Origin of the sequence: Clostridium sp. FP2 (genome assembly GCF_011065955.2) — a bacterium.
Lineage (GTDB): Bacteria > Bacillota > Clostridia > Clostridiales > Clostridiaceae > Clostridium_AD > Clostridium_AD tagluense.
Map to the genome: position 1 here is coordinate 3,517,962 of NZ_JAAMNI020000001.1, position 922,746 is coordinate 4,440,707.

A 922,746-nucleotide genomic window follows, 5' to 3' on the forward strand; every position below is an offset into this window, starting at 1 on the left:
GCTGGTCCTCCACCAATTCTTTTTCTCTTTGTGCTTCTTTAAATTGGAGTTTGCTTTTATCTTCAATATCTTTTCTAATATCAAGAAGCTTTTGCAATCTAAACTTATATACCTCTCCCAATTTAAAACTCCTCCTCTATGAGAACCAATCTAAGAATCTCTAATTAATAATCTAGGTTTATGGAATATCATTAAACATGTTTTTCAGCAATTCTAAGCTAAGGTTAAAATCTGTAGTATCATTTATACCCTGCTTTAAATAAGACTCTATCGCATCATTATACTTAATTGCCTTGTCAATTTTTTCACTACTTCCTTTTACATAGGCTCCAATATTTATTAAATCTTCAGAATCTTTATAAGTTGCCATAAGCTCCCTTGCTGTTGAAGCAGCTTGTTTATGTTCCACTGTCGCAATTTCAGACATTAACCTGCTTACACTACTTAGAACATCGATAGCTGGATAATGGTTTTTTGAAGCTAGTGATCGAGATAAAACTATGTGTCCATCTAGTATACCTCGAACAGCATCTGCTATTGGTTCATTAAAATCATCACCATCCACAAGTACTGTATAAAAAGCTGTAATAGATCCCTTGAGTGACATTCCACTACGCTCCATTAATTTAGGTAACATTGCAAACACTGATGGAGTATAGCCTTTAGTAGCTGGGGGCTCTCCTATAGCTAGTCCAATTTCTCGCTGTGCCATGGCAAATCTTGTTACTGAATCCATCATTAGAATGACTTTTTTTCCTTGATCTCTAAAGTATTCTGCAATAGCTGTAGCTGTAAATGCCCCCTTTAACCTTACTAGGGCCGACTTATCAGAAGTTGCACATACAATAATTGATTTTTTCATCCCTTTTTCGCCTAAGTCTTTTTCTATAAAATCCAGTACTTCTCGTCCTCTTTCTCCAATAAGTGCTATAACATTTACCTCTGCTTTTGCTTCTCTTGCTATCATTCCAAGAGTTGTACTCTTGCCTACTCCACTACCTGCAAAGATACCAATTCTTTGCCCTTCGCCACAAGTTAAAAAACCATCAATGGCTCTAATTCCAGTAGGTAAAATCTCTGTTATTCTACGTCTTTTTAGAGGATCTGGAGGGGATGCATTAAGTGGATACGTTGTGTATTTGCTAATTTCAGGGCCTTTTAATGGATTACCTAAACCATCTAGGACCTTTCCAAACAATTCATCTGAGCATTTAACGGTCAGTGGACTACCAGTTGGCACTACTATGCATCCTGGCGATATGCCCACTAGTTCCCCAAGTGGCATTAGAATTACATTTTTGTCCCTAAATCCAACAACTTCACAGGTAATTTCCTCATTTGATATATTATAAATTTTACACACTTCACCAACAAAAGCCGTTATTCCTTGAACTTCAATAGTAAGTCCTATAACATTAACTACCACACCTTCGCAGTAAGTGTAGTTAATATCAGGAATTTTATTCATTAAATACTCAAAATTCAGATCTATCATAATAGTTCTCGCCCTTCTAAATTTGTATTTGCTCCTGCTGAAAAATTTCTATTATTTTTTCTATACCGTAAGATATACTTACAATACTTTTACCTGTATCTTTTTCAATAACAGCAGTTCCATCGTCTAAAAAATCATCCTCTATTACAAATATATCACCTTGAAAAGCAAGTCTTCCTTTCCAATTTTCAATTTGATCCTTTATGGCAGCAAAATGAGAACTATTACTTTTTATAATATAAGATTTTATATTTCTTTCATCTTTTATACAATTAAAAATCATTTCGTCTAAGGCATTTTTCTCCACGACTTCTCTTTTTAATATATTTTCAGCTATACTTACAACTAAGGCTTTTATATGTTGTTCTTTTTCTATTAAATAATCATTATACTCCGCTTTTGCTGCAACTAATATAGAATCAGCATCCCCTCTAATTTTCTGAGCCTCCTGCCTTGCCGCTTCAATAGCTTCATTATAACCATTTTCATAACCTTCCTTGTGTCCTTCTTCTATCCCCTCTTTAAATGCTAGTGCTTTTGCCTCTGCTGCATCCACAAAAGCTTTGGAAATAATTTTTTCGCTTTCTTTTTGTGCATTCTCTACTATATTACTAGCTATATTTTCATAACTAGTAATATTATCCATTTGGGTTTCATTATTTTTCTCCAGGATTTCTCCATCAGAAGACCTACTTAACTGGGTGTTTATTTCCTTATTTCCCTGATTTATAACTCTTGAATTTTTTATAACATTAAAGGATGAGCGCATCTTCACCACCCCTTGAAAGTACAATTTCACCAGCTTCATCTAACCTTCGCAAAATACCAACAATTTTTTGTTGTGCTTTTTCAACATCCATAAGTCTAACTGGTCCTAGGAACTCCATGTCTTCTTTTAAAGATGCTGCGGCTCTCTTAGATTGATTTTTGAATATGCTATTTGCCACTTCTTCTGAACATCCCTTTAATGCAAGAGATAAGTCCTTAGTATCTACTTCTCTTAAAATTCTTTGTATTGCAACATCATCCAAGGTGATAATATCCTCAAATACAAACATAGATTCTTTAATCTTTTCTGCAAGTTCTGCATCTTCTCGCTCTAAACCCTCGGTAATATTCTTTTCAGTAGTTCTATCTACTTGATTTAAAATACCTACTAAGGATTCGATTCCACCAACCACAGTAGTATCAGTTCTAATAACGGAATACAATTTTGCATCTAAAACTTTTTCAATTTCTTTAACAACCATAGGAGAAATACTGCTCATAGTTGCAATTCTAAAAGATACTTCACTTTGCAAATCCAGTGGCAAAGCTGACATTATCTGCGCTGCTTTATCTTGCTGCATGTAACACATAATAAGTGCTATGGTCTGCGGATGCTCATTAGCTATAACATTCAAAAGTTGATGTGCATCTGCTTTCCTTGCAATAGCAAAGGGTCTATATTGTTGAGTTTCTTCCATAACCTTGTCCAATATCTCTTTCGCCCTTTGGTTACCAAGTGCTTTTGAAAGCAAATTCCTCGCATAGTCAACTCCACCTTCTAAAAGGAAATCCTTTGCCTTATTCATTTCCATAAATTCATCTAGAATTGCCTGTCTTTGATCAGCTTTAACTGAAACTATATTAGCAATTTCATAAGTTATCTTTTGAATATCCTTTTCTGGTAATTTCTTTATTATACCTGATGAAGCGTCTGGGCCTAAGGTTATAAATAATATAGCCGCCTTCTGAATTCCCGTAAGTTTTTCACCTTTAGCCATTATTTATCACCTCTCATCTTCCGTCAGCCAAGACTTAATTATATCTGCAACTTGTTCTGGTTTCTCTGCCGCGTACTTCTTAACTTGTTTTTCCATATTGGATTTTTCACTGTTAACTTCAAATTCAATAGGAGCAAAAAATTCTTCCTGCTTTGGAGGAATATTATCTCCAATTATCATATCAATGCCTTCAGATGCTATTTCCTTCTTCTTATTAGACCTACGAATTACAAGAAGCAATATAATAAATAATAAGATAGCTAAAACTCCATATCCAATACGAGTGTATGTCACTTTTTTCGCAGCTGCTTTATCAGCATTTGCTATATCTAGCAGTGCCTTTTCCGCCTGCTTTTTACTGTCACTATTAAAATACATTCCTTCTACACTTATAGAGTCCTTTCTCCCTTCAGAGTACCCTATAGCTTGCGCAACTAAATTATTTACAGAAGTTTTAGTATTTTGATCTAAATTACCGTCTAATACAACTGAAGTAGTAATTCTTTTAATTCCCCCAGGTGCCTTCACTAGGTCTTCTTCTGTTTTTGAGTTCTCGTAATTTTTTGTTGACTCTTTATTCACGATATTTCCATCCTTAGTAGTTGTAGGTGAAGTGTTTTTTGCAGCCTCATCTACAGGACTAGTGGATAAACCAGTGCTAGTGCCTCCATTCCATGTCTCAATGTCATGTGAACTCACTACTGCTCCCTTTTTTTCATCATAGGTAATATTTTTTCTTTGAATTGCATCAAAATCAAGCTCTGTATTAACGGAAACTCTTACTCCGCTTTTATATATAGGCTCTAGGACCTTCATTATTTTTGTTTCTAATTCCTTTTCAATTTGCGCTTTTAATACTTGTTGCTTATCTGTAGAACCCGTTAAAGTATCTTTTTCTTTATCATATAAACCCTCAGTTAAAAGCAAAAATTTATCAGATACTATACTTACATTTTCCTTTGGAAGATTTTCTACAGCTCCGGTTAACAATGCAACTATTGCCTTTACCTGTTCATTGGCAAGTTTAGTATCTGGCTTAAGTTTTAATACAACAGAAGCACTAGCTGGCTCTGTTTCACGAACAAAAGCTGTATTTTCTGGTAAAACCAAATTAACCTTAGCTCCTTCAATCTCAGGAAACGACTTAATAGCTCTTTCAATCTCTCCAGCTAAAGCCCGTTGATACATAATTTTAGTTTCTGTATCTGTAGGTGCCATTTTTCCATTATCAAAAAGTTCAAATCCTTGACTTCCCTCTGTAATCTTAACCTCTGACATAAGTTCCATTCTAAGGCTATCAATATCCGCCTTAGGCACTAGTATAGAATTACCAGTTACCTGATATGTAACTTTTTTTTCTTTTAACTTAGCTACAATAGCACCTGAATCCGCTGGTGTCATATTTGAAAATAACACATCATACTTAGTTTTCGATGCCACTACTATAAAAGATCCAAGGGCTACTATAATCACGCCTGCAAGTAAACTATAAGCTATTTTTTTACTTTTACTTAATTTACCAAAGCCTTGCGAAATTTTATTCTTCATTTCAAATAGCTTACTCATATGCTGCCCCCCTTACTATATCTGCATTCTATTAAATTCTTGATAGGCATCCACAAGTTTATTTCTAATTTGTACTGCTAGTTCCAGTGACAGTTTAGCTTCTTCTGTAGATAACATTACCTTATGTACATCCTCTTCTTCACCCTTTATAAACTTTTGAGTAAGGTTATCTGATTCTATTTGTTTATCATTAACCTCATTTAATTTTTCTTTTAATGTATCCAGAAAATCAGTACTTTTATTCTCACCCTCTACAGTATTCTTTTGAAGTTCATTAAATATTTTCGTATTATTAACATAAGCATTAATATTCATAAATCACCCTCCTATTTACCGATTTCTAAAGCTTTAGAAAACATACCTTTTATAGCATTCATAGAATTTACATTTGCCTCATATGCTCTTGTAGATGCAATCATATCCGCCATTTCATTTAAAATGTTTACGTTTGGCATTTTCACATACCCGTCTTTATCTGCATCTGGATGGGAAGGATTATAAACACGCCTTAAAGGTGATTTATCATTTTCAATACCAACAGCCTTTACCCCTTTAAAACTATCTTTATATGTGCCTGTAGTTTTATCTAATTCTTGTTGCAGATTTTCTTGAAATACAGCTATTTTTCTTATGTACGGTTGTCCATTTTCTCCCCTAGTGGTAGCTACATTTGCTACATTAGAAGCTATGGTGTCCATCCTTAATCTTTCTGCTGTGAGTCCACTAGAACTTATTCTCATTCCCCTAAAAACATTATTCATTTGTACTATTTACCTCCTCCTATAATATAACTTGTAAGTGCATTCTTACTATTGACCTGCTTAACCAGTGCGTTAAACATTAATGTATTTGCTGCTTGATTAGTCATTTCTAGGTCTATATCTACATTATTTCCGTCTTGTCTCATACTGGTGGACTCGTCCTTTTTTACTGAAATATCGGAACTCGCGCTACCGGTTTGCATATGTTTATTATTGTCAGTTTTTAATGTATCTTCACCCATGCTGTCATTTAGTGTGTCTTCAAATGTAACATAGAATTTCTTATAACCTTTTGTATTGATATTTGCAACGTTGTTTGCAATAACTTTACTTCTAATCGCTGAAGCATCCATACTCTTTTTCAACAGGTTATACGTATTTTCGCTTACTGAACTCCCAATTATAGCCACAATTCTCATCTCCCTTCATGTACCCTTAGACATATAATATGAAAATCATTCTTAAAATCTTATTTTTTACTAAAAATAGCTAAATTTGTTTTCACATCTAATATATTTATAATTATATACTATTTTCTTACATTCGTGAATGCTTTCTTTTCTATTTTTTATAAATTAAATTAATTTTAAGATTCAAACTGCCCTATTCTGCTGTTAAAATGTCTGTTTCGAGGGTTATGTTTCTTGTTAATAATTTTTATGAAGTTCACTCCTTGTTTACAATCTCCTTTCATATTATACATTATTGTAGTAATTTGTCTATTATTTTAACTATATTATACAAAAAAAGACTTAATTTTCATCAAATCTTTTTTTTGTCCCTGTTATATTTAATAGTATCCGGAAACTCCCACATCTAAAAATATGGAATTTTTGGTAATTAAAACCAGTGAGTTCATCATAACTATGTTCACTATCTTCTAACATTCTCGAGTATTCTTAATGCATCCTGTGGTAACTTGTTGGATTGAACCATCATAGCATTTCCAGCTTCTATAAGAATATTATACTTAGAATATTCCATCATTTCCTCAGCCATATCCGTATCTCTTATACCACTTTCAGCGGATTGTATTTTATCAGCTATCTCAATTGTAGAATTATAACTACTTTCTAATCTGTTCTCTACGGCTCCAAATTTACTTCTAGCACTAATGATTGTATCAAGGGCTTTGTCTACATTTTCTAGGGAAGCACCTATATTACTAACATTCACGTTTTCATCACTAAGGTCTAAACCTTTTCTAGTTAGATTGTATTTGGGTATGTCAATTTTTTCTCCCACATTAGCACCTGTTACCGTTTCTATAACGGTTGACCCCTTATTATCATTAGGAGGAACAGTATCATCAACTAAAAGCTTAACTCCATTAAATTCAGTATTTTTTGCCATGTCATCCGCGCCATTTAACATTTGATTTATTTCCTTTTGGATAACATCTTTATCCGTTTGGGTTGTAGCTCCTCCAGCTTGTACCAATAGCTCTCTAACTCTTTGTAAGCTACTAGTAATACCTTCAATACCACCTTCTGTAGTTTGAATCATGCTAACTCCATCTTGAGTGTTTTTTGCCGCCATTTGAAGACCTCTTATCTGCATTCTAAGTCTCTCACTTTGAGCAATTGCATTAGGATTTTCTTTTGCACTATTTATTTTAACACCAGATGATATTCTCCCTAACGCCCCACTTTGCTTAGTAAGATTCTTACTGTATTCTCTATATACATTTAAAGAGGCCATATTTTTACTTAATCTCATAAAATCAACTCCATTAAAGTTTTTTTACTATCTATTTCATCATATCGGATATATTGAACTTTTCTTTAGGAATCGCCAGGGATTTTTCTATTCCTATTTTCAACATTCACTTCTTTATATGTTATTATTATAACTGAAATCCCCCTAATATATCATCTCATCCGTTGGGAACATGCTTAAGTAACTTTCATAATAAGCCATAGCATCTACTTCCGATATCCTGTTACTGGTTAAATTTCTATATAACATATATAACTTAAAATGAAGCTCTGGATTAACCTGCTTGACTTCAACCATTTTTTCATATATCAAATCTTTAGGAGATATTTTGATCCCCGCTTCAAGCAAACTAGAAACAGCCTTTTGTAGTCCTACAACTTTCATTTTCAGGTGTGGAGTAGAGCAAAGACTGCTAATTTCTTTTAACTCTTTAATAATTTCCTGCATTGTTTCAACGCTAATTGAAACTTGATTATTACTACTCATATACATCGCCTCTCTTAATTTAAATAATTTATAAAAATAGATGATTAACAAAGCTATCATCTTCACTTACTTAAGCATTATATAGTTTTATTAACAATCTATGATGAATTTTATATTCTCTTAATTGATACTTCGTTTAAATAGTTAATAACTTTATATAAACTTTCTTCTTTAATTTAACTACTTGAATATCCCTATATTTAAATATGGCTTTACATTAAAAATTTTCCATATAATTTTTAAATAATACATTATATTTTTTTAATGTCCCCTATTGCTCAACTTTGTGAATAAGTATAAAGTATATCTATAATTGGTCGATAATGTTAATATGTATATTAAAAATATTTTGTTTGAAATTGATATATTAAGGAACTTTAAAGTTTCCTAATATATTTAAAAAAAATTAAGGGGAGATGGAATTAATGAAGAAATTATTATCAAAAGTACTAAGTGTATTAGTATTTATATCAATTGTTTTACCATCAACAAGTATAGTTTTTGCGGCAGGAACAATTGATCTCAATGCAGAGGTTATTTTAAATAATGCAGGAATGCCAGACACAGTAACAGTTACTGATTTAGAAGTAGGGGATATCGTTAAAGTATATTCAATGATACCTCAATCAGAAGTAAAACCATATTTACAACCAGGAGAAGATGTACAATTCGTAAAAAACAGAACTACGCCACTACCTATATATAGGACAACGGAACCACAATCATCATCATCATCAACAATAACATCATCATCAACAACGCCGCCGTCAACAACAACAACAACAATAATAACAACACCATCGAAAATAACAACAATAACACCAACAACAACAACAGCAACAATAACAACAGAAACAAGAACAACAACAACAACAACAACAGCAGCAAACACAACAACAAACACAGTAATATCCTCAAGCACAACACTATTAGGCTCATCCATAACAATCCCAACAGTCCCACCAGTAGACTTAAGCATAAAACCGGGAATAGTAGTAGGAACAAAAACATTACTAGGGACAGCAGCTGCAAAATTAAACAAAGTAGAAAAAGGTGCATCGCAAACAATATCCGCAACAGTAAATGCAGATTTCCCTGTTGCACCGGAAAGTGTATATAATCTTGATCGAAAAGCAGGAAGTGTATATGTATCAGTAACAAGAAAAGGTATGAATGAAAGCACACTAACAGAAGTAGAATATTCGTCAGAACAACGAACTCCTAAAGAAGATATAAAGGTTGAAACGCCTGTTAATAATGCAGGAATGCCAGACACAGTGAAAGTTACTGGTTTAATGGCAGGAGATATAGTTAAAGTATACGCCGCACCAACACAAAGCGAAGGAGCAACAACATCAGTACCAGAAGCAGTAAAACCTACAACAGCGATAGCAGGAGATCTACAATCCCGATTAGATGCAGTAAAAGAAAAATATGAGTATATAAAACTATGTGCAGGAGAAGGTTCTGAAGTAGGCCAAATTATTAACAAGGCTACGTACAGGGATGCCTACGATCGACTTTGGACAACATGTCAAAAGTTAAGACAATCAATAGAGACTCCTGGTCTTGATACTACTCTTATCAACAAGTATAGAAAGCTTTTTTATGACTATATAGCTATTTTTGAAACTCGTGGTAATTTTTATATGCTTGGTGATTTTAATGTCGATTTTACTTTAAATGCTAATTTAACTGCTAATCCTGCTAATCCTGCTAATAATTTTGTTAAAGATATATCAGTAGGATCACTCCTAGGAACAGCAACAGCAAAGGCAGACAAAATAGAAAAAGGTGCAGCAACCGCATCAGTAACAGCATCAGCAACAGTAAGTATTCCAGACCTCGGAAAAGATAGTGGAAGCATATTTGTATCTGTGACAAGAAAAACTTTTCTTGAAAGTGATAAAATAGGAGAGACAACAAATATGAACACACTTGGCAAAAAATATCTCGAAGAAGCCAAGACAGCAATGCCATCAGCCATTGTAACTATTGTAAACAATGCAATAGTAGCAGACATAGTAACAATTAATAATTTAAAAGTAGGTGATACAGTTAATGTATACTTAGCAGGTACCAATGGAACATTAACCGGAAACCCAATAGGAAAAGCCATAGCAAAAGCAAATAAAACAGTAAAAGGTACAACAGCAACAGCATCGGCAACAATAAGCATTCCACAACTTGGGAAAGATGGCGGGAGCATATGTATAACAGTAACAAGCAAGGGCTTCCTTGAAAGTGTTTCTTCGCAAGCAATAATATTTAACGAAGAAGGCACAACGCAGCCACCGAATCTTTCGATAAAATAAAACTAGAAGGTGCCTGTCACTTAGGTAAAAAAGGAAAAACCAAAAGACAAGTCATCATGCCGAAAGGTTTGGTGGCTTATTTTTTTTCCTAGTAGCAAATAGAATAAAGAAGTTAATTATTCATTAGATGTTAGTTTAATATTAGAGATTGCAAAAGTAAAAAACGCAATGCTTACTAATTTGGATAATCCAAAAATATTACTTTTTGGTTCAATAGCAAAAGGTTGTTATTCTAAATATAGTGATATAGATTTACTTGATTCATATAAACCTAAAAAGGAATTAAGACAGGTAAGGCATGACCTAGAGGATTCTGTCGATATAAGGGGTTGGTACTATGGTACAGAGAGGTATGTTTTACTTCGCTGATATTGGTGAGAAGTTTATAGATTATTGGATGAGTTGAAAAAAATAAGAGAAAATATTTGTGAATAGAATTTATTGAATCTTATAGAAGGGGTGCAAATCTGTATTTTTGTTATTTAAAATTCCCCTAGGGATATTTGTAAAGGCTTGCCTGACCTTTTCTCTACTAATTATTTTATTAATTTTAAGTGAGCTATGTCAGTCATATTTTTACCAGTAATAGCTTCAAAAACAGTTAGGTCATTTATAACGCATCAATTTTACCATTAGTTTCTTTAAACTCTGCTTTCATTTCACCAGATAATTTTACTACTTCATGAGTTAACTTATCCATATCAGCTTTATGAAATTCTGATGCAGTTTTTAGTGAACCAAGAATGGCATCATGTTCTTTAACCCCATTTTGAGTTAATTTTTGAGTTTCTTTAAGTTCTTTAATATCCGATTCCATAGAATACCATCCATAGTTTTAATGCCTTATTTATAATATTTACAGCTACTATAGAAATTTAATACTATTTTCACCTGCAAGTTTGCATTATTTTTATGATTTCGCTCTATATAATTTAGAGCTTCTCCTAATGTATAAGAAATAGCCAAAATATAATTTATCACCTCTGCATGGTTTTTTATTTCTTTTTTTAAAGACATACTTATTAGTGTTATTTATGATTACTTTTCTTTCAAAATTTTAATTTTAATTTAAAAGCATGCTTGTATTATGTATTTTAGTTAAAATGGACGTTATAAAAAATATTGTGCTCATTAGAAATATTATTTTAGCTTTATTGGTTTTATTTTTGATTTTTTGACTATTTATAATATTCACCTGCCGTCTAAAATCTTATTTTTTTATGCTTTTATAAGACACTTATGACTATTACCTCTTTCAAATTTCATATAGTCATAAAATAACTAAATATAAATTAATAAATAATCCTACAGCAAAATGAGCACCAATAGCTATTTCTGTAGCCACCAATGCTCATTCCAATATTGTTTAGCTTATCATGTAATTCTTATCTTTAATCTAAAATTATGCCCTAACATCCAAGTGCTGTCCAACATTAGTATCTACTGCAACATTCTTCAGCATTTCCGTCATCTGTGTAGCCGTTTCTTTTCCAGTTTCCATTGCCATCTTCATTACTGATATACCTGCTAATTCTTGTACTCTTGATTGACTCGTTATCATTGATAATGCTCCTATATCCATTTTCGCCTCCTATTTACTATCTTTTTCCTAGTTCACAGTTACTTTAGTTTAGCTTAGTGAAAAGCAACACACTTACATGCCAGAGTACTTGCTATCATTTATTGAAGTATCTTCTGAACATTTTCAGCACTTTGCTTTACAGATGCATACAATATAGAATTGCAATTAGCTAGTAAGTCATTTTTAATTTTTTGCATCATTCCGCTTGCCATATCAATATCTTCTATTTTAGATAAAGATGCTGTTAAATTTTCAGTATTATTAGACGAAGATTTAATTGCAGACTGTAAACTGTTAACATTTGAACCTAGATCACTTCTATATGAAAGTACTTTTGAAAGTGCAAGATTAATATCCCCTATAGACTTTTGCGATTGAACTGAATCTACAACTGAATTAGTATCTATCCCTATGCTTTTAGCTGTCATATCCTTAAATTGCAATTTAAAAATAGTATAGGGATTATATTCAACCTGTATCACAAGGGTTTTATCACTATTCATCACCTTTATCCCATTAAACTCTGCTTGTTCTGCTATCCCAGTTATTCCTTCCTTTAGCTCTTGAAATTCTTTATCTACACATTTTCTATCTTCATCAGTTAAAGTACCATTAGAAGTTTGAATTGCTATTTCATTCATTCTATGTAAAGATTTTGTTACTTCATCTAGTGCTCCATCAACTACCTGAACCATAGAAATTGCATCTTGAGAATTTTTTTCTCCTTGAGATAAACCTCTTATTTGAGATTTAAAGCTTTCAGATATACTAAGTCCTGCAGCATCATCTGCTGCTTTTACAATTCTCTTTCCTGAGGATAATTTCTGCATGGTACTATCCTCTCTTTTGTTTTTACCTGCAACCCTATTAAGAGAATCCAATGCACCATAACCATTAATAATCATATACTTCACATCCTATAACTATTCATTTAAAATCTCTGTTAGTATATTATCGACATATATTAGCAAAACTTTACATTCAAGCTCATTTTATTATTTATCAATAATTAAGCATTGCAGCTTGTACTAATTTTTCTGCTAAAAACTTAGTACCCATAAGAATTAGCTGGATTAATGGCTTTATCTGAACTTGTAAATACTACACTTTCTATATCATTATTCATAGCCCTTTCTACTCTTTCATAATCTCTTACATCGCCAATAAGAAATCTAAGATTTTTACCACCATTGAATTCATTTTCCATTATGAATTGTTTATATTCATCTCCCACTCTAATTATTATTTAAATAGTTTTTCACCTTTTATCCATTGCTCTGTCTCTTCTATTCCCTGTTCTAAAGTAAACTCTGGCTTCCAATCCATAATCTCCTTAGCCTTATTATAGTTGCATTTAAGTTTCATAATTTCACTTTGTGGATGAATGTGTTTTACATGATTTATTTTAACTCTTTTATTTGTTATAATCTCTGCAAGTTCATTAACAGTGACATCCCTACCAGTGCCTGCATTTACTAATTCACCATTTACCTTTTGTGAGTAACCTGCCATAACAACAAAGCTAGCACAATCCCTAACATAAAGTAAATCTCTTGTCTGCTTCCCACTTCCATATATATTTATATCTCTTCCATGAATTGAATTATTTATAAATATAGCAACAACTCCACCTTCTCCACCAGTCTTTTGAAAAGGCCCGTAAGTATTAAAAGGTCTTATAACTACCGTTGGGAGTTTATAAGCATTGTAATATGACAGCACCATGTTTTCAGCTGCAATTTTACTTCCACCATAGGGTGATACAGGTTTTGTAGGATGATTTTCATCTATTCCACTATCCTCTGCTGCATCATAAACCATACATGTACTCATAAATACTACCTTACATGGATAAGTATCCTCATTAGCATCTAAAACCCATCCATCTCCATCCATGTTACCATTTTTACCAAACATCTGAATCTTAGCTTTTTCAAGTATATTGAAAGTACCAACAGTATCATTGAAAAAAGTAGTTCTTGGATTATCAATACTATCTTGCACATTTATTGATGCTGCAAGATGATATATTATATCAAATTTTTCTTTAAAAATCTCATCCAACGTCTTTTCGCTTTGTATGTCTCCTTTTATGAATTTAAAACTATCATTTCCCTGAAACTCTTCTATATTTTCAAGTCTTCCATTGGACAAATTATCAAATGCAGTTATTCTATGACCATCTTCTAATAGTCTTTTAGCCACCCAACGCCCTATAAATCCAGCGCCTCCAGTTACTAATATATTCATATGTATCCGCTCCCCTTAAATATAATTTATGTTTTTCTAATTTTTTATTAAAACTATCATATGTGAAAGTGTATTAAATTTACTTTCATTGAGCGCATCTATAAAGGATTTAATAAACACATTATTATGAAGCACATCTCTTGAGAAAGAATAAATTAAATCAATAACCATTGTATCCGTTAATTCTTTATCACAAGAAGCCATTCCTGTTAACAATAATCTAATAATACTATAATTTAATACTAAAATCATATATTCATTAAAAAAATTTTCATCTTTATATGGAAACATTCTTTGAAACACATCATTAACTAAATAATTTTCAAAAATGTATTCCCTATCCTTTATATATGGTTCATAATACTCTTTTGTTGCCTCTTTGTAGGCCTTTATACATTCCTCCATTTGAATTTCATCTTCAATTTTAAGCCCTTTTTTAAATTTTTCTATACTATCTACATAATTCTTTCTTAAAGTACCATTAGAACAAAAAGCTATTATTTGTTCTAAAATCTTCATTTGAATTCCTAAATTATTAGGTAGTGATTCTATAAGTTCCCTTAATTCATCACTATCTATTTTATTAACATAATAATCTATGTGACCTGTTATACTTTCTAATTTACCATTTTTTTTAGATTCTTCTATTTTGTTTATCATAAGTCCAACTAATATGAGTCTTTGTTCAATGGATAATTTTCTGTTTTGAAGTATAGTTATTACCCCTACTCTTATATCCCAAAAATAATTATATATCGGTATTGATTTAGTATCAATTACAATACCTAAACTATTATTTAAATCTTTATTTGTCTCAACTTCCTCAAAGGCCAGTGACTCTTTGTTAAATAAAACAAGTTTTGCAACCTCAGGACAAGACATATCTAATGAAGCTTCAAAAATTGAATCCACTTTAGCGTAAAGCCTTGGATAATTCTTACAGGTTAATGATAAATATTCTTCACCTAAATCTCTATGTATTTTACATAGCTTTTCTTCGCATTGAAAAGGGCAGCTTTTATCTTTTTCAATAGATATATATGCGTAGTCATTAAATGTTTTTCTATGCTTATCTATTAATATATGTCTACTTAGTTCATTTCTCAAGGCAGTTTTCTGCACTTTTCTACATTTTTTATATGTATCTTTATCTATTGTAACTTTCCAACCGTAACAGCAATCATCCTTACAATCTAAACTTGTACAATGAAAATCTTTCATATATTCTGGCATAAGAATTATATTATTCATAGTTTTCTCCTTTTATTTTTGTAGAATTTGTTTATTAAAAGCGGTTGATATATATAAGAGGCGCCTATCACTTTAAGTAATTCCCTTAAGTAACAGCCACCTCCTTCTCTTGATAAAATACAATATTTATTCTTTTATAAACTTCCACTCCATAGGTGTTCCCTTTTTTAAATCCATTTTCACTTTTTTCCCTAATATATCATTTATGTACTTAGTTTTCATACCAAATCCCGGTCTTATACTTCTTATATTTTCTTCAGTAAATATCTCACCCTCTTTTATATCCTTTACTACAAATAAAGACCTTGAATGTTCTCTACTTTTTTTCTGCTTTTCAGTAAGCTCATAAGTAACTTTTCCTAAAGCCTTTTCTACACTTCTTATATCTTCAACCATTTTTTTAAATTCCTTAGGTTCCATAGAAAAAGCTGCATCTGGTCCCTTTTCATCTCTACTTAAAATAAAATGTTTTTCTATAACCTTAGCACCTAATGCTACTGCAGCTATTGATACTGAGCTTCCTAAAGTATGATCTGAAAGTCCGGTAATTACATCAAAGGTTTCAGATAAATTAGGCATAGTTTTTAAATTTACTTCTTCCATTAGTGATGGATAAGCACTTGTACACTTTAAAATGACTATTTGATTGTTCCCCATTCGCCTGCAAGCACTTACTGCCTCTTCAATATCAGATAGAGTAGCTATGCCTGTAGCCATTATAACAGGTTTCCCTTTAGACGCTATATATTCTATAAGTGGTATATCAGTTATTTCAAAAGAAGCTACTTTATAAGCTGGAACATCCATTTTTTCTAAAAAATCAACTGCTGTATTATCAAAAGGTGATGAAAAACAAATAAGTCCTTGTTTTTCTGCAATTTCCTTAAGTTTTGGTTGCCAATCCCAAGGAGTATAAGCCTCTTCATATAATTTATGTAATGTAGTTCCATCCCATATTGTTCCTTGTGTTATTTGGAAATACGCATTGTCACAATCTATAGTTATAGTATCTGGAGTATAGGTTTGTAATTTTATAGCATCTGCTCCAGCGTTCTTTGCTGCTTTTATAATTTCTACTGCCTTATCGTAATCTTGAAGATGATTGGCTGACATTTCTGCTATTATAAAGGTGGGACTATTTTTACCTATAATTTTATTCCCTATTTTAATTTCATTTTTCATAGTATCATCTCCTATTACTCTCGATTGTAATATTTTTCCAAACTGTTTATATATTCAGCCAATCTTATAGCACCATTTCCATCTACAATTTTATATGCTTTTTTACTCATTAAACACCTTTCGTTATATGATAGTTCTAAAATACTTGAGTATATATCATCTATTTCAGTATATCTAATTATACCTAAACTATCCATAGTTTCAGCTGCTAGCTTTTGATTTTCCGCTGCTATAATCCCTAATGTAGGTATACCACATGAAGCTAATTCATATAAAGTACTACCACATGATGAAACAGCAACATCACACTCACACATTAATTGTACCATATTTGCATTGAAATGAAGCTTTGTTTTTTCATTTTTGCAAGCTTTTAAATTATCTATATATATAAATCCTGAGCCAACAATTATGTGTAATTCACAGTTGAGACACTTCAGTTTTTTTATAATCTCTTCTGTAACGTTATTATTATCACTTCCACCTACTGTTATCAATATCTTTTTAATTTCACTGTTAATATTTTTGTTTAAATTATGTGAATTTCTAAATTCATCTCTTAAAAGAACATAATTACTTCCTAATAAAAGTTTAGTATCATAATTTGTTTTATAAGTCAATTTTTTTGCATATATATTAAGGTTTATTAGAAAGTCTACATTAAAATATTTACATATATTTATATCATCTATATAACCACTATATTTGAAATATTTTTTTACAATATCAAAATATTCTTCATTTACATCATAACTATCTGTAATTATGCAATCAGCGTTTATATTTTTTATTTTTTCCATAAAATTTTGCTCACAAACTTCAACTAGTTTAAATCCTTGTTGTTTCACTTTTTCTATACCTGCTCTATATTTATCAGTATTATCTTTATCTGTTTTACATATGAAAAAAACATCATTATTAAGGCTTAATTCCTTGGCTAAGACTAGAGTTCTCATAATATGTCCCATGCCAATTATAGTTCCCCCATTTGCATGAATGACTATTTTCAAAGGTATCACCCACCTTATAAATTATTTAGGTCCTAGCCACGGCTTTGACATATATAATTTGCATGATCTACCAATTCCAACTGAAGCTAAGTCTTCATAGTGCCTCATAAGTGAATCATGTCCTTTACTATCTATTATATTACTTTCAAAATTACGTATATAGCCACTAATATTCTTTAATGCAATTTCATCATTTTTATAATCTATCCCTTGTGCAAGAAACATATCAACTGGAAAATTAGTAGTCCTATGCTCAAGTTTAAATCCTACTGAAGCAGTTAGTTTTTCAATGGATTCAAAATTAAAGTAATTAATATGATCAGGCAAATGTACCCAAAACATTTAAATAACACCCCAATAGTAACGCTTCTTTTTAAATTTATTCATTTTATTAAGCTATCTATTATTAATACAAACTTGTATATATTTATTTTTAATACCTCGGCATTCTATTTATAAAACTTTAAAGTTTCTTTAATTCCTAAATCTATGTCATAGCTAGGTTTCCACGCTAAAGCATTAAATATTTTACTATAATTCATTATACTAGTTTTTATATCTCCTAGTCTTTCACTTTCATATATTGGTTCTACATTCTTATTTAAATTGTGATTTATAATCCTTACTAAATAATTAATACTAGTTTTAGAATTACTACAAACATTATAAATTCCATTTTTCTCACTACTTAAAGCCATTAAATTAGCTTTTGCAACATCCTGAACATATATAAAATCTCTAGTTTGTTCTCCATCCCCAAATATTATAGGTGCATTGTCATTAACTAATTTTTCACAAAATATAGCCACTACCCCACCTTCTCCGGTAGAATCCTGTCTTGGCCCATAAACATTTGAGCATCTTAAAGATACATATCCTATTCCATATAGCTTATGATATACATCTAAATAATGCTCTACCGTATGTTTGGTAACACCATAGGGTGATAACATATTTAAAGGATGCTTTTCATCTATAGGTGAATATTGAGCTTCACCAAATATTGCTGCTGAAGCTGGATAAATTATTTTTTTCACACCACATATTCTACAACATTCTAAGATATTCAAAGTTCCAATTATATTTATAGATGCATCATTTATTGGATCTTTTATTGAAGCATCAACATTAATTTGAGAAGCTTCATGTATAACATAATCTGGTTTTTCTATTTTAAAAACTCCTATTAGCTCTTTGTTTCTAATATCCATATTATAAAATTCAGCATTTGAATTCACATTTTCTAATTTTCCATGAACTAAATTATCTACTACTACTACTTCATATCCTTTTTCTAATAATAAATCAACTATATGAGATCCTATAAAACCTGCTCCCCCTGTAATTAAAACTTTCAATTTAATTAGACCTCCATTTCAAAATCATCATAAGTTTTTATCTTAATATATAGTTAAAACTTTTCTTAATTCCCTATTAGTTAATTTAAAATTTATCCTAGAACTCATTTCATTTAAATTAATTTTTGCATCCATGTATTCTTCTTTTAATTGCAATGCTTTAATGAAATTATGTTCAGCTAAATTCTTATCATTTAAGTTAGCATAACAACATCCTAAATTATTGTATCCTTCTGCCATTTGTGAATCTAAATCTATAGCTTTTTTATAGTTAAATAAAGCACTATTATAATCCTCGGAATTATAATAACAGTTTCCTAAATAGAAATATACATAAGCTTCATTATATTTTTCTGAAAGGTTTAATAATGTTTTCTTTGCAATATCCCAAGATTCTATCTTCATCATAATCTCAGAAAATATAAACTCTTTTTCATTTTCACTAAAATTAGAGTTATGAACTATTTTTTCAATCTCATCGATACCTAAATTTTTAATTATATCAACCTCACATTTAACTTGTTTTAAATGACTATTAGTTAAATTTCCAGAGTGTCTTCTATATATATATATAGATTCAGACAAATATTTAAAGGTACATTTTTGTGCCAATTTTATAGTAAATTCATAATCAGCAGAATTGCTATAGTGTTCCGGAAATTTTACATCTTTTATTTCAAACTTTCTTTTTACCATCATAGATGCTGGTGCAGGAATTCTTTGTCTTACAAGCGTCATACAAAGAAAATCATCTCTATCTTCATATACACCTTCACTTTTTAAAGTGTATAAATATTTTAAATTACTATCTACAACGTCTACATCATTATAAACAACGTCAACTAGAGGGTTTTCTAAAAACGCCTTTATTTGTTTTTCTACTTTATCTGATTTATATAAATCATCACCATCTAAAAATGTTACATACTCTCCTTTAGCTAAAGCTAGGCCTAAGTTTCTCGCTGAAGCTTCTCCACCATTTTCTTTATATACATATATTATTTTGTCTAAATACTTACTTAAAATCTCCTTAGTTCCATCTGAAGAACCATCGTCTACAACTATGATTTCTAAATCTTTATAAGTTTGTACAAGTACACTTTCTATAGCATCACATATATATATTTCATTATTGTATGTTGGTATAATTACACTTATCATTTTCAAACTCCTAACATAGGTATTTCACATAATCTTCAATTGAACATTTTTCGTTTACTATTTTTTTTGAATTTGTACTAAACTTTCTTATAATTTCTATATTTTCTTTAAGATATTTTATATATAGTGACATTTGTTCCATATCATCTTTTTCTACTATAAAACCATTATGATTATGAACTACAATACTATTCACTCCACTGGTATTCGTTACCACGGGTATAATTCCTCTCCCAATAGCTTCTAACATAGCTATTGAAGTTCCTTCTGTATCTGAAACATTTACAAAAATATCTTTATCAGCCCAAAAATCATCTAATTTATTATTATCTATAAACCCATATAAGAATATCTTATTATTTAAATTCTTATGTTTTATAAAATCACTTATTATACCATAAAACTCTCCATCACCTGCTATATGTAATTCATATGATTTTACATTTTTTTCTAGAAATCCTATTAATTCTAAAAGTTTATCCACTCTTTTCTCCTTTATAATTAATCTTCCTATATAACCTATTTTAATTATATCAGAGTTAATAAATGATTTTTTATTTAAATTTTCATTTATACTTACAGGAGACATTTTAAACACAATATCAGATGTTCTCAAATTAAGCATTTTCTTGAATTTTTGTTCTATATCTCTACTAACACATATATATTTATCAATAATACTTGAAAACACTAAGTTTTGATTGTATGTATCTGCATTATCTGAATGCATTATGGAGATAACTTTTATTTTTTTGTTAATTTTTTCTTTTAGCAATGCACATGCTAGTAATAGTTCTTCAGATTTACTAACTATTATTATTACTTCATTGTACTTATTCAATATTTGTGATAAATTGTATATACTATCAAAATAGTTATCATAATGAATATTCCAGCTAATAATATTATTTTTATATTTTTGTGGCTCATTTGTTTGTTTTGGTATTGATACTATTTTTGAATTTATATTATTATACTTTTGTATATAATCAAATAATGTAAAAGTCCAAGTTTCTACTCCCCCTATTACAAAACCGTTAGGTAACGAAAATATAATATTTTTTAAATGAGCATTGTCAAATGAGATTACCTCTTCATCAAATGTATACTTATGTTTAGTATTATTAAATATAAGTATTATAAGCTCTCTCATAGACATAATATTTTCCTCTTGTAAATTGTAACTTACAAGTTGTGACTTTATTTCTTGTAAATACATACTTGTTATTACAATGATGTATTCACTCATATTTAAATTTAATAGCATAATAGGATTTTTAATTTTTTTGCCATAAAAATTAGTTTCCCACTTAATTTCATTATTATCTAACCAAAATTCATAATCTATATTATTAGAATTTAATATTTGGGCTAATCTTTCACCCGCTTTTGAAGCTCCAAATAGTATAATTTTCTTGTTTTTTTTAATCATATTTCACCTCACAATTATTAAACTATTATAAATTAAAAACTTATCAAACACTCAATATATTTTCTGTAAGCTTATTGTCAATTATAATTTTTTTTATTTTTTCAGCATTTCCCATAGATGTTATTATAATAGCATCTAATTTTTCTTTTATGTATTCTGGACTTTTAATTACAATATTAGTATCTAAAAAAAATGTGCCATTTTTATTGATATTACTATCTATTAATAAACTAATATGTATATCATTTTTAAGTAACTTATTTACTAGAATTTTTGCTATATCTCCAGTCCCCCACACAGCTATTTTTTTGAACTTACGTGATTTTTCCGTAATTAAAGACATAAATATATTTTCAACAAATTCATTATACATAACTTCTTCCTGCTTTAAACACTTATTTTTAATTAGGTTAAAAATAAAGTCAGTAAATTTATGACTTTGTGAGTACTTCCATAAAATTTTCTTTAATTCTTCTACATCATATGATCCATCTAATATCAAGTCTACAATTCTAATTAGATACTTTTCAAAATAATCTTCTATAAGTACCTCTAAAATTTCAGTTTCAATTCCTAATTCTTTCTGTAACTCTATAACATCGTTCAATCTATTAACTAAAATGAATGAAAGTTTATTAATCCACTCTTGAGAATTAAATCCTAACAACACTATAGGTTTACCAATATAGTATGCTGGCTTATTAAGCATACTTTTAGAAACAATAATTAAATGAGGATATGTGTTATCTAAAGAATCAAATGATAAACTATCTTCGTTTAAACTTAGTAATTTAAATTGTTCTTTCCAAGCAGTAGTCCTCAAAATATTAGATAGTATTGCAGTAAATGTTTCTAATGGCCTTTCTCTATTTATCATGTATATATTTTGCCACTTATCAACTTTCATTAACTTAGTTTCCTTAAATTGAATTTCTTTTTCAATAGGTTGGTATATTGAATGAAATTTTGATATTATATCATTTCTTTCTGATATATCTTTACTAAAATAGTTAACAAAAAAGTAATCTAACTCTAAGTTTTTTTGTATTATATCAATAATTTCCTTAATTCCACCACTTACTATCATATCATCATCGCCTATTACCCAAGAATATTCTCCAGTAGCAAGTTTTGTAGTTAACAACTCAATGTTTTTACAAGCCCCTATATTTTTAAAGTTCCTATTATATCTAATAAATTTATATTTTTCTTGAAATCCTTTTACAATACTTTGAGTATTATCACTTGAACAATTATCTGATATTATAATTTCAACAATATCTTTAACTTCTCTTACTTGTGGCAAAATAGATTTCAACATATACTCTAGTAATTTCGCTCTGTTGTATGTAGGAATACATATTGTAATTAAAGGTTTTTTCATTGTTATCACCTCACTTTATAATAAATCTAGTAAACTAATTACTTGAATTTCTCTACTTGTTATACTTTTAACTTGTTTTTTTATTTCGTCAATATATCCATAACTAAATGCAATTACTATGTCAATAGGATTATCTTTTATATGAATTGGATCTACAACTGGTATGTGAGTTTTAGGTGTTATCAATCCTTGCATTGATTTATTGTTATCACAAACATAGTCTATTTTTTGAAATGAACTTATAGCAGCTAATGTCATAACTCCTCTTCCACCTGCACCAAATCCAGCAATTTTTTTTCCTAATGTATGATTATGTATTATAAAATTATCTATATTATTTATACTTATTTTTAATTTTTTTTCAAAATCATTGTATATTTCTATATCGCCTTGAAACTTCTTACTTAGTTTACTTTCATCGACAGAATCTCCTTTTACTTTTGCAATAATAAGAAGGGAATTGCCTCTGCATTCTGATTCGTCCAATAAATCTTTAGGTATAACTTCAAATCCAGCTTTCTCTAATGTTCTAGTCAAGCTTTCTCTTGACATATAAATCGTATGCTCATGTTCAAATAAACAATACTCCTTACGTTCTAATATCTTTTCAAGATCATGCACTTCAATAATCAATAATCCATTTTCTTTATCTATTAGTTTCATAGCATTATCTAAAAAATTTGCAGGTTCTGGAATATGATCAAACGTGTAAGTAAGAATTATCACATCAGCTTGTCTAAATCTATCTGGCACATCTTCCAATGAGTCTTCATTGAATAATCCTGGATATACAGGTACCCCTATTCTCATACTGACCTCACATAATTCACTAGAAGGTTCAAATCCAAAAACATCAGCTCCCAATTCTTTGAAACAAAGTAGTTGTTTACCATCTCCTGATCCAATCTCTATTACTCTTGAATCTTTGCTTAAATTGTATTCATCAAATACTTTAGTAGCAAGTTTTTTCATAAAATCATTAGCAAATTCACTTGAGCTTACAGTATAACTATAATTATCATAATAATTATCATAAGATATATCATGTAATGTTTGTGATGTACCGCATTCAGAACAATAATATATTACTATATCATTTAAAAATTCATCTTCTTTTTTACTTTTTCTTAAATCATCTGTTAAAGGCATATCCTTTAATCTTAACCAAGGTATTAACATATTTCCTTTACATATACGACAAGAATCTCGTTTTGAAACTTTAATGTTTCCCATTCTAAATCACCCTTCCATACAAGTATATTGTTTAAATTCAACTTCCTTTTGTAACACTTACGATATCATTGAATACAGATATTGTATCTATTCCATATTCTTTTCTTAAGAACTCTCTACTACCTACACATTCTGAATACTTATCTGGTATACCATAAGCTTTAAAAATATTATTATTAGTCATATCTTTAACAATCACTTCTGCTATCGCGCTTCCCAATCCTCCAAACAATGTATGTTCTTCCATTGTAAAAATATACTTTGTTTTTTTTAAACATTCTTTTATCATTTCTTCATCTATAGGTTTTACCGTATGCATACTTACTAAGTTTACCATTTTTCCTATATCTCTTAATAAATTACTTACCTCTATAGCACTTTCTAGCATGTTTCCTGTTGCTATTATAGTTAAGTCATCTCCATTAATTAGCTTTATAGCTTTTCCAATTTGAAATTTAGGGTTTTTCTCATATAATAATGGCTCATTGTTTTTATTTAATCTAATATAAATGGGTCCATCTAAATTACTACTCTCATTTATTGCCTCACGTGCTTCAAATGGATCACCTGGACATATTACCTTCATATTAGGAAGTGTTCTCATTATTCCTATATCTTCTATTGAATGGTGAGTCACTCCCTGCACACCATAACTTAAACCTCCACCTACACCAACTAACTTAACATTTACATTTTGATAACATACATCTATTCTTATTTGCTCAAAACACCTCATTGTTAGAAAAGGAATAATAGAATATACATACACAATTTTCCCTGTTAACGCAATTCCAGAAGCTATACCTATCATATTAGCTTCAGCTATACCAACATTTATAAATCTATCTGGAAACTCTTTTTTAAAATCTTCAAAAACAGAAAAACCTAAATCAGCAGTTAATAAATATATATCTTTGTTTTTTCTACATAACTTAGTAAGCTCATTTATAAATGTTGTTCTCATAAAGATTGCACCTCCGTTATTGCAGCTTCTAACTCACTTTTGCTTGGAGATTTGTAATGCCATTGTAACTTGTTTTCCATAAAAGAAACGCCCTTTCCTTTTATGGTATTTGCAATTATAATAGTAGGTTTATCAGTTTTATTAGAAAATGCTAATTTAATAGAATTATTAATTTCAGAGTAGTTATGCCCATCTATTTCAATTACATTCCAACCAAAAGATAACCACTTATTATACAAAGGTTGAGATAAAACTATTTCTTCCACTTTTCCAAACCCCTGAAGTTTATTACTATCAATAATAGCTATCAAATTATTTAATTTATTACTTGAAGCAAACATCGTTGCTTCCCATATTGATCCTTCGTTACATTCTCCATCACCTAATAAAACAATCGTTTTATTAGGTTTTTCATCATTCATATTTGATAACGCTATTCCACATCCTATTGATAATCCGTGACCTAAAGAGCCAGTTGATACTTCAACACCAGGTATACCTAATCTTTTGGGATGTCCATACATTTGATAACCACTCTTCTGATATGTATCTAATAAATCAATACTAAAAAAGCCTCTATAAGCTAGTGTGGCATACAAAGCCGAGCATGCATGCCCCTTACTTAATATGAAAATATCCCTATCTTCCTTTTGTGGATATATAGGATCTATATTGATCTGTTTATAATATAAAACAACTAAAATATCTACAATAGATAACGCTGATCCAACATGAGAACTTTTTGCATTGTATGCCATCTCAACAACCTTTTTTCTTATCTCTTTAGATATATAATTTAATTCTTTAATTGTATAATCTTTCATAACTCCTCCTGCTAATTGTTATATAAATCAATATTTTCTTCAAACCATTCTATAGTCTCTTTTATTCCCTTTTCTAAGTTATACTTGGGTTCCCACTCTAATTCAGCCTTTAATAATGTCATATCTGATTGCCATTTTTTTGTATCTGATTTTCTACCTTTTAAACTTCCCCATATTGGTTCTAAATCTACTTTTGACTCCACTAATATAGTATCCACCATCTGTTTTACACTATGCTGTTCACCATATGCTAAGTTGTATATTTTTCCACCTATTCTTTCTTCAAAAGCTAACCTTTTCAATACATCTAAAACATCTTGCACATATATAAAATCTCTTACTGCGGTTCCATCAGCTAATTTAGGGTTTTCTCCTCTTAAGCACGATAATATAACACTTGGTACTAACCTAGTACAGTCTTCATACTTTCCATAAACTGAAAAAAGTCTTACAGTTCCTATTGGTTTTTGTTGGGTTTGATGTATCATATTGCAATATAAAGTTGCTGCTGCTTTAGAAACTCCATAAACGTTAATAGGTTCTAAAACATTTGTTTCTTCCATCTTATTTAATTTAACCCCATATTCTGATGAACTTCCAATATTAACAAAAGCTTTATAATCAACCTTTGAACATACATCAACTAAATTTTTTGTTCCAATTAAATTTGTGTTTATAATAATTTCTTCATTCTCTTGAAAATAATATGCACCATAAGTTGCTAAGTGAAAGATATATTCAGGATTTACTTTTTTTACCACTTCTTCCATCTCATTTTTATTAGTAATATCGGCATAATATATATTAATTTCATCTATTACTTTTTGCAACCTCCACAAATTGGAGCTTTTCCTTACAATAACATTAACGTTATATTTACATTTAACCAAATCTTCTACTAAACATGCTCCGACAAATCCGGTAGAGCCCGTTACCAAAATGTTCTTTCTCATATCTATACCTCTTATTTCACATAAAAATTTTGTTTAGATAAACTAATTAGTTATTCTAATTTTATTAATTTAGCTTCTCCTTCTAAACTAAGAATATACCCCGTATAATTATATTTTTCTTTAAGTAACTTAACTATTTCATCTTGATAGGAAACGGCAAAAATTACTATTAATTTATTTTCATTTATTTTATATATATCTGGGTAACTTATTTTAGTTTTACTGTTAACCAAATATTTATCTTGCTTATTTTTATCCATATCAAATAGATGCTTAAATTCCAATTGATTGCCGACCACAGTCATAACAGCTTGCGCTTTTGCTCCTGCGCCCCATGCTGAAACATTATTGAATTTTTTAAAACAGCCTAAAATATACTTAATATCCTCTTCCCTCTTATTTAATAAATTTTCATTACTTTTGCCTTTTCTTATATAAAGTTCTAGATAATCTCCATTAAAAGCTTCATTTAAACTTATAACTTCAAATCCTGTGACATTTGCTAGATAACTTAAACTCAAAGGAGTATAATAATTCACGTGGTCTGAAAATAAATCATAATACCTATTTTCACTGATCATTTTTTGGGCATTTGGAACTTCTATAAGCCCTACCCCTCCTATTTTTAATATTTTATTTAACTTATTTAAAATTTCTAACGGATTACAGACATGTTCCAGTACTTGCCTGGCTGAAAAACAATCAAAGTCATATCCTAAATCAAATTTATTATCAAAGTATCCATTTATAACATTTAGCCCACGTTCTCTGCATATTTTATAAAAAACACTAGAGGGTTCAACCCCAACTGAATTTAAAAACCATTCTGTAGACTTTTCTAAAAAAGCACCATCTCCACAACCTATTTCCAAAAAATTTTCTCTTTCTAAACAAAATTCCACTAAATTATTTATTTGTTTTCCTTGTAGCTTATTTATTTTATTAGTATATGAAACACTCATAATGTAATCATCATAATATTCATCTATATTAATATAATCTATTTGATAATGGTTACATAAAGGGCATCCATATAATTTAACATTCACTCCATTAAATATTCTATATTCCTTATATACTCTTGATACTTCAAGAGCTAAATTAGGAATTTCATAACTTACATTCATTTCACTATCACAAATTCTGCACTTTGTCATAAAAATCTCCTTATTTTCAAATTGAATTTCTTATTAAAGCAATTTACTATATTTTTTTACTTGTTCCGTACACATTGTATAAACATCTTTATAACAAAAATGCTTATACCATTCAATTGTATAACTTAAAGCTTCTTCAATACTTAATTTAGGGTTCCAACCTAATCGCAACTTAGCTTTAGTACAATCTAAACTTAATAATGTTGCCTCATGAGGTGCATTTTTCTCTGATAAATCCATCCAATTTCCACTTCCCCATTCAGATACAACCATATCAGCTATAGTTTTTACATAAACAATGGATTCATTATCAGGTCCAAAGTTCCAACCACCACAATAATTCACACCATTCTCATACATTTTATAAGCCAATAGCAAATAGCCACTCAATGGTTCCAAAACATGTTGCCAAGGTCTAACTGCATTTGGGTTTCTTATTTCTATATCTTTATCTTGCATTAAGGCTCTTATACAATCTGGAACCATTCTATCTTTAGACCAATCTCCACCACCTATTACATTGCCAGCACGAACTGAAGCTATAGCTTTACCATGTTTGTCATAATCTTTAGGGTTCATGAAAGAGTTTCTATATGAAGAAATTAAAAGTTCACAACACCCCTTACTTGAACTATAAGGATCATATCCTCCCATAGGGTCATTCTCTCTATAAGCCCATATCTGCTCCTTATTTTCATAACACTTATCTGTAGTTATCATTATACTAACTTTAACAGACTCAGATTTCCTAATACACTCAAGAATATTTAATGTTCCCATAACGTTAGTCTCATAAGTTTCCTTTGGATTTTCATAGGATAGTCTTACAAGAGGTTGTGCCGCTAAATGGAAAACTATTTGAGGCTTATACCTCTTAAAAACTTCCTCTAGTTTTCCTACTTCTCTTACATCTCCTCTTATATCAACTATTTTATCTTTTAATCCTGTAACCACAAAGTTATCTCTATCCGTATAAGGATCTAGACCATACCCTATAACCTTTGCACCTAATTCATTAAGCCAAATTGAAAGCCACGAACCCTTAAATCCAGTATGACCAGTAACTAATACTGTTTTCCCTTTATAGAAGTTATTAAATATATCTACTCCCATGCTTTCCATGGCATATCTCCCTTTACACACATTTTACTTACAGTTTCCACATCTTTAAATGTATCTATTGCTTTCCAAAATCCTTTATGTTCATATACAGCAAGCTGTGAATCACCTGCCAAATTTATTAATGGATCTTGTTCAAACATACAGTCTTCATCTGGTAAGTAATCAAATACACTTTTATTTAAAACCATGTACCCACCATTAACCATATCCTGAAGCATTGGCTTTTCTATAAAAGATTTAACTATTCCATCTTCAACATCCATTAACCCAAAAGTAGAAATCGGATGGACTCCAGTTAATGTAGCAACTTTGTCTTTAGATTTATGATATTCAAGCAATTCACTTAAGTTAACATCACTCAATCCATCTCCATATGTAAACATAAAAGTATCTTCATCTATATACTTCTCTACTTGCTTTAAACGACCACCTGTTAAAGTTTCAAGTCCTGTATCAACAATAGTAATATTCCAATTTTCTTCTTCCTTAGTATGATACTCTATATGCTTATCTCCATTAATATGAAGGGTAAAATCATTGTTTCTCCAGTACATTTCCATAAAATATTGTTTTATCATATCCCCTTTGTATCCAACACAAAGTATAAAATCAGTTATACCATACTGTGAGTATACTTTCATTATATGCCACAGTATTGGCTTACCTCCAATTAATACTAAAGGTTTAGGTCTATATTCTGTTTCTTCACGCATTCGCGTTCCTTGTCCACCACATAATATTACTGCTTTCATAATTCAACCCATCCTCTTATCATGTAATTCTATTTATTTTAATATTGATACTATAATATTCTAACTTTTCCCACTATTATCTTATCCTTACTTTTGAACTACTTCTATATTAGTCATGGCCACGCCCAAATTATCATTTAAATATTTAATAATCTCCTTAGAAATTATCATTTCCTTATCAATATTGTTATATATATTTTCCACCACTTCGAAATCCTCTTCCGTATCCACACATAATCTATAGTCCTTAAAATAAAGTTCTTCTCCTTTAACATACCCTACCTTTAACTCTTCAGTATGTCTATACATATATAAAGTCACATGCTCCCTATAAATGTCATATTTACTATTTTCAATATTCTTTATATTTACTTTATCATAAACCACATCCAATGCTTTCCTGGAAAACACCTCTACATCAAACCCTCGTGCAAAACTATCAGGCACATCCAATCTCACATAGTCATAATCATACATCATAAAATGAGTAATTACATTATCCACTATTATTGGATCAATCAAAGGGCAATCCCCAGTAACTCTTACTACTGCAACATCTTCATCACTTTGCATATAGTAATCTACTGCATCCTTATATCTTTTTAATACATTAGCTTCGTGGCCTCTAAAAACTTCATAGCCTTCATTTTCACATACATTAACTAATGGCTCTTCTGTTTCTTTTTCTGATGTTGCTAATATAAGCTTATCTATATATCTGCTTTTACTTAATCTATCTAACGTATACAAAATCATAGGTTTACCAAGTATAGGTTTTATAACTTTGCCTGGGAGTCTTTCTGATCCCATCCTTGCCTGCACTACACAAATAACTTTCATATTTTTCACCACCTAAACACATATTGCTTGTTTTAAATAATTCGTTACTTCTTTTAAATCATTTATTATGTAATCAGCTTCAAACCTTTTGTCTAATTTAGTTTTCATATGATCACCATGTTCTCTAATTATCCTTATAGTATTAAGACCAACTTCTCTAGCTCCAATAAAGTCCTTATTAGGATTATCCCCTATATAAACTGCTTCATTCGGAGAACATTTAAAGTTCCTTAGCATTTCATCATAAGCAAATCTATGTGGTTTCCAAAAATCTCTACCATAGTCGTCTGTAACAATTATTTTTTGAAAGTATTTTTTAATATCTAATGCTTCTATCTTATTCCACTGAACCTTTGCCATACCATCAGTTATAAGCCCAAGTTTATACTTTCCACTTAATATATTTAGGATGAACTCGCCATCATTATATAATTTTATACTGGGCTTTGCATCTCTATATAGATTAACTAATGTGTCTATATTTTCCTTTAAACTATAAAACTCACATAAAATATTGAATATTGCGCCTCTACCCTGTTGTTCTAAGATTTCTATAGTTTTATATAACACTTCATCATAATTCAAATGATATTTTTCACTTAAATACCTACATACTTCGCTAAAACTCCCAATAACAAAGTCTTTTTCCTTATATAAGGTATCATCTAAATCAAAAATCACTGCTTTTATCATACAAGCACAGCCTCATCATATCTAAGCATTGTTCGTTCTTTGAATTCTCCAATTATAGGTTTTACTTTTTCACCTTGAACAAACATATTAAAAAACTTTCCATAATCCACACCACACTCAAAAGTAAGTGGTACGCCTCCACCAAACCGTGGGTTTATTTCAATAAATTTTATTTCATCTTTTTTAGTAACTATGCATTGAATCGTAAGGGGACCTATTCCTTTTAGTTTTTTACATAAATCCATTGTATATTCTATGACTTTCTTATTGTATACAGCTTTAGTCTTAGATACTTCACCACTTCTAACCTCAATACGTTCTCTAGGCACTATTGATATAACATCACCATTTAAATCACACAAAACATCTATTGTATACTCTATGCCTTCTACATAATGCTGTATTATAGGATTTTCTACATATTCTATAAAAAACTCTAATTCTTTTATAGAGTTAATTTTAAAAACATTTTTACTTCCCATTCCATCTCTAGGTTTTATTATAAGTGGTAACTGTATATTTTCATTGTTTTTACATTTCAAAATTAGCTTCATATCTTCTTTACAATATGAAACCGGAGTATTAATTTCATTATCTAAAAAGAATTTATATGTTTTCCATTTATCATTGCATAATTCTATAATATCTTTATTGCTTAGCAAAAGAATTGTTCCAATGTTTTTAAATTTCTCTCTATTTTCACACAAAACCGAAAATTCTTTTTCATATAGTGGAATCAATAAATCTATTTTTTCCTCTTTGCAAATTATAAGTAAATCTTCTATATACCGTTTTTCATTGTATTTATGTACTTTATAAAATTTATCAACAAATTGTATAGCTGGAGCTAAATCGCCACAATCTACTCCTATAACATCATTACTTCTTTTTAACTGATTTATAAGCTGAACTCTTTTTCCTATTGCTGTAAGTAATATTTTCATATTAAATTATCCTCTCTAGCTAAGTAATTTAAGTTATATAGTTCTATAGTTCTATAGAAGTATACTATATTTCTATTTGAATTCATACTTAATTTTCGTGTATTTTTTTTAAAACTTTACACATACAAACAAAATAATCCGAGAAACTTATAATTACTTTATAAGTTCTCAGATTAATAAAATCATATTAAATTTTCCGTCAGAATTAATTGTCGCACACTTTCTTTGCATATACATTTCTCATCTTGTGATGTATAACTACATTTTTCTGCTATAATGAACTCATTATAATATTCATCATATTTATTTTTACCTACAGTGGATGGTAACACTGCATACATTTTCCCAAGATCATATGCTATTTCTGCTTCATCTTCCGTCATAAGTTCTTCATACATTTTCTCTCCTGGTCTTAACCCCACAATGTCAATTCTTATATCCACTATATCCATCTTGTACTTTTTGCAAGTTTCTTCTACCACAACTTCAGCCAAATCTTTTAATTTTATTATAGGCATTTTAAGTACAAAAACTTCTCCTCCAACTGATTTTTCTGCCGATCTCATAGTTAATTTTACTGCATCACTTAATGTCATCATAAATCTACTCATCCCATTATTAGTAACAGTTATATGTTTTTGTTCCAGTATTTGTTTTTTAAAAAGAGGTATTACAGACCCACGAGACCCCATTACATTACCAAACCTAACTGCTACAAATTTTGTTTTAGCTTTTCCTCTATTAAAGTTAGCGGCTTGCACAAGTCTTTCAGCTAAAAGCTTTGTAGCACCGTATGCATTAGTTGGACTTATTGCCTTATCAGAGCTCGTAAAAACTACACTTTCAACATTGTGATGCATTGCCGCTTTAATAACATTTTGCATCCCAGTTACATTTGTCTTTATTGCTTCATCAGGGTTATATTCACAAGCTGGAACATGTTTCATTGCTGCTAAGTTAAAAACTATATCTATATCTTCCATGGCCCTGTCCACTCTGTCATAATCCCTAACGTCTCCAATTAAAAACCTTAATTGTTTCCTATACTTTTCTTCTATTTCTTTGTCCATAATAAATTGTTTGTACTCATCTCGACTAAGTATACGTATAACTGTAGGATTTTGTTTTAATATTTCTTTTACCATCCCTTGTCCAATAGTTCCCGTACCACCAATTATCAATATTTTTTTCCCAGAATAGTAACTCATGTCCTCACCACCTATATATTTTTATAAAAACCGCTCCATGACTTGTGTCAATTCCATCTCCCCTGTCCCTTTTATCTTAGCCCCTTTGCTACAATTTATAAACCTCACATTTGGATTTTCTTCTATTTCTTTTTCTATCTGTCTTTTAAAATACATATAACCATCATTTGTCTTTATCATATTACCATTAACACTTAACACCTTTTTATAAACACCATCTTCTGGAACATTATTAAATATTCCTGCATGGCTTTTATTATCTAAAAATCCTAAATCCTGTCCAACAAATATGATTTCTTTAGCTCCACCCTTTATTGCTATGTCCAGTGTTGCTACCGCTACAGTCTTTCCTGTATTTATTATTATATCATCTTCATTTTTTTCATTATAAAACATATATTTAGGACCATTATATTTTTCCACAGCCCACCTAGATGCAGTACTTAGAAAACATAATGGAATATCTAAATTTTCATATCCTTTTAACTGATTATATACGAGCTCCTGGGAATCTATTATAGTAATCATATCTGGCTTAATTCCATTTTCCATAAGTGTTCCTAAAGCTCTTCCAACAGAAAACACCTTAACTTTTCCATTTAGTTTTTTTAATGTATTTATATTATAATCTAAAGATGGTCCCGCCGATACTACTATTACTTTTTCTCCTTTAACCTTTATCCTATTAAAAAATTCTTTAATTGTAGGAGTTTTTAGCCTTAAGTTATGTTCACAATTTTCACTCATAACTTCACTAAATGCTTCTACAGCTAATTTAGCCACATTATAATCTTCAAGTGTATTTTTTAAAGGCATATATTTATCTGAAAGTAACTTAACAGAAGGTTTATATATCAATATATCATCCACCAGCTCTGATATCCTTACAAAATCCTGCAAAAACTTTTGTGAATAGTTGTCAAATATTTCCACTTTCTTATCTTTTCTAATATCCTCTAGGTTGCCTAACCCATCGGCTATATCCAATATTTCTTTATCCGCATCAAAAATATATACTCTACACTTTTCATTACACTTTTTTAGTAATTCTTTAATGTGATATCCTAGACCTAATCCATAAACCATTACCACCTCTTTATTTTTATAAAACTTTTCATTTAATTCTATAAATTTTTGTCCCTCTTTTATGGGGTAGTACTTACTATGAAGAAAATTTTTTTCTACTAGTAAAGTTGCATTGGATTCTCTCGTATTTACTATTTCGATTTTTCTATTCATAAAATAATCATCCTTTTAATTGTATAAACACAGGTAAAATATTATCATAATTTATTAAATATTCCCCATTATTAGTTTTTATAATTACCTCATTCTGCAAATCTATAAAACTCCCTTTTTCAAATTCCTTATTAACCTTATTATATATAAAATCAAATAATTTTAAAAAGTCTGCATCTAAACCATGATTAGTTGATTTAAATATATCTCCATCAACTTCATTTAAAGATATTTCATTATATTCACAGTTCGCTACTATTTCACAAAACCTACTTTTCTGAGCACTGCTTATAAGATTATCTGTAATTCCGTGATAGCATATTATCTTACACACGTTTCTAAAATTAGAATATATGTGTGATAAACTTAAAAGTTCCTTATCTATATCTATTTTTTTTGCTAAGTAATCAAATTCAAAATTCAATGTAAACTTGTCTGCATTATGAATAAGATATCTATTATTTTTAAAATAAGAAGGGTACATCCAAGCAGAATTATCAATGATTAACGAGAAAAGTGTAGGTGCAAAGGCATTACATAAATATGATAGGTATGCTCCATGAGAATGACCATAGGCAATAACCTTTTTAGCATTAAATTCATATCCATTATCGTATAGTATAGCCATCACCCTTAATACAGCAGTAATATTATCTATTGCTTGCATTATGCCCATATCATTAAAATCCTCTAATGTTTCACCCGATAAATCTGCATTAACTGTAATTTTTAAATTATATTTTATTGCTTTTTCAAGAAATTCATTAAAATCAAATTTACCATCTATATATATGTTTTTCATATCCTCTTCGGTAAAAACTTGCTTTATTTGATTTATATCAATGTTTGGCACAACCATTTTTTCTGCTTGTTGCATAAATTGCCATCCAAAATAATTACATTGTATGGTGACTAAATTATATTTATCTGCAAGTTCATTTCTCATTTTCTTATAAACATTTGAACTGGCATTTCCACCAAATCCAGCAATAAACACTAGTATACCTGTATCTGAATTTATGCCCTCATCTGGTTCTGAAAAGTATATATTGATTTTTCTATCTTTATAATTGTCTTTTACTGTGTTATGAGCATATACGCTATTATGTGCAGATTCTGTAATACAATATTCTTTAGCCATTTTAGCCTCCTATTTAGCTTACCAATACCTCGTTAATAGTCTTTTGAATATCCCCAATTATCGGTGTTAATTCATATTGAAATAAATCTCCGATTAAACCAAAATCCTCATTTTCTAGTGCCTCAACTATTTCCCTCAACTTTTCATTCATATGATTCAAATTTATATCTTGTTTATGTATATTTTTTGTAACAATTAGTGCATCACTCATCCATTGTATTCCTTCTGTAATAGGGGAAATTAAGTCACTGCCTTTTTTATCTTCTCCAGCCTGAAAATATTCTACTGCCTTTTCTATTCCATTTATCAAATTCACCATGTATTCACTTAAGGTTTTTAACGTGTCAAATTTGTCATTCATATGTAATTCCTCCAATGCATTATAGTTTTCTATTTTAAATCTTCTATAACTTTTTCAAATTCATTTTTTGCTTCCTTCATTATTTCTAAAAGTCCTTTGTATATTGCTTCACTTTTTAATGCAAGCCTTTTCCCCTTTTCTTTTTCACTTTCTCCTTGTTTTTCTTTAAATTCATCAGAAATCATAATTTTCGCCACTAGTGGTGCATATAATTTTTTAATGCTTTGTACCTTTTCAACTTCTTTATTCAACTTAAAATCTAACTTGTCTAACTTATTTAAAATATAATTAATATCTATTAAAATATTTCCATCATAATACTTGTACATACTAGCAGTGTCTACAATAGCATTTCTGCATAGTTCTTCAATGTTTTTAATAGATTTTAAAATTTTTATTATATTTTTATAGACCACTTGCTTATCTACTAAAGGTTTACTATTTAGTATATCTTTTATATTCTTACCTATACATTGATTATAAGAGTATTCATTAATAGACTGTTGTAAAGACTTTATTAAGGTTCCTTTAATATTGGCACCTCCCTCTGTACTATTAATAAATGTAACCTCTTTATACTCTAATATCATTTCCTCTATGTTTTTCCTGTAAAAATCTAATACTATTGTAGTCGGCACCTTTTTACCATATATGTCATCTACATATATATAATCGTCGTCTTTATCAATTACATTATTTATATTGGTTTTTGCACTGTCTGCATGATATTTATTATTAGTATAAGCTAAATCCTGCCCTATAAAAATAATATTATTACAACCTAAATACGCCGCAAAACTTATGCACACATGCGCTACAGATCCCCCTTGCCACAAGCCATCCACCGCTATTCCTAATAAGTTATCAGTTATGTCCCTAAAATCTATATCTTCAAAAAATATTTTTTTACCCTTATATTCTTTCACCATTTTGTAGTTACTTACTTCACTAAAAACTAAAGGCACATCACAATTTAACATCTTTTCAATTACTTTATAAGAATATTCTCCTGGATCTACTGAACATACAAAGTCCGGTTTTATATCTTTTTCTAAAAGAGTTTTTAGCGTTCTACTACCAGTTATGATAATAAACTTATCTTGAATATCCTTTAATAAACGGACATTTTTTTCTAACGAAGGTCCTGCCGAAACTATTATAGCAGGCATACCCTTAAATTTATCCCTTAATTGGTTTATCATAGTGCTATCTACTATTTTATTAATATTTCTTGCAAAACATTCAAAATACTGTTTTGAAAAATGCAGTGACGTGCTCATCCCTATAATAACATCATTTACAAATTCAATAAACCCCTCACTAAATTCCTTATATTCTTTGCTGTATACTTTATCATAGTTTGCATATGTTACAATCTTTATATTGTTAATTTCTACTTCTTTTACAGTGTTACTTAAAAATTTTTTCACATTTCCTTTTTTATAATTCAACATAAAAACTCTGTCATCTTTAAATATATTTGCTATATTATCCGACAATATGTTTTCGATTAATATTTTTTCGTCAGGCTCAATAACAAGAATTTTGGTATTAATAGATGCTTCTCTTAATAATTCTAAAATATGTTCTCCTGTACCAAATCCCCATATTACAATAATATTGTTAGCATTTATTTGTCCTATGGTAGATTTAAAAGCCTCAATATCTCTATCCACGGCATATTTACTTCCTAAATAAATAGATTTATTATCTATGTTTATCCTTATAATTTTTTTATTATCTTTACTAGTTTCTATCTTATATCTTTCTTCATCTTTTAAAGTAATTTGTTTCAGATGATTTAATATTTCTCTATTGCTTTCATTCATATATAATCCCTCCAAAACTTATGCTTATACCTATATATATCGTATAAAACAAAAAATACTTTAGCAAAGAAAAAGGAACAGAAATTAATTCTGCTCCTTTTTTCTTAACTATTCATTCTTTAATTATCTCAATAATTGAAGAACTCCTTGAGGCTGTTGATTAGCTTGTGAAAGCATTGCTTGAGCTGCTTGCGCAAGAATGTTGTTCTTTGAGAAGTTCATCATTTCTTTTGCCATGTCAACATCTCTAATTCTTGATTCTGATGATTGTAAGTTTTCTGATGATGTATTTAAGTTGTTTATTGTGTGTTCTAATCTGTTTTGTACTGAACCTAGGTTTGCTCTTTCAGTTGATACTTTTTCTATAGCAGTATTTATTGAAGTAATTGCTGCTTGAGCTTTTGTAGCAGTGGATATTGTTGCTGAAGTACCACCTATAGCTAACCCTGTTGCTGTCATATCTTTAATCTTTAAGTTAATTGTCTGGTCTTTATTTGCCCCTACTTGGAAGTCTAAACTAGTAGTCGCATTTCCACCTGATATAAGCTTTTTAGTGTTGAACTCTGTTTGAGTTCCTATCCTTGTAATTTCTTCTTGCATTTGAGTGAATTCTGTTTGAAGCGCTGTTCTATCTGCACTTGTGTTTGTTGCAGTTGCTGATTGAACTGATACTTCTCTCATTCTTTGAAGAATTGAGTGAGTTTCATTTAAAGCACCCTCTGCAGTTTGGATTAGAGAAATAGCATCTTGAGCATTTCTTGATCCTTGATCTAGTCCTCTAATTTGTCCTCTCATCTTTTCAGATATAGCAAGACCTGCAGCGTCGTCTCCAGCTCTGTTAATTCTAAGTCCTGAAGAAAGTTTTTCCATTGACTTTCCAGCATTAGCTGTGTTTCCTATCATTTGTCTGTGTGAGTTCATTGCGTTCATATTGTGATTGATTATCATAATAAATTCCTCCTTGAGTTTTAAGTGTACTTCCTTGCACACTGTTTTTTATTAGTTGAGGGTTGAGAGTCCACAGATGACAGTTAAGGTAGATTTTCTTCCTTGCGTCGGAAACCTTTTTTTTGTTCTTAATTATTGGTTGCACCTCTAACTAAAAGTTTCCTTGACTGCCAACTGTAATAAAAACTATCTTAATAGTTGAAGAACTCCTTGTGGCTGTTGATTAGCTTGTGAAAGCATTGCTTGAGCTGCTTGCGCAAGAATGTTGTTCTTTGAGAAGTTCATCATTTCTTTTGCCATGTCAACATCTCTAATTCTTGATTCTGATGATTGCAAGTTTTCTGATGATGTATTTAAGTTGTTTATTGTGTGTTCTAATCTGTTTTGTACTGAACCTAGGTTTGCTCTTTCAGTTGATACTTTTTCTATAGCAGTATTTATTGAAGTAATTGCTGCTTGAGCTTTTGTAGCAGTGGATATTGTTGCTGAAGTACCACCTATAGCTAACCCTGTTGCTGTCATATCTTTAATCTTTAAGTTAATTGTCTGGTCTTTATTTGCCCCTACTTGGAAGTCTAAACTAGTAGTCGCATTTCCACCTGATATAAGCTTTTTAGTGTTGAACTCTGTTTGAGTTCCTATCCTTGTAATTTCTTCTTGCATTTGAGTGAATTCTGTTTGAAGCGCTGTTCTATCTGCACTTGTGTTTGTTGCAGTTGCTGATTGAACTGATACTTCTCTCATTCTTTGAAGAATTGAGTGAGTTTCATTTAAAGCACCCTCTGCAGTTTGGATTAGAGAAATAGCATCTTGAGCATTTCTTGATCCTTGATCTAGTCCTCTAATTTGTCCTCTCATCTTTTCAGATATAGCAAGACCTGCAGCGTCGTCTCCAGCTCTGTTAATTCTAAGTCCTGAAGAAAGTTTTTCCATTGACTTTCCAGCATTAGCTGTGTTTCCTATCATTTGTCTGTGTGAGTTCATTGCGTTCATATTGTGATTGATTATCATAATAAATTCCTCCTTGAGTTTTAAGTGTACTTCCTTGCACACTGTTATTTTATTTATTTAAAAGCCTTCTAAGGCTGATAAAACTTTTTCAGTGGACAATTGACAGTCAGGTTAAATAAGTTTATTAATCGTCCATGATTACTTGTTATTATTATGAAGCTTAATGTATAGATTAAGTTAGCATCCTACTCGCTTATTTATATTTTCAACTTCTAATAATAATATCGTAGGTTTAATTATATACTTTATAGTTTTATTAAAATTATTTTATGGATTTCAACCTTTCATTCATTTCTATTATCATTATTTCATGTTTTTATTAAAATATAATTAAGATCACTTTGCATAAAATTCCTATTGCTATTCTATGTGGTGCTGAGAATGCATAATTCATAATCTCAATATCACTAGCATTTCTATTTCTACTCTTAAAAGCTATATATTATTCTACACATCTCCCATAAAAATCAATAGAACAAAATTATTTTGTAGTATTACCTATTATGCTTATTTCTGATGAAAGTTTATTCCCGTTATTTTCTTCAAGCTGTTTCCTATGATAGATAAAAAACAGTGACCAATTTACTTGTCCACTGTTTTTTTATCTATCATATTTGTTTATTAAACATGCTTGAATTGGCATAAAAACTTTTATTATAATTATTATTAGCATTTTTAGTTAGTTGAATCCTATTTAATTCTTGTTTTGTATCTTCTTTCTTTAATTGCATTAATTCTAATAATTCATGCTGCACCTTTAATATACCCAGTTCATTACATATATTCGCAAATTCTTCAGTAGTATATTGCAGCTTTTCCATGTCTTCAATAAGCATTTGTCTACTATCCAATAAAACATCCAATTTGTTAATTTCGTCCTGTTGCAGCGCCCTAATAAGTTCCATAGTTACCTGCTTGAATTGTACTAATTTTTGTGTCAATTCATTCATAACAAGTTCTCCATTCTATAGATTTTAGAAAGATTTCATTGTCATCCACCTAATTGTTTCGTTAACCTAATTGTTTCGTTAAAAAACTTGATTGTGAGTTCAGCTTATTCATAGCTGTTTCCAATTTTGAAAACTTCAAATAAAAGCTATTCTCTCTATTTGCTAGACTTTTTATCATTTCAGTTATCTTTGCATCTTTCTTTTTAATATCCTCAGATAATACAGATTTATATTCACTTTCATCCCCTTTTACACCTGCTCTTTCAAGGAAAATACCCTTTTTATTATCTTTGTTTCTTGATGTTCTTGTATAATCTTGTAAAATATCACTTATTCTTTGAAATATACCTTGTTCATCGTTTCTTATTTTTCTCTCATCGCCTATAGGATCTGCATTATATGAAGGATACTTTGTAGATTGCTTTGTAAACAAATCAGTAACCTGTTCACCTTTAGTTTCAATAGCAGCTTTTAGTTTTGTCTCATCTACTTTAATCTTCCCTCTTTGACTTATGTCCCTTGAGGTTGATAATCCAATTTCTGAAAGAGTTATGCCAGCACCTTCTACCTCATCGAAAAAGGCTCTTCTCATCGAGGTAAGCATATTGTCTAAATTTGCGTCACCCTTGAGCAAACCTACTTTAGCTTTAGTCTCCCATTGTTTAATTTCCTCTTCCTTCATAGATGTCCTCTGTTCATCAGTAAGTGGAAGATACTTATATTGCTTCTGTTCATCAGCCTTTCCGCTAACCTTATCTACTAATTGATTATATTTATCTATGAACCCAATAATTTTATCATAAGTTTTTTGAGAATTCCCAGCAACGGTAATATTAGTTATGCCTTTCTTTGTTAAGGCATAGTTAACTCCATCTATAGAAAAAGTATTACTTGATTTTGTAACATCAGTTCCAACTGTAGAACCTGGAGGAGTTATTTTAGCTATAGCATCTATTCCTTCCACTACAGTACTGCTTAAGTTTAATTTCCCTAGGACAGCACCACCAGTTACCGTTAATAATGCGTTACTTCCTGTTTGTAAACTCTCTATACCAAATTTTTGTGTTAGTTCACTATAATTTAGTTTAACATTCCCATCGGTACCTTTGTTAACCGCATCCATTAATTGTGATACTGTAGCATTTTTTGATATTGTAGGGTTTTCTGCTGTTGAAGGATTTTCTGATACTGTTAATGTCTTTGTTTGTACTATAGCATTAGAGTCTTTATACGTAAATGTTAAAGTTTCATTATCTGCAATATTTAATGCACTTAATTTTGTAGATTTATTTGCCGTTACTGTGCTACCCTCTATCTTGTCTGGTGTAGCTAACTGAGCTACTTCCACCTTATACGCTCCAACCACAGCGCCCGCAGATGCCGTAGCATTAGCCCCAGCACTTTCTCCTGCTACACTACTAGTAGCCGTTACATCAAAGCCGTCATAGTTACTCTTTCTTAACACATTAGTATCGAGTTTTAAGTTACTAAAATATGTATCTTTAATAGCAGTTGTGTCTGATAATATATCCCTATAAATCTCCTGCCTCCAAGCCACTATTTGCCTATCCTGTTTCATCTTATCCACTCTCATTGTATAAGGTTTCATCATTTGCTTTACAGTAGCATCCGTATCCATCCCTGTAGCCATACCAGTAATTCTCATTTAATACAACCTCCTCTTTTTCAATTGACAGGTGACAGTTGAATTTTTATGCTACGCATAAAACTTTCAACTCTCCTCTATCAACTGTCACTCGTCATCTGTTCCCTATTTTCCGCCCTTAGATAATTTATAAGCCTCATTCCAAGTATCGCGAACATCTTCAATTAGTGGTATTATCTCATTCATGATTTTTTCACTTTTCTTAATGTTAGCATCCGTAAGTCTTCTTACTATAAAATCATAAATTCTCATTAAATTTTCTGCCCATTGACCACCACTATTTACATCTAATGTTGCCATTAACTCATAAAATATATTTTGAGTTTTTACAATGTTTTCATGAGCCTTTTTTATATCTTTATCTAAAATAGCCTGTTTACCTATTTTAGAAAACTTTACAGCTCCATCCACGAGCATTAGGAGAAGTTGATCCTTCGATGCGAAGTTTACACTATTGTTTTTATAAGTATTGAATGCATTTCCATAAGCGTTCATTGCCATATTACCTCACCTCTACTTTTTAGTATCTATAAAATTTCCAGTACTTCTTTGCCCTTTTTCTAAATTATCTTTAAAGGCCTCTACATCATATTCTGCATTTTTAAATGCATTTACAGTTATTTTATGATTATTCTTATATTTTAGAAGTTTGTCCTTAAATTCTTCCTGAGACTTTGAGTTATCTTTAGAATCTCTATCTTTATTTACAGATATTGCTCCTTTTCTATGAATTACACCAGACTTGGTTGTGTCCTTAACTCTCTGTCTTATTTCAACATCAATTTTATTTAACTTAAATTCCATAATACCCCTCCTAACTTTATCCTAAAAAGTTATGCCTTTTTATCTACTAAAATACCAGCCATTTCGCACATTTTTGCTACCATATCTAGTATTTTTCTTGAGGGAATTTCTTTTATCACTTCATTAGTATCATTATCAATTACTTTTATAATCATTTGGTTAAGTACATCATGCTTTTCATATTGTATGTGAGTGCCTTGTCCTTCTAAAAGTTTATTTATTTTGCTTACTGCATTTTCAACTTCTATTTCAGCATTTTCTTTATTATCTAGCGAATTCTTACTTTCAATATCCTTTGGAATCTTACTGTTTTCCGAAACCTTATAAAATTTATCTAAATCTAAGGATTTATTTTGATTTATACCCCCAATATCCATGTTTGCCCCCCATTTATTTCTTTAACTTTTCTAAAGCTGACACATCAAAAACTATAGCTCTTTGATTTTCATCCGTCACTTCTTTATAGAGTTCTGACCTTAAAATACTAATTTCCCTTGGTGCATTTATGGAAATTTTTACAGAACCATTTTCAATCTTAATTATAGTTATTTCCACATCATCACCTATTAATAGGGATTCACCTTTTTTTCTACCTATCACTAACATTTATCTATCCCCCTTGTTTCTCTCTGGCGTAGATAACACTTACTAATTCTCATTTTCTTTAAATAAAGATTCTTTTATTTTATATTTATCATTATCTAATATTAATTGTGCCCCTAATCTTTCTTTTATATTAATAATAATAGGAGCTTTTAAATTGGTAGTCATATTCTGCGTATTTGAACTTAAAGTTACTGTAGTTAATACTAATGCTTCTTCAGGCCTCAATATTTGTAGTTCATTTATATAGGTGTCCGGTATTTTAAATTCATAATCCTCAAGAACGGTAAATGGCGATACCAATACTAAACCCACTTCAGTATCTTCAATTGAGTGTAATATACTAAAAACTTCATTACTTTCTAATGGGAAAATTATAAAGTTTTTAAGTTCCTTAAATCCCGGCAGACCTTTTTTGAACACTATAACATCTTCATCACTATATCCTCTAACTCCATGGTATTTCGTAACGAGCTCCATATTACAAATCAACTCCTTTAGTAAAAATCTTTTCTCTATTAACTATCAATTTTCAATTCTCAACTATCTCAAGTAATCTAGCAATGAAGGCTGAAGTACCTTAGCACTAGTTTGTAGCGATGCCATATATACCGTTTGCATAGTAGCATATTCCATTGTTTTTTCTGTAATATCTATATCTTCAGTTGCAGACAGAATTTCTGTCATATCAAAATTCTGATCTTCGTTTCTAGTTTCTGCACTTTCCATTCTATTTTGTTTGGCACCAGCCTCAGAACGGAGCTTTAAAATATTAGTCGTAACTTTTTGTATTCCTTCCAAGTCCGCAGTGGTCAAAGCTTTAATATCCTCAGCATAATTAGGATTCGGAGTGCCTGCTGAAATCTCCGGCTTCGAATCAAGATGTTTAGTAATATTCCCTAATAATTTCATAAGATTCTCATTAGCACCCGTTCCATAGCTTATAACCTGTGATGCTGTAATATTATAATCCATAGTTACACCTTGGGATACTTCTACTAGTAACATATCAGGTCCTTGGATTAAGCCTAAATCTTTAGCAGCTGTAGTTGGTTTAGCTGGTGGGATTACACTACTATCTGAGAATGTCACAGTTCCTGATGGAGTAATGTTAAATCGTCCATCGTTAGTTGCTGTAACTGTAACTGCATTAGCAGATGGTATAGATTTATTAATACTTTCTTGAAGGATAGCCGCTGCCTCGTTCATAGTGGTTTTACCACTTATAATCCCCTCAGTGGTTGGTGGTGTTGTCACTGATATATTTACTGGCATTGTCGCTCCTCCATTTAAGGATATATCGAATGTTGCCCCGAGCCCTACTGTTGTACCACTATAAGTCATTCCTCCAGCCATAGGTTTCCCAACCACCTTTGTGCTACAAATTAACTCATCATTTCCACCTGCATCCTTACCAGTTTGCGTAGGTTTACTTGTTCCATCCGTTCCTCCAAAAACATACTTACCATCAAAGCTGGTATTTAATATTTGTGAAACTTCCTGTATTCTTTGATTAATTTCATCCTTAATAGCTTGCCTTTGTTCACTTCCGTAGGTACCATTTCCAGCGGATACTAAAAGTTCTTCAATTCTTCCAACTACATTGCCTGCATGTGATAATGCCGTATCTGTTGTGTCAAGGAAATTCATTGAATTTTTAATATTACTATTATATTGTTTATTTGAATCTATATCTGAATACATTTGCATTATTCTTGAAGATTTAAAAGGATCATCTGAAGCCTTTGTTATTTGTTTACCAGAAGTCATTTGACCCTGTATCCTACTCATATTCGTTAAATTTGTTCTCATATCCCTTAAAAAATTATTTGAAAGCATTTTATTGGTTACTCTCATATCTTCACCCCTTACTTAATGCGTATATTTCTATCATTTATCTTTTCAACCCATTAATAACCACATCTAAAAGCTCATCCACAGTGGATATAATCTTTGCATTAGCTTGATAAGCATGTTGAAATTGAATCATATTAGCCATTTCTTCATCCAAGGATACACCTGATATAGATGTCCTTGATTCATCTAAGCCTGATAATAGTGATTCATGGTTTTTTACAATTCTTTTTGCTTCTTGGGTTTGCACCGCGAGTCTATTCACAATATCCGTGAAATAACCACTAACAGTCATACCATTCACACTTGATGCAATTGTTTTAACTCCTAGTACTGGGTCTAAACTAAATAAACCGCTGGTTTTTGTTAAAAAACCATCCCTAGTCGTTGTGTTATTAATGCTTTGGATATCTAATCTTATATCTCTAAGACTTGCAATAGCTAGTGCTCTTTTTCCATCAGTTGCCGATGGAGTATCACCTGCAGCAACCTTAATCTTCATAACGTCATCAAGGATGACTTTGTTAATAGAAATATTGCCCGCATTAATTTCTATTTCTCCATCTGCACCAGTTTTCGTACTATTAACAAAAATATTAGGTATGCCTGTTTCTTTCGTTGCATCACTTTCACCGCTATGCAGCGCATTTATAGATAATGCAATACCCTTAGCTAAACTATTTAACTGGTCCACATATTTGTCAATATCTTCCTGAACAGACATATATCCTTTTAGCTCTCCCTTTTCAGGTTTAAACAATGCTAGATTTGTGAAGTCTGCACTTGATTCCAGCTTAACGCCTGCTTTATCTATAGCATTTCCTTCCTTGTCAGCCCAAAGTACTCTGCCTTGATCTAACTCTTTATATTGCTCAGGAGTTAAACTTATGTTTAAAGTTGCTTTATTCTTCTCATTGGACATATCTCCATTTTTGTAATAAGTTACTTCGTATTCTCCATTTTCGCCGGGCTTTATAGTTCCCGTGGGTTTAATACTACTCACATAAGAAAACCTACTAACCTCATCTTTGTTAATAGTCTTTACAAGATATGCATTGTAACTACCTACAACATCATCTGGTTTAAGATCTTCTCCTCCTAATGATTTCTTATCAATAGTTATCCCAAATTTTACGCTTAGCTGATCTACTAACAAGTCCCTTCTATCCATTAGATCATTAGGCTCATTTCCACCAACTTTTACACTTATAATCTGCTGATTTAATACATTTAGCTGATTTAGCATACTATTTACATCCACTACATTCTGCTTAATAACATCTTGACTATTGCCTTTTAATTTTGTTAACTGATTATAAGTATTATTTAATTCATCTGTAAGTGCTTTGGATTGCTGCGCTACTACTGTTCTCGAATTCGAACTTTCTGGATGCAGTGAAAGTTCTTGCCAAGAATTGAAGACCTTTGTGAGGAGAGTTGACACTCCTGTATCACTAGGCTCATTCATAATACCTTCAACACCTGTAAGAAATTTCTCACGTCCTTGGTATAACCCACTAGTTCCATTTTCCGTTCTTACCTGATAATCTAAAAAATTGTCTCTAATTCTTGTTATGGCGGAAATCTGCACACCAGTACCTAATTGGCCTGGCCCCATTTCATTATTCATAGAAGGCATACCAAAAGGCCTTGTAGTCTCCATAGTAGCCCTTTGCCTTGAATAGCCTTCTGTATTAGCATTAGCTATGTTGTGACTAACTACATCCAAAGCCTTTTGTTGCGCACTCATGCCCCTTGTAGCTACATTAAAAGTTCCAAATAATCCTGACATCTCTTTCACCTCATACTATTTTTTTACTTTACCATATGCGTTGTAAGTTTTTGTTTCTCTTGCTGGATTTAATACATTTAATATTCTATTTGTAAAACTAAGTCCTTGTTTTATAAGTAACTCGTTTGTATCCTTTTGAAGTACAACTTCTTGTAACAAGTTGTTTATTTTAAAATAATTCTTCTCAAGTTCTTCATCTTTAAATTCTTCAATTATGGACCTCATAGCTCTACTTTCCGTAAGCTTTCTTCTCTCAACTTCCATATGGGCTATATCTTTGTTAGCCTTTTTAATCTTGTCCACACAGGCTTCCATTCCAAAAATATCATTAACAATTATACATCTGTGTTGCTCTTCAAGTTCTACTAAAAGCACCATCACAGCTTCTATTTCCTGTATCATGACAACATTTAGTTTTTCCTTCATAACTAAATATCTCTCCCCTTCATAATATCCATCATTCTAGTAGCTGTTAATTTTGAATCCATCTTGTAAGTACCTTGCATTACTCCATTTTTAATAGCTTCTATCTTCTCCGGTGAATTAACTGTTTTACTATCTAAGGATAATGCACTTAAGCTTTTTCCTGCAGGCGATAATTCTATGGTATCTTTTTTTAATGCTACTGCCTTTAATTCTGTTTTAGGTGTATTATTTTTATAGAAACTAACCACATTATTTTTTACGCCATCTATTTTCATTCATAATCACTCCTAGCTTTTTATATCTTTATACTAGATTCCTTCTAGTTTGTTCTCTCTATTTATATTATCGTATATAATCTTTCAAAGTTTACACTGGATTTAATTATTAGTCCATATTAATAATTTGTTTACTATTTCTGTTTATTTTCATATTCTTTTTCTAAAAAGATCTTGGATTTATAGTACAAAAAGTAAAAAAGGAATAAATTTTCTTTATTCCTTTTTTATACCTATATATTTTTATTCACTATTCAGATATAGCCTTAACTCTTTCTTCTCCACTAATTATACTAGTAATTCTAACTCCAAAATTTTCATCTACAACTACAACTTCACCGTAGGCTACCTTTTTACCATTTACTAAGATATCTACTGGTTCTTCTGCTAGCTTATCCAGTTCAATTAAGGATCCAGTTCCTAGGTTTAAAATATCTCTAATGTTCTTTTTAGTTTTTCCAAGCACTACGGAAATTTCTAATGGAACATCTAATATTAAGTCAATATTTCTAGGAGCATTATGAACCGCGGTATTTGTTAGAGGCACAAAAGATGCTTGTCTAACTTCTACTTGTGGCTGTGGCCTCTCAATAGGTTTTGCGTAATACTCAGGTTGCGGCGGAACACTTGTATAAGCTGCTTCCTGCTGCGCCGTTTCCCTTACAGGTGCCTGTTGTTTAATTTCACTTTGGGTGCTAGCTACTTTAGGAGCTTCCGCTGGTTGTTCGGTACCCATCATAATAGCTACTATTTTTTTAGCAGTTTCAATAGGCAGCACTTGCATGATGACACTATCGATTAAATCACCAATTGTCATCTTAAAAGCTACCTGAACAACTTGTTCATCCTCATCTATACTATCACTTAAGGCTGAAGTACTATCATCCCATATCTTAGATTCCGGAGGCGAAATGTTTACTTCTCTAGCAAACATTGTTGCCATGGATGTTGCAGCAGATCCAATCATCTGATTCATAGCTTCTGAAACAGCACTAATTTCAATTTCTGAAAGCGCTGGTGTACCTTCTATTTTGCCATCTCCACCCATCATTAAACTAGCTATAACTGCCGCATCTGGAGTCTTCATCACTAAAAGATTTCCCCCTGCAATACCACTTACAAACTTTACGTCTAAAGCAATATTCGGAACCTCAAAGTTAGCTCTTAATTCTCTAAGTGTACTTACTGAAACTATTGGTGTTGCTATATTGACTTGTTGACCTACTATAGTGGAAAGAGCTGTTGATGCTGAGCCCATAGAGATATTTCCAACTTCCCCTAGCAAATCCTTCTCAATATCAGAAAGCTCAAATTTTTCTATAGGTTCTGAGCTGCTGTCCCCTCCATTTAAGAGAGCGTCGATTTCTTCTTGTGAAAGAAAGCCGTTACTCATAATTTTCCACATCCTTATCTATTATATCTAATATCTCAATTCCTCTGTTTTTACCTACAGTACCAGGTTTACCCATATAACATAAATGCTCCTCTACAAATACTTTAACTTTGCTATCACTTGCATTATCTAATGTAATTACGTCACCTTCTGTTAATTGTAGAAATTCATTTACAGTAATACTTGTACTCCCTAGCACTCCTGTTACTGGAACGCTTACTATATTTAGTCGATTCTTTAATCTATTTCTAGAGTCGTTAACAAGCTCTTCATCATTTTCTCTAAACCAATATTGAACAACAAGTTTATCAAGTACTTTTTCAATGCTTAAATAAGGTATACAAATATTTATAAATGTACTATTATTATTCAGCTCTACAGAAAAAGTAATTAGGGCAACTGGTTCATTTGGCGCTAGCGTTTGATTAAGTGCAGGATTAGTTTCTAATGCCTCAATTTCTGGTTCTACCTCTAAAACATCTTCCCAAGCAAGCTTCAAGTTAGCTATAAGCCCAGCATTAACATTTTTTAATATATTTTTATCTATATCAGAAAACTCTTTGCTTTTAACCTTTCTATTACCATCTCCTCCTAAAAGTATATCAATTACTTGAAAAGAGAACTGAGGGTTAGTCTCAAATAATATAGACCCATTTAGTGGTGGCATTTTAAATATAGTTAAAATGGTAGGATTAGGAATTGAATGAATAAATTCCTCATAGGTTATTTGCTCAATACTTTCAATTTTAACCTTTACATTATTTCTTAGCTGTGCGGATAAATGACTTGCTATTATTCTTCCATAATTATCGTGAATTAACTCAAGCGTTCTCAAATGATCCTTTGAGAATTTTTGAGGACTTCTAAAATCATACAATTTAATTTTATGCTTTTCCTCTTCACCCGGGAGCTGATCTGGTTCTATTTCCCCAGAAGAAAGGGCAGATAAAAGTGAATCTATTTCACTCTGTGATAATACTTCTGCCATATTTCTACCTCATTTCTCTGTATAAAGTGTTCTTACTATATTCCGTTAAACTTCTATTTTTTAAAAATTACTTTTTATCTTTCGGTAAGCTCTTATCTTTCGATAAGCTTACCAATATCAATTAATGTAACTATTCTATCTTTAAAGTTTATAACCCCTTTAATATAGGCTTTTTTTCTGTCAGCTTCAACTTTTTCAATCAAATTTTCTTCAATTTCTAATACTTCATCAACTTGATCTACAGTTACTCCAACAGACTCTTCTTGTAAGTTTAATATAATAATATTTTCTTGGTCGCCCTCTCCCTTTTCAATATCTAAAAGAAGATTTATATCTAAGAGAGAAATTATATTCCCTCTTAGATTAATTAAACCCTTTATATAATCTGCTGACTTAGGTACCTTTGTTATTTCCATCATATCGTTAATACTTTGAACAATAGAGGCCTCTACTGCAAACTGCTCCTCATTAACTTTAAATACAACTACTTGCATAACATTCCCCTCCTAGCCTAAAACTTTTTTTATTGCTTCAATTACTCTATCTGCTTGAAACGGTTTTACAATAAAATCTTTTGCACCAGCTCTTATTGCATCCATAACCATGCTTTGCTGCCCCATAGCGCTACACATAATTATTTTTGCAGCAGGGTCAAAAATTTTAATTGCTTTAACAGCTTCAATTCCATCCATGTCAGGCATGGTGATATCCATAGTAACCACATCTGGTTTTTCTGCTTTATATAGTTCCACAGCTTTTAATCCATTGCTTGCTTCACCCACAACTTCAAATCCATTTTTTTCTAATATATCCTTTACCATCATTCTCATAAATGCCGCGTCATCAACAATTAGTACTCTAGCCATTTTATATTACCTCCAATTAATTTACACCTAATGAATTTAGTATTTTTTCTAATGATCCAGGCATCGGTATATAATAAAAATGCCCGCTTACCTTGTGATTTTCTTGTAAAAACTGTGTTTCTAAATCAAGTACATGTTCATCATATTGACCTGATTCAATAAAAGTAGTAGAAAGTATTGCCCCCATCATGTCTACTGCAACAGCTGGCACAGAAGGCATAATAGTAAGATTCGTAAGTTTTGCTATTGCATTCATAAAGGAGCTTGCAATAATGTTCCCTATTTCGCATAATGCTGAACTTCCAATTTCAGTTATCTCTTCCTGCTGCGCGCCTACTAGACTTGATATAATTTTCAGTGCAGTTTCCTTATCGAAAGTAAACAGTATATTACCTGGTATATCTCCCAGGACTCGTACAATTACACCAATTACAACTTCTTCGACTCCGGTTCCAGAAAAAATATCATCAAATGGAACAATATTTACTGATGGTACCGCCATATCTACTTTTTCATTCAATAACTCCGATAAAGATGTAGCTGCGTTTCCTGCACCAATATTGCCTACTTCTTGTAACACATCTAATTGCATAGCACTAAGCTCAGAATAATCCATATTATATCCCCCTATACTAAAGCAGCAGCATCTAGTATCAATGTAACTAGTCCATCCCCTAAAATAGTTGCTCCTATGTATTCTGTTAATCCCTGCAGTGTTTTTCCTAGAGGCTTTATTACAATTTCTTGTTGTCCTAGCAATGAATCTACTAAAAGCCCTACTATTTTCTCTCCCACTCTTACAATAACGATGTATTTCTTATTCTTATTACTAGTTTCTATTTGCAATTTTTTACTTACCCTTACTAGTGGAATTACAGAATCATTGTAAACAATAACTTCTTTATTATTAGTTTTCTTAATTAGCTCCTCGTTATAGTCTATTACTCTATCAATATAACCAAGAGAAATAGCCATAGTTTCATCGCCAATTTTTATTAATAATGCTTGGATGATTTGCAGCGTCAATGGTAATCTTATAATAAATGAAGTACCTTTGTCAATCTCACTTATTGCATCTACTGTTCCACCAAGGGCAGCAATTTTAGTTTTAACAACGTCCATGCCAACTCCACGTCCAGAAATATCTGTTACTTCCTCATTAGTGCTAAAGCCTTGTGCAAAAATTAAATTCTTTATATCTGCGTCTGACATTCCTTCAGTATTTATACCAACTTTATTAGCTTTTGCCCTGATTTTATCAACAGCTAGCCCTTTACCATCGTCTTCCACTTTTATTATGGCTTTAGTGCCTTCTGCATAAGCTATAAGTTTAATCACACCAATAGGATTTTTCCCCTTAGCAATTCGATCCTCACTAGATTCTATACCATGATCTGCAGCGTTTCGAAGCAAATGAAGTAGTGGTTCACCTATTTCATCAATAACCGTCCTATCAAGCTCTGTTTCTTGTCCTTGTATTTGAAGATCCATTTCTTTTCCTAAATCTTTTGATAAATCTCGTATCATCCTCGGAAATCTATTAAATACTACCTCTAGTGGAAGCATTCTTATTTTCATTACTAAATCCTGAAGTTCCGAGGTGGCCCTAGCTACTTGTTCTAGTGTTTCATTTAAATCATTTAATTTATGAACACTACTTATCTGTTCTAGTCTCGTTCTATGAATTACAAGCTCTGAGACCATATTCATAAATTTATCTAATCTGTCTAGTTCAACTCTCACAGATTGATGAGCTTTTTTGTGAACTACCGCTTCTTTTTTATCCTTGTTTTTATCCTCTTCTTTACCTTTAGTCTCCAAGGTCGCCCTATCTTTTGTTTCGCCCTTTTCAACTTTTGAAGATTGTTCTATTCCTTTAAACTCTCCTGATTTATCATCCAAATTACCCTTACCATTTTCAACGTCAACATCTTCAACCTCAACCTTTTCCACTTCGGAAATATTCGTTAAATTATCAATAACTTCGTCTTTTTCTTTGTTAGTAATATATATTAAATTTATTTCGAATTCAAAGTTTTCATTTTCTAATTCTTCAGATCCAGGTATGGATTTTATTATTTCACCATATTCTTCTAAACTCTTAAATATAAGAAATGCTCTTGCTGACTTAAGTAGAGTATTTTCACTTAGTAGAATCTTTATTTCATAGGCATTGTACATTCTCTCCACAGCTTGTTTAATAACATTAACGTCATATTCATTAAGTGTAATTCTCTCTGACCCATTACCATTGCTATCTCCTGTGACAGCTATTTCTTTTTTCTGATTTTCAACTGCTCCATTTCCTTCTGCTATGGAATGTAGATCATCTATTATATCCTCAATTTCAAGTTTATCAGAAATTCCCTCTGATATATTATTTACCATCTTTTCTAAAGTATCTAGACATCTAAATAAAACAGTTACCACCTTTTCTGTTACTTTAAGCTCACCCTCTCGAAATTTAGAAAGAACATCTTCCATTTTGTGTGTTAATTCAGCCATTTGACTAAATCCCATAGTTGCAGCCATACCTTTTATTGTATGAGCTACTCTAAATATTTCATTCAACTTGTCCATATCTTCTGGTTGTTGTTCTAGCGTAAGAAGTGCTTCATTCAACGTCTGCAAATTTTCCATAGATTCTTCTAAGAACATTGACATATATTGTGATGTATCCATTTTCTTCCTCCTTATTGATTGTACATTGCCTATATTTTTTTATAAATAAATGTTGATGTTTTCTCAAATCCATACTCTTTATAATTATATATACTCTCAGTGGCCCCAACGAAAAGTAATCCGCCTTTTTTTAATGAGTCACTGAACTTTTTATATATTTTATCCTTAATCTCTGCATTGAAATAAATAACTACATTTCGACAGACTATTAAATCAAAATTATTTTCATAATTATCTAAAATAAGATCATGTTTCTTAAAGTCCACCATTTTTTTTATAACAGAATTAATACAGTATTTGTCCCCCTTAACTAGGAAATATTTTTCCAGAAATTGTTTTGGAACATTTTTAACTTCAGCATAGACATATTCACCATTTTTCGCTTTTTGAAGTATTGTACTGTCTATGTCTGTAGCTACAATTTTATGACTGGCTCCTTTGCATAAATCATCCATAATTATAGCTAGTGAATATGGCTCAGCTCCAACAGAACAAGCTGCACTCCAAATCTTAAGCCCTCCGTTATAGTTCAGTTCCGATTTAACTTTTTGCGAAAGCTCCTGGAATATTTCTGGATTTCTAAAAAATTCTGTTACGTTTATTGTAATAAAGTCTAAAAATTTCTGTTTTTGACTCGGATCACTCTTTAATAATGTAATATACTCTTCTACAGACTTCGCACCAACTCTCGACATTAAACTTAAAATTCGCCTATGCAATTGATTAGATTTATAAGCGGCTAAATCTATTTTATATTCTTTTAAAACCCATTGCTGAAAATATATTAAATCCATTATCTATGATCATCTCCCCATTACAATTTTATTAATTTCCTGAGCAACATTATCTAGGGGAACAACTTCATCTACTTTCCCTGTTTCAAAAGCCGCTTTTGGCATTCCATATATGGTACAAGTAGATTGGTGCTCTGCCATAGTGATGCCTCCATTGTCTTTAACAGCTGCTGTGCCTTGCGCCCCATCTCGCCCCATGCCAGTAAGTATAACACTTAGTAGCTTTGATCCATAAACCGCTATGGCGGACATAAAAAGTTTATCTACTGCTGGTCTAACTCCCCAAATACTAGGTTCTGTATTAAGATGTATTTTCTTATCCCGTCCTATTTCCATATGATATCCACCAGGAGCTATATAAACTACATTTTTTGAAACTGTGTCGCCCTCCGCCGCTTCTATAACCTTTAATTTGCTGTTTAAATTAAGTCTATCTGCAAAAGCCTTTGTAAATCCCACTGGCATATGCTGTACCACAAGGACCGGAACTCCTATATCAACTGGCAACGCTGTTATCACCTTATATAGGGCTTTAGGACCACCTGTGGAAGCTCCAATAACTACAGCCTCTATATTAGACATTACAGTGGTTCTACTGCGAGAGACAACTCCTGTGTTTGTAGCTACTTCATTTAATACTGTAGCTGTGCTCCTATTTATGCTTGTCCTATTTAATTTAATGTTTTTTTCAGACATTAGGGTATTTTTACCCCCCCTCTGCATAAAAGCCAATTTTATTTTTTCCACTAATTCATCTCTAACTTTATTGATGTCTAGTGATATTGTTCCAGATGGTTTTGCTATAAAATCAAAAGCACCTTGTGCAAGGCATTCCATAGTTAATGCTGGGCCAGTTTTAGAAACACTACTAAGTATAATAACTGGTATATTAAGATTCATTTTTTTCAATTCTTTTAAAGTAGAAATACCATCTTTTCTTGGCATTTCAATATCCAAAGTTATTACATCAGGTATTTTACCAGCTATTTTTTTTATCAGGTCTTCTCCATCTTTTGCTGTATCTATAACTTCCATTTCTGGTTGTTCATTAATCATATCAGAAATGATTTTTCTCATTAATGCTGAATCATCTACTACAGTAACTTTAATTTTTTTTAACAATACATCACCTCATCAACTATACATAATATTCTAAATGTCTACAGTCCCCATACCTACTGTTCTAATAGACAATGCTCCACTTGTGGTATCAAATATTAAGGTTCTGCCTTTATTCCCGCCAATATCTTCTGAAAGTATTGGAATAGATAAATTTTTTAGAGCACTTTTAACTGCTATACCATTTCTATTTCCTATGTCCATAATTATACTTTTATCAGGAAAGTTAAACATTGAAGCTCCACCTGCTATTTTAGCCCTCATATTTCTAAGTGTTGCGCCTTTTTTTATCATCTTCTCTACCAGGATTGGTATAGCTAAATCCGCAAATTTGATTTCGTTAGTTATTTTATTAAATTGACTGCTATCTGGAAGCATTATGTGTGCCAATCCTCCAATACCTATAGCTTTATCATATATTGCAATGCCAATGCAGGACCCAAGACCAACAGTTATTAATTTATTTGGCGAAAAAGCCACATTTAAATCTGCAATTCCTACTTTTATTTCATTATATTCCATAATTACACCCTATTTTATAATATTTCATTTTTTTCTTCTTCTGTCAATATAGTTGAAAGATTTAGATAAATAATTATTCTGCCATCAATCTTAATTAGTCCTTTGATATATCTTCTGGATATTCCATAAATGATTTCTGGTGAATCTTCTATACTATCTGTTAATACATCCTTAACTTCAGAAACAAAATCAACTATTATACCTATTTTACTCTTCTCTTGCTTACCAACTATTATCTTACATCCTTCTTTCATTTCAGTTAAAGACAAATTAAATCTTTTTGATAATGATATAATGGGTAAAATATTACCCTCATAATTTATAACCCCCTCCACAAATTGCGGTAAATCAGGAATTTTAGTTATCTTTTCGTATTCCAGTATTCTTTCTACTTCCATAATATTCGTTGCATAACACTCACCATTTATGCTAAAAATCAGGATCTTAATTTCCTGCTCCTTCATATTAAATCCCTCCTACAACAGTAATTTATCAACAGCTAGTTCTCTGTTTTCATCTATAAACGCATGAATTTCTTTACTAGGAGCATCTAAAATATATTCTCTAGCACCTATAATAAACCTAGTATTTGGATAAGCAACTTCTGCCCATATATGGCCATTGTTTTCTACAATAAGCTTTGTTGCTACGCCTCCAGGTCCACCAACTATTTTGCATTTAATTTCTTTTCCAGCTTTTATGACTCCACCGCGAGCTACACTTTTATCATTTTGAAATATTACACTATCACTTGCTTCTATTTGTGATACATATTGTCCTTTGCCACTAAAGGTAATATTACCCGAACTCTTAACTATTGAGTCTTGGCAATAGTCTAGCACTACATCCACAGGAAGAGTTAAATCCATTGAGAGTAGAGAAGTTTTATTATTAATAATTGTCACTATATCATTTAGTTCTGTATAATTTTTTATATTAAGGGGACCCAAATCAAGTATCTTATTTTTAATGATAAATAGTAATTTATCTTCAATATTTCCCAGCTTCAAAATTCTTTTAGCTACTTTAATAGAAATTTTAGAAAGTTTTTTGAATTTAGTTTCCATTAAAATTTTAACTAATTCACCATCACTAGTCTTTCTTTCTAAAAGGTTCATTTCTTTCAATTGCTTTATTGAAGCTATTAACTTTGTAATATCGTTTTCCATGCTATTTAAATCACTTAAATATTCTAAAATTAATACATCTTCTTTTCCAGCTGAAACGCTTGAATGAATTACATTTCCATTTATCACAACATCCCCATTCGCAATAATTTCAGCTTCTGATACATTGTTTTTAATTAAAACATAATTACCAGCTTCTACTTTCATACCTTCCCGTACACTGCCATTTACAATTATATCCCCTACAAATTTAATATTTCCAGTTTTTAATTCCACATCTCCATTTATTTCATGAGTTTTATAAACGAAAAAAGTATTCCCCTTGGATGATGGTCTACCTTTAGTTGTAGCTACAACAGTAAATTCATCTTTAAGAGCGCAACCATCCCCTACCCCTAGAATTATTTTTTTTGAACTTTTAACTTTTATAATTTTACCTGCAATATCTATTCCATCTTCTCCATTTTTTCCTGGATGATGAATTGCTAGAACTTGTCCTATTTCTACTCCACTTACAGTACCTATAGCCTTATAATCTATAGACCCAAGATTGTCATTTTGCTGATTATCTTTTACATCTGAATCATCGTATTTAATCTCCACCATATCATCTATCTTCTCTATGGGTCTCTTTCCAGATGCTATAAGTAGTTCGGAAATTTCATCTTCCTTTGTACATTTTATAAGGCCCATCTTCAAAACTCCATATTTTATGTTGTTATTTGATAACTCATTTTTAATTTCTGATTCTGTGAATTTGGGTGGCATAATTTTTTCCTTTATTTCCATTGCTATTGTTACTGTGTTTGAAATCGCAGCATCTTTTAGTTTATAAATGGTATTAGGTTTGTATATAATACTAATATACGCTTCCATCTGATCTTCACTTATTCTTAAGTTCATCTTCCTTTTGGCCTCATCTTCTTTAAACACAAATTCTATCTTGCTTTCCGAAGTGACAAGAGCGGACTTATTAATCTCTTCTCCATTTATAATCACTGTAATGTTATTCCCAAAATAAATTACTGCCGGTTTCCCGCCCTGGCAAGGGTCTTTTACAATAATTCTACCCCCTTGAATTTCTATTGTTCCGTTTATTTCTGGCTGCTTGGCATCTTCTTTTCCAAAGAAGTCTTCATCTTTAATGTTTTCATCATTTAAACCTTCTATTGAATCAATAGAAATTATAGCATGTTTCTTGAAAAAACCATTTTTTTCCTCTAGTATTGAATATTTCAACTTTTCTACTGGAACCCCCAAACTAGAACTTGCAAGACTTAAACATTCCTGAACATTCGATCCTTGGAATTTTTCTCCGCATGTTTTAGTTACCAATTATACCACCTCTTTCTATAGAGAAATTATACCATAATTCTTCTATTCTTTTACTTAACATTTCAATTGTTTTATTTATTTATCGACCTATTACAAAGAAACTTTACAATTTTCTGTTTATCCTCATTTAATTCATCTTCAAATCCTAGCATTATTGAATTTATTAATGGATTTTTTGAAGAATTGAAGAAAAATTCATCCACGCTTTTGATTGGTAGTACATTTGGTGAAGTGCCAGAAATAAAAAGTCCTGTTAAGGATTCAATGTCCCTTTCATGGACATTTCTTTCTTCAACTACTATATTTAGCTTTTCACAAGCTTTTATAATAAATTGTCTTGTTATACCAGGCAGCACATTCTCTATCTTGGAGGTTAAAACAGTAGATCCTATAACCATAAAAATATTTGATCTACTGCCCTCAGTAATAAAACCAGCATCATCCACTAAAATCGCTTCATATGCGGTGTTACTTACAATTTTCTCATTTACCTTTTCTCTGAAGTCACTATCGATAACCTTAGCATTAGGCGTCCTGCGTTCCCCATGATAAGTAATAGTTTTTACGCCTTCCTCGTATTGCTGTTTTGAAGGGTATGCATGAGGTATAAAATATGCTAAAAAATTTTCATTTAAGTTTTTGCCATTTTCACTACAATCCACATTAGGCTGATAATTAATAACTAATTTTAGATTCCCGTCGCAAATATTGTTTTTACCTATTAGTTCAAAAATTCCATTTATTATTTTTTCCTTTGTAATACACAACTTATATTCCATGATTTTAGCAGAGTTTTCTAAACGACTTAAGTGCGACATAAGAAAAACAGGCATTCCATCACTTATTCTTATAACTTCATATAGTGATTTTCCTATATTCATGTTATAATTTTTAAACTCTTCCCTTGTCTTAAATTCGTCCCCAAATAAAAAGTATTCATTTATGCACTTGTCCATATATATCCTCCTTTTAATTTTCTGTATAAACAAAAATTTCGAATTTTTATTTATACAGATTTAATTTAAATGCTGATTTTTATTTATATGTGCTTTATTCTATTTCCATTTTAAAATTTCGATTTTATCATGTGTTTTTCTGAAATTTATTAAATAAGGATGCCCCACTAAATTAAAAAGTGGCAAATCTGATAGAGAATCAGAAAACATATATGAGTTTTCAAAGTCAACCACCATGTTTTCTTTTTTCAAAACTTCTTTAAGTCTTTTTACTTTTTCTTCCCCTTTACAATTTTCCCCCAAGATTTCATTTCTATGTAAGCCATTTTCCAGAGTAAACCTTGTTCCTATTATTTTATCTACTTCTTCTATGTTATAAAGCTCATTTAAATAGAATTCAGCTGAAGCAGAAATCAAATAAATTTTATAGCCTTCTGCTTTCATTTTTTTTATCATCACAATAGCATCACTATATAGTATTTTACTTAACCGTTTTTCATAAAATTCCTTGACGATTTTTTTCATTTCATTTTCTTCTATACCATCAATGAATCGTATAAAGGTTTTCTTTACTTTTGAAGCATCATGGATTTTTAACATATAAAAAATAGATGAGTATATACTTTTGGGTAGATATTTTAATAATCCAGGATTCTTTTTCATCATAAAAAAATAGAATTCCACTAGTGTCTCACGTTTTGTTAATGTATAATCCACATCAAAAATAGCTAATTTTTCTTTCATAACCTATACCTCCTTTAATTATAATTTTTATCCTTAAGATACTCTTATTGTACTCTTATAATGTTAATAATATTATCATTAACATTAATTCTCTATTCATTCCTTTTTTCAATCATCCACTGGGTTGTTAAATCACCACTAAAGTTTTTTATTATAGTATAGGGCACCCACTTATAAAAGTAGGTGCCCTTTCTTCTGAAATGTCGTTAAAAAGAGCCGATGCATTTGCAACGACTCTTTTTACTTAACTATTTCTCTTCTTTAATCATTTCTTCATAATATGCAGTTACTTCTGCGAACTCTTCATCTTCTGGGATAATTAATTCGCCTGTTTCTTCATCTCCAATTACTTTGAAAAGATATATTGAATCATCTTCAGGATTTTGAACTAATGCATATTCATTATCTTTATAAGTAAATCCATCTACTATTTCACATGGAACTACATTACCATTTTCATCTTCTAAATCTACAGTTAGTGCTTCTCCTTCTCCACAGCCGCAACCGCAACCATCGTGTTCATCGTGATCATGACCACCACATCCACAACCTTCATTTTCTTGGTTGTTTGAACCACATCCGCAGCCATCATTTTCCTCGCCGCCGCAACAAGTCTTTTTATCTTCATTCATAATGTGTTACCTCCTACATTCAGTATATTTTCTATTTTACCCTTAATTACGAAATAATAAAAGGTTTTTTTTAAATTTTATTGTTAAGTTATTGTTAAATGTATTTATTGTGTGATTTAATTACAAAAGAAGATGAAATTTAATTCATCTTCTTTTGAATTTGCAATTTTAACTAAAACCTTAAATACTATTTTTGGTCAGCAAGTCTTTTGTAACTGTCTAATCTTTCCATAGCATCTTTTTCTGTTTTAACAAACAATGCTTCTGCTGTTTCTGGGTATATTTTTGCAAGTGAAGAATATCTTACTTCGCCCATTAAATATTCTCTAAATGAAGTAGTTGGTTCTTTAGAGTCTAATATAAACGGATTCTTTCCTGCTTCTTTAAGTTCTGGATTAAATCTATACATAGCCCAGTATCCAGACTCAACAGCTCTCTTAGTTTCAAATTGAGTACATCCCATACCTGCTCTGATACCATGATTGATACATGGAGCATAAGCAATTATAAGTGATGGTCCTTTATAAGCTTCTGCTTCTTTAATAGCTTTTAGTGTTTGATTTTTATCAGCACCCATTGCTATTTGAGCAACATAAACATATCCGTAACTCATTGCCATCATACCTAAATCTTTTTTCTTAGTTTTCTTACCAGTTGCTGCAAATTTTGCAATAGCTGCAGTTGGTGTAGATTTTGAAGATTGACCTCCAGTATTTGAATATACTTCTGTATCCATTACAAGAATATTTACATCTTCTCCAGATGCAAGTACATGATCAACTCCACCAAATCCTATATCATAAGCCCAACCGTCTCCACCAAATATCCATTGAGACTTTTTAACTAAATGATCTTTTTTACTAAATATTTCTTTTAATGCTTCATTATTGTCTTTTTCAGCTGTTAACAATGGTAACATTTTAGCTGTTGCAGCTTTTGAACCTTCTGCATCTTGTTTGTTTTCAATCCATTCATTAATAGCTGCTTTTAATGCATCACTTGTGTTTAAAGTTAGAGCTTTCACTGCTGACAATTCAACTCTATCTCTTAATTGAGTAGTTCCAAGGAACATTCCAAGTCCAAACTCAGCATTATCTTCAAATAATGAGTTAGCCCAAGCTGGTCCCTGACCACATTCATTAACTGTATATGGTGATGCTGGTGAACTTCCTCCCCAAATTGAAGAACATCCTGTAGCATTAGCTATGAGCATTCTATCTCCAAATAATTGAGTAATAAGTCTAGCATATGGTGTTTCTCCACATCCGGCACAGGCTCCACTGAATTCCATTAATGGTTTTTCAAATTGACTTCCCTTAACAGTTGCAGTAGTCATTGGGTTTACTTTTTTAGATAATGATTGTTCAAATTTCCAATTTTTTATTTTTGTTTCTTGTGACGCAAATGGTTTCATTATTAATGCTTTTTCTTTAGCTGGACATACTTCTGCGCAGTTACCACAGCCAGTACAATCTTCTAAACTTATACCCATAGTGAAATTCAAGCCTTCAAAATTCTTTCCACCTGTAGCTTTTTTACTTGAATAGCTTTCTGGAGCGTTCTTAAGTTCTTCATCTGTGGCTAAGAATGGTCTTATTACAGCGTGAGGGCATACATATGCACATTGGTTACATTGTATACATTTGTCTACTTGCCATTCTGGTACATTAACAGCAATGCTTCTCTTTTCAAAGGCAGCTGTTCCTGGTTGTAATGTTCCATCTTCTATTCCAATAAATGCTGAAACAGGTAGGGAGTCTCCTTCTTGTCTGTTCATTACATCAGCTATATTTTTAATGAAATCTGGTCTAGCTTCTTTTGAAGTCTCAGTAGTGTCCACAGCCTGTTTCCAACTTTCTGGTACATTAATTTTAACAACTGATTCGATTCCCTTATCTATTGCAGCATTGTTCATGTTAATAATCTTTTCACCTTTTTTACCGTAAGATGAAATAACTGCTTCTTTAAGATACTTAACTGCATCTTCTAGAGGAATTATATCTGCAAGTTTAAAGAAAGCAGATTGCATTATCATGTTTGTTCTTCCACCAAGACCTATTGATTGAGCTATGCCAACTGCATCGATAATGTTGAAATTAATATTATGGCTAGCAATATATTTCTTCATTGCTGCTGGTAAATGCACTTCTAATTCTTCTGGACTCCATATGCAGTTTAATAGGAATGTTCCATTATCTTTTATTCCTTTTAAAACATCATACTTATATACATAAGATTGATTACCACAGGCAACATAATTTGCAGCATTTATTAAATATGTTGATTTTATTGCTTTCTTACCAAATCTTAAGTGAGAAACTGTAATTCCACCTGATTTTTTAGAATCATATGCAAAGTATGCTTGAGCATACATGTTTGTATGGTTTCCTATGATTTTTATAGCACTTTTGTTAGCTCCAACAGTACCATCTGATCCAAGTCCCCAGAATTTACACTCTTTAGTTCCTTCAGGAGTTGTTGTTATCTCAGGTCCTGTTACAAGTGATGTATTAGTAACATCATCTACTATTCCAATAGTAAATCCGTTTTTAGGAGATTCAGCTTTTAAGTTTTCAAATACTGCAACCATTTGAGCTGGAGTAGTATCTTTTGAACCAAGTCCGTATCTTCCACCAACTATAACTGGTCTGTTTTCTTTTTCATAATAAGCATTTCTTACATCTTGGAATAATGGTTCTCCAATTGATCCTGGTTCTTTTGTTCTATCAAGTACTGATATCTTCTTAACTGTAGAAGGTATGTATTTAAAGAAATGGTCTAGTGAGAATGGTCTGAAAAGATGTACTTTAAGTACTCCAACCTTTTCTCCTTTTGCATTTAAATAATCTATAGTTTCTTCAATAGTATCACAAACTGATCCCATTGCTATTATTATTCTATCTGCATCAGGTGCGCCATAATAATTAAACAAATGGTAGTCAGTTCCGATTAATGAATTTATTTTTCCCATATATGTTTCAACTTTCGCTGGAAGAGCATCATAGTATGAGTTTGAAGCTTCTCTTCCTTGGAAATAGATGTCTGGGTTTTGTGCTGTTCCACGAGTTACAGGATGCTCTGGATTAAGTGCATGATTTCTAAATGATTCTAGTGATTCTGTGTTTATAAGCGAAGCTAGAGTTTCATAATCCCAAGTTTCAATTTTTTGTATTTCGTGAGAAGTTCTAAATCCATCAAAGAAGTTTACGAAAGGAATTTTTCCTTCAATAGCTGTTAAATGCGCAACTGGTGAAAGGTCCATTACTTCTTGTACACTGCCTGATGCAAGTAGTGCAAATCCAGTTTGTCTTGCAGCCATTACATCTTGATGATCTCCAAAAATATTAAGTGCATGAGTAGTTAATGCTCTAGCAGCTACATGAAATACTCCTGGAAGTAGTTCTCCTGCTATTTTGTACATGTTTGGAATCATTAATAATAATCCTTGAGAAGATGTAAAAGTTGTAGTTAAAGCTCCTGTTTGAAGTGATCCATGAACCGCTCCTGCAGCTCCTGCTTCTGATTGCATCTCCATAATTTTAACTTTTTGTCCAAATACATTTTTTGTTTCTTTAGCTGCTAATTCATCACAATATTCTGCCATCGTTGAAGATGGTGTTATAGGATAAATCGCCGCCACGTCAGTATATGCATAAGCAACGTGTGCTGCTGCTGTATTACCATCCATTGTTTTCATTTTTCTCATTAATAAACCTTCTTTCATTAATAATATTATAAAAAAGTCTTACAAAGCTTAATAAAGCTGTGTTTCTTGTTTAGTTTTACCACTTGAAATGCCTTTATTCAAATTACAAAATATGCAATTTATAGATAATCTACAGATTGCATATTTTACAGATTTCTATTGGTAAATGTTATTTAACTAAATTCTTTCCCATCTCTTCTGCTTCAACTAATTGTTGCTTAGAAGGTGCCTCATTAACGGTTAAATTTTGTATAACATTAAACTCATAATCCTTCATTTGACTTACCCATTTGTTCATAAATTCGCCATCATCCCATCCATAAGATCCAAATAATCCAGTAACTTTGTTACTTATTGGAATCAATTTGAACTTATCAATGAAAGGTTGCATTTCCTTTTGTTCTATTCTATTGTTATCCATTGATGGACTTCCGAAAGCAACTGCATCTGCGCTAGTTACATCTTCCACAGTAGCTTCACTAACTAGTTTAACTAGTACTGTAGCGCCTGCTTCTTTTGCACCTTTAGCTATGTGACTCGCTAGAACTTCAACATTTCCATTGTTGCTCCAATAAATTATAGTTAATTTTTTCATTACTATCACCCCATACTTTCATATTATTAGATAGTTTTTCTTACCCCTTAATTATACATCAAAATGAAAAACATTCAAGTTCTTTGTTATGAATATTGTATAAATATTGCATTATACCTTAATAATCCTTAATAAAGTATAAAATAACTAACTTCCTCTAAATTTCTTCTAATTTATACTTTTCTCCACTTTTAACAATCACAGATTTATACTCTTTGGAATCTAATAATTCCTTAAAACTTTTTTGAGCATCACTATCTCCGTGTACAAGAAAAATACCTTTAGGCTTTATCTTCATATGTTCTACCCAATTAATTAACCCGTTTCTATCTGCATGACCAGAAAGTCCTTGCAAATTATATATGGTCGCCGCTACGGAAATATCTTCGCCAAAAATTTTAACCATTTTATTCCCGTCTAAAATTTTTCTACCTAAGGTGCCCTCAGCTTGATATCCTACAAATACTATAGAATTTTTACGAATCCATAAACCATGTTTCAAGTGATGTTTTATTCTACCTGCATCACACATTCCAGACGTTGATATTATTACCATCCCCTTTTGAACCTCATTTAATTTCATAGACTCTTCCGCTGAATGAGTATATTTAAGCCCCTCAAATCCTAGTATATTATCATCATATTTTCCCATCTCTTTTGCCTCAGAATCAAAATTTTCTCTGTTATTTTCAAAAATTCTTGTTGCTTTTTCTGCCAGGGGACTATCCACATAAACAGAAAGATTTTTAAGCATCTCTTTATCAAAATAATTATTCAAGGCATATATAACCTCTTGTGTCCTACCTACTGCAAAGGATGGAATTATAACATTTCCTCCTCTATCAAAAGTTTCTTTTACTATACTAGCCAGTTCCTTTAATACATCTTTGAAATTCTTATGTACTTTATCTCCATAAGTAGTTTCCATAATAACATAATCTGCATCCTCTATAAATGTAGGATCATTTATAAGTGGAATGTTAACATTACCTAAGTCTCCAGTATAAACAAGTTTTACAGGTAAGATTCCTTTTTCTTCCATTTGGAGTTCTATAATAGCTGACCCCAATAAATGGCCTGCATCCCTAAATACAATTGTTAATCCATCAAAAGGTTTTATCTCTTCATTGTAAGGGTAACCTTTAAAAAGCTTTAAACACTCCTGCGCATCTTTCGAAGAATACAAAGGCTGAGTAGCCTCCAGTCCTTTTCTTTTAAGCTTCTTATTCTCCCACGTAGCTTCCATCTCCTGAATGTGAGCACTATCCGGAAGCATCACAAGGCATAGTTCATTTGTAGCTTTTGTGCATAAAATTTCACCTTTAAATCCATTTTTATATAGTAGTGGAATTCTTCCACTATGATCTATATGAGCATGGGATAATATCATTAAATCTATTTCTGCTGGGTTAAATTCAAATTTCTGGTTTTTACCTTCATCTCCATCTCTTCCTTGGTATAATCCACAATCCAATAAGATAGTTTTATTTCCTATTTTTAGCATATGGCATGAACCTGTAACACACTGGCAAGCACCAAAAAAATTAAGCTCCATCTTATTTCTCCTTTGATTTGTATTATTATTTTTCATATATAATAACTCATAATTATAGTTTACGCTTTTTTAGGTTTTTTATAGGATAAATATTATTTGAAATAAAAAAAGATGAAGAAATTTTACTTTCTTCATCTTTTTCTATATTTTTCTATTAAGTTAACTATTAAATCAATACTATTTTCAGTGTTACTATTATTCATATTCGCAATGTATTTTTGTGAATCATTATACAATTCATCAATCTTCATTTGCAAACATTCTGGGGTTAGCTCCTCGTCTTGAAGAACCATACTATATCCGCTCTTTTCAAAAGATCTGGCATTAAGTATTTGATCGCCGCGGCTAGCCTTAGCAGATAGTGGAATTAATAAATTAGGTTTTCTTAGTGCTAAAAGTTCAAAAATTGCATTTGCTCCTGCTCTTGATACCACAAGATCTGCAGCAGCCAATAAATGAGGTAATTCATCTTTTACATATTCAAATTGCACATAGCCATTTTTATTTTGAAGTGATTTATCTAAATTATTCTCACCACAAATATGAATAATATTATACTTTAAAATCAATTTTTCAAGTTTTGACCTTATAGCTTCATTTATAACTTTAGATCCTAGGCTACCACCAATAATCAGCAATATTGGTTTTTCATTTTTAAAGCCGCATATTTCCTTAGCCTTTATTTTACTTCCTAAAAACAATTCCCGTCTTATAGGGTTACCAGTTACTACTCCTTTTCCATTTTTTATTTCATTTAAGGCTTCTGGAAAAGTTACACATACTTTCGTACAATAAGGTGCCGCCAGTCTATTGGCAAGTCCTGGCGTAATATCACATTCATGAGCAATTACTGGAATCTTGCAAAGATATGCAGCAAGTACCACTGGTACAGAAACAAACCCACCCTTAGAAAAAACAATATCCGGCTTTTCAATTTTCATTATTTTTTTCGCCTCAAAAAGCCCTTTAATTACCTTTAGTGGATCAGTAAAATTTTTCATATCGAAGTATCTTCGAAGTTTCCCACTTGAAATAGGATAATATTTTATATTTTCACCCTCTATTATTTTTCTTTCAATACCCTCTTTTGTCCCAATATATTCAATTTCATAACCTAACATTTTAAGTTTTGGTACAAGTGCAAGATTTGGTGTTACATGTCCTGCTGAACCTCCACCAGTCATTATTATTTTGTGGTTTTTCACTTTAACACTCCTTTAAAAAACATGGTTTACTCAGTTTATTCTACATTATTATATACCAAATGCAATAAAAAGTTCTAACTTTTTAAAAAATGTTGTCCAAATTTTACTAAACATAATATAATTTTCAAAACTAACCTTTAACACACTAATATAAAAATTACAAATGAGGTTAAACTATTATCATACCAAATAAACTTAAATTTAAAGGGAGGTAATGAATATGTCAAACGGAAGTAATAGAACATTAGTACCACAAGCTAGAGAGGGACTAAACAAATTTAAAATGGAAGCTGCTCAAGAGGTTGGAGTTAATTTAACTAATGGATATAACGGTGATCTTACTTCTAGACAAAATGGTTCTGTAGGCGGACAAATGGTTAAAAAAATGGTAGAACAATACGAGAAAAATTTATAATCTAAAGTTTAAAATTTAGAATAGGTTAAAAGGTATATGCTAGCCATATACCTTTTAATTATGATGTTTTTACCTTAATCATATAAATATATGTGTTCATTTTATATTGATTAAAATAAGAGTACTATGTAATTTTTTCTCATATAATTAAAGTTTTTCATATAATAACAAGTATTAATTTAAAATGATGTACTTGCCTTATTTTCCTCCAACATTCTATTATATATTTCAAATTTCTGCACAAGATACTATCATAACACAAACAAAATATAAAGGGAGGTAATTAATAATGGCAAACAGAACATTAGTACCACAAGCAAGAGAGGGTTTAAACAAATTTAAAATGGAAGCTGCTCAAGAAGTTGGAGTTAATTTAACTAATGGCTACAATGGAGATCTTACTTCTAGACAAAATGGTTCTGTAGGCGGACAAATGGTTAAAAAAATGGTAGAGCAATACGAAAAAAATCTATAATTTAAATTAGTTATTAAAGGGTATATGCTAGTCATATACCCTTTAATTTTAATTGTTTTACCTATAAACATTTATAATTTCTTTTCATCTATTTAAATACTCCATATAATAGAAGTTACAATTTAAAATTTACTTGCCTTATTTTCCACAAATATTCTATTATATATTTTAAGTTTCTGCACAAGATACTATTATAACAAAATAAAATATAAAAGGAGTGATTTAAATGTCAAACAGAAAATTAGTACCTCAAGCTAAAGCCGGATTAAATAAATTTAAAATGGAAACTGCAAAAGAACTAGGTGTTAACTTTACAGATTACAATGGTGATTTAACTTCAAGGGAATGTGGTTCTGTTGGCGGAGAAATGGTTAAAAAAATGGTACAACAGTACGAAGAAAATTTATAATTTATCCAAAATATAATATAGACACATAGATTTATTCTATGTGTCTTTAATGATTTAACTAAGTTTAAATTCTATGACTTTTAATTGAATAGACTTGTACCCATTATACTCATTAATTTGAGGTGAAAAAATTAAGTCTAGTTTCATTCCTCTTGGAGTATCAAGATAGGTTTTATATTCTTCTCCATAGGAGTCCTTTAACATTTCCATAAATTCCTCTACCCTATTGAAAAATATTCCATCAATGGTTTTATTCGTTCCTGGAATTAAAAATTTTATTTTTATTGTATTTGCACTTTTACCTAATATATCTATTTTTAAAACCGGTATGTTTTTTTCAGCTAGTAGTGGTGAAGAATTACCTTTTCCATAAGGTTCTAAAAGCTCTAATTCTTCAATTATCCCATAATTTATTTTATTAAGCGGCATCCTCTCATCTATTCTTACTTTAGCTATAATATCTTCATCTGTTAGCTTGCAAATAGAATTTAACTTTAGCCTTAATTTTTCTATATTTTCCTCTTTTATAGAAAGACCTGCCGCCATTGGGTGTCCTCCGAATTTTAAAAGTAGTTCTTCGCATTTTATTAATTCCTCAAATAAATTATATTCTTCAATAGATCTTGCTGAACCTTTAGGACTTTCCTTTCCACTAGTTAATATTATTGTTGGCACATTGAAAGTTTCCCTAACACGCCCTGCTACAATTCCTGCGATACTCTCATGAATGGTATCTTTATAAATTACTAATACTTTGTCATTTTTGAAAGGGGAATGCTGTACAAGTTCTATGACCTGCTGCACATTTTCCGTTGTCATATCTTGTCTTTTTTTATTAAGTTCATATAGTGTTTTAGCTAGTTCCACTGCTCTAGTTTGTTCTTCACATATAAGAAGTTCAACTGAAATGGCCGCTGACTCTAGTCTCCCTGTAGCATTTATGCAGGGTCCTATTTGAAACCCAACATGATAAGATTTTATCTCTTTACCCTCAATGCTCAAAATTTCTTTTAAACATTTTAAACCAAGATTTTTTGTATTTGTTAACATTCCTAATGCATTTTTAGCAATTATTCTATTTTCGTCTATCAAATCTACCACATCACAAATGGTCCCTATTCCTGCTATTTCTATAAATTCTTTTACAGCTTCACTATTAATTCCAAGTTTTAAATATAGCGCTTGTACAAATTTAAGTGCAATACCTGCTCCACAGAGTTGTTTAAATGGATAATTACATTCCTTTTGTTTTGGATTAATAACTGCATCCGCTGGGGGGATATTGAAGGTTCTATGGCCTGTGCTATCTTCCTCAAAAGATAACTCATGATGATCAGTTATTATAACCGTCATTCCTAGTTCTTTTGCTAGTTTTACCTGCTCCGTTGCAGCAATTCCATTATCACAAGTTAAAATCACCTCAAACCCTTCTAGGCTGAGTTTTCTAATCCTATCACTATTTATGCCATAACCTTCAAGTTCTCTATCAGGAACATAGTATTCTACAGCTGCACCACATTGTTTTAATGATTTGTACATTATAACAGTACTAGTAACACCATCTGCGTCATAATCTCCATATACTACTATTTTTTTCTTGTTTTCAATAGCGAGTTTTATTACTTCTATGGCTTTCTCCATATCTTTCATTAAAAATGGATCATATAAATCCTCTAAACTAGCCCTCATAAATTTTTTTATATCTATTTCATTATTAAATCCCCTATTAATTAAAATTTTAGCTAAAACCTCACTTACACCAGATTTTTTTGCTAGTGCTTTAATATCTTTAGAGGTACTTCTTATTAACCACTTTTTCTCCATATTTATCTCCTAATTAATTATTATTTTATATTTACTGCTGAATTTTTTGGCATCAAAATTTGAATAGTAGGATTAACTAAAACACTATTTACTACTTTCATTATTTCTGCCTCTTTTATGTTTTCCATGGCTTTAAATTCAGAGAAAATTCCGAAGCCATCTCCATACATAATTTCATATACACATAAACTCATACTAGTTTGAATAGATTTCTCTAGGGCTAGCATCCTTCTTAATTTGTAACTTTTACACAGTTTTAAAAGGCAAGACCCATCAAAATAACCCTTTATTTTTTTTACTTCCTCAATTTGATTATTAATAATCTCTATGGTCTTATTTACATTTTCATAGGAAGTTCCAAGGGTAATTGTAAAGAGTTTTATTCCTGTCTCATTTTTAATTTTACTGCTTATATCATATACAAGGCCTCTTTTAGTCCTAATCTCATCATATAGTATACTGCTTGTACCTTCTCCAAAAACTATGCTAAATAGCTTTAGTGCACTAATTTCTCTATCATTTAAATCATGGATAGGGAAACAATATTGAATTTTAGCACCTTGCAAGTCATCTCTATACTCAAAGTAGGTACCTGGATTATTATTTTCGTATATATACTCTGGCGCACCTTCTATGTGATGCTTAAGATTAAATAACTTATTATTAAAATTACAAAGATACTTTTCCACTATGTCTGAAACACTTTTAAAACTCATGGAGGATATTATACTCACAACACAATTATCTGAGGTATAGTTTTTATGATAAAAGTTTTTAATCCTATCAATGGTGATGGAACGAATTGACTCGTCTGTGCCTATGATTAAATTCTTTATTCTTCGCTTATTAAATCCATTATACAGCATGGAATCTTCACAAAACTGGCTAGAATCATCTTTCCACTCTTTTAATTCGGCGCTGATTACATCTATTTCCTCTTTGAACCCCTCTACTGGAAAAGTTGGATTCAAAATTATATCTGAGTAAATTTCAAAACCCTTTTCAAAATCTTCATCTAGGGTGGTGCCATAATATACTGCATAGGGATAATTAGTCATTGCATTACAAAATCCAAAGGTTTCATCGCATAATTTATTAATCTGGTATTCCGTGCGGGAAGCTGTGCCCTTAAAAAGCATGTGCTCCACCACATGAGCCATGCCTAAATCATTATTTTCCTCACAATTTGCCCCAGCATTAAAACCTATGGTAAAAGAAGTTAAATTATTTTCTGCTTTTTTATATATTAATTTTACTCCATTTTCAAACATTATTTTTTCCATTTAATCACCTTCATCTTTTTATTTTTGTTTTATTTTTATTTTTGTTTTATTTTTGTTTTTTTTGTTGTAAACTAATATGATGACAATATTCATTTTATGTAAATAGTTACCTTGTGTAAAAACTACTATTTTAAAATTAATTCAAAAAGGAGGTAGGTTGGTTTTGAGTGCCTATGGCATTCCTCTCATGATTTAAATCACGAGTATCCAGTCACAAAAACATGAATAATAAACATAAAACACAATCCTTAACTCAATTTATTAAGTATTCCCTAGTTGGTGCTACTAATGTTATAATAGATCTTATCATATTGAATATTCTTTCCTATGCCACAGGCATTACTAGTGGTAAAATGCTATTTGTTTTTAATCTCATAGCCTTTTTCGTTTATTCAATTTGTAGTTATAATTTAAATAAAAAATTCACTTTTAAAGAAACTGCACCTAAAAAAGCTTATTTTCCATATGCCTCTGTATTATTTTTTAGTATGATTTTAAATAGTCTTATGTTAGTTTTATTAACAAGTCACAACCCTTTAATTCATCATATGCATAGAGGAGCACCTATGGTGAAATTAAAACACATTTGGTTTAACATATGCATTTTAATAGATTCTACGACTATAGGCTTACTTGGTTTTTCGATTAATAAATTTTTTGTTTTCAATAAAAAGAAAACACGCTAAAACAAGTTTTATTTAACTTTTTATTGCGTGTTTTTTTATTTTTGTTTATTATCATCTTTTACTTTTTATTTTTCTTCAGGTGTTAAAGTAACATCCTCTACGTAATCGTCTATAAGTGCATTAGTTAAATTTTTACCTCTACCTGCCCTATTTTGAACGTTTATATCCTGAAGTCTTATTGTCTTCTTTTCACCTTTAAAGCAGCTAACTGTTAAACATAAATCTTCCTCCAAAGTGAGGGCTATTTCACTCGCACCTTTGTCTTTTTTTATTACTGAAGGTACCAAATCTACAAAGATAACTTCGTCATCTCTTAAGCTAATTCCTGTTACCCCTGATGCAACTTTCCCCATAAAGTGAATATTACTCACATTAAATCTTATGCACATTGCCTTTTTTGTTACCATTAGTATATCTTTATCTTCAGTATCCTTGTTGATTTTTACAGAGGTCAATTTATCTTCTTCTGTTTTTAATTTATAAACCATGGAGGAGAAGAAATCTCCTTCTAATTCACAAAGCTTAGTTCGTTTTGTAAATCCCTTTTTAGTAAAGAAATATATACTTATTTCTTCATTAAAATTATCAATGGACGCAATGTCTACTATTTTATCGTAAGTATTGAAATTGTCCAGTAGAGTGTTAATAAATATACCTGTCTTATCAACATTCTGAATCATATAGCTAGGTAATTTATGAACTGCGCCCTTTTCCGTAAATATAAGCAATGTAGAAGATGATTTAGTATAGGTACTTAAATGCGTATTTGTTTTTCTACTAGATACTTTTATTGCACCTTTTATATTTATACTAAGATAGAATTCTTTATAATCATATTCCGGTGTAAATTCTATTTTTACCACTTCATCCTTGCTTGTGAGATTAAATAACTGAGTACCTATTGTATTTCTATCAATATCCTGGAGAACCGGTTCTTCCACACAGAATTCTAATCCTTCCTTTGTTAATACCTTAAAGAAATTTTCTTGCCTTTCTTTATCTATTAACCTAACATGAAGAAGTTTTTCATTTTCTCTTAGCCTTAAAGCTGATAATTTAGTATAACTGGTAATAAATTTTTCCAAATCTGTTTTCTTTATATTCCCTTTATTAGTAAAGAACATAAGTTCCTTTTGAGCAGATAAGTTTTCAGCAGAAAGTATACCCACGATTTTCTCTTTTGTTAAATCTATACCTCGAAGTAGGGTATCAAGTCTTTCGCCTTTTTCCTTCCACTTATATTCCGGCACTAAATCGCCTCTTAGCTGATACATATTTCCAAGGTCCGTAAAGATCATTAAGGTATCTTTAGTATTTGTTCCAATTAAATATGTATTAAAATCTCCCTCTCTATACTCTATATCTTCTATATTAGTATTAGACCTATTATAGGATTTCATAGGCACTCTTTTTATATAACCATCATTAGATAGTGTTATCATAATATCCTCTACCAGAATTAACTCTTCTACGTCTATTTTAGCTTCGTTATCATCTTCGATAATTTCCGAGCGCCTAGGATCATTATATTTTTCTTTGATTTCTAAGATTTCTGTTTTTATTATTTTCAAAAGTTCCTTGTCATTTTCAAGAATTTTTTTATATCCCATAATTAGTGCTTCCAGTTTTTTATATTCCTTTAAGAATATTTTTATTTCAAGTCCCGTTAGCCTATATAGCATAAGTTCAAGTATTGCATCACTTTGAATTGTGGAAAAACCAAACCTACTAATAAGGTTTTCGCCGGCATCTTTTTTAGATTTTGAACCTCTAATTATTACAATAATCTCATCCATTACTTCTACTGCCTTAATAAATCCTTCTACAATATGAAATCTATTTTCAGCAACTGCCAGTTCACTTTGAGTTCTTTTAGTGACAACATCCTTTTGATGATTTAAATAGTGCATTAATATGGTTTTAAGCCCCATAGTTTGAGGCTTTCCACCCGCCAACGCTACCATATTAAAAGGTAAATTACATTGAAGTTCTGTTTTTTTCAATAAGTATTTAAGTACCTTAGTAGCAGTTTCCGTATCTGTAGACTTTTTAAATTCAATTACAGATCTTAGCCCACTTCTATCTGATTCATCTCTAATATCTACAATAGACTCAAGTGCTTTTGCATGTTTCTTGTCTGCCGTCATATCAGAAATAGATTGCAGTAATTTTGCCTTGTTTTTCCTATATGGAAACTCCGTAATAACTATGCCAAGTTTCCCATTTTCTAATGTTTCAATTTTCATTTTAGAACGTAGCGTTACTCTGCCTTCACCAGTTGCGTAGGCCGATTCCATAGCCTTCTTGCCAATTAATATGCCTCCAGTTGGTAGATCTGGGCCTTTAATATACTGCATAAGCTGCTTTGTTGTAATTTCCATATTATCAGCATAAGCTAGTAATCCATCAATTACCTCTCCTAGATTATGAGGCGGTATGTTTGTTGCTATTCCTACCGCTATACCAAAGGTTCCATTTACAAGCAAATTAGGATATCTTGAGGGCAGTACGGATGGTTCCTTCTCTGTATCAGAATAATTATCTACCATTTCCACAACGCCTTTATCTATATCTCTTATCATTTCAAGAGCAATAGGTGACAGTCTTGCTTCTGTATAACGCATAGCAGCTGCATTATCCCCATCTTGACTTCCCCAGTTTCCATGACCATCTATTAATGGTTTTCTTGTGGCGAAATCTTGAGCTAGTATTACCATAGCTCCATAAACGGAGCTATCTCCATGAGGATGGTATTTACCAAGAATATCTCCAACTATCCTTGCTGACTTATAGTAAGGCTTATCTGGAAAGGCCTTTAGCATATATGCTCCATAAAGAATCCTTCTATGTACTGGTTTTAAGCCATCTCGTACATCTGGCAGCGCTCTATCCCGGGCAACCTCCACAGCATATGGAAGGTAGTTATCTGGCATCGCTTCCTCTATAGGAGTCATTATTATATTATTATCTTTAGGTATGTCAATTTTTTTTGCCATTAAATAAATCCCCCTTTAAAACTCAGCATATTTGTACATGTAATTTTTTCTAGGCGCAACAACATCACCCATTAGAAGTGAAACCATCTTCTCTGCCTTTGCTGCATCTTCTATGGTAACCTGCTGCAAAGTCCTAGTACTTGGATTTAGTGTAGTATCCCAAAGTTGATCTGGATTCATTTCTCCAAGACCCTTATATCTTTGGATAAGAGCACCTTTTCCAATTTCTTTTTTTGTCTTATTTAGTTCTTCATCACTATAAGCATACTTAGCCACTTCGCCATTTTTACCATTCTTATAAACCTTATAAAGTGGTGGCATTCCCATATAAAGGTGACCATTGGCGATGAGCGGTCTCATATATCTATAAATAAAAGTCATCCATAAGGTCCTAATGTGATATCCATCAACATCTGCATCACTTAAAATAATTATTTTGCCATATTTTAAATCTTTTTCCTTATAATTTTCCAAAACTCCTGTTCCAATGGCAGTGTTAAATATTTTAAGTTCTTCACTAGCTAGTACATTTTCCAACTTTTGCTTTTCGGTATTCATAATTTTACCTTTCGAAGGCATTATAGCTTGGAATCTTCTATCTCTGGCTTGTTTTGCACTTCCACCAGCTGAGTCTCCCTCCACCACTATAAATTCTGTAAACTGCGAATCTTTTAATGTACATACTGCAATCTTCCCTGCAAGAGGAGCTGCACCCTTACCTACTTTTTTTCTCTCAGCATCATTAATCTTTTTTATTTTATCCCGTCTCGATGCAGCAGAAATAGCATTATTTATTATATTAGTAGCCATTTCTTTATTGTCTTCTATCCACTCTAAAATTTTAGCAAAGCATAATTCATTCATCATGCTATAGGCCTCATTATTTCCTAATTTGCTTTTAGTCTGACCTTCAAAGATTGGGTTGCTTATTTTAATTCTAGCGATGGCCGTCATACCTTCTCTTAAATCGTCACCTTCAAATTCCTTATCCTTCTCTTTTAAAAGATTAAGCTTTTTAGCGCCTTCTTTAAAAGCTCTTGTCATGCCTGTTTTAAATCCAGTTTCATGAGTTCCTGATTCTGTAGTTGGTATATTATTAACATAGCTAGCAATATATTCTGTAGTAGAATCAGTAAATTGTATGCACACTTCGCCATATAATTGTATGCCATTTATTTCTTTTTCACCTTGAAAAAATATAGGGTCCTTATGCAAAACAGTTTTGCTCTCATTTAGATAATCTATAAAATCTAGGAGTCCCCGCTCTGAGTGATATTCTTTTGTAGGGTTCCCTTCTTTTCTATTATCTATAAATACTAAGGTAATTCCTTTATTTTGAAAGGCTAATTCTTGAAGCCGCTCATCAATAACGTCTGTTTTAAATTCCAAGGTAGTGAATACATCTTTATCCGGCATAAAAGTAATTTTACTACCCGTCTTTTTTGTTAACCCTACTTCGACCAGCTTGGTCACTGGTGTACCTGGCATAAGTCTTTTTAACTCCTTATCATAAGAATATTCAAATCTTTGAGTGAAGATCTTACCCTTTTGACTTATTTCAACTAAGAGCCACTCCGATAATGCATTTACTACGGCAGCTCCAACACCATGAAGTCCACCAGAAGTTTTATAGTTCTTATTATTAAACTTTCCACCAGTGTGAAGCTCAGTAAATACCATTTCCACACCAGATTTATTTTTTATAGGATGTATTCCTGTAGGAATCCCCCTACCATTATCAACAATAGTAACACTTTTATCTTTATTTAATATTATTTCAGCTCTATCACCATAGCCATTAGCTATCTCATCTATAGAATTATCTAAAATTTCCCATATACAATGATGTAACCCTTTGCTCCCTGTAGACCCTATGTACATACCTGGTCTTATTCTTACAGGCTCTAGTTTTTCTAGAGAAGTTAAGTCGGTTACATCATAGGTTTGAATTTCTTCCTTATCAAAACTCATATAAATCCTCCAGTAAAATTTTATTATACATTTGTTATTTTATATGTTTACTCTCAAAAGGTAAAGGCCTTTAAATAAAAAAACAGAACATTAGTTTCTGTTTTTTGGTATTTTTATTCTTTTATATAACTTTGAACCAATTTTCTATTTGCTGCGTGGCAGTTTTTATGTCCATTACTTTAATTTCTAATGCATAATCATATTTACCCGCTGAATGCATATACATAGGGTCATAATGTTTAATCATAAGTTCGCTTACTACGACCTCATATTCTGATTCTAAAACAGCCTTGCAGTATCTGTCAATGTTTTTTTCTCCAATATATTTTTCCAATCTTTTTAAACAATCAATTATTTCGCTATTACAGTTTTCAAACTTTGTATATTCATTAATAATAAGATTTGTTCTAAAATCAATATCTGCATCTACAAATATATGTATACCACTTTTCATCTTTTGAAATATAAAATCAGGTATTGTAGTGTTTCCTATTCGTTTGCTTTCTGCTTCAATAAATACATATGAGCTTTTAGCCTCTCGTAACATATGATATATTTTAGATTCAAAGGCCTTTTGACTGGTTGTTTTTCCAAGTCCTACTGTACCTAAAAGTGATCCTCTATGATTAGCAAACCCTTCAAGGTCTAAAACATCAAATCCATCACATTCTAATTGTTTAAGTATTTCCGTTTTACCAACACCAGTATTACCATGCAAAACCACATATTGAACACCATCATTAAGTTCAGGTAACTTTTCAATTACAAATTTTCTATATCCCTTATAGCCCTCATGTATTCTCTCTGTATTTATGCCAAGAGAACTAAGCAGCATACCAAGCACACCACTTCTCATTCCTCCTCTAGCGCAAAATAACACAATTTTATTGTATTGTTTACTAAGTTCTTTTATTTCATCATAAATATGGAGTAATTTTTTAGATGCCACTTCTAGTCCAATTCTTTTTGCTTTGTCAACACTTTCCCTTGTATATATGGTACCAATAATTTTTCTTTCTTCATCATCAAATAAGGGTATATTAATTGCCCCTTTTATAGTCCCTTCCTCAAATTCACCTGGACTTCTTACGTCAACTAATACATAATTCCCCTCAAGTTCTCCATATTCTATGGTTTCTAACATTAACTTTCCTCCTTGGCTTGTTTCAGTTAAGAAAATAACAACCGGCAGAACAAAACTCTCCTGCCGGTTAATATCGTAATTGCTGTAATCTTATTTTGTTATTTTATTAGTTGCTGGAAGTAATGCTGCAGCTAATCTTATAATATATTTTAAGCTTTCTCTATCTATGTTGCTTTCAAGATTCAATAAACTAATAGCATCCTTTGCCATATTAATAGCTTTTTCTTCTTTAAAGGTATTTTCACTGTTTTTATAATTTGATTCTACGTGCTGAACTACGCTTGAAATAATTCTAATAATTCTTTTTGCATTTTCAGGTGTAGACTCACTAGCAGATAATCCACCAAATATTACATAAGCAAGACCAAAATAGTCTTCCCTAAGATTTATATCCTTATCCTTTAACAAGTAAACTAAATAGCCAAGGCCTACTACTAAAAGCAGTATTAAAACATATTGAATAACTATATCTACCATCCAGTCATCCCTCCTTTATTTGAATTTATACTACTTTATATGCCATTCAAATGCGAAAGGGTACATTTTTCAACTAAATATAAAAATAATTATGCTATATGATTAAATTTTTACTATATCTACAATAGTTTCTATATGTGGAGTATGTGGAAACATATCCATAAGTATTACTTTTTGAACTTTGTATCCATTATCCATCATTTCCTTCAAATCAACTACTAGACTTTTAGGATTACAAGATACATAAACTATATGTGGCGCATCGAATTTTATAACATAATCTAAAGCTACAGGATGCACTCCAGCTCTTGGAGGATCTAAAATAATGCAATCTGGTTTATATTTCACTTCTTTAATAACCTTTGCTACATCACCTGCTATAAACTCACAATTATCTAATTCGTTAATTTTAGCATTTTCATTTGCAGCAGCAACCGCTTCTTCTATTAATTCAATTCCCAAAACTTTTTTCGCTTTAGCTGCAACAATTTGTCCAATAGTTCCCGTTCCACAATATAAATCAAATACTACTTTTGATTCAGCGCAGCCTAAGAAATCCCTAACTAAACCATAAAGCTTTTCTGCACCTTTTGTATTAGTTTGAAAAAATGAAAAAGCATTTATTTTGAATTTAAGATCTAATATTTCTTCCATAATATAATCTCTTCCGTATAATACTTCTATTTTATCAGGGTGAACTGTATCTGCCAGGCCATCATTAAATGTATGTATTATTCCTGTGATGTTTCCAACACATTTTAACGCCTTAAGCATATTAGTTATTTCACTAAAATCAAAATCTATCTGAGTTGTAGTTACAATATTAACTAATACTTCACCAGTACTTGTGGCTTTTCGAATAACTAAGTTTCTTAAATATCCTGCATGCTCCATTACTTTATAATGTGGTAATTTTAATTCTTTAAAATAGTTTAATACTAATTTTAAAATTTCTCTAAAATCAACATCTACAATTCTACAATCATCCACAGTAACTATGCTAAAACTTCTTCCTTTGAGATGCATGCCTAGAGTTAACTCACCATCTTTTTGAAAGTCTCCAAAAGTAAATTCCATTTTATTTCTATATTCGAATTGATCTGGGCTCTCCTCTATTCCTAAAAACTCAAAATCTTTAATTTCTGCAGCCTCAAATAACCTTAATACCTGTTGCTTTTTAAATTCTAATTGTTTTTCATAAGAAAGAAATTGATGGCTACAGCCCCCGCATAAATCCGTAATAGTACATTGCGGTTCAATCTTATAGTCCACATCCTCAATGACACTTACAAGTTTAGCTTGGAATCCATCTGGTTTCTTCTTTAACACTCTGCCAATTACCTTTTGACCTGGCAGTGTATTTTTAATAGAAACTTTTTCACCTTCATGAAATGCTATTCCCTGTGCTGGAAATTCCATATCTTCTATATAAAATTCGTATTCTTTTCTTTTTTGCATAGTTTTCTCTATCCCCTATCCTTTTGTAATAATTAGTCCGGATATTTTCTTACCAATGGTACTAGATTTTTTACCACTTTCCATAATACTCATATATAGAACCATAACCACCATGAAAATTATAAATCCCATTTGGAACTTTTGAGTTATAGAATATCCTGCTAATTTCAAAATCGCATCTGCCACAAATACTCCTACTGCCGATATTCCTCCTATAACTACCAAATCTATTAGGCTAGCTTTAAGCGTATCTATAAAATTAGGTTTTATAGATTTGTACTCGTTAGAATTTTGGTTACTAACATCCGTACCCATTAATTCTTCGTTTTTTCCTAAAGATTTATTATTTATATCATCTGATTCCTCAATAACACTTTTGTTTACGTCCTTTTGTTCTAACATTGTAAATCCTCCTTTTTATTATACTATTATTTTTCAAAACCTTATTTTATTAATCCGAGACGAGAGAAAAACATATAATTTTTACTCCCATCTATATATAATACGTATTTATGAAGTATAAATCAAGAGGCTATTATGTATCCTTTGAAAATTTACAGGATGTTTTTGTGTGATAGCCTAACTTACAGTGAATGGATATATGTCTTTAATTTATATTAATAATCATTTATAATGATAGGGAAACTGTATATTTGCTTTTGTTTAAATGAAAATTAGGTAGGTGTTATATGATTACTAAAACTATTCTTCTATGTATGGCTGGTTTTTTAGCCTCTTTTGTAGATTCCATCGCTGGAGGTGGAGGCCTCATAAGTGTACCCGCCTTTATGCTTGCAGGACTCCCTCCTCATATGGTTCTTGGTACAAACAAATTTAGTGCCACTGCTGGTTCTTTTACTAGTTCTCTTGGATTTATAAAATCAGGCAAGGCAAATTTCAAACTCTTAAAATACCTTATTCCCTTTACTTTCATAGGTTCAATGCTAGGTGTTAAAGCAGTACTAAATATAGACCAAAAGTTTTTAAATACACTAGTATTAATTCTTATCATGTTTATTGGAATTTATACTCTTTTTTCCAAATCTTTAGGGCTCCAAGATAAATTTAAGGGACTTACTAAAAAAAATGTACTAGGTGGCGTTATCCTTGCCCTTTCTCTAGGTTTTTATGATGGATTTTTCGGTCCTGGCACTGGTTCTTTTTTAGTTTTTGGATTTATAAATATCTTCGGGTTCAACTTTGTATCATCTTCTGCTAACGCTCGAATTTTAAACTTTGTCAGCAATATTACAGCTCTAATTTTATTTGCAATTAGCGGCCAGATAAATTATATGTTCGGATTACCAGTGGCAGTATTTATGATTTTAGGAGCTAGAATGGGTACAAGAGTTGCCTTAAATAAGGGTTCAAAACTTATAAAACCTATATTTGTAACCATGTCTCTTGCAGTTGCCTTGAAAATGCTTATAAATATACTTCAATAGTTACATAACCAATTTAAAGATAAAAAGTAGATGGTTAAAATAAACCAACTACTTTTTAATAGTTTTTTAATTTTTCGCCTTAACTTCACTAGGAAATATAGGTTTCTTTATGTTAGAACTCACCATTTCAAAAATTTTATCAATGTAATTGTATGCTATAAATTCACCATTCCCTATCATTTGTTTAATTTGCTTCTCACTAGCCCATTTTGCGTCTGCAACTTCCTCGTATTGAAGTTTTATATCTTTCATATTAACATTTTGCCTAACAAGCCAAATATCCTCAAAGCCACTAGAAAATTTAATGGTGAACAAAATTTCACCTCTTCTCATATCCAAATCAACGCCTAGCTCTTCCTTCGTTTCTCTTATAGCTGCATCTTTACTACTATCTCCAACTATTGCAGAACCAGCAGCGGAACCATCCCACATATTAGGCCAACCCTCTTTCCAGGGTTGCCTCTTTTGAATTAAAAATTCTCCTCTATCATTAACAATCCAAACATGAACCACCAAATGATAATCACCTTCCTTCACAGGAATACCTCTCTCGTGCGTCCGTCCGGTTTTTTCTCTATTCTCATCATAAATATCCCATAATTCCATAAAAATCCACTCCTAACAAAAAAGCAGATGATTTAATTCATCTACTTTCTTTTTTATTATTAACTTTTCCTTGGTTATAATATTCAGCCACAACTTTAAATCCTTGTTTTTCTAATTCGCGCAATACAAATTTTTGAATAATATCAGAATGAATATTTTCCTTTTGATAATTTTTTAAACCTTTTTCAATGCCCTTTGCCACATTCTCAATATCTGATTCATTAAGCGGTTGCATAGCATCGCAAGAAGCCCTATCTATGCTGGTCTTTATTTTAATTAAATCGAATTCTTGAAGTTTACCATCCCGTTTGATAACTTTCATAATTATCATCTCCTACGCATAAATGAAACCATTATTATATTATTACTATTAATAATATAATATATTATCGCAATATTCAACCTTTTTTTCAATATTTTTAAGGACGATTCTCAATATCATTTTGAGAACCTTCCCTAAGCACACTTTCAAGAAACATTAAATGATATGAAATTTCTCTGGAGCTACTTGCAAAAAAACTCTAAACTGGAAATTAGATTAAAAGTTTTTTCTTAGATTATGCTATAACTAAAAGTATATATTGCTAAAATGCTTTCACTTCGCCAAGTGATTCTAAAATTCATTTTATTCACAGTTGCTAAAAAACATAAACTCGCTTACGCTCAAACATATGTTTTTCTTCACGCACCTGCAAATAAAATGAATTTTGAATTACTAAGGCTTATTCAAACGCATTCTACGCAATATATACTTTTGTTAGCATAATCCAAGAAAAAATACCTGATTTCGAAATTACAATTATTTTACAATAACATACCTTAAGTTCATTACGTAAACGTGACTCTAAATAGTATTTAAACGTTTCCATCGTCTCTTATTGCAAGTCACTACGGAGAATTTTCATATTTTTTAATTATAATCATGAAGGTGAAAGCATGTAGGAGTGTGATAGATAGTATATAGTGAGTTTTACAGACTCTTAGTTTATGTAATGAAAAATTTACGTAAGCAGCCCAGGACGGGCTGCTAGCACTTTTGAGACAGGACGTCGAATAAGTGCGCTAGGAAATTTTTCATGGAATAAACTTAGAGTCTGTTAACGAACGATCTACTATCAGAACATTCTACATGCCGAGCCTTCATTGGATACTTAAAATTATTTTCCAATGTCCCTTCTATAGTACATTCCATCAAACTGAATTTTTTTCATATCAGCATAAGCTATATCCCTTGCCTTATCTAATGTTTCACCAAGACCTGTTATTCCTAAAACTCTTCCACCAGAAGTCTTAAGAACCCCCTCTTCCTCTTTAGCCCCAGCTACAAATAACCTACCTTCTAATTTATTATTCTCATTTATTTCAATTCCTGTATCATATCTACCTGGGTATCCTTTTGATGCAGCAATCACGCAGCAAGAATATCCTTTATTCCATTGCAGCTCAAAGTTCTGGAGGTCCCCCTCTATAGCGCAAGTCACAAGCTCCACAAAATCACTTTTCATAAGTGGTAAAACCGCCTGAGTCTCAGGGTCCCCAAATCTAACATTATACTCAAGCAAATATACCCCTTTACTGGTTATCATTATACCAAAAAATATTATCCCCTTATAATCCATAGCTTCTTCTTGAATTCCAACAAGAGTAGGTCCCAATATATGTTTTTCAAACTCATCTAATACTGTTTTGTTACAATAGGGATTTGGTGCTATAACTCCCATACCACCTGTATTAGGTCCCATGTCTCCGTCAAATATTTGCTTGTGATCTTTTGAAGATATAAACGGAAGTATTATTTTCCCATCTGTGATAGAAAGTATAGATGCCTCTACCCCTTCTAAAAACTCTTCAATTATAATTTTCTTACCGCTACCTTTAAATATATCGAGTATCATAAAATCATTTATGATATTTTTAGCCTGAATAAGATCATTACAAATAACTACGCCTTTTCCTGCAGCCAGACCATCTGCTTTAATTACTATTGGATATTCGCATTTTTCTAAATACTCTAAAGCTTTATTTTCATTTTCAAAGACTTCATAGGCAGCTGTTTTTATACCATATTTCTTCATAAATTCTTTTGAATAAGATTTGCTTCCCTCAAGTCTGGCCGCCTTTTGACTAGGTCCCAATATTTTAAGTCCATTTTCATTGAACTTATCCACTATACCTTGTACCAAGAGTTCCTCTGATCCAACTATGGTAATATCTATTCTGTTTTCCAAAGCAAAAGATAAAAGTTCATCTATTTTTGTAATATTAATATTCTCACACTTATTTTCTCTCTGCGAGCCACCATTACCAGGAGCACAATACACCTTTTTAACAGAGGTATTTTCTGCAATTTTTGATACTAGTGCATGTTCTCTTCCCCCAGAACCAATTATTAACACCTTCATAATTTCATCTCCTATTATCTTAATAAATCTCATGATGGAATAACTTGGTTATCCTATCATGAGATTAATACTTTAGAGCTTATTCATCTACTAAAGTAGCTTAAGCCGTGATAACGGCTTATTAATGTTTAAAATGGCGAGTACCCGTAAACACCATTGAAATTCCATTTTTATCGCACATATCTATGGACTGCGCATCTTTAATAGAGCCACCCGGTTGAATAATGGATGTTATTTTATATTTTGCAGCTAGCTCTACCACGTCTCCAAAGGGGAAATATGCATCTGACGCCATTATATTACCATCAACTGATCTTTCTAAGGCTTGCTCAGCTGCCCATATTCTATTTACCTGGCCTGCTCCAATTCCTTTAGTCACACCATCTTTGACTACTACAATAGCATTAGATTTAACATATTTAACTACTTTCATTGCAAATATTAAATCTTTCATTTCTTCTTCTGATGGCTTATTTTCTGTAACTACTTTAACATCCTGGATTAACTTTTGGTCTGAACTTTGTACAAGTATTCCACCATCAACCCTGGCCATCTGTATTTTATCAATTGCTTTACTTGAACATACTATAATTCTTAAATTCTTCTTAGCTTTTAATATATTTAAGGCTTCCTCATCAAATTCAGGTGCAATAACCACCTCTAAAAATGTCGCTATAAGCTCCTGTGCTGTTTCACTGTCTACCTTTTTATTAAAAGCAACAATGCCACCAAATATAGACATAGGGTCGCAGTCATAGGCCTTTTTATATGTTTGGAGTACGCTACTTCCTATAGCAACTCCACAAGGTGTGTTGTGCTTTAAGCCGCAACAGGCAGTTTCCTCAAATTCACATACTACCTTCCATGCAATGTCCATGTCTTTTATATTATTATAAGATAATTCTTTGCCATTTAACTGCTTAAAATCCTTCATAGCTCCATTTTCTGTTGTGCTAACATAATAAGCTGCACTTTGATGTGGATTTTCACCATATCTTAAATCCATTTGTTTTTTATAAGAAACAGAAAGATACTGGGAGTATGTTTCCTCTCCAAGTAAGAAATTACTTATAGCCGCATCGTAAGCTGATATTAAATTAAATACTTTACCTGCTAGGTATTTTCTAGTTTCAAAATCTACTTCTTCTTTAGCCTGCATTTTATTTATAATATTTTCATAATCTTTAGTATCACTAAGTACAATAACATCCTTGAAATTTTTAGCAGCAGCTCTTAGCATTGTTGGTCCACCAATATCGATAAATTCAACTTTCTCCTCAAAACTTATGTTTTCTGTTACTTTATCAAAGAAAGGATAAAGATTAACTACTACCATATCAATAGGTTTTATTCCCTTGGATTTGATAGTTGCCATATGCTCTTTATTATCTCTTATGGCTAAAATCCCACTATGAATAGTTGGATGAAGTGTCTTAACCCTTCCATCTAAAATCTCTTCAAAGCCTGTTATATCAGAAATTTCTACTACTTTTATACCATTGTCCTTTAAATATTTAAAAGTTCCACCTGTGGATATAATTTCTACCCCATTATTTTGTAATGATGTTGCAAGGTTTAAAATATTTTCTTTATCAAAGACACTTATAAGTGCTGTTTTAATCATCCTTATTCCACCTCTCGAGTAAGGCACATTTATTTTTCTATGCCTTCTTCACATTTAAATACCTATTACTTTTCTTCCAACAATTTTTATAGTTTTCTCACTTATATATTTAATAGCTTCCGAAAGCGCAATATGTTCTTGCTCTAAAACCCTTTTCTGCAAATCAATAGCTGTATCTTTATCATAAACTTGTACGACTTTTTGAATTATAATTGGTCCTGAGTCTGTACCTGCATCTACGAAATGAACGCTACATCCTGAAACTTTAACACCATATTCTATTGCTTTTTCATGAACTTTTATCCCGTACATTCCAGGTCCACAAAAACATGGGATTAGGGCTGGATGAATATTAATTATTTTATTTTTAAATTTTTCAAGAACATCCCCTTGAAGTATAGATAAAAATCCAGCCAGTACTATTAAATCTACATTATCATCTAAAATTTTTAATATTTCATCCGAAAGCTTTGTACCATATTCTTTTTTATCTACTACATAGGTTTTTATATTTTTAGCTTTTGCTCTTTCTATGCCATATACATCTTTCTTATCACTAATCACCGCTTCTATGGAGCAATTTAAATATCCACTTTCTATATTATCAATTATAGCTTGAAGATTGCTTCCGCTTCCTGATAATAATAGGGCTATTTTAAGCAAACTCCGCCACCTCCAGCTTCAACGTGGCCAATTTTATATGCTCTATCTCCTAAATCCTCAATGGTCTTTATAACCTTAAGTGCATCACTATTTTCAACACATAATACATAGCCTATTCCCATATTATACGTATTAAACATATGCTGCTCAGTTACTCCAAGGGAAATAAGATGTTTGAAGATATCTGGAGTGTTAAAACTATTTTTATCTACCACCGCTGTGAACTTATCGCTAAACATTCTTGGTATATTTTCATAAAAACCACCACCAGTTATATGTGCCATACCCTTTATATCAAATTTTTCTATAAGATTTAGTACAGTTTTCACATAAATTTTTGTTGGAGTCAAAAGAGTATTACCGATCTTATCTCCCTTAAAATCAATATTTAAATCCGGTATTAATTTTCTAACCAAGGAGTATCCATTGCTATGAAGACCTGTTGACTCAATTCCTATAAGTGAATAACCATCTTTAATAGCAGAACCGTCAATAATCTTATGCTTATCCACTATACCTACAGTAAATCCTGCCATATCATATTCACCATCTCTATAGAACCCTGGCATTTCAGCAGTTTCACCGCCTATAAGTGCGCATCCAGCTTGAATACATCCAAGGGATACACCCCGTACAAGCTCTGCTGCTGTTTCAGCCTCGAGTTTTCCACAAGCTATATAGTCTAAAAAGAAAAGTGGCTTTGCACCATGGCAAAGGACATCATTTACACACATGGCAACGCAATCAATCCCTACAGTGCCATAGTTTTTCATTCTAAATGCAATATCAAGTTTAGTACCTACTCCATCAGTTCCAGACACTAAAATAGGATTTTTATAGCCCTCACCTATTTCAAACATACCAGCAAAACTTCCTAAATGATTTAAAACACCTTTTGTAAAAGTACTTGCCGCAAATTCTTTTATTAATTTTACTGACTTGTATCCTTCTTCAATATTAACACCTGCATCTTTATAAGTTATCATGAATATCCCCTACCTTTCTAATCTTTCTTTGTCATCTTCAAAGGGAGCAGAAACTGGATATCTACCCTTAAAACAACCTAAGCAAAATTCAGTATGACCTAATGATTTGAGTAGTCCCTCTATGCTTAAATACCCTAAACTATCGGCACCTATATCTTGCCTTATTTCCTCAACAGAGACATTAGCTCCAATTAAATCTTTTCTATAGGGTGTATCTATTCCAAAATAACAAGGATATTTTACTACTGGTGAACAAACCCTAAAATGAACTTCTTTTGCTCCAGCTTTTTTTAATATTTCAACTAATCTTTTGCTAGTTGTTCCGCGAACTATTGAATCATCTATGAGAATAACTCTTTTACCTTCTACATTTATTTTTAATGCATTTAGTTTTACTGACACCGCTCTTTCACGAATTTCTTGAGTTGGACTTATAAAGGTTCTACCCACATATCTGTTTTTTATAAGACCCATTCCAAAAGGTATTCCAGAAATCTTAGAATATCCAATTGCAGCCGCCATACCTGAATCTGGAACCCCTATAACCATATCGGCGTCCACTGGTGATTCTTTAAATAACTGTTCTCCAGCCATAACTCTGGAAGTGTACACATTAATTCCATCAATGGTACTGTCTGGTCTTGCAAAATATATATATTCAAATGAACAAGTTGCATTTTTAGTTTTTTCTGCGAAGTTTATTGATGTAAGTCCATTTTCATCTATTATAACTATCTCACCAGGCTTTACATCTCTTAAAAAGTCTGCACCTACTGCATCTAGAGCGCAACTTTCCGATGCAATAACATAACTATTGCCTATTGTCCCTATACAAAGAGGTCGTATACCATTTTGATCTCTAACCCCTATTAACTTTTCCTTTGTAAGCATTACTATTGCATAGGAACCCTTAATAGCCTGTATGGCATCCACTACGGCTTTTTCAACACCTTTTTTGGCACCTCTAGCAATTAAGTTTAATATAACTTCTGAATCTATAGATGTTTGAAACAGGTGACCAGCATCCTCTAGTAGTTCTCTAATAACATCTGCATTTACTAAATTTCCATTATGAGCTATAGCTATGTCCCCTAGTTTAAACTTACTCAGTAGCGGCTGTGCATTTTTTAATTCACTGCCTCCGGTTGTGGAATATCTAACGTGTCCAATGGCAGCATGACCCTTCATAGCTTTAATTTGCTTTTCATTAAAAACATCACATACAAGACCCATAGCCTTTTCACAAACAAGGTTAACTCCATCAGAATATACTATTCCAGCACTTTCTTCTCCCCGATGCTGCAGGGCATAAAGACCATAGTAAGTTAGAGATGCTACATCTAAGTCTTTATCCGGTGAAAAAATACCAAACACACCACACTCTTCTTTAAACTTATCTTCATCATTAATTGTTACATTATCTAATTCTACAATTCCATTCAAAGAAATCCCTCCTTGTTATTGTTTTTCTAGCCTTTGGATATAGTCAGCTTTTTTTATGTTTCAGACATATATTTTATTTACCACTAATTCTATTTAATATTTCCACATAGGCCTCGGTAACATTACCTAAATCTCTTCTAAATCTATCTTTATCTAATTTTTCTCCTGTTTTAACATCCCAAAATCTGCAAGTATCTGGTGATATCTCATCTGCCAAAAGTATTTCTCCATTAAATCTTCCAAATTCTAATTTAAAATCTATTAAATTTATATCTTTTTCAAGGAAAATAGCCTTTAGAATATCATTTATTTCTGAAGCTAAATGGTATATCTCTAATAATTCTTCAAAAGTTGCAAGACCCATAGCTACTGCATGATAATCATTTATAAGTGGATCACCTAATTCATCATTTTTATAACTTAATTCAAATACTGTTGTTTTTAGTTTTGTGCCTTCTTCTATTCCATATCTTTTAGCCATGCTTCCAGCTGCTACATTTCTTACAATTACTTCAAGAGGTATTATTTCAACCTTTTTACAAAGTTGTTCTCTATCACTTAATTTTTTGATAAAATGAGTTCTTATACCTTTTTTCTCTAACAATTCAAATAGTGCAGTAGTTATGCTATTGTTTAAAATTCCCTTGTTCTGAATTTCAGCCTTTTTAATTCCATTAAAAGCAGTTGCATCATCTTTATAATATACTCTAATCTCATCTTTATTATCTGTACTATAAATTATTTTAGCTTTTCCCTCATATAACAATACTGAATCTCCCATTAATAACCACTCCTTAATATTTTTATTTTAAAATTCAATGTTTTCTTCATTTTCTGCTATAAATTTTTCTTTCATTTCTTTTCTATATTTTATTAATTTATTTTTAAGTTCTATGTCTTTAAGTGATAAAATTTGAACTGCCAGCATTCCAGCGTTATAACTATTGTTAATACCCACTGTAGCAACAGGAATAGCTTTTGGCATTTGCACAATTGAAAGTAGTGAGTCTATCCCCTCTATAGCAGCCTTAATTGGCACTCCAATCACCGGCAATACCGTATGTGAAGCAATTACTCCTGGAAGATGTGCAGCAAGACCTGCTCCTGCTATAATGCATTCTACGCCTCTATTTTCCATTTCTTTTATTACTTCTACTAATCTTTCTGGTACTCTGTGAGCTGATAAAATATGTACTTCGTACTCAACCTTAAATTCTTTAAGTACTATTACTGCATTTTTCATTACCTCTTTATCTGATTTGCTTCCAAAAACAATTCCTACACTCATCTTTTTACCTCCGATTGTACTAAAGTAATCCCTTTTTATAATTTCCAATAAAAAAAGGACTATACCATAAAAAAACTAATTTATATTTTTATATTAACATCTATTTTCGGCTTAGTCAATATATTAATGTTTATTTTAATAATATTGTTCGTATTTTTATCTACATATATACGATTAAACACTTATATAATATTTATCGTTCGTGTTTTTAATGTTTTTTCTTGTTTTTTATATTCTAAATTACAAAAAATTCAAAAGCAGTAAGTATAAATTTGCTATACTTACTGCTTTTTTTATAAATTTTAGGTTCTATTTAAAATAATTTACTCCTGCCTCGAATATTTTTTGATCCTTTTCACCAATAATATTTTTTCCGATATTTGAGCCTACTCTTTCAGAGTGACCCATTTTGCCAAAAATTCTTCCATCTAAACTAGTAATTCCTTCAATAGCGTACATTGACCCATTTGGATTAAAGTCTATATCAAAACTTGGGTTGCCTTCAAAATCTACGTATTGAGTTGCTACTTGGCCGCTCTCAAATAGTTTTTTAATAACTTGGTCGCTCCCTACAAATCTACCTTCTCCATGAGATACTGGAATGGTATGAATATCTCCAATTTTCAAATGACTTAGCCAAGGAGACATGTTTGAAACTACTTTAGTTTTCACCATACGAGATATATGTCTACCAATTTGATTGTAGGTTAAGGTTGGGCTATTTTCAGTTATAGACCCTATTTTCCCATAAGGTAATAGTCCAAGTTTTATTAAAGCTTGAAATCCGTTGCATATTCCAAGAATTAATCCATCTCTATTTTCTAATAACTCATGTATGCCTTCACTTATTATAGGATTTCTAAAAAATGTGGCCATAAATTTACCAGCCCCATCTGGTTCATCACCAGCACTAAATCCTCCTGGAAGCATAACTATTTGGGAATTTCTTATCTTTTCTGCCATAACTTTTATAGATTCTTCAATATTCCTAGATGATAAATTGTTTACTACCATTATTTCTACCTGCGCCCCAGCTCTCTCGAAAGCCTTCATAGAATCATATTCACAATTAGTGCCAGGAAACACGGGAATTATAACTCTAGGCTTTGCAATTTTAATTATAGCTCGTGATTTAGGTTTTAAATTTACTCCGATTTTGTCACTAAAACTATTTATTTTTGCATTATTTACTTTTGTAGTAAACACACTCTCCAGCGTACCTTCCCAATTGCATAATGCTTCCTCTAAACTAATAGTTTCTGAAAGCACCGTAATAACTGGCTCCTTTTGAGTATTTCCAAGTACTACAATATTTGCATTGTCTTTAATTAGCTCCTGAAGTACGGAGTTATCAATTTCCATTACTATACTGCCATAGTCCTCTTTGAATATCTGCTCTACCTGAATACCACTTTCAAATTTAAATCCTATTCTATTACCAAAACACATTTTTGATATTGCCTCTGCTAGGCCTCCAGTTCCTACTGCATAAGTTGATAAAACCTTACCATTATCTATTAATGTCTTTACTAATTTATAGTTTTGCCCAAGCTTTTCAAAATCAGGTAATCCATCGTCGCAAATATTTGCATAAATTAAAACTACCTGACTATCATGCTTTTTAAACTCTGGAGATATAACCTTGTCTGTATTTACAAGGTCCACTGCAAAAGATACCAAGGTTGGTGGTACATTCATATCATTAAAAGTACCTGACATGCTATCTTTTCCACCAATAGCCGCTATACCAAATTGTTTTTGCACATGATACGCTCCAAGCAGTGCTGAAAATGGTTTACCCCATTTTTGTGGATCCTTTGACAATTTTTCAAAATACTCTTGGAAGGTAAGTTTAACATTTGCATAATCTGCACCATTTGCTACTACCTTTGTTACAGAATCTATTACCGCATAGGCAGCTCCGTGAAAAGGACTCCATTTAGATAATTTAGGATTATATCCATAGGACATTATTGTACCAGTATTTGTATTTCCAATAAGCACAGGCAATTTTGCTACCATAGCCTGAATTGGTGTTTTCTGAAACTTGCCACCAAAAGGCATTAAAATTGTTCCTGCTCCTATAGTGCTATCAAATCTCTCAACTAAACCCTTTTGGCTACAAACGTTAAGGTCTTGTAATGTATCATTCCATAATTTTTTTATTGATTTTTCGGAATTTCTTTTTATATCTTTCGAAAAATAATATTCACTTTCACTTGGTGCTGATACTTTTACGTCTGAACACTGCTTAACTCCATTTGTATCTAAAAAGCTTCTACTTACATCAACTATAGTTTTTCCCTTCCATACCATTTTAAGCCTGTTGTCATCAGTTATTTGCGCTACTTCCACAGCTTCCAAATTTTCCTCTTCTGAAAGTTTTATAAATAGCGCAGCATCCTGGCGTCTAACAACAACAGCCATACGTTCTTGTGATTCTGATATGGCAAGTTCTGTACCATCTAGACCATGGTATTTCTTTGGCACAGCATCTAAATTAATTATAAGTGCATCTGCCAGTTCCCCTATAGCTACAGACACTCCACCTGCACCGAAATCATTACACCTTTTTATAAGTTTTGTAACTTTAGGATTTCTAAATAGTCTTTGAATTTTTCTCTCTGTAGGTGCATTCCCCTTTTGAACTTCTGCTCCTGAAGTTCGTAATGAACTATCACTATGCTGCTTAGATGAGCCTGTAGCTCCTCCACATCCATCTCGGCCTGTTTTTCCACCAAGAAGTATAACGCTGTCCCCAGCTATTGGCGTCTCACGAACCACATTTTCATAAGGCACTGCTCCAATAACTGCCCCTACTTCCATTCTTTTAGCCACAAAGTCTTCATCATAGACCTCGGAAACTAGTCCTGTGGCAAGTCCTATTTGATTTCCATAAGAACTATATCCATGAGCAGCTTCAAGGGTTATTTTTCTTTGAGGGAGCTTTCCTTTTATGGTATCTGAAATCAGGCTTCTTGGGTCACCGCAGCCTGTAACACGCATTGCCTGATATACATAACTCCTACCTGATAATGGATCTCTTATGGCCCCACCAAGACAGGTGGCTGCCCCTCCAAAAGGTTCTATTTCAGTAGGGTGATTATGGGTTTCATTTTTAAACATTACAAGCCACTTTTCCTTAACTCCCTCAATGTCCGCTTCTACAATTATACTGCAGGCATTGATTTCGTCTGAAACATCTAAGTCCTGTAACTTTCCTTTTTTTCTTAACTCTTTCATGCCAATAACTGCCATATCCATCAATGTGACATCTCTACCTTTGTCCCCATAAACAAACTCTCTAGTATCTAAATATTCCTCGTAAGCCTTTTTAATTGGCTCTGAATATTTACCCTCTTCTATATAAACATCATCAATCACAGTATTAAAGGTAGTATGCCTACAGTGATCTGACCAATAGGTATCTATAACTTTTATCTCCGTTATGGTTGGGTCTCTCTTTTCAGTTTCCCTAAAGTATTCTCTGCAGTATTTTAAATCTTCAAAGCTCATAGCAAGACCCTTATCATTTAAAAATTCTCTTAAGTCTACCTCATTCATATCAATAAAGGATTCTACTGTAGCTACTTCCTCTGGCTCATCAAAAATTTGCTTTAAATCGCTTTGATTTTCTAAACCTGTTTCTCTAGAGTCTACCGCATTTATACAATATTCTTTAATCTCATCTATTTCACTTTTAGTAATATTGCCCTTTAATATTATAACTTTTGCTGTTTTAACTATAGGTTTATCCTTTTGAGTTAAGATTTGTATACACTGAGCAGCAGAATCTGCTCTTTGATCATATTGTCCTGGCAAATATTCAATAGCAAATACGCTTTCTCCACTTTCAATATTTAGCTCTTCATCATAAACCTCATCTACTGTAGGTTCTGAAAATATTGTATTTCTTGACTTTTGATACTGATTTTCTGATATTCCCATAATATCATATCTATTAATTAATCTAAGCCCTGTAAGGTTTGCTATACCTAGATTTATCACTATATCTCTTAACATTTTTTTACCTTCAACATTATAGTTCGTTTTTTTCTCTACATATAACCTATATATCTTATTTTCCATGATTAATACCTCCAAAATGTAAATTTATACGAATATTAAACATTAAATATCTTTTATAATTCGTTATAGTTATAGTATAGTATATTTTCTCTAATTATAAAAGCTTATTTTACTATAATTCCATACTTTTCTGATTTTAATGCCTTTTATAATATATAATATAATGCAAAAACAGGATGGCACAAATATGCCATCCTGTTTTATTCTAAAAAATATATTACTAAATTTAGTTTTTCTTTTCAAAATCATCTTCGTAATTTTTCAATGTCTTTTTAACTAACGCTGAAAGTCCTAACAATGCAATTAGATTTGGTATAACCATTAATCCATTGAAAGTATCTGCTAGTTCCCAAACTAGGTCAACCTTTAATGCTGCACCTAATACTATAAATACAAGAACTAAACATCTATATAATGTTAATGCTTTTTTCCCAAATAAGTATTTAACATTGGCTTCTCCAAAGAAATACCAAGCTACTATTGTAGAAAAAGCAAAGAAGAATAATGCTATAGCTACAAATGGACCACCAATACTTCCCATTCCATTAGCAAAAGCTTTTTGAGTTAAAGCTATACCAGTAGTTTTTCCATCCATTGCTCCAGTAGTTAATATAACCATTGCAGTTAATGTTAAAATTATAAAGGTATCAATAAATACACATACTATTGCAACCAGGCCCTGCTGAGCTGGATGGGCAACCTTTGCAAGTGCGTGTGCATGTGGTGTTGATCCCATTCCCGCTTCATTAGAGAATAGTCCTCTTGCAATACCGTATCTCATAGCTTCTTTTACCCCAACTCCAATTAAACCACCAGTAGCAGCTTGGGGGTTAAAAGCTCCTACAAAGATCATTTTAAATGCTGGTCCTAAATTAGCAATATTCATTATAATTATTATTACGCTTCCCAATATATAAAATAGAGCCATAAATGGAACTATTTTTTCAGTAAAGGCTGCAATACGGCCTACTCCCCCAATAAAAATCATACCAGCTAAAGCTGCAACTATAATACCAATAATAATCCGAATATTAGTATTTGAGCTTATTGCCGCACTTATTGAATTAGATTGTACCATATTTCCTATAAATCCCAAGGCAATTATTATAGTTACTGAAAAAAATGCTGCTAGCTTTTTGCTTCCAATACCTTTACTAATATAATAAGCAGGTCCTCCTGTCATCTCGCCGCCAACTTTTTCTTTATATTTTTGAGCAAGCACCGCTTCTGCAAAAATAGTTGCCATTCCAAAGAAAGCACTTAGCCACATCCAAAATATTGCCCCTGGTCCTCCTGATACTATAGCCGTTGCAGCTCCTGCTAAATTTCCTGTTCCTACTTGAGCCGCTATTGAAGTTGTCATAGCTTGAAAGGATGACATTCCGTCCTCTCCTGCTTTATGACCAAATTTAATTCCACCAAAAGTCTGTTTAAATGCATCTTTAAATCTTCTAACTTGAACAAATTTTAAAGTTACTGTAAAGTAAATTCCAGTACCACATAATAAAAATATTAATACATACCCCCACAAAACACCATTAATGTCTTTAATAATTGATAACAAGTCCATAAATACACGTCCCTTCTAGTTGTTTAATTTTTGCATAAAAAAATTTATACCAATTAATATACTGTGAGACTATTATACTTTTAAAGCACACTAAAATAGAGATCAAAATGAAATGACCTTTTGCAAATAACCCTGTCCTTTTACCTGAGAGCTTCACTATTCCAGCACTCAATCACATAGAATATGTAATTAAATAAGGTTTAGCTTTCTCCTTCGGTGCTATAAAAGTCTCTCCAGAGGTTTGTCCAATATTAGTACTTTTCCAAATGGATACCTGAAAGCTTAACTTCTTCGGTGGATGTTATGGATTAAGCTTTAATCATTTAATTGCTTTTAAACTTAATCTCTTATACATCTCTCTCCTAATATTTTCATCCAAAATTATTAATTTGTAATCATTTACACTACTATACCATATTTTCTTCTTTATTTCATTTATTTTACAAAATAATTTAAATTTCTCTTTTTTTTTAATTTATAACATATATATATATACAACTGTATATACATTATTCTACATATTTAAACTTAATATATTTTAAAATTACACTTTTCTATACAATAAAAAAAACACCCACTATAAAGTGAATGTTTTCTATTGGTACGATTAAGCCTATAAGCCGAGTTCTGTATTAGACAATCATCTATCTAGGCCTATTGTTACCAATAAGCTCAAGCGATACACCCGAGAACGAGACGGGCAGTCTCATGATGTTCTCCTATTCGATCTTGCTCCAGGTGGGGTTTACATAGCCGCAAAGTCGCCATTGCGCTGGTGAGCTCTTACCTCGCCTTTCCATCCTTACTAGTATATTCAGATATTTAGCAAGCTAAACTACTAGAATACCTTTAGCGGTATATCTCTGTTGCACTTTCCTTAAAGTCGCCTTCACTGGGAGTTACCCAGCACCCTTGCCCTATGGAGCTCGGACTTTCCTCTCCGCAATACTGCGCAGCGATTGTCTGGCTTACTCGCAAAATAATGATACCATAATACTGGCTTAAATGCAAATGGTATTTTATACTACATAGTTTTATATGGATCCTGAGATATTTGAGAAACTATAACCTCATTATCATACCCATCTTTTATCAATTGTTTTTTAAGTTTTTCTCCAAATATTTGTAGAGGTATCCACTCTGTTGCAAAATGTCCAGCATCAATTAAAGCTATATGTTCTTCTTTTAAATCGCAAGCACCGTGATACTTAGTATCCCCTGTAATAATGCAATCTGCACCTAATTTTATACTATCATAAAAAAAGTCTTCTCCACTGCCATTTATAATAGCAATAGTTTTAATTAAATCATTATGGTGGCCTACATATCTTATAGCTTTTGCTTTAAATGTTTTCTTTACATTTTCACATAATTTCCCCAGCATAATAGGCTCATCTAAGCAAACTAATCTACCAATTCCAGAATGACCTTCAGAGCAATTATAATTTTTTGATGGCTGAATAATCTTGTATTTATTAAACCCTAAAATCTCAGTGGCAATATCATTTAACCCACCGCATGCAGAATCTAAATTTGTATGACTAGCATACACATTTATCCCATTACTGATTAGATCAATAATTTTTCTACCTACCAAAGTATCCCTGGTAATAGTTTTAGGCTTAACAAAAAGAAGAGGATGATGGGTCAATATAAAATTGCATCCACTATCCACAGCTTCTGAAATTACATCTATTGTACAATCTAATGCAATTAAAATTTTCGTAACCGTTGCATCACTGTCCCCAACCATGAGTCCTACATTATCATAATCCTCTTTTAGTGTAGCCGGGGCATACTTTTCCATAATATCTTCAATAGTTCTTACTTTTAAAAGCATTTTTAAAACCCCTTAAGTCTTTTTATAACGTGATAAAGCTCTATCTTCCTATTTTTAGATAAAATTGTTTCATCATTTAAACTATCATATACTTTTGAATATTTTTGCATCTTATACTCTATAAAACTTTGCATTACTGGGTCTTTTTTATCTAATAATATTTTGCTTATCTCATAATAAATACTATCCAAAATTATAGGTTTAGTATCATATTTCACCTTAATAATTTCATAAAACTTACCATCGTCATTGCAAATTTCTTCATCAATGATATTATATCCTGTTATATACAAATACTCTCTCAAAACCTCAGCATTCTGAACCGGCTGAAGTATCATATATTTAAATTGTTTAACCAGATCTAAGTCAGCTTCTAATATATCTCTTATTAAATTACCACCCATTCCTGCAATAATAGCTATCTGGGCCTCGCCATTATTAACTGTAGATAATCCACTTCCTAGTCTACAACTAATTTGCGCACTTAGATTATTAAGAGTAATATTATTTCTGGCTTTTTCAACAGGACCTTTATTTATATCAGATGCAATGGCACTTTTTATTACACCATTCTTTACTAAATAGATAGGGACATACCCATGGTCCGTTCCCACATCAATAACACTATCACATTTTTCTATCATATTTACAATTGCTTTTAATCTTATGCTAAGATCCATATTTTTCATCCTTATCTAAAGTTAATTAATATTTTAAACTGTATAATTAAAAATATCATTGATACAATCAGTGACATATAAATAAATTTATATGCTGATTTTCTATCATATTTCGCGCTAAAATAGCTTGCATAATACATACAAAATAGTAATGCCATATTTAATACCCCGTAAATCATCTGGGTAAACGCAAATTGTTTACCTGTTCCCATTTTTATTGGGTTGAAGTTTGCATCAAAGTTTAAAGGCATAGTATTAGGTATCATATGCTTTAAATATAATATAAATGGATTTAGGGTTAAAATTAAGGTTAGTACACTTACTACCATTAAAGGTAAAATGAAATGCTTGTCTTTATGAAGATTATAACTGTTATTCACCTTATATTTCCATTCTACTCTACTTACATTGTGATCTGCTAGTGCTTTTTCAAATTTTTCATAATCTACAGGAGATATTGCATAATTCATATGCTCCGTTTTCAAATAAAAAATTTTTTTATTATTTGTAACAAACATTCTAGATATACCAATTTGATCAATTACAAATCTACCCATAGCAAAGTTACTTATGGCTATACCATTAAGCTTAATCCCTTTAATTATACCACTTGACACAGTATATCCTTCAATTTGATTTAATGGTAAAATTATTTTTTTTAATGACCCAATAGCATATATGCCAATATTTTGGTCATCAATAGTGCATTTAAGTGATGAGTAAAGTAGCATGTAGTATACTTGATATATATTACATGACACTAATATAAGCTTTAACAGACTAGCTACAATATATGAATCTGTAAATTTTAATAATATTAAGATTAATATATTATATAATGCAGTGGTAAGCAACATAAGCCAGAGCCCGCGTCCTCCTTTAGATATATAACTATCCATTAAATCACCTTCTTAAACTACATTATAGCATATTCAAATCCACCTTGTAAATGTTTTTCCATAATTTTACACAGAGAAAAAAACACCCTAAATAAGGTGTTTAATCTAAATAATCTTTTAGTTTTTTGCTTCTACTTGGGTGTCTTAATTTACGTAGTGCTTTAGCTTCAATTTGCCTTATTCTCTCGCGAGTTACATTGAATTCTTTACCAACTTCCTCAAGAGTCCTTGCGCGTCCATCATCTAGTCCAAATCTTAATCTTAAAACTTTTTCTTCTCTAGGAGTCAATGTATCTAAAACGTTGATTAATTGTTCTTTAAGCATTGTAAATGCAGCAGCTTCTGCTGGTGCTAGTGCATCATCATCAGGAATAAAATCACCTAAATGACTATCTTCTTCTTCACCTATAGGAGTCTCAAGAGATACTGGTTCTTGTGCAATTTTCATTATTTCTCTGACTTTTGCCACGGGCATTTCCATTTTTTCAGCAACTTCATCCGGTTGAGGTTCACGTCCAAGCTCTTGAAGGAGTTGCCTTGAAACTCTAATAAGCTTATTTATAGTTTCAACCATATGCACAGGTATCCTTATTGTTCTTGCTTGATCTGCTATTGCACGAGTTATTGCCTGCCTAATCCACCAAGTAGCATAAGTACTAAATTTAAAGCCTTTTCTATAGTCATATTTTTCTACAGCTTTTATTAGTCCTAAATTACCTTCTTGAATAAGATCTAGGAATAACATTCCACGTCCAACATACCTTTTAGCTATACTAACAACTAATCTTAAATTAGCTTCTGCTAGTCTTTTCTTAGCAACCAGGTCTCCTTCTTCATTTCTCTTAGCAAGTTCAATTTCTTCAGCTGATGATAATAATGAAACTTTTCCAATTTCTTTCAAATACATCCTAACAGGGTCATCTATAGATATACCTTCTGGTATACTAACATCAAGTTCTTCAGCTTCTGGTTCAACCTCGGCTTGAGCGCCAGTAGCAGGTGCAGCAGCTTCATTCATATCCCCAACAACATCTATTTCCATTGATTCTAAAACTTCATAAACCTTTTCTATTTGCTCTGGGCTTAAATCTACTTCATAAAGTTCATCCATTACTTCTTTATAAGTTAAGGATCCTTTTTTTCTACCTTTTTCAATAAGTTTGTTGACTAAAGTCATTTTTGAGCTTTTATCCTTCATCATATTACCTCCTTCCTAAATATTATAATTGTTTTATATCTTTTTGAACGTCTATAAGTTTTTGGGCAAGTTTTATAGATTCTTCTAGTAGGCCTTTTGATTCATATTTTTTGATTTTATCCATAATTTCTTTTTTCGACTCCTCTAACTTGAATTTTTTCAATTGTTTTATGCAATCATTTATAAGTCTTTTATGATGCTCTTCATCGTCATCAAACTCGATTTCCATAGTATTTATCCATTCTTTTGTACATTCTATATCATTACATCTAAATTCGATGTTTTTAATTTTTTCATCTCTTGTTAAATTTTTATATTCAACAATTAATTTATATATGGTTTTATGACTTTCAAGTACTAATTGATCTATGGACATGATTTCTGTAATATAATCACAATTTTCAACTTTTATAAACATAAATTTCAATAAATTTCTTTCAGCCTTAATATAAGCTGGTTCTAAATATAATTTTTGTCCAAAATCCTGTTGTATATTCATTTTCTGCGTTTTTTTTGAATTTTTGTTGATTTCGTCTCTTAATAAGTCATATATTGCTTGTTCCTTGATGCCTGTTCCTTCAGAAACCTTTTTTATATGAACATCTTTTTCAACAGGGTCTAAATCTACAATAATTTCAGTAACCTTTTTTACATACTGTATTAGCATTTCACTATTCGAAAAATTTATTCCCTCACTTGCTCTTTTAATCCTATAATCTATTATAGGAAGAGCATCATCTACTAATTTTTGAAAAGCCTGCTGTCCATTATTTTTTATATATTCATCTGGGTCCTTACCCTTTGGTACTATTAGCACTCTCAAATCAAAGCCTTCATTTCTTAATATTTCTAGTCCTTTCAAAGTTGCTGCTTGACCTGCAAAATCAGCATCATATGAAATAATGACTTTGTCTACATATTTTTTCAATAATTTTGCTTGATTGATAGTAAGTGCGGTACCAAGGGATGCAACAACATTTGAAAACCCATATTGATGAAGTGAAATACAATCCATATACCCCTCTACAATTATTATTGTTCGAGATTTATTATTTTTGATTACAAAATTCAATCCATAAAGATGATAACCTTTATGAAATAATGTGGTCTCAGGTGAATTTAAATACTTAGGTTTTGAATCATCTAAAACCCTTCCACCAAATCCAATGACCTTACCTTTATAATCAAACACAGGAAACATAATCCTATTTCTAAATCTATCATAATATGAACCTTTAGGACTTTTAATAATTAATCCTATATTAAGTAAATCCAGCTCAGAATAACCTTTCTTTTTTAGGTATAATAACAAGCCATCCCATTTATCAAAGGAAAAACCTAAACCAAATTTTTTCATAGTAGCTTCAGTGATTCCTCGGTTTACGAAATATGCTTGTGCTTTTTTATCCTTTCTTAAATTGCCATAAAAATACCTAGCCGCTTCTACATTAATATTGTACATTTTGTTATACATGTTTTTTTGTACATTATTTTCGTCACTTTCTAGTTCTATACTAATATTTGCCCTTTCAGCCAGAACCTTTGCAGCTTCAGGAAAAGTTACATTCCTGTCCTTCATAATATAACTAATTACATTCCCAGCTTCGCCACATCCAAAACATTTATAAATTTGCTTGTCTTGAGACACAGTGAAAGAAGGACTCTTTTCATTATGAAAAGGACAAAGGCCAATGTAATTTCTTCCAGTTCTTTTAAGTTTAACACTTTCAGATATTACATCCACAATATCATTTTGTTCCTTTATTTTTCGGATGACATCTTCAGCAATCAATAGATTATTACCACCTTACTTATATAAATTCACAACGTATTTTTATTCGACAAAAAAGTGTATTATCCTTCTTTAAATCCACTTTTTTTAATAATAATTATTCTTGTATATTATATATTCTTTATAAATTACAAATTTCCTTCATTATTTTTATATTTTTATTTTTTTCTTTTTAATTTCAAAGTTAGTTGATTTTTCTGAAAAGAGTTATTAGTTATTTTTATATTTTAATAAATGACAACTTTAGGAAGATAAATATCGTTAAAAAGCATTAAACAATAATCATCACTCATACCAGAAATGTAATCTGCTACGCCTATATCTAATCCTTCTTCTTGAACTGTATGCTTGTAAAAATTTGGCATTGACCCTGGATTGTTGTAGTAATATGTAAAAACCTGCTTTACAACAAATTGTGCTTTTTGCCTTTCTTCCTTTAGTATTTCGCCCTTGTATATATTTTGAAACATAAAATTTCTTAACACACCCAATGCACCTGAAACAGCTTCACTAAGTGATACCTCTATCTTATCCTCATTTATGTTATTTAATGTATTATAAATACAATCTTTAACTAAGGTATCTATTCGCTTGCCATGATTTGTGCCTAAAACTTCCATTGCAGACCTTGGTAACATTGATTCCTTTAGTAATCCTGCTCTTATGGAATCATCTATGTCATGATTAACATATGCAATTTTGTCGCTATACCTAACTACCTGACCTTCTAGTGTTTCTGCCTTCCCAATTTTGGAAGATAGTCCACTATGATTTAAAATTCCATCTAATACTTCTGCACTCAAATTAAGTCCAGCACCTAATTTTTCAATTTTTGTTAGCACTCTAATGCTATTTTCACTATGCCTAAATCCTCCTGGCAAAATATCATTAAGTACCTCTTCACCATTATGAGCAAAGGGTACATGCCCTATATCATGACCTAGTGCTATAGCTTCTATTAAATCTTCATTTAAACCTATACCTTTACCTATAGTTTTAGCTATTTGCGCAACTTCTAAGGTATGTGTAAGTCTTGTCCTATAATGATCACTGCTAGCCTTTATATATACTTGAGTTTTGTGCTGCAGTCTCCTAAATGCTTTACTATGTATTATCCTATCTCGATCTACCATATAACAAGTTCTTACCTCATCTAGATCTTCTAATATTTTTCGGCCCTTTGAGTTTATGGATAATGCCCCGCAGGAAATAATGGTATTACCTTCATTAGTTTCTATTTTTTTGCGAATGTTCATAACTCCCCTCCTAAAATTAAATCGTCACCTGGGATGCTACAATTATTTATGTTATTTTTTTAGATACCTTACTTAGTATTCTACAAATTAAATTAATTACCCTTTTTTAATATTAAACGTATATTATTAAAATTTTATTAATATTCTAATAATGTAATAATTTTTTAGGAGTGTTAAGATGCCTTCCACGGCTAAAAAAATAAATAACATAGATTTATTATCTGAAGAAAATGTAAAAAAACACATCCTACCCCAATACAACTTAACTAATGCTGATATATCACAAATTAAATTTAAAGATACTGATAAACAAAGAGCTGTATATAAAGTACAATACTTAGAACAATGCTATTGTTTAAAAAAAGTTTATTACTCTGTAAAAGATCTATTATTTGTGTATTCCGCTATAGAATGGTTATATAGAAATAATATTAATGTGCCTCGAATACTTAAAACAAAGAGCAATAGCAGATTTATAAACTATAATGGTATGCTATTCATACTTACACCTTGGGTTGATGGCATTAAATGTGACTACGATAATATAGATCATGTCCTCGCCTGTAGTACCAATCTCGCAAATATGCATAAAGCCAGTGTAAACTTTACACCTATATGCGGCAGTAACATAAAGGAGGGCTATAGTACTTTGGGCACTTCCATATACAAGCACTATGAAAGCCTTCTTAATTTCTCCAATTTAGCTTATAAATATGATGATACTTTTTCTAAGTTATACCTCCAGCATTTTGACTCAAGTATCAAGCTAGCTGAGTGTTCTACAAACATTGCTTATGATATGAACCAGGATAATCTTACAAAATCATTATGTCATCTTGATTATGTTAATAAGAATATTATTTTTGATTCTAATAATGAAATATGGGTAATTGATTTTGATAAATGTAGAAATGACTATTGTGCCCATGATATTTCCTATTGTTTAAGGCGGCTTTTAAAAAGAGATAGCACAAAATGGGATTTAGAACTAGCAATAAGCTTTTTAGAATTATATGATAAAATTCTACCTTTAAGCTTGGATGATTATAAATATATTCTTGTTTATCTGGCCTTCCCCCAAAGGTATTGGAAAATATCAAGAGATTATTATGGAAATATTAATAAATGTAATAAAAAAGCCTTCTTAAATCTACTAAATAATTCAACTAACAAAAATGAATATCAATTAGATTTTGTTTTCGGCTTTAAAGCTTATATTGAAAACAAATTCAATACAATTTTATAATGTCGTCATAAGTAAAAAGCCACTGCAAAGCAGCGGCTTTTTGGGGATTAATTTATTAGGTACATCTTTGTGAAAATACTATTTTTTTCTTGGATTATTTACTTCTGCTTGAGCAGCTGCAAGTCTTGCAACTGGAACTCTGAATGGTGAGCATGATACATAATCAAGTCCCACATTGTGACAGAATTCAACAGAAGATGGATCTCCACCGTGTTCTCCGCATATTCCAAGTTTTATATTAGGTCTAGTTTTTCGTCCAAGTTCAACAGCCATTTTAATAAGTTTGCCCACGCCTACTTGATCTAATTTTTGGAATGGATCAAATTCATAAACTTTCTTTTCATAGTAGTGTTTTAGGAAAGTTGCTGCATCATCTCTTGAGAATCCAAAAGTCATTTGTGTTAAATCATTTGTTCCAAATGAGAAGAATTCAGCTTCTTTTGCTACTTCATCAGCGGTAAGCGCAGCTCTTGGTATTTCAATCATTGTACCAACCATATACTTTAAATCACTGCCTTTTTCAGCTATGATTTGATCAGCTATTCTTACTACTATATCTTTAACATATTTTAATTCTTTAACTTCTCCAATTAGAGGAATCATTATTTCTGGAACAATATTGTATCCTTTTCTAGTCTTAACATCTATAGCAGCTTCAATAACCGCTCTAGTTTGCATTTCAGCTATTTCTGGATATGATACTGCAAGTCTGCATCCTCTATGTCCCATCATTGGATTGAACTCATGTAATGATTCAACAGTAGCTTTTAGCTCCTCAAAAGTTATTCCCATATCTATTGCTAGTTCTTTTATATCTTGATCATCATGTGGTAAGAATTCATGTAGTGGTGGATCTAAGAATCTAATTGTAGCTGGTCTTTGCGCAAGTTCTTCATAGATTCCTATAAAGTCTTCTCTTTGCATTGGTAATAATTTTTCAAGTGCCACTCTTCTTTTTGCTTCGTCTTTAGCAACAATCATTTCTCTTATGCCCATTATTCTATCAGCATCAAAGAACATATGCTCTGTTCTGCATAATCCAATACCTTCAGCTCCATATTTAACTGCTTGCGCTGTATCTTTTGGAGTATCTGCATTAGTTCTAACTTTTAAGCTTCTTATCTCATCAGCCCAGCCCATAAATGTTTCAAAGTAACCACTTATTTCAGGCTCAACTGTTTTAATTAATCCAGCATATACATTTCCTGTACTTCCATCCATTGAAATAAAGTCGCCTTCATTATATGTTATTTCACCAATTTTAAAGTTTTTCTCTTTTTCGTTAACTTTTATATCTCCACACCCAGCAACACAACAAGTTCCCATTCCTCTTGCAACAACCGCAGCATGAGAAGTCATCCCACCTCTTACTGTTAATATACCTTCAGACGCAATCATGCCTTCAATATCTTCTGGTGAAGTTTCAAGCCTAACAAGTACAACTTTTTCTCCAGCTTCATGCCTTGCTTTTGCATCTTCTGCAGTAAAGCAAACTCTTCCACATGCAGCTCCAGGAGATGCTGGAAGACCTTTAGCTATTACTTTAGAGTTCTTTAATTCTTCTATATCAAAGTTAGGATGAAGTAATGTATCTAGTTGTTTTGGGTCAACCTTCATCATAGCTTGCTCTTTTGTTAACATTCCATCTTCAACTAGTTCCACAGCAATTTTGAGTGCTGCTTGCGCAGTTCTTTTGCCGTTTCTTGTTTGAAGGAAGTATAATTTTCCATCTTCAATTGTAAACTCCATATCTTGCATATCTTTGTAGTGAGTTTCAAGAGTATTAACAATCGCCATAAATTCGCTATATACTTTTGGCATATCTTTATGAAGTTGTGATATATCTTGTGGTGTTCTTATTCCTGCAACAACGTCTTCACCTTGTGCATTCATTAAGTACTCAGCATATATTCCCTTTTCCCCAGTAGATGGGTTTCTTGAGAATGCAACACCCGTTCCTGATGTATCTCCCTTGTTACCAAATACCATTTCTTGAACGCTTACTGCTGTTCCCCAACTTCCAGGAATGTCATTTAATCTTCTATATACATTAGCACGAGGATTATCCCATGATCTAAATACTGCAGTAATAGACTCTATTAATTGACTTGTTGGGTCACTTGGGAATTCCGCGCCTTTATCTTCTTTATAGAATTCTTTAAATTGCACAACTAATTTTTTTAAATCATTAGCATCAAGTTCAGTATCGAATTTTACGCCTTTTGCTTCTTTCATATTATCCATAATGTTTTCAAAGTTTCTTTTTTCAACCCCCATAACAACGTCAGCAAACATTTGGATAAATCTTCTGTATGAATCATAAGCAAATCTTGGGTTATTCGTTAATTTTGCCATAACTTCTACTGTTTCATCATTTAATCCAAGGTTTAAAATTGTATCCATCATACCAGGCATTGATGCTCTTGCTCCAGATCTAACTGACACAAGTAATGGATTTTCTAAACTTCCAAACTTCTTTCCTGTAATTTTTTCAAGATCAGCCATTTTAGAATGTATTTCACTAACAATTTCAGATGCGATTAATTGGCCATCTTCATAATATTTATTACAAGCTTCAGTAGTTACTGTGAATCCCTGTGGTACTGGAATTCCAAGAGTAGTCATCTCTGCAAGGTTTGCACCTTTTCCCCCTAAAAGATTTTTCATTGAAGCATTACCTTCACTAAAAAGATAAACATATTTTTTATTTTCCATTCCAAACAACCCCTTCGATTATAAATTATATATGATAATGGGTATAAGGTGTCCAACGTAGAACAAACAGTACCCAATTTCACTCACTTCAATCATTTAGCCATTTTCGCCCATTTTTACAAATAATCTTGTAATATTAGTTTTGGATATCTTACCAACAATTTGAAATATTTCTTTCCCACTTTCAAATTTTCTTTCTACCACAGGTAGACTGTCTACTTCGTGTTCTATAATCTTTTGTGCGGCTAAATAAATACTATCTTCTTTTTCAACAAGCACTATATTTGGCATTCTAGTCATTATAATTCCTACAGGTACTTTATGAATATCTGTACCACCCATAGCCATTTTAAGAAAGTCTTTTCTTGATACTGCTCCTACTAAATTGCCATTATTATGTATAAATAAAGTACCGACATCATTCAAAAACAAATGTAGTATTGCATCATAAACCATTGTTTCTTCTGTTGTCATTATAGGTTTTGACATTATATCTTTAACTTTAATATTTCTTATATAATCATAAACTAAACTATAAGAGGGTTTTTTTGAATAAATATACCCTACCTTAGGCCTTGCATCTAAAATGCCTGTCATTGTCAGTATTGCCAAATCTGGCCTTAGCGCAGCCCTAGTTACTCCTAGCTTATTTGCTAAACGTTCACTGGTAATAGGTGGATTTTCTTTAACTAATCTTATAATCTCTTCTTGTCTTGGTGTTAGTTTAATTTTTCCCACCCTCTTTCCATTTTAATTTACTAAACATGATATATAATTTCTATGCAATCGTTTATATTTCCAATATTGGAAATACAAACGATTGCATAAAGCACTATTATACTAGAATTTTACATACCATTTTTAACATTGTACCACATTTTAATATATAATGTAGGGTTTTTTAATGATTTTTTGTTTAAAACCATAAAATTTTCCTATATTATTAATTTCATATTAATAGTGTTTATATAAAGTTATACAAATAGTTAATTTCCCCTTCCATAAAACCATCAATTTACAATTGCTGGCTTTATGGAAGGGGAAATCCTATTGGTAGAGTTATAAAATATGAAAATTTAAAATAAAACCATTGTTTTTATTCCTTTTCTTCCTCGTCTTCTTTTTCCTTATCAAACTTTACAGTGTATTGGTATACATTTTCATCACTACCGTCTTTACTGATTTTAGTAAAAGTATCTTTTGTGTCATTGAGTTTTTCTTTTACATCGAAACTCATATCGCTCATTCTACTTCTTACGTCTTCAACTGTATTTTTAATAATAGTATTAACTACTTCTACAGTACCATCTACTTTAGTTATCTCAATAGTAACCTTTGTGAGTACTGCTGTTAGTAATCCAAGACCAATTATAACAGGATTAAATAATCCAACTAAGCCTGCTGCAATGCCGGCATTAACAGGTATGTCCATAACTACATTTTCATCTTTTTTTACTTTTATCCTAGATACATTTCCTTTTCGTACAATATCTTTTATAGCTACTACGAACTCATCCTTAGTGGAATACATTTCTTCCATATTAAATTTAGAATTTCTTTTTTGTTTTGCTTCAATATAAATGAGCGCATTAACTACGTCACTATCACATTCTTCTAAAGCTTCCTTAGCTTCAGTATATGATACTCCTGTTCGCTCTTTGATGATGTCAATCTTTTCAAGTGTAATTTCTGACATTAAAATCATCCTCCTTATAATTTTTCCTAGGTAAAAATACTTTACTAATTGTTATATTCCCTCAAATGATCAAACATTTCTAGGCTCTTTGGCTTTCGTGTATAATTCTGGGAAATTATAAAAGATAGAATTTTATATAGTTCAAGCTTGGATGCTTTAGATACAACTATTCTATTAATTTTATCCATACCAAAATTATTTAAGAATTTTAATGTATTATATGTAGGGTTTGAAATATATATACTATTTACCTTTTCACAATCTTTACAAATAGGACCATAGGATTGTAAATCAATATTATTAGATATTGTTATTTTTTTTCTACACCTAACGCATTGTTCAAAATTCAATCCATAACCCGTTGCCTTTAAAAGTTTTGTTTCAAAAGCTCTTGCTAGAACTTCTATATCCATAACATCATTTTTTATAAAATAGAAAGCACTAACAAAATCTTTAAAAAGTTCACTATTAACCTCTTCATTTTCCATGGCAATATCAATTAATTCATTAAAATATGAGGCATAAGTAATTGTTGTAAGATCCCTTAATAATTGCTGAAAAGAGTCTATAATTGTAACTTCATTTATTGTATATAAATTTTTACCTTTAAAAAGTATGAATTCCCCATAAGAGCAAGGTAGTGTGGATGATACATATTTACTTTTATTTTTTCTGGCTCCCTTTGCTATGGCTGTTATTTTACCAAGTTCTTCAGTAAAAAGCCAAACTAGCTTGTCAGATTCTTTAAATTCTTGAGTTTTTATGACAATCGCTCTAGTTTTTAAAATCGACAGAAAATCATCCCCTACTTATACCCTAATTCTTTTAAAATACTTGAAGTATCTCTCCACTCTTTCTTTACCTTTACCCATAATCTTAAGTTTACTTTTTCACCTAAAAATTTCATTACATCTTGTCTTGCATAAGTAGAAATTTGCTTAAGTGTTTTTCCACCTTTTCCAATTATTATACCCTTGTGCGAATCTTTTTCACACAGCAAGTTAGCTTCAATATGATACATATTCCTTGCATCTCGCTTCATAGAAATGATCTCTATTGCTATTCCATGAGGTACTTCTTGGGATAGTAGCTTCAAAGCCTTTTCTCTTATTATTTCAGTGATAATAAATCTTTCTTGTTGGTCTGTAATCATATCCTCTGGGTAATATAATGGTCCCTCTGGGATATTTTCAGCTACAAGTTTAGTAATTATATCAACATTTTTACCTTTTATAGCTGCAATAGGTATTATTTCTTTAAAATTAAAATACTCCGAATAACTCTGAATAGTTTTAGCTACCCTCTCTTGGGTGTTCTCATCAATTTTATTGACTAATAGAAATACTGGAATTTTACCGTCTTTTAGTTGTTCGAGAATATGCATATCACCTTTGTCAATTTCATCCCCTGGTGTAGTTATAAATAATATCACATCTACTTCACTTGTAGATTGTTGTGCTACTTTAACCATATATTCTCCTAGTTTATGCCTAGGTTTATGCATTCCTGGAGTATCTACAAATATTATTTGAGAATCTTTAGTTGTTAAAATGGTTTGTATATTATTTCTTGTAGTCTGAGGTCTATTAGACACAATTGATAATTTTTCCCCCATAATATAATTTATCAATGTAGATTTACCTACATTAGGCCTTCCAATAATAGTTACGAATCCCGAATTAAACATATATCCTCCTTCTTGTTATCTTAAGTAAATAGTATAATTTTCTATCTTACTTTAATAAATCTTCTTTAGTAAACGCGCCTGGTAATATTTCTTCCATAGTTTTTATTATATAATCATCTTCACTTTTTACCATTATAATATTAATATCTTCTGTGGCAAATTCCGCTATAACTTGCCTGCAAATACCACATGGATAGGTATGTGTTGACATATCCCCCACTACTGCTATAGCTTTAATTTTTTTGTGCCCTTCAGATACAGCTTTAAAAATTGCAGTTCTTTCGGCACAATTACTAGCACCATAAGAGGCATTTTCTATGTTGCATCCTGTATATATTGAATCATCTTCTGTAACAACTGCTGCACCAACTTTAAATTTTGAATATGGCGCATAAGCGTTTTCTCTAGCATCTATTGCAATTTTAGCTAACTTTTTATAATCCATTATTACACCCCTACACAATTAATTTGAGACATATGATATTAAATAACAATTAAAAATCACGTATACCAATTATATCATTAAATATTAGTAATTCAATAATATTATACATTATATTTTGCATGGCTGAAATCTAATATATATTATCCTAAAACTTTAAATAATAATAATGTTAATAAAGTGCCGAAAAGGCCTCCAAAAATCACTTCTAAGATAGAATGAATTTGTGAATCAACCCTACTTTGCGCAACAATTACAGCTAGCAAATAAGACAATACCATAATAAGCGGTTCAGTAGTTAATAGTGTTATAGCTGTTGCTACCGAAAAAGCTATTGTACTGTGACCACTTGGCATTCCGCCCCTAAATGGCGTTCCCTCACCATAAATTGATTTAACTACTACTGCTGCAATACAAACTATAACTAATATAAAAAAAATCATGTCAGGGTCAGATTTTTTTAGTTTTGCCATCATTGTTCTATTAAAGGGAGTTAATCTATCCCAAAATATAACATAGCCTACTAGAACTGAATTTATAGCAGTTACTAGCACTGCACCTGCAGCAACATTCTTAGCAATTTTCGCTAGTGGATGATAAAAATTAGTGGTAGCGTCTATTGCACATTCCACTGCAGTATTTATCATTTCAGCCACTATAACCAAGCTTATAGTGATGGTTATAATCAAAAGTTCTATCCTTGATAAATCATAAAAAAAAGTGGCAGATAGCACTATTATTGCAGCTATCATATGTATCTTCATATTTCTTTGCGTTCTAATTGAATATATAATTCCTTCAATAGCATAATTAAAACTATCAACCATTTTTTTAACCTTCATACTTAACCGCCTTTGAGAATATTGTAGAGCACCATGTCATTTTTAATAGTTATTAATATGCTCTATCTAGATATTTTGAAATTACTCAATATTTCTTCTTCTCTTTTTCTCATAATATTTTTTTCATCTTCTTCCATGTGATCATATCCTAACAAATGTAAAATTGAATGCACTGTAAGATATGCGCATTCGCGAACAAAGGAATGCCCAAATTCTTCACTTTGCTCTTTAGCTTTTTCTAATGATAAGGCCACATCCCCAATTACTAACCTTTCATCATTTAAATCACTTTGGTCAAATTTATAATCTATATACACATCTTTAAACACTTTGTTTTGGGGGTAATCCAGCATTGGAAAGGATAGCACATCCGTTATTTTATCTATGCCACGATTTTTTGAATTTATTTTTTTAATCTCTTCGTTGTCAATTAATATAACGCTTACCTCATTATCTATAAAAAGTTTTTCCTCTTTAAGGGTATATTCAATGACATCTTTTATAACAATTTCCAGTTCCTGAGTAACCGCTATGTTATTCTGCCTATTATCTATAAAAATCATACTTCTTTTACTCCTTTATTGTCTTTTTCCCATTTATCCAAGGGATATTCTATTCGCTCATGGTATATTCCTGAAAACACTTTTAAAAACGCTTTTCGTATTTTTTCTAAATCTTTTAGCGTTAAATCACAATTATCTAATTGTCCATCATTAAGTCTGCCTTTTATTATGTTATTAACCATTTCCTCAATTTTATTTTTTGTATGATTTGGAATTGATCTTACAGCTGCTTCCACTGCATCAGATAGCATTATAATTGCAGCTTCACGACTTTCAGGATTTGGTCCCTGATATCTAAAGTCCTCTTCCTTAATTTCATCTGGATTATCACTAGAATTTTTCATAGTTACATAAAAATATTTAACTAAAGTAGTACCATGATGTTGCTGTATAATATCTTGAATCGCCATAGGTATTTTATGCTCTTTTGCAAGATCTATTCCATCCTTCACATGTGAAATTATTATAAGTGTACTTAGATTAGGTGTTATCTTATCATGAGGATTATCATTTCCCAATTGATTTTCTTTGAAAAAATAGGGTCTCTTTATCTTACCAATATCATGATAATAGGCGGAAACTCTCGCCAGCACAGGATTAGCACCAACTGCTTCTGCTGCAACCTCTGAAAGGTTAGCTACTAGTACAGAATGATGATAAGTTCCTGGGGCTTCTAAAAGCAATCTTTTTAAAAGGGGGTGATTGGGGTTTGAGAGTTCCAAAAGTTTCACCGTAGTCACTATATCAAAAAAGCTTTCGAAAAACGGTAAAAACCCAATAGTAAGTACTCCAGATATAAAACTTGCAAAAGAAACCATCCCAGCTTTTTTTAAAACATCAACTATACTATTGCTTAGTAAAAAACCCATAGAAAGATAAAGAGCCAAGTTTATCATTGCAATATATATAGCCGAATATAATATATCATTTCTTTCTTGCATTTTCTTGAGTAACATAACCCCAGTAATAGAGTTTAGCACAGCTAATACTGTAATTTCAAAATTAAAATTAACTGCAACGCTAATTAGAATACAATTAAGAATATTTAATCCTATGGATACTTCATCATTAATTAAAATAGCCATGATCATAGGTATACATGCTAGTGGAATTACATACAGTGAAATTATACCTAGTATTTTAGCAAGTAATATAGCTATTATACTAAGAATATTAAGCATAATTAATTTTTTTACATCCTTAAATATTTCTGGTTGATACTTATATAAATAAAACCATTGAAGTAGGATTACTAAACATACTAGCCCCGCTAAACTTAAATATAAGGACCATTCAAAATTAGTTGTATTATCCAGTAGTCCTAGTGCATCAAGCAGTGCCTTTTGTTCAACGGTTATTGGAGCTCCTTCACTTACAATGATTTGATCCTTCTTAATCATGACAGGTTTAACGCTTTTCCTTGCTGCTTCTATTAAAATCTCTGTTTTTTCTTTATCATAAGTTGTATTCGCACGAACTTCTACATTTGCAATAGCCATTCCTATTTCTCTTATATCCTTTGTAAAATTCGAGTCGTTAAATGCTGTAGCAATAAGTCCCTTTGCCATTACAATTTCTTCTGGCTTATCTTCATTTATTATAAATGAAGCATCAAGGGTGATCATTGTTTCTTTAAGAAATTTTTCTAATTCAACAGCCTTTTTGGGGTCTAAATTTATTAGTACCTGATAATTTTCATAGGTAAAATCAGTAATTGGATTACTTTCCTTGAGTGAAGCTATTTTTTCTTTTTCTGTTAATGCTTTTTCAGGTGTGGCCCCATTGGTATTCTTAGTTGAATTCGCCACATTTAACTTGCTTACTGCTAAAAATAACTTCCTAAATTTTTCTATAGCTTTCCCATTCATTGGAACTTTAATTGTTTTTTTCTCTACCCCTTCTATAGCCTTAGTTTTACTGATTTCTGTAGATACTTCATTTTCAACTTCTCTAGGAGCTTTTATATCCATTTTTGCAATATCTCCAACATTTAGTGTATACTTTTTAGGAACTAATGCTGTTACTAAAATTGAATACATAATAACTGCAGTAATTATAAAAATTAAATATGGCTTTGCTTTATTAACCGTCATAAGTTCTCTAATATTTTTAATATGTCAACCCCACCTTTTCTTCGCAAGTGCTCTAAAAAATATTATTTTTCATTTTCCTTTGAATTATTATTTTCCTTCTGAAGCAATATTTTCTTCTGCAATAACTAATACTTTTATGAAATACTTATCTTTCTCTTTTTTTACATCTTCAATTTTATCTATAATCTTTACATTTTTATCTAAATTTCTTAAAATATTATAATAAATTTCTTTTGATACCTTAGTAGGATCTGCAAGTACATTTTTTTCCTTAACTTCATAATAGATTTCTTTATATATAAACTTATTGTTATTTTCTATTTTATCATAATTACCATAGGGAATTAAGCTATTTTTGAGATAAACTTTTTTATTAGCAAATTTAATGTATGAATTACTTATACTTTTCCCTGTTTTGATCCTTGCTGTGCTGGATAATGGAACTTCTTTTATCTCCTCGTAAAAAGTTTTTGCTATAACTTCTCCCTGAGCATGTACAGCGTATACACTTTCTTCTTTACCCTGCTCACCCTTAACTAATAGATCACCCTTTTGTATCATATCTCCCTCTTTAACAACTGCTGTACCTTCCGTGGTAAATACTCTAACTATCATACCATCTTTACTCGCTATTAAATTACAAGGAGTTTTGTCCACAATTATAATAGGTGGTGATTGTCTTTCTATCACATCAACTTTTAGCTTAACGCCTTCAATTCTAGCTTTTACCCACATTATTTCATCGTTACTTCTTAAAAGTTTATTTTCAATATCGTAAACATCTATATTCTTCTTTCTAAGTCCCTTAGAAACACCAAACCCTTTAATTTGATTACGTAATTCATATGGACTTATATAATTTTCCGTACTAATTTCTATATTCCATACAAATGTAGATAAATAATATATTATGCATGCAAACAAAATTACTCCAAGTAATAGCACAGACCTACTTTTTATTTTCATTAAAAAAAATGATAATCCATTCCTTCCGATAATAACAATTTTAGTATCCGTTTTTTTTGCCACTTTGCTAATTTCAACATAATCGCATAATTTGACCTCAAGCACTAAAGTTGTTATATTAACCTTTTTTATATTTTTAGCCACAATACCATTTTTCCATAATAAATTTATAAACTTTTCTGGCATAAATGATTCAATTTCCATTGTGATAGTTCCTTTTTTATATTTTTTCAGATTATTCATGACCTTCATACACAACAGATTTAAAGTTGCCACTTAAAGTTATTGTGTTTCCTCCTATAAATAATATTTTAAAACTATTTCCATATATAGAAATCGGCCCCACGTTGGAATTTATTTTTATTTCTTCTTCTTCAAAAATGACTATACCTTTATGGTTTTCAATATTTATTTCATTATCAGCCAAAATAGTTATTTTGGGCAAATCTAATAAGATATCTCTTGGCAAATCTAATTTATTAGCTATAGTTTCCTTTGCTCTAAAAAATTTATTTTCCATATACCCACCTCATAAAGTACTTCATATTAAATTTATGAAAAAAAAACAAAAGAAATTACAATTTTTAAATTATATAATTTTTTACAACAAAAAAAAGACTTAGCAAAAGCTAAGTCTTTTATTTATTTAAATATTGTTTTACTATTTCACAAGCAAGTTTACCTTTTGCTTTGCCCATAATTTAAGGCAACTCGGCAAACATAATTTTTCTCAAGTTTTCCATGCTATTAGCTCCCAATTTTACTACTGTTTCTCTGAATGTCTCTAAAATTTCTAATTTCTTTAACTGCTGAGGAAGGTATTCTAACAAAATTTTATCTTGTTTCCGTTTCAAAAAATTCTATTTGAATTTTCTCTTTCTTGCAGCTTCTGATTTTAATTTCTTTTTAACACTTGGCTTTTCATAGTGCTCTCTTTTTCTTACTTCTCCGAGCACTCCACTTCTTGCACATTTTTTCTTAAACCTTCTTAAAGCGTTCTCAATGGACTCGTCTGCTCCAACCTTAATTTCTGACATCATTATCCCTCCCTCCGCTAGCTCAATTCAATTTAAAAACAGCTAATGCGGGGCCTAAATAGCACAGTTTTTATTATACAACACAATTTTACATAATGTCAACATTTTCATTACTATTTTGTTATATATAATGTATTTATATATATAATATTAATTAAAATTCAACATTTAGAAAATTAGTTATATTGGACATTCAAATAAATAGTCTGGCAACTGCCTTGTTATTTATTTGAATTTACCTATTAACCAGGTGGCCACTGTAGCATTCTGCCCCCCAATAAATGAAAATGCACATGGTGAACAGTTTGACCCCCTTGCTCCCCACAATTACTAACAATCCTATACCCACCTTCAGCAATGCCTAAGGTCCCAGCAATTTCCCTGGCAACCATAAATATATGACCTATTAATTCTGATGACTCTTGTTTTAAGCAATTTAAGTCATCAATATGTTCCTTCGGAATAATTATCACGTGTACGGGCGCCTGAGGACTTATGTCATTAAATGCTATAACTTTATTATCTTCATAAAGCATTTGACAAGGAATCTGCTTTTTTATGATTTTACAAAATATACAGTCTTCCACATAATCACCTCCCATCATCCTATTAATATACTATTCAACATAAAGTTTTATTCTCCTGCTAAATATATTTATCATTATGTAATTATTCTAAGTCTTGCACTTGTCCAATTATATAATCACCCATAGTTTCTATAAGTTTAGTCATATGAAATTCACCTACTATGTTTTCAGAGCATTTCCCTACAACCTTTATATAGTTGTCAGTATAACCTTCATATTCATCTTCATTATTTTTGAATTTTTGCTCATATAACACATTCATACATTTTCCACGGAAGGTATTTATATGCTTTTCTTCTAGCATATTGTTAAGTGTAATAAGCTTATGGCTTCTCTCTTCTTTTATATTCCCATCAATCTGCTCTTTTATTTGCGCCGCTTTTGTTCCCTTTCTAGGACTATATTTAAAAATATGCATTTTTGATAATTCTAAGTCTTTTAAAAAGGAATAGGTTTCATTAAATTCTTCCTGCGTCTCTCCAGGAAAACCTACAATTACGTCCGTAGTTATAGATGCGCCCTTTATATTTAGCCTCAAACTTTCTACTACAGCTTTGTACTCCTGGGCTGTATAACGTCTATTCATTCTTTTAAGAGTCTGATCACATCCGCTTTGAAGTGAAAGATGAAAGTGGTGACATAGCTTCTTAAATGACATTATTTTTTCAATAACGCCCTCTGTAAAGAAGGTTGGGTCTATTGATCCTATTCTTATCCGCTCTATTCCTTGTACCTTATCCACTTCCTCTAAAATCCTCACTAAATTCCATCCGTCTTCTAAATCTAATCCAAAAGATGCTATATGTATACCTGATAAAAGAATCTCTTTAAAGCCATTTTGGGCTAATTCATGAACTTCTGCTATAATTTTCTCAGGTGCTTTACTACATACTGCTCCCCTTGCATAAGGTATTAAGCAATAAGAACAAAATCTATTACAACCATCTTGAATTTTCACAAAAGCTCTAGTTCTATCTTGATATTCACTAATATTCAAGTCCTCAAATACCTTGTTTTTTAGAACATCACTAACCTCTACTACCTGCTTTTCCTCTTCGCGAGATCTATTTACCCAATAAACAATATCACCTTTGTTTCGGCTACCTAAAACTACATCAACGCCTTCAATGCTTGCTACTTCGCCTGGGGCTATCTGTGCATAACAACCCACCACTGCAATAATAGCTTTTTCATTTAATCTTCTAGCGCGTCCTATCATCTGTCTTGATTTTTTATCACCCATATTAGTAACGGTACAAGTATTAATAACATATACGTCAGAAAAATCATGAAACTCAGCCACTTCATATCCTTCGCGAATAAATTTTTCTACCATAGCTTCTGACTCATACTGATTTACCCTGCACCCTAAAGTAGCAAAAGCAACTTTCATTCTATAACACCTCCCAAATCTCCCAGTTCATACATTATCAAACTTAAACATGTAAAACCCGCAGTCTCAGTTCTAAGTATTCTGGGTCCCAAAGTGACGATTTTCGCTCCTATTTCTGTAAGTTTCTGAATTTCACTTTCTTCAAATCCACCCTCAGGTCCTATGACAATACCAACTTTAACAATAGTATTTTTTTCTATGTCCTTCATTAATTTCTTTATGCCATAGCCTTCTTCATTTTCATAGGGAACCACCACTAAATCCATATGCTTTAATTCTTCTAATAAGTGATCAAATTCTATAGGCACATTAATTTCAGGCACCAAGCTTCTTTTGCACTGCTTGCAAGCTTCAAGTGCTATCCTATTCCATCTATCTACCTTTTTGAATTCGCAAAGCTCAGTTTTAACTACTACTCGCTGCGAAATCATAGGTGTTATTGCCTTAACCCCTAGTTCCGTATTTTTTTGAACTATTAAGTCCATTTTTGTTGATTTAGGCATTCCCTGAAATAAATATACTTCAATAGGACTTTCATTATTTATAGAGCTTTTTTCTAATAGATTTATAGTTACTGATTTCTTATCTATTAAAATTATTTCCCCTACATATTCACTACCTTCACAATTATTTACACTTACCACATCACCAATTTTAAGTCTTAATACTTTATATATATGTTTTACATCTTCGCCATCAATAATGGCATTATCGCCATCTATGTTTTGCTTTGGCACAAAAAATTTATGCATTATTTATTCTCTCCTCAGCCAGGCATCTTTAACTTTATATATTTTTAAGATGCTTATATAGTTATTTCACTATAACTTGCAACTATACAAACCCATTCGCCCTCAATATTTATCTCTTCAATTTTAAAACCACACTGGGTTAACTTATTTATTACCTCATCTTTTTTACTTAAGATTATTCCTGAGGAAATAAAATATCCACCATCTACTATAAAGGATTTAACTTGCTCAGTTAAGAACATAATTATATCAGCCATTATATTAGCTATAACAATGCTGGCCTTTCCTTTAATAACTTCCATTAAGTCTCCGTATATTATCTCAATGTTATTTAAATCGTTGTAACTAACATTCAGCGAAGCAGAATCTACTGCTACTGGGTCCAAATCAACCCCTATAGTTTTTTTCGCCCCAAGCTTAGCTGCAGCAATAGATAATATACCCGACCCTGTTCCTATATCAAAAACAACTGATTCTTCTCCTACGTGACGCTCAAGCGCTTTTATACACATTCTAGTAGTCTCATGAGTTCCAGTTCCGAAAGCCATACCTGGATCTAGCTCTACAATTATTTCACCAGGTTTTTTATTGTACTTCTCCCATATAGGTTTTATAACTATTTTTTCTCCTACCTTTATTGGTTTATAATACTGTTTCCAATTATTTTCCCAATCTTGTTCCTTTACATCAGTTGCAGTAATAGTTCCTAAACCCTTGTCTAGTCCAAACTCTGGCAATTTATTTACTCCTGCTTTAATCTCTTCTAAGTAACCCTCAAATTTTTCATCTCTTTTATAGTATCCCTTAACTACAACTCCGCTATTTGTATCTATAATAGTTTCATCAAAATAGTCCCAATCAGTAGTATGATCTCGCCTGTAAATCATATCTAATGGATCCAAAATAGAAACTCCTTTTACACCTGTATTATATAACATGGCAGATACCGCCTCAACTGCCTCACTACTTGTTATTATAGTTACTTCAATCCAATCTTTATTCATTGTATCCTCCTCGCTACTCTGTATGTAGCTATCAATTTTTCATCTACACAAGTTTATCATTTTTGATATTTTAACACAATATCATAATAAAAAACTCCGTTTTATAAAACGAAGTTTTTTTGTTATTATTATTTGCCAAACATTTTATCCACAAAAGACTTTTTATTTTCTTCGGAACCCTCTACAATCTCACCACTTGCTTCCATAAAGAGTTTTAAGGTTGCCTTTTGCTTATCATTCAAGGTTTTAGGAATATCAACAATGACTTTTACGTATTCATCGCCTCTTCCATGTCCATTAACTCTAGGTATACCCTTACCCTTAAGTCTAAACACGGTACCAGATTGTGTGCCTGCTGGAACTTTATATTTAACGTCCCCATCCACAGTTGGAACTTTAATTTCAGTTCCAATAGCTGCATATCCAAAGCTTATATGAGATTCTATATGAATATCAATTCCGTTCCTTTTAAAAGTTTTATGAGGAGCTACTCTGATATTTATATACAAGTCTCCTGATGGACCACCTTTTTCACCTGGTTCTCCTTGCCCTCTTAAAGGCATAACATTTCCAGTATCAACTCCACCTGGAATATTAATCTTAATTTTTCTATTTTTTCTCTCTTTTCCAGCGCCATGACAAGTTTTACATGGTTCAGAAATTATTTGACCACGACCTCCGCACTTATCACAAGTGCTCATGCTAGCAAAGCTTCCAAAAGCAGTATTTCTTTGAACTTTTATCTGCCCATTTCCACCACACTTATCGCAGGTTTTAGGCGTTGTACCAGCTTTAGCACCACTACCACCACAATCATTACACTTTTCGTTTTTTGTAATGGATACCTCTTTTTCAACGCCAAAAACAGCCTCCTCAAAGCTTAGATTTAAATTATATTCTAAATCCGCACCTTTCTTAGGACCATTTTGATTTCTTGAAGAGAATCCTCCTCCAAATATGTCTCCAAATATATCTCCAAAACCACCAAAACCTGAAAAATCAGAGCCACCGTCAAAGCCTGCTCCAGCATCAGCTGAACCATATTGATCATATCTTGATCTTTTATCTGAATCAGATAAGACTTGGTATGCCTCATTCGCTTCTTTAAATTTATCTTCTGCTGCTTTATTGTCTGGATTTCTATCTGGATGATATTTTAATGCAGCCTTTTTAAAGGCTTTCTTAACTTCTTCTTCACTAGCACCTCTTTCAATGCCAAGGGTCTCATAATAATCTTTTTTTGCCATGCTGTTTTTACACCACCTAAAATATATATGCTTTTTTATATAAAATATTAATTAAAATAATTCAATGGCACATCTTTTTATGCCAACATTTCTATTATATAGTTTTTCTACACTTATTGATATAATTTACTTAAAATAAATTAAGGGAAGGGTAATTACCCCACCCTTAATTTAATGGTTTTGCTGTTTATTTATCTTCTTCTACTTTAAAATCAGCATCCACTACATTGTCATCATGCGCAGCATTTCCGCCCATGTTGCCTGGTTCTTGATCTTGTGCTCCTTGACCCTGAGCTTGCTCTGCTTCTGCTTGATATATTTTTGTAGTTACTGCATAGAAAGCCTCAGTTAGCTCTTCAGTAGATTTCTTTATAGCTTCTGTGTCTTCTCCATCTTTAACTTTTTTAAGTGCTTCTAATTTCTCTCCAATAACTTTTTTATCTTCTTCTGAAACTTTTTCTCCTAGATCAGTTAAACTTTTTTCAGTTTGATATACTAACTGCTCTGCATTATTTTTAATCTCAATTGCTTCTTTTCTTGCTTTATCTTCTTCAGCAAATTTTTCTGCTTCTTTTACTGCTGCATCAATTTCAGAATCACTTAAATTAGTTGATGCTGTAATTGTTATTTTAGCTTCTTTTCCTGTTCCTTTATCTTTAGCTGATACATTAACTATACCATTAGCATCTATATCAAAAGTAACTTCTATTTGTGGAATTCCTCTTGGTGCTGCTGCTATTCCAGAAAGAGTAACTCTTCCTAAAGATTTATTTCCTGCAGCCATTTGTCTTTCACCTTGAACAATGTTAATTTCAACTGATGTTTGACCATCTGCTGCTGTTGAGAATACTTGACTTTTTTTAGCAGGAATTGTAGTATTTCTTTCAATTAAAGGAGTAGCTATTCCACCTAATGTTTCAATTCCTAGTGTTAATGGAGTTACGTCAAGAAGTAAAACATCTTTAACTTCTCCACTTAATACTCCCGCTTGTATTGCTGCACCCAGAGCAACACATTCATCAGGATTTACTCCCTTTGAAGGTTCTTTTCCTGTAAAGTTTTTAACTGCATCTACAACTGCTGGTGTTCTTGTTGAACCACCTACAAGCACAACTTTATCTATTTCGCTAAGTGATAAACCTGCATCTGCAAGAGCTTTTTTCATTGGCTCTATTGTACCATCAACTAAATCTTGAGTTAATTCATTAAATTTAGCTCTTGTTAAATTCATCTCTATATGCTTTGGACCTGTTGCATCTGCAGTAATAAACGGTAAGTTAATTGTTGTTTGCATTGATGATGACAATTCGATTTTTGCTTTTTCAGCAGCTTCTTTTAATCTTTGAAGTGCCATTTTATCATTTCTTAAATCTATTGCATTATCAGCTTTAAAAGTTTCAGCTATATAATTTACTACCTTTTGGTCAAAATCATCTCCACCAAGTTTAGTATTACCATTAGTTGATTTAACTTCAAATAAACCATCACCAAGTTCTAATATAGATACATCAAATGTACCGCCACCTAAATCATATACTAATATTTTCTGATTAACATCCATTTTATCTAAACCATAAGCAAGAGCTGCTGCAGTTGGCTCATTTATTATTCTCTTAACTTCAAGTCCAGCTATTTTTCCTGCGTCTTTTGTTGCTTGTCTTTGACTATCATTGAAATATGCTGGTACAGTTATTACAGCTTCTGTAACTGCTTCTCCTAAATAAGCTTCGGCATCAGCTTTGATTTTTTGAAGAACATAAGCTGAAATCTCTTGTGGTGTATGTGATTTTCCATCAACATCTATTTTATGATCAGTACCCATTTCTCTTTTAATTGACATTATTGTTCTATCTGGATTTGTAATTGCTTGTCTTTTAGCTACTTGACCTACTAGTCTTTCTCCATTAGCTTGAAATGAAACTACAGATGGTGTAGTTCTTGCACCTTCTGAATTAGAAATTACAACTGGTTCTCCACCCTCCATTACTGCTACACATGAATTTGTTGTACCTAAATCTATTCCTATAATTTTTCCCATTATTATTTCCTCCTTGTATTCCTTTTAGTTTATAGCATTATAACTGCTAGTTTTTTATATCTTTTATAATATAAAGCTTTAATTTGCAACTTTAACCATACTATGTCTTAACACCTTGTTTGCTCTTTTATACCCCTTTTGAAATACTTCAACTATTTGGTTAGTCCCATACTGTTCATCTTCAATATGCATCACTGCATTGTGAAAATTCGGGTCAAACTCTCCTTCTGGGGGTAATTCTTCAACTCCTAATTTACTAAAAGCATCATTGAATTGTCTTACTGTCATTTCTACACCTGTTCTTAAATCCTCGCCACATCCTTCAACAGAAAGTGCTCTTTCTAAGTTATCAAGTACTGGTAGAACTTCTTTTAAAACATCTGTGCAGGCATCAGTGTATATGCCCTCTTTCTCTTTGACTGTTCTTTTTCTAAAATTCTCATATTCAGCCATTGTTCTCAAAAACTTATCTTTAAAATCAATAATCTCATTCTCGAGTTTTGTATTTTCTTCTTGTAGTTTTTTCATCTTTTTATTCATATCTTTTTCTTTTTCACTTTCTAGAAGTTCTATAGGTTCTACTTCTTCTACTATTTCAGCTTCCTCTGATTCTTCTGTATTGCTCTGAGTTTCTTCAAGTTCAATTTCATCTGCTAAACTTGAATCCTCAAAAGGCATTTTTTCTTCTTTTAAAATCTTTTCGTTTTTACTATTATTTGTATGCACTCAACTACTCCTCCATTTCCGGCTCAAAGTAAATCTTTTAATTCAAAATTTTATCTATGATCGTCATAAATTTGAGCTATATTGTCATTTAATTCTTTAACTATTTCAGTTAAAACAGATATAACTTTTCCATAGGGTATTCTTGTTGGCCCTATAACACCAATAGATCCAAGAGGTGTTCCCGAGGCACTATAAACTGCGGTTATAATACTGCATTCCCTAGCACACTCAACGAAATTTTCACCACCAATTTTAATTGTAATATTACCAGTAATGTCCTTAGCATTTAGTAAACTATTTATACTCTCTTTGTTGTCTACTAAAATTAAAAATTCACGTGCTTTAACAATATCGTTGTATTCTGAGTAATTAAATATATTTGCAGCACCCTGAATATATATTTCTGAAGTTTCGACTCCAGACAAACTATCATATAAAGCTGGAATAATACCATCAAAAATTTCTTCATAAGAAGCTAAATTGCTTTTTAAATTGTTAATGACTTCTAAATTTATTTGTTCAATTGTAAGCTTACCTAATCTAAAATTAAGTATTTGGGTGAGTTTTTCTATAGTAGCACCATTAATAGGTTTACTAACCTTAATAACATTATTTTTGATTATACCGCTGTCAGTAATAATTACAAACAAGACACTTCCCGCATCTAGATTCATTAACTGAATATACTTTATACAACTCTTTTGAACAGAAGGTGCCTTAACTATAGATGTAAGATTTGTAAGATGCGAAAGCATTAGTGTTGCTTGTTTAACAATTTTATCAACCTCATATAGTGCAACATTAATAAGGTGATGCTTAATCATATATTGCTCCTCAGTTGATAATTCTGTAATTTGCATAAGCCTATCAACATATAACCTATACCCCTTATCCGATGGTTTCCTACCAGAGGAGGTATGGAGCTGCTCTATATATCCCATTTCTTCCAAATCTGACATTTCATTTCTTATAGTAGCTGAACTAATACCTAAATCATACTTTTTAGCTATGGTTCTGGACCCTACAGGCTCACCATTACTTATATAATCTGTAATTATAGCCTGAAGTATTTTAATTTTTCTTTCATCCATTTCCATAATATCACCTCTTTTATTAGCACTCACTACCATTGAGTGCTAACGAGTATGTATTAAAAATATCATTTACCATTGTATTTGTCAATAACGCTCAATTTTAAATATAGCCATTTTATACTCATTGCAAGGGTTTATATTTAATATGCTCCATTTTTCTTTGATTTCTAAGCAACTTCATAAAGTTTCCTATTTGATTTAAACTTATTTTTTTATTATAGCTCTGTTAATATAATTAATTTTAAATATATGCAAGGCTATGATAGAAGAAATTCTGACATAATTACATTAGACACTTCAATACCTTCATATGTTAAAAAAATATTATCATCATTTTCCACCATAAACCCATTGCTTGTATATTTATTTATTACCACCTCATAAACACTGTGTATATCAATATTAAATCTTTTTTGAAATTGACTTTTGCTTATGCCCATAATCTTTCTAAGCCCCATAAACATAAACTCTTCCATGTCGTCTTTAGTGGAATTTTTCTTTTTTTCTACTATTGCACTGCCAGAAGCATTTATTTTCTCCATATAAGCTTCTACATTTTCATCATTTCTATACCTAAAACCATCAATATATGAATGAGAAGCAGACCCACAACCAATATACTCCTCCATTTCCCAATATACTAAATTATGCCTACAGGCCATTTTGTCTTTTGCAAAATTTGAAATTTCATATTGAATATACCCTTTTCCACTTAAATATTCTATTGTTTCATGGTACATAGCTCGATCTATTTCCTCATCAGGGAGATTTAATGTACCCTGCTTGAATTTTTTATAAAAAGCAGTTCCCTCTTCTACTATTAAACTATAGCAAGATAAATGTTCTGGCTTAAGCTCCGTAACATTTTTCAAAGTCTCTTGCCACTGCGAAAAGGTTTGACTGGGCAAACCAAACATTAAATCTACATTAATGTTATTAAACCCTAGTTTCCTAGCCATTTCAAAACTTTGTTTAAAATCTTCTACAGTATGAATTCTCCCAAGACTTTTTAAAAGTGAGTCTTGAAATGCTTGAAGCCCAATACTGAGCCTGTTTACCCCCATTTTTTTAAAAAATTCTAATTTTTCCATTGTAAATGTTCCTGGATTTCCTTCAACCGTAAATTCTAACCCACCCGTAGTATCCAATCTATCAATACTTTCTTTTATTATTTCCCAGCCCTCTAAAGATAAATAGGTGGGAGTACCCCCACCTATAAATATAGTTTTTATTTTCTTATTTTTTATACTACTTATTTCTTTTGCGAGAGCTGCGCAGTAATGGAGCATATGTTCCTCTTTACCTGCAAAAGACGGAAAATCACAATATAAACACTTTTGCATGCAAAATGGAATATGTATATATAACGCCACATTTTTCATAGTTTAAGCCCTCTTTCCATTTTTAAAATTGAAAATTGAGAGTTGAGAGTTTTCTCTACCTCTCAACTCTCCATTATTTTAATTAATCTACCTTAAGTATAGCCATAAATGCTTCTTGTGGAACTTCTACACTTCCAACTTGTCTCATTCTCTTTTTACCTTCTTTTTGTTTTTCTAATAATTTTCTCTTTCTTGAAATATCTCCACCATAGCATTTAGCTAAAACATCTTTTCTCATTGCTTTTACAGTTTCTCTTGCAATTACCTTTGCGTTTATAGCTGCTTGTATTGGAATTTCGAACATTTGTCTTGGTATATGTTCTTTTAATTTTTCACACATAACTCGCCCTCTATGAGAAGCTGTTTCTTCAGGAACAATCATAGAAAGAGCATCAACTTTTTCTCCTTTAAGCAAAATATCTAATTTTACAAGGGTTGCCTTGATATATCCTTTTAATTCATAGTCAAAAGATGCATAGCCTTTTGTTCTTGATTTTAAGGCATCGAAAAAGTCATATACTATTTCATTAAGAGGCAATTCATAATTTACAACTACTCTAGTGGTTTCTATATAGTTCATATCAATGTATACGCCTCTTTTTTGTTGGCATAACTCCATAACTGTTCCTAAATGCTCCGATGGTGTTATGATGGAAGCTTTAACTATTGGTTCTTCCATATAATTAATTTCTGTAGGCTCTGGAAGATTTGTAGGATTTGTTATTTCAATTAACTCCCCATTAGTTTTCATTACTTTATATATAACTGAAGGAGCTGTAGTAATAATATCTAAATTAAATTCTCTTTCAACTCTTTCTTGCACTATTTCCATATGCAAAAGACCTAAGAATCCACATCTAAATCCAAAACCTAAAGCAATAGACGTCTCTGGTTCAAAACCTAAGGCCGCATCATTTAACTGAAGTTTTTCTAATGCTTCTTTTAATTCTCCATATCTAGAACCATCTACAGGATAAATACCACTAAATACCATTGGCACCGCTGGCCTATATCCCTTAAGTGGTTCTAGAGCTGGTCTTGCAGCTTCTGTTACTGTGTCCCCAACCCTAGCATCCCTAACATTTTTTATAGATGCAGTTATATATCCAACATCCCCAGCACTTAGCTCAGTTACAGGCAGATAATTTGGAACGAAAACTCCAACTTCTACTACATCATAGACCTTGCTAGTATTCATTAGCTTAATCTTTGTCCCTTGTCTAATTTTACCATCTCTAACTCTTACATAGCATACAACACCCTTATAGCTATCATAAGAAGAATCAAAAATTAACGCCTTAAGTGGAGCCTCTGCGTCACCACTAGGTGGTGAAATCTTATTTACTACGGTTTCTAAAACATCCTCTATATTAAGTCCAGTCTTAGCTGAAATTAGCGGAGCATCCTGAGCTTCAATTCCGATAACATCCTCAATTTCCTTAATAACCTCTTCTGGTCTTGCACTGGGAAGGTCTATTTTATTAATAACTGGTGCAATATCAAGATTATTATCTAAGGCAAGATAACAGTTTGCCAGGGTCTGAGCTTGAATTCCTTGGGATGCATCCACTACAAGCACTGCTCCTTCACAAGCGGCTAAACTCCTTGAAACCTCATAATTGAAATCTACATGTCCTGGAGTGTCTATAAGATTTAATATGTATTCTTCGCCATTATCCCTTTTATAAACAAGCCTAGCTGGTTGAGATTTTATAGTAATACCTCTTTCTCTTTCTAGGTCCATAGTATCAAGTACTTGTTCTTCCATCTCTCTTTTAGTTAAAGTACCTGTCTTTTCTAATAACCTATCCGCAAGAGTAGACTTGCCGTGATCTATATGTGCAACTATGGAAAAATTTCTTATGTATTTTTGTCTATCACTCTGCATTAATTTTTACCCCCGTTATTGTATATGAATTTAATTATTCTCTTTAGCATAACCTAACTATACTTTATATTCCACCTTTTATTATGGTAATTTGCCACAAAGTATATCAGCTTTTACAAAACAACTTAAATTATATCATAAATGTCTAGAGCTTTGTCAACACAAAGAACTTTTATAGGGGACTTATTTCACTACCCGTGTTAATATTTGTATTATTTTGATATAACTTCATTATATACATCCCTACACTTTGCTTTCATATCATCCAAAACTTTATTATTTACATAAAAAACATAGTCCTTTGTCTCTATTCTCAAATCAAAGGGTTTATATTTTAAATCAAGTGTGAACTTTGATTTTTGTCTTTCACCTTTTGTCTTAGTTATATTAACTTTAATAAATCCATACATAAATACGGAAAAACAAATAAAAATCACAAGAATATATTTAATTCTACCTTTTTTACACATAAAAAGTGCCTCCTAGGGTTCTAACAAATAGATAACAATTACTAATTATTATCTTCACCTTAGTAAGGATGCACTTTTTAATATATATTATTCACTTTTCCCATTTATTTGCTCTGCAATTATTCTTGCTAAATACTTACCAGTGTTTTTTACCTCTTTAATGGTATTATTATTTGACCCTACTTCAAACATCACAGCATTATCACTTTTATTTTGACTATAAAAACCTATCCCATATTGATAAGCATGTATTTCATTAGCTCTTAAAAAATCCGGAAATAATTTATTTGATGTTCCTATCATGGAATCTATTAATTTCTTTTGCTTTGCATATCTAGGGTTTTTCTGTGTTACTACAAACATAAATTGAGCTACATCTTCCCCATTTAATTTGGTAGTTACTGCATTTCCACTATCCCTATGTAAATCTATGATTAATTTAAAATCTCCATATTCCTTTAAATACTTATCTAAAGTAACTCCAGATTTTTTGTAGGCATTACCATAATCTCCTTTATCATGAACAGTCTTATCATTTATAACTGCAATTCCATAATTTTTTTCTAATTCCTCTTCTATTACATCTCCTACAGAAGTTACATTTCTTGTTTTATCCAAACTACTGTTAGTGTCAGATGTATCCGCATCTGATGTTCGATAAGCCTCGCAGGTATGAGAATAGTATATAAGCACTTCTGGCTTTGCATTATTTAGAGTTTTTTTCAATTTAGGATTATAAAGGTTTGCAATTACATTAGATTTTTGACTTGTAGCTTCAGCCTTACTTATTTGTTTTTCGCCTAAATTAAAGGGATTAAGAATAAATGTTTTTAAATTGTTTACTTTATTGCTATTATTTTTTGCATCCCCATTAGTTTCATTTTCATTCAAATATGAAATTTCTCTTGTTATTATTGATATAGGATTCGAAATGTCTATTCCTAGAAATGATAGAGTTTGTAATTTTAAACTACTTTCACTTTTGGGAGACTGCTCTTCATTGCCTAGGGACTTAATTACAGATAATGTATTATCAATAGCCTTAACATAAAAGTAATTCAAATAATTCCCTTCACTGTAGGCCAGAGCATTTTTAGGTAAAACAATTCCAAATAAAAAAATAATTAGTAATGTGAAAATACTAAAAACAATTCTCACATTACTATTCTTTTTAATAGTGTGTTTTGAAAAGTTCATTTTCATCCCCCCTGTTTTTACAATATATATGAGGGAATATAGAAATTTATTACTAGTTTAAGAACTTATTTATATCCTCCAGGTTTAGTGCTGGCTGCAAGGCTATATTAAGTCCACTTGCAATGATTTTAGAAAGAGAATTTATAACCATATCAATTTCCTTTGGTGTAACTACAAGATTACCAACATATGGATTTAATATCTCTGTTATCATCTTTTGCTTTTCTTCCTTATCAATGGATTTAAGCATATTATAAAATTCTCCCCCTGAATTTGCGGTTCTAATCATCTCATCAAGTACTAAGTCAATGGTATCATTAGCTAGCGTTGCTGCGTCCACAACTGTTGGTACCCCAATAGCTATAACTGGTACTCCAAGTACTTCTTCATTTATTTGCATCCTACGATTCCCTATTCCAGCTCCAGGAGAAATTCCAGAAGTCCCTATTTGTATTGTTCTATTTACTCTATCCATCTTCCTTGAAGCCAACGCATCAATGCAAATTACTAAATTAGGTTTAATTTTCTCAACCACACCTCTGATAATTTCGCCTGTTTCCATACCAGTAATCCCTAGCACCCCCGGTGATATAGCGCACACCGGCCTTATGCCTTCATCTATGGAATCCGGCACTAATTGTTTTAAATGCCTAGTAACCATTATTTTTGAAACAACTTTTGGACCTATAGCATCAGGAGTAACGTTCCAATTACCAAGCCCAACCACAAGCGCCGTCATACTATCTTCGAGTTTTATTAAGGGCTTCAATACCTTTCCTATTACAACACTTACCCTGTCCATAGCCTCACCATCATAGTGAACAAATTCTGGGATATCAATAGTTATATATGTACCTTTTGGTTTTCCCATCATTTTTTCTCCAACATCGCTGACTATTTTTACATTAGTAATTTTAATGTCACCCTCGCTATACTCTTCTACATCAACACCGCTGGTCTTACCATTACTCTCTGCACTGTATATCTCTTTAGCTTCCACCGCTAAGTCTGTTCTTATACTTATCATAATTTCACCTCAACTAAATTTTAATATTAGCTTTTCCTAATAGCCTTTTCCTATTCTTAAAAAGTATTTATTTAAATTTTACATTTCTATAAAATTTAACATTATATTAAAATTTCTATATGTAGGATAAGTTTAACTTGAAGTGCTTTAATTTTAATGCTATAATATCAATTGTCTATTGTCTATTAAATAGACTCGTATGCGGTTTTCCCCAAAACTGCTGATACGGATTAAATACAAAGGGGGGTGAAAATGAATGGCAAATATTAAATCAGCAAAAAAGAGAATTAAAGTTACTGAGGTTAAGACATTGAGAAATACAATGATTAAATCAGCTTTAAAAACTAAGGTAAAGAAATTCGAAACAGCTGTCGTTACTGGCAACGTTGAAGAAGCTAAAACTACATATGCAAACGTGGTTAAAGCTTTAGATATGGCTGTAACAAAAGGAATTCTTCACATTAATAAAGCAGCAAGAAGAAAGTCAAGACTCGCAGCGAAGTTAAACAACTTAAGTTTAACTGCATAATAAACAACCGGTGATGTCCACCGGTTTTTATTTTTTTTGTTACATAACAGTCTTTATCATAAAGACTTCCATATTTATCTTATTATCAGTAGAAGTGCTTTTCAGTGTTTTTTCCGTATCAAGGCATAGCTCAATATTTCTCTTTAGCCCTTTTAAAGTAAATTTCATACTCTGTGATATCATTTTTTCACATATATAAGGATGAAGCCTTAACTCCCCCGCCAAAATTTCTTTTGTTTTCCCGCTTTCAATGCCTAATTTAATATTAAATAAAAGATTGAATTGCCTAGCTATCATAAATAGTATAAGCGGAATCTTCTCTCCCTTATATATAAGTTCATTTAAAATGTCTAAAGCTCTTTTAATATTTTTCTGAGACAAATAATCAACTAAATTAAAAATATCATTTTCACTCTTTTGAGGCATCATAGCCAAAATATCGTCTTTTGTAATGTCTCTTCCCTCTGCATAAGAAACTAATTTTTCTACTTCATTAACTACGATGTCCATATTATTGTCCACCTGACTACAAAATAGTGTAAGTTCAGCCTTCCCTATTTTACTACCTGCAGCTTGGAACAAATCCATACATTTTTTCTGGAGAACTTCACCCCTTAATTTATCAACTTTTATAACGCAGGCTTTTTTATCTATTTTTTTAATTTTAGCACTTGGTTTCTCTCTATCATTTGAAAACACATAATATATAATTAAAATGCAATGAGGTGCGGGATTGCTTAAATATTCATTTAGCAATTGGAAATTCTCACTTTTCAAATCCCCGGAAGTTTTACTCCCGCCACTATCACTTAAAAATGACGCTCTATATACCACCACTACTTTTTTATCACTCATAAATGGCATAGTTTCACAAGATTCAATAATTGCCTCAAAATCAGCTTTGTTACCATCAAATTTCGAATAATTCAAATCCATAAAATCACTTTTTAGTACATTATCAGTTACAAATTTGACATGCTGCTTTATTAATTTTTCATCCGATCCGCAAAATACATAACAATTATCTAATTCATGTTTCTTTAATTTTTTCTCTAAATCCGTAAAATTAATCAAAATATTTCCACCAACCCCTGTTAAAATTTTAAAACTTTGTTTCCTAGAATTATATGTTTATTTATTATTGTACCTTTAGGTGTATAAGTTTCATCCTTTTTTAATTTTATAATTCTTTTATATGCTGTAAATTCACTACCCTTATTATTAAAAGCCTCTAGATTAGATTTTATATTTGATTTTTCTAAAAAGCATACTTGTGCTTCTAATTTATTACCATGACTGATTAACCTAATCATAGCTTTACTGGAAAGGGTCATTGTTGAATCTCCTTTGTACCCCCGAAAAACATTATCTACTTTTACAGGCACTTTTAGATCCTTCACATTGATGTTACCTGTGGTCACTGCAATTGTATCACTTCTATATTGTATTAAAACTATATCATTATTATTTACATTTATATAGCTAATTTCTGGAAAAACTTTATAATTTTGATATGCAAAAACAAAAATAACACAAAGGGGAAGGTACTTAAATTGCTCATATCCACTTTTAATTCCAAGATAACACAGATATAAACCAAATACAACTAAACTCTCTATATAAGAAAAGTAAATTATTTCTGGTAACATTACACCTAAAATTTTTTGAATATATTCTATAATTGTTAAAATGGTATACAAACCATAATTTATTAAATTGAACAATTCTTGAACACCGCTAAAGATAAGTCCTATATTTCCTAAAATCACAACTACGGTATAAAAAGGTAATAACAATAAGTTGCTAAAGAGAAATCCGAAACTAAAAGTTTTTAATGTGAAAATCGCATAAGGCAGTGAAAATATTTGAGAACTTATACTTAAACTAAAAGATTCATTTAAAGCTTTGGGAAGCTTATATAGCACCTTTTTTATCTTCTTATTAAACAATATAATTCCAAGAACACAAAGAAACGAAAGCATAAACCCAATATCAAGAATATAAAAAGGTCTAAACAACAATAGTATAATTGCAGCTAGGCTAATAGATGACAAACTATCATATTTTTTATAAACTTTACTTGATATTTTTAATATAAAAATCATTATAAAAGCCCTTATAGTAGATGCTTGCCCTCCTGTAAATATCATATATAAAAAAGAAAATAAAAGAGCACTTTTATAGCCAATAATAATTTCCAATGCTTTATACACTATTGACATATGTAGTCCTGAAACGCTTATAACATGACTGATGCCTAATTTTTTAAAATCTTCCTTTTGCGTCTTTTCAATAAAGCCACTGTCTCCAAAACATACAGCCATGACTAGTGCCGTTTTTTCTTTTCCAAGTACTTTAGAAAATTTTTGATATAAGTCTTTTCTGAAACTTTTAACCTTTGATATTAAATCCTCATCACATATTTTATAATCATTTACTATATATGTTCCAACTATACCTCTTTCATAAACTGGCATTTTTTTAAAATTACCAGTTATCCAAACATTTCTTCCCTCCGTTAATTCAAAAATATTACCCTCTAAAATAATTTTCTTGTTATTGGATTTTGCATAGCAAAAATAGTTACTTTTGTCTGAAATCCGAACTTTCACCTTTTGTGCATTTGGCAGGTTGATATTAAAATAAGAATAATAACTTATTGCAGAAGTAATAAAAAAACAAAGTATTAAATAATAAAATTTTTTATCTATAGTTAAATACATAACAGCTAAAAAAGATGCAGCTATAACTGCACCTAAAATAGGACTATTAATTAAAATTAAAAACGTAAAGCATCCCATAAAAATTGATACTGCATAATACACTAAAGGTCTAACCATAATATACTGTCTTACTTGAAAATTTATTTGTTAAAAAGAACATATTAATTTGTTCCATCCTTTTCTATTTCTATTATAATCTCAACATTGTGGATATTAGGAATGGCATGAATCTGTTTTACATGAGGTATGCCCGTTTTATTTCTTATTTTAAAATAATTATAAGTAATTTCCTCCGCCGCTTTTTCCGATAAATTATTATAACTTATAAAATACTCTTCTTCTGGTATATCTAAAAAAATTGTATTACTTCCTATTATCTTTGTTTCAAATATATTTTCAAGCATTTTCACACCTCCACAATTTTATTTTATCCAACAAATATTAAAATTAATCAGGGTATTTTTGCTTATTTTTCATTTTTCCAGCTGTGGTTAAGTAAGAATATTAAAAATGCACATAAAAATAAATATAAACTGTAATAATATATTAATAAGTGACAAAATATAAGAAACTTTATTTTTCAAAAAATGTTTTTCATATATTAAAGTTATGGAGAATATGTTTTGGTATAAAACAAAAATAATAAAGCCTATGTGGGCCGTGCTGATAATTGTAAATTCACCCATTAAGCCCAAAATTAAAAAATATGTACCACTAGTAATAAATGAATTTATTACAGAAACTCTTTTTATATATTTATAGTTAATATTTTTCATGTCTTGATCTGTATTCCTGTTTTGAAATAGAATCGACATCCCTGAGCAAGGTATAATTATAAAATTTAAATATAAAATTTCAATAAGTGTAAATGGCATTTTACTTCTAGTAATTAAACAAACCAATATCATAAGGATTTCACTAAACCCTGCTACACTTACAAATAAGCCCAATTCATTTATATAGTTAATAATCTTTTTACTATGTTGAACTAAATTAATTATTTCGCTTAAATCATTTTCTTGTAAAAATAAGCTTGATAATTTTCTTACTACCGTGCTACATTCATTTCCTGTTGAAATGGATATACGGGACTTATTAAGGTATTCCAAATCCGTTAACCTATCCCCTACCGAAGCTATAGAATGGCCTTTAGAATTTAGGCAGTTCACAATCTCACTTTTATGTTTAGATAAAATTTTGGAGAAAATGCTAACACCCTCAATATTTTTTTCAAATTCTTCTTTGTCCATATAATCTATTTCTACCCCGGATAAAACTTCCTCTTTTTTCTGTGTAAGACCTATTAGTTTTCCAAAAGCTAAGCAAGCTAGTTTATTATCCTCTTCATCTATAATAAGCTTAACATTTAAGTCCGCACAGTTTTTCACTGCTGCATACGAACTATTTTTTATAGGATTTTCAAAACCCATTAGACCTACAAAAACTAAATTGCTTTCAATGTTTTCATCAATGCTAGGTTCATAATTGAAATTTCTATATCCAAACCCTATAACATTATAAGCACTATTAGACATGCCTATATGAACATTTATAATGGCTTTAATATCAATTTCTTTAATTTCCTTTTCTACACCATTAATTAAAATATGCGTACACTTATTTAATAAACTATCAAGACCACCTGATACATTAGCTCTATATCTATCCTCAATCTTATTCACAACAGTTTTTATCAACCTATCAGAATCATAGGGTATTTTAAAAACTCTTTCTTGTTTCATTTCTAATCTACTTTTTTCTGCCAATTCTTCATTACAAAATTTAAGAATTGCATATTCTGCTAAGTTTTCAATAGAATTATCATTTCCACTATAAGATGCTCCACCACTTTCTAGTTTAGCATCATTGCAAAGTAATGCTATACTGATTATTCTTTCCATAGTGTCTTCCATAATAACACCTTGTTTTTCCACATCAACAAGCATATTGTCACAATACACTTGTCTAAAAACAAGTACATTCTCAGAAATACAACCAATCTTCTTTGTAAATATTGTAGTAATATCCTTGATAAAATATATAGCAGAAATACTCTTTATGTACATATTCTTCTTCTTAAATCCACGGAATATAATATTAAAAAATAAAAATAATATTATAATATAAATTGGCGAATAAGATGTCATAAAAACATATATAAGAGTGTTTATAATTTCATGAATTGAAAATTTATTGTATAGTGTAAAAAGTAAAGTTATGGCAGCTACTATTATAGTAACTTTCGATACACTATTTGCAATTTTATTTAGTTTTTTAGTAAAAACCCTATTATCATTTTTATATTCCAGTAACGCACTTGCTATTTTACCAATTTGCGTATTCATCCCCGTAGCAATAACTATACCTAGTCCAAATCCTTCAGTAACAATAGATGATTTAAAAACCATATTCTTTATTTGAGAAAGATTTATTACCCCTCCCTCTATTTTCATAGAGTACTTTTCAACTTCATGTTTTTCACCTGTTACAGCAACTTCACTCACCTTAAGATCTTCGCATTCTATTATTCTAATATCCGCTGCCACATAACTACCTTTTTCTAAATAAAACATATCGCCAACCACTATTTCTTCACAAGCTATTTTACATCTCTTTCCATCTCGCAGTACATAAGAAAAAGCTGTGTTTAAATTATCAATTGCCATTAAACTTTTTTCTTCACTGTAGTCTCCATTAATTAACATTGCAACACTTATTATCATTATTAAAGTTGCAAGACATGCTATAGCAGTTAATCCGTTGTAGAATAGCATAGCTATAAAAACGAAGGATACGATCATCCATAATTGTCTTATTTCTCCAAAAATTAAAGTTAAAAGACTTTGAGTTTTTGGCTTTAATATAAGATTTTCGCCATGTTTTTCCCTCATATGTTTAATTTTGTTTTCATCTAGCCCTAACCTACTGTCTGAATCTAAAATTCTCACTACTTTTGTCATTGTGTTTCCATACCATTGTTTCATATTAGTCAACCTATCCTTTAGCATTTTTTATACACTATATAATATTCGTTGAATAAATTGGAGACTTTAGCATAAATAGCTAAAGTCTCACAATTTTAAAGCACAATATGCCAATAGGGTTATCTTATCAATTGGTTGTTTTTAGATTGTCCCATTTCTATTTCTCCATCAGCGTATATGTACATTCCAAGGCCTTCTCTTTGATCATCTAGCCACTGCCCTATATATTTATCTCCAGTAGCCCAAGTATGGATGCCTTCGCCATGCCTAAGTCCATCTTTCCAACCACCTACATAGATATCTCCATCTGGCCAATTACAGATACCTTGACCAGTTTTTTCGCCTTTTTCCCAATCTCCTATATATCTTTCACCATCATCCCATGTATATATTCCACTACCATGTTTTTCATCATCACTCCACTCACCTACATATTTTTCCCCGCAGACCCAAGTAAGAGTTCCTTCGCCGTGCATTTTATTATTTTTCCAAAGACCTACATATTTACTTCCATCCGTATAAATAAAAGTCCCTTGGCCATTCTTTACACCATCTAATTTTTCTCCCTCATAGGTTCCCCCGTGGATATGTTCCTTTTGGGCAATTGTCTCCTTATCTAACTTAACATTATTCATGGTGATTTTGCCCATATTAGCTTTACTTAATTTTATATTTTTCATATTATCCTAGCTCCTTTTCTCTTTGCATACTTATCTTATTATTTTATTTACCTCATCTACAATATACTATATCATGCTTTGCCTAAAATTATACAATATTTTTTTGCAAAATAAAAACCTGTAGGAATTAATCCCTACAGGTAATTTTTATTAGATAATATTATCTTTGAAATCCTCTATTGTTTTGTTGTTTTTTAGCTCTTCTACAATCAGGACATCTTTGTGGTTCATTTTCGAATCCTTTTTCTTTGTAAAATTCCTGTTCACCCTCAGTGAATACGAATTCTTGTGAACAATCTTTGCATATTATAGTTTTATCTGCCATTTAAACATTTCTCCTTTTTAATTATATTAAGATTTAAGAGCTGATTTACTTTATATGCCTAAAAAGGTAATGTTTAAATCATATTAAATCTTGATGTTAATGATTTTGCAATCTCAACTCACTTAGAATAACACATATATTATTAATTTGCAATGCTTTTCTTTAAAATACTTATAAAAACACTAAATATTTATTGTTTATTATTTCGAGCTATTGCTAAATTAATGGTTTCTTTAACAAGGTCAATGGCTTGTAGTTTGCTATGTCCCTTATGTTTTATTTCTTCTTTTTCTTTTTTTGCTATTGCTTTGAACGGATATTCTTTCTCATCATTTTCCATAACTTCTATTCCATAGCCTCTGTATTCTTCCATATTCCACCTCTTATTATTTATTTAAAATGTTGTTCTTAATTATATATTTCTCATATATTATTTAAAACTAACTAATAATTTAACCTAAAACTTTTGTGCACTCTGGCACTTCATTTACTATCCGTAAACCTTCTTATTATTTTCCTATTTTACCCTCCCTTTCTAAAATCATTATACCACATTTTGAATAATTTGAATATTCTTTTATTAAAATTAACTTTTACTAGATTTATTGCTATGGAAATAAATTTGGCGTGTACTTTTAACTTAGTACGCGCCATACCATTATATTTTCAAATCTTTAATTAGATTGTTAATCCTCTTTTCTATGCTTCTTTTTTACTACTTTTAGCCTAAAAAAATCTTCTCTTTCTTTTTCTTCTAAAACTTCTGTTACAAACTTTACTATTTCCTCAAATTTAGGAATTTGTATATTTTGAAGTGCATTTGCTCTCTTTTGGGTTTTCTTTACTTCCATGGCTAATCTGTATACAGCGTTTTCTACTTCTGCTAGCTCATAGGTTAAATATTTTACATTATTAAATTCCTTCATTGCCTCATCAATCGAAGCGCTACTTCTGTAAAATCCATATTTTGGTTCTATTTCTTTTCTATCAAAAATAATTTTTGGTACTTCTACTCCCATAACACTTTTAAATAAAATCTCATAATCTTTAGCTTCTTCGACCGATATAGCTATATCTTCCATCTTTATTATTCCTGAATTTATATTTGCGGATTCTAAAGCTTTATATGCCTTTGAAAAAGTCATATTTACCTGATTCTGAAGAACACGCGCCTTATCTACATAAGACATCATTTCTCTTATTAATACATTTCTTTTTTTATCTAATAGTTCAAAGCCCTTTTCAGAAAATTCCAAAGAACTTTTAGCAGCCATTAATGTAGACTTAGTTGGCGCAAAGGTTTCCATATTACTTCACCACTGCTTTATAATATTTTTCTAAAATTTTAGGCGAAACCCTATCTAATTCATTTTTCGGCAATATACCAAGAATTTCCCAAGCTAAATCTAAAGTTTCTGCCATATCCCTATTTTCATCATAGTCCTGTTTTAAAAACCTTTCTTCAAAAGCTCTACCAAAGTCCATATATACCTTATCTATTTCCGAAAGTTCATCTTCTCCTATAACTTGTGCTAGGGCTATTACATCTTGTACTCTAGAGTAAGCTGCAAATATTTGATTTGATGCATCTCCGTGATCTTCGCGAGTAAAACCTTCACCAATTCCATCTTTCATAAGTCTAGAAAGGGAGGATAAAATATTCACTGGTGGATATATGTCTCTTTGCTGAATACCTCTGCTTAAAACAATTTGACCTTCCGTTATGAAGCCTGTAAGATCTGGTACAGGATGCGTTATATCATCGTTAGGCATGGTGAGTATTGGTATTTGAGTTATACTACCTTTTTTTCCTTTCATCATGCCAGCTCTTTCATATAACGAGGCTAAATCAGAATATAAATATCCTGGATAGCCCTTTCTACTTGGAACTTCTTCTTTTAAAGACGATAGTTCTCGAAGTGCTTCACAATAATTAGTCATATCTGTAAGTATTACAAGTACATGCATATCTTCTTCAAAAGCTAAATATTCTGCAGCAGTAAGTGCACATCTAGGGGCTATTATTCTCTCAACTATAGGATCATCTGCTAAATTTGTAAACATAACTACCTTTTCGAGCACTCCCGCTTCTTCAAAGCTTTTCTTGAAATAATTAGCATCATCATACTTTATCCCCATAGCTCCAAATACTATACAAAATTTCTCATCTTCCTCACTAGAAACTTTCGCTTGCCTTACAATTTGCGCAGCTAATTCATTATGGGCCATACCATTTCCAGAAAATATAGGAAGTTTTTGTCCTCTTATTAAGGTTGCTAGGCAGTCTATTGATGATATTCCTGTTTGTATATAGTCTCTAGGGTATCTCCTAGCAACAGGATTCATAGGTCTTCCATTTACGTCATATTTTTTTGAAGAATAAACCTCTCCACCATTATCTCGCGCGTCGCCTATTCCATTAAATTCTCGTCCTAATATATCCTTTGTAATAGCTATCTTAAAGGACTCTCCTTTAAAATGCACTGAAGTATTGCTAACAGACATCCCAGTTGTTGTTTCAAAAACTTGTACTATAGCCTTATCTTTATAAATTTGAACAACCTTTCCCTTTTTTTTATATTTTCCATCCACCAATATATCAACGATTTCATCGTAAGCTACATCTTCCACATTAGAAAGTATAATTAAAGGTCCTTGGACTTTGTTTAACATTAAATATTCTTTCTTCATAGTGCTTATACCTCCTTACTAGTCTCTGTAGGTATATATTATTATCTACCTATCTATATCTTTCTATAAGTTCCTCAAAATATTTCCCGAGTTCACTTTCTAAATCATCTATTAGTTCTGGGTTATCGTTGGGTACATTGTATTTCATTTTATAAAGCTTTTCCATTAATTCTTTATTCATTATAACAGAAATTGGTATCCCAGCTTTTACTGCCCTACATCCATTATCATAAAATGACTCTATAGCTTTAAGCATCTTATATTGTTTTCCTAAGGGTACAAAAGTATCTACAGCATTATAGGCATTTTGCTGAAGGAACGCAATTTTAAGGCATTTAGCTACCTCTATAATAAGCCTTTGCTCGTCCGGAAGCACATCTTCACCTACCAGTTTAACTATCTCTAGAAGCTTATTTTCTTCATATAAAAGCTTAAGCATCTTTGCTCTTAAATCCATTACGTCTTCCGCCACGTTTTCCTCATACCACTCCTTTAAAAGTGAAGTGTAGCCACTATAACTAGATAGCCAGTTTATTGCAGGATAATGTCTTGCATAAGCTAATTTTTTATCAAGGCCTAAAAAGGCAGAAACGAATCTTTTAGTATTTTGAGTAACAGGTTCTGAGAAGTCTCCACCAGCAGGTGAAACTGCACCAATTACAGTAACAGAACCTTCGCTGCCGTTTAAGTTTTCTACGTAACCTGCTCTTTCATAAAACTCTGCAATTCTTGATGGAAGATAGGCTGGATAACCTTCTTCAGCAGGCATCTCTTCAAGTCTTCCTGAAATTTCCCGCAGGGCCTCTGCCCACCTTGAAGTTGAGTCTGCCATTATAGCAACGTGATATCCCATATCCCTAAAATATTCGGCTATTGTAATACCAGTATAAACACTTGCTTCTCTTGCAGCTACCGGCATATTTGATGTATTAGCTATAAGTACAGTCCTATTCATAAGTGGCAAGTTTGTTCTAGGATCTATAAGTTTCGGGAAATCTTCTAGAACTTCTGTCATTTCGTTTCCTCTTTCTCCGCAACCAATGTACACTATGATATCTGCATCAGACCACTTGGCAAGTTGGTGCTGGGTTATAGTCTTTCCAGTACCAAATCCTCCAGGAATGGCGCAAGTACCCCCTTTTGCTATAGGAAAGAACATGTCTATTATTCTTTGTCCCGTAATAAGAGGTTTAAAAATAGTTTTTTTATCTTTTACTGGTCTTGGATTTCTTACAGGCCAATATTGATAAAGTTTAAGTTCATGAATTTTTTCATCTTGTTTTAATTTAACCACTGTGGTTTCTATATTGTAGTTCCCATTTTTAATTACCTCAATTACAGTTCCAAATACCCCTGGTGGAACCATTATCTTATGCATAATAGATTCCGTTTCTTGAACACTTGCATATATATATCCTTCTTTTAATTCATCTCCAAGCTTTGCGTTAATATCTACGGACCAAAGTTTTTCTTCATCAAGAGAAATTAGGCCTATACCCTCAGGTAAAAAGCCATAAGACATTTCATTTATTTTTTCTAGTGGCCTTTCAATTCCATCAAATATATTTCCTAGTATTCCCGGTCCCAGTTTAAGAGAAAGAGGACTTCCAGTAGAAATTACAGGTTCACCTATTTTAAGACCACTAGTTTCTTCATAAACCTGAATAGTTGCATAATCTTCTTCCAATATTATGATTTCACCGATGAGCTTTTTAAATCCTACCATAACCATTTCTCTCATTTTAAAGCCCTTCATGTGCTCAGCTTTTATAACTGGACCATTTACTCCCATTATATTTCCTTCCATGTCTTTCCTCCCATTCATAAATCAGTTGACAGTTGAGAGCTGCAGTACATCAAAATAATTAAATCATCTCTCAACTCTCAGCTTATTCTCAGGCTAGCATTTCCATAACTCTAACACCAATTATTTCTTTACTTTCTTCTAGTTTTGAATATAAACTATTATCTATTTTAAATTTTCCTTCAATATCTTTTAGTATTATGCCTCCTATAAAGTCTTCCTCTGAAATCTTTATTTCCACATTTCTATCACTGTAATTACTCAGTACGACCCCAATTTCCCTTTTAAATTTCTCATAATCCCTTTTGAGTATTATAATATAGTAATCTCCACTATCTATTTCCTTTAAAGTCTTCTCCAATATACTTAAAAAATAAGGTTTATATTCCGGTAATAAGGCAAATTCTACAAGCTTTTGCCCTACATTTTCTAAAGCCTCTTTAATCAGTTTTTCCTTAAGAAATAACATTTCTCTTTGCTTTTTAAGCCTTTCTTTTGCCACTATCCCATTTGCTTTAATATCGGATTTTTTTGCCACATCTCTTTGAAGGCAGCGCCTAAGCTCTTCTATCTTTTCTTTTTCCACATTTATTCTTTTTTGCGCCTCGGCTCTAAAGTCTTTTAGCCTTCCTTCTTTTTCTTCATTTACCTTGTCATATATTATCTTAGAAAACAAACTTATCTTATCTTCAATGGTGGTCATAACCAAACCTCCTGCCAATTGTTATGCTTTTTATAACTTAATCCCTATAGCCTCTTTAACGTATCTTAAAATAGCGTCACTACCTTTGCTCCATCCATGCCTATCTGGAATTTCTACCAAAAGAAGCCTTTCCTTGGACAGCTTTATGCTACTTATCTCATCTGGTATTTTCGCTGCAATTTTTTCTGTTATTATTATTATTCCTATTGACTTGTCTTTTTTTAATTCTTTAATTTTTTTAACTATTTCTTCTTTTTCGTGAAGAACAACGCCTTCCAGCCCTGCCATTTGCATGCCTACAAATGTATCTATATTATCACTTATTAAATAGCTTCTCATAAGCCTCTCTCCTAAAAATTATAATTTTGAAAGTATCATTATAGATATAATAAGTCCATATATAGCAATACCTTCTCCAAGACCAACAAAGATAAGAGTTTTTCCAAGTATCTTAGGATCTTCTGATACCGCACCTAAGGCTGAAGATCCAACGGCACCTACAGCATAGCCAGCACCAATAGTTGCAAGTCCTGTAGAAAGTCCAGCTGCTAAATACCCAAGTCCTGCAGCAGGGTTTGCAGCTACCGCCACCGCACCGTGAGCTACACTTGGAATATTTACTATTAAGGCTCCCATCATAACTGGTATAAATACACCTAAGTTTATTTTAAGAGCTTTTTTAATTTTTTGTCTACCTAAAACATCTATCTTACTTTGCTCAACAACTCCATAAGTAATAGTAGCTATAACAACACAAAATGTTAACATTAATAATATAGTCATAATCATTATTCCTCCCTCTAATATCAAGTGTATTAACTTGCACACTTGTTAACTTTAAATAATGAACACATACTTTTTATATGTGTTACTTAAGTTTAATTTTCACAGGTTCAAAACTAACCCCGGCACCTTCATAATACTTACTGAATAATTCATAGTACTCAAGTCTTAATCCTTGTATAAATACTATGAGCCCTTCAAGACATAAAATCACTATATTCCCAAGTATCAGTATTAACACAGAAGCAAATCCGCTTTTAGCCATAGAAGCCATAGCAGAAAATGCAACAAATAAACCAACGTGATTTAAGGCAAAGGCACCTACCCTTATAAATGACAGGGTATTAGAAAACATAGATAGTAGCGTTTCTACTACCTCAAAACTTGATTCTATAAAATAATCCTTAGCTCCATCTTCAAATAATATTTTTTTACCTAAAATAATATTTGCCAGCGGCTGCTTTAACAATATCAATAATAAAAAGAAAATAAAATATATTATCCAAATAGTTATTGGTAATAATGGTTTCTTATAAACTACAGATACTATTAATGTTAAAGCTCCAATATAGAACATAAAACCTGCTAGTCCTTCTTTTCCAAAAAGTCCACGTTCTAAGTCTTTCCGCCTTAAACTGTTAGTGATTCCTAATATAAAAGCTAAAATAAGAAAACCGCATCCGCATATTATTGCCACAATTAATATGTCATTAATATCTTCCATGGGTCTAATTAGAAGGGCTGGGATTACTGTTTCAGATCCAAATACACTTCCATATAGAAATCCAAATACTATAGAACTTATCCCAAGTCTTTCAAAAACTCCGCCTAAATTATTTTTACCTAGCTTATTCTTTAGCAAAAACCCAGCTAATAACAATACTAATCCTTGGCCTGCATCTCCAAACATAGCACCAAACATTAATGTATAGGTTATTGCAAAAAACATGGTAGGGTCTATTTCACCATAACTAGGGACACCATACATGAAAACCATACTCTCAAAAGGTTTGAATAATTTATTATTTATAAGCATTGTTGGTGGAGCTATATCTTTATTCGTTCTTTCATTAGGATCTTTTTTAATGGTCAATATTCTACCATCAAAACTCAAAAGTAGCTCATTAAATTTGTCCATAAAACTTTTAGGTATCCAACCTGAAAGATAAAAAAATTCATTTGTACAAGCCGCACTTTTTTTTATTTCTCCTGACTTTTGCTCTAATTCATAACTCTTTTGAATATTTTTTATAGTTTTATAATTTTCATCTAGGAAATTGCTAAGTTGTTTTTTAATTTTCACTGTAGATTGCTCTGCCTCATTTATTTCCGCAGAAACTATCACTGACACGTCTCTCGGAACCCCCGTGTAATGCTCAGGTACTAGAATTTTTTCGCAATTTGCAGATTTAAAAATTCTTTCCGCCTCTACGAGCAAAAGTATTGGAGTAAATGCTATAAATATAACAAAATCCTTTTCTTCATAGACAGATTGAATTATTGAAGGTATATTTTCATAATTTGCTTTTATTTTAAGCATGTTTTCCTTTGGCACTTTGTATAATCCCATTTGAAAATTTTTCATAGTAGTAATATCTTCCATAGGGAGAGACACATTCTTTAAAAATTCTAATGCCTCATAGGTGTTTTTAAGATATTGCTCTTTTTCTTTTAAATCCTCGAGTTTTGTGCTTAAAACCTTATATTTGCCATAGACTGACTCTAGTTCTTTTTCCATTGTATCAAAATCAAAAATAACCTGGCCAGCGTACTCAACGCTTTTACCAAAGGTCTTTTGAGCATCCTTAAGCTTCTCAATATATTTTAAACTTATATTATATTCTTTATCATATAAGTAAGGTCTTATATAGTTTACATCCATTAAAGCCTCTATATTATCCGTGGAAGTTTTCAGTACAAAGTCTGACGAATTTATTTCTTGCAAAGCACTTACCGGTTGCATACAGCCTTCTAGTGCTAACATTTTAGTCAGTTTATCAAAATCCTTAATAGCCCCAACCAAATTAACCATATGCATTTTTTCTATAGACACAAAATCACCTCCTGCGCTTTTATATGGTAGTTAACAATTTATAATGTGACAGAAACATAATTAATACCTTCACTCATATCCATGTCATACCTTTTTTGTTCTATTATAGAAATAACATCTCTTATTTCAATCCTATAAACAACAAGATAACTTATAACCATACTAATATTAGTTTTATTTTCTCTAAGAATTTTTTTAAAATATTTTTTTTGAAATTCACGTTCTCGTTTTTCAATTAAATTATAATCATCCTTTTCATATATGGATGCATAGGGCGTTTTTTCTAATATATTGTTGAATTCCTCTATATTATTTATATAACAAAGCTGCTTAAGTTTTTCCTTTGAAAGCTTATATCCATTATATATAGTATAGTTAAACAGTTCCTCTGGAGATATCTTGTAAAAAGTCTTCCCCCTATATATCCAGCCCAAATTTAAAAGGTCTGCTTCAAGACTCATTACACTATATACTACTTCTTTATTCTCCTTATCTAAATGCTTAAGTTCCCGGCGTATTGACGTAAAATAAACAAAATCAAGTTCAGTTTCAATTCTAAACAAACCTTTTGTACTTGTATCTTTAGCTAAGTTTTTTAAACTCTTATAATATATGCTACCTTTTAATCCATCTATTACATCTTCTACACTTTTTAAAGCTAATAAGTAATCATAATTTACTTTATTTAAGGAACTTCTGGCAATTAGTTTTTTGTCTATTTCCTCACTGCTAAGGCCTAAATATTTACCCCTTAAAATTACTTTTAAATCTTCTATTTCCCATCTTATAAAAAAAGTTTTTACGAGACTTCTATATTCACCATCAAAATAATTTATAAATTTACTATAAGTACTTATATAATACTTATGTAAAATAACCTCTAAATCACCCCGATGAATTTTCTCTAAATTGTATGCTTCTAAAAGTTCACCATAGCTAGTTTCCTCTTTTAATACTTTAAGAGTGCTTTTAAGGTCTTTACAATTTAGTAATTTTGAGTACTGATCTAAGCTCAGCATCTTTCCCATCATTGCCTTTACTTTAGTATTTATAGCACTAAACTTAACAACACTTCCCATATATTTTCACTCCTATAGTGACTTTATTATTCTATTAAATACTTCATCTACTATTTTCAATTTATTAATTTGATATTTGGCATTAATATCATTTAATCCTTCTTCCTTTTCTTTTATTATGTTTTCAGCTCTATTATCTGCCTTAGTTATTTTTTCATTACTTATAGTACTCTTAATAATTTTAGATTCTTCTTCAAAGTCACTCCTCATATCTACTATTGTTTTTTCAAGTTCATCTTGTTTTTCTTTTATCAGTTCATCAATGCCCTTTCTATACCTTTCAGCATCTTTGTCTATACTCATTACTTTATTCATTACAAATTCCAAAGTATCACCCCCAATATTTTTAAAATAATACATCGATTTGTTTTTTTCCTAGAATTTTGAAATAACCATTCTTCCATTATATCCTCTTTCAATAGTAATGTCGAAAGCTATTTTTGACATTATTCAAGCATTTAGTAATGAATTTGAAGGCCCTTACAATATATTCAGTGGTTAGCTAACCTTACCTGTGTTTATCTCACATACTCACATATAAAAATCTCGGCCTTAAACTATACCTTTTTATTAACTAGCTGATGTAGTATAATTAAGTACTATTGCTAAATAAATTTATTACTAAAGGAGGTACTTATGAAAGATAACATAGAAGAAACTGAAGGTAACGTATTAAACTATCTTTATGAAAATAAAGCTGCATCCCCACAAAGCGTAGCAAAAATAAAGTTAGGTATTAATTTAGGTAAGGGTAAGGGTGATCTTAGATTATTTAAGGCATCACTTGAATCACTAATTAATAAGAAGTTTATAAAAAAACAAGAGGACAGAGGAAATTATAAAATTAATGACACTGGAATAGAGCATATCGAAGCAACTTTAGATATCGTAGAAACTGAGAATATCCAGGGAAATTAAAAAAGAGCTTAAGGCTCTTTTTTTTGTATATAAAAAGCGGCCCAGATAACATAAAAAATTATGTATCTAAGCCGCAATATGTCGATTTAATTGGCGGGAATATGTGTGAATCGAACACACCCATCGTGGTATTAGCACGACAACACAGTTTTGAAGACTGGCAGGCACACCAGCACCTATCTACTCCCAGGAACATGCTAATTATAGCATATCTTATCACTATATTCAATAGCAATATGCATAATTTTGTCGAATGAATTAATATTTAGTCCCTATTTTTAACTATCTTTATATAGCACTCTATCATTTTCTACTCTTTTTGTTAATTTTATGCTATCAAAATGTTCTAAAAGCGCTACTGCAAATTTTCGACTTGTGTCAAATACTCCTCTAGCGGTTGCTGCCGCTATGCTACCGTTTTCTTTAATGTAGTTACATACAATTGTTATTGAATTTTCATAATGCTCTTTTGTAAAAATACAATCCTCAGCTACTTTTATTAATTCTTCATTATCCATAAGGGAATCAAAAACCATCTTAAAGGTCTTTTTATCCTTCTCATTTATAGCTAAGTCAGTGTATTTAGGGGTATTATACCTACCCTTATCATAAGCCGCAATAATGCTCTGTTTTAATTTTTCTTGCTCCACTGTATATTGTATCCTAAATTCGTATAAACATACAGATTTTTCATATATTTTTATAGCATTTCTATCTTCCATAAGCAATAACATTTCATCATATGTTTTCTGCTTTATATTTTTTCCGAAAACCTTATTTTTTATTTCCTCTTTTGGCATACCACTCTTAAGTGGATTTTCTCTATGATACTTTATTAAGAGTTCCTCTATTTCCTCTATCTTTTGCTTAAAAAAACTCTTATGTATGTATATTGTCTTATCTAAAGATGTTAATTTAATTATTATATTATCATCTACCAGTGTTTGTAATTTATCTTCTATGCCTTCTTCATTTTTACCTAGTGCTTTTAAAATCACAGAAGCATCTGGATAATCCCCACTTAATTTGCTAAGAGTATTCTCTAAGATATTTTCAGTTTTACCACTTTCTTTAATTTTAAGATCTTCTATATACTTTTCATTAAATCTTTTAGCCTTTTGCGCAGCAGGTTCAATAATAGTGCCCCCAGCTATAGTATGCATAGGTGAATAGCTTCTAATTACATATCTATCATTTCTTTGAGCATTTATAGGTTTTTCCAGTCTTAATTGTACATAAGCACTTTCCCCTGGTGCTATTTCTTCTTTATCTAATATAACAACTCTACAAAGGATTTCATCCGTTCCATGATATAATCTAACTCTCTGCCTATTAACTAGTGGTTTTTCTGCACTCTTTAGATAGTAAAGCGAACAATCTATTGAAAAAGAAGGCTCCATTATATTTAGTTTAGAAACTACATCGCCTCTGCCTATTTCACTTAATTTTATATTAGCCAGGTTTATAGCACATCTTTGCCCTGCTTCTCCAAACTCCTCAGGTTTATCATGGATTTGAATGCCACGAACCTTTGTAACTACCTTTGAAGGATATACTTCTACCGTATCTCCCACTTTTATTCTTCCACTTATTATTGTTCCAGTTACCACCGTTCCAAACCCACTTACAGAAAATACTCTATCCACGGGTAACCTAAAATGACCTTCCGTATCTTTACCGGAAACATCTTCTGTGGTTTTATCAATATCACTAACTAAGCCATCAAATCCCATTTTTGTTTTTGAGGATACTGCATGAATAGGTGCATCTTCTAAAAATGTGCCCTTAAATTCATCCCTCAAATCACCTTTAATCATTTCGATCCATTCAACATCAACCAAATCTGCTTTTGTAAGAACTATAATTCCCTTCTTAACATTTAGTAATTGCAATATTTCAAAATGCTCTCTAGTTTGAGGCATAATACCTTCATCTGCTGCTATAACCAATAGAACCACGTCTATGCTACTTATTCCTGCTAGCATGTTTTTAATGAATTTTTCATGACCTGGAACGTCAATAAGTCCAGCTCTTCTGCCAGATGGTAAATCGAAATAAGTGAATCCTAAATTTATAGAAATACCTCTGTCCTTTTCTTCTTTTAAAGTATCTGTCTCCCTACCGGTTAATGCTTTAATTAAGGTAGTCTTTCCATGATCTATATGCCCTGCCGTTCCTATAATAATATGCTTCATACAAGCAACATCCTTTCCATAAAAATATGGGCATGCAAGTTAATTATACATTTTGCATGTTTTTAAAAGCCTCTACAATAAGCCCATAATCTTTTTCGAATAGTGTCCTAAGGTCCATTATAACTTCATTATTATTAATTCTTACAATTATAGCTACTTCATTCATTCGCAAAATCTCTTCTATTTGCTGCGCGCCGTAGCTTTCACTTTTTATTTTTATAACATAAGTTTCTATTTTTTCTGTGGGCATAGAACCCCCACCAACCATTGAATAGTCATTATCTATAGTGAAAGTGAATTTATCAGTTTTATTTTGAAGCATTCTTTTTAGTTTTTTAGCGCTTTTCTTAAGTTCTTCTTTATTACATAAAAGCATATTTAAAGTTGGTATATTTTTTATAGCCTCCGCTTCTTCTAAATAGTGTGCAAGCGTACCTTCTAAAGCTGCCAAAGTCATTTTATCTATCCGGAGCGCCCTAGTTAATTGATTTTTCCTCATTCTATCAATATACTTCTTTTTTCCTACTATAATTCCAGCTTGAGGACCACCTAACATCTTATCTCCACTAAAGGTTACTACATCTATACCCTTTTTTATACTTTCCTGAACTGTTGGCTCATAGACAAATCCATATTTTGAAAAGTCTATTAGCACTCCACTTCCTATGTCTTCAACTACGGGTATATCTTTTCCATTTCCTAGCACTACTAAGTCTTCTATAGATACTTCCTCTGTAAAGCCCATAATCTTGAAATTGGAAGTATGTACTTTTAATAGTACTCCTGTATTTTCTGTAATATTATCCTCATAGTCGTATAAATGAGTTCTATTAGTTGTACCTACCTCTACTAGTTTAGCACCACTAAATTTCATAACTTCAGGAACCCTAAAAGACCCACCAATTTCAACTAATTGCCCTCTAGACACTATTGCTTCTTTTTCCCTACACAATGTATCTAGTGCAAGCATAACTGCTGCTGCATTGTTGTTTACCACCATAGCGGCCTCGCCGCCAGTTATTTTTATAAGAATGTCTTCTATATGTGAATATCTAGAGCCTCTTTTGCCTTTTTCAATGTCATATTCAAGATTGTTATAATTCTCGGCAACATTAATTACACGATCTATTGCATCCTTTGATAAAAGAGATCTACCTAAATTTGTATGAACCACAGTTCCCGTAGCATTTATAACTTTTCTAAGCTTTGGACTATTCTTTTTATTTAATAGTTTAATAGAATAGCTTATTACTTCTTCCTTGGTTAATGCTTGTATTTCATCATTTAGAATTGCTTTTCTATAAAGTTCTATAGCCTCTCTTAAAGAATCTAATACAAGAACTCTTATGTTACTTTCTAATTGCTTCTTTATAGTTTCTTCTTGAAGAAGCTCATCTACTTTAGGTAAGCTTCTTAATAATTCTCTATTCATGGTAATTCCACCCCGCATTTATTTTGTTAAATCATCACCATAAGCCTTTTAGTATGGAGTGTTTTCTTTACTCCACAATTATATATTTATCTTGCAAAGGAATTACTTCTCCAATAATTTGTGATTCTAATTCTAACTCATTTAACCTACTCATAAGTTTTGTTGCCTCAGCTTTTGTGCAAGATACTAAAAGACCACCTGAAGTTTGAGGATCAAATAATATATCCTCTAGCCACTCAGGTATACTCCTAAGTTCATATTTACCCTCTATGTATGCTTTATTGTTATAGCTACCTGCAGGCACTAGTCCCATCTTTGCATATTCTTTAGCTTCTTTTATGTATGGTATATTTTCTTTAAATAATTTGAAGCTTACATCTGATCCCTTAGCCATTTCATAGCAGTGACCCATAATACCAAAGCCCGTTATATCCGTACAAGCACTTATCTCATGCTCCATAATAATTTCTCCAGCATATTTATTTAAAGTACTCATAACCAAAACTGCAATGTCATAAGCTTCTTTTGAAGCGATTTCAGCTTTTATTGCGGTAGTAATTATACCCGTACCCAGGGGCTTTGTTAAAATTAGAAGGTCCCCTACATTACAGCCGTAATTTTTAAGCACCTTATCTGGATGTACTATACCCATAACAGATAGACCGTATTTAGGTTCATCGTCCTGTACTGAATGCCCACCTATTACTATTGCTCCAGCTTCTATTACTTTATCCGCTCCACCTTTTAAAATTTGTCCAAGTATATCTATATTTAAACAATTAGGAAAACATACTATATTTAAAGCGAGTGTTGGTTTGCCTCCCATAGCATAAACATCACTTAATGAATTTGCTGCTGCTATTTGCCCAAAGATATAAGGGTCATCTACCACAGGTGTAAAAAAGTCTAAGGTTTGAATTACTGCAATTTCATCGCTTAACTTATACACTGCTGCATCATCTGAGGTTTCAATTCCAACAATTAAGTTTTCACTTTCCATTTTAGGTAATTTATCTAGTATCTTCGCCAAGGCCCCTGGCCCTATTTTCGCTGCTCAGCCAGAGGTTTTTGATAGTTCTGTAAGTCTTTTTTCCATGTTAACCTCCTTGTAGCTCTCTGGGGCAGAAAACAATTATCAATTGTTTTCCCTCCTCGTAGTTATCTCTAATTAGTAATAATTATTACTAATTCTTCAAGATAATTTTATACCATTAGTCACTTTATGTCTACCTTATCTATAAATTTACTTAAGGTCTTTTCTCCAATACCATCTACTTTTCTTAACTCCTCTACAGACTTAAACCCTCCGTTTTCTTCTCTATATTTAATTATCCCATCCGCTTTTGTATCTCCTATACCTGTAAGAGTCTTTAATTCTTCTTTATTTGCAGTGTTTATGTTAACAATATCCTTCGCTACCTTAGAGCTTGAAACCATAGAATCACTGCTTTTACTCTGAGACTTTTGCAGCTTATCTGCCTCACCCTTTTTATAAATCACAATACAATCTTCATCCTTTAGTTTTTGAGAAAGATTTGTAGCATAAAGGTCTGCATCTAGGGTAACACCCCCCGCTAGCTTTACAATGTCATTCACCCTACTTTCCTTTTTTATTTCATAGACACCTGGACATGCTACCGCACCCTTTATGTCCACTTTAATATTACTATCTTCTACTGTATTTGATTGAACAGCTGCATTTGATTGAAGTGCTATATTTGATTTTATAGCTGTATTCGATTTAGTAACACTTTTATTTGCATCCTTTTTTTCTGAAGCTTTATCAGTTTCTACAAATATATCTTTATAATCTGTATCCTTAATAGATTCTTTTGGACCTGACATTGTATATCCAACAATTATAAATACAATGCTTATACATAGAATAATTATAGACCCAATTATTTTTTCTTTATTTTTCATAATTTCTCCTTTCCATCCTCAGTAATGGTAAACAATCACTAATTTATTTTACCTTCATATATAAAATTATTGACAACTTTTCGTAAATACTGTCGCTAAGAAAGATTTATTTTGATATAATGTAAGTATTGAAAACTGGGAGGTAATTTATGAGGAAATTAATTACAATAATATTCGCATCATTTTTTTTGCTTTTTAATGTATCCCTAGCGGTACAAGCATTAGTAACTCCACCGGTGGCATCAGCTGATAGTGTAGTTTTAATGGATGCTACTACAGGTAAAATACTTTATGAAAAAAATAAGAATTCTGCTTATCCCCCAGCTTCCACTACTAAGATAATGACTGTACTTCTAGTCTTAGAAAGATGTAATTTAAGCGATGTGGTAACTGTAAGCAAAAATGCGGAGATGGCAGATGGTTCAAAAATATATCTATTTGAAGGCGAAAAGATTTCTGTAAAAGAATTGTTATACGGATTGATATTAGCTTCTGCTAATGACTGCGCTGTAGCCCTGGCCGAGCATGTAAGTGGCTCCACAGAAAAATTTGCATTACTTATGAATGAGAGAGCAAATTCACTAGGTTGTAAAAACACTAATTTTGTGAATCCTAATGGCTTATATAATGTTAATCATAAAACTTCAGCCTACGCTTTAGCTTTGATTATGCAGGAACTTACTAAACATGAGGAATACAAAAAGATAGCCATAACTCCTTCATATGCAATGGCATCAACTAATAAATCTGCAGAAAAACGTCCCCTTTCCAATGGTAATAGGCTAATACAAAAAAACGACCAATACTATTATAAAGATTGTGAAGGTGGAAAGACAGGCTACACTATTCAATCTCAACATTCTTATATTGCCGTAGCTAGTAGAAATGGTCAAAAGCTTATAGTAGCTCTTGTACACGACTCTAAAAAAACTTTTTTTCCAGACAGTATAAAACTATTAAACTATGGATTTGATAATTTTGAGCTATTTAAATATTTTAATGTAAATGATGAAGTATCAAAAGTAACTTTAGATGATGGTACATCGATTCCACTGCTTGCATCGCGAGATTTTTATATTGTTAAAGCTAAAAATTCAACGGAAGCTTCAACTCCAGTTATTAAGACTGAAGAAAAAAATTTAAAACCCTCTTCTATTGTTAAAGGTGATAAAATAAGTAAAGCAACAATTACTTTTGATAAAGATTCTTACAATTTAGATTTGTCTAGCGGAGTAAATTATTCTAAACCTTCTTCCCAAAACAATGGTTTTTTAAAAGGCGATTCAGAAAAATCGAAAAGTTCTGCACTTTTAATAAAATATTTTGCTTTTATCATTGCAGTATTAATAGTATTTTTTAGATTGAGTCATATAAGAAGAAGAAAAAAAACCAAGTTGAGGAAATTTGCAGACAATATAAATAGTAAAAGATAAAACATAAAAAGCACTAGGGTCATACTAAATAGTATAAACCTAGTGCTTTCTTATATTTCACTTTCATCTTTTAGTTTGCTTATTAACTTCACTATATCATCCGGAAGCTGTGACTGGAGTATAAGTTCATCACCAGTTCTTGGGTGAGGAATAATTAATTTATAAGCATGAAGTGCCTGCCTCTCAATATAATGACTTTCAGATTCTCCATAGAGACTATCACCATAAATCGGATGTCCAATATGACTTAAATGAACACGAATCTGATGTGTTCTACCAGTTTCCAAAATCAATTTTAAAAGGTCACCATTTTTAAAAGAATCAATAACTTCATAATGAGTTATGCTTCTTTGTCCTTCTTCCCACACTTCTCTTTTTGCACCCTCTTCATTGGGTTTTCCAATAGGCAAATCAATAGTACCTGACTTATTTTTCATATTACCATGTACAACCGCCATATAACTCTTCTCAAAGGTTTTGCAGTTCACGTCTTTGCTTTGCAAGTCTTTACTCTGCATATCTCTCGCTAAGGCCATATGTGCAAATTGATTTTTTGCAATTATTATAAGACCTGAAGTATCCATATCCAATCTACTCACTAGCCTAACAATGCACTTTTCATTTCTTTCTTTAAAGTAATATGAAACTCCATTAGAAAGTGTCCCAAAGGGATATCCCTTTGTGGGATGAACCACTATGCCCGGACTCTTATTTATAACTATAAGGTCTATATCCTCATATATAACATCTAGGTCCATCTTCTCTGGTTCAATGTTTTGATGCTCATTACTCTTCATGTCAATTTCTATTTTATCATTTGAATTTATTCTATGATTTAGCCTAGCAACTTTATCATTTACACTTATTTTCCCACTAAGTCCTGAGCTTTTTAAAAATCTACTAGATAAATTCTCTGCATACTTTAAATAATCTCTTAATTTAACTTCATGAATATCTTCCTTAACCACATATGTTAATTTATTAGTCGGCAATAATTTATTAGTCAGCAATCGCGATTACTTCTATCTCTACTAATGCATCCTTAGGAAGTTTTGCTGCCTGAACGCAAGATCTAGCTGGTGGATTTGATGTAAAATATTGTGCATATACTTCATTCATATCAGCAAAATCATTCATATCCTTTAAGAATACTAGAGTTTTTACTACCTTATCTAATGATGTTCCTGCTTCTTCTAATATAACTTTTAAATTTTCTAATGATTGTGCTGTAGCTTTTTTTATATCATCATTTATGAATTCTCCAGTAGCTGCGTTTATTGCAAGTGACCCTGAAGTATATACCATATTTCCAACTTTTACTGCTTGAGAATATGGTCCAAGAGCTGCTGGTGCTTTAATTGTGCTTATAATCTGTTTTTCCATTTTTTCTCCTCCTCATAACTTTAGATAGTTTTAAAACTATCTTTATATAATGTTGATAGGTAAAAAATATTAATACATGTATTCATGGTCTTCACCTAACAAGACTATTATATCAAATTTTTCCTGTGTTGACGATAAAAACTCAATATTGTCTATTTTAAAATCTTTTATTAGAGCAGTTTTTATATCGTTATTGCCATTGTATACTGAAATCTTAGATTTACTAGCAGTGCCACCATTTTCTGTTACAGGTTTATTATAGCCTTTTTCAACTAAATATTTTGAAAAATCACTTGCCAGGCCTGATTTTTTAGTGCCATTAATTATCTTTATTCTAAGTTTTGACTTATCAACATATATCGCTTTATTATCATATAATTTTGAGATAATGGTCTTATTTTGAGCTTCATTATATACTAAATATGATTGACCATTTATTAGCTTTAAATCACCCTTTATGGTATCCATAGATAACTGGCCCTTATTACTTGCAAATATGTATCCATATTTAATTATATCCTTAGCTTCCATATTAGTTTCCGCAGAGCTTTCAATTGCTTTTAAAATACCTGGAACCTTAATTAATATACCTGGGCTTTTTATTTTATCCATGATTTTACTAATAAACATATGTTGGTTTTCTATTCTGCCTAAATCTCCATCTGCCAGGCCACTTCCATCATTGTTTTTTCTCCATCTAAAAAATTCTTCAGCTTTTTTACCATCTAAATGAATTTTACCTTTTTCAAAATGAATGCTTAAATTTTGAGTGGGATCATCATAACTCATGGTTCTTGTTATATCAATATCCACTCCACCTATAGCATCGATAACTTTCCTAAAGCCTTCATAATTAATTTTACCGTAATAGTCAATATTAATACCTAATAGCTTTTCTACGGCATCAACAGTATAAGTCACACCACCAACAGCATGGGCAGCATTAATTTTTTGATTTTTGTTATTTATTTTAATTAAAGTATCTCTAGGAATAGAAACCATACTTATTTTTTTATCTTTTGCATCATAATGTGCGAGTATCAGTGTATCTGTCCTCTTAGGATCATTGGCATTTGTAGCACCAGGAGTACCTACATCTACACCCATGACCAATATGTTACAAGATTCTCCATTCTTAACTATTTGTTCTACCTCACCCTTACTTAACTTAGATCCTACGCCTTTTTTAGATAAATCAACTGCACTATTGTTAAAACTAGATAAATATAAATATAAACCTGCAAAAATTAATATAGCAGCTGTCACCACAAAAACAATAGTACCAATTGCAATTTTTTTATAATTTACTTTTCTTTTTGTTTTTTTCTTCATCTTATCACCTTCTATTTTTACTTAATAAATAATTTCTTGCGTGAATTGTATCTATATGTAATAATTCCTTTTGGCTTATAACATAGATAATGGTATTTTCAAGAGACTGCATTACTGCTGCATCTAAATTCATCAAACTTAAGGTTCTGAGTTCCTCTACACCTTTGAACTTTCTTAATGGCTCAATATAATCTGATATATAAATTATCTTTTCCAAAATACTCATATTTTTTCTGCCAGTAGTATGATAGCGAATAGCACTTAAAATTTTTTCATTTTGGATCCCCATTATTTCTCTAGCTATTATGCTTCCAACTAATCCATGCAAAATTGCTGGGTTATTTGTATATATTTCGTCTATATGTATTTCATGCTCACTAGCTATTTTTATAAGCTCAGCACCCTTTACATTCTTAGCACAGTCATGAACTAATCCTGCAATTCTTGCACTTTCTATATTTTCTCCATATTTAGCTGCGAGAGTTACCGCTGTTTCACTAACACTTAAACTATGTTTCAATCTGCTTTCACTTAAATTTGTATGTAAATAATGGAGCATTTCTTTCTCATTCCACATTTAACTCCTCCTAATATTCATCTTTTGCAGAAGATAATTACAGATGGTTTTATTTATATAGATTGTTTACATGAATAATTTCCTCTACGCCTCTAGGCAAAAGATAATTAACTTGCCTACCCTCTTTTATATTGTTCCTAATATGCGTGGAAGATATGTCTATAATTGGCATATCAATATAAATTATTTTTTTATTAAACTTTTGTTCTATATAGAGCTTCTTTTTCGCAACTTCCTGCGCTGTAAATCCCGCCCTATTATAAACTACAATCTTACAACTATTGAAAATTTTCTCTACATTTTTCCACTTATCTAGCTCCATTAAACTATCTACGCCAATTAAAAAATACCATTCTATATTACGTTGCAATCCGCTAAAAAGTTCAACAGTTTCATAGGTATAGCTATTTTCTTTTTTATTTATTTCATAATCACTTATTTCAAAGTCGACTTCAGATTCTATTGCCCTTTTAACTAAATCATATCTAATTTTAGCATTTGTAATTTTTTTATTCTTTTTATGTGGTGGATTTCCTGCAGGCATGAATATAATTTTATCTAAATGTAAACTGTATAATGCTTCATAGGCAATATGAATATGCCCGATATGAATTGGATCAAAAGTTCCTCCAAAAATGGCCTTTTTCAATATAACACCCTCTTTATTTTCTAATAAGGTATCAAAACTTTTAGCAATCACTATACTACTTTCGGCTTACAGCGCCACATACTAATAGTATGTTTTTCATGGACAACTTGGAAAATAATAACACAAAATATGATTTTCCATAGAGGAAAAAGCATGTAAAATTACATGCTTTTATGGTAATTCAATTGTAGGCTTTTTTAAAGACCTTTTGTATAATACGCATTTGCTACCAATAGTCTGAACTCCTTCAGCACCTATGGCCTCACAAATTATATCGGATGCTTCTCTAGCAGTTAATCCACTATTATTTAGAACTTTAATTTTAATAAGCTCTCTAGATTCTAGCGCCTCATTTAACTGCTTTAAAAAATTTTCTTCTACCCCTGCTTTTCCAAGCTGAAATATTGGTTGTAATGGATTTGCAAGGGTTCTTAAATAACTTCTTTGCTTACTTGTAATCATAATATCCTCCTAGTTTGAGCAATGATCAATTTTTAATGATCAATGATCAATTGTGGTCATTGGTCATTTGTCATTGATTATAATAAGAATTCAAATTCAAAGTTTTGTAATCTTACTGAATCCCCGTCTTGAATTCCTTTTTCAACTAGTGCATCAAATACTCCCTTATTTCTTAATACTTTATGGAAATATTTAAGAGAATCCGGTTCATTTACATTTACAGCATTTAGCAATCTATCAACAAAGCTTCCTTCAACAACAAAAGTTCCTTCTTCATCTACATTAATAGTGTAGGTGAATCTCCTTTCTTCTATTATGAATTTATCTTCATCTTTTATTACCAGTTCTACAACTGGAATAGTAGATAACATTCTTGCTGCCTCTTTCATCAGTGCTTCTACGCCTTGACTTGTAGCTGCAGATATTTTAAATATTTTACTATCATCGTATCCCATTGCGTTTAATTTTTTCTTAAAGTTTTCAAAAACTTCATCATCAAATAACATATCGCTTTTATTAGCAGCTACTATTTGTGGTCTATCCCATAATTTAACGTCATATTTTTTAAGTTCTTCATTTATCTTTATAAAGTCATCTACAGGGTCTCTACCTTCAATTCCTGAAATGTCAACCACATGAATAAGCATTCTAGTTCTTTCAATATGTCTTAAAAATCCTATTCCAAGACCTACTCCTTCAGCTGCTCCTTCAATTATTCCTGGTATATCAGCCATAACAAAACTCGGTATGCCTTTCACATTTACTACTCCTAAACTTGGTTTTAAAGTGGTAAAATGATAATTAGCTATTTTAGGTGTTGCTTTTGAAACTACTGAAAGCAAAGTTGACTTACCTACATTAGGAAATCCTAGTAGTCCAACATCAGCAAGTAACTTAAGTTCAAGCTTAATCCATCTTTCTTCTCCTGGCATTCCAGGTTCAGCAAAGGTTGGCGCTTGCCTTGTAGGTGTACAAAACTTAACATTACCTTTTCCGCCTTTTCCAGCTCTGCAAATTACAAAAGTTTGACCATCATGTGATAAATCACACATTATTTTATCTGTTTCTGAATCTCGTACAATTGTACCCATTGGAACTTTTACATACAATTTTTCTCCAGCTTTTCCGTAACATTTAGATCCAGAACCTTGTACTCCATTTTTTGCTACGAATTTTCTTGAATATGAAAAGTCTAATAAAGTTGTCATACTAGCATCAACTACCAGTATTACGTCTCCACCGTCTCCACCATCTCCACCATCCGGTCCACCCAGAGGTATATACTTTTCTGTTCTAAAGGAAACTGATCCATTTCCACCATTACCTGATTTAACAAAAATTTTGGCTGTATCAATAAACATATATTTCACCTTACCTTAGCGCATTTTCTATTTTGTATTTTAATCTATTAACTAAACTCTAATTTCTTAGAATATTAATCTATAAGCTATATTATTATCAAAATCACATCTATAAATTTTAAAACCATCTATCGCCATATCTATTTGCTGCCATTCATCCATCCAACTTATTTCGCCTAACATGGCTTCATTATTGGCAAGGAGTAAACTTTCGCCTAATTCATCTTGAAATATATAAATATATACAAATTTTTGATCAGTAGCTTCTATCTCCATAAATATAGTGTTAACCAAATCATTTTTTTTATTATATTCATTTTCAAAAATTTTATTTTTAAAATTACTGATTTCAATATCTATTTCCACTTTAACTTCATTTGCCCATAATTTTTTAATGTTATTCTCAAGGCATAGTGAAAATCCATCATCTTGTAATTTGTAAATTTCACTAATAGTTTCATTTTGCTTAGATAATCTATCTATATATTCTAATGCACCTTGAGGTCTTTTAATCTGCAAATAACCATATATAACCTGAAGATCATTCATAAAATCGTGTCTTTGTTTTCTAAGTAAGCTTATATAATTTTCTAATTCATTCATTACTATCCTCCGAAAGAGAATTTTAAAAAAGCACCCTTTAAGGGTGCCTTAAACTATTCAGCCATTGCAATTGCTTCTACTTCTTGATCAACAGGATAAACGCTTGCTTTTTTCTTCATTTTTCCCATTCTTTCGAATTTTACAACTCCATCAACTTTAGCGAAAAGAGTGTCGTCTCCACCTATTCCAACATTTGTTCCTGGATGGATTTTTGTTCCTCTTTGTCTTACTAAAATATTACCTGCAAGAACGAATTGACCGTCTGCACGTTTAGTCCCAAGTCTTTTTGATTCACTATCTCTACCGTTTCTTGAGCTACCTACTCCTTTTTTGTGAGCAAATAACTGAAGGTTAATAACTAGCATAGTATCACACCTCCTCTGTTTCTAGTTTTATATAGTCACCATAAGTAATTTCTATACTTTTAAGTCCAAGCATCATTGTTTCTAATAAAACTTGACATCTTTCAATATCTTCCAAAGTTTGATTTTCCAAATTTACATTCAGAAATCCATCCTCTATATAATACTTCACTTTAATTTTCAAAACTTCCTCAATCCCAATTACTGTAGTTTGAGAAATTGCTGAAATAGCAGAACAAATTAAATCTACACCTAATTGTTCTTCTTTTGGCAAAGCATGACCTTTTATTTTAAAAGAAACTATTTTACTTGCTCTTCGAACAAATTCAACTTTAACCATAATTAAGCTTCAATCTTCTCAATTTGAATCTTAGTATATGATTGTCTGTGTCCTTGTTTCTTTCTATAATCTAACTTTCTCTTGAATTTGAAAACTATAACTTTTTTAGCTTTCCCTTGTGCTAATACTTTAGCAACAACTTTAGCTCCTTCAACTAGAGGTTTTCCAATTACTAAACCCTCTTCCTTGCCTACTGCAAGAATATCTCCAAATTCAACTGTTGTTTCAACTTCAGCATCCAATTTCTCAACGAATAAAACGTCTCCTTCTTGAACTCTGTATTGCTTTCCACCAGTAAGTACTACTGCGTACATAAAATACACCTCCTTGATCCAGTCTCGCCATCCCAGGTACATACCACTATGTGATTTCTATAATCAAGTATGTTTCATAACCTTGTGTGAGCGGTCTACAAAAGCCATTTTAACATATATCTACACCTTTGTAAAGCCTATTTACCCATATATCTTATATGTCTGCAAATTTCTTATTTGATTTGCAAAAATTAGCGACTCCACTTTGAATTTTTCTAAGTGAGGTATAAAATTCACGTAAACACTATTTTCTAGTGCTCCTATTTGCGTTGCAAATTCTAAAACGTCCTCCATGATATCCTTTTGGTAAATTCCATCAATTTCTATATATATATCTTTTATGCCCTGTTCTTTATGAATCTTAGAAATTTCATTTTTTATCAAAAACTGAATATAGGATAATTTAACCCTACTGCTTTTACCAAGACAATGCTTGCAAGGTTCCTCAATAAACTCATATATAGACTTTCCGCGCCTACGCCTTGCAATTTGAACTAAATTCAGTTGCGTAAAGGGATAAACTACAGTCTTATTTTTATCGTCTGCAAAGCCTATTCTTAGAGTATTTAGTATGCTTTTTCTAACCTCTAAATCTTCAATGTCAATAAAGTCTATTATAATGATTCCACTTAAATTTCGGAGTCTTATTTGTCTTGCAATCTCGTCAGCTGCCTCAATATTAGTACTTTGTGCAGTCTTCTGCAAGGAATGACTCTTAACATTCTTTCCAGAATTGACATCAATTACATACATTGCCTCAGTTTTGTCAATTACAATATTTCCTCCACATTTTAATGATATCCTATGATTTCTTAGACTCAGTATTTCTTTTTCTATTCCGTAATAATCAAATAACATTCTACTTTCTTTATGAAGCTCAACCTTTACTGAGATATCAGACCTGTGATCTGTAAATTTTTTTGCGTATTCAAAATCACTTTCATTATTTAATACTATTTTAAAAGTGTTTTTATCTAAAATATCACGTAGAGTTCTATTTATTGCACCAGCATCGCTAAACAGCAAAATAGGATTCCTTGAATACTGAGCATGATTTATAACCCCTTTGTATATTTCATACAATTCCTCAACTTCATCATTTAGAACGCTAAGGTCTACATCAAAGGCATTGGTCCTAATCATAACCCCTACATCCTCTGGTTTATTTAATCCACTAGTTACCATATCTTCAAAATCACTATTGTTTATTTTTTTAGAAAAACTTATGTCCTTATTCATGTTTACAATTACAGAATATATTCCTGCAATACCAAAAGCACTAGTAACTTTTGCTCCTTTTTTATCTATTCCCTCTTTTAAAATTTCAACTATTATTTCGTCGCCTTTTTTTATCTTTGTATTATTAAACTTTTCATCTAAATACATATAACAATCTTTATTGTGCCCAATATCTATAAAAGCACACTTAATTGCTGGAACAATATTTTTTACAACACCCTTATATATTTCTCCGGGGATAGGACCACTTGAATCCTCTTCTATGAAGCATTCCTTTAATTTGTTATTTTCTTTTATAGCTATTCTTAGAAATTCTTCTTGTCTTTCAATATATATTTCTTTCACTTTAACTCAGCTCCTGTTTTACTAATTTTTAAAAAACTCGCTAAGAGTGACTAATTTATCGTCTTTAGTTCCATACATTTCTTCTCTCTCTATATCAACAAAAGCCTCTTTATTGATATAAGAAGTATTTCCCACAATGTAATCTGCCAGTAACTGCGCTGATAAATTACTGCGACTTCCACAAGCAACAAGCGTCCTTATAACAAGTATAGAACCCTCTACCTCATATTCGAATTTATACACTAATGGTTTTATATTAACCATTTTTTCACCACTTTTTTTACTAGTCTTAATAATGTTCCATTCGCTTTTGGCAAGGAGGCTTTGTAAAATCTCTAATCCGTCCTCTTCCTCCGTACACTTTAGTTTAATTGTATATTTTGCAGCATCTATAGTTGCCATAGCTTGTGACGGTTTTTTCCCTTCACCAGGAATAACTTTTACCACGTCTAAAATTTTGATTCCCCTGGGCGAATTATCATTCATTTTATCCATAATATATTTTTCGTCGTTCTCACAATTTAAAACTACATCCATGTATTCTCCATTAGAATATGTTCCTACAGACAATGGCTGTGCAATAGAAACTGCCATGTGAGGATTAAAACCTTTTGAGTATTCTACTGGAAGTTCCGATCTTTTAATTATTTTTTGTAGGGTTCTCATTAAATCTAAGTGAGCAATAAATTTTATCTCACTGTCTTTAGTATACTTAATTAGATAACGCACTATGGAAACACGTCCCTTCTTTAAAATTAACATTAACACCGCAGTCTGTACATCCTAGTTTACAATTTTGTGTTAATTCTGCTTTTTTAGCTTTTTCATTTTCTAAAATTAAGTACTCTTTATTCACTCCAATATCTATGAAATCCCAAGGAAGTATCTCATCGTAACTTCTCTCCCTGTAAGCATAGAAACTACCATCCACGTTGCATTCCTCCATAGCTTCCTTCCATATTTCAAAATTGAAATGCTCAGACCAACCATCGAATTTTGCGCCTTTTTCAAAAGCCTTTATTATAACATCACAAATTCTTCTGTCTCCTCTAGCAACAACCGCCTCTAAGTATGAAACTATAGATTCATGATAGTTGTATGTAACTGCCTTACTTGTTATAGCATACTTAACTGCTTTAATTTTTTCTACTACCTCATCCATGGTGCTTTGCGGTGCCCATTGGAAAGGTGTAAATGGTTTTGGTACAAATATAGCAGAGCTTGTAGTAACCCTTAGCCCTCTTTTTCTTACTTCTTTAGGAATTTTAAAGTATTCTCCTGCAACCTTATCTGATAACTCTGCAATACCACGTACATCTTCCATAGTTTCATAAGGAAGCCCCACCATAAAATAAAGCTTTATAGTTGACCAACCGGAAGCAAATACACTACTAGCAGCTTCTAATATTTTCTCTTCTGTAACACCCTTGTTTATAATATCTCTCATTCTTTGGGTTCCTGCTTCTGGTGCAAATGTTAAGCCAGTTTTTCTTGCCTTTTGTATTTGATTTATTAAATCCACAGAAAAAGAATCTATTCTAATGGAAGGCAAAGATACGCTAAGGTGGTTTTCTTTGTTTTTTTCCATAAGAGTAGCTATAAGGTTGTGTATATCTGAATAATCACAAATACTCAGTGAACTTAGTGATATTTCTCTATATCCTGTACTTTTTAGTAGCTTATCTGCTGCCTCTACAAGAGTATCCGTAGTTTTTTCTCTTACTGGTCTATATATCATCCCCGCTTGGCAAAATCTACATCCATTGGTGCATCCTCTAAAGGTCTCGAGTATTACTCTATCATGTACTATTTCTATATATGGAACTACCGTTTCTTCTGGATAGGCAACCTTATTAAAATCTGCAACGAACCTTTTCACAACGCGACTAGGAACATCTGGATATTTAGGCTTAAATTCACGAATAGTGTTATCCTCGTTATAAGATACCTCATATAGTGAAGGCACATATATTCCTCTTATTTTAGATATTTCTCTTAGAAATTCTTTTTTCTGCCCTTTTCCTTTGTACTTTTTATAAACAGCTAAAACGTCATTCATTATTTCTTCGCCTTCACCAATCTCAAAGAAATCCACTATATCATGTAGTGGTTCTGGATTATAAGCACAAGGACCCCCAGCCATTATTATAGGTTCCTCTTCGCCTCGCTTTGAGGCTCTTATAGTTATACCTGACATATCTAGCATATTAAGTATATTGGTGTAACTCATCTCGTATTGGAGAGTAAACCCTAAAAAATCAAATTCATTTAGTGAATCTTTGCTCTCTAGTGCATACAAGGCTATATCATTTTCTCTCATTTGTTTTTCCATGTCTGGCCAAGGAGCAAAAGCCCTTTCACAATAGGTGTCAGCCCTAGAATTTAAAACATGATAAAGTATTCTGCTTCCTAAATGGGACATCCCCACCTCATATACATCTGGAAAACAAAAAGCAAATCTTATATCCACACTTTCTATATCTTTATAACAACAATTAAGTTCTCCGCCTACATATCTGGCAGGCTTTTCAACTTTAAATAAAATATCATCAGAAATTTTGTTCATAGAAATCCCTCCTGGTTTTTTCACTAAGGCAGCTAATAATTGCATCTCAATCTACCTTACCTTTCTTGCATTATTTTATTTTAACACATGAAAGTTAAATTTCAAAACGAAAATTAGTTTTATTCATCTCAAATAAAATAACTAGTGAATATATCAGTCTTTAATAAACTGATATATTTACTAGTTATTTTTTAAGATTCCATTTCATAGTGTATTTTTCCCTTTCTTAATATCAATGTAGGAAAGTAAGCTTATATTTCCATAAGCCTTTATTGCCTGAATTATTTCTTCTTCATATAAAATTTCTAGCACAGCCATATTTTCATCGAGTACCGTAAATAAATTATACTTATTCTTATCAACCATTCCGAGAGCCGATAATAAATCCTTTTTATAAAAAATAGACATACTTCTATTCTCTATATATCCTCTCTTTATAAATCTGTATTTTTTCTTAATAATATAGCCCATAATCAAATATACTATCCTTTCCTTCTCTTTAATTGAAGATATTAAAATAAACATAGAAATTAGTCCTAAATTGAAATTGCTCTTATTTGCTGCAACACTTACAAAATATATGAACATGAAAATACTTCCAATGATCATGCTAACCCTAACAGAAATTTCATTAGCTTTTCTATATATAGTTTTAACACTAAGTATATCCCGAAGGACCCTTCCACCGTCCAATGGGAAGGCTGGGATAAGATTAAAAATACCTATAGCTAAATTACTACTACATATTAAATGTAAATAAGGTCTATTAAAAAATATAAATAAAATATAAAAAACAGCTGCCAGTATTAGGTTTAATAAAGGACCTGATAGTGAAATAATTATATCCTCTTTAGCACTTGCCTCATCTAAATCCTTAACCTTAAGTACGGCCCCTATAGGAAGTATTTCTATATCAAAACCCGAAAATCCCAAAATTCTGGCAGTTAAATAATGCATTAACTCATGGATGAACACTAGAAAAAAGGCTATTATAATTTCTCCTTTAAACCCTAGTATCAATAGCAATATAATGTACGGCAAAAACAATTTACTTATTCTTATCAATTAATCCCCCATAGTAATTACTAAAATAATCAAAGCCCAATGTTTTTATTATTTAACTCATTTTCATTTGAAATTGCGCTCTTAATCTTCTCCATAAAATTTACTGTAATAATTTCTATATCTTTTATTTTAAAACCCTTGGCCTTATCTATTAATATACTATAATCATATTTTTTATTTATTATTTCCTTTGAATAATTATAAACATATTGAGTTTTAGTCGTGACTACTACTTTGCAAAGTAATACAATTATAAACAATGTAAGTACGCCAATAAGTTCCCTTGTTAATCTCTTTATATAGAAATTCCATATTCCACCTTGCCTGTTACTTTCACCGGCAAAATTATTTGTGCTCCCCTGTCTTTTAGCCAAATTATTATAATAGCTTTGATACTGCGTATTATAATTGCCCATTTTATCCTCCTAATTCATTATTTTACTATTTATATATATTTAAAATTATCCATTTATATTACATATTATAAGTAAAAAGAAAAAGTATATATTTATGATTTAAAAATAAAAAGCACTGCAAAATATGCAGTGCTTGTTATTTTATGTTGCTTTATTCACGATTTCTTAAACTTCTCATCAAAACTTCCGCTGTCCCTAAATTTGTGGCAAGTGGAACACAATGGACATCACACAATCTAAGAAGTGCTGAAATATCTGGCTCGTGAGGCTGTACTGTAAGTGGATCTCTTAAAAAAATTATCATATCCATTTCCCCTTGTGCTAGTTTTGCGCCTATTTGCTGGTCGCCTCCTAGCGGTCCTGATAAAAATCTACTAACGGTCAGTCCCACTTTTTCAGTTATTAACTTTCCTGTTGTTCCCGTTCCATATAATTCATGCTGCATTAGTGTATCCTTATAACGATTTGCAAAGTCAATAATATCTTCCTTTTTTTTATCATGTGCTATTAGTGCTATTCTCATATTCTCTCCCCCTAATTTTATTAAAAGTTTATTTTCTTTTTCCTCATACCTACATTGAGCACAAGTCCTAGCGACATAAAGGCTGTTAAAAGCGAGCTTCCACCATAACTCATAAATGGTAGGGTTATTCCTGTGATAGGCATAAGACCCATGGTCATACCAATATTTTGCATTATTGAAAATAATAAATTAGAAATAAATCCTACGCATATTACAGTTCCAAAAACATCTTTAGAATTTTTTGCTATTTTTATTAATTTATATATAAGAAGTCCATATAAAAGTATTAATACTAATGCACCAATAAGTCCCCATTCTTCCCCTAAAACCGCAAAAATAAAATCTGTATGGTTTTCTGGAACAGAATTAAATTGAATTCCTTTTCCGAAGCCGCGACCTAGAACCCCCCCTGAACCTAAAGCAAGTTTTGATTGAATAAGCTGAAGCCCATAAGTTAGTTCAGATTGCTCAGGATTTAGAAAAGATGTTAGTCTTCCTTTCCAATAAGTTTTCATAATTGGTGAATTCCAAACCCCTACAATTATCAATATAATTGAGGTTATCCCCCCGATTATAATTTTTTGATCCAGTCCTATACAATAAAATATCCCTAGTACTATAAAAAAACTAACCATAGTCATTCCCATATCCGGCTGAATGATAATTAATAACATTGGCACTGCCGCATAAAATATTAATATAAATAAATTTTTAGGATCATTAATTTTACCTTCCATGTCATCTAATTTCTTAGCTAGTATTATTATCATACCAATTTTAGCAAATTCTGATGGTTGTATCGCTATGCTACCAATTTTTATCCAAGAATTAGCACCATTGGTAATAGTTTTAAAAACAAAATCACCAATTATTAGCAATAAAATCCCTGCCCAATATATTATAATAGCGTAATTTTTAATTAAAATATAATCAAATATTAAAATAAGATACACTGTTATAAGTCCTAATATCAGCCACGCAATTTGCAATTTAGGATAATATGATCCTCTAGTGGCACTATAAATATTTAAGCAACCAAAAATCACTATACAAATTGCATATATAATTACACTATAATCTAATTCTCGTAAAAGTTTTTTATTAAGCTTTAGGTTCTGTAAAATTTTCATGCTTTGACCTACCTCCATCTCAAATATGATTATATCATATTGCAAAAAAAAAGCTATGCATAAGTTGTTAATTATACATAGTCTTTAATAGATTATCTTTTTATTTTTTTTATAGGAATATTGGCTACTAGTGCTGGCGAGCTTCCTTCATATTCTTCCGTTGTTGTTAATCTAACTTCAATTTCTCCGGTTTCTATTTCAGCATATTTTGATATTACCTTTAATATGTCGCACTTAATCATTTCTAAAAAATCAGGTGAGAAATCTGCTCTATCATGTATCAAAATTAGTTTTAATCTATCACTGGCAATATCTTTTGAGAGATCCTTATTAGAAAACATTTTAAATAAATTCATTAAAGTTCACCCCTATATTCCCTTAAATATTTTTTTTAGAGAAGCAAAGAATCCCATCTCACTACGTGATGATCCATCTAATGTAGCATATGGTACTTCCTCTCCCATTATTCTTTTAGCAATGTTTTTAAAAGCTATACCTGCCAAAGAATTGTCATCTAAAACAATTGGTTCCCCTTTGTTAGTTGAAATGGTAACCTTCCTATCATCTGGAACAATTCCTATTAATTTAATTGCCAGGCACTCTATAATATCATCTACAGAAAGCATATCTCCACTTTTTGTCATCTCATAGTTTATTCTATTTATTATAACCTCATGTCTATCTAAACCCTTAGAATCTAATTTTCCAATTACCCTATCTGCATCTCTAATTGAAGTGAGTTCTGGATTAACCACTATAATAGCTCTATCAGCTCCCACTATAGCATTTTCAAAGCCTTGTTCTATACCTGCTGGGCAGTCTATTATAACGTAATCAAACTCTTCTTTTAATTCATTTACTACTAGTAGCATATCTTTTATATTAACATCATTTTTGTCTCTAGTTTGAGCTGTTGGCATTAAATACAAATTACTAAATCTTTTGTCTTTTATTAGTGCTTGCTTTAGTCTGCATCTTTTTTCAATAACATCTACTAATGTAAATACTACTCTATTTTCAAGTCCCATTAGCACATCAAGGTTGCGAAGTCCAGTGTCTCCATCAATAACTACTACTTTTTTGTCCATAGATGCAAGAGCTGTTCCAATATTCGCTGTGGTAGTTGTTTTACCTACCCCACCCTTACCCGATGTTATAACTATAGCTTCTCCCATGTTCATTACCTCCATTAAATATATTTATTCTCTAAATACGGTTCCACAATAATATTTCCGTTTTTAATTTTTGCCACCTCAGGATATTGAGGCCTAAGGTTGTCTTCTGGGGATCTTGTGACAATACTTCCAATCTGAAGTATTTGAGGTTCCAGCTTCAATGCTGCAATTATAGCTTTTTCATTACCAGTTGTGCCTGCATGCACCACTCCTCTTAAATTACCAAGAACAATTATATTTCCTGCTGCATATATTTCAGCTCCTGGGTTTACATCCCCAACTATAACTATATTACCAGGATAATTTATACTTTGTCCACTTCTTATGGTTTTTCTCAAAAATTTAGTTTTCCCCTCGTATATACCTGTAAACAGCCTAACCGTGGATTCATCTTGATCCTGAAAAATACAATCACTAATTAAAAATTCATCGAATAATATTTCTTTTAATTTTATGCTTTCTTTTTCATTTATGTATTTAAGTTCAGTAGTGATTTTCAAAGTACTTCCTTTGTAAAATTTCTTCCCTTGTGAAAGCTTCTTAACTAAAGAGTCTAACATATCGTCAAAATCACTGAAATGATTCATATTTATAACTACATTTAATCCCTCTTTATTTCCCTTAATTACTATTTTATCTGTGACCATCATTTTAACCTCCTAGCTCTGCCCTGCGGTTTATGGAAGACTCAAATAAATACAAAATCGGTATGCGAGTCTATTCTAGCCTTGTTTATTTTCATGTGTCTAAATCAGTTATTAATTGTTCTATCCATAATTGAGCTTAAGCTAATATTTCAACATATTATGGTTGAATTCCTGCTTAATTTCAATATAAATATATTTTTTTTATTTTTTTAATTACTTTTACTGTTTAAAGTGAATTTTCCTATGATTTTTATGTTCTAACAATTAAATAAACCCTGCCATATAAATATGTCAGAGTTTATTTAAAATTCCTAGCTCTTTGTAATTTAACTAATCATGACCATTTCCAGTTATACTAGTATCTAAATTTATATTAGTAGTTTCCTTATCTGGATCAACCATAAATTCATATTTAGGATTTTTTTTAAGTATTTCGGCTTTAAAATATTGCTCGTAAACTGCTTTTGCAACAGGTGCAACATAATTACCATGACCTCCATCAAAACCCACAACACAAACAGCTATTTCGGGTTTTTCAAAGGGAGCAAATCCTATATAGTATCCAAAAGAAGTCCTTCCTAGTGCAGATTGAATATCCTCTTTAAATGTAGCTGAACCTGTTTTCCCTCCATTTGGAATAGGAAAATCTTTAAATGTGCTATATGCTGTACCTCCATAAACACTAGTAACTTCCCACATACCTTCTTTAATTATATTAATTGTATTAGCACTTATATTAGTTTTTTCTAAAACTAGGGGCTTAGTTTCTTTAATTACTTTTCCATCTGGATCTAAAAATTTGTCCACCAAATGCAATTCATATCTATTTCCGCCATTCACCATAGTAGCTACATAATTGGTCAACTGTAGCGGTGTAAAAACATTAAATCCTTGCCCTATGGCCGCATAATATGCATTAGCCGCAGAATTAATTTCAGTATTAGCAGAATTAATTTCCGAATATATAGTTTCAGCCATAGCCCTTATATTTGTATCTGTATAATTATTGTTTTTTAATGTTTGGGAAGCTCCAGTTAGCTCCTTTAAGGCGATTTCCATAGTTTTTATAATTACCTCATGGGAATTTATTTTATCTTTTTTCATTTCTGTCTTAATGAGAGCAAGAAACTTAACTTTGCCTCCATTTGATTTTTTAATTTCGTCTATTTGTTTGCTAGTGCCACTTTCCTTTTGTGATTCAAGGTCAAGTGATTTTTTTCCCTTTTGTAATTTCGAAACCAAACTACTTCTATGAATACTCGCTAATGTTTCTTTACTAGATTCATAATTATATACCTGACCAAAGCTTTCTGGTATCTCTATACCCGTAGAGGGTTTTTTATTACTATTAGGATCTATACCAAGACCGAATTTCCATGCATATTTTGCTATTAAGTTTAAACCTTTTTTATTTTCTCCTGCATTATGATAAAGCTTATCAGCTACATCATAAAAATAATAATTACAAGATTCTCTCATTGCCGTTTGAATATCTACGATTCCATGACCATAACCTTGGTCATTATACTTCCAACATGCAGCAGTAAGGGTGGGATAACGTGTATTGTATGGTCCACTATCGTTCACCTGACTTGTCTTGGTTATAGCGCCTTCTTCTAGCCCTACAATGGCTGTCATTGGTTTAAATGTGGACCCAGGAGGTATTAGAGATTTGGTCGCTAAATTGAAAGTTGCTTTTGGGAAAATATCATTATTATCCTTTCTAATTGTAGTGTTACCTTCTATACTCTTATCCAAAGGGAAGATATAATTAAGTAGTATTTTTTCTCTTTCTTCTTTGGATTTTGCCATATCATCATCAGTTAGTATACCTTTAATATTTACAAGCCCTCGTTTTTGAATATAAGCGAGTCCCATTTTTTCTGTAACTGGACCTAAATATTCATCATACTTTTCAGTAGTTAACCCACTAGATGCTGCAAATAAATTAGGATCATACCCAGGTCTACTTGCTAATACTAATATCTTACCCGTATTAACATCACTTACAATCACTGCACCTCTATTTGCATTTGTCATGTTTACATCTTTGACTGTTCCTTTTTTTTGTAAATCTAGCAATACAGCATCTAAAACCCTCTCTGCAGCGTATTGCATATTTTTATCTATATTAAGTTGTACTGTCTTACCAGGATAGGTTTCGATTTCACCTAATGTCTTAATTTTCCGTCCTTGTTTATTAGCTTCAATACTTTCTTGACCCTTAGTTCCCCTTAAATCATCTTCAAAGGCCGCCTCAATTCCTGAAGCACCTATATAATCCGTACTTATATCATAGCCTTGTTCCTCATATTTATCTTTGTCCCAAGGATTTATCTTAGAGATATACCCGAGGAAAGCTGACCCTAAATCCTTATTAGGATACACTCGAATAGGCTCAGTTGCAACACTAACACCTGGAATCTCAGGTTGCATTTGCTCAAAAATACCTGCAGCATCTTTTGTTAAATTATTAGCGATATTTACAGGCTTATATCCAGAATAACTCTGCATGTATAACGTGTCCTTAACTAGCATGTAGCGGCGGAGTAATTCTTTATTTTTAGAATCCACAATTTCGTCCATTCCATAATTTTTAATTAGTTTATTAAATACTTGCTCTGGAGTAATCTTTAAAAGAGCTGCATCAACTTTCTTTACCTGCTCAGACTTTAAATCAGTTTTCTTTATATCCTTATAGAGCTTTTCAATAACTTCATCGTCAAAGCCTCTATCCTTTTTAAATCTGAGCTCTATCCAGTTTTGTGTTTTTTTATCCACAGTCTTATTAAAATCAAAACTATATATTGTCTTTTTTTTATCTGCACTAGTCTTTACCTTAAGTAAAAAATCATCTATCTGAATTCCCTTGTTAGCATCAAGAATTTTAAACACATTGTCCATAGTGCTAAAGAAACTTTCTTCACTTTCTTTTGTATTAGTAAATGTTAATATATAACTTTGCTTGCTTTTAGCAAATTTTTTACCCTTTCTATCAATAATATCACCTCTTGGAGCTATTGTAGATATTACCTTGTGATTTTGCTTATTTGCAGTTTGTTTATATAACTCACAATTAACTATCTGTATGTTAACCAATCTCAAAATAATAACAAAAAAAATTCCAAGCATAATGGAAGTTACAATGTTAAACCTAGAAAACTCATTGTCCTTTTTATTTTTCTTACTCACTATTTCACCAACCTTTTAAAATTTTTTCCACAATTCAACTTAAACTACTTATTCTATGCATTAAAGCCAAATTCCTGCTAAATTTCAATATAAGTATATTTTTATGAGTATTTTTATTATTTGAGAATAAATTCTAAATTGCTTTTATGTGCCCAAACAAAAATAAACTCTAACAAATAAATTTGTTAGAGTTTATTTAAAATAGTCATTTTTTCATGATTAAACTAATCGTGACCATTGCCAGTTACATCAGTATTTAAATCTATATTACTAGTGTTTTCATCTGGATTAACCATAAATTTATATTTAGGATCTAATTTTAATAATTCTGCTTTAAAATATTGCTCGTAAACTGCTTTTGCAACTGGTGCAACCCATCCACCATGACCTCCATCAAAAACCACTGCACAAACGGCTATTTTAGGTTTGTCATAGGGTGCAAAGCCTATATAGTATCCATAGGAAGTCCTTCCTAAGGCAGTTTGAGTAAGGTCATTAAAAGTAGCAGAACCTGTTTTTCCTCCACTTTGTATAGGGAAATCTTTAAATACAGAATATGCTGTTCCGTTAATATCACTAGTAACTTCGAGCATTCCTTCTTTAATTGAATCAATTGTTTTAGAATTTACGTTAGTTTTTTCTAAAACTACAGGCTTAATTTCTTTAATTATATTTCCATCTGGATCTAAAAATTTATCTACCAAATGCGTTTCATATCTATTTCCACCATTCACCATAGTAGACACAAAATTTGCTAACTGTAATGGTGTAAACGCATTAAACCCTTGCCCTATGGCTGCATAATATGCATTAGCTGCAGAATTAATTTCAGTATTAGCATTACTTATTTCCGAATATATAGTTTCTGACATAGTTCTTATATCGCTATCTGTGTAATTATTGTTTTTTAATGACTTAGAAGCTTCAATAACTTCCTTTATAGCAATCTGTGAACTTTGTATAATTGAATTATAGGGGCTTTTATTATCTTTTTTCATTTCAGTCTTAAGAAAAGCTTGAAACTTAAGTTTTTTTTCATTTACTTTTTTAATTTCTTGTATTTGGTCCTTAGTGCCACTTTCCTTTTGTGAAACAGTATCAAGCGGTTTATATTTACTTCCTGTAGAGTTTATTCCCTTTTGCAGAAAACCTACAAGATTACTTATATGAATATTAGCTAATATTTCTTTACTAGATTGATAATTATATACCTGACCAAAATTTTCTGGTATCTCTATGCCTGTAGCAGGTTTTGCATTACTTTTAGGGTCTATACCAAGACCGAATTTCCATGCATATTTTGCTAGTAGATCCAGTCCTGCTTTATTTTCGCCAGCCTTTGCAAAAAGTTTATCAGCTACATCATAAAAATAATAATTACAAGATTCTCTCATTGCCTTTTGAAGATCTACCCATCCATGACCATAACCTTGCTCATTAAACTTCCAACAGGCAGCAGTAAGAGATGGATACCGCTTATTATATGGGCCCTCATCGTTTACTGTATCAGTTGCTTGTATAACTCCTTCTTCTAGTCCCGCAATAGCTGTAAGCGGCTTAAAAGTAGAACCAGGTGGTATTAGAGATTTAGTTGCGTAATTAAAAGTTGCTTTTGGGAAAATATCATTATTATCCTTCCTTATTGTAGTATTACCCGCTACACTTTTATCTAAAGGAAACATATAATTAAGCAATATATTTTCTCTTTCAGCTTTAGATTTTTCCGCCATATCTTTATCGCTTAGCACCCCTGTAATGTTAGCAAGCCCTCGATCTTGAATATACTTTAGTCCCATTCCAGCTATATTTGGATTTAATAAATTATTAATTTCGCTAGTTGAATTCCCAGATTCTGCAAAAATACTAGGATCATAGCCAGGTCTACTTGCCAGTGCCAATACCTTGCCTGTATTAACATCAAGCACTACCACTGCGCCTCTGTTTGCATTTGTTGTATCTACACTTTGCCCCGTGTTTTTCCCTGCCTTTTGTAAGCTGAGCATCACAGCATCTAAAGATTTCTCTGCAGCGTATTGCATATTTTTATCTATATTAAGTTGTATTGTTTGACCAGGATAAGTTTCAATCTGACCTAGTGTACTAACTTTACGGCCTTGTTTATTAACTGCAATACTTTCTTGACCCTTAGTTCCCCTTAAAACATCTTCAAAAGCTGCTTCAATTCCTGAAGTACCTATATAATCTGAACTTATATCATAGCCTTGTTCTTCATATTTATCGGTGTCCCAAGGATTTATCTTAGAAATATACCCCAGGAAAGCTGACCCTAGATCCTTGCCAGGATAAACTCGAATTGGCTGAGTTGTAACACTTATGCCTGGAATTTCAGGCTGCATTTGTTCAAAAATACCAGCAACGTCTTTAGATAAATTATTAGCAATAGTTATAGGTTTATATCCAGAAAAACTTTGCATCTTCAAAGTATCCTTAACCAACATATAGCGCCTCAACAGTTCTTTGCTTTTAGAATCTTTAATTTCGATCATTCCGTATTGTTTTATTAATTCATTATAGACTTCTTTTGGAGTAATCTTTAAAATATCTTCGTCAACTTTTTTCTTTTGCTCATCTGTTAAATCATCTATTTTTTTATCCTTATAAAGCTTTTTAATTACTATCTCCTCAAAGCCTCTATCTTTTTTAAATCTAAGCTCGATCCAATTTTGTGTTGTTTTATCTAGGGTCTTACCAAAATCGAAGCTATACTCCGTACTTTTTTTATCTTCACTAGTCTTTATCTTAAGCAAGAAGTCATCTATCTGAGTTGTCTTATTTGCATCAAGAGTTTTAAATACATTGTCCATAGTGGGAAAGAAACTTTTTTCACTCTCCTGGGTTTTAGTAAATGTTAATATATAGCTTTGTTTACTTTCAGCCAGCTTTTTACCGTTTCTATCAATTATATCACCTCTTGGAGCCACTGTTGATATCATCTTGTGATTTTGTTGATTTGCAGTTTCCCTATATAACTCTCCATTGATTACTTGTATAACTACTAGTCTCCAAATAATAGCAGAAAAAATCAAGATCATAATTACAACTAAAACGTTAAATCTAGAAAATTCATTCTTGTTTTTATTTTTCTTACTCACTATTTCACCAACCTCGTTAAAATCTCCATTCTTTCTTCATGTATTGTTTTTGAGAAAGTTTATATGCGAATTTATACATAAAAATAGAAACTATTAAATTGTATATCCCGTCATAAAATATTGTATTTATATGGGTATATTGCTTTATCAAGAACATCATAGAAACTACTATTAAACCTTTTACTACACTTAAAATGAAAGATGATATTATTGGCAAAAGTGCCTTTTCAATAAATATACTTTTTCCTATTTGAGCAGCTACAAGACACATAAGCATATTTGTTAGCATACTAATTCCAAAACAGTTTAAAAGATACAAATCTTGAAGAGCTCCAGTAAATACTCCAATTATCACTGCATCTTTTGGAGAACTAACTATAGAATAACATAGCGCAAAAGTAAATATTAAACTTGGACATGCACCACGTATCTTAAGTAAAGGCATCAAAGTATTATCTAATATTAAAAATAGAATACATAAAGATACCACTGTTAATATTCTTTTCATAATACAACCCCTAATATTTATATTTATATTTCATTTCTTCATCTTTTATAACATCTTTTGGTACCACTATTAAAACTTCTTCAATCTTTGTAAAGTCAACATATGGATCTATTATAGCACTTTTCATTACTTTGCCTTTATCAGCATGTACACTTAGCACATTTCCTATTCTAATTCCAGCTGGATATCTTTCACCAAGACCAGATGTTGTTATTACATCACCTTTTTTTATAGCCGAATCTAAAGAAAGCCCTTGTATTTCTGCAAGCAATTTATTATTCTCATCTTTATAGCCTTTTACCATACCATTATTATCGCTTGTTCTTTCAACACGACCCGCCACTGCAATATTTTCATTAGATAAACATTGCACTATAGACCAATTGGAACTTACGGAGGTAACCTGACCTACGAGCCCCTCTCCAGTCACAGCTATCATTAATTTTTTTATACCTTCACTTGATCCCTTGTTTATATAAAAGCCATCTGAAAAACTACTTCCACTTAGTCCAGTTATAGTAGCACCAATATAATTGTACTTATCACTTTGCTCTGAAAATTTAAGCATACTTTTTAATCTTTTATTTTCTTTTATCGAAGTATCATATTGTAATGCTTTTATTTTGAACTCAGTATTAGCTTTTTTTAACTCTTCATTTTCTTTTTTAACATTTGAGATATTTGTTATAAATTTAAAAGAATTTAGTACCTTATGAAACCCATTATAAAATAAACCCTGCACTGAGTTTATAGTTACCCCCACACCATTCTCCACGAAAGACATTTTTTCTCTGTTTGCACTATACCCTATTAAAGATAAAAATGTAACTGACAGTATTATAATAACTACTGCCAGTTTATTTTTTGCGAATTTCATCTATCTTCTTTTACTCATAACGTCTATATTAACAAGAGCTTTTCCTGCTCCTATAGCAACACAATCAAGTGGGTTTTCAGCAATGTGCACAGGCATATGTGTTTCGCGGTTTATAAGTGTATCAATTCCTTTTAATAATGCTCCGCCACCAGTTAACATAATTCCTTTTTCCATTATATCGGATGCAAGCTCTGGTGGAGTTTTCTCAAGAGTTGTTATTATGGCCTCAATTATTTCTTGAACTGGTTCACTAAGTGCTTCTCTTACTTCTTTTTGTGTTATCTCTATAACTTTTGGAAGCCCTGATATTAAATCTCTTCCTACTATAGGCATACTCATATCATCATCCTCTAAAACAAATGCTGATCCAAGCTCAATTTTAATGTTTTCTGCAGTTCTCTCACCTATCATAAGACTGTACTGTTTTTTAATAAAGGCTATTATGGATTGATCTAACTTATCCCCTGCCATTCTTAGAGACTTACTTGTTACAATTCCACCCAGTGAAATTATTGCAATCTCTGTAGTTCCGCCCCCAATGTCCACAATCATACTTCCAGTGGGTTCATTTACAGGAAGTCCAGCTCCAATCGCTGCTGCCATCGGCTCTTCCATTAAATATGCCTCTCTTGCCCCTGCTCTTTTAGTTGCGTCCTCTAATGCTCTCTTTTCAACTTCAGTTACACCAGATGGAAATCCAACTACAATTCTCGGGCTTGTAAATCCCTTTGAACTGACTTTATTAATAAAGTGCTTAAGCATTTTTTCAGTAATATCAAAATCTGCAATTACTCCATCTTGCATAGGACGAATGGCAACAATGTTACCTGGAGTTCTACCTATCATCTGCTTTGCTTCTTCACCAACTGCTAGTACCTTATTAGTATTTATATTTATAGCTACAACAGAAGGTTCTCTTAGTACAATTCCTTTCCCCTTCATATAAATTAATGTATTTGCTGTTCCTACATCTATTCCCATATCGCGAGACGTTCCAAATATTCCCATTATAATTTCTCCTTTCGTATCTAAAGCATTCCTTTTTCTTTTAAACTTGTATAAGTTCCATTACCAATAATTATATGATCAAGCAATTCTATCCCTAGTAATTTACCACATTCTTTAAGTCTTGTAGTAATGTTTATGTCTTCCGCGCTGGGAGTTGGATCTCCCGAAGGATGATTGTGACAAATAATCACGGAAGCACTACACTTTCTAATAGCTTCATAAAAAACTTCTCTTGGATGAACTATTGAAGTATTTAAATTACCAATTGAGATATCTTTTATGCTTATAATTACATTTTTTGTATTTAACATAATTAATTTAAGATATTCTTTTTTTAAGTATCTCATTTCCTCCATAAGATACTGCGCAACATCCTTTGGCGTGGTAATTTTATACTCTTCTCCAGATTTAAAACTTCTAAATCTTTTTGAAATTTCTGTAAGAGCCAAAAGTTGTGTTGCTTTAGCCTTCCCAATTCCCTTTAAATTCATAAACTCTTCTGCATTTGAATTTAAAAGTCCATTTAGTCCGCCACACTCAGAAATAATTCTACCACAAAGACTTATAATATTTTCATTTTTGGATCCTATTCTAAGTATTATAGCTAATAGTTCATTATTTGAAAGCGTTTCAGCACCATACCTTAATAACTTTTCCCTCGGTCTTTCATTTTGAGGCAAATCCATGATTTTGAAGGTCATACCCATAAAACAACTCCTTTATAGATTGACCCCCATCTCCCTTAACATAAAATATAATTTATTCACTGGTAGCCCCATAACACTATAGTAGCAACCCTTTAACTCTTCAACAAATAAAGATGCTGCTCCTTGTATACCATAAGCTCCTGCTTTATCAAAAGGATCTCCTGTCTCAATATACTTAGTTATTTCCACATCGGAGAGTTTTGAAAATTTCACCTGCGTACAAACATATTCCGTTGAAATCTTTTGGGTTTCAGTGTTTATTACAGCAATTCCTGTATATACCTCATGCGTATTGTCACTTAAATCACTAAGCATTTGAAAAGCTTCCACACTATCTTTAGGTTTTCCAAGAACCTTGCCCTTAAAATAAACAATAGTATCACAGCCTATTATAGCAGCTGGTTTTTTCACACTACTACAAATATCCATGGCCTTTCCTCTTGCTAAGTTCATAACGTAGTCCCCACAATTTCCAGAAAAGGGTATGTCACTTTCTTTAAAATTACTTACCTTTATCTTAAAATTACTAGTTATTTTTTTTAAAAGTTCCGCTCTTCGCACCGAAGCAGAAGCTAAAATAATATCCACTACATCACTCCTAATATTTTCTATATAATATTATTGCCAAAACTATGCCTATAATAGACATAATATTAATATTAAAATTTATACCGAAAGTTATGGCTAATACTTTCAGATCTATAAGCATAGGTTTATTCATGCCTATGGTGTATGTATTCTTCAAAAATTTCAGTGCACCTATATTATTTCCTAATAACTCACCTATAAAACTTCCAGAAATGGCTCCTATAAGCATAAAAAAAATAAAATATGAATTTCTTTTTTCTGCACTTTTCAAATTATAACCCCCACTTTACTTATATATCTTATACATTTTAACATTTAATAAATTCATTAACAAGTGTATAAAATATTATTCAAGAAAAGTTTATAATTTCAGAAGGTTTAGTTATGGTTGCAACGTCTATAAAGTTGCATTAAAAAAATACAAATAGATTTTAATAATCCACTTGTATTTTTATATTTTACATCTCATTTCATATAACTTCTTTACAATTTGTTTACAAAATATAAAAAATTATTTGTTTATATCTTTGATAGCTTTTTTATAAATTTATAGATATATATATATCCTTCCTCTGTTTTTTCTTTTTTTAATTCCGCAGGCATCGCAGTTAAATATGCTTTTATTTCTGTCATGCTATTAAAACTTGCACTTTTTTTATCCTCCCCTTGCAGCGTTCCTAGCCACTTTTTTAATTCAACAGTTTGAACTGCACTAATATCTTTTTCCGAAAGTTTATTTAATATTTTAAGGTCTGCATTTACCATTTCAATGATTTGTGAACCGGTGGCATCATTGCCAATCACTTGAAAATTTATTTTAACATAATCTATCTTACTTGCTTGTAACTGTTTAGCTATAATATCAATACTAGCCTTGGGATAAATACCAAGCAAAACCCTATTTGAATTATTTTCTTCAATAATAAAGGGTGTACCAGACTTCATTAAACTATTTTTCAAAACCAAAGCGTTTGCCTTGTTACTAAAGTTACCACATTGTATTCCTACATACTCATTAATAATGCTTTCAGAAACTACTTTAGAAGTATCTTTAGTATTTTTATTTGTTACTTTATCTTTTTCTAAACCTATTTTAGTAGTTTTATCCCCTATAGTTGCATTTGTATTATTCTTAGGTAATAGTTTGGAAAATATGCTTCCCAGTGCAATAGCTGCTATTATAATTAATATAAAAACCAGCATAAAATTATTTTTTTTCCTAGGTGGTTTATAATTATATCTAGTATATTTCACTCTAACATCCCCCAACTTAATAAGTCCTTATTTAAAATATTATTATTTGAAAACTAATTTTAGAATAAAAAAAGGAAAATATATTAGACATATATAGATAAAAAAAATCCGACAATGAATGTCGGATTATAGTATATCTAATTGAGTATTCTTCTTGCACCAGCGAATCTTTCATTGTAATAACTTTTATCTAAATTACTCACTGTAACTTTCCTACTTCCTGATGAGGCATGTATAAACTCTCCATCCCCTGCATAAATACCAACATGTGAAACTGGTCCATCTGTATTAAAGAAAATTAAATCTCCTTGTTTTAGATTGTCTCTAGGTACTGAACTTCCCTCACCTATTTGAGAACCTGTATAATGTGGTAAATCTACTCCAAAAGCATTATAAACATACTTTGTAAAGCCTGAACAATCAAAGGATTTAGGTCCCGAAGCTCCCCATACGTATGGTTTTCCAATAAAATCATAGGCATAAGCAATTAAATCCATTTCGCTACCTTCAACTAATTCTTTAGTTGAAATTCCACCTCTAGATAATCTTTTTTCCACTTCTTTTTTCTTTTTTTGCGCACTTCTTTCTGGAACTTTAATAACCTTATCCGTTTTAAAAGTTACACAGCGAAGAAAAACTTGTGTTGGCTCTTTAATTACAATATCAGCTTTTACCATTTCTGTTTTCATACTTGTAAAAAAGCCTATGAATAATAGAAAAACTTCCATTTTAACTAAATTAGATTTTAAAGTGTTCACTCCATTCCCTCCTAAAGCTTCCGAAGTTAGCTGACGGGTTCGGGATTGAAGGCTCCCTACTAGCAAATATCTACTATTTTCTAGATTAACCCCATAATTCTTGGTTCCTCCGTACCTATATATAAATAGGATTCAGCTTAATTTATTGTAAATATTTCTCATAAAAATGTCAATAGCTTTAATGCCCTTTGGAAAGAACTAAATATTATAAGCATTATTTCATTTTATTTACATTAAATCCTTTTTTTAAAATTAAAATATCCTTGTCTTTGCTATTTATTTCTAAAAAATTACTTGTTACTCTACTTATTTCAAAGTTATTATTTTTCCATATTTTCATCATACCCTTATTATCAGCTGAAACAAAAGTATAGAAATTACGTATTCCATAATTTTTATACAAATGTTTTATGAATTCATCAATAATTTTAGTAGCTACATCAACATCACATAATCCAAGTTCTATTAAATAGCACATAATCCACACTTCATTTGGATTTTTAAATTCTATTCTCCCTTTAATAATTCCTATAAGTTCACTATCCCTTAAAACTTTAAGAAAGTATTCTCCCTCACTTACATAATACTCTAAATATCTTTCGTAGAAATCCACAATCCCGTAATCCCGACTCGCATCTATATTAAATCCTTGCTTAGAATTAATCCAATCTTCAATTTTAGTAATATCTTCTTTTTCTACACTCATGATACTAACATCATCAAACACAATATCTATATTAAACATATTCTCACCTCTTGGATAATTAAAATCTACGTTAGTAATTAATTCTACATTACATTTAAATTTCCTTCAATAAAAAAAGTATATATTACTAAGCATTTAAAATGCCATATAAGTTTTATAACCCTATAAGTTTTTATAGGGTTATAAAATAAATGATTTCTGTATTTTATTTGTGCTTTATGTTGAACTTAAGACTATTTTTATTCCTCACTATACATAAGTGTAAGTCTAACAATTCTTCTAACTATATTTCTTGCCTCTGCATAAGGCATACCATACCTAGTCAAACTTCTAAATATAGCAGGATTATACCTTTCAATTTTTCTTACAATAGCATCAACATCATTGTATTTTGGATTAACTCTATTTTGATTATTATATTCACCTTCATCTTCATATTTATCCATTTGCCTTAATCCTTCATTCTCATCCCCATAATCTTTCATAGATGCATCTCCATACATCATAGACATTGAATCAAGCCCATTCATAGACATATCTTCATTAAATTGATTCATTCCCATACCTGGGTCCATTTCCATATTTGGATTTACATCTTGCATGTATTCCATTGGCCTACCCATATTTGGGTTCATACCCATATTTGGGTTCATACCCATACTTGTGTTCATACCCATATTCGGCATGCTATTCATTTGCCCATACCCATACATCATAGGTTCAAATGGAATCATTTCATATTCTTCATCCATGTCTGTATCTTCAAAGTTTCTGCCCTCTAGATTCATCATTGCCCTCCCTACTTTCCATATTACTAATACATTAACAATTTATGCTAGAGGCAACGTTTTGATACTAATTTTTATAATAAATTTTTGAAAGGGTATATTACTATAAATGCATTTCACGTAATATACCCTTTGTTCACGCTACCAAATGAAAAAATGCCATAAAAATAAAGAGGGTAATCACACCCTCTTTATCTCCCTTGCTACTTTAATCCTCTTACAGGTTTACTCATGTTACTGTCACCGTTCATAGTAACAGGATTATTTTCTTTATTCTTAAATGACTTCTCCTGTTTTTCATTAGAATTATTCTTTTTATCTTTCATAAACAACACCTCTTTCAGATGTTAGTTTTTCCATATTTCTTTTAAAAATTCATCTCTCCTGGATTTTTCTCTATCTTCTTTATTTTTAATGGAAAAGTATTGATGATACGCTTCTGCTAAATAAAAATTTGCAAGTGGCACTATAAACCTGAGCTACTTCATAACGCTCTGTAATCTGCGATTTAACCACATCATAACTTGGATTATGAACATTCCTACCTGCATTCCAAGCCTTTACTTCTATAACCGCTTCTAGAGGATAAAAACAATCTACCCTACAAGTGTTTATCTTGATAATTTATTTTTGTATATAACTCAAAAAAGAGAGGCATGTACGCCTCTCTTTTTTAGTATTCCAAAACCATAAAACCTTGGTGCGACAGACGGGACTTGAACCCGTATGGTCTCCCACACGCCCCTTAAACGTGCGCGTCTGCCATTCCGCCACTATCGCAAATGTTATTTTTATTATAAAAGGGAAATCTTATAGCCATATTGGCTTGCACCGCTTACAACTACAAGATTTATTATATATCAGTTTAATATGAATTGTCAATATATTAGTTGTTTTTAAGATACCTTAAATTTGTCACCGTATAGTTTAAAATAAATTTTATAATTTGTCTTTACTTTTTTTACATATTTATCGGTTTCTCCAAAAGGAATGTTATTTATTTTTTTTCCGTCCTGTGAATATTCTTTATTTTTAAGCCACTTTTGAACATTTCCACGCCCACCATTATAGGCCGCCAGCACTAAATCTATATCTCCGTTAAATTCGGTATTTAAATTATTAATATACCAACATCCCATAGCAATATTAATTTCATTATCGTATAATTTTTCTACTTTATAGTCTTTTAATTGCATATTTTGAGCAATCCAAAGTCCAGTATCTGGCATTATCTGCATAAGCCCATAGGCACCTCTATTAGACATAGCTTTTCCATTAAAATCACTTTCTGCTTTAATTACAGCCGCAACCAAACATGGATCTACATTATACCTTTGAGAATACGTAACTATATGCTCTTCATATTTTATTGGATAAAAACTTTTAAAAATACTTTTAATATTAATTACTATAATGCACAAAAAAATTATGCATAAAATTTTTATAATTTTTTTAAACTTCATCTTTCACATCTAACCTTTCTAATTGTGTAATAATCAAATCTAGTTGTAACTTTGTATTTTCAATGCTTCCTCCATTATCAATAATAAAATCCGCAAACTTCCTTTTTTCATCTATTGGCATTTGAGCTCTTATTCTATCCATCGCCGCATCTAAATCTAAATCGTCCCGAAGCATAATCCTTTGTATCTGAACATCACTGCTTACCCAAACTAATATAATTACATCCATACTGGTATGTAAATTATTCTCTATTAAAGTAGGCGCATCAAGAAAACATATCTTACAATTATCTTGTTCATAGACTTTTATCCTACGATTTATTTCATTTATTATAAAAGGCATAATTATACGCTCTAGCTTTTTTCTTAGGGTATCATTTTTAAATATGTAATTTCCAAGCTCTTTTCTCCTTAGTTTACCTTCCTCGTCAAAAAACTCATACCCAAATTCTTCTTTAATTTGAGAGATTACCTCAGGATTTATTATAAAAACCTCTCTAGCTACAATATCAGCATCAATAATGGGAAGGAGCTTTTCTTTTAGCATATTAGTTACTGTACTCTTCCCACTACCAATACCACCTGTTATCCCTACCTTAAGCATATTCTCCCTCCCCTTTTTTAAATTAAGAATTGAAAGTTATGGCTTTAATTCTCAATTTTTAATTACTTCGCCTCATACCAAGTTTCTCCAATGCTTATTCCTACTTCTAGAGGAACTGAAAGTTTTATAACATTTTCCATCTGCTCTTTAACTAAACTCTCAACTTGCTGTGCCTCCTCTTTATATACATTTAATATTAATTCATCGTGTACTTGAAGTATTAGAGTACTTTTTAACCCTGACTCCTTTAATTTATGGAATACATTTACCATAGCCAGCTTAATAATATCTGCCGCTGTCCCTTGTATTGGTGTATTCATAGCAAGCCTTTTTCCAAAGGACTGGACAATTTTATTTGAGGAGTTTATTTCAGGGATTGCTCTTCTTCTATTAAAGATTGTGGTAACACTATTATTTTTCTCAGCCTCAACCACTATATCCTCCATATACTGCTTAACTTTTGGATATCTTGCAAAATAGGCATCTATATAAATTTTAGCTTCTTTTCTAGATACATTTATATCCTTTGCTAAGCTAAATTCTCCAATACCATATACTATTCCAAAGTTTACAGCTTTAGCATTACTTCTCATAAGTGATGTAACTTCTTGAAGCGGTACATTAAATACCTCTGAAGCAGTTTTGGTATGAATATCACTGTGGTTAATGAAAGCTTCAATTAAATTTTCATCCCCAGATATATGAGCCAAAACTCTAAGCTCTATTTGTGAATAATCCGCAGATAAAATAACACACTGATCATTGTGTGGTATAAATACTCGTCTTATAGCTCTACCCATTTCATGTTTTATAGGAATATTTTGCAAATTAGGCTCTGTACTTGATAATCTTCCTGTTGTAGTTACTGTTTGAGTAAAGTTGGAATGTATCCTACAATCTGTATCAATAACCGCTTGTAGTCCCTCTATATAAGTAGAAAAAATCTTTGTAAGCCCTCTATAGCGAGTTATTTCTGTTATAATAGGATGCTTATCTACTAGTGCCTCTAAAACCTCAGCATTAGTTGAATATCCTGTTTTTGTTTTCTTTATAACAGGTAAATCTAATTTTTCAAATAATATCTTTCCTAATTGCTTTGGAGATTTAATATTAAATTCTTCTCCAGCTAATGCAAAAATAGTGCTTTCCATTTCATTTATGTCTTTTGCAAATTTTATGTTAAGTTCCGTTAATTTATCCTTGTCTATTGTAAACCCTTCTGCCTCCATATATGATATAGCCTCTGTTAAGGGTTGCTCCATGGTATATAGAAGTTCTTCCATTTTATACTCTTTAATCTTCACTTCTAATAGTTCATAAAGTTTTTTTAGTAATGCTACTTTATTAATCTCTTTTGCATCACCCTCACCTACTATACTAATTCTAAGAAATGTATCAATAAGAGTTTCTAAGCTATATTCACTTTGGGCTGAATTTATCAAATAAGCTGATAGTTCTGTATCAAATTTTACTGCTTCTAGCACAATCCCTTTTTTATTAAGAGCTGTATAAGCATTTTTTAAGGAATGGCTTACCTTTTTAATATCTTTACTTTCAAGCAAAGTTTTTAAATAACCTATAGCTTTTTCTTCATCTTCATTAAATAGGTCAATAACCTTAATAGCATAGTTTTTTTCCTTATAACTCAGGTATATGTTATTTAAAGTAATTTTAGAAAAAACATTGGCGTCTGTAATATCAAATATTATATAAATTGTATCTTTAACCTCTTCTACTAATTTTTTAAGCGCTGGTAGCTTATCTATTACTGTAAAATCAGCTGAAAATATTTCTTCAATTGAATCCTTATCATCTGCTATTTTTCCTATTAGTGATTTAAACTGTAATTTATAGAATAAATCTTTTACAGCACGTACATCATAGTTTTCTTTTGATTTAATTGAATCTAAATCTATTTCCATAGGCACACTAGTAATAATAGTAGCTAATTTTTTACTAAAAATAGCCTGCTCACTATAAGTCATTAAATTTTCTACAAGCTTTTTGCCAGTAATCTTTTCAATATTCATAAGGACATTTTCTATACTCTTATATTCTTTTATAAGCTTATAAGCAGTCTTTTCACCAACTCCTGGCACTCCTGGAATATTATCCGAAGCATCTCCCATTAAGCCCTTTACATCTATAAATTCAGTAGGGGTTACTCCAAAATCCTCTATTATTCGATTTCTATCATATATTTCTTTTTCTGACATTCCCTTTTTATTTATTACAACTTTAACATTATCTGTAGCAAGCTGAAGTGCATCTCTGTCTCCTGTTACTATAAAGACTTCTAGTCCCTCTTTTTCTCCAATTACAGATAGTGTTCCTATTAAATCATCTGCTTCAAATCCATCTAATTCAAAAATGTCTATAGCCATTTTCTCTAAAAGTTCCCTAACTATAGCAAACTGTCCTATAAGCTCATCAGGCATTTTCTTTCTACCTGCCTTATAATCACTATATTCTTCATGACGAAAAGTAGGTGCCTTTCTGTCGAAGGTTGTAACAATATAATCTGGCTCAAATTCCTCTTTCATTTTTAAGAGCATATTTGTAAAACCATAAACTGCATTAGTATATATCCCATCTGAATTTGTTAGGGCTGGTAATGCATAAAACGCTCTATACATAAGACTATGACCATCTAAAATTAATAACCTTTCTTTAGACATTTTAAATCCCTTCTTTCTGCTATGATTACATTTTTTTTAGAATATACTTAAATCTAATTCCTTAGACAATTCTTCTAAAACCTTTATACCACCAATACTATTACCCTTTTGATCCAGCGCGGGTCCAATTACACCAACACCCATTCTCCTAGGCACTGCTGCCATTATACCTCCACCTACACCACTTTTTGCAGGTATTCCTATATGTACTGCAAAATTACCTGAACCATCATACATGCCACAAGTAACCATTATAGTTTTAATTATTCTAGTAGCTTCTCTAGATAAAACTCTTTCATTCTTAGAAAAAATCACACCTGAATTAGCAAGCATAGCTCCTATTCTTGCTATATCCCTACAATTGACCTCCATTGAACACTGCTTAAAGTATACATCTAAAACCTCTTCCACATCACCCTCAATAACACCTGTGCTCTTCATGAAATAAGCCAGTGATCTGTTTCTATCCCCTGTAGCTTTTTCAGAGGTATAAACACCTTCGTTAATATAAATATCAGGATTACCTGTAATTTTCCTCGTAAACTTTAAAATCCTATTAAACTTTTCCTCTGCAGTATCACCTGTAATTAATGAAACTACTGCAATTGCTCCAGCATTTATCATTGGGTTTATAGGTCTTTGGTCAATATTTTTCTCTAAATTTATTATGGAATTAAAACCAGCTTCTGTAGGCTCCATTCCTATTTTAGTAAACACATATTCTACCCCATTATCAATTATGGCTAGCATAAGTGTAACAACCTTTGATATACTTTGTATTGTAAATTTTGTTTCATAATCCCCTGCGAAAAATTCTTCTCCATCAAGAGTAGTTACGCAAATACCTAGAGCCTCTCCATCTGCTTTAGAAAGTTCTGGTATATATGAGGCAACTTTGCCTTCCTTAGTATAGTGTCTATTTTTTTCAATGATAGCATCCAATATTCTTTTCATGTTACCCCCCTGACTAAACAATACAATAAAATGTATTTTTTTATATTAGTATTTACATGTACACTACATATAATACTATACCTTGAGTGGTTTTTTCAATTGATTGTGGAAAATTAAATGTTACATTGCTTAATATGGAATAAATACTTTAATCAAAATGAAAGCAGATATAAATTTTCACTATAACTATTGCATTAATTATATATATATGTTAAAATAATTCTTGTCAGACATGCCGAAGTGGTGGAACTGGCAGACGCGCTGGACTCAAAATCCAGTGGTAGCAATACCGTGCGGGTTCGATTCCCGCCTCCGGCACCATATAATCTAAAGAAAGACTGTATCACTTAGTTTTAAAGCTAAATGATAGAGTCTTTTTTATTGTTTTGCAACAATGTTTGCACCAACCAGACTAAATTTATATAATGTCTTTGTACTAAATTATATAATTTTGTACCTATTATAGTATAATACTACATACGAAGCATACTCTAAATGACTCTATGTCTTTAACAAAGTCTGAGCTTGCGACCAATGAGTTCGTAAAATGACGTTTTAAGTAATTTAAGAACAGTGTTCAAAGCGTCTTAAATACTCATTTTGCTTTTAAATCTATGATTGTCTATCCCTTAAGCTATAAGGGGTAAAAGAGAGAATAAATTTAACTTACTCCACACTTGGTAGATATCAAAATTTATTTTACCTTAAAATCCATTTTAATAATACAGTGTTTTTATAAATTATTTTAATAATTACTATTAAAAATTGTCTAGAATTTTTTTTTCGTTTTCCTATGATTTACCCTTGACGATCACTATCTGTATTACAAATATAATTTGTAATATTCTCATTTTAAACGAATATGCTCATTTTCTTAGATGATAGTGATACTCCACATAACACTTTATTTACATTCCATAACTTTAACTAATTTAAAAAACTCCACTTCTACGCATTTAAACTTAGTCTTTTTATTGTGCTCAAGTTTTTCATTCCTTTTTTTAATAGCCTCATCATTAAAAAGCGAGTCAAAATCAACGTTGCATTTATGTTCTTCAAAATATTCTTGAGAATTAATACTAGATATTGGTATAAATTGTGTTCCATCTTTATTGAACGTGACACCTTTGATTTTATGTAATCTCAGCAAGTTTCGTAAATTTTTGTCATTTGTCAAAAATAACGGAATAAAATAACGACCTTCACCTCTGGTTTTTAAAAAAAACTCCATGATTCTTGGCACAGCAAAATCCCAAGCAATGTTTTCAATGCTCTTGTACAGCTTGTTCTCGTTCATACCTTTATTAACTTTATTAATGATTTGAACATTTGTAGGATTCATAAAATACTGGTGAGCAATTATCATCTCTCGCTGTAGATATATACCGGTTATACTGTTCATATATTTAAATAGTTCTCGAATCTTATATTGTGAATCAGACTTAGATTCAAACCTAATTTTAAAAACACCAATTAGAAACAATACCATACCTTTATGAATATTTAGAAATACTTCCATCGTATCTTTCCCCGCGGCCGAACTAAATATCTCACTAAAAAATCCATCAACAATTAGATAACACTCTTGCTTGGAAATATTATATTTTATAGTTCCATTGTCGCAATATTCCTTTTTATCAATATTTTTAAATAATTCAAGGCTAACTAAATTTTGATATACAGCAGCCTTCATATCTTGAATAGGGATAATATTATCTACTTTGGAATTGCAAAATGAATTTTTGTAATTTTCAATAATATAGAATAAATAGTCAAAATTAAAGTCTTCTCGAATTAGAATGTCAATTGTATTAAATATTTCATTGTTCATATGTGAGCAATCATCATTATTAACAAAAGTATGTATATAACTAGAATAATTTGTATCTAACATTAATGAATAATCAATTTTAAATTTTACATCGGCATTATTATTCTTAAACATCCCTGCCAATAATTCATCATCTATAAAATATAATTTATCCGATTCAAAGTATGTCATAAAATGACTATCATCTGAATTAATCAGCCTATTTAATGCTTTAGAATATATGTTTTTATCGTACCCCTCTAATGAGATGATTGCACATTTATCCTTTTTTGAGTCTCCCATTAAGCACCAAGCATTAAGAACTTCGCTTGGCAACGTCGCTTTAGATAAGTTGTATAAACCTATTTTTAGTCTTTCATCAATCATTTATATTCTCCTTAGTATAATTAATTAGTTCGCAATATTAACTTACACGTTTTAATACACCTGATAATTTCTACATAAAGATTTTATTTCCTGCTAATATCTAAAAATAAAACTCCAGTATCCTTGAGCCCCTAATGGTTCTTTAAATTTATAAATGCAACCTTATTGCATTTCTTTTATACTAATGCTAATGTTCTATCAAAACAGTTTTTAAATTCTATATACCTTACTACATACTCACTCTTATTTTTCCTAAATTTAAAATATAATAAAACCTCGAGGATTTTCTCCCTGAGGTTTTTTATTTATATCTTTTTACACCCACTTAATTACTTTTGTTACGATGCAATATTTTTAGATGCATTAATGTTATTAATTAAATCTAATACCCCTTGATATTTATCAAATACGGTTTTCTCTTTACCATTTATATACAGTATTTGTTTAATAAGATTTTCTTCATTGTCATATATATATGTGTCAATTATATTTAAATTATATGGAGCATAAGACTTAATAGTAACAATTGTATTATTGTCACTATTGTTAATTTCGTAATTATCACCATTTAAACGTGCATCTTGTAAAATGCAATTAATAGTTATCCCTTTATACATAATTAAACTGGCGATTTCATTTATTTTATCATTCATTTTTATACCTCAACCTTTCCATTTTTTCTTTTAATTTTTCTATAAGTATAGGCAATAAAATTGAAGCTTGTTCAAAATCATATGTTTCCCATTCATCAATGCCTCTTTTTAATTTTTTCTTAAGATTATTATTTATGTATTTAGCAATATATTCATCATTCGTATTAGAACTCTTAAGGAACATACTTGAAGTATTAATAGGTAATTCATTCCCCTTAGGATCTAATTTAGTTGTTACAAATAAATTGTTCACCTGGCTAATAATATCATCTTTATGATGTATTTGCAACCCTTCCCTTATCAACTCTTCTCTTAGTTTATCTCTTTTACTAGTTATCTTTTCATCAAGTTTTTTACGTTTAAAGGCCCTAAAATCCTCTATTTCTTCATTCGATGCACCTGCTGATTTCATCATTTCAACAGTTTTATTTGTCTCATTTTCTAATCCTCGAATACTTTCGTAAATTGCATTAGAATATTCGTTATTTACATTATCAGATAAGAATGTTTGTGCAGAATAAATAATATCACCTGATGTTTTCACCACTCCAATACTACGACTTTTCTCACTAAACTCTTCACGAATATATTCCAATTCTATTACTTTCTTTCTTTCAGCTTGTTCCTTTTGCCCTGTATAATATTCCCATAAATCATCTAAGTTTAATTCCTTATGATAAATTACATGAGCAATATTATCAATAGAATTATTAATATCTTCTCCTTGGATTTTTCTAAGAGATCTTCCGATAAATTGAGCATATGGTGCTAATGTTCTAAAAGGTCTGAATATCGCTGCTATACTGATATTAGGATGATCAAATCCTTCAGCAAGCATATCTACATTAACAATTACATCCAATATACCTTTTTTAAAATCTATAATAATTTTCTCAGATTCTAGAAGTGGTCGATCACTAGCAACATAATCTGCTTTTAAGCCATATTCACGGTATAAACTCATGATTTGTTTGGCATGTTCAATCCCGCACGCCACAGCAATTATTTGGTGGTGAGCTTTGCCAAGGTTTCTTTTTTCATTAAGTTTTTTTAAACTCATTTCAACAATAGTTTTACTACACTCTATTGAATATGCCACAGACCTAGTAACCCAACCTTTATCCATACGATCTAATGCTGTTTCCTTATCAACGATTTCTCCATCAATCTGAAACTCCAATTTTTGAGTAGTATAATCCTCACATACTATGTTTTTGACTATACTATCTCCAATTGCATCTCCTAAATCATATGTATAAATTATGTCACCGCCAAGTTCTTTTTCATCTGCCCTATACGGCGTAGCAGTTAACTTAACAATTTTTTTGGCATCAAAATATTCTAAAGTGTTCAACCATGAATCAGCAGCAGCATGATGTGCCTCGTCTATTATTATCATGTCAAAAAAACCTGAATCAAGTATACTTACTAGTGGTTTTTCAGACTTTTTATTGAAAACTTTATGTATATTAGCTATAACTATATTAGATTCATCTAAATATTTAAGAACTCTTTTCTTATCTGAGGGTGTATTATATCCTGCATATCTATACACTTTAGGCAGTTTTGTATCATCCAAAATTACTTTTTTATCAGTCCAAAAGTTAAAGTCAGTTCGCGTATCAAATTCATCATATATACCTTGTCTAATAACTAAACTTGGAGTGATTACAAGAACCCTTCCCTTACTAATTCCATAAGGTGCAAGTGCAATTACACCAGTTTTACCTGCACCCGTTGCCAATACAATAATCTTATGAGATTCATCACCTGCTTTAATTGTTTCTAAAAGTCTCTTGTGAGCCTTTCTTTGAGGATATCTTAACCATTTATTACCTTCAATAAACGCATCTGTATCAATAAAATAATTTAACCCATGTTCCAAATTATCATCTCCTAATATTTATGTCACTATTATAGAATATAGACTATGTGATTTATTTACATACCTAGTATATTCAACATAACCCTACTTTCTCCTGCAATATTTGTAAATTAAGGTAAAAATAAAGCCCCAAGGCATCCCTCAGATCTCCAACTAAGCTTTGGTACATAAATACAATCATTAGATTACCCTCGAGTTTCTCCATAAATATCCTTATTAATATATATATATATATATTAACTCACACAAAATGGAAGGAGTGAAATTCTCCTATAAATAAAGAGAGACATGCCAGTACCTCTATTTGAGGTACTGACATGTCTTCTAATTGTTAAACTCGTTTTTATTAATATGATAGTATTAGCTTTAATTATTTACTCTATTATCTCAAAGAATTGCTTTGATTTTAATATCCTATTATCAAGTTCGCTAATTATTGCATCCTTTACCTCTAATAGTTTGTCAATTATTTTATCGATACTCACACCAATTTCTTCCTCTGCCCCATCACCTACATTTCCGTCATCATTTATATTAATGAATCCATAATATATACTAATTTTCCCTTCTTCTAGTAAAGAATTTGCTTTATAGAATCTAATATATACGCTATCTTCATCATCACTCGATGGGTTTATGTATCCTTCCGTTTCTATTTTATACTCATTGTTATATGAATCGTAAAAAGTTACTAATGTATTATTGAGTGAGAAGTAATCCTCATTTTTAAAATTTTCACCAAATTTAGCATGCTCTTCATCGCCTATTACCCATTCAACAAATGACATTACTTCATCCTTAATATCTTCTTCGTCTTTATATTGCCCTATCATCACTTGCATTAAATCATTGTTTCCAATAACCTTTTCTAATTCTACTAAGCTCTTATCTCTTATACATTCTTCTAAATCATAGTAAGCTTGTGAAAATTCTTCACATTTGCTTTGTATATCATTTTTCATTTCCTCTAATAAATCCATTAGTGCCCTTATTTCATCTAAGTCCCATAGCTTATCTTCATAATCTGAAGATAATGATGATAAACCTACAGATTCTCGTTCAGAATCATCCTGTACCTGATAACTCTCTGCAATTGCCTCTGTACGTTCGTACTCGGCTTCTACTTCCACCTGTTCAGTTATTCCAGCTGATTCTATTTCATCCTTAAAATCTTCTAGTAACATTTTTGTAAACAATAATCTATAGTTAACTCTATCAATTAACCCTTTAAGTTCTAAATCCGTTGTAATATCCTTATGTAGTAAATTGATATCATCATTATCTGAAAAGTCGACGGTGTTTCTGGAAATAAAGTATATTTTATCTCCTATATTTAATTTTATTAATGCTTCTATATTAATTAATGTTTCAATAATAATTGAATCGGGCATAGAGTCTTTATTATCATCTTTTTCCCCATAATGAAATGGCATAATTTTATGTACCTTTCGCTGTGTAGCTTTAAAAACTATATCCTCATTTTCTCCTAATATAATGGAATTTCCATTATAGAATAATTTATTAAATAGCTCCGCATACTCCAATTTATACTTATCTTTATTTTTATTAAATTCAGTTAGTAAGGCATTTATGCCACTTTTTACAGGTTTAAGATTTTTATTGAACGTCTCCAATTCCTCAACATGGTTTATCCAATATAAATCGTTTGTTCTTGATTTAATCTTATTTATCGAATATCCTATTTTATCTATCTCTTTATCAATATGTCTGAATACCTCTGTAATCACTATCTTTGGTACAACCAACTTAATTTCTCCATAATTTAATAATTTCATTAATTGATCATATGAATTCGCCTTGTGACTTCCATTTCTTGAAACAACCATATCTAAATAAATATTAGTATCCATCATTAAATATTTCATATTAACCCCCAATTATTTAAAGTTGTATTGTAATATTGCATGCCTATACATGAATCAATTAAAATAAATCCCAATTGTATTCAATTCTAGTTCTATTTATTAATTATTAAAGCGTGAAATATATAATAATTCATTGATAATATAAAAAATATAACTATGGCTACCCACGATGTATAATTTGATAATTGTGGTGATGCTTGAGTTTAAGTTTCTTTAATTAAACTCGGTTCGATAAGCGTTAGAAGTGATAGCAGTCCCCAAATATATAAATTAATTAATTATACTTAAAATATGTTTTAAACTTATATATTTTTTTGTACTTAGCAAATAAATAACAGATATATGTACTCACAAATACAATTAACGATGTTAATATAATTATAATTGAAATTCCAATCAACGTATTCTTGCTTTCCAAATTCATAAAAATAAGAAAACAATTTACTACCATAAAACTTAATAGTACATGAGCCGCATTGATTATAATAAATATTTCTAAAAAAGGACCAATTATTTATGAGACTAATATTGTTAATATATTAATATTTCACCAACATTTCTTATTATTATATAATTAATATATATATTTCTACAAATTCTTTATTATCCCTTTATTTATTTTTAATAAATAGACAATCTTCAAAGAGATTGCCTATTTCAAATATTTTACTGTATTCTATTCTATTCTATTCTATAGTAATCGATAAGCTCACACCTTCATTTTTAAGATCTGATTCATCTATAACTGGATCATAGGCAGTAACTATTAAAATATTAATCCGAGAATTAACTTCTCCAAGCACAGACTCTCCAAGTTATCCAATTGTAATTGAGTTAAGGTTGGAAACTTATCTATTAACACTTTAGAACGCAAGTGCTTTGGAATTTGAAAAACGACAACGTATTCGTATTTGACATTCAAATGTGCCTCCTAATTTTAATATGCTTCAGCGTCGAGGCATTTGAAATTTCCAGGCGATTGGAGATTTAAAAAGGAACCGCTATATTATATTGAAAGCGTTCAGAGTAGACCTGATTTGATATTCCAACACGTATTGGAATTTGATTTGCAGATTCGCCCGAACCTTTTAAAAGTTCTTAGCGCTTATTATTTAGGACTGTAATATTTTTACACGTATGAAGATTTGATTCATGCAGACATCTATACTTTTGAAAAACGCAATCGCTTGTGCCTCTATTTTTGAAATCCACTTAAAATACCGTAAAATCCAAATGTAATGTATACCCTTTGTCAAGGACATATAAAAATACTACAGTAAACTAAGCAGATGATTTCTGTATTGAACAGGAGTCATCCTTTAATTCACTCCTACTCTTATACTCTTATACTCTTTGTCTTATTATACATAAAGAAACCCTATAGGATAGACATTTTATTAGTTGTCCATCCTATAGGGTACACTTTAATGAATAATACGGTATTTTAAGTGGATTATTCGGTTTTAATAGTTGCGACACTTAATAAGAAAAAACACATTTATTCAACCAGGTATAATGATTGTTTTGTTCAATAAGATAAATTGGAATTTATCTTAACTTTTAAAATTGAATCATTTTATTTATTATGTCTACTTATATCTCCAATTAACTTGTTTTTTTCTTCGGTCTGCCTTTTTAAAGAATTTGCTTTATAATAATCTTTCAATAATAAATTAAGTACCACTGCAAGAAATGCCAGCCCAGTGAGTGCATTATTTATATATGGTATTGCTTCAATTCTTTCAGTCAATATTATCAATAAGGCAATAAGTCCTATAACTGCTATCCCTGAAGCCAGTATGTATTTAATTTGCTCATTTGATTTGCTAGATTTTATTATTTTAGAAGTATTTTTTTTATCATCTTGATCATCTTCTATAGCCATTTTATTATCCGTCTCAAAGAAATCTTTTACAAAATCTTTAACACCATCATTTGAATATTCTTTTATCTTGTTCAAGTAATTTTCTTTCTCCTCTACTGTGAGGCTACAAGAAAAGATTTTTTCTAATTCAGCTTCATCAAATAGTTCCATCAATACAGAAACCATCTTCTCTGCTTTATCATTGTATTTTTCCATTATTTTATTTATATAAAATCTTTTAGCAAATTCACTTAAATGATATAACGAAAATAAAGATTCTCTTTCCTTTTTATCAATATCTAATTTTGTAAATATAAGGTCGGATATTGAAAAGGACGTACTAGCAATAGTAATCGCAAAAATCATTGTATTAACAGCGGGAGTATCTTTGCTTGTTATTGAAAAAATAATACAAAAGCCTAAATAGATCGCATATGATAGCAGAAACCCCCATTTTTCTATACGCATTCATTTCTCCTTTCTACATGAAAATGATGATTTAATAAAACATATAACTTCTATTTGTCTGTGGATTATATAAATAATCTTTACTTTACAATTTTTATGTTTTCCTCTTAACTAATAGTAATTATAGCATATTTTTATATGTATAATTATCTTTTATTTGTAAACCATGGTAAACATTTTTATTTTTCAATACCGTATTATTCAATTTTCAAAGAACATATTTCACACTTTAAATTTATTAGTTAAGACGTACTTTGAATAGGTTTGGATTCATTTGAATAGGTTTGGATTCAGAAGTTGAGCCGATAAAAACTATCACCATAAGTATATACTTAAATGATGATAGCCACCAAAATTGCTCAATTTCTGAAACAAGCTATAGAACGATGCCGCGTCTCCGCTACTATGGGGATTCAATCTTCCCTATCTTTCTGAAAGTAGCTTTAACATTAAGATTATTAACTATAATTTCCACAAACGCAACTAAAACCCTTTAAAATACTAATTATTTTCTAAAAATAGATATACTTTCCTCCTCCCCTAAATAAACACTTTATGCTATTCTGTTTATTTCTCCTGGCGGAGAATGGTTTTGGCGATTTATCTTCTCTTTTGTCATCATTTTACCTTTGCCGCAGCAAGAGCAAAGGTTTATATCTATACCTGTCAGCTTAAGAAGAAGCTCTGCCGCATTTAATTTAACCTCTGAGTTTTGTTCTTTATTTTGCACTGCACCTGTAAGTTCTTTGCATTTCTTAAGCTTAGTTAACCTATTTCTTTTGCTTAATATTCCATAGTGCCTAATCTTAACAAACTTTCTTGGAAGAACATGCATGAGAAATCTTCTAATAAATTCATCTACTGTAAGTGTCATAAATTTTTCTTTATTATGGTCTTTATAATCTCTCCACTTGAAAGTAACATAGCCATTTTCTAAATTCACAATCCTATGATTAGATATAGCTACCCTATGAGTATATCTACCAAGGTATTCAAGGACGTACTCCGCACTCCCAAAAGGAGGTTTGCAGTATACAATCCATTCTTTTTTATATAACTTATTTATAAAACTCTGAAATATATGTTTTTCTGTTAGTTTTTCAATTCCAGTATTATATTTAAGATCATTACTATATAAGCTTTTTTAAGATAAGATAAGAATTTACCTCTAAACTTCCTTGATAACACTTTCACTGGAATGAAAAAGTCCTTCTTTGAATTTACCCATCTGTTACCATCAAAAGTTAATCCACCACTTGGGACTATACAATGCATATGAGGGTGTTTCATAAGATTTTTACCCCAGGTATGAAGAATACTCATAAAACCAATTTCGGCTCCTAAATATTTTTGTTCTTTTGAAAGTTCAAGTAGTGTTTCAGAAACAGAATTAAAGAGAATAGAATACATTTTTTTGGTTTGTAATCGTTATATAGTTAGGTTCTTGAGGTATAGTGAAAACTACATGAAAATACCCTACGGGCAATAAATCTTCTTTTCTAAAGCCATTTTTCTTTGGCTAAAGTTTGACATTTAGGACAGTGCCTGTTTCGTCAGGAATTATAAGAAACTCTCACTTGACCACATTCATCACACTCGTCTACATGGCCACCAAGCTCTGCTGTTCTACAAGCTTCAATATCAATCATAGTCTTTAAGATATGTAGTGGCAACTTATGATTTCTCCTATATTCATCAGTATATTGATTGAATATATCTTGAATCTCAATCATCTTGTTCATCTTTTTTATTTAAGAGTATATCTAATGGTCTCTTTATATTAATTAAATCCATTCTTCTAAGATGTAGATAGATCCTGGTAGTAGTTATTCGAGTATGTCCTAAAATCCTTTGAATATAACAAATATCTGTACCATTATCCAATAAATGAGTGGCAACACTATGTCTTTTATGGTGAACTCACCATAATGTCTTAGTATATGAACAATTGAATTTTTAGTAATTTTAATTTTTTTATGGATTTTTCCAGCATCCGTTGAGCACTACGTGGAGTTATGGCATCTGTACGTGCCCTTCCAGAAAATAAATATTCTGTAGGATGATATCTTTTTCAATACTCTCTGAGAATTGCTTTATGTTTAAGGTTTTCAGTAACATCAAAAATAGATTTAACTTCCTCTGGAGATAAATCAGCATGTCGGTTGATTTTGCCTTTTTTTTCAAGCCATAATAGTAAGCGGTTTACTTCTATTCTCAAATTACGACACAAAAATACCATAAAATCCATTTCTGAATAATACAGTATATTGAGGTGTTATTCGTTTTTATTGTTACATCATTAAAAATAAATGCTACGTCGTAGCCCTTACTCCTCAAGACATCCCAGAGGCTTACTTCAGGAGTGGATTCAAGGTCTTTGCTTTCTACAACTATTTTATGCGAAGTATTACTCTATCCAACAATATATTTAATATGTTTATTATCAATAGTTTTACCAAATGCTTTCGCTAAATAGCGAAATTCATGTGAGACCATGGCTTTAATAAAGAAAACATATTCTTCATCAGTTGGTATAATAGTCTCAGATATTTTTTCTTCGGAATTAAATATCCTTATGTTTATATTTTTATGTTCAGTAATATCAAAATCTATGTAATAGTTTGTATCATTAAATTCAAGAGTTTCATTATCAAAATTACTACCGAATTGAAAACTACTACATATATTTGAACGCACTATATTTTCGGTAGCATTAATGAATAATTCTGCTATTTCAACAGCTTCTTTTACGTCTTGCTTTTTAGGTATAGCATATTCATGCTCAAGCTTATTTCTTAACGACCTAATTTTCGATACTAAAAATGCTGGTGCTATTTCCATAGACTGTACAAATTTTAATTTGTACGGAATATCCTTAAAAGTTTCATTTTGTGATTCAAACTCACCAATAATATTATTTATATTTGGATAATTTTCACCATTAAACTTTAAATAGTCATAACCTAAATAAGTAATTATCCAATCAACTTGGCAATCTATAGCTCTTTTAGCATTACTCAATGCGTTAATTAATCCTTGCTTATTTGAACAATAATAATCACCTTTTGCAAATGTCAAGAAGTCTTTTGAGGAAATATCAAATACAGATTGATCATTATAAAATCTACAATCTTCTATTATAAGAAAATTAGTCCAATCAATTTTAAATTTATCCGCTAATTTATTTAGTTTCATTCGTATCACCTTCTTTAGAAAATTTCCCATAGCTACAGTATATCGTAAAATTATTTTGAATAATATGGTATTTAAAAATTTATTTAGTTTTAATAGTTATGACGATTAAATGATATTGCATCTCACCTTTATAGTAAATTTAACACATTTAATGTTTGTTGAGCAATTCACTATTTCTTTAAAACCCTCTAAGATTTTCTTTTTCTTGTTTAATCCATTTTCAATATTAGCTAAATGAGTACCTAATTCATTAAAATAGGGATTAGTTTCGAAATGCTATTTATCAGCATTAATCATATCTATCTGATTATTTGCTTTACTAATAGAGTCAAATATATCTTTATATTTTAAAGGAATAGCATTCCTTATTTGGTTAAGCTTACTATCTATATCCAAATGATTATCTACTATTTTTTTCAGATTTTTACCACGCTTGCTTTCTGTATTATGAAACTTTTTAATATTTCAATATAACTCGCTAATATCTATTAAATCTTTGGATAATGAAGACAACTTTTCAAAACTGTCACTTTTAGCAATTTTAGAATAATAACTTTTAGTCTTGTACCATGCCACTCCAGAAAAAAAGCACTTGCTATAGTTACTACACTAGAAATATTAGAAATTGATTGCTACCAGTCCATTATTCTTCACATTTTTATCTTCTTTCCATGTAATATTTATACTTTTCTACAAAAATGATAGTCTCCATATTTTCCTGTAATCGCATAAACTCTTTGTTCAAAAGTACCATGAAAAATTTTACTTCCACTTTCAATGTTAGCGCTAAACTCATCCATTAAATCCATTAATTTCTTATACTGCGAATGTGCTATATTGTATTCAAATACTAATCTACTTGTAGTTATGTCCTAAAATAATAATTAAATTTTAAATTCCAGAACGGACATTCTTTCTTCGCACATGGTTTTTATCTCCTTAAAATTTATTTAAAGTATTTTTACTATCTTTTATGCAAATTACATCATATTAATCTTATTTCTGTGCTATATAGTACCCTTCATTAAGTGAAGTGGCAATCTCAATCTTAAATTTTTCTAATTCATCTGCAATTTTGGGGATAGGATTTCGGTCTTTATAGTATTTTTTAGTGTTTGAAGATGCAAAAACTATCTTTTTAGAAAATCCACTACTTCTTAGTAAATTACTAATGAATAGTGCTTCCTCAAAGATTATGCACTCCTTTGTTGAATCTTTTCCTTGTGCCTCTGGTGGAATATGCTGTACAATACTATTAATTGCATTTAACTTACATTCTTCAATAGTATCAAATTGTAAATCTAACTTTAATAGTTTTTCAGAAAAACCAAATAAATTTACTAATTCATTTCTAATAGCTAACATCTTTTTATCTTCTGATTCCTGCTTAAAATTATTTATTAATCCTTGTTTTCTTGTTTGTGACGCAAAATATGGTTGTCCTAGAGCAACAACTTTTTTTCTTGAATCAGCATTTTGAACTATAAGATAACAGGCATATCTTGAAAGCATTAAGTCTTCTATTTCTCTTTGAGCACCTTTAGCAAAATGATCTAAAACATTCATATCACTATTATTACAAGCTTCTTTTGTTTTATCTATAACCTTTTTATATTGTTACATCCCCCAAAGTCGTTACAAATATTGAAAATGAAGTGAACAACTTTTATTTGCTATCTATTATTGTACTCCTAAAGCCTTAAATACAGCATCTTCCGCCCCACTATAAAACATTATTTGAAATTTTGCAAATAACTCTGGTGGCACTGTTGCTAAATCTCCAGCGTTAACCATTGGTAATAGTATCTTTTTTGCGCCTGCATCTAAGCATACTTGCAGTGTATTTGCTAAATCATCTACCTTGTTTATTGTTCCGCCTATGCTAACTGAACCAAGTACTGCTACCTGGCTTTGCACTGGTTTCATAAGGGCTCCTGAACACATTGCTATTATTGCTGATAATGCTAGGCTTGATGTCATCCCAACTCCATTTACATCTTGTATATGCATTAGGTAGTCTTTTTGAGTAGTTGATATAGATGCACTTATATTTCTGCTATTTGCTTTGAAAAATCTAAATGCAGTTTCTATACTTTCCTTTGCATCTCTACAAGAGCCTAATCCTGTTTTTTCGAACTTACCTGTTCCATTAACTACTTCCGTTTCTATTTTATATACTCCTATCATGCCCGAGTCACCTACACCTATAGTATATATCTGTCCTGCCTTCATAACACCTTCTGGTATAAGTGAACCACTACCTTGTTCTGGAACTGATATAAACTCTTCACTCATAGTTTCATTATCTATGTAAGAAAAATGAACATCATAAAATTCCATCCCACCAATTTTCTTTAACTGCTCTTTTACTCTTCTTCTGCCAACTAGAGCGTATCTTAGTATTTCTTCTATATCATCTTTAGTGAACTCACCATGAGGATATATTAGTTTAACTAATCCTGAAACTGTTTTTCTAACTGCTATAACATCTCTTTGGTTTAGGTTATTACCTAATTTAAAGTATTTATCTATGGCATCTCCAAAAGTTTTTTTTCTCATTTCTCTTAAATACTCTGAAAGATAATCAGTTATAAGTCCAAAACTATCTGTAAAGAACTCTGGTCTCATTTTCGGTATTTCCCATCCCGGTAAATAAAAATGCATTCTATCAAAAAAGGCTGAATCATAAGCCATAATCTCTGGAAATGGATCAAATAGGTGAGATGTCTTTAATAAAACATCTACACTTTGATTTATATTACCAAGAAAAATCATAGATGCTGATGCTGCTTTTTCTTCCTTGCCTCTAGCAAAGGAACCTGATGCCATGTAGTCCTTCATTATTTGTATAGCATCTTTATCTTTAAATGTCATTCCTGCAACCTCATCAAAGGCTACTGTGTCCCACATGCCAACTAATCCTATTTTTCTTTGAGACATATTATAAAATAGGTTGGCAACCGTAGTTTGACCACCTGAAATTAATATTGAGTTTGGTGATATTTCCTTATATAAATGTGATTTGCCAGTTCCCCGTGGTCCAAGTTCACACATATTATAGTTATTTTCACATAGAGGCACCATTCTAAGAAGCATATGCCATTTAACTTGATATTTTAATTGTGTGGGCTCCATTCCTATAGATTTTATAAGAATATCAATCCACTCTTCTTTAGTAAATTGCTTTCTACCTTCTATAAGTTCATCCATATCCATATTAGGCATTTGAATTGGGGTCACCGTCTCTACTAGAAACGGAGATGCATTCTTTGTAGTTTCATCATATAAATATTGAATCTTTATAATACACCAGATTCCACCACCTAAAAGTTTCTCATAGTCTTTAACATATTTAGAATCTATCTCAACATCTTTTAAGCCTAAATTTGAAAACTCTGCTACATAAATATCTCTCTTCTCATTTAACTTTACTGTAAGTTTATCAATAACAGTATACCTAGACATTTCTCTTATCTTGGATTTTATTTTTTCAGCCTCATCTGGTCTTACAAAGTTATCTGCCAATATATTTTTAACTCTTTCAACACCGTCATTTATACTGTCATCATCATCTGTAGCACAATACATTCCAAGCAAATACTCAAGTACATATGTAGGGACATTTGCTCCCTGCTTCAATTTTTGTGTTAAATCTTTTCTAACCACTTTTCCCCCAAAATGGCTATTAAGTTTTATACTTAATTCATCCATATTAATCCCTCTCTAATTCAGGCATATTCAAAAATATATATGATTACTTGGACTATTCTATGAAATGTCTTTAAAATCCAAATTCATCAATTATAGCAATATCAATTGTATAAGGTATTCTCGCGTATTTTCCATTACTGTCCTCATCATCTTGCATTACTAAGAAGTATTGTTTTGTCTTATCATAAGCAATACTTTTTAATACAAACTTTTCTCTATAAGTTCTTTCTAATGGATTTTCTGATCTTGAATCCCCAATTATAAGATTTTCATTAGATATCCTGATACCCTCTTCATCTTCAAAATAACATTTAATTTTTTGTGCTATAACCTTGTCTTGAATCTTTTCTTCTTGAAAGAATTCAAAGTAAGTTATAATATTGGTTATTTTTCTTGTTATACTTGTTAGTGATATGCTAGCCTTTCTTATATCATTAACTGATGATGCACTTCTATCATTTTTAAACTTAATTACGGGTATCACTACTTCCTGCAGCATTGCTCCACCATGAACATAGTTAGCACCTGCACCTTGCAGCTTAAATCTAGATGTTCCTCTTGGCGAGATAACATTTTTATTAGATCCGGACCCTAATAAATAATCCATACTAAAGGCCACAGTTCCTTCTAGTGAATCAGTACTTGATGTTAATATAAATCTTCTACTATCTTCACCATCATCTAACTTAGATCCTGATATCTTATCACTTTGCTCCATAGCATTCCTTTTATAAAGATACCCATGATCTGCTGTGATAACTATGCTTGCAGCACTTACCCTATTAACTAATTTATTAACCAATGTAATAATCTCAGTAAATGCAAGTTCTGTTGCTGCAAATACCTCCCTTTCTGTTGATGCATGATCTCCTCTCGCATCTATAGTATTATGATAAATATAAACTACATCCAGTCCTATAAAGACTTTTCTTATTTCATCCATATCCATATCCATAACTTTGTCATAGGTAATTGCTAGTGAATTAGGATTTTCCATCTTTAAAATAGTATTTCTATTTTCAGTTCCATTGCTACTAATCCCATTTACTAATACGTCATATTTATCATTAATTTCTATGTTTTTATTTGGAAGTAAAGATGCCATGCCTAGTTTTGTATAAGAAGGAAGTACCCCTTGCATATAATCAAGTTCTACCTTGCCCTTTCTTTCATTGGTAAGCCTAATAGTAAGTTCCTGCGCACTCTCATATCTTAAACCATCAGATATTATTACAAAAACTCTTTCTTTTCCATATTTAATAAACTCACTATAAAATTTATCCTGACATCTTAATCCTTCAATTCTCCAGGTCTCTCGTTTTTCTAAGGAATTAAACCATTTAATAGATAACTCTTGCACATACCAATTGTTATATACATTTTCAATTCTTTCTTTTAAATTACTTAATTCATCTTTATCTAAACAGTTGTCAAAATGATAGTAAAACTTCCTATAGGCTTTATCTATTTGATAATAATCTTTAACATAAGATTTAAACATATCATAAGAGGATTCTGTCTTTATAATTGAAGCTAACTCTCTCTTCTTGCTTAATAGATTTATAGCCCATTTTATTGCTTTATATTCGCTTTCATATTTTTTATAGAAATGCATAGTTCTTCTTGCGCTTATAATGTTTAAATACTTGTTATACTCCTCTACCTCATCCTTTAAAAGATTAGTAATTCTCCTAATAAATATTTTATCAATTTCCTCAAAAATATCACAATTTATAAACGTGTCTGAACTATTTTTTTCTAGTAAATCATCTATCTTTAACTTATCTGAAATAAGTTCTTGCATTTTGTCATAGTATTCTCCATCTTTAGTGCTGTTCATGAAATGATTTATAAACACTACGCAGTTAGTTGCTTTCTTTGATATAAAGGTATCATATTGCTTTGGAAGTTCAAATTTAATTGTTTCATTCATATTTGTAACTAAAAGCATAGCCATAAATCTTTCTAAACTCTTCTCTTCAAATCCATAACCATAATATTTAACTATTAAATTCCATAATGAGTCTAAATCACCAAACTTCTTTATATCCTCATATATCTTGCTGCTTCCATCTAGGTATTCTTTTAATATAGCCTTTAATATTTCTTCTATATCCATAAACTTCACCTTAGTTAAAACTGCAAGAACACCAATATGAACCTTTTCCTTTGTGTAACCTTGTATATTTAAGTTCTTAAAGGCTGTTATTCTTTCCTTATTTTTAAAGAAGATATTATAAAGTTTAAACTCCTCTTTAAGGGAAGCATCCGCAACCTTTAATTCTCTCATAATTACAGTTGCCCTATCTGTGGTGAACTCTTCACTATAGCGAAAAATATCATAAAGCCAGTCTTCCGCCGGTCTTGGCTTTTCCATATTAGCATACACAAGTATATTACTAGTTGTATCCTCTTTTTCTATATGGTACTTAACCCAAAAGGCATTTTTATTTGTTAACTTAACAACCTTAATATTCTCTATATCAAAATCATCTATATCCTGAGCGAAATCTTCATTGCTGTCATACCAAAATACAATATGCCGTTTCTTTGCATCACCTAACGGCTTTGAAAATAACTCTTTTAGAAAATTTCTTATTTCTTGTAAGTTCATATATACACCTCTTTACTAAAGTAAAATCCATAGAATAAATATTACAATTAACCTATAGATTTATACATATACTATTTAACCAGCAATATCTAAGTGTTCACCACTATGTCCGATATAAATTCTATTTATCTTGATTTTTTATCTGGTAACCATTTGGCATTTCTCTAAAATATTGCCCCCAAATAATATCTTTTCTTTCAACTTTTCATATTGTTTCAAAAACTGGAAAAGTCACTTGTGCAATATTTATTTTGTGATTTATAACTTTTTTATAAAAGTATTAATAAGTAATTTATATCCCATATCTTCTGACATTATTTCAAGTATTTCTTTAAAGTCATCAATTTCATTTGCATTTACCGCTATTATAAGAAGCTTTTTCATTGTAATAATTATGCTCTTTCTACGTTTAACCAAATTATCCCTATTTAAGCCAGTGTGTTCAATTGTCGTATTCGCTCTTGCATTATTGTTTATTGGAACTATTTCTCCACTTTCCAAGTCTATTTCTAGAAAATCTTCTATTTTGTCTACAGTTGGGTCTAATATAGGATTATCTTTATCCCAATTAGTTTTCTTATAACTAATATTACAAACTTGACAAGATAAATGAAGATTAGTCCATTCAAAACAAAACTGAGGAAAAATACTTTTTGGTTTTAAATGTTCAATCTGTTCATAAGTCTGTACTCCAATTGGTGATTCACAATAACAACATAACCCTTCATACATCTCGATTAATACTTGTTTTACATCTTCTTGTTTGTATTTATTAACATATTTTGAAGGTATATCAGTAAAGGTATTATTCAGGGGTACTTGTACTAACAAATCCCTTGTCCATTCCAGATCATTATCATTTAAGCTTTTAGGTTTTATACCCCTATTCACCTTATGCATTTTATTCTCCTCTTCCATTAATAATTTCTTCAATTGTTCCTAATTCTGTTACCTCTATTACAGCATCATTCTCAGGTAAATTAGAATAGATCTCATCTTTTAATTCTTTCAGCTTTGTTTTTCCTTCTTCTGTTAGCTGCTTCTTGATTTTTTCAAGTGATAGTTTTTCAATTTCTTTTAATTTCACTTTAAATTCTGGACTTCTTTCATCAACCTCCATATATTCTTTCAAAACATCATTGACTTGCCATCCATATGCTGATTTTTTATAATTGTTAGCAAATTCAATTCTACTTGTAGATTTATCCGAATCAAAAAGGTTTATTATATTTTTGTCTTTACAGGATGCAACTACTATAGGTGAATGCGTAGTTGCAATAAACTGTACGCTAGGGAATGTATTCATCAAAGCGTCAACAATTTTCCATTGCCATTTCGGATGAATATGTACATCTATTTCATCTATTAAAATAATGCCATTTGTTTTTTCAATTATATCCTCTTCTAGATTGGGATTTAGCACTGCCATTCTATATGCAATATCAACTATCATTCCAATCAAGCTGCGATAACCAGCACTCATAAATCTCATTGGAATTGTTTCTCCCTCAGAGGAATAAACTAACTCTTCTGTTCGTTTATCATAAAATATTGTGCTTTTGTTATCACAATTTTCAAGTGTGTTCATAAATATACTAACCGCTTTTTTAACTGCCTCATATTCCGCAATCTTTTTTTCTTGTTGCCAGGATATTTGCTCCATCCTTTTACACCAGTTAGTAATTAGTTTAATGTTTGACTCTGAAGCTAAACAATCTGTATACCCAACACTTCTTGAATAATTACCTTTAAAAACATCTTCCCACTTATCACGTTTCTGAGACCACATCCTGCCTGCACTCTGATAACTAATTATCGGGAGAATACTATTTTTTTCTTGTATTATTTTACTAGAATAATTAGATATTTTTTTAGGCATTACTGTCGTTCTTGAACTTTGATAACTACTTTTACTTCTATTCCATATTATTTCTTTACCATCGAAATCTGTAACACAATGAACTGTGGTTGGTGTATGATATTGGATATCATATGAGCCCATTCCCATCAAACTGCTAGTCCTTCTAACATCATCTTTAGAAAAGTGTACTGTTTTTACCCCATCTACACCTGCTAAAAATCCACCCAAGCCTACCTTAATAGCTTCTAAAACTGATGTTTTCCCTGTTGCGTTATTGCCTATAATTAGATTGAATTTACTATCAAATTCAATTTTACAATTTTCAATCATTCTGAAGTTTTCAATAGTTACATTTTTTAATATCATACTTTTCACCTCTCATATTTAGTGATTTTTCACACTTATACTAATCTAGCTATAGCTGTACAAACTCTTAAAATTATACTTTATTTATTATTTCCAATACTTCTATATATAGTCCTCACTATTTTATATTTGCCAGTAAATCCATCTTAACTTCCTTTTCCTTAGAGTTAATAACCTTAACCCCTTGGAACTTTTCATAGTTAACCTTAACCCCATCATCTAAATCAATAGATATTTTCTCATTTGCTAAATGGGCTACTACTTGATCATACTCTCTACACTCTTCTATCTGCTTTGATATTCTATCTATCTTCTTTTTAGCAACAGTTCTATCTTTTATAGTGTATTCTTCTGAGTCTACTATTAATTGTTGCCTTTGCATCTCTGCTTCATACTTTCTTTGTAATGTATGAAGATAATCCGTTCTAACCTTTGCAACAGTTTGTTCGTTATATCTATGCATATAAACTAAAGCCTTAAATCCATCATTCTTACCTGACTCAAACATCCAGTAAATAGGTCTCTTTTTATAAACCTTTAAGTGATCCTTGTAGAAACCTTTAATAAAGTATATTCTAATTGCCTGTCTTGCAGTTTCAGAAGGCTTTCTACCAATAGAATCAGCAATAAAATCTAAGTTTTCCTCTAAAGTTTCATCACTATAAACAGTTCTAACAAAATCAATAAATCTTGAAACTATATCATCTTCAAAATATTCATCCTCTGTAATAAGAATAACATTGTCACCATCAGGTAATAAAGTAGCCTCAACCCATGAATCTGATATTATATTGCCTTCTTCATCCGTCTCTATCTTTCTAACCTTTTTATCTTCTAAATTCCACTTATCCTTAAAGTCTCCGCCAGCATAAATAAGACCTTCTGCATCAATAGAATATCTACCTAACATACAACCAACAGCATATGAAATAAATGACTTAATATCTCTTTCTCTATCTGCTTTTCTAATAGTAATGTCTTTGTCCTCAACATCTGGAGTTAATTCATCTTGTAAGCCATAAATATCAATGAATAGTCTATTTAACTCTTCTTCGTTATTCTTCAACTGTTCAAAAGTCTCTTCACATTCTGTTTCCCATATTCTAAATATAGCACTTAATCTATATTGTTCTCCTTTATCTAATAACTTTAAGCAAGGATGAGTTTTAAAATCCCATGAGGTTTGAAATGAATCCCAATCATCTCTTGATTTTTTAATACACCATCTTACAATATCTAATATTTTAATACTATTTTTTCTAATATCATCAATTAATACTGGTATCCTTGAAATATCAGCATTGGTATAACTTAATGTAGGATTTAATATATTAAGAATTATTTTTGATAATTTTGTTGTTAATAAACCTAATATTAATAATAAATCATCATAATTTTCAATAAATGCTGATCTGCTAGTATCATCAAAAATAAACCCTTCTTCTTTATACCTTACTGAAAAGTTTCCCGTACTAATTTTATTCCACGTAATTCCTTTTTTAAAATAATAGATTGTATTTTGTGGTCTTGATTTTAATTTCCCTGAATCACTTTTAAAATTTCTTATCTTCTTACCATCATCTTGCCATTCAACTACCATTTCATGATTCCCATACCATTTTCTATGCTCTCCACCACTATTACAAGGGAACCACTTATCTTGTACATTTAAAGTTTCATTGCAATCTTTATAATTGAATCCTATTAAATTATAATCTATTTCAAACCAATATTTTTGAAAGATAGTATTATCTCCCGTAGCCAATCCTGCCTTAGGCTCACAAATTGACTTTAAATATTTTCCTTTTTTAAAAACACTTATAAATTTTTCAGAACACCAATATGCTATTGGATTCATTTCAATCCCCTTGAAACTTGAAGTGGATGCTTTAAATAAATTATTATCATTAAAAAATTGCCTTTCTTTTTCAAAACTATCATTTATCGAGGATAGTTTTATAAAATTTCCTATATACTCATTAGTTCTACCATCTTTACCAAGTACAAATGCTACTGTTTGAACAACTTCTCCTCCAATTTCACTAAACGCCCTCGCACCAAGATGAACTAATGATGATATTAGTTTCGTTTCTACTATATCCACTCTTAAATCCTCAAATGTTGACGTAAACATCCAAGACTGTTGAGTTATTAAAGAAGTATATTTTTTTGTAAAACTCATCGCCTTCTTTATAAATACTGAATACAAATCAACTTTACAACTACTATAATATTTATTAATATACTTACTTAACCTAATATTCATATTCTTATTCGCCATATACGGAGGATTAGTGATACAAACCTCATACTTCTTACTCATTATCCTCCCTTGCTTAACAAGAATAGGTATTTTTTCTAACACAATATTTCTGTTCTTATTTGTGAAAATATCTATTTGTAATGGGAATTCTATAGGAAATCCAATACTATCCTCACTATTAGTTTGCTCAAATGCTTTTATTTCCGATAATCTTTTTTCAATAGCACCAAAATCAATTTCCTTAACTTCCAGTATTGAACCATATTCTTTAGCATCACTAAACACCTCAACTAAATATTCAAGATATTTTCTCAAATCTTCATTTTCACCTATGAAGTATTCCACAGCCTCTTTAGATAGTCCATTACTTTCTTGTATCGAGCATAAATTTAACTCTAAACTTTCTCTTTCCATCTCTCTAAACAATCTTCTATTATAATGTCTAGCCTTCATTATTAAAGCAAATGATGCTAGTTGTGCTGCTCTATCATCTATGTCTAACCCATATAGATTATTTTGTAGTATCATTCTTGGTATTTCTCTTTCAGAATACCCTGCATTTTTGTATATTTCATATAGCACATCAAATGCATAAACTAAGATATGTCCTGAACCCATACATGGATCTAGTACCTTTATATCCTCTGGTTTTAGTTTACTGTGCTCTTCTCTTATTTTCTTTAATTCTTCTTCTACCTCTTGCTCTTGTTTTGCTTCTTCTAGGTAATATTTCCACTCTTTTTGAAGTTCCTCATTTGGGTGTCCTTCTAGCCATAATCTACCTAATGAGTTTTCTACCATATACTTAACTATCCACTTTGGAGTGAATAATTGCGTTGCTGCTGGTATATTTTCTTTTGTTATCTTTATGTTTTTCTTTAAGTCTGCAAATACTTCATCCTTCTTTTCTGATATGTAGTATTGATACATCCAACCTATTATTTCTACTTCTTCTTTCCAGTCTGTTTCTTCTATATCTTCTACCATTTTTCTTATCACAGAACCTTCTTCTAAAAGGTTATCAGGTAGAAGTAACTCGGTATAGTCAGTTATTTCTTCAAACATTTGATGTATTATTCTTCCTAATTCATTACATTGCTTCACTAATATTTTTCCATATGCCTTTTCCCTATCTTCTGTTTTTCCAGAATCTAAAAGTTCATAAATCTCTTCTGGATTTAGAAATTGTTTATCCGTAACTTTATTAAATTTATTTAGTTCATCTAATACCTCTGAAACTCTAGTTAAAACATCCGGTTCTGTTTTTCCTTCTACCTCTGATGAAAGAACTCTTATACCACTTGGAAGATAGTCATTTACCTCCATATATCTAAGTCCCATAAATCTATTGAACCAAGTATAGGCTACTTCTTCAACTACTTGCTCAAAACCTTTTTTCTTATCCTCATAAGATTTTATTCTATTAACTAAAACTTCTCTATCTTTATAAGATAATTTAAAAACTCCATCCATACCTTTTAGTTTGAAACCACCTTGAACCAATTCTGCTTTAGTTTCATTGAAATCACCATTACTATCTATATATAACCCTATATACCTTGCTCTATCTGCAACTGAACTTATTAATTTTCTTCTAGCCCATATAGCAAAGGATTTTATCTTATTCTTATCCATTTAAATTCCTCCATATGTACAAACTAGGGGAGAATTATCTCCCCTCAAGTTTTATACTAAACTTATTATTGTATCCGTGTCTAATTCTTGTCTTAATTTTGATCGAAGTGCTTCTACAACTTCATCTATATCATCATTGTTTTTTATTGTCTTTTGCCCTTTAACTAACTCTCTCATGCTTAAAGTTTTAGTTCTTATGACTACCGCTGGTATAATATCTACTATATGAGGTGACGTAATCGTTTTTGTTTCGAACTTTCCGTTTCCTTCTGCTACTCTATTTGCCTCTTGTATTTCTTTAGCCTTTATTCTTTTTTGTTCTTCATCCTCTGTTACTATTTCCTTAATCCACCTTAATTTAACCTTCTCCGCAAGGTCTGACATGGATGAAAGTACAGCAAAACTACTTGCACTGTCGAGTCTTGCATAAAGACTATTGAATTCATCCATTACCCTACTCTCGAACTTACATTTAAAATCATATCCATCTAATGTTTCAAAAACCTCTTTCCTGCACATTTCTATGAAGCCTTTTACTGGAACACTTTCTTCTTCTAATAATGCTACTATGTTATTGTTATACTTTTCTATTAAAAGAGGTATTGTAGGTATCTTAGAATATGGTTTACCCATTCTTAATATTTCTTTTATTTCTCCTGTAACTACTTTTATATCATCATTCACTATATACTCTTTGTTATCCTCATAATTCTTTAACTTATCTATTGCATTATCAAATATGATTCTTTGCTCTCCCTTTGATGAAAACTCTATTATTCCATTTTCTTTTTTATAAAAGAATCCTTTTATCTCATCAATATTATCTGCATACTCTAAAAAGTCACCTTCTAAGTCATAGACTTTTTTAAAAAAGTCTATTGTGTCTGTAACCTCTATTACGTCAGCAAATAATTTCTTACCATCTTTTAAAGTTTTTTCTCCTGGATAAGCTGTTCTAAGTGCAAAGTTAACAAGCATTTCATTAATTCTTGAAAGTTCCTTCCTGCATTCATCTTTAAATATACTCATTATCCCATCTTCATCGCTTGGCAGAGATGAGAATCCAAATAAGTCTTTATTTAAGTCTCGAACCACATCTATATATTTTTGATTTACTTTTTCCCTAGTCTTTACTATAACTCTTTCAAGATAATCTCGCTTAGTTATATAATTTACTATTTCTCTATTATTAGGGTTTAATACATCTCCATTTAATATAACCTTAATATCTTGTTTTTTGAATAAATTTACTATGATAGCCTGTATATCAATGTCCTTCCATCCATAAGGAGAATTTGAGAACTTAGTTAATATACTCTTAACTGTTACTTGAAGATTTCTTGCGCAGCTAGTTTGTATATGAGTATTAACTTCATCTGCTGCCAGTCTATTTGGATTATTATCTATTAATGACATTTGATTTAATTTAGAATCTATAATATCATAAAGATCTTTGGAATTTTCTTTGAATTCCTTTATATAGTTTATCTTATTGTATTTAGAATCTATTAAGGCTCTTAACCCTTCATTTATTCTGTCTATTCCACCTTTTTCTTTTATATCTAAAAGACTACCATTTACATATACCTGCGCAGTTCTTAACGCTTCTTCTATTAAAAATTTCACTCTCTTTGCCCTATCTTCTCTTTCGCGGCTTTTCTTTGTTTTAATATCTTCTATGGCCGTACTAGATTTTGATCCACCCTTAACTCTTAGGTAAGCATCAATCTTTAATACATTTTCTATTTCATCTAGATAATTAACAGCCTTTGCAATGTTTATAATTACATTATTTTCCCTAGTGGATATCAGTTTTAATTCGCTTTCACTTGTTCCACCTACTAAATCAAAGTTTGCAGTTATAATCTTAACTCCTATTTCATTTGTTTGTGGTCCTCTACCTCTATCATCTACAATTTTATTAAAGGTAAATTGATACTTTCGTGAGTATGAGAATTTAGAATCTCCATATATATCATCAAAGATTATTTCAGCGGCCTTTTGAATAACCTCTCCATTGTCAACTGCCATATTTTTAATTTCTTTATTTACATCCTGCTCATCATTAGTTAGGAATATATATTCATCACCATTCTTTTGAACTAGTGTTTCTCTTATTAGTTTATTTAAAGATTCTTGAACCTTTTTCTTTGTCTCTAACTTATCTGCATCTATTTCACTTATTAATAATGTAGATAGATTTTCTATATTAGCTTTAACTTCTTTTACATACTTAATCAAGAATAATAGCTTTAAAACTTCAACATCATATTCATTTAAATTATTGTTTTTTTCCGCATGAATAATAACTGATCTTATTGATGAATCTAAAAAGGTTTCTATAGTTCTATAGAATGCTGAAAATGGTATAAGTACATTAGTATCCTCATCCATGTAATCTATAGCAACTTGTTGGTATGCCCCAAGTAAACTTCTTTCTCCCTTAGATAAACTCTTACCTGATGCTCCATGTTCACGAACTCCATTAAAGGCTGATTGAAGTAAGTTAAACTGGTAAGGTATAAATGGATAAACCTCTGCAAATTCATCTCCATTTTTATATAGTTTCATTTCAGCAGTATCCGATGTAAATGTTAAAAGGTTCTTTATTATAGATTCCTTTTGCTCGTATAATGCTTTTAAATGACTTGCTGCATTATCTTTTTTTCTAAGTATACGTTTCTTAATTACTTCATCAACATTTCCAGATGATAGCGATAACCTTGTATTGAACCTACCTTGAATCTTTGAGAAGTCATTTCCCTTAACCTTTGTAAATTCATCTAAGCCTTCTTGTGATGTAACTACAATCCAGCATTTGCCACTACACTTAGTTCCTAACTCTTCTACTACTGTTTGGAGATTTAGCATAAGCCCAGTATTGTCTCCTATGTACTGCCCTATTTCATCCACTAAAAAAACAACATGGTGGTTCTTTCCTTTAGACTCACTATATTCTTTAACCTTCGACGCAAAGTTGTCTATACTTAATGAATAGTTTTCTTCGCACTTATTGTACCAATTTCTTGCTGCTTCCTCACTCATTTTAGTTGTTTTTGAAAGAGCCGCAACTATTGCATCTTCTTCATAGTAAAAATCCGCCCTAGACTTCTCCCATGTGTTCCCTGATGACTCTTTAAATACATTTTTAAAATTATCATATACACCATCTTTAACCATTTGTCTTTCTACGTCTGCTATCCATGGCATAGAACCACAAAACCCTTGCATTTCATTAAATACCTTATTAAAAACTTTAACTATAGCATCTTTATTAGATTTGGAATCAGAATCAGATTTTGAATCTATGTTGAAAAGAATAACGTCACAAGGTATATCTCCCGCTTGCTTCATGTTGGCTAAAATGAAACTATCTAATTTTTTATCATCGAAATAATTAATAGCGTTTTTACCTTCTATTTGTCTATTTTCTAAAAGATAAGAAAGTATCTTTAAAAAGTGAGACTTACCACTACCAAAAAAACCAGAAATCCATACTCCATTTTTATCTGTAGTTCCTGATATACCTGTTTTATAGGCTTCAAAAAATCTATCAATATATTTATTTAACTCCGATGTTACAACATACTCATCCAATTCTTGTTTTATATTTTCATCATCTGCCTGTCCAACTTTTATAACCCCTTTTATATCCCTATTTATTCTTTTGTAAAACATGTCTTTTAGCATAAAGTTCATTTAGCCTTCCCCCTGTAATTTCAATATTTATCTACTAATGAAAATGCTCTATAGTAATTATCATCTTTTAAACTGTTAAACAACATAAGTGATCCCCCATCATATGTTCCCGGAAAGAACATTACAAGTGGTTGATTTTCTACAATCCTATGTAGATTATTTAGAATAGTATGTGACCTTATTATGGGCCATGCCTTTCCTACTCCAGTTAAAAAAACTATATCGACGCCTTCAAGCCTTTCTCCTATATATTTAACGAACACATCATCATCTTCTGTTATTCTAAGTGTTGCTTTAGTAGCCTTAAAAAGTACATGTTCACTACCTTTTTTCTCTTCCATTTCAAAATTTCTTTTAAGATATCCTTTTGAATCTAACATTTCTATAATTATTTCATAAAGATCAAATTGGGCTATATTTAGTCCATATGCGCCCTTAGCCTTTTCCTTTATAAATTGGACCCTATCCCTTACTAAAAGTTCGTACTCTGGATCATAATCAAAAACATAAAATCCAATTTCATTACCTAAGCCTTTATTTTGCCTAAATGCTGTCCCAGTTATCTTCGGTAATATTTCATCAATTCTCTGATATATATCTTTCATGTTTTTCCCTCCTGTATTCCTCAAAAGCACGTAACAATTATTAATTGTTACGCCTCCTGCATTCCTAAAGAGCACAAAATAATTATTATGCCTCGTCTACTCACTATCTCCTAATATTGCATTTATATATATTTTATCTCCTATTTTATATAGGTAGTCTTTTACTTCACTTTCTAATATAGGAGTCTTTATTGCTCTATCTCCCTTTTGATTTTCAATAAGTCCACATTCAAAAAGAATTCTTATGTAAACCTGTTTTAACTTTTTAAAGGTATATTCTGACCAAGAGGCTACTTTATCACTTTGCTCTCTTTTACTTTGAAAAAATGCATTAAAATCTTTATCTCTTAAAAACAAATCTCTTAATAATAATTTTTCCTTATAATTTTCATTCATAAATTCAAAAAATAACCTATCTGTTTTTATAATAGCATATAAAACAAGCACTTTCGAAGTTTCTACATTACCTTCTGATATCTTATCTATTACAAATTCATCTAACTCTTTAAGTCTTGCAGCAATAATTGATGCAACTTCCTTCTTTCTGGCTTCACTTTCAAGTTGAAAAATATTATCTTCTATTGATTTATTTTTTATCTCATCTATTGTAACCCCTTGTTTTATAAGTATTGCAGCCTTTTTAGTTTCTTTATATAAATATGGTCTAGACTTAATAGTAGATTTATATTCCATAATTTTTTTACCTCCGTGGTCCAGTTTTACAATAATAATTGTACCATAATAAAAATTAAAGTTACATGTTATTAATTGTCTAAATAAAAATATTTTTGCATAAAAAACAGAAGTATAGGGATACTACACTTCTGTTTTTGGGATTATTTAAAAGTGGATTTTCTAGAATAATAAATTTAGGCATCAAAAAAACACTATATATTTTTATTATTCTTTTCTTTTAAAGAATCAACTTCACTTTCAATATATTTTCTAAATCTTTCATTACTCATTTTGTTATGTCTTCCATCATACGTGCTGGAAACCCCATTATAAATTGATGCTTTAGCAAATATTACAAATGAACCATTAAAATATCTCGTTACGACAGTAGCATTATTAGGAATTTCTTTCTTACTTCCTTTTTCATCATAGTAAAATCCCATGTCCCAAAATTTTCTATCAATATAATTTGCTTCTCCCAAATCAAGCACTTCTTTTCTATTTTCAAATTTAGTTTCATAAACACTGCTTTGCTCGAGTTCATAAGTTTCTAATCTAAAATATGCCCATTCATAAGAATCTCCCACATGATGAAATAGTAATTTAGCCGACTTAACTATGTCATAAGTAGATCCGAAATAAAGTTTTATACATCCTGCCTCTTCTGAATAATCAGCCCCTGTTAAATCTAATCCCCCACCAGTTGGTAAAAAAGATTAAAATAAAATCCAGTAGAAAAGCACTTGCTACTTACTACTGGATTTAGTTTATCAAAGTAGTTCCTAAAAATAAATACGGAGAATTTTTGACGCTTACAATTATACGATGTAATCACATAAAGATATTAACTCATTATTAGCTTAAATTCACAGTATAAATGTCTTTTTTCCCTACAACAATAATTAGTACTTTCTTTAATTCCTCTTTCTGCATTTCATCCTGAACCATTTTACTTTGTCCATACATTTCAAGTTGTTTTAACCCTTGCTCTTTTACTTTTTCTAAAGTATTCCGGTCACTTTCTTTTATATATTTTAATTCTATAATCCATTGAAATTTAGTTATATCTTTAAACTGAATTTTTCTTTTAAGCATTAAATCAACATAGCCTTTACTATTTTCATCTTCGCTTTTTATAAAATAAGTATTATCTACACCAAGTAAAGTAAGAAACATCATTTTTACATTTTTCTCATCCATTTGTATAAGGTCTCTATTAGATAAATCATCTAATATACCTTTTATAATCTCTATCAACAGTTGAATATTACCATACATTCTCATTTCATTTACCGCGATTCTAATTTTTTGAGTTTCAATATTATAATTTTCACTTATCTTTTGAAAATATTGTTCCCAGTAAATCGTTCTTATAACATAATTAGGTATCTTTAGTACAGTTCCAAGAGGACCTGATTCTTTTATAGTAAGCATTCCAAGATAAAATAGTAAAGATTTAAAATTCTCTTTTTCACTGTACATAGTCTGAATATTAAATCTATCTACAAGAACTGTTGATGTTTCACCAGTAGACATTATTTCATCCAAAGCTTCCCTATCATTAAAATTATAAGCAAGCTGATTTACTTTACCATAGTCTGTTTTTACATTATTATCTATCATTTCTTTTGGGTACTCATTATATGCTAGATATCTGTTAAGAAAATACATAGTCATATCCGGATTAAAAACTGATTTGCATTTTTCATTAAATTTATATCCGTTATAATACTCAGTCATATCTTTGCAAATCTTTTTTCTAAGCTCATAATCAGTAAGCCCAACTTCATCCATAATAGAAGAAAGTTCATCTCTTGTAAACCCAAGCATAGCATTAAGGTTTCTATCTAACGTATAGTTCATAGTTATGTTAAACCCACTGGTTAAATCATCTAACATTATAGGACTTACTCCAGTCATAAATATCCTTGTAAAGTTATCTGCAGTTGCATCTTTTAAAGCCTTGTAAAAAACTTTAACAAAACCTTCACCAGGTCGGACAATGCTTTTGTAAGTATTTTGTTTACCTCCAGTGATTAATTCATTTGCAAAGTTATCATATTCATCTATGAGAACAAACACATGCTTATTTATTTTACTGGCCAGAAGTGATATATATTGTACTGCTATTTCCGCACTCTTTATATCTTTTGAAACAACTTTTTCTTCTAATAAATTGGAATAATAATTTACAAACTTTTCTATACTTAAAATAATCTTCTCGTTAAAACTCCTTCTTAACTCTTCTTCCCCGTGTCCTGCATCTACTCCTGCAAAGCTTATTTTCCAAACAAGAAAGTTGTTTCTCTCTTCTGTAGGATTTTTGCCTATATATAAATCTCCAAATAACTTTTCAAATTTATCACTTTTATTTATATCGTAATAATTTTCAAGCATTGATATAAATAAACTTTTTCCAAACCTTCTAGGTCTTATAAAAAATTGATAGGGTGAATATGTATCTAGTATATCTATATAAGATGTTTTATCTACATAAAGGTAATTTTTTTCTCTTAAAACTTCAAAATTAGAAATCCCATAAGGTATTCTCTTCATATAAGCTCACTCCTTCATCTATTTAATTTTACCATTTCCATGTGAAATAATATACCCTGTAAGAAAAGTTTAATTCATCTGAAAATATTTCAATAGTCATTCTTTCATACACTTTCCTTTATAAATTTTGTTAATGGTAGATAATATTATACAAATACAGTTTTAGCTAAAGCACAGTTGTAGTTAATATATAGTCAGAGAGACAATTGCTTTGATGAACAATCACTTATGCATTTAAATTCAACTCACAGAATATATATTTCTTCTATAAGTTTTCTAAGGTTTTCGGGAAATAAAAACAAAAAAATAAGAATACCAGTTTAATACAACTTCCTTCTTATTTTTGGTGTAGGATTAACACACTCTATGAAACTAATAAAAAAAGAGGGGAAATGGATAATTTATTCTGATTGGTATTTAGATTGCTTTGAGGATGCATTAAATTCATATTTACGAGAAATGAAAGACTTCATACCTAATGCTGTTAAAAAACATATTTATAATCTGGTAAGTTGTCCTAAAATGCCATTTGAAGTCAATGTAGTTACTAAAGGTCGTTATGGCAGAATAACTGCTGATAAATACTGTGGAATACAATGGGCAAGTTGAAGCTCAACAAAATATAATAAAAGATATACAAATTATTCTGGCATTGGTGCAAATTGTACCAATTACGTATTTCAATCCATTGGAGATAAAGAGGGGAGCGGTCTTCGATTTGATGGTACTTAACACTCTACATACATAAAATTTAATGGATCTGACGGAAAATCAGCATGGTTAATGCAGGTGCTTTTAAAAATTATTTGATTTATAGTGGCAGAATAAAAGTACTAGGAAAATGGGCATTAAAGGGCCATATAATCATTGGTGTAAGAGTCCCCCAAATTGTTGACTTAATTATAAGTAATAAATGGATTTACAACATAATAATTTTCATTATTTTGGTTATACTACATATAAAGTAAAAACTTTTTCTAATAAGGAGGAATTTAAATTGAAAGTAAAAAAAATATTATTAACATTAGCTCTATCAACTACATTATTTGTGGGGTGTGCTAGACCTCTTGTAAAAACACCACAGGTAACAAAGCCAGCACCGATAACATCACCGCAAACAATAACACCACCAGCAACAACCCCATCAGTAACAACCCCAAATGTAGTAACCACAGCAGTGCCAAAACTAACTATTAATAGTCCAAACGGGACTATAGAACATGGAACTTTCAAAGGTGACCTTTATGTTTATGGAAATAATCTACAATTAAAAGATACTACAATTGAAGGAAATGTATATTTTACAACGAATGAAGCTAAATCTACATTCAAAATGGATTCTAAAAGTAAAGTGACTGGAAAGCAGGAATTAGCAACAACACCAAATGTAGTAAATACAACTTCAACAGTAAGTACTACAGCTGATTTTGAAAAAGCTATAAGTAGAAAAGGTACACAGATTATTGCTATAAAAAAGAATCTAACTTTTAATAAAGAACTTATAGTTGATGGTGAGTTTAATAATGAGAAAGCTCTTATGGAACGCAAGATATATCTATACAGTCAAGGCAAAGATAACAACATAACTACTAGATTCACTTTAACTGTGCCAAAATTAACTATTAAAAGTACTCAAACTATCATAGAACATGGAACTTTTATAGGTGACCTTTATGTAACATCAAATAACTTTCGGTTAATAGATACTACAATTAAAGGAAATGTATATTTTACTACGGATGAAGCTAAATCTACATTCATAATGGATTCTAAAAGTAAAGTGACTGGAAAACAAGAATTAAAAAAATAATATAATATCAACTATAATATTTGATATTAAAAATCAGTTAACCAATTAAATGTTTAACTGATTTTTTATGTCAGGTTATACTCCTATAAACTTCTTAATTTCATTTTCATTTGCACCTACATTAAAATCATTTATAATAACCATTCCTTCACTTTAACGAAGCTTACTTCAGATTTATAACCACGTTTTTTATAATTTTAACTTATAAAGAAAATGTAATGGGTATTGTAATATAAAACTCTACTCGGCCAATTAAAGACCTTAATACATCTATAAAAATTGTTAATCAGGAAAAGAAAGTAATTTATTTAACTTTTGATGATGGTCCTAGCATAATCACAGATAATATAATGAAATAAATAGATTAAATGGAAATTCGCCTAATATAATTAGATTTCCTGGAGGAAGTAGCAACCGACTGACAGAAGCTTATTTAAATAAATTGCATAGTTATAATTTTAAAATATATGATTGGAATATGGTAACTTCAGATGGCTTACATGCAAATGCATCTCCAAATCAATTATAGAGATGCTACAAAAGTAAGTGAAGAACTCTCTTCCATTATATTGCTTTTACATTGCAATTATATCCACAAAAATTCCTGTAAAGCATTGCCTAAAATAATCAAATATTATAAAAAAAAAGATATGAATTCAAAAGCATTTCTGAAAACACACCAAATCTTTATTTCCCAATAAAAAAATAAATTTTAAAGCCCCAATGTTTTTCATTTTCATGGTGCTAGGAGATGACTGAAAGTCAGAAACTTGCTAAAGAAAACTTCGGAGATTCTAATATAAACTAAAAATTATTAGTCCCTTGTCAATCGTTCTCGCGCCTGTTTTTTTGCTTTAAACCACAATCTAATCAATATAAGTATACCAAGAATACCAATGATGCACTGTCCGATAAAAATAGCAATTGGGGAAGATGTAAACATTCCAATTACAGAGGGTATTCCATTCCAAAGTCCATGCAGCACAACCACGGTAACATATGCTCCAATAACCCTTATATTTAATGTAAATTTTCTCGGAGCACTTTCTCTTAAAAGTACAGCTGCTAAAATAGCTGTCCAAGTACCATGCCCTAGTGGAGATAATATTCCTCTGAGCAGTGTTATATAAACAGTAGCTGATAAACTTCCACCACTCTTTATAAACGTAGCAAAAGCATAGCCCGAGCTCTCTAATGCTGCAAATCCCATTCCAGCGGCTGCTCCAATAATTAGCCCATCTAGCTGAAGGTCATGGTTTCTATTTCTGAAAATAACTAATACTCCAACGATTTTTGCAAATTCTTCAATTATACCTACAAACATAGCTGTTGAAAAGTTAAGGTTTTGGATAAAAATTGGTTCAAGCATTGCTGCTGCAAAAACTCCTAAAAACCCACCATAAAAGAAACCTGCAAGAGTCATAGGCATACTTACATTGCTTAATGTTCTTTTTTGATATAAAAAGGCCACGTAGATAACTGGTATAAGGAAGTTGCCTAGCATAACTATTGATGGAAATAGATTTTGGTTTCGTGTTAATACCAGGACTCCTAAACCTACTATGTATAATATTAACCCTATTATTAATAATCTCCACCATTTATACCGTTTTTTAGTTGTTACTTTTTCCATATTTTTCATAATCCTTTCTGCGAACCTCCCATCACTGAAGTTACGGTCTTATATTATTACTAATTGAGTTTAGAGGTCTTCAAATAAATTTGGTCTAATATATATTGTTCTCAAATTCCTTAAAATTATAGGTTCGATTTATATTATGCATTGTTTTAGCATTCTAAATAGCATTGGGAGTAGTGTATTATTTTTATTATTTTTTACAATTTTAATTTAATTCTTAAAAATTTTACTAAATCCGTTTATAATTAATTAGAACACATGTTCATTTCATGACAATTATTATATAGTTTGGGGCAGATGCAGCGGATAGGTTGAATGATGTTATTTATAAATAACAAAAGACTGCACTATTTTAAGTACAGTCTTAATTGCTCAATATAAGAAAGTTTGAGAACCTAGTAACTTTCAGAATAAATATCTACATTATTTGATGGATGCCTCATAAATTGTACAAATTGAATTGGATAACATCAAATTGAATTCTTTGTCTGTTTGCTGGGCGGTCAATCCTTGCGATAATGCGCGTGAAAAGCTAGCTATCAGTTCGTGATTATGCGCAAGTTTTTCATTTGCTTCGCTTTGAGTATATCCTCCTGATAAAGCCACAATCCGTAAAACATGCGGATTATCCATTAAATCGTGATAGAAGTTATCTACTGTTGGTATTGAAAGTTTAAGCATGACTTTGACGTCCTTGTCAAGGGCAGCTAATTGATTGGAAATTTCAGATTTTAATAGTTTTTCTGATTTTTCCTTATCCTTGCTGTGGATATCAACCTCAGGTTCGATAATTGGAATAAGCCCCGCCTGAGCTATTTTCTTGCCAATATCGAACTGTTGCTCAACTAATTTTCGAATTCCTTCTGAATTGGCTTCTTTAATGACTGAACGCATTTTTGTCCCGAAAATGTTTTTTTCAACTGCCCGTTTTAAGAGTTCATTCAAATTGGGAATTGGTTTCATGAGTTGAACACCGTTTTCAAGTCCATCCAGCCCTTTATCAATCTTTAAAAAAGGCACAACGTTTTTGTTCTTCCAAAGAAAATCCGCGGTAAATTGATCACCAATTTTACGATCCATAGTGTTTTCGAATAAAATGGCACCCAAAATATGATCCGAATTGAATGCAGGGTTCGTGATAATACGAGTTCTCATTTCGTGTACCAAATTGAACATTTCTTCGTCATTTGAATAACTGTCTTTCGAAATTCCATACTGTAGAAGTGCAGTGGGAGTACTGCCCCCACTCTGGTCCAATGCAGCTATAAACCCTTTTCCAGTATGGATTCGATCCATTTGTTCCTTATTCATATAATTATCCCCTTTCATTTTTATTAACTGAATAATATCTTTAATTTTATTATAGCACTTCCTACGTATGCTTTCCATTTTTATAAAACCATAAATTAATCTATTTTTTTCAAAGTTCATTTTAATTGGGAACAGGAATTTTTCTAACAGATTTTCTTCTTTGTGAGTTTGCTTTTATGAATTGTATTTGGTATCATATGGTTTGTAGCAACATTATAATAAGCTATAAAAAAAGGTGGAGTAACAATGGATAATCAAGAGCAAAAACATCAGCGACGTGTTCGATATAAAGGCACTAACCCTAAATCTTATAAAGAAAAATATAAGGAACTGCAACCAGAGAAATATGCTGATACCATAGCAAAAGTTATTCAAAAGGGTAGTACTCCTGCTGGTATGCATCGTTCAATTTGTGTTAAAGAAATATTAGAATTCTTACAAATTACTCCTGGGCAAACAGGACTAGATGTAACACTAGGTTATGGTGGTCATACTTTAGAGATGCTTAAATGCTTAAATTCAAAGGGGCACTTGTATGCAATGGACGTAGATTCTATTGAGTTACCCCGCACCCAAGAGCGCTTAGAGAGCTTAGGTTATGGCTCCGAAATTTTAACAATCAAACAAATGAACTTTTCCCATATAGATCAAATTGCTTTAGAATCAGGGCCATTGAATTTTGTATTGGCAGATTTGGGTGTCTCTTCAATGCAAATAGACAATCCTGAAAGAGGATTTTCATTTAAGAGTGAAGGGCCACTCGACTTACGTCTAAATCCTAAAAAAGGTATATCTGCTGCAGCTCGTTTAAAAACTGTTTCGCTAGATGAATTAGAAGGAATGCTTATAGAAAACGCCGACGAGCCTAATGCTGCGGCAATCGCTAGAGCTATTATTTCCCAAATTAAAAAAGGAATAGATATATCAACAACAACGCAGCTTCAACAAATTATCAAAGATGCTCTGAAATTTATTCCAGGAAATGATACGAAGGATGCGATTAAAAAAACCTGTCAACGATGCTTTCAAGCATTGCGAATTGATGTCAATAATGAATTTGAAGTGTTATATGATTTTTTGGAAAAGCTTCCTACTACCCTTGCTGAGGGCGGGCGCGTTGCTATACTCTCATTTCATTCAGGAGAAGATCGTCTCGTTAAAAAATCTTTTCAACGCTTTTTTCGTGAAGGCATCTATCGTGAAATAGCTCCCGATGCTATTCGACCATCATCACAAGAATGTAATACCAATGGTCGTGCTCGCTGTGCTAAATTACGTTGGGCTATAAAAGCATAATTTTTAATTTTCGGCACTTTATTTGCCTAAAAATACAGCAATTTAGTCTTTTTAATAATTCTAAATGACTTTATCAAAATAGCCTATTATAATCAATCTTCTTGATTATAATAGGCTATTACTAAAAAAAATAGACTTCTCTTACCTCAAAATTATTCACTTTCATTATAATACAACAAATGATACTTTAATATTTAAGTAAAACATTTTATTGGTTATCTCCCTATATATAAACATTATCAGTTGATTTTTTCGAGGAAAGTACTTACTGCATCACAAATATCTGTAACATTAGTTTGATAAATGAAATGGGAGCAATCAATAATTCTTGATTCAGCTTTTGCTCCCAGTCTATTTAAGTGATTTATTTGATATTCTGCTCCTGCTTTTTTCTCCGTTTGTGAGGATATAAGTTTCAATACCGGTATTTCTTGAGGGAAACCTATTGCATTTACCTCCTTGATATTTTCAAGCATGCGATACGACTGATTGATTATAGTATCGTTGAGAACATAATAAGCAAACAATTTATAGTCACTGATTTCTTTTTCAGTGTATCCATTTTCGGATTTTTGAGAAGGATGCATCAATCCATTAATGCGTGTTAATCCACAAGCTTGCTGCAACTTGGCTATTCCGAATAAGAATTTGGGCGGATTTCCAGTTCCTGTTTTTGCAGTTGATGTTGTGTCCAGCATAATAATCGCAGACACCTCATCAGGATATTTTGCGGCATAATATTCACTGTAAATGCCAGACGCGGAGTGAGGCATTAAGACATAAGGCGCCTTAAAGCCAGCCAAAGACAATGCAGTTCTGATTTCTTCCGTATAGTTTTCATTTGTTCGTGGTGTATCTGTCTGGTCGCTGAAACCAATACCGAAATATTCAATGCAGACAACAGTATATTCTTTAGAAAGCTCTCTCATCAGTGGCCCAAAGTCCGCACTTGGTAAAGACACCCCAAAACCGGGTAACAACACAAAGGTTTTCTCGCCATCACCCATAGAATACACATGCATCTTTTGCTCCTTTATTTCTACCATCTGTCCATAAGGTGATACAGCTTCAAGCTCATTTGAAAAAAATATTTTGTTGATTGCAAATCCGATTATATTAAGACAAACAATGACTCCTAAGATAATTGCAAAAACAGTCATTACCTTTTAACCTCTTTTCTATTTGATTTTATACATTTTTCTCACTCACTCTCTGTAGGTGCAGATATCACAGAAATATCTCTGGCTTTTCTTCCGTTTGCAACTTCAAAGTTGTATTTTATAATAAGCCCTCGTAGCTCCAATAAAAATTGGTCGAACTCATTATCATCCATCATAAGTACTGAATTGTTCAAAAAAATTTTATCTTTAGCGGGGTCCGGATTTTCTCCGCTGAAGTAGTTGTGAAACCTTGCATATCTGTTCATCAAAAAACCCAATGCATTCTGAGAAGCATTTTTAAGGGTGTTATTCTTTAATATTTCCCCTATATTCAAGGCAAGGGTTCTTTCAAGGCTCCCTCGAATCTTTTTTTCGGATACAACAGACAAAATGTTATTGTCCAATAAAATATTGATATGACGGTACATAGTGGTCCTCGGAACATCACTGATTTTTTCACAAAGCTCTGTGGCAGTAATGCTTCGTCTTGTGGAAAGCTCTTGTATGATTCTCATTCGGGCAGGATTTAACATAACCTCATTTATCTCTTTCATACTACTACACCTCCATCGGTTCCATTTATAATTATAATACCAAAAATGGAATCAATCAAGCAAAACATTAAACAATGTTTGAATGTTTGCATGCACTCATAAACACAAAAAAAACTAGTACAGGAGTAAATTCCCATACTAATTTCTAGTTAGACATACACTTCTAAAGTTATTTACACAAATCTATCATTATCTATTTTTTTATTATTACGTCATACAAAATACCAGTTCTGCCTACAGCTACAACATCTAAAGTTAGTAATGAATGACAGTACCCTTCTTTACATTCCGGTATGTTTAAGTATTCATGTTTCAGTTCTTCTAAATATCCACACTTGTATTTTTCGTCACTTACTAATTCTTGCAACTCATTTATTATGTTATTCTCAAATTCATCTCTGGTATACTCATTGTATGTACCCATGATTTGAGATTCCCCATATACCGCCTTTATCCATACCCTAAATACCATCTCTGTACTACATGTATATTTCTTTTTTAAACTATATTTAACTGACATTTAATTTTACACCTCATTTAACCTTTCTTTTATTATTTATGACATCTTAGCTACTAGCATAATTATGCCCATTTTCATGTCAAAAAAAATAAATTTTAGGAGCATATATAGTGAACCCCTTAGTAAGAATTTTACATCATTTATTCGTGATTTACAATTAATATTAAACTTTACTTATAACTTTTAAATAAAAGCATTAAAAACCACATAATCGTTATCCTTTCATATAAAATAATTATTTCATATAAGTAATATGCCATAATTTTCAATTAATTACTTATTCGCTTGAAATTTATCTATATTCCTCGGAATCCACTTTTGTATTTATAAAAGAAAAAAGAGCTATCTCGCTCTAGAAATTAATTTCTATTTTGAGACATCCCCCTTTTCATACTTGAATTTATTTGTTTTTTAATTTTATGTTAATGGCTTAAATCCTTTTAACCTTAAAGCATTTGTTAATACAGAACCCGAACTAAAACTCATTGCTAGTGCTGCAATAATAGGATTTAGAAGCGGGCCTCCAAATAGGTGCAGTATTCCCATTGCAACTGGTATTCCCAGTATATTGTAACCAAAAGCCCAAAACAGGTTTTGTTTTATATTTGTTATTGTTTTCTTACTTAACTGTAACGCAGTAGGTACATCCATTAAATCACTTCTCATAAGTACTATGTCTGCGGATTCCATTGCTACATCTGTACCTGAACCTATAGCTATACCAATATCAGCTTGGGCAAGTGCAGGTGCATCATTAATTCCATCCCCAACCATAGCAACTTTTTCACCTTCTGCTTGAAGCTTTTTAACGACCTTTGCTTTATCCTCAGGCAGAACTTCAGCGTATATTCTATCTATACCAACTTGCGCTGCAATAGCTGCTGCAGTTCTTTTATTATCACCAGTTATCATGGCAACTTCTATTCCCATAGAATGAAGTCTTTCTATGGCTTTTTTACTATTTTCCTTAACGGTATCTGCAACTGCAATGATTCCACTTATCTTGTTATCTATAGCGATATACATTGGAGTTTTGCCTTCTCGTGCAAGTTTGTTTGAAATATCCTCTAACTTCTCTAAGGAAATTTTACTTTCTACCATGAGTTTCATATTTCCAAGTAGAACTTTATTACCTTCTATACTAACTTCTATTCCATAACCAGGTATAGCTTCAAATTTATCTACCTTTTTAAGTTCTAAAGATCTTTCCTGTGCACCTTTAACTATAGCCTCACCTAATGGATGTTCAGATCCTTTTTCAGCAGAGGCTGCTATTTGAAGTAAGTATGTCTGGGAAGTACCCTCTACAGTAACAATATCTGTTACCTTTGGTTTTCCCTCCGTAAGTGTTCCAGTCTTATCAAATACTATAGTTTGGATTTTATGTGCAGTCTCCAATGCTACACCGCTTTTTATAAGTACACCATATTCTGCACCTTTTCCTGTTCCAACCATTATCGCTGTAGGAGTTGCAAGGCCAAGAGCACACGGGCAAGCTATTACAAGGACTGATATGAATATAGTTAATGAAAACACTATGGTCTCGCCAGATATAAGCCAAGCTAATGAAGAAATTAATGCTAGCCCTATAACCACTGGAACAAAATAACTTGATATAATATCTGCCATCTTAGCTATAGGAGCTTTTGAGCCCTGGGCATTTTCAACCAAAGTTATAATTTGTGCCAGTGCCGTATCTTTACCCACTCTAGTTGCTTTATATTTAATTGATCCATTCTTATTTATACTTGCACCAATTATCTTATGTCCAATAGCTTTCTCTACTGGCATACTTTCACCAGTTAGCATTGACTCATCTACGAGTGTTGTTCCTTCCACAACCTCACCATCTACAGGCATTTTTTCACCAGGCCTTACAACTACTATGTCACCCACTTCAACTTCATCAATTGAAATTTCAATTTCCATATTATCTCTTATGATAATAGCTGTTTTAGGTGCTAGGCCCATAAGCTTTTTAATTGCTTCGGAAGTCTTTCCTTTTGTAACTGACTCTAAATACTTTCCTAAAGTAATAAGTGTCAAAATAACTCCTGCTGATTCAAAGTACATTACATAATCAACATTTCCCAGAAAGGTTATTTCATATACAGCAAATAAACTATACAAAAATGCCGCAGATGTTCCAATGGATATAAGCGAATCCATATTAGGACTTAACCGTACTAAAGATTTAAATCCAACAATAAAATACTTTTTACCAGAAGTCATAACTGGAATCACAAGTATCAATTGTATAATGGCGTAAGCTACTGGATGTAGCATAGGGTCAATAGCTAAAGGAAGCTGATAGTTTAACTTTTCTGCAATCATTGGCACCATTGCAATTAGAAGTAATGGCACTGCAAATACTGCTGATATTATAAATCTATTCCATAAGGCTTTTATTTCTTTTTCTTTTTTTTCTCGATCAATGTCCACGTTACTTTCATCTTCGCAGGCTTTGTATCCTGCTTTTTCGATTGCTTTCTTTATGTCAGAAGTTCTTACCCTGGTGGGTTCAAAGCTTATATTCAATTTTTCAGTAGCAAAATTTACATTTGTTTCAACTACTCCAGGGAGTTTTTTTATAACCCTCTCGATGGTCTTTGCACATGCAGCACAGGTCATTCCCTCTATTTTCAAGGTTTTATTACTGGTTTCAACTAAAGCTTTATAACCACCTTTTTCTACAGCATTTTGTATGTCTAATAACTTAACCTTTGTTTCATCATAAGATATATTTAATTTTTCAGTAGCAAAATTCACATTTGCTTCCACCACGCCTGGTAACTTCTTTGAAATCCTTTCAACACTTTTTGCACAAGCAGCGCAGGTCATTCCTTCTATTTTTAATGATTTTGTTTCCACCTTATATTGCCTCCTTAATACCTTGCATAGTATATTTATAACTAACTGAATTTATTTTAATTTATAACCCTTAACTAATTGATCATCTTTACTGTCCATATTATCTTTACCAGCTACTTCTAATTTAAATCCAGTACCCTGAAGTTTTGTAACATCTAAACCTGCTTTAATTAGTGGCTCTGCCTTAAATACAAATTCCATGTCCTCATCAGATGCCCCTAAGTTCTCTGTAAAGTGCACTGAATTACCCTCTCCAAGCATTAAAGCATAATGTTTTTCATCTGCCATATATTTAATTAGCTTTGGATCCTGCTCTAAGATTCTTCTAAAAGCATCCTCTGAGCCATTTGAAGTTTCTTTTTTATCACTTACGTTAAAAGGAAAAATTATTCTATTTGATAGCTGAACTCCGCCTTCTATCTCAGCAGGTTTATATACCCACTTATTTGGGTCTAGCTTTTTAACATCCAGACCAGCTTTAATTAATGGATCCGCATCTATTACCATAGCAAAGTCTATTTTATTTGCAGAGGTATCTTTAGTCCATTCGAACTTATCATTTGCAGGAAGCTTAAATCCCCAATGCTTAAAAGCACTGTGATAGCCCTTGCTCTTAGGATTTGCCTTTACAATAGCATTAAAAGCTTTAAGCGCACCATCAGAGTCTTTACTTACAGTTTGAGATTTACTACTACAGCCCACAAATGATAGAGTAAGAATAGCTGAAGTTAACAATATCATAATTTTTTTATTATTTTTCATATTTAAAACAACTCCTTCTAATATTTATAGTTATATAATATCCAATTATTATGAAGATTAAATTAAGAAACATATTATTATTTACCTATGCTCCTAAATACTCTTTTCTTATTTGCTCTAAATCTACATTTTTCAAATCATCTACAATAACCATAGACCCTACAAACTTGGTTTTTAAGGTGCTGTGGAATCTCCTCCACCCATGTTGCAACCAGGCATTCCACTTGATGAAGCTGGTATTGAAGGATCAGGCTTTGAGGTATCCACAGCTTTCACATTGTCAACCACCTTAAATACACCCCTAATCATACCCATTCCACAGCTGAAGTTTATATCTTGATCCTTTGGTGTAAATTCAATAACATTCTCGCCTGGCTCTAAATTCTTCTCAATGTTTAAAGAAGGAATTATAATTTGGCTGTTACAGGAGTTTAATGCCTTACCATCAATTATCCATTTTACAGGCATATTTTTCTGTATATATAGACCATTTGGGGTATAACCAGCACCATCTGCCGTCATCCGAACTATCTGAACACCATTCTCTATAATTGGTTTAGCAGCGGGCGAAGCTGATGCCGATGTTTTATTACCAGATAAAGTAGCAGCTAGTGAAGCTGTAGAAGGCACATTAACACCAGCCAGGGCTAGTCCTCTAGTTCCCATTACCATACCCAAAACTACAACTAGTATTCCACTAAATTTTAAAAGAGTTTTTGTATATCCTTTACTTATGAGACCTGATACTGCGCCAAAGGTAAGCATTAATGGTACTGTACCTAGAGAAAATATTAGCATAGCTAAGGCACCCTTGTAAGCACTTCCAGTTCCTAAGGCATATAATTGCATTGTCTGAAGGGGTCCACAGGGCATAAGTCCATTAAGAACACCAACTAAAAAAGGAGTTTTTGTTTTTTTCTTAAGATTGCAAGCAGACCATGGGAGCTTTATATTAAACTTTCTAAATAAGCTATAGCCACTCATATTAAGTCCCATCATTATCATAAACAAACCAGCAAATATTTGGAGTCCAGCCTTCACGGGGAGTGAAAGTGAAAGCACAGAACCTAGAGAACCAACTATCCCACCAAGAATAGTGTAGGAAACAACTCTACCTGCGTTGTATAGAATGGCAGGTTTCATGGAATCAAATTTACTTTTACTATCTTTATTTATACTTTGTGATAGCATTATTCCCCCACACATACCTACACAATGGATTGATGTAAGGGCTCCAACAATGAATAGAACAAAATATGTAGCACCGTTTAGCTTTGAGGTCATATCAATTCCACCTGTTGAATTTCCAATTAATATAATTGCTGCTACAATTATGAATATACCCACTATTTTATGGTTATTTGAATTCTCTGTACTATAACCAGCTGCTTTTATAGTAGTTTTAATATTTTCGTTGTTGCAGAAATCTGTATCATACTCTATAGTTAAAGATTGGTCGCTGAAACTAGCCTTAGCGGTTTTTACACCATCTAATTTTGTAACTGCTCTTTCCACTCTTGCCTCGCAAGATGTACATGTCATTTCAAAGACTTTGATTTTTTCTTTTTTAACGCTCACTTTTTTACCTCCTAATTAAATGGATCTTTATCTTGCAAGGTTCATGAATATTAAACTGTACCTTTAATCCTATGAATATAAATCTTAATTTTAATTATACAAAAAAGATGTGTAGATTTTATAAAGAATATATATTATGCAAAGTTCATTAAAAAAACTTCAAACTGTACTTTGCACAATATATGTATTCCTTATTTTACTCTTCTGGCAGTTACATAATCATTTCTTCCTACTGGTGAAATTTTAATCACATCTCCTGTATGAGGAGCATGGATATAATTATTATCACCAACGTACATGCCCATGTGGTGAGGACTCGCAAATGTTCCAAAGAATATCAAATCTCCAGGTTGAAGATTCTCTCTTGATACTTGTACACCATCATTTATCTGATCAAAGGTGGTTCTCCCTACTGCTATTCCAAAATGCGCGTATACGTATTGTGTAAATCCTGAGCAATCAAATCCCGAAGGAGATGTTCCACCCCATAAATATGGTGTGCCAAGGAAGTTAGAAGCGTAGGCTATTATAGCATTATCTGATATAGTAGCTGATCCTCTTGAGGGTGTATATTTAGGTGCTGAATTTCTTATTTCATTTATCTTTGTTATACTTTTACTTGCTGACACTTCTGGTTCACTTATTTGTGCTACAAGAATCTTTTCCTTACTGTTTTTTAGTTCTGTTATCAATTTATTATGTAACTCTTTAGAGACAATTTCCTTGCTCTTTAGCTGCGCTATCAATTTATTTTGTGATTCTTTAGTAACATTTATCTTATCAAGCTTCTGCTTATTTTCTACTTGTAAATTCAGCAATACTTCCTTTGTATTATTTAAACTCTGCTGCTTTTCAATTAATTCTTTTTGAGCGACTTTAAACTCCGCCACTACTTTTTCATCAAATTCAATAATGGTTTTTATGTTTTCTACTCTAGATTCAAAATCTCCAAAGCTCTCTGACTCAAGTATTACACTCATATACCCATCAAATCCATTTATGTACAAGATTCTCATTCTACTATTAAATAATTCTTGTTCCTTTTGGTTTTCCTTTTCAACCTGTTTAGCCTTCGTAGCGGCACTTTCAATCGCCTTTTTAGTTTGGAGTATTTTCACTTTATTTTCTTCTGTCTTGATCATGATTTCTTCAATTTCATTATCAAACTCTTCTAGTCTAGTTTCAATTGCTCCCCTCTCATCTTGAATTTTTGTTAGTGAATCCTTCTGCTGTTGTAACTTCTCATTTGTTGGAATCGCGAGTGTTGTTACATTTGAAGTGAAAATCAAGGTAATTACAACGGCGATACTTCTCAGGGCATTCTTCATTATTACATCTCCTTCACTCTTTTAAAATTCATAAGACACAGAGAGAATTTATCATAAACTTATGTAGTTCTTATGAAGATTGCGCACATTCTGGGCGCATAAAAAAAACCCTTGTAAACATTTTGTTTTGTTTACAAGGGTTTTTAAATATAATTTTTTATAGGTAAACTATTCTAATTTTCAGCAACATAGTCAGCTTTGGTTCTGCTGCTTTCATTCTTACCAGGAATTGTAACACTAATATATACGCTTCCTGACGCTAAATTAAGTTGAGATATAGTAATAGTTATTTGTGTACCATTGGATGATGCTGTTGCTATACCAATCAAATTTCCACCAGTAGAAGCATCATAAACTTTTACAAGCGAACTAGGTATCAAATTATTCACTGTAATTGTATCAGGTGTATTTACTTTGCTATTAACTATACTTACATTTCCAGCAAATACAGCTGTTGAGTCTTGCTCCGCAGTATAATTTACTTTTATTCTGCTACTTTCGCCTTTTCCGAAATTTGCAACAGAAATATATGCACTTCCCGCGTTAGTATTTAATTGTGGGATGGTAACAATAACTGAATTGTTATTGTTTGACACAACAGCCGAACCAAGCAAATTGCCATTACCTGCAGCATCATAAACATTAACAATATCATTAGCTGTTACGCCGTTTACAGTTACTGTATCAGCTAATACAGCATTATTTACAATAGATACATTTCCTACAAGAAGAGATATAGACTCTGAAACATAATCAGCTTGCGTCCTAGCACTCTCTGTATCACCATATCTTATTACAGATAAATAAACACTTCCAGCAATAGTTCCAAGTTGTGAAATACTTATAGTAACGTCAGAATCACCACTTGCTACAGTTGCAGTTCCAAGTAAAGTTCCACCAGTAGCCGAACTATAAGCTTTAACTATATCCTTAGATGATAAACCTGTTACATTAATAGTATCAGATTTTCCTGAATTATTTACTAGGGTTATATCACCTTTAGCTAGAGCATCTGATTTTGATTCAGCATTATATGTTACTGGGGTTCTAGCACTCTCTGCTTTACCAGTACTTTTCACAGAAACATATATGTTTCCACCACTAATTCCAAGTTGTGTTAGTGTAAGTGTTACTGCCCTGCTAGCAGCAGGTACCGTTGCTGTTGCTAATAAAGTTCCAGTAGCACTGCTGTATATATTAACTACATCATTAGGTTGTAGACCTATCAACGCAACTGTACCAGGTATTGTTGCATTGTTTACTACTGTTATATTTGCAACGTCTGGAGCACTACTAACTAGTTTTGCAGCGTAACTAATCACTGTTCTATCGCTTTCTAGCTTTCCTGTGCTTGTAGTTGACACATATACCTCTCCAGCTACAGATCCTAACTGAGTAACAGAAATCGTTGCTTCTGTATCATAAGTTCCAACTGTTGCTGTACCAAGCAAAGTTCCTCCTACAGCAGCATTATAAACATTTATAATATCGCCACCGCTTATTCCGTTAACTGTTACTGTACCAGCTATTCCCGCATTATTTACAATAACTACGTTTTTAGCTACAGGTGAATGAGATTTAGATTCTGCGATAAATCCTACTTGAGTTCTACCACTTTCAAGTTTGCTTGTACTTATTACAGAAACATATACACTTCCTGATCCAGTTCCAATCTGATTAATTGAAACTGTTGCACTTGTTGCATAACTTGCTATAGTTTCAGTTCCAAGTAAGGTTCCACCAGTAGCAGAATCATATACATTCACTATATCAGTAGCGGAAAGTCCCGTTACTTTTACAGTATCTGTAATTCCTGCATTGTTAGCAACAACAATACTACTAGCTGCTGGAGTATTGGAAGTTGGCTCTGCAGAATAATCTACTTTTGCTCTATCACTTTGAGATTTATTTGTACTTGTTACTAATACATAAACACTTCCTGCAGTAGTTCCAAGTTGCGGTATAGAAATAATTGCATCAGTACCGCCAGAAGCTACTGTGGCAGTGCCAAGTAAGTTTCCACCCTTAGCTAAATCATATATATTTACAATATCATTAGCAGAAAGTCCTGTTACTTTCACAGTATCTGCCATACCTGAGTTATTGGTAATTGATACATTTATAGCATCTACCAAGCTAGATTGACCTTCAGCAGCATATTTAACGTCTACCCTAGCACTTTCTATTTTATTTGTACTTGTTCTAGAAACGTAAATATCGCCTGCTTGGCTTCCAATCTGAGCAATTGTTATTGTTGCTTCAGAACTGTATTTTGCCACTGTTGCAGTTCCTATCAAATTTCCACCCCGTGCTGCATCATACACATTGATGATTTCATTATCTGAAAGTCTACCAACTTGTACGGTATCAGGTTGTCCTGCATTATTAGTAACTACTATATTACTAATATCTATAATAGTAGAACTACCTTCTGCAGCGTAAGTAGATTGTGTTCTTGAGCTTTTTATTTTATTTGTACTAGTTATAGAAACATATACGCTTCCAGAACCAGTTCCAAGCTGAGCTATAGATACCGTAGCACTTGTACTACCAGCAGCTACTGTAGCAGTCCCTAATAAAGTCCCACCACTTGCGTTATCATATACATTTACTACATCACCAGCAGCTAATGTAGAAGCATATACTGTATCAGCTTTACCTGAATTATTACTTACAATTATATTATTCACACCTATGCTATTAGATTGTCCTTCAGCAGCATAAGATGTTGCAATTCGGCTGCTTTCTATCTTGTTTGTACTTGTAACGGAAACATATACAGTCCCCGCAGAAGTTCCAAGTCGTGATATGCTAGCTGTTGCAGCGGTATTCATAGCTGCCACTGTTGCAGTTCCTAATAAATTACCTCCAGTTAAAGCATCATATACCTTAATCACATCTCCCGCAGCAAAATCGGATACAGTCACTGTATCAGCCGTCCCTACATTGTTAGTGATTAATATATTACTAGAATCAACTAAAGTTGATTGCAATTCTCCATTATAGGTTATGCCAGTTCTACCACTTTCAAGCGTTCCTGAACTTGTAACTGAAAGATAAACAGTTCCTGAGGTCTTGCCCAATTGAGATACATTAATAGTAACATCAAATCCAGATGCTGCAACAGTTCCTGTTGCTATTGTAGTTCCTCCAGATGCTACCGTATATACATTAACTTTATCTTTAGGAGAAAGTCCATCTACATATATTGTATCAACTTTTCCCGTATTATTTGTAATTGTTACATTTCTCACAAGTACTAAATTGGATTGATTTTCAGCCGAAAAAACTATAGGCGTTCTAGTACTTTCATGCATTCCTAGGCTTGTGACTGAAATATAGAGAGTTCCACTTGTAATTCCAAGCTGAGTAAAAGACTTGGTTACCTCTGTGGTATTAGAAGGTACTGTGGCAGTTCCAAATAAATTTCCACTAACTGCTACAGTGTATATTTTTACTATATCGCCAGGATTGAGCCCGGAAAGATTTACTGTATCGGCTTTACCTGAATTATTTGTAATTGTTATGTTACTATCTATGGGTGCGCTTGAGTAATTTTCGGCTGAAAAATCAGCTCCTACTCTATCACTTTCAAGCATCCCTTTACTCTTAACTGAAATATATACACTTCCACCGGCAACACCAAGCTGAGTGAAGGATTTAGTTACATCTGTAGTATTAGCCCCCACAGTTGCAGTTCCAAGTAAGCCTCCTCCAGTTGCCTTATTATATATTTTTATTGCATCTCCAGGAATAAGTCCCGAAACATATATTGTATCGGCTTTACCTGAATTGTTTGTAACCGTTATGCCAGATGACAATGGAGTATTGGAGACAGGCTCCGAATCATAGTCCATTTTAGTTCTACTGCTCTCCGTCATACCTTTAGACATAACAGATATATACACGCTTCCTTTTAAAGCTCCAATCTGCGCTATTTTTATAGTTAAATCTGTTTTATTTGCACCTACAGTTGCTTTGCATATTATTTTTCCACCTGTAGCAGCATTATATACATTAACTATATCACCAGTCATTACACCAGTGACATATATAGAATCCGCTGTCCCTACTACATTGTTGGTAATTGTAACCTCATCTGAACTCGGTGCAGCTGATGCGCTTAGTGCATAGGCCGTATATGGTTGAAAAACAAAAAATACGATCATTAGTATAGACAAAATTCCTAAAAGTGACTTTTTCATTGTAATAACTCCCTTCAATAATAAGATGCATATCAACTATTTACAATTAGATAAATTTTATAGAGTGTTCTTTATCTAACGTTCTAACGACTTGATCTAACTTAAATTATAATAACAATAAAAGCAAATTTTCATGTGTACCTCCAAATTATTAATTTGCATCCTTGCATAAATTTGCATCCTTGCATAAATACTCTTTAAATAAATTATCGTAATAAATTGTCTTTTCTTTAGGGGTAGAGTCAACATTTCCCATAAAGTATGGAGGTTGTATATTTGGTAACATTCAGTGATCCATTAAAAACTAAAAGAAACAGAAACCAGATTTTCATTGTCACTTAAATAGAGTTTGATATGAATTACCACCTTGAAATTTTTATGCCGCCTAAAAGATGTAATATTATAACAATTCAAATACCATCTAAAACGAATCTACAGTAAGTATATAAAAGCATGAGAGACAATAGATAATGTTTTCGTGAATAAATTCGCGAATTTAGTCGTATTTTATCATAATTGAAGGAATTCCAAATTGATGTTCCTGAATCAATACTATATAATAGAAAAATATTGTAATGATAAATTCTATTATAGAGGTGTATTTATGTTTTCAAAGTTAAGAGAATTACTAATAGGTAAGACACTAAAAACAGAAGAATTAGAGGGAGAAAAATTAAATGTTTTTTGGGGACTGCCCATTTTATCTAGTGATGCTGTTTCTTCCGTTGCATATGCAGGCGAAGAAATTTTAATTGTATTAATTGGCGTTATAGGTCTTATGTCATATATATATATGTTTTATGCCGCATTGTGTATTGTTGTACTATTATTTTTACTTGTTATGTCCTACAGGCAGACTATTGATAGCTACCCATGTGGTGGAGGCTCATATATAGTTGCAAAGGATAATCTTGGTATAGTCCCTGGACTTACTGCTGGAGCGGCACTTACTATAGATTACATACTGACAGTTGCTGTTAGTATATGTGCTGGAACTGCTGCAATAACTTCAGCTATGCCATCCTTGCTTCCTCATAAAGTAGCCATAGCTCTTACAATGTTATTCATCATAACATTAGGTAACTTAAGAGGAGTTAAGGAATCATCTAAGCTTTTTGGAGTTCCAACATACTTATTTATCTTTTCCTGCGTAGTGCTTATTGTTACTGGTATTGTACGGCACTCTATTTTTAACTATTCACCAGCACCACTGTATCCAGCGCCACAAGCAATAGGTGACATTACATTGTTCCTGTTTCTTCGCGCATTTGCTTCAGGCTGTACTGCATTATCAGGGGTTGAAGCTGTAAGTAATGGTATACCTAATTTTAAAGCACCATCACAAAAAAATGCAAAAGCTGTTTTGGGTTTACTAGCTTTTTTAGTTCTATTTATTTTTGGTGGTTTATCTTTCCTAGCAACAATTTATCATCCAGTACCTCATCCAGATGTGACAGTCTTTGCTCAAATTGCTCAGCAAGTTTTCGGAAAAAACATTATGTTTTACACTATGCAAGTTACCACTGCATTAATTTTGGTAATGGCTGCAAATACAGCCTATGCAGGTCTACCACTGTTACTTTCTTTGATGGCAAAAGATGGATATGCCCCAAGACAATTTTCTCAAAGAGGAAAGAGACTAAGTTTTTCAAATGGAATAATAGTACTGGGAGCAGCTGCAGCTATGTTAATTATTGTTTTTAAAGCTGATACTCATTTGCTTCTTCCTTTATATGCAGTAGGTGTATTTTTATCTTTTACACTTTCACAGGTTGGAATGTTCTTAAAGTGGGTAAGAAGTAGAACACCTGGCTTTAGACATAAGGCATTTATAAATGGATTAGGTGCTATTGTAACTTTTATTACGGTAATACTCATAGGTATAACAAAGTTTTTCCATGGCGCTTGGATAGTTTGTATTATAATACCTATACTTGTTTATCTTATGGCGAAAGTTAAGGAACATTATACCAAAGTAGCAGAGCAACTTAAATTAACCTTAGAACAAAGACCTAATGAAGGAGTGACAACGAATAACCAACAACATGTAATAATACTTGTAAACGCCTTAAATAAATCATTTTTAAAGTCATTAAACTGCGCTAGATGCTTATCACAAAATGTAGTTGCCTTTCATGTATCCACTGATTCAGAAGCTACTGAAAAATTAGAAAAAAAATGGAAAGAGTATAATCCCGGAATTCAATTAATAATAAAACATTCTGCCTATAGGGATATAATGAGACCATTAATGAGTTTTATAGAATCTGAAGAACGGGCTTCAAAACATGGTGAAACTGTAACAGTTGTGGTAACACAATTTTCTATTACTAAGTGGTGGCATAATATACTTCATAACCAAACAGGATATTTTATAAAGAGTATGCTATATAAAAACAGAAACGTAGCAGTGCTTACTGTACCATATATAATAGAAGAGTAGAAATGAATGTTTTTCCCTCTTACACCATTACAAATACAAAAAACACCTAAGAAAATTTTTCTTAGGTGTTTTTTGTATTTGTCTTTTTTAAATTTTATATCACCATCTTACCGCTCCATTTACCACATCTATCTCCAAAGCAGCCTACAGTTTTTTCTCCATCTTTTATTTGAATTACCTCACAATTGTTACCACAACCATTACACTCAATACTTCTAGGTACAAAATCATTAGTTGCTATTTCAAAACCTTTGAAATTGCTTTTTCCACTTTTCATAAGTTCTTCTTTTGAAAGTATAGCAGCTCCTATAGCGCCCATTACATCATAGTGCTCTGGAACATAAATCTCAGTTCCTAGTGCTTTTTCAAAAGCTGCTTTAATGCCAATATTTGCTGCCACTCCACCTTGAAAAAATATTTTTGAGCGAATATCTTTTCCTTTCCCTACATTACTTAGATAATTCCGTACCATGGCCTCGCAAAGACCTCCTATTATGTCTTCCTCATTATATCCAAGCTGTTGCTTATGTATCATGTCAGATTCAGCAAAAACAGCACATCTACCAGCTATTCTTACGGGTGATTTTGACTTTAATGCGTACTTCCCAAAATTTTCGATAGGTATCTCAAGCCTTTCTGCCTGCCTATCAAGAAAAGACCCTGTACCTGCTGCACATACCGTATTCATAGCAAAATCTGTAACTATGCCATTTTTCAGTAAGATTATCTTTGAATCTTGGCCTCCAATTTCTAATATAGTGCTTACATCTTTGTCAATTTCAAGGGCTGCCACTGCATGAGCAGTAATTTCATTTTTTATTATGTCAGCTCCTATTAAAAAAGCAGCCATCTGTCTTCCACTACCCGTAGTACCTACTGAAGCTATCTGCTCACTACCATATTGCTCACTTAAAATTTTAAGTCCATTTTGGATTGCCTTTATTGGTTTACCTTTTGTTCTTAAATATAATTTTTGAATAACCTTTAAAGTATTATCTAATAGTACAATGTTAGTACTTACAGATCCTACATCAACTCCCATATAATACATTGTTTTTCTTCCTTTCTAACATATCTACAAATGCTTCTATTCTAGTAATATATCCTGCCTCTCCAGTCATTTCATCTACTACCAAGGTCATTATTGGAAAGTCCTTGTCATTTGAAATTGCAGGCAAAATAGCTTTTGATACAATTTCTGGCATACATCCCATAGGGAAAATTTGAATTGCTCCATCTAAACTCTCTTTCTGCGCAAGTAATGCTTCTCCTATACATTCTCTAGCGTGCCCACCAATATAATGTGGAAGATATTCTCTAGAGGCTATTCTTATATCAATTGAATTAAGATTTAAGCACCTAAGCGCCGTGTCTTTAATCCACCAACTAGGAGTAAGCATTCTTTTAGTGGATACACCATAATCCATAAGTTTATCTTCTATATAAAGATTAGAAAATGGTTCAATTACCGTATAAATTTCACCAATAATTGCAATTTTTATTGGTGACTTATGTTTATTAATAGAAATACCACTTATTTTCTTCTTATATTCTTTTAGGATATTCACCATCTGTGATGGTGTATTTGCTTTTGCAGCATTGTTTTTGCATTCTTTTAAAAGTCTCTTAAATTCTCCTTTGTTTACTTCAAATCCTGTTAAATAATGTGCTTTACTTTCAATTTTCTCTATTAAATCAATTACATTATAGGCTATCTTTAGTGCTCTAAATCTTTCACCCCTACTTTTTGTACTATTATCCGCAATCTTGGATAAACGATTTAAAAATTCCTCTTTGCCTATATCAAAAGGGCTATCCACTACAATAAAAGTCAAATCGTGTCCCATTTTCTTTAGTGCATTGATCTGTAATTCACAGTACTCACCAAATCTACAAGGTCCACAGCTTCCAACTATAATTATGGTATCTGCGCCCTTTTCTATACTCTGCAAATAATTACCCATCATAATTTTATACGGTAAGCACATTTCTTCTGGAGAAAACTTTGAACCTAATTCTAGCGCCTCGTTACTACTAAAAGGTGGAATTATGCATTCTATTCCCAGTCCATCAAATAGTGCTTTAGCTGCAAGATATGTGTTGCCTAAATGTGGAAATGTTATTTTCATTATTTTTTTTCCTTTCAATCATATCAATAAAAGCCTCAATCCTTGTGTCTAGACCGCCTTCACCAGTATGTTCATCAACTTTTAACACTAATAGTGGAAAATCCTCAATTTTTTCTTTAATAAGTTCGAGTACCACAGAGTCTATTCCACAAGCAAAGGATGATATATATATTGCTCCGGAAATCTCATTGTGTTTTGCTATAGCAGTTGTAAATCCATAGGAATTTGTAGCAAAGGTCCAAAATGGCCTTTTAAAAAGAGTTTTTACTTGTAAGTTAATTTGCTCCTCCTCTACATATTCTTCTGTTATAACCCCCACTCCCATTTTATTTAATTTTTTTACTATATTCATATTAATAAAAGTGTCATAAAGATTATATGGATGACCTACTAGTGCAATAGTTATTTTAAATCCTTCATCTTTAATACCAAATTTAAAGTTTCTCTGCTCTTCTAAGGCACTGTTAAATGCAGCTCTTATTTTACTATTATCCCCGGTAATCATCTTCCCAAGTTTTTTACACCAAGTATATAACTCCTTCTCACTGGTAGCATATATAGGTTCTGTCATTACCTTTGGCATATTGGGTATGCTATATAATATCATTTCCGGAAGCCCACAAAACTTAGGACATATAAATTCTCGCTCCCTGACCCTCATAATTCTAGGTATTATTAATAAATCACATTTGTCTTTTATATCTATTATATGTCCATGAAATATCTTTATAGGCAAACAAGCCTCGTCAACGCAGCATTTAACTCCTGCGTTTAAAATATCTTTATTTGTATCTGTAGATGTAATTACTTCTGCATCTAATTCAATTAAAAACTTTTCTATAAAAGGATGGTATTTATAATATAATAAGCCCTTTGGGACACCAACTTTCATATTTTCCTCCTTGTTTTCCAATCTATTAGTACTTCTTTATTCTGAACTATTAAACTAAAAAGTATTCCTAAATATAAAAAAACCTGGACTTAAGTCCAGATTTTTTACACTATTAATCCATTCCAAGTAATTATCCCCACTATACCATCAACATTTATTTTTTTTATAGTTTGATATTTTAATACCGCTTTTTCAGTATCATTTCCAAATATTCCATCTATAATTATATTTAATCTCCACTGAATATAACGATTAGCAACAATATTATTATTGCCAAATTTAAGCAGAGGCCTACTTAAAATATTTGCAAGTGCTGCATTTGTCTTCAAATCATTAACACCATTTATTTCGAGTCCTATTATGCCTTGGAATCTCTTAATAGAAGATATAGTTTTTTCGCCCATAATTCCATCCTCATTAAGTTTTTTTCCAGTATAATCTAATATATTTAGTATATTCAATCCATTTTGCATTTTTAACAATGCAATGTCCGATGATGGTTTTGCATCTCCATTTTCACTGTCTTTTTCATTAACGGTACTTCCTGTTAGCCCTTTTACAATGGCATTTGCTGTCTTTTCTGCATTAAATCTTTGCATATCCTCTTTAGAATCTACAAATCCACCTTCCACAAGTATAGCAGGCATTTTTGTGTTTTTTAGTACATATAACCAGCTACCATCCTTTACCCCTCTATTAACATAATCTAAGGCTGCTATGGCATCCACAACTCTTTTTGCTATATCTTTTCCTTCTTTTGATATAGCAAACACTTCTGTTCCACGTCCACCGCCTATATTAAAATGAATAGACACATAGACATCCACCTTTTCTTCATTTGCTTTATTTACTCTTTTATAAAGTGAGTTACCTAAATTAGATGCAAAACTTGGAGTACAATTAACTACCTCATACTTAAGTGCTTTTAGTTTTTCTATAACGCGATCTCCAACTTGTTTATTTAACTCATCTTCTTTTCTTATACCCACAGCTCCCGTGTCCACTGGTGGACAGTTGTGTCCAATATCAATCCCATATTTCAAAGTAATTTTCCTCCCCTTTAAACTTTAATTCCAAGTTAATTTTCTATCTCACAATTAAAATATGCTAATATCCATATATTGTGTAATAAAAAATAGTTTTACAACATATTTTATTTACAAGGCAGTATAAGGATGTGGTTATTTGAAGATTAATATAAAGAAATCTATTTTAATAGTAGTATGTATTTTTTTCTCTTTGAATCTCTCTGGATGTAATTATAAATTTAATAAAACTGTTTTTACAAAAAATAAACCAAACAATTATTATTACACAAATTTATTAATGAAAGATTTATCTCTAGAAAAGCCAACAGAGCTTTATGCTCTATATATGAATTTTTATAAGAAGAAGGACTTTTCTGTGGAGGATTTATCTTCATTCACTGGATTTTTCAATTCATTAAATAAGGATAATTTCATAGAAAAGCCAGCTAACTTATCAAATAAACCTTTATATAAAATATTTTTAACCTTTAGTAAAAATAAATATATTATAAATGTCTATAGCCAGAATTCTATTTCCATATATCCCTGGGATGGTGAATACAGCATGGATTACATTGACACAAGTAAAATGTACAAAGCTTATAATCTTTATGGACTATGCAAATACCTTATACCTAAATAAGGTATTTGTTTTTTTTCTAGGATAATTGCATTCTCCTCTATAATTAATCACATTATAAGTATATAATTTCTAATATAGATAAGGCACATAGCAATCCATAATTGTTATGTGTCCAAGATAACTATGAGGAGGTATTCATGCAAGCTATAGATTTTAAAGAGATTAATCAAAAAATATCCAAAAAATTATTAAGTCCAAAATATTTGAAAAGACATGATATTCCAAAAGCTCTTATAGAAGATTTTTTATCAAGCTCATGCTATTTAGAAAACTTAAGAATTATGATAGAATGCATGGATTTTACATGCACACGCACTCTTTTAATTTGTGAACCTGTGATGACTGAGCTGTGCAAAGATAATTTACCCAAAGACATGCTTAAATACCTATATAATTTCGCATTGGATAAATCCTTTCCAGAGGCTGTAACTATGACACTTCATAGTAATTTAGAAACTGCTTGCAGACTATATCTAACAGTTCTTAGAATTGTATGCAATGTTCAAAAAAGTTATAGTGATAGCACTTGGCAAAGTGAATACGCCATGAATTTTTTACTACAGGAAGAAATAGAAAGTTTAGAAAATAACGATGAATATGTAAAATTCACTAAAGCTTTTAAAAAAGATTATATATATGAGATGATGAAACTTAATGGTGAGGTTTTTAAATATAATACCCTTGACCATATTTGTGGAGTGCACTCTCTTGCGCTACATCTTGCAAGGCAACTTAAGCGCAAGAATGTTAAAATAGATTTAGGTAGAGTTTCAGGAGCTGCGGCTGGGCATGATGTTGGAAAATATGGTTGCTTTGGTGATGACCTTAAAAGAGTGCCTCATTTACATTACTATTACACAGATCAATGGTTTAAAAAACATAACATAAACTACATTAGAAATATTGCAATAAATCATTCTACCTGGGATTTAGAGCTTGAGAACCTATCACTAGAATCACTAATATTAATATATTCTGACTTTAGAGTTAAAAATCTTGAAACTATCCAAGGCCCCACTATGAACATCTTCTCCTTAGATAAATCCTTTAAGGTTATACTCGATAAATTAGAAAATGTTGATGAAAAAAAAGAAAAAAGATATAGAAGGGTATATGCTAAACTAAAAGATTTTGAAGATTATTTAATTAGTATTGGCATTAATACCTGTCTAGATAAAAATGAAAATCATGAGATTCCAAAATCTCCAATTTATTCACTAATGCAAGGAAATGATATAGTTCAAAATCTTAAATATCTTTCTATAAATCATAATATTAACTTAATGCATACCTTGCGTGACGAATTTTCTTTAGATGAAGTATTAGAACAAGCTAGAAGTGAAAAAGACTGGAAAAATTTAAGACAATATATAATGGTGTTTGAAGAATATTCTACATATTTAACTCAAAAACAAAAGCTACAGACTATTAAGTTTCTCTATGATAATCTTACTCATTCTGAAGACGATATTAGACGTGTTTGTGCTCAGCTTATTGGAGTGCTTATAGCTATCTTCGACGAATACTATAGCAAGGAAATCCCCAAAAATGTTAATATAGAAAACCCTAATACACCAAGCTCAGATTTATTTGCGGAATATTTGAATTTATTACTTTATCCAAGCCACAAAATGATTTCAAGTCATAAAACTTGGATGGGATATAGCACTAGAATTATGGTTAATAGCTTATTTGAAAATTGCAGAAAAAGTATGCTCATCCCCTATAGAAATATTATTCTTAAGTATTATGATTCTGCACACTTTGGCAATACGGAAACTCAATTGTTTTTACTCGTAACTGCAAAATATATTCCCATGGAACCTTATGAAGAGAAATTGTCTGTATTGTTTAAATATGTAATTTCAATGACAAACAAAAGAAGCAGTATTTTAAGGCTTTCTGCCTTAGAAATTATAAACGACTTAATAATAAAGCTTCCAAAATCTAATTATTTAAAGGAAAATTTAATAGGACAGTTTTCCAGTTACTATACTAAAAGTAAACTCCCTGCGGAAAATTTACTTAAACTTAGAATTTTCACACTGCTTAATCTTAAAACTTCTATTCCTATTTTTCAAAAATTTTGTGAAGAGGATTATGCAAAAATACCTGATATCTTTTTAAGCAATTTAAAAACAGCAACTGATTGGATTAAAAAGAAAAACCAAATCGATTTATTGTTAAATTATACTTTAAATAAAGCCCCTGCCACAGGACTACATACAGCTATTCATTTTTGTAATTTGCTTAAAGTAAGTGCTATTGAGAGTGTTCGCAGTAGGGCAGGCATTGCCATACTTAAAATTATGCCAACACTTACATTACCTGAACGAAATGAAATTTCAGTAGAACTTCTTCGGGCACTAGAGATAGAAGGCCATAGATTTACTGAGTATATTCCACCATATTTCGGTGAAATCCTTCTTTGGTTACAACCTGTGGAGTTAAATGAAATTATTGATGATTTAAAAATCAAAATAAAAATAGCCAATGAAAATGTAAAGCCTCTTATTCTTAAGACTCTAGGTGTGTGCTTAGCTAATTATCCTAAGTACAGAAGTAGATTTATTGAGAAATCAGAGGATTACGATAACCGCCTATTAAATATACTTGGTATCCTTTTAAATGGTCTAGCTGATTACAAAACAAAAGTTAAACAGTCCGCCATAATTACCCTGGGCAAAGATGTTTTTGGTTCTAAACTGTTGTCTTTAGATGAGAAAATTGTTATATTTAAATTAACTGCAAAAAAAATTCTTACACTAATTGCGAATGATAGCGCAGAACAGTTACTTTTCCTTACAAATTCTGCAGCACTAAATCACATATATAGATTTATATCAGATTTCAGTTTCTTTATAGGTGAAATTAATATACCTATTCCTTCAAAAACAGCTTTTTTCCCGGGCACCTTTGACCCCTTCTCCCTTAGTCATAAAAACATTGCAAAATCTATAAGAAATATGGGTTTTGAAGTTTATTTATCTGTAGATGAGTTTTCTTGGTCAAAGAAAACCTTACCAAATTTACTTCGTAAAAATTTACTAAGTATGTCCATTGCAGATGAATTAGATATTTTTATTTATCCAGAAAGCTTTCCAACAAATATTTCTAATCCAGAGGATTTGAAAGAGTTAACGGAAAACTTTAGTGGATCTCAGGTTTATTTTGTTGCTGGCAGTGATGTTATATTAAATGCTACTTGCTACAAAAAGCCTATAACAGAATTCTCTATACACAATTTTCCACATATAATTTTTGAGCGTGGAAAAAACAAACAATTAGATGAGGCCAAGAAAAGAATCCTTGGAGAAATTAAATTAATAAATCTTCCTTCTAATTATGCCAGCATTAGCTCTAGTCAAATAAGAAATTATATTGATGACAACCGTGATATTTCAAGCTTAATTGATCCGCTAGTTCAACAGTATATTTATGAAAATGGTTTTTATCAAAGAGAACCACAGGATAAGCTATCACTGGCATATCCTCATATAGATATTGAGTTTGCTGAAGAGTTTACTGAAAGCTTTATAAAAAAGCTCTCTAATTCCTGTAGTGACAAAGAACTTGTTTTCCAAATTTTAACCCAGCTATCGAAAAAAATAGCGCCAAAACTTGTCATAATTAAAAATATCCAAAGTCATGAGATTCTAGGTTTTGCATCAATGCATTGGATTCGTTCCAATATTTTATACAGTGAATTATATGATGATAAATTATCAAGATATGTTCGTGAAAACGCATCTGGTAGAATTATCCTTATTGATCTAGTGTATATAAACAATAAGGAAAAAAGTAAAGAGAAAAATAAAATACTAGAGCAAATACTTATTACAGAGTCTTTAGCTTATGCCTTATCTAAAGATTATGAATATGCAATTTTCAAACCAATTTTGCAAGAATTGTATGCTCCTTCATTAATAGAACTTCTATATTTACATGGTTTTAAAAAAGTTGATACCACTGATCCTAGTTTAACTGCTCTTGTGGTGGATATGAATAGTCCTTGTGTATTAAACTTAGATTTAGAAAATATTCTTAAAGAACCCTTTAGGAGCAGTGCACGGGTAAAGCAAGTTATTTGCAGTACAAGAAAGCGTTTGCAACAGGTTATATCTGATTTGTATCCTGGAGAACTCGTATTATCCTTTGATAGTGATGTACTTCACCAACAAATGATAAAAAAGGTTTGTAGTGAAAATGATGTCCCAATTAAAATAAGCCATACAAAGCAAAATGGGGAAGCTATGTGTGTACCTTATGGAGATATTCTTGACAGATATATAGTTCCAAATACTGTTACAAAATCACTACATACAGAAAAGTTTTTTAATCCTGAGCTTAAGAAATTTCATATTGGAGAATTCCCTTATTACTTAAATCTTAAGCATCAAATTAAAATGATAAAGTCTTTTAATAGACCTGTGATACTAGTAGATAATATACTTCATAAAGGTTATAGGATGAAAGCTCTAGACCCTCTCTTAAAAAAGGAGTCCATAAATGTAAAAAAAATTATTGCTGGCATTCTATCTGGGCGAGGAAAGGATCTAATGGATATGCAAAATCGCGATGTTGATAGTGTTTACTTTATACCAAAGCTTAAAATCTGGTTTAATGAGAATACACTATACCCATTTATTGGTGGAGATGCGCTATGGAGAGGCACTTACCCAAAAAGAAACTTACTTCCCTCCATTAATTTAATACTTCCCTATACTTACCCAGTTTTCATAAAAAATGTACTACCCAAAAATCTTTATGAATTATCAAGAGTGTGTATTGAAAATTCTATAGAGCTTTTAAAAGTTCTGGAAAATGAATACCATATCTTATATACTCGTAATTTAACTTTAGCTTCACTCGGTGAAGTATTTACTGTTCCACGCTGTCCTGATATTGGACGTGATATGCATTATGATTTAAATATTTCACCCTCCCACTACCTAGAAAATGATTTACAGCAATTACGTAGGTTAGATAATTTATTATAAATAAAAAGAGGTGCTTAAAATGTTTTACTATATTTCCCACGAAAAATTATTAATATCTAATGAAGAATATCCAAGTCTTGAGATTATGTCTGAAAGTGAAGCCGCAAAATATAAGGGCATGATTTTTGCCCTTAGTAAGATTAACCCAGAACATGGTCGGAGGAGTTTCTCTGTTTCCCATGAGAATTTTCTCTTTTTAAAAGAAGAAAACTTAAATTTACTTGTAAAGCCTGTAGCATTCACTGTTAAAGTGCCACAATGGATAAAAGAAGCTATTGTTAATAATCGAGTTACCTCTTTGAATACCATGTATCCTAACTGGCAGCAGGTATTAACATACAGCTCGCCTAATAAATGGAGAATAAATGTAATAGGCCTTGGGGATGTTGGTGGCACTTTACTTACAGGTTTAAAACTCTTAGGCGCTCAAAAAATTCAAAGTCTCGGACTTTACGATAGAGATACAAATCGCAATGAACGCTACAAATATGAACTTAGTCAAATCCTTTCACCAGACATGAATGAAAATTCTATAAATATAGTGTCCTTAAAAGAAGAAGATGTCTTTGACTGTGATATGTTTGTATTTTGTGTATCTGTTGGCGTACCCGAGGTTGGAAAAGAGTCTACAGATGTTAGACTCGCACAGTTTAAAGGTAATTCTAAAGTAATTTCCCACTATGCTACCCTTGCACGTGAAAAAGGATTTATTGGCGTATTTGCAGTAGTATCAGATCCAGTGGATTTGCTTTGCAAAGTAGCATTTGTTGAAAGTAATAAAGATAGTTTCGGGCATATGGACTTTAAGGGCCTAGCTCCAGAACAAATTAGAGGGTATGGCCTGGGGGTTATGAATGCTAGAGCTTGTTATTATGCCATGCAGCAAGATACTACAAAACATTATATACATGAAGGTAGAGCTTTTGGACCACATGGTGAAGGTCTCATCATAGCAGATAGTATTGAAAATTATAATGAATCACTTTCAGATTCTTTAACTCTCAGCACTAAGACTGCAAATTTAGAAGTTAGATCTACAGGCTTTAAACCATATATTGCTCCAGCTCTTTCTTCTGGAACTTTGTCACTACTCGCCACTATTAATTCACAGTGGCATTATAGTGCAACATTTATTGGGGGGACTTTTATGGGCTCTAGAAATAGACTTCTACCATCTGGAACTGAGCTTGAAACCTTGAACCTAAATGAAGTACTCTTATGTAAGTTAAATTCAACCTATAAACTTCTTCGTGACTTTATATAATTTATTTAAGAAGTTTGTAAAAAGGGGGTTTTTATGAAGGATCTATTTGTAATTGTACCAAGCAAAAATGTATCTCCCATGCTTTCAGAAATGATAGGCGAGGTTACTCGTTACAACAATTATACTTTAGTGGAGGATCCTAACAATATTCCTGACCTTCAAAACAAGAAAATATTCTTTGCTTCTGAAAGTACAGATATTAATTGTGATATTTCAATGCTACAATTCTTTTCGAAATTATATGAAAAGGGCAATAAATGCCTTTTGGGTTCTTCTGCTGCTGTCCTTGTTCATAGTAGTACGGAACATGGTACCAAACGTACAAGTCAAGATATTATATATCTTGCAAACAACTTAGGTTGCTCCTTCATAGGGCACAGCGTAGTAGAAGCTACTTCAACCCTTAGAAATTTTCTCACTTGGAAAAAAATTTTAAATTTACCCTTAGAAGAAATTTGTTTGAACCTGTGCTCTAGGCTTCGAAATCGATTATTAGAATATAACCCAATTACCATAAATAATCCTAAAATATTAGTGCTATACTCAAGTCCACATAAAACTTCTAATACTTTGGATTTATGGCATATGACATCGGATCATCTCTCGCTTTACGATATTAAAGAACTACAAATAGAAAATGGAGAGGTTTTAGACTGTAAAGGTTGCTCTTATAAATTATGTACTCATTACGGCACTCAAAATAAATGCTTTTATGGTGGAGTAATGGTAGATGATGTTCTTCCCTCCATTGAAAAATCTGATGCAATAATATGGCTATGTCCTAACTATAATGATGCAATAGCTTCAAATTTAACAGCTGTAATAAACAGGTTGACAGTGCTGTATAGAAAAATATCCTTTTATGATAAGAATATTTTTGCAGTGGTGGTATCCGGTAGTTCTGGAAGTGATTCTATTAGTAAACAATTAATTGGAGCCCTAAATGTAAATAAGGGCTTTAGATTGCCACCATATTTTTCTATAATGGCTATTGCTAATGACCCTGGTGAAATTTTTAAAGTTCCGCAAATTCATGAATCAGCTAAAGATTTTGCTGATAATATTAAAAAGGAAATAAAAGCCTAATGCGCTTTTATTTCCTTTTTAGGTATATTTTAAAAATAAACCTTATTCTACTTATTAGTTATTTTTTAAAGATTCCTTGATTTGGATTATAGGTTTATTCAAAATTGGGTGAATAACATAAGGTGCTATATCACATAATGGCTCTAAAACAAACATTCTTTCCTGCATTCTTGGGTGTGGCAATATTATTTCTTCTTGCGGGCTAATAATATTATCATAAAGTAATACATCCAAGTCTAAAGTTCTAGGGCCCCACCTTATAACTCTTTCCCTTTTAAACTCCTTTTCTATAGATAATAGGAATCGTACAAGCTCTACTGGATTTAAAAGTGTCTTTACCTCAATAGCACAATTTAAGAAATCCTCTTGTTCTAGATATCCTACAGGACTTGTTTCATAAAATTTTGATGTTTTTGTTATTTTAGTATGCAGTGAATTATTTATACGCTCTAGTGCTCCCTTAACATTTTTTTCTTTGTCTCCCATATTTCCACCTATACCAATATAAGAAATATGCCATTTTCTATCTACCTCTACCGATACATACCTAAGTGGCTTTCCAATAGGTGCCCAAGGTTTTTTGATTTTAACTACTACTCTTTGTACTAAATCATATTTTAAAAGTATAAATTCAGCTAATTTCTCTGTAGCTTTTTCTATTAAATCATAGCTTTCCTTCTTAAACTCTTCCTCCACAAATTGGCAAAGCTCACCATAATGAACTGTTTTAGTTAAGTCATCAGTTGTGCCTGCTTCCCTTAAACTAAGGAAAAGCTCTAGTGAAATTAAAAATCTTTGTCCTAAGTTTTTTTCCTCTTGAAATACACCATGATGAGCGTATACTTCTAAGTCTTTTATATAAATTTTGTCCATAGTATTATGTCCCCCCTATATTCCTTTGTAACTAAGAGTATTTCTTAAATCTACATTATCATCTTTTAACTTCTGCATATAGCATCCGTCATAACGCAAACTCTTTTATTCTCCAGTATATCATGCACTCTTATAAATTCACAACCCTTCATTATTCCTATAGTAGTAGTTGCAAGGGTCCCGCAAAGCCTTTCGCTTGAAGGTAAATCCAGTGCAAATCCTATCATAGATTTTCTTGAGGTTCCAAGCAGTACTGGATATCCTAAGCTATTTAGCTTTTCTAGGTTATTCATAGTTTTTAAATTTTCCTCATAACTTTTTGCGAAACCAATACCTGGGTCTAGTATTATATTTTCACTTTTAACTCCTGCCTTTATTGCTATTGCTATACTTTCTTCTAAATCTTTTAATATATCCCCCATTAAACTGTTATATTCTCTATTATCTCTATTGTGCATTAAACAACAAGGCACATTATACTTAGCTGCAACTTTTGCAATGTAATCGTCCTTCTTAAACCCCCATACATCATTAATCATAGCTGCCCCTGCTTTTATGGCAAGTTCTGCAACCTTACCTTTATATGTATCCACAGAAATAGGAACCTCTATCTCCCTCTTTAAAGCCTCTATAATAGGCACTACTCTTTTAATCTCTTCTTCTTCACTTACAGAATTATGCCCTGGTCTTGTAGATTCACCACCAATATCGATAATATCTACTCCCTCAGAGACCATCCTTTTGGCATGCTTTATGGCTGCCTCAATATTATTAAATCTTCCCCCATCAGAAAAGGAATCAGGGGTAACATTTAAAATTCCCATTATGTACGTCCTTTTACCAATTTCAAAATCTTTGTTTCCTATTTTCATAAATTTCCTCCTAAAAAATAATTTTTAGTATGTTATCTTCAAGTTTTTCTTCTCCACAGGCCATTTGCAATCATAACTAGCCACACAGTTAGCACAATTTCTTGAAAGCTTGTCACACTTGTATAATATATAGCTTAAACTATTTGATTTTTCAGTATTATTTCTATGATTTCCTATAGCCTCTATAATCTCATCTATTTCTTCAATATCATAACTACACTGCTTCAATATTTCACTCGCAATTTCCACACTAGCAGTATCATGAGGTGTACCATTCTCATACTCTTCTCCACGACCTATATCATGCAAAAGTGCAGTTGCATAAATCATATATTTGGGTATATTCAAGGTATTTTCTAAACTTATTATGTACATAAGTCTTGCCACATCTAAAAAGTGCGGCATATCATGTTTGCAAAATTCTCTTTGTTTTTCTAGATTTTCTATCTTTTTTAAATTATACTGAAAACTATGGTTTTCTATAATAATATTGATTTTATCATTTATTAAATTTTTTTCTATTGTTTCCACCCCTTTGGAGTAGTATTTAGGCTAGTTAAAACAAATAACAAATCAATTTGCTAGTCTATTTTCATATGCCTTATTCCTTATAATTTTCTACACATCTATCATAATACTTTTTTATTTGGGAAACAACCAAACTTTCATTAAAAATTTTATCTTCGATTTTATTTATCTTCATTATGCCCATAATACTATTAGTTATAAAAATGCCCTCTGCTTTTATTAATTCGTCATATGTAAACTCACCTTCTTGGATTTCAAATCCCATTGGCAATGAATTTTGTATAATAAAATCTCGAATAATACCCGGTAATAAGCCACATTTAATCTTTGGCGTAAATATAATCCCATTTTTCACAAAAAATATATTACTTACAGCTCCCTCACTTATAAATCCTTCTGTATTTAAAAATAGTGCTTCATTATATCCTTTTTTTATAATCTTATCTCTTTCAATAATATTCTCTACATAGTTAAAAGATTTCACATAAGTTAAATTAGAATGTGCATTTCGCCGTGTCTCACTTAATCCTAAAGAAAACCCTCGCGCGTAGTCACTATCTATATATGGAATTTCTCTTTTAGTAATTATAGTGTTTTTCTCAGATACCATAATCTTAAGCACAGAGTTTTTAGGGCTAAGCTTTTCCACACCAGCATAAATTTCAGCTTCTGTAATTTCTTTATTTACCCCTAGTGTGCTAAGTCCACTATTTAACCTTTTTATATGCTCTCTAAGAAATATTGGTTTTTCTTTAACTAATATAGTCTCAAAGACTCCTCTTCCAAAGAAAAAGCCACTATCAAGAGATATCTTGTCTTCGCTTAAGTTACCATTTATAAGTATCATAATACCTCCTTAGGTGTCACCCATGTAGCAATACTCTATAATACTCGCATCAAAGCCTTTGCTTTATCTAAGGTTTCATCATATTCGCATTCTTCATTAGAATCCCAAGTTATTCCGCCACCTACGCCAAAATAAGCCTTATTGTCTTTTATTAAGATTGTTCTAATAATTATATTTAAATCCACGTTTCCATCAAAGCCTAAATATCCAAGTGCCCCTGTATACACATTTCGACCTACTGGCTCTAATTCCTCAATAATTTCCATTGAACGTATTTTAGGTGTTCCTGTTATAGAACCTCCTGGAAAACAAGCCTTAATGCATTCTAGAGGGCTTATCCCATCTTTTAGTTCACCTACTACTGTAGATACCAAATGAAATACTGTACTATACTCCTCTAATTTAAAAAGTTCAGTTACTTTAACAGAGCTGGGTTTGCATACTTTACTTAAATCGTTTCGCTCTAAATCCACCACCATCAAAAGTTCAGCCTTATCTTTTTCGCTATTTATTAATATATTTTTATTTTTCAAATCTTCTGATTCATCTATTCCTCTTGGCATAGTGCCCTTTATAGGCCTAGTTTCTACCATTCTGTTTTTAATTGACAGAAATCTTTCTGGGGAGGAGCATATTATATTAAAATCTTCAAAGTTCATAAAGGCAGCAAAAGGAGCTGGATTTATATGTCTTAAGTCTTTATATATTTTATATGCACTTTTACGAGTGTTACAACTAAATCTTTGAGTTAAATTGGTAATATATATATCCCCACTTTTTATATAAGCTCTTACCTTTGATACAGTATTGATATAATCCTTCTTTTCAAAACCCGAAGTAAATTTATTCACTATGCTTCCTACTTTTTCATATACAATTTTATTGCCCTTTTGTATCAGCTCTGCAATATCTAAAATACTGTCTTTTGGTGATTTAAGTAAGCCTAGTGCAGATATATAAACACTCCTTTCAAGATTATCTAAGACAATAACGTTATCATAAAAATTATAAATGCAATGTGGTATATCTATATCTTGATTTGCTATATTAGGTAGCTCTTCAACTTCCCTAGCAAGGTCGTAGGAAAAATACCCCATCCCGCCAGCTACAAAAGGAAGATCAGTATTGTTTTCTATAGCATATTCTTTTATGATTTTATTTAACTCTTCAAAGGTATCCCCTGCATATACTTCTTCTCCCTTGTAGCATCTACCATCTTTACTTTTAAAAGTTAAAAAACAGTTAACCCCTATAAAAGAGTATCTTCCTAAAGTTTCCGCATCTCTAGCACTATCTAATAACATTGTATTTAAATCTTCTTTAAATAGTGAATATATCTCAAATCCATCAAGTTTTGTGTTGAATTTTTCAATTAGTAGCTTCATTTTTTCTCCTTAGCTTTTTATAACTTTATTTTTAGTTCTGACCTCATTAATAAAATTTTTAAGAATTTCGTGTCCATACTCAGTTAGCTCTGCTTCAGGGTGAAATTGTACCCCTTCAATGTGATATTGCTTATGTCTTATTCCCATTATAACCCCATCCTCCGTCTCACTAGTTATCTCTAGCACATCTGGTAGTGATTCTCTCTCTATTATTAAGGAATGATATCTTGTAACCTTCATTGGACTTACAATATTCTTAAACATATATTTTCCACTATGTACAATTTCAAATACTTTTCCATGTACTGGCTGAGTTCCTTGAATAATTTTACCACCAAATACCTTACCAATAATCTGATGACCAAGGCATATTCCCAAAATAGGTATACTCTCTTTAAAGGTTTCTACTATTTCCATGCAAATCCCTGCATATTCTGGAGATTTTGGACCAGGTGAAATTATTATGGCTTCTGGTTTAATTCTCTCAATATCTGAAAAGGTAATTTTATCGTTTCTATAAATTAATATTTCCTCACCTAATTCTTCAAAGTATCTAACTAGGTTGTATACAAATGAATCATAGTTGTCTATCATCAAAAACATAATCTATCTCCTATTCTCTTATAATTACCTATTATAGCAAATATTTTGCAGAAAATCATTAGGATTAGGATAAGAGTTCACTAAAAGCGATTCATATATTCTTTAAAATTAAACGTATATATTACTAAAACTGTTTAGAATTTCTGGTATTTCTCCAAATAATAATTATTATTTGTTAGAAACCCCTTTTAATATTCACCATTATTAGTTAAAATGATATTATATAAATAAAATATCATAATTATTTTCTAGTTACTTTAATATTATTTATGATAAACTTTAAATTCGAGGTGATTTTATGTACAACAAAGGTGATTTCCATCTTCATACAAATGCATCTGATGGAAAACTAAGTCCTAAGGAATTAATTTATACAGCTTCTACAAGAGGTTTAGATATTATTGCAATAACAGATCATGACACTACTTTAAATGTTGAAGAAGGAATTAGAGAGGGTGCACGTGAAAATATAAGGGTAGTTCCTGCCATAGAGCTCTCTACTATTCACAATAAAGAAAGTATTCACATTTTAGGTTATTTTAAAGATGATAGTTATAAAAATGGTGTTTTTCAAAATTACTTAAAAGAAATGGAAATTTATAGAGTATTAAGAGCTGAAAAAATAGTGGAAAATCTAAATACATTTTTCAAAATAAAATTAGATTACCAGAAAATTTTAGATGATGCCAAAGGGGTAATAGCTAGACCTCATATAGCTAAAGCTATAATGAATGCTGGTTACAAATATGATTGGAAATATATATTTGATAATTTGCTTTCAAACGATAGCCCTGCATACGTGCAAACCAAGAAAATTTCAACAGCTGATGGTATAGCTATGTTAAAGAAAGTTAATGCATTGGTAGTACTTGCACACCCTGTGCTAATTAAAAAGTCTTCTATAGATGAAATGATGTGTTTTGATTTTGATGGTATTGAAGCCGTCTATCCAATAAATACAAAAAAACAAAAAGCCTTTCTAAAAGCAAAGGCTAGAGAGTATAATAAATTTATTACTGCTGGTTCAGATTTCCATGGGATTACAACCTCAGATACTAGTCATGGTGTAATTGGTTCAGTTTTCCTAAGTCATAATGAACTAGCTGCCTTTGTAAATGAATTAGACAAATAAAAAGGGATGTTTTCACATCCCTTTTTTCATTTCATTTAGTGCGTAATATATACTTTTTTAAATCTCTATTAGGAATGCTTCGTAAGCTCTACAAGCCTCATAAATATCTGCTTTACTTGCAATTTCCCATGGTGCATGCATGTTATGAAGAGCAACTCCTGAATCAATAACCTGCATACCATACTCAGCTAGTATATAAGCTATAGTTCCACCGCCGCCTTGATCTACTTTGCCAAGCTCTGATGTTTGCCATGAAATTTTATGTTTAGCCATTATAGTTCTAAGCTCTGCAATAAATTCTGGGTTTGCATCGTTGCATCCGCCTTTTCCGCGAGCTCCAGTATACTTGTTTAAAACTATACCTTTACCAAAATATGCAGAATTACGTTTTTCCATAACTGAAGGAAAGTTTGGATCAAAAGCCGCACTTACGTCAGAAGATAGCATTTTAGAACTCGCGAGTGCTCTTCTTACTTTTAAGTCACTATATTCTCCCATTAAATTAACAACTTCAGCTACTGTGTTTTCAAAGAACCTAGATTGCATTCCTGTTGCGCCAATACTGCCTACTTCTTCTTTGTCCACAAGTAAAACAATACAAGTTTTATCTGTTTCTTTGATGTTCATTAATGCTTCATAAGATGTATAAGCACAAACTCTGTCATCATGTCCATACGCCATAACCATACTACTATCTAGTCCATAGCTTCTAGCACGCCCAGCAGGTACTACTTCTAACTCTGAAGATACAAAATCTTCTTCATCTATATCATATTTATCATTTAAAAGTCTTAATACATTTAACTTAACTCTATTTTTAGCTTCCTTATCTTCTACTGGTATACTTCCCATAAACACATTTAAATCTTCGCCTTCAATACCCTTTGCCATAGTTTTTTGCATTTGGTCTGCAGACAAGTGAATTAGAAGATCTGATATTCCCACTACTGGTTCTTTTTCGTCTTCTCCTATTACTATATTTACTACAGTGCCATCTTTCTTAACCACAACACCATGAATAGCTAAAGGGATAGTCACCCATTGATATTTCTTAACTCCACCATAATAATGTGTTTTAACTAATGCTAAATCAGAATCTTCATATAATGGATTTTGTTTTAAATCAAGTCTTGGCGAGTCAACATGAGCCCCTAAAATTTTAAAACCCTTTTCAATAGGCTCAGAACCAATTAAAAATAATGCTAAAGTTTTTCCCATGCAGTTTGCATAAACTTTATCACCGGCTTTTAATGCAGTGCCATCTTTTATATAAGTATCAATGTTTTTGTAACCATTTGTTTCAGCTAAAGTAATAAATTCAGTTACGCACTCTCTTTCAGTTTTGCATTTTGACATAAAATCTATATAATTATCAGATAATGCGAATACTTTTTCCAAATCACTTTTAGTGTATTTGTCCCAAGCTAATTCATATTTTTTTTCTAAATCTTTAACATCAGACATGTTTAATTACCCCCTAATATAAATACTTTTTATATTTACTATTCTACTAAATATTTTATTGAATTACAAATACCAAAACTGTCTAAAAAAATCAGTTTTGGGTTTAGTTGGTCCTAAATCAAATAAAACTTTCAAATTTTACAAATAAACAATATATTTATGGTATTCACTGTATATTTTCGAAGTTTTATTATCTGAAAATTGCATATTATTAAAATAAATTATTTTTTAATTATTTCGAGCTGCAGTTACTTCCTCTATTCTCATATTTATGGTCTCAACAGGTGTTATCTTAGAATTCAAACTATATCTATAATTAGCTGCAGCAGCTTCTATAATCACCGCTATATTTCTACCCGGCCTAATTGGCAAGGTTATCTTTCTTAAAGGCACATTTAAAATGTCCATAAATTCATTATCTATACCAAGCCTATCATATTCTTCATTCTCATTCCACAGAGTAAGTGAAATATATATACTAATAGTCTTAGTGTTTAGAACAGAACTCATACCATAAATCGCTGGAATATCTATTATTCCCATACCTCTTACTTCCAGCATACCCGAAGTTATATATGGACAACTTCCTAGGAGCACACCATCAATTTCTTTAATGTCTACCGCGTCATCTGCAATAAGTCTATGTCCCCTTTTGATTAATTCTAAGGCACATTCACTCTTACCTATACCACTTTCACCACTTACTAATATTCCTATGCCATAAACATCTACTAGAACTCCATGAAGTCTAGTTTCTGGGGCTAGCTTAGTGTCTAAGAAATTTGTAAGCTTACTAATAAATCTTGTGGAAATTAATTTGGTCCTTAAAATCCATGTACCATTTTCCTGCGCTGCCTTAAGAATTTCTTTATGAGGTTCCAAATCCCTAGTAAAAATAACACAAAACGGATCTAATTTAAAATATTTATTAATTCGTTTCTTCCTAAGTTCTACTTCCATGCAGTCTAGAAATCCCCACTCTGCCATGCCTATTAATTGAACCCTCTTATTATCAAAATACTGATAAAAGCCTGCAATTTGAAGCCCTGGTCTATTAATATCACTAACATTAATTAATTTACCCTTTTCTCCTTGCACTAAAACCTCTAACTTAAAATTCTCTATTAATTCCTCTATAGTAACATCCATTAAAATCCCCCCATTTCTACTCATTAGTAAATTTATTGTTTTTAATCCTTCTATTATACTTTTTTTATTGTATCTAATTGCGCTCTAAAATTTCTTTTAACATTATCAATATACTTTTGTCTTAATTCTTGCTGCTCTGCTTTTTCTTCACCCGTAAGTCCCTCTTCTTTGCTTTTCTTGTAAAGGTAATTTATTCTATTGGTTAACTCATCTATACCCATAATATCACTCCTATACTATTTTTAACTTTTTATTAGTAACTATTGAAAATTAAACGCGTTCTATCTCTTATAATTATAGCACAAGAAATTTAAGACCTTTTTCGTCATTTACATATTATGTAAAATAGCTTTCTCAAACATTTGCATGGGTTTATTTGGTATATTTTACCATGTTGTGTTTGATTATTTACCCAATTTATAGTCTATTTTGTAATTTTGTATATTTTATTGACTAAGAAAAAACCTAACATGATTTAAATAATTTGGTATACTATATTTGCTTTACAAAAACAAAATTAACAACAAGGAGTACAAGTATATGAATAAGAGGTATAAATTTATGAATATTAAATTACAACTTATAAAAAGAGAATTAGAATCATTAAGACTGATATTGCATTTTCTACTGAATTTTAAAAAACCTACTGATAAAATAGTTGTATCTTGCAGTCAGCAATTAGATGAAGTTATTGTTAAGTATGAAAAAGTTAAAGCCACTTGCAAAAAAGTGGCTTAACCGTCCACCTATTATTATAAAAGAAATTTAGATATCTAGTTCAAGTAAAATATCATCAATTTCTATATCTGCATCTTCACCATAAAAAACTACAGCGAATTCATTAAATTCATATGCATCTTGTGATATATCACAGCCAATAAACTCGTACTCAATTTCCATTTGCTCCGCACATTCCTCCATGATATCTTCCACATTATCTGCTGCAATATCACTTAAATAAGGTAGAAAATATTCTTCGTACCAGTCCTCTTTATCCTCTTTAAAATTGCCTTCTTCATTTGCATAACAGGTAGCTGCTTCTACTTCTACTTCATCATAATAATATTTAAATTTTATAGCTATGGTGCCCTTTTTATATTGAATTTCAGCTATATCACTTAAATCATTTGTTTTTAAAAAATTTATTATATATTGTTTATTCATATAAATCCCCTCCATACTATATTTGTAAATTATTCATTGCTACTTTATGCTTATTTAAATAATACTAGAAATAGCTTTTTTTTTCTATAACAAATTCAAATAATATTAATTAATATATTTATGTATCATATTATTTACATATGAAATGCTTTTAATTCTTTATAAAAAAAGGAAAACTCCACTATTAAATCATCTCCTGCGGAGCTGCAATTAACGACTTCAGAAGGATGTTTAGATTCCCACTTAAGTTTTTTCTTTGTTGCAGCATGTAACTCCCACTTATATAAGTAGGATACTTTCCTCCTGAAATGTCATTAAAGTAAAATTTCCCTTTTTAATTATTTATTTAAGGTAAACTGTGATTGACTATTTTAAAATTTCTAAATAGGCTTCTACAAAGTTGTCAGCCATTTCATATTCCTTAGTACTTGGAACGAATTTAAATTTAAGTCCCTCTTCTACCACGTTAAATTTTAAAGACTTTAGCCTTTGTGTAAGCATAGGAATACCTTCTCCACTCCATCCGTATGATCCAAAAGCTGCTGCTGCTTTGCCTCTATTGGTTATTGCACACACAAGAGATAAAACGTCCCAAGCAGGTTTTACAGCATCTTGATTAATAGTTGGAGAACCTATCATAATACCACTAGCTTTTTCAATTAATTCCACAATATCGCTTAAATTCATGGATGTAATTTCGTGAGCCTCAGCTTTTATACCATTTTCATTGATTTTCTTAGCTAAATATTTTCCAACAATTTCAGTATTACCATAAGCTGAAACATAAAAAATCTGAACATTTTTTTCTTTTATTTCATAAATTTTAGCCCATTCTCTATAAAGGTCTAAATACATTTTAATGTCATCTATATGTATAGGTCCATGACTTGGTGCTATCATATCTAATTCTAAATCTTTGATTTTATCCAGACCCATATTTACAAACTTTTTAAAAGGTCCCATTATAACATCAAAATAATATTTCATTTCATCAAAATAATCACCTGAACAAGCATCCGTTATACAATTAGTTGGTGAATAGTGACAGCCCATTACATCACAAGTAAACAATATTTTTTCTTCCTTAATATATGTAAAGATTGTATCAGGCCAATGTAAATTTGGTGCTGATATAAATTGTAAGGTATTTTTACCTAAACAAATTTCTTCTATTGCTGGCTTACTGTTAAATTCCTTATTAGTAATTTCTTTCAAATAGCTTATAGCAGCTTTTGAAGCAACAACAACAGCCTCTGGATAAACTTCTAAGAACTTAGATAAAGAACCACTATGATCCAGTTCTGTATGTTGAACAACTATGTAATCAACTTTTCTTTCTCCAATAACACCTTTTATTTTACCTAAAAACTCTTCAAAATAACCATCTTTAACACAATCTATTATAGCAATTTTTTCATCGTCTATTAAATATGAATTATAAGTAGTTCCTTTTTTTGTTTCCATTATAATATCAAACACCCTAAGCTCTGGGTTGTTTACACCAATCCAATAAATATTGTCTTTTAACTTTGTTGTTTTCATTCTAAAATCCTCCTTGTAGTTCTCTTGGCAAGATAACAATCATCAACTGTTACCACACCTATAAACTTATATGATTTTAATCCTCTTATATATAATATATTTTACCACATTTAGCAAACCTGTTCAACTAATAATTATTATTCGTTAGTAGGTTTTTAGTAATTCGCATAACTTTATTATCTTATAGTTTGTCACTTAAATATTAAAATATTCAACTCAAATTCGCAGTACTGCTTTAAAGTCTTTTTTTCTTAGATGATGCTAACAAAAGTATATATCGCGTAAAATGCATTTCTAGCGATATATACTTTACCTTATAGCATCGAAAAAACTCTTACTTCGCATTTAGCGATTATTAACCGCTAAGTTATTCTAATAAACTTGAAGGTTTCCCCTTATAAAAGATATACTCCATATGTAGCGCCCTTGTAAGAACTACATATAATATTTTCTTGTCTAACTCATTATCACCATAACTTTCTTCGTCACAATTATAAACAATACTGCAATCAAACTCTAAGCCTTTAGTCATATAGGAGGGTATAATTATTCTTTCTGACTGAAAATTTTTATCAGTATTTTTTATTAACTCCCAATCATTTTCACTGTACTTTTTAAGTTGAGTTTTTATATATTTGCACTCCTTAAAGGTTTTTCCAATAACTGCAATACTTTTCTTTCCACTTATCTTTACACTTTTTACTATTTCATCTAATTTCTCTACAAATTCTTTTTCAACACTGTAACTTATTAAGTCTGGCTCTTTCCCATGTCTTAGTACAGGACTCGCTGGAGTTATATAATTTTCTTGCTTTTGAAGTACCCTATTTGCAACATTTATTATTTCTATAGTCGATCTATAGCTTTGAGTCAGTGGAATATAATTTGCTTGTCCTTTAAAAACCTCACTAATAAGCTTTTGCCAACTCTCAATGCCCTTATAATAGTAGATACCTTGCCCAATATCGCCTACAATTGTAAAAGAATCATTAACTACAATGCTTTTAAGCATCAATAATTGAAAATTACTATAATCTTGCGCTTCATCTATTACAATATGAGAAAAATTGAATTTATCTAAACCTTCAATTTTAAGCTTCAAATAAAGTAAAGCTGCTAAATCATCGCTATCTATAATACTACCACTGATGCTTGCAATAGTTTCAGATTTAATAAAATCATATAACTTTGTGCCTATTTTGCCTTCTGTAAGTTCAGTGAAAACTTCTTCATCCACAAGTAAATTAAAATATAAATCAATTATGCTCTTTTGGGACCATTGTTTAAAATACTCATCCATGGCTTTTTTAGCATTAGCATTGAAATGCTTTTTTTCCTCATCCCTTTTATCATAAAGTTCAATAATTTTTTTTCTTTTAGAAGTTTCATCCTTAATATCTCTTTTAGCGCTTTGAATAGATCTCTCATAGGTATAATCTATCTTTTCGAAGACTTCTGGAATTATAACCTTTAATTTCAAGTTGAAATATCTCTTAATCTCTTGTTTTCTTTTATTTAACGGGAAGTTTACTAAATCCTTAGAGTATAATCTTTTTATTTCATTTGAAGTAAATAATATATATTCCCCCACCATAATATCCTCAATTTGAATATCTTTGTTTTCTATATATTTTAAGTATCTATCCATAATACTTTTATATGTCATACTTCCTTTAAATTTACTGCTAGTAGTTATAAATTTCACTTTTTCCTTATTGCTCTCTTCCATAACTAAGGAAAATTTCATATCCTTAGTGTGAATTTTGCCACTATATTTTAAGATGCTGCAAGCGATATCCTCAAAAGTGCTTTGCTTAACTCCACTTACCCCAAGACTAGGTAATATATCAGAAATATAATCTAAAAATAGCTTATTAGGCGCTATAACTAAAATCTCATGGGTAGTTAAGTTTTCACTATATTTATACATGAGGTATGCTAGCCTATGTAGTGCAACTGTAGTTTTTCCGGAACCTGCAGAACCCTGTATTATCATTACTGTATTTTTACTTGCCCTTATAATTTCATTCTGTTCCTTTTGAATTGTAGCTACAACATCTTTAAGCTTGCTTCCTATGCTTTGTTCTAAATTTATCTTTAAAAATTCATCTACTAATGCATTATCCTCAGTTTCATCACTTGAAGATCTTAAAATTATATCATTAATACCTTCATCGAAAGCATTTTCTAATTTTTCATTTTCAATAAGAAATTTACGTTTTAGAGATAGCACACCATCAATAAAACCTATAGGTGCCTTATAACTAACCTTACCTTGCTGCCCACTATAATACAATTCTGCAATGGGCGCTCTCCAATCAATTACTTTTTCTTCGCCCTCACTGCTATCATTTAAACCAAATTTGCCTATATAATAGCTTTCCTTATCTCTCCTAACCTCACTAAAATCAATCCTTGCAAAATATGGTTTATGAGATGCTTCACTGTACTTTTGTAAATTATTATTTGCAAACTCATATACCTGCTGTGTTAAAGCTAACTCCTCATTATATGTGCCACCAGAACTTTTCTTTAACATAGATACTTTTTTTTCTAATTCTTCATGTTTTTCAGCTGCTAAATTAACTTGCTTATTGAGCCAGTCTACAGTTTCCTCTAGTCTACGCTTTTCTAATTCCATTTCACTCTTATTTATTGCCATTACCTCGCCCCCATTCCCATACTTTGATTTACAATTATATAATTTATCACATTAAATGTCAATTTATGCTTACATGCCCTAAAAAAAGTAATTATACAATATGAGGACCTACTCTACTTTATCTCAAATGCCCTATACTATATATCACAAGTAAGTAAAATTTCTTTAAGAAAATTTATGAATTCCTTAATAATAAAAATACCAAATCATATAATTTAGTAGTATGAAATTTAAGGGGGTATTTATGAATATTTTAATAACTGGTGCAAAAGGTAATATTGGAACATATCTTTGCAGCGTCTTGTCAAAATCACATACTATATATGGGTTAGATAAAACTCAGCTTAACATAATGGATAAAATAACTACTGAGAAAACTCTGAATGAATTAAAGCCTGATGCTGTAATTCATACTGCAGCCATAACAAATAAATATATTTGTGAATACAATGAAGATTTAGCCTATGGCGTAAACACTGTAGGAACTTTAAATATTGCTGCTTGTTGTAATTCTCTTAATATTCCCATATTGTACCTATCAAGCACAGATGTATATGGTGATATTAAATCTGCACCCTACAGTGAAAGTGATGAATGTACTCCAATAAATGCATATAGTAAGAGTAAACTCGGAGCAGAAGAATTAATCCAAACTATTTGCAGCAAATATTTTATTATTCGCAGCTCAAATATATTTGGTGGCAATGATTGTTTTGTTACAAAACTTCTAAAAGGTAAACATACCGCAATTTATCTGTTTTCAAATCCCACTCTTTCCATAACTAATATTGAAGATTTGACCGCAGTGATTCAGAGGCTTCTAACCACTGATAAATATGGAGTATATAACTATACCAATGAAGGTTGTTTATCAAAATCACAGCTAATAAATAGTATAATAGAGTTTGGTAATCTTAATGTTCCATTGATTTTAAACTCAGATAAACTTCTATTTAATCTCATCAAAGAACCTAAGTATACCTGTGTTAATAGTTCTCTTATAAAAAACTCCCTTGATATTGAAATTCCGCCTTGGAATGATAGACTTAAAGATTATATTAATAAGCAAATTTAGAATAGACTAAATCAGTTTACTATGGAAATCTTAAATTTTGTATCTTCATTGACATTTAGACACTTTCGGAATAGAATATCAGTATAGGTATACCCACTATGGGTATGGAGGTGTTTTATGTTAACTATAGATGACAAAGCAATTAATGCTATACGAAAATCGAATTCAGTTTTAGTGGTTAAGTCTGTACTAAATTCTTGTGGTTGAGGAGGAACACCTACAAGAAGTCTCTGGATTGAGACTCAGAAAAATTTTTCTCCTTCAGAACAATTTATTTTAATGGAATATGAGGGCGTGAAGGTGTACCTTCATAAAAGCCTTATCCTAAATAAAGATATACACGTATATCAGAAGTTAAAAATCCCATTTTTCGGCTCCATATATGGAGTCAAAGGCGTTAGATTATAAATGTTCCAGTATCACATAATACAAAAATTTTTCTTAGATTATGCTATAACGAAAAGTATATATCGCTAGAAATGCGTTTACGACGCCAAGTAATTACTAAGGCTTGTTCGAACGCATTTTACGCAATATATACTTTTGTTAGCATAATCCAAGAAAAATATTTTATTTTACGGATAATAATGTATACATTACAAATAATCATACAACATTATTTCAATATACAATTTACGGTAATAATGGTATATTAAAATGAAACTTATGAGGTTTAACATTTATAATTAGTATAAAATAAATAACACGCAGAAGTATAAGAAAACACCAAAAGCTCGTCCACGAAAGAAATTCGAAGAGATAACACATTATGAAAAATGGTAAAATTTAATGTATGAATCAAACCTGTTAATTCGCAACTTCCTTAAGTTGCGTCACAACTGTAAAAAAGTACGGTACAAAGAAAGACTATAAATGAGGAATAGAGGGAAAGTATGAAAAATGTTTTTATAAATGAAGACTTACAAGGGAAAGAACTTAATGAGTTATTATTATTTGTTGGTGGGAAAATCAATAAACTGTCTTTATCAAGGTACTATTTTGGTAAACTTACACAAGAAGAATTTAATCAAATGCAGTCGGAAGATAAACCATTAATTCTTGCGCAGGATAAACAAAGACGACTAGACTATATTGAAAACATTAATGGATATAGAGACCTAATAAATGATTACTGTGATACAGAAATGGATGCAGAAGAATGTTTGAATCATATTCTTGAACAAGATATAGGTTTTTGTACTTCATTAGGATATGAGGAGTTTCAATTAGAAAATGAGGAATTCCAAAATGAAAAATATGAGCATTTTAATGCAAAGACAGCAGATTTTTTATACACTAAGTTTACACGAATGACGCCTGCATCCCGCGGACCCTTGTTTGAAATGTGTTATTTTATAATAGGTGATGTATTTAGAAATTTAATGTCAACTATGAGTAAGTTATTTGTATATCCTCACCAAATTGAAGGTACTGAGTTTGAAGACTTAACCTTTTACAAAGAAGAAAGAATAATATTAGCAATTTGTGCTCATGAAGGTTTTGCATATATGAATTTAGAAGATGACGAATACGAAGAATTCTCAAAATTAAACATTTTACATATGCCTATACACATAAAGAATTAATTATTTTACCATCATCGATGGTAATTATTCTATCACAAAAATTTGCAACATTATTATCATGAGTTACTATTATTATTGTTTTGCCATTTTTGTTAAGGTCTTTCAATATATTCATTATAGCTTCTCCATTTTTCTTATCTAGCGCTCCAGTAGGCTCATCTGCAAGTATATATGAGGGGTTTGTAACTAATGCTCTTATGATAGCTACTCTTTGTTGTTGACCACCAGATATTTCTTGCGGACGCTTATTTTTTTGACTTGTGATTCCAAATTCAATTAAATATTCTTCAATGATTTTCTTCTTTTCTTTTTTTGATAACTTTGTTTTTAATAGTGGTAACTGTATATTTTCATATACAGTATAGTCATTGAGAAGTGCAAAATATTGAAAAACAAAGCCAACTTTTTTATTTCTAAATTCAGCTAATTCAACGGATGTTAATGTTTCTACATTTTCTCCATCAAAGTAATATTCTCCGTTTGAAATTTTATCAATGAACCCTAATATATTTAGTAGCGTAGATTTACCTGAACCAGAAGTTCCCATAATAGCTACCATTTCGCCATCCTCTATTTTCAATGAAACATTTGATAATGCACTAAAAGTAGCATCACCTTTCCCAAAATTTTTAGTGACATTTTTTAAAATTATAGGCATACTCATCTCACATCCTTTATTAGCTCTACAATATTCATTTTCTTTATCTTAGAAATCGGTAAAATAGAATAGGTAATTGTAAATAATAATACTAACAATAATACAATTCCATATGTATATATATTCAATCCAAACATTTCATTTTTAAGTAATATTAAACTTAATCCTATAGATACTATATAAGAGAAAATTACAATCATAAAAATTTCTGATACTACTTGTAAACAAATATCTTTAACCGTCCATCCAATGGATAATTTTACTCCAAACTCTTTTTTTCGCCTTATTAGCGAAGTTAAGATTATACTCATTATACCAAAAAAACTATATATTATTAACAAAGCTGACATTGATACTGAAGCCATAATTCCGCCCTTTATTAAATTAATAAAATCAACTCTTTCATCAATTACATTTGTAACTTTAAGCGGTGCTGGGCAAATAGTAGCAAGATCACTACTTATCTTTTTAATATATTTATTAATTAGATTTTTATTATTTAAAGTAATTATTGTATTATTCATAAAACTGTTTGTGACCCATATTTTATTGGCCTTATCTTTATAATTAACTGGAATAATAATAGTATTTTCTTTTTGAGTTACCCCTAAATACAAATTACCATTATTATTATAAAATAAATTGTTATTGTCTTTTAACACACCTATAACCTTATATTTTCCATTAAATACTTCTCCTAGGGATAGGTATTCTTTTAAGTCTCCACTTATAATTATTGGAACTATGTCATTACCACCTTTACTAAAATCTTCTTTCGAAAAATTTCTCCCGGATATTAACCTTATATTTCCAATATAGTTGTAAAAATTCTCATCTGTAAAAATTGTATTGGAAAACCCTGACTTTTTACCATTTGATATACTATTTAAATCTTGTATAACGCCCTCTGTTCCAGAGGTACTCATTATACCTATCTTACTTATATTTTCATCCCTCAAAAGTTCTTCATAATATTCAAATATCTTTTGCGCATCATTGTCATTAAGAACATTATCTTTATTTATTGATGAGTAGCTTATTTTAATAGTAGACTTTTCACCAATAGTGCTTCTAAATTTAATTAATTGACTTAAACTTCCTTGAATCATATTTACACTTGCAATTAAAGTTAAGAATGCTATTACTAATTGAATGATTATAATTAAGGAGAATATTTTAGATTTAATAATTGCTTTTATACCTTCTTTAAAATACATTTTTCCCCTCCATAAACAATTTATAAACTTAAAATTTCTGTTAATTTAACTTTTAATATAACTTTTATAGGTATTATTGAAGTTATAAGAATTGATACTAATACTACAGTAATAGAAATAAGTATATTATTTATTTCTATTATCATATTTATTTTTAATAAATTGCTAATAAATATATTTAACACTGCTTGAACCATAAATGAAAAAAATATAGATATTACACCAAGCTCTAGCATTTCTTTTATAATTAATTTTATGATATCACCATCTGTAAATCCTAATACTTTTCGAACAGCAATTTCTTTCCTTTTATCTAATATCCAAAACAGTGTCATTGCTATTATATTCACTATAGACACAATAAAAATTAATGCGGATACTATAATTACAGTTGTTACACTAGTAATTGAAGTATCATTATCATCACTAGGGATTTTAATAATATTAATATTATTAAATTGATTTTTTAAATCATTCAATACATTATCAGCTTCCCCATTTAAAATTACTGTATTTGATAAAAAAAGCAATTGCAATTCATTTTTTTCAATTAGATGAGATAGTAGGCTACCTTTTAGGCATTCCATTGGCATATAAATAGTATTACTCCAATTAACCATTCTATTTTGTCTTCCTACAAATCCAATTACAGAGAATTTATTTCCTGATAGTGTTATATACTGATTTCCATTTTCAAAAAAGCACTTGTCCTTTAAATCACTTCCAACTACAGCTACATTCTTATCAGAATATCCATTGCTTTTAAAATAATTTCCATCTAAAATGTTGGCTTGCCAATATGGTTTTTTTGCAAACTTATGTCCCCAAATTACGATATCTTTATCATCAACTTTTGCTGTAGAATATGTTTTAATATCATATTTATAATTTTTTTTAACAATATAATTTATAAATTGGTCTATTTGAAATGACTTATCAAAATTAATGGATACCAATAATGATTTTTTTGTATCCCCACAATTATTGTCTAAATATATATTTCTATTTTCATTTAAATAGCTTATACCAACAGAAATAAAAATTATAGTTAGTATATAACTAATAACTATAATAACTGTAGGTGTTGTATGAAATTTTAATTGCCGACGTATACCATTTAACATATAATTTCTCCTTATGATTTAATAAATATTTTTTTAAAACTCCTATATCAAATTGATATAGGAGTTTAAAAAAGATATTTATATATACTTTATGATAACCCGTAGTATCGGTTATTGCAAGCTCATTACCTTTTGTTGTCATTATTTTTAACTATTAACTAAATTCTTCATACTCAAATCTAAAACTCTAAAAGAGTGAGTCAATGCCCCTACAGAAATATAGTCAACTCCGCAACTTGCAACTTCCAAAATATTATCTAACGTTACATTTCCAGATGCCTCAATTATAGCTTTTTTATTAATTATCTCTACGGCTTTTTTCATAGTAAGAGAATCCATATTATCTAGCATTATAATATCGGCACCAACTTCTAAAGCCTCATTAATTTGCTGCAAAGTTTCAACTTCAACTTCGATTTTTTTAACAAAGGAAACATTTTGGCGTATAATACTCACTGCTGCTTTTATTCCACCCGCAGCACTTATATGATTTTCCTTTATTAGCACACTATCAGATAAATTGTATCTATGGTTACAGCCTCCACCCATTTTTACAGCATATCTTTCAAATATCCTCATATTAGGCGTAGTTTTTCTTGTATCCAAAATCTTCACGCCACTGCCTCTTAATTTATCTACATAAGTTTTAGTTAATGTTGCAATTCCACTCATTCTTCCAAGAAAGTTTAATGCTGTTCGCTCTCCTGTCAATATGTGTTTTGTTTTTCCACTTAGTTGTGCAATACACTGCCCTTCACAGACTTCATCTCCGTCTTTTTTAAAAAACTCTATATTCACCTCTCCCAGTATTTTAAAGACCCTCTCAAATACAGGAAGCCCAGCAATTACTCCATTTTCTTTAGCTATTAAATCAATACTACAATTACACTCATCACTTATAATAAATTCTGTTGTAATATCATTTTGAGGTACATCTTCTTTTATTGCCTCTATAAGAATATCATCAATAATTAACCAATTCATTCCTTATACCCTCTCCCATTTTCTTAAATTTATCTACAACTAAAGTTTTATTAATTTCTCTATAATCCTTAATCCCATTTAAATCATTTAAATCTTCATAGTTTAAAAGGTCAGCACTATCAATTGACTTATTTATAAACTCTGAAGCTCTTCTAGAAAAAACTAAGGCCTCCAATAGTGAATTACTTGCTAGCCTATTTGCTCCATGTACTCCCGTGCAGCTCACCTCGCCACAGGCAAATAAATTCTTCATAGATGTTCTAGAACTTAAGTCAACAGAAATTCCTCCCATGTGATAGTGTTGTACTGGAGTTACTGGAATTTTATTTTTTGTAATATCTATACCCCTTTGCAAACAGTGATTATAAATACCTGGGAACCTATTAGTTATATAATCTTTGCCTTTAAATGAAATATCTAAAAATACAAAAGGCAGACTACTCTTTTTTTCTTCTCCATAAATTGCCTTAGCAACTACATCTCTTGGTAGCAGCTCGTCTACAAATCTTCTACCATATTCATTTAGAAGTTTGGCGCCTTCACCTCTTAGTGATTCTGATATGAGGAATTTCTCACAATTCAAATTATCATCATATAGTGCAGTTGGATGAAATTGAACATAGTCTAAATCAGAGGTTTTAATCTTATGTCTCAATGCAATAGCTATGCCATCCCCCGTTAAGCTTCTTCTATTAGTTGAATTTTTAAAGAGACCTCCAATACCACCTGTTGCTAAAACAGTTGCCTTAGAATAGATATTTATTCTTTTTTCACCTTTAGTTGCAATACCTCCACAGCAGATATTATTTTTAGTAATAATATCAACCAAGGTAGTATTTTCTAATATACTCACATTTTTTTTATTTCTTAATGCTTCTAGCAAAGATAAAAAAAGTTCTTTTCCGGTTTCATCTTTTTTATGGACAATTCTATTGATGCTATGGGCACCTTCCTTTGTATATTTAAATTCCCCATTTTCCCTGTCAAAGCTTACCCCAAGATCCTTTACTTTATCTATATTATCTATGGATTCATATACTAGAGTTTGTACCGCTTTTATGGAATTTTTAAACTTCCCTGCTTTTAGTGTATCTTGTATGAACAAATCAAAATCACTTTGATCTCTAGCTACTGAAATCCCACCTTGAGCTAGAAATGTATTACATTTATTTACTTCATCTTTAGTTATTAGAAGTATATTTAAGTCTTCTCTTAAATTCAATGCAGCATATAAGCCCGCTGCACCAGTTCCAACTATTAGCACATCTACAAAAATATCCATTAAATCACCTTGCCATTTCATGCATTGTATTTAGACATTTCTGTGCTGCGCGTCTTATATCTTCGTCTAAGGTTATTTCATATTGTTTACCTCGAAGACTATTATAAACATTTTCTAAGGTGGTTTTTTTCATACTTTTACAAATCATAGGTGTCTTCGGTGTTATGAATTGTTTATTAGGATTTTTATTTTTAAGTTCATAAAGTATACCTTCCTCTGTCACAATCATGTACTTTTGACCGCTATCCTCACTGGCAAATTTAATTATCTCTCCAGTGCTTCCTACAAAGTTAGCTAGTTTTCTAATTTCACTATTACATTCAGGATGAACTAAAACTTTTATATCTTTATCCGAATTTTTCACTTCAATAATCTCTTCTGCGTTTACAAATTCATGCACACAGCAAAAACCATTCCATAAAATCATATCCACATCGGGAGCTTTTTCATTTATATATTCACCTAGATTTTTATCTGGTATAAAAATTATTTCATCCTTATCTAAGCTATTAATTATTTTTAATGCATTGGAAGAAGTACAACATATATCGCTTTCGGCTTTAACTTCTGCTGTTGAATTTATATAACAGATAACCTTTGCCTTTGGATGCTGCTTTTTTAGCTGCCTAACATCTTCCCCATTAATCATATCTGCCATAGTACATCCCGCCTCTATATTGGGAAGAAGCACTGTTTTTTCTGGTGAAAGTATTTTTGCACTCTCAGCCATAAACTTTACCCCACAAAATACTATAGTATTTTCATTACATTCTTTGGCTATTTTACTAAGATAATAAGAATCTCCTACAAAATCAGCTATCTCTTGAATATCATCACTCTCATAATAATGCGCTAGAATCAAAGCATTTTTTTCTACTTTCAATTCATTAATCTTTTCTTTTAACTCTTGCATTTATTTATACACCTCTTTATATACATGTATACAAGTGTATATACACCTGTATTCCATACTATAATAGCATTTGTGTAGGGATATATCAATATGTAGGTAAAATAAAAAGAGCATCCCCTATGATATTAATAATCATGGGCACACTCTTTTTCACAGTATTTCTTTTTTTGATAATTATTGTAAAGTTCCAGCCCTTAGGATGCTAAGCGTTTAATAACACTTTAGCATCCTATAAGAAATACAGTACGCCTAAAATTATTCTTATATTATGCTAACAAAAGTATATATTGCGCAGAATGCGTTCGAACAAGCCTTAGTAATTCACAATTTATTTTATTTACAGATGCGTGAAGAAAAATACATGTTTGAGCGTTAGCGAGTTTGTATTTTTTAGCAGCTGTAAATAAAATAAATTGTAGAATTACTTGGCGATGTGAGCGCATTTCTAGCAATATATACTTTTAGTTAAAGCATAATATAAGAATAATTTTTACTCTTCTTCTTCTTCAGCTAACTCGTACATTTCCTCAGCTTTAGACATATATAGTATTCCATCTAAATGGTCAATCTCATGGCAGAAGGCTCTTGCAAGTAACCCTTCAGCTTTATAAGTTACTGGTTTTCCTTTAATATTCATTCCTACCACTGTAACATTTGTAGGTCTAAATACTTCACCCTCATGTCCCAAATAACTTAAACAACCCTCATAATCCTTTTCATTTCCTGACTTTGCTGTTATTTTAGGATTTATAATTATTATCGGTTCTTCTTCTTCATCGCCTAAATCAATTAAGATAACCCTTTTTAAAACGCCTATTTGAGGAGCTGCAAGGCCTATACCATTCCCCTCATAAAGTGTATCCATCATATCGTCTACTAAGTTTAATATTTTACCGTCTACCTTGAAAACCTTGTCACAAATCGAATTAAGACGTTTGTCCCCATATTGTAAAATCTTTCTAACTGCCATCTGCATTCTCCTCTACCTTATATTAATTGCTTTCCAACGCAATAAATTTTAGTTTATTATATTTTATATTCTATTATAAATAGCTGTATACATCAATATATATTTTCATCAAAAAAAATTAAGGTGTCACAAAACCACCTTAATTTCATCATGATTACCCGCTAATTCTCTTTGCTTCTGCTATTCGTTGGGTTTCTTCCATCATGCTTTTAACCTTCATAAGTCTAGTTAAAGCACCTCTTTCATTTTCACCAAGCTTCATTTTTATATACTTTATAGTTTCTTGAAGTTGAGGTATTATCATATATTCCAGAGCATTAACTGTTCTTCTGGTTTTTTCAATTTCGTCTGCCATGAGCTGACAAGATTTTTCTACTTCTGCAAGTTCTAAAAGCTTTGGAAGAATTAAATATAACTTTTCTATAGCTCCATCAAGCTCTCCAGAAGTATTCGCAAATCCATAAGGATATATGCTACCAGGATCATCTTCTAATTTTCTTTTAAATTTCATTATGGGAACATTAACACTCATAAGATTTTTTGTTGCAACTTCTACAGAAATACTTTCTTTTGGGTAGGCAATGGCCTCCTCTAGAAATTCTGAAGACATTAATGCACTTGCCATAAGAAAATCCTTATAAGAATTTTGTAATTCTTCTTCAACTTTTTTCCTAAGTTCATTGTTATGTTTTATAAGATCAATAAACCTTCTCATAAGCTCATCTTGTTTATCTTTTAATAATTTATGTCCACGAGTTGCTGTACCTAATCTTTTTTTAAGTTTAGTAAGCTCCATTCTAGTTGGATTGACATTTAACCTTGCCATGCTTACTCACCCTCTTTTTTAGGTAAGTATTTTTCTACGTATTCATCTCTAATTCTCTTAAGTTCATTTCTTGGTAGAATAGATAGAAGCTCCCATCCTAAATTTATTGTTTCATCAATAGTTCTATTAGTTTCAAATCCTTGCGCTACATACTGCTTTTCAAAAGCATCTGCAAATATTGCATATTTTTTGTCTGCCTCAGATAAAGCTGATTCTCCTAATATAACTGCTAGCTCTTTTGCTTGTTTACCTTGAGCATATGCAGCAAATAATTGATTCATTGTATCAGCATGATCTTCGCGTGTTTTACCTTTACCTATACCCTTATCTTTAAGTCTTGATAGTGAAGGTAGAACATCTATTGGAGGCATAATTCCTTTTTTATAAAGTTCACGGCTTAAAATAATCTGTCCTTCAGTTATATATCCTGTAAGATCTGGAATCGGATGAGTTATATCATCTTCTGGCATTGTAAGTATAGGAATTTGAGTTATTGAACCTTCAAGTCCTTTAATTCTTCCTGCTCTTTCATATAATGTAGAAAGGTCAGTATAAAGATATCCTGGATATCCACGTCTACCTGGAACTTCTTTTCTTGCAGCTGAAACTTCACGTAGAGCCTCACAGTAATTTGTAATATCCGTCATAATTACAAGAACATGATATCCTTTTTCATAAGCAAGATATTCAGCTGTAGTGAGTGCCATTCTAGGTGTAGCTATTCTCTCAATTGCTGGGTCATTTGCAAGATTCATAAACAATACAGTTCTATCAATAGCACCAGTATTCGTAAAATCGTCTACGAAAAATTGTGCTTCCTGAAAAGTTATTCCTATAGCTGCAAATACAACAACAAATTTCGAATCTGAATTTACTACCTTAGCTTGCCTTGCTATTTGAGCCGCAAGCTGCGCGTGTGGAAGCCCTGATCCAGAAAATACTGGTAATTTCTGTCCTCTAACTAGTGTATTAAGTCCATCAATAGCAGAAATACCTGTTTGAATAAACTCTGAAGGATAGTCTCTTGCCACCGGGTTTAGTGCTTCTCCATTAATATCGAGTCTCTTATCAGGAATAATTTTAGGTCCGCCGTCTTTAGGTCTTCCAAGACCGTCAAAGACTCTTCCAAGCATATCTTCTGAAACACCAAGTTCCAGTGGTCTTCCTAAAAATTTAGCTTTACTACCCTTTAAGTTAATCCCTGCAGAACTTTCAAATAATTGAACCATTGCTTTATCTTCATTTATTTCAAGTACTTTTCCGCTACGAATTTCACCATTTTGTAGCTCTATTTCTACTAGTTCATCATATCTAACGCCTTCAACTTTCTCTACAACCATTAGTGGTCCTACAACTTCTGATATGGTTCTGTATTCTTTAATCACGAGCAACTCCTCCTTCCGTTATTAATTTTTCTATTTCGTCGGACAAGGCTATAAATACATCATCAATTTTTGACATTTCAGTTTCTGCAATATATTTTACTCTTGCTATTTTATCTCTTGCTTCCATTTTTAATATCTTATCTAAATAAACTCCTGCAGTCAAAGCTTTTTCAGCTTCAACATGGAATGCTATAACAAGCTTTAGCATTTTATATTGTTTATCTAAAGATGAATATGTATCAACCTCATGGAAAGCATTTTGTTGTAGATAATCTTCTCTAATTGACTTTGCAACTTCTAATTTCAATCTATCTTTTTCAGAAAGAGCGTCTACACCTACAAGTCTTACTATTTCATCAAGCTTTGATTCTTCTTGTAGAAGAAGCATGGCTTTAATTCTAAGTTCAGTCCAATCCTCTGCTACGGTATCATTCATCCACTTAGCTGTTTGATCTAAATATAGTGAATAAGAATCCAACCAATTTATTGCTGGAAAATGCCTTCTATAAGCAAGTTGGGCATCTAGTCCCCAAAACACTTTAACTATTCTAAGGGTTGCTTGAGTAACTGGCTCAGATAAATCTCCACCTGGAGGTGATACTGCACCAATAACTGTAATTGCTCCTTCGCGTTCACCATCTCCAACGCAAACTATCTTTCCTGATCTTTCATAAAAATCAGCTACACGTGAACCAAGATATGCTGGATATCCCTCATCACCTGGCATTTCTTCAAGTCTTCCGGACATTTCACGTAGTGCCTCTGCCCATCTTGACGTAGAATCCGCCATTAATGCTACAGAAAAACCCATGTCTCTAAAATACTCTGCAATAGTTATACCTGTATATACAGAAGCTTCCCTAGCTGCAACTGGCATATTAGAGGTATTTGCAATTAACACTGTTCTTTTCATCAATGATTCGCCTGTTTTTGGATCTTTAAGTTCTGGGAACTCATTCAAAACGTCTGTCATTTCATTTCCACGTTCACCACAACCTATATAAACTACTATTTCAGCGTCTGCCCATTTCGCAAATTGATGCTGAACTACAGTTTTTCCACTTCCGAAAGGACCGGGAACACATGCAGTACCACCTTTTGTTACTGGGAAGAAAGTATCTATTACTCTTTGACCTGTAACTAGTGGCTCTACTGGATTTAATTTTGTAGCATAAGGTCTTCCACGTCTTACTGGCCATTTTTGCATCAAGGTAATTTGCACGATACCCTCTGAAGTTTGCACCTGTGCAACTGTATCTTCTACAGTATACTCACCTTGAGTTATAGAAGTTATAGTTCCAGAAATCCCCTTGGGTATCATTATTTTTTGAGTTATAACAGTAGTTTCCTTAACTGTACCTATAACGTAACCATAAGAAACTTCATCGCCAACCACAGCCGTAGGAACAAAATCCCATTTCCTACTTCTATCTAAAGGCGAAACATTTACACCTTTTGTTAAGTAATTACCAGCTATAGCTCTTATTGCATCAAGTGGTCTTTGAATACCGTCAAACATTGATTCCATAAGTCCTGGTCCAAGTTCCACACTTAAGGGCTCTCCAGTAGACACTACTGGATCTCCTGGTCCTAGGCCTGATGTTTCCTCATATACTTGAATGGAGGCTCTATCTCCTCTCATTTCGATAATTTCGCCAATAAGACCTTTTTCTCCAACCTTAACTACGTCATATATATTAGCTTCGTCCATGTCTTTTGCAACAACTAATGGGCCAGAAACTTTTACAATTTTACCGATTTTCAAGTTATCTCCCTACCCTTCTATAAAATATTTACGCCCACCGCTTTTTCCACGTTATCGCGAATTCTTTGCATTCCTATGTTTAGCGAGCCCTGATTACTTGGTATTAATATAACGGCCGGAAGCATCTGTCTGTTATACCTTTTAATAGTTTCATCTAAATGCTGAGCTATCTGTTCTGTAACAAATATAACCGCATAATTATCTAATGCCATTTTATCTATAGCTTTTCTAGCTTCTTCAATTTCAATAACAGGGTATACGTCAATTCCGAGAGCTTTAAACGCAAGTATTGAATCTTTATCTCCAACTACTCCTACTTTATGCATAAACCTCACGCACCCTTTCTCTTATAACGATCGTATCAACATTATTTAATTTTCCAACCATAATTATTCTTATTATTTTTATTTCTGTTTCCTTGGCTAGGATATAAGCAAATACTGGTTCAGGTCCAAAAGTAATATACTTAGCAACTTTTAAAGTTTTCATAATATAGTTTTCTGAAAGCTTTTCAAGAGCGGATAGTTTCCCAGTTTTTATATACTCTTCTAGTCCCAATTTTATAACGTCACCATATTTTAATGAAGAAAATTTAGCTGCCATATTTTCAATAGTATCATCAAATGCTCTTAATAAAATATCATTAGCTATATCTCCACCGGTCAGCATAACTTCTTTTAAAAATTCTACATTCTTCTCTTGCCTTTTTAATCTAATAATTGATTTTATATTACAAAAATTTATACTTGTAACAACATAATGGATTATAAAATCAATTTTTGTTTCTTTTGCCCGCTCTAACATATCTATATACATATATTTATCTATTATAATATCTATCTTTTGAGGATCCTTAAGTTCATTGTAGACTTTTTCTGTTTGGATTATAGCTTCTCTCATCTTAGAATTTAATTCCCTATAATCTTCAGCTGTCATGTATAATTTAAGTTTTTCTATATCCACCGTACCTACAGGAATTAGCATATGAGAAAAGTCCTTATTTAAAGCCTTACTTTTTAACATTACCTTGATATTGTGGTAATCATATTTTAAACTCATAATATCTACTATAAGAGGGTCTGGAGAAACACTATACATAAGGGAATATACGCGATTTAATTCCTCCTTAAGTAGTATATTGTAGTCCTCTGGCCTTTTTACGTTTACCATTAAACTTGCATATTCAGTTTCTTGCAAGATTTTAATCACGTCTTCCGCCGAGGTACTATCAATCATTCTCTCAACCTTTACATTACTCAGGAGTCTTGTTTCTAATACTCTTAGCCTAGCCACAGCTTGTGTAAAATTCATTTTATCCATATATGGCTATCCTCCTTGTTTTGCTTAAGATAAGATAACAATTATTAATTGTTATCTTACTTAAATTTATTTGAATAATTCTTCAACAATTTCTGGTTCTAGCTCAGCTCTTAAAGAGTTAACTAGACTTTCAAAAGTATTATTAATCTCTATGCCATTTTTAAGCACTATAAATCCACTATTTATGTCCCTAGGCTGTTCACTTAACTTTATCTCGCCTACTTTTCCAGCGGCTTTTAGTCCTGTATTTATTTGGGATAAATAATCTTCACTCATAATGCTTTTATATTTCCCAGGAAGTATTATTTCTTCATCCCCTGCTATTGGCATTGATAAAAGATATTTTTTTACAAGTTCCAAATATTCATTTTCGCCCATTACTAAAAGATTTTCTAGGGACTTCGCAAATACCTTATCAATCATCTTTTGCATAGCTACTAATTTTTCATTTCTAACTGTTAGCTTAGCATTTGATATAATTCTTTGTTTAACTGTAACAGCTTCAATTTTAGCTTTTTCTAACATTTGTAGCTCTAGTTCCTTGGCACCTTTTACTTTGTTTTCTATAATTAAAGCTCCGTTATCTTTAGCTTCCTTCAACATAGCCTCTGCTTTAATACTCGCATCCTCTACTATTTTAGAAGATAAATTTTCTAAATTTGACATATCTCCACATCCTCTAAACTCTTAGTTTTAAAATTAGAATGTCTTACTTACGAGTATTATTGAAACAACGAATGCTAAAATCGCATAAGTTTCAACCATTGCTGCAAGTATAATAGCTTTTGTGCTATGCTCTGGTTTTTTAGCTACTATTGCAATACCAGCTGCAGCTGTTTTAGCCTGAGATATTGCTGAGTATAAGCCTACAAATGCTATTGGTAAGCAAGCCATAAATAAGTACATTCCCTTATCTAAAGTCATAGCCGTAGCTAATTTGGGTAGCACCATAAGTCCTATAACAAAACCATAAAGTCCTTGTGTACCTGGCAATAATTGAAGAATAAGAGCCTTACCAAATTTTTCTGGTTCTTCAGTTGTGAGTCCCGCAGCGGCTTCCCCAACTATACCTACGCCTCTTGCTGATCCTATTCCTGGTAAAATTACCGCTAGTGCCATTCCTAATGCTGCAAAAACATACCCACCATTTTTACCTAAAAACTCCATAAACGTCATAATTAATTCCTCCTTAAATTTGCTTTCCTTTTATTACAGTAACATATTGATTTTTTGGTTTAAATACTATAAACGCTTTTCCTCCACCTTCATAAAACTTACTAAAATACTCTACATATTGAAGTCTTGCACTATGAACAAATGCTCCTAAAGCACTTAGTAACATATTAAAGGTTTGTGCACCCACAAATATAAATACTCCAAAAATAATATTAAATGGAGCTGGTATCATTCCAATAAGCATATTAAAGGACACTGCTATAAATCCGCCAGAAAGTCCTAGTGCCATAAGTCTTGAGTATGAAACCAAATCTCCTATATAGCTTGATATACCATATAAACCATATAGTCCTCCACCAAGCTTTGCACCTATACCTTTATTTTGTCTTCCTTGTGTTAATACTAATGCAACCATTCCTACTATCATAACCCATTTACCTATATTGATTACATTTGGAGAGAGCCCTACAGTTGCTCCACCTAGGAATAAAAATGCTCCAGTTAATGCAGCGTACCATGTTAAAACATCATAAATAGCATCCATTGGCTTACCATCTCGAATTAGCATGTAGCCACGAACTCCAAGACCAAAATAAATTTGGAATGCCCCTATTACTATAGATATAACCAATAGCTTCATTAAATCTTCTCCAGGATTTATTAAACCCTTAAATTCAAATTCAAATAAATAGTTTAATATATCTCCAAAGAAACTTCCATAAAGAGCTCCTGCTATTGCTGTTGGTATACTTAGATATAAGAAGAACTTAGCAAATTTTTTCTGACCTTCATCTAAATTAAATTTCTTTAATGCAAGTGCGCAAGCTATAAACATTACTATCCCATATCCTAAATCAGCTAGCATCATTCCAAAAAACACCATGTAAAAAGGTGTATGTAGTGGTGTTGGGTCTATCTCTGAATATTTAGGCAGACTATACATTGATGTTATTAACTCAAAAGGTTCTACTAATGAGTTATTCTTCAAAAGTATAGGAACTTCATCATCTTCCCGAGTAGCATCTTCTACCTCTAAATAGAAATTTTCTTTAGTTATAGACTTTATTACCTCTTCTAAATCCTTTGCTAATCCTGTTGGTACCCAGCCCTCTATAGCAACTACGCTTTCTGTTTTCAAGAAATTTTCACAAGCTGATGCTTTTATATGTTTATTTAATAAATATTCATAAACAACTTTAAAATCTTCTAAATACTTACAATTTTCTTTTATTTCAATATTTATTATTTCTTCTTCTTTAGCTATAGCATCTAATCTTGCCTTAAACTCCTTTAGTAGTTGTGCTGGAATTCCATCATATTTTAAATTAATAGCATTAAAGCTATAGTTCTTAAGAATTTCTTTAGCTTTCTCTTCGTACTCTTTATATACTAAAGCAATTACATTTACTCCATTTTTCCCTTCACTTATAACTTCTAAATAAGAATATGGAATTTCACTGTCAAATTTTTCTCTAAAAGTATCTTTAGAAACCTTTGGGATTGACCCCATTAGAAATAGGGTGGAATTTAATGCTTTTAAATCCTTAAAATTTGAATCCAGTGGTATCCAAGGTGTCAATACTTCTATTTCAGAATTAATTTTAGCTCTTTCATTCTTCATTTCTGTAAGTGTATTGTCTTTTTCTTTTAACTTTTTATAGTTTTCACTATAATTTGATTTTTTAGCTAATGCTTCTAGTTCTTCATAATTCAAAGACCTTTTACCCTTGACTAAAGATTTTATAGCGCCTTCTTTTTCTATGTGCTTTAGTAATAGGTCAATAGCAAATTTTACTTTTGCCTGTTCACCTTCTAAATAAGAAACTTTTTCATTTTCAGAGTCTTTTACTAGAGATTGTAAATGTTCTTCTTCAAGCTTTTGTAGATTTATAAATTGAACATTTTCAAATCTATGAAGGCTATCTAGTAAAGTTTCTTTTTGTGATTCAAAGGCAAATAATGTGAATTTACTCATTTTAACTATTGCCATTATTTTTCACTATCCTCTCAACCACTATGCTTACTGCTCTATTAAATTTTTCACTTTCTAAACTAAGTATACTCTCTACCTCTATTTTACCTTTTTCTAAAATAGGTTCAGAACTTATCCTACCTTGTTCTTTAGCATTTTCGATAATCTTTTTAGTTTCTTCTCTAGCAGCATCCAAAACCTTTTTGTGCTGACCTTCAGCTTCGGTCTCCGATTTTTTTAATATATCCTTACTACGGTCAATTGCCTTATTAATATTATCTGCTGCTTGCTCCTCTGCATTTTTTATACTTTTTATTGCCTCTAGTGCCAAAATATCACCACCTTTTTTCTAAGAAGGCACCTTCAAATAAATAAAAATGAAGTTTCTAATTTATTTATTTTTCTGTACCTAAATAGGTATAATGAGTATAGCTCAATTATTAAATACTTTTGTATAATATTAAATACCAAGTATGGTGTTTAACATTATACTTTATGTAGTATTGAATACAACTTAATTATACTTAGTATTAGTATAAATTTCAACTAATTTTTTTGAAAATTAACAAATATTCGTAATATTAAATCATTTTTCTAGGGTTATAATGATTTTTAAGGTAGCTTTTGGGTTTTTTTTGAAATTTCGCGAAGTTCTTCTTTCATATTTTAAACTAAAATATAAGTTACATCCCTTATATTCTCCTCATCATTAATATCATAAATTAAATAATGAGCTTCCTCACAAATATTATTATTCTCTATATAACCTAAAATATTAATCATAAATTTTTCAATATGAATATTGTTAGTATTGTTTATACTATCGTTTTGTATTAACTTTTCTTTAATCTTTTTTTCTGTTTCCTTATTTACATCTCTAAGTAGAAAATTTGGAAGCCATTTCTTTTTGTTATATTTAAGATAATCATATTTAACAATCTCTTTTAAAGCGAAGTTTTCACCTTTAAGTTTTTCCTCATTAAATTCAATAAATATCTTATAGTAATCTACAGAAGATATACTTCTACTAAGATACCCTTTATCATAAAAAAATGTACCTAAAGACAAATAAAAATCAAAAGCAGATTCAAATTTAGGGGTAAAATATTTTAATATAGTTTTGAATTTCTGAGAATTATAGTATTTATCCACCATCTCTTCAACTCTTTTTAGAAGAATGATTTCATCATAACTTATGTCCTTGGTTTTCAGCACCTCATAGGGAGTATAGTTTGAGTGAACAATCCCCCACTTCTCTGCTTCGTCTTTCATAGGTGCGCCTTTTAATATTTTAAGGAATCCAAGTTGTATTTCGTCCGGTTCTATGGCGTATAAATCATTAAAAGACTTTTTAAAGGATTCAAAGTTTTCCCCTGGAAGTCCTGCAATTAAATCTAAATGTTGCTTTATATTGCCATACTTTTTTAGCTCCATAACCTGTTTTTTTATATCTTCGAAAACTACAAATCTATTTATATTTTTTAATACTTCATTATTTGTTGTCTGAACGCCTACTTCAAACTGAAATCTCCCCTTTGGTGCCTTTTCTAAAAGTTTAAGCTGCTTATCATTTAATATATCCGCTGAGATTTCAAAATGAAAAGTGGTTTCTGTATCTAAACTCATTAAATATTCCCAAATTCCCATAGCAAATTCATCACTACAATTAAAAGTTCTATCAACAAATTTTATAAGTTTTACATTTTTATCTATTAAAAACTTTAAATCAACTTTAACCCTTTCTAAATCCATAAACCTAACTCCACGTATAGTTGAAGAAAGACAATATTTGCAGTTAAAAGGACATCCACGTGAAGCTTCGAAATATACTATTTTGTTATTTAAATCATCATCAATGTTATAGGGGAAAACAATCTTATTTAAATCCATAAGTTTTCTTTTCCCGCCATAAAATATTTTATCATTTTCTTTATAGTACAAGCCTTTAATATCTTTAAGGTCACTACCTGCTATCATATATTCTATAAATTCTCTGTAGGTTTCTTCCCCTTCTCCCTCAATTAAGTAATCCGCAAAGCTATCTTTTAAATAATTTTCACTATCAAAAGATACTTCTGGACCTCCATATAACAATTTTATATTATTATCTATAAGTTTTAGCAAATCAGATATCTGTTTAACATAATCTCTATTCCATATGTAACAAGAAAAAACCACTATATCGGCTTTTTCTCTTATAATTTCTTGAACAATTCGCTCCACTCTATCATTTATAGAAAACTCTCTTATAAGGCACTGATAATTTAAATCCTCAGTAAATGCTTTTAAATACCTAATTGCAAGGTTACTGTGTGTAAATCTAGAATTAATTCCCACTAATAATACTTTCATCTTTTGATTTCCCTCTCCTTTTGCATATCATGTAATAAATATTGTCAGAACTTTTCAAAGTTGTTATTTCAAAATAAGGCTTCAAAATTTCAATTGTATTTTCTTTAGAACTATTTTTAAATAAATTTAAGTCTCTTAAATTTATTTTTTTTGTACTTTTATCAGGTAACACAATATTTATTCTTGAATTAAAAATTTTACCAAAGCCCTTATCTATGTCCCATATATATAATAACCCATCCATTTTCAAAAATTTATATATATCTTCTATCAATTTTTCTTTGCTCTTTATGAATTTCATATCACTTAGTGTAAAAAACAGTGCGCAGGTGTCATATGAACCTTCCTCTATTTTTGTCTTGTCTCCTTTGCCCTCTATATACTCTACACTATTGCTATCATCAATATATTGTTTGCATATGTTATATATAATCCCATAATTAGAAAAACCTATGTCTAATATATTTCCCTTGAAAATTTCTTTCTCAAGATTTATAAAAACCTCCCTTTTCAATTATTGACCCCCTCATCAAATATAATTTTATATGTTTACTTGTTTTTAAATTATTCTTCAAAAACAAAATAATTCCTCTAAAATAAAGGAATTATTTCTTAATTTCATTATAAAAATTTATCATTAACCCTGCGGTAGTCTTTTGTGCCCTCTGCACTATAAGTACAGATATTTTATTGTATTTTTCTTCTTTGCTTTTTACATTTGCGTAGGAAATATAAGTCTTATTAGCAAATACTGCATTGTTTTTTATATAGTCCTCTACCTTATCTTGCTTTATTATTTCATTGAAAATAGGGAAAGAATAATCACTCATTAATTTACTTATAATCCAAAGTTCAAAATTTCTGTGATTTTTCAGGAGTTTATTGTTCACATGCTGCGGAACTGTAGCATCTTGAACTAAATGGCATGCTGCTCCAAAATAAAACATTGCTTGCCTAATATCCCCTGCCTCCACAAATTTCAAAGCGCTTTTATAATATTTCTGGAATTCAGTTAATGCATTTGAAAATCCATAAAGGCCAGTACCCTTAAAGTGATGATAAAAATGATTTGAGCTCTTAAAGTCTTGATCTGCCCACGTAACTCCATTGTTTAATTCTTTTATATGTGATTTGTAAAAACTATGAACATCACTATATCCCTGATTTTTTAATATTTCGATAGCTTGAATATTTATAAATTTATGAACAATACAGTGAGTTTTCATGATCTTTTTTTTGATTGGATTTACTGTTATCATTAAGGCTTTTAAAGTTTTTCCATAAGTAGCTTCAATTTTTTTCTTCAAACTGTTCACCTCTTAATTTAGTATACACTAAATTGACTTTGAAAACATATTATTAATTTGCAACAATATGTATTTACTCTATTCTAGTTCTTTTTGCCGAGTCCTACAAGTATGCTAACTATTAAAGTTACTACAATTGCTAATAAATAGTAAAAAAATCTTTCTGTTCCCTTCCCTATAACATCACTTTGTTTTTTTTCTATTGATATTAGATATCCACTTTTAGAATCTAATAGAATTAATTTATTAAAAAACTTAATACTAGATATATAGGTGTCGCCTCCAAAGTTAATCTTTTCTTTAAGTACATTATTCTTATTTAAACTATATATACTATTATCTTTCTTTTCATAAAAATATATACATTCTTTATCACCTAAGATTCCTTGTTTATCAAATGATAAACCTACCAAACTATCTACTGCACTATGCTTATATATTGGTGCAGGTGGGTTTGTTGTAGGGTGCTGATCTAAAATAAAAGGTATAGTATTGTTATTTGTACCTTTAAATTTAGGGGAGCTTATTGGATCTCCACCAGCATAATCTGGAAAACCATACCATACATTCTTTTTAATTTGGTATATATAATCACTATCTCCAATCACAGGTCTTAACCCTCTATCCTCCATTCCTCCAACAGAAGCTATTATTTTGCCCTCACTGTTAAAATCTATGCCTTTGATATTTCTAATACCCCAAGCAAAATTTCCCTGAGCTCCAGTTTTTAAATTGTAAATTATTATGGATGAATTTCCAATCATATGTCCTGTTATGATTTGTCCCTTTATATTTTTAGTTTTATATGAAACAAATGATCCAGTTTCTTCCTCTCCGAAATTAATCCCTTTTATAGTTATATCTTTTGGTGAAATATCATGATTTTGAGGATAATCATCTATCCACGAATTATCAAGCCCCACTACCCCAGAATTGCTAGCTGACCCTATTGTAACAAATAGATAATCTCCATTAACTCTAATCAAACTATTATTATAATCCCCATAATTAGGTATATTCTTAATTATTTCACTATTTTTCTTTGATTTTAAATTATAAGAATAAATAAATGCACCTGATGCGTAATACAGCACACTATTATTATACTCTAAACTAGTTATACTTAGCTTCTTATTAGTAAACAAATTATATGCACTACCAGCTTTATCAATGTACTGCACGTGGTCTTTAAAAGCTACGTAATAGTTTCCATCACTGTCTATCGTAAAATCTACTGCTCCACTTAATCCCTTAAACAGTATCTGTGGTTTTATAGCTTCATCTTTCATGGTGATCTTATATTCGCTTAAAGAACTCTTTAATGAAAACAGTGCAAAAGCCATTATAGCTAAAATCACTATAAAACCAATGGTCTTCTTCATACTTCCCCCCCAAATTAAAAATACTCTAATCTATATATATTTACATAGATTAGAGTATATGTATTAATAATTTCTAGCAATTTGTATATGCTCTCGTTCAACTGACCATAAAGCATGAAATACTTCTTTAATAATTGTATTATTTATTTTATTTCCCTGTTTTTCATAAAATCTGGCAGCATGAATCTCTCTATTTTCTGCAAGCTCCATTAAGCTTTTGTCGCTTTTATGTTTACTATAGTCTATATCAACTAGTGTAGGTATTTGTTTGAAGCCTCCTAGCTTTTGATGCACTATAGCATGTACATATTCAATCTTTGAGAGTGCTACAAAAGTTTCTTTAACAGCCAAGCTATGAGCAAGTTTTGCTGCTGCCTTATAAAAATCCGAATTAAATATTTCAAGCTTCATTGCATGCTCTAGTATTATTAAAGTATTCTCATCTAAACTTTCAGTTGGCACTTTATAGATTTCTTCTTTAAAATTTGTTTCGTCTTCAGGTTTTAAATATGCAGCACTAACACCACAAAAGGGACAATATTTAATATGATCGCTTTCATTTGTTTCTAATAATCCTTGGTTATTCACATTGAAATTGTTTATATTTATATTCATCCCGCATATCAAACATTTCATATTATTACTCTCCTTAATGCACACTTAGTTAATTATCAAGTCCTGTGCTAATCATTTTGACTGGTTACTTTTTTTATTACTAATATAATTATTTTAACATAAAAAGCTCTCCATTCTTACAATTTGCATTATATAATTTTCATGTTCTTTTAGAATATAATCATAAAGCTTCACATAATAATTATTAATAACCGTTAACTACCAATGCTAAAAAAAGGGAGGGGGCTTTTATGATTAAAGATAATTTCTATAGAGACTCAATAATTCTCACAGTATCAAATTTAACTGCTGGAATACTCAGATTTATGTTTTCAATTCTACTTTCAAAAAAATTAGGGGCAGAAGGTATGGGTCTATATAGCTTAGTAATGCCTATTTACGATTTATTCACTTGTCTTATTTGTGGTGGAATGGTAACCGCTATTTCAAAGGAAGCTTCAGCTTATTATGGAATAAATGATTATGGTAATCTTAACAAATCTATACATACTGCCTTAGTTTTTGATTTTGCATGGGCTATATTAATAACAATTTTAGTGTTTCTTTTTTCACCCTACATTAGTACATATATAATAAAAGACACAAGGACACTATATTCCCTTTGGGTTATTTGCCCCGCACTAATCTTTGTTGCTCTTTCATCTATATACAAGGGTTATTTCTACGGTATTTCAAATGTTAAAGTTCCTGCAATCATAGACGTAGTTGAAAAATTCGTAAGAATGGCAATAATACTTGGTCTAATAAATTATTTTGCATTAAAAAATGTAACTTCTACTGTGACTGCTACTTATATTTCCTTAAGCATTGGAGAATTAATAAGTTTTATTCTATTATTTATATTCTATGAAAAAAGCAAAAATAAATTTAGGAATTGCACAAAAAAAATTGAAGGAAGAGCTCAACTTTTATTTAACATTCTGGTTGTTTCACTCCCCTTAAGCTTAAATGGTTTTTTAAGCACTGTAATTTCCGCCCTATCCACTCTTATTGTACCAAGGAGGCTAGTTTGCGCAGGCCTTGAATATACCGCCAGCCTCGCCCTAATAGGTAAGTTTTCGGGTATGGCTATGAGCATAGTCTTCTTTCCTTTTATCATTGTAATGTCCATGGCAACTATATTAACTCCAGATATTTCTAAAAGTATTAGTAAAAATGATTATAATGCACTAGAGCATAGAATAATGGAAGTTATAAAGATTTCATTTTTACTAGGTATTTCAACTATGATAATATGTTTATGCATTGGGGACTCTTTAGGAAAACTATTTTTTGACAGATATGACTTAGGCACCTACATACGCCTTGCTGCATTAAGCGCACCATTTATGTACATGTCTGGTTCCACCTTTGGAATTTTGAATGGACTTGGCAAACAAAAATCTCTTTTAGTAAATTCAGTAATAACCTCTATTCTCCAGCTTATATTGCTGTATATATTATTAGGTATCCCAAGTATAAACATTTTAGGCTACGGCATAACTCTCATTATAACCTCTGTAATAAGTTTTATATTGAATATTAATGCCATCAAAAAAAGCTGCTATCTAGAGTTTTCAGGGGTAGAAATGTTAATCAATATTTGTCTTAGCATATTCTTATACTTTATATTGAAAATTCTAGATAATGCATTGCCAAATTCTATGTTTATTACTAAAAACGTAGTAATTATTGCTACTGGCTTCTCTCTAGTATTCTTTTCTTTTTTCCTTACAAAAAAAAGTAAACAAGTCTAGTGCCTTAAAAGCATTAGATTTGTTTAAATTTCTACCTGATTTTATTTAAAATATACTTAGGTATAAGTTTCTTAATCTTGTGAGGTAATACCCCTAAATCTTCTTTAGTTATTCCGCCTATTATCACTAAGATGAAGAAATAAGTTAATATAGCTAAAGGCATAGCAACTAATATAGCAAAAGCATTAGCAACATAACCCTCGCGAACAAAACTAAATGTAAAATTAAAGCTACCATACACTATTTTAGCCACTATCGCCATACCACCTGATGCTATTATTGGTTTAATTGCATGACTAAATAGACTAACTTTAATCCTTAGCACTTTGTTCATAGTATTATGGTTCAGTATTAAAATTATGGCAAAACTTACTCCATTGGCCATAACAGCACCCAATATATTAATGCTTGGTATGGCTACAAAAATATAATTAATAATTATTTTGCCTATTAACCCGATTACTGCATAAAAGGTAACTAAGTAAAGTTTTCCAAGCCCTTGAAGAATTGAAGTTTGAATACTAACCACAGCCATAAGTATTATTACCACTGAACCATATATAAGTAATCTTGATACATCAGAATCATATTGTATAAGCTCTATTATAGGTTTAGATAAAACCGCAAGTCCAACTGCGGAAGGTACTGCCACTAAAAAGCATAGTCTAAAGGCATAATTAACTTTGCTTCTTACAGCTTTTCTATCTCTAAGTGCCATTAAGCTAGATATAGATGGCAGAATGGTTATAGCTAGAGATGAGATAATGGCTATAGGCACACCTATCAATGTTGTATATTGAGTTAATACACCCCATAAAATAGCAACCTGTTTTTCAACAATTCCAGCATCAAACATTCTTAATTGAACTAACCTTAAATCAATTAGTAATCCTGCTTGTTGTATTCCTAAACATACTGTCATTGGCATAGCGTAACTTAATAATTTTTTTATTAATTTTTTAGTAGTTAATCTTTTTATATTTAATTTATTATATCCTTTTGGTACTATAAACACTTTATTTTTTTCATAGGCATAAATCATATATATTGCAGCAACTAGTGCTCCTAAAGATGTACCAATGGTTCCCCCTGCCGCCCCTGCTGATATTCCATATTTTATAAAATACGCTGCAAAAGCTAAACTAAATATTGTATTTGCAATTTGCTCTAATACCTGTGATACAGCAGTGGGGGTCATATTTCCTCTACCTTGGAAATACCCTCTATAAGCTGATAATACCGATGTTATTAAAACAGTTGGTGCCAGTGCCATAATGGCTAGCCTTGCAGTAGCACTTTTTGTTATGTTTGCTAGCTGTCCTGCAAAAACAAGCATTAATAATGACATAATCAGCCCTAATAGAAAAAGTAAAAATCTAGCTATTTTAAAAGTCTTCACCGCATCTTTGTAATTTCCTATTGCTATGAGCTCTGATACCATCTTGGATATAGCAACAGGAATACCAGCATTTGTTAATATATATATATATATAAATATAGGGTATGCACGTGCATATATACCATACCCTTCTTTCCCTAATATTTTTATTAAAAAAGGTACATAAAGTAGAGATAAAATCTTAACCATAAAACCTGCCGCTGATAATATGGCAAAGCCCTTTGTGGTAGATTGTTTTTTTAAATTTGCCCTTTCACTCATTAAATCATCACCTTCGATACTAAAATATCGTTAAGCCACCTGCTAAAATTTAAATACGTCTTTTTTAATCTTTTTTAATACTGGTGGTAAACTTTCTGCAATAGTTTTGTTCTCCATATAAGATAGTTCTTCTGGGCAATTCTTAAAGGTCGCCTTATATGCATATAGAAATTGATAATCTAAACCATATTTATTATTGAAAAAACTATTCATTTTTTTATCTCCGTATTTTGAATCACCAACAATTGCATTTCCTAAATGACTTAAATGTGCGCGAAGCTGATGGCTTCTTCCTGTTAAAAGATTGATATCTATTAAAGAGAATGTACCACAACTTTGCAAAGTTTTAACTTCCATTGCTATTTTTTTTGTATTTGGCATTTGAGTGTCGAATACCTGTGATATATTTGCATCTTCATCTTTACGTATATATCCTTCGTAAACTCCATCTTTAATCCTATTACTTACTAGTGCCATATAAAATTTTTCAACGTTTCGCTCTCTTATCATTTCATTCAAAAGTTTAAGAGATTTGAAATTCTTACCAAAGATAACTATACCTGAAGTATTTCTGTCTAGTCTATTACATGGTGCTGGGGTAAAGGTTATTTCATTTTCTGGTCTGTAATCTCCCTTATCAAATAAATAAGAAAGCACATAATCTATTAAAGTAGCTTCGCCGCCCACTTTATCAGAATGAACTAAAACACCTGGCCATTTTTCCACCATTAATATATTTGAATCCTCAAAAGTTATTTTTAAATTATTCTCAATTCTTTTAAACTCTTCCTTTTTAAACTCACTGGTAATATATTTTGTTTCAACAATATCACCTTCTACTAGTGAATGTTTTTCCTTTATTTTGCTACCATTGACCCTAATATCACCTTTTCTAAATGCTTTATATATTTTGCTAAGTGGTACATCACCAAGTACTTTTCTCATAAATTTATCTGTTCTTTGTCCTGCTTCATTTGCTCCAATTTCTATCCTCATCCATATCCTCCTAATTCTTCTATCTCTTGTTCTTTTATATAATGACGAATCCTCAGATAATCTAATTTATTTTGTAATAAATCAACTTACACTTTTAAAAAAACACATCAAGCATCAATTATATACTAATATGGGTTATGAATTCAATAAAAATTCGTAAGCTAATTTACATTGCATAGCTACACCTACTTTTATACAACTCTCATCTATGTCAAATAAACTTCCATGAGCCGGATTTACTATACCCTTTTCTGCGTTTCCACTTCCTAGAAAATAAAATAGTGATGGTCTTTCCATTGAGAAATAAGCAAAACTTTCCACTCCCATAGTAGGCTGGTCTAATTTATAAACATTGTCTTCACCAATTAATTCACTTGCTTTTTTTTCAAACATCTCCGCTAGTTTATCGTTGTTATAAAGACAAGGGTAGCTTTCCTCTATATCAATTTCACATTTGCCTCTCATAGAGTGCACAATGCCCTCTACTACCTGGACTAATCTTTTTTTTATATATTCCCTATGTTCACTTTTCATAGTTCTAATAATCCCTGATATTGTCACTTCTTCTGGTATAATATTTTGAGCTGTGCCTCCATGAATGGAACCTATAGTTATAACGGCTGCATCTGTGGGTGGAATTTCGCGACTTACAATGTTTTGAAGAGAAATAATAACATTGCTAGCTATTACAATAGGATCAATAGTCATATGTGGACTTGCACCATGTCCTCCTTTACCTATTATTTTTATAGTAAATGGATTTGATGCTGCATAGGCATCACCTCTTTTTAAACCAACAGTCCCAGCTTCTAGCCACTCTTCTACATGAAGTCCAATAACAGCATCTACTCTAGGATTCTCTAGCACTCCCTCTTTAATCATAATTGGTGCACCACCAGTAGTTTCTTCTGCTGGTTCAAAAAACAATTTAACATTGCCTCGGATTTCATCTTTCATGCTATTTAATATTTTTGCTGTTCCTAAAAGTATGGTGGTATGAGCATCATGCCCACAAGCATGCATTTTACCTAAAGTTTTTGATGCGTAACTGCATGTTTTCTTATCCTCTAGGGGAAGTGCATCCATATCCGCCCTTAGCGCAATGGTTTTTTCACCCTTGCCGCGAATAATAGCACAAATTCCTGTTCCAGCTACTTCATAAAATTCAATTCCCTCTACTGATAAAAAGTCTTTTACCTTTTGAGATGTTCTAAATAAATTAAAGCCTAGTTCTGGGTTTTCATGAAGATCACGCCTTATTTCTATTAACTCACTTTCAATACTTTTTGCCCTATCTAAAAAATTCAATAATTACACCTCTTTAATTGTTAGTCACTTTCAAAATAAGCAATTTATTTTATTTAGGATGTACTAATGCTATTTTCCCAATACATTTGGATTACATCTCCATTATTTAGCGTCTCGTAATAACTAGCTTTGCTTCCATTAAGCGTCAGTATTAAGTTTCCCTTTGAAATAGATAAATCGAACTCTACATAATCAAATATATCAAGGAATATGTATTTTTCTTTATTTTTAAGGGTAATGTTTTTTTTATTAACTTCAACAATAACACTTGGCACTCCGCTTTCTAATTTAGTATGTACAATTTCTGTGCTAGCCTGCTTCTCATTAACTATGGACTCCTTATTTTCTATTTCCTTGTGAATTTCAAAGGGTATATCAGCTTGTTTCACCTCTTGTTCTTCCACAATACTTTCATCCTTTTCAATTACACTATATATTCTGTCCCCTTCTTTTATAATATAATCCTTTTGTAGCTCTTTATTATTCATTATAAAAGTTGAACCACATGCAATGTCAGGGAAATAATTTGCGTATTCCTGTATTGTAGTAGGGAACACTATGCGAGCATCGTCATCTTCTTTTATTACAGCGTTTATTCGCGACCTTTCGCCATTAATAAATGTTGCTGGCTCAATATTTTGTATTATATCATCAAAATAAAAACTCACAGCTTGAATATTCTTCACAAAATCCATAATTTTAGGCTCAGCATTTTTTCCATCAATACAGAAATCAATTTCAATAACATCGCCTTCTTTTACCTCAGAATCAATATTACTAGGTATACTGTTTATCCTTATTTCTGCTCCCGTGCCAAGAGTTCCAAAGGCCACTCGTTTTATCTCATTAACTACAAATCTTATATTACGTCCATTTTTGCCAATCAATATTTTCGGGTTTATGCCTGATTGTACCATTACATCCATAACCGTATGTTTATGTGCATTAAATAGACTTATAATCTTATCATTTATGGTGACGTCAACAAAATCATGACCTAGTTTCTTTATTGATATAAGTGCAATGCCTAAAACTGTAACTCCTATGCTTCCAAGGTTACCATCACATATACAGTCAACTACTGCATCCCGACCTTTAATTGCAACCCTTTGAATTGGTAGATTTAAAATTTTAGCAATATTTTCTTTAATAAAAGGTGTATGTGCTCCCCCACCTACTAGAAATACTGCATTAGGAGCCTTTCCTCCATTTAATTCAATTATCTTATTCCCAATTTCTTCTGAAATCTTCGTAACTGTAGGGTTAATTATTTTCAATACATCCTCTGGCTCTATTTCATTTTCAAAGCCTAAAACATCTATAAATTGAATTTTGTCTTTTCCACTGCACTGCTTTTTAATTATTTCAGCGGTATTAAAATCAACTAAATAAGCTTGCGCTATTATTTCAGTTATCTCATCTCCTGCAATAGGCACCATACCATAAGCACTTATGCTGTCCTTGCTACTAATCGCAATATCCGAGGTACCTGCTCCAATATCCACTAAGGCTAAATTTAATAATCTTAAATTCTGTGGCACTGCAGCTTCCATAGCAGCTATTGGCTCTAAGGTTAAACTTACAACTTCAAGTCCAGCTTTATTCATAACAGCATAAAGACTATCAACCACTGAGCGTGGAAGGAAGGTCGCAATTATTTCTACTGCAATCTTTTCTCCTTTGTGGGCGTTTAGATTGGAGATTATGTATCCATTTAAATAGTAATTTTTCACACTATATCCTACACAATAAAGTTTACCTTGTGTGGACTTATTAACTTCATCCTCAGCCATTTTAACTGCAGTAAGCTCTAAACTTCTAATGACTTCCCTATCAATTTCATTATCGCCCTCAATTTCTATTTCAGACTTTATTTCAGTTGTCCTTAAAAATCTTCCCGCAGCCGCAATAGCAACCTTAGTTAATGAAATCTTTAAACTGCCCTCTAATTCTTTTTTTATTTTTTTTACTCCACTAGCTACCAATTGAATATCATGAATTTGACCATCAATCATAGCTCTTTCTTCATGTTCTATGTAACTTTCAGCAATAACTTGAAATTTTTTCTCAGCTATTACCCCCACTGTCCCTATGATGGATCTTGTTCCTATATCTAAAGCAAATATAATATCCTCTGCGTTAACATTTGTGATTTCCATTTGTATACCTCTTCCTCACAAAATTATTTTAATGTACATAAGCTCATATTCATAGAATATGAGCTTATTAAAATTATATAACATTATATAGCAACTTTCAACAAAACTACTGTATTAACTTAATTACTCCAGAGTTTTCTGATATATAAGGTAATTGTTTTATAATAGTGTAAATATATTTTGGTTTTGATTTATCCTCTTTTAAAACCTGCTCCAATGATAACTCATTATAATACAATAGCTTGCACCAAAAATCCACAAAGTCATCTCTTGTAATAAAAATAATATTATCTCGCTCTTTAACTGTAAACCCACAGTTAAATCTCTCCAAAATTTCTACTTCTGAGTATTCTTTATTTGACAAAATTAATCGTACATCTTCCCACATTTTCTTAAATGCAACCATTATATTCCTCCTTAATAGGACTACCTTTTATAGTATAACATATTGGTGTTCCGTGTTAAATATTACGCCCTATTACATTATATGTGTTATTTAATTGCTTTGCAACTAGATAATATAATACATAAATCATATAATTTAACCCCAAATTCTTTTCTACACTTTTGATATTAATGAGTTATTATACAATACCGACGCATCAAATTTTCTTGTAATTCCACCCTCAAATTTCAAATCTAAATCTTTACTTGTAATTGAAATTACTTTTCCCTTGCCAAAATTTTTATGTAGTATAATGTCCCCTTCTTGAAAAGGCAGCCCTGTAGGTAATCCCCCTATAATATTGCATTCCACAACAAATCGTGAGGTTTCCTTAGCTTTTCCTTTTACACTCTTACAAATGCATAACCAAACATTATCTATGGCCCTTGTAATTCCTACATAAAACAATCTTCTTTCTTCTTCTATGTTATTGTCCATACTATTTACATGTGGTATATTCTCCTCATTACAATTAATAAGATATACATTTTTAAATTCCATACCCTTCACGCCATGAATTGTACTAAGTATTACCGCATCCTCATTTGTATTTTTCTTTCCCTTACTAATTTCTTCTTTAACCTGGTCTACATGAGCTAGAAAAGCTATTATAGAGTTATACCCATCTATGGATTGCCTAAACTCTTCAATGACATCCTCCATCTCACCTAAATCTATCTTAAACTTAGTACAATACTCTCTAATATAGTCATGATAGCCTATACTTAAAACTATATTGTCTATAGCACTTCTTAGAGAAATTTTATTTAAAATGTGAATACTTTTTTTTAATTTATCTAGCATCTTCATTTGAAAGATTGGCACGCCGGAAATTTCCTTTACGGTTTCAAAACAGTCTTCTTTAACAATATTTCTTCTTAAATTGTCTAAATTTAATTTACTTACATACCTAAAAGGTTTATTAATTATTCTAAGGAAGCTCTCTTTATCGGATTTATCAATACTTAGTTTTAAGTATGCAATTATATCCTTACAAATGAAATGTTGAAAGAAATCATATTCCTTATCTAAGAGCATAAAAGGTATTCTTTTCTTTATAAAAACATCTATTAAACTTCTACACTCCACGTTTGTTCTGTACAATATGGCATTATCCTTATAATTTTTATCCAGTGTTTCATGGCGACTTTGAATAATGTTACTGATTTCCTCTGCCTGAGAGTTTTCATTTATATTATTAAGTACTGCAATACCACCATCTTGCTCTTTAAACGCTACTATGGTTTTTTCATTTCTCATGCTATTATTTTTTATAATATTCATAGATATTTCTACTATGTTCTTTGGGCATCTATAATTAGTAGAAAGAGGAACTTTGCCTCCCCCTTCAAAATGCTGTGAAAACTTCACCATGCATTCAGGATTCGAGCCTCTAAACCCATAAATACATTGATCCTCATCTCCTACTGCAAAAATAGAACTGTCTTCATTTAGTAGTCTTAGTATATCAACTTGCATAGAATCACAATCTTGAAATTCATCAACTAGAATATGCTTGAATAAGGTTCTATATCCCGTTAATATCTTGTAATTTTTTATAAATAAATCTCTACAGCCTATTTGAAGATCGTCAAAATCATATAAGTTTTTTTCTTTCCTATACTGTTCATAAATATTATAAGCTGCTATAAATATTCCCTTATCAATACTTGAATCAAAATCATCAATTATTCTTCCACTTGTTTTAAATACGGAAATATTGTTTATTACTTCCTTTACTTTTTCATCGCTTACTTCATCTAAATAGGACATCAGTACATTTTTTATTAGCTTATACACCTCTAGAGTATCAATTATGTTTATCTGTCCATAATAATTTTTAAGAATCTTATAAAACAAGCCATGAAATGTTCCAAAAAACGGAACTCTCTCTTTTCCATTGATAGCAATATATCTATTTTTCATATTAATAGCTGCAGCTCTTGTAAAAGTAATAACTATAATATTACTCGGGTTAATATTTTGCTCATTTATTAAATGAACAATTCTATTAACTATAACTACGGTTTTTCCAGATCCTGGTCCTGCAGTAACTAGTAAATTTCTATTATCTGAAAAAACTGCTGCTCTTTGCTGCTCACTTAGATTTGAATTTATTCTACTGTTAATCACTTTATTATTCATATTATGTTTGTTCTCCACCTTCATTCAATTGTCATATATTATGTTTATACCCAAAATACTATTGTATTAATCCTATTTAAACATTAAAATATAAATATGTTATAATTCCATTATATACTTTTATTAAATTTCAAAGGGGAAAAAATTATGAAACACTCAAAAGATTTTAATGTGCAGAATGAAAGAAATTTAACAATGCTCGTAGACTTTTATGAATTAACTATGGGAAATGGTTATCTTCATAATAATGTTCAAGATAAGATTGCTTACTTTGATATGTTTTTTAGACGAGTACCTGACGGTGGTGGCTATTGTATAATGGCAGGGGTACAACAATTAATTGAATATCTTTCAAATTTAAAATTTTCAGATGATGATATATCCTATTTAAAAAGCAAAAATATTTTTTCAGATGATTTTATGGATTATCTAAGGGATTTCAAATTTTCCTGTGATGTATGGGCAGTTCCGGAAGGTTATCCTGTTTTTCCTGGTGAACCCTTAGTTATAGTTAAAGGACCTGTTATGCAGGCTCAATTCGTTGAGACAATGATACTCCTCACAATAAATCATCAAACCTTAATAGCTACTAAAGCAAGTAGAATATGTAGAGCCGCAAAAGGCAGACCTGTTATGGAATTTGGTTCTAGACGTGCCCAAGGTTATGACGGTGCTATATATGGAGCTCGTGCTGCTGTTATTGGTGGTTGTGTTGGTACTGCCTGCACTATAGCTGAAGAAATGTTTGGTATTCCAGCCCTTGGTACTATGGCCCATAGTTGGGTACAACTTTTTGATAATGAATACGATTCCTTTAAAGCTTGGTCTGAAACTTACCCTGATAACTGCGTACTGCTTATAGATACTTACAATGTACTACTCTCTGGTGTTCCTAATGCCATAAAGGTATTTAATGAAGTACTTAAACCTATGGGAAAAAGACCTAAAGCAGTTCGAATTGATAGCGGTGATATTACCTATCTAACTAAAAAAGTTAGAATAATGTTAGATGAAGCTGGATATGAGGATGTAAAAATCACCATTTCCAATTCTCTTGATGAATATATTATAAGAGGGGTTTTGGAAAGCGGGGCACAAATTGATAGCTTTGGTGTAGGTGAAAGACTTATTACTGCAAGATCAGAACCAGTATTTGGCGGTGTTTATAAACTTGTTGCTGTGGAAAATGACGGAGAAATAATACCAAAAATTAAGATTAGTGAAAATGAAGAAAAAATCACCAATCCCGCTTTCAAAAAATTATATAGAATTTTCGATAAAACATCCCACAAGGCCATTGCAGATTTAATTACCTTACACAATGAGGAAATAGATGAAACTAAACCCCTTGAAATATTTAATTCTATATATACTTGGAAAAAGAAAAAAATTAAAAATTTCTATATAAAAGATCTTATGGTTAAAATTTTCGAAAATGGACAGCCGATTTATGAATCACCGTCTGTTATGGATATAAAAGCATTCTCTGCTAAAGAAGTTTCTAAATTATGGAGCGAAGTTTTAAGATTTGAAAATCCTCATGCCTATTATGTGGATCTTTCTTCGGATTTATGGAATCTTAAGCAAGGCTTATTAAATTATTATTCCGAAACCTTTGAGCAGTAATATGAATAAATTTATTATCTAGCCTAAAGGAATACAAGGAGGTATTATGGATCAAACTTTAAAAATCAAACTTTCCAAAGATGCTCATGACAAGCTTATAGAAATGCTTAAGCAAACGAATGAATATACCAGCGTAAGATTTATGTACGTAAGTGGTTGCTGTAAATCAGCAAAAGTTGACATTTACTTAGACAATTTTAAAACAGGAGACATAAAAAATAATATTGATGATTTACCCATATTATATGATGAAACTCTCTTGGATAGCATTATGGAACTCACAATAGCCTATAGTGATTCTAGATTTTGGGTTAAAACAGTTTCTACAAAAGATAGTAAGAGAAATTGTCCTAAGTCTAATAGTGCATCCTGTAGTGGTTGCTCTGGAAATTGTGGTTCACATTAGAGATGAAAAAATAACGTCCTCTGGGTTACCAGCGGACGTTATTTGATTGTCTAAATTTTGAACAATCAGTATTCTAATATTTTTTCAAATCAAATATAATATTCAATAGGTGAAATTAAATCATAAACTATACATTTATTAATGGACCATCAATTTTTCGCAGCAAATCCACAGTTTTTTTATAACTATCTTTACATGTAAGCTCAGAGAACCAGATGGCAATTTCACGTTCTGCACTTTCAGGGCTGTCGGAGGCATGAACTAAATTATGAGTTTTATCTAGTGTAAATTCCCCTCTTATGCTTGCTAGTTCTGCTTTTACAGGATCTTTATCTCCATTAATTTTACGTACCACATCAATAGCTTTTTCACCCTTCAAAATCATTGCACATAGTTTGCCTTCAGTAATATAATTTATTAATTCCTCAAAATATCCTCTTCCCTCATGTTCCCTATAATGCTCTTTAGCATCGTCCGTTGTGGCAGTAATCAATTTTAATGCCACAATTTCTAGTGATTTCTCTTCATAATGATTAAGAATTTTTCCAATTAGTCCACGTTTAACTCCATCAGGTTTAATTAAAACTAAGGTTCTTTCCATTTAAATTCACATCCCTGTTTTGTATTAACTATAAAATAAATTATATCCTAATTATTAGAAATAATACACATGCACCTGTAAGAATACTATGTATATTTTTCTTTATACAGCATTCTTAATGGAGAAGTTTTATCATCGTTATATAAATCATAGTCAGAAATATTTTTAATAGTGAAAGGTTTGAAATTTTTCAAATCAAGAAATGGGCATTTCCCACCATTATCTGCCCATTTATAGAATGCACACTCCTTAAAACAGTCTATCTCTTCTTCCATAGTTGTTAGAAAAGGACACTGTAACATCTTATCACCCCACTCCCATAATTTGTTACTCTAGTAACATTGTCACCGTGGTAACATTATAAGACATTTTAACAATAAATTGAAGTGTTTTTTGAAAAAATTCACAATAATCATACAATACTGAAATCTAGACCTAATTATTTATAACATCCTTTTATAAAAGTAGATTACTTTCCTTCTGAAATGTCGTTAAATCATAACCTGCGGTGCTGCAATATTAACGACTTCAGAAGGAAATTTAGACTCCCAATTATAAAACTAGATTACTTTCCTTCTGAAATGTCGTTAAAACCCGAAATCCTCACCAATTACAACTACTGTAATATCCGTTCTCATAGGCTTTCTTTTAATTACAGAGTAAATCCTACAGGCTCTAGTATCCGCTCTACAATCACTACAAACTCCAGTTTTAGTACAAGGATTAGGCATATTTAATCTTTTACAATTCATTGGTGCTGCAATTTGTTCCAGTCTTTCAAAAGCAGAAGCTTCATTTTTGCAAATTTTATTAACCCCCACTACAACAATGACTTTTTTAGGTCCAAAGCTCATTGCTGCCACTCTATTCCCTACTCCATCAATATTTACAAGTTCTCCCTCTAAAGTTACAGCATTAGAACTACATAAAAAAACATCTGAAAGTAGCTCCGCCCTCATAGTTTCCATTTTATCTTCTGATGATAAAGTTGGATCACCATGATCTAATACATGTCCTCCCAAAGATTTTACCTTTTCTTGTATCCCAAGTTTTTTTATAGTCATGGATCCTCCAAAACCTACTCGGTCTCCCTTATGTACATTTTTCATTATGAATTCTGAAGCTTCCTCACCACTTTTGCAATAAAGCGCTGAAAACCCATTTTTTTTAAGAACCTCCACTACTTTTAATCCTATGGACTCATTGTGCCAATTATAAATTTCTTTCATTTTTTTCCCTCTTTTCAAAATAATTTGTATTAATTATGTGTTTATTATACCTCGTGAACTTTGAAATTAGTAAAGCTTGTTCAAATTCATTTTACAAACACATTAGATGGAATTTATATTACTGAAATATTGCATATAAAATATATCAATGCTATAATTGTAAATAGTAGAGGTTTTTAAATCAAGTACTAACTTATAAGTGCCTTAGTATCCTAAAGCGCTTAGTATCTTAATGTACTTACTGTTCTAATAGCAGTTATCCTATCCAGCGTAAAATTAGGAGGTAATCATGGGAGATAAACCAATGAAAATAAATAATAAAGAATATAGTTGTGCCATAGAGTTAACACTGGATATTATAGGTGGAAAATGGAAGCCAATTATTCTTTGGAAATTAGCCAAAAATGACGTATTAAGATTCAGCGAATTAAAACGGTCAATGGGCATAATAACACAAAAAATGCTAACCCAACAGCTTAGAGAATTGGAAGCATACGAAATGGTTCATAGAAAAGTATATGCAGAAGTTCCTCCTAAAGTAGAATACTCTTTAACAAAACAAGGCAAAAGTGTAATGCCTATATTAGATGTTATGTGTAAATGGGGAACAGATTATTTTGAAAGCGTTGTCTCAGACAAGGAAGAATAATTTTTTATAAAAAAGAGTGGGTTTCCACTCTTTTTTTTGATTACTTAAATTATGCATGTTGGAAATATTATATATTAAGTATATGAAATAAACATATGTTTTAACTTTTAGGGCACATTAATTATATAAAATGCGATTTTATAATCATTTTAGCAATTATATTTCTAAAAGGAGTGGTTTTTTTGAATATAACAAATATTTCTTTAGCCTATATATTTTTTGGGATTTCTATAATAGCCTTTGTCTTTTTCTTATATTACAAATTTCTAGTAATTAATACAGGTGATAAAAGTAAAAGACGAGATAAAATTATTGGCTCCATGAAAGACCCTGACAATTGGAGACATAGAAATAATATTATGGCTTTTATCTCCCTTTTTTGGGCTTTTATCTCCCAAGCTGCTTTTATCTATCTAAAATTTTTCAATAAATCAGGATTAATTTCAATTATATATGTTTTTGTGTATTTAGCAGTTATTGTGTTAAGCGTTTCATTATTCCTTAAGAAGAATAAGCTTGTGGGGAGTAAATAGTTCCTTCTATTAAAAAGAGCTGTAACAAAATAGAAATTATTTTCTATTTTGTTACAGCTCTTTTTGTAAATTATCTACAGTGTTAATTTAAATATTGTTACTATTTTGCAAAACATCGACAAAGCTTTTAATGATCTGCGCTGTGAAACCCCATATTATATAGTCATTATACTCATAAAAATACTCATCCATATACCCTTTTCTAAAATTATAATCTTTCCCTCCATTTATTAAATGAAAAGGAAAACCTTCTTGATTTACAGGTCCTATTTCCATTTTATAAAGCAGTGGCTCATGTTCTAAAAAGAATTTTAATGGAACTTTAAATATGTGACTCACTTCATCAACGCTTGGGTTTATTTCTCCATATTTTAGTTCTCCTACAAACGCATACATTATATTTCCATAGGGGCTTATATAATAATCCATATCTCCTATAACTTCAATTTGATCTCTTTCTAAATTTAGTTCTTCCATGGTTTCTCTTATAGAAGTTTCCCTTGGATTTTCATCTTCTTCCACTTTCCCACCAGGCAAACATACATCTCCTGGCTGACTCCTTAATTTAAGAGCGCGCACTTCAAATATTACAGATAATTCGCCCAGTTCCTCTGTAAGTAATATCATAACTGCACTTTCCTTAAATTCCCCTATTGGCTTAGAATTTCTACCTTTAAATATTTGTTCTAGCTTATTTATCATGTTAATCACCACCAATTTATATTCAAATTAATAATATCACACAAGTCTATTAAAAACATTTGTTTTGTTAAAAATATGATTACAAGCTAATAAATTAGTGTACTATAATGATGGGTTCAAGCATTGTGAACATTTTTTAATATTTACATAACATTAAAAAAATGTTAAAATTTACACAACATCAAATTATAACGTATTGCAACTGTTGCATATACTTTTGTTTTTTACAGAGGGGGACTAAAAATTGAAAAGAATATCCGCATTGTTCGATCCCTATAGAGGGCTACCAAAAGAGATATATGTGCTTTTTATTTCAAAAATTATAAATGCTATGGGATGCTTTGTCATGCCATTACTCACCCTTATTCTCACAGAGAAAATTGGCCTATCTATGAGTGTGTCAGGAGCTTACATTAGTATAGCAGGATTAATATCTATGCCCGCAGCTATACTTGGTGGTAAATTAACTGATATTATTGGAAGGAAAAAGGTTATTATTATATTTGATTTTTTATCTGCCATGTTATATATTGTTTGTGGATTTATGAATCCATCTATAAATATGATTTACGTGTTGATGCTTGCAGCTATGAGTATGTTTGTAGCTGGTCCGGCTCACGATGCTCTTATTGCAGATTTAACTACACCTGAAAATAGGGATGGTGCTTATGCATTATCCTATATGGGGTGGAATATTGGATTCGCCATAGGCCCCATTATTGGTGGCCTTCTCTATGAAAATTATTTACCGCTTGTATTTATAGGGGATGCGGTAACAGCACTTATATCCCTTAGTTTAATATTTATTTTCATTAAAGAAACTATACATCTTACAAAACAGGAGATTACAGTGGAAAATAGGCATTTAGAATCTAGGGAAGAAGGCTCAATAATATCAGTACTATTAAAGAGACCAATACTCATATATTTTGCATTATGTACTTTAGGGTACAATTTTGTTTATTCCCAGTGGTCTTTTATGATGCCAATACATTCAGCGCAAAATTTTCTAAACCTAGGAGCCAAATACTATGGTTTAATGGCTGGCTTTAATGGATTAATAGTTATGCTTTTTACTCCACTTATAACTAAACTGTCACAAAACACGAAACACATTAGAAAAATGATCTATGGAGGCCTTTTATATGCATTTGGCTTTGGGATGCTAGGCATATTAAATACACTACCTTTCTTCTTTGTATCTGTCTTCATATTTACTTTGGGAGAAATTATTTTGTCAATAAGTGTTACACCATTTATTGCAAATCATACACCTATGTCACATAGAGGTAGAATGAATGCCGTTCTTCCCATAATCTTTGGACTAGGCTATACTTTAGGACCCATAACTATGGGCAAAGCCTTAGGATATATTAGCATAGAATCAGCATGGCTGGTTTTAGGTCTGGTAGCATTTATATCAACAATATTTATGTGTATGCTTGAGAAATATGACGAAAACCAAAAGAAAAAAAATTTTACCGTAATCGACTAAACGTAAAATTTCATGTTCTTTTAAAATTAATAGCGGTTTTTCTTAGATTATGCTAACAAAAGTATATATTGCGTAGAATACATCGAGCAAGCCTTAGCAATTCTTAACTAAATTTAGTGAAAAATACGTTAAGAAAAGTTCATGTTTGAGCGCTAGCGAGTTTGAACTTTTTAGTATCTTTCACTAAATTTTGTTTAGAATTACTTGGCGAAGCGATTGCATTCCTAGCAATATATACTTTTCGTTATAGCATAATATAAGAAAAACCTCTTAGTTTAAAATAATACTATACCTAAGTCGTTAAACAATGTACCTTGTTCTTAATAACCTAAAATGATATACTTATTCTGTATTTATCAGTAGATAAATATAAAATTCAATATAAATGGAGAGATGAAAATTGAAAAGAAGAAATCGACTTTTATTATTTGCACTAGTATTTACACTAGCCTTTTCTACAACTGCCTTTGCTGCCGTTAAACCTCTTGAATTAATTGGTAAAGCTGCTATTTCTGTAGATATAGATACTAATGAGATTATTTACACCAAAAACATTGATAATAAGATGTATCCAGCAAGCATTACAAAGCTTATTACAGCCTTGATACTTGCTGAAAATAAGAAATCAACTGATAATTTGACCTATACAAAAACTGCAAAGGAGCAGCCACCTTTCTCTTATAACCTAAATGTTCATCCTGTAGCAATAGGTGATACTATGTCAGCTGATAACGTAATGGATGGACTGCTTCTTTATTCTGGAAATGATATTGCATATATGATTGCAGATAACCTTGGTGGAAATTCAGCGGGTTTTGCTAAAATGATGAATGCCAAAGCGACTGCACTAGGGATGAAAGGCTCTCATTTTATCACTCCAAATGGTTTAGATGATATAAATGATCAACATTTTACAACCCCTTATGACTTAACTATTTTAGGTAGAGCTGCTTATAAAAATGAATGGGTAAAAAAATCCATGGCTAAAAAAACAAGCTCAATAAAATCTGCTAAAGGGCCTTCCGCTATTGTTGCAAATAGAAACAAACTTCTTGGAGTAGATGGTAACATAGGTGGTAAAACCGGCTATACGCTAAAGGCTGGAAGATGCTTAATTTCTATATATGAACGGAATGGTCGCCATATCTTAGGCGTTGTTATGAATTCGGAGAATGATGCAAAAGATACAAAAGTCTTTGAGGATATGCAAAACCTAATCGACTTTAGTTATGCCGCTAAAAAAGAAGTACTACATCAAAAAAACACTGCTGTAAAAACAATTTCTGTGCACTATAAGGTTATTCCATTCATAGGACCAGAAAGAACAGTTAATATTCCATTAGAGTCAAAGGAAGATGTGACTTTTTATAATAATGATGTGAAACCACAAACTATTGTTAAAGCTGAAAGCCTAAATGCATGGAAGCTTAATAAAGAGACTTCTGTTGGAACTTTAGAATTTAAACAAAGAGATGCTCAAAAGAGCTATAAATTATATCCAACGATTTCAAAATCTACCCTTATTAAAGACAATATAATAATCTACACTATAGTTACCATTCTATTAGTTGTAGTTTTAGGTTTAATTGTGCTATTAATTTCCTCTATCGGCAAGCGTAAAAATCGTCATGGTAGAAGAATGGATTTTAAAAGGAGATAAGCAATGAATAAGGATTTCCAAGAATATACAGAGATTGCAGAATTACTAAAGGCTCTTGCTCATCCTGTAAGAATCTGTATTATAAGAGGGCTTATGAAAAAAGGTAGCTGCAATGTTAGCTATATGCAGGATTGCCTAAACCTTCCTCAATCCACCATTTCTCAACACCTTCAAAAGCTAAGATCTTTAGGAATTATCCAAGGTGAAAGAAATGGCTTGCAAATTAATTATAAAATTTGTAATGAAACCATTGTAGACATAGTAAATGTAATGTTTCCTGATGAAGATTAATTTAAATTTATAAAAAGCAGGTAGTACTATAATTTGTACTACCTGCTTTTTCTCATAGTATGCTATAACTAAAAGTATATATTGCTACAAATGCGTTCTATGAGAAAAAAATCACATTATAAATTTCATACTTTCTTAAGTTTTTTAAAGTTAAACTTACCATCAAAGCTCACTATAGTCACTCCCATTATTATTACAATGCACCCTATTACCTGCCAAATTGTAACGACTTCATTTAAGATTACTGCCGCAGCAATTAGACTCATAACAGGCTGTAAGTTTATATAGGTAGTAATGATTGTTGCTCCAAGTTGTTTTAGGCAATATATATATGCTATATATCCAATGCAAGAGCAGAAAATTGATAAAAACACTATATTTAATACGACCGTAGTAGAAGGCATTTTTACAGTACTAAAAAATAGTGAGGGGCTTAAGAATAATGACCCCCACATGATTTGATAGGTAGTTATAGTTATACTTCTATAATTCCCTTTAAAATTACTACAAACCCTATTGTAAATTAGCCAAGAAAATACTGCTCCCAGAGCCAGGATATCTCCTATGCTACCTTTTGAAAATAAGCTTACCCTTTCCTTAGATGCAATTATAATAATAATTCCAACTAAGCTTAATGTAGCACCAAAGATTTTTCCATAGCTCATTTTTTCTTTATAAAATATTCTTTGGGAAAACAGAGTAAATACTGGTATAGTTGCAATTAAAATTGCCACATTTGATGCAGAGGTATTTGCAACAGCATAGTTTTCAAATATAAAATATATTGCTATTCCAAAGAGCCCACCCAATGCTACTTTAAACTTGTCCTCTTTTAGAATTTTCTCTTGAGGGTATTTTACTTTTAATATTATAAATAAAATTACTGCGGCGAGCATAAATCTATAAAATGCTGATAAAGTAGGACTTACCTCTTCCACTATAACCTTTATACTTAAATAAGATAAGCTCCACATAACCATTAAAATAATTGCCATTAAATGAGGTGTTTTTTTATTTTTCACTATGTCACGCCCTTTACTTTGACTTGTTATTTGTTTTTATACGCCCAAAATTATTATATCTTAGAATTTCCAAAAATTATAGTATAATTTTATTTGAAATTCTCATTTGATCTAATATATTCTTATGATAAGACACATATAAATAACAATTCGCTTTTCCATCATACTCCATATATTGATAGTATCAATATTAATATTAATATGGTAAATTATAATTTTGCAACTTTACCATTGTCAATAATTCATTTTTAGAGTATTATAGTATAGAAATGAATTATTTTAAGTTATTTATGATAATATTAAACCCAACAAAATTCATTTCACTAATTATATGTACTAACCTATGGAGGTGCCAATTTGAAAAAAGAATTTTCGCTAAGTAACGATAATGTAATGATAAATTTCACTGCAAAATACTGTAATAGCCCTGAAAAATTATTAGAAAGTAATGGCTTTAAAAGAGTTTTTAACGCTTATCTCAAAAAAATAAAGAAGAAAAATTCAAATATCTATAAATATTTAATCCAAAATGCCCATACAGAAAATGAGGATTTAGATGTTTTCATGATACATTTGTTTAAACTTCTGTCTATATTAAATGTAAATGAAATTATTAATTTAAATACTAAATATAGTTCTCTTATAAATAACAAAGATTCCTTCATTGATTTTATAGAAGATTTTTATGGTTTTTGGAGAAAGCTTGAAAGATATACTGTAATTCAAAACAATAAAATTAATGATGGTTTAGAAAAAACAAGTTTTATTGAAGCTAACAATGATTTTTCCATGCTTATACTTAATTTGTATAGAAAAATTGAAGAGAATGTAGTTGGCCATAAACCTACGGTTTACAGACAACTGCCTGCTGGTGGTAATGCTGGTCTTATTGTTAATAATGCAAATTGGCCTCTGCCTTCTGGATATGAAAAATTAAAAGACGTTCCCTTTATTGAATCAATAATGCTGGATTTACCTTATATAAGCTACCCTAAAAGAAACACTCGAGATGGTATTTTTAATGAATGTTTTGAAAATCCATTAGAGCATTGTACCCTAAGCACTGACCATTGGTTTTGTTACCCTGCAAAAGTAGGAACACTTCTTGCATTCATCTATGTTCACAGAGATTTTATGGCTCATGCAATAACTCTATGTAACCTATTTGAAATGGCGAGAGAGAAAGAATACAGAGGCATTAAACCAGATATAGTTTTTGTTTTTGGAGCTAAGGATTCTTCTCCTAAAGTCAAAACCGTATTTTATGATGATAGTGAAAATGATATTATGCTTGGATATATAAGTTATGGTGAAGAAATTGATTACTTCGGATATGTAAAAAAAATGGCCTTAACTCTGCATAACCTAATAATGATTAAAAGAGGTCATTTACCAATTCATGGCGCCATGGTTAATGTTGTTATGAATAATGGTAAAAGCGCAAATGTTGTTATTATGGGTGATAGTGGTGCAGGTAAGTCTGAATGCTTAGAAGCCTTTAGAAGTTTAAGTGGAGATTACATCAGTGACATGACCATAGTCTTTGATGACATGGGTGTTGTAACTATGAATGAAGGTGGAAAGCCATTAGGCTTTGGAACAGAGATTGGTGCTTTCGTAAGACTAGATGATTTAGATGCTGGTTATGCTTTTAAAGAAATTGACAGAAGTATATTTATGAATCCTGATAAAATTAATGCAAGACTTGTTATGCCAGTAGCAAGCTATAAAGATATTATTAAGGGATACCCTATAGACTTATTCCTCTACGCAAACAATTATGAAGAGGTAAAAGAAGGAAATGAAGAAATTACCTTCTTTACAAATCCAATGGATGCAATTGATGTTTGTAAAAAAGGAGCAAGGATGGCAAAGGGCACAACTACAGAACTCGGCCTTGTAACCTCTTATTTTGCAAATCCTTTTGGACCTGTTCAAAAACAAGAACTAGTAGATGTTCTTATAGAGAAGTATTTTGAGGAGTTTTTCAAAACAGGAGTAAAAGTTGGACAAATTAGAACTTCCTTAGGTATAAAAGGTCAGGAAAAAGATGGCCCTAAAAAAGCAGCTAAAAAATTATTTGAATTAATTATAAAATAAAAAAACAAAAAAAGTATATATTACTACAACTTCTGTTCGCTGCGCTAAGTAATCCTAAACTGATTTTAATTACTAGAGCTTGCTCAAATGAAGTTTACGTAATATATACTTTCTTTACCGTGTAAAGAACAAATTCTCCCTACGGTCGAGTATAAATGTTATCCACAGCCACTTCCGCAAACTGTTTCCTATAAAATAAAAAAAACATATAAAATTACTCCACCCCAGTTTGAGGGTTTTTGTAAAATGAACTTACAGAATCAAAATTGTTTTTAAGCCTTAAGGCATTATTTAGTTTAAGTACTCTATCAGTATTTTTAATAATATAATTCTCAAGCTTATCCATGTACAAATTCCCCGCTATTTCATTTTGGGTAACCATGGTTAATCCTTTTTCCCAACTAGCTGTTAATTCTGGATTTAGCAAAGTTGGTATAGAATTTTTTACCACATCATATATAATTTCTCCAAGGAGCGTTGGCATAACTACCTGGGTTTTGTTATTAGATTTGATGTATTCTATTTTTTCAAGCTTTGTTAATATTCCTGAACGAGTGGCACTTGTACCAATTCCAGATCCTTTTATATGCTCTCTTAGTTCTTCATCTTCAATAAGTTTACCCGCATTTTCCATGGCTATAATTATTGAACCTGTAGTAAATCTTTTAGGAGGAGAAGTTTTACCTTCTTTTACAATTAAGTCTTCCAAATTCACAACTTGACCTTTTTTTAAGGTACTTAAAAATTTCATATTTTTGCTTTCACTATCATTACTATCATTATCAGGTTTTAAAACTTGCAAATACCCAAGTTCAACGCAAACCTTGTCTGTTGTGAAAAATCTTTCCTTGTGAATCTTTGTTATAACAGAAACCTTGCTATAAACAGCAGGGGGATAAAATATTGAAAGGAATCGTCGTAACACTAAATCGTAGATTTTCTTTTCTATGTCTTTTAAAGACAAATAGTTTTGAAGACCTTCTCCTGTTGGAATAATCGCATAATGATCTGTAATCTTGCTATCATCAACATATTTTGTTTTAGCTATATTACTATACCATTTTTTTTCTAGAATATTTGCAGCTATATTTTTTATTTCAGAGTCTCCCTTGAAATTTGTTAGCTTTTGTATGTTCTTATTAATTTCTTTTGCCACAGATGTAGATAATACCCTAGCATCTGTTCTTGGGTATGTGAGCATTTTTTTCTCATATAAAGCTTGAATATGACTAAGAGTTTGTTCTGGGTTTATTTTGAATTTTTTAGAACACTCATTTTGTATTTCTGCTAAATTAAAGAGTAGTGGAGCATTCTTATTTTCTTTTTTCTTAGTAACATTCTCAACTAGAACTTTGCCTTCTATACTAGAATCTCTAAGTTCTCCTATTAATTTTTCTGCCGTTTCTTGTTTTTTAAATCCACCCTCATTATAAAGAAGTGGTGAGTCAAAATACTCAGAGCCTTCTACTGCTTTCCATTCTCCCTCATAAATAGATTCTTCATCTACCTTAAAGCTTCCTATAATCTTATAAAATGGAGTAACAATAAACTCTCTAACTTCTCTTTCTCTTTGAACTACCATTCCAAGTACACAAGACATTACTCGTCCCACCGCAATAACTATATAATTTTTTCCAAGATAATTACTTACAGTTTTTCCATAGACTAAACTTAGAAGTCTTGAAAAATTAATTCCCATTAGATAATCCTCTTTTGCTCTTAAATAAGCGGCTTCAGATAATGTATCATACTCTTTCAAATCCTTTGCTTCTTTAACACCACGAATAATTTCCTCTTCCGTTTGTGAATCTATCCAAACTCTTCGTTTTTGTTTATTAGGATTCCCAGCCAAATCATCCACTAATCTATATATGTACTCCCCTTCTCTCCCAGAGTCTGTACAAACATAAACCCTATCAATATCTTCGCGGAGTAGTTGACTCTTAACTATATTAAATTGTTTTTTCACGCCCTCTATAACTTCATATTTATATGCCTTAGGTAAAAATGGCAAGGTATCTAAAGACCATTTTTTCAATTTTACATCATATTTTTCTGGATAGCTCATAGTAACTAGATGTCCCACACACCAGGTAACAACAGCCTTATCAGACTCTATATATCCATCTGATTTTCTCCCATTTATTTTTAAAGCTTTAGCAAACTCTGCAGCAACACTTGGTTTTTCCGTAATAAATAATGCCTTACTGATATGTACCACTTCACTTTCTGTTAAATTACATTAATAGTCTCTGACTTAAACGTCATTGATAATTCTTTGAAAATTAATTATACCATTATTTATACACCTATTTCAAAAAATTAAATGTCCTTATAGTGTTTTTAGATATTCTTGCAGGTCTCTCCCAGTGCTTTTTGTAAATTTACCCTTATCTAATTTAAAGTATTGAGCCTGAATGCATTGTGAATTTATTAATTCTACTAAGGTTGCATGACAAGTAAGCACAAAAATTTGATGTGTCTTTGAAAGATTTACTAAGGCTTTAACTGTATTTTTAGTATGTGCTATATCAAAATTAACAAAGGAATCATCAAGTATAACTGGCAAACTTGGCTTAATTTCTTTTATTCTACTTATTCGAACTGCCAAGAATAATTGTTCTTTTGTACCCCTACTTAATCCTTTTGAACTTTCCATAATACTCTCATCTCGTAGTACTGTTTTAAAGTCTCCCTGCATTAAATCTTCCATAGGCATAATATCTTTATATTCTCCTGAGGTTATTTCACGCAGAATATCACTAGCTCCTTTTAAAAGCTTATCCTTGGTGTTTTCTAAAAATCTCTCTCTAATTTTTTCTAAGAATAATGCTGCTGTATTATAAATTGCGTATTTTTCTGCAAGTGGTCTTAACTGACTTCTTGCTTCTCTAATGTCTTGCTCATATTTCAGTAACTTTTCATCAGAATTCAATGCTCCAATCTCATCTTTTATAGTCTGTTTTTCATTCTTTAAATCATCTAATTGTCTTACCAAGTCCTTATTGTCTCTACTTAAAACCTCATAATCATAATTAAGTTCAGAATCACTATCATACTGCTTATATAAATCATCCAGGATTTCTAATAGATTTTCATCTCTGCTCTGTTCAAGTTCTCTTTTTTCATCCTGTAGTAATCGCCCTATACGCTGGCCTTTTACAGCTTGCAATAACTTGTCATTAATAATTTTTAATTCATTCTGATGATTCATATATTCTGTATACTTTTCACCCTTACTTATATATTTTTCTAATAACAAAATTACATTTTCACACTGATTTTCCTGAGAATTATATGCCAAAGAAATATCTATAGCTAAATTACCTCTAGCTAAAAACTCTTCTATTTCCTTCTCTACAATACTCAATTTTGAAAAGCTCTTTTCAGTTCTTTCTCCTAGCATCAAATGCTTATATAAAACCTCTACCTTTAGTAATATATCATTACAACTATTAGAAATATTATCTATATCTATTTCTTTTACGCTTATTTGCTCTGAATTTTTAGTATTAAAACCATCAAACTTATTAAGCAGCACATTAATACTATTCAAATATCCACAGATAGCACTAAATTCATTGTCTAGTTTTTTCTTTAATAAATTATATTCACATATTTCATCCTTTAAAAAAGCTGCAATTTTAAAATAATCTTTAATACCCTCAGCTGTTACTCTGGCATCAAGCTTTAAAATATCCCTGTACTCATCCATGACATTGTTCATTTCTATTGAATTTTCTTCTAAATTTTTTAGTTCCCCAAGGCTTTTACTAAAAACAATCTCTATGTTGTCAATGCTTGCTTTAGTTTCCAAATTTCTATTTAACATTAGTTTGCTATTTGAGTAATTTATAAACAAATATATTGCTGTGCCTATGCCTCCAACGAATATTATTGAACATCCCAGTAATTTATCTATAAAAAACAATACAAGTCCTAAAATCATAGTGAATAGTGTAAATTTAAAATATTTTTTAGCATAAAACATAGAATCATAGGGTCTAATTTGTTTTTCTAAGATTTCTCTTTGAATTTTAAAGTCTCCAATTTTTTTATTGCAAATTACTATTTCGGACTCTACTTTTCTAAAATTTTCTATATTGCTAGTTAATATATCTTGCTCTACCTCATCACAATTAATTTCTTCAACAATATTAAAACTAGACCAATTATTGTTAGCTTTTTTAATTTTATTCATCAGTGCTTGTGTCTTTTCATAATATTCTTTTTTTATAATGAGTAGATTTTTTCTCATTTCTTTAATGCCTGATATACCATTATAAAAGTTACTGATTTCCACCTTATTTTCAAGAAGCAACTCTTTAATATGCTTATCCTTGGATGTTTGACTTTGAAATTCAAGGTTGTCATTATTATACTGTTCTAGTTCTTTAATATATTGTGTTTTTAGAGCTTTTGCTTTTTCTATATTATATTCCCTTATATCCTCAGGATTAAATAAATAATTATTAAGCTCTCCTTCAAGATTCTTTTTATTTTCATTAAGCTCATAATTATGCTTTAACATCTCTAATTTAATTATATTGTTATTGCTATTTAGAAGTTCCACTTCTTTTGAAATTATAGTATCCTGAAGCTTTGAAAATATTTTTTTCTTTTGCACAAAGGTATCTAGAAGCCCCATGGATTTTCTTCTTCCTTCTAGACTCTTTTTAATATTTTCCGTATAAGGCTTAAACATCTTAGTAGATGGATTTCCCCGAGTTCCACCAATGATATTAGCTTTTTCCCTTAATTCTTTAGAAGCCACTGGTATTTTTATAATGTGCTTAAAGCCCGCACCTAGTAGCATGGACTGAAGATTACTATCTTCCTTATCTGAACTCTTATTAAGTTCATCAAGACTTATAGTGAATAGTTCTCTGTAGGTTGCCTTATCTATATTATATAACCCATTGCTATACTTATTATCTATGATATTTTTATAAACTATCTCCGGATTACTAAATCCTTTTAACAATATATTTACTTCATTACCCTCATCGACTATCAAATCGCATCTCACATCATATTGGAATTTAGGTGGCGGTAGATTACTATTTTGAGAAAACCCATAGGGTATATTTCTAATTAGCTGCATTAAACTAGTTTTTCCGGACCTGTTTGCTCCCCCAATAACTATTATCCCCTCCCCTAAGTTTTCAAGTTTTTCACCTTGGAACACCCCAAAATCTCTAATGTCTAACTGCCTTATTTTCAAATTCTCACCCCCTAAATTAACTCTAAAGCTTCTGCTAATTTTTCAATAACTAGTTCCCTTGCTTGCAATATAATATCCTCAATAATTTCTTCATCAAAATCAAATTTATCTTCATCTATATTTTCCGTGAAAATTTGCTTCTTCCAAATGGAACCCCAGTTTTTCACAAGTTGTACTCTATCTTCTCCCTCTTCCCTATATAAGTTGATTACTTCATCTAAATCACCAAAAATAGAGTTTTGCATCTTCATATTTTCAAAATCTTGCATAAGTGGAGCAGTTCTAAATATTATTGAATCTATCCACAGAAAACATTTCCCCTCTGAAAGTTCTTCGTTTATACCTTCTATAAACTGTTTATAATCATCTTCCTTCATATGAGTTATTTTATCCTGAAGCTCTGTTCTTCCTTTTATTACTAATTTCAAAATATAGCCTTTAATTTCCTCATTTATTGCTTGCTTTGCCTGCGTCAATTCATTAGAACTTTTGGGAAGAACATATGTTACCTCTCTAGTTTTCTCTAAAATCAGTTCTGTTAAATCACTGAAATTCTCTATCTTGTTTTCTTCACCAATTATTATTTCTGCTTTTTTATATATAATTGTTGCTATAGGTAAGAACTCCATATTAACAATTTCTTTTTTGCAAACCTCAACATAGAAAACTCCGCCTTGCCCCCGCTCTCCCATATCACGGCCTTGAGGGATTCCTGAAAAAGCTATAATAGGCCTTGTATCACTTAGAATATTAGTTTTATGAATATGTCCAAGGGCCCAATAATCTATATTAGGTACCGCCTTAAGTTCATCTAAAGTGCAAGGAACATAATTTTTATTATCCCCCTCCATTGCAGTATGTAGCATTGCAATATTAAAGCAATCATTATCCAATAAATAGTTTTCATAAATTTTTTCTCTTTCGGCTCGAAGCTTATAGGATTTCCCAACAATTTTTGCTATAATCTCATTATCTTTACATACTTCTAAAATCTCTGCACTATCAGAACTTAATATATGAACATTTATAGGCATATCAAACAATTCTTGCTTATTACTTGCAGCATCGTGATTACCGTAAATAACATATACACCTATATTTATTTCACTTAGTCGTAAGCATTGATTAATAAAAAATCTATTGCTCCTCACTGACCTTAAATAACTGTCATATACGTCTCCACAAATCAATATAAAATCCACCTTATACGCAGTGGCAATATTGCATACCCTTTCAAATCCATTATATACAGCTTCTCTGCATAAGGTTTGTATTTCTTCTGATGGGTCCCCCTTTATATTAAGAAAAGATCCTAAATGCAAGTCCGCAGCATGAATAAACCGAAATGTCCCACTCATTACTTTTCCACCACCTTTTTTCAGATATCATTATAGATATTTTACCATAAAAACCAATTCTATATATCGCTCAACTAGATTGAATTTTTATAATTTCATACAACTTTGAAAAATTTTAAGCTATAATAGTATTTATAGTGATTCATATGGTACATAACAATTGAGAATTGTTATGTACTTAAGCAAACTGATAGGAGGATATGTATATGAAATTTATAGATTTAAGAAGCGATACAGTAACGGAGCCTACACAAAATATGAGACAAGCTATGTTTACAGCTGAGGTTGGAGATGACGTTTATGGTGATGATCCAACTGTAATAGCCTTAGAAGAATATGCTGCTAAACTAGTTAACAAAGAAGCTGCACTATTTGTGCCAAGTGGTACTTTTGGAAATCAGCTAGCGCTATTTACCCATTGCACCCGCGGTAATGAAGTTATTCTTGGTGATGATTGCCATATAGTGGTACATGAAGTTGCCGCATCCTCAGTAATTGCTGGGGTTCAGCTTAGAACTCTAACCAGTAATAAGGGAGAACTGGACCCTAAACAAATCCAAGCTAGAATTAGAAAAGAAGATGAGGATATACATTATCCTAGTACAGGTCTTATATGCATAGAAAATGCTCATTCTTGTGGTAGAGTAATACCGCTTTGTACAATGGAAAAAATTTATAATTTAGCAAAGCAGAAGGTCGTTCCAGTTCATTTAGATGGTGCAAGACTTTTTAATGCTGCTGCATACCTAAATGTAGATGCAAAAGAAATCACTAAATATTGTGACACTGTAATGTTTTGCATGTCAAAAGCTCTTTGTGCTCCTATAGGTTCTATACTGGCTGGTGATAAGAAATTTATTGCCAAGGCAAGAAAGAAAAGAAAAGTTTTAGGTGGAGGCCTTCGACAAGTTGGTATTTTAGCTGCAGCAGGACTTATAGCATTGCGAGAAATGATTCCACAGCTTAAAATAGATCATGAAAATGCTATATTACTTGGAGAAGAATTATCAAAAATTCCTGGCATATTAGTAAATAGTGAAGATACCCATATTAATATGGTTTTCTTTGATATGAGTGCTACTGGGTTTAGTACCGATAAATTAGTAGAAAAATTTTATAACAGAGGAATTAAAATTAATGGAGAAGAAGATGGATTAATGCGCTTTGTTACACACAATTGGATTTCTAAAGAAAATATTAAATTTATTATAACCTCTATGAAAGAAGTTCTTGCTGGAAAATAATTAACATTTTTTCTAAGGTTTTTTGATGCCTTATAGTATAATAAATTTAAAAAAGCATATAATAATCTTAGTAGATGATTCAAAGTGGTTGAGTCAAGAGTGCTCCTAGACTGGAAATAGTTTTAGAGTATTCGGCCAAAGGTGTATACGATATCTGCTAAGGTTTTTTATATGCCGGAGGGAAGATTATTATGGGTTCTTAACAGCTATATATGTGCCCAACCGTACTTATATGGTTCTCCCGGACGTGTGATAGTCGAGCTAAGATGATATAGGTTGCCGCAGGTTTTATTAGTATATTACTAGGGGTTATTCTTGATCGAGAGATTATTTTTAGCTCCCAAGGTGTTCTATATGGTCGAGTAAAGATGTATGTATGTGCTGTAATGCTCAAATGGGTATGTAGGGATGTGTATATGTTGTAGCGTAGATTGCTTTGAGTGGTCAAAAAATCCCTTGGGTTAAAAGGTAAGTTATTTTATAATAACTTACCTTTTTTATCTTAGATCCACAAAAATAAAGAACAAGTCAGTATGCTATCATATTTGACTTGTTCTTTATTTTCATTCTTTTATGTAAAGAATTATATGGTTATAGTGTATAAATACTATTTTTTTATCATTTCTAGATTTTCACTGATAGGTTTTCTAACATCAACATGACCTTTAATACTTTCCACATTTTTTCCTTCAACAAGAAATTGAACCTTTTTTACCCCTAATTCCTTATCTAAAACTAATGTATTTATAATTGAATACAAAGCCATTGTCTCCCCTGTAGATCCACCAGATATTTTATCAGTTGCACTGCTTTTAAAATCAACATAAGCAATATTTTCCTTAACTTGCACATCTATTATTTCTAAATCCACAGGTAATGTTGCAATTAATTTTCCTGCGCTTTGTGCACTAGGTCCTTTTACTAATTCGCCTACAATAGATTTAGCTGTAGCTTTTTCTATAGTTCTTTTTTCACCTACTAAGTTCATAGCTTGATCATCACTAAAATAAAGTAACACTTCGCTACTTTTTATTTCTTCGGTTTTAGGTTCTACTTTTGGTTCCACGGTACCTCCTACTACTTTAGAAGGTTCTTTTGGCTGCTCTTTAACTATACTTTTTGAACTATCCTCTTTTTTTACTTGGTCTTTTCCACAAGCAACCAATGTAAACATTAATACACTACATAATATTACTGAAAGAATTTTCTTCATTTTTGTCACCTTCCTAATAAAATATTATATTAATAAAAGCTAAAGATGAATATTTAAATTTATTAGCAATTATATATAAATTATATCATAGATTATAACCATATGTAGTAATGTTTATTAAAATTACCTTTTCTACTCATAATATACTATGATATTATTATTTTTTTTTATTAGTTTTTGCATAATAAAACCACATCGGGTAAGAATACTTAAGGAGAGGGTTTAGATTGGTTGAGCGAAGAGTATTACGAGGTTATAAATAGCTTTTTAATATTCGGCCAAAGGTGTATCTTAGGTCGTTATGGCTTAATTTATGCCAGAGGGAAGATCATTATGTGTCTTGAAAAGGTTGTATATTTGCATAACTGTGTGTATAGGATCTTAATAGATGTGTAATGGTCGAGCTAAGACTAGATTATGTGCCGCAGGCTCCAGTTGTAGTGTATAACATTATGTTCCAGTTATACTTTAATAATTAACTATGATGCTAAGAGTTAGGGATTGTATATAGTCGGAAGATTATATATGTTCTCCAAGGTACATCTTTTAATCGAGCAAAGATGTATGCATGTTGTGTAATGCTTATATATAGTCGAAAGATTATCCTTAGGTGTGTAGGGATGTGTATATGTTGTAGTGTAAATCGTTCTGAGCTTTCCATATTTCCTAGGATTGGGCAGGTTTTAGCTAAACCTGCCCTTAAAAATTTTCATTGTAGCTTTTGTGCATCATACTAATTGTTCAAAGTTTACATACCATTTAGAATATGTATTTCCCTCCCCATCTTTATAAGTACCCTTCTTATCCTTTACCATAACTGTTGCTCTTTTATTTATCTTATAAATGAATCCACTATATTTTTTATTCTCATGAGAGAAGCACACATTTTGTCCTATCTTAAAGCCATAATCCAGTGAAATTATCTCCTTTTGACTTGGCAATTGATGATTTACCTCTGTATGAGCAAATATATTATTAACCATAGTTTTAAACCTTCGCTTTTTACAACTAGATTCACTGTAAAGATGGAACTCAATTAAATGACATAATTCATGTTCAAAAACTATTTGAAATGCCTCTAGAGAGTCCTTTGTATTTATACCAGATACTATCTTATCTCTTTCTACCTTATAATACTGAAAAAAGAATTTTATGCCCATCCTTATTTCATAAGTTTTTTCTATTTCCTCTAATAGCTTTATTTTTCTACTATACATAGTCTTCCCTGCAGCGGTAGTCATCCTAGTAGATAAAGAAAAATTTATGCTTTCCTTGAAATTGTCTCTAAAATAACTCTTAAAAAATTCTTCATCGTATAAATCGAATAAAATTTTTATGTCCTGATTTGACATACATTGTATATTTCCTGTATTCACATTTTCAGATTTAAGCATAAATTTATTTCTTATAGCATTTCTTTTTTTAACTATTTCCTGCTCATTGTATTTTAAATCTTTTATATTTTGTCCTATCATTATCCTTACTTCCTTATACTTAAGAGCCTTAAAAAATCACTAGTTCTTATTTTTTAAGACACTTTATTTTAACTTACAATTTCTAAATATAATATATCATGATTCTAAAATAATAACTATTCATCTTTTACATATAAACAGACAAAGATCCCACATATATATCCTGTGGGATCTTTGTCTAATGTTTAGATAGTCTTTAAAATAGCAGTATGGATTATATATTGAAGTGTATCCTTAGGCTCATTAGGATTTACTCCTAATCTCTTGATAAATTCACTCTTAATTTCAACTACATCACTATCCTGCAATTGGAATTTTCCTTGGATTTTATGAATTTCCTTGTCAATATTTTCTTTATAAAAAGATAGTACTATGTCTTTTTTAATAGATAATTTGAAAAGTAATAATAAATTTAAATAGTCATCTTTATTTAAATCTAAATCAGTATTTTTCAATGCTTTATTTAAAAATTCTATTGATTTATTTAATTGATTAGTATATATTTTGGTATCTTCATTACCTATGACAAAGGCTAACATTGCTTTTGTAGTATATCTAATATTGTTTTCTATACTGTCATCCACATTGATACCAAAAGCCCCACTAGCAAATTGATTAGATGCTAAGACTTTTAATAACTGCTTTCTTTCAAAACCAGCATATTTATCATGTTCTTTTTTTAATATTGATAAATCTTTATAATAAAATGCTGTTGATTCAGAGTCTCCATCTAAACTTTCATAGGAAAGTTCTAAGCTTTTTGTGGTTTTAACAGGTAGAATTTCTCTTATTCTTATGCCTAAGATAGGATCTTCCATCTCTTCATAAAGAATAAAAGAAGTTTCTTTGCAAATTATGCCAACCTTTTTAGAAATTTCTACAATCTTATTGTTCATTGCCTCTTGAAGTTCCCCACGTTCATATTTTACTCTATGCTGAAGAGATTCTATACGTTTTTTATACCATATTTTTTCAATTAAATTAACATTCTCCTCTAGTTCAAGGTCATTCAGCATAATTATTCTTTGAATTCTCTCCTTACCAACTTTTCCTTTTAAAGTAACTACTCCGCCAACTTCTCCATTAATTTTAGCAAAAATTGAGAACGGCTCTTTATCATACATATATTCAATAGTTCTTGGGAATGTTGTTTCAACCTTCATTTTACCCCAATCAATTTCAATATCAGTAACTTGAGGATTTTTAATTCTATTGAATTGTTTAAGCACAACATCTTCAATTCTCTCCCCAGGGTATATAACTTCTGCAGCACCATAAGAAATACGAGCTAATTTATTTATAAAATAGCTATTTACTAAAGTATCTATTCCAAAAGGAAATATTCGACTTTCTTTAATATTTTCTTCCACAAAATTTAATATTTCTTTTTCGTTTTCCACCAAATCATCTGTAAATAAGAAAATTACATTTTCTTCTTTTTCACTTTTTCCAAGAAGTGCATACTTTATTGCATCAAAAATCACTGCATTTTTTTCTGCTTTAAGTTCTTCAATCCATTTGCTGGCACTACTTAAATTTTCTTCATTAAAATCAACCTTCGTTTCTTTAGCGAAGAAATTAAGCTTATCTCCAAAGGCACAAATATTAAAGGTATCTCCTAATGTTAAATTTCTAAGGCATAGTTGAAGTGCGTTTTTACCTTCTATTAATTTATTTCCGTCCATTGATTGTGATATATCTAAAAGGAATATATAGTTTGAACCAGATGACTTTTGCTCAATTTCAAGGTCCGGTATGAATCTTAAATATAAAATTCCTTTATCATCCCTTGGGTAATCATATATCATTCCTGTAGTTTCTAATTTTTCTAGTTCTTCTAGTATGATTTCTAAATCCTTATCCATTCTTTGATTGTTTCCATCTAAAGTTACTTTATATAAATTATTTTCTTCATATTCCACCTTTATTTTATGAGAAGAACACTTAAATTCTAATTTTGTTAAAGATTCAACAAGTAGCCTTAAAGTGAATTTATAATCGTTATCTTTATGGATGCTGCCTAATGCACTAGAATCTAGTGTATTATCTTTCGAAAGATTTATTGGAGCTATTATTGTAGGGATAACTAATTTTAAGTTTCTATTCTCATAGCTTAGTTCTTCTATATAAGATATTTTTATTTTTACAACTTCATTTGGAATTATCTTACCTATAACTATTCTAAATATATTATCACTAAATTCTTCAAGCAAAAATGTGTTATTATCCTTTTGATTAAAATTCTCATATATTTTATTTGCTTCATCTTTATCTTGTATTAATCCCTTTATAGTCCTACCACCTAGTACTGCTTCAAAACCTGATATAACTGCTCGCTCTGGAATTGGAAAAGTATAGATTGCCTCTACATCATTTGTTCCTTTATTTTCATATACATGATCAATAGTATACTCAGCGAATTCACCACATAAATTTCCTCTTATATTAACTTCTTTTAAAATTATGTTATTCTTCAATTCTTTTCCATGGTTTGTATTATTGTTTGCCATTGTACCCCTCCTGATTTTATATCGCAAAGATTTACCAGAATCTTTAAAACATTATACATATATTTTATCATTAATAATAAAATTAGTCTTCCAATTTATTAAAATAATTTTAAATTTATTCCATATTTTTACTATTATAATAATTCATCATAATTATATAATCTTCTGCTGATAAAAAAATATATATATTACTAAAGCACTTCTTTTATAACTCTTATGGCATTCTTATAAAAAATTTTATCCATTTCCTCTGGACTAAAATTATTTTTATTCAAGGCTATTGATAATTTCTCTATTTCACCAATATTCTTAATTTCAAGGCCCTGGTTACTTATTCCATCAAAATCAGAACCAATAGAAATACAGTCTATTCCACCCACATTTTTTATATGGGCTATATGGCACGCCATATCCTCTACTCTACTGAACTCATTACTGCCTAGAAATTGTTTTTCGAAACAAATTCCCATTACGCCACCGCGTGCAGCAAGAACTTTTATCATATCATCAGTTAAATTCCTAGGATGGTTACTTATTGACCTTGAATTAGAATGAGAGGCTACAAATGGTTTTTTAGAGTACTTTGCTACATCATAAAATCCAGCATCTGATAAATGAGAAACATCGATAATCATGCCGATATTATTCATCTCACTTACAACTTCAATTCCAAAATCCGTAAGCCCCTTACTTCTATCTTCCTTATTTTTATTTGGGAACCCTAGCTCATTTGGAAAATTCCAGGTAAGGGTCAAAAGCCTTACCCCTAGCTTGTAAAAATTTCTCAATTGTTGGATTTTTCCCTTAAGAACCCCACCCTCTTCGATAGTTAGAAATGCAGAAATCATCCCCTTTTTCATATTATCCATAAGTTCCTGATAGTTTGTGGCCAAGGCAATGTCCCCGATATTTTTTTCTAATTCTTCATAAAATTTATCTAGCATTAATAAGCAATATTCTAAGGGGTCCTTTGCCTTATCCAGCTCTACAAAAAGAGCGAAAAACTGTGCAATAGAATTTGCCTTTTTCAATTTACAAATATCTACATTTAAATTATTTTCTTTTAAAACTGATTCTAGGTTTTTATCCATAAACTTCATGATTGTATCACAATGAAAATCTATTATGGGCATTAGTGTACCACCTTCCTTAAATAATACAAAATATATATTTTGTTACACCTCTAATATTTTATGCAAAATGTAAACCTTATATGTAATAGATTAATTATTCTTATTGTTTTAGAATGGCTCATTTAAAATTAAATTCTATCTTGAGTAACTTAAATTTATACCTTATAATCAACTAGTACATTCTATTAATTGTAATCACAATTTAATTCCAATGGAAAGGGGAAATTCTAAAATGAAAAATTGTATAGTAGCTCAATCAGGAGGTCCAACATCTGTAATAAATGCTAGTGCCATTGGCGTGCTAGATGAGAATATTAACTCTCAATACTATGATAACGTTTATGTTGGCATAAACGGAATACAGGGTATTTTAAACGACCGTATCGTAAACCTATCTAACATACCCTATGACGAGGTTAAAGGCTTAAGATATACTCCATCTTCTGGTCTTGGCTCTTGCAGATATAAGTTGAAATCCGTAGAAGAAAGCCCTGAAGAGTACTTAAAGCTTTTTAAAATATTAGAAAAACATGAAATTAAAACCTTCTTTTATATCGGAGGTAATGATTCACAAGATACTGTGCATAAATTTAGTATTTACGCAAAGCAGCATAATAAGGATGTAAAATTTATTGGAATTCCTAAAACAATAGATAACGACCTGCCAATTATGGATCATACCCCTGGCTTTGGTAGTGCAGCTAAACTAATTGCCACATCAGTTCTTGAAAATTTCCTAGACGCCAGTGTATATCCTGCAAAAGGAGTCTTCATACTTGAAACTATGGGACGGGATACTGGATGGCTAGCAGCTAGTGCTTGTATTGCAACAATTAATGGTAACCCTGCTGCAGATTTCATATATCTTCCAGAAGTTGCTTTTAGTACAGAGAATTTTTTAAGGGATATAAGTAAAAAACTTACTGAAAAAAATCATGTCTTTGTAGTAGTTTCTGAAGGTATAAGAACTAAAGAAGGCAAATTTATAGGCGAAGCTTCATCCACTGGCCTTGATAAATTTGGTCATGCTCAGTTAGGTGGTGTTTGTGCATACCTGAAGGATTTACTTTTAACAACTTCTACCGCGCAAAAGGTTAGGGTTTTAGAACTTTCTACAATCCAACGTTGTTCTATGCACTGTGCATCACAAACTGATATTGATGAGGCCTATGAAGTAGGTAAAGCTGCTGCTGCTTATTCTATTGACGGAATAAGCGGAAACATGATAGGTATAAAAAGACTTTCAAATTCTCCATATGCCTCCGAACCTTTTGTACTTGAAACTGTAAAGGTTGCTAATAACATTAAATATTTCCCTCTAGAATGGATTAATGAGGAAGGTAATAATGTAACTCGTGAAGCCTACGAATATACCTTACCATTAATAATGGGAGAACCAAAAATTTCTATTGAAAATGGTCTTCCAAAATACACTTTTTTAGAGGCTCCATTTAAACTTTAAAACAAAATCACCTGGAATTGCCAGATGATTTTTTCAAAATAAAAAAGCTCTAAGAAAAATTTTCATAGAGCTTTTTTTAAATTCACTATACTAAAATAATGGATTTTCATTACCATATTTAAAATAAATTAATGAATTCAAAAACCTTTGATATTTATTAATTTCAGAACTAACTTCTCTACCTCTAAAAATAACCATTGATATAACTTCCCACAAAAACACCCATCCACCTATATTAAATCCTTGTTGTACCGTTCCTAAAACTATATTACTACCAACACTAGTACTTAAAAAAACAGACACTGCTAGCAGACTAAGTGCTGTGATTAAATATTTAAATAATCTGCGATAATTATCCTTTAAAACTTTAATTTCTTGATGCAAATAAAAAGAATAGTAGGTTTTAATACCTGCAATTAACACTTCTTCTCGATTTACGTCTTTTTCCTCTTTTGGTAAGTAGAAACATATATCTACTCCATGTTTAGCCGGAATCTCTTCAAAACAGTTTTCAAGAAAAATTGCTAAATCCGGATCCATGTCTCTTTTTTTAAAAGGAGCACGATCCCAGTCATTAAATATATCATTATACTTGTCTAAAGCTACCTGTATAACGTAATTTCCTGTACTAGTATTTTTCTCGTAAATTTTTTGAAGATAATCACTTTTTTTCGCTTTCATGGCTTTTTTCTTCCATTTATTATTCATATTCCGCAATGCATTTTGCATATTATCAACCCTTCATAACCATTCAGTTATGCCTAATTATACACTTATTCTTGTGAATATCAAAATAGAACAATTAAAGATAGTTAAAGGATTATTGAAACTATTCAAGTTATCCTCTAGTTTCCGTTAAAGTCCTTATGTTTAGAGTGTCACTTGCAATTAATTCTTTTATAATTTATTGGAATGTACTTAAATACCAGTTTAAAATTTTATCCCCCCAAATTATAATCAAAAAAGTAGCCATTATTATAGACGGACCAAAGGGCATTTCCGATCTACCATTTTTCTTTTTAAATCTCAATAAATAAATCCCAACAATACCACCAATTATAAAAGAAAAGAACATCATAATTAATGTTAATTTAAAACCTAAAAACAGGCCACAAAGGCCACAAATTTCTGCATCACCCCAGCCCATACCTTCTATTCCAATAATAAGCTTAGATAATAAAATAATAATAATTATGAAACCTGCACCAAATAAAGCCCCATAAAGGTAAGTAGCCACTGCTTGCCCCAGGTAAAAATTTACCCCTAGTAAAACAGTGCCCATGGCAATTGCTACCCATGTGGTTGTAGTATACACTTCCATAGTATCATAATCTATCATAGCTATAACTATTAAAAAAGGTATTAGTATTAAATACCTTAAGAGAAAAATGCTTACTCCATATTGAAAGTAAGTTAATAAAAAAAGTATAGCGGTGGCAAGTTCTACCAGTGCATATCTAATAGATATTTTCTGGCCACAGCCTCTACATTTACCACTTAAAAAAATCCAGCTAATCACTGGTATAAGATCATAAGACTTAATATTACTCCCACAAGAGGTACAGTGTGATGGTGGATATGCTATACTTTCTCCTCTTGGAATTCTGTATATACATACATTTAAAAAGCTACCTATTAATAGGCCTAATATAAAAATACTTATTGGAAAAATACTTTCCATTAGATCACCTCATTTAATATTATTTTATAACTTTATTAACTACAACACAATATTATTTTTCAAAAATCCTTATATTTTAACATGTTAAATGACTATCAATTTTAATCCCCCACTTATATAATAGGGGGGATTCCTTCTTAAATTTCGCTAAAGCGATTTATAAGATATTATATCTATATACTTTTAACTTTTGTAAATTCAAAACTTTAGTTTTGTTTTTTATCTGTTGTAACTTTTTCCCCATTGTCCTTAGCATTTGGATATGCTTCTATTTTATCCACATAGACTTTTGCAATGCCGTTACTAACTACTACCGAAAAATTTTTATCTTTATATACCGCAGATGTTGGTATCAACTGAAGATAATCTCCTATAACAGCAGCATCTCCAGTAGCACCAGCTTTAATTTCAGCTGGTGCATCAGAAGTACCTATTGTTTCAGCTACCTTATCTTGTGCTACTAAAACAGTAACTGCGTCAGCTATTGTCTTTGCCGTGGCAATATCAGCTTTTACTTTAGCATCCTTTTGTATACTGGCATACTTAGGCACCGCAATAGCCGCCAATACAGCAATAATTGAAATTACAATTATAAGTTCAATCAAAGTAAACCCTTTTTTCTTTCTCAAATTTTTCTTCATTTTATTTCCTCCTAGTATAATGTTTTTTATTTTAACTCTTTTTGAGAGCTAATAACTTTAGCTAGTCTATCTAAAACTTCAGCCCTAGTGCCCTGTTTTCTAACACCACAAATACCATCCACAGACCTAATTACCCAAATTATGCCTTAGTGACTTTTAAAATTCTGCCCACTTTTTTTAAATTATAAACATAGATTTATAATTATTTTTTACCTGCTAAAAAGTTAACTATGTCCTTAAATTGACAACAAAAAAACACACTCCTATTGAATATAGAAATGTGTTTAGAAATAATCAGCTTATTTTTTATTTTCCTCATTATCTGACATGAGTTCTATAAACTCATGTTTATTATAGTGAAACAATCCCCTTGAAGTAATTTTAACTTCTGGTATTACTGGAAGTGCCATAAAAGATAAGGTTATAAAAGGATCATATTCATCTCGCACTCCAAAGTTTCTAGCTATTCTACTAAGCCTCTTTAGATTTTCTGCCACCATATAGGGTGTTTCAAAGGTCATTATTCCGCCAATTGGCAAGTTTAATTGTGCAATAACCTTTCCCTCAGAAACCATGGCTATACCCCCACCACTAGTAACAAGCGTATTAACAGCTACCTCCATGTCCTTATCATTATCTCCCACCACTATAACATTATGAGAATCATGAGCTATTGTTTGTGCTATGGAGCAATGTTTTAAACCTAAGCCTTCTATAAACGCAACAAAATGCTTACCTGTATTATGATGCCTTTCTATTACTGCTATTTTTAATATATCTTTTTCCATTGTTCTCTTTATATATCCAAATTCATTTTCTATTTTTTTCTTCACTAATTTAGTTTGCAGAGAATTTGGAATTAACTTTATTACATTTATATGTTCTACCCTATTTTTAACTTTGAAAATGTCACTATTTATGAAATCCATATGCATTGATGAATTTATCTTTAAGTTAAAATATTTTTTATCCTGCAGTTCTGAATACACTTTACCATTTTTTATAATTTTTTTTATATTTAAACCCTTTAAATCTTCAAATAGCACTAAATCTGCTTTATAACCTGGGGCTATAGCACCCCTATCCACTAACCCATAACACTTTGCTGCATTATGCGAGGCCATTATAAATGCCTTTATAGGACTCAGTCCTTGTTTTATAGAAACTCTAATACAGTTATCTATAGATCCAATTTCTAGTAAGTCATCTATATGCCTATCATCCGTGCAAAATAAAAATCTTCCAAAATTACGATTATTAACAGCAGGAAGTATGTCTTTTAAATTTCTTGCTGCAGATCCTTCTCTTAGCATAACGTACATTCCTTTGCTAACTTTATGTGCGGCTTCCACAATATTAGTACATTCATGATCTGTTCTTATACCACAGCTTAAGTAAGCATTTAGCTCCCTCTGTGAAATATTAGGGCAATGCCCGTCAATATGTTTATGCTTTGCCATGTCTATTTTTTTTAAAATATTTTCATCTAAATTTACAACTGCAGATACGTCCATTACCTCGCCAAGGCCTAATACTCTATTATCATTTATTAATTCTTCTAAATCTTCAGAATTAAGGGTGTATCCACTATCCTCAATTTTTATTGCTGGTACACAAGATGGTAACATAAAAAAAATATCTATAGGGGTTTCCTTACTATTCTTTAGCATAAAACGAATACCATCCATTCCATCTATATTAGCCATTTCATGTGGATCTGCTATTATCGTAGTTACACCTTTTTTAATTACCACCTCTCCAAACTGCTGTGGCATAACCATAGAGGACTCCATGTGTACATGTGCATCAATAAAACCTGGGGTCACATATAAATCATTACAATCAATTTCAGCATCCCCCGTGTATTCCCCAATACCTACAATAGTATCCCCAACTATTGCAATATCTCCTCTATCTATACTTTCAGTAAACACATTAATAAAATTTGCATTTTTAAGCACTAAATCTGCCTTAGCCCTTCCCATAGCTACATCAATGTTTCTCTTAACTCCATCCACACTCTCTCCCCCTTCAATATTTTTCATACGCCTTATATTAAATTATTACGGAAAGGGTCTTAGTATGCCTTTTTACTTACTAAAAAATTCAGATTATGATTTTTTTGCAAATAAAAAACACAGCTATTGCTGTGCCGTGATTTCTTCAGTTTTTAAATTTATTCTATTGTACCAATCTATATAGATATAAAATAAACTGACAACGTCCTGTTGATTATATAATAGTATTTTATCTTTTTTCTCTTGAGGCATTCTATTTATATAGTCATCATCTTTTACTATTTTACCAAAGGTTTTAGCTAAATTAGATCCACTTATTAATTCACTTTCGCGATCAATATCAAATTTTTTTTCTAAAGCCTTAAGGCCAATGCAAGTTCCTTCAGCTTTTTCATAACATTTTTGCAAATCTATTTCCCCAAAATATCCTTGTAATAAAAAATCTGTTTTATGTGCTTTTAATAAATAATTTATAACTGTAAAATCATTGTTTCCTGAAAATGTAACGATGTATTTTTTATTATACTTCATTTTCATTTCTTCAAAATAATTTTTAGCTAAAGATAATATTTCTATAGCATCTTTTTTATTTTCCGCCATATATTGAGTAACCTTTAATTCTTTTGAAATTTCATCATAAACGCAACACCCAAAAACTCCAATACATATGGGCTTTTTATAAATGTAATGTTCTAAATCAAAAAACAATGCATCTTTAAAGAGTTGTTTATTTCCGTCTATGGTAAGTGAGCTTTCCATAGAAATTTCTCCTACTTTAACAGTACTAAGTTTTGTAATCACAATATCACTCTTTTCTACTAAGTTTACTAAGTTTCTTAGCAAGTTTACTACAGAACAAACTCATAAATTTGCATATATCTAACTTAAAACTCTGCTTCCTCTATTTTATCACAATTCCACTATTATATGAAATCATTTTAAAAATTTTGTTGAATTCCCCTGCTATTTTACATTGACACCAATTTATAATAATGTTAAAATGATATTGAGAATTATTTTCATTAAGGAGTGATTATTATGAGTATCTATGATTTAAAACCAGGAGATAAAGCGCTAATTCATTCAGTTTGTGGTGATGAAAAATTTGCTAAACGATTACTAGCATTGGGATGCATAGAAGGTACTGAAGTAACTTTAAAAGCTACCGCCCCTTTAGGCGATCCTATAATTATAAGTTTACGTGGTTTCAATTTAGCTATTAGAAAAAATGACGCTAAAAATATAAAAATAGCATAATTATTGTACGAAAGACATAATGAGGAGGATTTGAATGATCACTGCTGCACTACTAGGTAATCCTAACGTTGGTAAAACAACTCTATATAATGCACTTACAGGTTCTAACCAATACGTAGGTAATTGGGCGGGAGTAACAGTCGAAAAAAAAGAAGGCTTTATCGATAATAAAATTAAAATTGTTGATTTGCCTGGTATTTATGCAATGGATACTTATTCAAATGAAGAAAAAGTTTCCAAAGATTTTTTGCAAAATGGTAATGTGGATGTAATTATTAATATTGTAGATGCATCCAGTCTTGATAGAAATCTATATCTTACTACGCAATTAAAACAATTTAACAAACCAATAATTTTAGTGTTAAACATGGTGGATGTAGCAATAGCTAAGGGTTTAGATATTAATTATGAGCTCTTATCGCAAAAACTAGGTGTAACAGTAATACCTATAATAGCTTCAAAGAATAAGGGGATTTCTGATGTTCGAGATTGCCTACTTAAAGAAGATTATATTACCAACTCTTCAAATAGCCTAAAATTCAAAGATGAAAAAGAAACTTATGCATACATTGAAGTTTTACTGAAATCAATCACCCATAAAAAAAGTGATAACAAAGTTTCTATTTCAGAAAAAATAGATAAAGTTGTGCTTAATCGAATAATCGCTTACCCCCTATTTTTCGGAAGTTTATTTTTAATTTTTATGTTTACTTTCAGCTGGGTAGGACAACCTTTAGCTGATTTTCTAGATACCTTGCTTAATGATTCTTTTGTTCCATTTTTAAAAAATCTACTTGCCAGTAACAGCCCTTGGTTTTCTTCATTATTAATTGACGGTATCGTAGGCGGAGTAGGTTCCGTAATAGTATTTTTGCCAGTTATATTGGCATTATTCTTAGGTATTTCATTTTTAGAAGACAGTGGTTACATGGCAAGAGCTGCTTTTATAATGGATAAGCTAATGAGGAAAATGGGTTTATCAGGTAAAGCTTTTATTCCATTAATTGTTGGTTTCGGTTGTTCTGTTCCAGCTATAATGTCTGCTAGAACTTTAGAGAGTGAAAAAGACAGAAAACTAACTGCACTTTTAGTACCTCTTATGTCTTGCAATGCTAGGCTTCCAGTTTATGCACTCTTTGCATCAGTATTTTTTCCTGGAAAGCAAACCATTGTGGTATTTTCATTATACCTAATGGGTATTACTTTAGCCTTTGGAATTGGTATCTTATTTAAACACACATTGTTTAAAAAAGATGAAGAACCTTTCATTATAGAATTGCCTGAATATAAATTACCAGAACCAAAAAGCTTATTAATTCATACTTGGGAAAAAGGTAAAGGTTTCTTAAAGAAAGCTGGTACTATAATCTTTTCAATCTCAGTAATAGTATGGTTTTTATCAAATTTCAACACTACAGGCATGGTTGATATAAACTCTAGCTTTTTAGCTGCTATTGGAAAATTTATAAACCCAATATTTATTCCACTTGGATTTGGTTCTTGGCAAAATTCCATAGCACTATTAACTGGTCTTATGGCTAAAGAAGTAGTTGTAGGTACCATGGGAGTTATATATGGTAGCAATTTAACACATGTATTACCTAATTTTTTTACTCCTCTATCAGCTTATAGTTTCCTCGCTTTCGTATTACTTTACACTCCTTGTGTATCAGTAATAGCGACTATGAAAAAAGAGTATGGAAATAGAATGGCAATCTTTTCCGTAGCTTATCAATTAATATTAGCATGGGTGGTTTCTTTTATAATATTTAATGTAGGTAGTATTATAATAAGATAATAAAAAGGGGCTATTTAAAATCGCAGCCTCTAGTATAAAATATAGTGAGGTGAGGTGCCAATGGAATTTATTATTGTTTCTGTAATTGTTATTGTAGCTGGATATATCTTATATTCTAATATAAAAAAACAAGCAAAGGGTGATTGTGGTTGTGGAAATGGATGCAAGGGTTGTAGCCACACCTGCGAGATAAAATCTTCTGCTAAGAATGATGACAAAATTAAATAAAAAATAGTCCTATAGTACATAAATGTATTATAGGACTGTTTTTTTATAGTTGGCTATTCACCACTTTTAGTGGCTGATTTGTGTTTATATTATTATTTAAAAGTGACATTTGTTTTTTTTCTGATTTTTCTTTCCTTTTTAAATCCAAATTATTTTCAATAATGTCAATCACTTTGAAAATTTTAGGCAAGTTTAGGACATCTTCGTAATTGTGAAGCATGAGGATTTCTTTTAATTTTTCATCATGTTTTACTAGGTACTCATTATATATTTCAACGCTCCTAGCTCCATTTATTTCATCTCGCCTTTTAATACCCGCAAACTTCTCTACACTTTTTAAACTACAATTCTTCATTCCCATCTTTTTATGGAATGGTCTTATAATCTTAAACAAGTCAATATGTTCACTAGGCAGTCTAAACCCAAGATTGTGTCTATTCATCTTTCTAATTACGAAAGGTTCATCAAAAGCTGTACCATTATAAGAACACCATTTTTCAAAATTGTTCATAGATTTTTTTAGTTCTTTCAAAATGCTCTCCTCTTCACAAGGCGATTCTGCAAAATATTGAACAACTTTAAATTGATCTTCTTTTAAGTAATATCCCAAAGATATCAATACTATTCTATCACGTTCAAAATCAAAACCTGTAGCCTCAATATCCAAATACGCAATAGTATCCATCTTATATTTTCTAAAAATCTCCTTGGGTAAAGTAACGTTAATTTCATATTCTTTGATAAACATAGTTCCCCCTAATCTATAAAAAAAGAAAAGTATTACAACAAATGTTTTTCTATTTGCTAAGTAATTCTAAATAAATTTTACATTTTTCTATATTTTAATAATACATTAAAAACAAGGTTATTGCAAATCATTGCAATAATAAACAAACAAATAAATAATATGTCTGCATCTTATTTATTTGTTTGTACCTAAGCTACTCTATTACATTCTATCTACTACTTCTATACCTATAAGGTTTAATGCATTCTTGATTACTTGGCAAGTAGCTTCTACCATCTTAATCTTAGCTTTTTTATTAGATTCATCTTCTAAATTAGCTATATTATGCTGGTTGTAGAATTTATTAAAGGATTTAGCTACCTCAATAACATATCTTGTAACCATAGATGGTTCTAATTTATCAATGGCATACATAATTGAGTTTTGGAATCCTTCTAACTGTTTCACAAGTTCAAATTCTTCTTTAGAATTTAATTTATTGTAATCAAGCTCTACATCAGAGATAATCCCATTGCTATTTTCTTCAACTTTTCTTAATATGCTTTTTGCTCTTGCATAAGTATATTGAACATATGGACCTGTTTCTCCATCAAAGCTAAGCATTTCTTCCCAATTAAAAACAATATCTCTTTCTCTGTGGTTTTTTAAATAAGTGAATATGATAGCACCTATTCCTACTTTTTTAGCTACCTCTTCTTTGTTTTCTAGTTCTGGATTTTTTACATTTATTATTTCAAGAGTTTTCGCCACCGCTTCGCTTAATAGCTCATCTAAGAAAATAACATCACCTTTTCTTGTAGATAATTTTTTATCTGCAAATCTTACAGTTCCAAATGGTACATGCACACAATCATCTGCCCACTCATTGCCCATAAGCTTTAATGTAGTAAATACTTGCTTAAAATGAAGAGCTTGATCTTTTCCAACTACATAAATATTTTTATGAAAATCATAAGTCTTCTTTCTGTAAGTTGCTGCTGCTAAATCACGTGTTGCATAAATTGTAGCTCCATCTGATTTTTTAATTATGCAAGGTGGTATATTGTACTCATCCAGCATTACAACCTTAGCTCCATTACTTTCTACAAGTAGACCCTTTGCCTCTATGTCTGCAATTACATCTTCCATTTTGTCACAGTAAAAACTTTCTCCGGCGTAAGAATCAAATTTAACATTTAGTGTTTCATAAAGTTTTTTAAACTCCACTAGGCTTAAGTCTCTAAATTTAGTCCAAAGCTGAACTTCCTCTGCTCTGCCATCTTCTAATCTCTTGAAGTACATTTTTGCTTCATCATTAAGTGCTGGGCAAGTTTCAGCCTCTTCATGGAATTTAACATAAATTCTTAATAATTCTTTAATAGGCTCTTTTTCTAAAGTTTCCTCGTCTACCCAGTTTTTATAAGCGTAAATAAGCTTACCAAATTGTGTTCCCCAATCACCAAGATGATTGACTCCAGTACAATTATATCCTTCAAAAGAAAGTATCTTATATAAAGAACTACCGATAACTGTGGTGAATAAATGTCCTACATGGAATGGCTTTGCTATATTAGGTGATGAATATTCTACTATCATATTCTTACCTTCACCCATTTTAGAAGAGCCGTAGTTTTCTCCATCTTTTAATATTTTTTCTATAGTAGCTTTAATAAATGCTCCTTTGTCTAAAAAGAAGTTTACGTAAGGACCAAAACACTCTATTTTTTCAAAACCCTCTGTCTCAATTTTTTCTTTTAAATCATTAGCTATTGCATTAGGTGCTTTTTTCATGGTTTTTGCTAACTGGAAACAAGGAAAAGCAAATTCTCCCATTTCAGGTTTTGGTGGTATTTCAATTAAATTCTCTATTGTTTCTATGTCGAGTTCCACCAATTGTTTTATTCTTTCCGCAACTATTTTTTTATAATCCATATTATTTCCCTCCTGTTTTGCTCTGGAGCCGAAAACAATTATTAATTGTTTTCCCTCCTGATTTTAGAACCCATATGTTTTCTAATATAACAAAAAACCCATCTCTAAATAAAGAGACGGGTTATATTTCCGCGGTACCACTCTAGTTGACTATAAAGTCCACTCAATATTTTAACGCTCTTCGCGGCATGCCCTATAAGAGTCAAAAGTTATTTCTTCTAACTAGTTCAGGTAGCTCCTCCAAGGTTCTTTTCCTAAAATTAATCTGATTAATTTTGTTAAATAGCTGCCCATTTAACTTCCTATACCTTACAAGGCTTACACCATACCCTTGCTCGCTTTAAGATTAATAAGAAAGTACTATCCTTTTCATAGAATTTAGTTATTATATATTAATTTCATATTACAACATATTATATTACTACTAGTATATTGTTGTCAACTTTTTTAATATCATAATTAAATTATATTTTTTTACTTACATAATTTTTTAAATTCATCTGCTACAAATTGAACTTTTGTTCCAACAATAACTTGTAAACTTGTTTTACCAGGTCTCATTACTCCCATTGCACCTGAGGATTTAATGATTTTTTCATTTACATTTACCTGATCTTTAATTTCTAAACGTAATCTAGTTACACAATTATCAATAGATACTACATTTTCTTTTCCACCAACACCTTCTAATATAATAGATGCTATTTGTGTAAAATCATTATTTGCAAGTTTTACATTCATTTCTGCCTCTTTATCATCTTCTTCTCTACCAGGCGTTTTCAAATTAAATTTTGTAATTGCAAAACGGAATGTAATATAATAAATAACAGCGAATGCTAACCCAATTGGAATCAGCAAAATTGGATTTTCAGCCATAGGAGCCTTAAAGCTTAGAAACCAATCTACAAAACCTGCACTAAAATTAAATCCAGCTCTCACCGGTAACGATGCACATACGAAAGCAGAAATACCTGTTAAACCAGCATGAATTAAAAATAGACCTGGAGCTAAAAACATGAAAGCAAATTCTAATGGTTCTGTAACACCAGTGAAGAAGGAAGATATTGCTCCTGCTAATAATAACCCATATACCATTTTCTTCTTTTTGTCTTTAGCTGTATGATACATAGCGAGTGCTCCTGCTGGCAGCCCAAACATCATTACAGGGAAGAATCCAGTCATATACATACCAGTTACCCCTAATGTTCCTTTACCTGACCAGAAGTTACCAATATCATTAATTCCAGCTACATCAAACCAAAATACAGTATTAAGTGCATGGTGAAGACCAGTTGGTAATAATAGTCTATTAAAAAACGCATAAATACCTGCACCAATAGCACCTGTAGATATAATTGACTTTCCAAAAGCTACTAATGCTCCATAAACTATAGGCCATATAAAGAATAAAATAATGGCTGCAAAAATTGACGCCCCAGCCGTTACAATAGCAACACTTCTTTTTCCACTAAAGAAACCTAAAGCATCTGGTAATTTAGTGCCTTTAAATCTATTGTAACAACTAGCACCAATTAAACCTGCTAAAATACCAACAAATTGTGTTTCAATATGACTAAACGCTGCTGGTACTGCTGCAACTTTAATAACTTTAAACATTGCTACAGCCGCTGGAGATAATAAAGTGGTAATCATAAGCCATGAAACAAGACCTGCTAGCCCCGCTGTGCCGTCATTATCATCTGACATTCCAACAGCTACACCAATTGCAAATAAAATTCCCATATTCTTAATTAGTGAATTACCTGCTGTTATTAAGAACGCTGCAGCTACGTTGTTTGCTCCCCATCCTGTAGGATCAATCCAATAACCAATACCCATTAAAATGCTTGCAACAGGTAGACAAGCTACTGGAAGCATTAATGATTTACCTAATTTTTGTAGATACTTCATCATAATAAAATTCCTCCCCCTATTTCTTTAAATTTATTTTAAGGATTTGTTCCATCCTTAATTTCACAATAAATTTTTTAATAAAAAAAGCCGAAAAAGATAATTAATATTATCCTTTTCAGCTTTTGCCCGAATTTAATCGGTTACACGCTAAATAAAAGTTTCTATACACCTATGATACTATATTACATATATATAATCAATACTTTTTTTAATTATAGTAAATTAATTAATATCCTTAATACACTCTGAGAACTTTTTCAAATCAGTAATGGGCTCTATGCAAGAGAAATTCTCACAAACATAAGCAGTAGTTTTTCCCTGCAATGGTATATGTGCTTTTATTTCAGGATTTATAGAATTTAACTTTTCATCACCAGTGTTTAACACTACTGTAGCAAAAGGTAGATAATTGCTATTAATCTCTTTAATCATAGCCCTTGTTTCCACGTCCTCCTCTTTTCCTGCAACTATAATGTCTTTCCCTGGTACCCTACTATATAATAGTGCCGTCATAAAATAAGCATGAGCACTTTCTATAGTTTTAACCTTTGAAGCAAAAACTTCAAATTGCCTATCCGCCTCATTTCTGAGTTCACTATTAGCAGTTAATCTAGCAAGCCTTAACATATTTAAAGTAGCTACTGAGTTACCTGAGGGCACTGCACCATCGTATATATCTTTAGGCCTAACAATTAATTCTTCTCCGTCGATTCCATATAAAAACAATCCACCCTGATCTTCATCTTTAAATAGCTTAAGCATATTATCATTAAGTTCTAGCGCTTTAATTAAATATTTTACATTAAAAGTGGCTTCATATAATTCAATTAGTGCACTCACTGTGAAAGCATAGTCTTCCAAATAGCCTAAGTGAGCTATTTCACCATCCCTATATCTAGCCATTAATCTCCCTTTTTCATTAATCATATTACTTAAGATAAAATCCATAGCTTTTTGCGCCTGCTTAATATAACTACCATTATCAAAAACCCTTCCTCCATAAGCCAGCGCCGCAATCATAAGTCCATTCCAAGAGGTTAATATCTTGTCATCCTTGTAGGGATGAATTCTTCTTTCTCGATATTCAAAAAGCTTTTGTCTCATTTTTTCTAATTTTTGTTGCAGCTCATCATTTAGCTTAGAGCTACTATCCATACCTATGAGGTTTGGAATATTCCTACCTTCAAAATTCCCCTTTGCAGTTATATCATAGTGGTCGCAATAGGTTTTATAAAATTGCTCACCTAAAACTAAGCCCACTTCCTTTAATGTTAATAGATAAAATTTACCCTCGATGCCTTCACTATCTGCATCTTCAGCGGAATAAAAAGCCCCTTCTTTTGACGTCATATCCCTAAGTATATAAGTAAATATTTTTTCAGCTACTCCTTTGTAGAATACATTACCTGTAGCTTCAAAAGCCTCCACATATACCGCAGCTAAAAGTGCATTATCATATAACATTTTCTCAAAATGAGGTGCTAACCATTTCTCATCTGTAGAATACCTTGAGAAGCCAAAACCAATATGGTCAAAAATTCCACCCTCATACATGGCTTCCAGTGTTTTTTCTACTATTTCTAATGCTTTAGGCTCATTATAATTTTTCCAATATCTTAACAAAAATCGTAAATTGTGAGGCGCTGGAAATTTTGGAGAAGAACCAAATCCACCATAATTCGCATCAAAGACACTGTTGAAACTATTATATGCATTATGTATTTCTTCTTCTCCTATTTCCTCCCTATTAACCAATGCATCAATGCCTTTTATGTGCTCTACTATTCTTTCACTGGATTTTACAATATCCTCTCTTTTCTCATTCCACTGCTGCGCAAGAGAGTTCAGTATATCCATTATCCCCGGCATTCCATATCTACTTTCCACTGGGAAATAAGTACCTGCATAAAAAGGTTTTTTATCTGGAGTCATAAAAATAGTTAAAGGCCATCCACCACTTCCTGTTAATGCTTGACATACCGTCATATAAATACTGTCTATATCTGGGCGTTCTTCCTTATCTACCTTTATAGCAACAAAATACTTATTTAAAATAGCTGCTACTGCTTCATTTTCAAAGGATTCTTTTTCCATTACATGACACCAATGACAAGTGCTATAACCTATGCTGACAAATATAGGTTTGTTATCCTGCTTTGCTTTTTCAAAAGCATCCTCACCCCATGGATACCAGTCTACAGGGTTATATGCATGTTGCAGAAGATATGGAGACTTTTCATTGATTAATCTGTTAGGTTTTCTATTTTGTTTTGTAGTGCCTAATTTAGTCATAGCTACAACAACTCCTATCAAATATGCGTTAACAATATTATGCCCAAGGTAACTACTTTAAGTCCCTAAATAATCACTCTATGCTATTCTGTTTTTCTCTCTCGACGGAGAATAGTTTTGACGACCTAACTTCTATGTCTTACCTTTTACTTTGCTGTGTACCACAAGTTTTTATACATTCAGCGGAATGTGAGTTATAATATGTTTAATTACTTTAAAAATAAAAAACTCAAGGAAAAGGGTGTCTTATTATGAATATAGAAATTAAGCATGGTGTTAAAAAATATTTATATGAAAAAAATGTTCAAGATGTTTATATAGAAATGGAGAATAGAGGCGGATGCTGCTCAGGACCTGTTTTTGTTCCTGTAGTCAAGTTAGGTAAACCATCTTATAACAACATGTATGACCTATTTGTCAAAGATGAATTTACATTTTACTTTCCTAAAAAAATGAGTAATGAAGAAAGTGAAAACATTACGATTAAGCTTCGAAATATTTTAGGTTATAAGTCTTTAATTGTAAATGGAATACTTGCATATAAACAAAAAACATGGGAAAAGAAAAAATACTAAAATATTTCTTTCTGCAATTATTGTAACCTAAAAAGCTATCGTATATTATTCGATAGCTTCTATTTTTATATTATCACCGTTACACTTCCAAATAATTGAGTCGATAATGATATCCTAGAAAAGTCTTTTTTCACATAAAAATCTCTTGCTTAAAATCCTAAAGTTCCAAGATGAACAAAATTAACCCCTTTTTCAAAAGATTCTTTCTCTACATTTTCAATGAGCATTGTTCCATAACTACATTTTCTAAATTCTTCTTTAACACATAACAAATTAATATATAGGGACTTAAAATTATGATATATATACCCTGTTATTCCTGCTACAACATTCCCCTCTGAATCTTTTATAACTCTAAAAATATCTTCAACTACCTGTTCTTTCTTCAATGGACCATTCTTTGCATTATATTCTTTTATTTTGTTACAAATAAAAGTTACCTCTTTTTTTGTAGCTGATTGAATAATTAAACTTTTTTCCACATTAATCTCCTCCTTATGTGGCCTTTTCTTGTCTCAGTAGCCTGTCCATTTTTCATTATCCTCTCTTTTCTTTTATTCTGCATGCACAATTATATTTTCTTCTTGTATTAAGCTAAGTTTCTCACCGGCTACATCTCTTATATTTGAAAAAGAGCAAGGTAGCCCTCTAGCTGCCAAGAAGTCCGGCCCATCCATAAGTTGAAAATGTAGGTGAGGACAATTAGATAACCCTGTATGTCCAACCTTACCTATAACTTGTCCTTGCTTTACTCTATCGCCTTTTTTTATAGTTAAACTATCTGTGACCAAGTGCCCATAAAAAGAATATTCTTCATTGGCATGTTTCAAAACTATATAATTTCCACACTGGGCTGCCAATCCATATTTATCTATAATCGGCTTTCTCTCACTCCAATCCCAAGAAGTAGTCATATTAAAGCTACGATAACAATCTACTACCTCCCCATCAGCTATTGCAAGTATTTCCTTGCCATAAACTATATAGTCCTCTTCCCGCATATTTTCCTTGTAACATAGCTTTTGGTCCGCATTATACTGAGCCATATCAAAAGCAAATTCCATTGAGTAATGTTGTCTATGGTCGGGCAAAGTATTATAATTTCCACAAGTTGAGATATTACCTTTAAGCGGAAATATATATTGATTTTTATTTTTATATTGTATTAGTGGAATTTTCAACTCCTGTACCTGCTCCTCTCCACATTTAATATAATTAACTTTTATCACCAATTCATCTATAACCTTATCTTGTACTACTATAAAATATTCATTAAATATACCTGTTTCCTGATTGGCTTCCATCTCTATGGAATTTGTATAACATTTAGGATTCCAAAAGCCTTCTTCCCCTAAAAATAATTTTGCCCCAAAACCTTCGCAAAGCCCGGTACTATTTTCTGCAAATTCTTTTATAGAATTCTCAAGTGACTTCCCCTGGTAAGTAACTTGTTTGACTAAGCTATTTGACACATATAACTCGAAATTTATATCTTTTAGTATTATATTTTCTTCTAAATCATTTTTAATCCTAAGTCCATGTAAAAGGAAATTTGATACTACTTTTCCACCTGATTCAAGTGCCATATTAATAATAAAATCTTTTGGAATTGTACTTATTTTCATTATAATCCTCCAACTATATATAATAGATTATTTTTATTGACTATTAATATTTCGTTTATTTTACCATCGGTTTCACCACTTTCTTAAACTTCTATTTAAATGATATCACTAGGCACATCAGCGTCTCAACCTATAACATTTTTCTGAAACGAAAATGCGCCACTCAGCTTTCGCTTTATGGCGCATTTTTTTATTAACTTGCTCTTTTCATTATCAGAATAATTTTTTGTATACTTTTGAGAGATAAATAATACATTTCAGAAAGAACTTTTACAGAAATACCCTCTTCGTATGTTTTATAAATATCTGCATTTCTCGCAGAAATTTTCTCTTTACTTTTGGTGGTTTGTCCCCAAAGCTTTCTGTTGCATTCCTTTTTAGGAATATAAATGTATTCACCCTCTACATATTTTTGAATTAAATCCAATACTTCCTTTGGCAACACATCTGTTGCTTTAATATAGCTCATAGTATGCTCCTCCTAAATACAATTTGATTTTAGGATTGAGCAAAGGTTATTTCATATTTTAATTATTATGCAATAGCCTTTGCTATGCATTAACTACAGATTCGGTCATAAAGCTATCTCCCCTTTTTTCTCAGTTTACTATAAGTTTTGTTTGTTATTTCATATAGCTAATATATAAATTTAAACCATTACGTGAATATTTTACCATAAATTATACTATAGTAGCAACCTACACTTATAATTTTTCATTACTTGTTTATTATTTCAATGCACACTACACAAAAGCATCACATACCTGAGTATTACCAGCGAATTCACAATACTTGCACTGCTTACTATACAATTCAATATTAAAATCTAAACTAAAATCATAATTATCCAATCTGCGTGTTAGCTCCATAATTTTTTCTTCATTAATTCTATGCTTACTCTCAGAATAATTAATAGTAATGATATCCTCTTTAAACTGTGGTTGCCAAAATTTCATACTTATATTTTCAAGACATATATCTCTATCAAATATTTCTAAAGACCTTTCTCCTAATATATACATATAAACAATAGCTTGCATTCTCTTACTTACTTCCTTATAATCAAGTTTCCTATTTTCTGTCTTCCAGTCCCATATTTCTATTTTATTATTTGGCTTAATAATTATTAAATCATACTTTGCTTGAATCCTAATATTATCTTTTCTCATTTTAATTTCATATTCCGGCAAATATATATTTTCATCTAAAATAGTGAATTTTTCTCGAAGTGAATTTGTAAAGTGGAGCAATTCAGTATTACTATCATTTATTACCACAGGGATATTTGAGAAATATCTTTGGGCGGTAAGATGAAAATCCAGTCCCATGTTCATATTCTCATAATAATCCTCATCGCTTATTGAATCTTTTTTCCATCTGATATTATCCAAATATTTTATTTTGAATCTAAAAGGACATTTATCAAAAGTATTTAAAAGATTTTGACTATAGTAGACATGATTTAATTTTCTAATGTCTAACATTTACCGTCACCCCTTTGGCTATTTATGTAATCTTGAAGAACATAAAAATACTTTGATGGTTTATCTTCATTCCATTTCCCTTCATTAGACTGTGTTGCCATTAAAATTAAATATTCCTTGGCCCTTGTTATCCCTACATATAAAAGTCTTATTTTTTCATTTATTATTTGTATTTTAGCTTCCTTTAATGGATCTTCACAAATATTATTACCTAGAATTTTAGCAATTTCAGCGCTACAAAGAACTGTTGGGTTTTTAAATTCATCTTTCAAATAATAATAGTCTTTAAATTTATCGGTTGTCATATATGGGTATTGATAAGATGTAATATTTAATATTAATACACAATCCCATTCTAGACCTTTAGCTTTATGACAAGTAGATACCGTTACTCTATCTGGGGATGGTTCATATCCTTCTAGGTCGTATATTATACCTGAAATATGATCTAGTATACTATTCTTTCCATCTAGCAATTGCTCTGCTACATATCCCAGGGAAAATTCACTATTATCTTTACAAGCAAATCTAACATATGCTGAAGCGGCCTCTGCCATTGCTCTATTTTCAAGACTAAAATTTAGAACATCGCTAATATGTAAAATCAGTCTATCAAAATTTGTCTGAGGATATTCAAATATTGTTTTAATTAGCTCCATGGAATTTATAAATTCTTTATACACCTTGGAGTTTAATATTTCTCCTGGAATATCCAGCTCATTTATATTATCTCCGCTTGGATACATAAGCTTTTCAACATCATAACCGCAAATAAAATCGAACAATTTTTCACTTTCTTCATTGTGCTCCTCGCAAAACACATTCTTAATTAAATCTTTAAATATAGCACTATCCTCTGGCCTTGAAATAAATTTCAGTATATATCCCAAAGTACTCGTAACCTTAATTTTTTTATCTGATTTATTTGATAACTCATCACATTCAATATTACACGCTCTAAGAATATCTGCTATTTCTCTAACTTGATTATTAAAAGGAACTAATATTGCGCAGGTTTTACTAGGGAATTTTTTTTTTAATTTAATAGCCACACGAACAGCTTTTTTAATTTCTTCTTCTTTGGAGTTACACACCATAGTGCTTATACCATAGCTATCTTGGCTAGTTTTTACTTTATCATTCAAACTTTTAATCTTTTGATCCACTAATGCAACTCTACACTTTTCTTCTCCATGTTGATTATTTGTATACCTAACTAGCTCATTTGCTAAATCAATAATATGATTTGTACTACGCCCCGCCATGAACATTTTGAACGCATTATTTGCCTTACCACAAAACTCTCTAAAAAATTCAGGGTCAGAGGCTGTAAATGTTCCCGTTATACTTTGATTAACATCCCCAACCCTTACTAAATTACCACTTTTTTCAGAAATTAAGCTTAGTATTTTCCCTTGAATTAAATTAGAGTCTTGACATTCATCCTCAAAGACAAAGGTATATTTTTTTTGTAACTTTTCTCTAACTGTGTCATCAGTTTTTAAAAGTTTATACGCAAGAATCAGCAAATCATTGTAATCTATATACCCTTCCCTTTTTAAAATTTTAATGTAAGTATCATAAATTTCAGATATATGTACTAAGATACTATTTTGATCTAATAATTTAATATCTTCTTTTAATTTTTCAGGAGAAATGTCATTTATCTTTAATTCACCAATAATTGTATCAACTGTTGTAAAAAAATCACTCCACCACTTATCTTTTTTCCCTGTATATTTATTTAGGGCTTTATCCAATATCATCCCCTTAAATACAGACTCTCCTCCCTTCCTTCGCCACATTGATATGCAATTATTTAAATATAAACTCTTATTAACATCATCCAATATTCTAAATTCCTCATTAACCCCCATTACATCTGGTCTATCTTTTAAGATTTTTAGTGCTAAACTATGAATAGTCATGACTTCATAATCGTTACTTGCATTTATCCCCTTATTTTTTAACACCCTGGAAATTCTATGCTTAAAGTTGTTAACTGCACTATTCATAAAAGTTACTATGAGTATTTTACCAGGTTTATGGACCTTATCTTTTATAATTTCACATACTAGATTACATATTATAAAAGTCTTTCCCGCTCCTGGAACCGCTGGTACTGCCATAGTTCCTTCTCGATATCCCATTATAGGCAATTGATCATCTCTATAAATTATTTCTTTAACTTCATTACTTATATCTTCATTATTCATCTCCATTGTCGATGTTCTCATCTCCATTGTCGATGTTCTCATCTCCTTTATCAATGGTTTCACCTCTTTCACTTAATATTTCTATAAGTATATCTGCAAATATACTTTCTTGCTGGTATCCACTTAAAGAATATTCACTACCATATATGTATAATTCACCTCTACATTTTCTTAAAAGGCAATTAACAACGGACATCAGAATTCCATATGCATTATTATTTTCTTTTTTTTCTGTATATATATCATCAATATCCCAATTAGTTTTTAATACATAAGAATTTGATAATTCTCCTGCATTTCTAGGACACCACATATTACTGTTAATATCTGTCCATATCTGAACCTTACTATTTAAATTAGAGGTCAAATAAGTATAAGGAGATGTTAAAACTATACTATTATCTTGTAATAATATTTCCTGAATCTCATTCATCGAATAAAATCCGCTTCCTTCGCATCGAATAAATTCAATAAACCTCTCCTCTGAAGATTTCCCCTTAAATTCTAATTTATCTAAAGTATTTATGAAACTCTCGCAGCTTTCATATAAACTTATATAGTCCTCTATATGTTCTTTAACTTTTGGTAGGATTATAAGCACTTGTGAAAATGCATTTCTAAAAAATTCACCTAAAGAACTCTTGTGATCCATTAAATTAACTTTATAATTTTCTATCCATTGTTTTAACTCATTATATTTACCTACTGCTGCGAGCCCTACTCTACCTTCAATTTCCATGCTAAGATCTTGCAGGCCACTTTCCGCTACAAAAGGATAAAGCAAGGAACCTCGAATTGCATCTAGCCTTAGCATAAAAGAAAAAAAGTTTTTATAATCTTCCTTTGTTAATCTTATACTTTTATAATCATTACACAATACTGCGAGTACTATTAAAGGGTGCAAATATTCATTGTCTATAAATCTATCCTTTTTTGAAGTCTCCATAACTGATATGCTTAATTCCTTTGCTTTTTTCTGAAGCTCATAGGAAATAATGAAATCATTAAATGGACATATTATTGCTATGTCCTTTGGCTTAAGTCCCTGATTTAATAATTCTTCAACTTTTAGTATTATTTTCTGGACCATTTCCGATCTTAGTTGTGATGACATATCTATAAACGCTGGGACATCTTCATTTATTTTTTCTGACCTATATGGCGCGTGCGCCCTGCTATCTATTACACTAGCAAGCTTAATAAAATCATCATTGCAGCAAAAATGATTATCTAAGGTAAGCTCGTGATACTCAATGTTTAGTTTACTCTTCAAATAATCAGTATTAGCTCCATAATAACTACACAGGCCGCCTTTGGGATTATAAAACAAATATGCCGTGTCCACATTATTAATAATTTTAAATATCAATTCTTGCTCTGCAGGTGGAACCTCATCTATATCGTCTACTATAAGATATTTTATATTATTTATACTAGTATATCTTGAATCATGAAGTAAATAATTATTATATAAATAAAAAGATAGTCCATAATCACAGGTGCCATTACACAATAATTTTGAGATATAATAACTAGTTACTTCATCCAATTGATTATATGTTTCTTTAATTAAGAAATCCTTTACCTCTAATGAATTATAAAGCCTAGTTCCTATTTCATCAAAAGGCACTAATGATAGTGCAGCATTATTAATATTAGAAATTAAATCTGATGCTATTTTTGAAGAAGTTGATGTTATATCTTGAAAGTATCCTTTAGATTTTCTGAAATGCTCTACCAAGGCTTTCATCGCATAATTTGTAGCATCAAAAGATGCGAACTCAGGCTTTAATATATTAATTTTTATTTCCTTACAATTCTCTACTACATAGGGCCAATAGAGTGATAATTCTCTCCTAATAAATCCGTAGTAGGAGCTCTTTCTAACATCAGAAGCGGTATTAAAAATCATATCTTTTGTCCATGTTATATTTTGATATTTATTCATAAACAAGCATAATATATTTGAGCTTTTAATGTTTTCATTTTCTATCATGTTCCTATATTTAGAAACTGCAAGAGTCGTTTTGCCACTTGCTGAATTCCCTCTAACTAAGATACATTTCTGACTAAATTTATTTTCATTTAATTTATTGTGGGCTTCTGTATAGTTCATAATATCAACTCCATGTAATCCATTATTTTTATGATTTCTATAAATGAGCAAATTTCATAACATATTTTGGGAACAAGAAAAAAGAGCACAAAAATAGACATTTTCGCCATCATAAGGTATTATATTACTGCTAAGAAATATAACTAAAGGATGGATAAAAATGCCTACAGAAAATAATATACCATATGATAAATCAATTGACAACTTTATTATGCAAATTAGAATCTTACTTTATTTCTTCACGGGCAAATCTTTCACTTAATATATCTAAAAAATTATTTTTATCATTATTATTTTGCCCTTTAAATTTTTATGCTAATAAGATTTTATAAAATTACCTCCACAATTTTTTTTTATACTTATTAACTGAAATATCAATAGATTGATATTTTTTATTTATGTGGTGCTTAATTTCAAATTCTTTAGACTCTCCAGGTTGTATCTTTCGATCCCACTTAGTAAAATCGGAATCTAAAACATTTTTATTTAAATCATTATATTTTGCATTAACCTCAAAATATTTTATTGTTATTTTTCCAATATTTTTAACACTACCCCGCAAGTAGGTATAATTATCTTCTGCTACCCATGTCCACCCATCAATAATTACTAATTCTTTTGAATAAATACTTTCGGGGATTTTTTTCATTAACTTATGTAGCCCTTTTATTTTTTTATATAATTCAATATTTTTCAAATGAATATTTCCTAAAAATTTCTTCATTAATTTATGCGACTCTTTTGCTTTTTTAGATGCTTGAATCTTGCTTAAATTAATAATTTTTGAAAATTTCTTCATTAATTTACGTGACATTTTTGTTTTTTTAGGTAATTCAATCTTCATTGTTAGTTGTTGGCTTTCAATTAAATATGCCTCACTAATACCTCTAAGATCTTGTCCACACCTACTACAAAAGGAAGTTTTTTCTTGTAGCTCAGCCCCACAATTTTTACAATTCATATTTTAATCCTCCATTTTATCTTCTGTAATTATTACCAATAATCTCTATTAAAATTTCCATAGCAACCATATCTATTTGACAAATCAACTAACTGCCCTTTACTATTGTACTGGAATTTTGAAGATATAACAACCATAGGGTAGATCACTGAAAATGGGAGTTATTACTTTGTTATAGTATACTATACCCGCTTATAGAAGCAGTTGACTTTCCTTCTAAAATCTCCTTAAATCAAATAAAATAGTGATGTAATAATATGCGAAATATGCTATAATTTTTTAAACAGTTATGTCGAAATCATAAGAAATTTCGAATTACTTAATAGAATTTATCTCTTTTACTTTTATTTTCGCAAAAATATATTCTTAAAATTTTACATAAATTACAATATAGAATAAAACCCAAGCACATTATAAATCTATTTGTATTGTGTTTGGTTTATCACCATGAAGTCTATAAAATATGCATTGAAAAATTGGGGTGTACAATGGAAAATACTTTTAATAACATAATAATAGAAGCATCTTTATATTGCTCTGATAACATTATAATAGAGATTAATAAAGAATTTATTGATTTTACAGGCTTTACAATGAATGAACTATTAGGCAAATCACTTGTAGAACTAGGCGCTATTCTAAAAATCAACTCCCAAATACTTCTTGAAAATATTAGTAGTACGTATTCAGGGTATATATTCACAAAATCACTTTCTGCAAGAGAAGTAAATATATCACTTTCTCATAACATGGTCACAAATAAAAAAATGTATACTTTTGTTGAAAAAACAAATTCCCGACTTAGTGACAAGCTTATTTTTGTGGAACACTCATTTATAGATAATATATCCGGTGTAGCCGTTTACAGTATACCTGATTTAATATTGCTTAAAACAAATCAAAAGTATCTTGAATTTATGGCTTCGCCTTTTAATAAAGAGGAAAATAGTCTAGGTAGCCCTATTAACGAAATTATAGCTGGATTTATAGGAAGCCCATCTGAAGACATTTGGAATACTGTTGTTGAAACACAGAAGGCTAGTTATACAAAAGAATTTGAATTTAATGATCCTATAAAAGGCATAACTTATTGGGATTTTACCAAAATACCTATATTTGAAAATGGAAATATAAAATACATTTATGAAATTTCTATTGAGATTACTGAAAAGATTTTTAAAGACCGGAGTATATATAAGCAACGCAAGATGATAGAGCATCAAAAGGAGCAGTTAGAAGAGCAAAATACACGACTAATTAATATAATTGAAAATTTATCTGAGGGAGTAATGATTGCGGATAATAAAGGTAAAATTATAATGACAAACCTAGAAGCCCAAAGGTTATTTTATCAATCAGACAAAGTAATTGATTTAGGTGAAGCTCTTAAAAACACTAAGGCATTTGATATGAAAGGGAATGAGATACCATTTAAAAATTTTCCTTCAATTAGAGCTTTAAATGGTGAAAGAGTAAAAAATGCTAAAATGTTCGTAAGCCATCCTAATAAAGAGTATTTTGAGGAAATTAGCTCAATCCCAATTTATAATACAAATGGCGATTTAACTATGGCAGTATCCTGTTTCCATGATATTACTGAAACAATTGAGCAATCTAAAAAAATCGAAGAACAGAAAAATCTATTAGAAGCTATCATAGAAAATATAGTTGACAGTATTACTATTTTTGATAATAAAGGACAACATATACTACTTAATAAATCAGCAAGGGAACTGTATTTCCCCTCCTCTGAATACATAGGCAAGATTGGTGATGAGTGTACCCAATCTGAGTTTTATAATATTCATGGAGATAAAATTGATTTTGAAAATACTCCAGCACGTGTTATAAGGGGTGAAAAATTCAAAAATATGAGACTAAAAGTAAAATCTCCTAATAAAACATTAGAAATAGATGTTAGTGGTACACCTATTTATGACAGTGAAGGTAAATTTACTTTAGGGGTGCTTTGCAGCCGTGACATGACCGACTATTTTAAGCATGAGGAAGCTATAAGAACCCGAAATGAATTCTTAAACAGAATTATAAATACTTTGGGTTTACCTGTTATTAGATTATCATGTCCCGATTTAAAAATCGTTGATATTAATAAAAAAGCATTTAGTTTCATTAAATTATTACTACCTAATGTGCAATCAACCAATCAGATAAAAAATTATAAAACTTCCGATTTATTTAAATTATTAAATACAAGTGAATATTGCCTGTGCATTAGTGATATGTTAAAAGATAAGAAAACTAAATTCTTGAATAAACAAAGTTATTTTGTAGATGGAAATGAAATTTATTGGAATGTTGTCTTTGAACCACTCCTTGATGTAAATGGAGAAATTGAGGAAATTTTAATTTTAATAATAGATGTTACTAATGAAATAAAATCTAATATAGTTATGGAAAAAGCATTAAAATCACAAGGAGAATTTCTTGTAAACATATCTCATGAACTTAAGACACCACTAAATGTTATATTTGCAACAGCTCAACTATTTAATATGTATTGCGAAAGTGGATCCCTTGATGATAAGAAAGATTCCATTGTTAAATATATAGACTCTATCAAGCAAAACTCCTATAGACTATCTAAAATTATTAACAACATAGTTGATTTATCAAAAATTGAAGCAGGCTTCTACAAATTGAACCTATCTAATAACAATATAGTCGAAGTTGTAGAGGAAATAGTAATGTCTGTAACTACTTTTACTGACAGTAAAGATTTAAATATTATTTTTGATACAGATGTAGAAGAAAAAATCATTGCCTGTGACACAGAAAAGATAGAGAGAATAGTATTAAATCTTATATCAAATGCCATAAAATTTTCAGATAAAGGTGATGAAATACTTGTAGCTATTAATGATAAGAATGAATTTGTTGAAATATCAGTAAAGGATAATGGCGTAGGCATTGAACCTGAGTACTTGGATATGATATTTGATAGATTTAATCAGGTAGATAAATCGCTATCAAGAAATGCAGAAGGTACAGGTATTGGCTTAAGCTTAGTTAAGTCCATTGTGGAACTACACGGTGGTAGTATAAATGTTGAAAGTGAATTTGGAAAAGGAAGTAAGTTTACAGTTATTATTCCTTCAGCAAAGGTACTTCATGAAAATAAGATATACAGTAGCAAGGTGAAAAACGGAAATGAAAATATAAAAGTAGAACTTTCAGATGTTTATTCTTCATAATAATTCCATAGAAAAAGGCACCTGAGGTAAGCAGATGCCTTTTTCTATATACGAATATTATATTCCAGTACTCGCTATGATATTTGGTTTTTAAATTTACATTTTTCGATATAAAGCACAATATAACAGGTAACATAGTGATGCTAACGTTGCCAGTACAAATTTGCTACAGCACAAAGGAGTTCTAATTTAATTTCCTCTTAATATTTTCAACTTCTTCAACACTTAATCCAGTTCCCTTAGCAACCATATCAACGGCTAATCCCATTAACAAAAAATTCTTAGCATTTTTTATTGTTGCTTCTTTTAATCCTTCTTTTAATCCTTCTTCCAATCCTTCTTTTAATCCTTGTTCTCTTGCACTTTTTAATCTTGTCATTTGATCATGAAGTTCTGCCTCCCTTGATTCATAAGCAGCTCTTGCCTTATCATCTTTACTTATAACCTCAAGAATATTATAGGCTTTTCTTATTTTTTCATTTTTCTCAGCTAACATCAAAAACGCCTCCTTATTTCTTGCTTGCAAAAACATCATCCATTGAACTACTGGTTCATCTTCATCTTTAGGAACATTATCATCAAATAACTTTGGTAGCTCCAGATAATGAATCTCTAATACATCAGTTAATTTTTCATTAGTTTCATCTTCTGTTATATGAAAGCTTGTATGAAGCTTATTTATATCTATACACTTAAAATCAACTATATTTATAGTAATACATTTTTCAAGCTTATCATAAGTATCTCCTGATTTTATCTGCCCATTGTACATCTTACTCCAATAAAACAAAGTTCTTTCGGCCATATACGCTGTATATAAAACCTGAATTTCTATATCTATATGCTCACCATTTTTGGTTTTAGCTCTAACATCTAATATACCTTTTCTATCCTCTGCAAACTCTCTTAATAATTCTGTATTAATGAGTTCTATTTCTTCTAATTCATCCTGTGGCATTTTGAGTATTGCATTTAATAATTCTATTAATAAATCTTTATTCTTTTCATCTCCAAATAATAATTTGCTGACTAGGTAGGTGGAATTACTTCCACTTTCCCGTCTAAGAACCGTACTTGAAAGTTTCCCTTCATACGGCTCAAGCCCCTGAAAGCATTCTTTAGCATGAAAATGCCGGTTTCTATTAATAATTGGTCAATTGGTTAAAGTACAAGCCCTATGTGCTAATAATACTTTATCCTTTTGTTTATTTCCAATAGGATTATTATTATTATTATTATTATTATTATTATTATATGTTATACTTCTTTCTTCAGCAGTGTCCATTGATAATCCACATATAGTACATTTTCCATTCTGTTTTACCCATAATTTTTTAAATATTCCGGTTAGCTTCTTTGCTCCCAATTTGTACTTTCGCTCTTCAAAATATTGAGTATCAGTATATGGATTTTTATTAAGCTTTAGTGGTATATGTCTGATTATTTTCTTATCACTCATTAAAATCAGCTTCTTATTATCCTTGAATACCCAATTTCTAGCACCGTGTACTTTCCAGTATTTTGATTTTATCCATCTTTTGCCTTTGTTAGGATGTCTCCTTTTTGCCCATTTCCATAACATTTGAAATGTAATATGGTCTATCTTTTGAAATATATCATTTGATACAGCACATTGATGGTAATTACTCCATCCAGTTATTATTTGATTTAACTTTATTATTAATATATCCTGTTCTACTGATTTATTCCCCTTTATAATCGCACTAATTTTACTTATTACCCTTTTAATTGATTTTTGAGATGGCTTAATCAGCAACTTACCTTTATATTTCTTTATATTCCATCCAATAAAATCAAAGCCTTCATCTATATGAGTTATTATTGTCTTTTCATCTGACAATTCTAGCCCTCTTTGGATTAAAAAACTTTTTATTATTTCTTTTGCTTTTATAGCAGTTTCACTGTCGGGAGCTGTAACAATAAAGTCATCCGCATAGCGGATTAGATTAACCTTGGGTCTTTCATTATTTCGGATTTTTGTACTTCTTTTAAATGTGCTTTTCAATAATTCGTCTATACCATCAAGAGTAAAATTAGCTAAACAAGGACTAATTGGAGAACCTTGTGCGGTTCCGCTTTTTGTAGAGAATAGTTTCCCCTTATATACATATCCAGATTTAATAAGCTTATTTAATACATTAGTATCCATAGGAGAGTTATCTGTTAGCCATTTATGTGATATATTATTAAAACAGCCTTTGATGTCTCCTTCTAGAACCCATGTTGGGGATGACTTGCGACTAAAGTTTATAAATATTTGTGACATAGCGTCTACACAACTTCTGTTTTTTCGAAATCCAAATGATGTTTTGTCACTCATGCTTTCTACAACAGGATCCAATCCCATCATATATAATGTTTGCATAGCTCTATCATGCATTGTAGCTATTCCAAGCGGTCTCAATTTCCCATTTTGTTTTCGTATATTTACTCTTTTTAATGGTTTAGGTTTATAGTTCTTACTGTTAAGCAACTTTACTGCTTCACATTTTTTCTTTGCTGAATTCCAGAGTATATTATCTATGCCCGGTGTTTTCTTACCTTTGTTTGTTGTTATACGTTTTACTGACATTAGTTTAGCATAGTGGGAATGAACCAGCATTCGCTGTAATTCTTTTACAAGTTTCCAATTTTTATTAATAGTCGCCTTTACAATCCTAGCTTGAATCTTATTAACGAATTTTTCAATGTTTTTCCAATCAATGCTTTTCCAATAAAAGCTTGCTTGTTTTTCGTCTAAGTTTGCAGTCTGTTTAATTAACAGTATACACATCTCCCTTATTCGTAAGATTCATTCCTTTAATGTAATCAAGCACCATAGTATAAGTCAGCATCCTTTCGGATCACTCCAAATATTGAAGAGTTATACCTTCCATTACAGAAGATCTTTCGCTTTTTATACTTTCCTATACCCTCTACTTCCCATAAAAAAAAGGGCCTGTATAGGGCTTACCGAGTTCCAGTTTAAAACCAATTCAATGTGCCTTAGAACCTGTCTATAGCCCGGAGATACTGACCATCTTGCATACTGCATTTTCAGACATTATGCCCTTATCTCTCACCTTTTTTGTCCAAGCGTGTCAACCTTTTTTCGCTTGTTTGACTTAACGAGCCTTGCAACAGTTTGTTTATCCTGTTCATAACACATCATTTATGCTTGCAGTAGATAGGATAAGGTTTCCCATTTTTCCCGCTTTGTCCCAACAGCTTAGTACATTTCTGTTGCCAAAAATGCACCTGTGGTAGCATTACCCCAAATGGTAGGGATAGCCCAAAAGTTTAGTTAATACTTAGGCAGCTTTTAAACCGACCTCTCGTCACAGAAAAGCAAAATCATTCTTAGGTGACATTATAAACCCATCATTTAAAACTTCTCTTGTTACCACTTTAATCACCACACCTTAAATATATTTATATTTTTATTATATACCATATTGTGCTTTCCTTAAACAAAGAAATAGGCTAAATAGTAATTTAGCTATCTAAAACAGACCTTAATGAAATACTAGACACATTAGCAATGACTGAACCAGGAATAAGCATCAAAACATTTAATTGCTACATACATCTAATCTTAATCTAAAAGAGCTCCGATAAAATTTTATTTATCGAAGCCCTTTTATATATAGATACCCTGCTATGTCCTTCAGACCCTACTTTTTACAGCACACACTTTCCCTTAGCTTGTCATTGGTAATTTTTACACCCTTGGGATGATTTTTAAAAAAAGTTAGACTCGCTATTGTAAATCTGGTAACCTCGCAACGTTAATTTTACAAGGACTTGCTACGCTGTTTCCTACTTTTATAAAATTAGTTAATTTGTGTCCAACAATTGCATTGGATTTTACAGTGCCTTTATACGCAAAGATAAAATGAGTGATATCACCCTCTATCGTAGGCATAGTAATGTTAAAACTACCAGTTTTACTTGTAACATCTATATTTGAAACACAAATTGGTTGACCATTTCCTATTATTTTATACAATTTCAAATCAGAAATTGTAAAGTCCTTATCAATTGTGATTTGTATATTGGGACTTTTAATTGATGTTTCAAATTCTACACCAAAGTTTCCACTAAAACCTTTTACTATTGCATACTCTGCTTTATCATTAACTACACCATTTATAAACATTCCATGTTTTATAATAATAATAGTTGTATCTACTTTTAAGCTAAATTGCGGAAATTCCATTTGAGCCTTCATGTTACCATTCAATTCTGTATAGGTAAGAATGGATTTCCCCAAATCACTTAAAACATAATTATCTTTCACAACCTTTGCTTTTAATGGAATTTGAATGATTATTGGTGATGCCGTATAAATCTGTTGTCCCTTTACCGTGCTTAGTGTATAGTTTATGGGCGAAACGAGTTTTGTCTCAAGGCCCTTCACTATAACGACCTTACCATTCACGATACTATCTTGATCATTGACAGTAATGCTCTGTGTACTACTTTGACCATTTACAATAACTGCTGCATTTTTCGTTCCATCAATTTCTATATCTTGTGGATACACATCTGTTAATGTAATATCACCTAAAGATATCGTATTCTTATAACTTCCATCGGTGTTCTTAAAACTATCTCTAAGGGGCACATCATTTGGCGTGATTGTGTATTGCAAAGTAAATCCCTCTTTTAGAGTTGCTTCATTTTTACCACTAACAAGATTTTTGCTTAAAGTCAATCTATTTTCCACTATAAATGGTCCATAGAATCCTTCTCTTTGTATATCTGTTCCCATTCCTGTTTGGTAAGCGATATAATAATTTCCTGGTGCTGTTGGCAATTTCACCCCTGCATTCCCTGTAAATACATTTTCTGCATATTCTCCAGGTGCATTGCTTTTCGATGGATAAAACCAATTTGTTGGGACATTCGTACTACCGCTTTCCACTGCTCCACTCTTACTATATACCATTCTAAATTCTGCTTCTCCACCCCAGTTGAAATATTCCAAATGAATGGGATAATATTGATCTGCTTTTAAATGAACTACTTCATGCGTGCTTCCAAATGTAGTGGCTTGCACTTTAAACATATTTGTAAATGCGTTGGTTTGTCCATTTGCTGTAATATATCCTCTGCATCCATCATCAGAGACTGATCCAAATTCATAATCTCCCTCTTGGTCAACTTTAATATATCCCCAAAATTTTGATGCTTCTTTGTAATCTCCTCCAATATTTAAGTAACTCATGAAAACAGAATTTGTATCCCACCTTTTATTTACTGTACTGTTTCCAACATTATAAGGTGCTACATCTTTCCAAGTTCCATATGCATCGACACTACTAGAAATATCTGTAGTTTTATACATTGTAGCATCAGAAGGATATTTAAACACTTTCTGCGGATCATTCCATCCCTTTTCATCGCTCATTGTTGCCATATGATTTACATCATAAGTTCTCCACTTTAGTTTTCCAGGTTTATCTGCCTCTACATCTCCATTATATGATTCATTCTGTAAATCAATCTTGTTCCAATTCGCTGAAGGCATTGTTTGAGGGTTCGTACTTTGATTGATAAATTGATATTGAAAAAAATTCAATGCATTCCCTTTTACCGACATATTGGCATAAGCATCCCCACATAGATATGATGGATTTAAGAATTTATCCACTCTAGGGTTTGTATCTCCATTGAGTACACTATATTTCTCCGCCACATTTCCTGTGGAATCCGTTACTTGAATTCCAACCTCTGGAAGAATAGTTCCGTTCAATATCAAAGTATTAAAGTATTTTTTCACAGTTTGTCCTGCCGCTGTATAATTTACAAAGGAGGAATTGTTATCTCCTAAAATGTAATTTCCAGTCCCATTTGCTTTATAAGTTACATCAAATGTAACAGGGTTCTGTGCTATATAAGATTTTTTATCTGGGCTCAATTTATAACATATATCATTTATTTTACCATGTATCTGTGTTCCTAATTGTTTTAACCCATAAGGCAAAGTTTGTGAATCTACCATGGCTAGGTTAGTAGAAATATTTTCTACAAAATCAGCACTGGCAATAATTTCAGAATCAATGGTTTTGTAAATTTTATTATACACTGCACTTACACTGGATTCATCTAATGCGGGATAATAAGACCCCTCCGCTGAAGTAGCTATTTGACTATTGTTCGTTGCAGCTCCAGTACCAAACCCTACTATAAAAGTATTCATTTTCATATCAGAATCAGCTATTTTTTTAGCTATTATTTTTGCATACTCCAAACCTTTTGTATCACTTCTTTGATTTCCGCGATTATTCCACCCATACATATCATACATAATATTATAAGCAGCATAATATGGCGTATTCTCTTCACCTGTAGAATATTCCCAGTTATTTTTACAACTATAAGTATTTGCCTCTCCATCCGTCATAAGAAGGATGTACTTATCATGGTTGTTGTTTTGATTCGATAATGAATAATAAGCCTGCCTTAATCCATCGCCAGTATTTGTAAAGTTATCCATAGTCAACTTTCCAATTTTAGTGTTTACATCACTCCTATTTCCAGAGTTCATGTTAGTAAATCTCAAACTCTGTGTTCCCACTTTGTTGTATTCCACTAAAGAAATATTAACATTTCCATTTCCATCAAACTTATTAACAAATTGTTTTGCAACATCTTGTATAATTTTTAATCTTGATTTCTCTCCATCATAGTAAGGCTCACGATCCGACCCCGGTATCCAATTCATACTTGTAGAAGTATCCATAACCAAAACAATATCTTTTTTCTTCTCCTCTGGTTGAAATTCCGTTACTGGAATAGGTTTTGGTGCAAGTAAATATTTTACAGTAAAAGTATTTCCATTTTGTATATTACTTGCATTTGTAGTTCTACTAATATCTAACAAATCCAATGTGGTTGGATTTGTTGGATTTGTAGATTTTGTATTAATTAAAAGCTTTACAAAGTCAATGGCAAATGCATCTCCAGTAGTATTCAATTGTTCATCATCTATTTTTATAAAGAGTTGTCCTTGATTTAGATTACTTAAAAATCTTTCTGGAATTTCCATCGTAACCAATTGTCCCTTATATCCCGTTTGATCCAACGAATTAATAAGCGCTTCAATTTCTGAAACTCGTTGCCCGTTTATTGTAAAAGTATATTGATTCTTTCCATTAGAAAGCTCCGCACTTTTTCTATCGGCATTTTTCGGTTGCAAATCACCTAAATACATTTGAAGTGTTGCATCTTTTATCACTATCTTTGAACCAGTCTGATAATTGGCTAAATCATAATACATATCTACACTATTTAATGTTGTACTGCTTCTAGGTGTATCTCTTGTAAATGCATCTGCTACATCTATTTTCCAATTATTCAGATTGTTTAAATCGTTATAATAATTCCAATTTTGCTGATTGTTTTGGTTATATCTATTGTTCCAATCACCATAATCCTTCCAATATTTCTGATCGTTTTGGTACTCATGGTCATAATCATAACCTGTTGGCAGCATAATTCTATCTGTAGGATTCGGTTCATCTGCTGCCGCACTCGGAACTGCTAGCATCCTTGTTTGATCTCCTGAAAAAGGATTAAAATTCGATGGCCATCCCCCTCCGAAATTGTCTATATCGCCCATTCTTATCATAAGTTCTGCCTCTGATGTGTTCATTTGGCGTGCTGTTTTAGCATTCCAATCCCCGTTCGCATTATCAGTTGTTGCAAAAGCAATCTTAGGAACCCCTGCAAATATGGTAACGATCATAACCATAACTAAAAAAATTCCAATTGATTTCATCTGTGTTTTTTTCTTTGTTTTAAAATTTTTGTTAAAGTTCATATTTCTCCCCCATATCCTAATCTTTATTTCTAAAGTTAACTTCATTAACAAATTTCTTATCTACATGTTACATAGCATTTCTGAAATAAATTGTTGTACTAATAGATTTTTCCACATCATCTTTTCTTAGTTTAATTTCTAATTGAACCCCATTGGCGATTTTAGTACATGCAATATATTCAATAAACTGTCCACATTCTACTCCATTTAAAAGAAGTTTTTTACTGCTATCTAAAGTGAATGTGTGAGTTTCTTTAACTATTAAAGTATTAGGTTCCTTATCTATGAATTCAATAGAATCATTAATACTATCAATTTTATCATCATTATCTGAGGTAGTTAATTTCATCTCACTACATTGAATAGCTGTATTAGAAATTTTTTCAATAACTTTATCTCCCTCAGATTGTATTTCTATTTCAATCTGAGCTTTGTTTATAGTTTTATAATTGGTGAAAAAAAATGTGGCTATTGCTGAAAGGATTATTCCTAAAATAGCTAAAGTTATTAAAACTTCTATTAAGGTAAATCCTCTTAACTTTCGTGTGAACACATAAACCAACTCACTTCCACCATTTTATTTTACCAATGACCAATTCTTTAATTTAATTAATTTTTGACTTTTAATTCTTGTATTAACATTGCTTGCATTACCTAAAGATACATCAATTTGCACATTTGCTTTTGGGCTGGGAGTATTTTCATCTTCTTTAAATAAATTGTTAAAAATATTATAATTTGATGCAATAAGTTTTTTTAAGTAATTTTCATCATAATTAATTACTTTTTTATTATCATCCAATATACTTATGTTACCATTAACTATTATAGTTCCTGTAAAATTCATAGCACCATAAATTGACAAATTACCATTTACTACAATTATACCTTTTGCATTTTGACTAGGTATATTTATATCTGTTTCATTACTTGGGTTACTATTATTAAATGATAATACATAATTTTTAGGTTCTTTCTTAATTACAATCACTTCGCTCACATCTTTTTCATGGAGAGCACTTATCCTATTTATAGATGAGACATTATCTGAACCAAAATTAACTTGAGTTCCTACATCTCTTATAGGTCTTTTAACATCATTAAGTTTGATATCTAATGATGTTAACTCTTCCTCCGATGGAGATATTCCCATAAAATACACATTTTTGTTATACTCATTTTTTTTATTTTTCAACTTATCTAAAAATTTGGCATCATTAGTTACATTTCCAGTGTACACATTATTTTTTTTTGTTCCACTATTACTAATTTCATTTATAATAGTGGCACCTGTATGAATTGACCTATTCGATTTTATATTTACTCCATCGCTCTTTCCAAAATTCAAGCCATTCAATTCATTATTGTTATTTTTTTGTTCTACATAATATTTAAAATAATCACTCTTATCTTGAACCAAAAGTGGTTTACCATTTTTAAACTTAGAGGCTAAAATAAGCGGTTCATATTGTTCAAAGATAATATTACCTTCCTTAAGACTAGGATTTCTAGCACTTTCATTAATATTATTTAGTGGTTCTGTATAAGCTCTATAATTTCCTTTTATCGACAAGGATTCTCCCGTTTGATACATAGGTAAAGTATTAATATAAGCAGTCCCCATGATAATACTTTCTTCTCCAATACTTAAACTTGAGCCGATTAACTTACCATCTGTATCTATTTCACCTAGATCATCTGAGTTTATTATAATTGAACTTGATGTATCTGGAGTTATATTGTCGCTTCCTTCCTCCATACCATAAAAGCTACCTTTTATATCTATTTTACTTTTTTCTGAATTTAATTCTAAATCATCAACAGTACATACATTTCCATATAAATTGTTAAATTTATTAATAGTTAATGTCGATCCATCGGAACCTTCCTTTACAATCACATTTCTAGCATATACGTTCCCACTAACTGCTACGTTACTTTCTTTAGAAAATACAGATAAATCTCCATTTGTAGAAATGTCTCCAGTAACATTTACATTTGGATTTAAGATTTCAATCCCACCATTACTATCCGTCTTTGATTCTCCTTTAACATATATGTCACCATTAACATTTAACTCTCCATTATTTTCAATTTTCATATCTCCATCTGCACATATAGACTTCGACCATACTATATTTTTAAATATTTCCTTGTGGTTATTTTGAACATAAAAAGCATCTTCATAGTCCGGTGTGTAAATATCATAATCAGCTTTTATGATTTTTTCTATATTCTTATTTTTATATATGGATTTTAAATTAACAGTAAACCTATTTTCACTATCAAAACTCATAACATTATCAAAATTTTCTACATACACAATTGCCTTTTGATTTTGCGGCATCCTTAATATATATTTTTTATTAAAAGCTAAAATTAAATTATTTCCACTGTCTTCCACTGTATTGATTAATGCTATCTTTTTAATTACAAAAGACTTATAACTATCCTTAAATAAATCATTTTGCTCTTTTTTTATTAAATCAATGTTTATTGATAAGTCGTCATTTACATAAACACTATTATTTAAAGGATTAATTATAAACTTACTTATATCATCTATTTGCTTTTCCAATTCATCTATAACATCTTTATCTAGATTTGGCTCTAATGCCGTCTTAGCGTCTTCAATTTTTCTTTTTTCTAATATCTTATTCAAAAAAATTTCTTTGTTTACTACCTGCTCATCTAAATGCAAATTACTCATATATAATTTAACATCGTCATTTCCTTTAGAAATAGCTTCATCTACCATTTTTCCAATAATTCCATAAGCTTCGTCTATACCAGATTCTGAAGCATACATATTAGTTTTTATATTCCCTTTTACTATTTTAACTTTATAATTTGATGCTGCTAAAGAAATCATAGCCATTCCTAAAATACTTAATATTGCGAACACAATAAGCACTAAAACTAAAGATGAACCTTTTTTACTCTTTTTCAAATCATCACTCCCTTATTCTAAGAAAGTTTTATATCCTTCAATTTTTTGTAATGTTTCATTGTTTTTCTTAACTTCAACAGTTATTTTATATAGCCTATAGTTATTGGTATTAACGGTAGTGTCTTGTGACACATTCGTAAAAACACTAATCTGACCATCGCATTTTTTTATTGAATACTGTTTTGACTCCTTAATAAAATATACTTTCAACTCTCTACTACTATTATTTGTTAAATAAATATCTATTGGCTTATCTACACTTAATTTTACATTTACATTATTGCTTGCACTAGCTTTCAGTTCCATGTCGATTTGATCAATGCCAACAGTTTTAATATTTAAGTCTAATGGAATACCATTTCTTTTTTCTACATTATTTTCCACCTCAGCATCATACTTTATATTAACGACATTTTTGTCATTAATTTTATATTCTTCTACTTGATTAATAGTTCTTAAAACCTCAAATTCTTTTTCTTTTATGGATTCATTCATTGGGAAAATTGTATTGTTATCAATAACATATTCAGATGATTTTATTTCTTCTAAATATTTTTGTGCAATATTGACTGCCTGAAGCTTATTATCGGATTTCTTATTAATTTTCACAGTAGATGTAGTTAAGGATAGTATTGGACCAATGACAATACTTAAAATCGCTAAACTTAGGATTACTTCTATTAGCGTAAATCCCTTTTTGTATTTTATCCCCTCCATAACTCATCCTCCTCAAATCCTAAACCATTATTATATCTATATTATATTAATTTTAATTTTTCCAAATTCATTAGAAATTTTAACCCTAGGTTTAGTTTTATCATCATCCTCAATATCTAAATTAACTTCTAAATTCGTTTTATTATAAAGTTTAATATTTACTCCTGATAAATCTGCTCCAGAATTTCTTATATGAGAATATATTTTTATTTTTATATCCCTACCAAAAGGAGAAAATTCTTTTTGTGTATTAAAATCTTTTGGATAAACATCTCGTGTAGTTTTGTATTTATAGAAATATTTACTACCAATTTGAATTAAGTATAATTCAATATTTTCTTCACCTTCATTATCAGCATATACATAAGTATCTTTTAAACTATCTTTAGCCTTTCCTAGCATTACAGTTGGAAGATCCGATGTGGTAGGTCTAACACTCATCAAAAAGTCATATTGAATTTCTTGTTTTTGTGTAGCAGTACTGCTTAAAACTGCTACAGTATCAACTGAGCTACTCCCCCCAACAAAAGGATTCCCCTTACCACTAGGCCTTTTATAATTCCACTTAAAGTTATCATTACTATTAATTTTAGGAACACCATAAAACTCTAATATGAGATTTCCCGATACACCACTACCCTCAGCTGCTGCTAGGTTTATGTTACTTACTATTGTCTTTTTTTCATATTTCTCTACTTGCTCTATAAAACTTATAAGTTCATCATAGTTTCCTTTAAAATTAAGTGTAACTTGCATTTTATATGCACCGATAGACTTTGAGTTATCAGCTTTCGCAGTAGATTTTTCTGTATTTGTGGTACTTGCTTGCACCTTACTATCCTTTGTTTTTTCACTATTAGCATCTTTCTTATTAGTACCATTAAAGTCGCTTACCAACTTGTCCAATTCATTAGCAGCATTTTTGTTTTTATCTCCAGCTTTCGCACTAGTGCCTTCAGTTTTGCTCGTACTTTCTCGCGTGTTTCCACTACTTACTTCTGAGAATCCTAATACCTCTACTTGAAGATTACTGTCTTTAATCATTTTATCTAAAACCATTATAATTTTTTCCTGCTCTATTGATGGAAACAGCATATCTGTTTTGCTAAATATTTTAGCATTTAAAATTTTATACTCTTGATTTTTTTTATCTTTTGATGCAATCTTTGCTTTAACTTGCTCCCATTTTTGCGAATAAGAATCTCTACTGGTTTTTAACTGCGTTATCTTTTGATCTTGTTTTGTGTAAACAAATTTGTAAAAAACATAGCCTAATAACATTATTAATAAAACTCCTAGTAGCATTTGCTCCCTTTTAGTTACCTTCATTATTATCAACATCCTTTAAAGTACAATTTACACTAAAAGTTAAATTTTTATTTTCTTTAGACGAAGAATTTATGCTAGCAATATGAACATCTCTTACCACATCTAAATTTCTTAAAGTACGTTCAAACACAGCTATAGTTTCTCTATCTTTTCCTTCAGCTTGCAGCTGAAGCCCCTTAGAATCAAAAGCCATCACTTTATAATACACCCCTTCTGGAATGCAAGAATTTATTTTATTTAATAGTTTACTACCTACAAAATCACTATTATTTATGCCATCACTAATATTAGATGCTATGCCATAATACTGGTTCATTATAGCTAACTTTTTCTCTTCATTTTCTATTTCGTTTAACTTAACTATATTTTCTTTCAAACTTAAATTTTGCTGTATGTCTACTATTTGTGAATTTAGCTTACTTATCTTAAAGTAATTAAAGGCATAAGTAAAAGTAATAAATAAGACTAAACCTATAGATAAAATAGCAGCATAAAAATATTCTTTTTTATAGTCCCTTTTATGCCCTGTATAAGGAACAAAAAAGTTAAAATCCTTCATAAGTTTCACCTACCTCAATCTTATTATCGCCCCTATAGCGTTTAAATATTGGCTTAATTCCATCTTTACTTTAAATGGATCTAGTTTAGTTTCATTTATTTTAGAACAATTTACATTGCTTAAGCTCTGTATTTTGGTAACAGGTAAGTTCAATACATCTTTTATAAAAGTTTCTATACCTTTAATATTTGAACTTCCGCCATAAATATATATTTTATCTACTTTATTTCCTTGTTCTTTACTTTTATAATAATTAAGCATTCTTTCTATTTCTTGAATCCAATTTCTTACCTGTGCTTTTGCAATATCGTTTATGGTTGAACTTTGCATATCACTTAAAGACTCTCTTTCTAAATTACAACCTTCAATCTTTTGCTGCTCTGCCTCTTCTTCTGAAATAGCTAATTGCTTAGCAATAGCAATATCTATATGAGAGCCACCGTAATTAATTATTCTAGTAAACTGTACATTTCCATCTGAAATAATATTTACATTTATAAAATCATATCCTAAATCTATAACTGCAACAGTATCTTCTAAACTGTAATTTTCATCGTTAACTTTTATATCGTAAGTAAATAACTTATTAATACTATTTGAACTAATATCTAATGCTACTGCATTACCCTTTAATTCCTTTACTAAATTATAATATCCCTCTGCCATGATTTTAGGGTACACAACTACTGTAATTTTTGCCTGTTTTATATTTTCCTCTTCAAACTCTTCTAATATTTTATATTGCATTATATAATCATCAAACATAATTGGTAAATATCTTTCCATCTGAAACTTAATTATAGCGTCCATATCTTCCTTTTTAGCTACTGGAATACCAATGTCTCTAGTTATAACTGATGTGCTTTTTGACGTGATAATAATTCTTTTACATTTTATATTTTCAACTTGTAAAACATCTGAAATTTCACTTTTAAATTTAGTTATATCTAAAATATTTCCATCATTATAACACCCTAATGGAGTAATCATGGTAATTGCTTTTTCTATGATTACATTTTTTTTATTTTGAGTTCCTAGAACAATTTTTGTGTTTTTCGAACCTATATCTAGGGATAAGACTTTTGAGTTGAACATGGATGGTCACCTCTTTTTTAGTTTATTTAGTTTAAATGTTTAATATAGACTTCCAGTTCTTGTTACGTACCCTGAGATGGTAACAAGAACTAGAAGTTTTTGATTTCTATTTAGGATAAACTAATTCTCCAACTGCACAAGTGGACTTATTATATACCTTAACATTTCCACTAGTATCTATTTTTACATAGAAGCTTGTGACCTTATCTTTTGTCTTAGGAACATTTTCTAACTCAGCTGCGATAGTGTGTCCTACTAGTGTAGCAGTATTTGCTGAAACAATTTCTATGGCCTCAGCAGGAATATAATGGTTTACATTTACTGCTGTTGCTGATAAAATTCTGTCATCTGCTAGAAGTACACTAGTTGTATTCGCTATTAACTTTCCATTTGCAAGTTCTGCTTTATCCTTTGCATTTCCTGTCAAACTTCCAAACTTAGGAATAGCAATCGCAGCTAATATCCCTATAATCGCAATAACAACAATAAGCTCAATCAACGTAAACCCTTTTTTCTTTTTTTTCTTCATTAAATCCATTTTCATTAATAAATCCCCCTTTAACTTATTAAAATCATATAATAATGACTTAACTGTAAAATAAATTAAATCATATACTAACAAAATTTTAGTATGAGTTTAATTCCCCCTTTTGAAATCCTTAACATGAAGCACTGAAGGTTATGCTTTAACAACTACTGAACTGTCTTAAACATATCAAACATCGGCATCATCATAGCAATAACAATAAATCCAATTAAAACTCCCATAATTATTATCATAAGTGGCTCTATCATTGTAGTCATTCTTTTCAGTGCTGCTTCTAATTCTTCATCATAAAAATTTGCAGTCTTGTCCAATATGTCATCTAATGACCCTGACTCCTCGCCTATTTTTATCATGGAGTGTAGCATTACAGGAAATATTGTTGTTTCTCCTAAGGCTTCACCTAAAGATACGCCTTTAAGCACTTTTTCTTTAACTTGTCCTAAGTTTTTTTCTGCTACTTTATTTCCAACTACTTTTTGTACTACATCTAGGGCTTGTACCAAAGATACGCCACTGGCAAGTACTGTAGATAGTGTTCTTGTAAATCTAGAAACTATTACTTTTTCTGTAGTATCTTTAATTATTGGTAATTTTAATTTCAATCCATCTAGTGATAATCTACCTGCTGGAGTTCTAGCATAGGTTTTCATACCATAAATTCCTCCACCTATAACTACAAGTAAAATGTACCATTTAGTTCGTATAAATTTACTTAACCCCATAACTATCCTGGTGGGTGCTGGCAGTTCTACCCCTGAGCCTTCAAACATTCCTACGAAGGTAGGCATTATAAATGTTAAGAGGAAAACTACTACTACCACGGATAACCCTGCAAGCACCATTGGATAAACCATAGCACTCTTAAGTTGATTGTTTATTTTATTTTCTTTTTCAAAATGGGATGCCATTCTGCTCATTATTATATCTAGATTGCCACTGACTTCACCTGTGTTAATCATATTTACAAGCAAATCGGGAAACACATCGTTATGCTTTGCAAGTGCCTCTGAAAGAGAGATACCCTTCTGAACATCATCATATGCTTCATTTAAGCATTTCTTCAATTTTTTATTTGCAGTTTGTTTTCTTAAAACATCTAATGCATTAGAAATATTAGCACCTGCGTTTATCATGGTGTGAAACTGTCTACAGAAAATGTATAAGTCCTTTGTTTTGACTTTTGAAAAAGATTCAAATAAATCCTGTTGCTCACGTTCTAACACTTCTTTGATTTCTATAGGATAGTAACTGTTATCCTCTATCATGGCTAACACTTCATTTTTACTATTAGCCTTAAAGGTTCCTTCTATTTTCTCACCTTTCTGATTCATAACTTTATACTTAAATGTAATCACGTGCTCACCCCCCTATTCCTTCAAAAATGCTATCTTAACCAATTCCTCTATAGTTGTCATCCCCTTTAGCACTAAATCGATGCAGGATGTTTTTAGGGTTTTCATCCCATTTTCTATGCTTATATCCTTTATTTCATCTATACTAGCGTTACGCATAATATATTCTCTGTGTTTACGAGTTACTTCCATTATTTCGTATACACCTATTCTTCCTGAGTATCCACTGCTATTGCAGTGTCCACAGCCTTTGCCTTTGTAAAGCAATAATTCTTCTGCTGAGTGAATACCTAAAACTTCTTTATCAAAATCAGTGGCTACGAAATTTTCACTGCACATTGGGCATATTTTTTTCACAAGTCTTTGTGATATAATTCCTGCTATAGCACTAGCTACTAGGTAAGGTTGTATATCCATATCTATAAGCCTTACAATTGCTGAAGGTGCATCGCTAGTGTGTATGGTACTAAGTACTATATGCCCTGTTATAGCTGCTCTTACAGCAATTTCTGCTGTCTCATTGTCCCTTATCTCACCTATCATAACAACATCAGGGTCTTGTCTTAAAATTGACCTTAAACCTGATGCAAAAGTTAGTCCTGCTTTTGCATTTACGTTTACTTGGTTTATACCATCTACTACGTACTCTACAGGGTCTTCTACTGTTATAATATTTTTACTGTTATCATTGAGTTCACTTAATAATGTATATAGTGTAGTGGATTTTCCACTACCCGTAGGTCCTGTAACCAAAATTATTCCGTATGGGTTTTTAAGTATTCTTTCTGCTTTTTCTAGGTCATCTTCGTTCATGCCTAGTTTTTCCTTGCCTACTAGGAAATTTTCCCTATCTAGTACCCGGATAACAATCTTTTCACCGTTAATTGTTGGCAAAGTAGATACCCGCAAATCTACCTTCTTATTATCTACAACTGTTAAAATTCTACCGTCCTGCGGAATTCTCTTCTCTGCAATATTTAATTCTGCAAGTATTTTTATACGAGTTATAAAAGCGTTATATATATCTTTATTGTATTTAGATATCTCTTTTAAAGTTCCGTCTATTCTAAATCTTATTTTTATGTTATTTTCAAAAGGTTCTATATGAATATCACTAGCTTTTAGCTTTATTGCATCACTTATTATAGAATCAACAAGTCTAACCGCTGGAGCGCTTTTTATATCATCTAATTGCGCTTTATTTTCTTCCTTACCTTCATTTGTTCCTTGAGCTTTTGATAAATCCGCGGCAGCTTTCTTAGCATTTTGACTAGCATAATATATATCAATTGTATTTTTAATATCTTTTGTTGATGCAATATATATTTTAACGTCAAAACCTGAAGATATCTTAACGTCGTCTATTGCAAATATATTTAGTGGATCAGACATGGCAATCTTTAGTTTATTATCTTCCATACCAAAGGCAACTAAATTGTATTTTTTTGAAATACTTTCTGGAACACATTGAGCAACTTTTTGCTCAATGTGTTCCATATCTAGATATACTCTATTTATACATAATTGTTGTTCTAGAACTTCTAAAATATCCTCTTCACTTAAAATACCATCTTCAATAAGAATTTCTCCTAGCCTTTTACCTGAGCCTTGCTGCTGCATTAACACTTTCTTAAGTTGTTCTGGAGCTATCTTTCTAGATTCTACTAATAAATCTCCTAATCTTTTTTTTGCTACAATCTTCATTAGTTATGCTCCTTTATAAAAAAATACTCTTTCTATTTAGTGCATTTGAAATATTTCTATATGCCAACTATATTTATAATATTTTACCTTTTTTGCTATAATTATTATTATTGTAATACGATTAACATATTATTACAACATTTTTTTAATATAATATATACTAAAATAAACATTATTTGTATTTTACCCTTAGTTCTCAAATTTCATTTATTTTCTTTAATTTTACTCATTTTCCAATTAAACTGTCCCTTCGTAATACATGTTTTTTATGCTCTTTACTAAACTAATTTTTTTAATATTAGAACATAAGTTCTGTCGTTAAATAAAAAAGACTGTAATTAGATTTATAAATCAAATCTAATTACAGTCTTTTTTATTGCATGTTCATATACTTTTTTGTATTTGAGCGTTCTTGGGATTTTTACTCTCAAGAAACAGAAATTTAAAGTATCTTGATAAAACATAAATAACAATTAAAACAGCTAGTACCTCTTGGATTTTAACCAAATATTTCAACATATATATTGGTTGTTTAATTTTAACTAGATACCCATTAAGTTGTTTCATAGCAACTGCGCTTATCACCATTGGAAAAGTGAAAGCAGAATAACTTGGGTAAAATTTAATTTTCAGCAACTTTGGTAAATAAGAAATCACCCCTAGAAACATTATAAAGGCTAACCCTCCTAAAAAGCCTACTAAAAAATTATTTTTCACTGGAAAACATGCTAAATATCCAGCTAAACATAAACTAGCTGGAGCCGTAAATATAGCAATAGTTGGTAGTGCTGGCTCTTGGATTTCCTTAATAAAAAATATCCTGTAAATCACAATAGGTAGCAAGCATAAATATGATATAAGCCCGAACCAAAAAATACCTTTTCCAAGGCTAATGAGATTATAGGTAGGTGCAGTCATACTTGCTACCACAATACCAACATAAACTACAAAATAGCTAGGGAAAACTTTTTTTATGTCAAAGTTTAAAATAAATTTTGTTGTAAAATAAATTATTAGGAAACAATGCATTAATAAGCCAAAAACCCAAACGCTAAAGGATATTGAAGGAGTATAGGGCTTTATATAGGTTGCCAAAATCATTAAACCCATAGTAAAAGTAGGTATTACGCTTGCAACAACCGGGTTTTTAAAAGAGTCTACTACTGCTTTTGTATCAAAAGCTATTTTAAATATAAGTAGCAATAATATTAATGCAGATAGAATCCCAAAGATGTTCCTATATATAGCACCATAAGATAATAATAGATTGCCAGTTGCAGCTATTGCTAACATAAGCCCTGCAATTGGTACTGGTGTTTTTTTAATTAAACTTTCCATTTTTCACCACCTTACTCATCAATATTTACAAGTCCCAGTTCTCTAACTATAATTTGTGCAGCTTTTTGGGCTATTTCTCCAGTAAATGAAATGCATTGTGCTTTATGTTCTCCAGACGCCATGTCCATTCCATGAGTAAGGACTTTACAACATAAGACTTTGTGATTATTTTTAAAACTTTCTTGTAATTCATTAGCAAGTTTAAGAGTATTTTGAACTTTAGAGTCTCCACCAGTTGTTCTACCAAAGAAATAACCTAAGCACATTACTCCACCTGATACAGCACCACAGACGCACTTTGATTTTCCTATTCCAATAGGAAATCCTGAAGCCATTGCGATCATCTCATCTGGCATTGGAATTTCAAAATTGCTTTTTATTGAGCTAACAATAGCCTCCGAGCAAAAATAATCACCTTTTCTGAATGACTCTTCTGCATCTCTTCTGATCTTTTTAATACTAACTTCATTTTTCATTTAATTGCCTCCTTTTTAATAAAGTAATCCATATAACACTATATATACAATACTACAACAAGTCCAATAGATAATTGTAATGCATTAGCACTCATTTATATTCAAAACTGTTACAAACCTATACTTCTTATAAAAATAATAAAATTTCCCCATTGACAATAAACGAATGGTCGTTTATTATATAATTATTAGAGGTGATCCAATGAGAAGAAAAGATGACGGAAAAGAAAAGAGCATAAAAGAAGCAGTGATTAAGCTAATACTTCAGCAAGGTTTTCATGGTACTTCTATTTCAAAGATTGCTAAAGAAGCAGGGGTCTCCCCAGCTACCGTTTATGTTTATTATGAGAATAAAGAGGTAATGCTTCAAGATATATATATTGAGTACTCTGAAGAAATCTTTGATTATTTACTTAGCAGGCTTAGTGATGACATGGATGGCCATCAACTTATTGAAATACTTACCCGCGGGTATTATACCTATATACAAGAACATGGAGAAATATTTCACTTTGTAGATCAATTTTCAAACTGCCCAGCCCTGTCTAGTCAATGCTCATCCCTAAAAGGCATAAATAATTTCAACGTACTGCTGGAAAATATGAAAGAGAAAAGAGTAATTAAAAATTTTAAAAATGATAATTTAATAGCTATAATTTTTTATCCAATAAAATCTATTGCTATTAAACAATGTATTGGAGAAGTTGAACAGGTGCAGCTCCTTGAGGAAATGATTACAATAATTCAAGATGCCCTGCTTATATAATTATAAAAGCGAGAAAATTTTGTAAAACTAGTAATTGCAGAATATCTCGCTATTAATTAATAAATAATTAAACGAACATTCACTTATAAATATTATTAAAGAAAGGATGATTATAATGATAAATATAGATGCGAAAAATAAAGATGGAATGGTAATACCTGTATCAGACATAGTTTTATTACCAGGAATGGCTTATACTTTGAAGTTAAATAAGATTAGTGAAGAGGAACTTGAAAATTTAGCTAAGAAGGAGCAATTTAGTATTGCATTACCTTTAAAACAAAACTTTAACCAAAGTCAGTTAACGCAAGAGGATTTTCATAAAGTTGGAGTTTCCTTTCATGTGAATGAAGTTGAAAAAACAGAAAGTGGATACCAATTAAAAATTAAAGTGTTAGATAGGGTAGAAGTTAAAGAGCTTAGTATAGGAACTGGCTTTACTCGTGTAGAATTTGAACTTGCACCTGATGTTATTGATCTTACAGAAAAGAGTCAAGAAGAAATGCTTACTTATGTGAAAAAGGTTACTCGTGAAGTTAGTGAAAATTTCAAGGGCTCAGACCAATTCATGAAGATAGTAGATGAGCAAAAGGATTTAAATAAACTAATAGGTCATCTTACTCAATTTATGCCCCTTTCCAATGAAGAAAAGTATCAGTTAATTAAAACTCAATCTTTAAAAGAGAGAAGTCTTAAGTTTATGGATTACCTTCTAAAACAGAAAGAATCTCTAAAATTGCAATTTGAGATGGCAGAAAAATTCACGCAAAAAGCCAACAAAAATTATAGAGAGTCAGTACTAAGAGAACAATTAAAAGCTATACAAAATGAATTGAATGAAGGGAAAAGTCAAGGTTCTAAAAAAGATAAAAATTATGCAAATAGGATTGAAGAGGCCCAAATGCCAGTTGAAATAAAAAATGCTGCCTTAGATGAACTTGAAAAATTAGAAAGTCAAAGCGAAAATAGTTCTGAATATAATATTATACGTAACTATTTGGATCTATTAGTACAACTTCCTTGGAAAAAAACTGAGGCTAAGGCTATTAATCTAGGACAAGCAAGACGTATCTTAGATGAGCAGCATTACGGACTTGAAAAGGTTAAAGATAGAATAATTCAACATTTAGCAGTTATGAAGCTTAAAAACGATAAAAAGGGTTCCATTTTATTACTAGTTGGACCTCCTGGTACTGGTAAGACAAGTTTAGGAAAAAGTATTGCAGCGGCTCTTGATAGGAAATATATAAGACTTAGTTTAGGTGGCATACGTGATGAAGCTGAAATTCGTGGCCATAGAAGAACTTATATAGGTGCAATGCCTGGAAGGATTCTTCAAAGTATTAAAAAATCGGGAGAAATAAACCCAGTTATGGTTTTAGATGAAGTGGACAAGCTAATGTCAGGTTACAACGGAGACCCAGCCAGTGCATTACTTGAGGTACTAGATCCAGAGCAAAACAATAGTTTTACTGACCATTATTTGGATTTACCTTATGATTTGTCAGAGGTATTCTTTGTAGCAACAGCTAACTCCCTAGACAATATCCCTAGGCCTCTACTTGATAGAATGGAGATAATCCCAATATCTAGTTACACTATGAATGAAAAATTTCATATAGGTAAAAATCATTTAATACCTTCAGTACTTGAAGAACATGGATTAAATAGTGACCAGTTAGTTATTGAAGATGAAGCATTAGAAAAAATAATTAGTGAATACACTTTAGAAGCTGGAGTTCGCGGACTTAAAAAGCAAATAGCTACCTTAGCTAGAGTTACTTCAGAGAAAATCGTGTCAAATACGGTAGATTTACCATTTAAAGTTACAGTAGATGCACTAGATAACTTACTTGGACGAAAAGTTTCAAGCCACGATAAGGCTCAAATGGATAATCCACCAGGAGTTGTCACAGGTCTAGCATTTACATCTGTAGGCGGAGAAATACTTTTCATCGAAGCTACTGACATGCTAGGGACTGGGCAAGTTACCTTAACCGGGCAACTAGGAGATGTTATGAAAGAATCCGCAAAGATTTCCTTAAGTCTCCTTAAATCAAGGTTACCAATTAACACTATAAACTTTAAGGAAAGAGATCTTCATATTCATGTTCCATCAGGATCTACTCCTAAAGATGGCCCCTCAGCTGGGATTACACTATTCACTGCGCTTGCATCCCTTGTTACAGGCATAAAGGTGGATCCAAAGCTTGCAATGACAGGAGAAATAACTTTAAGAGGCGCAGTACTTCCAATTGGAGGACTTAAAGAAAAATTAATAGGAGCTCAAAGAGCTGGAATAACAAAGATATTAATTCCAAAGGATAATTTAATTGACCTAAAGGATGTGCCCCAAGAAATTAAAAATCAATTAACTATTAAGACGGTAGAAACTGTAGAGGATGTACTTCGCGAGACTTTGGGGATATCATTACCAAGAGTAGAACATGTATTTAACCCTAAGACATCTACGGTGGGAACTTTTAACGCAAATAAAATGTAGTTATATATAACAATAAAAATTAAAGGAAGCCCTAAGTGGCTTCCTTTAATCTTTTAATCTAAATTGTTTAAAGTATTATTTAATTCCGTATAACTCAGCTAATTTATCAAAAGCTGGTAGTGAATTTTGTATTTTTTCATGAGATATACAGTAAGCGAGCCTTGCATGTCCCGGGCATTCAAATGCTGACCCTGGTACTAGTAATAAATTAAACTGTTTTGCCTCCTCACAGAATTTTTTATCATCTGCTATTGGTGTTTTAATAAATAAATAAAAGGCCCCTTGTGGTTTTACACATTTAAAACCTATTTTTATAAGATGATTGTATAAAACATCTCTATTGGACTTATATATACCCACATCAACTTTAGTCTCCAGACAATTTGCAATAACCTTCTGGAATAGTGATGGTGCATTTACAAAGCCTAAAATTCTATTGGCCACATTTAAGGATCCCATTATATCTTCAAAGGAATCCATATTAGTATTAGCAACCACATACCCTATTCTCTCCCCTGGAAGTGATAATGATTTACTATATGAATATCCAATAAAGGAATTTTTATAATATTTTAAAATATATGGAACAAAAGCATTGTCATAAACTATTTCTCTATATGGTTCATCAGATATTAGATATATGCTTGTACCTAGTTCTTCCTCTTTTTCACAGAGTAATTTTGCTAAGTCTTGTATAACTTTTTCTGAATATACAGTACCTGTGGGGTTATTGGGAGAGTTCATAATAATTGCCTTTGTTTTGTTATTTATTTTATCTTTTAATACTTTCATATCAGGTTCAAAAGTATTAATATCTGTAGAAACTACTACAAGTTTACCATCAAAATTATTTACATAGTTTCTGTATTCACCAAAAAATGGTGCAAAAACAATAACTTCATCCTCAGGGTTAAGTAATGTTTTAAGCAAAATATTTAATCCTCCAGCTGCTCCACAGGTCATAACTACGTTACTGGAATTAATATCTATGTTATGTTCTTTGTTTATAAATTGTGCTATTTTAGATCTTACATCTTCATATCCAGAATTATTCATATATCCATGTACAAGTTTAGAGGGAGTTTCATTTAATATTTTATTAATTTCATTTTTAATACTTTCAGGTGGTTCAACATTTGGATTACCCAAGCTATAGTCGAAAACGTTTTCTTCTCCATGAATCACAGATAATCTTTTGCCTTCCTCAAACATAGCTCTTATTATAGAACTATTAGCAACTAATTTTTTCATCTTATTAGATATCATTTCAAGTCTCCTTTTATGTTTTTGGTAAACATGGTTAATTTAGTATCAAATTCTATAATTAAGTATATCATAAAAAGGTTGATTTGTTTGAAAATTCTAAAAGAAATACTAATTCTAAAGAATAATTTAACTTTGTTTTCATTATTTTGTGGTATATTATTAACATAAGTAAATGATATAAATATAAATTAAGGTGGTAGAATATATGAATGAAACTATAAATTTATTAAAAGCTCACAAATCCATAAGAAAATATAAAAATCAGCCTATAGAAAATGAAAAAATAAAAACCATTATAGAATGTGCACAAAGTGCACCAACTTCTAGTTTTATTCAAGCCTATACAATCATAAGTGTTGTGGATAAGTCTAAACGAAAAAATATAGCATATCTTTCAGGAGATCAAAGTTATGTAGAAGCGTGTCCATTATTTTTAGTTTTCTGCGCTGATTTGAATCGTACCAAAACATCCTGTGAAATTAACCATAAAACTATGGCAGAGGGATACACAGAAACTTTTATTTTAGCAACTGTGGATGCTACTCTTGCTGCTCAAAATGCTTTAATTGCTGCTGAATCACTAGGACTAGGTGGGGTTTATATAGGTGGTATAAGAAATAACCCCACAGAAATATGTAAAATTTTAAATATACCTTCTGGAGTATACCCCGTATTTGGAATGTGTCTTGGTTATCCAGATGATGCACCAGGTATAAAAGCAAGGTTACCACTAGACGTAATATTTAAAACGGATGAGTATAATATAGATGGTGATGCTAAAAAAGTAGAAGAATACGATGCACAGGTTAGTGCGTATTATAAAAAAAGAACTAATGGAAAAAGATCAGACACCTGGACAAACCAAGTATCTGATCTAATGGACAAACCTCAACGACCACATATGAAAGATTTTTTAAATGAGCAAGGGTTTGAAATGAAATAAGTTAAAATAATTATTTTTTAAATAACTCTACAAAATTTATATTACTAGGTGGGCAAATAAGTTTCAATATGCTATAATAACTCAATAATAATTGTTATTTGTCAATTCCTTAAATATTTTATTGTTTTAGCTAAATGAAATAAAACTGTTTTCTTACAACTTTTAGTTTTTATTTAAAATTAAAAAAGAAAGGTGATGATTTTATGAATAACAATACAAAAATATTTGTTAACTTACCAGTTAAAAATCTTACTAAATCCATGGATTTTTTTACTAAACTTGGTTTTACATTTAATCCTCAATTTACTGATAAAAATGCCACATGTATGAATGTTGGCGATAACATATTCATAATGTTATTAATTGAAAGATTTTTTAAAACATTTACAAATAAAGAAATATCTGATGCTAAAAAAAACACAGAAGTCATTGTGGCATTATCTGTTGATAGCAAGGAGAAAGTTGATAAAATTGTAAATAAAGCTCTAGCCGCTGGTGGAAAGACCTCCAATAAACCCAATGATCAAGGTTTTATGTATGGTTGGAGTTTTCAGGATCTGGATGGTCATCTTTGGGAGATAATTTATATGGATAAAAATATAGATACTTAAGATAAATATTGAAGCAATAAAAAAACATAAAGTAAGAACCTGAGTATTCACTCAGGTTCTTACTTTTTAATGAGTCACTCAAATGAGTGCCTTGCATATCCCCTTTAGATAGATAAGCTATTTATTTCACAAAGTGTATTAACAACAGAAAAAATTAATATAGCTGCTAAGTTTGCTGTAATATCATCTTGATCAAATCTTGGTGAAACTTCTGCAATGTCAAAGCTTACCACTTTATTTGATTTTAAAATGTATTTAACAAATTTTAGTACACGTTCAGGATCTAGTCCAAGTGGCTGAGATGCACTTACCCCTGGAGCAAAAGCTGTAGAAAATACGTCTGAACATATAGTTACATATATATAATCTTTTAATTTTATGAAATCGTCAATTTTATTTATAACTTTACAATCATCTCCATCTATAATATCCTTTGCAAGCATGTATTTAGCTCCTAGTCTATCAGCCGTTTTAAAAAGATCTATAGTGTTACTGTGCTTTTGAACACCAATACACATATAAGAGTATTTAAGCTCTCTGTAGCTACAAATATCTGCTATTTGTCTAAACATTGTTCCGGAACTTCCTCCTTGTGTATAAGGTCTCAAATCAAAATGAGCATCAAAATTTACTATACCTATATTAGGCTTTTTACTTTTTTGTGATAAATAATTTAATATACCCATATAATTTCCAAAAGCAACTTCATGTCCGCCTCCCAAAACAATAGGAAACAGATTTAAGCTTAAAACCCTTTCTATTGCTTTAGATAAAATATCTTGGCTTTCCAAAAGTGTGCAATCTTCGCAAAATATATCTCCTGCATCAAAAAGTTTTACCTCTTGTAAAAAATTACATGGAAGCTTGGCTAATTCATTTCTTATACTTTGGGGACCCTTTGCTGCACCTATTCTTCCCCTGTTAAGCCTTACCCCTTCATCACAGCAAAAACCAATAAAAGCAAACCCAAGTTTTCCTGTGTATGCAACTAAATCAAGGCTTTTTAAATCTATCATATTTACACATTGATGCCATCTAAAGGCATCATAATTGGTTTCACTATCAGTTCTCCCCTGCCAAACTGCCTCATCTGTTTTTTTATAATTTTTTTCAAACATCCTATTTTTCCTCCTAAGTTTTCATATATTTATAATTGGAATACAATAGCAATCCATTTTAAAGTTCTCTATAACTTCTACCTATCATAAGGTAATAATGTTCCCTTTGCTTTTGTATATATATTTTATTCTACAAATTATATTAATAACCTTTATATAAAACTATTTTTTGAGTATCTTCCCATTGATTCAATTTAAATATTTGCAATTTGAGGAGTTTTTGTATAACATTAGTGCTATAATTAATATTTACAATGCTACTGTAATCAAAAATAAATAATCAGATATAGACAGTCTCTGTTGACTGATCAAAAAGGAGGCAAATTGTTATGAAAAATTTTGCAAGTGTTGAAAAAATCGGATTAAGAGATAAAGGAACAAAAAAACTTATCGTTGTATACCCATTCAAACCCCAGGGTACAGATGCTGAAATCGATAAAACCGTTAAAGACTGGTATTATAAACAAAGTTGCTCCGCTGAAGATGAAATTTTAACTTCATACGTAGATTTTTTAACTGAAAATGAAATAAAAACACATAAATAATATATAAACAAAAACAGAGCTCACAAGTTGGGCTCTGTTTTTTTGTGGGAATTTATCCACATAAAACAATTTTACCCTAAATTATAGTTGCATTGGAAACTATAATGATATATCATTAAATTAGTAGGGAATGCAACTAATTCTGGAGGTATAAATAAATGAATGAAAATAGAAACTCTGTGGCAAGATGGATTTCTCTTTTGCACAGGCATGGCCATGAATATGTGGGAAGGCAACTTAAGCAATATAATATTAATAAAGGTCAATATATTTTTTTAAATGCATTATATAAGAAAGATGGAATAAGGCAGGAAGAATTATCGGATTACCTTAAGATTGATAAAGGTACCACAGCAAAGGCTATTAAAAAGTTAGAGGATGATGAATATATCATTAGAATAGTAGATAAAAAAGATAAGAGAGCATATAATGTTTACCTTACTGATAAAGCGTTAAAAATAAAACCTACGGTAAGAAAAGCCATGATGGCTTGGACAGATATTTTATTCTTGGGATTTAGTGAAGAGGAAAAGGAAACTGCATTAGTACTATTAGAAAGAATGGGTAAAAATGCCACCACCACAAATGATGCAGCAAATTAGGAGATGATAATAATGCATATAGTCGCTTCTACTAAGAGATTTATTAACAATAACTTTCACGCTCTTACACATAAGAATTATAGATATTTTTGGCTTGGACAATGTGTTTCCTTAATAGGTACTTGGACACAAAACATAGGGCAATCTTGGCTAGTGCTTTCCATAACAGATTCTGCATTTTTGCTTGGTCTTGTTGGAACCCTGCAGTTTTTACCAGTAACTTTTTTCTCATTGTTTGCGGGGGTAATAACAGATAAGTTTCCAAAGAAAAAAATACTGATTTTCACTCAGACAATATCCATGCTACTAGCTTTTATATTGTCTGGATTAGTATTTACACATACTGTGAAGTACGAATACATACTAGTTCTAGCACTATGTCTTGGATTTTGCAATACACTAGATATGCCAACTAGGCAAGCTTTTAATATGGAAATTGTAGGAAAAGAAGATTTAATGAATGCCATTGCTTTAAATTCTGCTACTTTTAATTTAGCAAGAATTATCGGACCAGCTATTGGAGCTATGCTTATGGGATACCTTGGCGCGGGATGGTGTTTTTTGTTAAATGGTTTTAGCTTTATGGCAGTAATCTATGGGCTAGTTCACATTGAAGCAGTGGCTTATGTAAGAATGAAAAGTTCGCAAGAAGGCATATTAAGGGAAATAGTGAATGGTCTTAGATACATAAAAAAGAATCCCGTTTTATTAGAAACCTTAATATTAGTTAGTATTATGGGGATATTTGTTTTTAACTATAGTGTTTTAATACCTGTATTTACGAAAAATATACTGCATATGGATGCAAAAACCTATGGAATTTTATTGTCTGCCCTTGGTGCAGGTTCTCTTATTGGAGCAGTTCTTGTTTCCTTGAAAAGTAAAGGCGGTCCAAATAGAATTCTTATGATAGGTAGCTCTATTGCAATTGGCATAATGTTAATTGTCACTGGCATGAGCAATTTATATTATTTTACTGCACTAAGCTTAGCTATAACAGGCATATTTAATATGTTTTTTTCCACCACTGCTAATTCCACGCTGCAGCTAAATTCTAAAGATGAATACAGAGGAAGAGTAATGAGTGTATATTCACTTGTGTTTGCTGGATTCACTCCTATAGGAAGTTTATTTTCAGGATTTGTAGCTGAGAAATACGGGGCTAGAGTTTGCTTTATATTATCAGGTATTTTTACAATAGTATTGATATTGCTACTTATGACATGGGTTAAACTTAGAAAAAAAGACACAAATACAGGAAAATAGCCTGTGTTTTTTTGAAAATTTCTTTAAACAATTCCAATATTAATTAGCTAATAAGGGGCTTAATAATTGATTAAATTGCTTGTAATTATATTTTAAAAATCATTAATCTATTTCCTCGCTGAAACTCCCACACATAAATGAATGTGGTTCTTGAATACTAAATAACTTCTTTTATACTCTCATTTATAATAAAAACTATAAATTACAACATATAAAAACTAATTATTTTCTTCAAGAATTTCACTATCAAGCATCACAATTGACACATTAACGATAGTATATGGCTCGTTTCAAAACCTAAGTATACTATATCGTACTAAAATAACCATGTCTAATGGTATCTTTTAGTAGTGCTGCATAATTGCTCCTTGAAAATCATGTAGTAACTATCATACTTGCTAATATTTTCTTCAAAAACTTTGCTATATCATCTAAATCACCATAAACTTGGTATTCAGCCAAATAATATGCATCGTCTAAAGTGTTGTCAGCTCTGGGAGCAATATCATCTTTTGTATTCTTTAAACTTATCCTAATATAATAATGACCAAATTCTATTTTTATTTAAATACCTAATTCGTTTTTTACAATTTCACCATCTTTAATAATCAGCTCTATATTTTTTAAGCATTTTAAATTCGTTAAAGGATTTTCTATTTTTTTAAGACCTGACAATTAGTAATTGGGCCGTAAAATTAAAAAGGCTGTACAGTCAGTGAAAAGAAATCTTTCACTGACTGTACACTTTATTGTTAGTTGACAATTGCATTTATTTTTTATTCAAAGAGGTACAAAATTAGTGCAATCATTTTTTACCTTTTATTCCAATTTAATATATGCAATAATAATCCTATTACCATCTTATTTCAAATATTTTGGAGGTAGTTTATTATGTATAATATTAAAAAAATAACATCAGACACTATGAAAGAATTCTCGCAAAAGATAGAATATGGAAAAAATAACTTTATTCCTATGCTACCATTTATCAAGATGCCTTTTCATGATTTTGATAGATATAATTCATATAACGATAAGGGGCTTTTTTTAATTGATTATCTTGATGAGGGTTACTGCCTTTATCATCTTTACCATTTAATTCAAGCAGATAATACTTTAAGAGCAACCCTAATTCTTCCATCAAGTTGGGATAAAAGATTTGATTTAATTGAAAAATCTATTTCCAACATTAAAGAGTGGTTTATTACTGAAGATACTTCAGAGAAATTCATTATTCAGTCTCTTGAATATGGTGAGATTGAATATTATCCAACACTTTCCCAATATCTCATACCAACAATAATAAGAAATGGATTTGAACCTAAGTACAGAATGTATATGAAGAGACAAGCAGACCTTCCTGTGAGTGAAGTTAGTAACCTTAAAGAAGGCCTAGAACTAGTGAATTATTCTGATGATATTTTAGAGGATATTGTTTACTTTTATTATAAGAACGAATCAATTAAAAACCTGAAGTATTTTACAAACTGCACCTATGATGAATTTCTTGAAATGCTAAAACAAGACTTCACCATCAATAATGCAAAATTCATAAAAACTACAAATGGAAGTATTATTGCTGGTATTATTCCATCATTAGATTCAGAAAAGGTGTGGATTGATAATTTTACTGTACACCCTGATTATGATAACAATGGAGTTAACGAATATATTCTAGGTAAAACAATAAAACATTTATCAAAGAGTTCCTCAGAAGATAATGTTTATATTTACTTGAATAGAGATTGCCAGAATGCAATTTCCGCTTGTGAAAAAAATGGGTTTGCCCCTTTTGAATTTTGGGTAGATATGATTCTAGAAAGGTAAGTAGAAATTTATATTCAAGGGGGTTTATTTATTGAATTATAAAAATGCAAAGGATATGTTTCCTCCTGAACTACTAAGAGAAATACAAAATTATGTACAAGGTGAAAGAATTTATATACCTCAACTTGATAACGTAAGAGTAACTTGGGGAGTAAAGAGTGGATCACGTCAAAAAATAACCTTTAGAAATGGAGAAATTCATAAAAAATACAAAGAAGGCTTAAATATAGAAGAGTTATCAGAAATATTTTGTTTGAGTAGTGAATCAATAAGAAAGATAGTTTATAAAAATTTAAAAGAAGAAAAGAATGATAGCTGATATAAGATTATTATTAAAAATTAAATTTAAAAATAGGGGGACATTATGATATATACAATAAAAGATAGTAAAAGAAAACATATGTTAGAAGCTTATGACAAAGATAATAAATTAGTAGGGGAAGCTGTAATTTCACCTTTTATGGATTCTGATTTAGCTGAAAAACCTAGATTAAATATTTATATTGATATTAAGGTGACAGATGTTGCAAATAAGACTCTGTTAAAAGATCAAATGTTTGATGAAATAATGAAGCGCGCGCGTGCTATAAAAGAAGAGAACAAAGATATTGATGTAAGGGTCTACCATTGTTGTTTTTCGGATAACAAAGAGAATATTGCATATTATTCTTCTAAAGAAGGTTTCAAGTACGATGAGGGTATGCATATAATAAAAAAAGAGTTAACTGAGGAAAATTTCGAGATAGCAGATATTAATGGTATTGATTTTGTTAAACTTGAGCTTATAGACGAAGATGAGATAATCCAGTTAGTGGAAAAGCAAAATAAAGTATTTAATGGGGGTTATTCCTTAGAGGATTTAAAAAAATTGAGAAGTGAAAATCAGTGGCTGAGTATAGCAGCCAAGCATGAAGGTGTAATCCTAGGTAATATCATAATTATTGTGAAAGAAAATGAGTCAAACACCAAATATGGTTGGGTAGATGATTTGTTTGTTTCAAAGGAATGGAGAAACCGAGGTATTGGTAAAAATTTAATACTTAGAGCCTTCGAATGTTTAAAAGCTTTGAATATTAAGGAATCAAGCTTGGAAGTATGGAGTGCAAATAAAAGAGCATTGTCGGTTTATAATAGTTTAGGATATACATTTTATGAAGAGACAGAGTCATCAATTGGGATGTTTCTTTAGTGTAAAAAAGAAGATTCTCTTTACTTATCCTGTTAATAAAAAAACATTCCTAATTCTATACGAGACAATGTAGAAATAAAGGCAGGAGAAAACTTGCAAGAATTAAGAGGCAAGGAATGATTTGTTTTGTGTGGGGTGGCGTGTTGGAGATCGGGTTAGTTTTTTATTTTTTTAAGACCTGACAGTTAGGGGTTGTGGGTGTAAAAAAAAAGACTGTATAATTAGTGAAAGTAAAACTTTCACTAATTATACAGTCTAGACTAATGTTTATTGTTTGTTGACAACAAAAAATTTATTTACTCATTGCCTCTTCAACTGCAACCGCAACTGCAACTGAAGCTCCAACCATAGGGTTATTTCCCATACCTATAAGTCCCATCATTTCCACGTGAGCGGGTACTGATGAAGAACCTGCGAATTGTGCATCTGAATGCATTCTTCCCATAGTATCAGTCATTCCGTATGAAGCAGGACCTGCTGCCATATTGTCTGGGTGAAGAGTTCTTCCAGTACCACCACCTGATGCAACTGAGAAGAATTTCTTACCTTGCTCTTGGCATTCTTTTTTATAAGTTCCAGCAACTGGGTGTTGGAATCTTGTTGGGTTTGTTGAGTTTCCTGTAATTGAAACGTCTACTCCCTCAAAATGCATTATTGCAACGCCTTCACGTACATCATCTGATCCGTAACATCTAACCTTAGATTTTTCTCCTGTTGAAAAAGCTATTTCTTTAACTATATCTAATTTACTAGTATAGTAATCAAATTTTGTTTGAACATATGTAAACCCATTAATTCTTGAAATTATATAAGCTGCATCTTTTCCAAGACCATTAAGTATTACTTTTAGTGGTTCTTTTCTTACTTTATTGGCAGCTCTCGCAAGCCCAATTGCTCCTTCAGCAGCTGCAAATGATTCATGTCCAGCTAAAAATGCAAAGCATTTAGTTTCTTCGCGAAGAAGCATAGCTGCTAAATTACCATGTCCAATTCCAACTTTTCTATCATCAGCAACAGAACCTGGTATACAGAAGCATTGAAGCCCTTCTCCTATATATACTGCCGCATCAGCCGCTTTTGTGCAACCTTTTTTAATTGCTATAGCAGCCCCTACTGTATATGCCCAACAAGCATTATCAAAGGCTATAGGTTGAATTCCTTTTACTATATCAAACGCATCTATACCTTTTTCTTCACAAATTGTTCTTGCTTCTTCTAGTGAATTTATTCCGTACTTGTTTAATACAGGTACTATTTGATCTATTCTTCTTTCAAAACTTTCAAATAAAGCCATTTAATTATTCCTCCTTCTATATTATTTTTGTCTTGGATCGATTACTGTTGTAGCTTCATCAAATCTACCATAACTTCCAGTAGCTTTTTCCATAGCTTCATTAGCATCCATACCTTTTTTAATCATATCCATCATTTTTCCAAGTTGAACAAATTTATAACCTATTATCTCATTGTTTTGATCTAGTGCTATATTAGTAACATAACCTTCAGCCATTTCTAAATATCTTGGGCCCTTAGCTAGTGTTCCATACATTGTACCAACTTGACTTCTAAGACCCTTACCTAAGTCTTCAAGTCCAGCACCTATAGGTAGTCCACCTTCAGAGAATGCTGTTTGAGTTCTTCCGTAAACAATTTGAAGAAATAACTCTCTCATAGCTGTATTTATTGCATCGCATACTAAATCTGTGTTTAATGCTTCCAAAATAGTTTTTCCTGGAAGTATTTCTGATGCCATTGCAGCTGAGTGAGTCATACCTGAACATCCTATTACCTCAACTAATGCTTCTTGTATTATGCCTTCTTTTACATTTAAAGTAAGCTTACAGGCACCTTGCTGCGGAGCACACCAGCCAATTCCGTGTGTTAAACCTGAGATATCTTTAATTTCTTTACTTTGTACCCATTTTCCTTCTTCAGGAATTGGTGCTGATCCATGATTAGGTCCTTTTGCAACACACATCATTTCTGAAACTTCTGTTGAATAAATCATAATATTATCTCCTTCCATATGTAGATGGTAATTTACTGTGCCTTAGCACCCTTGGGAACTAATTCATCCCACTGGGACAAATTCTTAAAATACGTTACCAATTCTATTTTAACAAAAAAAACCTAACTTAACAATAGCATTAATAGATTACAGAGTAATATCGCTGGATTAATATATATCCAGCGATATTACTTAGAAATTTAAATATAGTTATACTATTTTTATCTTTTACGAAGGTACTTTCTTATATCCACTGCAACTGCTGATACTATAATTACACCTTTTATTATCTGCTGCCAATATGGATTAATCCCTATAAATGTTAATCCGTAATTGATTACACTAAATATAAGTACACCTACTACAATTCCTGGTACAGTACCCACACCTCCAGATACCGACCACCCACCCACAACGCAGGCTGCAATGGCATCCAATTCATAACCATTACCATAATTATTTGTTGCCCCACCAGTTCTTGCTGCTTCAAGAACACCAGCTAAACCATAAAGCAGACCTGCAATTACATATATTTTCAATAGTGAATTTCGTACATTAATACCTGAAACAGTAGCAGCTTCCCTATTTCCACCTATAGCATATACATCTTTACCAAGCTTTGTCTTATTTAAAACCACATATATTATTACAGTAACCAGTGCTGCTATAATTACTATATATGGAATTCCTAAAAATGATCCTGTTCCAAGTGCAGCAAAATCACTCCTTAAACTACCTATAGGCTGTGACCTATTAGGCGCCATATCAAAATAAATTGAGTTTGCTCCATAAACAATAACCATTGTACCCAGGGTTGCTATAAATGGTGGTACATCAAATCTTGATACTATGAAACCATTTAAAAGTCCAACTATACCGCCTGCTATAACACCTGCTAAAATAGGAATCATTATATTTAAATGTCCTAAATTGGGATAAAACTTGCTCGTATACTCAGTAGCTTGAATCATTGAAGCGGATATAACTGCAGAAAGACCTACCACACGTCCTGCAGAAAGATCAGCTCCAGCAGTTAAAATCGCAAAACAAGCTCCCAGTGCTATAATTATTCTTGTTGAACTTTGAGTCAAAACATTAGCAAAACTACCCCATGAAATGAAACGTGGATCCTTTATTGCAATACCTATTATTAGTACTATAAGTACCACATAAATAGCATTTTGCTTTAAAAAAGCCTGTATGTTTTTACTTTTTAACCTTTCCATTTACCTCTCCCCCTCACTATTCCATATACTTGCTAGCAAGTAGCATTACCTCTTCCTCTGTAGCTGTTTTCCCATCAATAATACCAGAAAGATGACCCTCACACATTACCATTATTCTGTCAGACATACCCAAAAGTTCAGGCATTTCAGAAGATATCATTATAATACTTTTACCTTGATTTGCAAGTTCCGTAATAATTGTATAAATCTCGAATTTTGCACCTACGTCGATACCACGTGTTGGTTCATCAAGAATTAGTATATCTGGCTCTGTAAGAAGCCATCTAGCTAGTAATACCTTCTGTTGATTACCACCAGACAAATTTTGTATAAGTTCTTTAAATGAAGGTGCTTTTACGTTTAACTGTTTCATACTCTTAATCGAATCATTTTTTCGCATTTTATCGTCTAAAATTCCCATTTTATTCAGATATTTTGACTGGTTTGCCACCACCATATTTTCCATAACTGATAAAACTGGAAATATACCTGTCGCCCTACGTTCCTCTGTAATTAGTGCCATATTATATTTTTTTGCATCAATTGGTGACTTAATACTAACTTGCTTATCATTTATAAAAAGCTTCCCGGATTGCAAGCTCCTAAGACCAAAAACTGCTTCCATAATCTCTGTTCTTTGAGCACCAACAAGACCTCCTACACCAAGTATTTCTCCCTTTCTTAGATTAAAAGAAACACCTTTGAAAGATCTTGGATAGGGAGATGTAAACCCTTCGATCCTAAGGATCTCATCCCCAGGAACATTGCATCTCTCAGGAAATCTATTAGTCAAATCACGTCCTACCATTTTTTTAATTATCATATCAGTTGTAAGTTCACTAGCGTCCCAAGTGCCCATCATCTTCCCATCTCGCATTATAGATACTTCATCGGAGATTTTGAGAATTTCCTCCATCTTATGGGATATATAAATTATTGCAACTCCTTTTTTTTGTAAATCCCGAATTATTCTAAACAAATGTTCTACTTCGGTCTCAGAAAGAGATGATGTAGGCTCATCCATAATTATTACTTTTGCATCGTAGGAAACTGCCTTTGCTATTTCCATCTGTTGTACTATAGAAACAGATAAGTTCCCAACTATTGTATCTGGCTTAACATCAATTCCAAGATTTTTAAAAAGTTCCTGGGTATCCTTATACATTTTTTTCTCATCAACTAATTTAAAAGGTCCAATACCATACATTGGCAACCGTCCAAGCCACATATTTTCCATTACATTACGAAATTTAACAGGGTGAATTTCCTGATGAATCATTGCAATTCCTAGATTTAGAGCTTCTTTTGAATTGTTTGTTACTACCTTTTCACCATTTAAAAATATTTCTCCTGAATCCTGCGAGTATATACCGAAAAGGCATTTCATAAGTGTAGATTTACCCGCACCATTTTCACCCATCAGGGCATGTACCTTACCAGCACGCACTTTAAGAGTTACATCGTCTAATGCTTTTACACCAGGAAAGGTTTTGGATATATTATTTAACTCCAGCAAATAATTATCTTCCTTCATTGTAATGCCTCCTGTATACCTTAATGATGATTATTTTTTATAAATTCATTAACAAACCAAAGTACAATAGAAACCCTATTGTACTTTAGTTAATTTTAAAACATTTAATAAACTATAAAAATAGTGATTTATTTAGCATCAGCCATATTAGCTTTAGTTATTGGCTTATAATCTATCCATACATATTTACTATCTGTAAGAGTGTATCCAACATTCTCAGTAGTTGGAACCTTACCTTCTGCAAGTAATTGTGAAAGCTTGAATGTAGCAATTCCTTGATTTTTAGCATCGTTAAGTACTGTTCCAAGTAAAGTACCATCAGCAAGGGCAGCAATACCAGGAGCTGTAGCGTCAACACCAACAACAGGCATAAACTTACTATCTTTAAAGTATCCAGCAGCTTTTAATGCTGATATAGCACCAAGAGCCATGTCATCGTTATTAGCAAGTACTGCTTCAATTTTATCACCTTTTGCAGCTATAATTGATTGTAGTTTATCTTGAGCTTTAACACGATCCCACATACCAGTATCACTAGCAATAACATTAACTTTTATTCCTTGCTTTACTATTTCATCGATAGAAGATTTAGTTCTAGCAATAGCATCAGGATGTCCTGGTTCACCAGTGAGCATAACGTAATCCATAATTCCATCTTTGTTTTTATCTGCTTCTGGGTGAGCTTTCCAATACTCAGCTAAAATCTTGCCTTGCATTACTCCTGACTGTTCAGGTTTTGCTCCTACATAATAAAGTTTATCCCATTTACTAAGGTCAGCGGCTGAAGGCATACGATTAAAGAATACAATTGGTATATTAGCATTCTTTGCCTTAGTTATAATTGCATCTGATGCTGCTTGATCAACAGGGTTTATTTGTAGTGCATTTACTTTCTTAGTTATAAACAAATCTATTTTGTCGTTTTGCGTTGCTGATGAGTTTTGACTATCAACAATTTCTACACTTGATTTAGCATCAGTTGCAGCTGCAGATATTGCATTACGAACTCCTGTCATGAAGGTATCATCAAATTTGTAAATTGTGCATCCTATAGATACCTTTTTTGTATCAGTAGTTGGTGTTTTAGTTTTACTTGAGCAACCTGCTAATAAGCTGGTAGCCATTGCTGTTACTAAAATCATTGTAATTGCCTTTTTCATGAATTTTCCCCCTCTAAATTTTAGTGTAAACGTTAACTTGTGCTAATGATAACATCAAAAAGGTTTATTATTAATACAAAATCCTACTGTTATATATTAAAATCCTATGGTATTTTAATAATCAATCCATAATTATTTGTAAGCCTGCTCCGCTACATCTATATTATCTTTTATTATAGTCACATAAGGAATACGCACATATTTATCATTGGTTATTTTCCAAGAAGTACCATTAACAATATTTTTACCATTTGCAGCATTTGTAACTAAATCGATTATTGCCCTGCCCTGACTACTGGCATCATTTAATATTGTACCAACCATAGTACCTTCTTTTATCTTTTTAATAGCAGTTGGAATGGCGTCTATTCCAACTACAGGAATAAATTTTTTTTCAGATAAGTAGCCTGCTTTTTCTAGTGAATCTAATGCCCCAAGTGCCATAACATCATTATTAGAAATTACAAATTCTATCCTATCATTGAACTTGGATATCCATCCATCCATTTTTTCCTTTGCTTTTGCGTCGTCCCACATGGCTGTAGCCTGTGCTAACTCTTCTACGGAAATACCTGCCTTCTTAATCTCATCTAGTGCATATTTACTGCGGGCCTCCGAATCAGGATGCCCTGGTTCACCCTTAAGTAATACGTATGAAAGCTTTCCATCTTGATTTTTATCCCATTTACTTTTATTTTCATTCCAAAGGTCAACTATCATTTTACCTTGCAAAATTCCAGATTCCTTTGAATCTGCACCTACGAACCATGCTTTATCATAACTGTTTAGTACTGATGCATCTGGTTCCTTGTTAAAAAATATAACTGGCAGGTTAGCCGCTCTTGCTTTGTTAATTACATCCTTTGCCGCTTTAGGCTGGACTAAATTTATGGCGAGAGCTCTGGACCCCTTTAAAATCATTTCATCAACTTGTTGTAACTGTATATTTTGATCATTTTGAGAATCATTCATATTCAATGCTATTCTTCCATATGCATCATTTTCCATTGAATTACGTATATAAGACATAAATTCATCATCATATTTATAAATAGCTGCACCTACTTTTGGTAATTTCCCCTTATATCCATTCTTTGAATAAGTATCTCCGCTTACACACCCTTTAAAAATAGCTACTATAATAAACGCCATTGCCAAAACTATTATAATTTTTTTCATATTATTCATTATAATTCTCCCTGTAAATTTTTATATATATTTATTGTTTAAAAGGAAATAATATTTTTTGATTTTCTGGTTTATACATATTATCCCTATCTATTACAACTACGCCAGTGTCAACATACTTTGGAATTTTCTTGTTTTGCAGCTTTAGAGCTGCATATTTAACTGCTAAATATCCCATACCAAAGGGACTTTGAGTAAGGGTAGCTTGTATTACTCCACTTTCTAAGAATTCTATTTGTTCTGGAGTATTGTCAAAAGTGATGACATTCACTTTTCCTGCCAGGCCTATTTCCGCAATTGCCTCTGCTACTCCTATAGAGCTTATGTAGTTTAATGCTATTATTGTATTAACTTTATCATCACCTAACACAAGTTTTTTTGTAAGCACTGATGCGCTCTTTGAATCTGCTGCCACATACTCCTTATATACCAACTTTAATTTGGGGTGTTTTGATATTATGGACCACAAGCCTTCTTCTCTCTCTTTATTGTTTCTTGCGCCTTCAACAAAATTAATAACAGCAATTCGTGAGTTTAAATCACATAGTGAAACAAGCTTTTGACCCGCCATTTTTCCGGCTTTAACATTGTCTGTAGTTATATAACTACTAATTTTATTAGTATTTAATTTACTGTCTATGACGAGTACTGGTATTTTTTCACCTATAGCTTTTTCAGTTACCTTTGCAAGTTTATCATAATCACATGGTGCCAATATTAGGGCATCCACTTTTCTTTCAATAGCTGCATTCACCAAGGCTATTTGCCCATCAATATCAGTTTCATAGATAGGAGAATTAAACTCTACCTTTACATTAAATTCTTTAGCAGCCACCGTAGCACCCATTCTAACATTTTTAAAATAGTCACCATTTTGATTTTTTAATATTAATGATATTTTTTTAGACTCTTCTTCTCCCTTAGTACTTAAATTCACGATTCCGAATAAAAATGGTGATATAAGGAGAATGATAAACAAGAAAATTATTAACATATTCTTTTTAAACATATAAATCACCCCAGCTCTATTCTTTTATAAGAGGTAGCCAAATTTTAATTGTAGTCCCCTCTTCAATTTCACTTTGTATTTCAAGTCCAAATTCACTGCCATAGCTTAGCTGAATTCTCTCATGTACATTTTTCACTCCAACTCCGGAGCTTGTATTATCTTTTTCCCTGTACTCAAGTATGTGCTTTAATACTTCTGGTTCAATTCCCAGTCCATTGTCACATATTTCATATAATAATTTACCATTAGTAACGGAAACTGATATCTTTATAAACCCTTCGTCTACCATATACTCGATACCATGGTAAATTGAATTTTCTATAAGTGGCTGCAATATTAGCTTTAAGGTTTTATATTCTAAAACTTCCTTTTGATTTATAATTTCAAATACAAACTTATTTTTGTATCTAATCTTTTGAATTATCAAATAATTTTTTGCATGATCCATTTCTTCCCTAACTGTAATGATATTCTTACCCCTGCTTATACTTATTCTAAATAGCTTAGCAAGAGCGGTTACCATTGTTATTACACCATCATTTTTCTCATTTTCTGCCATCCAAACTATTGAGTCTAAAGTATTGTATAGAAAGTGTGGATTGATTTGCGCTTGTAGTGCATTTAATTCACTTTTTCTTTTTGCTTCTTGCTCTATCACTATTTGTGCCATAAGGTACCTAACTTTAGAAATCATCAAATTAAAGGCTGTAGATAATCTCTCCACCTCATCTTCCCCTTTAACATCAATATATATATTAAAATCTCCTGCTTCTACCATCTTCATAGACTCCTCTAACTGCTTTATTGGATGTGATATCTTAGCTGATATAAATCCAAATATAAAAATAATTAATATGATACAAACAAATAAAATCCATCCTATGAAGTTAGTACTAGTTTTTTTAAAATCCAATATTTCTGACATATATGCAACTGCTACAACCTTCCAATTAGTATAATCTACTGTTTTTATTGTGATAAGCTGCTTCCCTTCATCAGAATTTTCTAAATAGCTACCTAAATAATCCTCACGGTTTTCAGATTTTAAACCTATGTTAATAAGCTGTTGTTCTGGATGATATATAATATTATTATCAGAATCAACAATATAAATATAACCTCTTTTTCCTATAGATATATTTTGGCAAATCTCACCTATAGTGCTATAATTCATATCAACTAAAAGCACTCCACGTACCCTTTCGTTACCCTTATAAAAATATATAGCTCTGCTAAGCGAAACAACCCAATCATGCTTTCCATTAAAAAGATTTTGAACATGAGGTAATGAAAACCTAAGGTTATCTGATTTATTTAGTGCTGATTTAAACCAATCTTGATTAACTACATTTACATTATCCTTTAAGACTGAAGTAGAGGATTCAATTATAAGTTCTCCCTTGTCTGAAAAAACAGCTAGACTTGCAATATCCCCTCTAATATTCTGTATTATATTCATTTGATCTTTCAGCTTACTATTTGGAATTTTTTGATTTAGATAAATATTTTTTTCTAACAAATTTGATACTTCCTTGGTGCCCTTTAAATAGTACTCAATATTAGAATTCACCTGATTCACTAATTGCTTTGTACTTAGAGTAGCATTATCTTCTAATGAAATAGAAAACTTATTATAAATCACAATTCCAACAAATAACATAGCCAAAATCGAAATAAGGGTAAAGGATATAGTAATAATAAATTGTATTCCTCTTACTTTAAAGCTATTTACTGCACCGTTATATGGGTTTTTAAAAAATTTCTTAATCTTGCTTTTCAAAATTTCATCTCCTCTTAGGTATGAAGGATGTTCAATTAATTATTTCTATACTCAGATGGTGAAATCCCAAAATGTTTTTTAAAACAGTAACTAAAATAATTGGCTTCTGAATATCCAACTTTATAAGCGATTTCAAAAGACTTCAACTTTGAAGTCTTAATTAACTCCTTTGAAGCATCCATTCTAATTTGAGTTAAATAATTTATAAAAGTCATTTTTGTTTCTTTTTTAAAAATAAAGCTAAAATATGTTGGACTTATATATAGATAATTACAAAGACTATTAATTGTTATACTACTGTCACTATAATATTTATTAATATACGCCTTTGCCTTTTCAACTAAAAGCGTGCAATTATCTTGCCTATCTTTTGTAATGTAGTTCCTTATTTTAATAGATATATATTGGAACCAATTCTTAACTTGATTTAAATCATTAAATTCGTATAGTTCCACGAACAAATTGTAATTTTCACCGAAAATATAGGTTAAATCCACGTCTAAACTTTCCGCTGTTTTAATTATAGTTGTAAGTATTTCTAATAAATATATTTGAAAATGCTTAAAGGTGGCCTTTGCATCTATAAGCTCATAGAACAAACCATCTATTGTTTTAATAATTTCAATCTCTGTTCCTACTTTTATAGAACTTCTCAGGTCATGCTCCATAATTTCATCAAAAACTATTTTTTTACTACTGCTTGGCTCTATATCTTCTATCCAAATGATTCGATTTTTGCCCATGATAAATCTGTAGTCTAAGGCAAGAATAGCATTCTTATAAGAATCAGATATATGTGAAACATCACTTATAATTGTTCCAAGACCAATGGTAATAGTGAACTTTAAATATTTTTCAATATTCTGTCTTATTTCCTCAAGGGTAGATTGAACATTATTAAAAATAAAACCTCTATCCTCTTCCAAATGTGGACTAATTAATACAATCAATTCATTGTGTATAAAGGCTATTCCCCTGTTATTTTTGGAAATGATTTCTTCTACTATATTAAGAGTTGCAAACTTATTCAAATCTATTTCATTACTATTATCATTTTTCTTGTCTTTATATTCCACTTTATTATCAATATTTATAGCTGCCACAGCAAAGCGATTTCCATTTAAATTAATATTATAATTTTTACATTTTTCCTCAATTTCCTCTTTACTTGCCTTACTTGTAATTAGATAAGTAAGAAATTTCTCTTTTAAAATAGGCAAGCTTTTCGCATAATGTTCTTTTAATGCTTCCATATCCTTTTTTTTCAACATTTCCTCATCAATTTGTGATTTTACCCTTAAGAGTACCTCAATGAATTCTTTTGAACAAACAGGTTTTAGCGCATACAAAGCGATACTTAAATTTACAGCCTTTTGTGCATATTCAAATTTATCAAAACCCGTTAATATTATTATTTTAATGGTAGGAAATCGTTTTCTTAATTCTTCTGAAAGTTGAAGCCCATCCATAAAAGGCATCTTAATATCAGTTACAACTACATCTGGAGTAAACTTCTCTGCCATTTCTAAGGCTTCTCTACCATTTTCAGCTTCTCCTACTAGGTCAAACCCATATTCCTGCCACTTTATTTTTTGTATTATACCTTTTCTTACTTCTTCTTCATCATCTACTAAAATTAATTTATACATATTGTCCCCCTATGCATTCATTGATAGCATTTTCTTAAATCTTAGTATTTCTTTCATTATAGCAATGGCAAATCTCCTACTTAAATAATCTTTTTAACTAAAATACAAAAACAGACCACATACTAAAATTTATAAAGTATCTGGCCTGTTAATTTTACGCAAGCTGTTTTCTATATAATAAAAAACTTTACAATGAATTTAACTCTACTTATAAAGCCATAGTTAGATAATTAAATCATACTATTACTTAATTATAATTAGTTCTATTCTTCTGTTTTTTTCTCTATTTTTTTCTGTATCATTTGATACTATAGGTCTAAATGCTCCATATCCAGCCACTTCGAAGCTTTGTTCTTTTATGCGTTTATCTGGTGGAATTTCACTAGTTAGAAACTTTACTACACTTATTGCTCTAGCTGATGAAAGTTCCCAATTGCTTTCATATTTGCCAGTCTTTATTGGTATATTGTCACTATGCCCTTCTACTCTTATATTCTTATTATATTTTTTTAATACATCTGACATTTGTGTCAAAATAGCCTTAGCTCCTGGTTTTAATTCTGCACTTGCTGTGTCAAAAATCATATCATCTTTAAATCTAATTAAAACGCCTTTTTGTTGATTTTCAACTTCAATAGAAGATTGTAAATTTTTCTTGTCTACAATTTTTTTTACTTCCTTATAAATATTATCCATTTGTTGTTCTGCTGAGCCTACAATTGCAGCATTTTTATCCAACATGCCGTTACCTGCGGATGGCTTAGCACCTGATTGTTGAGAAAAAGCCCCCATATTATTCAAAGAAGCTATAGCTTGCTTTGCCTTACTTTGATCAATAACAGCCATGGAATATAATAGTACAAAAAAGCACATTAAAAGTGTAACTAAATCTCCATAAGTTGCAAGCCACTCATTATTTATACCCTCATCTTCTGTGTCAAAGTTATTTTCTTCGTCCATACTGGGCCTCCTTACATACTATTCTTGACTATTAACTTTTGCATCAATTGCTTCGTTTTCTTTGTCGTTATAGAATGCCATTAACTTTGTTTTTATAGTATTAGGATTTTCACCTGCTTGAATACTCATAAGTCCTTCAATTATCATTTCCTTTTGGTATATTTCTGCTGTTGTTTTAGACTTTAGCTTTTTTGACATAGGTAGAAAAACTACATTGGCTATTAAAGAACCATAGAATGTGGTAATTAAGGCAACAGACATTTGTGGTCCAATTGTGGAAGGATCTGATAAACTCTTCAACATGTTTACAAGCCCTATAAGAGTCCCTACCATACCAAATGCTGGCGCTAGAGATGCTCCCGTATCCATTAATCCCCTGTTACTACTATGCCTTTCAACTGTTCCTTTCAGCTTTATAGAAAGAACCCTCTTTATAGTTTCAGGCTCTGAACCATCTATAATCATCATTAAACCTGTTTTAATAAACTTGTCCTCAATTTTAGGTATTTCTTCTTCTAAAGCCAAAAGACCTCCTTTTCTAGCTTTAGTAGACCATTCAACCAAACCGTTTATAATTTCAACTTCATTTTTTCCCTTTTCTTTAAATACAATTCCAAAACATTTTACAAATTGCATTGCATTTTTCTTTCTGGCACTTAATAATAATGCCCCCGCCGTACCTCCTATAACTATAAGTATAGATGGTATGTCAACAAAAGTTAAAATAGATCCACTTGTCAATATTCCAAATAAAATAAACCCCACTGCTAAAACCATACCTATAAGTGATATAATATCCAAAGCTATCTCCTCCTAATTCATGTAAATATTATTAGTTTTTACTTATATATTCTCCTAGATAAATATTCAATTAAAATTAAGAGCATTATATGTAATTGAAAAAATAATACACATTCCCTTTATTATGCAAATTTCTCTATAAAATTCTCACCAAATCTCTTAGAAAAACAAGTTTATTGTCTAAAAAAAACATTTATGCCTTTTTATTTTTAGCAACTATTATTATATCAAAATTTACATAAAAAAACAACCAATGGAAGAAAAAAAGGTGAGCTTTTTATGTGAATTCTGTTAAAGACTATTATAATCTATTAACTAAAGTTATAAATTTCTTAAGTTTATCTTAAATAAAAATAATCCTCCCAAGTTGGCAGGATTATTTAATATCTACTATAAATTTATTTGGTATGTTTAAGAATTTTGGAATAAGATATTCAATCAGAAAAATGGTATAACTATAGTTAAATGTGAGAAAATTGAAGGAAATAGTTTTAAATATTTCATTTCTCTGTTGATTTAATAATATATACATGTTATAGTATTAAAAATGCTGAAAAAGCTATTGTTTGCAGAAAATAGCCTTAAAGTTTAAAATTAAAGTCAAGTATAAATTTTTAGGATTATTCTATCAAAAATTAGAGTTATAAATTTAAGTAGTATCGCGGACATCTTTTCGCGTCATAGTGAAAAGACATGTCTGTTTTTTTTATATTATTTTATACTATTTCACCAAATATAAATTTGATCCCTTCAAATAGTTTTACCAACAACTGTTTAATTAAATATAAAAAGGAGTGATATGTAATGGAGGAGAAGAACAAAAGAGAAACATTTTCAACAGGGTTTGCAGTTTTTTTTGCAACACTGGGTTCAGCAGTAGGTCTAGGTAACATATGGAAATTTCCTTATTTAATTGGGTCAAATGGCGGAGGAGCGTTTCTCTTAGTGTACCTTTTATGTGTTGTACTAGTTGGTATTCCAATTATGTCATGTGAATTTTACATTGGTAGGAAGTCTAGAAAGAATGCAGTGGGAGCTTTTAAAAAGTTAAATGCTTCTAAAGGGTGGAAAACTATTGGATTTATGGGAGTAGCTTCAGCATTTCTAATTGCATTTTTTTATAGTTCTGTTGCTGGGTGGGTTTATTCCTATGTTTTCAAAGCAATAAAGGGTGATTTTGCTGGAGTTACTTTGGTTACAGCCAACACAAAATTCATGTCCACTTTAGTTGGACCACTATCTCCAATTGTATGGCAGTTTATAGTTCTCAGCGTGGTTTCGATAATTCTAATTGCAGGAGTTAAAAATGGAATTGAAAGAATAACAAAAACGCTTATGCCGGTATTATTTATATTAATTCTTATCTGCGATGTAAGAGCATTAACACTTCCAGGCGCATCTCAAGGCTTAAAATTTTTATTCCATGTTGATTTTACGCAGTTAACTGGACCTGTAATACTCGCTGCTCTTGGTTTGGCATTTTTTAAATTATCATTGGGAATGGGAACAATGCTTACTTATGGAAGTTATTTCACGCAGAGTAATAATATGATAGCAACTTCAGCAAAAGTTGCACTATCTGACTCTTTAATTTCCATACTGGCAGGGATTGCAATATTCCCAGCTGTATTCTCCTTTGGTTTGACACCTAGTGAAGGTCCTGGGCTTCTATTTAAGACCATACCACTTGTATTTTCAAAAATACCTTTTGGTAGTGTATTATTGGTAGCATTTTTCTTTTTAACTGCTATTGCAGCTACAACAGCAATGATTTCTATGGTTGAAGTTCCAGTTGCGTATTTTACGGAAGAAAAGGGTATTGGTAGAAAGAACGCAGTATTACTTACAACCAGCATAATGATGGTGGTTGGAATACTTGCAACATTATCAGCTCATCCCACAAGTGTCCTTGGTAATATTCATATACTAGGGCAAAGAGGATTTTTCGATTCCTTCGATTTTATATCTTCTAATATATTACTCCCAATAGGAGGTCTTTTGATAGCAATTTACGTTGGATACTTTGTTAAAAAAGAAGATTTTAAACTAGAGCTATCAAATCAAGGAACCTTAAATAATGACCTTGTCCTAAATATTATATATATTTTTATTAAATTTATATCACCATGCCTTCTTATTATTGTTTTTTTTAATTCAATTGGAATAATAAAATTATAAATAAAAGCTATGTAAGTTAAATGAGCCTCAATAATTATTGAGGCTCATCATATCTAACTAAATGTATAAATATCCAAACTTTCTTCTAGTTTGCAATGCCCATAATACCAACTATACTCATCTAATTTAATAGCTTTTGCTATACATTCCTCTTTATTTCCTTTTAGTCTAAATAGAGAAATCATATTTTCACCAGTCTTTCTAGCGAATACAATGCCTGATCCCTTAGAAATATAATTAGGCGCAAAATCAAAATTATTCCCTTTGGTTATTTTTTCTACATTTTTAGTTTTCAAATCTACAGTATATATATTGTGTGGTGCCTTTAACCACTGCTCAGCATCACTACTGGCATTAGAAGCTGAGTATATAACTTTTTTTCCATCTGGTGAGAAAGATGGGGTCATTGTAACCATACCTTTAGCCATAATATTGTATGGGTCCTTAGTAGTAGATATCATGTTCTCTGGTAAAATAGGATTGAATATTCCATTTGTTACATCTACCGTTCCTATAGTTTTGTTAACATTCATATCTCTTACGCCACCATTATTAACCACAGGCATCTTTCCATCTATAGGATTTATAGCTAAATTATCTTTATAAGCTAATGCATATACTTGTTCATTACTAAAAGGTGTAAACTTATTATTTTTCACATCATACACTCCAAAAGGAACTCCATCAGCGTTTGTTGATCCGGAACGAACCCTGCACCATATATAAACATAAGCTCCATCCTTTGAAACTCCGGCAGCCCTAGGCGCTAAACCCATATCTCCTGTTTCATTATTCCAAGGCTTAGATTTTACTATTAAACTTTCCTTAGCTAAATCTAAATCATATCTTATAAGTCCTTTTGGTTCAATATATTGACCATCATCCTTTGTGTAATGTCTATATACTTCTCCATATATATTTCCCTTTTTATCACTTACCATATCTTCATAATATTCTTCACTTTTAATATAAATAGAAGATTTTTGGGTTTTTAAATTAAACCCATTAAGTCCACCCTTTTGTGTTCCGTATGCTAAATCCGTATCCTTTCCCCATGCATAACTTACCACCTTGTCCGCAACTTTAATAGGTTTTTTCTGTCCTTTTATTAAGTCAATTTCAGCTATATAAAGATTTTCATCTTTTGTATAAGCAACATTTACTCCATCCGGCGAAATACTAGGATTTTTAAATACTCCATCCTTATCTACTAATACTTCCTTGTCTAATTTGGATAAATTCACTGCCCATAAACTCTTATCCTTAACCATTACTGCAAAATCATTGGAATTTTTATTTTCTTTTGTTTTACCTAGCGCAGTACCTACAAACGCTCCTGTAACTGCTACAACTACTGCTGTTGTTAAAGCTATTAAATTTACCAATCTTTTAGGCTTTTTAATCATTCTCACTCTCTCCTTTCTACTTTTCGCTGACATGACCTCAGTATAGTAATTAGTTTTGCCTCTTTTATCTATTTTTAATATTCCTTTTTTTACAACCCTACAAGTAAGAGTTAACACCATCTTTAATTTCCATTTCAACTTCTGAAATTGTCGGGTTACTATTTTCTATAATATTACTCCATTATCTACAAATTGTATTATAACCTTATACTACAATTTATATATAATAATGTCAATATATTGTTTTCATTAATAAACTTAACTAACCTTAGATATCTGCAGACATTATTAACAAGTTATTGTAATATGTAGATCCTTATTTTTAATTTCCTTTCTCCAATTTCGGAAAAAAATATTTTAGTATTTAATGTTGCATTTTGTATATTGCGTATGTTAAAATAATTTTTGGAAAACATAAAAAAATTTGGATACGTTTACATAGAATATTCATAATATTGCATTTATAAGTATATTATAATAATAAAATTTCTATGGTGAATAAGTATCCAAAAAAATTAAGGGGGATTTATCATGGCTACTGCTACAAACACCCAACAGCAATCATTAAGCAACAGACAAAGTTATCCTATTGGATTCTGGTTCATCTCAGTGTTACAAATTTTTGAGAGATTCAGCTACTATGGTATGAGAGGACTTTTAATACTATATCTTGCGACATCAGCGGTTAAAGGCGGATTAGGCCTTGACACAGCAACTGCATCTTCACTGTATGCTAGTTTCACTATGTTTGTTTATTTTGCACCACTGGCAGGAGGTTATGTAGCAGACAATTTTTGGGGGAAAAGAAAAACCTTCTTTATCGGATCACTATTTATAGCAGGTGGAATGTTCGCACTCTTTGCTGCACACGGAAAAACAATGGTTCTTGTGGCACTTGGACTTATGATCATTGGTAATGGATTTTGGAAACCGAATATTACATCTATAGTAGGAGACTTTTATGGAAACAACGATCCTAGAAAAGACGGAGCCTACTCGATTTTCTACACATTTATCAATATTGGTGCTTTCTTTGCGCCACTTATATGTGGTACTCTTGCAGAAAAAACTTTTGCAGTTACAAAGGGAACAGAAGTGATAAGCTATGGTTATAAATATGGTTTCCTTGCAGCAGGAATAGGGATGCTTATAGGAACACTTCTTTATATTTTATTTGCCAAAAAAGCTCTTGGTGATGTTGGAGCATTTAATAAGGAAGTTGCTGTTAAAAAAGCACAAGCTAAAAAAGCTTCCACTCAGGCTAAGAAAGGCGCTTTAACAAAAGATGAAAAGAAAAGCGTTATTGCAATTTTCGTTCTTTCTTTCTTTGTAATTATTTTCTGGGCAGGATTTGAACAAGCTGGTTCAAGCTTAACAATTTACACAAATGATTTTATAAACAGAAACGTAGGTGGTTTTGAAGTACCTACAAGTTGGTTCCAATCTATAAATCCCTTCTTGTGTGTTGTTCTTGGCCCTCTTTTTGCAATGCTCTTTGTACGACTTGCAAAAAGGCCAAAAGGAGACATACCCACTGCAACTAAAATGGGGTATGGCTTAATTCTACTGGGTATTGGTTTTGCACTTATGGTTGGTGCAGCAATGGAAAGAGGTAATTCAACTAATGCAGCAATTAAAGCGAATATCCTTTGGCTTATAGGTGCATATACATTGCACACCGTTGGAGAAATGTTCTTATCTCCAGTTGGACTTTCAATGGTTAGTAAACTTGCACCAAAGCAAATTGCAGCTCTTATGATGGGAGTATGGTTATTTGCCACAGGTATGGGTAACTATATTGCAGGTATGGCTGCTGCCTTTGTTAAAACTTGGGGCGGACTTCAGGTATTTGGTTTCGTAACGGTAGTAACAATTGCTTCCGGCGTATTGCTTTGCTTCCTTAGCCCACTTTTCGACAAAGTAATGCGTGCGAACAAAGCATAATTGATAATTATATAAGCAATATATTTAAGAAGGTTTCCCTTTAGTAAAAAGGAAACCTTCTTTTTATTTTTACAAAAGTAACTATTTTAATATCTTATCAAGGAGGTTCTCAAGTTTCATTTCTTATTGATTATGGCCTATGCTCTTCATAATAATCAAAGCTGTATCCTCTATAGCTCTTTTAGTAACATCAATTGTTAGGCATCTTGTTTTTTTCATTATTTTTTCTGCATAATCTAACTCATCCAGTATTCTTGCATCATTAGCATATTGGAAGCTAGAATTAAGTCCATTAAATTTATCCATTCTATGTTTTCTTATTTCAATAAGCACAAAAGGATCTATTTTAAGCCCTATTATCTTCTTTCCAGGAATGCTGTATAACTCCTCTGGAACAGGAATTTCTGGCATTAAAGGTATGTTTATTGCTTTAATACCCTTATTAGCCAAATACATACATAATGGGGTTTTTGAAGTTCTTGATACTCCTATAAGAATTACGTCCGCATGTTTTATTCCATTATAATCACGACTATCATCATAATGTATAGCAAACTCCATAGCTTCTATTCTTTTATAATACTCCTCATCCATGTTCCATATTGCCCCTGGAATATATTCTGGCTGCTTATTCAATAGCTTAGAAGCCAGGCCTATTCCTGGTCCTAAAACATTTGATACAAATATCCCTTTTTCTACGCATCTTTGAACTAAAAACTCTTTTACATCTACCATAATTATAGTTGAAATAACCATTGCTTTGGAATTAGCATCTATTTTACTAATAAAATTATTAACATCCTCAGCCGTTCTGATATGAGGTATCTTTTTTACTATTACACTATCTGGAAACTGACTTGCTACTGATTTAGCTACAAGTTCCGCTGTTTCTCCTATTGAATCCGATACTGCATATATTGTTAACATTTTTGCATCCCCTCTACTTTCTTTTGTATTTTTTCTTCTTATAATATAATATTAATTATAAAAATCAAATTAAATTATCCTTTTTTAATAAATTGAATAAGGTTGGATTTAGATTAAATTGATTTATTAAAGCATTAACTTCTGCTAGTGCTTTTTCTCTTTTATCCACAGATATATTAACTTTTGAAGCTCTAATTAATATGTTTTTAGGAGAATGCGATATATCTATAAATTCTAGAAGCTGAGTTTTGTATCCAACGCATTCTAAAAGATTGGCTCTTACTGAATCTGTCATAAGTGCTGAAATCCTTTCTTGAACTATTCCATACTTTGTTAATATTGATAATGACTCTGTTTTAATTTGACTATTAATTTCATGTTGACAGCAAGGAACAGAGAAAATCATCTTGCTATCCCACTTTATTGCATTATATAGTGCATAATCAGTAGCTGTATCACATGCATGCAATGTAATAACCATATCAACCTTATTATTATATTTGAACCCATTTATATCCCCTAGCTCAAAATGTAAGTTTTCATAATTATATTTTTTAGCTATATCATTACATTTTTCAATTACATCTTCCTTAAGATCAAGTCCAATCATTTTTACATTAATCTTTTTAATTTGTACAAAATAGTAATATAGTACAAATGTTAAATAAGACTTCCCACAACCAAAATCTAATATAGTAAGTTCCTTAAAATCATTATTCTTAATCTCATCATCGATAATTTCAACAAACCTGTTTATTTGCTTATACTTATCATATTTTGAATTAACAACTCTGCCTTCTTTTGTAAAAATACCTAAATCTATAAGAGGCTCTATTATCATTCCCTCTTTAAGAATATAATTTTTTTCTTTGTTATGTTCCTTATTAACCAGTTTTACATTATCACTTTTTTTCATGCCCAAATGAACTTTGCCTTTTTTAGATATTTTCAATTCAAATGTAGCTACATTTGACCAAGCATCAACTTGTTTATAATTAGATGATACATATTCTAAAAGTTTTTCTTCTAAAATATCCATATCAATATTTTCATGAAAAACTTGCTTGTCAGTGGATTTTTCTATTTGATAATATTGCTTCGCATCATTTTCCTTTAATACAAATGTTATTTTATTGTAGGTAACATCCACATTCATTTTATTGCTTATAACTAATTTTATAATCTCTTGCTGCATTATTTTATGGATTGCATTAATTAGTTCTTTCATTTCAACACACCTTTATATTTATTTTAAAACTACTTTTCTATACAATTATATCATTAAATATCAACTTAATTAATTCTAATATTTAAAAGAGCATTAGCCATTATTATGTCATTGAAATAAAGTATTATTCACCTATATATATCAAAATTGAAAGGGTAGCATTATGAGTAATATCATAGAACCGACACTGATATTTTTTTATTCGTTTTTTGTTTGTTTTTTATTATAAATTACTCTATAATGAAAATATTAAGTAAAAAAGGAGTTTTTGTATATGAATATTTTTGAAGATGAGGACATACTTCTAAACATAGGTTTTTTACTACCTTCTATTAGTGCACTATTTAATAATGATTTAAGTTTATTACTTTCTGACACGGAAAAAATAATTAAAATCTCAAAAAATGAATCTGCTCCAGGTGGAAATTATGGAGAAGGAGATATATTACCAAAGGATATTCCTGCATATCAATGTATGCAAGAAAATAAAACAATAGTGAAAATTTTGCCTAAAGAATACTTTGGTGTAGCTATAAAAGCTGTAGCAACACCTATAAAAAATAGATCCGGGAAAATAATAGGCAGTATAGCTATAGGTAAAAGAGCTTGGGGCGATGATATAAACGCTCATGCTGAAACTTTTATAAGTTCTTTTAATGAAATTTCAAATGTTATTGGCGGTGTGTCATCTGCAATACAAGATGTAGCTATATCTAGTAATAATATATTAGATGAAGTAAATGAAACCAATGAGTATATGAAAAAGACCGATGAAATTATAGGTTTTGTTCAAAACATATCAAAACAAACAAATTTATTAGGTCTAAATGCTGCAATAGAATCAGCCAGAGCTGGAGAACTAGGTAAAGGCTTTGGTGTTGTTGCTAATGAAATAAGAAATCTATCAAGTTCTAGTAGTCAGTCTATAAAGGAGATTAACACTGTTTTAAACAAACTTAAAACTTCAATTGAAAGTATTACAAATAACTTATATGAGAATAACAAACTTTTTGAAACACAAGCTGCAAGTATTGAAGAAATTAATAGTAGTATAGCTGAGCTCAATAATACAGCTCAAATTATAAAGCAAATTTCAGAACTAATTTAGGGAGTCTGTAATTTAGAAACCATCCACCCCCATTTTTAAGATTATTAAGTTGAAATTTGCCAAAATAAGGAGTATTATATATAATACTGTATAAAATAATACACCTTAAATTTAATACGGTAAACTTAAATATACTAGGGGGAAAAAAATGAAAAAATTAAGAATTTTTTGTAGCGCTCTTACTATTATGTTCTTTATGGGAACACTAGCAAATCCTATTATTTCTGTAAGTGCAAAAACAACCACTACACAAGTAGCACCAGTTAAAACTGTTACTAAAGAACTTTTGGAAAACTATAAGGTTGGTCAAGTTTATCATGGCTTTAAGCTTATTGAAGATGGTAAGTTAAAAGACTATAATGCTGTAGGCAGAATATTTGAGCATGTAAAAAGTGGTGCTAGACTTGTTCAGTTTAAAAATGCTGACGAAAATAAATACTTCGCAGTAACTTTCAGAACACCTACTGACGACAATACTGGTAAACCACACATATTAGAACATTCACTATTAATGGGTGGCTCTAATAAATATCCTGTTAAACAACTACTTACATATTTTTTAAATGGTTCTCTTTCCAACGAAATGAATGGATATACACAAGCTGATAGAACCTTCTATCCATTTGCTACAGTAAATGAGCAAGAATTTAATAATCTAATGGATGTATATCTTGATATAGTTTATAATGCAAGAGTTCAATCCTCAGAAAATATTTTTAGGGAAGAAGCTTGGCATCATGAAATAACTGATGAGAAAAATCCAATTGAAGATACAGGTGTTGTACTTAATGAAATGAAAGGTGCAATGAGTTCACCTGAGCAACAACTAATCGTTGCAATTAATAGAAGTTTACTTCCTAATACAACCTACAATTTTGTATCTGGTGGGGACCCAAAGAATATAACTAAATTATCATATAAAGAACTTGTTGATTTTTATAAAAAATATTATAATCCATCGAATAGTTTTATATTCATATATGGTGATACACCTTTAGATGATAAATTAAAACATATTGATGAGAGCTTTTTAAGCAAAATTACCAAAACTACTGTTGACTCAACAATAGTTAAGCAAACACCATTTACTGAAAGAAAGTACTATGAAGCAGAATACGGAATTCCAAAAGAACAACCAGCAGATAATAAAGACTATCTTACGTTAAACTTTGTTACTGGTGATGCTTCTAATTTAGAACAATTAGTAGGTACTCAATTATTTACATCTTTAGTTTTAAATAATGAAAATTCTATTTTACATAAAGATTTAAGAGCTGCTGGTTTTCAAAATATAAGTGCATTTTCAAATCCTGGACAAGCACAATGTGTTACAACAATTTTGGCATCTAACACAGATAGAAAGCAAAAAGATTTATTCGAAAAAACAGTTATGAATTCATTAAAAGAAATCTCAAAACAAGGTATTGATAAAGAATTATTAGATTCTACCTTAAATAGCTTTGAATTATCTGATAAGCTTGGTAAAGCATATACTAAAGAGACTGGAAAATCATTATATGGTCTTGTTAGCATGGGTTTTGCTTATGATACAAATATGTTATCACCTTTTAAATCCAATGATGCAATGATGGAAACTTTAAAAAACGCTTCTAAAACTCGTTATTTTGAAAAGATAATTGATGATAAATTTGTAAATAACAAATTCACCTCTTTAGTAACATTTAAAGCGGTACCTGGTTTAAATGATAAAGAAAAAGAAGCAGAAGTAAAGAAATTAGCGGACTATAGATCATCTTTAAGTAAAGAAGATTTGAATGCATTAATTAAATCAAACCTTGAATTAAAGCAGTGGCAATCAACGCCTGAGTCACCTGAAGTATTATCAAAGCTTCCAATGATTAATGTTGATTCTCTAACTCCTAAAATCACTAAAACACCACTTGAGCTAAAAAGTGTAGATGGAGTTAAAGTACTTTATCATCCAATGTATACAAATGGAACAAACAATTTATCATTACACTTTGATACAACATCAGTTAAGCAAGTTCAAATTCCTTATATAAAATTATTATCTTCCATACTTGGTAATATGGATACAAAAACTCACACTCAAGATGAATTAAAAAAATTAAGTGCAAAATACTCAAATGGTCTTAGTATTTCGGCACAAGCTTATTCTTCAATTAATCATAAAAACACTTATGCTCCAACCATGCAAGTAAGTGCAACTTCTTTAAACGAAAATGCACCAAATGCAATAAACCTAATGTTAGATGTCATTAAGGATACTAAGATAAATGACAAAGAAAAATTAAAACAAACAATAAATAACATTAAAACAAACTTAGATTCTTCAATTGCAAACAGTGCTATCTCTTTAGCACTCAATAAGAATTCAAGTAATAACAGTGCATATTCTGCATATATGAATAGCTTAGATGGTGTTGAATACTATAATTTCATTAGTGAATTAAATAAAAATTTCGATGTAAACTATGATGGAATAGTTAAAAATCTTGAAGAGGTTTCAAAAACTATTTTCAATAAAAACAATTTAACTTTAAGTTTAACTGCTGACGATAATGAATTTAACAAGTTTCATAATAACTTAGCAAACATTATTGCTAATCTTCCTTCTGATAAATTAACTACTCAGAATTATAAATTTAAATTTAATAGCAAAAAAGAAGCATATACAATTGAATCTCCTATTAACTATAACATTCAATCTTTTAACTACAAAGATTTAGGATACAATGCTAAAGGAAGCCTTCAAGTATTGACCCCTCTTGTAAACTCATTCTTATGGGATACTTTGAGAGTTAAAGGTGGTGCATATGGTGCTTATCTATCAGCTGATGAGACTGGAGAAATGTCTATATTTACTTATAGAGACCCAAGAGTTAAAGAATCTTTCCAAGATATAAAAATGATATCTGAATTTTTGAGAAATGCTGATAAGATATCACCAATGCAATTAAATCAATATAAATTAGATGCTTTAAAAGGTTACTATACACCAAAATCAATATATGAAAAGGCTTCTGCGTCTGATGATTTATACTTTAGTGGAGTAAACGATGATTATCGTCAAAATTGTATAAATAAAATTCTAAATACAACTACTGATGATCTAAAATCCTATGCTCAAATGTTTGAAGATGGATTAAAGGAAAATAAAATTACAACTTTTGGTAATACAAAAGCAATAGAAGCTAGTAAAGATTTATTTGATAGTATTCAACCATTAATCAAATAATTAAATCACGAAAAGTGGTTATGAAATTTCATAGCCACTTTTTGTGATTTAATTTTTTAATAGAAAGACACCCTTCAATAGTTATACCCAATACAGTTTGACATTTCTTTCAAATTCAACTAACATATACATGTTTGCATTAAACTTACTTTATCCACAAAATCCACTATTTATTGCAAAATATAATATACTTTAAAGAAGAGGTGACTGTTTTGAATAGAAAAAAAATATTATCAATAGCCTTGGCAACGTTAATGCTTTCAACAGTTTTAGTTGGCTGTGGAAATAATAACAAAACTACTAATGGAGCAAAAACTGATGTTTCCCAAAAGACTAAAGCGGTTAAAGATAAAATTGTATATGCACTATGGAGTGCACCTACCGGGGTATTTAATCCTCTATTATCAGATACCCAATACGATGATGCAGTATTAGACCTTACATATTCATCCTTACTTAAATTTGATAAAGATCTAAATTTACATTGTGATTTAGCTGAAAGCTACACAATATCTCCAGATAACATGACAATAACATTTAAATTAAAAAAAGCAGCAAAATGGCATGATGGGCAAAACTTAACTACAAAAGATATAGCGTTCACATTTACTAGCATGGCAGATAAGGGCTACACTGGTTCTAGATATGGCGATGTTGAAAAAATTAAAGGAGCAAAAGCTTATCATGAAGGTAAATCTAAAAGCATTGAAGGTATACAGATAGTTGATGATTATACTATTAAATTTCAATTTGAAGAAGTATATTCCCCAGGACTTGTTAACATCGGTGGAATGGGTATAATTCCTAAACATATTTGGGAAAAAGCACCTATCGCTACTTGGAAAGAAAAAAAAGATTTATTAAATAAACCTGTTGGTTCAGGACCTTATAAACTTGTAACTTTTGAACCTGGGCAATCTGTTCAATTAGAAAGTTTTGATGGCTACTATGGAAATAAAGCTAAAACTAAGAAATTTATATTTAAAGTAAGCAATCAAGAAACTGCACAAGCTGAACTTGCAAATGGCACTGTAGATATTGCTGATATATCTACACTAAAGAAAAAAGATATAGAAGGTCTTAAAGCGGATAAATTAGACGTAGTTTCTTACCCAAATAATAAGTTTCAATATATGGGCTTTAATTTAAGACAAGATAAATTTAAGGATGTCAAAGTTAGGCAAGCATTTACATACGCTATTGATAGAAAATTAATTTTAGACAAATTATTAGAAGGTAATGGAAAAATAGTTAATACAACTATCGTACCAACTAGCTGGGCTTATCCAAAAGCTGATTTATTAAATTCTTATGATTTTAACCTTAATAAATCTAAATCCTTACTTAAAGAAGCTGGCTGGAATGACAAAGATGCTAATGGTACTTTAGAAAATGCTAAAAATGAAGAATTTAAGGTTGTACTTAAATATCCAGTTGGAGATAAAAGTAGAGAACAATGTGCTTCAATTATTCAAAAAAGCCTAAAAGATGTGGGAGTAAAAGTCGAATTACAAAGCATGGAATTCCCTACATTAATGGATCAGGTTGTTGGAAATCACCAATTTGACTTATACTTAATGGCTAATGTATTAGGCTCTGACCCTGATCCTAAGCCATACTGGCATTCAACATCTGCATCTGATAAGAAAGGTGAATTTGCTTGGAATATTTCGTCCTTCAAAAATGCAAAAGCTGATGACTTAATACAGAAAGGCCTTTCTACATTAGATACAAAAGAACGTAAAAAAACTTATGAAGATTTCGGAATACTAATGAATAAAGAGCTTCCCTGGGTTTATTTATATTCTCAAAACGTAGTAAAAGCTTATAATCCTAAGTTAAAGAATTTTAATCCAACTACCTATGTAGATTTCTTAAATGTTGAAGATTGGTATATTGAACAATAGTTTGAAAAGGTGATTTATATCACCTTTTTCTATATTAAATTGTATATATTCAAAATTAGGTTCTCAATTCTTCACTCAAAAGTTACATTCAGCGAGGTGAAAAATGTTTAAATACATAATTAGAAGATTATTAATAGCTATAGGTGTCTTATTTGGAGTTTCAATTATTATTTTTGCACTTATCCATCTACAGCCTGGAAACCCCTATTCCACAATGGTGGACCCTAGAGTTTCAAAAGAAATTATGCAAGAAATGCTTACAAAAGTAGGTTATTATGACCCATTGCCAATAAAATATATAAAATGGATTGCTAGAACCCTTCAAGGTGATTTGGGCTATTCTATCTTTTATGGTGCTCCTGTTTTAGATGTTATTAATTCTCGAATATGGAATACAGTTTTATTATCTACTTTTTCATTATTACTTAGTATGTTAGTTGCTATACCTTGTGGTGTGCTATCAGCCATTAAAAAATACTCATTTTTTGATTATTCTTGCACTATAATATCTTTTATAGGAATATCCATTCCAGCTTTCTTTTTTGGATTATTACTTATAAAATGGTTTGCTTTTGATTTGAAACTTTTACCTGTTTCAGGCATGAAAACCATAGGTGAAAGTTATGGCGGATTGGAAAAAACTATTGATATATTAAAACATATGATTCTCCCTGGCGTAGTACTTGCTTTTCTACAGATGGCTTCTTTTATGAAATACACTAGGGCTTCTATGCTAGAGGTTTTAAATAAGGAATATATGAAAACTGCTCGCGGAAAGGGTTTAAGTAAAAATAAAACTATTTGGAAACATGGCTTTAAAAATGCTCTAATTCCAATAGTTACAATTTTATGTCTTCAAGTTCCTTTTTTATTTTCTGGAGCACTGCTTACAGAAACTATATTTGTTTGGCCTGGCATCGGAAGGTTAAATTATGAAGCTCTATTAAATAGAGACTATCCCTTAATTATGGGAATTTTAATGATAATAGCAATTATCATCTTATTATCTAATTTATTAGCAGATGTTTTATATGCAATAATAGACCCAAGAATAAAGTATGAATAGCAACATAAAAAGAGGGTGAAATTTTGATTAGTAAATTTTTTCATAAAAAAGCATCATTAAATAAAGAAGATAATTCAATTAACTTTAAAAATATAATTAACAAACTTAAACAAAATAAACTGGCTATGATAGGAATAATAATATTAGCAGTATTAATCACTTCCGCTATCATTGCACCCTTTCTCACAAAATATAAAATGGATGATATAGATTTATTTAATATAAGTGCCGCTCCAAATACCGATCATATATTAGGTACAGATGATCTTGGACGTGATGTGTTTACAAGACTATTTTCTGGTGGCCGAGTATCACTGGGAGTAGGAATCTTCGCTACCCTCATACAGATATTAATCGGAGTAACCTTAGGCGCAGTTTCTGGCTATTACGGTGGTTTTATAGATAGTATTGTTATGAGACTTGTGGATATTATTATGTGTTTTCCCCTCTTTATAATAGCAGTAGCACTAGCTGCAGTGATGGGTCCAAGTATTTGGAATTTAATAATTATAATTGCCATTTTATCATGGACAGGTATTGCAAGAATTGTTAGAGCTGAGGTGTTATCTTTAAAAGAAAGAGAGTTTATAGAGGCTTCTAGAGCACTTGGATTAAATGATTTCGAAATAATAAGAAAGCATGTACTACCTAATATACTATCCCCTATCTTAGTTTCAGCAACTTTAGCTATTGCAGATGCCATACTTACTGAAGCTGCCTTAAGTTTCCTAGGTATGGGTGTTAAACCCCCACAGCCTAGTTGGGGAAATATGCTATCTGCTGCTCAAAGCATGAGAACCTTACGATATGAGTGGTGGCTTTGGGTACCGCCAGGATTACTTATATTTTTCACAGTATTATCAATTAACTTTTTAGGTGATGGACTTAGGGATATAATGGATCCTAAAGAAAAATTATAGCATAGGGGGATATCATGATATTAGAAGTAAAAAATTTAACAACTGCTTTCAAAACTTCATCTGGTAGCGTAAGTGCGGTAAATAATATATCTTTTACACTAAGCGAGGGTGAAATTTTAGGTTTAGTGGGCGAGTCTGGAAGTGGAAAAAGCGTAACTGCTTTATCAATAATGAGATTACTGCCTGAACCTAATGGACAAATTGAAAGTGGTGAAGTTTTATTAAATAGAAAGGACTTATTAAAGCTCTCCGAGAAAGAAATGTGTAAAATAAGAGGAAATGAACTTTCTATGATATATCAAGAGCCTATGACTGCATTAAATCCAGTTTTTACTGTTGGACAGCAGATAGGAGAAATAATTAAAACTCATGAAGGAATAAAAGGAAAACACCTAAAAGAAAGAGTTATACAACTTTTACAATCAGTTCAAATACCAAACCCTAGAGAGAGTTTTAAAAAATATCCCCATGAGTTAAGTGGTGGTATGAGACAACGTATAATGATAGCTATGGCCCTATGTTGTAACCCTAAAGTCTTAGTAGCAGATGAGCCCACCACGGCTTTAGATGTTACAATTCAAGCTGAAATACTAGACTTATTAATAAGTCTAAGTACTAAGTTAAAAACTTCTATTATATTTATAACTCACGATTTAGATGTAATAGCAGAAATAGCAGATAAGGTGGCTGTTATGTATGCTGGTAAAATTGTAGAAGAGTGTAACGTACTAGAGTTTTTTGATAATCCACTCCATCCCTATTCTCAGGGCCTTATGTTTTCAAGACCTAATAATAAAACGGAAAATGGAAGATTATTTTCTATTCCCGGAATGGTGCCTAGTGCTTATAATTTACCTTTAGGTTGTGCCTTTAGCAAGCGTTGTAGTAAATGCATTCCTGTTTGCTTAGAAAAAGTTCCAAATTTAATAGATAAAAAAAATAATCATAGAGTTAGTTGTTGGCTCTATGAAGAAAATGAGGGATAGTCTGTGAATGAATCAAGTTATTTACTACAAGTAGAAAATCTCAAGAAATATTTTCCAGTAAAAAAGGGATTTTTTTCTAGAGCCAGTGAATATGTAAAATCCGTTGATGGTGTATCCTTTAAAATAACTAAAGGCAAAATTATAGGACTTGTTGGGGAGTCTGGTTGCGGTAAAAGTACCACTGGAAGAACTATCTTAAATCTTTTAGAACCTACATCTGGATCTGTTGTGTTTGAAAATAAAGTAATTTTTGATGTAGAGAACAAAATAAGAATATCAAAAAAAGATATGTTAAACATAAGAAAAGACATGCAGATAATATTTCAGGACCCATATTCCTCACTTGATCCCCACATGAATATAGGTGACATATTAGCTGAAGGCTTAAAAAAACATAATATTATTGCTGCTAAGGACAGCTTAGATAAATCTAAAGAAATTCTTGAACTATGTGGTCTAAATTCATCTTATGTTAATAGATATCCCCATGAATTCAGTGGTGGTCAGAGACAGCGAATCGGGATCGGACGAGCTTTGTCAACAAATCCTAAATTTATAGTTTGTGATGAACCCACAGCTGCCTTAGATGTTTCAATCCAATCCCAGATTTTAAACTTAATGATGGATTTAAAGGATAAATTAGATCTAACCTATTTATTTATCTCCCACAACTTAAATGTTGTAAGATTTTTTTGTGATGAAATATGTGTTATGTATTTAGGCGTAATCGTTGAAAAAACTACCACTGAAGAATTATTTAAAAACCCATTACATCCATATACTAAAGCACTGTTATCATCCATACCTATATCTCATCCTAGCATGAAAAGGGATAGAGTACATTTAAAAGGCATTATCCCAAACCCAATAAACCTTCCAAATGGCTGTAGGTTTCATACAAGATGTCCCTATGCTAGACCTATATGCAGTGAACAAGTTCCAGAATATAAAGAGCTATGTACAAACCACTTTGTAGCTTGCCATTTAAACTAAAATTATATTTACGCAAAATAAAAACCACTAAGTTAGACTTAGTGGTTTTTTGTTTACCTGGCGACGACCTACTCTCCCACAAAGTTACCCCTGCAGTACCATTGGCGCATTGAAGCTTAACCGACCTGTTCGGTATGGGAAGGGGTGTTACCTTCATGCCATAATCACCAGATTGAGAAAATTATATTCTCTCAAAATTGCACAGTGAAATTATCTTCTCGCTTTCGCTTGAAGCTTACGCTTTATATATATTAAGGTCAAGCCCTCGACTTATTAGTATTAGTCAGCTGAACATGTTACCATGCTTACACCTCTAACCTATCAACCTGGTGTTCTTCCAGGAGTCTTACTAACACCGTGCTTACGCACGAGTTATGGGAAATCTCATCTCAGGGTGGGCTTCACGCTTAGATGCTTTCAGCGTTTATCCCTTCCAAACATAGCTACCCAGCGATGCCACTGGCGTGACAACTGGTGCACCAGAGGTTTGTCCATCCCGGTCCTCTCGTACTAAGGACAGCTCCCTTCAAATTTCCTACGCCCGCGACGGATAGGGACCGAACTGTCTCACGACGTTCTGAACCCAGCTCGCGTGCCGCTTTAATGGGCGAACAGCCCAACCCTTGGGACCTACTTCAGCCCCAGGATGCGACGAGCCGACATCGAGGTGCCAAACCTCCCCGTCGATGTGGACTCTTGGGGGAGATCAGCCTGTTATCCCCGAGGTAGCTTTTATCCGTTGAGCGATGGCCCTCCCACGAGGTACCACCGGATCACTAAGTCCGACTTTCGTCCCTGCTCCACTTGTAGGTGTCGCAGTCAGGCTCCCTTCTGCCTTTGCACTCTTCGCGCGATTTCCAACCGCGCTGAGGGAACCTTTGAGCGCCTCCGTTACTTTTTTGGAGGCGACCGCCCCAGTCAAACTGCCCACCTAACAATGTCCTGTGACCAGATTCATGGCCTCCAGTTAGAACCTCAGTACTGTCAGGGTGGTATCCCAAGGATGACTCCACACAGGCTGACGCCCATGTTTCTCAGTCTCCCACCTATCCTGTACAGACAATACCGAAATTCAATGCTAAGCTACAGTAAAGCTCTACGGGGTCTTTCCGTCCAATCGCGGGTAGCCAGCATCTTCACTGGCACTACAATTTCGCCGGATGTGCTGTTGAGACAGTGCCCAAATCATTACGCCATTCGTGCGGGTCGGAACTTACCCGACAAGGAATTTCGCTACCTTAGGACCGTTATAGTTACGGCCGCCGTTTACTGGGGCTTAAGTTCATACCTTCGCTTGCGCTAAGTAATCCCCTTAACCTTCCAGCACCGGGCAGGCGTCAGCCCCTATACATCAGCTTTCGCTTTAGCAGAGACCTGTGTTTTTGCTAAACAGTTGCTTGGGCCTATTCTCTGCGACCTACTTTCGTAGGCACCCCTTCTCCCGAAGTTACGGGGTCAATTTGCCGAGTTCCTTAACAGCAATTCTTCCGATGGTCTTAGGATTCTCTCCTCACCTACCTGTGTCGGTTTGCGGTACGGGCACCAATATCCTCGATAGAGACTTTTCTTGGCAGCGTGGAATCAGATACTTCAGGAATAAATTCCCTTCCCCATAACATCTCAGCGTTAAGAGCAAACGGATTTGCCTGCTTGCTCCGCCTAAATGCTTAGACACACATCCAATAGTGTGCACATCTTATCCTCCTGCGTCATCCCATTTCTAATAACGTCCATTGGTGGTATCGGAATATCAACCGATTGTCCATCACCTACGCCTTTCGGCCTCGGCTTAGGTCCCGACTAACCCTGAGAGGACGAGCCTTCCTCAGGAAACCTTAGGTTTTCGACCGTTAAGATTCTCACTTAACTCTCGCTACTTATGCCAACATTCTCACTTCTGTACCGTCCACCACTCCTTACGGTATGACTTCAGCCAGTACAGAAAGCTCCTCTACCGCGTACACATAGTGTACACCCATAGCTTCGGTGGTAAGTTTTAGCCCCGGACATCTTCGGCGCAGGATCTCTTGACTAGTGAGCTATTACGCACTCTTTGAATGAGTGGCTGCTTCTGAGCCAACATCCTAGTTGTCTTAGAAATCCCACATCCTTTTCCACTTAACTTACACTTTGGGACCTTAGCTGATGGTCTGGGCTGTTTCCCTTTTGACTACGGATCTTATCATTCGCAGTCTGACTGCCGAAATAAAAGTATATGGCATTCGGAGTTTGATAGGGTTCAGTAACTGTTGTCAGCCCCTAGCCCATTCAGTGCTCTACCTCCATTACTCAATTAATCGACGCTAGCCCTAAAGCTATTTCGAGGAGAACCAGCTATCTCCGAGTTCGATTGGAATTTCTCCGCTATCCACAGCTCATCCCATGGTTTTTCAACACCAACGTGGTTCGGACCTCCACGGAATTTTACTTCCGCTTCATCCTGGCCATGGATAGGTCACCCGGTTTCGGGTCTACGACATGCAACTATAGCGCCCTATTCAGACTTGGTTTCCCTTCGGCTCCGTACCTTAAGTACTTAACCTTGCTACATATCGTAACTCGTTGGCTCGTTCTACAAAAAGCACGCCGTCACACATAAAAAGTGCTCCGACCGGTTGTAGGCACACGGTTTCAGGTTCTATTTCACTCCCCTTCCGGGGTTCTTTTCACCTTTCCCTCACGGTACTTCTTCACTATCGGTCACTAGGTAGTATTTAGCCTTGGGAGGTGGTCCTCCCTGCTTCCCACAAGGTTTCACGTGTCTCGTGGTACTCTGGATTAGATCTGACTGTTTTTCCTTTTCATTTACAGGCCTATTACCTTCTGCGGAGCAGCTTTCCAGCTATCTTCAATTAAGGAATTGCAGTATTTATGATCTATCCTCAACCCCTAGGTCAAAGACCTAGGTTTGGGCTCTTTCCCTTTCGCTCGCCGCTACTTAGGAAATCGATGTTTCTTTCTCTTCCTCCGGGTACTTAGATGTTTCAGTTCCCCGGGTCTACCTCTGCATACCTATTTATTCAGTATGCAGTACATAGTTGTTACTATGTGGGTTCCCCCATTCGGAAATCTTTGGATCACTGGCTATTTGCGCCTACCCAAAGCTTATCGCAGCTTAACGCGTCCTTCTTCGGCTCCTAGTGCCAAGGCATTCGCCATGCGCCCTTTGTAGCTTAACCTTTATCTTTATCTATTTGCATAGATAATTTCGTCTATTTACATAAACGTTTTAATTCATTTTGCGAAATTGTATTAAATTCATCTATACACCACTTACGTGGCTTTAACTTATTAAAACAACTTTAATTTCACTGTGCAATTTTCAAAGAACATTTTTAGAAAAACTATCTATTAGTCAACTCCAAAGAGTTAACTAAAATTAGTCTCTCAAAATTAAACAGAGAATAGGTTACGAGTAATTACAGTAGACATTTTGAAGAATAATTAAATTCTTCTTGTTGCATTGACCGAAGTCTTTGCATCTACTCCCTAGAAAGGAGGTGATCCAGCCGCAGGTTCTCCTACGGCTACCTTGTTACGACTTCACCCCAATCATCAATCCCACCTTCGGCCGCTGGCTCCTTACGGTTACCTCACGGACTTCGGGTGTTACCAACTCTCATGGTGTGACGGGCGGTGTGTACAAGGCCCGGGAACGTATTCACCGCGACATGCTGATTCGCGATTACTAGCAACTCCGGCTTCATGTAGGCGAGTTGCAGCCTACAATCCGAACTGGGATGAGTTTTTGAGTTTGGCTCCACCTTGCGGTCTTGCATCTCTTTGTACTCACCATTGTAGCACGTGTGTAGCCCTAGACATAAGGGGCATGATGATTTGACGTCATCCCCACCTTCCTCCCGGTTAACCCGGGCAGTCTCACTAGAGTGCTCAACTAAATGGTAGCAACTAATGATAAGGGTTGCGCTCGTTGCGGGACTTAACCCAACATCTCACGACACGAGCTGACGACAACCATGCACCACCTGTCACCCTGTCCCGAAGGACTTCGCCCATCTCTGGGTTATGCAGGGGATGTCAAGTCTAGGTAAGGTTCTTCGCGTTGCTTCGAATTAAACCACATGCTCCGCTGCTTGTGCGGGCCCCCGTCAATTCCTTTGAGTTTTAATCTTGCGATCGTACTCCCCAGGCGGAATACTTATTGTGTTAACTGCGGCACCGAGGTTCGACCCCCGACACCTAGTATTCATCGTTTACGGCGTGGACTACCAGGGTATCTAATCCTGTTTGCTCCCCACGCTTTCATGCCTCAGCGTCAGTTACAGTCCAGTAAGTCGCCTTCGCCACTGGTGTTCTTCCTAATCTCTACGCATTTCACCGCTACACTAGGAATTCCACTTACCTCTCCTGCACTCTAGACACCCAGTTTCAAATGCAGCACCCAAGTTAAGCTCGGGTATTTCACATCTGACTTAAATGTCCGCCTACGCATCCTTTACGCCCAGTAAATCCGGACAACGCTTGCCACCTACGTATTACCGCGGCTGCTGGCACGTAGTTAGCCGTGGCTTCCTCCTCTGGTACCGTCATTATCGTCCCAGAAGACAGAACTTTACAACCCGAAGGCCTTCATCATTCACGCGGCGTTGCTGCGTCAGGGTTTCCCCCATTGCGCAATATTCCCCACTGCTGCCTCCCGTAGGAGTCTGGACCGTGTCTCAGTTCCAATGTGGCCGATCACCCTCTCAGGTCGGCTACGCATCGTTGCCTTGGTGGGCCGTTACCTCACCAACTAGCTAATGCGCCGCGGGTCCATCTCAAAGTGGAATTTTCCGAAGAAAAATCCTTTGATGTTTCGATCATGCGACCAAAACATATTATGCGGTATTAATCTCCCTTTCGGGAGGCTATTCCCCTCTTTGAGGCAGGTTACCCACGTGTTACTCACCCGTCCGCCGCTAATCCACCCCGAAGGGTTTCATCGCTCGACTTGCATGTGTTAGGCACGCCGCCAGCGTTCGTCCTGAGCCAGGATCAAACTCTCAATTTAAAAGTTTACACTTTTTATTTGAAATGAATAATCTGCGCCAACTGTTAAGCTGGTTAGCAAGCTCATTACATACTTTTTAGTCTTACGACTAAAATTACTTTTTTATCTAAAGTAATTAACTGGTCTAACGAAATATTATTTCGCTATTTTACCTATTTCTCTGTTTAATTTTCAAAGACCAATTTGCTTTGTCATCATGTGACGACTTCTACTATTTTACTTGGTATTGCTTGTTTTGTCAATAACTTTTTAAAATTAATTTTCATATAAAAATTTATTAAATCGTAATTAACATTTAGCTTTCTGCGCCACTGCTTTGTGACTACAAGGAATATTCTATCACATAAATAAGTGCACAATTCCAGCGAATATAGACTCTAGTTAAATTATCTTCATAATCCTACCTATATGTTTAAATGATTCAATATATCTCATTCCGATACGCATGGCTAATTATCATCATTATTTTCATACACATTTAGTTTAGCCTTAAACGTACCACAATAGTTTTATATTTTCAAAGCCATATAATGAAAAAATAAGAATACCAAATTAGGTATTCTTATTTTTGGAATTTCCCTACAATGGCGAATCTATTTCCACTCCATAATGATCTGATACTACTGAACCATTTTCATCGTTAAATATTACTTTAGAATATTTAACGTCTATATCTTTATTTACTAAAATGAGGTCTAGTCTTAAATCATTTTTATTTAAATCCCATCCATCTATTTTACCCTTTACAGTTACCCCACAATCTTTTTCACTAGCAAGTGTAAAAGTATCTCTTATTCCTTTTCCCATTAAATAATCATAGCCCTCATTTCTTATAAAAGCATTATTGTTAAAATCTCCCATAAAAAACGTTAGTCTATCTTTTTTCATATTATTAAGTAATTTACCTGCTTGTTCTCTAAAAGGTTCCTCTTCATCCTGCCACCATCCTAAATGACAGGAGTAAAAATCTATTATTTCACTATTTATTTTAATTGAGGCTACTACAACCACTCTAGTTTTCCAGAACTCCCGATTCTTGCTGTTACTTATAAAATTTGAGTGTGCACCACCTTCTTCTATTTTATGTTTAGTTATAATGCTTACTCCTTCTTCGTATATATCATAACCTATATGTGAAAATCCCCACAGCATTGCGTATTCTTTACATCCTAATTTCTCTAACTCTTTTAGCAAAATCAAAGCAAAGTTATCTTTTTTTATGTTATCATAAGCTAACTTTTCGTTTATAGATTGACTTACTTCCTGTAGTGCAATTACATCATATTTTTTTTCTTTTATGGTATTTGCAATAATTTTTATCTTTTCATATTGATTTTCTTCCATCCAAGAATGACAATTCAAAGTTAATAATTTCATATTAAACTCCTAGTATATCTATAATATCTGATTTTAAAACGTCTGCCTTTGGTCCATATATAGCCTGTACACCATTTCCTTTAATTATTAAAGCTAATGCTTGGTTGTTTTTCCATTCCTTTTCTTCCTTTACCAATAAGCTATCTTTAACCGTTACGCGAAGACGGGTCATACATGCATCTACATCTACAATATTCTCTTTCCCGCCAAGTAATTCAATAATAGCTACAGCTTGACTCCCTTTTTTACTAGCATCAACCTCTTGATTTTCAGTTGACTCTGTTGAATTTTCTCCCATGTCAATTTCATTTCCATTACGACCCGGAGTTGCTATATTAAATTTACTAATCATAAATTTAAATACGAAATAGTTTATGCAGAAAAATATAGCTGTAACTAATACATATCTTATCAAATCACCTATAATTCCTGCTTTTACAATCATAGGTATACGTGCCACAAGCTCTATAACACCAAAACTATGAACTCTTAAATTAAATATATCTGCGCACATAAATGCAAATCCTTGTATAACTGCATAAGTGGCATATAATATTGGTGAAACAAACATAAACATAAATTCTAAAGGTTCAGTTACACCTGTTAAGAAAACTGCGATGGCTGCTGAAAAAAACACTGATTTATATTTTGCTCGTTTTTCCTTAGCTACACTTTTATACATAGCAAGCGCAACACCCATTAATGATCCAGCTCCTCCAATCATTTGTCCAACCTTGAACCTTGCTGGATGAACAGTTGCAAGTAAGTTACTATATGTGCTCATATCTCCAGCCGCTTTTAAGTTACCTAAGTCAGTAACCCAAGCAAGCCAAAGTGGATCTTGTCCAAGTATATGCTTACCTATATTAGCACCAGTTAATACTTTATATGACCCACCAAGATCTGTATAGTTTATTGGTATTGTAATCATATGATGAAGCCCAAAAGGTAATAATAGACGCTCAAGTGTACCATATATAAATGGTGAAATAAATGGTGCAGTATCTTGTGATGTTGCAATCCACTTACCAAATCCGTTTATAACTGATTGAGCAAATGGCCAAATTATAACAAATGCAAATGCAGTAACTGCGGATCCTGCAATAACCACAAATGGTACAAAACGTTTACCATTAAAAAATGCAAGCGCATTTGGTAATTTATTATAATTATAATATTTATTAAATAAAACCGCTCCAAGAAAACCTGAAATAATACCAACAAATACTCCCATATTTAATGCTGGAGATCCAAGAACAGAAATAAAGTAATCCTTAACCAAAAGTTGTTGACCGGTTAACGAGGTTACCGTTGCATGTACATCTGTGAGCATCTCGTTTGTAATATTAAATACATTACCAGTAATTTTATTTATTAAAATGAATGCAATAAGTGCTGCAAATGCTCCACCAGCACGTTCTTTAGCCCAAGATCCACCGATAGCTACAGCAAATAACAGACCCAAATTAACTATTATTGCCCAACCTATACCTCCTACAACTTGTGATAAGGTTTGCATAAATGAGGAATTAGGTGCCACTATTCCTATAACTGCTCCTAATGAAATCATTAATCCACCTGCTGGCATAACTGCAACTACTACTAATAGTGCCTTACCAAATTTTTGCCAAAAATCAAACGAAATTATTTTTGATTTACTCTTAACCATATTTCAATTACCTCCATTATTATTTTAACAGCTCTGTATCACTTCAATTTTTAAATTTATCATCATAAAACATATATTTTAAATATATTGTATGATGATTTTACTCAACTATGAAGCAATGCATCTATATTAAATTTTCTTTAGTTAAAAATGATTCATTGGATAATTTTATACTTATTTTAGTTTATGCAAACGTTTGCCCTGATAATTAAATTATATTTCATAGTTAAAATATTGTCAAGGCAATAAAATTATCTAATATCGGTGTAGCTATAAATTAGTACTACATGGAATATAAATATCACTTGTTTTACACTTAGTAATGGTCTAATATTATAATAAAACTTATTTTCATATAGTGGCATCATTCAAAGATTATCTAATAACTAACTCGGTAATACTATAAATTAAAGGTGGTGACAAAATTAATAATAAACTTACTAAAAAAGATGTTGAAGAACTTCAAAAAGAATTTGATTATCGCAAAGGTCCTTTAACAATGGAAATTGCACATGAAAAAATGATAGCTGCGGCTCATGGTGATAGAAGTGAAAATGCTGAATATAAAGCTGCCAAAACAAATATGTACGAGAACTACAGAAGAATGGGCTACTTAATAAAAATGATTAGAACTGCTGAAATTATAGATGATGTTATTGTTAATACTAGCGGTGCAAATGTAGGTGATAAATTACTGATAAAATTTGTTGGCACTGATGACATAGAAGAAATTGAACTTGTAACAACATTGCAAGTGGATATATCAAATGGAAAGTTTAGTATAGAGTCTCCAATAGGGCGAGTATTGTTTGGGATGTCCATTGGAGCTATAGTGGAGGTAGCCTCTCCTGATGAAAATTACAAAATAGAGTTACTAAACATAACTAAAGTTTAATTCCATTGTTATTGACCTCTAGTATTTTAAAGTTTAAGAAATAACCACTTTATTAACTAGTTCTTTCAATAAACTCAAAAGATACCGCTTAGATTAAACTATACTTTAATCTAAGCGGTATCTTTTGTTTTATATTATTATTAAACTATAGTATTCCCTTTTTCTTTACTTCTTTTAACCACATTGGAAATTCATTTAATAATTTGTTGTATAATTCTTCATCAGAAATCTTGTCTACATCATCAAGTGAAAAGAAGTTTGCATTATCCACTACTCTTCCTGGCATAATATCAAGTTTTTCAAGAATTCCATAGTTAGCATTACCTATACCAATAAACTGCCAAAACAATGGGTATTTTGATGATTCAATCATTATCTGCTTTATTTCCTTATTTTTATGTATACCACCATCACTTATAAATACTACGAAGGCCGGGTATTCGCTTTTATTTTCCACAGTATAGTATTTAATAACATCCTTCATTACTGGTGGCTCATCATTTGCCCCGAAAATTTTACCATCAAATAGACCCTGCTTATGTTTATCTAAAATCTCTCTATTGATATAGTTCTCATAATTATTCTCATTTATTGAAGGAAGTCTATGGAATCTATGATCAAAAATCCACATATCAAGAATACCGTCATCATCAAATTTAGCGGCCACAGCTGCAATACGATCCATAACCTTTTGAACTTTACCTTCTTTATAGCAAGAAAACATAGAACGAGAAATATCTATTACTAATGCTACCCTTGCTACAACACCTATGAGTTTTTTCTTTTCTAATACTATTTCTACTTTTTTCTTTAAAATGTTTATTTTTGATAGATTTATTTTGGGCCGACTTGGAATATTCAGCTGTTTTTCTTTTTCACCCTGTAATTGTTCATTATTAACGGGTTGACTTTCCTCTTCAACCACAATTCCAAAATTTTCGCAAAGAGCTCTGAGCCCTCCATTAAAACCACTTCCAATAGCATTGAATTTCCATTCACCCTTATACCTATATATATCTGCAGCAACTATAGCTGTTTCCCCTGTACATGAATCGCTTATATTATAAGAAATTAGTTCTTCATTAGTTTCGTCATTAAATATACGAAGCGCTATATCTTTAATCTGTCTGAAACTTTGAGCTTTTTTTAGGGAATCATGTATAGTTATTGTAAATGCTATTCTTTCAATAGCATCAGGCATAGTTCTAAAGTTTATTTTTATTAGCTCATTACCGCCACTAGGTGAGTTAGTTATATGAGTAACAGAATTTTCCGCTCCACAGGGATTGTTATAAAATATAAAATCCTCATCCTTTGCTACTTTGCCTGTACTCACAAGAAGAAACGCTGCTGCATCGATTTCAAAATCCATTGGATTTAAATCAATTACCTTCCAATACATTTGAACCCTTACTCTCTGAAGTTCAGGATATGTTTTTGTCATGTCTACTTTTTGACCCTTTTTCACTAAAATGCTCACTAATTTGCCCCCTCTTCTGCATTTTTTAGGTATTTTCAATATCGCTGACACTTATAATCTAATTCCCTTTAAAAATAAATTACGCTATATATATATACCTATAACGCTAATCTTTCTTTAACATCTTCAAAGTTAGGTTCTTCTAAATATACTTTTTCATAATCTGCTTTTGCCTTTGAGGCTTGGCCAGCTTCTTCATAAATTCTACCTCGAATATATCTTATTTGTAAAAGCAAGTCAGCTGGCCTATCTTTCTTTCGTCTTAAAACATCAGTTAGTTGTTTCGTTCCTGCATCCACAAGCCCAAGTGCATATAATGCAAATCCTCTAAGATAAATTATGTTAGTGTCTATAGGTTCATCATTATCAATATCCTTGGTTGCTTCTATTATATCTGTTAAATGTTGTTTTACAGGGGGTTCATGGTGAGCTATTAAATCAATCATGGATAGACATATCACCTTATCACCGGGATTTTGATTCCATAATTCTTCCAATGAATTTATAGCCTCATTATACTTCTCTTGATTCTGATATACCTCTGCAAGTGCTAGAGTCAACCCTTTAAAATTTAAATTAATTGGTATTTCAATATAATCTGTTATAGCTAATGTTAATTCAAAATCATTATTAAACATAGATATAGTCGTACCTAGTTCATTTAGTCTTTGTTTACACCTTGTTAAGTAATCCTCAGCTACAGAGTAATCTTCATTTCCAAGAGCTATATATCCTGCCATGAATAAACTATCTGCATTATCATTGTTCATGCTAAAAACTTTAAAGGCTTCATCCTTTTCCCCTTGCGCAAAAGCTTTTATTCCTGTAAGAAAGTTCTTTTCCTTATGGGCCATGAATAAGCCCTTAAAAAATCCCAGGTTTGGCACTACTGTAGAAGTGCCATTATTCCCCGTTTGATTTCCATCACCTTGAATATTTCTACTATTGCCACCTTTAGAGTTTTTCTTATATCCTTTGTAAGTTGTATAGTAAACACCAGTACCTGGGATCCCAAAGCTGCTTCTTACACCCTTGCCACCTATGGTCATTTTCATTCCTTTTGGTCCAAAAGAAAAAGCTGGTCCTGATTTGCTTAAATTCATGCTTATGCCTGGTAAAATATTCACTCTTTTATAAAATCTAAAACCCATACCACACCTCCTGATTATTTAGCAATTATTTTTATACATAATCCAATTATATACAAGTTACTAATATTATTAAAGAAATATAAATATAATAAACAGTTAAGCTGTTATGTATGACTTTATAAATGATTCAGACATAAAAAAAAAGAAAAAAAAACACCAAGTAGCTAAGCTACTTGGTGTTTAAATATTATTATTTTACAATAGTAATATTTTCTGCTTGTGGTCCTTTTGGTCCTTCAACGATGCTGTAAGAAACCTTTTGTCCTTCTTCAAGTGATTTATAACCATCTGAATTTATTTGAGAGAAATGTGCGAAAACATCTACTCCGTCTTCTCCTGTAATAAAACCAAATCCTTTTTCTGAATTAAACCATTTAACTGTACCATTCATATATGTGTACCTCCGAAATTTTATTCTTAAACACTTTGTAATACCACACCTATAAAATTTCGATATAAAAATACTATATTTAAAGAGTACTAATTAATTGAAATATATCTGTGTTGCTTTATTTACTATTCATTTAAGTTATGGCTTAATAATATCACAGTTTATTATATAATGCAATAGCTACTCTCATATTAGTATCTATTTCATTATTAATTTATATCATAAGCCCTATCAATCAAGCCTTTTTTCCTTTAAAAATCATCTATGGATTTGTATTTATTTATAAATCTCCGGTGCCAGGATGCCCTATAACACTCATAATCCCCTCTTCTGCAAGTACAATATCAGTGTCTACTCCTAAGTGAAATAAAATTTGCTTCTGATATATTTCTACACAAACTATATTTTTTATTTTCTTAAAAACCACACTTAATTTTAATTTATTTTCAACAATACCAGTATATTTTATATAATATTACAAATAGAATTAAATTTCATCCATTTTATTTTTAGTATTATAACCCATAAAAACATTTTTTTAGGTCATGATAAAATAGCTTTTCTTTTAGATAAACAGTATAATTATACCTATATAGTAAAAACACAGCTCTAATTTCAACAAATAATACTTCTATAAAGGAGGATAAAAATAATGAAGTATCGAAATTATGGTAATACAGGAGAAATGGTTTCAACTTTAGGCTTTGGTTGTATGAGGTTACCTGAGGTCGAAATAAATGGAAAATGGTATATTGATGAGGAAAAAGCTTTACCTATGCTTTTTAGTGGTTATGCAAGTGGTATAAATTACTTTGACTCAGCACCCTATTACTGTCACAAAAATAGTGAACATGCAGTTGGAAAAGCTTTAAAAAGCGTCCGAGATAGAGTTAAGCTAACTACAAAATTACCTTTAGATGATGTTAAAAAGCCTTCTGATATGAGGAGAATTCTTGAGAACAGTTTAAAAAACATGGACACACCTTATATAGATTTCTACCATTTTTGGGGAATAAACAAAGGTTCTCTTGAGAATATTAAAACCAATGACCTTTTTAATGAAGCACGAAAAGCAAAAGAAGAAGGATTAATAAGACATTTGAGCTTTTCTTTCCATGATGATTCTGAAAATATGATTGATATTATAGATGCTGGTGACGGAATCTTTGAATCTGTTTTGTGCCAATATAATCTTCTTGACAGGAAAAATGAAAAGTCTATTGCCTATGCCAGAAAAAAAGGGCTAGGAGTAGCCGCTATGGGCCCTGTAGCAGGCGGTAGACTTGCCTCACCTACAGAACTTTATAAAAAGCTTACTGGTAAAGAATCTATAGCCACCTATGAGCTTGCATTAAGATTTGTTTTAGGAAACGAGGATATAAGTCTTGCTCTATCAGGCATGGAGAATATGGATATGTTAGAAAAAAATCTTGCTATAGCAAATGTTGAGACATATATGAATAATTCGGAAAGATACAAAGTTGGTATAGCTATGGAAGAGATTAAGCAGTTTTCAGAATTATATTGCACTGGATGCAATTACTGTCAACCCTGTCCTAAGAACATAATTATCCCTAAGATATTTAATATGTATACTTACCACAATGTTTATGGCTTAACAGAAGTAGCTAAGAAGGATTTTGAAGCCTATAAAAAGAACCCAGAAAAGGGCGCAATGCCAGAATCCTGCATAGATTGTGGTATCTGCGAATCAAAATGTCCACAACACCTTAAAATTAGGGAAGAATTAAAGAGAGTAGTTAATGTTTTAGAACAAATAAAATAACCACCGATGCTGCCTTCAGGAGGAGATATATAAAAAAACAGTGAATAGCTTTCCTATATAAGGATGCTATCCACTGTTTTTTTATTTGATTACAATATTTATAACAATTAAATTTTTTATCTAAATGAAGTTTTTAATGCTTCTTTTATTATCCTAGGCTTCTTTTTATAAGGAGTTACAGGACAAATTTCCTTATCTTTTACATTAAATAGATTGTATATAGCAATTTTTGCTCCTCGAACAGAATACTCTTCGGTAAATACCATATCCTCTGGGATTTCAACAAACTGGCTAACCATAGCAAAGTTTGTGGAGTTCTCTGGTACAACACTCGGACGATCAGTCATCTTACGTGGCTGAAACTGTGAATCTATATAAGGCATCATACATGGAATTACATTTATTACTGTATCCATAATTTCCTCTTTTTTGTCTAGCATATGCATATGGTATAAAAGTTCCATTAACATTTCCTCTCCTGTACAATCACGCATTGCTTTCTTTACAAAATCACCAATTTTATCAGTATATATGCTATATCCCCAAAACATAGTTGTATCAATTGGCTGATTTTTAAAGTGTGGTTGAGCTGCAACAACTATGCTCATCAACCAATTTGAATCCTTAAATGTCATCAAGGCTCCACTGCCTGGAATATTAGTGGAGAACTTTTCTATTAAACTCAAGAATTTATTGCCCGTGCAAGTCACCGTAAAACTTTCCCAATTAGTTTCATTTGCATGTCCAAAGAAAGGTTCCGGATTTCCAAGGCCTCTTTTCTTTTCAGCTATTTTTGCCCAAAGCTCAGCTGAGATTGGCTTTTCAGGATTATATGCTGCAGGTGTGTACATATCACCAAGTGTTGCACAATCAGTCATACATCCATTTGTCATAATGCAAACATCATTAGGATTTAATGTAATAACTCTAGAGGATTCATCTTCTTCAATGTGAAGGGCGGTTACTGTAATTTCCTCTCCTGACTTAAAATCTAAATCAGTTACAGTTGCATTTATACTAAAATCAACTCCAAAATTATCTAAGTAAGCCTTTAATGGAAGAATTACTGATTCATATTGATTATAAGGCGTACGTGTAACACCCTCTAAAGTTTCAATACGTGAAAATTCAAAAATCATACGTTCCATGTAACGCTTAAATTCAAAAAGACTGGACCATTTTTGGAAAGCAAATGTTGTTTGCCACATATACCAGAAATTAGTTTCAAAGAAATGTGGCGTATGATTAAACCACTCCTCAATAGTCTTATAATCTAGTTTTTCTTCTGGTGTAATCATCAATTTGCCAAGAGCCATCCGATCCACATTATTAAATCCCATGCTAGTCACATCAAGAATTACTCCATCTTTATCAATTAATCGTGCTTGTGCATGGGTTGGATGCAAATGATCAAAATTAAGAATTTCTTCTTTAACACTCTTACCTGGCATATCTAGAGATGGTATATCTGAAAATAACTCCCAAAAATTCTCATATGTTTCTTCATTTAACATTCTACCACCACGACATACATATCCATTTATGGCATCTCCTGCACCATCATTACTGCCTCCTAGAATGTTCATCGCTTCAATTATATGAATATTTTTGCCTTTAAAATTACAATCTCTCAGGAGATAAGCAGCACCTGCCAGGGAAGCTAATCCACCACCAATGAAGTAAACTTGCCTATGATCATTATCTTTATTCTCAGGTAAGCTTTTTGCTTTTTTATGTTTTTTATTAAACTCCTTTACACTAATAGTTGCTACAGCAGCAGCTCCAGCTATTGCACCTAGTGTAAGTAATATATTTATATTATTCTTGTTTGATTTTTTAGACATAAAAATTACCTCCATTTTATATTTCATTAATAATAAATACCTTATTCATTATTATAACGCAATTAAAATTAATTGTATTTATACACTTTCCAGTATTTGTCCAAAAAACACTGAATTCATGCTTTATTCATGATTTATTTATGTTAATATTTATTTAATAATTATATTATAAATATAATCACAATTTATTACGGAGGACAATAATGATTAAAAATGTAATCTTTGATATTGGAAATGTATTACTAGAATTTAAACCACTAGATTATCTTAAAAGAATCTTCAACGATGATAACATTGAAAAATTTCTATACAAAGAAATATTTCAAAGTGAAGAATGGCTTGACCTAGATAGAGGAACCTTAACTCAAGAGGCGGCGATAAAAATAATATCTTTAAGAAACCCTAATTATGAGATGCATATTAAGAAGTGCATGCATAATTGGATTGACATATTGATACCTATTGAAGGCACAGTAAAAATACTCAATGAACTAAAAGAAAAGGGTTATAAACTATATCTCCTTTCAAATTTTCATTTATTAGCTTTTGAAACTATTTGTTCTAAATATGATTTTTTCAAACATTTTGATGGAGGCATAATCTCCTATAAAGAAAATCTTTTAAAGCCTGAAGCTGAAATTTACACTAAACTTTTAAATACTTATAATTTAAATGCACCAGAATGCTTATTTATTGATGACACCTTAGTTAATATTGAAGCTGCCCATAGACTTGGTATTAAAACACTTCATTTTGAAAGTGCCACTCAGATGGCACATAGCATAATTAAATTGTAATACACGCAATCATTACAAGAAGACAAGCCCATAAATAATGACTTGTCTTTTTGTCTATATATAATGAGGCTGTTAATTATTTATTCATATTAACATTGTGTTTACTTTTATATCTTCAATCTTACTTAGGTCTTCTTTTAAAGCAGCTATTTCTGTTTCTTCACCACAAAGTTGTAATAAAATTAACCCTCTTTCTGCACATAAATCTTTGGACGTTTCATGTAGTCCGAGTCTCATGCTAATAATGCAACCATGTTTTGTTAATATTTCTTGTAAATTTGGAGCGAACCTATTTCTTTTTTCTAAGGCAATAGCCATAATTGTAGTATTCATTTTTAATACCTCCTAAATTATTTTATTCTTTAATTTGGTAGATCTCCCCCCCTTTATGAACTTAAAAGTATACTTTACTATTTGATTTTTATTACAATTTTATACCTTTTTATTCATTATGTATAGTGATACAATTATATATAATATTCTAGTTTTAATTAATAATAAAACAGATAGATTCTCTCATAACTACAAAGGGTGTTTCAAATAAGTGGCATAAAAAAATAATGTTTGACTATCCATAGAAGACATCATAATATGTTTACCTTAACAGTTATAATTTATTTACACTATTGACACGTAATTTCAACAATTATTTAGTATTATATTAATTGAAGATATTATTTTCACAAAAAAATTCATTAAGTAAGTCTTAGATTAAATTTTATAGTATGGCCTTTAAAGGCAGAAATGGAGACTGTTTATTATGAAATCTGAATACGGAAATGTTCCTGAAATGTCCAGATTATCTTCTATCTTAATTGCTCTGTGTGTTGGTGCTTCAGTACTATCATTGGTTGGAATTAAAATACTTTTAACAGCTATGTAACCCATTGATATAAAGTAATATCATCATTTCCTATTGCAGTAGAAACTGTACATGGTGTGTTTTTTATTTTCACATAAACTCCACTTGATTTCCACAAGATTTTGCATTTGCTAAAACATAGTGTTTAAGTTATAATTATCATTAATAATGGAGGTGTTTTTTATGAACGTTGATTTTTCTAATATTAATCTAAATACCGTTATTATGTTTGCATTAGCTATATTACTTGCTTATCTTGGTATTGCTGTATTTAAAATGATTGGAAGGATACTAAGTATTTCAATTGGTATATTCCTTTTAATATATGTCCTTCAACAAATAGGCATTACAATACCTATATTAACGGATATTCTTAGCGCGATTTTACAGCTAATAAAGCCAATTATCGATATTGTAACAAATTTATTTAATTCTACAAAAACTAAATAGTCATAGACTTTTTTATGTTTCAAAAAAACACTATACATTTATTCTTGTATAGTGTTTTTTCGTCATATAAAATTGGCCTTTTACTTTAGTAGCATTAACTTTCTTATTTACTAACAATATTATCATTACCAGTTAAATCTACTAGTAACTGTGAAGGCTCCACCTTGAAGATTTAAGTTCAAATTTTATTTCATATATTTTTCCAATACCATCAATACTACTTTGACAAGTAAAAACCTGAATATAATTGCCAGTAAGTTTTTCTAAATCTATTTTTAAAACCCTTCCTATAGCTATAGTTTCAAAGGTATTATCATCATTCTCAATTCTAAATCTAACTGGGTGAATTTTGCCTGATTTATCAAACCAAGCTACCACCTCTATTGGTTTTACAACTACCTTCATTTTAATTCACCTCTAATTATTAATTATACGAATATACGTTCTTATTGTCAAATTAAAAAGAATTAATTGTAATCCAAAGAAATCATTGACAAGTTACTGTGTCTATTGTATAGTAACAGTAGACAAGGAGGTGATGTGCTTGAATATTCTTATATCAACCCTTTCCCAAACCCCCATATATGAACAAATACAAATCCAAATAAAAGAAATGGTACTCAAAGGAAAGTTAAAATCCCAAGAACAACTGCCTTCAATAAGGCTTATGGCAAAGGATTTAAAAGTTGGCATCATAACCGTAAAACGGGCTTATGAAGAACTTGAAAAAGAGGGTATCATCATCAATCTACAAGGACGAGGATGCTTTGTAGCCGATATCGACAAAAATAAAATTAAGGCAATACACATTGATATGCTTAGGGAACGGCTTCTTGAAATCAAAGAATTTGCAGATACAACAGATATATCATCTATAGAAATCTTTGAAGTTCTAAATGAAATATACGGAGGTAGTAAAAATGACAAATAAGGCTTTAGAAATCAAAAACTTGAAGGTCAGTATCGGTAATTTTTCTTTAAATGATGTGAATTTCTCAATAGAAAAAGGAACTATTATGGGGTTTATAGGAAAAAACGGCTCAGGCAAAACCACCCTTATCAAATCAATACTTAATATGATTCCACAAACAAGCGGAAATGTGTTATTCGACGGTATCAGCATGTATGGAAATGAAGAAATAGTTAAAGCAAAAATAGGGGTCGTATTTGATAGTTTAATCTATCCTCTTAATCTCAAACCTACTAAAATAAAAAATATGATATCACCTTTTTATAAAACCTTTGATCCTAAACGGTTTGAGGAACTTATGAAACGCTTTGAACTTGATAAGAATAAAAAGCTTTCCGCCTATTCAAAGGGTATGCAGATGAAATTTGGAGTTGTAATGGCCCTATGTCATAATCCTGATTTAATCATACTTGATGAACCCACAGCAGGACTTGACCCTATTGCAAGAGCTGATGTTATGGATTTACTTTTAGAACTTATGCAAAATGAGCAAAGGTCTATACTGTTCTCAACCCATATTACAAGTGACCTTGAAAAAATTGCTGATTATATAACAATGATTGATGATGGTAAAATTGTTTTTTCTAAGGGCAAAGATGAAATGCTTGATATGTACGCCTTGGCACATGTTGATAGAGAGGCTATGACAGATACAATTAAATCTGAACTTATAGGAATAAAAGAAACAACTTTTGGATATGAGGGATTATGCAAGAAAAATTTAAAGCTTCAAAATGCAGAAGGAGTTAAAATTGCCAGACCTACCATTGAGGACATTATGCTTTATATGGGTGCAAAAAAATGAAGCTTACTGGAAACTACAGCATAATAAATTTTACAGGGAGGCGAAAAAATGTTAAATAGATTTTGGAATTACCAACTACTTTTAAGTGGTTCACTTGGCTTTGTTAATGATAAAAAAACTTCGAAATTGCATTCTTTTATTCTATTTATTAGTATAATATTTTTGGGCATTTTCACTGGTATGCTTGATGGATGCGGAGTAATATTTTATCCCATAGTTTTTACTTTGTATGCGGATTATCACATTATAAATTCACAAAATAAATTGTTTGAAATTGTACCAGTTTCAAAGTTATATGTGCTTATAAACATTTATTTATATGTCTTTGTTATGAGTTTGTTTTTTACCGGTGGAGCTATAATCGGATTAGTTCCCTTTAAAATTTTGACACTATTTACTTCTACCTTCACTTTAGTTGACACTATTATAAGTTTATTAGTAAATAATTGGAGAGCTATATTAGTAACAGGTTGTATATCAACTATAATAGTAAGCATTTTATTGCCCATATTTTTTATAAGGCTTAATTTACTTAGAAAAGCCCTTACAATATCAGCAGTTGCACTTGTTACAATCGTACTTCTATTATTTAGGAACACCTTGCCTATTGTAACTGAACTTGGTGAAATAAACTTTTTAGAAAGCATTACAATAATGCCTCATTATAATGAAATTTTATTGATATTATGCTGTGTATGCATAGTAATAATCCCTATTTCAATATTCATATCCTACAAACTATATAAAGGAAAGAGGTGCTTAGCATGTTAAAAAAATTTATTGCTTATCAAAAACTATTGCTAAATTCAATACCATCAATTGGTATAATACCTGAAAATCCTTCCAAGATATTATTTTGTTGTTTCGTAATAGTATTTATGGATATACTTATATTTTCCGGAAATAAAATATCTACAAACAGTATTTTACTCATTGGTTTGCCTATTGGAAGTGTATGGATGATTAATAGAATGCTTTACAATGATCACCATCACAAACTATTCCAAAATGTTCCTGTAAGCAGAAAATATACAGTATTAAATATATTCTTACTGTCAATAGTATCTATCTTTATAGTGTATTTACTATATTTGTTATCTGTTACAGCATTAATAGGTATTACCTTTGGGATTATATATCTTGCAAATCCTAAGAGTTTTAGTAATTCACCTCCAGAATCTGCGGTTCATCAAGTAATAGAAACAACAAAAGGTAATATGTTAATGTTATGTATATTAGTAATAATCCTTTTTATTGGCGTTGTAATTACTCTTATAAAAAATAAAAAACTCAGACTTTCCAGCTTTGCAGGATTTGCTACTATTAGTTATGGACTTTTATTTCTCCTAAAGTTTAATATGCCAATATCACCCATATCTGACAAGGTTGAATTTCTTGAAAGTTTTTCTATAATGCCTCAGGGGAATACAATTCTGCTTTATGTATCTTTTGCGACAATTATAATATGCATTGCTTCAGTTTTTGTGGGCTATAAGCTTTATGTTGGTAAATCAAATGATTCCAAGCACTATTAGTTTCATTAAATAAACAGATATTTATCTCATATCTGTTTATTTACTTTTCACCATATTATTCTATATATGCTTCTCGCAATATCTTAATTTCCTCAGCATGACCGGATAATTCAATTGGAGTTTCTAAAAAGAATGGTAAGTGACGTAGTTTTGGGTGATTAATAATTTTAATAAACACTTCTTTCCCCATAGAACCTTCACCAATTTTTTCATGGCGATCTTTATGACTTTCAAATGGATTTTTACTATCATTTAAGTGAATAGCGTATAGCCTATCAAGACCAATTATCCTATCAAATTCATTTATGACTCCCTCTAAATCATTAACTATATCATAACCAGCATCATAAATATGACAAGTATCAAGACATACCCCTATTTTATCTGAAAGTATAACTCCATCAATAATTGCTTTTAGTTCTTCAAAACTTCTGCCTACTTCTGTTCCTTTACCGGACATTGTTTCAAGAAGAACTGTGGTAGTTTGTTCTGGTTTTAGTACAGTGTTAAGCATATTTATAATATATTCTATGCCTTTTAAGACACCTTGTTTTAAATGATTACCTGGATGGAAATTATAAAGACTATTAGGCATGTATTCCATTCTTTTTAAATCATCTGCCATAACATTAATTGCAAATTCTCTTGTGTGCTCATCAGCAGAACAAGCATTTAATGTATATGGAGCATGTGCTAGAATTATAGCAAATTTATTTTCTTTTGCTATTTCTAATAGCGCCTCTACATCTTTTGGGTCAATTTCTTTTGCCTTACTACCTCTAGGATTACGGGTGAAAAACTGAAATGTATTTGCTCCTATTTTAAGCGCTTCTTCTCCCATAGCCTTATATCCTTTTGACACTGATAAATGACAACCTATATTTAACATAATTTCCCCTTCAATAGTGTAGAAAAAACTTACCACGTGGGTGGCACCATATTATTCTACATACGCCTCTCGTAATATTTTAATTTCCTGCGCATAACCAGACAATTCATTTGGAGTTTCTAAAAAGAATGGTAATTGACGTAGTTTTGGGTGATTAATAACTTTAATAATCACATCTTTTCCAATAGAACCTTCACCTATTTTTTCATGGCGGTCTTTATGACTTTCAAATGGATTTTTGCTATCATTTAAGTGAATTGCATATAGTTTATCAAGACCGATAATTCTATCAAATTCCTCTACGACACCATCTAAATCATTGACAATATCATAACCTGCATCGTAAATATGACAAGTATCAAGACATACACCCATTTTGCCTGAAAGTGTAACCCCCTCAAGAATTTGTTTTAATTCTTCGAAAGTTCGACCAACCTCCGTTCCCTTACCTGACATTGTTTCAAGAAGTACTGTAGTAGTTTGTTCTGGTTTTAGCACAGTGTTTAGCATATTTATAATATAATCTATCCCCACCTGAGCCCCTTGCTTTACATGACTACCTGGATGGAAGTTATAAAGACTATTAGGCATGTATTCCATTCTTTTTAAATCATCTGCCATAACATTAATTGCAAATTCTCTTGTGTGCTCATCAGCAGAACAAGCATTTAATGTATATGGTGCATGTGCTAAAATTATAGCAAATTTGTTTTCTTTTATTATTTGTAAAAGTGCTTCTACATCTTTCGGATCAATTTCTTTTGCTTTACTCCCTCTAGGATTACGGGTAAAAAACTGGAATGTATTTGCGCCTATTTTAATAGCCTCTTCACCCATAGCTTTGTAGCCTTTTGATACTGATAAATGACAACCTATATTTAACATGATTTTTCCTCCAATATTATAGAGATAATGTAACCACTATCGTTTTTATTTTTTTATTAAACTTTCCCCATTTGTTGAAATTACTTCTTTATACCAATTGTGTACCTGATTTTTTTCATTAATCATTTTATTTTGCTTCCACTTAATAAATTCAATTTTGTGGGGTAGTAATCCTGCCTATAAATACTTAAACACCGTTAAATTTAAATTTGTATAATATATTATCAATAACTAGTGTATCCGAAACTTATATATTAATATGTATAAGAGCTTCCATAAAAATTAATTTTATGGAAGCTCTTTAATTTACTGAAATAAGAAAATGGAAGTCTCATTTTTAACTTATGAAACTTCCACTTTATTTAAAATGCATTTTTATGCTATTCTACTATTATTAAATCCTTTGTATAGTGGTTTAATACTTCGCAACCATCCTGGGTCACTATTACTAAATCTTCTATACGTACACCAACATCCCCTGGTATGTATATACCTGGTTCTATTGAGAAACACATTCCTACTTCTACTTTATCTGTATTAACAGAAGAAACATCTCCAAACTCATGATCTTCAATTCCTATAGAATGTCCTAATCTATGAGTAAAGTATTTTCCATAACCTTTTTCTGTAATATAGTCTCTTGCTGCAGCATCAATGTCGCAAAATCTAACTCCTGGTTTAACTTTTTCAATGCCTCTTTTATTAGCTTCTCTAACTATGTTGTAAACTTCTCTGCTATGTTCTGATACACTTTTATAAAAAACTGTTCTCGTCATATCTGAGCAATATGAGTCTTTTATACAACCAATATCAATAACTACACAGTCGCCTTCTTTAACAGTTGAGTTATCCATAACATGATGAGGATCTGCTGCATTAGCACCATAACCTACTATTGGGTCAAAGGAATGTCCTTCAGCTCCCATTTCTTCCCACATATCACCAAGTAGTTTCCCCATTTTCTTTTCAGTATATTTTTTAGTTACAAGTTTTATCATCTTTTCAACGGCAATATCATTAAGTTTTGATGATGCCCTCAAAAATTCTTTTTCTTTTTCATCCTTTGAACTTCTTACTTCATCAATAATGCTAGAACCATTAACAAATGCGCTACCACCTTTTAGCTCCATTAATCTTAATAAGAAATGAGCAGCCCAGTTTTTATCTATACCCATTGGCAAATCTTTATCGATATGTTTTAAAAGAATTTCCACTGGTTTGTCAGTATCGCTATACCATACCATTTCTACGCCTAAATCTTCACTTATAGGGAATAATTCATTAATAAATAACTTGTTATTTCCATTTGTATTAAGATACAACGCAAGCATTCGCTCACCAGGTAATATCCATTTGCCCGTAAGATAGAAAATAGCATTTGAATCAGAAACTATCATTTGAGGTATTTTCTTATCTCCCATAATTTTTAAAACTTTATTAAGTCTTTCCTGTATCATTAAAAATCCCTCCTAAAATATTATAATTATATTTTGATTCTCTGCCTTTGGCAGGGAACTATAAACTATTTTTTTTCTTCTTTAAATCCCGTTCTCTTTACGAAATTTTTCCAAATAATATTTCCACTAACTATAACAACTAATGCTCCACCAATCATCTGGACCTCGTATATTATATTTTCTTTCAAACTTGGCATTACTGGTGCCGCTGATAGAATTATACCAAGTACGACTACAACTAATACCATTTGTGCAATTCTAATTGAAGTATTGTTGTTTTTTGAAAGTTCATATGGTCTTACTTCATCTGGTCTTGTTTTTCTAAGTTTTATATAAGCTGCAAATAGTAATATATAAGGGAACAGCGCTGTAAGTGCTGTCATTGTAACAAGTACATTATATATCGTATCAACTGAAGGTAGCAAATTTATTGCAAGTAAAATTACCGATACTATTATTGCTTGAAGATAAACTGCTTTTACTGGTATATTATTCTCATTAACTTTTGTAAATTTTGCTGAGAATATACCCTTATGAACACTTCCAAAAAGCATTTTTATTGGTGATGCAATATAAAGTATTATTGCTCCAAAGACTGAAAGTGATATTCCAAATGCAACAATTTTTATAAACCAAGTTCCAATTCCAAGACTTGCAGCAACTGTTGAAAGTGCTACTAAAATCCCCTGTGAAGCTGTTATCTTGCTAGCTGGTAAAATAAGTGTAATAGCAATTGAACCTAAAACATAAAGACCTGCAACTAAGGAAGCTGCAATTAATATTGCTTTTGGTAAATCTTTTTTAGGGTTGTCCATCTCTGTTACAAAGTTTGCAGTTGTCTCTGCCCCAGATAGTGCAAACATTACACTTGAAATCGCTGCAAATGAGTCCATATTTAATTTAGGGGTAAGCGTTTTCACTGTATAAACAGATGCTGGCTCATTACCAAAAACGTATACAGACACAATACCCATAACTATTAATAATACTGCAGGTACAGTTGAACCTAAGGCTCCAATGTTTGTAAATAGTTTTGCAAACCCCATCCCTCTTGTACTTATATATGATAGTATCCAGAAAATTATTAAAGACAATATCATTACAAACATCTTATTGCTAGCAAGCTCAGGTCTTCCAATAGTATAAGATATATTTACAATTAAGAATGTCAAAAATGAAGTATACCAAAATAATTTTGCAGTCCAATTCAGCCATGAAACCAAGAATCCTTGTTTTTCACCATAAGCTTCCTTTACCCACTCGTAAAGACCACCATCTCTTGGATAAGTTGCTGCAAGCTCAGCACAAATAAGTGCACCTGGTACAAAGAATACAAATGTGAAAACTATCCATGTTGGAATAGCTCCTAGTCCTAGTCCAAAGCTCGATGCCGTTGACTTTGCAATCCACCTAATTCCAAAGAGTGCTGATACATTCATAAATACTAAATCCCATAAACCAATTTTTCTTTTAATTAAACCAGTTTTTTCTTTCATTTTTTTCCCCCTGCTTTCTTTTCAGTGTTTTATTAATATTCAGTATATTGTGCTATTTGTACTTTCACTCTACCATAAAAATTTAACAATGTACAGAATTATTTAAGTATTACAATAATATTTTCATTGCTACAGTAATTTATTAAATAATTTTTTTCTTATAAATATCACAATTCATTAAATATTGTAATAACTATGCTGTTTGGTATATTGAATAATTATTTTTAGTATGGTACTATGTTGAATAATAGATGTAATCACTGTAGTAAAAAAAATGAGAAGTTTTTTAATTATAAACTACTATGCACTGTAACAATTGATTAGATTTGGAGGAAAATAATGTTAACTGAAATAGCAGGAAAAATTCGTAATTTAAGAAAAGAAAAGGACTTAACGTTAAAAGATTTGAGCATAAAGACTGGCCTTTCAGTAAGCTTTCTATCTCAGGTAGAAAACGGCTATTCTTCACTTGCAATAACTTCACTAAAGAAAATTGCAGAAGCGTTGAATGTTCCAATGAATTATTTTTTCAAGCCTCCTGAAATACACAATTTTTTAGTTAAGGCGCAAGAAGAAAAAGCATTTAAAATAGAAGGATCAAATTCAGAATTTATTAGAATTAGCGGAGATTTTACTGGAAGAAAAATTGAATCTTTGATAATCATTATTCCTCCGGAGCAAATGCATGGAAGCAAATCTAGTCATCCCGGTGAAGAATTTGTTTATCTACTTGAAGGAGCACTAATTGTAAATCTTGCTGGAACCGATTATTTATTAAAAGCAGGCGATTCCATACAATATCCCTCAACCACTGATCATTCATGGACAAATCCACTTAATCAGAAAACAAAATTGATTAGCATTGTTACTCCATTAATTTTCTAATTCAATTAAACAAGAAGGCCATAAGCCTTCTTTTTTAATTTATCTTAAGATAATTTCAAGTCTATGTTGATTTTCCCATTTACTAAACAATAAGCCGTATCATCTTCAACCTTTAGATATACATCTAAAGTCTTAAGTTCTGAAAGTTTATGAGATTTAACCCACTCATCATGAATTTTTTCTAGTATTGTATGTTTGCTAACCTCTTTCCCCTGATATTGAACGTAAAATGAAACATCGACTTTCTTAGCTATTGTTTTTTTTGCAACAGTTGTGGCAACGGTGGCTGCTTTAGTAGCCTTTGCTTTAACATTTTTAGCAGTATCTTTCACTGCATTAATAGTCTTTTCCATATTTTCTTTTTTCACAACGTCAGAAGCCACTTTTATTGCTGTTTCTTCCGTAGACTTTATAACTTTTTCTGCTTTTGACTTTACAGACTCTTTAGCAGATATTAAATCACTATTTTTTTTCATATTTTTTACCTCCACTTATATTTTTTTGATTTTGTTATTATATTCTATATATTTTTCAAAAAACCTTTTTTGTAGAAATAAAATACTACCTATAATTGCATTCTAGAAACATTATAACACTATTTTTCAATAAATTGAATATGTTCCATTTAATAACGAAAAACATTAAAAAACTATAAACTAACAAAATTACTTGCATTATTTTACTCCAAATTTGCTCATTTATAGTAAAAAAGTAGCAGAGTACAAAAACATAATTGTATCCTGCTACTTTTACAGACTCGCTTTACATTTAATTATTTAATTTGTTTTGGAATCTCTAAGTTACCTCTTTCCTCAACAACAAATTTAAGATTTTCCCCATATTTTGTTGCTAAATCTTTAATTTTAGCCTCCGCTTCAGCTTTAGTATTAAAAACACCTGCCTCCACACAGAATGTACCTTTATTATCCTTAAGTGTTCTAACATTAAGTTGTTGAAACAATTGCTCCTCTATTATTCCTAAATTCTCACCAAATTCATTAGACAAAGTTCTAACAGCATACACAGTTTTTGTTGATTCATCTTTATCTTGTGTTAATTTAATTACAATACGAGCAGGATCTCTATATTCTTTTACTTCATATTTTATAGGTTTATTAAATACAATTGTAAATTTAACAGCTGAATCATCTAGAATCATATTTTTGTATATATCTGAAACATAACTACTTTTCTTAATAACTTCAAAGTCTTTTTCTGCTGTTAAAGCTCTTGCTCCATTAATGGTAAAAGTCATAGTAGTCGGATTACTTTTATAATCCACTTTAAAGTGAGCAACATTATCTGTAACTTTATTATCCTTATTGTTAGTAAAGTTAATCACTATAGTTTCATTACTAGCATTCTTTTTGATATTTATAGAATTTGCATCTGCTCCATCAGTAATCTTACCCCCAATGGCTTCTCCATTCTTAAATTGAAGTACCTTAACTAACTTCCCAACTATAGGAACATCTACTAAAGAGTTAGCAAATGCAGGCATAGTATTTATACTAATAGTGAACACAGTAAAAACAGCAACACTTGCAACAAATCCTTTTAACCAACCTTTTTTTATATTTTCTTTTTTCATTCTTGATCTTCCTTTCACTAATGATATATCAACAAATTCACTTAAATTTTCTGGTACTTGTATGTCATCATAAATTTTCTTTAAATCTTCTAAATTATTACTCATATTATTCAACCTCCTTAAGATCAATTTTAAGTTTTTCTAAACCACGATAAAGTTGTGTTTTAACTGTGCTTAATGGTATTTTAAAAATATCTGAAATATCCTTTAGTGTTAAATCTTCAAAATATTTTAAAATTACTATGGATTTATATTTGGTATCTAAATTTTTTAAAGCTTCATGCAAATCCATAATTTCTTCAGTATTATTTGAATTTGAAGCCATGTCTTCTATGTGTTTTTCATCAATATATATAACTTTTTTTGATTTATTCAAATAGTTTATTGAACAATTTATAGTTATTCTTGTGAGCCATGTATTAAAATACTGTGGCTCTTTTAAATGTTTTATAGATACTAGAGCTTTATAAATCACTTCTTGCATTATATCAAGAGCATCTTCAGTATTATTTATATAACTGTATGCTACCTTATATATATTATCTTTTCTACTTTGCATTAAGGTATCAAAACTCTCATTATCCCCTTTTACAGCTTTTTTAATTAATTCTATCAGTTTAATCACCCCTATAGAGATTTTTTATAGATCTATAATTTTTCATCTTCACCCATTAGACAAAGATTTATAGCAAATAGTTTCATATAGTGAAAAAACATATATTTAAATTTTATTTATCCATTATTTTAGATAAAAGTTCTAATCTTTGCTTTATTTTATATTCACACTTAGTGAAACCCAGAATATATTAAAGTACCACCTATAATTTTTTTTATTTAATGATTTTAAAGTGGAACTCCATCACCTAGATGTGCTGGTATTAATACCAAAGCAACTACAATACTTAAGTTAAAGTGTAAAATTTCTTCCTAAAGTAGCGGATTAAGAACTTTAGTTGATTTTTAAACTTTTAACTTAGGCACAGGAAAATAAATAGCAAGCATTCTTATCTGTTATTTATTTGACTGTACCGAAATATAAAGGGAGGGTTTTTATATGAGTCATAGACATAAAAACTGTTGTTGTAGTAATAATTGTTGCTGTAAACCTGTTTGTAGATGTGAAAACATTTGTGGAAACAGCTGTGGAAATGGCTGCGGAAATAGTTGTGGAGGCGGCTTTGGGAATGGTTGTGGAGGCGGCTTTGGGAATGGTTGTGGCGGTGGCAGTGGTATTTGGTTAGCTCTTTTACTTTTAGGCATTGGTGGACGTGGTGGTTGCGGCGGTTGTGGCGGTGGATTTGGTGGCTGCGGCTTTTAATTAATTTAAAAAGCACTTCTAATAAAATTTTTATTAGAAGTGCTTCTCTTTATTTGTACATAAGTTCTAATTCTTTTTGAATATCATCACTTTCTTGGAATTCATCATAAGACATTTGTTTATCCATTATACCCTTAGGTGTAATTTCTATTATTCTATTTGCAACTGTTTGAACTAGCTGATAATCATGGGACGTAAGTAGCATCGTTCCCGTAAAGCTAGTTAACCCATTGTTTAATGCAGTAATAGACTCTAGGTCTAAATGATTAGTAGGCTCGTCTAATATTAATACATTAGCATTACTAAGCATCATCTTAGAAAGCATACATCTAACCTTTTCTCCACCAGACAAGACACTAGATTGTTTAAGAGCTTCTTCTCCTGAGAAAAGCATTCTTCCTAAAAAGCCTCTAATAAAGCTTTCTGCCTTTTCCTCTGAAAATTGTCTAAGCCAATCAACTAAGCTACAATCTACATCATTAAAATATTCTGAGTTATCCTTTGGTAAATAAGCCTTAGAAGTAGTAACTCCCCATTTAAATTCACCACTATCTGGCTCCATTTCACCCATTAAAATCTTAAATAATGTAGTTTTAGCTATTTCATCTGCACCTGTAAAAGCAATTTTATCTCCCTTGTTAACTATAAAAGACAAATTATCAAGAAGTTTTACTCCATCTATAGTTTTACTTAGATTTTCAACTACTACTAAATCATTTCCAGCTTCTCTTTCTGGTTTAAAACCAACAAAAGGATATTTACGTGAAGAAGGTTTTATATCATCTAAAGTCAATTTATCTAATTGCTTTTTACGAGAAGTAGCTTGTTTTGCTTTAGAAGCATTAGAACTAAATCTAGCAATAAAGTTTTGAAGCTCTGCAATTTTTTCTTCTTTTTTCTTATTTGAATCTTTAGCCATTTGAAGAGCGAGTTGACTAGACTCATACCAAAAATCATAATTTCCAACAAATAATTGAATTTTACTAAAGTCTATATCTGCAACATGAGTACATATTTTATTTAAAAAATGCCTATCATGAGAGACAACTATAACAGTACTTTCAAAATTTAATAAGAAATTTTCAAGCCACTTTTTAGATTTTGCATCTAAATTGTTTGTAGGCTCATCCAGTAATAAAATATCTGGCTTACCAAATAGTGTTTGTGCAAGGAGTACCTTAACCTTTTCTGATCCTGTTAGTTCCTTCATTTTTTTGCTTTGAAGTTCTTCAGTTATGCCAAGGCCCATTAAAAGAATTGAAGCTTCTGATTCCGCTTCCCATCCATTAAGTTCCGCAAATTCACCTTCTAGTTCTGAAGCTCTAATTCCGTCTTCATCCGTAAAATCTGATTTTGCATATAATTCATCTTTTTCTTTCATTATTTCAAAAAGTCTTACATGTCCCATCATTACAGTATTAATAACTTCATGCTCATCAAACTCAAAATGATCCTGCTTTAAAACTGCTAGTCTTTCTCCTGGTGTAATTATAACTTCTCCGGTATTGGACTCAATTTCACCTGATAATATTTTAAGAAAAGTTGATTTACCAGAACCATTTGCACCAATTAACCCATAACAATTACCAGGTGTAAATTTTATATTAACATTATCGAATAATTTACGTGCACCATATCTTAAACTTATATTATTTGTACTAATCATATATTTATAAATACCTCCATACATTAAGTGATTCCATTATAGTCAAACTACTGCCCATTATACCACAGGTCAGGAAAGTAGGCTAATGAAATTTATTCCTAATTTATTTATTTTTATTGAATTTATTAGTGTTTGATGTTTTATTTTGGATCCTTTCTGCGCGCTTCGCTTTAGGGGCATCCTCTGGCTCAATAATTCTTCCCATGTAGATATCTTTTTGCAGAATTTCTATATTAAAATCTTTTTCATAAGTTTTAATAAGATCAAGTTCCCTCTCTTCTGCTATGGATAGTGCTAGCCCACGCTGACCCATTCTTGCTGTTCTTCCTACTCTATGTAAATAGTCCTTAGAGTTCTCTGGTATATCAAGGTTGAATATATGCGTTACTCCTCCTATGTCAAGTCCTCTAGCTGCTAAATCAGAAGCTACCAAAAGCTGGATTTTCCCTAAATTGAAATCCTCAATAGCTTTCTTTCTATTTTCTTTTTCAGACGTTCCATGAATTCCTTCTACACTTAATCCATGATATCTAAGCTTTGAAGTTGTAATTTCTACCTCATCACTTTTATTTATAAATATTATTGCTTTTTCAGGATTCGTAGCACTTATAAGTTTCCTTAAAAGAATCAATTTTTCTCTTCTTTCAACCAAGAAATACATATGTTCTATGTTAGGGTTTACAACACTTTTATCCCCTACTTTAATAACCTCTGCGTCCTTCATTAGTGTTTTTGAAATCTCTACGGCTTTAAGTGATACTGTAGCTGAGAATAACATGATTTGTCTATCCCTAAGGGTAGTTTTTATTATTGACTTTACTCCCTCTATGTTATTTTCATCTATCATTCTATCACCTTCGTCAATTACTATAGTCTTTACAAAGTGTGATTTTAGTTTTTTCATAGTTATAAGTTCTAAAATTCTTCCTGCAGAGCCAACTACTATATGTGGTTTTTCCTTAAGAGACTCTAGCTGTCTTTTGATATTAACATTGCCTATTATGCTAGTGGATTTTACTTGCGACGCTGAGTTCTCTGATAGGAGTTCTATCTGCTTATGTATTTGCATTGCAAGCTCATGAGTAGGTGCAAGAATAATTGCTTGAATATCTTTTGATGTTATATCTATTTTTTGGAATATAGGCAGTAAATAAGCTAGTGTTTTACCTGTACCCGTTTCTGATTCTCCTATTATGTCTTTGTTTTCAAGTCCTAGAGGAATAGCCTTTGCTTGGATTTCTGTAGGGCTTTCGATTCCTTGTTTTTTTAAACCTTCTATAAGGTTTTCTTGTAATCCTAATTCAACAAATGATTTATCCATATTTTCTCCTTTTTTCTAAGAAATTTTATTGTTCGCGTGCTTAAATATAGTTGCTTTTATAGCTAAATAATCTACTTCCTTTGGCAGCGCGTCTTTAATAGGTTTTAACTTTGAAGCTCCGATTTTTTCTATGACCTCTATAATAAGTGCTTCATGACTTTTCGGAATAAAATCATCTAAATTCACTTCAAATCCCTCATAAGCACATTTTAATATATGATCTTGTACTGTAAGACTTTTTAATTGTCTCTCAGAAATTATATCTTCTATGCGCATGCCCTCTTTATACATATTATAAGTAATAACATAGCTAGGCAGCTTATCTTCATTTTCGCCCTTCTGTTCCACTGCCGCTTCATTTAAAGCCTTAATATCAACTTCTTCATTATATAGTATTTCTTCCTTAAATTCTATATTATTTTCATTCATATATTTTTTTATAGCCTGAATAAATTCTTCCCCATACTTATTAAGTTTAGATTCTCCTACCCCTTTGATACTTAACATTTCACTCTTATTTACTGGGAAATATTCGCTCATTTCTCTTAGGGCACTATCTGCAAAAACAATATATGGTGGAACTTTTTCCCGCTCAGAAATCTCTTTTCGAAGTGAGCGCAATATTTCAAATAAACCATTACCGCCAGCTGCCTTAGCTTTTTTCTTCTCAACCTTCTGATAGACCTTTTCCTGGTTTTTGAGTACTGCCACAGCTTTTTCTTTTAAACGAACCACTGGAAATTGACCATCTGCAAGGGATAAATAGTCTTCTGCCGTAAGCACATTTATAAGGTCTCTTATCTCTTTAACAGTATATTGCTTTATTATTCCGTAGGTAGATAGTTTTTCAAATCCAAGGTCCAAAACTTTTTTATTCTTAGAACCTCGAAGCACCTCTGCAATTAAGGTAGTACCAAATCTCTCCTTCATCCTAAGGATGCAAGAAAATATTTTTTGTGCCTCAATAGTTATATCTACTAACTCACTTTCATCATTGCAAGTACTACAATTGTCGCATTTATCTCTAGTATTTTCTTCACCAAAATATTCTAAAATAAACTGCCTAAGGCATCTAGTTGTATGCGCGTAATCCACCATAGCTTGAAGTTTCTTGTATTCGCTTATCTTTCTTTCAGGAGACACGGTGCTTTGTTCTATAAAGAATTTTTGAAGTAGTACGTCTGCTGCAGAAAATAATAATATGCATTCACTAGGCTCTCCATCACGGCCTCCACGCCCTGCCTCTTGATAATAAGCCTCCATGCTCTTTGTTAAATTATAATGAATTACATATCGAACATTTGATTTGTCTATTCCCATTCCAAAGGCATTTGTAGCAATAATAATATTTATATCATCATACAAAAATTTTTCTTGGTTTTCCTTCCTCTGCGAGTCAGCTAGTCCTGCATGATATTTTCCAACATTGTATCCCTTTTTATTCAAAAGCTCATAAAGATTATCCGTTTCCTTTCTTGTAGCGGTATAGATTATACCTACTTTGTCTTTATTATCTTCAATATATTTCAAAACAAAATCTCTTTTGTTTTCTCCACGAATAACAGTAAAGCTTAAATTTTCTCTATTAAACCCAGTTACATAAATATCTGGCTCCCTTAATTCTAGTAACTTTATAACGTCTAATCTTACAGCCTGCGTTGCAGTTGCAGTAAAAGCTGCTATAATTGGTCTTACATGTAATTTTCTTATCAAACTAGAAATTGCTGAATAACTAGGTCTAAAATCATGTCCCCATTGAGATACACAATGAGCTTCATCCACTGCTAAAAGCGATATTGTTAATCTATTTAGCATGTTACAGAAAAATTCTGATTCTAGTCTTTCAGGTGCAACGTAAAGAAGCTTAAACTCTCCCTTAGAAGTCTTATCAATTCTTTCATTAACTTCATTAATGCTGAGTGAGCTATTTATATATGTTGCCGCTATACCTACACTATTTAAGGTATCTACCTGATCCTTCATAAGAGATATAAGTGGTGATATTACAAGAGTTACTCCTGGTAGAAGCAGTGCCGGAATCTGATAACAAACTGATTTTCCTGCACCTGTAGGCATTACAGCAAATGTATCCTTCCCATTTATAATACTCTCAATTACACTCTCTTGTCCTTTTCTAAAACTATCATATCCATAATACTTCTTTAATTTTTCTTGTGCTTTACGTAACATACATCTCTACCTCTCATCCGTAATAATTTCTTATAATAGTATAACATTATTTAAAAAACTCTGTACTCTTATGGTGCCAAACTTTATCTTGTTTTAAAGTCAAAACAAAAATATTTAAGTATAACGCTTTAAACAAAAGCCTGCTATTATTTATTTTTGTCAATTTTATCATATTTAAAACATAAAAAAATAGATTTATTCTTTCATTTTTTCAATGCGAAAAAATCAAAAGAATAAATCTAAAAATCTATAGTGACCCTAATTAAGTTTTAATCCCAGTACCTCTGCAGCTATGGCTAAAACTTCATCAAAATAAAAAGGCTTGGTAATGTATTTATCACATAATACAACCTTACCTCTATTTTTATCTTCTGCTTGTCCCTTTGCAGTTAGAAGTACTATATAGGTATTCATTAGGTTAAATTCCTTTTTCACTAAATTACATACCTCATAACCATCTATTTCAGGCATCATAATATCTAAAAACACTAAATTTGGTTTCTCCCTTAGGATTATATCCAGTCCTTGCTTTCCATCTTCCGCAAGAACTATCTCTACCCCTTGCTCTTTAAACTCTTCAAGTATTTCCTCTAATAATAATCTATTATTGACTTCATCGTCTACTATTAATATTTTTTTCATTTACATCCCTCACCTTTAGCATTACATATTAATTATTTTTTTGAATTCTTTAACATAGTGTCTGCTTACAGGCACTTCCTCTTTCCATCCTTCTATTTTTAGCACAAAGGTACTATTAAACCAGGGAACTATTTTATGAATTTTATCTAAATTAACTAAATAACTTTTATGACTCCTAAAAAAATTATAATTGCTTAATTTATTTCCTAATTGATTTAAAGTGTACTGTGTTGTAAAATTGCCATCTTTAGTTAAAACAAGCACCTCTTTATTTAACACGGTACAATATAATATATCTTGTGGGTTCACAAGATATATGCATTCTTCTTTCCAAAGTGGTAGCTTTTTCATGCCCGTTATTTCTTGTTTTTCAGGAAATATATTATTATAGCTAAATGGAGGTATATTTTCATTACAATTATATCTTTCATTTATTTTATCCATAGTAATCTGGAGCCTTTCCTCGGAAAATGGCTTCAAAACATAATCAATAGCATTAATTTCAAAAGCTTTTACAGCATATTTATCAAATACTGTTGCAAATACAATGTTTACTGGGAAGTCCATCTTACATATCTCTTCAGCTAAAGTAAACCCATCAATCTCTGGCATTTCTATATCTAGAAATACAATTTCAGGTTTAGCTTTTTTTATAAACTCTAAAGCGGTTAAGGAATCCACATACTTACCTATAATTTCTACCCCACTGTTTTTACTTAAAATAAAACTTAGCTCATTCAAAGACAATTTTTCATCATCTACTAATACTACTCTTAACATATAAATCCCACCCATATTTAAATTTCATCCTACTAATAAAATGGAAGCTATTCATATTTTATATTCTCTATTGGTATATATAATGTTATACAAGTCCCCACATTAAATTTACTAACTACTTCTAATTCCGCATTATATAACTCTTTATATTGAGAATTTAAAGTTGAAATTGAGCCCCCACTTTCATCTTTAAATAGCCCCCTTATTTGCACATCCTCCATACCAACTCCATCATCTTTGACTTTTATTACTATTTTTTCACACTTAACAGCAACCATAAAGGTTATTGTTCCTCCATGATTTTTTTTTAAAATTCCATGTATAATTGCATTTTCAATTAAATTGTATATTGAATTTTTAGGGATTAAAAAATTTACATCTCCTTGAATATCGTACACAATATTTAATCTATGGTCAAACCTAACCTTTTGAATATACAAATAAGATTTTATGCACTCTATTTCCTTATGCAAAAAAACGATTCCATCCGTTGCGTCAAATTTAAATCTTAGATAGCTACTAAGTTCTAAAATAACTTTTCTAGCTTCCTCCGAATTTTCCCTACACAATGATAATATGCTATTTAATGTATTAAAGAGGAAGTGTTGATTTATGTCGGTTAACATTTGTTTAGGTTCTTTATTAATTTCAATGTTATTTATATTTTTTAATTTGTTTTTTTCATATACTTTCACTTATTTTTCTCCTTACAAACATTTTTGTTTTACATTATTTAACGTAGTACTTATAATATATACTATGCAATTAAAAAAACATCTTATTTTTATCTCTAGTAAGTATATCGTTAAATTTTGTAAATACCTTAGAAAAAATTATATCCTTTATTAATTAACTCCTTTACATTTTCATATTATTAATTTACTATTAATTAAGAGAATTCTATTAATTAGTGAATTCTATTAAAGTATAGAGGAGGTTTTTAATTATGGCAGCTGCACATTCGTTTGACATAGTATCAGATGTAGATTTGCAAGAAGTAGACAACGCAATAAACCAAGCATTGAAAGAAATCAAACAAAGATATGATTTTAAAAACACTATTACTGAAATCAACCTAGTGAAGGAAGATATCAAAATAGTATCTGATGATGATTTTAAATTGAAATCAGTTATAGAGGTTCTTGTAAGTAAATTAATTAAAAGAGGTATATCTGGAAAAGCATTAGATCTAGGTAAACAAGATGTTGCTACATTAGGTTCTGCAAGACAAACCGCTAAAATTGTAAAAGGTATTTCCACTGAAAAAGCAAAAAAAATAATTGCAGAAATTAAATCTAGTAAAATTAAAGTTCAAGCTCAAATTATGGATAACCAATTAAGAATTACCGGTAAAGACCTTGATGATTTGCAAGAAGTAATGGCACTTGTAAAATCAAAAGATTTTGATATTGCTCTGCAGTTCACTAATTATAGATAGTCACCTGCTCGAAGGCTAGTACCCATGGTACTAGCCTTTTTGCTATTTACTTTAAACACATTTTTACTTTATACCCTATAATTTTTTACACTAATTACAATTCATTATAGATATTGTATTTATATAAAAAATTATGTATAATGTAGAGGGCATTATAATACTGTTTAAAATGACAGACTATTATGACCTTTTTGCATAATACGTAAAAGTTTATTAATTTTTATTATTATTATTAAATATTTTCATAAACCTATTGACGTTTTATGTTATTTTTGCTACAATTTAATTATAAATAAGTCGAAAGATGTTCGAGGAGGAAATTATATGAAATCAACAGGTATAGTAAGAAAAGTGGACGAACTTGGAAGAATTGTTATTCCTATAGAATTAAGAAGAACTTTGGATATAGATATCAAAGATGCTTTAGAAATCTATGTAGATGGTGAACAAATCATCCTAAAAAAATATGAGCCAGCTTGTATTTTCTGTCAAAACGCAAGAGATGTTGTAAACTACAAAGGTAAAAACATTTGTAAAGATTGTCTTGCTGAATTAGGATCAGGAAAATAATTTAAGATTTTTCTAAAGACCCATAGCTTGAATAGGCTATGGGTCTTTAAAAAAACAAACGAGATTTCCTTTATTGGGATATCTCGTTTATTTTTTTATGTTTTTAGTCTAAACTCGCTACAACACTTAGAACAAGTTACAATAATTTTACCCTTCCCCTTTGGAAGTCTTAATTTTTGCCCACATTTAGGACAAATGGTAACTATATATTTTCTTCTTTCTTTTAATCTTTCTATAGGTTTATATTTCTTGATTTTAGCATTAAGCATTTCCATATCTTTCTTAATATTAATTAAGTTCATGCTTTTCTTGAAATTATCCATTTTATAATTAAAACTTCTTTTTGTGGTTTCAAAAACAAATTTTTTATTATTTCTACCATGTACTTTAATTGATTTGCTCCTCCAAATTGAATAGATAATAATTGCTGTTCCTAAAATCCATGCATACCCAGTTACAAACAAAAATACTCCTATAAATAAGATTATTTTTGAAAACCTATCCCAGCCATAAAATTCTCTAGCAAAGTTAACAGACATTTATACTATTCCTCCTATTATCCTCTGGAGTAATTAACAATTCACAATTGTTACTACCCTTCTTATTCTTACTTTCATTTTATCACTATAACACTTAAATCATTATTAATTTTCTGTAAAAAATATCCCTGAAAAGTTCATAAAATTTTGTAATGATTTTTATTTAATTACATATTTTATACTTTTTGTCGAATATGTTTTCATTTTTTATTTTTAGTCTTTATCATATTAACTTTTTAAAAATTCTATTGACTATTTGTGTTAATCATGCTATTCTTAAAATAGGAAATAAGTCGAATAACAACAATAGTAAGCACTAAAGATAAAACTTATTTCGATATAAACCTACAAAGATTAAAATCCCCCACAAACAAAAGATAAATGGAAACTACTTATTTTTTATATTTAACAATGATGGTGATTATTTGTTCTAATATTTAAACTAACAAACAAAAAAATATTATCGTATTCGTAGTTGTAAATATCTTATATTGATGTAGATATATTTGTAGCAGTTATAAATATTTAGTTTCCTTTTCCTTATACCCCCCATGTACTTAATAAATTTTAATTGTTTATATAAAAAGAACTTGAGCATTTGCTCAAGTTCTTTTTAATTTATTCCCAAAATTCACAAACCTTTTTTCTTGCATCTTCACTACTATTTATTCTGATAAAATCATCCCATTGCTTCGGAAATAGTCGTCTATACCTTTGCTCTAGAAATCTATCATCTATTAAAAGGACCGTACCTCTATCCTCCTCCGTTCTAATTACCCTTCCTGCTGCCTGTAGTACTTTATTCATTCCTGGGTACATATACGAATATTCATAACCGCACTTGCTTTTTTTATCATAGTATTCCACGATAATTTCTTTTTCAAAGCAAATCATAGGGAGTCCTACCCCAATTACTATTACACCAATCAGCCTGTCACCTTTTAAATCGATTCCTTCCGAAAATATACCACCTAAAACTCCAAAGCCTAAAATATTTTCAGAGTCCACATTAGTAAAATTTTGGAGAAAAGCTTCTCTTGCATCTTCAGTCATAAAATTAGTTTGAGTCCTTACTTTAATTTGTGGATATTTTAGAACAAATATATCACTAACGACCTCCATATACTTATAAGAAGGAAAGAACACCATGTAATTACCATTCTTAGCATTTATTACAGCATGTATGTATTCTACTATTTTGGAGTAACTATTTTCTCTATATTTATATTTAGTAGAAATATCCTTAGCTATCATTACTTTAATGTTTTTTTTATTGAATGGAGAATCTAAAGTTAGATGGTAATCTTCCTTTTCTCCACCCAAAATTTCTTTAAAGTATAATAAAGGTAGCAGGGTTGCAGAGAAAAATACCACTGATTTTCCTCTTTTTGATGCTTCTCTTAAAAGCTTGGATGGATCGAGGCAAAACATCTTTAACACTACATCATCTTCTGTACACTCTACATAGGTTATATACTTATCATCATAAAGTTCAGATATGCGAATAAAGCTCAAGGAATTAAAATACAAATCCAAAAATTTATCATACACTTCGGACTTTTCATTTTTTGTCAGCCATATTTCTAGTATTTTAGTAAGTTTATTAAGAAGATTATATATATCCTCAGGCTGAGAATTTTGTTTATAATATCCATCTTCATTGCACATTTTTTTCATACTAAGCATAAGTGCATTTAACTTGTTCAAAACTTTATATAAGTTATCCTGGCGACCTTTTATTTCTTTTTTTAACTCTAGAAGTGGCTTTTTATGAAACTCGCAGGAAAACATTTCGCGAGCTCTATCCACTAGATTATGAGCTTCATCAACCAAAATAGTATAATCTCCATTATTGTCCATAAAAAATCTCTTTAGGTAAACTCTAGGGTCAAACACATAATTATAATCGCATATAACACAATCAGACCATATTGTTAGATCCAATGAAAATTCAAAGGGACAAATATTATATTTATTTGAATAAATCTCAATTACTTCTCTACTAAATGTATTTTCATTCTCTAGAATGTCCTGTAGAGCCTCATTAACTCTGTCAAAATGCCCTTTTGCAAATTTACATTGCTCAGGATTACAGGCACTACCCTTACTAAAACATATCTTATCCTTTGCTGTTATTGTAATAGTCTTGAATTTAAGTCCATTATCTTTCATTTTATGAAAGGCATCCTGGGCAACTTGCCTTGTTATAGTTTTGGCTGTTAAGTAAAAAATTTTTGAAGTGTATCCTTCTCCCATGGCTTTAACCGCTGGAAACAGAGTAGATATAGTTTTACCTACTCCAGTTGGGGCTTGCAAAAACATTTTCTTGTGTTCTACCACTGTCTTATATACAGAAACAGCCAATTCCCTCTGACCTTCCCTGTAATTATCAAAAGGAAATTTCAAATCTTTTATGCTACTATCTCTTGCCTTATTCCAATCACTAGTAATATTTGCCCATATAAAATAGCTGGAAATAATTTCATTAAAGAATTCTTGGAGTTCTTTAATTGAAAAAGCTTTAATAAATCTCTTGATTTTTTCACTATCTATTTCATAATATGTTAATTGCACATACATATCCTTACGGTTATTTTGAATCCCATATATATATGCATAGCACTTTGCTTGAGCCCAATGAAGACTATTGTAATCCTCATGGAGCAATTCTAAATCTTTAGTAACTGTTTTGATCTCATCTATAGTGACCTCATTATCTTTTATTAGAATACCATCAGCACGCCCATCAATTATAATATTGCCACCATTGTATGGTACAATATGCTTTAAGCTTACTTCAGAGGAATATTCTTCTCCAAGAAATACAGAATATTTCTCTCTATTTTCCTTCTGAATTTTCTGGTGTGCTTTAGTACCCTCTACAGCTCGACTGCTGCCCATAAACCTCATATCTAAATCCCCTGCACGCATTACAAACTCTACTAAATTGCGCACTGATATTTTTATATCTCTATTTTTCTCCATAAGTTTTACCTTCTTAATAACTTTTAGTTGTTTTTCTGCGCCTCTATTTCCTCATCTAATTCATTTAGATATGTCCATCTTGTAATGTAGTGTTCAATTTCACCTTCTATATTCTTTTGCTGCTCAACTAGTTTCTGCAAAAATTCAAAATCACTACTTCCAGCATTGATTTTTTTATTAACTTCTTCTAGCTGCTTTTCTTTTTCTTCAATTCTAGCATCAATTTCATCAAATTCCTTCTGCTGCTTAAAAGTAAACTTCAAAAGCTTGTTTTCTTTAATTTCCTCAGTTTTACTGCTTTCCGCCCCTACACTTACACTTTTGGGGTCTTCCTTATCTTCGTCTATTAAATTTGGATTTTTTTCTATATATTCTTTATACTCAGAATAATTGCCTACAAATTGAATTATCTTTTCATTTCCCTCAAAGCTGAATATTTTATCAGAAACTCTATCTAAAAAGTATCTATCATGAGATACAGTTATAACCACACCATTAAATCCATCTAAATAATCTTCAAGTACTGCTAGGGTTTGAATATCAAAGTCATTAGTAGGCTCATCTAGGAACAGTACATTTGGAGCTTCCATAAGAATTCTTAATAAGTATAATCTTCTTTTTTCCCCACCAGATAAACTTGAAATAAAAGAATGCTTTGTAGTTCCATCAAATAAAAATCTCTCAAGCATTTGAGAAGCTGTAATTTGTTCTCCATCGCCTGTAGTTATATATTCTGCCCCTTCGCGAATGTACTCTATAGCACGCAGTTTCTCATTCATCTCACCATTTTCTTGATGGAAGAAACCAATTTTCAATGTTTCGCCCCATTCGACGACCCCTGAATCCGGACTTAATATTCCACTTAAAATATTCATAAGCGTAGATTTCCCCATACCATTAGGCCCTATAATACCTACTTTATCTCTCCTAGTGAAAATATGGCTAAAATCACTAATTAATTTCTTCTCACCAAATGCTTTATAAATATGTTCTACATTCATAATTTTTTTACCAAGTCTAGTAGATGCCGAGGATAATTCTAACTTTTCGTTTGTTACCTCAACTTTTCCATCGCGAAGCTCATCAAATCGGTCTATTCTAGCCTTTTGCTTAGTAGTTCTAGCTTTTGCTCCACGCCTTATCCAAGCTAGTTCCTTTTTAAATAAACTCTCTCTTTTTCTCTCTACTGAATCCATTAAAGCCATTCTTTCAACTTTCTTTTCCAAAAACACACTATAATTCCCCTGATAGCTATATAGATTACCTTTATCTAATTCAATTATTTTATTTGTAATTCTATCTAAAAAATACCTATCATGGGTAATCATGAGTAATGCACCTTTTCTACTATTTAAAAATTTCTCAAGCCAATCTATTATTTCATTATCCATATGATTTGTAGGTTCATCCAATATTAGTAAATCTGAGGGAGTAATTAGAGCACTACATAAAGCCACTCTTTTTCTTTGTCCACCTGAAAGCTCACCAATGTGCTGCTTGAAATCAGTTATTCCAAGTTTCGTAAGTATAATTTTTGCATCATTTTGAACTTCCCATCCATTACATGCATCCATCTTAGTGTTAAGGTTCATTAAAGCATTTTGAACGGACTCATCTTCTGGATTTTCCTCCATTTTCTCTATAACTACTTCATATTCCCGTATAACCTTCATAACATCAGTTTCACTTTTAAAAATTTGCTCAAGCACTGTAGCCTCTGGGTCAAATTCAGGATTTTGAGGTAAATATTCTATATTCATCTTATTTCCCTTTAAAATTCTTCCAGCGTCCGGAACTTCAAATCCAGCTATTATTTTTAAAAATGTGGATTTCCCCGTACCATTTACTCCGATTAATCCAATTTTATCACCATCACTTATACCAAGTGACACCTTATTAATGAGTACTCTCTCACTATAACTTTTACTCATTTCTTCTATTGTTAATATATTCATATAAGTACCACCCTTTTCATGTTATAACTTTATACTTTAATTATAACCAAATAAACACCCCAGTGATAGTGTAAATTTGCAGAAGGCAAATTTACACTACTACTGGGGTCTATTCCTTTAAAATCTAGAGTTTTTTATGGATTCAAAGTTACCTATTATTAATTTCGAATCCATACTTTCATTATAATAAATAACAATAGACTCATAACTAATGCAGCCACAAGCATTATAGGCATCAATATCTGAAATTGTGCTATAACAATGGCTACAATGTCCCTCCAACCTACAGCTTGATTTTTCTCCAAATCATTACATCGTAAATCATCAGCTTTTATCCTTTCTATTTCTGTTCCCTTTGTCATACATTTATCCCCCTTGTTGAATCTTACAGTAAATGACAAGCCACAAAGTGTTCTCCCCCTACATTTTTATATTGTGGGCATTCTTCACTACATTTTTTCATAGCATAAGAGCAGCGGGTATGAAATTTGCAGCCTGATGGTGGATTTGCGGGGCTTGGTATATCACCCTTCAGTATAATTCTTTCTCTCTTTAATGTTGGATCAGGCAATGGTACAGCAGATAATAATGCCTTTGTGTATGGATGAAGCGGATTATTGTACAATTCATTTTTTGGTGCGAGTTCCACCAAAGAACCTAGGTACATAACCCCTATTCTGTTACTAATATGTTTTACTACACTTAAATCGTGTGAAATAAACAAATATGAAAATCCCATTTTTTCTTGAAGATCACACATTAAATTTACTATTTGAGATTGAATAGACACATCTAGTGCAGATACAGGTTCATCTGCAACTATAAATTCAGGATTTAATATAAGAGCTCTTGCTATTCCTATCCTCTGCCTTTGGCCACCTGAAAATTCATGGGGATACCTTCTTATATGATAAGGCGCAAGGCCACAAATTTCTAGTACCTCTTGAACTCTACCAGTGATTTCACTCTTAGGTAATATTGCATGATCTATTAGTGCTTCTCCAACTATTTGCCCTATAGTAAGTCTTGGATTAAGAGAACTATATGGGTCTTGGAAAATTATTTGCATCTTAGGTCTTATATTTCTTAAATCTTTTTTTGAAAGTTCAAATACATTTTTATCTTTAAAATATACATCCCCTTCTGTTTTATTTAGAAGTCTTAACATAGTTCTGCCAACTGTAGTTTTACCACAGCCAGATTCCCCAACCAGGCCCAAGGTTTCTCCTTTATTTATATATAGAGATACTCCATCTACAGCTTTAACAAAACCCACAGTCTTTTGAAGTATTCCACCTCGAATAGGAAAATATGTTTTTAAATTTTCTACTCTAACTATTGCCTCGCCCACTTACTTCCCCTCCTCATATAAAAAACAAGCTACCTTATGTCCTGGTGTTATCTCTTTAATAGGTGGTTGCTGCTTTCTACAAATATCCATAGTTTTCGAACACCTTGCACAAAAATAACATTCTTCTGGCATATTAATTGGGTTTGGAACTTGTCCAGGTATTGAATATAATCTATCCACATCTTCATTCAGTGAAGGTTTAGATTTCATTAATCCTTCAGTATATGGATGCATGGGATTCTTAAATAACTCAATTACAGGTGCTTCCTCAATAACCTTACCAGCATACATAACCACTACATATTCTGCCATTTCAGCTATTACTCCAAGGTCGTGAGTAATGAGCATTATTGAAGTATTAAGTTTTTTCTTTAAATCCTTCATAATATCAAGTATTTGTGCTTGAATTGTTACATCTAATGCAGTTGTTGGCTCATCTGCTATTAAAAGTTTTGGATTACAAGACACTGCCATTGCAATCATTGCCCTTTGGCGCATACCTCCGCTAAGCTCATGGGGATAGCACTCAACTATTTCTTCTGCTCTTGGTACTCCAACTAGCTTTAACATTTCTATTGCCTTTTTCTTAGCTTGTATCTTATTCAACTTTTGATGAAGCAGAATTACTTCTTCTATTTGATATCCTATAGTAAATATAGGATTTAAGGAGGTCATAGGTTCTTGAAATATTACCGCTATGTCATTGCCCCTAATTGCCCTCATTTCATCATCTTTGAGTTCTAATATCTTTTTATCTTCAAATATAATTTCGCCCCCAACTATTTTCCCTGGTGGAGAAGAAACTAACCTCATTATAGACATTGCTGTAACGCTTTTACCACAACCTGATTCTCCAACAACTCCTATTATTTCACCTTTCTTAATATTAAAACTAACATCGTCAACGGCTTTTACAATACCATCTTCTGTATAAAAATAAGTTTTCAGATTTTTTATTTCAACTAAATTATTACTCATTATATGCCTCCTAAACTTTTAGTTTTGGATCGATGGCATCCCGAAGTCCATCTCCAAATAAATTTATGCCCATTACTGTTAAGAAAATGCATATACCAGGAGGCGCCCAAATCCAAGGTTTAAATTGTAATATATATGAGTTATTAACTGCTTGAACCATTTGACCCCAAGATGGTGTTGGTGGCGTAACCCCAAGTCCTAGAAAACTCAATGTTGATTCTGTTAAAATTGCACCACCTATACCCAACGTAGCTGAAACTATAATAGACGCAAAGGTATTGGGTAATAGATGACTAAATATTTTTCGCCTATCCTTAAGGCCTAAAGCTTCTGCCGCCTGCATAAATTCCTGTTCCCTAAGGGATAATATTTGGCCACGAACAATACGACAAAGACCCGGCCATCCAATGAATCCTATAATAAACATAACTACGTACATCCTATACTCTGGGGGAACTTTTAAATCTGACATTACTGCTGCCAGCATTATAAGTAGTGGAAGTCCTGGAAAACATAAAAATATATCAACTATTCTCATTATTATCCCATCCACTATCCCACCATAAAAGCCTGCTATTCCGCCTAATACACTTCCAATTAGCACTTCAACAAACACAGCAAGTATTCCTACAGAAAGAGAGATTCTACCCCCATACATTACTCTTACTAAAACATCTCTTCCAACATCATCCGTACCCAATAAATGTTTGAAAGATGGGTTGGCTGATACATTAAATAAATCTATGCTTTCCATTTTATAAGGTGATATTAACGGTCCAATGAAAGACATAAGTATCATAAAAGCCAGTATATACATTCCAAACATGGCTAGTTTATTTTTCTTTAATCTTTTCCTTATTATCTTCCAAGGGCTCAAGATTTCTTCTTTTTTTAATTGTTTAACTTCTGGTTTCAATTCTAGTTGCATTTTGACACCTCCTATTTAAGCCTTATTCTCGGATCCACTACGGCATACGTAACATCTGCAATTAAATTTCCAAACAAAGTTAATATTGCAAATAAGATATTTATCCCCATCATCAGTGGATAATCCCGTCCACTTACTGCACCGATATCTATAGGTCCTATGCCTGGCCAGCCAAAAATGCTTTCTGTAATAAATGCTCCAGAAAATAATGCTGGAAGCCAAAATCCAAGTAGTGTAATAACAGGAATCATCCCATTTTTAAGAGCATGTTTATATATAACAACTTTTTCCTTAAGGCCTTTAGCTCTAGCAGTCCTTATGTAATCCTGCCTTATTACCTCTAGCATACTAGATCTTGTGTATCTCATAAGCCCTGCAACACTCCCTAAGGTAAGCACAATTAGTGGCAGTATCATATGACGAGCTATATCTAGGGCATGGGTTATACCTACTGCGGTACTTCCGGCTGTGCTCATACCCGAAACTGGTAACACTAATAAATCCACCGCAAAGACTTTGATAAGAAGCATTCCAAAAAAGAAGGAGGGCATTGAAATGCCTATCAGGGCAAATATGGTGAAAAATCCATCAAACTTAGAATACTGTTTAGTAGCAGAAATTACTCCAATTGGAATTGAAATTAATACACTTAATATTAATGAGAGTATAGATAGATAAAAGGTATTCCAAATATATGTGTTCATAACTTTTCCTACTGGTTGTTTAAAGGTGGTAGATTCGCCCAAATCACCATGGAGCATTCCACCTGCCCACCTAAGATATTGCTTGTACACTGGTAGATCTAGTCCCATTTGGTGTCTTAATTCTTGTTTTCTTTCTGGTGTTAAATGTCCATCCATTTTCCCTGTTAATGCATCACCCGGTGCCAACTGCAATATGAAAAATATTACTATAGATACCCCTATTAAAACAGGTATCATTTGCAGCAATCTTCTGGTTATATACTGCCTCATGATAATCCCCCTTTATAAACTATGCTTGGATTTAACCAAGCATAGAAAATATATTAATAATTTTTTTACCTATTTAGCTTTAGGTTCAATTAATTCTGCCTTTGCAATTTGATAAGTAAACCTAATATATGGAGATACATCCATACCTTTAATTCTTGAACTTACAGCCCACATTTCTTTACTTTGATCCATAAAAATGTATGGGAGCTCTTCATTAACAATTTTTAGCCATTCTCCATATAATTTTTTTCTTTCTTTCAAGTCTGTAGTTTTAAGAGCTTCATTCATCAATTTGTCACTTTCTGCATTTATCCAACTTCCAGCATTATATCCACCTAGTTCTGCCTGTTTAGAAGCGAATATTGCTGATGGGTCAGGATCAATACTTAAACTCCATGACATATTATACATTTCAAATTTTTGTTCATCAAAAACCTTTGTACTCAAAGTGTTGAATTCCATTAATTCAGGAATAACATCTATTCCTATAGCCTTCCAATTGTCTTTTACTATTGGAATTAACATTTCAACGTATTTACTTCCTTGAAAAGTCATCCAATGAATTTCAAACTTTTTACCATCCTTATATCTAAAACCGTCATCTTTTTTAAGCCATCCCGCAGCTTCTAATAATTGATTTGCTTTTTCAGGGTTATATTCATATTTGTTTATATCCTCAGTATATGCCCAAGAAACTCTTGACATAGGAACATTACACACATCAGCATAGCCCTTATATCTAGCATCTATAAATCCTTTTCTATTAAGTCCATAAGTAAGTGCTTGACGTACTTTCTTATCTTTGAATTTTTCATTTTTAAGGTTTAAACCTATAAACCCAAATCCATTTTCAGGATAAAGTTGCATATTTATAAATCCTTTACTTTGAAGCATTTGAATGTTTTCTGGTGCAGCTGGAATTCTATCCATATCTACTTCACCAGCAGATAACCCTTGAATATTAGTTTGGGCAGTAGTAACCTTTAAGATTACCTTGTTAATCTTAGCTACGCCATCCCAATAGCTTGGATTTTTTTCAAAGTTAGCTTCTTGTCCTGCCTTATAATTTTTAAAAACATATGGACCACATCCCATAGGCTTTAAGAACAAATCTTTTATTTTTTTAATATCACCTTTTTCAAAGTTGTAGTAGCTCTTGCACATAATTCCTGTTCCAAAATCTGAACTAAGTGCTGGAGCTTTTACTTCAGTTTCAGTGAAGGAAATTGTATAATCGTCTATAACCTTTATACCTTCAACAGTTTTAGCCTCTCCCTTATGATACTCTTTATATCCAACTAATTTGTCTACAGAGTCTGACCTTGAGCCATCATACTTTGGGTCACAAATAGATGTAAAAGTAAATTCAACATCTTTCGCCGTTAATTTTTCTCCATTACTAAATTTAATGTCCTTGTTTAAATGGAAAGTATAGGTTTTACTATCCTTTGAAATCTCCCATTTCTTAGCTACTTTTCCTATAGGATTTCCTTGAACATCATTTGACATTAACCCATCAAACACCATCTCAGTAACATAACTATCATCTACTGTACTTGCATATATTGGATTGAATTTCCCTTCTGGTGCTGCAAAGCCAATAATTAGAGTATCTTTTCTGTCTCTTGCTGTGGGTGGTACTTTTTCTGGATTTACAGCAGCTAAAACTTCTGATGCTTTTAGATCCTTTCCCGCTCCTGCAGAACTGCTTTTACCACAAGCCGAAAATAATAGAGTCATTGACATGGCTAAACTTAAAAATCCAGCAACTTTTCTTTTCAATGTTTTTTCCCCCTTTTATTTTATAAATGCTTTTGAGGTTTTAATATAACCCCTTTATATTTGCAAGTCTATTTCTAATATTTTTTTCCAATATATTTATTATCTTTTACGTGAACTTTTTTGGAAATAAAACATATTAAAAATATAACTTAAGGCAAATCATTAAAATATACTAAAGTACCTTAATTAAGGACTTCAGAAGGATGCTTATATACCGCTGAAATTTTTCTACCCATATAATTATATGGGTTACAATTAATTTAATGTTATGGTTTTCTAATTTAAATAAATTATAGTATCTTTGCTATAAAATGGCAATATTTTTTGTTCGACTTATATTTCTTATTGTTTTTTTATATTTTTTTACAAAATATTAGTTATTTATACAAAAATTAGTCATAATATTGTATAAATAATAAATTTGCAATTAGAATCCATTTTATTACAAATTCGCTTATTAAATTTCATTTTTTTAACTACCTATCAATAAAGCCTTATAACATCTATCCTGGCATAGGGTTTAGCAAAATTGACTAATAAAAAAAAGACTCACAATTTCTTTTAAAATTGTGAGTCTTTCTGGAATATCTCCTCAGCCTTATATGTTTTGTTTGTTAAAGTTTTAAATCTTATACTCTTTTTTTAAAAAAATTCTGTTTTAGGGTACTATATATTTAATTACAATACCTCTTTTGATTTTTTTTCCACTTATATCCCGTACACTATCATTGACTACTAGATAATATGTTTGTCCTTTTTTTAATTGTTCATTAGGCGTTACTATTACTGTATTATTATTAATATCCAATTTTATTGGAATTCTTTTTCCTGTAATCTCATCCATAAGCTCAATTCCTTGTGACTTTATACTATCAACCTCTATAGGCATATTAAAATTAATGGTAAAATGTTTATCTACATTTATGTCCTTTTTTAAGTCACTTAATATTTTATAATTTGAAAAACCAGAGAGAATTTTATTACTTGACTGTTCACTCGTAATTTTTTCCCAACCTGCAATAGTTCCCAGGTAATTATTATTTAGTGAATTCTTACTTAGTATGTACGTGAACGCAGTCCAATATTCCTCACTTCTAGCCATTTTAAGATCAATATAAAACTTTTTGCTATCAATATCAATTCTCATATATCCGCTTTTGTCTTCTGGTACAGTCGTACTACTTAGTAGTAAATTTGCTACCTTCAAAGAGTCGACCTTTTCATCCTTTACTTCAAAATCTGGAGATACTCCAGTCTTATGAATTATATTTCCATAAGGTGAGTAAAACTTTTCCACAGTAAGCTTAAGGACGCTACCATCAGACAACGGAAACATTTGTTGAGCAACTCCTTTTCCATAAGTTGTTGTGCCTATAAAAACAGCCTTGTCATAATCCTTAACAGCAGCTGCTAATATTTCTGATGCACTAGCCGAATATTGATTTATTAAAAAAATAACAGGCTTTTCTATTAGTTTTCCATGACCTTTAGCTTTGTATTTATATTTGCCTCCAAGTTTATCCTCTATAATAATTGCGGGCGCACCCCCAATAAAATGACCTGCTATATCTAGCGCTGTGCCCATATAGCCACCTCCATTATACCTCAGGTCTATAATGTAACTGCTGGCTCCCAGGTCGCTCATTTTATTTACAGCCGCTGAAAACAAATCACCAGTATCTTGTCCAAAAGACACAATAGATATATATGCTACCTTACCTGGTAGCATTCCACTGCTTACAGTTGGTGACTTTATTTCTCTACGCTGAATGTTAAAATTTAGTGCTGTGCCATCTCTTTGCACTACTAACTTCACATAAGTACCGGTTTCACCCTTTATATATTTTATTGCTTCCTCAGCAGATGGAATTCCGACTAAATTGTTGTTATCTGCTTGTACTATAATATCTCCCACTTTAAGTCCCGCCTCTATTGCTGGAGAATTCTCAATAACCCTAGACACTCTTATTCCTTGTGGCAGCATATCAATTCCAACACCTATTCCACTAAATGTATTGTTTATGCTCCCTACAAACTCAGAATACTCCTTCTTTGCAAAGTAATCAGAATATGGATCATTAAGTCTCTTCACCATTTCAGTTAAATCTGGTGCATCTAATACGTAATCTGATACTGCATTTACATAATTCGTTTCTAATACTTTTTTACCTTCTTCTAGTACTGTAGGTTGAGCTAGTACTTTTGCATAAATCGGGTTTAGAAATAATATTATTAGGAATACACTTAATACCTTTTGGAACTTTTTCATATTTATAAACGATTGCTTTTTCATATCCTCTCTCCTGTCAAATAATGATTTTACCTTTGGTGCTGTAATATTAATTGTCTTTATAATCCAATGAATAGTTACAAATCTATAATACTACAATATAGATTAAGTGGCTATAAGTAATAAATTATAATCTTCAAGGTTAAATCATATAGAAGTCTGTCCAATAGCATATATTGAATTCTACAGGATCTTACTTTATATAATAAAAAGAACAAAATCTCCCTACGGTCGAGTATTAAAGTGATGCTCCATTAAATAGTGTAGCATCACCTCTTAATTATCATATCCGAATCACATTTTATACACATAACAATAGGGCTACCACTCTTCTTGTCAAATTCCTCAGGTGTATAACATTCAAACGCAACAAATTCAGGTACTTCTTCTTCATACCCACACTTCTTACATTTAAAAAGTATCATTTTATCGGGTTTCCCTATATCAAATGGTATCTTCTTTTCATTCATTTTAATTTTAAAAATCTTTTTAATATGTTCCCATATCATAAATATACCCATACTTTCTGTGCCAAATTTGGAATAACTCCATTAGCTGACCGCATTTTGAACATTTTCCAGGATCTTTAGAAAAATTAATAATCATTAATTCTCTATACTTCATTTTTCTTATTTCCTTTTTCCAATTTATTTTTAGTGTGCACTGAATTGCTTTAAGACCACTTTTTATGTATTGCAATAAGCCAAAACATTTTCTAATCTTTATACTTATACTTCCAGCATATACTCCGTATAATCTAACCATCTTAAAATATTTAGGTGAGATATGCATTAATAGCTTGCCTATAAACACTTGTGCTGTAACTGTTTCTTCTACTCTCTCATTAGTTTCATGGCTCTTATACCAAAACGTTACATTTTCCCCATCATAGCTAAGTATTCTATATTCTGCTATCGCAGGTCTTGCTAAGTATCTACCTATATATCTTGCTGCACCTCTTGCACTTTTCATTCTTGATTTGGCATTTATATAAAAACCATTAGGATAATCTTTGAACATTTTTAAGTACTCTGCTTTTTTCTTTGGGTTTTTACTAATCATATAATTTATTAATTTGTACTGCCATACCTTTCTAAAATACTCATAGTCGAAGAATTCCATATCCTTAACTTCATTACCCCTTGTTTTTATTTCTGGAACCAATGCATGCACATGTGGGTTAAACCCTATGTTCCTTCCAAATGTATGCACTACTCCAATCATTCCACTTTGCCAAAGTACCCCTCCTTTTTTGCTCCTTTTCTTCTTTTGATATTCTTCTCTATTTTTATAGTTTACACCATTTGCAAACTCATTTATAACCTCATTCACCATGTCTTGCAGGTCTTTCAGACTCTCTCTATTCCAAAAAAAATATTTCCTGTACTCAGCGGGTATTGTAAATACACAATGTCTATGTGGTACATCTAAAACTTTACTAACTTGTTTCTCTACCCATTCATTTATATATTTTTTACCACATTTACTGCAAAATCTACTTTTACATGTAAATCCTATTTTAAATACTTCCAAACATTTTAAACATATATATGCCACGAAACCTAATGCAATATCCCCGCATCCTATCATTTTCATAACTTCCATGTGCATATGTTCTCTCATTTTTTCAGGGTACTTCTCTTTATTCTTTTTCCAAAACTCTTCGTAATTGTCTTCAAATATTTTTTTTATAGTAATTTTATTTTTTTTCATAGCTTAATCATCTCATATTTTTCTAAATTTTTCTACCTATCTTTTAGTTAGAATGTTATCCACAGCGGTTTCCGCAAGCTGTTTCCTATATAATTAAAAAAAGAGAACTATCTCTAGTTCCCTTTAATATATGAAGCTTTAAAACTATAAAATTTTTGCTAAAAACTCTTTTGTCCGCTGATTTGTTGGATTATTAAAAACTTCCTCAGGAGTTCCATCTTCAACAATATATCCATTGTCCATAAATAGCACCCTACTTCCCACTTCTTTCGCAAATCCCATTTCATGAGTTACAACTATCATAGTCATACCCTCCACAGCGAGACTCTTCATAACCTCAAGCACTTCTCCTACCATTTCAGGATCTAGAGAAGATGTTGGCTCATCAAATAGCATTACATCTGGCTTCATAGCAAGAGCTCTAACAATTGCTATTCTTTGTTTTTGCCCTCCTGATAATTGAGCTGGGTAACTACTCGCCTTATCTTCCAGTCCAACTTTTTCAAGCAGTTCAAAAGCTAATTTTTCTGCACTTTGTTTTGAAAGTTTTTTAACCTTAATAGGTGAAAAAGCTATGTTATCTAGTATTGTCATATGGGGAAAAAGGTTAAATCCTTGAAAAACCATACCCATCTTCTGCCTTTGGATATCAATATTATTATGTTTACTTATTATCGAAACCTCTTGAAAATATATTTCACCAGAAGTTGGCTGTTCAAGTAAATTCAAGCATCTTAAAAAAGTGCTTTTACCTGAACCGCTTGGACCAATAACTACAACAACTTCTCCTTTTTTAACATGAATATCAATACCCTTAAGCACTTGCAATTTTCCAAAATCTTTCTTTAAGTTACAAACTTTAATCACTGATTTTCAACCTCGCTTCCACACGCTTCATGAATTTAGAAAGTGTAAATGTCATAACAAAATACATAAAAGCTGAAATTAGCAATGGCTCAAAAGGCTTAAATATATTTCCTCTTACAGTATCTGCATTATAAGATAACTCATGAATTCCTATTATGGAAACTATAGAAGATTCCTTAATAATTACTATAAATTCATTTCCTAGCACTGGTATTATAGTCTTAACGGCTTGCGGAATTATAATATTTACCATGGCCATATTATAAGACATGCCCAGTGACCTAGCCGCTTCCATTTGTCCCTTATCAATAGAATTTATTCCTCCACGAATAATTTCTGCTACATAAGCAGAACTATTTATAGAAAGAGCAATAATACCCGCTACCATATCTGGTAATTCTACACCAACATAAGGCAAGCCATAAAAAATTATATATAACTGCACTAAAACTGGTGTTCCGCGAATAATCTCAATATATGTGGATGCGATCATGTTTAAAATCACAGTTTTAGATATTTTCATTAGTGCAAAAATAGTCCCACCTATAACTCCGAGTAACACAGAAAAAAATGCAATTACCAACGTAAATTTAGCACCATTTATAAAAAACATGTAGTATTCACTTAAAAACGAAAAATCCATATAATCCTCTTCTCCTATAATTCATATAATTTTTTTAATATTCTGCACCTTTATTAGCATCTTCAACTAATTTATCAATAGTTTTATCTTTAATTAATTTAGTAATAGTAGTATTTATTGAATCTACTAAGTCTTCATTACCTTTTTTTACTGCTACTGCTGAGCCCTCTTCTTTTGTTTTAAGCTGTACTTTTGACAATGTTAGAGAAGAATTTTGATTCACGTATGCTTTTGCAACAGGTAGCTCAACTATTACAGCATCTACTTTTTTAGTATTTAAAGACAGTATAAGGTCTGATACTTTCCCAAGTGGTTTTATCTCAGAAGTTGTAAGTTGCTCCTTTGCTAATTGTTCTTGCACTGCTCCCTTTTGAACTCCTACTTTTTTACTTTTTAAATCTCCTAAAGATTTAACGCTGCCAGCATCTTCACTTCTTATAACAACACATTGAATTGCTGTATAATAGATCTTAGAGAAATCTACATTCTTTTTTCTCTCTTCTGTAGGCGTCATACCTGCTGCAACAAAATCTATGTTTCCTGTTTCTAAGGCAGCAAGCAGGCCATCAAACTTCATATCCTTTATTTCAAGCTTTACTCCTAAATCCTTTGCTACTTCTTTTGCTATTTCTATATCAAAACCCACAATTGTATCCTTGCCCTGGATTGATTTATGAAATTCATAGGGTGGATAATCTGCACTTGTACCAATTACTATTTTACCTTTTTCTTTAATGCTATCTATCTTGGAAACTCCAGCTGATTGTTTTCCTTGTGAGCACGCAGATAAACTAAAGGCTATTAAAATTGTTACTATCATACTAATTATTTTTTTACTATTAATATTCTTCATATGTTATTCCCCCTTGTATATATATTACCTCTATAAGAATACATTATATTGCATAAATATGCAATATCTATTTTAAACATTTATAAATTTTTCGCATCACAAAGCACCCTTTCCCTTTGAATTATAGATGTTTTGTGAGTTTTCGCACAGTTTTTATAAGCTTTTTATTTGTTTACATCTTGTATATTCGTGTATATCACCGCATAAAAAAATCGCCTTTCGGCGATAATTTAATTGTATTATATGAAATTAATTTACTCTTTGTCCCTAGTTAAAAGCGGATTACTAATTTTTCTTTGTTTAGCTAAATTAATTTGGTATTCTATCAATTTGTTTTGCAAATCAATTATTTTGTACTTAGAAGATTGGAGCTTAAATCTCATGTCCTTGTTTTCCACTTTTATCTTTCTATTTTCTTCAATGCAAACCTTCGTAGACTCTTTCATTACTTGTAATTCTTGCCCAATCCTTATATTTTCTTGCTCTAAGGTTTTTACATACTCACCATTTTCTATATTTTTAAATTTATTGTACAATTCTTGATTATATGCTTCCATATGATTTAATTGTTTTTTAAAATCTTCTAATTGTGCAATAGATTCTTTATCGTGTTTTTCTAAATATTCGTTTTTATTTGAAAGTTCCTTGCAAAGTGAATGACTTTTAAACATATCATCGCCTAAATTTAAAGCAGTTAAAATTGCTGCTGAGGAAGTGCTAAGCTTTTCATTGTTACCCATTATGCTCTTTATTTTCTTATCTACATAACTAGCTACCATATGTAAATATTCTTCTCTTTCGTCACCTTTTAAATTATATTCATTGCCGTTTATTTTTATTGTTACAACGTTCATCTAAAACACCCTCTTAGACAGATTAGTTATATTCATTGTACCACAATATATCCTTTAATAAAACCAATATTTTCAAATTAATTCACAGAATATTTCTTCAATATCCCAACCAATGATAAAACCCCCTTATTTCTAAGAGGGTCTTAATCTAAAATTATTATCTAAGCTGCGCACCTAATTTATGTTCTAGAGTTCTTAATATTTTTTCGTGCACCTTGTTTACTTCTTCATCTGTTAAAGTCTTATCAACACGTCTATATATTATAGCATAAGCTATACTTTTTTTACCTTCAGCTATTTGCTTGCCCTTATACACATCAAATAACTTAGTACTTTCCAAAATATTTCCACCTTGCTTTACAATTATATCTTCAATGTCTTGAACTAGAACTTCCTCATCAACTATAAGTGCAATATCTCTTGTTACAGCAGGAAATTTTGGTAGTGCATTATATTTCTTATTTAAGTCAGCATATTTATATAGTATATCTAAGTTTAATTCTGCTATATAGCACCTTTGTTCCACTTCGTAGTTCTCTGAAACACTAGGATGGATTTCTCCAACTACGCCTACAAGTTCTCTCTTTATATATAAATTTGAAGTTTTTCCAGGGTGATAAGTTGGATTCTCACTTTCTCTTTTAAATGAGATATTTTTTAATCCCAAACTGTCTATTACATTTTCCACTACACCTTTTAAATCCAAATAATCAACATTCCCATACATTCCTATAGTTAATATGTTTCTTTCTTCCGGAAGCTTATCTGAATCCTCATTTGGTATATACACTTTTCCTATTTCAAACAATCTAGCTTCTTCATTATTTCTCGAGTAATTACGACCTAAACATTCCATCATAGATGCTATGGTTGTAGTTCTCATTATACTATAATCTTCTCCTAGAGGATTTTTTATAGTAACCACGTTTCTAAGCTTACTATCTTCTGGCACTAAAATTTTATTGAAAATTTTAGGACTTACAAAAGAATAGCTTATAGATTGATTAAGCGCACTGGAAGTTAAAGAAAGCACTACTTTATCTTCTAATTTTTGCTTTTCACTTTTTCCACTTTTTGAAGTGGCACAATTCGGCAACGTAGATGGTATATTGTCATAACCATATATTCTAGCTATTTCTTCGGCGATGTCTTCTCTGATATTAATATCAGCTCTATTTGTAGGCACTTTTATAATTAAATAATCACCTTTTACTTCTGTAGCTAGTTCTAATCTATCCAAATATGTTTTCATATCACGCCTCGATATATCAGTTCCTAAAAAACTATTAATCCAAGTTGCATCCACTTCTAAAGTATGAGGTTTTAGAATTTTCGGATATACATCTATACATCCTTCCATTATTTCACCCGCACCTAATTCTTGTATTAAATTACAAGCCCTATCCATAGCCATTTGGACCATATTAGGATCTAAATCTTTTTCAAATTTTGAAGATGCATCAGTTCTTAGTGATAATTTTTTAGAAGCAAGTCTAATATTTACTCCATCAAAGTTCGCACTCTCAAATATTATGCTTGTGCTATCTCCTTTAATTTCGGAATTTAAACCTCCCATTATACCTGCAAGACCTATAGCTCTATCTCCATCTTTTATATTTAAAATGCTTTCATCCAATTCTCTTTCTACTTCGTCCAAGGTAATAAACTTTTCGTTAGAATTAGCTCTTTCAATTACTATATTATTAGTAGTAATTTGCCTAGCATCAAAAGCATGCATAGGTTGACCAAGCTCTACCATAACAAAGTTTGTAATATCCACTATGTTATTTATCGGTCTAATTTCAGCTTCTAAAAGTCTTTCTTGCATCCATTGTGGAGAAGGCTCTATTTTAACATTTTTTATACCTTTTAACATGTACCTTCTGCAAAGTTCATCTTTAATATTAACCTTATAAATATCTTCCACATTCTCAGCTGCGGTAGCTTTATAATCAAGGGCTGGCTTTCTATATTCTATACCTAAAGTCGCAGCTGTTTCTCTAGCTATGCCTAGAATACTTAAGCAATCTGGTCTATTTGAAGTTATTTCAAAGTCTATTAATACACTTTGAAGCTTTAAAACTTCTTTTATATCTTTTCCAATAGGAGTATCCCCTGGAAGTATCATTAACCCATGAACAGGTTCATCCCCAGCAATTCCCAGTTCTTCCTCAGAACAGAACATACCATTTGAAACTATACCACGAAGCTTACCTTTTTTTATTTTTAATCCTCCATGCAAACTTGATCCATGAAGTGCTACCGGTACAATATCCTGCTCTTTCATATTAGTAGCCGCTGTAACAATTTGTGTTGGAAGGTCTAATCCTATATTTACTTGACATATAACTAATGCGTCAGCATCTGGGTGTTTTACTATTTCTATTATTTTACCTGTAACAACATTTTCAATTTCAGCGCCTGATATAATAATCTCTTCTACTTTTGAACCAGACATAGTTAGTTTATCGGAAAGTTCCTTTGCTGAAATATTTATATCAACATAATCTTTAAGCCATTTAACTGGTACTTTCATTTTATATCCTCCTACCATTGTATTTTAGTAAACACTTGTCAATAGTTTAGCTTCTTGTATGCAGTAATTATAACTTTATACTTAGAATTGTTTTAAAAATCTCATATCACTTTCATAAAGTGCTCTAATATCATCTATTCCGTATTTTAACATTGTAATTCTATCAAGACCAAATCCGAAAGCAAATCCACTATAAACTTCTGGATCAATTCCACAATTTCTTAAAACGTCTGGATGAACCATTCCACAACCTAAAAGTTCTATCCAGCCACTACCACTACAAACCTTGCAGCCTTTACCATTACACACAAAACAAGTAGCATCCATCTCAGCTGAAGGTTCTGTAAACGGAAAATGATGTGGTCTAAACTTCATTTCCATTTTATCGCCAAACATCTTTTTGGTAAATAGCTCTAAGGTTCCTTTTAAATCGGCAAAAGTAATACCCTTATCTACTACCAATCCTTCAATTTGATAAAATATTGGTGAATGAGTAGCATCTACTGCGTCTGATCTATAAACTTTGCCAGGTGAAATCATCTTTATAGGTGGTTTCTGAATTTCCATAGTTCTTATTTGTACTGGCGAGGTTTGAGTTCTTAAAACTATACTATCATTTATATAAAAGGTATCTTGCTCACCTCTTGCTGGATGATTTTTAGGTATGTTTAAAGCCTCGAAATTATAATAATCTCGCTCAACTTCAGGACCCTCCTCAATAGCGAATCCCATAGATAAAAATATATCATTAACTTTTTCAAGCGTTAAATCTAATGGATGTCTTTTCCCTACTACTTGTTTTTTTCCTGGCAATGATATATCTATAATTTCACTTTTTAGCTTTGTTTCCACTTCATGTTTTTTAAATAAATCTGAGGTTTTAGTTATAAGTATTTCTATGTCTTCTCGAACTTCATTTGCTATTTTACCAACAATTGGCCTTTCTTCATTTGATAGCTTTCCCATGCCCCTTAATATTTGTGTTAATTCACCTTTTTTACCTAAATATTTAACTCTAATATTTTCTAAATCTGTTTTAATATTTGTTTCTTTTAGTTCTTGCATTGCTGCTGCTTTTATGGCTTCTAATTTTTCCTTCATAATCAACACTCCTTTCATATTTATGTAATTTTTACATTTAACATTTTTTTATAAAACAAAAAAAACCGTCCACAATGAAGGGACGGAAAATCCGCGGTACCACCCTAATTGACTTAAATAAAAGTCCTCTTAGATAAAGTTATCGATTCTACCCGCTAAGCAGCTACTTTATTTCGCTGTTAGAACTCTGGAGTGAACTTCGATATAAGAATTTCCTGTAGAAGCTCTCAGTCTAAGGCTTCTTATCCCTGTAAGTATTCTTATATTTACTTTCTCCGTCATAGTTTATTATTATTTAAAAGTATACAAAACATTATAACCACAATTACAAAAAAATTCAACTACAAATTCAAAAATCCTACATTATTTTTTTGCCTTACCACTTCATACATCATAATTGATGCAGCCACTGCTACATTTAAAGATTCTGCACCACCAGGCATAGGAATTTTAATTTTCAAATCACATAGGTCATAAACTTCGGTGCTTATTCCATTACCTTCATTTCCAACCGATATAATAACTTTTTCTTTTAAATCTACCTCATAAAAGTTTTTATCAGTGTCCAGCGAACTAGCAACTAATTTAAATCCACTATTCCTAAGTTTTTGCACCAATGATAAATCATTATCATAAAGAACAGGTATTTTAAAAATAGAACCCATGGTTGCTCTTAAAGTTTTCTCATTATAAATATCTACTGTACCTTTTGTAATTATAACCCCTAATGCTCCCGCCGCATGAGCTGTTCTAATTATAGTTCCCATATTACCAGGATCTTGAATTTTATCAGCTAGAATATAGAACCCATGGTGGTATTTAATTTCTACAGGCTTATTGCGAACAACAGCCATAATACCTTGTGGATTCTCCGTATCGCAAATACTTTTAAACAAACTGTCGCTAATGCTATAAACTTTAGTATTGCTTTGTAGCTTGTTTTTCAAAGAAGAGTCTTCATATTTTAGCTCTCCTCTTGAACTTATAAAAATATTTACCACTTCGAAATCGGAATCTATTGCTTCCTCTGCAAATCTAAAACCCTCAACTAAAAACATATTACTGCTTATTCTATATTTTTTTTCTTTTAACTTTTTAATATCTTTAATCAATAAATTATCTTTACTTTGAATATTTTCCAAACTCAATACCCCTTATTTAACTAGACTTTCTAATTTATTTAATTCTTCAATACTACCTATTGCCACAATAATATCACCTTGTTCAATTACAGTATCCGGCAGCGGAGAAACATCAATGTCATTATTTCTTTTAATAGCCATTACATTTATACCGTATCGAGCTCTTATATTCAATTCTCTTACGGTCTTATTATGCCACTCTTCCGGACTAACAACTTCTGCTATACTATAATCAGGAGATAATTCTATGTAGTCTAATATATTTGATGAGACTAAATTATGAGCAACACGTACACCCATATCTCGTTCTGGAAAAACTACTCTATTTGCACCTATTTTATATAATACTTTAGCATGCAGTGCATTAGTTGCTTTTGTAACTACATATTTTACGCCTAGTTCCTTAACTAAGAGTGTTGCTAAAATACTAGATTGGATATTAGTACCTATACTAATAACTGCACAATCAAAATTACGAATACCAAGAGCTCTTAAGCTATTTTCATCATTTGCATCAACTTGAACTGCATGAGTCACTTTATCTGAAATATTCTGAACTACATCTTCATCAAAATCAACTGCTAATACATCATTCCCTAGTGAATATAAGGTCTCAGCAACGGATGTTCCAAATCTTCCAAGTCCTATAACAATAAACTGTCTTTTACTCATTAACCCCACCCCTATCCAATTAAAATTTTCCCCTCTGGATATTTTATAGTTCCAGATTTAGAATTTTTAGTTTTAGCTAATGCCAATATTATAGTAAGCAATCCAACTCTCCCTGCATACATGGTAAGACTTATTACTATCTTACCTACAAATGTTAATTTTGTAGTTAACCCTAAGGTTAACCCAACTGTAGCAAATGCTGAAGTAGCCTCATATAAAAAGTATTCAAAAGGAATATCCTGCTGCTCAGTAATAGATAATATCATGGTAACTGTTATAACAAGCAGTAAGGAAAGAATAGTTATTACAACGGCTTTATATACAATATCCTTACTTATGCGTTTTTTAGATATTTCAGTATCGTCACGACCGCGAACAACAGACACTACCGTCATAAAAAGCAAAACTGCAGTGGTTGTTTTTATTCCACCAGCTGTTGAACCAGGAGATCCACCAATAAACATTAAAATTATTGTTAAAAACTTGCCTGCCATAGTCATTTTGTCTAAGGGAATAGAATTAAACCCAGCCGTTCTTGGAGAAACTGATGCAAAAATAGAAGATAAAAATTTGCCTTTAAAAGACATTCCTTGCATAGTGTAAGGATTATTCATCTCAAAAATATACATAAGTATTGCCCCTCCAACAACTAACACTAGGGTGGTATAAATAACTACTTTAGAATGTAAGGACAACTTTTTAAGCCCCTTGGAACTATATACTTCTGCCCAAACATAAAATCCTAAACCACCTATTACAATTAGTGCTGAAATTGTCAATATTATTACAGAATTATTTGCATAAGCAGTAACACTACTAAAGTTTCCCATCAGGTCAAACCCAGCATTACAAAAAGCAGAAACCGCATGGAATATGCTATAATAAATTCCTTTGGCTAATCCAAATTGAGGAATAAATTGTGTTGAGAATAATACTGCACCTACTGCCTCAACAGAAAATGTAAATATCAATATATATTTAGCCATTTTAACTAACCCTTGTAGTGAATTAACATTCATAGCTTCCTGCATTATTAATCTTCCCTTTAATGTTATCCGTTTACCTAAAATCAAAAAAACTAGTGTGGTAATAGACATAAACCCCAGTCCACCGATTTCTATAAGTAACATTATCACCGTTTTTCCAAAATATGTCCAGTATGTTCCTGTATCTAAAGTTACTAGTCCTGTAACACAGACAGCAGAAGTAGATGTAAATATACAATCTATAAAGGGCGTAATTTTACCACTCTGAGAAGCTATAGGTAGACTAAGCAATATTGCACCTACGAATATTACTATAGCAAAACCTAATGCAAGTATCTGAACAGGAGTATATATGTATTTCCTTTTAACAGCCTTAATACTTGATTCCAAATTAATCACCTCTAAATTTTGCCATTAATGTAATATTACTATATTATAGCACTTAACATTTTTTATTGCTAATTATATTATTTATAATATTTTGTGAATAATGCAATAAAAAATGTAGCCTTAAAGGCTACATTTTTAATAAATAGTTTTTAAGCTTGTAATTGTTTTTTTGCAACTTCTACTAATTCAGCAAAAGCTTTTGGATCATTTATAGCTATTTCAGAAAGCATTTTTCTGTTAATTTCTATGCCTGCAAGTTTCATTCCATTCATAAATCTTGAATATGAAAGGTCACTAAGTCTTGAAGCAGCATTGATTCTAGCAATCCAAAGTTTTCTAAAATCTCTCTTCTTTAATCTTCTTCCAATATAAGCATTTCTTAATGCTCTTATTACTGATTCATTAGCTGTTTTAAACAACTTGCTTTTTCCACCATAGTATCCTTTTGCAAGTTTTAATACTTTTTTATGGTTTTTACGAGCGTTAACTGCCCTCTTTATTCTTGCCATTTAATATTCCTCCTAATCACCATTCACTTATAAGTATGGTAACAATTTTCTCATTGCTTTCAATTGAGTTGTTGAAACAAACGCAGTTTTTCTAAGGTTTCTTTTTGTCTTTGAGCTTTTGTGTGTTAACAGATGACTTTTAAAAGCTTTCGCTCTTTTTAACTTTCCTGTACCTGTCTTCTTAAATCTTTTTGCTGCGCCTCTATGTGTCTTCATTTTAGGCATAATAAAATTCCTCCTCTCGGTTATGCTCTTTTAGGAGCTAAAATCATTATCATATTTCGACCTTCTTGCCTAGCTGCTTTCTCAACAATATAAACATCACCGATTTTTTCTACAAAAGAGCTTAGTATCTTATATCCCACTTTTGTATTTTCAATTTGTCTTCCTTTGAATCTAATGGTTATTTTCACCTTATCTTCATCCAACAAAAATCTTTTAGCATTACTAGCCTTGATTGCAATATCATGGTCTTCTATTGTTGCATTTAGTCGTATTTCCTTAAGATTTACAACTTTTTGCTTCTTCTTGGCTTCTTTTTCTTTTTTCTGTTGTTCGTAGATAAACTTACCAAAGTCCATTATTCTACATACTGGTGGCTTTGCAGTAGGGGACATCATAACTAAATCCATGTCTTTTTCCTCTGCTTGCTTTAAGGCATCTTTAGTATTCAAAATACCTAATGCAGAACCATCAGCGCCTATAACTCTTATTTCTATGTGTCTTATTTCCTCATTCATCATGAAATCTTTGTTTTTACTAATAATTTTCACCTCCTAGGTGTATTAAGAAAATTTTATAATATTAAAATAATAAAAAGGACAGCAAATGCCGTCCTTAATAGTAACAAGTTTAAATTACTAATTAACCTAACTAGCATTACTGTTAGGTGAGAAACGGCTGTTTCTTCTTGTTAAATACAATTCTATTATATTAAAATATTTTTTTATATTTCCATTCACAACAATTAAAACTATACTATTTAAATCTCTGTTTGTCAACATTTTTTTGTTTTTATTTTAAATATAGACATCTTTGGCTTATTGTTTTTTGAGATATCATAATTACAATAGTTTTATACCATTTTTTATCTTTTCACATGCAGTACACTCTTCACAATAATAAACCTTATCCACAAAGACCTTACTTATAGTTTGTAATAGTTCTTTATTTTTACAATTATGGGCACAGTGTATAATTACCTTTTTAGGAGCACTAGTTATCATTGTACTAATTATAAGTTCTTCTGTATTTTCCTTTGAATCAAATTTAACTTCTGGTAGTTCCATTAGCATATCTCCTGCTAAATCATTTCCTTGTTCATCCCTTAAGTAATACTCTCCATTTTTTTCGATTAAAATATTAATCTCAGCTACCTTGCTTTCTTGAATATCAACAAAATATTTAAGTAGCTTTATAAACTCATTATATTCTTTTTCTACCATATATTCTTCTACAACTTTATCAACCATACACTCTAAATCAGTTTTCAAGGCTTTTGTCCTAAAAGTTAAAAATCCACTTATATTAATTTCCTTATTTTCTTCTATACATTTAGTTATTTTATCCATAATACTATTTTTTCTATTTATACAATATACCGCAGTAGGACCTGCTATTGACCCTTCATTGAGCAATGCCTCTTGTATTCTAGGCTTAACCTGTTTCATTTCATCATATCCAAGAAAAAAATAAGTTTCAGTTAGAAAATCATTCATTTCCTTTTTACAAAATTCCCTTATTACTATTTTATATAACATATTAGCAATATTTAAATTAAACATTTTTATACTACTATCACTTAAGTTATCATCCCCACAAAAAAATTTTATGAAGTGAGTGTCTTCTATTATACACTCTGCTATACCTAAAATCATCTTTTTATGTTCAAAGCACTTTGTAATGTCTTTGATTTCACCAATAATGCATTCCATACTGCTATTATATACAACAGTTAATAAAAGCATTTCGCACGCTCCCTTCTCATAAGATAGTATGTGTGTAAAATTAATGGATATGCAAAATACATTAAACAATAATCGACATATTGCAATTTACAATAACTTTATGTTATAACGTAAACTATACAAATAAAAAAATATATATGAAATAAGAGGATGAAAATGAAAAATCTTATTGTTGATTTTAGAATTCATAATGAAGAGAAAGAAAATTTAATTTCTCTGGGATATAACTTGCTTATTTGCCCTCCTAGCAACCTTTTATATGAGGCTATATGTGGCCACCCAGATATGCTTATGCATATTTGGGGCCATAGTATTATGGTACATAAAGATATGAGTAATAAATTTATACAGGAGTTAGATTTACTAAATTACAAAGTTTATAAATCAAATTCAACCCTGCAAAGTTTATACCCTTATGATATATGCCTCAATGCATTGTGCATTGGGAATCTTTTTGTTCACTCTGTTAATTATACAGATAGTAATCTTTTATCATTTTTTAAAAACAAAAAAATAGTAAATGTAAAGCAAGGTTATACAAAATGTTCTACTTGCATAGTAAATAATCATGCAGTCATCACTAGTGATGTTTCTATTGCCAAAGCCTTAAGCCTTGAAAAAATAGACGTTTTATTAGTACCTCCTGGGGATATTCTCCTTCCAGGACTTAACTACGGTTTTATCGGTGGCGCAACCGGCCTTCTTTGCGACAACGTCTTAGCTTTTTATGGTCACTTAGATAACTATTTGTATGGAAAAGAAGTATTAAAATTTTTGAATAAACACAAGGTAGAACCTGTGTTTTTAAGAAATGGGAAACTAGTTGATAGAGGGAGTATTTTTAGAATCTGAAAAAAATGCTCTTTAGCTTTTCACCACAGTCGCTTCCGTGCTATGGTTAAACGCAAAAAAAACACCATATAATTATGGTGTTTTTCATGGAGGCGCCACCCGGATTTGAACCGGGGAATAAAGGTTTTGCAGACCTTGACCTTACCGCTTGGCTATAGCGCCATTAATTGAATTTGAATTTAAAATTGGAGCGGAAGACGAGATTCGAACTCGCGACGTTCACCTTGGCAAGGTGACGCTCTACCACTGAGCCACTCCCGCAACATTGGTGGCTAGACCAGGAATCGAACCAGGGACACGAGGATTTTCAGTCCTCTGCTCTACCGACTGAGCTATCCAGCCTTAATATTTTTCCAATTTTAAAATGGCGACCCAGAACGGACTCGAACCGTCGACCTCCGCCGTGACAGGGCGGCACTCTAACCAACTGAGCCACTGGGCCATATATGGTGGGAACAACAGGGTTCGAACCTGTGACCCTCTGCTTGTAAGGCAGATGCTCTCCCAGCTGAGCTATGCTCCCATATATTTTCATCAACTATTTTATTGTACATCACTTCTTGGCACTTGTCAACAACTTTATGCATTAATTGTTTTGCACGCTTTTGTTTGTTTGCTAAGGACTAAGTACATTTATATATTATAAGATTTTCTTAAACTTGTCAACAATAACTATCATGGATATTCATATATATTTCACTTATACTCCTCAATTGTCAATTTTACTCTATTTATCTGTGTTTTTCAATATGTGCAACTTAAGGAGTTAAAAATATAAATAACAATCCAAGTATACTATCCTTAATTTAGTGATATAAGAAATTTGCGAAGCAATCTTCTCGAATGATCAATGATCATTCGTTGCTTCACAACTTTCTCCTTTTAAAAAGTATATCTTAATCTATGAATTAACGTTTTTAAGCAATTGCCCAATATCTTCATGATTAAATTCATAATTCTTATTACAAAAATGACATTTAATTTCCTCTGTTTTACCGTCATCATATAATTCTTCTAAGTCCTTTCTACCTATACTTATTAATGCCCTCTCCACTCTTTCTCTACAACAATCGCATTTATATGTTGGCAGAATCTCTTCATGTATTTTAAGTTCCATATCTTCAAATATAAATTCTAAAATCTCTTCAATAGTCATACCTTTTTCTATGAATTCGGTTATTGATGGAATTTCTTCAAGCCTATATGTTATTATATCAGCCAAAAATTCATCTGCACCAGGCATCATTTGGATTATAAACCCTCCTGAGGCTTTAATACTCATATCCGTATCCACTAATACTCCAAGGCCCACAGCTGACGGTGTCTGCTCTGAAACAGTAAAGTAATAAGCTAGATCATCTCCAATTTCCCCTGTTGATATTGGTACTTGCCCTATATACGGCTCCTTTAGCCCCATATCTCTTATAACTCTTAAATAACCATCTACACCAATGGCGCCACTTACATCAAGTTTCCCCTTGCTATTCGCAGGTAAATCTACATCAGGATTTCCTATATATCCTTTTACACTTGAATCTGCATGAGCAGTTACTACAACACTTCTAGCTTTTCCTCCACCATCTATTTGCAGTGTTAAACTATCACTCTGCGACTTTAGCATAGTACCCATAAGTGTCCCAGCTGTTAGCATCCTACCTAATGCTGCGGCTGCAGTAGGCGCACATTTATGCATGTTTACTCCCTCATTTACTAAATTCGTAGTTATGGCTGCAATTATTCTAACCTGTCCACCCTTTGCAGTAGCTCTAACCAATTTATCCATACACTAATTCCCCCTTATCCCCTTTTATTATTTTTTGACTTGCTAAGCACATAACATATTCGCTCTGTGTTTTCGCTTACTATCTTATCTTCATAGTTATCCATTTTTTTTATTATTTCAAATCCAATTTCTTTGATAACATTTTCTACATATTCTTCTTTATAGGCCCTTTCTGAATGCTCCTCGTCAAAGCGTCTATATACTTGTCCTTCTTTTACAAAAAAGGTTAAATTCATTTCTACTATATCATTTTCTAAATAATTCTCCCAAATATAGACTACATCATCCGAATCGTAATTATAAATATTATTTCCAAGCACATTAGTGAGTTTATAATAAGAGTTAATATCAAAGATAAATAACCCATCCTCTTTTAATACATCATAAACCCCCAATAGATACTTTTTAAAATTTTCTTCTTCTAATATATAGTTAGTAGAATCTAAACAGCAAGTTATGAGATTAAAGGTATTATTTAAATTCAATTCACAAATATTTTGACATACAAATTTTGCCTTTATACCTGCATCTCTAATTTTTTTCTCTGCTTCACACAACATATCACAAGATAAATCAACTGCCCATACTTGCTTAAATCCATTTGCAATTTCTACAGTAAGATTTCCTGTACCACAGGCTAAATCTAAGTAACTCGACCTATCAATGCCATATTCACTGCAAATACATAATATATTTGCAGCCCATGTTTTATAATCAATATCAGAATTTATAAGTTCATCGTATATGTGAGCAAACTCTTTATAACAATCCATTTTAACATTTCTCCTTTTTCAAAGACCTTTCCATTTAAAACTATAATGGTATATAATATTCTAACCTATACACCAAATATTGTCCAAAATAATTTGCTGTTCTTTTAAAAATTTATTCGTTTTTAGGAAGATTTATACTTTTCTTTTTTTTGGTCATTAGTCCCCCAACTCTTCCTGTTTCCTCTGCTGTTAGTCCACTCCAGCCACAGGCTTCTATCTTCTCTGTTAGTCCTAATTCTTCGGCTATTTCATATTTTAATGTTTCACGGAGCATTTCGTTTTCAGTTAGCTCTTTGTTCCCTTTTAGTTTAGCTTTAATAATTTTTTTTAAAGGTGTTTTTCCCATGATAACCCTCCAAATTGTAATATATAATATTTTAATATTTTTTACAATTTGAAGTTTTTTTATTCATAATAAAAAAATAAAAAGATAGTGAGGTAAATTTTATTACCGCACTATCCTTTTATTCACAAAATAAATATTACTTTCTTCCAGAAGTGTAAGTATATTTATAGTCATTAGAACCAAATAATGGTACCATTGCTTTCTTTACATATTTATAGCTAAAAATATTTTTCATTCTATATAGGGTTGGAGCAATCGCAGCATCATCTGCTAATAATATTTGCTCTGCCTCTTTAAAGAACTTTGTTCTTTCTACTGGATTTGTTGTATTAGCCGCATCTTTAATTAGCTTATCATACTTTGGATTTGACCAACCTGTGGCACATTGATTAGCTCCAGTCACAAACAAATCAAAGAAGGTATTGGGATCGTTATAGTCTCCTGTCCATCTAGCGCCAGCCATTTGGTAATCGAAATCGTCTGTTCTTTTTTGGAATACTGGCCATTCAACATACTCCGCTTTTGAATTTACACCTAAGTTTTTATTGTACATTTGTTGATTATACTCTGCCATTTCTCTAGTCGCAGCATCAGTTCCAGATTGCAAAATAGTAATGTCCATCTTAGCTGGATTTGGATCTGCTCCAATTTCTTTTAAACCTTCAATTAACAATTTTTTAGGATCTGGATTCGCTGCCTTAAGTGCTTTAAGTGGCTCTACCCCAACCGCTTCTCTAAAATCTTTTCCACCTATTTGAAGAGTCGGTGGACAAAATCCATATGCTGGTTGACCTAAACCTTTAAATAAAACCTTTATTGTATCTTCTCTATCAACAGCTAAAGAAAATGCTTGACGTATTTTGGCATTTTTAAAATATTTATTTTTTTGATTAAAGAAATTATAGTTTGCTGAAGGATCATTCTTTTTTAACACATCAAATTTACCTGTTGCAGTAAATTTTTGTATCCATTCTGGTTTAGCAACTTCAGCAGTATCAACAGCTGCACTTAACAATGAGTTCATTCTTGCTGGTTCTTCTTTTATAATATTAAGAGTTAACTTATTAAGTTTAACCGAATCTTTGTCCCAATAAGTTGAGTTTTTTTCGAATTCCAACTTACTTTGATGTGCCCAGTTTTTTAGGATATATGGTCCACAAAATACCATTGTACTTGATTCTGTACCATATTTATCTCCATTAGCTTTAATTATATCTTCTCTTTGTGGATACATAACTTTAAAATACGTTAAATCCAAGAAGTATGGGCATGCTTTCTCTAATGTAAATTCTAATGTTTTTGCATCTATTGCTTTTACTCCTACTTCTTTAACTTTTACTTTTTTAGAATTATATGCTTGAGCATTTTTTATAGGAAATAAAATAAATGCATATGTGGAACCAACCTTTGGATCTAGAGCTCTTTTAATGGAATATTCAAAATCTTGAGCTGTTACCGCTTTTCCATCATTCCACTTATAATCTCTTAAATTGAATGTCCATACAGTTTTATCTGCATTAGTTTTCCACTCTTTTGCTCCTGCCGGTTTTATAACATCTTTACCATTGTCATCTTGCTCAACTCTAGTTAAACCTTCCATACAGTTAACTAAAACTTCTGATGCATACCCATCTGTTGCAAGTGATGGATCAAGTGTTTTTGGTTCAGCCCGTAAAATACCATTTAAATATTGCTCTTTATCCATTTTAACTGTAGCATCCGTACCAGGTTTTGTTTCAGGTGTTACCGCAGTTTTCTTCCCACAACCTACTAATGCAATTGAAGCTGTTAGTGAAAGTGTTAGTAAAGTGGCCATTAATCTTTTTGTTTTCACGAAAAAACCCCCCTTTAATATGTTAGACCAATAATAAAAATTTATAAAATCTTATTATTAAATTTGGATAATAAGTATATATTTATTATCAATATAATCTGTATAAAAATAAATTGATAATATAACCTATTTAGCTTTATTAGCATCATATATAGTATGTATGATGTATACTATACATTAAGTATACACAGTATACTTAGGTTTTACATACTACTTAAATTCTTATTCTCATAATATACCATCTATTTCAGAAAATCAAGTATAATTTTCTGAATATAGCAATTATGATTTTTCACCATGTTATTTGGTTAAATGTTTCGAATTTTCACTATATTTCAGTTCAATAATTTCAATCAAATAAATGACAAGCAACATAGTGCTCTTTTTCTATTTCTTTAAGGGCTGGTGTTTGTTCACTGCAAATTGGCTTTGCGTATCTACATCTAGGCGCAAATCTGCAACCTGGTTTTGGATTTATAGGACTTGGTACTTCTCCCTCTAGTTTAATTCTAGCCTTTTTTCTTTCAACTTCTGGATCAGGTACTGGTATTGCTGATAAAAGTGCTTGAGTATATGGATGAAGTGGTTTTTCATATAAATCATGACTGCTTGCAAGCTCTACCATAGATCCAAGGTACATTACCCCTACCCTATCCGATATATGTTTAACCATTGATAAGTCATGAGCTATAAATAAATAAGTGAGTCCTAGCTCCTGTTGAAGCTGTATCAATAAATTAACAATTTGTGCTTGAATTGAAACGTCAAGAGCTGAAATAGGCTCATCGCATACTATAAAATCTGGTTCTATAGCAAGAGCCCTTGCTATTCCTATTCTTTGTCTTTGTCCACCTGAAAATTCATGTGGAAATCTTGAGCCATGTTCTTTATTAAGTCCTACTAGTCGTAAAAGTTCAAATACCCTATTAGTCCTTTCTTGGCCAGTGTATAAATTATGAATATCTATGCCCTCACCAATTATATCTCCAACAGTCATTCTTGGATTTAATGAAGCATAAGGATCTTGAAATATTATTTGTGCTCTTCTTGCGAAATCTTTTTTGGCTTTTTTGTCTAATTTATGAACATCAATTCCATCAAATAATACCTCTCCACCAGTTGCACTATACATACCCATTACTGTTCTTCCACAAGTAGTCTTTCCACAACCAGATTCTCCAACAAGTCCTAGTGTTTCACCTTTTCTTATGAAAAAGCTAACATCATCCACAGCTTTTAATGTAGCATGTTTACCAACCTGAAAATATTTTTTAAGATTTTTTACCTCTATTAAAATATCATTATTTTTATCCATTATTCTCCACCTCTTAATGCTTCAGGAATATCAACCTTTGGTGCCATAGAATGTTTTAACCAACAGCAAACTTCATGGTTTTCACTTAAAGTTGTAACTTCTGGCATTTCTTCTCTACATATTTGCATACAATACTCGCATCTTGCTGCAAAAGAACATCCTACTGGCGGTTTAAGTAAATCCGGTGGTGTTCCTTGTAAGGAGTAAAGCTTGTCTTTATTTTTCGTGTCCAGTCTTGGAACTGATTGAAGTAGCGCCCAAGTATATGGGTGTTGTGGGTTTTTAAATATTTCATCTATCGTTCCATGTTCTATTATTTGTCCTGCATACATTACTTGTATTCTATCTGCAACGTCTGCAACAATTCCCAAATCATGAGTCACAAGAATAACTGCCGTTCCAAGCTTTTCTTGAAGATTCGAAATAAGGTCCATTATTTGAGCTTGTATTGTAACATCTAGGGCTGTTGTTGGTTCATCTGCTATAAGTATTTTAGGGTTACAAGCTAATGCTATAGCTATCATTGCTCTTTGTCTCATACCACCTGAAAATTCATGTGGATATTGGTGAGCACGTTTATCAGCATCAGGAATATTAACCAGATTTAACATTTTTATTGATTCATTCATAGCTTCTGTTTTACTCATTCCTCTGTGTATAATTAAGCTTTCTGATATTTGTCTTCCAATAGTCATAGTTGGGTTTAGCGATGTCATAGGGTCTTGGAATATCATAGAAATATCTGAACCCCTGAGCGCTCTAAGCTCTTTTTCTGACATAAGACTAATATCCTTGCCATCAAATAGTATCTTTGAACCTTTTTTTATTTCTCCAGGTGGCTCTGGAATTAATCTCATTAGTGATTTTGAAGTAACAGTTTTACCACATCCAGATTCTCCAACTACAGCTAAAGTTTCACCCTTTTTCAAGTAAAAAGAAATACCTCTTACTGCTTGTACCTCACCTGCATAAGTGTGAAATGAAACTCTTAAGTCTTTTACATCTAATATTTTTTCCATTTTTTTCCTCCCTATTGACGTAATCTCGGATCTAGCGCATCTCTTAAACCATCACCAAGCAATGTAAATGATAACATAGTTAAACTAATAAATAGCGATGGGAAGAATAACTGATAAGGATAAAACATTAAGTTTCCTTGTGCTGCTGCTGCTAGCGCTCCCCAACTTGTATGCGGCGATTGAATCCCTTGACCTAAAAAGCTTAAGAAAGCTTCTCCAAATATAAAGCTTGGAACGTCGAAAGTAATGGCTACAATCATTATTCCTAATGTATTTGGAAGTAAGTGTTTTGCAATAATTCTTGAAGGATTAGCACCAAGAGCCGCAGCCGCTAGTACATATTCCTGTTCTTTTATTTGTAATAACTGTCCACGCACGAGTCTTGCCATTGAAACCCATCCCGTTATAGTCATGGCAATAATAATAGACAAAATACCTTTTTGAAATATTAATGAAACTAGTATAACAACTACTAGATAAGGAATACTTCCAAGTATTTCAACTATTCTCATCATAATGTCATCCACAATTCCGCCGAAAAAGCCAGATATTCCACCATAAATACTACCTACTATAGTATCTACAAGCGTTCCTACAATTCCTATAATTATAGAGACCCTACCGCCGGCCCAGACTCTTGAAAACACATCACGTCCAATATTATCAGTTCCAAACCAATGCACTGAGTTGGGACTCATATTTACTAAGGCATCATTTTTAACTTCGAAATTAAATCCATTAATATATTGTCCAAAAATAGTCATTATTGATATTAAAATTAGCATTATTAATGAAGCAGTAGCCACTTTATTTTGTTTCAATCTTCTCCATGCATCTTGCCAATAGGTTATACTAGGCCTTAATATTTCATCAGCATTAGCATTTTCACATCCAATTATTATAAACTTTTCTTTTGATAACTGTGCCATACTTTCCCCCCCTATCTCTTTTCTCCAGTTAATCTTATTCTTGGATCAACCAATGAATATAATATGTCCACTAAAACATATGCAACTATTACTAAGGCACATAGGAAAACTGTTTGTCCCATAATCATACTGTAATCTCTATCCCCTATTGAAGTTACAAAGTTAAAACCAAATCCTGGAATTGAAAATATACTTTCTATAACAAAAGATCCTACGAATATACCTGCCAGTTGTGGTCCTAAAATTGTAATAGCTGGAAGTATGGCATTTCTAATAACATGTTTCCATACTAAGCTAAGTTTTGTGATACCTTTAGATTTTGCTGTTAATATATAATCTTGCCCTATTACATCAAGAGTATTAGCTCTCATATATCTGGCATAAGTAGCTACAGAACTAAAACTTAAGGCTATACTTGGTAATACGGTGTATTCAAACCCGCCCCATCCTGTGGTTGGAAACCACTGAAATTGAACTGTAAAGAAGTATTGCAATAAAGATGCCATAACAAAACTTGGTATAGAAACACCTAATATTGCTATAAACATAACGATATAATCTGGCCATTTTCCTCTATTAAAAGCGGCTAATATCCCAAGGCTTACCCCTATGAAAAAACCCATTGCAAGCGCTTGTACACCTAGTCTTGCAGATACTGGTGCATGCAGTTTTATAACATCACTAACTTTTCTTCCTGGGTAAGCAAGTGATTCGCCTAAATCTCCATGAACTACAATATTTTGCATAAACTTACCATATTGTATTATTACTGGTTTATTTAGGGCATATTTTTCATAGTAATTTTCTCTTATCTGTTCTGGCAATTTTCTTCCCAGTGACGCTAATGGATCTCCCGGAATAGCGTGTATCAACATAAATGTAATAGTAGCTACTATCCAAAGAGTCACAAACATATAGCCTAATCTCTTAAGTATAAATTTAAACATTTTTTAAAATCCCCCCATCATTAATTTTTAAAAAATCAATTTTATTTTGTTCATTACCATGTAATGCTGTAAATCAAAGTAAACCTTTTCACTTCTATAGTATCATTTAAAATAATAAAATAACATGTACACATTTTTTATTATAAAAATAAAATTATATAATGAATTCCATTTGGATAATTGCAAAAGTATTTACATTGTAAATATTCAAACAATTCCGAATTTAAGCTGTACTTTAATTCTGAACTGCTAACTATTTAGTTATAGTTAGTTTAATTTTTTCTAATAACTACTTTCGTTTCAGTTTATGATTCATCATATAGCATCTAAAAATGGAAATCAAGATAATTTCCGTTTTAATAACGGTATTTTTGTGAATTTATAAGGTTTTTACAATTTTAATTATTTCCTATAACACCATTAAACTTAAGTTAAAATTTTCACTTTTATACGACTTTTTCTGTTGTTTTTCTACATTGAAATAATTTGCTTCATTAAATTAACTTTTCAATACCTCCTTTTACTTTTCACTAAAATTCCCCCCTAGATTTTTCAATATGTTTATATAGCAATAAGTAAAATACTTATTAAGCCCAAATGAAGATTTTTCAAAATAAATTTAAAACTCCTGTGTTAAAACTGTTTTTTAAGTCAATTTGATTTATATAAGAATGAGAACTTTCACAAATTTTAATAAATAAAAAATATTCTGTCAATTTTTATTGTAAATGAAATCATTTTAATATAATTTAGACCTAAGAAAATACTCTTCCTATAATTTAATTTATAAAACATTTTGTAATTAGCTGTAGTTTTATAGATGCAAATACATTGAACAATGTCATTTTGAAACATTTTACAAGTTTATTATTATTTTCTTTTTTTTATATTATCACGGTTTTTGTAAGTTGTCAAACTTATTTGTCGTTATTAATTATGATGATTATGGTAATATGACATTAACTAAAATATTCATATTATTATTTCATAATTATAATATTATGAATACTTTCTTGCAAGCTTTATATTTTAGATTTTCATTTATTTTTTCAAAAGTATATATATTTCCACATAGGGGCTATATAATATAGTAAAGAAAGACATTTTAGTGATAATGCATGTGTCATTTTAATTTATAAATTAAAATAAAAAAAATGCTTCACTAAACATAATTTAAATTAATAAATATATAGTAATAGAAATAAGATAGTATATGGAGAATAATAATTGTTATTCTCCATATAACTACGAGGAGGTAATCACATGAGTATTTTTAAAGGTTCTGGTGTTGCAATAGTCACCCCATTTAATGAAAGAGGAATAGATTTCAAAAAACTGGAAGAATTGATAGAATGGCAGATTAACAGCAAGACAGATGCTATTATAGTATGTGGTACTACTGGCGAAGCTTCTACTATGACAGAGCAAGAAAGAAAAGAAACCATAAAATTTGTGGTGGATGTAGTTAATAAGCGAATTCCAGTAATTGCAGGTACAGGAAGTAACAATACTGCTTCTGCCATAATCATGAGTAAATGGGCAGAAAAAATAGGAGTAGATGGATTGCTTGTAATTACACCTTACTACAATAAAACTACTCAGAAAGGTTTAGTTGAGCATTTTACTGCAATTGCAAATAGTGTAACTTCACCAATAATAATATATAACGTTCCTTCAAGAACAGCTCTTAATATTACTCCAAGCACCCTTCTAAAATTATGCGAAGTACAAAATATTGTAGCAATTAAAGAAGCAAGCGGAGATATAAGTCAAATAGCACAGATTAAATCTCTATGTGGAGATAGGTTAGATATCTATTCAGGTAACGACGACCAAACTATACCTATACTTTCCCTAGGTGCTATTGGTGTTATATCTGTTCTTGCAAATATAATTCCTACAGTGATTCATAACATGTGTGAATTGTATTTAAAGGGTGAGCATGCAGAGGCTCTAAAAATCCAACTGGAATTTCTTGCTCTAAATAGCGCTATGTTTATAGAAACTAATCCTATCCCTGTAAAAACAGCTATGAATCTTATGGGACTTAAAGTAGGTCCATTAAGACTACCACTATGTGAAATGGAAGAAAATACGCTAGGAATTCTAAAAAAAGAGTTAAATGCATATAACATACCTTTAAAGGAGGAAATTTAATGATTAGAATGCTTCTAAATGGGTGCAATGGTAAAATGGGAAAAGTTATTTCCGAAATGGCTAAAGCATCAACTAATATTTCAATTGTTGCTGGTATTGACAAAAATTCATCTGGTTTAACCTATCCATGCTATAACCATATAAATGAATGTGAGGATGAAATAGATGTGATTTTAGATTTTTCAAGACCAGATGCTCTAGATGCACTTTGCCAGTATTCCAAAGCGAAAAATATCCCTATTGTCTTTTGCACCACCGGTTATACCCAGGAACAACTTTCTAAAATTTATTCACTTAGCGAAGACATTGCAGTATTTCACTCTGCAAATATGTCTATAGGTATAAATATTATTAATAATATGCTAAGAAGTATAAGTAACATGCTTTATAAGGATTTTGACATTGAGATAATTGAAAAGCATCACAATCAAAAAGTCGATGCCCCTAGTGGTACTGCTCTGCTTCTTGCAAATACAATTAAGGATTCTATTGAAGAGGAAACCATCTTCAATAACGGAAGAAATGGCTTACACAAAAGAGAACGTAATGAAATAGGCATTCACGCTATAAGGGGTGGAAATATTATAGGTGATCATGAAATCATATTTGCAGGAAAAGGAGAATGTATTGAGATTAAACACACTGCAATCTCAAGAGAAGTTTTTGCAATAGGTGCATTAAAGGCCTGTGAATATATATACAAAAAAGAGAAAGGTCTATACAATATGGACGATGTAGTTAATACGTCTCTTTAGTTTTTAACAAGTATTATAGCCTTGGAACAGAAAATCAATTTGTTCCAAGGCTTTTTCTAAATCATTCAGTTATGTTTAACATTTTAAGCCATTTTTCCATTCTATCCAAACCCTCTTTTAACACTTCAAAACTATAAGAATAGGAAATCCTGATGAACCCTTCTCCACATGTTCCAAAAGCTGATCCAGGCACAATAGCAACTTTCCCTTCATATAGTAGTCTATTGCAAAATTCCTCGCTATTCATTGAGAATTTTGTTATAGATGGAAATATGTAAAAGGCCCCCTTAGGAAGCGTTACTTCCATCCCCATTCCAATTAATCTTTTATATACGTATTCTTTTCTCTTCTCAAACTCCACTTTCATATTATTCACGTCATTCATACAAGAAAGCAATCCCGCGTAGGCTCCCCATTGAGCTATAGAGGTTGCACAAGAAACATTATACTGATGTACTTTCAATATATTATCCATAATATACTTATTAGCACAAACATAACCTACTCTAAGCCCTGTCATGGAAAACATTTTAGAAAATCCACTGACCAAAATTACTCTATCTCTTAATTCATCAATTTGAGCTAGTGAATAGTATTTTTCATAGCATAATGAGCTATAAATCTCATCACTTATTATGTAAATATTTTTTTCTTTTAGAATTTTAAAAAGTTTATCTCTTTCCTGAAGGGATAATGCTGCTCCAGTAGGATTGGAAGGATAGGAAACCACTAAAAGCTTAGGATTTTCCTCACTTATAAGTTTACTTAAGGTTTCAAAATTAATAGTAAAATCACTATTAAGATTATAATTAACCACTTCTGCTCCAAAAAGCTTTACACAACTCTCGTAAGCCGGATAAGCTGGCGACGGTATAAGAACTTTATCTCCCGGGTTTAAAAATGCAGCAAATGTGCATAGTAGTGCCTCACTTCCACCAACAGTAACAACTACCTCTTCTGGTAAATAGTTAATATCCATATTACCTAAGAAATTAGAAATTTCATGTCGTAGCTCTGGAATGCCAGCATTAGCTGTGTATTCTGTTTTGTTTTCATTGATAGCGGAAGTCATGGCCTTTTTAATATTTGTAGGTACTGGAAAATCTGGTTGCCCTAGGGTAAGGGAAATAGCTCCTTGAACCTTTGATACCTTATTAAAAAACTTTCTAATCCCAGATATTTCTACGTTATTTACATTATTTGAAAATATATTATTCATAAAATCATCCTTTACATGTGTTTGAGTTATTGTCATTTTACTATATAAAAGAATAAAAATCAGTAGTTTTATAATCTTTTTAAGATAATAATAATATTTACCTTTAAATAATGTTCATTTTACTATATGATTTATAAGGTATATAGTTTTATTTTAAAATTTTAATTTTATCTATGTTTTTATGAAAAATGGTAAATTCAAGTTTTATGGATATAAAACCTTATGCATAAAGACAACAATTTGGCTTAATACTTATAATACGAAAGGAGAATGAATATGAACTATGATTTAACAGACCCTTATGAAATTGCAAGATACATAAAAGAAGCTAAAAAGGCTACTCCCATTAAACTCTATATTGATGGAGATTTATCACAATGCCAGTTTGGAAATATAGAAAATTTTGGTAGTGGTAATTTTTATATACTTTTTGGTGAAAGTAATGAGGTATCAGATTTTTTAATAAAGTATAAAGATAAAATCAAAAAATTTAAACTTGAACAGGACAGACGAAATTCAGCTATTCCTCTAATGGACATAAAAAATATTGACGCAAGAATTGAGCCAGGCGCAATTATACGAGATAAGGTTACCATAGGTAAGAATGCCGTTATAATGATGGGCGCTGTAATTAATATAGGTGCTGAAATCGGCGATGAAACTATGATAGATATGAATGCCGTGGTGGGCGCTAGAGGAAAACTAGGCAAACGAGTTCATCTAGGTGCTGGTGCTGTAGTAGCTGGGGTTTTAGAACCACCAAGCAAAAGCCCTTGTGAAATTGGCGACAATGTATTAATTGGAGCAAATGCTGTAATACTTGAAGGAGTAAAGATAGGTAAAAACTCTGTAGTAGCTGCAGGATCAGTAGTTGTAAATGATGTTCCTGAAAATGTTGTAGTTGCTGGAACACCCGCAAAAATAATAAAAAATGTGGATGATGGCACTAAAGAAAAAACTAAGCTGCTTGATGACCTAAGAAAATAAAATGTAGAAAGAGCATATATTACTACAAATGCAATTCACTTCGCTGAGTAATTCTAAACTGATTTTAATGAAAAATGCTAAAAAGTACAAACTCGCTGACGCTCAAACATGTACTTTTCTTAACGCATTCTTCATTAAAATCAGTTTGAATTACTATAGCTTGTTCATATGCATTTTACGTAATATATGCTCTTTTATACGTTTTAAAATCAAGTACCTTCGTTTCAACCAGTTAAAGGTGAAAGTTGGATCTAAAACACCGTAAATTAACTTTCCCCAATTTACGGTATTTTCAAGGACTAAAGTTGAAAACGTATACTATATATACTAGATAACGTCTAAAGCATCAAAATCTTGCTCTTCATCAATCATCATATTTGATTCTACTATGTTCTCACCATCTTTATTAACCTTTTCCATCTTTGATATAGACACTTCATATGCTACTTTTCTTATAACTTCTTCATCCGATAATTTCTTTTGATATTCTCTACTCTGGAGTCTTCCCCAGATTCTTATATTATCCCCTACTTCAAGACTTTTGCAAAATCTAGAATTTCGTCCCCAAGCAATTGTAGGTATATAATCAGATTTGTTATATAATCTGTTAACTGCCAATAGCATGTCTGCAATCTCTCTTCCAAAAGGTGTTGTCCTATATATCGGACTTTTACAAATATATCCATCTAAAAATATTTGATTTGGATTCTTACTGCGTTCTTCACAAATTTTAATATCTCTAGCAAATACCGTTAAGATTAACCTATTAGATCCATCAACAAATTTATTGTAAGATCTAAGTTGACCTTCAACTATAAATTCATTTCCTATATTGATACTCATCCCTGCAATTAATCTTTCGGAAATTGTTATAGTTAAAATGTCTGTTGTTTCACTCAGTCTCCAAACCTCAAAATCAAACACATAAAACCCTTCACCATACATTTCATGACTAAATTTTAACTCAGATACTACCTTTCCTTCTAAATAAATCTTGTTATTTAACATAACATTATCCATTATAACCCCTCTTTCCCTTAGTTTTTTTAATAAGCTTTCCTTAGAATATAAGTATTCAGTTCTTTAATGTAATATACCTAATATTTATATAATTTTGCTAAGATTTCTCAAATAAATAGTTTATTATTTAATTTAATATTCCCCATATATATTTTGGCAAAATTATAACTATTTGGTGTTTCCATTATAATACAAATGCTTACTAAATTTCAAGGTATTTAATTTTTATTTTTTTATTTGTTTTCCTTGTACATTTATATAATAATTATTCTTATATATTAAGTCTGATATTTTAACAAATGTATACCCATCCCTTTTTAAATACTCTAAAATTCTAGGCAAATTCTCAGGAGTATATTTCGCATCATTGTGAAATAAAAGAATTGACCCAGGCTTAGTCTTTTTTATTATTCTATTAAATTCGACATCTAGCCCTTGTTCTTTCCAATCAATACTGTCTACATCCCATTGAATGCAATAATGGTTTGTAGCTTCTACAGTTTCAATTACTAAATTATTGTACTCTCCGGATGGACATCTAAAAAGAGTTGTTCCCTGTCCCGTTACAGACATTATTTTAGCATCCGTAGCAGCTATTTCTTCAATCATATTTTCTTTAGAGATTGTAGTCATAATAGGATGCTTATTAGAATGATTTCCTATTTCGTGCCCTTTTTCATACATGGTCTTTAACTTATCTGGATACTGATCTATCCACGCTCCAACTATAAAAAATGTTGCCTTAGCATTGTACTTATCTAATATTTTCAAAATATCATCTGTTCTATCATCGCCCCAGCTTGCATCAAATGAGATTGCAATCTTTTTATCTTTAGTATCTACAGAATATATTGGCAATTTACGTTGCTGGCCGAAAAATACACCTTTAGTTTTCAAGTTATAAACAGATAAAGTTATTAGAGTTCCAAGAAAAAGCACAAAAACTATTATTATCTTCTTTTTTATGTAACCCATATCCATGCTATCCCCCCTTATATCACTGTAGGCAACAGAGGTTATAAATTGCTCCTCCCTTCTACCTTTATACTTTAAATTTATATTCCAAAAGTTAAAATATATGTATAATTTAATTTATAAACTTTATTTCATATTAAATCATTTATTGTAATAATTTATATAAATCATTAAAAATTAAAAGCACCGATTCATTTCGATGCTTTTTATGTTATAATGTTTATAGTTAATTTTACATGAAATAAAACAGTTCATAATTATTTTTTACTAAGCGGACTACAAGGAGGAGAGGAAACGATATGTTTGAAGATGCTTTAGACCTCGCTGAAAATAAGCTTCTTTTACTTTATATATTTTATAAAATAAAACTCCCTATTTCTAATATTCAATTAACACAAATTATTCTAGAAAATAATTTTATAAATTATTTTACGTTGCAACAATATATGACAGAACTTATAGCGTCTAACCTTCTTAAGCCTACTGAACAAAAGGGTAAACATAGATTAGTCATTACACAAAAGGGTGACAATGTTCTATCACTATTTAAAGGAAGAATTTCTGAAACCAAAATACAACTTATTGATGACTACTTGAAAATTCATCTTGAAAATATCAAAAAAGAGCTTACAGTTAGTGCTGATTACACAATAGAAAGTAATAACAATTATTTAGTTAACCTAACTGCATCAGAAGATAATTTTACACTTATAGATATAAAGCTTAGTGTGCCTTCTAACAAGCAAGCGAGGGATTTGTGTAGCAAATGGAGAGAAAAACCATCTGAATATTATACAAAGATAATAAACCTGCTCATAAATGATTAGTCACTATAAAAGTGTCATTCCTGTAGGCTCTCCGCCAATAGAAATGGCTTTTTTATTTTCAGTTAATTTATCAATTCTAAAAAGCAAATTATTATAATTATCACCTACATACAAATACTTTTCATCTTCCAAGATTCCTCTAGGCATACCTCCAATTTTTATTTTTTTTATTTCTTTATAATTATTTATGTCGAGTATACTAACCGTACCATCTCCAAAATTTGATATAAAGCAGTATCTTTCATTACAATACATATCCACAGGTGAATTACCAACAGGTATATTGTATAACACATTGTAGTTTTTTAATGAAATAATACTTATACTTCCTTTGTTATCCATACCTATATTACTTTCACAAACTAAAATGTAATTTCCATCTGGTGTAATAAGAGCTTTAGTAGGATATGCTCCCACCCTAAGGTTTTTAATACTTCCCTTAGGAGCACAATCTATTACTGTTACACTATCACTATTCATATTTGCTACTACAATTAGATTTTTTCTTTTACAAATATAAATACTATGTGGTAAATTGCCACAGGGAATTGCTTCTACAATGTGCTTCTTCTCTAAATCAAAAACTATTATGTCATCACAATCACCACAAATTACATAAGCTTTATTATCATAAACTGATAAATCATTACAGTGCATGCCTATAAAATAACTTTCAGTTTCATAATTATCCATATCAACTATAGAAATACTATTATCATAACTATTAGCTGTTATGAGTTTATTTTCATAAACATATATACCATGAGGACCAATTTTTTTGAGATTTTTTTTATCCAAATATATTTTTTCTTCTTCTACAAATAAATCCAAGTTAACTTTTGATATGCAATCTGATGAAGTACTACATACATATAACTTTCTCAAATCCCTCACCTCCTCATAACCATAATATGAAAATAGTAATAATCTGCTAACAATGTTTTCATAAAAATTAATAAGGGATTTATTCAAGATAGTCTAAAGATTTGAACTAACGAGTTTTTATTAGAGGATGCTATAAGTAAAAGTATATATTGCTAGCATCCTCTAAGAAAAAAAGGCGTTACTTAAAATTTTCTTTTTATTAATTTCTTTCTTGAAATGGAGCTACTCAATAGTATATAATAACCTTTGTGATTATTAAAATCACGAAGGATGGAGGGTTACATTATGTATAGTTATACACCAAAAGGCGTTTGTTCTAAAAGTATAAATTTTGAAATAGTAAATGATAAAATAACAGAGGTTGTTTTTACAGGAGGATGCCCTGGCAATTTAATTGGAATTTCAAGCCTAGTAAAAGGAATGGGTGTTCAGGAGGCTATAAAAAAGCTTAAGGGTATTAGCTGTGGCGATAAAAGCACTTCTTGCCCTGACCAGTTAGCTTTAGCACTTGAAGAATTAGTTGTAAATGCTTAATTAAATAATATAAACACATAAAAGCTATGAAATTAAGGTATTAACCCTATATTCCATAGCTTTTTAGACAGCCACTTTTATCTATTTAATCATCACCTGCAGCGCTACAGTATTAACGATTATGAATATTGCGTATTATTTTTCTCATATCTCCTACCATATATAAGGAACCACACACTAATAATAAATCCTCTTGCTCGCAATAGCTCAAAGCTTTTTTATATGCCTCCTCATAATTTTCAATTGACTCGCAGCTCCCAATGTATTTTTCTACTTGGACTTTTAATTGCTGTGAAAGTTCAGCCCGCTGGCTATGTGGAGTAACGGTGATAACTCTACTTACCTTTGGAACTATAGTCTTTATCATCTCTTCAACTTGTTTATCTGCAAGTATTCCCAAGATTAATATAATTTTGTTATATTTAAAATACATGTCGATACTTTCAGTAAGGTTTTTTATACCATCAATATTATGTGCTCCATCTATAACAACTAAAGGCTTTTTATTCATTACCTCAAGGCGGGCTGGCCATTTTACAGTTCCAAGACCCATTAAAATATCATTTTTACTTATTGTGGCACCTTGCACTATAAGCTCCTCTATAACATTAATAGCTACGCAGCAGTTTAATAATTGATGCTTTCCTAGAAGTGAAAGTTCAATAATATAATCATTATTTAAAGTTTGAACTTTCAACTTTTGAGTAATAAGATTATTATTGCTATAACCTGTCCCCTCTAATGAAGTTATTGAAACCTGCTGTAAATTTTCCTTTCCCAAATATGTAACTGATTCTCGAGGTACTTTTATTAATTTGCAATTTTTTTCTCTACATATTCTTTCTATTACATCGTAGCTTTCTTTTTGTTGTGGAAACATAACTACAGGAATTCCTTCCTTTATAATGCCTGCTTTTTCATAAGCAATTTTATCTATGGTATCACCTAATATTTGAGTATGGTCCAAGCTAATAGATGTAATAACACTTACAACAGGTATAATTACATTTGTTGAGTCAAGCCTTCCTCCCATACCCACTTCCATTACTGCAAAATCTACCTTATTTTTATAAAAATATAAAAATCCTGCACAAGTAATGATTTCAAATTCTGTTGGGTTACTATAACCTAGTTCCACCACTTTTTCCACTGCCTTGGAAACCTCTGTTATAATATTGCTTAAATCTGCTTTAGAAATATTTGTATTGTTTATTTGCATACGCTCTTCAAACTCTTCAATAAATGGCGAAATATATGAACCTACCTTATATCCGGATTTAACCAAAATATTAGTCACCATAGCTGTAGTAGAGCCTTTTCCGTTAGTTCCTGCGATATGTATGCACTTTAATTTTTTATGTGGATTTCCTAAAATTTCTAATATTTTTTCAGTTCTCTCAAGGCCAAGTTTAGTACCAAACTTGGCTGTGTTTTTTATATAATCCATAGCTTCATTATAATTCATATTTATCATTCCTTTCAAACTAGGTGGGGACAGTTAATTACTTTTTGACTTTCTCTTAAATTCTATACCAACATAGGGACAGTTAACAACCTTTTATTTTTATTTTTACTTTTATTTTTAATAAAACCATTGGGGACAGTTAACAACTATTTTATCTATCTTCTTAATTAGTTTTATTAGTTGTTAACTGTCCCCTTCCTTTTTAGTAAAAAAGATTCCTATGTTTTATTTAAACATAGGAATCTTTTGCTAAAACTTATTTTAAATTTTCTATACTTTTGATTACTGAATTGTACATTTCTTTATATTTTTCACCCTTAGCTTTTTCTTCTTCCACTACCTCTACTGGAGCTTTAGCTGTAAATTTTTCATTACAAAGCTTTTTCTCTACTCTATCTATTTCTTTTTCTAGTTTTTCTTTTTCTTTGTTTAATCTTTCTAATTCTTTTTCTAAATCTACAAGCTCAAGTAATGGCATATATACTTCTGCACCCTTAGTTACTACTGTAACTATATTTGCTGGTGCTTCCTCTTTAGAATTTAAGAACACTACTTCACTAGCTGATGCTAGTTTTTGGAAATACACCATACCTTCTTCAAATGCATCTTTTGCTTCTGTAGCATATATGAATACCTTAGCTTTTCTTGAAGGTGGTACGTCCATGTCTGCTCTAGCATTTCTTACGTCTTTTATTGCTTCTATAATATAGTTCATGTTTTCTTCAGCTTTTTCATCTTTAAGCTTTTCATCATATTCTGGCCACTTAGATATTGTTATTGACTCACATTCTGTTTGTACATGAGTAAATATTTCCTCCGTTATATATGGCATAACTGGATGAAGTAATTTAAGTCCTGTAATTAATACTGTATTTAATACATTTAATACGATACCTTTTGACTCTCCATCTTCTGCGTATAATACTGGTTTTACAAGTTCGATATACCAATCACAGAATTCTGTCCACATAAAGTCATGAGTCTTTTGAAGTGCTATACCTATTTCAAACTTCTCGATATTTTCTGTAACTTCTTTTGCTACAGTGCTCATTCTTGACAATATCCATCTATCAGCAACAGTATAATTTCTACTATCTTTATATTTCGTCATTAATTCTTCATTGAAGTTCATCATAACAAACCTTGAAGCATTCCAAATTTTGTTGGCAAAGTTTCTGGCTGCTTCTACCCTTGATTCATAGAATCTCATATCACTACCTGGTGCGTTTCCTGTAGCAAGTGAGAACCTTAAGGCATCTGCGCCGTATTTTTCTATTACTTCTAATGGGTCTGTACCATTGCCCAGGGACTTAGACATTTTTCTTCCCTTATCATCTCTAACCATTCCATGCATTAATACAGTTTCAAATGGCACTTCCTCTAAATTATAAATTCCTGAAAAAATCATTCTTGCAACCCAGAAGAATATAATATCATATCCTGTTACTAAAACACTTGTTGGATAGAAGTATTTTAAATCCTCTGTATTATTGGGCCATCCAAGTGTTGAGAAAGGCCATAGTGCTGAACTAAACCAAGTATCAAGTACATCTTTATCTTGCTTTAAATTTATGCTGTTACATTTAGTACAGTTTGTAGGTTCCGTTGATACAACTATAATTTCTCCACAATCTTTGCAGTACCATACTGGTATTCTATGTCCCCACCATAACTGTCTTGATATACACCAATCTTGAATGTTTTCCATCCAATTAAAGTATGTTTTTTCAAATCTCTCTGGAACAAATTTAGTTTTCTTTTCCCGTACAACATCTATAGCAGGCTTTGCAAGAGATTCCATTTTAACATACCATTGTTTGGATAAAAGTGGCTCTACAGTAGCTCCGCATCTATCGTGAGTACCTACATTATGAGCATGGTCTTTTATTTTAACTAGTAGTCCAGCACTATCTAAATCCTCTACAATAAGCTTTCTTGCCTCATATCTGTCAAGACCTGAATATTTTCCATATCCGTCACATATAGTTGCATTTTCATTAAGAACCACTATTTCAGGTAGATTATGTCTCTTTCCTATTTGGAAATCATTAGGATCATGTGCTGGCGTAATTTTAACTGCGCCTGTTCCAAACTCTAAATCAACGTAATCATCTGCAACTATTGGTATTTCTCTATTTACTAAAGGCAGTATTAATGTTTTCCCTACTAAATGTGCATAGCGGGGATCTTTAGGATTTACTGCGACAGCCGTATCTCCAAGCATGGTTTCCGGTCTTGTGGTAGCTATTTCTAAGAATTCATCCGTGCCTACTACTGGATATTTTATATGCCAAAAGTGACCTGCTTGTTCTTCAAATACTATTTCTGCATCTGAAATTGCCGTCATACATTTAGGGCACCAGTTTGTTATCCTATTCCCCTGATAAATAAGTCCATCCTTATATAATTTAACGAAAACTTCTCTTACTGCGTGATTTAAATTTTCATCCATGGTAAAGCTTTCCCTTGTAAAGTCAGCAGAACAACCCATTTTCTTTAATTGCCCTCTTATTTTTGCTCTATATTCATCAGTCCACTGCCAAACTTTTTCAAGGAATGCTTCTCTTCCCATTTCTTTTTTAACAAGTCCTTGCTTTAAAAGTTCATTTTCAACCTTTACCTCTGTAGCTATACTTGCATGATCTTGTCCTGGCAGCCACAAAGTGCTATATCCTTGCATCCTCTTTGTTCTTATTAAAATATCTTGAAGTGTATTATCAAGAGCATGACCTAAATGTAATTGTCCTGTAATATTTGGAGGTGGCATCATAATTGTAAAAGGCTTTTTATTTTTATCAACATCTGGAGTAAAGTATCCTTTTTCTTCCCACCTCGCGTAAAGCCTTTCTTCAAAATCTTTCGGATCATAATTCTTAGCAATATTGTTATTTTCTTCCATTAATAATTCCTCCTTATTTATAAAATCCGACATAAAACCGATATCCCTTTAAGATAGTTAACAGTTGAAACTCTTAATTTTCAAAAAACAAAAAGAGCCTTCGTCTATAAAAGGACGAAGAACTCGCGGTACCACCTTTTTTCCTGCAAATCTACAGGCTCTTGATAATTTAACGATTAAGAAAACCGTCTTTGTCTAATACTCATATTAAATGAATTCAACAAAGAAGCTCCGAAGCTACCTTCAAGGTTTTTCATATAGAAGATCTTACAACCTATGGATCTTCCTCTCTTAATATTAATTTTCCTTTACTCCTCTTCATCTAAGCTTTTTAAGGTTTATGAAATTTTGATTTATGTCATATTATACACCTTAATATTTATATGTCAAGATAATATATTTTAATCTAATGTGATATTTAAACTCTTTTTTCATATGAAAGCAAAAATAAGAGCACTCACCCTTAATGGTTCAATGCTCTTAATATATCTATTTTACAGCCTTTAATTTTACAATATCTGACCAATTACTAGCAGTGATAAGTTCTACATTACTTAAGTCTTTTCTTATACCCTTAACGTCACCTTTAATCTCTGCTACTTCGTGCTTTAGATTCTCTTGCTGCGCAGAGATAACATCAGTTTTATGTTCTAACGCTCTTAATATTTGCGTATGCTCTTCCTGTGTTGTTTTTACGGATTTGACATCTTGTCGTATTGATATGATATCAGTTTGCACTGATTTCATATCAGTTTTAACTAATTTCATATCAGTTTGCATTGATTTTATATCAGTTTGCACTGATTTTATATCAGTTTGCACTGATTTCATATCAGTTTGCATTGATTTCATATCAGTTTGCATTGATTTTAAAATTTCTAAAATCTCTTTATCCATATATTATCACCACCTAAAGTATATTATATCAAAATATTTATTTAATATCCATAGGAAAATATATACTTTATTTTATAAACACATTTCTTATAACCTTCATATTATATAACCATAACAACTTTATAATATGGAGGTATCCATGAAGCTTAAAAAAATCTCGTTTTTTTCCCTACTCTTATCTCTTGCCTTAATAACCACTCTATTTTCCGGATGTAAAAAGGCCAATAATGAAGCACTGGCAAATGTGAAATTAAATGAAGTAGTTCGCTCTATTTTCTATGCTCCTATGTATGCAGCTATTTCGGAGGGTCTCTTTAAAGAAGAGGGTATTGAAATTGACCTTTCTACGGGCCAAGGAGCAGACAAAACTATGCAACAAGTTTTAAGCAATGCTGTAGATATAGGTTTCTGTGGACCAGAACAAGTTATTTACATCTACAATCAAAAGCGGGCAGACTATCCCGTAATTTTTGCACAACTAACACAGAAAGACGGGGCTTTCTTAGTAGCTAGAAATGCTGAAACAGACTTTAACTGGGAATCCTTAAAAGGTAAAACTCTAATAGGTGGAAGACCTGGTGGAGTACCTGAAATGGCGCTAGAATATGTTTTAAAAAATCACGGTATTAAACCCGACGAAGATATAAAACTTATTACTAACCTGGCTTTCACAGCTACTGCTGGAGCTTTTAAGGGAGGCACAGGCGATTATGTTACTTTATTTGAGCCTACTGCTAGTATGATGAGCAAAGATAATTCCGGACATATTGTAGCCTCCATAGGAGAGTCCGCTGGAACCATGCCTTATACTTGCTTTTTTGCTACAAAATCTTATATAGAGAAAAATCCAGTAATAATAGAAAATTTCACTAGAGCAATTTATAAAGGTCAAAAATGGGTAAGTAGCCATTCTGACGCAGAAGTATGTAGTTCCATTAAGTCTTTCTTCCCTGGTGCAGATGAGACTGCCCTTGTTGAATCTATTAAAAACTATAGAAAAACAAATGCTTTTTCACCAAATCCAATATTAAAATCCGATGACTTAACTAGACTTATGGACATAATCCAGTCTTACAAAGCAGATTTAATCCCACAAAGACCTGCCTTTGATAAAATTGTAAATAATACCTTTGCGCAAAAGGTATTAAAAGATCTAAAATAAAATTTTGAATTAGGTATTTTTCTTGGATTATGCTAACAAAAGTATATATTGCGTAAAATGCGTTGGAACAAACCTTAGTAATTCACAATTTATTTTATTTGCAGGTGCGTAAAGAAAAATGCATGTCTGAGCGATAGCGAGTTTGCATTTTTTAGCAACTGTGAATAAAATAAATTGTAGAATTACTTGGCGAAGTGAAAGCATTCCAGCAATATATACTTTTCGTTATAGCATAATATAAGAAAAATTTCTTAATCAAATTTCAAGTTTTGAGTTCTGTTGCAAGGCACGCAGTCGAAATTTCATACCTTTTTTAATCTATCTTTTTATCACTAGCTACTTCTTCGTGAGCATCTTTAACTTCTACTTCATTCTCAAGATTTTTTAGAGCAACAGACATCATGAGCTTTATTCTATTAATTTGATTTACTTCACTAGCACCTGGGTCATAATCTATAGCAGTTATATTTGCACCTGGGTACCGTCTTTTTAATTCTTTAATCATTCCTTTACCTGTCACATGATTAGGAAGACAAGCAAAAGGTTGCATGCACACTATATTTTTTGTACCACTTTCAATAAGCTCTACCATTTCACCAGTCAAAAACCAGCCTTCACCTGTTTGATTACCCAAGGATAAAATAGGTGTTGCACCCTCTGCCAATTCATATATAGTTTTTGGTGCGTGAAACCTTTTACTATGGCCAAGCACTAATTTCATATGTTTTCTAAAACTTTCTATATATCGGATTGCCATATTATTTAATATTTTATCCTTCTTGCTCTTGCCCAAATATTCGTGTTTAAACTTAGCATCAAAAGCACAGTATAGGAAAAAATCTATTAAATCAGGCATAACTGCCTCTCCGCCTTCATTTTCAATAACATCTATAATGTTATTGTTAGCTGTAGGGTGGAACTTAACTAAAATCTCTCCTACTAGCCCTATCTGAGGCTTTTTAATGTTTTTAACTTCTAAATTATCAAAATCAGCCACTATAGAAGAAATATTGTTTTTAAACTCTTGGCTTTTACCCCTTATTACTGCCTCTTTACATATTTTTACCCATTTTTGATAAAGTAAATTAGCTGAGCCAAGTATCTGCTCGTATGGTCTAACCTTGTAGAGTACTCTCATTAGCAAATCTCCGTACACCAAGGACATTATTGACTTTTTAACCAATGAATGCGAAAATTTAAAACCTGGGTTTGACTCAAGACCAGCAGCATTTAAGGATACTACTGGAATTTTTGGGAATCCTGCTTCCTTTAATGCTTTCCTAAGGAATCCAATATAATTTGTAGCTCTGCATCCTCCCCCAGTTTGAGAAATTATAACAGAGGTATTTTCTATATCATATTTACCTGATTTTAATGCAGCAATTATTTGTCCCACTACAATTATTGTTGGATAGCAAGCATCATTATTTACATACTTTAAGCCTTCTTCTACAGCCTGAGTATCTACTGAAGGTAAAATTTCTAAATTGTATCCTGAGCAGTTAAAAGCTTCCTGTACAAATTGAAAATGTATTGGAGACATTTGTGGAGATAAAAGCGTATGTGTTTTTCTCATTTCTTTAGTGAATATAACCCTACTGTGAACCTCGCCCTCTTTTTTTGGCAAAATTCCACTTTTATCCCTTTCATTAAGTGCGGCCTTTAATGACCTTATTCTAATCCTCGCTGCTCCCAAATTATTTCCTTCATCAATTTTTAAAGTTGTATATATCTTCCCACTACTGCCTAAAATCTCTTGAACTTGGTCCGAAGTAACTGCATCAAGTCCACAACCAAAAGAATTTAGCTGAATAAGCTCAATATTTGGCTCGCACGCTACAAAACTAGCTGCAGCATATAATCTAGAATGATATACCCACTGGTCTACTATTCTTAAAGGTCTTTCAACTATACCTAAATGAGCCACAGAATCCTCTGTAAGTACAGGCATATCAAAATCAGTTATTACACTAGGTATACCATGATTGATTTCTGGATCTATATGATAAGGCCTACCAGCTAAAACTATACCTTTCTTTCCAGTCCGCCTAATATATTCTACTACTTCCTCGCCCTTATTTTGAATATCCAATTTTACCTTTTCAGTTTCAGCCCATGCCTTTTCAGCAGCTTTCACAATTTCATCTTTATGGATGGCAAAACATGCTAACTCATCAGTTAACCTACTAACTAATTTTTTGTTATTGTCTAAAGAAATAAAAGGACTTAAAAACCTAATATTTTTTTCCTTCAATATATCCATATTATTTTTTATTACTTCAGGATATGAAGTTACGATTGGACAGTTATAATGATCGTCTGCTCCCGGTTGCTCCTTTTTTTCATAAGGAATACAAGGATAGAATATAGTGTCTATCCCATTATTTATAAGACTCATTATATGTCCATGAACTATTTTAGCAGGATAACAAGCCGATTCTGACGGTATAGTATCTATTCCCATTTCATATATCTGCTTAGATGATCTTTGGGACAATTCTACCCTAAATCCTAAGGCTGTAAAGAAAGTAAACCAAAATGGGTAATTTTCATATATGTTAAGTACCCTTGGAATGCCTATTGTACCTCTAAATGCTCTATCCTTCTTTAGTGGAATATAATTAAATATCCTTTTATATTTATAGTCATAGACATTAGGAATATCTTCTTTTTTACCACTGCGACCTAGTGCTTTTTCACAGCGATTACCAGATATAAATTCCCGACTATTATCAAATTTATTAATAGTAAGAACACATTTATTCGCGCACTGCGTGCATCTTCCCATTGAGGTTTCTACATTAAAGCTATCCAATTGTTCAAGTGTTAATAATGTAGAAGTTTTCCCCTCCTCTGTTCTTTCCTTTGCAATAAGTGCAGCCCCAAAGGCACCCATTAGACCTGCAATATCTGGTCTAACTGCTTCTCTTCCTGAAATAAGTTCAAAAGCCCTAAGTACTGCATCATTATAAAAGGTTCCGCCTTGAACAATTATTTTTTTGCCCATGTCCTTTGGGTCTCTTATTTTAATAACCTTTAGTAGTGCATTTTTTATGACTGAATAAGAAAGACCTGCTGATATATCACCTACAGAAGCACCTTCCTTTTGAACCTGCTTTACTCTTGAATTCATAAACACGGTGCATCTTGAACCCAGATCCACCGGGCTTTTAGAACTTAAAGCTACATTTGCAAATTCTTCTATTTCCATGTTTAAAGAATGAGCAAAGGTTTCTATAAAAGATCCACATCCAGAGGAACAAGCTTCATTTAGCATTATACTATCAATAACACCATCTTTTATTTTTAAACACTTCATATCTTGTCCACCAATGTCTAATATAAAATCTGCTCCTGGCAGAAAAAATTCTGCTGCTTTGTAATGAGCTATAGTTTCAATTTCTCCAATGTCTACTTTTAATGCTGCCATTATTAATCCTTCACCATAGCCTGTTACTGCTGAATTTCTAATAATTACATCCTTTGGCAAAATAGTATATATATTTTTCAATATTTTTCTAACTAAAGTTAATGGGTTACCTTCATTACTTCCATAATAAGAGTATAAAAGCGCACCATCTTCATCTATGAGTGTAGCTTTAGTAGTAGTAGACCCTGCATCTATTCCCAAAAAGCAATCTCCTTTATAGTTTTTTAATTCTTTTCTTGCTACCTTATATTGACTCTGCCTTTTATTAAAAACTCGCAACTCTTCCTCATCTAAAAATAGTGGCCTAAGCCTTTGAACTTCTTGCCCCGATGCCTCCTTAAGCTTTGGAAGTTGCATATTTAATTCTTCAAAGGAAATAGGGTACTCATCCTTTGATGCCATAGCAGCACCTAGTGCAACAAATAACTGAGAATCCTTTGGAAAAATAATCTCTTCCTCTGTTAATTTTAAAGTTTCAACGAACCTTTGTCGTAGTTCAGATAAAAAATATAATGGACCACCTAGAAATGCAACATTACCTTTAATTGGTCTACCACAAGCAAGTCCACTAATTGTTTGATTAACTACTGCCTGAAAAACTGATACTGCAATATCTTCTTTTGCAGCTCCTTCATTTAATAAGGGTTGAATATCAGTTTTTGCAAAAACTCCACATCTAGCTGCAATAGGATATATAGTTTTGTGGGCCTTTGCAAGTTCATTAAGCCCTGTGGCATCTGTTTGAAGCAGTGATGCCATCTGATCAATAAATGCACCCGTTCCGCCGGCGCATGTACCATTCATTCTTTGATCAATTCCTCCATCGAAATAAATAATCTTTGCATCTTCTCCACCTAGCTCAATAGCCACATTAGTTCTTGGAATAATATTTTCTATGGCATAAGTGCTAGCTACTACTTCTTGGATAAATTTAATATTCAGCCACTTAGATAAAGCTAGTCCACCAGATCCTGTCACCATTATAGTAATATTGCAATCTTTAAAATTATTATAAGCCTCATATAACATGTCAGCTATTGTACTTTTTATATCAGAAAAATGCCTCTGATACTTACTATATATTATTTTTTCCTGCTGATTTAGTACTACTATCTTAACAGTAGTAGATCCTACATCTAATCCAACATTTAATATTTTTTTCATAATTATCTTCTCTTTCCCCGCAAGTTTGGATTTATTCTTATTCTTATTCTTATTCTTATTCTTATTCTTATTCTTATTCTTATTCTTATTTTTAACCTAGTAATTAATTATATATGTTTATGCAATAGGATTCAATCTTCATATTTTTTTAAATTATTTAATATTTAACTAAATAACCTAATTGTTCCTATACCAATATCCTTAGTCTTCAAAAACTAAATTTATTTTCTGCAATATACCCCTCCATATTATAATTCGTATTCATTACATATTATTCAAAATTTCTGTAAATATCAACTACATTTACAGAAAATTAACATGTAATTATATTATATTATAACTTAATAGTAACAGTATTTCAAAGCCCCCACAAACTTTATTTATAGTATATCTCCTATTTATAAAAATAGGCACCCTCCCTTCTGAATTGTCGTTAACAATACATTATTAAAACTCATATACTAAAGTATAACTTTCAAGGAGATGATAAAGTGATTAAAGTAGAGATTAACAATATATCCATGAATTACCATTCTCATGTTTCAGAAACTCCTGCTTTAAAGGATATCTCATTTACTGTGCAAGAAGGTCACTTTTTAAGTATTGTGGGTCCTTCTGGCTGTGGTAAATCAACACTATTAAATATAATAGCAGGCTTAATTAATCCCTCTAATGGAGAAATCGCAATTAAAAATTGTAATGATTGTTCAAGCTTCTCAAAAATTGGATATATGTTTCAAAAGGATCAATTATTTGATTGGTTAACTATATGGGACAATGTACTTTTAGGTCTTAAAATTAACCACTGTATTACTGATGACAATTTGGAAATGGTGAAAAATCTTTTAACACGCTATAATCTCTGGGAATTTAAAAATCATCATCCTAGAGAATTATCTGGAGGTATGCGTCAAAGGGTTGCTCTAATTCGTACCTTAGCACTAAAACCTGAAGTACTTCTTTTAGATGAGCCTTTCTCCGCACTAGACTATCAAACTAGATTAAACATTAGTGATGAAGTTTATGAAATTATAAAAAAAGAAAAAAAGACTACTATAATGGTAACTCATGATATATCTGAAGCCATCTCTATGTCAGATGAGATTATTATTCTTTCAAATCGCCCTGCTGTAATTATTAAAAACATAAACCTTAAGTTTGAAGAAAATTTTTCTCTTCCTTTAAAACGTAGAGAAGCTCCAAATTTTAGAGTTTATTTCAATGAAATTTGGAAGGTGATGAATTGTAATGCTGATTCAAAGTGATGAACACAAAAATTATATTAAAGGTGTAAAAAGAGAGAAATATCTTGTTATTCTTACGAGATTAGTAATACTAATTGCTTTTTTTAGTTTATGGGAGATAGCTGGCAGATTAAAATGGATCGATTCTTTTTTAACAAGCACACCTTCAAAAATGTATGCCTCATTTATACAACTATATAGCGAGGGTACATTGCTATATAATATCTTTATAACCTGTTTTGAAACAGTAATAGGTTTTGTACTTGGAACAATTTTAGGTGCTTTAATTGCAATTCTCTTATGGTGGTCAGATTTTGTTTCAAGAGTTTTGGATCCCTACTTAATAGTATTAAATGCACTACCTAAAGTAGCTCTTGCACCTATTATTATATTTTGGGTAGGCAATGGAATAAAGGCAATAATAGTAATTGCTCTTTTAATATCCATAGTTGTCACTATAATAAGCATACTAAGCGGCTTTAAAGAAGTGGATGAAGATAAAATTAAGCTTTTAAAAACCTTCGGAGCTTCTAAATTCCAAATCTTAATTAATCTAATTATTCCTGCATCCATCGGAGCTCTTATTTCCGCATTAAAAATCAATGTAGGGCTCTCATGGGTAGGTGTAATAATGGGTGAATTCCTGGTGGCTAAAAACGGTTTGGGTTTTCTTATAATTTTTGGTGGACAAATTTCTCAGCTAGACATGGTAATGATGAGTATAGTCATACTTTCCCTCTTAGCGTACCTCATGTATGAAATGGTTGCATTTATCGAAAGAAAAGTAGTAGGCAAAAATAAATAAAATTTTAAGTGAATATATTTATAATCCTTGGGTAGTATTTATATGGAATATTCTTTGCAAAATAGTAATATCATTATTTAGGAACATTAAAATAAATAACACCCTGTATGCTAGTCTATTTTACATCTTTGACTTGTCATTTATTCTTATGTGCATTAGGGTAAAAAATCTATAACTTGTTAGAGAACTATAACTCGTTAGAGAACTATAAGGAGGAAAATAATGGACTACTTTCAAAAGGCTAACGACATATACAATACTAAGGATTATAACAGAGCAATCGCTCTATATAAAAAAGCTGCAGAAATGAAAGACAATGAAGCGGGATCTCTTTATAATAGCGCAGTATGTTTTATTCACCTAAAGGAATATGAAAAAGCAATACCCTTATTTCATAGTGCTATAGATCTACGCCCAGAAAGCAAATATTTCTTCAACTTAGCTTATTGCTATGCCATGTGTCTCAACAAGCCAAAGGCATTATATTACTTCAATACCGCTTGGACACTAAACAATGAAGACGAAGATTGCGAAAAAGCCATTAACTTATTATTAAAAAGTTATAGAATAGCTCCCTAAAACACAGGGAGCTATCCTATAATAAATCATTTTTACCATTCTCCAGCTATACTCTCTTCTTTATGGTCGATAACAAATCTTTTACTATCAAAATAGTCCCCACCAATTAAAAATGTAGGATCTACATTAATCCATTTGTTTTCATCTTCTATATATACTTGATTCCAAGCATGACTAACCCAATTATTACCATTGAATCCCTGACCGGTTATAATTCTTACCTTTATATTATTAGCCCTGCACATAGCTACAAATAAACATGCATAGTCAAAGCATATTCCACTTTTGGAGTCAAATGTTGGAACAGCTCCGGATTTCACTTCTAAATCATTATTTAATACCCTATTTGCCTTTGCATCATCATAAACTACTTCACTACCTACCCAGTTGTATATAAGCTTTGCTTTTTCCCTTGTTGCATTTTTATTTTGCACCAGCTTAATTGCAAACTTATCAATTTCACCATTAGATTGCACCCCTTGGTCCAAGGTAACACCATTATAATAAGTTATAACCTTTTGCTTATTTTGTACATTAGAATCCTTTGCACTTGCTTCTTTTACCACAATTTTAAATGAGTTATTAACAATATTGGGAAGTTGTTTTGCAAGCTTTGAATTAGTCAATGGAATAACTACCTCTTTGGATATATAATTATACAATTGTGATCCTTCTAAATATTTATTGTATGCATCAGTTATCTTAAGAAGTGATAGAAAATTCAGCATCAAAGTAATAACAATTACATAGCATATTGATTTGGGTACTTGAAATATCGCCCCTACTACTCTTTTAAAAATATCGCTTTTATTTTTCAACTTATTTTCTATGCTATCAAACAAAGGGTAAATAGTAATGTGACTAATAAGATTAATAACAAAATTTATGACTGTATAAATTATTAGCACCACAAGTGGCATCAATAATACATAAATTACTAGTGGTTTATTATTAATAAAATCTATAGCGTCTAAAGGTATGTTTTTGTATATTTTTTCATAAATACCCTCATTATGCTGAATAAAGATTTTTTTGGTGTAATAAATACCTAAAAATAGTGCACTTAAAAAAGAAATACTTTGAAAAGCTCCCTGAATAGATCCTTTTAAATTTTCAGAAGAAAATTTAAATATAAACCCTTTAATTACTGGATATATAAAAAGCAATAGTAAAATTAAAGTCACAGGCTCCCTAAACAACTCTACCACCCTCTTTCGTTATTATGCAATTGTGAGCGAAGTTGCAATCCGCCACTCTCCTATAAATCCTCCACACCATTAATTAAATCTCCTAACACTTTTTTGATTTCATCCCACTTATAGCCACGCCTTAAAAGATAGTCTCCCAGCTTTTTATATAGCTTTATTTTCGATGGCTCTGACTTAATTAATATGTTGTATCTTTTACTAGCAAGTTCCTGTATTTTTTTATAATCTTCTTCATAATTATCTTCAGAGTGTTCTTTTTCACTAGGCTGCTCATTATTATCATTCTCAGTTATTTTATCTAAAACCTCGTTTACTATTCCAAAATCGTATCCATTTCGAACTAAATAATCCCATGTTTTTTTATAGAGTTTTAATGCATTTTTTTCACTCTTAGCTAATGTAGCCATTCTTCTTTCACCGAGTAGCAAAGCCACTTGTAACTGCTCCTCCGAAGTTATTTTGTTAAGAGCTTCTTTAATTAATTCTTTTGGAAGAGATTTTTTTAGTAATGTAAACTTAATTTTATTTTTCCCAGTGGATTTAATTTTTTCTTTTATAAATAAGTCAACAAATCGCTTATCATCCACAAAATCATACTGCTTTAAAAACTCCATTACTCTATCTATGGTTTTAATATCAAATTCTTTGATTGTCAATTTATCTACTACTTGCTTAGCTGACTTAAAACTTCTTTCTAAAAAATGAAGAGCGCAATTTTTTCCCTTTATATAATTATCCTCATCAATTATATCTTGCAGCCCCTCTTTTTCAATGGTCGCTCCTTTTGTAATATTATGAATATACACAAGTGCTGCATCACAAGCAAAGGCGAATTCATCATTCATATAAATGTTAACTCTATCCTTATTTTTTTTTTGAATTTCAATTTTTGTTATAATACTACTCAAAACTACCCTCTCTTTTCCGGTAAAAAGACGTGAATTGTTGGCTTTTGCAATACTTTTCTAGAAATACTATATAAGTCTTCGCTTTTAATATTTCCCATGTTTTTCATGTCCTCAGTAAACTGATATATATCTTCATTTTCCATGGCCTGATGAATTACATAATTGCCAAGATCCGTAGAATCCTCTAAGGTTGATGCTATAGCCGTTTTTAATATTTTCTTCATTAACGCTATGGTATTATCATCAAAAACTATTTTTTCACTTTTAATGTCCCGGATGGCAGAATCAATTACGTCTATTGCTTCTTCTACATCTTCTTCTGAAACCGATGTATAAATATATAGTGTTTTAACGTTATTCGAAGTATCTAAATGAGTATACACATCATAGGACAAGCCTCTTTTTTCTCGGAGTTCTCTAAATAATATAGAATTAGAACTTTCCCCGAATTTATAGTTTAGTATTCTAAGTGCTAATTCCTCATCGTTAGATAGCCCATTGAAAGTATATAAATATAGTATAGTACTTTGCTCAATTTCTTTTTTATATGAAATTTCTTTTACAAATTGGTGATGCTCATACATTATTTTTCGCTTCTCAAATTTCTTTTTAGTCCAACTACCAAGATACTTCTTCACCATATTTATTATGTCCTCATGTTCAAATGGTGATACAATAGATATAAACGTATTATTTGGCACGTAATACCTATTATAAAAATCAACAAGTTGCTTTCTTGCAACTTTTTTTATTATGTTTTCACTACCAATAGTATCCTCCCTAAGTGGGCTATAAATAAATGCAATCTCATTAACTCTCTTAAAGCTTAAGTCTTCAATGTCATCATTAATTGTTCTAATTTCAGCCAGTATTACACCCCTTTCCTTCTCAATTTCATCTTTTGGAAAGGTTGAATTTAAGAGCATATCACCAATCAATGCTAATGCATTCTCTAATTCTTCATTTAAAATTGTAGCGCTATATACTGTACAATTATAATCCGTATAAGCATTATATTCCCCACCTAGATTTTCCAAATCACTATTTAATTTTTCGTTAGTTTTACTAACCGTGCCCTTAAAAAGCATGTGCTCTATAAAATGGGCTATTCCTTTTTCATTTTTTTCTTCATAAAATGAACCTATATTTACTCCAGCATGAATTGCTGAAATCTGACTATCCTTTTTAATAGTAATAAGATTAATACCATTACTTAATTCTGTTAATTCTGTATTAAAAATTTCTTTACTCATAATATTCTCCTTTAAGCAAAAACTGCGTTATTAAACTTTTATTTTGAGTGATTTACTGAAATCAAAAAATAAAATTATACATAGATAAACTATATCATACTTTTAACTATTTTAGACTATTTTCTTATCAATATTCTTTTATCACTTAATTGTAGCAAAAATAAATTCTTTCATTTCTTTTTTACTTTAGTTTGGAACTTTGCATAGATACCTAAAATAAACTTAGCGACAATATAGTTTATAACAATTTAAAACTAGAGTAAATTCCCTATGCAATAAGATAAATATATTTGACTAATCCTAAATTATATAGTAGAATTAAAGTTCGGGTCGAATACGTATAGACAGTTCGTAACCATCCTGTCTCAAAACAAAACTACGGAGGCATAAAAATGAATATTAAATTAAATGAAGGAACCATATCTGTAAAAATAAGAAGAATTGTTTTTGCAGCAATGGTAGCTGCTATTTATGCAGCTTTGACTCTAAGCTTGTCGTTTTTCAGCTTTGGAGTTATTCAATATCGTATTGCTGAAGGACTTACTATCCTACCTTACTTTGCATCTTTTTCTATTCCAGGGCTGGTAATTGGTTGTATAGTCTCTAACATCATAAGTCCACTAGGTATTATGGATATGATTTTCGGTTCCCTCGCAACATTTATAGCTGCGATTTCAACTTACTATATTGGTAAAAGCAAACTGAAATTCAAAAGAATACTTGCTCCATTACCAGCCGTAGTAGTTAATGCCATTATTATAGGCATAATGTTAAAGCTTTTATATTTTCAAGACATGCCCCTTCTACTTTGTATGCTACAAGTTGCATGGGGAGAATTAGTCTGCTGTTATGGAATTGGATTACCTCTTATTTATGTTATTGAAAAGAACTCAATTTTGAGGAATTTTTTTAAATAATTGAAAAAAGCAATTTTATTTTGCTTTTTTAGTTTAATATTTGTTATTCTGTATATACTTAATAATATGAGATGTATTTGATACTTTATGAGAAGAAAGAGGAATTTTAATGAACAAAATTGAAAAACTTAAATTTGAAGAACTAGGACTAAACGAATCTGTACTACAGGCTATACAGGATTTAAAATTTGAATATCCATCTGATATCCAATCAAAGGCTATTCCAGTTGTATTGGAAGGCTTTGATATTATAGGTCAAGCTCAAACTGGAACTGGTAAAACATTAGCCTTTGGTGCACCTATTTTAAGCTTAATGGAAAAATCAAATGGAAAAGTTCAAGCAATAATAATGTCTCCAACAAGAGAACTTGCTGTTCAAGTTGCTGAAGAACTTTCACGTATTGCAAAACATGAAAGAGTTAAAATATTGCCAATCTACGGTGGTCAATCTATCGATAGACAAATATCTGCCCTAAAAAGAGGAGTAGATATTGTTGTTGGAACTCCAGGAAGATTACTAGACCATATTAGAAAAGGCACTTTAAAACTTGCCAATGCTAAGTTTCTTGTTTTAGATGAAGCTGACGAAATGTTAAACATGGGCTTTATTGAAGATATTGAAAGTATTATAAGTAATTTAAGTGAAGATAGACAGACTTTACTTTTCTCAGCTACTATGCCAAGAGCTATTAAAATATTGTCTAAAAAATATATGCATCCTGAAACAAAGATTATTGCAATAGAAAAGAAATCTTTAACAGTTTCTAAGATTAAGCAATATTACTACGAAGTAAATCCAAAAAATAAATTTGAATCATTATGTAGAATTCTTGATGTAGATGCTCCTAAGACTTGTATACTATTCTGTAAAACTAAAAAAGGTGTAGATGAATTAGTTGATGCATTACAACCAAGAGGTTATACTGTTGAAGGTATGCACGGAGACATGAAACAAAGTCAAAGAATGAACACTCTAAAAAAATTCAAAGATGGTAATTTAAATTACTTAATTGCAACAGATGTAGCTGCAAGAGGAATAGATGTTGAGAATGTTACTCATGTAATAAATTACGATTTACCACAAGATAGTGAATCATATATCCATAGAATTGGAAGAACTGGTAGAGCTGGTAAAGAGGGTACTGCTTATAGTCTTATTACAAGACGAGAAGCATCTGCTATAAGACAGATTGAACGTGATACTAAAAGTATAATCACTAAAAAAACTGTCCCTACTATAACAGATATTTTTGCAGCAAAATCAGAAACTATTTTAGATTCTATAAAATTAGTTTTAGAAGAAAATTTATATGAGAACTTCCTTCCACTTGGAAAAAATCTTATAAAAGAATTTGGTGCTGAAGACGTAGCTGCTTCTCTAATAAAAATTATATTTGATAAAGAAGTTAACTACAACTATTCAGATGATACAACAACAACAACACTAGTAACAGATAATGTTAGACTATTCCTTTCTATCGGAAGAATGGATGAAGTTATGACTAAAGATATTATATCTTTCTTATGCGAGACAGCTAATATTAACAAAAATGAACTTGGCCGTATTGATATTTTAGATAAATTCTCATTTTTAGATGTACCTTCAAACCTAGTTGATGCTATACTAAACAATAGTTCTGGTAAGAAGTTAAATAGTAGAAAAGTAAATATTGAGGTTGCTAAATCTAGAAGATAGATTTCTTAACCCAAAAGAGAGACCTTATTTTATAAGGTCTCTCTTTTATTTTGAAAATTTCAAAACATATTTTTTGCCTTTAATTATTTTATCACTCCCTTTAACATACAATATAAATGGGGTGATAATTATGAATAAATTTAAAAAATTACTTTATACACTAATTTTTATCTTATTAATTGAGGTATTTCTAATATATATAATATCTAAATGACTATTTTTATTCTACCATATTTGCCTTATATATTTCTTCAAAAGTACATAATCTTTGTACAATTTTATTGCTCTTAATATGTCTTGGTGCTAAAATCGTGTAAATTGTTGTGCTATAATCTGCGTTTTCATCCTCATCCTCAATAGAAAAATCTATAGTCTTAACTTTTATTCCCATATCATCAAAGTACTGCGCTAATTTCTCTACCATATTTTTCTTATTACTATATTGAATTTCAATTTTCAGAATATTTATATTCTTAAAAAGCTTAGCTTCAAAGGTCTTAAAAAATACTAATACTATAAAAACACATATAGTTGCTAGTATAGTTAAAGTGTAATAACCTAGTCCAACTGCAAGCCCAATACATGCCACTGTCCATATACTAGCTGCCGTAGTAAGCCCTTTCACGGATCCCTTCTCATGTATAATAGTCCCTGCCCCTAAAAATCCAACTCCAGTTATAACTTGTGCCCCCAGTCTCCCAATATCTGCTTTTAAAGCATTTTGGAGTTCTGGATGCTGAATTATCATATTGGTTGCATCTTGAATTGAATATAATTGTATCATTGAGGTAACGGCAGCACCTAAGCATACTAGAATATGTGTTCTAAAACCAGCTGGTCTATTTTTGAATTCTCTCTCATATCCAATTAAGCCACCAACTATAACTGCAAGGGCAAGCCTTATTGCTACTTCATATGCTAACATGTAAGTACCTCCAAAAATTCGTCATATCCTATTATAATTAATTAAAATCTGATATATGCATATTTTACATATACCAGATTTCCTCTTTGCTTGTAGAGACTCCAATAGCCCCTGCTTTAATACTAGCAATTACATCTTCCTTATCTGAAATTAGCCCACCAGTAATTATAGGAATATTTACTTCTGTACTAATTATCTTTGTTACTCTTGGCATAATTCCAGGTAATATTTCTACAGCATCAGGTCTTATGGTTTTAATAGAACTAATGCCACTTTCCAGTGACAATGCATCCAACATGAAAAGTCTTTGTATTGAAAATAAACCCATTTCCTTCGCAGCTCTAATAAGGCTACTTTTAGTAGTTATAATTCCGTCTGGAACAATGTTTTCATTTATATATTTTAAAGCACAAACATTTCTTGAGAAACCTTCAATTAAATCCAAATGTACATATACATGTTTACCCTGTGTTTTTATACGATTAACAATCTCTTTTAAATTAAAAATACTTCCTGTAAGCAAGAAAATAATTTCGCAGGGGGATTCTATGGCCTTATCTAACTTTTCCAAATTATTTACCGCTGCAATTACTGGATTTTCTCGAATTTTATTATAAAATTCATTTTCCACATTTCTCACTCCTATTATCATAATTTAATTTAGGTACTTTAGCTCAATGCCAATTGACTTTAACCATGTCCTAGCAAATTCATTTATACAATTATCTTCATATTTATACCATTCTTCTGTTTTATTTGGTTTATCCATTAAAACGTGTTTAAATTTTTTAATAGGTTCTTTACCATTTAATACCTTGCGTAATTCTTGCTTTAAATCTGAATCATGAGCTACACTATTAACATATTTATTCATTGTGCTTGTATAAAAATCTTCATCTAGAAGAGGAGTATTTAAGTATCTATTAACCGTATCTTCACTAATAAGTATGGCTACACTAACAAATTCTTTTAACCAATTATCAAAGATATCCTCTTTTAAAGTTCCCTTTTCTAAAGCTAAACTAACCTCTGTTGGAATATATATAACCTCACCAGTATATGTGTCTAAAAAACTTTTTCCTAAATTGTCATCTTCCTGTGAAATCGTTTCTATAAGTGCTTCTATATCAATATCTATTATTTTCAAAATTTTACCTCCTAATATTTAAAATACATTGGAATAAATCAATATACCAATGTATTTTCATATGCATATATCTATTATTCATAAACTAAAACCCAATAAACCTTACAGTTTATTGGGTTTTGACCAATAGCCTCTTAAGGTTTATTGGTAAATTATTTACTCATCAAAAGTTGATTCGTATTCTTCTAGTACTCTTTCAAACTCTTCCTCATCTTCTACTGCATTATATTCCTCTTTATCATTTACTGTTGTGATTTTATAGACAAAAGCATCCTCTTCATCTCCTATAGGAGCTAATAGCGCATATCTATTTTCATCTAATTCAATGATTTCTACTAATTCAAAATCGACCTTTTCTCCATCTTCATCCATCATTGATATAATTTTATTTTCTTCCATAAACATTCTCCTTTCAAACTTAATACTCATATTATACCGTTAATCTAACTAATATGTCTATATGAAAATTAGATTTTAACAACATTTTAAACTTAATCATACTTAAAGTGTGTTAGTCTATTTTATTTCAGATATCCTGACATATATTCATTCACTATATCCATAAATTCCACTTATAGAAACTTCCCCTGAAACAATATATTCTGTAATTCCTTGTTGATTCTCAATAACTAATTCTCCACTATCACTTATATCTATTACCTTAGCTTTTACTTGTTTTCCTCTATTTTTCAATTGGATTTCTTTCCCTATAAGCAAGGAATTTTCTCTACAAATTTTCATAGTTTCGGATACATTTCCATTTTCCACAAAATCATTATATAGTACTTCAAAAATGTTTAATACATTTGCAAGCAAAAGCTTCCTATCTATATATTTGTCAGTCTCTATTGTAAGTGAAGTAGCCACACTTTTTAAATCCATTGGTATATCTTTTTCTTCCAAATTTACATTTATACCAATGCCCATAACTAGGTAGTTAATATGGTCTATTTCTCCAGTCATTTCTGTTAATATACCACATACTTTTCTACTATTAATTACTATATCATTAGGCCATTTAATACTAGTTTTAATGCCCATTTTCATTATGGCCTGTTGAACAGCAGCTGCTCCAATTAAAGTTATTTGAGATATATTTTCTGTGACTATGTTTGGTCTAAGTATTATTGACATCCATATACCCTTATATTTAGGAGATATCCAATTTCGTCCTAGCCGTCCACGGCCCGTGGTTTGCTCCTCACTTATTATAACTGTGCCATGTTCTTCTCCGGCATCTGCTAATTTTTTAGCAATAGAATTGGTTGAGCCTATAGAATCATAGTGAATTACATTTTTACCTATGTACTCTGTACTTAGAAAGTCTTTAATTTCCTCCAAGGTAAGTATATCTGGTGAGGATATTATCCTATACCCTTTTCTTGAAATTGCTTCAATTTCGTAGCCATCTTCTTTAATTGTATTTATATATTTCCATATAGCAGCACGACTAACTCCGAGCTCTTCACTGATTTTTTGTCCTGATATAAAATCATTTCCACTTTCCTTAAGTAGCTTAATAATTTTCTCCTTCGTAATGTCCACCCCCTTTTTATTTTACCAAAACATGAGTAAGATATTTAAATCATTTTATAGTCTTCTGTATTCTTCTTGCTTATATCTGTATTCACCTTTTAGTGCAAGGTCAATATCTTGTAATAGCTGATTTTTATCTCCTGGCAATATTCCCGAAAGTGCCATGTAATTTGAAGCATGATTGCTTCTAAAAACACAACCATCAACTTCTACATTTTGCAAAAATTCTCTTGTCTCATACATTATTTCTTCTGGCGTTAATATATGAAAAACACCTTTTTGCGCATCTTCATATATAGGAGTTCCACTTTCTAACATTAAAGTTAAAAGCCCTAAATAATCTGGGTTTATAGCACTTATAAGTTTTGCGGATTCTATTGCATGCTCTCTTATTTTTGCCCTGCCTCCTATTCCTGAAATCAGTGTAGCAGATAACTTTATTCCACTTTCTTTAACCTTGCGTCCTGCCATGATCATCTCGCCTGCAGTTACTCCCTTATTTATACTTTTTAATATTTCATTACTTCCAGATTCAACACCTAGATACACAATGCCAAGGCCAAACTCTTTAAGCTCTCTAAGTTCATCTAGCGATTTTAATAAAATATCATTAGATGTTCCATAAATGCCCACTCTTTCACACTCAGGAAATAATTCTCTTATTTTTGATAATACAGATTTTAATTTATTAGTTTCAAGGACTAGCGCATCTCCATCCCCTAGAAATATCTTTTTAATTAGTCCATAGTTTAATTTAGCCTGCTCCAAATCCTCTATAATCTCTTTTAAATCACGTATTCTAAACTTCTTTTCTTTGTACATCCCACAAAAGCTACACCCATTATGTGAACATCCAATAGTAACTTGTACTATAAGACTATGTGCCTCACTGGGTGGTCTATATACTACACCTTCATATCTCACCTAATCATCTCCAATTGTCTAATTCTCCTCATAGCCACCGGCCTATGGGTTTCTTTTGTACTCCATGAATATTTTTGTTGATTCTTTTATTACTATACCATATGCTTTTATAGAAAATTAGCCTTTATAGATGCGTCTTAGTAGTTTTTTAAATTTAAGATTTAGTAATGAAAGTATATATTGTGTAAAGTGCATTTGAATAAGCCTTAGTAATTCATAATTTATTTTGTTATAGCTACGTTAAGAAAAACGCATGTTTGAGCGTCAGCGAGTTTGCGTTTTTTAGTAGCTATAACAAAATAAATTGTAGAATTACTTGGCGACATGAATGCAGTTGTAACAATATATACTTTTATTTATTAAACTACTTGGAAGATGATAAATGCTCCTCACACTTGCGGATAAAAGCTTTAATATTCTCCTTCTCCTCTTTGATTTTAATCTTACTAATTTCACCCCTACCAAGTCTATCACACTCTGATAACAGTGCAATTTCTTTAATGGATATTTCTTGCGCCATGCCTTTAACATCCCCGAAAGGTAAATCTTTAATTACAAATAGAGTTTGCATATGCCACCTAACTAAGGCTGTAACTCGCTTAATAAATTCTTCCTCCTCTGTAAATGTTCCAAGAAATTTTCTACAAAGATCTGCGCCAACCGTGTCATGGTCATAAGATGTTATTTTGCCTTTTCTAATTTTTGTAGTAGGTGCTTTCCCCAAATCATGTAATAATGCACCCCACATAAATGCTCTTGGATTTTCGCTTAATCCTTTTACCTTTGCTGCATTATCTATCACGAGCATTGTATGTATCCATACATTTCCTTCTGGATGATGCTCTGGAGATTGATCAGTTTCTACTAATGAACTCAATAATGTATAGGGATATTCAGTAAATATGCTCTCATTACTTATTATTTTATTGAAATATATAGAAGGCTTCTCGTCTTCCATTAAATGCTTTTCAAATTCTTCAAACATTTTCTTCATATGCTAATTCCCTTCTTTTTATTATTCTTATTTGTATAATCTTCTATTATTATATTATAACAAAAATAACAGATGTTTATTATCATATTTTAGATAATAAACACCTGCATCTTTTATTTTGATATATTTCTATTAGTTATTCTGACTTAGCTCCATAATATTCGCTTTTTTTAGTTTCAAAAACGCTTTCATTAATTGCACTTTCTTCAACAGATTGAATTATTTGATTTTTAGAATGTGCATTTTTCGACTTTGTGTCTTTTTTAATATAATCACGCAGATTTTCCTTTTTAGCTTCTTCGCGGTCCTTCATATAAAAACCTCCTACAAATTATTACTAAGCTTCGTGCTCATTATACTTGTCTAATACTTTTTTAAACTCAGCTCCAAGGCCTATGGACATATATTCTGTTTCCCCATTAACTACAACTGACCTGTAAGCATAAGCCTCATCGGAATCCTTGGGGCCAACTATTACATATTCATTTCCATCCATTTTAATAGCATCAATCAATTCTAAATCTACTTTCTTGCCATATTCATTTAGTACAGTAATTGTTTCATTAGGTTTCATGTAAATACCTCCTTTCGCTTAAGCAAATGAAAATAAATAAAAAACTATAAGGTATCTTTATTTATTTTCATGTACCTTATTAGGTTGCGCCTAAGTGAGGGTTTTATACTAAACTTTTATAATAACTAAGCACAAGATTTTCCTTGGTTCAACTATACAAGTTATACAAGGACATCGCCAAAATGTGTTTACTAAGTTATAAACAATACAAATCACTTTTTTATTATTTTAACTTCACCTACAAACCCATCTAACAAAGCTTCATCTCCCTCTTTAAGAATACTCATTGCATTTTTAACATTATATATAACTGGTATATTCATTTCTCTTGCAAGAATTCCCAAATGATCAAAAGGTGAACCAGACTCTACAATGACACCCTTTACATGATTAACTATAGGCTCAAACTCCGAAGACAATGCAAATCCATTTGGAACTTGTACTCCGCTTTTCATTAACTCCCCTAATGCACTTGCTTTGGTACCATATTTATTCTTGTTTGTTATACCTAAATCTAATAACATTGATAACATAATCAAATCCCCCCATTTCATTTTACAATCTTATCAATTTGTAAGTTTTTAACATTTATTATACAAATCCACTTAGTTCTAGATATTTTTTTGCATCACCTAAAGAAAATCCCCCCAAACTAAGTCTGAGGGAGAATAAAACAATCTTCAATTTTCACTCCATATATTCATCATAAATCATAGCTAAAAGTTCCTTTTTGCTATTTAATTCCGGATTTTCTAATACCTTATCCAAAAGAAATTTAAGCATAACACCTATTTCTTTACTTGGTTTAAGAGAAAACTCACTAATTAAATCTTCCCCCTTTACTGCAAGATCTTTTATAGATATTGGAACTTTAGATTCTAAAATAGCCAATGTTTTTTCTTCCATTTTATGAATTTCTGCTAAACGAATTTCAGGTAAATATGAACCTAGCGCATCTGCCCTTTGCAATGCGAATAGGTCACCTACTAAATCCACACCAACTCTATTTATAAGACGTTTTACAGAAGCATCTGTTGGTTTTGTAAGTACATTCATATGTTCCTTTACTAAAATCCTGATTTTACTTATACTTTGATTATCAAATTTAAGTCTCCTAAGTATTTGTTCCGATAGTATAGCACCTTTTTTATCATGACCATAAAAATGACCTATACCTTCCTCATCCATAGTAAAACAAACTGGTTTAGCTATGTCGTGCAGTAATCCTGCTATTCTTAAATTTAATGACCCCGGGCAGTTTTCTACAACTGCTAAAATATGCTGGAATACATCCTTGTCATGGTGAGGATTTTTCTGATTAAAGCCTACGGTTTTTTGAAGTTCTGGCAGTATAAACTCTAATAGCCTAGTCTCCTCAAGTAACATTAATGCTTTTGTTGAACTATTAGATACCATCATTTTGCATAGTTCATCTCTAATTCTTTCACTACTTATATTTAATATAAGATTAGAATTAGCACTTATAGCCTTAAGCGTTTTTTCTTCTATTTCAAAATCTAACCTAGCTGCAAAACGAATCGCTCTAAGCATTCTTAGTGCATCTTCTTGAAATCTTTTATTAGGCTCTCCTACTGCTCTAATTGTTTTATTATTTAAATCTTCTATACCACCAAAATAATCTATAACACCTTGCTGCTCATTAAAAGCCATGGCATTTATTGTGAAATCGCGTCTAGACAAGTCTTGTTTTAAATTTGAAACAAAGATAACTCCCTCCGGCCTTCTATTGTCCAGATATTCACCATCTATTCTGTATGTTGTAACCTCAAATCCTTCACAGCTTATCATAACGGTAACAGTGCCGTGTTTTATACCTGTAGGTACTGTTTTATCAAATAGTTTAATGACATCCTCTGGCAGGGCATTAGTGGCTATATCATAGTCTTTAGGCAGTAATATTCCATTTATAAAATCCCGTATGCTTCCCCCCACTATATAAGCTTCATATCCATTACTTGTTAAAGTATCTAAAATCATTTTCACATCATTTGGTATAAACATAATACCTCCGTTTAATATTAGGCATAATTTAATTTTTTTCGTCTGAAAAAATTTCTTTTACTCTCAACTGTAGAAAGTTGATTTGTTTTTCGTTTAAATGTGGTAAGTTCTAAATATACATTGCTATAGGTATAATTTCAATTACAGGTTCATTGATCTCTATTTGATTTTTATCATAATCCCTAATTAAATTTGTATTTTTTAGAAATCTATTTTTAAATTCTTGAAAATATTCCTCATCTAAATAATCAAAATATGTGCCACTAAGCAAACTATTGCTATTGTTTTCATTTTCCTTTGATATCCTTACCACTTTACCAAGCACAGTGATCTTAGCACCTTGAATATAATCTAAATTATCTGCCATATATTTTATTTCTAAAGGCACTATAAACTTAGTACTACTAGTGCCTATGCTACTACTAATAAATTTTAAACATTTTTCTTTTTTACAGTTTTCCATATCCTGTTTCAGAATTTTTAAAACTTGGGTCTTAACTTTATTTTCATTACTTTCATCAGCGCTACCTATATTTTCAGGTGAAAAAGCCAATTGCATTTCCATCACTCTTATTATATCTTCTATATACTCTATAACTGGATTTTTATATAATTGCCCCGTAAATTGAACAAAATCAAATTCTACTATATTCTTTACATCATTATCATTATTTATAATTTTTAACATACTTTGATCATTTAGTATGTTTTTTAGTCTTGATAATATTGTTATTACAATTGAGATTCTTTCTTCAATTCTCTGCGACGAGAATTCATTAACAAGTTGAACATTTAAGTCACCTTGCATTATCTTACCACAAGTAAGTTCATATAAAGGTGTAATTGTACTAATAGTTAATTGCTTTCTAGTGGTTTCACTTTTAATTTCTGCAAACTCTTGTATTACAATGGTATATAAATTATTTATCATATCTCCATTAAGGTATAGTGGTATCAATGCTCTATTGTCCATGCCTCTTACGCCCTCCGCAAAATAGTACTTCTTACCTATCTTATATTACTTTTTTTATGATTTAGAACAGTAGCTTGCAATAAATTTAGTTATTTTTTTAGAAATACTGATTTCATAACTATAGTCTCACCATACTTATGTCTCAGGCTATCCATAGTTTTATCTATTGATCTTTGTTTTTCATCACGAGCATTATCCGTATCGAAAATTGATGTTTGCTTAAAATTATCCTCACATAAATTGTTAAGAGAAACTCCTAGTAATCTTATTGGTTCTCCCTTCCATAATTCATCAAAAAGCTTTTTAACAGTTTCTAGTATTTCCTGAGTTGAATCAGTAGCATTGTTTAAAGTTTTACTGCGAGAATAATCATTAAATTCCTGATTTCTTATAGTTACACAAATGCAATAGGAGCACTTTTTTATATTTCTTAATCTACTTGCTGTGTGCTCTACCAATGTTAATAATACTTTATAGGCTTCATCTTTACTATTAATATCCTCCGATAATGTAGTGGAATTGCTTATTCCTTTTAATTCATATTTATTCCATTTAACCTGCGAATTATCTATACCATTTGCATATTTCCACATAGTAGACCCACTACTTTTAAAGTGATATTTTAAAATGGAAGCATCATACTGAGCTAAATCCCCTATAGTAAATATATTTAAATTATTAAGCCTAGGAACAGTCCTCTTTCCAACCATGAATAGTTCTCCTACTTGCAAATTCCACAATTTTTTTTCTATCTCATTTTTAAAAAGTGTATGTATTTTATCAGGCTTTTCAAAATCAGATGCCATCTTAGCTAGAAGCTTAACATCTGATATTCCAATATTCACTGTAAATCCTAATTCTCTCTTTATCCTATCCTTAATTTCAGAGGCCAAGGCAAGTGCAGCTTCTTTTGAAGTATTATAACTTGTTACATCTAAAAAACACTCATCTATAGAGAACTTCTCCACATAAGGTGTATAATCACTAAAAATTTCTCTCATACTCCTACTACATCTTTCATATAAACTAAAGTCAGGTGATATAACTACAAGGTCTCTGCATTTCTTTCTTGCATTAAATAAACTTTCCCCTGTTATTATTCCATTTTTTTTAGCTAACATAGATTTTGCCAGTACTACTCCTCTTCTGGACTGCTCATCCCCGCCTATTACTGAGGCAATTTCTCTTAAATCAACCTCTTCGCCTTGCATAAGTTTATCTGCAGCGCTCCAAGAAAGAAAAGCTGAATTAACATCTATATGAAAAATAAGTTTCTCGTTAAATTTAACCATCTAATCTCATCCTTTATAAAATAAATATTTTATACATACATATATTATATAGAATTTCAGAACAAAAAAGCAACCTATCCTTAATTAAGAATAGATTGCTTTTTATTATATATTTATACGTTAGTATAAGTCTTATGCTTTAGTACTAACTTTTAGAAATTCTTTTATCTCATCTGAATCCCCAAATGATAATACTGGCCTTGAGAGCTTTACGCAGTCTTCGTAATTAGAATTTGTAACAGTTTTCCGCGCTCTTAATATTGAAGAGGCACTCATGCTTAATTCATCTAGTCCAAATCCAAGTAATAAAGGAATAAGTTTTGTGTCTCCGGCCATTTCTCCACACATACCTACCATTATCCCTGCTTTATGTCCATTATCTATTACAGTTTTAATAAGTCTTAAAACCCCTGGATGATAAAAATCATATAAATATGATATTTTCTCATTCATTCTATCTACTGCTGTAGTGTACTGAATTAAATCATTAGTACCTATACTAAAGAAGTCTACCTCTTTAGCTAATATATCTGATATTAATGCCGCTGAAGGTATTTCTATCATAATACCCACTTGAAGGTTCTCATCAAATACTACGCCCTCTGATTTAAGCTCATTTTTACACTGCTCTAATATTTTTTTAGCCATTCGAAGTTCCTGAAGACAAGATATCATAGGAAACATTATCTTAAGAGTGCCATGGGTAGATGCTCTGAGTAAAGCTCTTAATTGTGTTATAAATATATCTGTTCTATCAAGACAAAGTCTTATAGCTCTATATCCTAAAAATGGATTCATTTCTTCCTTCATAGGTAGATAATCTAATTTCTTATCTCCACCAATATCCAAAGTTCTTATAATAACAGGTTTTCCACTCATCTTTTCAAGAACTGACTTGTATGTCTCAAATTGTTCTTCCTCAGTTGGAAGAGCTGTTTTTGACATATATAAAAACTCTGTTCTAAATAATCCTATAGCTTCTGCACCATTTTTGAGTACAGATTCTAAGTCTTCTACAGATCCTATATTGGCAGCTAGCTCTACTGCTTTGCCATCTAATGTATTAGATGGCATAGTTGCATATTTAAGTAGCTGATTTTTAGATTCGGTAAATTCAATTTTTTTAGCTTTATAATCATTTAGAGTTTTCTCCTCAGGATTAATAATAATTAATCCTTCTTCTCCATCTACAATAATTAAATCGCCATCTTTAATCTTACTTATGCTAGCACCAACACCTACAACTGCAGGTAGCTCTAAAGAGCGTGCGATAATGCAAGTATGAGCAGTTTTTCCTCCTATTTCAGTTACTAGTGCCAAGACTTTAGTTTTATCAATCTGTGCTGTATCTGAAGGAGTAAGATCTTTTGCTATTAATATACATTCTTCTTGAATTTCTGCAATTGAGGCTATTTTTATGCCCATTAATATATTTAGCACTCTTTTACTTACATCTCTAATATCTGCTGCTCTTTCTGTCATATACTTATTTTCCATAAGCTCGAAAATAGCTGCTGTTTCATCCCCTACAGTTTTTAGTGAATATTCCGCATTGAATTTATCACTGGCAATTTTCTTTTGAATAGAACCTATGAACTCTGGATCTTTAAGCATAAACAAATGCGCTTCAAATATTTCTGCTTTTTCACTGCCCAGTTTTTCTTTCACATCTTTGTTTATTTTTTCTAGTTGCATCATTGCTTCTTCCACTGCATTATTAAACCTAGCTAGCTCTCGCTCTGAGTCCACAACTTTACTTTCTTTTATTTCTACAACTTCTTCGCTAATAACTAATGCTCTACCTATAGCTATTCCAAAGGATGCACCTATTGCTTTTAACATACATTAATTCCTCCTAGTAGTTATCTTAGGAAGGTAACAATTATCAATTGCTTTCCTGTTATTATACAAGCCCTTCTTCTATAAGTTTTACCATAGCTACTGCTGCTGCTTCTTCATCATCACCAGTAGTTTTTATTGTTATTTCATCATTTTTAACAGCTGCCATACACATTATAGCTACTATACTTTTGGCATTATATTCATTACCATCTTTTACTATAAGCACTTCTGATTTAAACTTAGAAGCCTCTTTAACTACTGATAATGCTGGTCTTGCATGTATTCCTGTTTCACTTTTAACTATTGCTTTTTTTTCCATCATAATATACGCACCCCTATTTTTTTAATTTTATTATTATTACTTCATTATTTTTATCTACAGTCCCTAGTTTAAATTCTACTGATTCCATTATTTCATTATCTGTAAGCACTAACACAGATAAATTAGATTTAGCCTTAGTTTTTATTAAGTCGTTATCAAAAGTTAATAATTTATCTCCAGCCTTGACTTGTTGTCCTTTTGAGACAAAAGCTTCGAATCCTTCACCCTTCATTTCTACTGTATCAATACCTATGTGAAGTAATATTTCTATACCATCTTTACTCTTTAAAACCATAGCATGTTTTGTAGGGAATACTTGAAGGATTTCGCCATCAACTGGAGCATATAAAATTCCTTCTGTAGATTCAAATCCTATTCCATTACCTAACATTTTTGTAGAAAAAACCTCATCTGGTATTTCTGATATGTCAAAACATCTTCCCACAACTGGAGATTTTATAATTATACTATTTTCTTCTTTATTTTTTTTGAAAAAACCAAACATTTTTATCATCCTCGCCTTCTCTAAGGTAGATAACAATTGTTATCTTCCTAAAATTACTTTATTATGATATTTCACTTTGAATTTTAACTTATATATAAATATTAGTTTGTGCATTGCTTAGCATTTTAAATACATTTATTAAGAATCTACCTTAGTAGCTTAATCTACCTTAGTAGCTTAATATTTACTATTGAAGTATTCTTTTAAAAAAAAAGACACAACCTAATAATATGCATAAAAGCATTTTATATGGTTAATGCCTGATCTAATCAGTGACACACCTAATAATATAAACATTATTTTTTAATTTGATTGCTTTAATCTATAGATATGCAATGACATATATCCAATTTCATCTTCACAAACTTCTTTAAAAAGCTTTTTCGATATAAACTTACATACCTTCTTAGAAATTTCAAACTCTTCACTCATTGAAGTTTTAATGGATTCTAACATTACATTTTTTAAAACCTTATCATTTTCTATTCTATCTAATGCATATCTTAAATGAGACACTAGCCGCGCATACTCCATGGATTTTTGATTAGTATTTATTCCAAGTATCTCTTGAATATATTCCATTACTTCTTTAATGATTCTAGTATATTTAAGACTTTGAGACACTTCCACATTAGCTCTAGCAGAATGTATATGAAGGGTAATAAAACCGATTTCACTTTCTGGGAGCTCTACATTTAATTTTTCTTTAATAAGTTTTGAACCCTTTTCTGCTATGCTATATTCATCAGGATAAAGCGTCTGTATTTCATTCAAAAAAGGATTAACTATATCGATTTCAAGTTCCATTCTTTTCATTGCAAAACTAATATGGTCAGCCAAGCCAACATGTATACGTGAAGTTAACTTTTCTTTTAAAATATCTTCCGCAAGAGAAATTATTTCTTCTGTTACTGCTAGAATTTGACCTTCTACATTCTTAACAATTTCAACATAGTTGTCTTTTTCACTATCGTCAATTTTAATGAACTTCTGCTCTATGGTACTCTCTTTAGTTATACGCTCACCAGGTTTTTTACCAAAACCTATGCCTTTACCAAAAAGAACATAGACATTACTATCTTTTTCAGAAACAACAACATTGCTACTAAGAGATTTTAATACTTTATAATCAATATCCATATTAACATTACCTCTTCTATAGTTTAAAATACATTTTGAAATTATTCAAGCGTTTTTTAAAATATATTCTTAAAATTTAAAATATTAGCCCTTATTCTGTCGTTTTTTGTTAACTATACTCTTTAAATCACAATTTTCTTCTTTAAATTACCATATTCTCATTTTAAGATTGTATAATATAACATAATTATTATTCATAAGTAATTTTTATACATATGAGCTGTTTCACACTTAAACATATTAAACCACTAATGTTTACTATAATTTAAATAAAATCCTGACTTTTGTCAGGATTTTATGCTGTGGTCTTTCATCACCATAAGATAATAATCACATTGAAATTCACTATTAAAAGTTCTCTCTAGTTCTTTTAATTTTTCTGTTTCTCCTTGTGATAAATCAGCATATGCTATGTCTTTAGAATCTTTTAAGTACTCTTTATCCATTAAAATCACCTCATAATTATTTTACCCTTAAAATTTATTCTTATGTAAAATTATTAAGCCATAAAGCTAATTATGAGAGAGCACCCTAAATTAATTAGAGCGCCCCTTAAAATTTTTAAGCCATAAACATTTTTATATCTTCTTCTACAGTTCCTATTCCAGCTATTCCAAAGTTCTCAACTAACACATTAACAACATTTGGGGACAGAAATGCAGGTAATGTTGGTCCTAAGTGGATATTTTTAACGCCTAAGTGTAATAATGCGAGTAGAACTATTACGGCCTTTTGCTCATACCATGCGATATTGTATGTTATTGGTAATTCATTTATATCATCTAGACCAAATACTTCTTGAAGTTTCATTGCTATAACAACTAATGAATATGAATCATTACATTGTCCTGCATCTAGAACTCTAGGAATGCCACCAATATCTCCAAGTTCTAATTTATTGTATCTATATTTTGCACATCCAGCAGTTAAAATAACTGTATCATTTGGTAGTTCCTTTGCAAATTCAGTATAATATTCGCGGCCTTTCATTCTTCCATCGCAACCAGCCATTACAAAGAATCTTTTGATTGCTCCTGTTTTAACAGCGTCTACAACTTTATCAGCTAGTGCGAGTACTTGATTATGAGCAAAACCTCCCACTATTTCTCCTCTTTCAATTTCAATTGGTGCACTACATTTTTTAGCATGTGCAATTATAGCTGAAAAATCTTTTGCATTTCCGTCTTTTCTATCTGGTATATGCTTCATACCATCAAATCCAGCTGCTCCTGTAGTATAAACTCTATCCTTATAAGAATTTTTTGGAGGAGTAATACAGTTTGTTGTCATGAGTATTGGACCATTAAAACTTTCAAACTCTGAGTCTTGTTTCCACCATGCATTTCCGTAATTACCTACAAGATTACTATACTTTTTGAAAGCTGGATAATAGTTTGCTGGTAACATTTCGCTATGAGTATATACATCTACTCCGCTTCCCTCTGTTTGCTTTAATAGTTCTTCCATATCTTTTAGATCATGTCCACTAATTAATATAGCAGGGTTATTTCGAACTCCGATGTTCACCTTTGAAATTTCAGGATTTCCATAAGTAGTAGTATTAGCTTCATCCAATAGTGCCATAGCATCTACTCCATATTTACCACACTCTAGTACCAATGCCACCAATTCATCAACAGATAAACTATCATTAGTGGTTTGTGCCAACCCCTTTTGCATATATGCATATATATCGTTATTCTCATACCCTAAGTTATATCCGTGTTCAGTATAAGCTGCTATTCCTTTAATACCATAAATTACAAGTTCCCTTAGTGATCTTACATCTTCATTTTCTGTTTTAAGTACTCCAACATTCATAGATTTACTCTCAAACTCTGAAGTACTACCTGTCCATGTTGCACATTCAGGCAAATTACCCTCTATTACTCCACCAGCATTTAATAGTTCACGCTTAATTACTTCACGTAATTCTAATGCTTTTGTTATTGTTTCTATAAATCTAGTTTTATCAAAATTTGCATTTGTTATAGTCATAAATAATCCATTTGCTACAAACTTATTTACTTCCTGGTTTTCCACTCCTAATTTTCTTGCTCTTGTAGCGTAAATTGATATTCCTTTTAAAACATAAATTAATAAATCCTGCATATTAGCTAAATCATCCGTTTTACCACAGACTCCTCGCGATGTACAACCTGTTCCTTTTGAAGCCTCTTGACATTGATAACAAAACATACCCATTGTAAATTCCTCCTAATATTTTTTCGGAATGACAATAATTTCGTATAATTGTCTTCCATATATTTTAAATTTATTGATTTGAATAATTAATAGATCTATAAACAATTTGATACTTATTTTTGAACTACCTTTAGTATACTTTTATAAAGATGTAAAGTCGGTAACAAATGTTACACAAATATAATTTTTATAATTTATTTATACATAACCCTGTACATAATAATAAATATAATATGAATTACTTAGAACTATATAAACACTAACCCTTCTATTGAATATTATGTATTAATATGGTATTATTATATAAGAATAATAGGAATAGGAGTAAATACCATGAAAAATTTAAACATTAATAAACTAGTAAAAGCTAGCCTCTTTCTTGCTATAGCTATAGTTTTTCAGGTAATAGGAAAAACTGCACCTCAAATAAGCCAATTTTTTGTTGGACCAGCTATTAATGCAGTACTTATACTCACAGCTGCAATTTGCGGAGGTGTTTTTGGAGTATTAGTAGGCTGCTTAACTCCACTACTAGCTTGGTTAACTGGACAACTTCCTAGCGCTTTTGGACCATTTATCCCCTTTATAATTATTGGTAACATATTATTTATTCTTAGCTTTGTAACTATAAGTAACCGAGGTAAATATGGCAAATACTTAGGAATTATAATTGGTGCTTTTATAAAATATATATTTTTATGGATTTCTGCATCAAAGCTTATCACATTATTCCAGCTAAATATACCTGCAAAAATAGCGAATAGACTTATAATTGGCATGGGTATACCACAGCTTATAACTGCACTCATTGGAGGAGCTTTTGCATTACTACTAATTGAAATTTTAAAAAAGAGAAAAGTCTACGTATAGACTTTTCTCTTTTTTAAGTGGGAATATTTACTTCATTAAATACATCACATCAAATAGTTTTTAACTGTCCCTTGAAAAATCCTTAGTTTTGCTAGTAATTTATATTTTGAATTTTTCAATTTCACTATTAAGTTTAAGTACTTGTTCATTGAGTTTTTCAGCTGCAATTGATACCTCTTGTATTGCTAAGCCCTGCTGCTCCATTGAAGCTGTTACCTCTTGTGACGCTGCAGCTGTTTGCTCTGATACAGCAGATATATTGTCTATTGTATCAACAATTGAATCTTTATCACTGTTTACTTCGTAAACAAACTTACTAAAATCTTTTATATTTTTAGTAATTTCTTTTATAGAAGAAGATATGCGTTCAAAGGACTCATTAACTTCATCTACTGAATATGACTGCTGACTTGATATAGTTTTTACTTCCTTCATTATTTCAACAGTTTTACTGCTTTCACTTTGTATATTGTTTACAATCTCATTTATTTCTTTAGTAGCCTCACTTGATCCCTCTGCTAGCTTCCTTATCTCATCTGCCACCACCGCAAAGCCTCTCCCAGCTTCTCCAGCTCTAGCAGCTTCAATAGATGCATTTAAAGCTAATAAATTGGTTTGCTGAGCTATTGCTGATATAGTTCCTAGGATACTTGTTATATTTTTAGCTTTGTTGTCTAATGCTAGTATAGCAGTTTCGATATTTCCTATAGATTTCTCATTTAAAGCATTTTTCCCCTTTAATTCACCTACCGCTTCAACACCTTTTAAATTCACTTTATGTACTTCTTCTGTAGTTGATATCATTTTGCTTGTGTTAAGCTGAAGCGCATTAATTTTATCAGATAACCTTACAGTAAGTTCTACTGCCTTTTGCGCTTCTAATGCCTGCTCAGAAGCTCCAATAGCAATTTCTTGAACTGCTTTTGTTACAATTTCACTAGAAGCACTAGTTTCTTCCGAAGTAGCTGCTAAAGTTTCAGAAGATCCATTTACTTCATCAGAGACAACTTGTACGCTTTTTATTAAATTGCCTACATCTTCTATCATGTCATTAAACCCTGATGCGAGCTGTCCCATTTCATCTTTAGATTTAATTTTAATTCTAACAGAAAAATCTCCATTCTTAATTTTCTCCATATAATTTAATAAACTTTTAAGTGGATTAATTATACTATTAGAGAATAATACAGCAATTATTACAACTAAACTTAAGCATCCAAGAGCAATCAATAAATTATTCGTTAAAATTGAACTAGTATCAGCTTGAATTTCATTCATATACATAGTCGCAACTATAGTCCAATTCAATTTATCAATTGTTGTAAATGAGGCAAATTTATTCTGATTAACGCCTGATTCTTCCCAATTGTATTCAACGTCCCCTTCTTTTTTTTCAACAATTGCTTTATTTACTGCCTCTATTGACATTGGTTTTCCGATTACATCTTTGTTTTTATGTGTTAATATATTCTTTTTACCATCTAATATGCTGATATATCCTTTTTTACCAACGACAATACTATTGGTGTTTTTTGATAAAACTTCCAGTGAAATATCCATTGATAGCACTCCAACAAATTCATTGCTATTAAACCTATTTGTTATTGGAATTGCAACTGATACAACGGGTAATTTTGTATTTAAGTCAATGTATGCATCTGTCCAAGAAACTTCATTTTTCTCCACAGCTAGTTTATACCAAGCTGTTGAAGTTGCATCAAAAGTATTAGGCAATGTTTTCTGAGGGTATAGAAGTATTTTTTTATCTTTTGTTCCAATATAAATTGCTTGTACATCTTTATGTGATTCCATAAAAGCTTTAAAACTTTCTGTTATCTTTGGTAAATACTCTGGATGAGTACTTATCTGTTGTATATTAGGATCATATGACATCTGAATTGCACTTTGTTCAAATGAATTAGCATAATTTTGTATTGCTTGTTTTGTTTGTTTAACAGTTTCAAGTGTAGAACCCTTTAAATTTTCTTTCAAAATATTATTAGCTTTTGAATAAGAAGCCATGCTGGAAATAAACGCCGGAATGGTAATTAAAATTATGAACATTGAAATCAATTTAAATTTTATACTACTTTTTAAACCTAGTTTCGTTTTAATACCCTTAAATTTTTCCACCCTTTCTCCTCCTCATATTTGTCTTTTGTTTAATTTTTTCTAAATATTCCGTATTTATTACATAATACAGAATACTCAAAAGTTTGTCAATATTTTCCGTCGTAATTTGTAATTTTTTTCCCTTTAATGGCCTTTTATATTCTTTACTGGTTTTTTTTGTAATATTTTATTCTTATAATTCTTATCCATTATATTTTCAAGTTAACCAGAACTTAACTTTTTGTAATGTTTCTTAAAATATTGTTCAAAATTGTAAAACAATTAACATAAACTATAAAAAACTTAACGCTAACTTAACATTACTGTGATAAAATTTCATAGGAAACATGAGAAATATTCTTTTTAAAAGGAGAGCTAATATGGATTATAAAATGATTTTTCAACTTTTAGGTGGTTTAGGACTATTTGTATACGGGATGAAGCTTATGGGGGATGGTCTTCAGAAGGCTGCTGGAGAAAAATTAAAAAGAATGCTGGAAATTCTAACTAGCAATAGATTTTTCGCTGTACTTGTGGGTGCAGGGGTTACTGCAATTATTCAAAGTAGTAGCGCAACTACAGTAATGACTGTAGGTTTTGTAAATGCAGGGCTTATGAATTTATTCCAAGCTGCTGGGGTTATTATGGGAGCAAACATTGGTACTACAATGACAGCTCAACTTATAGCCTTTAAACTTACAGATATAGCACCCTTCATTCTTGCTATAGGTGCCGTTTTAGTTATGTTTTGCAAGAAGAAAAAAACTAGAGATATTGGCGAAATCGTTTTAGGTTTTGGTATATTATTTGTAGGTATGACAATGATGGAAAGTTCTATGAGGCCTTTAAGCGAACTAGATAGCTTTAAAAACCTTATTCTAGTACTCGGGAAACATCCACTCATGGGGGTTCTTGTTGGTCTTGGTATGACAGCAACAGTTCAAAGTAGTAGTGCTACTATTGGAATACTAATGGCTCTTGCTGCAAATAGTAGTATCACACTTGGCGTTGCACTCCCTATACTTTTTGGAGATAACATCGGAACTTGTGCTACTGCTCTCCTTGCAAGTATAGGAACAACTAAGAATGCTAAGAGAGCTGCACTTATACATTTGATTTTTAACGTTACAGGCACAATAATGTTTATGCTAGCTTTCAGACCAGTATTAAAAATTGTTCCAATGTTTGGTGGAGATATTCAAAGGCAAATTGCCAACGCACACACATTGTTTAATTTATCAAATGTATTTATTCAAGTTTGGTTTATAGGTGTCTTAGTTAAAATTGTTAATAAATTAGTACCTGGAGAGGATGAAAAATCAACTGCTCTAGTACTGGAATACTTAGATGTAAGACTACTCGAAACTCCTTCTATAGCAGTTGGACAAGTTATTAAGGAAGTTAGTAGAATGGGGAAGCTTGCCTCTGAAAATCTTTCTAATGCAATGGGAGCCTTTTTAAATTCCGATGAAAATTTGATGAACTCAGTTAGTGAGCATGAGGTTACCATAAATTATCTTGAAAGAGAAATAACTGGTTATATGGTATCCCTTTCAAATACACCACTATCAGAACATCAATCTGAGATCATTACTTCATTATATCATGTAGTAAATGATATAGAGAGAATCGGAGATCATGCTGATAACTTAGGTGAGCTTGCTAGATTGAAAATGGATAGTAAACTCACTTTTTCAGAAAAAGCAATATCTGATGTTACACATATGTTCGAAACTGTAAAATACTGTGTGGATAATGCCATAGTAGCACTCGAAAATTCTGATTTAGAATCTGCTCACAAAGCCATGGATGTAGAAGAAAATATAGATGACATGGAAAAACAATTTAAAAGTGATCATATAACTAGATTAAATAATCTTGAATGCACACCAGCTGGTGGCTCTGTTTATCTAGAGCTATTAACTAATCTTGAAAGAGTTGGAGACCATTCAAATAATATTGCACAAATGGTGGTTAATTCCAAATAAATTTAGAATAGAAAAAAGAGTAGGAAATTAGTTTAACACTAAGTCTTACTCTTTTTCATTTTACATATATTGTTTAATTCTTCTTCTATTATATTCTGTACATATTCTCCTAAATTCTGCTGCTCCTCTTTACTTAATGAATTAAGATAAATAGGTTTATGTATAACCATACTTATTTTGTTTCCCATTACTTTTCTGCCTACTTCCAAAACATTATAAGTTCCATCTATGGTTATTGGTACTATACAAGCTTTAGACTTTGTTGCAAGTTTCATACTCCCTTTTTTAAATGAATTCATTTTAGATTTTAGACTTCTTGTACCTTCCGGAAAAATCATCATAGAATATCCCTGGTTTATCTTTTCCACACCTTCTTGAATAGTTTTAATTGATTCTCTAGGACTTTGCCTATTTATATAAATTGATCCTATTGCTTTTAACCAACTACTAACCAACGGTATTTTTTTTATCTCTTTCTTAGCAACAAACCCAAAAGGCTTATTAATATGAGCAAGCAATGCAAAGCCATCAAAAATAGCTTGGTGATTTGCTATAAAAACACAATTCTCCACTGGTATATTTTCAGTACCACTAACTTTCATACTAGTCTTAGTTACCCTCAAAACAAATTTTGCAATATTTTGCAATGCTTTATATGCAAGTATTTCAGCATCATTAGGTGATTTTTTTTGTATGTATTTTATTTTAATTAAGCTAAGAGATGAAATACACAAATATATCGAAAAATATAAATACCATAATAATTTTATCATAAATTCCCCCCTAGTAATTTCTTCAATTATCATCACATTTTATGGACACTACACTACTAAAACCAAACTACTTATACTTAGTAGTTTATTTTACAAGACCACTTATACACAAATATACCTTTTGTATTCTATCAAATATAACAAAAAATTGATATAACTTTGTAATAATTTATGCTTATCAGTGTATTTTTTTTACATTTAGGTTACATTTCTGTTACATTTTTCTTTATAGATTGACAAAAACTAGATAAAGTATATTATTATATTATGGTATAAAGTTTTCTATCTTTAAAGGAGGCAACAATTATGATACTTACAAAATGGTATGAAAAAAAGAAAAAAGAAAAACAAAGAAAATTAAGAATTCAAACTGCAAAGAAAATACTTATTGGAACTGCAGCTGGTAGTGTAAGTGGTTTATTAGGTGGTCTACTTTTTTCCCCTAAATCTGGTAAAGAAAATAGAGAAGATATTGCCAACTCATCAAAAGAGATTACAAATAATATTAAAGAAAAAACCATAGAACTTAAAGGAACTATTAATGATAATGTAACAGATGCTAAAGTCAAAATCAAACGAAAAAGTACAGAACTTAAGGACGCTATAAACAATAAAGTTTGTGACGCTAAAGATAATGTAACAGACGCTAAAGTTAAAGTTTCTCAATATCTAAATGAAAAAAAGACAGCAAATGCAGTCTTTGAAACAGTGGATAACCTAGCTTCAACAGATAGTGAAGACTTAAATTCCATTTTAGGACAAACTGATCTAGTTGAACAAGATACTAAAAAATAACTAAAATTTTAAAGAATAGTGGTGCTATTAATGTATGTTGACTTTTTTAAATTAGGACAAGGCCTGTTAATTTTTCTTGGTATAGTCATTTTAATTATACTGATAATAGGACTTCTAAAACTTATTAAAACTATATCAAGCGTAAATTCAATCATCAAGAACAATGAAGGTAGTATTGGTGAAATATTAGAATTTCTACCAAAAACCTTTAGAAATTTATATGAAGTAACTGACAATATAAAAGATGTTACTGAAGTAGTAGTGCAGACAACTGCCACTGCTCTTGGAGCAACCGAATCTATTGAAAAATATTTAGTATACATAGTAGATATTTTAACTATTATAAAAAAAATATTTTCAAATAAAAAGTAGGAGTTTTACTCCTACTTTTTTAAATGCCTTATTTCTCTTTATTTTTTAATGCCTTAAGTCGCTCTTTAATTTTTTTCTCATATCCATTATCAAGAGCTTCATAATATACTGTACCAATTAGTTCATCAGGCAAATATTCCTGCTTCACATAGTTTCCTTCATAATCGTGAGGGTATAAATATCCTACCCCATGCCCTAATTTCTTTGCGCCACTATAACTTTGATCCCTTAAGTAAGGTGGTACACCGCCTATATTTTTTTCTTCTACATCTTTAAGTGCTTTATTAATTGCCACATAAGATGCATTGCTTTTAGGAGCACAGGCTATATATATTGCAGCTTGTGATAAAATAATTCTTGCTTCTGGCATCCCTACAAACTGAACCGCCTGTGCTGCATTATTCGCTACAAGTAGCGCAATAGGATCTGCATTTCCAACATCCTCAGCTGCTGCTATTACAATTCTCCTAGCGATAAATTTAGGATCTTCTCCAGCATATATCATCCTAGAAAGATAATGAATCGTAGCATCAGGATCAGAGCCTCTCATGCTTTTAATAAAGGCAGAAACCACATCGTAATGTTCATCTCTATTTTTATCATATTTTATATGTTTTTTTTGGAGACATTCCTGAGCGACTTCTATGGTTATGTTTATTCTGCCTTGCTCATCTCTATCGGTAGTGAGTATTGATAATTCCAAGGCATTAAGTGCGCGCCTAGCATCTCCATTTGCCATATTTGCAAGATAATCCACAGCAACACTATCCATACAAATATTAGCATTTCCAAATCCTACTTCTTTGTCTTTTAGTGCACGCATAATAATCTTTTGAATATGTTTTTCTTCCAGGGGTTCTAGTTTAAATAACATAGACCTAGAAATTAATGCATTATTAACTTCAAAATATGGATTTTCTGTGGTTGCCCCAATTAATACTATTGTACCCTTCTCCACATAGGGTAATAATGCATCCTGTTGAGCTTTATTAAATCTATGAATTTCATCTATAAATAAGATAGTTTTAATATCGTACATTCCTAAATCATTCTTTGCCGTAGCCACCACTTCTCTTAATTCTTTTAGACCATCTGTAACTGCATTAAGTCTAACAAAATTAGATTTTGTTGTATTTGCAATAACCTTAGCCAAGCTAGTTTTGCCTGTGCCTGGTGGACCATAAAGTATTAATGAAGTTATTTTATCAGCAATAATCGCCCGGTGCAAAAGTTTTCCCTTGCCTAAAATATGCCCTTGCCCTACATAATCTTCTAATTTTCCTGGCTTTAATCTTTCCGAAAGTGGTGCATCTTTTAATAAATTTTTTTCCGCTTGTAATTCAAATATATCCATATGATCACCTATTAGACACATTTAAATAAATAACAAGTCAATAGGGTAGACTATTTGACTTGTTATTTATTTTCATGGGCCCAAATCCCTTATTTTGTTTTTCTAACTTATTATAATTCATAAAACTACTATCTTATTGATTTCTGCTTTAGTTTTTCTGTCATCTCATGTAGTTTAACTATTCCAGCTTCTCTTAACCTCTTATTTTCATCTTCAATGCTCCTTGTTTCTTCAATACCTTGCATAATTGTATTCCAAGTTTTCTCTAAAGTTTCAATTTTTACGCTGGTTCCCCCAGAGAGTTTTGCTATATCCACACTTTGACTTCTTATATTTTCTGCATTTTTCATTAATAACTCATTAGTAGTTCTATCCAGCTCTGCTAGTGAATCCGCTACTAGCTTTTGTTTTTTTAATGCAATGGCTTGAATTATTCCATTTTTAAATACAGGTATAGTTATGATAAACGCTGAATGCACTTTAGATATCAATTTATAATTTCCCCTTTGAATCATTTTAATCTGAGGTGCAGTTTGTAATGATACCATTTTAGCCATTTCTAAATCATAAATTCTCTGTTTTAACATTTCAAGAGTAGCTTTAAAATTTTCGTAATTAATTATATTTATTTGTTCTCCATTATTTGCTAAAGATTCAAGTTTAGGAAGATCTCCACTTTCACTTTTTTCAACAATCATATTTCCTGCAGCAATATATTTTTCTAACTCTCCATAATACTCAAAATTTTGATTGTATAAATTTTCAAGCATTAAATTAGAGTTATTTATTTCCACCTTATATCCACTAAGCTGGGTATAAATTTTATCTATTTCTCCTCCAATAGTTTTATACTTACCCATCATTTTATCTATGGCCTTAGCTGGTTTACTAAATAACTTTCCAAGAAAACTAGTTTTGCTTTCTTCAAAATCTTGTTTATCAAACTTTTTCATTATGCTTGTAAGTTCCTTTATCATAACACCTGAATCTTCAACACTACTGGTTTTAATAGAGTTTAATATTTGATCTGCAAATTTTGATATTTGCTGCGCTGGTTCATTTCCAAATTCTAATATGGCATTTGCATCTTTAATATTTAAATTTGATGCAATTTGCATCACTTGTGGTGAGACTTTAAGCTGATTATTTATGCTAATAGCCTTTTTCTGTATATCCTCATTTTCAATGTTCTCGTCTTTGATTATAAGTACTCCATTACTGTTTTCCATGTTTTTCACTCCTCTTATCTATTTTCCTGATTTATTTTCAAATTTTTATGCCCTAGCATAAAAATCAAAATTAACTTTCCACTCTTAACTACTTTAAATATTAGCTGCGGAAAAACTTTTCAAAAAAACCTTTTTTCTTTTCCACATATTTTTTAAAGGGCAATTCGAAGCTCACATTTTCTAATCTGTGAATATCGTATTTATGTTGATAAATAAAATTCTCTATGTCATTGTATCCTGATGGGTTATATATGATTATATCTACTCCCATAGAATTCATAAAGGTAAGCATTATGCAGTCTTCAAAAGATAAATTCCCATTTTCTTCATTATTATAAACTATAATTTTGGGAACTTCCTCTGGGTAATCATAGGATTGCAATAATTCAAGTACTTCTCCATCTAGATTTATAAGTACTGAGAAAATATCCACTTGCAAATCCCTTAAATCTTCCTGTTCAACATTTATTATTACAGGACTTAAGCATAGTTCTTTAATTTTTCGGGCCATATTTTTTTGAAGTCCAAATCTTAACTCCTTATATTTCCACCAAGATGAATTAAGCATTTCCTCTACGTTAAATTCTGAAAAAGCATTATTAGGATATATTAGATTAAACTTCCCATATTCCAAATGAACTACATCCATTATAGGTAGTTCATTATAAAATTTTGTATGTTTTTGAGTTAATACATCATTAATTTCCTTCCAGTAAATATCAATATCCTCATGAGTGCCACATACTTTTGAAAACATATTAGGCACGACTACAGTTGATTCTTTAACTTTCCATCCTTCCCTTATATATGCTTTTTCCTTCATCCATATATATATTTCTTCATAGGTAGTATTAAGGGTTACCGCCTGCAAATTATAATCTGCAAATTGCCAAGGTCTATAAAACCCTGAATCATCTGTAAACAGTGTTTTATTAAGCTCTTCCTTAGCATTGTAGGCACTTGTCTTAATCCTATCTTCCGTGACAGTAGGAAAAGGTTTTATTTCCTCTTTATAATTATAAACAATTTCCTTAGAAAAAGCATTGTATTTATCAATTTCCTGGAAGCTTCCAGAATCCTTAGGATTAAAATATAAAATATCACAGCCCAAAGTTGATAGTAAAATCAAATAGAAAACCTCTGTTTTTGAAATTTCTCCATAAAATACCACTTTAGGATTAATACTCGTATAGTCAAATTTTTGAAATAGCTCTTTGGAATAAATTTTTATCCAATGAATCATATAATTTATAATAAGTTTAATATCCTGATTGTCCATTGTCTCGTTGCTCTTAATATAATATTCTATTAGCCCCTTCAAATTGTTTTTAACTTGCCTTAGCAAAACTTTATTAGGTAAATCCGGAAAAAGTCCATTATCACTTATTAAATTTATAATTGTAGACACATCCATACTTTCCACATGACCTGCCTTTGACCAAATATCATTCAATACATTTTGAAGTCTTATGCTAATGTTTTTATCTAACCCCTCACTAAATCGAATGTAACCTGCTCCAATTCTTTTTAGTTCTTTATCTAATTTATATAAATTATCATAGTAATCAATCTCACTGTTTTTTATACCTATAAATCTATAAAAATAATTTGGAATATCTACAACATTGGAATTATATTTGAATTTGTTTCTTTTATAAATCTCTGTTTTTAAACTATTTATGATATCTTCATCCATGTCCAAATTCACACTGTGTATCTCTAGATTATTTAAACTATTCTTCTCCATATTCACCTTACCTTTTTAATTGTTTACTCTCGTAAATATAGTTTTTTCTATTTTAATTATACCATATTAATCTCCTGTTGTTCATTATAATATATTGAAAAAATCCCAATTCAATATAGATTATTTAGAATTTTCAGAATAATATAACTTTATTTTCCTCATTTTTTTTCTTAAAAAGCATACTTTTATACTAACAAATGGTGTAATATATATGTTAAAGTGCGTTTTAAATACACTTTAACAATAAAACCATATCATTTTTGCATTATTTTATATAATTTTGTTATATAATAATAATTATAAGGTAACTATCGATTTATTATTGTTATCTACCCTATAAATACAAGGGCATAACAATTTATAATTGCTAGGTCCAAAACGAACTACAAGGAGGTTTATTATGGGACTTTTGACTTTCAAAAAAGGTATTCACCCTGGCGACAAAAAAGACTTAAGTATGCACAAAGCAATTCAAGATTTGCTTCCAAAAGGCAATTTAGTATTTCCTATGCAACAACATATAGGAGCGCCTTGCGATCCACTAGTAAAAAAAGGTGATAGAGTATGCGTCGGACAAAAAATAGGTGAATCCAAAGCTTTTGTGTCTGCACCAATATATTCAAGCATATCTGGGACAGTATTGGATGTCACCCCTAGACTACATAGTAATGGAACTATGGTATCTTCAGTTATTATAGAAAACGATAACATTTACGAAGAAGTACTTACTATGGTTCCTCACAGTGATTATGAAAAGCTATCCAAAAATGAACTATTGGCTATCATTAAAGAAGCCGGCATAGTAGGTATGGGTGGAGCAGGTTTTCCAACACATATTAAGCTTAATCCGCCGGAAGGTAAAGTCATCGACAGCATTATAATAAACGCTGCCGAATGCGAACCTTATTTAACTTGTGATTACAGAATGCTATTGGAAAAAACAGATGAAATTGCTGAGGGATTAAAAATTATTCTTCAAATGTTTCCTGGTGTAAAAGGATATATTGCAATAGAAACTAATAAACCTGAGGCAATTGAGGCTATGAAAAAAGCCACAGCAAACATTAATAATGTAGAAGTTACTTCGATGCTTACAAAATACCCTCAAGGCGCAGAAAAACAATTGATTTATGCAATTACTGGTAGAGAGCTATCTTCTGGAAAACTTCCTGCTGATGTTTCCTGCATAGTTCAAAATGTTGATACAGTGTTTGAGATATTCAACGCTGTAGTAAATGGCAAACCCCTTATAGAACGAGTTTTAACTGTAACTGGCGAAGCAATTAAAGACCCTTTAAATTTAAGAGTTAAATTTGGAACTTCTATGAGTGAAGTTATCGAAGCTGCTGGTGGATTCAAAGAGGACCCTGTTAAAGTAATTTCAGGTGGACCTATGATGGGAACAACCCTAAGCTCTTTAGATGTTCCTGTAATAAAAGGAACCTCAGGGATTCTTTGTTTAACAAAAGAGCAAGCTAAATTAGAGCAAGAATCCAGTTGTATAAGATGTGGAAAATGCATGAGTGTCTGTCCTATGTTTTTAAACCCTACAAAACTTAACTCTTTAATTTTAAGAGGAGAATATGAGGTTTTTGAAGAATATCATGGAATGGATTGTATTGAGTGTGCTTGTTGCTCTTATGTATGTCCCGCTAAGCGTCATTTAACTCAAACTTGCCGTGAAGGCAAACGAACAATAAATATTAATAGAAGAAAAAAATAGATAGAGGTGAATTATATGTATACAGTATCTTCATCCCCACACATAAAATCAAATGATTCTGTGCAGGGTATAATGAGAGACGTAATAATAGCATTAATACCTGCTACCTTTGCTGGAATATATTTTTTTGGAATGAAAGCATTTTTAGTTACATTGGTATCTGTGCTCTCATGTATTGCAGCAGAAGCATTATGGCAAAAATTTACTCACAGAAAAGTTACAATTGGCGACCTTAGTGCTGTTGTAACTGGTTTGTTAATAGCTTTTAACTTGCCAGCTGCTGTTCCACTTTGGCTTCCTGCAATTGGAGGTTTTTTCGCAATAATTATTGTAAAACAATTTTTCGGCGGAATTGGACAAAATATAATGAATCCCGCTTTGGCTGCTAGAGCATTTTTACTTGCCTCTTGGCCAGTTCATATGACTAATTTTACTGTTGATGGTGTTTCAGCGGCTACAGCACTTGCAATACTTAAAACCGGTGAAGGTCAATTACCTAGTCTGACGAACATTTTTATTGGTAATGTAGGCGGTTGTATTGGTGAAACCTCTGTACTTGCTTTACTAATTGGCGCAGCTTATTTACTTTATAAAAAAGTAATAAGTTGGCATACACCAGTTTCATATATTGGCTCAGTATTTATTTTAACTCTTATATTAGGTAGAGGTGGCTTCATGAATGCAGATGCATTATATGAGATTTGTGCTGGTGGCTTAATGCTTGGTGCTTTCTTTATGGCAACAGATTATACAACTTCACCAATGACAAAAAAAGGACAACTTATATTTGGAATTGGTTGTGGACTTCTAACCACAATCATACGTTTGTATGGTGGTTATGCTGAAGGAGTATCCTATTCTATACTAATAATGAGCTTATTTGTTCCATTTATAGATAAGTTTACTGCTCCACGTATTTTTGGGGAGGTGAAATAATTGAAAGAGAATATAAAATTAGGTCTAATTTTACTTTTAATTACAGGAGTTGCAGGATTCTTACTAGGTGGTGCCTATGAAATAACTAAAGCACCTATCGCTGCATCCATAGAAGCTGATAAACAAGCTGCTATGAAAGCAATATTACCTACCGCTGATAAGTTTGAAAAAGCAGATGTAAAAATTCAAGGTAATGAAAAAATTTCTGAGGTTAATACAGGCCTTAAAGGTACTGAAATAGCTGGATATGCTATAAAAGTTGCACCAAAAGGATATGCTGGCCCTGTAGAAATAATGGTGGGACTATCAACTGAAGGAAAAGTTACTGGAATTAAAATTTTATCTCACACTGAAACTCCTGGTCTTGGTGCTAATGCTCCAACACCTAAATTTTCAGATCAATATAAAAATAAACCTACAAAAGATAAATTAGAAGTTGTAAAAATGGTTCCTTCAAAAGAAAATCAAATACAAGCTCTTACAGGTGCCACTATTACATCGAAGGCTGTAACTCTTGGTGTTAACGATGCTATTGATTTTTACAACTCTTCATTGAAAGGAGCTAAAAAATAATGAGCGTATTTTCTGAAAGATTAAAAAATGGTATAGTTACTGAAAATCCAATATTTGTGCAAGTTCTAGCTATGTGCCCTACACTAGCTGTTACTACTAGTGTAGAAAATGGTATCGGTATGGGACTAGCATCTACAGCAGTGTTAATTGGTTCTAACCTTTTTATATCATTATTAAGAAAAGTAATCCCTGATAAGGTTCGTATACCTGCATATATTACAATAATAGCTGCTTTCGTTACATTGATACAGTTTTTATTGCAAGGTTTTGTTCCTTCTCTATATAAGTCACTAGGAATTTTCATCCCACTTATAGTTGTTAACTGTGTAATTCTTGGAAGAGCTGAATCCTATGCCTCTAAAAATAAAATTTTACCATCAATTTTTGATGCTATAGGAATGGGACTTGGTTTTACGGTAGCATTAGCTATTTTAGGTGCAATTAGAGAATTACTAGGAGCTGGTTCAATATACGGATTCAAACTATTGGGAAATTCCTTTGAGCCTGCTATAATTATGATTTTAGCCCCTGGAGCTTTTATTACCCTTGGAATTTTAATGGCTCTATTAAATCAAAAGGCAATAAATGAAACAAACAAAGTTAACAATAAAATTGCACATTTTCATGAAATTAATCCAGAAACTGGTGAGTGTACTGGGTGTGGTTCTTGTGCTCATAGTTGTAAAAAATAAATTTATTTAATATTTTTAAGAAAGGTGGATTAAGATGAAACTTTTTTCAATTTTTATAAGTGCATTTTTGATAAATAACTTCTTGTTAGTTAAATTCCTTGGAATATGTTCTTTTCTTGGAGTTTCTAAAAAAACTGAGACTGCAAAAGGTATGGGACTAGCAGTAGTGTTTGTTATGTTCTTAGCCTCATTTATGACCTATGGAGTCTACAACTGGGTTTTAGTCCCTTTAAATATAACCTATTTATCAACATTAGCGTTTGTACTAGTTATTGCAGCACTAGTGCAATTTGTTGAGATGGTTATTAAGAAAACTCAACCGACTCTCTATAAAGCACTTGGAATATATCTTCCATTAATAACAACTAACTGCGCTCTTCTTGGTATGGCAGTTATAAATATAGGTGAAAAATATAGCCTAATAGAATCCATGGTTAATGCTCTTGGAGCTGCTTCTGGCTACATGCTTGCCATTGTACTTCTTGCAGGTCTAAGAGAAAGAATGGAAGAGAGTGATAATATGCCACTATGCTTTAGAGGTCTTCCTATTTCACTAGTTACAGCTGGCCTCATGGCTATTGCATTTTTAGGCTTTAGTGGTTTAAAATTGGGGGGTATTTAAATGGATATAAATAATCTACTTTACCCAGTGTTAAGCATTGGTGGTATGGGACTTGTGTTTGGAGTAGTACTTGGTTATGCTAATAAAAAATTCCATGTACCGGTTGATCCTAAAGTGCCACTAGTTAGAGAAGCATTACCTAGCGCTAATTGCGGTGCATGCGGATTTGCTGGTTGTGATGCTTATGCCGCCGCCGTAGTTGATGGAGGTACACCACTAAATTTATGTTCAGTAGGTGGAGCCTCTGTTGCTCAAAATATCGGAGAAATAATGGGTCTAACTGTTGAAACCGCCAATCCTAAAGTTGCCTTTGTTAAATGTAAAGGAACTTGCGGCGTTGCAAAAGAGAAATATGTTTATGATGGAGTTATGGATTGTCGCCAAGCAGTTATTGCTCCTGGTGAAGGTCCTAAAGCTTGCTCAGATGGTTGTTTAGGTTTTGCAAGTTGCGTAAGGGCTTGTGAATTCAATGCCCTTCACATCATAGATGGCGTAGCTGTAGTATACAAGGATAATTGTGTAGCTTGTGGCACATGTATTAAAGTCTGTCCTAAAAACTTAATAGAGCTAGTTCCAGCTACTCAGGAAGTACTTATAGAATGCAACTCAAAATCCAAAGGTAAATCAGTAAAAGAAAATTGCGGAGTTGGATGTATCGCTTGCACCATGTGTGTAAAAGTTTGCCCATCTGAAGCAATTACTATGGTTAATAACTTAGCTACAATAGACTTTGAAAAATGTACACAATGTGGCCTATGTTCTACTAAGTGTCCAACAAAAGCTATCTCAAAGCCCCTAAAAGCTCATGAAACCATGAGTGATGCAGTAATCAAATAGCAAAAATTAAAAAAGGTACTAAGATTATAAAATCTTAGTACCTTTTTTTGTTTCCCCTCGCGGTATAATAATAGGGTAGGATATTTAGCCTTAGTGACTTGCAATAAGAAGCGACTAAACTATTGAAATTCAATTTAGAAATTCTTCTTTTGCGAATATAAAATTCTCGTGAGCCTTCCAGGAAGGAAGGCTAGCGAACCTGAGCCAGGAAGGCGAATGTGAGCGCCAGAGAATTTTATATTCGCAAAAGATTAGAATTTCTTAATTGAATTTCCAGTTTCGAGCTCGTTTGCAAGTCACGTTGGAGACTTCCTACCCTCTTTTATAATTTTTTATCTAGTGTTAATATTTTTTCTAATCTATTCTTCAATACACTAGCTAAAGTTCCAATAAAATACCCTGTAATAATAGCTGAAACTAGTAATACGGGTAAATACAAATATATTCTCAAATCTTTAATTATAAAGGCAGCTACCAGTAATTGCCCTACATTATGAAAAATAGCACCACATACACTAATTGTAGGTAGGCTTAAGGAATTCTTAAGATACTTATATAGTAATATCATTACTATATTACTAAGCAATCCACCAGCAATACTGAATAAAAGCGCTGATAACCCACCTCCAAAAATAGAACCTAGCACAGTCCTTAGAATCATTATTAAAATTGCTTCCTTCCAGCCAAATAAAATTAATGCAACTAAGGATATAGAATTAGCAAGTCCTAATTTTATCCCTGGAAATAGCACTGGAATTTGAGCCTCAATTAAATAAATAACCAAGGCTATTGCCACGAGTATACTAAGTAAAACCATTTTTTTAGTCTTTTTCATATTATCACCTGCATGTTTTTCATTTTAGAATGTCCCAGCATCAATACTGTTATTGCTTTGTCCATTAATATTAATTATAAGTTTAAAAGGTAAACATACAATCATCTCACCTGGTTTTGAAATCCATCCACTTTTAACACACTCTTTATGTGGACAATCTGCATCTTTAATACTAATACTATTATGTTTAACTGATATAGTATTAAAATGGCCATTTGCTGTCTTAAAAGTAAAATCTTCTGGCTTAACTATCTTACTTAAATCAATAGTTTTAATAACCTTGCCTTCACGTTTAATAACTGCAATATTTTCTGACCCCTTAATTGAAGTTTTATATATTGAAACTACTCCTACTGCTATTACTACAATAAATAAAAGTACTATCCCAACTATTTTATCACCTTTCTTCATAAGTAAACTCCTTATTCGTTAAATTAAAACTATCTTTAAGACCTGCTGTAACATATACTTTTTTATCTGAGGTAACAAAAATAGCTTCTACGCCTTTAATAGACTCTATCAATTTAATTCCCTTTGAGAGTCCCACTATATATGTACTAGTAGATAGTGCATCTCCATCTATTGAGTTATCTGACACTATGGTTGTACTTATAAGACCAGCCTCTGATGGGTATCCAGTTTTTGGGTCAAATATGTGATGGTAACGCTTGCCGTCCACAATAAAATATCTTTCATAGTTTCCTGATGTAACCATAGATTTATCAGTAACACTAATTGTTCCTAAGTATTGTCCCCGTGTATCCAATGGATTCTGTATCCCTATATTCCAGCTAGTTCCATCTGGTTTACTTCCTACAGCAAAAACATTACCACCTAAATTTATAAGTGCACTGTTAACCTTATTATCAATTAAAACTTTCTTTATCTCATCAGCTGTATAGCCTTTTGCTATAGCACCCAAATCTATAGCTTGCCCAGTTCGCCTTAACTGTACTGTAGAATTCTTACTATCTAGAATAATATCCTTATAGTCGACTAGCTTTAACTTTTCCTCGATTTCACTTTTGGAAGGAATTCTCGCCTTATCTGTACCTATGCCCCACAGCTTTACAATTGGTTCTATTGTTGCATCAAGTGATCCATCTGTTAATTTACTATACTTAACAGCTTTTTCTATTACTGAGTAAGTATCCACACTAAGCTTTTCACCTGAAACCCCTGCCTTAGCATTTAATTTTGTAATTTCAGAAGATTTAATATTAACAGACATTTTGCTTTCTATGTCACTAATTCTTTTTAAAGCTAGCTCTGTTGCTTTTTCTGAATTTTTACCATAAACCTTTAATTGAACAATTGTCCCCATCATATAGGTCTCTTTTTCAACGGGTTTAGTATTAGTTTTGCAAGATACTAAAAATATTGGAATGCACAATAATAAAACCATATACCATGTTTTTCGTGAACTTTTTATGATATCTCACCCTTCCTAGCTTGTTTTTAAATACATTATATCATATATATACTTTAAGTAAATTACTTACTATAGCATGAATAACCGAAATTTTTAGTCCAAACTAAAAACGCCGAAACAAAGTCTCAGCGTTTTTAGTAATTAAAAAAATTATGTGAAAAGTTCTTTATGTCTACGCAATTTTACAAACACTATTACCGACAAACTAATCATTAGAATACTTAATAAGAAAAAGATTAGTGTAAATGCTCCAGCTTTAGTAGCTGATATATTATATTGTGCACTCATTTGAGCAATTTGGTTAGCTCTATCAGAAAAAACACGTATAGAATATCGTATCCACAGCACTGAAATAGCAAATGCTAATGGAACTATTGCCATGGCTATTAAATACCCACTTTTCCGTCTTCTCTTCATCCCTATAAGCCCCATAAATATTGGAAGAATGAATAGCAATGGCAAAATAAATCCAGTAAATTGTGAAGATAACATTAAAAACAATGCACATAAAATTGTAAAATAAAAAGTAATTTTTTTCATAGTTACAGCTTCGTTAATATTCATATATTTCCACTCTTTTCTTATTTATTCTTTAATACTGCTCTTAAACTCAGAACTGATAAAGTAAATATACTTCCCCACATTCCTAACATAAAAGCTAATGCTTGACCACTCATATTTCTTCCTCCTTATATTTCTCTGAAATAAACAGTAATTATTATTTTCTTATAAGAACCTCATTTTGTAAAATCTCTTCACCATAAACAGCTTTTAAACTCCTATAAGTTCCAATAAATCCAATGATAAATACCACAATTAAAACCATTCTTGCACCATTTACCCAAGGAATCAACTCTGGTGTTTTCACTACAAAACTTGGTATTAATTTAAAGTATCCTTCTTCAATATATGATTTTGTTGATCCAATTAAGATAATTATTATTGTTAAAGGTGTTACAAATTTAATCATAACACTGTACATCCATTTAGGTGCTTTCCAGTAACCTCCAATATTTATCTCATCCAATGCATTATCTTTCATAAGCCAACCAGCTACAATTATTTCTATAAGTCCCATTATAACCAGTAAATAGCTACCAACCCAGTTATCAAGCTCTGTAAAATAAGCAAGTTCAGCAGTTTTTGTAATTATTGGTTCTAAAGCAACTGGAAGTCCAACTATTATATATCCTACGAAAACCATTAAAGCAGCCTTCTTCTTTACCATGCCCATGCCTTCTTCTAATATTGTTACTAAGTAATTATACATTGCAATAGCTGAAGTAAACCCAGCAAAGAATAATAACATAAACCATAGTGTTCCCATTAATCTACCACCGTCCATAACTCTAAAAATATTAGGTAGAGATATAAAAGATAGTCCTACTCCTGAACTTAGCCCTTTTACGCCCATGAAAGCATAGGTAATTGGTATTGCAATACTTCCGCCCAAAATTACTTCTGCAAATTCATTTAAGGATACTGTTGTCATTGATGAAGCTACAATATCGTCCTCTGATTTTAAATAAGAAGCATAGTTTTGAATTATTCCCATACCGAGTGATAGTGTAAAGAAAATTTGTCCCGCTGCTGCAAGTGCACCTTTGAAACTAAAATCTTGCCATCTTGGAGTCCAAAGATAATCTAGCCCCTTTATAGCAGACCAATCTGGATTAACCGGTGATCCAATAGTTAATGTTTTATAAATTAATATAAATCCAAATATATATAGAGTAGGCATCATTATTTTTGCCCAAGATTCTATACCTTTTTCAATTCCTCTTGTAACTGCAAGTCCCAAAACTGCTAAACTAACGATCCAAAAAGTAAATACATAAGCCGGATTTTGTATATAATTCGTAAAAAACTGTCCTGTGGTTACAGCCGTATCTAAGTATCCACCAGTGGCAGATAAAAAGGCATAGCCTAGAGTCCACCCTATCAAATGATTATAATATGAATTTACTAGTAGTGTAACTCCAATAACTAACATTCCACATATAGAACCTAAAATAATTGCACGTCGCGGTTTAATCTTGTCCCTTGATTGAATATAAATCATAAAACCTACAGTTCCATGTCCATATCTTCCACCAAGTCTTCCCATCATCCATTCTACCATCATTAATGGAATTCCTATTAAAATAAGAGCGCCCACATAAGGAATCATAAAAGCTCCGCCACCGTTTTTTGCAGCCTGATATGGAAATCTCCAAAAATTGCCAAGACCAACCGAATTCCCTGCCATTGCTAGAATCATTCCAATTTTCGATCCCCATTCTTCTCGTTCTTTAGCCATAATTAAACCTCCCCTTGTATATTTATTAATAATATATTAATTGTTTATGAATTATTAATATATTATCAAATTTTTCTGAAAATTGCAAGCGTTAATATTTTTTCTTCACTTTGTTTTTTTGTTTTATGTATTTGTTTTATTTTTACAAATATGTGTTCCAAAACACTAAAAAGGCATTTCCTTAGATATTGTTGTTATACCAGTGTATTTTTAACTATTTTACACGAATTCTTTAAATACATTCTTAAAAAAATGCTATTCAATTTCTAATAAAATTTTAGTAATAAGCAAAAAAATAAAAATAATGATTTTTTTCAAAAATAAAAAATCATTATTCACCAATATAATCTTATTTGAATTTTAAAAAAAGGCACAGGATTAATATTATATGCCTTCTTCTAAAAAACAATAAATTTATTTAATCCTAATAAGCCCTTTGATCTCCATTTAAAATATTCTCAATTTCTACTGCTATTTCACGACCTTTTTTATAGGAGTTAAGCCTATCTTGTGGTATGGAGTCTTTATATCTGTCTTCACCAGAAAGAAAATCTATTATTCCTTTTTTTGCACTTGGCACATCTCCAACGTGTTCTATTCCATTAACTTCTTTTACTTTTGAATAATCCATGAATATTCCTCCCTATATGTCTTGCAAATACTGAGTACTTATTAATACTCAAGTATCGTAAGTATTATAGTTATAGCTTTCCCAATTTAGAATTTTTAATGTATTAATACATCCCTTAAGATCAACAAAAGTATATATTAATCACATGAAAATTATTACTCTTCATTTTTAGAATGCCTTTTAATTCTAAAGAATTTGTTACATTATAATATAAATCTCCTTAATATTTATTCAAAATATTTACATAAAAAAAAATAATGGTCATATTATATAACAGTACTTTAATTTTTAATGATTAGATAAGGGGGGATATGTAATGAAAAAGAAAAAATTAGTTACTTCTTTGCTATTAGCTTTGTTTGTATCCACAAATGTACTTTCTGGATGCTCAAAAAAACCTAAAGTTGTAGAGAACAAAGCACCACAAGTTTTAAATTATTATACTGTAGATGAACCAGAAACCTTGGACCCACAACAGATGACCGGATCACCTGACTTTCAGATTTCAAATATGTTTATTGAAAGTTTAGTTCGTTTTGGTAAAGAAGAAGGTAAATACGAACCAGGAGTTGCTAAAAAATGGAGTTTAGATACTTCAACCAATACTTATACTTTTGAGTTAAATAAAGATGCGAAATGGTCTGATGGAACAGCAGTTACTGCAAATGATTTCTTCTTTGGATGGAAGCTTGCGCTTGATGGAAATAGTCAGTACGCATTTATGATTAGTGATTACATTGTAGGAGCTCAAGATTACGCTGCTCTTACTAGTGAGGGGTTTTACGGCGAATCAAATGCTAAGTTTAAAGCTTTAGTTGATGACAGAGATGCGCAAAAAGACAAAGATAAAAAATCAGCTTTGGCTGCTAAGGTTACCGATGCTTTAAAGGCAATGCCAGCAGATCTAAAAACAGCATTTGAGGCAAAGAAAAAAGATTTATGGTCAAAGGTTGGAATCAAAGAGAATAATGGAAATATTGAAATTAAACTTTCAAAAGTATGCCCATACTTTGTGGGGTTAACTGCCAATTCTGTTTATTGTCCTGTAAACGAGAAATTTTACAATGATCATAAGAGTGACTACACTCTTGAAGCTGCAGGGTTAAACAGTAATGGACCATGGATGGTTAAAGAATGGAAACACAAAGATAGCTTTACTTTACAAAAAAATCCAAATTACTGGAATAAGAGTAATATAAAGATCGATACAATTCAGTTAAAAGTTGTTATTGATGTTGCTACAAGAACAAATCTTTTAAAGACAGGTGCTTTAGATGGCTCAGCTATTCAAGCCAATGATTTGAAGACATTCCAAGATAAAGCAATACTTGATCAATACAAACTCCAAGATTTAATTGATATGCCTGATTATACTGTATTCTATCTTGAATTTAACCAATTTAATAATCCAATAACTTCTAATGTTAATATTAGAAAGGCTATATCCTTAGCTATGGACCGTAAGGGTTTAGTTGAAAATGTTTCACAAGGCGACATTGCTGCACTTGCAGTAGTTCCGGAGTACTTCCCAGGTCTTAGTAAAGCCTTCCGTGAAGAGAATGGCAAGACTTTATTTGAAGATAATCAAAAGGATGCTGCTAAAGCAGCTTTAGCCCAAGGTTTATCAGAGTTAAAACTAGCTAAATTACCTACTATAGATGTTTTAACAAATCAGTCTGATATCGGTAAGAAACAAGGCGAAAAGTTACAATCAGATTTAAAAGAAATTGGAATTGACATTAATCTTGTGCCAGTTGCATGGGGTGATAAATTAACTAGATTGAAAGCTGGAACATTTGGTATTTGTGCTAGTGGTTGGGGACCTGATTATATGGATCCAATGACATATCTTGATTTATTTGAATCAAAAAATGGAAATAATCATGGTAAATATAATAACCCAAATTATGATAAATTAATTAATAATGCTAAAACTGAATCAGATGCTAAAAAAAGAATGGGTTATTTATATGATGCTGAAAAAATATTAATGAGCGATATGGTTATTGCACCTCAATACTATAGAACACTTCATACCACATTTAAAAATTATTTAAATGGAGTTGTTATTAGAGGCGCTGGCCCAACCGTAGATTTTTATTGGGCTAATGTAGATATGACAAAGAAGAATGGTGAGAAAGCTAAGTAAATTTAATTTTAATTATTAATAGGTAAGGTGGGGTATATGTTATTTAAACGTATATCTTTCCTTTTATTAATAGGTAAATGAGTAACTTAGTATTTTTCTATATAGAGGAGGTTCACGAATGGTTAAATACATTTTAAAAAGAATCTTTTACGCAATAATCACAATTTTATGCATAGCAACTATAACTTTTGCATTAATGAAAGCTCTACCGGGAGATCCCTTCCATAATGAAAAAATGAAACCTGAATTAAGACAAGCTTTGTTACAAAAATATGGATTGGATCTACCGGTTTCCCAGCAATATTTAAAATATATGAATAACTTAGTTCATGGGGACCTTGGACTTTCTTATAAATACGTTAATCGTCCAGTATCTCAAGTAATTAAAAGTAGTTTTCCTAAATCCTTTGCTTTAGGATGGAGGGCCATGGCATACTCATCTATTTTCGGAATACTTTTGGGTATAATAGCAGCCTTAAAACATCAGAAAACACAAGATTATATTATAATTTTTATTTCTATTGTAGGAGTATCTGTTCCAAGTATTGTTATGGGGCCACTGCTCGCATACTATTTTGGCGTTAATTTAGGGTGGTTGCCAGTTACCGTAACCAGCAGTGAACTTTCTATGCTTTTACCATCCTTTACTTTAGGCCTTGGTACTCTGGCATTTGTAGCTAGATTAATGCGTTCAACTACCCTTGAAGTACTGGGTCAAGATTATATACTAACTGGAAAATCTAAAGGACTCGCCACTTCTAAAATTGTATGGAACCATGTAATTCGCAATGCCGTAATGCCAGTTATATCAGTACTTGGACCATCTTTTGCTGCTATTATAACAGGCTCCATTGTTATTGAAAATGTTTTTGCTGTTTCAGGACTTGGGGGATATTTTGTATCCACCATCACAGACCAGGATTATTCTATGACTATGGGTATAACATTATTCTATGCAGTGCTTATAATAGTATCTATTCTTTTAGTTGATATAGCATATGGATTAGTTGATCCAAGACTTAAAGTATCAAGTAAAGGGGGCGAATAACTAAATGGATAAAATTGAAAAGGAGCAATTTAATCATGTTGGTAAGAACCTAGAAGCTGCTCAGAGTATAAAACGCCCGAGTATGTCATATTTACAGGATGCCTTTAGGAGATTAAAAAAGAGCAAGCCATCTATAATATCTTTTTGGATTTTAGTTGTATTGATTATTATGGCAATAGTTGGCCCAATGATTTCAAAATCACTTTATGGACATACTTATAGAACCCAAAATTTAAAGTTGCAAGATCAAACCTTTATTCTTTCAAATCAGCGTAGTTTAAAGTTATCTTCTAATTCTGTATTTTCCTATGGAAAATATAAACCTAACCTTAGAAAAACAAAATTGGAATTTAAAAATGTTAAATTAAAAAACCAATCTGGAAAGCTAAGCTTTTACATTGGTGATAAATCTGAGGAATCCTATCAAGGGGATCAAAAGGAATTTAAACTGGAGATAACAACAACTTCATCAGATAATTGGGATTCAATTATAAAGAAATTAAATATTGAAGCAGAAAATATTTTAAAACAAGACCCAGATTTTAGAGGAATCTCTTTTAAAAAAAATCATAACAATATAACTGTAACAACAAAAGGCGAAAAAAACTTCAACAGTAAATATTGGCTTGGAACTGATGACCTTGGTAGAGATCTATTTACTAGGTTATGGGAAGGCTCAAGAGTTTCTCTCCTGATTGCAGTAATATCAGTGTTATTTACAATTTTATTTGGTGTTGTTTATGGAGGTATATCTGGATACATTGGCGGAAGAGCTGATACTATAATGATGAGAATCATTGAAATTATCATGGTTATTCCAGATATGTTATATATCATGTTATTATCTATTGTATTTCCCAGAGGAGTTGTAACCATTACCCTTGTTCTTGCATTTACAAGCTGGATGGGAACTGCAATATTGGTTCGTGGAGAAGTTTTAAGATTAAAACACAGCGAATATGTGATTGCATCACAAATTCTAGGTGCAGATTCAAAAAGAGTTATTTTCAAACATTTGATTCCAAATTGTATGGGGCCAATTATAGTTAACATGACTATGATGATTCCAAGGATGATTTTTGCAGAGGCATTTTTAAGTTTCATAGGTTTAGGCGTACCAGCGCCATATGCGTCTCTCGGAGTTCTAGTTAATGATGGAGCAAAGATTTTTTATCAATACCCACATTTACTTATAATACCATCAATTGTTTTATGCTTAATTATGCTTTCATTCAATATGCTTGGTGATGGACTACGCGATGCACTTGACCCTAAACTTAGGAAATAGGAGGTTAATAACTTGGAAAAAAAGATATTAGAAGTGGAGAATTTATATGTTTCTTTTGATACGTATGCAGGTGAGATTCAAGCAGTTCGTGGTGTTTCCTTTGAATTATTTGAAGGTGAGACTTTAGCTATTGTTGGAGAATCTGGTTGTGGGAAATCTGTAACTGCTAAATCTATAATGAGACTTAACCCAGAGCCACCTGCACGTTTTAAAAGCGGAAAAATTATTTTTAATGGTGAAGATATAATTGCTAAGTCTGAAAAAGAAATGAGAGAAATTAGAGGTAAAGAGATTGGTATGATATTTCAAGACCCAATGACTTCTCTTAATCCTACAATGACAATTGGAAACCAGATATCAGAAGGTTTAAGGACACATAATAGTACTCTTACAAATAAACAAGCCCATAAGGTAGCTCTTAATATGTTAAAGTTAGTTCAAATACCAAATGCAGAGCAGCGAATTAGCGAATATCCACATCAGTTTTCTGGCGGAATGCGTCAACGTGCTATGATTGCAATTGCACTCGTGTGTAATCCTAAGCTTCTTATCGCTGATGAGCCTACAACTGCGCTGGATGTAACAATTCAAGCACAAATATTAGAATTAATGAAGGATTTGCAGAAAAAGATAAACACTTCTATTATAATGATTACTCATGATTTGGGTGTAGTCGCTAATATTTCACAAAGAGTTGTGGTTATGTATGGTGGAAAAATCGTAGAGTATGCAAGTACTAATGAGTTATATTATAATCCAAAACATCCATATACTTGGGGACTTTTGAGTTCAGTACCAAGGGTTGATATTGTCAAAAGTCAAAATAGATTATCATCAATAGAGGGTACACCGCCAGATTTATTTGCGCCTCCCTCTGGATGCCCATTTGCAGATAGATGTGAATATTCAATGAAAATTTGCAGGGAAAAGATGCCTCCTGACTTTATTATTAGTAAAGGACATGGAGCTGCCTGTTGGTTAAACCATCCGGATGCTCCAAAAGTAAATTCACCTAGTCTTTTTATAACAGCAAATAAATCCACTGAAAAGAGAGGTGGAAATTAAAATGGTTGAAAAAGATAAAAAAGAAATACTTCTTAGCGTAAAAAATTTAAAAAAATATTTTCTTGTGGGAAAAAATCAATATTTAAAAGCTGTTGATGATATAAGTTTTGATATTTATAAGGGTGAAACACTAGGTCTCGTAGGCGAATCAGGTTGTGGAAAATCTACCTGTGGGCGAACTATTTTAAGAATTTATAACCCTACAGCAGGTACTATTGAGTTTGAAGGTAAATCTGTTCATAGCCTGAAAGGAAAAAACTTAAAGGAATTTAATAGAAGAGCACAAATGATTTTTCAAGATCCATATGCTTCTTTAAATCCTAGAATGCTTGTATCCAATATTGTTGCAGAGGGTATTGATATTCATAATCTTAGCCATGGAGACGAGCGAAAGAAAAGAATTGACGACCTTTTAGAATTGGTTGGACTTAATCGGGAACATGCAAATAGATTTCCACATGAATTTAGTGGTGGGCAGAGACAGAGAATAGGAATAGCTCGTGCGCTTGCAGTAGATCCTGATTTTATAGTATGCGATGAACCTATATCAGCGTTAGATGTTTCTGTTCAAGCTCAAGTAGTAAATTTACTTCAGGAATTACAAACAAAATATGGTTTAACCTTCTTGTTTATCGCACATGATCTTTCAATGGTTAAATATATTTCAGACAGAGTTGCAGTAATGTATCTTGGTTCCATGTCAGAGATTGCTAAAAGTGATGAATTATACAAAAAACCACTTCATCCTTATACAGAGGCGTTACTTTCATCAATTCCACTACCTGATCCAAATATTGAAAAAACTAGACAAAGGATAGTGCTTGAAGGTGATGTTCCTAGTCCTATAAATCCCCCTAATGGATGTAAGTTTGTTGATAGGTGTAATAAAGCTATGGATATTTGTCGCGAAAATAGACCTAAGATGGTAGAGATAGAACCAGAACATTTTGTTGCATGCCATTTATATGATAAATAATATAAGATATTAACAGCCAAAAACTGAGTACTGTGATATTACTGGGAAAATAAGCACTATGGAAACTTATTCAAATCCAATAAGTTTCCATAGTGCTTTTTATGTTTAGCAATTAAAAAAATACATGAATTTTATCTTTGATAGATCCCCTTTTTATATACTAAATTATAAAAATATAATATAATCAATTTAAAGTAATATTCCATAAATATTTATTAATTGTTATTTATAAGCAAATAAGGGGGGTTCATATTGAAACGCAATTTTAAAATATTTGTATTTTTACTATTTTCCTGTATTTTCATGGCTTTCACAAGTACAACTTTTTCCACTGAAAAGTATATTTTCTTATCTTCAAAACAAAATACTGATTCAAATAAAATGTGGACTATAAAATTTAACACCACCCTTGATAAAAAAACTATCACGGATGAAAACATTTGGGTTTCTGATTCAAAAGGTAATAAGCTAGATACAGCTTTAGCTTTAGCCGAAAATTTGAAATCTGTAAAAATATCTCCACTTAAAAAGAGTTATAATTTAAATGAAACCTACTTTTTAAATATAGAAAATGGTGTACAAGCATTAAACGGTAATAGATTATCATCTGCTGTTGCCATGCCTTTTACCATCCCTAGTTTTAAACTTGGGGATGAATTATTATTCACAAAGCATAGTGAACTTATAGAGGGCAAAAAAATAGGATTTATTACAAATCAGACCGGAGTAAACAGCTCAGGTGAAAATATGATAACGCTACTAGCTAATTATAAAGGCGCAAAACTTACAGCTTTATATGGACCAGAGCACGGTATTGATGGTAAAGCTAAGGCTGGTGACGATGTAAAATCTTATATTCATCAAAGCTTAAATATTCCTGTTTATAGTCTTTATGGAGATACTAGAAAGCCTACTAAAGAAATGCTATCAAACATAGATGTACTTATTTTTGATATTCAAGATATTGGCTCGCGTTCTTATACTTATATGTCAACATTAAACTATTGTATGCTAGCTGCTGCGGAGTATAATAAACCAATTATTGTTTTAGATAGGCCTAATCCATTAGGTGGTGAAATTGTTGATGGCCCAGTGCTTGAGGATAAATATAAAACCTTTGTTGGCGTAGATAATTTGCCCATATGCCATGGCATGACTGCTGGGGAGTTAGCTAATTTTTTCAATCGTAAAATTAGTGCTAACCTTACTGTTATACTTATGGAAGGCTATAGCAGAGATATGATTTTTGAAGATACAAAATTAAAATGGGTTCAAAGTTCTCCATACATTCCAGATATTGCTTCAGTGTTTGGTTATTCTGCTACTGGTCTTGGAGAAGGAACTTCTATTTATCAAGACGATTCCTTTAAATGGGTAGGTGGACCCGGTATAAACTCAGATAAGTACGCAAAGCTATTAAACGACGATAATCTACCTGGTGTAAAATTTATTGCTAAGAATAGAGGCAGTTCTGGCGGTGTAAAACTTTTGATAACTGATTATCGCCTGTTTAACCCAGCTAAAACAGGAATATACACTCTTGCACGTGCACACTCATTAAATAATTTCAAAGTACCTAAAAGTAATGAAACCATTGTAATGTTTGATAAAATCATGGGCACAGATAAGATTGGGATGTATTTAGAAAAAGGATACACACCTCAGCAAATAGAAGCGACCTATAAAGCGGATTTGGAACAATTTAAAAAAGAGAGACAAAAATATTTAATTTACGAATAAATCTAAATGCGAAGTTAATGCTTTTTTCTTGGATTATGCTATAACAAAAAGTATATATTGCTGGAATGCTCTCACGTCGCTAAGTAATTCTAAAATTTATTTTATTTACAGTTGCTAAAAAATGCAAACTCGCTATCGCTCAGACATGCATTTTTCTTTACGCACCTGCAAATAAAATAAATTGTGAATTACTAAGGCTTGTTCGAATGCATTCTGCGCAATATATACTTTTGTTAGCATAATCCAAGAAAAAATAGTTAATTCACAATAAAAGATTAATGTGACATGGCATAACCCTAAATCTAAGCCTAACCTCTACTATCAAACCCTCTGCATTTATCATAGGATATATAAGATTTAGAATTAATCAGTCCCATTTATCACTATTTTTCATATGATATTTTAAATAGCTTTAGTGTTATTAAGAATTATTTTCTGAGTAAAAGCATATTTTTACCAAGTTCTACAAATTGCATATATGAGAAACATATGTTATACTAATTAAAATTTTGTAGTATATAAATACTTTTACCACAATAGCTTTCTTTGTTTGTACTGATGTAATAATTTCTGGGAGGGGATACTTATGGAAAATAATCTTAAGGATAATTTAAGAAAAAATATGCTTAAAGAAAGAAAAAGCATGAAAACAGAGACTGTAAGTGCTTTTAGCCATATAATTATGGACACAATTATAAAATTACCTGAATTTTTAAATTGCAAAAATATCATGTTATACTTAAGTTTTAATAATGAAGTTGATACATATGATCTTGCTAAGTGGTGTTTAGATAACGGTAAAAAAGTAATTGTACCTTATTGTATAAAAGAAACACGAGAAATTATACCTTTTGAAATAAATAATCTTACAACGGATCTTACTAAATCTTCTTTTGGTATTATGGAGCCCAAACATGATATACTAAAAAAAGCTAATACTTGCGATATAGATTTAATAATAGTTCCTGGCGTAGTATTTGATAAGTATGGAAGTAGGATAGGCTTTGGTGCAGGTTATTACGATAGATTTTTACCTAAAAGAGTAAAAAATACTCCTACTATAGGTATAGCCTTTGACTATCAAGTAATTAGTAAAATCCCCACTGGTACTTATGATGTGCCTTTAGATTTCATAATCACGGAAAAAAGAATAATATTTCCTGATTAAGTCCTTATACCTTTTTATGGTTAAACAATTACAGAAACAAAATTATACTAGTATTGGAGGTGACCCCTTTGGAAAAAAGAATAGCTGCTTTCTTTGATATTGACGGTACTCTCTATAGGGAAGGTTTAATAACAGAGGTATTTAAAAAATTAATAAAAAGCGAACTAATAGAAAATGATAAATGGTACAAAGAGGTAAAACCATTTTATGTTAAATGGGATAAGAGAATAGGAAATTATGATAATTACCTACTTAAGATGGCTGATATTTATAGTGAAGCCATAATTGGCCTTCACAGGACTCAAATTGAGTTTATTGCTAGCCAAATTATAAAGCAAAAGGGAGATAGAGTATATACCTATACTCGTGATAGAATTAAATGGCATAAAGATCAGGGTCATTTAATTATTACTATATCAGGTAGCCCCATTGAACTTGTACGAGAAATGTCTATAAAATACGGTTTTGATGATTATATAGGAACAAAGTATCTATTAAATGAAAATGATGTTTACACTGGTAAAATTATTCCTATGTGGGATAGCGCTAGTAAACAAACTGCCATAGAAACTTTCGTTGGTAAATATGATATTGATTTGCAGCAAAGTTATGCTTATGGAGATACTTCTGGGGACTACACTATGTTAAAGTCAATTAGTAACCCCACAGCAATAAACCCTACTAAAGAACTGCTACTAATGATTTTAAATGATGATGAATTAAAAGAAAAAATAAATATAATGATTGAAAGAAAAGATGTGGTATATAAGCTACACCCAGAACACATAGACATATAATATCTTTGTTTTTTCTAAAAAACTACTATATAATATTATAGTAGTTTTTTAATTAGAATTATCATAACATATTTTGTTTTGAAAGGTGCTCTCTAATGTTAAGAGATTTATTATGATCATAATTTAATATTTGCTTTACTTGTTCTTCTTTGAAAATCTTTTTTTTGATATAAGTGAATATCCAATCCATATTATAAATAAACTCCCAATGGTTATATTTGTTATAATGTCTTTTAATGCTGGCATACCTTGTGCTAGAAAGGTTCCAATTAGGATTAACCCTCCCATTAAAATTAAAATAAACTTGTTTAGTTTTATATATTCCACTTTGTTTTCGCCACTATAATTTTTACCTTGCTTCTTCTCAAAATTTAAGCCAGAAACAACAGCGGAAGCTCCCATCATGACAAATATAATAGTAAAAATACTATCGCCCATTCCCATTAATAATACCCCCTATGATACCTAACTAATACTAATACTAATACTAATACTAAAAATATTATATCATAAACATATCTGCATATTATCAATTATCAATTATCAATTATCTAAGCTTCATTTCTTGCCCTATAATTGTCTTCCAATTATCTATAATTGGTTTTATAATATTAGGTCCTATCTTTGATATGAAAACTAATTTGGATTCTGATTCTCCTAATGGAGATTCTGCTTCTCCTAAGGTCAATAATTTATAATCAATTTTTCTATTAACTACATCTACTTGATTCCATCCATCCTCTAATTTGAAAAACCCTTTAATTCTATAGCTACTTTCTGAAACACTGTTTAGAAATTCAGTTAGTTCTTCTTTAGTTACTTGTCCATTAAAAGTTAAATTTAAACTTTTAGGTTTGCTTTCAGGAGTATTGGTAGTTTCTTCATCTTCGGTCCATTGATTTTTCATTAAATCATGGCTTAAGAAATCATAGCTAAGTTCACCAAAACTACATTCCTGAATTTCCACTTTAGAATTAATATCTATAATTTTATTTTTAATTTGGGAAAGTGTTTCTTCGTTAACTAAATCTATTTTATTAATTACAACCAAGTGACAGTGTTTAAGCTGTCTTTCTACTGTTTCTAAATCTTCTATTTGATCTAGAAAGTGCAGAGCATCCACAAGGCATATGGCTCCTTTATAGTCATAAACATTGCCCACTTCAACCTCTACCCCACTTAATACATCCCCAATATTAGATGGATCTGCAAGTCCAGAACTTTCTACAAATAAATATTTTAATGAACCTTTTGACATTTCAACCATAGCATGAGCAAAAGATAATTTCAGGCAAGAACAAAATATAGACCCTTTGTTAATTTCAATTAACTCCATGCCTTCTTTTTTAATAATTTGTCCATCTATACCCATTTTTCCAAACTCATTCATTATCACTCCGATTTTTTCCTCTGATAAATTGTTAAGTACATTTGTTAGAAATGTTGTCTTACCTGAACCCAAGAAACCTGTTAATAAATACAAATTTATTTTATTTTCCAATTATATCCCTCTTTTCTAATAATTAAAATCTATTATAATTTCGCTTTTTATCTTATAACCTGAAATTTAAATATGTATATAGTTAAATTATAAATTTATAAGGTATAAAGGTCAATAAAAAACTAGCAAATTATGTAATATCAGTTATGTCTATTTTACATTCATTACATATCTTATATATTAAGGAAGGTACTTTCTAATTAAAAAAAAGGAGAATTTAATATAGTTTCCCACATTAAACTCTCCAATATTTATTTCATTTTTTTAATTACAAATACTAAATTTCTTTTAATAGATTTGCCATTTCTATTGCAGATACTGCAGCATCATAGCCCTTATTACCAGCTTTAGTCCCTGCTCTTTCAATTGCTTGCTCAATATTCTCAGTAGTAAGCACCCCGAAAATAACTGGAACTCCTGTTTCTAAGGATACAGATGCAATTCCTTTAGTAACCTCACCAGATACATATTCATAATGAGATGTAGCCCCTCTAATAACTGCTCCTAAACATATTACGCCATCATACTTGCCAGACTTCGCCATCTTCTTTGCAACTAATGGTATCTCAAATGCCCCTGGCACCCATGCAATTTCAATGTTATCTTCTTCCACACCGTGACGTTTTAGACCATCTAGTGCTCCTGATAATAATTTACCGCCTATAAACTCATTAAATCTAGCTACTATAATTCCGAATTTTAAACCCTCTGCTATTAATTTACCTTCATATGTTTTCATGTTAATTCCTCCTATTAATTTATGCTATTTTAGCTTTTAATATATTTATTTTAATTTAAGTAAATGGCCCATTTTTTTCTTTTTAGTTTCTAAATAAAACTTATTTCTTTCATTATGATTCATCTCTATAGCTACTCTTTCAACTATATCAATACCATAACCTGAAATACCTGTTATTTTTTTAGGATTGTTAGTCATCATTCTAATCTTTTTAGCGCCCAGCAGTTCTAATATCTGAGCCCCTATACCATAATCTCTCATATCTATCGGAAATCCTAAAGCTACATTTGCTTCCGCGGTGTCCATGCCTTTATCTTGAAGATTATAAGCCTTTAACTTATTAATTAATCCTATTCCTCGACCTTCCTGCCTCATGTAAACCAAAATTCCACACTCTTCTTTTGATATCGCTTTCATGGCTGCATCATATTGTTCCCCACAATCACATCTCATAGACCCCAGCGCATCTCCAGTAAGGCACTCTGAATGCACTCTGACAAGAACAGGCTTACTACTGTCTATTTCTCCTTTGACTAATGCTACATGGTGTTCTCCATTTATCTTATTGACAAATCCATAGATTTTAAATTCTCCATATCTAGTTGGCATTTTAGCTTCTGTAACCATTTCTACAAGGCATTCAGTTTTTCTTCTATATGCAATTAAATCTACTATAGTAATTATTTTTAAATCATGCACTCTCACATATTCCATAAGTTCAGGGACCCTAGCCATGGATCCATCTTCATTCATAATTTCGCAAATTACCCCTGCAGGATATAATCCAGCCAGCCTTGCCATATCAACTGCAGCTTCTGTATGTCCAGCCCTTTTTAACACTCCACCCTCTCTTGCAGCTAGTGGAAATACGTGACCCGGTCTATTAAAATCCTTTGAAGAAGCCTGAGGATCTATCACTTTTAATATAGTGGTTGCTCTTTCTGCTGCTGATATTCCTGTAGTAGTATCGATGGCATCAATAGAGACTGTAAACGCTGTTCCATGAACATCAGTATTGTTTGTCACCATCTGTTTTATATTTAATTTATCTAATCTTTCTTTAGTTGTAGGCATGCATATAAGTCCACGGGCATAAGTAGCCATAAAATTTATATTTTCCTTAGTAGCTTTTTCCGCAGCTATTATTATATCTCCTTCATTTTCCCTATCTTCGTCATCTACTACCACAATCATTTTTCCATTTTTAACATCTTCTAGTGCTTCTTCAATAGTATTAAATTTAAACATCTTTACACCCCTTAATTTTTATTATTATTACTTTATACTGTGAAACGATTTATTAAAATCCATTTTCCATAAGAAAATCCCTACTAATAGCTTTCTTTTCTTTTGGAGCTTCACCATATTTCAATAGTTTTTCAATATACTTTGACATAATATCACTTTCAAGATTAACCACATCACCTATCTTGTTGTTTAATAAAGTAGTTTCACCTTTTGTATGAGGTATAATCGATACTTTAAATTTTTGGGCGTCCACATATGCAACAGTTAAACTAATTCCGTCTATGGTTATTGAACCTTTATGTACAATATACTTTAATATATACGCTGTAGTTTCTATAGCCACCCAAGTGGCATTGTCTTCTTTATAAATATCTAGAATAGTTCCTATTCCATCAATATGTCCACTTACTATATGACCTCCTAGTCTATCACTAGCTCTAAGTGCTCTTTCTAAATTAACGAGGGAGCCCGGTTTTAATTTCCCTAAATTACTACTTCTAATAGTTTCAGCCATAACATCTACACTAAAGCTACTTTTATTAAATTCTGTTACAGTAAGACACACTCCATTGGTGTTAATGCTATCTCCAATCTTTGTATCTTCCAAAATCTTTGTGGCTTTTATGGTGATTCTCGCAGATCTTGCACCTTTTCCTATGGATAGTATCTCACCAATTTCCTCAATCAAACCTGTAAACATCTATTCACATCCTTTATAATAACTTTAAACTTTCACTACATAAGCCTCAATCATGATGTCCTCATCAAATCTAGTTACTTCGGCATCACAAAGCACAATAGAATCTTCCACATGCTCTACGCCCTTGCCACCTACTGGTGTTTTACCAGAAGTCCCTCCAAATATTTTGGGAGAAATAAAATTAATAACTTTATCCACAATGCCTTCCTCTATTGCAGAATAATTTAAAGTACTTCCACCTTCGAGTAGAATACTATCTATTCCCATTTCACCTAGTACTATCATTAAACACTTCAAATCTACCAAATTATTTTTACTAGGAGTTACAATAACCTCTGCGCCTTTTTGTTTTATAGCTTCGATTTTACCCTTATTCGCAAATTCCGTTGTAACTATAATCGTTTTTGTTTTTTCATCACATTGCAATACCTTTGCCTCTAAGGGTATTCTTGCCTTACTATCTATAACTATTCTTGTAGGGTTTAGGCTAAGCAAACCATCTCTTCTTGTAGTAAGTTCTGGGTCATCCATAAGGATTGTTCCAATCCCCACCATAATTCCAGATACCCTTTGCCTTAATTCATGCACATATGCTCTAGATTTTTCATTACTTATCCACTTTGAATCCCCACTAGAAGTGGCTATTTTTCCATCTAGCGTCATAGCAGTTTTCATTATACAAAAAGGTTGTTTCGAACTTATGTACTTTATAAAAATTTCATTTGTTTTCATTATTTCTTTTTCCATTATGCCAGTAGTAACTTCTATACCGCTACTTCTAAGGATTTCTATACCTTTGCCTGCCACCAGTGGATTTGGGTCTATCATTCCAATTACCACTTTAGATATTTTATTTCTCACTATAGCATCAGCACAAGGTGGGGTTTTACCATAATGAGAACAAGGCTCCAAAGTTACGTACATGGTTGCACCTTCTACGTCTTCCTTTGAATTTTTAAAAGCATTTACTTCTGCATGTGCTCCCCCAAAATATTCATGATAGCCTTCACCAATTATTTTATTGTCTTTTACAATAACAGCACCCACTAGTGGGTTTGGATTTACAAAACCAACTGCTCTTTTAGATAATTCAAGTGCTCTATTCATATAATAATTGTCCAATATACCACCCCTAATTCTATAATTGTAGTGCAATTTTTATTGGGTATCTCTTTTCTTAGTATGCATAATTTTCAAGAAATAAAATCATATAAATTACTAGCTTGTTATTTGTTTTAATGTGCCTAAATTAATAAAAGCCCTGAAAACAATGTTTTCAGGGCTTAATAAGCTTAATATATTTAATATCAAAATACAAAAGCATCTTCACAACTATCTTCATAGTTAATAAAACTCTCTTATATCTATCATTACTCTCCTTCTCTCATCCAGACTTTACTGTCGGCTCTGGAATTCAACCAGATCTACCTTTCGGCTCGCGGGCTATACCGCCGGTTAGGAATCTCACCTACCCTGAAGGATCTATTCAATTTTCAACTTAAGAATAGCACTTTGTGATTTTACTGTCAAGTGAATAAATATATAATAAAAATAAAGAACCATTTATTTAACACCTTAAATAATGGCTCTTTATAATGTTCATATTTATTTGTTTTTCTTATTTCTTGTCTCACTATTTTTTATATTTACATCATTGTCACGCATATCTTTGTCATTATCTGTTATTTTTATTCCTACTGAAGATAATTGCTCATTTGTAAGTTTCTGCTTTACAGTCATTTAAAACACTCCCTTTCTTAATTTATATTTTCCACCGGGAGAGAGATTTATACTACTATTATATTTATTTTTGCTTTTTTACTTTACAAAGTTAACGTGTTAAAGTAAAATGATATTTATAGCTTGTACAAAAGATAAATAAAGGAGTGTTGAAAATGAAAAATAAATTAAAATTATTAATGGTGGCAATACTTTCCACCGCTATTTTAACGGCTTGTGGAAGTACACCTTCTACAGATAACTCATTAAGTGATATAAAACAAAAGAAAGAACTAATAATTGGTCTTGATGATAATTTTCCACCAATGGGCTTTAGAGATAAGAGTGGTGAAATTGTAGGCTTTGACATTGATATGGCAAAAGAAGTAGGCAAGCGAATGGGCGTAGCCGTAACCTTTAAGCCTGTTGAATGGGACGGCGTTATATTAAGTCTAAATAATAAAGACATTGATGCTATATGGAATGGATTAACCATAACCGACAAGCGAAAACAGCAAATCGCTTTTTCTAAAGTATACCTTCAAAACAAACAAATAATTATTGTAAAAAACAAATCAAAGGTTTCGAGTAAGGTTGATTTAAAGAATAAAATAGTAGGTCTTCAAATGGGTAGTAGCAGTGAAACTGCTCTAAGTTCAGATTCACAGCTTTCTAGTTCATTAAAAGAGGTGAAGAAGTACTCAAACAATACAGAAGCTCTATTAGATTTAAATGCTGATCGTATTGATGCTGTTATAGTAGATGAAGTAGTTGGTAGATACTACACTAATCTAAAACCAGGTGATTATAAAGTTCTTAATGAAAATTTAGGTGTAGAGGATTATGGCGTAGGTATGAGAAAAACTGATGCAAATCTTACTTCCGAAATAGATAAACTAATAGGCGAGATTAAAAGTGATGGAACTGCAAATAAAATATCCCAAAAATGGTTTGGGAAAGATATTACAAATAAATAATGATTATGAATTTTTCGGAAGTGGGTGTTATATTTGGCTAATTTTATAGACATTACAACTTATATTTTAAAAGGTAGCCTCTTTACAATTGAATTGTATTTTGCAACCATAATCTTTTGTTTGCCTCTTGGAATAATAGGCGCGCTAATTAAAGTCTCAAATTTAAAAATACTTGGTAAAATTGTGGACCTCTATACTTGGTTTTTTAGAGGAACACCCTTACTTCTTCAACTTTTCTTCACATATTTCGGGCTACCTATTATTGGCATTAAGTTTTCTCCTTTTACTGCAGCTGCTCTTACCTTTTCTTTAAATTATGGTGCTTACTTTACTGAAATATTCAGGTCTGGCATTCAATCTATTGATAAAGGACAATACGAGGCAGCCAAAGTATTAGGTATGAATTATAGACAAACTATGTCAAAAATAATACTGCCACAAGCCTTTAAACGAATAATTCCTCCCACCTGTAATGAGGGAATTACTTTAATAAAAGATACGGCTTTAGTAGCTGCTATAGGATTACAAGATTTACTAAGAGCTGCTAGAGAAATTGTAACTAGAGATTTTACAATCGCTCCTTTTTTTATTGCCGCAATAATATATTTAATTTTTACTTCACTTATTGTCATGGCTTTTAAAAAATTAGAAAAAAAGTATTCAGTTTACGAATAGACAATAACTGGCTCAATAAGAATAACCTGTTAAATTAAGGACGGTGCTACTATGAATTTACTTACGCTAAGTAAAATAAATAAAAGTTTTGATAAAAATGAAGTTTTAAAGAATGTATCACTAAGTTTACAAAAGGGTGAAGTAATATCCATTATTGGTCCTTCTGGCTCTGGGAAAAGCACTCTTCTTAGATGCATAAGTGGGCTTGAGCAGATGGATAGTGGACTAATCGAATTTAATGACATAATTATAGCCGCGGCTAAAAAGAAAATTACTAATATTAAAGCAATTGATGCACATAAAAAAATAGGCATGGTTTTTCAAAATTTCAATTTATTTCCTCATAAAACAGTTTTAGAGAATATTATTGAAGCTCCAATTATAGTAAATAATATAGATAAAAAAGACGCTATAAACATAGCAAAAAACCTACTAACAAAAGTAGATTTATTGGATAAAATAAATTCTTATCCTTGTACTCTTTCAGGTGGTCAAAAGCAGAGAATTGCTATTGCTAGGGCTCTTGCAATGAATCCCGAGTTAATTCTTTTTGATGAACCAACTTCTGCATTGGATCCTAAACTCACCAGCGAGGTTTTGAAAGTAATTAGAAATCTTGCCCTTGAAAAAATATCACTAGTAGTAGTTACCCATGAAATGGAATTTGCAAGGGAAATTTCAGATAGAATTATTTTTATGGAAAACGGAGAAATACTAGAGACCTCCTCTCCTGATTTATTATTCTCAAATCCTAAACATCCAAGAATTAAACAGTTTTTAAATCTTGCCTAAAAATAATTTATTATTATAAAAAGCAACTAAAAAAGGTTATCTATATGCTAACATATAGATAACCTTTTTTAGTTATTATAGTAATTACTATTTAACCATTAATTTAAGAGCCTGGTCTAAATCAGCAATAATATCTTCAACATTTTCAAGGCCTACTGCTAGTCTTACTAAACCATCCGTTATACCAGCTTCTAACCTTTCCTCCTCTGAATATGGTGAATGAGTCATGGAAGCAGGATGTTCAATTAGTGTTTCAGCATCTCCTAAACTAACAGCTATGCTGCAAAGCTCAGTAGAATTTAAGAATTTTTTACCTTCTTCAAGTCCACCCTTAATTTCAAAAGCAATAATTCCACCAGAAAGACTCATTTGTTTTTTTGCAAGTTCATATTGTGGAAAACTTTTAAGTCCTGGGTAATATACTTTTTCAACTAATGGATGAGCTTCTAAAAATTCAGCTACAGCCATTGCATTTTTGCAGTGTTTTTCCATTCTTATTTCTAGTGTTTTCATTCCTCTTATAATCAAGAATGCATTAAAAGGACTTAATGAAGCTCCTGTCATATCTTTAACACCAAATAATCTAACCTGATCAATAAATTCTTTAGATCCAACAGCAAAACCAGAAATTACATCTCCATGTCCATTAAGAAATTTTGTTCCTGAATGTACTACAACGTCTGCACCGAGTTCTAGAGGCCTTTGTGTGTATGGAGTACTAAATGTATTGTCCACTATAACCATACAATCTTCCTTAGCATGGGCAATCTTTGCTATTGCTTCAATATCTGTTATAAGCAATGTTGGATTTGCAGGTGTTTCTAAGTAAATAACTTTTGTGTTTTCTTTCATAGCATTTCTAACATTTTCTAAGTTTGAAACATCAACAAAAGTAACTTCAACACCATATCTAGAAATACCATGAGCCAAAAATGCATGAGTACAGCCATAAAGAGTTTGTGCTGAAATCACATGGTCTCCAGCCTTTAATGCTGTCCACATAACTGAAGATATAGCTCCTATACCTGATCCCATGGACATACATGCTTCTCCGCCTTCAAGCATTGCCAATTTTTCTTCGAGTACTGTATTAGTAGGATTTCCTAGTCTTGTATAAACATAGCCCTCTTCTTCTCCCGCAAATCTTCTTCCACCTTGCTCAGCTGAGTCAAAAACAAAAGTAGCTGTTTGATGTATTGGAGTAGCTAGTGCTCCATACTGATCTTCTTTATTTCCACCATGTATAGCAATAGTCGCAAATCCACTATTTCGTAAATGTTCTCTATCCATCACAATTCCCCCTAGTATAATTTTCTCTTCATATAGATATATAAGCAATAATGCTGCCACCTTTTAGTAAAAGCTTTTTAAAATTAGCATTATAAAATTCTTTAGGCATATGAAATAAATAGCTTTTTATTTATTTACTGTACCTATGCCATTCAACTACAGTTTTTTATATGAATTCTAATATTTATATTGGGAAAATCAAAATTAAATTGATATTATAATAGCCCTAGATTAATTTTTATTTAATGCAGTGGAATTTTTTATAACCATTAAGGTCATAAAAGTGTAAAGCTTTCTTTCCACTTGGAAATTATTCTTTACACCTTTGATTTATTCTTCATATATTCTGTATTTTTTAATTTTATTAATAATAGTAGTATGTGAAACCCCTAATTCCTTTGCTGTTTTTCTAAGACTTTTGTTTTTTGAAAGAGCAATTACTATTGCCTGTTTTTCACAACTTTCCACAAGTTCTTTAAGTTTTAACTCTTTATGCACCTCCAAATCAATTTTATTTTCCATCTTACTCCCTACCCCTATGTCCATAATAAGATTCCCTAAAGATATATATTTCCCACCACACAAATTCATAGCCCTCTCAATTACGTTTTGTAATTCACGTATGTTTCCTGGCCAATTATATGTCAATAATTTATTTATAAAAGATAGCTCTGCACCTTTTATTTCTTTGTTTAATTTTTTATTGAATTTGCATATAAACAGAGTAACTAAAGATGATATATCCGAAAGTCTATCTCTAAGAGGTGGAATATTTATTGGAATAACATTTAATCTATAATATAAATCTTCTCTAAATTTTTTCTGCTGGATCATCTCTTCTAAGTTTCTATTCGTAGCCGCAATAATTCTCACATTTACATTTTCTTCTTTTGTACTACCGATCTTTCTAATAACGCCTTCTTGAAGAACCCTTAAAAGCTTTGCCTGCAGCACTATAGACAATTCGCCTATTTCATCTAAAAACAAGGTTCCACCATCTGCTTCTTTAAAAAGGCCTTCTTTTCCGCTATTCATGGCACCTGTAAAGCTTCCCTTTTCATACCCAAATAGTTCACTTTCAATTAAATTATCTGGAAGTGCCGCGCAACTTATAGTTACAAAAGGATTATTTTTTCTGTTACTTAAACTTTGAGTTGCCTTTGCAAATAGCTCTTTTCCAGTACCACTCTCGCCTCTAAAGAGTATAGTAGAATCACTCTTAGCTACAGTTTCAACTATTTTTTTGACGTTCTCAATCTTACTACTATTTCCTACAATTTCCTTAAATGCACCTTCTGTAGTTCCAGCAATAACATTTGCAATCTCTATAGCTTTATGAATATCTTTAATAGATGCAACTGCACCTACTGTAATATTATTATCATCTACAATTGGTCTACCAGTAGTTAGGTAATGTACTTCTCCTCTTTCTGTTTTAACATTAACTTCTACATTATCATACTTTATGCCACTATTTATAAGTTCTACAGCTGGCGCATCTCCACCTATTAATTTTCTAATATCCATACCTATAGCTTCTTCTTTTTTACAATGAAACACTTTTTCGCAATAATTATTGAAGATGTCTATTTCAAACTTTTTATTTACAACCATTATTCCTTCATCTACTGAATCCAAAATAGCTAAAAGCTTTCTTTCATTTTCCTCATAATTAAGTAAATCCATTTCATTAACCATAACAACGTCTTCTATTGCAGAAATTTGTTTTTTTAACGCTTCCTTCTCTACGTCATTCATATTCTGCATCTTAATACAAATTTTTTTAGGAAAAACTTCCACAGAAAGGAGGTTTATTGCTGCCTTATAAATTTTCTCTAATATCATTACAGTTATTCCCAATCTATCTTTAGTTATTATCTCAAATCTAGTATTTTTCTCCACGCTTATACCTCCTTACTTTCTCTTTTGCCTAAAATCCTAGCATACAAATAGATATACTTGTATGCTAGGATTTCTTTGTTTCTATGTTATATATTAGCCCTCATTAGATTTTTTCTATAACCAACAAAAACATATCCACAAAGACATAACTGAATTGCACTTAAAATCAGAAATTCCACAGTTGCCAAGTAGAACTCCCCTAAAATTATTATTTGAGCAACTATGCTTAAAAAGAATATCCCACCCATTATAGCGGATACAAACCAGGACTTGCTATTTTTCCTTCTAAAACATGAGATTGTTGCTATAATATTTCCCAACCCAAATAATACTATTGCAATAATGCCAGGAATAACCCAGCTTTCAAAAGGAACTTTAGATAGCCATTCTTTCGGATATTCAGTGAGAATTCCCTTACTTGAACTTATCATACTTACTCCTATGGAAATAGCACCTAATGCTAAAATAAAGTCGTAAAACCCTAATAAGTTAACTCTTATTTTTTGTTTCATTTTATATTTCCTCCTACTAAATAAATTTAGAAAGCAATCTTAACCATAGCCTATTCTTAACCCTTAGGTATTTGGGTTAATTTTGATCTATTATCTTTTTCGCCTTGTATTTAGAATAGTTAAACTCGTACCATGAATTTTCTTGTGATAAATCTTTCTTCAAATCCTCTAAATAACTATTAATTTGCTTTGCAATATCCATGTTAGAATCCCCTTTTAACCTTAATATCTCTGGAATAGCATCATAGGATAAATTCCTTAAATATTGCACATCAATTTTCTGTGTTTTATAATATATATCTATATTCTTACTCGCAATTATTTTATCCACATTAATGTAGTTTACTAATACATACATACTCAAAACAATTATTATCAAAATCTTGTTAAGTGATATTTTCCTATTCCAAATCCCTATTAATGACACTACAAATAGCATAAATAACATAAACATAAATATATGAACAAAAATCCTTAAATAAGTAAATCCATAGGTTTGTTCGTATAGTGACATCTTATAATGAGCTGAAAATAGCATGTTGAAAGTAAATGCTACAAGTATGCTTAAAAATACATTGGATATATTATTTATCCTCTTATTATCCTTTTTAATAAATTTCATACTGCTAAGTAATATAGTAAAATTAATTATTGTAACAGCCACAAGCTCAAAAAAACCTTTTCTTGCATATTCTGAGTAAGTAAATCCACCAGCAGTAAAGTTATTCCCCCCACCATAAAGATAGGAAAACTGAACTATTGAAAATAAAAGATATACTAAATTTATCATGAAAATAATTGTTAAAATAGTAACTGGCTCCCATTTTATATCCTTCTTGTTACTTTCACCTTCATCAAATGCATATTTAAAGCTCCATATATATGAAAATATAATTATAAAAGCTATTATAATAACCAACAAATGCCCTGTTATTTTCCCCAGGCTTATGTCTTCAAGTCCAATAGAAAAATTTGTTATATAGTTTTTAAATACCATATCTGCTGATGTTAATAAGACTAAAATAACAATTAATAAGGGTATAGAAATAATTACTCCTTTTAAAATATTTTTCTTTGTAGAGCTTATTTCTTTTTTATTTCTCGAAGTTATATTCCCTTTTATAAATATAAAAGGCTTATAAAAATTCTCTGAAATAGATTTAATACCTCTCTTAAATACTTTTCTTATTAAATTCGAACTATCCCATTTTATGTTCTCATATCTAATTAATACCGTGCTTACTAGCGTGAGTACCAATATCATTATCCCATTAAAAGAGTTTAAAATAACATTAGAATGAATAGAATAATTTAACGCTATTAATACTGTAGGAATAATCGTAATAAATCCAATGCTTTTTTTAACATAAACCTTTTCCCGAGCACTCCATAAGAAAAACCCCATAAACATAAGATAGAAAATAGGAATAGAAATACCAGATTGTTTACCTATAAAGAACCTTTCATAAATTATTGCCAAAATAAGAGCAACACCAATAGAATAAACTTTTTCATTCATACCAATTTGAGCATCTATGTTTTTTGTTTCTTTCATACGTTTTTTTTCTAATAACCTTATATTGTCATACTTATAATTTGGAAAAGAAAAAACTAAACTTTGGACTGCCTTTAACCAATTTTCACTATAATCTTGCTCTATACATTCTTCTAGTAAAAGTCTTAAATAATTTATATTATTTCTATGGAATTTTTCTTTTTCAAATAAATCAGTCCATCGAAGACCCTCCATATAAAAATTTCCTACATGTTTTTTAATTTCTTTTGTTGAAATATCAAACTTATCATTCACACTCTCTATATTAATTAAATAAGTTTCTATGTCTGAAGATAACTCTTTTTTAAATTTTAAAATAACTTTATAAGGCATATTAATTTGCTCTGTAATCTCGCGAGCAATTGCAACACTAGCAGTCTCCCCCTCATTTATTTCTCCTCTTACGAAAAAATTAATAGGTTCACTATTTTCTTTATGACCATATGCCATAAGAACCATATTATCTTTTACAATAATAGCTTGAACATACTTACTCTCCATTCTCTAAATTCCTCCTACTATTACATATTTAAATACACTAGATTTCATAATTTTAATCATCTTCACTATATTCAAGTATATCTCCTGGTTGGCAATGCAGTTCTCTACAAATAGCTTCTAAAGTACTAAATCTAATGGCCTTTGCTTTAGAAGTCTTTAATATAGATAAATTTGCATTTGTGATTCCAACTCTGCTTGATAACTCTTGCAGTGATACCTTCCTTTTTGCCATCATAACATCTAAATTTACGACAATTGCCATATTCATCCTCCTAGTAGTTCACTAGCTACATAACAATTCTCAATTGTTATGTACTCCAGTATTTCGCGATATAAATAACATTTATTCTCGTTATTTATCCTTATATTGTGAATTCATTTTCTTCTTTAGCTTCAACAGCTTGTTTAAACACCTGAGATAAAATTAGAATAAAACACCCAGCAAAAAAGAATATTAAGAATTCAATATCAGTATGTATTCCACTATTGTCAACATAGGCAATTTTAAAGTTTTTATATTGGCCATTTATAACAAAATTTATAGCATAGCAAATTGAGATTACAAAACTTAACAGAGATATCCTTTTCAAACAAAGCACATTATCATTAATAAAAGGTGTTACATTTATTAATGAGCTAACTATTTTTCTAAGATTAAATAAGATTAGTATAACGGCAATTCCTCCTAGACTAAATAAAATGTATGTGATAATAAATCTACCCCATGACATCTCTACTACCTTTTCCATTAATATTCCTTTTGACAATGTAAAATAAACAACTATTCCAATAATAATCATAATATCTAATGATATTTTTAATAATGAAGCTAAAGACATTTCCCCATAATATTTCATTTAATATTCCTCCTGAACTAATATTTCTTTCAATTTCAATATTACTACCAATTGAATTGTTTTTCAATGTATTTTTATTGTTTTTCAATATATTTATTTTAAAATTTTGTTAACAAATATTATAAATGTATCTTTTAATTATAGCTTTTGATATAATAAATTGATATTTATGAATTAATTTGAGTTTTATATTTTTGTAATATCGAGAGGATGATTAAATTAAGATGCTTTATTATTTAATAAATTCTATGCATTGGGCATGGGTTCAATTTTTTATTGTTATATCAAACTCTTCTGACCCCGCGCCTCAGCTTTTACTAACCTTTGTGGTTTTCATAATATTATATCTTTTGAATAACAAATTAGAAGCTATATGCTGCGTATTCAATATAGGAATTACTGGTTTCACCAATTTAATACTTAAAAACACAGTGAAAAGATATAGACCCATGGAAATAAGATTAATTGACGCTCATGGCTACAGTTTCCCTAGCGGTCATTCTTCAATTTCTACAGCTATTGGTCTTGTACTTATTTACTTTATACTTAAACGAATAAAGAATAAAAAAATTGCCTATACATTAAGTGGTTTAATATTTACTTATCTAATTCTTGTAGGAATTAGTAGGGTTTATCTAGGTGTTCACTATCCAACAGATGTTCTTGGTGGATGGGTTATAGCTATAATATGGTCCTACATTACTATTTCCGCTTATAAATTTTGTATGAGCAAAGGCGTAAATAAATTTTTAGACAAATATTTTACTATTAAACTTAATATTTTTAAACATAAGGCAAAATCTATTTAGTTTAAATGTATTTTAAAGCCCTAATTATTCATCATTGAATAATTAGGGCTTTTTATCTATATTCGTTGTGGTTAAAAAGTACCCTTTGTTAATGGCAATTTAAAACTTCTTTACAATCAAAAACAATTGTTTTATAATGAATAATAGTTCATTTAAAATGAATCGTAATTCATTATAGGAGGTTACACAATGCCAAAGATAATTAAAGACCTTGAAAAAAACATTAAAAAGTCTGCCATGGAACTATTTATTGAATATGGTTATGAACAAGTTGATATGAAGATGATATCGAAAAAATCTGGAATAGCAGTTGGTACACTTTATAATTATTATAAAAGCAAAAAATTACTTTATATGGATATTCTCGAAGAAAGCTGGCAAAGCACCTTTTTAAATCTTGATGAAATAAGCAGTCTTACTACCGTTCCCTCCAAAGAAAAAATAAAAAAATTAATAACTACTTTGTACGAAGACACTGAAACCAGAAATGGTCTAGGCAAACACTTCCTCGGTAATTCACCTTTTGAATTAAACGAAGATGAAAATTTTAATAATCTAAAAAATAATTTACTCACAAAAGTTAAAAATATAATTAGCTCTGTTAGTAAAATAGAAACATTGAGTAAATGTAATAACGTAGATGTTATGTTAACTGAATCATTACTATTATTAATATTAACAACATTCCAACTTCATCCTGAAAATAAAAATGACAATATTAACTTTCTGGTTGAATTTATAAATTTATCTATAAAATAAGGAGATGATTTTTATGAGTGTTTATCTTTATCTAGTAGCAATAATTACAGGTATTGGTACAGGTGTTATAACAAGCCTTATTGGCGCTAGTGGTGTTATGATTATAGTTCCCATTTTAACTATGTTTTTTTCAGTTAGCGCTCACACAGCTATTGGTACTAGTCTTTTCGTAGATGTAATAGCATCTTTAACTGTATCTTATTCATATTATAAAAGTGGAAATATCGAACTAAAATCTGGTATATGGATAGCTATAACTTCTATTTTTGGTGCTCAACTTGGAGCAATGCTCGCAAGCAACATGGGCGATAGTAACCTTAGTTCAAGCTTTGGTATTGTGCTCCTCTTAGCAGGTTTTGCTATGTTACGTAAGGGCCTTAAAAATAAGAAAGCTGAATCAACTGCTCCAAAGAAATTTATTAACTTCAAACATGAGTGGCAGAAAATAGTAGTTGCTTTAATTATTGGGTTAGGCATAGGAATATTAAGCGGAATATTCGGAGCTGGTGGAGGAGTTATGATCCTTTTAGCTTTAATAATGATATTATCTTTTCCTCTTCATAAAGCAATAGGTACTTCTACCTTAATAATGGCTGTAACAGCTTTTTCCTCTACTATTGGTTATGGGGCTAGAGGCAATATAGATTTCACTTTAGGAGTTATAATAAGTGTAGGTGCAGTTATTGGTGGTGTAGTCGGTTCACGCTATGCTAATAAATTCAATGAAAAGACTTTACAAAAAGTTGTAGGTATATGCTTTATGGCTATGGGCATAATTATGACTGTTATTGCACGCCTATCATAAAATTTAGTATTTCTTAATCTAAAAAAATACACCTTTACATGGGTGTATTTTTTCATATTATTTGACTTCACTTAATTTTATTTCTATGAACCCCAAATCTGCCTCATTTCCTCAGAGTTTTCTAATAGTTCATCTAAAGTTCCTTGTGCTTCCACATGTCCATCTTTCATAACTATAATATTATCTGCCTTTTGAAGTGCAAAACGTCTGTTTGAAACTACTAAACAGGTTTTATCTTGCTGCTCAAAAATTCTATTCCAAAGTTTCATTTCCGTTTCTACATCAAGCGCACTTGATATATCATCAAAAATTAATAGCTCTGGGTTTCTTACAAACATACGAGCAGCTGCTACTCTTTGAATTTGTCCTCCTGATAGTTTAACTCCTTTAGGACCTATAACTGTATCAAGTCCATTTTCTAAGGCATCTAAATCCTCCTTAAGTATTGCTGAAGCAATGGCACTATTTAAGTCTACCTGATTTTCTGGAAGCCCTAGTAATATATTATTTCGCATAGTGTCACTAAATAAATTTGGTACTTGCGCTGTATAAGCACTAATTGGTGGCACAAAAAATTCTGAAGGTTCTTTTACTCTTTCACCATTCCAATATATTAAGCCACTATCTGATGGAAGTAGCCCAAGCAAAGTCTTTAGTAACGTGGTTTTTCCTGAGCCTATACGCCCTGTAATTACGGAAAAAGATTTTTCCTTCAACATAAAATTAATATTTTTTATCCCGCCACCTGAATTTTTGTATACATAAGTTAATCCTTCTACTTTTAATTTTTTCAATTTTTTTCCTTCTACATTTAAATTGCACTTTGGCTTCTCAAGTTTTCCTTTTAAATATAATGGATTATGCTTTACCAAAGTTTCTTGTGGTTCCCACTGTAAAAGTTCATGCATACGTTTAAAAGCTACACCTGTTTGCTGATAATCAGATATAAAAGTTCCAAAGGAGTGAGTAAAATCAGCTACAAATGTTAAATAATATATAAACAATGCAAAATCCCCTACAGTAAAGCTTCCCACTTTCATACTTTGCCCTACTAAAAGCAAAATAAATCCTGTACCTATGCTCACTGTATTAGTAAATACTGAATCTAAAAGTTGACTTAATACACTATCTCTAAGTACCATTTTATGTCTCTCTCTATTAAGCTTATTTAGGTGATTCATAATATAATCTTCTGAACCTGAAACTTGAATAGCTTGTACCGACCCAAATATCTCTCCAAGAGCCCCTGTAACTTTTCCTGTAGCTTCTCTAGAAGCCCTTCTATATTTTTCTACACGCTCACTAGCAATCTGTGCAATAGCTACTACTGCTACTAAAGGCGTAAATACAAATATAGTAATCTTGGCATTTATATTTAATAAAATAACTATTGCTACTATAGCAAATACTGCTGTTCCAATTACATCTAGTGTCCAGCTAATTGCATCCTCTGCTTGCTCAGCATCATCACGAAAACAGTTAACAGCCTCACCTACTGAATAAGGTATTGAATTTGACCCTGGTTTTTGTAGAATACATTGGAGCAAATTTCGTCTAATAAGTGCACTCATAGTAAATCTATGAACAATATCAGTTTTGGCTCCACAAAATATCCCCATAATAGTCACAATTGCCGTAACTGCTATTAAGACTATAAGCCCCCAAATACCAATATTGAGGCTTGCTTTTCCACTAAGAGTGTCAAAAAACTCCTTAGCTATAAGTCCTGGTATTACTGGAGATACAAGAATAAAAATCCATATTAAACAATTAACAAAATAAAGCCATGGTCTATATTTTATAAGCTCCCACATAAGTCGAAAGGTCTTCATATCCCCTTTATTTTCTTTTTTCATCCGTATTTCATTTATGCTATTTTCCATTTATTTATCACCCCGTATTCCTTATATTCTAAAATTAATTCTCAACTATTCTTCTACGCAATTATGGATTCTTCCACATCTTCCATACCTTTTTGTAGTAAATTGAAGAATTTAGATTCTTTATTCCTTAATAATTTTTCCCTATTGCCATATTCTATAACGCTTCCATTTTCTAAAATCAAAATATCATCTGCTCTCTGAACTGTCCATAAACGATGAGCAATAATAATACAAGTTCTATTTTCTAAAAGTTTATTTAAAGCTCTTTCAATTAATTGTTCTGTTATAGTATCCAGCCTAGAGGTCGCCTCATCTAGTATAACAAGACTTGGATTCTTTAGAAAAACTCTAACAAAGGCAAGTAACTGCGCTTCTCCAGCTGATAACCCACCTCCACCAGCATCTAGGATAGTGTCTAGCCCATTAGGTAATGAATTATACCATTCCTGTAGTCCTATATCATACAGTGTAGCTAGTATTTCTTCATCTTTAATATTCGGATTAAAGAAGGTTAAATTCTCCCTAACTGTAGCATTAAAAAGTTGAACATCCTGTGTTACAAAAGCCGTATTCCGCCTAAGTTCCTTCAGTGATACTGAATTTAGTTTTTTACCTTCAATATAAATATCACCCGTCTTTGGATCATAAAGTCTTGCTAGCATACGAGCCAGAGTTGACTTTCCACTACCTGTACGTCCTAAAACTCCAAGCACCTTTCCTTTAGGAATATTAAAAGAAACATCCTTTAATACTGGAACCCCCTCTTCATATTCAAAAGAAATATTCTTAGCTTCAACAGATATTGCTCCAGTACTAAGTAACTTTTCAGTACCATCCACTATCTTTGATTTCATATTTAAAAGTTCTTGAACCCGAGCTACACTTGCTCCAGCCTTTTGTAAATCCTCGAGCTGAGTTCTTATTTCCTCAATAGGCTTACTTAAGGATTCCGTATAATTAAAAATCAAATAAACTGTTCCAATAGTAATTAGCCCCCTACTCCATAGATATCCACCCACACCAAAGGCGATAATATTTCCTATAGCAAAAATACCTAAGGTACTTGCCCACATAAGATAATATCTTAATTTAGCTTTTTTCGTAATTGGAAGCCAATTTCTTATTTGCTTATAAAATTTATACATAACATACTCTTCAGCACCACTAGAACGAACATCCTCTGTGTTTCCAATCTCTTCTCCTAGAAAACCATAAAACTTAGCACCGGTTTCTCTATTCTTAACCCATTTGTCCACAGAATTCGCTTGAATTTTCCAAAGAGTATACATAGCAGCAAACGCAAAAATAGATAAACTTATACCCACTCTAAAATCTTCTCTAAATAAAAGAATTAATATACCTATGACCAATACTCCATTGGTTAAAACATTTATCATAAATTTTGAAAAGAAATTAAATAATGCCGTAACATCCCCATCTACTCTTTCAATAATTTCTCCCGGTTGGTGACTTTTATGAAAGCTCATATCTAAATTAATACAATGCTCCACGAGCTCTACCCTTAATGCATTAGTAGCTGTCCACCCTACATTTTGACTTACATAGGTTGCTATAATGGCAAGCACCTGCTGAATTAATGCTGCACCTATAAATATAAGCGCAGCTATAGTTAGCATTTTAGCTGACTTTCCTTCCGTCGCTGCATCTATAAAATAACGTAAAATCTGTGGATTAACTAATTGTAATGCCACACTACTGCCTAAAATTAAGGTAAGCAAAAATACTCTAAGCTTTTGTGGCTTTAAAAATTTCCATAATAATTTTATATATTGTTTAAACTGTGTATCCATTTTAATTCTCCTTTCTTGGGGACAGTTAACAACTTATTGAACTATTAAAAAAGTTAAATAGTTTTTAACCATCCCATTAGTATTTGTGTGATTTTATATTTTCTTTCTCCAGAAATTTATATTACCAACTAATTCAAACCCTACTGATTCGTATAGTTTATTTGGAGCTAGATGTCTCTTTGGGTCGCTTGTTTGAACTGTTGACTTTTCAGCTCCCAACTCTCTAGCTTTTTGTAATGCATAACGCATAATTACTTTAGTTAATCCTTTACATCTATGATTGGAATGACATGCCACAGCTTCAAAACTTGCCATTTTATTCTTCTCATCATATGTCCCACTACAAAATGCAGCTACAGTATGGTCTGGTGCCATAACTGCAACATCCAATTCATTTCTGTAAGTAGCATTCTCAGTAAAATTTTCTAGAGTTTTTTCATCTACAGGCATTCCTAGACAGTTCTTGTAAATATAAATTAAACTGTTTTTATCAGAAACCTCTGATAAATTCTTTATATAATAACCCTCTGGTAGCACTGGTATTTCCACTGGAACACTATAGTCAAAAACACGATGGGGTCTATATTCTCCACTATTACAATATCCTTTTTTTATTAGTGCCTCCTCTATTTCAGTATCTCCATCATAAACCCACCATTCAATTTTCTCATATTCTTCAATAGAATCTTTTAAAGCCATTTCCCCAATATCAATCATTTGCTGAAATGGAACTCTTATATTAGGATTAATAAGAAACTCTAATGAATCTTCGTCTGGCGATATTCCCCCTAAAAGCTTTTCATCCTCAAACCATAAATAAATATTCTTAAGTGCCTCATCTATACTTTCTAAACCTTTTCCTTGTGGTAAATCTAGTAACGAACAATATTCAAAATTCCCTATGTTACAATAAAACTTTGGTCCTGTAATCGATACACTTTCAATTAGAAATTCTCTTATCTTTATTAAATCCTCTTTATCTTTGTATTTTCTATAACTTATTGTCACTTTATTTCCTCCTTGCTTAATCTAATTTATCTTACCTATTAATATCTCTTCAACTTCCCCAGCTAAATCCCAAACATTACAATCTTGATTTGCAAGAACTACAAGTATTGTATCTATGGAAGGATAATAAGTGAATTTACATGCCACGCCAGGGTTACAACCATCTTTAGTTATATATATCACTTCATTATTATCATTTCTAACAATGAATTCATAACCATAGCCCATCATATGTGTGATTTTTTCATACTTTGTGTGCACTACTTTTGGTGTAAATAAATCCACTGTCATTGATTTAGACAATACCCTACCATTGTAAATCTGCAATCGTTGTATATGCTCCGGAATCTGGTGATCCTATTGGTGGATATGAATATATGTTTTTTCTCCATCCAATAACCTCATCTTTTTCATTGCATATTTCTGCATATCCTTCTGCAACATTTTCATTTACTCCATCCATACTATAGAAGCCAGTACTACTCATACCTATTTTATTAAAAACATTTTCTTTTATATATTCACGATATTTCCGCCCTGTAATTTTTTCAATAACGAGTCCTAACAAAACAAAGGCAACATTATTGTACCTACAACCATTTCCTGGCTCAAAATTAGGTTCTTTATGAATAAATTGTGGTAAAAAATCAACCGTTTCTCTTACCGAATAGTTTGGTTTTTCCCTCCAAATATCTTCATACTCTTCACCTGCTTCTTCATCTGCATCATCGCAAATTCCAGAGGTATGCGTTAAAAGATGATAAATATTAACCTCTTTTGATATAGTATTGTCTTTTATATCTAAAATTTCTAAAATTTTATCTTCAAAGGATATTAAGCTTTTATCAATTAACTGAAGTATTCCAACAGTAGTAAATAATTTTGTAATAGATGCTGTATCAAATTTTGTTGTGATTGTATTCTTAATTTCAAAGCCCTTATGCGCCTCTCCATATGCCCCATTAAATATAGTTAAATCTCCTTTTTTAACCAGTGCTGCCCCTGAAAAATTATTGTCTTGTGCATATTTATTAAAAATTTCTCTTATTTATTCTTGTATCTTCATAATACATATCCCCATTTTAAAATTATTTATTCCCAAAAGCATATAAAACGGACATTGTAGCAGCTATCCCTTCTACCTCTTTAATTTCTCTAAGCTTTTCAAAAACTTCTGCTTTAAAGTCCTCCATCTTATCTTTCATTATAAGTTCAGTTCTTATAAAATAACATCTTACTTTCTTCTTTAAACCCTACCTTACTGTATAACCCAATTGCCTGCAAATTTTCTAAACCAACACATAATCTAATATTACCTATTTTTTCAAAAGATAAAATCCAATTGATTGCTATTTTAATTAATTTACCGCCTAATCCTTTACCTCTCATATTTTCTCTAACTCCGAAAAATTCAATACAACTTTCACCAAATTCTGGTTCAACCTCTACATAAGTATATCCAATCAATTTCTCATTATCTTTTATAAAAAACACCTTTCTACATTCATTAATACGGCTTAAAATATCGCTTCCTGAATAATAAGTATTAGGGAAATTCTTATCATGAAGTAATTTAAATTCATTATTGTATTCGAATGTAAGTTCAAAATCTTTCACTTCAAAAATTTCTTTAAAATCATCTCTACCCAAGCTCATAATAAAGTGTTCACCATTATTTTTAAATCCATATTCCTTCGCAAATTGTATACATTGGATGTTTTTACTATTACAAAATATCCCAAAACTAGCACAGCAATTTAATATATTTTTTCTTAAAAGTAACAATAGTTTACTAGAAACATTTTCTTCACTATATAATTCATCTACAAAAGGTCCCCATAATTCTCCATAGCTCTTTTCCTCCTCTACATCTATCCCGAGCACCCCTATAAGCTTTTCACCATCATATGCACCAACAAAATATTTTTCAATATTCCCCTCTTCAAAATCTTCATATAAAGCATTAAGTACTTTTTCTTTCGTTTTTTCACAGTATCCTATATTATAATTTTCTTTAGAATTCATAAATGCGATAAACTCTGCTAGTTTATCTATTTCATTATTTTTTATTGTATTTATTTTAACCATATAATTCACTCCCACTACCCCTCATAAACACTGATCATTTATTAAATGTATCCCATTATGAATATTTCTTAAGTATATCTATACCTTCCCAGTAATAATCGGGTGCTTGTATTTTAGCCCAACTGCATATACTAAGTCCTCCATAAAGTTCATATAATTGCTTTTTCTTTTCTAAATCATTACTAAATTTCATGTGTTTTTCATAACCTAATTTGAAAGCCTCTGCAAATTTTTGATTTTCATCTGTTAGTTTATAGTAGCAATCAATTATTTCTGAATCTCTATCATATGGAATGCAATGTTCAAAATCAATTAATGCTGAAAGTTCCCACTTATTATCTACTTTCTTAACAAGAATATTTCTTTCTCCAAAATCCCCATTATGAAGATATGATACTTTAACATCATCTACTAAGTTAAACTTTCCCTTTAAAATTTCTGCACATTGTCTTTGAAGTGGTTCTTCCTCTAAATGTTGGTCAAAGAGCTCCTTCAAAATTGCATCAACATTTTTTCTAAAAAGCCTAGAAAAATCTTTTTTATTATCTATACTTTTTCCATTCTCATCCCAATTACCAAAGAAATCAAAGGTCTTTAAGCTATGTATTTTACCTAGCTGTTCTCCCATTGTTTCATATATTTCTTTTACATTATCTTCACTCATAACATCTTTAACTTTGGCAAATACTTCACCCTCTTTATGCTCCATAAAAAGCCACTCTGTACCACCGCAAAGTTTGCCTAACTTTAAGATTTTAGGTGCTTTAACGCCACTTCCTTCAAGGAATTTTAACGAAGCCACTTCCCTATTCCATCTATTCTTTTTGTAATAAAGCTTAACTACTCCTATTATTCCACTTTCATTTTTAACGATATAAACAAGGTGTCTTTGAAGTTCATGATTTCCTATTGGTACTACTTCTATATTCTCATTTAATAATTTTGAAACTATTTCTTTAATATATCCATCTGAATAATTTAATATATCCACTTCTTCTCATCTCCTAACGTAGGTTCCGTTAACAAAAAGCCATAATATCCAACTACTCTATTATTTATTTTCTAATTCCTCATGCATTACTTTGCATTTTTGGAGCCATAAAACTTTATACTCTTCATCTGAAATAATTCTTTTCTCTAAATCCACTATAGAATTTATATTCTCATTAATGCACCAATCAACACATATCTGATAAGCATCCCAATCTAAATCATCTTCATCCCAATATACTTTTATCTCATTAATTCCATTTAAATATGCTGCATATGCTCTTGTATGACCATCTGTAAAAATTATTTTATTATTTAATTTTTTAATAGGTATTGCTTCATAACTATTAATATCTTCTGGTTTAAACCAGCTTAAAACCTTTTGTAACTTCATTGAATTTACATATAATTGACTTGGTTGTATTTCATATAAATTCATTATTATCTCTTTGTTCATATTAATCTCTCCTCCTATGTGAGCAATGGGGACAGTTAAAAACTTTTTATATTATTTTAATTTTGTTAACCGTCCCCAACTTTCTAATACTTCTTAAATTGAAATCCCAATACATCTATATCCTCTTGTTTGTTTAATCTCTCATCATAATTTTTTCTAAGCTGAATCATATTTAAATGATCGAACCCACATTCCCTATATAATTTAATAGCACCTGTATTTCTAGGAATAACATCAACAAACATTGTTATTATCGCTTTTTCTCTCATAAGTTCATCTAATGCTGCCATAGCCTTCTTGCCTACACCTTGCCCTCTAAATTCTTCTGAAATATAAAAATCCTCTAACCATGCAACATTTTGACCTCCAAATCTTACATAGAAAAAGCCTACTGGTATTTCATCTTTGAAAACACTATACACTTTCCCCGTTCCCTGCCATTCCTTAAGTGTTTCAACTGATTCTTCATCACTTTGCCAAAACTCTTTTGGTGCATTAGTTAATTTTCTATGATAATTCATAAGCTTCGTTATCATTTTAGCTGTATTCATAAATAAATCTTGCTGTAATTCTTTTATGCTTATATTCATTCTAATTTCCCCCTTGATTTTCATGTTTAATTTTCCTCTTCTTTTGTTTGGGAATAAAGCTCTGCCCATGCTGGAAAAAATCCAGCATTTATAGCAATATTCTGTGAATGAAAATGAGAATCCACTGTGCCATAAAAAGGCACTTTCCCTCGTTTCAAAATCTCATTCTTTAAAAGTATAGTCAAGTTTGTCCCTATACCGCGGCCACGATACTCAGGCAAAACATCAATTCCAATTTGCCACATAGTTTTGCTATCTGCACTGGCACCTGCCATACCCATTATGTTATCTCCCTTAAAAGCTGCAACTGCAAGCACATCTGGATGATTTTCATCAAAAACAAAAGCTTGTCCGAATCTATCATCATTCTGAAACTGCAAAATATCTTCACACTCATACCATTTTACATTGGTAATAGGTTCTATACACGCCACCTTAGGATTTGGTAGATAATAGTGGTGAATATCTGCTATTTCATGTCCAAATTCTTGCAATTTTTTATCTATTACTCGTAGTTTGGGATATTCAAAAATCCATACATCTCTATTTAGCATTTTTTCTTCACACCAAGACATCATTATAGGTGATGTACTTATAATTACTTTCCCACCAAAACAGAGTAGTTTTAAAAAGCATCCGTCATTATCATAAATACGTCTACCATAAGTGAGCTTATTTTCAACTATTGTATTTTTTTCTTTTTCAAAATCAGATACCTGGCAATTATAGTCCAGTGCTAACTGCTCTCTCGCAATTTGTAAAATTTCAGTTTTTGTATACATAATGTTACCCTCCATTTATAAATAATTTTCAGAACTTCCCCTTAATTAAATCATCTTCTTCGAAACTCCAATATTAACGACTTTAGAAGGATATTTAGACTCCAACTGAAGTTTTATTTTTTTTATAGCATAAATCTCCCACTTATATAAGTAGAAGATTTTCCTTCTGAAATGTCGTTAAAACTTAAAAAAGTTGTTAACCGTCCCCAGTTATTTACTCTCACCGATTAACTTCTCTAATATTTTCTTGTATCTATCATCTTTAATCTCAAAATAAGGTAAATACTCTATCAAGTGTGAGTCTAATTGAATTTTACCTTGCTCCACTAACTGCATTATTCCTGTAGCTATGAAAGTCTTTGATACTGACGCCATATGAAATAGTGAGTATTCATTTATTGATTCTTTAGTCTCAATATTTTTCACACCAAAGCCTTTTGTATAAATAACTTCATTATCATAAACCACACCTACTGCCAGGCCTGGAATATAGTTTTTTACCGTATATTCATTAAGTACCTTATCTAAGTTTTCTATTATTTGATTTTTAATTTCCATCATAATCGCCCCTTTTATATTTGGTAAATTACAGAACTTATTAACCGTTCCCAATTAATCCTACTTGACCATTGATATAACCTTTATTATTTCTTAACTGTCCCTTTTTCAAAAAATTAAAGATGCATATGAACATACATTCATCTACATCCTTTTAACCAGTCACCTAAAGTGCCGAAATTTCATTATTATATATGATTTCATCCAAATATTTTAACTATGGATAAATATCTAACATATATATTTATTTAAAATAAAAAGCTGTATTGTCAAAAACAACACAGCTCTAATTTCAAATTATTATTAAGCAAGATAACGCTAAGCTGTAATTACTTTTTATAAATCTAGCATTAAAGTAAAAACATACTTCCTAGCACTTTTATAACTTACTGTAATGTTAATGAAATTCAAAGAATTGTAATTGATGTTGTTCAATCAATATATTTAAAACTCTAAAATCCACAGCAAATAAACCTAAACTATTAAAAATATAATCTTTAACATTATAGATTACTATATACTTTGAGTATTTCAAATAAACCTAAAATATAGATTTTATAAAAACACTTATACCTATAGTTTTTCTGCTATGATCTTACTGTTAAATTTTAAATTTATTATAATTGTAACAACATAATAATCATTCTTCAGTTCCCCTTTCATAGTAATTTTTTGAATATACCGACTCTGTTAAACTGTCTATATATTGATTATATTGTACATTTTCCCATTAGTCAATGTTTTTATAAATATAATCTTCTGAACTTTCTATTAAATTATAAATTTGGATGCTATACATCAATTTCTTAATTTTAATGAATAATTTTGTTCGAAAAAAAGACACCTCATAAGTGTCTTATACAGCATTTACTATTTTTCACATTTTAGGTGTGCAATATCTGTTATATTCTTTCCTGTAGCAAGTTCTACGAAATTTCTTCACAACGAACCTTAGTGTCCCATATACCTGATTACTATACTGTAAACTTAGATAAAATACTTAACAGTTTATCTGAATTTTCTTTCGCAGCTTTAGTTTCATCTATAACTTCACTTGATTTTTGTACCACATCTGTAAGTTTTTCTGTAATATTTATAGTACCTTGTGCACCTTCTGTTGCAGCAATGGTTATTCCATCCATTGTTTTAACAATAACCTCAATTGACTCTGATAATTCCAATGTACTTGACCTAAAATCACCTACTAAAGTATTAACAAAATTAGCATCATTACTGTATTTATCTCCTGTTTCTACTAAATCCTCATAATCCTTTAGCACCTTAGTATCTATAAATTCTAATACTCCAATAGAACCAGTTGATAAATTAGAAACTGCAGATGTCACCGTTCCTGTAATCTTTTGTATTTCAACTACTGTATTATTGGATTGCTCTGCTAATTTTCTTATCTCATCTGCTACTACAGAGAAGCCTCTACCAGCTTCCCCTGCACGAGCTGCCTCAATAGCTGCATTAAGTGCTAATAAATTAGTTTGAGAAGATATTTCAAGTATTGTATCTGAAAGTACATTTATTTGTCCTACTACCTTTGAGTCTTCAATGGCTTTTTCTAATTTAGTCTTTGCATCAAAATAAGTTTTACTGGTATCTTGCCTGGACTTTAACGCATTATTTTTTAAGTTTACTGCTCTATCATTTATTTCTTTAGAAGAAACCTCCCCATCACTAGCTTTGTTTGCTAAAGAATCAACAACTAAATTAGCCTCATTAACTGTTGCATTTATTTCCTCTGTAGATGCAGCTGTTTCTTCCATACCAGCAGCTAACTCTTCAGTAGTTGCAAATACATCTTCTATTTGCATATTCAAACTATACATGTTTTTGCTAATTATATCTACGGTTTGAACTGTAGATGCCGTATTTTCATTTACTTCAATCATTATAGTTCTTAAATTAGCTAAAAACTTATTTATAGCAGTTGCAAGAACACCTAATTCATCCTTAGAAGAAATTTTGATTTCTTGAGTTAAATCTCCGCCTTTACTTGCTAATGTTTCCATTTCATTTTTTAAAATATTTATAGGTTTAACAATGCTTGCTATTATTAAACCACCTGCAGCTACTACTAATAAAACTGATATTAATATAATAACTATAAAAGTATTTCTAGATTTTCCATATGCAATGTCACCTTCATCTGATGTTTGTTTTGCATCTTTGTTATTATATTCCACCAGTTTTATCAGTTCATTACTAACTGTATCAAAAGCTTGTTTACCCTCATTATTCATTATTTTTATAGCCTCTTCTGTTTTTAACTTCCTGCTTAATTCTATTACTTTCTTGTGAAGTTCCAAATATTTAGTCCACTGACTGTTTATTGCATTATACATTTCTCTATCATCACCCGTTGTGATAGTTTTCCCATATTCATTGAATGATTTATTTATTTCATTGCTTTTTTCATCCATTGATTTTTCAATATTATTCATATTTTCATTAGAAACGGATATAATATGATTAAACTCTAAAATTCTATAATCTGATGTCATAGTATTAATATTCCCAGATTGTTGGATTCCTGGAATATTCTCCATTGTTATTATTGTTGACCTATCATTGACCGCTTTAATGATTTTTACTGAGTAAGTCCCCATTCCTACTAGCACAATTAATATAAATGTAAATATTAAAATTAGTTTATTTCTGATTGTCAATTTATTCAATTTCCATCCTCCTTATTGCATTTTTAGACAAATGCAAATTCTTTCATATTATATATCGTCATATTTTGTTTTTTCTTTATAATTTAATTAATATTAACTTTATATCTATACCATTTTTTGTATTATTCAAAATGTATCTATGTCTTAAATAATCTATGTCTTAAATAATCTATAATATAAAACGCTAAATATTATGTTGCAAAAAAAATCCCCCATAACAAGTTATAGGGGGTTTTTTATAGTTTTATATGTCTTATTTAGCTAAATTCACTCCACTTCTTCTTAACATTGGTTTAATAATAGCTGCTAAAGGTATAGCTATGGCAACTCCTAATCCCGTTGTTATTAAAGATGATACCATTTTCACTACTGCAACCTTAAAGCCTACAAATACAAACCAGTTAACAAGAAAATATCCAAGTAATGATACTACTCCACCAGCTATAAAGCCAATAACATTTTGTGTCATACTTCTACCTTCTTTTCCTCTTGCAAAAGCAATACTTCCTGCTGTATATCCTGTTAATCCTTTTATTATTAATGTAGGTAAAACCCAAGCTATATAAGCAGGATTTGTCGCATCAAATAATGCACATCCAATACCTCCTGCAAAAGCTGCATCCTTACCAATTATAACTGCTGTAAGAAATATAACTGTTGTTCCTAAATGAACCATTGTGGGACTTCCACTTACATTTATAGGAATATGTAACCAAGTTCCTATAAAACATAATGCTGCAAAAAGCCCACAAAGTACTACTCTTTTAACTTTCATAAATTCTCCCCCTCTTACCTGTTGTTGTAATCATTTACAGTATTTATTATACTAGTTAACTTATATCAGTCAAATGTATGGGTACATCCTTTAATTTGCTTTTTAATATATAAAAAGCCATTAGATAAGTATCATACTTATCTAATGGCTTTTCATGTTAAAATCTATTAGCAGTTAAGGATATATATATATTATTTATCTAAACCCTTAGCTATAACTTCTTTAATTTCTGTCTTTATATGCTCTGCTCTTGTTCCAAATATTGCTTGAACACTGTCTCCAACTTCAAGCACACCAGCAGCTCCTAATTTCTTAAGTTCCGCTTTATCAACATTTTTAGAATCCACAACACTTACACGTAAACGAGTAATGCAGGCATCTAAATTTGTGATATTTTCTTTTCCACCTAACGCTTTTAATACTGCTATTGCGTGTTCTTGACCTTTAAGATTAGTTTTTGAAGTACTTGCATCTTCCTGCTCATCTACTTCACGACCTGGAGTTTTAAGGTTCCATTTTCTTATAGCAAAACGGAATCCAAAATAGTAAAGTGCTGCAAATACTAAACCTACAGGGATTACTAGCCACCAAGCTGTTCTATTTGGAATTACACCAAATAGTAAGTAATCTATAAGTCCACCTGAGAAAGTCATTCCTATTTTAACATTTAAAAGTTGCATTGTCATAAAGGATAATCCTGCAAATACACAGTGAATTCCAAATAATACTGGTGCTACGAATAAGAATGAAAATTCAATTGGTTCTGTAATACCTGTTAAGAAAGAAGTTAAAGCTGCAGATATCATAATACCAGCTACGATTTTTTTCTTTTCAGGTTTTGCTTCATGAATCATTGCAAGTGCTGCTGCTGGAAGTCCAAACATCATAAATGGGAATTTACCAGCCATAAATGTACCTGCTGTAAACTTTACACCATCTTTTAACTGAGCCATAAATATGGCTTGATCTCCATTAACCACTTGACCAGCTTTGTTTATATACTCACCAAATTGATACCAAAATGGATTATAGAAAATATGATGTAATCCGAAAGGAATTAATGATCTTTCTATTACTCCAAATACAAAAGCTGATAATGTTGGATTAGCCTCAATCATACTTTTTGAAAATACATTTAAGCCATGTTGGATTGGAGGCCAAACGAAACTCATTGCAATACCTATTCCAATAGCCGTTACTGCTGTAACAATAGGTACAAATCTCTTACCTGAAAAGAACCCTAGATAAGAAGGTAATTCAATGTTATAATATTTTTTATATAATTGCGCCGCTACAATACCTATTATAATACCACCAAATACTCCCGTTTGAAGTGTTGGGATACCTAATACGCTTGCAAATTGTGGATGTGTTCTGTTTACGAGTTCTGGAGTAACTCCAGCAACAATACCTAGTGTTTTGTTCATTATTAAGAAACCAACTATTGCTGCAAGTCCTGCAACTCCTTCACCCTCAGCTAGCCCTACTGCAACTCCTACTGCAAATAATAATGCAAGGTTACCAAAAATAACATCCCCTGATTGTTCCATGATTTTAGCTACCATTTGGAACCAACCAGCATTAAATATTGGAGCATTTACTAAAAACTGTTCACTTTGAAACATGTTACCAAATCCAAGTAGTAATCCTGCAGCTGGTAAAAGTGCTACCGGTAGCATTAAAGCTTTTCCTACCTTTTGTAAAACACCAAAAGCTTTTTTCATTTATATTCCCCTCTCCTTTGTGGCATGTTAGCAAAAATAAAAGACATAAGCAAAGTCATATCAATAGCTTTAGCTATTAAACTATAATGACTTATGCTCATGCCTGATGATATCAGTAACACGCAAATTTAATTATTAAATTAATTTCCCACTGTAAACTTTTACATTTAATTACACATCATAATTAATATGTACATATTAATTACTTACTATATACATATTATCACGTATTATTACTTTTTTCAACATTTTTTTATGATTTTCTGAAATATTTTTTAATCTTCTAAATATTGTTATTATTCTTTCTATGGCAAATTTATCTTTCTTTCTACTAAGCTTTTAATTTCCTTGGCAGGTATTGGTTTGCTAATCAAATACCCTTGAATTGCATAACTTTTTAATTCCTTTAAAATAATGAATTGCTCTATATCTTCAACACCTTCTACCACAACTCTTATATTTATACTTTGTGCCATTGCAATTATGGCTTTTATAATTGCAATATTTTGTGTACTTTCAGCGATGTTTATAATTAGCGACCTATCTATCTTTAGAATATCAACAGGGAGCTTATTTACATAACTTAAAGAAGAGTAGCCTGTACCAAAATCATCCAAAGCAATACTTACGCCCAAATTTTTAATCCTTTTCAAGGTTTTTATTGTTAAATCAACATTTTGCATTGCTGCATTTTCTGTAATTTCTAAAACAAGATATTTTGAATCCATATTCGCTTCTTTTAATGCATTAGTAACTATATCTACAAAATTGGACTGCTCTATTTGTTTAAAAGTTATGTTAACAGTAACATAGGTTTTCATACCAGACTTCTGCCATTCACTACACTGCCTACAAGCTTCCCTAATTACCCATTCACCTAGTTCAATAATATAACCGTTATTTTCAGCCATAGGAATAAAATCTAATGGATGAATTATTTTCCCATCATGATTCCACCTGATAAGTGCTTCAAAACCTATTATACCTTTGCTTTGCACGTGAGTAATAGCTTGATAATATAAGAGCATCTCTTTTTTTTCAAGAGATTTGTATAAATTACTCTCCAAAATAAGATTTGATAGTCCCGCCTTATTCATATTCCCCGAATATACCCTATAACAGTTCCCGCCATTTTTTTTAGCTTCGTACATAGCAATATCTGAATTTTTCATCAAACTGACTATATCCTCTCCATCATCAGGATATATACTTATCCCTATGCTTGCTGCAGTATACAATTCATTACCCATATATACAAATGATTCTTTTAAAACATTTTTTATGTGCAAGGCTAAATTTTCAGCCTGTCCCACTGAGTTTATATCGTCCTGCAGTATAATAAATTCATCCCCTCCAATGCGTGCTGCTACATCCGTAGAAGATATAACATCTTTAAATCGAACACACACCCTTTGAATTAAAAAATCACCTACATCATGTCCTAAACTATCATTAACTCTTTTAAAATCATCCAAATCTATAAACAATACAGCAAACTTACCTCCATTATTTTTTCTTTTCTCTATAGTTGTGTTTATGTTCTCTATTATCATTTTTCTATTAGGAAGTCCAGTTAGGGTATCTTTATTAGCAAGTTCCAAGTTTTGGTCACTATATTTTTTTAATTCATCTAGCATATCGTTAAAACCTGAAGCTAAGGAAGCAATCTCGTCATTTCCATCCGCTTTCATTCTTAGAGTTAAATCCTTTGTGTCACTTATTTTATGTATTATTGTATTCATTTTCATTATTTTTCTTGCTACAACTTTGTTTAAATAAAACAATGCTATACCTAAAAAAATCAAACTTATCAAAATAACAATGATAACAAAATATGTTATACTCCTTGTGGCTTGCCTATATATTTCTCTAATTGTATTTATTTTAATAACTAAATATGGATTACCCTCAATATCAGACAATATTTTGTAACCTATTGCATATTTCTTGTTAATGTTCTTAATAGCTACATTGTTTTTCCAGTTTATGTCTTTGTTAAACTCTAATGTTTCATTATATTTTTCAATACTCAAATTAACCTTAACACTAGAACCAATTTGTGATATTTGCTTTGTATCTAAATACCTACCTACAATAATAAGTCCTCCCGATTTTTTTCTACCGTCTGAGGTCGTTATAGGTTCAGTAACAATTATAGTGGGTGTATTATTAATTTCACTAAGACCACTAACACTTTCTGAGTGTTTTATAATGAATAGTTTCTTAGCCTTAAGCATAATTTCACTTTCTATTTTTTTTGAAAGGACCTCTTCTTTATCAGTATTTAAGTTGAAGCCTTTACTTAATATAGTCTTCCCTTCCCGATCCTTATAAATCATAAAATTAATTCCAAACTTTCTAAGTGATGAAAGATTGCTAAAATTCGAAGAAATGTACTGCTCATTATTATCCTCTAAAAATGTATATGTATCATCCCACGTTGAATAGTCTTGCACAAAATCACTTATACTATCTACTTCTATATTTATGGAATTATTAACTCTTTCCACATTCTTAATGATACTATTCTCTTCTATTTTCTCATAATCACTTAATAATATACTATTAGATAAAAATAATATGATTATTATAAAAACTACCGCTACAAAACATACTCCACTTAGAAACTTATTATATAATTTCATACCTTCTCCTTAATATAATATAATATAATTAATTTTTCATATTTTATAAATAGTATATATTTTTATTAAATATTTGTAAATAATTTTCTCGGAATACTCGAATTATAATGATTTATGTCGTTAAAATTGCATATAAAAAGGTTAACAAAATATCACTATATTTTATTAACCTTTTTACATATTCCAATATGCTTTATTTAATTTTAAAATACAATATAATATGCAATATTAATCAGTTCTGCCCATGGTGTATTACCATCAACACTGTACTTTTTACCATCCTTTTCCCAAAACAACTTAACATAAGGTAGTTCCTTATTATCAATGCTTGGTTGTAAAATATATTTAACTGAAATCTTATTTACATTCATAATCATAATACTTTCCTCTGCTACTTTTGATTCTGGACCACTATTTTTTATGTTTTTATACTCAGTTATCTTAAAATACTGAGAATTATTGCTATAAATAATTTCATATAATTCGCATGAATCATCATATTTCTCTGGTATTAAAATCTTTTCCATTACAAAATCTTTAGGTATATAAACCGGAGTTTTTATACTTTCTCCAAAAATATTTTTTGCTTGCTGCAGAGATAGTGTTCTCATTTTAGTTTCTTCATTGAATTTAAAATCACTTTTCTTTTGTAATACTACAGATTTATCTTTATTATCCTCAATTATCAATTTTTCACTATCAATAACTTCATTTGTGGCAACAATAGTATCTTTTTCCTTTTTATCCTCTGAAACTGAACTTTCTATTTTAAATGGTATTACAGGCTTCTCATTTAAAATAATTGTTTGTTTTTCCTGCTTCTTTTGGTTACTATTTTTATTAACTAGCTTTTTATTTTCTTCCACTATTTTACTAGGTTTGTCCTCAGTAATCTTATCTTTATCTTCAGTAATTTTAGTTTTATCTTTAATCATTACTGTATCTTCATATGGCTCTTTTAATATTTTAATTTCTTGATTTCTAGTATTCATAGTTATTTCTTCATTTTTCATTAAATTGTTTTTATTATATATAGGGTATATTATAAATCCCATAAATAAACAAGCTACCATGGTTAAAGTCATTGGAATAAAGGCTTTGTTTGTTGATCTTCTACTGTTTTTATCCAATTTTTCTAGTGTCTTTAACTTTAGTTCTTCACTTACTTTTATATCCTTTAATTCTATATTAAATATATCTCTTATTTCATCTAAATTATCCCTCATATCCAATCCTCCCAGTAACATTCTTTTTAAGTAATTCTCTACCTCTAAATAATCTAGTTCGTATTGTCCCTTCTGGAATCTTTAACATTTCACTAATTTCTCTAGTATTAAATTCCTCATAGTAATATAAAATAATTACTTCCTTATATTTGATAGATAAATTCATAACCTGGTGTAGTAATTCCCGTGACTCTATAGATTTGATTATAGTATCATCTAAGCTTTCAGCATCGTACTGCTCATTACAAATTTCCCTGTCATAATCTCCATGGCTATTTAGGAGAACCCTCTTTATCCAAAAACTTTTAAAATAGTCTTTACACACATTGATTGTTATTTTCATAATCCAAGTTTTTTCACTACTATTACCTTTAAAGGAATCATATTTTTTAAATACTTTAATAAACACTTCTTGAAAAACATCCTCAGCCTTATTCCTATCCTTAACATATAGAAATGCTACTCTAAGAACATCATCTCCATAGCAATTAATAAGTCGCTCTATTTCCTTGTGGATATCCTTTTTTTCTTCATTGTCCTTTTGAACTAAAAACGCAATAGGCACCTATATCCCTCCCATCCTAAATATTAGACGATAATAAAATGAATTTTGTTTCATTAATACTATAATAATTTCTTTTAAGTGAAAATAATAGCAATTTATATGAATTTCCATAAAATAAAATAAGCCAACAAAAACGATTTATCATTTTTGTTGGCTTATTTTTTTAATAACATATTTGTTTTTTATAAAATTGGGAATAAAACCAATATCCATTTAGGATAATTGGCAGTTAAATATGTTTTGTTTTAACCTACTGTATTGCCTTTTTGATTCTTTTTCTGTGTTTTATCTTTTGTATCTTTAGAACCCGATTTCTTTTCTCCACCCTTTTTAGCCATGTTAATCACCTCTTTAATATATTTTAAAATCATATTTCTTCTAATATTATTTACACTTTACATGATTTAATACATATTATGAGTCTATTAACATGAATATATTTATTTATAAATTTCCATTTCACAAATAGCCTTTTCAACTAGTCCATCAATATCTAAAACTGATTCAGACTTAATTATCTCAATTAACCTTGGCTTTGTTTTTGGATGTTTAGGAACAAAAATTGTACAACAATCTTCATAAGGTAAAATAGAAGTTTCATAAGTTGCTATCTTTCTTGAAACGTCCATAATATCTATTTTATCCATAGCCACTAGTGGCCTAAAAACTGGTCTATCAGAAACATCATCACTTACTACAAGTCCTTCCATAGTTTGACTAGCTACTTGACCTATGCTCTCTCCAGTAGTTACTGAATTTATTCCATATTTTTCAGCAAGAGCACAGGCAAGTCTCATCATAAATCTTCTCATAATTATTGTTAATTCATCTTCTCTGCACTTTTCTATAATTTGCATTTGAATTTCAGTAAAAGGTACTACATACAAAGTTAATTTCCCAGTGTATTCTTTTAGAATATTAGTTAATTGTTTTACCTTATCCTTTGCTCTTTCACTGGTATATGGATGGCTATGATAATAAACTGCATGCAGTTCCACCCCACGCCTTGCCATCATATAACCTGCTACAGGTGAGTCTATACCTCCAGATAACATAAGCATAGTGCTACCATTCATTCCATAAGGTAACCCACCCACTGCCTTGATCCTTTTAGCATATATGTATGCCTTATTTCTTATTTCTACATTTATAGTACACTTAGGATTATGTACATCTACACTTACTCCTTCATTATTTTGTAATATATAAGCCCCTACTTTTCTACTTACTTCCAATGAATTCATACTAAAGCCTTTATTTGCTCTATTGGTTTGTACTTTAAAAGTCTTAGCTGAGTCTTCTTCAAGTTCTATAAGTGCTTGCTTTTGAATTTCCTCAAGGGTTGCTTCAATTTCTGTAACAATGCAAATCTCCATTATTCCAAAAACATTTTTAACCTTTTCAATAATTTTCTCCATTTGCTGTGAACATATAAACCATCTTCCTGAGTCCTCAACAAATTCGTACTCTATGTCTATTAGTACATTTTTTATATTATCTTTAAGTTTTTTTTCAAATTTACCTCTGTTTAGTCCCTTTAAAAAGATTTCTGGGGCATATTTTACTAAAATCAATTTTCTCATCTATTCGCTCTCCTCTTTTTCTTATATAGACCTATCCTTTATCTTTTGTTTAGCTTTCTCAAAAATTTTAGTGATTTGTTAAGTTCACATATAACATAGTCTATTTGTTCTTTATTATTATCTTCTGAAAAACTAAACCGTATAGTTCCCTTTTGCTCCTCTAAACTTCTTCCAAGAGCCTTTAATACTTCACTACTTTTATTAGGGTTTTTAGCTGAACATGCTGAACCTGTAGACACATATATGCCCTTTTCTTCTAAAGAATGTAGAAGTACCTCCCCTTTGACACCAATAAATGATACATTTAGTATATAAGGTGTAAACCTATCTTCCAACTTGCTATTAATTATAACGCCATCTAGCTCAGACAATTTATCTATGAAATATTTCTTTATCTCTAAAACATTGTTAAAATTTACATGCTCATTTTTACACATAATTTTCACTGCGGTTCCAAATCCAACAATCCCAGCAAGATTTTCTGTACCTGACCTTAAATTTCTTTCTTGTCCTCCACCATTTATTAAGCTAATAGGTATGAGACCCTTCCGTACATATGCAAATCCAATTCCGCGAGGACCATGGATTTTATGTGCACTAGTAGATAATAAATCAATATTATATTTTTCTACATCAATAGGAATTTTTCCATAACTTTGCACTGCATCTACATGAAATTTAGCTCTATTACTTTTTGTTTTAATTAATTTTCCTATAAGCTCAAGATCCTGTATAACCCCTACCTCGTTGTTAACATGCATTATACTAACAATTTGAGTATCGCGATTTATACTACTGCTGAGCTGCTCTATATCTATTCTACCACTTTCATCTACATCAATATATGTAACCTTTGTTCCTAAATCTTCTAATGCCTTAAATGTGTTTGCTACACTTGAATGCTCAATTTTAGTAGTTATTATATGAGACCCAGGTCTCACAAACCCCTTTATGAGAAAATTATTACTTTCACTTCCTCCTGATGTAAATATTATTTCCTCGCTTATAGCATTTATACTGCTCGCAATATTCACTCTTATTTCCCTAAGTTTTTGCTCTGCCTTAAAGCCTAAACTATGAGCTGAAGATGGGTTACCATAATAATTTCTCATAGTACTACATACATCCTCAATAACCTCTTCATAAGGTATAGTTGTTGCACTATTATCTAAGTATACTTCCATAATTCTATATCCCTCCTCTTCAAACATCCACTAAAATTACTCAATCAATTCTTAGTGTTTTGCTCTGATATAGTTAATTATAAATATTTTAATTATTATTGTCAATAAATAAAAAAACATTCATTTGGGCTAATGTCAGTTTCTATGGTAAAATAAAATTATCCAAATATATAATATATCTACTGATATTTCATTAATTTCACTTAATTTATCAATTCATTTTAGAGGGAGTGCATCTATGAAACCAAAGGTTAAAAGTATAAGCATTTACGAGTTAAAGCCAAATATGATTTTAGCTGAAGATTTAATACTAAACGGCTTAAATTTACTTACAAAGGAAAGTGCATTAAATAGTTCCATAATAAAAAAAATACTAGATTTTTACCCATCAAACACTATATCTATTAATGATTTTGAACAAGCAATGGAGGAACCTATTTCGCAACGTTTAACCCAAACTGAAAAAGTACTAAATAATTTTTCAAATCGCATAAATAATTTTTTAAATAGTATAGATAATAATCCTGAGCTCGATTTAACAGAAATCCGAGTTATGTCTAAAGAAATTTTAGATGATCTTAATGATTATAGTTCTATTTTAAAAAGTATATCGAGTTCTAGAAATATAGATGAATATCTTATACGCCATTGTGTAAATGTTGCATTTTTAAGTTCTATGCTAGGTAGATGGTTAAATTTATCTAATAGAGATTTAACACTTTTAACTTATAGTGCTTTTCTTCATGATATCGGTAAAACAAAAGTTAGCCCCAGTATATTAAATAAATCTTCAAAACTCACAAATTTAGAGTTTGAACAAATTAAAAAACATTCGGTTTACTCTTATGAATTTGTACGCAATATTCCTTATTTAGACGAGTCCGTGAGTTTAGGTGTTCTTATGCATCATGAACGTATAGACGGTTCTGGTTATCCCCTACATTTAAAAGAAGATAAAATTAGTGTTTTTGCAAAAATAATAGGAATTGCAGATATGTTTGATGCAATGACCTCGGATAAAGTTTATGGAGAAAAACAAAATCCCTTTGTTGCATTAGAAATTATGCAACATGATTGCATGGGTTTATTTGATTATAATTATCTCACTACCTTTATCACACAAATGTCAAACTACTACACTGGTGAAATGGTTAAGCTGAGTGATGGTTCTATAGGAAAGGTAATTAAAATAGACATAAATAATATTACCAGGCCTCTCATTTCTATTGATTCAAATTTTATTGATTTAAGCATTGAAAAGAATATATTTATTACAGAACTTATAACCTAATAACAACAAACTTCTCATTTTTTAAAAATAACAAGGCAAAGATGCCTCATATATTAAAGGAGTGCTAATGATGAAAAATACAGACAAAAAAAAGAGTATTCTCGCTGATATGTCTTTACTACTAGTAGCAATTGTTTGGGGTGGCGGATTTATAGCTGTAAAAGGTGCTTTAGATAGTGTTACACCTTTTTATATTATGGCAATGCGATTTGGTATTTCTGCCATAATTATGCTCTTAGTTTTCAGAAAAAAAATTAAGCACATTACTAAAAATCAGCTAGCGGTTGGGACTTTGGTTGGACTTCTCCTTTTTTTAGGCTTTGCCGCTCAAACTATTGGTATGAAATATACAACTGCTGGTAAAAATGCTTTTTTAACTGGAACTAATGTAGTTATTGTACCCTTTCTTTATTGGATAATTAGCAAAAGAAAACCAGATTCTTATTCGTTAGCATCAGCTTTCCTATGTTTTATAGGAATAGGAATGCTAACCTTAGATGGAGGTATACACATCGGACTTGGAGACGGTTTGACTTTAATATGTGCAGTATTTTTTGCAGCTCATATAGTTTCTGTTGGGTTTTTCACGCAAAAAGTTGGTGCTATAACCCTTGTAATAATACAGTTAGGTTCCGCTGCAGTTTTCTCACTTATAGCTGCCTTAATCTATGAAAAAGTACCAGCGCAAATGAATTCAGATACAATTTTTGCAATTGGTTATTTAGCAATTTTCAGTACAATGTTTGCATTCATTATACAAAATGTAGCACAGAAATATACCTCCTCCACTCACGCTGCTATTATTTTATGTTTAGAATCAGTTTTTGGCTCTATTTTATCTGTTATAATGCTTAATGAAGTATTTACCTCAAAGATGGTCATAGGTTGTATAACTATATTTTTGGCAATTATAACAACAGAAACTAAATGGGATTTCTTAAAAACAAAGAAAATATCAGCTAGTAGTTAACTTAATTACATAAAAATATAGAAAACCTATGGGCAAAATTATTACCCATGGGTTTTCTATATTTCAACAATATGGTATTTAAATGCGTTTATAAGAGTAGTAGTGTTATAAATCATTTTCCTTTCACCTTTTCCATAATCCAAATGCTGATGACCGTAAAAAAAATATTTTGGAGAGTATTTATTTAAAATATCTATAAACACTTCAAAACCCTGATGACAAGGATCTTTTGCATCCCCTATGCCTTTTGCTGGTGAATGAGTTACTAATATATCAAATCCTTTATTCTTCCATAAACTCAATTTTAATTTTGAAGCTCGTTTGCTCATTTCCTTTTGTGAATATTGAAAAGGGCCGCTATTATAGTCAATAGATCCTCCAAGTCCTAGTATTCTAAGATTTTTATATACAAAAATCTTACCATCAATAGAGATACATCCAGCTGGTGGTTTTTTCAAATAATTTACATCATGATTACCATTAACATAAAGTAGGGGTGCTTTAATCATATTAGCTATATATTCTAGATAATCTGCTTTTAAATCTCCACAGGATATTACTAGCTCAATTTCACTAAATCTTTCATGATCAAAGTGATCCCAAATATAACTATCTTCAATATCTGAAACTAATAATACTTTAACTTTAATCACCTACTCATCTTTTGAAATTCTATTCCTCCACAGGAAGTTCTCCTACCACATTATCCACAAACCAGTCCATATATAACATATCCTCATAGTTTCCTATGTCACCATCCTTAATTCTAATTTCACCTTGAGTATCTTGCACAGGGCCTGCAAAAGTATGGAATCTATTTTCAATAATTAGTTCCCGCATAATATCTACTAACTTTTGAGTTTGGATGGGCACATTATGTTTTGAATAAATAATATCCACAAGGCCCGAGTCCATTCCCCACCAAAAACTTACACGTTTAGATTCAGTACTAAATATACCTTTAAAACTACCATTTACAATATTTCTAAGTATTTTCTCATAAAATGCTCCTAAGTCCCATGTAATTAAACCATAGTTTACTTCAGGTATCCATTCTTCCTCCTTTTGGCTATATTCTAAGGAATATAACCCAAAATCTCTGGAACCCTTACCTAAAGCTGTTAAATCATTTTGCATTATAAGATCTGCACCCCGCCTTTGAAGTTCTTGAATTAATTCTTTAGAGTGATTTACGTCCCCTATTTCATTAAGCCAAGAAATCATAACTTTAGCATTGGGATTTACTGTTTTAACACCTAAAGCAAAGGCATTAATCCCTGTTATAATCTCAGTTTCATTATAAATATCTATATATCCTATAATATTTGATTTTGTAATTGTACCTGCAATAAGCCCCATTAAAAATCTAGGTTCATGAGAGCGTCCAAAATAAGTACTTACATTTCTAAAAGCTTTTACTGGGGAGCAATTAAAAAACTTAATATTATCATATTTTAAAGCTGCTCTCAAAGTTATATTAAGATAACATGAACATGTAGTAAATATGATATCATAATTTTCTTCACATAATTCACATAATTTTTCATAGCTATCACCATCATTTTGAAATTTATCAACAGCAGTAGTTTCAATTTCACTGCCTAATTGTTTCTGCGCGTACATTCTTCCTAAATTATGAACATAACTCCAACCTGAAGTATCAATAGTTTTTTCAAAAACAAAAGCTGCTCTTAACTTTTTAGGTGGTGCTACTAAATTTGTAAATGAGGTGATAACATTTTTTTTATGCACATCAAAAGGTTCTGTTTGAATATCTACCGCATTATTTTTTGATAGTATCTTAAGTTCTGTTAAGAATTTTTCAACTCTTAATTTTCTCTTTGTTTCTATAAATTCATCTGAAATACCATATATTTTTATATACTCTAGGAATGCATCCCCAGTGGTAATATTTAATTTATCTCCACCTAATTCATAAAATATGTTCCTAAAGGGTGAATAAACATTTTTAAAAAAATGCTTATATTTGTTTGAAAACAAGGTAAGCTTTGGATTATATTCATCCAAATACTTGCCAAGTTGAGTAAAACTACCTTGACAGGTAAACCAAATAGCATTTATACCTGTGTTATTGTTAAAATCTAAAAATTCATAATATATTGTATTGTTTAAATCCATCTCGTCTCTTTTAGGAACTAGCCTAGTAATTTCTCCTTCTATTTCATAAGCATCTACATATTTTAATACACTTACCCTCTTATTTCCCTCCATAACATAGAACTCATTCATGTACTCATACATTTTTATAGGGTCATTTATTCCATCATTAATATGATGAGCATAGACTGCTTGCCATTTCGTAGAAAACTCACTGTCTTCACCCGCTAGAGGAAGGAAATTCATTGCAAAATCTCTACTTCTTGTATAAAAGTAAGTTCCTAATATCTTTTTTAATGGAACACTTTTTATTCCTAAGGGAATTTCTGCTACTATGTCTAATTTTTTTAAAATGCTATCTAAGGATGATATATGCCCTGACTTCCCTTTAGATATGTCCATATAATATCTAAGTTTAGCTAATTTACTAGCCTTTTTAAATTCTTCAACAGCTGAAAAATTCATCCTACTCACTCCTTAGGGTTTTGATAAATGTATTATCAACAAGAAATATTTTCACTAATATGTCCAACCTTATATGATTTAGATGCCCCAGCTATAGTTACTTTATATTTAGCAATAGCTTTTCTCTTTTGCAAAACGTTTTGTTCTTTTTCAAAAGACTGAATACAATCCTTATGGATTATAACTGTTTTCCTATCTAGTTTTCTAAACCTCATAACAACAAAATGCTTACCATAATACAAACCATTGTCTTTAAATCTTATATTGTGCCAAAATAATAAAATAGGTATTAGTAAAAAACCATAGTATCCATAAGGAATAAAAATAGCTATTAGGCCTATTATCATAGCCTCTTTTAATAATCTAAATAATAAAAATCCATTTAAAGCTTTTTCTGGTGAATTCCTTAAGTCATAAGTTATATTCATTTCAGGTAAAATTTCTTCAAAAAATTTATTTAGCACTTTGCTCTTAGCTATAGGACAAATCATTTTGCTTTTGCCTTTGTTTTTTCCACAACCTATAGTTTCCACCTTTAATGAAAAATACCCTAAGGGCTTTTTAATAAGCCCCTCTACTATTATTAAACTTTGAATTCCTTTTATTGGAATAACCATTTCCTTTTTATGAAATAATCCATAGGATAGTTTAATATCATTTGTGTCTCTTATAACTGTAAAATTATAATATTTTATTATAGTTACAACAACACATATTATCCATGAAACAAATAACATAATAAAAATCACTCTATCCTCAATCTTAAAGTAAACAGATACAATTATAGATAATAATACTAAGATACTACTATACATTGTTGCCATCATAAATAAATCTTTTAAAGGTGTAGTGAACTCTTTCGCGCATTCTTGTACTTGATTTTCATTTCCATCTTTATTATTTATTTCTCTCATATGCTTCTCTCCTGAACAATTTTTGAAATACTAAGCTGCACTTTTTTTCCTGCTTCACTTTCCAAATAAGGGATTACATAATATCCTCCATCAGTATGCACAGTTAAATTTATAAGCCTATATTTTCTTAAAAAAACTCCTTGCTTCATATCAACGTACTTAACTCTTTTCATAGGAATAACTACATTTTTTTCATTGAATATTCCATATCTTAAAATGATTTTTTCCCTATCTATTTCATATCTATATTTTTCATATCTATATTTTGACATAATTAAAGAATTTATAAAGAAAACTAATGCTAATCCATACATACTACAAATTATCACATATTTCCATAAAAGATTGAATTCTAAAGATATATTTAATGCCACAGCAATTGCTAAAAATATCCCGGTTGTTATTAATCCTTTTATTGTCCATATTTTTCGTGAATATGCTGAAATTTTTTTCATACTAACCTCCATACTCATGTTTTTTTCATTTTACTATATATTATATTAAAATAGCATTACTTAGTTGCTTATTACTATTATACCTTATTGCTAATGCATATTTGATATTTAATGTGTTATTTTAGTATTTTAGTCTAAAATTCATGTAAAGTCCATTATTAAATTTATTAATAATAAATAGTTATAAATTTTTATAGATACTTTACAAATCATTCATTAAATAGCATAAATTTTAATAAATTATCCATCAATAAATAAAAAAAACATGCTATAATGAGATTGTAAGGTCACTGGTAAAATTGGTAAAATAAAAAAAATTTAAAGGATGGGTAAAATATGAACATAGCTTTTTTTCTTACGCCTAAAAATGAAGTTATTTATGAAAAGCCAAGCTCTACAATGAGGCAAGCGTTAGAACGAATGGAATACCATAGGTATTCTGCTGTGCCCTTAGTAAATAAAAAAGGTAATTATGTAGGTACTTTAACAGAAGGTGATTTATTATGGAAACTAAAAAATACTCCAAATTTAAGTTTTAATGATACAAGTAAAATTTTAATTGAAGATATCCCAAGACACATCTGTAACACACCAGTATTAATTAATTCAGACATAGAGAGTTTAATATCCCTAGCAAAGGATCAAAACTTTGTTCCCGTTGTGGATGACAATAATATCTTTATAGGAATAATTAAAAGAAGTGATATAATAAGTTATTGTTTTAATTTATTATACGATAATAATGAAACTAAAAGCTTTAAATTAATAGCAACATAAGACATAAAAATAAACAAAATCCCTATACTAGCTTAACTAGCTAGTATAGGGATTTTGTTTTTATAAAAGGCTGGCAGCTTCCTTGTCTAAAATTATTGTTACATCATTATGTAGCTGAAGAATAGACGCTGGTACTTTAGGACTTATTTTTCCATTAATAGCTTTTGCTATAGCTTCAGCCTTGCCTATTCCATTGGCAAGTAAAAGGATCTTCTTAGAGTTCATTATTGTCTTTATTCCCATACTTATGGCTTTTACTGGCACATCCTCTATTGAGTCAAAAAACCTAGAATTAGCTTCTATAGTTTCTTCGTCAAGATTGACTAAATGTGTCTCTGCCTCAAAATTCACATCTGGCTCATTGAATCCTATATGGCCGTTTCCACCTATACCTAGCACTTGCATATCTATTCCAGAAGCTTGTTTTATTTTATCTTCATAGTCTGAGCATACAGCCTTAACATCTTTTGCCATACCTTTTGGCACATTAATGTTTTCCCTATTTATATTTATACTATTAAATAGATTAGCCATCATATAACTATAGTAACTTTGAGGATTTTCTCTATTAAGTCCATAATATTCGTCCAAATTGAAGGTTGTAACCTCTTTAAAATCTACTTCACTTTTATTATACAAAAGTATTAATTCTTTATACATTCCAAGTGGAGTATCTCCAGTAGCTAGTCCTAACACACTATCTGGCTTTAACATTATTTGACTTGCAATCATCATTGCAGCTTTTTTACTCATTTCTTCATAATTATCTACTACTATTATCCTCATATTTGCACCGCCTCATAATAATACTCAAAATCTTACTTTTGAGTTTGGAACACTATTTCCCCTTCAACTATTGTTAAAAGCACATCTATATCTTCATTAAATATTACTATATCTGCATCTAGTCCCACTTCTAAACTTCCCTTTTGATTATCCATATGAATAACCTTTGCTGGAACACTGGATGCCATTGCCACCGCCTCATAAATTTCTAAATTACTATGATGAATCATATTTTTCACAGCCTTATTTAAGGTTAATATACTACCAGCTAAAGTACCATTTTCAAGTTTTGCAGCTCCATTTTCAACTATTACCTTCTGACCACCAAGCTCATATATCCCACACTTCATACAGCCCGCTCTCATGGAATCTGTTATAAGTACAATTTTATCCTTTTTCTTTACATTTATAAGTATATTAAAAATTGCGGGATGAATATGTATCATATCCGCTATTAACTCACAGGTTATATCACTTGTAAAAATTCCACCTACAATACCTGGTTTTCTATGATTCAAAGGAGTCATAGCATTAAATGTATGGGTTGCATGGGTTATTCCACTCTCAATGGCCTTAAGTGTCTCTTCATAACTTGCATCTGAATGACCTATTGATAACGTGATTTTAGAATTACCTTTTACTTTTTTTATAAAACTATGCTCCTTATCTTTTTCTGGTGCAAGGGTTATAATTTTAATAATATCTAAATAATCCACTATAGTATCATAATTTGGTTCTATAATATTATCCGCCTTCTGAGCCCCTTTATACTTTTCATTTATAAATGGACCCTCCATATGTGCCCCTAAAATCTTTGCTCCTTGATTATCCTTGGACATTGCTTCTCTTATAGCGTCTAAAGCACAATATATGCTACCCAGCTCCATAGTCATTGTAGTTGGTAAATATGCTGTTACTCCATTTTTAGCTATTGTAGTACTTATAACTCTTAAGGCCTCAGCCGTACCATCCATGGTATCATATCCTCCGGAGCCGTGAATATGAATATCAATAAACCCAGGAGAAACATATTTTCCTTTAGCATCTATAACTTGTATTTCTTCCTTATATTCTTGTTTATAATCTTTCTTATAATTAAGGAACTCCTCCTTATTTATAATTTTTATGATCTGTTTTTCAAAAATTATAACATTATCATATATTACTCTATCTTTCATTATAAGTTTTCCATTAACTATAGCTTTAATCTTCATCACCCCTTCAAAATTATTATAATATAGCTAAGGCCTTAGCTACGTTTCCCTTAGTCTTATCTAAGGCTTCTTTTGCTTTTTCAACCGTCACATCACTTTTAATTTTAACAATGCACACCTTTGGATCATATTCACAGATTTCTAAAATTTCATTTACTTTGCTGTCATCCACACCTGTTGCAAGCTTCACTATTTCCCGTACCCGCTGTTTTAGTTTTTTATTAATAGGTCGTACATTAACCATTAAATTAGAATAAGTTTTACCCGTTTTAATCATGGCTACGGTACTTAACATATTTAAAACCATTTTTTGTGCAGTTCCTGCCTTCATTCTAGTAGATCCCAAAATAACTTCTGGTCCAACCTCTATATTTATGGCAACTTCACAAATGTCTTTAATTTTACCTTTTGAATTACATATAAGCGCTATAGTTTTGGAGCCCACTGCCTTGGCATATTCCATGGCAGCTACCACATAAGGAGTATTGCCACTAGCAGTTATACCTACTAAAACATCTTTTTTATTTATATTTACCATTTTTAAATCATTGATAGCAAGTTCTGGATTATCCTCTGTATGTTCAAGCCATCCGCTTAAGGCTTCTACTCCACCAGAAATAATTCCCTGGACCATAGTATCTGGAGTTCCAAAGGTAGGAGGACATTCTGAGGCATCCATTACTCCTAATTTTCCACTTGTTCCACTTCCAATATAAAAAAGTCTCCCTCCCTCTTCAAAGCTTTGAAGGATTAATTCTACTGATTTTTCTATGTTACTAAGCTCTTTTTCAATAGCTATAGCTACTTTTTTGTCCTCATCATTCACCTTTTTAAGAATTTCAAAGATGCTAAGTTTATCTAAATTTGATTCATCAACCTTATTTTTTTCCATAAGAACCCTCCTTGTATAACTCTTTAGGTAGAAAATAACCCAATTGCTTTCTCTTATTTTAAAATTATTTGATATTTATACTTATCACTTCTATATATAGCTTTAGTATATTCAATAGGAGTTTCATTTTCTAAATAAGTTGTTCGCCTAAATATTAATGCCAACGCAGAATTTTCTTGATTTAGAAGCTTACTTTCATATTCATTTAGCATTGTGGGCTCAATGGTTTGTTTGGCTTTATCAGGATAATGCCCATACTTTTCTCGAAAAATCGCATATAGTGATTTATTTTCAATAATATCTCTAGTCATTCCCTTAAATAAATAATATGGAAGCCATGCTGTTTCAATAGCTACTGGTTGTTCATCACTAAATCTAAGCCTTATAATTTCAATGATTTTATTTTCCTCTTCAGGCATTTTCAGTTCAAGTTTGTATTTTTTTGTTGCCTCTATAACCTTAAAAGATAATATTTTAGTTTTTGATATCGCTCCATTCTCTTCCATTTGTTCAGTGAAACCTTTGAGCTGTGATATTTCTCGATTAACCTTTGCAATAGATACAAAAGTTCCTTTTCCCTGTTCTCTATAAACTAATCCCTCATTTACTAAGGACATAATAGCCTTATTTACGGTCATTCTACTAACTCCTTGAATTTCACAGAGTTCCCTTTCTGTTGGAATTGCTTGTCCTGGCTTTAAAATTTCATTTTCTATCATTTCTTGTAGTATCTCTTTTATCTGATAATGAAGTGGTATAGGAATATCCTTTGAAATCTTTTTCAAATCTTTTTCCTCCTCAATTAGTAATAAATTTTTGTATACATAAACATAGTTGATATGTTATCATGTTGTTATGTTGTATATACCAATTATATTTCAAATCCATTTTTTTTACAACCTATTTAATTTAATAAATAAAATTTTAGTATTCTTATTATCTAATTTGAAGTAATACAGGGGGGGTATATTGTTTATGAATTTTCTTTTCAAAGCTGATTATACAATACAAAAGGTATTCAATAATAATGTTCTACTAGTTACACAAAAAAATAGTGAAAAAATACTCTTTGGAAAAGGCTTAGGTTTTGGTAAACATTTTGGTGATATACTTTCCTCAAAGACAGAAATAGATAAAATTTTTTCTTTGGATGATAAAACTAATTATCATAATTTTAAAGAACTTGTAACTACTGTGGATAATGAATTAATTGGTCTATGTGAAGAAATTATATTTATGATATCAAAAGAGCTTAATGAAGACCTAAATGAAAAAATACACATTTCACTTACAGACCATATTGCTTTTACCTTAAAAAGACTTAAACAAAATGATGAAATTATAAATCCATTTTTAGTAGAAACTGAAACACTATATAAAAGAGAATTCGAAATAGCTAAAAAAGCTGTCTCTATGCTTCAAAAGAAGCTGAATATAATAATTCCAGATGGAGAAATAGGCTTTATTACACTACACATTCATTCAGCTAGAAATAATGGAAAATTATCAAATACTATAAAGTATGCTTTCTTATCTAATTCAATTATTGAATTAATAGAGGATAGTTTAGATTTAGAAATCGACACAGGCTCAATTGACTATGCAAGATTTATAACTCATATTCGCTTTGCTATTGAACGACTAATTAACAATACCCCTATTAGGAATGAATTAATTGATGTTATCAAAAAACAATACAGTGATTCTTATACCTTAGCCCAAAAAGTTTGTAATCTTTTAGCATCAGAATTGCAGTTAAATGTAATGGAAGATGAGGTTGCATACATCGCTGTGCATATAGAAAAATTTAAACATGCCTCGTGACTATGAATCAATAGAAAAAAGGTTAATAAGAACTTTCTGTTCTTATTAACCTTTTTTCTATCTTTAGCCTTATATCATGACCTAATATACCTAAATATGGCTAAACTTTCATGGCTCTCATAGAATTTAGCACTGCAATTAGAGCAACTCCTACATCACCAAAAACAGCTTCCCACATTGTAGAAATCCCAAAAACTGCTAATATTAAAATAGCTATTTTTACACTTAGTGCAAATATAATATTTTGCATAACAATCCGCTTTGTTTTCCTCGCAATGACAATAGCTTCAGCAATTTTTGAAGGTTCATCAGTCATTATCACTATATCTGCAGCTTCTATTGCAGCATCCGAACCCACTCCACCCATTGCTATTCCTATATCTGCTCTTGCAAGCACCGGAGCATCATTAATGCCATCACCTACAAATACTATCTTTCCTTTAGATGATTTTTGCTTTTGAAGCATTTCTAACTTTTCAACCTTTCCATGTGGAAGTAATTCTGAGTAAACTTCATCTACACCTAGCACTTTTCCAATACCCTCAGCTATATCTTTATTATCACCTGTAAGCATTACTATTTTCTTAATACCCATAGACTTTAAGCTAGCTATAGCGGAAATAGAGTCTTCCTTTATCTCATCAGAAATTATAATACTCCCTACATATTTCTTATCTATGGCTACATATATTATGGTTCCTACATTTTTAACTTTATTATAAGAAATTTTCTCACTATCCATTAGTTTTGAATTACCAGCTAGCACATATTTTCCTTTTACTTTAGCTCTAATGCCCATGCCAGATATTTCTTCCACATCTTTAATATCTTCTTTACATATATCTTTGCCATAAGCTTTTAGTATAGAAGTGGCAATAGGATGGTTTGAATTGCTTTCTGTAAAAGCTACATACTCTAATAATTCATTTTTGCTAATTCCCATTTCTTCATGTATTTCTGTAACCACAAATACTCCTTTAGTTAAAGTGCCTGTTTTATCAAAAACCACCACCTCAACACTATTTAATGCCTCTAAGTAATTTCCACCTTTTACCAAAATACCATTTTTAGATGCCCCACCTATTCCTCCAAAGAATCCAAGTGGAATAGATATCACGAGTGCACAAGGACAAGATACTACTAAAAATACCAATGCCCTATATATCCACTCAGAAAAAGTAGCGCCAGATATTAAAAGAGGTGGAAGTACTGCAAGAATAATTGCACTTATAACTACAATTGGTGTGTAATACCTTGCAAATTTTGTTATGAAATTTTCAGTGGGTGCTTTTTTACTGCTAGCATTTTGTACTAAATCCAAAATTTTAGCCAAAGTTGACTCTCCAAATTCTTTCGCAACCTCTATAGTCAATAATCCATTTTTATTTATACATCCAGCTAGAATTTCATCGCCGCTTTTAACTTGTCTTGGAACTGATTCGCCAGTTAATGCAGCTGTATCTACTAAGGACTTACCCTCTATTACCCTTCCATCTAAAGGTACTTTTTCTCCTGGCTTTACTATTATAATATCTCCAATGTGTACCTCTTCCGGATCTACTTTAACAATTTCATCTTTAATCTTTTTATTTGCATAATCTGGCCTTATATCCATAAGTGCAGATATAGATTTCCTTGATTTATTTACAGCTGCTTCTTGAAAAAATTCTCCTATTTGGTAAAAAAGCATAACTCCTACGCCTTCTGGAAATTCTCCAATAGAAAACGCTCCCACAGTAGCCAGTGCCATTAAGAAGTTTTCATCAAACACCTCTCCTCTTAATATATTTTTTATAGCTACTATAAGGACTTCTCCACCGATTAATAAATAGCTTATAAGAAATAAGCAAAATTCAACCCAATAATCTAATTTAAATACAACTGCTATTATAAAAATTGCTATGCCTATAGAAACTGCCATAATTTTATTTTTATTATTTCCTTCTTCTACCTTGGTCTTGCTATGATTATGACCTTTTTCCTCATATTTAAATGTATTTTCTTTTTTTGGTATAAGCACAACATCCGGTTCTATCCTCTTAACTATTTTTTTTACTTCATCTATAATAATTAATATTTTATCTTCGCTTTGAAACTTAATTACTAAGTTTTTACTAATAAAATTTATATTTGCATCAACTACCCCCTCTATTTTTTTGCAATTAGCTTCAATTTTATTCGCACAATTAGCACAACCCAAACCTTCTAAAATGAATTCTCTTTTTATTATAGTCTCCATTTTCTCCCCCTCTTACAATTTTTTTTATGTACTTTTACATTATAATAATAGAATATTATTTTAATTCTTTTATGTGTATAAGTCCCTGATCAAAAATTTGTTTAACATGTTCGTCATCCAAGGAATAGAACACAACTTTACCTTCGCGCCTATGTTTCACAAGTCTAGCATTTTTAAGCACACGAAGTTGATGTGAAATAGCTGATTGAGTCATATTAAGAAGAGCTGCTATATCACAAACACACATTTCAGTTTGGAATAGCACACAAAGAATTCTAATTCTTGTAGTATCACCAAAAACTTTAAAAAGTTCTGCTAAGTCATACAGTGTTTCTTCTTGTGGTATTGATTTTCTAACTTTTTCTACCACATCTTCATGTATAGTAGAACAAGTGCAAAACTCTATTTTTTTTACCATTTGCTTTCCTCCATTCATATGAACACATGAATTGTTGTTCATATGTTATTGTATTACATTTGTTAATAGTTGTCAACATCTTTTGGGGACGGTTAACAACTATTTAAAACAAAAGGTACAAGTCTTCATAGAAAACTTGTACCTTTTAAAATGTCGTTAAAGGATGGATAATTGTTAACTGTCCCCATTGATTTCTCTTGATTTATTTCTTTTAGCCTTCTTCTTATAATTTGCTTGCCATTTCAGCCAAAATCTCTGCACTCTTATTCAATTCTTTTACAGAATGAATTATTTGAGTTAGTTCCTGTTCTTGTTTTTCAGCAGAAGTCATAGCAATACCAATAATCTTTTCTACCTTGCCTACTGAATCCTTAATACTTTTCAATATAGTATTTATTTCAGTTATAGATTGAGTACTAGATCCAGATAATTTTCTTATTTCAGATGCTACAACACCGAATCCTTTTCCAAGCTCACCTGCTCTAGATGCCTCTATTGCAGCATTTAACCCTAGAAGGTTTGTTTGTCTTGCTATACCTTCAATAAATTTAATTATATCGTCCGTATTATTACATTGATCTGAAGTATTTTTTACTTCATCTACAACCTTAGTGTTTATTTCCCTAATATTTTGTATATCAGTATTAATTACATTTGCCACTTTTAATATAGATGCAGTTGCATTTGATAAGTCAACAGACATTTTGGTAATTCTAGTACTATTTGCTAAATTTTTACCATAAGATATTGCACCTACCACTTTACCCTGCTCGTCCTTCAGTGGAATTGCAACTACCCTAATACTCATATTATTATAATCGTCAACTGTAAAAGCTTTCATTTTACCACTTTCCATAACTTCTCTTAGTGCTTCGCCCTTCGGAATTACCTTTCCTACTTGAGAATAAGCAGGCATATTTTCACTTTCAACAAACTTAACAAATCTTTGCTTATCTGTTAATGTAAAAGCAATCTCGTCCTCAAATAATGCAGGTAATTGATCTAATATTTCTATGAAACTAGTTATTATTTTGTGTGTCTCATTTGTATTTTCAGTTTCTTTTGATAATAATTTATTGTTCACTTTTACCCCCGCTCAATATTTTAGTTTGATTTTTTCTCTCATAACATAAAGTACAATTAATCAGTAATTTATCATAAGCTTCTATTTTTGTAAAATTAAAACCATTCACTTACATCATTTAATATTTTGAAATTAGTTAAATCATAATGAAGTGGTGTTACAGTCACATAACCCTCTTTAAAATATATTGTGTCGGAATCATCCTCATGAACATCTTTTAATTCACCTTTAATTTCATAATGAGTTTCATTATTTTCTCCTATAGTTTCTATATAAGTGTTGTTATAAAATCTGCTTCCGATTTTGCATACTTTAATTCCTTTTATTTCATTCTCCTTAAGTAGTGGAACATTTACATTTAATACAATATCACTTTTAATGTTATTCTCCTTAGCCTTAAGCAATATTTGTCTAGCATATACGGCTGCCATTTCATAACTCTCAATATTTTTATTAATCTGCATAGAAATAGCCATAGATGGAACTTTATGAATAGCTGCTTCAATAGCTGCAGAAACTGTACCAGAATATAGAACATCTGTACCTAAATTTAACCCTTTATTGATTCCTGATACTACCATATCTATTTTACCCTCAATAAGTTTATTGAGGGCAATTTTTACACAATCAGCAGGTGTTCCATCCACACTAAAAGCTTTTGATTTTAATCCTTCTAACACATTTTCTTTCACAATGAGTGGCCTTGAAAGTGTTATTGAATGTCCACAAGCACTTCTTTCATTATCTGGTGCTACGATAATTACTTCATGATCTTTTTCCAGTTCTTTTGCTAGTGCATATATACCTTTTGCATTTATACCATCATCATTGGTAAGCAACAGTCTCATTTTCATTCCTCCCCTAATTCACTATGATTCTTTACAACTATTAATTTTTAACAACTCATTTACTTAAGCTATTACAACTTATATTATACATATAATAACAATAGATATCTATGGCAAGTACTAATTTATATTTACACTTAATTATCAGCAATTACTAAAGACCTTTCAAATACAAAAAATACCTATAGCTCAAACACTTTTTTCAAAGTGTCAAGCCTATAGGTACCGGGTTAAATCATCATCTGCATTTCTTTAATATTTTTCCATCTTTATTGTTTTATTAAAACAATTTTTTCTGCAAATCCAATTGGTGGTAAACTTCTAGTTAATTTGCCACCATAATATGCTACAACTTTAGAATCTTTCTTAATATCATTTACTTCAAGTTTCGCACCTGTTTTAAAATCTACAATTTTGGTTTTTTCACTTATATTAAGAATAATATTATCAAAGCCACTTTCCCCTAATCTTTCACCTTTTATCTCAATTCTATTCTCTTTTTTGTCTTCTGATGTGTAAATATTATATATATCACCAATTATACCCATTTCATTCCTTTGTTCACTTATAACTATTTTTTTGGCAACGCCTATTGGTGGTAAACTTTTAGAAAGCACACCATCATAGTAAACTTTCACATTTGTATCATTTTTAATTGCCTCTATTGTTAATTTATTACCACTCTTCTCGCTTATAATCTCAGTTTTAGAATTTATAATAAAGTTTATGTCAGCATAAATATTATCTTTAGATTTTTCTCCCTTAACCAATACCATAATCTCATTTTTGATCCCTTGGAGAATATTGATATCACTAATCAATCCAGTAGCTGTAGCACTTAAATCTTTATCCTTTTGGTTAGACAGTATAACAACTTTTTTAGGAGTTGCTATAGGTGGCATACTCATAGTAGTAATATTATAATAGGCTACAACTCTAGTTCCTTTTTTAATATCTTTATAGCTTACCACTTTACCAGTTTTACTATCTACAATTTCAGTTTTTTCACTTATGATAAGATTAGTATCTATTTCACCATTCATAAGTGCCGTGATTTCTTTATTTTCTTTCATTAAAGAAACATCAGTAATTATTCCATAATTGCATAATCCAGATTCTTCCTCACCTTGCTCTACTATTATCATATTAGCAGTACTCATTGGTGGTATGCTGGCAGTAACAGCTGGTCCATAATAAACTTTAACTTTTACTCCATCTTTAATGTCCGTTAAATTTAATTTTTTACCATCAGTTGCACTTATTATCTCAGTAGCATCATTTACATTTAGTATAATCTTATCATTATTTGATTTATTATTTTCTATAGTAAATCGAGATTTACTTTCAGATGCTTGTACATCTGAAACTATCCCCTCTGTGCTTGTGAAAAATATTTGTGGTTTCTTCTCACTAACTGCTTGAATCTTTAAGCTAGTATCATTCTTCAGACTGCTCATAGTATTTGCAGATGCTAACATAGAATTCCCACTTATAAACACCCCTAAAGTTAATATGGCTATTGTTTTCTTTGTGAATTTCATAATAATCCCTCCCACATTGTAATTTAAATATAAAATCTATTAATATCCCATACAAATTTATACTCTTTCACTTATTAGACGACACATACAAAAAAATGCTTCAGATTTTACTACAAATTTTCAAATACTATTGTAGAAGATATTTTAAATTGTATGTTTTATGGCATTTATATTTTACATCTTTAAACTGTAAAACCAATACTCTAAAGGATTCCTTTTTAAAGAATAATATTCTAAAAAAATCTTGTTGACTAAATTTAAATTTCCTATTAGAATAATATAGAAATAATAAAATTTATATCTATGGATGATAATTATTGGAGATATCCGCATTGGGTAACCGTAGAAGAAAAAAATAAATCTATGCTTATGGTTTATTTTGAAACTTTCAGGTATTAGGCATCTAAAAAACAGACTAATTACTGTTTTACTATGCCTTGTACAATAATTTGACATACCCCTGGAGAGACTACTTAAATGTGGCATCAACGGAGCAACTTAGATGATTATCTAAGGAAACTTTCAGATAAAAGGACAGGGAGTAAAAAGGCATTGTTTTTCTTGCCCTTTTACTCCCTGTTTTTATATATTTTAATGACTTTTTTGAAGACAAGCCTAGCATACTAATTAATAATCTTCTGAAGTCTTTAATTAATACCAATTTTCTATTACTCCAAGGCTAACAAAAGAGAGGATGATTTATTTTGGAAACATCAAAAAAACTAAATTCTATCAATAATTCACCAAAAACACTAAAGAAAGAAATCGGTTTACTAGAGGCCATTACCCTAGTTATAGGTATGGTTATAGGTTCAGGAATTTTCTTTAAACCTTCCATTGTCTTTAAAAACGCGGGCTCTCCAACCCTGGGAATACTTGCTTGGGTAGCAGGTGGTATTATAACTATGGCTTCCGCTCTTACTATAGCTGAAATAGCAGCAGCTATTCCAAAAACTGGCGGTGTATTTATATATCTTAAAGAACTTTATGGAGAAAAAGTCGCATTTTTATTTGGTTGGGTACAAACTGTTATTTATGTACCTGGAGCAGCTGCTGCTCTTGCAATAGTCCTGGCAACTCAAGCAACTAATTTTGTACCTATGAATTCAATTGAGCAAAAACTATTTGCAATATTAATGTTATTTATTATTACAACTGCAAACGTTATATCAACAAAACTTGGTAGTAAAATTCAGTTTGTTGCAACTATTGCAAAATTAATTCCAATTTTTATTATTATTGCTTTAGGCCTTATAAAAGGAACAGCTCACAGTTTTTCTTTGCCTGTAGGTAATGCAGCAGCTGGTGCTGGATTTGGAGCTGCTATGCTTGGAACACTATGGGCTTATGATGGCTGGGTAGGTGTAGGTAATATAGCCGGAGAGCTTAAAAACCCTAAAAAAGACATACCAAAATCAATAATTTTTGGGTTAGTGGTTATTATAATAGTGTATGTACTATTTAATTTAGCAATTATAAACATAGTTCCTATAACCGCTGTTATAAGTTCCAATAAAGTAGCTTCTGATGCTGCAACAGTTTTATTCGGAAAATCCGGTTCATTATTTATCACTGCAGGTATATTAATTTCAATTTTTGGAACATTAAATGGCTACCTAATGACAGGAGTTAGAATACCTTTTGCCATGGCACAAGATAAACTTTTACCTTTTGATAAATTCATAGGAAAAGTTAACGAAAAATATCAAACTCCGTTAAACGCTTTTGTTTTCGAGGTAGTAATTGCTTGTTTATATGTATTTAGCGGTTCTTTTGATAAATTAACTAACCTTGTAACCTTTGTTTTATGGATTTTCTTCACAATGGCGGTGGCTGGTATATTTATATTAAGAACAAAACATAAAGATTTAGATAGACCTTATAAAGTACCACTATATCCAATAATCCCACTCATTGGAATTATCGGAGGTATATACATCCTAATAAGTACGCTTATGACTGATACTTCTAACGCACTTATAGGACTTGCAATAACTTTAATTGGATTGCCTGTATATTGGTATATTAAGAAAAAGAAATAAAAACAGAAAAGTATATATTATTACAATTGCAATTCGCTACGCTAAGTAATTCTAAACAAATTTTAATGAAAGAAGCACAGGTTAATTCCTGTGCTTCTTTCGTTATTGTTATGTCTGCCAGCAGTACGCTTAAAATAGTAGATAAATAGTAAGTATGAAATTCCGACCAAGCGACTTGCAATAAGAAGCGCTGAAACTATTGAATTTCTTAATGAAATTTCCAGTTTCGAGTTCTTTTTGCAAGGCACGGAGGAGAACTTTTATACTTCTCTATATCTCTTTTTCAAGCATCTCTAATAATTCATCAAATCTTCTTATAGTATCTTCCAAAGGTTTTGGAGTTGACATATCTACCCCCGCTTTTTTAAGAATATTTATTGGATAGTCACTTCCACCACTTTTTAAGAAATCTTTGTATCTTTCTACAGCGCTTTCGCCCTCTTCAACTATCATTTTACTGAAAGAATTAGCTGCTGCAAAACCTGTAGTATATTGATATACATAGAAATCGCTATAGAAGTGAGGTATTCTCGACCATTCCATATCTATACCCTCATCTACCACCATTTCTGCTCCAAAATATTTGACATTTAAATCATGATAGATTTTACATAAATCATCGGGAGATAGTGGGTTTCCTCCTTCAATGTTTTCATGGGTTATTTTTTCAAACTCTGCAAACATACATTGTCTAAATACTGTAGTTCTTATTCCTTCTAATTGCTCATTTATTAAAAACAATCTTCTCTTCTTATCTGTCTCATTTTTAATTAAATAATCTATTAATAGGCATTCATTAGTTGTAGATGCAACTTCTGCACAGAATAACACATATTCAGAATATATATATGGTTGAGTCTTCCTTGAATAATAAGAATGAATAGAGTGCCCCATTTCATGAGCAAGAGTAGATACATCATTTAATTGGTAGTTATAATTTAGAAGTACGTATGGCATACTGTCATAGCAGCCCCCGGAATATGCCCCTCCACATTTACCTTTATTTTGAAATATGTCTACCCAGCCTTCACTAATTCCCTCTTTAAATATACTTAAATACTCTTGCCCTAGTGGTCTAATACCATCTAATACAATTTTAACAGCATCTTCATACTCAATATGATCCTCCTTAGCATCAACTATTGGCACATATAAATCATACATATGAATTTCATCAAGCCCTAACAGTTTCTTTTTAAGGCTTACATATTTATGAAGTGAAGATAAATTGTTATTTATAGTATCCACTACATTATGATAGACCTCTACTGGAATATTATTGGGCTTTAAAGAACTTTCTAATGCGCAGGTATAATTTCTTGTTTTTGTATTAAATATAAAATTCTTTATTGAAGATGTTAAAGATGTTGTTAAAGTATTTTTAAATCCCCTATAAGTTCCAAATAATGCTTCAAAGGCATCTTTTCTTACTCTTCTATCCTTTGATTTTATAAAAGTACTATAGTTTCCTTCAGTTAATTCAACCTCATTACCTTTTTCATCTTTTATACTTGGAAATGTCATATCTGCATCAGTCAACATTCCAAATATATTTTCTGGTGCATTTAAACAATCGCGAGCAGAGGCCAAAAGCTTTTCCCCTTCTGCACTTAATGTATGGGGTTTTTGACTTAAAATATCTTTTAAATAAAATTCATATATTTTAAGTTCTGGAAGCTTACAAATTGCCTCATCTACAGCTCCCTCTGGTAATGATAATAGTTCAGGAATAAAAAATGCTGTGATACTAGACGCTTCTGCTTCATAAGCATCAATCTTATTTTTAAGAATTTGGAACTCCGCCTTAGCTGTATCCTCGTCCCCTCTTAAATGTGCATATACAAGCAATTTATCTAAAAGTCTTAGAATTTCTACATTGCTTTCTAAAAAGCTTAATAAATCTTCAGCCCTGCCCAGTTTTCCTGAAAACCTTTGCATATTTGGTGCTTTAGATTTTAGTATTTCAAAATCTTCTTCCCACGCCGCAGAATTCTTATACATCTTTTCAACTTTCCACTTATGCGTACTATCAATTTCATCTCTTGTTTTAAGTTTTTTAACTTCACTCACTAAAATTCCCTTCTTTCATTTTGTAAATTTAATATCCACTAAAATACATTATTAGATACCATATTATAACTATATTATCATATAACTTACAATAAACCCACAAGCTAAAAAACCTCACATTTTGTGAGGTCTCTAGTAACACATTGGAATAAATAGAGTAACATACTGACTTACTATTTATTAAATCACCTAATATAACTATACTACAACTATATTTTTACACCCATTATGCATCGCTATATCTCCTAATTCCTTCATAATCTCATCCTTAGGTGTGTAACTGTTTATCTTTGCAAGTCGAACGCCAATTTGCCTATATTTTATAAGTTTGTACCTTATATCTGGATTTAAGGTTGCAATAAGCTTGCTGATTTTATCTACATTATTAAAATTGTCTAGAACTTCCGGAACAATAACAGTTCTAATTTCAAATATTTTATTTAACTTAGCTAAATATTTTACATTTTCTATGACAGTAGCATTTCCCATACCTGTAAGTTTCTTATGTTCCTCATTATTATAGGATTTTATATCTACCATTGCCATATCCATAACATCCACTAGCTCTTTATGTTCCCATAGTGGTACCGAACCATTAGTATCCACAAAACATGTTAACCCCATCTTTTTAACTTCTCTAAATAGGTTTGTTAAAAACTCGCTTTGTAGGGTGCACTCGCCACCTGAGACAGTAATTCCAGAGATGAAAAGTTTATTCTTCTCTATTTCCCCAACAACTTCTTCTACAGTCATGCTTTGTGCTTTAGGCGAACTGTTTCTTTTGCAAGCCTTCAAACATTCATCACATTTACTGCAAACTGTTTTATCCCATACTACATTAGGAGCCTTAAATTCTAGTGCAGTATAATTGCAAGCACTCAAACATTCCCCGCAGCTATTACAAACATTTATAGTCTCTGGATTATGACAATAAGAGCAGTTAAAATTACATCCTTGCAAAAATATAGCAGTTCTATTCCCTGGTCCATCCACCGAGCTAAAGGGAATAATTCGATTAACTAGTCCCTTAATCATTTTTTCTTATCTTTCGATCTAATACCTTTTGATTCAAAACTGCTCCAAGTCCGAGTGCTACTGTATCCTGCAAAACCTGCTGTCCCTTTTGTAGCTTTTCAATTTCTGATCTTTTTACAAGGTATCCCGTAATTCTTATTACATCACAATCTGTAGAATATGCTGAAAAATATCTCATTTGCTTTTTAAAAGCGCCTTTGATAATATCTAGAACATACTCCGGATTACTTTTAACTGTACTATCAAAATTAAATATATCACCAATTCCTGAAGGAAAAAACTTATGGAATTTAGCTGCTTCCACTAAATGCCTTGGAAGGTCAGGTTCATCTCCAATAGGAATCCTACACCCTGGGCTTATACCCATATCAGAATCAATACCCACTTGAGCATGTAATAAATATTTTCCTTTTGATATACTGCAATGAGGGTCATTATGTTTATTAACCTCAGTTTCTAGCTTTTCAATAATCTTATAGCCTAAATTATTGGCTATATCGCCATGTCCAAATCTATTTTCTAGTTTAGATGCGTCAATAAAGTAATTCACACATTCAGCTAGTCCAAACATACCAAACATAGCCGTGAAGTTATCTTTATAAATTAATCCTTCTTTTACCAGGAAATTAGTTTCAAAGAATCCGCTTTCCTCTACTAAAAATCTAATTCTTTCCTTCATATACCCAGCCATTTTCTCTACTGCATCTGGCAATATAATATTTATAAATTCATCTTGGTCTTTTGCCTTTTTAGAAAGAGTCGCCAAATTTAATCTAGATAGTGTATAACTTCCCCCACCTATTGTTAATCCATTATAACAACTAGCTATAGCGTAGTTGTTATCAAATTCCCTTGAAAACATCTCATGGTTAGCAAAGCTTGGTTTTGCAGTTATTAGTGCAGTGTTAATTGCATCAATAGCAAACTCATCTGAGGTATCTTCTGTGCTGTATTTTAAAGTTAAGTTAGGAATTGCATTTTGTAGTTCTCTTTCTGCCCTTAATATTAATCTTCCTGCTTTAGTATCTTTTGGTCCTATATTTGCATGGCAAAATGAATCTGTTATAGTTCTATCTATATGTGTTAAAAATAATTTTATAGCATGAAAAGCTTCTTCCTCATTAACCACAAAGGGTTCCAAAAGATAATCAATATTTCCTATATATACTGGGAATGAAGAAATTGATGGTACATGATTATATAATATTAATAAACTATTTGTAGCCTCCCAAATATCCGAAGGTGGCGTTAGGCCTAAAAACTCACTTCCATTTTTCATGAATTTCTCGTAATTAGGTACTATATACCTAGGCCTATAAGGTGCATGTCCTTCAAATAGGTCACAGATTATTCCCTCACCTCTAAGTTTTTGAGTATCTTTTTCAATATTTAAAACATCTATACTATCTTCCGCAGCTCGTGCAAGAGTTAGTACCTTTTGCTCATAAGTTAGGGTCCCATTTTTAATAATTTCTAAAATGTTGTTCATTATAACACCACTCCATTTAAATTATTTTAACCACATTTTCAAATGGGTTGTTTAACATATAAGTGGATGAATCTATTATATGCTGTTAATTATATTTTATATTGAATCCTGTTTTTTTGCAAAGGTTTTCCGTATTAATGGATAGGAATTATTTTATAATTCTATTTGTTGGGACAAATAGAATATACGTACCTCTTTTATGAAGTGAATTTATTTCTAATATTTGTAATTAATATTACAATTAGCATATGCTTGTAGAAACGTAAAATCAATATTATGTATATTTGATGGAGGGTATAGAATATGCTTCTAAGCGATTTAAAACAAAATATGCTTTTACCTAACAAAGAAATTCTCATCAATAGAATAGTAAAAATTATGGGAGTTGATGTTCACTTAATTTCTATAACTTCCGAAGAACACAGGAATGTATTATGGGTGATGTATCAATTGTCTTACCATTTTGATGAAGGAATAGATCCAGAACAAAGAACAGCTGCTTAAAGTGACTTGAAATAAGAAGCGTAGACACTATTGAAGTTAGGTTTTTTTCTTAGTTTATGCTAACAAAAGTATATATTGCGTAGATTGCGTTTGAACGTGCCTTCGTAATTCACAATTTATTTTATTTACGGTTGCGTAAAGAAAAATTCATGTTTGAGCGATAGCGAGTTTGAATTTTTTAGCAACTGTGAATAAAATAAATTTTAGAATTACTTGGCAAAGTGAACGCATTCTAGCAATATATACTTGATCTTATGGCATAATCTAAGAAAAAACTCTTAATGGAATTTCTTACTTTGATGCCTTATTACCCAAGCTTTGCAAGTTCCACAGCTATTTGGGCTCCAACCTTAGCATTATTATATACTAATTGAATATTTGAATCTAGACTTGCTCCACCAGTAATTTCTTTAACCTTTCCAAGTAAGAATGGCGTACTTTCTTTTCCCTTAATTCCTTTTTCCTTTAACTCTTTTAATGCACTAGTTATAGCATTTGTTATAGCATCATAATCCATCTCATACTGCTCTGGAATTGGATTAGCTATAACCATGCCTCCATTTAGTCCTAAATCCCATTTTGCTTTTAAAGCTGTTGCAACCATATCCGCTGAATCTACACGATAATCCACTCCAAAACCACTCTTTCTAGTATAGAAAGCAGGGAGTTCATCTGTACCAAATCCAACTACTGGAACACCTTGAGTCTCTAGATACTCTAAAGTGAGTCCTATATCTAGTATAGATTTTGCTCCTGCACAAATTACAGCTACATTAGTATGTGCTAATTCTTGAAGGTCTGCTGAAATATCAAAAGTCTCTTGAGCTCCTCTATGAACCCCACCAATGCCACCTGTAGCAAAAACCTTAACTCCTGCAAGTGCAGCAATTATCATTGTAGTTGCTACTGTAGTTGCTCCATTTGCCTTATTTGCTATTATAAATGGAATATCTCGTCTACTGGTTTTTATTACATTCTTACCATTTCCAAGTATTTCTATTTCATCTCTAGTTAATCCAAGCTTTAGCCTTCCATTAATAATTGCTGTAGTTGCTGGCACCGCTCCATTTTCTCTTATTATTTCTTCTACCTTAAGGGCAGTCTCAACATTTCTTGGATATGGCATACCATGAGATATAATAGTAGATTCTAAAGCCACCACTGCACGCCCTTCCTTTAATGCCTTAGCAACCTCTGGTTTAATATCTAAATAATTCATTAACATAATTCAATCTCCTTCATCTTCTTATTTATATTTTCTACGGACATGTTAGGGTTAATAGTATTTTCATGAGATAATGCTAGTATTCCAGCGCTCATAGAAAATCGTGCACTATAGTCTATTTCAAAATCATTGAAATGACTATAAGCTAGAGCTGCCAAGCAAGCATCACCTGCTCCTGTTGCATTAATTATCTGCACCTTCGGGCTTATTATATGATTGGAAGTAACACCATCATCATAATACATACCCTCTTCACCTAGGCTTATAAACACTCTTTTAACTCCTTTTTCTAAAAAATACTTTGCTGCATTTTTCAAATCGTTTTCATTGTTTATTTTAATTCCCGATAATATTTCAGCTTCAAGCTTATTGGGTTTAATAGTATGGAAACAACCAATGAAATCCTTTACCTTTTTTGCCTTAGTTGTAGATACTGTATCTAAGAAAAAATCTACGTCCTTATAATTAGTTAAAATATATTCAATAGTTTCCTCTGGAATATTTGTATCAATAATGCAAAGCTTTGAATTTTCTATTATATTCTTCTTATTTTTAATAAAATCCACACTAACCTTATCAATAATATCCATATAGGCTATAGCTACCATCATGTCACCAGTACCATCTAGTATTGATAAATAGGTGGAAGTAGCATGTTCACTTAAAACAAGAGAATCTTCCATATTAAGGTTAATCATTCTTGACTCTTCTAATATTTTTCTTCCATACACATCATCACCAACTGCGCTAATAAGCTTTGTTTCTACGCCTAATTTCACTAGGTTTTCGCCAATATTTCTTCCTACACCGCCAAATGAAATCTTTACTTCTCCAGGGTTAGAGTCCTTTAATATTAAATCATTATTCGGAAAACCTTGAATATCAACATTAGTTCCACCAACAATACTTATATATGGCTGTTCACATAAGATGTAACCTTTACCTACTACATATCCTTTTTTTAGCAAATTACTAATGTGAACTGCCACTGAAGACCTTGTAATTCTTAAGGAATCAGCTAGTTCCTTTTGAGAAATCATAGGATTGTTCCTAATTAATTCTAAAATTTCTTGCTCTCTATTTGTCATAACCCTCTCCTTAACGTATGTTTAGTGCATAAACATTAGCTTATTTATATAATAGCATATATATTTTTGTTTTCCAAGTAAATTCTTTCAATTTTAGTTGGAATGTTTCAATTAATTGTTAACTGTCCCCGCCTATTTCACAATTAATTGTTAACTGTCCCCCTTTATTTCAAATATGCATTAAGCCATTTTATTACATCTCCAATTACTTCTTCCCTATTAATCTCATTAAGCATCTCATGTCTTCCATTTTTATAAAGCTTATAAGTTAAATCCACCATTCCATGCTCTTTATAGGTCTTAATTAATTTTAGAACACCCTTACCATTCTTTCCTACGGGATCTTTATCTCCTGAGAATATATAAATAGGTAAATCTTTAGGAACATTTTCAATTTCCATTGGGTCAGCTATACTCTTAAGTCCACCTAGAAAATCATAGAAAAATCCTGCTGTAAAAACCATTCCGCAGAAAGGATCATCTATATATTTATCCACTTGTTTGTTATCCCTACTTAACCAATCAAAGGCTGTTCTATTTGGTTTAAAAGAATTATTATAATTTCCAAAAGATAATTTATCTAATTTATTACTTTTGCCAGCTCTTCCAATTTTCTTGATCTCCCTCTTTGCTATAAGTCTTGCAATATCTATAGTAATTCCCTGCTTCCCACAAGATCCTGAAACAATTGCACCCTTTAAGCCGCCTCCGTATAAACAAATATATCTTTGTGTTAAGAATGATCCCATACTATGACCAAATAAAAATATAGGCAAATTGTGATTTTCTTCTTTAATCCTTTCATTTAATTGGTGCATATTTTCCACCATTGAGTTAAAGCCATCTTCACCTAAGTCTCCTAATTTGGAAATTTGACCTGCGGTTTTACCATGTCCTCTATGGTCATTAGCATAAACAATAAAACCATCATTTGTTAAAGCCCTTGCAAATCCTTTGTACCTAGCTGCTGTTTCTGCCATCCCATGGGCTATCTGAACTACCCCTTTAACTTGTATATTCTCATCTGGTAACCATTTATATACAAATATCTCTAAGTCACCCTTATCCTTAATCTTAAAATTTTCTACTTTCATAACCCCAGCCCCCTATAAATCTTTTATATTTATTTTAGGTGTTTCCTTAATTTCATTCAATTACTAAAACGCAGAAAATTTAAGCACAAAAAACCACACTTAATAAATCTATCGTTAAACAGACTTGTTAGTGTGGCTCTCATTTCTCTTAGCCATAATTCATATTTACTCTCAATAAAATTATATCACTAAAATATATATTTGCAAAGCAATATTATTTAAATTATAAAATTAATGTTGTACTATAGTATCTTCTAAGCTATACTAATCCTTATTTTTCCACTGTTTTATATTCAACCTCAATATATTTATCTTCATCATAAAATTTTTCTGATTGCCCATAAATACGTATATTGGTTTGTACAGCACTTTCAGCAATATGTTTTGCAGTATTTATAGTTGCAATAACTGTTGTATCTGCTACAACCGCAGTTATTGCTGCTGCTATTTTTGCAGTTTTCCCCACCACACCACCAACTACTGTACTACATTTTTTAGTGTTTAAAGCCAACTTCTGCTTACCTGAAAGCCCTACTATATTAGCTACAACATTACCCGTTAGCTCAATGCTATACTCAGCTGTATTCCCCACTAGTTTTCCAGCACCATATATTATCTTTCCAATCATTGTCATCATCATCACCATACCTATATCATACTTTACCTAAGGATCATATGCCCTACTACTATTATACCATATTTTTGAAAAATTATTATACTGTATACCTATTTATAAAGAAACCCTGGAAGAATAACACTTATTAATTATTTATCACTTTTAGAAATAGCTCTCTCTACAATGACTTGCAATACGAAAGCCTTAAATCAGCATCTGCCATGCTGCAATATTAAATTTCTTGTTTCAATCTGGTTTGCAAACCACAAAGGAGAATTTTCCTATCTGGCCTTTAGTATTGTGTATTTCTTACATTATTAAGTGCATGATATACACCTATAGCTAATTGTTCCATAGTTGTATTTTCCTTTGGCTTAAATTCATTGTTTTCTATTTGTATAAATCTAAAAGCCTCTGCAATAGCAACATACCCTACATTATCCTTGCTTATATTGGCCGCATCTTTATAATTAATTTTAAACAACTCACTGTGCTGGGCTAATTTGTTATAATTGGTGTATTTAACTAATGTCTTAGCGAGTTCTTCTCTAGTAACTAATTTGTCGCCTATAAATTCACCATCTGAGTTTTCCATAATTCCATAGGATACAGCCAGTTGAAGGTATTTATAGTTTACATCAGATTTTACAATATTGGAGAATTTTAAATCTGCAGTCTTATCTGCCATATATGGTGTATAACCTCTTGCATTTACTAACATTTTAATTAAATCAATCTGAGTGATTTTTTTATCTAATTTAAAATCACCAGTTTCTATTAATCCTTTAGATGCTAAAATACTTAATTCTTTTTCGGCCTTACTGCCTTTGATTTTTTCTTTAAACAATTCTATATTTTGATCGATATTTTCACCACCATAATTTAGAAACTTACCAGTAAGGGCATCAATATTTGTATAGTCGTACACCCCATTAGCATCGCTTAGTTTATAGGCGAGTTTTATTTCTAATTCTGGTTTTTCTGGATTATCACTTTTATTTATTTGTGTATAAACTAGTACTGGTTTATACTTACTAAACATTGTTTCACTTACATTTTTCTTGCTTATAACATTTTTAATATCTGGAAATTTAATATTTTTATCCCAATTACAATTTAAATTATTCATCTCGCCGGTTACGGCACTAAAACCAACATTTATACTATTGTCATTGAATTCTATGCCATTTTCTAGTCTTGAAAAGTTGAAATAATAATTTCTTTCACCCATTTTATCGTAAGCATTATATTTATAACGAGGTTGCTCTGTTTTTATTTGTTTTACAATGCCCGGATAATACTTGGCTACTGCTTCTATTGCCTTATTGTACGCCTCTTCCCAAGATAATTTAGCCTGAAATTTTGCAGTACCATTATAATCTTCATTTGAATTTTTATTAATGCTTAATATTTCTCCAGTTAAAGCATCTATTGATATATTTCCACCTTCATTGTATTTTGATGCATCTCCTTTATTGAAATATGCATTCCAATTCTTATTACTTGAACTGCCAAGATTTTCAGTATACTCTTGATACCCTAAGCCTTCAATTGCATAACCCTGGCCATAAACATTATTTATGAAATTTTTTATTATAGCTCTTGCTTCCTCTTCCTCTATTGCCTTTTCTCTAGTTTTTACCACTTTTGATTTATTATAAAAGTCTGCCTTTTCTTTATCATTTAAATTTTTTATTACAGGAATATTACCATTGCTAAATGGATCCATGAACTTACCATCTTTAGCATCCAAAACATTTCCTCTGTTAAATTCTGGAACATATACTGCTTTTACAGCTCTTTTATTTTCATAATACATATACTCTTGTGTAAAAGCCATATATTTCAAAGTCATTTTAGCTTCAGTTTTAAAAGCTTCAACTGCAGTTTTAGAATCTACCATCCCCTTAACCTCTGGAAATTTGAAATCTTCATTCCAATTACTATAGTAAGAAACTACCTTTCCCGCTACCCCATCAACTTCTATATTAATATTATTACCATCAAATTCTATGCCATTAACTTTATTTACATAGGTAAAATTATAATTAGGTGACCCATGATTCCCTAAATTATTGTAATCTTTTTTATTAGATTCATTATATTTTTTAGGTTGGATTTTTGAAACAAAATCATCACTAATTTTTTGTGCTTCCTTAGCTGTCATTGTGGGAACTGCATTTTCTTCATTTATCTTACGTTCATAATTATTTACTTGAGTAACTTCGCCAGTTTCTGCATTTAAGGTAACATTAATGTTAATAGTTTTTTCCATATTATTCATTTGCCAATTAATATTCCAGGAGCTAATCTGCTTACCATTGTAATTAGATGTATTAAAGTTACTTGTTTGTGTGAATTTACTCTCATCTATTTCCGTATTAAAATAAGTTTTCATAGTTCCCTTTGCAATCTCTTTTGCTTTTTCCTTTGATATTTTAACACTTTTTTCTGTTTCACTATTTTTTGTAATTGCAGCTCCTGTAGTCGTGTTTGTGTTTACAATTGGCGTAACTGGAATTTGAGGCTTTGTCATGGTTTTTGCAAAAGTTGAAGTTGTACTAGTAACTGTTAATGCCGATGCTACTAATATGGAAAATATTTTTTTTCTGTTCATGATAATTCCCACCTTTCAATATAATGTTTTATTATTTCATATGAAAATCTATCTTTTGCTTAAAAGTATACTCCCTATAATTCTATTACCATATATATACATTATAACCCCTTACGAATTCAAATTAGTTACATATAAATTACATTTTTTTCTAATTTTATAAATTGTTGTCTCATCTGAATTTGCAACTTTATAAATCTTTTCAGGTATTGTATAATGTATATGTTATAGAAAAAAAGGAATGGGAGTGAAAATATATGACAAAAACTATTTTTAAAGGCAGTGCAATGCTAAATCCTGTTCCCGTAGTATTAATTACCTCAAAAAATAAAGAGGGAAAAATTAATGTTTTTACAGTAGCTTGGATAGGCACAGCTTGTACTAAACCCCCAATGATAACTGTAGCCATAAGGCCTGAAAGGCTTTCCTATGAATATATAAAAGAAAGTGGTGACTTTGTAATAAATTTACCTAATTCTAGAATGGTTAGACAAGTTGATTATTGTGGTGTGCGCTCAGGAAGACAAATAGATAAAATTCACGAAATGAACTTTACTACTGAAGACAGCAAGGATATAGTGGCTCCTTTAATTTCTGAATGCCCTATATCTCTAGAATGCGTTGTTAAAAGCATTACCCCTTTAGGTACCCACGATTTGTTTTTAGCTGAAGTTGTTAATACCCATGTAGATAACAGCTTAATAGATTTAAACGGGAAAATTCATTTTGAAAATGCAGACCTTATTACTTATTCTCACGGTGAATATTTTAGTGTTAATTCTAACCCTCTAGGCAAATTTGGTTATTCAGTTCAGAAAAAAAGCAGCAAGGCACCTGTAAAAAATAACAAGACAAAGCAAAAAAAGAAAGCCTGATTTCCAGACTTTCTTTTTTTTGCATTAGGCATATTTAGATAAATAACAAGTCAGCTTGTTATTTATTTTCATGTGCACTATTTATTCATTTTTAACATTTCACCTATAGCTGCTATACTACCTAAACTTGACAATGTCTCATTTGGAAGTATAAGCTTATTAGCTGGATTCTTAGCCATTTCTTTAAGAGCCTCTATTTGTTTTAAGGCTATTACTGTTTCATTTGTACCTGACTCTATAATAGCTGTGTTTATTCTTCTTATCGCATCTGCCTCTGCTATTGCAATAGCCTGTATAGCTTTAGCCTTACCTTCTGCTTCAAGAAGTTGAGATTCTTTCATTCCTTCTGCACGTCTAATATTTGCTTCTTTTTCAGCTTCAGCATTTAATATTTGAGCTTGTTTAAATCCTTCTGCTTTTTCAATTTGACTTTGTTTTTCACCCTCTGCTGTAAGAATAAACGCTCTCTTATCTCTCTCTGCTCTCATTTGTTTTTCCATTGCCTGTTGAATTTCAGATGGCGGAATTATATTTTTGATTTCTACAGATAATATTTTTATTCCATAAGCATCTGTAATTTCATCAATTATCTCAAGAAGTCTTAAATTTATTCTATCTCTTCCTGATAATACTTCATCCAATGTCATATCTCCCACAATATTTCTCATATTAGTTATAGTGGAATACACAATACCTGATTTATAATCTTCAATATTGTACACTGCATCTCTTGAATTAATAACCTTATAAAATATAACATTATCAATTGATATATTTACATTATCTTTAGTTATAACATTTTGTGGTTGTATATCTAATATTTGTTGTTTGGTAGAAATTCTTCTGCGAACAAAATCTGCAAAAACAATTGTTAAATGCCAACCTGGCTCTAGTATCCTATGAAACTGACCAAACCTTTCTACCAAACACACAGATCCAGTATTAACAATTTTAATAGATGATATAATCATGATAACTAATATTAACAATATAAACAAACCTATAAACGATCCTACTCCCATAATAAATGCCTCCTTAAATTTTAATAAAACTTATACCTTAGCTATTAATAACTTATTTCCTTCGATACCAATAATTTGAACAGAGTCACCACTTTTTAATGGCTTTCCTACATTTTTTACAGTCCAATAAATTCCTTGAAACTTAATATTTGCTTTTATGTCAATATCTTTTGTTATTACAAATTCACTTCCAATATATCCTTCTTCCATAGTCAATGTTTTGGTTACAGTTTTCTTTATAGTTCTCTTAACTATAGGATATCCAACAGATGTACATACTGCACTAACCCCTATAAAAACAATAGCTTGAACAATTACCGGTGCATTAAATGCTATAGAAATTATAGCTGCAATTGCTCCTATAGCAAACCATATAAACATAAAACTACTTGTTATAATATCAATAGCTAGTGCCCCTAATGCTACAACTACCCAAAATATCATTGGCTTCCATTCCATGTTGTACCCCCCCTTTCGAATATCAATTAGCTTTATAACTTTTTTAAACATTATGATATTACTAATCCTTATTTAAGTATATCTCTTTTTTGTGTTTTATAACACCATTTTGTTGTAATAATATTACACCAAAAATTTGATGTGTTGTTAATATATCATTATATAGTATTTTTTATACATAATAAAGTTTTGTTTTAGTACATTATATGTTATTTAATACTCTATTATGCCTTTGCATAGTTCTATCTTATGTTTGCTTTCATTATCTCATTAATTCACCTTTTTAATGAAATACCAGAATAAAATAGTTTGGGGACGGTTAACAACTATTTGAACTATATGCCTAAATAGTGAGGGACAGTTAACAATTATTTAAACTAAGGTAAAATAATTGTTAACCGTCCCTACTAATGAATCTAAGATAATGATATAATTTTATTTAACACTGGTTATATAAAGTCAATTTTACAAATACTATATTTAAAGAATTAAAGAAAGGTCGTGAATTAGTTTGGATACTTCTTTTATTAGAGTTTCTGCCGCTTGCCCAGTGGTAAATGTGGCAGATATAAAATTCAATTTAAATAACATAGAAAGCTGCATTGAAGAGGCTTTAAAAGAAAAATCAAAATTTATAGTTTTCCCAGAACTTTGCATAACAGCTTATACTTGTGCGGATTTATTTTTACAACAAGAATTACTTGAAAAATCTGAAAGTGCAATTGGATCCCTATGTGAATTTTCTAAAAACAAAGATATACTAATTGCTGTAGGAGCTCCACTACATTTTAATAATTGCCTATATAATTGTGCTTATATAATATTTAAGGGTGACATTTTAGGAATAGTACCAAAAAGCTATATCCCAAATTACTCTGAGTTTTATGAAAAAAGATGGTTTACTGAAGGTCTTGGCATACTAGGCAAAACGGTAAATCTTCCTTTTGCAAAATCCATCCCTTTTGGAACTAATTTATTGTTCACCTGCAATAATATTAAAATTGGTTTTGAAATTTGTGAGGATCTTTGGGTAACCATTCCCCCTAGCAGCTATTTAGCCCTTCAAGGTGCAAATATAATTGCTAATTTATCTGCATCTAATGAACTCGTTAGCAAAGCTGATTACAGAAAATCCTTAGTTTCATCTCAGAGCGCAAGATGTATGTGTTCTTATTTATATGCATCCTCTGGTGTTTTTGAATCTTCCACAGATTTACTTTTCAGTGGTCATCTTTTAATTAGCGAAAATGGTTTATTATTAAAAGAAAATAATAGATTTCAAAGAGAAAATGAAATTATCACCTCCATTATTGATATAGATAAGTTAAATAGTGAAAGGTTAAAAAATATCAGTTTTAGAAATAGTCCTTCCATATGTCCTTTTGAGGTATGCGAAATTCCTTTTGAATTTTCAAATTTAGAACTTGGAGTTTTTGATAGATATATTGATAAGCATCCTTTTGTTCCTTCTAATCAATATAAGCGTGCGCTACGTTGCAAGGAAATATTTAATATTCAGTCCTCGGCTCTTGCTAAAAGATTCTCTTATACAGGGCTTAATAAATCTATAGTTGGGATTTCTGGCGGACTTGATTCAACCCTTGCACTGCTCGTTATAGTTAAAACCTTTGATATGTTAAATTTGCCAAGAAAAAATATTATTACTATTACTATGCCTGGTTTTGGAACTACAGACAGAACCTATATGAATGCCGTAAACCTATGTAAACATTTAGGTACAGAGTTTAGAGAAATTAATATAGTGGATGCCTGTTTACAACATTTCAAAGACATAAATCATCCAATAGAAAAACATGATGTAACTTATGAAAATGTTCAGGCAAGAGAAAGAACTCAAATTCTTATGGATGTTGCCAATAAAGAAGGTGGACTATTAATAGGAACAGGAGATTTATCTGAACTAGCTTTAGGTTGGTGCACATATAATGGAGACCATATGTCCATGTATTCTGTAAACTGCTCAATTCCTAAGACTTTGGTGAAATATTTAGTTAAGTATGTAGCGGATAAAGAAGCTTCAAAGGAAGCCTCCGAAATACTTTTAGATATCTTGGACACTCCTATAAGTCCAGAACTTCTGCCTAAAGATGTGAATGGTAAAATCGCTCAAAAAACTGAAGACATAGTAGGCCCTTACGAATTACATGACTTTTTCCTTTACTATTTCATGAAGCAAGGCGCCACCACCAGTAAAATATTATTTTTAGCTAAAGAGGCCTTTAAAACCGATTATGCCGAAGATGAAATTATTAAATGGTTAGATAAATTTATAAAAAGATTCTTTACTCAACAATTTAAACGTTCAGCCCTGCCAGATGGTCCAAAAGTAGGAACTATAAGTTTATCTCCAAGAGGAGATCTTAGAATGCCATCTGATGCTAGTTTTAATTCTTTCCTTTAAATCGTAATTTGGTATGCTACAATATTAAACCTGAATAAAGTACATGTATTATTTTGTGTAGAGTTAACTTCAAACTTTACGCAATATATGTACTTTTTTCATTTATAAACATCCACAATAAGTCCCGCAATTTCATCAATAGTGTTTGCTATGTCAAGATTTTCTTTTTCGCCACTCAATAACATTTGTGTAAGCTCCTCTAGTTTCAAATCCACAGTCTCCACCGTTATAAAATATTGTGTTTGCCAAAAACTAATATCCTTCTTAACCTCATACATATGTTTTAAAACAGAATCTAAATATTCTCTAATTAAATTTTTATATGCTTTCACATCTGCAAAGCATTTTGTAATGCTCAATCTATTTCCTTTCTTTTTTATATCATCCATCATTTCTTTAAGTTGTTGTTCTGATTTTTGCTGCCTAGCAAAACTAAAATTTTGTGAAAAATCTTTTTTACTAGGTACAGTTTTTTTATCTGATGTAACCGCTGCATTCCTTCTAGCTCTCGATATTTCCATGTTTTCCCACCCCCTGCTTTCAAAATTAATTATTAGAATGTTTTCATATCCTTATATACATTATATCGAATTTTCCGCAAAAAAATATACACAATGTGAAATTAATTCTTGTCACAATGTAAAATTAATTCTTGTCACAATAAAAAAATTAATTTACCCATATATTTGAGAATAATTCCAGCCAAAATCAAATATAAAATCTTTTACTTATAAATTTGCCAATTTTTTTTTATATTAGTATAATAATATGGTAAATAATATACATTATAGATATAGGTTTTTGATTTACGCTAGAACCAATATTTCTATCCATATAACTAAAAATTAAAATTCTTAGGGGTGGACAAATGAAAAAATTACTAAATATGTTTTGGACTTTCTTTAAAATAGGAGCTTTTACCTTTGGTGGAGGGTATGCCATGATACCTCTCATAGAAATTGAAGTTGTTAATAAAAAAAAGTGGCTTTCTAAAGAAGATTTCTTAGATGTAATTGTTATTTCTCAAACTTTTCCTGGAGCCTTAGCTGTTAATAGTAGCGTATTTATAGGCTATAGAACTTGCGGACTACTTGGAGCTATCATTGGGCTTCTAGGAGTTGTTTTACCCTCATTTTTTATAATATTGTTGGTTGCAGTTTTTTTTATGAAATTCAGGGATTACTATTATGTGGATTTGGTTTTCAAAGGTATTTCTGCTGCGGTACCAATGCTCATACTCATAGCCGTAGTAAGTTTATCCAAATCTTTAAAGAAAAACTATGCAAATCTTATTATAATTTTAATTTCTATGGGGAGTATATTATTCTTTAATGTACACCCTGTTATAGTTATACTTTTATCTGGTTTATACGGGGTAATATTTCTTGGAAAGAAGGTGAAGTAAATGTCAATTTTAATAAAAATTTATCTATCCTTCTTAAAAATAGGTGCCTTTAGCTTTGGTGGAGGATATGCTATGATTCCCCTTATCAAAAGGGAAATTGTAAGTAACAATAATTGGATTACCTCCAAAGAGCTTATTGATATTATAGGTATATCTCAGATGACTCCAGGACCTATAGCCATTAATTCAGCAACTTTTGTAGGTTTTAAAGTTGCTGGCATATTAGGCAGTATTTCGGCAACTTTAGGCGTAATTTCCTTTTCATTTATCTTAGTTTCTATAGCTAATCACTATATTGTTAAATTCAAAGAATCCTACATAATGAAGGCAGCTCTCGCAGGTATGAGGCCTGCGCTAATTGGTCTTATAATCTCTGTATTCTTATCCATGGGAAGTGACTCTTATAAAGACATTAAAAGTGTAGTAATTGGAATCATAATTTTGGGACTGCTGATTACAAATAAAATTCATCCAATTTTAATAATAATGATTTCAGGGCTATTGGGTATTCTTTTTTATGGTCTAATACCTATTTAATTGCTTCTCTTTATTTGCAACATATTTGTATTTTATATTTTGGCATAATATTTTTCTTGTTTTAAATAAATTAAGCTATAATAACAAATACTATAAGTTGAGGTGATGTTAATGTTTTTCAACAAAACTATTGATCAAGTTTTAGAAGAATTTGGTTCTAATCCAATAACAGGACTTTCTCAAAGTCAAAGCGAATTAAAAAGAGAAAAATTTGGACTAAACCAATTAACAACTAAAAAACCCAAAACTCTAATAGCCATGTTTTTTGCCCAACTAAATGATATTTTAATTTATATTTTAATTGCGGCTGCAGTGATTTCTGCCCTCCTTGGTGAAACCAGTGACGCAATAATAATTGCTATTGTAATTATTATTAATGCTACAGTAGGAATTATTCAAGAGTCTAAAGCAGAAAAAGCACTTGATGCACTAAAAAAATTGTCGACTCCTAAAGCTATAGTTAAAAGAGATGGGCAGTTAAACGAAATTCCATCAGAGGAAGTTGTACCTGGAGATATTATTATTATTGATGCAGGAAGATATGTGCCCTGCGATTTGAGACTTATCGAAGCTGCAAATTTAAAAATAGAAGAATCCACACTTACAGGAGAATCCGTGCCTGTGGATAAAGACGCTTCTCTAGTTCTGCCAGGCGAGGATATACCCCTAGGGGATCAAAAAAACATGCTCTTCATGTCAACCCTTGCAACCTATGGTAGAGGTGTTGGTATAGCTGTATCTACTGGAATGGATACTCAAATAGGTAAAATTGCTAAAATGCTAGATGAAAAAGTAGACGATGAGACCCCACTTCAAAAGAAACTAGCCCAACTTGGCAAGTACCTGGGAATAGGTGCCCTATTCATATGTGCTCTTATGTTTGTAGTGGGTGTTCTTCAAAAGAGAGATCTTTTTGAAATGCTACTTGTTTCCATAAGTTTAGCTGTTGCCGCTATTCCTGAAGGTCTTCCTGCTATAGTAACTATAGTTCTTGCTATGGGAGTTCAAAAGATGATAAAGGAAAATGCTATTGTAAGAAAATTACCTGCTGTTGAAACTTTAGGTTCAGTAAATATTATTTGTTCAGATAAGACAGGCACTTTAACTCAAAATAAAATGACAGTAACAAAATTCTATGCTGATGGTCAATTAGGAGCTATAGACAGTCTGAACATTAATAATACTGAGCATAAGCTCTTACTAGAAAATCTTATTTTATGCAATGATGCCACTTACTCAGAGAATTCAAAAACTGGCGACCCCACAGAGATTGCTCTATTACAAGCTGGGGTAGACTATAGCATATTTAAAGACAATTTAGAAAAAACTCATAAAAGAATCGATGAGATTCCTTTTGATTCAGATAGGAAATTAATGACTACTGTAAATAAATATGATAATGACTATTATGTAATGACAAAAGGTGCTATTGATAATCTATTAAATCTATGCACAAAGGCATATATTAAAGGCAATATAATAGAAATTACGCCAAATATAAAAAAAGACATATTAGCTGCCTCAAATAATATGTCTGACAATGCACTAAGAGTTCTAGGTGCCGCTTATAAAATTCTTCCTAGCTCTCATGTAGAGATTGATTCACTAGAGCGTGATTTAATACTCATTGGCCTAGTAGGTATGATAGATCCGCCTAGGCTAGAGGTTAAGGATTCTATCTCCCTATGCATGAAGTCTGGAATAAAAACTGTAATGATAACCGGCGACCACCAAAACACAGCTTTTGCTATAGCTAAAGATTTAAATATTACTAATGATTCTTCTGAGGTTATATCTGGCACCGAGCTTGATAAAATGTCCGATGTCGAACTAAATAATAGAATTGAGAGTATAAGGGTATTCGCAAGAGTGTCCCCTGAACATAAAGTGAAGATTGTACGCGCTCTTAAAGCAAAAGGAAATATTGTATCAATGACTGGCGACGGAGTAAATGATGCACCCTCTCTTAAAATGGCAGACATAGGAGTCGCCATGGGTATAACAGGTACTGATGTTGCTAAAGGTGCTGCTGATATGATACTCATAGATGATAATTTTTCAACTATTGTTGCTGCTATAAAAGAAGGAAGAAACATCTTCACAAATATTAAGAAAACTATAATATTTCTTCTATCCTGTAATATAGGAGAAATTATAGCACTATTTCTTGCCATACTTTTAGGCTGGGCTACGCCCCTTCGCCCTATCCATATATTATGGGTTAACCTAATAACCGATACATTACCAGCACTGGCTTTAGGTGTAGATCCTGGTGACCCTGATGTAATGAAATATAAACCTAGAAATCCAAAAGATAGTTTATTTAAGGGTGAATCTTTAAATTTACTTCTTAACGGACTTCTAATCGGTATCTTAACCCTAGCTGCATTTGTAATAGGTGCAAAATATTATAGTGGAGAAACTAGATTATTCCCACTATTCCCGGGAAATCTTTCAGAAGATGCACTAAAACATGCACAAACCATGGCCTTTGTAGTACTTAGTGTCTCTCAATTAGTTCATTCTTTAAATATGAGAAATGAGAAGAAATCCATATTCCAAATAGGTTTATTATCAAACAAATATTTAATTGGAGCTATAGTTTTTGGTATACTACTACAAGATTTTATAATAACTGTGCCATTTCTAGCAAATGTTTTTAGTGTTCACTCCTTAAGTTTAATGGATTGGGGTTTTGTTACTATTCTATCCCTTATGCCACTACTCCTTAATGAAATAGTAAAAATATTCAAGCGCAGTTCTTCCATAATATAAAAAAAGTAGATAACAAATAAAAAGTAAGAGCCTGATGATTAACTCATAAGGCTCTTACTTTTATTTGTTAAATACGAAGGTTAAGAATTTATTTTAATCTAGTACCTTCTTCATTTTGAAGGATTAGGTCACTTTTCATAAGGCCACCTAATGCTCTTTTAAAGGCGTTTTTACTAGTTTTAAAAACTTTTTTTATATCATCTGGAGAACTTTTATCATTGTATGGCATAGATCCATCGGAATTTTTAAGATATTCTAATATTTGCTCTTCAACTACATCTCTTTCCTCTAGTCTTGGTTTTCTTACTGTTAAGTCCATTTTACCATCTTCATAATATTTTTTAACTCTTGCTTTTAACCTATCTCCAGGAGTTATATTCATATAATTCTCATTTCTTAGAATAACCCCTCTGTAAATATCATCAATAGCTACCATTACAGTACCATTAGTCTGGATTCCGTATACTGTGCCTTCCACTTCATCATCAATATTATATGAATCTGTATCATATAAATATTTATCAACAAAAGTAGTGGCTGCAATTCTTCCAGTCTTATCTAGATATATATAAAAAAGATATTTTCTGCCTGTTTCTAAACTGTAATTTTCCTCCTTAAAGGGAACCAATACATCTCTTTCTAGACCAATTTCTACAAAACTACCTATGGTAGTCATGTCAACAACCTTAAGATAAGCTAAGTCCCCCACCTTTGCAAGTGGTTTTTTTAAAGTTGAAATTAACCTATCACTTGAATCTCTGTACACAAAGGCTTCAACTTCATCATCAATATTAAGCGCCCTACCTAAAGTACTTTTCATTGGAAGTAGTACGTCATCACTAGTGTTTCCTGTGCCAGCGTCTAAATAGTACCCAAATTCTGCTCGACGTACTACTTTTAAATTATTTAAATCTCCTATGTTTATCATTTATTATCTCCTACCTTTTATTTTAAACTTTTGACCAATCTATGTATTTGTTAAGTTTACAAACAAATTCAACTAAATATTTTTCTTCAAGCTCTGTAAACCTTCCTACCTCCGGACTATCTATATCCAAAACTCCATAAACTACATCGTCTTTTATTATAGGTATAACAATTTCTGAATTCGTTGCAGAGTCGCAAGCAATATGTCCTGGAAATTCATTCACATTCTCTATACGCTGAAGTTTTTTTGTGGCAACTGCCGTTCCACATACGCCCTTACCTATTTGTATTCTGTTACAAGCGGGCATTCCTTGAAACATTCCGAGTACCAATGTATTTTCGCGTACAATGTAAAACCCTGCCCAATTTAATCTATCCATTACTGCTTTAATAATTGCAGCAGCATTTGATAAATTTGCTAGGTCATTTTTTTCTGAACTAAGCTGTCCTTCTAAAAGAATAAGCATATACTTATATTTCTGCTCATTTGTCATCTTTTCTATTCCATTTAATTTTATCATTTTTCCCACTCCTTAAAAAAACAATAATTCCCTACCTTCTATTGTAGTTAAAAAACGTCGAAAATAAAAGCTATTTTTAAAAATAAAAGACAGTTAACAACTGAATTGTTCAAATAGTTGTTAACTGTCCCCATTTACCTAGACTTTTATTTTATAATATATTTCATGGAAAGCTCTGCATAATTCTCCGCAGATTTTTTTAAGGCTTCTTTTTCTTCTATAGTAAGTTCTCGAATAACCCTTGCCGGTACTCCCATACAAAGAACGCCGGTCGGTATTTTCTTTCCCTGCGTAACCAAGCTCCCAGCACCAATTATAGTATACTCTCCTATTTCAGCTCCATTTAGTATAGTGCTTCCCATACCAATTAAAGTATTACTTGAAATTTTACAACCATGTATTATAGAATTATGCCCTATAGTTACATAATCTCCAATATATACCGGAAAATCCTCATCATTGTGCACCGTACAATTGTCTTGAACATTTGTATAATCACCTATAGATATATAATTCATATCCCCTCTTAATACAGCTCCAAACCAAATATTACTGTACTCCCCTATAGATACATTTCCTATAACGTCTGCACTAATAGCAATAAAAGATTGTTTGTGTACCTTAGGTATTTGTCCATCAAATTGATGTATCATAAGCTACTAATCACCTCTTCCAAAAAAATAAATACTCATCTATTATACAATATAATAATATTTATTACACTGCAATATTATATAAATTGTCCTATTATTCGCAATATTATTACATAATAATTCGTATTGATTTTTATATAATTTCATTATATAATACCATATATAGTTATGAATTCCTTTGTGATTACTACATATAGTGTGTTATACTATTTTAGCATATGAGATTAAACTAAATAATTATGAAAATTTTTAGTGTAGTAACATCAATACGCATAAATATAATTTTAGAATTAATTTATATATTAAGAAAATAATAGGAGGTGAATATACTAGCTTTTTTAGGCTAGTATACTTATGGCGGAGATAAAAAGTTTAATTAAAAGATTTTATACAAGTGCATTAGAAAAAGATAAAAATATTACTGTTTTTGATTTATTTCATTGGAAAAAGGTAGATGTTTTTCTAAATGACCATAAAACAAACAAAGTACTTTTAGATATGAAGGATTTAGAATTTCCTGAGCATTATACGCAAAATTCTTGCGATATTATAGCTTCAAAATATTTCAGAAAATCTGGTGTTCCTACTAAGCAAGGCTACGAGAATAGTATGAAAATGGTAGCTCATAGGCTTGTTAATTTTTGGTGTGAATCCTTAACTGACCAAACAATTATTAAAACTGATGAGGAAAAAAGCATTGTTTATGATGAATTAGTATATGCATTTTTAAATCAAATGTTTGCTCCAAATTCTCCTCAATGGTTTAATACTGGGCTTAACCTCTCTTATGGTATAAAAGGTGGAACCCTAGATAATTTTTATTATGATGAAAGTAAAAAAATGATTGTTAAAAGCGAGGATGCTTATACAAGAACTCAGGCTTCTGCTTGTTTCATTCTCTCAATTGAAGATAAATTACTTGGCAAACACTCAATATCTGAGCAGTATGTAACAGAAACTAAATTATTCAAAGGCGGTTCAGGTACCGGAACAAACTTCTCTAGCATAAGAGGTCGTGGCGAAAGGTTATCTAGTGGTGGAGTTTCTTCAGGTCTAATGAGTTTTTTAAAAGGCCTTGATAGAAATGCAGGAGCAATAAAATCTGGCGGAACTACAAGACGTGCTGCTAAAATGCTATGTCTTGATATTGACCATCCAGAAATAATGGAATTTATGACTTGGAAAGCTAAAGAAGAAGATAAGGTACGCGCTCTTACCAAAATGGGTTATGATGGCAACTTTGAAGGAGAAGCTTATGAGACCGTATCTGGCCAAAACGGAAACAATTCCATAAGATTTTCAGATGAATTCATGATGAAGGTGAATGACCTTTCAAAAAATCCTAAACAGAATATTACTCTTAAAGGAAGAGCTGACAACTCAGTTAATAAAGATATACCTGTTAAGAAGCTATGGGATACATTTAATAAAGCTGCTTGGTTATGCGCAGATCCAGCTCCCCAGTTTGATGATACCTTTAATGCATGGCACACTTGCCCAGCTGGAGAAGATGGCGCAGTTAATGCAAAGCACAATAGAATTAATTCCACTAATCCTTGTGGAGAATATGCATTTTTAGATGATACTTCCTGTAATTTAGCCTCTATTAATATTTATAAATTCTATGACAGTAAAACTAAAAAATTAGATATAGATGGATATGTTCATTTAATAGGACTTACTCAATTAATCCTTGAAGCTTCCATACATTGGGGCCAATTTCCTACAGAAGATATAGCAAGAAAAACACACTTATTTAGAAGCACGGGACTTGGAATTGCAAACCTCTCTTCACTACTTATGGTAATGGGATACGCCTATGACTCAGAAGATGCTAGAAATTTAGCTTCCTCGCTAACTGGAATAATGACAGCTCAGTCTTATTATGTTTCATCCCTTATGGCAAAAGACCTAGCTCCTTTTGAAAAATATGAAATTAACAAAACATATATGCAACTAGTTATAAGAAATCATGCTAGAGCCGCTGGAGCTCTAAATACTGAATTTGAAAATTTAAACTATGAGCCTGTAAAAGTTAATCACAATCTTTTAAAGAGCAACTCTCTAGGTTATATAAGTGAAACCTTAAAAAATTGCTTCACAAAAGCATTAAATAGTGGTGAAAAATACGGTTTTAGAAATGCCCAGGTTACAGTTATAGCTCCTACTGGTACTATTTCCTTTGCTATGGATTGTGGCGCAACCTCTATAGAACCATATTTCAGCCATTTTATTTATAAAAAATTATCTGGTGGCGGTTATATGACCATGGTTAACCCAGTAATTAAAGCTTCCTTAACTAACCTGGGATATTCTCAAATCCAAACAAATGATATTTTAGACTATATTCTAAGAAAAGAAAAAGTTGATGAAAATGGCTTTAAGTATGAAAAAATTATTGATGGAAAAATAGAGGGCGCTCCACATTTAAAATCTGAACATTTGGCTATATTCGACACAGCAAACAAATGTGGTAGTGGAAAAAGATATATCCCATTTATGGGACATGTTCTCATGATGGCAGCAATAACTCCGATGATATCAGGTTCTATATCAAAAACTGTAAATTTACCTAAAAATGCCACTATAGAAGATTTTAAAGAAGTAATACTTAATTCTTGGAAATTAGGTGTAAAAGGCATAGCCTTATATAGAGATGGCTCAAAGGCAAGTCAGCCTTTAAATACTACCTTATCTCAAGATAAGGAACTATCCCTTGAAGATTTATCCTATGCGGATCTTTTAAAGAAAGCAAAGACGCAAGAGGAAATTTCCAATCATTCTACAAGAGAAAAACCAATTGGAATTCGTTATGGCACTACTCATCCTGCTCAAATTGATGATGTAAAAGTCTATACTACTGTAAATAGACGTTCAAATGGAGAGATTTCTGAAATATATATAACAACAGATAGAGAAGGTACTATTATTACCGGACTACTCAATTCTCTTTCAAAATCAATTTCAGTAATGCTTCAATATCACGTACCTGCAGAAGATATATCTAAAATGCTTCGGGGACAAAAATTCGAACCTTATGGTTTTGTACAAAAACATCCTTATATTAAATCTGTTTCTTCTATATCTGATTTGATTAGCAAGATAATTGATATAGAACTAGGAGACTATACAAGATGTCAAATTAAACCTGAAAATTACGGAAATACTGATATACCTAAAAACCCACTTATGCCAGATGAAAATGAAATTTCAGCTAGCATAGTAGAAAATGAAAATGTATCTACATTCAAAAACACTGAAAAGCCTAAAGGAGAAAGGTTATACTCTGAAACCTGCTCTCATTGTTCAAGTACTAAACTTGTTAAAAGCGGTACTTGCAAGGTTTGTCTAGATTGTGGAACAACTACGGGGTGCAGCTAAATCCAAACAAATTCATAACAAATACAAAGCCTTCAATTATGAGGGCTTTGCATTTGAAAAATAGTGGGGGCAGTTAACAACTAATGTACCTAAAACAAAAAAGGAGTATAAATTTCATATAGAAATTTATACTCCTTTTTTTATTTCTTATTGTTTTTAACTCTATTTGGCTTAGCCTTAGGCCTCATTACTATGTCGTCTTTCTTATCTTTTTTTGAATTAGTATTTGTATAATTTGTTTTAGAAACACTTCTCTTTTTAATAAATCCCGATAAATCCATAAACCACAAAAATAAAATAACAAATATTCCTGGTATTATATTGTTAGCTACATATTTTGGCATATAGGGCCATATTATCGTAGGAAGCACAAATGATGCCATAGCTATTCCAAGTACTACCCACTTATTAATCTTTATCTTATATAGTACATAAGTTTTTAAAACATTATATACTACAAGCGAAAGAAGTGAAACTGCCACAATGCTAAGTATTGTTATAAACATATTCATTTTATCCCTCTTTTCTATAGTTCACATTAAAATAAACCTATACTATACATTATCAAACATTTTTTAATATATATCAATAGCTTATGCATTAATTAATTAATTTATATATTTATATTTGTATTAAGAAAAATATTATGCTAAAATATTTGTGGGTAGTATCGAACACGAACTGCACCTAATTGTTTAACATATTATTAATAGTGGTTTAATCCATTAGAATGGTTTAATTTGTTTTTTTCTGCTCATATCTTTATGAATGAGACAGCTATACAGGAGTCTTCCACCCTCAGATACCTGAGGTGATTTTACTTTGTATTACATTGGAGGCGATATTATGGTTATCGGCTTTATTGGATGTGGAAAGGTAGGTTTTTCCCTTGGAAAGTATTTTTCATTAAAAGGAATAACGTTATCTGGCTACTATAGTAAATTTTATAAAGATGCTAAAGAAGCATCTAAGTTTACTAACTCAAAAGCTTATGAAAACATTAATGATTTGGCACGGGATAGTTCAATAATTTTTATTACTACTCCTGATGATTCCATTCATGAAGTTTTGCAGAGATTATCAAATTTTGACTTAACTAATAAAATAATATGTCATACTAGTGGTTCCTTAACCTCTAGCATTTTTTTAGATATAAACAATTCAGATGCATTCGCATATTCAATTCACCCTATTTTCCCATTTTCTGATAAATATAACTCCTATAAAACCTTACAAAATGCTAGTTTTTCTATTGAAGGACCCAAAGAGCATATACCTGTGCTTAAAGATTTTATTCAGTCTTTAGGTAACAAATCCTTTACTATTAACAAAGAGGATAAGGCACTTTATCACCTAGCTAGCGTCACAGTATCAAATTTAGTACTATCTTTAATTAATACTGGGTGCAGTTACCTAAGTCAATGTGGGATTAGTGAAAATGATGCGCTGCAAGCATTATTACCCTTGATCCAAAATAATATTGATAATATAAAAACCAAAGGCTTTATAAGTTCTTTAACTGGTCCTATTGAAAGAAATGATTTGAATACAGTGAAACAACATATAGGGGCCGTACCTACAGTAGATGTGAAAACATATAAAAATTTATCATTAAATCTACTATCTTTATCACAGGAGAAGCATAGTAATAAAGACTATAGCAAACTTAAAGAATTTTTAAAAATGCAGGAGGATAACTAAGTGAAAAATTCTATTTCAACCTTTATATCCGCAAAACACAACCATGAAAAATTAACAATGCTCACAGCTTATGATTACTCCATGGCAAAACTAATTGATGAATGTGGTGTTAATGGAATTTTAGTTGGAGATTCTTTGGGCATGGTCTGTCTGGGCTACAAGAACACCTTAAGCGTCACTATGGAAGACATGTTACATCATACTAAGGCTGTCTCGCGCGGTACCACAAATGCTCTTGTAGTTTCTGATATGCCTTTTATGTCCTATCAAACTTCACTATACGATGCAGTTAAAAATGCAGGAAGATTTGTACAAGAAGCTGGAGCAGAGGCAATAAAACTGGAGGGTGGTGCTATAGTTTGCCCACAAATTCAAGCTATAGTGAATGCTCAGATCCCTGTAATGGGTCATATAGGGCTAACGCCTCAATCTGTTAATATGTTTGGAGGCTTTAAAGTCCAAGGTAAAAATATTGTTGATGCAAAAAAACTTATTGAAGATGCAAAAAAAATAGAGGCATCAGGCGCATTTGCTATTGTACTTGAATGTATCCCCTCTAAACTTGCAGATATTATATCAAAGGAAATATCTATACCAACTATTGGCATAGGTGCTGGTGGTGGCTGTGACGGACAAATTTTAGTATATCAAGATATGCTTAATATGTTCTCAGATTTTAAACCCAAATTTGTGAAAACCTTTGCAAATATTGGGGACCTCATGAAAGATGGTTTTAAATCATATATTAAAGAGGTTGCCGAAGGAACTTTCCCAAGCGATGAACACTGTTTTAAAATAGATGATGAAATTTTAAGCAAATTATACTAATATTAATTTATTTTTATTTAGGAAGGAAGTGAAGCGGACATTAATAGTGCGTGTAAAATTACACCTTATTTTGTCCCCCAAAAATGAAGACTGTAAAAACTATTTTAGAAGTTAGAAATCAAGTACAAGCTTGGAAAAAGGAAGGCTACAGCATTGCCTTAGTTCCTACTATGGGATATTTACATGAAGGTCATGCAAGTCTTATAAAACGTGCTGCAAGTGAAAATGAAAAAATTGTAGTAAGCATATTTGTGAACCCTATTCAGTTTGGTCCAGGGGAAGATCTAGATTCTTATCCAAGGGATTTAGATAGAGATACAATTTTATGTGAAAGTGCTGGAGCCAATTTAATTTTCACTCCAGAAGTTTCAGAAATGTATTATGTAGATGCTCTAACAAATGTCTCAGTAAATGGCCTTACAAATGGCTTATGTGGTGCTAAAAGGCCTGGCCATTTTGACGGCGTATGCACTGTAGTTTCAAAGCTATTTAATATAGTTTTACCTGATAAAGCTTATTTTGGAGAAAAGGATGCTCAACAATTAGCTGTAATTAAACGAATGGCTCACGATTTAAATTTCCCTATAGAAATTATTGGGTGCCCTATTGTACGTGAGGAAGACGGTCTTGCAAAAAGCTCACGTAATAATTATTTATCCTCAAAAGAAAGAAAAGCAGCTTTAATTTTACATAAAAGCTTAACTAAAGGCAAAGAGTTGTTATCTGCTGGTGAAAAGTCTGCTGAACTTTTAAAAGAACTCATAAAAAATGAACTTGAAAGCGAAGTTTTGGCTAAAATAGATTATATCGAAGTTGTAGATGCGCTGTCTCTCACTGCTATAGATATCGTTGACAAACCTATTCTTGTCGCCATAGCTGTATATATTGGCAAAACAAGACTAATAGATAATTTTGTATGGGAATCAAAATAAAAAAAAGGGAGGGTCAACAATTGATAATAACTATGTTAAAATCTAAAATACACAGAGCCACTATTACAGAAGCTAAATTAAATTATGTGGGAAGTATAACTATAGATAAAACCCTAATGGACAATGCAAATATCCTAGAATATGAAAAAGTTCAAATAGTTGATATCGACAATGGAGAAAGATTTGAGACTTATGCCATCGCTGGAGAGCCTGGTAGTGGGGTTATTTGTATAAATGGTGCCGCTGCAAGATGTGTTCAGCCTGGAGATAAAATAATAATTATGACTTATTGCCTAATTAATGAGGAAAAAGCTAGGAAATTCAAACCTCTAGTAGTATTTATTGAAGGCACCAATGTGATAAAAGAAGTCACCCACTATGAAATACATGGTGAAATAAAATAATTTTTTTATAATGAAGTAATAATTTTTTAAAAATTGTAAACACTAGTACTGAAAACTATATTAAAAAGGAGATGTATACGTTGAAAGCATTAGATACTACTGCACTCGTATTAGTTATTATAGGAGCTGTAAATTGGGGACTAATTGGATTTTTCCGATTTGACCTAGTATCAAGCTTATTTGGTACTGGTACTGCATTCACTAGGATTATATTTGCTCTAGTAGGTATAGCTGGTCTTTATTCCTTATCCTTATTAGGAAGAGGCAAAGATACAGACAGAGACAGAACTGAAGTTAAATAAATGTCCTAAACATAATAAAAAAGAAGTTGAAGTTTAAATTTCAGCTTCTTTTTTATTGAAATAAATTTTACTTTAAAAACTTTCAAATAAACCTTAACTGAACTAAAGCAGTTTTATCCCTAACTCTTATCACAATTAAGCTATAGGAATCTTTTTTGTCTATCTCTTGTATAATTGTTAAAAATTTTTCATCTACCATCATTAATCTAATGCCTGTTTTACTTTGAAGTTCATAACCCTTTGAACCTTTTACTATAAATAGATTATCCCAAGGCTTAGGAATATAATCACTAAAATTTATCTCGAAAATTAACCCTTCTTTCTGAAGTAATCTTATTAGACCATTATATTCATCATGTAATACATCATTTGTACACTTTAATTTCTGCACTACAGAATTATTATGCGCCAGCAAATTATTTTGCTGCACTATTTCTAATTCGTATTGGGTCTTTTTAAGCTCTAGCTTCCTCGTCTTATTTTTAATTGTTTCTAAATAATAATTATTGTTATTCTTATCCATTAACTTTACCTTGCCTTTCCTAGTATTCTTTAGGTAGAATATAATTGAGGTGATTATGTATGAATAAATTTATAGATTGGATTGTTTCCAATCTAAAATATATAGGTGAAAAAAATAAATTATTTCTAATACAATTTTATAATAAAATAAACTTTTTAATCAATAAAAATCTTACTTTAAACAAAATGTATCAACCAATTATTAAAGAACAAATGGATACAAACAAAAATTTACAGAAAACTTTAAAAATTCTAGAAAACAAAAATGATCAAGTTCAAAATAATATATTAAAACTAGAAAATCAAAATTCATTACTAGAATCTAAAATATCTATAATCCAAAATCTAATAACCAAGCGTCATGACTAATCATCACTTTGGTGCTGTAATTATCACTCTAGTGCTGAGATAATCACATACATTTGCCAATCAATAATATACTTATCTTTGGTAAATACTATAATGAGACGCAAATAAACAAATTGCAAACAAGTATTCTTGCTATTTGTTTGTTTATGCCAAACCTAACAATTTTAAAGCGAGGTGTTTCATATTGTTCAATAGTATTGTCAAAGATAAAAATTATAAAAATTTATTTAATGGCGATTGGGTTACATCTAATAATACCATAGATATTCTCTCTCCTGTAGATAACAGTTTAGTAGGTACAATACCTGCTATGAGCAAAGATGAAGCTAATATAGTTATCCAAAATTCAAAAACTTCCCAAAAAAATTGGGCTAATATGGCCATTAGTTCCCGTGCATCAATTTTGCATAAAGCGGCTGCCTTACTGGATGAAAATGTTGATTATTTGTCCCAGCTCATGCAAGTGGAAATTGCTAAAGATAAGCACTCCTGCATTGCTGAGATAAAAAGAACTGCGGATTTTATTAGATTTACTGCTGATTCTGGCAAATATTTAGAAGGTGAAACTATAGGTGCAGATAATTTTCCTGGTTTTAAGAAAAACAAAATATCCTTTGTCACCAAAGTACCAGTAGGCGTTGTCCTTGCTATTTCACCTTTTAACTATCCCATTAATCTTTCTGCATCTAAAATTGCGCCAGCCCTTATTGGTGGGAATAGCGTAATTTTAAAGCCTTCCACTCAAGGAGCTATTAGTTCACTCCATTTGGCTGCAATTTTCCATGAAGCCGGAGTTCCCCATGGAGTAATAAACACAATAACAGGGAGGGGATGCGAAATAGGTGATTATTTAGTAACCCACAAGGATATTAATTTTATCAACTTTACTGGAAGTACACAGGTAGGAAAACATATAGCTGTAATTGCGGGTATGGTGCCTATGATTATGGAGCTTGGTGGCAAAGATGCAGCTATAGTACTTTGCGATGCTGATATCGAAAGTGCTGGCAGAGATATCGCTGCTGGGGCCTTTAGCTATTCTGGTCAAAGATGCACCGCAGTTAAAAGGGTTTTAGTTATAGATGATGTTGCAGATAGCCTTACTTACGAATTAATGAAAAATATCAAATTGCTGAAAGTTGGGAATCCAGAAGATGATTGTGATATAACCCCACTCATAGATAATAAAGCTGCAGACTACGTTCAAGAACTCATAGATGATGCCCTAGGTCATGGAGCTACGCTATTATGTGGAAATAAACGAAATGCTAATTTAGTTTACCCAACCTTATTTGATAATGTAACTACAGATATGAGGCTCGCTTGGGAAGAACCCTTTGGCCCAGTGCTACCAGTGATTAGAGTCAAAAATATTAAGGAAGCTATAGATATAGCTAACAGATCTGTTTATGGTCTTCAAACTTCTGTTTATACTAAAAATATAGATGATGCCTTTAATATTGCCAATAAACTCGAGGTAGGTACCGTTCAAATTAATAATAAACCTGAAAGAGGGCCTGACCATTTTCCTTTCTCAGGAACAAAATCCTCTGGTATGGGTACTCAAGGCATAAGATATAGCATTGAAGCTATGACTAGATTAAAATCTACAGTTTTACTCATAAATCCATAGAGAAATTTAAAGAAGCAGCTTTTACAAACTGCTTCTTTTTTTATCTTCCATATTTATATTTGTTTTGATTATATTTTTTACAACTTCTGATATCTCAGCTTTTTCTTCCTTTGACATTTTATCCATATATATAGGTTTATCAAATATAAGCTTAGCATTTGCCTTTTTAACTTTTCCATTATTACCTTCCATAGCTTTATGAGTATCATAAAAGGTTATAGGAACAATCGGAACCCCAGCTTTTATTGCCAGTCTCATACTACCTTTTTTAAATTCCCCTATATTATTACTTCTACTTCTAGTACCTTCTGGAAAAATAATCATAGAATATCCATTCTTTAAATTTTCAACACCTTCTGAAATTGATTTTAAAGCCTCTCTTGGATTTTCTCTATCCATAAATACAGAATGAATTTGCCTCATCCAATAACTCATTACTGGTATTTTTTCCATCTCTTTTTTAGCAACTGCACCAGTAAGGCTATTCATATTAGCTAATATCACCGGTATATCAAGATTACTTTGGTGATTTCCCACAAAAACACAAGGCTCCTTTGGTATGTTTTCTTTCCCTATAACGGTTAAATTTAAACCTGCAATCCTAATTACAAAATTAGACCAGTCCCTAACTACCTTAGCCAAATAAGCATCCACCTCTTCTGTAGTTTTGTGCTTTTTTATGCTATTAAGTTTTATTTCCTTAAACCCTTTCCCAATCAAATCAATAATAAAACATAAATAAAAATATACCGTTCTCATATCTCTCTGTTCCTTTCATTTTAAGATTAAATCATCATCTGAAACATCGTTAAATTATAACTATAACTATAATTATACTATTTAATAGGCCTTATTTCAAATTTTTCCACTAGAGCATAAGTAAATTGCAATTTGAAGCATCTTTTTTCTTAGATTTTGATATTTTTTTATTTAAATGGATAAAATCATTTATGTACTTGAAATATTATATAGGAGATTAATCATATGCCAAAGAAACCCTGGTTAAAATACGCCGTAATTTGCACTATATTAGTTTTTGTAAGTATAGCTGTAGCTGTAGTTTATAAATATAATATAAAAACTAACATAAACCTTAAAAACAATATGGTCACTCATTTTATTGATGTAGGACAGGGTGATTGTATCCTTATTCAAGTAAATAATAAAAACTTATTAATTGATAGTGGTACCAGCGATTCAAGTAGAAAGGTAATTAGGTACCTAAAAAAAAATAAAATTACTAAACTAGACTATATAATTGCAACTCATCCCCACGAAGATCATATAGGGGGTATGGCTAGTGTAATTAAAACTTTTAAGGTGGATGAATTTTATGCCCCTAAAGTTGCATCTGACACACAAGCATTTATTGATATGATTAGGGCTTTAAAAAATAAAGGTCTTAAAATAAAAATAGCTAAACCTAATATAATTTTAGATTTAGGTCCGAGTGCCACCTGTCTTATGCTATCGCCTAGCAAAACCACCTACAAAGATACTAATAATTACTCTTGTGCGGTAAAAATATCTTATAAAAATTCGACTTATTTATTTACCGGTGATATTGAAAAGCTAAGTGAAGATGAGATATTAGATAAAGGTTACGATTTAACTGCTGAAGTTCTCAAAGTAGCTCATCACGGTAGTCATTCCTCCACAACGCAAGAATTTTTAAATAGAGTTTCCCCAAAAATTGCAGTAATAAGTTGTGGAGCCTATAATAGTTATGGTCATCCAAATAGTGAAATTCTAGATAAACTTAAAAAGTTAAATTGTATTATCTATAGAACTGATTTAGAGCAAAATATTGTACTCATAAGCGATGGTATAACCACAAGTAGATTGGTCGTAAAGTGAGCCTTTTTTAAAGAGGTACCTTCCACTTTAGACTATATATGCTAATAAACTCTTTTATATTTTATGCATAAAAAAAATAACTAGCACAATAGCTAATTATTTTTTCAAAATTACTTTTAATTTAATCCAAAAATAACAATGGTGGGTCTAAATGGACTCGAACCATCGACCTCACGCTTATCAGGCGTGCGCTCTAACCAGCTGAGCTATAGACCCATGATATCCTTATCAAACTGTGACTTTATAAGTATAATATCTATTTTTTACTTTGTCAACACCCTTTTATATTCTCTGTCACTTCATCAACTACAGCACTTAAAATAGCCAGTATTAAATTTCATACTTTATTATCTTAATACTTGTGCAGAGTATAAATTATAATCATAAAAGTGAAAGCATGTAGGAGTATTCTAGATATTATCTGTTGTTAACCATGTTGTAAGTCTTTTTTTAAATTTGTGACGTTTCTGATATGTCATCTTAGTTCTGATACACTTAAAAGCTCACAGGCTGCCGCCTAAAAGAACTATGGAAAAGATATAATAAAATTCAAAATATAATTAAAAGCAAATGCAAGGGTTTTTAAATCTATTATGCGGAGTATGATTTCTAATTTAGGTATTTTTTCTTATATTATGCTAACAAAAGTATATATTGCGTAGAATGCTTTGAACAAGCCTTAGTAATTCTTAATTTATTTTAGTGGAAGCTACATTAAGAAAAATGCATACTTGAGCGTCATTACAAACTGATCTAAGCAACTCAAGATTCTCTGTTAAAATAGCAAGTATGAAATTCCTCCGACGTGACTTGCAATAAAGAAACGACAAAACTATTGAAATTTCATTTAGAAATTCTTCTTTTGCGAATATAAAATTCACGTAAGCCTGCCAGGACGGCAGGCTAGCGAAACCGAGGCAGGACGCCGAGTTTGAGCGCTAGAGAATTTTATATTCGCAAAAGATTAGAATTTCTTAATGGAATTTCCAGTTTGGAGTTCTTTTTGCAAGGCACGCCGGAGCCCTTCATATCTTATTTCCAATCTTTATCTATAATATCCCACATCATCTTTCCAACCCTAGATATAGTAGTTATTCCATAAACATTGTTAGGTAAGTTGTTAGCCATTACTGTAAAAAGAAAATTTCCTTTTTCAATCATCATTAAAGTTGTATCATTTTCAACAGTTTCAAGGCTACCCCCTTTATTAGCAATATTCTCTTGGATCTGCTTTGGTGCATAGAAAGGTAATTTATTTGTAACCTGTTGTTTCTTTAATATTCTTATAAGCAAATCACTATTTTCTTCATTTAAGTATTGCTTTAGATATAATAGTTTAAAACACTTGCTTAAGTCAAAGCTACTAGTAGTATTCTCCAACTCGTCCTGTTCCAACTTAATGTCTGTTGTAATCCTTTTCAATTTTGTGTTTTTAAGTCCCATATCTTTAAATAATTCGTCTATTCGCTGCATGCCCAAAACTTCAATTATTTTATTTGCTGCAGTATTATCACTTTGTATAAGCATTGCTATTAATAAATCAACTATTGAATATTCTTTTCCTGAAAATTCATGTATAATTCCATTTGAGCCATGAATTTTATCCCCTGATTCTATTTTAATTTTAGATTGTAAATCTATTTTTCCATTTTGCACTTCTTTAAGCAAACTCATGGCTAGTGGTAACTTTATACATCCAGCTGATACCATTTCTTTATCCTCATTAAGACCATATAGATATCCACTATTTATTTCTTCAAAATAAAAACTATAATTACCTTCTCTTGTTTCTAAATATTTTTTTATTACTTTCATAATATCCTCCTGGTTTTTGTCTAGAGTATAGCAATAATCAATTGTTATACTCAATATTTTAATTGCACTACTAAAAATCTCCAAATTAAATTCCAATACTTCTAGCTACTTTAACTAATTCTCCGCTGTGGCCTACATTTTTGGTATCCCCCATAATATTTTATTTCCTGTAAGACAAACTCTATCCCCAAAATTTCAAGCGTTAACTAAATCCACAGCCATCAGTCAATATTCCTACTGTTTTTATTTTTTGTACCATATACATTCCCCCAAACTCTATTTGACTTATTATACACCTTAAAGCAGAAAATATAAATGATACCTAGCTATTAGTTAAATATTCTCAACTTTTCACAAATAGCATAGCTTAATAAGAAAAACATCATATTATATGAATATTATAAGCTATAAAAGGCGAAAATTTAAATATTACCAGAATACCGTGTAGCACATTAAATCTTTAATTATCATATTACTTTAATTATCATATTACTGTAATTACTAACTAAAGCTAAAGAAATTATTCATCAGCTTTAGTCCTTAAAATATTATTATTTATAATGAAATATTCGCAAATTTAATTATAAATAGCAATGTTATACCCAGAATTATTCTATAGATGGCGAAAACCTTCATAGGTTTATTTTTTAAATAAGAAACAAATTTTTCAACCACAATTAATGCGACTAAAAAAGCAGTTACAAATCCAACACCCAAAGTAATAATTTCCCCATTACTAAAATTCATTCCACTTTTATATAGTGTTAATCCTGTGGCTCCTACCATAGTTGGTATGGCTAAAAAGAATGAAAACTCAGTTGCAGCAACTGTAGAAACACCACTAATCCACCCTCCCATTATAGTAGATGCAGACCTAGACATACCTGGCCATAGCGCAAAACATTGAAATAATCCTATTTTAATTGACTGTTTAATTGTTATTTGCTCTATACTTTTTGTTGTATCCTTTGCTCTAAATTTCTTTTCTATAATAATCATTAGAATTCCACCAACCACTAAAGCCAAGGCTACAGTTCCTGGATTAAAAAGATATTCATCTATTTTATCATTTAGAAGAAACCCAAAGAATGCAGCGGGAATAAATGCAACTATTATATTAGTCCAAAACTTAATTCCTGAAGGTCTCCCTTTAAAAAACTCCAAAACTGAAGTCCATATTTTATTCCAATATAAAACTATAATTGCAAGAATAGCCCCCAATTGAATGACTACTTCAAATGAATTTGCAAATTCACCTTTGAAATTTATCATATTTCCCACAATGATCATATGCCCCGTGGAAGAAATAGGTATAAATTCTGTTATTCCTTCTACTATAGCTATTATTATAGCTTTTAACACCAATATAATGTTTAAATCCATGTATTATCCTCTCCTTACAACAATAATTTATAAAATCTTTTTCATTATACTATATTCAAGCAGTTAATATAGTTAGAATTATATTTTATTGTTTAAATGTTTATTTTTCTATTGTAATTTCCTTCTGCATCGTCTTACCATCTAGTGATAATTTAATAGAATTTATTCCTTTGACAATTTGTAAATCAAAAAAAGTATCTATCTTTATGTAGTCACCGCCATTAATGCTTATGAAATATTTTTTAAGCATATAACTATTGATAAAAGCTCCCAGGGTAAATTTTTGTCCTTCTTTTGTGTCGTTTTTTAAATCTCTCTTTGCAAGTATTAAAGTTGGAATTTTCTCCACACCTTTATTCACATATTGTATTTTCGGAGATATATTAAAAACTTTGGGGTTATTAACAAAGATAGTAGGTTGAATAAACCCCTCTTTTGTTTCTATCTCTGGGAGCTTACCTTGTTTCAAAAAAGTAAGTTTAGAATTGCTCCTCAGCTCCCCATATTTGTTATTATCCACAGATATACTATAACTTTCATAGTAGCTCCCCATACTTTTAATATACTTCTTACTATCTTTTAAAAGATTAATTTTAACTTTTCCTATTCCCTTGCTTATTATTTCAATAGCACTTAGTGGAATCTCTGCATCTGTCATATACGTTCCATTGACACCATCTATCATTATCCATTTATTATATTTATTGCTCCATATTTCACATACATTAAAATATGATTTTCCACTAATTTTTTTATCAGTACTTCTTAATACTCCAGGACGTACATTAATTCCAATAGAAGCTAAACACTCCTCATAAATAGTTGCATAATCACTGTCTGATATTTTATTTCCAGAAGTAGCTGCCTCCATTATTTCTAAAGCACTTTTATCACTAGTCATGGAGTTGCTTTGAGCTTTTACTTTTCCATTAATAAATTCCATAATTTTTATAGAGTTATCAAATTGGTCCTTCTTTCCATCTATAAGTTTATCTAGTCCATAGTTTTTCTTAAGTTTTAATAAATTTTCATTTTGGGGATTTAAGTAGTAAAAATGAATATTATCTCCAGTATAAAAATTTTCCCATTTAGTAACTCTTAACCCTTCTTCCTTATTATTTAAATCAGCTCTAGATTTAAAACTCAAAAAAATTATAGCCGCTGTTATGATAATAAAAAATAAAATTCTATAAAGAATGCTATTTTTTTTCATAATTCCTCCTTAAGTGTTCTTATTGTTAATAAGAATAATTTATAAATTGTTATCTACACTACAGTAGATTCACATTTATTTAATGAGTATATCATATTTATAGCAAAATTTACATAAAAAATCCCAACGGATTTTAAAGCTTTTTAGCCGTTGGGGTTTTGTATTATATACTTATAGGACCAGCTTCTCTTATACTTTCTGGAACTCCTTTAAATTTACTGAAGTTAAGGGTAAATTTAGAAGCGAGTTCACTAGCTTTTAATTTATACTCCTTTTTATCTACCCATGTATTTTCGGGATTTAGTATTTCTGACGGAACATTTGGCACAGCAATGGGCACGGCTATTTTAAATATTGGATGCTGTGTATATTCTATTTCCTTAAGCTTGCCTTCAAGAGCCGCTTTTACCATAGCTCTTGTATAAGAAAGTTTCATTCTTGAGCCTACACCATATCCTCCACCACTCCAACCTGTGTTTATTAAAAATACCTCAGTATCATGTTTATCTATTCTCTCACCTAAAAGCTTTGCATAAACTGATGGTTTCATTAGCATAAACGGTTCTCCAAAGCAAGATGAAAAAGTGGCTTTTGGCTTTGTAATTCCTCGTTCTGTACCTGCAAGCTTACTTGTGTATCCTGAGATGAAATGATACATAGCAGCTTCTTTCGAAAGCTTTGAAATTGGTGGAATAACTCCAAAAGCATCTGCCGTTAAAAATATTATGGTACTCGGATGTCCACCAATTCCACTTAATTCTGCATTTGGGATGTATTCAAGTGGATATGCCCCCCGAGTATTCTCTGTTAAGGTACCATCATCATAATTTGGCATCTTATTATCATCAAGTACAACATTTTCAAGCAAGGCACCAAATTTTAATGCGGAGTAAATTTCACTTTCTTTATCTTTATCTAGTTTTATAGTTTTAGCGTAGCATCCTCCTTCAAAATTAAAAACTCCACTATCACACCAACCATGTTCATCATCGCCAATAAGCTTTCTTTCTGGATCTGCTGACAATGTAGTTTTTCCCGTACCAGACAAGCCAAAAAATACTGCTGTCTCACCATCTTTACCAATATTTGCAGAACAATGCATTGGGAATACACCTCTTAGTGGCAATAAAAAATTCATTATTGAAAAAATAGATTTTTTAATTTCTCCTGCATATTGTGTTCCACCAATTAACACAATTTTCTTATCAAAATTAACTATAATAAAAGCTTCTGAGTTTATTCCGTCAATTGCTCCTTTTGCCTTGAATCCAGGTGCTGCAATAACTGTGAATTCAGCCTTGTGATGCTCAAGCATTGCTTTATCTGGTCTTCTAAATAGTTGATTAGAAAGCAATGCCTCTGAAGCAAGCTCATTTACCACTCTAATAGGTAATTTATATTCTTCCATAGCACCTACGTAACCATCAAATACAAATAACTCTTTATCACTTAAATATTTACAAACCTGCTTATACAGCTCATCAAAAACGTTTTCTTCTACAGGTAAATTTACCTCTCCCCAATTTATTAATTTCACAACACTTTCTTGTGAAACTATAAATCTATCTTTAGGTGATCTTCCTGTATACTTTCCTGTTTTTACAGCTAATGCACCAGTTTCTGTTAGAGTACCTTCTTCTCTTAGTAATGCAAACCTTACTAAGTCAGATACCGGTAAATTCCTATATATTTTTTTTGATGTTGCTATGTTTAAATAATCTAAGTTTTCTAAACAATCCACAATATTACCCCCCAGTTACTATATTCACACGCTTATTAATTTTAGTTATTATACTAATATATTACAACATTTTAATAAAAATGCAAGAAAAAAATTATAAAAATATTAATTTAGCGTTTTTATGAATACGTTCCTTCATTATGCTGAATTATTACTATTATAGCATATTCTTTTTATGTTTTATGATGCACTAATATACATTCTAAATATAATACCCTTATTGTGGCTATAAGCTACCTCCAAGTACATATAAAAATATCAATTCCAAATATATCCACTTTCATTCTGTTTGTTCTAGGTTATTTTCTAGACTAAATTCATTATTTATTCTTTATCAAAATGAATGATATTAGTTTTTAAAAATCACGCAATAAAAAAATATATATTAAATCAAATAAGTTTGATTTAATATATACTTCACTCTAGATGATATTTAATTACATACTATAGTAAATTTTTTTCATAAATTATATGTTATAGTTTAATAAAATAGTGCAAACTCAGGAATTTTTAATTCTTGATTATCTTTGCCCTTAACATAGCTTTCTTTAAGTTTGTGAGCCTTATCATAATTTTCAACAATGATTTTTTTAGTGTAATCATCATAGGAGTCATTTAACCCCTTATAGGCTCTGCTTATATTGTAAAAGCCTTTTTCTAAATCCTGCTGAAAAGTGATATAATAACATCCAGCATTATTTAAAGTCAAAATATCTTTTTCATCTCCTTGAGATGCACTATCAATTTCCGCTTTTGCTTCCACTGCCTTATTTTTAGTCATGTATATAGTTGCTAAGGTTCTATGATATTTAGGCACTACTTCATTTAATTTACTACATATTTTTAAGATTTTTATAGCATCCTCCAGTTTTCCTTCAGTCAGCTTTATTAGTGCCATATTGTATTTTATCTCTGCATCCTGTGGTTTTATAATTGATGCTAAATTAAAATATTCTAGGGCTTTTACACTATTACCAGTCTTGTACCAATAATAGTTTGCTAGATTAAGCATTATATTATAATTATAAGGCTCTTTAGTTAATGCAGTTCGAAAATAAGGCTCCACTGCGAGTTTTGCAGACTGCTCTTTCAATATTTCCGGCATTAAAAATCCATAGTTATCTGGGTATTCGCGATTAAGCTGAATAGATTTATTACAGAATTCTTTAGCCTTTTTATAATCTTTCTTATAAAGATAATAAAATCCTGCACTATGATAGGCTCCGTAATCATCTGGATGCTGCAAAATTACATTTTGCATTAATATATCAGACTTTTCTAGCTCATTCATGTTTTTGCACACATTAGCTTTTATTAATTCGATTTGCATACCGCCTATATTTTTACTAGAGAGTTCACTAATTAATTTATTTGCTTCATCTACAGTATCTACGCTAAGGGAATATATCTTAGCTAACCACATTTTATATGATAAATCATTAGGGGACTTTTTTGAAAGAGCAGTTATATTTTGCAACAGAGAATCCTTATTATATAATGCTACTTGGGCTAAAACATCATATATCTTGTATTCCTCTTTATTTAATTTCCATGCATTTTTTAATTGAATATATCCTTCTTCCCATTTCCCCACAAGCATTAACATTCTAGAGTATTCTGCGGTATCGTAGGAAGACTTTGTATCCACAGGATATCTTGCCATAAGGTCATTTGCAATCTGGATCTTCTTATTTCCCATGTAAACAGTAAACATAGTTTTTATTAATTTTTTATCTTTAGGGTATTTACTTAATGCAAGCTCCCCATCTTTTAGTGCCGCATCATATTCTCCATTTATAAATTCCGTAAAAATAATGGAATTATAGCTCTCACCATCAATTGATTTATATTTCTTTGAGATATCAATATATTTTAATGAGTTCTTAAAATCATTTTCAACAGAATAAATCTCAGCTATTTTAATATTCCATTTTGGTGACCTCACATCTTTTTTTGCAAGTTCAATATATTTCTCCCTAGCCAAATCATATTCCTGTGCAAAAAAATGGGTTTCGGCCTCTGTAACTAATTTACTTAACTCTAACCTTTTATGTGTTATAGTTATAAATATAATGCTTATAACTGTAACAGATAAAACAACTAAATAAAGAGCTATTTTTTTAACTCCTAACTCTTTTAGTTTACTGCTTCTTAATAAAGACTTTAGTTTATCTAATTTCACCATAACTCCACCTCTTTATAAATTTGGCAGGATTTTAATATATTACTAAGACCCTTTATAATTAATTTTTCTTTAAATATACACTATAGTAATATTTTAACAAATACATAAGTAAAAAGCTAGAGTATTTAATAAAACGTTACATTAATAAGTTAGACAAATAAACAATAATGTTATAAAATTATATTGACTTGAATATAGATTTATTTATTGTAAAGCAAAGTGCACTTATATAAAATGGGGGTATGTTTTTGAAAAAATCACGCAAAAGAAAATTAAACAAAAAAAAGGCAATAAGAAATATATCTTTATTACTATTTGTTTCTGTAATTTTAACCACAGTTGTGGTTAAAACTATTTCTTTTTCTTTGAAGAAGTTTAATGCAATCTATGCTACTTCTAATGAAGAAAAAAAGAAGCCTAGTGATAAAGATACTTCTAATAATGAAACTGCGAAAGCAAACACAGTAGAGAAAAATACTGAAGTACTCCTTTCCGCTGTTGGAGACTGTACTATAGGAACTGATAGTAAATTTGATTATGCTACTAGTCTTCCTGCTATGGTAACAAATTTCAACAAGGATTTTTCCTATTATTTTAAAAATGTACATAGTATTTTCAGCCGCGACGATGTTACCATTGCTAATTTAGAAACAACCTTTACAGACTCAAATGATAAAGAAGAAAAACAATATAACTTCAAAGCCACCAGTGATTTTGCTAAAAGTTTAACTCTAGGCTCTATTGAAGGCGTGAATCTCTCTAACAACCATATTTATGATTATAAAGAAAAGGGATTTCAAGATACAAAACTTGCCCTTGAAAAAGAAAAGGTTAACTTTTTTGGAGAAAAATCCAAATGGATAACCAAAATAAAAGGGAAGCCTTTTGGTTTTTTAGGTTACAGAGGTTGGTCCACAGACCAAAGTTTTCTTGATAAATTAAAGGAAGATATTCTTGAATTAAAGAAGACTAACTCAGTTATAGTTATAAACTTTCACTGGGGAAACGAAAAAGAGTATTATCCAATAGATGCACAAAAAAAGCTTGCTCGCTTTGCTATTGATAACGGAGCAGATATAATACTTGGACATCACCCCCATGTAATTCAAGGCATTGAACAATATAAGAATAGAATTATTGCCTATAGCTTAGGGAATTTTTGCTTTGGTGGCAACGCTAACCCTAGTGATAAGAGAACCTTTATTTTTCAAAGTAATTTAAAGTTCACGAGTAACAATTTAACAGCTATAGGTGTAAGGGTTATCCCTTGTAGTATATCCTCAGTGGATTATAAAAATGACTATTGCCCAACACCACTTTCTGGTGATGCTAAACTAAATTTACTAAGTAACTTAAACAAGCTCTCACCAAATTCAGGTTTTAAAATAAGTGATGAGTTTTCCTATATTAATGTCAATAATAATAACTGATTGAGTAATCTATAATGGAATAATTACAAATAAATAATGCTTAAGTCAATAAGTACAATTAAAGGATGTGTTGGAAATTAAAATTCAGTCATTGGTCAGTATACTCACTTCAAAATTTATTATGAAATTATCAAAGGTTTTATTTAAAGGTGGCACAAATTTCCCAGGAAAAATCGCCTTAAAGCTTGATCCTGATATTTTGAAAACCATAGCGGCGAATTATGAGGTTATTCTCGTAACGGGTACAAATGGAAAAACCACCACCACAAGCATGATTTACAGCATTATAAAAGATAGCAATAAGCTAGTAATTACTAACAACACTGGTGCAAATATGTACACAGGAATAGTTGCTTGTTTTATCTCTAATTTTTCTTTTAAAAAATCTCCTGAGAAAAAAATTGCTGTTATAGAAGTAGATGAAGCCAATCTTAAATTTGTAACTGATTATATCTCTCCAAGTATCATTACTATTACAAATCTATTTAGAGATCAACTAGACAGATATGGAGAAGTCTATACAACTCTAAAGAAGATCCTAGAGGGCGTAGTAAAAACGACCAGTTCCACTCTTATTCTTAATGGGGATGAATCATTACTTGGAAATTTAAACCTCAAAAATCCTGTAGAATACTATGGTTTTGCTACTAAGGTTAATGAAAATAAACTTGTAGATATAAATGCAGATGCTAAGTTTTGCACAATCTGCAAGGCTCCTTATGAATATAACTTTATTACCTATAACCATCTAGGTGATTTCTATTGCACCAAATGCGGATATAAAAGGCCAGCACTTACATATTCCATAAATAAAATTCTTGAACTTTCCACCAGTGGTTCTACTGTTCATATAAATAATAATGAATATTATATAAACCAGCCAGGTACTTATAATATTTATAATGCTCTATGTGCATATTCTGTAGCTAAGGTACTAGGCATTCCGGATAAAACTATAGAGCATTCTCTTAAAACTGTAGCCAGTAGCTTTGGTAGACAAGAAACATTAAATATTGAAGGTAAAGAAGTTAAAATAATATTGGTTAAAAATCCCGCAGGCTATGATGAAGCTGTAAATACTATTAATTTGGACACACGAAAAATAAATTTAGCTCTTTTACTAAATGACAATTATGCAGATGGAAAAGATGTTTCTTGGATTTGGGATGTTAATTTTGAACGTTTAACTTCACTTAATATTAATAAAATTATGATATCTGGCATACGCCTGTACGATATGGCAATTAGACTTAAAGTTGCAGGTTTTCAGGCAGACTCCTTCCTCTTATGCAGCCATGATGAAGACCTGTTAAATCAAATTAAATCTTGTGATGGCGAAATAGTTTATATACTAGCTACCTATACCGCCATGATAGACCTAAGAAAATTTTTATACGCTAAAGGCTACATAGATAAGATTTGGTAATATATCAAAATTCAAAGATTTAAAAATTCAAATAGAAGGTGAATAATATGGAAATTAATATTTGTCACTTATATCCTGATTTATTAAATGTATATGGGGATGTAGGAAACATTTTAATATTGAAGCACAGAGCAGAAAAGAGAGATATAAAAATAAATATTGTTAATATATCAATGGGCGATATTTTTAATGCAGAAGATTATGATATTGTATTTTTTGGCGGAGGACAAGATTATGAGCAAGCCATAGTTTCCCCAGACTTAATAGAATTTAAAAAGTCTGCTATTGATGACTATATACAAAGTGGAAAAGTTTTTTTAGCCATTTGTGGAGGATATCAATTGCTTGGGAAATATTATACTACTCCAGACGGCGAAAAGCTTGATGGTCTTGGTATTTTAGATATTTATACCGAAGGCGGGGATAAGCGTTTTATAGGAAACACAGTTATTCATAATGAGGCTTTTGATGAAACCTATGTAGGTTTTGAAAATCATTCTGGAAGAACTTATATTAATGACTTAAAACCACTTGGCAAAGTTCTAGTAGGATATGGTAACAACGGAGAAGATGGTTATGAGGGCTGCGTTTATAAAAACACCTATTGTACTTATTTCCATGGCTCCCTTTTATCTAAAAATCCGGAACTTGCGGACAGGATACTTACACTAGCATTAAACAATAAGTATAATGAGGTAGCACTAACTTCCCTTGACGATAGTTTAGAACTTAAAGCTAAAGAATTTATAATAAATAGGGAAACCTCAAATAAATAGAATTTTTTTCAGTAAATTTATACTTATATTTAAAATAAAAAAAAGATGTAGACTTAAGGAAATCTTAAATCTACATCTTTTTTTCTAATTGCAACGCTAAACTAAAATACTTTATAGACTCAGCTACACTAGCAAGTTTATGGTACATACTTCCCATTTCTAAGTAGCGCATATATATATCTTGCTTTCCACCAAATTTCAATAGAGAATCTAAAGATAAATTCATGTACATCTCTGCACTAGATGACTGTCCTTGTCTATCAAGAATAATAGCTTTGTAATAATAAGCTTTTTCAATAAATTTAATATCATCTAAATTTATTGCATAATTTAGAACTTCATCAGAAATAGTCTTTGCTAGTTCCAATACATCATTTTCAATGAGCTCATTAACACAATCAAGCATAAAGCTAACAAGCCCTATCATATTATCCTTAGGATAGCAGGCGAGTCCCTTATTTACATATTCAATCCCTTTATCTTTCATATTACAGTCAAACATTGTAGAACCATAATTGTAAATAGCTGTTGCCCTACTAGAATCTTTATCTTTATATAACTCATATGACTTCTTTTCATATTCCCCAAACTTACCATTTTTCATTCTTATAGATAGCATAGCCAACATATGGTATATTTCGGCTGCTTTAAATTCAGTATCAACATACTCTACCAAATCTAATAATTTTATTCCTACTTCATAAGCCTTTTCATAATTTTTCAACATAATATTACAAGCCGCTTCATTATAAGTGACTATAATTAATTTTTTATAATTAGGAATTTCATTATCGCTTAACCTTATCCTAACATTACAATAGTAGCTAGATGCTTGAAGGTATTCTTCTTTTATGTATAAATGCCTTGCCATATCTATATAGTAAGTCAGCTGGTTATCCTCTATAGTTGTTTTTAAATATAAATCGTAATACTCTGAAGTAATTGCTTGAGTCTTCTCAAAGTCTCTTTTATCTAAGTAAAAATTAAACAACATGTGTACTAGTTCAATAGCTAATTCATAGTAATTATACTTATGTGCAAATTCCAAATTGTAGCATGCTTTAGTTTCAAACTCATCATTTTTAGAATCTTGGCCACTCTCTACTTGTTCTCTCAATGCCTTAATATTTTCATCCACTTGTTCTCTTACATTTTCGTTTAAATATGCAATATCTATGTCTAATTTTTTGCTAATCAATTCTAAAATCCACGGTTCTGCCATAACCTTGTTGTTTTCTATACAGCTCATTTTAGATACTGAAATTTTGTTATCGCACATCTCTCTTAATGTATACCCCTTATATATTCTAGTTCTTTTTATCTTTTCTCCCGTTGATAATATCTCCATCCTCATCACCTATCTACAGATTAAATAACTATTCTATAAAACAAAATATAAAATAGCTTCATTAAAATTATTTAATTATTCCTAATTTGTTAAATAATTCCACACCTTCATTTAGATATTTAGCTGCATCCTTATCTCTTCCACCATCAATATAGAACTTTCCAAGCATTATATATATCTCGGCCGCTTCTTTTACTTTCTCTTGCTCTCTTACAAAATTTAGTGCCAATAATAAAGTGTTTTCTGCTTCATTCATATTTCCTTCTAATAAATCAATTCTATATTTTAATAAATAATATTGTTGTAATGCTTTATAATTACCCTCTTCTACATATTCTAAAATTTGCCCAAGTGCTACCTGGGCTTTATTTACATCCTTAAGCTTTATGTAATTTTCACATATATTAGCTAATGTGTCTATTAACTTTGAGTCATTGCTTTTTTTTCTAATTTCCTTTGCTTTATTTAAGTGTATAAAAGATTGTTCCACGTTTTCAAACTCATAAAATAATCTCCCTAAATTGTTCTCAATCTCAGAAATATATTTTAAATTATTAATTTCATAGAATACTTTTAAAGTGGCCTTTGAATATTTTATAGCATTTTTAATGTCGCTTTTTTCATTATATTCATTAGCGAGTAATAAAAGTGAATTAGCATATTCTTTCTTACTATCTATTTGCTTAAACTTTTCTTGAGCTAAATATGAATATTTTATAGCACTGTCCACATTTTCTAATTTAAAATAAGTGTAACCTATATAGTAGTATATTTCACCGAGTAGAAAATCATTTCCCATTTCGTTATCTACAAAAACCTTTTCAGCTTGTTGAAAATAACTTGAAGCAGACTGATAACCCTTAAGTTCAAGCGCTATTTTCCCAAGTTTTAGAAAAGTTTTAATTATCTCTTCATAAGAATTATTTTTGATGAAAATAACATTTGAGGAAAGAAAAACTTGTTGAGCTAATGCAATCTCTTCCCTAGCCATGTATATATCTCCTCTTAAGGATAAGTTTCTTGCTTTTCTATATTCCAATTTGTATTTTTCAGAATAATATAGTGATTTTTCAATGTTTTGCTCAGCTTGCACTAAATCGCTATTTAAAATAAGCGCTTCAGCGATATTTTCATAATACAAACATATTTTTTCAGCTTGAGTTTCTTCTGACTCCATTAGATATTCCACAGTTGTACTTAGTGCATTTGCTAAATATTCTAATAAATCCATGCTAGGATTAGATTTACTAGACTCAACAAGACTAATTTGTCCTGGAGTTATTCGATCTCCTGCAAGGTCTTTTAATGTCATATTAAGATCTTTTCTTTTTCGCTTTATTTTTTCACCTAAAGACAATATTTCCATAATCACTCTTCCTTTACTGGATGGTAATCTACATACTATTAATATTTAAACCATTCTTAGACAATTTTAATTCAATTATAACATAGTTTCTATTTAAACTGCAAAATTTTTGAATAAAATATGGAATTTTTAACTACAAAATTAAAGACTCCAAACCACACATTTTTCAATATGGTTTGGAGTCCTTTAGTTATGTTTATAAAATATAATCCTTAACGCTATCATACATATCTTCTGCCATGTTTTTTACCATTTTACCAGTTTTTCTAACTCTCCTTTTTGTACTTCTATCCATATTAGGAACAATCATCGCACTTGCAACTACACCAATTATAGCACCTGTTGTAATTGTTGATATAAGTTTACCACGCATAGGTAACACATCCTTTCTTTATTTATTATTTATAGCATGTGCATTTTTAAAATAATTAGTCTGTTTATTGCCCTCTAATAAAAAAATAATAAACTCTGATTTTTCTTTGCTAGTAAAATTATCAATTAAATTCTTAGCATATTCCGAGTTTGTATTATACGCGCTGGCAATCTCATCATACCCATATATTTTAGTTTTATCAGTATTATTTTTATCATAATTAGAATTTATAACATTTATATTTTTTTCTCCCATAGGAGCTATTTTCAAAATTTCCCTCTTTACCTCATCGCTAGCTACATTTATAATGTTTTTTGATAGCCACTTTTCTACAATCTTGTCTGAATTTATCTCTAATTTTTCTTTACATTTTTCATCAACAAGTTCATTAAATAAATCGCCCGTGTGACTATCTACCTTTACAAATATGATTTCTAATCCACTGCTTATGAGTTCTTGCATTTTCTTATAATATTCCTTTGAAGATTCTTCTCGCCGCACCCAAAAGCCTGTAGCATGGTAACAAATACCTACATAATCATGGAATATTACTACCTTGCTTTCACCACTCTCCAGGGCATACTGAGCCCCTTTTATTGCTCCTTCTAGTTCCCCTGCTATTTGTCTTATATTTTTTTCTGAATCACTTTTCCCAGCTCCACTCTCTATATGTAAAACTACATCCTTTTGCACAGCCACCATTCCATAGGAATACTCCTGCGTTGAAGCATTATAGCTTCCATCAACATAAACATGAAGACAATCTTTTGGATAAGTGTTATCTGCTTTTTTAAGTGAGTTTCCTGCATCACTTAAAAACTTTTCAGCTTCATTTACATCCTCAAAGCTCTTATATTTAGCTCCTTTTATGCCTTTTACATATTTTAAGCACTCTGCCCAAGTGTTAACTATTTTATTTTCTATTTTTTCATTGGTAATAGAATTAAAGCCTTCTTTTATTGCATAAACTTTCTTTCCCATTTTATCAATTCTCCTTATTTTAGATCTATCATAAATAAATTATACAACAAATCATGAATTTATCAATTGCAACTTTTACAATATTTACATTTCCAAATTCTATGAGTATCGTTGGACAAGTCTTTATAAAAATATTATAATAGCCCTTATAGTCCACATAGATTTTTAGTACAGACTATATCACTTCAATATATTTTTGGTACAGTTTATAACATTCATAAACTAATATCAACAACAAATATAAAAGTATACTCAATAAATCAGTAAAAATAATGTAAGATATATTACGCGAAAGGATGGTGAATGAAGCGACGCAAAAGCTATATTAAAGCTATAGTGGTTTTGTCGCTTCGAGCTTATGAATAAAATTAAAAACAAGTATATTTTATTTCCTGTTATCACTGCAATTTTTTCCTTAGTATTTCTCGTTTTTGTGAGTAATACCTTTAAACTATCTAAAGATAAATTGTATGTGGATTTTCTTAAAGATACCACCTCAAATAATATATCCAGTGTATACGTAACTACATCTCCTAAAATTCAAGTTAAACTTAAAGATGGTACTATTTATCAGACTGATAATCCAAGAACAAATAATTTCAAAGAAAATTTATTAAAAAGTGGTATAAATGTTTCTGAGCAAACACTAACTAATCCTGCTGAAATAGCTTCTATTGCAGTTTTTGTAATATCACTTATAGTTCTTGGAATTATGGCCTTCAAATCTTCAAAGATAAAAACAAAAAGTATGTTCTCAGCTACAAATCTTGATGTAGCTGCAGTAGAAGATATAGGTTTTAATTTTGAAAATGTAGCCGGCAACGAAGAAGCTAAAGATAGTGTACAGGATGTAGTAGATTTCCTTAAAAACCCTGAAAAATATTCTGCTTATGGCGCTAGAATGCCAAAAGGAATAATTTTATATGGAGATCCAGGAACCGGTAAAACCCTACTTGCAAAAGCTGTAGCTGGAGAAGCAAATGTACCTTTTTATGCGGTCTCGGGTTCTGATTTCGTACAAGTATATGTAGGGGTAGGTGCTGGCAGAATTAGAAGCTTATTTAAGAAAGCAAGAGGTCACGGCCGCGCAGTTATATTTATTGATGAGATTGATGCTATTGGTAAGAAAAGAGATAATGGAAGTGGTGGTGGTTCTGACGAAAAAGATCAAACACTTAATGCTCTTTTAACAGAGATGTCTGGTTTTAATGAAACAGAAGGCATAGTTATAATTGCAGCAACTAATAGGCTTGATATGCTAGATCCCGCTCTACTTCGCCCTGGCCGTTTTGATAGACATATCGAGGTTACCTTACCTGATGTATCTGCCAGAGAGAAAATTTTAAAACTTCATCTTGAAAATAAACCTATTAAGGATATAGATTATGGGCAGTGGGCACACAAAACTTCATATTTTTCAGGTGCAAAGCTAGAGAACTTAACCAATGAAGCTGCTATTATTGCTTGTAAGGAGAATGCTTCATTTATTAAAAATGAACATTTAGATAAAGCTTATTCAATAATGTTAGCGGGTTATGAAAAAGTTGACAGGGGTTATATTAAAGCTGAAGATAGAAAAATTACTGCCTTCCACGAAGCAGGACATGCTTTAATTTCACTTAAAATGCTACCAAATGATAAAGTATCTAAAGTTACTATAATTCCAACTACCAAAGGTGCAGGCGGCTATACCTTAAGTATTCCTGAAGATAGATTATATCAGAACAAGGAACATTTAAAGAAAAAAATAATGGTACTTTTAGGTGGTAGAGCTGCTGAAGAGATTATTTTCGGACAGGACTCTGTAACCACAGGTGCTTGCAATGACCTTCAAAGAAGTACCCAGCTTGTAACAAACATGGTAACAGAATATGGTATGGGTGAAGCATTAGGACTGCTCACTATGGATAAACTAAGTGATTCAGGTCTTACAAATCAAGAAGCAGTATTTTCAGAATGTAAAAACTTAATCTCAGAATTATATGAAGAGGTTAAAAATATTCTAATGGATGGAAAAGAATCGCTAGAAGCTGTGACAGATTTATTAATCCAAAAAGAAACTATATATTACGAAGATCTAATTAATATTATTAGAGATAAAAGCCATAATGTTGCATAAAGCTATTCAGCCCCCCAAGGTAAATCTCTGGGGGGCTGAATGATTACTCTTCTGTTTTAAAACTTACTAAAAAGGCTATAAGCATTCCACCAATAAGTCCACCTATATGAGCAAAATTATCAATATTTGGTAGCGTTACTCCGATAAATATATTTATAAATATAACTGATAAAATACTTCTTATAAACCCCTTTCCAGTTTTACCTTTAGCCTTAATTGCAAAAACAAGTACTGCACCCAAGAGTCCAAAGATTGCACCGGAGGCTCCAATGGAAACACTTGTTGAAAAAATATAACTAAATATAGAGGCGCATATGCCAGAAGCAAAATAAATAGCAATATACTTTGCCTTTCCATAAACCTTTTCAACCATCGGACCAATAGAATAAAGTGAATACATATTCACACCTAAATGCACAATACCACCATGTAAAAACATACAAGAAATAAATCTATAATACTGTCCCTTTGCAATTAGCTCATTAACTTTAGCACCAAGTAGAACTAAAACATTAATATCGCTATTAAACATGCTCCCTTTTGCATAAACATAGCTCAAATAAGCTGTAACTAAGTACATTATAACATTTATAGCTATAATACCTATAGTAACCCAAGGTTTATCCGCTAAACTTATTTTTTCACTATTGCTTTGCAAATTGTTATTACTCATTACGCTTGCCAGTTCCTGTACCACTTGCAAATTTACATTTTCGCAGTAGTTCACTTTTTTATCTTTTATCTCCACTCTAATCAATGGTTTTTCTAATAAATTATTTATTGAAAGAGCTTTTGTATCACTTTCCATACTGAATTCATCCTCAGAGAATAATATATATATATTATTTTTATCCTCTGGAATATCATATTGTTTTAATCCATCTAAGCTTTGAGAACTAATAAATATTAATCGATAGGAATCCCCATTAATATCTTTGCTCACTGTCCATAGATCAGATTTATCATCCCTACTTCTAATATCCTCTAATAAATATCCATATTGCTGGGTAATTCCCTTTATAACAATTTTTATAGTCTTTTCATTCATATTTTACTCCTATAGGGCGTCACCCACGTGGCAAGTGGATGACACCCATATCATATTATTGACTTCACTACAATATTTTGGTTTTGTAGCAAATCTATTTCATAAAATTTAATAGGTTTCCTAGTATCAGTTTCATAAAGCACTCTTATTACAGGCCTATCAGGAAAATTTTTATTTTGCCTAATAACATACCCTTCAACTCCGTTAGATAACCTTAAACAAATACCTAATGGAAATACTGAAAATGTTTCTTTGAATCTTCGCACTATTTCTTCATCAAAAGCATTTCCAGATCCTGCTAAAATTAACTCGTAAGCATCGCTAGGATTAAATTTTTCTCTATAGGTTCTATCATTACTTACAGCATCATAAACATCACAAACACAAATTATTTTTGCAAACTTAGAAATTTCATTGCGGGCAAGTCCAAATGGATATCCCTTTCCATCAACTCTTTCATGGTGATGTTCCACTGCTTTTAAAACTCCAGTAGATATGGACAAATTCTTTTCTAAAATACTCCGTCCATAAGTAGGATGCTTCTTAATTTCTTCAAACTCTTCAACTGTTAGCTTTCCTGCTTTAGTTATTATCTCTTTGGGAACTTTAATTTTACCTATGTCATGAAGGATTGCTCCAATGCTTAGTTCCTTTAATTCACTTTTCTTAAGATTCATTGACAGTCCAAGAAAAATTGCCATAATTCCAGTATCTATAGAGTGGAGATATGTGTAATTATCATAAGTTTGAATGTCGAACAAACTTTTATTTACATCACCCATGGTAATAATATAATTAACTAAGTCTTCCACTATTGCTAATGATTCCTTAGTACCTTTTATATCTCCCCCAGTTACATTTTTCATTATTTTAGACATATTTTTCATTGTCGTTGATTTTAAGTTACTTAATTTTTCATCTTCTATGGATATATCATCTAATCTAGCATCTTCCACATATACATAAAAAACACCTAATTGTTTAAGTTTTTCGATATATTGCTGCGTCAACTTAACTCCTGTTCGTAGTAGAATACTTCCGTCATTTGTAAGTATATTTCGCCCTAGAATTTCATCACCCTTTACACTATTAATAAATTCGAGTCTCATGGCCACTCCTATACATCTATTTGTATTCTTCCTCTTTTCCTTTGATTTTTTCAAAAACTTCTCTAAGTTCCTGCTTTATTAATTCACATATTTCAATTATAGCTTCATTAACAACCATATGTTCTTTTGAATACTCGAATCTAACTACCCATGTTGGATTATATTCATCATCCACAGCCTCAATAGAATATCCTTTATTTCTAAAGGCTTCTTCATTAAAATAATCATAAATTGCTGTAAATTGCCACTCTTCCACATCATTATGAGTGTCAAAAAATAAATTTATTGATTCTCCATAATAATTTAATTTTGTAACAAATTCTGCACCTTCAGAAGCTTCATAGCTTCCAAGTTCCTTAACAAATTGATTAGTCTCTTTATCTATTTCCATTAAAACTAACGAAGAAAATTGCATAAAACTCATCCTCTCTTATTTATTACATTTATTACATTCTTTACATTCCCTACAAATTCCTTTTAAATAAACATGACTTTCTGTAAGCGTTATTCCTGTCTTTGCTTTTATTTGTTCTTCTATTTGAGGTATTGGGCAATCTATAACCATTTCCTTATGACATAAATCACATTGAATTATATGTTTGTGAGCATTGGTAATCAGGGTATAGTTATACATATTGTTTCCCAAATCAAATTTATTTAAAATCTTTTTACTTTCAAGCAAATCTAAAGTCCTATATACCGTGGACAAGTCTATTTTTATGTTGTCCTTTGTAAGTATAGAGTATATGAGATTTGCATTTATAGCCTCACTACTTGCAAGTATAATTTCCAATATGCTTTTTCTTGGTTTAGTAACCTTAATATTGTTGTCCTTTAAATATGAAATTACATCCATCTACATCACCTTACTACATTATTATAACAATTATAATATACCTCAATCCGCTCACCAATACAAGCAGTGCTTTAAATATTGCATTAAATTTTTATTTTTAATTATGGCCCCCTATCTTACAAAAAGGCTCCTACAAAAGTAGAAGCCTTTCTAAATAAACCAAAATGTGTTTATCCACAATAATGGATTTTGATTATTTTATTTCCTTAAGTATTGCTACTAAAAAACTCCACATTCTATCTGTTGAAGAGATACTTAGGTGTTCTTTAGGAGTGTGTACATCGTATATATTAGGTCCGAAAGATATTTGATCAATCTTGCCTCCAAATTTTTCACTAATTAATCCACACTCAAGGCCTGCATGTATAGCTGCTATTTCAGGCTTGTTACCATTTATATCATTATACACTTTTTCTAGTATAGTCCTTATTTGAGATTTTGGATTATATTGCCATTCTGGGTAATCAGATTGAAATTCTATAGTTGCTCCTGTCATTTCTGCAAGTACTATAGTTTCATCACATATAGCTTTCTTTAATGTCCTTACAGAACTTCTTACTGCAGAATCAAATACTACCTCTTTATCAGAAGTTGTAAGAACTCCTATGTTGGTTGAACTTTGTACTAAGCCTTCAATTGCCATACTCATATTTTTAACTCCATTTGGAATAAGGAAAAGTATTTGAAGTGCTTTTGTTGCAGTGTCATCAGAAAAAGTTCTTTTTACTTTATTGTCCATTATTTCCATAGCTAAATTAACTTCTGGATCAGTTACAGTTAGTTCGTTTTTCAATATAGCATTCCACTGTGCTATTTTTTCAATAACTATTCCCTTATCATTTTCTCTAAACAATATAATAGCATCAGCTTCACGAGGAATTGCGTTATTTTTAGCTCCTCCATTTATGTTGTTTATCTTGAAGTCAATGGTTGATTTTAAATCCATTAAGAAACGGCCCATAAGCTTTATAGCATTTCCTCGTTCTTTATTGATTTCCATTCCAGAATGGCCGCCGTTTAACCCTATTAATTTTATTTCACAGTTTATAAAGTTTTTATCTGATTCTTCCCAAGTTATTGGAAGCACTATTTTTTCTCTTACTCCGCCTGCACAACTTACTAAAAGTTTGCCTTCTTCTTCTGAATCTATATTTATTAATATTCTTCCATCTAAATTTTTAGGGTCTATAGCCTGAGCTCCACCCATACCTGTTTCTTCTTCAGTAGTCACTAATAATTCTAATGCTGGATGAGAAATATCAGTAGCTGCAAGTACTGCAAGACCAAATGCCACTGCAATTCCATTGTCTGCACCTAAAGTAGTGCCACCCGCTCTTAAAAAATCTTCTTCTACAATAAACGCAATAGGATCTTTTTCAAAATCATGCACTACTTCTGTATTTTTTTCACAAACCATGTCCATGTGACCTTGAATTATTATAATTGGCGCTTTCTCATATCCTTTTGTAGCAGGTTTTTTAATTATTACATTTAATGCACTATCTTGTATTACATTTAAATTATGCTTTTTAGCAAAGCTTACTAACCAATCGCTTATTGCTTTCTCATTACCAGAACCTCTTGGAACCTCATTCATCTCTTTGAAATATTTAAATGCCTCATATGAATTTAAACCTTTTAATTTTTCTAACATTTTTATCATCCTTTCTTTTAAAAAAACATCATTTTTAGCCCGAAAATTATTAGGATTGTTCCCCCAATATAATCTGCATATTTGCCTACAACTTCTATCTTTTTTAAATACCTAGAAATTATAAAGGCTAGTGTAGACATTATAAGGGTTATTCCCCCAATAAACAATGTATCTTTAAATAATACAACCTTTGTTATATTATTTAATACTGTAAAGCCTACCACCATTGCATCTATACTTACAGACATTCCCAAAATAAGATACATCTTAGGTTTAAGTAGTGGACACTTGCCTTCATTTTTAAAACCTTCTACAATCATAAGTACTCCAACCAAAGATATAATCATACCGCCAATTATGATTGGCAAGGTCGCTACATATGTGTTAAAAAGGAATCCAACATAAGCCCCTATATATGAAAATAAAAATTGAAATAACCCAAATGAAATAATAAAGCCTATCTTATTTACTGATTTAGTTTGGTTGTTTAAGCCTATACATAAAGCTACTCCAAAAGCATCTAAAGATAGTGCTAAAGCAATTGTAAATAATGGGTATAACTCCATAGTTTTTCCTCCCAAAGTAATCCTCTACAATATATTTAGTCTAATTTCACTATTATTATTCCAATTTTCTGATTCATCATGTATAGCTTTTCATATATCATTATGGATTATTATGTCTTTCTTGTCAACTGTCATTTAACAACAGTCGCCAAGGAAATTAACCCATTTATTCATTTTAATGTCATGTAATTTAATTATTAGTTGTGCATACTGCCTCTTATGAACTATAATATAAAAGGACTTATACTAGGAGGTGCTAATATGCTTTCAATATATAGCAGTGCAGAAAATAGACAGTTAACTAAGCTTGAAAATATAGAGCCAGGCTGTTGGATTAATATGATAGATCCCTCAGATGAAGAATTAATATTCGTATCTAAAAAGACAAATGTGCCTATGGATTTTTTAAAGGCTGCCTTAGATGAGGAAGAAACCTCTCGTATTGACATAGAAGATTGCACATTAATTATACTGGATATCCCTTTTACAGATATGGATGATAATTCCTTAACCTATGATACTTATCCTTTAGCTATGATCCATACTGATAAAGTTATAATCACAGTATGTTTGAAAAACAGCAAAATATTATCAGATTTTACTGAAAGAAAGGTTGGCTCCTTCTTTACTTTTAAACGTTCAAGATTCATGCTACAAATTTTATATAGAATTGCTAATTATTATTTAATATACTTAAGACAAATTGATAAGAAAAGCTCTATAGTAGAAAAACAGTTACATAAATCTCTAAAGAATAAAGAGCTTCTTCAATTATTAGCCCTGGAAAAATCTCTTGTGTATTTTTCTACTTCTTTAAAAGGAAATGAACTCACCTTAGAAAAAATGCTTAAACTGGATATTCTTGAAAAATATGAAGACGATAGTGATGTATTAGAGGATGTTATTATTGAAAACAGACAGGCTATAGAGATGTGTACTATTTATAGTAATATTTTAAGTGGAACTATGGGTGCCTACGCCTCTGTTATATCAAATAATCTTAATATAGTAATGAAATTACTAGCTGCCATTACTATAGTTATGGCTGTGCCTAATATGGTTTCTGGATTATATGGTATGAATGTAGTTGGGATACCCTTCGCTACAAACCCTTTAGGCTTTTGGTATGTAGTTGCATTAATTGGAATTATTGGTGTTTTTGCCATTTATTACTTAAATAAAAAAGATATGTTTTAAAATAATTGAAACTAAATTGCTTTTTAAAGCGTAGTATACTATGGTATGATTAACTTACATACGAACTCATATTATTCACAGATAATACATTTGTGAATTTAAAATTTATAACTGAAAAGGGGATATACTTATGAGAAGAAAAAAAATTCTATGTGCAACTCTTATTATAGCAGGACTTTCTACTATGTTTGCACTTAAAACTTATGCAGCTGAAGCTTCAATGCCTGCTGGTACTGTAGTTATTGGGACTAAAGCCTTTGATTTGGCCTATGCTAATGACCCTAAAAACCTAGATGAAATTAACGCAGCATTAGTGGCTGGTGGCAGTGTATATGTTAAAGATTTTACTGCAGTTTGGATTGACAATAATAGCGCTAAAGCTGTAAGCGCTACATCTATTCCTAGTGTAATTTATAAAGGACCAACTGGTACTTTAAGCAATTATGCAGTTGGAGATATATTAACCGATACTACAACTTCATTAGAAGTAATTAGTATAGAGTAATATTTTTATAAATAGAAGAGGAGAGATAGTTTTAAAAACTATCTCTCCTCTTCTATTTATAAACACGATTTGTAACCTTGATTTTATTTCACATCAGTTCCCTTTTGAAGATTTAACTCTACTGAACCTACCTCTTTACCATCTGCTTTTATAAGCTTAATTTCTACTTTATCCTTTTCTTTTCTAGCGGGGAAAGCTGTGGTAGTTTTACCTATCACTTCTTTTTGTGTTATAGGTTTCTTGTCATAATAAACCTGGTATTTTGTAGCATCCTTATACTGTTTTTTCCCTGCATCTGAAAGATTTACATTTACTACAGATCCAAAAGAAGCCTTTCCTACAGTAGCAGTAATAAGTGCACTAACATCAGTTTTAGCTTTTGCATCAACCGAGCTAGCCTGGTGGTTTTTATTTATGTAAACCATACTTACAACTGCTAGCATAATTAATACAATAACCGATATAATAACAACTTTTTTATTCACGTTCTTTTTCATTTATTCCTTCACTCCTATATTTCTCATGTATACTATGATACATTGATTTACTTTATTATTTATCATTTAATATTATTTTTAATTCCTTAATAACTTTCTTGTTTTCACCCAATAGCTTTAACACTACTTCATTTCCAGCTTTTTGGTCTGGAAAGATGGTTGTCTCATTTTTTGTAATACTTACAATATTTGATATTGCTTTATTTCCCAGGAAAAATTGATAGTATTTATAACTAGTATTATCATTAGTACTATCCATAAGAATTTCTGCTATAGAGCCAAAGTTCCCAGCTTTTACAAAAACAGAAAAACCCTCTTTTTTATTGGTAACTTTTGTAGCTTTATCCTTCTGGCCCTCTGTAACTGCTACTTTTTTTCCTTCTTTTGTATCCTTATTAGTTTCACTTGTAACCTTTTCTCCAGCTTTCTCTTCATTGGTTGTAGTTTTTCCTTTAGCTGCTTCTCCATCCTTCTTTTTTGACTCTTCAGTGTTTATAGCGCTTTTAGTGCTTTTTTCTTTGTTATCACTACTAACTTTATTATCCTTAGATTTATTTAAAAAGAAAAATAAAATTATTACCAATATAATAACTACCAATGAAATTATAATTTTTTTATAATTTTTTTTATCAACTTTCATATTTTGTCCTCCTATACTATGCTTTAAAATATACTTTACAGTTACTTATATCGTAATCCTTATTAACAATATACTCTTCTGTTATAGTAAAATCATAAATTTTCGCTTTATGAGGATTTACATTTATATTTTCAATATCAAATATTCCTTTAGCCACTACTTCCCCTTGTTCATCCACAATTAATATTGGAAGCCGCTCTAATTTTACAATTTTATCGTAACCATTAAGAATTAGAAAAACTACAGAAATAGAATTATCCATGCACCTTAAAGTTTTAAACACCTCAATATTAACATCTCCAGATCTTATTAAAGGTAATTTATTTAAGAACTTTATAAAGCTATTTTTTAAATCACGATCCATATTTTTGGGCATCTCGTCAAGTTCAACCTTTACGGTTTTTATAGCACTAATAGATTTTTCAAATTGTATTTTCCAATCATCCATTGGAATTGTATCAACAAATACATTTATCTTATCAAAATAAACTTTATATGGTCTTGCAGAAAAAGGAGGCAATATTCCAAAATCATGCATGTCCATAATTTGCTTTGCTAGTACCTCACCCTTTTGGTTTATAATTACTAATGGAACTTTGTGAAAATTAATTTGATTTGCCAGTCCATTTCTTAAATAAACACTAACCTCAATTTTATCTCCCATATCAAAGGTGTATACACCATTGATAGATACTTGTCCATCTTCCAGTGGCGGCATACCAGCTAACTCTTCACTTAAAAAGTCCTTTTGAAAATCAGACATAACCCCTTTATCATATTCATTAAGATGCAGATTTATATTTACTGCCTCTTTTTCTGATATTATTACAGTATCCGTGTTTTTCATACTAAATTCCTCCTAATAGGTTCAATCCTAATATTTATCGTCAAAGATTACAGTTTATTATATCATATACTTTTGAATTAAATAATAAACTTTCGTTTTACTTGTCCATTATAAACTACGTTAAAACTTGCAAATAGTTGCACTTAATTTTTAACGAGATGATATTTCACCCTTAGCGTCAATTTTATCCCCAGTATTTTATCAAGTAGTTTCAGTTCTGCTCTTAAACTGTATTACATTAAATCATCACCTGCAGTGCTGCAATATCATTAACTCAATTAAAAATGCCAAGTGACATACACTTGGCATTTTTAATTTATTATTTTTATCCATTGATAACAACAACTTTGCAGATTACAATATATTATCCACCTAGAGAAATAACTGTTATTGTTTGCTGTATTACTTTGGCATTGCTGATAATCCTGTACGATTGTCTATCCAATTACCTGTAAAATCTTTAATATAAATTGCACCACCACTCACTATTGCACTATTGATTTCTAGAGCATGTAATGGATTATTAGCATAATTTAAAGTAAATGCTTTAGTTCCTATTAATACAGTTCCATTAACCATTGCATTAAGATCAGTTTGAGAAAGATTCGTATTTTGAGTTACAAAATAATCACTACAATAATTTATTTTAATAGTAATATACCCATCAGAATCAATTGAAGCTGTTGTAATTGTTTCATAGGTATTCTTTTCTTCAAAGTACCTAAAAACAGTTGCAGATTTCCCTGCCCAGTTCTTGCTTATATAAATTTTCACCGTTGCAGTCCCTGGTAAATTACCATTATAATTAAAAGAAAATGGAATTAATAATTGATCCTTTCCTGTAACTTGATAAGCCTTTGTAATCTCCTTATTTCTTAAAACATCTGACACTGTCTTTAATGATAAATCTATATCATAATTTACAACTGAAGTAATGTCTTTTCCATTAAATGTCCAGCTTATTCCATTTTTTTCAAAAATAATATTTTTATCTTGACCTTTAATAGTATTAAATATACCTTTGCTTACCACTGAATTAAGTGTTAAGTCAAATTTAATATTTGAACCAATTGCTGCAGAATTAATGCTATTGATTATTGTAGTAACCGATTCTGACGGCACACCTTTATTCTTATTATCACGCCCATCGTGTTCTTTTTTTCGTTCAGAAATACCACTAGTTTTAACTACATCCACCGCACTACCAACTGCTAATTGTGAGTCAGTGTTATATTTGGATACTGCTGCTGTTATATCAGCGGTATCATTTACTGCCAATCCAGCTACTACTGGCATTGCATATACATTTATACTTCCTGTGGAATCTTTTATCGTAGATGTCTTTTCATTATCTATACTTGTGAATGTTACATCTTTAATTTTAACCAATTGTCCTTGTAAAGAGTCATTAATAGCAGATACAGTAACTTCTTTAGGTGTAACTGCATTACCTGTACTTACTGTTACTACAGCAGCAGCAGAAGTTGGCGTTACTTCTAATAAACCGTTATATATTGATAAGTTTCCTGTCACTGTAATTTTATCGCCTTTTTTAGCAGTAAAAGTAGTCCCCGCTTTGTTAAATACACAAATTCCTGCTGTACCATCTTGCATAAATACATTATTACCAGTTACTGCGGAAACTGTTCCTGTAAGTGTAACTGCTGTTTTAAGTGTGGTTCTAGCTTCTAATATAGTCATTACTACAGGATTTTCAACTACCATTTGATTATCTATTCTATTATTCATTACAACTGTCATTTTGCCTTTTGCTCTAACATCAGCATTTAAAGCATCACGTACAGTCTCATGTGAATCTACTAAGCTAGCTACTATCTCTGGTGCTAAGAACCCTGTAAAAGTGTCTCCCCCAGTTGCAACAAAATCGGGTGCATTTACTTTTAGTATATCAGTATCCTTAACTATTGTACCGTTACTTTCTCTAATTATGCTTTGCACTCTTCGTCCTGGTACTTCTAGTTTATATGATGGTTTTGACGAATCATATATAAATTTAACTCCAGAAATTTGTATTCCTTTACCATTAGTTTGAACCGCTTGTTCAAAAATGAACTTTAGCTGTGCCCCTGTCATGGTTGTTGTACAAATTGTATTATCAAAAGGCATAATGTTAAATATTGTTCCAACAGTTATGTCTCCTGCTACAATTGGACTTAATCTAATTCCACCATTGTTCACCATCCCTACGTCTGCTGGTGATTTCGGATAATTCTTTACAACATCTGCCATCCAGTTTCCAAGTTGTGATTCACCATAAGGTGCCTCAACTTGGTCTTTATTTAAAGCAGTAGCATTTGTTCCAATTTTTTCATTAAATATTGGTAGCAACGCGTTACTAGCATCATCAACAATTTTCTTACAACCAGGGTCTGTTGCTGATGTTATTTCGGTTGTAAGTGCATTCCAGTTTGAACCTTTAGGTGAGAAACCTATTATTTTATTTGCTTGGTCTACAGTAATCTTTAAATTAATAAAACCTTTACCTGTAGAAGCTGCATTTACAGTAGGAACATCTTTACCGTCGGCATCCTTGTTTACAACATCACCGCTAGTATGTGTATGTCCACCCAACACTGCATCTACTCCATGTAACTTATTAACTATAGTATTAAGTGATGAACCACCATCATGTATGTCTGCTAATACTATATCAGCTAAATGATTAGTTCTTAAATCTGCAGCTACCTTATTAACTTCTGTAGCTACATCCTTAAAATCGTAAGGTGATGTCATAGCTGGCATAATTATAGATGGGGCTTCTTGAAGTATACCTCCAATAACTGCTATTTTCACTCCATCCTTAGTAATTATTTTATATGGTGCATAAGGCCTAGTATCTTTACCTTTGTTATACATGTTAGCACATACAATGCTGTAATTTGCATCTTTCATTGTCTCAGTATTAATTACATTAAGTCCCCAATCAAATTCATGATTTCCTAAAGCTGTAACTTCCATTCCTATGTTAGACAATACCTTTTGAACTGGAACCCCATGTAACACATTAGATATTGGTGTCCCTTGATATAAATCTCCTCCACCAATTATTAATGTTCTATCTGGATTTGCAACTTTTACATCCTTAACTACTTTTGCAAGTGCTGCGCCTACAGGTTTTGTATTAGTGGAATCTAAAAGTTGTCCATGAAAATCTGTAATTTCTATTATATTAAATACTTTGTTTTTGGGTGGTGCGTTTGCAGTAACTGTAACTACACATAATGATGTTTTAGCTCCATCTTCTGTTGTTACTGTTATTGTTGCAGTACCTTCAGTAACGCCTGTAACTACTCCATTAGCTACTGTTGCTACAGCTATTTTATCTGAAGACCAAGTAAGGTTTTTATTTTTAGCATTGGATGGTGCTATTGTAGCTAATAAAGGTGATGTTTTTCCAGCAACTAGGGATACTGTAGCTTTATCTAGCGACACTCTGTTAACGGTTACATTTTCAGCAGGAATTACATCTTGTAGGATTTTAATATCGTCTATTCCTGCATCGCCTACTAACTTATTAAGTGTAAATCTAACTTGCTTTATATTACTATCTAATGTATAAGTTTGTATTTCCTTTGTTTCTGCAGTTAACTTAATATCTTTTACAGTACTCCAAGTAACCCCATCACTTTGCTCAACTAATACCTTTGAAGTACAAACAGATGGTGTACCAGCACCTTGACCTTTAATCCAAAAGGAGAGTGTTGCTTTTGTTGTTAAACTAAACCTTGGAGAGGTTATTTGATTACCAGTGTCTTGCATCTTTATAGATGGAGATGCTGCCCCAAAGTTAGTCTTAGAAGTATAACCTCCTATATTAGCACCGGTACCCTTTGTAAAAGTCCAATTTATTGCGGATGACGTTGTAGGCACTACAACAGTATTATCTGTTACTGCTACGCCGTCAAACCCTTCACTTAAAACAGTAATTACGTCTGCCTTTACAACTTGAGCTCCAATAAGCCCATTAAAATTAAATAACATTAACATTAATGTCATTATAAAACTTAATATCTTTTTCTGTTTCTTTTTAAACATCTAATTGCCCCCAATTTGAGATTTTGTTCCTTTTAAATTAGCCTCAAAATAATGATAATCCGATTCTATTCACACCTCCTCAAGCAAATTTCTAATATTTAATTTCGACACTTAATTATAACTTATTTGTTAACTTTTTACAATGAAAGTATTGTAAAATACACTTTATTTCAATTATTTCCATAATTCTTTCAATCCTCATCATCAGCCTGCAACATAGTTCATAATAATAAATATCCTTAACCAGTTGTTTAAATACAAAAAAGATAAAGACAGTTGTGGAACTGTCCTTATCTTTTTATTCATTATTTTTCACTGCTATATCTTAATCCTAAGTTTTTTTATCAACCTTAAGGCTAACCCTGTATTTACCATGTTTACCCAGGGGTCTGACCCTTTCTTAATACATACATATTTACCCAGGGGTCTGACCCCTTCTTAATAAATGTCAACTATCTTACCATCGACACCCAAAACTAAGGTTTTGAAATCTCTAATATTAACATTAGTTAAAAAATTCCCTATACTGCCATCATAATTATTAAGTCTAGCTTTATTGAAATACTTACTAAAGGTATAGTTTACATCATTAATTGTTAATCCTGTTGGATTAAGCATATCTGGTGTGAAGGCCGAAATAGTTCCAAGCACAACCCTATCATTTACATAAATGAAAGTGTTCTTATTCCAGATATCTGATACAAAATAAACCACGTCATAAGCATTTAAATTAGATTCTTGTATATTAGCACCTCTATAAATATGAGAATATCTTGTATTTTTAATCTGCTCTAGAAGCTTCGCATTATCAGCTTTATAGATCTGAGGTACACCAAAATTAGGATCCACAACAACTGCATAGTCATAGCCTGAATTATCATCCTTCTTTATCAAAATAATTGAAGAATAAGCTCTAATGGCTTTTGCTGCAACTTCATAATCTACAGATACTCCATGATAGTAGTATAAATTAGCTTTTGGCAGTGTCATAGTTTTGGCTAAGTTTTTGTCATCCTTATAAGCTATTATTGAACCTCCTACACTGGTTACCGCATAATTTTCTACTGAATTTTCTTTTTTATCAATTTCAGTAATTACATTATTATTAATATATAATTTGTACTTTCCACCGATTTCAAGCGGTGCAACACCCGTCTTATAGGTTAGCGTTCCTTTATCAGTAAGAATTTGATTATCTGCTAAATTATCTGACGTCTTAGAATTCCCAAGTATTGTATATTCTGCAATGATTCCAGTCTTATCATCTATACTTCTTATATCAACTACCTTACCATCATGGCCCAGTATTATAGATACTAAATCACCTTTGCTAAAGGAAGAAAGCTTAGTAATATCCATATCATCACTGTAGTTATAAGTAACATTATCTATTTTAATACCATTTGAACTATATGCATCAGCAAGTAAATCTGTAATTTTGCCCTCTACATAATTTTCAACTACAAGGATATATCTATTATCATTATTTATATCCGTAATACTATAAACTACATCCCTATCTTTAATATCACCTTTTTTTATAGGCTGACCTTCTTTTATAATCTTTGTATTTTCATCAAAGGTTATATCTCCTAGTTTATCTAACTTGGAATCAAAACCTAAAGCCAGCTGTGGTTTACTATAAGTAGCCTCTGTTATTACAGCATAACTAGATGCCACTTTATCATTATAATCAAATATTATTGACATATTCGCTAATAAAAGACTACTTAAGCTGGCATAATCTTTTTTTACACCATGATAATAATAAGTAATACTAGAGGGTAGTGTCATACTTTTTTCTTTGCCACTTTCCTCATAATAAACAATATTACCAACTATGCTGTTTACAGTTACGGTTACTGGTTGTCTTACCTTACCATAAACCTTTGTAATTTCTGCATCTTCTATTTTAAGTCTATAAGTTGCTCCCACTTGAAGTAATGCTTTGTTGTCTCCCACAGAGAGAACACCTTTATTTGTTAGAACTTCGCCCGTTGCTAGGTTGTCATAGGATTCCGAATTGTCTTGTATAATGCAATCCGAATATAAATTTACTGCATCAGAAAAGATTACTCCAGAAGTAGCTGTAGCACTCTTTACGTTAGTGTCAAGAAGTCTATCAAACATTACTGCTGCTGCCCTTATCGTCGCCTTATCACTTTTTTTAAACACTAATTTATCTGTGATTTTTAAATTTTGCGCCTTACCCAAATAATTTAATGGCCAAGTTCCTGTTAAATCACTGTCTGCATACCCTAATAATTTTACAAGCACAGTACAAATTTCTGAATAAGTTATGGAAGCTTCAGGATGAAATTTTCCATCTGCCATCCCGCTGATTAGTTGTTTATTTAGCAATATATTTACATAACCACTTAGATCACTATAAGATGCAATATCAGCAAACACAGTGGAACCCTCCATACCCGAGGCTTCATCTATTAAATTATCCACTATTACTATAGCTTTAGCAAATTGACCTCTTGTCATATCCTTAGTAACATTAGTTACTGAACTATCTATTATTCCAAGTTGCTTCATCCTTGAAACTGCTGCTACGTAGTCAATAGTATCTGCCGCAAAGACAAAACTTGAGCTTATTGTACTTATTAATATGGTTAGTATTAGAAAAATACTCAATGTAGATTTTCTAATTTTCATTTTTACACCATCCTTTTTATTATTTATACATTAACGCATAAATTATAGCTTGTCCTAGAAGTCTAATTTATCCCACATTTTCCCAGGGGCCTGACCCCTATTCATATTTTATAGCTTCTATAATGTTGAGCTTCGAAGCTTTTGAAGCAGGTCCCACTGAAGCTATAATCATAACAAGTGTACCCAATACAAATGCTACAGAAAAAGTTTTTACGGAATAATGCATTGGTAATAAGAAATTCAAAGTAGAATTCATTAAATATTGAGTAGTAGAAACCAATAAAATGCTTGAAACAATTCCTACAATTCCTCCGATAGCTCCTCCTGTAAAGGATTCAATAAAAAGTATTTTTATGTTTTGACTTTTGCTCATACCTAAGGAACGGAACATAGCTATAGATCGTTTTCTCTCAATAAAGCTAATCATAAAATTATTAATTATACCAAAGCTTCCGATTATCATTGCCATAATTGCAAAGCCGTTTAATAATGTCATATACATAGCATTACCTTCAACATTAGCAATAGTCATAGCCTCAATAGTCTCTGTATACATTCCACTTTTAGAATACTTTTTATCTATGGCTTTTTTTACTATACTGGCTGCTATATTTGTTTTAACACAAAACTGAGAATACTTTTGTACATTCATATCCTGTTTAAAATATTTTTCTGATATAAATGCCATATTTCCATTATTCCACTGATAATCAACAACCCCAACTACAGTGTATTCTCTTTTGGTTTTATTTAGTTCCAAAGTAAGCTTATTTCCTTTTACTAAATTTAGCCTATCCCCTAAACTTTTTGTTATAATCATATTTCTACCCATGGAAAGATCCGTAAGCATTGCTTCTTTATCCCCTAAAAATTTCATATCATAATAATCTGAAAATTTTCTATTGTTAACCCCGTCCACTTCACCAATAGTTTCTTTACTGTTATTAATTTTCACTTGAGAAGTTTGGTAAATTCCATAAACACCTTCTACGCCTTTTACATTTTTAATCTTATTTTCAATTTCATTATTTAATTCACTGCCATAAATAAACATTTCAAATTTCATTTGTTTATAAACCCTAGGAATTTCTATAGCCATACTACTACTAATTGTACTTATCATTAGTAAAGCAGACATGCCTATAGCCAAAAGGGCAATATTATTAAGTACACTCTTATTACCTTTTAAATTTTTAGCTGCAATAACTCCTTCGTTTCCAAAAATATAGCTATACAATTTTTCAAGAACCACTACAAAAATGCTAGTTATATAGGGTACCAAATAAACTGTTCCCACAAATACAAGTAACATAGCTAGCCCATCAATTAAACCCGCTAAATTTTTTGGTACAATTCTAGGTGCTATGATCGCAAATAAAATAGCTATTATACCAAAACCCAGTTTCCAATGTTTATTTTTTCCGTTTTTTGTAACATTATTTAATACAATATCTTTTACAGATATTTTAGATATATTTATAATTGGTATCATAGAACTTACAAGGGATAATATAACTGATAGAATAAAGGCACCTATCATTTGACTAGTGGTATAATTAATAGTAGTCTTTATTCCCCCAAACATTTGGGCAAATACAGTTGCCATTAAATACAATACTCCGAATCCTACGATTATCCCTGTTATTCCGCCAATAATCCCATATATAATACTCTCACCTAAAAGTACTAAATTCATCATTTTTTTTGTAGCACCTATACTTCTAAAAGTACCAACTATAGGTATTCTTTCTGCAGTTATTACCTTAAATGCAGAGTAAATTATGAACATACTAATAGCAAAAACAACCATTCCCATCATTTTTAAAGGAACTACTATACCATTAGAAGCATCAGCTAAATCTTTATCAGTTATTGGTTCTTTTACAGAATAATCCTCATAAATCTTTGATAACCTATCTATAGTACTTTGCTTTTGAAGAGGATTTTTAGTTTTAATATACAAAATGGAAACCTTACCGCGTCCCTCCCCCATATTATACAAGACATCCTTTGGAACTATCCCCATAGTATTCTGTTTTTCTGATAAAAAAAGTCCTGCAATCTTTGCTATACCTACAACTTCGAATCTTGACCGGGCATCCTTTATATCAACATTTATAAAATCCCCCAATTTAAGTTTATATTTCTCTGAGGTATTTTTACTAATAATAATTTTTTTACCAACAAAACTTTCTTGTTTCACCTCATTTTCAAATACTAAGGGACTTAGTACTTCCAGTTCTTTTAAGTCATATCCATTTAAGTTTATATTTACGTTTACGTCCTTATCATTTGTATCTTTAAAAGATCCTGTAAGCTGAATTGCGCCTATAATATAATCCATATCTCCTTTAATAGCATCAGCCTTTTTCGCATACAAAAATGCTGAGGGAGATTTTTCATTTGCTGTTACTATAATTTCTGCACTTCCCACATAGCTGGTTATATAACTTGAAAACATATCTACTATGGTAGTTGACATAGCACTAGATGCAAAATACAGCGCAGCTGACATCATAATTGAAAATATTATTAGAAAAGTTCTAAATTTCTTTTCTTTTATGTTGTTCCAAAGAAATTTAACAATTATTTTCATTTTACCACTCTCCAGTTAAATATTTTAAACTGTCATACTATATTTTGCTGTATCTTCCCATCCTTAACATATATTATTCGCTTACCATATTCTGCTGCTTCTTTTGAGTGAGTTACCTGAACAATTGTCTTACTATTTTGTATATTTATCTTTTGTAAAAGTTCCATTACATCTGTTCCTGATTTACTATCCAAGTTTCCTATAGGTTCATCCGCAAAGATAACATCGGGTTCATTAATCAATGCTCTTGCTATTGCAACTCTTTGCTGTTGTCCTCCTGAAAGCTCCCTTGGAGTATGTTTTCTTCTACTAGAAAGATCAACAATATCTAATATATCATCTAACCTATCTTTATAGTCTTTCATCCTTTTTCCATCCAGTAATATTGGAAGCATAATATTTTCTTCTACATTTAGATTAGGAATGAGATTATAAAACTGAAATACAAAACCCACATCACGTCTTCTCATTATGCTCTGCTCTTTATCTTTCATATTTGATAGTTCTCTTCCATTTATTTTTATACTCCCTGAACTAGGTTTATCAAGGCCACCAAGGAGATATAGTAGTGTACTCTTACCTGATCCAGAAGGTCCCATAATGGAAACAAAATCACCCTTATGTATATTTAAGTCTATATTATTTAGCACTTCTACTTCTATATCCCCTAATTTAAAGCTCTTATATAATCCTGCAGCTTCAATAACCACATCCATTATTTTATAAGCCCCCTTTATTATTTTTTAATTTTAATTTTTATTTCTATATTTGCATTCATCCCACTTTTTATTTCAGCTACATTGCTAATTGCAAAAGTTACAGGATAAGTAGTTGTACCATTTACTGTAGTTCCTTCGACTGCAATGCTTGTAACCGCAAGTTCTAAAGGCTTTGTGGAGGTTTTTGGAAGTGCATCAACCTTAACGCTTGCCTTTTGTCCTACTTTAATCTTTACAATATCAATATCATCAATAGGAACCACAAGCTCCATATGCATTAAATCAGACAAGTAAGAAATAGCCTCTCCAGCTTTTGGTATTTCTCCAACCTTTATGTTTTGTTTTGATATTATCCCATCCATAGGTGAATATATTTTATAATCTTCAAGTTGTTTTTTTGCATAATCAAGTTGTGTTTGAAGGTCCTTTATTTTAAGTTCTGATGCATCCTTTGTAGCTACAATAGCTTCATTTGTAAGAGTAATAAGCATAGTACCCTTATTTACAAATTGATCTTCCTTCAAATCTATATTATTTACTTTACCATCAGAATCACATTGTATAACTTGACTACTAGCATAGGATAATAAACCACTTTCTGGACTTGATATAGGCCCTTTAGCCCCCTGAATATCTGCACTAGCTTTCTGTCCATCTTTTATTGCACCAGGGTTGTTTATTAAAATTTCTACACTAAATAATTTACCATTCTGTTCTGTAGAATGTGAGTTAGAATTTATATATGATACTACTCCTGTTACAGACTGACTTGTAGAGGTTAAATAAACTGTTGCTTTAAGTCCAATTTTAACGTTTTTTATTTGCTCACTATTAAAAGACACCGTTAATTTTAATTTAGTTCTATCAGCAATAGTGACTATAGGAGCGCCCTTTAAAATTATATCCCCTTTTTTTACAAGTATATTTGATACTTGTCCACTAATTGGTGCTGTTGATGCTAATTTTCCTATTAGAGCAGAATTGTTACTTTGCTCTAATTTAGCTTGTTCTATAGCATTCATAAGTTTATCTACATTGGCATCTACTGCTGAACTATCGATTTCAAACATTAAATCCTTTGTTTTCACTTTATCTCCTTCTTTAAAATAAACCTTTTTAATTTTACCGTTCACTGCTGGAGTTACCTCGAATTTGTTAGATGATTTTATAGTTCCTGAAGCAGTAACTATTTCAAATGGCACAACTTTTGTTGTTACTGAACCTTTTTTATCTGCTGCAAGTTTACTTTTTCTATCCCTTATAACTTTTACTGAAGCTAAACTAACTATTGTAATTACAACGACAATACCAATTACTATTTTTTTATTAACTTTTAAACTACTTAGTTTCACAGTTTTTCCCCCTTAAATATATTAGTGAATTCGAAAACCTTTGATAGTTTCCTAGATGTATTTTCTAACTCCTAAAGGTTAAATTTAACATACAATAAATTAACAATTCAGTTAAACTTTAATTCAATTTTCTTTACATGTCAATACATTGTTGTAATTACGTCTCTGATTTCTTCTAATTGTTTCTTAACATATTTACCCAAAGTCTAACATATTTACCCAGGGGTCTGACCCCTTATAGCGCTTTCCACAAACTTTTTATATAATTCTTTTTCTTCTCCTTTGTTGAAATATGAAAGTACTCTTTTTGGTGTTATTAGCTTATCCTCTTTTTCTCCTGTGTACACAGTATAACTACTCCAGCGGTAATCCTCAGGGTTTTTAACCATTTTTGCCCTTACTGGATTGAGGTGCACATATCTACTAACTTCTAACATGTATTTATCATCTTCAATTAACTCTGACTTATATCTACCTTGGAATAAATGTCCTATGTAATTATATTTCTTATTAAAATTCCCTGCATATCTGCTATGTGCCCTTTTTATAAAATCAGATATATCACAATCTGTTGTTTCAATTACAAGATGTACATGATTTGTCATTAAAGCATACGCAATTATGTAATGTTTATTTTCATAATATTCCACAGCCTCTTTTATGTAATTTAAATATAATTTATAATCTGTTTCATTTTTAAATATATCACTTCTATGATTTCCTCTTGCTGTCACATGCAATATAGCACCTTCATACCATTTATGTTTTTTTCTAGGCATATTTAGCTCCTTTTGATCTTTTATTTTATTTTAGCATTTATAATTATTAACTAATTGTTTTTATTTCAAACAAAAAAAAGAGAGCCGCCACAAAAATGACGATTCTCCTTTTACATATTTACCCAAGGGTCTGACCCCTTCTTAATAAATGTCAACTATCTTACCATCGACACCCAAAACTAAGGTTTTAAAATCTCTAATATTAACATTAGTTAAAAAATTCCCTATACTGCCATCATAATTATTAAGTCTAGCTTTATTGAAATACTTACTAAAGGTATAGTTTACATCATTAATTGTTAATCCTGTTGGATTAAGCATATCTGGTGTGAAGGCCGAAATAGTTCCAAGCACAACCCTATCATTTACATAAATGAAAGTGTTCTTATTCCAGATATCTGATACAAAATAAACCACGTCATAAGCATTTAAATTAGATTCTTGTATATTAGCACCTCTATAAATATGAGAATATCTTGTATTTTTAATCTGCTCTAGAAGCTTCGCATTATCAGCTTTATAGATCTGAGGTACACCAAAATTAGGATCCACAACAACTGCATAGTCATAGCCTGAATTATCATCCTTCTTTATCAAAATAATTGAAGAATAAGCTCTAATGGCTTTTGCTGCAACTTCATAATCTACAGATACTCCATGATAGTAGTATAAATTAGCTTTTGGCAGTGTCATAGTTTTGGCTAAGTTTTTGTCATCCTTATAAGCTATTATTGAACCTCCTACACTGGTTACCGCATAATTTTCTACTGAATTTTCTTTTTTATCAATTTCAGTAATTACATTATTATTAATATATAATTTGTACTTTCCACCGATTTCAAGCGGTGCAACACCCGTCTTATAGGTTAGCGTTCCTTTATCAGTAAGAATTTGATTATCTGCTAAATTATCTGACGTCTTAGAATTCCCAAGTATTGTATATTCTGCAATGATTCCAGTCTTATCATCTATACTTCTTATATCAACTACCTTACCATCATGGCCCAGTATTATAGATACTAAATCACCTTTGCTAAAGGAAGAAAGCTTAGTAATATCCATATCATCACTGTAGTTATAAGTAACATTATCTATTTTAATACCATTTGAACTATATGCATCAGCAAGTAAATCTGTAATATTGCCCTCTACATAATTTTCAACTACAAGAACATATCTATTATCATTATTTATATCCGTAATACTATAAACTACATCCCTATCTTTAATATCACCTTTTGTTATAGGCTGACCTTCTTTTATAATCTTTGTATTTTCATCAAAGGTTATATCTCCTAGTCTATCTAACTTGGAATCAAAACCTAAAGCCAGCTGTGGTTTACTATAAGTAGCCTCTGTTATTACTGCATAACTAGATGCCACTTTATCATTATAATCAAATATTATTGACATATTCGCTAATAAAAGACTACTTAAGCTGGCATAATCTTTTTTTACACCATGATAATAATAAGTAATACTAGAAGGTAATGTCATACTTTTTTCTTTGCCACTTTCCTCATAATAAACAATATTACCAACTATGCTGTTTACAGTTACAGTTACTGGTTGTCTTACCTTACCATAAACCTTTGTAATTTCTGCATCTTCTATTTTAAGTCTATAAGTTGCTCCCACTTGAAGTAATGCTTTGTTGTCTCCCACAGAGAGAACACCTTTATTTGTTAGCACTTCGCCCGTTGCTAGGTTGTCATAGGATTCCGAATTGTCTTGTATAATGCAATCCGAATATAAATTTACTGCATCAGAAAAGATTACTCCAGGGGTAGCAGTAGCTGTAGCACTCTTTACGTTAGTATCAAGAAGTCTATCAAACATTACTGCTGCGGCCCTTATCGTCGCCTTATCACTTTTTTTAAAGACTAATTTATCTGTGATTTTTAAATTTTGCGCCTTACCCAAATAATTTAACGGCCAAGTTCCTGTTAAATCACTGTCTGCATACCCTAATAATTTTACAAGCACAGTACAAATTTCTGAATAAGTTATGGAAGCTTCAGGGTGAAATTTCCCATCCGCCATCCCGCTGATTAGTTGTTTATTTAGCAATATATTTACATAACCACTTAGATCACTATAAGATGCAATATCAGCAAACACAGTGGAACCCTCCATACCCGAGGCTTCATCTATTAAATTATCCACTATTACTACAGCTTTAGCAAATTGACCTCTTGTCATATCCTTAGTAACATTAGTTACTGAACTATCTATTATTCCAAGTTGCTTCATCCTTGAAACTGCTGCTACGTAGTCAATAGTATCTGCTGCAAAGGCAAAACTTGAGCTTATTGTACTTATTAATATGGTTAGTATTAGAAAAATACTCAATGTAGATTTTCTGATTTTCATTTTTACACCATCCTTTTTATTAATATATAAATTAGATTCTGCCCTCTCCATGAGCCCATATTTTCCCAGGGGCCTGACCCCTAACAGGTTTTCCCAGGGGCCTGACCCCTCCTAATAAATAACCTTGTCGCCTTCGTTTAATCCACTCTTAATTTCTACATATTTAACATTATTCTCGCCCAGTTCTACTGCTTTGCGCTGTACACCTTCTTTGTTTCCACTCACAAATACATAATTGATACCCTCAGCCTTTGTTATTGCTTCTATGGGAAGGTATAACACATTTTGTTTATTAGTTACTTGAATTTCAGCATTTGCACTCATTCCACCCTTAAGTATATTGGCTCCACCCAAAACCTTAATTGTTACTGGATATGATGTTACTCCGCTTACAGCTACGCCTTTAACCGCAACGGATTCAATCTTACCTATAACTGGAGTGATTAAAGTACTAGGAAGAAAACTCACCCTAATATTTACCTTCTGACCAGGCACTATCTTAGCTATATCAATTTCGTCCACAGGTACATCAAATTTCATTTGAGTTGTATCTAAGACCTCTGAAACTTGTATGCTAGGATTTACAATATCTCCAACTTGAAAATTAACAGTTGATAGTACTCCACTAATAGGAGATACTATTTTAAAATATTCAAGCTGTGAACCAGTTAAACTTATTTGATTTTGAGAAGTTACAGTTCCTATATTTGCCGCTTCTTGAGCTCTTATAACTGTATTGTTTTCCATTTGAATAAGCAGATTTCCGGAACTAACCTTTTGACTTTCTTTAACTGCAATACTTTGAACCGTTCCCCCGGTCTTGCTAACAACTGCTTGCTTTTTTAAATAATTTAGACTAGCAGTATTTGTGCTAGCTACGTTACCCTTAGCGGTTTTAACCTCTCCACTAGCAATCATACCCCCAAGAAGAGCACCTGGGTTATTAAATTGTATTTCTACAGTATATAACTGACCACCAGAAATTGTTGCTGAAGGTTGGTTACTTATATAGGTTACAGTCCCATTAACAGGTTGCATTAATGAAGCTACATTTACATTAGCTGCTTGTCCCACTGCTATCTGCCCTACATCTGCAGCATTAAAGGTAAGTAATACTTTAAGTTTTGAAGTATCTGTAATTGTAAGAAGAGTCCCTCCTGGTTGCACAGTATCACCTACATTTACAGCTATATTGCTTACTTGTCCTGTAAATGGAGCACTAATTGATAAATTACCAACAGCTTCATTAGATGCATCTACAGTCACCTTATTTTGCTGAAGTCCTTGTTTCGAAACATTTAAAGCAGTCTGAGCGTCTTTATCATCGAGTTCATATATTACATCTCCAGGTTTCACCTTATCCCCAGTTTTAAAGTTAACCTTTTTTATGGTAGCAGTAACTCTTGAATATAGTTTATTACTTTTAGTAAAATATATAGGCCCTGATCCTTGAACCACAATGTCTATATTACCTTTTTTCACGGTTGCAATTTTCTTATTAGCATCAGTTTTTGAACCAGCTACTTTGTTACTCATCACTGTATTATTCAATATTACCCCAGTAACAGCAATAATCACTATTACCACTAGACCCACTATTTTAAAAAGACTTTTTTTAGGCACCTTATTAGTTTTCTCATTTAACTCTGGTTTCAATATTAGTCACCTTCCATTCATATTTATTAAATCACCACATGCACTATTTCTTTGTTTGTATTTTCACAATAGCATTTGTGCCTGGTAATAATTTAGTATCAACACTATCAAACTCAATTTTGACTTGTACTCTTTTTTCAACCTTTGTAAAAGTACCAGTAGTTTGAGCTGGAAGAAAAGAAAAAGCATCAGCTGAGGCCTGTCCCATCGATTTTACTTTACCAGTAAATTTTTTACCCTTAAATTGATCTATAGTTATATTAACTGGTTGACCTACCTTTATTCTGTTAAGGTCTGTTTCATCGATATTAGCAGTTACATAAATCTGCTGAGGATTCATTATAAGAGCAAGTGTTGGTACTTGCAAGCTCGATATGTATTCTCCAATGTGTGTATTATTTTGAACAATTGTCCCGCTAATTGGTGCTCTTATATTTGATGCCGCACCACCGGAAGTCCCCGCATCTAAGCGTCCAATAAGCTGATCCTTAACTACAGAATCCCCTTCTTTTACATTGAACTCCAAAAGCTTTCCAGAAGCAAATGGTGTTACTTTTATAAAATCAGCGGATAGTACAGCGTTATCCGTTGACACATAATGAGTATCCTCATACCAGTAATATACCACCGTAGCCCCTCCTATCAATAGGACTAGGACTAAAATACTTGTTAACAATAATTTAAATTTACCCTTCATTTTGTACACCTACCTTTAATTTTTAATTATCTAAATTTGCACCAGCGAATTGACTGTTATAAAGATCTGCATAAAAACCTTTTTGTGAAAGGAGCGCGTAGTGACTACCCATTTCAATAATACTTCCCTTATCCATAACTAGTATTAACTCTGCATCTCTAATTGTAGAAAGTCTATGTGCAATAACAAAACTTGTTCTATTTTGCATAAGCTCGGCCATTGCCTTTTGTATGTAGACTTCTGTTCTTGAGTCAACGCTACTTGTAGCTTCATCAAGTATCATTATTGCTGGGTTTGCAATTATTGCACGAGCAATTGTTAAAAGCTGCTTCTGCCCCTGAGATATGTTAGATGCTTCCTCATTTAAAAGCGTGTCATAACCATCTGGAAGGGTCTTAATAAAGTGATGAGCATGAGCAGCTCTTGCCGCTTGCATAACATCTTCCTCTGATACTCCCTCTTTACCATAAGCTATATTTTCCATTATTGTTCCATTAAATAGCCATGTATCCTGAAGTACCATACCAAACATATTTCTAAGCTCCCCACGTTTTATATCATTAATGTTCACTCCATCAATGGAAATTGTTCCAGCGTCTATTTCATAAAAACGCATCAATAGGTTAACAAGAGTAGATTTACCGGCACCAGTTGGTCCAACAATGGCTATGGTGTGACCTTGTTTAACATCAATATTCATATTACTTATAAGTGGTTCTCCTGCTTTATAGCTGAAATCTACATTCTCAAACTTTACTTCACCTCTAGGTGACTGCAACACTTTAGCATTAGGCGCGTCTGCTACTTCTTCTACCTCGTCTAAAAGTTCAAAAACACGTTCAGCAGAGGCCACCGTTGATTGAATTACATTTGCAATATTTGCAGTTTGAACTATTGGTTGAGTAAACTGACTTGAATATTGAATAAATGCTTGAATATCACCTATACTAATTTTTCCTTTAGCGGCAAGAACCCCACCCACCATGGACACTATAACGTAACCTAAATTACTTATAAACCTCATTAGTGGCATTATCATACCCGATATGAACTGAGCCTTCCAACCTGAATTATATAATCTTTTATTAATTGCATTAAACTCTTCTATGGAATCCTGCTCATGTCCAAAAGCTTTAACGATTTTATGCCCTGTATACATTTCTTCCACATGTCCATTAAGCGCTCCAATTTCTTTCTGTTGAGCTGCAAAATATCTCTGTGATTTTTTTGCAACAAAGGCTGTTACTATTACATACATTGGTAGGGTTAAGATAACTACCAGTGTTAATAATGGGCTTATTGATAACATCATAACTACAACCCCAATAATTGTGGCTATGGAAGTAATAAGTTGTGTAAGACTTTGCTGCAAGGTAGTGGCAATATTATCTACGTCATTTGTAACACGACTTAGTATCTCACCATGAGTTCTTGAATCAAAAAATTTAAGTGGCAATCTAGATAATTTATCTTCGACCTCTGTACGTAAACCATAAACAGTTTTCTGAGCAACTCCAGCCATAATAAACTGTTGAATGTAACTAAAAAGCGCACTAATCAAATATAATATTATTAATAGTAAAATTATACGTTCTATGTATGGATAATCTATGTTACCACCATTAAAATTTATTATTTGAGAGATGGCAGCCTTAACTTTGGCCAGGCTTCCTACAACTGTACCTGTTGCAGTATATGGATTTGTAGCCAAAGGAGTAAGCATAGCCTCTTGTGGTATTAATGCTCTCAGTTGCGTCTTAGCCATTATACCTTCAAACAATTTAGTTGTTGCTTTTCCTAAAATCTTCGGACCCACTATACTAAAAACCGTACTAAGAATTGCAAATATAAATACTAAAATAAATTTAAATTTCTCTGGCCTTAAATAAGCAAGTAGTCTCATTAATGTGCCCTTAAAATCCTTTGCTTTCTGTACAGGTTTTCCTAAATTCCCTCCAAAGCCTCCACCATCACCTCCACGTTGATTATCTTTTTTTGTGTTTTCGCTCATTCTAATTCCTCCTCTGAAAGCTGTGAGGATACAATCTCATGATATACTTTGCAACTGGTTAAAAGCTCTTTATGAATTCCCATTCCCGCAATTTTACCCTCGTCTAAGACAATTATTCTATCTGCATCCATAACTGTTGCAACCCTTTGAGCTATAATAAGAACAGTAGCTGCAGCGGTTTCATCTTTTAGCGCCGCGCGAAGTCTTGCATCTGTCTTAAAATCAAGTGCTGAAAAACTATCATCAAATATATATATTTCAGGTTTTCTAACTAAAGCACGGGCGATAGAAAGACGCTGTTTTTGCCCACCTGAAACATTAGTTCCCCCTTGTGCAATGAAATGATCAAATCCCATATCCATTCCATTTATAAAATCTGTGGCTTGAGCTACCTGTGCTGCATGCTTAATTTCATCAAAAGTAGCATTATTGTTACCATATTTAATATTATCAGCAATAGTACCAGAAAAGAGAACATTCTTTTGAGGAACAAACCCTATTTTTACCCTTAAGTCTTCCTGGCTGATTTCCCGTACATCTACACCATTAACCAAAACGCAGCCAGAAGTAGCATCATAAAACCTAGGTATTAAATTTATCAAAGTTGATTTACCTGAACCAGTACCGCCTATAATGGCTGTTACTTCACCAGGCCCGGCACTAAAGGTTATATTACTAATTGCAGGTTGTTCTGCACCAGGATAACTAAAGGTTACTTCCTTAAACTCAACATATCCGCTTTTCTTGTTTGCCAAACTAGTCTTTTCTAAATCTACGATTTCAGGTTCCATCTCCAGTACTTCATTTATCCGTTCAGCAGAAGCTTGAGCCCTGGGTATCATTATAAACATCATGGCAATCATTAAAAAAGAAAATAAAATTTGCATCCCATATTGAATAAATGCCATAAGTGATCCAACCTGCATGCTACCAGCATCTATTCGCATGCTTCCAAACCAAAAAATTGCAACGGTTGTAAGGTTCATAATTAACATCATAATTGGCATAAGCACTGCCATTATTTTATTTACTTTTATTGAGTTATTCATAAGACCTAAATTAGCTGCATCAAATCTTTCTTTTTCATTTTCTATACGGTTAAAAGCACGTATTACCCTGATGCCTGTAAGACCTTCACGTAAAACAAGATTTAGTTTATCTAATTTTACCTGCATTAATTTAAACAGTGGAATTCCCTTTTGAAGAACCATTCCAATAATAATAGTAAGTAAGGGAATTACAACTGCAAAAATCCAAGTTAGAGGCTTGTCTTCTCTTAATGCCATAATAATTCCACCTATACCTGTAAGTGGTGCGAATAGCATTATAGAAAACATCATTACAGTTACTTGCTGAATTTGAGTAACGTCATTTGTTGTTCTTGTTATTAATGTGGCCGTACCTATTTTATCAAATTCATGTAATGAGAAGCCTTCAACTTTCGCAAAAATTTTACTACGGATGATCATTCCTAGCTCTACTGCAGTTCTTGAGGATAAGAATCCAGCTACCACTGAACATATAACCCCACCTGCTGAAACAAGAATCATAAGACCACCAATTTTAAAAATGTAATTCAAATCATTATTAGCAATTCCCTTATCAATAATATCTGAACTTAAAGTAGGTAAATAAAGGTTTGCAATCACTTGAAAGAAAATAAGTATAACTATTGCTGTTATTTGCGCCGTAAATTTATCTAAAAACCTGTACAATTTAATCACGAATTAATCATCTCCGATCAAAAAACTAACTTTAATCATTTATCTTGTTCTCCTAAAAGCCTTTTAAGAGTGGTCAAACTATTAACTATTCCATTGATTTCTTCTGGAGTTCCCTTTTTCATTATGTTTACGGTATTTTCTTGAATTAATTTATGAATATCTTCATGAGTTTCATTGAATTTAGGAGATATTTTTACATACACAACTCTTCTGTCCTCGCAACTTCTTTCTCTTTCCACTATACCTTGCTTTTCAAGCCTGTCCACAATACCAGATACGGTACTATTAGATAATGTAAGCTTTCTGCTAAGTTCTGTCATTTTCATTCTTTCTTCTTTATGAATGATACCCATAGTCATAGCTTGAAGCCCAGTAACACCTGTATCTTCAAATATTTTAATTACTTTATGTTTAAATAGTCCAAGGACCTGGAGAAATAGTCTTGCCACTTCAACGTTATCATTTAACTGATTATCTTTATTTAACTCTTCCATATTTCTTTCCCACCTTAAATATATTTTTGACTAAATGCCTTTTTTATAAGTATTACGTATGAAAACATTTCGTATACGTAATATATTATATATTTGAATTTTTTACATGTCAAGGTCCTTTATGAATATAATAGAAAAGGAAGAAAGATTACCCTGTCAAATACTCTCTCTTCCTTTTTTTTCTGTGTATTCTTTGACTTTCTAAGATATACATTTGCGTATAAAGGTGCTAAGATATATTAATAATCAAAGCTTCTAATAGGATTGTAATTAGTTGTAAAAATGTTGAAAGGTGTTGCTGCTAATCATGAAATGTACAAGTAGTATGCCTAATTCCTAATAAAACTGCATAGATTTATTAATGGGCTATTAGAATGTAGAATTTAGGATTAGGTATAACAGGTCTGTAAAAAATACATAGGTAAGGTTGTGAATGTTTATGAAGAATATTTGGAGAAATTATAAAACATATATAAAAAATGTTTTGACAAGCTCTAAAATATATATAAAAAATGTTTTTATAAGTGGTAAAACGCATATACGAAATGTTTTAAAAAGTTGCAAACTGCATATAAAAAATGTTTCGAAAAATTGTAAAATGCGTAGGAAAAGTGTTTTGAAAAGTTGTAGGCTGCATACGACTAAAATTTTAAAAGGTTATAAAATAAATATTAAAAGTGTTTTTAAAATTTATAAAAGAGATATGAAAAATATATTAACAAGCCGTGCAACATTATCCATGATATTATTACTACTTTTATTACCCGCACTTTATGCTTGGATTAATATTCAAGCTGGATGGGACCCATATTTAAATACTAAGGGACTTTCAGTTGCAGTTGTTAATCTAGATAGTGGTTCGGAATTAAGAAATGTTAAAGTAAATATTGGAAATGATGTGATAAAAAATTTAAAAACTAATCAATCTATTGGTTGGACTTTTGTAAGTGAAAGCGAGGCCCAAAAAGGTATAAAATACGGTAAATATTATGCCAGTTTAACTGTTCCTAAGGATTTTTCAAAGGATCTTCTTTCTGTTGCAACTAGCAGTAATCCAACGAAAGCAAAACTAATTTATACTGTTAATGAAAAAAGAAATGCTATATCTCCAAAAATCACCGGAAAAGGTGCAACTTCTCTACAGGAAGAAATCACGAAGACTTTTATTGAAACAGCTAGTGGAACAATTTTTTCTTTTCTTACCCAAGTTGGAGTTGAGCTAGAAAAAAACAAACCACAAGTGGAAAGTGTTATTGATATAATGGTTAGCTTAGATGATAAAATGCCTAAAATTAAAAAGTCCTTAGATAATATTTATGGACAATCTGTAATGTTTCAAACATATATGCATAAAGTTCAGGGAGATATCCCTACTATATCTAATGAATTAGACAATGTTTTGGACATTACTAAGACAAGTAATAGCTATATAGAAAAATCAAGAGATTCTCTGAAAGCTGTATCTCCAATTGTAAAGGAAGACCTTTCCCTTATAAAAGATATAACAGATAATGCTGAATCTTCTTTAACTAAAGTTCAAGACTTAATCCCATCAAATGATGCTTTAATGAAAGATGTTTTAATTAAAGTTCGAGACCAGTATAGGGATGGAATGCAGACAATTGACAATGTTTCAAGTTTAAATAAATCAATGAATAATTTTTTAAACAGTGCCGTTATTGATACTTTAATTGATAATCTTTCAAGCGTTAGAAATGAAATGGCAAATCAACAAAACGATATTAATTCTATGATTAGTACTCTTGACCGTGGAAATTCAGTTTTAACTAGTGATATAAGTGCTGCAATGCGTGGTGCAAATAAAACTTCAAAATCAATGAATAATTTGACGGATAAGTTTGACACCACAATCGACCCAAAGATTGATGATGCACTAAAAAACATAACTAAGTTATCAAATAATGCAGTGGTCATGTTACAGGGCGTTCAAGACAATATGCCCACGGTTAATAAACTACTTGGAGAAACTGTTAACAAAGTTGACTCAAAAGTAAATAGTTTAAAGAAAATAAAGGATAGTTTCCCCAAAACTCAAGAAAATATGCATTTAAATGCAGAAAAATTAAAAAGCCTTACTAGTGATGAAAAACTTAATGACATTATCCTGATGTTAAAAAAGGATGGTAAAAAGGAAAGTGACTTTTTATCAAGCCCCATAAATTTAAAGCAAAATAGCATCTATCCAATACCTAATTATGGTTCAGCTATGTCCGCATTTTATACTACACTTGCTATTTGGGTAGGCGCACTTATAATGTTTTCATTCTTATCAGTTGAGGTTAAAGAATTTGAGGGTGGCATACCTATAAATACAAGGGAAAAATTTCTAGGAAGATATTTTACCCTTTTAAGTATTGGAATTGTGCAAGCTTTAGTAACTATAGGTGGTAACTTGTTTTTACTGAAGACCTATGCCGTCTCCCCTATTATACTTACGCTATTTGGAGTGTATGTAAGTATTGTATTTATCACTCTTATGTACGCAACCGTATGTATTTTTGGCAATATAGGTAAAGCTTTGATTGTTGTAGTGATGGTACTACAAATTTCTGCCTCAGGAGGAACATTTCCAGTAGAATTATTAGGCACGTTCTCCCAATATATACACCCTATGCTACCCTTTACTTATGCTATAGGCGGAATGAGGGAAGCCATAGCAGGAATTATACCAGAAGTGTTAATGAATAATGTGGTAACCCTGGGCAAATATTTTGTTGTTTCTTTACTTTTAGGACTTTTATTACAAGAAAGAATGACTAAAATAACTTCACACTCCGCAAGGCAGTTTGATGAAAGTGGCCTCGCCGAGTAATAGTATTTGATATTTTGCCCTGCGAAGGATTCCTAGTACTTAATTTATATACACACCATTAAACTAAATAAAATTAGTTATCAAAATCTTAAAAAGCAGTACTGTTAATTTTAAAATATATAAGTAAGGTTGTGGAGGTTTATGAAGAATATTTTTAAAAGTTCTAAAATATGTATAAAAAATATTTTAAAAACTTATAAAATAGATATGAAAATTGTTTTCAAAATTTATAAAAGAGATATAAAAAATATATTTTCCAACTATATAACACTAATTATAATAGTTGGAGTATCTTGCTTACCGGCACTTTATGCATGGTTTAATATTCAAGCAGGTTGGGATCCATATTCAAAGACTAAAGGACTTTCAGTTGCAGTTGTTAATTTGGATAATGGTTCGCAGTTAAAAGATGTTAAAGTTAATATTGGACGTGATTTAGTAAAAAAATTAAAAACAAATGACTCTATTGGTTGGAAATTTGTAAATGAGAGCGATGCTAAGGAGGGTGTAAAATACGGTAGATATTATGCCAGTTTAACTATTCCTAAGGATTTTTCAAAGGATCTTCTTTCTATTGGAACTTATAATGCCCCAACGAAACCACAACTAATTTATAGTGTTAATGAAAAATTAAACGCTATAGCTCCAAAAATTACTGGAAAGGGTGCAACTTCTCTACAAGAGCAAATATCAAGAAGCTTTATTGAAACAGCTAGTGGCGCAATTTTTTCTTACCTTAACCAAGTTGGAGGTAAGCTTGAGAAGAACAAACCAGAACTGGAGAGTCTTATTGATAGAATGCTTAGCGTAGATGATAAGATGCCTGAAATCGGGAAATCCATAGATAATGTTTATGAGGGCTCCTTAATGTTTCAAAAATTCATGAAAAATGTTCAGGGTGATATTCCTGTTATATCTAATGCCGTAGACCACACTTTAGACATTACTAAAAAAAGCAATGAAAACATGGGAAAGGCAAAAGATTCACTTAAAACCGTATCTCCAATTGTAAAGGCTGACCTTGCTCTTATAAAGAATACAGCAGATCTTGCTGAATCCTCTTTAATTCAATTTCAAGACTCTCAGCCATCAAATAAGGCTTTACTTAAAGCCACTTTAATCAAGACCCGGGACAAATATAGGGATGGAATACAGAAAATCGACAATGTTTTAAGTTTTAATAAATCAATAAATAATTCCTTAAACAGTACTCTTATTGGAACTTTCAATAATAATCTTTCAAACGTTAAAACTGAAATGGTAAACCAGCAAAGCCATGTTAATTCTATGATTAGTACCCTAGAGACTGGTAATGAGGTTTTAACTAGTAATATAGACGCTGCAATAAAAGGCGCCAATAAAACTTCAGGGTTAATGAATAATACAATTGATAGTTTCAACAGAGATACTAACCCAATAATTGATAATGTAATGAACAATGCAAGTGGGCTATCAAATACTGTAGCGGATATGTTACAAAATATACAAGGTAATATGCCCTTGTTTAATAGCATACTTGATCAAGCCAATACTCAAATTGACTCAAGCGTAGACGATTTAAAGCAAATAAAGGATAAGTTTCCTAAGATTGAAGAAGATATGCATTCAAATGCTGAAAAATTAAGAAACCTTACTGATGATGAAAAACTTAATGAACTTATCAAGATGTTAAAAGAGGATGGTAAAAAGAAAAGTGACTTCTTAGCAAATCCTATAGAGCTAGTAGAAAATAGGGTCTATCCAATACCTAATTATGGTTCAGCTATGACACCATTTTATACTATACTTGCTATTTGGGTAGGTGCATATATACTGGTTTCATTATTATCAGTTCATGTTAAAGACTTTGATGATGGTACACCTATGAATACAAATGAAAAATTTTTTGGAAGATATTTTATATTTTTAAGTGTTGCAATTATGCAAGCTTTAGTAACTATAGCTGGTAACTTATTTGTTCTTAAGACTTACACAGTATCCCCTATTCCACTTGTGCTAATTGGGATCTATGTAAGTGTTGTATTTATTACTATAATCTATACATTGGTATCTGTTTTTGGCAATGGCGGTAAAGCTCTCACCATGGTAGCAATGGTATTACAAGTTTCTGGATCTGGAGGAACATTTCCAGTGGAGTTATTGGGTTCGTTCTTTCAATATATAAATCCAATGATGCCATTTACTTATGCCATAGGAGGAATGAGGGAAGCAACAGCTGGAATTATACCGGGCGTGTTAATTAAAGATATGCTAATACTGGCTATATATTTTGTTGTTTCTTTATTTCTTGGGGTTTTCTTAAAAGAAAAAATAAACAAAGCAACTGAAGGCTTTGTAAAAGAGTTCCATGAAAGTGGATTAACAGGTAAATAGCATTAAATAATAGTTCAAAAAGTTAATGCTGTAGATAATTTATCTACAGCATTTATTTTTATATTTGCTAGGTAACTAATGTTAAGATACAAATACATACCCTATTACTACCTTATATTTAGTTTAGAGTGAATACCATTTACAGAAGTAATATTTGTTGTTTCGTAAGGATTATCATATTTAAATGTATCCTTTACCTGCAACGCATATCTTCTTCCCCATACAGTTAAATCAGTATCAGATAAATCATTGATTGTATTAAAATGTATCATAGCATCAGAATTTTTTTCATCAAAAATATTTTGATTTATTTTATCATAGTTTAGTCTAACCCATCTGTTGCCTACATAAATTTCATTATAAGTAAGAGAAGAAAATCCCACCATTCCAGCTGTACCTTGTCTTACCTTACCACGAATATCTGCATCACTAATATTATTTAATAACGCTTGTTGAATCGGGTCATTACAGTCAATAATAGGTACTGTTTGAATTATCCTACAAGGAATACCTATAGCTCTAAATACAGTTTCCATCAATATTGCTGATGATGTATCTGAACCATGTTGCTTATTCATGTACATTTGTTTACCATACAATTCATGATTAAATTGTTCCTGTGTAGACCATGATTGATTGCCCTTATCTCTTTGAAATGCTGATTGCAATTCTGGTGCTATCATAGGTATACCATTGGAAAAAGATGTATAAAAATTAGTAAATTCTTTTAAGCTTTGTGTATTATTAAAAATGTAATTTGTTACTTTTTCTACAATTTGAGTGTCTGCAACTTTAACGCCATTATACATAGAATTTTCTATATCAATACCCTGATATTTTAAATCTGAAATTATAGTTGTCCTTAATTGATTATCCCAATTAGCAGTTATTGTAGGTTTTAAATATTGTTGAAGTTCTGAACTTTTGGCATAGTCTTTCCAGTTATAATTTGAATCTACATTATTTGTATTATATGGATATAATACTATATCAAATATACCATACTCTGAATTTTCTCCTTTTAATGTAACATCTTGATAATTATCATTTTTCATTACATTAATATTATAAGGTTTGTTTATTCTCATTGTAGTCTTAATTACATAGGTATTTTCGGTTCTTTCATTTAGGTCACCATCTGGTATTCCATCACCATCAGTATCTCTATTATAAGGATTAGAGAAATATTTATGAATTTCTTGATAGTCGGTTAACCCATCACCATCAGTATCAGTATCCGAATAGGTATTTTGATTATATACTGGATCACTTATATTAGACCTATCTTCAGTAGTAAAGCCAAAATTAAGATCAAGACTCAAATGGTTACCATTATTTGAATTGTTTTCTTTTTTAATTGATATTCCCCATTTATCATTATGCTTTTGTAACTGAATGAATTTATACCCTCCTTGTTTTGATTTATTTAATTGTATGTCTATATCACCATCCACATCTTTAACAATAATTTTATTATTTAATGTAACTTTATCCGTTGTAATACTAGTATTATTATTTACATTTACTCCTTGTGCAAATACATTTATAGTCATAAATGTTGATATGATTATTATTGTGGAACATAGATAATTTCTTGATCTTTTCATACTTACGCAACTCCCCCGTTATTTTATAGTAAATAAACCAAATACATTCGGCTTATTTTATTGTATCATCGTATCCATTATTAGTCAATTTCCCTATTATAGAACATAAGATAATCACTTAATTTATTCTAAAAAAACAACCCTAGTACAATTAATGCACTAGGGTTGTTCTTTATTCCATATTTACCCATAGGTCTCATATTCACCCAGGGGTCTGACCCCTTTTTAAGACCCATATTTACCCAGGGGCCTGACCCCTCTTAATAAATGTCAACTATCTTACCATCAACACCCAAAACTAAGGTTTTAAAATCTTTAACATTAACATTGGTTATAAAGTTTCCAATACTACCATCATAATTATTAAGTCTAGCTTTATTGAAATATTTACTAAAGGTATAGTTTACACTATTAATTGTTAATCCTGTTGGATTAATTATATCTGGTGTGAAGGCTGTAATTGTTCCAAGCACAACCTTATCATTTACATAAATGAAGGTGTTCTTATTCCAAATATCTGATACAAAATAAACTACATCATAAGCGTTTAACTGTGATTCTTGTATATTAGCGCCTCTATAAATATAAGAATATCTTGTATTTTTAATTTGATCTAGAAGTTTAGCATTATCAGCTTTATAAACCTGTGGCTTACCAAAATTAGCATCAACAATAACTGCATAGTCATAACCTAAATTATCACTCTTCTTTGTTAAAACAATTGAAGAATAAGCTCTTACAGCTTTGGCTGCAACTTCATAATCTACAGATATTCCATGATAATAATATAAATTAGCTTTTGGCAGTGTCATCGTTTTAGCTATATTATTGTCATCATTATAAGCTATTATTGAACCTGCTACACTGGTTACAGAATAATTTTCTACTGAATTTTCTTTTTTATCAATTTCAGTAATGACATTATTATTAACATATAATTGGTATTTTCCACCAATTTCAAGAGGAGCAACACCAGCCTTACAGGTTAGTATTCCTTTATTAGTAAGAATTTCATTATCTGCTAGACTATCTAAAGTCGTAGAATTTTTGTCTGAAGTCTTAGAATTCCCTAGTATTATATATTCTGCAATACTACCAGTTTTTTCTTCTATGCTTCTTATATCCACTACCTTACCGTCATGCCCTAGTATTATAGATACCAAGTCACCTTTAGAAAAAGAGGAAAGCTTAGAAATATCCATATCATCGCTGTAGTTGTAGCTCACTGTATCTATTTGAATACCATTTGAACTATATGCATCAGCAAGTAATGCTGTAATATTACCCTCTATATAATTTTCAACAACAAGTATATATCTATTGTTACTATTTATATCAGTAATACTGTAGACTACATCCCTATCTTTAATATCATTTTTTGTTATTGGCTGACCGTTTTTTATGATCCTAGTATTAGAATCAAAGGCTATATCTCCTAGTTTATCTAACTTAGGATCAAAACCTAACGCAAGTTGTGGCTTGCTATATATTGCATCCGTTATTACTGCATAACTAGATGCCACCTTATCGTTATAATCAAATACTATTGACATATTAGCTAACAAAAGACTACTTAAGCTTGCATACTCTTTTTTTACACCATGATAATAATAAGTAATACTAGATGGTAGTGTCATGCTCTTTTCTTTACCACTTTCATCATAATAAGCAATATTACCCACCATGCTTTTTACAGTAACTGTTATTGGCTCTCTTACCTTACCATAAACCTTTGTAATCTCGCCATCTTCTATTTTAAGCCTATAAGTTGCTCCAACCTGAAGTAATGCAGTATTGTCTGCTAATGACAGAACGCCTTTATCTGTTAACACTTCGTCCGCCGCTAAATTCTCATAGGATTTTGAATTATCCTGCACTATACAATCCGAATATAAACTTACTGAATTAGAAAAAATCACTTCAGTAGCAGTAGTACTTGTAGTACCAGTTGTGCTAGTTGTGCTAGCACTTTTTATTTTAGTGTCAAGAAGCCTATCAAACATTACTGCTGCATCCCTAAATGTAACCTTATCACTTTTCTTCAAGACTAACTTATCCGTAATCTTCAAATTTTGGGCCTTACCTAAATAATTTGCTGGCCAAGTTCCTGTTAAATCACTATCTGTATAACCTAATAACTTTACAAGCACAGTACAAATTTCTGAATAAGTTATGGAAGCTTCAGGGTGAAATTTTCCATCTGCCATACCGCTGATTAATTGCTTATCTATCAGCACACTTATATATCCACTTAGATCACTATAGGATACAACATCTGGAAATACAGTAGCCCCTTCCATTCCTGAGGCTTCATCTAGTAAATTATCCGCCATTACTACAGCTTTAACAAATTGACCTCTTGTCATAACCTTAGTAACAGTAGTTACTGAACTGTCTATTATTCCAAGCTGCTTCATCCTTGAAACTGATCCTACGTAGTCAAGCGTATCTGCTGCAAATGCAAAACTTGAGCTTATTGTACTTATTAAAAGTGTCAGTATTAGTAAAATACTCAATGTAGATTTTCTAAATTTCATTTTTACACCATCCTTTTTATTAGAATATTTATTCCATATTTACCCAGGGGCCTGACCCCTTATTCATACAATTCAGGGGCCTGACCCCTTATTCATATGCTAATGCATCTATTGGATTTAAATTTGCTGCTTTGTTGGCTGGATACATTCCAAAAACCACTCCAATTAAAAGTGAAATACCAAAAGAAAGTAAAATCCAAGTAATCGAATATACTTCTGGAACGATTTTAAGACCACCTATAACAAATTTTATGGTACACACACCCACAATTATTCCCATAATACCGCCTAGTCCAGTAACCACTAAGGCCTCAATTAAAAATTGGGTTAATATGTTTCTTTTTTTTGCTCCAATGGCCTTTCTAACTCCTATTTCTCTGGTTCTTTCCGTTACTGAAACCAACATGATATTCATTATTCCTATTCCACCTACTACAAGGGATATACTTGCTATACCTGCAAGAACTACTGTAAGAGTTGATGTAATTGAATTAAGCGAAGATAGAACCGCTGCCATATTTGTAACTCTAAATGCACTATCGCTTTTATAAATCTTAGTTAAAAATGTAGTTAAAATTGTAACAGATTTGTCTACACTATCAGCACTAGTTGCTTGCGCTGAAAAACTTTTAATAACAGCTGATTTACTAAGCTTTGTTGCAACATTTATCGGTATAATTACTCTATCATCTGTGGAGGAATCCACTCCATCTGCAGTTTGTGTAAGGACTCCAACAACCTTAAACTGCTGTCCCGATATTTTCATAATCTTCCCAATTGGGCTTTGACCTTTAAAGATATCATTAGCAACAGCAGTTCCAATAACTGCTATCTTTTGATTATAATCAATATCTAATTGAATCAAAAATCTCCCCTCTTGTACTGTAGTACTATTAATGTCTGCATACTCAGGACTTGTACCTAGGAGTGAAGTATCTCTGCTTAAATTTTCTACTTTTACTGTAGATTTACTAGTAGCCTGAGGCGCAATATTCGCAATTATAGTGCTATTGTCACTTTGAAATTTTTTTAGCTCAGCATAAGTAACATTTCTATTACTACCCCTTCCAGTTATATTTATATTTATCAAATTTGAGCCAAGACCAGAAAGTGAATTTGTTATACTAGCGGTACTTCCCTGTGCAACACCTACAGCAATAATTACTGACCCTACACCAATAATAACTCCAAGCATTGTAAGGAAGGACCTTACCTTATTTGAGACTATACTCTTTATAGCCATTTTATAAGCTTGAATAAATTTCACTATACCATCTCCTTGTCCTCAGTGATTTCACCATCTGAAATTCTTATAATGCGCTTTGCCTCTTCAGCAAGATTATTATCATGAGTTATTAGAATGATTGTATTTCCATTAGAATTAAGCTCTTTCAAAATGCCCATTACTTCTATTCCTGTTTTGCTATCAAGGGCCCCAGTAGGCTCGTCTGCAAGCAGTACTGGTGGTTTTGTTACTAAGGCCCTGGCAATAGCTACCCTTTGCTGTTGACCCCCTGAAAGTTCACTAGGTCTATGGTGCATTCTTTCTTTTAGACTAACTGTGGCTAATGCTTCCATTGCTCTTTTTTTAGCCTCCTTATTGTGAACTCCCTGGTATATAAGTGGAAGCTCAACATTTTCTAAAGCTGAAAGCTTCGGAAGTAAATTAAATTTTTGAAATATAAAACCAATTTTGAAATTTCTTATTTCTGCTAGTCTGTCATCCTTTAACTTACTCACTTCTTCACCATCTAATTTATAACTTCCAAAGGTTGGCACATCTAAGCATCCAAGCATATTCATAAGAGTAGATTTTCCTGAACCGGAAGGTCCAACTATGGCAACAAACTCATGTAAACTTATATGCAAGTTTATTTTGTTTAATGCAGTTACTCTATTTTCTCCCATTGTATAAATCTTGGACATATCAGTTATTTGAATCATTAAAATCCACCTCCAGGTGCTCTACCGCCACCCATGCCACCTGATGCAGTTGAAGTACTCTTAGTTGTAGATGCAGCCTTAGTTTCTGGCAAAATAATCACATCTCCCTCCTTTAACCCACTTGTAATTTCTATAGAGGTATCAGTATTAAGTCCTACTTGGACCTCAGTTTGTGCTGAACCATCGTAATAATTTTGCTTTTTACTTGCAGTAGTATTTGTCTTAGCTTTGGATTTACCACTAAAACTACCTGAGGTGCTACCTCCAGCTATTTTAGTACTTACCGTAGCCTCACTCTTACTATTTCCTTTATCAGCAGTAGTTGTTGCTGCTGTCTGCCTAGCTGCTCCACCCATAGTTGGCCTTCCACCTGATGTAGACCCAGCTCCTTTAATGTATATAAAGCTTTTTCCACTAATTGTAGTTATAGCTTCTATAGGTACATACAAAATATTATCTTTATTAGATACTTCTATTTCACCATTTGCATTCATTCCACCCTTAAGCTTATCTAAGTTATCATTAACTTTAACAGTTACTATAAAAGTGGTTACTCCCCCTTCTGAAGTTCCAGTTACCGCAATTTTTGAAACCTCTCCCGTAACAGGAATTTTTGAAGTGGCCGGCAGTGCATCTACAGTAATCTTTGTCTTCTGACCAACTTTAAGTTTAGCTATATCTAGTTCATCTACAGGTATATCAAACTCCATTTTTGCTGGATTTGAAACATCTGAAAGCTCATCCCCTGCTTTAATAGTATCGCCAACTTTATTACTAATTTTTGTTACTACTCCATTAATAGGAGCGATTATTTTATAATTATCAAGCTGTTTTGTGTTTAAATTCATCTCATTCTTAGCATTTTCTAATTGTAAATCTGAGTTTTGTTTAGCTCTAGTAATATCATCATTTTTCATTGTTATAAGAACTTGTCCTGAATCAACCTTTTGGTTTTGCTTAACTGAAATACTTTCCACCGTTCCACCAGTTAAACTTACAACAGTCTGTTTTTTTATATAATTAAGTGCTGCGGTGTCAGTGCTTGATACCGTCCCCTTTGAAGTTTGAATATCAGCACTTGCAGTCATTCCTGAAATAACAGCACCTGGATTGTTAATTTGAACTTCCACTGTGTATAACTGTCCCCCTACAGTGGTTGCAGTTTGTTGATTACTTATGTATGTTACACTTCCAGTTACAGACTGCATTAATGATGTTAAATACACCTTAGCAGATTGTCCAAGGCTTATTTGACCAATAGCTGATGAATTATAAGTTAACAATACTTTAAGCTTTGTGGTATCAGCTATAGTAAAAACAGTACCACCCTTTGCAACTGTATCGCCTTGACTTATTACAATATCACTAACAAGGCCAGTAAAAGGAGCTTTAATGGATAGATTATTTACTGCATCATCACTAGACCCCGCTGATATTTGATTTTGCTTAAAACTATTGGATTTTGTATTAATTGAAGTCTGTGCATCAGTATCATCTAGTTCATATATAATATCCCCAGCTTTTACTGTGTCCCCTTCTTTATAATTAACCTTTGTAACTGTGGCTCCAATTTTCGAATAAATTTTACTTGAGTTTGTAAAGTAAATAGGACCTGATCCTGATACTAGTACCTTCAGATTTCCTTTTTTTGCAATAGTAGTATTTTGCTCTATTAGGGTCTTTGAAGTAAAAAATTTATTCTGCACAAAACTACTTTTAAATATTGCAACAAAGGCTACAACTACAACCACACCAATAACTACCCTTTTAATAGTTAATTTTGAAATACCATCCTTAAACTTTGCCTTAAAATCAAATTTCAATATTTTTCACCCTCCATTCATCTTCATTATATATTTAACATCAATTTATATGATGTTTTTGCATCCTATAAATCAATGCAGATCTTGTAATCCCTAAAAGCCCAGCTGCCTTGCTCTGATTTTGTCCACTTAATTTCAGAGCTTTTAAAATCAACTCTTTTTCTACAGCTTCTAAATTTATACCTCCCTCTGGAAAATAAATGATTGGATCTTTAATATTTTTTCTTTGACCAATTATTTCCATGGGAAGACTGTTTAAACTAAGTATTTTTTCCTCACTTAAAATTACAATTCTTTCTACCACATTTTCAAGTTCGCGTATGTTGCCAGGCCAATGATAACTTTTAAGAAACTTAATGGCTTCAGGTGTTATTTTAGATATTTTTTCCACCGTATCATATTTTTTTATAAAATAATTTACTAAATCTATAATATCCTCTTTTCGGTGTCTTAAAGGTGGTAATTCAAGGGGTAACACATTTAATCTGTAATATAAATCTTTTCTAAAGGTTCCTTCCTCAATAGCCTCAGTTAAGCTCTTATTTGAAGTAGCAATAATTCTAACATTAATTTTAATATTGCTATTACTACCAACTCTTTGAAACTCTTTTTCTTCAATTAGTCTAAGTATCTTTGCTTGAACACTTAAGCTCATGTCTCCTACTTCCTCCAGAAAAATTGTTCCATTATCTGCTAACTCAAATTTTCCAAGAGTTCTTTCTATAGCCCCCATAGAATTGATTTTCTCACTTCCAAACAATTCACTTTCAATTGATCTTTCATTCTCATTACTGCAGTTATAAGCTACAAAAGCATAATTTTTTCTGCTACTCTTATGATGTATTCTTTTTGCAAGTAATTTTTTTCCAGTGCTATTTTCACCAATTATAAGCACGGTAGCTGAGGTTTCTGCTACCTGATCAATAGAATTAAAAACTAAATTTACTCTTTCATTTTTACTTAAAAATCTGACGTCATCAATTTCCTTTATAACTTTACTTCTCAGATAAAACAGTTCTCCTCTAAGCCTGGCCATTTCCATAGCCTTTTCAGCTTGAAGCAATAGCTCATCCACATCAAAAGGCTTTGTAATATAATCAAAAGCCCCCCGTTTCATGCACTCTATGGCTGTATCTATGCTACCGTGAGCTGTAATAATGATAACCGCTATGTGCTGTTGTATTTTTTTTAATTTTAATAGTAAATCCATTCCATCTGTATCTGGAAGTCGCAGGTCTAAAAATATCAAATCATAACTTTGCTTTTGAATTTCTAAAAGTCCCGCTTTCCCAGAAAGACATAGTGAAACCTGGTTATCAGTGGGTTCAAAGGCTTTTTTAATGACCCAACCTATATATTCTTCATCATCTATTACTAAAATCTTACCCAACAGTATCACCTTCCTTATTACTAATTGGCAATTCTACAACAAAACTTGACCCTTCTCCTTTTTTACTTGTAACTTTTATGTATCCGCCATGCATTTCAATTATGCCGTTACTTATTGCAAGTCCAAGTCCTGTACCCCTTGGCTTAGTGGTATAATAGGGATTAAATATGTTTTTCATTTCCACTTCATCCATACCTACTCCTGTATCTTCAAAATAGGTTCTTACCCATTTATCATCCTTTTCAGTTCTTATACTTAGAGTTTTTATACCTAGCGTCCCCACCTCTTCCATAGCCTCACAAGCATTTAAAATCATATTAACAAAAACCTGTTTGATTTTATCACAATCCATTAAAAGCTCAGGCATTTGTTCTTCTAATTCTAGATTAAGACTTACATGCTTTTCTCCAATATATTTATTAGTGAAGGACAAAACTCCTTTTATCAAAAAATTAACGTTAAGTTTCATCATCACCTGTTTTGATGGTCTTGCGTAATCTAGAAGTTCTTGGATAACGTTATTTTCTCTATCTGATTGTTCCTTAACTATCTTTACATACTCCTCTAATCCCTCTACATTTTTAAAGTTCTTTTCCATAAGCTGAACAGTTCCTCTTATTATACTTAGTGGATTCCTTATTTCATGTGCTACTCCTGATATCATTTGTCCTAGGGACGCAAGTTTTTCTGACCTTTTTAGCTGTTCTTCTAACGCTTCTTTCTTTTCAAGGGAACTGGCCATAATATTAATTGATTTTGCAACCTTACCTATATCTCCATCCATGGATTCAATCCTATAGGAGAGGTCACTTGTCATAAGCTCCAATCCTCTTCCAATTTTATAAATATTTTTATTTGAATTATTTACTATTATTATCATTAAAATCAATCCTACTATTATCCCTATGGGACCAAAGATTCCTACATATGCGAGTATTGGTCTCTCATAACGAAATTCAGGTGGAATAGCTGTAGCAGCCCAGGTTACAGCCGTAACCTCAGAATTATATTTTATGGCATGAAAACACATTAAAATTTCTCTGTTTTTATAGTTTATATATTGAACTTTATCCTTTTTTGTTCTTAATACTTCATCTAAACTTTGAAAAAATTCACTTCCAGGTTGATCCTCCGGTAATTTCATAGCATTATTATGTATATTCCCAAATGTATATGTCTTTTTATATTTTGGTAGATAAATTCCTAGGCTTGTTTCTCTTACTGTCCTAGAAAAAGATTTAAGCTTTGAAACTAATTCTTCCCCCTCTTTCGATGTATTGCCGCTATTTTGATTTAATTTATATAACTGCTCCTTATTCATACTTTCATCTATGTATAATAATAAATTGCTTTGTCTATCCTCTTGCATGGTCCTAAATACTTTTGAAGCTTTAGATGGAAACATAATACTCCAAGTTAATACCCCTGCCGGAACCATTAGCACTATTAATAATATTAGTATTATTTGAAACCTTAAGCCTTTATTTAAAATCCATTTCAGCATGCGTATCCCCACTTTTTTATTAGCATTGTGTTTAAAATTGTCTGTTTTTAAACTTATTTTTACCATTTTATGTTATTTTTTTTATTTTTATAATATATAATACATTATATAACGAAAAAATGTACGAAAGCAAACAATGACTGTTTGTTTTCATACATTTTTTAAAATAAAATATATCACTAAGCAAAACATCTATTTATGGTGCAATAGGGGCTTTGCCAACGTATTTATTACCATATTTACCCAGGGGCCTGACCCCTTTTATTTTGTTACTTCAATTTCTATAGTATATAAATTTCCTTTATAGAAACCTGTTACAGTTGTTTTTCCAGCTTTTACTGCTGTCACAAGACCAGAAGAATTTACTGTAGCTACTTCCTCACTTGCAGAAGTCCAAGTTGTATCAGCTTGTACTTCTTTTTCAATTCCATACTGATCTTTGCCTATTAAAATAATCTGTTTTGTTGTTTCCATTTTTCCAATTACTAATTGTACTCCTGCTACACCTATATTTTCATCCACAGTGTCTTTAATTACTACTGTTGATTTATCAACTACTAGTGCATCATCAGAGAATGTTAAATATATTGAAGATGTTTTTCCATTAGCTGTAAGAATGCTTATTGTTACAACTGCATCACTACCCCCAATACCTGTTGCAGCATCATTTGCCTTAGCTTTAACAAATATTTTCGAACCAGATTTAGTTACAGTAACTAAATCTGAATCAGCAATTACGCTAATTGCACTTGCAGGAATGTCTATTAACCCACCATTTACTTTATAAGTTAATGCTACTGTTTGATCTTTCGTATCATCAGTTGAATTGTACACTTTATAAGGATTTGTATCAAAGGCTATGGAGCTTATATTTGTGTTATCCCCAATAGTTACATTTACAGTTAGTTTTACATTAGCGTCAGCCACTGCTTTTAAAACTATTGTATCAGTTCCTGTTTTTTTGCCAGTGTATGTTATATACATCTTTTTAGCTATTGCATCAAAGGAAACTGCCGCAGTAACTTTTGTATCATCTGTTGCCATAGCTGTTACCATTGTAGGATCAGTTATAGCTTTTGAATATTGGTCAAGTAAAACTAATTCTTTTTTAACAGTAGCTCCAGGAATTATTGTAACGACTGAATCTGCTAGAGTTATATTCTTTACTGAACTCTTAGCTTTTACAGTTACATTTAATGTATCTTTGATCACATCTGTTGCAGATATTGCCTTATTTCCAACTGTTACTGTTAATATTGTATCTGTAGTATAAGCATTTATAGGTGCTACATTGGGAACAAATTTCACAGCTATTCCTTGCGCCTCCATTGAAGTAGCTTCTACAACCAGTCCTCTTACATCTCGTTTGTAATAAACAAGGCTTGCAAAACTCGCAATAGCATTTGCACCATTTTTAGTTGAAATAGACCAATCTTTAATATCAGGAGTTATTTCATCACCTTTATTATCTTTTACACTTATCACTCTATAAACAGGTTCCGTAGCATTAGCTACTATAGTATCTTGTGCAACACTATTCCCAAACTCAATTGTTTTAAGTGTTGTAAGTTCTGCTAAAACTGATATATCATAAGTTGCAGTTGTTCCATTAACTGTTACGCGTACCGAATAGTTTCCAGCAGCTATGGCATTGAATCTTAGGTTTTTAACTGGCTTTGTAGTTGCTAGTTGTCCATCTTTATCTAACTTTTCCACTATTACTTTATCAGATACTATTCCATCTTTATAAACTACAGTAGTAACATTATTGGAAGTTACGTCTATAACTTCATTGTAAGTATTTCTTATCGATAAGGTTGCTACTTGTTTTATATCAACTTTAAGTTTTGATAATGTTATTGCATCAATCTTTGTTGCAGTTGCATTTAATGTAGTTGATACATCAAATTTTGCTGATTTTATAGTACCTTCTGCATCAAATGTGGTTCCTACATATGGTGTAACTTCATAGGTCCCAACTTTTGTTGTTTTAGCATTGATTAGTATATCATTTTTATCAGTACCACTACCACCTCTTAGTGCAGCTGAAACTGTTATATCACTTGCAACTGTATTTACAGTTTTTGGAGTTATGTTAAATTTAATCATATCCGCTGTTAATACGGTACCATCATTTCTAGCTATTTTATTATATTTAATATTTTCATTATTAAACTGCGTAGTTGGATTTTCAGAAGTTAGCCTAAGTGCTGTAAGTTTAGCTGGTGCTACTACAACTGTATATGTAGCTTTAGCACCATTAGCAATATTATATGCACTTATAGTTATTGTACCTGGTTTTATAGCTGTGAATTCTACTTTATTTAATTGTGTATCATTATCACTTTGTGATTCATTTCCAAGTACCCCATTATCATCTATTAAATCCATACCTGCATCTACTACCCATCTTACTAGTGCTTTACCTTTACCTGCATCTGACATTGGGTTATTAAATTGATTTCTTATATCAGCTGTTAAAGTTACTTTTGCATCTCCTACTACTATACTATCTACTGATGGAGTTACTTTTGCAATTGACTTAGGAACAACTGCTCCATCTTTCTCCACTATGTACACAGAACTTATTGAAGCTAATAATTTAGCTGTTTTATCCCCTCCATCTTTATCAAATTTTTCTACTTTAATAACTACAGCGTCATTTTCAACTAGCTCTTTTGCTATTGTGATTTTTGCCATATTATTCTCTGTTGCGAGTTTCACTTCTGTTGTTAAAGGCATTCCATTTATTGTAGCTGTTACTTTATAAGAAGAATCTGTTGCTATATTATAAGCTTTTCCATATTGATCTGCTGCTGTTAAATATATAATATTAGACGTATTGTTGATTGCATTTGTTGCATTAGTAAACGTTGCTAAATATGATGCTTCTAGAGCACCTGATGCATCTTTATCTCCAGCATCAAATTTAATTTCTTTAGTAGCATTTTTATAAACTACTGCTGGTATAGCACTTGCTTCTACTTTTAATCCACCTTCATTATTAATCCACTTTCCTTCAAAATTTTTAATATAAACTGAACCACCTGCAACTATTGCGTTAGTTATTTCAACAATATTCGCTGGTGTGTTAGCATAAGCTAAGTCAAAAGCTTTATTACCTATTACAACCGTACCACTTGACATTGAAGCAAAAGCTGAGAATGATGTTGATCCTGCTATCATGAGTGTAGCAAGAGCACACCCTGTAATTTTCTTATTCATATATTTTTACCTCCATTGTTTTGTTTTATCTTTAATACTTTATATTAAGTACCCCTAATCATATATTAATTGTGATTTTATGTACTATTAAAGGTTAAATTTTTACCCTTTACACTTAAATAACGATTAGTCCGACAATATAGTTGCACTTTTATAAATGTTATTATATTTAAGTTAAAAAATACTTGTTTTCTATGAAAAACTTGACATTACCTCTAATCTTGACTAAAATTTCAATGAGGTGATTTTTTTGAAAAAGTTTTTATACATTCCTATGGTATTAGGTATATCAATATTATTTGTTGCATGTGGTGCAAAAGCTCCTGTTAATGCGAGTAAACCTACCACTACTACACCTATTACTAATACTAAAATAATCTATACTCAAAAATTAACATATCTTCCATCATACAATGGAGTACAACCAACTGAGTACACTGCTGCAAGCAAAAAATCAGTACTTGCTACTTCAAAATATACTATAAAAAACACTACAGATACAAAGGTGTTTGAAGATTATGAAAATATTTTAAAAAAAGATGGTTGGACTATTACAGGAGCGACAAAACACTATAGTATTTTTGCAAAAAAAGATAAACATATAGCAAATATTGTAATTCAGAAATCCAGCAAAGATGTAATACTACAAGTTATGTCAAAATAGTATAATAATTTATACTGAAATGTAAGTAGGTTTGTGTAAATACTTTACACAAACCTACTTACATTTCATACTATTTTTCATATTTAATTTTATACAGTAAAATTTATATCCCATTTTTTCAAATTAATAGTCTTTTCTTTCAGCTTTTCTTTACTTACTATGGTTTCAAATATTCCTATTTTCCCACTATTCACTACTGCATTTATATCAACTAATTCTGCTATTATTATTGATTTATTTGCATCTATCAATTTTAGTGATATTTGTGGTAAGTCTAATTGTGACTTATCTCCATTATATATCACTAATGTAATCTTTATGTCTCCACCCTCTGTTTCACTAACGCTATATGGATATATTCTACTACATCCGCCTTCTTTTGGAGCCTTTTTCGTTATAAATTCTAAAATTTTACTTATTTCAGCCTCTGATAACCCTTCTGGTATTTTTTCAAAGGTATCAATTAAACTTTCCTCCTTAATTTCCTCTTTAGTAATAGTAGTTGATATTTCAATACTATCTTCACCAGTTTTACAATTAATTATTATTTTTCCATCCTCATTAACCTTAAATGCACAGGCATTTTCTTTGTCTGCACTATATACTTCTGTTGAAGGAACTGTAATACTAACAATAGAGTTTGTATCGGAAATATCAACAACTATACTGTTATTGGAACCTTCTTTGAAATTTATAACATCATTCATATATTTTTCTCCTCTCATTAAAATAGTATTTACGAAATAATATTTCAATCATTAATTTTACATTGTACTCAAACAAGCTCAAAGATGAACTTGTCCTTCTATAACACATATTTTAATTTTATCATTGTTTTAAGTATTATAAAAGCTTTTTGTACTTTCCCATTCTTTTACAAGTGCCTGTCACCCGACATTTTTTTACAAGTGCCTGACCCCTCTTTAAAAAGGCCCTGTGGAGAGCATCTCCACAGGGCCTTTAATTAAAACACTAATTTACTATTTCTATTTAGAAATAACAGAGTCTTTAACAATGTTGCCATTGCCATCTACTAAGTTTGTAGCTTTGAATTCAACAGTAATTGTATCTGTTAATGCGTAATCGTTAGTAGTTTTAATAGCTAATTTACCATTAGCTATTGTAACAACTGCAGTAACCACAGTTCCATTGACTTTCACTATAACCCCACTTGGAGTTGTAGTACCTACAAGTAATTCAGAGAAATCAACAGTGAAATTTTTGCTATCAACTACAGTTATTTTAGAAGCTACTGGAGCAACATTTTCTTTTAATGGAACTTGAACAGTTGCTTTGCCATCTTTCAAAGTGTTTCCAATTGCATCTATAACATTCTTAGCTTCAAGACCATAATTACCATTAGCAGTAATAGATCCTTCAGGTAATGTGAATCTTACTTTCTTAGTACCATCAACAAACTGAAGTTCAGTTCCTGTTGGTAATGCTTTTCCTCCAAGAGTGTAATTAAATGCTGTTGTAGCTGAAGTAGTAACATTTGTAGCATACTCAACAGTAAATACTTTACTATTAGTAGGATCTACTACAACAGGTGTAGTGCTAGCAAATGCTAATGAAGCTGTAACTGTTCCAGGTGAAGTTTGGAAAGTACCAGATGAAGCATTAAATGTAATCACACTTGCATTTACATTTCCAGACAAGTCTGATACGGATCCAGCAGCTAATTCGAAAGTGTATGCGGAGTTACTATCTAAGTCCATATCAACTTTAATAGTATTTAGCTCAGTACCTTCAATTTTACCGTTGGCATCAACATCAAAACCAGCTCCAGTAATTTCATTTACATTTGTTACAGTTCCAGCAGTGTAAACAATGCCATTCTTAGTTTTAAGAGTTAATGCACCGTTAACTTTTACAGGCTCATTGAAAGTAAGATATAAAGCATCTTTATCTGTATTAACCGCTGTATCATCAGCTACTAACATTTTTGTTGAAGTAGATGAAAGAGTAGCAGGAGTTGAATCTTTAGTTAGAGTAACATTGAATTCAAATGCATCTCCAGCATTCAATGCTAGATCTTTTTGTCCTTCTACTTTAACTGTTGTATTTATAAATTTCTCTGAAGCCAATACAGATACTGCATCTACAGTGAATTTAGTTTTATCAGTAGTATCTTTAATTTGAGCATCAGTCAAGTAGAAAACACTAGTTCCTACAGTTACTTTTGCATACTCTTCAATAGAAGCGTTACCATCAAGGTTCTGCTTAGATAATTCCTCTGAGAAATCAAAAGTGATTTCTGTACCATTAACTGTAGAAGTTACAGTTGGCTTTGAACTATCAACTACTAGCTTGTCTACTGTGAAGTTAACAGCCATAGGGTTCGAGATATTGCCTGCAAAGTCAGTTGCTCCAATAATATCTACTTTATAAGACTTATCAGCAGTTAACCCTGTGATTGTTAGCATATTATCAACTAAAGTATATTGAGTACCAGAAAGCTGAACACCATCTAAGCTTACTGTTCCTTCATTTTGTATAGGCTCATCAAAAGTGATAACCGCTGTAGTTCCTTTTGCTGCAACAGATTTAACGGTAGCTGAAGTTGTATCTGCAAATGTTAGAAGTGTATTGAACTCAGCTGTTAAAACGGTAACATCTGATTTTGTTTTGATTGGTGAAACAGTTACTTTAGCATTTGAAACTTTTAACTCAGTTTTAGTTGTTAACGTAACAGTCTTACCATCTTCTGAAACTACTACCTTCGTGATATCTATGCCTGCTACAGCATATTTTGTTATAATTGCAGCATCTATTGCGTCAACTGCTTTGTTAAATTTAACTTCAAGAGTTTTAGCATTAATTGCATTTACTGTCGTAACTGATGTTGTAGTCACTATATCTGTATCTTTAGCATCAAAATTAGTTTCTATTCCAGCAGCATTCTTATAAACTACAGCGGGTATAACACTTGCATTTACAAAGAGTCCTGTAGTATTGTCTATCCAATTTCCTTGGAAATCTTTAACGTAAACTGCTCCACCTGCAATTATTGCATTAGTGATTTCAGTAAGATTTTTCACATCATTAGCATAAGCTAAGTCAAAAGCTTTGTTTCCTATTACAACAGTACCATTTGCCATTGCAGCAAAAGCTGAGAAAGATGTTGTTCCTGCTATGATTACAGCAGCAAGAACTGAACTTGTAATTTTTTTATTCATATATTTCTACCTCCATTATTTTAGTTGATTTTTCTTATTAACTACCCTTAATCAAATATTAATTAAGGATTAAAGTTCTTTTAAAAGTTATTAGTTAGCAGCTACTAAAGCTACTTCGTTTGTTGCAATTACTGTTCCAGCTTCATTTATTAATTTAACATTAACTTTGTCTCCTGCAACTTTTCCAGGGAAAACTGTTGTAGCTGTTCCTAGAACTTCTATAGCTGATAAAGCTTCTGTACCATTAAATACTTGGTATTTAACTGCGTCTTTTAAAGTTGATGTAACAGTTACTAATGCTCCAAATGCAGCAGGTTTTACTGTCGCTTTAACTTCTACTGTACTCGGATCTACTGGTTCTACTGGCACAACTGCAATTGTTCCTGATTGTCCTAAAAGAGCTTCTATAACTTTAAGTTCTTTTGCACTTGCATCAAATAATTTAACATTTACTTTATCACCAGAAACTTTAGCTGGAAAAACTGTTGTAGCCTCTCCTAAGTTACTCATAGATGATATAGCGCTTGTACCATTAAATATTTGGTATTGCGTAGCTGTAGCAAAGTTTTTAATGCCATCTGCTGTCATAGTTACATTTACTAATGATCCAAATGTAGCTTCTTTAACAGTAGTATCAAATACTTTTACTGTATCTTCTGCTTTAACAGTTACCATTATTGTTTTCCAAGCTTCATATGTTCCATATGTTGAACCTTGATTTGCAACTGTTTTGTCTTGTGCTAGGTATTTTTCCCAAGTTGTTGATTTTTCTGTGTTTGCATGTACAACAACCATGTAAGTTCCTGCTTTTGCGAATGTGTATGATGGAGTTTCTTGATAAGTAGTTACTCTCTTTGTCCATACTCCAGTCAACGGATCCATTATATGTATTGCGTATTTGTATGGTCCTTCGATTCCGCCTATTCCTTCTATTTTATTAAAAGTTAATTTCAGTCCATTAACTGTATAATCTGCTTTTCCATCAGCGTATACTCTATTTGCATCATCTTTAGCTACACAGTTTAGTGCTGCTACATAGTAACTATCAAAGTCACCGTTTTTGTTTGATTTAACGCCTGTCGTTCCAGCTTTCTTTACCCAAACTGAAAGCTGTTGCTTTCCTAGTGTGAATTTTTTTGTTTCTGGTAACGCATATGGTGTTTTAGAATCTACTGCTGCACCATATCCACTTGTTAATTCATTCCACTGTTTGCCGTCGAAAAGGAATGCTCTGTATTGTACTAGGCCTTCATAATTTGATGAAGTTACTGTAAATTTTTCAGTATCCCCTACCACTAGTGGTGAATGTTCTACTCCAACATAATTTACTACTGGAACAACTACTGCCTCGGCTTTTGCCGTAACGTTGCCCAAAATTCCAACCATTACAAATAGTGCTGCCATAAATATACTTAACGTTCTTTTGATTCTTTTCATATGTTTGTCCCTCCCATTAATAGATCTTTTTTATTTTATATAAAAATAAAAACATAATTATAATTGTAGTCTTTTTAAAGAGTACAATTAGCTTTTCTTTAATTACACGCCCCCTAGGTCGCTATTTTTTCTTACTATAAAATGGCTTGGCCAGTTTTATAGTAAGATTATAATTAAAGACTTCAATGTGCTTGTGATATTTTTTATTCCTACCGCATTTTTAATAAAATCCTTAAATCCGGAGAACAATTACAATGTTCATTTCAAATTTCTACAATTTTCATATTATTATTCTATTATATACCATATTTCGTCAAATTTCAACTATAGTTATGGCATATTAAAATATTTTTTTCGTTTTTTACCTTATGATATTAAAATTCGCCCTGTTAATTCCATAAAGAAAAATTATATCCTTCTTTTCTGTGGTCTAAAATCTCTTTTAGCTTTCAAGCCTTTAATAGGCTAGTCCTAGATAATATTTCTTAAAATATATTTGGATTTAAATAACAATCTAATTGTATTATACTAGAAATATGTCGAATTACAACAGGTAAGTTAAACCATTATTTAAGGTAAATTATTCATTATCAGTAATTATACTAATGAAATTAACTATTTACTAGAAACGATTTAATTTCTAGTCGTATATTGTCGAAATGTTAATAAATAAAAAAATCACTAAAATCTTTAGTTTATATGAATAACCGTATTTTTCAAACTTAATTATTAAAATTTTGCACAGAAATTATTTAACGCTAAGTTTAGCTCCTATCTTTGGAAATATATTCTTAACTTCGATTCGACATTTTTTGCAGTAAAATAATTATATATTTTTTTAATTAATTAATCATTTTGTCAATTTCACAGATAAATTATCCTGTGAAATATAAAAAAAATAGTGCCATAAAGGCACTATTTTCTTTGTAATTTGATTTCTTTAAATTACACCATCTTTTATTTCAATTATTCTATCTGTTTTTTTTGCTATTCTTTCATCATGAGTTATTATTATAAAGGTAGTTCCAAAATTTTTATTTATATCTCTAAATATATTGTATATAACTTCAGAGGAATGAGAATCCAAATTCCCTGTAGGCTCATCTGCCAGTATTATTTTAGGATTATTCATAAGTGCCCTAGCAATTGCCACCCTTTGTTGCTCTCCCCCAGACAAATCATATACTTTGTTATGCCTAACCGTTGGAAGTCCCACTAGTTCAAGAAGTTCTTTTGCTTTTTCACGAGTTTTTCTACCAGAAAATAAATTTCTTATAGAATGTGGCATAAGCACATTTTCCAATGCATTAAACTCTGGTAATAAATAATGAAATTGAAATACAAAACCTATCTCTCTATTTCTAATAGAGGCTAAAGACCTTCTACTCATTTTGTCTATTCTTTTACCTTCCATTTCTACTTGTCCACTTGTAGGCTTGTCCAGCATCCCTATTATATTTAATAATGAAGTTTTACCACTACCAGATTCTCCTATAATAGCATTAAGAGATCCCTTATCAATAGATAAATTTATATTATTTAATACTTGTGTTTTAACTCTTCTGCCATAAATCTTATTGATATTTTTCAGTTGTATAATACTATCCATTTTTTATGACCTCCACAGGCGTTAATTTAAAGGATTTTATAGCTGGAAAAAATGCTGCTAGCGTTGAGGCAATTACATCAATAATACATAATTTAATTATAAAGCTATAATTTATAATTATCTTAACTATAGGCGTTCCATCTGATGAAACTATATATCTATTAAAGCCTCTTATATATATATAGGTTAAACCCACACCAAGGCAAGTACCAACTATACCTAATATAAAAGCTTGAATTAAAAATATAGCACCAGCCGAACCATCTTTTATACCCATGGCCTTTAAAATACCTATTTGCTTGTATTTTTGAACCACACTTATACCCATTATACTTATTATACTTAAAACGGCTGCAATCATTACGCAAAGTTGAATTACTATACTACATACTTTTTCGCCCATTATAGCACTTACTAATAGTTTATTTTGATCTTTCCAATTTTCTATCTTTAAATTTTTATCTTTTAGCCCAGTTTCTATTTTAGTTGCAATAGAATCTGCATTATAAGGATCACTTGTAGATAATTGCATAGAGCTTGCAGCATCACCAACCCCCGCTAAATCTTGAGCAGTTTTTAAATCTGTAATAACTAAAATTTTATTAACCTTTATTGTATCTAAATCATAAAAGCCTACCACTTTTATGACCGTATTCCTTCCATCAGGGGTTATTACATCAATATTATCATTTATTTTTAAGCCTAATTTTTCACTAAGTTCCTTTCCTAATATTGCTTCTTTAGGATTTTGGATGGTTCTTCCCTTATAAATTTTATTTTTTATATTATATAATGAATCCAAATCTTTAGAAATAAATCCTCTAATTTGAATTGCTTCAACCATATCCCTAAGCTTAATAGATGCACCATACTCCACTACGGGCGCCACTGATGTTATTTTACTATCCAGTTTTCTAATTTTGGCTTCCTTTTCATGATAATTTTCTATTATACTATTCTTAGGGTAGATTGTTATATGAGTGGAATTCCCAACCACTTTATCCAGCAATGTAGTTTCAAGTCCCATACTCAGCAGCCCAACGAATATTTGTACTGAAATCCCTATGGCAATACCTAAAATTATTACTAATGTTTGAATCTTACTGTTTATCAAAAATCTCCAGGCTATTTTTAAAGCTGTAAACATATTGTTTAGCCTCCACTATCCATTTTTTTTAATCTTCATAATTAATTAGTTTTTACTTTGTAATCATTATATTAATTCCAATTGTTCTATCATATCATATTTTTTTATAAATAAATAACTAATTCGCTAATTTTCGACCCATTAGCCCTGAAAATCCAAAAAATAAAGCTATCAAAATACTTCTCATGTATTTTGATAGCTTTTATTATAATGGTCTTATACTCCAAAAATCTCTCTTAGCAATTGAAGATTGCTACCTTCAACATTAGAAGCTAATGCATACTTGACTTTATTCCTGCTACCTGCATCTAATGTACTATACATAGACTTAACAGAAGATTGCTCTGAGCTAGAATTATAGGAAGGGTCGGATGCCATCTTATCCATAGTTGACTGCATTATTGATATTATCTGCTTCTCTTTTGAAGTCTCTACCTGAGAATATGCACCGTTTAGATCCTCCGCAGCTTTTATTAATGCACCTCGCCTAACCTGGTTTTGCTGCTGAGATATCTTTTCCTTTTCAGCTGCAGCATTTTCAACCCTTTTTGCCTCTGCTTTTATTTTTTCTAATTCTTTCTTTTTCGCGCCGTCTGTTGTTTTATTAATAGCCTCATTAAGTTGACCAATAGTATCACTTATAGCTTTTTTCTTTTCTTCTATAGATTTCCCCTTAACCTCTTCTATGATGCCTTGAATTTCTTTTGCTTTTGCCTTTTCTGCATCATTCATAAGTGCAGTGGCACTTTGTATTTTCTCCTTAACTGAAGCTAGTTGTTTATCTATTTCTTTCTCACTCATTTTATTAAGATCTGCAAATGAAGTTTTTTTACCCTGAGTCAAGGCTGCAGCTAAAATTTTATTATCTTTAATTTTAAGACTACTTATCTTAAAAGGAATTATGCTTGGATTAATTTTTATTAAATTGTCCTCAACATAAATTCTCTCATTCTTAAGCTTTAATATTTGGGACATTACTAATTTTTTAGGTAGTGTAAGCTTGCCAATTTTGAAATTATCAGCAGTATATGTAATTTTCCCATTAGAAAAATCTATTTTTCCCTTGGAGGACAATAACAAATCAAGCTTCTTGTAACTGATAGGAGCCTTAATTAAAATCTCGTCATTATAAATTTGAATACTAACTCCTGTAAGGGTTACGTTTCCTTTACTTATAGGCTTTGCAAAATATAAGCTACTTAACTCATCTATATTCTTTTGAGTTAATTCAAATTGCCCACCTTTTACCTGTACATTTTTAAGTTTATCTATAACCTCTGTGGAAGTGGTTTTTTTAAGTACTACTCCACCATTATATAATATAAGGTATGAAAAAATTGCTAGCACTCCTAATAAAATAATTAGTGCCCATATTAGTTTGTTTTTCCTTAACTTCTTAGTTGTATGCATATACTCCTCCCTTTACTTTTATAGTTATATAATACCACAATTACTATAATTTTTGAATTAAATATAGCATATCCTTCTCTTCCCGACGAAAAAAACCACTGAAATATATTTAAATATTTTAGTGGTCAGCGCCTTGCTCCGCCAAGCTTTTTTGTTTATATTCTTATCTTAGTTTTTATTTAATAGATCTTATTTGACTAATAAAATTTTCATGTTCTTCAACTTCTCCAGTTAATTTTGTAACCTTACCTTGTATGTCAGAAAGTATATGCATCATTTTATCTTGTTCTGCTCTTGTTACTTTAGCATTTTCTTCTAACCCTCTTTGCATTATATACACTTCATCTTGTCTTTTATCCATACTATCTTGCTTTCGTTCCATACTATCTTGCTTTCGTTCCATACTATCTTGCTTTCGTTCCATACTGTCTAACTTGGCCAATACCAATTCAAACATCTGTTTTGTTTCTTTATCCATTTTAACACCACCATTTATATTATCCTATGCTATTCTAATCAGATTATATCATTATAAGTTTTTTTTATCAATACGCAAAACTTACATGTTTTATACAAAAGAAGAGAAAGGTCCGACTGCGTTCTTGCTGCTACTTAAGTTAAACTGAATCTTTACATATATCAATCTTATCAACATACTATTGCAAAGTGATTCTTAAAGACAAAAAAACTACCGAAAATATATACTTCTATAAATTTCAGCAGTTCCACTCTCTGGCTACCGCCAAGTTTTTTTGTTTCTATGCTTTTCTCAACTTTTCTACCCAACTTCACATCTAGTTGTATTTACAGACATTTTATACGTATCATAATAAGCCTTAACCATTAAATCTGCACCTGTTTTACTTGAAGAATATGGGCTGCCTTGCTACTCAAGAGGTGCTACTTGTTATTGCATCATTTTCTTTTTTATTAAAGGATAACCATCTTTGTAGCTTATCTTCTTTTAAATTCTTATTTTTTAACTTTCTAAATTTTTCCATCTCTATAAAATGAATCTCTACTACATCTGTTAGCATGTAGTCCTTGACCTCATCTTCCCACAAATGAAAAGTTGTGTGGAATTTATCAGGGATTTTAATGTATTCAAAGTCTACTATGTTTATAGTTATGACTTTAGGTAAATTCTTATAATCTTCTCCCTTTTTTATTCCTTCTGAGAACATTTCTCCCCAGTACCACATTGTCCTTTTATCCATGTTGTGCTGATTTGTTAACTGCACTTCTATTTCAAGTTGTGTACCATCTTCTGTTTTAGCTCGAACATCTATTATGCCTGTCTTATCTCCGATTAATTCAGGTGTTAGCTCTTTATTTTCAACTATTTCTAGTGTTACTAATTTTTCTCTATCTTTTTTACCCAACTTTTCCTTTTCTATCGCATCAGATGTCCCATCTTTGATGCCCTCCGAGTGCTCCTAGTATTTTTTTTGGCCTCCGAGGTGCTTGAGGTCGCAACGCGAACTTCTTGCTAACTTTCTAACTCTTTCTTTATTTGTATAACCTTTTCTTCGGAAAGACCTGTAGCTTTAATTATTATATCTACACTAACTCCTAGTTTTAATAAATTTGTTGCAATTTCCATTTTGCCTCTTTCTTCTGCTGATTTTATTCTCATCATTTGATCACGAATTTCAGTTTCTCTTGCTTCATAAGCCATTCTTGCATTTTCATCTTGACTTATAACCTGTAGAAGGTCGTAGGCTTTCTTTATATTTTCATTCTTACTTGCAAGCATTTCCATTACCCCCTTCGATTTACCATCTAAGAATTCCATCCATTCTACTATTGGATCATTTTCATCCTTTTCTATATCTTCTTTAAATAATTTGGGTAATTCTAAAAAATGTACTTCTAATACATCTGTCAATCTATACCCTGTTTCACCTTCAATTACATGATAACTGGTATGAAGTTTTTTTAAAGGTATACACTCAAATTTCTATTCCTATAAAATCTTCCTGTGACATTTTTAGCACTGCGCTTAAAAACCCTATGAGAATATCTTTATTTTTTTCATCTCCAAAGAGTAGCTTAAAAACAAAGTCTATTTTAGGCGACATCAAAAACCCATCACTTAATTTTCTGTTTATATCATATTCCATGTATACCACTCCCCTTATATTTATATTATATCCTCTTTTATTACCTTATGCACTACTTACCCAAACATTATAATAAATATTCCATTAATGTGGTGAAAACTTCCTTTAACGACGAAAAAACTACTAAAATTTATACTTAGATAAATTTTAGTAATTCCCATCTTCGCCTAGCTTCCGCATGCCACATGGATGGCACTATCTTATTAAAGAAAAACTCCTAGAGTTAAATCCCTAAGAGCTTCATTATATAAATTATTTTTCATACATATTGTTATAATATTTTTGGTACTCTCCTGAAGTAATGTTATCCATCCACTGTTTATTGTCTAAATTCCATTTTATTGTCCTTGCAATTCCTACTTCAAAGGTAGTTTCAGGTTGCCATCCAAGCTCTTCTTTTATCTTAGCTGGATCTATTCCGTATCGCATGTCATGACCTTTTCTATCTTCAACATAAGTTATTAGTTTTTCTGTTATTTCACTATCTACACTTTCATTCAAGTAATTTATAACAGTTTTAACTATTTGCATATTAGTTCTCTCATTGTGTCCGCCTATATTATAAATTTCTCCTACTCTGCCACTATTTATAACCATATCTATAGCTTTGCAATGGTCTTCAACGTATAACCAATCTCTTATGTTCATTCCATCACCGTATACTGGTAGATTTTTATGATTTAAGCAATTGTTTATTAGGAGCGGTATTAATTTTTCTGGAAATTGGTATGGCCCATAGTTGTTTGAACATCTAGTTGTATTTACAGGCATTTTATACGTATCATAATAAGCCTTAACCATTAGATCTGCACCTGTTTTGCTTGAAGAATATGGGCTATGTGGGTCTAGTGGTGTAGTTTCAAGGAAGAATCCTGTAGCGCCAAGTGATCCATATACTTCATCTGTGGATACTTGCATAAACTTCTTGCCTTCTTTAAAGCCATCTCCAATTGCCCATGCATTTTTAGCTACATTTAAAAGGTTTACTGTGCCTAAAACGTTTGTCTTTACAAATATTTCTGGTTCTTTTATGCTTCTATCTACATGGGATTCTGCTGCAAAGTTTACAACATAATCAATATCAATTTCTGCAAATAATTTTTCTACTAACTCTTTGTCACATATATCTCCTTGAACAAAAGTATAGTTTATATTATTTTCTATATCTTTCAAGTTTTCTAAATTTCCTGCATAAGTTAATTTATCTAAATTTATAATTTTTATATCTGAATATTTATTTAACATATAATGAACAAAATTTGCACCTATAAATCCAGCCCCACCTGTTACTAAATAAGTTTTCATAAACACCTACACCCCTTTATATTCAAATGGTATTTCTAAATCTTTTAGTTTGTTTTGCAACTTATCCTTGTCTGACAATAAAATCTCTTCTATACCTTCAAGTGGCCACTTTATAGCTATATCTTCATCATTCCATAGTACCCCACTATCATATTCAGGAGCATAGTAATCTGTGCATTTATAATTAAACACAGCCACATCTGACATAACTAAAAATCCATGTGCAAATCCTTCTGGAACATAAAACTGTTTTTTATTCTCAGCTGTAAGGATTACTCCTTCCCATTTTCCAAAGGTAGGTGAACCCTTTCTTAAATCTACGGCTACATCAAAGACTTGTCCCTCTGTAACTCGAACTAATTTCCCTTGAGTATGTTTAGTTTGAAAATGAAGTCCTCTAAGTACTCCTTTTTTAGACTTTGATTCATTATCTTGAACAAATTCCATCCTAAGCCCAGCTTCAAAGAAGTCATTCTTATTATAGGTCTCCATAAAATAACCTCTATTGTCACCAAAAACTTTAGGTTCAATTATGTATATACCATTTATCTTAGTTTCTATAAAATTAAACTTTCCCATATGTTCCTCCCTTCATTACTCTGCTACAGTAACTGCTTCTAAATTAGCTTTATTATACTCGTCAGCAATCTGCACTAAATACTTACCATATTCAGTTTTCATTAACGGTTCTGCTATCTTTAAAAGCTCCTGTCTGTTTATAAAGCCATTTCTATAAGCTATCTCTTCTATACAAGCTACATACAATCCTTGCCTAGTCTGAATAGCTTCAACAAAATTTGCTGCATCCAGTAGTCCTCTGTGAGTTCCTGTATCAAGCCAAGCCATTCCTCTACCAAAAAGTTCAACTTTTAATTTTCCCCGCCTTAAATATTCATTATTTACTGCTGTTATTTCTATTTCACCTCTATCTGAAGGCTTGACATTTTTAGCAATTTCCACTACATCATTATCATAAAAATATAAGCCTGGAACAGCGTAATTTGATTTAGGCTTTAAAGGTTTTTCCTCTATAGATACTACATTATTATCTTTATCAAATTCAACAACACCAAATTCAGTTGGATTACTTACATGATAACCAAAAATAGTAGCTCCTTCTCTTTCTGAGGCTCTCGTTAATCTTTCAGTAAAACCATAACCATGGAAAATATTATCTCCAAGGACTAAAGCTACCTTATCATTTCCTATGAACTCTTCGCCTATAATAAATGCATCTGCAAGTCCTCTTGGCTCTTCTTGAATCGCATACTGTAATTTAAGTCCTATATCACTTCCATCACCTAGTAACTCTTCAAAAGTTACTACATCTCTTGGTGTTGAAATAATTAATATTTCTTTTATACCTGCAAGCATTAATACGGATAATGGGTAATATATCATTGGCTTATCATATATTGGGAGTATTTGTTTTGATACGGATTTAGTTATTGGATAGAGTCTTGTGCCGGAACCACCGGCTAGAATAATGCCTTTCATGTTTTGCCTCCTTAGAAATTGTAGTTTTTGCTTATAATTTTTTTATAACTTAACTATGTGAAATTGAGTTAATCGCTTTGATATACTTATCATTTTTGTGCTATCTTAATTTCTTCACCCTCTTCGCATCAATTACCTTACTTTCACCAAGCTGTCTCTCTATTCTATTTTTTTCAGGTAGCTAATCAGCCCTCATATACGGTAACTTTCAGTTAACTCCTTACTAATATACCTGTTGAACTTTTTCAAGAACAGGGTGATGAGTTTTCTAATTCTTTTTCAATATTTTTTTAAGCATATACTTAAATTCATAGGTATTATGAAACATAACAAAAATAAAAGCATTTGGTATTAATATACACAAAAAAACCTTTAATATAAATGAAATATATATGTTTGTATAATTAATTAAACCTCCAATGTAATATGTTGTAACAATAAGACCAAAACTAATTAAGCTGTACAATACACTTTTAAAATAATAGGTTTTAGAACTCTTTTTTAAGACATATTTATAAACATTCCATGGCATAACATATGTTGGTATCATTGTGCTTATCGCCGTTCCTAAAAATACACCATACATGCCAAGTCCCATAGTTTTAGCTAAAACTATGGATGTAATCAAATTCACTATAGCTTCCATAACTATCCAATACTTAAAAAAAGGATATGGACTATATAACCCTGCTGCGCCTTTAACCAATTCAATTGAGCTTCTCATAGAATCAGAATAGAATGTAAATACTATTATATAAACAACTGCAACAGGTAATACCATAGACTTTCCTAACCAAATCTCTATAAACGGATTTATTAATACTATTAATGAAACAGAAGAAAAGGTGGATATCCAAAAATTAATAAAATATAAAATATTAAAAATATCGTTCTTATCTTTATAATTTCCACACACTAGTAAATTCCCATAACTTGCTGTTGTACCTAAAAATATTTTTGATATTATGCTCTTTATTGCGTTAATTATTAATGTATAATTAGAATATAATCCCACTATTGAAATTCCGGAGAAAATTGATAGTAGTATGCTATCAGTTCCGAATATTATGTATACAGATATATTTGCTAAAAACAAAGCCTTAACATTTTTTATAATATTCTTTTTTATGTCTGGATTCAATTCTATTTTAAATTGATTTTTTAAATAATCATATTTTTTATTCGTTAATATATAAATGATTAGATTTTGCCCAATACCCATAAATAGCTTAATAAGTATGAAGAATATATAATTTTTTGTTAATAAAATCACTGTTATTTGAAAAATTGTTAATGCAATTGAAAATATAATGGTTATTCTATCAGCAATATAATTTTTTTGATCTGCCGACAATATAGTTCTCCTATATGCCAAAAAATAAGACATAACTGTATCTATTAAAAATATGAAATAAATTAATTTTATAAAACTAATTGTGAAGTTTGTATGTATAAAATATTTTAAAAAGGGCAACATCATTAATCCTAATATCATTACAATCATAGCTATATATTTGTATAATTTTGAATATAAAGTCATAATTGCATTAATTTGTTCGTGGTCATTCTCTGCTAATGGTTTATAGAGACTATAAGAAATAGCCGTACCTATACCTAATTCTGCAAGTGCTAACATTGATACTAAATTGGAAATCACTCCATTGACCCCTAATATTTCTATTCCTAAATTGTCTAGAAAAATCTTTCTAGAAATTAAGCTCAATAAAATAGTAGTAAATTGTAGTATTATTCCAGTCAATATATTTTTCATCGAATTACTAGTTCTATTTTCCATAAAAACCTCTTATTTCCTTTTTATTAATGGCAAATTTTCTGGAGATACGATATGACCTAGATATTGTTCATAACAATTAGGTAAGTGCCCTACATCCAAAGCTTGATAACCAAAACTACTCAAATCATATGCTAATACTGTCGCAGTAGGACCTGCTGCAATTAAAAATAAACTTTGTTTATCAAACTTAATGCATTTCTCTAAAATATCATCATATTCTTCAAATGCATTAACAGGACTTACATGAATAACTGAATATTTTTTTATGCTATTGAATAAATTACTGTGAATATCAAAGCGACCATTCCTTCCATATACAAAAACAACATCTCTATTATCCCATAGACATTTTATCGTAGATAAATTGTTTTCATAAAAGACAGCATTTCTAGATACAAATGAATTCCCATATATTTCTTTATTAAGTAGCGGTTTTATTTTAGAATATTTATTTAACCAATACCATTGCCAAAACGATAATTTTCCATAATAATTTTTTATATTATTGTATTTAGAATTAAATGGTGGTATACATACTATTATTTTACTACAGCTTGGAGATAATATAATTTCAGTTAATCTGCTTGTTAATTTGTCACTTGGTCTTTGATATGGATCTAGTTTATTTTCTTGATTACATATGTCAAACTCACCATCTCCATATCTACATATTGAAGATTTATTTTTCATTATTAATTCTAAAGTTTCTGTTGTTGTTAAAACCTTAGGAAGATTTCTTTCATAATCATCCAAAATAAACATTTCTTCTTGTGATACCTTTTGTCCGAATCTTCTGATTGTTCTTTTACCCTTATTAAATATTCTCTTCATTGTACTAAACATATGTTCACCTACTTTAATATATTTTCCAAATATGTTTTCACATTTCTATTTTCTATAATAATACCCTGTTTCAAAAATAATTCTCTAAATTGTAATGCAATCGTTTTGTTATATTCTTCATCTAAATCAAGCTTCCCTGATTTCCAGCCTTCATAATAATATCTCCAATGTTTTCCAATATTTTTATCAAGTATTAAATTCTCTTCAAATGCTTTTCCACCATTTATCATTTTAGATTTAAAATGTTCCAATCCTCTAATATTGTAATGAAAAATTATAATATCAGAGGATTTTTTTTCACTCTTTAGTTTCATTTTCACACCATGATTCCCTGGTGATATCTGTTTATAGCCTTTAGTTCTGTGAATAACTTTTGCAATTTGTTTAGTATACATATTAAATTTTGATAAATTGAATTCTTCTATTTTATCAATTGGCTTTTTAACCATAAATATGCCATCATAAAATAATTTAGTTTCACTAGGAAGAATATTGTAGATATTACATTTCAGTACATTTGTATTTGTACCTCTCAATTCTGTTTTCAAATTTTTGTTCTTACTATACCAAAACTCATCTGCATCTGCATTTATTACCCAATCAGCATTATATTTTTCTGTAGCTAGCTTAATCATTCTATCAACCCATATTGCTTGTGAATGATCTTTACCCTTTTCATATATTATTTGCTTTATCCATCCCAATTTATAGTATTTTTCTATTATTTCTTTTGTTTTATCTGTTGAATTATTATCAGTAACTATAAATCCATCTACTCCCATAGATTTATGAAAAATCAAATTTTCTTCTATAATATCCTCTTCATTTTTAATTAAAAGGGTCATATAAAGTTTAGGATTATTTAATTTATGATGCTTAAAACACTTATTACTTAAAATTCTTTTTATCTTTATTAATATAAGTTTTGTATTTTGAATATAACTATTTTCCATTAGTGTATACACTCCCTTAGATTTAATAATGCTCAATGTAAACTAAGAAGCTGCTTCTTGTGCGCGTTTAAATTTAAAACTAATATTTACAGATTACAATATTTATGTATGTGTTTTGTATAATTTACATAATAACGATAAATACGTAAGCCTAACTTTCTGAATTAAATATTTAGTCCTCCACCAAAAATAATTTCTGAACTTTATAATTTTATCATCTTCATTATTTATATAATTTAAATTAACATTATATTTTTTATAAAGCTCTTTGTGGTTACGATAGATTTGTTGAATCATATTATTTTTTTTATCTTGAAATTTATGTGTAACTGTATTACGTGACTCTTCTTTTATCCTATAATAAAAAAGAATTTCATTTATCCTATAAAACTTTTTGCCTAACTCCATCATAGAAATCCAAAAATCCCAATCCTCATATCCGTAAATCATATTTGGATTATATCCACAAGTTTGATCAAAGTCTTTTTTTCTATACAAAGCCGTACAAAAAACAAGATTTTCACTTAACATCTTTAATTTTGAAAAATCATCTAATACAAAAATCCCTTTTTTAAATCCAAAACACTTGCCTATGCAATATACTACATGTACTTCTCTATTGCGATTTAGCACATCTACACATTTTTCGATATATGTACTTTCTATTTTATCATCCGCATCTAATGGTAAAATATACTCCCCCGTACTACTCATTATCCCTGTATTCCTTGCTGTAGATACTCCTGAATTTTGTATTGACATTATTTTTATATTTGGATATTTTATTTTAATTTTTTCAAATACTTTTATTGAATTTTCATCATCGGAACCATCATTCACAATAATAATTTCAATATATTTATATGTTTGTTTATTTACACTTTCAATACATTCTTCCAAAAAATAACCTTGATTATAAAATGGTATTATTACACTTACGATTTGCATTCAAATTCACCTCATTTCTCTTTTAAAGTAATAATTACCTTGTTTACAACAAATATACTACTTCAACTTTACTTTAGCCTTTCTGGAAAACAAAAAAAATAAAGGCCATAATAACGAAAAACTAATACCACTGTACACAAACATATTTCCAAATGTATTTAACAATATAATTGTACATAAAATCGAAACACCCACAATATATAAATCACTATACTTCCTCAAAAGCAAACTATATACAACACATATTATTACAGTATATAAATAAAATATAATCATTCCTGTATAGCCCAATAACATATATGGTGCACTGTACGCTGTTGATACCGTTAATGCACCAGAAATTCTGTCAGTGGATGTTGTTATATTAGATAGAATATTTCCATCAATTAATCTTTTTGTCAATATATCTGGCAGAATAGAGCTTAAAATGAATTTATAAATATTATTTTCATGATTGCTTATATTCATCTGTACTTGTAAATTTGCTAAAGGCGACGATATATATAAGTAATCCCAAAAATATTCCTTAGGTATTTTAGAATTTAAAAATTTTTCGGTTGGCATTCCAATAGAAATTATAGATTCACTACTAAATAAGTTGGTATCATTAAATAGTTTATTAGTTCTAAAATTTCCTGTAACTCCAAATAGGTATCCTGCTATTAAAATTGATATTGTCATAATAATTATAAATTTAAAGTTAAACAACTTTTTAAAACTTATCTTCATACTAAGATAGACAAATATGCTTGATATTAGTATGATTACAATTATACTTCTTGATATTAAGAGTATTGAAGGTATTAAATTAATAAAATAATATACTATATATTTTTTTCTTTTATACTTAATGTATGTGTAAAATAAATATGTACTAATAAAAATGTTAATTGTTACTAGTAATGGATGTATAAATGGAATTCCTCTGAAATCATGATATATTATATTGCTAAATAATGGAACACTTCCAGCATATATAAACTCTGCAAAATATCCAATTATAAGTATAGCTTGCATTTTATTTATCATTTTTTGACTTAGCTTAATATCTTGTTTTAAATCAATTTTAATTTCCCCTAAAAATTTTCCAACAAAAAAAGATAAGATTCCAGTTATAAATAAAAACGTTAATAATTCATAAGATAGCATTGGATACAAAACCGACCATCCAAAACTATATACTATGAGCACAATTCCATATGATATTGTATAAATATATAACGGATTAATCATATAATTATTCACTAAAACGTCATCTAGTTTTAGTGTTCTCCTTTCATGCTTATTGATATTTTTTTATATTTGTAAACAATTAGGTTCATATAAAATAATATGGTTTGTATTAATTTGGGCTTTTTTATATTATTTTTTATTGCAAATAAAAATAGTTTAAATCCTGATTTTTGGGAACATTTTATAAAATCATCTATCAAAATTAATTTTTTTTCCGGTATTTCACTTGAAAATCTTTCCCTTAAGCATTTCGCATGATAAACTGAGTTAGTTATTCTCTTTTGCATATCATCCCAACCCAAGAATAACCTTTTAATTCTATTACCCATTTTTTTAGCTTCATACATCCCTGTAACGTTACTTGAATGTTGCCTATAAAACATTGTAGGTATATCAAGAAAATACATTTTCCCTATTACAGCACCTGATAATGCAATCCAAAAGTCATGATTTTCCGCATTTTGTGGAATTGGAATACATTTTTCAATTAAACTTCTATTGCACATTAATGTACATCCCCATACAAAATTAAATGCTAATAATGTGTTCAAAGGTTTCTCAAAAAATTTTTCTCCTACACTTATAAGTTTGTAACCTGATTTACATAACCTATTTAATTTTTCATCTACTATTTCATAATCCGTAAACACCATAATCGGTTGGTTATTTTTAATAAATTCTTCTTTTTCTATAATACAATTATAAGTTAATTCAATTTTGTCAGGAAACCATACATCATCTTGATCACAAAACATTATATAATTATTCAACCCTACGTTTAAACATAACTGATTAAAATTCATACAAGGTCCAAGATTTTTTTTATTTTCGTTATCTAGTATAATTATTCTATTATCTTTACCCTCATACTGTTTTAAGATTTCTAAGGTTTGATCTGTTGAACCATCATCCCTTACCCATAGTTCCCAATTAATATAGGTTTGACTAATTATGCTATCTAATTGTTCTACAAGATACTTTTCACCATTGTATGTAGCTAATAAAACTGTTATTTTTTCTTTATCATTTCTTATTTTCATTAAACATTTCCCTCTCAAAATTTAATTGAATATTTAATCATACCTTTAGTTTAATATAAACTCTGCTACCTCAACCTAATTAAACACTTTTTATTATAAATTTATCTACGCCAATATCTTAGACCCAAAAGCTCAACTTTTTATGAAATCTTTATGAATATATAATCTACGTATTTATGTTAACAGATAAATGTTATAAATAATCATTTTATCTTATTCGGACTCAGTATTACTAAAAATTACACACAATAATTCATGCCAGTCTTTACAATAAGGCTTCTTAATTTCTTTCTCTTTAACAAAGTTATATTGAGCACAATATAATATTTCTTTTTCCATTAATTTAGCAAGTTCTACTGAATTATCAGGATTAAAAAAACATACTTTATCATAGGTTCCAATAGTCTCATGTGCATAAGGTAAATCAGCAACTAACATAGACTTACCAGTACCTTTAAATTCCGAGATAGGTAATCCCCATGATTCTAACTTTGATGGAAATATCATACAATCAGCTGCTCCATATAGATTAAACAAGTGCTTTCTTTCTTGAAGCCCCATAAAGTTTACACTTCTTAACTTTCCATAACGTTTTTTCAAGTCTTTAGAATACTTGTTTTCATTTCCGTCTATAGTTAAAAAAACTTCGTATGCAGTTATACCTTTTCCTTCTAGTATTTCGCAGGCCATACAAACCACCTCGAAATTTTTAAAAAATCTGGGATATGATGGATATATAAATTTATACTTGTTTTTTTGTTCATTGGAATAATTAGTATTAACAACTTCACTAATAGCAACTGTTGGCCTTGCAACAATTACACTTTTCAATTTATACTTCTGAATAAACTCTTCTCTCATCCAATCCTGTTGCACAATAACAGCAGTGTTTTTCTTTATATTAATTTTATATAAATATTTATAAAATAGAGAAAACAAGAAATTCTTATAGCTATATTTTAAGTTTTTAATCTCAGTCTTCATAAATGGGGATGCATTATGACAATAGACATACCTCTTTTTCACTTTAACATTTGGTGTTATATCATGCAATGAAATCCACACATCAATTTTTTTATCTTTTGAATATAAGTAAAAATAAATATACTCATACCACAGTCTATATAGGTAACTTTTCCTAGACTTTGGCAATTCAATAAGTGTTACCTTATCTGCATACTCGCCAAATAGTCCCTTCTTATGTACAAAAGCAATTATGTTATTAGTTTCATTTAACTTGTTTTTGATAATATTATCCAAACAATCTTTATACACCGATAAAGGTCCACCCTCAAAAAAATTAATTCCCGATATTACTATTGTCTTCATGCTATCCATATCTCCTATCAAGCAAATACCTCAAAGTAATTTTGCAACCTATATCTACAAAGGTATTTAAGTAAGTTCTAAAAAAAATCATTTAAATAGTTAACAAGGCTACATCGTAATTTATTGTGTTTTTATCCATTGTCCCGTCTTATTATCATATTTTTTTATTACCCTAGCCGGCGAGCCAGCAACCATGCAATTATTAAAAATGTCTCTGTTAACCACAGAGTTTGCTCCAATAATGCAACCATCCCCAATACTTACACCTAATAAAATACAAACATTCTCCCCAATCCAAACGTTATTTCCAATACTGACAGGGCTCATATAAAGTGTTCGCTCATCTGGTGGAACATCTGGTGATGAATCAACCGTCACATTAGCGTACTCGCCATGGCTTGTGTCACTTATAAAAATCTTAGAAGCCATCAAACAGTTATCGCCTATTATAACTTTTTCATTTGCAACAATATGAACATTATCTCCAATTTTGCAATTTTTACCTATGACAAGTTTTTTTGAATTGTCATTCTCTTCACCAAGCAAATCAAATCTGCAATGATGCCCAGTAGTAAGTCCTTCAGCATATTGCAACCGTGATTTTCCTCGACAATAGAATGGTCTTCTAATCAGCCTTGCACCTTTATAAAATAGTTTTGTACAAATCAATGCATATGCTGTTGATATAGTTTCTGATAATGAATACTTATTTCGCATATATTATCTCCTCACTCAATTGCATATAAAATATCCTGTACCCATGCTGTTATTGAATACTTATCATATATATTAGTATCTAACGGTACATATTTTGTTAAAAGAAATCCATCCGAAATATTAATATTATTTCTATCTATTATCAAAATATTATTACAATTATAAAAATCATATTCTTTAATTTCTGCATTTGTAGTAACCAGTTTCTTGTTCATGCCTACCATCTCTATTGTTCTCATAGTAAGTCCAGTTTGCTTCGGGTGTTGAATATCAAGCACTACTCTTGACTCATCAACCACATCTGATATTTCCTGACTACTGGCTTTAACAAACGAAAAATTTCTTTTCTTTACATATAGAAATTCATGTTTTGTAATTTTATAAAAATAGTAAATGAATTTACTCTGTAAATAACAGAAATTATGAAAACTAAGTTTTATTTTCTTACATATATCAATAACTTCTTTTATAATTGCATAGCGATCTGAATGAATCGTTCCACAGAAACTAATATCATATTTATATTTATTGTCTGTTCTAAGTTCTTTTTTAAATTCATTTATGTAAAATAAGGGCCTAAATTTTATATCAGTGTACTTGAATGTATCCTGTCTATCAAAAGATAAAATACGGTCAAAATATTTAAATTTCTTACTAACACCTTTAATGTTTTTTACTGAATCATATAAATATAAACAGAAAATTGTATTTGGGAATATAACATGAAATTTTTCAAGTATTTTTTCTGTCAACATGTCACACTTGATTACAAAAATATAGCTATATTTATTATCCTTACACGTTTCTAAAATATCATCATAATATCTAGATGTCTTCTTATTAAATACACTAGGCATAACTTTCAAAAGAGCCCTATCGAATGCTCTAGTCACTGACCGCTCATCATAGAAATCTACTATAGCGCCCATTTGTTCCATTTTATCTTTAATTTTATTTTCATATCCAAAAAATGAAGGTGCTAAAAACAATATTTTTTTGCCTTTAATTGAATACATTTCTTCCATTACTTGTACAATCCCTTTTTCTTCATTTCTTCAATAGAAGCCTCATAATTGTCTACTTCAACTGCTTGTCGCTCTACCCAATCAACAAAATTTGAAATTCCTTGTTTAAAATGTACCTTTGGTTCATATCCCAGCAAACTATGAATTAGCTTCAAATCTCCAACATTATGTCTAATATCCCCTAATCTATAGTTACCAGATACATTAATTTGAATATTTGCTCCATATTTTTCTTTCAATGTATTGGCAACAGTTAGAACATCAGTCTTTTCACCAGAACCAACATTAAAAGTACGGTAATTAGCTTTTTCTTTTTCAATACCTAATATGACTGCATCCGTAACATCGTCAATATAAACAAAATCTCTCGTTTCTAATCCATCTTCAAAAATATTTATGTCATTGCCATTTTTTATTCTCGTGGAAAAAATTGACAATATTCCTGTATATGGATTTTTCAATGACTGCCCAGGACCATATACATTTTGGAAACGATATGCTACAACTGGAATACCAATAGACTTTCCAACAATCATACACAATTGCTCTTGCGCCTGCTTAGTAAAACCGTACACAGAAGTAGGTTGTAATTCTGATAATTCATCTGTTGGTAACATCTTAACTGTTTTCCCACAGACAGGACATTTAACCTCAAAATCTCCTTTTATCATATCTTCATCAATTCTTGATTTAGGATATACTATTCCATGTTTTTCACATTCAAATTTGCCTTCACCGTACACAGCACGAGATGCAGCAACAATAAGCTTTTTAACATGATGTTCTTCATTCGTAAGGATTTCTAAAAGTTTAGCAGTTCCACCAATATTAGTTGCAACATATTTATCTATTTCATACATGGATTGTCCAGTGCCAGTTTCAGCTGCCAGATGAATGACAACATCAACATTAGTCAAGGCTTTTCTCCAATCGTTAATACTACCAACATCACCCTTTATGAAATTTACTTTTCCCCTAATTGTATTATATGTATATGAATCATCAGGATTTTCACTATGAATCTGTGGGCTTAAATTATCTAGTATCGTTACCTCGTATCCCTTGTCGATAAGTTTCAACGACAAATTACTACCTATAAATCCAGCACCACCAGTTATTAATACATTTGACATAATTATTCTCCTCTGCAATCTGATTTAAAACATTTTGTTTTATATATTAAAACGGCTTTCTTTAAAGCCACAAGCTTTATCCCCCTGACATCTCCTTTTCATACACTAAGTCACCAAATACTTTATTAACTGTACCAGCCTTCAGTAATCTTAATAACGGATTAAACACCTTAGTCATTATAATTTTCTTTCCATGCGCCTCAGCAATAAGCTTGACCATCTCTGAAGTACACACGTATTCTTTATTTTGTGGTAAGAATAGTCCTCTGCTCTCTTCATCAATAAGCAGCTTTACAAATTCACATAATTTATCTATCTCAATCATACTTCGCTTATTTTTTATATTTGGGAAAATAGGCGATTTCAATGCAAATTTTTCTAATCTAACATAATTACCTTTACAGCCTTTCCCATATATCATAGGTGGTCTTAAAACAGCAATACTAAATGAAGAACCCTCTAGTTGAGCTATTAATTCCTCAGCTTGAAGTTTAGACTTCCCATAGTTGCTCTTTGGTGAAGGAACAGTATCTTTCTTTATTACACCATTATCAATACCATAAACACTCATAGAGCTTAAAAATATGAATTGCTTAACTCCATCGCCTTTTACCTTTTGGGCAACTTCATACACCAAGTCACGATTGACCTTGTAATAAATATCTACATTTTCTTTAGTCTCCTTTACATGTGCAATACCAGCAACATGAAACACAACATCATACTCTGAAAAGTCCCTCTCTTTCCATGTACCATCTATCATATCAACAGTCTCCACTGAGTAATCTTCAGCCCACTGTAATAACCATTTTTCAAAGCTTGTCCCTATGTAACTGTTCGCACCAGTAATTATTATCTTCTTCATCTAGTTTTTCACCGCCCTTCCATTTAACTCATACCACATACTCACTTTTAAATGTCATTCTTTTGTCCATTCTTGTTTTTTAACATTTACCACTAACCGCTTAACCCTTCAAAATCAACTTTTTGTAGCTCTACACAGCTTGTAGTCTCTCCTATATTTGTTTAAATCACCATTCCATCATGCAATACAAATCTATCTTGCAAGATAACTCCAGATTTAACACAAGCTCCAGCACCAATATAAGATAATTTTCCTATCCTGCACCCACTCCTAACAACCGCTCCACTACACACATGAACTCCATCACACAGGATGCTGTCATGATCAACGCAGCTATTGATATTAACAATACACCCTCTACCAATGCTAGCATCCGTATTAATTACCGCTCCAGCAAGTATCACGCTACCCGCGCCAATATGGCTATACTTACTAACACTGGCTTTAGGATGAATAATAACTGGAACTTTGTATCCTGACTTTAATAGCTTTCCAAGCAAATCCATTCTTTTCTCATTGTCACCTATACATACAATAGCATAATCATACTTATCTGTAAATTGTTCATATTCCTCCAATTTACCAACAATCCTATGATTCAAAACCATACTTACATCTACTCTATCATCTAGAAATACAATATTTCCCCATAGGCCCATAAGTTCTGCAGTTTCTGCCACCACTCTACCATGTCCACCAGCTCCAATTATTAACAAATCATCCATATAAAATCACCTCGGATTTATACTTAAATATCTTTTGATTCACTCTTTAGATGTACAGCATCAAGCTGGTGTCCGCCACCTTGATGGTGAACACCTTCGAGAATCCCCTCTGCTCTTAAAACTTTAAATACCGTTCTAAATACTATTCTTATATCTAACCACAAGCATTTATTATCTAAATAATTTCTGTCATGCTGTGTTTTTTCATAATCATCATTATTATCTCGTCCATTAATTTGAGCCCATCCTGTAACTCCTGGAAGTAATTTATGAACTCCTGCCTTTGTTCTAAGTTCCTTAAGTTCATACTGATTATATAGTGCAGGTCTTGGTCCTACAAAAGTCATATCACCTTTAAGAATATTGATTATTTGTGGAAGCTCGTCAAGGCTAGTTTTTCTTAAAATTTTTCCAGTTGTGGTTATGTAACTTTTTGAACTATCAAGTTTGTCTGTTGCTACATTAGGAGTTCCAATTTTCATTGTTCTAAATTTATAAAATTTAAATAATTCATTATTCTTACCAATTCTCATCTGAGTAAAGAATACTGGTCCTTTTGAATTCAACTTTATTATTACTCCTATAATTAAAAATAACGGTGATAAAATTACTAATAATACAAAACTAAATATGATGCTCAAAAATTTACTCATAATATGCCCCCCTATTTTTTTTACTCTTGTATCTTTGTAATTGCGCTTTCATCCATATTTCTCTTGTAAGTTGGAACTATTTCTTCTATTTTTTTAATTAATAAACCTACATCATCACTCTCAATAACCACCGCTAGTTCCTTCATGTTCTCTTTCATTTCCTCTAAATCACTAAAGGTGGGTCTTCCAACAAATATCTTCTCATGTTTAGTATTCGCAAGGCCTTCCTCACTCATCATAAGCTCTTCATAAAGTTTTTCTCCTGGCCTTAGTCCTGTAATTTCAATTTTAATATCCTTATTAGGAACAAATCCCGAAAGCTTTATTAAATCCCAGGCCAAATCGTATATCTTTACAGGTTGTCCCATATCCAGCACGAATATTTCTCCACCCTGGGCATATGCACCAGATTGAAGCACTAATTGTGCTGCCTCTGGTATGGTCATAAAGAACCTTGTTATATATTTATTAGTAAGTGTAATTGGTCCACCACGCTCTATTTGTTTTTTAAATAGCGGGATAACAGAGCCATTACTTCCTAGTACATTACCAAACCTTACTGCCACAAAATGTGTTTCACTTATCTTATCCATGGATTGTATAATCATTTCACACATTCTTTTAGTTGCACCCATTACATTTGTGGGGTTTACTGCTTTATCTGTGGAAATCATGACGAATCTTTCTACATTAAATTTATGTGCACATTCTGCTACATTATAAGTACCAAATACATTATTTTTTATGGCTTCCATGGGGCTTTCTTCCATTAGTGGAACATGTTTATGTGCTGCTGCATGGAAAACTATATTTGGTGAATACTTTTCAAATACACTTTTGAGTCTGCCTTTATCTCTAACAGATCCTATTAATACTTTTAAATTTAATTTTGGGTACTTATACTTAAGTTCCATTTGCAGATCATAAGCATTGTTTTCATATATATCGAATATAATCAATTGTTTAGGCTCGAATTTTAAAATTTGGCGACACAATTCGGAACCAATTGACCCACCGCCACCTGTTACTAATATGGTTTTATCATGGATATAACTTGCAATGCCTGCCATATCTAACTGGACTGGGCTACGGCCAAGGAGATCTTCAATCTCTACTTTTCTAATTTGATTTAAAGAAACCTTACCGTTTATTATTTCATACATACCAGGAATAATTTCTATTTTACAATTTGTTTTTTTACATATTTCTAAAATTTGTTTTTTATCCACCTCATCAATAGTAGGTATAGCTATAAGTATAGTTTCTATGGATTTTTCTTTCGCTATGGCAGGTATGTCTCTCCTACTTCCAAGAACCTTTACCCCCATAATGTTTTTTCCTTTTTTATAAGCTTCATCATCAATCACAGCTACAGGCATATATTTGCTTTGGCTACTACTTTTCATTTCTTTTATAACCATAGCAGCCGCCGCCCCAGCACCAATTATCATTACTCTTGCTTTGGGGATTTCGCTTGCATTACAATTTACAATACTTTCAAATCTACCGTAGATTCTAAAGGACATTCTAATCCCAACTATAAAAATAATTGAAAAAGCACAAGCTATTATACTTACTCCATAGGCAAAGCTATGTCCAATAATTCTAATAAAGGCTATGGTAGCTAAATTAGAAACAAGACAAGCACCGATAACCAACATAAACTCATCTATGCTGGCATAGCTCCAAAGGCTTTCATAAAGCTTAAAAATAAAAAAACAAGCTATATATATAACTGTTACAATTAATGCTATGTCTTTATAGTCAGTGGCATAGAACTTAAAGTTCGTATAATTATATCTAAAATAAATAGCTAATATGTAGGCTAAATTTATTAGCACTGCATCACTTAATATTAATATTGGCTTTTTCCATTTTCCTAAATTTTCCATTTTGTATACCTCTTTTTTTAAATTCTTCATAATTATTCAACTTAATTATACAGCTTTAGCAATTTTACGGCAAATTTTTCATTTCGCGATTTAGTCCGTTAATAAACATTTACTCCAATATACGTCAAGTTCCTTATTATTTTACACTTTAAGAATTATTTTTATGAAACATGTTGTCCTTTAAAGTCTTGTATATCAATACTTCACCCTTATACATTTATCGTCATAATATATATTTTTTTATACTTATATTACTTTATATGCAATAAAATACTATGATTTTATTCCACTTATTTTAATTAATTCAAAATTTTATTTAATAAATGAATTTAATAATTTTGATACATCTAGTTTTGTTTTAATGGATAATTATGCGTCTCCCAATATTTATAATTTTTTTAGGTGAATAATCTTAAACAAAATAAAAAACCATAATTTTTTATCCTCTTTTAGATAAAAATTATGATTTAAAATAATTTTATTATTTTGCTTTCTTTCTGCTTTTGCCTTTATTTACTGGTTCCACCATACTCATATTGATAGTGATAGTAGCCTTTCTTTTTTGAATCCACTTTGTTAAGCACTGTCCCCAATATTTTTGCATTAACCTTTTCAAGGAGTCCTTTAGATTTAATTACTGAATCACGTTCTGCCTCACCTGAAGATATAACTAAAAGGCAACCATCCGTATACTGGGCTAGAATTTGTGCATCTGTAACCAATACTATTGGAGGAGTATCTAAAATTATAAAGTCATAGGTTTTCTTTAATTCCTCAATGAAATTTTTCATTTTTACAGAGCCTAAAAGTTCCGCAGGGTTTGGAGGCCTTGTGCCTGAAGATAAAACATGGAGATTGGGTTCCTCAGTTTCATGAACACCTATATTTATATCTACTTCATTATCACTTACCAAAATGTTAGATAATCCATTTTCGTTAGAAAATCCAAAAACCTTATGTACCTGTGGCTTTCTTTGATCACAATCTATTAATATAGTTTTATTTCCACCTTGAGCCATGACCATGGCTAAATTTGAAGAAGTTGTGGTTTTCCCCTCTCCCGGTCCTGAACTAGTTATTAGTATGGTTTTAATCTTTTTATCAAAGGATGAAAATTGAATATTAGTCCTAAGGGTTCTATAGGATTCTGACATAGGTGAAGTAGGTTCTTTAAATGTTATTAAGTCTAAACCTTTCATTTGCTGCACTACCTTTGCTAATTATTTTTTTTAAGTAAACAATTAATTTATGTATAAATCATAACTTGCCTGCTCAAGCATTAATGCTTGAAAAACTGAAATATACTTTTCTTTTTCTTTATTTTTTCCATATTCATTTCTATAGCTTTATCTAAAAGTAACAGTTCTAAATTCCTTGATACTTTTTTTTCTATTTCTCTATCTATGGCCTTGGCTTCTCTAAATCCTTCTATAAGCCCTGGGCATCTCCTATTTAGCGAATGAGCATCAGAAGCTATGAAGTTTACAAGCCCCTCTTTCACTAGTAGCCTGGCACAATTTTGAATTTTCTTTCCAAATAAACCTTGTAGGCTTCCCGCATTAATTTGAAATATGCATCCCTCTTCAATAAAATCATTTATATTAATAGGTGATTCATATATGTATTCATATCTTTCAGGATGTGCAATTATAGGTTGAATATTAAGAAGCCTTAGCTCATAAATTAATTCCAGGGCATCCCTTGGCAATTTATCCATAGGAAATTCAATAAGCATATAGCTTGTCCCATTTATTCCTCTTAGCTTTTCCTCTTTGCAGAGCTTAAGTGAATGTTTGTCTAGCATCACTTCTTGTCCTAGCAGTATTTCTACCTTTATGCCTCTAGACTTTGCCTCAAGCTTTAACTCCTGATGCAGTTTAAAGACCTGCTCATAGTGATTTTCATATATACCGCTTATATAATGCGGTGTAGCTACAATAGTTTTCGTTCCTTTTTCCTCTGCCAGCTTTAACATTTTAATGCTCATTTCCATATCCTTTGAACCATCATCAATGCCTGGAAGTATATGACTATGAATATCAATCATACTATCACCTTCCTATTTTTTTTCTACAATCATTCTAGGTATTACGCCCAGTACTGGTAATCCTAAATATTTTTCCACATCACTTTCTGTCTTTACAGTGCTATCCATGTAGTCCAAAAGGAATACAATTCCAAGTGAAACCATTAATCCTAGAAAAAAGGCAATTGCAAGGTTTAATTTCTTATTTGGGCTAATAGGATTCTTTGGCATAATAGCCTTATCCATTACCTGTATATCTCCACCTGTAGGATAAACCTTTTTTGAGGATTCTATAAAGGAGGTTGAAATAGCATTTATAACATTAAATACCTCTTCAGGCTTTTTACCCTTAGCCGTGATTATTAGAATTTGAGTTCCAGTTTGAGGAGTAACCGTGATGCTTTTTTTAATTTGATCTAAATCTAAATTACTATGTAGTTTATCCAAAGCCCCCTGTGATACTAAATCCGACTTAGCAATCTCAGTATAGGTCTTAAGTAAATTCTGATACATCATTACATCACTATTTAATTGTGCAGCTCCACTTGCAGTTTCCTGTGGCTTTCCCACTATTATGCTTGTACTTGCCTGGTAGGTTGGTTTTATAACAAAAAAACTTGCTATACCTGCTATAATAACAGCCATAAGCGTTATAGAAGCTATTAACCATAACTTTTCTTTTATTATTATAAGATAATCTTCAAGACTTATATTGGCTTCTCCATTCATTTCTTCATTCATCCGTATTTCCTCCTAGTAAAAAATCATATGATTATATTATATCATTATTTGCAGTTGTGGTAAATAATGATTTCTATAAAATTCTGTAATTTTATTCATAATAATGATAATTACACAATAAAAAAATGTATAAAAACAAACAACATGTGTCTATTCTCATACATTTTAAAAGTTTATCTACACATTACTACTCATTAAAATATACAGATAAGTTATCTACATTAAATTCTGACTCTAAAATTCGATCAGCTTTGAATAATAATTTTAAAAATATCGCCTTTAATGAATTGATTTCCATATCACCAATATTAAAAGTCCCTATAGCCACTATTTTATCATTTTCATTATTTTTAATAGTTATAGGAATCTTCTCTACTTTTATCTTTCGTGCTGTTGCATTTCTCATTATTAATGAGATTACTAAGTCTCCATTATTACTCTTCTCAATTTCATATAATGATATACTAATATTTCCTGAAGTCATAGGTGACAATTTATCCAAATATTTATGTAACTTACTAAACTCAGACTTATCAGGAACATTTTCAAATTCGATTTTCAAAGTACTATGTGCTTTTATATTTGTATCGAAAACTATACGCGCTCCATCTTGTAGTTCTATAACATCAGTATATACATTTTCTTTATTAAAAAAGAGTTTCCACGGCACTGCTGAATAAGCAGGTATATCACCTACTTCTCGAAGTTCGAATGTTTGATTTGCCACAATTTCGTCTCTAGAATTTAGTATTTTAAGTTGTATTTTATCAAAATTAATTGCTTCAGAAAGGCCATTTCTAAAATAAACACCCACTTCCACCTTATCACCTAAATCAAATACATATGTAGTATTTATATTTATATCGCCCACATTCATATCTGGCAGTGATTCTAATTCATCTTTATAAAACTCTTTTTTTGAAGTGGCATGCGCAGCTTCATGTTCATCATTTACGTGTAACTGTAATATAGCTTTTTTTACATCATCCTTCATAATTGTCCTCCTATAATAAAATACAAATTAATTATATGGCTTTTTTTATAATGCTCTATTATTTTTGTATAAATACAACATTATAAGTTTTTTTACCTATAACAACTTTTATTTTAGAATTTTTGTTTGCATTTATTATAGTTAATTGTCCATCTTTAAATTTATATGATTTCTTCTCTAGTTGTTTTTCATCCATCAATACCTTAGTAATATCTTTTTCTAAAAAATCTTTAAAATCAGCTCTTATATATTCTACACCCATAAATGTTTTAGCTTCTGCTGCTAATTGATCATCTTTTTCAGGGATCAACTCTTTAACTATATCCTTGTCCCCTTGTTTAACATCTACAATTACAGGCATTTCTTTGTATTGATTTTTTAATTCTTTTGCATATTTATTAGCTAACTCTTTAGCCTGATCTTTTGTTATATTTTGTTTCAAAGTAATATTAGCCACTGCCACATCAGACTTTAAATAAACTTCCCCACTTGATACCTGTTTTTCACTTTTTAATTCTTTAGTCATTTTCTCATGCTTAACTATTTTATTAGGTTCTTTTGGTGCCTTCACTGATGAACCACTACCTTTAATCATTGAAAAAATAACACCTAATATTATAACTAGACTAATTACACTTAAACTAATTATAGTTTTGTTTCTTTTTGTCATATTCATTGTTTACCTCCGTTGCTGATTAATTTCTAAACTAATTATACTATTATTAACACCCAAGTACAATGGACCTTGCACATCTTCCTTTTTATAGGCGGCTGACTAGAGCCCATTCCAATAAGGCTTAATTGTTTGCCATTATAGTGATAGTTGTTGCTTTTTCGTTTCCAGAAGCGTCTTTAAGTGTTACATTTAATGTGACTGCACCACTAAGCATAGCAAGATAACCTTTTAAAGTGCTTACAGCGATACCATCTTTAGATGCAAAGGACCCAAGTATATCAGCTACAGGGATAGTAAGTTTACCAGAATCATCCGTTGTAAAAGTTTTAGACCTTCCCATAGTGGAAATTTTTATAGTAGCTTTCTCACTAGCATTTAAGGTTACGGCAGTAAACATATCAGTGCCTTTGCTACCAGCTAGCGAAACTTTATAATCACCGCTTGCATCTTTAGTAGCTAAAACTGGTTGTCCAATAGTTAAGGATACTACATTAAGAACTGGAGCAGTTACATCTATGAGTTTAATAGCTAGTAAACGCGTTATTAGATCCGCTCTTGCTCTATTTGGCGCAACGTCAGATGGCAACGCATTAACCAAAGTATTGGCAGCATCTAGATCTGTTTGTAGTCTGCTAGCTTCAGCTTTAACTACTGCCCCAGTTGCTGTTGCAATTTTAGCAGTATTGTCTACTGGAGTTGTAACACTACCACCAGTCTCTTTTAATGTAATAGCCAAACTACTTGTACCAAGATCAGTTATACCATTGAATACATTAACTGTATAAGTGCCTTCTAGTAAGTTTGATGTATAGGTTAATGTAGCTATCGTACTCGTAGCATTCCAAGTAACTTTCATTGCTAAAGGAGTTATTCCCTTTTTAACATTAAAAACAACCTTTGTTGTATCTGCTGGTGCAGTGTTAAATACTGCTTTAAGAGTATTATCGCTAGCAGAACTTACTGTTACTGCTGAAACAACTAGGTTTGTGTCTGCAGCAGCAAAATCGATCTTCTGGGTAGCACTCTTGTAAACTACAGCTGGTATAACACTTGCTGCTACTACTAATCCATTTTTATTGTTAATCCAGTTTCCTTCAAAATTTTTAATATAAATCTCTCCACCTCCAACTATTGCATTAGTGATTTCTGTAAGATTTGCTGCGTCATTAGCATAAGCTAAGTCAAAAGCCTTATTACCTATTACAACACTACCACTAGCCATTGAAGCAAACGCCGTTAAAGTTGTTGCTCCTGATATCATTACAGCAGCAAGAAGTGAACTTATAATTTTCTTATTCATATATTTTTACCCCCATTTTTTTGATTTAATATTAATACTTTTCATTAAATGCTATAGTCAAATTTTTATTAATATTAAAATTTCTTTAATAGTTATAGTTTTTTATATTTTATACTTATACTTACTCACACTTATATTACGTTTATTCCGTCAATATAGTTGCACTTTCCCCCTAAATATTACAACAAAATTCTATATGTGTTGTGAGCCCTACCCTTCATGACAAAAAACTACCCAAATATATTTAAAATTTGCATAGTTCCCATCCCCGGCTACCCCCAAGCTTTTCGCATATCTTATAATAAGGTAATCTTCCCATAACTTGAACATTATTAAAATCTTCAGTTCTTAAAGTTATTTTTAGATGTAAAAATACCCTGTGCCGAATATATCACAGGGTATAGTTTAAGAATTTTTCATATTTTTAGTATTTGAAAGTATATTCAACATGTGTCTCATCTGGCATAGATGTGCTCCACCTACATCCTATATTTAGATTATTGCTTCTTATGACCTTATTAATTTCATAACTTAATTGTTGTAAATTCATGTTTAATCCACTTAATCTTACAGATAAAACAGTTTTCCTAGTTTTTAAAGCATCTAATATTTTTGCATCCAATTCAGTTTGACTTGTAACTTTTGCAATTACTTCACCATCAGCTGTATATTCTTCTACATCCATATTTTCATAAGAATATTTTGTAGCTGTACATTTCGGATAATTCTTTTCTTCAAATTCTCCTCTTATATGGTCTTTGTTAAAAATACTATCTGGAACATTAAAATAAGTATGATTAACTGTTGCCATAGGCGTAGTTTCTTTATTTAAGGTATTTGAACCATTTTTATCAGAAATAGGATCATCCCATGTAGTATCTAGGTTATACCATCCATCTTCTAGTTTAACCATGTTCCAAGCATGTCCTCCACCTTTAACTCCATTGTATTTTGAATATCCAGTAACATATTTACATTCTATATTTGCCCCATTTAATAATTCATACATTGCCTTTGCATAACTTTCACAAACGCCAAGCTTGTTTACTAAAACTCCATATGCAGTATGATCTTCTAAGGTTGTTGTTCCAGTTTCATAATTATTCACATCATAATCTGCAGTTTTAACTATATAATCATGAATAGCAAGTTCCTTTTCAAAATCAGTCATTTCATTGTTTATAACTGTTTTTAAAACTTCTTGAACTTTTTTTTGAGCTACTTCTTTTTCTTGTTTAATTATAAATACATCTTTTTCATATTCAAAAGTTAATTCTAAAAGACTTTCTGCTTCGCCATAACTAAATATTTGTGCTTTTAAAGCTGGTTTGCCATAATCCACATCAGGATGTTCTAAAACTATTTGATTAATAACATTTAAATTATAATCTGAATTATTATAGTTTAATACTTTTACTTTTACCGTAGTTTCACAATTTTCTAAAGCATTCTTTATAAGATTATAAAATTCATCTTTATTACTAATTACTAATTCCTTTTTAATTGTTAATTCGAATCTAGTTTTAGCTCTAGCGAGTGTTTTTACTGCTGCATCTACATCCGCTTGTGTAGCATCTGATTTGCCAGGTATTTTTTGTGCTTCAACTATTGCATCTTTATAATTGTCTATATCAGCTTGTCCATAATTTCCTGGTTCTGATCCTGCTTTTGCATCCGTTGCTTCCTTAGTTGCTGCTGTTATTGCCTCTGTTAAATTAAATAAATTAGGGAACATAATTATTGTACTACTTTTTATAGTAACTACTGCTGAATTAACTACCCTTGCACTCTTATATGCTACTCCATAAACTACACTTTGATCTACTGCTGCTATGGCAACCATTGGTACTCTTAATGTAGCTATAGTCATTGTTGAATCCATTTTTATTTCTGTAGGTACTACTGTTTCTGCATTTCCAGTTCCATTTTTTTGAGTTATATAGAAATCTGCTACTGTAGGTGCTACTGTCAAAGCATTATTGAAAGTAACTGTAACTGCACCAGTAATAGCAGCTACTGATTCAACTTTTAATTCCTCACCCGCAAAGCCTAAGGAATCATCCTTTAAAGCATTTTCTAATGTAACTCCCTTTTGTAAAGTTGCTTCCAACTTAGTATAATCATAGTTTTTTGCACCAAATTCATATGTTAAATTAGTTGAATTTGATTCTATAGCATCTAATAACGCGATGAATTTAGTTGTATCTGTTTGCCATTCTGAAGCCTTGTAGGCTATCTTACCATCCTTTGTATGAAAATCCCTGTTTGCTGCGAATACTATAGTAGACATAGTACCTGCTAACATAACTGCTATAGCTGTTGCAGAAATTACCGCTAAATAGTTTTTTTTATTCAATTAATATCCCCCCGTATTTCTTCTTCTAAAGTATCCATAACTTTCTTTTGTTTCAAATTGTATCTTCTCTTCATTCTGTTTGCTATATAAAAAAACAGATAGCTAAATAATTTAATACTAACTATCTGTTATAAATGTTTTTAAATCATTACAATTTGTGATTTTTAGTTAACTTTTTCAGTGCTCTTACTGGTAAGATTGATACGATATTCAATTTTTGTTACAGGATTAACATAATATAACCATCCGCCAGCAATATTAATTTTACTTGAAGCATTATAACTTATCTGCTCTTTGCTTGTACCATCAGTTTTCATTCTATATATAAATCTATCTTCTGAATTTACATAATAAATATATCTATCTGATACATTTAAATTTTCAGCAAAATCAGATGCTAAGGCTGTTGCATTCGTTCCATCAGTTTTCATTCTATATATTTTATTATCAGTTAGGTTTATATAATAAATCCAGTCTCCAACTACATTTATATATGATACATCATAAGTTGTAAGTTCTTTACCATTATTACCATCTAAATCACACTTATATAAATTAGAATGTGCATAATATTTTGATTTTCCAGATACATTTAAAAATGTTCTACCTCCATAAAAATATCTATCTACAATATTTAAATAACTTCCATTATTACTTATTGAAGTAAGTTCTGTTCCATCAGTTCTAATTTTATAAGAATAATAATTATAATAATAATAATATACCCATCCACCCATTAAATTTATGTACTTAATATCCTCTGAAGTATCCCCTAATTTTTCTTTTTCTCCTGTTGAAATATTAAGTTTGTAAAGTGTATTTTTATCAGCTGGGTTAGCATAATAAATAAATCCATCTTTTTCAGCAACAAGCCCATCATTTACTATGTTTCCTACTGTATTTCCTCTTTCTTCGATAGTTGCTGTTGCTATTACATTTAATGTAGCTGCTATGGTTATATTATTTGTATTTACTACCCCATTAACCATTGTTAATGTACCAGTGAATTTATAAGTTCCTGCTACCTTTGTATCTGGTATTTCGTACCATATTACAGGTAAATTTTTAGTCGTTCCATTAGATAAATTTACTATTACTGTTGTTGGTAATGTATAATCATCCCCTACATTCATTTTATCATTAATTGCGCTAACTGATGAAACTGTTAAATTATTATTAGAAACAATTAATGAAGTATCCTTTAAAGCATCTGTAAATGTAGTTCCATTTTTTAAAGCTACTTCAAGCTTAGTGTAATCATAGTTCTTTGAACCAAATTCATATACTAAATTAGCTGAATTTGAATCTACAGCTTCTAATAGTGCTAAAAACCTAGTTGGATTGTTCTGCCATTCCAAAGCTTTGTATGTTATTCTACCATCCTTTGTATGGAAATCCCTGTTTGCTGCAAATGCACTAGTAAACATAGCACCTGATAAGAACGCTGCCATAGCAATTGCCGAAACTACTGCTACATAATTTTTTTTATTCATTTAATACTTCCCCCTTGAACTTTATATATTTAATTACTCTAACTTAACTTTTGAATTAGTTTAGTTAAAACTAATTCTATTAAGTTAATCAATTGAATAAAATACCTTTATTTCAAAATAGTAAAATATATTCAACTTTTCTTATTATTCAACAAATAATGCTAAAATCCTTTTAATTCACAAAAATAACCTAATAACACTTATTATTGAATGTATTTATATTCAATCATATATTAATTCTTTCAATATAAGATAGTTTTCCTAAATAGTAGCAACTGGTTCTTCTTTTGTTCCCCCTGTTTTTTAATACTTCTCCAACCACTCCTCTTAAATTAAACAGTTTTGGAACTTGTTTATAAGTATATATCCCTCAAATTATTAGAGTAATTCATACCTTTGTACATACAAAATCCTTAGTAACTGTAACCATATTAATCACCCTTCCTCTATATACTTTCATTTATATAATTTATTTTTTTAATTATTTTAAACATAAAAATAACACCTAGGCTATAGGTGTTGTCATCATTATTACTAAATTCATCATCTCTGCGTTACTAGTTATACTATATACTATATCTTAAACGAAAATAAAAGCCACCATACCAAAGATATGATGACTTATACTATATATTTAGTTCCTTGATAACTACCTAATTTCCACAACATGGTTTGTGGAGTAGTCAGTGATAGGATCTGACTTCACTTGAATTGTAACTGATGTGATTATTTTGAAATGTTATGGATTTGTATTTTAAAAATAGAGAAGGACAGATCCACAACTGACCCTCTCTCATTTTGTTATTTGATTGTTTATTTTACTTCCACATTTACCAAGGGTTTGATCCCTTATAGAGTTTGGAAGTGAAATAGACAAATTCTTTTATTATATAGCTAATTGAACTGTATAACTAACACCATTAACAGTTATAGTTTTACCAATAAAATCTGCAAGAGTCATTGTATCAACTGTTTTTCCTGGTATAGCTATTGCTAATGCAGTTTTTACTGCTACTGGATCTTTTGATGCTAATATATCTGTACCGTTAATCATAACACTATTTAAATTAGCAACATTTATAGTATTTACTGTCAATAAATCTACTAATTTAGCAGTTGGAGTGTTTACAGCAACAATATTATTTCCTGTTGTTGCATCTACTGATACTGTAGCATTATCTTTTCCAACTAATGTTTGAAGCATGTTAGCTACTAAATTTAATTTACTGTTATCTGCTGTCCAAGCAAGTTTCTTAGCACCACCATTTGTTAATACATCTCCAGGTGTTGTACTTTCTAAGTAATTAGAAATAGTTAGTACGTGTGGAGCTGCATGATTCTTTAAATATCCATTTGGTAATACTATTGTAACTGAATCTGCTACTGCATCTTTATCATCAAGACCAGCTATATTAGCTCTAATTTGTGTTCCTGTTGGAAGAGCTACTGCATCAAGTTGATAGTTTGAAGTTTTCAATGCATTTTTAGAATCTCCAGTTACTGATACTGCCTCATTAAACTTAACATATACATAATCTGCATTTGCATCTGTATCAGCAGCTTCTTCATTGATAAAGTCATTATCAAGATCAGCATATGTCCATTGTACTGCAAATTTACTAGTTGTTGGAGCTGGTCCAGTTACTGTAAAGTCTTGTGTAGCTGATGCTGCTGTATTTCCAATATCATCAGATATTGATCTTACAACAAGTGTCCAAACGCCTGCATCAAGTTTACTTGCTGGTACTACTGATATTGTCTTATCATATGGATCAACAACTGCACTTACTGTTCCACCAATTGTTTTACTACCATCTTTTTTAACAAATTGAGCTGTTGCAATTGGTAATGAAGTTTGTCCTTGAGCAAATGTTTCTAATGCATCAGCTGAAGTAGTTCCATTAACAGATACTTTTACTGGTTCTGACATAGTTGCATTATATCCAGTTACAACTCCATCAATATTTTTAACTTCAACTATACTGCTTATTACTGGTGAAGTAACATCTGGAATTGTCATTACTCCTCCAAGAGTTAATTCTATTGCAGCATTTTTAGTTCCGTTTGCTGCAGTAGAAACTGTATCTTTAGCTACAACTAATCTATAGCTATCATTATAGTAATTTAATTTTGAATTTACTGTATCATAAACTGCTGTATCAGTCCAATCTTTAGTTGTTTCAACTTTATAAGCATTTGCAACACCTTCAAGTTTTGTAACTTTGATTGCTTGTTTAGTTTCAGGTTCCCAAACTTTTGTAGTTTTATTTAATTTTTCTAGTTTTATTAAATTAGTAGCATCTTCATTTATTACTTTTGTAAATGTTACTATAGACTGTTCTGGTGATTGTACATTTACGTTAGCACTAGGTGCTGAAATATCAGAAGCTATGTTAAAGTCAAGTGTTTGTGTGTTAGAAACATTTCCAGCCCAATCAGCTATTGATGAACCTTGAATTGAATGATCTCCAGCTTTAAGGTAAACTTGATTTCCAGTTGCATTTTTACCAAGAGTTATTGTAACAACATTTCTTTTTGTTGCTTTTATTACGTCTTTTTCTGCTAGAGTTTGTGTTGACTCTATTGCTGCTATTTCTGCTTTAGCTGCTACTCCAAATGAAGCATCATCTAATTTAACTCCATCTATTGTATAGTTTGCAATTTTTTCAGCTGTAGCAGCATTTACTGGTTCTGAGAAAGTTAATACTAATTGTGTTAATCCTTGATTAACCGCACTAAGAAGTGCTGGAGTTCTTGAATCTGTTAATTTAGCATATTTTGTACTTGCTACTGGCAATGTACCTGTAGTGTCTGTAAATGCAAGACTTAAATTAGAATTATTAACTAGTGGGAAATTACCAGCATCTGTAGTGTCTAAAACTAATTGTAACGCTCTAGGGTTTCCAACAACAGGAAGCACATATTTTACTTTTATAGTTTTACTAGTTCCAACAACAAATGACCCATCATTAGCTATGTTAGTATTAACTACGGCTATAGCTTTTTTTGTAGTAGTATCAAATGATACTCCATCAGCACTAATAGTATTTGTATAATTAGATGCTAATACATCCTTGTTAAAGTAAGCTATTACTCTATCTCCTTGAGCTGCTTGTACTTCAGTTAATGTTGCTCCAGCAGTTTGCTCTTCTCCATCATTAGGATTTGGAGTTAATATTATCTTATTTGTTGCTTTAACACCTACTGTATTTGTGTTTGCAGCTGCTACAATTGTAGCTTGTATGTTAGCTGTTCTTGCTGCATCTAAAGTTTCTGTAACAAACAATACTGTAGCAACACCGTTTTGTACTGTTACTTTATTTTCAGCAAATCTACCAAATGTAGTTGTAAATGCAACTTCTACTTTATCAGCATCTTTCAATGTTGTTCCAGTAGCATCTTTTAATGTGAATGTAACTAATGTACTTGTTAATCCATCTGACTTTAATGTAGTCTCTTTAGAAGTTAATGTAGGTGCAAATAATGCAGATGCATCAGGCATTTTAAAGCTAAATGTTGCATCAGGTTGTACAACACCATTAAGTAGAAGACCAGTAGCCTTTACTGAATAATCAGTTCCAACTATTGCACCAGATACATCAAGGATAGCTGATTTCTTATCTGCACTTAATGTAGCAGAGTTTACAGTAATTCCTGGTGTAACTTTAAAGTTAGCAGCAGTAGCAGTGTCAACTGCTCCTGAGAAAACAACATTCAACTTTGTATCAGTAATAGCATTTACTGATTGAACCTTTAACGCTTCACTAACAACTACTAATGAATCATCCTTTAAAGTTTCAGTAAATGTAGCTCCTGGAACAGCCAAAGCTACTTCTAACTTAGTGTAATCATAGTTTTTATTGCCATATTCATAAACTAAATTAGCTGAATTTGAATCTACAGCATCTAGTAACTCTACAAAACTAGCAGCGTTTGTTTGCCATTTTGAAGCTAGGTATGTTGTTTTACCATCTTTTGTGTGAAAATCCCTATTTGCTGCGAATACAGTAGTTGACATTGCGCCTACTAATAAAGTTGACATAGCAGTTGCTGAAAGCACTGCTAAATAATTTTTCTTATTCAATTTAATATTCCCCCTTAGTTTTTCTTTTATAGTATCTATACATTCAAGATATTTTTTTAACATTGAAAACAAAATTCTTTTCTATCTTAACTGTTTAACTATGTGTCGTTTTAAGCACTTACATATTTCTCCCAATAAACTTAGGAGTTATTTTAATGACATCTTCATGAGCAAATTGCCCATGAAGATGTCGTTAATATATTATTTTAAAGTTGCTGTAACTTTTACTCCATCTTTATCAACTAATATCATTGAAATTGGCTTAGCATCTGTAGAAACTCTAATTGTAGTACCAGTAAGTACCATAGTAGTTGCTTCTACTCCATCAACCATAACTTTTGAAACTAGACTTGAATCATTAACTGTTACTGTTGTTCCACCTAATACATAACTGTAAACTCCAGCTGATACAAATGCTAGTTTAGTTGCATCTACAACTATTGCAGTTACTCTAGTTTGTAAATCTGTTTTAACTTTTGCATCTGCTAATCCAGTTACTAATAATTGTGCTGCTGTTTTATCAGCTACTGTTTTACTAGTTTCAGCTTTAACTACTGCTGCTGTTGCTGTTACTACTTTAGCTGCTTCAGCTGCTGCTGCATCTTCTTTTGTAACTATTGCAGTTAATTTAACTTGTAAAGCATCTTTAGCTGTTCCAGCTGCTAATCCTGTTACTAATGTTTGTGCTGCTGTTTTATCAGCTGCTAATGCACTAATTTCAGCTTTAGTTACTGCTTCTATTGCTGCTTTTACTTTAGCTGCTTCTGTTTCTATTGGAGTAGTACCAGTGAATCTAAGCGTAATTGTTGCCGCTAGTCCGTTATTAGTCATCCCAGTAAGTTTAACATCACCGTTAGCTGTTGCAGCATGTATGATTTTACCACTTCTATCTACTTCAAATCCTGATGTAGTAGTTCCAACTGTTTGAACTTGTTGTACTGTTGTAGATTTTGAAGAATATTGATCATAAGCTCTAAAGTATACCGCTTTTGAGCGTGTACCATTACCATCTACACCAGTTCTAGTCATGTAGTTACCTGGAAGTAATCCAATAGCAGCTTGATCAGCATTTCTGTCTATTGTTATAACATCGTCTTTTTCTGTAACTCCAGCAATTGAAGTATCAAATGCTGCTTTAATTTTAGTAGCTATTGGGTCTGCAGTTGAAGACTTAATAACTGTAGTTACTGAGTACGAATTTTTAGTTAGATTATCATCGCTATCATAACCTTCAATTGATATAGTTAACAATGCAGTTGATCCTGTTTTTGCAGCATCTAATTTATTTGCGCCTACTTCTATTTCATCAGGAGCAAAATTTCTATTACCTGTACCAGTATATATTTCAAAGTCACTATTAGTAAGCCTTGCTCCAGTTATTGGAGTACCTCTTAATACTACTTTTGCTCCAGTTGATGTTTTACCATAAACAGTTGGGTTAAAGTCATAATTAAGTTCTGACTTAGTAGGTGTTGTTCCTTTAACATGATTAGCAAACAAAGTATCAGCCTCTGTTGCTTGATCCATAATATATCCTTTAATATCACTATTTTTTATAACTGTTAATGTTTGTGATTTTGAATCTAAAACTTTATTTGTTGTAGTATCAACTAAATCAAATCTAACTGTTGATGATCCAACATTACCTGCTGAAATAGAAATTTGATTTTGTCCAGAAGTTGCATAACCAGATACTTTGATAACATTTGTATCACTAGATGTTGGTACAACTTTGTATTTCTTACCAACTGCATCAGTTGCATCATCCATATCAATAGCTCTATTATACTGATCTCTAACTTCTAATCCTGCTGCATCCCATCCAAAATCTATAGTTTGTTCTGCCGCAGATTCTGAACCATAAGATGATTGCATAATAGTGTTCAATACGTCTGTATCTAAAAACAATGTATCAGCTAAAGCTGGTTTTTGGATATTAACAGTTATACTGCTGTAACCATTTGTTGAGTTTGGTACAGATGCTGATATAACCTGAGTAATAGAAGATGTTCCATTGTTTGTAACTGGAATATTCTTCAATAAAAGATTCCCGTTATTATCTCTTGTAGCTACGGCATTAGTAAATGTGATATTTCTTAAATCTTCGTATTTAGTTAATGGAAGTCCATTTTGATCTGTTGCTGCATATGGAATAACTTTTGATTCTCCTGAAGCTATATCTTCATTTGGAGCCTGTAATTGAAATCTACTTGCTTCTGCTTGTCTTCTAATTTTAGTATTTAATTGTGAGCTCTTTGATGTCCAAGTCATAGCAGTGATTACAACATCCATATCAATTGAAATAGCTTGATTAGTAGCTCTAACTTCGATTACTGCTTTGTTAGAATCTTTTGGATCTTGTTTAACTTCAGCTGTTACGTATGGGTTTGATATATTTAAGAATTGACTATCTGAATTTATATATATCAATCCTTTTCTGATAAGGTCGTAATTTGTTGTAACATTACCACTCATATCTGTAGCTACAAAATCAACATAGAATATATTTGTGCTATCTCCTGCAGTCAATACTTTATTATCAACATTTGTTATACTATTAAGTTTTATATCACTTAATGTTCCAAGTTGTGAAGTTACAGCCAACATAGCCTGTGCTGAAACTCCAGTGTTTGTATCATTAGCAGTTATTGATACTCCTGAAGTGAATGTCATAAGATTTAAGTTAGTAGATGGTGTTATCTTAATTACTCCCTTTGATGCTGAAATAGAACCTACGCCAGTATTGAATTGTATATTATTAGCTAAAGATCCGTTTGAAACGTCAACTCCGTATTGATCTATTACAGTATAAGTTGCAAATCCAGTCTGAGCTGCTGTTTTTTGATCAGTAACAACTGATAATTTAGTAGAAGTTATATTGATTTTAGCTATTTTTTGTTGAGATATATTTACTTTTGTTGTTCCAAGATCTACTGCATCCTTCTTAACATTAACTGAGTACTCTGATTCTGGTAAATTTGCTGTAGTAGACAATGTAGCTTCTGTTTTAGCAGCATTCCATTCAGTTGTCATAGTTACAGGAGTTGATACTCCTCTTACAACTGAAAGTACAACCTTTGATGTATCTGTTACTGCTTGGTTAAATACTACTTTGAAGCTTCTAGCGCTAATAGCACTTACTGATACTGCAGCTGCATCTTTATCTTCTGCTGGGTAGCTAGTTACTACTCCAGTAGCATTTTTATAAGTTACTGATGGTATAACACTTGCTGCTACTGTTGTTCCAGTTAAATTGTTAATCCAGTTTCCTTCGAAGTTTTTAACATAAACTGCTCCACCGGCAACCATTGCAGCAGTGATTTCAGTAAGATTTTTTGCATCATTAGCATAAGCTAAGTCAAAAGCTTTGTTTCCTATTACTACAGTACCATTAGACATTGCTGCGAAAGCTGTGAAAGATGTTGATCCTGCTATCATTAAAGCAGCAAGAGCTGAACTTGTAATTTTCTTGTTCATATATTTATACCTCCATTTAATTTGGTTTTATTTTGATACTTTATTTATTAACTACCCTTAATTAAATATTAATTAAGGGTTAAAGTCCTTTTAAAAGTTACTAGTTAGTAGCTAAAACTACTTCGTTTGTTGCAATTACTGTTCCAGCTGCATTTATTAATTTAACATTAACTTTGTCTCCTGCAACTTTAGCTGGGATAGACATAACTGTTGTAGCTGTTCCTAAAACTTCTATAGCTGATAAAGCTGATGTACCATTAAATACTTGGTATTTAACTGCATCTTTTGAAGTTGATGTAACAGTTACTAATGCTCCAAATGTACCAGCTTTTACTGTTGCTTTAATTTCTGATTTACTTGGATCTACTGGTGCTACTGGTGCTATTGTAATTGTTCCTGATTGTCCTAAAGCTACTTCTATAGTTTTAACTTCGTTTGCATTTGCATCAAGTAATTTAACATTAACTTTGTCTCCTGCAACTTTAGCTGGGATAGACATAACTGTTGTAGCTGTTCCTAAGTTAACTACAGCTGATAAAGCACTTGTACCATTAAGTATTTGGTATTTTGTAGCTGTAGCAAAGTTTTTAGTACCTTCTGCTGTCATAGTTACATTTACTAATGATCCAAATGAAGCTGCTGCAACAGTAGTATCAAATACTTTTACTGTTTCTTCTGCTTTAACAGTTACCATTATTGTTTTCCAAGCTTCATATGTTCCATATGTTGAACCTTGATTAGCATCTGTTTTATCTTGTGCTAAGTATTTAGCCCAAGTTGTTGATTTTTCTGTGTTTGCATGTACAACAACCATATAAGTTCCTGGTTTTGTGAATGTATATGATGGAGATTCTTGGTAAGTAGTTACTCTTTTTGTCCATACTCCAGTTGTTGGATCCATTACGTGCATTGCATATTTGTATGGTCCTGGAATTCCACTAATTCCTTCTATTTTGTTGAAAGTTAATTTCATTCCATTAACAGTGTAATCAGCTTTTCCATTAGCGTATACTCTGTTAGCATCATCTTTAGCAACACAATTTAATTCTGCAACATAATAACTATCAAAGTTACCATTGCTGTTTGATTGAATTCCTGTTTCTGCATCTCTTTTTACCCAAACTGAAACTTTATATTTTCCTAATTTGAATGCTGGTGTTTCTGGTAAAACATATGGTGTTTTAGCATCTACTGATGCGCCATATCCTTTTGTTAATTCTGTCCATGTTTTACCATCGGACATAAATGCTCTGTATTGAACTTTTCCTGTAAAGCTTGAAGTTACTGTTAATTTTTCAGTATCTCCTACTATTAGTGGTGAATGTTCTACTCCAACATAATTTATCGCTGGAACAAGTACCTGTGTTGCCTTTGTTGCAACTGCCTGTGCAGCGTTTGCTGTAACATTACCTAAAATTCCGGCCATTACGAATATTGCTGCCATGAATATGCTTAGTGATTTTTTGATTTGTTTCATATAGTTTGTCCCTCCCATTAATATATACTTTTTATTTTTAAAAAAATAAAAACTTAGTTATAATTGTAGTCTTTTTAAAAGAATACAATATTTTCTCCTTTAACTACACCCCCTAGGGAGCTTTTTTTATTACTATAAAACATAAAAATCAGTTTAAAGCAACTTAGTAATTAAAGACTTCAATGTGTTTGTGATACCTTTAGAATGCATGGTGCTTTACCATATTATGAAATGACATAAATATTTGTGATAACATTCATCCAATTACACAAAATTCATGCTGTACCTATTATATAACTCTTTTTGTTTAATTTCAACTTTTTTATTAAAATTTAACTCAATTTCTTTAATTTTCACATAGTACACTTATTTTCATAACTTACACTTATATAACGTTTATGGTTATGTTTTAGTTGCACCTTTTAGAAATCTTTTTTACTTTTCTTTACTTGGGTTAATTTTCACTTAGTTATTAAAATTTCCTCTAGTTCATATGTTTTCATATTTTATACTTATATAACGTTTATGACTATATTTTAGTTGCACCTTTTAGAAATTTTTTTTACTTTTCTTTACTTGGATTAATTATTATTTATTTATTAAAATTTCCTATAGTTCATAGCTTTTCATGATTTACAATTATATAACGTTTATCACTATAATATAGTTGCACTTTTCCAATTTTTTTTTAGAATTAAATTATCCTCTAGGAAACTGCAATGTGATTAAACTATAGGATCAATATAGTATACGCTAGCATGTTTATAGTCCTTTACATATTTATTACTAGCAAACATAATTTATTACAATAAATTTTAGTAACCTTCTAGAATATTTCTTCATATACTAATATAGTAGAAATATTCTAGAAGGGAGCCTTTTATGTTCTATTGTCCAAAAAATGTTTATAATCCTTATTCCTTATATAGGGTAAGCCCTATTAATAATACTCGCCCTATGACTTCATATTTAAGAATTCTTCATGCCTCACCTAAATCCCCAGTTGTTGATGTGTATATTAATGATATGTTAAAATTCAGAAACCTTGCCTATGGTGATTTTACAGATTATATAGATGTTATAACTGGTAATTACAATGTAAAAATCTATGCAGCTGGAACTATTGCTTCACCCGTACTTAATAAAACACTTTTTATTCCACCTGAAAAAATTTACACTATTGCTGCCATCGGAATGTTACCTAACCTGGATTTGCTCCCTGTTCCTGAAACTAAAATTATGCACCCTGCAGATAAGGTATATATTAAATTTGCTCATTTATCACCTAATACTGGGCCTTTGGATATTGTATTACCAGGCGGTAAGATTTTGTTTAAGAATATTAGTTACAAAGGATTTACTGACTATATAGAAATTCCTGCTGGAACCTATATTTTAGAGGCTAGACCTACTGGTACCCAAACTACAGTTTTATACGTTCCTAATATAAAACTAAAGTCCCAGCGTTTTTACACCGTTTATGCTATAGGCCTACTTAATGGTCGCCCAGGCCTTCAAGCCTTAATCCCTCTTGATGGTAGTTCTTATTTAGAAATGCGAGAAGACTAAATATTTAGTGCCACCCAGGTTGCAAGTGACATGTTTTAAATTAAAAAAGGCTTCTATAATAGACTAATATATTATAGAAGCTTTTTTTCATGCTCCCATGCTTTTTCTCTCCGCCTTATTGATGTCCTTATAAGAAGATGTTATAATGTTGTCAGTTTATAGGTGTATATACATAGGTATATATTTGTGTATAGAAGTTAATTATCAATACTGTACATAATATTATAACCATGGTTTATATCCATAGCATAAGAAAAGTATATATCGAAAACACTATATTGCATTAGGAGGAGAACTCATGGAAAAATTCAAAATTGCTGCAAAAAAAACATTTAAACGTGATTTTATAGATGCCTTAAGTGCAATGGCATTGGGTCTATTTGCTTCATTAATTATTGGACTAATATTAAGTCAATTATCAAAAATTCCTGGCCTGACCTTTCTTAAAGAGTTTACAGAAATCATTTCAGCTAAATCCCCTGTAGTTGGCTGCGCAATAGGTGTGGCTGTAGCTTGGGGTTTAAAGACTGCCCCTCTTGCAATGTTTGCGTCTGCTGCCACCGGCGCCTTTGGGTATATGTATATGGGTGGTGGACCAGTAGGCGCTTTCATTGCTGCTGTAGTAGGTGCAGAACTTGGAAACTTGGTATCCGGAAAAACAAAACTTGATATTTTAATAGTTCCCATTGTTACTATTGTTACTGGAAGTATAGCTGGTAAATTTGTAGGACCCTATATTGCCGTCTTTATGACGGGTTTGGGTGCAGTCATTAATTCCGCTACTAATCTTATGCCTATTCCAATGGGTATCGCTGTATCTACTTTAATGGGCATGACGCTTTCTTCTCCAATTAGTAGTGCTGCCATAGCAATTTCTTTGAATATGTCTGGCCTTGCAGCCGGTGCTGCCACGGTGGGTTGCAGTGCTCAAATGATAGGCTTTGCTGTTTCTAGTTATAGAGAAAATAAAGTGGGTGGTTTAGTATCCCAAGGACTAGGTACCTCTAAGCTACAATTACCTAACATAATAAGCCACCCTCAAGTTTGGATACCTCCTACCTTAGCAGGTGCAATTCTGGGGCCTCTTTCTACAACTGTTTTTTCTATGAAAAATAATTCTATAGGAGCAGGTATGGGCACCAGTGGATTTGTAGGTCAATTCGGAACCCTTGCAACTATGCAAGGCAGTGAACCTACTTCTATAATAATTTTAAAAATATTATTTCTACACTTTATAGCTCCCGCAGTCTTAACTTTGATTTTCTCAGAGATTATGAGAAAGAAAGGGTGGATTAGGGAAGGAGACTTAAAGCTGAAACTCTAGTGCTGCCCATGTGGCACGTGGGTTGAAAGTTACCAGGATGAACAAAAGGAGCTGCAAGCGAAATCCCTGCAGCTCCTTATTTAACAATATACTATTTATATAAATCATTATAAATTATCTTAAATACTTCCAACGCTTCTTCAATTTTATCTTGCAATAGATATTTTTTATTTTCTAATTGCCTTTTACCGACCTCGGTGATCTTATAAATTTTCTGAGCCTTCTTAGAGTTACACCATTCACCCACTATTAGTTTTTCCTTTTCCAATCTTTTTAAAAGAGGATATATTCCACCTGTGCTAGGAACCCAAAGACCATTTGTCCGCTCTCCTATTTTATGAGATATATCATTTCCATTAGTTTCACCTAAACTTAGAATAAATAATGCGTACAGTGGTAGTAATCCTTTTGTGAATACTTGCCCCACTGCTTCTTTTTCCTTTTGAACTTTTCGGAGTTCTAGAAGTTTTTTCTTATATTCTTCATAAAGTCTTTTTTCTTCAGCCCTAATGTCTATCTCACTTTCTTTAATCTCTATATTACCCATCTATATCTAAGGTTCCTCTATACAAACCATTCCTATTAAACCTGGTCCACTATGAACTCCTGATACAGGGCTTATATATCCACCAAATTCTATAGAAATAACGTTTGGATGAGGACGTATACTCTCCATTACTTTTTTAGACTCTTCTAAAGCATCGCCGTGAACTATATATACTCTACACTTCTTTTTATCTAAAATATTGTTTGTAAGTTCTACAAGCTTATTAAGAGATTGCTTTCTACCTCTTACCTTTTCACAAGTAATATACTTACCATCAGTATCTACAGCGATTATAGGCTTAATATTTAAAAGCTCTGCTATAGTACCTGAAACCTTTCCTATTCTTCCACCCTTTTTTAAGTACTCTAAAGTGCCTACTAGAAAATATAGATGGATTCTCTTTTTAATAGATGGAATAGCTTCTACAATTTCTTCAAAGCTCTTTCCTTCTTCTATAAGTCTCCCACATTCAGTTACTATTAACCCTTCACCAAGAGCTATAGATTGTGAATCACATATGTGTGTATTAATTCCTGGATGATTTTCACTTGTAAGTTTCATTGCATTGAATATACCCGATAACCCAGTGGACAGCGTTACTGCTATAGCATGGGTGTATCCTTGTTCTTCTAATTTCAAAAATAGTTCTTCCATATCCTTCATTGATGGCAGTGAGGATGTAGGTACTTCTTTTTCCATATTTGCATAAACTTCCTGTGAAGTAATGTCTACATTGTCTAAATATTCTCTATCAGAATAGATAATCCTAAAGGGTAATACATTAATATTATATTTCTCTATGACTTCTCTACTTAAATCGCTTGTAGTGTCTGTAATTAAAGCTATTTTGTTCAAATTAACTCCTCCTATATGCTTTATATTGACATTATATCACTATCGATTATATGTATCAATAGTGATACATAAGAAAAAAATTACGTGGGGACAGTTAACAAATTACATAGGGACGGTTAACAATTAATTCAACTTTATGTAAGGGGACAGTTAACAATTAATTCAACTAATTACGCAAATTGGAGGAAACAGATCTAACATAAAAACAACCCTCTTTAGCTACTATAACGCTAAAGAGAGTTATTTAAGGAAGATTCTATTCTAACTCCATGTACTCACCTATAATATCTAATAAACTCTCACAATCTTCTGCTTCAACTAATTCGCCATTTATTCTGGCAATTAATGTATTCCCGCATTTATCGCAGGCACCTATACATTTATTGAGGGTAACTGTACATTCTGGGTACTCATTTCTAACAGCTTCAACAACTTCTTCTATTCCGTCGTTATGCTTACAAAAACTAATCTTCATATATGTAATCTCCTTTTGCTGATTTTACTAAATGCAAAATATTTTCTTCTAATGTATTGTACCAAAAAATTCGAATAAAAGGAATATAGTTAATTCTTTTGCTTTTTATCTATTTAAATATTTCCTTAAACCATTCTAAATTACAAAAAAAATGCACATGTCCATAGGCTGCTAAGGTGTTTTTCAAAGCATATCCGCATTTCCAACTTTTAAGGCTACCATCATAAATCTGTTTAGAAAGTATACAGACCTTTTCCTCCTGTATCTCAACAGTAGATTTATGAAATTCATGGCAGTTTATACTCATGTTTTGGGATATAATATTATTTTCTACCTCTACCTTAATTTCTGCATATCCAAAATTCTGAAGTTTTTTTGTCAAAGTATAATAACCTTCAAAAAAACCAACTGTATTATTTGATATTGGCTCTTCCACACCTAGTTTTTCTCCTAAAGTAAGATACATTAATCCTCCACATTCCGCATAGCAACGCAGTCCATTATTAAGAGATTTTTTTATACTTTCTAGCATAGATGTATTTTGAGATAACTCTTTTATAAATACCTCTGGGTATCCTCCACCTATATAAAGAAAATCAATATTACTTGGAAGCTCATCATCTTCAATTGGACTAAAGTATATAACTTGTCCCAGTTCCTCTAAAAGCTCTAAATTTTCTTTATAATAAAAACTAAAGGCTTTATCATAGGCCACAGCTATTCTTTTCCCCTTATTCTCCACATGAAAATTGTCTACATATTTTTCGCTTTCTTTAAATCCATCTAATAATAAATTCATGTCCAAATGCTTTTCTAATAACTGGGCACATATTTCAATTTTCTCTTCTAAATCCTCTACTTCACTGCTTTGAATTAACCCTAAATGCCTACTTTTTAAATCTAACCTGTCATCCTTCGGAAGATAACCTAAGACCTTCAAGTTACAGTTTTCTTTAATAGTAGCTTTAAGTAAATTGTAATAACTTTCTGTTACATTGTTTAGTATTATACCCTTTATATTAGCGTCTTTGAAATTCACTATTCCATTTATTTCTGCACAAAGAGTTGCTACCTGAGCCTTTGGAGACAATACAAGTATAATGGGCAAGTCCAAAACCTTTGATATGTGATAAGTAGAATAGGATGTATCTGTGCCTTTCCCATCATATAAACCCATAACACCCTCAACTACTCCTAAGTCACCATCGCCTCTAGAAAAGCTAGCTTTAACTCCCGCCTCTCCCATAAGATATAAATCTAAGTTTCTTGAATCACTACCGGTTATCTTTGTATGAAAGGCTGGGTCTATATAGTCAGGGCCTACTTTGTACCCTTGTACCTTAAATCCTCTATTTTTTAGTGCTTTCATAATTCCCAGTGTTACTGTGGTTTTACCGCCACCACTGCAATTCGAAGCTATAATTATACTCTTCATTTTTAATCTTCACATCCTTATTTTGCTAAAATTCAAATGGTTTTATCGGTCTCTAATGTTTACCTGTCCCCGCTTAATTATCGTATTTGTCTCCAATGTTTACCTGTCCCAGCTTAATTAAACTTTAAATTTTAAACTCTCTAGCATTGCCACCAATTTTTCATTGCTAGCCCTATCCTTAATAGCCAGCCTTACATACTGTTTATCAAGTCCTCTAAAATTGTCTGCTTTTCTTATTACAAAGCCTTGTTCTAGGCAAATCTTATAAAATCCCTCTGAGGCTAGTCCTTTTAATTTGCAAAGCACATAATTTCCATAGGTTAAAAATACTTCTTCTATAAAATAATTTTTTTTCAATGATTTTAAAAACCTAGGTCTTTCGGCTCTTATCCACTCTTTGCTTTTTTCAATATATGCACTATCCTTTAACACATGGCGTACTGCAACTTCTGCAAAGCAATTTATGTTCCATGGGTTTTGTTTTGATTTAATATTTTTTATTAAAGCAACATTACTACTTATTCCATACCCAAACCTTATACCAGGCATTGCAAAAAATTTAGTTAAAGCTCTTATTATAAATAAACACTTGTACTTTTTAAGCTCATCTACAAAACTGTGCCTGGAATCTCCCGTAAATTCAATAAAAGCTTCATCTATTATTATTACTTTATTATTACTCTCACAATATTCAAGAATTTTTTGAAACTCCCCTCTATCAATGATATTGCCATTAGGATTATTTGGATTACCTAAAACCATGGCTTCTACCTTTTGTAATTTATTTAAAATATCCTTATAATCATAAGAAAGCTGAGCGTATTCATTCTTTAATAGGTCATTGTAATTAATATCCTCTTTTAAATATGAATACTCTATATTACAACCCCACTTTTGGGCATCAATCTCATACTCTACAAATGAAGGCACAACAATTAATAAGCTTTTATGACAAGCTATAACCAAGTCAATTATTTCTGCAGCTCCATTGCCTAAAACAAAGTACTCTTCTGGGCAATCAACGTATTCTTTTAAACCTTTTAACACCTTTCTATATTGAATATCTGGATATCTTGTTAAGGCATTTATTGCTTCATTAATGTTATCAATGAAGCTACTCGGAACCCCTAATGGATTTATATTAGAACTATAATCAATTAACTCTCGGCCCTGAAGTAATCCATCAGTATAAACGTCTCCACCATGTATCATTAAATACCTTCCTTTCTATTTATAACTTTTCAGAAGCCACCCAGCTTCTTCAATATACTATCTTTTTAAACACAAAAAAAGTAGTAAGCTTAAGATAGCGACTACTTTTTAATTAATTTATAATTAAATTAACTATATTAAAAAGCTATTTCCCTCCGAAATCTTTGTTAACATCATTTAGGCAGGTCTCCTGGCTTTTGAGGAGCTATCCTCAATTACAGTAGCGGGGGCTGCTGCGGATTTAAACCGCATTCCCTTTTCACCTATTAAAAGGCACCTAAAATTCTATTCTATTTTAACTACAGTTTATTATAATTACGCCCTCATGTCAATAAAATGCTTGGGGACGGTTAACAACTTTTTGAACTATGAATAACTTCACCAGATAAAGTCAATAATATAAAAAATTATATAAAGAGGTGTTTTTTATGGCAAGAAAAGCAAGATTAAAAACAAATGATGCTATATATCATATTATGTGTAAAAGCATCACTGAGGTAGATTTATTCAGAGATGATGAAGATAAGAAAAAATATTTATACCTTGTAAAAAAATACAAAGATCTCCATCATGTTAAAATTTATGGGTACTGTCTTATGGATAACCATTCACATCTATTAATTGATGCTAATGGTGCAGATATATCCAAAGTCATGCATGGAATAAATTTTTCTTACGCAATGTACTTTAATAAAAAGTATAAAAGAGAAGGCCATCTTTTTAAAGACAGATTCAAAAGCAAAATAGTTGATAGTGATAGATACTTAAGGACTGTATCACTATATATACATAATAATCCTACAGATATAAGTGAATTTAAAGATTGTCCTGAAAAATATGCTTTTTCTAGTTTGGGAATATATATTGGAAAACGACGTGACCATTTAAGCATAGTTGATTACGGATTTGTCATGGGCTTTTTTGGTAATGATCTTAAACTGGCAAGGAATTATTACTATAGCCTTGTTTTTGGATGCACCGACGAAAAATTAAAAGAAGAATTTGAATTTAAAAATGAAAAGACAAAGTATAGCAGTGTACGGACGATACTTGTAAGAAACTTTAAGCCTGAAGATATCATAGAATTTATAGCAGTAAAGATGAATATAACAAAGCTTCAACTTCATATGAAGTACAGTAGAAAACTTGTAGAAGCAAGAGCATTAACCGTTGTTTTAATGAGGAGTATCTGCAATTTAAAATCCAGTGATATATCCGACCTACTTGGAAACATTACACCAGCTAGAATATCAAAATTAAGCAGTATTGGTATAGAATTAATTAGAACTAACAAAAACTACGAAAATATCCTTGAGGAATTTATTAAATGTTACGCTCGGTAATTAATATTAAGCTTAATACCTTATTGTATGTATATATCTTTTGAATTTATAAAAAATTACAAGATAATATAAAGCTATTTTTAATTAAATCAATTTGGACAAGCCTTTAAAAATACAATATCTTATTAAGACCTTTCGATGAAAATAATGTAAACAAGTACTGAAAATATCATTAATTAATTAATTAATTAAAAAGTACAAAGTTCCATAAAAACCTTGTACCAAAATATAGTTTAATTAATTGTTAACCGTCCCCGTTTAATTCATAGCTACAAATAAAATCATAATTAAAATTTCAACTAATTCATTATTAGCACCTAAACTATCTCCTGTAAGTCCTGTAATTTTGCTTTCACAAAACTTATTAAATAATAAACTTAAAAGGAGCCCTGAAGCTATTAATATAACACTTTTATTAAATCCTATTAATAAAGTCCCAAGTATAATAGTTGTAATGCCTGTAATCACAACCCTTTTAACATCTATGTTGCCAATAAATATATTACCTGAGCCATTTTCTTTAGCATTTTTTCCTATAAAAGATAAAAACACTACAGTAAACCTTGCAATTACTGGCGTTGCAATTAATATAAATGGTAAATTTAATTCTATGATGGTATATACCGCTGCATATCGTGCTAACATATCAAATACTATAGCAACACTTGCATAAGTACCTACCCTACTATCCTTCATAACTTCTATTATTTTATCTTTACCACCTTTTAAGGAAAAGAAGCCATCGCAGGTATCTCCAAGTCCATCTACATGTAAGGCACCAGTAATAACTATTGGTATAATAACTACAAATACCGATGTAATATTTATTGGTAGCGCTTTTATTAATATATAATAAATTAACCACTGAACAATTCCAATAAATAATCCTACCACAGGAAAAAATATAGATCCTCGCCTAAAGTTCTCTTTTTCGCATTTTAAATTTATGTTTATAGGTATACGTGTAAAAAACTGAAAAAACAGTAAAAAATCATTTAAATATTCTCTCATTTTGTTTGCTTGCAAAGACTTATCCTTGCAACCCTCACCTCTTTTCTAAATATGCGTTATGCATTATGGTATCAATATATAAATTCCCATATTCATATTTTATAACGCTTATATCTCCATTTTTACAACCAAATTTCCAAAATAAATCTATGTTTTCGTTCATAACATAACAATATATAGCTCTTATTACTCCAGAATGAGTACAAATTAAAATATTATCATATTCTAATTTTTTAATATCCTCCATAAAGCTTTTAACTCTTTCACATAGCTGAATATAACTTTCACCTCTAGGCGGTACAAATTCCATCCAATTGTTTTGCCAACAAAGACATTCCTTGGGATAGAGCGTCTTAATCTCCTCATATGTTTTTCCTTCAAAATCTCCAAAATTAGTCTCATTTATTCTATTATCCTGTATAACTTGAATTTCCGATTGTCCTAAAACCAAATTTGCCATTTCTGTGGTTCTTTTTTTATCGCTAACATATACTCTATCTAATTTTATATCATTAAAGAAAACATTAGCTTTATTTCCTTGACTTATTCCGATTGCATTTAGACTTACATCCAAATTACCATAATATGAGCCTCTTCTATTTTCTTCCGTCTGACCATGCCTTAACAAATAAATGTTCATAATTTCTCACCTAAATCGTGCCCTATGGTATTATCCCTTATATCTATATACTTTTTGCTATCCAAGGTTGCCTCTTCAAATGTTCCCATATTATCCATTGTGAATAACGCCGCTTCGATTATATTAAACGCAAGAGGGCACCCTGAACCTTCGCCGAGTCGCATATTCAAATTCAGCATAGGTGCAAGTCCTATTTCCTTCATTATAAACGCTGCTCCAGGTTCCGCAGATAAGTGAGATGCAAATATATATTCCTTTACCATGGGGTTTAATTTATAAGCACAAAGTGCAGCTGCTGAAGCTATAAACCCATCTATAACAATGGGCACTCTATTTTTCGCAGCTGATAGGAAGCAACCACATAGTGCTGCAATGTCAAATCCTCCAACTTTTGAAAGTACATCAATAACATCATTTTTATCTGGTTTATTTACTTCAATAGCCTTTTTAACCACTCTTTTTTTATTCGTAAATTGCTGCTCCGTAATTCCTGAGCCTTTACCTACCGACATCTCTACATCAAGCCCCGAAAAAACACTTAAAATTGCTGCACTTGTGGCAGTATTTCCTACACCCATTTCCCCTGTACCAAACAAATCGTATCCTTTATTTGCCAAATCATCAATTGTTTCTATACCAATTTCTATAGCTTTTATTGTTTGCTCCTTAGTCATTGCAGGCCCCTTAATCATATTCATGGTGCCGTATGCAATTTTTCTATTTATGATTTTAGGGTTATTAAAGTCTGCATCAACCCCTACATCTACAACTGTAATATCACTTCCAACAAATTTTGATAAAACATATACGCCGGTAATTTTTTTAGTAAAATTATTAGTAACTGTGGCCGTTACACTTTTAGGGCAATTAGATACTCCTTCTTCTACCACTCCATTATCGCCACACATTATAACCACATTTTTTTTATTAATCTTGTTATGTATCTCTCCAGTAATACCTGCCATTTTGGCTATAATATTTTCTATTTCACCAAGACTTCCTATAGGTTTTGTTAAACTATCAAGTCTTTCCCAAGCCTTTTTCATAGCCTGTATATTTGCCGGTTCAATGCACTGCAAAGTATTTTTTAAAATTTCCACTTACTTATACCCCCATTCTGATCTAAGTCTACCCCTTAATTTTAACACATAAAACTTAAATAGTGTTCAATAGTTGCATTAGTTTAATTAGTTGTTAACTGTCCCCTATTAAAACACACTTGTCCAATATTAACCTAAAAAAGGTCTGTTAGTTGTTAACTGTCCCCATTTAACTAACTAAAAAGCAGGGACAACCTAATGTCCCTGCTTCTTAATAGATATCGTTATCGTCTATAACTGGTAAACTGTCTAAATTATTGGATTTATCTCCATCTGGTAAACTTCTGAGAAATTCTTCACCTTTTTTTGAAGTTGATATAGAAACTCCGCCTATATTGCCTTGCCTCGCCAAAAGGACTGCTTGCTCTTTTGAAACTATATCTCCATTTTCGAATTCGTAGGCTGTTATTTCTCCACTATTATCCTTAACTACTCTACTAATCATATGAGTTGAGCTTTCTTTTTTATCCATAATTATACTCCCTCCCTTAATTGATTAAACACATAAAATATGTGTTTTTTATTTTAGATACATATCCAATGTTAAATAAATTATAAAGCAAAGTATCTACTTATACAGTTTTACCAATTATATAATTATTTATGAGAAATATTTATATATTTCTCAATAATACTACGAGAGTTATTCCAACTTATTGTAATTCATAGTGGTTTTACTGCTAATTTTAAATAAAATATAAGAATCAAAAAAAAATAACAAGTCAATATGCTAGCATACTGACTTGTTATTTTTTCAGCTTTGTCTAAACAAAACTATGAAAGGATTTATTCAAATTTAAAATCTTTAAATTTATCTTTTAATATATCTCCTAAAGTTAAGCCTTGTTCTTCACCATTATACTGTGAAAGATCACCATAACTTTTATCTAATGCTTCTTTAATACTTAAGCTTATTCTTCTATCTTTTTCATTTATATCACCAATTTTAACTTTTACAACATCTCCAACCTTTAATACATCAGAAACCTTTTCTATACGATCTTCTGATATTTCTGATAGATGAACAAGTCCATCTATACCTGAAGGTAGTTGAACAAAAGCACCAAATTCCATTATTCTTACTACAGTTCCCTCTACTATATCATTTGTTTTATATGTGCTTGATATATTATTCCAAGGGTTTCCTGCTGCTGCTTTAAGTCCTAGAGATATTCTTCCTTTTTCTCTATCAAGATCTATTACACGAACTTCCAATTCTTGTCCAACAGATACTACCTCTGATGGATCTTGAACTCTTTTCCATGATAATTCTGAAATGTGAATAAGACCATCAACGCCACCTAAATCTACAAAAGCACCAAATTTAGCAAGTCTAGTTACAACGCCTTTTCTCATGTCGCCTTTTTTAAGTTCATCCCAAACTAAATTTCCCTTAGCTTCATTTTCTTCTTTTTCTATAGCTTTTCTAGATAAAACTAATTTTTTGTTTTCTTTCTCTAATTCAATTATCTTAACTTCCATAGTTTTTCCTTTAAAATCTTGTAAATTTTCTATGTAAGCATTTGACATTTGCGAAGCAGGTATAAACGCTCTAATTCCGTCAACATCAGCAGTAGCTCCACCTTTTACTATTTCATTAATAGTAATTTCAAAAGTTTTATTTTCATCTAAAATTCCTTGCAATTTTTCCCATACTTTATCGCTATCTCCAGCGTTTGTAGAATCCATAGATTCCTCAATACTGCCCATCACGTCTTTCATTGATATTTCTTCTTTATTTTCTGTTGTTAAATTTTCTGTTGTCATATAATACACTCCTTCTATTAAATAATTATTATTAAAACTATCCTTGAATTACCTATATAGACTAATATTTCATTCTATATATGCTTATTCAAATCATGGTTATTTTGATGATTTCATAGACCGAACATAAAATCAGTTTTGTTTATCTGACTTTCTTATCATTGTTACCATTTAAATATCACACTATCCATTATACACAAAAAAATCATAAAATACAAAGTTGTTTGAAATTATTCATAAAATAGTTGGGGACGGTTAACAACTATTTGAACTATTTCCATTTAAAAGTGCATTAATTGTTAACTGTCCCCATGATTTCATGATTTTAAAAGTGCCGGCAATGTTAACTATTTCCTAACATTGCCATCACTAGCACTTATCTTTCTTCCCTAAAATAAGCATTAGAAAGTCCAGCCGGTGGTGAATTTTTGCTAGATTTCTTCATGGACACTATTACTAAAATTATTATTGTAACTATATAAGGTAGCAAATCAATAAGATATTGGTTTACTGCAAAATTAGGTAGACCCTGAAGTCTAAATCCTAATATGTCAAGACCACCAAATAGGTATGCGCCTATAAGTGCTCTATGAGGCCTCCAAGTGGCGAAAATCACTAAGGCCACTGCTATCCACCCTCTGCCTGCTGTTACATTCTCTTGCCAAGCTGGTACATAAACAAGGGATAGATATGCTCCACCAAGACCGCAAAGAGCTCCACCTATTAAGGTATTAACATATTTATATAAATTAACATTTATACTAGCTGCATCAGCAGCCGCTGGATTTTCTCCCACCGCCATGGTATTTAAGCCCTTAGCAGTTTTATATAAATATATAAACAAAAGTAGGGTTATAATATATCCAAGATATACAAATACATCTTGATTAAAAAATATATCGCCTATAAAAGGTATATCGCCTATTAGAGGAATTCTTTTAGGCACAAAAAATGTTTTAATTTTATCTGGGGTAACTTGCCCTATCAATTTTTTACCTACCATACTTGAAAAACCAGTTCCAAATATAGTTAGTGTAAGCCCACATACAACTTGATTTGCTCTTAGTGTTATAGTTAAGAATGCATAAATCAGTGCACCAAAGCCTCCCGCAATCGCCGCAGCTAACATTGCTATAATTGGACTTCCTGTACTTAAACCTGCCATAAATCCAATGACAGAGCCCATAAGCATCATACCTTCTACACCTAAATTAAGATTACCTACTTTTTCAGTTAATATTTCACCTAAGGTAGCAAAAAGTAGAGGCGTACCAGCTACAACTGCAGCGGCTAAAAATGTTGTTATACTATTCATTTTTATTACCTCCCTTTTTCTGAAAATTTACGGTTCGAAAATTTATTTTATATCTAGTAAAGAATTCGCTGCCCAATACGAAAAACAGTATTACAGCCTGTATTAGCTGTGCCGCCGCTTGAGGTATTCCAAAGGCTGTTTGAATAAATGAGGCTCCCTGTAAAAGTGCCGCAAAAAGTACAGATACTATTACTATAATAGGTGCACTTAAGGCTGAAAGCCAAGCTATAATTATAGCTGTAAATCCAGCACCACCTGCCACCTCCGCAGTCAAGGTTCTACTAACTGCTGATGCTTGAATTACGCCAGCGATTCCACATAGAGCGCCACTTAAAAATATAGCTATATACATGGTTTTTCTAATTTTAATTCCTGCATATATTGCTGTTTTTTCACTTTCACCAAGCACCGCAATTTCATAGCCCTTTTTAGTATATTTCATGAAAATATAAACTAGAATAACAAGTATAATTGCAATTATCCATCCCATATTTATGCCAAAAACATCTGGTAGCGTTGCATTTGGAGAAAAATTAGGTATTTTAGGGAAACCCATTGCCCTTTTATCCTTCCAAGGTCCATATTGCAAATAGGTGATAAATTTTAAAGCTATGTAATTTAGCATTAAGGTTACAATCGTTTCATTAGTTTTCCATTTACCTTTAAGTAAGGCTGCAATTAATGCCCATAAGCCACCACCGAGTATTCCTGCGCAAAACATTAAGAGTAATAGTGGCAATTTATCCATATGAGGAAATTTTAAAGCAAAAAAGCTAGCGGCAAAAGCTCCCATTACTATTTGCCCTTCTCCACCAATATTCCAAAATTGCATTTTGAAGGCTATAGATATACCAAGTGAAGTTATAATAAGTGGTATTGCCTTAATAAGTGTTTGCTTAATACTATAAGTAGATCCAAGGCTCCCCTCTATAATCGCAGCATATACATCTATTGGATTAAGTTTAATTACTAGCAAAAACATACCTAATACCAAAAGGGATAGGAGAATTGCAATGCATCTGATTTTAAAATTATCAGTTTTACTTATTTCAGCTTTTTTAACAATGTGCATCATCTATATCCCCTCCTCAACTGTTTTTCCCACCATCATCATACCAATTTTTTCTCTTGAAGCATCCACTGCAGAAACAATGCCAGTTACCTCACCATGACAAATTACCATAATCCTATCACATAATTGAATTAACACATCCAAATCTTCTCCAATAAATAATACCGCAGTTCCTTTTTTCTTTTCTTCATTTATTAGGTCGTAAATTGTATAGCATGTATTAATATCCAGACCTCTTACGGCATATGCCATAATAAGTATTTTTGGGTACATGCTTAATTCTCTTCCCACTAATATTTTTTGAATATTTCCACCGGATAAATATTTTATAGGATGATATATGTCTGGTGTTTTAATTTCAAACTCCTCCACCATTTTTCTTGCCTTTTCAATGACTGGTTTTCTATCTATAAATAGTCCTTTTTGTTTATGATAATCCTTTAGCAAAAGGTTATCCACCATGTCCAACGACGCAACAAGGCCCATTCCTAATCTGTCCTCTGGTATAAAGCTCATGCTTATACCTTTATTAATAATATCTCTAGGAGATTCTCCTACCAGGTTCTCTCCTTCAAGAAATATTTCGCCACCAGCTACCTTCTCGATTCCTGCAATGGCTTCACATAATTCCTTTTGTCCACTACCAGCAATTCCAGCTACACCAAGAATTTCACCGCGTCTTAAGCTGAAACTAATATTTTTAATTATTTCTGCCTTTTCAGCGTTTAACACTTTCAAATCTTTTACCTGTAGCAATATTTCTCCTGGCTCTTTATCAACACGATTTATAGATAAATCCGCCCTGCGTCCCATCATTAGTTCTGTTAGATATTTTGGTGTGGCATTTTCTTTTTCCACGGTTTTTACAGCTTCACCTTTTCTTAAAACAGTAATTCTGTCACAGATTTCCATCACTTCATCCATTTTATGGCTTATAAATATAATTGCACAACCTTGCTCTTTCATCTTTTTCATTATCTTGAATAATTTAGCTGTTTCACTTTGCGTAAATACTGTGGTAGGCTCATCTAATACCAAAATATCAGCACCTCTATAAAGCACCTTTAATATTTCAAGATTTTGCCTCTCTCCAACTGCCATGTCACAAACATATTTATTTATATCTATCTCCAACTGAAATCTTTCACATATATCAACAATTTTTTTAACTTCTAACTTGTCCTTAAAAAATATGCCACTATTTTGACCTAGTAATATGTTTTGCTTGGCAGTCATTTCCTCAACTAATTTAAAATGTTGATAAATCATTCCTACTCCAGCTTTTATGGCATCCTTTGGGCAAGTGAAATTCATATTTTTCCCATGAATAAAAATAGAACCGCTATCAGGGGTATATACCCCTGATAGCATGTTCATAAGAGTGCTTTTACCTGCTCCATTTTCACCTAAAAGTGCATGGATTTCTCCACCATGCACCGTTAAATTCATATTCACATTAGCTACTACTTTTCCGAAGGTCTTACTAATATTTTCTATAGATACATAAGGGATTTTATCCATATTTTAGTTCTCCTGTCCTTAATATTTTAAATATATATTATTTTTCTATTTTTCCTTCTACTCCTTTAACAAACCACTTGAATTGTAATAATTCTTGATCAGTCATAACTTTACCCTTTGCAACTTTAACCGCTCCACTTTGATCTTTTAGTGGACCTACAAATATTTTATTTTTACCGCTTATAATAGCTGCCTTACCAGTTTCCACAGCATCTTTTGCTCCAGTTGGTGCATTTGCCGTTAGTGGTGCAAGAGACACAATTCCAGACTCTAAGCCTTTCCAATAACCTCCTGATTTCCAAGTACCTGCTTGAATAGCTTTTATTTGCTCAACATAATATGGTGTCCAATTCCAAACTGGTGATGTCATGTATGCTTTAGGTGCTTTAGCTTGCATATCTGTATTATACCCAATAGCAGATATTCCAGCTTCTTCTGCTGCTTGTAATGGTCCTGCAGTGTCTTGATGCTGAGTAATTACGTCTACACCTTCAGCAATTAGTGCTTTTCCTGCTTCTTTTTCTCTAGCTGGGTCATACCAAGTATTAGTCCATTTCACCTTTACTATTGCTTCTGGTTTCACCGATTGTACCCCTAGTGCAAAAGCATTGATTCCTCTTATTACTTCTGGAATTGGATGTGCTGCTACATATCCTATTTTATTAGTTTTAGTTTTCATTCCAGCAACTTTACCTGAAAGATATCTCGCTTGATACATACGTCCAAAATAATTTGACATATTTTCTGATGTTTTGTATCCAGATGCATGAAGATATTTAACATCAGGGTGCTTTGCTGCAGAGGCTTCCATCCCATCCATAAAGCCAAAGCTTGTTCCTACAATAACATTGGCTCCTCCATTAATCATTTCTTCGCATACCTTTTCTACTTCTGCTAAATCCTCTTTTACTGATTCTTTAAATAGTGTCTTTACACCCAGTTGTTTTTCAAGCTCTTTTCTTGCAATATCATGAGAATAAGTCCAACCTTCATCTCCTACTGGTCCTACATATATAAATCCTACCTTTATTTCTTTTTTCACAGTATCTTTTGTCTCAGTTTTTTTCTCACTACCACATCCAACTAAGGCTAAAGATATAATTAATGTAAATGCTATTAGTAAGCTTCCTAATTTTTTTTTCATTATAAATACCCCCTTTATTCTTCTCTTGCATACATTTTGTCTAGTAATACTAATTATTAATCCTTATGTGAACTGCTTACCACCTAAAAGGTGATATAATTCCACTCCTTATTTAAAAACTACCTTGTTGTCTTTTATAGATTTTATTATGGCCAATGACTCTACCTTAATACCTTCCTTTTCTATTCGACTGCGTCCATCTTGAAATGCCTTTTCAATTACAATTCCCACTCCAACAACCTCAGCTAAAGCCTGACGTACAATTTCTACAAGTCCCAGTGCTGCATTTCCATTTGCTAAAAAATCATCAATTATTAAAATTTTATCTTCACTATTTATGTATTTTTTACTGGCTCTTATCTTATAATTCTTATTTTTTGTAAAGGAGAATACATCTGCTTCATATGTATCAGAATCTAAATTAGCAGCTTCATGTTTTTTTGCGAAAACTACAGGAATATTACCAAAATATTGCGCTACAATACATGCTATTCCTATACCAGATGCTTCAACTGTTAGTATTTTTGTAATTTCATAACTCGCAAATCTTTCTTTAAATTCCTTTCCGATTTCATTAAAAAGGTTTATATCAATTTGATGATTCAAAAAGCTATCCACCTTTAAGATTTCACTACCTATTATTGTTCCCTCAACTAATATCTTATTCTTTAATGTTTCCATAATTTTTCTCCTTTATTCATTAAATTTTCAACATATTTTAAACAACAAAAAAAACTCCACAGTTAATTTTAACTAGGGAGTTTATAATAAAAATAATAACCCTAAAATTCATAAGTATAAAAAGTAATTTCTTTAATCTTAAAGAACAAACTTTTTATATTTTAAAATAAAGGTAACCACAATAATGACGTATTCCAAAATCATTGCACTATTTTATCAAAACACCCATAGTCAAGTATTTTACGGTTACTTGGTAGAAACGCTTAGTCCATATTTCTAAGCATATATGAGTTTACGAATATTAAATTTTATTTTCTTGTTAATTGTTCGTATATGTATTCTTTATAACAATATTACAACATTTTTTTTATTAATTCAACATTTTTTTATTGATTGTACTTATTTGTAGATTTCAATGTGAAATATTCCATTAAATCATCTCCTGGGTCGCTGCAATTAAAGAATTAATAATGAAATTTACCCCTTTGTAGACCTCTGGATCAGTTAATAATTCTGAATTGTTATCCCCCCACTGAAGTTTTCCTTTTGTTGTAGTATGTGACCCCCACTTATAGAAATGGGAGACTTTCCTTCTGAAATGTCATTAAGCATTTTGCACTAAATTATTTATTTAGTAATAAAAATGGACGGTTAACAACTAATTAAACATTAATTAGTTGTTAACCGTCCCCAAAAAATCATGCTAACCTATTTGTAGGCTAGCATACTTACTTGTATTTATATATAATTATAATTTAACTCTAAACGTTGGTGTATCCCAAATTTCTTTGGCATATTGATTTATAGTGTTGTCGCTGGAGAATATTCCAGACTTCGCAATATTCGTAATAGCCATTCTTTGCCAAATAGCCTTTTGTCTAAATAGAGAATCAATTTCACTTTGAGCCCTTACATAAGAATCAAAATCTTTAAGTACGAAGAATTCATCATTGTGAGGGATCAAACTATCGTATATAGTCATAAATTCCATTTTATCAGTTTCTAAAAATCCATTTATCAACTGATTTACTATACAATTTAATCTCATATCGCTATTATAAATATCAGAAGCTCTATAATTTCTATTCTTGTAATACTCTATTACTTCCTGAGAAGTTAGTCCGAATAAAACAATGTTTTCTTTTCCCACTGCATCAAATATCTCTACGTTAGCTCCATCTAAAGTTGCTATTGTTATAGCCCCATTCATCATAAATTTCATATTACCAGTTCCAGAAGCTTCTTTAGATGCAGTAGATATCTGCTGACTAACATCAGCACAAGGAATAATTTTCTCAGCTATTGATACTCCATAATTTTCAAGGAATACTATCTTTATTTTATCGCGAGCTATAGGATCATTATTTATCTTTTTAGCAAGTGTATTAATGAGCTTAATACCTTGCTTTGCTAAAGTATAACTTGGTGAAGCCTTTGCACCAAATATAAAAGTTCTTGGCACTATATCTAAATTAGGATTCTCCCGAAGTTGATTATACAAATGCATTATATTGAAGATATTTAAAAGTTGCCTTTTATAGGCATGCATTCTTTTTACGTGAACATCAAATATGGAACTTGGATCAATTTTAGCGCCATAATTTGATAATATATAATTTGAAAAAGTTATCTTGTTATTTGTCTTTATATCTTGTGTTTTCTGTTGAAAAGCAGCATCCTGCGCATAATCCATTAATCTATTGAGTTCATTTGGAGATTTTATCCACTTGTCGCCTATTGTTTCAGTTATAAGGTTTGCTAACCCTTTATTAGAATTTAATAACCATCTTCTATGAGTTATGCCATTAGTTTTATTATTAAATTTTTCTGGAAAGAATTCATAAAAATCCGCAAGTTCTTGGTGCTTTAATAATTCTGTGTGCAGCTTTGCAACTCCATTAACAGAATGACTTCCAATAATAGCTAAATATGCCATCCTAATATATTCGTCATGAATAATGGACATTTTATTAACTTTATTCCAATCTCCATTGTACTTATGGTAAACTTCATTACAAAAACGCCTATTTATTTCTTCTATAATCATGTAAATACGTGGAAGTAGTTTTTTAAACATTTCTACAGGCCATTTTTCTAGTGCTTCTGCCATAATTGTATGGTTAGTGTAGGCCATTGTACCCGTTGTAATAGTAAAAGCCTCATCCCAACTAAGTCCCTGATCATCCATTAGCAGTCTCATAAGCTCAGCCACAGCTACAGCTGGGTGGGTATCATTTATCTGTATGGCCACATGCTTATGAAATTCACTAAGTGAAATCTTCATTTTTTTATAACTTTTCATAATACTTTGCATTCCAGCACTTACAAAAAAATACTCTTGTTTAAGTCTTAGGAGTCGTCCTTTTTCGTAGCTATCATCCGGATATAAAACTTGTGAAATAGCCTCAACTGAATATTTTTCCTCACCTGCTTTTGCATAATTACCTTGACTAAAAGATGAAAAATCAAAATCTTCTTCCATAGTCTCAGCACTCCAAAGTCTTAGTGTATTTACAGTATTATTTTTATATCCTTTTATTGGAGTATCGTAGGGTACCGCTCTTACAGATTGATAATTTTCATGGATAACTTTTGTTTCCCCATTTTCTTCCTTCAAATATACATCTCCATAAAATCTTACTTCTACAGCCTTATTTTCTTTTCTTATTTCCCAAACGTTACCGTTTTTTAGCCAATTATCGGGAACTTCTACTTGATACCCATCTTCTATTTTCTGTTTGAATAGTCCATATTTATACCTTATACCACAGCCATGACCGGGCACTTTCGTAGATGCCATGGAATCTAAGAAGCATGCTGCCAATCTTCCAAGACCACCATTACCAAGTCCAGCATCCAGTTCTATATCCTCTATATCTATCCAACTAATTCCGAGATCTGCAAAGGCCTCCTCACAAATATCTTTTATACCTAGATTAACTAAATTACTATTGAGTAACCTACCAACTAGGAACTCCATAGAAAAATAATACACTTGTTTTGTTTTGCTTTTCCCGTATTCTTTATTAGTTTCTATCCAAGATTTAGAACAATAATCTTTTATTAATGCGCCTAATGCATCATATTGATGTAGCCTAGATGCATCTACTGCCTCTTCTGCAAACATAGTCTGTAACTTTTCTATATAATCCACTTTAAATTCTTCTTTATCTATTACCACAATACTCACCACCTAAAAATTTTAAAATCTACAACAAATAAAATCATCTCTTGGGTCGTTAAATCTTAATCTATTAAATTACTATATAAATCCATATAATTTTTAGCTGAACTTTCCCAACTATTGTTAGAAATCATGGCATTTTTAACTAATTTATTCCAAGAATCTTTGTCGTCGTATAAATTTAGAGCACTAGTTATGGTGTCCATTAATTCATCACTACTGTAATTTTCAAAAGAAAAACCATTGCCAGTACCAGTATATTTATTATAAGGTATAATTGTGTCCTTTAACCCTCCAGTTTCACGTACAATTGGAATACTTCCATATTTTAAGGCTATAAGCTGACCAATACCACAAGGTTCAAATAATGATGGCATTAAAAACATGTCTGAAGCAGCATATATTTTCTGTGCTAGAACCTCATCAAAAACAATATTTGTTGATATTCTGCTTGGATATATAGACGCATAATATTGGAATATATCCTCATAGTACCCATCGCCATTACCAAGCAATACTATTTGAATAGGAAGGCTTAAGAGTTCTTGAAGTTTCGCAACTATTAAATCTAAACCCTTTTGTTTTACTAGTCTAGTTACAATTCCTACCAATGGTATGTTTTCATTTACGGTGAAAGATAGTTGATTTTGAAGTTTTAATTTATTCTTCACCTTTTGTTTTATAGAGTCTGAATCAAAATTGCAAAATATTTTTTTATCAACTTTAGGATTATAGAGTTCATAATCTATACCATTTACTATGCCATATAGTTTTTCTGATTTTGAGCGCAATAACCCATCTAGTCCTTCACCATAAAACGGAGTCTGTATTTCCCCTGCATAAGTTTCACTTACAGTAGTTACTGCATCTGCGAAAACAATTCCGCCCTTCATAAAGGATATAGCATCATAAAATTTAAGTGCATCATCACTAAAATACCCCTCATCTAAATTTAATAACTCATCAAGTATTTCTTTTGGAAATACTCCTTGATATTTTAAGTTATGAATAGTGAATACACTTTTTATTTCACTGTACATTTCATCATCACTATAGCTATCTTTAAGCAGTGCCGGCAAAATTCCGGAGTGCCAATCATTGCAATGAATTATATCTGGCACAAAATCTCCCATGTGTTTTATAGATTCTAGCACGGCCTTTGAAAAATAAGAATATCTCTCTCCATCATCATAACATCCGTATATCTCAGGTCTTTCAAAATAGTATTCATTATCTACAAAGTAGTAAGGTATATCCTCATAAGTTAAGTATTTCAAACCACAATATTGATTTCTCCACCCAACTGGCACAGTAAAACTAGCTAGATTTTCCATACAATTTTTAAAGGACAGTGGAATGGTACTATATTTTGGTATAATAACTCTTGCATCAATACCCATCTTCCTTAATGCCTTAGGTAGCGCATATGCTACATCACCCAGACCTCCAGTTTTTATAAAAGGATAAGCTTCTGAAGCCACAAATAATACTTTCATACTAAACCCCCCTTAGTTTTTTTATTATTCTAATCTGGATTTTTTCTCTATAACAACTGGGAAATCTTCATCTCCTTTCAATACTGTATTCTCATGTATAATAGTATTCTTATCAAGAATAACATTAGTTAATTTACATCCTTGTTTGATTTCACAACTTTCAAATATTATGCAATTTTTAAGTTCTGCACCGGCATGAACTATTACTCTTCTTGAAATTATACTATTTTCTATACTTCCTTTTAAAATACATCCATTGGATATCAATGCATTTTTAACTTTTGACTCATTAAAGTATTTAGTAGGTGCTCCATCTTTACTCTTTGTATTAATTAACCCATTGTTAAAAAATAATTCCTTGGTTACTTTTCCATTTAGCATATCCATACTAGTTTTGTAATAATTCTTCACAGAATTCACACATTGAAGGTATCCTTTAAACTCAAATGCATTTACATTAAGCTTAGAAACACTATTATAAATAGCTGCTTTTATGGAATTATTATATCCTGTCTGAACTGCATTGTTTATAATGTTTATGAGGGTGCTTTTTTTCATTATAAACATTTCCATGGATATATTTAGTTTGTCCTCTGCTCCAATGTTTTTACCAATGCTCAAAACCTTATTTTCCTCATTAATATAAAGTGTATTGTTATCTATGTAATGTTTTTTTCCATTGTTTGTTTTTTTGTATAATAAGGTTATATCACTACCTGACTCTTCGTGAAACTTAGCAGCCTCATTATAATCCATGTTACATAACATATAGGAAGAAGACATCACTACATAGTCTTGCTTTGTTCTACGAATATATTCTATATTTTCACTTAATGCATCTATATCTCTTAACCTAGATCCATCTGTTGTTGAATTAAATAAAAATAGCCCGTTTATTTTTCTATCCAAGTCCCAAGGTTTGCCTGAGCCTAAATGGTCCACGAGTGATCTAGTTTTTGTGTTAGCAAACACACCTATATTATAAATACCTGAATTAACCATATTTGAAAGCACAAAATCAATAATCCTGTATCTTCCGCCTATAGGTATAGATGCTATGGGCCTTGATTTTGTAAGACTTTTAATATTATCTTCATTCTCATTTAGCATTAATATTCCTATGTAGTTTTTAAGCATACTTGCACCTCCCTCAATTTATAATTTAGTTAATATTTTCGAATCAACTTTAATGTCCTTTCCTTCTTCTATAACAATAATATCTTCTCCATTGCCAATGTGTGAATTACGTCTTATGCAAACATTGCTTCCGATAATTGCTTTATCAATGACCACATTATTTCCTATTTTAGTATTTGGCAGAATGACCGAATTGGTTATTTTTGTGTTTTTTCCTACATGTACTCCTTGGAAAAGCACACAATTGTTTACCTCTCCAAAAACAGTACAACCCTCATTTACCATGGCATTACTTATCTTAGCCTCAGGTCCAATATATTGAGGTGGCAACATAGCATTAACTGTATATATTCTCCATTTAGTATCATGTATATTCAAATCATTGTCTTCAGACAGCAAATCCATATTGGCTTCCCAAAAGCTTTCAATAGTACCAACATCTCTCCAATATCCTTTGAATGGATAGGCATATAGCTTTTGATTGTTTTCTATCATTTTTGGTATTATATTCTTACCAAAGTCATTACTAGAACTTTTATCAAGGTTGTCCTCTTTTAAAAGTTGTTTAAGAACAGACCAATTAAATATATAAACTCCCATAGATGCTAAATTGCTTTTTGGGTTTTCTGGTTTTTCCTCAAATTCATAAATAGTATTATCTTCCCGAGTGTTCATCATTCCAAATCTACTGGCCTCATCCTTTGATACTTCTAATACTGCAATAGTAACATCTGCAGCTTTTTCTTTATGATAATCCAGCATTTTGGAATAATCCATTTTATAAATATGATCTCCTGATAAAATAAGTACATATTCTGGATCATAACTATCAATGTAATTTGTATTTTGATATATAGCATCTGCTGTACCATTGTACCAATTGCCTCCGTCTTCGCTTTGGTAAGGGGCAAGCATACTTACGCCACCATTTCTTCTATCCAAATCCCAAGGTGCACCTATGCCTATATGAGCGTTTAAAGTCAATGGTTGGTATTGAGTAAGAACTCCTACCGTGTCTATATTAGAGTTAGAACAATTACTTAAAGAAAAATCAATAATTCTATATTTTCCTCCAAAGGGTACCGCTGGCTTTGCTATGACTTTTGTTAATTGTTTTAGTCTTGAACCTTGACCTCCTGCGAGTATCATAGCTATCATTTCTTTTTTTAACATGCTAGTTCTCCCCCTTTTTAAACTTCTGTTAATAATTTAACATACAATAGTTTACAATAAATAGAATCTAAAACCATATCCGTAAAAAATAATGTTCTACATCTTTTAAATTTTTAATAATGAAAAGAGAATTTCTTTTTTATAATTTGTTAGAATATTTAATTAATATATTTGAAATTATACCATATTATTATCAAAAAACCATAAAAAAAACATTAAAAAATTGGAAATTTTTATTTTTTTAAATTTTATTTAATTTTACCATCTTTTATTTATAATATAAGTATATTTTTTGAACTTATGTATTTTTTAGTTAAAACGCTTTGATAGCTTAGTATTAGCAATAAAAAAAGATAACCACTACATCTTAATTTAAAGATGTAGTGGTATCTATGTTTAATAATATTTATAATTTTTAAATATCTATTTTTTGATTTTCTGCCACATTCCTTAGCAAATATCAAACTCTTTATTTTCTTCCAGATCAGTTTCAACTAATTTAATATTCGCACCTAGTGATAGGAAATCCTTAACAATATTCACATATCCACGTTCAATATGTTCCACCCCAGTAATATAGGTTGTACCTTCCGCAATTAATCCAGCTAAAATAAGAGATATTCCAGCTCTTACATCTGAAGCATTAACCCAGGCTCCTTTTAAAGACCTATTACCAGGAATTATTGCACTTCCTTCTTTTATAATAATATCTGCTCCCATGCGATTTAACTCCTGGCAATGATTAAATCTTCCTGGATAAACCTTATCAACAATAACACTGTGACTGCTTGCTAATATCAGCAGGGCAGTTAGTGGCTGTTGCAGATCCGTTGCGAATCCTGGATACATAGTAGCCTTAACATTTACACCCTGAATTTTACCTTGTGTATATGCTCTTATAAAATCATTTCCTTCTTCTATACATACCCCTGCTTCTTCAAGCTTTGCTGTGCAGGATATCAAATGCTCAGGTATAATACCGGAAGCTTTAATATCCCCTCCTGTTATAGCTGCTGCCATTAGATACGCCCCAGCAATTAATCTATCCGGAATAGCGCAGTGGGTACCTCCACCTAGTGATTTTACACCTTCTATAGTAATTATGTCTGTTCCAGCACCCTTAACAAAAGCGCCCATTTCATTTAAAAATATAGCCACATCAACAACTTCCGGATCCTTAGCCGCATTTCGTAATATTGTTTTGCCCTGCGCAAGTACAGCTGCAAGCATTATATTTATAGTTGCTCCGCTTGAAATTACATCTAAATATATATCTGCTCCAATAAGTTTATTTGCCTGGACCACATAATAATCCTTATAGAAATTAAACTTTGCGCCCAATGCTTCAAGCCCTTTGATATGTTGATCAATAGGTCTTGACCCAAAATCATCGCCTCCTGGGTATCCTATAGAAACTCTTTTAAATTTTGCTAGCAATGCTCCGGCAAAATAATAAGAGGCTCTAAAGTCAGCAGATTTATTATGGTCTATAATTGCACTATTAATATTAGATGGATCTAGTATTAACTTATCTTCTTTAATTATTATCTTCATCCCAATATCCTTAGCAATATCACATACTAAGCTAACATCAGAAATATTAGGTATGTTTTTTAATATAACCACTTCATCACATAAACAGCACGCAGCAAGTAATGGCAGCGAGCTGTTTTTTGATCCCGGTATAGTAATACTACCTTTTAAAGGATTACCCCTTGTGATTTCTAACCAACGCATGTACAACTCCTACCTTTTTTTGTTTTTTGATTTTATTATACCATATTTGTTCCTATTTATCATTTGTAACCCTTTATATTCCATAATATTTAAAATAAACAAAAGATTTTTTTCATTTTTGAGTAAATTTCTTAGCTTACATAACTATAGACTCAAAAAAAATAAAACTTCAATGGGAGTATTAATCTCCTTTTGAAGTCTTTAGTTAAAACGATTTAGTGGGTTTTAAAGAAGTTACCCATTAGAAATGTCCATACCATAAAATATTTCCACCATTTCTTTTTTTAATTTCTTTATAATATCACATTTTTCATCATTATTTAAATCTTTTTCTGTAATCTCAAATAAATAATTATCAAGCTCAAAATCATTTAATATCATTTTTGTATGAAATATATTAGATTGATATATATTCATGTCAATTAAATTATATCTATTTATAGTTTCACTTGCTATATAATTTTGTATAGAATTAATTTCATGATCTATAAAATGCTTTTTACCATCCATGTCTCTAGTAAAGCCACGAACCCTGTAATCAATAGTAATAATATCAGAATCAAAGCTACCTATTAAATAGTTTAGAGCTTTTAATGGGGATATAGTTCCACATGTTGCTACATCTATGTCCACTCTAAAGGTGCTTATATTATTTTGAGGATGACTTTCAGGATAAGTATGTACCGTCACATGACTTTTATCTAAATGAGCCACAATATTCTCACGAATTGGAGTTAAAATCCCTCTATTACAAGAAGGGTCAACCATATATAGTGGAATTTCTTCCTCTGAAATAAGTAGTGTTACACTTGCTCCCTGAGGGTCATAGTCTTGCTTCGCAATGTTTAGTACGCTAGCGCCTATTATTTTAGTAACATCAGTAAGAATTTTTGTTAATCTCTCAGCATTATATTGTTCATCAATGTACTCTATATATTTCTTGCGGTCTTCTTCCGTCCTTGTATAACAAATATCATAAATATTAAAACTTAATGATTTTGTTAAATTGTTAAACCCATATAGCTTTATCTTATTTTTATCATTTTTAACCAACTTTATTCCCCATTTCTCTTAGACATCTTCTAAAAAAATTATATAACTTATAGCTTCTTTGTCAAGACATAAATTTAAGTACATATCTATTCTATATAATTTTTTACTTGAAGTATATACTTTTTAACATTATAATCATTAATAATAGTAAACTGTATATAATTTTATATATTTATTATTAACTTTGTAACGTGGATTTGAATATATATAAGTATAGCATTTATATGTTATCACAAATGTACATCATTAAAATATGGAGGTATCAATACAATGGATAAAAAATTAAAAGTTGGTTTACTAGGTGGAACTGGATTTGTTGGTCAACGTCTTGTTACACTGCTAGCAGATCACCCTTACTTTGAAATAGCTGTTATTGCTGCTAGTGAGAACTCTGTGGGTAAAACTTATTTTGAAGCTGTAAATAATAGATGGAAATTAGATATGCCAATGCCAGACAGTGTTAAAAGTATAGTAATAAAAAATATAGATCAAGTAGATTTAATAAGCAGTGAAGTAGATTTTGTATTCTGCGCTGTCAACATGCCTGCCAATGAAATTAGAGAAATTGAAGAAAAATATGCAAAAGCTGAAACTCCTGTAATTTCAAATAACTCTGCACATAGGCATACTAGCGATGTTCCAATGGTTATTCCAGAAATAAATGCTGACCATTTTGAATTAATTCAGGTTCAACGCAGGCGTCTAGGAACTAAAAAAGGCTTTATTGTTGCTAAACCTAATTGCTCAATTCAAAGTTATGTTCCTGCTATAAGTGCACTTATGCAATATAAACCTAAAAAAATATTAGTTTGTACCTATCAAGCTATATCTGGCTCTGGAAAAATATTTTCAGACTGGCCAGAAATTAGTGATAATGTAATACCCTATATAGGTGGAGAGGAAGAAAAGAGTGAGCAGGAGCCTCTAAAAATTTGGGGTCATATAGAAAATGATATGGTAGTTAATGCTGTGGATCCTATTATTTCAACTCAATGCATACGTGTTCCTGTGTCAGATGGCCACTTAGCTGCAGTGTTTGTTTCCTTTGAAGATAAACCATCCAAAGAAACTATTTTGCAGCATTGGGCAAGTTTTAAGGGAAAACCTCAACTTTTAAAACTCCCAAATGCCCCTAAGCAATTTTTAACCTACTTTGAGGAAAATGATAGACCACAAACTAGGCTAGATAGAAATATTGAAAAAGGCATGGGCATATCAATTGGAAGACTACGAGAAGATAGTTTGTTTGACTACAAATTTGTTTGCCTATCACATAATACCCTACGTGGTGCAGCCGGTGGTGCAGTTCTTACAGCTGAACTTTTAATGGCTGAAGGGTATTTGACTTCAAAATAGAATCATAAATATAACCCCCTATTATTTCAAGATAACTTTCAACTTGAAATAATAGGGGGGTTTCAATTTAAATGCGGGGACAGTTAACAACTATTTAGTTGTTAACTGTCCCTCACTGTTTAATTGTCAAATAGTTGTTAACCGTCCCCTAGTATTTAAAACTCTTAAATACCTCTAAGAATCTCTCAATATCCTCCTGCGTATGTTTCACACATAAAAATGTTGCTTCAAATTGAGAAGGTGCAACATTTATTCCATTTGTTATCATATGCTCAAAGTATTTTGAAAATATCTTAGCATCACAAGTTTTAGCATCTTCAAAATTTTTAACTTCTTTCTTTTTCGTAAAGAAAGGTGTAATCATTGAACCACATCTATTAACTACCATTGGTATGCCGTTTTCTTTTGCAATTTCTAGTAGTCCCTTTTGAAGTTTTTTACACAGCTTCTCCATGTGCTCATAAAGACTTGGGTTATTATAAAGCTTAGTTAATGTTGCGTATCCAGCTGCCATTACCACAGGATTTCCTGACATAGTACCGGCTTGATAAACTGGTCCCATAGGTGATAATTTCTCCATTATTTCTTTTTTACCACCATAAGCACCACAAGGAAGTCCCCCTCCCATGATTTTTGCATAAGTTATTAAATCAGGAGTTATTCCATAAATGCTTTGCGCGCCTTTATATGCTACTCTAAATCCACTCATTACTTCATCAAAAATAAGTAGGCTCTTGTATTTATCACATAAACTTCTGATTTCTAACAAAAATTCTTTTTCAGCAGGGATAACTCCCATATTTCCCGCCACTGGCTCAATTATTATGCAGGCAATATCATCCCCGTATTTCTCAAATATTTGTTTTACGCTATCTATATCATTGTAATTTGCTATTAATGTATTTATGATGCTTTCTTTTGGAACACCTGCAGATCCAGGTATGCCCGCTGTAATTACTCCTGAACCTGCCTGAACTAGAAATCCTTCAGCATGCCCATGGTAACAACCTGCAAATTTTATTATTTTATCCTTTCCTGTGTACCCTCTTGCAAGTTTAACTGCACTCATTGTAGCTTCTGTACCTGAGTTAACCATTCTTACCATATCTACATTATCTACGGTGCTGCAAATATGCCTTGCAAGTTTTAGTTCTAATTCTGTAGGCGCACCAAAGGCTATAGCATCCGCACAGGTATCTTGTATTGCTTTTACTACCTCTTTATCACTATGTCCAAGTATCATAGGTCCCCAGGCACATACGAAATCTATGTATTTGTTTCCCTCTTCATCATAAATGTATGCACCCATACCTTTTTTAATAATTGGAGGATTTACAGTTAAATCTTTAAAAGCTCTAACTGGACTATTAACTCCACCAGGCATGTATTGTTTTGATTCATTGAATATGTCTAAATTCTTCATATTAGTTTCCTCTTTTCTTAATATTAATTTTTGATGTTTTTATACTACAGTAGAAAAATCACTACAATTGTGTAGTTGAAAATCTACTAAAATATTAATTTTATTGGCTAGCAAAGTGATCAAGGTTATTTTAAAGCTAAAAAATCCTGCTTATTATGTCCACACATTCTTTAGCCCTCCCCTTCAAATGTTCCTCCTTTAAGACATCTATAGCTCTATTTATATAGGCATTTGAAGTACTCTTCAAAAGTATCTCTGCTAATTTTTCATTATCTTTAGTCTCTTTCTTGTGCTTAAAAGTATCTAACCTTTCTTTGTAGATATCTTCACCATTGTGTTTTATCCTTTTTATAAAGGATGATAGCTCTTTCATGGTTTTCCATTCTATATAGTCTTTTACAGCTTTATCCACAATGTATCTGTTATTCTTCATAGAGGCTTCTCTTTTTTTATAGTTATCATCATGGATGTCTTTTAACGTATCTATGTCATATACTTCATATAAAGGATTTTCACTTACTATTTCTTCAATATCCCTTGGCACAGCTAAATCGAATAATAATAAGCGCTTATTAGGTAACTCCTTTAAGTGGACCACAGTATGAGGAGCCGATGTACAAGATATAATACAATCCACCTCTTCATAATACTTATGTATATCCTTAAAGGGTATCATTTTTACTCTTGGATCTTCTATATTAACCTTTTGAAGATCTCTAACTGCAATATATAGTAAATCTATTTTCCCCTCTAGTATATATTTTGAGGTTAATTCACCTACAGCTCCACAGCCTAAAACCATAAAGTTTTTAAGGCCCCTACCTATAGCCTTTTTAACTACCATAGAAGATGAGGAAACTGGTATATCACTTATTTTAGATTTAGTTCTAAATTCCTTACCACAGGCAATAGCATTTTCAAAAAGCCTTTGAAGTTCCTTTTTAGTTGTTTTAGAACCTTTCGCAGCTTCATAAGCGTCCCTAACTTGTCCTAAAATTTGGTCCTCTCCAAGTAATAATGAATCAAATCCACAAACCACTTCCATTAAGTGCCTAATAGCTTTTTCTTCCTTATAACTTTCTACACACTTTATTAAAGTCTTATCCCAATTTAATGCTTCAAAAACTCTACCTATAATATCTTCATCCTTAGATTCAAAATATATCTCTGTCCTGTTGCAAGTACTTAAAATAACTGCCTCTTCACAAATATTTAAAAGAGCTTCTAAATATTTTGCCTGACGCTTTGGTATAATTGAAAGTTTTTCTCTGATTTCTATTTTCACATCATGCTTTAGTCCTATTAATTGTATCATTTTATCATCTCCAAAAACACATCACTATTACTAATATTGCGTATAATACGTATAGTATTATTAAATAAAACATTGACCCATACATTAATTTTATTGTATCTACTATATGTTCTTTTCCTAACTCTTTTATTTTATTTCCTATGGTTGGTTTGTACATTTTTTCTCCAAAATATATATTTGTCCCACCTAGCTGAACTCTCATAGCCCCAGCTGCTGCACCTTCTGGATAAGCACAATTAGGGCTTTTATGATTTTTTCTATCTCTTATCATTACTTTTATACTGGCAGCGATATTCCCTCCAACCAGTGGTGCTGCTAAACAAATTAAAAATCCTGTTATTCTTGCAGGTACAAAATTAAATACATCATCTGTTTTTGCTGGAAAGAATCCAATATATTTATATTTCTCATTCATATATCCAAGCATTGAATCCATAGTATTTACGCCCTTATACATCATGGCTAAAGGCGCCCCACCTAGTATTGCATAAAGAATAGGGGCTATAACACCATCTGCTGTATTTTCTGCAATAGTCTCCACATCTGCCCTTATTATTTCATATTCACTAAGAGATTTTGTATCCCTACCTACAATATAAGATAATTTAACTCTTGCGTCTTCAATATCATTTTTAGCTAAGGAGTCATATACCTTTTTTCCCTCTTTATGAAGTCCTCTAGTGGCTATTGTTGTCCAAAGCAATATTATATTAAGAATATGATATATCCAGAAAACCTCACTAGAAATCTTCAAAATTATAAAGGGTACTAAAAAACTAGAAAAAGCTATTACGACTACAATGGCCCCCCCAAAAACTTTGATTTGCTTATTGGTTTTACACAGCTTTCTAGCCAGCTTATCTAGTGCAGATATAAGTTTTCCTATATAAATCACCGGATGTGGAAACCAATATGGATCTCCAATTAATAAGTCTAGAATAACCGCTAATATTAAATCTACTACATTCATCACAAATAGAATTTCCATATTAATTCCTCACTATCTTATAATGTTTTAGTTTTTTATAAAGTTGTTAACTGTCTTCAATTTTTCAGCTTAGTTCAATTAATTGTTAACTGTCCCCAGCTTTTTAGTTCAATTAATTGTTAACTGTCCCCGGCTTTTTTAGTCCCATGATTTTATAGATTGAGTCCATGTCTATACTATCTCTCACTATATCTGCTAGCTTGTCTATTTCTTTTTCTCTTAAACTTTCGTAGACCTTAGATTTTTTAGGCCCCATAGCTTTTTTTACTCTTAGCGCATTTACTATATATTCTCTAAATTCTACTCCATCGAAAATTCCATGGATATATGTACCCATAATATTTCCACCTTCATTAATTGCTCCGTCAAAGGAAGACGAGTGATCACCTTCTAAAGAAGGGTGCTCACTATTCTTTTCATATATTTTAAAGAGTGGTTTTGCCTTATGCCCATACTTACAAATCCCCATATGTATTTCATAACCATAGACTTCAATATTATCACTATTCACTACGTCAATATCTCTCATATTAATGCTGCGCGCCTTTACTCTTGTAGTTATTTTTTCTTCCTCGAATACTGTATCTATGTCTAAAAGCTTCATACCCTCTATTTTTTCTAAATTTGTTTCTACGCCATAAGGATCATTTAAGCTATTTCCTAGCATTTGATACCCTCCACAAATACCTAATACTTTACCTTCTACGCTATATTTCACAATGGCCTCTGCAAGTCCTGACTTTCTTAGCGTGATTAAATCCTCAATGGTATTTTTAGTTCCTGGTATTATAAGTAAGTCTGGATTTCCCAATTCTTCTTTAGTTGTAACAAATCTAACTGATACATCCTCTTCAGTCTTTAATGCATCTAAGTCTGTGAAATTCGATATATGTGGAAGCCATATCACAGCAACATCAATAGGTGCAGTAATTTTTTTGTTAAATTCTACTGTACCATCTTCATCTTCTAAATCCAATCTAAAGTAAGGCACTACTCCTGCGCAAGGGATATGTATAATATCCTCTAGCATTGTAAGACCTGGCTTTAGAATTTCTATATCGCCTCTAAATTTATTTATAATAGTGGCTTTAACTCTTTTTTTCTCTTCCTCATTCAGTAAAAGCATTGTTCCTGCTAGAGAGGCAAATACTCCACCCTTATCTATATCTCCGGCCAGGATTACAGGGGCATCTATAAGCTCTGCCATTCCCATATTTACTATATCTCTATCTCTTAAATTAATTTCTGCTGGGCTTCCTGCGCCTTCCATTACTATAATATCAAATTTCTTTTCTAACTCTTCAAACTGCATCTTTAACATATCTTTAAATTCCACTTTCATATTATGATATTCCATAGCTGTACTATTTCCAAAAACCTTCCCATTAACTATAACTTGGCACTTTTTATCTGAGGAAGGTTTTAATAAAATTGGATTCATAAATACCTCTGGCTCAAGCCCAGCTGCATAGGCTTGAAGTACTTGTGCACGACCCATTTCTTTCCCATCCAATGTAATATAAGAATTCAATGACATATTCTGTGACTTAAAGGGACACACAGAAAACCCATCTTGTTTAAAAATCCTGCAAAGTGCTGTTACTAATATGCTTTTCCCTACAGATGAAGCCGTTCCTTGAACCATTATTTTAGCCATTACTATCCCTCCTTGTATGCTTTTTTTATGCAAAATAAAAAACAGCAAGCTTTCGCACCTGCTGTTATGTACAAAATTTCATTGCACTAACTTAATTTCTACAAGTTCTTTCCCGCCGAAAGTTTAATATTACTGATTTAGGCAGGTCTCCTGGCTCTTGATTCACTCTCCCCTTTCCCTTGCCCTTTCGGGTGGTTATAAAAGGTTCGTCCTCAATTACAGTAGCGGGGGCTGCTGTGGATTTAAACCACATTCCCTTTTCACCCTATTAAATAATCTACTAACATAGCTTAATCAATAAAAGGCACCTAAAAATATCTATTCACTTTTTTAAAAAAAATCCTATAATAAAATCAAATTTATTGAAAATCACAATATTTAATGTATTTCTACATTGTTAAGTTTATAGCATTACATGAGTTATGTCAATAAATAAGAATTTCATATTCTTTAATATGTTTCTTGAATTTTGGAATAAACTAATTATATATATATTCATTATTGTGTTTATCTATTTTTTCTATTTTATTCACTTTAATTATTGGAATCACAGTAATTTGTCCACTTTTTGAATCCACATATTCTCGCTCCCCAAGTGTTCCCTCTACATTTACCCAAGTGCCTTCTGTAAATGATTTTTTCTCGGGATAACCACACAAAATTCCCAGGAGCTGTGCATCTGCAGCGCAACAACTTACAATGATTCTAGATAATATAAATTCCCCTTCATTAAGCCCCTTTTGTTTATATATGAATCCTTTGGTATTAATAACTCTACCAACATAATTGTGCGGATTTCCATATATATCTTCATAACTTTTTATAAAATTTTCTTTAGTAATATCTATAGTTCCAGCTTTTACTGCTACTATATTTTCTAAAGACTTATTTGATGAAACGTTAGCGCCGTCAATAGAATTAATGTGTTCTTCATTATGCTCACATACCTCTGTTCCATCCGCTAGAACTTTATGTTTATGCTTTAAGTTACTAATTTTCAACTGTGAATTTAATGAAAATCCCTTATTTATGGCGCTGTAAGTACTCATACCCACCGGTTTTAATATAAATCCTAAAGTAAGTGGGATTAAAAACATGATATATCCAATTTTCAACCTTTTAGCCTTTTTAAATGAGTAAATATTTTTTCCTTGGAAAATAAGCAAAGTAATAAAAAAATATAATGCAAATTTTACGTATTTAACCATTTTGGGATGTACAAATAAAGTTATTTTATTTGTACTTATTATCATATAAAAATAACAAGTGAAGCCTGTGAGTATAATAAACCATATCAATTCATTTAAATTTAACTTCTTTTTCAAACCTTTCCTCCTTATAGAACCCTGTGATTAGATAATAGTTATTTATTAATATATCCCTTGTAGATAGATATTTATTATAGATTTATCCATATAAAGAATTATCTATAAAGTTAAAGCATTGCTTAACACCTCAAGAGGAAATATATTTGCTATAACAGCTAAAATAAAGCAGATAGTAATTATAAGAAAAATAAGTTTGGCTACAAAATTTAATTTAAAACTTCCACAAAGCATAATTGTATTTTTTATATCTAACATAGGCCCTAAAATTAAAAATCCTAAAATTGAACCTGAGGTAAATTGACCTAAAAAACCTCTAGCTATAAACGCATCTGTTTCTGAACAAACTGATAATACAAAAGCGAGTATCATCATCACCATTATGGAGGATAACACTCCACCACCTATTGATAAAATATATGTTTTAGGTATAAAAACTTGCATACATGTAGATAAGAAAACTCCCATTATGAAGAATCTACCTATGTCATATAGCTCTGCACTTGTATGTGATATTATTTCCTCTATATTACGTGTAACCACATTGCCTGCTTTACTATTATTATGACTATGCCCACAAGAACAGTTATCATTATTATGTTTAAGGTTTTGCAGAGTATGATGTGCACAACCGCAACCAGCCTTATGTGATTTACCTTTAGGCTTTTTTACTACTTGTGGCTTAAAAGGACTATCTTTATGAAGTACCCCTATAAGAACACCTATTGTTATAGCGCCAATCATACCAAACATAGCTCTTGCTATTACCATATATGACATTCCCATAAAAGCATAATGTGTTGACAATAAAACCACGGGATTCATTATGGGAACTGATAGCATAAATGTAACTGCAATGCTTAGTGGAACACCCTTTTTAAGTAGTCTCCTAGTTATAGGAACAATAGCACACTCACATACTGGAAAAACAAGTCCCACTAGGGATGCAATTAAAACTCCTATAAATTTATTTTTAGGAATTATTTTAGCAATTGCTTCCTCTGATACAAATATTTGAATTATAGAAGAAGCTAATGCCCCAATTAGTATAAATGGTATACCTTCAAAAATTATACTAAGAAAAATTGTAGAAAAATCATTAATAATCCTAGAATCAAATTTAATAACTGTGGTACTCTGTGCAAAATATATGCCCAATAGTAAGACTATGATGATAATTAAAATTTTTATTAGGTTAATCTCACTATCATAAACTCTTTTATTTTCCTGAATCAAGTTCCCAACCCCTTGCTATTAATATTTATACATTCTGAACTATTATATTATCTTGTAATGCTTACTATGCTACTTATAGAATTGTACTTGTTGATTTTTTAATTATATTTAGATTGTTTTGTTTTTGTTTTTATTTACATTAAATCAAATTTTTGTTGTAAATGTTTTAAATTATATTGATTTCAGTGGACAAATAACCTATTATGTTATGTGTTGGATAAATTTAAAAGGAGAGATTATATGAAATTTAAAAGTTTTAAAATGAACAGCATTCGTACTAAATTAATTATTAGTTTGGTAGGAATTTGCGTAATTCCATTAATAATAACAGGTTTTGGCTCTTACAATCAGTCAAAGTCAATTCTCAGTAAAAAATTAACAGTCACAAGTAGCCAAACGCTTACAGAAATAAACAATGGATTAGTTGATTACTTTAATGGATTTTCTAATATGGTTTTAATGGCATCAAGTAATTATGATTTTGTGAATGTTGATACAGGTAATAATGCTAAATATATACCTGATATATTAAAAGGCGTAAAAGAAAGCAACAGAGATATACTTTGCATGTATTATGGAACTGCCTCTGGCAAGTTTGATACATATCCTAATGATAAAATGCCTAAGGGATATGATGCGACCACAAGACCTTGGTATAAACAAGCTTTAGAGCATAAAGGTCAAATTGTAATAACTCCTGCGTATAAAGATAATGGAACTGGAAACACTGTTGTTACACTTGCACGAACAGTAGAAAAAAATGGACAAGCAGTTGGCGTTGTGGCAATAGATTTAACATTAACTACACTTGCACAGCGAATATCTACTAAGAAAGTAGGTAGTACAGGATATGTGTTTATTTCGGATGTATCAGGCAACATTTTAGCTCACCCACAAAAGGAGCTTATTAACACAAATGCAGCCTCCAAGTTAACTTTTTGGAATAAAGCAAAATCAGAAAATAGTGGTTTTGTTAATTATAAAGATAATGGTACTAAAAAATTTGGTGTCTATCAAACAAATGCATTAACAGGTTGGAAGCTCGTAGCTACTTTAGATGAAAGCGAATTATCCAGTGATACAAAATCTATTTTACAAACAACCTTTTTAATGATATTGGTAATGGGAATAATTTCAGTATTTATGTCATTATTATTAAGCAAGGGGATATCTAATAATATCCTGAAATTAAAAGAAGTATTTGCTAAGGCATCAAATGGAGACTTAACGGTGTCTATTAAAGCTTCAACAAAAGATGAATTTAACGATTTAGCTATATCCTTTAATTTAATGATAAAAAACATATCAGATCTTATGCATAGTGTTACAAACTCTTCTAAGACGGTACTCCTAACATCAACAAGTCTTACCAATATGTCAGAGGGGGTAACCGCTTCTATAAGTGAAGTAGCAAGTGCAATAGAGGAAGTTTCCGTAGGTGCAACGCATCAAGCTCAAAATGCTCAAAATGGTGCTTCTCAAATAGAGGACCTATCAAACAGAATAGATAAAATCAGTGTTAACTCTAATGAAATGGACAAAATTTCAAGCAATACTAAAGATTTAGGCTCAAAAGGCCTATTAATGGTAAATACCTTAATTGAGAAATCAAATAAGACTAAGATAGCTACTGCAGAGGTTAACAATATAGTGCAAGATATGAATGAAAGCACTAAGCAAATAAATGCAATCTCTGAAACAATAGCCAATATAACAGAGCAAACTAATCTTTTATCATTAAATGCAAGTATTGAATCTGCACGTGCAGGTGAAGCTGGCAGAGGATTTGCTGTAGTTGCAGACGAGATAAGAAAACTTGCTGACCAGTCAAAAACTTCAACTGAAGAAATAAAGACAATTATAGCAAGCATACAGAAAAAGTCAGATGTAGCGGTAAATGCTATTAAATCCACTGAAACTGTAGTAAATGAGCAAGACTTAGCGGTAGTTAAAACTCAAAAGATATTTAGTGAAATTCTAAAATCAATTGAAGTAATGATTACTAAAGTTGATGAAGTAAAAATATCTATTATTGATATAAATGAGAAAAAACAATCTACAGTATTAGAAATCGAAAATATTTCTGCAATATCAGAACAAACAGCCGCCTCTTCAGAACAAGTTACAGCTTCTACAGAAGAAATAACAGCCACTATGGAAGAGTTTACAAAGCATTCAGGTGAGCTGCAAATGTTAGCCGAGCAGTTAGGGGCTGAAATAAATAAATTTAAAATTAATTAATCATCCTCACTTTCCCTTAAATAAATTCATTAGAATTTCTAGATTTATTACTGAATGTACCCTAAAAGAAAAATTGTCCACAGTAGAACCAAATTTTATGGCTCTACTGTGGACAATTGTGCTTCTAACTGTGTTTATATTATTTATCTATATTAGTTTAGCCCTCAAAAACATAGCTTTCATACCCAGGCTCGCAAATTTAGCTTCATACTCTGTAACTACATTTTCTTTAAAATCACTATTATGCAAGTCATAGGTTGAAAATAATATTTCAAATCCACATTCTTTGAAATACTCTACTGAGTCTTCAAATAACTCTGTGTCATCTGTTTTAAACCAAACTTCAGATCCTGTCTTTAAGAATTTCTTATAATTTGTTAAACATTTAGTGTGAGTTAATCTTCTTTTGTTATGTCTTTCCTTTGGCCAAGGATTACAGAAATTTATATAAATTCTACTTATCTCATCCTTTGCAAAAACATCATCAATAAGCATTATATTTAGAGGCATAAGTCTTACATTTAGATCTTCTGCACCTTTAACTTCTCTTACCTCTATTACTTTTCTAAGGGCAAATACTAGCACTTCATCTTTTAAATCTATACCTACAAAATTAATATTAGGGTTTTGCTTAGATCTTTCTGATATAAAGCCACCTTTACCACAGCCTAGTTCTAAATGTATTTCATTAGTATTTTTAAATTCGTCATTCCATTTTCCTTTATGAACATAATGGTCTGTTACTACAATATGGCTAGACTCTAGCTCTGGCCTAGCCCAATATTTTTTTCTTAGGCGCATATACTTTTCTCCTTTTATTTATATATTAAAAAATTACTACATAATTTTTCTCAAATTCACTTTATTATTATATCACAGGAATTGCACTAAACAAACTTTATACTTCTAAATTTGCATTAGTTATTAACTGTCCCCGCCTTAAAGGTGAATTAATTGTTACCTGTCCCCAACCTTTCAACATCTAAACATCAATTAGTTGTTACCTGTCCCCAACTAAATGAATCTTTCTACATTTCTATCTTTTTTCATTTTATAAACTGAAATCAGAAAAAACGCAAGTGCAAAACCTAATAATATTGTTATATTCCACAATATATCTTTAAACTGCGCTCCTGTTTGAAGCTTTCTTATAGCTCCCAGCGCCCAACTTTGTGGAATGAAATCTGATAGTCTTTGAAGATATTCTGGCATCATAGAAACTGGCCAAAAACAACCACCTAGCATACAAGAAGGTGTAATTATTAAGGTGGATAGATTACTAGCTGATGCAGACGATTTGGCAAATGCCACTATTGCAAGCCCGATTGCTACGGCTACTACTCCAAAGCTCATTAATATAATTAATAACTGAATAGTTGGTACATGCATGTTATATTTTAGAATTTTAGTAGCTAAAAACATAACTATAGTAATCTGAATAAGCACAATAAACAAATTCACTATTACATTGGAAGTCATATACTGTTTTGAGCTTACGGGTGAAGTACATATCCTCTGGTAGGTTCTTTCTCTTTTTTCTTTTAAAATCAATGTTGAGGTTGTAGTTGTTCCCATTAACATTACCATAATAAATAATCCCATTGTATTTTGTGTTGAACTTCTTCCCTTTGTATTATCCGTTACAAATTTACTTTGGAGTGTTAATTTCTGTTTTGAGTAGCCTTTATATATTTTATTAAAAACTTCTTCTTTTCCATTTGCAGCTTTTGATATACTCATTAGATTTCTCATATACATATCTATATAATTTTCTATCCACACAGTAGCATCCTGACCTTTTATAGATACTATTTGAATATTTTCCATGTTCCTTTTTAATATTTTCTCTTTCATATTTTCAGGGATTATTAATGCAAATTGCACATCTCCATTGGATACTTTGTCTTCTAAATTTTCTTCGTTTATTGGTACTATTTTAAATTTCTCAGTAGAATCTAAATATTTAAGCATATCCACAGCTATTTCTGTATTATCTTTATTAATAACTCCCAGGGATACTTTAGAATCAGAAGACGGACCTTGCAAGCTCATAAAAATTAGGACAAGTACTATAGGTAATATTATATATACTATTATATTAGATTTTTTTTTAAATATAATTTTAAACATATTTTGTGCTATCAAAAAAATATTCCTCAAATTATGCCCTCTCCTTTCTAAATATCAATGTAGATATAGTTAAAAATACTGTAGCTGCTATTAAATTAATAGCAATGGTAGCAAATACCTGACTAAAATTCCCACCGTATATTACTTTAAAAATAGTGTCATTTGACCATCTTACTGGAGAAAATTTTGCTATATTAAATAGAAGTTCACTATTAAACTGTTCTAATGGAACATATCCTCCGCCAAGAAAAATCATGACAGGTACCATTATATTTAATACTCCTGACATTGCAGCTTCAGAATTAAAGATAAAAGCAGCTCCTATTCCTAAGGCTATTGACATAAAGGCTTCTGATGCCATTATTAAAAATATTATTCCTGGATTATTTCCCCAATCTACTTTTAAAACATATCTACTAAAAATTATCACTATTAATAATTGAAATAATAGACTTACAAAGGATCCAATATTCTTTCCTATAAAATATTCATATTTTTTTATAGGAGAAGTTAATATTCTATTCCCTGTCTTTCTAGTTTTTTCTCCCCTGATACCATAAGCCCCTGACATAGCACCATACATTATAATTAAGGTTGTCATGGTTACTCCATAATAATCAATTGCTCTTGGCCTCTTTTTTTTATCAATGGATTTTACCTCTACATACTTTTTAGAATCTTCTTTTAAAACTTCCTTTACAGCCTTCGGATTAACCTTTGCTATTTCTGATATAACATTATATTTTTGTACAAAAGCTTGGAAAATGCCTTCTACAAATGTAGCTTCGACGTTATATTTTTCGTTTTTAAAAAGCTTTATTTTATTTTCATTATCATTAAAATCTATATAGCAGGCATATTGCGTTTCCTTAACACTATTAATCCCACTATCATATTCTTGTATTTTCGTAGGTTTTATTCCGAATTTTTCTATTTTTTTTATAAACTCTTCAAAAGCCTGCGCCCTTTGGCCTTGACCCTCAATAGAGTAAACTATCTTTGGATTATCAAACATTAATGAACTTCCCTCCATACCACCAGAGAAAGCGGTTCCTAAAATCCACATAAGAACTATAGGAAATGCTATCATTATAACCATTATTTGCTTATTTCTTATATTATGCTTTATTTCCTTCAATACTATATTAAAAATCTTCATTCCTATCCTCCTTGTATTCCTCATAAGTGCATAACTTTTATTAACAGTTATGCCTAGTCTCTAAGTTTTCTTCCCGTTAGAGTAAGGAATACTGACTCTAAATCTGGATTTTTACTTTCTATATTTTTAATAGAAATATTATTGCTGGTGAAATATAATATTATCTTATCTAAATTAGTAACATCTTTTTTGCTTTCTATTTTAATTTTCTCATCCTGGACTTCTATTTGCACAACTCCAGGTATTGCCTTAAGTTGCTCTATATTAAGCACTTCTACATCTTCTACAGTAATCTCAACATGATTTACATCTGTAACTATAGACTTTAACTCTTCCACAGTTCCTTGTGCAATTACTTTTCCATGGTCCATTATAGCTATATTCCCACATATAGCTTCTACCTCTTCCATATAGTGAGTAGTGTAAATTATAGTACATCCCAATAAGTTTAATTTTTTTACAGATTGTAATATATGATTTCTTGATTGAGGATCAATTCCTACTGTTGGTTCGTCCATTATAATTAGCTTAGGTCTATGAGCTATAGAGCATGCAATATTTAATCGTCTTTTCATTCCACCTGAAAAACTTTTTGGATACTGTTTTTTCTTATCTAAAAGTCCAACAAACTCTAGTGCCTCTTCTACTTTTTCTTTAAGCTCAGACCCTTTTAATCCATAAAGACTAGCAAAAAACTTAACATTTTCATAGGCTGTTAAATCTTCATAAATAGCGATTTCTTGAGGTACCACACCAATATTTTGCTTAATATAAGTGCTACTGCTTTCAATTCCTTTCTCTAAAATTTCAATTTTACCTTTATCCATTGTAAGTAATCCACATAATATATTTATAATAGTACTCTTACCTGCTCCATTAGGCCCGAGTAGCCCATAAATTTCACCTTCTTCTATAGATAAGCTTACATTATCTACTGCTATTACATCTTTGAATTTTTTGGTTAATCCTTCAATTTTAACTATCTTCATATATAACCCCTCTTTATAATTTTTGTTGTTTAAGTACATTTAAATAATAAGTCAATATGCTCGTCTATTTCATGTAACTTATATTTCTATTATATAAAAAAAATGACTTTCTAATAAGTAATGAAAGTCACCTTTTCTATATGACTAAAGTCACATAAGGCACATGAAAATAAATAGACTAGTCTTCTGACTTGTTATTTATTTTCATGTGCCTTATATTATATTTCTCCTTGTAGATAATATATTGCAATTTGTGTTCTATGTTTCAAACCAGTCTTATTCAAAATAGAAGTGATATAGTTCTTAACTGTCCCTTCTGATATATAGAGTTTACTAGAAATTTCTTTATTAGAAAGACCTTCTGAAATAGCTTTTATTACATCTATTTCTCTTTCGGTAAAGGTATCTCCCTTTGGAACTTTATCTTGCCTAGAAGTTTTAAATCCTTGTGTAACCTTATCTAATATTACATCTTGCATAACAATATTGCCCCCAAAAACAGTCTTAATAGCATCCTTTATTTTATCTGGGGAATTATTTTTCAAAAGATATCCTCTCGCTCCATTTTTTAAAGCCTCAAATATATATTCATCCTCATCAAATGTAGTTAAAATTAAGGTTTTAGTTGTAGTTTTCATTGCTATTTCCCTTACTGCTTGTACCCCATTCATAACTGGCATCCTAACATCCAATAATGCTACATCTACAGTTTCCCCAATACACATCTCTAGGGCTTCTAATCCATTTGAGACGCAACCAACCACTTCAAATTCAATATCCAAGCCAAGTATAATCTTAAGTCCTTCTCTTATAAGTATATCATCATCAGCTATCAAAACTTTAATTGCCATACCCCTAACCCCTTATTTACTTTTTATTCCTTCTTCCTAATTAATAAATGTGCATTAGTTCTTAACTGTCCCCCACTTTTTCAACCTTCTAAACATTCATTAGTTGTTAACTGTCCCCAGCTTTTCTCACTTGGTCTAATGGAATAATTGAAATAACGGAAAAGCCTTGTGCTCCATCTACAATTACCTGTCCACCTTCATTGCCTACACGGTCCTCCATGCCAGCAATACCTAGACCTTTAATGACAGTATTACAGCCTATTCCATCGTCCTTAACTTCTAATTTTATAATTTTATTGTGGATTTCAATATTAACATTTACCTTGGAAGCTTTGGAGTATTTCATTGTATTAGTTAAACCTTCGTTTATATTGTCGTATATTAGCTTCCACTGCCTTGGAGTTATTTTATTTATGTTTCCATTATAAAGAAAATTATACTTTATACCACTATTAAAACTAAATTCCTCGATTAATAGTTTAAGCTTGTTTATGCCTAATTGTTCTGAGGGTGGTTTAATATTTTTCAAAGTAATTCTTATATTGTCCAGGCCTTCACGTAGTACATTAATAGTATTTTGAATCATTGATTTTGATTTAGGTATATCAATGTCGAGCAAAAGCTTAGCTGCCTCTAGTTGCATAATGCCTCCCGACAACGTATGTCCAATTTTATCATGTATTTCCTGGGCTATTTTATTCCTTTCTTCAAGCCTTGACATATATTTAAATTGCTTATGGAACTGCAGATCTTTATTTAGTTTATTAGAAAGTATAGTATTTTTATTCTTTAAGCTTTCATTTTCTTCTATAAGCCTTTGAATTTTACTAAAGCTACTATTCACCAAAGTATATACTAGATAACCTAATATGGAAGCCAATATATATTCTTGTAAAATATCATGTTTTATAAAATGTACACTAATGATAATAGCTAATGCATTTATCCACTTATGCTGGTTACTCTTACCTATTAACATATAAATGTTAATAGGTAAGAGTAATATTATTAAATTATAAACATAAGTATATTGGAACAATATTAGTATTAAAGTCAATATCAATATACTATTCTTGTACTTAGATTTGCTAAATATATAATAGCAAATCTTAATACATATATACGATAAAATAATGGATATAGCAAAAGTGGAATTTTCCATTCCACTCTGTACGTAATTGCTTATACAATAAATCAAAATAGAAAATTCATAAAGAATAATCCATCCTTCCATTTAAATCATCACCTTCTGAACTGTAGTTAAATCATCCATACAATATTTTTGAAAAAATAAAATAACAAGGACCCTGGTACTTGCACAAGATAATAAAAAACTGATTGTCCACCAAATAGTGGCAACATTAATATAATAAATATCGGGAATTGATACCTAGTAACCGAATCTGAAATATTGTAAAAAAACTTTGGAAATAAATCCCTAACTATGTGAAATCCATCAAAACCCGGTATTGGCACTAAGTTAAGAAAAAACAACACACAATTTAGACTTCCAGTAATATCTAGTATATCATAAATAATTTTACCTAGGGCACCATTAATTGGTGAAAACTTTGCAAATAATACAGTGAAAATTGCAAATACAAAACCTAGAATCAAATTAGCAACTGGCCCTGCCACAGAAACTTTCAAATCGTCCTTATAATAATTTTTATAGGCACTAGGATTTGTCTCAACTGGTTTTGCCCACCCAAATCCTACTAGTAAAATTAAAATAAATCCCATTGGGTCTATGTGAGCAGTTGGACTTAGCGTAAGTCTTCCTTGAAATCTTGGAGTTTTATCCCCTAACCTATCTGCTGTGATAGCGTGTGCATACTCATGAAAAGTAAATGCTATTAAAATTGCTGGTATCATTAAAATCTTATATAATATTTGTGATGTATCCAAATTTATACCTCCTAATATTCCTACAGGTTAGATATCAACTGTTAATTGTTACTTACAATGTAGGGCATCTTTAACTTATATTTTTTTCAGATGTCTAATATATCTATTATAGCAAAGTTTATTGTTATTTTGAATGTATTATTTCTAAAACAAAAGAATATATTTCTACAACTGGATTTCTTATGAATAAGCTTATATTTTTATATAAGGCATCTTCAAAAAATAGTGAGTATACTCTTCTAATCTATTTAAGATGCCACATAAAAAGACCCTATCTTCAACAGATAAGATCTTTTTTTACAAAATATAGTTTTTAAATAACACTTTATATCATCTTCTACATCTAATTCGAAATATAGTATTAAAATACCCTATAGACAATATATTGCTATAGGGTCTACACGGTATTTTATTGTAGAATTCTTTTTTAAGCCGCAGTCACCAGCTTAGCTGACGCTACTTTTGTGTAAGATTTGTAGATATAACCTGCTTTGCCATTGTAATTAATTTTATACCAAATAGCAGTTTCTGAAACAACCTGAACTACTGTACCATATTTAAGTACTCCAAGTTTCTTTGAAGACGCTGAAGCTGCTACTCTGAAATTTAATCCACTTTTAGCTGTAGTCATAACATATTTACCCTTAATAGGTAATGTTGGTTTTGTTACCACGGGTTTTGTTACTACCGGTTTTGTTACCACTGGTTTTGTTACCACTGGTGCAGTACCGGAAACGAGATTATTGTTGTTTTTAACTGATATAGCTTTAACTTTTTTCAATTCAGTTACTAATGCTTCTCTTATTGGAGTCATAGTATCTACGGCATTTATTGCACCCTTGAAGTCATACTTGTCTCCACCTGTGAACATAAAGTCGTTAGTTACTACTGTATAAGTTTTGTTCATGTCAACTGGCGTTCCATTTTCTAAGAACATAGCTGTAATCTTTTTACCAAATTCAGCTTTTTCATTATAGTAAACTTTTACTCCACCTACTTGAACCCAACCAATATCTTTATTATCTATTCCATTTTCAATTACTCTCTTTAAATCAGAACCCTTAAGTTCCATTTTAACTAATGTATTGTCAAATGGCATAACTTCATACATATTACCCATTGTAATATTTCCAGCAGCTACTGGAACTCTTAGGCCACCACCATTAGTTATACCAATTTGTGTACCTGTTACTTTTCTCATAACATCAGTTGTCCATTGTCCTAGCAGTGATGTTCCTTGGGCATATCTATCATGAGGTAATTCTTTATCTGTTTTTGCTAAAACTTCACTGAGTATAGGTTGTAAATCTTTAGTATATTTATCAGCAATTGCTTTTGCAGCTGCATCTTCTACTAAAGTAGTTGCTCTGCTATATAAATTATCTATTGAAGGTACTATGCCTGCTAATTTACCACTGGCATCAATTTTGATTGTTAATCTTCCCAAAGTTCTTCCTGAATAATATGCTTGAACTACAGGAATTCCATTAACCATTCCACTTACAGGTTGGTGAGTATGAGCTGAAATAACTGCATCTATATTTGGAACTCCACAAAGTGCAGTGGCTTCTCCAGTAATTTTACCATCTTTATCTTGGAAAGCTCCTAAATGAGTTAATGCAATAACTACATCTGCTCCCTTATCTTTTGCAACTTTAGCCCATTCTTTAGCTGAAGTAGCGGGATCTTTAAATTCTAAATTTTTAACATTTTCTGGTTTCGTTTTAAATTCTGTTTCTGGTGTTGCAATTCCCACAAGGCCTATTTTTACTCCACCTTTTTCAACTATCATGTACGGCTCAGCCCAAGTTACTGGCTTACCTGTAGTTTTATCATAAATATTTGAAGCGAGGAACTTGTATCCGCCATCTTGTGCCCACTTAGCTATTCTATCAGTACCCCAATCAAATTCGTGATTTCCTACAGCTGAAGCAACTACTCCAACTGATTTCATCATTTCATTTACTGGTGCTCCATAAGTTAAGTTAGACACTGCACTTCCTTGGAAGTTGTCTCCACCTGATACTACTATAGTATTAGGATTTTGTGTTTTAACTTTGTTTATTTCTCCAGCAAATTTAGCTATACCTGCATTCTTTCCGTCTGCAGCTACTGCACCATGGAAATCATTAAATGTAACAATATTAACTCCATTAGCTGCTATTGCATCATCATAAGTAACAGATTTAACATTTGGAGTTCTTCCATCTTCTGATGTTGGTAATTGTAATTTACCATTATTGATTAATTTAGCTGCGAAGGTAGCTTTGGTAGCATCCATTCCATTGCCGATTATTTTCCAGTTATTATCTAATTCTGGAGTTATAACACCCTTCTTTTCTTCAATAATATATTTTCTTATTAAATCTCTTATACGTCCGTCGTCTCCCATAGCTTTAAAGGAGTCATATACTATTTCTACACCTTCACCCTTAAATAATCCTGATTCTTCATTAAGCAAAGTTGTGCTAGCTCTGTAATTATTAACTGCTAATTTTAAAACATCTGTGTCTTTTATTTGTGTTCCATCCGTTTTAGTTAAATTAACAATTCTTTTCCCTGCTTCCTTTGATACATCCACATCATATTTTACGCCTGAGAACATATCATAGTTGTAATCTCTTATTTTTTCATTAAATGAAACTGTTAAATCTCCTGATTTAAAAGTATTGTAATAACTAGCTGACCACTCCATATATTTCTTTAACTGTGCTCCAGTTACTTTAAGTGTAACTAAAGTATTATCAAATTTATAAATTGAAGCTGTACCAGCTTTAATTATTTTACCTTCTTTAATATTTGCAGTAGTGCTAAAACTAGCAGCCGCCGCTACATCTGCCTTTGTATAAAACATCTGAACTTTATTAATTAAATCTATCATTGCAGTATCTTTTACTTGTGCTGTTGGAATACCTTTAATTTCAGAGGCTGGAACCAAATCTCCGCCTTTAAGTTCTCCAATAACAACATTAGCATCTGCAATAGCTGTTGTACTATAAGATTGTAATTTAGCTGAAAGGTCTGCATCTGCTACTACTGCTTTTCCGCCTTTAGGTGTTGCATACACTAAATCTGATTTAGCATCTACCACAGAATACTTACCAGCAGCATTTTTAGTAAGCTTAACATCAATTTTTGATAATTGAGATGCTCCTTTATTAGGTTCAGTAATAATAACATTTCCTTCTTTAACTTGAGCTATAGTTGAATGAGCATGCCCAGCTACTATAGCAGTTAATTCAGGGCAAGCTTTAGCAAGTTCTCTAGCGCTATCGCCATTTCCATATTCTGAATTTTCACCTGCATGCATAGTTGCTATCATAACATCAACTTTGCCTTTAAGTTCATCAACAACTTTTCTAGTTTCTACAACTGGATTTGTTACTGTATAACCTACTAGATTAGGTCCGTCCCATTTTGTTATATGTGGAGTTACCATACCAATAATAGCAATTTTAACTCCATCTTTTTCTATTATTTTATAAGGCTTACCTATAGATTTGCCTGCTTTATCAAAAACATTACCACAAAGAACTGTTCCTGTGAATTTAGATGAGATTTTTTGTAGTGTTGGTATTCCATAATTAAATTCATGGTTTCCCATAGACCAAGTATCATATCCCATTTCATTCATTGCAAGTACCATTGGGTGAATTGCATCATTATTAAATAATGATGATGAATTATCTTGAATAGTATCACCGTTATCTACTAAAATAGTATTTGGATTTGCTTTTTTCAATTCTTTGACGATTGTCTGAAGTTGAGCCATACTTCCCGATGTATCTGGTGCATTAATAGCGTAGTCGTAGGGTAAAAATCTACCATGCATATCACTAGTCGCTAATATTTGTAAATTTATTCCTTTGCTTTCTGCTCCAAAAACATTAACTGGTTGAACTAAAGTAAAAACCATCATTAATGTTAATAACCATGATGTTAATTTCTTCCCCCTAAAATTGTTAAACAAATTAATCCCTCCATTCATTAAATGCTAATATCATCCTATAATTTCTATGTTAATCTATATTATTCATTAACATGAAAATTTTAGGACAAGTCAGTAAACATATTATAATACTAAAAAAACTTTTTGTAAACGATTAATAGTTTTTTTATAATATTTTTAAATTTTATAATTTTTTAGCAAACAAAAAAAACCATGCCAAGGGCATAGTTTAAAATTATTATTAACTATTTATTTTAATGTACCTACCTATTTAAAAGGAACAAAGGATATTTTATTACCTACTAAAGATACTATCCCTTTAGCATACATTTGTAAAAACTTCCCTTCATAACTAGTTTGAGATCCAGAATTAATTTCTTTTACTACACCTTGCAGCGAATCATGCTGATAGACCTTGCCAGCATCGGAAACGAATAAATCATCTCTTTCACAAGGTTGTTGTAACTCAATTGTTTTCCAGTCTTCAGTCTTATCTTCTGTTTTCCCATAATAAATTTTGCTTACTAATTTATCCTTTAATTCTCCAAGATACACATTATCATTATTATCAATACCAATTATGGCAAGCTTGTCTACATCTTTAACAGTTATAGGTTCTTCAAGATCCGTGGCATATATTTTATTATAAACTGATCCTTCATAAACCAAATTATCTTTATGGCGGGATGATACTATATTACTCACTTTATTAGGTATGGTATCGACTTTTGTCATATTTCCCATTCTACTAATTTTATATGTACTACTTCTCTCACCATTATTTGAAGCTTTTACATAATAAAAGCCTGTTAAAGTTGATACTTGAATGTCTTCTACTTTGGTTCCTCCATTGCTCCAGTTTAAATCTTTAACCTTTGATTTTTCACCCTTTGATAAATCATAAGAATATAATACTAATTTACCAGACTCATCATTACTGTTTTTCTCTACTAAATACATTCTATTTCTATCTGGAAGCCATTTATAAAAACAAATTTCACTTCCCTCTTTGGCCTCTATATCTTTAACTTTTCCATCCTTACAATTAACAATTTTTAATTGCTGGTCTTCATAATAGGATAAATATTTAGCATCATAGGAGGCTAATATTTTTTCTGCGCTTTCTGGTACCGTAATATCGATTTTTTTTGTTTCTTCTTTTTTATCTTCAATAATTTTTTTTGAAACCACTTTTGAATCACTAGTAGCTAAAAAATAATGATCTATATAAAATAAGACTAAACATTGTAAAGATAGAGATACTACAATCCATATACTTATTCTTTTCTTCCATGTCATAATGATTTCTCCTTTAATTTAAAATATGCTATGCTGAGATTTAACCTTATTATCTACTCTCAACATAAATAATTGAAGGTATAGATCTTTCTCCATAGCTGTCGCTAGGATTGCTTATAACTTCATCATCATAAAACATTGTAGAAGAAGATCCTCCATCTAAGTTACTAGCATTAACAGCTCCATACTCATACAATACGTCTTGTACCTCTTTATAATCAGCCCCCATACTCTTTAGCTGTCTACCGTCAATAACTAATAATATTATTGCTCCGTCACTTCTTTGTCCAATAGCTGTTCTAGGTGCTATACCCGACCCACCATTATTATCATTATCATCATCACTGGTTATAGTTTTCTTTCCATTAACTATAAATGCTGGTCCAAAAGACACCGCTTCTGTTACTCCACGTTCTTTCATTTCTTTAATGCTATGACCACCAACTAACAGTTTTCCATCTTTAGTTATTGCAACAACATCTGTTTTAACATTTTCATTTTTTATATCATTAAAAATTTCTTTTTCACCAGTAATTATAATTCCCGTTGGCTTTGCTCCCGTTCCTGCCCATTGCGCTCCAGCCGCTTCGTCTACGAAGGCTCCACCATTAACTGCTGCAATTGCATTATTAGCTTTTGCAATTTCACTAGTACGCTCACCTTCCTTAGGTACATTACCTTCATTAAGTAGTTTACTACTGTATCCTACTCTTATCCTAGTAGGATCCTTAATTATTAATACATACCCTTTGTATTTATTTCCTTTTATTTCATATCTTTCAATGTTATTATCATTTTTATTTTCTACTTTTACACCAGCATTTACGCCATCTGATTTTTCTTGTGCTATAACAGCTACTGTTTGTCCCTTCATAATTTCATTTATTTTTGCATCAGATAAAAATGCTTTTGCTAGCCACTGTAATGTGAGAGTAGTCATTGCTGCACCTACTACTGTTGTCTTTGCTTTTTTAAACGGACCATAGTAAAGCATATATGGACCCGTAGCAGTTGTGAAAATAAGTTCAAATACTATAAATAATATAACCAGCTTGCTTGTACTTATTTTTTTCTTCTTACCATTTTTTCTTTTTTTCATGCTTCCCATCCTTTTTCTTATTAGATACTATCTTATTGTACAATAAAACTTTGTATTTTAAAATACAATTTTAATGTAATTTTTGTGAACTACACCACTAATTTGATAATTTAATACAAAAAGAGAGTATATATCTATATACTCTCTTTTATAACTTGTCATATTTATAATTTTTTTGAGCCTTCGTAGGCTAGTGGTGATCTCTCACATTCATCATATTTTAAAGTTACCTGATAACACAAATCACTACCCTTCATTTTTTCAGAGGCATAGCACAAACCATTTGATCTGGAATCAAGAAAAGGATGATCGATTTGTTCTGGGTCACCTATAAGAATCAGTTTAGTTCCCTCGCCAACTCTAGTTATTATTGTTTTAACTTGTTTGGGCGATAAATTTTGGGCTTCATCTATTATTACCCAATTTTTAACTATGGACCTTCCTCTAAGGTAAGCAACAGCTTCAGTTGTTATAATTCTCCTATCAAATAAGTCTTTTATCTTATCTAATAATTCCTTTTCATTTTTGTAGCGTTCTTTTTCATCAGAATCCACAAGTATCTCTAAATTATCAAATATTGGTCGCATAAAGGGTGATATTTTTTCTTGCTCCGTACCAGGTAAAAAGCCTATTTCCTCATCCATGGTAACATTTGGTCTACAAACTAAAATTCTTCTGTAATGCTCACTATTCTCATTTAATATTTTTTGAAGTCCTACGGCCAGGGAAAATAGTGTTTTAGCTGTTCCTGCTGGTCCTTTAACAATTACTAAGGGTGCTTTTATAGCATCAACACTTAGTGCTTCTAACATAAACCGCTGTCCAACATTTCTTGGTACAACTCCTAATGGTTTACTATCCTTACTGTACAGTGGCACTACATTTTTACCATCATACCTACCAAGTGCAGTTTGTTTAGGGTTTTCCAATGAATGAATTATTAAAAATTGATTTGTATATAAAATTGGTATGGTGTATTCCTCTAAATTCTCATCATAATTAAGTAAAGCCTCAACTGCTAAACTTTTTTTGCTATAAAACTCTTGAAGTTTTTCTGAAGATACGAATACTTCTGATCTTCCTGTATATTGATTATCATATTCTGGCACAAATTTTTCATAGAAATCTTCTACATTAATATCTACGGCATCTGCCTTTATTCTTAGAAATATATCTTTTGTTATTAGCCATACGTCCTCTCCTTGTTCTTTAAGACCTTTGCATACCTGTAATATTCTATTGTCAGCCTTTTCTTTATTCCAAGAAGCAGGAATTTTAGTATCATAGTGATTCATCTCTACTCTAAGTCTTCCACCATTCTCAAGCTCAATACCCTCGTTTAGTTTTCCCTCATTTCTGAGTTTATCAATAAGCCTAGCTGCATATCTGGCATTGGCCCCTAAATCACTTTTATCTTTTTTAAAACTATCTAATTCCTCGAGTACTACTTCGGGTATTATTACATCGTTATCTCCAAAAGATAATATAGCACTTGGCGCGTATAGAATAACATTGGTATCTAATACATAGGTTTTTTTCAAAATATCAGCCCTCCTCTCTATATTACTAATATATGTTGCTTATCCTATAAATGAATTAAAAGTTTAATGATTTTTATTATTTTTACAAGTAGTGTGGAAATTATTTCTTTTGACAAGTAATAGTTTTTATTATATAATAAGTTTTATAACTATAAATTAGATTATAGGATGGTGTATATGGAGAACATTACAACAATTTTTAGAGAGAAAAAGTTAAAGCTAACACCTCAACGTATTGCAGTTTATAAATATTTAAAATCTACAAAAGAGCATCCTTCAGCAGAAGTTATTTACAAGGCCCTACAACCAACTTACCCTACTATGAGTTTAGCTACAATTTACAAAGCATTAAAAACTCTTGTTGCGGTTGAGTTAATAATAGAACTTAATGTAGGTGAAGGAAACTTTAGGTATGATGGAAACATGGCTACTCATCCTCATGTGCAATGCATAAGTTGCGGTAGAGTTGATGACATAGAAGGCATATCTTTTCCAAATGTAAATGAAGATGTTAAACAGCATACTAATTACGAAATTTTAGCGAGCAAAATATATTTTTACGGATTATGTAAAGATTGCAAAAAATGATTTATTAAGTAAAAAAAGAAGTATAGAAATTATACTTCTTTTTTTTATTTAATAAATCATTTATAAGATTCTTTTAATAACTCCTCCCATTCTTTAGAATTATAACCACTAGCTAAAATCCTTTTCAAAGTTATCAATACATTGCTTTTGATTTTATCAGGTAAATTATATAATGCAAGAATACTATTATCATTAGCTTTATACATATGTCCAACCATTATTTTGCCTATACCAGTTATTTTGTTATTTGCAATTTTGTTTCCACTTATAATTCCCTTTTGCACAATTCTTGCTTGAACCTCATCACTATAAATATATTTAATAAAAGCATTGGCATTATCCCCATTTTTTGCATTCATAGGCATACATACTAAAGAATTAATTATAATAGGCATATTAGAACCATAATTTGAATTATTATCATAATCTCCTATTATACCTATGTTTGTTCCATTAAGTTTAGAATTATAGTAAGAAATACATGCAAGCAGAGCCGCATCACCATTATTAAAACTAATAATGCTTTGTTCATTCCCTAACTCAAAAGATTCTTTAGAAATTCCACTGCCTTTTGTTAATAAATTAAATTTCTTAAATGTCTCCTGCATGGTTTTAAGCTTTTTATATGACTCCTCACCACTATCATAGCTTTCTTCAAGTTCATGAATATTTACCACTTTACTAGCAATTAAAGAAAACAGAAGTCCATTAGCATCTACATCTTCAGTTAACACTATTGGGGTTTTTATTCCCTTGTTATGAATTTGCTTCAAAACATCTAACCATTGTTCTAAATTCTTAGGGTTAGATATTTTTAATTTTTCTAGATTAACTTTATTATATAATAACTCAATAGAATATGGTACAACTCCTATGCCATAATATTTATCCCCTACTCTACCATAAGAGCCTACAATGTCATAATATCTATCGCCGATAGCCTCTTTTTCATAAACACTTTTCATATCACTAATTACTCCCTTTTTGCTAAGCTCAATAAGGGTATTCCTATTAGTGAAAATCACATCAATTTCTGTACCAAGATTAATGCTTTCCATGATATCACTTTTATTACCTAGTACATCATTTAGTTTTATTTCAACATCTGGATTGGCGCTTTTAAAATCCTCAATTAAAAACTTAATTACATTAGAAGAATATTTATCAGTTGTATCCAGGAATACATTTACTTTTTTTTGTTTTTCACTTTTATTAGATTTACAGGCTGAGAGTGTAAATACCATAATTAAAATTATAAAAAAACTAAATAGATTTTTCAGTATTTTAAATGATTTTTTCATAAGTTCACCTCTTAATAATAATAAATATGAATTTTTTAATTTTTTTTCTATATAAATTAATTAAATATATAATTGTTACATATAATTTAAAGGGGGTGGAATATATGAAATTACACATACTATTTTTTAAGAAGAAATTTGTTTACTATGCTTTAGCCTTTATTGTCTTTTCAACAATTTTTACAGTTCTCTTAGTAATTAGAAACAAGTCATTAAGTACATTTAATATTGTTACTGAAAGCAAAATGATGCAAGCTGATTTAACAGGGGATGGCACTAAGGATATTCTATACATAAAAACAGAAACAGAAACAGATAAATATTATATTCAAATAAATTCACAAGATAAAAGTTATTACCTTGAACCCTCTAAAAAAATTAATACTGTGGGAAATTATTATAAGGAGTGGCCAATGCGACTTACTTTAATGGACATATCTACAAACAACAAACCTGAAATATTTACCCAAGCCTCTGTAGAGAATGCAGCCTCTCTACAGGATACATCATCTATAAACAATAAAGCTGTTCAGCATGTATTCCTTTGGAATAATGAAAAATTTGATGATATATTTTGCAGCACCAATAATATTTTAGGTTTTATAGACAGTAAAAATAATAAAACGCCTAAAGTTTTATCTGGAAATATTAAAGATGGTAAAATGACTTTTACAAGTTATATTTTTATTAAGAACAGGTTAAAGTCTTTTAATTATAACTATGATGATAATTATATGGGTAAAAACACCATAACAGGCTTTATAAATCTTATGACAAGCTTTCCACAATCAGAATTAAATATGTCAAAAGAGCCTTTCTCACCTGATTTAAATGGTAATGATATATCACTATTAAACGATTTATGGAATAAAAAAATATATTTCAACTTCCAAGATGCTGTTTTCAAAGATTCTAATTGGGACAAAGAAGGCAATGCCAGTAAAATTCTATGGACCTTAAACTTTAAAGGTAGTACTGAAAGGGATTCAAAAGACACAAAAAACTATACCATAGAACTAATTCTTAAACCTATACCTAAAAGCGATACTACTTCTACCTTTAAAATTAGTTCTATAAGTATTAAGTAATAGCATAAATTTTAAATTAGATAGTTAATATATAAAATTTTGTTATAATTTACGGATTAAAAAGGGACCGTATTATCGGTCCCAAGGGGGATGGGGGGGGGTCCGCATAAAATAATTAATTTTATGCTAATGGAGATTTAACTCCGATTACATTTATAATATTAACCTTTTTGCATAGTTTTATTCATTATAAATGATATTTAAAATTATAAATTTATTATTGTTTAGAAATACAAACTAATTTAACATTGGAGGAGTGTTCATATGTTTAATAACAAGGAAAAAGATGTAAATAGGATTGAAACTTTAATTGGAGATCAATGCTTTATAATTGGTTCTTTAAATGTTAATGGATTAATAAAAATAGACGGTTCCATTGATGGAGACATATTTTGTGCAGATGATGTAATACTAGGAGAATCTGGCCACATAAAAGGCAATACTGTGTGTGATAATGCCTCTATAAACGGAATGATTAATGGAAATATCTGTTGCAAAAGCACATTGTCCATAGAAAGTTGTGGCAAGGTCAAAGGAGATATTTCAGTGAAAAAACTTATGATATCTGAAGGTGGAATTCTTGATGGTAAATGCACTATGATAGGTTATGAAGATCCTAATAGTGAAAATAATAATTTATAAGATAGACAATAAAATAACAGGCCGAATATGCACAAATATTTGCTCTGTTATTTTTTTGATGATTTTCATAAAAAACAGTATCATTGCAATATATCTAAATATAAGCCTTAATTAGAATTTTCTCCTACTATCTTATTTAGCATTTCAAGTTTCCTGTCATCTACTAGATGAGCTAATATATATATTAACTGTCCCAAATCCTCCTCTTCTAAGTTTTTCACAATATTATGTGTTCTTGCTTTAGGGTCAGTATGTTTAAATTCAACATCATTACTTTCAATAGGCTCACTATTTACAAACGTATTATTATTGGTCAATGAATTTATCATCTCACTAAGATTTGGATTATTTAAATCTAGATTATTTAAATCTATTCCAGCTAGCATATTTGAGATTTGACTTAGGTCTATACCTCCCATACCTGAAAATATATCTGCTAAAGTGTTGTCATTATCATCAACATTAGAATTTATTGAATCATTATTTCCACTTGAATTGTTTTTGTTATTCTTTGTAACACTTGATGTTGATTTCACCTTTGAATTCGTACTTGAATTTGCATTACCCGGGTTTAAATTATTCGTTAAGTTGCCTAGTATGTTATTACCTTGACCATTTAAATTACCCATAAGATTTGCTAATATATTGTTATCTTGGCCCCCTAAATTACCCAACAAATTTGTTAACATATTATTATCTTGACCACCCAAACCAGAAAGTAAACCTTCAAGCATATTATTACCGCCACCATTATTTCCAGAAAGCAAACTAGATAATAATGCCATCATCGGATTCCCAGAATTTCCATTTAGCATTTGTGTTAATGGATTACTATTAGAATTGTTATTGTTATTATTGCCGTTACTGTCATTGTTATTATTGTTATTTTCATTATTCATATTATTTGTATGGCTCTTATGATGTTTTGACACATTTATCACCTCATTTATAAATGGGAGAGCATAAGCTCTCCCTGATTTTTAAGACTAATAACCTAGACCTCTGCCACAACCTACTCTTCCACCTCTACAGAAACAAAAACCTAAGAATAATAATATTAATAGAAATGCGTTATTGTTTTCAAGTAGACATGTTTTTTGAAGTATAATTAAGATTATTAAAGCACAAATTGGATTTGAGCATAGACTTCCAAATTGATTTCCACATCCAACTTCAGCTACTGCAGCTACTGCTTCCTTACCACAACATCTTCTTTTTGACATATAAAACCCCCCTTTCTGGGCATGTTTCAATGTGTTACATATTTCAACTAAAGTAATCATTATTTTAATTTATCAGATGTTAACCTATTATTTTTTACCTAGTTTATTCGTCACAACAGTCGTTATTATTTGAGCAGCATCCTCTGTTTTGATTGCCACATGTGAATAAAAGTATTAATATTATTATCCACCAGCAGCCGAATCCTGAACCAGATCCACCAAATCCGCCGAATCCACCGAATCCACCGTTATTAATTGGACCACATCTACATAATTCTTTGCAGTGTTTAGGGTCGCATCCGCAAACAGTCCCACAATCTTGTCCTTGACCACCAAATCCTCCACAGAAGCATAATAGAATAATGATCAAAATTATTGAGCTTCCACCGAAGATGCCATTGTTGTTGTTGTTACAACAACATTTTTTATTATGATCACATTCATTTTTTTGAGCACTCGCTAATCCACTTAGCAATCCATTCATATCCACTTTACTTCCCCCCTTATATTTACTTATTAGTTAAATAACAATTAGTAATTGTTCTCTTCCTCTGTTTACCTCTTAATTTTAAAACCATTTTTCTTTTGTTTTCTAATATATACTATTCTGATAAATATAAATTGACACTGAATTTTCAATTAAAATACAAAAAAAATAGGCCTTATCACTTTGTGCAAAAATTACTATTTTACACTCTATAATATAGGTCTATTTTATTTATTACATTATTTTTATTCTATAGTTTCAGCTTCGTTAAATCATCACCTTCGGTGCTGCAATTAACGACTTCAGAAGGAATTTATATTCTCACTAAAGTTTTCTTTTTATTACAGTTTAGGCTCTCCTTCTGAACTGTCCTTAAACATATTTCCTAAAAGCTCTTTGACACCTATTTTTTTTAGTGATGAAATATTGATAATCTCTTCACTATCATCTAGATCAAGAGTTTCTCTTATTAACTTATTGTTTTGTACTAATTCTGTTCTATTTAACTTATCTTTTTTTGTTGCAACTATTACAACCTCGTAGCCAAAATGTTTAATCCATCCATACATTAGAAGGTCATCTTTAGTTGGCTTACGTCTACAATCCACGAGTAATGCTACCTTTTGGAGCTGAGGTCTACGGACTAAATAGTCCTCCATCATCTTTCCCCATTTAGCTTGTTCAGATTTAGATACTTTGGCATATCCATAACCTGGTAGATCAACAAAATAAAAGCTATTATTTATTAAAAAAAAGTTTATAAGTCTTGTTTTTCCAGGTGTACCACTAACTTTAACTAATTTACGTCTATTTGTTAAAGTATTTATTAAAGATGATTTCCCTACATTTGACCTGCCAACAAAAGCATATTCTACCATATTATCCGTAGGATATTGAGCAGGTTTTACTGCTGAAATTATGAATTCAGATTGTTTTATTTCCATTATTTATCTCTCCAATTAATGCGTTTTCAAGTACATCTTCTACTTTACTTGCAATTATAAATTTTAGTTTATCCTTAACACTCTTCGGTATTTTTTGTATATCTTTTTCATTGTCCTTTGGAATAATAATTGTGTCAATGCCTGCCCTATATGCAGCTAAAGATTTTTCCTTAAGCCCTCCAATAGGTAAAACCCTTCCCGTAAGCGTAATCTCACCTGTCATCGCTACGTTATGTCTTACTTTCCTGTTAGTTAAGGCAGATACCATTGCAGTAATCATAGTTACCCCAGCAGATGGACCATCTTTAGGCACTGCACCTTCTGGTACATGAATATGAATGTCCTTATTTTTATAAAAGTCACTATCAATATTATATTTAGCTGCATTAGCTCTAATATAACTATATCCAGCTTTAGCAGATTCTTTCATAACATCGCCTAATTTACCGGTAAGTTCAAGCTTACCATTTCCCTCCATGGCACTTACCTCTACAGGCAAAGTAACACCACCCACTGCGGTCCACGCAAGTCCTGTTACGACGCCTACTCCATCTTCCATATCAGCTTTATCATAAGTATATAGTTCAATTCCTAAATACCTTTTAACGTGCGCCGTTGTAACCTCAATATTTTCTTTAGTCTTTTCTACCATTTCAGTTATTGCTTTTCTGATAACTGAAGCAATTTGTCTTTCAAGATTTCTAACCCCTGATTCCCTAGTATAATTTTCTATAATACAATTTATTGAAGAATCAGAAAAATTTATTTTACTATCTTCCATATTATGTTCTTTTAACATCTTTGGAATAAGATGATTCTTAGCAATGTGGAACTTTTCTTCTGATGTATAACCCGATACCTCAATAATTTCCATTCTATCTAATAATGGTCTTGGAATCGTATCTAATTTATTTGCAGTAGTTATAAACAAAATCTTTGACAAATCAAAGTCGAGTTCCAAGTAATGATCCCTGAAAGTTGCATTTTGTTCACTATCTAAAACTTCGAGTAGTGCATCTGCAGGGTCACCCTTAAAGTCACCACTCATTTTATCAATTTCATCTAATAAGAACAATGGATTTTTAGATCCTGCTTGTTTCATGGCATATATGATTCTACCTGGAATTGCGCCCACGTAAGTTTTTCTATGTCCTCTTATTTCAGCCTCATCGCGTACTCCACCTAGAGACATTCTAACAAACTTTCTGTTTAATGCATTCGCAACAGATTTTGCTATAGATGTTTTTCCAACCCCTGGTGGCCCTACCAAACAAAGTATAGGTCCTTTAAGAGTTTTACTAATCTTTTTAACTGCTAAATATTCTATTATTCTTTCCTTAACATCCTCTAGTCCATAATGTTCTGCTGCAAAAACTTCTCTAGCCTTGTTAATATCGATGTTATCTTTAGTGAATTTATTCCAAGGCAACTCTAAAATCCAATCTAAATATGCTTTTATTACTCCACTTTCAGCAGAATAATTCCCTGCACTTTTCAATCTATTTAGTTCATAAATTGCTTTTTCTTTTGCCTCTTTAGGAAGTTTTGCCTTATTTATCTTAATTTGATATTCTTCTATTTCTCTTTTATTCTCGTCATCTTCTCCTAATTCTTCTTGTATAGCTTTTATTTGTTCTCTTAGATAATATTCCTTTTGGACTTTGTCAATCCTACTTTTAACCTTTGTTCCAATTTTCTTTTCTATTCTTAATACTTCAACTTCATTTTTTAATATAAATAGTAGTTTTTCTAATCTTTTAATAACATCTACTGTTTCAAGCAATTTTTGTTTTGTTTCTGGTTTTAGTATTAAATATGAACTTACAATATCACAATATCTTCCTGGCTCTTTGGTCTCTTCTAAACTGAATAGCGCATCGGGAAAATTATTAACTGATAGATTTATGTATTCCTCAAAAGCTTTATCTATAATTCTAATTAACGCCTTGCATTTCTTATCATCTTCAAAATCTTCATCTTCGATAATTTCTACTTCTACCCGTACAAAAGTTTCATTATCTTTATACTCCAAAATTTTTCCTCTTTTTAATCCTTCAACTAGTACCCTAATTGTATCTCCTGGTAACTTTAATATTTGCTTTATATTACAAATAGTACCAATACTATATATATCCTTTTCCTCTGGTTCTTCAATTTTTGATATCTTCTGTGAAACCAGAAAAATTTCTTGATTATTTAGCATAGCATTTTCTAATGCAAGAATAGATTTCTCTCTACCAACATCAAAATGCAACACCATATATGGAAATATATTCATACCTCTTAGTGGAATTAGCGGAAGAAGTTTTGTATTTTTATCCATTTTCTCCCTCTTTTCTAAATTAATATTATTTTATTAATATAAAGTTAGAACTTGAAATTCGAAATTTTATATTAATATATAGGTTATAGCTATTAATTTACTATATTTTTATAGCAGCTATAATTATAGCTACACTACTATAGTATACCTATAATAAGATTAATTTTCAATACTAGAAAATTTAAAATAAATTATAAGGCGCATAAAAACAAATAACAAGTCAAATATATTATCATACTTACTTGTTATTTGTTTAAATAAAAACAGCCAATATTAAATTCTCTTCTAAAATGTAGTTAAATCATCACCTTGGTCACTAAAGTTTTAATGCCTCAGCTGCTATAACATCCACATCTGGCTCAAATGTAATTGAAATATCTTTAGGTTCCTCCTGAATCAAAGCTTCTCGAATTACCTCAGTAATATTACTTACTGGTATAATCACTATGTTTTCAATATTTTTAAAGCTATCTTGCCAATTATCTATAGGAATAATAACCCTGGTAGCACCTGCCTTTTTTGCAGCAGCAACCTTGGCATTAACTCCTCCTATAGGCTTTACATTACCATGAATTGATATCTCTCCTGTCATTGCAACCCTGTTATCAACTGGTATACCTTTTATTGCACTGTATATTGCAGTTGTTATGCTTATACCAGCAGATGGACCATCCACAGGCGTTCCACCAGGAAAATTTACATGAATATCATAATCATCGCAATCTAAATTGAAATACTTTTCCAGTACTGTAACCACATTTTCAACTGAGGATCTTGCAGTACTTTTTCTTCTGAGCTTTTTATTTGCACTGCTTATTTCTTCTTCCTCAATAATTCCTGTAATTTTAAGTATACCTTTTCGAAGCTTTATTTTTTTTGCAGAAGCTTCAATTTCCATTACAGCTCCCATATTAGCTCCATAAACTGCTAGACCGTTTACATATCCAATTTGTGGTTTATCTGATATTTTAAACTCAGACCTTGGCGAATACTGCCCATTTTCTATAACCCATTCAATATCTTCAATACTTACTTCATTTCTTTCATCATTAATAGCAATTCCACTAGCTAACTGAATTAAATTAACAGTATCCCGTCCATTACTAGAGTATTTACCTACAAGCTTTAATGCTTTTTCACAAATTTTAAGACCAATTTTATTTATTGCGTTATCTGCGATTATCTGCAATTCTTCTGGAAGTAATTGTCTGAAAAATATTTCTACGCATCTGGACCTTATTGCAGGAGTTATTTCTTCCGGACTCCTGGTAGTTGCTCCTATAAGCCTAAAGTCAGCTGGAAGCCCTCCGTCAAAGACTTCTTTTATATAAAGTGGCGTATTGGGATCTTCTCCATTATAATAAGCACTGTCTAAAAATACTTTTCTATCCTCTAAAACTTTAAGGAGTTTATTCATTTCTATAGGATGTAGCTCTCCAATTTCATCAATAAACAAAATGCCTCCATGAGCTTTTGTAACTGCTCCAGGTTTTGGTTGAGGCACTCCAGCTGCTCCTAGTGGTCCAGCTCCTTGGTATATTGGATCATGAACAGATCCAATAAGTGGGTCTGCTATACCTCTTTCATCAAATCTCACTGTGGTTGCATCTATTTCTATAAACTTAGAAGATTCATTAAACGGAGAACGCGCTCTTTTTTTAGCGTCTTCAAGCACTAATCTAGCTGCCGCTGTTTTACCTATTCCTGGGGGACCATAAATTATGACATGTTGAGGATTAGGCCCACATATAGCTGCTTGCAGAGCCTTAATTCCTTTTTCCTGGCCTATAACATCTTCAAATCTTGTTGGTCTACTTTTCTCTGTTAGTGGTTCCGTAAGACTTATACTTTTCATTACTCTTAACTTTTCCATTTCTTTTTTGCTATCTACATTAACAGACACCTTTCCATTATGATGACTTTTTAATGCATTAAAAACATATATTCCAATTACTATGGTAAATAAAAGTTGTACTATCATCAGAAGTTGCATAATCATATTATTAAAAGTTTAATATTCAATTATATTAAACTAATCCTCCTTTCTGAGATTATTTAACAAGTTATAGTAAATATTCTATCATCTGATATTATGCTCAAGTTGTATTTAATATATTCTTTTTGTTCTAAATAATAATTCCCTTATTTATCAAAAAATAAAAAAAGACAGATAAGTAATCCGTCTTTCTATTGTATTTACATTTTTTTATGCTGTTTCTATACCTTTTTTACTTTTAATTTTTTTTGTTAACTTTAATTTTTCTCTTTTGCCATTTTCAGCTAAAACTAGTTGTGGAGTTCTAGTCTTAATAGTTTCCTCATTAACTATTACTTTAGATACTTCTTCATTAGACGGAATATCAAACATAATTTCCTTCATTGTATCCTCTATAATAGATCTGAGTCCACGAGCTCCAGTTTTTCTTTTAATAGCTTCTTTTGCTATAGCTTTTAAAGCTTGCTCTTCGAACTCTAACTCTACATTATCCATTTCAAACAATTTCTTATATTGTTTAATAAGCGCATTTTTAGGTTCACTAAGAATTTTAACCAATGCCTCTTCATCTAAAGCTTCAAGAGTAACTACTATAGGAAGCCTACCTACAAACTCTGGGATTAAACCAAATTTCAGTAAATCTCCTGGCATTATAGATTTTAATAGTTCTCCTACATTTTTTTCTTCTTTAGATTGTATTTCAGCTCCGAAACCAACGGAAGTAGTTCTAGTTCTTTTTTCTATGATTTTATCAAGTCCATCAAAGGCTCCTCCACAGATAAATAAAATATTAGCTGTGTTTATCTGAATAAATTCCTGATGAGGGTGCTTTCTTCCGCCTTGTGGTGGTACTGATGCTGTAGTGCCTTCTAATATTTTAAGTAATGCTTGTTGAACCCCTTCACCAGATACATCCCTAGTTATAGAAGGATTTTCTGATTTCCTAGCAATCTTATCTATTTCATCTATATAGATAATACCTTTTTCTGCTTTTTCTACATCATAGTCAGCATTTTGTATTAATTTAAGCAAGATGTTTTCCACATCTTCCCCTACATACCCTGCTTCAGTAAGTGTAGTTGCATCTGCTATAGCAAAAGGTACATTTAAGTATTTTGCCAAGGTTTGCGCAAGTAGTGTTTTCCCACAGCCTGTAGGTCCAAGTAATAATATATTACTTTTCTGAAGTTCAACATCACTTTCATTAATATTTGAATTTATTCTTTTGTAATGATTGTATACTGCCACAGCCAAGGATTTTTTAGCGGTATCTTGACCAACTACATAATCATCTATATATTTTTTTATTTCTGCTGGTTTTGGCAATGTACCTAAATCTAGTTCCACATCTCCCTGGAATTCATCTACAATTATTTCAGAACATAATTCTATACATTCATCGCAGATATATACTCCCGGCCCTGCAATTAATCTTCTAACTTGGTCTTGGTTTTTACCACAGAAAGAACATTTAAGTTGTTTTTTTTCATCATACTTTGGCATATCTTCACCTCAATTAATGTTATTTCCTTTTAGTTATAACTTCATCTATTAATCCATACTCCATAGCCTCTTGTGAACTCATAAAGTAATCTCTTTCAACATCATGTTGAATTTTCTCCAATGTTTGGCCAGTTCTTTCACTCAATATCTTATTTAACGTATCTTTAGTTCTCATAATTCGTTTTGCATGGATATCAATATCCGTTGCTTGACCTTGAAATCCTCCTAAAGGCTGATGTATCAAAATCTCACTATTAGGCAATGCAAATCTTTTTCCCTTTTCTCCAGCTGCTAGTAAGAACGCTCCCATGGATGCTGCCATACCAGTACATATAGTTGAAACTTGTGGCTTTATCAATTGCATTGTGTCAAAAATAGCCATGCCTGATGTAATTGATCCACCTGGACTATTTATATATAAATAAATGTCTTTATCAGGGTCTTCTGACTCCAAATACAATAACTGAGCAACAATTAAACTAGCTGTTACATCATTTACTTCTTCTCCTAGAAAAATTATTCTTTCTTTTAATAATCTTGAATAAATATCATAGGATCTTTCTCCCCTATTTGTTTGTTCAACAACCATTGGCACCAAACTCATATAATTCCCTCCTCTTGTCTAATAATAGAACTACTTCGAAAGGTAATCCACTTGTAATTCTATCCTAAATAATTGATTTTTAACCATATAATTTTATCCTATATTTAAAATTAATTGCCAGAAAAATATCTGGCAATTAATTTTAAAGTATATTATGCAATAACTTTAGCGCTATCAACTAACATTTTTATTACTTTTTCATTTACAACATCAATTTCCAGATATTGTTTTTGTGCTTTTAAAATTAAATCTGCTGTTTTATCTATATCTTTTTCTCCATATTGAGCAGCAACTTGTTTTGCTTTTGCAAGCATTTCTTCGTCAGTTGCTTCAACTTTTTCTATTTTTGCTATTTCTGTTATTATTAAATCTGTTTTAACTCTTTTTTCTGCTGCTTCTTTCATGAATTCTCTAACTTTTTCTTCTGTGTTATTAGTATACTGATAATATTGTTCAAGCTCTAAACCTTGATATTTTAATTTTGTTTCTAAATCTTTGAGCATAACATCAGTTTCTCTTTTTATCATAACTTCTGGAATGTCCATTGGAACATTAGAGCAAACTGCATCTATTACAGCTTCTTCAAATTCTTTTACTTCTCTATCTTTACTTGATTTTTCAAGGTTTGCTTTAATATCATTTCTTAATTCCTCTAAAGTATCAAATTCTGATACATCTTTAGCAAATTCATCATCAATAGCTGGTAATTCTTTTTTCTTCATGCTTTTAACAGTTACGTTAAAAGTTGCAAGTTTTCCATTTAAGTCTTCTCTTCCATATGCTTCTGGGAAATTAACTTTAACTTCTTTACTTTCTCCTGCTTTTAGTTCAACTAATTGTTGTTCAAAAGTATCAATAAATGATCCTGAACCAATTTCAAGTTCAAAGTCTTTTCCTTCTCCACCTTCAAAGGCTACCTCATCAATAAATCCTTTAAAGTCTATAACAGCTATATCGCCCATTGCAACAGTGCCATCAACCTTCTCTTCGATTCTAGCATTTTTTTCTTGCATACCTTTTAGTTGGTTTTCAATTTCATCATCTGTTACATTATATTCAGTTTTCTTAGCTTCAAGTCCTTTGTACTCTCCAAGTTTAACTTCTGGAATTACTGCTACAGAAGCAGTATATACAAAATCTTTTCCTTCGCCTATTTCAATAATATCAATTTTAGGATAATCCAATGGACTTATATCATACTCTTTTAAAGCCTCTGGATATGTATCATCGCAACAGAAATTTATAGCGTCTTCAAAGAAAACACCTTCACCATACATTTTCTTTATTATAGACATTGGTGCTTTACCTTTTCTGAATCCAGGTATGTTTATAGTTTTTGAGTTTTTTGCAGAAGATTTTTTCAAAGATTCATTAAACCTTTTTGCTTCCACTGTTATTTCTAATTTAACAATATTTTTTTCTAATTTTTCCATTTTAACTATCATTATATTACTCCTCCTAATCACCACAAATGCTTGTTAACCTTAACATTATAACATAAATTTTAAGGTCTTTACAAATATTATTAAGCATCTACACTTATATAGTCTAATATTACTGATTATAACTAAATTTTTTATAATTTACAACACAATTTTAGTAATGTTATAATCTATTAACATTTTAAATCCCATAATAAGTTAAATTTTCCATATAATGCGCTTTCAAAATTGCATGTCCGATAATTGTTTACTCTTCCAAACTATAGTTAAAGCTTTCATAAATATTTTTCTTCGCCTTTGTAAGTTGTTCATAATTTGAATAATTGTTTTTGTAAACTTCAATAATCCCTTTCCCACTATATCCTACGCTTTTAAGCTTACTTGCTATATCTTTATAATCTAAATTTCCTTCTCCTGGTAAAAGGCAAGATGAATTCTCATCTCTATCATTAATATGAAGGTTCACTATCTTATTACCCATAAGATTTATATATTTTTCAAGAGGTATATTAGTTCTATAAGCTTGTTTTAAATCCAAAGTAAAATATATTGGATATTTACATTTTTCAGATAAAAGCGTTAAAAAATTCAAATCAGAAGACATACACCAAGATACATTTTCCTGCGCCAATTTAATATCTAACTCCATTGCAATATAAGATAGTTCATTGTATATATCTATTACAAATTGAGTGTCTAGTTCATTAAAATTCACATAACGCATACCATGAAAAGTATAGCAACTTGCGCCTAAAGCCTTTGCTGCCTTGCAAACATTTTTAAAATGCTTTAACATATCCGTTCTTCGTCTATCATATTTATCAAAAAGATAGGGTTCAAAAGAGCTTGAAAATGCATGAACTGAATTTACGTTGAATTCATAGAATTCCTTTTTTTCTAAAAGTACCTTCACAAACTCCTGTGAGTATTCACTCCATGTATTTAGAAATATTTCACCATGATCAAATCCTAACTCTTTCATCTTCACTATACTGTTTTCTGTATGTAAATCAGGATAAAAGCAAGCTGACGATAATCCTATATCCATAATTAACCTCTTCCCCCTATTCTATTGTTTCTCCAGCAAACGTTACATATACCACATTACCATCTATAAGTGTAGTAAGCCCCTTAGTAGTGATGTTTTTGAAAGTTATATGCATACCAGATGCTGTTTTTACCTGGGTATGAAGATTACTTTTCAGATTCACCTTCCATATATATTGTACTGCTCTTTCATTTATCCAAGGTAATTCACTAACATATGCAATGTTATCTTCATCAATGAACTTAGGTGTAATGGACCAAAGATAGTTTTTATGGGTTTTAAATAGTTCCTCCTTTGAAAACATTTGTCCCTTGCTAGATTGATGTGTTTTTTTTGTAATGTTTTTACTCACCTTGTTTATATCAACATATAGAAGGTCTTGATTGTTTGTACTCTGTATAACTATAGATTTCTTACTTGGACTTATATCATATGAAATATTTTTATCATTTATTATCCCTTTTATGGTCTTTTCTGCCGCCTTAACACTAATTTCAACACTGATTTTCTGCCCATCAGATAGTGCTACAACAAAGACTTCATTTTTCAAAGTTGCTTCTACTTTTAAAGCTTTTTCCGCTTGAACTGCTTTACTTTTTTCAGAATCTGATTGTGGTTTAGCAACCTGTGGTGTTTTTTCCACTTGTACGTCACTACTGCGTTTGTCTTTGGATTTATTTAATAAGATGCTATTTATACCATTTTTCATACTTATCCCACTATTTTTTAGTACATCAAAATCTGTAATCAAAAATATAGTTAACCCTATTATAGGGACAATAATCAATAGTACTATTTTCCTTTTTCTTTTTTTTACTTCTTTCTTATAATCCTTGCTAAACATGCTAGGTTTGCTCATATTTTTAAACCTCCATTCTAAATATACATTATTTCAATACACTATTTATTATAACGCATTATAATTGAAAAGAATATTAATTTTTCTAGATTTATTCTGTGTTTCAAAGCGACAAATCTTTCTTTCAAATTCTAATGTGAGAATCACGCTAAAATTAAAATCGTATAAATCATTATGACCTTAATCAATTTACATATTTACCAATTTAGATTAATATATCCTTCTGTTGTTTCGCATTAAAATTTTTCTGTTTCATTATTTATTTTTAATTTTATTTACTAATAAATCCTTATATTTCAACACTTTTAAAATTATTAAAATATTCTAAATTTTAAAACTTTTATATAAGCACTTGAACTGTTTCACTTTTAATATTACAATATATTATATTGACAAGTTAAATTTTAAATAACATTTATAACCGTTATTTATTTTATGAATCTTATGTAACTTTTACTTTTATGTATTAACAAATACAATAAAATATTGTATAATATCTTAAACAGTATTAATTGTCAATTAATACTTATTATTTGATTTATTTACTCGTTTAGTTTTATACTTTAAGAATTATTACATAAAATAATCTGAAATCAATGTATTATAAGGAGGAAAAAAAATGTTTAAACAATGGAATGGTTTCAAAGGTGATGAATGGAAGAATAAAATTGATGTAAGTGACTTTATTCAAAAGAATTACACTTTATATGAAGGTGATGATAGTTTTTTAGTAGGAAAAACAGCTAAGACTAATAAAGTTTGGGATAAAGCTTATTCACTTATTTTAAAAGAGATTAAACAAGGTATTATAGATGTAGAAACTAATGAAATTTCAGGAATAGACAATTTTGCTCCTGGATATATAGATAAGGAAAATGAAGTAATTGTTGGATTCCAAACAGATGCTCCCCTAAAAAGAATAGTAAACCCATTTGGTGGCTTTAGAATGGTAGAACAATCACTAGAAGAATATGGTTTTAAATTAAATAAGGATATAGAAAATTTCTTCCCTAAATATAGAAAAACTCATAACGAAGGAGTTTTTGATGCATACTCTCCTGCTACAAAAGTTGCAAGAAATGTAGGACTCCTAACTGGACTTCCAGATGCATATGGTCGCGGAAGGATAATAGGAGACTATAGAAGAGTAGCTCTTTATGGAATAGATTTTTTAATAGAAGAAAAGAAAAAAGATTTAACGAAGTTAACAGGACTTGCTACTGATTCACTAATAAGACATAGAGAAGAAGTAAGTATGCAAATAAGAGCTCTTGCTGCAATAAAAAGCATGGCTTCAAAATATGGAGTTGATATTTCAAAACCGGCTACTACAGCAGTAGAAGCTACTCAAGCAGTTTATTTTGGATATCTTGCAGGAATAAAAGAAAACAACGGTGCTGCAATGTCTCTTGGAAGAACAACTACTTTCTTAGACATTTATATGCAAAGAGACTTAGCAGCAGGCATATTAACTGAGGATGGAGCACAAGAGATTGTTGATCAATTCGTAATTAAACTTAGAATGGCAAGACATCTTAGAACACCTGAATACAATGAATTATTTGGTGGAGATCCAAATTGGGTAACAGAATCAATAGGCGGTGTAGCCATTAACGGAAAAGCAATGGTAACAAAAACTTCCTTTAGATTTCTTCATACATTAACAAATTTAGGATCAGCACCAGAACCAAACATGACTGTGCTTTGGTCAGAAAAATTACCAGAACCTTTCAAAAAATATTGTGCTAAAATGTCTATTGAAACAGATGCACTTCAATATGAAAATGATGATGTAATGAGACCAATATATGGAGAGGACTATGGAATAGCTTGCTGCGTTTCTGCTATGGAAATTGGTAAGAGGATGCAATTCTTTGGAGCTCGCGCAAACCTAGCCAAATCATTATTACTATCACTTAACGGTGGAATGGACGAATTAAAAGGTAAGCTTGTAATACCTGGAATCGAAAAAACAACTGATGGGATTCTTGATTACAAAACAGTTAGAGCAATGTATTCAAAAGTTTTAGCCTATGTTGCAGAGATGTATGTAGATACAATGAATACTATACATTATATGCACGATAAGTACGCTTATGAAGCTGGTCAATTATCCCTTCATGATACCGACCTAAAATACTTCATGGCATTCGGTGTAGCAGGACTTTCAGTTGCAGCTGACTCCTTAAGTGCTATAAAATTTGCTAAGGTATCTCCAATAAGAAATGAAAATGGAATAACAGTTGACTTTAAAATAGAAGGAGATTTCCCTAAATATGGAAATGATGATGACAGAGTTGATGATTTAGCTGTTAATCTTATTAAAGAATTTAGTGATGAGCTTAAAAAACACCCAGCTTACAAGAACGCTGAGCATACACTATCTGCACTTACTATTACCTCTAATGTTGTTTATGGTAAAAAGACAGGAGCAACTCCTGACGGAAGAAAACAAGGTATACCACTTGCTCCAGGAGCAAACCCAACACAATGCCACGATGAAAATGGAGCACTCGCATCATTAAATTCAGTTGCTAAGATTCCTTATAGAAAATACTGCCAAGATGGAGTTTCAAATACTTTTTCAATAGTACCAGCCGCACTTGGGATAGATGAAGATACAAGAATAAATAATCTAGTTTTCCTTTTAGATGGCTATTTTGCACAAAGTGCGCACCATTTAAATGTAAATGTCTTAAATAGAGACGTTTTAATTGATGCTATGGAAAATCCAGACAAATATCCAACATTAACAGTAAGGGTATCAGGATATGCAGTTCACTTCAATAGATTATCAAAAGAACAACAGCTTGAAGTTATTAGCAGAACTTTCCATAAAAAAATATAATTAGTTTTTTATATAATATGAGAGATGCTTATTCTTATAAGCATCTCTCGACTTATATAAAAAAACTAATTATAAATTTCATTTTATGTTATTTAAAAATTGATTTTTATACACTAGTGCGGAGGAGGAATATATATGGTAAAAGGTAACATTCATTCTATAGAAAGTATGGGACTAGTTGATGGTCCTGGGATAAGAGTAGTTGTTTTTTTTCAAGGTTGTAAATTGCGATGTGCCTACTGCCATAACCCTGATACATGGAGTCTCAGTGGTGGCACAGAAATGACACCCAGCGAAATTGTTCAAAAGATTATTAGATTCAAGCCATATTTTGATCGTTCTTCTGGCGGAGTTACTTTCTCTGGCGGTGATCCATTAATGCAACCTGAATTTCTTCTCCAGTGTTTAAAATTATGTAAACAAAATGGCATTCATACTACTCTAGATACCTCTGGTTTTGGTAATGGTGACTATGCTGATATATTAGAATATACAGATTTAGTTCTTTTAGATATAAAACAGACAACTAGTAAGGGCTACGTTAATTTAACCGGTAGAGATACAGGAGATATTAATTTATTTTTAGAAGCTTTAAGAAAATCAAAATCTAGGGTTTGGGTAAGACATGTTGTTGTACCAGGAATTACAGATTCTGTGGAACATATAACTAAAATTGCTAAAATAATTAGTGAAGAAGTTCCTAATTTAGATAAAGTCGAACTCCTTGCCTATCATGTTCTAGGAGTAAGTAAATACGAAGCTCTATCAATTCCTTATAAATTAAAAGGTGTAGAGCCCATGGATAAAGATAAAACTAAGGAACTTCAAATATTAATAAATAATTTACTAAACCTGAAATAATATTTAGTGCAATCATTATCCCTTTTTTCTTATAGAATGCTATAACAAAAGTATATATTGCTAAAATGCTTTCACTTCGCCAAGTAATTCTAAGATTTATTTTATTTTCAGCTGCTAAAAAATGCAAACTCGCTTACGCTCAAACATGCATTTTTCTTTACGCACCTGCAAATAAAATAAATTTTGAATTACTAAGGCTTGTTCAAATGCATTCTACGCAATATATACTTTTGTTAGCATTATCTAAGAAAAAAAAGGTCTTTGCTTCTTTCATATTTTTGCTGCCAATTGTGAAAATATCAATGTGCTATTTATAGTATTAAATTTGAGAAATTTAGAAAAGTATATAATTTCATGTAAAATACTGGTACAATATTTATAAGAGTTGTTTCGCAATTGTAAGTTAGTTTTATAAATAGGATATGTTTTTAAAAGGAGGTACTAGAATGGCTAAAACATTTGGTTTTGTACATATCATGCTCCATGCAAAGTCTGCTTAATGAGCATTGACGATACCTTACATGGAGTATAATAGAATTATTTATAATCGTCGATATTCATTCTAGTTGAAACAGACTTTGCATCCTTAATAACATTAAATTAAGGAGCTGAGTTAGAATGAAATATATTAAAGCTTGTGATATATTCCCAAAATATCTTTTAGAAGAAATTCAACAGTATACTGAAGGCTGTATTGTCTACATTCCTAATAAAACGGGAAATCGTAGGTCCTGGGGTGACATGACAGGCACAAAAACCAAATTACAGAACCGAAATATGCAGATTAAAGTTGACTTTAAGGCTGGTATAGTCATTGATGAATTAGCTGAAAAGTACAGTCTCTCAGTTGAATCCATAAAAAAAGTAATTTACTCTCGGTGAAGATATACCCCTGGCATAATAATATGGCAGGGGTATGTCTTATATTTTTATAAAAAATTCTAGGAATATACACTTACGCTTTATCATTGTAAAATACATATTATAGTCGGGGTTAAAAGAACTCTAAGATGAAGTTTATAATCAAAAACCATAAATAAACATTCTACTAACTGGCGAGGAAGGGGTAAATATTTTGAGTATTACTTTTAGATATTATACAGATGAAGATTTTTTAAAATTAGAAGAACTTATTTTAGTAAGTTATGCATGGGGAAATCCACCATGGGGATTAAGCCATCATGAGTTTTCTCGTGGAGTTTCTAGCGCATGGGCAAATGTAAAAGATAATTGGAGACATACCGTTGGGATATGGGAAGAAGATGGCAATATTATTTCATCGGTTATATGCGAAGGTGTGTGGAACGCAGATGCATTTTTCCTTTTTGAATCTTTAGAACGTCAAAGAGACAGCGAACTACTTGAAAGAATGTTTCATCATGCAGAAACACATTTGTCCTGTTTCACAAGGGGTACAAAAGACTATGAAAATAAGACCAGGCATTTACATATAGTGATTCCACCAGAATATGCTTTGGTAAGAAATATGGTGAAAGAGAGAGGGTATGAGCTATCACAGAATGTCGAACGATCACTGATACTTCCATTTTCGGGAAAGAAATTTGATGTTGTGCTTCCAGCGGGATATACCATAGCTGATGGAAATCAAACACCAGACTTTTTCCTTTCCAATTCGCATATGTTTTCCTTTAACTATACACTTCCAACAGCGGAAACGGGTGAAATAGGATTTCATGATTTAAGAAAAATGCCAGGGTATAAACCAGAACTTGATTTGTGCATATTGGATACGGAAGGAAAGCCAGTAGGAATTGCTATCATCTGGTATAATGATAAAATGCCTTATTGTGAATTAGAGCCACTTGGAGTTGTATGGTGGTGCAGACGAAAGGGAATAGCAAGGGCATTGATATATGAGGCAGCCAACCGTGTTATGAAGATGTCACCGCAGTGTAGAGGTATGCTTGGAGGAGACCAGTCATTTTATTGGGATTTAGGTTTTAAAGTTGAAACAATTAATGAAGTTTGGGATTGGAGCAAAAAATTTTAACAGTGCATAATCTTCATATATTGTTGTGCGAAAATTTTAAATAAAATTGTAAATAGGATACATAATTTGATTTTCAGATGTAAGCAACTCAATAATTCATGATCATAATGTCCTTTTAAAAACAATATGAGATAGATAATTTATCCGAAGTGACTTGCAATACGAAACGCAGAAACTATTGAAATTCCATTTACAAATTCTTCATTTGCGAATATAAAATTCTCGTAAGCCTGCCAGGACGGCAGGCTAGCGAACCTGAGCCAGGATGGCGAATGTGAGTGTTAGAGAATTTTATATTCGCAAATGATTAGAATTTGTTAATGGAATTTCTAGTTTTAAGTTCGTTTGCAAGGCACGCAGGAGAAATTTCCTATCTTTTTTATCATGTATTTATTTTATATTTCTACTACCTGGTTTTATATAAGCTGTTCCTTCTTTGCAAAGTGGACATACTGATGCATCATAACTTTCAATATCTAGCTTTATAGCGCTATAGATAGGATAAGGAGTAGTGCTACTTCCTCTATCTACAATACAACATATTCCAACTACCTTTGCACCAAGTTCCTTTAAAACTTCTATTGTTTCTAGTGAAGATTTACCAGTAGTTACTACATCCTCTGTAATTAAAACCTTCTGACCCTTCTTAATTTCAAATCCCCGTCGCAGTTCGAAGGTGCCGTTAACTCTTTCCGTAAATATAGCAGGCTTTCCAGTTTGTCTACCTACTTCATAAGCCACTATTATCCCACCCATAGCCGGTCCTACTACCACATCAAACTCTATATCTTTAATTTTTTCTACTGCTACACTTAACACTTTCTCAGCCTTATCTGGATATTGAAGCAATTTTGCACATTGGCAATATCTATTACTGTGTCTTCCTGATGATAACAGAAAGTGACCCTCGAGTAATGCTCCTGATTCTTTTAATATATCTAAAACATTAATATTCATAACATAGCCTCCCATTTTTTACTAGATCACTGTGAAAATTCACTTTTAACTTCTAATTGTATTAAATAATTCCTCTAATCTCACTTAAATCTTTAATACCTTCGCGTATCATATAATTTTCTATTCCATCTATTATATCATTGCAAATATCCGGTTTTATGAAATTCGCAGTTCCAACTTGAATTGCTTGTGCACCTACCATTATAAATTCTATAGCATCTTCAAAACAGCATATACCGCCCATACCAACAACCGGTATGTTTACAGCCTTGCATACTTCATGAACCATTCGGAGTGCCATAGGCTTTATAGCAGGTCCTGATAACCCTGCATATATATTATTAAAAGTTGCTTTTCTTTTATGTATATCCACTGCCATGCCCTTAAAAGTATTTACCAGGGACAATGCATCTGCTCCAGCTGCGCAGCAACGGTAAGCCATATCTACTATATTCTCTGCATTTGGTGAAAGTTTTACCATAAGGGGTTTCTTGCAAATACTTTTCACTTCCCTAACCATTTCATAGGCTACCTTTGAATTAATTCCAAAAGCCATACCTCCACATTTTACATTAGGGCAGGATATATTTAATTCAACTATATCTATGGCCTCATTATTTAATCTCTCTATGGCAGCTATATATTCTTCTATATTGCCACCTCCAACATTTGCAATTATAGCTGTATTATATTCCTGCATCTTTGGAAGCTCTAATTTTATAAATTTTTCAATACCTGGATTTTGAAGCCCTACACTATTTAACATTCCACCTCTTGTTTCAAAAACACGTATACCATCATTACCTTGTTTTTCATTAATTGTAAGTCCTTTAGATGCTATGCCACCCAATTTTCCGGTATCAAAATATTGATTATATTCGGCTCCGAATCCAAAAGTACCAGATGCCGCTATTACAGGGTTTTTTAAGTTCACACCACATAATTCCACATTAGTCATTAAAAATCAAATCCTTTCCAAGAAAAACTGGACCATCTTTGCAGGTTCTTTTGTTTCCACCCTTGGTTTTACAAGTACATACAAGACATGCACCTATCCCGCAGGCCATATGAGTTTCCATCGACACATAAACAGTTACATTAGCATCATTGCATAAACTTATAACCTTTTTCATCATAATTTCTGGTCCACAACATATAACTGTTTCATATTTTTGTGGATTTATTATATCTGTTATATATCCCTTATGCCCTTTTAAACCACTTTCTGTGGATAAGTAAACTTTATTTACATATTTTTCCACAGAATCCACAGAATAATCCACAGTTCTAAATCCAGAATACAAATCTATTTCACAGTTTGTAAGGCTTTTTATAAGATAAATAAGTGGCGCTATGCCAATTCCTCCAGATACTACAGCAATTTTCCCTTTTATTTTCTCTACATCAAATCCATTTCCTAAAGGTCCCATTATCTGAACTTCCTCATTTTCCTTTAATTTACTAAGAAGTTTTGTACCTTTACCTACTATTCCATATAAAAAGCTTATTTTCTCTTCGTCTACATCATAAACACTTATAGGTCTTGGTAATAAAGGTTCAAGGTCCCCTACCTTTAACATAAAAAATTGACCCGGTTTTACGTTAAATTTGCCCTTTATAGAAAGCATATACACGCCTTCACTTATTTCAACATTTTCATATATTTTCTCTACGCAGCATATCAAATAAACTCCTCCAGTATGTTAATAAAAATTATAGATTACTTTACTACTTTGCCGCTTTTCTTATTTCATCTCGCATTTTTATTCCTTCTTCTCTAGCAAATTGTTCAAAATGGCTTCCTCCATTTTCTACTTTCTTATATGCAAGTAAAATACTTCTAGAGGCATTCACCACTCCGCCATTTCCATTTTTCAAATATATGGCCACATCCTCAGCCCCGCCACCTTGTGCTCCATAACCCGGTATTAAAAAAAACATTTTTTCCAGGTCTTTCCTCATCTTTAATCCCTCATCTATATGAGTGCAACCTACAACTCCACCTAGCGAGCTATATCCACATTCGCCCATAAATCCACTTCCAATTTTCAATAGTTTTTCCCCTACAACATCATAAACCCTTTTATTTTCTTTGTTTTCTATATACTCTATATCCTCTGCCCCACTATTTGAGGTTCTTACTAATGAAAACAATCCTTTTTCCTTGTTTTTTAAATAAGGAAGATAAGGTTCTATGCTATCCATGCCCATATATGGATTTACAGTTATAAAATCACTTTCAAAATCTCCTTCAAAATGAGCTTTAGCATACATTTCCGCAGTTTTTGCAATATCTCCTCTTTTGATATCTGCAATAACAATGCCGCCTTTATTTTTTATATAATTTAAAGTATCTTTATATACTTTTAAACCTTTGAGTCCAAGAGCTTCATAATATGCTATTTGTACCTTATAACAAGCCGCTACATCAAATGTGGCATCAATTATTTGCTGATTAAATCTATACAAGGCATAATCCTCATATACAAACTTATTTTTAAATTCTGTTGGTAAGTATTCCAATGCTGTATCAAGTCCTATGCATACGTGACCTTTCTTTTCTACACTTTCAAATAATTTATCTATAATCATCAGTTACCCCACCTTTGCTATTTTATTTATAAATCAACTGCTTTATTTAAAGGTTTTAGCTTTATAAACTATTTTTCCTGCCTTAATGGTGCACATTACAGTTCCCATTACACTCTTTCCATCAAAGGGAGAATTCACTCCTTTTGATAAAAACTCCCTGGCATCAATATTATACTTGGTTTTAGTATCTAAGAGCAGCAAGTCTCCATCAAATCCTATTTTAATTTCGCCCTTATTTAGTCCCATAATTTTAGCTGGGTTTTTCGACATAAGTTCTAAAAGTTTATTTAGAGTAATATGTCCTTCACCTATAAGTTTAGTGAAACATACAGGGAAAGAAGTCTCTAGGCCCGATATGCCCGGGGCCCCTTTTGTTTTATCTTCCATACTATGTGGTGCGTGGTCAGTGGCTATAACATCCACAAAACCATCTTTTATAGCTTCGATTAGGAAAGTCACATCTTCTGTTTCTCTTAGCGGAGGGTTTACTCTATACTGAGTTTCCGAAGTTAATGCTAAATGATGTGGTGTAACTTCGCAGGTTATCCTTGCACCCTGCTGCTTAGCCACTATAATATCATTCATAGCCTCTTTTGTACTAACATGAGCTAAGTGAAGTTTACACCCTGTGAATTTTGAAAGTGTTATATCTCTTATTGTCATGAGATTTTCAGCAAGTCTAGTATCAATGTCTACCAATTCTTCATTTTCAGCATGGGATATTATTGTTAAATTCTTTTCATTGGCCATCACCATTGCATTTAGCATTACAAGGCTACTAGAAACTCCTCTGCCATCATCTGATATAAATTTCACTTCATTAGTTAGCTTCTCTAGGTGATCTATAGATTGCCCCAATAAATCCTCTGTAATAGATGCACATTGATGAATATCTACAAGATTTATCTCTCTAGCTTTTTTTAATACCATATTTATAGTGTCCATAGAGCTACATACTGGCTTTGTATTTGCCATAAGGTTTATAGCAGTATATCCACCACGCAGCGCCGCTTTACTTCCAGATAATAAATCCTCTTTATAGGTGTATCCAGGTTCTCTAAAATGACTGTGAAGATCTACAAAAGAAGGAGCTAAAATATATCCCTCTCCATCTAGAACCTCACAGTCTTTTTTTAGTTTTTTTCCTATTTCACATATTATTCCACCATTTATATATACATCGGAAGTAAAATCCTGTGATGAATCAACTATTCTTGCATTTTTAATTAGTAATTCCATAATTACGTCTCCCTTCATACTACATTGTGACACAGGTTAATATACTTTTATTAACCTGTTGTTAATTCCAATGTACCTAAGATTTATATGTAGGATCTAAATCACAATTTAAATCCTGCATGCTTTATAATCTACTTGTAGGGTTATTAATCTCATCACAATATATACATCTGTACTCGCCTTTTTGTCTATCTGCTAAATAGAAGCTATGCAAAACTTCTTGCTCTACAGATGTTATACATCTCGGATTATCACATTTTATAACATGCTCAATTTTATCTGGCAATCTAAGTTTAACTTTATTTTCAATTTCTTCTCCAGATATTATATTTATTGTTATGTTAGGATCTATAAATCCTAGCACTGTAAAATCTATATCAATTTCGTTTTCTATCTTAATTATATCTTTGTGGCCAAGCTTCCCACTAGGTGCATTCATAATAAGGGCTACTGTAAAATCAGCATTATCAAGGCCTAAATATTTAAATATTTTTATTCCAACACCAGCTTTAATATGATCTATTACTATTCCTCTTTTTATACTATTTATTGTTACCATTATTTGTCCACCCCCAAAAGCTTAGCAATAAGTGCCATTCTTGCGTACATACCATATTTTGCTTGCCTAAAGTAACATGCCCTTGGATCAGTATCAATTTCTACAGCTATTTCATTAACTCTAGGAAGTGGGTGAAGAATTATCATATCTTCCTTGGCGATTTTCATTTTGTCTTTATCTAATATATAACTATCTTTAAGCCTTATATAATCATCCTCATTAAAGAACCTTTCTTTTTGGACTCTAGTCATATACAAAATATCTAAATCAGAAATAACATCTTCTAATTTTCGAGCTTCCAGAAATTCTATATTATTTTTTCCCAATACTTCTGTTTTAATGTACGTAGGAATTGTTAACTCATTTGGTGAAATTAGTACAAATTTGATGTTTTCATATCTTGACATGGCTTTTATTAATGAATGAACAGTTCTACCAAACTTTAAATCCCCACAAATTCCTATAGTTAAGTTTGATAATGTTCCTTTGATATTTCTTATGGTTAAAAGATCTGTTAGTGTTTGAGTTGGATGTTGATGTCCGCCATCACCTGCATTTATTACTGGCATTTTTGAATTCATGGATGCAACCTTCGGAGCTCCTTCTTTTGGATGCCTCATTGCTGCGATATCTGCATAACATTCTACTGTTCTTATAGTATCTGCTACACTTTCTCCTTTTGCTGCTGAACTTGATTGAGCCTCAGAAAAACCTAATACTTGACCTCCGAGTCTTAACATTGCCGCTTCAAAGCTTAATCTTGTTCTTGTACTTGGTTCATAAAACAATGTTGCCAAAATTTTTCCATCACAAATATGCGAAAATTTTTCAGGGCTTTTGATTATTTCATCTGCATAATCAAAAATCTCCTCAAGCTCTAGCAGTGTAAAATCCATTGGGTCAATTAAGTGTCTTCCTTTTAACATATACATCTCTCCTTCTCAGCCTCTCCGGACTAAATTTAAAGGTACTACAATACTTTTAATATTGCGTTCATTTATTTAATAATTACTAAATAAAAAAACACCATCTCTATTATGAGAAGGCGTAGCAATAACAATATAAAACATTTGCTTCCTTCTCAGCCTCTCGGACTAAATTAAAGGTTATTTATTTATTCTTTAATTTATAGTACTATATCTTTTCATTCCTGTCAACCTAAATACGCAAACCCCTCTCTTGTTTCATTTACTTATTTGTTAGTTTATGAGATAATGATTCCATTATTAATTGCAGCGACCCAGGAGATGGTTTAACAATTAAATAAAAAATATATTATTAAAATTTCGAGGGGGCATAAACATGGGACAAAACGCTAAATTATTCCAACAATTTATAAATGAAAATACTATACCTATGGTTACTAATAACAATATTGAAGGGTTTACGACTTTTGTTATTCCTGAAGAACAAGCAATTAAAAGTGCTAAAGTTAAGGTTGTAGTGGCTATAACTGATGACGATGCCTACGCTGATATGTATATATATGATATCGCTAATGTTATTAATGATGATACTGTAAAAGCAAAATTATATAAACTCTTAAACGACCTTAATAGTTCTTATAAATTCATATCTTTTTATGAGATAGACAATATAATAAATGCTAAATGCTGCATACCTTTTAGTAACAATTTTGATGCACAATTAGTTTTTAATATCCTTTCAGTTCTATCTAGTGCTGTAGAAGATGAATATGATAATATCATGAAAACCTTATGGGATAAATAGTTTGAAATAAAAAAAGCGTCATAAACAATAATAGTTTATGACGCTTTTTTTATTTCATAGGTAGTTCTGTGGAAACCATCTTCATTATATCAGTATAGTTAAATGAATTGGTTGAATTTACTTTTGGTAATACAATATCAACTTTTTCATTGATATTAGTCATATCAGTATTAAAGTCCATAGATATAGTATATATACCAGTAGGATCGCTTATGCTGCTAGCTTTTGAAGAATTTCCAGCTAATTTAATTATGCTAGGTAAATCAACAACAAATTCAGCATTTCCCTTTTCATTTATAATATAACCATCTTCATTAACAGTATATCTAATTTTTATTCCATTATCCCCAAGAATTTTTAGTTTATCAATAGAATCTAGTGATTTATCTAAACTTTCAAGTCCTTGTGGCCATTGAGTTGTTAAGTTATCAAATGCTTTGTTTACTTCATCCTTACTCGTTTTGTCTGTTGTATTAGTTATATCACAAACTGACATTATAGCTGTCATATAATCCTTAACAAAGTTCATAGCATCCGTATTTTTAGCAAGATTATTCAATGTATAATGCATTAGCTCCTTAAATGACTTATCAGTTAATTTCACTTCATAAGTTTCTGTAGATTTCTTTTTATTATCTTGTAAAAAGATTTTACTTCCTACATGTTTAACATAATCTGTAGTTGGATTAAATTGTTTTGCATATTTAACCATAAAATCAACAAATTTAGGTTGAAATTCTTTACTAAAAGACATAAGTTTTTTATAATCAGTTTGAGGCATACCTTCTGAACTTGGCATATCAGCTAAATTCATCACCATATATTCTTTACCCTGTAACTCCTTTGGAAATTGAGAAGCCATCAATTGAGGAATTTTAATTACCTCATTAACTACAGGTTTATCTCCAGCTGCATCCACATCAGCCCAAACACTCATATTTATAGGAGCAGGCGTTTTACCTAATTGTAAATTAATATCACTTTGCATTTTAGAAACTGTTTTTTCTTTATTCTGATTAATTTTAGTTAGCATAGAAATATTCATTCCATTTATCATAGGCAACGTTGCATTCATCATTTCCTGTTCCTGTGCTGACATATTAGAACCTGAAACTTTTACAGAAATATCAGTTTTACTCTGCATAGAAGTTATTGTTTGAGATTTTCCAAAGGCATTCATAAGTTCTAATCCACTACTTGAGCATCCAGTGACTAATGAAGCTGTCATAACCAAACCCAAACTTAATGCTACTAATTTTTTAATTTTTATCATTTTTGTTTCCCCCTATTGATATTATATTTTAACATTCTAAATTTGTACTAATCCATTATTACTAATATATTTCTTTACCCCCTATATTTATTCCATAAACTTATACGTTTAATTATATTACATATATTAAATTTGTAAATACATTGTTTCCAAACTATACAAATACTTGACTCAAATGTCATTTTTCATGTTTAACACTTATTCTACCATTATATAGAAAAGAAGTAAAGGTGATTTTTACAAAATAAACTTAAAATATGAAATTAGACTAAAATATATCTACAATGTCAAAAAATATAGCAAGATCTACATTTCTGCAAACCTTGCTATTTAATCACTTTTGGTGCGCCCAGCGGGAGTCGAACCCACGACCTTCAGATTCGAAGTCTGCAACTCTATCCAACTGAGCTATGGGCGCAAAATAAAATTAATTTTTAAAAAAGTCTTTAGTATAAATACTAAAGACTTAAATTGGAGCGGGTAGAGGGAATCGAACCCTCGTAATTAGCTTGGAAGGCTAACACTCTACCATTGAGTTATACCCGCGTATTTGGAGCGGGAGACGAGATTCGAACTCGCGACGTTCACCTTGGCAAGGTGACGCTCTACCACTGAGCCACCCCCGCATGTTGTTTGTTTATAAATAGTAATGGTGCAGGTGAAGGGACTTGAACCCCCACGCCGTAAAGCGCTAGATCCTAAGTCTAGTGCGTCTGCCATTCCGCCACACCTGCGAATAATTACTATTTTGGTGGCTTACCGGGGAATCGAACCCCGGACACCATGATTAAAAGTCATGTGCTCTACCAACTGAGCTAGTAAACCATATTGGCTGGGAGGGCAGGATTTGAACCTACGAATGCCACAGTCAAAGTGTGGTGCCTTACCGCTTGGCGACATCCCAACAATAAATGGGGTGAAAGATGGGACTCGAACCCACGACAACCAGAATCACAATCTGGCGCTCTACCAACTGAACTACTCCCACCATATGGTGTGTCTTAAGGGATTTGAACCCCCGGCCCACGCCTTAGAAGGGCGTTGCTCTATCCAACTGAGCTAAAGACACTTGTATATTTATTATATGCCTAAGCATATTGGAGCGGGTAGAGGGAATCGAACCCTCGTAATTAGCTTGGAAGGCTAACACTCTACCATTGAGTTATACCCGCATATTATTTTTTAATGGTCGGGGTGACAGGGATTGAACCTGCGACCTCATGGTCCCAAACCACGCGCGCTCCCAGCTGCGCTACACCCCGGCATTATTTGAAAAATGGTGCGACACCAGGGAATCGAACCCTGGACACCCTGATTAAGAGTCAGGTGCTCTACCAACTGAGCTAGTGACGCATATTTGGTGTGTCTTAAGGGATTCGAACCCCCGGCCCACGCCTTAGAAGGGCGTTGCTCTATCCAACTGAGCTAAAAACACACATATAATTTTCATATGCCTAAGCATATATGGAGCGGGAGACGAGATTCGAACTCGCGACGTTCACCTTGGCAAGGTGACGCTCTACCACTGAGCCACCCCCGCATGTTGTTTGTTTATAAATAGTAATGGTGCAGGTGAAGGGACTTGAACCCCCACGCCGTAAAGCGCTAGATCCTAAGTCTAGTGCGTCTGCCATTCCGCCACACCTGCGAATAATTACTATTTTGGTGGCTTACCGGGGAATCGAACCCCGGACACCATGATTAAAAGTCATGTGCTCTACCAACTGAGCTAGTAAACCATATTGGCTGGGAGGGCAGGATTTGAACCTACGAATGCCACAGTCAAAGTGTGGTGCCTTACCGCTTGGCGACATCCCAACAATAAATGGGGTGAAAGATGGGACTCGAACCCACGACAACCAGAATCACAATCTGGCGCTCTACCAACTGAACTACTCCCACCATATGGTGTGTCTTAAGGGATTTGAACCCCCGGCCCACGCCTTAGAAGGGCGTTGCTCTATCCAACTGAGCTAAAGACACTTGTATATTTATTATATGCCTAAGCATATTGGAGCGGGTAGAGGGAATCGAACCCTCGTAATTAGCTTGGAAGGCTAACACTCTACCATTGAGTTATACCCGCATATTATTTTTTAATGGTCGGGGTGACAGGGATTGAACCTGCGACCTCATGGTCCCAAACCACGCGCGCTCCCAGCTGCGCTACACCCCGATATAGATTAAGTCTTTATAAAACTATTAAATACGCTAAATTTACTCTAACCCCATAAACTTTTGTTTTTAATGTTTTTTTGTGACGACATGGATTATTGTACACCACATATACTAATACGTCAATACTTTTTCAAACTTTTTCTCTTAAATATTTAAATAAGTTTTACCAAAGCATCTTTTTTTTGTTTTAACACATGATTAAAGGCTATTAAAAAAACTGTAGTTTTGAATGTACAGTTTTAAAAAACTATTTGCAAAAAAAACTAAATTCTTATTAAATTAGGTCCTATGGATTCCCCCTGGATATCTATAATAGCAAAGCTCGGGGCTGCATCTCTCGGCTCCGATGCACTGCCAGGATTTATATACCATATCCCTTCTTCAAAATCTATTTTTCCAATATGAGTGTGACCATATAGAACTATATTAGCTCCTGTTTCTAGAGCCTTATATCTTAATTTTAACAATCCTTCTTTTACATTATACCTATGACCATGAGTTAAGAAAATCCTTTTTCCACAAATATCTTCTACCCTATCATAGGGCGTATTTTTCGAAAAATCACAATTGCCTTTCACATTAATTATTCTTCCCTTAAAATACTTCTCTATGATTAATATATCATCTACATTATCACCTAAGTGTATAATCACATCTAATGCCTTTATTTTGCCTGCTAGCTGCTCTATGCAGCTAGCATTCCTATGTGTATCACTTATAACACCTATACGCATTTGAAATCACCCTCTTCATTAATATTCGGCTCTATATTAATTTTTCAAGCTCACTTTTTAATTTATCTAATGCCCTTCCCCTATGACTAATAGAATTTTTTTGCTTAGTGCTTATCTGTGCAAAAGTTTTATTAAATTCTTTCACAAAAAATAGTGGATCGTATCCAAAGCCTTCTTCCTCCCTAAATTCAGCTGTAATCATTCCTTCTACTTCCCCTTGCACTTTTACTATTTTATCTTCATTAACTATAAGTACCATTGCACAAATGAACTTAGCTTTTCGCTGTGACTCTTTAGCACCATCTAAAAGATATAATAATTTTTCATTATTTGCTTTAGTATCTCCATGAACACCTGCAAACCTAGCTGAAAAAACGCCTGGCTCACCATTTAATGATTCCACTGATAAGCCTGAGTCATCTGCAAGTACCATATTCCCATCAGCTATTTTGAAAATTTCACTGGCCTTTATCTCTGCATTGTCCATAAAGGTACTTCCCGTTTCCTCTACATCAATATTAATTTTAGCTTCTTTCAAAGATAATACTTCAAAAGGAAATTGTGATAACATTTCCTTTATTTCTATAATTTTATGCTCATTATTACTAGCAACTATTAATTTTTTCATTTTTTTCCTCCTTCTAGTTCTCTAATTGTAAATAACTATATACTAAATAACTCATCTCTAGTAGGTGGCAAAACATCTTTTTGGATCTCATCCGTTACTAATATACCTCTAGATTCAGTTATATTTCCTATCACTGTAGCTTGTATTCCTTTACTAATTAATTGCTCTACTAGTTTTTTCCCACAAGTAGCAGTTATTAACATGCTTCCTGAGGATATAAACTTCAAAGGATCAATATTAAGTCTTTCACAAATTTTAATTGTAATATCACTAATTGGCATTTTATTATTATACACCTTAAAGCCTAAATTACTAGCCTCTGCAACCTCCCACAAGGCTCCAAGCACTCCACCTTCCGTTATATCATGCATTGAATTAACACCAAGCTCTCCAGCTATACGGCCCTCATTAACCACACTAATACTATTCACATAGTCTTTTGCTTGTTCTATTTCCTTATGAGTTAAAAGATCTCTTACCCTGTCCAGGTAATCATTTACTATAATTGAAGTCCCTTCCATGCATAATAGTTTGGTAACAACAATTTCATCTCCAAGCTTTGCTCCTGAAGTTGCAACTGCGCCACATGCTTTTCCTTTACCTATTGCTGTACAAGAAACTACTATTCTATTCACAGCGGCCGTAACCTCAGTGTGCCCGCCTAATATTTCCACGTTCAGTTTTTTTGTTTCTTCATCAATTTCTCGCATAATATTTTTTATATCTTGAAGGGTGGATGTAGGTGGCACAAGAATCGTAACTAAAATGCCTACAGGTTCAACTCCACAAGAAGCTATATCGTTGCAGTTTATATTAACTGCCAATTTACCTATATTTTTATCTGCTCCCGTTATTGGGTCAGTGGATACTACGCACTCATATTCACCAAAATTTATGACACTGCAATCTTCTCCTATTCCGCTTCTAATTCTTACGTCATCACGGACAACACTTTTATTATCGTCGATTATTTGTTTTAAATCATCCCAATTTAATTTTCCAATTTTCATATAAATTCTTCCTTTCTAATTTTATAAAACTAGCACATTTTAACAATTGTAATCATATTATCTATATAAGGACTAATTTATGGTGGTGATATTTTGAAATTTCTAGGACCTTTTTTAAGAATCAATACATTAAACGAAAATAACATAAAAAATCAATTCTTTTACTTATCAAAAGAATCATTAAAAGATATAGTTTTCGACTCTAAATGTGGGATATATATTCCCGCACGGGATTTAAAATCTAAATCTTTTTCTAAGATTGATATTAACACAATTAATTTAAATTCTCCACTTTTATGTATTTATAAAAAAGCAGATGCTAAATTAAAGTTGCAAGACGGCACGTTACTTTGGAATGAAAACAAGGTAAAAAAAGAAATAACCATTAATAGCAATGCCTTCATGACTTTATCACTTTTAGAGCTTGTGGACTATTATAGTAACTTTAAGAACATTGATAATTCCAAATATGCTTTAAGCCCTTTGTACCTTAAGCTATGCAAAGAACAATTAGAATTTTATGCTTCTTATTTTCGAAATAAAGATGGGCTCTTTGTTGATAAAGTGGATTTAACTGATCCAATGAACCAAGAATTTAATTTTGAAAATAAAAACAATAAATTTAAATTTTCTGATCAAGCTTTCATGATGGCTGCTTACTACAAATATTCTTCTTATGATAAAGATAACCTTGAACACGAGTATGAAAAATTTGCTCTGGATATCCTAAATATGTTTATTCAATATAAAGAAGAAATTTATAATGTTTCTTTTGAGGAGCTCAACAAAATATGTCTCGCCTTAAACGTTTTCTACAAATACTCTGGTCTAGAAAAATGCGAAAATTTATTGCTAGATCTTTCAGACTTACTTATAGAGCAATATAATACTAAGCCCTCTATAATTATTAATGCCAAATTGGATTATTCCTGTATGCTTTTTATAAACTGCACACTTTTATATAATAATACTTCATTGCACAAATTTAAAGCCACTAGCGATGATTTATATGAAAAGCTCACAAAATTATATGAAAGTAATAAAGGTATTTTACTAAAGGAAAGTAATGATAAAGAAATAAATTACACTTGTGATGAACTCTTACTATATATGTATAGCTTAATGATTTATTCTGATTTTAATAATGTGGAAGAAAATTCTTATATGCTTCAAGATATTTTTAAACATCAAATAATAGACTCTGGCCTAGTTTTAAGTTGGCCTGATTCTCCTTCTTTAGATAGTACTGAGCACTACAGAAATTTTTCACTAAAATCAGAAGACTTACTCCAAGAAGAAAATTTTAGAATGTCTACTATAGCAACCCCTGAAAGTAATGAACTAGCTTCTGTCTTCATTAAAAACGTGGTATATAATAAACGAAAAGATACCTTCAAGCAAAGTAAATCATCTTTTGATAGCAGTAAAAATATGTTTCTATTCTTCTTAACAATATTTTTCCGAAATCAATAACATTATTTTCATAAGCCTTCATAGGAGCCGTAACAATAATAATTGTTACGGCTCCTAATGAATGCCCCAAAGTCAGTTTTAAATAGTAGATGAATAGCTACATTTTCCTTATATTATGCTAACAAAAGTATATATTGCGTAGAATGCATTTGAATTACTTAGGGTCATAAAAGCATTCTAGCAATATATACTTTTAGTTATAGCATAATATAAGTAAAATCGCTAAACATTACTTAGCAGAAGTATTATCTTCTTTATAAGCATAATCGAATATTAAATTCCCAACTTTAGTGGTATAAATACCTTTAACATTCTCTTTCTTGCAAATAACTGTATTAACTATATATACAGGTATACATGGCAAATCTTTTGCTAATATTTCTTGTGCTTCATTATATAGTTTTATTTTGTTTTTTTTATCCTTCTGCAGTAGCGCACTTTTAATTGTTTTATCATATTCTAAATCCTTGTATCCATAAATATTATAGCTTGAACTGGATGTCCATCTTGAAAGTAATTTATAAATATCTCCATATTCTTCATCAATTCTTGAAAATAATATATTATAGTCTCCCTGCTTTGTGACTTTGTTAAGTTCATCTTTTGCATATCCTTTGCAAACTACATTTACATCTAAATAATCTTTTAAATCTAAATAGCCTTTAATATTTTTAGCTATTTCATCTAAGTTTTCTTTAATGTTTTTAGCTATCTCTTTTGCTATCCTATCATCAAGATTTTTATTTTCATATACTATAATTAATTCTGCTTTCTTTTCATAATTGTGGGTCTTTAAATATTCCTTTAAATATTTTGCACCTTTATCTTTACTCCCGAACACATCAAATATCAGTTTACTACTATCCTCATTAACCACGCTAGAAGTGGTATAATTTATTGCTGGAACCGCCAAATCTTTTGATATGGTTTGTATAATAAATTCCTTAGATATTATTGCACTAATTGCATTTCTAAAACTATTATCTTTTACTGTATCTTTAGTATTTAAATTAAAAGTTAGATAATACATACTCTTTGTAGGCACAGCTATAGTTTTCTTTTTCATACTAAGAGATTTTCCTTCGCTTATTGGTGGACTAACAAATACATCAATCTTTGAGGTATCACTAACCCTAGTAGTTTCAAAGTCTGCTAATGTTTTTTCCTCATCCTTTATAGTTGTAAACAGCATTTCATTGCTAACAATCTCACTTTTCCTCCAATACTTTTCATTCCTTAATAGATATATTTCTCCATATTCATTTATTTCTTTTATAATGAATGGACCGCTATATTGAATGTCTTCATAGCTATTTTTCCAGTTTCTCTTATTCATATTAGTTTCCCTTAAAGTGAAAACCGGATTACTAAGAATATTTAGAAAATAATCATTAGGGCTATTTAGTCTTATCTCTAAAGTTAAATCATCCTTTGCTGAAATAGCAACTTTGTCAGATTTTACTTTTCCCATGCTAAAATCCTTAGCTCCAAATATACAGTATAATTGCTCAGCAAAAACATTGTTTTTTTCCAATAGAATATTATGAAAAAATCTTACAAAATCTATGGCTTTTATAGACCTTCCATCGCTATAATGAAGGTCCTTTCTTAATTTAAAGGTATACCCTATTTTATCTACTGAAATATCAAATTTTTCTGCCATAGCAGGCACTATTTCTCCGTATTTATCTTCACGTACCAACCCTTCAAATAAGGCTAACAACAAATCTTTTTCTCTGATATTATCACTATTTAGCATTAACAAATCTGAAGGCACCTCTCCCAAGTTATAAACTAAATATTTTCTAGAATTTGTAGGCTTTACTTTCTTCTCAACACATCCACTACTTAACATCATTATAAAAATTAATATTATGCATAATAACCTTTTCATAATTACCTCCAATTGGGTCTTATTAAAAGTATTAACCTTTCATGTATGAAGTAATCATATTTGTAATAAAAAGATTGAAATTCTATTTAAAGTCATGAACTTATGGCTGTTGCTGAAAAAACTCTTAATCAATGTGTTAGCTTTTTGTACTTTAATTATGCTATAATATACGCATATATATTTACATAATTTATGTAATTAAAAGGTATATAGGGGGAATTTTTTATGCTAATCTTAACTATTAAAATAATTGCTATATGTGCCATGTTAACTTTTATGTTTATCGGAATTTGGGGGTTCATTTTACTAATTAAAATATATGACCAGTTAAGATATAAAAATTATTTAATGGAGAAACTTATACAGAACACCTCTAAATTATCTTTAACCCATGAAAATATAGCCCAACCTAAAAAGGATATTGAAACTTACGATACTTTTAATCTCACTGAAAAAGAAATATTGGACCTTAACATAAAAAAAGACGCCATTTGACGTCTTTTTCTTTATAAACTATTATAAATATCTAAGGGTTATTTACTAAGCCCATAAATTAATTTATTGCTGCTGTATCTTTTACTACTGGTGCTGCAGCCGGTTCTGTAGCTGGCGCTACTTCCTTTACTACTGGTGCTGTAACTAGTTCTGTAGCCGGTGCTACTTCCTTTACCACTGGAATATCTTTTGTTGGCACTGGTGTCGTCGTCGGTGTCACTATTGGTGTTGTCACCGATACTGCTGGTGTTGTCACTGGTACTGGTGCTGGTGTCAATATGACTGTAATTATTTTGTCTATATCACCATTTAATTTTACTAACTTTGCATTTCTGTCCTTTAATTTTGTTATATGGGCATCTAGCACTTTTTCAAAGTTTTTCTCTCCTTCGTTTATTAACTTTAATTCAATACCTTTGCCCAAAATTTTAAACCTTTCTTTTAATGATTTTTTTTGTGCTTCTATTTTATCTATCTTGTTTTTTTTCACAACACTTCCTACTTTAATTAGCTTTACATCTATCTGTTTTTTAAGTTCATAATTAGCCATTTCTAGGCCTTTTATTTGATTCCTTTTAAGAGTTATTCTTGCTTTAAATTCTACATTACTTTTAGGTTGTTCCTGATTTTTACTACCCACTATATTTTTAAGGTTTTGTAAATCAGTTGCTAGTTTTTGTTCTAACTTACTTGGATGTTCTATTATTTTTAGAGTTCTAGCACTAACTGTTAGTGTTGGTACTGTAAATGATGACACTGCAATTGCTATTACTAAGTTACACATTTTTTTATTCATACTAATACTCCCCCTTGTTTTTTATAGTGTAAACACTATCTTTGTTTTATTTTAAAAAACATTTAAATATTCACATTACATCACCCCCTTTTACCCTTATAAATCAATTTATTTTTTTAATAGGTTATTTCAATTATATTTTTAGTTCTTATTGATTTACTTAAATCCCATACCTTTGATAAAATCAAAGGTATGGGATTTAAAGGTACATAATTTAAAAGCTCATTTCTAATAACATCATTAATATATTCCATTTGTTCGTTATCTACTTGTCCTAAGTGAAATTATATGCATATATTTATTATACATAAAATCGCAGTTTTTTTCCATGCATTTCACAAGATTTACTTTTGTTACATTATTTATAAGTTTAAATTGCTTTTAGGATAAAGCAAAAAGCACCAGATAAACTAGATGCTCTTTCTTATGCTTTTCAAACTATTTCCTTTGAACCTAGACTATACATTTGTATACTTTTTTAAAATAATAGAGCTTTACTCCTCATTTCGTATATTATCTATTTTAACATATTTACTAATTCCTCTTCAGATATAACTGTAACTCCGAGTTCCTCCGCTTTTGCACGCTTACTTCCGGCATTCTCTCCTGCTAACACATAACTGGTTTTACTGGAAACAGAACCTGCTACTTTTCCTCCGTGCTTCTCTATCACTTCTGTAGCTTCATTTCTCCCCATAGTAGTCAATGTTCCAGTTACAACGAAGGTTAATCCATCAAATCGATTATCCACCTGTTTTAAGTCTTCTACAGCCATATTTACACCATATTCTTTTAACCTGTTAATTATTTCACAGTTTTTTTCATCTTCAAAAAATCTTAGTATATTTAAAGCACTTATTTCACCTATATCAGAAACTTCTTGTAGGTCTTCCAAAGATGCATTTTGCAAATTTTCAATAGATTTATAATGATTCATTATTGTTTTAGCTGCTACTTTTCCAATACTAGGAATTCCGAGGCCCGTCATTAGTTTTTGTGCTTCATTTCCCTTTGATTTTTCTATAGCCTCTAGCAACTTATCTGTATTCTTTTCTTTTCCAATTATACCCTGCTCTATAAGCTCTTCCCGATAGTTAAACAGTGAATATACATCAGCAATATCTTTAATATATCCAAAACGAATAAGTTCCTTAACATATGCCGTGCCAAAACCTTTTATATCCATAGCAGTCCGACCAACAAAATTAATAATGTGTCTTTCTAATTGCGCCAAACAATTTGGATTTGTGCATTTGATGTCAGCCGTATCTTTTTCCCGGACAGTTGGTGCCCCGCATACCGGACAAATGCCAGGAATCTTAAATCTATCTAATTCGCCAGCACGTTTTTCTTTAACTACAGACTTAATCTTTGGGATAATCTCTCCTGATTTGTATACAACTATCGTATCTCCAATTCTTATATCTAAATCATCTATAAAATCTTGATTGTGAAGGATTGCTCTAGATACAGATGTTCCACATAAACGAATTGGCTCAAATATTGCTGTAGGAGTAATTCTTCCGGTTCTTCCTACTGATACTTCAATATCTATTAATTTTGTTTCTTTTTCTTCTGGAGGGAATTTATAGGCTATAGCCCATTTCGGAACTTTTGAAGTACTTCCAAGTTTTTTTCTATCCTCTAAATTATCGATTTTTATAACAACTCCATCAATGTCATATGCTAAATTCCCTCTATCCTCAGAGATAACCTGAATAGCATTCCACACTTCATCAGCTGTTTTACATTTCACATAATTCTCAATAACTTTTATGCCCTGCTTTTTTAGCCACTCATACCCTTCTGTATGGGACCTAAATTCAATTCCTTTGATATCTTGAATATTAAAAATAAATAGAGATAATTCTCTTTCCTTTGTTATTTTACTATCCAACTGTCTTAATGTGCCTGCAGCGCAGTTTCTAGGATTGGCAAATATTTTTTTATCTAATAACTCCTGCTGCTGATTAACCTTATCAAAGGCTTCATTTGCCATATATACTTCACCACGAATTTCCAGGTATGGAATAGAGTCTTTTAACTTCCGTACAACATCCTTAATTGCTTTAGCATTTTCAGTGACATCCTCACCTTGAATGATTCCATCACCGCGAGTCACGGCTACGGTTAAAATGCCCTCTACATAACGTAAAGCCATTGACAAACCATCAATTTTAAGCTCAACAACAAAAGTTGGACTCTCTAGTTCTACAATCTTTTTATTTACATAAGCATAGACTTCTTCTTTGGTAAATACGTCTTGCAAACTAAGCATTGGGACATTATGTTTTACGAGTACCCCAGCTTTCCTTTTAGCATTTCCACCTACTCTTTGAGTTGGCGAATCTAAGGTGATAAGTTCTGGATGCTCTTTCTCTATTGCTTTAAGCGTAAGCATTAATTGATCGTATTCATAATCTGATATTTCCGGATTATCTTCGTTGTAATATCTATCACTGTGATATTTAATTATCTTTTTTATTTCGTTAATTCTATCTTCCACACTCATACACTACACCCTTTCCCATAAAATCTAAACCTTACTACTGCGTATACCAAATAAAATAACTAGCATACTCACTAGTTATTTTATGAAACATGTTTTATAACATTTCTATAGGTGCTTTATCTAATACCAACTTTTTTATCCCCATATTATCAAAGGCTATTGAGATTAAGGTGTCACCATTTGAACTTGATATTGACACAATGGTGCCTATTCCAAATTTACCATGTTTAACTTTTCTACCTATGGTAGCTTCACTTTTCATACTTTGCTGTTGCAGATTACTACCTTGTTCCGTAACTGATAGGTACTCTTGCGTGTTAGTATTACTCTCTTCAGCATTTGAACTCATAAGTCCATGAGGATTATACTTTTGTGGCGCCTTAATTTTATTTCTTTTTAAGACTTGCACAGTCCTATTTTTATTTCCCCCAATAATTTCTTTTAACCCTTCTGAGATTTCACTTATAAAATCAGAAGGAGCGTACCCAACAGTTCTTCCAAATACCATCCTACTTTCTGCAGATGTTATATAAAGCTTTTCTTCTGCTCTTGTTATAGCAACATAACATAGACGCCTCGATTCTTCCATTTCCGTAAAGTTGTTAAAGGAAGACATTCCTGGGAATATACCATTTTCCATACCAACCATGAATACCACTGGAAACTCTAAACCTTTTGCACTATGAACCGTCATCATTGCTGCAGTATCTACAATTTCATCAGGATTCTCAGGGTTCTCTCCGCTTGACCCTAAACTAACCCCTTCTAGGAAGGCTAAAAGTGATTTATCTTCTGAAGTTCTTTCAAATTCTACAGCATCTGATACTAATTCCTTTATATTTTCTACTCTGCTCTCATCCTCTGGTTCCTTAGATGTTTCTAATTGCTTTAAATATCCTGTATCACTCAAAATAGACTTAATTAACTCAGACACAGTGATTTCATCCTTTTTAGCCATAAAACTATTCATAAGACTAACAAACTTGTTTATAGATGATGTATTTCTAGTGGTTAGCGACGGTATAAACTCCACATCTAGAATAGCACTATACAGACATTGGTCTATATCAGTTGCAAACTCTTGAATCTTTTGAATAGTTGCATCACCTATATTTCTTTTAGGTACATTTATAATTCTTTTTAATGCAATATCATCAAGAGGATTATTCATAAGCTTTAAATATGCCATTATATCCTTTATTTCTTTTCTATCATAAAACTTTAGACCTCCTACTATTCTATATGGAATCAAAGACTTCCTAAAACTTTCCTCAAAAATACGAGATTGGGAATTCATCCTATATAAAATTGCAAAATCCTTAAAGCTCTTATTTTCTTCCTTCATAATTTCCTTAATCTGACTTGCTACAAAATTTGCCTCATCCCTATCTGAAAATGCTCTATACAAATTGATTTTGTCTCCACTTTCTTTTTCAGTCCTTAGTGCTTTGTCTTTTCTCTCCGAATTATTTCTTATGACTTCATTAGCTGCCGTAAGTATATTTCCATAAGACCTATAATTTTGCTCAAGCTTAACCACTTTTGCCCCTGGATAATCACTTTCAAAATCTAAAATATTAGTAACATCAGCACCCCTCCATGCATAAATGCATTGATCGTCATCTCCAACTACGCATATATTTTCCTTTTCGTCTACTAAAAGCTTTATAAGCATATACTGTGCCTTATTAGTATCTTGATACTCGTCTACCATAATATATCTAAACTTTTTATGGTAAAAATCTAAAACATCCTTATTATTTTTAAGTAGTTCTACTGCTTTAAAAATCAAATCATCAAAATCTAGTGCATTATTACCCTTTAGCTTTTTTTGATAAAGAACATATATATCAGCAATTTTATTTTTCCTAAAATCATGTTCATTTTCTTTTTTATATATTTCCGGAGAAATTAGTTCGTTTTTAGCATTTGATATTTTATTTAGAATTTCTGAATCTGTTAAATCTTTTTCATTTATCTGAAGCTCTTTCATACACTGTTTAATCAAACTTTTCTGATCATAACTATCGTATATAGTAAAGTTCTTATTATATCCTAGTTTATCTATTTCCCTACGAAGTATCCTAACACAGCTAGAGTGGAAGGTAGAAATCCACATATTATCTGCTATATTACCTACAAGCGCACGCACTCTATCCTTCATTTCACCAGCTGCTTTATTCGTAAAAGTTATGGCTAAAATTTGCGAAGGGTATATATTTAAATCTTGAATCATATGGGCAATTCTATAAGTTAAAACTCTAGTTTTTCCAGAGCCCGCACCTGCCAAAATGAGTAGCGGACCATCCACTGTTATTGCAGCCTCACACTGCTCTTTGTTTAATAAACTTTCTAAATCCATAAAAACACTCCTTATATATTATATTAATACTAGATACATCTAGCATTACTTATGTTTCTCTCAAGACGCATTTAAACAAATAATAAGTTAGTATACTATTTGTTTATTTGCAATAGACATACCTATAATTATATCACAATGTGTGTAAACTTAAACAATTTTAAAAATAGAGACGGCTAATTTATGTTCACTCCTTTAACGACATTTCATAAGGTAAGCCAGATACTTTTATATATAAAAAACTTCAGCAAGAGCATAAATCTCCTTCTGAAGTCGTTAATATTGTGGCATCGAAGATGATGCACGGCTACGCAAGTGACGATTAACCTTAGTTATACTGGGTAAATATATGTTAACCATCTCTTTTTATACCAATCTATAAGGCACATGTAAATAAATATACTTATTTTTTAAATTTCAAACGTTCTAATATAAGTTTATACCCATCACTACCATAGTTTAATGATCTATTTATTCTACTTATTGTGGCGGTACTTGCCCCTGTAGTACTAGCTATATCCAAATAGGTCCTTTTTTCTGCTAACATTTTCGCTACCTGAAGTCTTTGCTCAAATGCTTGAATTTCATTTATAGTGCATATATCCTCAAAAAATCTATAGCACTCTTCCTTATTTTGCAGGCTTAAAATACCATCAAAAAGAAAATCCATATCTTCACTTTCTAATTTAGAACTATATTCACTCATCATCCTTCACCTCTAATAATCATTGATTACTTTAAACAATTTTAACATTTATATTATATTTATACTATTAAAATTTAAAAAAATCCAAAAAAATTACATATCCTACAAGTATTTTGCCTTATTCAAGTGATTTTATAATTCACTGTGAAATAAAAAAATGCAGTTTATTAAAAATTATTTAAATAAACTGCTACAAGCCCAAAATATTTATTTGAATGTGCCTAACTGTGATTTAGATAATTATATTATTTAACTAAATTTAACATAACCGTAGTTAAAATAAAGCAAACTGCTGAGACTGCTGTGATTCTTGCTAGTACCGATTCTGCAGTTTTCGTTTTATTTTTTGCAAAGAAAGTCTCAGAACTTCCTGCTATAAGACCACTTAATCCATTTGATTTACTAGGTTGCATCATAACTGAAACAATTATAATAATTGATGTTATAACCTGTAAAACTGTTAGAAAACTATGCATGTGAACACCCCCCCTATTCATGGAATACAACATTATTTTAGCATACTCTGAGGTAGCTTGCAATAAAATGCAAGAGCATAGCCTATAAAGACTATACTCTTATTTAGCATTGATTATCTTTTGATGTTATAGAATGCTTTTAGTCCTCTATATTCAGCCATTTCTTCTAGTTCTTCTTCTATTCTTAATAGCTGATTATATTTAGCAACTCTTTCGGTTCTAGCTGGTGCTCCAGTTTTAATTTGTCCTGCATTTACAGCTACAACCAGGTCTGCTATGCTCGTATCTTCTGTTTCTCCTGATCTATGAGAAACTACTGCAGTAAATCCTGCTCTTTCAGCCATTTCTATAGCATTTAATGTTTCAGTGAGTGTTCCTATTTGGTTTAATTTTATAAGAATTGAATTTGCAGTTTTTCTTTCAATTCCCATTTTTAATCTATCAGTATTAGTTACAAATAAATCGTCTCCAACTAATTGAATTCTATCTCCTATTTTATCAGTTAAGTACTTCCAACCTTCCCAATCTTCTTCAGCCATTCCATCTTCTATAGAAATAATTGGATATTTGTTAACTAATTCTACATAGTAGTCAGCCATTTGCTCTGGAGTTAATATTCTTCCTTCTGAAGATAAATTGTATGTTCCATCTTCAAAGAATTCAGAAGCTGCTGGGTCAAGAGCTATATATATATCTTTTCCTGGAACATATCCTGCTTTTTCTATAGCTTCGATTATAATCTTTATAGCTTCTTCATTTGATGATAAGTCTGGAGCGAATCCACCTTCATCACCAACACCAGTAGCGAGGCCCTTAGATTTTAATAATGCTTTTAGTGAATGGTAAACTTCTGCACTCATTCTTAGCGCTTCGCTGAAAGAAGTTGCTCCAACTGGCATAATCATAAATTCTTGTAAGTCTACATTATTGTCAGCATGGCTTCCACCATTTATAATGTTCATCATTGGAACTGGTAAAACTTTAGCGTTTACTCCACCAATATATTGATATAATCCAAGACCTAGTGATTCAGCTGCCGCTCTAGCGCAAGCTAGGGATACTCCAAGAGTTGCATTAGCACCTAGTTTACTCTTATTGTCTGTTCCATCAAGAGCTATCATTGCTTTATCTATAGCTATTTGATCATATACATTCATTCCAATTAACTCTTCAGCTATTAAATTATTTACATTATCAATAGCTTTTAAAACGCCTTTTCCGTTATATATATCTTTGTCTCCATCTCTGAGTTCTACGGCTTCAAACATACCAGTAGAAGCTCCTGATGGCACTGCTGCTCTTGCTACTGTTCCATCTTCCAGAGTTACTTCAACCTCAACAGTTGGAAATGCTCTTGAATCTAAAATTTGTCTTGCGTAAACATCAATAATTTCAATATAGTTCTTCATATATTATTACCTCCAATTTTTTTTATGTTATTATTTTCTAAGTTAATAGAATATCCGCTAGTCTTTGAAAATATTTATTTAACTTAGATAATATAATAATCTTATTTATTTTTTAATGTTAATCTATGATTAATGATTTTCCTGTCATTTCCACCGGTACAGGCAGACCCATAACTGAAAGCATTGTAGGTGCCATATCTGCCAAGATACCACTATCCTTTAGTTCTTTACTATGGTTTGAAATATAAGTAAATGGAACTAAATTTGTAGTATGTGCTGTCATAGGCTTTCCTGACGAAAAGTCAATCATTTGCTCAGAATTTCCATGGTCTGCAGTTATAAATATACTACCATCTTTCTCTAGAACATTTTTAACGATTTTCCCAAGACATATATCCACTGCTTCTATTGCTTTTTTAGCGGCTTCAAAATCTCCTGTATGACCTACCATATCTGGATTAGCAAAATTAAGTATAATCATGTCATAAAGGCCCAAATCCAGTCTTTTTAATAATTCCTCGGTAACCTCATAGGCACTCATTTCTGGCTTTAAATCATAAGTAGCTACCTTAGGCGATGGAATAAGCGCTCTATCTTCATTGGCATTTGGAGCCTCAACTCCTCCATTGAAGAAGAATGTAACATGAGCATATTTTTCAGTTTCAGCTATTCGAAGCTGTCTTTTGCCCATTTTACTAACATATTCTCCCAGTGTATTTGTGAAACTTTCTGGTGTATATGCCACATCAACATTTTCTAGGGACATATCATATTGAGTAGTACACACATAGTTTAAATTTAGTGTTTCTCTTTCAAATCCAAGGAATACTTTATCATTTATCGCCCTAGTAATTTCGCGAGCTCTGTCTGGTCTAAAATTAAAGAATATAACACTATCATTATCACTTATAGCGGATACTGGCTTATTATTTTCCATGATAACCGTTGGAAGAACAAACTCATCTGTCTTATTATCATGAAAAGCACGTTTAACTGCTTCTGTCGCTGATGTACTCTCTTCACCCTTAGACAAAACCATAGCATCATATGCAAGCTTAACTCTTTCCCATCTCTGATCTCTATCCATAGCATAATATCTACCACTTACAGTAGCAATTTTCCCGATACCTATTTCATTCATATATTCTTCGAGTTCTGCTATGTATTCCAGCGCTGAACCTGGTTGTACATCCCTGCCATCTAGGAAAGCATGCACATAAACCTTTTTAGCACCTTTATCCATAGCAAGCTTTAATAATGCCTTTAAATGATTAATATGAGAGTGAACTCCACCATCAGACAACAATCCTAAAAGATGTATTGAAGAATTTGCTTCAATAGCTTTATCTATAGCACTATTAAAAGCAGGATTTTTAAAGAAGTCGCCTTCCTTAATTTCTTTTGTTATCCTTGTAAGTTCTTGGTATATAATTCTACCGGAACCTATATTTAGATGACCAACTTCTGAGTTTCCCATTTGACCCTCTGGTAGTCCTACCTCTAGGCCACTTGCCTTAAGTTTTGTACTTGGATATTTCTTTAATATTGCGTCATAGTTTGGTTTTTTTGCTGATACTACTGCATTTCCATCTAAGTAATCTGATAATCCAAATCCATCTAAAATCATTAGCATTACTGGTTTCTTTGGCATTTTTGTTCCTCCCACCCGCTCTGTTTCTAACATATATCTGTTTATTTATATTTTAATAGTTCACTATTCCTGCAAAATCTTCTGCTTTAAGACTAGCTCCTCCAATTAATCCACCATCTATATCTGATTTACCCATTTGCTCACTTATAGTTGATGGTTTAACTGAACCGCCATATTGGATTCTAAGTTTATCCGAAACATCAGATCCAAACATAGCAGAAACAGTCTTTCTTATAAATCCAATTGTTTCATTAGCCTCATCTGCAGTTGCAGTTTTTCCTGTGCCAATAGCCCATATTGGTTCATAAGCTATAACCAATTTTTCCACTTGCTCTCTTGTAAGTCCTGCTAAATCTAACTTTATTTGATTATCTAATACTTTTTCTGTAATATTTGATTCTCTTTGTGCAAGAGTTTCTCCCATGCAAAGTATAGGTGAAATGCTATGATTATAAGCAGCTTTAAGTTTTTTATTTACACTTTCGTCTGTTTCATTGAAATACTGTCTTCTCTCACTATGGCCAATTATAACATAATCAACGCCCATATCTTTTAACATTCCTGGTGAAACTTCACCTGTAAAAGCACCATTTTCCTCGAAATGCATGTTTTGAGCTCCTACTTTTATATTTGATCCCTTAGCTGCTTTTATTACTGCATCTAAACATAAAAATGTAGGACAAACTACAACTTCACATTGTGCATTTTTAACTAAAGGCTTTATTTCCTGGATTAAACTTACGGCCTCACCTACTGTTTTATTCATTTTCCAATTACCTGCAATTATACCTTTTCTCATAAAAAACCCCTCCTAATTATTGCTTTGTTATATATGTGAAATATTAATTGTTATCTCCCTCATTTGTCTTTAAAAAGACTTTTGAGGAAGGCAACAACTAATATTAATTTATGACTTCAAAATAAAAAATTTATTTAATTATTTGTTTGTAAGAGCTTCGATTCCTGGTAACAATTTACCCTCTAAAAACTCAAGAGATGCTCCACCACCTGTAGATATGTGAGTCATTTTATCTCCAAATCCTAATTGGTTAACTGCCGCTGCACTATCTCCACCGCCTATTACAGTAGTTCCGTCAACTTTTGACATGCCTTCCGCTACTGCTATAGTTCCTTTTGCAAAATTTGCAAATTCAAATACTCCCATTGGTCCATTCCAAATAATAGTTTTGGCTATACTTATAGCACCTTTGTAAATCTCACAAGTCTTAGGTCCAATATCAAGCCCCATATATCCATCTGGAATATTTTGATTATCAGTAACTACGGGCTTTGCCTCAGCTGAAAATCTATCCGCAACAATATGGTCCACTGGTAATAAGAATTTAACTCCTTTTGCCTCAGCTCTTTGCATCATATCTTTAGCATATTCTACTTTATCTTCTTCAACTAATGAACTTCCTATAGAATAACCACCAGCTTTTAAGAATGTGTAAGCCATTCCTCCACCAATTATTAAAGTATCTACCTTTTCAAGCAAATTAGCAATAACATCTATTTTATCTGAAACCTTAGCTCCACCTAAAATTGCTACAAAAGGTCTAACTGGTTGATCTACTGCTTCTCCTAAGAATTTCAATTCTTTTTGAATTAAGTATCCACATACTGAAGTCTCAATAAACTGCGTTACCCCAACTGTAGAACAATGAGCTCTATGAGCCGTTCCAAAAGCATCATTTACAAATATATCTGCAAGAGATGCCAGTTCCTTTGAAAAATTCTCACTGTTTTTAGTTTCTTCTTTTCTATATCTTGTGTTTTCTAATAACAAAACATCTCCGTCTTTCATTTTTGCTACGGCGAATTTCACATTATCACTAACTACATTTGGATCTGCCGCAAAAACTACTTCGGATCCTAACATTTCACTTAATCTCTTAGCAACTGGTGCTAGTGAAAGTTCAGGTCTTGGCTCTCCACTTGGTTTTCCAAGGTGTGAACATAAAATAACCTTTGCTCCATTTTTAATTAAATAATTTATTGTAGGCATAGCACCTACTAATCTATTTACATCAGTAATTGCTCCCTCACTTAATGGTACGTTGAAATCACATCTTACTAACACCTTTTTACCTTTAACCTGGATATCTTCTATGGTTTTTTTATTAAATTTCATACACATTCTCCTCTCATATTGTTTATTATTCAAAATCTTTTTAACTTATAATAATTGTACTTGTATCAATTATTGTTTGTGATAAATTTTACATGATGTAATTATTAAAAAGGCTTGGTTCTATAGATTAACTATAAAACCAACCCTTAATATTTTACTTACTGTTTGCTTACAGTTAATTTATAGTTTGCTTACAGTTTTATAGTAAAATTAATTTTTATAGTCTGTCTGCAACATATTTAGTTAAATCTGCGAGTCTATTTGAATAACCCCATTCATTATCATACCAAGCTACAACTTTAACCATGTTATCTCCAATAACCATAGTTGATGGTGCATCAACTATAGAAGATCTTTCGTCTCCTCTAAAGTCAATTGAAACTAATGGTTCTTCACAGAATCCAAGAATTCCTTTCATTGTAGTTTCAGCAGCAGTCTTAAACGCTGCATTTACTTGCTCTACAGTAACATTTTTTGAAAGTTCACAAACTAAATCTGTGCATGATACTGTTGGAGTTGGAACTCTTAATGAGAATCCATTTAATTTTCCTTTTAATTGTGGTAGCACAAGTGCTACAGCTTTTGCAGCTCCAGTTGTAGTTGGAATCATTGATTCACAAGCAGCTCTTGCACGTCTCATATCGCTATGTGGAGCATCTAATAATCTTTGATCTCCAGTATATGAATGAATTGTAGTCATAAGACCCTTAACTATTCCAAATTCTTGATCTAAAACTTTAGCAAATGGTGCTAAGCAGTTTGTTGTGCATGATGCATTTGAAATTATGTTATGTTTAGCTGCATCGTACTTTTCTTCGTTAACTCCTAGTACTATTGTTATATCTTCATTTTTTGCTGGTGCAGATATAAGAACTTTTTTAACACTTCCACCTAAATGAGCATTTGCTTTAGTAGCATCTGTAAAGAATCCTGTAGATTCTATTATTATTTCTGCTCCAAGTGAATTCCAATCTATATTTTTTGGATCTCTTTCTGCGAATATTTTAATTTCTTTTCCATTAACAACTATTGAGCTTTCTTTAGCTTCTACAGTTCCGTTAAATTTTCCATAAAGTGAATCATATTTTAAAAGGTGAGCAAGTGTTGCAGCATCTGTTAAGTCATTAATTCCTACTACCTGTAATTCTGTAGCATAGTTTGCCACTAGTGCTTTAAATACATTTCTTCCTATTCTACCAAATCCATTTATTCCTACTTTTATCATTTTGACAAAACCTCCTAAATTTTTAAAAATAATTATATGTAAATATATAATTTTTCCTTCTACAAAATCATTATATAGTTTACTCTGTTTTCTCTATAATATTTATAATTTCTTTTGCAGCTGCTTCATCAATTATTAAAACGGTACTTGAACGATTGATTTCAGTGGCTATGATGGCCCTAGCTTTATTTTTTCCAGCTGCTACTGCAATTAGAGTTTTTATGTTTTTAACATCTTCATTTTTCACCCCAATAGTAGGTGTAGAATGAACTATTTTACCTAATTCATTGTAATAATGGCCAAAAGTCTCTCCTACAGCACCTAATTCTTCTAGGTCTCTTATGTCTTCTTCCGATAGACCTCTTTTCCTAGCCATGTCTGTAGCAATACCTATACCATAAATAAGAACCTCAGCACTTCGGATCTTATCAATTATGCTTTTTATTTCTTTTTCATTTAATATAGTTTCTAGTGCTACATTGCTCAAATTATCCGGGGCATGAAGTAATTCATAATTGCCACCAATTTTATCTGCAAGCCTTGCCACTAATGTATTGGCTTGAATTTCTACATTTCTTGCCATACCACCTCTAGCCGGAAGCACTAAAATATTACTATATTTATTATTTTTAGTAAAGCCATCTACAACTTGTTTAACTGTTGATCCACCTGTTAATGCAATTATACTATTATCTTTAATAATATCCATAGCATAAGTGGCAGCTGCTTTTCCAAGTTCTTTAAGCACACTTTTATCAATGTCTACATCTCCAGGAACAACTATAACTTGGTGAATATTCAAATGCTTCTCAATAAACTTTTCGATTTGAGACAATCCTTTAATTTCATGAATAAATCCTTTTAACTTATTTATAATTTCTTCCCCATCAGCTGTTATAAACATACCTGATGTATTAACCTCAATTAAATTCTGAGATTTTAAAAAGTTTATTTCATTTCTTACTATTCTTTCACTTATATTCATGTCATTTGCCAAAATTCTTCGTCCTATAGGTCCATTATAATATATCACTCTTAATATATCATACCTCTTTTGGAGAAGTTCTATGAGTTCTGGCACTACCTTTTGTTGTAATTTTAATATGTTCTGCACTTAAACACCTCTATGGACTTTTTAAGTCCCAGCTTATATTTTTTGTTCCCACTTACATTATAAATGAAATACCAACTTTTTTAAATTAGTATTTGAAAAAAACTTGTTAACATTGTGTTAACAAGACTCTTAAAAGTAATATTTCACTTAAAATCTTTTTCGTTTACTGGAACTCTTAATTTGGAGTTCTTCTCTATATTTTGCTACAGTTCTTCTTGAAATATTCATCCCTTCTATATTTAATCGATTACAAATACTTTGGTCTGATAAGGGTTTTTTTTGATCTTCCGTGTCAACCATTTCCTTAATAGCACTCTTAATATTAATTGTAGATATATCCTCTCCACCTATGACTGAAGCAATTCCATTAGTAAATAAATCTTTTATTTTAATGACTTTACCACTATTCACACTAACATATTTTTCTCTAATTGCACGACTTATAGTGGATTCATGCATTTCTAAATTGTCAGCAATTTTTTTAAGTGTCATTGGTTTTAAGTATTCGTCTCCGTTATCGAAATATTCCTTTTGAACTACTAAAATCTCTTCTAAAACTCTATATACAGTATTTTTCCTTTGTTCAATACTTTTAATAAGAAACATTGCACTATTAAGTTTTTCTTTTACATATTCTACTGCTTCTACGTCTTTTCCATTTTTAATAATTTCCTTGTACATTGAATTTATATTCAATTTAGGTAGCATATCTTCGTTCATAGAAATAAAATATTGCTCATTAATCTTATTGATATAAGCATCAGGTACAATATATTTAACTGTCTCTCCAGTATAAAATCCTCTTGAGGGCTTTGGCTCTAAAGTTTTTATTATGTCTACATATTTTTGAACATGAGGAATCGTTATTTTTAGTTCTTTAGCTATGATATTATATTTATTTTCTGCCAATAATTCTAAATACTCCTCAATTATTTTATAAATATTTTCATCATTATTGCCCAGGTTATATAATTGAATTTTTAAGCATTCTCTTAAGTCCCTAGCTCCTATTCCCTCCGGCTCCAAAGATTGAATAATTTTAAGTGCATTTTCAGCCTGTTCATTTGATATTGTAAGCTCCTTGCATATGTCAGATAATTTTACAGATAAATATCCTTTTGCGTCTAAATTTTCCACCATGTATTTACATATATCCAGTGTTTCAGGTTTTTCAGTTAATTCTCCTATTTGCTCCACAAGATAATCTTTAAGAGATTTTTCTTGTGCAATATAGTAAAAAGGAGAAACTTCTTCACTTTCAGACTTTGCACTATAATTTTTTATTTTATAATCGTCTTTTTCAAGATATTTAATTATTTCTTTATATTCATTTGTTTCAGTGTTATTATTTTTAGGATTTTGTAAATCTCTTTCCTCAAGTACCGGATTTTCTTGCATTTCTTTATTTACATATTGACCTAGCTCGTATGCGGACATTTGAAGAAGTTTAACAGACATCTGCATTTCTTGTGTCATTATTAATTTTTGTTCTTGGATCAAATTCAAAGCAAAATTAATGTTCATTTTATCATCACCTCATATAAATCACCTTATAAATATTATAACATAGCATAGACTATAAATATAGATTATGTCTTAATGCACATTCTAATAAAATAAAAAAACCTTAGCAAAAGCTAAGACTTTTTATTTTTAAAATTTTATCTTGATCCTTTATCATAGGGTTTACCACTAGCCAAAGGCCCTGTTGTTTTCCCAACAAATCCTGCAAGTGCAAGCATAGTAAGTACATATGGAATAACATCATATACTTCTGAAGGTAAATTCCAGCTAAGCCCCTGTGCAAAAATACTAAATGAATTACCAAAAGCAAATAGTAAACTAGCACCAAGCGCTCCAAAAGGCTTCCAATTACCAAATATAACGGCAGCTAAGGCAATAAATCCTTTTCCTGCAACCATTCCTTCTCTGTAAAGTGGAGCAGAAGAAAGTGATAATGCTGCTCCACCCAATCCTGCAAGCATTCCGGATATTATAACACATAAATATCTTATTTTATAAACATTTATTCCTAATGTATCAGCAGCCTTTGGATGCTCTCCTACAGCTCTAATTCTTAGGCCCAATGGCGTTTTATATAATACATAGTGTGACACAAATACTAAAATAACTGCTACTATAACAAACCAGTTTAACTCAGCTATTAATTTACCTATTATTGGTATATTTTTAATTCCATCTGGTATGTTATACGAAAGTCCTTTTACTATATCTGTTTGGCCACCCTTTCCACCAAATAGCTTGAATATTAAGAAACTAGCAAGGGCCGTGGCAAAAAGATTTATAGCTGTACCGGAAATTACTTGATCTGCACGCAAATGTATACTGAGCACTGCATGTATTAACCCCAAGACCCCACCAGCTATAACTCCGAAAAGTATTCCTACTACAGGACCAAATAGAGAACTTCCAAATACCGCAAAGAAAGCACCTATTACCATCATGCCTTCAAGGCCTATATTAACCACCCCTGATTTTTCAGAAAATATACCACCCAGAGCTGCAAAAATTAGAGGCGTTGCTATTCTTAGAGTTTGGGCTAACAAATTTATTAAAATAATACTACTCATTTGTAATCGCCCCCTTCTTTTTCTTTTCAGAGAAGTACTTAACAATATAATCTGTAGCTACAAATGTAATAATTATAGCTTGGATTAAATAAACTATATCTTTTGGTATTCCATTTAATTGAAGAGTTCTAGCACTACTATTTAAAGTTCCGAATAATAGTGCCGAAGCTATACATCCAACAGGATTACTTTTTGCAAGTAGTGCAACTGCAATACCATCAAAACCATAAGATGGAAGTGCCATAAAGTCTTTTACATTATGAAGAACACCTGCAACCTGTGTTGCCCCACCAATTCCTGCAATTGCACCAGAAATCACCATGGCTAGTATTGTATTTTTTGCTACATTAATTCCACCATATTCTGCAGCATGTGGATTTATGCCAACAGCTCTTATTTCATATCCAACAGTGGTTTTCCATAATAACCAAAATATAAAAATAGCTACTGCTATAGCAAGGAATATACTAATATTAGCTCCGCTACCGGACACGAACCTAGGTAACTGTGCACTCTCTTGTATAGTTGCCGTACTTGATTTACCTGCCACTCCAAATTTAGTTCTTAATATAAAGAAATTAGCGAGTGCCATAGATATATAATTCATCATAATTGTATTAATAACTTCATGAGTACCTACTTTTGCCTTTAAATATCCAGGTATAGCCCCCCATAATCCTCCGGCTACAGAGCCTGCAAGAATAATTAGTACTATATGAATTACAGGGTTTAGGCCTGGAATAGTTCCTACAAAAGCCGCTGCTAGCATTCCTAGTATAAATTGACCAGCGACACCTATGTTAAATAGTCCACATTTAAACGCTACTGCATTTGCGACCCCTGTAAATATTAATGGAGTAACTTCTGAAACCGTAACAAAGGTTACTCTTGGATTACCAAATCCACCTTTATATATAAGTCCAAACAAATCGCCTAAAGCCGAAAAGTACTGTAATATAGAATATCCTTTTGCCCACATTACAAAGAACACAGCAACAAAAATGGAAACAATTATAGAAAAGAAAGGAAAGGCCAGCGCTTTAAGGGCACTCTTTGCCGTATTAACAAGTTTACTGTCTTTACTTTTAGCTTTATTCATTATCTTTAACTCCTTTCGGTGTTTCACCAAGAGTACCACCAGCCATAAGTATACCAAGTTTTTTCTCTGTGGCATCACATCTATCTAGTATATCTACTATTTTACCATCATACATTACCGCTATTCTATCTGATAATGCTAGTATTTCATCCAGCTCTAAGGACACTAATAAAACCGCCTTGCCCTTATCACGTTCTCCCACTAGTCTTTTGTGAATATATTCAATTGCACCAACGTCAAGACCTCTTGTAGGTTGTGCTGCTATTAACAATTCTGGATCCTTTGAAATTTCTCTAGCCGCTATAAGCTTTTGTTGATTACCACCTGATAGTGCCTCAGCATTTACATCTGCATTTGGAGTCCTAACATCAAATTCGCGAATAAGTTCATCACAGTGTTTTCTAATTTCACTGTAATTCATAACTATACCTTTACTAAAAGGTGCATTTTTATGAATTCCAAGCACAGAGTTTTCAACTAGAGAGTAATCTAATATAAGTCCTCTTTTATGTCTGTCTTCTGGTATATGACCAACACCTGCTGACATAACCTCTCTTGGTGACTTACCATATATATTTTTACCGTTTAAAGTAATACTTCCACTCTTAGGCTTTCTAAGTCCAGTTAGAACCTCTAAAAATTCTGATTGACCATTGCCATCAACACCAGCTATACCAAGAATTTCTCCCCCATGTACTGTTAATTTCAAATTATCTACAGCAGGTAATCCTCTTTGATCATTCGCACAAAGATTTTCAATTTTTAATACTTCTCCTTTAATTACAGCAGGCTGTTTGTCTACGGTTAAATTAACCTTTCTGCCTACCATAAGTTCAGCTAATTCGTCTATACTTGTTTCTTTAGTATTTACGGTACCAGTAACCTTACCTCGCCTTATTATGGTAACTCTATCACTCATACTCATAACTTCTTTTAATTTATGAGTTATCAGTATTACTGATTTTCCTTCTTTTTCAAGATTTCTAATTATAATCCCTAGCTCCACAATTTCTTGAGGTGTCAAAACTGCAGTAGGCTCGTCTAATATTAATGTTTCAGCACCTCTATATAGCGCCTTTAGTATCTCTACTCTTTGTTGTTGTCCTACGGAAATATCTTCTATAACTGAATTTGGATTAATAGCAAAACCATATTTTTCAGAAATCTCTTTAACATCATGTATTGCTTTGTCCATATCAATTTTAAAGCCTTTTTTAGGTTCAATGCCTAAAACTATATTTTGTGTTACGGTAAAGTTATGTATAAGCATAAAATGCTGATGAACCATTCCTATGCCAAGCTTTATAGCATCATTTGGAGTATTTATATTCACTAGGTTACCGCTTACATAAATCTCGCCTTTTTCTTGTTTGTATAGACCATAGAGAATATTCATAAGAGTTGTTTTTCCTGCACCATTTTCGCCAAGAAGAACATGTGTTTCTCCTCTTAATAATTCGAAATCTATATTGTCATTGGCAATAGTACCTGGAAAAACCTTGGTTATGCCTTTCATTTGGATTACTTTTTCCATTTGCTTTCCTCCTTAAGAAAAATTAAATCACCACCTGTAGAGGTACAAATACCACTATTTGTAGAAAGAGCTAGATGTAATACATCTAGCTCTTATTGTATACTAAAAATCATAAGCCAGTAAATAATAAATTTTTATTTAAAATCCATTACCCCTTTTCTATTTGCTGGAACAACTATTTCTCCAGCTATAACTTTATCTTCATATGTTTTAACTAAAGCCAAAACATCCTTTTGTACATTTTTAACAGATGTTGGAGCTATTCCTACGCCTTGCTCTTTTAATCCAAGATTAATAACTGTGCCACCTTTAAATGCGTTTTTAACTTGAGCTTTAGATTCATTGTAAGTTGCTGTATCAACTCTCTTCATCATACTTGAAAGTATAACGTCAGCATATACTGGAAGTGTTAAAGCTTGATCTTTATCAACACCTATTGCCCAAACTACTTTTCCGCCATCTTTTAATTCTTTAGCAGCTTTAAATAAACCAATTCCAACTCCACCTGCTGCGTGATAAACTACGTCGCAACCACCTTGATATAATGATTTAGCTAATTCATATCCTTTATTTGTATCATCGAAACTATCTGCATATTTTACAGTTGTTCCTGCACTCTTACCATCTGCACTTATTAAGCCTTTAGCTGCTTCTGGGTTAACTGCCTTAACGCCAGCTGCAAACCCAGCTTCAAATCTATTTATCATTTCACCATCTTTTCCACCAATAAATCCAATTTTATTAGTTTTAGTGGTTTTTCCAGCAATTACTCCCATTAAGAAAGATCCTTCTTGCTCTTTAAAAACAATTGATGCTACGTTTGGTAATTCAACAACTGAGTCTACAATTGCAAAGTTTTTATCAGAATGGTTTTTAGCAACTTCTTTCATTGCATCAGACATTTGATATCCAATAGCAAAAGTTAAAGCTGAACCCTCTTCAATCAATGATTCTAAATTAGCTGTATAATCTTCTTTCTTTTTAGACTCGATAGCTTTGTAATTGAAACCGTCTTCAGCTTTAGCCTTATTAACCCCTTCATTTGCTGATTGGTTAAATGATTTGTCATTTAATCCGCCTTCATCAGTAGAAAGTCCTATAGTCATAGTTGATTTTGCTGTTTCGGTTTTTGGTGCTTCAGTCTTTGGTGCTTCTACCTTCTTAGTTCCACAACCTACAAATAATGTTGCAACTACAGCCACTGCTGCAAGTACCGCAACTACCTTTTTCTTGTTCATAATAATTTCCTCCCCATAAGTAATTAATTATTTTCGCTCTTCATGTTAGTATTCTATAAAAATCAAAAAAATCCTTTTTATTAAAAAATTTTTTTAAAATTTCTATACGTATTCATTCAATTATCAAATAACGTTTTTATTTATTATTTTATTCTATATAAGATATAATAATGTGACATAAATTAAATTATATATGAATTTTTTATTAATAGCAACTAATTCTTAAGTATAACAATGAATTTATATTTTTTATGTTTTTTGGTAAAATAATATAAAAGCCCTCACTAATAATTTTAGTGAGGGCTTTTTTTAATTTAAGATTCATCTAAATCATAAATTTAGCTTTTTTAAGAATCTCAATAGCTTTATCCGATTCCTCTTCTGGAACTAAAACTACTGGTCCTGTACATCCCATGCCACTTTCTGAATAGATTCCCTCTTTCCATAATGATTTACATGCATCTTCGAGTTCAAGTATATCTATTCCAAGGATAGGAAATGTGACAACCCTTTTCTTTGGCATTTTTACGTCTTCTTCTATATCTGTTTTTTCCACCTTTTTAATAACATTGTTTATAGCTTCTTTTAAACCTGATTTATTAGCACTCGCAAATTCATCTCTCGCCTTGTCCAAAACAGTATTTTGGGCGCAAATAGCACAGTATTTTAAAGCTTCAGCTATTAATGGCGCTCCTGAGGCTCTTGAAACTATATTTACAAGCTTATCATAATTTTCTCCAATACCAGGTCCATATCCAGCACCTACCGTCTCGTAATTGCCTCCAGTCGTGAAAGAAGCAAAAGTTTTAACTAAAAGGTTACCTGTTAATGAATCACAAACCATAACATCTGGTGTTCCTGCAAGAAGGTCATTCCCCCTCATAACAGCCCCACCACCAGCTCTTAAAGAATCTGCAAATTTAAAATCATATCCATTATTTTGTATTTCTTTTAATATTCTTTCAACTTGTCTTGCCCCATCTAAATTTAAAATTCCAACAGTTGGATTTTTGATACCTGTAGCTTTAGCTGTAGCAATACCAGAAATCGCATTAAGTACCATACCTTCTACTCTGTTAGTAGATGCAGTTCCAGTAGTAGTCGCGAGTATCATATCACTACCTTTACCTGGTGTTACTATCTTCCCAACTGTAGATACTCCTATAGGAAAATCAAAATGTTGAGTTACACATCCACTCAAATTTCCATTTTCTAATAATTCTGTCATTTTTTTATGACCTTCCTCAGCAGTGGCAACTTCTATAATTTCAAAATCTGCATCAACCTTTGGTCCTATTAAAACAATTTCAAAATCATCATATTTATTTTTAGCTAGTTCTGCAGCTTTTACCATTTCGCCTACGCCATGTTCGCTACCAAATGTAGTTAACCCTATTCTAACACTATTTTTAAATTTTCCGCTTTTTATGCCACTGGCTATATCATTAAATACTTCAGCAATCATTTGTTTAACTACGTTTTCACTCATATCTACACCCCTTTTCTAAGCGACAAATTAAATCATTATTCATTATTTATTCATTCTTATTTATTAAATATTCAGCAAAATTTTTCATAGCGTCTCCAACCATAGCTTTAACTTCTTCTTTGCTAATTCCTGATTGCTGCTCTACTTTTCCTGGATTTTTCTCAACTAAAATTGAAATTCCATCAAATAAGTTAGTCATTCTTCCGAGGAATAAACTTCCCTTACCAATTACCATAAAGTTTTTCAAAACTCCCGATTTTATATGTTCTATTCCATGTCCAACAATAGGCGCTCCTGATGGTATATGCCCTTGTGTTGGCGCATATCCTTGGTATCCATGTTGTTTTATAAAGCTCGGTAATTCTTTTCTATCCAATTGTCCCTTTTTAACTGCAAGAGCTCCAATCATTTTATAATTTTGTGTAGGTACATCTCCAGCTCCTGCAGGCTCAGTTATATCTGGAGTTTGCATTTCTGGTGCATATTTATCCACATCTGTGATTTTCATTCCAGCAGCAGTTAATGGATCAAGTACTAATGCTTCAAGTACAGCTTGAGGTGCTGCTCCATGTCCTATAGTATGTTTTCCTATTATATCAGTTCTTAAAATCGGGCTAACTCCATCATTTTCTGATACAAGAATAGCAAAGCCACCTAAACAATCTTCAAGTATAGATAAACCCTTTTTAACATGATCTTTACCATTCATACCAAGTTTTGCAGTAGCTCCTCCAGCAACAACAAGTACGTTTTTAAATATACCTGATTTAACTAAAGAAGCAGCATTTACTAGAGCATGAGTTGGAGCAGCACAAAATCCTCTTATATCTGAACCTGTTGCGCCAACAAGCCCTACTACTTCGCCTATAGATTTAGCTAAGTTTCCGCCACCTCTTTGGTTCATATCACCTACAGCCTCTTCAGAGCATTCTAATATATACCCAATTTCTTCTATTGGTATATCTAAGTTACTAACTAAGTGAAGTCCAGCCAAAATCCCTGATGCTTTAACAGCTATGTTTTCTAGCATATAATGAGCTGCAAGGTTTGGATCAAATTCATGAGCTCGTCTTACGCAACCCACTAAGTCTGTTCCATTATATAGACCCTCTGCACCGCTATCGCAAACAAGGCTTCTGATTTTTTCTATTTCCTCGCCAACTATTTTTTCTACTTTACTGGCTATTAGTGGGTGCTTTAATAGTTTTTCTTTTACACTTTCTGCAAAAGAATTTTCTAATAATACAAGATCAAATACATCTGAAATTTTCATTAAACCATAGAATTCATCCTGTGGCATAATTTCACCAAATTTACCAAATCTATTTGCATTCTCAAGGTTTTTGCCGTACCAAGGTCTTGGCATTTCGGCTAACTGCTCTGGAGTTATGTTTCCTATATATGTTTGGTTTGGGGCATATGCCACAACCTCTTCAAATCCTCTTAAATGACTTTTCATATCTCTTAAATATTCGGAATCTGGATTTGTTTCTCTCTCTAATGTTTGTGTAGTTCCATTGTGAATTACCATATCTGGAGTATTGACTAAAATATAAGATGCTTTTTTTATAACTGGGAAATTCATAATCACTCATCCTCCTTATTTGCTTTTTCAAGTACAAACCTTAATTTAATATATGTACATTAATTTTATTTTTAAAGTTTTAATGCACAATCCACAATATAAACTTTGCTAAGTAAAATATATAAATTAAGCTAAATTGTACATTGTGCATTGTGCATTGTACACTGTACAATGTGCAATGGATAAATAATTAGGGAACTTTAAAGTCCCCTAATTTATTTATTAATTAAAAATTAGTCTTCAAATACTTTTTGGCCTTCTACAGGAGTCTGTAGCGCCACTAATGCTTTTTCCACTAATTTTCTTCTTAATTTAAACTCATCTTCCTTGCTTAATGCAGGGTTTCCAAGTGGGTGAGGAATAGCAATTGTAGGTATAATTCTATTAGCACCAACAGTTACTGAAACTGGAGTAATAGTACACATATGAACTACTGGGAGTCCAGCTCTTTCTATTTCTTTAACTAACGTTGCACCGCAACGTGTACAAGTTCCTCATGTTGAAGTTAATATAACTGCATCTACACCGTCCGCAATTAATTCTTTAGCAGTATCTTCACCAAATTTCTTAGATGATGCAACTGCTGTACCATTACCTACTGTTGAATAGAAATATCTGTGTAATGATCCTATTTTGCCTTCTTTTTCTAATTGTCTTAATACATCTACTGGAATAACTCTATCTGGATCTTCATTAGCATATACTGGATCGTGTCCACCATGTGCTGTTTCATGAGTTTCAGATGTCAAGTCCATTATTCCTTCTATGTCATATTTGCATATTTTAGAAGCACTTGAAGATTCTATATGATCAGGATTTCCTTTTGGAACAATACCACCAGAGGTAACTATTGCTATTTTAGCTTTAGTTATATCAAGTATAGGAGCATTTGGTTCAACTCTATCAAAAGTAGGCATTTTGAATTCTGTTACAAATTCTTCTCCCTTTAACTTCTTAACAAGCATATCAACCGCTCTTTTAGAACCTCTCTCACTGGCGAAATAATTCTTTCTTATACCTCTTTCGATATAATTATCTTCAGTAGGCATTCCTACGTCTTCACCTTTAGCGAGTTTTAATGCTAAAGCTGCCATCTTAGGTAATGCATCTCTCATACCAACTGCACTATTTCTAGTTGAAACTATGTACAATTGTTTTTTATACATATCAGCACCTGGATTTTCTACATACATTCCAGTCATTACTGGTATATTTAATTGCTCTTTCACAGCTGTTGCCACAGCTCCGCAAGCAATACCATATCTTCCTGCATTAAAAGCAGGACCTGCTATAAATAAATCAGGATTGTATTTTTTCACCATCTCGATTATTTCAGCTTGAGCTTCTTCTATGTTTTCAGCAAAATATGAGTCACCACAGATTATAGTAGCAACTATTTCTGCGCCACCTTTAGTTAACAAGCCATTTAGTCCCATACCCGGTCCTACAAAGCCTTCTCTAACCTCTGGTTTAATATTTGCTTTTTCTTCTCCGCCTATTCCAGCGTAAAATTGATTTATATAATGTACGATTTTTAACAAGTATTTCTCCCCCTTTCTAACGGGAATTGACAATTTTATTTTAACTATATTGATATAAGTTAACTTACAATTGGCAATCTTATGGTATTTATACTAGTGTATTTATACTAGAGTATTTCATCTAATTTAAGTTTATAATTTAAACAGTATATTTTGAAAATTCTTCTCTAATTGGTTTTACTTCTCCAATTATTTCATCTACTTCTAAAACCATTTCCATCATTCCACATTGTTCTTCATAAACTGCCTCATCACATTGATCTTTAATTTCTGGTTCAACTATGTGATATACTGCAAGGCCTAGTGCAATTCCAGCCAATGGTCCAGCGTATGTTGGATCTCCTGCTGCTACTGTTTCTGCTGAAAGTCCTGATGCTTCAGCTTCAGCTCCTCCAATAATTACTACCATATTTTCAGCGCCAAACTTTTCAGTAAGGTCTTTTACTCTTTGTTGGATCTCCAGATCCATAGCTCCTGCGGCTGTTCAGACAAAGCATTCTGTTGATGCAAATACTACTTCAGCTCCAGCAGATTTAACGCAAGCTTCTATTGCTGGTCCTGGTATTCCGTCTCTATCGCCAATAGCGATAACTTTTTTCCCTTTTAACATTTTCATCTTCCTTTCTTGTTTATATTTATTTTCTAGTAACTATAATTTAACGCTATATCTATATAATTAAATAATTTTAGTATCCTCTAGCTGTTAAATTATTAAATCCAACTTCACTAGTTGCACCAGTTATAACTTGAATTTCAGCAAAGATAGAACCATCTGCTCCTAAACTTCCCATGTGTCCACCAGCTATTATATCAGCAGCTTCCATATGTCCAATAATTTTTTTCATTGGAGGAAGTGTAATTACTTCATTAGCATTTCCACCAGTTACAACTGCATCACCATGTGGTGTTGAGTCAGCTAGGGATTGAGAACTTCCATCTTGGCCAGCATATTCATCAGTTAAAAGTACAGTTTTAACTCCTTTTGCAGTTATCTTATTACAATTCATAACAAGGTCAGCATCTGGGTTACCAAAACCTTCTTCTGAAATTATAGCAGCATCTGCTCCTATGAATTCAACTAATTTTGCAACCATATTTGATGATCTTTCTTTATCTGCTAAATATACATTTTCATTTGTTATTATACATCCCATAAAGTTAATATCCTTGCCATGTCTCTCATATAAATCTTCTATTATTGGATGATTCATATGCACGTAACTTGGGTTTTTGTCACAAGCCGAAACACAGTTACCACTTACTATTGCTCCATCAAATATTTCTGTTGGATAGATAAAAGTAGGTATTATCTTTTTAGCATCTACTCCATAAACATAAGTATCATGTAATAAACCTTGTGTTTGAAGCATGTATACATATACTACTTTTGGCAGTTCAGGGTATAATTTAATTTGCTGGAGTAGTGGCAATGTTTCAAATGTTTTTATTTCATCTGGTTCAATTTTCTTACCAGCTTCTCCAAGATAAACAGCAGCTTTAAAACCTACCATTCTTACAGCTTCTTCATGATCATGTTGCAGTATTCCCTCTTTTGGCTCACAAGTAATTACTAAGTTGTTTGTTTTTGAGAAAGGTGTATATTTAGCTCCTTCTCCGCACATATCAACTATTCCTTCTTGGAATCCAACGATTTTACCAGTTGTTATAACAGCTGCTCCTTTAAGAACGTGAGTTCTTCCTGAACCTACTGTGTCGACTTTACTAATAAACCCTGGGAATATTCCACCACCACCACTAACTTTAACTCTTGGTTCTATTACGTCTTTTACTGGAATTATTCTAACTTCTTCGCCTGGTCTTGCTATGTCGAATTTAATCGTTTCCAGTCTTTCGTCTCCTGAAACCTCTTTTAATAATTCATCTTGATTAACATAAAGAACTCCACCCTCAACCTTTGTTTCTGGTCCAAACTGAATATCTTTAATAAATATGTTTCCTATTTCTAGACGCAAAACAATCACCTCCTATGATATTAAGTATATATATCTAATAGCTTATAGCTTTTTTACTATAAGCTTTAGTACCAAATTATAATGTATTATAATAATCTTTTATAAAGTTTTCTACATCATCTAATGAAGAAATTTTATCTGGTGTTATTGTAGCTACTTTTTCTCCACCCTTATATAAAATCATTGTTGGAAGTCCTAAAACTCTTTGAGCTATAGCTGTTCTTCTTGCTCCACCAATGTTTAAAGAAGCGAATTTAATTTTATCTGAAAATTTTTCTTCTAGAGCATGAACTCCTGGCATAAGTTCTATGCAGATTTCACATTTATCTCCCCAAAAATCTACAAATACTGGTTTTTCAGATTGTAATACTTCTGCTTCAAAATTTTCTTTGTTTAATTCTACCATTACTAATGACCTCCTAAAATTTTAATTGTAATTGTTTCATATATATATTTAAAAGAATTATGCCTTTTATTTAAAAGGATAATACCCTTTATATAAGCTAATTAAATTTATCTTCAATGTAATGTTCAGCATGAGTCGCTGCTATTGCACCATCTGCCGCTGCTGTAATTACTTGTCTTAATAATTTTTCTCTTATGTCTCCTGCTGCATATACTCCTGGTATATTAGTTCTCATCTCTTCATCAGTAATAACGTCGCCTCGCTCCGTCATATTAATCATACCTTTAAACAATTCTGAAATTGGAAGATATCCTACAAATACAAAACATCCATCTACTTTTAAATCACTGAGTTCTCCAGTTTTAACATTTTTCAAAACTAAACCTTCTAAAATTTCTTCGCCCTTAGCTTCCTGTACTACTGTATCCCAAATAAACTTAATTTTTGGGTTTTTAAAAGCTTTTTCTTGAAGTGACTTAGCACCACGAAGTTCATCTCTTCTGTGTATTACTGTAACACTTTCACCAAATTTAGCTAAGTATATAGCTTCAGATAAAGCTGAATCTCCGCCTCCTAGCACTGCAATATCTAAATCTGTAAAAAAGTCAGCATCGCAAGTTGCACAATAAGAAACACCTTTTCCTCTTAGTTCAATTTCATTTTTAAATCCACCAAGTCTTGGGTATGCTCCTGTAGCAATTATAATTGTTTTGGCTTTATAAGTTTCTTTCTTGCACTTGATTACTTTAATATCTCCTTCAAGTTCAACTTCAACGACTTCTTCTTTAACAAATTGTGTTCCAAATTCTTCTGCTTGCTGTTTCATTCTTTTACTTAATGTTGTCCCTGTACATTCTTCAATGGAACCTGGGTAATTATCTAATTCATCTGTTGTAGTCGCTTGTCCACCAAATTTCGCTCTTTCTATTATTAAAGTATCCATTCTTGATCTTGATGCATAAAGTCCAGCAGATAATCCCGCAGGACCTCCACCAATAATTATAGTATCATAAATATGTTCCATAGCTATATCCTCCTTATTTTTCATATGTCTAATTTATTGCATGATCTATTAAATCAAAATCTATAAGTTGAAAATCCAACAATATCTTTTCATTCCACTGAGGCGTTTTAAAATCTTTTAAGAACTTCTCTGTGGTCATGATGCTCTCTTCTATTATAGATAACGATTGCAAGTCAACTCCACTTAATTTTTCTTTTGATATACAAATAGTTCTATAAGGCGTTTCATTCGGCTTTATACTGCTCATTAAAGGATGAGTTAATAATTTATGACCCACATGGATATTATCCCTAACTTTTTTCAAAATATCCATCATGGTTCCTTCAATAAATACTACCTTATATTTAATCTCAAATTTTTCTTTTGACATTGGATTATTTGTTACAATAATTAATGGTTCTATCAATTAATCCCCTCCTCATAGTTCTCTAGGAGAAAACAACTGTTAATTGTTATCCCACCTACATAACACATATTTTAGCACAACAAAAAAGACAGATATAAAAGCCCCTTGTGCCCTTATACTCTGTCTTTTAACCTGAGAGGTTTACTCCGTCGGTGCTATTCGCTTTCCAGAGGTATGTCCATTTTCGGTACCTTTTGCCTGAGAGATTCATGTTGCATAGGCTGCAATACTTACTCCTTCGGCTATCTTAAAAGGGTTAGTTTTTTTACATTAAAAAAATCTATCCCATGATAATTTAAGATCATCTCCCTAAAACATCATCCATTTCAATATTAAATTATTTCTGTAAATCTATCACATATTTACAGTATACACTACTTTTTTCACATTAACCATAATGTTTCGAATATTAACTATTTTAATTATCTATAGTTGTGATTTATATATCAAATAGTTTGTTATTTTTTTATCATTTGCAAAGCAGATTAAATATCTTTGTGAAACCGATTAAATAATACTATAATTTCATTTAATTAAATATATATATACATTTTTTAGTCTCATAACTCTTTATTGTTATAGTTTTAACCTTATCCATTTTATCCCTCTCTGCTTCCCTATGGGATGATATAACAATTATTAATTACTAAATACTCTAGCATATAAAAAATAACTAGTATATGTACTAGTTATTTTAGGATTCCTTATTTCATCTCTGGAAACCCGACTTGCCTAAGAGCTTCATATGTTGTAATAGCAACAGTATTAGAAAGATTGAGAGACCTAGTAGTGGTATTTATCATAGGTACTCGTATACACCTTTCAGGGTCACTATCACGAACACTATCTGGAAGTCCTGATGACTCACGCCCAAATATTATAAAATCACCTTTTTTATATTCTACTTCTGAATATAATTTTGAAGCCTTTGTTGTAGAATAGTAGAAGGTTGCATCTTTATACTTTTCCCTAAGTGCCTCATATGAATCATGTATCTCAAGGTCTAGAAACGGCCAGTAATCTAACCCGGCCCTTCTCAATTGTTTTTCCTCCAAACTAAATCCTAATGGTTTTATAAGATGAAGTTTGCAGTCAGTAAGCACGCAAGTTCTTCCAATATTCCCAGTATTCTGTGGTATTTCCGGTTGAAATAAAACTATATTTAAATTCATAAATTACTCCTCCTTGCACTTCTAAGCAGTACAACATTATTATTAATAATTTTGCTCCAATGATATAATTATATACTGTCATATTACTTTAGTAAAGAAGTAGGCGACCATTATCCGCCCGTGTTTACTAAACTATAATAGTTTTTCAATTATCTCAGCTCTTTTATATGCCCTATCTGTTATTTCTTTTGGATAAGACATGTATTCTAAAAGTTTAATGGCATTTCTTGTTTGAGAAATTCCTTTTTTAATCTTATAATCAAAGCTTAAGCCCTTACCCGTATCAACAGTTTCACTAAAATAGTAAAACTCATAATTTTCTTTTAAAATATCCGAGAGTTCTCTATCATGTGTAGCTACAATTGAAATACTTTTTCCACGGTTTATATATGTTAATATTTCCGCTGACATAGAAATTCTCTCTATGGGATTTGTGCCCCTAAATATCTCATCTATAGGGCAAAATACCGGCATATCCTTTTCTAGTGCTTTAATTATTCTATGAATTGATTCTACCTCTGCCATAAAGAAACTTTTCCCCTTTGTTAAATCGTCACTGGGGCTAATTGATGAAACTATATTGAAAAAAGGAGCCTGGTACTCTTTAGCTAAAACAAAATAAAAGCTTTGAGCCAAAATCATATTTACTCCAAGCATTCTTAAAAAAGTAGACTTACCAGCCATATTTGTACCTGTAAGCACAATACCTCCTTTTTTTATATTAATTGAATTCCCAACAGCATTTTCTATAAGGGGATGTATTCCTTCCACTATATTTAAAGTAATTTCTTTTATAAAGACAGGTTTTACATACTGCTCCATTAAATCATGTTTATAACCAGAAATAGAAATTAGTGCTTCTAATTCTCCGACTATATAGTAAAGGTCCATTAAAACTTCTTTTTCTTCTTTTATTTTGTCAGATATAGAATAATACGCACTTTCTTCTAAGAGAAAGAGCACCGAAAGAGGTTCAAATAATCCTGCCCACATATTTATAAATCCTATTAATCTTGTTCCCCTGTCTATCCCCTTTATGGATTTAAGTATTCCTGATATTTTATCCCTATAATAAACAATATCACTATTTTTTATACTTACAATTTTTTTAGCTGCTACAATATTTTTCCTTAAATAGAATATTCCATTAGTCTTAATAGCCTTTACTTCTCTAGTGTTAATATTAATATTAATATAGCTTAGTACAAACAGTACTATCATAAATTTCACATTTACAAGTATTGCGAGCAATATTAACGTTAATGGAACTATTTTACCTAGAAAAGTATAGATATAATATTTAGCCTTACTTATTGTAAGATCATTTTCTATCATATCTAAAAAACCATTTTTAAAATCGTTATTTAAGTTAAAGAAAATGCACTGAAGACTCTCCCTTAATTCACTATTTTCTTTAAATAATTGAATTAATCTCCCTCTTTCTTTTAACTTATCTTCCGACCTTAGTGGGTTTCTTAGCATTGAATATAGTGCTGCCTCTCCCGAACTGCTATATGCCCTATCCAATTTTTCATATATCTTATTCATATCCAAATCAGACCATGTTTGGTTATCTAAGGTGTAATCATTTTTTTTACTCATATCAAAGAATTTTCTAATCTTCTCAAAACTTCTTGCCTTGTCCATATCTTTGTTATAATCATTTCTTATTAATCCTAAAACTCTTTTATTTAGGTATTCCTTTAAAGTATTTAAAAACATTTTTCCTATAGTCAAGTTAATTCCCCCCCTGTAGCATTTCTATACATTTACTATTCCAATTGTACCATAGTATAGAGTTTTCTCAAAAAAAATCGCCCCATTATTTACTTAATAATGGGACTTAATGTTACTATTCAGCCTCTATGCATTGTTACTTAATTCGGTTCAAAATTGGATGATTTTCTTTCAATTCTAGCAAATCCCATAGGTTTCCATACAAATCTTTAAATACCGCAACCATTCCATAGGATTGCTCTTTGGGCTCTCTCACAAATTCTATTCCCACTGAGATCATTTCATTATAGTCTCTCCAAAAATCATCAGTATTTAAAAACAGAAAAACTCTACCGCCTGACTGATTGCCTATAAATGGATTTTGCTCAGCTTTAGAAGCTCTAGCAAGCAATATTGTGGTACCGACTGATCCAGGTGGCGCTATTACTACCCATCGTTTATCTTGTTCTGGCTGATAAGTATCTTCAACTAATGTAAACTTAAGCTTTTTAGTATAAAACTCTATTGCCTCATCATAATCTTTCACAACTAGAGCTATGTGAACTATTGATTGAATCATTTTTCCAACTCCTCTTAATTTTCGATTTTCTTATTCTTCAAAACTCAAGTATTTTTTCTTGGATTATGCTAACAAAAGTATATATTGCGCAGAATGCATTAGAATTACTTGGCGAAGTGAAAGCATTCCAGCAATATATACTTTTAGTTAAAGCATAATCCAAGAAAAAACTGTTATAGCTCTAACACAAATTTCTCAATAACCTTTGCTACCCCATCACAATTATTACTATCAGTAATATACTGTGACGCTTTTTTTACAGCATCATTTCCATTTTCCATAGCAACTCCAAGTCCCGCAAATTTAATCATAGACAAATCATTTTCACTATCCCCTATGCAAATAATCTGCTTACTATTTATTCCATAATAATCTCCTAAAATCTTAACCGCATTCCCCTTTGATACTCCTCTATTCATAACTTCAAGATTATCAAAGCGAGAACTTACCACTTCAAAATCTTCCATGCCTTTTAGTTGATTTTTTGCATTCTGTAATTTTTCTAAATCCTCATCTACTGCTATACCCTTAAAAATTTCACTCTCATATTTCTCAAATATCTCATCCCAATCCTCAACAAGGACTATTTCAACCTGCTTATCCTTAGGTAAGGTTTTATTAACTTCCTTATAAAAAGATGAAGAGTGTATTAATTTCTCTGTAAAAACTATATTGCTGGTATAATAGTGTGGATATAGTCCGTACTGTCTAAAAACTGACAAAAGTTTCTTGCATTTTTCTACTCCTAGAGTTGACTTATAAACCACCTCATTTCTGTCTTTCTCCCTAATATAAGCCCCATTTGAAGCTATCACTGGAGACTTAACTCCCAAAAGTTCCGAGAAAAATTCTGCTGAAGTGAAAATTCTTCCTGTACACACCGCAATTCTTACACCTTTTTCACTTGCCAATTTTATAGCTCGAAGGTTCTTCTCACTAATAATTTTTTCATCATTTAATAATGTACCATCCATATCGATGCATATTAATTTATAATCCATATTTTTACCTTCCTTCTTATGTATTTTGTTCAATCTATCTTAAGTTATAGAAAATATACTAGGTTTATTATTTAAACATACCTAAGTACTTATTCAATAAATACTGGAACCTTCCTTCATATTTTTTTAAATATATCTCCAAAAATTCATAGTATTCAACATTATTCAGTGTCACCTCTGAATGTTTGCTATAGTTCTCCTCATATGCCCCGTTAACTAAAATTTTCATTTTTTCTTTAAGCCCCAAATTCGTTATCTCACTTACAAACTCTAAGTCACCTTGATATTCAGGTTTAACTATTCCTACTTCCTCTATTCTATAAATATAATAATTATATAGCGGTGCAATTTTTTTAGATTTTAATAGCTTACTGCGCCTTTTTAAAACTTTAATAATTCTCATTAAAATAAATAATATAATTGAAGTTAATATATTCATTGCCTTAATCTGTGAATCTGATAATACCCCTACCTTGCTTTCGGAAGCTTCTTCTCCAAGGCCTGTATCATCTATAATATTTTGAGGTTTATGAATGGTATTTACACCATTACCTCCACTATTATAAGTATTTTTTTGTTCTTTTTCGAGCTCCTTTAATTTTCTTTTCATATCTTCTGAGGCAGTAGGAGATGCATCCACTATTGTCCACATATTTGAATATTCCAAGGTTCCAAGTAACACTTCACACCAAGCATGGGCGTCAGAATTAGAAACATTATACAATCCATCAGCATCTTTTTTATCAGGCGTTTTAAATCCCTCTACATATCTTGCAGGAACTCCAGCCATTCTAGACATAACAGTCATTGCTGTATTAAAATAAGTACAGTACCCCTTTTTTTCCACGAACAAAAAATAATCAATAAATTCGCTATTTTCAGGCACCACTGAAACCTGTAAATCATAAACATATTTTTTTGTTAAATACTTCTTAATTTCCAATACCTTTTCTATGCTAGTATTAGAATCTTTTGTAATATCCTTAACTAAATCGTATGTCCTTTGAGAAATATTTTTGGGCACCTGCAGATACTCAACATAGTTTTTTGCTACTTTAAAATCCTCACTGTTTCTAAATGAAAATTTTTCTTCTATAAGTGTATTTTTATTACTCAGTATATTAACATTCTTAAGTTTAGGCTGTAACAAATAATCCATAGGCACTTCATTGGTTTCAATATTATTCTTAATCTCAGAGACTTTATTTCTACAATCTCTTACATCTTCAATAGTATCAATGACCTCACTATATTTATAGAAATCTACATTATATGGTTTTGTAACTGTGCCTTCACTTAAAACTGTAGGCGATTTATCATAAAACAGTATTTTCTCAGCAGCACCTACATTAAATGCATAGTTAGGTACAAATATTGTATTAGTTTTAAATTTTTTACCTGGATATATAATTAGTGAATTTTTCATATCTATTGATTTTTTTCCATAATTTAAAAATTCCATATTTTTACTGTCAATTTTCTTATAATAAATTTCATTAGATTTGGTCCACTTATTCCCATCATAAAAATCAAGAGCATTCCCCTTTAAATAATAAGGCTTATCACTTTTTACCTTAAATACATCTTGATAATTTAAAGAAATAGGTCCCCCTAATCTTTTATCATTACTGCTGTAACCAGAGCTTGACAACTTATATCTATCTTTATTTGCCGTAGAAGTCTGGGATTCAACAGATGCAAATTTATTCTCAAAATAATTACCCAAATGAGTAAATTCATGACCTTTATACTCCTGTGGTAACATAATAGATACTTTCGAAATTACTAATGATATTATAAGGGCATAGATTAAAATCGGAACAAATTTTAAAGATACCTTTACACCCTCATCCTTATACTTCTGAATCCTTTTAATGTAGTCCATAATAATAAAACTAAATAAGGAAATAAAAATATATATAAATAAATAATCTTTGACTGTAGCATAGCTAGCAGAAAACCATAATGCAATAACTGCAGCAAGAGTTACTGTTAGTATAAATTTCTTCATAAATCTAAAAGTTACCCATAAAATTAAAGCCGTAGTCAATGGAATTATTAAGATAAATATAATTTTATATTGATAAAAGTAAGTAGTAGCCTGCTCATATATAAGATCATTTAGATTAATAATATTTTTAAAAAGATATTGGTTTACTATACCATTAACAAATTTAACTTTTTTAAAATAATAGGCACCACCTATAATAAATATAAACAATGTAAATAATACCTTATACCTCCTTTTTTTAAGCAGGTAGTCATAAAACCAATAAATAAAAAAGCCCATTAACAGTAGCAAACTTGTAAATCCATAATTGAAATTCTCAATATATATACCTTTTTCTAGAAGTCTTAAAATAAAGTTAAAGTTTACATATATCAGAACTATGTATATTAGTTTTTCCTTTATCCATTTCATCGCTTCACCTTCTCTATGACTTGCTTGAAATTAATGCAATCTATTCCAACATTTTTAAGAAGTTCAATATTTTTAAGAAAATTCGCATTTTTCAAATTATTAAAAACATTTCCATGGTAGAATACATTAACTCTATATCCCATCTCTTTTAAATTCATAAGCACATCTCGCAAACTATCATCAACAGCTATGCTTACAATTCCTATCCAATTTCCTTTAGGTATATGTCGCAAATTTGATTTTATAAAGCTAGTAAATTCTAAAGTTCCATCACTTTTAGATTTTAAAAAGTATTCCATTAGTCCTAGAAAAGCTTCCTTAGAGTCTACCTCTATATTTTTTTGTTCTTTTGCATTTATAAATAACTTAGTTCTTATTCTATTATTCACCATATATTTTGCCAGTGATACTGAGAAATCTACCATATCTTCCTCAATAATTTCAAATAAATCACTACCCAAATTGTCAATATGCATATTCATAAGCAAGTTACATTCTTTGCCTGAAATTGAATCAAAATTCTTCACATACAATTCTCCATGCTTTGCACTTAATTTCCAATGTACTTTTTTAAGATTATCTCCTGTATTATACTTTCTTATGTCTTTAATTAGTGTAAAATCATCAATTCCACTCTTACTATTAATACGATTTTCATAACAATCTCGCCCACTTAAACTTATATTACTTAGATCATATACCTTAGGATACACCTTAATATAAAGTTCCTTGTGAATATTTTTAACTGATTTTAAAATACAAAATAAATCACTAGCTTCGAGAGATATATCTCCAAAATCATAAATTCCTCTTTTCGTAAAAAGTATTTTATTTTTAATCCATACACACTTGTCCCCACCTAGAAAAATCAAGTCCCCTCGATATCCTTCTATTAGTGAGCGTAACATTATGCTTTGTACGTAAACATAAGGAGTAGGTATTATCCCTAAATTTTCAGCTATTATCGTAAAATCGGCAACATCTCCCACATTGTAAACTTTACTGTCATATCTCAATTTGGCATTCAAACTCTTTTTAGCTATATACATATAAATTACTCCTAAAATTATGCTAAATGTGAATACATAAAATATTGCATATGGTAGGTTGCCTCCCGATACAAAAGCAAAAATAAAAGCCGCTATACTCAAAAATACTATTTTTTTATTCACCCGTATCATACTACTTAACCTTAGGAACTTGAATAGTTTTTAAAATATCTGAAATTACCTGCTGCGTACTATAATTATTAGCTCTGGCAGATGAGGTCAAGGTTATTCTATGACTTAAGACCATCATTACATTTCCCCTTATATCCTCAGGTATAATGTAATCTCTTCCATTTATAAGTGCAGTTGCTTGTGCAAGTCTTTGTAGTGCTAATGATGCTCTTATGCTTCCTCCTAAAAGTATAAAACTATTATTCCGAGTAGCATTAACTATTCTAACTATATATTCATTTAACTCTTTTTCCACATGAATATCTCTAACCTTTTTCTGTAAATATATAATATCATCCTCTGTGGCTACAGCTTCTAATTCTTCAATAGGATTATTTTGCCTATATAACTCTAATATATCTACTTCAGCATCTGAGTTAGGGTACCCTATACTTACCTTAATCATAAATCTATCTAGTTGTGCCTCGGGCAATGAAAAAGTGCCTTCATACTCTATAGGATTTTCTGTGGCTAAAACCAGAAAGGGCTCTTTTAGCTTATATGTAATTCCACCTTCCGAAATTTGTTTTTCTTCCATTGCCTCAAGTAGCGCAGACTGTGTTTTAGGTGATGTTCTATTTATTTCATCTGCCAGTACTATATTAGAAAAAATAGGTCCTTTTTTATATTCAAACTCCATAGTTTTTTGGTTATATATAGACACTCCAATAATATCCGAAGGCAAAAGATCCGGCGTAAATTGAATTCTACTATAGGATAAACTTAGTGACTTTGCTAATGCTTTTATAAGCGTGGTCTTTCCTACCCCCGGAATATCTTCAATTAAAATATGACCATTAGCTAATATTCCTTTTAATATATTGTATACTTCAAGTCTCTTACCCAAAATAACTTTTTCTATATTATCTGCAATCTTATGGACTAACTCTACTTCATTTGTCATACTATATCCCCCTTACCCTGCTTTGAGTTATAAAAAAATTAATCTAATATTCTTTATATAATATTCTTTATATAATATCATGTTATTCATTATTTATCCATTAATTCAATTATTAAACTTAGATTTTATTCTATAATTTGTAGAATATAATCATAATTTTTAGAATTACTTAGTGACGTAAAAGCATTCCAGGAATATATACTTTTAGTTATATCATAATATAAGAAAAAACATAACATTAATTAAACGTTATGTTTTCTTATATATATCTATTATTTTGGTACTACCGGAGCTATTGTTTACTTTTTCTTAGTACCAACTTTTATAACGCCATTGATAACGTTAAATGTATCCTTATTTATTACCTGCGTATCAACTAACTTACCATTTTCATAAGTTTTTCTAGACACTTTAACCTTAAATCCATTATACCCTGTTTTAACAATTTCACTTTCACCTTCATACTTAGTTGCATCTTGTATTGTTTCTGTTTTGGGTTGAGTAACTTCCAATATTTCACTCACAATTTCATAAGTTCTGTTAGTTAATGTAGAATTAGAATAAACATTGAAATAAATATTTCT

At 31.3% G+C, this 922,746-nt stretch carries 788 protein-coding genes, 29 tRNA genes, 3 rRNA genes, 1 other RNA gene, 4 pseudogenes, 8 riboswitches and 3 other annotated features (2 of these 836 running past the window's edge); of the genes and pseudogenes, 153 read left to right on the plus strand and 672 right to left on the minus strand.

What is annotated here, in order from left to right; translation table 11 throughout:
• The 10 genes from fliJ to G9F71_RS16975 all read right to left on the minus strand — a co-directional run.
• Nucleotides 1–121, minus strand: the beginning of a protein-coding gene (gene fliJ, locus G9F71_RS16930) for a flagellar export protein FliJ (RefSeq protein WP_164950820.1). 326 nt of this gene lie to the left of the window's left edge; 121 of the gene's 447 nt are visible here — the first part of the coding sequence; its start codon is at nt 119–121; its stop codon lies beyond the left edge, outside the window.
• A 57-nt stretch (nt 122–178) separates the two neighbouring features.
• Nucleotides 179–1,495 carry a flagellar protein export ATPase FliI gene (gene fliI, locus G9F71_RS16935; protein WP_164950819.1) on the minus strand — a complete coding sequence of 439 codons (1,317 nt, stop codon included), beginning with the start codon at nt 1,493–1,495 and terminating at the stop codon, nt 179–181.
• Nucleotides 1,496–1,511: 16 nt separating this feature from the next.
• Nucleotides 1,512–2,264 (minus strand): flagellar assembly protein FliH, encoded by a 753-nt coding sequence (locus tag G9F71_RS16940; RefSeq protein ID WP_164950818.1) that lies wholly within the window; start codon nt 2,262–2,264, stop codon nt 1,512–1,514.
• A complete protein-coding gene (fliG, locus tag G9F71_RS16945) occupies nt 2,248–3,261 on the minus strand; it encodes a flagellar motor switch protein FliG (RefSeq protein WP_164944341.1) in 1,014 nt (337 codons plus the stop codon). Before fliG ends, G9F71_RS16940 begins: the two co-directional genes overlap by 17 nt.
• A gap of 6 nt (nt 3,262–3,267) precedes the next feature.
• Nucleotides 3,268–4,827, minus strand: a complete 1,560-nt coding sequence (gene fliF / locus G9F71_RS16950) for a flagellar basal-body MS-ring/collar protein FliF (protein ID WP_164950817.1) — start codon at nt 4,825–4,827, stop codon at nt 3,268–3,270.
• 15 nt (nt 4,828–4,842) lie between these two features.
• Nucleotides 4,843–5,142: a flagellar hook-basal body complex protein FliE gene (gene fliE / locus G9F71_RS16955; protein WP_164950816.1), complete on the minus strand. Its 300-nt coding sequence runs from the start codon at nt 5,140–5,142 to the stop codon at nt 4,843–4,845.
• Between the two features lie 11 nt (nt 5,143–5,153).
• Entirely contained in the window at nt 5,154–5,588 is a 435-nt protein-coding gene (gene flgC, locus G9F71_RS16960; protein WP_164950815.1) for a flagellar basal body rod protein FlgC, read from the minus strand.
• 5 nt (nt 5,589–5,593) lie between these two features.
• Nucleotides 5,594–5,998 (minus strand): flagellar basal body rod protein FlgB, encoded by a 405-nt coding sequence (gene flgB / locus G9F71_RS16965; RefSeq protein ID WP_224626444.1) that lies wholly within the window; start codon nt 5,996–5,998, stop codon nt 5,594–5,596.
• 463 nt (nt 5,999–6,461) lie between these two features.
• On the minus strand, nt 6,462–7,307 hold the full coding sequence (locus tag G9F71_RS16970; protein WP_164950813.1) for a flagellin: 846 nt from the start codon (nt 7,305–7,307) through the stop codon (nt 6,462–6,464).
• Nucleotides 7,308–7,451: 144 nt separating this feature from the next.
• Nucleotides 7,452–7,793 (minus strand): hypothetical protein, encoded by a 342-nt coding sequence (locus G9F71_RS16975; RefSeq protein WP_164950812.1) that lies wholly within the window; start codon nt 7,791–7,793, stop codon nt 7,452–7,454.
• A gap of 425 nt (nt 7,794–8,218) precedes the next feature.
• Between G9F71_RS16975 and G9F71_RS16980 the strand changes: the two genes are divergently transcribed.
• Together G9F71_RS16980 and G9F71_RS16985 are read left to right on the plus strand one after the other, a co-directional pair.
• Nucleotides 8,219–10,108, plus strand: coding sequence for a hypothetical protein (locus G9F71_RS16980; protein WP_164950811.1), 1,890 nt, complete (start codon nt 8,219–8,221; stop codon nt 10,106–10,108).
• 147 nt (nt 10,109–10,255) lie between these two features.
• A complete protein-coding gene (locus G9F71_RS16985; protein WP_224626697.1) occupies nt 10,256–10,477 on the plus strand; it encodes a nucleotidyltransferase domain-containing protein in 222 nt (73 codons plus the stop codon).
• 241 nt (nt 10,478–10,718) lie between these two features.
• Here G9F71_RS16985 and G9F71_RS16990 read toward each other — a convergent pair whose 3' ends face one another.
• The 59 genes and pseudogenes from G9F71_RS16990 to G9F71_RS17280 all read right to left on the minus strand — a co-directional run bounded on the left by G9F71_RS16990 (nt 10,719) and on the right by G9F71_RS17280 (nt 68,526).
• The gene (locus tag G9F71_RS16990) at nt 10,719–10,925 is read right to left on the minus strand and encodes a hypothetical protein (protein WP_164950809.1); all 207 of its coding nucleotides are present in this window, start codon (nt 10,923–10,925) and stop codon (nt 10,719–10,721) included.
• Nucleotides 10,926–11,510: 585 nt separating this feature from the next.
• Nucleotides 11,511–11,690 carry a YjfB family protein gene (locus tag G9F71_RS16995; protein WP_164950808.1) on the minus strand — a complete coding sequence of 60 codons (180 nt, stop codon included), beginning with the start codon at nt 11,688–11,690 and terminating at the stop codon, nt 11,511–11,513.
• A 98-nt stretch (nt 11,691–11,788) separates the two neighbouring features.
• Nucleotides 11,789–12,595: a flagellin gene (locus G9F71_RS17000; RefSeq protein WP_164944349.1), complete on the minus strand. Its 807-nt coding sequence runs from the start codon at nt 12,593–12,595 to the stop codon at nt 11,789–11,791.
• 112 nt (nt 12,596–12,707) lie between these two features.
• Nucleotides 12,708–12,918, minus strand: a pseudogene (locus G9F71_RS17005) (polysaccharide biosynthesis protein); the annotation flags it as partial.
• 14 nt (nt 12,919–12,932) lie between these two features.
• Nucleotides 12,933–13,940 (minus strand): dTDP-glucose 4,6-dehydratase, encoded by a 1,008-nt coding sequence (locus G9F71_RS17010; RefSeq protein ID WP_164950807.1) that lies wholly within the window; start codon nt 13,938–13,940, stop codon nt 12,933–12,935.
• 36 nt (nt 13,941–13,976) lie between these two features.
• The gene (gene fliB, locus G9F71_RS17015; RefSeq protein ID WP_164950806.1) at nt 13,977–15,191 is read right to left on the minus strand and encodes a flagellin lysine-N-methylase; all 1,215 of its coding nucleotides are present in this window, start codon (nt 15,189–15,191) and stop codon (nt 13,977–13,979) included.
• A gap of 126 nt (nt 15,192–15,317) precedes the next feature.
• A complete protein-coding gene (gene pseI, locus G9F71_RS17020) occupies nt 15,318–16,373 on the minus strand; it encodes a pseudaminic acid synthase (RefSeq protein ID WP_164950805.1) in 1,056 nt (351 codons plus the stop codon).
• 14 nt (nt 16,374–16,387) lie between these two features.
• Nucleotides 16,388–17,383 carry a UDP-2,4-diacetamido-2,4,6-trideoxy-beta-L-altropyranose hydrolase gene (gene pseG, locus G9F71_RS17025; RefSeq protein WP_164950804.1) on the minus strand — a complete coding sequence of 332 codons (996 nt, stop codon included), beginning with the start codon at nt 17,381–17,383 and terminating at the stop codon, nt 16,388–16,390.
• Nucleotides 17,384–17,404: 21 nt separating this feature from the next.
• Complete coding sequence (locus G9F71_RS17030; protein ID WP_164950803.1) at nt 17,405–17,725, minus strand: hypothetical protein; 321 nt, start codon at nt 17,723–17,725, stop codon at nt 17,405–17,407.
• 107 nt (nt 17,726–17,832) lie between these two features.
• The gene (locus G9F71_RS17035; protein ID WP_164950802.1) at nt 17,833–18,741 is read right to left on the minus strand and encodes an NAD-dependent epimerase/dehydratase family protein; all 909 of its coding nucleotides are present in this window, start codon (nt 18,739–18,741) and stop codon (nt 17,833–17,835) included.
• Between the two features lie 42 nt (nt 18,742–18,783).
• Entirely contained in the window at nt 18,784–19,902 is a 1,119-nt protein-coding gene (locus G9F71_RS17040) for a glycosyltransferase (protein ID WP_164950801.1), read from the minus strand.
• A gap of 10 nt (nt 19,903–19,912) precedes the next feature.
• Entirely contained in the window at nt 19,913–21,334 is a 1,422-nt protein-coding gene (locus tag G9F71_RS17045; RefSeq protein WP_164950800.1) for a glycosyltransferase family 4 protein, read from the minus strand.
• Nucleotides 21,335–21,377: 43 nt separating this feature from the next.
• The gene (locus G9F71_RS17050; RefSeq protein ID WP_164950799.1) at nt 21,378–22,718 is read right to left on the minus strand and encodes a glycosyltransferase family 2 protein; all 1,341 of its coding nucleotides are present in this window, start codon (nt 22,716–22,718) and stop codon (nt 21,378–21,380) included.
• A 15-nt stretch (nt 22,719–22,733) separates the two neighbouring features.
• Nucleotides 22,734–23,951, minus strand: coding sequence for a class I SAM-dependent methyltransferase (locus G9F71_RS17055; protein WP_164950798.1), 1,218 nt, complete (start codon nt 23,949–23,951; stop codon nt 22,734–22,736).
• A gap of 37 nt (nt 23,952–23,988) precedes the next feature.
• Nucleotides 23,989–24,915 (minus strand): transketolase family protein, encoded by a 927-nt coding sequence (locus G9F71_RS17060; RefSeq protein ID WP_164950797.1) that lies wholly within the window; start codon nt 24,913–24,915, stop codon nt 23,989–23,991.
• Nucleotides 24,912–25,739 carry a transketolase gene (locus G9F71_RS17065; RefSeq protein ID WP_164950796.1) on the minus strand — a complete coding sequence of 276 codons (828 nt, stop codon included), beginning with the start codon at nt 25,737–25,739 and terminating at the stop codon, nt 24,912–24,914. Before G9F71_RS17065 ends, G9F71_RS17060 begins: the two co-directional genes overlap by 4 nt.
• A gap of 11 nt (nt 25,740–25,750) precedes the next feature.
• A complete protein-coding gene (locus G9F71_RS17070; protein WP_164950795.1) occupies nt 25,751–26,692 on the minus strand; it encodes an NAD-dependent epimerase/dehydratase family protein in 942 nt (313 codons plus the stop codon).
• A 50-nt stretch (nt 26,693–26,742) separates the two neighbouring features.
• Nucleotides 26,743–27,849, minus strand: coding sequence for a class I SAM-dependent methyltransferase (locus G9F71_RS17075; RefSeq protein WP_164950794.1), 1,107 nt, complete (start codon nt 27,847–27,849; stop codon nt 26,743–26,745).
• A 33-nt stretch (nt 27,850–27,882) separates the two neighbouring features.
• Nucleotides 27,883–28,971 carry a CDP-glucose 4,6-dehydratase gene (gene rfbG / locus G9F71_RS17080; RefSeq protein ID WP_224626449.1) on the minus strand — a complete coding sequence of 363 codons (1,089 nt, stop codon included), beginning with the start codon at nt 28,969–28,971 and terminating at the stop codon, nt 27,883–27,885.
• Nucleotides 28,953–29,723, minus strand: coding sequence for a glucose-1-phosphate cytidylyltransferase (gene rfbF / locus G9F71_RS17085; protein ID WP_164950793.1), 771 nt, complete (start codon nt 29,721–29,723; stop codon nt 28,953–28,955). The genes rfbG and rfbF overlap by 19 nt, the downstream gene beginning before the upstream one ends.
• Nucleotides 29,724–29,810: 87 nt before the next feature.
• Nucleotides 29,811–30,563: a cytidylyltransferase domain-containing protein gene (locus G9F71_RS17090; RefSeq protein WP_164950792.1), complete on the minus strand. Its 753-nt coding sequence runs from the start codon at nt 30,561–30,563 to the stop codon at nt 29,811–29,813.
• A 12-nt stretch (nt 30,564–30,575) separates the two neighbouring features.
• Nucleotides 30,576–31,256: an HAD family hydrolase gene (locus G9F71_RS17095; protein ID WP_164950791.1), complete on the minus strand. Its 681-nt coding sequence runs from the start codon at nt 31,254–31,256 to the stop codon at nt 30,576–30,578.
• Nucleotides 31,253–32,200 (minus strand): ATP-grasp domain-containing protein, encoded by a 948-nt coding sequence (locus G9F71_RS17100; protein ID WP_164950790.1) that lies wholly within the window; start codon nt 32,198–32,200, stop codon nt 31,253–31,255. The genes G9F71_RS17095 and G9F71_RS17100 overlap by 4 nt, the downstream gene beginning before the upstream one ends.
• Before the next feature lie 182 nt (nt 32,201–32,382).
• Nucleotides 32,383–33,408, minus strand: coding sequence for an SDR family NAD(P)-dependent oxidoreductase (locus G9F71_RS17105; protein WP_164950789.1), 1,026 nt, complete (start codon nt 33,406–33,408; stop codon nt 32,383–32,385).
• A 21-nt stretch (nt 33,409–33,429) separates the two neighbouring features.
• On the minus strand, nt 33,430–34,647 hold the full coding sequence (locus G9F71_RS17110) for a motility associated factor glycosyltransferase family protein (protein ID WP_164950788.1): 1,218 nt from the start codon (nt 34,645–34,647) through the stop codon (nt 33,430–33,432).
• A 7-nt stretch (nt 34,648–34,654) separates the two neighbouring features.
• Entirely contained in the window at nt 34,655–35,788 is a 1,134-nt protein-coding gene (locus G9F71_RS17115; RefSeq protein ID WP_164950787.1) for a DUF2920 family protein, read from the minus strand.
• 13 nt (nt 35,789–35,801) lie between these two features.
• Complete coding sequence (locus G9F71_RS17120) at nt 35,802–36,149, minus strand: hypothetical protein (protein ID WP_164950786.1); 348 nt, start codon at nt 36,147–36,149, stop codon at nt 35,802–35,804.
• Nucleotides 36,150–36,178: 29 nt separating this feature from the next.
• Nucleotides 36,179–37,978, minus strand: coding sequence for a motility associated factor glycosyltransferase family protein (locus G9F71_RS17125; RefSeq protein WP_164950785.1), 1,800 nt, complete (start codon nt 37,976–37,978; stop codon nt 36,179–36,181).
• Between the two features lie 123 nt (nt 37,979–38,101).
• Nucleotides 38,102–38,926, minus strand: coding sequence for a flagellin (locus G9F71_RS17130; protein ID WP_224626452.1), 825 nt, complete (start codon nt 38,924–38,926; stop codon nt 38,102–38,104).
• Nucleotides 38,927–39,112: 186 nt separating this feature from the next.
• On the minus strand, nt 39,113–39,937 hold the full coding sequence (locus G9F71_RS17135) for a flagellin (protein WP_224626452.1): 825 nt from the start codon (nt 39,935–39,937) through the stop codon (nt 39,113–39,115).
• Between the two features lie 608 nt (nt 39,938–40,545).
• The gene (locus G9F71_RS17140) at nt 40,546–40,887 is read right to left on the minus strand and encodes a hypothetical protein (RefSeq protein WP_164949029.1); all 342 of its coding nucleotides are present in this window, start codon (nt 40,885–40,887) and stop codon (nt 40,546–40,548) included.
• A 61-nt stretch (nt 40,888–40,948) separates the two neighbouring features.
• The gene (fliD, locus tag G9F71_RS17145; RefSeq protein WP_164949030.1) at nt 40,949–42,553 is read right to left on the minus strand and encodes a flagellar filament capping protein FliD; all 1,605 of its coding nucleotides are present in this window, start codon (nt 42,551–42,553) and stop codon (nt 40,949–40,951) included.
• Between the two features lie 105 nt (nt 42,554–42,658).
• On the minus strand, nt 42,659–43,054 hold the full coding sequence (gene fliS / locus G9F71_RS17150) for a flagellar export chaperone FliS (protein ID WP_411956134.1): 396 nt from the start codon (nt 43,052–43,054) through the stop codon (nt 42,659–42,661).
• Between the two features lie 12 nt (nt 43,055–43,066).
• Nucleotides 43,067–43,357 (minus strand): hypothetical protein, encoded by a 291-nt coding sequence (locus tag G9F71_RS17155; protein ID WP_164949031.1) that lies wholly within the window; start codon nt 43,355–43,357, stop codon nt 43,067–43,069.
• 29 nt (nt 43,358–43,386) lie between these two features.
• The gene (locus tag G9F71_RS17160; RefSeq protein WP_164949032.1) at nt 43,387–43,734 is read right to left on the minus strand and encodes a flagellar protein FlaG; all 348 of its coding nucleotides are present in this window, start codon (nt 43,732–43,734) and stop codon (nt 43,387–43,389) included.
• Between the two features lie 13 nt (nt 43,735–43,747).
• Complete coding sequence (gene csrA / locus G9F71_RS17165) at nt 43,748–43,963, minus strand: carbon storage regulator CsrA (protein ID WP_164949033.1); 216 nt, start codon at nt 43,961–43,963, stop codon at nt 43,748–43,750.
• A gap of 42 nt (nt 43,964–44,005) precedes the next feature.
• Nucleotides 44,006–44,440, minus strand: coding sequence for a flagellar assembly protein FliW (fliW, locus tag G9F71_RS17170; protein WP_164949034.1), 435 nt, complete (start codon nt 44,438–44,440; stop codon nt 44,006–44,008).
• A gap of 63 nt (nt 44,441–44,503) precedes the next feature.
• Nucleotides 44,504–45,817, minus strand: coding sequence for a flagellar hook-associated protein FlgL (gene flgL / locus G9F71_RS17175; RefSeq protein WP_164949035.1), 1,314 nt, complete (start codon nt 45,815–45,817; stop codon nt 44,504–44,506).
• 37 nt (nt 45,818–45,854) lie between these two features.
• A complete protein-coding gene (gene flgK / locus G9F71_RS17180) occupies nt 45,855–47,606 on the minus strand; it encodes a flagellar hook-associated protein FlgK (protein ID WP_164949242.1) in 1,752 nt (583 codons plus the stop codon).
• Between the two features lie 15 nt (nt 47,607–47,621).
• Entirely contained in the window at nt 47,622–48,032 is a 411-nt protein-coding gene (locus tag G9F71_RS17185; protein ID WP_164949036.1) for a flagellar protein FlgN, read from the minus strand.
• A gap of 2 nt (nt 48,033–48,034) precedes the next feature.
• Nucleotides 48,035–48,307: a flagellar biosynthesis anti-sigma factor FlgM gene (locus G9F71_RS17190; protein ID WP_164949037.1), complete on the minus strand. Its 273-nt coding sequence runs from the start codon at nt 48,305–48,307 to the stop codon at nt 48,035–48,037.
• Between the two features lie 250 nt (nt 48,308–48,557).
• Complete coding sequence (gene fliY / locus G9F71_RS17195) at nt 48,558–49,700, minus strand: flagellar motor switch phosphatase FliY (RefSeq protein ID WP_164949038.1); 1,143 nt, start codon at nt 49,698–49,700, stop codon at nt 48,558–48,560.
• Entirely contained in the window at nt 49,693–50,688 is a 996-nt protein-coding gene (fliM, locus tag G9F71_RS17200; RefSeq protein WP_164949039.1) for a flagellar motor switch protein FliM, read from the minus strand. The genes fliY and fliM overlap by 8 nt, the downstream gene beginning before the upstream one ends.
• A gap of 92 nt (nt 50,689–50,780) precedes the next feature.
• Entirely contained in the window at nt 50,781–51,182 is a 402-nt protein-coding gene (locus G9F71_RS17205; RefSeq protein ID WP_124998068.1) for a chemotaxis protein CheW, read from the minus strand.
• Nucleotides 51,183–51,194: 12 nt separating this feature from the next.
• Nucleotides 51,195–51,554: a response regulator gene (locus tag G9F71_RS17210; RefSeq protein ID WP_164949040.1), complete on the minus strand. Its 360-nt coding sequence runs from the start codon at nt 51,552–51,554 to the stop codon at nt 51,195–51,197.
• Nucleotides 51,555–51,570: 16 nt separating this feature from the next.
• Complete coding sequence (locus G9F71_RS17215; RefSeq protein ID WP_164949041.1) at nt 51,571–52,170, minus strand: chemotaxis protein CheC; 600 nt, start codon at nt 52,168–52,170, stop codon at nt 51,571–51,573.
• 11 nt (nt 52,171–52,181) lie between these two features.
• On the minus strand, nt 52,182–54,236 hold the full coding sequence (locus G9F71_RS17220; protein ID WP_164949042.1) for a chemotaxis protein CheA: 2,055 nt from the start codon (nt 54,234–54,236) through the stop codon (nt 52,182–52,184).
• A gap of 29 nt (nt 54,237–54,265) precedes the next feature.
• On the minus strand, nt 54,266–55,030 hold the full coding sequence (locus tag G9F71_RS17225; RefSeq protein WP_164949043.1) for a CheR family methyltransferase: 765 nt from the start codon (nt 55,028–55,030) through the stop codon (nt 54,266–54,268).
• 9 nt (nt 55,031–55,039) lie between these two features.
• Entirely contained in the window at nt 55,040–56,152 is a 1,113-nt protein-coding gene (locus tag G9F71_RS17230; RefSeq protein ID WP_224626454.1) for a chemotaxis response regulator protein-glutamate methylesterase, read from the minus strand.
• Between the two features lie 30 nt (nt 56,153–56,182).
• Nucleotides 56,183–56,671 carry a chemotaxis protein CheD gene (locus G9F71_RS17235; protein WP_164949044.1) on the minus strand — a complete coding sequence of 163 codons (489 nt, stop codon included), beginning with the start codon at nt 56,669–56,671 and terminating at the stop codon, nt 56,183–56,185.
• Between the two features lie 14 nt (nt 56,672–56,685).
• On the minus strand, nt 56,686–57,135 hold the full coding sequence (locus G9F71_RS17240; protein WP_164949045.1) for a chemotaxis protein CheW: 450 nt from the start codon (nt 57,133–57,135) through the stop codon (nt 56,686–56,688).
• 12 nt (nt 57,136–57,147) lie between these two features.
• A complete protein-coding gene (locus G9F71_RS17245) occupies nt 57,148–59,133 on the minus strand; it encodes a flagellar assembly protein A (protein ID WP_164949046.1) in 1,986 nt (661 codons plus the stop codon).
• A 71-nt stretch (nt 59,134–59,204) separates the two neighbouring features.
• Complete coding sequence (locus G9F71_RS17250) at nt 59,205–60,089, minus strand: aminotransferase class IV (protein ID WP_164949047.1); 885 nt, start codon at nt 60,087–60,089, stop codon at nt 59,205–59,207.
• 99 nt (nt 60,090–60,188) lie between these two features.
• Nucleotides 60,189–60,833, minus strand: a complete 645-nt coding sequence (locus G9F71_RS17255; protein ID WP_164949048.1) for an HAD-IB family hydrolase — start codon at nt 60,831–60,833, stop codon at nt 60,189–60,191.
• A 248-nt stretch (nt 60,834–61,081) separates the two neighbouring features.
• A complete protein-coding gene (locus G9F71_RS17260) occupies nt 61,082–61,465 on the minus strand; it encodes a DUF1292 domain-containing protein (protein ID WP_164949049.1) in 384 nt (127 codons plus the stop codon).
• 187 nt (nt 61,466–61,652) lie between these two features.
• Nucleotides 61,653–65,171: a pyruvate:ferredoxin (flavodoxin) oxidoreductase gene (nifJ, locus tag G9F71_RS17265; RefSeq protein WP_164949050.1), complete on the minus strand. Its 3,519-nt coding sequence runs from the start codon at nt 65,169–65,171 to the stop codon at nt 61,653–61,655.
• Between the two features lie 169 nt (nt 65,172–65,340).
• The gene (locus G9F71_RS17270; protein WP_164949051.1) at nt 65,341–65,766 is read right to left on the minus strand and encodes a flavodoxin; all 426 of its coding nucleotides are present in this window, start codon (nt 65,764–65,766) and stop codon (nt 65,341–65,343) included.
• Nucleotides 65,767–65,923: 157 nt separating this feature from the next.
• Entirely contained in the window at nt 65,924–67,321 is a 1,398-nt protein-coding gene (locus G9F71_RS17275) for an MBL fold metallo-hydrolase RNA specificity domain-containing protein (protein WP_164949052.1), read from the minus strand.
• A 131-nt stretch (nt 67,322–67,452) separates the two neighbouring features.
• Nucleotides 67,453–68,526, minus strand: coding sequence for an undecaprenyldiphospho-muramoylpentapeptide beta-N-acetylglucosaminyltransferase (locus tag G9F71_RS17280; protein ID WP_164949053.1), 1,074 nt, complete (start codon nt 68,524–68,526; stop codon nt 67,453–67,455).
• A 220-nt stretch (nt 68,527–68,746) separates the two neighbouring features.
• On the opposite strand from G9F71_RS17280, the gene G9F71_RS17285 reads away from it, so the two are divergent.
• The 3 genes from G9F71_RS17285 (at nt 68,747) to G9F71_RS17295 (ending at nt 69,825) form a co-directional block, all read left to right on the plus strand.
• Nucleotides 68,747–68,941 carry an alpha/beta-type small acid-soluble spore protein gene (locus tag G9F71_RS17285; RefSeq protein ID WP_124998096.1) on the plus strand — a complete coding sequence of 65 codons (195 nt, stop codon included), beginning with the start codon at nt 68,747–68,749 and terminating at the stop codon, nt 68,939–68,941.
• A gap of 289 nt (nt 68,942–69,230) precedes the next feature.
• The gene (locus tag G9F71_RS17290; RefSeq protein WP_124998098.1) at nt 69,231–69,416 is read left to right on the plus strand and encodes an alpha/beta-type small acid-soluble spore protein; all 186 of its coding nucleotides are present in this window, start codon (nt 69,231–69,233) and stop codon (nt 69,414–69,416) included.
• A gap of 226 nt (nt 69,417–69,642) precedes the next feature.
• Nucleotides 69,643–69,825 carry an alpha/beta-type small acid-soluble spore protein gene (locus G9F71_RS17295; protein ID WP_124998100.1) on the plus strand — a complete coding sequence of 61 codons (183 nt, stop codon included), beginning with the start codon at nt 69,643–69,645 and terminating at the stop codon, nt 69,823–69,825.
• 54 nt (nt 69,826–69,879) lie between these two features.
• Here G9F71_RS17295 and recJ read toward each other — a convergent pair whose 3' ends face one another.
• Together recJ and G9F71_RS17305 are read right to left on the minus strand one after the other, a co-directional pair.
• Entirely contained in the window at nt 69,880–71,649 is a 1,770-nt protein-coding gene (gene recJ / locus G9F71_RS17300) for a single-stranded-DNA-specific exonuclease RecJ (RefSeq protein WP_164949054.1), read from the minus strand.
• 20 nt (nt 71,650–71,669) lie between these two features.
• A complete protein-coding gene (locus G9F71_RS17305; protein WP_164949055.1) occupies nt 71,670–72,932 on the minus strand; it encodes a M16 family metallopeptidase in 1,263 nt (420 codons plus the stop codon).
• Between the two features lie 221 nt (nt 72,933–73,153).
• Here G9F71_RS17305 and G9F71_RS17310 point away from each other — a divergent pair, with 221 nt between their 5' ends.
• Nucleotides 73,154–73,618, plus strand: coding sequence for a GtrA family protein (locus tag G9F71_RS17310; protein ID WP_164949056.1), 465 nt, complete (start codon nt 73,154–73,156; stop codon nt 73,616–73,618).
• Nucleotides 73,619–73,683: 65 nt separating this feature from the next.
• On the opposite strand, the gene G9F71_RS17315 is transcribed toward G9F71_RS17310, so the two are convergent.
• The 6 genes from G9F71_RS17315 to G9F71_RS17340 form a co-directional block, all read right to left on the minus strand.
• On the minus strand, nt 73,684–76,614 hold the full coding sequence (locus G9F71_RS17315) for a DNA topoisomerase IV subunit A (RefSeq protein WP_164949057.1): 2,931 nt from the start codon (nt 76,612–76,614) through the stop codon (nt 73,684–73,686).
• A 15-nt stretch (nt 76,615–76,629) separates the two neighbouring features.
• On the minus strand, nt 76,630–78,585 hold the full coding sequence (locus G9F71_RS17320; RefSeq protein ID WP_164949058.1) for a type IIA DNA topoisomerase subunit B: 1,956 nt from the start codon (nt 78,583–78,585) through the stop codon (nt 76,630–76,632).
• A gap of 121 nt (nt 78,586–78,706) precedes the next feature.
• A complete protein-coding gene (gene mnmH / locus G9F71_RS17325; protein ID WP_164949059.1) occupies nt 78,707–79,729 on the minus strand; it encodes a tRNA 2-selenouridine(34) synthase MnmH in 1,023 nt (340 codons plus the stop codon).
• A 90-nt stretch (nt 79,730–79,819) separates the two neighbouring features.
• Nucleotides 79,820–80,206, minus strand: coding sequence for a hypothetical protein (locus G9F71_RS17330; RefSeq protein ID WP_164949060.1), 387 nt, complete (start codon nt 80,204–80,206; stop codon nt 79,820–79,822).
• A 102-nt stretch (nt 80,207–80,308) separates the two neighbouring features.
• Nucleotides 80,309–81,664 carry a 23S rRNA (uracil(1939)-C(5))-methyltransferase RlmD gene (rlmD, locus tag G9F71_RS17335; protein WP_164949061.1) on the minus strand — a complete coding sequence of 452 codons (1,356 nt, stop codon included), beginning with the start codon at nt 81,662–81,664 and terminating at the stop codon, nt 80,309–80,311.
• Nucleotides 81,665–81,679: 15 nt separating this feature from the next.
• Nucleotides 81,680–82,066: an RDD family protein gene (locus G9F71_RS17340; protein ID WP_124998118.1), complete on the minus strand. Its 387-nt coding sequence runs from the start codon at nt 82,064–82,066 to the stop codon at nt 81,680–81,682.
• Nucleotides 82,067–82,353: 287 nt separating this feature from the next.
• Between G9F71_RS17340 and G9F71_RS17345 the strand changes: the two genes are divergently transcribed.
• On the plus strand, nt 82,354–83,109 hold the full coding sequence (locus G9F71_RS17345) for a TSUP family transporter (protein ID WP_164949062.1): 756 nt from the start codon (nt 82,354–82,356) through the stop codon (nt 83,107–83,109).
• A gap of 66 nt (nt 83,110–83,175) precedes the next feature.
• Here the strand turns inward: G9F71_RS17345 and G9F71_RS17350 are convergent, their stop codons facing one another.
• The 18 genes from G9F71_RS17350 to G9F71_RS17435 all read right to left on the minus strand — a co-directional run bounded on the left by G9F71_RS17350 (nt 83,176) and on the right by G9F71_RS17435 (nt 105,445).
• On the minus strand, nt 83,176–83,715 hold the full coding sequence (locus G9F71_RS17350) for an NUDIX hydrolase (protein ID WP_164944425.1): 540 nt from the start codon (nt 83,713–83,715) through the stop codon (nt 83,176–83,178).
• A 37-nt stretch (nt 83,716–83,752) separates the two neighbouring features.
• A complete protein-coding gene (locus G9F71_RS17355; RefSeq protein WP_164949063.1) occupies nt 83,753–84,037 on the minus strand; it encodes an ATP cone domain-containing protein in 285 nt (94 codons plus the stop codon).
• A gap of 835 nt (nt 84,038–84,872) precedes the next feature.
• The gene (purD, locus tag G9F71_RS17360; RefSeq protein ID WP_164949064.1) at nt 84,873–86,117 is read right to left on the minus strand and encodes a phosphoribosylamine--glycine ligase; all 1,245 of its coding nucleotides are present in this window, start codon (nt 86,115–86,117) and stop codon (nt 84,873–84,875) included.
• Between the two features lie 121 nt (nt 86,118–86,238).
• Nucleotides 86,239–87,741, minus strand: a complete 1,503-nt coding sequence (purH, locus tag G9F71_RS17365) for a bifunctional phosphoribosylaminoimidazolecarboxamide formyltransferase/IMP cyclohydrolase (RefSeq protein ID WP_164949065.1) — start codon at nt 87,739–87,741, stop codon at nt 86,239–86,241.
• Between the two features lie 54 nt (nt 87,742–87,795).
• Complete coding sequence (purN, locus tag G9F71_RS17370; RefSeq protein WP_164944429.1) at nt 87,796–88,404, minus strand: phosphoribosylglycinamide formyltransferase; 609 nt, start codon at nt 88,402–88,404, stop codon at nt 87,796–87,798.
• Nucleotides 88,392–89,390: a phosphoribosylformylglycinamidine cyclo-ligase gene (gene purM, locus G9F71_RS17375; RefSeq protein ID WP_164949066.1), complete on the minus strand. Its 999-nt coding sequence runs from the start codon at nt 89,388–89,390 to the stop codon at nt 88,392–88,394. The genes purN and purM overlap by 13 nt, the downstream gene beginning before the upstream one ends.
• A 9-nt stretch (nt 89,391–89,399) precedes the next feature.
• A complete protein-coding gene (gene purF / locus G9F71_RS17380) occupies nt 89,400–90,833 on the minus strand; it encodes an amidophosphoribosyltransferase (RefSeq protein ID WP_224626457.1) in 1,434 nt (477 codons plus the stop codon).
• Between the two features lie 73 nt (nt 90,834–90,906).
• Complete coding sequence (gene purC / locus G9F71_RS17385) at nt 90,907–91,614, minus strand: phosphoribosylaminoimidazolesuccinocarboxamide synthase (RefSeq protein ID WP_164949067.1); 708 nt, start codon at nt 91,612–91,614, stop codon at nt 90,907–90,909.
• A 27-nt stretch (nt 91,615–91,641) separates the two neighbouring features.
• A complete protein-coding gene (gene purE, locus G9F71_RS17390) occupies nt 91,642–92,121 on the minus strand; it encodes a 5-(carboxyamino)imidazole ribonucleotide mutase (RefSeq protein WP_164949068.1) in 480 nt (159 codons plus the stop codon).
• 309 nt (nt 92,122–92,430) lie between these two features.
• Complete coding sequence (locus tag G9F71_RS17395) at nt 92,431–96,210, minus strand: phosphoribosylformylglycinamidine synthase (protein ID WP_164949069.1); 3,780 nt, start codon at nt 96,208–96,210, stop codon at nt 92,431–92,433.
• A gap of 226 nt (nt 96,211–96,436) precedes the next feature.
• A complete protein-coding gene (locus G9F71_RS17400; protein ID WP_164949070.1) occupies nt 96,437–97,780 on the minus strand; it encodes an alanine/glycine:cation symporter family protein in 1,344 nt (447 codons plus the stop codon).
• A 122-nt stretch (nt 97,781–97,902) separates the two neighbouring features.
• Nucleotides 97,903–98,027: riboswitch (glycine riboswitch) on the minus strand.
• 353 nt (nt 98,028–98,380) lie between these two features.
• Nucleotides 98,381–98,755, minus strand: an RNA gene (rnpB, locus tag G9F71_RS17405) — RNase P RNA component class A.
• A 49-nt stretch (nt 98,756–98,804) separates the two neighbouring features.
• Nucleotides 98,805–99,620 carry a Nif3-like dinuclear metal center hexameric protein gene (locus G9F71_RS17410; protein ID WP_164949071.1) on the minus strand — a complete coding sequence of 272 codons (816 nt, stop codon included), beginning with the start codon at nt 99,618–99,620 and terminating at the stop codon, nt 98,805–98,807.
• Nucleotides 99,621–99,622: 2 nt separating this feature from the next.
• Nucleotides 99,623–100,300: a tRNA (adenine(22)-N(1))-methyltransferase gene (locus G9F71_RS17415; RefSeq protein WP_164949072.1), complete on the minus strand. Its 678-nt coding sequence runs from the start codon at nt 100,298–100,300 to the stop codon at nt 99,623–99,625.
• Between the two features lie 11 nt (nt 100,301–100,311).
• A complete protein-coding gene (locus G9F71_RS17420) occupies nt 100,312–101,199 on the minus strand; it encodes a PH domain-containing protein (protein WP_164949073.1) in 888 nt (295 codons plus the stop codon).
• A 100-nt stretch (nt 101,200–101,299) separates the two neighbouring features.
• Complete coding sequence (gene rpoD, locus G9F71_RS17425) at nt 101,300–102,397, minus strand: RNA polymerase sigma factor RpoD (RefSeq protein ID WP_187353462.1); 1,098 nt, start codon at nt 102,395–102,397, stop codon at nt 101,300–101,302.
• 22 nt (nt 102,398–102,419) lie between these two features.
• Complete coding sequence (gene dnaG, locus G9F71_RS17430) at nt 102,420–104,189, minus strand: DNA primase (protein WP_164949075.1); 1,770 nt, start codon at nt 104,187–104,189, stop codon at nt 102,420–102,422.
• A gap of 227 nt (nt 104,190–104,416) precedes the next feature.
• A complete protein-coding gene (locus G9F71_RS17435) occupies nt 104,417–105,445 on the minus strand; it encodes a deoxyguanosinetriphosphate triphosphohydrolase (RefSeq protein WP_164949076.1) in 1,029 nt (342 codons plus the stop codon).
• A 178-nt stretch (nt 105,446–105,623) separates the two neighbouring features.
• Between G9F71_RS17435 and G9F71_RS17440 the strand changes: the two genes are divergently transcribed.
• Nucleotides 105,624–106,691 carry a CotS family spore coat protein gene (locus G9F71_RS17440; RefSeq protein WP_164949077.1) on the plus strand — a complete coding sequence of 356 codons (1,068 nt, stop codon included), beginning with the start codon at nt 105,624–105,626 and terminating at the stop codon, nt 106,689–106,691.
• A gap of 78 nt (nt 106,692–106,769) precedes the next feature.
• On the opposite strand, the gene ppdK is transcribed toward G9F71_RS17440, so the two are convergent.
• The 26 genes from ppdK to gpr all read right to left on the minus strand — a co-directional run bounded on the left by ppdK (nt 106,770) and on the right by gpr (nt 133,537).
• The gene (ppdK, locus tag G9F71_RS17445; RefSeq protein WP_164949078.1) at nt 106,770–109,406 is read right to left on the minus strand and encodes a pyruvate, phosphate dikinase; all 2,637 of its coding nucleotides are present in this window, start codon (nt 109,404–109,406) and stop codon (nt 106,770–106,772) included.
• Between the two features lie 96 nt (nt 109,407–109,502).
• Nucleotides 109,503–110,135: a helix-turn-helix transcriptional regulator gene (locus tag G9F71_RS17450; protein WP_372481067.1), complete on the minus strand. Its 633-nt coding sequence runs from the start codon at nt 110,133–110,135 to the stop codon at nt 109,503–109,505.
• A gap of 367 nt (nt 110,136–110,502) precedes the next feature.
• Nucleotides 110,503–111,102, minus strand: coding sequence for a DUF4342 domain-containing protein (locus tag G9F71_RS17455; protein WP_164949080.1), 600 nt, complete (start codon nt 111,100–111,102; stop codon nt 110,503–110,505).
• A 44-nt stretch (nt 111,103–111,146) separates the two neighbouring features.
• Nucleotides 111,147–111,896, minus strand: a complete 750-nt coding sequence (recO, locus tag G9F71_RS17460) for a DNA repair protein RecO (RefSeq protein WP_164949245.1) — start codon at nt 111,894–111,896, stop codon at nt 111,147–111,149.
• Between the two features lie 11 nt (nt 111,897–111,907).
• On the minus strand, nt 111,908–112,789 hold the full coding sequence (era, locus tag G9F71_RS17465; protein WP_164949081.1) for a GTPase Era: 882 nt from the start codon (nt 112,787–112,789) through the stop codon (nt 111,908–111,910).
• A 46-nt stretch (nt 112,790–112,835) separates the two neighbouring features.
• Nucleotides 112,836–113,234, minus strand: coding sequence for a cytidine deaminase (locus tag G9F71_RS17470; RefSeq protein WP_164949082.1), 399 nt, complete (start codon nt 113,232–113,234; stop codon nt 112,836–112,838).
• Between the two features lie 140 nt (nt 113,235–113,374).
• Nucleotides 113,375–114,073, minus strand: coding sequence for a diacylglycerol kinase (locus G9F71_RS17475; RefSeq protein ID WP_164949083.1), 699 nt, complete (start codon nt 114,071–114,073; stop codon nt 113,375–113,377).
• Nucleotides 114,074–114,135: 62 nt separating this feature from the next.
• Entirely contained in the window at nt 114,136–114,636 is a 501-nt protein-coding gene (ybeY, locus tag G9F71_RS17480; RefSeq protein ID WP_164949084.1) for an rRNA maturation RNase YbeY, read from the minus strand.
• Nucleotides 114,633–116,729 carry an HD family phosphohydrolase gene (locus tag G9F71_RS17485; RefSeq protein ID WP_164949085.1) on the minus strand — a complete coding sequence of 699 codons (2,097 nt, stop codon included), beginning with the start codon at nt 116,727–116,729 and terminating at the stop codon, nt 114,633–114,635. Before G9F71_RS17485 ends, ybeY begins: the two co-directional genes overlap by 4 nt.
• 87 nt (nt 116,730–116,816) lie before the next feature.
• Complete coding sequence (gene yqfD / locus G9F71_RS17490) at nt 116,817–117,947, minus strand: sporulation protein YqfD (RefSeq protein ID WP_164949086.1); 1,131 nt, start codon at nt 117,945–117,947, stop codon at nt 116,817–116,819.
• The gene (gene yqfC / locus G9F71_RS17495; RefSeq protein WP_164949087.1) at nt 117,931–118,215 is read right to left on the minus strand and encodes a sporulation protein YqfC; all 285 of its coding nucleotides are present in this window, start codon (nt 118,213–118,215) and stop codon (nt 117,931–117,933) included. Before yqfC ends, yqfD begins: the two co-directional genes overlap by 17 nt.
• A gap of 181 nt (nt 118,216–118,396) precedes the next feature.
• A complete protein-coding gene (locus G9F71_RS17500; RefSeq protein ID WP_124998176.1) occupies nt 118,397–118,549 on the minus strand; it encodes a GatB/YqeY domain-containing protein in 153 nt (50 codons plus the stop codon).
• 6 nt (nt 118,550–118,555) lie between these two features.
• A complete protein-coding gene (rpsU, locus tag G9F71_RS17505) occupies nt 118,556–118,732 on the minus strand; it encodes a 30S ribosomal protein S21 (protein WP_124998347.1) in 177 nt (58 codons plus the stop codon).
• Between the two features lie 242 nt (nt 118,733–118,974).
• Nucleotides 118,975–119,319: a histidine triad nucleotide-binding protein gene (locus G9F71_RS17510; RefSeq protein WP_164949088.1), complete on the minus strand. Its 345-nt coding sequence runs from the start codon at nt 119,317–119,319 to the stop codon at nt 118,975–118,977.
• An 82-nt stretch (nt 119,320–119,401) separates the two neighbouring features.
• Entirely contained in the window at nt 119,402–120,712 is a 1,311-nt protein-coding gene (gene mtaB / locus G9F71_RS17515; protein ID WP_164949089.1) for a tRNA (N(6)-L-threonylcarbamoyladenosine(37)-C(2))-methylthiotransferase MtaB, read from the minus strand.
• Nucleotides 120,709–121,464, minus strand: coding sequence for a 16S rRNA (uracil(1498)-N(3))-methyltransferase (locus G9F71_RS17520; protein WP_164949090.1), 756 nt, complete (start codon nt 121,462–121,464; stop codon nt 120,709–120,711). Before G9F71_RS17520 ends, mtaB begins: the two co-directional genes overlap by 4 nt.
• 53 nt (nt 121,465–121,517) lie before the next feature.
• Nucleotides 121,518–122,468 carry a 50S ribosomal protein L11 methyltransferase gene (gene prmA, locus G9F71_RS17525; RefSeq protein ID WP_164949091.1) on the minus strand — a complete coding sequence of 317 codons (951 nt, stop codon included), beginning with the start codon at nt 122,466–122,468 and terminating at the stop codon, nt 121,518–121,520.
• Between the two features lie 128 nt (nt 122,469–122,596).
• A complete protein-coding gene (dnaJ, locus tag G9F71_RS17530; RefSeq protein ID WP_124998181.1) occupies nt 122,597–123,715 on the minus strand; it encodes a molecular chaperone DnaJ in 1,119 nt (372 codons plus the stop codon).
• 187 nt (nt 123,716–123,902) lie between these two features.
• A complete protein-coding gene (dnaK, locus tag G9F71_RS17535) occupies nt 123,903–125,753 on the minus strand; it encodes a molecular chaperone DnaK (protein ID WP_164949092.1) in 1,851 nt (616 codons plus the stop codon).
• 78 nt (nt 125,754–125,831) lie between these two features.
• Nucleotides 125,832–126,479 (minus strand): nucleotide exchange factor GrpE, encoded by a 648-nt coding sequence (grpE, locus tag G9F71_RS17540; RefSeq protein WP_224626460.1) that lies wholly within the window; start codon nt 126,477–126,479, stop codon nt 125,832–125,834.
• 50 nt (nt 126,480–126,529) lie between these two features.
• The gene (gene hrcA, locus G9F71_RS17545) at nt 126,530–127,576 is read right to left on the minus strand and encodes a heat-inducible transcriptional repressor HrcA (protein WP_124998183.1); all 1,047 of its coding nucleotides are present in this window, start codon (nt 127,574–127,576) and stop codon (nt 126,530–126,532) included.
• A 254-nt stretch (nt 127,577–127,830) separates the two neighbouring features.
• Nucleotides 127,831–128,955 carry a radical SAM family heme chaperone HemW gene (hemW, locus tag G9F71_RS17550; protein ID WP_164949093.1) on the minus strand — a complete coding sequence of 375 codons (1,125 nt, stop codon included), beginning with the start codon at nt 128,953–128,955 and terminating at the stop codon, nt 127,831–127,833.
• Between the two features lie 82 nt (nt 128,956–129,037).
• Nucleotides 129,038–130,843 (minus strand): translation elongation factor 4, encoded by a 1,806-nt coding sequence (gene lepA / locus G9F71_RS17555; RefSeq protein WP_164949094.1) that lies wholly within the window; start codon nt 130,841–130,843, stop codon nt 129,038–129,040.
• A 212-nt stretch (nt 130,844–131,055) separates the two neighbouring features.
• Nucleotides 131,056–131,313: a hypothetical protein gene (locus G9F71_RS17560; RefSeq protein WP_164949095.1), complete on the minus strand. Its 258-nt coding sequence runs from the start codon at nt 131,311–131,313 to the stop codon at nt 131,056–131,058.
• Between the two features lie 87 nt (nt 131,314–131,400).
• Nucleotides 131,401–132,510: a stage II sporulation protein P gene (locus G9F71_RS17565; protein ID WP_164949096.1), complete on the minus strand. Its 1,110-nt coding sequence runs from the start codon at nt 132,508–132,510 to the stop codon at nt 131,401–131,403.
• 52 nt (nt 132,511–132,562) lie between these two features.
• Entirely contained in the window at nt 132,563–133,537 is a 975-nt protein-coding gene (gene gpr / locus G9F71_RS17570) for a GPR endopeptidase (protein WP_164949097.1), read from the minus strand.
• 256 nt (nt 133,538–133,793) lie between these two features.
• On the opposite strand from gpr, the gene rpsT reads away from it, so the two are divergent.
• The gene (gene rpsT, locus G9F71_RS17575) at nt 133,794–134,066 is read left to right on the plus strand and encodes a 30S ribosomal protein S20 (RefSeq protein ID WP_124998191.1); all 273 of its coding nucleotides are present in this window, start codon (nt 133,794–133,796) and stop codon (nt 134,064–134,066) included.
• A gap of 39 nt (nt 134,067–134,105) precedes the next feature.
• On the opposite strand, the gene holA is transcribed toward rpsT, so the two are convergent.
• The 16 genes from holA to G9F71_RS17655 all read right to left on the minus strand — a co-directional run bounded on the left by holA (nt 134,106) and on the right by G9F71_RS17655 (nt 150,218).
• Nucleotides 134,106–135,140: a DNA polymerase III subunit delta gene (gene holA / locus G9F71_RS17580; protein ID WP_164949098.1), complete on the minus strand. Its 1,035-nt coding sequence runs from the start codon at nt 135,138–135,140 to the stop codon at nt 134,106–134,108.
• A 20-nt stretch (nt 135,141–135,160) separates the two neighbouring features.
• On the minus strand, nt 135,161–136,906 hold the full coding sequence (locus G9F71_RS17585) for a ComEC/Rec2 family competence protein (protein WP_164949099.1): 1,746 nt from the start codon (nt 136,904–136,906) through the stop codon (nt 135,161–135,163).
• Between the two features lie 44 nt (nt 136,907–136,950).
• Nucleotides 136,951–137,193, minus strand: coding sequence for a hypothetical protein (locus G9F71_RS17590; protein ID WP_124998197.1), 243 nt, complete (start codon nt 137,191–137,193; stop codon nt 136,951–136,953).
• A gap of 87 nt (nt 137,194–137,280) precedes the next feature.
• Nucleotides 137,281–139,773 (minus strand): cation-transporting P-type ATPase, encoded by a 2,493-nt coding sequence (locus tag G9F71_RS17595; protein ID WP_207712052.1) that lies wholly within the window; start codon nt 139,771–139,773, stop codon nt 137,281–137,283.
• Nucleotides 139,774–139,892: 119 nt separating this feature from the next.
• Complete coding sequence (locus G9F71_RS17600) at nt 139,893–140,453, minus strand: MORN repeat-containing protein (RefSeq protein WP_164949101.1); 561 nt, start codon at nt 140,451–140,453, stop codon at nt 139,893–139,895.
• A gap of 160 nt (nt 140,454–140,613) precedes the next feature.
• Nucleotides 140,614–140,778, minus strand: a complete 165-nt coding sequence (locus G9F71_RS17605) for a zinc-ribbon domain-containing protein (protein WP_124998203.1) — start codon at nt 140,776–140,778, stop codon at nt 140,614–140,616.
• A gap of 190 nt (nt 140,779–140,968) precedes the next feature.
• The gene (locus tag G9F71_RS17610) at nt 140,969–141,151 is read right to left on the minus strand and encodes a hypothetical protein (protein ID WP_164944470.1); all 183 of its coding nucleotides are present in this window, start codon (nt 141,149–141,151) and stop codon (nt 140,969–140,971) included.
• A gap of 313 nt (nt 141,152–141,464) precedes the next feature.
• Nucleotides 141,465–142,085, minus strand: a complete 621-nt coding sequence (locus G9F71_RS17615) for a V-type ATP synthase subunit D (RefSeq protein WP_164949102.1) — start codon at nt 142,083–142,085, stop codon at nt 141,465–141,467.
• A gap of 1 nt (nt 142,086) precedes the next feature.
• Nucleotides 142,087–143,469 (minus strand): V-type ATP synthase subunit B, encoded by a 1,383-nt coding sequence (locus tag G9F71_RS17620; RefSeq protein ID WP_124998209.1) that lies wholly within the window; start codon nt 143,467–143,469, stop codon nt 142,087–142,089.
• 49 nt (nt 143,470–143,518) lie between these two features.
• The gene (locus G9F71_RS17625) at nt 143,519–145,276 is read right to left on the minus strand and encodes a V-type ATP synthase subunit A (RefSeq protein ID WP_187353457.1); all 1,758 of its coding nucleotides are present in this window, start codon (nt 145,274–145,276) and stop codon (nt 143,519–143,521) included.
• A gap of 88 nt (nt 145,277–145,364) precedes the next feature.
• Nucleotides 145,365–145,976, minus strand: coding sequence for a V-type ATP synthase subunit E (locus G9F71_RS17630; RefSeq protein ID WP_124998213.1), 612 nt, complete (start codon nt 145,974–145,976; stop codon nt 145,365–145,367).
• A gap of 30 nt (nt 145,977–146,006) precedes the next feature.
• Nucleotides 146,007–146,315 (minus strand): V-type ATP synthase subunit F, encoded by a 309-nt coding sequence (locus G9F71_RS17635; protein ID WP_164949104.1) that lies wholly within the window; start codon nt 146,313–146,315, stop codon nt 146,007–146,009.
• An 18-nt stretch (nt 146,316–146,333) separates the two neighbouring features.
• On the minus strand, nt 146,334–146,759 hold the full coding sequence (locus tag G9F71_RS17640) for an ATP synthase subunit C (protein WP_164944476.1): 426 nt from the start codon (nt 146,757–146,759) through the stop codon (nt 146,334–146,336).
• A gap of 85 nt (nt 146,760–146,844) precedes the next feature.
• The gene (locus tag G9F71_RS17645) at nt 146,845–148,812 is read right to left on the minus strand and encodes a V-type ATP synthase subunit I (protein ID WP_164949105.1); all 1,968 of its coding nucleotides are present in this window, start codon (nt 148,810–148,812) and stop codon (nt 146,845–146,847) included.
• Between the two features lie 38 nt (nt 148,813–148,850).
• Nucleotides 148,851–149,891 carry a V-type ATPase subunit gene (locus G9F71_RS17650; RefSeq protein WP_164949106.1) on the minus strand — a complete coding sequence of 347 codons (1,041 nt, stop codon included), beginning with the start codon at nt 149,889–149,891 and terminating at the stop codon, nt 148,851–148,853.
• Between the two features lie 12 nt (nt 149,892–149,903).
• Complete coding sequence (locus G9F71_RS17655; protein ID WP_164949107.1) at nt 149,904–150,218, minus strand: hypothetical protein; 315 nt, start codon at nt 150,216–150,218, stop codon at nt 149,904–149,906.
• Nucleotides 150,219–150,527: 309 nt separating this feature from the next.
• Between G9F71_RS17655 and G9F71_RS17660 the strand changes: the two genes are divergently transcribed.
• Nucleotides 150,528–150,809 carry a hypothetical protein gene (locus tag G9F71_RS17660; RefSeq protein ID WP_164949108.1) on the plus strand — a complete coding sequence of 94 codons (282 nt, stop codon included), beginning with the start codon at nt 150,528–150,530 and terminating at the stop codon, nt 150,807–150,809.
• 91 nt (nt 150,810–150,900) lie between these two features.
• Here G9F71_RS17660 and G9F71_RS17665 read toward each other — a convergent pair.
• The 5 genes from G9F71_RS17665 to G9F71_RS17685 form a co-directional block, all read right to left on the minus strand.
• Nucleotides 150,901–150,997, minus strand: a tRNA-Sec gene (locus tag G9F71_RS17665).
• A gap of 90 nt (nt 150,998–151,087) precedes the next feature.
• The gene (gene selB, locus G9F71_RS17670) at nt 151,088–153,004 is read right to left on the minus strand and encodes a selenocysteine-specific translation elongation factor (RefSeq protein WP_164949109.1); all 1,917 of its coding nucleotides are present in this window, start codon (nt 153,002–153,004) and stop codon (nt 151,088–151,090) included.
• 43 nt (nt 153,005–153,047) lie between these two features.
• Nucleotides 153,048–154,436 (minus strand): L-seryl-tRNA(Sec) selenium transferase, encoded by a 1,389-nt coding sequence (gene selA / locus G9F71_RS17675; RefSeq protein ID WP_164949110.1) that lies wholly within the window; start codon nt 154,434–154,436, stop codon nt 153,048–153,050.
• Nucleotides 154,437–154,503: 67 nt separating this feature from the next.
• Entirely contained in the window at nt 154,504–155,532 is a 1,029-nt protein-coding gene (gene selD / locus G9F71_RS17680; RefSeq protein WP_164949111.1) for a selenide, water dikinase SelD, read from the minus strand.
• Nucleotides 155,533–155,651: 119 nt separating this feature from the next.
• A complete protein-coding gene (locus tag G9F71_RS17685; RefSeq protein ID WP_164949112.1) occupies nt 155,652–156,359 on the minus strand; it encodes a helix-hairpin-helix domain-containing protein in 708 nt (235 codons plus the stop codon).
• A gap of 149 nt (nt 156,360–156,508) precedes the next feature.
• Between G9F71_RS17685 and G9F71_RS17690 the strand changes: the two genes are divergently transcribed.
• Nucleotides 156,509–157,792 (plus strand): D-alanyl-D-alanine carboxypeptidase family protein, encoded by a 1,284-nt coding sequence (locus G9F71_RS17690; RefSeq protein WP_164949113.1) that lies wholly within the window; start codon nt 156,509–156,511, stop codon nt 157,790–157,792.
• Nucleotides 157,793–157,842: 50 nt separating this feature from the next.
• Here G9F71_RS17690 and G9F71_RS17695 read toward each other — a convergent pair whose 3' ends face one another.
• From G9F71_RS17695 to glsA, 39 genes are all read right to left on the minus strand, one after another.
• The gene (locus G9F71_RS17695) at nt 157,843–158,784 is read right to left on the minus strand and encodes an RluA family pseudouridine synthase (RefSeq protein ID WP_164949114.1); all 942 of its coding nucleotides are present in this window, start codon (nt 158,782–158,784) and stop codon (nt 157,843–157,845) included.
• A 7-nt stretch (nt 158,785–158,791) separates the two neighbouring features.
• Complete coding sequence (locus G9F71_RS17700; RefSeq protein WP_164944486.1) at nt 158,792–159,175, minus strand: RidA family protein; 384 nt, start codon at nt 159,173–159,175, stop codon at nt 158,792–158,794.
• A gap of 69 nt (nt 159,176–159,244) precedes the next feature.
• A complete protein-coding gene (locus tag G9F71_RS17705) occupies nt 159,245–160,507 on the minus strand; it encodes an LCP family protein (RefSeq protein WP_224626464.1) in 1,263 nt (420 codons plus the stop codon).
• A 4-nt stretch (nt 160,508–160,511) separates the two neighbouring features.
• The gene (gene yqeK, locus G9F71_RS17710; RefSeq protein ID WP_164949115.1) at nt 160,512–161,084 is read right to left on the minus strand and encodes a bis(5'-nucleosyl)-tetraphosphatase (symmetrical) YqeK; all 573 of its coding nucleotides are present in this window, start codon (nt 161,082–161,084) and stop codon (nt 160,512–160,514) included.
• Nucleotides 161,085–161,133: 49 nt separating this feature from the next.
• Nucleotides 161,134–161,736: a nicotinate-nucleotide adenylyltransferase gene (nadD, locus tag G9F71_RS17715; protein ID WP_164949248.1), complete on the minus strand. Its 603-nt coding sequence runs from the start codon at nt 161,734–161,736 to the stop codon at nt 161,134–161,136.
• A 168-nt stretch (nt 161,737–161,904) separates the two neighbouring features.
• Nucleotides 161,905–162,195 carry a ribosome assembly RNA-binding protein YhbY gene (gene yhbY, locus G9F71_RS17720; protein ID WP_124998243.1) on the minus strand — a complete coding sequence of 97 codons (291 nt, stop codon included), beginning with the start codon at nt 162,193–162,195 and terminating at the stop codon, nt 161,905–161,907.
• A gap of 77 nt (nt 162,196–162,272) precedes the next feature.
• Nucleotides 162,273–163,556 (minus strand): GTPase ObgE, encoded by a 1,284-nt coding sequence (gene obgE, locus G9F71_RS17725; RefSeq protein WP_164949116.1) that lies wholly within the window; start codon nt 163,554–163,556, stop codon nt 162,273–162,275.
• A gap of 66 nt (nt 163,557–163,622) precedes the next feature.
• Entirely contained in the window at nt 163,623–164,159 is a 537-nt protein-coding gene (locus G9F71_RS17730; protein WP_164944489.1) for a Spo0B domain-containing protein, read from the minus strand.
• 53 nt (nt 164,160–164,212) lie between these two features.
• Entirely contained in the window at nt 164,213–164,524 is a 312-nt protein-coding gene (gene rpmA / locus G9F71_RS17735; protein WP_124998249.1) for a 50S ribosomal protein L27, read from the minus strand.
• Nucleotides 164,525–164,528: 4 nt separating this feature from the next.
• Nucleotides 164,529–164,861 (minus strand): ribosomal-processing cysteine protease Prp, encoded by a 333-nt coding sequence (locus tag G9F71_RS17740; RefSeq protein ID WP_124998251.1) that lies wholly within the window; start codon nt 164,859–164,861, stop codon nt 164,529–164,531.
• A 2-nt stretch (nt 164,862–164,863) separates the two neighbouring features.
• Complete coding sequence (rplU, locus tag G9F71_RS17745; protein WP_164944491.1) at nt 164,864–165,175, minus strand: 50S ribosomal protein L21; 312 nt, start codon at nt 165,173–165,175, stop codon at nt 164,864–164,866.
• A 141-nt stretch (nt 165,176–165,316) separates the two neighbouring features.
• Nucleotides 165,317–166,759: an Rne/Rng family ribonuclease gene (locus tag G9F71_RS17750; protein ID WP_164944492.1), complete on the minus strand. Its 1,443-nt coding sequence runs from the start codon at nt 166,757–166,759 to the stop codon at nt 165,317–165,319.
• Between the two features lie 21 nt (nt 166,760–166,780).
• A complete protein-coding gene (locus G9F71_RS17755; protein WP_164949117.1) occupies nt 166,781–167,521 on the minus strand; it encodes a TIGR03936 family radical SAM-associated protein in 741 nt (246 codons plus the stop codon).
• Nucleotides 167,472–169,325, minus strand: a complete 1,854-nt coding sequence (locus tag G9F71_RS17760; protein ID WP_164949118.1) for a TIGR03960 family B12-binding radical SAM protein — start codon at nt 169,323–169,325, stop codon at nt 167,472–167,474. Before G9F71_RS17760 ends, G9F71_RS17755 begins: the two co-directional genes overlap by 50 nt.
• 204 nt (nt 169,326–169,529) lie before the next feature.
• A complete protein-coding gene (locus tag G9F71_RS17765; RefSeq protein ID WP_164949119.1) occupies nt 169,530–170,390 on the minus strand; it encodes a M50 family metallopeptidase in 861 nt (286 codons plus the stop codon).
• Nucleotides 170,391–170,419: 29 nt separating this feature from the next.
• The gene (locus tag G9F71_RS17770; RefSeq protein ID WP_164949120.1) at nt 170,420–170,806 is read right to left on the minus strand and encodes an endopeptidase; all 387 of its coding nucleotides are present in this window, start codon (nt 170,804–170,806) and stop codon (nt 170,420–170,422) included.
• 151 nt (nt 170,807–170,957) lie between these two features.
• Nucleotides 170,958–171,329 carry a methylglyoxal synthase gene (locus G9F71_RS17775; RefSeq protein ID WP_124998265.1) on the minus strand — a complete coding sequence of 124 codons (372 nt, stop codon included), beginning with the start codon at nt 171,327–171,329 and terminating at the stop codon, nt 170,958–170,960.
• 20 nt (nt 171,330–171,349) lie between these two features.
• Nucleotides 171,350–172,453 carry a rod shape-determining protein RodA gene (rodA, locus tag G9F71_RS17780; RefSeq protein ID WP_372481133.1) on the minus strand — a complete coding sequence of 368 codons (1,104 nt, stop codon included), beginning with the start codon at nt 172,451–172,453 and terminating at the stop codon, nt 171,350–171,352.
• 98 nt (nt 172,454–172,551) lie between these two features.
• A complete protein-coding gene (gene minE / locus G9F71_RS17785; RefSeq protein WP_124998269.1) occupies nt 172,552–172,815 on the minus strand; it encodes a cell division topological specificity factor MinE in 264 nt (87 codons plus the stop codon).
• A gap of 12 nt (nt 172,816–172,827) precedes the next feature.
• Entirely contained in the window at nt 172,828–173,634 is an 807-nt protein-coding gene (gene minD, locus G9F71_RS17790) for a septum site-determining protein MinD (RefSeq protein ID WP_124998271.1), read from the minus strand.
• Nucleotides 173,635–173,648: 14 nt separating this feature from the next.
• Nucleotides 173,649–174,281: a septum site-determining protein MinC gene (minC, locus tag G9F71_RS17795; protein WP_164949249.1), complete on the minus strand. Its 633-nt coding sequence runs from the start codon at nt 174,279–174,281 to the stop codon at nt 173,649–173,651.
• A gap of 330 nt (nt 174,282–174,611) precedes the next feature.
• Nucleotides 174,612–177,473 (minus strand): penicillin-binding transpeptidase domain-containing protein, encoded by a 2,862-nt coding sequence (locus G9F71_RS17800; protein ID WP_164949122.1) that lies wholly within the window; start codon nt 177,471–177,473, stop codon nt 174,612–174,614.
• A gap of 224 nt (nt 177,474–177,697) precedes the next feature.
• Entirely contained in the window at nt 177,698–180,586 is a 2,889-nt protein-coding gene (locus tag G9F71_RS17805; RefSeq protein ID WP_164949123.1) for a penicillin-binding transpeptidase domain-containing protein, read from the minus strand.
• A 16-nt stretch (nt 180,587–180,602) separates the two neighbouring features.
• Nucleotides 180,603–181,094 (minus strand): rod shape-determining protein MreD, encoded by a 492-nt coding sequence (mreD, locus tag G9F71_RS17810; RefSeq protein ID WP_124998277.1) that lies wholly within the window; start codon nt 181,092–181,094, stop codon nt 180,603–180,605.
• A 10-nt stretch (nt 181,095–181,104) separates the two neighbouring features.
• Nucleotides 181,105–181,971, minus strand: coding sequence for a rod shape-determining protein MreC (gene mreC / locus G9F71_RS17815; RefSeq protein WP_164949124.1), 867 nt, complete (start codon nt 181,969–181,971; stop codon nt 181,105–181,107).
• Entirely contained in the window at nt 181,972–182,979 is a 1,008-nt protein-coding gene (locus G9F71_RS17820) for a rod shape-determining protein (protein WP_124998281.1), read from the minus strand.
• Nucleotides 182,980–182,999: 20 nt separating this feature from the next.
• Nucleotides 183,000–183,686 (minus strand): RadC family protein, encoded by a 687-nt coding sequence (gene radC, locus G9F71_RS17825; protein ID WP_164949125.1) that lies wholly within the window; start codon nt 183,684–183,686, stop codon nt 183,000–183,002.
• A gap of 12 nt (nt 183,687–183,698) precedes the next feature.
• Nucleotides 183,699–184,274: a Maf-like protein gene (locus tag G9F71_RS17830; protein ID WP_164949126.1), complete on the minus strand. Its 576-nt coding sequence runs from the start codon at nt 184,272–184,274 to the stop codon at nt 183,699–183,701.
• 10 nt (nt 184,275–184,284) lie between these two features.
• On the minus strand, nt 184,285–184,545 hold the full coding sequence (locus tag G9F71_RS17835) for a DUF4321 domain-containing protein (RefSeq protein ID WP_372481132.1): 261 nt from the start codon (nt 184,543–184,545) through the stop codon (nt 184,285–184,287).
• A 248-nt stretch (nt 184,546–184,793) separates the two neighbouring features.
• A complete protein-coding gene (locus G9F71_RS17840) occupies nt 184,794–185,528 on the minus strand; it encodes an SPOR domain-containing protein (protein ID WP_164949127.1) in 735 nt (244 codons plus the stop codon).
• Nucleotides 185,529–185,665: 137 nt separating this feature from the next.
• Nucleotides 185,666–186,286, minus strand: a complete 621-nt coding sequence (locus G9F71_RS17845; RefSeq protein WP_224626467.1) for a C40 family peptidase — start codon at nt 186,284–186,286, stop codon at nt 185,666–185,668.
• Between the two features lies 1 nt (nt 186,287).
• Nucleotides 186,288–186,434: riboswitch (cyclic di-AMP (ydaO/yuaA leader) on the minus strand.
• A gap of 66 nt (nt 186,435–186,500) precedes the next feature.
• A complete protein-coding gene (locus G9F71_RS17850) occupies nt 186,501–187,031 on the minus strand; it encodes a GNAT family N-acetyltransferase (RefSeq protein WP_164949128.1) in 531 nt (176 codons plus the stop codon).
• 200 nt (nt 187,032–187,231) lie between these two features.
• The gene (locus G9F71_RS17855) at nt 187,232–187,783 is read right to left on the minus strand and encodes a hypothetical protein (RefSeq protein WP_164949129.1); all 552 of its coding nucleotides are present in this window, start codon (nt 187,781–187,783) and stop codon (nt 187,232–187,234) included.
• A gap of 200 nt (nt 187,784–187,983) precedes the next feature.
• Entirely contained in the window at nt 187,984–188,106 is a 123-nt protein-coding gene (locus G9F71_RS27370) for a hypothetical protein (protein ID WP_258880941.1), read from the minus strand.
• A 372-nt stretch (nt 188,107–188,478) separates the two neighbouring features.
• Nucleotides 188,479–188,560 (minus strand) — tRNA-Leu (locus G9F71_RS17860).
• A 116-nt stretch (nt 188,561–188,676) separates the two neighbouring features.
• Complete coding sequence (locus G9F71_RS17865) at nt 188,677–189,243, minus strand: lytic transglycosylase domain-containing protein (protein ID WP_124998295.1); 567 nt, start codon at nt 189,241–189,243, stop codon at nt 188,677–188,679.
• Nucleotides 189,233–189,847, minus strand: a complete 615-nt coding sequence (gene coaE, locus G9F71_RS17870; RefSeq protein ID WP_164949130.1) for a dephospho-CoA kinase — start codon at nt 189,845–189,847, stop codon at nt 189,233–189,235. Before coaE ends, G9F71_RS17865 begins: the two co-directional genes overlap by 11 nt.
• Nucleotides 189,848–189,909: 62 nt before the next feature.
• Nucleotides 189,910–192,525, minus strand: coding sequence for a DNA polymerase I (polA, locus tag G9F71_RS17875; RefSeq protein WP_164949131.1), 2,616 nt, complete (start codon nt 192,523–192,525; stop codon nt 189,910–189,912).
• 36 nt (nt 192,526–192,561) lie between these two features.
• Nucleotides 192,562–193,479 (minus strand): glutaminase A, encoded by a 918-nt coding sequence (glsA, locus tag G9F71_RS17880; protein ID WP_164949132.1) that lies wholly within the window; start codon nt 193,477–193,479, stop codon nt 192,562–192,564.
• Between the two features lie 234 nt (nt 193,480–193,713).
• Here glsA and G9F71_RS17885 point away from each other — a divergent pair.
• Nucleotides 193,714–193,800, plus strand: a tRNA-Leu gene (locus tag G9F71_RS17885).
• 583 nt (nt 193,801–194,383) lie between these two features.
• Here G9F71_RS17885 and G9F71_RS17890 read toward each other — a convergent pair.
• From G9F71_RS17890 to G9F71_RS17985, 22 genes and pseudogenes are all read right to left on the minus strand, one after another.
• Nucleotides 194,384–195,676 carry a hypothetical protein gene (locus G9F71_RS17890; protein ID WP_164949133.1) on the minus strand — a complete coding sequence of 431 codons (1,293 nt, stop codon included), beginning with the start codon at nt 195,674–195,676 and terminating at the stop codon, nt 194,384–194,386.
• Nucleotides 195,677–196,014: 338 nt separating this feature from the next.
• Nucleotides 196,015–196,329: a hypothetical protein gene (locus G9F71_RS17895; RefSeq protein WP_164949134.1), complete on the minus strand. Its 315-nt coding sequence runs from the start codon at nt 196,327–196,329 to the stop codon at nt 196,015–196,017.
• A complete protein-coding gene (locus G9F71_RS17900) occupies nt 196,322–198,214 on the minus strand; it encodes a DEAD/DEAH box helicase (RefSeq protein WP_164949135.1) in 1,893 nt (630 codons plus the stop codon). The genes G9F71_RS17895 and G9F71_RS17900 overlap by 8 nt, the downstream gene beginning before the upstream one ends.
• A 374-nt stretch (nt 198,215–198,588) precedes the next feature.
• Entirely contained in the window at nt 198,589–200,100 is a 1,512-nt protein-coding gene (locus G9F71_RS17905) for a PIN domain-containing protein (RefSeq protein ID WP_164949136.1), read from the minus strand.
• Between the two features lie 1,576 nt (nt 200,101–201,676).
• Complete coding sequence (locus G9F71_RS17910) at nt 201,677–202,432, minus strand: hypothetical protein (RefSeq protein ID WP_164949137.1); 756 nt, start codon at nt 202,430–202,432, stop codon at nt 201,677–201,679.
• Nucleotides 202,433–202,985: 553 nt separating this feature from the next.
• On the minus strand, nt 202,986–203,537 hold the full coding sequence (locus G9F71_RS27605) for a transposase (RefSeq protein WP_318011105.1): 552 nt from the start codon (nt 203,535–203,537) through the stop codon (nt 202,986–202,988).
• Entirely contained in the window at nt 203,525–203,842 is a 318-nt protein-coding gene (locus tag G9F71_RS27610) for a transposase (protein ID WP_318011084.1), read from the minus strand. The genes G9F71_RS27605 and G9F71_RS27610 overlap by 13 nt, the downstream gene beginning before the upstream one ends.
• A 143-nt stretch (nt 203,843–203,985) precedes the next feature.
• The gene (locus G9F71_RS27615) at nt 203,986–204,174 is read right to left on the minus strand and encodes a transposase zinc-binding domain-containing protein (RefSeq protein ID WP_318011085.1); all 189 of its coding nucleotides are present in this window, start codon (nt 204,172–204,174) and stop codon (nt 203,986–203,988) included.
• Nucleotides 204,158–204,337 (minus strand): annotated as a pseudogene (locus G9F71_RS17920) (tyrosine-type recombinase/integrase); the annotation flags it as partial. The pseudogene G9F71_RS17920 and the gene G9F71_RS27615, both read right to left, overlap by 17 nt.
• 166 nt (nt 204,338–204,503) lie before the next feature.
• Nucleotides 204,504–204,680 (minus strand): hypothetical protein, encoded by a 177-nt coding sequence (locus G9F71_RS17925; RefSeq protein WP_224626470.1) that lies wholly within the window; start codon nt 204,678–204,680, stop codon nt 204,504–204,506.
• A gap of 164 nt (nt 204,681–204,844) precedes the next feature.
• A complete protein-coding gene (locus G9F71_RS17930; protein ID WP_164949139.1) occupies nt 204,845–205,627 on the minus strand; it encodes a hypothetical protein in 783 nt (260 codons plus the stop codon).
• Between the two features lie 996 nt (nt 205,628–206,623).
• Nucleotides 206,624–207,193, minus strand: a complete 570-nt coding sequence (locus G9F71_RS27620; RefSeq protein ID WP_164949140.1) for a hypothetical protein — start codon at nt 207,191–207,193, stop codon at nt 206,624–206,626.
• 114 nt (nt 207,194–207,307) lie between these two features.
• Nucleotides 207,308–209,338 carry a protease Lon-related BREX system protein BrxL gene (gene brxL / locus G9F71_RS17940; protein ID WP_164949141.1) on the minus strand — a complete coding sequence of 677 codons (2,031 nt, stop codon included), beginning with the start codon at nt 209,336–209,338 and terminating at the stop codon, nt 207,308–207,310.
• A gap of 70 nt (nt 209,339–209,408) precedes the next feature.
• Entirely contained in the window at nt 209,409–211,952 is a 2,544-nt protein-coding gene (gene pglZ / locus G9F71_RS17945; RefSeq protein WP_164949142.1) for a BREX-1 system phosphatase PglZ type A, read from the minus strand.
• 258 nt (nt 211,953–212,210) lie between these two features.
• On the minus strand, nt 212,211–212,885 hold the full coding sequence (locus G9F71_RS17950) for a retron system putative HNH endonuclease (RefSeq protein WP_164949143.1): 675 nt from the start codon (nt 212,883–212,885) through the stop codon (nt 212,211–212,213).
• Nucleotides 212,854–214,179 (minus strand): AAA family ATPase, encoded by a 1,326-nt coding sequence (locus G9F71_RS17955; RefSeq protein WP_164949144.1) that lies wholly within the window; start codon nt 214,177–214,179, stop codon nt 212,854–212,856. Before G9F71_RS17955 ends, G9F71_RS17950 begins: the two co-directional genes overlap by 32 nt.
• Before the next feature lie 118 nt (nt 214,180–214,297).
• On the minus strand, nt 214,298–218,077 hold the full coding sequence (gene pglX / locus G9F71_RS17960; RefSeq protein ID WP_164949145.1) for a BREX-1 system adenine-specific DNA-methyltransferase PglX: 3,780 nt from the start codon (nt 218,075–218,077) through the stop codon (nt 214,298–214,300).
• Nucleotides 218,078–218,128: 51 nt separating this feature from the next.
• Nucleotides 218,129–221,776 carry a BREX system P-loop protein BrxC gene (gene brxC, locus G9F71_RS17965; RefSeq protein ID WP_164949146.1) on the minus strand — a complete coding sequence of 1,216 codons (3,648 nt, stop codon included), beginning with the start codon at nt 221,774–221,776 and terminating at the stop codon, nt 218,129–218,131.
• Nucleotides 221,777–221,796: 20 nt separating this feature from the next.
• Complete coding sequence (locus G9F71_RS17970; RefSeq protein WP_164949147.1) at nt 221,797–222,381, minus strand: DUF1788 domain-containing protein; 585 nt, start codon at nt 222,379–222,381, stop codon at nt 221,797–221,799.
• A 96-nt stretch (nt 222,382–222,477) separates the two neighbouring features.
• A complete protein-coding gene (locus G9F71_RS17975) occupies nt 222,478–223,074 on the minus strand; it encodes a DUF1819 family protein (protein ID WP_164949148.1) in 597 nt (198 codons plus the stop codon).
• A 194-nt stretch (nt 223,075–223,268) separates the two neighbouring features.
• Nucleotides 223,269–223,643, minus strand: a complete 375-nt coding sequence (locus G9F71_RS17980) for a hypothetical protein (protein ID WP_164949149.1) — start codon at nt 223,641–223,643, stop codon at nt 223,269–223,271.
• 268 nt (nt 223,644–223,911) lie between these two features.
• Complete coding sequence (locus G9F71_RS17985) at nt 223,912–225,612, minus strand: ATP-binding protein (RefSeq protein ID WP_164949150.1); 1,701 nt, start codon at nt 225,610–225,612, stop codon at nt 223,912–223,914.
• Nucleotides 225,613–225,978: 366 nt separating this feature from the next.
• Between G9F71_RS17985 and G9F71_RS17990 the strand changes: the two genes are divergently transcribed.
• From G9F71_RS17990 to G9F71_RS18000, 3 genes and pseudogenes are all read left to right on the plus strand, one after another.
• Nucleotides 225,979–226,221: a hypothetical protein gene (locus G9F71_RS17990; protein WP_164949151.1), complete on the plus strand. Its 243-nt coding sequence runs from the start codon at nt 225,979–225,981 to the stop codon at nt 226,219–226,221.
• 21 nt (nt 226,222–226,242) lie between these two features.
• Nucleotides 226,243–226,344, plus strand: a pseudogene (locus tag G9F71_RS27785) (hypothetical protein); the annotation flags it as partial.
• A gap of 265 nt (nt 226,345–226,609) precedes the next feature.
• A complete protein-coding gene (locus G9F71_RS18000; RefSeq protein ID WP_164949152.1) occupies nt 226,610–227,422 on the plus strand; it encodes a hypothetical protein in 813 nt (270 codons plus the stop codon).
• An 814-nt stretch (nt 227,423–228,236) separates the two neighbouring features.
• On the opposite strand, the gene G9F71_RS18005 is transcribed toward G9F71_RS18000, so the two are convergent.
• Both G9F71_RS18005 and G9F71_RS18010 read right to left on the minus strand, forming a co-directional pair.
• On the minus strand, nt 228,237–229,064 hold the full coding sequence (locus G9F71_RS18005) for a PrsW family intramembrane metalloprotease (RefSeq protein ID WP_164949153.1): 828 nt from the start codon (nt 229,062–229,064) through the stop codon (nt 228,237–228,239).
• 420 nt (nt 229,065–229,484) lie between these two features.
• On the minus strand, nt 229,485–230,372 hold the full coding sequence (locus G9F71_RS18010; RefSeq protein WP_164949251.1) for a fructose bisphosphate aldolase: 888 nt from the start codon (nt 230,370–230,372) through the stop codon (nt 229,485–229,487).
• A 246-nt stretch (nt 230,373–230,618) separates the two neighbouring features.
• On the opposite strand from G9F71_RS18010, the gene rsmH reads away from it, so the two are divergent.
• A complete protein-coding gene (rsmH, locus tag G9F71_RS18015) occupies nt 230,619–231,668 on the plus strand; it encodes a 16S rRNA (cytosine(1402)-N(4))-methyltransferase RsmH (RefSeq protein ID WP_164949154.1) in 1,050 nt (349 codons plus the stop codon).
• A 239-nt stretch (nt 231,669–231,907) separates the two neighbouring features.
• On the opposite strand, the gene G9F71_RS18020 is transcribed toward rsmH, so the two are convergent.
• The 8 genes and pseudogenes from G9F71_RS18020 to G9F71_RS18055 form a co-directional block, all read right to left on the minus strand.
• Nucleotides 231,908–232,828, minus strand: a complete 921-nt coding sequence (locus G9F71_RS18020) for an alpha/beta fold hydrolase (RefSeq protein WP_164949155.1) — start codon at nt 232,826–232,828, stop codon at nt 231,908–231,910.
• Nucleotides 232,829–232,869: 41 nt separating this feature from the next.
• The gene (locus tag G9F71_RS18025; RefSeq protein ID WP_164949156.1) at nt 232,870–233,382 is read right to left on the minus strand and encodes a helix-turn-helix domain-containing protein; all 513 of its coding nucleotides are present in this window, start codon (nt 233,380–233,382) and stop codon (nt 232,870–232,872) included.
• 193 nt (nt 233,383–233,575) lie between these two features.
• Nucleotides 233,576–233,902: a hypothetical protein gene (locus G9F71_RS18030; protein ID WP_125004035.1), complete on the minus strand. Its 327-nt coding sequence runs from the start codon at nt 233,900–233,902 to the stop codon at nt 233,576–233,578.
• A gap of 417 nt (nt 233,903–234,319) precedes the next feature.
• Complete coding sequence (locus G9F71_RS18035) at nt 234,320–236,773, minus strand: heavy metal translocating P-type ATPase (RefSeq protein WP_164949157.1); 2,454 nt, start codon at nt 236,771–236,773, stop codon at nt 234,320–234,322.
• Nucleotides 236,774–236,824: 51 nt separating this feature from the next.
• The gene (locus G9F71_RS18040; protein ID WP_164949158.1) at nt 236,825–237,535 is read right to left on the minus strand and encodes a hypothetical protein; all 711 of its coding nucleotides are present in this window, start codon (nt 237,533–237,535) and stop codon (nt 236,825–236,827) included.
• A 183-nt stretch (nt 237,536–237,718) separates the two neighbouring features.
• Nucleotides 237,719–239,113 (minus strand): annotated as a pseudogene (locus G9F71_RS18045) (sulfite exporter TauE/SafE family protein); the annotation flags it as partial.
• Between the two features lie 191 nt (nt 239,114–239,304).
• Nucleotides 239,305–240,441, minus strand: a complete 1,137-nt coding sequence (locus G9F71_RS18050; protein WP_164949160.1) for an NlpC/P60 family protein — start codon at nt 240,439–240,441, stop codon at nt 239,305–239,307.
• 173 nt (nt 240,442–240,614) lie between these two features.
• Complete coding sequence (locus G9F71_RS18055) at nt 240,615–244,646, minus strand: beta strand repeat-containing protein (protein WP_164949161.1); 4,032 nt, start codon at nt 244,644–244,646, stop codon at nt 240,615–240,617.
• 604 nt (nt 244,647–245,250) lie between these two features.
• Here G9F71_RS18055 and G9F71_RS18060 point away from each other — a divergent pair.
• A complete protein-coding gene (locus G9F71_RS18060) occupies nt 245,251–247,089 on the plus strand; it encodes an APC family permease (protein ID WP_164949162.1) in 1,839 nt (612 codons plus the stop codon).
• A 94-nt stretch (nt 247,090–247,183) separates the two neighbouring features.
• Here the strand turns inward: G9F71_RS18060 and G9F71_RS18065 are convergent, their stop codons facing one another.
• The 4 genes from G9F71_RS18065 to G9F71_RS18080 form a co-directional block, all read right to left on the minus strand.
• Nucleotides 247,184–248,140 (minus strand): acyl-CoA dehydratase activase, encoded by a 957-nt coding sequence (locus tag G9F71_RS18065; protein ID WP_164949163.1) that lies wholly within the window; start codon nt 248,138–248,140, stop codon nt 247,184–247,186.
• Complete coding sequence (locus tag G9F71_RS18070) at nt 248,121–249,218, minus strand: 2-hydroxyglutaryl-CoA dehydratase (RefSeq protein ID WP_164949164.1); 1,098 nt, start codon at nt 249,216–249,218, stop codon at nt 248,121–248,123. The genes G9F71_RS18065 and G9F71_RS18070 overlap by 20 nt, the downstream gene beginning before the upstream one ends.
• Nucleotides 249,172–250,110, minus strand: a complete 939-nt coding sequence (locus G9F71_RS18075) for an acyl-CoA dehydratase activase-related protein (RefSeq protein ID WP_164949165.1) — start codon at nt 250,108–250,110, stop codon at nt 249,172–249,174. Before G9F71_RS18075 ends, G9F71_RS18070 begins: the two co-directional genes overlap by 47 nt.
• A gap of 104 nt (nt 250,111–250,214) precedes the next feature.
• Entirely contained in the window at nt 250,215–251,153 is a 939-nt protein-coding gene (locus tag G9F71_RS18080; RefSeq protein WP_164949166.1) for an N-acetylmuramoyl-L-alanine amidase, read from the minus strand.
• A 142-nt stretch (nt 251,154–251,295) separates the two neighbouring features.
• Between G9F71_RS18080 and G9F71_RS18085 the strand changes: the two genes are divergently transcribed.
• From G9F71_RS18085 to G9F71_RS18100, 4 genes are all read left to right on the plus strand, one after another.
• Nucleotides 251,296–251,781 carry a DUF4883 family protein gene (locus tag G9F71_RS18085; RefSeq protein ID WP_164949167.1) on the plus strand — a complete coding sequence of 162 codons (486 nt, stop codon included), beginning with the start codon at nt 251,296–251,298 and terminating at the stop codon, nt 251,779–251,781.
• Between the two features lie 137 nt (nt 251,782–251,918).
• Nucleotides 251,919–256,781, plus strand: a complete 4,863-nt coding sequence (locus tag G9F71_RS18090) for a cytidyltransferase (protein WP_164949168.1) — start codon at nt 251,919–251,921, stop codon at nt 256,779–256,781.
• A 19-nt stretch (nt 256,782–256,800) separates the two neighbouring features.
• Nucleotides 256,801–258,045 (plus strand): lactate/malate family dehydrogenase, encoded by a 1,245-nt coding sequence (locus G9F71_RS18095; RefSeq protein WP_164949169.1) that lies wholly within the window; start codon nt 256,801–256,803, stop codon nt 258,043–258,045.
• A 33-nt stretch (nt 258,046–258,078) separates the two neighbouring features.
• Nucleotides 258,079–259,131, plus strand: coding sequence for a flavodoxin family protein (locus tag G9F71_RS18100; protein WP_164949170.1), 1,053 nt, complete (start codon nt 258,079–258,081; stop codon nt 259,129–259,131).
• Between the two features lie 54 nt (nt 259,132–259,185).
• On the opposite strand, the gene folK is transcribed toward G9F71_RS18100, so the two are convergent.
• The 6 genes from folK to G9F71_RS18130 form a co-directional block, all read right to left on the minus strand.
• A complete protein-coding gene (gene folK / locus G9F71_RS18105; RefSeq protein WP_164949171.1) occupies nt 259,186–260,004 on the minus strand; it encodes a 2-amino-4-hydroxy-6-hydroxymethyldihydropteridine diphosphokinase in 819 nt (272 codons plus the stop codon).
• A gap of 65 nt (nt 260,005–260,069) precedes the next feature.
• Nucleotides 260,070–260,876, minus strand: a complete 807-nt coding sequence (gene folP / locus G9F71_RS18110; protein WP_164949172.1) for a dihydropteroate synthase — start codon at nt 260,874–260,876, stop codon at nt 260,070–260,072.
• Nucleotides 260,877–260,900: 24 nt separating this feature from the next.
• Nucleotides 260,901–261,407 (minus strand): HD domain-containing protein, encoded by a 507-nt coding sequence (locus G9F71_RS18115; RefSeq protein WP_224626473.1) that lies wholly within the window; start codon nt 261,405–261,407, stop codon nt 260,901–260,903.
• 70 nt (nt 261,408–261,477) lie between these two features.
• Complete coding sequence (locus tag G9F71_RS18120; protein ID WP_164949173.1) at nt 261,478–262,251, minus strand: aminotransferase class IV; 774 nt, start codon at nt 262,249–262,251, stop codon at nt 261,478–261,480.
• 35 nt (nt 262,252–262,286) lie between these two features.
• Complete coding sequence (gene pabB / locus G9F71_RS18125; protein ID WP_187353458.1) at nt 262,287–263,636, minus strand: aminodeoxychorismate synthase component I; 1,350 nt, start codon at nt 263,634–263,636, stop codon at nt 262,287–262,289.
• Between the two features lie 9 nt (nt 263,637–263,645).
• On the minus strand, nt 263,646–264,239 hold the full coding sequence (locus G9F71_RS18130; RefSeq protein ID WP_187353459.1) for an anthranilate synthase component II: 594 nt from the start codon (nt 264,237–264,239) through the stop codon (nt 263,646–263,648).
• A 298-nt stretch (nt 264,240–264,537) separates the two neighbouring features.
• Between G9F71_RS18130 and G9F71_RS18135 the strand changes: the two genes are divergently transcribed.
• Nucleotides 264,538–265,371 carry a PHP domain-containing protein gene (locus G9F71_RS18135; RefSeq protein WP_164949174.1) on the plus strand — a complete coding sequence of 278 codons (834 nt, stop codon included), beginning with the start codon at nt 264,538–264,540 and terminating at the stop codon, nt 265,369–265,371.
• Between the two features lie 57 nt (nt 265,372–265,428).
• Here the strand turns inward: G9F71_RS18135 and G9F71_RS18140 are convergent, their stop codons facing one another.
• The 3 genes from G9F71_RS18140 to G9F71_RS18150 all read right to left on the minus strand — a co-directional run bounded on the left by G9F71_RS18140 (nt 265,429) and on the right by G9F71_RS18150 (nt 268,205).
• Nucleotides 265,429–266,835, minus strand: a complete 1,407-nt coding sequence (locus G9F71_RS18140; RefSeq protein ID WP_164949175.1) for an aminopeptidase — start codon at nt 266,833–266,835, stop codon at nt 265,429–265,431.
• Between the two features lie 228 nt (nt 266,836–267,063).
• Nucleotides 267,064–267,984, minus strand: a complete 921-nt coding sequence (hprK, locus tag G9F71_RS18145; protein WP_164949176.1) for an HPr(Ser) kinase/phosphatase — start codon at nt 267,982–267,984, stop codon at nt 267,064–267,066.
• A 53-nt stretch (nt 267,985–268,037) separates the two neighbouring features.
• The gene (locus G9F71_RS18150; protein ID WP_125003979.1) at nt 268,038–268,205 is read right to left on the minus strand and encodes a DUF896 domain-containing protein; all 168 of its coding nucleotides are present in this window, start codon (nt 268,203–268,205) and stop codon (nt 268,038–268,040) included.
• Between the two features lie 319 nt (nt 268,206–268,524).
• Between G9F71_RS18150 and G9F71_RS18155 the strand changes: the two genes are divergently transcribed.
• Nucleotides 268,525–268,722, plus strand: a complete 198-nt coding sequence (locus G9F71_RS18155) for an aspartyl-phosphate phosphatase Spo0E family protein (protein ID WP_125003977.1) — start codon at nt 268,525–268,527, stop codon at nt 268,720–268,722.
• A 27-nt stretch (nt 268,723–268,749) separates the two neighbouring features.
• Here the strand turns inward: G9F71_RS18155 and G9F71_RS18160 are convergent, their stop codons facing one another.
• The 3 genes from G9F71_RS18160 to helD all read right to left on the minus strand — a co-directional run bounded on the left by G9F71_RS18160 (nt 268,750) and on the right by helD (nt 273,352).
• Entirely contained in the window at nt 268,750–269,148 is a 399-nt protein-coding gene (locus G9F71_RS18160) for a hypothetical protein (protein ID WP_164949177.1), read from the minus strand.
• 366 nt (nt 269,149–269,514) lie between these two features.
• Nucleotides 269,515–270,690: an FprA family A-type flavoprotein gene (locus G9F71_RS18165; RefSeq protein WP_164949178.1), complete on the minus strand. Its 1,176-nt coding sequence runs from the start codon at nt 270,688–270,690 to the stop codon at nt 269,515–269,517.
• Nucleotides 270,691–271,057: 367 nt separating this feature from the next.
• Complete coding sequence (gene helD, locus G9F71_RS18170; RefSeq protein WP_164949179.1) at nt 271,058–273,352, minus strand: RNA polymerase recycling motor HelD; 2,295 nt, start codon at nt 273,350–273,352, stop codon at nt 271,058–271,060.
• A gap of 244 nt (nt 273,353–273,596) precedes the next feature.
• Here helD and G9F71_RS18175 point away from each other — a divergent pair, with 244 nt between their 5' ends.
• Both G9F71_RS18175 and G9F71_RS18180 read left to right on the plus strand, forming a co-directional pair.
• Nucleotides 273,597–274,427 (plus strand): SDR family oxidoreductase, encoded by an 831-nt coding sequence (locus G9F71_RS18175; protein ID WP_164949180.1) that lies wholly within the window; start codon nt 273,597–273,599, stop codon nt 274,425–274,427.
• Nucleotides 274,428–275,320: 893 nt separating this feature from the next.
• Nucleotides 275,321–276,013 (plus strand): hypothetical protein, encoded by a 693-nt coding sequence (locus G9F71_RS18180; RefSeq protein WP_164949181.1) that lies wholly within the window; start codon nt 275,321–275,323, stop codon nt 276,011–276,013.
• Here the strand turns inward: G9F71_RS18180 and G9F71_RS18185 are convergent.
• From G9F71_RS18185 to G9F71_RS18285, 21 genes are all read right to left on the minus strand, one after another.
• On the minus strand, nt 275,994–276,671 hold the full coding sequence (locus G9F71_RS18185) for an ABC transporter ATP-binding protein (RefSeq protein WP_187353460.1): 678 nt from the start codon (nt 276,669–276,671) through the stop codon (nt 275,994–275,996). The genes G9F71_RS18180 and G9F71_RS18185 overlap by 20 nt on opposite strands.
• A gap of 2 nt (nt 276,672–276,673) precedes the next feature.
• Nucleotides 276,674–277,888, minus strand: a complete 1,215-nt coding sequence (locus tag G9F71_RS18190; RefSeq protein ID WP_164949183.1) for an ABC transporter permease — start codon at nt 277,886–277,888, stop codon at nt 276,674–276,676.
• A gap of 20 nt (nt 277,889–277,908) precedes the next feature.
• Nucleotides 277,909–279,012: an ABC transporter permease gene (locus tag G9F71_RS18195; RefSeq protein ID WP_164949184.1), complete on the minus strand. Its 1,104-nt coding sequence runs from the start codon at nt 279,010–279,012 to the stop codon at nt 277,909–277,911.
• Nucleotides 279,013–279,159: 147 nt separating this feature from the next.
• On the minus strand, nt 279,160–279,996 hold the full coding sequence (gene nadC, locus G9F71_RS18200; RefSeq protein WP_164949185.1) for a carboxylating nicotinate-nucleotide diphosphorylase: 837 nt from the start codon (nt 279,994–279,996) through the stop codon (nt 279,160–279,162).
• Complete coding sequence (locus tag G9F71_RS18205; RefSeq protein WP_164949253.1) at nt 279,977–281,278, minus strand: L-aspartate oxidase; 1,302 nt, start codon at nt 281,276–281,278, stop codon at nt 279,977–279,979. The genes nadC and G9F71_RS18205 overlap by 20 nt, the downstream gene beginning before the upstream one ends.
• A 4-nt stretch (nt 281,279–281,282) precedes the next feature.
• A complete protein-coding gene (gene nadA, locus G9F71_RS18210; protein ID WP_164949186.1) occupies nt 281,283–282,191 on the minus strand; it encodes a quinolinate synthase NadA in 909 nt (302 codons plus the stop codon).
• 490 nt (nt 282,192–282,681) lie between these two features.
• A complete protein-coding gene (gene def / locus G9F71_RS18215; protein WP_164949187.1) occupies nt 282,682–283,161 on the minus strand; it encodes a peptide deformylase in 480 nt (159 codons plus the stop codon).
• Between the two features lie 154 nt (nt 283,162–283,315).
• Nucleotides 283,316–283,987 (minus strand): V-type ATP synthase subunit D, encoded by a 672-nt coding sequence (locus tag G9F71_RS18220; protein WP_164949188.1) that lies wholly within the window; start codon nt 283,985–283,987, stop codon nt 283,316–283,318.
• A 2-nt stretch (nt 283,988–283,989) separates the two neighbouring features.
• Nucleotides 283,990–285,372: a V-type ATP synthase subunit B gene (locus tag G9F71_RS18225; protein WP_125003954.1), complete on the minus strand. Its 1,383-nt coding sequence runs from the start codon at nt 285,370–285,372 to the stop codon at nt 283,990–283,992.
• Complete coding sequence (locus tag G9F71_RS18230) at nt 285,365–287,137, minus strand: V-type ATP synthase subunit A (RefSeq protein ID WP_164949189.1); 1,773 nt, start codon at nt 287,135–287,137, stop codon at nt 285,365–285,367. Before G9F71_RS18230 ends, G9F71_RS18225 begins: the two co-directional genes overlap by 8 nt.
• Nucleotides 287,138–287,154: 17 nt before the next feature.
• The gene (locus G9F71_RS18235) at nt 287,155–287,463 is read right to left on the minus strand and encodes a V-type ATP synthase subunit F (protein WP_125003951.1); all 309 of its coding nucleotides are present in this window, start codon (nt 287,461–287,463) and stop codon (nt 287,155–287,157) included.
• A complete protein-coding gene (locus tag G9F71_RS18240) occupies nt 287,456–288,457 on the minus strand; it encodes a V-type ATP synthase subunit C (protein WP_164949190.1) in 1,002 nt (333 codons plus the stop codon). The genes G9F71_RS18235 and G9F71_RS18240 overlap by 8 nt, the downstream gene beginning before the upstream one ends.
• Before the next feature lie 66 nt (nt 288,458–288,523).
• Nucleotides 288,524–289,123 (minus strand): V-type ATP synthase subunit E, encoded by a 600-nt coding sequence (locus tag G9F71_RS18245; protein ID WP_164949191.1) that lies wholly within the window; start codon nt 289,121–289,123, stop codon nt 288,524–288,526.
• Between the two features lie 33 nt (nt 289,124–289,156).
• Nucleotides 289,157–289,633 (minus strand): V-type ATP synthase subunit K, encoded by a 477-nt coding sequence (locus tag G9F71_RS18250; RefSeq protein ID WP_164949192.1) that lies wholly within the window; start codon nt 289,631–289,633, stop codon nt 289,157–289,159.
• Nucleotides 289,634–289,646: 13 nt separating this feature from the next.
• Complete coding sequence (locus tag G9F71_RS18255) at nt 289,647–291,623, minus strand: V-type ATP synthase subunit I (RefSeq protein ID WP_164949193.1); 1,977 nt, start codon at nt 291,621–291,623, stop codon at nt 289,647–289,649.
• Nucleotides 291,610–291,936: an ATPase gene (locus G9F71_RS18260; protein ID WP_164949194.1), complete on the minus strand. Its 327-nt coding sequence runs from the start codon at nt 291,934–291,936 to the stop codon at nt 291,610–291,612. The genes G9F71_RS18255 and G9F71_RS18260 overlap by 14 nt, the downstream gene beginning before the upstream one ends.
• Before the next feature lie 335 nt (nt 291,937–292,271).
• Nucleotides 292,272–293,957, minus strand: coding sequence for a B12-binding domain-containing radical SAM protein (locus tag G9F71_RS18265; RefSeq protein ID WP_164949195.1), 1,686 nt, complete (start codon nt 293,955–293,957; stop codon nt 292,272–292,274).
• Nucleotides 293,932–294,471 (minus strand): class I SAM-dependent methyltransferase, encoded by a 540-nt coding sequence (locus tag G9F71_RS18270; protein ID WP_164949196.1) that lies wholly within the window; start codon nt 294,469–294,471, stop codon nt 293,932–293,934. The genes G9F71_RS18265 and G9F71_RS18270 overlap by 26 nt, the downstream gene beginning before the upstream one ends.
• Nucleotides 294,472–294,562: 91 nt before the next feature.
• Nucleotides 294,563–295,264: a zinc dependent phospholipase C family protein gene (locus G9F71_RS18275; protein ID WP_164949197.1), complete on the minus strand. Its 702-nt coding sequence runs from the start codon at nt 295,262–295,264 to the stop codon at nt 294,563–294,565.
• A gap of 83 nt (nt 295,265–295,347) precedes the next feature.
• A complete protein-coding gene (locus G9F71_RS18280) occupies nt 295,348–296,646 on the minus strand; it encodes a hypothetical protein (protein WP_164949198.1) in 1,299 nt (432 codons plus the stop codon).
• A gap of 63 nt (nt 296,647–296,709) precedes the next feature.
• On the minus strand, nt 296,710–297,282 hold the full coding sequence (locus G9F71_RS18285) for a ferritin family protein (protein ID WP_164949199.1): 573 nt from the start codon (nt 297,280–297,282) through the stop codon (nt 296,710–296,712).
• A 230-nt stretch (nt 297,283–297,512) separates the two neighbouring features.
• On the opposite strand from G9F71_RS18285, the gene spoVB reads away from it, so the two are divergent.
• Nucleotides 297,513–299,018: a stage V sporulation protein B gene (spoVB, locus tag G9F71_RS18290; RefSeq protein WP_164949200.1), complete on the plus strand. Its 1,506-nt coding sequence runs from the start codon at nt 297,513–297,515 to the stop codon at nt 299,016–299,018.
• 31 nt (nt 299,019–299,049) lie between these two features.
• On the opposite strand, the gene G9F71_RS18295 is transcribed toward spoVB, so the two are convergent.
• The 6 genes from G9F71_RS18295 to G9F71_RS18320 all read right to left on the minus strand — a co-directional run bounded on the left by G9F71_RS18295 (nt 299,050) and on the right by G9F71_RS18320 (nt 307,731).
• Nucleotides 299,050–300,678: a polysaccharide biosynthesis protein gene (locus G9F71_RS18295; RefSeq protein WP_164949201.1), complete on the minus strand. Its 1,629-nt coding sequence runs from the start codon at nt 300,676–300,678 to the stop codon at nt 299,050–299,052.
• A gap of 42 nt (nt 300,679–300,720) precedes the next feature.
• The gene (locus tag G9F71_RS18300) at nt 300,721–301,674 is read right to left on the minus strand and encodes an RluA family pseudouridine synthase (RefSeq protein WP_164949202.1); all 954 of its coding nucleotides are present in this window, start codon (nt 301,672–301,674) and stop codon (nt 300,721–300,723) included.
• A gap of 135 nt (nt 301,675–301,809) precedes the next feature.
• Entirely contained in the window at nt 301,810–302,982 is a 1,173-nt protein-coding gene (locus G9F71_RS18305; protein ID WP_164949203.1) for a M20 family metallopeptidase, read from the minus strand.
• A gap of 53 nt (nt 302,983–303,035) precedes the next feature.
• Nucleotides 303,036–305,141, minus strand: coding sequence for a cell division protein FtsA (locus G9F71_RS18310; protein ID WP_164949204.1), 2,106 nt, complete (start codon nt 305,139–305,141; stop codon nt 303,036–303,038).
• Between the two features lie 106 nt (nt 305,142–305,247).
• Nucleotides 305,248–305,547, minus strand: coding sequence for a hypothetical protein (locus G9F71_RS18315; protein WP_125003926.1), 300 nt, complete (start codon nt 305,545–305,547; stop codon nt 305,248–305,250).
• Between the two features lie 153 nt (nt 305,548–305,700).
• Complete coding sequence (locus tag G9F71_RS18320; RefSeq protein ID WP_164949205.1) at nt 305,701–307,731, minus strand: ATP-dependent helicase; 2,031 nt, start codon at nt 307,729–307,731, stop codon at nt 305,701–305,703.
• 147 nt (nt 307,732–307,878) lie between these two features.
• On the opposite strand from G9F71_RS18320, the gene G9F71_RS18325 reads away from it, so the two are divergent.
• Together G9F71_RS18325 and G9F71_RS18330 are read left to right on the plus strand one after the other, a co-directional pair.
• The gene (locus tag G9F71_RS18325; RefSeq protein ID WP_164949206.1) at nt 307,879–309,357 is read left to right on the plus strand and encodes a nicotinate phosphoribosyltransferase; all 1,479 of its coding nucleotides are present in this window, start codon (nt 307,879–307,881) and stop codon (nt 309,355–309,357) included.
• A gap of 46 nt (nt 309,358–309,403) precedes the next feature.
• Nucleotides 309,404–309,763 carry a hypothetical protein gene (locus G9F71_RS18330; protein WP_164949207.1) on the plus strand — a complete coding sequence of 120 codons (360 nt, stop codon included), beginning with the start codon at nt 309,404–309,406 and terminating at the stop codon, nt 309,761–309,763.
• 127 nt (nt 309,764–309,890) lie between these two features.
• Here G9F71_RS18330 and ndk read toward each other — a convergent pair whose 3' ends face one another.
• The 3 genes from ndk to G9F71_RS18345 all read right to left on the minus strand — a co-directional run bounded on the left by ndk (nt 309,891) and on the right by G9F71_RS18345 (nt 311,593).
• Entirely contained in the window at nt 309,891–310,364 is a 474-nt protein-coding gene (gene ndk / locus G9F71_RS18335) for a nucleoside-diphosphate kinase (protein ID WP_164949208.1), read from the minus strand.
• Nucleotides 310,365–310,450: 86 nt separating this feature from the next.
• Nucleotides 310,451–310,639, minus strand: a complete 189-nt coding sequence (locus G9F71_RS18340; RefSeq protein ID WP_224626476.1) for a hypothetical protein — start codon at nt 310,637–310,639, stop codon at nt 310,451–310,453.
• Nucleotides 310,640–310,951: 312 nt separating this feature from the next.
• Nucleotides 310,952–311,593: a lactate utilization protein gene (locus G9F71_RS18345; protein WP_164949209.1), complete on the minus strand. Its 642-nt coding sequence runs from the start codon at nt 311,591–311,593 to the stop codon at nt 310,952–310,954.
• A 289-nt stretch (nt 311,594–311,882) separates the two neighbouring features.
• Here G9F71_RS18345 and G9F71_RS18350 point away from each other — a divergent pair, with 289 nt between their 5' ends.
• Together G9F71_RS18350 and G9F71_RS18355 are read left to right on the plus strand one after the other, a co-directional pair.
• Nucleotides 311,883–312,242: a winged helix-turn-helix transcriptional regulator gene (locus tag G9F71_RS18350; RefSeq protein ID WP_164949210.1), complete on the plus strand. Its 360-nt coding sequence runs from the start codon at nt 311,883–311,885 to the stop codon at nt 312,240–312,242.
• A gap of 182 nt (nt 312,243–312,424) precedes the next feature.
• Nucleotides 312,425–312,775, plus strand: coding sequence for a hypothetical protein (locus G9F71_RS18355; protein ID WP_164949211.1), 351 nt, complete (start codon nt 312,425–312,427; stop codon nt 312,773–312,775).
• 87 nt (nt 312,776–312,862) lie between these two features.
• Here the strand turns inward: G9F71_RS18355 and G9F71_RS18360 are convergent, their stop codons facing one another.
• A complete protein-coding gene (locus G9F71_RS18360; RefSeq protein WP_164949212.1) occupies nt 312,863–313,477 on the minus strand; it encodes an NUDIX hydrolase in 615 nt (204 codons plus the stop codon).
• Between the two features lie 244 nt (nt 313,478–313,721).
• Between G9F71_RS18360 and G9F71_RS18365 the strand changes: the two genes are divergently transcribed.
• From G9F71_RS18365 to G9F71_RS18375, 3 genes are all read left to right on the plus strand, one after another.
• Entirely contained in the window at nt 313,722–314,972 is a 1,251-nt protein-coding gene (locus G9F71_RS18365) for an MFS transporter (protein ID WP_224626480.1), read from the plus strand.
• 400 nt (nt 314,973–315,372) lie between these two features.
• Nucleotides 315,373–316,632 carry a D-alanyl-D-alanine carboxypeptidase family protein gene (locus tag G9F71_RS18370; RefSeq protein WP_164949213.1) on the plus strand — a complete coding sequence of 420 codons (1,260 nt, stop codon included), beginning with the start codon at nt 315,373–315,375 and terminating at the stop codon, nt 316,630–316,632.
• A 3-nt stretch (nt 316,633–316,635) separates the two neighbouring features.
• Nucleotides 316,636–316,923, plus strand: a complete 288-nt coding sequence (locus G9F71_RS18375; RefSeq protein ID WP_164949214.1) for an ArsR/SmtB family transcription factor — start codon at nt 316,636–316,638, stop codon at nt 316,921–316,923.
• A gap of 125 nt (nt 316,924–317,048) precedes the next feature.
• On the opposite strand, the gene G9F71_RS18380 is transcribed toward G9F71_RS18375, so the two are convergent.
• Nucleotides 317,049–317,945, minus strand: a complete 897-nt coding sequence (locus G9F71_RS18380) for a DMT family transporter (RefSeq protein WP_164949215.1) — start codon at nt 317,943–317,945, stop codon at nt 317,049–317,051.
• A gap of 357 nt (nt 317,946–318,302) precedes the next feature.
• Between G9F71_RS18380 and G9F71_RS18385 the strand changes: the two genes are divergently transcribed.
• Nucleotides 318,303–320,045 carry a phosphoenolpyruvate carboxykinase gene (locus G9F71_RS18385; RefSeq protein WP_164949216.1) on the plus strand — a complete coding sequence of 581 codons (1,743 nt, stop codon included), beginning with the start codon at nt 318,303–318,305 and terminating at the stop codon, nt 320,043–320,045.
• Between the two features lie 214 nt (nt 320,046–320,259).
• Here the strand turns inward: G9F71_RS18385 and G9F71_RS18390 are convergent, their stop codons facing one another.
• The 3 genes from G9F71_RS18390 to G9F71_RS18400 form a co-directional block, all read right to left on the minus strand.
• Nucleotides 320,260–322,257 (minus strand): DNA topoisomerase, encoded by a 1,998-nt coding sequence (locus G9F71_RS18390; RefSeq protein ID WP_164949255.1) that lies wholly within the window; start codon nt 322,255–322,257, stop codon nt 320,260–320,262.
• A 120-nt stretch (nt 322,258–322,377) separates the two neighbouring features.
• Nucleotides 322,378–325,269, minus strand: coding sequence for an AAA family ATPase (locus G9F71_RS18395; RefSeq protein WP_164949217.1), 2,892 nt, complete (start codon nt 325,267–325,269; stop codon nt 322,378–322,380).
• 11 nt (nt 325,270–325,280) lie between these two features.
• A complete protein-coding gene (locus G9F71_RS18400) occupies nt 325,281–326,627 on the minus strand; it encodes an exonuclease SbcCD subunit D (protein WP_164949218.1) in 1,347 nt (448 codons plus the stop codon).
• 206 nt (nt 326,628–326,833) lie between these two features.
• On the opposite strand from G9F71_RS18400, the gene ltaE reads away from it, so the two are divergent.
• Nucleotides 326,834–327,871, plus strand: coding sequence for a low-specificity L-threonine aldolase (gene ltaE, locus G9F71_RS18405; RefSeq protein ID WP_164949219.1), 1,038 nt, complete (start codon nt 326,834–326,836; stop codon nt 327,869–327,871).
• Between the two features lie 607 nt (nt 327,872–328,478).
• Here ltaE and G9F71_RS18410 read toward each other — a convergent pair.
• From G9F71_RS18410 to G9F71_RS18425, 4 genes are all read right to left on the minus strand, one after another.
• Nucleotides 328,479–329,084, minus strand: a complete 606-nt coding sequence (locus G9F71_RS18410; protein ID WP_164949220.1) for a GerMN domain-containing protein — start codon at nt 329,082–329,084, stop codon at nt 328,479–328,481.
• Nucleotides 329,085–329,812: 728 nt separating this feature from the next.
• Nucleotides 329,813–330,559, minus strand: a complete 747-nt coding sequence (locus G9F71_RS18415; RefSeq protein WP_164949221.1) for a SprT family zinc-dependent metalloprotease — start codon at nt 330,557–330,559, stop codon at nt 329,813–329,815.
• Between the two features lie 185 nt (nt 330,560–330,744).
• Entirely contained in the window at nt 330,745–333,069 is a 2,325-nt protein-coding gene (locus tag G9F71_RS18420) for a VIT and vWA domain-containing protein (protein ID WP_164949222.1), read from the minus strand.
• Between the two features lie 191 nt (nt 333,070–333,260).
• Nucleotides 333,261–334,202 carry a dipeptidase gene (locus tag G9F71_RS18425; RefSeq protein WP_164949223.1) on the minus strand — a complete coding sequence of 314 codons (942 nt, stop codon included), beginning with the start codon at nt 334,200–334,202 and terminating at the stop codon, nt 333,261–333,263.
• 232 nt (nt 334,203–334,434) lie between these two features.
• On the opposite strand from G9F71_RS18425, the gene G9F71_RS18430 reads away from it, so the two are divergent.
• Nucleotides 334,435–335,664: a 6-phosphofructokinase gene (locus G9F71_RS18430; protein ID WP_164949224.1), complete on the plus strand. Its 1,230-nt coding sequence runs from the start codon at nt 334,435–334,437 to the stop codon at nt 335,662–335,664.
• Nucleotides 335,665–335,754: 90 nt separating this feature from the next.
• Here G9F71_RS18430 and G9F71_RS18435 read toward each other — a convergent pair whose 3' ends face one another.
• The 5 genes from G9F71_RS18435 to G9F71_RS18455 all read right to left on the minus strand — a co-directional run bounded on the left by G9F71_RS18435 (nt 335,755) and on the right by G9F71_RS18455 (nt 340,805).
• Nucleotides 335,755–336,372, minus strand: coding sequence for a hypothetical protein (locus tag G9F71_RS18435; RefSeq protein WP_125005903.1), 618 nt, complete (start codon nt 336,370–336,372; stop codon nt 335,755–335,757).
• 196 nt (nt 336,373–336,568) lie between these two features.
• Nucleotides 336,569–337,345 carry a prepilin peptidase gene (locus G9F71_RS18440; protein WP_164949225.1) on the minus strand — a complete coding sequence of 259 codons (777 nt, stop codon included), beginning with the start codon at nt 337,343–337,345 and terminating at the stop codon, nt 336,569–336,571.
• Between the two features lie 206 nt (nt 337,346–337,551).
• Complete coding sequence (locus G9F71_RS27625) at nt 337,552–337,986, minus strand: prepilin-type N-terminal cleavage/methylation domain-containing protein (protein ID WP_164949226.1); 435 nt, start codon at nt 337,984–337,986, stop codon at nt 337,552–337,554.
• 299 nt (nt 337,987–338,285) lie between these two features.
• Nucleotides 338,286–340,004, minus strand: coding sequence for an adenine deaminase (gene ade / locus G9F71_RS18450; RefSeq protein ID WP_224626483.1), 1,719 nt, complete (start codon nt 340,002–340,004; stop codon nt 338,286–338,288).
• Nucleotides 340,005–340,127: 123 nt separating this feature from the next.
• The gene (locus G9F71_RS18455) at nt 340,128–340,805 is read right to left on the minus strand and encodes a ribonuclease H-like domain-containing protein (RefSeq protein WP_164949256.1); all 678 of its coding nucleotides are present in this window, start codon (nt 340,803–340,805) and stop codon (nt 340,128–340,130) included.
• A 237-nt stretch (nt 340,806–341,042) separates the two neighbouring features.
• On the opposite strand from G9F71_RS18455, the gene G9F71_RS18460 reads away from it, so the two are divergent.
• From G9F71_RS18460 to G9F71_RS18470, 3 genes are read left to right on the plus strand one after another with little or no spacing between them, the layout of a single operon-like run.
• A complete protein-coding gene (locus G9F71_RS18460; protein ID WP_125006142.1) occupies nt 341,043–341,261 on the plus strand; it encodes a ferrous iron transport protein A in 219 nt (72 codons plus the stop codon).
• 34 nt (nt 341,262–341,295) lie between these two features.
• Nucleotides 341,296–343,059 (plus strand): ferrous iron transport protein B, encoded by a 1,764-nt coding sequence (gene feoB, locus G9F71_RS18465; RefSeq protein WP_164949228.1) that lies wholly within the window; start codon nt 341,296–341,298, stop codon nt 343,057–343,059.
• 60 nt (nt 343,060–343,119) lie between these two features.
• The gene (locus G9F71_RS18470) at nt 343,120–343,287 is read left to right on the plus strand and encodes a FeoB-associated Cys-rich membrane protein (protein ID WP_164949229.1); all 168 of its coding nucleotides are present in this window, start codon (nt 343,120–343,122) and stop codon (nt 343,285–343,287) included.
• Nucleotides 343,288–343,330: 43 nt separating this feature from the next.
• Here the strand turns inward: G9F71_RS18470 and G9F71_RS18475 are convergent, their stop codons facing one another.
• The 4 genes from G9F71_RS18475 to G9F71_RS18490 all read right to left on the minus strand — a co-directional run bounded on the left by G9F71_RS18475 (nt 343,331) and on the right by G9F71_RS18490 (nt 350,152).
• Entirely contained in the window at nt 343,331–344,035 is a 705-nt protein-coding gene (locus tag G9F71_RS18475) for a ribonuclease H-like domain-containing protein (protein ID WP_125006136.1), read from the minus strand.
• A gap of 201 nt (nt 344,036–344,236) precedes the next feature.
• Nucleotides 344,237–345,946: an arginine--tRNA ligase gene (gene argS, locus G9F71_RS18480; protein WP_125006134.1), complete on the minus strand. Its 1,710-nt coding sequence runs from the start codon at nt 345,944–345,946 to the stop codon at nt 344,237–344,239.
• 474 nt (nt 345,947–346,420) lie between these two features.
• Nucleotides 346,421–347,860 (minus strand): N-acetylglucosamine-specific PTS transporter subunit IIBC, encoded by a 1,440-nt coding sequence (gene nagE / locus G9F71_RS18485; protein ID WP_164949230.1) that lies wholly within the window; start codon nt 347,858–347,860, stop codon nt 346,421–346,423.
• A gap of 222 nt (nt 347,861–348,082) precedes the next feature.
• The gene (locus tag G9F71_RS18490) at nt 348,083–350,152 is read right to left on the minus strand and encodes a thioredoxin domain-containing protein (protein WP_164949231.1); all 2,070 of its coding nucleotides are present in this window, start codon (nt 350,150–350,152) and stop codon (nt 348,083–348,085) included.
• A gap of 251 nt (nt 350,153–350,403) precedes the next feature.
• On the opposite strand from G9F71_RS18490, the gene G9F71_RS18495 reads away from it, so the two are divergent.
• On the plus strand, nt 350,404–350,727 hold the full coding sequence (locus G9F71_RS18495) for a CC/Se motif family (seleno)protein (protein ID WP_164949232.1): 324 nt from the start codon (nt 350,404–350,406) through the stop codon (nt 350,725–350,727).
• Nucleotides 350,728–350,876: 149 nt separating this feature from the next.
• Here the strand turns inward: G9F71_RS18495 and G9F71_RS18500 are convergent, their stop codons facing one another.
• From G9F71_RS18500 to G9F71_RS18535, 7 genes are all read right to left on the minus strand, one after another.
• Nucleotides 350,877–351,209 carry a GNAT family N-acetyltransferase gene (locus G9F71_RS18500; protein ID WP_164949233.1) on the minus strand — a complete coding sequence of 111 codons (333 nt, stop codon included), beginning with the start codon at nt 351,207–351,209 and terminating at the stop codon, nt 350,877–350,879.
• 72 nt (nt 351,210–351,281) lie between these two features.
• A complete protein-coding gene (locus G9F71_RS27630; RefSeq protein ID WP_164949234.1) occupies nt 351,282–352,352 on the minus strand; it encodes a M23 family metallopeptidase in 1,071 nt (356 codons plus the stop codon).
• Nucleotides 352,353–352,545: 193 nt separating this feature from the next.
• Complete coding sequence (locus G9F71_RS18515) at nt 352,546–352,821, minus strand: CD3324 family protein (protein ID WP_164949235.1); 276 nt, start codon at nt 352,819–352,821, stop codon at nt 352,546–352,548.
• Between the two features lie 274 nt (nt 352,822–353,095).
• Nucleotides 353,096–353,836: a PD-(D/E)XK nuclease family protein gene (locus tag G9F71_RS18520; RefSeq protein WP_164949236.1), complete on the minus strand. Its 741-nt coding sequence runs from the start codon at nt 353,834–353,836 to the stop codon at nt 353,096–353,098.
• Nucleotides 353,830–356,094 (minus strand): ATP-dependent helicase, encoded by a 2,265-nt coding sequence (locus G9F71_RS18525; protein ID WP_164949237.1) that lies wholly within the window; start codon nt 356,092–356,094, stop codon nt 353,830–353,832. Before G9F71_RS18525 ends, G9F71_RS18520 begins: the two co-directional genes overlap by 7 nt.
• Complete coding sequence (locus tag G9F71_RS18530) at nt 356,045–358,168, minus strand: hypothetical protein (RefSeq protein ID WP_164949238.1); 2,124 nt, start codon at nt 358,166–358,168, stop codon at nt 356,045–356,047. The genes G9F71_RS18525 and G9F71_RS18530 overlap by 50 nt, the downstream gene beginning before the upstream one ends.
• Nucleotides 358,169–358,502: 334 nt before the next feature.
• The gene (locus G9F71_RS18535; RefSeq protein WP_164949239.1) at nt 358,503–359,129 is read right to left on the minus strand and encodes a zinc ribbon domain-containing protein; all 627 of its coding nucleotides are present in this window, start codon (nt 359,127–359,129) and stop codon (nt 358,503–358,505) included.
• Between the two features lie 488 nt (nt 359,130–359,617).
• Here G9F71_RS18535 and G9F71_RS18540 point away from each other — a divergent pair, with 488 nt between their 5' ends.
• A complete protein-coding gene (locus tag G9F71_RS18540) occupies nt 359,618–362,341 on the plus strand; it encodes an ATP-binding protein (protein WP_164949240.1) in 2,724 nt (907 codons plus the stop codon).
• 184 nt (nt 362,342–362,525) lie between these two features.
• Here the strand turns inward: G9F71_RS18540 and G9F71_RS18545 are convergent, their stop codons facing one another.
• From G9F71_RS18545 to G9F71_RS18610, 14 genes are all read right to left on the minus strand, one after another.
• Nucleotides 362,526–363,491 carry an Rpn family recombination-promoting nuclease/putative transposase gene (locus G9F71_RS18545; RefSeq protein WP_318011106.1) on the minus strand — a complete coding sequence of 322 codons (966 nt, stop codon included), beginning with the start codon at nt 363,489–363,491 and terminating at the stop codon, nt 362,526–362,528.
• Between the two features lie 3 nt (nt 363,492–363,494).
• The gene (gene ltrA / locus G9F71_RS18550) at nt 363,495–365,135 is read right to left on the minus strand and encodes a group II intron reverse transcriptase/maturase (protein WP_224626189.1); all 1,641 of its coding nucleotides are present in this window, start codon (nt 365,133–365,135) and stop codon (nt 363,495–363,497) included.
• A gap of 966 nt (nt 365,136–366,101) precedes the next feature.
• Nucleotides 366,102–370,169 carry a VWA domain-containing protein gene (locus G9F71_RS18555; RefSeq protein ID WP_164951631.1) on the minus strand — a complete coding sequence of 1,356 codons (4,068 nt, stop codon included), beginning with the start codon at nt 370,167–370,169 and terminating at the stop codon, nt 366,102–366,104.
• 67 nt (nt 370,170–370,236) lie between these two features.
• Nucleotides 370,237–370,722 carry a PilW family protein gene (locus G9F71_RS18560; protein WP_224626703.1) on the minus strand — a complete coding sequence of 162 codons (486 nt, stop codon included), beginning with the start codon at nt 370,720–370,722 and terminating at the stop codon, nt 370,237–370,239.
• Between the two features lie 24 nt (nt 370,723–370,746).
• A complete protein-coding gene (locus G9F71_RS18565) occupies nt 370,747–373,119 on the minus strand; it encodes a hypothetical protein (RefSeq protein ID WP_164951629.1) in 2,373 nt (790 codons plus the stop codon).
• A gap of 12 nt (nt 373,120–373,131) precedes the next feature.
• A complete protein-coding gene (locus G9F71_RS18570) occupies nt 373,132–373,836 on the minus strand; it encodes a prepilin-type N-terminal cleavage/methylation domain-containing protein (RefSeq protein WP_164951628.1) in 705 nt (234 codons plus the stop codon).
• 36 nt (nt 373,837–373,872) lie between these two features.
• Nucleotides 373,873–375,165, minus strand: coding sequence for a hypothetical protein (locus G9F71_RS18575; RefSeq protein ID WP_164951627.1), 1,293 nt, complete (start codon nt 375,163–375,165; stop codon nt 373,873–373,875).
• Nucleotides 375,152–375,724, minus strand: a complete 573-nt coding sequence (locus G9F71_RS18580) for a PilN domain-containing protein (RefSeq protein ID WP_164951626.1) — start codon at nt 375,722–375,724, stop codon at nt 375,152–375,154. Before G9F71_RS18580 ends, G9F71_RS18575 begins: the two co-directional genes overlap by 14 nt.
• 9 nt (nt 375,725–375,733) lie before the next feature.
• Nucleotides 375,734–376,819, minus strand: coding sequence for a pilus assembly protein PilM (gene pilM, locus G9F71_RS18585; RefSeq protein ID WP_164951625.1), 1,086 nt, complete (start codon nt 376,817–376,819; stop codon nt 375,734–375,736).
• Nucleotides 376,820–376,925: 106 nt separating this feature from the next.
• Nucleotides 376,926–377,363 (minus strand): prepilin-type N-terminal cleavage/methylation domain-containing protein, encoded by a 438-nt coding sequence (locus G9F71_RS27635; RefSeq protein ID WP_318011001.1) that lies wholly within the window; start codon nt 377,361–377,363, stop codon nt 376,926–376,928.
• Nucleotides 377,364–377,512: 149 nt separating this feature from the next.
• Nucleotides 377,513–378,721 (minus strand): type II secretion system F family protein, encoded by a 1,209-nt coding sequence (locus tag G9F71_RS18595; protein ID WP_164951624.1) that lies wholly within the window; start codon nt 378,719–378,721, stop codon nt 377,513–377,515.
• A 12-nt stretch (nt 378,722–378,733) separates the two neighbouring features.
• A complete protein-coding gene (locus G9F71_RS18600) occupies nt 378,734–380,422 on the minus strand; it encodes a GspE/PulE family protein (protein WP_164951623.1) in 1,689 nt (562 codons plus the stop codon).
• A 384-nt stretch (nt 380,423–380,806) separates the two neighbouring features.
• The gene (locus tag G9F71_RS18605) at nt 380,807–381,760 is read right to left on the minus strand and encodes a TDT family transporter (RefSeq protein ID WP_164951622.1); all 954 of its coding nucleotides are present in this window, start codon (nt 381,758–381,760) and stop codon (nt 380,807–380,809) included.
• 11 nt (nt 381,761–381,771) lie between these two features.
• The gene (locus tag G9F71_RS18610; RefSeq protein ID WP_164951621.1) at nt 381,772–382,236 is read right to left on the minus strand and encodes a C-GCAxxG-C-C family (seleno)protein; all 465 of its coding nucleotides are present in this window, start codon (nt 382,234–382,236) and stop codon (nt 381,772–381,774) included.
• Nucleotides 382,237–382,438: 202 nt separating this feature from the next.
• Between G9F71_RS18610 and G9F71_RS18615 the strand changes: the two genes are divergently transcribed.
• Entirely contained in the window at nt 382,439–383,002 is a 564-nt protein-coding gene (locus G9F71_RS18615; RefSeq protein ID WP_125004855.1) for a TetR/AcrR family transcriptional regulator, read from the plus strand.
• A 115-nt stretch (nt 383,003–383,117) separates the two neighbouring features.
• A complete protein-coding gene (lon, locus tag G9F71_RS18620; protein WP_164951620.1) occupies nt 383,118–385,505 on the plus strand; it encodes an endopeptidase La in 2,388 nt (795 codons plus the stop codon).
• Between the two features lie 75 nt (nt 385,506–385,580).
• Here lon (G9F71_RS18620) and G9F71_RS18625 read toward each other — a convergent pair whose 3' ends face one another.
• Entirely contained in the window at nt 385,581–386,771 is a 1,191-nt protein-coding gene (locus G9F71_RS18625; protein WP_164951619.1) for a pyridoxal phosphate-dependent aminotransferase, read from the minus strand.
• Between the two features lie 205 nt (nt 386,772–386,976).
• Between G9F71_RS18625 and nfsA the strand changes: the two genes are divergently transcribed.
• Entirely contained in the window at nt 386,977–387,714 is a 738-nt protein-coding gene (gene nfsA / locus G9F71_RS18630) for an oxygen-insensitive NADPH nitroreductase (RefSeq protein WP_164951618.1), read from the plus strand.
• 203 nt (nt 387,715–387,917) lie between these two features.
• Nucleotides 387,918–388,325 (plus strand): VOC family protein, encoded by a 408-nt coding sequence (locus G9F71_RS18635; protein WP_164947005.1) that lies wholly within the window; start codon nt 387,918–387,920, stop codon nt 388,323–388,325.
• A gap of 104 nt (nt 388,326–388,429) precedes the next feature.
• On the opposite strand, the gene hutG is transcribed toward G9F71_RS18635, so the two are convergent.
• Nucleotides 388,430–389,443, minus strand: a complete 1,014-nt coding sequence (gene hutG, locus G9F71_RS18640; protein ID WP_164947004.1) for a formimidoylglutamase — start codon at nt 389,441–389,443, stop codon at nt 388,430–388,432.
• 329 nt (nt 389,444–389,772) lie between these two features.
• Between hutG and G9F71_RS18645 the strand changes: the two genes are divergently transcribed.
• The 6 genes from G9F71_RS18645 (at nt 389,773) to G9F71_RS18670 (ending at nt 394,872) form a co-directional block, all read left to right on the plus strand.
• Nucleotides 389,773–389,988, plus strand: coding sequence for a hypothetical protein (locus tag G9F71_RS18645; RefSeq protein WP_125004869.1), 216 nt, complete (start codon nt 389,773–389,775; stop codon nt 389,986–389,988).
• 158 nt (nt 389,989–390,146) lie between these two features.
• Nucleotides 390,147–390,590 carry a MarR family winged helix-turn-helix transcriptional regulator gene (locus G9F71_RS18650; RefSeq protein WP_164947003.1) on the plus strand — a complete coding sequence of 148 codons (444 nt, stop codon included), beginning with the start codon at nt 390,147–390,149 and terminating at the stop codon, nt 390,588–390,590.
• Between the two features lie 12 nt (nt 390,591–390,602).
• Complete coding sequence (locus G9F71_RS18655) at nt 390,603–391,856, plus strand: MFS transporter (protein ID WP_164951617.1); 1,254 nt, start codon at nt 390,603–390,605, stop codon at nt 391,854–391,856.
• A gap of 891 nt (nt 391,857–392,747) precedes the next feature.
• On the plus strand, nt 392,748–393,683 hold the full coding sequence (locus tag G9F71_RS18660) for a GNAT family N-acetyltransferase (protein WP_164947001.1): 936 nt from the start codon (nt 392,748–392,750) through the stop codon (nt 393,681–393,683).
• A gap of 31 nt (nt 393,684–393,714) precedes the next feature.
• Nucleotides 393,715–394,002: a CD3324 family protein gene (locus G9F71_RS18665; protein ID WP_164947000.1), complete on the plus strand. Its 288-nt coding sequence runs from the start codon at nt 393,715–393,717 to the stop codon at nt 394,000–394,002.
• Between the two features lie 45 nt (nt 394,003–394,047).
• The gene (locus G9F71_RS18670) at nt 394,048–394,872 is read left to right on the plus strand and encodes a GNAT family N-acetyltransferase (RefSeq protein WP_164946999.1); all 825 of its coding nucleotides are present in this window, start codon (nt 394,048–394,050) and stop codon (nt 394,870–394,872) included.
• A 292-nt stretch (nt 394,873–395,164) separates the two neighbouring features.
• Here the strand turns inward: G9F71_RS18670 and G9F71_RS18675 are convergent, their stop codons facing one another.
• From G9F71_RS18675 to G9F71_RS18725, 11 genes are all read right to left on the minus strand, one after another.
• Nucleotides 395,165–396,166: a GGGtGRT protein gene (locus G9F71_RS18675; protein ID WP_164951616.1), complete on the minus strand. Its 1,002-nt coding sequence runs from the start codon at nt 396,164–396,166 to the stop codon at nt 395,165–395,167.
• Nucleotides 396,167–396,187: 21 nt separating this feature from the next.
• Nucleotides 396,188–396,880, minus strand: a complete 693-nt coding sequence (locus G9F71_RS18680) for an iron-sulfur cluster assembly scaffold protein (protein WP_164946997.1) — start codon at nt 396,878–396,880, stop codon at nt 396,188–396,190.
• Between the two features lie 221 nt (nt 396,881–397,101).
• Nucleotides 397,102–398,106 (minus strand): galactose/methyl galactoside ABC transporter permease MglC, encoded by a 1,005-nt coding sequence (mglC, locus tag G9F71_RS18685; protein WP_164951615.1) that lies wholly within the window; start codon nt 398,104–398,106, stop codon nt 397,102–397,104.
• A gap of 16 nt (nt 398,107–398,122) precedes the next feature.
• The gene (locus G9F71_RS18690; RefSeq protein WP_164951614.1) at nt 398,123–399,640 is read right to left on the minus strand and encodes a sugar ABC transporter ATP-binding protein; all 1,518 of its coding nucleotides are present in this window, start codon (nt 399,638–399,640) and stop codon (nt 398,123–398,125) included.
• Between the two features lie 128 nt (nt 399,641–399,768).
• Nucleotides 399,769–400,800 carry a galactose ABC transporter substrate-binding protein gene (locus G9F71_RS18695; protein ID WP_125004883.1) on the minus strand — a complete coding sequence of 344 codons (1,032 nt, stop codon included), beginning with the start codon at nt 400,798–400,800 and terminating at the stop codon, nt 399,769–399,771.
• Nucleotides 400,801–400,932: 132 nt separating this feature from the next.
• On the minus strand, nt 400,933–401,988 hold the full coding sequence (locus G9F71_RS18700) for a galactose ABC transporter substrate-binding protein (RefSeq protein ID WP_164951613.1): 1,056 nt from the start codon (nt 401,986–401,988) through the stop codon (nt 400,933–400,935).
• Nucleotides 401,989–402,019: 31 nt separating this feature from the next.
• Nucleotides 402,020–402,997 (minus strand): substrate-binding domain-containing protein, encoded by a 978-nt coding sequence (locus G9F71_RS18705; protein ID WP_164951612.1) that lies wholly within the window; start codon nt 402,995–402,997, stop codon nt 402,020–402,022.
• A 16-nt stretch (nt 402,998–403,013) separates the two neighbouring features.
• Complete coding sequence (locus G9F71_RS18710) at nt 403,014–404,777, minus strand: sensor histidine kinase (RefSeq protein WP_224626486.1); 1,764 nt, start codon at nt 404,775–404,777, stop codon at nt 403,014–403,016.
• 35 nt (nt 404,778–404,812) lie between these two features.
• Nucleotides 404,813–406,426: a response regulator gene (locus tag G9F71_RS18715; protein WP_164951611.1), complete on the minus strand. Its 1,614-nt coding sequence runs from the start codon at nt 406,424–406,426 to the stop codon at nt 404,813–404,815.
• Nucleotides 406,427–406,669: 243 nt separating this feature from the next.
• The gene (locus tag G9F71_RS18720) at nt 406,670–407,386 is read right to left on the minus strand and encodes a flagellar motor protein MotB (RefSeq protein WP_164951610.1); all 717 of its coding nucleotides are present in this window, start codon (nt 407,384–407,386) and stop codon (nt 406,670–406,672) included.
• Between the two features lie 18 nt (nt 407,387–407,404).
• The gene (locus G9F71_RS18725; protein WP_125004893.1) at nt 407,405–408,187 is read right to left on the minus strand and encodes a motility protein A; all 783 of its coding nucleotides are present in this window, start codon (nt 408,185–408,187) and stop codon (nt 407,405–407,407) included.
• An 804-nt stretch (nt 408,188–408,991) separates the two neighbouring features.
• Between G9F71_RS18725 and G9F71_RS18730 the strand changes: the two genes are divergently transcribed.
• Nucleotides 408,992–410,365 (plus strand): sodium-dependent transporter, encoded by a 1,374-nt coding sequence (locus G9F71_RS18730; protein ID WP_164951609.1) that lies wholly within the window; start codon nt 408,992–408,994, stop codon nt 410,363–410,365.
• Nucleotides 410,366–410,418: 53 nt separating this feature from the next.
• Here G9F71_RS18730 and G9F71_RS18735 read toward each other — a convergent pair whose 3' ends face one another.
• The gene (locus G9F71_RS18735; RefSeq protein ID WP_224626489.1) at nt 410,419–411,909 is read right to left on the minus strand and encodes a hypothetical protein; all 1,491 of its coding nucleotides are present in this window, start codon (nt 411,907–411,909) and stop codon (nt 410,419–410,421) included.
• Between the two features lie 393 nt (nt 411,910–412,302).
• On the opposite strand from G9F71_RS18735, the gene G9F71_RS18740 reads away from it, so the two are divergent.
• Nucleotides 412,303–413,715, plus strand: a complete 1,413-nt coding sequence (locus tag G9F71_RS18740) for a peptide MFS transporter (protein WP_164951607.1) — start codon at nt 412,303–412,305, stop codon at nt 413,713–413,715.
• Nucleotides 413,716–413,838: 123 nt separating this feature from the next.
• On the opposite strand, the gene G9F71_RS18745 is transcribed toward G9F71_RS18740, so the two are convergent.
• Complete coding sequence (locus G9F71_RS18745; RefSeq protein WP_125004900.1) at nt 413,839–414,642, minus strand: pyruvate, water dikinase regulatory protein; 804 nt, start codon at nt 414,640–414,642, stop codon at nt 413,839–413,841.
• Between the two features lie 64 nt (nt 414,643–414,706).
• Nucleotides 414,707–415,870 (minus strand): class I SAM-dependent methyltransferase, encoded by a 1,164-nt coding sequence (locus G9F71_RS18750; RefSeq protein WP_125004902.1) that lies wholly within the window; start codon nt 415,868–415,870, stop codon nt 414,707–414,709.
• A gap of 274 nt (nt 415,871–416,144) precedes the next feature.
• Between G9F71_RS18750 and G9F71_RS18755 the strand changes: the two genes are divergently transcribed.
• The 7 genes from G9F71_RS18755 (at nt 416,145) to G9F71_RS18785 (ending at nt 426,070) form a co-directional block, all read left to right on the plus strand.
• Complete coding sequence (locus tag G9F71_RS18755) at nt 416,145–416,978, plus strand: methyl-accepting chemotaxis protein (RefSeq protein WP_164951606.1); 834 nt, start codon at nt 416,145–416,147, stop codon at nt 416,976–416,978.
• A gap of 148 nt (nt 416,979–417,126) precedes the next feature.
• A complete protein-coding gene (locus tag G9F71_RS18760) occupies nt 417,127–420,198 on the plus strand; it encodes an insulinase family protein (protein WP_164951605.1) in 3,072 nt (1,023 codons plus the stop codon).
• A gap of 212 nt (nt 420,199–420,410) precedes the next feature.
• Nucleotides 420,411–422,105 (plus strand): ABC transporter substrate-binding protein, encoded by a 1,695-nt coding sequence (locus tag G9F71_RS18765; RefSeq protein WP_164951604.1) that lies wholly within the window; start codon nt 420,411–420,413, stop codon nt 422,103–422,105.
• 103 nt (nt 422,106–422,208) lie between these two features.
• A complete protein-coding gene (locus G9F71_RS18770) occupies nt 422,209–423,171 on the plus strand; it encodes an ABC transporter permease (protein ID WP_164951603.1) in 963 nt (320 codons plus the stop codon).
• 77 nt (nt 423,172–423,248) lie between these two features.
• On the plus strand, nt 423,249–424,091 hold the full coding sequence (gene opp4C, locus G9F71_RS18775; protein ID WP_318011107.1) for an oligopeptide ABC transporter permease: 843 nt from the start codon (nt 423,249–423,251) through the stop codon (nt 424,089–424,091).
• 14 nt (nt 424,092–424,105) lie between these two features.
• Nucleotides 424,106–425,077 carry an ABC transporter ATP-binding protein gene (locus tag G9F71_RS18780; RefSeq protein ID WP_164951601.1) on the plus strand — a complete coding sequence of 324 codons (972 nt, stop codon included), beginning with the start codon at nt 424,106–424,108 and terminating at the stop codon, nt 425,075–425,077.
• A gap of 3 nt (nt 425,078–425,080) precedes the next feature.
• Nucleotides 425,081–426,070: an ABC transporter ATP-binding protein gene (locus tag G9F71_RS18785; RefSeq protein WP_164951600.1), complete on the plus strand. Its 990-nt coding sequence runs from the start codon at nt 425,081–425,083 to the stop codon at nt 426,068–426,070.
• A gap of 55 nt (nt 426,071–426,125) precedes the next feature.
• On the opposite strand, the gene rrf is transcribed toward G9F71_RS18785, so the two are convergent.
• The 5 genes from rrf to G9F71_RS18810 form a co-directional block, all read right to left on the minus strand.
• A 5S ribosomal RNA gene (gene rrf, locus G9F71_RS18790) occupies nt 426,126–426,242 on the minus strand.
• Nucleotides 426,243–426,323: 81 nt separating this feature from the next.
• Nucleotides 426,324–429,249: ribosomal RNA gene (locus G9F71_RS18795) — 23S ribosomal RNA — on the minus strand.
• A gap of 314 nt (nt 429,250–429,563) precedes the next feature.
• Nucleotides 429,564–431,081 (minus strand): 16S ribosomal RNA (locus G9F71_RS18800).
• Together the 16S, 23S and 5S rRNA genes form the textbook arrangement of a ribosomal RNA operon.
• Nucleotides 431,082–431,660: 579 nt before the next feature.
• Nucleotides 431,661–432,458, minus strand: coding sequence for an endonuclease/exonuclease/phosphatase family protein (locus G9F71_RS18805; RefSeq protein ID WP_164951870.1), 798 nt, complete (start codon nt 432,456–432,458; stop codon nt 431,661–431,663).
• A gap of 1 nt (nt 432,459) precedes the next feature.
• The gene (locus G9F71_RS18810; protein WP_164951869.1) at nt 432,460–434,127 is read right to left on the minus strand and encodes a PTS transporter subunit IIBC; all 1,668 of its coding nucleotides are present in this window, start codon (nt 434,125–434,127) and stop codon (nt 432,460–432,462) included.
• A gap of 424 nt (nt 434,128–434,551) precedes the next feature.
• On the opposite strand from G9F71_RS18810, the gene G9F71_RS27640 reads away from it, so the two are divergent.
• Nucleotides 434,552–435,022 carry a GreA/GreB family elongation factor gene (locus tag G9F71_RS27640; RefSeq protein ID WP_224626706.1) on the plus strand — a complete coding sequence of 157 codons (471 nt, stop codon included), beginning with the start codon at nt 434,552–434,554 and terminating at the stop codon, nt 435,020–435,022.
• 145 nt (nt 435,023–435,167) lie between these two features.
• On the opposite strand, the gene G9F71_RS18820 is transcribed toward G9F71_RS27640, so the two are convergent.
• The 4 genes from G9F71_RS18820 to G9F71_RS18835 form a co-directional block, all read right to left on the minus strand.
• Nucleotides 435,168–436,502, minus strand: coding sequence for a VWA domain-containing protein (locus G9F71_RS18820; RefSeq protein ID WP_164951867.1), 1,335 nt, complete (start codon nt 436,500–436,502; stop codon nt 435,168–435,170).
• A gap of 98 nt (nt 436,503–436,600) precedes the next feature.
• Nucleotides 436,601–437,653 (minus strand): DUF4236 domain-containing protein, encoded by a 1,053-nt coding sequence (locus tag G9F71_RS18825; protein ID WP_164951866.1) that lies wholly within the window; start codon nt 437,651–437,653, stop codon nt 436,601–436,603.
• 190 nt (nt 437,654–437,843) lie between these two features.
• Complete coding sequence (locus tag G9F71_RS18830) at nt 437,844–438,044, minus strand: cold-shock protein (RefSeq protein ID WP_125004432.1); 201 nt, start codon at nt 438,042–438,044, stop codon at nt 437,844–437,846.
• Nucleotides 438,045–438,324: 280 nt separating this feature from the next.
• Complete coding sequence (locus G9F71_RS18835; RefSeq protein WP_164951865.1) at nt 438,325–438,471, minus strand: hypothetical protein; 147 nt, start codon at nt 438,469–438,471, stop codon at nt 438,325–438,327.
• A gap of 225 nt (nt 438,472–438,696) precedes the next feature.
• Between G9F71_RS18835 and G9F71_RS18840 the strand changes: the two genes are divergently transcribed.
• Complete coding sequence (locus tag G9F71_RS18840) at nt 438,697–439,830, plus strand: aldo/keto reductase (protein WP_164951864.1); 1,134 nt, start codon at nt 438,697–438,699, stop codon at nt 439,828–439,830.
• Nucleotides 439,831–439,946: 116 nt separating this feature from the next.
• On the opposite strand, the gene G9F71_RS18845 is transcribed toward G9F71_RS18840, so the two are convergent.
• Nucleotides 439,947–441,674: an oleate hydratase gene (locus tag G9F71_RS18845; protein ID WP_164951863.1), complete on the minus strand. Its 1,728-nt coding sequence runs from the start codon at nt 441,672–441,674 to the stop codon at nt 439,947–439,949.
• A 203-nt stretch (nt 441,675–441,877) separates the two neighbouring features.
• Here G9F71_RS18845 and G9F71_RS18850 point away from each other — a divergent pair, with 203 nt between their 5' ends.
• Complete coding sequence (locus tag G9F71_RS18850) at nt 441,878–442,471, plus strand: HAD family hydrolase (RefSeq protein WP_164951862.1); 594 nt, start codon at nt 441,878–441,880, stop codon at nt 442,469–442,471.
• A gap of 84 nt (nt 442,472–442,555) precedes the next feature.
• Here G9F71_RS18850 and G9F71_RS18855 read toward each other — a convergent pair whose 3' ends face one another.
• On the minus strand, nt 442,556–442,804 hold the full coding sequence (locus tag G9F71_RS18855) for a hypothetical protein (RefSeq protein ID WP_125004424.1): 249 nt from the start codon (nt 442,802–442,804) through the stop codon (nt 442,556–442,558).
• Between the two features lie 427 nt (nt 442,805–443,231).
• Between G9F71_RS18855 and G9F71_RS27390 the strand changes: the two genes are divergently transcribed.
• Together G9F71_RS27390 and G9F71_RS18860 are read left to right on the plus strand one after the other, a co-directional pair.
• Nucleotides 443,232–443,354, plus strand: a complete 123-nt coding sequence (locus G9F71_RS27390; RefSeq protein WP_258881004.1) for a hypothetical protein — start codon at nt 443,232–443,234, stop codon at nt 443,352–443,354.
• Between the two features lie 162 nt (nt 443,355–443,516).
• Entirely contained in the window at nt 443,517–443,783 is a 267-nt protein-coding gene (locus G9F71_RS18860; RefSeq protein WP_164951861.1) for a hypothetical protein, read from the plus strand.
• A 141-nt stretch (nt 443,784–443,924) separates the two neighbouring features.
• Here the strand turns inward: G9F71_RS18860 and G9F71_RS18865 are convergent, their stop codons facing one another.
• Nucleotides 443,925–444,188 carry a hypothetical protein gene (locus tag G9F71_RS18865; protein WP_164951860.1) on the minus strand — a complete coding sequence of 88 codons (264 nt, stop codon included), beginning with the start codon at nt 444,186–444,188 and terminating at the stop codon, nt 443,925–443,927.
• A gap of 139 nt (nt 444,189–444,327) precedes the next feature.
• Here G9F71_RS18865 and G9F71_RS18870 point away from each other — a divergent pair, with 139 nt between their 5' ends.
• From G9F71_RS18870 to G9F71_RS18885, 4 genes are read left to right on the plus strand one after another with little or no spacing between them, the layout of a single operon-like run.
• Complete coding sequence (locus tag G9F71_RS18870) at nt 444,328–444,714, plus strand: GntR family transcriptional regulator (RefSeq protein WP_202018002.1); 387 nt, start codon at nt 444,328–444,330, stop codon at nt 444,712–444,714.
• A complete protein-coding gene (locus G9F71_RS18875; protein WP_164951858.1) occupies nt 444,704–445,558 on the plus strand; it encodes an ABC transporter ATP-binding protein in 855 nt (284 codons plus the stop codon). Before G9F71_RS18870 ends, G9F71_RS18875 begins: the two co-directional genes overlap by 11 nt.
• A 48-nt stretch (nt 445,559–445,606) precedes the next feature.
• Entirely contained in the window at nt 445,607–446,329 is a 723-nt protein-coding gene (locus G9F71_RS18880; RefSeq protein WP_164951857.1) for a hypothetical protein, read from the plus strand.
• Entirely contained in the window at nt 446,323–447,093 is a 771-nt protein-coding gene (locus G9F71_RS18885) for a hypothetical protein (protein WP_164951856.1), read from the plus strand. Before G9F71_RS18880 ends, G9F71_RS18885 begins: the two co-directional genes overlap by 7 nt.
• Before the next feature lie 55 nt (nt 447,094–447,148).
• On the opposite strand, the gene G9F71_RS18890 is transcribed toward G9F71_RS18885, so the two are convergent.
• From G9F71_RS18890 to G9F71_RS18905, 4 genes are all read right to left on the minus strand, one after another.
• Nucleotides 447,149–447,982, minus strand: coding sequence for a deoxyribonuclease IV (locus G9F71_RS18890; protein ID WP_164951855.1), 834 nt, complete (start codon nt 447,980–447,982; stop codon nt 447,149–447,151).
• A gap of 51 nt (nt 447,983–448,033) precedes the next feature.
• Complete coding sequence (locus tag G9F71_RS18895; RefSeq protein WP_164951854.1) at nt 448,034–448,867, minus strand: deoxyribonuclease IV; 834 nt, start codon at nt 448,865–448,867, stop codon at nt 448,034–448,036.
• A 380-nt stretch (nt 448,868–449,247) separates the two neighbouring features.
• A complete protein-coding gene (locus G9F71_RS18900) occupies nt 449,248–450,324 on the minus strand; it encodes a M24 family metallopeptidase (protein ID WP_164951853.1) in 1,077 nt (358 codons plus the stop codon).
• A 65-nt stretch (nt 450,325–450,389) separates the two neighbouring features.
• Nucleotides 450,390–451,799, minus strand: a complete 1,410-nt coding sequence (locus G9F71_RS18905) for an APC family permease (protein ID WP_164951873.1) — start codon at nt 451,797–451,799, stop codon at nt 450,390–450,392.
• A gap of 360 nt (nt 451,800–452,159) precedes the next feature.
• Here G9F71_RS18905 and G9F71_RS18910 point away from each other — a divergent pair, with 360 nt between their 5' ends.
• Nucleotides 452,160–452,705: a helix-turn-helix domain-containing protein gene (locus G9F71_RS18910; protein ID WP_164951852.1), complete on the plus strand. Its 546-nt coding sequence runs from the start codon at nt 452,160–452,162 to the stop codon at nt 452,703–452,705.
• A gap of 44 nt (nt 452,706–452,749) precedes the next feature.
• Here G9F71_RS18910 and G9F71_RS18915 read toward each other — a convergent pair whose 3' ends face one another.
• The 3 genes from G9F71_RS18915 to G9F71_RS18925 all read right to left on the minus strand — a co-directional run bounded on the left by G9F71_RS18915 (nt 452,750) and on the right by G9F71_RS18925 (nt 454,921).
• Entirely contained in the window at nt 452,750–453,181 is a 432-nt protein-coding gene (locus tag G9F71_RS18915) for a DUF6465 family protein (RefSeq protein WP_164951851.1), read from the minus strand.
• A gap of 296 nt (nt 453,182–453,477) precedes the next feature.
• Nucleotides 453,478–454,401 (minus strand): DUF4179 domain-containing protein, encoded by a 924-nt coding sequence (locus G9F71_RS18920; protein ID WP_164951850.1) that lies wholly within the window; start codon nt 454,399–454,401, stop codon nt 453,478–453,480.
• Nucleotide 454,402: 1 nt separating this feature from the next.
• Complete coding sequence (locus G9F71_RS18925) at nt 454,403–454,921, minus strand: sigma-70 family RNA polymerase sigma factor (protein ID WP_202018000.1); 519 nt, start codon at nt 454,919–454,921, stop codon at nt 454,403–454,405.
• A gap of 429 nt (nt 454,922–455,350) precedes the next feature.
• Here G9F71_RS18925 and G9F71_RS18930 point away from each other — a divergent pair, with 429 nt between their 5' ends.
• The gene (locus G9F71_RS18930; RefSeq protein ID WP_164951849.1) at nt 455,351–455,614 is read left to right on the plus strand and encodes a ground-like protein; all 264 of its coding nucleotides are present in this window, start codon (nt 455,351–455,353) and stop codon (nt 455,612–455,614) included.
• A 49-nt stretch (nt 455,615–455,663) separates the two neighbouring features.
• On the opposite strand, the gene G9F71_RS18935 is transcribed toward G9F71_RS18930, so the two are convergent.
• The 6 genes from G9F71_RS18935 to G9F71_RS18960 form a co-directional block, all read right to left on the minus strand.
• Nucleotides 455,664–457,280 carry an ABC-F family ATP-binding cassette domain-containing protein gene (locus G9F71_RS18935; RefSeq protein WP_164951848.1) on the minus strand — a complete coding sequence of 539 codons (1,617 nt, stop codon included), beginning with the start codon at nt 457,278–457,280 and terminating at the stop codon, nt 455,664–455,666.
• Between the two features lie 103 nt (nt 457,281–457,383).
• Nucleotides 457,384–458,601 (minus strand): DEAD/DEAH box helicase, encoded by a 1,218-nt coding sequence (locus tag G9F71_RS18940; RefSeq protein WP_164951847.1) that lies wholly within the window; start codon nt 458,599–458,601, stop codon nt 457,384–457,386.
• 15 nt (nt 458,602–458,616) lie between these two features.
• Nucleotides 458,617–460,791 carry a DNA helicase RecQ gene (gene recQ / locus G9F71_RS18945; protein ID WP_164951846.1) on the minus strand — a complete coding sequence of 725 codons (2,175 nt, stop codon included), beginning with the start codon at nt 460,789–460,791 and terminating at the stop codon, nt 458,617–458,619.
• Between the two features lie 258 nt (nt 460,792–461,049).
• Nucleotides 461,050–461,433: a response regulator transcription factor gene (locus tag G9F71_RS18950; RefSeq protein ID WP_164951845.1), complete on the minus strand. Its 384-nt coding sequence runs from the start codon at nt 461,431–461,433 to the stop codon at nt 461,050–461,052.
• Nucleotides 461,434–461,454: 21 nt separating this feature from the next.
• Nucleotides 461,455–462,213 carry a LytR/AlgR family response regulator transcription factor gene (locus G9F71_RS18955; RefSeq protein ID WP_164946512.1) on the minus strand — a complete coding sequence of 253 codons (759 nt, stop codon included), beginning with the start codon at nt 462,211–462,213 and terminating at the stop codon, nt 461,455–461,457.
• A 47-nt stretch (nt 462,214–462,260) separates the two neighbouring features.
• Nucleotides 462,261–462,908, minus strand: coding sequence for a sensor histidine kinase (locus tag G9F71_RS18960; protein ID WP_164951844.1), 648 nt, complete (start codon nt 462,906–462,908; stop codon nt 462,261–462,263).
• A 251-nt stretch (nt 462,909–463,159) separates the two neighbouring features.
• On the opposite strand from G9F71_RS18960, the gene G9F71_RS18965 reads away from it, so the two are divergent.
• Both G9F71_RS18965 and G9F71_RS18970 read left to right on the plus strand, forming a co-directional pair.
• Nucleotides 463,160–463,651: a YajQ family cyclic di-GMP-binding protein gene (locus G9F71_RS18965; RefSeq protein WP_125004373.1), complete on the plus strand. Its 492-nt coding sequence runs from the start codon at nt 463,160–463,162 to the stop codon at nt 463,649–463,651.
• A gap of 324 nt (nt 463,652–463,975) precedes the next feature.
• Nucleotides 463,976–464,221 (plus strand): AbrB/MazE/SpoVT family DNA-binding domain-containing protein, encoded by a 246-nt coding sequence (locus tag G9F71_RS18970; RefSeq protein WP_125004371.1) that lies wholly within the window; start codon nt 463,976–463,978, stop codon nt 464,219–464,221.
• Between the two features lie 95 nt (nt 464,222–464,316).
• Here the strand turns inward: G9F71_RS18970 and G9F71_RS18975 are convergent, their stop codons facing one another.
• The 25 genes from G9F71_RS18975 to ytxC all read right to left on the minus strand — a co-directional run bounded on the left by G9F71_RS18975 (nt 464,317) and on the right by ytxC (nt 492,236).
• A complete protein-coding gene (locus G9F71_RS18975) occupies nt 464,317–464,760 on the minus strand; it encodes a hypothetical protein (protein WP_164951843.1) in 444 nt (147 codons plus the stop codon).
• A 618-nt stretch (nt 464,761–465,378) separates the two neighbouring features.
• The gene (locus G9F71_RS18980) at nt 465,379–467,745 is read right to left on the minus strand and encodes an ATP-dependent DNA helicase (RefSeq protein ID WP_164951842.1); all 2,367 of its coding nucleotides are present in this window, start codon (nt 467,743–467,745) and stop codon (nt 465,379–465,381) included.
• Nucleotides 467,746–467,768: 23 nt separating this feature from the next.
• On the minus strand, nt 467,769–469,700 hold the full coding sequence (locus G9F71_RS18985) for an ABC-F family ATP-binding cassette domain-containing protein (protein ID WP_164951841.1): 1,932 nt from the start codon (nt 469,698–469,700) through the stop codon (nt 467,769–467,771).
• 158 nt (nt 469,701–469,858) lie between these two features.
• A complete protein-coding gene (locus tag G9F71_RS18990) occupies nt 469,859–470,062 on the minus strand; it encodes a hypothetical protein (RefSeq protein ID WP_164946517.1) in 204 nt (67 codons plus the stop codon).
• Nucleotides 470,063–470,085: 23 nt separating this feature from the next.
• The gene (locus G9F71_RS18995) at nt 470,086–471,051 is read right to left on the minus strand and encodes an ABC transporter ATP-binding protein (RefSeq protein ID WP_164951840.1); all 966 of its coding nucleotides are present in this window, start codon (nt 471,049–471,051) and stop codon (nt 470,086–470,088) included.
• The gene (locus G9F71_RS19000) at nt 471,052–472,029 is read right to left on the minus strand and encodes an ABC transporter ATP-binding protein (protein ID WP_164951839.1); all 978 of its coding nucleotides are present in this window, start codon (nt 472,027–472,029) and stop codon (nt 471,052–471,054) included.
• Nucleotides 472,030–472,039: 10 nt separating this feature from the next.
• Nucleotides 472,040–472,957 carry an oligopeptide ABC transporter permease gene (opp4C, locus tag G9F71_RS19005; RefSeq protein ID WP_164951838.1) on the minus strand — a complete coding sequence of 306 codons (918 nt, stop codon included), beginning with the start codon at nt 472,955–472,957 and terminating at the stop codon, nt 472,040–472,042.
• Nucleotides 472,958–472,968: 11 nt separating this feature from the next.
• Nucleotides 472,969–473,931, minus strand: a complete 963-nt coding sequence (locus tag G9F71_RS19010) for an ABC transporter permease (RefSeq protein ID WP_164946520.1) — start codon at nt 473,929–473,931, stop codon at nt 472,969–472,971.
• A gap of 69 nt (nt 473,932–474,000) precedes the next feature.
• Nucleotides 474,001–475,713, minus strand: coding sequence for an ABC transporter substrate-binding protein (locus G9F71_RS19015; RefSeq protein WP_224626493.1), 1,713 nt, complete (start codon nt 475,711–475,713; stop codon nt 474,001–474,003).
• A gap of 658 nt (nt 475,714–476,371) precedes the next feature.
• Complete coding sequence (locus G9F71_RS19020) at nt 476,372–478,006, minus strand: S41 family peptidase (protein ID WP_164951837.1); 1,635 nt, start codon at nt 478,004–478,006, stop codon at nt 476,372–476,374.
• A gap of 266 nt (nt 478,007–478,272) precedes the next feature.
• Nucleotides 478,273–478,473, minus strand: a complete 201-nt coding sequence (locus G9F71_RS19025; protein ID WP_164952555.1) for a hypothetical protein — start codon at nt 478,471–478,473, stop codon at nt 478,273–478,275.
• A gap of 19 nt (nt 478,474–478,492) precedes the next feature.
• Nucleotides 478,493–479,716, minus strand: a complete 1,224-nt coding sequence (locus G9F71_RS19030; protein ID WP_164952556.1) for a transposase — start codon at nt 479,714–479,716, stop codon at nt 478,493–478,495.
• Between the two features lie 144 nt (nt 479,717–479,860).
• The gene (locus G9F71_RS19035; protein WP_164950458.1) at nt 479,861–480,583 is read right to left on the minus strand and encodes an amino acid ABC transporter ATP-binding protein; all 723 of its coding nucleotides are present in this window, start codon (nt 480,581–480,583) and stop codon (nt 479,861–479,863) included.
• A complete protein-coding gene (locus G9F71_RS19040) occupies nt 480,576–481,226 on the minus strand; it encodes an amino acid ABC transporter permease (RefSeq protein ID WP_164950459.1) in 651 nt (216 codons plus the stop codon). The genes G9F71_RS19035 and G9F71_RS19040 overlap by 8 nt, the downstream gene beginning before the upstream one ends.
• A gap of 34 nt (nt 481,227–481,260) precedes the next feature.
• Nucleotides 481,261–482,079 (minus strand): ABC transporter substrate-binding protein, encoded by an 819-nt coding sequence (locus tag G9F71_RS19045; RefSeq protein ID WP_164950460.1) that lies wholly within the window; start codon nt 482,077–482,079, stop codon nt 481,261–481,263.
• Between the two features lie 254 nt (nt 482,080–482,333).
• A complete protein-coding gene (locus G9F71_RS19050; protein ID WP_164950461.1) occupies nt 482,334–482,933 on the minus strand; it encodes a cell division protein ZapA in 600 nt (199 codons plus the stop codon).
• A 157-nt stretch (nt 482,934–483,090) separates the two neighbouring features.
• On the minus strand, nt 483,091–485,469 hold the full coding sequence (pheT, locus tag G9F71_RS19055) for a phenylalanine--tRNA ligase subunit beta (protein WP_164950462.1): 2,379 nt from the start codon (nt 485,467–485,469) through the stop codon (nt 483,091–483,093).
• Nucleotides 485,470–485,550: 81 nt separating this feature from the next.
• Nucleotides 485,551–486,570, minus strand: a complete 1,020-nt coding sequence (pheS, locus tag G9F71_RS19060) for a phenylalanine--tRNA ligase subunit alpha (protein ID WP_164950463.1) — start codon at nt 486,568–486,570, stop codon at nt 485,551–485,553.
• A 75-nt stretch (nt 486,571–486,645) separates the two neighbouring features.
• Nucleotides 486,646–486,861 (minus strand) — a binding site (T-box leader).
• A gap of 50 nt (nt 486,862–486,911) precedes the next feature.
• Entirely contained in the window at nt 486,912–487,712 is an 801-nt protein-coding gene (locus G9F71_RS19065; protein ID WP_164950464.1) for a TrmH family RNA methyltransferase, read from the minus strand.
• 12 nt (nt 487,713–487,724) lie between these two features.
• Complete coding sequence (locus G9F71_RS19070) at nt 487,725–488,384, minus strand: potassium channel family protein (protein WP_125004338.1); 660 nt, start codon at nt 488,382–488,384, stop codon at nt 487,725–487,727.
• Between the two features lie 11 nt (nt 488,385–488,395).
• The gene (locus G9F71_RS19075) at nt 488,396–489,760 is read right to left on the minus strand and encodes a TrkH family potassium uptake protein (protein WP_224626496.1); all 1,365 of its coding nucleotides are present in this window, start codon (nt 489,758–489,760) and stop codon (nt 488,396–488,398) included.
• Between the two features lie 149 nt (nt 489,761–489,909).
• On the minus strand, nt 489,910–490,269 hold the full coding sequence (gene rplT / locus G9F71_RS19080; protein WP_125004336.1) for a 50S ribosomal protein L20: 360 nt from the start codon (nt 490,267–490,269) through the stop codon (nt 489,910–489,912).
• A 27-nt stretch (nt 490,270–490,296) separates the two neighbouring features.
• Entirely contained in the window at nt 490,297–490,494 is a 198-nt protein-coding gene (gene rpmI / locus G9F71_RS19085) for a 50S ribosomal protein L35 (RefSeq protein ID WP_125004334.1), read from the minus strand.
• Between the two features lie 20 nt (nt 490,495–490,514).
• Complete coding sequence (gene infC, locus G9F71_RS19090) at nt 490,515–491,042, minus strand: translation initiation factor IF-3 (RefSeq protein WP_125004332.1); 528 nt, start codon at nt 491,040–491,042, stop codon at nt 490,515–490,517.
• A 34-nt stretch (nt 491,043–491,076) separates the two neighbouring features.
• Nucleotides 491,077–491,187 (minus strand) — a sequence feature (ribosomal protein L20 leader region).
• A gap of 146 nt (nt 491,188–491,333) precedes the next feature.
• Nucleotides 491,334–492,236, minus strand: coding sequence for a putative sporulation protein YtxC (gene ytxC / locus G9F71_RS19095; RefSeq protein ID WP_164950465.1), 903 nt, complete (start codon nt 492,234–492,236; stop codon nt 491,334–491,336).
• A gap of 156 nt (nt 492,237–492,392) precedes the next feature.
• Here ytxC and G9F71_RS19100 point away from each other — a divergent pair, with 156 nt between their 5' ends.
• Entirely contained in the window at nt 492,393–493,088 is a 696-nt protein-coding gene (locus G9F71_RS19100) for a DUF6873 family GME fold protein (RefSeq protein WP_164950466.1), read from the plus strand.
• A gap of 87 nt (nt 493,089–493,175) precedes the next feature.
• Here the strand turns inward: G9F71_RS19100 and G9F71_RS19105 are convergent.
• From G9F71_RS19105 to G9F71_RS19165, 13 genes are all read right to left on the minus strand, one after another.
• Nucleotides 493,176–493,250 (minus strand) — tRNA-Cys (locus tag G9F71_RS19105).
• Nucleotides 493,251–493,274: 24 nt separating this feature from the next.
• A tRNA-Gly gene (locus tag G9F71_RS19110) sits at nt 493,275–493,349 on the minus strand.
• Between the two features lie 5 nt (nt 493,350–493,354).
• A tRNA-Phe gene (locus G9F71_RS19115) sits at nt 493,355–493,430 on the minus strand.
• A gap of 23 nt (nt 493,431–493,453) precedes the next feature.
• Nucleotides 493,454–493,530, minus strand: a tRNA-Asp gene (locus G9F71_RS19120).
• A gap of 5 nt (nt 493,531–493,535) precedes the next feature.
• A tRNA-Val gene (locus G9F71_RS19125) sits at nt 493,536–493,611 on the minus strand.
• A gap of 378 nt (nt 493,612–493,989) precedes the next feature.
• On the minus strand, nt 493,990–494,871 hold the full coding sequence (gene hslO, locus G9F71_RS19130) for an Hsp33 family molecular chaperone HslO (RefSeq protein WP_164950467.1): 882 nt from the start codon (nt 494,869–494,871) through the stop codon (nt 493,990–493,992).
• 14 nt (nt 494,872–494,885) lie between these two features.
• A complete protein-coding gene (locus tag G9F71_RS19135; RefSeq protein ID WP_164950468.1) occupies nt 494,886–495,644 on the minus strand; it encodes a class I SAM-dependent DNA methyltransferase in 759 nt (252 codons plus the stop codon).
• A 112-nt stretch (nt 495,645–495,756) separates the two neighbouring features.
• Nucleotides 495,757–495,990, minus strand: coding sequence for a small, acid-soluble spore protein, alpha/beta type (locus tag G9F71_RS19140; protein ID WP_164950469.1), 234 nt, complete (start codon nt 495,988–495,990; stop codon nt 495,757–495,759).
• Between the two features lie 136 nt (nt 495,991–496,126).
• Nucleotides 496,127–497,824 carry a peptide ABC transporter substrate-binding protein gene (locus G9F71_RS19145; RefSeq protein WP_164950470.1) on the minus strand — a complete coding sequence of 566 codons (1,698 nt, stop codon included), beginning with the start codon at nt 497,822–497,824 and terminating at the stop codon, nt 496,127–496,129.
• Between the two features lie 349 nt (nt 497,825–498,173).
• Nucleotides 498,174–499,139 carry an ABC transporter ATP-binding protein gene (locus G9F71_RS19150; RefSeq protein WP_164950471.1) on the minus strand — a complete coding sequence of 322 codons (966 nt, stop codon included), beginning with the start codon at nt 499,137–499,139 and terminating at the stop codon, nt 498,174–498,176.
• Nucleotides 499,139–500,158, minus strand: coding sequence for an ABC transporter ATP-binding protein (locus G9F71_RS19155; protein ID WP_164950472.1), 1,020 nt, complete (start codon nt 500,156–500,158; stop codon nt 499,139–499,141). The genes G9F71_RS19150 and G9F71_RS19155 overlap by 1 nt, the downstream gene beginning before the upstream one ends.
• An 11-nt stretch (nt 500,159–500,169) precedes the next feature.
• A complete protein-coding gene (locus G9F71_RS19160; protein ID WP_164950473.1) occupies nt 500,170–501,087 on the minus strand; it encodes an ABC transporter permease in 918 nt (305 codons plus the stop codon).
• An 11-nt stretch (nt 501,088–501,098) separates the two neighbouring features.
• Nucleotides 501,099–502,034, minus strand: a complete 936-nt coding sequence (locus tag G9F71_RS19165) for an ABC transporter permease (RefSeq protein WP_164950474.1) — start codon at nt 502,032–502,034, stop codon at nt 501,099–501,101.
• A 1,263-nt stretch (nt 502,035–503,297) separates the two neighbouring features.
• Between G9F71_RS19165 and dapA the strand changes: the two genes are divergently transcribed.
• Both dapA and dapB read left to right on the plus strand, forming a co-directional pair.
• On the plus strand, nt 503,298–504,191 hold the full coding sequence (dapA, locus tag G9F71_RS19170) for a 4-hydroxy-tetrahydrodipicolinate synthase (protein ID WP_164950475.1): 894 nt from the start codon (nt 503,298–503,300) through the stop codon (nt 504,189–504,191).
• Nucleotides 504,191–504,946 (plus strand): 4-hydroxy-tetrahydrodipicolinate reductase, encoded by a 756-nt coding sequence (dapB, locus tag G9F71_RS19175; RefSeq protein ID WP_164950476.1) that lies wholly within the window; start codon nt 504,191–504,193, stop codon nt 504,944–504,946. The genes dapA and dapB overlap by 1 nt, the downstream gene beginning before the upstream one ends.
• A 61-nt stretch (nt 504,947–505,007) precedes the next feature.
• Here the strand turns inward: dapB and G9F71_RS19180 are convergent, their stop codons facing one another.
• A complete protein-coding gene (locus tag G9F71_RS19180) occupies nt 505,008–506,165 on the minus strand; it encodes a pyridoxal phosphate-dependent aminotransferase (protein WP_164950477.1) in 1,158 nt (385 codons plus the stop codon).
• Nucleotides 506,166–506,441: 276 nt separating this feature from the next.
• Between G9F71_RS19180 and dapD the strand changes: the two genes are divergently transcribed.
• Nucleotides 506,442–507,152 (plus strand): 2,3,4,5-tetrahydropyridine-2,6-dicarboxylate N-acetyltransferase, encoded by a 711-nt coding sequence (gene dapD, locus G9F71_RS19185; RefSeq protein WP_164950478.1) that lies wholly within the window; start codon nt 506,442–506,444, stop codon nt 507,150–507,152.
• 327 nt (nt 507,153–507,479) lie between these two features.
• Here the strand turns inward: dapD and G9F71_RS19190 are convergent, their stop codons facing one another.
• Nucleotides 507,480–508,172, minus strand: a complete 693-nt coding sequence (locus G9F71_RS19190) for a single-stranded DNA-binding protein (RefSeq protein ID WP_164944607.1) — start codon at nt 508,170–508,172, stop codon at nt 507,480–507,482.
• 225 nt (nt 508,173–508,397) lie between these two features.
• The gene (gene pdaB / locus G9F71_RS19195; RefSeq protein ID WP_164950479.1) at nt 508,398–509,153 is read right to left on the minus strand and encodes a polysaccharide deacetylase family sporulation protein PdaB; all 756 of its coding nucleotides are present in this window, start codon (nt 509,151–509,153) and stop codon (nt 508,398–508,400) included.
• Nucleotides 509,154–509,446: 293 nt separating this feature from the next.
• Between pdaB and G9F71_RS19200 the strand changes: the two genes are divergently transcribed.
• Nucleotides 509,447–509,974, plus strand: a complete 528-nt coding sequence (locus G9F71_RS19200) for a DUF4364 family protein (protein ID WP_125006050.1) — start codon at nt 509,447–509,449, stop codon at nt 509,972–509,974.
• 3 nt (nt 509,975–509,977) lie between these two features.
• Here G9F71_RS19200 and G9F71_RS19205 read toward each other — a convergent pair whose 3' ends face one another.
• Nucleotides 509,978–510,859: a YncE family protein gene (locus G9F71_RS19205; RefSeq protein ID WP_125006048.1), complete on the minus strand. Its 882-nt coding sequence runs from the start codon at nt 510,857–510,859 to the stop codon at nt 509,978–509,980.
• Nucleotides 510,860–511,144: 285 nt separating this feature from the next.
• Here G9F71_RS19205 and G9F71_RS19210 point away from each other — a divergent pair, with 285 nt between their 5' ends.
• On the plus strand, nt 511,145–511,393 hold the full coding sequence (locus G9F71_RS19210; protein WP_164944609.1) for a TIGR03905 family TSCPD domain-containing protein: 249 nt from the start codon (nt 511,145–511,147) through the stop codon (nt 511,391–511,393).
• A gap of 112 nt (nt 511,394–511,505) precedes the next feature.
• On the opposite strand, the gene G9F71_RS19215 is transcribed toward G9F71_RS19210, so the two are convergent.
• From G9F71_RS19215 to G9F71_RS19225, 3 genes are all read right to left on the minus strand, one after another.
• Complete coding sequence (locus tag G9F71_RS19215) at nt 511,506–512,858, minus strand: bifunctional folylpolyglutamate synthase/dihydrofolate synthase (protein WP_164950480.1); 1,353 nt, start codon at nt 512,856–512,858, stop codon at nt 511,506–511,508.
• A gap of 256 nt (nt 512,859–513,114) precedes the next feature.
• Entirely contained in the window at nt 513,115–515,757 is a 2,643-nt protein-coding gene (locus tag G9F71_RS19220; RefSeq protein WP_164950481.1) for a valine--tRNA ligase, read from the minus strand.
• Nucleotides 515,758–515,864: 107 nt separating this feature from the next.
• Nucleotides 515,865–516,091: a binding site (T-box leader), on the minus strand.
• Between the two features lie 155 nt (nt 516,092–516,246).
• Nucleotides 516,247–516,609 carry a hypothetical protein gene (locus tag G9F71_RS19225; RefSeq protein ID WP_224626498.1) on the minus strand — a complete coding sequence of 121 codons (363 nt, stop codon included), beginning with the start codon at nt 516,607–516,609 and terminating at the stop codon, nt 516,247–516,249.
• A gap of 184 nt (nt 516,610–516,793) precedes the next feature.
• Here G9F71_RS19225 and G9F71_RS19230 point away from each other — a divergent pair, with 184 nt between their 5' ends.
• A complete protein-coding gene (locus tag G9F71_RS19230) occupies nt 516,794–517,816 on the plus strand; it encodes an ABC transporter substrate-binding protein (protein ID WP_164950483.1) in 1,023 nt (340 codons plus the stop codon).
• Between the two features lie 313 nt (nt 517,817–518,129).
• Here G9F71_RS19230 and G9F71_RS19235 read toward each other — a convergent pair whose 3' ends face one another.
• On the minus strand, nt 518,130–522,410 hold the full coding sequence (locus tag G9F71_RS19235) for a 2-hydroxyacyl-CoA dehydratase (protein ID WP_164950484.1): 4,281 nt from the start codon (nt 522,408–522,410) through the stop codon (nt 518,130–518,132).
• Between the two features lie 491 nt (nt 522,411–522,901).
• Here G9F71_RS19235 and G9F71_RS19240 point away from each other — a divergent pair, with 491 nt between their 5' ends.
• From G9F71_RS19240 to G9F71_RS19250, 3 genes are all read left to right on the plus strand, one after another.
• Nucleotides 522,902–523,675, plus strand: coding sequence for an ABC transporter ATP-binding protein (locus G9F71_RS19240; protein ID WP_164950485.1), 774 nt, complete (start codon nt 522,902–522,904; stop codon nt 523,673–523,675).
• Nucleotides 523,659–524,459 (plus strand): ABC transporter permease, encoded by an 801-nt coding sequence (locus tag G9F71_RS19245; protein WP_125002590.1) that lies wholly within the window; start codon nt 523,659–523,661, stop codon nt 524,457–524,459. Before G9F71_RS19240 ends, G9F71_RS19245 begins: the two co-directional genes overlap by 17 nt.
• Before the next feature lie 222 nt (nt 524,460–524,681).
• Nucleotides 524,682–525,038 (plus strand): tetratricopeptide repeat protein, encoded by a 357-nt coding sequence (locus G9F71_RS19250; RefSeq protein WP_125002592.1) that lies wholly within the window; start codon nt 524,682–524,684, stop codon nt 525,036–525,038.
• A 32-nt stretch (nt 525,039–525,070) separates the two neighbouring features.
• Here the strand turns inward: G9F71_RS19250 and G9F71_RS19255 are convergent, their stop codons facing one another.
• From G9F71_RS19255 to G9F71_RS19265, 3 genes are read right to left on the minus strand one after another with little or no spacing between them, the layout of a single operon-like run.
• On the minus strand, nt 525,071–526,237 hold the full coding sequence (locus G9F71_RS19255; RefSeq protein WP_164950486.1) for a transglutaminase domain-containing protein: 1,167 nt from the start codon (nt 526,235–526,237) through the stop codon (nt 525,071–525,073).
• 59 nt (nt 526,238–526,296) lie between these two features.
• Nucleotides 526,297–527,154: a recombination regulator RecX gene (recX, locus tag G9F71_RS19260; RefSeq protein WP_164950487.1), complete on the minus strand. Its 858-nt coding sequence runs from the start codon at nt 527,152–527,154 to the stop codon at nt 526,297–526,299.
• 2 nt (nt 527,155–527,156) lie between these two features.
• Nucleotides 527,157–528,407 carry a M16 family metallopeptidase gene (locus G9F71_RS19265; RefSeq protein ID WP_164950488.1) on the minus strand — a complete coding sequence of 417 codons (1,251 nt, stop codon included), beginning with the start codon at nt 528,405–528,407 and terminating at the stop codon, nt 527,157–527,159.
• Nucleotides 528,408–528,799: 392 nt separating this feature from the next.
• Here G9F71_RS19265 and G9F71_RS19270 point away from each other — a divergent pair, with 392 nt between their 5' ends.
• Nucleotides 528,800–529,324 (plus strand): QueT transporter family protein, encoded by a 525-nt coding sequence (locus G9F71_RS19270; protein ID WP_164950489.1) that lies wholly within the window; start codon nt 528,800–528,802, stop codon nt 529,322–529,324.
• 118 nt (nt 529,325–529,442) lie between these two features.
• Nucleotides 529,443–531,020, plus strand: a complete 1,578-nt coding sequence (locus G9F71_RS19275; protein WP_125002773.1) for a DEAD/DEAH box helicase — start codon at nt 529,443–529,445, stop codon at nt 531,018–531,020.
• A gap of 220 nt (nt 531,021–531,240) precedes the next feature.
• Here G9F71_RS19275 and G9F71_RS19280 read toward each other — a convergent pair whose 3' ends face one another.
• The 19 genes from G9F71_RS19280 to hcp form a co-directional block, all read right to left on the minus strand.
• Nucleotides 531,241–531,945: an MgtC/SapB family protein gene (locus G9F71_RS19280; protein ID WP_164950490.1), complete on the minus strand. Its 705-nt coding sequence runs from the start codon at nt 531,943–531,945 to the stop codon at nt 531,241–531,243.
• Between the two features lie 64 nt (nt 531,946–532,009).
• On the minus strand, nt 532,010–532,576 hold the full coding sequence (locus G9F71_RS19285; RefSeq protein ID WP_164950491.1) for a glycerol-3-phosphate responsive antiterminator: 567 nt from the start codon (nt 532,574–532,576) through the stop codon (nt 532,010–532,012).
• A 24-nt stretch (nt 532,577–532,600) separates the two neighbouring features.
• Nucleotides 532,601–533,092 (minus strand): UPF0158 family protein, encoded by a 492-nt coding sequence (locus tag G9F71_RS19290; protein WP_164950492.1) that lies wholly within the window; start codon nt 533,090–533,092, stop codon nt 532,601–532,603.
• Between the two features lie 156 nt (nt 533,093–533,248).
• A complete protein-coding gene (locus G9F71_RS19295) occupies nt 533,249–533,491 on the minus strand; it encodes a DUF1292 domain-containing protein (RefSeq protein ID WP_164944623.1) in 243 nt (80 codons plus the stop codon).
• A 147-nt stretch (nt 533,492–533,638) separates the two neighbouring features.
• Nucleotides 533,639–534,637, minus strand: coding sequence for a biotin--[acetyl-CoA-carboxylase] ligase (locus tag G9F71_RS19300; protein ID WP_374197415.1), 999 nt, complete (start codon nt 534,635–534,637; stop codon nt 533,639–533,641).
• Between the two features lie 45 nt (nt 534,638–534,682).
• Nucleotides 534,683–535,552 carry a radical SAM protein gene (locus G9F71_RS19305; protein WP_164950493.1) on the minus strand — a complete coding sequence of 290 codons (870 nt, stop codon included), beginning with the start codon at nt 535,550–535,552 and terminating at the stop codon, nt 534,683–534,685.
• Nucleotides 535,553–535,916: 364 nt separating this feature from the next.
• On the minus strand, nt 535,917–536,546 hold the full coding sequence (locus G9F71_RS19310) for an HD domain-containing protein (RefSeq protein ID WP_164950494.1): 630 nt from the start codon (nt 536,544–536,546) through the stop codon (nt 535,917–535,919).
• A gap of 136 nt (nt 536,547–536,682) precedes the next feature.
• Nucleotides 536,683–536,859 carry a hypothetical protein gene (locus G9F71_RS19315; protein ID WP_164950495.1) on the minus strand — a complete coding sequence of 59 codons (177 nt, stop codon included), beginning with the start codon at nt 536,857–536,859 and terminating at the stop codon, nt 536,683–536,685.
• Nucleotides 536,860–536,883: 24 nt separating this feature from the next.
• On the minus strand, nt 536,884–537,120 hold the full coding sequence (locus tag G9F71_RS19320; protein ID WP_164950496.1) for a DUF1292 domain-containing protein: 237 nt from the start codon (nt 537,118–537,120) through the stop codon (nt 536,884–536,886).
• A gap of 212 nt (nt 537,121–537,332) precedes the next feature.
• Nucleotides 537,333–537,653 carry a PEP-utilizing enzyme gene (locus G9F71_RS19325; RefSeq protein WP_164950497.1) on the minus strand — a complete coding sequence of 107 codons (321 nt, stop codon included), beginning with the start codon at nt 537,651–537,653 and terminating at the stop codon, nt 537,333–537,335.
• A 154-nt stretch (nt 537,654–537,807) separates the two neighbouring features.
• Entirely contained in the window at nt 537,808–539,160 is a 1,353-nt protein-coding gene (locus G9F71_RS19330) for a CCA tRNA nucleotidyltransferase (protein ID WP_411956141.1), read from the minus strand.
• A gap of 91 nt (nt 539,161–539,251) precedes the next feature.
• A complete protein-coding gene (locus G9F71_RS19335; protein WP_164950499.1) occupies nt 539,252–540,115 on the minus strand; it encodes a hypothetical protein in 864 nt (287 codons plus the stop codon).
• Between the two features lie 89 nt (nt 540,116–540,204).
• Nucleotides 540,205–541,407 carry a DNA polymerase IV gene (locus tag G9F71_RS19340; RefSeq protein ID WP_164950500.1) on the minus strand — a complete coding sequence of 401 codons (1,203 nt, stop codon included), beginning with the start codon at nt 541,405–541,407 and terminating at the stop codon, nt 540,205–540,207.
• A gap of 132 nt (nt 541,408–541,539) precedes the next feature.
• Nucleotides 541,540–543,249, minus strand: coding sequence for a phosphoenolpyruvate--protein phosphotransferase (gene ptsP / locus G9F71_RS19345; RefSeq protein ID WP_164950501.1), 1,710 nt, complete (start codon nt 543,247–543,249; stop codon nt 541,540–541,542).
• Between the two features lie 61 nt (nt 543,250–543,310).
• On the minus strand, nt 543,311–543,571 hold the full coding sequence (locus G9F71_RS19350; RefSeq protein ID WP_125002626.1) for an HPr family phosphocarrier protein: 261 nt from the start codon (nt 543,569–543,571) through the stop codon (nt 543,311–543,313).
• 13 nt (nt 543,572–543,584) lie between these two features.
• On the minus strand, nt 543,585–544,085 hold the full coding sequence (locus tag G9F71_RS19355; protein ID WP_224626500.1) for a PTS glucose transporter subunit IIA: 501 nt from the start codon (nt 544,083–544,085) through the stop codon (nt 543,585–543,587).
• Nucleotides 544,086–544,379: 294 nt separating this feature from the next.
• Nucleotides 544,380–545,216, minus strand: coding sequence for a PRD domain-containing protein (locus G9F71_RS19360; RefSeq protein ID WP_164950502.1), 837 nt, complete (start codon nt 545,214–545,216; stop codon nt 544,380–544,382).
• A 287-nt stretch (nt 545,217–545,503) separates the two neighbouring features.
• Entirely contained in the window at nt 545,504–545,662 is a 159-nt protein-coding gene (locus G9F71_RS19365; protein ID WP_164950503.1) for a polynucleotide phosphorylase, read from the minus strand.
• 115 nt (nt 545,663–545,777) lie between these two features.
• The gene (gene hcp, locus G9F71_RS19370) at nt 545,778–547,421 is read right to left on the minus strand and encodes a hydroxylamine reductase (protein WP_164950504.1); all 1,644 of its coding nucleotides are present in this window, start codon (nt 547,419–547,421) and stop codon (nt 545,778–545,780) included.
• 333 nt (nt 547,422–547,754) lie between these two features.
• On the opposite strand from hcp, the gene G9F71_RS19375 reads away from it, so the two are divergent.
• Nucleotides 547,755–548,291 (plus strand): ECF transporter S component, encoded by a 537-nt coding sequence (locus G9F71_RS19375; protein ID WP_164950505.1) that lies wholly within the window; start codon nt 547,755–547,757, stop codon nt 548,289–548,291.
• A gap of 99 nt (nt 548,292–548,390) precedes the next feature.
• Here G9F71_RS19375 and G9F71_RS19380 read toward each other — a convergent pair whose 3' ends face one another.
• A complete protein-coding gene (locus G9F71_RS19380; protein WP_164950506.1) occupies nt 548,391–550,424 on the minus strand; it encodes a methyl-accepting chemotaxis protein in 2,034 nt (677 codons plus the stop codon).
• A gap of 359 nt (nt 550,425–550,783) precedes the next feature.
• Between G9F71_RS19380 and G9F71_RS19385 the strand changes: the two genes are divergently transcribed.
• Nucleotides 550,784–552,391 (plus strand): Na/Pi cotransporter family protein, encoded by a 1,608-nt coding sequence (locus G9F71_RS19385; RefSeq protein WP_164950507.1) that lies wholly within the window; start codon nt 550,784–550,786, stop codon nt 552,389–552,391.
• Between the two features lie 38 nt (nt 552,392–552,429).
• Here G9F71_RS19385 and G9F71_RS19390 read toward each other — a convergent pair whose 3' ends face one another.
• A complete protein-coding gene (locus tag G9F71_RS19390) occupies nt 552,430–553,164 on the minus strand; it encodes a lysophospholipid acyltransferase family protein (RefSeq protein ID WP_164950508.1) in 735 nt (244 codons plus the stop codon).
• 306 nt (nt 553,165–553,470) lie between these two features.
• Between G9F71_RS19390 and G9F71_RS19395 the strand changes: the two genes are divergently transcribed.
• Together G9F71_RS19395 and G9F71_RS19400 are read left to right on the plus strand one after the other, a co-directional pair.
• Nucleotides 553,471–553,959 (plus strand): YtxH domain-containing protein, encoded by a 489-nt coding sequence (locus tag G9F71_RS19395; RefSeq protein ID WP_164950509.1) that lies wholly within the window; start codon nt 553,471–553,473, stop codon nt 553,957–553,959.
• Nucleotides 553,960–553,989: 30 nt separating this feature from the next.
• Nucleotides 553,990–554,331 (plus strand): hypothetical protein, encoded by a 342-nt coding sequence (locus tag G9F71_RS19400; protein WP_164950510.1) that lies wholly within the window; start codon nt 553,990–553,992, stop codon nt 554,329–554,331.
• A 28-nt stretch (nt 554,332–554,359) separates the two neighbouring features.
• Here G9F71_RS19400 and G9F71_RS19405 read toward each other — a convergent pair whose 3' ends face one another.
• The 3 genes from G9F71_RS19405 to G9F71_RS19415 all read right to left on the minus strand — a co-directional run bounded on the left by G9F71_RS19405 (nt 554,360) and on the right by G9F71_RS19415 (nt 558,661).
• Complete coding sequence (locus G9F71_RS19405; RefSeq protein WP_164950511.1) at nt 554,360–555,685, minus strand: replication-associated recombination protein A; 1,326 nt, start codon at nt 555,683–555,685, stop codon at nt 554,360–554,362.
• A gap of 128 nt (nt 555,686–555,813) precedes the next feature.
• Nucleotides 555,814–556,914, minus strand: a complete 1,101-nt coding sequence (locus G9F71_RS19410; protein ID WP_125002647.1) for a toxic anion resistance protein — start codon at nt 556,912–556,914, stop codon at nt 555,814–555,816.
• 100 nt (nt 556,915–557,014) lie between these two features.
• Nucleotides 557,015–558,661: a YceG family protein gene (locus tag G9F71_RS19415; RefSeq protein WP_164950512.1), complete on the minus strand. Its 1,647-nt coding sequence runs from the start codon at nt 558,659–558,661 to the stop codon at nt 557,015–557,017.
• 400 nt (nt 558,662–559,061) lie between these two features.
• Between G9F71_RS19415 and rsxC the strand changes: the two genes are divergently transcribed.
• From rsxC to G9F71_RS19445, 6 genes are read left to right on the plus strand one after another with little or no spacing between them, the layout of a single operon-like run.
• On the plus strand, nt 559,062–560,384 hold the full coding sequence (rsxC, locus tag G9F71_RS19420; protein WP_164950513.1) for an electron transport complex subunit RsxC: 1,323 nt from the start codon (nt 559,062–559,064) through the stop codon (nt 560,382–560,384).
• A 15-nt stretch (nt 560,385–560,399) separates the two neighbouring features.
• A complete protein-coding gene (locus G9F71_RS19425; RefSeq protein ID WP_164950514.1) occupies nt 560,400–561,320 on the plus strand; it encodes an RnfABCDGE type electron transport complex subunit D in 921 nt (306 codons plus the stop codon).
• Nucleotides 561,321–561,893 (plus strand): RnfABCDGE type electron transport complex subunit G, encoded by a 573-nt coding sequence (locus G9F71_RS19430; RefSeq protein ID WP_164950515.1) that lies wholly within the window; start codon nt 561,321–561,323, stop codon nt 561,891–561,893.
• Complete coding sequence (gene rsxE, locus G9F71_RS19435; protein ID WP_164950516.1) at nt 561,893–562,585, plus strand: electron transport complex subunit RsxE; 693 nt, start codon at nt 561,893–561,895, stop codon at nt 562,583–562,585. The genes G9F71_RS19430 and rsxE overlap by 1 nt, the downstream gene beginning before the upstream one ends.
• A 34-nt stretch (nt 562,586–562,619) precedes the next feature.
• A complete protein-coding gene (rsxA, locus tag G9F71_RS19440) occupies nt 562,620–563,207 on the plus strand; it encodes an electron transport complex subunit RsxA (RefSeq protein WP_164950517.1) in 588 nt (195 codons plus the stop codon).
• Between the two features lie 6 nt (nt 563,208–563,213).
• The gene (locus G9F71_RS19445) at nt 563,214–564,044 is read left to right on the plus strand and encodes an RnfABCDGE type electron transport complex subunit B (RefSeq protein ID WP_164950615.1); all 831 of its coding nucleotides are present in this window, start codon (nt 563,214–563,216) and stop codon (nt 564,042–564,044) included.
• A gap of 322 nt (nt 564,045–564,366) precedes the next feature.
• On the opposite strand, the gene G9F71_RS19450 is transcribed toward G9F71_RS19445, so the two are convergent.
• The 6 genes from G9F71_RS19450 to G9F71_RS19475 all read right to left on the minus strand — a co-directional run bounded on the left by G9F71_RS19450 (nt 564,367) and on the right by G9F71_RS19475 (nt 569,241).
• Nucleotides 564,367–564,879: a Gx transporter family protein gene (locus G9F71_RS19450; RefSeq protein ID WP_164950518.1), complete on the minus strand. Its 513-nt coding sequence runs from the start codon at nt 564,877–564,879 to the stop codon at nt 564,367–564,369.
• Between the two features lie 24 nt (nt 564,880–564,903).
• Nucleotides 564,904–565,290: a NusG domain II-containing protein gene (locus G9F71_RS19455; RefSeq protein ID WP_164944652.1), complete on the minus strand. Its 387-nt coding sequence runs from the start codon at nt 565,288–565,290 to the stop codon at nt 564,904–564,906.
• Nucleotides 565,277–566,284: an FAD:protein FMN transferase gene (locus G9F71_RS19460; protein ID WP_164950519.1), complete on the minus strand. Its 1,008-nt coding sequence runs from the start codon at nt 566,282–566,284 to the stop codon at nt 565,277–565,279. Before G9F71_RS19460 ends, G9F71_RS19455 begins: the two co-directional genes overlap by 14 nt.
• Nucleotides 566,285–566,461: 177 nt before the next feature.
• Nucleotides 566,462–566,875 carry a hypothetical protein gene (locus G9F71_RS19465; RefSeq protein WP_164950520.1) on the minus strand — a complete coding sequence of 138 codons (414 nt, stop codon included), beginning with the start codon at nt 566,873–566,875 and terminating at the stop codon, nt 566,462–566,464.
• A 154-nt stretch (nt 566,876–567,029) separates the two neighbouring features.
• Nucleotides 567,030–568,610, minus strand: coding sequence for a sodium-dependent transporter (locus G9F71_RS19470; protein WP_164950521.1), 1,581 nt, complete (start codon nt 568,608–568,610; stop codon nt 567,030–567,032).
• A gap of 424 nt (nt 568,611–569,034) precedes the next feature.
• Nucleotides 569,035–569,241 (minus strand): hypothetical protein, encoded by a 207-nt coding sequence (locus tag G9F71_RS19475; protein WP_125002670.1) that lies wholly within the window; start codon nt 569,239–569,241, stop codon nt 569,035–569,037.
• Between the two features lie 316 nt (nt 569,242–569,557).
• On the opposite strand from G9F71_RS19475, the gene G9F71_RS19480 reads away from it, so the two are divergent.
• The 8 genes from G9F71_RS19480 (at nt 569,558) to G9F71_RS19515 (ending at nt 579,472) form a co-directional block, all read left to right on the plus strand.
• Nucleotides 569,558–571,390, plus strand: a complete 1,833-nt coding sequence (locus G9F71_RS19480; RefSeq protein ID WP_164950522.1) for an ABC transporter substrate-binding protein — start codon at nt 569,558–569,560, stop codon at nt 571,388–571,390.
• Between the two features lie 118 nt (nt 571,391–571,508).
• Nucleotides 571,509–572,438 (plus strand): ABC transporter permease, encoded by a 930-nt coding sequence (locus G9F71_RS19485; RefSeq protein WP_125002674.1) that lies wholly within the window; start codon nt 571,509–571,511, stop codon nt 572,436–572,438.
• A gap of 4 nt (nt 572,439–572,442) precedes the next feature.
• Nucleotides 572,443–573,726, plus strand: a complete 1,284-nt coding sequence (locus G9F71_RS19490) for an ABC transporter permease (protein ID WP_164950523.1) — start codon at nt 572,443–572,445, stop codon at nt 573,724–573,726.
• Between the two features lie 12 nt (nt 573,727–573,738).
• On the plus strand, nt 573,739–574,791 hold the full coding sequence (locus tag G9F71_RS19495) for an ABC transporter ATP-binding protein (protein WP_164950524.1): 1,053 nt from the start codon (nt 573,739–573,741) through the stop codon (nt 574,789–574,791).
• A 1-nt stretch (nt 574,792) separates the two neighbouring features.
• Nucleotides 574,793–575,767, plus strand: a complete 975-nt coding sequence (locus G9F71_RS19500) for an ABC transporter ATP-binding protein (RefSeq protein ID WP_164950525.1) — start codon at nt 574,793–574,795, stop codon at nt 575,765–575,767.
• Nucleotides 575,768–576,019: 252 nt separating this feature from the next.
• Nucleotides 576,020–577,507: an exo-beta-N-acetylmuramidase NamZ domain-containing protein gene (locus G9F71_RS19505; RefSeq protein WP_164950526.1), complete on the plus strand. Its 1,488-nt coding sequence runs from the start codon at nt 576,020–576,022 to the stop codon at nt 577,505–577,507.
• Nucleotides 577,508–578,093: 586 nt separating this feature from the next.
• Complete coding sequence (locus G9F71_RS19510) at nt 578,094–578,675, plus strand: 5-formyltetrahydrofolate cyclo-ligase (protein WP_164950527.1); 582 nt, start codon at nt 578,094–578,096, stop codon at nt 578,673–578,675.
• A 68-nt stretch (nt 578,676–578,743) separates the two neighbouring features.
• A complete protein-coding gene (locus G9F71_RS19515) occupies nt 578,744–579,472 on the plus strand; it encodes an HAD-IB family hydrolase (protein ID WP_164950528.1) in 729 nt (242 codons plus the stop codon).
• A 135-nt stretch (nt 579,473–579,607) separates the two neighbouring features.
• Here the strand turns inward: G9F71_RS19515 and G9F71_RS19520 are convergent, their stop codons facing one another.
• The 7 genes from G9F71_RS19520 to G9F71_RS27395 all read right to left on the minus strand — a co-directional run bounded on the left by G9F71_RS19520 (nt 579,608) and on the right by G9F71_RS27395 (nt 585,400).
• Complete coding sequence (locus G9F71_RS19520; RefSeq protein ID WP_164950529.1) at nt 579,608–579,916, minus strand: hypothetical protein; 309 nt, start codon at nt 579,914–579,916, stop codon at nt 579,608–579,610.
• A gap of 103 nt (nt 579,917–580,019) precedes the next feature.
• Nucleotides 580,020–580,973, minus strand: a complete 954-nt coding sequence (locus G9F71_RS19525; protein ID WP_164950530.1) for a CobW family GTP-binding protein — start codon at nt 580,971–580,973, stop codon at nt 580,020–580,022.
• 277 nt (nt 580,974–581,250) lie between these two features.
• Nucleotides 581,251–581,712 (minus strand): 6,7-dimethyl-8-ribityllumazine synthase, encoded by a 462-nt coding sequence (gene ribE, locus G9F71_RS19530; protein ID WP_125002690.1) that lies wholly within the window; start codon nt 581,710–581,712, stop codon nt 581,251–581,253.
• A 45-nt stretch (nt 581,713–581,757) separates the two neighbouring features.
• Nucleotides 581,758–582,960, minus strand: coding sequence for a bifunctional 3,4-dihydroxy-2-butanone-4-phosphate synthase/GTP cyclohydrolase II (locus G9F71_RS19535; protein WP_164950531.1), 1,203 nt, complete (start codon nt 582,958–582,960; stop codon nt 581,758–581,760).
• 52 nt (nt 582,961–583,012) lie between these two features.
• Entirely contained in the window at nt 583,013–583,660 is a 648-nt protein-coding gene (gene ribE, locus G9F71_RS19540; RefSeq protein ID WP_164944667.1) for a riboflavin synthase, read from the minus strand.
• A 24-nt stretch (nt 583,661–583,684) separates the two neighbouring features.
• Nucleotides 583,685–584,782, minus strand: a complete 1,098-nt coding sequence (gene ribD, locus G9F71_RS19545) for a bifunctional diaminohydroxyphosphoribosylaminopyrimidine deaminase/5-amino-6-(5-phosphoribosylamino)uracil reductase RibD (protein WP_164950532.1) — start codon at nt 584,780–584,782, stop codon at nt 583,685–583,687.
• Between the two features lie 250 nt (nt 584,783–585,032).
• A riboswitch (FMN riboswitch) is annotated at nt 585,033–585,145 on the minus strand.
• A gap of 120 nt (nt 585,146–585,265) precedes the next feature.
• Nucleotides 585,266–585,400 (minus strand): hypothetical protein, encoded by a 135-nt coding sequence (locus G9F71_RS27395; protein WP_263488232.1) that lies wholly within the window; start codon nt 585,398–585,400, stop codon nt 585,266–585,268.
• A gap of 155 nt (nt 585,401–585,555) precedes the next feature.
• Between G9F71_RS27395 and G9F71_RS19550 the strand changes: the two genes are divergently transcribed.
• The 3 genes from G9F71_RS19550 to G9F71_RS19560 are packed head-to-tail and all read left to right on the plus strand — an operon-like array spanning nt 585,556 to nt 587,823.
• Nucleotides 585,556–586,356, plus strand: a complete 801-nt coding sequence (locus G9F71_RS19550) for an amino acid ABC transporter substrate-binding protein (protein ID WP_164950533.1) — start codon at nt 585,556–585,558, stop codon at nt 586,354–586,356.
• Between the two features lie 33 nt (nt 586,357–586,389).
• A complete protein-coding gene (locus tag G9F71_RS19555) occupies nt 586,390–587,031 on the plus strand; it encodes an amino acid ABC transporter permease (protein WP_164944670.1) in 642 nt (213 codons plus the stop codon).
• Between the two features lie 51 nt (nt 587,032–587,082).
• The gene (locus tag G9F71_RS19560) at nt 587,083–587,823 is read left to right on the plus strand and encodes an amino acid ABC transporter ATP-binding protein (protein WP_164950534.1); all 741 of its coding nucleotides are present in this window, start codon (nt 587,083–587,085) and stop codon (nt 587,821–587,823) included.
• Nucleotides 587,824–587,910: 87 nt separating this feature from the next.
• Here the strand turns inward: G9F71_RS19560 and megL are convergent, their stop codons facing one another.
• The 6 genes from megL to G9F71_RS19590 form a co-directional block, all read right to left on the minus strand.
• Entirely contained in the window at nt 587,911–589,113 is a 1,203-nt protein-coding gene (gene megL / locus G9F71_RS19565; RefSeq protein ID WP_164950535.1) for a methionine gamma-lyase, read from the minus strand.
• 330 nt (nt 589,114–589,443) lie between these two features.
• Complete coding sequence (locus G9F71_RS19570; RefSeq protein ID WP_164950536.1) at nt 589,444–591,015, minus strand: sigma 54-interacting transcriptional regulator; 1,572 nt, start codon at nt 591,013–591,015, stop codon at nt 589,444–589,446.
• 86 nt (nt 591,016–591,101) lie between these two features.
• On the minus strand, nt 591,102–591,527 hold the full coding sequence (locus G9F71_RS19575) for a hypothetical protein (protein ID WP_164944674.1): 426 nt from the start codon (nt 591,525–591,527) through the stop codon (nt 591,102–591,104).
• A gap of 76 nt (nt 591,528–591,603) precedes the next feature.
• On the minus strand, nt 591,604–593,583 hold the full coding sequence (locus tag G9F71_RS19580) for a DUF4153 domain-containing protein (protein ID WP_164950537.1): 1,980 nt from the start codon (nt 593,581–593,583) through the stop codon (nt 591,604–591,606).
• A gap of 52 nt (nt 593,584–593,635) precedes the next feature.
• Nucleotides 593,636–593,845 (minus strand): helix-turn-helix domain-containing protein, encoded by a 210-nt coding sequence (locus G9F71_RS19585; protein ID WP_125002709.1) that lies wholly within the window; start codon nt 593,843–593,845, stop codon nt 593,636–593,638.
• A 100-nt stretch (nt 593,846–593,945) separates the two neighbouring features.
• Nucleotides 593,946–594,440, minus strand: coding sequence for a DUF2975 domain-containing protein (locus tag G9F71_RS19590; protein WP_164950538.1), 495 nt, complete (start codon nt 594,438–594,440; stop codon nt 593,946–593,948).
• Nucleotides 594,441–594,790: 350 nt separating this feature from the next.
• On the opposite strand from G9F71_RS19590, the gene G9F71_RS19595 reads away from it, so the two are divergent.
• From G9F71_RS19595 to G9F71_RS19605, 3 genes are all read left to right on the plus strand, one after another.
• Entirely contained in the window at nt 594,791–595,249 is a 459-nt protein-coding gene (locus G9F71_RS19595; protein ID WP_224626503.1) for a phosphatase PAP2 family protein, read from the plus strand.
• Nucleotides 595,250–595,438: 189 nt separating this feature from the next.
• Entirely contained in the window at nt 595,439–596,008 is a 570-nt protein-coding gene (locus tag G9F71_RS19600; RefSeq protein ID WP_164950540.1) for a TetR/AcrR family transcriptional regulator, read from the plus strand.
• A 13-nt stretch (nt 596,009–596,021) separates the two neighbouring features.
• Complete coding sequence (locus G9F71_RS19605) at nt 596,022–596,813, plus strand: sulfite exporter TauE/SafE family protein (RefSeq protein ID WP_164944678.1); 792 nt, start codon at nt 596,022–596,024, stop codon at nt 596,811–596,813.
• Between the two features lie 83 nt (nt 596,814–596,896).
• On the opposite strand, the gene G9F71_RS19610 is transcribed toward G9F71_RS19605, so the two are convergent.
• The 19 genes from G9F71_RS19610 to G9F71_RS19700 form a co-directional block, all read right to left on the minus strand.
• Nucleotides 596,897–598,696: an ABC transporter ATP-binding protein gene (locus G9F71_RS19610; RefSeq protein WP_224626505.1), complete on the minus strand. Its 1,800-nt coding sequence runs from the start codon at nt 598,694–598,696 to the stop codon at nt 596,897–596,899.
• A gap of 53 nt (nt 598,697–598,749) precedes the next feature.
• Nucleotides 598,750–600,507, minus strand: a complete 1,758-nt coding sequence (locus tag G9F71_RS19615) for an ABC transporter ATP-binding protein (RefSeq protein WP_164950541.1) — start codon at nt 600,505–600,507, stop codon at nt 598,750–598,752.
• Between the two features lie 93 nt (nt 600,508–600,600).
• A complete protein-coding gene (locus G9F71_RS27645) occupies nt 600,601–601,515 on the minus strand; it encodes a GNAT family N-acetyltransferase (protein ID WP_164950542.1) in 915 nt (304 codons plus the stop codon).
• Between the two features lie 21 nt (nt 601,516–601,536).
• A complete protein-coding gene (locus G9F71_RS19625) occupies nt 601,537–601,818 on the minus strand; it encodes a hypothetical protein (RefSeq protein WP_202017957.1) in 282 nt (93 codons plus the stop codon).
• A 4-nt stretch (nt 601,819–601,822) separates the two neighbouring features.
• Nucleotides 601,823–602,563 carry a serine hydrolase domain-containing protein gene (locus G9F71_RS19630; protein WP_202017963.1) on the minus strand — a complete coding sequence of 247 codons (741 nt, stop codon included), beginning with the start codon at nt 602,561–602,563 and terminating at the stop codon, nt 601,823–601,825.
• Nucleotides 602,564–602,727: 164 nt separating this feature from the next.
• A complete protein-coding gene (locus G9F71_RS19635; RefSeq protein ID WP_164950543.1) occupies nt 602,728–603,603 on the minus strand; it encodes a GNAT family N-acetyltransferase in 876 nt (291 codons plus the stop codon).
• Between the two features lie 55 nt (nt 603,604–603,658).
• Complete coding sequence (locus G9F71_RS19640; protein WP_164950544.1) at nt 603,659–604,594, minus strand: aminoglycoside phosphotransferase family protein; 936 nt, start codon at nt 604,592–604,594, stop codon at nt 603,659–603,661.
• A 60-nt stretch (nt 604,595–604,654) separates the two neighbouring features.
• Nucleotides 604,655–605,050: a hypothetical protein gene (locus G9F71_RS19645; protein ID WP_164950545.1), complete on the minus strand. Its 396-nt coding sequence runs from the start codon at nt 605,048–605,050 to the stop codon at nt 604,655–604,657.
• Nucleotides 605,051–605,133: 83 nt separating this feature from the next.
• Complete coding sequence (locus tag G9F71_RS19650; RefSeq protein WP_164944685.1) at nt 605,134–605,640, minus strand: GNAT family N-acetyltransferase; 507 nt, start codon at nt 605,638–605,640, stop codon at nt 605,134–605,136.
• 26 nt (nt 605,641–605,666) lie between these two features.
• Complete coding sequence (locus tag G9F71_RS19655) at nt 605,667–606,422, minus strand: GNAT family N-acetyltransferase (protein ID WP_164944686.1); 756 nt, start codon at nt 606,420–606,422, stop codon at nt 605,667–605,669.
• A gap of 210 nt (nt 606,423–606,632) precedes the next feature.
• Nucleotides 606,633–606,983, minus strand: a complete 351-nt coding sequence (locus G9F71_RS19660) for a serine hydrolase domain-containing protein (RefSeq protein ID WP_224617697.1) — start codon at nt 606,981–606,983, stop codon at nt 606,633–606,635.
• Nucleotides 606,984–607,954: 971 nt separating this feature from the next.
• On the minus strand, nt 607,955–609,667 hold the full coding sequence (locus G9F71_RS19665) for a methyl-accepting chemotaxis protein (RefSeq protein WP_164950546.1): 1,713 nt from the start codon (nt 609,665–609,667) through the stop codon (nt 607,955–607,957).
• A 253-nt stretch (nt 609,668–609,920) separates the two neighbouring features.
• On the minus strand, nt 609,921–610,442 hold the full coding sequence (locus G9F71_RS19670) for an ECF transporter S component (protein WP_164950547.1): 522 nt from the start codon (nt 610,440–610,442) through the stop codon (nt 609,921–609,923).
• A gap of 191 nt (nt 610,443–610,633) precedes the next feature.
• Nucleotides 610,634–612,166 carry a glucose-specific PTS transporter subunit IIBC gene (gene ptsG / locus G9F71_RS19675; protein WP_202017959.1) on the minus strand — a complete coding sequence of 511 codons (1,533 nt, stop codon included), beginning with the start codon at nt 612,164–612,166 and terminating at the stop codon, nt 610,634–610,636.
• Nucleotides 612,167–612,471: 305 nt separating this feature from the next.
• The gene (locus tag G9F71_RS19680; protein WP_164950548.1) at nt 612,472–614,811 is read right to left on the minus strand and encodes an EAL domain-containing protein; all 2,340 of its coding nucleotides are present in this window, start codon (nt 614,809–614,811) and stop codon (nt 612,472–612,474) included.
• Nucleotides 614,812–615,014: 203 nt separating this feature from the next.
• The gene (locus G9F71_RS19685; RefSeq protein WP_164950549.1) at nt 615,015–616,037 is read right to left on the minus strand and encodes a hypothetical protein; all 1,023 of its coding nucleotides are present in this window, start codon (nt 616,035–616,037) and stop codon (nt 615,015–615,017) included.
• A complete protein-coding gene (locus G9F71_RS19690; protein ID WP_308011352.1) occupies nt 616,027–616,602 on the minus strand; it encodes a sigma-70 family RNA polymerase sigma factor in 576 nt (191 codons plus the stop codon). Before G9F71_RS19690 ends, G9F71_RS19685 begins: the two co-directional genes overlap by 11 nt.
• Nucleotides 616,603–617,042: 440 nt before the next feature.
• Nucleotides 617,043–618,185 (minus strand): tRNA uracil 4-sulfurtransferase ThiI, encoded by a 1,143-nt coding sequence (gene thiI / locus G9F71_RS19695; RefSeq protein ID WP_164950550.1) that lies wholly within the window; start codon nt 618,183–618,185, stop codon nt 617,043–617,045.
• Nucleotides 618,186–618,223: 38 nt separating this feature from the next.
• A complete protein-coding gene (locus G9F71_RS19700) occupies nt 618,224–619,369 on the minus strand; it encodes a cysteine desulfurase family protein (protein WP_164950551.1) in 1,146 nt (381 codons plus the stop codon).
• Between the two features lie 238 nt (nt 619,370–619,607).
• On the opposite strand from G9F71_RS19700, the gene G9F71_RS19705 reads away from it, so the two are divergent.
• Both G9F71_RS19705 and G9F71_RS19710 read left to right on the plus strand, forming a co-directional pair.
• Nucleotides 619,608–620,660 carry an HD-GYP domain-containing protein gene (locus G9F71_RS19705; protein WP_164950552.1) on the plus strand — a complete coding sequence of 351 codons (1,053 nt, stop codon included), beginning with the start codon at nt 619,608–619,610 and terminating at the stop codon, nt 620,658–620,660.
• A gap of 67 nt (nt 620,661–620,727) precedes the next feature.
• Complete coding sequence (locus G9F71_RS19710; protein ID WP_318011088.1) at nt 620,728–621,630, plus strand: DMT family transporter; 903 nt, start codon at nt 620,728–620,730, stop codon at nt 621,628–621,630.
• 56 nt (nt 621,631–621,686) lie between these two features.
• Here the strand turns inward: G9F71_RS19710 and G9F71_RS19715 are convergent, their stop codons facing one another.
• From G9F71_RS19715 to G9F71_RS19730, 4 genes are read right to left on the minus strand one after another with little or no spacing between them, the layout of a single operon-like run.
• Nucleotides 621,687–622,283, minus strand: coding sequence for a metallophosphoesterase (locus tag G9F71_RS19715; protein WP_224626507.1), 597 nt, complete (start codon nt 622,281–622,283; stop codon nt 621,687–621,689).
• A 19-nt stretch (nt 622,284–622,302) separates the two neighbouring features.
• Nucleotides 622,303–624,213, minus strand: coding sequence for a BMP family ABC transporter substrate-binding protein (locus G9F71_RS19720; RefSeq protein ID WP_164950553.1), 1,911 nt, complete (start codon nt 624,211–624,213; stop codon nt 622,303–622,305).
• Nucleotides 624,214–624,248: 35 nt separating this feature from the next.
• Entirely contained in the window at nt 624,249–625,127 is an 879-nt protein-coding gene (locus tag G9F71_RS19725; protein WP_164950554.1) for a PH domain-containing protein, read from the minus strand.
• Nucleotides 625,124–625,582, minus strand: coding sequence for a PH domain-containing protein (locus G9F71_RS19730; RefSeq protein WP_164950555.1), 459 nt, complete (start codon nt 625,580–625,582; stop codon nt 625,124–625,126). Before G9F71_RS19730 ends, G9F71_RS19725 begins: the two co-directional genes overlap by 4 nt.
• Before the next feature lie 336 nt (nt 625,583–625,918).
• Here G9F71_RS19730 and G9F71_RS19735 point away from each other — a divergent pair, with 336 nt between their 5' ends.
• Complete coding sequence (locus G9F71_RS19735) at nt 625,919–626,359, plus strand: CBS domain-containing protein (RefSeq protein ID WP_164950556.1); 441 nt, start codon at nt 625,919–625,921, stop codon at nt 626,357–626,359.
• A gap of 60 nt (nt 626,360–626,419) precedes the next feature.
• Here G9F71_RS19735 and nagB read toward each other — a convergent pair whose 3' ends face one another.
• The 4 genes from nagB to G9F71_RS19755 are packed head-to-tail and all read right to left on the minus strand — an operon-like array spanning nt 626,420 to nt 630,036.
• Nucleotides 626,420–627,145 (minus strand): glucosamine-6-phosphate deaminase, encoded by a 726-nt coding sequence (nagB, locus tag G9F71_RS19740; protein ID WP_164950557.1) that lies wholly within the window; start codon nt 627,143–627,145, stop codon nt 626,420–626,422.
• 32 nt (nt 627,146–627,177) lie between these two features.
• The gene (gene nagA / locus G9F71_RS19745) at nt 627,178–628,353 is read right to left on the minus strand and encodes an N-acetylglucosamine-6-phosphate deacetylase (protein ID WP_164950620.1); all 1,176 of its coding nucleotides are present in this window, start codon (nt 628,351–628,353) and stop codon (nt 627,178–627,180) included.
• A 22-nt stretch (nt 628,354–628,375) separates the two neighbouring features.
• On the minus strand, nt 628,376–629,251 hold the full coding sequence (gene murQ, locus G9F71_RS19750) for an N-acetylmuramic acid 6-phosphate etherase (protein ID WP_164950558.1): 876 nt from the start codon (nt 629,249–629,251) through the stop codon (nt 628,376–628,378).
• A gap of 53 nt (nt 629,252–629,304) precedes the next feature.
• Nucleotides 629,305–630,036, minus strand: a complete 732-nt coding sequence (locus G9F71_RS19755; RefSeq protein ID WP_164950559.1) for a GntR family transcriptional regulator — start codon at nt 630,034–630,036, stop codon at nt 629,305–629,307.
• Between the two features lie 190 nt (nt 630,037–630,226).
• Between G9F71_RS19755 and glcT the strand changes: the two genes are divergently transcribed.
• Nucleotides 630,227–631,075, plus strand: a complete 849-nt coding sequence (glcT, locus tag G9F71_RS19760; RefSeq protein ID WP_164950560.1) for a glucose PTS transporter transcription antiterminator GlcT — start codon at nt 630,227–630,229, stop codon at nt 631,073–631,075.
• A 100-nt stretch (nt 631,076–631,175) separates the two neighbouring features.
• On the opposite strand, the gene G9F71_RS19765 is transcribed toward glcT, so the two are convergent.
• The 5 genes from G9F71_RS19765 to G9F71_RS19785 all read right to left on the minus strand — a co-directional run bounded on the left by G9F71_RS19765 (nt 631,176) and on the right by G9F71_RS19785 (nt 637,205).
• A complete protein-coding gene (locus G9F71_RS19765; protein ID WP_164950561.1) occupies nt 631,176–633,314 on the minus strand; it encodes a heavy metal translocating P-type ATPase in 2,139 nt (712 codons plus the stop codon).
• A 55-nt stretch (nt 633,315–633,369) separates the two neighbouring features.
• Nucleotides 633,370–633,732, minus strand: coding sequence for an ArsR/SmtB family transcription factor (locus G9F71_RS19770; protein ID WP_125002763.1), 363 nt, complete (start codon nt 633,730–633,732; stop codon nt 633,370–633,372).
• 223 nt (nt 633,733–633,955) lie between these two features.
• Entirely contained in the window at nt 633,956–634,816 is an 861-nt protein-coding gene (locus G9F71_RS27650) for a methyl-accepting chemotaxis protein (RefSeq protein WP_318011089.1), read from the minus strand.
• 95 nt (nt 634,817–634,911) lie between these two features.
• On the minus strand, nt 634,912–635,664 hold the full coding sequence (gene surE / locus G9F71_RS19780) for a 5'/3'-nucleotidase SurE (RefSeq protein ID WP_164950562.1): 753 nt from the start codon (nt 635,662–635,664) through the stop codon (nt 634,912–634,914).
• A 269-nt stretch (nt 635,665–635,933) separates the two neighbouring features.
• Nucleotides 635,934–637,205, minus strand: coding sequence for a hypothetical protein (locus tag G9F71_RS19785; protein ID WP_164950563.1), 1,272 nt, complete (start codon nt 637,203–637,205; stop codon nt 635,934–635,936).
• A 450-nt stretch (nt 637,206–637,655) separates the two neighbouring features.
• Nucleotides 637,656–637,753, plus strand: a riboswitch (glycine riboswitch).
• A gap of 156 nt (nt 637,754–637,909) precedes the next feature.
• Here G9F71_RS19785 and G9F71_RS19790 point away from each other — a divergent pair.
• Complete coding sequence (locus G9F71_RS19790) at nt 637,910–639,247, plus strand: APC family permease (protein WP_164950564.1); 1,338 nt, start codon at nt 637,910–637,912, stop codon at nt 639,245–639,247.
• A gap of 270 nt (nt 639,248–639,517) precedes the next feature.
• Here the strand turns inward: G9F71_RS19790 and pepF are convergent, their stop codons facing one another.
• From pepF to G9F71_RS19805, 3 genes are all read right to left on the minus strand, one after another.
• Nucleotides 639,518–641,317 carry an oligoendopeptidase F gene (pepF, locus tag G9F71_RS19795; RefSeq protein WP_164950565.1) on the minus strand — a complete coding sequence of 600 codons (1,800 nt, stop codon included), beginning with the start codon at nt 641,315–641,317 and terminating at the stop codon, nt 639,518–639,520.
• 198 nt (nt 641,318–641,515) lie between these two features.
• On the minus strand, nt 641,516–642,352 hold the full coding sequence (locus G9F71_RS19800; protein WP_164950566.1) for a YjjW family glycine radical enzyme activase: 837 nt from the start codon (nt 642,350–642,352) through the stop codon (nt 641,516–641,518).
• Complete coding sequence (locus G9F71_RS19805; RefSeq protein ID WP_164950567.1) at nt 642,345–643,841, minus strand: YjjI family glycine radical enzyme; 1,497 nt, start codon at nt 643,839–643,841, stop codon at nt 642,345–642,347. Before G9F71_RS19805 ends, G9F71_RS19800 begins: the two co-directional genes overlap by 8 nt.
• 303 nt (nt 643,842–644,144) lie before the next feature.
• Between G9F71_RS19805 and G9F71_RS19810 the strand changes: the two genes are divergently transcribed.
• Nucleotides 644,145–644,345 carry a hypothetical protein gene (locus G9F71_RS19810; RefSeq protein ID WP_164950568.1) on the plus strand — a complete coding sequence of 67 codons (201 nt, stop codon included), beginning with the start codon at nt 644,145–644,147 and terminating at the stop codon, nt 644,343–644,345.
• A 307-nt stretch (nt 644,346–644,652) separates the two neighbouring features.
• On the opposite strand, the gene G9F71_RS19815 is transcribed toward G9F71_RS19810, so the two are convergent.
• The 5 genes from G9F71_RS19815 to G9F71_RS19835 all read right to left on the minus strand — a co-directional run bounded on the left by G9F71_RS19815 (nt 644,653) and on the right by G9F71_RS19835 (nt 650,985).
• A complete protein-coding gene (locus G9F71_RS19815) occupies nt 644,653–645,570 on the minus strand; it encodes a pseudouridine-5'-phosphate glycosidase (RefSeq protein WP_164950569.1) in 918 nt (305 codons plus the stop codon).
• A complete protein-coding gene (locus G9F71_RS19820; protein ID WP_164950570.1) occupies nt 645,564–646,658 on the minus strand; it encodes a PfkB family carbohydrate kinase in 1,095 nt (364 codons plus the stop codon). The genes G9F71_RS19815 and G9F71_RS19820 overlap by 7 nt, the downstream gene beginning before the upstream one ends.
• A gap of 164 nt (nt 646,659–646,822) precedes the next feature.
• Nucleotides 646,823–647,752, minus strand: coding sequence for an alpha/beta hydrolase (locus G9F71_RS19825; RefSeq protein ID WP_164950571.1), 930 nt, complete (start codon nt 647,750–647,752; stop codon nt 646,823–646,825).
• 271 nt (nt 647,753–648,023) lie between these two features.
• Complete coding sequence (locus tag G9F71_RS19830) at nt 648,024–648,398, minus strand: hypothetical protein (protein WP_164950572.1); 375 nt, start codon at nt 648,396–648,398, stop codon at nt 648,024–648,026.
• A gap of 262 nt (nt 648,399–648,660) precedes the next feature.
• Nucleotides 648,661–650,985, minus strand: coding sequence for a YcdB/YcdC domain-containing protein (locus G9F71_RS19835; protein WP_164950573.1), 2,325 nt, complete (start codon nt 650,983–650,985; stop codon nt 648,661–648,663).
• A gap of 257 nt (nt 650,986–651,242) precedes the next feature.
• Here G9F71_RS19835 and G9F71_RS19840 point away from each other — a divergent pair, with 257 nt between their 5' ends.
• Nucleotides 651,243–651,860, plus strand: a complete 618-nt coding sequence (locus tag G9F71_RS19840; protein WP_164950574.1) for a flavin reductase family protein — start codon at nt 651,243–651,245, stop codon at nt 651,858–651,860.
• A 77-nt stretch (nt 651,861–651,937) separates the two neighbouring features.
• Here G9F71_RS19840 and G9F71_RS19845 read toward each other — a convergent pair whose 3' ends face one another.
• Together G9F71_RS19845 and G9F71_RS19850 are read right to left on the minus strand one after the other, a co-directional pair.
• The gene (locus G9F71_RS19845; RefSeq protein ID WP_164944716.1) at nt 651,938–652,882 is read right to left on the minus strand and encodes an SPFH domain-containing protein; all 945 of its coding nucleotides are present in this window, start codon (nt 652,880–652,882) and stop codon (nt 651,938–651,940) included.
• Between the two features lie 30 nt (nt 652,883–652,912).
• Nucleotides 652,913–653,341: an NfeD family protein gene (locus G9F71_RS19850; protein ID WP_164950575.1), complete on the minus strand. Its 429-nt coding sequence runs from the start codon at nt 653,339–653,341 to the stop codon at nt 652,913–652,915.
• 511 nt (nt 653,342–653,852) lie between these two features.
• Here G9F71_RS19850 and G9F71_RS19855 point away from each other — a divergent pair.
• Entirely contained in the window at nt 653,853–655,763 is a 1,911-nt protein-coding gene (locus G9F71_RS19855) for an NAD(+) synthase (protein ID WP_164950576.1), read from the plus strand.
• A 98-nt stretch (nt 655,764–655,861) separates the two neighbouring features.
• Here the strand turns inward: G9F71_RS19855 and G9F71_RS19860 are convergent, their stop codons facing one another.
• Complete coding sequence (locus tag G9F71_RS19860; RefSeq protein ID WP_164950577.1) at nt 655,862–656,284, minus strand: YaaR family protein; 423 nt, start codon at nt 656,282–656,284, stop codon at nt 655,862–655,864.
• A gap of 347 nt (nt 656,285–656,631) precedes the next feature.
• Here G9F71_RS19860 and G9F71_RS19865 point away from each other — a divergent pair, with 347 nt between their 5' ends.
• The 3 genes from G9F71_RS19865 to G9F71_RS19875 all read left to right on the plus strand — a co-directional run bounded on the left by G9F71_RS19865 (nt 656,632) and on the right by G9F71_RS19875 (nt 660,480).
• Nucleotides 656,632–657,168 carry a chromate transporter gene (locus G9F71_RS19865; protein WP_125004528.1) on the plus strand — a complete coding sequence of 179 codons (537 nt, stop codon included), beginning with the start codon at nt 656,632–656,634 and terminating at the stop codon, nt 657,166–657,168.
• Nucleotides 657,169–657,705 (plus strand): chromate transporter, encoded by a 537-nt coding sequence (locus G9F71_RS19870; RefSeq protein WP_164950578.1) that lies wholly within the window; start codon nt 657,169–657,171, stop codon nt 657,703–657,705.
• 111 nt (nt 657,706–657,816) lie between these two features.
• A complete protein-coding gene (locus G9F71_RS19875) occupies nt 657,817–660,480 on the plus strand; it encodes a cation-translocating P-type ATPase (protein WP_164950579.1) in 2,664 nt (887 codons plus the stop codon).
• An 88-nt stretch (nt 660,481–660,568) separates the two neighbouring features.
• Here the strand turns inward: G9F71_RS19875 and G9F71_RS19880 are convergent, their stop codons facing one another.
• The 3 genes from G9F71_RS19880 to G9F71_RS19890 all read right to left on the minus strand — a co-directional run bounded on the left by G9F71_RS19880 (nt 660,569) and on the right by G9F71_RS19890 (nt 662,581).
• A complete protein-coding gene (locus G9F71_RS19880) occupies nt 660,569–661,408 on the minus strand; it encodes a S1 RNA-binding domain-containing protein (protein WP_125004521.1) in 840 nt (279 codons plus the stop codon).
• A gap of 22 nt (nt 661,409–661,430) precedes the next feature.
• On the minus strand, nt 661,431–661,928 hold the full coding sequence (locus tag G9F71_RS19885) for a GAF domain-containing protein (protein WP_164950580.1): 498 nt from the start codon (nt 661,926–661,928) through the stop codon (nt 661,431–661,433).
• A 146-nt stretch (nt 661,929–662,074) separates the two neighbouring features.
• On the minus strand, nt 662,075–662,581 hold the full coding sequence (locus G9F71_RS19890) for a gamma carbonic anhydrase family protein (protein ID WP_164950581.1): 507 nt from the start codon (nt 662,579–662,581) through the stop codon (nt 662,075–662,077).
• Between the two features lie 354 nt (nt 662,582–662,935).
• Here G9F71_RS19890 and G9F71_RS19895 point away from each other — a divergent pair, with 354 nt between their 5' ends.
• A complete protein-coding gene (locus G9F71_RS19895) occupies nt 662,936–665,962 on the plus strand; it encodes a vitamin B12-dependent ribonucleotide reductase (RefSeq protein ID WP_164950582.1) in 3,027 nt (1,008 codons plus the stop codon).
• 140 nt (nt 665,963–666,102) lie between these two features.
• On the opposite strand, the gene G9F71_RS19900 is transcribed toward G9F71_RS19895, so the two are convergent.
• The gene (locus G9F71_RS19900) at nt 666,103–666,474 is read right to left on the minus strand and encodes a hypothetical protein (protein WP_164950583.1); all 372 of its coding nucleotides are present in this window, start codon (nt 666,472–666,474) and stop codon (nt 666,103–666,105) included.
• Between the two features lie 334 nt (nt 666,475–666,808).
• On the opposite strand from G9F71_RS19900, the gene G9F71_RS19905 reads away from it, so the two are divergent.
• The 5 genes from G9F71_RS19905 to G9F71_RS19925 all read left to right on the plus strand — a co-directional run bounded on the left by G9F71_RS19905 (nt 666,809) and on the right by G9F71_RS19925 (nt 670,129).
• Nucleotides 666,809–667,663 carry a Rossmann-like and DUF2520 domain-containing protein gene (locus G9F71_RS19905; protein WP_164950584.1) on the plus strand — a complete coding sequence of 285 codons (855 nt, stop codon included), beginning with the start codon at nt 666,809–666,811 and terminating at the stop codon, nt 667,661–667,663.
• Nucleotides 667,664–668,491, plus strand: a complete 828-nt coding sequence (gene panB, locus G9F71_RS19910; RefSeq protein ID WP_164950585.1) for a 3-methyl-2-oxobutanoate hydroxymethyltransferase — start codon at nt 667,664–667,666, stop codon at nt 668,489–668,491.
• Between the two features lie 83 nt (nt 668,492–668,574).
• The gene (panC, locus tag G9F71_RS19915) at nt 668,575–669,423 is read left to right on the plus strand and encodes a pantoate--beta-alanine ligase (RefSeq protein ID WP_164950586.1); all 849 of its coding nucleotides are present in this window, start codon (nt 668,575–668,577) and stop codon (nt 669,421–669,423) included.
• A gap of 20 nt (nt 669,424–669,443) precedes the next feature.
• Nucleotides 669,444–669,827, plus strand: a complete 384-nt coding sequence (gene panD / locus G9F71_RS19920; RefSeq protein WP_125004503.1) for an aspartate 1-decarboxylase — start codon at nt 669,444–669,446, stop codon at nt 669,825–669,827.
• Between the two features lie 80 nt (nt 669,828–669,907).
• Nucleotides 669,908–670,129: a DUF378 domain-containing protein gene (locus tag G9F71_RS19925; RefSeq protein ID WP_164950587.1), complete on the plus strand. Its 222-nt coding sequence runs from the start codon at nt 669,908–669,910 to the stop codon at nt 670,127–670,129.
• Nucleotides 670,130–670,211: 82 nt separating this feature from the next.
• Here G9F71_RS19925 and G9F71_RS19930 read toward each other — a convergent pair whose 3' ends face one another.
• Nucleotides 670,212–670,652, minus strand: coding sequence for a hypothetical protein (locus tag G9F71_RS19930; protein WP_164950588.1), 441 nt, complete (start codon nt 670,650–670,652; stop codon nt 670,212–670,214).
• A 59-nt stretch (nt 670,653–670,711) separates the two neighbouring features.
• On the opposite strand from G9F71_RS19930, the gene G9F71_RS19935 reads away from it, so the two are divergent.
• Nucleotides 670,712–671,020: a hypothetical protein gene (locus G9F71_RS19935; RefSeq protein ID WP_164950589.1), complete on the plus strand. Its 309-nt coding sequence runs from the start codon at nt 670,712–670,714 to the stop codon at nt 671,018–671,020.
• Between the two features lie 184 nt (nt 671,021–671,204).
• The gene (locus G9F71_RS19940) at nt 671,205–672,653 is read left to right on the plus strand and encodes an NADP-dependent glyceraldehyde-3-phosphate dehydrogenase (RefSeq protein ID WP_164950590.1); all 1,449 of its coding nucleotides are present in this window, start codon (nt 671,205–671,207) and stop codon (nt 672,651–672,653) included.
• Between the two features lie 21 nt (nt 672,654–672,674).
• Here the strand turns inward: G9F71_RS19940 and G9F71_RS19945 are convergent, their stop codons facing one another.
• Entirely contained in the window at nt 672,675–673,412 is a 738-nt protein-coding gene (locus tag G9F71_RS19945) for a lysophospholipid acyltransferase family protein (protein WP_164950591.1), read from the minus strand.
• Nucleotides 673,413–673,637: 225 nt separating this feature from the next.
• Between G9F71_RS19945 and G9F71_RS19950 the strand changes: the two genes are divergently transcribed.
• Nucleotides 673,638–674,510 carry a ComEC/Rec2 family competence protein gene (locus G9F71_RS19950; RefSeq protein ID WP_164950592.1) on the plus strand — a complete coding sequence of 291 codons (873 nt, stop codon included), beginning with the start codon at nt 673,638–673,640 and terminating at the stop codon, nt 674,508–674,510.
• Between the two features lie 139 nt (nt 674,511–674,649).
• Here G9F71_RS19950 and G9F71_RS19955 read toward each other — a convergent pair.
• The 6 genes from G9F71_RS19955 to G9F71_RS19980 form a co-directional block, all read right to left on the minus strand.
• A tRNA-Ile gene (locus G9F71_RS19955) sits at nt 674,650–674,726 on the minus strand.
• An 816-nt stretch (nt 674,727–675,542) separates the two neighbouring features.
• Nucleotides 675,543–676,325, minus strand: a complete 783-nt coding sequence (locus G9F71_RS19960) for a serine hydrolase (RefSeq protein WP_125004489.1) — start codon at nt 676,323–676,325, stop codon at nt 675,543–675,545.
• Between the two features lie 555 nt (nt 676,326–676,880).
• The gene (locus G9F71_RS19965; RefSeq protein ID WP_164950593.1) at nt 676,881–677,708 is read right to left on the minus strand and encodes an undecaprenyl-diphosphate phosphatase; all 828 of its coding nucleotides are present in this window, start codon (nt 677,706–677,708) and stop codon (nt 676,881–676,883) included.
• Between the two features lie 100 nt (nt 677,709–677,808).
• The gene (locus tag G9F71_RS19970; RefSeq protein ID WP_164950594.1) at nt 677,809–678,921 is read right to left on the minus strand and encodes a hypothetical protein; all 1,113 of its coding nucleotides are present in this window, start codon (nt 678,919–678,921) and stop codon (nt 677,809–677,811) included.
• Between the two features lie 163 nt (nt 678,922–679,084).
• Nucleotides 679,085–680,662 carry a phosphoenolpyruvate carboxykinase (ATP) gene (pckA, locus tag G9F71_RS19975; RefSeq protein WP_164950595.1) on the minus strand — a complete coding sequence of 526 codons (1,578 nt, stop codon included), beginning with the start codon at nt 680,660–680,662 and terminating at the stop codon, nt 679,085–679,087.
• Between the two features lie 481 nt (nt 680,663–681,143).
• Complete coding sequence (locus tag G9F71_RS19980; RefSeq protein WP_164950596.1) at nt 681,144–682,847, minus strand: tetratricopeptide repeat protein; 1,704 nt, start codon at nt 682,845–682,847, stop codon at nt 681,144–681,146.
• Nucleotides 682,848–683,095: 248 nt separating this feature from the next.
• Between G9F71_RS19980 and G9F71_RS19985 the strand changes: the two genes are divergently transcribed.
• The 3 genes from G9F71_RS19985 (at nt 683,096) to G9F71_RS19995 (ending at nt 686,479) form a co-directional block, all read left to right on the plus strand.
• On the plus strand, nt 683,096–684,277 hold the full coding sequence (locus G9F71_RS19985) for a CapA family protein (protein ID WP_164950597.1): 1,182 nt from the start codon (nt 683,096–683,098) through the stop codon (nt 684,275–684,277).
• Nucleotides 684,278–684,398: 121 nt separating this feature from the next.
• Nucleotides 684,399–685,703: a Mur ligase family protein gene (locus tag G9F71_RS19990; RefSeq protein ID WP_263488233.1), complete on the plus strand. Its 1,305-nt coding sequence runs from the start codon at nt 684,399–684,401 to the stop codon at nt 685,701–685,703.
• A gap of 47 nt (nt 685,704–685,750) precedes the next feature.
• Nucleotides 685,751–686,479 (plus strand): type 1 glutamine amidotransferase, encoded by a 729-nt coding sequence (locus G9F71_RS19995; RefSeq protein ID WP_164950599.1) that lies wholly within the window; start codon nt 685,751–685,753, stop codon nt 686,477–686,479.
• 70 nt (nt 686,480–686,549) lie between these two features.
• On the opposite strand, the gene G9F71_RS20000 is transcribed toward G9F71_RS19995, so the two are convergent.
• From G9F71_RS20000 to G9F71_RS20015, 4 genes are all read right to left on the minus strand, one after another.
• Entirely contained in the window at nt 686,550–687,827 is a 1,278-nt protein-coding gene (locus G9F71_RS20000) for a helix-turn-helix domain-containing protein (RefSeq protein WP_164950600.1), read from the minus strand.
• A 67-nt stretch (nt 687,828–687,894) separates the two neighbouring features.
• Entirely contained in the window at nt 687,895–689,193 is a 1,299-nt protein-coding gene (locus tag G9F71_RS20005; protein WP_164950601.1) for a helix-turn-helix domain-containing protein, read from the minus strand.
• A gap of 196 nt (nt 689,194–689,389) precedes the next feature.
• Nucleotides 689,390–689,566, minus strand: a complete 177-nt coding sequence (locus tag G9F71_RS20010; RefSeq protein ID WP_125004469.1) for a YtxH domain-containing protein — start codon at nt 689,564–689,566, stop codon at nt 689,390–689,392.
• An 18-nt stretch (nt 689,567–689,584) separates the two neighbouring features.
• Nucleotides 689,585–690,547, minus strand: coding sequence for a viroplasmin family protein (locus G9F71_RS20015; protein ID WP_164950602.1), 963 nt, complete (start codon nt 690,545–690,547; stop codon nt 689,585–689,587).
• A gap of 358 nt (nt 690,548–690,905) precedes the next feature.
• Here G9F71_RS20015 and G9F71_RS20020 point away from each other — a divergent pair, with 358 nt between their 5' ends.
• On the plus strand, nt 690,906–692,666 hold the full coding sequence (locus tag G9F71_RS20020) for an ATP-dependent metallopeptidase FtsH/Yme1/Tma family protein (protein ID WP_164950603.1): 1,761 nt from the start codon (nt 690,906–690,908) through the stop codon (nt 692,664–692,666).
• A 43-nt stretch (nt 692,667–692,709) separates the two neighbouring features.
• Here G9F71_RS20020 and G9F71_RS20025 read toward each other — a convergent pair whose 3' ends face one another.
• From G9F71_RS20025 to G9F71_RS20050, 6 genes are all read right to left on the minus strand, one after another.
• Nucleotides 692,710–693,714: a rhomboid family intramembrane serine protease gene (locus G9F71_RS20025; protein ID WP_164950604.1), complete on the minus strand. Its 1,005-nt coding sequence runs from the start codon at nt 693,712–693,714 to the stop codon at nt 692,710–692,712.
• A 50-nt stretch (nt 693,715–693,764) separates the two neighbouring features.
• Nucleotides 693,765–694,823: an HD-GYP domain-containing protein gene (locus G9F71_RS20030; RefSeq protein WP_164950622.1), complete on the minus strand. Its 1,059-nt coding sequence runs from the start codon at nt 694,821–694,823 to the stop codon at nt 693,765–693,767.
• A 16-nt stretch (nt 694,824–694,839) separates the two neighbouring features.
• The gene (locus G9F71_RS20035) at nt 694,840–695,238 is read right to left on the minus strand and encodes a DUF6762 family protein (protein ID WP_125004459.1); all 399 of its coding nucleotides are present in this window, start codon (nt 695,236–695,238) and stop codon (nt 694,840–694,842) included.
• Between the two features lie 15 nt (nt 695,239–695,253).
• The gene (locus G9F71_RS20040; protein ID WP_125004457.1) at nt 695,254–695,679 is read right to left on the minus strand and encodes a Fur family transcriptional regulator; all 426 of its coding nucleotides are present in this window, start codon (nt 695,677–695,679) and stop codon (nt 695,254–695,256) included.
• A 193-nt stretch (nt 695,680–695,872) separates the two neighbouring features.
• On the minus strand, nt 695,873–697,333 hold the full coding sequence (locus G9F71_RS20045; protein WP_164950605.1) for an aminoacyl-histidine dipeptidase: 1,461 nt from the start codon (nt 697,331–697,333) through the stop codon (nt 695,873–695,875).
• Between the two features lie 17 nt (nt 697,334–697,350).
• Entirely contained in the window at nt 697,351–697,899 is a 549-nt protein-coding gene (locus G9F71_RS20050; protein WP_125004453.1) for a manganese efflux pump MntP family protein, read from the minus strand.
• Nucleotides 697,900–698,160: 261 nt separating this feature from the next.
• Between G9F71_RS20050 and G9F71_RS20055 the strand changes: the two genes are divergently transcribed.
• A complete protein-coding gene (locus G9F71_RS20055; protein ID WP_125004451.1) occupies nt 698,161–699,096 on the plus strand; it encodes a magnesium transporter CorA family protein in 936 nt (311 codons plus the stop codon).
• 130 nt (nt 699,097–699,226) lie between these two features.
• On the plus strand, nt 699,227–699,601 hold the full coding sequence (locus G9F71_RS20060; protein ID WP_164950606.1) for a hypothetical protein: 375 nt from the start codon (nt 699,227–699,229) through the stop codon (nt 699,599–699,601).
• 83 nt (nt 699,602–699,684) lie between these two features.
• Here the strand turns inward: G9F71_RS20060 and G9F71_RS20065 are convergent, their stop codons facing one another.
• The 15 genes from G9F71_RS20065 to G9F71_RS20135 form a co-directional block, all read right to left on the minus strand.
• Complete coding sequence (locus G9F71_RS20065) at nt 699,685–700,098, minus strand: hypothetical protein (protein ID WP_164950607.1); 414 nt, start codon at nt 700,096–700,098, stop codon at nt 699,685–699,687.
• Between the two features lie 55 nt (nt 700,099–700,153).
• Nucleotides 700,154–700,738, minus strand: coding sequence for a hypothetical protein (locus tag G9F71_RS20070; RefSeq protein ID WP_164950608.1), 585 nt, complete (start codon nt 700,736–700,738; stop codon nt 700,154–700,156).
• A 16-nt stretch (nt 700,739–700,754) separates the two neighbouring features.
• On the minus strand, nt 700,755–701,585 hold the full coding sequence (locus G9F71_RS20075; protein WP_164950609.1) for an SLAP domain-containing protein: 831 nt from the start codon (nt 701,583–701,585) through the stop codon (nt 700,755–700,757).
• Nucleotides 701,586–701,987: 402 nt separating this feature from the next.
• Nucleotides 701,988–705,641 carry a 5'-nucleotidase C-terminal domain-containing protein gene (locus G9F71_RS20080; protein ID WP_164950610.1) on the minus strand — a complete coding sequence of 1,218 codons (3,654 nt, stop codon included), beginning with the start codon at nt 705,639–705,641 and terminating at the stop codon, nt 701,988–701,990.
• 438 nt (nt 705,642–706,079) lie between these two features.
• On the minus strand, nt 706,080–708,305 hold the full coding sequence (locus G9F71_RS20085) for an S-layer homology domain-containing protein (protein WP_224626509.1): 2,226 nt from the start codon (nt 708,303–708,305) through the stop codon (nt 706,080–706,082).
• Between the two features lie 97 nt (nt 708,306–708,402).
• Nucleotides 708,403–710,901, minus strand: coding sequence for an ABC transporter permease (locus G9F71_RS20090; protein WP_164952523.1), 2,499 nt, complete (start codon nt 710,899–710,901; stop codon nt 708,403–708,405).
• 32 nt (nt 710,902–710,933) lie between these two features.
• A complete protein-coding gene (locus tag G9F71_RS20095; RefSeq protein WP_164952522.1) occupies nt 710,934–711,617 on the minus strand; it encodes an ABC transporter ATP-binding protein in 684 nt (227 codons plus the stop codon).
• Between the two features lie 20 nt (nt 711,618–711,637).
• Nucleotides 711,638–712,972, minus strand: a complete 1,335-nt coding sequence (locus G9F71_RS20100; protein WP_164952521.1) for an efflux RND transporter periplasmic adaptor subunit — start codon at nt 712,970–712,972, stop codon at nt 711,638–711,640.
• A 215-nt stretch (nt 712,973–713,187) separates the two neighbouring features.
• Nucleotides 713,188–713,751 carry a transposase gene (locus G9F71_RS20105; RefSeq protein WP_164952520.1) on the minus strand — a complete coding sequence of 188 codons (564 nt, stop codon included), beginning with the start codon at nt 713,749–713,751 and terminating at the stop codon, nt 713,188–713,190.
• Between the two features lie 141 nt (nt 713,752–713,892).
• Nucleotides 713,893–716,124 carry an S-layer homology domain-containing protein gene (locus G9F71_RS20110; RefSeq protein WP_224626513.1) on the minus strand — a complete coding sequence of 744 codons (2,232 nt, stop codon included), beginning with the start codon at nt 716,122–716,124 and terminating at the stop codon, nt 713,893–713,895.
• Nucleotides 716,125–716,235: 111 nt separating this feature from the next.
• On the minus strand, nt 716,236–717,780 hold the full coding sequence (locus G9F71_RS20115) for an efflux RND transporter periplasmic adaptor subunit (RefSeq protein ID WP_164948466.1): 1,545 nt from the start codon (nt 717,778–717,780) through the stop codon (nt 716,236–716,238).
• Nucleotides 717,781–717,823: 43 nt separating this feature from the next.
• On the minus strand, nt 717,824–718,408 hold the full coding sequence (locus tag G9F71_RS20120; RefSeq protein WP_318011091.1) for an efflux RND transporter periplasmic adaptor subunit: 585 nt from the start codon (nt 718,406–718,408) through the stop codon (nt 717,824–717,826).
• A gap of 91 nt (nt 718,409–718,499) precedes the next feature.
• Nucleotides 718,500–720,488 (minus strand): ABC transporter ATP-binding protein, encoded by a 1,989-nt coding sequence (locus tag G9F71_RS20125; RefSeq protein WP_164948468.1) that lies wholly within the window; start codon nt 720,486–720,488, stop codon nt 718,500–718,502.
• Entirely contained in the window at nt 720,485–722,212 is a 1,728-nt protein-coding gene (locus tag G9F71_RS20130) for an ABC transporter ATP-binding protein (RefSeq protein ID WP_164948469.1), read from the minus strand. The genes G9F71_RS20125 and G9F71_RS20130 overlap by 4 nt, the downstream gene beginning before the upstream one ends.
• 35 nt (nt 722,213–722,247) lie before the next feature.
• Nucleotides 722,248–722,706 (minus strand): MarR family transcriptional regulator, encoded by a 459-nt coding sequence (locus G9F71_RS20135; RefSeq protein WP_164948470.1) that lies wholly within the window; start codon nt 722,704–722,706, stop codon nt 722,248–722,250.
• A gap of 703 nt (nt 722,707–723,409) precedes the next feature.
• Here G9F71_RS20135 and G9F71_RS20140 point away from each other — a divergent pair.
• A complete protein-coding gene (locus tag G9F71_RS20140) occupies nt 723,410–725,539 on the plus strand; it encodes a YhgE/Pip domain-containing protein (RefSeq protein ID WP_224626516.1) in 2,130 nt (709 codons plus the stop codon).
• A 141-nt stretch (nt 725,540–725,680) separates the two neighbouring features.
• Complete coding sequence (locus G9F71_RS20145; protein ID WP_164948472.1) at nt 725,681–727,912, plus strand: YhgE/Pip domain-containing protein; 2,232 nt, start codon at nt 725,681–725,683, stop codon at nt 727,910–727,912.
• 107 nt (nt 727,913–728,019) lie between these two features.
• Here the strand turns inward: G9F71_RS20145 and G9F71_RS20150 are convergent, their stop codons facing one another.
• The 8 genes from G9F71_RS20150 to G9F71_RS20185 form a co-directional block, all read right to left on the minus strand.
• A complete protein-coding gene (locus G9F71_RS20150; RefSeq protein ID WP_164948473.1) occupies nt 728,020–729,519 on the minus strand; it encodes a hypothetical protein in 1,500 nt (499 codons plus the stop codon).
• A 260-nt stretch (nt 729,520–729,779) separates the two neighbouring features.
• A complete protein-coding gene (locus G9F71_RS20155; protein WP_164948474.1) occupies nt 729,780–732,056 on the minus strand; it encodes an S-layer homology domain-containing protein in 2,277 nt (758 codons plus the stop codon).
• An 88-nt stretch (nt 732,057–732,144) separates the two neighbouring features.
• A complete protein-coding gene (locus G9F71_RS20160; RefSeq protein ID WP_164948475.1) occupies nt 732,145–733,323 on the minus strand; it encodes an ABC transporter permease in 1,179 nt (392 codons plus the stop codon).
• Entirely contained in the window at nt 733,323–734,000 is a 678-nt protein-coding gene (locus G9F71_RS20165; RefSeq protein WP_164948476.1) for an ABC transporter ATP-binding protein, read from the minus strand. Before G9F71_RS20165 ends, G9F71_RS20160 begins: the two co-directional genes overlap by 1 nt.
• Nucleotides 734,000–735,823 carry an efflux RND transporter periplasmic adaptor subunit gene (locus tag G9F71_RS20170; protein ID WP_164948477.1) on the minus strand — a complete coding sequence of 608 codons (1,824 nt, stop codon included), beginning with the start codon at nt 735,821–735,823 and terminating at the stop codon, nt 734,000–734,002. The genes G9F71_RS20165 and G9F71_RS20170 overlap by 1 nt, the downstream gene beginning before the upstream one ends.
• 40 nt (nt 735,824–735,863) lie before the next feature.
• A complete protein-coding gene (locus tag G9F71_RS20175) occupies nt 735,864–737,213 on the minus strand; it encodes a sigma-54-dependent transcriptional regulator (protein WP_164948478.1) in 1,350 nt (449 codons plus the stop codon).
• Complete coding sequence (locus G9F71_RS20180) at nt 737,206–738,717, minus strand: sensor histidine kinase (RefSeq protein ID WP_164948479.1); 1,512 nt, start codon at nt 738,715–738,717, stop codon at nt 737,206–737,208. The genes G9F71_RS20175 and G9F71_RS20180 overlap by 8 nt, the downstream gene beginning before the upstream one ends.
• A 261-nt stretch (nt 738,718–738,978) precedes the next feature.
• Complete coding sequence (locus G9F71_RS20185) at nt 738,979–741,942, minus strand: Ig domain-containing protein (protein ID WP_164948480.1); 2,964 nt, start codon at nt 741,940–741,942, stop codon at nt 738,979–738,981.
• 250 nt (nt 741,943–742,192) lie between these two features.
• Here G9F71_RS20185 and G9F71_RS20190 point away from each other — a divergent pair, with 250 nt between their 5' ends.
• A complete protein-coding gene (locus tag G9F71_RS20190) occupies nt 742,193–742,606 on the plus strand; it encodes a hypothetical protein (protein ID WP_164948481.1) in 414 nt (137 codons plus the stop codon).
• Between the two features lie 89 nt (nt 742,607–742,695).
• On the opposite strand, the gene G9F71_RS20195 is transcribed toward G9F71_RS20190, so the two are convergent.
• From G9F71_RS20195 to G9F71_RS20380, 38 genes are all read right to left on the minus strand, one after another.
• Nucleotides 742,696–743,313 (minus strand): SLAP domain-containing protein, encoded by a 618-nt coding sequence (locus tag G9F71_RS20195; RefSeq protein ID WP_164948482.1) that lies wholly within the window; start codon nt 743,311–743,313, stop codon nt 742,696–742,698.
• Nucleotides 743,314–743,592: 279 nt separating this feature from the next.
• Nucleotides 743,593–745,785, minus strand: coding sequence for an S-layer homology domain-containing protein (locus tag G9F71_RS20200; RefSeq protein WP_164948483.1), 2,193 nt, complete (start codon nt 745,783–745,785; stop codon nt 743,593–743,595).
• Between the two features lie 90 nt (nt 745,786–745,875).
• Complete coding sequence (locus G9F71_RS20205) at nt 745,876–747,222, minus strand: hypothetical protein (protein WP_164948484.1); 1,347 nt, start codon at nt 747,220–747,222, stop codon at nt 745,876–745,878.
• A 940-nt stretch (nt 747,223–748,162) separates the two neighbouring features.
• Nucleotides 748,163–748,831: an ABC transporter ATP-binding protein gene (locus tag G9F71_RS20210; protein WP_164948485.1), complete on the minus strand. Its 669-nt coding sequence runs from the start codon at nt 748,829–748,831 to the stop codon at nt 748,163–748,165.
• On the minus strand, nt 748,824–749,978 hold the full coding sequence (locus G9F71_RS20215) for an ABC transporter permease (protein ID WP_164948486.1): 1,155 nt from the start codon (nt 749,976–749,978) through the stop codon (nt 748,824–748,826). The genes G9F71_RS20210 and G9F71_RS20215 overlap by 8 nt, the downstream gene beginning before the upstream one ends.
• A gap of 216 nt (nt 749,979–750,194) precedes the next feature.
• On the minus strand, nt 750,195–751,388 hold the full coding sequence (locus tag G9F71_RS20220; protein WP_164948487.1) for a hypothetical protein: 1,194 nt from the start codon (nt 751,386–751,388) through the stop codon (nt 750,195–750,197).
• 175 nt (nt 751,389–751,563) lie between these two features.
• Nucleotides 751,564–751,866, minus strand: a complete 303-nt coding sequence (locus G9F71_RS20225; RefSeq protein WP_164948488.1) for a hypothetical protein — start codon at nt 751,864–751,866, stop codon at nt 751,564–751,566.
• A 412-nt stretch (nt 751,867–752,278) separates the two neighbouring features.
• A complete protein-coding gene (locus G9F71_RS27410; RefSeq protein WP_224626520.1) occupies nt 752,279–752,770 on the minus strand; it encodes an Rpn family recombination-promoting nuclease/putative transposase in 492 nt (163 codons plus the stop codon).
• 107 nt (nt 752,771–752,877) lie between these two features.
• The gene (locus tag G9F71_RS27415; protein ID WP_263488234.1) at nt 752,878–753,276 is read right to left on the minus strand and encodes an Rpn family recombination-promoting nuclease/putative transposase; all 399 of its coding nucleotides are present in this window, start codon (nt 753,274–753,276) and stop codon (nt 752,878–752,880) included.
• Between the two features lie 64 nt (nt 753,277–753,340).
• Nucleotides 753,341–753,511: an Rpn family recombination-promoting nuclease/putative transposase gene (locus tag G9F71_RS27420; RefSeq protein WP_263488235.1), complete on the minus strand. Its 171-nt coding sequence runs from the start codon at nt 753,509–753,511 to the stop codon at nt 753,341–753,343.
• A 252-nt stretch (nt 753,512–753,763) separates the two neighbouring features.
• On the minus strand, nt 753,764–754,816 hold the full coding sequence (gene rfbB, locus G9F71_RS20240) for a dTDP-glucose 4,6-dehydratase (protein WP_164948489.1): 1,053 nt from the start codon (nt 754,814–754,816) through the stop codon (nt 753,764–753,766).
• A 6-nt stretch (nt 754,817–754,822) separates the two neighbouring features.
• The gene (gene rfbC, locus G9F71_RS20245; protein WP_164948490.1) at nt 754,823–755,395 is read right to left on the minus strand and encodes a dTDP-4-dehydrorhamnose 3,5-epimerase; all 573 of its coding nucleotides are present in this window, start codon (nt 755,393–755,395) and stop codon (nt 754,823–754,825) included.
• Between the two features lie 15 nt (nt 755,396–755,410).
• Nucleotides 755,411–756,313, minus strand: a complete 903-nt coding sequence (gene rfbA / locus G9F71_RS20250) for a glucose-1-phosphate thymidylyltransferase RfbA (RefSeq protein ID WP_164948491.1) — start codon at nt 756,311–756,313, stop codon at nt 755,411–755,413.
• A 268-nt stretch (nt 756,314–756,581) separates the two neighbouring features.
• Entirely contained in the window at nt 756,582–758,108 is a 1,527-nt protein-coding gene (locus G9F71_RS20255; RefSeq protein ID WP_164948492.1) for a lipopolysaccharide biosynthesis protein, read from the minus strand.
• A gap of 9 nt (nt 758,109–758,117) precedes the next feature.
• On the minus strand, nt 758,118–758,939 hold the full coding sequence (locus tag G9F71_RS20260) for a GT-D fold domain-containing glycosyltransferase (RefSeq protein ID WP_164948493.1): 822 nt from the start codon (nt 758,937–758,939) through the stop codon (nt 758,118–758,120).
• A gap of 20 nt (nt 758,940–758,959) precedes the next feature.
• Entirely contained in the window at nt 758,960–759,904 is a 945-nt protein-coding gene (locus tag G9F71_RS20265) for a glycosyltransferase family 2 protein (protein ID WP_164948494.1), read from the minus strand.
• Nucleotides 759,905–760,006: 102 nt separating this feature from the next.
• Complete coding sequence (locus G9F71_RS20270; protein ID WP_164948495.1) at nt 760,007–760,852, minus strand: glycosyltransferase family A protein; 846 nt, start codon at nt 760,850–760,852, stop codon at nt 760,007–760,009.
• Between the two features lie 57 nt (nt 760,853–760,909).
• Complete coding sequence (locus G9F71_RS20275; protein ID WP_224626522.1) at nt 760,910–762,097, minus strand: hypothetical protein; 1,188 nt, start codon at nt 762,095–762,097, stop codon at nt 760,910–760,912.
• Nucleotides 762,098–762,114: 17 nt separating this feature from the next.
• A complete protein-coding gene (locus tag G9F71_RS20280; RefSeq protein WP_164948497.1) occupies nt 762,115–763,125 on the minus strand; it encodes a glycosyltransferase family 2 protein in 1,011 nt (336 codons plus the stop codon).
• A 213-nt stretch (nt 763,126–763,338) separates the two neighbouring features.
• Nucleotides 763,339–764,454 (minus strand): glycosyltransferase, encoded by a 1,116-nt coding sequence (locus tag G9F71_RS27425; RefSeq protein WP_263488236.1) that lies wholly within the window; start codon nt 764,452–764,454, stop codon nt 763,339–763,341.
• Between the two features lie 120 nt (nt 764,455–764,574).
• The gene (locus tag G9F71_RS20295; protein ID WP_164948500.1) at nt 764,575–765,171 is read right to left on the minus strand and encodes a DapH/DapD/GlmU-related protein; all 597 of its coding nucleotides are present in this window, start codon (nt 765,169–765,171) and stop codon (nt 764,575–764,577) included.
• 11 nt (nt 765,172–765,182) lie between these two features.
• A complete protein-coding gene (locus tag G9F71_RS20300; protein WP_224626526.1) occupies nt 765,183–766,196 on the minus strand; it encodes a capsular biosynthesis protein CpsH in 1,014 nt (337 codons plus the stop codon).
• Nucleotides 766,196–767,329, minus strand: a complete 1,134-nt coding sequence (locus G9F71_RS20305) for an NAD-dependent epimerase/dehydratase family protein (protein ID WP_187353446.1) — start codon at nt 767,327–767,329, stop codon at nt 766,196–766,198. Before G9F71_RS20305 ends, G9F71_RS20300 begins: the two co-directional genes overlap by 1 nt.
• 76 nt (nt 767,330–767,405) lie before the next feature.
• Nucleotides 767,406–768,194, minus strand: coding sequence for an NAD-dependent epimerase/dehydratase family protein (locus tag G9F71_RS20310; protein WP_164948501.1), 789 nt, complete (start codon nt 768,192–768,194; stop codon nt 767,406–767,408).
• 161 nt (nt 768,195–768,355) lie between these two features.
• Nucleotides 768,356–768,919, minus strand: a complete 564-nt coding sequence (locus G9F71_RS20315) for a NeuD/PglB/VioB family sugar acetyltransferase (RefSeq protein ID WP_164948502.1) — start codon at nt 768,917–768,919, stop codon at nt 768,356–768,358.
• A 23-nt stretch (nt 768,920–768,942) separates the two neighbouring features.
• On the minus strand, nt 768,943–769,572 hold the full coding sequence (locus tag G9F71_RS20320; protein WP_164948503.1) for a sugar transferase: 630 nt from the start codon (nt 769,570–769,572) through the stop codon (nt 768,943–768,945).
• Nucleotides 769,573–769,592: 20 nt separating this feature from the next.
• Complete coding sequence (locus tag G9F71_RS20325; RefSeq protein WP_164948694.1) at nt 769,593–771,464, minus strand: polysaccharide biosynthesis protein; 1,872 nt, start codon at nt 771,462–771,464, stop codon at nt 769,593–769,595.
• Between the two features lie 509 nt (nt 771,465–771,973).
• Nucleotides 771,974–772,663 carry a CpsD/CapB family tyrosine-protein kinase gene (locus G9F71_RS20330; protein WP_164948504.1) on the minus strand — a complete coding sequence of 230 codons (690 nt, stop codon included), beginning with the start codon at nt 772,661–772,663 and terminating at the stop codon, nt 771,974–771,976.
• 80 nt (nt 772,664–772,743) lie between these two features.
• Nucleotides 772,744–773,511 (minus strand): tyrosine-protein phosphatase, encoded by a 768-nt coding sequence (locus G9F71_RS20335; protein ID WP_164948505.1) that lies wholly within the window; start codon nt 773,509–773,511, stop codon nt 772,744–772,746.
• Nucleotides 773,512–773,523: 12 nt separating this feature from the next.
• Nucleotides 773,524–774,231, minus strand: coding sequence for a YveK family protein (locus G9F71_RS20340; RefSeq protein WP_164948506.1), 708 nt, complete (start codon nt 774,229–774,231; stop codon nt 773,524–773,526).
• 187 nt (nt 774,232–774,418) lie between these two features.
• Nucleotides 774,419–775,225: an SLAP domain-containing protein gene (locus G9F71_RS20345; protein ID WP_164948507.1), complete on the minus strand. Its 807-nt coding sequence runs from the start codon at nt 775,223–775,225 to the stop codon at nt 774,419–774,421.
• Nucleotides 775,226–775,283: 58 nt separating this feature from the next.
• Nucleotides 775,284–775,901, minus strand: coding sequence for a hypothetical protein (locus G9F71_RS20350; protein WP_164948508.1), 618 nt, complete (start codon nt 775,899–775,901; stop codon nt 775,284–775,286).
• A gap of 121 nt (nt 775,902–776,022) precedes the next feature.
• On the minus strand, nt 776,023–777,201 hold the full coding sequence (locus tag G9F71_RS20355) for a hypothetical protein (protein WP_164948509.1): 1,179 nt from the start codon (nt 777,199–777,201) through the stop codon (nt 776,023–776,025).
• A 424-nt stretch (nt 777,202–777,625) separates the two neighbouring features.
• Nucleotides 777,626–779,557 carry a transglutaminase domain-containing protein gene (locus G9F71_RS20360; RefSeq protein ID WP_164948510.1) on the minus strand — a complete coding sequence of 644 codons (1,932 nt, stop codon included), beginning with the start codon at nt 779,555–779,557 and terminating at the stop codon, nt 777,626–777,628.
• Nucleotides 779,558–779,721: 164 nt separating this feature from the next.
• Nucleotides 779,722–781,050 carry a DUF5050 domain-containing protein gene (locus G9F71_RS20365; RefSeq protein WP_164948511.1) on the minus strand — a complete coding sequence of 443 codons (1,329 nt, stop codon included), beginning with the start codon at nt 781,048–781,050 and terminating at the stop codon, nt 779,722–779,724.
• An 886-nt stretch (nt 781,051–781,936) separates the two neighbouring features.
• Complete coding sequence (locus G9F71_RS20370; RefSeq protein ID WP_164948512.1) at nt 781,937–785,134, minus strand: hypothetical protein; 3,198 nt, start codon at nt 785,132–785,134, stop codon at nt 781,937–781,939.
• A 201-nt stretch (nt 785,135–785,335) separates the two neighbouring features.
• Nucleotides 785,336–788,611 carry a cell wall-binding repeat-containing protein gene (locus G9F71_RS20375; protein ID WP_164948513.1) on the minus strand — a complete coding sequence of 1,092 codons (3,276 nt, stop codon included), beginning with the start codon at nt 788,609–788,611 and terminating at the stop codon, nt 785,336–785,338.
• 100 nt (nt 788,612–788,711) lie between these two features.
• Nucleotides 788,712–790,088, minus strand: coding sequence for a hypothetical protein (locus G9F71_RS20380; RefSeq protein ID WP_164948514.1), 1,377 nt, complete (start codon nt 790,086–790,088; stop codon nt 788,712–788,714).
• Between the two features lie 957 nt (nt 790,089–791,045).
• On the opposite strand from G9F71_RS20380, the gene G9F71_RS20385 reads away from it, so the two are divergent.
• Together G9F71_RS20385 and G9F71_RS20390 are read left to right on the plus strand one after the other, a co-directional pair.
• The gene (locus G9F71_RS20385; protein ID WP_164948695.1) at nt 791,046–791,657 is read left to right on the plus strand and encodes a DUF4397 domain-containing protein; all 612 of its coding nucleotides are present in this window, start codon (nt 791,046–791,048) and stop codon (nt 791,655–791,657) included.
• A gap of 298 nt (nt 791,658–791,955) precedes the next feature.
• On the plus strand, nt 791,956–792,981 hold the full coding sequence (locus G9F71_RS20390) for a PTS transporter subunit IIC (RefSeq protein WP_164948515.1): 1,026 nt from the start codon (nt 791,956–791,958) through the stop codon (nt 792,979–792,981).
• A 91-nt stretch (nt 792,982–793,072) separates the two neighbouring features.
• On the opposite strand, the gene G9F71_RS20395 is transcribed toward G9F71_RS20390, so the two are convergent.
• From G9F71_RS20395 to G9F71_RS20415, 5 genes are all read right to left on the minus strand, one after another.
• Complete coding sequence (locus tag G9F71_RS20395) at nt 793,073–793,528, minus strand: PadR family transcriptional regulator (protein ID WP_164948516.1); 456 nt, start codon at nt 793,526–793,528, stop codon at nt 793,073–793,075.
• Between the two features lie 6 nt (nt 793,529–793,534).
• On the minus strand, nt 793,535–794,383 hold the full coding sequence (locus tag G9F71_RS20400; protein WP_164948517.1) for a DegV family protein: 849 nt from the start codon (nt 794,381–794,383) through the stop codon (nt 793,535–793,537).
• Between the two features lie 256 nt (nt 794,384–794,639).
• Nucleotides 794,640–794,858: a DUF1450 domain-containing protein gene (locus G9F71_RS20405; protein ID WP_164948518.1), complete on the minus strand. Its 219-nt coding sequence runs from the start codon at nt 794,856–794,858 to the stop codon at nt 794,640–794,642.
• 109 nt (nt 794,859–794,967) lie between these two features.
• Nucleotides 794,968–796,293 (minus strand): cobyrinate a,c-diamide synthase, encoded by a 1,326-nt coding sequence (locus G9F71_RS20410; protein ID WP_164948519.1) that lies wholly within the window; start codon nt 796,291–796,293, stop codon nt 794,968–794,970.
• A gap of 117 nt (nt 796,294–796,410) precedes the next feature.
• Nucleotides 796,411–797,505 (minus strand): pyridoxal phosphate-dependent aminotransferase, encoded by a 1,095-nt coding sequence (locus G9F71_RS20415; protein ID WP_164948520.1) that lies wholly within the window; start codon nt 797,503–797,505, stop codon nt 796,411–796,413.
• A 162-nt stretch (nt 797,506–797,667) separates the two neighbouring features.
• Nucleotides 797,668–797,801: riboswitch (cobalamin riboswitch) on the minus strand.
• A 132-nt stretch (nt 797,802–797,933) separates the two neighbouring features.
• Here G9F71_RS20415 and G9F71_RS20420 point away from each other — a divergent pair.
• Nucleotides 797,934–798,848, plus strand: a complete 915-nt coding sequence (locus G9F71_RS20420; RefSeq protein ID WP_224626528.1) for a transposase — start codon at nt 797,934–797,936, stop codon at nt 798,846–798,848.
• A gap of 258 nt (nt 798,849–799,106) precedes the next feature.
• On the opposite strand, the gene cobS is transcribed toward G9F71_RS20420, so the two are convergent.
• The 16 genes from cobS to speD all read right to left on the minus strand — a co-directional run bounded on the left by cobS (nt 799,107) and on the right by speD (nt 818,879).
• Nucleotides 799,107–799,859 carry an adenosylcobinamide-GDP ribazoletransferase gene (cobS, locus tag G9F71_RS20425; RefSeq protein WP_164948522.1) on the minus strand — a complete coding sequence of 251 codons (753 nt, stop codon included), beginning with the start codon at nt 799,857–799,859 and terminating at the stop codon, nt 799,107–799,109.
• 34 nt (nt 799,860–799,893) lie between these two features.
• Nucleotides 799,894–800,499: an alpha-ribazole phosphatase gene (gene cobC / locus G9F71_RS20430; RefSeq protein WP_164948523.1), complete on the minus strand. Its 606-nt coding sequence runs from the start codon at nt 800,497–800,499 to the stop codon at nt 799,894–799,896.
• A complete protein-coding gene (gene cobT / locus G9F71_RS20435; protein ID WP_164948524.1) occupies nt 800,496–801,599 on the minus strand; it encodes a nicotinate-nucleotide--dimethylbenzimidazole phosphoribosyltransferase in 1,104 nt (367 codons plus the stop codon). The genes cobC and cobT overlap by 4 nt, the downstream gene beginning before the upstream one ends.
• A gap of 211 nt (nt 801,600–801,810) precedes the next feature.
• Complete coding sequence (locus G9F71_RS20440) at nt 801,811–802,071, minus strand: DUF3892 domain-containing protein (RefSeq protein WP_164945554.1); 261 nt, start codon at nt 802,069–802,071, stop codon at nt 801,811–801,813.
• Between the two features lie 314 nt (nt 802,072–802,385).
• Complete coding sequence (gene rpsA, locus G9F71_RS20445) at nt 802,386–803,366, minus strand: 30S ribosomal protein S1 (protein ID WP_224626530.1); 981 nt, start codon at nt 803,364–803,366, stop codon at nt 802,386–802,388.
• Between the two features lie 376 nt (nt 803,367–803,742).
• Nucleotides 803,743–804,681: an ABC transporter permease gene (locus tag G9F71_RS20450; RefSeq protein WP_124999501.1), complete on the minus strand. Its 939-nt coding sequence runs from the start codon at nt 804,679–804,681 to the stop codon at nt 803,743–803,745.
• A complete protein-coding gene (locus tag G9F71_RS20455) occupies nt 804,674–805,756 on the minus strand; it encodes an ABC transporter permease (RefSeq protein WP_164948525.1) in 1,083 nt (360 codons plus the stop codon). Before G9F71_RS20455 ends, G9F71_RS20450 begins: the two co-directional genes overlap by 8 nt.
• The gene (locus G9F71_RS20460) at nt 805,757–807,274 is read right to left on the minus strand and encodes an ABC transporter ATP-binding protein (protein WP_164948526.1); all 1,518 of its coding nucleotides are present in this window, start codon (nt 807,272–807,274) and stop codon (nt 805,757–805,759) included.
• A gap of 37 nt (nt 807,275–807,311) precedes the next feature.
• Entirely contained in the window at nt 807,312–808,418 is a 1,107-nt protein-coding gene (locus tag G9F71_RS20465) for a BMP family ABC transporter substrate-binding protein (RefSeq protein ID WP_164948527.1), read from the minus strand.
• Nucleotides 808,419–808,526: 108 nt separating this feature from the next.
• Complete coding sequence (locus G9F71_RS20470; RefSeq protein ID WP_164948528.1) at nt 808,527–809,099, minus strand: xanthine phosphoribosyltransferase; 573 nt, start codon at nt 809,097–809,099, stop codon at nt 808,527–808,529.
• Nucleotides 809,100–809,307: 208 nt separating this feature from the next.
• Nucleotides 809,308–809,409, minus strand: a riboswitch (purine riboswitch).
• A 438-nt stretch (nt 809,410–809,847) separates the two neighbouring features.
• On the minus strand, nt 809,848–812,280 hold the full coding sequence (locus tag G9F71_RS20475; protein ID WP_164948529.1) for a glycogen/starch/alpha-glucan phosphorylase: 2,433 nt from the start codon (nt 812,278–812,280) through the stop codon (nt 809,848–809,850).
• 65 nt (nt 812,281–812,345) lie between these two features.
• Entirely contained in the window at nt 812,346–813,779 is a 1,434-nt protein-coding gene (gene glgA, locus G9F71_RS20480) for a glycogen synthase GlgA (RefSeq protein ID WP_164948530.1), read from the minus strand.
• 24 nt (nt 813,780–813,803) lie between these two features.
• Entirely contained in the window at nt 813,804–814,916 is a 1,113-nt protein-coding gene (glgD, locus tag G9F71_RS20485; protein WP_164948531.1) for a glucose-1-phosphate adenylyltransferase subunit GlgD, read from the minus strand.
• An 18-nt stretch (nt 814,917–814,934) separates the two neighbouring features.
• Nucleotides 814,935–816,089 (minus strand): glucose-1-phosphate adenylyltransferase, encoded by a 1,155-nt coding sequence (locus G9F71_RS20490; RefSeq protein WP_164948532.1) that lies wholly within the window; start codon nt 816,087–816,089, stop codon nt 814,935–814,937.
• Between the two features lie 450 nt (nt 816,090–816,539).
• Nucleotides 816,540–817,826 (minus strand): UDP-N-acetylglucosamine 1-carboxyvinyltransferase, encoded by a 1,287-nt coding sequence (murA, locus tag G9F71_RS20495; protein ID WP_164948533.1) that lies wholly within the window; start codon nt 817,824–817,826, stop codon nt 816,540–816,542.
• 234 nt (nt 817,827–818,060) lie between these two features.
• Nucleotides 818,061–818,879, minus strand: coding sequence for an adenosylmethionine decarboxylase (speD, locus tag G9F71_RS20500; protein WP_164948534.1), 819 nt, complete (start codon nt 818,877–818,879; stop codon nt 818,061–818,063).
• Between the two features lie 270 nt (nt 818,880–819,149).
• On the opposite strand from speD, the gene asd reads away from it, so the two are divergent.
• Nucleotides 819,150–820,235, plus strand: a complete 1,086-nt coding sequence (gene asd / locus G9F71_RS20505; protein WP_164948535.1) for an aspartate-semialdehyde dehydrogenase — start codon at nt 819,150–819,152, stop codon at nt 820,233–820,235.
• Nucleotides 820,236–820,383: 148 nt separating this feature from the next.
• On the opposite strand, the gene hemL is transcribed toward asd, so the two are convergent.
• The 6 genes from hemL to G9F71_RS20535 form a co-directional block, all read right to left on the minus strand.
• Nucleotides 820,384–821,658, minus strand: coding sequence for a glutamate-1-semialdehyde 2,1-aminomutase (gene hemL / locus G9F71_RS20510; protein ID WP_164948536.1), 1,275 nt, complete (start codon nt 821,656–821,658; stop codon nt 820,384–820,386).
• A gap of 136 nt (nt 821,659–821,794) precedes the next feature.
• A complete protein-coding gene (hemA, locus tag G9F71_RS20515; protein WP_164948537.1) occupies nt 821,795–822,973 on the minus strand; it encodes a glutamyl-tRNA reductase in 1,179 nt (392 codons plus the stop codon).
• A gap of 4 nt (nt 822,974–822,977) precedes the next feature.
• Nucleotides 822,978–823,961, minus strand: a complete 984-nt coding sequence (cbiB, locus tag G9F71_RS20520) for an adenosylcobinamide-phosphate synthase CbiB (protein ID WP_224626533.1) — start codon at nt 823,959–823,961, stop codon at nt 822,978–822,980.
• 112 nt (nt 823,962–824,073) lie between these two features.
• On the minus strand, nt 824,074–825,618 hold the full coding sequence (locus G9F71_RS20525; protein WP_164948538.1) for a cobyric acid synthase: 1,545 nt from the start codon (nt 825,616–825,618) through the stop codon (nt 824,074–824,076).
• A gap of 122 nt (nt 825,619–825,740) precedes the next feature.
• Nucleotides 825,741–825,945: riboswitch (cobalamin riboswitch) on the minus strand.
• Nucleotides 825,946–826,097: 152 nt separating this feature from the next.
• Nucleotides 826,098–826,943: a TIGR03943 family putative permease subunit gene (locus G9F71_RS20530; RefSeq protein ID WP_164948539.1), complete on the minus strand. Its 846-nt coding sequence runs from the start codon at nt 826,941–826,943 to the stop codon at nt 826,098–826,100.
• A gap of 102 nt (nt 826,944–827,045) precedes the next feature.
• Nucleotides 827,046–828,179: a permease gene (locus tag G9F71_RS20535; protein ID WP_263488237.1), complete on the minus strand. Its 1,134-nt coding sequence runs from the start codon at nt 828,177–828,179 to the stop codon at nt 827,046–827,048.
• Nucleotides 828,180–828,419: 240 nt separating this feature from the next.
• Between G9F71_RS20535 and G9F71_RS20540 the strand changes: the two genes are divergently transcribed.
• Nucleotides 828,420–830,420, plus strand: a complete 2,001-nt coding sequence (locus G9F71_RS20540) for a methyl-accepting chemotaxis protein (protein ID WP_164948540.1) — start codon at nt 828,420–828,422, stop codon at nt 830,418–830,420.
• A gap of 147 nt (nt 830,421–830,567) precedes the next feature.
• Here the strand turns inward: G9F71_RS20540 and trmB are convergent, their stop codons facing one another.
• The 11 genes from trmB to G9F71_RS20595 form a co-directional block, all read right to left on the minus strand.
• A complete protein-coding gene (gene trmB / locus G9F71_RS20545) occupies nt 830,568–831,221 on the minus strand; it encodes a tRNA (guanosine(46)-N7)-methyltransferase TrmB (RefSeq protein WP_164948541.1) in 654 nt (217 codons plus the stop codon).
• Between the two features lie 213 nt (nt 831,222–831,434).
• Complete coding sequence (locus G9F71_RS20550) at nt 831,435–832,580, minus strand: ABC transporter permease (RefSeq protein WP_164948542.1); 1,146 nt, start codon at nt 832,578–832,580, stop codon at nt 831,435–831,437.
• A 1-nt stretch (nt 832,581) separates the two neighbouring features.
• On the minus strand, nt 832,582–833,709 hold the full coding sequence (locus tag G9F71_RS20555) for a SagG family ABC transporter permease subunit (protein WP_164948543.1): 1,128 nt from the start codon (nt 833,707–833,709) through the stop codon (nt 832,582–832,584).
• A 53-nt stretch (nt 833,710–833,762) separates the two neighbouring features.
• Nucleotides 833,763–834,698, minus strand: a complete 936-nt coding sequence (locus G9F71_RS20560; protein WP_164948544.1) for an ABC transporter ATP-binding protein — start codon at nt 834,696–834,698, stop codon at nt 833,763–833,765.
• A gap of 218 nt (nt 834,699–834,916) precedes the next feature.
• Nucleotides 834,917–835,549 (minus strand): response regulator, encoded by a 633-nt coding sequence (locus G9F71_RS20565; protein WP_164948545.1) that lies wholly within the window; start codon nt 835,547–835,549, stop codon nt 834,917–834,919.
• A gap of 106 nt (nt 835,550–835,655) precedes the next feature.
• The gene (locus tag G9F71_RS20570) at nt 835,656–836,528 is read right to left on the minus strand and encodes a sensor histidine kinase (RefSeq protein ID WP_164948546.1); all 873 of its coding nucleotides are present in this window, start codon (nt 836,526–836,528) and stop codon (nt 835,656–835,658) included.
• Between the two features lie 281 nt (nt 836,529–836,809).
• A complete protein-coding gene (locus tag G9F71_RS20575) occupies nt 836,810–837,457 on the minus strand; it encodes a site-2 protease family protein (RefSeq protein WP_164948547.1) in 648 nt (215 codons plus the stop codon).
• Nucleotides 837,458–837,884: 427 nt separating this feature from the next.
• A complete protein-coding gene (locus G9F71_RS20580; protein ID WP_164948548.1) occupies nt 837,885–841,427 on the minus strand; it encodes a 5'-nucleotidase C-terminal domain-containing protein in 3,543 nt (1,180 codons plus the stop codon).
• 246 nt (nt 841,428–841,673) lie between these two features.
• Nucleotides 841,674–842,705, minus strand: coding sequence for a hypothetical protein (locus tag G9F71_RS20585; protein WP_164948549.1), 1,032 nt, complete (start codon nt 842,703–842,705; stop codon nt 841,674–841,676).
• A gap of 49 nt (nt 842,706–842,754) precedes the next feature.
• Nucleotides 842,755–843,813: a phosphodiester glycosidase family protein gene (locus G9F71_RS20590; RefSeq protein WP_187353447.1), complete on the minus strand. Its 1,059-nt coding sequence runs from the start codon at nt 843,811–843,813 to the stop codon at nt 842,755–842,757.
• A gap of 155 nt (nt 843,814–843,968) precedes the next feature.
• Nucleotides 843,969–845,345: a PhoH family protein gene (locus G9F71_RS20595; protein ID WP_164948551.1), complete on the minus strand. Its 1,377-nt coding sequence runs from the start codon at nt 845,343–845,345 to the stop codon at nt 843,969–843,971.
• A 177-nt stretch (nt 845,346–845,522) separates the two neighbouring features.
• On the opposite strand from G9F71_RS20595, the gene G9F71_RS20600 reads away from it, so the two are divergent.
• Nucleotides 845,523–845,933: a Fur family transcriptional regulator gene (locus G9F71_RS20600; RefSeq protein ID WP_124999559.1), complete on the plus strand. Its 411-nt coding sequence runs from the start codon at nt 845,523–845,525 to the stop codon at nt 845,931–845,933.
• 56 nt (nt 845,934–845,989) lie between these two features.
• Here G9F71_RS20600 and G9F71_RS20605 read toward each other — a convergent pair whose 3' ends face one another.
• A complete protein-coding gene (locus tag G9F71_RS20605) occupies nt 845,990–847,234 on the minus strand; it encodes an ABC transporter substrate-binding protein (protein ID WP_164948552.1) in 1,245 nt (414 codons plus the stop codon).
• Between the two features lie 104 nt (nt 847,235–847,338).
• On the opposite strand from G9F71_RS20605, the gene G9F71_RS20610 reads away from it, so the two are divergent.
• The gene (locus G9F71_RS20610; protein ID WP_164948553.1) at nt 847,339–848,322 is read left to right on the plus strand and encodes a VCBS repeat-containing protein; all 984 of its coding nucleotides are present in this window, start codon (nt 847,339–847,341) and stop codon (nt 848,320–848,322) included.
• A 264-nt stretch (nt 848,323–848,586) separates the two neighbouring features.
• Nucleotides 848,587–848,964 carry a polymer-forming cytoskeletal protein gene (locus G9F71_RS20615; protein ID WP_124999565.1) on the plus strand — a complete coding sequence of 126 codons (378 nt, stop codon included), beginning with the start codon at nt 848,587–848,589 and terminating at the stop codon, nt 848,962–848,964.
• Between the two features lie 107 nt (nt 848,965–849,071).
• On the opposite strand, the gene G9F71_RS20620 is transcribed toward G9F71_RS20615, so the two are convergent.
• The 11 genes from G9F71_RS20620 to G9F71_RS20670 form a co-directional block, all read right to left on the minus strand.
• The gene (locus G9F71_RS20620) at nt 849,072–849,896 is read right to left on the minus strand and encodes a hypothetical protein (protein ID WP_164948554.1); all 825 of its coding nucleotides are present in this window, start codon (nt 849,894–849,896) and stop codon (nt 849,072–849,074) included.
• Between the two features lie 54 nt (nt 849,897–849,950).
• Complete coding sequence (locus G9F71_RS20625) at nt 849,951–850,187, minus strand: hypothetical protein (RefSeq protein ID WP_164948555.1); 237 nt, start codon at nt 850,185–850,187, stop codon at nt 849,951–849,953.
• A 103-nt stretch (nt 850,188–850,290) separates the two neighbouring features.
• A complete protein-coding gene (locus tag G9F71_RS20630; protein WP_187353448.1) occupies nt 850,291–850,677 on the minus strand; it encodes a hypothetical protein in 387 nt (128 codons plus the stop codon).
• Nucleotides 850,678–851,015: 338 nt separating this feature from the next.
• Nucleotides 851,016–851,618 (minus strand): ribosome biogenesis GTP-binding protein YihA/YsxC, encoded by a 603-nt coding sequence (gene yihA / locus G9F71_RS20635; RefSeq protein ID WP_164948556.1) that lies wholly within the window; start codon nt 851,616–851,618, stop codon nt 851,016–851,018.
• Nucleotides 851,599–853,941: an endopeptidase La gene (lon, locus tag G9F71_RS20640; protein ID WP_164948557.1), complete on the minus strand. Its 2,343-nt coding sequence runs from the start codon at nt 853,939–853,941 to the stop codon at nt 851,599–851,601. Before lon (G9F71_RS20640) ends, yihA begins: the two co-directional genes overlap by 20 nt.
• 316 nt (nt 853,942–854,257) lie before the next feature.
• Nucleotides 854,258–855,937 carry an ATP-dependent protease LonB gene (lonB, locus tag G9F71_RS20645; RefSeq protein ID WP_187353451.1) on the minus strand — a complete coding sequence of 560 codons (1,680 nt, stop codon included), beginning with the start codon at nt 855,935–855,937 and terminating at the stop codon, nt 854,258–854,260.
• A 210-nt stretch (nt 855,938–856,147) separates the two neighbouring features.
• Nucleotides 856,148–857,440 carry an ATP-dependent Clp protease ATP-binding subunit ClpX gene (clpX, locus tag G9F71_RS20650; protein WP_164948559.1) on the minus strand — a complete coding sequence of 431 codons (1,293 nt, stop codon included), beginning with the start codon at nt 857,438–857,440 and terminating at the stop codon, nt 856,148–856,150.
• Nucleotides 857,441–857,459: 19 nt separating this feature from the next.
• Entirely contained in the window at nt 857,460–858,044 is a 585-nt protein-coding gene (clpP, locus tag G9F71_RS20655) for an ATP-dependent Clp endopeptidase proteolytic subunit ClpP (protein ID WP_124999577.1), read from the minus strand.
• Nucleotides 858,045–858,196: 152 nt separating this feature from the next.
• A complete protein-coding gene (gene tig / locus G9F71_RS20660) occupies nt 858,197–859,489 on the minus strand; it encodes a trigger factor (RefSeq protein WP_164948560.1) in 1,293 nt (430 codons plus the stop codon).
• A 244-nt stretch (nt 859,490–859,733) separates the two neighbouring features.
• Nucleotides 859,734–860,534: a sugar phosphate isomerase/epimerase family protein gene (locus G9F71_RS20665; RefSeq protein ID WP_164948561.1), complete on the minus strand. Its 801-nt coding sequence runs from the start codon at nt 860,532–860,534 to the stop codon at nt 859,734–859,736.
• Between the two features lie 16 nt (nt 860,535–860,550).
• Nucleotides 860,551–861,393, minus strand: a complete 843-nt coding sequence (locus G9F71_RS20670; RefSeq protein ID WP_164948562.1) for a hypothetical protein — start codon at nt 861,391–861,393, stop codon at nt 860,551–860,553.
• A gap of 619 nt (nt 861,394–862,012) precedes the next feature.
• Here G9F71_RS20670 and pflB point away from each other — a divergent pair.
• From pflB to G9F71_RS20690, 4 genes are all read left to right on the plus strand, one after another.
• Entirely contained in the window at nt 862,013–864,241 is a 2,229-nt protein-coding gene (pflB, locus tag G9F71_RS20675; protein WP_164948563.1) for a formate C-acetyltransferase, read from the plus strand.
• Between the two features lie 135 nt (nt 864,242–864,376).
• Nucleotides 864,377–865,102 (plus strand): pyruvate formate-lyase-activating protein, encoded by a 726-nt coding sequence (gene pflA, locus G9F71_RS20680; protein WP_164945598.1) that lies wholly within the window; start codon nt 864,377–864,379, stop codon nt 865,100–865,102.
• 618 nt (nt 865,103–865,720) lie between these two features.
• Nucleotides 865,721–865,984 (plus strand): CD3324 family protein, encoded by a 264-nt coding sequence (locus tag G9F71_RS20685; RefSeq protein ID WP_164948564.1) that lies wholly within the window; start codon nt 865,721–865,723, stop codon nt 865,982–865,984.
• Nucleotides 865,985–866,177: 193 nt separating this feature from the next.
• A complete protein-coding gene (locus G9F71_RS20690) occupies nt 866,178–867,113 on the plus strand; it encodes a GNAT family N-acetyltransferase (protein ID WP_164948565.1) in 936 nt (311 codons plus the stop codon).
• Nucleotides 867,114–867,503: 390 nt separating this feature from the next.
• On the opposite strand, the gene pyrE is transcribed toward G9F71_RS20690, so the two are convergent.
• The 7 genes from pyrE to pyrB all read right to left on the minus strand — a co-directional run bounded on the left by pyrE (nt 867,504) and on the right by pyrB (nt 873,386).
• Nucleotides 867,504–868,070, minus strand: a complete 567-nt coding sequence (gene pyrE / locus G9F71_RS20695; protein ID WP_224626535.1) for an orotate phosphoribosyltransferase — start codon at nt 868,068–868,070, stop codon at nt 867,504–867,506.
• Nucleotides 868,071–868,131: 61 nt separating this feature from the next.
• Nucleotides 868,132–869,028: a dihydroorotate dehydrogenase gene (locus G9F71_RS20700; protein WP_164948567.1), complete on the minus strand. Its 897-nt coding sequence runs from the start codon at nt 869,026–869,028 to the stop codon at nt 868,132–868,134.
• The gene (locus tag G9F71_RS20705; RefSeq protein ID WP_253199250.1) at nt 869,021–869,698 is read right to left on the minus strand and encodes a dihydroorotate dehydrogenase electron transfer subunit; all 678 of its coding nucleotides are present in this window, start codon (nt 869,696–869,698) and stop codon (nt 869,021–869,023) included. Before G9F71_RS20705 ends, G9F71_RS20700 begins: the two co-directional genes overlap by 8 nt.
• 100 nt (nt 869,699–869,798) lie before the next feature.
• Nucleotides 869,799–870,662, minus strand: a complete 864-nt coding sequence (gene pyrF / locus G9F71_RS20710; protein ID WP_164948569.1) for an orotidine-5'-phosphate decarboxylase — start codon at nt 870,660–870,662, stop codon at nt 869,799–869,801.
• Nucleotides 870,663–870,704: 42 nt separating this feature from the next.
• Nucleotides 870,705–871,901 carry a dihydroorotase gene (locus G9F71_RS20715; RefSeq protein ID WP_164948570.1) on the minus strand — a complete coding sequence of 399 codons (1,197 nt, stop codon included), beginning with the start codon at nt 871,899–871,901 and terminating at the stop codon, nt 870,705–870,707.
• A 124-nt stretch (nt 871,902–872,025) separates the two neighbouring features.
• Entirely contained in the window at nt 872,026–872,460 is a 435-nt protein-coding gene (locus G9F71_RS20720) for an aspartate carbamoyltransferase regulatory subunit (RefSeq protein ID WP_124999601.1), read from the minus strand.
• Nucleotides 872,460–873,386, minus strand: coding sequence for an aspartate carbamoyltransferase (gene pyrB / locus G9F71_RS20725; protein WP_164948571.1), 927 nt, complete (start codon nt 873,384–873,386; stop codon nt 872,460–872,462). The genes G9F71_RS20720 and pyrB overlap by 1 nt, the downstream gene beginning before the upstream one ends.
• Before the next feature lie 376 nt (nt 873,387–873,762).
• On the opposite strand from pyrB, the gene G9F71_RS20730 reads away from it, so the two are divergent.
• Entirely contained in the window at nt 873,763–874,191 is a 429-nt protein-coding gene (locus G9F71_RS20730) for a hypothetical protein (RefSeq protein WP_164948572.1), read from the plus strand.
• Between the two features lie 49 nt (nt 874,192–874,240).
• Here G9F71_RS20730 and G9F71_RS20735 read toward each other — a convergent pair whose 3' ends face one another.
• The 24 genes from G9F71_RS20735 to G9F71_RS20850 all read right to left on the minus strand — a co-directional run bounded on the left by G9F71_RS20735 (nt 874,241) and on the right by G9F71_RS20850 (nt 880,014).
• The gene (locus tag G9F71_RS20735; RefSeq protein ID WP_164948573.1) at nt 874,241–875,464 is read right to left on the minus strand and encodes a hypothetical protein; all 1,224 of its coding nucleotides are present in this window, start codon (nt 875,462–875,464) and stop codon (nt 874,241–874,243) included.
• Nucleotides 875,465–875,805: 341 nt separating this feature from the next.
• Nucleotides 875,806–875,882, minus strand: a tRNA-Arg gene (locus G9F71_RS20740).
• A gap of 54 nt (nt 875,883–875,936) precedes the next feature.
• Nucleotides 875,937–876,010: transfer RNA gene (locus tag G9F71_RS20745), tRNA-Gly, on the minus strand.
• Between the two features lie 5 nt (nt 876,011–876,015).
• A tRNA-Gly gene (locus G9F71_RS20750) sits at nt 876,016–876,090 on the minus strand.
• Between the two features lie 24 nt (nt 876,091–876,114).
• Nucleotides 876,115–876,198: transfer RNA gene (locus tag G9F71_RS20755), tRNA-Leu, on the minus strand.
• A gap of 15 nt (nt 876,199–876,213) precedes the next feature.
• Nucleotides 876,214–876,289: transfer RNA gene (locus G9F71_RS20760), tRNA-Lys, on the minus strand.
• A gap of 4 nt (nt 876,290–876,293) precedes the next feature.
• Nucleotides 876,294–876,368: transfer RNA gene (locus tag G9F71_RS20765), tRNA-Gln, on the minus strand.
• Between the two features lie 8 nt (nt 876,369–876,376).
• Nucleotides 876,377–876,452, minus strand: a tRNA-His gene (locus G9F71_RS20770).
• A 4-nt stretch (nt 876,453–876,456) separates the two neighbouring features.
• Nucleotides 876,457–876,533 (minus strand) — tRNA-Arg (locus G9F71_RS20775).
• A gap of 29 nt (nt 876,534–876,562) precedes the next feature.
• Nucleotides 876,563–876,636, minus strand: a tRNA-Gly gene (locus G9F71_RS20780).
• A 14-nt stretch (nt 876,637–876,650) separates the two neighbouring features.
• A tRNA-Pro gene (locus tag G9F71_RS20785) sits at nt 876,651–876,726 on the minus strand.
• Between the two features lie 15 nt (nt 876,727–876,741).
• Nucleotides 876,742–876,817, minus strand: a tRNA-Lys gene (locus tag G9F71_RS20790).
• 5 nt (nt 876,818–876,822) lie between these two features.
• Nucleotides 876,823–876,899: transfer RNA gene (locus G9F71_RS20795), tRNA-Arg, on the minus strand.
• Nucleotides 876,900–876,929: 30 nt separating this feature from the next.
• Nucleotides 876,930–877,004: transfer RNA gene (locus tag G9F71_RS20800), tRNA-Gly, on the minus strand.
• 24 nt (nt 877,005–877,028) lie between these two features.
• Nucleotides 877,029–877,112 (minus strand) — tRNA-Leu (locus G9F71_RS20805).
• A 15-nt stretch (nt 877,113–877,127) separates the two neighbouring features.
• Nucleotides 877,128–877,203: transfer RNA gene (locus tag G9F71_RS20810), tRNA-Lys, on the minus strand.
• Between the two features lie 4 nt (nt 877,204–877,207).
• Nucleotides 877,208–877,282: transfer RNA gene (locus G9F71_RS20815), tRNA-Gln, on the minus strand.
• An 8-nt stretch (nt 877,283–877,290) separates the two neighbouring features.
• Nucleotides 877,291–877,366: transfer RNA gene (locus tag G9F71_RS20820), tRNA-His, on the minus strand.
• 4 nt (nt 877,367–877,370) lie between these two features.
• Nucleotides 877,371–877,447: transfer RNA gene (locus G9F71_RS20825), tRNA-Arg, on the minus strand.
• Nucleotides 877,448–877,476: 29 nt separating this feature from the next.
• Nucleotides 877,477–877,550, minus strand: a tRNA-Gly gene (locus tag G9F71_RS20830).
• A gap of 14 nt (nt 877,551–877,564) precedes the next feature.
• Nucleotides 877,565–877,640: transfer RNA gene (locus G9F71_RS20835), tRNA-Pro, on the minus strand.
• Between the two features lie 265 nt (nt 877,641–877,905).
• Nucleotides 877,906–878,376 carry a metallophosphoesterase gene (locus G9F71_RS20840; RefSeq protein WP_164948574.1) on the minus strand — a complete coding sequence of 157 codons (471 nt, stop codon included), beginning with the start codon at nt 878,374–878,376 and terminating at the stop codon, nt 877,906–877,908.
• Nucleotides 878,377–878,407: 31 nt separating this feature from the next.
• Complete coding sequence (locus G9F71_RS20845) at nt 878,408–879,004, minus strand: XTP/dITP diphosphatase (protein ID WP_164948575.1); 597 nt, start codon at nt 879,002–879,004, stop codon at nt 878,408–878,410.
• Between the two features lie 35 nt (nt 879,005–879,039).
• A complete protein-coding gene (locus G9F71_RS20850; protein ID WP_164948576.1) occupies nt 879,040–880,014 on the minus strand; it encodes an AIR synthase family protein in 975 nt (324 codons plus the stop codon).
• Nucleotides 880,015–880,107: 93 nt separating this feature from the next.
• On the opposite strand from G9F71_RS20850, the gene G9F71_RS20855 reads away from it, so the two are divergent.
• On the plus strand, nt 880,108–881,487 hold the full coding sequence (locus tag G9F71_RS20855) for a hypothetical protein (protein WP_164948577.1): 1,380 nt from the start codon (nt 880,108–880,110) through the stop codon (nt 881,485–881,487).
• A 229-nt stretch (nt 881,488–881,716) separates the two neighbouring features.
• On the opposite strand, the gene G9F71_RS20860 is transcribed toward G9F71_RS20855, so the two are convergent.
• A complete protein-coding gene (locus G9F71_RS20860; protein ID WP_164948578.1) occupies nt 881,717–883,381 on the minus strand; it encodes a peptide ABC transporter substrate-binding protein in 1,665 nt (554 codons plus the stop codon).
• Between the two features lie 225 nt (nt 883,382–883,606).
• Here G9F71_RS20860 and G9F71_RS20865 point away from each other — a divergent pair, with 225 nt between their 5' ends.
• A complete protein-coding gene (locus tag G9F71_RS20865) occupies nt 883,607–883,876 on the plus strand; it encodes a hypothetical protein (RefSeq protein WP_164948579.1) in 270 nt (89 codons plus the stop codon).
• A gap of 58 nt (nt 883,877–883,934) precedes the next feature.
• Here G9F71_RS20865 and G9F71_RS20870 read toward each other — a convergent pair whose 3' ends face one another.
• The 33 genes from G9F71_RS20870 to G9F71_RS21030 all read right to left on the minus strand — a co-directional run.
• On the minus strand, nt 883,935–884,672 hold the full coding sequence (locus G9F71_RS20870; RefSeq protein ID WP_164948580.1) for a hypothetical protein: 738 nt from the start codon (nt 884,670–884,672) through the stop codon (nt 883,935–883,937).
• A 116-nt stretch (nt 884,673–884,788) separates the two neighbouring features.
• A complete protein-coding gene (locus tag G9F71_RS20875) occupies nt 884,789–884,926 on the minus strand; it encodes a hypothetical protein (RefSeq protein WP_164948581.1) in 138 nt (45 codons plus the stop codon).
• A 263-nt stretch (nt 884,927–885,189) separates the two neighbouring features.
• The gene (gene ligA, locus G9F71_RS20880; protein WP_164948582.1) at nt 885,190–887,184 is read right to left on the minus strand and encodes an NAD-dependent DNA ligase LigA; all 1,995 of its coding nucleotides are present in this window, start codon (nt 887,182–887,184) and stop codon (nt 885,190–885,192) included.
• A gap of 94 nt (nt 887,185–887,278) precedes the next feature.
• The gene (pcrA, locus tag G9F71_RS20885) at nt 887,279–889,546 is read right to left on the minus strand and encodes a DNA helicase PcrA (protein ID WP_164948583.1); all 2,268 of its coding nucleotides are present in this window, start codon (nt 889,544–889,546) and stop codon (nt 887,279–887,281) included.
• Between the two features lie 403 nt (nt 889,547–889,949).
• The gene (locus G9F71_RS20890) at nt 889,950–890,252 is read right to left on the minus strand and encodes a YerC/YecD family TrpR-related protein (protein WP_164948698.1); all 303 of its coding nucleotides are present in this window, start codon (nt 890,250–890,252) and stop codon (nt 889,950–889,952) included.
• A 245-nt stretch (nt 890,253–890,497) separates the two neighbouring features.
• Nucleotides 890,498–890,728 (minus strand): preprotein translocase subunit SecG, encoded by a 231-nt coding sequence (gene secG, locus G9F71_RS20895; RefSeq protein WP_124999627.1) that lies wholly within the window; start codon nt 890,726–890,728, stop codon nt 890,498–890,500.
• A gap of 113 nt (nt 890,729–890,841) precedes the next feature.
• Nucleotides 890,842–892,137, minus strand: a complete 1,296-nt coding sequence (eno, locus tag G9F71_RS20900) for a phosphopyruvate hydratase (protein ID WP_164944127.1) — start codon at nt 892,135–892,137, stop codon at nt 890,842–890,844.
• Between the two features lie 118 nt (nt 892,138–892,255).
• Nucleotides 892,256–893,788, minus strand: coding sequence for a 2,3-bisphosphoglycerate-independent phosphoglycerate mutase (gene gpmI, locus G9F71_RS20905; protein WP_164948584.1), 1,533 nt, complete (start codon nt 893,786–893,788; stop codon nt 892,256–892,258).
• A gap of 52 nt (nt 893,789–893,840) precedes the next feature.
• On the minus strand, nt 893,841–894,587 hold the full coding sequence (gene tpiA / locus G9F71_RS20910) for a triose-phosphate isomerase (protein ID WP_124999633.1): 747 nt from the start codon (nt 894,585–894,587) through the stop codon (nt 893,841–893,843).
• A gap of 138 nt (nt 894,588–894,725) precedes the next feature.
• Nucleotides 894,726–895,922: a phosphoglycerate kinase gene (locus G9F71_RS20915; RefSeq protein ID WP_164948585.1), complete on the minus strand. Its 1,197-nt coding sequence runs from the start codon at nt 895,920–895,922 to the stop codon at nt 894,726–894,728.
• Between the two features lie 217 nt (nt 895,923–896,139).
• Nucleotides 896,140–897,147 carry a type I glyceraldehyde-3-phosphate dehydrogenase gene (gene gap, locus G9F71_RS20920; protein ID WP_164948586.1) on the minus strand — a complete coding sequence of 336 codons (1,008 nt, stop codon included), beginning with the start codon at nt 897,145–897,147 and terminating at the stop codon, nt 896,140–896,142.
• A gap of 79 nt (nt 897,148–897,226) precedes the next feature.
• Nucleotides 897,227–898,261: a sugar-binding transcriptional regulator gene (locus G9F71_RS20925; protein ID WP_164948587.1), complete on the minus strand. Its 1,035-nt coding sequence runs from the start codon at nt 898,259–898,261 to the stop codon at nt 897,227–897,229.
• 147 nt (nt 898,262–898,408) lie between these two features.
• Nucleotides 898,409–899,779, minus strand: a complete 1,371-nt coding sequence (gene rpoN, locus G9F71_RS20930; protein ID WP_187353452.1) for an RNA polymerase factor sigma-54 — start codon at nt 899,777–899,779, stop codon at nt 898,409–898,411.
• Between the two features lie 143 nt (nt 899,780–899,922).
• A complete protein-coding gene (locus G9F71_RS20935) occupies nt 899,923–900,852 on the minus strand; it encodes an ABC transporter permease (protein WP_164948589.1) in 930 nt (309 codons plus the stop codon).
• Nucleotides 900,845–901,951 carry an ABC transporter permease gene (locus G9F71_RS20940; protein WP_164948590.1) on the minus strand — a complete coding sequence of 369 codons (1,107 nt, stop codon included), beginning with the start codon at nt 901,949–901,951 and terminating at the stop codon, nt 900,845–900,847. Before G9F71_RS20940 ends, G9F71_RS20935 begins: the two co-directional genes overlap by 8 nt.
• Nucleotides 901,944–903,485, minus strand: a complete 1,542-nt coding sequence (locus G9F71_RS20945) for an ABC transporter ATP-binding protein (RefSeq protein WP_164948591.1) — start codon at nt 903,483–903,485, stop codon at nt 901,944–901,946. Before G9F71_RS20945 ends, G9F71_RS20940 begins: the two co-directional genes overlap by 8 nt.
• A 134-nt stretch (nt 903,486–903,619) precedes the next feature.
• Nucleotides 903,620–904,723, minus strand: a complete 1,104-nt coding sequence (locus G9F71_RS20950) for a BMP family protein (RefSeq protein WP_164948592.1) — start codon at nt 904,721–904,723, stop codon at nt 903,620–903,622.
• A 325-nt stretch (nt 904,724–905,048) separates the two neighbouring features.
• Nucleotides 905,049–906,212: a glycine/sarcosine/betaine reductase complex component C subunit alpha gene (gene grdD, locus G9F71_RS20955; protein WP_164948593.1), complete on the minus strand. Its 1,164-nt coding sequence runs from the start codon at nt 906,210–906,212 to the stop codon at nt 905,049–905,051.
• Between the two features lie 46 nt (nt 906,213–906,258).
• Nucleotides 906,259–907,797 carry a glycine/sarcosine/betaine reductase complex component C subunit beta gene (gene grdC, locus G9F71_RS20960; protein WP_164948594.1) on the minus strand — a complete coding sequence of 513 codons (1,539 nt, stop codon included), beginning with the start codon at nt 907,795–907,797 and terminating at the stop codon, nt 906,259–906,261.
• Between the two features lie 233 nt (nt 907,798–908,030).
• Nucleotides 908,031–909,338 (minus strand): glycine reductase complex selenoprotein B, encoded by a 1,308-nt coding sequence (gene grdB, locus G9F71_RS20965; RefSeq protein WP_164948595.1) that lies wholly within the window; start codon nt 909,336–909,338, stop codon nt 908,031–908,033.
• Between the two features lie 139 nt (nt 909,339–909,477).
• Complete coding sequence (gene grdA / locus G9F71_RS20970; protein WP_124999657.1) at nt 909,478–909,954, minus strand: glycine/sarcosine/betaine reductase complex selenoprotein A; 477 nt, start codon at nt 909,952–909,954, stop codon at nt 909,478–909,480.
• Nucleotides 909,955–910,024: 70 nt separating this feature from the next.
• A complete protein-coding gene (locus G9F71_RS20975) occupies nt 910,025–911,311 on the minus strand; it encodes a glycine/sarcosine/betaine reductase component B subunit (protein ID WP_164948596.1) in 1,287 nt (428 codons plus the stop codon).
• Nucleotides 911,312–911,387: 76 nt separating this feature from the next.
• Complete coding sequence (locus tag G9F71_RS20980; protein WP_124999661.1) at nt 911,388–911,717, minus strand: thioredoxin family protein; 330 nt, start codon at nt 911,715–911,717, stop codon at nt 911,388–911,390.
• Nucleotides 911,718–911,814: 97 nt separating this feature from the next.
• Complete coding sequence (gene trxB, locus G9F71_RS20985) at nt 911,815–912,741, minus strand: thioredoxin-disulfide reductase (RefSeq protein ID WP_164948597.1); 927 nt, start codon at nt 912,739–912,741, stop codon at nt 911,815–911,817.
• 28 nt (nt 912,742–912,769) lie between these two features.
• Nucleotides 912,770–913,147, minus strand: a complete 378-nt coding sequence (locus G9F71_RS20990) for a GrdX family protein (protein WP_124999666.1) — start codon at nt 913,145–913,147, stop codon at nt 912,770–912,772.
• A 110-nt stretch (nt 913,148–913,257) separates the two neighbouring features.
• A riboswitch (glycine riboswitch) is annotated at nt 913,258–913,327 on the minus strand.
• A gap of 524 nt (nt 913,328–913,851) precedes the next feature.
• Entirely contained in the window at nt 913,852–914,319 is a 468-nt protein-coding gene (locus G9F71_RS20995; protein WP_164948598.1) for a tRNA (cytidine(34)-2'-O)-methyltransferase, read from the minus strand.
• A gap of 132 nt (nt 914,320–914,451) precedes the next feature.
• Nucleotides 914,452–916,041: a MutS-related protein gene (locus G9F71_RS21000; RefSeq protein WP_164948700.1), complete on the minus strand. Its 1,590-nt coding sequence runs from the start codon at nt 916,039–916,041 to the stop codon at nt 914,452–914,454.
• A 151-nt stretch (nt 916,042–916,192) separates the two neighbouring features.
• A complete protein-coding gene (locus G9F71_RS21005) occupies nt 916,193–916,615 on the minus strand; it encodes a VOC family protein (RefSeq protein ID WP_164948599.1) in 423 nt (140 codons plus the stop codon).
• Between the two features lie 173 nt (nt 916,616–916,788).
• The gene (locus tag G9F71_RS21010; protein ID WP_164948600.1) at nt 916,789–917,616 is read right to left on the minus strand and encodes a Cof-type HAD-IIB family hydrolase; all 828 of its coding nucleotides are present in this window, start codon (nt 917,614–917,616) and stop codon (nt 916,789–916,791) included.
• A gap of 67 nt (nt 917,617–917,683) precedes the next feature.
• Nucleotides 917,684–920,038 (minus strand): transglutaminase-like domain-containing protein, encoded by a 2,355-nt coding sequence (locus G9F71_RS21015; protein ID WP_164948601.1) that lies wholly within the window; start codon nt 920,036–920,038, stop codon nt 917,684–917,686.
• Nucleotides 920,035–921,087: a DUF58 domain-containing protein gene (locus G9F71_RS21020; protein WP_164948602.1), complete on the minus strand. Its 1,053-nt coding sequence runs from the start codon at nt 921,085–921,087 to the stop codon at nt 920,035–920,037. Before G9F71_RS21020 ends, G9F71_RS21015 begins: the two co-directional genes overlap by 4 nt.
• 133 nt (nt 921,088–921,220) lie before the next feature.
• Nucleotides 921,221–922,162: an AAA family ATPase gene (locus tag G9F71_RS21025; protein WP_164948603.1), complete on the minus strand. Its 942-nt coding sequence runs from the start codon at nt 922,160–922,162 to the stop codon at nt 921,221–921,223.
• Between the two features lie 299 nt (nt 922,163–922,461).
• Nucleotides 922,462–922,746, minus strand: partial view of a VanW family protein gene (locus G9F71_RS21030; RefSeq protein WP_164948604.1) — the 3' end only. The gene runs 1,065 nt beyond the window's last position; only the last 285 of its 1,350 coding nucleotides appear in the window; its start codon lies off the right edge, out of view — the gene reads right to left on this strand; the stop codon is at nt 922,462–922,464.

What these genes read in the sequence shown, in the direction of transcription:
- G9F71_RS20440 (WP_164945554.1), bottom strand. Translation starts at nt 802,071, where the DNA reads ATGGATAAAAAAGAAAGCTCAACTCATATGATTAGTAGAGTAGTTAAG.
- G9F71_RS19820 (WP_164950570.1), bottom strand. Translation starts at nt 646,658, where the DNA reads ATGACAAATAGAGAGCAAGAAATTTTAGAATTAATTAGGAACAATCCT.
- G9F71_RS18150 (WP_125003979.1), bottom strand. Translation starts at nt 268,205, where the DNA reads ATGGGTATAGATGAGTTAACCAATAGAATAAATTACCTTTACAAGAAA.
- G9F71_RS19225 (WP_224626498.1), bottom strand. Translation starts at nt 516,609, where the DNA reads ATGAAATCAATGCAAACTGATATGAAATCAGTGCAAACTGATATAAAA.
- G9F71_RS27630 (WP_164949234.1), bottom strand. Translation starts at nt 352,352, where the DNA reads ATGAAAATAAGTACAATTCCAAAAGATTTTATTATTAATATGGCACTT.
- G9F71_RS19245 (WP_125002590.1), top strand. Translation starts at nt 523,659, where the DNA reads ATGCTGATTCAAAGTGATGAACACAAAAATTATATTAAAGGTGTAAAA.
- G9F71_RS16970 (WP_164950813.1), bottom strand. Translation starts at nt 7,307, where the DNA reads ATGAGATTAAGTAAAAATATGGCCTCTTTAAATGTATATAGAGAATAC.
- yqeK (WP_164949115.1), bottom strand. Translation starts at nt 161,084, where the DNA reads ATGTGGAATGAGAAAGAAATGCTCCATTATTTACATACAAATTTAAGT.
- G9F71_RS17905 (WP_164949136.1), bottom strand. Translation starts at nt 200,100, where the DNA reads ATGAAATATTTAATGATGGATACTAATATTTATTTAGATATGGTTGTT.
- dnaK (WP_164949092.1), bottom strand. Translation starts at nt 125,753, where the DNA reads ATGGGAAAAATTATAGGAATAGATTTAGGTACAACAAATTCATGTGTA.
- G9F71_RS19040 (WP_164950459.1), bottom strand. Translation starts at nt 481,226, where the DNA reads ATGGATTTTTCGTTTTTAAGTGAATACTACATGTTTTTTATAAATGGT.
- G9F71_RS19845 (WP_164944716.1), bottom strand. Translation starts at nt 652,882, where the DNA reads ATGGGAGTAGGATCGTTTATAGGTTTGTTTATATTGTTAATATTAGTT.
- flgC (WP_164950815.1), bottom strand. Translation starts at nt 5,588, where the DNA reads ATGAATAATGTTTTTAGGGGAATGAGAATAAGTTCTAGTGGACTCACA.
- G9F71_RS20995 (WP_164948598.1), bottom strand. Translation starts at nt 914,319, where the DNA reads ATGAATTTAAATATAGTTTTATTTCAACCGGAAATACCACAGAATACT.
- G9F71_RS17155 (WP_164949031.1), bottom strand. Translation starts at nt 43,357, where the DNA reads ATGGAATTTAAGTTAAATAAAATTGATGTTGAAATAAGACAGAGAGTT.
- ptsG (WP_202017959.1), bottom strand. Translation starts at nt 612,166, where the DNA reads ATGAAAAAAGCTTTTGGTGTTTTACAAAAGGTAGGAAAAGCTTTAATG.
- G9F71_RS18475 (WP_125006136.1), bottom strand. Translation starts at nt 344,035, where the DNA reads ATGTTTATCAAAGAATATGAAATTAACGTTACTTTACCCAAGGAGATT.
- G9F71_RS19030 (WP_164952556.1), bottom strand. Translation starts at nt 479,716, where the DNA reads ATGAAAAAAAATAAAATTACTATAAAAAAAATATTTGAAGACAATTAC.
- G9F71_RS17415 (WP_164949072.1), bottom strand. Translation starts at nt 100,300, where the DNA reads ATGGATCTTAGCATAAGATTAAAAGCAATTGTAAATATGATAGAAAAA.
- G9F71_RS18680 (WP_164946997.1), bottom strand. Translation starts at nt 396,880, where the DNA reads ATGATTTATTCAACAGAAGTTTCAGAAATGATGTGTGTTGCAAAAGGA.
- G9F71_RS18300 (WP_164949202.1), bottom strand. Translation starts at nt 301,674, where the DNA reads ATGAGGATAGAAATTGGAGCAAATGAAGCAGGACAAAGAACAGATAAA.
- pglZ (WP_164949142.1), bottom strand. Translation starts at nt 211,952, where the DNA reads ATGAACTTACAAGAAATAAGAAATTTTCTAAAAGAGTTATTTTCAAAG.
- G9F71_RS17185 (WP_164949036.1), bottom strand. Translation starts at nt 48,032, where the DNA reads ATGAAGGAAAAACTAAATGTTGTCATGATACAGGAAATAGAAGCTGTG.
- G9F71_RS20125 (WP_164948468.1), bottom strand. Translation starts at nt 720,488, where the DNA reads ATGAGCGAAAACACAAAAAAAGATAATCAACGTGGAGGTGATGGTGGA.
- lon (WP_164951620.1), top strand. Translation starts at nt 383,118, where the DNA reads ATGATAAATATAGATGCGAAAAATAAAGATGGAATGGTAATACCTGTA.
- G9F71_RS18425 (WP_164949223.1), bottom strand. Translation starts at nt 334,202, where the DNA reads ATGCCCATAATAGATTTTCATTGTGATACAATCATGAAGTTTATGGAT.
- G9F71_RS17240 (WP_164949045.1), bottom strand. Translation starts at nt 57,135, where the DNA reads ATGAAGGAGCAGGAAATTAAGATCCTGATTTTTAGCATAAATGGTGAG.
- fliB (WP_164950806.1), bottom strand. Translation starts at nt 15,191, where the DNA reads ATGAATAATATAATTCTTATGCCAGAATATATGAAAGATTTTCATTGT.
- G9F71_RS20935 (WP_164948589.1), bottom strand. Translation starts at nt 900,852, where the DNA reads ATGAGTAGTATTATTTTAATAAATTTGTTAGCCCAAACTCTAAGAATA.
- G9F71_RS19450 (WP_164950518.1), bottom strand. Translation starts at nt 564,879, where the DNA reads ATGAAAAAGACTAAAAAAATGGTTTTACTTAGTATACTCGTGGCAATA.
- G9F71_RS19535 (WP_164950531.1), bottom strand. Translation starts at nt 582,960, where the DNA reads ATGTTTAAATTTAATACTATTGAAGAAGCACTAGAAGATGTTAAAAAT.
- G9F71_RS18100 (WP_164949170.1), top strand. Translation starts at nt 258,079, where the DNA reads ATGAAGGATCTATTTGTAATTGTACCAAGCAAAAATGTATCTCCCATG.
- G9F71_RS19615 (WP_164950541.1), bottom strand. Translation starts at nt 600,507, where the DNA reads ATGGATACACAGTTTAAACAATATATAAAATTATTATGGAAATTTTTA.
- G9F71_RS18340 (WP_224626476.1), bottom strand. Translation starts at nt 310,639, where the DNA reads ATGGAAGAAGAGATAGACTGTTTTAAGGAGTGTGCATTCTATAAATGG.
- G9F71_RS19360 (WP_164950502.1), bottom strand. Translation starts at nt 545,216, where the DNA reads ATGGATATTGATTATAAAGTATTAAAATCTCTTAGTAGCAATGTTGTT.
- G9F71_RS19895 (WP_164950582.1), top strand. Translation starts at nt 662,936, where the DNA reads ATGGCGGAGATAAAAAGTTTAATTAAAAGATTTTATACAAGTGCATTA.
- ligA (WP_164948582.1), bottom strand. Translation starts at nt 887,184, where the DNA reads ATGAGTGTGGAAGATAGAATTAACGAAATAAAAAAGATAATTAAATAT.
- nifJ (WP_164949050.1), bottom strand. Translation starts at nt 65,171, where the DNA reads ATGAGAAAAATGAAAACAATGGATGGTAATACAGCAGCAGCACACGTT.
- G9F71_RS18435 (WP_125005903.1), bottom strand. Translation starts at nt 336,372, where the DNA reads ATGAATAATAAATGGAAGAAAAAAGCCATGAAAGCGAAAAAAAGTGAT.
- G9F71_RS27625 (WP_164949226.1), bottom strand. Translation starts at nt 337,986, where the DNA reads ATGAAGAAAAATTTGAGAAAGAAAAAAGGGTTTACTTTGATTGAACTT.
- G9F71_RS19410 (WP_125002647.1), bottom strand. Translation starts at nt 556,914, where the DNA reads ATGGAAAACAGTAATGGAGTACTTATAATCAAAGACGAGAACATTGAA.
- G9F71_RS18950 (WP_164951845.1), bottom strand. Translation starts at nt 461,433, where the DNA reads ATGAAAAAAATATTAATAGTAGACGATGAAGTCAATAATAGATTATTA.
- G9F71_RS18360 (WP_164949212.1), bottom strand. Translation starts at nt 313,477, where the DNA reads ATGATAAATAAGCTAGAACAAATATTTAAAGGTAGAAATTCTAAGCCA.
- G9F71_RS17925 (WP_224626470.1), bottom strand. Translation starts at nt 204,680, where the DNA reads ATGGATTTTATGGTATTTTTGTGTCGTAATTTGAGAATAGAAGTAAAC.
- G9F71_RS20625 (WP_164948555.1), bottom strand. Translation starts at nt 850,187, where the DNA reads ATGTCAAAAAGAAGATGTTGTGGTAAGGAAGCAGTAGCTGCAGTAGCT.
- spoVB (WP_164949200.1), top strand. Translation starts at nt 297,513, where the DNA reads ATGATTAAAGATAATTTCTATAGAGACTCAATAATTCTCACAGTATCA.
- G9F71_RS19600 (WP_164950540.1), top strand. Translation starts at nt 595,439, where the DNA reads ATGCCAAAGATAATTAAAGACCTTGAAAAAAACATTAAAAAGTCTGCC.
- yhbY (WP_124998243.1), bottom strand. Translation starts at nt 162,195, where the DNA reads ATGATTACAAGTAAGCAAAGAAGTTATTTAAGAACCCTTGCAAATCCA.
- tpiA (WP_124999633.1), bottom strand. Translation starts at nt 894,587, where the DNA reads ATGAGAAAAGGTATAATTGCAGGTAATTGGAAAATGAATAAAACAGTA.
- G9F71_RS19865 (WP_125004528.1), top strand. Translation starts at nt 656,632, where the DNA reads ATGAAAAAATTACTAAATATGTTTTGGACTTTCTTTAAAATAGGAGCT.
- G9F71_RS17320 (WP_164949058.1), bottom strand. Translation starts at nt 78,585, where the DNA reads ATGAGTTTTGATAAGGAAGAAATTCAAACCTATGATGTAACCGACTTA.
- G9F71_RS17985 (WP_164949150.1), bottom strand. Translation starts at nt 225,612, where the DNA reads ATGAAGAGAATACCTTATGGGATTTCTAATTTTGAAGTTTTAAGAGAA.
- G9F71_RS20030 (WP_164950622.1), bottom strand. Translation starts at nt 694,823, where the DNA reads ATGAGACTCGAATTTATTAATAGTGTAAAGGGTGATGAAATTCTAGGG.
- G9F71_RS17270 (WP_164949051.1), bottom strand. Translation starts at nt 65,766, where the DNA reads ATGAAAAAATTAACTATAATTTATTGGAGCAACAATGGAAATGTTGAA.
- G9F71_RS17115 (WP_164950787.1), bottom strand. Translation starts at nt 35,788, where the DNA reads ATGGCTAAAGAATATTGTATTACAGAATCTGCACATAATAGCGTATAT.
- G9F71_RS18645 (WP_125004869.1), top strand. Translation starts at nt 389,773, where the DNA reads ATGAAAAATTTTGCAAGTGTTGAAAAAATCGGATTAAGAGATAAAGGA.
- G9F71_RS20390 (WP_164948515.1), top strand. Translation starts at nt 791,956, where the DNA reads ATGGAAAAATTCAAAATTGCTGCAAAAAAAACATTTAAACGTGATTTT.
- G9F71_RS17850 (WP_164949128.1), bottom strand. Translation starts at nt 187,031, where the DNA reads ATGTTTAATATAGATATTGTGTTTGATGATGTTAGTATCATGAGTGTA.
- G9F71_RS17700 (WP_164944486.1), bottom strand. Translation starts at nt 159,175, where the DNA reads ATGGAAAAACAGATTATAAGCACAATTAAAGCACCAGCAGCTCTTGGA.
- G9F71_RS17640 (WP_164944476.1), bottom strand. Translation starts at nt 146,759, where the DNA reads ATGACTATATTATTAATGTTAACATTTTGTGTTGTTATAGCTACTATT.
- G9F71_RS19805 (WP_164950567.1), bottom strand. Translation starts at nt 643,841, where the DNA reads ATGAACAACATTTTAGAAATTATTAAAAATGGGACCCTAACTTATGAG.
- G9F71_RS20735 (WP_164948573.1), bottom strand. Translation starts at nt 875,464, where the DNA reads ATGATAAAAATTAAAAAATTAGTAGCATTAAGTTTGGGTTTGGTTATG.
- G9F71_RS18020 (WP_164949155.1), bottom strand. Translation starts at nt 232,828, where the DNA reads ATGACTGTTTTTGCAATTATCTTAGGAGTCATTGTTTGTCTTAATATA.
- G9F71_RS19190 (WP_164944607.1), bottom strand. Translation starts at nt 508,172, where the DNA reads ATGGATAATGTTATGTTAAATAACAAGATTTATTTAGAAGGAAAGGTA.
- G9F71_RS19890 (WP_164950581.1), bottom strand. Translation starts at nt 662,581, where the DNA reads ATGATACATCAATTTGATGGACAAATACCTAAGGTACACAAACAATCT.
- G9F71_RS19460 (WP_164950519.1), bottom strand. Translation starts at nt 566,284, where the DNA reads ATGGTTTTATTATTGTGCATTCCAATATTTTTAGTATCTTGCAAAACT.
- G9F71_RS20465 (WP_164948527.1), bottom strand. Translation starts at nt 808,418, where the DNA reads ATGAAAAAAAAATTAGGAAGCTTACTAATAGCATTTACATTAATTATA.
- G9F71_RS20085 (WP_224626509.1), bottom strand. Translation starts at nt 708,305, where the DNA reads ATGAAAATTAGAAAATCTACATTGAGTATTTTTCTAATACTAACCATA.
- G9F71_RS18175 (WP_164949180.1), top strand. Translation starts at nt 273,597, where the DNA reads ATGAATATTTTAATAACTGGTGCAAAAGGTAATATTGGAACATATCTT.
- G9F71_RS17330 (WP_164949060.1), bottom strand. Translation starts at nt 80,206, where the DNA reads ATGGTAGATATAGTTATTCAATATGTTTTAATACTGCTTTTAGTAGTA.
- G9F71_RS18515 (WP_164949235.1), bottom strand. Translation starts at nt 352,821, where the DNA reads ATGAGCTATATTAAAGCAACAGATGTGTTGCCAAAGGAAGTATTGGAT.
- G9F71_RS17650 (WP_164949106.1), bottom strand. Translation starts at nt 149,891, where the DNA reads ATGGGAAGTGTTGTTAAGTTTAGTGCTATAAATACTAAAGTAAAGGCA.
- G9F71_RS17285 (WP_124998096.1), top strand. Translation starts at nt 68,747, where the DNA reads ATGTCAAACGGAAGTAATAGAACATTAGTACCACAAGCTAGAGAGGGA.
- glgD (WP_164948531.1), bottom strand. Translation starts at nt 814,916, where the DNA reads ATGCTTAAAAACTACATAGGAATATTAATGCTAAATGAGAATGAAGAT.
- purD (WP_164949064.1), bottom strand. Translation starts at nt 86,117, where the DNA reads ATGAAGGTGTTAATAATTGGTTCTGGGGGAAGAGAACATGCACTAGTA.
- G9F71_RS20450 (WP_124999501.1), bottom strand. Translation starts at nt 804,681, where the DNA reads ATGAATAGTATAACAACATTTTTAGCCGCTGCAGTTGTAGCTGGTACG.
- G9F71_RS27615 (WP_318011085.1), bottom strand. Translation starts at nt 204,174, where the DNA reads ATGAACAAGATGATTGAGATTCAAGATATATTCAATCAATATACTGAT.
- G9F71_RS17470 (WP_164949082.1), bottom strand. Translation starts at nt 113,234, where the DNA reads ATGGATTATAAAAAGTTAGCTAAAATTGCAATAGATGCTAGAGAAAAC.
- G9F71_RS18660 (WP_164947001.1), top strand. Translation starts at nt 392,748, where the DNA reads ATGTATAATATTAAAAAAATAACATCAGACACTATGAAAGAATTCTCG.
- G9F71_RS17100 (WP_164950790.1), bottom strand. Translation starts at nt 32,200, where the DNA reads ATGAAAATATTACTTACAGCAATAGGAAAAAGAGTTCAGCTTATAAAT.
- G9F71_RS18760 (WP_164951605.1), top strand. Translation starts at nt 417,127, where the DNA reads ATGAAAAAATTAAGAATTTTTTGTAGCGCTCTTACTATTATGTTCTTT.
- G9F71_RS20295 (WP_164948500.1), bottom strand. Translation starts at nt 765,171, where the DNA reads ATGCGAAATAAGTATTCATTATCAGAAACTATATCAACAGCATATGCA.
- G9F71_RS17420 (WP_164949073.1), bottom strand. Translation starts at nt 101,199, where the DNA reads ATGGATAGTTATATATCTAAAGGAGGACGCGGGCTCTGGCTTATGTTG.
- G9F71_RS17160 (WP_164949032.1), bottom strand. Translation starts at nt 43,734, where the DNA reads ATGGATATTGGGGGTATAAATCAAAATAAATCCTTAGATTTAGATAAA.
- G9F71_RS19265 (WP_164950488.1), bottom strand. Translation starts at nt 528,407, where the DNA reads ATGAGTAAAGAAATTTTTAATACAGAATTAACAGAATTAAGTAATGGT.
- G9F71_RS20205 (WP_164948484.1), bottom strand. Translation starts at nt 747,222, where the DNA reads ATGAAAAGAATCAAAAGAACGTTAAGTATATTTATGGCAGCACTATTT.
- G9F71_RS17290 (WP_124998098.1), top strand. Translation starts at nt 69,231, where the DNA reads ATGGCAAACAGAACATTAGTACCACAAGCAAGAGAGGGTTTAAACAAA.
- G9F71_RS19465 (WP_164950520.1), bottom strand. Translation starts at nt 566,875, where the DNA reads ATGAATATTAACGAAGCTGTAACTATGAAAAAAATTACTTTTTATTTT.
- G9F71_RS20950 (WP_164948592.1), bottom strand. Translation starts at nt 904,723, where the DNA reads ATGAACAAGAAAAAGGTAGTTGCGGTACTTGCAGCAGTGGCTGTAGTT.
- G9F71_RS20090 (WP_164952523.1), bottom strand. Translation starts at nt 710,901, where the DNA reads ATGAAAATAATTGTTAAATTTCTTTGGAACAACATAAAAGAAAAGAAA.
- G9F71_RS20705 (WP_253199250.1), bottom strand. Translation starts at nt 869,698, where the DNA reads ATGCTTTCTATAAAGGGCAAATTTAACGTAAAACCGGGTCAATTTTTT.
- G9F71_RS19140 (WP_164950469.1), bottom strand. Translation starts at nt 495,990, where the DNA reads ATGGGAAAAACACCTTTAAAAAAAATTATTAAAGCTAAACTAAAAGGG.
- G9F71_RS20865 (WP_164948579.1), top strand. Translation starts at nt 883,607, where the DNA reads ATGCTAATCTTAACTATTAAAATAATTGCTATATGTGCCATGTTAACT.
- G9F71_RS20720 (WP_124999601.1), bottom strand. Translation starts at nt 872,460, where the DNA reads ATGGTAACAATAAATAGTATAAAAAGAGGAATAGTAATAGATCATATT.
- G9F71_RS17755 (WP_164949117.1), bottom strand. Translation starts at nt 167,521, where the DNA reads ATGTTAATTTTAAAGAAGGGACGTGTTTCCATAGTGCGTTATCTAATT.
- G9F71_RS19660 (WP_224617697.1), bottom strand. Translation starts at nt 606,983, where the DNA reads ATGATGGAAATTAAAAATCAAATAATAGAAAACTTAGATAAGGTACTT.
- G9F71_RS19870 (WP_164950578.1), top strand. Translation starts at nt 657,169, where the DNA reads ATGTCAATTTTAATAAAAATTTATCTATCCTTCTTAAAAATAGGTGCC.
- G9F71_RS19325 (WP_164950497.1), bottom strand. Translation starts at nt 537,653, where the DNA reads ATGTTATCAATGTTATTAGATTTAGGTATAACAAACAAGAATAAATAT.
- pyrF (WP_164948569.1), bottom strand. Translation starts at nt 870,662, where the DNA reads ATGATTATAGATAAATTATTTGAAAGTGTAGAAAAGAAAGGTCACGTA.
- gap (WP_164948586.1), bottom strand. Translation starts at nt 897,147, where the DNA reads ATGATAAAAGTAGGAATAAATGGATTTGGTAGAATAGGAAGAAATGTA.
- G9F71_RS17225 (WP_164949043.1), bottom strand. Translation starts at nt 55,030, where the DNA reads ATGGATTTAATATATTTTCAGCAATGGGTTTTAAAAGAATATAAAATA.
- pseI (WP_164950805.1), bottom strand. Translation starts at nt 16,373, where the DNA reads ATGAAAAATGAAATTAAAATAGGGAATAAAATTATAGGTAAAAATAGT.
- ribE (WP_125002690.1), bottom strand. Translation starts at nt 581,712, where the DNA reads ATGAAAACATATGAAGGTAAATTAATAGCAGAGGGTTTAAAATTCGGA.
- nagE (WP_164949230.1), bottom strand. Translation starts at nt 347,860, where the DNA reads ATGATGAAGTATCTACAAAAATTAGGTAAATCATTAATGCTTCCAGTA.
- G9F71_RS19270 (WP_164950489.1), top strand. Translation starts at nt 528,800, where the DNA reads ATGAATATTAAATTAAATGAAGGAACCATATCTGTAAAAATAAGAAGA.
- pyrB (WP_164948571.1), bottom strand. Translation starts at nt 873,386, where the DNA reads ATGTTAAAAGGAAGACACTTAATTGACCCAATGGATTTTACACTGCTA.
- G9F71_RS18985 (WP_164951841.1), bottom strand. Translation starts at nt 469,700, where the DNA reads ATGAATATATTAACAATAGAAGAAATGAGTAAAAGTTATAGTGAGAGA.
- G9F71_RS20555 (WP_164948543.1), bottom strand. Translation starts at nt 833,709, where the DNA reads ATGAAGATTTTTAATATAGTATTGAAGGAAATAAAGCATAATATAAGA.
- G9F71_RS17060 (WP_164950797.1), bottom strand. Translation starts at nt 24,915, where the DNA reads ATGAGAACAACATTTATAAATGAGCTTACTAAGTTATGTAGAAAAAAC.
- purM (WP_164949066.1), bottom strand. Translation starts at nt 89,390, where the DNA reads ATGATAACTTATAAAGATGCAGGTGTTAATATTGAAGAAGGATACAAG.
- G9F71_RS17250 (WP_164949047.1), bottom strand. Translation starts at nt 60,089, where the DNA reads ATGGACAAGTGCATAAATGAATACTTTTTATTTGGGGACGAATTTAAG.
- G9F71_RS17620 (WP_124998209.1), bottom strand. Translation starts at nt 143,469, where the DNA reads ATGAAGAAAGAATATTTAATGTTAAACAAAGTCCAAGGACCTTTAATT.
- G9F71_RS19180 (WP_164950477.1), bottom strand. Translation starts at nt 506,165, where the DNA reads ATGAATAATATATTTTCAAATAATGTAAATAACGTAGAAATATCTGGG.
- G9F71_RS20020 (WP_164950603.1), top strand. Translation starts at nt 690,906, where the DNA reads ATGAATAAAATTAAAAACAAGTATATTTTATTTCCTGTTATCACTGCA.
- G9F71_RS19310 (WP_164950494.1), bottom strand. Translation starts at nt 536,546, where the DNA reads ATGAAGAAAATGTTTGAAGAATTTGAAAAGCATTTAATGGAAGACGAG.
- G9F71_RS18525 (WP_164949237.1), bottom strand. Translation starts at nt 356,094, where the DNA reads ATGAGAACATCGACAATGGAGATGAGAACATCGACAATGGAGATGAAT.
- obgE (WP_164949116.1), bottom strand. Translation starts at nt 163,556, where the DNA reads ATGTTTATTGATACAGCCAAAATTTTTGTTAAATCAGGTAATGGTGGA.
- G9F71_RS18420 (WP_164949222.1), bottom strand. Translation starts at nt 333,069, where the DNA reads ATGGCAAACAATAATACAAACCATGGAAAAGAATTGAAGAATAACATA.
- rplT (WP_125004336.1), bottom strand. Translation starts at nt 490,269, where the DNA reads ATGGCAAGAATAAAGAGGGCAGTTAACGCTCGTAAAAACCATAAAAAA.
- G9F71_RS20850 (WP_164948576.1), bottom strand. Translation starts at nt 880,014, where the DNA reads ATGAAAATTGGAAAATTAAATTGGGATGATTTAAAACAAATAATCGAC.
- G9F71_RS18320 (WP_164949205.1), bottom strand. Translation starts at nt 307,731, where the DNA reads ATGAATAATAAAGTGATTAACAGTAGAATAAATTCAAATCTAAGTGAG.
- G9F71_RS19485 (WP_125002674.1), top strand. Translation starts at nt 571,509, where the DNA reads ATGGTTAAATACATTTTAAAAAGAATCTTTTACGCAATAATCACAATT.
- G9F71_RS18690 (WP_164951614.1), bottom strand. Translation starts at nt 399,640, where the DNA reads ATGAAGGAAGATAATTATTTGCTGGAGTTAAATAATATATCCAAAACC.
- G9F71_RS18165 (WP_164949178.1), bottom strand. Translation starts at nt 270,690, where the DNA reads ATGAAAACAACAAAGTTAAAAGACAATATTTATTGGATTGGTGTAAAC.
- G9F71_RS19765 (WP_164950561.1), bottom strand. Translation starts at nt 633,314, where the DNA reads ATGGAGACTATAATAAAAAGAGAATTCATTTTAGAAGGTTTGGGTTGT.
- G9F71_RS18160 (WP_164949177.1), bottom strand. Translation starts at nt 269,148, where the DNA reads ATGAATAAACAATATATAATAAATTTTTTAAAAACAAATGATTTAAGT.
- G9F71_RS17975 (WP_164949148.1), bottom strand. Translation starts at nt 223,074, where the DNA reads ATGGAATATAAATCTACTATTAAGTCTAGACCATATTTATATAAAGAA.
- G9F71_RS20060 (WP_164950606.1), top strand. Translation starts at nt 699,227, where the DNA reads ATGAGAAGAAAAAAAATTCTATGTGCAACTCTTATTATAGCAGGACTT.
- clpX (WP_164948559.1), bottom strand. Translation starts at nt 857,440, where the DNA reads ATGCCAAAGTATGATGAAAAAAAACAACTTAAATGTTCTTTCTGTGGT.
- G9F71_RS16990 (WP_164950809.1), bottom strand. Translation starts at nt 10,925, where the DNA reads ATGGAATCGGATATTAAAGAACTTAAAGAAACTCAAAAATTAACTCAA.
- G9F71_RS18900 (WP_164951853.1), bottom strand. Translation starts at nt 450,324, where the DNA reads ATGATACAGGAAAGACTTAATAAAGTTTTAAAAATTATGGGAGATAAG.
- G9F71_RS20540 (WP_164948540.1), top strand. Translation starts at nt 828,420, where the DNA reads ATGAAATTTAAAAGTTTTAAAATGAACAGCATTCGTACTAAATTAATT.
- G9F71_RS19980 (WP_164950596.1), bottom strand. Translation starts at nt 682,847, where the DNA reads ATGGTGAAATTAGATAAACTAAAGTCTTTATTAAGAAGCAGTAAACTA.
- hemA (WP_164948537.1), bottom strand. Translation starts at nt 822,973, where the DNA reads ATGATACAATTAATAGGACTAAAGCATGATGTGAAAATAGAAATCAGA.
- pyrE (WP_224626535.1), bottom strand. Translation starts at nt 868,070, where the DNA reads ATGAATATTAATGTTTTAGATATATTAAAAGAATCAGGAGCATTACTC.
- mglC (WP_164951615.1), bottom strand. Translation starts at nt 398,106, where the DNA reads ATGGAAAGGTTAAAAAGTAAAAACATACAGGCTTTTTTAAAGCAAAAT.
- feoB (WP_164949228.1), top strand. Translation starts at nt 341,296, where the DNA reads ATGATCACTGCTGCACTACTAGGTAATCCTAACGTTGGTAAAACAACT.
- G9F71_RS17910 (WP_164949137.1), bottom strand. Translation starts at nt 202,432, where the DNA reads ATGCGTATAGAAAAATGGGGGTTTCTGCTATCATATGCGATCTATTTA.
- G9F71_RS18805 (WP_164951870.1), bottom strand. Translation starts at nt 432,458, where the DNA reads ATGAAATTATTAACTTTGAATTGTCATTCTTGGATGGAAGAAAATCAA.
- G9F71_RS19070 (WP_125004338.1), bottom strand. Translation starts at nt 488,384, where the DNA reads ATGAGTAAAAGACAGTTTATTGTTATAGGACTTGGAAGATTTGGAACA.
- G9F71_RS18920 (WP_164951850.1), bottom strand. Translation starts at nt 454,401, where the DNA reads ATGAGTAATAATTTAGAAGATTTAAAGAAAATTTATGATGACATACAA.
- G9F71_RS17685 (WP_164949112.1), bottom strand. Translation starts at nt 156,359, where the DNA reads ATGAAAAATAAAGAAAAAATAATTGGGTCTATAATTATTCTATGTATA.
- G9F71_RS17215 (WP_164949041.1), bottom strand. Translation starts at nt 52,170, where the DNA reads ATGGATTATTCTGAGCTTAGTGCTATGCAATTAGATGTGTTACAAGAA.
- G9F71_RS20840 (WP_164948574.1), bottom strand. Translation starts at nt 878,376, where the DNA reads ATGCGTATAGGTGTTATAAGTGATACACATAGGAATGCTAGCTGCATA.
- G9F71_RS19880 (WP_125004521.1), bottom strand. Translation starts at nt 661,408, where the DNA reads ATGATAAACATAGGAGATTTAAATAATTTAAAAGTAGTACGTCGAGCA.
- G9F71_RS19045 (WP_164950460.1), bottom strand. Translation starts at nt 482,079, where the DNA reads ATGAAGAATATTAATAGTAAAAAAATAATTAGTATGATAGTAACAATT.
- G9F71_RS17305 (WP_164949055.1), bottom strand. Translation starts at nt 72,932, where the DNA reads ATGGAAAAAATAATGTTTGAAAATGGAGTAAAATTAATATATAAAAAA.
- G9F71_RS18615 (WP_125004855.1), top strand. Translation starts at nt 382,439, where the DNA reads ATGAGAAGAAAAGATGACGGAAAAGAAAAGAGCATAAAAGAAGCAGTG.
- G9F71_RS18700 (WP_164951613.1), bottom strand. Translation starts at nt 401,988, where the DNA reads ATGAATAATATGAAAAAAATTATAATAGTTTTGGCAATGGCGTTTATT.
- G9F71_RS19590 (WP_164950538.1), bottom strand. Translation starts at nt 594,440, where the DNA reads ATGAAATATTATGGGGAAATGTCTTTAGCTTCATTATTAAAAATATCA.
- G9F71_RS20940 (WP_164948590.1), bottom strand. Translation starts at nt 901,951, where the DNA reads ATGAATAAAGCTAAAAGTAAAGACAGTAAACTTGTTAATACGGCAAAG.
- G9F71_RS20005 (WP_164950601.1), bottom strand. Translation starts at nt 689,193, where the DNA reads ATGGAAATATTGTCTTTAGGTGAAAAAATAAAGCGAAAAAGAAAAGAT.
- G9F71_RS17255 (WP_164949048.1), bottom strand. Translation starts at nt 60,833, where the DNA reads ATGAAAGAAAAATTAGCTATTTTTGATGTGGATTATACATTAACAAAA.
- G9F71_RS18715 (WP_164951611.1), bottom strand. Translation starts at nt 406,426, where the DNA reads ATGTATAAATTAATTTTAGTAGATGATGAAGAAGAAGTAAGAAAAGGT.
- G9F71_RS19735 (WP_164950556.1), top strand. Translation starts at nt 625,919, where the DNA reads ATGAACATAGCTTTTTTTCTTACGCCTAAAAATGAAGTTATTTATGAA.
- radC (WP_164949125.1), bottom strand. Translation starts at nt 183,686, where the DNA reads ATGGGTATGACCTTCAAAATCATGGATTTGCCTCAAAATGAAAGACCG.
- G9F71_RS18255 (WP_164949193.1), bottom strand. Translation starts at nt 291,623, where the DNA reads ATGGCAATAGTTAAAATGAGTAAATTCACATTATTTGCCTTTGAATCA.
- G9F71_RS19025 (WP_164952555.1), bottom strand. Translation starts at nt 478,473, where the DNA reads ATGAATGAAAAGAAGATACCATTTGATATAGGGAAACCCGATAAAATG.
- G9F71_RS20155 (WP_164948474.1), bottom strand. Translation starts at nt 732,056, where the DNA reads ATGAAATTTAGAAAATCTACATTGAGTATTTTACTAATACTGACACTT.
- G9F71_RS20315 (WP_164948502.1), bottom strand. Translation starts at nt 768,919, where the DNA reads ATGGATGATTTGTTAATAATTGGAGCTGGTGGACATGGTAGAGTGGTG.
- G9F71_RS19350 (WP_125002626.1), bottom strand. Translation starts at nt 543,571, where the DNA reads ATGATGGAAAAAAAAGCAATAGTTAAAAGTGAAACAGGAATACATGCA.
- G9F71_RS20185 (WP_164948480.1), bottom strand. Translation starts at nt 741,942, where the DNA reads ATGAATAAGAAAATTACAGGGTGTGCTCTTGCTACACTCATGATAGCA.
- G9F71_RS19470 (WP_164950521.1), bottom strand. Translation starts at nt 568,610, where the DNA reads ATGGCTAAAGAACGAGAAGAATGGGGATCGAAAATTGGAATGATTCTA.
- G9F71_RS20385 (WP_164948695.1), top strand. Translation starts at nt 791,046, where the DNA reads ATGACTTCATATTTAAGAATTCTTCATGCCTCACCTAAATCCCCAGTT.
- G9F71_RS17895 (WP_164949134.1), bottom strand. Translation starts at nt 196,329, where the DNA reads ATGAATGATAAAATAAATGAAATCGCCAGTTTAATTATGTATAAAGGG.
- G9F71_RS17000 (WP_164944349.1), bottom strand. Translation starts at nt 12,595, where the DNA reads ATGATTATTAATGGTTATGGTGCATTGGATTCTCTTAATAGGGTTGCA.
- lon (WP_164948557.1), bottom strand. Translation starts at nt 853,941, where the DNA reads ATGGATAAAAATACAAAACTTCTTCCGCTAATTCCACTAAGAGGTATG.
- G9F71_RS17705 (WP_224626464.1), bottom strand. Translation starts at nt 160,507, where the DNA reads ATGAAGAAAAAAACAAAAAGAAAAGTAAATTATAAAAAAATTGCAATT.
- G9F71_RS18935 (WP_164951848.1), bottom strand. Translation starts at nt 457,280, where the DNA reads ATGATTAGTACAAATAATATAAGTTTAAGATATGGTGCACGTAAATTA.
- G9F71_RS27390 (WP_258881004.1), top strand. Translation starts at nt 443,232, where the DNA reads ATGAAATCTGAATACGGAAATGTTCCTGAAATGTCCAGATTATCTTCT.
- G9F71_RS17520 (WP_164949090.1), bottom strand. Translation starts at nt 121,464, where the DNA reads ATGCATAAATTTTTTGTGCCAAAGCAAAACATAGATGGCGATAATGCC.
- brxC (WP_164949146.1), bottom strand. Translation starts at nt 221,776, where the DNA reads ATGAACTTTATGCTAAAAGACATGTTTTACAAAAGAATAAATAGGGAT.
- G9F71_RS17635 (WP_164949104.1), bottom strand. Translation starts at nt 146,315, where the DNA reads ATGAGAAGCTATTTAATAAGTGATAATATAGATACATTTGTAGGCATG.
- G9F71_RS18130 (WP_187353459.1), bottom strand. Translation starts at nt 264,239, where the DNA reads ATGTTTTTGATGATAGACAACTATGATTCATTTGTATACAACCTAGTT.
- G9F71_RS20140 (WP_224626516.1), top strand. Translation starts at nt 723,410, where the DNA reads ATGAAAAATATATTAACAAGCCGTGCAACATTATCCATGATATTATTA.
- G9F71_RS18970 (WP_125004371.1), top strand. Translation starts at nt 463,976, where the DNA reads ATGAAATCAACAGGTATAGTAAGAAAAGTGGACGAACTTGGAAGAATT.
- G9F71_RS16975 (WP_164950812.1), bottom strand. Translation starts at nt 7,793, where the DNA reads ATGAGTAGTAATAATCAAGTTTCAATTAGCGTTGAAACAATGCAGGAA.
- nadA (WP_164949186.1), bottom strand. Translation starts at nt 282,191, where the DNA reads ATGCAAGAGTTAAAAGAAAAGATTAATGAATTGAAAGTAGAAAAAAAT.
- dapA (WP_164950475.1), top strand. Translation starts at nt 503,298, where the DNA reads ATGAGTATTTTTAAAGGTTCTGGTGTTGCAATAGTCACCCCATTTAAT.
- G9F71_RS20980 (WP_124999661.1), bottom strand. Translation starts at nt 911,717, where the DNA reads ATGGTAGAATTAAACAAAGAAAATTTTGAAGCAGAAGTATTACAATCT.
- G9F71_RS17205 (WP_124998068.1), bottom strand. Translation starts at nt 51,182, where the DNA reads ATGCAAGTAGTTGTATTTAAAGTTAATGAGGAGCAGTTTGCAGTAGAG.
- G9F71_RS19165 (WP_164950474.1), bottom strand. Translation starts at nt 502,034, where the DNA reads ATGTTTAAATTTATACTTAAGAGATTAGGCTATATGTTTGTGACTCTT.
- G9F71_RS17855 (WP_164949129.1), bottom strand. Translation starts at nt 187,783, where the DNA reads ATGATGAATCTAGAGGGCAGAAACTTTGAAGATACAGACATGGATGAA.
- G9F71_RS18635 (WP_164947005.1), top strand. Translation starts at nt 387,918, where the DNA reads ATGAATAACAATACAAAAATATTTGTTAACTTACCAGTTAAAAATCTT.
- fliD (WP_164949030.1), bottom strand. Translation starts at nt 42,553, where the DNA reads ATGAGAATTACTGGTATGGCTACAGGGATGGATACGGATGCTACTGTA.
- G9F71_RS17395 (WP_164949069.1), bottom strand. Translation starts at nt 96,210, where the DNA reads ATGGAAAATAAGATATATAGGTTATATGTAGAGAAAAAAACGAACTAT.
- G9F71_RS18840 (WP_164951864.1), top strand. Translation starts at nt 438,697, where the DNA reads ATGAAGTATCGAAATTATGGTAATACAGGAGAAATGGTTTCAACTTTA.
- G9F71_RS20195 (WP_164948482.1), bottom strand. Translation starts at nt 743,313, where the DNA reads ATGAATGATGTTATAAATTTCAAAGAAGGTTCCAATAACAGTATAGTT.
- G9F71_RS18570 (WP_164951628.1), bottom strand. Translation starts at nt 373,836, where the DNA reads ATGGAGGGGATAAAATACAAAAAGGGATTTACGCTAATAGAAGTAATC.
- G9F71_RS18155 (WP_125003977.1), top strand. Translation starts at nt 268,525, where the DNA reads ATGAATAAGAGGTATAAATTTATGAATATTAAATTACAACTTATAAAA.
- G9F71_RS19585 (WP_125002709.1), bottom strand. Translation starts at nt 593,845, where the DNA reads ATGGCAATTGTCGTAAATTTAGATGTTATGATGGCAAAAAGGAAGGTA.
- ltrA (WP_224626189.1), bottom strand. Translation starts at nt 365,135, where the DNA reads ATGTGTATACTGTTAATTAAACAGACTGCAAACTTAGACGAAAAACAA.
- flgL (WP_164949035.1), bottom strand. Translation starts at nt 45,817, where the DNA reads ATGAGAGTAACCAATAAAATGCTTTCAAATAATTTTTTAAGGGATATG.
- pcrA (WP_164948583.1), bottom strand. Translation starts at nt 889,546, where the DNA reads ATGGATTTAGAAAGTTTATTAAACAAAGAGCAGTGTGAGGCTGCAATA.
- G9F71_RS20870 (WP_164948580.1), bottom strand. Translation starts at nt 884,672, where the DNA reads ATGAATAAAAAAATGTGTAACTTAGTAATAGCAATTGCAGTGTCATCA.
- G9F71_RS18250 (WP_164949192.1), bottom strand. Translation starts at nt 289,633, where the DNA reads ATGACGTTTATGGAGTTTTTAGGTAAAAATGGTGGGTATGTTTTTGCA.
- G9F71_RS19650 (WP_164944685.1), bottom strand. Translation starts at nt 605,640, where the DNA reads ATGAATATAAGCATAAAAGAATTACAGCAAGATTTATTTATGAATACA.
- G9F71_RS18400 (WP_164949218.1), bottom strand. Translation starts at nt 326,627, where the DNA reads ATGAGTGGGACATTTCGGTTTATTCATGCTGCGGACTTGCATTTAGGA.
- G9F71_RS19475 (WP_125002670.1), bottom strand. Translation starts at nt 569,241, where the DNA reads ATGGATTATTCAAAAGTAAAAGAAGTTAATGGAATAGAACACGTTGGA.
- dapD (WP_164950478.1), top strand. Translation starts at nt 506,442, where the DNA reads ATGAACTATGATTTAACAGACCCTTATGAAATTGCAAGATACATAAAA.
- G9F71_RS19000 (WP_164951839.1), bottom strand. Translation starts at nt 472,029, where the DNA reads ATGAGTAATAATTTAGTTGAAATAAAAAATCTGAAAACTTATTTTTAT.
- G9F71_RS21025 (WP_164948603.1), bottom strand. Translation starts at nt 922,162, where the DNA reads ATGACAAATGAAGTAGAGTTAGTCCATAAGATTGCAGATAATATAGAA.
- G9F71_RS17890 (WP_164949133.1), bottom strand. Translation starts at nt 195,676, where the DNA reads ATGATTGATGAAAGACTAAAAATAGGTTTATACAACTTATCTAAAGCG.
- G9F71_RS17440 (WP_164949077.1), top strand. Translation starts at nt 105,624, where the DNA reads ATGCCTTCCACGGCTAAAAAAATAAATAACATAGATTTATTATCTGAA.
- G9F71_RS19685 (WP_164950549.1), bottom strand. Translation starts at nt 616,037, where the DNA reads ATGAGGGATAATTTAGATGAAATAAGAGATATATTTAATATAGAATTA.
- G9F71_RS18285 (WP_164949199.1), bottom strand. Translation starts at nt 297,282, where the DNA reads ATGAAATGTTTGATATGCGGGATGAATATAAATATAAACAATTTCAAT.
- nagB (WP_164950557.1), bottom strand. Translation starts at nt 627,145, where the DNA reads ATGAGGATAATAGTAGTAGATAATTATGAAGAAATGAGTAAAAAAGCT.
- G9F71_RS17660 (WP_164949108.1), top strand. Translation starts at nt 150,528, where the DNA reads ATGAAAGATAACATAGAAGAAACTGAAGGTAACGTATTAAACTATCTT.
- G9F71_RS19200 (WP_125006050.1), top strand. Translation starts at nt 509,447, where the DNA reads ATGTTTGAAGATGCTTTAGACCTCGCTGAAAATAAGCTTCTTTTACTT.
- G9F71_RS20685 (WP_164948564.1), top strand. Translation starts at nt 865,721, where the DNA reads ATGAAATATATTAAAGCTTGTGATATATTCCCAAAATATCTTTTAGAA.
- rpsA (WP_224626530.1), bottom strand. Translation starts at nt 803,366, where the DNA reads ATGACAACAGAAAATTTAACAACAGAAAATAAAGAAGAAATATCAATG.
- ybeY (WP_164949084.1), bottom strand. Translation starts at nt 114,636, where the DNA reads ATGATTTTTATAGATAATAGGCAGAATAACATAGCGGTTACTCAGGAA.
- grdD (WP_164948593.1), bottom strand. Translation starts at nt 906,212, where the DNA reads ATGAGTGAAAACGTAGTTAAACAAATGATTGCTGAAGTATTTAATGAT.
- G9F71_RS20135 (WP_164948470.1), bottom strand. Translation starts at nt 722,706, where the DNA reads ATGGAAGAGTTAAATAAAGATAATCAGTTAAATGATAACGTTGAAGTG.
- G9F71_RS17865 (WP_124998295.1), bottom strand. Translation starts at nt 189,243, where the DNA reads ATGAAGTTTAAAAAAATTATAAAAATTTTATGCATAATTTTTTTGTGC.
- G9F71_RS18885 (WP_164951856.1), top strand. Translation starts at nt 446,323, where the DNA reads ATGTTAAAAAAATTTATTGCTTATCAAAAACTATTGCTAAATTCAATA.
- G9F71_RS19135 (WP_164950468.1), bottom strand. Translation starts at nt 495,644, where the DNA reads ATGGATTGTTATAAAGAGTTTGCTCACATATACGATGAACTTATAAAT.
- helD (WP_164949179.1), bottom strand. Translation starts at nt 273,352, where the DNA reads ATGGCAATAAATAAGAGTGAAATGGAATTAGAAAAGCGTAGACTAGAG.
- fliY (WP_164949038.1), bottom strand. Translation starts at nt 49,700, where the DNA reads ATGAGTAACGGCTTTCTTTCACAAGAAGAAATCGACGCTCTCTTAAAT.
- G9F71_RS20340 (WP_164948506.1), bottom strand. Translation starts at nt 774,231, where the DNA reads ATGAATGAAGAAATGAATGGAGAAGCCAATATAAGTCTTGAAGATTAT.
- glcT (WP_164950560.1), top strand. Translation starts at nt 630,227, where the DNA reads ATGAATTTTCTTTTCAAAGCTGATTATACAATACAAAAGGTATTCAAT.
- G9F71_RS19725 (WP_164950554.1), bottom strand. Translation starts at nt 625,127, where the DNA reads ATGAGAGAAATAAATAATAAAGATGGAAATGAAAATCAAGTACAAGAA.
- pabB (WP_187353458.1), bottom strand. Translation starts at nt 263,636, where the DNA reads ATGAAGCTACTAATTGAAAAATTCAACACAAAACTTGATGGATTTGAG.
- G9F71_RS20570 (WP_164948546.1), bottom strand. Translation starts at nt 836,528, where the DNA reads ATGTTAATAGGTAAGAGTAACCAGCATAAGTGGATAAATGCATTAGCT.
- G9F71_RS20590 (WP_187353447.1), bottom strand. Translation starts at nt 843,813, where the DNA reads ATGGGAAGCATGAAAAAAAGAAAAAATGGTAAGAAGAAAAAAATAAGT.
- G9F71_RS20075 (WP_164950609.1), bottom strand. Translation starts at nt 701,585, where the DNA reads ATGAAAAACACGGATACTGTAATAATATCAGAAAAAGAGGCAGTAAAT.
- G9F71_RS18070 (WP_164949164.1), bottom strand. Translation starts at nt 249,218, where the DNA reads ATGAAAATAACATTTCCACATTTAGGCAACACATATCTTGCAGCTAAA.
- G9F71_RS19850 (WP_164950575.1), bottom strand. Translation starts at nt 653,341, where the DNA reads ATGGAATGGAAGCCAATGATATTTTGGGTAGTTGTAGCATTAGGGGCA.
- G9F71_RS20460 (WP_164948526.1), bottom strand. Translation starts at nt 807,274, where the DNA reads ATGGATAAAATCCCTTATGTATCTATAGAAAATATTAGTAAGACCTTC.
- G9F71_RS20165 (WP_164948476.1), bottom strand. Translation starts at nt 734,000, where the DNA reads ATGATTCAAATAACTGATATGTCCAAGATTTATACAATGGGAGAAAAT.
- G9F71_RS18235 (WP_125003951.1), bottom strand. Translation starts at nt 287,463, where the DNA reads ATGCATAAAGTAGGAGTAGTTGGAGATAAAGATTCAATACTTGCGTTT.
- purH (WP_164949065.1), bottom strand. Translation starts at nt 87,741, where the DNA reads ATGATTAAAACAGCACTTATAAGTGTCTTTGATAAAGAAAATATTTTA.
- G9F71_RS19815 (WP_164950569.1), bottom strand. Translation starts at nt 645,570, where the DNA reads ATGTTAATGAATTATTTAGATATTAAACCAGAGGTTGCTAAGGCATTA.
- G9F71_RS19550 (WP_164950533.1), top strand. Translation starts at nt 585,556, where the DNA reads ATGAAAAATAAATTAAAATTATTAATGGTGGCAATACTTTCCACCGCT.
- G9F71_RS19830 (WP_164950572.1), bottom strand. Translation starts at nt 648,398, where the DNA reads ATGGTGATGATGATGACAATGATTGGAAAGATAATATATGGTGCTGGA.
- G9F71_RS20000 (WP_164950600.1), bottom strand. Translation starts at nt 687,827, where the DNA reads ATGGAGATATTATCAACGGGAGAAAAGATAAAAAGAACTAGAATATAT.
- G9F71_RS18720 (WP_164951610.1), bottom strand. Translation starts at nt 407,386, where the DNA reads ATGGACGAAGAAAATAACTTTGACACAGAAGATGAGGGTATAAATAAT.
- G9F71_RS20015 (WP_164950602.1), bottom strand. Translation starts at nt 690,547, where the DNA reads ATGGGAAAGAAAGTTTATGCAATAAAAGAAGGCTTTAATTCTATTACC.
- G9F71_RS18830 (WP_125004432.1), bottom strand. Translation starts at nt 438,044, where the DNA reads ATGAATGGTACAGTTAAATGGTTTAATTCAGAAAAAGGATTTGGTTTT.
- G9F71_RS17355 (WP_164949063.1), bottom strand. Translation starts at nt 84,037, where the DNA reads ATGAAAGTTATCAAACGGGATGGTAAACTTCAAGAATTCGATTTAATT.
- G9F71_RS18865 (WP_164951860.1), bottom strand. Translation starts at nt 444,188, where the DNA reads ATGAAGGTAGTTGTAAAACCAATAGAGGTGGTAGCTTGGTTTGATAAA.
- G9F71_RS20080 (WP_164950610.1), bottom strand. Translation starts at nt 705,641, where the DNA reads ATGTTTAAAAAGAAACAGAAAAAGATATTAAGTTTTATAATGACATTA.
- pdaB (WP_164950479.1), bottom strand. Translation starts at nt 509,153, where the DNA reads ATGGATATGGGTTACATAAAAAAGAAGATAATAATAGTTTTTGTGCTT.
- G9F71_RS18460 (WP_125006142.1), top strand. Translation starts at nt 341,043, where the DNA reads ATGAGTATCTATGATTTAAAACCAGGAGATAAAGCGCTAATTCATTCA.
- G9F71_RS17125 (WP_164950785.1), bottom strand. Translation starts at nt 37,978, where the DNA reads ATGAATGAAAGCAATAGAGAAATATTAAATCATCTGAAACAAATTACT.
- G9F71_RS19230 (WP_164950483.1), top strand. Translation starts at nt 516,794, where the DNA reads ATGAAGCTTAAAAAAATCTCGTTTTTTTCCCTACTCTTATCTCTTGCC.
- G9F71_RS19425 (WP_164950514.1), top strand. Translation starts at nt 560,400, where the DNA reads ATGTATACAGTATCTTCATCCCCACACATAAAATCAAATGATTCTGTG.
- G9F71_RS17485 (WP_164949085.1), bottom strand. Translation starts at nt 116,729, where the DNA reads ATGACGGTTAATAAAGCAAAGCCATATTTAATTTTTATAATTACTGCA.
- panC (WP_164950586.1), top strand. Translation starts at nt 668,575, where the DNA reads ATGAAGACTGTAAAAACTATTTTAGAAGTTAGAAATCAAGTACAAGCT.
- trmB (WP_164948541.1), bottom strand. Translation starts at nt 831,221, where the DNA reads ATGCGCCTAAGAAAAAAATATTGGGCTAGGCCAGAGCTAGAGTCTAGC.
- G9F71_RS19560 (WP_164950534.1), top strand. Translation starts at nt 587,083, where the DNA reads ATGAATTTACTTACGCTAAGTAAAATAAATAAAAGTTTTGATAAAAAT.
- G9F71_RS18965 (WP_125004373.1), top strand. Translation starts at nt 463,160, where the DNA reads ATGGCAGCTGCACATTCGTTTGACATAGTATCAGATGTAGATTTGCAA.
- G9F71_RS17110 (WP_164950788.1), bottom strand. Translation starts at nt 34,647, where the DNA reads ATGAATAGAAAAATCGAAATAGTAAATACGAGAGAATCCAATGCAACT.
- folP (WP_164949172.1), bottom strand. Translation starts at nt 260,876, where the DNA reads ATGAAAATAGGAAACAAAGATTTTGAAATTGGTAAAAGGACGTACATA.
- ndk (WP_164949208.1), bottom strand. Translation starts at nt 310,364, where the DNA reads ATGGAAAGAACCTTAGTTTTAATTAAACCTGATGGAGTTAAACGTGGA.
- G9F71_RS20280 (WP_164948497.1), bottom strand. Translation starts at nt 763,125, where the DNA reads ATGAAAATAAGAAATGATAAAGAAAAAATAACAGTTTTATTAGCTACA.
- nfsA (WP_164951618.1), top strand. Translation starts at nt 386,977, where the DNA reads ATGAATGAAACTATAAATTTATTAAAAGCTCACAAATCCATAAGAAAA.
- G9F71_RS17730 (WP_164944489.1), bottom strand. Translation starts at nt 164,159, where the DNA reads ATGAATGAATTAGAAAATTATATAAGCTTACTTAGAAAACAAAGACAC.
- G9F71_RS18955 (WP_164946512.1), bottom strand. Translation starts at nt 462,213, where the DNA reads ATGTTAAGAGTAGTATTAGTAGATGATGAAAAATTGTCTTTGAATGAG.
- G9F71_RS18940 (WP_164951847.1), bottom strand. Translation starts at nt 458,601, where the DNA reads ATGGATAAATCATTTGTTGAATTAGGATTACAAGAAAACCTTATAGAA.
- G9F71_RS18600 (WP_164951623.1), bottom strand. Translation starts at nt 380,422, where the DNA reads ATGAAGATTGTAGCAAAAAAAAGATTAGGAGATTTATTAGTAGAATCT.
- G9F71_RS17955 (WP_164949144.1), bottom strand. Translation starts at nt 214,179, where the DNA reads ATGATATTAAAAAATGTAACTATTGAAAACTTCAGAATGATTGAAAAT.
- G9F71_RS18495 (WP_164949232.1), top strand. Translation starts at nt 350,404, where the DNA reads ATGAATATAGAAATTAAGCATGGTGTTAAAAAATATTTATATGAAAAA.
- G9F71_RS20150 (WP_164948473.1), bottom strand. Translation starts at nt 729,519, where the DNA reads ATGAAAAGATCAAGAAATTATCTATGTTCCACAATAATAATCATATCA.
- grdC (WP_164948594.1), bottom strand. Translation starts at nt 907,797, where the DNA reads ATGAATTTCCCAGTTATAAAAAAAGCATCTTATATTTTAGTCAATACT.
- G9F71_RS17235 (WP_164949044.1), bottom strand. Translation starts at nt 56,671, where the DNA reads ATGGAATATAATGAAATAAAAGTAGGAATTGCAGATTTAAATGTGGCT.
- G9F71_RS17435 (WP_164949076.1), bottom strand. Translation starts at nt 105,445, where the DNA reads ATGAACATTCGCAAAAAAATAGAAACTAATGAAGGTAATACCATTATT.
- G9F71_RS17190 (WP_164949037.1), bottom strand. Translation starts at nt 48,307, where the DNA reads ATGAAAATAGATGGCGTAAAAAATAATGTGGTTAGTTTCTATAAAAAT.
- rsmH (WP_164949154.1), top strand. Translation starts at nt 230,619, where the DNA reads ATGGATAATCAAGAGCAAAAACATCAGCGACGTGTTCGATATAAAGGC.
- G9F71_RS18910 (WP_164951852.1), top strand. Translation starts at nt 452,160, where the DNA reads ATGTTAACTGAAATAGCAGGAAAAATTCGTAATTTAAGAAAAGAAAAG.
- G9F71_RS17310 (WP_164949056.1), top strand. Translation starts at nt 73,154, where the DNA reads ATGAATAATAAACATAAAACACAATCCTTAACTCAATTTATTAAGTAT.
- G9F71_RS19390 (WP_164950508.1), bottom strand. Translation starts at nt 553,164, where the DNA reads ATGATAAAATTATTATGGTATTTATATTTTTCGATATATTTGTGTATT.
- G9F71_RS19155 (WP_164950472.1), bottom strand. Translation starts at nt 500,158, where the DNA reads ATGGAAAAAATATTAGATGTAAAAGACTTAAGAGTTTCATTTCACACT.
- G9F71_RS20035 (WP_125004459.1), bottom strand. Translation starts at nt 695,238, where the DNA reads ATGCAATTTTCTTCGTTAGTTTTAATGGAAATAGATAAAGAGACTAAT.
- pheS (WP_164950463.1), bottom strand. Translation starts at nt 486,570, where the DNA reads ATGAAGGAAAAATTAGAAGCCATAAAAGCAGCAGCAATGCAAGAACTA.
- G9F71_RS19365 (WP_164950503.1), bottom strand. Translation starts at nt 545,662, where the DNA reads ATGGATAAAGAGTACTTAAAAGATTCTAAAGACATAGCATATGCTGAT.
- mreC (WP_164949124.1), bottom strand. Translation starts at nt 181,971, where the DNA reads ATGAAATTCGCAAAAAATAAACTGGCAGTAGTTATTATAATACTGTCA.
- G9F71_RS17075 (WP_164950794.1), bottom strand. Translation starts at nt 27,849, where the DNA reads ATGACAAAGTGCAGAATTTGTGATAGTGAAATGAATGTAAGTTATGAA.
- G9F71_RS19950 (WP_164950592.1), top strand. Translation starts at nt 673,638, where the DNA reads ATGCCAAAGAAACCCTGGTTAAAATACGCCGTAATTTGCACTATATTA.
- G9F71_RS19315 (WP_164950495.1), bottom strand. Translation starts at nt 536,859, where the DNA reads ATGAAGGACCGCGAAGAAGCTAAAAAGGAAAATCTGCGTGATTATATT.
- G9F71_RS20050 (WP_125004453.1), bottom strand. Translation starts at nt 697,899, where the DNA reads ATGGAGTTATACCCATTATTTACAATTGCTTTAGCACTATCTTTAGAT.
- rpsU (WP_124998347.1), bottom strand. Translation starts at nt 118,732, where the DNA reads ATGTCAGAAATTAAGGTTGGAGCAGACGAGTCCATTGAGAACGCTTTA.
- rpoD (WP_187353462.1), bottom strand. Translation starts at nt 102,397, where the DNA reads ATGAAGGATAAAAGCTCAAAAATGACTTTAGTCAACAAACTTATTGAA.
- G9F71_RS17350 (WP_164944425.1), bottom strand. Translation starts at nt 83,715, where the DNA reads ATGGAATTATGGGATATTTATGATGAGAATAGAGAAAAAACCGGACGG.
- G9F71_RS19220 (WP_164950481.1), bottom strand. Translation starts at nt 515,757, where the DNA reads ATGGAAGAAAATAACAATATTGCTAAGAATTATGATCCGAAAGATTTT.
- G9F71_RS20365 (WP_164948511.1), bottom strand. Translation starts at nt 781,050, where the DNA reads ATGAATAAAAAAAATTATGTAGCAGTAGTTTCGGCAATTGCTATGGCA.
- ptsP (WP_164950501.1), bottom strand. Translation starts at nt 543,249, where the DNA reads ATGTTAAAAGCAATAGGTGCATCCTTTGGAATAGCTATAGGTAGAGCA.
- G9F71_RS16995 (WP_164950808.1), bottom strand. Translation starts at nt 11,690, where the DNA reads ATGGATATAGGAGCATTATCAATGATAACGAGTCAATCAAGAGTACAA.
- G9F71_RS19605 (WP_164944678.1), top strand. Translation starts at nt 596,022, where the DNA reads ATGAGTGTTTATCTTTATCTAGTAGCAATAATTACAGGTATTGGTACA.
- rfbB (WP_164948489.1), bottom strand. Translation starts at nt 754,816, where the DNA reads ATGAAAACTTATTTAGTAACAGGTGGGGCTGGATTTATAGGTGCAAAT.
- yqfC (WP_164949087.1), bottom strand. Translation starts at nt 118,215, where the DNA reads ATGGAAAATAAATTTTTTAGAGCAAAGGAAACTATAGCTAATAAATTA.
- rfbA (WP_164948491.1), bottom strand. Translation starts at nt 756,313, where the DNA reads ATGAAAGGCATTATTCTAGCCGGTGGTTCCGGCACAAGACTCTATCCA.
- G9F71_RS19510 (WP_164950527.1), top strand. Translation starts at nt 578,094, where the DNA reads ATGGAAAATAATCTTAAGGATAATTTAAGAAAAAATATGCTTAAAGAA.
- dnaJ (WP_124998181.1), bottom strand. Translation starts at nt 123,715, where the DNA reads ATGGCAAAAAAAGATTATTATGAGACCCTTGGCATTGAAAGAGGTGCT.
- G9F71_RS20305 (WP_187353446.1), bottom strand. Translation starts at nt 767,329, where the DNA reads ATGTCAAATGTATTAATAACTGGTGGTGCTGGATTTATAGGTAGTAAT.
- G9F71_RS17970 (WP_164949147.1), bottom strand. Translation starts at nt 222,381, where the DNA reads ATGAAAGATATATATCAGAGAATTGATGAAATATTACCGAAGATAACT.
- G9F71_RS19295 (WP_164944623.1), bottom strand. Translation starts at nt 533,491, where the DNA reads ATGGAAGAAAATAAAATTATATCAATGATGGATGAAGATGGAGAAAAG.
- G9F71_RS18375 (WP_164949214.1), top strand. Translation starts at nt 316,636, where the DNA reads ATGAATAAGGATTTCCAAGAATATACAGAGATTGCAGAATTACTAAAG.
- G9F71_RS18240 (WP_164949190.1), bottom strand. Translation starts at nt 288,457, where the DNA reads ATGGATAAAATGAATTTTACACAAGCTGTGGCTAGGCTAAGAGTATTA.
- def (WP_164949187.1), bottom strand. Translation starts at nt 283,161, where the DNA reads ATGGCAGTTAGAAAGATTTTACAATATGGGGACAAACGTCTTAATTCG.
- mnmH (WP_164949059.1), bottom strand. Translation starts at nt 79,729, where the DNA reads ATGTTAGAAACCATAGAATATGGAGAACTTGAGGGGAATTATGTATTA.
- G9F71_RS17615 (WP_164949102.1), bottom strand. Translation starts at nt 142,085, where the DNA reads ATGGAAACCTTTGCGCCAACTAAGTCTACATTAATGGCTGCTAAAAGT.
- G9F71_RS18005 (WP_164949153.1), bottom strand. Translation starts at nt 229,064, where the DNA reads ATGAAAAATATGGAAAAAGTAACAACTAAAAAACGGTATAAATGGTGG.
- G9F71_RS20715 (WP_164948570.1), bottom strand. Translation starts at nt 871,901, where the DNA reads ATGGAATTACTAATTAAAAATGCAAGAATAGTTGATTCATCACAGGAT.
- G9F71_RS20415 (WP_164948520.1), bottom strand. Translation starts at nt 797,505, where the DNA reads ATGATACATGGTGGAGACGTTTATACTGATGGATTACTTCAGGGCCGA.
- G9F71_RS19500 (WP_164950525.1), top strand. Translation starts at nt 574,793, where the DNA reads ATGGTTGAAAAAGATAAAAAAGAAATACTTCTTAGCGTAAAAAATTTA.
- fliS (WP_411956134.1), bottom strand. Translation starts at nt 43,054, where the DNA reads ATGGCAATGAACGCTTATGGAAATGCATTCAATACTTATAAAAACAAT.
- tig (WP_164948560.1), bottom strand. Translation starts at nt 859,489, where the DNA reads ATGATAGTTAAAATGGAAAAATTAGAAAAAAATATTGTTAAATTAGAA.
- rfbC (WP_164948490.1), bottom strand. Translation starts at nt 755,395, where the DNA reads ATGGGAAAGTTTAATTTTATAGAAACTAAGATAAATGGTATATACATA.
- G9F71_RS18990 (WP_164946517.1), bottom strand. Translation starts at nt 470,062, where the DNA reads ATGACAAAGGGAACAGAAATAGAAAGGATAAAAGCTGATGATTTACGA.
- G9F71_RS20470 (WP_164948528.1), bottom strand. Translation starts at nt 809,099, where the DNA reads ATGGAAACATTAAAGAATAAGATATTAGTTGAGGGAACAATAATAGGT.
- G9F71_RS17595 (WP_207712052.1), bottom strand. Translation starts at nt 139,773, where the DNA reads ATGAAACAATGGTATGGAAACACAATGACAAAAGTAGTGAGAATTTTA.
- coaE (WP_164949130.1), bottom strand. Translation starts at nt 189,847, where the DNA reads ATGCTTAAGGTAGGGATAACAGGTGGTATTGGTAGTGGGAAGAGTACA.
- G9F71_RS18980 (WP_164951842.1), bottom strand. Translation starts at nt 467,745, where the DNA reads ATGGAGAAAAATAGAGATATAAAAATATCAGTGCGCAATTTAGTAGAG.
- rsxC (WP_164950513.1), top strand. Translation starts at nt 559,062, where the DNA reads ATGGGACTTTTGACTTTCAAAAAAGGTATTCACCCTGGCGACAAAAAA.
- G9F71_RS18825 (WP_164951866.1), bottom strand. Translation starts at nt 437,653, where the DNA reads ATGGGTTTTAGATTTTATAAAAGAGTGAATATTTTACCAGGCATAAGC.
- G9F71_RS18440 (WP_164949225.1), bottom strand. Translation starts at nt 337,345, where the DNA reads ATGGAAAGTATTTTTCCAATAAGTATTTTTATATTAGGCCTATTAATA.
- G9F71_RS19680 (WP_164950548.1), bottom strand. Translation starts at nt 614,811, where the DNA reads ATGAAATTATATAATAAGTTTCTAAGTGGAGTATGTTTTGTAGCGGTA.
- G9F71_RS17315 (WP_164949057.1), bottom strand. Translation starts at nt 76,614, where the DNA reads ATGGCAAAAAAAATTGACATACCTAAAGATAATAATATAATAATGACT.
- G9F71_RS20375 (WP_164948513.1), bottom strand. Translation starts at nt 788,611, where the DNA reads ATGAACAAGAAAATTACAAGTTCAGCTCTTGCTGCTTTAATGATAGCA.
- G9F71_RS18410 (WP_164949220.1), bottom strand. Translation starts at nt 329,084, where the DNA reads ATGAAGAAAATTCTTTCAGTAATATTATGTAGTGTATTAATGTTTACA.
- G9F71_RS20380 (WP_164948514.1), bottom strand. Translation starts at nt 790,088, where the DNA reads ATGAAACAAATCAAAAAATCACTAAGCATATTCATGGCAGCAATATTC.
- G9F71_RS17610 (WP_164944470.1), bottom strand. Translation starts at nt 141,151, where the DNA reads ATGGAAGAATACAGAGGCTATGGAATAGAAGTTATGGAAAATGATGAG.
- G9F71_RS17070 (WP_164950795.1), bottom strand. Translation starts at nt 26,692, where the DNA reads ATGAGAAAGAACATTTTGGTAACGGGCTCTACCGGATTTGTCGGAGCA.
- mreD (WP_124998277.1), bottom strand. Translation starts at nt 181,094, where the DNA reads ATGAAAAGAATATTAACAGTGGTATCTTTATGTATTCTATTTTTAATA.
- rpmI (WP_125004334.1), bottom strand. Translation starts at nt 490,494, where the DNA reads ATGCCTAAAATGAAGACACATAGAGGCGCAGCAAAAAGATTTAAGAAG.
- G9F71_RS18605 (WP_164951622.1), bottom strand. Translation starts at nt 381,760, where the DNA reads ATGGAAAGTTTAATTAAAAAAACACCAGTACCAATTGCAGGGCTTATG.
- G9F71_RS18670 (WP_164946999.1), top strand. Translation starts at nt 394,048, where the DNA reads ATGATATATACAATAAAAGATAGTAAAAGAAAACATATGTTAGAAGCT.
- mtaB (WP_164949089.1), bottom strand. Translation starts at nt 120,712, where the DNA reads ATGAAAGTTGCTTTTGCTACTTTAGGGTGCAGGGTAAATCAGTATGAG.
- rfbF (WP_164950793.1), bottom strand. Translation starts at nt 29,723, where the DNA reads ATGAAAGCAGTAATATTATGTGGTGGACAAGGAACGCGAATGCGTGAA.
- G9F71_RS19415 (WP_164950512.1), bottom strand. Translation starts at nt 558,661, where the DNA reads ATGGAGAAGAATAGTTTAAATAATCTAGAGATACACAGTGTGAATTTG.
- eno (WP_164944127.1), bottom strand. Translation starts at nt 892,137, where the DNA reads ATGAAGAACTATATTGAAATTATTGATGTTTACGCAAGACAAATTTTA.
- G9F71_RS18555 (WP_164951631.1), bottom strand. Translation starts at nt 370,169, where the DNA reads ATGAACTTTAACAAAAATTTTAAAACAAAGAAAAAAACACAGATGAAA.
- G9F71_RS18220 (WP_164949188.1), bottom strand. Translation starts at nt 283,987, where the DNA reads ATGGCAAGGTTAAATGTCAATCCAACTAGAATGGAGCTTACTAAACTT.
- G9F71_RS18540 (WP_164949240.1), top strand. Translation starts at nt 359,618, where the DNA reads ATGGAAAATACTTTTAATAACATAATAATAGAAGCATCTTTATATTGC.
- G9F71_RS20525 (WP_164948538.1), bottom strand. Translation starts at nt 825,618, where the DNA reads ATGGCTAAAATAATGGTTCAAGGAACGGCTTCATCTGTAGGGAAAAGC.
- G9F71_RS19480 (WP_164950522.1), top strand. Translation starts at nt 569,558, where the DNA reads ATGAAAAAGAAAAAATTAGTTACTTCTTTGCTATTAGCTTTGTTTGTA.
- rplU (WP_164944491.1), bottom strand. Translation starts at nt 165,175, where the DNA reads ATGTACGCAGTAGTACTTACTGGTGGAAAGCAATACAGAGTTCAAGAA.
- G9F71_RS19710 (WP_318011088.1), top strand. Translation starts at nt 620,728, where the DNA reads ATGATGAAAAATACAGACAAAAAAAAGAGTATTCTCGCTGATATGTCT.
- G9F71_RS18580 (WP_164951626.1), bottom strand. Translation starts at nt 375,724, where the DNA reads ATGAAGGATTTTAACTTTTTTGTTCCTTATACAGGGCATAAAAGGGAC.
- fliE (WP_164950816.1), bottom strand. Translation starts at nt 5,142, where the DNA reads ATGAATATTAATGCTTATGTTAATAATACGAAAATATTTAATGAACTT.
- G9F71_RS19785 (WP_164950563.1), bottom strand. Translation starts at nt 637,205, where the DNA reads ATGAAATTCACAAAGAAAACAATAGCCATATTAACTTTAGGGGTGTTT.
- G9F71_RS19575 (WP_164944674.1), bottom strand. Translation starts at nt 591,527, where the DNA reads ATGAAACAAAAAATAAGAGTTAACTTATTAGGGTTTTACGACTTTATT.
- G9F71_RS20260 (WP_164948493.1), bottom strand. Translation starts at nt 758,939, where the DNA reads ATGAAGAGAATATTTAATAAGGGTAAAAGAACAATCAGAAGATTCGGA.
- G9F71_RS19050 (WP_164950461.1), bottom strand. Translation starts at nt 482,933, where the DNA reads ATGAACGTTGTAACAATAAAAATAAACGGCAATGAATATAATTTAAAA.
- G9F71_RS19770 (WP_125002763.1), bottom strand. Translation starts at nt 633,732, where the DNA reads ATGGTAAAAAAAATAGAGTTTTGCACTTGTTCTACTATACATGAAGAT.
- G9F71_RS19160 (WP_164950473.1), bottom strand. Translation starts at nt 501,087, where the DNA reads ATGGCACAGTTATCAAAAGAAAAGTTTATAATAATTGGATGTGAAAAT.
- G9F71_RS20180 (WP_164948479.1), bottom strand. Translation starts at nt 738,717, where the DNA reads ATGCTGAAATGGATTTTAAATAAAGGCTTAAGGTTTCAAATAATACTA.
- G9F71_RS18055 (WP_164949161.1), bottom strand. Translation starts at nt 244,646, where the DNA reads ATGAAAAAGTCACTTTTAGGAATTTTGTCTATACTAATGATCGTATTT.
- G9F71_RS19320 (WP_164950496.1), bottom strand. Translation starts at nt 537,120, where the DNA reads ATGAAACCTAATGAAACAATTACTGTACTAAATGAATATGGCAAGAAA.
- rsxA (WP_164950517.1), top strand. Translation starts at nt 562,620, where the DNA reads ATGAAACTTTTTTCAATTTTTATAAGTGCATTTTTGATAAATAACTTC.
- minE (WP_124998269.1), bottom strand. Translation starts at nt 172,815, where the DNA reads ATGAATTTATTTAAAATGTTTTCTAATAAGGATCTCTCAAAAGATATT.
- G9F71_RS19705 (WP_164950552.1), top strand. Translation starts at nt 619,608, where the DNA reads ATGAAACCAAAGGTTAAAAGTATAAGCATTTACGAGTTAAAGCCAAAT.
- recJ (WP_164949054.1), bottom strand. Translation starts at nt 71,649, where the DNA reads ATGGAGAAAAAGTGGTTAATAAGAAGTACCTCTAAAGATATTAAAGCA.
- G9F71_RS18875 (WP_164951858.1), top strand. Translation starts at nt 444,704, where the DNA reads ATGACAAATAAGGCTTTAGAAATCAAAAACTTGAAGGTCAGTATCGGT.
- G9F71_RS20600 (WP_124999559.1), top strand. Translation starts at nt 845,523, where the DNA reads ATGGAGAACATTACAACAATTTTTAGAGAGAAAAAGTTAAAGCTAACA.
- G9F71_RS18060 (WP_164949162.1), top strand. Translation starts at nt 245,251, where the DNA reads ATGTTTTCAAAGTTAAGAGAATTACTAATAGGTAAGACACTAAAAACA.
- hcp (WP_164950504.1), bottom strand. Translation starts at nt 547,421, where the DNA reads ATGGGTATGTTTTGTTATCAATGTCAAGAGGCTTCAAAAGGAACAGGT.
- G9F71_RS17690 (WP_164949113.1), top strand. Translation starts at nt 156,509, where the DNA reads ATGAGGAAATTAATTACAATAATATTCGCATCATTTTTTTTGCTTTTT.
- G9F71_RS18845 (WP_164951863.1), bottom strand. Translation starts at nt 441,674, where the DNA reads ATGTCTAAAAAATCAAACAAGAATAATATAAATATATTACTTACACTA.
- G9F71_RS17345 (WP_164949062.1), top strand. Translation starts at nt 82,354, where the DNA reads ATGATTACTAAAACTATTCTTCTATGTATGGCTGGTTTTTTAGCCTCT.
- G9F71_RS18195 (WP_164949184.1), bottom strand. Translation starts at nt 279,012, where the DNA reads ATGTTAAATGGTATACGTCGGCAATTAAAATTTCATACAACACCTACA.
- G9F71_RS18185 (WP_187353460.1), bottom strand. Translation starts at nt 276,671, where the DNA reads ATGCCTATAATTTTAAAAAATGTCACTAAAAATTTTGGGAAAGGTGAT.
- G9F71_RS18350 (WP_164949210.1), top strand. Translation starts at nt 311,883, where the DNA reads ATGGGAGATAAACCAATGAAAATAAATAATAAAGAATATAGTTGTGCC.
- G9F71_RS27610 (WP_318011084.1), bottom strand. Translation starts at nt 203,842, where the DNA reads ATGTATTCTATTCTCTTTAATTCTGTTTCTGAAACACTACTTGAACTT.
- G9F71_RS20095 (WP_164952522.1), bottom strand. Translation starts at nt 711,617, where the DNA reads ATGGATGTGGTTATTGAAGCTGCAGGATTATATAAGAGCTTTAAATTA.
- G9F71_RS20490 (WP_164948532.1), bottom strand. Translation starts at nt 816,089, where the DNA reads ATGTTAAAAAAAGAAATGATAGCTATGATACTCGCAGGAGGTCAAGGT.
- G9F71_RS18625 (WP_164951619.1), bottom strand. Translation starts at nt 386,771, where the DNA reads ATGATATCTAATAAGATGAAAAAATTAGTTGCTAATAGTTCTATAATA.
- G9F71_RS19900 (WP_164950583.1), bottom strand. Translation starts at nt 666,474, where the DNA reads ATGAATATGTTTATAACAATACTTAGCATTGTGGCAGTTTCACTTCTT.
- G9F71_RS19960 (WP_125004489.1), bottom strand. Translation starts at nt 676,325, where the DNA reads ATGAAAGTAATAAAAAAATATTTAGAAACAAGAGAAGGTAATTATAGT.
- selA (WP_164949110.1), bottom strand. Translation starts at nt 154,436, where the DNA reads ATGAATAGAGAATTATTAAGAAGCTTACCTAAAGTAGATGAGCTTCTT.
- G9F71_RS20565 (WP_164948545.1), bottom strand. Translation starts at nt 835,549, where the DNA reads ATGGCAATTAAAGTTTTGATAGCTGATGATGATATACTTATAAGAGAA.
- G9F71_RS18345 (WP_164949209.1), bottom strand. Translation starts at nt 311,593, where the DNA reads ATGAAAGAAATTTATAATTGGCACAATGAGTCCATAGGATTAAAAGTA.
- G9F71_RS20395 (WP_164948516.1), bottom strand. Translation starts at nt 793,528, where the DNA reads ATGGGTAATATAGAGATTAAAGAAAGTGAGATAGACATTAGGGCTGAA.
- G9F71_RS27620 (WP_164949140.1), bottom strand. Translation starts at nt 207,193, where the DNA reads ATGAATGTTTTAGATCATTTTGCTAAAGGTGCTCAAAGAGAAATAGAA.
- G9F71_RS18895 (WP_164951854.1), bottom strand. Translation starts at nt 448,867, where the DNA reads ATGTTAAATATAGGTTGTCATTTATCAGTATCAAAAGGCTACAAAGCT.
- folK (WP_164949171.1), bottom strand. Translation starts at nt 260,004, where the DNA reads ATGGACAAAATTTATATAAAAGACTTAGAAGTATACGCTCATCATGGT.
- glsA (WP_164949132.1), bottom strand. Translation starts at nt 193,479, where the DNA reads ATGAAAAGAATATTGGATGCTATCATTGAAAAAAATAGACACTATACT.
- G9F71_RS27395 (WP_263488232.1), bottom strand. Translation starts at nt 585,400, where the DNA reads ATGACTGTAAAGCAGAAACTTACAAATGAGCAATTATCTTCAGTAGGA.
- gpr (WP_164949097.1), bottom strand. Translation starts at nt 133,537, where the DNA reads ATGATAAGTATAAGAACAGACTTAGCGGTGGAAGCTAAAGAGATATAC.
- G9F71_RS19655 (WP_164944686.1), bottom strand. Translation starts at nt 606,422, where the DNA reads ATGTATACAAAAACTGAAATTTTACAAATTGCGAGAGAGCAGTTAGCA.
- pheT (WP_164950462.1), bottom strand. Translation starts at nt 485,469, where the DNA reads ATGAAAGTACCAGTTAAATGGCTTAAAGATTATGTTGATATAAATATT.
- G9F71_RS19335 (WP_164950499.1), bottom strand. Translation starts at nt 540,115, where the DNA reads ATGGACAATAGAGCATTGATACCACTATACCTTAATGGAGATATGATA.
- G9F71_RS20560 (WP_164948544.1), bottom strand. Translation starts at nt 834,698, where the DNA reads ATGAAGATAGTTAAAATTGAAGGATTAACCAAAAAATTCAAAGATGTA.
- G9F71_RS18095 (WP_164949169.1), top strand. Translation starts at nt 256,801, where the DNA reads ATGTTTTACTATATTTCCCACGAAAAATTATTAATATCTAATGAAGAA.
- G9F71_RS20700 (WP_164948567.1), bottom strand. Translation starts at nt 869,028, where the DNA reads ATGACTAATGTGGAATTATGTGGTGTGAACTTAAAAAACCCTGTAATA.
- era (WP_164949081.1), bottom strand. Translation starts at nt 112,789, where the DNA reads ATGTTTAATTCGGGATTCGTAACTATTATTGGAAGGCCTAATGTAGGT.
- G9F71_RS20670 (WP_164948562.1), bottom strand. Translation starts at nt 861,393, where the DNA reads ATGAGCAAACCTAGCATGTTTAGCAAGGATTATAAGAAAGAAGTAAAA.
- G9F71_RS20300 (WP_224626526.1), bottom strand. Translation starts at nt 766,196, where the DNA reads ATGGAAGAAATGTATTCAATTAAAGGCAAAAAAATATTGTTTTTAGCA.
- G9F71_RS17475 (WP_164949083.1), bottom strand. Translation starts at nt 114,073, where the DNA reads ATGAAGGTTAAAAAAATGGTTGATAGTTTTAATTATGCTATTGAAGGA.
- G9F71_RS17625 (WP_187353457.1), bottom strand. Translation starts at nt 145,276, where the DNA reads ATGGAAGGAAATATAATGGGAGTAAATGGTCCAGTTATAAAAGCTGAG.
- yihA (WP_164948556.1), bottom strand. Translation starts at nt 851,618, where the DNA reads ATGGAAATAAAACAATCTGAATTCATAATTTCAGCAGTAAAACCTGCT.
- G9F71_RS17990 (WP_164949151.1), top strand. Translation starts at nt 225,979, where the DNA reads ATGAAACTAATAAAAAAAGAGGGGAAATGGATAATTTATTCTGATTGG.
- G9F71_RS19580 (WP_164950537.1), bottom strand. Translation starts at nt 593,583, where the DNA reads ATGGAGAGTAAGTATGTTCAAGCTATTATTGTAAAAGATAATATGGTT.
- G9F71_RS17565 (WP_164949096.1), bottom strand. Translation starts at nt 132,510, where the DNA reads ATGAACTTTTCAAAACACACTATTAAAAAGAATAGTAATGTGAGAATT.
- G9F71_RS18705 (WP_164951612.1), bottom strand. Translation starts at nt 402,997, where the DNA reads ATGTTTAAAAAGAATATGTTAATAATTTTCTTGTTTATCATTCTCCTT.
- G9F71_RS20070 (WP_164950608.1), bottom strand. Translation starts at nt 700,738, where the DNA reads ATGAAAGTTGATAAAAAAAATTATAAAAAAATTATAATTTCATTGGTA.
- minD (WP_124998271.1), bottom strand. Translation starts at nt 173,634, where the DNA reads ATGGGAGAAGCTATAGTTATAACATCGGGTAAGGGTGGGGTAGGTAAA.
- G9F71_RS18180 (WP_164949181.1), top strand. Translation starts at nt 275,321, where the DNA reads ATGAAAAATGTTTTTATAAATGAAGACTTACAAGGGAAAGAACTTAAT.
- polA (WP_164949131.1), bottom strand. Translation starts at nt 192,525, where the DNA reads ATGTCTAAAGAAAGGTTATTAATTTTAGATGGTCATAGTCTTATGTAT.
- G9F71_RS17030 (WP_164950803.1), bottom strand. Translation starts at nt 17,725, where the DNA reads ATGTTTTGGGTACATTTGCCTGATCATATTAATTACTTTAATTTTGAA.
- pglX (WP_164949145.1), bottom strand. Translation starts at nt 218,077, where the DNA reads ATGGATAAGAATAAGATAAAATCCTTTGCTATATGGGCTAGAAGAAAA.
- hemL (WP_164948536.1), bottom strand. Translation starts at nt 821,658, where the DNA reads ATGAAGAATTTAGACATATTCAATGAATCAAAACAATACATGCCTGGT.
- G9F71_RS18740 (WP_164951607.1), top strand. Translation starts at nt 412,303, where the DNA reads ATGGCTACTGCTACAAACACCCAACAGCAATCATTAAGCAACAGACAA.
- G9F71_RS19150 (WP_164950471.1), bottom strand. Translation starts at nt 499,139, where the DNA reads ATGGATAAAAATAATGATATTTTAATAGAGGTAAAAAATCTTAAAAAA.
- fliG (WP_164944341.1), bottom strand. Translation starts at nt 3,261, where the DNA reads ATGGCTAAAGGTGAAAAACTTACGGGAATTCAGAAGGCGGCTATATTA.
- G9F71_RS20045 (WP_164950605.1), bottom strand. Translation starts at nt 697,333, where the DNA reads ATGTTAGAAAAATTAAAAGGTTTAAATTCATATGAGGCATTTAAATAT.
- G9F71_RS19395 (WP_164950509.1), top strand. Translation starts at nt 553,471, where the DNA reads ATGATACTTACAAAATGGTATGAAAAAAAGAAAAAAGAAAAACAAAGA.
- G9F71_RS20265 (WP_164948494.1), bottom strand. Translation starts at nt 759,904, where the DNA reads ATGGAAAATAGTTATATTCAAAATACAAAACTTATATTAATAAAGATA.
- G9F71_RS17105 (WP_164950789.1), bottom strand. Translation starts at nt 33,408, where the DNA reads ATGAGTTACTATTCTGGGAAAAAAATATTGATAATTGGTGGTACGGGA.
- gpmI (WP_164948584.1), bottom strand. Translation starts at nt 893,788, where the DNA reads ATGCCAAAGAAACCAGTAATGCTAATGATTTTAGATGGATTTGGATTA.
- G9F71_RS20405 (WP_164948518.1), bottom strand. Translation starts at nt 794,858, where the DNA reads ATGAAGATTAGTTTTTGTAAGCATAACGACGGAATAGAAGAAGTTGTT.
- G9F71_RS19375 (WP_164950505.1), top strand. Translation starts at nt 547,755, where the DNA reads ATGAAAAATTTAAACATTAATAAACTAGTAAAAGCTAGCCTCTTTCTT.
- G9F71_RS18245 (WP_164949191.1), bottom strand. Translation starts at nt 289,123, where the DNA reads ATGTCAAATTTAGAAAATTTATCTTCTAAAATAGTAGAGGATGCGAGT.
- G9F71_RS17930 (WP_164949139.1), bottom strand. Translation starts at nt 205,627, where the DNA reads ATGAAACTAAATAAATTAGCGGATAAATTTAAAATTGATTGGACTAAT.
- G9F71_RS20455 (WP_164948525.1), bottom strand. Translation starts at nt 805,756, where the DNA reads ATGATGCACATTGTTAAAAAAGCTGAAATAAGTAAAACTGATAATTTT.
- G9F71_RS17295 (WP_124998100.1), top strand. Translation starts at nt 69,643, where the DNA reads ATGTCAAACAGAAAATTAGTACCTCAAGCTAAAGCCGGATTAAATAAA.
- G9F71_RS18295 (WP_164949201.1), bottom strand. Translation starts at nt 300,678, where the DNA reads ATGAGTGAAAGGGCAAATTTAAAAAAACAATCTACCACAAAGGGCTTT.
- G9F71_RS27420 (WP_263488235.1), bottom strand. Translation starts at nt 753,511, where the DNA reads ATGGAATATGATATAAACAGAAAATTAAGTGATGGGTTTTTGATGTCG.
- G9F71_RS19405 (WP_164950511.1), bottom strand. Translation starts at nt 555,685, where the DNA reads ATGGATATATTTGAATTACAAGCGGAAAAAAATTTATTAAAAGATGCA.
- G9F71_RS18730 (WP_164951609.1), top strand. Translation starts at nt 408,992, where the DNA reads ATGGAGGAGAAGAACAAAAGAGAAACATTTTCAACAGGGTTTGCAGTT.
- G9F71_RS19635 (WP_164950543.1), bottom strand. Translation starts at nt 603,603, where the DNA reads ATGGTTAAAATAAATACAATAAAAAATAATGAAATAGATAAACTAGCA.
- G9F71_RS19010 (WP_164946520.1), bottom strand. Translation starts at nt 473,931, where the DNA reads ATGAGGCAGTATATAACCAGAAGATTGCTGCAAATGATACCTGTTTTA.
- G9F71_RS18810 (WP_164951869.1), bottom strand. Translation starts at nt 434,127, where the DNA reads ATGGTTAAGAGTAAATCAAAAATAATTTCGTTTGATTTTTGGCAAAAA.
- murQ (WP_164950558.1), bottom strand. Translation starts at nt 629,251, where the DNA reads ATGGAAAAAAATAAGGTTGATGAATCAAATTTAGATAAACTTAGCATC.
- csrA (WP_164949033.1), bottom strand. Translation starts at nt 43,963, where the DNA reads ATGTTAGTGATAGGTAGAAAAAAAGGTGAATCCCTATTAATAGGTGAT.
- G9F71_RS17605 (WP_124998203.1), bottom strand. Translation starts at nt 140,778, where the DNA reads ATGGCAGATAAAACTATAATATGCAAAGATTGTTCACAAGAATTCGTA.
- prmA (WP_164949091.1), bottom strand. Translation starts at nt 122,468, where the DNA reads ATGAATAAAGATTGGATTGAAGTAACTATAATAACAAGTAGTGAGGCA.
- G9F71_RS18770 (WP_164951603.1), top strand. Translation starts at nt 422,209, where the DNA reads ATGTTTAAATACATAATTAGAAGATTATTAATAGCTATAGGTGTCTTA.
- asd (WP_164948535.1), top strand. Translation starts at nt 819,150, where the DNA reads ATGGATAAAAAATTAAAAGTTGGTTTACTAGGTGGAACTGGATTTGTT.
- G9F71_RS18280 (WP_164949198.1), bottom strand. Translation starts at nt 296,646, where the DNA reads ATGAAGAAGACCATTGGTTTTATAGTGATTTTAGCTATAATGGCTTTT.
- G9F71_RS18860 (WP_164951861.1), top strand. Translation starts at nt 443,517, where the DNA reads ATGAACGTTGATTTTTCTAATATTAATCTAAATACCGTTATTATGTTT.
- G9F71_RS19730 (WP_164950555.1), bottom strand. Translation starts at nt 625,582, where the DNA reads ATGAAAAAAATTTCAGCATATTCACGAAAAATATGGACAATAAAAGGA.
- fliF (WP_164950817.1), bottom strand. Translation starts at nt 4,827, where the DNA reads ATGAGTAAGCTATTTGAAATGAAGAATAAAATTTCGCAAGGCTTTGGT.
- G9F71_RS20410 (WP_164948519.1), bottom strand. Translation starts at nt 796,293, where the DNA reads ATGAAGAGTATAATTATAGCTTCGAATTGCAGTGGTGGCGGTAAAACC.
- G9F71_RS19100 (WP_164950466.1), top strand. Translation starts at nt 492,393, where the DNA reads ATGAAAAATCTTATTGTTGATTTTAGAATTCATAATGAAGAGAAAGAA.
- G9F71_RS17630 (WP_124998213.1), bottom strand. Translation starts at nt 145,976, where the DNA reads ATGACCACCATTGAAGATAAGATAAGTTTGTTTTCTAAGATAATATAT.
- G9F71_RS18530 (WP_164949238.1), bottom strand. Translation starts at nt 358,168, where the DNA reads ATGAACTATACAGAAGCCCACAATAAATTAAATGAAAATAAATTTAGT.
- G9F71_RS18890 (WP_164951855.1), bottom strand. Translation starts at nt 447,982, where the DNA reads ATGTTAAATATAGGTTGTCATTTATCAGTGTCAAAAGGATATAAGGCT.
- G9F71_RS21000 (WP_164948700.1), bottom strand. Translation starts at nt 916,041, where the DNA reads ATGTTTTTAAATACTTTAAAGGAATACCTAAATAAAAGAGTTTTAGGA.
- G9F71_RS19965 (WP_164950593.1), bottom strand. Translation starts at nt 677,708, where the DNA reads ATGGATTTAAACATTATATTGGTGTTAAAAGCTATAATAATAGCTATA.
- G9F71_RS18030 (WP_125004035.1), bottom strand. Translation starts at nt 233,902, where the DNA reads ATGTCAGTTAAATATAGTTTAAAAAAGAAATATACATGTAGTACAGAG.
- surE (WP_164950562.1), bottom strand. Translation starts at nt 635,664, where the DNA reads ATGAGACTGTTGCTTACCAATGATGATGGTATAAATGCAAAAGGTATA.
- G9F71_RS20270 (WP_164948495.1), bottom strand. Translation starts at nt 760,852, where the DNA reads ATGCAAATCGTAAGTGTAATAATACCATTTTATAATCAAGGTTATTTT.
- trxB (WP_164948597.1), bottom strand. Translation starts at nt 912,741, where the DNA reads ATGGAACATATTTATGATACTATAATTATTGGTGGAGGTCCTGCGGGA.
- G9F71_RS19930 (WP_164950588.1), bottom strand. Translation starts at nt 670,652, where the DNA reads ATGGATAAGAATAACAATAATTATTATTTAGAAACAATTAAAAATAAG.
- G9F71_RS20355 (WP_164948509.1), bottom strand. Translation starts at nt 777,201, where the DNA reads ATGAATAAGAAAATTATAAGTTCACTTCTTGCTGCTGTAATGATATCA.
- G9F71_RS19970 (WP_164950594.1), bottom strand. Translation starts at nt 678,921, where the DNA reads ATGAAAAAAAATAGCATTCTTTATAGAATTTTATTTTTTATTATCATA.
- murA (WP_164948533.1), bottom strand. Translation starts at nt 817,826, where the DNA reads ATGCGTTGGTTAGAAATCACAAGGGGTAATCCTTTAAAAGGTAGTATT.
- G9F71_RS20055 (WP_125004451.1), top strand. Translation starts at nt 698,161, where the DNA reads ATGCTTTCAATATATAGCAGTGCAGAAAATAGACAGTTAACTAAGCTT.
- G9F71_RS20025 (WP_164950604.1), bottom strand. Translation starts at nt 693,714, where the DNA reads ATGAATGAAAAGACTATAAAAATTGTTATAAAGGGAATTACCCAGCAA.
- G9F71_RS17820 (WP_124998281.1), bottom strand. Translation starts at nt 182,979, where the DNA reads ATGGGAATATTTGGAACGTCTCGCGATATGGGAATAGATGTAGGAACA.
- G9F71_RS18535 (WP_164949239.1), bottom strand. Translation starts at nt 359,129, where the DNA reads ATGAATTGTAAAAATTGTGGGGCTGAGCTACAAGAAAAAACTTCCTTT.
- G9F71_RS17140 (WP_164949029.1), bottom strand. Translation starts at nt 40,887, where the DNA reads ATGAATGAATTGACACAAAAATTAGTACAATTCAAGCAGGTAACTATG.
- G9F71_RS17120 (WP_164950786.1), bottom strand. Translation starts at nt 36,149, where the DNA reads ATGAATGACAAATTTGACACGTTAAAAACCTTAAGTGAATACATGGTG.
- G9F71_RS17095 (WP_164950791.1), bottom strand. Translation starts at nt 31,256, where the DNA reads ATGATAAAAGCAGTGATTTTTGATTTAGATGATACCTTATATAAGGAA.
- opp4C (WP_164951838.1), bottom strand. Translation starts at nt 472,957, where the DNA reads ATGCAACTAGAATTGAAACCAGAAGTTAAACAATTAAAAAAAGAAGAA.
- clpP (WP_124999577.1), bottom strand. Translation starts at nt 858,044, where the DNA reads ATGAGTTTGGTGCCAATGGTTGTTGAACAAACAAATAGGGGAGAAAGA.
- G9F71_RS20210 (WP_164948485.1), bottom strand. Translation starts at nt 748,831, where the DNA reads ATGGATAGTATTATACAACTGAAAAATATCAATAAGATTTATGGCAGA.
- cobS (WP_164948522.1), bottom strand. Translation starts at nt 799,859, where the DNA reads ATGAGAGAATATTTAAATGATTTTTTACTGTTTTTTCAGTTTTTTACA.
- G9F71_RS18205 (WP_164949253.1), bottom strand. Translation starts at nt 281,278, where the DNA reads ATGGATATTTTTGTAGATGTGCTAATAGTTGGAACTGGTGCAGCGGGC.
- ppdK (WP_164949078.1), bottom strand. Translation starts at nt 109,406, where the DNA reads ATGGAAAATAAAAAATATGTTTATCTTTTTAGTGAAGGTAATGCTTCA.
- G9F71_RS20105 (WP_164952520.1), bottom strand. Translation starts at nt 713,751, where the DNA reads ATGCCTAGAAAAAAACATAAATGGTATGAAGGTGCTATATTGCATGTG.
- thiI (WP_164950550.1), bottom strand. Translation starts at nt 618,185, where the DNA reads ATGAGAAAATTGATTTTAGTAAAATATGCCCCAGAAATCTTTTTAAAG.
- G9F71_RS18650 (WP_164947003.1), top strand. Translation starts at nt 390,147, where the DNA reads ATGAATGAAAATAGAAACTCTGTGGCAAGATGGATTTCTCTTTTGCAC.
- hprK (WP_164949176.1), bottom strand. Translation starts at nt 267,984, where the DNA reads ATGGATGTTACTATAGAGGAATTAATAGAGAATTTTAAGTTAGAGGTT.
- G9F71_RS18025 (WP_164949156.1), bottom strand. Translation starts at nt 233,382, where the DNA reads ATGAAAGAGATAAATGAGGTTATGTTAAATCCTGCCCGAATGAGAATC.
- G9F71_RS18655 (WP_164951617.1), top strand. Translation starts at nt 390,603, where the DNA reads ATGCATATAGTCGCTTCTACTAAGAGATTTATTAACAATAACTTTCAC.
- G9F71_RS17010 (WP_164950807.1), bottom strand. Translation starts at nt 13,940, where the DNA reads ATGAATATATTAGTAACTGGAGGCGCTGGATTTATAGGGCGTTGGGTG.
- G9F71_RS19935 (WP_164950589.1), top strand. Translation starts at nt 670,712, where the DNA reads ATGAATAAATTTATAGATTGGATTGTTTCCAATCTAAAATATATAGGT.
- G9F71_RS18430 (WP_164949224.1), top strand. Translation starts at nt 334,435, where the DNA reads ATGAAAAATTGTATAGTAGCTCAATCAGGAGGTCCAACATCTGTAATA.
- ltaE (WP_164949219.1), top strand. Translation starts at nt 326,834, where the DNA reads ATGAAATTTATAGATTTAAGAAGCGATACAGTAACGGAGCCTACACAA.
- G9F71_RS19990 (WP_263488233.1), top strand. Translation starts at nt 684,399, where the DNA reads ATGAAATTATCAAAGGTTTTATTTAAAGGTGGCACAAATTTCCCAGGA.
- G9F71_RS18330 (WP_164949207.1), top strand. Translation starts at nt 309,404, where the DNA reads ATGGATCAAACTTTAAAAATCAAACTTTCCAAAGATGCTCATGACAAG.
- G9F71_RS17040 (WP_164950801.1), bottom strand. Translation starts at nt 19,902, where the DNA reads ATGATAAGTGTAATTATACCAACATACAATAATGAAATATATATATGT.
- G9F71_RS18755 (WP_164951606.1), top strand. Translation starts at nt 416,145, where the DNA reads ATGAATATTTTTGAAGATGAGGACATACTTCTAAACATAGGTTTTTTA.
- G9F71_RS20040 (WP_125004457.1), bottom strand. Translation starts at nt 695,679, where the DNA reads ATGGATGTAATTTCATATTTAAAGGACAACAATATTAAGGTTACTAAA.
- G9F71_RS21015 (WP_164948601.1), bottom strand. Translation starts at nt 920,038, where the DNA reads ATGAAATGGATAAAGGAAAAACTAATATACATAGTTCTGATATATGTA.
- G9F71_RS17210 (WP_164949040.1), bottom strand. Translation starts at nt 51,554, where the DNA reads ATGGCTAGAGTACTAATTGTTGATGACGCGGCATTTATGAGAATGATG.
- G9F71_RS19825 (WP_164950571.1), bottom strand. Translation starts at nt 647,752, where the DNA reads ATGAAAGTAGAAAATTTTAAGATTAAGGATAAGGGTGACTTAGAGATA.
- G9F71_RS21020 (WP_164948602.1), bottom strand. Translation starts at nt 921,087, where the DNA reads ATGTATATAGCTAAAAAGAGTTTGAATGCCAAATTGAGATATGACAGT.
- G9F71_RS20875 (WP_164948581.1), bottom strand. Translation starts at nt 884,926, where the DNA reads ATGGAATATATTAATGATGTTATTAGAAATGAGCTTTTAAATTATGTA.
- G9F71_RS18040 (WP_164949158.1), bottom strand. Translation starts at nt 237,535, where the DNA reads ATGAAAAATAATAAAAAAATTATGATATTGTTAACTTCAGCTATTCTT.
- G9F71_RS17135 (WP_224626452.1), bottom strand. Translation starts at nt 39,937, where the DNA reads ATGATAATCAATCACAATATGAACGCAATGAACTCACACAGACAAATG.
- G9F71_RS17760 (WP_164949118.1), bottom strand. Translation starts at nt 169,325, where the DNA reads ATGAACAAAATTTCTGATGATATTTTATTTAAAGTTGAAAAGCCTGCC.
- lepA (WP_164949094.1), bottom strand. Translation starts at nt 130,843, where the DNA reads ATGCAGAGTGATAGACAAAAATACATAAGAAATTTTTCCATAGTTGCA.
- G9F71_RS17410 (WP_164949071.1), bottom strand. Translation starts at nt 99,620, where the DNA reads ATGCTTTTAAAAGTAAGAACTATTGAAGATATTATGGAAAAGTATGCC.
- G9F71_RS20420 (WP_224626528.1), top strand. Translation starts at nt 797,934, where the DNA reads ATGGCAAGAAAAGCAAGATTAAAAACAAATGATGCTATATATCATATT.
- G9F71_RS19835 (WP_164950573.1), bottom strand. Translation starts at nt 650,985, where the DNA reads ATGAACAGAAAAAAAATATTTTCCATATTAGTAGCATCGGCATTAACA.
- G9F71_RS27370 (WP_258880941.1), bottom strand. Translation starts at nt 188,106, where the DNA reads ATGAAAGATAAAAAGAATAATTCTAATGAAAAACAGGAGAAGTCATTT.
- G9F71_RS27635 (WP_318011001.1), bottom strand. Translation starts at nt 377,363, where the DNA reads ATGAAAATGGATTTAATGAAGAAAAAAAAGAAAAAAGGGTTTACGTTG.
- megL (WP_164950535.1), bottom strand. Translation starts at nt 589,113, where the DNA reads ATGGATAGAGAACATTTACGAAATAGTGGATTTGCGACTATTGCTATA.
- rpmA (WP_124998249.1), bottom strand. Translation starts at nt 164,524, where the DNA reads ATGCTAGTTATTAACCTTCAGTTATTTGCTCACAAAAAAGGAGTAGGT.
- G9F71_RS20010 (WP_125004469.1), bottom strand. Translation starts at nt 689,566, where the DNA reads ATGCGTGGTAAACTTATATCAACAATTACAACAGGTGCTATAATTGGT.
- G9F71_RS18490 (WP_164949231.1), bottom strand. Translation starts at nt 350,152, where the DNA reads ATGACTAAATTAGGCACTACAAAACAAAATAGAAAACCTAACAGATTA.
- G9F71_RS18090 (WP_164949168.1), top strand. Translation starts at nt 251,919, where the DNA reads ATGCAAGCTATAGATTTTAAAGAGATTAATCAAAAAATATCCAAAAAA.
- G9F71_RS18265 (WP_164949195.1), bottom strand. Translation starts at nt 293,957, where the DNA reads ATGAAAGTATTATTAGTGGGAATTAATTCTAGATTTACACACAGTAAC.
- G9F71_RS18120 (WP_164949173.1), bottom strand. Translation starts at nt 262,251, where the DNA reads ATGATACTTATAAATGGTAACTTAAGCGAAGACAAGATATCTCTTGAT.
- G9F71_RS17560 (WP_164949095.1), bottom strand. Translation starts at nt 131,313, where the DNA reads ATGTGTAAAAAAGGTAGAATTAAATATATTCTTGTGATTTTTATTTGT.
- G9F71_RS17050 (WP_164950799.1), bottom strand. Translation starts at nt 22,718, where the DNA reads ATGAAAAAACCTTTAATTACAATATGTATTCCTACATACAACAGAGCG.
- minC (WP_164949249.1), bottom strand. Translation starts at nt 174,281, where the DNA reads ATGGTCACAGATAAAATAGTAATTAAGGGAAATAAAGAGGGATTAAAT.
- G9F71_RS27425 (WP_263488236.1), bottom strand. Translation starts at nt 764,454, where the DNA reads ATGAAGACAATAGTAATATCGGGAATTAATTTTTTTGAGGGTGGACCT.
- G9F71_RS17455 (WP_164949080.1), bottom strand. Translation starts at nt 111,102, where the DNA reads ATGTCAGAAATTACACTTGAAAAGATTGACATCATCAAAGAGCGAACA.
- G9F71_RS19995 (WP_164950599.1), top strand. Translation starts at nt 685,751, where the DNA reads ATGGAAATTAATATTTGTCACTTATATCCTGATTTATTAAATGTATAT.
- G9F71_RS19885 (WP_164950580.1), bottom strand. Translation starts at nt 661,928, where the DNA reads ATGATAAAATTAAATGGAATAGAAAAGATGACAAATGAGCAGAAATAT.
- hslO (WP_164950467.1), bottom strand. Translation starts at nt 494,871, where the DNA reads ATGGATAAATTGGTTAGAGCTACTGCAAAGGGTGGACAGGTTAGAATA.
- hutG (WP_164947004.1), bottom strand. Translation starts at nt 389,443, where the DNA reads ATGTTTGAAAAAAATTATAAAAAAACAGATGAGGCAGTTTGGCAGGGG.
- G9F71_RS20350 (WP_164948508.1), bottom strand. Translation starts at nt 775,901, where the DNA reads ATGAATATGACAAAAAGAAACAAAACTATAATTAGTTTAAGTGTAATT.
- G9F71_RS17130 (WP_224626452.1), bottom strand. Translation starts at nt 38,926, where the DNA reads ATGATAATCAATCACAATATGAACGCAATGAACTCACACAGACAAATG.
- G9F71_RS20225 (WP_164948488.1), bottom strand. Translation starts at nt 751,866, where the DNA reads ATGGATAAAGAAACAAAACAGATGTTTGAATTGGTATTGGCCAAGTTA.
- G9F71_RS18750 (WP_125004902.1), bottom strand. Translation starts at nt 415,870, where the DNA reads ATGAAAGAACTAATTAATGCAATCCATAAAATAATGCAGCAAGAGATT.
- G9F71_RS19905 (WP_164950584.1), top strand. Translation starts at nt 666,809, where the DNA reads ATGGTTATCGGCTTTATTGGATGTGGAAAGGTAGGTTTTTCCCTTGGA.
- G9F71_RS19670 (WP_164950547.1), bottom strand. Translation starts at nt 610,442, where the DNA reads ATGAAAGTTAAAAGAGTAGTACTTTGTGGGCTTTTTGCAGCATTATGT.
- G9F71_RS18310 (WP_164949204.1), bottom strand. Translation starts at nt 305,141, where the DNA reads ATGGAAATCACAAATGTTAACGCAGAGGATATTATATTTGCTTTAGAT.
- G9F71_RS17400 (WP_164949070.1), bottom strand. Translation starts at nt 97,780, where the DNA reads ATGGACTTGTTATCAATTATTAAAGACATTAATGGTGTTTTGTGGGGG.
- rfbG (WP_224626449.1), bottom strand. Translation starts at nt 28,971, where the DNA reads ATGGAAAGCATGGGAGTAGATATATTTAATAACTTCTATAAAGGGAAA.
- G9F71_RS19720 (WP_164950553.1), bottom strand. Translation starts at nt 624,213, where the DNA reads ATGAATTTTTCAGCTGTTGAAGAATTTAAAAAGGCTAGTAAATTAGCT.
- G9F71_RS20610 (WP_164948553.1), top strand. Translation starts at nt 847,339, where the DNA reads ATGAAATTACACATACTATTTTTTAAGAAGAAATTTGTTTACTATGCT.
- secG (WP_124999627.1), bottom strand. Translation starts at nt 890,728, where the DNA reads ATGCATAGTTTTCTAACAGTTTTACAGGTTATAACATCAATTATTATA.
- G9F71_RS18850 (WP_164951862.1), top strand. Translation starts at nt 441,878, where the DNA reads ATGATTAAAAATGTAATCTTTGATATTGGAAATGTATTACTAGAATTT.
- flgK (WP_164949242.1), bottom strand. Translation starts at nt 47,606, where the DNA reads ATGTCAGGATTATTTGGAACTTTTAATGTAGCTACAAGGGGCATGAGT.
- G9F71_RS18695 (WP_125004883.1), bottom strand. Translation starts at nt 400,800, where the DNA reads ATGAAAAAGGCAATTACAATGATTTTAGTAACAGCAATGGCTACCAGC.
- G9F71_RS18050 (WP_164949160.1), bottom strand. Translation starts at nt 240,441, where the DNA reads ATGAAGAATGCCCTGAGAAGTATCGCCGTTGTAATTACCTTGATTTTC.
- G9F71_RS20665 (WP_164948561.1), bottom strand. Translation starts at nt 860,534, where the DNA reads ATGGATATAGGATTATCGTCAGCTTGCTTTTATCCTGATTTACATACA.
- G9F71_RS19235 (WP_164950484.1), bottom strand. Translation starts at nt 522,410, where the DNA reads ATGAAAAAAATATTAAATGTTGGATTAGATGTAGGATCTACTACTGTT.
- selB (WP_164949109.1), bottom strand. Translation starts at nt 153,004, where the DNA reads ATGAAGCATATTATTATAGGAACGGCAGGGCATATAGATCATGGAAAG.
- G9F71_RS19520 (WP_164950529.1), bottom strand. Translation starts at nt 579,916, where the DNA reads ATGGGAATGGGCGATAGTATTTTTACTATTATATTTGTCATGATGGGA.
- rpsT (WP_124998191.1), top strand. Translation starts at nt 133,794, where the DNA reads ATGGCAAATATTAAATCAGCAAAAAAGAGAATTAAAGTTACTGAGGTT.
- G9F71_RS19210 (WP_164944609.1), top strand. Translation starts at nt 511,145, where the DNA reads ATGTATAGTTATACACCAAAAGGCGTTTGTTCTAAAAGTATAAATTTT.
- yqfD (WP_164949086.1), bottom strand. Translation starts at nt 117,947, where the DNA reads ATGAAGGTCATGAATAATCTGAAAAAATATAAAAAAGGAACTATCACA.
- G9F71_RS18190 (WP_164949183.1), bottom strand. Translation starts at nt 277,888, where the DNA reads ATGTATTTTAAAGAAGGTATAAAAGCAATTATTAAATCTAAAATATTC.
- pflB (WP_164948563.1), top strand. Translation starts at nt 862,013, where the DNA reads ATGTTTAAACAATGGAATGGTTTCAAAGGTGATGAATGGAAGAATAAA.
- G9F71_RS17585 (WP_164949099.1), bottom strand. Translation starts at nt 136,906, where the DNA reads ATGGTTAGACCTTTAGTGTATTATGCAGTATCAATTTTTATGGGATGC.
- G9F71_RS20310 (WP_164948501.1), bottom strand. Translation starts at nt 768,194, where the DNA reads ATGAAGAAGATAATAATTACTGGTGCGAACAGTTACATAGGGACAAGC.
- G9F71_RS21005 (WP_164948599.1), bottom strand. Translation starts at nt 916,615, where the DNA reads ATGATTCAATCAATAGTTCACATAGCTCTAGTTGTGAAAGATTATGAT.
- G9F71_RS16980 (WP_164950811.1), top strand. Translation starts at nt 8,219, where the DNA reads ATGAAGAAATTATTATCAAAAGTACTAAGTGTATTAGTATTTATATCA.
- G9F71_RS19645 (WP_164950545.1), bottom strand. Translation starts at nt 605,050, where the DNA reads ATGAACAAAGAGATAATAATGAATTTATATGAAATACAACCAAGTCAA.
- G9F71_RS19875 (WP_164950579.1), top strand. Translation starts at nt 657,817, where the DNA reads ATGTTTTTCAACAAAACTATTGATCAAGTTTTAGAAGAATTTGGTTCT.
- dapB (WP_164950476.1), top strand. Translation starts at nt 504,191, where the DNA reads ATGATTAGAATGCTTCTAAATGGGTGCAATGGTAAAATGGGAAAAGTT.
- G9F71_RS18075 (WP_164949165.1), bottom strand. Translation starts at nt 250,110, where the DNA reads ATGAAAGTTGGTGTCCCAAAGGGCTTATTATATTATAAATACCATCCT.
- G9F71_RS18415 (WP_164949221.1), bottom strand. Translation starts at nt 330,559, where the DNA reads ATGATAGGACAAAATATAAAAGATTTAAAATACAATGAGCAGGAAATA.
- G9F71_RS19455 (WP_164944652.1), bottom strand. Translation starts at nt 565,290, where the DNA reads ATGAAGAAAGGTGATAAAATAGTTGGGATAGTACTTTTATTTATTGTA.
- G9F71_RS18975 (WP_164951843.1), bottom strand. Translation starts at nt 464,760, where the DNA reads ATGTCTGTTAACTTTGCTAGAGAATTTTATGGCTGGGATAGGTTTTCA.
- ytxC (WP_164950465.1), bottom strand. Translation starts at nt 492,236, where the DNA reads ATGCTTTTATTAACTGTTGTATATAATAGCAGTATGGAATGCATTATT.
- G9F71_RS19840 (WP_164950574.1), top strand. Translation starts at nt 651,243, where the DNA reads ATGACAAAAACTATTTTTAAAGGCAGTGCAATGCTAAATCCTGTTCCC.
- G9F71_RS19215 (WP_164950480.1), bottom strand. Translation starts at nt 512,858, where the DNA reads ATGAATTATAATGAAGCTATGGATTATATAAAAAACACAGCCAAGTTT.
- rlmD (WP_164949061.1), bottom strand. Translation starts at nt 81,664, where the DNA reads ATGCAAAAAAGAAAAGAATACGAATTTTATATAGAAGATATGGAATTT.
- G9F71_RS17055 (WP_164950798.1), bottom strand. Translation starts at nt 23,951, where the DNA reads ATGGGAAACATTAAAGTTTCAAAACGAGATTCTTGTCGTATATGTAAA.
- G9F71_RS18880 (WP_164951857.1), top strand. Translation starts at nt 445,607, where the DNA reads ATGTTAAATAGATTTTGGAATTACCAACTACTTTTAAGTGGTTCACTT.
- G9F71_RS20215 (WP_164948486.1), bottom strand. Translation starts at nt 749,978, where the DNA reads ATGTTTACAGCTTTAAAAATAGCCTGGAGATTTTTGATAAACAGTAAG.
- G9F71_RS17590 (WP_124998197.1), bottom strand. Translation starts at nt 137,193, where the DNA reads ATGCTTGAAAATATATTTGAAACAAAGATAATAGGAAGTAATACAATT.
- purC (WP_164949067.1), bottom strand. Translation starts at nt 91,614, where the DNA reads ATGGGAGATTCAGTATTGTTATATGAGGGAAAAGCTAAAATAATTTAT.
- G9F71_RS17600 (WP_164949101.1), bottom strand. Translation starts at nt 140,453, where the DNA reads ATGAAAAATATAAAATTAAGTAAAGCTAATATGGGCAAAATCACCATG.
- G9F71_RS20320 (WP_164948503.1), bottom strand. Translation starts at nt 769,572, where the DNA reads ATGAGTAAATTTTTGAGCATCATATTTAGTTTTGTATTATTAGTAATT.
- G9F71_RS16940 (WP_164950818.1), bottom strand. Translation starts at nt 2,264, where the DNA reads ATGCGCTCATCCTTTAATGTTATAAAAAATTCAAGAGTTATAAATCAG.
- G9F71_RS17770 (WP_164949120.1), bottom strand. Translation starts at nt 170,806, where the DNA reads ATGGGCAATTATAATACGCAGTATCAAAGCTATTATAATAATTTGGCT.
- G9F71_RS20330 (WP_164948504.1), bottom strand. Translation starts at nt 772,663, where the DNA reads ATGAAAGGTTTAGACTTAATAACATTTAAAGAACCTACTTCACCTATG.
- G9F71_RS18010 (WP_164949251.1), bottom strand. Translation starts at nt 230,372, where the DNA reads ATGAATAAGGAACAAATGGATCGAATCCATACTGGAAAAGGGTTTATA.
- G9F71_RS18855 (WP_125004424.1), bottom strand. Translation starts at nt 442,804, where the DNA reads ATGAATACTACAATTATGGCTATTGCCTTAGAAAAAAGAAATAGGTTC.
- G9F71_RS17775 (WP_124998265.1), bottom strand. Translation starts at nt 171,329, where the DNA reads ATGAGAATAGCACTAATAGCACATGATAAAAAAAAGGAAGATATTATT.
- G9F71_RS20065 (WP_164950607.1), bottom strand. Translation starts at nt 700,098, where the DNA reads ATGAAAAAGAACGTGAATAAAAAAGTTGTTATTATATCGGTTATTGTA.
- G9F71_RS17340 (WP_124998118.1), bottom strand. Translation starts at nt 82,066, where the DNA reads ATGTTAGAACAAAAGGACGTAAACAAAAGTGTTATTGAGGAATCAGAT.
- G9F71_RS20890 (WP_164948698.1), bottom strand. Translation starts at nt 890,252, where the DNA reads ATGAGTGAATATAGTTCTAAATTAGAAAGTGAAGATATGGATTTTCTT.
- pilM (WP_164951625.1), bottom strand. Translation starts at nt 376,819, where the DNA reads ATGTTCAACTCAAAAGTCTTATCCCTAGATATAGGTTCGAAAAACACA.
- ribE (WP_164944667.1), bottom strand. Translation starts at nt 583,660, where the DNA reads ATGTTTACAGGTTTGATTGAGGAAATTGGTGAGATACTATCCATAGGA.
- G9F71_RS20145 (WP_164948472.1), top strand. Translation starts at nt 725,681, where the DNA reads ATGAAGAATATTTTTAAAAGTTCTAAAATATGTATAAAAAATATTTTA.
- G9F71_RS18065 (WP_164949163.1), bottom strand. Translation starts at nt 248,140, where the DNA reads ATGTATTATATGGGAGTTGATGTAGGATCTGTAAGTACTAACATTGTA.
- fliM (WP_164949039.1), bottom strand. Translation starts at nt 50,688, where the DNA reads ATGGCAGAAGTATTATCACAGAGTGAAATAGATTCACTTTTATCTGCC.
- G9F71_RS19810 (WP_164950568.1), top strand. Translation starts at nt 644,145, where the DNA reads ATGCTTCTAAGCGATTTAAAACAAAATATGCTTTTACCTAACAAAGAA.
- nadC (WP_164949185.1), bottom strand. Translation starts at nt 279,996, where the DNA reads ATGAATTGGTTAATTATTGATGATATTCTTATAGAGGCAATAAAAGAA.
- glgA (WP_164948530.1), bottom strand. Translation starts at nt 813,779, where the DNA reads ATGAAAGTATTATTTGTGGCTTCAGAAGCTTATCCTTTTATAAAAACT.
- G9F71_RS19340 (WP_164950500.1), bottom strand. Translation starts at nt 541,407, where the DNA reads ATGGTTAAATTTAACGAGAAACTTATTTTTCATATAGATGTTAATTCA.
- G9F71_RS20860 (WP_164948578.1), bottom strand. Translation starts at nt 883,381, where the DNA reads ATGAAAAGGTTATTATGCATAATATTAATTTTTATAATGATGTTAAGT.
- G9F71_RS20730 (WP_164948572.1), top strand. Translation starts at nt 873,763, where the DNA reads ATGGGACAAAACGCTAAATTATTCCAACAATTTATAAATGAAAATACT.
- G9F71_RS18675 (WP_164951616.1), bottom strand. Translation starts at nt 396,166, where the DNA reads ATGGCTTTATTTGAAAGTTTTGAAAGAAGAATAGATCAAATAGTACCT.
- cbiB (WP_224626533.1), bottom strand. Translation starts at nt 823,961, where the DNA reads ATGGAAATTCTATTTGTGATGAATGTAGTAGATTTAATATTAGCGGTT.
- G9F71_RS18780 (WP_164951601.1), top strand. Translation starts at nt 424,106, where the DNA reads ATGATATTAGAAGTAAAAAATTTAACAACTGCTTTCAAAACTTCATCT.
- G9F71_RS19020 (WP_164951837.1), bottom strand. Translation starts at nt 478,006, where the DNA reads ATGAAAAAGCAATCGTTTATAAATATGAAAAAGTTCCAAAAGGTATTA.
- G9F71_RS20345 (WP_164948507.1), bottom strand. Translation starts at nt 775,225, where the DNA reads ATGAAGGATGATGTAAAAAAAGCTATATTACAGTTACACGTAAATGAT.
- pflA (WP_164945598.1), top strand. Translation starts at nt 864,377, where the DNA reads ATGGTAAAAGGTAACATTCATTCTATAGAAAGTATGGGACTAGTTGAT.
- G9F71_RS20845 (WP_164948575.1), bottom strand. Translation starts at nt 879,004, where the DNA reads ATGAAAAAATTAATAGTTGCTAGTAATAATGAGCATAAAATTATAGAA.
- hrcA (WP_124998183.1), bottom strand. Translation starts at nt 127,576, where the DNA reads ATGGAAATGGATGAAAGAAAAATTAAAATACTTCAGGCTATAATTACA.
- G9F71_RS18930 (WP_164951849.1), top strand. Translation starts at nt 455,351, where the DNA reads ATGAGTCATAGACATAAAAACTGTTGTTGTAGTAATAATTGTTGCTGT.
- G9F71_RS18575 (WP_164951627.1), bottom strand. Translation starts at nt 375,165, where the DNA reads ATGAAGGTAACTAAAAGGGAGCAAATGCTACTAGGAGTTTTATTAATA.
- brxL (WP_164949141.1), bottom strand. Translation starts at nt 209,338, where the DNA reads ATGGATGAATTAAGTATAAAACTTAATAGCCATTTTGGGGGAAAAGTG.
- G9F71_RS20605 (WP_164948552.1), bottom strand. Translation starts at nt 847,234, where the DNA reads ATGAAAAAATCATTTAAAATACTGAAAAATCTATTTAGTTTTTTTATA.
- G9F71_RS18915 (WP_164951851.1), bottom strand. Translation starts at nt 453,181, where the DNA reads ATGAAAAAAAATAGTGATTTAATATCTGCTAAAGAGTCTGTAAAGTCA.
- fliW (WP_164949034.1), bottom strand. Translation starts at nt 44,440, where the DNA reads ATGGAGCTCGTTACGAAATACCATGGAGTTAGAGGATATAGTGATGAA.
- G9F71_RS20585 (WP_164948549.1), bottom strand. Translation starts at nt 842,705, where the DNA reads ATGACATGGAAGAAAAGAATAAGTATATGGATTGTAGTATCTCTATCT.
- G9F71_RS19385 (WP_164950507.1), top strand. Translation starts at nt 550,784, where the DNA reads ATGGATTATAAAATGATTTTTCAACTTTTAGGTGGTTTAGGACTATTT.
- G9F71_RS18140 (WP_164949175.1), bottom strand. Translation starts at nt 266,835, where the DNA reads ATGTCTGATGTTAAAGATTTAGAAAAAAAATATGAATTAGCTTGGGAC.
- G9F71_RS19280 (WP_164950490.1), bottom strand. Translation starts at nt 531,945, where the DNA reads ATGTTAGCATATGAAGTAGCAATAAGGCTTGCCCTTGCAGTTATAGTT.
- G9F71_RS17045 (WP_164950800.1), bottom strand. Translation starts at nt 21,334, where the DNA reads ATGATTAAAAAAAACAAGAAAATTATACTATTTGGAGCTTCAAAAGCG.
- G9F71_RS18745 (WP_125004900.1), bottom strand. Translation starts at nt 414,642, where the DNA reads ATGTTAACAATATATGCAGTATCGGATTCAATAGGAGAAACAGCGGAA.
- G9F71_RS17260 (WP_164949049.1), bottom strand. Translation starts at nt 61,465, where the DNA reads ATGAATGAAGATAAAAAGACTTGTTGCGGCGGCGAGGAAAATGATGGC.
- G9F71_RS20615 (WP_124999565.1), top strand. Translation starts at nt 848,587, where the DNA reads ATGTTTAATAACAAGGAAAAAGATGTAAATAGGATTGAAACTTTAATT.
- G9F71_RS19355 (WP_224626500.1), bottom strand. Translation starts at nt 544,085, where the DNA reads ATGATAAAAATGTTTGGTTTTTTCAAAAAAAATAAAGAAGAAAATAGT.
- argS (WP_125006134.1), bottom strand. Translation starts at nt 345,946, where the DNA reads ATGGATTATAAAAAAATAGTTGCGGAAAGAATAAAACAATTGGTGGAA.
- rsxE (WP_164950516.1), top strand. Translation starts at nt 561,893, where the DNA reads ATGAGCGTATTTTCTGAAAGATTAAAAAATGGTATAGTTACTGAAAAT.
- G9F71_RS18610 (WP_164951621.1), bottom strand. Translation starts at nt 382,236, where the DNA reads ATGAAAAATGAAGTTAGTATTAAAAAGATCAGAAGAGATGCAGAAGAG.
- G9F71_RS18520 (WP_164949236.1), bottom strand. Translation starts at nt 353,836, where the DNA reads ATGTTAGACATTAGAAAATTAAATCATGTCTACTATAGTCAAAATCTT.
- G9F71_RS19400 (WP_164950510.1), top strand. Translation starts at nt 553,990, where the DNA reads ATGTATGTTGACTTTTTTAAATTAGGACAAGGCCTGTTAATTTTTCTT.
- G9F71_RS19860 (WP_164950577.1), bottom strand. Translation starts at nt 656,284, where the DNA reads ATGGAAATATCGAGAGCTAGAAGGAATGCAGCGGTTACATCAGATAAA.
- purE (WP_164949068.1), bottom strand. Translation starts at nt 92,121, where the DNA reads ATGAGTGTAGGAATTGTTTTTGGAAGCAAATCAGATAAAGAGGTAATG.
- G9F71_RS20255 (WP_164948492.1), bottom strand. Translation starts at nt 758,108, where the DNA reads ATGGAAAATAGAACTAGTAATTCGATGAAAAATATATTGACTGGAATA.
- G9F71_RS20110 (WP_224626513.1), bottom strand. Translation starts at nt 716,124, where the DNA reads ATGAAAATCAGAAAATCTACATTGAGTATTTTTCTAATACTAACCATA.
- G9F71_RS19250 (WP_125002592.1), top strand. Translation starts at nt 524,682, where the DNA reads ATGGACTACTTTCAAAAGGCTAACGACATATACAATACTAAGGATTAT.
- G9F71_RS20915 (WP_164948585.1), bottom strand. Translation starts at nt 895,922, where the DNA reads ATGAAATTTAATAAAAAAACCATAGAAGATATCCAGGTTAAAGGTAAA.
- G9F71_RS18315 (WP_125003926.1), bottom strand. Translation starts at nt 305,547, where the DNA reads ATGGTTGCATTTAAGAAAATGTGGGAAGATGTACGATTAATTTTGTCA.
- fliI (WP_164950819.1), bottom strand. Translation starts at nt 1,495, where the DNA reads ATGATAGATCTGAATTTTGAGTATTTAATGAATAAAATTCCTGATATT.
- hemW (WP_164949093.1), bottom strand. Translation starts at nt 128,955, where the DNA reads ATGAAAAATGTGGCGTTATATATACATATTCCATTTTGCATGCAAAAG.
- cobC (WP_164948523.1), bottom strand. Translation starts at nt 800,499, where the DNA reads ATGAACATTTATTTGTTAAGGCATGGTCAGACGGAAGAAAATAGAAGA.
- G9F71_RS17065 (WP_164950796.1), bottom strand. Translation starts at nt 25,739, where the DNA reads ATGAAAGATTATACAATTAAAGAATTAAATTATATATCTAAAGAGATA.
- G9F71_RS19490 (WP_164950523.1), top strand. Translation starts at nt 572,443, where the DNA reads ATGGATAAAATTGAAAAGGAGCAATTTAATCATGTTGGTAAGAACCTA.
- G9F71_RS17090 (WP_164950792.1), bottom strand. Translation starts at nt 30,563, where the DNA reads ATGAAAGTTATTTGTGTAGTGCAGGCAAGGATGGGATCAGAAAGACTC.
- G9F71_RS20325 (WP_164948694.1), bottom strand. Translation starts at nt 771,464, where the DNA reads ATGGAAAATTTAGGAAAATGGAAAAAGCCAATATTAATATTAAGTGAT.
- G9F71_RS19610 (WP_224626505.1), bottom strand. Translation starts at nt 598,696, where the DNA reads ATGGAAAATAGCATAAATGAAATACGGATGAAAAAAGAAAATAAAGGG.
- G9F71_RS20220 (WP_164948487.1), bottom strand. Translation starts at nt 751,388, where the DNA reads ATGCATACAACTAAGAAGTTAAGGAAAAACAAACTAATATGGGCACTA.
- G9F71_RS21010 (WP_164948600.1), bottom strand. Translation starts at nt 917,616, where the DNA reads ATGGATTATAAATTAATATGCATCGATATGGATGGTACATTATTAAAT.
- G9F71_RS17275 (WP_164949052.1), bottom strand. Translation starts at nt 67,321, where the DNA reads ATGGAGCTTAATTTTTTTGGTGCTTGCCAGTGTGTTACAGGTTCATGC.
- G9F71_RS20945 (WP_164948591.1), bottom strand. Translation starts at nt 903,485, where the DNA reads ATGGAAAAAGTAATCCAAATGAAAGGCATAACCAAGGTTTTTCCAGGT.
- recQ (WP_164951846.1), bottom strand. Translation starts at nt 460,791, where the DNA reads ATGTTACGTAAAGCACAAGAAAAATTAAAGAAGTATTATGGATATGAT.
- G9F71_RS18135 (WP_164949174.1), top strand. Translation starts at nt 264,538, where the DNA reads ATGTACAACAAAGGTGATTTCCATCTTCATACAAATGCATCTGATGGA.
- G9F71_RS20200 (WP_164948483.1), bottom strand. Translation starts at nt 745,785, where the DNA reads ATGAATAAAAAAATTACAAGTTCAGTTCTTGCTGCTGTAATCATAGCA.
- G9F71_RS19945 (WP_164950591.1), bottom strand. Translation starts at nt 673,412, where the DNA reads ATGAGAACGGTATATTTTTATTTATGTTTTATTATTGATTTGATTGGG.
- G9F71_RS20335 (WP_164948505.1), bottom strand. Translation starts at nt 773,511, where the DNA reads ATGATTGATATTCATAGTCATATACTTCCAGGCATTGATGATGGTTCA.
- G9F71_RS19700 (WP_164950551.1), bottom strand. Translation starts at nt 619,369, where the DNA reads ATGGAAGTATACTTAGATAATAGTGCAACAACTATACCTTATGAAGAG.
- G9F71_RS18325 (WP_164949206.1), top strand. Translation starts at nt 307,879, where the DNA reads ATGAAACACTCAAAAGATTTTAATGTGCAGAATGAAAGAAATTTAACA.
- G9F71_RS19800 (WP_164950566.1), bottom strand. Translation starts at nt 642,352, where the DNA reads ATGATTAAGGGACTAGTTAATCGAATTATTCCCTTTAGCTCGGTGGAT.
- G9F71_RS17740 (WP_124998251.1), bottom strand. Translation starts at nt 164,861, where the DNA reads ATGGTTAAAGTTGAATTTGTTCGAAGAGCAAGTAAAATAGTTTCTTTT.
- G9F71_RS17220 (WP_164949042.1), bottom strand. Translation starts at nt 54,236, where the DNA reads ATGGATACATCACAATATATGTCAATGTTCTTAGAAGAATCTATGGAA.
- G9F71_RS18470 (WP_164949229.1), top strand. Translation starts at nt 343,120, where the DNA reads ATGGAATTTATTATTGTTTCTGTAATTGTTATTGTAGCTGGATATATC.